This window comes from Streptomyces cinnamoneus, assembly GCF_002939475.1.
Classification (GTDB): domain Bacteria; phylum Actinomycetota; class Actinomycetes; order Streptomycetales; family Streptomycetaceae; genus Streptomyces; species Streptomyces cinnamoneus_A.
In genome coordinates this window covers 2,725,001-3,635,952 of record NZ_PKFQ01000001.1, presented here as the reverse complement: position 1 = coordinate 3,635,952, position 910,952 = coordinate 2,725,001, and the positions used below count along the sequence as shown (strand labels likewise).

At 71.8% G+C, this 910,952-nt stretch carries 809 protein-coding genes, 21 tRNA genes, 6 rRNA genes, 3 pseudogenes and 1 riboswitch (2 of these 840 running past the window's edge); of the genes and pseudogenes, 536 read left to right on the top strand and 303 right to left on the bottom strand.

What is annotated here, in order from left to right; genetic code table 11:
• Positions 1–1,486, bottom strand: the 5' portion of a protein-coding gene (locus CYQ11_RS15845; RefSeq protein ID WP_181143669.1) for a S1C family serine protease. The gene continues 98 nt to the left of window position 1, outside the view; the window shows 1,486 of its 1,584 coding nt (coding positions 1–1,486); it begins with the start codon at positions 1,484–1,486; the stop codon falls past the left edge of the window.
• Between the two features lie 209 nt (positions 1,487–1,695).
• Between CYQ11_RS15845 and CYQ11_RS15840 the strand changes: the two genes are divergently transcribed.
• The 3 genes from CYQ11_RS15840 (at position 1,696) to CYQ11_RS15830 (ending at position 4,788) form a co-directional block, all read left to right on the top strand.
• Complete coding sequence (locus CYQ11_RS15840; protein ID WP_240003452.1) at positions 1,696–2,616, top strand: glycerophosphodiester phosphodiesterase; 921 nt, start codon at positions 1,696–1,698, stop codon at positions 2,614–2,616.
• A 182-nt stretch (positions 2,617–2,798) separates the two neighbouring features.
• On the top strand, positions 2,799–3,308 hold the full coding sequence (locus tag CYQ11_RS15835; protein ID WP_240003478.1) for an ATP-binding protein: 510 nt from the start codon (positions 2,799–2,801) through the stop codon (positions 3,306–3,308).
• A 511-nt stretch (positions 3,309–3,819) separates the two neighbouring features.
• A complete protein-coding gene (locus CYQ11_RS15830) occupies positions 3,820–4,788 on the top strand; it encodes a DUF5926 family protein (RefSeq protein WP_099199889.1) in 969 nt (322 codons plus the stop codon).
• 686 nt (positions 4,789–5,474) lie between these two features.
• Here CYQ11_RS15830 and CYQ11_RS15825 read toward each other — a convergent pair.
• Complete coding sequence (locus CYQ11_RS15825; RefSeq protein ID WP_240003453.1) at positions 5,475–6,044, bottom strand: hypothetical protein; 570 nt, start codon at positions 6,042–6,044, stop codon at positions 5,475–5,477.
• A 493-nt stretch (positions 6,045–6,537) separates the two neighbouring features.
• On the bottom strand, positions 6,538–7,320 hold the full coding sequence (locus tag CYQ11_RS15820) for a bifunctional DNA primase/polymerase (RefSeq protein WP_099199890.1): 783 nt from the start codon (positions 7,318–7,320) through the stop codon (positions 6,538–6,540).
• Positions 7,321–8,169: 849 nt separating this feature from the next.
• Between CYQ11_RS15820 and CYQ11_RS15815 the strand changes: the two genes are divergently transcribed.
• Positions 8,170–9,612, top strand: a complete 1,443-nt coding sequence (locus CYQ11_RS15815) for a PP2C family protein-serine/threonine phosphatase (protein WP_099199891.1) — start codon at positions 8,170–8,172, stop codon at positions 9,610–9,612.
• A 143-nt stretch (positions 9,613–9,755) separates the two neighbouring features.
• Positions 9,756–11,213 (top strand): aminopeptidase P family protein, encoded by a 1,458-nt coding sequence (locus CYQ11_RS15810; RefSeq protein WP_243469275.1) that lies wholly within the window; start codon positions 9,756–9,758, stop codon positions 11,211–11,213.
• 84 nt (positions 11,214–11,297) lie between these two features.
• On the opposite strand, the gene CYQ11_RS15805 is transcribed toward CYQ11_RS15810, so the two are convergent.
• Positions 11,298–12,251 carry a redoxin family protein gene (locus CYQ11_RS15805; RefSeq protein WP_099199893.1) on the bottom strand — a complete coding sequence of 318 codons (954 nt, stop codon included), beginning with the start codon at positions 12,249–12,251 and terminating at the stop codon, positions 11,298–11,300.
• A 243-nt stretch (positions 12,252–12,494) separates the two neighbouring features.
• Here CYQ11_RS15805 and CYQ11_RS15800 point away from each other — a divergent pair, with 243 nt between their 5' ends.
• Positions 12,495–12,905 (top strand): RidA family protein, encoded by a 411-nt coding sequence (locus tag CYQ11_RS15800; RefSeq protein ID WP_099199894.1) that lies wholly within the window; start codon positions 12,495–12,497, stop codon positions 12,903–12,905.
• Positions 12,906–12,980: 75 nt separating this feature from the next.
• Here CYQ11_RS15800 and CYQ11_RS15795 read toward each other — a convergent pair whose 3' ends face one another.
• Positions 12,981–13,463, bottom strand: a complete 483-nt coding sequence (locus CYQ11_RS15795; protein ID WP_099199895.1) for an ATP-binding protein — start codon at positions 13,461–13,463, stop codon at positions 12,981–12,983.
• Between the two features lie 380 nt (positions 13,464–13,843).
• Here CYQ11_RS15795 and CYQ11_RS15790 point away from each other — a divergent pair, with 380 nt between their 5' ends.
• The 9 genes from CYQ11_RS15790 (at position 13,844) to CYQ11_RS15750 (ending at position 24,172) form a co-directional block, all read left to right on the top strand.
• Entirely contained in the window at positions 13,844–14,626 is a 783-nt protein-coding gene (locus CYQ11_RS15790) for a hypothetical protein (protein ID WP_099199896.1), read from the top strand.
• Between the two features lie 101 nt (positions 14,627–14,727).
• Complete coding sequence (locus tag CYQ11_RS15785; RefSeq protein ID WP_099199897.1) at positions 14,728–15,459, top strand: YcnI family copper-binding membrane protein; 732 nt, start codon at positions 14,728–14,730, stop codon at positions 15,457–15,459.
• Positions 15,460–15,570: 111 nt separating this feature from the next.
• Positions 15,571–16,227 (top strand): SCO family protein, encoded by a 657-nt coding sequence (locus tag CYQ11_RS15780; protein WP_099199898.1) that lies wholly within the window; start codon positions 15,571–15,573, stop codon positions 16,225–16,227.
• Entirely contained in the window at positions 16,224–16,721 is a 498-nt protein-coding gene (locus CYQ11_RS15775) for a copper chaperone PCu(A)C (RefSeq protein WP_398779995.1), read from the top strand. The genes CYQ11_RS15780 and CYQ11_RS15775 overlap by 4 nt, the downstream gene beginning before the upstream one ends.
• Positions 16,722–16,728: 7 nt before the next feature.
• Positions 16,729–18,693, top strand: a complete 1,965-nt coding sequence (locus CYQ11_RS15770; RefSeq protein WP_099199900.1) for a copper resistance CopC/CopD family protein — start codon at positions 16,729–16,731, stop codon at positions 18,691–18,693.
• Positions 18,693–20,138, top strand: coding sequence for an iron uptake transporter deferrochelatase/peroxidase subunit (efeB, locus tag CYQ11_RS15765; RefSeq protein WP_240003454.1), 1,446 nt, complete (start codon positions 18,693–18,695; stop codon positions 20,136–20,138). Before CYQ11_RS15770 ends, efeB begins: the two co-directional genes overlap by 1 nt.
• A 306-nt stretch (positions 20,139–20,444) precedes the next feature.
• The gene (gene pheA, locus CYQ11_RS15760) at positions 20,445–21,386 is read left to right on the top strand and encodes a prephenate dehydratase (RefSeq protein ID WP_099199901.1); all 942 of its coding nucleotides are present in this window, start codon (positions 20,445–20,447) and stop codon (positions 21,384–21,386) included.
• A 633-nt stretch (positions 21,387–22,019) separates the two neighbouring features.
• Complete coding sequence (gene serS / locus CYQ11_RS15755) at positions 22,020–23,297, top strand: serine--tRNA ligase (protein ID WP_099199902.1); 1,278 nt, start codon at positions 22,020–22,022, stop codon at positions 23,295–23,297.
• A 62-nt stretch (positions 23,298–23,359) separates the two neighbouring features.
• Positions 23,360–24,172 carry an HAD family hydrolase gene (locus tag CYQ11_RS15750; RefSeq protein WP_181143849.1) on the top strand — a complete coding sequence of 271 codons (813 nt, stop codon included), beginning with the start codon at positions 23,360–23,362 and terminating at the stop codon, positions 24,170–24,172.
• Here the strand turns inward: CYQ11_RS15750 and CYQ11_RS15745 are convergent.
• Positions 24,114–24,848 (bottom strand): rhomboid-like protein, encoded by a 735-nt coding sequence (locus tag CYQ11_RS15745; RefSeq protein ID WP_240003479.1) that lies wholly within the window; start codon positions 24,846–24,848, stop codon positions 24,114–24,116. The genes CYQ11_RS15750 and CYQ11_RS15745 overlap by 59 nt on opposite strands.
• A gap of 134 nt (positions 24,849–24,982) precedes the next feature.
• Between CYQ11_RS15745 and CYQ11_RS15740 the strand changes: the two genes are divergently transcribed.
• Both CYQ11_RS15740 and CYQ11_RS15735 read left to right on the top strand, forming a co-directional pair.
• Positions 24,983–25,693, top strand: a complete 711-nt coding sequence (locus CYQ11_RS15740) for a FadR/GntR family transcriptional regulator (RefSeq protein ID WP_099199903.1) — start codon at positions 24,983–24,985, stop codon at positions 25,691–25,693.
• 53 nt (positions 25,694–25,746) lie between these two features.
• On the top strand, positions 25,747–27,021 hold the full coding sequence (locus CYQ11_RS15735; protein ID WP_099199904.1) for a CynX/NimT family MFS transporter: 1,275 nt from the start codon (positions 25,747–25,749) through the stop codon (positions 27,019–27,021).
• An 86-nt stretch (positions 27,022–27,107) separates the two neighbouring features.
• On the opposite strand, the gene CYQ11_RS15730 is transcribed toward CYQ11_RS15735, so the two are convergent.
• The 4 genes from CYQ11_RS15730 to CYQ11_RS15715 all read right to left on the bottom strand — a co-directional run bounded on the left by CYQ11_RS15730 (position 27,108) and on the right by CYQ11_RS15715 (position 30,770).
• Positions 27,108–27,833: an ABC transporter permease gene (locus CYQ11_RS15730; RefSeq protein WP_099199905.1), complete on the bottom strand. Its 726-nt coding sequence runs from the start codon at positions 27,831–27,833 to the stop codon at positions 27,108–27,110.
• Positions 27,834–27,846: 13 nt separating this feature from the next.
• On the bottom strand, positions 27,847–28,758 hold the full coding sequence (locus CYQ11_RS15725; protein ID WP_099199906.1) for an ABC transporter ATP-binding protein: 912 nt from the start codon (positions 28,756–28,758) through the stop codon (positions 27,847–27,849).
• 76 nt (positions 28,759–28,834) lie between these two features.
• Positions 28,835–29,752: an ABC transporter permease subunit gene (locus tag CYQ11_RS15720; protein WP_099200227.1), complete on the bottom strand. Its 918-nt coding sequence runs from the start codon at positions 29,750–29,752 to the stop codon at positions 28,835–28,837.
• A complete protein-coding gene (locus CYQ11_RS15715) occupies positions 29,742–30,770 on the bottom strand; it encodes an ABC transporter ATP-binding protein (protein ID WP_099199907.1) in 1,029 nt (342 codons plus the stop codon). The genes CYQ11_RS15720 and CYQ11_RS15715 overlap by 11 nt, the downstream gene beginning before the upstream one ends.
• A gap of 257 nt (positions 30,771–31,027) precedes the next feature.
• Between CYQ11_RS15715 and CYQ11_RS15710 the strand changes: the two genes are divergently transcribed.
• From CYQ11_RS15710 to CYQ11_RS15695, 4 genes are all read left to right on the top strand, one after another.
• On the top strand, positions 31,028–31,879 hold the full coding sequence (locus CYQ11_RS15710) for a M24 family metallopeptidase (protein WP_099199908.1): 852 nt from the start codon (positions 31,028–31,030) through the stop codon (positions 31,877–31,879).
• The gene (locus CYQ11_RS15705) at positions 31,876–33,699 is read left to right on the top strand and encodes an SDR family oxidoreductase (protein WP_099199909.1); all 1,824 of its coding nucleotides are present in this window, start codon (positions 31,876–31,878) and stop codon (positions 33,697–33,699) included. Before CYQ11_RS15710 ends, CYQ11_RS15705 begins: the two co-directional genes overlap by 4 nt.
• Before the next feature lie 140 nt (positions 33,700–33,839).
• Positions 33,840–34,748 (top strand): metal-dependent hydrolase, encoded by a 909-nt coding sequence (locus tag CYQ11_RS15700; protein ID WP_099199910.1) that lies wholly within the window; start codon positions 33,840–33,842, stop codon positions 34,746–34,748.
• A gap of 9 nt (positions 34,749–34,757) precedes the next feature.
• Positions 34,758–35,813 carry a MerR family transcriptional regulator gene (locus CYQ11_RS15695; RefSeq protein ID WP_099199911.1) on the top strand — a complete coding sequence of 352 codons (1,056 nt, stop codon included), beginning with the start codon at positions 34,758–34,760 and terminating at the stop codon, positions 35,811–35,813.
• 11 nt (positions 35,814–35,824) lie between these two features.
• Here the strand turns inward: CYQ11_RS15695 and CYQ11_RS15690 are convergent, their stop codons facing one another.
• Positions 35,825–37,177 carry a carotenoid oxygenase family protein gene (locus tag CYQ11_RS15690; protein ID WP_099199912.1) on the bottom strand — a complete coding sequence of 451 codons (1,353 nt, stop codon included), beginning with the start codon at positions 37,175–37,177 and terminating at the stop codon, positions 35,825–35,827.
• Positions 37,178–37,248: 71 nt separating this feature from the next.
• A complete protein-coding gene (locus tag CYQ11_RS15685) occupies positions 37,249–37,806 on the bottom strand; it encodes a hypothetical protein (protein WP_099199913.1) in 558 nt (185 codons plus the stop codon).
• A gap of 126 nt (positions 37,807–37,932) precedes the next feature.
• Here CYQ11_RS15685 and CYQ11_RS15680 point away from each other — a divergent pair, with 126 nt between their 5' ends.
• Complete coding sequence (locus tag CYQ11_RS15680; protein WP_099199914.1) at positions 37,933–38,460, top strand: PadR family transcriptional regulator; 528 nt, start codon at positions 37,933–37,935, stop codon at positions 38,458–38,460.
• Positions 38,461–38,525: 65 nt separating this feature from the next.
• Positions 38,526–38,984 (top strand): hypothetical protein, encoded by a 459-nt coding sequence (locus CYQ11_RS15675; RefSeq protein WP_181143668.1) that lies wholly within the window; start codon positions 38,526–38,528, stop codon positions 38,982–38,984.
• A gap of 43 nt (positions 38,985–39,027) precedes the next feature.
• Here the strand turns inward: CYQ11_RS15675 and pspAB are convergent, their stop codons facing one another.
• The 3 genes from pspAB to CYQ11_RS15660 form a co-directional block, all read right to left on the bottom strand.
• Positions 39,028–39,612: a PspA-associated protein PspAB gene (gene pspAB, locus CYQ11_RS15670; RefSeq protein WP_099199915.1), complete on the bottom strand. Its 585-nt coding sequence runs from the start codon at positions 39,610–39,612 to the stop codon at positions 39,028–39,030.
• Positions 39,613–39,640: 28 nt separating this feature from the next.
• Positions 39,641–40,543 (bottom strand): zinc metalloprotease HtpX, encoded by a 903-nt coding sequence (gene htpX, locus CYQ11_RS15665; protein WP_099199916.1) that lies wholly within the window; start codon positions 40,541–40,543, stop codon positions 39,641–39,643.
• Positions 40,544–40,675: 132 nt separating this feature from the next.
• A complete protein-coding gene (locus tag CYQ11_RS15660; protein WP_099199917.1) occupies positions 40,676–41,575 on the bottom strand; it encodes an LLM class flavin-dependent oxidoreductase in 900 nt (299 codons plus the stop codon).
• Positions 41,576–41,752: 177 nt separating this feature from the next.
• Here CYQ11_RS15660 and CYQ11_RS15655 point away from each other — a divergent pair, with 177 nt between their 5' ends.
• The gene (locus tag CYQ11_RS15655) at positions 41,753–42,637 is read left to right on the top strand and encodes a Cof-type HAD-IIB family hydrolase (RefSeq protein ID WP_099199918.1); all 885 of its coding nucleotides are present in this window, start codon (positions 41,753–41,755) and stop codon (positions 42,635–42,637) included.
• A 151-nt stretch (positions 42,638–42,788) separates the two neighbouring features.
• Here CYQ11_RS15655 and CYQ11_RS15650 read toward each other — a convergent pair whose 3' ends face one another.
• From CYQ11_RS15650 to hisC, 6 genes are all read right to left on the bottom strand, one after another.
• Positions 42,789–43,814 carry a M23 family metallopeptidase gene (locus tag CYQ11_RS15650; protein WP_181143667.1) on the bottom strand — a complete coding sequence of 342 codons (1,026 nt, stop codon included), beginning with the start codon at positions 43,812–43,814 and terminating at the stop codon, positions 42,789–42,791.
• A 216-nt stretch (positions 43,815–44,030) separates the two neighbouring features.
• Entirely contained in the window at positions 44,031–45,611 is a 1,581-nt protein-coding gene (locus tag CYQ11_RS15645; RefSeq protein WP_099199920.1) for a sensor histidine kinase, read from the bottom strand.
• A 146-nt stretch (positions 45,612–45,757) separates the two neighbouring features.
• Positions 45,758–49,321, bottom strand: coding sequence for a thiol reductant ABC exporter subunit CydD (gene cydD, locus CYQ11_RS15640; RefSeq protein ID WP_099199921.1), 3,564 nt, complete (start codon positions 49,319–49,321; stop codon positions 45,758–45,760).
• A gap of 11 nt (positions 49,322–49,332) precedes the next feature.
• Positions 49,333–50,334 (bottom strand): cytochrome d ubiquinol oxidase subunit II, encoded by a 1,002-nt coding sequence (gene cydB, locus CYQ11_RS15635; protein WP_099199922.1) that lies wholly within the window; start codon positions 50,332–50,334, stop codon positions 49,333–49,335.
• Positions 50,335–50,357: 23 nt separating this feature from the next.
• Entirely contained in the window at positions 50,358–51,941 is a 1,584-nt protein-coding gene (locus CYQ11_RS15630; RefSeq protein WP_099199923.1) for a cytochrome ubiquinol oxidase subunit I, read from the bottom strand.
• Between the two features lie 389 nt (positions 51,942–52,330).
• Complete coding sequence (gene hisC / locus CYQ11_RS15625; protein WP_099199924.1) at positions 52,331–53,410, bottom strand: histidinol-phosphate transaminase; 1,080 nt, start codon at positions 53,408–53,410, stop codon at positions 52,331–52,333.
• A gap of 334 nt (positions 53,411–53,744) precedes the next feature.
• Here hisC and CYQ11_RS15620 point away from each other — a divergent pair, with 334 nt between their 5' ends.
• The 3 genes from CYQ11_RS15620 to CYQ11_RS15610 all read left to right on the top strand — a co-directional run bounded on the left by CYQ11_RS15620 (position 53,745) and on the right by CYQ11_RS15610 (position 57,293).
• Positions 53,745–54,857, top strand: a complete 1,113-nt coding sequence (locus CYQ11_RS15620) for a LacI family DNA-binding transcriptional regulator (RefSeq protein ID WP_099199925.1) — start codon at positions 53,745–53,747, stop codon at positions 54,855–54,857.
• A gap of 308 nt (positions 54,858–55,165) precedes the next feature.
• Positions 55,166–56,263: a metallophosphoesterase gene (locus tag CYQ11_RS15615; protein WP_099200231.1), complete on the top strand. Its 1,098-nt coding sequence runs from the start codon at positions 55,166–55,168 to the stop codon at positions 56,261–56,263.
• Between the two features lie 181 nt (positions 56,264–56,444).
• Positions 56,445–57,293 carry a hypothetical protein gene (locus CYQ11_RS15610; protein ID WP_099199926.1) on the top strand — a complete coding sequence of 283 codons (849 nt, stop codon included), beginning with the start codon at positions 56,445–56,447 and terminating at the stop codon, positions 57,291–57,293.
• A 143-nt stretch (positions 57,294–57,436) separates the two neighbouring features.
• Here the strand turns inward: CYQ11_RS15610 and thiC are convergent, their stop codons facing one another.
• Positions 57,437–59,197, bottom strand: a complete 1,761-nt coding sequence (gene thiC, locus CYQ11_RS15605; RefSeq protein ID WP_099199927.1) for a phosphomethylpyrimidine synthase ThiC — start codon at positions 59,195–59,197, stop codon at positions 57,437–57,439.
• A 189-nt stretch (positions 59,198–59,386) separates the two neighbouring features.
• Here thiC and CYQ11_RS15600 point away from each other — a divergent pair, with 189 nt between their 5' ends.
• From CYQ11_RS15600 to CYQ11_RS15590, 3 genes are all read left to right on the top strand, one after another.
• Positions 59,387–60,790, top strand: a complete 1,404-nt coding sequence (locus CYQ11_RS15600; RefSeq protein ID WP_099199928.1) for a YibE/F family protein — start codon at positions 59,387–59,389, stop codon at positions 60,788–60,790.
• Between the two features lie 24 nt (positions 60,791–60,814).
• Positions 60,815–61,015, top strand: a complete 201-nt coding sequence (locus tag CYQ11_RS15595; protein WP_099199929.1) for an NfeD C-terminal domain-containing protein — start codon at positions 60,815–60,817, stop codon at positions 61,013–61,015.
• Positions 61,016–61,250: 235 nt separating this feature from the next.
• The gene (locus CYQ11_RS15590) at positions 61,251–62,888 is read left to right on the top strand and encodes a flotillin family protein (protein ID WP_099199930.1); all 1,638 of its coding nucleotides are present in this window, start codon (positions 61,251–61,253) and stop codon (positions 62,886–62,888) included.
• Here CYQ11_RS15590 and CYQ11_RS15585 read toward each other — a convergent pair.
• From CYQ11_RS15585 to CYQ11_RS15575, 3 genes are all read right to left on the bottom strand, one after another.
• Positions 62,885–63,331 (bottom strand): SsgA family sporulation/cell division regulator, encoded by a 447-nt coding sequence (locus CYQ11_RS15585; RefSeq protein WP_071966095.1) that lies wholly within the window; start codon positions 63,329–63,331, stop codon positions 62,885–62,887. The two genes, CYQ11_RS15590 and CYQ11_RS15585, sit on opposite strands and share 4 nt — an antisense overlap.
• Positions 63,332–63,758: 427 nt before the next feature.
• Positions 63,759–63,977: a DUF5326 family protein gene (locus CYQ11_RS15580; protein ID WP_099199931.1), complete on the bottom strand. Its 219-nt coding sequence runs from the start codon at positions 63,975–63,977 to the stop codon at positions 63,759–63,761.
• A gap of 220 nt (positions 63,978–64,197) precedes the next feature.
• Positions 64,198–64,515 (bottom strand): cupin domain-containing protein, encoded by a 318-nt coding sequence (locus CYQ11_RS15575; protein WP_099199932.1) that lies wholly within the window; start codon positions 64,513–64,515, stop codon positions 64,198–64,200.
• A gap of 139 nt (positions 64,516–64,654) precedes the next feature.
• On the opposite strand from CYQ11_RS15575, the gene CYQ11_RS15570 reads away from it, so the two are divergent.
• The 3 genes from CYQ11_RS15570 (at position 64,655) to CYQ11_RS15560 (ending at position 66,703) form a co-directional block, all read left to right on the top strand.
• Positions 64,655–65,035 carry a phage holin family protein gene (locus tag CYQ11_RS15570; protein WP_099199933.1) on the top strand — a complete coding sequence of 127 codons (381 nt, stop codon included), beginning with the start codon at positions 64,655–64,657 and terminating at the stop codon, positions 65,033–65,035.
• 232 nt (positions 65,036–65,267) lie between these two features.
• Positions 65,268–66,164 carry a LysR family transcriptional regulator gene (locus CYQ11_RS15565; RefSeq protein ID WP_099199934.1) on the top strand — a complete coding sequence of 299 codons (897 nt, stop codon included), beginning with the start codon at positions 65,268–65,270 and terminating at the stop codon, positions 66,162–66,164.
• Between the two features lie 41 nt (positions 66,165–66,205).
• Positions 66,206–66,703 (top strand): NUDIX hydrolase, encoded by a 498-nt coding sequence (locus CYQ11_RS15560; protein ID WP_099199935.1) that lies wholly within the window; start codon positions 66,206–66,208, stop codon positions 66,701–66,703.
• A 93-nt stretch (positions 66,704–66,796) separates the two neighbouring features.
• On the opposite strand, the gene CYQ11_RS15555 is transcribed toward CYQ11_RS15560, so the two are convergent.
• From CYQ11_RS15555 to CYQ11_RS15540, 4 genes are all read right to left on the bottom strand, one after another.
• Positions 66,797–67,510, bottom strand: coding sequence for a pyridoxamine 5'-phosphate oxidase family protein (locus CYQ11_RS15555; RefSeq protein WP_099199936.1), 714 nt, complete (start codon positions 67,508–67,510; stop codon positions 66,797–66,799).
• Positions 67,511–67,528: 18 nt separating this feature from the next.
• Positions 67,529–69,190, bottom strand: a complete 1,662-nt coding sequence (locus tag CYQ11_RS30655) for a globin domain-containing protein (RefSeq protein WP_099199937.1) — start codon at positions 69,188–69,190, stop codon at positions 67,529–67,531.
• A 381-nt stretch (positions 69,191–69,571) separates the two neighbouring features.
• Positions 69,572–70,204 (bottom strand): HAD family hydrolase, encoded by a 633-nt coding sequence (locus CYQ11_RS15545; protein ID WP_099200233.1) that lies wholly within the window; start codon positions 70,202–70,204, stop codon positions 69,572–69,574.
• Between the two features lie 57 nt (positions 70,205–70,261).
• Complete coding sequence (locus CYQ11_RS15540; RefSeq protein WP_099199938.1) at positions 70,262–71,476, bottom strand: MFS transporter; 1,215 nt, start codon at positions 71,474–71,476, stop codon at positions 70,262–70,264.
• A 264-nt stretch (positions 71,477–71,740) separates the two neighbouring features.
• On the opposite strand from CYQ11_RS15540, the gene CYQ11_RS15535 reads away from it, so the two are divergent.
• Together CYQ11_RS15535 and CYQ11_RS15530 are read left to right on the top strand one after the other, a co-directional pair.
• Positions 71,741–72,202 carry a MarR family winged helix-turn-helix transcriptional regulator gene (locus CYQ11_RS15535; protein WP_099199939.1) on the top strand — a complete coding sequence of 154 codons (462 nt, stop codon included), beginning with the start codon at positions 71,741–71,743 and terminating at the stop codon, positions 72,200–72,202.
• Between the two features lie 65 nt (positions 72,203–72,267).
• Complete coding sequence (locus CYQ11_RS15530) at positions 72,268–72,720, top strand: GNAT family N-acetyltransferase (protein WP_099199940.1); 453 nt, start codon at positions 72,268–72,270, stop codon at positions 72,718–72,720.
• On the opposite strand, the gene CYQ11_RS15525 is transcribed toward CYQ11_RS15530, so the two are convergent.
• From CYQ11_RS15525 to CYQ11_RS15515, 3 genes are all read right to left on the bottom strand, one after another.
• Positions 72,691–73,383 (bottom strand): TetR/AcrR family transcriptional regulator, encoded by a 693-nt coding sequence (locus CYQ11_RS15525; RefSeq protein ID WP_279382104.1) that lies wholly within the window; start codon positions 73,381–73,383, stop codon positions 72,691–72,693. The genes CYQ11_RS15530 and CYQ11_RS15525 overlap by 30 nt on opposite strands.
• A gap of 330 nt (positions 73,384–73,713) precedes the next feature.
• Positions 73,714–74,841: a pyridoxal-phosphate-dependent aminotransferase family protein gene (locus CYQ11_RS15520; RefSeq protein ID WP_099199942.1), complete on the bottom strand. Its 1,128-nt coding sequence runs from the start codon at positions 74,839–74,841 to the stop codon at positions 73,714–73,716.
• A 92-nt stretch (positions 74,842–74,933) separates the two neighbouring features.
• Positions 74,934–76,367, bottom strand: coding sequence for a serine hydrolase domain-containing protein (locus CYQ11_RS15515; protein ID WP_099199943.1), 1,434 nt, complete (start codon positions 76,365–76,367; stop codon positions 74,934–74,936).
• Between the two features lie 347 nt (positions 76,368–76,714).
• On the opposite strand from CYQ11_RS15515, the gene CYQ11_RS15510 reads away from it, so the two are divergent.
• Complete coding sequence (locus CYQ11_RS15510; RefSeq protein WP_099199944.1) at positions 76,715–78,022, top strand: phosphatase PAP2 family protein; 1,308 nt, start codon at positions 76,715–76,717, stop codon at positions 78,020–78,022.
• A gap of 25 nt (positions 78,023–78,047) precedes the next feature.
• On the opposite strand, the gene dnaB is transcribed toward CYQ11_RS15510, so the two are convergent.
• Entirely contained in the window at positions 78,048–79,529 is a 1,482-nt protein-coding gene (gene dnaB / locus CYQ11_RS15505) for a replicative DNA helicase (RefSeq protein WP_099200234.1), read from the bottom strand.
• A 513-nt stretch (positions 79,530–80,042) separates the two neighbouring features.
• Between dnaB and CYQ11_RS15495 the strand changes: the two genes are divergently transcribed.
• The gene (locus CYQ11_RS15495) at positions 80,043–81,386 is read left to right on the top strand and encodes an MATE family efflux transporter (RefSeq protein ID WP_099199945.1); all 1,344 of its coding nucleotides are present in this window, start codon (positions 80,043–80,045) and stop codon (positions 81,384–81,386) included.
• 154 nt (positions 81,387–81,540) lie between these two features.
• Here CYQ11_RS15495 and rplI read toward each other — a convergent pair whose 3' ends face one another.
• The 4 genes from rplI to rpsF all read right to left on the bottom strand — a co-directional run bounded on the left by rplI (position 81,541) and on the right by rpsF (position 83,272).
• Positions 81,541–81,987: a 50S ribosomal protein L9 gene (gene rplI / locus CYQ11_RS15490; protein ID WP_099199946.1), complete on the bottom strand. Its 447-nt coding sequence runs from the start codon at positions 81,985–81,987 to the stop codon at positions 81,541–81,543.
• A gap of 18 nt (positions 81,988–82,005) precedes the next feature.
• Positions 82,006–82,242, bottom strand: coding sequence for a 30S ribosomal protein S18 (rpsR, locus tag CYQ11_RS15485; RefSeq protein ID WP_004950692.1), 237 nt, complete (start codon positions 82,240–82,242; stop codon positions 82,006–82,008).
• Between the two features lie 74 nt (positions 82,243–82,316).
• Positions 82,317–82,901, bottom strand: a complete 585-nt coding sequence (locus CYQ11_RS15480; RefSeq protein ID WP_099199947.1) for a single-stranded DNA-binding protein — start codon at positions 82,899–82,901, stop codon at positions 82,317–82,319.
• A gap of 80 nt (positions 82,902–82,981) precedes the next feature.
• Complete coding sequence (rpsF, locus tag CYQ11_RS15475; protein ID WP_004950685.1) at positions 82,982–83,272, bottom strand: 30S ribosomal protein S6; 291 nt, start codon at positions 83,270–83,272, stop codon at positions 82,982–82,984.
• Between the two features lie 273 nt (positions 83,273–83,545).
• Between rpsF and CYQ11_RS15470 the strand changes: the two genes are divergently transcribed.
• From CYQ11_RS15470 to CYQ11_RS15460, 3 genes are all read left to right on the top strand, one after another.
• Entirely contained in the window at positions 83,546–83,875 is a 330-nt protein-coding gene (locus CYQ11_RS15470; RefSeq protein ID WP_099199948.1) for a hypothetical protein, read from the top strand.
• Between the two features lie 101 nt (positions 83,876–83,976).
• Positions 83,977–85,095: a lipid II:glycine glycyltransferase FemX gene (locus CYQ11_RS15465; protein ID WP_099199949.1), complete on the top strand. Its 1,119-nt coding sequence runs from the start codon at positions 83,977–83,979 to the stop codon at positions 85,093–85,095.
• An 84-nt stretch (positions 85,096–85,179) separates the two neighbouring features.
• Entirely contained in the window at positions 85,180–86,211 is a 1,032-nt protein-coding gene (locus CYQ11_RS15460; RefSeq protein ID WP_099197810.1) for an alanine racemase, read from the top strand.
• Positions 86,212–86,244: 33 nt separating this feature from the next.
• Here the strand turns inward: CYQ11_RS15460 and CYQ11_RS15455 are convergent, their stop codons facing one another.
• Together CYQ11_RS15455 and CYQ11_RS15450 are read right to left on the bottom strand one after the other, a co-directional pair.
• On the bottom strand, positions 86,245–87,729 hold the full coding sequence (locus tag CYQ11_RS15455; RefSeq protein ID WP_099199950.1) for a glycosyltransferase family 87 protein: 1,485 nt from the start codon (positions 87,727–87,729) through the stop codon (positions 86,245–86,247).
• Between the two features lie 160 nt (positions 87,730–87,889).
• Positions 87,890–90,526 carry a transglycosylase domain-containing protein gene (locus CYQ11_RS15450; RefSeq protein ID WP_099199951.1) on the bottom strand — a complete coding sequence of 879 codons (2,637 nt, stop codon included), beginning with the start codon at positions 90,524–90,526 and terminating at the stop codon, positions 87,890–87,892.
• A gap of 404 nt (positions 90,527–90,930) precedes the next feature.
• On the opposite strand from CYQ11_RS15450, the gene CYQ11_RS15445 reads away from it, so the two are divergent.
• The 4 genes from CYQ11_RS15445 (at position 90,931) to CYQ11_RS15430 (ending at position 94,625) form a co-directional block, all read left to right on the top strand.
• Entirely contained in the window at positions 90,931–91,518 is a 588-nt protein-coding gene (locus tag CYQ11_RS15445; RefSeq protein ID WP_099199952.1) for a PadR family transcriptional regulator, read from the top strand.
• A gap of 49 nt (positions 91,519–91,567) precedes the next feature.
• Positions 91,568–92,650, top strand: a complete 1,083-nt coding sequence (locus CYQ11_RS15440) for an inositol-3-phosphate synthase (RefSeq protein ID WP_099199953.1) — start codon at positions 91,568–91,570, stop codon at positions 92,648–92,650.
• A gap of 87 nt (positions 92,651–92,737) precedes the next feature.
• Positions 92,738–94,009 carry an MFS transporter gene (locus tag CYQ11_RS15435; RefSeq protein ID WP_099199954.1) on the top strand — a complete coding sequence of 424 codons (1,272 nt, stop codon included), beginning with the start codon at positions 92,738–92,740 and terminating at the stop codon, positions 94,007–94,009.
• A 109-nt stretch (positions 94,010–94,118) separates the two neighbouring features.
• Positions 94,119–94,625 (top strand): LppU/SCO3897 family protein, encoded by a 507-nt coding sequence (locus tag CYQ11_RS15430; protein WP_099199955.1) that lies wholly within the window; start codon positions 94,119–94,121, stop codon positions 94,623–94,625.
• Between the two features lie 128 nt (positions 94,626–94,753).
• On the opposite strand, the gene CYQ11_RS15425 is transcribed toward CYQ11_RS15430, so the two are convergent.
• A complete protein-coding gene (locus tag CYQ11_RS15425) occupies positions 94,754–96,214 on the bottom strand; it encodes a CCA tRNA nucleotidyltransferase (protein ID WP_099199956.1) in 1,461 nt (486 codons plus the stop codon).
• Between the two features lie 208 nt (positions 96,215–96,422).
• On the opposite strand from CYQ11_RS15425, the gene CYQ11_RS15420 reads away from it, so the two are divergent.
• From CYQ11_RS15420 to trxA, 7 genes are all read left to right on the top strand, one after another.
• Positions 96,423–98,756, top strand: coding sequence for a DUF6049 family protein (locus tag CYQ11_RS15420; protein ID WP_099199957.1), 2,334 nt, complete (start codon positions 96,423–96,425; stop codon positions 98,754–98,756).
• Positions 98,757–98,801: 45 nt separating this feature from the next.
• On the top strand, positions 98,802–101,075 hold the full coding sequence (gene murJ, locus CYQ11_RS15415) for a murein biosynthesis integral membrane protein MurJ (RefSeq protein ID WP_099199958.1): 2,274 nt from the start codon (positions 98,802–98,804) through the stop codon (positions 101,073–101,075).
• 110 nt (positions 101,076–101,185) lie between these two features.
• Positions 101,186–102,862 (top strand): protein kinase family protein, encoded by a 1,677-nt coding sequence (locus CYQ11_RS15410; RefSeq protein WP_099199959.1) that lies wholly within the window; start codon positions 101,186–101,188, stop codon positions 102,860–102,862.
• A 38-nt stretch (positions 102,863–102,900) separates the two neighbouring features.
• A complete protein-coding gene (gene sigM, locus CYQ11_RS15405; RefSeq protein WP_099199960.1) occupies positions 102,901–103,590 on the top strand; it encodes an RNA polymerase sigma factor SigM in 690 nt (229 codons plus the stop codon).
• Positions 103,587–104,606, top strand: a complete 1,020-nt coding sequence (locus tag CYQ11_RS15400) for an RsmA family anti-sigma factor (RefSeq protein WP_099199961.1) — start codon at positions 103,587–103,589, stop codon at positions 104,604–104,606. The genes sigM and CYQ11_RS15400 overlap by 4 nt, the downstream gene beginning before the upstream one ends.
• Positions 104,607–104,722: 116 nt before the next feature.
• On the top strand, positions 104,723–105,691 hold the full coding sequence (trxB, locus tag CYQ11_RS15395; protein ID WP_099199962.1) for a thioredoxin-disulfide reductase: 969 nt from the start codon (positions 104,723–104,725) through the stop codon (positions 105,689–105,691).
• A gap of 47 nt (positions 105,692–105,738) precedes the next feature.
• Positions 105,739–106,065 carry a thioredoxin gene (gene trxA / locus CYQ11_RS15390; RefSeq protein WP_099199963.1) on the top strand — a complete coding sequence of 109 codons (327 nt, stop codon included), beginning with the start codon at positions 105,739–105,741 and terminating at the stop codon, positions 106,063–106,065.
• A gap of 94 nt (positions 106,066–106,159) precedes the next feature.
• Here the strand turns inward: trxA and CYQ11_RS15385 are convergent, their stop codons facing one another.
• From CYQ11_RS15385 to rpmH, 9 genes and pseudogenes are all read right to left on the bottom strand, one after another.
• Positions 106,160–106,777 (bottom strand): GNAT family N-acetyltransferase, encoded by a 618-nt coding sequence (locus CYQ11_RS15385; protein ID WP_099199964.1) that lies wholly within the window; start codon positions 106,775–106,777, stop codon positions 106,160–106,162.
• A gap of 334 nt (positions 106,778–107,111) precedes the next feature.
• A complete protein-coding gene (locus CYQ11_RS15380) occupies positions 107,112–108,254 on the bottom strand; it encodes a ParB/RepB/Spo0J family partition protein (protein ID WP_099199965.1) in 1,143 nt (380 codons plus the stop codon).
• Positions 108,251–109,300, bottom strand: a complete 1,050-nt coding sequence (locus tag CYQ11_RS15375; RefSeq protein WP_099199966.1) for a ParA family protein — start codon at positions 109,298–109,300, stop codon at positions 108,251–108,253. The genes CYQ11_RS15380 and CYQ11_RS15375 overlap by 4 nt, the downstream gene beginning before the upstream one ends.
• A gap of 278 nt (positions 109,301–109,578) precedes the next feature.
• Positions 109,579–110,295 (bottom strand): 16S rRNA (guanine(527)-N(7))-methyltransferase RsmG, encoded by a 717-nt coding sequence (gene rsmG, locus CYQ11_RS15370; RefSeq protein ID WP_099199967.1) that lies wholly within the window; start codon positions 110,293–110,295, stop codon positions 109,579–109,581.
• Between the two features lie 151 nt (positions 110,296–110,446).
• Positions 110,447–110,965 (bottom strand): Jag family protein, encoded by a 519-nt coding sequence (locus CYQ11_RS15365; RefSeq protein ID WP_240003456.1) that lies wholly within the window; start codon positions 110,963–110,965, stop codon positions 110,447–110,449.
• A 14-nt stretch (positions 110,966–110,979) separates the two neighbouring features.
• Complete coding sequence (yidC, locus tag CYQ11_RS15360; protein ID WP_099199969.1) at positions 110,980–112,071, bottom strand: membrane protein insertase YidC; 1,092 nt, start codon at positions 112,069–112,071, stop codon at positions 110,980–110,982.
• A 3-nt stretch (positions 112,072–112,074) separates the two neighbouring features.
• On the bottom strand, positions 112,075–112,392 hold the full coding sequence (gene yidD, locus CYQ11_RS15355) for a membrane protein insertion efficiency factor YidD (protein WP_099199970.1): 318 nt from the start codon (positions 112,390–112,392) through the stop codon (positions 112,075–112,077).
• 56 nt (positions 112,393–112,448) lie between these two features.
• A pseudogene (rnpA, locus tag CYQ11_RS15350) lies at positions 112,449–112,817 on the bottom strand (ribonuclease P protein component); the annotation flags it as partial.
• 25 nt (positions 112,818–112,842) lie between these two features.
• Positions 112,843–112,980, bottom strand: a complete 138-nt coding sequence (gene rpmH, locus CYQ11_RS15345) for a 50S ribosomal protein L34 (RefSeq protein ID WP_003949374.1) — start codon at positions 112,978–112,980, stop codon at positions 112,843–112,845.
• Positions 112,981–113,406: 426 nt separating this feature from the next.
• On the opposite strand from rpmH, the gene dnaA reads away from it, so the two are divergent.
• The 10 genes from dnaA (at position 113,407) to CYQ11_RS15290 (ending at position 126,545) form a co-directional block, all read left to right on the top strand.
• A complete protein-coding gene (gene dnaA, locus CYQ11_RS15340; protein WP_099199972.1) occupies positions 113,407–115,224 on the top strand; it encodes a chromosomal replication initiator protein DnaA in 1,818 nt (605 codons plus the stop codon).
• Between the two features lie 1,029 nt (positions 115,225–116,253).
• Entirely contained in the window at positions 116,254–117,384 is a 1,131-nt protein-coding gene (gene dnaN / locus CYQ11_RS15330) for a DNA polymerase III subunit beta (RefSeq protein ID WP_099199973.1), read from the top strand.
• A 271-nt stretch (positions 117,385–117,655) separates the two neighbouring features.
• Positions 117,656–118,534, top strand: a complete 879-nt coding sequence (gnd, locus tag CYQ11_RS15325) for a phosphogluconate dehydrogenase (NAD(+)-dependent, decarboxylating) (protein WP_099199974.1) — start codon at positions 117,656–117,658, stop codon at positions 118,532–118,534.
• 35 nt (positions 118,535–118,569) lie between these two features.
• Positions 118,570–119,694 (top strand): DNA replication/repair protein RecF, encoded by a 1,125-nt coding sequence (gene recF / locus CYQ11_RS15320; RefSeq protein WP_099199975.1) that lies wholly within the window; start codon positions 118,570–118,572, stop codon positions 119,692–119,694.
• On the top strand, positions 119,691–120,224 hold the full coding sequence (locus CYQ11_RS15315; protein WP_099199976.1) for a DciA family protein: 534 nt from the start codon (positions 119,691–119,693) through the stop codon (positions 120,222–120,224). The genes recF and CYQ11_RS15315 overlap by 4 nt, the downstream gene beginning before the upstream one ends.
• Before the next feature lie 333 nt (positions 120,225–120,557).
• Positions 120,558–122,603, top strand: coding sequence for a DNA topoisomerase (ATP-hydrolyzing) subunit B (gene gyrB, locus CYQ11_RS15310; RefSeq protein WP_099199977.1), 2,046 nt, complete (start codon positions 120,558–120,560; stop codon positions 122,601–122,603).
• A gap of 49 nt (positions 122,604–122,652) precedes the next feature.
• Positions 122,653–125,283, top strand: coding sequence for a DNA gyrase subunit A (gene gyrA / locus CYQ11_RS15305; RefSeq protein WP_099199978.1), 2,631 nt, complete (start codon positions 122,653–122,655; stop codon positions 125,281–125,283).
• Positions 125,284–125,286: 3 nt separating this feature from the next.
• Entirely contained in the window at positions 125,287–126,093 is an 807-nt protein-coding gene (locus CYQ11_RS15300; RefSeq protein WP_398780016.1) for a DUF3566 domain-containing protein, read from the top strand.
• A 72-nt stretch (positions 126,094–126,165) separates the two neighbouring features.
• A tRNA-Ile gene (locus tag CYQ11_RS15295) sits at positions 126,166–126,239 on the top strand.
• 171 nt (positions 126,240–126,410) lie between these two features.
• The gene (locus CYQ11_RS15290; protein WP_003958712.1) at positions 126,411–126,545 is read left to right on the top strand and encodes a DLW-39 family protein; all 135 of its coding nucleotides are present in this window, start codon (positions 126,411–126,413) and stop codon (positions 126,543–126,545) included.
• A 141-nt stretch (positions 126,546–126,686) separates the two neighbouring features.
• Here CYQ11_RS15290 and CYQ11_RS15285 read toward each other — a convergent pair whose 3' ends face one another.
• Complete coding sequence (locus CYQ11_RS15285; protein ID WP_099199979.1) at positions 126,687–127,823, bottom strand: serine/threonine-protein kinase; 1,137 nt, start codon at positions 127,821–127,823, stop codon at positions 126,687–126,689.
• A 46-nt stretch (positions 127,824–127,869) separates the two neighbouring features.
• Positions 127,870–128,415 (bottom strand): helix-turn-helix domain-containing protein, encoded by a 546-nt coding sequence (locus CYQ11_RS15280; RefSeq protein ID WP_099199980.1) that lies wholly within the window; start codon positions 128,413–128,415, stop codon positions 127,870–127,872.
• Between the two features lie 118 nt (positions 128,416–128,533).
• Between CYQ11_RS15280 and CYQ11_RS15275 the strand changes: the two genes are divergently transcribed.
• Positions 128,534–128,606, top strand: a tRNA-Ala gene (locus CYQ11_RS15275).
• Between the two features lie 64 nt (positions 128,607–128,670).
• Here the strand turns inward: CYQ11_RS15275 and CYQ11_RS15270 are convergent.
• On the bottom strand, positions 128,671–129,318 hold the full coding sequence (locus CYQ11_RS15270) for a DUF5324 family protein (protein ID WP_099199981.1): 648 nt from the start codon (positions 129,316–129,318) through the stop codon (positions 128,671–128,673).
• Between the two features lie 226 nt (positions 129,319–129,544).
• Here CYQ11_RS15270 and CYQ11_RS15265 point away from each other — a divergent pair, with 226 nt between their 5' ends.
• Both CYQ11_RS15265 and CYQ11_RS15260 read left to right on the top strand, forming a co-directional pair.
• Positions 129,545–130,072, top strand: coding sequence for a peptidylprolyl isomerase (locus tag CYQ11_RS15265; RefSeq protein ID WP_099199982.1), 528 nt, complete (start codon positions 129,545–129,547; stop codon positions 130,070–130,072).
• A 105-nt stretch (positions 130,073–130,177) separates the two neighbouring features.
• A complete protein-coding gene (locus tag CYQ11_RS15260; protein WP_099199983.1) occupies positions 130,178–131,038 on the top strand; it encodes a rhomboid family intramembrane serine protease in 861 nt (286 codons plus the stop codon).
• A 313-nt stretch (positions 131,039–131,351) separates the two neighbouring features.
• Here the strand turns inward: CYQ11_RS15260 and crgA are convergent, their stop codons facing one another.
• Positions 131,352–131,606 (bottom strand): cell division protein CrgA, encoded by a 255-nt coding sequence (gene crgA / locus CYQ11_RS15255; RefSeq protein WP_099199984.1) that lies wholly within the window; start codon positions 131,604–131,606, stop codon positions 131,352–131,354.
• Positions 131,607–131,753: 147 nt separating this feature from the next.
• Between crgA and CYQ11_RS15250 the strand changes: the two genes are divergently transcribed.
• From CYQ11_RS15250 to CYQ11_RS15225, 6 genes are all read left to right on the top strand, one after another.
• Entirely contained in the window at positions 131,754–132,518 is a 765-nt protein-coding gene (locus CYQ11_RS15250) for a DUF881 domain-containing protein (RefSeq protein WP_099199985.1), read from the top strand.
• Positions 132,519–132,639: 121 nt separating this feature from the next.
• Positions 132,640–133,473 carry a class E sortase gene (locus CYQ11_RS15245; protein WP_146104689.1) on the top strand — a complete coding sequence of 278 codons (834 nt, stop codon included), beginning with the start codon at positions 132,640–132,642 and terminating at the stop codon, positions 133,471–133,473.
• 78 nt (positions 133,474–133,551) lie between these two features.
• On the top strand, positions 133,552–133,764 hold the full coding sequence (locus CYQ11_RS15240; RefSeq protein ID WP_099199986.1) for a hypothetical protein: 213 nt from the start codon (positions 133,552–133,554) through the stop codon (positions 133,762–133,764).
• The gene (locus CYQ11_RS15235) at positions 133,761–134,399 is read left to right on the top strand and encodes an aminodeoxychorismate/anthranilate synthase component II (RefSeq protein ID WP_099199987.1); all 639 of its coding nucleotides are present in this window, start codon (positions 133,761–133,763) and stop codon (positions 134,397–134,399) included. Before CYQ11_RS15240 ends, CYQ11_RS15235 begins: the two co-directional genes overlap by 4 nt.
• On the top strand, positions 134,396–135,343 hold the full coding sequence (locus CYQ11_RS15230) for a class E sortase (RefSeq protein ID WP_420894512.1): 948 nt from the start codon (positions 134,396–134,398) through the stop codon (positions 135,341–135,343). The genes CYQ11_RS15235 and CYQ11_RS15230 overlap by 4 nt, the downstream gene beginning before the upstream one ends.
• Before the next feature lie 47 nt (positions 135,344–135,390).
• Complete coding sequence (locus CYQ11_RS15225) at positions 135,391–136,080, top strand: class E sortase (RefSeq protein ID WP_099199988.1); 690 nt, start codon at positions 135,391–135,393, stop codon at positions 136,078–136,080.
• Between the two features lie 92 nt (positions 136,081–136,172).
• Here CYQ11_RS15225 and pknB read toward each other — a convergent pair whose 3' ends face one another.
• From pknB to CYQ11_RS15190, 6 genes are all read right to left on the bottom strand, one after another.
• Positions 136,173–138,191 carry a Stk1 family PASTA domain-containing Ser/Thr kinase gene (pknB, locus tag CYQ11_RS15220; protein WP_099199989.1) on the bottom strand — a complete coding sequence of 673 codons (2,019 nt, stop codon included), beginning with the start codon at positions 138,189–138,191 and terminating at the stop codon, positions 136,173–136,175.
• A 163-nt stretch (positions 138,192–138,354) separates the two neighbouring features.
• Positions 138,355–139,806, bottom strand: a complete 1,452-nt coding sequence (locus tag CYQ11_RS15210) for a peptidoglycan D,D-transpeptidase FtsI family protein (protein WP_099199990.1) — start codon at positions 139,804–139,806, stop codon at positions 138,355–138,357.
• Entirely contained in the window at positions 139,803–141,212 is a 1,410-nt protein-coding gene (locus CYQ11_RS15205) for an FtsW/RodA/SpoVE family cell cycle protein (RefSeq protein ID WP_398780019.1), read from the bottom strand. Before CYQ11_RS15205 ends, CYQ11_RS15210 begins: the two co-directional genes overlap by 4 nt.
• 43 nt (positions 141,213–141,255) lie before the next feature.
• The gene (locus tag CYQ11_RS15200; RefSeq protein ID WP_099200240.1) at positions 141,256–142,755 is read right to left on the bottom strand and encodes a PP2C family protein-serine/threonine phosphatase; all 1,500 of its coding nucleotides are present in this window, start codon (positions 142,753–142,755) and stop codon (positions 141,256–141,258) included.
• 75 nt (positions 142,756–142,830) lie between these two features.
• Complete coding sequence (locus CYQ11_RS15195) at positions 142,831–143,358, bottom strand: FHA domain-containing protein FhaB/FipA (protein ID WP_099199992.1); 528 nt, start codon at positions 143,356–143,358, stop codon at positions 142,831–142,833.
• Positions 143,359–143,368: 10 nt separating this feature from the next.
• On the bottom strand, positions 143,369–144,211 hold the full coding sequence (locus CYQ11_RS15190) for an FHA domain-containing protein (RefSeq protein WP_099199993.1): 843 nt from the start codon (positions 144,209–144,211) through the stop codon (positions 143,369–143,371).
• 395 nt (positions 144,212–144,606) lie between these two features.
• Between CYQ11_RS15190 and CYQ11_RS15185 the strand changes: the two genes are divergently transcribed.
• Positions 144,607–144,693: transfer RNA gene (locus CYQ11_RS15185), tRNA-Leu, on the top strand.
• Between the two features lie 208 nt (positions 144,694–144,901).
• Here CYQ11_RS15185 and CYQ11_RS15180 read toward each other — a convergent pair.
• The 3 genes from CYQ11_RS15180 to CYQ11_RS15170 form a co-directional block, all read right to left on the bottom strand.
• Positions 144,902–145,504: a hypothetical protein gene (locus CYQ11_RS15180; protein WP_104650996.1), complete on the bottom strand. Its 603-nt coding sequence runs from the start codon at positions 145,502–145,504 to the stop codon at positions 144,902–144,904.
• The gene (locus CYQ11_RS15175; protein ID WP_240003457.1) at positions 145,501–145,833 is read right to left on the bottom strand and encodes a PadR family transcriptional regulator; all 333 of its coding nucleotides are present in this window, start codon (positions 145,831–145,833) and stop codon (positions 145,501–145,503) included. The genes CYQ11_RS15180 and CYQ11_RS15175 overlap by 4 nt, the downstream gene beginning before the upstream one ends.
• A gap of 292 nt (positions 145,834–146,125) precedes the next feature.
• Positions 146,126–146,488 carry a hypothetical protein gene (locus CYQ11_RS15170; protein ID WP_205041810.1) on the bottom strand — a complete coding sequence of 121 codons (363 nt, stop codon included), beginning with the start codon at positions 146,486–146,488 and terminating at the stop codon, positions 146,126–146,128.
• 312 nt (positions 146,489–146,800) lie between these two features.
• On the opposite strand from CYQ11_RS15170, the gene CYQ11_RS15165 reads away from it, so the two are divergent.
• The 5 genes from CYQ11_RS15165 (at position 146,801) to CYQ11_RS15145 (ending at position 151,182) form a co-directional block, all read left to right on the top strand.
• Positions 146,801–147,277, top strand: a complete 477-nt coding sequence (locus CYQ11_RS15165; RefSeq protein WP_099199996.1) for a hypothetical protein — start codon at positions 146,801–146,803, stop codon at positions 147,275–147,277.
• Positions 147,278–147,553: 276 nt separating this feature from the next.
• Positions 147,554–148,246, top strand: a complete 693-nt coding sequence (locus tag CYQ11_RS15160; protein WP_099199997.1) for an NYN domain-containing protein — start codon at positions 147,554–147,556, stop codon at positions 148,244–148,246.
• A 79-nt stretch (positions 148,247–148,325) separates the two neighbouring features.
• On the top strand, positions 148,326–149,723 hold the full coding sequence (locus tag CYQ11_RS15155; RefSeq protein WP_099199998.1) for a DUF2252 domain-containing protein: 1,398 nt from the start codon (positions 148,326–148,328) through the stop codon (positions 149,721–149,723).
• 94 nt (positions 149,724–149,817) lie between these two features.
• Complete coding sequence (locus tag CYQ11_RS15150) at positions 149,818–150,639, top strand: hypothetical protein (RefSeq protein WP_398780046.1); 822 nt, start codon at positions 149,818–149,820, stop codon at positions 150,637–150,639.
• Positions 150,640–150,834: 195 nt separating this feature from the next.
• Entirely contained in the window at positions 150,835–151,182 is a 348-nt protein-coding gene (locus CYQ11_RS15145) for a rhodanese-like domain-containing protein (RefSeq protein ID WP_099199999.1), read from the top strand.
• A gap of 45 nt (positions 151,183–151,227) precedes the next feature.
• Here the strand turns inward: CYQ11_RS15145 and CYQ11_RS15140 are convergent, their stop codons facing one another.
• From CYQ11_RS15140 to paaA, 6 genes are all read right to left on the bottom strand, one after another.
• The gene (locus tag CYQ11_RS15140) at positions 151,228–152,370 is read right to left on the bottom strand and encodes an acyl-CoA dehydrogenase family protein (RefSeq protein WP_099200000.1); all 1,143 of its coding nucleotides are present in this window, start codon (positions 152,368–152,370) and stop codon (positions 151,228–151,230) included.
• A 160-nt stretch (positions 152,371–152,530) separates the two neighbouring features.
• Positions 152,531–153,616 carry a 2Fe-2S iron-sulfur cluster-binding protein gene (locus CYQ11_RS15135; protein WP_099200001.1) on the bottom strand — a complete coding sequence of 362 codons (1,086 nt, stop codon included), beginning with the start codon at positions 153,614–153,616 and terminating at the stop codon, positions 152,531–152,533.
• Complete coding sequence (gene paaD, locus CYQ11_RS15130) at positions 153,617–154,114, bottom strand: 1,2-phenylacetyl-CoA epoxidase subunit PaaD (RefSeq protein WP_099200002.1); 498 nt, start codon at positions 154,112–154,114, stop codon at positions 153,617–153,619.
• Positions 154,108–154,824: a 1,2-phenylacetyl-CoA epoxidase subunit PaaC gene (gene paaC, locus CYQ11_RS15125; protein WP_099200003.1), complete on the bottom strand. Its 717-nt coding sequence runs from the start codon at positions 154,822–154,824 to the stop codon at positions 154,108–154,110. Before paaC ends, paaD begins: the two co-directional genes overlap by 7 nt.
• A complete protein-coding gene (gene paaB, locus CYQ11_RS15120; RefSeq protein WP_099200004.1) occupies positions 154,821–155,108 on the bottom strand; it encodes a 1,2-phenylacetyl-CoA epoxidase subunit PaaB in 288 nt (95 codons plus the stop codon). The genes paaC and paaB overlap by 4 nt, the downstream gene beginning before the upstream one ends.
• Entirely contained in the window at positions 155,105–156,079 is a 975-nt protein-coding gene (paaA, locus tag CYQ11_RS15115) for a 1,2-phenylacetyl-CoA epoxidase subunit PaaA (RefSeq protein ID WP_099200005.1), read from the bottom strand. The genes paaB and paaA overlap by 4 nt, the downstream gene beginning before the upstream one ends.
• A 202-nt stretch (positions 156,080–156,281) precedes the next feature.
• Between paaA and CYQ11_RS15110 the strand changes: the two genes are divergently transcribed.
• The 3 genes from CYQ11_RS15110 to CYQ11_RS15100 all read left to right on the top strand — a co-directional run bounded on the left by CYQ11_RS15110 (position 156,282) and on the right by CYQ11_RS15100 (position 159,043).
• Positions 156,282–156,959, top strand: a complete 678-nt coding sequence (locus tag CYQ11_RS15110; protein WP_099200006.1) for a DUF5819 family protein — start codon at positions 156,282–156,284, stop codon at positions 156,957–156,959.
• Positions 156,956–158,218: an HTTM domain-containing protein gene (locus tag CYQ11_RS15105; RefSeq protein ID WP_099200007.1), complete on the top strand. Its 1,263-nt coding sequence runs from the start codon at positions 156,956–156,958 to the stop codon at positions 158,216–158,218. Before CYQ11_RS15110 ends, CYQ11_RS15105 begins: the two co-directional genes overlap by 4 nt.
• 63 nt (positions 158,219–158,281) lie before the next feature.
• A complete protein-coding gene (locus CYQ11_RS15100) occupies positions 158,282–159,043 on the top strand; it encodes a TrmH family RNA methyltransferase (RefSeq protein ID WP_099200008.1) in 762 nt (253 codons plus the stop codon).
• Between the two features lie 187 nt (positions 159,044–159,230).
• Here the strand turns inward: CYQ11_RS15100 and paaN are convergent, their stop codons facing one another.
• Entirely contained in the window at positions 159,231–160,934 is a 1,704-nt protein-coding gene (gene paaN, locus CYQ11_RS15095) for a phenylacetic acid degradation protein PaaN (protein ID WP_099200009.1), read from the bottom strand.
• A gap of 138 nt (positions 160,935–161,072) precedes the next feature.
• Here paaN and CYQ11_RS15090 point away from each other — a divergent pair, with 138 nt between their 5' ends.
• Positions 161,073–162,590 (top strand): 3-hydroxyacyl-CoA dehydrogenase, encoded by a 1,518-nt coding sequence (locus tag CYQ11_RS15090; protein ID WP_099200010.1) that lies wholly within the window; start codon positions 161,073–161,075, stop codon positions 162,588–162,590.
• Positions 162,591–162,592: 2 nt separating this feature from the next.
• A complete protein-coding gene (locus tag CYQ11_RS15085; protein ID WP_099200011.1) occupies positions 162,593–163,186 on the top strand; it encodes a TetR/AcrR family transcriptional regulator in 594 nt (197 codons plus the stop codon).
• 23 nt (positions 163,187–163,209) lie between these two features.
• Here the strand turns inward: CYQ11_RS15085 and CYQ11_RS15080 are convergent, their stop codons facing one another.
• Positions 163,210–163,722, bottom strand: coding sequence for an Lrp/AsnC family transcriptional regulator (locus CYQ11_RS15080; protein ID WP_099200012.1), 513 nt, complete (start codon positions 163,720–163,722; stop codon positions 163,210–163,212).
• A gap of 170 nt (positions 163,723–163,892) precedes the next feature.
• Here CYQ11_RS15080 and pdhA (CYQ11_RS15075) point away from each other — a divergent pair, with 170 nt between their 5' ends.
• The 9 genes from pdhA (CYQ11_RS15075) (at position 163,893) to CYQ11_RS15035 (ending at position 173,556) form a co-directional block, all read left to right on the top strand.
• On the top strand, positions 163,893–165,062 hold the full coding sequence (pdhA, locus tag CYQ11_RS15075; protein ID WP_099200243.1) for a pyruvate dehydrogenase (acetyl-transferring) E1 component subunit alpha: 1,170 nt from the start codon (positions 163,893–163,895) through the stop codon (positions 165,060–165,062).
• Positions 165,059–166,123, top strand: coding sequence for an alpha-ketoacid dehydrogenase subunit beta (locus tag CYQ11_RS15070; protein WP_099200013.1), 1,065 nt, complete (start codon positions 165,059–165,061; stop codon positions 166,121–166,123). The genes pdhA (CYQ11_RS15075) and CYQ11_RS15070 overlap by 4 nt, the downstream gene beginning before the upstream one ends.
• Positions 166,123–167,448, top strand: a complete 1,326-nt coding sequence (locus tag CYQ11_RS15065) for a dihydrolipoamide acetyltransferase family protein (protein WP_099200014.1) — start codon at positions 166,123–166,125, stop codon at positions 167,446–167,448. The genes CYQ11_RS15070 and CYQ11_RS15065 overlap by 1 nt, the downstream gene beginning before the upstream one ends.
• 60 nt (positions 167,449–167,508) lie before the next feature.
• Positions 167,509–168,366, top strand: coding sequence for an NTP transferase domain-containing protein (locus CYQ11_RS15060; protein WP_099200015.1), 858 nt, complete (start codon positions 167,509–167,511; stop codon positions 168,364–168,366).
• Positions 168,363–169,997: a molybdopterin molybdotransferase MoeA gene (locus CYQ11_RS15055; protein ID WP_099200016.1), complete on the top strand. Its 1,635-nt coding sequence runs from the start codon at positions 168,363–168,365 to the stop codon at positions 169,995–169,997. The genes CYQ11_RS15060 and CYQ11_RS15055 overlap by 4 nt, the downstream gene beginning before the upstream one ends.
• Complete coding sequence (locus CYQ11_RS15050; RefSeq protein ID WP_099200017.1) at positions 169,994–171,064, top strand: potassium channel family protein; 1,071 nt, start codon at positions 169,994–169,996, stop codon at positions 171,062–171,064. Before CYQ11_RS15055 ends, CYQ11_RS15050 begins: the two co-directional genes overlap by 4 nt.
• A gap of 119 nt (positions 171,065–171,183) precedes the next feature.
• Positions 171,184–172,170 (top strand): NAD(P)H-quinone oxidoreductase, encoded by a 987-nt coding sequence (locus tag CYQ11_RS15045; protein ID WP_099200018.1) that lies wholly within the window; start codon positions 171,184–171,186, stop codon positions 172,168–172,170.
• Positions 172,171–172,284: 114 nt separating this feature from the next.
• Entirely contained in the window at positions 172,285–172,836 is a 552-nt protein-coding gene (locus tag CYQ11_RS15040) for a hypothetical protein (protein WP_099200019.1), read from the top strand.
• Between the two features lie 159 nt (positions 172,837–172,995).
• Positions 172,996–173,556 (top strand): bacterial proteasome activator family protein, encoded by a 561-nt coding sequence (locus CYQ11_RS15035; protein ID WP_099200020.1) that lies wholly within the window; start codon positions 172,996–172,998, stop codon positions 173,554–173,556.
• 142 nt (positions 173,557–173,698) lie between these two features.
• Here CYQ11_RS15035 and CYQ11_RS15030 read toward each other — a convergent pair whose 3' ends face one another.
• On the bottom strand, positions 173,699–175,420 hold the full coding sequence (locus CYQ11_RS15030; RefSeq protein WP_099200021.1) for a protein kinase domain-containing protein: 1,722 nt from the start codon (positions 175,418–175,420) through the stop codon (positions 173,699–173,701).
• 328 nt (positions 175,421–175,748) lie between these two features.
• On the opposite strand from CYQ11_RS15030, the gene CYQ11_RS15025 reads away from it, so the two are divergent.
• Positions 175,749–177,335: a protein kinase domain-containing protein gene (locus CYQ11_RS15025; protein WP_099200022.1), complete on the top strand. Its 1,587-nt coding sequence runs from the start codon at positions 175,749–175,751 to the stop codon at positions 177,333–177,335.
• Positions 177,336–177,407: 72 nt separating this feature from the next.
• Here CYQ11_RS15025 and CYQ11_RS15020 read toward each other — a convergent pair whose 3' ends face one another.
• The 3 genes from CYQ11_RS15020 to CYQ11_RS15010 all read right to left on the bottom strand — a co-directional run bounded on the left by CYQ11_RS15020 (position 177,408) and on the right by CYQ11_RS15010 (position 179,698).
• Entirely contained in the window at positions 177,408–178,448 is a 1,041-nt protein-coding gene (locus CYQ11_RS15020) for a phosphotransferase (RefSeq protein WP_099200023.1), read from the bottom strand.
• 15 nt (positions 178,449–178,463) lie between these two features.
• A complete protein-coding gene (locus CYQ11_RS15015; RefSeq protein WP_099200244.1) occupies positions 178,464–178,928 on the bottom strand; it encodes a pyridoxamine 5'-phosphate oxidase family protein in 465 nt (154 codons plus the stop codon).
• An 89-nt stretch (positions 178,929–179,017) separates the two neighbouring features.
• Positions 179,018–179,698, bottom strand: a complete 681-nt coding sequence (locus CYQ11_RS15010) for a response regulator (RefSeq protein ID WP_099200245.1) — start codon at positions 179,696–179,698, stop codon at positions 179,018–179,020.
• Between the two features lie 360 nt (positions 179,699–180,058).
• On the opposite strand from CYQ11_RS15010, the gene pdhA (CYQ11_RS15005) reads away from it, so the two are divergent.
• The 9 genes from pdhA (CYQ11_RS15005) to CYQ11_RS14965 all read left to right on the top strand — a co-directional run bounded on the left by pdhA (CYQ11_RS15005) (position 180,059) and on the right by CYQ11_RS14965 (position 188,977).
• Entirely contained in the window at positions 180,059–181,204 is a 1,146-nt protein-coding gene (gene pdhA / locus CYQ11_RS15005; RefSeq protein ID WP_099200024.1) for a pyruvate dehydrogenase (acetyl-transferring) E1 component subunit alpha, read from the top strand.
• Between the two features lies 1 nt (position 181,205).
• Positions 181,206–182,186, top strand: coding sequence for an alpha-ketoacid dehydrogenase subunit beta (locus CYQ11_RS15000; RefSeq protein ID WP_099200025.1), 981 nt, complete (start codon positions 181,206–181,208; stop codon positions 182,184–182,186).
• Positions 182,187–182,208: 22 nt separating this feature from the next.
• On the top strand, positions 182,209–183,663 hold the full coding sequence (locus tag CYQ11_RS14995) for a dihydrolipoamide acetyltransferase family protein (RefSeq protein ID WP_099200246.1): 1,455 nt from the start codon (positions 182,209–182,211) through the stop codon (positions 183,661–183,663).
• A gap of 259 nt (positions 183,664–183,922) precedes the next feature.
• Positions 183,923–184,747: a helix-turn-helix transcriptional regulator gene (locus tag CYQ11_RS14990; RefSeq protein WP_181143665.1), complete on the top strand. Its 825-nt coding sequence runs from the start codon at positions 183,923–183,925 to the stop codon at positions 184,745–184,747.
• Positions 184,748–184,798: 51 nt separating this feature from the next.
• On the top strand, positions 184,799–185,293 hold the full coding sequence (locus tag CYQ11_RS14985; protein ID WP_104650995.1) for a hypothetical protein: 495 nt from the start codon (positions 184,799–184,801) through the stop codon (positions 185,291–185,293).
• Positions 185,293–186,411 carry a hypothetical protein gene (locus CYQ11_RS14980; RefSeq protein WP_104650994.1) on the top strand — a complete coding sequence of 373 codons (1,119 nt, stop codon included), beginning with the start codon at positions 185,293–185,295 and terminating at the stop codon, positions 186,409–186,411. Before CYQ11_RS14985 ends, CYQ11_RS14980 begins: the two co-directional genes overlap by 1 nt.
• The gene (locus tag CYQ11_RS14975) at positions 186,401–186,934 is read left to right on the top strand and encodes a hypothetical protein (RefSeq protein WP_146104688.1); all 534 of its coding nucleotides are present in this window, start codon (positions 186,401–186,403) and stop codon (positions 186,932–186,934) included. Before CYQ11_RS14980 ends, CYQ11_RS14975 begins: the two co-directional genes overlap by 11 nt.
• A gap of 73 nt (positions 186,935–187,007) precedes the next feature.
• A complete protein-coding gene (locus CYQ11_RS14970; protein ID WP_099200247.1) occupies positions 187,008–187,670 on the top strand; it encodes a GntR family transcriptional regulator in 663 nt (220 codons plus the stop codon).
• The gene (locus tag CYQ11_RS14965; RefSeq protein ID WP_099200031.1) at positions 187,667–188,977 is read left to right on the top strand and encodes an MFS transporter; all 1,311 of its coding nucleotides are present in this window, start codon (positions 187,667–187,669) and stop codon (positions 188,975–188,977) included. Before CYQ11_RS14970 ends, CYQ11_RS14965 begins: the two co-directional genes overlap by 4 nt.
• 22 nt (positions 188,978–188,999) lie before the next feature.
• Here the strand turns inward: CYQ11_RS14965 and CYQ11_RS14960 are convergent, their stop codons facing one another.
• Positions 189,000–189,830: a maleylpyruvate isomerase family mycothiol-dependent enzyme gene (locus tag CYQ11_RS14960; RefSeq protein ID WP_099200032.1), complete on the bottom strand. Its 831-nt coding sequence runs from the start codon at positions 189,828–189,830 to the stop codon at positions 189,000–189,002.
• 135 nt (positions 189,831–189,965) lie between these two features.
• Here CYQ11_RS14960 and CYQ11_RS14955 point away from each other — a divergent pair, with 135 nt between their 5' ends.
• Positions 189,966–190,742: a carbon-nitrogen family hydrolase gene (locus tag CYQ11_RS14955; protein ID WP_099200033.1), complete on the top strand. Its 777-nt coding sequence runs from the start codon at positions 189,966–189,968 to the stop codon at positions 190,740–190,742.
• A gap of 60 nt (positions 190,743–190,802) precedes the next feature.
• Positions 190,803–192,608: an NHL domain-containing thioredoxin family protein gene (locus CYQ11_RS14950; RefSeq protein ID WP_099200034.1), complete on the top strand. Its 1,806-nt coding sequence runs from the start codon at positions 190,803–190,805 to the stop codon at positions 192,606–192,608.
• 19 nt (positions 192,609–192,627) lie between these two features.
• Here the strand turns inward: CYQ11_RS14950 and CYQ11_RS14945 are convergent, their stop codons facing one another.
• The 4 genes from CYQ11_RS14945 to CYQ11_RS14930 all read right to left on the bottom strand — a co-directional run bounded on the left by CYQ11_RS14945 (position 192,628) and on the right by CYQ11_RS14930 (position 196,790).
• Positions 192,628–192,852, bottom strand: coding sequence for a DUF6458 family protein (locus CYQ11_RS14945; protein WP_099200035.1), 225 nt, complete (start codon positions 192,850–192,852; stop codon positions 192,628–192,630).
• 87 nt (positions 192,853–192,939) lie between these two features.
• Complete coding sequence (locus CYQ11_RS14940) at positions 192,940–193,581, bottom strand: DUF4232 domain-containing protein (RefSeq protein WP_099200036.1); 642 nt, start codon at positions 193,579–193,581, stop codon at positions 192,940–192,942.
• 5 nt (positions 193,582–193,586) lie between these two features.
• Positions 193,587–194,879 (bottom strand): M18 family aminopeptidase, encoded by a 1,293-nt coding sequence (locus CYQ11_RS14935; protein ID WP_099200037.1) that lies wholly within the window; start codon positions 194,877–194,879, stop codon positions 193,587–193,589.
• Positions 194,880–194,963: 84 nt separating this feature from the next.
• A complete protein-coding gene (locus tag CYQ11_RS14930; RefSeq protein WP_099200038.1) occupies positions 194,964–196,790 on the bottom strand; it encodes an acyl-CoA dehydrogenase in 1,827 nt (608 codons plus the stop codon).
• Between the two features lie 130 nt (positions 196,791–196,920).
• On the opposite strand from CYQ11_RS14930, the gene CYQ11_RS14925 reads away from it, so the two are divergent.
• Positions 196,921–197,373, top strand: coding sequence for an SseB family protein (locus CYQ11_RS14925; RefSeq protein WP_099200039.1), 453 nt, complete (start codon positions 196,921–196,923; stop codon positions 197,371–197,373).
• 26 nt (positions 197,374–197,399) lie between these two features.
• Here the strand turns inward: CYQ11_RS14925 and CYQ11_RS14920 are convergent, their stop codons facing one another.
• Positions 197,400–198,365: a trypsin-like serine peptidase gene (locus tag CYQ11_RS14920; protein ID WP_099200040.1), complete on the bottom strand. Its 966-nt coding sequence runs from the start codon at positions 198,363–198,365 to the stop codon at positions 197,400–197,402.
• Positions 198,366–198,480: 115 nt separating this feature from the next.
• Between CYQ11_RS14920 and CYQ11_RS14915 the strand changes: the two genes are divergently transcribed.
• Complete coding sequence (locus tag CYQ11_RS14915) at positions 198,481–199,440, top strand: pirin family protein (protein WP_099200041.1); 960 nt, start codon at positions 198,481–198,483, stop codon at positions 199,438–199,440.
• Here the strand turns inward: CYQ11_RS14915 and CYQ11_RS14910 are convergent.
• The gene (locus tag CYQ11_RS14910; protein ID WP_099200042.1) at positions 199,433–201,580 is read right to left on the bottom strand and encodes an ATP-binding SpoIIE family protein phosphatase; all 2,148 of its coding nucleotides are present in this window, start codon (positions 201,578–201,580) and stop codon (positions 199,433–199,435) included. The two genes, CYQ11_RS14915 and CYQ11_RS14910, sit on opposite strands and share 8 nt — an antisense overlap.
• Before the next feature lie 167 nt (positions 201,581–201,747).
• On the opposite strand from CYQ11_RS14910, the gene aspS reads away from it, so the two are divergent.
• Entirely contained in the window at positions 201,748–203,535 is a 1,788-nt protein-coding gene (gene aspS / locus CYQ11_RS14905; RefSeq protein WP_099200043.1) for an aspartate--tRNA ligase, read from the top strand.
• A gap of 69 nt (positions 203,536–203,604) precedes the next feature.
• On the opposite strand, the gene CYQ11_RS14900 is transcribed toward aspS, so the two are convergent.
• The 7 genes from CYQ11_RS14900 to CYQ11_RS14870 all read right to left on the bottom strand — a co-directional run bounded on the left by CYQ11_RS14900 (position 203,605) and on the right by CYQ11_RS14870 (position 208,593).
• On the bottom strand, positions 203,605–204,183 hold the full coding sequence (locus CYQ11_RS14900; protein WP_181143664.1) for a DinB family protein: 579 nt from the start codon (positions 204,181–204,183) through the stop codon (positions 203,605–203,607).
• An 11-nt stretch (positions 204,184–204,194) separates the two neighbouring features.
• Positions 204,195–204,599, bottom strand: a complete 405-nt coding sequence (locus CYQ11_RS14895; RefSeq protein ID WP_099200044.1) for a response regulator — start codon at positions 204,597–204,599, stop codon at positions 204,195–204,197.
• Between the two features lie 145 nt (positions 204,600–204,744).
• Positions 204,745–206,472 (bottom strand): methionine--tRNA ligase, encoded by a 1,728-nt coding sequence (gene metG / locus CYQ11_RS14890; RefSeq protein ID WP_099200045.1) that lies wholly within the window; start codon positions 206,470–206,472, stop codon positions 204,745–204,747.
• 126 nt (positions 206,473–206,598) lie between these two features.
• Positions 206,599–206,835: a DUF7848 domain-containing protein gene (locus tag CYQ11_RS14885; RefSeq protein WP_099200046.1), complete on the bottom strand. Its 237-nt coding sequence runs from the start codon at positions 206,833–206,835 to the stop codon at positions 206,599–206,601.
• Positions 206,832–207,053: a hypothetical protein gene (locus CYQ11_RS14880; protein WP_181143891.1), complete on the bottom strand. Its 222-nt coding sequence runs from the start codon at positions 207,051–207,053 to the stop codon at positions 206,832–206,834. The genes CYQ11_RS14885 and CYQ11_RS14880 overlap by 4 nt, the downstream gene beginning before the upstream one ends.
• A gap of 198 nt (positions 207,054–207,251) precedes the next feature.
• The gene (locus CYQ11_RS14875; RefSeq protein ID WP_099200048.1) at positions 207,252–207,689 is read right to left on the bottom strand and encodes an ester cyclase; all 438 of its coding nucleotides are present in this window, start codon (positions 207,687–207,689) and stop codon (positions 207,252–207,254) included.
• 79 nt (positions 207,690–207,768) lie between these two features.
• Positions 207,769–208,593, bottom strand: a complete 825-nt coding sequence (locus CYQ11_RS14870; protein ID WP_099200049.1) for a class I SAM-dependent methyltransferase — start codon at positions 208,591–208,593, stop codon at positions 207,769–207,771.
• 87 nt (positions 208,594–208,680) lie between these two features.
• On the opposite strand from CYQ11_RS14870, the gene CYQ11_RS14865 reads away from it, so the two are divergent.
• The 6 genes from CYQ11_RS14865 (at position 208,681) to CYQ11_RS14840 (ending at position 212,579) form a co-directional block, all read left to right on the top strand.
• Complete coding sequence (locus CYQ11_RS14865) at positions 208,681–209,208, top strand: DUF1203 domain-containing protein (protein ID WP_099200050.1); 528 nt, start codon at positions 208,681–208,683, stop codon at positions 209,206–209,208.
• A gap of 22 nt (positions 209,209–209,230) precedes the next feature.
• Complete coding sequence (locus CYQ11_RS14860; protein ID WP_240003459.1) at positions 209,231–210,004, top strand: MerR family transcriptional regulator; 774 nt, start codon at positions 209,231–209,233, stop codon at positions 210,002–210,004.
• The gene (locus CYQ11_RS14855; RefSeq protein ID WP_240003460.1) at positions 210,001–210,927 is read left to right on the top strand and encodes a hypothetical protein; all 927 of its coding nucleotides are present in this window, start codon (positions 210,001–210,003) and stop codon (positions 210,925–210,927) included. Before CYQ11_RS14860 ends, CYQ11_RS14855 begins: the two co-directional genes overlap by 4 nt.
• Before the next feature lie 59 nt (positions 210,928–210,986).
• A complete protein-coding gene (locus tag CYQ11_RS14850; protein ID WP_099200051.1) occupies positions 210,987–211,583 on the top strand; it encodes a Uma2 family endonuclease in 597 nt (198 codons plus the stop codon).
• Between the two features lie 130 nt (positions 211,584–211,713).
• The gene (locus CYQ11_RS14845) at positions 211,714–212,367 is read left to right on the top strand and encodes a response regulator transcription factor (RefSeq protein ID WP_099200251.1); all 654 of its coding nucleotides are present in this window, start codon (positions 211,714–211,716) and stop codon (positions 212,365–212,367) included.
• A complete protein-coding gene (locus CYQ11_RS14840; RefSeq protein ID WP_099200052.1) occupies positions 212,364–212,579 on the top strand; it encodes a hypothetical protein in 216 nt (71 codons plus the stop codon). Before CYQ11_RS14845 ends, CYQ11_RS14840 begins: the two co-directional genes overlap by 4 nt.
• On the opposite strand, the gene CYQ11_RS14835 is transcribed toward CYQ11_RS14840, so the two are convergent.
• Together CYQ11_RS14835 and CYQ11_RS14830 are read right to left on the bottom strand one after the other, a co-directional pair.
• Complete coding sequence (locus CYQ11_RS14835; RefSeq protein ID WP_099200053.1) at positions 212,576–213,880, bottom strand: vWA domain-containing protein; 1,305 nt, start codon at positions 213,878–213,880, stop codon at positions 212,576–212,578. The two genes, CYQ11_RS14840 and CYQ11_RS14835, sit on opposite strands and share 4 nt — an antisense overlap.
• A 220-nt stretch (positions 213,881–214,100) precedes the next feature.
• On the bottom strand, positions 214,101–215,525 hold the full coding sequence (locus CYQ11_RS14830) for a carotenoid oxygenase family protein (RefSeq protein ID WP_099200054.1): 1,425 nt from the start codon (positions 215,523–215,525) through the stop codon (positions 214,101–214,103).
• Between the two features lie 378 nt (positions 215,526–215,903).
• Here CYQ11_RS14830 and CYQ11_RS14825 point away from each other — a divergent pair, with 378 nt between their 5' ends.
• Positions 215,904–217,277 carry an alpha/beta hydrolase gene (locus CYQ11_RS14825; RefSeq protein ID WP_099200055.1) on the top strand — a complete coding sequence of 458 codons (1,374 nt, stop codon included), beginning with the start codon at positions 215,904–215,906 and terminating at the stop codon, positions 217,275–217,277.
• 28 nt (positions 217,278–217,305) lie between these two features.
• Here the strand turns inward: CYQ11_RS14825 and CYQ11_RS14820 are convergent, their stop codons facing one another.
• Complete coding sequence (locus CYQ11_RS14820) at positions 217,306–218,373, bottom strand: alpha/beta hydrolase (RefSeq protein WP_338105601.1); 1,068 nt, start codon at positions 218,371–218,373, stop codon at positions 217,306–217,308.
• A 104-nt stretch (positions 218,374–218,477) separates the two neighbouring features.
• Entirely contained in the window at positions 218,478–219,479 is a 1,002-nt protein-coding gene (locus CYQ11_RS14815; RefSeq protein WP_099200056.1) for a ScbA/BarX family gamma-butyrolactone biosynthesis protein, read from the bottom strand.
• Positions 219,480–219,722: 243 nt separating this feature from the next.
• Here CYQ11_RS14815 and CYQ11_RS14810 point away from each other — a divergent pair, with 243 nt between their 5' ends.
• From CYQ11_RS14810 to CYQ11_RS14800, 3 genes are all read left to right on the top strand, one after another.
• On the top strand, positions 219,723–220,415 hold the full coding sequence (locus tag CYQ11_RS14810; RefSeq protein ID WP_099200057.1) for an HAD family hydrolase: 693 nt from the start codon (positions 219,723–219,725) through the stop codon (positions 220,413–220,415).
• Positions 220,416–220,537: 122 nt separating this feature from the next.
• The gene (locus CYQ11_RS14805) at positions 220,538–221,311 is read left to right on the top strand and encodes a glucose 1-dehydrogenase (protein WP_099200058.1); all 774 of its coding nucleotides are present in this window, start codon (positions 220,538–220,540) and stop codon (positions 221,309–221,311) included.
• Between the two features lie 189 nt (positions 221,312–221,500).
• Positions 221,501–222,202: a ScbR family autoregulator-binding transcription factor gene (locus CYQ11_RS14800; RefSeq protein ID WP_099200059.1), complete on the top strand. Its 702-nt coding sequence runs from the start codon at positions 221,501–221,503 to the stop codon at positions 222,200–222,202.
• 211 nt (positions 222,203–222,413) lie between these two features.
• On the opposite strand, the gene CYQ11_RS14795 is transcribed toward CYQ11_RS14800, so the two are convergent.
• Positions 222,414–223,010 (bottom strand): TetR/AcrR family transcriptional regulator, encoded by a 597-nt coding sequence (locus CYQ11_RS14795; RefSeq protein WP_099200060.1) that lies wholly within the window; start codon positions 223,008–223,010, stop codon positions 222,414–222,416.
• A 367-nt stretch (positions 223,011–223,377) separates the two neighbouring features.
• On the opposite strand from CYQ11_RS14795, the gene CYQ11_RS14790 reads away from it, so the two are divergent.
• The 3 genes from CYQ11_RS14790 to CYQ11_RS14780 all read left to right on the top strand — a co-directional run bounded on the left by CYQ11_RS14790 (position 223,378) and on the right by CYQ11_RS14780 (position 224,852).
• Positions 223,378–223,659: a hypothetical protein gene (locus tag CYQ11_RS14790; protein ID WP_146104687.1), complete on the top strand. Its 282-nt coding sequence runs from the start codon at positions 223,378–223,380 to the stop codon at positions 223,657–223,659.
• Between the two features lie 126 nt (positions 223,660–223,785).
• A complete protein-coding gene (locus CYQ11_RS14785; RefSeq protein WP_099200062.1) occupies positions 223,786–224,205 on the top strand; it encodes a rodlin in 420 nt (139 codons plus the stop codon).
• 218 nt (positions 224,206–224,423) lie between these two features.
• The gene (locus tag CYQ11_RS14780; RefSeq protein ID WP_099200063.1) at positions 224,424–224,852 is read left to right on the top strand and encodes a rodlin; all 429 of its coding nucleotides are present in this window, start codon (positions 224,424–224,426) and stop codon (positions 224,850–224,852) included.
• Positions 224,853–224,945: 93 nt separating this feature from the next.
• Here CYQ11_RS14780 and CYQ11_RS14775 read toward each other — a convergent pair whose 3' ends face one another.
• Complete coding sequence (locus CYQ11_RS14775; protein ID WP_240003461.1) at positions 224,946–225,146, bottom strand: hypothetical protein; 201 nt, start codon at positions 225,144–225,146, stop codon at positions 224,946–224,948.
• Between the two features lie 219 nt (positions 225,147–225,365).
• Complete coding sequence (locus tag CYQ11_RS14770; protein WP_099200065.1) at positions 225,366–225,791, bottom strand: helix-turn-helix domain-containing protein; 426 nt, start codon at positions 225,789–225,791, stop codon at positions 225,366–225,368.
• 275 nt (positions 225,792–226,066) lie between these two features.
• Here CYQ11_RS14770 and CYQ11_RS14765 point away from each other — a divergent pair, with 275 nt between their 5' ends.
• The 6 genes from CYQ11_RS14765 to lepB all read left to right on the top strand — a co-directional run bounded on the left by CYQ11_RS14765 (position 226,067) and on the right by lepB (position 231,494).
• Positions 226,067–226,282 carry a hypothetical protein gene (locus tag CYQ11_RS14765; RefSeq protein WP_099200066.1) on the top strand — a complete coding sequence of 72 codons (216 nt, stop codon included), beginning with the start codon at positions 226,067–226,069 and terminating at the stop codon, positions 226,280–226,282.
• A 100-nt stretch (positions 226,283–226,382) separates the two neighbouring features.
• Complete coding sequence (locus tag CYQ11_RS14760; RefSeq protein WP_099200067.1) at positions 226,383–226,601, top strand: hypothetical protein; 219 nt, start codon at positions 226,383–226,385, stop codon at positions 226,599–226,601.
• A 97-nt stretch (positions 226,602–226,698) separates the two neighbouring features.
• Entirely contained in the window at positions 226,699–228,801 is a 2,103-nt protein-coding gene (locus CYQ11_RS14755; protein ID WP_240003462.1) for a zinc metalloprotease, read from the top strand.
• A gap of 98 nt (positions 228,802–228,899) precedes the next feature.
• Positions 228,900–229,544: a hypothetical protein gene (locus tag CYQ11_RS14750; protein ID WP_240003463.1), complete on the top strand. Its 645-nt coding sequence runs from the start codon at positions 228,900–228,902 to the stop codon at positions 229,542–229,544.
• Between the two features lie 94 nt (positions 229,545–229,638).
• The gene (locus CYQ11_RS14745; RefSeq protein WP_099200068.1) at positions 229,639–230,319 is read left to right on the top strand and encodes a nucleotidyl transferase AbiEii/AbiGii toxin family protein; all 681 of its coding nucleotides are present in this window, start codon (positions 229,639–229,641) and stop codon (positions 230,317–230,319) included.
• A gap of 305 nt (positions 230,320–230,624) precedes the next feature.
• Entirely contained in the window at positions 230,625–231,494 is an 870-nt protein-coding gene (gene lepB, locus CYQ11_RS14740) for a signal peptidase I (RefSeq protein WP_424154029.1), read from the top strand.
• A 9-nt stretch (positions 231,495–231,503) separates the two neighbouring features.
• Here lepB and CYQ11_RS14735 read toward each other — a convergent pair whose 3' ends face one another.
• Positions 231,504–231,851 (bottom strand): MerR family transcriptional regulator, encoded by a 348-nt coding sequence (locus tag CYQ11_RS14735; protein WP_099200070.1) that lies wholly within the window; start codon positions 231,849–231,851, stop codon positions 231,504–231,506.
• A gap of 441 nt (positions 231,852–232,292) precedes the next feature.
• Between CYQ11_RS14735 and CYQ11_RS14730 the strand changes: the two genes are divergently transcribed.
• Complete coding sequence (locus CYQ11_RS14730; protein WP_010986199.1) at positions 232,293–232,496, top strand: cold-shock protein; 204 nt, start codon at positions 232,293–232,295, stop codon at positions 232,494–232,496.
• Between the two features lie 307 nt (positions 232,497–232,803).
• On the top strand, positions 232,804–233,085 hold the full coding sequence (locus CYQ11_RS14725) for an SCO5918 family protein (RefSeq protein ID WP_099200071.1): 282 nt from the start codon (positions 232,804–232,806) through the stop codon (positions 233,083–233,085).
• Between the two features lie 110 nt (positions 233,086–233,195).
• Here the strand turns inward: CYQ11_RS14725 and CYQ11_RS14720 are convergent, their stop codons facing one another.
• Positions 233,196–233,459: a hypothetical protein gene (locus CYQ11_RS14720; RefSeq protein WP_099200072.1), complete on the bottom strand. Its 264-nt coding sequence runs from the start codon at positions 233,457–233,459 to the stop codon at positions 233,196–233,198.
• 330 nt (positions 233,460–233,789) lie between these two features.
• A tRNA-Gly gene (locus CYQ11_RS14715) sits at positions 233,790–233,860 on the bottom strand.
• 258 nt (positions 233,861–234,118) lie between these two features.
• Here CYQ11_RS14715 and CYQ11_RS14710 point away from each other — a divergent pair.
• The 3 genes from CYQ11_RS14710 (at position 234,119) to CYQ11_RS14700 (ending at position 235,453) form a co-directional block, all read left to right on the top strand.
• Entirely contained in the window at positions 234,119–234,283 is a 165-nt protein-coding gene (locus tag CYQ11_RS14710; protein WP_240003464.1) for a hypothetical protein, read from the top strand.
• 75 nt (positions 234,284–234,358) lie between these two features.
• Positions 234,359–234,934 carry a dCTP deaminase gene (gene dcd, locus CYQ11_RS14705; RefSeq protein ID WP_099200073.1) on the top strand — a complete coding sequence of 192 codons (576 nt, stop codon included), beginning with the start codon at positions 234,359–234,361 and terminating at the stop codon, positions 234,932–234,934.
• A 21-nt stretch (positions 234,935–234,955) separates the two neighbouring features.
• Positions 234,956–235,453: a phosphoribosyltransferase gene (locus tag CYQ11_RS14700; RefSeq protein ID WP_099200074.1), complete on the top strand. Its 498-nt coding sequence runs from the start codon at positions 234,956–234,958 to the stop codon at positions 235,451–235,453.
• Between the two features lie 74 nt (positions 235,454–235,527).
• On the opposite strand, the gene CYQ11_RS14695 is transcribed toward CYQ11_RS14700, so the two are convergent.
• The 3 genes from CYQ11_RS14695 to CYQ11_RS14685 form a co-directional block, all read right to left on the bottom strand.
• Positions 235,528–236,577 (bottom strand): Yip1 family protein, encoded by a 1,050-nt coding sequence (locus CYQ11_RS14695; protein ID WP_099200075.1) that lies wholly within the window; start codon positions 236,575–236,577, stop codon positions 235,528–235,530.
• 47 nt (positions 236,578–236,624) lie between these two features.
• Entirely contained in the window at positions 236,625–237,146 is a 522-nt protein-coding gene (locus CYQ11_RS14690) for a MarR family winged helix-turn-helix transcriptional regulator (protein ID WP_099200076.1), read from the bottom strand.
• 222 nt (positions 237,147–237,368) lie between these two features.
• The gene (locus CYQ11_RS14685; RefSeq protein WP_099200077.1) at positions 237,369–239,657 is read right to left on the bottom strand and encodes a (Fe-S)-binding protein; all 2,289 of its coding nucleotides are present in this window, start codon (positions 239,655–239,657) and stop codon (positions 237,369–237,371) included.
• Positions 239,658–239,981: 324 nt separating this feature from the next.
• Here CYQ11_RS14685 and dnaK point away from each other — a divergent pair, with 324 nt between their 5' ends.
• From dnaK to CYQ11_RS29535, 5 genes are all read left to right on the top strand, one after another.
• Positions 239,982–241,838, top strand: coding sequence for a molecular chaperone DnaK (dnaK, locus tag CYQ11_RS14680; protein ID WP_099200078.1), 1,857 nt, complete (start codon positions 239,982–239,984; stop codon positions 241,836–241,838).
• Complete coding sequence (gene grpE / locus CYQ11_RS14675; protein ID WP_099200079.1) at positions 241,835–242,494, top strand: nucleotide exchange factor GrpE; 660 nt, start codon at positions 241,835–241,837, stop codon at positions 242,492–242,494. The genes dnaK and grpE overlap by 4 nt, the downstream gene beginning before the upstream one ends.
• A gap of 36 nt (positions 242,495–242,530) precedes the next feature.
• Complete coding sequence (gene dnaJ, locus CYQ11_RS14670; RefSeq protein ID WP_099200080.1) at positions 242,531–243,703, top strand: molecular chaperone DnaJ; 1,173 nt, start codon at positions 242,531–242,533, stop codon at positions 243,701–243,703.
• A 5-nt stretch (positions 243,704–243,708) separates the two neighbouring features.
• The gene (locus CYQ11_RS14665; RefSeq protein ID WP_099200081.1) at positions 243,709–244,164 is read left to right on the top strand and encodes a heat shock protein transcriptional repressor HspR; all 456 of its coding nucleotides are present in this window, start codon (positions 243,709–243,711) and stop codon (positions 244,162–244,164) included.
• Positions 244,165–244,422: 258 nt separating this feature from the next.
• Entirely contained in the window at positions 244,423–245,409 is a 987-nt protein-coding gene (locus CYQ11_RS29535; protein WP_240003465.1) for an endonuclease domain-containing protein, read from the top strand.
• Here the strand turns inward: CYQ11_RS29535 and CYQ11_RS14655 are convergent.
• Positions 245,384–245,788: a pyridoxamine 5'-phosphate oxidase family protein gene (locus tag CYQ11_RS14655; protein WP_099200082.1), complete on the bottom strand. Its 405-nt coding sequence runs from the start codon at positions 245,786–245,788 to the stop codon at positions 245,384–245,386. The genes CYQ11_RS29535 and CYQ11_RS14655 overlap by 26 nt on opposite strands.
• 302 nt (positions 245,789–246,090) lie before the next feature.
• Here CYQ11_RS14655 and clpB point away from each other — a divergent pair, with 302 nt between their 5' ends.
• Together clpB and CYQ11_RS14645 are read left to right on the top strand one after the other, a co-directional pair.
• A complete protein-coding gene (gene clpB, locus CYQ11_RS14650; RefSeq protein WP_099200083.1) occupies positions 246,091–248,730 on the top strand; it encodes an ATP-dependent chaperone ClpB in 2,640 nt (879 codons plus the stop codon).
• A gap of 113 nt (positions 248,731–248,843) precedes the next feature.
• Entirely contained in the window at positions 248,844–249,377 is a 534-nt protein-coding gene (locus CYQ11_RS14645) for a YbjN domain-containing protein (RefSeq protein ID WP_099197315.1), read from the top strand.
• A 16-nt stretch (positions 249,378–249,393) separates the two neighbouring features.
• Here CYQ11_RS14645 and CYQ11_RS14640 read toward each other — a convergent pair whose 3' ends face one another.
• Positions 249,394–250,527 (bottom strand): hypothetical protein, encoded by a 1,134-nt coding sequence (locus CYQ11_RS14640; protein WP_099197316.1) that lies wholly within the window; start codon positions 250,525–250,527, stop codon positions 249,394–249,396.
• 375 nt (positions 250,528–250,902) lie between these two features.
• Between CYQ11_RS14640 and CYQ11_RS14635 the strand changes: the two genes are divergently transcribed.
• From CYQ11_RS14635 to CYQ11_RS14625, 3 genes are all read left to right on the top strand, one after another.
• The gene (locus CYQ11_RS14635) at positions 250,903–252,045 is read left to right on the top strand and encodes an aminotransferase class I/II-fold pyridoxal phosphate-dependent enzyme (protein ID WP_240003466.1); all 1,143 of its coding nucleotides are present in this window, start codon (positions 250,903–250,905) and stop codon (positions 252,043–252,045) included.
• Positions 252,046–252,420: 375 nt separating this feature from the next.
• Positions 252,421–252,939 (top strand): DUF2617 family protein, encoded by a 519-nt coding sequence (locus tag CYQ11_RS14630; protein ID WP_099200085.1) that lies wholly within the window; start codon positions 252,421–252,423, stop codon positions 252,937–252,939.
• Between the two features lie 74 nt (positions 252,940–253,013).
• Positions 253,014–254,576 (top strand): polyamine aminopropyltransferase, encoded by a 1,563-nt coding sequence (locus tag CYQ11_RS14625; RefSeq protein WP_099200086.1) that lies wholly within the window; start codon positions 253,014–253,016, stop codon positions 254,574–254,576.
• Here CYQ11_RS14625 and CYQ11_RS14620 read toward each other — a convergent pair.
• Positions 254,561–255,463, bottom strand: coding sequence for a helix-turn-helix domain-containing protein (locus tag CYQ11_RS14620; protein ID WP_099198198.1), 903 nt, complete (start codon positions 255,461–255,463; stop codon positions 254,561–254,563). The genes CYQ11_RS14625 and CYQ11_RS14620 overlap by 16 nt on opposite strands.
• Positions 255,464–255,555: 92 nt before the next feature.
• Here CYQ11_RS14620 and CYQ11_RS14615 point away from each other — a divergent pair, with 92 nt between their 5' ends.
• The 12 genes from CYQ11_RS14615 (at position 255,556) to CYQ11_RS14560 (ending at position 266,889) form a co-directional block, all read left to right on the top strand.
• Entirely contained in the window at positions 255,556–256,206 is a 651-nt protein-coding gene (locus CYQ11_RS14615; protein ID WP_099200088.1) for an NAD(P)-dependent oxidoreductase, read from the top strand.
• A gap of 78 nt (positions 256,207–256,284) precedes the next feature.
• Complete coding sequence (locus CYQ11_RS14610; protein ID WP_099200090.1) at positions 256,285–257,055, top strand: SRPBCC family protein; 771 nt, start codon at positions 256,285–256,287, stop codon at positions 257,053–257,055.
• Positions 257,056–257,117: 62 nt separating this feature from the next.
• Positions 257,118–257,924, top strand: coding sequence for an aldose epimerase family protein (locus CYQ11_RS14605; protein ID WP_099200257.1), 807 nt, complete (start codon positions 257,118–257,120; stop codon positions 257,922–257,924).
• A gap of 4 nt (positions 257,925–257,928) precedes the next feature.
• The gene (gene pyrE / locus CYQ11_RS14600; protein ID WP_181143663.1) at positions 257,929–258,474 is read left to right on the top strand and encodes an orotate phosphoribosyltransferase; all 546 of its coding nucleotides are present in this window, start codon (positions 257,929–257,931) and stop codon (positions 258,472–258,474) included.
• A gap of 191 nt (positions 258,475–258,665) precedes the next feature.
• The gene (gene fbaA, locus CYQ11_RS14595; RefSeq protein ID WP_099200092.1) at positions 258,666–259,688 is read left to right on the top strand and encodes a class II fructose-bisphosphate aldolase; all 1,023 of its coding nucleotides are present in this window, start codon (positions 258,666–258,668) and stop codon (positions 259,686–259,688) included.
• A 160-nt stretch (positions 259,689–259,848) separates the two neighbouring features.
• On the top strand, positions 259,849–261,399 hold the full coding sequence (locus CYQ11_RS14590) for an MFS transporter (protein WP_099200094.1): 1,551 nt from the start codon (positions 259,849–259,851) through the stop codon (positions 261,397–261,399).
• A gap of 104 nt (positions 261,400–261,503) precedes the next feature.
• The gene (locus CYQ11_RS14585; RefSeq protein ID WP_099200096.1) at positions 261,504–261,917 is read left to right on the top strand and encodes a DUF3151 domain-containing protein; all 414 of its coding nucleotides are present in this window, start codon (positions 261,504–261,506) and stop codon (positions 261,915–261,917) included.
• 179 nt (positions 261,918–262,096) lie between these two features.
• On the top strand, positions 262,097–262,951 hold the full coding sequence (locus tag CYQ11_RS14580) for a tryptophan 2,3-dioxygenase family protein (protein ID WP_099200098.1): 855 nt from the start codon (positions 262,097–262,099) through the stop codon (positions 262,949–262,951).
• Positions 262,944–264,155 (top strand): kynureninase, encoded by a 1,212-nt coding sequence (gene kynU / locus CYQ11_RS14575; protein ID WP_099200099.1) that lies wholly within the window; start codon positions 262,944–262,946, stop codon positions 264,153–264,155. The genes CYQ11_RS14580 and kynU overlap by 8 nt, the downstream gene beginning before the upstream one ends.
• Positions 264,152–264,862 carry an alpha/beta hydrolase gene (locus CYQ11_RS14570; protein ID WP_099200101.1) on the top strand — a complete coding sequence of 237 codons (711 nt, stop codon included), beginning with the start codon at positions 264,152–264,154 and terminating at the stop codon, positions 264,860–264,862. Before kynU ends, CYQ11_RS14570 begins: the two co-directional genes overlap by 4 nt.
• A gap of 96 nt (positions 264,863–264,958) precedes the next feature.
• Positions 264,959–266,239, top strand: coding sequence for a sensor histidine kinase (locus tag CYQ11_RS14565; RefSeq protein WP_099200103.1), 1,281 nt, complete (start codon positions 264,959–264,961; stop codon positions 266,237–266,239).
• Positions 266,236–266,889 (top strand): response regulator, encoded by a 654-nt coding sequence (locus tag CYQ11_RS14560; RefSeq protein ID WP_099200105.1) that lies wholly within the window; start codon positions 266,236–266,238, stop codon positions 266,887–266,889. The genes CYQ11_RS14565 and CYQ11_RS14560 overlap by 4 nt, the downstream gene beginning before the upstream one ends.
• A 15-nt stretch (positions 266,890–266,904) precedes the next feature.
• Here CYQ11_RS14560 and CYQ11_RS14555 read toward each other — a convergent pair whose 3' ends face one another.
• Positions 266,905–267,768 (bottom strand): diacylglycerol kinase, encoded by an 864-nt coding sequence (locus CYQ11_RS14555; protein ID WP_099200107.1) that lies wholly within the window; start codon positions 267,766–267,768, stop codon positions 266,905–266,907.
• 176 nt (positions 267,769–267,944) lie between these two features.
• On the opposite strand from CYQ11_RS14555, the gene CYQ11_RS14550 reads away from it, so the two are divergent.
• Positions 267,945–269,231 (top strand): adenylosuccinate synthase, encoded by a 1,287-nt coding sequence (locus tag CYQ11_RS14550; RefSeq protein ID WP_104650993.1) that lies wholly within the window; start codon positions 267,945–267,947, stop codon positions 269,229–269,231.
• A 78-nt stretch (positions 269,232–269,309) separates the two neighbouring features.
• Here the strand turns inward: CYQ11_RS14550 and CYQ11_RS14545 are convergent, their stop codons facing one another.
• Both CYQ11_RS14545 and CYQ11_RS14540 read right to left on the bottom strand, forming a co-directional pair.
• Positions 269,310–271,034, bottom strand: a complete 1,725-nt coding sequence (locus CYQ11_RS14545) for a serine/threonine-protein kinase (protein WP_099200110.1) — start codon at positions 271,032–271,034, stop codon at positions 269,310–269,312.
• 177 nt (positions 271,035–271,211) lie between these two features.
• Positions 271,212–271,415 (bottom strand): cold-shock protein, encoded by a 204-nt coding sequence (locus CYQ11_RS14540; RefSeq protein ID WP_099200112.1) that lies wholly within the window; start codon positions 271,413–271,415, stop codon positions 271,212–271,214.
• Between the two features lie 339 nt (positions 271,416–271,754).
• Here CYQ11_RS14540 and CYQ11_RS14535 point away from each other — a divergent pair, with 339 nt between their 5' ends.
• From CYQ11_RS14535 to CYQ11_RS14525, 3 genes are all read left to right on the top strand, one after another.
• Entirely contained in the window at positions 271,755–272,486 is a 732-nt protein-coding gene (locus tag CYQ11_RS14535) for a GntR family transcriptional regulator (RefSeq protein WP_099200114.1), read from the top strand.
• A gap of 77 nt (positions 272,487–272,563) precedes the next feature.
• A complete protein-coding gene (locus CYQ11_RS14530; protein ID WP_099200116.1) occupies positions 272,564–275,029 on the top strand; it encodes a dolichyl-phosphate beta-glucosyltransferase in 2,466 nt (821 codons plus the stop codon).
• 91 nt (positions 275,030–275,120) lie between these two features.
• Entirely contained in the window at positions 275,121–275,771 is a 651-nt protein-coding gene (locus CYQ11_RS14525) for a putative DNA-mimic protein (protein ID WP_099200118.1), read from the top strand.
• A gap of 78 nt (positions 275,772–275,849) precedes the next feature.
• Here the strand turns inward: CYQ11_RS14525 and CYQ11_RS14520 are convergent, their stop codons facing one another.
• A complete protein-coding gene (locus CYQ11_RS14520) occupies positions 275,850–276,566 on the bottom strand; it encodes an SLATT domain-containing protein (protein WP_398780047.1) in 717 nt (238 codons plus the stop codon).
• Between the two features lie 343 nt (positions 276,567–276,909).
• Between CYQ11_RS14520 and purD the strand changes: the two genes are divergently transcribed.
• The 6 genes from purD to CYQ11_RS14490 all read left to right on the top strand — a co-directional run bounded on the left by purD (position 276,910) and on the right by CYQ11_RS14490 (position 284,938).
• Entirely contained in the window at positions 276,910–278,160 is a 1,251-nt protein-coding gene (gene purD, locus CYQ11_RS14515) for a phosphoribosylamine--glycine ligase (RefSeq protein ID WP_099200122.1), read from the top strand.
• Positions 278,161–278,448: 288 nt separating this feature from the next.
• Positions 278,449–280,116: a hypothetical protein gene (locus CYQ11_RS14510; protein ID WP_398780048.1), complete on the top strand. Its 1,668-nt coding sequence runs from the start codon at positions 278,449–278,451 to the stop codon at positions 280,114–280,116.
• Between the two features lie 177 nt (positions 280,117–280,293).
• A complete protein-coding gene (locus CYQ11_RS14505) occupies positions 280,294–281,772 on the top strand; it encodes a N,N-dimethylformamidase beta subunit family domain-containing protein (RefSeq protein ID WP_099200125.1) in 1,479 nt (492 codons plus the stop codon).
• Between the two features lie 69 nt (positions 281,773–281,841).
• Positions 281,842–282,741 (top strand): phosphoribosylaminoimidazolesuccinocarboxamide synthase, encoded by a 900-nt coding sequence (locus CYQ11_RS14500; protein ID WP_099200127.1) that lies wholly within the window; start codon positions 281,842–281,844, stop codon positions 282,739–282,741.
• 98 nt (positions 282,742–282,839) lie between these two features.
• The gene (locus CYQ11_RS14495) at positions 282,840–283,535 is read left to right on the top strand and encodes a response regulator transcription factor (protein WP_099200129.1); all 696 of its coding nucleotides are present in this window, start codon (positions 282,840–282,842) and stop codon (positions 283,533–283,535) included.
• Positions 283,532–284,938 carry a sensor histidine kinase gene (locus CYQ11_RS14490; RefSeq protein ID WP_240003468.1) on the top strand — a complete coding sequence of 469 codons (1,407 nt, stop codon included), beginning with the start codon at positions 283,532–283,534 and terminating at the stop codon, positions 284,936–284,938. The genes CYQ11_RS14495 and CYQ11_RS14490 overlap by 4 nt, the downstream gene beginning before the upstream one ends.
• Before the next feature lie 73 nt (positions 284,939–285,011).
• Here the strand turns inward: CYQ11_RS14490 and CYQ11_RS14485 are convergent.
• The 9 genes from CYQ11_RS14485 to CYQ11_RS14445 form a co-directional block, all read right to left on the bottom strand.
• Positions 285,012–285,084, bottom strand: a tRNA-Gly gene (locus tag CYQ11_RS14485).
• Between the two features lie 34 nt (positions 285,085–285,118).
• Positions 285,119–285,727, bottom strand: coding sequence for a response regulator transcription factor (locus CYQ11_RS14480; protein ID WP_099200260.1), 609 nt, complete (start codon positions 285,725–285,727; stop codon positions 285,119–285,121).
• The gene (locus CYQ11_RS14475) at positions 285,724–287,118 is read right to left on the bottom strand and encodes a sensor histidine kinase (protein ID WP_240003469.1); all 1,395 of its coding nucleotides are present in this window, start codon (positions 287,116–287,118) and stop codon (positions 285,724–285,726) included. Before CYQ11_RS14475 ends, CYQ11_RS14480 begins: the two co-directional genes overlap by 4 nt.
• A gap of 31 nt (positions 287,119–287,149) precedes the next feature.
• Positions 287,150–287,968, bottom strand: a complete 819-nt coding sequence (locus CYQ11_RS14470; protein ID WP_099200262.1) for an ABC transporter permease — start codon at positions 287,966–287,968, stop codon at positions 287,150–287,152.
• 5 nt (positions 287,969–287,973) lie between these two features.
• Complete coding sequence (locus CYQ11_RS14465) at positions 287,974–288,948, bottom strand: ABC transporter ATP-binding protein (protein WP_099200131.1); 975 nt, start codon at positions 288,946–288,948, stop codon at positions 287,974–287,976.
• A gap of 138 nt (positions 288,949–289,086) precedes the next feature.
• Positions 289,087–289,159, bottom strand: a tRNA-Gly gene (locus CYQ11_RS14460).
• A gap of 72 nt (positions 289,160–289,231) precedes the next feature.
• A tRNA-Gly gene (locus tag CYQ11_RS14455) sits at positions 289,232–289,303 on the bottom strand.
• A 43-nt stretch (positions 289,304–289,346) separates the two neighbouring features.
• A tRNA-Gly gene (locus tag CYQ11_RS14450) sits at positions 289,347–289,418 on the bottom strand.
• Between the two features lie 172 nt (positions 289,419–289,590).
• Positions 289,591–289,908: a histone-like nucleoid-structuring protein Lsr2 gene (locus CYQ11_RS14445; RefSeq protein ID WP_099200133.1), complete on the bottom strand. Its 318-nt coding sequence runs from the start codon at positions 289,906–289,908 to the stop codon at positions 289,591–289,593.
• 317 nt (positions 289,909–290,225) lie between these two features.
• Here CYQ11_RS14445 and purS point away from each other — a divergent pair, with 317 nt between their 5' ends.
• The 6 genes from purS (at position 290,226) to purM (ending at position 297,018) form a co-directional block, all read left to right on the top strand.
• Entirely contained in the window at positions 290,226–290,471 is a 246-nt protein-coding gene (purS, locus tag CYQ11_RS14440) for a phosphoribosylformylglycinamidine synthase subunit PurS (protein WP_086566111.1), read from the top strand.
• Positions 290,468–291,148, top strand: coding sequence for a phosphoribosylformylglycinamidine synthase subunit PurQ (gene purQ, locus CYQ11_RS14435; RefSeq protein WP_099200135.1), 681 nt, complete (start codon positions 290,468–290,470; stop codon positions 291,146–291,148). The genes purS and purQ overlap by 4 nt, the downstream gene beginning before the upstream one ends.
• A complete protein-coding gene (gene purL, locus CYQ11_RS14430; RefSeq protein ID WP_099200136.1) occupies positions 291,145–293,394 on the top strand; it encodes a phosphoribosylformylglycinamidine synthase subunit PurL in 2,250 nt (749 codons plus the stop codon). The genes purQ and purL overlap by 4 nt, the downstream gene beginning before the upstream one ends.
• Positions 293,395–293,461: 67 nt before the next feature.
• Complete coding sequence (locus CYQ11_RS14425) at positions 293,462–294,241, top strand: sterol carrier family protein (RefSeq protein WP_099200138.1); 780 nt, start codon at positions 293,462–293,464, stop codon at positions 294,239–294,241.
• A 126-nt stretch (positions 294,242–294,367) separates the two neighbouring features.
• Positions 294,368–295,885, top strand: coding sequence for an amidophosphoribosyltransferase (gene purF, locus CYQ11_RS14420; RefSeq protein ID WP_099200139.1), 1,518 nt, complete (start codon positions 294,368–294,370; stop codon positions 295,883–295,885).
• A gap of 62 nt (positions 295,886–295,947) precedes the next feature.
• On the top strand, positions 295,948–297,018 hold the full coding sequence (gene purM / locus CYQ11_RS14415) for a phosphoribosylformylglycinamidine cyclo-ligase (protein ID WP_099200141.1): 1,071 nt from the start codon (positions 295,948–295,950) through the stop codon (positions 297,016–297,018).
• Positions 297,019–297,122: 104 nt separating this feature from the next.
• Here purM and CYQ11_RS14410 read toward each other — a convergent pair whose 3' ends face one another.
• Together CYQ11_RS14410 and CYQ11_RS14405 are read right to left on the bottom strand one after the other, a co-directional pair.
• Positions 297,123–297,380: a DUF3073 domain-containing protein gene (locus tag CYQ11_RS14410; protein ID WP_099198743.1), complete on the bottom strand. Its 258-nt coding sequence runs from the start codon at positions 297,378–297,380 to the stop codon at positions 297,123–297,125.
• A 352-nt stretch (positions 297,381–297,732) separates the two neighbouring features.
• Positions 297,733–298,839 (bottom strand): Leu/Phe/Val dehydrogenase, encoded by a 1,107-nt coding sequence (locus CYQ11_RS14405; RefSeq protein ID WP_099200143.1) that lies wholly within the window; start codon positions 298,837–298,839, stop codon positions 297,733–297,735.
• A gap of 206 nt (positions 298,840–299,045) precedes the next feature.
• Between CYQ11_RS14405 and CYQ11_RS14400 the strand changes: the two genes are divergently transcribed.
• Entirely contained in the window at positions 299,046–299,888 is an 843-nt protein-coding gene (locus CYQ11_RS14400) for a DUF8083 family protein (RefSeq protein WP_099200144.1), read from the top strand.
• Between the two features lie 479 nt (positions 299,889–300,367).
• Positions 300,368–300,574 (top strand): developmental transcriptional regulator BldC, encoded by a 207-nt coding sequence (bldC, locus tag CYQ11_RS14395; protein WP_003949541.1) that lies wholly within the window; start codon positions 300,368–300,370, stop codon positions 300,572–300,574.
• 438 nt (positions 300,575–301,012) lie between these two features.
• Here the strand turns inward: bldC and CYQ11_RS29530 are convergent, their stop codons facing one another.
• From CYQ11_RS29530 to CYQ11_RS14370, 6 genes are all read right to left on the bottom strand, one after another.
• Positions 301,013–301,183 (bottom strand): DUF6274 family protein, encoded by a 171-nt coding sequence (locus tag CYQ11_RS29530; protein ID WP_181143662.1) that lies wholly within the window; start codon positions 301,181–301,183, stop codon positions 301,013–301,015.
• 108 nt (positions 301,184–301,291) lie between these two features.
• Positions 301,292–301,366, bottom strand: a tRNA-Asp gene (locus CYQ11_RS14390).
• 99 nt (positions 301,367–301,465) lie between these two features.
• Complete coding sequence (gene hrpA / locus CYQ11_RS14385) at positions 301,466–305,425, bottom strand: ATP-dependent RNA helicase HrpA (RefSeq protein ID WP_099200146.1); 3,960 nt, start codon at positions 305,423–305,425, stop codon at positions 301,466–301,468.
• Positions 305,426–305,585: 160 nt separating this feature from the next.
• A tRNA-Phe gene (locus CYQ11_RS14380) sits at positions 305,586–305,659 on the bottom strand.
• Between the two features lie 23 nt (positions 305,660–305,682).
• Positions 305,683–305,757 (bottom strand) — tRNA-Asp (locus tag CYQ11_RS14375).
• A 39-nt stretch (positions 305,758–305,796) separates the two neighbouring features.
• Positions 305,797–305,869: transfer RNA gene (locus tag CYQ11_RS14370), tRNA-Glu, on the bottom strand.
• Positions 305,870–306,005: 136 nt separating this feature from the next.
• Here CYQ11_RS14370 and CYQ11_RS14365 point away from each other — a divergent pair.
• The 6 genes from CYQ11_RS14365 to CYQ11_RS14340 all read left to right on the top strand — a co-directional run bounded on the left by CYQ11_RS14365 (position 306,006) and on the right by CYQ11_RS14340 (position 312,105).
• Positions 306,006–306,356 carry a metallopeptidase family protein gene (locus CYQ11_RS14365; protein ID WP_181143661.1) on the top strand — a complete coding sequence of 117 codons (351 nt, stop codon included), beginning with the start codon at positions 306,006–306,008 and terminating at the stop codon, positions 306,354–306,356.
• 232 nt (positions 306,357–306,588) lie between these two features.
• Positions 306,589–307,137 (top strand): hypothetical protein, encoded by a 549-nt coding sequence (locus CYQ11_RS29525; RefSeq protein WP_181143660.1) that lies wholly within the window; start codon positions 306,589–306,591, stop codon positions 307,135–307,137.
• Between the two features lie 251 nt (positions 307,138–307,388).
• Positions 307,389–309,593, top strand: coding sequence for a DEAD/DEAH box helicase (locus CYQ11_RS14355; RefSeq protein WP_099200149.1), 2,205 nt, complete (start codon positions 307,389–307,391; stop codon positions 309,591–309,593).
• 132 nt (positions 309,594–309,725) lie between these two features.
• Positions 309,726–309,798 (top strand) — tRNA-Lys (locus tag CYQ11_RS14350).
• 1,150 nt (positions 309,799–310,948) lie between these two features.
• Entirely contained in the window at positions 310,949–311,401 is a 453-nt protein-coding gene (locus CYQ11_RS14345) for an STAS domain-containing protein (protein WP_099200151.1), read from the top strand.
• Between the two features lie 65 nt (positions 311,402–311,466).
• Positions 311,467–312,105, top strand: a complete 639-nt coding sequence (locus CYQ11_RS14340; RefSeq protein WP_240003470.1) for a hypothetical protein — start codon at positions 311,467–311,469, stop codon at positions 312,103–312,105.
• A gap of 477 nt (positions 312,106–312,582) precedes the next feature.
• Here the strand turns inward: CYQ11_RS14340 and tuf (CYQ11_RS14335) are convergent, their stop codons facing one another.
• Positions 312,583–313,776: an elongation factor Tu gene (gene tuf / locus CYQ11_RS14335; RefSeq protein ID WP_099200152.1), complete on the bottom strand. Its 1,194-nt coding sequence runs from the start codon at positions 313,774–313,776 to the stop codon at positions 312,583–312,585.
• A gap of 446 nt (positions 313,777–314,222) precedes the next feature.
• Between tuf (CYQ11_RS14335) and CYQ11_RS14330 the strand changes: the two genes are divergently transcribed.
• From CYQ11_RS14330 to CYQ11_RS14305, 6 genes are all read left to right on the top strand, one after another.
• A complete protein-coding gene (locus tag CYQ11_RS14330; protein WP_181143659.1) occupies positions 314,223–315,059 on the top strand; it encodes a DUF6227 family protein in 837 nt (278 codons plus the stop codon).
• A 229-nt stretch (positions 315,060–315,288) separates the two neighbouring features.
• Positions 315,289–315,492, top strand: coding sequence for a cold-shock protein (locus tag CYQ11_RS14325; RefSeq protein ID WP_099200154.1), 204 nt, complete (start codon positions 315,289–315,291; stop codon positions 315,490–315,492).
• A 101-nt stretch (positions 315,493–315,593) separates the two neighbouring features.
• Positions 315,594–317,174 (top strand): DEAD/DEAH box helicase, encoded by a 1,581-nt coding sequence (locus tag CYQ11_RS14320; protein WP_099200155.1) that lies wholly within the window; start codon positions 315,594–315,596, stop codon positions 317,172–317,174.
• Positions 317,175–317,666: 492 nt separating this feature from the next.
• Positions 317,667–318,893: a peptidoglycan DD-metalloendopeptidase family protein gene (locus tag CYQ11_RS14315; protein ID WP_099200157.1), complete on the top strand. Its 1,227-nt coding sequence runs from the start codon at positions 317,667–317,669 to the stop codon at positions 318,891–318,893.
• Between the two features lie 87 nt (positions 318,894–318,980).
• Entirely contained in the window at positions 318,981–320,456 is a 1,476-nt protein-coding gene (locus tag CYQ11_RS14310) for an MFS transporter (RefSeq protein ID WP_240003471.1), read from the top strand.
• 57 nt (positions 320,457–320,513) lie between these two features.
• Positions 320,514–321,458: an aldo/keto reductase gene (locus tag CYQ11_RS14305; protein WP_099200161.1), complete on the top strand. Its 945-nt coding sequence runs from the start codon at positions 320,514–320,516 to the stop codon at positions 321,456–321,458.
• A gap of 48 nt (positions 321,459–321,506) precedes the next feature.
• Here the strand turns inward: CYQ11_RS14305 and CYQ11_RS14300 are convergent, their stop codons facing one another.
• The 4 genes from CYQ11_RS14300 to trmB form a co-directional block, all read right to left on the bottom strand.
• Positions 321,507–321,809 carry a hypothetical protein gene (locus tag CYQ11_RS14300; protein ID WP_099200163.1) on the bottom strand — a complete coding sequence of 101 codons (303 nt, stop codon included), beginning with the start codon at positions 321,807–321,809 and terminating at the stop codon, positions 321,507–321,509.
• 63 nt (positions 321,810–321,872) lie between these two features.
• Positions 321,873–325,013 carry a DEAD/DEAH box helicase gene (locus CYQ11_RS14295; protein WP_099200165.1) on the bottom strand — a complete coding sequence of 1,047 codons (3,141 nt, stop codon included), beginning with the start codon at positions 325,011–325,013 and terminating at the stop codon, positions 321,873–321,875.
• 88 nt (positions 325,014–325,101) lie between these two features.
• Complete coding sequence (locus CYQ11_RS14290; protein ID WP_099200167.1) at positions 325,102–326,478, bottom strand: PrsW family intramembrane metalloprotease; 1,377 nt, start codon at positions 326,476–326,478, stop codon at positions 325,102–325,104.
• A gap of 89 nt (positions 326,479–326,567) precedes the next feature.
• A complete protein-coding gene (gene trmB / locus CYQ11_RS14285; protein ID WP_099200169.1) occupies positions 326,568–327,371 on the bottom strand; it encodes a tRNA (guanosine(46)-N7)-methyltransferase TrmB in 804 nt (267 codons plus the stop codon).
• Positions 327,372–327,641: 270 nt separating this feature from the next.
• Here trmB and CYQ11_RS14280 point away from each other — a divergent pair, with 270 nt between their 5' ends.
• Complete coding sequence (locus CYQ11_RS14280; protein ID WP_099200170.1) at positions 327,642–328,574, top strand: glycoside hydrolase family 16 protein; 933 nt, start codon at positions 327,642–327,644, stop codon at positions 328,572–328,574.
• 125 nt (positions 328,575–328,699) lie between these two features.
• Here the strand turns inward: CYQ11_RS14280 and lhgO are convergent, their stop codons facing one another.
• Complete coding sequence (lhgO, locus tag CYQ11_RS14275; RefSeq protein ID WP_398780043.1) at positions 328,700–329,932, bottom strand: L-2-hydroxyglutarate dehydrogenase; 1,233 nt, start codon at positions 329,930–329,932, stop codon at positions 328,700–328,702.
• 198 nt (positions 329,933–330,130) lie between these two features.
• Complete coding sequence (locus CYQ11_RS14270; protein WP_099200172.1) at positions 330,131–331,651, bottom strand: NsdA family TPR-like regulatory protein; 1,521 nt, start codon at positions 331,649–331,651, stop codon at positions 330,131–330,133.
• Between the two features lie 666 nt (positions 331,652–332,317).
• Between CYQ11_RS14270 and CYQ11_RS14265 the strand changes: the two genes are divergently transcribed.
• Entirely contained in the window at positions 332,318–334,489 is a 2,172-nt protein-coding gene (locus CYQ11_RS14265; RefSeq protein ID WP_099200266.1) for an asparagine synthase-related protein, read from the top strand.
• A 151-nt stretch (positions 334,490–334,640) separates the two neighbouring features.
• Here CYQ11_RS14265 and CYQ11_RS14260 read toward each other — a convergent pair whose 3' ends face one another.
• A complete protein-coding gene (locus tag CYQ11_RS14260) occupies positions 334,641–336,383 on the bottom strand; it encodes a sigma-70 family RNA polymerase sigma factor (RefSeq protein WP_240003488.1) in 1,743 nt (580 codons plus the stop codon).
• A 1,106-nt stretch (positions 336,384–337,489) separates the two neighbouring features.
• On the bottom strand, positions 337,490–338,233 hold the full coding sequence (locus tag CYQ11_RS14255) for a TetR/AcrR family transcriptional regulator (RefSeq protein WP_099200175.1): 744 nt from the start codon (positions 338,231–338,233) through the stop codon (positions 337,490–337,492).
• Positions 338,234–338,995: 762 nt separating this feature from the next.
• Here CYQ11_RS14255 and CYQ11_RS14250 point away from each other — a divergent pair.
• Both CYQ11_RS14250 and CYQ11_RS14245 read left to right on the top strand, forming a co-directional pair.
• Positions 338,996–340,321, top strand: a complete 1,326-nt coding sequence (locus CYQ11_RS14250; protein WP_099200267.1) for an NAD(P)/FAD-dependent oxidoreductase — start codon at positions 338,996–338,998, stop codon at positions 340,319–340,321.
• A gap of 265 nt (positions 340,322–340,586) precedes the next feature.
• The gene (locus CYQ11_RS14245; protein ID WP_099200176.1) at positions 340,587–342,335 is read left to right on the top strand and encodes an ATP-binding SpoIIE family protein phosphatase; all 1,749 of its coding nucleotides are present in this window, start codon (positions 340,587–340,589) and stop codon (positions 342,333–342,335) included.
• 50 nt (positions 342,336–342,385) lie between these two features.
• Here the strand turns inward: CYQ11_RS14245 and CYQ11_RS14240 are convergent, their stop codons facing one another.
• On the bottom strand, positions 342,386–343,753 hold the full coding sequence (locus CYQ11_RS14240; protein WP_099200178.1) for an MFS transporter: 1,368 nt from the start codon (positions 343,751–343,753) through the stop codon (positions 342,386–342,388).
• Positions 343,754–343,859: 106 nt separating this feature from the next.
• On the opposite strand from CYQ11_RS14240, the gene CYQ11_RS14235 reads away from it, so the two are divergent.
• From CYQ11_RS14235 to rrf (CYQ11_RS14215), 4 genes are all read left to right on the top strand, one after another.
• Positions 343,860–344,408, top strand: coding sequence for a MarR family winged helix-turn-helix transcriptional regulator (locus CYQ11_RS14235; RefSeq protein ID WP_099200180.1), 549 nt, complete (start codon positions 343,860–343,862; stop codon positions 344,406–344,408).
• 649 nt (positions 344,409–345,057) lie between these two features.
• Positions 345,058–346,581: ribosomal RNA gene (locus CYQ11_RS14225) — 16S ribosomal RNA — on the top strand.
• 282 nt (positions 346,582–346,863) lie between these two features.
• Positions 346,864–349,987: ribosomal RNA gene (locus CYQ11_RS14220) — 23S ribosomal RNA — on the top strand.
• A gap of 74 nt (positions 349,988–350,061) precedes the next feature.
• Positions 350,062–350,178 (top strand): 5S ribosomal RNA (gene rrf, locus CYQ11_RS14215).
• The 16S, 23S and 5S rRNA genes sit together here, the layout of an rRNA operon.
• 64 nt (positions 350,179–350,242) lie before the next feature.
• Here the strand turns inward: rrf (CYQ11_RS14215) and CYQ11_RS14210 are convergent.
• The gene (locus CYQ11_RS14210) at positions 350,243–351,535 is read right to left on the bottom strand and encodes a SulP family inorganic anion transporter (protein ID WP_099200907.1); all 1,293 of its coding nucleotides are present in this window, start codon (positions 351,533–351,535) and stop codon (positions 350,243–350,245) included.
• 591 nt (positions 351,536–352,126) lie between these two features.
• Between CYQ11_RS14210 and proC the strand changes: the two genes are divergently transcribed.
• Complete coding sequence (gene proC, locus CYQ11_RS14205; protein ID WP_099200908.1) at positions 352,127–352,936, top strand: pyrroline-5-carboxylate reductase; 810 nt, start codon at positions 352,127–352,129, stop codon at positions 352,934–352,936.
• Between the two features lie 23 nt (positions 352,937–352,959).
• On the opposite strand, the gene CYQ11_RS14200 is transcribed toward proC, so the two are convergent.
• Positions 352,960–353,637 carry a cysteine hydrolase family protein gene (locus CYQ11_RS14200; protein ID WP_099200909.1) on the bottom strand — a complete coding sequence of 226 codons (678 nt, stop codon included), beginning with the start codon at positions 353,635–353,637 and terminating at the stop codon, positions 352,960–352,962.
• Between the two features lie 115 nt (positions 353,638–353,752).
• Here CYQ11_RS14200 and CYQ11_RS14195 point away from each other — a divergent pair, with 115 nt between their 5' ends.
• A complete protein-coding gene (locus CYQ11_RS14195; protein ID WP_099200910.1) occupies positions 353,753–354,745 on the top strand; it encodes a GlxA family transcriptional regulator in 993 nt (330 codons plus the stop codon).
• A 153-nt stretch (positions 354,746–354,898) separates the two neighbouring features.
• On the opposite strand, the gene trpS is transcribed toward CYQ11_RS14195, so the two are convergent.
• Positions 354,899–355,903 (bottom strand): tryptophan--tRNA ligase, encoded by a 1,005-nt coding sequence (gene trpS / locus CYQ11_RS14190; protein WP_099197536.1) that lies wholly within the window; start codon positions 355,901–355,903, stop codon positions 354,899–354,901.
• A 734-nt stretch (positions 355,904–356,637) separates the two neighbouring features.
• Here trpS and CYQ11_RS14180 point away from each other — a divergent pair.
• The 9 genes from CYQ11_RS14180 (at position 356,638) to CYQ11_RS14140 (ending at position 366,909) form a co-directional block, all read left to right on the top strand.
• Positions 356,638–358,161, top strand: a 16S ribosomal RNA gene (locus tag CYQ11_RS14180).
• 282 nt (positions 358,162–358,443) lie between these two features.
• A 23S ribosomal RNA gene (locus tag CYQ11_RS14175) occupies positions 358,444–361,567 on the top strand.
• Between the two features lie 74 nt (positions 361,568–361,641).
• Positions 361,642–361,758: ribosomal RNA gene (gene rrf, locus CYQ11_RS14170) — 5S ribosomal RNA — on the top strand.
• Between the two features lie 86 nt (positions 361,759–361,844).
• Positions 361,845–363,017 (top strand): acetoin utilization protein AcuC, encoded by a 1,173-nt coding sequence (locus tag CYQ11_RS14165; RefSeq protein WP_099197813.1) that lies wholly within the window; start codon positions 361,845–361,847, stop codon positions 363,015–363,017.
• 180 nt (positions 363,018–363,197) lie between these two features.
• On the top strand, positions 363,198–364,034 hold the full coding sequence (locus CYQ11_RS14160) for a phosphatase (RefSeq protein ID WP_240003180.1): 837 nt from the start codon (positions 363,198–363,200) through the stop codon (positions 364,032–364,034).
• A 128-nt stretch (positions 364,035–364,162) separates the two neighbouring features.
• The gene (locus tag CYQ11_RS14155) at positions 364,163–364,372 is read left to right on the top strand and encodes a helix-turn-helix domain-containing protein (protein ID WP_067299677.1); all 210 of its coding nucleotides are present in this window, start codon (positions 364,163–364,165) and stop codon (positions 364,370–364,372) included.
• A gap of 110 nt (positions 364,373–364,482) precedes the next feature.
• On the top strand, positions 364,483–364,581 hold the full coding sequence (locus CYQ11_RS14150; protein WP_003948845.1) for a 30S ribosomal protein bS22: 99 nt from the start codon (positions 364,483–364,485) through the stop codon (positions 364,579–364,581).
• Between the two features lie 223 nt (positions 364,582–364,804).
• Complete coding sequence (locus tag CYQ11_RS14145; RefSeq protein WP_099197815.1) at positions 364,805–365,851, top strand: NAD-dependent epimerase/dehydratase family protein; 1,047 nt, start codon at positions 364,805–364,807, stop codon at positions 365,849–365,851.
• Positions 365,852–365,865: 14 nt separating this feature from the next.
• A complete protein-coding gene (locus CYQ11_RS14140; RefSeq protein ID WP_099197816.1) occupies positions 365,866–366,909 on the top strand; it encodes a lysophospholipid acyltransferase family protein in 1,044 nt (347 codons plus the stop codon).
• Positions 366,910–367,044: 135 nt separating this feature from the next.
• On the opposite strand, the gene CYQ11_RS14135 is transcribed toward CYQ11_RS14140, so the two are convergent.
• The 4 genes from CYQ11_RS14135 to CYQ11_RS14120 form a co-directional block, all read right to left on the bottom strand.
• Positions 367,045–368,229 (bottom strand): DUF5667 domain-containing protein, encoded by a 1,185-nt coding sequence (locus tag CYQ11_RS14135; protein WP_099197817.1) that lies wholly within the window; start codon positions 368,227–368,229, stop codon positions 367,045–367,047.
• A gap of 214 nt (positions 368,230–368,443) precedes the next feature.
• Positions 368,444–369,247 (bottom strand): ECF subfamily RNA polymerase sigma factor, BldN family, encoded by an 804-nt coding sequence (locus CYQ11_RS14130; RefSeq protein WP_099197818.1) that lies wholly within the window; start codon positions 369,245–369,247, stop codon positions 368,444–368,446.
• Positions 369,248–369,635: 388 nt separating this feature from the next.
• On the bottom strand, positions 369,636–370,580 hold the full coding sequence (locus CYQ11_RS14125) for an HAD family hydrolase (RefSeq protein WP_099197819.1): 945 nt from the start codon (positions 370,578–370,580) through the stop codon (positions 369,636–369,638).
• Positions 370,581–370,692: 112 nt separating this feature from the next.
• Positions 370,693–370,971: a glutaredoxin family protein gene (locus tag CYQ11_RS14120; protein ID WP_099197820.1), complete on the bottom strand. Its 279-nt coding sequence runs from the start codon at positions 370,969–370,971 to the stop codon at positions 370,693–370,695.
• A 370-nt stretch (positions 370,972–371,341) separates the two neighbouring features.
• On the opposite strand from CYQ11_RS14120, the gene CYQ11_RS14115 reads away from it, so the two are divergent.
• The 6 genes from CYQ11_RS14115 to CYQ11_RS14090 all read left to right on the top strand — a co-directional run bounded on the left by CYQ11_RS14115 (position 371,342) and on the right by CYQ11_RS14090 (position 377,834).
• Complete coding sequence (locus CYQ11_RS14115; RefSeq protein WP_099197821.1) at positions 371,342–372,121, top strand: redox-sensing transcriptional repressor Rex; 780 nt, start codon at positions 371,342–371,344, stop codon at positions 372,119–372,121.
• Positions 372,118–373,539 (top strand): glutamyl-tRNA reductase, encoded by a 1,422-nt coding sequence (locus tag CYQ11_RS14110; RefSeq protein WP_099197822.1) that lies wholly within the window; start codon positions 372,118–372,120, stop codon positions 373,537–373,539. Before CYQ11_RS14115 ends, CYQ11_RS14110 begins: the two co-directional genes overlap by 4 nt.
• A complete protein-coding gene (gene hemC / locus CYQ11_RS14105; protein WP_099197823.1) occupies positions 373,536–374,507 on the top strand; it encodes a hydroxymethylbilane synthase in 972 nt (323 codons plus the stop codon). The genes CYQ11_RS14110 and hemC overlap by 4 nt, the downstream gene beginning before the upstream one ends.
• Positions 374,504–376,153, top strand: a complete 1,650-nt coding sequence (locus CYQ11_RS14100) for a bifunctional uroporphyrinogen-III C-methyltransferase/uroporphyrinogen-III synthase (protein ID WP_099197824.1) — start codon at positions 374,504–374,506, stop codon at positions 376,151–376,153. The genes hemC and CYQ11_RS14100 overlap by 4 nt, the downstream gene beginning before the upstream one ends.
• On the top strand, positions 376,150–377,142 hold the full coding sequence (hemB, locus tag CYQ11_RS14095; protein WP_099197825.1) for a porphobilinogen synthase: 993 nt from the start codon (positions 376,150–376,152) through the stop codon (positions 377,140–377,142). The genes CYQ11_RS14100 and hemB overlap by 4 nt, the downstream gene beginning before the upstream one ends.
• 251 nt (positions 377,143–377,393) lie before the next feature.
• Positions 377,394–377,834 carry an ATP-binding protein gene (locus tag CYQ11_RS14090; protein WP_099197826.1) on the top strand — a complete coding sequence of 147 codons (441 nt, stop codon included), beginning with the start codon at positions 377,394–377,396 and terminating at the stop codon, positions 377,832–377,834.
• A 3-nt stretch (positions 377,835–377,837) separates the two neighbouring features.
• Here CYQ11_RS14090 and argS read toward each other — a convergent pair whose 3' ends face one another.
• Entirely contained in the window at positions 377,838–379,622 is a 1,785-nt protein-coding gene (gene argS / locus CYQ11_RS14085) for an arginine--tRNA ligase (protein WP_099197827.1), read from the bottom strand.
• A gap of 159 nt (positions 379,623–379,781) precedes the next feature.
• On the opposite strand from argS, the gene lysS reads away from it, so the two are divergent.
• Positions 379,782–381,494: a lysine--tRNA ligase gene (gene lysS / locus CYQ11_RS14080; protein ID WP_104650992.1), complete on the top strand. Its 1,713-nt coding sequence runs from the start codon at positions 379,782–379,784 to the stop codon at positions 381,492–381,494.
• Positions 381,495–381,588: 94 nt separating this feature from the next.
• Here the strand turns inward: lysS and CYQ11_RS14075 are convergent, their stop codons facing one another.
• Together CYQ11_RS14075 and CYQ11_RS29520 are read right to left on the bottom strand one after the other, a co-directional pair.
• A complete protein-coding gene (locus tag CYQ11_RS14075) occupies positions 381,589–382,308 on the bottom strand; it encodes a hypothetical protein (RefSeq protein WP_099197829.1) in 720 nt (239 codons plus the stop codon).
• Positions 382,309–382,448: 140 nt separating this feature from the next.
• A complete protein-coding gene (locus CYQ11_RS29520) occupies positions 382,449–383,327 on the bottom strand; it encodes a hypothetical protein (protein WP_181143658.1) in 879 nt (292 codons plus the stop codon).
• 162 nt (positions 383,328–383,489) lie between these two features.
• Here CYQ11_RS29520 and CYQ11_RS14060 point away from each other — a divergent pair, with 162 nt between their 5' ends.
• On the top strand, positions 383,490–384,683 hold the full coding sequence (locus tag CYQ11_RS14060) for an RtcB family protein (protein ID WP_099197831.1): 1,194 nt from the start codon (positions 383,490–383,492) through the stop codon (positions 384,681–384,683).
• Between the two features lie 26 nt (positions 384,684–384,709).
• Here the strand turns inward: CYQ11_RS14060 and CYQ11_RS14055 are convergent, their stop codons facing one another.
• The 4 genes from CYQ11_RS14055 to CYQ11_RS14040 form a co-directional block, all read right to left on the bottom strand.
• Positions 384,710–385,090: a VOC family protein gene (locus tag CYQ11_RS14055; RefSeq protein ID WP_099197832.1), complete on the bottom strand. Its 381-nt coding sequence runs from the start codon at positions 385,088–385,090 to the stop codon at positions 384,710–384,712.
• Positions 385,091–385,219: 129 nt separating this feature from the next.
• Positions 385,220–385,972 (bottom strand): SDR family NAD(P)-dependent oxidoreductase, encoded by a 753-nt coding sequence (locus CYQ11_RS14050; protein ID WP_099197833.1) that lies wholly within the window; start codon positions 385,970–385,972, stop codon positions 385,220–385,222.
• 59 nt (positions 385,973–386,031) lie between these two features.
• Positions 386,032–386,367, bottom strand: coding sequence for a YnfA family protein (locus CYQ11_RS14045; protein WP_099197834.1), 336 nt, complete (start codon positions 386,365–386,367; stop codon positions 386,032–386,034).
• Between the two features lie 40 nt (positions 386,368–386,407).
• A complete protein-coding gene (locus tag CYQ11_RS14040; RefSeq protein ID WP_099197835.1) occupies positions 386,408–386,974 on the bottom strand; it encodes a hypothetical protein in 567 nt (188 codons plus the stop codon).
• A gap of 197 nt (positions 386,975–387,171) precedes the next feature.
• Between CYQ11_RS14040 and CYQ11_RS14035 the strand changes: the two genes are divergently transcribed.
• The 10 genes from CYQ11_RS14035 (at position 387,172) to CYQ11_RS13990 (ending at position 398,724) form a co-directional block, all read left to right on the top strand.
• Complete coding sequence (locus CYQ11_RS14035) at positions 387,172–388,935, top strand: recombinase family protein (RefSeq protein WP_243469272.1); 1,764 nt, start codon at positions 387,172–387,174, stop codon at positions 388,933–388,935.
• An 814-nt stretch (positions 388,936–389,749) separates the two neighbouring features.
• Complete coding sequence (hemL, locus tag CYQ11_RS14030) at positions 389,750–391,066, top strand: glutamate-1-semialdehyde 2,1-aminomutase (RefSeq protein WP_099199692.1); 1,317 nt, start codon at positions 389,750–389,752, stop codon at positions 391,064–391,066.
• Positions 391,067–391,098: 32 nt separating this feature from the next.
• The gene (locus tag CYQ11_RS14025) at positions 391,099–391,746 is read left to right on the top strand and encodes a histidine phosphatase family protein (protein WP_099199693.1); all 648 of its coding nucleotides are present in this window, start codon (positions 391,099–391,101) and stop codon (positions 391,744–391,746) included.
• Positions 391,747–391,920: 174 nt separating this feature from the next.
• Positions 391,921–393,120 (top strand): polysaccharide deacetylase family protein, encoded by a 1,200-nt coding sequence (locus tag CYQ11_RS14020; RefSeq protein ID WP_099199321.1) that lies wholly within the window; start codon positions 391,921–391,923, stop codon positions 393,118–393,120.
• An 87-nt stretch (positions 393,121–393,207) separates the two neighbouring features.
• Positions 393,208–393,834 carry a TlpA family protein disulfide reductase gene (locus CYQ11_RS14015; RefSeq protein WP_099199322.1) on the top strand — a complete coding sequence of 209 codons (627 nt, stop codon included), beginning with the start codon at positions 393,208–393,210 and terminating at the stop codon, positions 393,832–393,834.
• A 7-nt stretch (positions 393,835–393,841) separates the two neighbouring features.
• Positions 393,842–394,627, top strand: a complete 786-nt coding sequence (locus tag CYQ11_RS14010) for a cytochrome c biogenesis CcdA family protein (RefSeq protein ID WP_099199694.1) — start codon at positions 393,842–393,844, stop codon at positions 394,625–394,627.
• 3 nt (positions 394,628–394,630) lie between these two features.
• On the top strand, positions 394,631–396,415 hold the full coding sequence (gene resB, locus CYQ11_RS14005; protein ID WP_099199323.1) for a cytochrome c biogenesis protein ResB: 1,785 nt from the start codon (positions 394,631–394,633) through the stop codon (positions 396,413–396,415).
• Entirely contained in the window at positions 396,412–397,482 is a 1,071-nt protein-coding gene (gene ccsB / locus CYQ11_RS14000) for a c-type cytochrome biogenesis protein CcsB (RefSeq protein ID WP_099199324.1), read from the top strand. The genes resB and ccsB overlap by 4 nt, the downstream gene beginning before the upstream one ends.
• Before the next feature lie 122 nt (positions 397,483–397,604).
• A complete protein-coding gene (locus CYQ11_RS13995; protein WP_099199325.1) occupies positions 397,605–398,180 on the top strand; it encodes a Uma2 family endonuclease in 576 nt (191 codons plus the stop codon).
• A 19-nt stretch (positions 398,181–398,199) separates the two neighbouring features.
• The gene (locus CYQ11_RS13990) at positions 398,200–398,724 is read left to right on the top strand and encodes an SRPBCC domain-containing protein (protein ID WP_099199326.1); all 525 of its coding nucleotides are present in this window, start codon (positions 398,200–398,202) and stop codon (positions 398,722–398,724) included.
• 13 nt (positions 398,725–398,737) lie between these two features.
• Here the strand turns inward: CYQ11_RS13990 and CYQ11_RS13985 are convergent, their stop codons facing one another.
• Both CYQ11_RS13985 and CYQ11_RS13980 read right to left on the bottom strand, forming a co-directional pair.
• Positions 398,738–400,156: an alkaline phosphatase family protein gene (locus CYQ11_RS13985; RefSeq protein ID WP_099199695.1), complete on the bottom strand. Its 1,419-nt coding sequence runs from the start codon at positions 400,154–400,156 to the stop codon at positions 398,738–398,740.
• 248 nt (positions 400,157–400,404) lie between these two features.
• The gene (locus CYQ11_RS13980) at positions 400,405–400,722 is read right to left on the bottom strand and encodes a PLDc N-terminal domain-containing protein (protein WP_099199327.1); all 318 of its coding nucleotides are present in this window, start codon (positions 400,720–400,722) and stop codon (positions 400,405–400,407) included.
• Between the two features lie 87 nt (positions 400,723–400,809).
• On the opposite strand from CYQ11_RS13980, the gene CYQ11_RS13975 reads away from it, so the two are divergent.
• On the top strand, positions 400,810–402,267 hold the full coding sequence (locus CYQ11_RS13975; RefSeq protein ID WP_099199328.1) for a menaquinone biosynthesis decarboxylase: 1,458 nt from the start codon (positions 400,810–400,812) through the stop codon (positions 402,265–402,267).
• A complete protein-coding gene (mqnP, locus tag CYQ11_RS13970; protein ID WP_099199329.1) occupies positions 402,264–403,184 on the top strand; it encodes a menaquinone biosynthesis prenyltransferase MqnP in 921 nt (306 codons plus the stop codon). The genes CYQ11_RS13975 and mqnP overlap by 4 nt, the downstream gene beginning before the upstream one ends.
• Before the next feature lie 88 nt (positions 403,185–403,272).
• On the opposite strand, the gene CYQ11_RS13965 is transcribed toward mqnP, so the two are convergent.
• Positions 403,273–404,391 carry a hypothetical protein gene (locus tag CYQ11_RS13965; RefSeq protein WP_099199330.1) on the bottom strand — a complete coding sequence of 373 codons (1,119 nt, stop codon included), beginning with the start codon at positions 404,389–404,391 and terminating at the stop codon, positions 403,273–403,275.
• Between the two features lie 179 nt (positions 404,392–404,570).
• On the opposite strand from CYQ11_RS13965, the gene CYQ11_RS13960 reads away from it, so the two are divergent.
• Positions 404,571–405,260: a UbiX family flavin prenyltransferase gene (locus tag CYQ11_RS13960; RefSeq protein WP_099199331.1), complete on the top strand. Its 690-nt coding sequence runs from the start codon at positions 404,571–404,573 to the stop codon at positions 405,258–405,260.
• Here CYQ11_RS13960 and CYQ11_RS30650 read toward each other — a convergent pair.
• Positions 405,257–405,388 carry a hypothetical protein gene (locus CYQ11_RS30650; RefSeq protein ID WP_275666402.1) on the bottom strand — a complete coding sequence of 44 codons (132 nt, stop codon included), beginning with the start codon at positions 405,386–405,388 and terminating at the stop codon, positions 405,257–405,259. The genes CYQ11_RS13960 and CYQ11_RS30650 overlap by 4 nt on opposite strands.
• 139 nt (positions 405,389–405,527) lie before the next feature.
• Here CYQ11_RS30650 and CYQ11_RS13955 point away from each other — a divergent pair, with 139 nt between their 5' ends.
• The 6 genes from CYQ11_RS13955 to CYQ11_RS13930 all read left to right on the top strand — a co-directional run bounded on the left by CYQ11_RS13955 (position 405,528) and on the right by CYQ11_RS13930 (position 412,407).
• Positions 405,528–405,983, top strand: a complete 456-nt coding sequence (locus CYQ11_RS13955; protein ID WP_099199332.1) for an Lrp/AsnC family transcriptional regulator — start codon at positions 405,528–405,530, stop codon at positions 405,981–405,983.
• 58 nt (positions 405,984–406,041) lie between these two features.
• Positions 406,042–407,205 (top strand): aminofutalosine synthase MqnE, encoded by a 1,164-nt coding sequence (gene mqnE, locus CYQ11_RS13950; RefSeq protein ID WP_099199333.1) that lies wholly within the window; start codon positions 406,042–406,044, stop codon positions 407,203–407,205.
• An 83-nt stretch (positions 407,206–407,288) separates the two neighbouring features.
• Entirely contained in the window at positions 407,289–407,585 is a 297-nt protein-coding gene (locus tag CYQ11_RS13945) for a DUF4229 domain-containing protein (RefSeq protein ID WP_099199334.1), read from the top strand.
• Positions 407,586–407,988: 403 nt separating this feature from the next.
• On the top strand, positions 407,989–409,299 hold the full coding sequence (locus tag CYQ11_RS13940; RefSeq protein WP_099199335.1) for a dicarboxylate/amino acid:cation symporter: 1,311 nt from the start codon (positions 407,989–407,991) through the stop codon (positions 409,297–409,299).
• Positions 409,300–409,658: 359 nt separating this feature from the next.
• Positions 409,659–410,312, top strand: a complete 654-nt coding sequence (locus tag CYQ11_RS13935) for a TetR/AcrR family transcriptional regulator (RefSeq protein ID WP_099199696.1) — start codon at positions 409,659–409,661, stop codon at positions 410,310–410,312.
• A gap of 175 nt (positions 410,313–410,487) precedes the next feature.
• Positions 410,488–412,407, top strand: coding sequence for an AMP-dependent synthetase/ligase (locus CYQ11_RS13930; RefSeq protein ID WP_099199336.1), 1,920 nt, complete (start codon positions 410,488–410,490; stop codon positions 412,405–412,407).
• A 19-nt stretch (positions 412,408–412,426) separates the two neighbouring features.
• On the opposite strand, the gene CYQ11_RS13925 is transcribed toward CYQ11_RS13930, so the two are convergent.
• On the bottom strand, positions 412,427–413,452 hold the full coding sequence (locus tag CYQ11_RS13925) for a zinc-dependent alcohol dehydrogenase family protein (RefSeq protein WP_099199697.1): 1,026 nt from the start codon (positions 413,450–413,452) through the stop codon (positions 412,427–412,429).
• A gap of 96 nt (positions 413,453–413,548) precedes the next feature.
• Here CYQ11_RS13925 and CYQ11_RS13920 point away from each other — a divergent pair, with 96 nt between their 5' ends.
• Positions 413,549–414,466 carry an AraC family transcriptional regulator gene (locus tag CYQ11_RS13920; RefSeq protein ID WP_099199337.1) on the top strand — a complete coding sequence of 306 codons (918 nt, stop codon included), beginning with the start codon at positions 413,549–413,551 and terminating at the stop codon, positions 414,464–414,466.
• A gap of 12 nt (positions 414,467–414,478) precedes the next feature.
• On the opposite strand, the gene CYQ11_RS13915 is transcribed toward CYQ11_RS13920, so the two are convergent.
• Positions 414,479–415,654 (bottom strand): lipase family protein, encoded by a 1,176-nt coding sequence (locus CYQ11_RS13915; RefSeq protein WP_099199338.1) that lies wholly within the window; start codon positions 415,652–415,654, stop codon positions 414,479–414,481.
• Positions 415,655–415,737: 83 nt separating this feature from the next.
• A complete protein-coding gene (locus CYQ11_RS13910) occupies positions 415,738–416,784 on the bottom strand; it encodes an AraC family transcriptional regulator (protein WP_099199339.1) in 1,047 nt (348 codons plus the stop codon).
• A gap of 129 nt (positions 416,785–416,913) precedes the next feature.
• Between CYQ11_RS13910 and CYQ11_RS13905 the strand changes: the two genes are divergently transcribed.
• Entirely contained in the window at positions 416,914–418,710 is a 1,797-nt protein-coding gene (locus tag CYQ11_RS13905) for an AMP-dependent synthetase/ligase (RefSeq protein ID WP_099199340.1), read from the top strand.
• Between the two features lie 219 nt (positions 418,711–418,929).
• On the opposite strand, the gene CYQ11_RS13900 is transcribed toward CYQ11_RS13905, so the two are convergent.
• Positions 418,930–419,133 carry a cold-shock protein gene (locus tag CYQ11_RS13900; protein WP_030067036.1) on the bottom strand — a complete coding sequence of 68 codons (204 nt, stop codon included), beginning with the start codon at positions 419,131–419,133 and terminating at the stop codon, positions 418,930–418,932.
• A gap of 285 nt (positions 419,134–419,418) precedes the next feature.
• On the opposite strand from CYQ11_RS13900, the gene CYQ11_RS13895 reads away from it, so the two are divergent.
• Positions 419,419–420,309 (top strand): menaquinone biosynthetic enzyme MqnA/MqnD family protein, encoded by an 891-nt coding sequence (locus tag CYQ11_RS13895; RefSeq protein ID WP_099199341.1) that lies wholly within the window; start codon positions 419,419–419,421, stop codon positions 420,307–420,309.
• Between the two features lie 172 nt (positions 420,310–420,481).
• On the opposite strand, the gene CYQ11_RS13890 is transcribed toward CYQ11_RS13895, so the two are convergent.
• Positions 420,482–421,705 carry an alpha/beta hydrolase gene (locus CYQ11_RS13890; RefSeq protein WP_338105534.1) on the bottom strand — a complete coding sequence of 408 codons (1,224 nt, stop codon included), beginning with the start codon at positions 421,703–421,705 and terminating at the stop codon, positions 420,482–420,484.
• A 161-nt stretch (positions 421,706–421,866) separates the two neighbouring features.
• Here CYQ11_RS13890 and CYQ11_RS13885 point away from each other — a divergent pair, with 161 nt between their 5' ends.
• The 7 genes from CYQ11_RS13885 (at position 421,867) to CYQ11_RS13855 (ending at position 430,959) form a co-directional block, all read left to right on the top strand.
• The gene (locus tag CYQ11_RS13885) at positions 421,867–423,531 is read left to right on the top strand and encodes a serine/threonine-protein kinase (protein ID WP_099199342.1); all 1,665 of its coding nucleotides are present in this window, start codon (positions 421,867–421,869) and stop codon (positions 423,529–423,531) included.
• 78 nt (positions 423,532–423,609) lie between these two features.
• Positions 423,610–424,806 (top strand): cyclic dehypoxanthinyl futalosine synthase, encoded by a 1,197-nt coding sequence (mqnC, locus tag CYQ11_RS13880; protein WP_099199343.1) that lies wholly within the window; start codon positions 423,610–423,612, stop codon positions 424,804–424,806.
• Between the two features lie 13 nt (positions 424,807–424,819).
• Positions 424,820–425,467 (top strand): amidohydrolase family protein, encoded by a 648-nt coding sequence (locus CYQ11_RS13875; protein WP_099199344.1) that lies wholly within the window; start codon positions 424,820–424,822, stop codon positions 425,465–425,467.
• A gap of 89 nt (positions 425,468–425,556) precedes the next feature.
• Positions 425,557–426,174 carry a Uma2 family endonuclease gene (locus CYQ11_RS13870; RefSeq protein WP_240003411.1) on the top strand — a complete coding sequence of 206 codons (618 nt, stop codon included), beginning with the start codon at positions 425,557–425,559 and terminating at the stop codon, positions 426,172–426,174.
• Between the two features lie 82 nt (positions 426,175–426,256).
• On the top strand, positions 426,257–426,955 hold the full coding sequence (locus CYQ11_RS13865; RefSeq protein ID WP_099199345.1) for a demethylmenaquinone methyltransferase: 699 nt from the start codon (positions 426,257–426,259) through the stop codon (positions 426,953–426,955).
• Positions 426,956–427,171: 216 nt separating this feature from the next.
• Positions 427,172–429,547 carry a serine/threonine kinase C-terminal domain-containing protein gene (locus tag CYQ11_RS29515; protein WP_181143656.1) on the top strand — a complete coding sequence of 792 codons (2,376 nt, stop codon included), beginning with the start codon at positions 427,172–427,174 and terminating at the stop codon, positions 429,545–429,547.
• A 125-nt stretch (positions 429,548–429,672) separates the two neighbouring features.
• Positions 429,673–430,959 (top strand): geranylgeranyl reductase family protein, encoded by a 1,287-nt coding sequence (locus CYQ11_RS13855; RefSeq protein ID WP_099199346.1) that lies wholly within the window; start codon positions 429,673–429,675, stop codon positions 430,957–430,959.
• Between the two features lie 400 nt (positions 430,960–431,359).
• Here CYQ11_RS13855 and CYQ11_RS13850 read toward each other — a convergent pair whose 3' ends face one another.
• Positions 431,360–432,124 (bottom strand): MerR family transcriptional regulator, encoded by a 765-nt coding sequence (locus CYQ11_RS13850; RefSeq protein ID WP_104650990.1) that lies wholly within the window; start codon positions 432,122–432,124, stop codon positions 431,360–431,362.
• A gap of 121 nt (positions 432,125–432,245) precedes the next feature.
• Positions 432,246–433,091 carry a class I SAM-dependent methyltransferase gene (locus CYQ11_RS13845; protein WP_099199347.1) on the bottom strand — a complete coding sequence of 282 codons (846 nt, stop codon included), beginning with the start codon at positions 433,089–433,091 and terminating at the stop codon, positions 432,246–432,248.
• A 139-nt stretch (positions 433,092–433,230) separates the two neighbouring features.
• On the opposite strand from CYQ11_RS13845, the gene CYQ11_RS13840 reads away from it, so the two are divergent.
• Positions 433,231–433,794 (top strand): helix-turn-helix domain-containing protein, encoded by a 564-nt coding sequence (locus CYQ11_RS13840; RefSeq protein ID WP_099199348.1) that lies wholly within the window; start codon positions 433,231–433,233, stop codon positions 433,792–433,794.
• An 84-nt stretch (positions 433,795–433,878) separates the two neighbouring features.
• On the top strand, positions 433,879–434,487 hold the full coding sequence (locus CYQ11_RS13835; protein WP_099199349.1) for an SUKH-4 family immunity protein: 609 nt from the start codon (positions 433,879–433,881) through the stop codon (positions 434,485–434,487).
• Between the two features lie 600 nt (positions 434,488–435,087).
• Here the strand turns inward: CYQ11_RS13835 and CYQ11_RS13830 are convergent.
• The 3 genes from CYQ11_RS13830 to CYQ11_RS13820 are packed head-to-tail and all read right to left on the bottom strand — an operon-like array spanning position 435,088 to position 436,353.
• Positions 435,088–435,306 (bottom strand): DUF397 domain-containing protein, encoded by a 219-nt coding sequence (locus tag CYQ11_RS13830; protein WP_099199350.1) that lies wholly within the window; start codon positions 435,304–435,306, stop codon positions 435,088–435,090.
• Positions 435,299–435,484 (bottom strand): DUF397 domain-containing protein, encoded by a 186-nt coding sequence (locus CYQ11_RS13825; protein WP_099199351.1) that lies wholly within the window; start codon positions 435,482–435,484, stop codon positions 435,299–435,301. Before CYQ11_RS13825 ends, CYQ11_RS13830 begins: the two co-directional genes overlap by 8 nt.
• Positions 435,485–435,495: 11 nt before the next feature.
• Complete coding sequence (locus CYQ11_RS13820) at positions 435,496–436,353, bottom strand: helix-turn-helix domain-containing protein (protein ID WP_099199352.1); 858 nt, start codon at positions 436,351–436,353, stop codon at positions 435,496–435,498.
• A 216-nt stretch (positions 436,354–436,569) separates the two neighbouring features.
• Here CYQ11_RS13820 and CYQ11_RS13815 point away from each other — a divergent pair, with 216 nt between their 5' ends.
• A complete protein-coding gene (locus CYQ11_RS13815; RefSeq protein ID WP_099199353.1) occupies positions 436,570–436,995 on the top strand; it encodes an ATP-binding protein in 426 nt (141 codons plus the stop codon).
• A gap of 3 nt (positions 436,996–436,998) precedes the next feature.
• Here CYQ11_RS13815 and CYQ11_RS29510 read toward each other — a convergent pair whose 3' ends face one another.
• The gene (locus CYQ11_RS29510; RefSeq protein ID WP_181143655.1) at positions 436,999–437,166 is read right to left on the bottom strand and encodes a hypothetical protein; all 168 of its coding nucleotides are present in this window, start codon (positions 437,164–437,166) and stop codon (positions 436,999–437,001) included.
• A gap of 114 nt (positions 437,167–437,280) precedes the next feature.
• Here CYQ11_RS29510 and CYQ11_RS13810 point away from each other — a divergent pair, with 114 nt between their 5' ends.
• A complete protein-coding gene (locus tag CYQ11_RS13810; protein WP_099199354.1) occupies positions 437,281–438,597 on the top strand; it encodes a hypothetical protein in 1,317 nt (438 codons plus the stop codon).
• A gap of 116 nt (positions 438,598–438,713) precedes the next feature.
• The gene (locus CYQ11_RS13805; RefSeq protein ID WP_146104686.1) at positions 438,714–439,127 is read left to right on the top strand and encodes a hypothetical protein; all 414 of its coding nucleotides are present in this window, start codon (positions 438,714–438,716) and stop codon (positions 439,125–439,127) included.
• 254 nt (positions 439,128–439,381) lie between these two features.
• Here the strand turns inward: CYQ11_RS13805 and CYQ11_RS13800 are convergent, their stop codons facing one another.
• Positions 439,382–440,191, bottom strand: coding sequence for a C40 family peptidase (locus CYQ11_RS13800; RefSeq protein WP_099199356.1), 810 nt, complete (start codon positions 440,189–440,191; stop codon positions 439,382–439,384).
• An 802-nt stretch (positions 440,192–440,993) separates the two neighbouring features.
• Between CYQ11_RS13800 and CYQ11_RS13795 the strand changes: the two genes are divergently transcribed.
• Genes CYQ11_RS13795 through nuoN form a run of 14 tightly spaced genes read left to right on the top strand, consistent with a single transcriptional unit; the run spans position 440,994 to position 457,109 of the window.
• Positions 440,994–441,353, top strand: coding sequence for an NADH-quinone oxidoreductase subunit A (locus CYQ11_RS13795; protein WP_099199357.1), 360 nt, complete (start codon positions 440,994–440,996; stop codon positions 441,351–441,353).
• A gap of 11 nt (positions 441,354–441,364) precedes the next feature.
• Positions 441,365–441,919, top strand: a complete 555-nt coding sequence (locus CYQ11_RS13790; protein WP_099199358.1) for a NuoB/complex I 20 kDa subunit family protein — start codon at positions 441,365–441,367, stop codon at positions 441,917–441,919.
• Positions 441,916–442,812 carry an NADH-quinone oxidoreductase subunit C gene (locus tag CYQ11_RS13785; protein ID WP_099199359.1) on the top strand — a complete coding sequence of 299 codons (897 nt, stop codon included), beginning with the start codon at positions 441,916–441,918 and terminating at the stop codon, positions 442,810–442,812. The genes CYQ11_RS13790 and CYQ11_RS13785 overlap by 4 nt, the downstream gene beginning before the upstream one ends.
• Positions 442,812–444,131 (top strand): NADH-quinone oxidoreductase subunit D, encoded by a 1,320-nt coding sequence (locus CYQ11_RS13780; protein WP_099199360.1) that lies wholly within the window; start codon positions 442,812–442,814, stop codon positions 444,129–444,131. Before CYQ11_RS13785 ends, CYQ11_RS13780 begins: the two co-directional genes overlap by 1 nt.
• Positions 444,132–444,148: 17 nt before the next feature.
• Complete coding sequence (gene nuoE, locus CYQ11_RS13775; protein ID WP_099199700.1) at positions 444,149–444,958, top strand: NADH-quinone oxidoreductase subunit NuoE; 810 nt, start codon at positions 444,149–444,151, stop codon at positions 444,956–444,958.
• The gene (gene nuoF / locus CYQ11_RS13770; RefSeq protein WP_099199361.1) at positions 444,955–446,325 is read left to right on the top strand and encodes an NADH-quinone oxidoreductase subunit NuoF; all 1,371 of its coding nucleotides are present in this window, start codon (positions 444,955–444,957) and stop codon (positions 446,323–446,325) included. The genes nuoE and nuoF overlap by 4 nt, the downstream gene beginning before the upstream one ends.
• Complete coding sequence (locus CYQ11_RS13765; protein ID WP_099199362.1) at positions 446,322–448,832, top strand: NADH-quinone oxidoreductase subunit G; 2,511 nt, start codon at positions 446,322–446,324, stop codon at positions 448,830–448,832. Before nuoF ends, CYQ11_RS13765 begins: the two co-directional genes overlap by 4 nt.
• Positions 448,829–450,196, top strand: a complete 1,368-nt coding sequence (gene nuoH, locus CYQ11_RS13760; RefSeq protein WP_099199363.1) for an NADH-quinone oxidoreductase subunit NuoH — start codon at positions 448,829–448,831, stop codon at positions 450,194–450,196. The genes CYQ11_RS13765 and nuoH overlap by 4 nt, the downstream gene beginning before the upstream one ends.
• Positions 450,189–450,776: an NADH-quinone oxidoreductase subunit NuoI gene (gene nuoI, locus CYQ11_RS13755; protein WP_181143654.1), complete on the top strand. Its 588-nt coding sequence runs from the start codon at positions 450,189–450,191 to the stop codon at positions 450,774–450,776. Before nuoH ends, nuoI begins: the two co-directional genes overlap by 8 nt.
• Positions 450,773–451,597, top strand: a complete 825-nt coding sequence (locus CYQ11_RS13750; protein ID WP_099199365.1) for an NADH-quinone oxidoreductase subunit J — start codon at positions 450,773–450,775, stop codon at positions 451,595–451,597. The genes nuoI and CYQ11_RS13750 overlap by 4 nt, the downstream gene beginning before the upstream one ends.
• A complete protein-coding gene (nuoK, locus tag CYQ11_RS13745) occupies positions 451,594–451,893 on the top strand; it encodes an NADH-quinone oxidoreductase subunit NuoK (RefSeq protein WP_099199366.1) in 300 nt (99 codons plus the stop codon). The genes CYQ11_RS13750 and nuoK (CYQ11_RS13745) overlap by 4 nt, the downstream gene beginning before the upstream one ends.
• Before the next feature lie 13 nt (positions 451,894–451,906).
• Positions 451,907–453,847 carry an NADH-quinone oxidoreductase subunit L gene (nuoL, locus tag CYQ11_RS13740; protein WP_099199367.1) on the top strand — a complete coding sequence of 647 codons (1,941 nt, stop codon included), beginning with the start codon at positions 451,907–451,909 and terminating at the stop codon, positions 453,845–453,847.
• A gap of 2 nt (positions 453,848–453,849) precedes the next feature.
• Positions 453,850–455,457, top strand: a complete 1,608-nt coding sequence (locus CYQ11_RS13735; RefSeq protein WP_099199368.1) for an NADH-quinone oxidoreductase subunit M — start codon at positions 453,850–453,852, stop codon at positions 455,455–455,457.
• Positions 455,454–457,109 (top strand): NADH-quinone oxidoreductase subunit NuoN, encoded by a 1,656-nt coding sequence (gene nuoN / locus CYQ11_RS13730; protein WP_099199369.1) that lies wholly within the window; start codon positions 455,454–455,456, stop codon positions 457,107–457,109. The genes CYQ11_RS13735 and nuoN overlap by 4 nt, the downstream gene beginning before the upstream one ends.
• An 82-nt stretch (positions 457,110–457,191) precedes the next feature.
• On the opposite strand, the gene CYQ11_RS13725 is transcribed toward nuoN, so the two are convergent.
• Genes CYQ11_RS13725 through fahA form a run of 3 tightly spaced genes read right to left on the bottom strand, consistent with a single transcriptional unit; the run spans position 457,192 to position 459,679 of the window.
• The gene (locus CYQ11_RS13725) at positions 457,192–457,716 is read right to left on the bottom strand and encodes a hypothetical protein (protein WP_099199370.1); all 525 of its coding nucleotides are present in this window, start codon (positions 457,714–457,716) and stop codon (positions 457,192–457,194) included.
• A gap of 60 nt (positions 457,717–457,776) precedes the next feature.
• Positions 457,777–458,508, bottom strand: coding sequence for a GOLPH3/VPS74 family protein (locus CYQ11_RS13720; RefSeq protein ID WP_099199371.1), 732 nt, complete (start codon positions 458,506–458,508; stop codon positions 457,777–457,779).
• A complete protein-coding gene (gene fahA, locus CYQ11_RS13715; protein WP_099199372.1) occupies positions 458,498–459,679 on the bottom strand; it encodes a fumarylacetoacetase in 1,182 nt (393 codons plus the stop codon). Before fahA ends, CYQ11_RS13720 begins: the two co-directional genes overlap by 11 nt.
• Before the next feature lie 240 nt (positions 459,680–459,919).
• Between fahA and CYQ11_RS13710 the strand changes: the two genes are divergently transcribed.
• The 6 genes from CYQ11_RS13710 (at position 459,920) to CYQ11_RS13685 (ending at position 467,237) form a co-directional block, all read left to right on the top strand.
• Positions 459,920–461,173: a carboxylate--amine ligase gene (locus CYQ11_RS13710; RefSeq protein ID WP_099199701.1), complete on the top strand. Its 1,254-nt coding sequence runs from the start codon at positions 459,920–459,922 to the stop codon at positions 461,171–461,173.
• 51 nt (positions 461,174–461,224) lie between these two features.
• Positions 461,225–462,442 carry an NAD(P)-binding domain-containing protein gene (locus CYQ11_RS13705; RefSeq protein ID WP_099199373.1) on the top strand — a complete coding sequence of 406 codons (1,218 nt, stop codon included), beginning with the start codon at positions 461,225–461,227 and terminating at the stop codon, positions 462,440–462,442.
• Between the two features lie 359 nt (positions 462,443–462,801).
• Positions 462,802–463,812: a polyprenyl synthetase family protein gene (locus CYQ11_RS13700; RefSeq protein WP_099199374.1), complete on the top strand. Its 1,011-nt coding sequence runs from the start codon at positions 462,802–462,804 to the stop codon at positions 463,810–463,812.
• Positions 463,813–464,105: 293 nt separating this feature from the next.
• The gene (locus tag CYQ11_RS13695; RefSeq protein ID WP_099199375.1) at positions 464,106–465,401 is read left to right on the top strand and encodes a LolA family protein; all 1,296 of its coding nucleotides are present in this window, start codon (positions 464,106–464,108) and stop codon (positions 465,399–465,401) included.
• Positions 465,402–465,421: 20 nt separating this feature from the next.
• Complete coding sequence (locus CYQ11_RS13690) at positions 465,422–466,381, top strand: ABC transporter ATP-binding protein (protein ID WP_099199376.1); 960 nt, start codon at positions 465,422–465,424, stop codon at positions 466,379–466,381.
• Positions 466,368–467,237 (top strand): ABC transporter permease, encoded by an 870-nt coding sequence (locus CYQ11_RS13685; protein WP_099199377.1) that lies wholly within the window; start codon positions 466,368–466,370, stop codon positions 467,235–467,237. Before CYQ11_RS13690 ends, CYQ11_RS13685 begins: the two co-directional genes overlap by 14 nt.
• Before the next feature lie 48 nt (positions 467,238–467,285).
• On the opposite strand, the gene CYQ11_RS13680 is transcribed toward CYQ11_RS13685, so the two are convergent.
• The 8 genes from CYQ11_RS13680 to CYQ11_RS13645 form a co-directional block, all read right to left on the bottom strand.
• Positions 467,286–468,665 carry a M28 family metallopeptidase gene (locus tag CYQ11_RS13680; protein ID WP_099199378.1) on the bottom strand — a complete coding sequence of 460 codons (1,380 nt, stop codon included), beginning with the start codon at positions 468,663–468,665 and terminating at the stop codon, positions 467,286–467,288.
• 110 nt (positions 468,666–468,775) lie between these two features.
• Complete coding sequence (gene rarD / locus CYQ11_RS13675) at positions 468,776–469,768, bottom strand: EamA family transporter RarD (RefSeq protein ID WP_240003412.1); 993 nt, start codon at positions 469,766–469,768, stop codon at positions 468,776–468,778.
• A gap of 90 nt (positions 469,769–469,858) precedes the next feature.
• Complete coding sequence (locus CYQ11_RS13670) at positions 469,859–471,880, bottom strand: APC family permease (protein WP_099199380.1); 2,022 nt, start codon at positions 471,878–471,880, stop codon at positions 469,859–469,861.
• 112 nt (positions 471,881–471,992) lie between these two features.
• Positions 471,993–473,075 (bottom strand): 2-oxoacid:ferredoxin oxidoreductase subunit beta, encoded by a 1,083-nt coding sequence (locus tag CYQ11_RS13665; RefSeq protein ID WP_099199381.1) that lies wholly within the window; start codon positions 473,073–473,075, stop codon positions 471,993–471,995.
• Entirely contained in the window at positions 473,068–475,032 is a 1,965-nt protein-coding gene (locus CYQ11_RS13660) for a 2-oxoacid:acceptor oxidoreductase subunit alpha (RefSeq protein WP_099199382.1), read from the bottom strand. Before CYQ11_RS13660 ends, CYQ11_RS13665 begins: the two co-directional genes overlap by 8 nt.
• A gap of 335 nt (positions 475,033–475,367) precedes the next feature.
• On the bottom strand, positions 475,368–476,027 hold the full coding sequence (locus CYQ11_RS13655) for a LuxR C-terminal-related transcriptional regulator (RefSeq protein ID WP_279382118.1): 660 nt from the start codon (positions 476,025–476,027) through the stop codon (positions 475,368–475,370).
• Positions 476,028–476,186: 159 nt separating this feature from the next.
• Positions 476,187–477,524: a sensor histidine kinase gene (locus CYQ11_RS13650; protein ID WP_099199383.1), complete on the bottom strand. Its 1,338-nt coding sequence runs from the start codon at positions 477,522–477,524 to the stop codon at positions 476,187–476,189.
• A 178-nt stretch (positions 477,525–477,702) separates the two neighbouring features.
• Positions 477,703–478,926 carry a sensor histidine kinase gene (locus tag CYQ11_RS13645; RefSeq protein WP_099199384.1) on the bottom strand — a complete coding sequence of 408 codons (1,224 nt, stop codon included), beginning with the start codon at positions 478,924–478,926 and terminating at the stop codon, positions 477,703–477,705.
• Between the two features lie 173 nt (positions 478,927–479,099).
• On the opposite strand from CYQ11_RS13645, the gene CYQ11_RS13640 reads away from it, so the two are divergent.
• The 12 genes from CYQ11_RS13640 to CYQ11_RS13585 all read left to right on the top strand — a co-directional run bounded on the left by CYQ11_RS13640 (position 479,100) and on the right by CYQ11_RS13585 (position 490,496).
• Entirely contained in the window at positions 479,100–479,516 is a 417-nt protein-coding gene (locus CYQ11_RS13640; RefSeq protein ID WP_099199385.1) for an NADH-quinone oxidoreductase subunit A, read from the top strand.
• Complete coding sequence (locus tag CYQ11_RS13635) at positions 479,507–480,124, top strand: NADH-quinone oxidoreductase subunit B (protein WP_099199386.1); 618 nt, start codon at positions 479,507–479,509, stop codon at positions 480,122–480,124. The genes CYQ11_RS13640 and CYQ11_RS13635 overlap by 10 nt, the downstream gene beginning before the upstream one ends.
• Entirely contained in the window at positions 480,121–481,428 is a 1,308-nt protein-coding gene (locus CYQ11_RS13630; RefSeq protein WP_099199387.1) for an NADH-quinone oxidoreductase subunit C, read from the top strand. Before CYQ11_RS13635 ends, CYQ11_RS13630 begins: the two co-directional genes overlap by 4 nt.
• A complete protein-coding gene (locus CYQ11_RS13625; RefSeq protein WP_099199388.1) occupies positions 481,425–482,393 on the top strand; it encodes a complex I subunit 1/NuoH family protein in 969 nt (322 codons plus the stop codon). The genes CYQ11_RS13630 and CYQ11_RS13625 overlap by 4 nt, the downstream gene beginning before the upstream one ends.
• Positions 482,394–482,446: 53 nt before the next feature.
• Positions 482,447–482,944 (top strand): 4Fe-4S binding protein, encoded by a 498-nt coding sequence (locus CYQ11_RS13620; RefSeq protein ID WP_099197766.1) that lies wholly within the window; start codon positions 482,447–482,449, stop codon positions 482,942–482,944.
• Positions 482,941–483,534 (top strand): NADH-quinone oxidoreductase subunit J family protein, encoded by a 594-nt coding sequence (locus CYQ11_RS13615; RefSeq protein WP_099199389.1) that lies wholly within the window; start codon positions 482,941–482,943, stop codon positions 483,532–483,534. The genes CYQ11_RS13620 and CYQ11_RS13615 overlap by 4 nt, the downstream gene beginning before the upstream one ends.
• The gene (gene nuoK, locus CYQ11_RS13610; protein WP_099199390.1) at positions 483,534–483,899 is read left to right on the top strand and encodes an NADH-quinone oxidoreductase subunit NuoK; all 366 of its coding nucleotides are present in this window, start codon (positions 483,534–483,536) and stop codon (positions 483,897–483,899) included. Before CYQ11_RS13615 ends, nuoK (CYQ11_RS13610) begins: the two co-directional genes overlap by 1 nt.
• Positions 483,896–485,887, top strand: coding sequence for an NADH-quinone oxidoreductase subunit 5 family protein (locus CYQ11_RS13605; protein ID WP_099199391.1), 1,992 nt, complete (start codon positions 483,896–483,898; stop codon positions 485,885–485,887). Before nuoK (CYQ11_RS13610) ends, CYQ11_RS13605 begins: the two co-directional genes overlap by 4 nt.
• 17 nt (positions 485,888–485,904) lie before the next feature.
• The gene (locus CYQ11_RS13600; protein ID WP_099199703.1) at positions 485,905–487,452 is read left to right on the top strand and encodes a complex I subunit 4 family protein; all 1,548 of its coding nucleotides are present in this window, start codon (positions 485,905–485,907) and stop codon (positions 487,450–487,452) included.
• Positions 487,452–488,993 carry an NADH-quinone oxidoreductase subunit N gene (locus tag CYQ11_RS13595; protein WP_099199392.1) on the top strand — a complete coding sequence of 514 codons (1,542 nt, stop codon included), beginning with the start codon at positions 487,452–487,454 and terminating at the stop codon, positions 488,991–488,993. Before CYQ11_RS13600 ends, CYQ11_RS13595 begins: the two co-directional genes overlap by 1 nt.
• A gap of 141 nt (positions 488,994–489,134) precedes the next feature.
• Positions 489,135–489,998 (top strand): zinc metalloprotease HtpX, encoded by an 864-nt coding sequence (htpX, locus tag CYQ11_RS13590; protein WP_099199393.1) that lies wholly within the window; start codon positions 489,135–489,137, stop codon positions 489,996–489,998.
• Between the two features lie 84 nt (positions 489,999–490,082).
• Positions 490,083–490,496 carry a nuclear transport factor 2 family protein gene (locus CYQ11_RS13585; RefSeq protein ID WP_099199394.1) on the top strand — a complete coding sequence of 138 codons (414 nt, stop codon included), beginning with the start codon at positions 490,083–490,085 and terminating at the stop codon, positions 490,494–490,496.
• Between the two features lie 6 nt (positions 490,497–490,502).
• Here the strand turns inward: CYQ11_RS13585 and CYQ11_RS13580 are convergent, their stop codons facing one another.
• Positions 490,503–490,742, bottom strand: coding sequence for a hypothetical protein (locus CYQ11_RS13580; RefSeq protein WP_099199395.1), 240 nt, complete (start codon positions 490,740–490,742; stop codon positions 490,503–490,505).
• Positions 490,743–490,952: 210 nt separating this feature from the next.
• On the opposite strand from CYQ11_RS13580, the gene CYQ11_RS13575 reads away from it, so the two are divergent.
• Positions 490,953–491,255: a hypothetical protein gene (locus tag CYQ11_RS13575; protein WP_099199396.1), complete on the top strand. Its 303-nt coding sequence runs from the start codon at positions 490,953–490,955 to the stop codon at positions 491,253–491,255.
• Positions 491,256–491,290: 35 nt separating this feature from the next.
• On the opposite strand, the gene CYQ11_RS13570 is transcribed toward CYQ11_RS13575, so the two are convergent.
• The 4 genes and pseudogenes from CYQ11_RS13570 to CYQ11_RS30640 form a co-directional block, all read right to left on the bottom strand.
• Complete coding sequence (locus tag CYQ11_RS13570; RefSeq protein ID WP_240003413.1) at positions 491,291–491,707, bottom strand: gas vesicle protein K; 417 nt, start codon at positions 491,705–491,707, stop codon at positions 491,291–491,293.
• On the bottom strand, positions 491,691–491,951 hold the full coding sequence (locus CYQ11_RS13565) for a gas vesicle protein (protein ID WP_099199397.1): 261 nt from the start codon (positions 491,949–491,951) through the stop codon (positions 491,691–491,693). Before CYQ11_RS13565 ends, CYQ11_RS13570 begins: the two co-directional genes overlap by 17 nt.
• Positions 491,948–492,211, bottom strand: coding sequence for a GvpL/GvpF family gas vesicle protein (locus CYQ11_RS30645; protein WP_275666397.1), 264 nt, complete (start codon positions 492,209–492,211; stop codon positions 491,948–491,950). Before CYQ11_RS30645 ends, CYQ11_RS13565 begins: the two co-directional genes overlap by 4 nt.
• A gap of 118 nt (positions 492,212–492,329) precedes the next feature.
• A pseudogene (locus CYQ11_RS30640) lies at positions 492,330–492,650 on the bottom strand (GvpL/GvpF family gas vesicle protein); the annotation flags it as partial.
• Between the two features lie 191 nt (positions 492,651–492,841).
• Here CYQ11_RS30640 and CYQ11_RS13555 point away from each other — a divergent pair.
• Positions 492,842–493,234 (top strand): YccF domain-containing protein, encoded by a 393-nt coding sequence (locus CYQ11_RS13555; protein WP_099199398.1) that lies wholly within the window; start codon positions 492,842–492,844, stop codon positions 493,232–493,234.
• Positions 493,235–493,357: 123 nt separating this feature from the next.
• Here CYQ11_RS13555 and CYQ11_RS13550 read toward each other — a convergent pair whose 3' ends face one another.
• Positions 493,358–493,846, bottom strand: coding sequence for a YajQ family cyclic di-GMP-binding protein (locus CYQ11_RS13550; RefSeq protein ID WP_099199399.1), 489 nt, complete (start codon positions 493,844–493,846; stop codon positions 493,358–493,360).
• Between the two features lie 183 nt (positions 493,847–494,029).
• Here CYQ11_RS13550 and CYQ11_RS13545 point away from each other — a divergent pair.
• Positions 494,030–494,111, top strand: a tRNA-Tyr gene (locus tag CYQ11_RS13545).
• Positions 494,112–494,189: 78 nt separating this feature from the next.
• Here CYQ11_RS13545 and CYQ11_RS13540 read toward each other — a convergent pair.
• Both CYQ11_RS13540 and CYQ11_RS13535 read right to left on the bottom strand, forming a co-directional pair.
• Positions 494,190–494,864, bottom strand: a complete 675-nt coding sequence (locus tag CYQ11_RS13540) for an SDR family oxidoreductase (protein ID WP_099199400.1) — start codon at positions 494,862–494,864, stop codon at positions 494,190–494,192.
• 21 nt (positions 494,865–494,885) lie between these two features.
• The gene (locus tag CYQ11_RS13535) at positions 494,886–496,133 is read right to left on the bottom strand and encodes an amidohydrolase family protein (RefSeq protein ID WP_099199401.1); all 1,248 of its coding nucleotides are present in this window, start codon (positions 496,131–496,133) and stop codon (positions 494,886–494,888) included.
• 184 nt (positions 496,134–496,317) lie between these two features.
• Between CYQ11_RS13535 and CYQ11_RS13530 the strand changes: the two genes are divergently transcribed.
• The 8 genes from CYQ11_RS13530 to CYQ11_RS13495 all read left to right on the top strand — a co-directional run bounded on the left by CYQ11_RS13530 (position 496,318) and on the right by CYQ11_RS13495 (position 501,074).
• Positions 496,318–496,390: transfer RNA gene (locus tag CYQ11_RS13530), tRNA-Thr, on the top strand.
• A gap of 51 nt (positions 496,391–496,441) precedes the next feature.
• Positions 496,442–496,514 (top strand) — tRNA-Met (locus CYQ11_RS13525).
• 85 nt (positions 496,515–496,599) lie between these two features.
• Positions 496,600–496,764 (top strand): 50S ribosomal protein L33, encoded by a 165-nt coding sequence (rpmG, locus tag CYQ11_RS13520; protein ID WP_004571794.1) that lies wholly within the window; start codon positions 496,600–496,602, stop codon positions 496,762–496,764.
• Positions 496,765–496,855: 91 nt separating this feature from the next.
• Positions 496,856–497,308 (top strand): MaoC family dehydratase N-terminal domain-containing protein, encoded by a 453-nt coding sequence (locus CYQ11_RS13515; RefSeq protein ID WP_099199402.1) that lies wholly within the window; start codon positions 496,856–496,858, stop codon positions 497,306–497,308.
• A complete protein-coding gene (locus tag CYQ11_RS13510) occupies positions 497,308–497,742 on the top strand; it encodes a MaoC family dehydratase (protein ID WP_099199403.1) in 435 nt (144 codons plus the stop codon). The genes CYQ11_RS13515 and CYQ11_RS13510 overlap by 1 nt, the downstream gene beginning before the upstream one ends.
• 81 nt (positions 497,743–497,823) lie before the next feature.
• The gene (locus tag CYQ11_RS13505) at positions 497,824–498,381 is read left to right on the top strand and encodes a TetR/AcrR family transcriptional regulator (RefSeq protein ID WP_099199404.1); all 558 of its coding nucleotides are present in this window, start codon (positions 497,824–497,826) and stop codon (positions 498,379–498,381) included.
• Between the two features lie 92 nt (positions 498,382–498,473).
• Positions 498,474–499,889, top strand: a complete 1,416-nt coding sequence (locus tag CYQ11_RS13500; protein WP_099199405.1) for a DHA2 family efflux MFS transporter permease subunit — start codon at positions 498,474–498,476, stop codon at positions 499,887–499,889.
• A gap of 129 nt (positions 499,890–500,018) precedes the next feature.
• Positions 500,019–501,074 carry a UDP-N-acetylmuramate dehydrogenase gene (locus CYQ11_RS13495; protein WP_099199705.1) on the top strand — a complete coding sequence of 352 codons (1,056 nt, stop codon included), beginning with the start codon at positions 500,019–500,021 and terminating at the stop codon, positions 501,072–501,074.
• A gap of 16 nt (positions 501,075–501,090) precedes the next feature.
• On the opposite strand, the gene CYQ11_RS13490 is transcribed toward CYQ11_RS13495, so the two are convergent.
• Both CYQ11_RS13490 and CYQ11_RS13485 read right to left on the bottom strand, forming a co-directional pair.
• Positions 501,091–502,110: an adenosine deaminase gene (locus CYQ11_RS13490; RefSeq protein ID WP_181143653.1), complete on the bottom strand. Its 1,020-nt coding sequence runs from the start codon at positions 502,108–502,110 to the stop codon at positions 501,091–501,093.
• 129 nt (positions 502,111–502,239) lie between these two features.
• Positions 502,240–503,478: a pyridoxal phosphate-dependent aminotransferase gene (locus CYQ11_RS13485; RefSeq protein ID WP_099199407.1), complete on the bottom strand. Its 1,239-nt coding sequence runs from the start codon at positions 503,476–503,478 to the stop codon at positions 502,240–502,242.
• 301 nt (positions 503,479–503,779) lie between these two features.
• Between CYQ11_RS13485 and CYQ11_RS13475 the strand changes: the two genes are divergently transcribed.
• The 14 genes from CYQ11_RS13475 (at position 503,780) to tuf (CYQ11_RS13405) (ending at position 522,513) form a co-directional block, all read left to right on the top strand.
• Positions 503,780–503,852, top strand: a tRNA-Trp gene (locus CYQ11_RS13475).
• A gap of 108 nt (positions 503,853–503,960) precedes the next feature.
• The gene (gene secE / locus CYQ11_RS13470; RefSeq protein ID WP_071961684.1) at positions 503,961–504,251 is read left to right on the top strand and encodes a preprotein translocase subunit SecE; all 291 of its coding nucleotides are present in this window, start codon (positions 503,961–503,963) and stop codon (positions 504,249–504,251) included.
• Positions 504,252–504,335: 84 nt separating this feature from the next.
• Positions 504,336–505,235: a transcription termination/antitermination protein NusG gene (gene nusG / locus CYQ11_RS13465; RefSeq protein ID WP_099199409.1), complete on the top strand. Its 900-nt coding sequence runs from the start codon at positions 504,336–504,338 to the stop codon at positions 505,233–505,235.
• A gap of 161 nt (positions 505,236–505,396) precedes the next feature.
• The gene (gene rplK / locus CYQ11_RS13460) at positions 505,397–505,831 is read left to right on the top strand and encodes a 50S ribosomal protein L11 (protein WP_003956479.1); all 435 of its coding nucleotides are present in this window, start codon (positions 505,397–505,399) and stop codon (positions 505,829–505,831) included.
• Positions 505,832–505,908: 77 nt separating this feature from the next.
• Positions 505,909–506,625 (top strand): 50S ribosomal protein L1, encoded by a 717-nt coding sequence (gene rplA / locus CYQ11_RS13455; RefSeq protein ID WP_099199410.1) that lies wholly within the window; start codon positions 505,909–505,911, stop codon positions 506,623–506,625.
• A 172-nt stretch (positions 506,626–506,797) separates the two neighbouring features.
• A complete protein-coding gene (locus tag CYQ11_RS13450; RefSeq protein WP_099199411.1) occupies positions 506,798–507,739 on the top strand; it encodes an SCO4651 family lipoprotein in 942 nt (313 codons plus the stop codon).
• A gap of 304 nt (positions 507,740–508,043) precedes the next feature.
• Positions 508,044–508,574 (top strand): 50S ribosomal protein L10, encoded by a 531-nt coding sequence (rplJ, locus tag CYQ11_RS13445; protein ID WP_099199412.1) that lies wholly within the window; start codon positions 508,044–508,046, stop codon positions 508,572–508,574.
• Between the two features lie 107 nt (positions 508,575–508,681).
• On the top strand, positions 508,682–509,068 hold the full coding sequence (gene rplL, locus CYQ11_RS13440) for a 50S ribosomal protein L7/L12 (RefSeq protein WP_099199413.1): 387 nt from the start codon (positions 508,682–508,684) through the stop codon (positions 509,066–509,068).
• A gap of 635 nt (positions 509,069–509,703) precedes the next feature.
• The gene (gene rpoB, locus CYQ11_RS13430) at positions 509,704–513,186 is read left to right on the top strand and encodes a DNA-directed RNA polymerase subunit beta (RefSeq protein ID WP_099199414.1); all 3,483 of its coding nucleotides are present in this window, start codon (positions 509,704–509,706) and stop codon (positions 513,184–513,186) included.
• 123 nt (positions 513,187–513,309) lie between these two features.
• Positions 513,310–517,209 carry a DNA-directed RNA polymerase subunit beta' gene (locus CYQ11_RS13425; RefSeq protein WP_099199415.1) on the top strand — a complete coding sequence of 1,300 codons (3,900 nt, stop codon included), beginning with the start codon at positions 513,310–513,312 and terminating at the stop codon, positions 517,207–517,209.
• Positions 517,210–518,122: 913 nt separating this feature from the next.
• Positions 518,123–518,494, top strand: coding sequence for a 30S ribosomal protein S12 (gene rpsL / locus CYQ11_RS13420; RefSeq protein WP_003948652.1), 372 nt, complete (start codon positions 518,123–518,125; stop codon positions 518,492–518,494).
• A 2-nt stretch (positions 518,495–518,496) separates the two neighbouring features.
• Positions 518,497–518,967 (top strand): 30S ribosomal protein S7, encoded by a 471-nt coding sequence (gene rpsG, locus CYQ11_RS13415; RefSeq protein ID WP_004950419.1) that lies wholly within the window; start codon positions 518,497–518,499, stop codon positions 518,965–518,967.
• Between the two features lie 39 nt (positions 518,968–519,006).
• Entirely contained in the window at positions 519,007–521,130 is a 2,124-nt protein-coding gene (fusA, locus tag CYQ11_RS13410) for an elongation factor G (protein WP_099199416.1), read from the top strand.
• 189 nt (positions 521,131–521,319) lie between these two features.
• Entirely contained in the window at positions 521,320–522,513 is a 1,194-nt protein-coding gene (gene tuf / locus CYQ11_RS13405; RefSeq protein WP_099199417.1) for an elongation factor Tu, read from the top strand.
• A 112-nt stretch (positions 522,514–522,625) separates the two neighbouring features.
• Here the strand turns inward: tuf (CYQ11_RS13405) and CYQ11_RS13400 are convergent, their stop codons facing one another.
• Both CYQ11_RS13400 and CYQ11_RS13395 read right to left on the bottom strand, forming a co-directional pair.
• Positions 522,626–523,492: a metallophosphoesterase family protein gene (locus tag CYQ11_RS13400; RefSeq protein WP_099199418.1), complete on the bottom strand. Its 867-nt coding sequence runs from the start codon at positions 523,490–523,492 to the stop codon at positions 522,626–522,628.
• Between the two features lie 55 nt (positions 523,493–523,547).
• The gene (locus CYQ11_RS13395) at positions 523,548–525,677 is read right to left on the bottom strand and encodes a PIG-L family deacetylase (RefSeq protein ID WP_240003414.1); all 2,130 of its coding nucleotides are present in this window, start codon (positions 525,675–525,677) and stop codon (positions 523,548–523,550) included.
• Positions 525,678–526,258: 581 nt separating this feature from the next.
• Between CYQ11_RS13395 and rpsJ the strand changes: the two genes are divergently transcribed.
• From rpsJ to truA, 31 genes are all read left to right on the top strand, one after another.
• The gene (rpsJ, locus tag CYQ11_RS13390) at positions 526,259–526,567 is read left to right on the top strand and encodes a 30S ribosomal protein S10 (protein WP_003948644.1); all 309 of its coding nucleotides are present in this window, start codon (positions 526,259–526,261) and stop codon (positions 526,565–526,567) included.
• Positions 526,568–526,580: 13 nt separating this feature from the next.
• Entirely contained in the window at positions 526,581–527,225 is a 645-nt protein-coding gene (rplC, locus tag CYQ11_RS13385) for a 50S ribosomal protein L3 (protein WP_058942728.1), read from the top strand.
• An 8-nt stretch (positions 527,226–527,233) separates the two neighbouring features.
• The gene (rplD, locus tag CYQ11_RS13380) at positions 527,234–527,884 is read left to right on the top strand and encodes a 50S ribosomal protein L4 (RefSeq protein ID WP_099199419.1); all 651 of its coding nucleotides are present in this window, start codon (positions 527,234–527,236) and stop codon (positions 527,882–527,884) included.
• Positions 527,884–528,207: a 50S ribosomal protein L23 gene (rplW, locus tag CYQ11_RS13375; protein WP_058046827.1), complete on the top strand. Its 324-nt coding sequence runs from the start codon at positions 527,884–527,886 to the stop codon at positions 528,205–528,207. The genes rplD and rplW overlap by 1 nt, the downstream gene beginning before the upstream one ends.
• 39 nt (positions 528,208–528,246) lie before the next feature.
• The gene (gene rplB, locus CYQ11_RS13370) at positions 528,247–529,083 is read left to right on the top strand and encodes a 50S ribosomal protein L2 (protein WP_099199420.1); all 837 of its coding nucleotides are present in this window, start codon (positions 528,247–528,249) and stop codon (positions 529,081–529,083) included.
• A gap of 12 nt (positions 529,084–529,095) precedes the next feature.
• Positions 529,096–529,377: a 30S ribosomal protein S19 gene (rpsS, locus tag CYQ11_RS13365; protein WP_004950443.1), complete on the top strand. Its 282-nt coding sequence runs from the start codon at positions 529,096–529,098 to the stop codon at positions 529,375–529,377.
• 42 nt (positions 529,378–529,419) lie between these two features.
• Complete coding sequence (rplV, locus tag CYQ11_RS13360) at positions 529,420–529,767, top strand: 50S ribosomal protein L22 (protein WP_030685471.1); 348 nt, start codon at positions 529,420–529,422, stop codon at positions 529,765–529,767.
• Positions 529,767–530,597 carry a 30S ribosomal protein S3 gene (gene rpsC, locus CYQ11_RS13355; RefSeq protein ID WP_095580665.1) on the top strand — a complete coding sequence of 277 codons (831 nt, stop codon included), beginning with the start codon at positions 529,767–529,769 and terminating at the stop codon, positions 530,595–530,597. Before rplV ends, rpsC begins: the two co-directional genes overlap by 1 nt.
• Positions 530,598–530,602: 5 nt before the next feature.
• The gene (gene rplP, locus CYQ11_RS13350; RefSeq protein ID WP_030368409.1) at positions 530,603–531,022 is read left to right on the top strand and encodes a 50S ribosomal protein L16; all 420 of its coding nucleotides are present in this window, start codon (positions 530,603–530,605) and stop codon (positions 531,020–531,022) included.
• The gene (gene rpmC / locus CYQ11_RS13345; RefSeq protein ID WP_030368408.1) at positions 531,022–531,246 is read left to right on the top strand and encodes a 50S ribosomal protein L29; all 225 of its coding nucleotides are present in this window, start codon (positions 531,022–531,024) and stop codon (positions 531,244–531,246) included. Before rplP ends, rpmC begins: the two co-directional genes overlap by 1 nt.
• On the top strand, positions 531,246–531,527 hold the full coding sequence (gene rpsQ, locus CYQ11_RS13340; protein ID WP_019888756.1) for a 30S ribosomal protein S17: 282 nt from the start codon (positions 531,246–531,248) through the stop codon (positions 531,525–531,527). Before rpmC ends, rpsQ begins: the two co-directional genes overlap by 1 nt.
• A gap of 95 nt (positions 531,528–531,622) precedes the next feature.
• Entirely contained in the window at positions 531,623–531,991 is a 369-nt protein-coding gene (gene rplN, locus CYQ11_RS13335) for a 50S ribosomal protein L14 (protein ID WP_099199421.1), read from the top strand.
• A 3-nt stretch (positions 531,992–531,994) separates the two neighbouring features.
• The gene (gene rplX, locus CYQ11_RS13330; protein WP_099199422.1) at positions 531,995–532,318 is read left to right on the top strand and encodes a 50S ribosomal protein L24; all 324 of its coding nucleotides are present in this window, start codon (positions 531,995–531,997) and stop codon (positions 532,316–532,318) included.
• The gene (gene rplE, locus CYQ11_RS13325) at positions 532,318–532,878 is read left to right on the top strand and encodes a 50S ribosomal protein L5 (RefSeq protein ID WP_086567288.1); all 561 of its coding nucleotides are present in this window, start codon (positions 532,318–532,320) and stop codon (positions 532,876–532,878) included. Before rplX ends, rplE begins: the two co-directional genes overlap by 1 nt.
• Positions 532,879–532,883: 5 nt before the next feature.
• Positions 532,884–533,069, top strand: a complete 186-nt coding sequence (locus CYQ11_RS13320) for a type Z 30S ribosomal protein S14 (protein ID WP_030368403.1) — start codon at positions 532,884–532,886, stop codon at positions 533,067–533,069.
• 209 nt (positions 533,070–533,278) lie between these two features.
• Positions 533,279–533,677 carry a 30S ribosomal protein S8 gene (gene rpsH / locus CYQ11_RS13315; protein WP_099199423.1) on the top strand — a complete coding sequence of 133 codons (399 nt, stop codon included), beginning with the start codon at positions 533,279–533,281 and terminating at the stop codon, positions 533,675–533,677.
• 21 nt (positions 533,678–533,698) lie between these two features.
• A complete protein-coding gene (gene rplF / locus CYQ11_RS13310; protein ID WP_099199424.1) occupies positions 533,699–534,238 on the top strand; it encodes a 50S ribosomal protein L6 in 540 nt (179 codons plus the stop codon).
• A 3-nt stretch (positions 534,239–534,241) separates the two neighbouring features.
• Positions 534,242–534,625 carry a 50S ribosomal protein L18 gene (gene rplR / locus CYQ11_RS13305; protein ID WP_099199425.1) on the top strand — a complete coding sequence of 128 codons (384 nt, stop codon included), beginning with the start codon at positions 534,242–534,244 and terminating at the stop codon, positions 534,623–534,625.
• 46 nt (positions 534,626–534,671) lie between these two features.
• Entirely contained in the window at positions 534,672–535,274 is a 603-nt protein-coding gene (gene rpsE, locus CYQ11_RS13300) for a 30S ribosomal protein S5 (RefSeq protein ID WP_099199426.1), read from the top strand.
• Positions 535,274–535,456, top strand: a complete 183-nt coding sequence (gene rpmD, locus CYQ11_RS13295; RefSeq protein ID WP_099199427.1) for a 50S ribosomal protein L30 — start codon at positions 535,274–535,276, stop codon at positions 535,454–535,456. Before rpsE ends, rpmD begins: the two co-directional genes overlap by 1 nt.
• 1 nt (position 535,457) lies before the next feature.
• The gene (gene rplO / locus CYQ11_RS13290) at positions 535,458–535,913 is read left to right on the top strand and encodes a 50S ribosomal protein L15 (RefSeq protein ID WP_099199428.1); all 456 of its coding nucleotides are present in this window, start codon (positions 535,458–535,460) and stop codon (positions 535,911–535,913) included.
• 226 nt (positions 535,914–536,139) lie between these two features.
• Positions 536,140–537,453 carry a preprotein translocase subunit SecY gene (gene secY, locus CYQ11_RS13285; RefSeq protein WP_099199429.1) on the top strand — a complete coding sequence of 438 codons (1,314 nt, stop codon included), beginning with the start codon at positions 536,140–536,142 and terminating at the stop codon, positions 537,451–537,453.
• A complete protein-coding gene (locus tag CYQ11_RS13280; protein ID WP_099199430.1) occupies positions 537,453–538,112 on the top strand; it encodes an adenylate kinase in 660 nt (219 codons plus the stop codon). Before secY ends, CYQ11_RS13280 begins: the two co-directional genes overlap by 1 nt.
• Before the next feature lie 117 nt (positions 538,113–538,229).
• Positions 538,230–539,066, top strand: a complete 837-nt coding sequence (map, locus tag CYQ11_RS13275) for a type I methionyl aminopeptidase (protein WP_099199431.1) — start codon at positions 538,230–538,232, stop codon at positions 539,064–539,066.
• A gap of 166 nt (positions 539,067–539,232) precedes the next feature.
• Entirely contained in the window at positions 539,233–539,454 is a 222-nt protein-coding gene (infA, locus tag CYQ11_RS13270) for a translation initiation factor IF-1 (RefSeq protein ID WP_003956442.1), read from the top strand.
• 60 nt (positions 539,455–539,514) lie between these two features.
• Positions 539,515–539,628 (top strand): 50S ribosomal protein L36, encoded by a 114-nt coding sequence (rpmJ, locus tag CYQ11_RS13265; protein ID WP_003956441.1) that lies wholly within the window; start codon positions 539,515–539,517, stop codon positions 539,626–539,628.
• Between the two features lie 192 nt (positions 539,629–539,820).
• Positions 539,821–540,201 (top strand): 30S ribosomal protein S13, encoded by a 381-nt coding sequence (gene rpsM, locus CYQ11_RS13260; RefSeq protein ID WP_099199432.1) that lies wholly within the window; start codon positions 539,821–539,823, stop codon positions 540,199–540,201.
• A 68-nt stretch (positions 540,202–540,269) separates the two neighbouring features.
• Entirely contained in the window at positions 540,270–540,674 is a 405-nt protein-coding gene (gene rpsK, locus CYQ11_RS13255) for a 30S ribosomal protein S11 (protein WP_003948617.1), read from the top strand.
• Positions 540,675–540,807: 133 nt separating this feature from the next.
• Positions 540,808–541,830 carry a DNA-directed RNA polymerase subunit alpha gene (locus tag CYQ11_RS13250; RefSeq protein ID WP_004946635.1) on the top strand — a complete coding sequence of 341 codons (1,023 nt, stop codon included), beginning with the start codon at positions 540,808–540,810 and terminating at the stop codon, positions 541,828–541,830.
• 144 nt (positions 541,831–541,974) lie between these two features.
• The gene (gene rplQ, locus CYQ11_RS13245) at positions 541,975–542,439 is read left to right on the top strand and encodes a 50S ribosomal protein L17 (RefSeq protein ID WP_030368392.1); all 465 of its coding nucleotides are present in this window, start codon (positions 541,975–541,977) and stop codon (positions 542,437–542,439) included.
• 79 nt (positions 542,440–542,518) lie between these two features.
• Complete coding sequence (gene truA, locus CYQ11_RS13240; RefSeq protein ID WP_099199433.1) at positions 542,519–543,376, top strand: tRNA pseudouridine(38-40) synthase TruA; 858 nt, start codon at positions 542,519–542,521, stop codon at positions 543,374–543,376.
• Between the two features lie 39 nt (positions 543,377–543,415).
• On the opposite strand, the gene CYQ11_RS13235 is transcribed toward truA, so the two are convergent.
• Positions 543,416–545,563 carry a glycosyltransferase family 4 protein gene (locus CYQ11_RS13235; RefSeq protein WP_099199434.1) on the bottom strand — a complete coding sequence of 716 codons (2,148 nt, stop codon included), beginning with the start codon at positions 545,561–545,563 and terminating at the stop codon, positions 543,416–543,418.
• A 245-nt stretch (positions 545,564–545,808) separates the two neighbouring features.
• Between CYQ11_RS13235 and CYQ11_RS13230 the strand changes: the two genes are divergently transcribed.
• Positions 545,809–546,657, top strand: coding sequence for a hypothetical protein (locus CYQ11_RS13230; RefSeq protein WP_146104685.1), 849 nt, complete (start codon positions 545,809–545,811; stop codon positions 546,655–546,657).
• 12 nt (positions 546,658–546,669) lie between these two features.
• On the opposite strand, the gene CYQ11_RS13225 is transcribed toward CYQ11_RS13230, so the two are convergent.
• Positions 546,670–547,698 carry a hypothetical protein gene (locus tag CYQ11_RS13225; protein ID WP_240003415.1) on the bottom strand — a complete coding sequence of 343 codons (1,029 nt, stop codon included), beginning with the start codon at positions 547,696–547,698 and terminating at the stop codon, positions 546,670–546,672.
• Between the two features lie 54 nt (positions 547,699–547,752).
• Here CYQ11_RS13225 and CYQ11_RS13220 point away from each other — a divergent pair, with 54 nt between their 5' ends.
• From CYQ11_RS13220 to glmM, 4 genes are all read left to right on the top strand, one after another.
• Entirely contained in the window at positions 547,753–549,372 is a 1,620-nt protein-coding gene (locus tag CYQ11_RS13220; RefSeq protein WP_099199436.1) for an ABC-F family ATP-binding cassette domain-containing protein, read from the top strand.
• A gap of 345 nt (positions 549,373–549,717) precedes the next feature.
• Positions 549,718–550,164 (top strand): 50S ribosomal protein L13, encoded by a 447-nt coding sequence (gene rplM, locus CYQ11_RS13215; RefSeq protein ID WP_099199437.1) that lies wholly within the window; start codon positions 549,718–549,720, stop codon positions 550,162–550,164.
• A 39-nt stretch (positions 550,165–550,203) separates the two neighbouring features.
• Positions 550,204–550,707 (top strand): 30S ribosomal protein S9, encoded by a 504-nt coding sequence (rpsI, locus tag CYQ11_RS13210; protein WP_099199438.1) that lies wholly within the window; start codon positions 550,204–550,206, stop codon positions 550,705–550,707.
• Positions 550,708–551,042: 335 nt separating this feature from the next.
• A complete protein-coding gene (gene glmM, locus CYQ11_RS13205; RefSeq protein ID WP_099199439.1) occupies positions 551,043–552,401 on the top strand; it encodes a phosphoglucosamine mutase in 1,359 nt (452 codons plus the stop codon).
• 19 nt (positions 552,402–552,420) lie between these two features.
• On the opposite strand, the gene CYQ11_RS13200 is transcribed toward glmM, so the two are convergent.
• Positions 552,421–553,362 carry a DUF389 domain-containing protein gene (locus CYQ11_RS13200; RefSeq protein WP_099199440.1) on the bottom strand — a complete coding sequence of 314 codons (942 nt, stop codon included), beginning with the start codon at positions 553,360–553,362 and terminating at the stop codon, positions 552,421–552,423.
• A gap of 20 nt (positions 553,363–553,382) precedes the next feature.
• Positions 553,383–554,363: a type I pantothenate kinase gene (gene coaA, locus CYQ11_RS13195; RefSeq protein WP_099199441.1), complete on the bottom strand. Its 981-nt coding sequence runs from the start codon at positions 554,361–554,363 to the stop codon at positions 553,383–553,385.
• 230 nt (positions 554,364–554,593) lie between these two features.
• Here coaA and CYQ11_RS13190 point away from each other — a divergent pair, with 230 nt between their 5' ends.
• Genes CYQ11_RS13190 through CYQ11_RS13180 form a run of 3 tightly spaced genes read left to right on the top strand, consistent with a single transcriptional unit; the run spans position 554,594 to position 557,130 of the window.
• Positions 554,594–554,890, top strand: a complete 297-nt coding sequence (locus CYQ11_RS13190; RefSeq protein ID WP_099199442.1) for a hypothetical protein — start codon at positions 554,594–554,596, stop codon at positions 554,888–554,890.
• A gap of 24 nt (positions 554,891–554,914) precedes the next feature.
• Positions 554,915–556,765: a glutamine--fructose-6-phosphate transaminase (isomerizing) gene (glmS, locus tag CYQ11_RS13185; protein WP_099199443.1), complete on the top strand. Its 1,851-nt coding sequence runs from the start codon at positions 554,915–554,917 to the stop codon at positions 556,763–556,765.
• Positions 556,762–557,130: a holo-ACP synthase gene (locus tag CYQ11_RS13180; protein WP_099199444.1), complete on the top strand. Its 369-nt coding sequence runs from the start codon at positions 556,762–556,764 to the stop codon at positions 557,128–557,130. The genes glmS and CYQ11_RS13180 overlap by 4 nt, the downstream gene beginning before the upstream one ends.
• A gap of 68 nt (positions 557,131–557,198) precedes the next feature.
• Here CYQ11_RS13180 and CYQ11_RS13175 read toward each other — a convergent pair whose 3' ends face one another.
• Positions 557,199–557,528, bottom strand: a complete 330-nt coding sequence (locus tag CYQ11_RS13175; protein ID WP_240003416.1) for a PCC domain-containing protein — start codon at positions 557,526–557,528, stop codon at positions 557,199–557,201.
• Positions 557,529–557,645: 117 nt separating this feature from the next.
• On the opposite strand from CYQ11_RS13175, the gene CYQ11_RS13170 reads away from it, so the two are divergent.
• The 3 genes from CYQ11_RS13170 (at position 557,646) to CYQ11_RS13165 (ending at position 559,641) form a co-directional block, all read left to right on the top strand.
• Positions 557,646–558,830, top strand: coding sequence for a helix-turn-helix domain-containing protein (locus CYQ11_RS13170; protein WP_099198797.1), 1,185 nt, complete (start codon positions 557,646–557,648; stop codon positions 558,828–558,830).
• A 260-nt stretch (positions 558,831–559,090) separates the two neighbouring features.
• The gene (locus CYQ11_RS30635) at positions 559,091–559,216 is read left to right on the top strand and encodes a hypothetical protein (protein ID WP_275666398.1); all 126 of its coding nucleotides are present in this window, start codon (positions 559,091–559,093) and stop codon (positions 559,214–559,216) included.
• Positions 559,217–559,266: 50 nt separating this feature from the next.
• On the top strand, positions 559,267–559,641 hold the full coding sequence (locus CYQ11_RS13165; protein WP_099199446.1) for an ATP-binding protein: 375 nt from the start codon (positions 559,267–559,269) through the stop codon (positions 559,639–559,641).
• 76 nt (positions 559,642–559,717) lie between these two features.
• Here the strand turns inward: CYQ11_RS13165 and CYQ11_RS13160 are convergent, their stop codons facing one another.
• Both CYQ11_RS13160 and CYQ11_RS29170 read right to left on the bottom strand, forming a co-directional pair.
• On the bottom strand, positions 559,718–560,089 hold the full coding sequence (locus tag CYQ11_RS13160; protein WP_099199447.1) for a fic family toxin-antitoxin system, toxin component: 372 nt from the start codon (positions 560,087–560,089) through the stop codon (positions 559,718–559,720).
• Positions 560,086–560,298, bottom strand: a complete 213-nt coding sequence (locus CYQ11_RS29170) for a hypothetical protein (protein ID WP_146104684.1) — start codon at positions 560,296–560,298, stop codon at positions 560,086–560,088. The genes CYQ11_RS13160 and CYQ11_RS29170 overlap by 4 nt, the downstream gene beginning before the upstream one ends.
• 178 nt (positions 560,299–560,476) lie before the next feature.
• Between CYQ11_RS29170 and CYQ11_RS13155 the strand changes: the two genes are divergently transcribed.
• From CYQ11_RS13155 to CYQ11_RS13145, 3 genes are all read left to right on the top strand, one after another.
• Complete coding sequence (locus CYQ11_RS13155; protein WP_099199448.1) at positions 560,477–560,692, top strand: hypothetical protein; 216 nt, start codon at positions 560,477–560,479, stop codon at positions 560,690–560,692.
• Positions 560,693–560,786: 94 nt separating this feature from the next.
• Positions 560,787–561,722 (top strand): helix-turn-helix domain-containing protein, encoded by a 936-nt coding sequence (locus tag CYQ11_RS13150; protein ID WP_099199449.1) that lies wholly within the window; start codon positions 560,787–560,789, stop codon positions 561,720–561,722.
• 82 nt (positions 561,723–561,804) lie between these two features.
• Positions 561,805–565,137 (top strand): serine protease, encoded by a 3,333-nt coding sequence (locus CYQ11_RS13145; RefSeq protein ID WP_099199450.1) that lies wholly within the window; start codon positions 561,805–561,807, stop codon positions 565,135–565,137.
• A gap of 6 nt (positions 565,138–565,143) precedes the next feature.
• Here the strand turns inward: CYQ11_RS13145 and CYQ11_RS13140 are convergent, their stop codons facing one another.
• Positions 565,144–566,589, bottom strand: a complete 1,446-nt coding sequence (locus CYQ11_RS13140) for an NAD(P)H-hydrate dehydratase (protein WP_099199451.1) — start codon at positions 566,587–566,589, stop codon at positions 565,144–565,146.
• An 80-nt stretch (positions 566,590–566,669) separates the two neighbouring features.
• On the opposite strand from CYQ11_RS13140, the gene alr reads away from it, so the two are divergent.
• From alr to CYQ11_RS13120, 4 genes are all read left to right on the top strand, one after another.
• Positions 566,670–567,890, top strand: a complete 1,221-nt coding sequence (gene alr, locus CYQ11_RS13135) for an alanine racemase (RefSeq protein WP_099199452.1) — start codon at positions 566,670–566,672, stop codon at positions 567,888–567,890.
• The gene (locus CYQ11_RS13130) at positions 567,890–569,146 is read left to right on the top strand and encodes an alpha/beta fold hydrolase (RefSeq protein WP_099199453.1); all 1,257 of its coding nucleotides are present in this window, start codon (positions 567,890–567,892) and stop codon (positions 569,144–569,146) included. The genes alr and CYQ11_RS13130 overlap by 1 nt, the downstream gene beginning before the upstream one ends.
• A gap of 28 nt (positions 569,147–569,174) precedes the next feature.
• Positions 569,175–569,699, top strand: coding sequence for a tRNA (adenosine(37)-N6)-threonylcarbamoyltransferase complex ATPase subunit type 1 TsaE (gene tsaE, locus CYQ11_RS13125; RefSeq protein WP_099199454.1), 525 nt, complete (start codon positions 569,175–569,177; stop codon positions 569,697–569,699).
• A gap of 202 nt (positions 569,700–569,901) precedes the next feature.
• Positions 569,902–570,114, top strand: coding sequence for a hypothetical protein (locus CYQ11_RS13120; RefSeq protein WP_181143652.1), 213 nt, complete (start codon positions 569,902–569,904; stop codon positions 570,112–570,114).
• Between the two features lie 230 nt (positions 570,115–570,344).
• On the opposite strand, the gene CYQ11_RS13115 is transcribed toward CYQ11_RS13120, so the two are convergent.
• Complete coding sequence (locus CYQ11_RS13115) at positions 570,345–570,929, bottom strand: hypothetical protein (RefSeq protein WP_099199709.1); 585 nt, start codon at positions 570,927–570,929, stop codon at positions 570,345–570,347.
• 206 nt (positions 570,930–571,135) lie between these two features.
• Here CYQ11_RS13115 and tsaB point away from each other — a divergent pair, with 206 nt between their 5' ends.
• Genes tsaB through tsaD form a run of 3 tightly spaced genes read left to right on the top strand, consistent with a single transcriptional unit; the run spans position 571,136 to position 573,436 of the window.
• Positions 571,136–571,804, top strand: coding sequence for a tRNA (adenosine(37)-N6)-threonylcarbamoyltransferase complex dimerization subunit type 1 TsaB (tsaB, locus tag CYQ11_RS13110; RefSeq protein WP_099199455.1), 669 nt, complete (start codon positions 571,136–571,138; stop codon positions 571,802–571,804).
• Between the two features lie 32 nt (positions 571,805–571,836).
• On the top strand, positions 571,837–572,328 hold the full coding sequence (gene rimI, locus CYQ11_RS13105) for a ribosomal protein S18-alanine N-acetyltransferase (RefSeq protein ID WP_099199710.1): 492 nt from the start codon (positions 571,837–571,839) through the stop codon (positions 572,326–572,328).
• Entirely contained in the window at positions 572,312–573,436 is a 1,125-nt protein-coding gene (gene tsaD, locus CYQ11_RS13100) for a tRNA (adenosine(37)-N6)-threonylcarbamoyltransferase complex transferase subunit TsaD (RefSeq protein ID WP_099199456.1), read from the top strand. The genes rimI and tsaD overlap by 17 nt, the downstream gene beginning before the upstream one ends.
• A gap of 242 nt (positions 573,437–573,678) precedes the next feature.
• On the opposite strand, the gene CYQ11_RS13095 is transcribed toward tsaD, so the two are convergent.
• Positions 573,679–574,878 carry a class I SAM-dependent methyltransferase gene (locus tag CYQ11_RS13095; RefSeq protein WP_099199457.1) on the bottom strand — a complete coding sequence of 400 codons (1,200 nt, stop codon included), beginning with the start codon at positions 574,876–574,878 and terminating at the stop codon, positions 573,679–573,681.
• Between the two features lie 41 nt (positions 574,879–574,919).
• Here CYQ11_RS13095 and CYQ11_RS13090 point away from each other — a divergent pair, with 41 nt between their 5' ends.
• The 4 genes from CYQ11_RS13090 (at position 574,920) to groL (ending at position 578,909) form a co-directional block, all read left to right on the top strand.
• Positions 574,920–575,456 (top strand): flavoprotein, encoded by a 537-nt coding sequence (locus tag CYQ11_RS13090; RefSeq protein ID WP_099199458.1) that lies wholly within the window; start codon positions 574,920–574,922, stop codon positions 575,454–575,456.
• 79 nt (positions 575,457–575,535) lie between these two features.
• Positions 575,536–576,423: a polysaccharide deacetylase family protein gene (locus tag CYQ11_RS13085; protein WP_099199459.1), complete on the top strand. Its 888-nt coding sequence runs from the start codon at positions 575,536–575,538 to the stop codon at positions 576,421–576,423.
• A gap of 434 nt (positions 576,424–576,857) precedes the next feature.
• Positions 576,858–577,166, top strand: coding sequence for a co-chaperone GroES (gene groES / locus CYQ11_RS13080; protein WP_083105757.1), 309 nt, complete (start codon positions 576,858–576,860; stop codon positions 577,164–577,166).
• A 117-nt stretch (positions 577,167–577,283) separates the two neighbouring features.
• On the top strand, positions 577,284–578,909 hold the full coding sequence (groL, locus tag CYQ11_RS13075) for a chaperonin GroEL (protein WP_099199460.1): 1,626 nt from the start codon (positions 577,284–577,286) through the stop codon (positions 578,907–578,909).
• Positions 578,910–579,094: 185 nt separating this feature from the next.
• On the opposite strand, the gene CYQ11_RS13070 is transcribed toward groL, so the two are convergent.
• From CYQ11_RS13070 to CYQ11_RS13060, 3 genes are all read right to left on the bottom strand, one after another.
• On the bottom strand, positions 579,095–579,793 hold the full coding sequence (locus CYQ11_RS13070) for an ester cyclase (protein ID WP_099199461.1): 699 nt from the start codon (positions 579,791–579,793) through the stop codon (positions 579,095–579,097).
• A gap of 71 nt (positions 579,794–579,864) precedes the next feature.
• Positions 579,865–580,638 carry an SDR family NAD(P)-dependent oxidoreductase gene (locus CYQ11_RS13065; RefSeq protein ID WP_099199462.1) on the bottom strand — a complete coding sequence of 258 codons (774 nt, stop codon included), beginning with the start codon at positions 580,636–580,638 and terminating at the stop codon, positions 579,865–579,867.
• Positions 580,635–581,399 carry an MOSC domain-containing protein gene (locus CYQ11_RS13060; RefSeq protein ID WP_099199463.1) on the bottom strand — a complete coding sequence of 255 codons (765 nt, stop codon included), beginning with the start codon at positions 581,397–581,399 and terminating at the stop codon, positions 580,635–580,637. The genes CYQ11_RS13065 and CYQ11_RS13060 overlap by 4 nt, the downstream gene beginning before the upstream one ends.
• Positions 581,400–581,488: 89 nt before the next feature.
• Between CYQ11_RS13060 and CYQ11_RS13055 the strand changes: the two genes are divergently transcribed.
• Positions 581,489–582,400: a LysR family transcriptional regulator gene (locus tag CYQ11_RS13055; protein ID WP_099199464.1), complete on the top strand. Its 912-nt coding sequence runs from the start codon at positions 581,489–581,491 to the stop codon at positions 582,398–582,400.
• Between the two features lie 139 nt (positions 582,401–582,539).
• Here CYQ11_RS13055 and CYQ11_RS13050 read toward each other — a convergent pair whose 3' ends face one another.
• On the bottom strand, positions 582,540–582,866 hold the full coding sequence (locus tag CYQ11_RS13050) for a WhiB family transcriptional regulator (protein WP_099199465.1): 327 nt from the start codon (positions 582,864–582,866) through the stop codon (positions 582,540–582,542).
• A 424-nt stretch (positions 582,867–583,290) separates the two neighbouring features.
• On the opposite strand from CYQ11_RS13050, the gene CYQ11_RS13045 reads away from it, so the two are divergent.
• The 5 genes from CYQ11_RS13045 to CYQ11_RS13025 all read left to right on the top strand — a co-directional run bounded on the left by CYQ11_RS13045 (position 583,291) and on the right by CYQ11_RS13025 (position 588,955).
• Positions 583,291–583,902 carry a response regulator transcription factor gene (locus tag CYQ11_RS13045; RefSeq protein ID WP_003948568.1) on the top strand — a complete coding sequence of 204 codons (612 nt, stop codon included), beginning with the start codon at positions 583,291–583,293 and terminating at the stop codon, positions 583,900–583,902.
• A 314-nt stretch (positions 583,903–584,216) separates the two neighbouring features.
• Positions 584,217–584,792 (top strand): sigma-70 family RNA polymerase sigma factor, encoded by a 576-nt coding sequence (locus CYQ11_RS13040; RefSeq protein ID WP_240003417.1) that lies wholly within the window; start codon positions 584,217–584,219, stop codon positions 584,790–584,792.
• 163 nt (positions 584,793–584,955) lie between these two features.
• The gene (gene guaB / locus CYQ11_RS13035; protein WP_099199467.1) at positions 584,956–586,458 is read left to right on the top strand and encodes an IMP dehydrogenase; all 1,503 of its coding nucleotides are present in this window, start codon (positions 584,956–584,958) and stop codon (positions 586,456–586,458) included.
• 99 nt (positions 586,459–586,557) lie between these two features.
• Positions 586,558–587,685 (top strand): GuaB3 family IMP dehydrogenase-related protein, encoded by a 1,128-nt coding sequence (locus CYQ11_RS13030; protein WP_099199468.1) that lies wholly within the window; start codon positions 586,558–586,560, stop codon positions 587,683–587,685.
• Positions 587,686–587,806: 121 nt separating this feature from the next.
• Positions 587,807–588,955 (top strand): rod shape-determining protein, encoded by a 1,149-nt coding sequence (locus CYQ11_RS13025; RefSeq protein WP_099199469.1) that lies wholly within the window; start codon positions 587,807–587,809, stop codon positions 588,953–588,955.
• Positions 588,956–588,968: 13 nt separating this feature from the next.
• On the opposite strand, the gene CYQ11_RS13020 is transcribed toward CYQ11_RS13025, so the two are convergent.
• Positions 588,969–590,237: a nucleotide sugar dehydrogenase gene (locus tag CYQ11_RS13020; protein WP_099199470.1), complete on the bottom strand. Its 1,269-nt coding sequence runs from the start codon at positions 590,235–590,237 to the stop codon at positions 588,969–588,971.
• Positions 590,238–590,522: 285 nt separating this feature from the next.
• Between CYQ11_RS13020 and CYQ11_RS13015 the strand changes: the two genes are divergently transcribed.
• On the top strand, positions 590,523–592,244 hold the full coding sequence (locus CYQ11_RS13015; RefSeq protein WP_099199471.1) for a glycerol-3-phosphate dehydrogenase/oxidase: 1,722 nt from the start codon (positions 590,523–590,525) through the stop codon (positions 592,242–592,244).
• A gap of 23 nt (positions 592,245–592,267) precedes the next feature.
• Here CYQ11_RS13015 and CYQ11_RS13010 read toward each other — a convergent pair whose 3' ends face one another.
• Positions 592,268–593,425: a serine hydrolase domain-containing protein gene (locus CYQ11_RS13010; RefSeq protein ID WP_099199472.1), complete on the bottom strand. Its 1,158-nt coding sequence runs from the start codon at positions 593,423–593,425 to the stop codon at positions 592,268–592,270.
• Between the two features lie 114 nt (positions 593,426–593,539).
• On the opposite strand from CYQ11_RS13010, the pseudogene CYQ11_RS30280 reads away from it, so the two are divergent.
• A pseudogene (locus tag CYQ11_RS30280) lies at positions 593,540–595,051 on the top strand (serine/threonine-protein kinase); the annotation flags it as partial.
• Between the two features lie 308 nt (positions 595,052–595,359).
• Positions 595,360–598,068 (top strand): serine/threonine kinase C-terminal domain-containing protein, encoded by a 2,709-nt coding sequence (locus CYQ11_RS13000; RefSeq protein WP_099199473.1) that lies wholly within the window; start codon positions 595,360–595,362, stop codon positions 598,066–598,068.
• Between the two features lie 32 nt (positions 598,069–598,100).
• Here CYQ11_RS13000 and CYQ11_RS12995 read toward each other — a convergent pair whose 3' ends face one another.
• The gene (locus CYQ11_RS12995; protein WP_099199474.1) at positions 598,101–599,705 is read right to left on the bottom strand and encodes a class I adenylate-forming enzyme family protein; all 1,605 of its coding nucleotides are present in this window, start codon (positions 599,703–599,705) and stop codon (positions 598,101–598,103) included.
• Between the two features lie 143 nt (positions 599,706–599,848).
• Between CYQ11_RS12995 and CYQ11_RS12990 the strand changes: the two genes are divergently transcribed.
• From CYQ11_RS12990 to CYQ11_RS12975, 4 genes are all read left to right on the top strand, one after another.
• Positions 599,849–601,039, top strand: coding sequence for an amidohydrolase family protein (locus CYQ11_RS12990; protein WP_099199475.1), 1,191 nt, complete (start codon positions 599,849–599,851; stop codon positions 601,037–601,039).
• Between the two features lie 6 nt (positions 601,040–601,045).
• Entirely contained in the window at positions 601,046–602,215 is a 1,170-nt protein-coding gene (locus CYQ11_RS12985) for an acyl-CoA dehydrogenase family protein (RefSeq protein WP_099199476.1), read from the top strand.
• Positions 602,216–602,223: 8 nt separating this feature from the next.
• Positions 602,224–603,246: an acyl-CoA dehydrogenase family protein gene (locus tag CYQ11_RS12980; RefSeq protein ID WP_099199711.1), complete on the top strand. Its 1,023-nt coding sequence runs from the start codon at positions 602,224–602,226 to the stop codon at positions 603,244–603,246.
• A 412-nt stretch (positions 603,247–603,658) separates the two neighbouring features.
• The gene (locus CYQ11_RS12975; RefSeq protein WP_099199477.1) at positions 603,659–604,135 is read left to right on the top strand and encodes an ATP-binding protein; all 477 of its coding nucleotides are present in this window, start codon (positions 603,659–603,661) and stop codon (positions 604,133–604,135) included.
• A gap of 305 nt (positions 604,136–604,440) precedes the next feature.
• Here CYQ11_RS12975 and CYQ11_RS12970 read toward each other — a convergent pair whose 3' ends face one another.
• A complete protein-coding gene (locus tag CYQ11_RS12970) occupies positions 604,441–605,367 on the bottom strand; it encodes a cyclase family protein (RefSeq protein WP_099199478.1) in 927 nt (308 codons plus the stop codon).
• A gap of 127 nt (positions 605,368–605,494) precedes the next feature.
• On the opposite strand from CYQ11_RS12970, the gene CYQ11_RS12965 reads away from it, so the two are divergent.
• From CYQ11_RS12965 to CYQ11_RS12945, 5 genes are all read left to right on the top strand, one after another.
• Positions 605,495–606,406, top strand: a complete 912-nt coding sequence (locus tag CYQ11_RS12965) for an SDR family oxidoreductase (protein WP_099199479.1) — start codon at positions 605,495–605,497, stop codon at positions 606,404–606,406.
• Between the two features lie 23 nt (positions 606,407–606,429).
• Entirely contained in the window at positions 606,430–607,593 is a 1,164-nt protein-coding gene (locus CYQ11_RS12960; protein WP_099199480.1) for an acyl-CoA dehydrogenase family protein, read from the top strand.
• Positions 607,590–609,053, top strand: coding sequence for an aldehyde dehydrogenase family protein (locus CYQ11_RS12955; RefSeq protein WP_099199481.1), 1,464 nt, complete (start codon positions 607,590–607,592; stop codon positions 609,051–609,053). The genes CYQ11_RS12960 and CYQ11_RS12955 overlap by 4 nt, the downstream gene beginning before the upstream one ends.
• A 45-nt stretch (positions 609,054–609,098) precedes the next feature.
• Positions 609,099–610,172 (top strand): alcohol dehydrogenase catalytic domain-containing protein, encoded by a 1,074-nt coding sequence (locus CYQ11_RS12950; RefSeq protein WP_099199482.1) that lies wholly within the window; start codon positions 609,099–609,101, stop codon positions 610,170–610,172.
• 270 nt (positions 610,173–610,442) lie between these two features.
• Positions 610,443–611,450: a hypothetical protein gene (locus CYQ11_RS12945; RefSeq protein ID WP_099199483.1), complete on the top strand. Its 1,008-nt coding sequence runs from the start codon at positions 610,443–610,445 to the stop codon at positions 611,448–611,450.
• A 145-nt stretch (positions 611,451–611,595) separates the two neighbouring features.
• On the opposite strand, the gene CYQ11_RS12940 is transcribed toward CYQ11_RS12945, so the two are convergent.
• From CYQ11_RS12940 to CYQ11_RS12930, 3 genes are all read right to left on the bottom strand, one after another.
• Positions 611,596–612,249: a flavin reductase family protein gene (locus tag CYQ11_RS12940; protein WP_240003418.1), complete on the bottom strand. Its 654-nt coding sequence runs from the start codon at positions 612,247–612,249 to the stop codon at positions 611,596–611,598.
• 64 nt (positions 612,250–612,313) lie between these two features.
• Positions 612,314–613,189, bottom strand: coding sequence for an enoyl-CoA hydratase/isomerase family protein (locus tag CYQ11_RS12935; RefSeq protein WP_099199485.1), 876 nt, complete (start codon positions 613,187–613,189; stop codon positions 612,314–612,316).
• Between the two features lie 115 nt (positions 613,190–613,304).
• Positions 613,305–615,530: an acetate--CoA ligase family protein gene (locus tag CYQ11_RS12930; RefSeq protein ID WP_099199486.1), complete on the bottom strand. Its 2,226-nt coding sequence runs from the start codon at positions 615,528–615,530 to the stop codon at positions 613,305–613,307.
• Between the two features lie 126 nt (positions 615,531–615,656).
• Here CYQ11_RS12930 and CYQ11_RS12925 point away from each other — a divergent pair, with 126 nt between their 5' ends.
• A complete protein-coding gene (locus CYQ11_RS12925; protein ID WP_099199487.1) occupies positions 615,657–616,094 on the top strand; it encodes a Zn-ribbon domain-containing OB-fold protein in 438 nt (145 codons plus the stop codon).
• Positions 616,095–616,242: 148 nt separating this feature from the next.
• On the opposite strand, the gene CYQ11_RS12920 is transcribed toward CYQ11_RS12925, so the two are convergent.
• Complete coding sequence (locus CYQ11_RS12920) at positions 616,243–617,421, bottom strand: thiolase C-terminal domain-containing protein (protein ID WP_099199488.1); 1,179 nt, start codon at positions 617,419–617,421, stop codon at positions 616,243–616,245.
• A gap of 88 nt (positions 617,422–617,509) precedes the next feature.
• Between CYQ11_RS12920 and CYQ11_RS12915 the strand changes: the two genes are divergently transcribed.
• A complete protein-coding gene (locus CYQ11_RS12915) occupies positions 617,510–618,727 on the top strand; it encodes an acyl-CoA dehydrogenase family protein (RefSeq protein ID WP_099199489.1) in 1,218 nt (405 codons plus the stop codon).
• A complete protein-coding gene (locus tag CYQ11_RS12910; RefSeq protein ID WP_181143651.1) occupies positions 618,727–619,203 on the top strand; it encodes a nitroreductase family deazaflavin-dependent oxidoreductase in 477 nt (158 codons plus the stop codon). Before CYQ11_RS12915 ends, CYQ11_RS12910 begins: the two co-directional genes overlap by 1 nt.
• A 191-nt stretch (positions 619,204–619,394) precedes the next feature.
• Here the strand turns inward: CYQ11_RS12910 and CYQ11_RS12905 are convergent, their stop codons facing one another.
• Positions 619,395–620,042, bottom strand: coding sequence for a TetR family transcriptional regulator (locus CYQ11_RS12905; protein ID WP_099198793.1), 648 nt, complete (start codon positions 620,040–620,042; stop codon positions 619,395–619,397).
• 351 nt (positions 620,043–620,393) lie between these two features.
• Here CYQ11_RS12905 and kbpA point away from each other — a divergent pair, with 351 nt between their 5' ends.
• Together kbpA and afsK are read left to right on the top strand one after the other, a co-directional pair.
• Positions 620,394–621,206 (top strand): AfsK-binding protein KbpA, encoded by an 813-nt coding sequence (gene kbpA, locus CYQ11_RS12900; protein ID WP_099198792.1) that lies wholly within the window; start codon positions 620,394–620,396, stop codon positions 621,204–621,206.
• 240 nt (positions 621,207–621,446) lie between these two features.
• A complete protein-coding gene (gene afsK / locus CYQ11_RS12895) occupies positions 621,447–623,981 on the top strand; it encodes a protein serine/threonine kinase AfsK (RefSeq protein WP_099199491.1) in 2,535 nt (844 codons plus the stop codon).
• Here the strand turns inward: afsK and CYQ11_RS12890 are convergent.
• The 3 genes from CYQ11_RS12890 to CYQ11_RS12880 are packed head-to-tail and all read right to left on the bottom strand — an operon-like array spanning position 623,966 to position 626,352.
• Entirely contained in the window at positions 623,966–624,733 is a 768-nt protein-coding gene (locus CYQ11_RS12890; protein ID WP_240003419.1) for an enoyl-CoA hydratase/isomerase family protein, read from the bottom strand. The genes afsK and CYQ11_RS12890 overlap by 16 nt on opposite strands.
• Complete coding sequence (locus tag CYQ11_RS30275) at positions 624,730–625,194, bottom strand: Zn-ribbon domain-containing OB-fold protein (protein ID WP_146104683.1); 465 nt, start codon at positions 625,192–625,194, stop codon at positions 624,730–624,732. The genes CYQ11_RS12890 and CYQ11_RS30275 overlap by 4 nt, the downstream gene beginning before the upstream one ends.
• 6 nt (positions 625,195–625,200) lie before the next feature.
• Positions 625,201–626,352, bottom strand: a complete 1,152-nt coding sequence (locus CYQ11_RS12880; protein WP_099199494.1) for a lipid-transfer protein — start codon at positions 626,350–626,352, stop codon at positions 625,201–625,203.
• A gap of 123 nt (positions 626,353–626,475) precedes the next feature.
• Here CYQ11_RS12880 and CYQ11_RS12875 point away from each other — a divergent pair, with 123 nt between their 5' ends.
• Positions 626,476–628,281: an AMP-binding protein gene (locus tag CYQ11_RS12875; protein ID WP_099199495.1), complete on the top strand. Its 1,806-nt coding sequence runs from the start codon at positions 626,476–626,478 to the stop codon at positions 628,279–628,281.
• A gap of 191 nt (positions 628,282–628,472) precedes the next feature.
• Here CYQ11_RS12875 and CYQ11_RS12870 read toward each other — a convergent pair whose 3' ends face one another.
• From CYQ11_RS12870 to afsR, 3 genes are all read right to left on the bottom strand, one after another.
• Positions 628,473–628,784 (bottom strand): hypothetical protein, encoded by a 312-nt coding sequence (locus CYQ11_RS12870; protein WP_099199496.1) that lies wholly within the window; start codon positions 628,782–628,784, stop codon positions 628,473–628,475.
• 619 nt (positions 628,785–629,403) lie between these two features.
• Positions 629,404–629,571: a hypothetical protein gene (locus CYQ11_RS29505; protein ID WP_181143650.1), complete on the bottom strand. Its 168-nt coding sequence runs from the start codon at positions 629,569–629,571 to the stop codon at positions 629,404–629,406.
• Positions 629,572–629,840: 269 nt separating this feature from the next.
• Positions 629,841–632,774: an SARP-family global regulator AfsR gene (gene afsR, locus CYQ11_RS12865; RefSeq protein WP_099199497.1), complete on the bottom strand. Its 2,934-nt coding sequence runs from the start codon at positions 632,772–632,774 to the stop codon at positions 629,841–629,843.
• Positions 632,775–632,928: 154 nt separating this feature from the next.
• Here afsR and CYQ11_RS12860 point away from each other — a divergent pair, with 154 nt between their 5' ends.
• The 5 genes from CYQ11_RS12860 (at position 632,929) to CYQ11_RS12840 (ending at position 638,913) form a co-directional block, all read left to right on the top strand.
• Positions 632,929–634,158 (top strand): amidohydrolase family protein, encoded by a 1,230-nt coding sequence (locus tag CYQ11_RS12860; RefSeq protein WP_099199498.1) that lies wholly within the window; start codon positions 632,929–632,931, stop codon positions 634,156–634,158.
• 121 nt (positions 634,159–634,279) lie between these two features.
• Entirely contained in the window at positions 634,280–635,410 is a 1,131-nt protein-coding gene (locus CYQ11_RS12855; RefSeq protein WP_099199712.1) for an LLM class flavin-dependent oxidoreductase, read from the top strand.
• Between the two features lie 134 nt (positions 635,411–635,544).
• Positions 635,545–637,338 carry an N-acyl-D-amino-acid deacylase family protein gene (locus tag CYQ11_RS12850; protein ID WP_099199499.1) on the top strand — a complete coding sequence of 598 codons (1,794 nt, stop codon included), beginning with the start codon at positions 635,545–635,547 and terminating at the stop codon, positions 637,336–637,338.
• A gap of 75 nt (positions 637,339–637,413) precedes the next feature.
• Positions 637,414–638,391, top strand: a complete 978-nt coding sequence (locus CYQ11_RS12845; protein ID WP_099199500.1) for an asparaginase — start codon at positions 637,414–637,416, stop codon at positions 638,389–638,391.
• Between the two features lie 51 nt (positions 638,392–638,442).
• Positions 638,443–638,913: a MarR family winged helix-turn-helix transcriptional regulator gene (locus CYQ11_RS12840; protein ID WP_099199501.1), complete on the top strand. Its 471-nt coding sequence runs from the start codon at positions 638,443–638,445 to the stop codon at positions 638,911–638,913.
• An 11-nt stretch (positions 638,914–638,924) separates the two neighbouring features.
• Here the strand turns inward: CYQ11_RS12840 and CYQ11_RS12835 are convergent, their stop codons facing one another.
• Positions 638,925–639,491: an RICIN domain-containing protein gene (locus CYQ11_RS12835; RefSeq protein WP_099199502.1), complete on the bottom strand. Its 567-nt coding sequence runs from the start codon at positions 639,489–639,491 to the stop codon at positions 638,925–638,927.
• A gap of 228 nt (positions 639,492–639,719) precedes the next feature.
• Between CYQ11_RS12835 and CYQ11_RS12830 the strand changes: the two genes are divergently transcribed.
• Positions 639,720–640,565, top strand: coding sequence for a YwqG family protein (locus tag CYQ11_RS12830; RefSeq protein ID WP_099199503.1), 846 nt, complete (start codon positions 639,720–639,722; stop codon positions 640,563–640,565).
• Positions 640,566–640,581: 16 nt separating this feature from the next.
• On the opposite strand, the gene CYQ11_RS12825 is transcribed toward CYQ11_RS12830, so the two are convergent.
• Positions 640,582–641,031: a 2-thiouracil desulfurase family protein gene (locus tag CYQ11_RS12825; RefSeq protein ID WP_099199504.1), complete on the bottom strand. Its 450-nt coding sequence runs from the start codon at positions 641,029–641,031 to the stop codon at positions 640,582–640,584.
• Between the two features lie 252 nt (positions 641,032–641,283).
• Here CYQ11_RS12825 and CYQ11_RS12820 point away from each other — a divergent pair, with 252 nt between their 5' ends.
• Positions 641,284–641,739, top strand: coding sequence for a hypothetical protein (locus CYQ11_RS12820; RefSeq protein WP_099199505.1), 456 nt, complete (start codon positions 641,284–641,286; stop codon positions 641,737–641,739).
• A 281-nt stretch (positions 641,740–642,020) separates the two neighbouring features.
• Here the strand turns inward: CYQ11_RS12820 and CYQ11_RS12815 are convergent, their stop codons facing one another.
• Entirely contained in the window at positions 642,021–642,203 is a 183-nt protein-coding gene (locus CYQ11_RS12815) for a DUF397 domain-containing protein (protein ID WP_099199713.1), read from the bottom strand.
• On the opposite strand from CYQ11_RS12815, the gene CYQ11_RS29165 reads away from it, so the two are divergent.
• Genes CYQ11_RS29165 through CYQ11_RS12805 form a run of 3 tightly spaced genes read left to right on the top strand, consistent with a single transcriptional unit; the run spans position 642,186 to position 643,713 of the window.
• Positions 642,186–642,821, top strand: a complete 636-nt coding sequence (locus CYQ11_RS29165) for a DUF6415 family natural product biosynthesis protein (RefSeq protein WP_146104682.1) — start codon at positions 642,186–642,188, stop codon at positions 642,819–642,821. The genes CYQ11_RS12815 and CYQ11_RS29165 overlap by 18 nt on opposite strands.
• A 58-nt stretch (positions 642,822–642,879) precedes the next feature.
• On the top strand, positions 642,880–643,293 hold the full coding sequence (locus CYQ11_RS12810) for a hypothetical protein (RefSeq protein WP_099199506.1): 414 nt from the start codon (positions 642,880–642,882) through the stop codon (positions 643,291–643,293).
• A gap of 39 nt (positions 643,294–643,332) precedes the next feature.
• The gene (locus tag CYQ11_RS12805; protein ID WP_099199507.1) at positions 643,333–643,713 is read left to right on the top strand and encodes a VOC family protein; all 381 of its coding nucleotides are present in this window, start codon (positions 643,333–643,335) and stop codon (positions 643,711–643,713) included.
• Between the two features lie 12 nt (positions 643,714–643,725).
• Here the strand turns inward: CYQ11_RS12805 and CYQ11_RS12800 are convergent, their stop codons facing one another.
• The gene (locus tag CYQ11_RS12800; protein WP_099199508.1) at positions 643,726–645,264 is read right to left on the bottom strand and encodes a CehA/McbA family metallohydrolase; all 1,539 of its coding nucleotides are present in this window, start codon (positions 645,262–645,264) and stop codon (positions 643,726–643,728) included.
• 228 nt (positions 645,265–645,492) lie between these two features.
• Here CYQ11_RS12800 and CYQ11_RS12795 point away from each other — a divergent pair, with 228 nt between their 5' ends.
• The 5 genes from CYQ11_RS12795 (at position 645,493) to CYQ11_RS12775 (ending at position 652,200) form a co-directional block, all read left to right on the top strand.
• Complete coding sequence (locus CYQ11_RS12795) at positions 645,493–646,350, top strand: TIGR03619 family F420-dependent LLM class oxidoreductase (protein WP_099199509.1); 858 nt, start codon at positions 645,493–645,495, stop codon at positions 646,348–646,350.
• A 135-nt stretch (positions 646,351–646,485) separates the two neighbouring features.
• The gene (locus CYQ11_RS12790) at positions 646,486–646,698 is read left to right on the top strand and encodes a hypothetical protein (protein WP_099199510.1); all 213 of its coding nucleotides are present in this window, start codon (positions 646,486–646,488) and stop codon (positions 646,696–646,698) included.
• 239 nt (positions 646,699–646,937) lie between these two features.
• Complete coding sequence (locus CYQ11_RS12785; RefSeq protein WP_099199511.1) at positions 646,938–649,535, top strand: bifunctional FO biosynthesis protein CofGH; 2,598 nt, start codon at positions 646,938–646,940, stop codon at positions 649,533–649,535.
• 217 nt (positions 649,536–649,752) lie between these two features.
• A complete protein-coding gene (locus CYQ11_RS30270) occupies positions 649,753–651,024 on the top strand; it encodes a DUF8017 domain-containing protein (RefSeq protein WP_240003420.1) in 1,272 nt (423 codons plus the stop codon).
• 45 nt (positions 651,025–651,069) lie between these two features.
• A complete protein-coding gene (locus CYQ11_RS12775) occupies positions 651,070–652,200 on the top strand; it encodes an ADP-ribosylglycohydrolase family protein (protein ID WP_099199512.1) in 1,131 nt (376 codons plus the stop codon).
• Between the two features lie 173 nt (positions 652,201–652,373).
• On the opposite strand, the gene CYQ11_RS12770 is transcribed toward CYQ11_RS12775, so the two are convergent.
• From CYQ11_RS12770 to CYQ11_RS12760, 3 genes are all read right to left on the bottom strand, one after another.
• The gene (locus CYQ11_RS12770) at positions 652,374–652,577 is read right to left on the bottom strand and encodes a DUF397 domain-containing protein (RefSeq protein WP_099199513.1); all 204 of its coding nucleotides are present in this window, start codon (positions 652,575–652,577) and stop codon (positions 652,374–652,376) included.
• A gap of 221 nt (positions 652,578–652,798) precedes the next feature.
• Complete coding sequence (locus CYQ11_RS12765; protein WP_104651120.1) at positions 652,799–653,671, bottom strand: helix-turn-helix domain-containing protein; 873 nt, start codon at positions 653,669–653,671, stop codon at positions 652,799–652,801.
• 532 nt (positions 653,672–654,203) lie between these two features.
• On the bottom strand, positions 654,204–654,983 hold the full coding sequence (locus CYQ11_RS12760) for a GOLPH3/VPS74 family protein (protein ID WP_099199514.1): 780 nt from the start codon (positions 654,981–654,983) through the stop codon (positions 654,204–654,206).
• A gap of 241 nt (positions 654,984–655,224) precedes the next feature.
• Here CYQ11_RS12760 and CYQ11_RS12755 point away from each other — a divergent pair, with 241 nt between their 5' ends.
• From CYQ11_RS12755 to CYQ11_RS12740, 4 genes are all read left to right on the top strand, one after another.
• Positions 655,225–657,981 carry a D-alanyl-D-alanine carboxypeptidase gene (locus tag CYQ11_RS12755; protein WP_099199515.1) on the top strand — a complete coding sequence of 919 codons (2,757 nt, stop codon included), beginning with the start codon at positions 655,225–655,227 and terminating at the stop codon, positions 657,979–657,981.
• Between the two features lie 1,157 nt (positions 657,982–659,138).
• On the top strand, positions 659,139–661,130 hold the full coding sequence (locus tag CYQ11_RS12750) for a DUF8823 domain-containing protein (protein ID WP_099199516.1): 1,992 nt from the start codon (positions 659,139–659,141) through the stop codon (positions 661,128–661,130).
• 275 nt (positions 661,131–661,405) lie between these two features.
• Positions 661,406–662,005: a GVDTG sorting domain-containing protein gene (locus CYQ11_RS12745; RefSeq protein ID WP_099199517.1), complete on the top strand. Its 600-nt coding sequence runs from the start codon at positions 661,406–661,408 to the stop codon at positions 662,003–662,005.
• A 156-nt stretch (positions 662,006–662,161) separates the two neighbouring features.
• Positions 662,162–662,827 carry a class F sortase gene (locus tag CYQ11_RS12740; RefSeq protein WP_099199716.1) on the top strand — a complete coding sequence of 222 codons (666 nt, stop codon included), beginning with the start codon at positions 662,162–662,164 and terminating at the stop codon, positions 662,825–662,827.
• On the opposite strand, the gene CYQ11_RS12735 is transcribed toward CYQ11_RS12740, so the two are convergent.
• Positions 662,803–663,306 carry a MarR family winged helix-turn-helix transcriptional regulator gene (locus CYQ11_RS12735; RefSeq protein WP_099199518.1) on the bottom strand — a complete coding sequence of 168 codons (504 nt, stop codon included), beginning with the start codon at positions 663,304–663,306 and terminating at the stop codon, positions 662,803–662,805. The genes CYQ11_RS12740 and CYQ11_RS12735 overlap by 25 nt on opposite strands.
• Before the next feature lie 67 nt (positions 663,307–663,373).
• On the opposite strand from CYQ11_RS12735, the gene CYQ11_RS12730 reads away from it, so the two are divergent.
• Complete coding sequence (locus CYQ11_RS12730) at positions 663,374–664,501, top strand: questin oxidase family protein (protein ID WP_099199717.1); 1,128 nt, start codon at positions 663,374–663,376, stop codon at positions 664,499–664,501.
• Here the strand turns inward: CYQ11_RS12730 and recQ are convergent.
• The 3 genes from recQ to CYQ11_RS12715 all read right to left on the bottom strand — a co-directional run bounded on the left by recQ (position 664,467) and on the right by CYQ11_RS12715 (position 669,486).
• Positions 664,467–666,359: a DNA helicase RecQ gene (gene recQ, locus CYQ11_RS12725; protein WP_099199519.1), complete on the bottom strand. Its 1,893-nt coding sequence runs from the start codon at positions 666,357–666,359 to the stop codon at positions 664,467–664,469. The genes CYQ11_RS12730 and recQ overlap by 35 nt on opposite strands.
• A 104-nt stretch (positions 666,360–666,463) precedes the next feature.
• The gene (locus tag CYQ11_RS12720) at positions 666,464–668,515 is read right to left on the bottom strand and encodes a restriction endonuclease (protein WP_181143649.1); all 2,052 of its coding nucleotides are present in this window, start codon (positions 668,513–668,515) and stop codon (positions 666,464–666,466) included.
• A gap of 146 nt (positions 668,516–668,661) precedes the next feature.
• A complete protein-coding gene (locus tag CYQ11_RS12715; RefSeq protein ID WP_099199520.1) occupies positions 668,662–669,486 on the bottom strand; it encodes a helix-turn-helix transcriptional regulator in 825 nt (274 codons plus the stop codon).
• Positions 669,487–669,536: 50 nt separating this feature from the next.
• Here CYQ11_RS12715 and CYQ11_RS12710 point away from each other — a divergent pair, with 50 nt between their 5' ends.
• Together CYQ11_RS12710 and CYQ11_RS12705 are read left to right on the top strand one after the other, a co-directional pair.
• Positions 669,537–669,968 carry a DUF2000 domain-containing protein gene (locus CYQ11_RS12710; RefSeq protein ID WP_099199521.1) on the top strand — a complete coding sequence of 144 codons (432 nt, stop codon included), beginning with the start codon at positions 669,537–669,539 and terminating at the stop codon, positions 669,966–669,968.
• A gap of 39 nt (positions 669,969–670,007) precedes the next feature.
• A complete protein-coding gene (locus CYQ11_RS12705) occupies positions 670,008–671,015 on the top strand; it encodes a DMT family transporter (protein WP_240003187.1) in 1,008 nt (335 codons plus the stop codon).
• Positions 671,016–671,104: 89 nt separating this feature from the next.
• On the opposite strand, the gene CYQ11_RS12700 is transcribed toward CYQ11_RS12705, so the two are convergent.
• On the bottom strand, positions 671,105–672,031 hold the full coding sequence (locus CYQ11_RS12700) for a LysR family transcriptional regulator (protein ID WP_099197844.1): 927 nt from the start codon (positions 672,029–672,031) through the stop codon (positions 671,105–671,107).
• 460 nt (positions 672,032–672,491) lie between these two features.
• Between CYQ11_RS12700 and CYQ11_RS12695 the strand changes: the two genes are divergently transcribed.
• From CYQ11_RS12695 to CYQ11_RS12640, 12 genes are all read left to right on the top strand, one after another.
• Positions 672,492–674,390, top strand: a complete 1,899-nt coding sequence (locus tag CYQ11_RS12695; protein WP_181143648.1) for an AfsR/SARP family transcriptional regulator — start codon at positions 672,492–672,494, stop codon at positions 674,388–674,390.
• 96 nt (positions 674,391–674,486) lie between these two features.
• The gene (locus CYQ11_RS12690; RefSeq protein ID WP_099199523.1) at positions 674,487–675,803 is read left to right on the top strand and encodes a cation:proton antiporter; all 1,317 of its coding nucleotides are present in this window, start codon (positions 674,487–674,489) and stop codon (positions 675,801–675,803) included.
• A 158-nt stretch (positions 675,804–675,961) separates the two neighbouring features.
• On the top strand, positions 675,962–677,758 hold the full coding sequence (locus tag CYQ11_RS12685; RefSeq protein ID WP_099199524.1) for a 2-isopropylmalate synthase: 1,797 nt from the start codon (positions 675,962–675,964) through the stop codon (positions 677,756–677,758).
• Positions 677,759–677,832: 74 nt separating this feature from the next.
• A complete protein-coding gene (locus CYQ11_RS12680; RefSeq protein ID WP_099199525.1) occupies positions 677,833–678,534 on the top strand; it encodes a hypothetical protein in 702 nt (233 codons plus the stop codon).
• Positions 678,535–680,160 carry an amino acid adenylation domain-containing protein gene (locus tag CYQ11_RS12675; protein ID WP_099199526.1) on the top strand — a complete coding sequence of 542 codons (1,626 nt, stop codon included), beginning with the start codon at positions 678,535–678,537 and terminating at the stop codon, positions 680,158–680,160.
• Positions 680,161–680,195: 35 nt separating this feature from the next.
• Positions 680,196–681,137, top strand: coding sequence for a chlorinating enzyme (locus CYQ11_RS12670; RefSeq protein WP_205041808.1), 942 nt, complete (start codon positions 680,196–680,198; stop codon positions 681,135–681,137).
• A gap of 86 nt (positions 681,138–681,223) precedes the next feature.
• Positions 681,224–681,451, top strand: coding sequence for an acyl carrier protein (locus CYQ11_RS12665; RefSeq protein WP_099199527.1), 228 nt, complete (start codon positions 681,224–681,226; stop codon positions 681,449–681,451).
• A gap of 116 nt (positions 681,452–681,567) precedes the next feature.
• Positions 681,568–682,854 (top strand): aminotransferase class I/II-fold pyridoxal phosphate-dependent enzyme, encoded by a 1,287-nt coding sequence (locus CYQ11_RS12660; RefSeq protein ID WP_099199528.1) that lies wholly within the window; start codon positions 681,568–681,570, stop codon positions 682,852–682,854.
• Between the two features lie 31 nt (positions 682,855–682,885).
• Positions 682,886–683,644, top strand: a complete 759-nt coding sequence (locus CYQ11_RS12655) for a thioesterase II family protein (RefSeq protein WP_099199529.1) — start codon at positions 682,886–682,888, stop codon at positions 683,642–683,644.
• An 87-nt stretch (positions 683,645–683,731) separates the two neighbouring features.
• The gene (locus CYQ11_RS12650; RefSeq protein WP_099199530.1) at positions 683,732–684,106 is read left to right on the top strand and encodes a cupin domain-containing protein; all 375 of its coding nucleotides are present in this window, start codon (positions 683,732–683,734) and stop codon (positions 684,104–684,106) included.
• A gap of 213 nt (positions 684,107–684,319) precedes the next feature.
• Positions 684,320–684,877 carry an RICIN domain-containing protein gene (locus CYQ11_RS12645; RefSeq protein ID WP_099199531.1) on the top strand — a complete coding sequence of 186 codons (558 nt, stop codon included), beginning with the start codon at positions 684,320–684,322 and terminating at the stop codon, positions 684,875–684,877.
• A 167-nt stretch (positions 684,878–685,044) separates the two neighbouring features.
• Complete coding sequence (locus CYQ11_RS12640) at positions 685,045–685,848, top strand: lysophospholipid acyltransferase family protein (protein WP_099199532.1); 804 nt, start codon at positions 685,045–685,047, stop codon at positions 685,846–685,848.
• Between the two features lie 129 nt (positions 685,849–685,977).
• Here CYQ11_RS12640 and CYQ11_RS12635 read toward each other — a convergent pair.
• Together CYQ11_RS12635 and CYQ11_RS12630 are read right to left on the bottom strand one after the other, a co-directional pair.
• Positions 685,978–686,050, bottom strand: a tRNA-Arg gene (locus tag CYQ11_RS12635).
• Between the two features lie 241 nt (positions 686,051–686,291).
• Complete coding sequence (locus CYQ11_RS12630; RefSeq protein WP_240003421.1) at positions 686,292–687,575, bottom strand: M6 family metalloprotease domain-containing protein; 1,284 nt, start codon at positions 687,573–687,575, stop codon at positions 686,292–686,294.
• 267 nt (positions 687,576–687,842) lie between these two features.
• Between CYQ11_RS12630 and CYQ11_RS12625 the strand changes: the two genes are divergently transcribed.
• Positions 687,843–688,517, top strand: coding sequence for a TetR/AcrR family transcriptional regulator (locus tag CYQ11_RS12625; RefSeq protein ID WP_240003422.1), 675 nt, complete (start codon positions 687,843–687,845; stop codon positions 688,515–688,517).
• A 137-nt stretch (positions 688,518–688,654) separates the two neighbouring features.
• The gene (locus CYQ11_RS12620) at positions 688,655–690,160 is read left to right on the top strand and encodes an MFS transporter (RefSeq protein WP_099199534.1); all 1,506 of its coding nucleotides are present in this window, start codon (positions 688,655–688,657) and stop codon (positions 690,158–690,160) included.
• Between the two features lie 163 nt (positions 690,161–690,323).
• On the opposite strand, the gene CYQ11_RS12615 is transcribed toward CYQ11_RS12620, so the two are convergent.
• Positions 690,324–690,848 (bottom strand): MarR family winged helix-turn-helix transcriptional regulator, encoded by a 525-nt coding sequence (locus tag CYQ11_RS12615; protein ID WP_099199535.1) that lies wholly within the window; start codon positions 690,846–690,848, stop codon positions 690,324–690,326.
• Between the two features lie 86 nt (positions 690,849–690,934).
• Between CYQ11_RS12615 and CYQ11_RS12610 the strand changes: the two genes are divergently transcribed.
• On the top strand, positions 690,935–691,726 hold the full coding sequence (locus CYQ11_RS12610) for a dioxygenase family protein (protein ID WP_099199536.1): 792 nt from the start codon (positions 690,935–690,937) through the stop codon (positions 691,724–691,726).
• A gap of 32 nt (positions 691,727–691,758) precedes the next feature.
• Here CYQ11_RS12610 and CYQ11_RS12605 read toward each other — a convergent pair whose 3' ends face one another.
• Both CYQ11_RS12605 and CYQ11_RS12600 read right to left on the bottom strand, forming a co-directional pair.
• Complete coding sequence (locus CYQ11_RS12605) at positions 691,759–692,196, bottom strand: hypothetical protein (RefSeq protein WP_099199537.1); 438 nt, start codon at positions 692,194–692,196, stop codon at positions 691,759–691,761.
• Between the two features lie 82 nt (positions 692,197–692,278).
• The gene (locus tag CYQ11_RS12600) at positions 692,279–692,830 is read right to left on the bottom strand and encodes a GNAT family N-acetyltransferase (RefSeq protein WP_099199538.1); all 552 of its coding nucleotides are present in this window, start codon (positions 692,828–692,830) and stop codon (positions 692,279–692,281) included.
• Between the two features lie 168 nt (positions 692,831–692,998).
• Here CYQ11_RS12600 and CYQ11_RS12595 point away from each other — a divergent pair, with 168 nt between their 5' ends.
• Complete coding sequence (locus CYQ11_RS12595) at positions 692,999–694,009, top strand: sigma-70 family RNA polymerase sigma factor (protein ID WP_099199539.1); 1,011 nt, start codon at positions 692,999–693,001, stop codon at positions 694,007–694,009.
• Between the two features lie 126 nt (positions 694,010–694,135).
• Here CYQ11_RS12595 and CYQ11_RS12590 read toward each other — a convergent pair whose 3' ends face one another.
• Positions 694,136–695,125: a helix-turn-helix transcriptional regulator gene (locus tag CYQ11_RS12590; protein ID WP_099199721.1), complete on the bottom strand. Its 990-nt coding sequence runs from the start codon at positions 695,123–695,125 to the stop codon at positions 694,136–694,138.
• A 212-nt stretch (positions 695,126–695,337) separates the two neighbouring features.
• On the opposite strand from CYQ11_RS12590, the gene CYQ11_RS12585 reads away from it, so the two are divergent.
• The 4 genes from CYQ11_RS12585 (at position 695,338) to CYQ11_RS12570 (ending at position 699,212) form a co-directional block, all read left to right on the top strand.
• A complete protein-coding gene (locus tag CYQ11_RS12585) occupies positions 695,338–696,783 on the top strand; it encodes an MFS transporter (protein ID WP_099199722.1) in 1,446 nt (481 codons plus the stop codon).
• 148 nt (positions 696,784–696,931) lie between these two features.
• Positions 696,932–697,345, top strand: coding sequence for a GntR family transcriptional regulator (locus CYQ11_RS12580; RefSeq protein ID WP_398779957.1), 414 nt, complete (start codon positions 696,932–696,934; stop codon positions 697,343–697,345).
• On the top strand, positions 697,342–698,250 hold the full coding sequence (locus CYQ11_RS12575; protein WP_099199540.1) for an ATP-binding cassette domain-containing protein: 909 nt from the start codon (positions 697,342–697,344) through the stop codon (positions 698,248–698,250). Before CYQ11_RS12580 ends, CYQ11_RS12575 begins: the two co-directional genes overlap by 4 nt.
• Positions 698,247–699,212, top strand: a complete 966-nt coding sequence (locus CYQ11_RS12570) for an ABC-2 membrane transporter-related protein (protein WP_099199541.1) — start codon at positions 698,247–698,249, stop codon at positions 699,210–699,212. The genes CYQ11_RS12575 and CYQ11_RS12570 overlap by 4 nt, the downstream gene beginning before the upstream one ends.
• 13 nt (positions 699,213–699,225) lie before the next feature.
• On the opposite strand, the gene CYQ11_RS12565 is transcribed toward CYQ11_RS12570, so the two are convergent.
• Entirely contained in the window at positions 699,226–700,317 is a 1,092-nt protein-coding gene (locus CYQ11_RS12565; protein WP_099199542.1) for a P1 family peptidase, read from the bottom strand.
• Positions 700,318–700,326: 9 nt separating this feature from the next.
• Entirely contained in the window at positions 700,327–701,544 is a 1,218-nt protein-coding gene (locus tag CYQ11_RS12560) for a low temperature requirement protein A (RefSeq protein WP_099199543.1), read from the bottom strand.
• Between the two features lie 82 nt (positions 701,545–701,626).
• Here CYQ11_RS12560 and CYQ11_RS12555 point away from each other — a divergent pair, with 82 nt between their 5' ends.
• Positions 701,627–701,806 (top strand): hypothetical protein, encoded by a 180-nt coding sequence (locus CYQ11_RS12555; RefSeq protein WP_099199544.1) that lies wholly within the window; start codon positions 701,627–701,629, stop codon positions 701,804–701,806.
• A gap of 45 nt (positions 701,807–701,851) precedes the next feature.
• Here CYQ11_RS12555 and mscL read toward each other — a convergent pair whose 3' ends face one another.
• The 5 genes from mscL to CYQ11_RS12530 all read right to left on the bottom strand — a co-directional run bounded on the left by mscL (position 701,852) and on the right by CYQ11_RS12530 (position 706,851).
• Positions 701,852–702,331 (bottom strand): large conductance mechanosensitive channel protein MscL, encoded by a 480-nt coding sequence (mscL, locus tag CYQ11_RS12550; protein ID WP_099199545.1) that lies wholly within the window; start codon positions 702,329–702,331, stop codon positions 701,852–701,854.
• 110 nt (positions 702,332–702,441) lie between these two features.
• Positions 702,442–703,287: an S-methyl-5'-thioadenosine phosphorylase gene (locus CYQ11_RS12545; RefSeq protein WP_099199546.1), complete on the bottom strand. Its 846-nt coding sequence runs from the start codon at positions 703,285–703,287 to the stop codon at positions 702,442–702,444.
• A 113-nt stretch (positions 703,288–703,400) separates the two neighbouring features.
• Entirely contained in the window at positions 703,401–703,712 is a 312-nt protein-coding gene (locus CYQ11_RS12540; protein WP_099199547.1) for an FmdB family zinc ribbon protein, read from the bottom strand.
• Positions 703,713–703,778: 66 nt separating this feature from the next.
• A complete protein-coding gene (locus CYQ11_RS12535; protein WP_099199548.1) occupies positions 703,779–705,059 on the bottom strand; it encodes an MFS transporter in 1,281 nt (426 codons plus the stop codon).
• Between the two features lie 241 nt (positions 705,060–705,300).
• Entirely contained in the window at positions 705,301–706,851 is a 1,551-nt protein-coding gene (locus CYQ11_RS12530) for a potassium/proton antiporter (RefSeq protein ID WP_240003431.1), read from the bottom strand.
• Between the two features lie 258 nt (positions 706,852–707,109).
• Between CYQ11_RS12530 and CYQ11_RS12525 the strand changes: the two genes are divergently transcribed.
• Positions 707,110–709,977, top strand: coding sequence for a penicillin acylase family protein (locus tag CYQ11_RS12525; RefSeq protein WP_099199549.1), 2,868 nt, complete (start codon positions 707,110–707,112; stop codon positions 709,975–709,977).
• Between the two features lie 3 nt (positions 709,978–709,980).
• On the opposite strand, the gene CYQ11_RS12520 is transcribed toward CYQ11_RS12525, so the two are convergent.
• Positions 709,981–710,574 carry a 5-formyltetrahydrofolate cyclo-ligase gene (locus tag CYQ11_RS12520; RefSeq protein WP_398779939.1) on the bottom strand — a complete coding sequence of 198 codons (594 nt, stop codon included), beginning with the start codon at positions 710,572–710,574 and terminating at the stop codon, positions 709,981–709,983.
• 81 nt (positions 710,575–710,655) lie between these two features.
• Between CYQ11_RS12520 and galU the strand changes: the two genes are divergently transcribed.
• The 7 genes from galU to CYQ11_RS12485 all read left to right on the top strand — a co-directional run bounded on the left by galU (position 710,656) and on the right by CYQ11_RS12485 (position 716,079).
• Positions 710,656–711,558, top strand: a complete 903-nt coding sequence (gene galU, locus CYQ11_RS12515; protein WP_099199551.1) for a UTP--glucose-1-phosphate uridylyltransferase GalU — start codon at positions 710,656–710,658, stop codon at positions 711,556–711,558.
• Positions 711,559–711,676: 118 nt separating this feature from the next.
• Complete coding sequence (gene glp, locus CYQ11_RS12510) at positions 711,677–712,927, top strand: molybdotransferase-like divisome protein Glp (RefSeq protein ID WP_181143841.1); 1,251 nt, start codon at positions 711,677–711,679, stop codon at positions 712,925–712,927.
• Positions 712,928–712,979: 52 nt separating this feature from the next.
• A complete protein-coding gene (gene moaC, locus CYQ11_RS12505; RefSeq protein WP_099199553.1) occupies positions 712,980–713,486 on the top strand; it encodes a cyclic pyranopterin monophosphate synthase MoaC in 507 nt (168 codons plus the stop codon).
• 32 nt (positions 713,487–713,518) lie between these two features.
• A complete protein-coding gene (locus CYQ11_RS12500; RefSeq protein WP_099199724.1) occupies positions 713,519–714,055 on the top strand; it encodes a MogA/MoaB family molybdenum cofactor biosynthesis protein in 537 nt (178 codons plus the stop codon).
• Positions 714,052–714,690: a GNAT family N-acetyltransferase gene (locus tag CYQ11_RS12495; protein WP_099199554.1), complete on the top strand. Its 639-nt coding sequence runs from the start codon at positions 714,052–714,054 to the stop codon at positions 714,688–714,690. The genes CYQ11_RS12500 and CYQ11_RS12495 overlap by 4 nt, the downstream gene beginning before the upstream one ends.
• A gap of 146 nt (positions 714,691–714,836) precedes the next feature.
• Complete coding sequence (gene sepX / locus CYQ11_RS12490; protein ID WP_099199555.1) at positions 714,837–715,910, top strand: divisome protein SepX/GlpR; 1,074 nt, start codon at positions 714,837–714,839, stop codon at positions 715,908–715,910.
• A 95-nt stretch (positions 715,911–716,005) separates the two neighbouring features.
• Positions 716,006–716,079: transfer RNA gene (locus CYQ11_RS12485), tRNA-Ala, on the top strand.
• 64 nt (positions 716,080–716,143) lie between these two features.
• Here CYQ11_RS12485 and CYQ11_RS12480 read toward each other — a convergent pair.
• The 5 genes from CYQ11_RS12480 to CYQ11_RS12460 all read right to left on the bottom strand — a co-directional run bounded on the left by CYQ11_RS12480 (position 716,144) and on the right by CYQ11_RS12460 (position 720,113).
• The gene (locus tag CYQ11_RS12480) at positions 716,144–716,557 is read right to left on the bottom strand and encodes a lasso peptide biosynthesis B2 protein (protein WP_099199556.1); all 414 of its coding nucleotides are present in this window, start codon (positions 716,555–716,557) and stop codon (positions 716,144–716,146) included.
• On the bottom strand, positions 716,554–716,808 hold the full coding sequence (locus CYQ11_RS12475) for a lasso peptide biosynthesis PqqD family chaperone (RefSeq protein WP_146104681.1): 255 nt from the start codon (positions 716,806–716,808) through the stop codon (positions 716,554–716,556). Before CYQ11_RS12475 ends, CYQ11_RS12480 begins: the two co-directional genes overlap by 4 nt.
• Positions 716,808–718,640, bottom strand: a complete 1,833-nt coding sequence (locus tag CYQ11_RS12470; protein WP_099199558.1) for an asparagine synthase-related protein — start codon at positions 718,638–718,640, stop codon at positions 716,808–716,810. The genes CYQ11_RS12475 and CYQ11_RS12470 overlap by 1 nt, the downstream gene beginning before the upstream one ends.
• Before the next feature lie 323 nt (positions 718,641–718,963).
• The gene (locus tag CYQ11_RS12465; RefSeq protein ID WP_104650989.1) at positions 718,964–719,095 is read right to left on the bottom strand and encodes a keywimysin-related RiPP; all 132 of its coding nucleotides are present in this window, start codon (positions 719,093–719,095) and stop codon (positions 718,964–718,966) included.
• Positions 719,096–719,243: 148 nt separating this feature from the next.
• On the bottom strand, positions 719,244–720,113 hold the full coding sequence (locus tag CYQ11_RS12460) for an AraC family transcriptional regulator (RefSeq protein WP_099199725.1): 870 nt from the start codon (positions 720,111–720,113) through the stop codon (positions 719,244–719,246).
• A 91-nt stretch (positions 720,114–720,204) separates the two neighbouring features.
• Here CYQ11_RS12460 and CYQ11_RS12455 point away from each other — a divergent pair, with 91 nt between their 5' ends.
• Positions 720,205–721,038, top strand: a complete 834-nt coding sequence (locus CYQ11_RS12455; protein WP_099199559.1) for an NmrA family NAD(P)-binding protein — start codon at positions 720,205–720,207, stop codon at positions 721,036–721,038.
• A 241-nt stretch (positions 721,039–721,279) separates the two neighbouring features.
• Entirely contained in the window at positions 721,280–722,779 is a 1,500-nt protein-coding gene (locus CYQ11_RS12450) for a hypothetical protein (protein ID WP_099199560.1), read from the top strand.
• 56 nt (positions 722,780–722,835) lie between these two features.
• Here CYQ11_RS12450 and CYQ11_RS12445 read toward each other — a convergent pair whose 3' ends face one another.
• Positions 722,836–725,019, bottom strand: a complete 2,184-nt coding sequence (locus CYQ11_RS12445; protein ID WP_099199561.1) for an alpha-N-acetylglucosaminidase — start codon at positions 725,017–725,019, stop codon at positions 722,836–722,838.
• Between the two features lie 285 nt (positions 725,020–725,304).
• Between CYQ11_RS12445 and CYQ11_RS12440 the strand changes: the two genes are divergently transcribed.
• The 3 genes from CYQ11_RS12440 (at position 725,305) to CYQ11_RS12430 (ending at position 727,875) form a co-directional block, all read left to right on the top strand.
• Entirely contained in the window at positions 725,305–725,823 is a 519-nt protein-coding gene (locus CYQ11_RS12440; protein ID WP_146104680.1) for a hypothetical protein, read from the top strand.
• A 176-nt stretch (positions 725,824–725,999) separates the two neighbouring features.
• The gene (locus tag CYQ11_RS12435) at positions 726,000–727,238 is read left to right on the top strand and encodes a sensor histidine kinase (protein WP_099199563.1); all 1,239 of its coding nucleotides are present in this window, start codon (positions 726,000–726,002) and stop codon (positions 727,236–727,238) included.
• A 37-nt stretch (positions 727,239–727,275) separates the two neighbouring features.
• On the top strand, positions 727,276–727,875 hold the full coding sequence (locus CYQ11_RS12430; protein WP_099199564.1) for a DUF1269 domain-containing protein: 600 nt from the start codon (positions 727,276–727,278) through the stop codon (positions 727,873–727,875).
• A gap of 25 nt (positions 727,876–727,900) precedes the next feature.
• Here CYQ11_RS12430 and CYQ11_RS12425 read toward each other — a convergent pair whose 3' ends face one another.
• Entirely contained in the window at positions 727,901–728,380 is a 480-nt protein-coding gene (locus CYQ11_RS12425) for a GNAT family N-acetyltransferase (protein ID WP_099199565.1), read from the bottom strand.
• A 67-nt stretch (positions 728,381–728,447) separates the two neighbouring features.
• Here CYQ11_RS12425 and CYQ11_RS12420 point away from each other — a divergent pair, with 67 nt between their 5' ends.
• Positions 728,448–729,245, top strand: coding sequence for an exodeoxyribonuclease III (locus CYQ11_RS12420; RefSeq protein ID WP_099199566.1), 798 nt, complete (start codon positions 728,448–728,450; stop codon positions 729,243–729,245).
• Between the two features lie 36 nt (positions 729,246–729,281).
• On the opposite strand, the gene CYQ11_RS12415 is transcribed toward CYQ11_RS12420, so the two are convergent.
• A complete protein-coding gene (locus tag CYQ11_RS12415) occupies positions 729,282–730,283 on the bottom strand; it encodes an Lrp/AsnC family transcriptional regulator (RefSeq protein ID WP_240003185.1) in 1,002 nt (333 codons plus the stop codon).
• A 135-nt stretch (positions 730,284–730,418) separates the two neighbouring features.
• On the opposite strand from CYQ11_RS12415, the gene CYQ11_RS12410 reads away from it, so the two are divergent.
• Entirely contained in the window at positions 730,419–731,972 is a 1,554-nt protein-coding gene (locus CYQ11_RS12410) for an MFS transporter (RefSeq protein WP_099199567.1), read from the top strand.
• A 129-nt stretch (positions 731,973–732,101) separates the two neighbouring features.
• Here the strand turns inward: CYQ11_RS12410 and CYQ11_RS12405 are convergent, their stop codons facing one another.
• Positions 732,102–732,869, bottom strand: coding sequence for a MerR family transcriptional regulator (locus CYQ11_RS12405; protein ID WP_240003423.1), 768 nt, complete (start codon positions 732,867–732,869; stop codon positions 732,102–732,104).
• A gap of 145 nt (positions 732,870–733,014) precedes the next feature.
• Here CYQ11_RS12405 and CYQ11_RS12400 point away from each other — a divergent pair, with 145 nt between their 5' ends.
• The 3 genes from CYQ11_RS12400 (at position 733,015) to CYQ11_RS12390 (ending at position 735,699) form a co-directional block, all read left to right on the top strand.
• On the top strand, positions 733,015–734,556 hold the full coding sequence (locus CYQ11_RS12400; RefSeq protein ID WP_099199568.1) for a flavin-containing monooxygenase: 1,542 nt from the start codon (positions 733,015–733,017) through the stop codon (positions 734,554–734,556).
• Positions 734,553–735,434: an SDR family oxidoreductase gene (locus tag CYQ11_RS12395; protein ID WP_099199569.1), complete on the top strand. Its 882-nt coding sequence runs from the start codon at positions 734,553–734,555 to the stop codon at positions 735,432–735,434. The genes CYQ11_RS12400 and CYQ11_RS12395 overlap by 4 nt, the downstream gene beginning before the upstream one ends.
• Positions 735,435–735,510: 76 nt before the next feature.
• On the top strand, positions 735,511–735,699 hold the full coding sequence (locus CYQ11_RS12390; protein WP_099197795.1) for a hypothetical protein: 189 nt from the start codon (positions 735,511–735,513) through the stop codon (positions 735,697–735,699).
• A 69-nt stretch (positions 735,700–735,768) separates the two neighbouring features.
• Here CYQ11_RS12390 and CYQ11_RS12385 read toward each other — a convergent pair whose 3' ends face one another.
• Positions 735,769–739,038 carry a S41 family peptidase gene (locus CYQ11_RS12385; protein ID WP_240003424.1) on the bottom strand — a complete coding sequence of 1,090 codons (3,270 nt, stop codon included), beginning with the start codon at positions 739,036–739,038 and terminating at the stop codon, positions 735,769–735,771.
• 151 nt (positions 739,039–739,189) lie between these two features.
• Between CYQ11_RS12385 and CYQ11_RS12380 the strand changes: the two genes are divergently transcribed.
• From CYQ11_RS12380 to CYQ11_RS12370, 3 genes are all read left to right on the top strand, one after another.
• Positions 739,190–739,789, top strand: a complete 600-nt coding sequence (locus CYQ11_RS12380; protein WP_099199571.1) for a TetR/AcrR family transcriptional regulator — start codon at positions 739,190–739,192, stop codon at positions 739,787–739,789.
• A 126-nt stretch (positions 739,790–739,915) separates the two neighbouring features.
• On the top strand, positions 739,916–742,120 hold the full coding sequence (locus CYQ11_RS12375; protein WP_099199572.1) for an MMPL family transporter: 2,205 nt from the start codon (positions 739,916–739,918) through the stop codon (positions 742,118–742,120).
• A gap of 209 nt (positions 742,121–742,329) precedes the next feature.
• A complete protein-coding gene (locus CYQ11_RS12370; protein WP_099199573.1) occupies positions 742,330–743,526 on the top strand; it encodes a MarP family serine protease in 1,197 nt (398 codons plus the stop codon).
• 7 nt (positions 743,527–743,533) lie between these two features.
• On the opposite strand, the gene CYQ11_RS12365 is transcribed toward CYQ11_RS12370, so the two are convergent.
• Positions 743,534–744,487, bottom strand: coding sequence for an HNH endonuclease family protein (locus CYQ11_RS12365; protein ID WP_099199574.1), 954 nt, complete (start codon positions 744,485–744,487; stop codon positions 743,534–743,536).
• A gap of 112 nt (positions 744,488–744,599) precedes the next feature.
• Positions 744,600–746,636 carry an MDR family MFS transporter gene (locus CYQ11_RS12360; RefSeq protein WP_099199575.1) on the bottom strand — a complete coding sequence of 679 codons (2,037 nt, stop codon included), beginning with the start codon at positions 746,634–746,636 and terminating at the stop codon, positions 744,600–744,602.
• A 202-nt stretch (positions 746,637–746,838) separates the two neighbouring features.
• Between CYQ11_RS12360 and CYQ11_RS12355 the strand changes: the two genes are divergently transcribed.
• The 20 genes from CYQ11_RS12355 to CYQ11_RS12260 all read left to right on the top strand — a co-directional run bounded on the left by CYQ11_RS12355 (position 746,839) and on the right by CYQ11_RS12260 (position 772,510).
• Positions 746,839–747,888 (top strand): energy-coupling factor ABC transporter permease, encoded by a 1,050-nt coding sequence (locus tag CYQ11_RS12355; RefSeq protein WP_099199576.1) that lies wholly within the window; start codon positions 746,839–746,841, stop codon positions 747,886–747,888.
• 1 nt (position 747,889) lies between these two features.
• A complete protein-coding gene (cbiQ, locus tag CYQ11_RS12350) occupies positions 747,890–748,672 on the top strand; it encodes a cobalt ECF transporter T component CbiQ (RefSeq protein ID WP_099199577.1) in 783 nt (260 codons plus the stop codon).
• A gap of 50 nt (positions 748,673–748,722) precedes the next feature.
• On the top strand, positions 748,723–749,496 hold the full coding sequence (locus tag CYQ11_RS12345; RefSeq protein ID WP_099199578.1) for an energy-coupling factor ABC transporter ATP-binding protein: 774 nt from the start codon (positions 748,723–748,725) through the stop codon (positions 749,494–749,496).
• Between the two features lie 109 nt (positions 749,497–749,605).
• Entirely contained in the window at positions 749,606–750,781 is a 1,176-nt protein-coding gene (locus CYQ11_RS12340; RefSeq protein WP_099199579.1) for a serine hydrolase domain-containing protein, read from the top strand.
• A gap of 10 nt (positions 750,782–750,791) precedes the next feature.
• Positions 750,792–751,595: an SDR family NAD(P)-dependent oxidoreductase gene (locus CYQ11_RS12335; RefSeq protein ID WP_099199580.1), complete on the top strand. Its 804-nt coding sequence runs from the start codon at positions 750,792–750,794 to the stop codon at positions 751,593–751,595.
• A gap of 738 nt (positions 751,596–752,333) precedes the next feature.
• Positions 752,334–754,097, top strand: a complete 1,764-nt coding sequence (locus CYQ11_RS12330) for a dolichyl-phosphate-mannose--protein mannosyltransferase (RefSeq protein ID WP_099199581.1) — start codon at positions 752,334–752,336, stop codon at positions 754,095–754,097.
• A 141-nt stretch (positions 754,098–754,238) separates the two neighbouring features.
• Entirely contained in the window at positions 754,239–755,861 is a 1,623-nt protein-coding gene (locus CYQ11_RS12325) for a penicillin-binding transpeptidase domain-containing protein (RefSeq protein ID WP_099199582.1), read from the top strand.
• Between the two features lie 132 nt (positions 755,862–755,993).
• Positions 755,994–756,845: a DMT family transporter gene (locus tag CYQ11_RS12320; RefSeq protein WP_099199583.1), complete on the top strand. Its 852-nt coding sequence runs from the start codon at positions 755,994–755,996 to the stop codon at positions 756,843–756,845.
• A 131-nt stretch (positions 756,846–756,976) separates the two neighbouring features.
• Positions 756,977–757,420 (top strand): DUF6299 family protein, encoded by a 444-nt coding sequence (locus tag CYQ11_RS12315; RefSeq protein ID WP_099199584.1) that lies wholly within the window; start codon positions 756,977–756,979, stop codon positions 757,418–757,420.
• Positions 757,421–757,449: 29 nt separating this feature from the next.
• Positions 757,450–758,310: a 16S rRNA (cytidine(1402)-2'-O)-methyltransferase gene (rsmI, locus tag CYQ11_RS12310; RefSeq protein WP_099199585.1), complete on the top strand. Its 861-nt coding sequence runs from the start codon at positions 757,450–757,452 to the stop codon at positions 758,308–758,310.
• A 180-nt stretch (positions 758,311–758,490) separates the two neighbouring features.
• Entirely contained in the window at positions 758,491–758,934 is a 444-nt protein-coding gene (locus tag CYQ11_RS12305; protein WP_181143647.1) for a hypothetical protein, read from the top strand.
• A 33-nt stretch (positions 758,935–758,967) separates the two neighbouring features.
• A complete protein-coding gene (locus CYQ11_RS12300; RefSeq protein WP_099199586.1) occupies positions 758,968–759,891 on the top strand; it encodes a TatD family hydrolase in 924 nt (307 codons plus the stop codon).
• 93 nt (positions 759,892–759,984) lie between these two features.
• Positions 759,985–761,472 carry a resuscitation-promoting factor gene (locus tag CYQ11_RS12295; protein WP_099199587.1) on the top strand — a complete coding sequence of 496 codons (1,488 nt, stop codon included), beginning with the start codon at positions 759,985–759,987 and terminating at the stop codon, positions 761,470–761,472.
• Positions 761,469–762,347, top strand: a complete 879-nt coding sequence (gene rsmA, locus CYQ11_RS12290) for a 16S rRNA (adenine(1518)-N(6)/adenine(1519)-N(6))-dimethyltransferase RsmA (RefSeq protein ID WP_099199588.1) — start codon at positions 761,469–761,471, stop codon at positions 762,345–762,347. Before CYQ11_RS12295 ends, rsmA begins: the two co-directional genes overlap by 4 nt.
• The gene (locus CYQ11_RS12285; protein ID WP_099199589.1) at positions 762,344–763,252 is read left to right on the top strand and encodes a 4-(cytidine 5'-diphospho)-2-C-methyl-D-erythritol kinase; all 909 of its coding nucleotides are present in this window, start codon (positions 762,344–762,346) and stop codon (positions 763,250–763,252) included. Before rsmA ends, CYQ11_RS12285 begins: the two co-directional genes overlap by 4 nt.
• A gap of 80 nt (positions 763,253–763,332) precedes the next feature.
• Entirely contained in the window at positions 763,333–764,676 is a 1,344-nt protein-coding gene (locus CYQ11_RS12280; RefSeq protein WP_099199590.1) for an acyltransferase family protein, read from the top strand.
• Positions 764,677–764,831: 155 nt separating this feature from the next.
• Positions 764,832–767,372 (top strand): FtsX-like permease family protein, encoded by a 2,541-nt coding sequence (locus tag CYQ11_RS30630; protein ID WP_099199591.1) that lies wholly within the window; start codon positions 764,832–764,834, stop codon positions 767,370–767,372.
• Between the two features lie 251 nt (positions 767,373–767,623).
• Entirely contained in the window at positions 767,624–769,429 is a 1,806-nt protein-coding gene (locus tag CYQ11_RS12270; protein ID WP_099199592.1) for an ABC-F family ATP-binding cassette domain-containing protein, read from the top strand.
• Between the two features lie 204 nt (positions 769,430–769,633).
• On the top strand, positions 769,634–771,502 hold the full coding sequence (locus CYQ11_RS12265; RefSeq protein ID WP_099199593.1) for an outer membrane protein assembly factor BamB family protein: 1,869 nt from the start codon (positions 769,634–769,636) through the stop codon (positions 771,500–771,502).
• Positions 771,503–771,778: 276 nt separating this feature from the next.
• On the top strand, positions 771,779–772,510 hold the full coding sequence (locus CYQ11_RS12260; protein WP_099199594.1) for a response regulator transcription factor: 732 nt from the start codon (positions 771,779–771,781) through the stop codon (positions 772,508–772,510).
• Here CYQ11_RS12260 and CYQ11_RS12255 read toward each other — a convergent pair.
• The gene (locus CYQ11_RS12255; protein WP_099199595.1) at positions 772,443–772,742 is read right to left on the bottom strand and encodes a hypothetical protein; all 300 of its coding nucleotides are present in this window, start codon (positions 772,740–772,742) and stop codon (positions 772,443–772,445) included. The two genes, CYQ11_RS12260 and CYQ11_RS12255, sit on opposite strands and share 68 nt — an antisense overlap.
• Positions 772,743–772,751: 9 nt before the next feature.
• Positions 772,752–774,422 (bottom strand): sodium:solute symporter family protein, encoded by a 1,671-nt coding sequence (locus tag CYQ11_RS12250; RefSeq protein WP_099199596.1) that lies wholly within the window; start codon positions 774,420–774,422, stop codon positions 772,752–772,754.
• A gap of 181 nt (positions 774,423–774,603) precedes the next feature.
• Here CYQ11_RS12250 and galT point away from each other — a divergent pair, with 181 nt between their 5' ends.
• The 4 genes from galT to CYQ11_RS12230 all read left to right on the top strand — a co-directional run bounded on the left by galT (position 774,604) and on the right by CYQ11_RS12230 (position 778,881).
• The gene (gene galT / locus CYQ11_RS12245) at positions 774,604–775,650 is read left to right on the top strand and encodes a galactose-1-phosphate uridylyltransferase (protein ID WP_099199597.1); all 1,047 of its coding nucleotides are present in this window, start codon (positions 774,604–774,606) and stop codon (positions 775,648–775,650) included.
• A complete protein-coding gene (gene galE, locus CYQ11_RS12240) occupies positions 775,647–776,618 on the top strand; it encodes a UDP-glucose 4-epimerase GalE (RefSeq protein ID WP_099199598.1) in 972 nt (323 codons plus the stop codon). Before galT ends, galE begins: the two co-directional genes overlap by 4 nt.
• On the top strand, positions 776,615–777,793 hold the full coding sequence (gene galK / locus CYQ11_RS12235) for a galactokinase (protein ID WP_099199599.1): 1,179 nt from the start codon (positions 776,615–776,617) through the stop codon (positions 777,791–777,793). Before galE ends, galK begins: the two co-directional genes overlap by 4 nt.
• A 302-nt stretch (positions 777,794–778,095) precedes the next feature.
• Positions 778,096–778,881: a response regulator transcription factor gene (locus tag CYQ11_RS12230; RefSeq protein WP_099199600.1), complete on the top strand. Its 786-nt coding sequence runs from the start codon at positions 778,096–778,098 to the stop codon at positions 778,879–778,881.
• Here CYQ11_RS12230 and CYQ11_RS12225 read toward each other — a convergent pair.
• Positions 778,840–779,337 carry a MarR family winged helix-turn-helix transcriptional regulator gene (locus CYQ11_RS12225; RefSeq protein ID WP_099199601.1) on the bottom strand — a complete coding sequence of 166 codons (498 nt, stop codon included), beginning with the start codon at positions 779,335–779,337 and terminating at the stop codon, positions 778,840–778,842. The genes CYQ11_RS12230 and CYQ11_RS12225 overlap by 42 nt on opposite strands.
• 101 nt (positions 779,338–779,438) lie before the next feature.
• Between CYQ11_RS12225 and CYQ11_RS12220 the strand changes: the two genes are divergently transcribed.
• Positions 779,439–780,272 (top strand): trans-aconitate 2-methyltransferase, encoded by an 834-nt coding sequence (locus tag CYQ11_RS12220; protein WP_099199602.1) that lies wholly within the window; start codon positions 779,439–779,441, stop codon positions 780,270–780,272.
• Positions 780,273–780,341: 69 nt separating this feature from the next.
• On the opposite strand, the gene CYQ11_RS12215 is transcribed toward CYQ11_RS12220, so the two are convergent.
• Together CYQ11_RS12215 and CYQ11_RS12210 are read right to left on the bottom strand one after the other, a co-directional pair.
• Positions 780,342–781,040 (bottom strand): TetR/AcrR family transcriptional regulator, encoded by a 699-nt coding sequence (locus tag CYQ11_RS12215; RefSeq protein WP_099199603.1) that lies wholly within the window; start codon positions 781,038–781,040, stop codon positions 780,342–780,344.
• On the bottom strand, positions 781,037–782,041 hold the full coding sequence (locus CYQ11_RS12210; RefSeq protein ID WP_099199604.1) for an acyl-CoA desaturase: 1,005 nt from the start codon (positions 782,039–782,041) through the stop codon (positions 781,037–781,039). Before CYQ11_RS12210 ends, CYQ11_RS12215 begins: the two co-directional genes overlap by 4 nt.
• 200 nt (positions 782,042–782,241) lie before the next feature.
• Between CYQ11_RS12210 and ppc the strand changes: the two genes are divergently transcribed.
• Complete coding sequence (gene ppc, locus CYQ11_RS12205; RefSeq protein WP_099199605.1) at positions 782,242–784,965, top strand: phosphoenolpyruvate carboxylase; 2,724 nt, start codon at positions 782,242–782,244, stop codon at positions 784,963–784,965.
• Between the two features lie 59 nt (positions 784,966–785,024).
• Here ppc and pth read toward each other — a convergent pair whose 3' ends face one another.
• The 6 genes from pth to CYQ11_RS12175 all read right to left on the bottom strand — a co-directional run bounded on the left by pth (position 785,025) and on the right by CYQ11_RS12175 (position 789,916).
• Complete coding sequence (gene pth, locus CYQ11_RS12200) at positions 785,025–785,615, bottom strand: aminoacyl-tRNA hydrolase (RefSeq protein WP_099199606.1); 591 nt, start codon at positions 785,613–785,615, stop codon at positions 785,025–785,027.
• 131 nt (positions 785,616–785,746) lie between these two features.
• Positions 785,747–786,310, bottom strand: a complete 564-nt coding sequence (locus tag CYQ11_RS12195) for a 50S ribosomal protein L25/general stress protein Ctc (protein ID WP_099199607.1) — start codon at positions 786,308–786,310, stop codon at positions 785,747–785,749.
• Between the two features lie 205 nt (positions 786,311–786,515).
• Positions 786,516–787,493, bottom strand: a complete 978-nt coding sequence (locus CYQ11_RS12190) for a ribose-phosphate diphosphokinase (RefSeq protein ID WP_099199608.1) — start codon at positions 787,491–787,493, stop codon at positions 786,516–786,518.
• 73 nt (positions 787,494–787,566) lie between these two features.
• Positions 787,567–789,021 (bottom strand): bifunctional UDP-N-acetylglucosamine diphosphorylase/glucosamine-1-phosphate N-acetyltransferase GlmU, encoded by a 1,455-nt coding sequence (gene glmU, locus CYQ11_RS12185; RefSeq protein ID WP_099199728.1) that lies wholly within the window; start codon positions 789,019–789,021, stop codon positions 787,567–787,569.
• Positions 789,022–789,139: 118 nt separating this feature from the next.
• Positions 789,140–789,212, bottom strand: a tRNA-Gln gene (locus CYQ11_RS12180).
• Between the two features lie 23 nt (positions 789,213–789,235).
• Positions 789,236–789,916, bottom strand: coding sequence for a hypothetical protein (locus CYQ11_RS12175; protein ID WP_099199729.1), 681 nt, complete (start codon positions 789,914–789,916; stop codon positions 789,236–789,238).
• A gap of 155 nt (positions 789,917–790,071) precedes the next feature.
• Between CYQ11_RS12175 and CYQ11_RS12170 the strand changes: the two genes are divergently transcribed.
• Positions 790,072–791,433 (top strand): sensor histidine kinase, encoded by a 1,362-nt coding sequence (locus CYQ11_RS12170; RefSeq protein ID WP_104650987.1) that lies wholly within the window; start codon positions 790,072–790,074, stop codon positions 791,431–791,433.
• A 45-nt stretch (positions 791,434–791,478) separates the two neighbouring features.
• Here CYQ11_RS12170 and CYQ11_RS12165 read toward each other — a convergent pair whose 3' ends face one another.
• Both CYQ11_RS12165 and CYQ11_RS12160 read right to left on the bottom strand, forming a co-directional pair.
• Complete coding sequence (locus CYQ11_RS12165) at positions 791,479–791,988, bottom strand: SUKH-3 domain-containing protein (RefSeq protein ID WP_099199609.1); 510 nt, start codon at positions 791,986–791,988, stop codon at positions 791,479–791,481.
• Between the two features lie 10 nt (positions 791,989–791,998).
• On the bottom strand, positions 791,999–792,538 hold the full coding sequence (locus tag CYQ11_RS12160; RefSeq protein WP_099199610.1) for a YwqJ-related putative deaminase: 540 nt from the start codon (positions 792,536–792,538) through the stop codon (positions 791,999–792,001).
• 339 nt (positions 792,539–792,877) lie between these two features.
• Between CYQ11_RS12160 and CYQ11_RS12155 the strand changes: the two genes are divergently transcribed.
• From CYQ11_RS12155 to CYQ11_RS12145, 3 genes are all read left to right on the top strand, one after another.
• Positions 792,878–793,855, top strand: coding sequence for an HNH endonuclease (locus tag CYQ11_RS12155; RefSeq protein WP_099199611.1), 978 nt, complete (start codon positions 792,878–792,880; stop codon positions 793,853–793,855).
• 7 nt (positions 793,856–793,862) lie between these two features.
• Entirely contained in the window at positions 793,863–796,625 is a 2,763-nt protein-coding gene (locus tag CYQ11_RS12150; protein WP_099199612.1) for an SUKH-4 family immunity protein, read from the top strand.
• Positions 796,626–796,774: 149 nt separating this feature from the next.
• Complete coding sequence (locus tag CYQ11_RS12145; protein ID WP_181143645.1) at positions 796,775–797,674, top strand: coiled-coil domain-containing protein; 900 nt, start codon at positions 796,775–796,777, stop codon at positions 797,672–797,674.
• 84 nt (positions 797,675–797,758) lie between these two features.
• Here CYQ11_RS12145 and CYQ11_RS12140 read toward each other — a convergent pair whose 3' ends face one another.
• A complete protein-coding gene (locus CYQ11_RS12140; RefSeq protein WP_240003425.1) occupies positions 797,759–799,558 on the bottom strand; it encodes a lytic murein transglycosylase in 1,800 nt (599 codons plus the stop codon).
• A 454-nt stretch (positions 799,559–800,012) separates the two neighbouring features.
• Between CYQ11_RS12140 and CYQ11_RS12135 the strand changes: the two genes are divergently transcribed.
• The 3 genes from CYQ11_RS12135 to mfd all read left to right on the top strand — a co-directional run bounded on the left by CYQ11_RS12135 (position 800,013) and on the right by mfd (position 807,248).
• A complete protein-coding gene (locus CYQ11_RS12135) occupies positions 800,013–800,801 on the top strand; it encodes an ABC transporter ATP-binding protein (RefSeq protein ID WP_099199614.1) in 789 nt (262 codons plus the stop codon).
• Positions 800,798–803,362, top strand: a complete 2,565-nt coding sequence (locus CYQ11_RS12130; RefSeq protein ID WP_099199615.1) for an ABC transporter permease — start codon at positions 800,798–800,800, stop codon at positions 803,360–803,362. The genes CYQ11_RS12135 and CYQ11_RS12130 overlap by 4 nt, the downstream gene beginning before the upstream one ends.
• A 352-nt stretch (positions 803,363–803,714) precedes the next feature.
• Entirely contained in the window at positions 803,715–807,248 is a 3,534-nt protein-coding gene (gene mfd, locus CYQ11_RS12125; RefSeq protein WP_099199616.1) for a transcription-repair coupling factor, read from the top strand.
• Between the two features lie 44 nt (positions 807,249–807,292).
• On the opposite strand, the gene CYQ11_RS12120 is transcribed toward mfd, so the two are convergent.
• Both CYQ11_RS12120 and CYQ11_RS29500 read right to left on the bottom strand, forming a co-directional pair.
• Positions 807,293–808,744 (bottom strand): DUF2079 domain-containing protein, encoded by a 1,452-nt coding sequence (locus CYQ11_RS12120; RefSeq protein ID WP_099199617.1) that lies wholly within the window; start codon positions 808,742–808,744, stop codon positions 807,293–807,295.
• Between the two features lie 119 nt (positions 808,745–808,863).
• Positions 808,864–809,064, bottom strand: a complete 201-nt coding sequence (locus tag CYQ11_RS29500; RefSeq protein WP_181143644.1) for an Rv1352/Rv1906c domain-containing protein — start codon at positions 809,062–809,064, stop codon at positions 808,864–808,866.
• 260 nt (positions 809,065–809,324) lie between these two features.
• On the opposite strand from CYQ11_RS29500, the gene CYQ11_RS12110 reads away from it, so the two are divergent.
• The 12 genes from CYQ11_RS12110 (at position 809,325) to CYQ11_RS12055 (ending at position 822,146) form a co-directional block, all read left to right on the top strand.
• Entirely contained in the window at positions 809,325–809,948 is a 624-nt protein-coding gene (locus CYQ11_RS12110; RefSeq protein WP_099199619.1) for a SurA N-terminal domain-containing protein, read from the top strand.
• Positions 809,949–809,984: 36 nt separating this feature from the next.
• Positions 809,985–810,971 (top strand): nucleoside triphosphate pyrophosphohydrolase, encoded by a 987-nt coding sequence (locus CYQ11_RS12105; RefSeq protein ID WP_099199620.1) that lies wholly within the window; start codon positions 809,985–809,987, stop codon positions 810,969–810,971.
• 65 nt (positions 810,972–811,036) lie between these two features.
• The gene (locus CYQ11_RS12100; RefSeq protein WP_099199621.1) at positions 811,037–811,468 is read left to right on the top strand and encodes a DUF6479 family protein; all 432 of its coding nucleotides are present in this window, start codon (positions 811,037–811,039) and stop codon (positions 811,466–811,468) included.
• A gap of 13 nt (positions 811,469–811,481) precedes the next feature.
• Positions 811,482–812,741 (top strand): cytochrome P450 family protein, encoded by a 1,260-nt coding sequence (locus CYQ11_RS12095; protein ID WP_099199622.1) that lies wholly within the window; start codon positions 811,482–811,484, stop codon positions 812,739–812,741.
• A 181-nt stretch (positions 812,742–812,922) separates the two neighbouring features.
• Positions 812,923–813,936 (top strand): transglycosylase family protein, encoded by a 1,014-nt coding sequence (locus CYQ11_RS12090; RefSeq protein ID WP_338105560.1) that lies wholly within the window; start codon positions 812,923–812,925, stop codon positions 813,934–813,936.
• A 257-nt stretch (positions 813,937–814,193) separates the two neighbouring features.
• A riboswitch (cyclic di-AMP (ydaO/yuaA leader) is annotated at positions 814,194–814,371 on the top strand.
• 4 nt (positions 814,372–814,375) lie between these two features.
• Positions 814,376–815,122, top strand: a complete 747-nt coding sequence (locus CYQ11_RS12085) for a LysM peptidoglycan-binding domain-containing protein (RefSeq protein ID WP_099199624.1) — start codon at positions 814,376–814,378, stop codon at positions 815,120–815,122.
• 309 nt (positions 815,123–815,431) lie between these two features.
• Entirely contained in the window at positions 815,432–816,712 is a 1,281-nt protein-coding gene (gene eno / locus CYQ11_RS12080; RefSeq protein WP_099199625.1) for a phosphopyruvate hydratase, read from the top strand.
• Between the two features lie 133 nt (positions 816,713–816,845).
• A complete protein-coding gene (locus tag CYQ11_RS12075) occupies positions 816,846–817,316 on the top strand; it encodes an FtsB family cell division protein (RefSeq protein WP_099199626.1) in 471 nt (156 codons plus the stop codon).
• Between the two features lie 61 nt (positions 817,317–817,377).
• Positions 817,378–817,917, top strand: a complete 540-nt coding sequence (locus CYQ11_RS12070) for a DUF501 domain-containing protein (RefSeq protein WP_099199627.1) — start codon at positions 817,378–817,380, stop codon at positions 817,915–817,917.
• On the top strand, positions 817,914–818,867 hold the full coding sequence (locus CYQ11_RS12065; protein ID WP_099199628.1) for a Ppx/GppA phosphatase family protein: 954 nt from the start codon (positions 817,914–817,916) through the stop codon (positions 818,865–818,867). The genes CYQ11_RS12070 and CYQ11_RS12065 overlap by 4 nt, the downstream gene beginning before the upstream one ends.
• A gap of 367 nt (positions 818,868–819,234) precedes the next feature.
• Positions 819,235–820,611, top strand: coding sequence for an NAD(P)/FAD-dependent oxidoreductase (locus tag CYQ11_RS12060; RefSeq protein WP_099199629.1), 1,377 nt, complete (start codon positions 819,235–819,237; stop codon positions 820,609–820,611).
• A gap of 194 nt (positions 820,612–820,805) precedes the next feature.
• A complete protein-coding gene (locus CYQ11_RS12055) occupies positions 820,806–822,146 on the top strand; it encodes a class I SAM-dependent methyltransferase (protein WP_099199731.1) in 1,341 nt (446 codons plus the stop codon).
• Between the two features lie 80 nt (positions 822,147–822,226).
• Here CYQ11_RS12055 and CYQ11_RS12050 read toward each other — a convergent pair whose 3' ends face one another.
• Positions 822,227–824,737, bottom strand: a complete 2,511-nt coding sequence (locus CYQ11_RS12050; protein ID WP_099199630.1) for an ABC transporter permease — start codon at positions 824,735–824,737, stop codon at positions 822,227–822,229.
• 73 nt (positions 824,738–824,810) lie between these two features.
• On the bottom strand, positions 824,811–825,593 hold the full coding sequence (locus CYQ11_RS12045) for an ABC transporter ATP-binding protein (protein WP_099199631.1): 783 nt from the start codon (positions 825,591–825,593) through the stop codon (positions 824,811–824,813).
• A gap of 397 nt (positions 825,594–825,990) precedes the next feature.
• Here CYQ11_RS12045 and CYQ11_RS12040 point away from each other — a divergent pair.
• Both CYQ11_RS12040 and CYQ11_RS12035 read left to right on the top strand, forming a co-directional pair.
• A tRNA-Leu gene (locus tag CYQ11_RS12040) sits at positions 825,991–826,073 on the top strand.
• Between the two features lie 211 nt (positions 826,074–826,284).
• Positions 826,285–827,163 carry a Bax inhibitor-1/YccA family protein gene (locus CYQ11_RS12035; RefSeq protein ID WP_099199632.1) on the top strand — a complete coding sequence of 293 codons (879 nt, stop codon included), beginning with the start codon at positions 826,285–826,287 and terminating at the stop codon, positions 827,161–827,163.
• 70 nt (positions 827,164–827,233) lie between these two features.
• Here CYQ11_RS12035 and CYQ11_RS12030 read toward each other — a convergent pair whose 3' ends face one another.
• On the bottom strand, positions 827,234–827,464 hold the full coding sequence (locus CYQ11_RS12030) for a DUF4287 domain-containing protein (protein WP_099199633.1): 231 nt from the start codon (positions 827,462–827,464) through the stop codon (positions 827,234–827,236).
• Positions 827,465–827,562: 98 nt separating this feature from the next.
• Here CYQ11_RS12030 and CYQ11_RS12025 point away from each other — a divergent pair, with 98 nt between their 5' ends.
• Positions 827,563–827,895 carry a hypothetical protein gene (locus tag CYQ11_RS12025; protein WP_181143643.1) on the top strand — a complete coding sequence of 111 codons (333 nt, stop codon included), beginning with the start codon at positions 827,563–827,565 and terminating at the stop codon, positions 827,893–827,895.
• A gap of 6 nt (positions 827,896–827,901) precedes the next feature.
• Here CYQ11_RS12025 and CYQ11_RS12020 read toward each other — a convergent pair whose 3' ends face one another.
• The 3 genes from CYQ11_RS12020 to CYQ11_RS12010 all read right to left on the bottom strand — a co-directional run bounded on the left by CYQ11_RS12020 (position 827,902) and on the right by CYQ11_RS12010 (position 831,808).
• Complete coding sequence (locus CYQ11_RS12020) at positions 827,902–828,735, bottom strand: hypothetical protein (protein ID WP_099199634.1); 834 nt, start codon at positions 828,733–828,735, stop codon at positions 827,902–827,904.
• 486 nt (positions 828,736–829,221) lie between these two features.
• A complete protein-coding gene (locus tag CYQ11_RS12015) occupies positions 829,222–830,442 on the bottom strand; it encodes an acetyl-CoA C-acetyltransferase (RefSeq protein WP_099199635.1) in 1,221 nt (406 codons plus the stop codon).
• Positions 830,443–830,701: 259 nt separating this feature from the next.
• On the bottom strand, positions 830,702–831,808 hold the full coding sequence (locus CYQ11_RS12010; RefSeq protein ID WP_181143642.1) for an SGNH/GDSL hydrolase family protein: 1,107 nt from the start codon (positions 831,806–831,808) through the stop codon (positions 830,702–830,704).
• 206 nt (positions 831,809–832,014) lie between these two features.
• Between CYQ11_RS12010 and CYQ11_RS12005 the strand changes: the two genes are divergently transcribed.
• Complete coding sequence (locus tag CYQ11_RS12005; protein WP_099199734.1) at positions 832,015–833,409, top strand: cystathionine beta-synthase; 1,395 nt, start codon at positions 832,015–832,017, stop codon at positions 833,407–833,409.
• A 503-nt stretch (positions 833,410–833,912) separates the two neighbouring features.
• Here the strand turns inward: CYQ11_RS12005 and CYQ11_RS12000 are convergent.
• A complete protein-coding gene (locus tag CYQ11_RS12000; protein ID WP_099199636.1) occupies positions 833,913–834,356 on the bottom strand; it encodes a hypothetical protein in 444 nt (147 codons plus the stop codon).
• A 211-nt stretch (positions 834,357–834,567) separates the two neighbouring features.
• Between CYQ11_RS12000 and CYQ11_RS11995 the strand changes: the two genes are divergently transcribed.
• Positions 834,568–835,929 carry an acyl-CoA synthetase gene (locus tag CYQ11_RS11995; protein ID WP_181143840.1) on the top strand — a complete coding sequence of 454 codons (1,362 nt, stop codon included), beginning with the start codon at positions 834,568–834,570 and terminating at the stop codon, positions 835,927–835,929.
• A gap of 72 nt (positions 835,930–836,001) precedes the next feature.
• Entirely contained in the window at positions 836,002–836,853 is an 852-nt protein-coding gene (locus CYQ11_RS11990) for a MurR/RpiR family transcriptional regulator (RefSeq protein ID WP_099199637.1), read from the top strand.
• On the opposite strand, the gene CYQ11_RS11985 is transcribed toward CYQ11_RS11990, so the two are convergent.
• Positions 836,793–837,086, bottom strand: coding sequence for a hypothetical protein (locus tag CYQ11_RS11985; RefSeq protein WP_099199638.1), 294 nt, complete (start codon positions 837,084–837,086; stop codon positions 836,793–836,795). The genes CYQ11_RS11990 and CYQ11_RS11985 overlap by 61 nt on opposite strands.
• Positions 837,087–837,258: 172 nt before the next feature.
• Here CYQ11_RS11985 and CYQ11_RS11980 point away from each other — a divergent pair, with 172 nt between their 5' ends.
• Positions 837,259–837,864 (top strand): hypothetical protein, encoded by a 606-nt coding sequence (locus tag CYQ11_RS11980; RefSeq protein WP_099199639.1) that lies wholly within the window; start codon positions 837,259–837,261, stop codon positions 837,862–837,864.
• On the opposite strand, the gene CYQ11_RS11975 is transcribed toward CYQ11_RS11980, so the two are convergent.
• Entirely contained in the window at positions 837,848–839,215 is a 1,368-nt protein-coding gene (locus CYQ11_RS11975) for a type III PLP-dependent enzyme domain-containing protein (protein ID WP_099199640.1), read from the bottom strand. The two genes, CYQ11_RS11980 and CYQ11_RS11975, sit on opposite strands and share 17 nt — an antisense overlap.
• Positions 839,216–839,339: 124 nt before the next feature.
• On the opposite strand from CYQ11_RS11975, the gene CYQ11_RS11970 reads away from it, so the two are divergent.
• From CYQ11_RS11970 to hutI, 7 genes are all read left to right on the top strand, one after another.
• On the top strand, positions 839,340–840,497 hold the full coding sequence (locus CYQ11_RS11970) for an NAD(P)/FAD-dependent oxidoreductase (protein ID WP_099199641.1): 1,158 nt from the start codon (positions 839,340–839,342) through the stop codon (positions 840,495–840,497).
• A complete protein-coding gene (locus CYQ11_RS11965; protein ID WP_099199642.1) occupies positions 840,488–840,835 on the top strand; it encodes a (2Fe-2S)-binding protein in 348 nt (115 codons plus the stop codon). Before CYQ11_RS11970 ends, CYQ11_RS11965 begins: the two co-directional genes overlap by 10 nt.
• Positions 840,832–842,253 carry an NAD(P)/FAD-dependent oxidoreductase gene (locus CYQ11_RS11960; protein WP_099199643.1) on the top strand — a complete coding sequence of 474 codons (1,422 nt, stop codon included), beginning with the start codon at positions 840,832–840,834 and terminating at the stop codon, positions 842,251–842,253. Before CYQ11_RS11965 ends, CYQ11_RS11960 begins: the two co-directional genes overlap by 4 nt.
• A gap of 58 nt (positions 842,254–842,311) precedes the next feature.
• Positions 842,312–843,970 (top strand): urocanate hydratase, encoded by a 1,659-nt coding sequence (hutU, locus tag CYQ11_RS11955; protein WP_099199644.1) that lies wholly within the window; start codon positions 842,312–842,314, stop codon positions 843,968–843,970.
• Positions 843,971–844,155: 185 nt separating this feature from the next.
• Positions 844,156–845,343 carry an allantoate amidohydrolase gene (locus CYQ11_RS11950; RefSeq protein WP_099199736.1) on the top strand — a complete coding sequence of 396 codons (1,188 nt, stop codon included), beginning with the start codon at positions 844,156–844,158 and terminating at the stop codon, positions 845,341–845,343.
• On the top strand, positions 845,334–846,671 hold the full coding sequence (locus CYQ11_RS11945; RefSeq protein ID WP_099199645.1) for a formimidoylglutamate deiminase: 1,338 nt from the start codon (positions 845,334–845,336) through the stop codon (positions 846,669–846,671). The genes CYQ11_RS11950 and CYQ11_RS11945 overlap by 10 nt, the downstream gene beginning before the upstream one ends.
• 20 nt (positions 846,672–846,691) lie before the next feature.
• The gene (gene hutI, locus CYQ11_RS11940) at positions 846,692–847,861 is read left to right on the top strand and encodes an imidazolonepropionase (RefSeq protein ID WP_099199646.1); all 1,170 of its coding nucleotides are present in this window, start codon (positions 846,692–846,694) and stop codon (positions 847,859–847,861) included.
• Between the two features lie 229 nt (positions 847,862–848,090).
• Here hutI and CYQ11_RS11935 read toward each other — a convergent pair whose 3' ends face one another.
• Complete coding sequence (locus CYQ11_RS11935; RefSeq protein WP_398781146.1) at positions 848,091–848,999, bottom strand: RNA polymerase sigma factor SigF; 909 nt, start codon at positions 848,997–848,999, stop codon at positions 848,091–848,093.
• 249 nt (positions 849,000–849,248) lie between these two features.
• Here CYQ11_RS11935 and CYQ11_RS11930 point away from each other — a divergent pair, with 249 nt between their 5' ends.
• The 5 genes from CYQ11_RS11930 to CYQ11_RS11910 all read left to right on the top strand — a co-directional run bounded on the left by CYQ11_RS11930 (position 849,249) and on the right by CYQ11_RS11910 (position 853,131).
• A complete protein-coding gene (locus tag CYQ11_RS11930) occupies positions 849,249–849,617 on the top strand; it encodes an STAS domain-containing protein (RefSeq protein ID WP_099199648.1) in 369 nt (122 codons plus the stop codon).
• 142 nt (positions 849,618–849,759) lie between these two features.
• On the top strand, positions 849,760–850,257 hold the full coding sequence (locus tag CYQ11_RS11925; protein WP_099199649.1) for an ATP-binding protein: 498 nt from the start codon (positions 849,760–849,762) through the stop codon (positions 850,255–850,257).
• 157 nt (positions 850,258–850,414) lie between these two features.
• On the top strand, positions 850,415–851,230 hold the full coding sequence (locus CYQ11_RS11920; RefSeq protein WP_099199650.1) for an LPXTG cell wall anchor domain-containing protein: 816 nt from the start codon (positions 850,415–850,417) through the stop codon (positions 851,228–851,230).
• A 30-nt stretch (positions 851,231–851,260) separates the two neighbouring features.
• On the top strand, positions 851,261–852,142 hold the full coding sequence (locus CYQ11_RS11915) for a COG1470 family protein (RefSeq protein WP_099199651.1): 882 nt from the start codon (positions 851,261–851,263) through the stop codon (positions 852,140–852,142).
• Positions 852,139–853,131 (top strand): hypothetical protein, encoded by a 993-nt coding sequence (locus CYQ11_RS11910; protein ID WP_181143641.1) that lies wholly within the window; start codon positions 852,139–852,141, stop codon positions 853,129–853,131. Before CYQ11_RS11915 ends, CYQ11_RS11910 begins: the two co-directional genes overlap by 4 nt.
• Positions 853,132–853,145: 14 nt before the next feature.
• On the opposite strand, the gene CYQ11_RS11905 is transcribed toward CYQ11_RS11910, so the two are convergent.
• A complete protein-coding gene (locus CYQ11_RS11905) occupies positions 853,146–854,681 on the bottom strand; it encodes a peptide MFS transporter (RefSeq protein ID WP_099199652.1) in 1,536 nt (511 codons plus the stop codon).
• A gap of 468 nt (positions 854,682–855,149) precedes the next feature.
• Between CYQ11_RS11905 and CYQ11_RS11900 the strand changes: the two genes are divergently transcribed.
• The gene (locus CYQ11_RS11900) at positions 855,150–855,830 is read left to right on the top strand and encodes a response regulator transcription factor (RefSeq protein WP_099199653.1); all 681 of its coding nucleotides are present in this window, start codon (positions 855,150–855,152) and stop codon (positions 855,828–855,830) included.
• Positions 855,831–855,905: 75 nt separating this feature from the next.
• Positions 855,906–857,150 carry a sensor histidine kinase gene (locus CYQ11_RS11895; RefSeq protein WP_099199654.1) on the top strand — a complete coding sequence of 415 codons (1,245 nt, stop codon included), beginning with the start codon at positions 855,906–855,908 and terminating at the stop codon, positions 857,148–857,150.
• Positions 857,151–857,222: 72 nt separating this feature from the next.
• On the opposite strand, the gene CYQ11_RS11890 is transcribed toward CYQ11_RS11895, so the two are convergent.
• Complete coding sequence (locus CYQ11_RS11890; protein WP_099199737.1) at positions 857,223–857,768, bottom strand: GtrA family protein; 546 nt, start codon at positions 857,766–857,768, stop codon at positions 857,223–857,225.
• A gap of 158 nt (positions 857,769–857,926) precedes the next feature.
• Between CYQ11_RS11890 and CYQ11_RS11885 the strand changes: the two genes are divergently transcribed.
• The 3 genes from CYQ11_RS11885 to CYQ11_RS11875 are packed head-to-tail and all read left to right on the top strand — an operon-like array spanning position 857,927 to position 860,807.
• The gene (locus CYQ11_RS11885) at positions 857,927–859,087 is read left to right on the top strand and encodes a 5-(carboxyamino)imidazole ribonucleotide synthase (RefSeq protein ID WP_099199655.1); all 1,161 of its coding nucleotides are present in this window, start codon (positions 857,927–857,929) and stop codon (positions 859,085–859,087) included.
• Positions 859,084–859,611 (top strand): 5-(carboxyamino)imidazole ribonucleotide mutase, encoded by a 528-nt coding sequence (gene purE, locus CYQ11_RS11880; protein WP_099199656.1) that lies wholly within the window; start codon positions 859,084–859,086, stop codon positions 859,609–859,611. Before CYQ11_RS11885 ends, purE begins: the two co-directional genes overlap by 4 nt.
• Before the next feature lie 5 nt (positions 859,612–859,616).
• Positions 859,617–860,807, top strand: a complete 1,191-nt coding sequence (locus CYQ11_RS11875) for a dipeptidase (RefSeq protein ID WP_099199657.1) — start codon at positions 859,617–859,619, stop codon at positions 860,805–860,807.
• A gap of 39 nt (positions 860,808–860,846) precedes the next feature.
• Here the strand turns inward: CYQ11_RS11875 and CYQ11_RS11870 are convergent, their stop codons facing one another.
• Positions 860,847–861,392, bottom strand: coding sequence for an acyl-CoA thioesterase (locus tag CYQ11_RS11870; RefSeq protein WP_099199738.1), 546 nt, complete (start codon positions 861,390–861,392; stop codon positions 860,847–860,849).
• A gap of 119 nt (positions 861,393–861,511) precedes the next feature.
• On the opposite strand from CYQ11_RS11870, the gene CYQ11_RS11865 reads away from it, so the two are divergent.
• On the top strand, positions 861,512–862,825 hold the full coding sequence (locus CYQ11_RS11865) for an LCP family protein (protein WP_099199658.1): 1,314 nt from the start codon (positions 861,512–861,514) through the stop codon (positions 862,823–862,825).
• A 45-nt stretch (positions 862,826–862,870) separates the two neighbouring features.
• On the opposite strand, the gene CYQ11_RS11860 is transcribed toward CYQ11_RS11865, so the two are convergent.
• Positions 862,871–863,665, bottom strand: coding sequence for a VOC family protein (locus tag CYQ11_RS11860; RefSeq protein WP_099199659.1), 795 nt, complete (start codon positions 863,663–863,665; stop codon positions 862,871–862,873).
• A 431-nt stretch (positions 863,666–864,096) separates the two neighbouring features.
• Here CYQ11_RS11860 and CYQ11_RS11855 point away from each other — a divergent pair, with 431 nt between their 5' ends.
• The 6 genes from CYQ11_RS11855 to CYQ11_RS11830 all read left to right on the top strand — a co-directional run bounded on the left by CYQ11_RS11855 (position 864,097) and on the right by CYQ11_RS11830 (position 867,432).
• A complete protein-coding gene (locus CYQ11_RS11855; RefSeq protein WP_099199739.1) occupies positions 864,097–864,408 on the top strand; it encodes a hypothetical protein in 312 nt (103 codons plus the stop codon).
• Complete coding sequence (locus tag CYQ11_RS11850) at positions 864,332–864,862, top strand: DUF6879 family protein (protein WP_099199660.1); 531 nt, start codon at positions 864,332–864,334, stop codon at positions 864,860–864,862. Before CYQ11_RS11855 ends, CYQ11_RS11850 begins: the two co-directional genes overlap by 77 nt.
• 27 nt (positions 864,863–864,889) lie before the next feature.
• Positions 864,890–865,741, top strand: a complete 852-nt coding sequence (locus tag CYQ11_RS11845) for a helix-turn-helix domain-containing protein (RefSeq protein ID WP_099199661.1) — start codon at positions 864,890–864,892, stop codon at positions 865,739–865,741.
• A 61-nt stretch (positions 865,742–865,802) separates the two neighbouring features.
• Positions 865,803–866,075 (top strand): hypothetical protein, encoded by a 273-nt coding sequence (locus tag CYQ11_RS11840; protein ID WP_146104678.1) that lies wholly within the window; start codon positions 865,803–865,805, stop codon positions 866,073–866,075.
• Positions 866,076–866,198: 123 nt separating this feature from the next.
• A complete protein-coding gene (locus tag CYQ11_RS11835) occupies positions 866,199–866,684 on the top strand; it encodes a hypothetical protein (protein WP_099199740.1) in 486 nt (161 codons plus the stop codon).
• A gap of 85 nt (positions 866,685–866,769) precedes the next feature.
• Positions 866,770–867,432, top strand: a complete 663-nt coding sequence (locus tag CYQ11_RS11830; protein WP_099199663.1) for a class I SAM-dependent DNA methyltransferase — start codon at positions 866,770–866,772, stop codon at positions 867,430–867,432.
• A gap of 56 nt (positions 867,433–867,488) precedes the next feature.
• Here CYQ11_RS11830 and CYQ11_RS11825 read toward each other — a convergent pair whose 3' ends face one another.
• The 7 genes from CYQ11_RS11825 to CYQ11_RS11800 all read right to left on the bottom strand — a co-directional run bounded on the left by CYQ11_RS11825 (position 867,489) and on the right by CYQ11_RS11800 (position 873,631).
• The gene (locus tag CYQ11_RS11825; protein WP_099199664.1) at positions 867,489–868,838 is read right to left on the bottom strand and encodes a DUF3987 domain-containing protein; all 1,350 of its coding nucleotides are present in this window, start codon (positions 868,836–868,838) and stop codon (positions 867,489–867,491) included.
• An 89-nt stretch (positions 868,839–868,927) separates the two neighbouring features.
• Positions 868,928–869,731 (bottom strand): Lsr2 family DNA-binding protein, encoded by an 804-nt coding sequence (locus CYQ11_RS11820; protein ID WP_099199665.1) that lies wholly within the window; start codon positions 869,729–869,731, stop codon positions 868,928–868,930.
• A gap of 457 nt (positions 869,732–870,188) precedes the next feature.
• Positions 870,189–870,743 (bottom strand): hypothetical protein, encoded by a 555-nt coding sequence (locus tag CYQ11_RS29160; RefSeq protein WP_146104677.1) that lies wholly within the window; start codon positions 870,741–870,743, stop codon positions 870,189–870,191.
• Between the two features lie 429 nt (positions 870,744–871,172).
• A complete protein-coding gene (locus CYQ11_RS11815; protein ID WP_481135913.1) occupies positions 871,173–871,916 on the bottom strand; it encodes a phage major capsid protein in 744 nt (247 codons plus the stop codon).
• 323 nt (positions 871,917–872,239) lie between these two features.
• A complete protein-coding gene (locus tag CYQ11_RS11810) occupies positions 872,240–872,632 on the bottom strand; it encodes a helix-turn-helix domain-containing protein (protein WP_099199667.1) in 393 nt (130 codons plus the stop codon).
• Between the two features lie 207 nt (positions 872,633–872,839).
• Entirely contained in the window at positions 872,840–873,007 is a 168-nt protein-coding gene (locus CYQ11_RS11805) for a helix-turn-helix domain-containing protein (protein WP_243469270.1), read from the bottom strand.
• 81 nt (positions 873,008–873,088) lie between these two features.
• Entirely contained in the window at positions 873,089–873,631 is a 543-nt protein-coding gene (locus CYQ11_RS11800) for a hypothetical protein (RefSeq protein WP_099199668.1), read from the bottom strand.
• Positions 873,632–873,771: 140 nt separating this feature from the next.
• On the opposite strand from CYQ11_RS11800, the gene CYQ11_RS11795 reads away from it, so the two are divergent.
• Positions 873,772–874,947, top strand: a complete 1,176-nt coding sequence (locus CYQ11_RS11795) for a tyrosine-type recombinase/integrase (RefSeq protein ID WP_099199669.1) — start codon at positions 873,772–873,774, stop codon at positions 874,945–874,947.
• 200 nt (positions 874,948–875,147) lie between these two features.
• Here the strand turns inward: CYQ11_RS11795 and CYQ11_RS11790 are convergent, their stop codons facing one another.
• The gene (locus tag CYQ11_RS11790) at positions 875,148–876,305 is read right to left on the bottom strand and encodes an acyl-CoA dehydrogenase family protein (RefSeq protein ID WP_099199670.1); all 1,158 of its coding nucleotides are present in this window, start codon (positions 876,303–876,305) and stop codon (positions 875,148–875,150) included.
• 209 nt (positions 876,306–876,514) lie between these two features.
• Here CYQ11_RS11790 and CYQ11_RS11785 point away from each other — a divergent pair, with 209 nt between their 5' ends.
• Positions 876,515–877,855 (top strand): UDP-glucose dehydrogenase family protein, encoded by a 1,341-nt coding sequence (locus tag CYQ11_RS11785; protein ID WP_099199671.1) that lies wholly within the window; start codon positions 876,515–876,517, stop codon positions 877,853–877,855.
• A gap of 77 nt (positions 877,856–877,932) precedes the next feature.
• On the opposite strand, the gene CYQ11_RS11780 is transcribed toward CYQ11_RS11785, so the two are convergent.
• The gene (locus CYQ11_RS11780; RefSeq protein WP_448323954.1) at positions 877,933–879,489 is read right to left on the bottom strand and encodes an LCP family protein; all 1,557 of its coding nucleotides are present in this window, start codon (positions 879,487–879,489) and stop codon (positions 877,933–877,935) included.
• Positions 879,490–879,644: 155 nt separating this feature from the next.
• On the opposite strand from CYQ11_RS11780, the gene CYQ11_RS11775 reads away from it, so the two are divergent.
• Entirely contained in the window at positions 879,645–880,658 is a 1,014-nt protein-coding gene (locus CYQ11_RS11775) for a glycosyltransferase family 2 protein (RefSeq protein ID WP_099199673.1), read from the top strand.
• A gap of 72 nt (positions 880,659–880,730) precedes the next feature.
• Here CYQ11_RS11775 and CYQ11_RS11770 read toward each other — a convergent pair whose 3' ends face one another.
• The 4 genes from CYQ11_RS11770 to CYQ11_RS11755 all read right to left on the bottom strand — a co-directional run bounded on the left by CYQ11_RS11770 (position 880,731) and on the right by CYQ11_RS11755 (position 886,845).
• Positions 880,731–882,512 carry an LCP family protein gene (locus CYQ11_RS11770; RefSeq protein WP_099199674.1) on the bottom strand — a complete coding sequence of 594 codons (1,782 nt, stop codon included), beginning with the start codon at positions 882,510–882,512 and terminating at the stop codon, positions 880,731–880,733.
• A 97-nt stretch (positions 882,513–882,609) separates the two neighbouring features.
• Positions 882,610–884,391 (bottom strand): LCP family protein, encoded by a 1,782-nt coding sequence (locus CYQ11_RS11765; protein WP_099199675.1) that lies wholly within the window; start codon positions 884,389–884,391, stop codon positions 882,610–882,612.
• A gap of 260 nt (positions 884,392–884,651) precedes the next feature.
• Positions 884,652–885,953, bottom strand: coding sequence for an LCP family protein (locus CYQ11_RS11760; protein ID WP_240003427.1), 1,302 nt, complete (start codon positions 885,951–885,953; stop codon positions 884,652–884,654).
• 139 nt (positions 885,954–886,092) lie between these two features.
• On the bottom strand, positions 886,093–886,845 hold the full coding sequence (locus CYQ11_RS11755; RefSeq protein WP_099199676.1) for a TIGR03089 family protein: 753 nt from the start codon (positions 886,843–886,845) through the stop codon (positions 886,093–886,095).
• A gap of 116 nt (positions 886,846–886,961) precedes the next feature.
• Here CYQ11_RS11755 and CYQ11_RS11750 point away from each other — a divergent pair, with 116 nt between their 5' ends.
• From CYQ11_RS11750 to CYQ11_RS11740, 3 genes are all read left to right on the top strand, one after another.
• Positions 886,962–888,422, top strand: coding sequence for an N-acetylmuramoyl-L-alanine amidase (locus CYQ11_RS11750; RefSeq protein ID WP_099199677.1), 1,461 nt, complete (start codon positions 886,962–886,964; stop codon positions 888,420–888,422).
• Positions 888,423–888,505: 83 nt separating this feature from the next.
• Positions 888,506–889,588: a mannose-1-phosphate guanylyltransferase gene (gene manB, locus CYQ11_RS11745; RefSeq protein ID WP_099199678.1), complete on the top strand. Its 1,083-nt coding sequence runs from the start codon at positions 888,506–888,508 to the stop codon at positions 889,586–889,588.
• A gap of 19 nt (positions 889,589–889,607) precedes the next feature.
• The gene (locus CYQ11_RS11740; protein WP_099199679.1) at positions 889,608–890,510 is read left to right on the top strand and encodes a DNA-3-methyladenine glycosylase family protein; all 903 of its coding nucleotides are present in this window, start codon (positions 889,608–889,610) and stop codon (positions 890,508–890,510) included.
• Between the two features lie 161 nt (positions 890,511–890,671).
• Here CYQ11_RS11740 and CYQ11_RS11735 read toward each other — a convergent pair whose 3' ends face one another.
• Genes CYQ11_RS11735 through CYQ11_RS11725 form a run of 3 tightly spaced genes read right to left on the bottom strand, consistent with a single transcriptional unit; the run spans position 890,672 to position 893,507 of the window.
• Entirely contained in the window at positions 890,672–891,979 is a 1,308-nt protein-coding gene (locus CYQ11_RS11735; RefSeq protein WP_398781147.1) for a coenzyme F420-0:L-glutamate ligase, read from the bottom strand.
• Positions 891,980–891,984: 5 nt separating this feature from the next.
• On the bottom strand, positions 891,985–892,953 hold the full coding sequence (gene cofD, locus CYQ11_RS11730; RefSeq protein ID WP_099199681.1) for a 2-phospho-L-lactate transferase: 969 nt from the start codon (positions 892,951–892,953) through the stop codon (positions 891,985–891,987).
• A gap of 47 nt (positions 892,954–893,000) precedes the next feature.
• Positions 893,001–893,507 (bottom strand): cysteine dioxygenase, encoded by a 507-nt coding sequence (locus tag CYQ11_RS11725; protein ID WP_099199682.1) that lies wholly within the window; start codon positions 893,505–893,507, stop codon positions 893,001–893,003.
• A 724-nt stretch (positions 893,508–894,231) separates the two neighbouring features.
• Here CYQ11_RS11725 and CYQ11_RS11720 point away from each other — a divergent pair.
• From CYQ11_RS11720 to CYQ11_RS11710, 3 genes are all read left to right on the top strand, one after another.
• A complete protein-coding gene (locus tag CYQ11_RS11720) occupies positions 894,232–894,495 on the top strand; it encodes a WhiB family transcriptional regulator (RefSeq protein WP_004952403.1) in 264 nt (87 codons plus the stop codon).
• Between the two features lie 279 nt (positions 894,496–894,774).
• A complete protein-coding gene (locus CYQ11_RS11715; protein ID WP_099199683.1) occupies positions 894,775–898,500 on the top strand; it encodes a glycosyltransferase family 2 protein in 3,726 nt (1,241 codons plus the stop codon).
• Positions 898,497–900,035 (top strand): DUF5719 family protein, encoded by a 1,539-nt coding sequence (locus CYQ11_RS11710; RefSeq protein WP_099199684.1) that lies wholly within the window; start codon positions 898,497–898,499, stop codon positions 900,033–900,035. Before CYQ11_RS11715 ends, CYQ11_RS11710 begins: the two co-directional genes overlap by 4 nt.
• Positions 900,036–900,083: 48 nt before the next feature.
• On the opposite strand, the gene CYQ11_RS11705 is transcribed toward CYQ11_RS11710, so the two are convergent.
• On the bottom strand, positions 900,084–900,578 hold the full coding sequence (locus CYQ11_RS11705) for a metallopeptidase family protein (protein WP_099199743.1): 495 nt from the start codon (positions 900,576–900,578) through the stop codon (positions 900,084–900,086).
• A 274-nt stretch (positions 900,579–900,852) separates the two neighbouring features.
• On the opposite strand from CYQ11_RS11705, the gene CYQ11_RS11700 reads away from it, so the two are divergent.
• From CYQ11_RS11700 to CYQ11_RS11675, 6 genes are all read left to right on the top strand, one after another.
• Positions 900,853–901,293, top strand: coding sequence for a DUF3499 domain-containing protein (locus CYQ11_RS11700; RefSeq protein WP_099199685.1), 441 nt, complete (start codon positions 900,853–900,855; stop codon positions 901,291–901,293).
• 85 nt (positions 901,294–901,378) lie between these two features.
• The gene (locus CYQ11_RS11695) at positions 901,379–902,737 is read left to right on the top strand and encodes a phosphomannomutase/phosphoglucomutase (protein WP_099199686.1); all 1,359 of its coding nucleotides are present in this window, start codon (positions 901,379–901,381) and stop codon (positions 902,735–902,737) included.
• Positions 902,738–902,857: 120 nt separating this feature from the next.
• Complete coding sequence (locus CYQ11_RS11690) at positions 902,858–903,043, top strand: Trm112 family protein (RefSeq protein WP_099199687.1); 186 nt, start codon at positions 902,858–902,860, stop codon at positions 903,041–903,043.
• A 61-nt stretch (positions 903,044–903,104) separates the two neighbouring features.
• Complete coding sequence (locus CYQ11_RS11685) at positions 903,105–904,268, top strand: SIS domain-containing protein (RefSeq protein ID WP_099199688.1); 1,164 nt, start codon at positions 903,105–903,107, stop codon at positions 904,266–904,268.
• Positions 904,269–904,351: 83 nt separating this feature from the next.
• Complete coding sequence (gene manA / locus CYQ11_RS11680; protein ID WP_099199689.1) at positions 904,352–905,551, top strand: mannose-6-phosphate isomerase, class I; 1,200 nt, start codon at positions 904,352–904,354, stop codon at positions 905,549–905,551.
• A gap of 96 nt (positions 905,552–905,647) precedes the next feature.
• On the top strand, positions 905,648–906,616 hold the full coding sequence (locus CYQ11_RS11675) for a cation diffusion facilitator family transporter (protein WP_099199690.1): 969 nt from the start codon (positions 905,648–905,650) through the stop codon (positions 906,614–906,616).
• A 134-nt stretch (positions 906,617–906,750) separates the two neighbouring features.
• On the opposite strand, the gene CYQ11_RS11670 is transcribed toward CYQ11_RS11675, so the two are convergent.
• Complete coding sequence (locus tag CYQ11_RS11670) at positions 906,751–908,694, bottom strand: fructose-specific PTS transporter subunit EIIC (RefSeq protein ID WP_181143638.1); 1,944 nt, start codon at positions 908,692–908,694, stop codon at positions 906,751–906,753.
• 466 nt (positions 908,695–909,160) lie between these two features.
• Here CYQ11_RS11670 and ahcY point away from each other — a divergent pair, with 466 nt between their 5' ends.
• Both ahcY and CYQ11_RS11660 read left to right on the top strand, forming a co-directional pair.
• Positions 909,161–910,615: an adenosylhomocysteinase gene (ahcY, locus tag CYQ11_RS11665; protein WP_099199691.1), complete on the top strand. Its 1,455-nt coding sequence runs from the start codon at positions 909,161–909,163 to the stop codon at positions 910,613–910,615.
• 108 nt (positions 910,616–910,723) lie between these two features.
• Positions 910,724–910,952 carry the 5' end (the start) of a hypothetical protein gene (locus CYQ11_RS11660; protein WP_099199745.1) on the top strand. Its footprint extends 386 nt past the window's final position, so 229 of the gene's 615 nt are visible here — the first part of the coding sequence; its start codon is at positions 910,724–910,726; its stop codon lies off the right edge, out of view.

The following is a 910,952-nucleotide window of genomic DNA, read 5'->3' as shown; positions in this document are numbered from 1 at the left end:
GGGTCCAGATCTCGCTGATCAGGGTCGGGCCGCTGTCGATCTTCGTGTCGTCGAGCTTGACGATCACGTCGCCGGACTTGAGGCCCGCCTTGTCCGCCGGACCGCCCGGGGTGACCGCCGGGCTGCCGTTGGCGCCGTTGGCGGCGATCTTGGCGCCGGTGCCGGAGTCCTTCATGTTCACGGTCGCCGAGATGACCGGGTAGATCGGCGTGTGGTTCCTGATCAGCTGGTCCGCGACGTTCTTCGCCTGGTTGATCGGGATCGCGAAGCCGAGGCCGATGCTGCCCGACTGGGTCTGGCCGCCGCCGAAGCCACCGCCGTTGCCCGCCGACTGGATGGCGGAGTTGATGCCGATGACCGCGCCCTGGGCGTTCAGCAGCGGGCCGCCGGAGTTGCCGGGGTTGATCGAGGCGTCGGTCTGGAGGGCGCTCATGTACGACGCCTGGCCGCCGCCACCGCCGTCGCTGGAGGCCACCGGGCGCTTCTTGGCGCTGACGATGCCCGTCGTGACCGTGCCCGAGAGGCCGAAGGGCGCGCCGATCGCCACGGTCGCGTCGCCGACCGCCGCCTTGTCGGAGTCGCCGAGCGGCAGGGGGTTGAGCTTGGCGCCCGAGGGGTCCTTCAGCTTGATGACCGCCACGTCGTAACCCTGGGCGCGGCCGACGACCTCGGCGTCGTAGCTCTTGCCGTCGGAGAACGTCGCCTGGAGCTTGCCGCCCTCGGCGGCCGAGGCCACCACGTGGTTGTTGGTGAGGATGTGGCCCTGCTTGTCGTAGACGAAGCCGGTGCCCGTGCCGCCCTCACCGCTGTTGCTCTGCGCCTCGATGGTCACGACGCTCGGCAGCGCCTTGCCGGCGATGTCCGCGACCGAGCCCGGCGCGCGGCTCTCGGTCTTGGGGTCGCCCGAGGAGGAGACGGTGGTGGAGCCGTCGCTGCCGTTGCGGTCGGCGGCCCAGTAACCGACGCCGCCGCCGATGCCACCCGCCAGCAGGGCCGCCGCGAGGACCGCCGCCACCAGGCCGCCGGACCGCTTGCGCGGAGGCGGCGGGGGCGGCGCACCCCACGGCGTGGCCGGGCCGCCCGGCGCACCGCCGGCGGCCCCGCCGTAGGGCGGGGGCGCGTCGGCGCCGCCGTACCAGGCCCCGGCGGCCCCGGACGTCCCGGCGGGCCCCGGACCGGAAGCCCCGGCGGCCGCGAAGGCCGCCTGCTGCTGTGCGGGGTCGCCGGGCGCGGCGGCCGCGGGGGGCATCGCCGGTACGGGCGGGAGCTGCGCGGTCCGCTCGGTGGCGGCCGGCGTCACGGGCTGCTGCGCGGTGGCGGTCTCCGCGGCGGTGGCCTCGCCGCCCCCCGCCGCCGGGACGTGCGCGTCCGGCGCGGGAGCCTCGGCCGGCGCGTGCGCCTGCGGGTCCGTGGGCGCCTGCGTCGGAGACTCCGGCCGCGTCCCCGCCGCGGACGGAATGGCGGCGCCGTCGTTCTCGGTGCTCACAGGTGTCTCCTCTGTCGGATGCACGAATCGGTTGCGTCGCGACGCCCGGCCACGCTCACAGACGCATGCTCACATACGTCTGACGTCTAGCCTTTCCCATCCCACGTCAGACCACCGTAAGCGGAGGCTGTGACCTCGACCAGCCGTCCTTACTCCAGGGCAAATAGGACCGCATGCGCGATTGTGCCAGGTGGTGGCACCATGACGCGGTGACCTACGCACACCGGCAACAGGACGGCCGCTCCGAGCGTCACCCCCTCGACGTCGTGGCCCACCGCGGCGCCTCCGACGAAGCCCCGGAACACACGCTGGCCGCCTACCGCAAGGCGATCGAGGACGGCGCCGACGCGCTGGAGTGCGATGTGCGGCTGACCGCCGACGGGCACCTCGTCTGCGTGCACGACCGCCGCGTGAACCGCACGTCCAACGGCCGCGGCGCCGTCTCCACCCTGGAGCTCGCCGACCTCGCGGCGCTCGACTTCGGCTCGTGGAAGGCCACCGGATCCGAGCCCGAGGCCCCCGACCGCGACACCGAGCGGGCGCCCGGGCGGGCCCCGGACGACCCCGCGGTCCCGACCCCGGGGAACCTCCCCGGCCTCGCGCCCGGTTCCGGCCCCGACCCCGACCGCACCTCCGTCCTCACCCTTGAGCGCCTCCTCGAACTCGTCGCCGACTCGGGCCGCCGCGTCGAGCTGGCCATCGAGACCAAGCACCCCACCCGCTGGGCGGGCCGGGTGGAGGAGCGGCTGTTGACCCTCCTCGACCGCTTCGGGCTGGCCGCTCCGCCGCGGGACGACCCCTCGCCCGTACGGATCATGAGCTTCTCCGCACGCTCACTGCACCGGGTCCAGGCGGCGGCGCCCGGCCTGCCGACCGTCTACCTGATGCAGTTCCTGACCCCCCGCTACCGCGACGGCCGGCTGCCCACGGGCGTGGGCATCGCGGGACCCAGCATCCGGATCGTCCGCAACCACCCCGACTACGTGGCGAGACTGCGCCGCGCGGGCCACCAGGTGCACGTTTGGACGGTGAACGAGCCGGAGGACGTCGAATTGTGCGTGCGCCTGGGCGTGGACGCGGTGATCACAAACCGGCCCAAGGCGGTGCTTACCCAACTTGGTCGACGCTAGCGGCCATTACATGGAGTGCACCGGCGCGTTCGGTGGGTATTCGAGTCGCCTGAGTGCCCCACCGTGTCGAGGTTGGCCGGTTTCCGGTCCAGGCCATTGGGGCATCCATCCCCTGACGTGGGGCAAAGGAGGTCTCGGGGGTGGCGTTGGTGGTGGCACAGGAGGTGCCCACGTCGTCGATCATGGCCGTACCCCATGGTCCAGCCGGTGTGGGCGAGGCAAGACACCGGATGCGCAAGGACTTGCGCTCCAGCGGGGTACCGGATTCGGTCATCGACGACGCCGTACTGATCCTTTCGGAGCTGCTCAGCAACGCGTACCGGCACGGGCGCCCGCTGGGCCGTGAGAGCGGCGAGCGCGACGACGTGTACGGCGGCGGCAGCGGAATCAGCGGGGGCAACGGCGCGACCGGCGGCTTCCGGGCGGCCTGGCGCGTCGACGAGCGCGGCCGGCTCACCGTCGAGGTCACCGACGGCGGCGGCCCGACCCGGCCTTTTCCGGCCACGCCTTCGGTGACCGCGCGCGGCGGCCGCGGACTGAACATCATCAGTGCGCTCTCCCAGGACTGGGGCGTCCGCGACGCCTCCGGCGAGGTGACGGTGTGGGCGGCGCTCTCCGCGCGGTGCAGCTTCGCTACGCGCGTCGACGCCGACCCGCTCCTGGCCTTCTCCGATCTGGACGAGCTGACATGACGGCATGACAGACGGAGCGGCGACGCCCGACAGGACGGCGACGCCTGACAGGACGGCGACGCCTGACAGGACGAGGGTGCCGGGCATGACGACGGCGCCCCGCATGACGACTGCGCCTGACACGACGCGCTGACGCGACCAGCTGACGCGCGGCCCGCCGACGTGACGAGCTGCCACGACCAGCCGGCACGACCCGCTGGCACGGCCCACCGGCGCGACCAGTCGGACACGACGTGCTCACGCCACCCGCTGGCACCACCAGCTCAGCGGGACCAGCTCAGCGGGACCAGCTCACGCGACCAGCTGACACGAGCAGCGGGCACCACCCGCCGGCACCACCCGCCCCCGCCACCCCCTGACGCGACAGCGCCCTCCAGGCGTCCTGGCGCCGCGATCCCGGCGTCCCGACGACGCGCGTAGAGCACCCGGGGCGCGCAGCGTCTGTGCGGGCACCCCGAGCGCTAGGCTCGCGCCCGTAAGACGGACGCACCGATCGGGAGACACGCACACCATGGCCAAGAAGCGCCGCCCCCAGTCCCAGGCCGCCAAGCCGCAGGCAGGCGACGCGCCGATCCCCGTCGTCGGCGCCCGCGAGCCCTGCCCGTGTGGCTCGGGCCGGCGCTACAAGGCCTGCCACGGCCGTGCGGCCTCGCACGCCGCCGTCGAGCTCGTGCAGCGGCCCTTCGAGGGGCTGCCCGGCGAGGCCGACTGGGTCGCCCTGCGCGAGCTGGTCCCCGCCGCGACCGTGGAGCTGAAGCTCAAGGGCGGCCTGCCCGAGGGCGTTCCGTCGGTGCGGCTCGCGACCGTGCTGCCGATGGCGTGGCCCGCCCTGCGCCGCGACGACGGCTCCGTGCTGCTCGGCCTGCAGAACGACACCCCCACCGGTGACCTCAGCCGCGACCTCGCCGACACTCTCCAGCGCGCGCTCGACGCCGAGCCGGGCACCCCCATCGAGACCACGCGCGTCAACGCCGACGGGCCGCGGCTCCAGGACCTGCTGGACCTGGAGGGCCCGTTCGAGCCGGCGGTCCACACGGGCTTCGAGTTCTGGGTGGACAACGCCGAGAACGTCACGGGTGAGGTCGCCGCCTCCCTCGAGCGCGCCAACGCCGCCGCCATCCCGACCGTGCGCCTCGCCGGCGTGGACGCGGCGTACTGGTGCGAGACGCCGGAGAAGAACCACCTGCGCTGGGTCATGACGCACCCGGAGGAGCAGCTGCTGGACGCTCTCGCCCGGCTGCACGCGGCCCGCGAGACCTCGCTCGGCGAGGGCACCCGCCTGGTCGGGTCGTTCCGCGCGCACGGCCTCACCGTGCCGGTGTGGGACCTGCCGGGCTCCGTGCGGGCCGAGGACGTGGAGAAGCCGGCGGCCGCCTTCGCGGAGCGCCTGGCGGGCGCTCTGGCGGACACCGCGCCGCTGACGCCCGAGGAGCGCCGGGCGCGCGGCGGCCTCACGAGCCGTCAGGTCACGCTCAACTGACGTTCCTTCAGTCGAACGGGAGGCGGCGCGGAAAGGCATGGAATCAGCCGCGCCGCTCAGGGGGCCGGAGGAACGATTTCCGGGTGCTGCGCCGGGTAAACGCGGGGTCAAGCCGCGTGACTCCTGTCACAACTCCCGCTGGGGGCTCGGAAATAGGCGTCCGGAAATCCACGATCGAATTTGCGAACCGCCGATCTCTTGTTACCGTTCTAGGAGCCCGGTCGCTGGTGCATCCCCCGTCGCCAGCGACCGGGCGCTTCCATGTCCGGAGCCCTTCGAAGCCGGTGTTCCCACCCCGGCCGCGGGCCCCGGTCCCGCCCGCCGGCATCCCGGCCCGGCGGCCGCCGCCCCGGGTGGGTGATCAAGAACGTGAAGCTCTCCTCGGGCACCTCGGCGATCGATGCCGGTGAGCGGTCCCGTCTTGCCTCCCACCAGGCCGGCGACTGCCGCGCCCCACGTGAGCCGCGGCGCGGCCCTCGACCTGACCCGCCCGGCACCTCGGGCGCGGGGCCCGCAGCCCCGCGGCGCCGGACCGTCCGAGGGCCCGCGAACCGCGGCTTCCGGACAGCGCCGGAGAGCCTTCCGCACACCCGCCCACGGACCCGCGAACGCCCACCCGGCCCCTCCTGGCATCCGTCCGCACCCGCCCGCGCCCGTCCTCACCCGGCCCCTGCGGAGCCGGGGGACTAACCCGCCGTCGGTGACGGGGAGTTGCTGCCCGAGCGGAGCAGCAGGTTCCCTTCCGTGGAGGCGATCTCCGCGACCGCCGCATACGAGCCATGTCCGCGCACGGTCGGCTCGTGCGGCGTCTCACACATCTTCGGATCATCGGATGCCGCCATCGGGCAGTCCGTCTGGAGGGTCCGGCCGTCGGGGGCCATGAGCGTGAGAACGCCCGTGAGCGGGCCGCCCGTCGCGTTGCGGTAGTACGTACGGGCCCAGCTGGACCGCGCCTGCTCCAGGACGCAGGTCTGCGCCTTCAGGCCCTCGGGAGAGGCGAGTTCGGGGCCGCACCGGACCGAGCCCCGCCCAGGGTCCGCGGGCGCGTCGCCGACGACGGTGTCCAGGCCGGTCGCGTCCTCCGCGCCCTCCGCGTCCCCGGCCGGCCGCAGCAGCTCCCGGCTCCCGCCCCGGGCGGCCTTCGCGGGGGACTTCGCCCGGGCCTTCTCGCGGCCGGCCTGGCCCGCGGGGCCCGCCGAGGCCACGGCCAGCGGCAGCGCGAAGGCGAGCACCACCGCGCCCGCCAGCGTGATCATCCGGAGATTCACCGCGCGCCGCCGGGACGCGCCGGGAACACGGGACGCACGCATCATGGGACCACCTGCAACTCGCTGGGGAAGCTCGATCGCGGAGGCGGCTCACGCGCACGCCCCGCCGGGCCGGCGGTGTCCGCTGACGGCACCCGGGACAGCCCTGTCCCCCGAACATACGGGCAACACGGGGTGTTTGAGGCCCGGCACGGCCGTGTCCTGCGGTTCTTCGAGCGGCTTACACCCTTACGAGTGAGAGCGCGTGCGTCTCCCGTCCGTACGCGCTCTCACAGACGCCCTGAGCGGGGCACTCACCCGCGCGGGCGCGCCGGTCTGCTCACGGACGCGTCAACTCCCCTACGCGCGCACCGTGAACGCGAAGTGGACGCGGTCGTGGCGGTGAGGCGTGGACCCGTGCGCACGACGATCCGGGAACCCACCCGTGACCGCATCGCCGCGCCGGCATCCCGGCCCGCCCCCGCACCCATGCGTCCCCGCATCAGTACGCCAGCTTGTTGCCGCCGCCCGGCGAGCCCGAGCCCGTGCTCGCGCTCTGCTCGACCAGGACGTCGATCACCGTGGCCACGTCGGGCAGCCACGGCCGCGCCAGTCCGTCGACGCGGCGGTCGCCCCGCCGCTCGGTCCAGCGGTCGACCCGGCTCCGCTCGCCCGAACCGGAGCTTCCGCCCCGCGTTCCGGCCGCCCCCGCCGGCCGCGGCGCGCGCTCCCAGCGCACCCGCCCGGCGCCCGTGGGCGACGGCGGCAGGACCGCGTAGCCGCCTTCGCCGTGGAAACGCAGCGAACCGGGCACCCAGTCCTGGCGGTGCAGCAGCTCGCCGAGGACCTCCAGGGAGTAGGGGGCCACCAGCAGGGACCAGCGGCTGGGCGTCGCCACGACCGGGCCGAGGCGCACGCCGGCCCGGTCGAAGGCGGCCAGCGCACGGGCCCCGGCGACCGCCGGCAGGCTCACCGCGCAGGGGGCGCGGCCGCCGGTGGCCAGCACGACGGGGGCCTCGGGACGGTTGGTCCACCACCAGCGGACCATCCGGGCGTCGGTGGTCGCCGCCAGCAGCCCCGGGTCGAAGGGGTGGGCGCCGGGCACCGCGCAGTCGGGGTCGGGGCAGGCGCACTCGCGCCCCCGGCCGATGCCGGGCCGCAGGGCCACCCCGGGGAGTACGGGCCACTGCCACTCCGTGGCGTAGGTCAGGGCCGCGGTGAGGACGGCGGACCGGCCGGCCCGCCGGAGCGAGAGCTTGCGTCGCCTTCCGAGGATCTCGCGCATGAGCGCTCGTTCCTTTCCGTGAACGCCGAAGGTGGGTCCTTGTCGGGGACAAGGGCCTTCTTGCACGTACATGAACCTTGAACACGCTGACACGAACCGCATGCGCCACGCGGACTGCGTCCATCACATGAGCCACATGGCTTGCGGGAACTGCGGAATTGCGGAGGTGCGGGAACTGCAGGGACTGCGCGCGGCCCAGGGGACCACGGGGACTACATGGCACTACGGGCACTGCTCGGTGCGGTACTCAACGCGCCGTGGCCCCCTGGGACCGAATCACCACATGGATCACACGTCACCAACGCGTACAACGCAGCGCATCACGCCGCGGGCCGAGCGTGAAACCTGGCGGGGGGTGGCGCGCGTATGGCGCTTCGTGCTGAGCCGGTGCGCCCCTCGCCTGTGGCATGGGTTGCCCCACGCCGCTCGGGGACGGGCGTGGCCGTTGACCGATAGGACGCTCGGGCCCGCCACCGGGTTGCGGGGCGGCCCCAACTGCCGGTGCCCTTCTCCGAGTACGTACCCACCACGGTGGATGCGACGCGCTGTTGGAGCGACGCCAGTCGACAGCAAATCAGAGGCCACGGCACTATTTTCCGGCCAAACTTCACGGCGCACCGAACCTCATCAGACACCACCAATCCCACTGGTCCAATGCTGGACATTCCCTTACCCGGGCGTGTACATGTGGAGCACTGCCAGCGCGCAACACGACAGGGGGTTTGCGGTGCTACGGAGCAGAAGACACAGGCCAACCGGCTGGTCACGAGGGTTCTCCGGTCTGCCCCCGCGCGCTTTCCGGACGGGCTCGGAGCGCAGTACGGCGCGACACGGCCCGGGCAGACGGCCATGACCACCCCGCACCTTCCGAAAGTGGCTGGAATCAGTCCTCCGGCCCCCGCCCCGGCGCACACTTCCGCCCCGGCGGTTCCCCATCCCCCCGCCGCGGCCGAGCCCGCCGTGCCCGCCCCCGGCCTCCTGGTGCAGGACCGCCTCGCCGGCTGGGTCTCCGACCTCACCACGCTCCAGGAACTGACCGAACGGCTCACCCGGACCGCGACCCTCGACGACGCCCTGCACGAGCTGCTGCGCGCCGGAGCCTCGCTCGTCGGCGCCGGACGGGGCCTGGTCACCCTCCACCCCGCCGCCGGCACCGGCCACCCCGTCACCGCCGCGCTGGGCCTCGGCCGCGCCGACCTCGGCCACATCGAGACCATCCCGCACGACCCCGGCGCGCCGGGCAGCCCCTACGTACGGCTCCTGGACGACCTGCCGCCGGCGGGTGTGCGGACCGGCACGGCCCACCCCGACATCGCGCGCGAGGAGGGCCTGGATCCGCGCCACCGCGAGGTCGCAGCCCGGCTCGGCTACGGCGCGAGCTACGCCGTGCCGCTGGAGTCGGCCGTTTCCGGGCCGGAGGGCGGCGCTCCGCCGGCCGCGGGCCGCATTGGCGCCGCCGTGTGGCTGTACGACGAGCCGGCCGAGCCCACCGACCGGCAGCGGCACCTGGCCGGCCTCTACTGCGCCCACGCGACCGAGCACCTGGCCCGGCTGCTGGAGCTGACCCGGGCCCGCGAGACGGTGGCCGCGCTGCGTGAGGAACTGCTGCCCAGCCGGCTGCCCCGGGTGCCGGGCGTGCGCCTCGCGGTCCGTCACCGCACCGGGCCCCAGGGCGGCGGGGACTGGTACGACGCGCTGCCGCTGCCCGACGGGGCGCTGGGCCTGGCCATCGGCGGAATCACCGGCTCCGGACCCGGCGCAGTCGCCGCGACGGGCCGGCTGCGGGCGTCGCTGCGGGCGTACGCCGTGATGGAGGGCGAGGATCCGGTCGCCGTCCTGTCCGACCTGGAACTGCTGCTGAGGATCACCGAGCCCGCCCGCACGGCGACCGCCCTGTTCGCGTACTGCGAGCCCGCCGTCCGGAAGGTCGTCATCGCCGGGGCGGGGCACTGCTCACCGCTGATCATCGGCTCCGGCCGCGCCGAGTACGTGGAGACGTCGCTCTCGGCACCGCTGGGCATGCTCGCCTGCTGGGAGGCGCCCAGCGTGGAGATCGAACCGGAACCCGGAGAAACGCTCCTCTTCTACAGCGACGGGCTGCTCCACCGCACGGGTGACGCCATCGACCGGGCCTTCGCCCGGCTGCACGCGGCCGCGGCGGGCGTGCCGAGGGCCGCGCGGCACGACCCGGAGGCCATCGCGGACCACGTGCTGCGGACGGTGCTGCCGGAGGACGACGATCCGGCGGACGGGCGCGAGGACGTCGTCCTGCTGGTCGCGCACTTCGACTGAGCCGGGCGCGGGCGAGTCCCCGCGGGGCGGCGTGGTGATCTTGTATGAACACATGTCCGCCGCTGACTGTTGCGTCACAGCCTTCTCGGCCGCTTTCTCCCCCACATACGATGGAAAGCGGCCCCGTCCGAGGAGGAAAACCAGTGACTGAGCAGCCCGCACCCGAGAACCCCGAAGGTGACGAGCCGATCAAGCAGCGGAAGAACGGCCTCTACCCCGCCGTCTCCGACGAGCTTGCCGACAACATGAAGTCCGGCTGGGCCGACACCGAGCTGCGTGATCTCCAGCCGATACCTCAGGCCGCCGAGACCGCCCGCCGCCGCGCCGAGCTGTCCGCCCGCTTCCCGGGCGAGCGCCTGGTGGTCCCGGCCGGCAACCTGCGGACCCGCTCGAACGACACCGAGTACGCCTTCCGCGCCTCGACGGAGTACGTCTACCTCACCGGTGACCAGACCGAGGACGGCGTCCTCGTGCTGGAGCCGGCGGGTGCGGAGGGCCACGAGGCCACGGTCTACCTGCTGCCGCGTTCCAACCGCGAGAACGGCGAGTTCTGGCTCGACGGCCAGGGCGAGCTGTGGGTCGGCCGCCGCCACAGCCTGGGCGAGGCCGAGCAGCTGCTGGGCGTGCCCGCCCGCGACGTCCGCGAGCTGGCCGACGCGCTGCGCGAGGCCACCGGCCCGGTGCGCGTCGTCCGCGGCCACGACGCCGGGATCGAGAGCGCCCTGACCGACAAGGTCACCGCCGAGCGCGACGAGGAGCTGCGCGTCTTCATCAGCGAGCAGCGCCTGGTGAAGGACGCGTTTGAAATCGGCGAGCTGCAGAAGGCCGTCGACTCCACCGTCCGCGGCTTCGAGGACGTGGTGAAGGTCCTCGACAAGGCCGAGGCGACCAGCGAGCGCTACATCGAAGGAACGTTCTTCCTGCGCGCCCGCGTCGAGGGCAACGACATCGGCTACGGCTCCATCTGCGCCGCCGGCCCGCACGCCACCACCCTGCACTGGGTGCGCAACGACGGCCCGGTCCGCTCCGGCGAGCTGCTCCTGCTGGACGCGGGCGTGGAGACCCACACCCTCTACACCGCCGACGTCACCCGCACGCTGCCGGTCAACGGCACGTACACCGAGCTCCAGCGCAAGATCTACGACGCGGTCTACGAGGCCCAGGAGGCCGGCATCGCGGCCGTCCGGCCCGGCGCGAAGTACCGCGACTTCCACGACGCCGCGCAGCGCGTGCTCGCCGAGCGCCTCGTCGAGTGGGGCCTGGTCGAGGGCCCGGTCGAGCGCGTCCTGGAGCTGGGCCTCCAGCGCCGTTGGACCCTGCACGGCACCGGCCACATGCTCGGCCTGGACGTCCACGACTGTGCGGTGGCCCGCACGGAGACCTACGTGGACGGCGTCCTGGAGCCCGGCATGGTGCTGACCGTGGAGCCCGGCCTGTACTTCCAGGCCGACGACCTGACCGTGCCCGAGGAGTACCGCGGCATCGGCGTCCGGATCGAGGACGACATCCTGGTCACCGAGGACGGCAACCGGAACCTCTCCGCCGGGCTGCCGCGCGCCTCCGCGGACGTCGAGGCGTGGATGGCCGCCCTGAAGGGCTGACACGCCTGACGCACCACACGAGCACGCGCGCGTGAGTCGCGGTCCGCCGGGCGGGCCGCGACTCACGTCGTCTTCGCGTCCGGGTCAGGCGGGGTGCGCCCACAGCCAGCCGAGGACCTGCTCGGCATGCTGGTCCGGCGGGAAGACCGGGTAGAAGACGCGCTCGATGACGCCGTCGCGGACGATCAGGGTGAGCCGCTTGTACAGCGGTGTCGTCCGGCCCGCCAGTTCGACCTCGAACGTGGGCAGGTCCAGGGCCCGGACCAGGTCCAGCCCCGGGTCGGAGAGCATCGCGAACGGCAGGTGCAGCCGCTCGACGACCTCGCGCTGGTAGGCGGTGTCCTGGCTGGACAGGCCGAACACCCGGGTGGCGCCGGCCTCCGCCAGCTCCTGGTGGTGGTCGCGGAAGCCGCAGGACTCGGGGGTGCAGCCGCGGGCACCGGGAATGCTGTCCCAGCCCTCGGGCAGGTCGGTGCCGGGACGGCCGGTGAGCGGGTAGGCGTAGATCACGGTGCGGCCCGGCACGGGCTCGTCCAGCCGGACCTTCTCCCCCGAGGTGGCCGCCAGCGTGAGGGGCGGCATGGCGAGGCCCGGCAGGTGCGCGGCCGCCCCGTCGTCCTCGGGCACGGGCAGGCCGGCGGGCAGCCGGTGGAATTCGGTCATCGCGTCTCCTCGTACGGTGCTGTTGCGGTGAGCGGCTTCGTGCAGCCGCGCGGCCAGCGCCGTGCGGCGGGCCGTCAGGGCGTCGATCCGCCCGGTCAGCTCGTCGATGGCCTCGCGGTAGCCGGCCAGCGAGGCGGGGCAGTCGTCGGCGTGCGGGCCGCCGGCCGCCAGGCAGTCCAGGAACGGGCGGGTGCGCTCGGCGGGGATGCCGAGCCGGCCCAGTTCCTTGATCTCGCGGACGAGCCGCACGTCCGGTTCCGCGTAGTCCCGGTACCCGTTGGCCAGCCGGACGGGCGCGACCAGGCCCAGCGCCTCGTAGTAGCGCACGGCCTTCACCGTCACGCCCGCCCGTCGTGCGAGGTCACCGATCCTCATGGCGTCGCGTCCTCCTTCGTCGCCCGGCTTCCCGGAGGCTAGACCCTGCCCCTGGGGGCAGGGTCAAGGGCGGCGTCGTCGACGCGGCAGGCGCTGCCTCCACGGCCCCCTCGTGTCCCCGGCACGGCCCGCGGCCCCCGGCACGCGTCCTCGGCGTGCTGCCGGCGCTCAGGGGCCCGTGCGCCCGCCTCGTACGCTCACCCCACTGGTACCGCGCGTACTCACATGTAACGGAGAAACGTCATGGCACGCTATTGGAACCCGTCCGAGATCGCCGCTCCGGTCGGCAAGTACAGCCACCTCGCCGAGGCACCCGCAGGCCACCGCCTGGTGTGGATCTCCGGCCAGGTGGGCATCCGCCCTGACGGCGAGCTGGCGGGGCCGGACGCCGCCGCGCAGACCCGGCAGGCCTTCGCCAACATCGAGGCGCTCCTGGACCACCTCGGCGCCGGCCCCGGCGACCTGGTCAAGCTCGTCACCCTCGTCTCCGGCACCGACCCCGGCCACCTGGCCGGCTTCATGACGGGCCGCGACGAGTACTTCGCCAAGTGGTACCCGGACGGGGTGTACCCCGCCCACACGCTCGCCGTCGTGGCCGGCCTGGCCAAGCCCGAACTGGCCGTGGAGATAGAGGGGATCGTGGCGGTGCCGTAGGAGGGACGCGGCGGTTCCCCGCGGATCCCGCCGCCCGGGACCGTCGCGGCCGGCGACGCGCCCGGGCCCCTCGGCCTATGACGCTCGGAGCAACGCCGCCGCGGGCGGCCCGCCCTCTCTCCATTTGAGGATCTTGTCGAAGCTCACCACCGCGCCCTGGTGCCCCGGGCGGTTGTCGACCTGGACGTGGTCGGTGAGGGACGCGATCAGGAACAGGCCCCGGCCGTGCTCTTCGTGCACGGAGGCCGGGGCCTTGACGTATGCGGTGCGCGCCGTGTGGCGGCGGGGGCGCCGGGGCCGGTCGGCGAACCCGGGGCCGGAATCGGTGACCTCGATGCGGCAGGTGTCCCCGTCGATCAGAGCGGTGACCCGGTAGCCGGTGGAGGCGTCACCGCCGTGCTCCACGGCGTTCGCACACGCTTCGCTGAGCGCGACGGCCAGGTCGTAGGAGGTTTCCGGGTCGACCCCGGCCGTTTCCATGGCACCGATCAGAAGCCGCCGGGCGAGCGGAACGCTCGCGGCCTCGCGCCGCAAGTGGAGTGACCACCAAATGCTCATGCTCAGCCTCCTGGCTGCGGCTCGACATACCGATACGTATAGCCGCGCGAAGGGCGCCATAAGCCTGCCCGGCGTGTGAGTCCCCTCATTCGGCGGACGCGCGGAGCAGGTGGGGACGTGTATGGAAGTGTGAGAAACCGGTGGACGAGGAGCCGATCCCGAGAAGATCCCGGGTGGGGAGCCGGGCGGACCCCGGAAAAGCCCGGGGCACGCCGAGTGGATCACGACGGGTCCCCGGGTGCGGCGCGCGCCCGCCGCGCGGGAGGTCCGCCTCCCGCCCCGGACCGGAAATCCCGTGCCGGCCAAAGAGGATCAAGGTGACGGACCGGGTCACCCCTGCCGTGGGGATCCGGTGGGGGCGGTGGGATGATGGCGCAGCCATGCCTCACCCCGTCGCGCGCGCCGGCGCCGATCTGCGACTGATACGGGCCGCGGTGTTCACCGCGGTCTGTGTTCTGCTGTCCGCGGGCGGGCACGTGCTGGCGTCCTGCGCAAGCGTCCCGCTGTGGACGCTGGGCGCGGCCTTCCTGCTCGTCTTCGCCGTGGCCGTGGCCTTGGCCGGTCGCGAGCGTTCGCTGCCGGGGATCGCGGCCTGCCTGGCCGTGGGCCAGCTCGCGCTGCACACCCTCTTCGGGCTCGCGCAGCAGCACCCGGCGGCCCCCCGCCGCGCGGGCGCCGAGGGCCACTTGATCGACTTCGCCGCGCAGCTGACCTGCAACCAGCCCCGCGCGGCCACGGCCGACGAGGCCCGCCGGGTGATCATCGGCGCCGGGTTCGACCCGGCCGTCCATCCCATGGCGGCCGGCGTGCCGGCGGGCGGCCCCCAGCCGTCCGGAAACGTCCTCGCGCACCTCCTGCCGCTCTCGCTGCCGATGCTGCTCGGCCACCTCCTCGCGGCCGTCGCCGTGGGCTGGCTGCTGCGCCGCGGCGAGGCCACCCTGTGGCGGGTGCTGGAGCTGTCGGCGGATTCGGCGCGCGGGGTCGCGGAGGCGGCGCTCGTGCAAACACTGGGCGCCCTGCTGCTGTTCGTACGCCCCCAGGTCCCCGATCGGCCGGCCGTGTCGCGACGGGGCGCACACGACGACGAACGACCGGCGCGGGAGCCGGTGCTCCAGCACTTCGTGATCAGGCGGGGCCCGCCGCGCTTCGCCCTGGCGGCCTGACGACGCGGCACACCCTCCGGCACCACGACGGGAGGGCGGTCGCGCCGTCGCCGCACGCGCGCCGGCTCTTCCGTCCCCTCCTGCCTGTGGAGTGTTTTCCCATGAACGCATCGCGTATCCGTGCCGTCCGTCGTACCTCCGTCATCGGTGGCATCGCCGCCGGCGGTGTCCTCCTGCTCGCCGGCCCCGCCTTCGCGCACGTGTCCGTCCAGCCGGGCACCGCCGAGAAGGGCGGCTACAGCACCATCTCCGTCAAGGTGCCGAACGAGAAGGACAACGCGTCGACGGTCAAGGTCGAGCTGAACCTCGACCCCAAGCACCCGCTGGCCTCGGTCATGCCGCAGGCCGTGCCGGGCTGGGACGTCAAGGTCGAGAAGACCAAGCTCGACAAGCCCCTGCAGATGCACGGCAAGACGATCGACGAGGCCGTCAGCAAGGTCACGTGGAGCGGCGGCAAGATCGACCCGGGGCAGTTCCAGCAGTTCCCGCTGTCGGTCGGCCAGCTCCCCACCGACACCGACGAGCTGGTGTTCAAGGCCCTGCAGACGTACTCCGACGACGACGTGGTGCGCTGGATCGACCCGTCCACCCCCGGCGGTGCGGAGCCCGAGCACCCGGCTCCGAAGCTGAAGCTCGTCGACAAGGGCGCCGACGCCAAGAGCGCCGGTCACCAGGACGGCAAGGACGCCAAGGCGGCGGCCGCGGACGACAAGGCCGAGGCGGCCGGCGGCTCCGACACCACCGCGCGCGTGCTGGGCGTCGTCGGCATCGTGGTCGGCGTGCTCGGCGTGGCCTTCGGCGTGCTCGCCGGTCGTCGCCGCACGTCCGCCTGACGCCCGGCGGCCCCCCGGACGGACCGGGCCGGCGGGGCGCGCCGAACGCCCCACCGGCCCGTGCGTGACCGACACTTCCCGCACACCCGCACTTCCTGGAGAAAGCACTCCATGCGCACCAAGTTCCTGGGCGCGGCGCTCGCCACCGCCGCCGCCCTGACCCTGACCGCCTGCGGCGGCTCCGGTTCCGCGTCCGGCGACAAGCCGGTGGCCGACGTCTCCGCCGAGCCGAGGAAGGCCGGGGCGATCACCCTGGACTCCCCCAAGGCCAAGCCGGACCTGGTCCTGACGGACACGTCGGAGAAGAAGTACGAGCTGGTCAAGGAGACCAAGGGCCGGCCGGTCCTGCTCTACTTCGGCTACACCTACTGCCCCGACGTGTGCTCGACGGTCGTCTCCGACATCGCGGCGGCGGAGAAGAAGCTGCCCAAGGAGGACCAGGACAAGCTCCAGGTCGTCTTCGTCACCACCGACCCCGAACGCGACACCCCCCGGCGGATGCGCGAGTGGCTGGACGCCCAGGGCGGTCAGGACATCGTGGGCCTGACCGGTGACTTCGCCACGATCGAGGCGGCGGCCAAGCCGCTCGGGATCCTGGTCGAGCCGGCGAAGAAGGAGAAGGACGGCTCCGTGACCGTGAGCCACGGCGCCGAGGTCGTCGGCTTCTCGCCGAAGGACGACGGCGGTCACTGGATCTTCACCGCGTCCAGCACGTCCGAGCAGTACGCCGCGGACCTCCCGAAGATCGTCAAGGGGGAGAACCCGTGACGCGCGCCAGGACGATGGGCAAGGCCACCGTCATCACCGCCGCCGCCCTTCCGCTCGCCGTCGCCGGGGCGCTGCTCCTGGTCACCGGCTGCGACTCGGGCTCGGGGACGTCCGACAAGGCCGAACTGTCGGTCAGCGGCGCCTATCTGCCGCAGCCGGCGATGGCGGACATGGCGGCCGCCTACTTCACCGTCAAGAACGACGGCGGCAAGGCCGACCAACTCACCGGGGTCACCAGCCCGCTCTCGCCCGACGTGACCATGCACACCACCGAGGGCTCGCAGATGAAGCACGCGCAGAAGCTGGAGGTGCCCGCGAAGGGCGAGCTCTCGCTCGCGCGCGGCGGCAGCCACCTGATGCTGGGCAAGCTCGACCACCTGCCGAAGACGGGCGAGAAGGTCGAGTTCACCCTGCACTTCGCCACGTCGGCGCCCATCAAGATCCAGGTGCCGGTCGAGTCCGCCTCCTACCGGCCCCCGTCCCCCAAGGACTGACGCCGCCATGACCCCGACCACCGGACGACGGACCGCCCCGCGGGCCACGGCCGGACGGGCCGCCGTCCGGGGCACCGCCAGACGGGTGCCGACGCTGCTCGGCGCCCTCCTCGCCGCGCTGCTGTGCACGCTCACGCTCGGCGCGGGCACGGCGTCGGCGCACGCCGCGCTGACGGCCACCGACCCGGCCGACGGCTCGGTGCTGCCGTCCGCGCCGGGCCGGGTCACCCTCACGTTCTCCGAGGGCGTGCTGCTGAGCCCCGACTCGGTGCGCGTCCTGGACCCGCGCGGCGGGCGCGTCGACGAGGGCAGGCCCGCGCACGTCGACGGCAGGTCCGACTCGGCGGCCGTCGCGCTGCGGACGGGCCTCGCCGACGGCACGTACACGGTGGCCTGGCAGGCCGTCTCGGCGGACAGCCACCCGGTGGCCGGGGCCTTCACCTTCTCCGTCGGCGCGCCGTCGAAGACCACCGTGACCGTGAAGTCGGCGGCCACCGAGATCGACCCCGCCGTCGAGACCTTCTACGACATCGGGCGCTACGCCGCCTACGCCGGCTTCGTGCTGCTCGTGGGCGGCTGCGTCTTCGCGGGCGTCTGCCGCTCGTCGCGCCCGGTGCAGCGCGTCGCGGTGGGCGGCTGGGTCGGGCTGTTCGTCTCGACGACCCTGCTGTTGCTGCTGCGCGGCGCCTACACGAGCGGCAAGGGCCTCGGCTCCGTCGCGGACCTGTCGCTGCTCGGCGACGTGCTGTCCACCAAGCCGGGCGCGGCCCTGCTGTCGCGGCTGCTGCTGCTGAGCGCGGCGGCGGTCTTCCTGGCGGTGCTGTTCGGTACGTACGCCCGGGAGGACGCCGCGCCGCGCGGCCGCGCCGACGGCCCGGACGCGCCGCGGCGGGGCGTCGCGTACGGGCTCGGCGCCGGGGGCGCGGTCGTCGCGGGCGGCCTCGCGGCCACCTGGGCGATGGCCGAGCACGCGTCGGCGGGCCTCCAGCCGTGGCTGGCGATGCCGGCCGACGTGGCGCACCTGCTGGCCGTGGCGGTGTGGCTGGGCGGCCTCGCCGCGCTGCTGGCCACGCTGTGGTCCGGGGTGCCGGTGCGGCGGTCGGCGGTCGAGCGCTTCTCCCGGCTCGCCTTCGCCTCGGTGTGCGTCCTGGTCGTGACCGGCGTCTACCAGTCCTGGCGGCAGGTGGGCTCGTGGGGCGCGCTGACGGGCACGGAGTACGGGCGGCTGCTGCTGATCAAGGCGGTGCTGGTGGCCGCCCTGGTGGCCCTCGCGTTCTTCTCCCGGCGCTGGACGGGGCGGCTCACGGACGCCTCGGCGACCCGGCGGCAGCCCGGCCGGCAGCCGCGGAAGGCCACGGCGGCGGCGGGCGGGACGGGGGCCGGAAAGGCCGCGGACCCCGTCCGGGCCGCGCAGCTCGCGCGGCAGCAGGCGGCGTTGGACCGGGCCGCCGGGCGGCGCGAGCGGGACGCGGACGGGGTGCGCACGGGCCTGCGCCGCTCGGTGCTGGCCGAGACCGCCGTGGCGGTCGTCGTGCTCGCCGTCACCACCCTGCTCACGAGCACCCAGCCGGGCCGCGCCGAGACCGAACAGCGGCAGGCCGCGGGGAAGTCCGCGGCGCCCTCGGCCGGCGGTCCGGCCGAGGTGCGGATCGCCTACGACACAGGCGGGGCGAACGGCCGGGGCACCGCCCGGGTCGTCATCGACCCGGCGCGTTCCGGCGGCAACACCGTCACCGTCACCCTCACGGACGCTTCCGGGCGGCCGGTGGACGTACCCGAGCTGACACTTTCCTTGACCGAGAGGGAGAACGAGATCGGCCCCCTGCGGGCCGCGCTCCGACGTCAGTCCCCTGGACAGTGGCAGGCCACGGGATTCCGGCTGCCCATGGCCGGTGACTGGCAGCTGTCCCTGACCGTACGGACCTCGGACATCGACCAGGTCACCGAGATCGAGAACGTGAAGATCACCTGATGGCTGACACGACTGACACCGCGTCCGACGCGAACTCCGGCAAGAACACGGGCGGCTCCGGGCGGAACTCCGGCAAGGGCTCCCCGGCCACCTCCGGCGAACGGGCGGGCAAGACCGGCCCCCACGGCTCGCGCGCCTCTTCCCGCAGCCTCGCGGCCGGCGGCGCCGGCACCACCGACGCCTCGGGCGACCGGGCCGCCGCCCTGCCGGGCGGCACCACGGTCGTCTCCCGGCGACGGCTGCTGGGCACCGCCGGGGCCGCGGGCGCGGGCGCGCTCGTCGTGGGCGCGGGCGCGGGGGCCGCCGGAGCCGCGGCGGTACGCGGCAGGCCCGAGCCCCTCACCTCCCTCGGGTCGGCCAGCGCGCCCTTCCACGGTGCCCACCAGGCGGGCATCGTCCAGCCCGCCCAGGCGCACGGCCACCTGGCCGCCTTCGACCTCGCGCCCGGCACCGACCGCAGGGCCGCGGCGGCACTGCTGCGCCGCTGGTCGGCGATCGCGGCGGACATGATGGCGGGCCGGCAGGCCCAGGACGACACGTCGGGCGTCGCGCTCGACGCGGGACCGTCGTCCCTGACCGTCACCTTCGGTTTCGGCCGCAGCTTCTTCGACCGGACCGGCCTGGCCGACAAGCGGCCCGCCGCCCTGGAGCCGCTGCCCGCCTTCACCGGTGACGCGCTCGACGCCAGGCGCAGCGAGGGCGACCTGTGGGTCCAGATCGGCGCCGACGACGCCCTCGTGGCCTTCCACGCCCTCCGCCTGCTCCAGAAGAAGGCGGGCGATACGGCCCGCCTGCGCTGGCAGATGAACGGCTTCAACCGCACGCCGGGCGCGACCGCCCACCCGATGACCGGCCGCAACCTGATGGGCCAGATCGACGGCACGAACAACCCGAAGCCCTCGGACGCCGACTTCGCCGACCGCGTGTTCGTGCCGGAGGACCACAAGGGCGCCGACGCGTGGATGGCCGGCGGCTCGTACGCCGTCGTGCGGCGCATCCGGATGCTGCTCGACACCTGGGACCACCTGTCGCTGGAGCGACAGGAGAAGGTGATCGGCCGCCGCCAGTCGGACGGCGCCCCGCTGTCCGGCGGTACGGAGACGACGCCGGTGGACCTCGACAAGGTCGACCGGGACGGCGCGCTGGCCATCGCCGGCGACGCCCACATCCGGGTGGCGTCCCCGGCGACCAACCGCGGTGCGGCGATGCTGCGCCGGGCGTTCTCCTACCACGACGGTTTCCGCGACGACGGCGCTCCGGACGCGGGGCTCCTCTTCATCGCCTGGCAGGCCGACCCGATGAAGGGCTTCGTCCCCGTGCAGCGGAAGCTGGACCGGGGCGACGGGCTGTCGCGCTTCCTGCGCCACGAGGCGAGCGGGCTGTACGCGGTGCCGGGCGGGTGCGAGAAGGGCGAGTACGTGGGGCAGCGGCTGCTGGAGGACTGACGGGGCCGTGCCCGGTCCGGTGAATCCTTCCGGGCTCTCTTCTGAGTGCTTCGGGGTCGCTCCCGAGTCCTTCGGGTGCGCTTCCGGGTCCTCCGGGTGCGTTTCCGGGCATCTTCGGTCTCTTCCGGGTGCTCCTCGGCCGGGCCCTCTCCTGTTGGTCCACTTCTTGTTCCCGAACGTGTTTCCCACCGCCGGACGGGCTGGTTCCTCCAGCCCGTCCGGCGGCGTCCGCGGGGTGCGGGAACAGCCCGTATCGTGGGCGGTTCGAGCCCCACCAGGCGCAGCCGTCCGGAGGAGAACCGCGTGATGCCGGCCACCTGCTACACCTACCTCGGCCCCGAAGGCACCTTCACCGAAGCCGCCTTGCGCACCCTCCCGGAAGCCGCCACGCGTCAGCTCGTGCCCAAGGTCTCCGTCCCCGCCGCCCTCGACGCCGTGCGCAACGGCGAGGCCGCCGCCGCGCTCGTGCCGATCGAGAACTCGGTGGAGGGCGGCGTCACCGCGACCCTCGACGAACTCGCCACCGGCGAACCGCTGATGATCTACCGCGAGGTGGTGCTGCCGATCGCCTTCGCGCTGCTGGTCCGCCCCGGGACGGCGCTGGCGGACGTCAAGACGGTGACCGGGCACCCCGTCGCCCAGCCGCAGGTGCGCAACTGGCTGGCCGCACACCTGCCGGACGCGGTGTGGGAGTCGGCGGCGTCCAACGCGGACGGCGCCCGGCTCGTGCGCGAGGGCCGCTACGACGCCGCGTTCGCGGGGGAGTTCGCCGCTGCCACGTACGGGCTGGAGCCGCTGGTCACGGACATTCACGACGCGCGGAACGCGGAGACCCGCTTCGTGCTGGCCGGCCGTCCGGCGCGGCCCGCGGCCCGGACGGGGGCGGACCGGACGTCCCTGGTGGTGTGGCTGGGGGACGATCACCCGGGTGCGCTGCTGGAGTTGCTCCAGGAATTCGCGGCGCGCGGGGTGAACCTGATGCGGATCGAGTCGCGGCCGACGGGCGAGGGCATGGGGCGCTACTGCTTCTCCGTGGACTGTGAAGGGCACATCACGGACCGCCGGGTGGGCGAGACGCTGATGGGGCTGAAGCGGACGTGCCCGAAGGTGCGGTTCCTGGGTTCGTATCCGCGTGCGGGTGTTGACCCGGACGACCTGTCGACGGCCTCGGAGCGGGCGGGGACGTCGGACGACGCCTTCGTCGCGGCGGCCGACTGGCTGGCCCGCTGCCAGGACGGACGGCCCTGAGGGAGCCGGTCCCGGGCCGGCTGGGCGCGGTTACCCACAGAGTTATCCACAGGATGTTCTCGACCTGGGGATAAGTCGACAGAAAGGGGAGTCGACAGGGGGCCGAGAATGCCAACGAATCGGTCAAGGTCGACAAATCGCCCCGGCGACCCGCCACTCTCGTCCACAGGCGCCGCCGTCGGCCGTCGCCGACTCCATGTCCACCGAAAAGCCTCGAACAACCCCTCCGAGGGAGTGATTGCCACCCTAAAGAGTGGCCAGAAGAGGTTTGCCCGGTGAAACTCCGAAGAATGACAGAACAAACGGAAGAACCGATTCCAGCATCCACAGATTTCGCACACACCCTGTGGACAGAGAACCGGAATCCCTGAGTCCTGTGGACAACAACCGCGCCCAACTCCCGCTTTCCCCAAGGAGGCTCAGGGCGCGAGGAGACCGCCCCACCATCCCCTATGCTCCCTTTCCGGAAATTCCGGTGATCACCAAGGACGATTGCGCGCCGCCCGGCCACCGCCCCCGGATGACGCCCCCACGGGGATTCACAGTTTTTCCCTTCACCCCAGAACGGGGCAAATCCCGGCAAACAGGAATATCGCGTCGAGCAATCGCAGCCCGCAACGGTAGCCTGGTGGGGTGATTGACCTTCGCCTGCTCCGTGAGGACCCCGACCGTGTGCGCGCGTCCCAGCGCGCCCGTGGAGAGGACGTCGACATCGTCGACGCACTGCTCTCCGCCGACGAGCGGCGCAGGTCGTCCAGCGTCCGCTTCGACGAGCTGCGTTCCGAGCAGAAGGCGCTCGGCAAGCTCATCCCCAAGGCCACCGGCGACGAGAAGGCCGAGCTGCTGAAGAAGGCCGGCGAGCTGTCCGCCGCCGTCAAGGCCGCCGACGCCGAGCAGGACGAGGCCGCCGCCGAGGCCCAGCAGCTGCTGCTGCGGATCGGCAACCTCGTCCACCCGGACGTGCCGCGCGGCGGCGAGGACGACTTCGTCGTCCTGGAGACCGTGGGCACCCCCCGCGACTTCGCCGCCGAGGGCTTCGAGCCCAAGGACCACCTGGAGCTGGGCCAGTCGCTCGGCGCGATCGACGTCGAGCGCGGCGCCAAGGTCTCGGGCTCCCGTTTCTACTACCTGACGGGTGTCGGCGCGCTGCTGGAGCTCGCCCTCGTCAACGCCGCCATCGCCCAGGCCTCCGCCGCCGGCTTCACCCCGATGCTCACCCCCGCGCTGGTCAAGCCGCGCGCCATGGAGGGCACCGGCTTCCTGGGCCAGGCGTCGCAGGACGTCTACTACCTGGACAAGGACGACTACTACCTGGTCGGCACGTCCGAGGTCCCGCTGGCCGCGTACCACATGGACGAGATCATCGAGGCGGACCAGCTGCCGCTGCGGTACGCCGGCTTCTCGCCCTGCTTCCGCCGCGAGGCCGGTACGTACGGCAAGGACACCCGGGGCATCTTCCGCGTCCACCAGTTCGACAAGGTCGAGATGTTCTCGTACATCGCGCCGGAGGACGCCGAGGCGGAGCACGCGCGCCTGCTGGAGTGGGAGAAGCAGTGGCTGACCAGCCTTGAGCTGCCCTTCCAGGTCATCGACACGGCCACGGGCGACCTGGGCGCCTCGGCCTCGCGCAAGTTCGACTGCGAGGCGTGGATCCCGACCCAGGGCAAGTACCGCGAGCTGACGTCGACGTCCAACTGCGACGAGTTCCAGGCCCGCCGCCTGTCCATCCGGATGCGCGAGGGCAAGAACGTCAAGCCGCTGGCGACGCTCAACGGCACGCTCTGCGCCGTGCCGCGCACGATCGTGGCGCTGCTGGAGAACCACCAGCAGGCCGACGGCTCCGTGCGCGTCCCCGAGGCGCTCCGCCCGTACCTGGGCGGGCGGGAGCTGCTGGAGCCCGTCGGCAAGTGAGCGACGCACGCGCGGCCACCGGCCCGCAGACAGACCGCGGGGAAGACGAGGCGGAGGGCACGGTGCACGACGCGCTTCAGCTGCCCTACCGCCTGATCGCGACCGACCTGGACGGCACACTGCTGCGCTCCGACGAGTCCGTCTCGGAGCGCACGCGCGCCGCCCTGAGGCTGGCCACGGCTGCGGGCGCCGCACACATCGTCGTCACGGGCCGGACCGTCGCCTGGACGCGGCACATCCTCGACGCGCTGGACTACGACGGCCTCGCCGTCTGCGGACAGGGCGCACAGGTTTACCACGCCGGTGAGAACAGACTGCTGACGTCCGTCACGCTCGACCGGCAGCTCGCCGGTCTGGCGCTGGCCAAGATCGAGGCCGAGGTGGGCCCGCTCTTCCTCGCCGCGAGCCGGGACGGCCTGGAGGGCGACGTCCTGGTGGGTCCGGGCTACCGGGTCCAGGAGGGCCCGCTCCCGGCCGTACCGATCACCGACCCGGGCGAGATCTGGGCGGCCCCCCTCAACAAGCTCTACCTCCAGCACCCCGGTCTGGACGACGACGCCCTCGCCGAAGTGGCCCGCACGGTCGCGGGCGGCCTGGTGGACGTCACGATGGCGGGAGCGGGCATCGTCGAGCTGCTGCCGCTGGGGCTCAGCAAGGCCACAGGCCTTTCGCTGGCCGCGCGGCGGCTGGGCATCAAGGCCGCGGAGACGATCGCGTTCGGGGACATGCCGAACGACGTCCCCATGTTCGGCTGGGCGGCCCACGGCGTCGCCATGGCCAACGCGCACGAGTCGCTGAAGGCCGTCGCGGACGAGGTCACCGCCTCGAACGAGGAGGACGGGATCGCCGTCGTGCTGGAGCGTCTGTTCGGCTGACCTCGCCGGTCGCGCGGGTGGGGATCCGCAGGGGTCCCCACCGCCAGGTCGGCAGGCCGTGCGTCAGCGGCGCGCAGGCCAGCCCGAGCAGCAGGGCGATGGCGTGGCCGACGTCGGTGAACGTCCCGCCGGTCACCAGCGGCACGGCGAAGAAGAGCACCGCACCGGCGAGGTAGGGCCAGCGCCAGGGCCGGGGCACCCGGTAGGTGAGGATGCCGGCGGCGCCGGCCAGCCCGTACGAGACACCGATGTCGACGACGTGCTTCATCGAGCGCGGCGCCGAATGGCTCTGGATCGCCGCCAGCAGGACCTCCTGGCTGATCAGGGTGGCCGCGACGTGCGCCACGGTGACGGTCACCAGCCAGCGCAGGGTGCCGGCCCACCGTTCGACGTTCGCGTGGAAGACCTGGAAGAGCACCGCGTAGAGCAGGAACGACGACGGGTTCGCTATCCAGAAGCCGCTGATGAGCAGCGACTGCAAAGGGTGCTTGTTCAGCTCGTGGATGTTGCTGCTCGTGCGGTGCAGCAGGAAGCTCTCCAGACCCTCGCTGGCGGCCGCAATGACGAGACTGTTGATGCCGATGATCAGCAGGTAGATGTGCGTGCCCGGAGAGGAACGGACCCAGGAACGGACGGCCGGGCCCGCCTTGGCGAGGGCCCGGAGCGTGCCGTCCATCCCGTCGGCGTTCACCCTTCGAAGGTAGCCGGGGACACCCGGACCCGCAGTTGTAGGATGACTGGGCAACCGGTTGAATCAATGGTCGCCGTCGCCCCGGCCGGGCGGCGCGCCGGACTTGGAGGACGTCACGCATGGCACTGCGAGCGGCGGGACGGCAGTCCCTGGTGGACACCGTCGTGGAACAGCTGCGCACCCAGGTGGCCGCCGGCGAGTGGCGGGTCGGTGAGCGCATCCCGACCGAACATGCCCTCGCCGAGCAGCTCCAGGTCGGGCGCAACACCGTCCGCGAGGCGGTGCGCGTGCTCGTGCACGCCGGAATGCTGCGGTCGCGGCAGGGCGAGGGGACGTTCGTCGTCTCCACCGCCGACCCGGGCGACATCCTGCGCGGCCTCCAGCGCGCCGGCGTGCGGGACGTCCTCGAGCTGCGCATCGCGCTGGAGGCCGAGGCGGCCCGGCTCGCCGCCCTGCGGCACGAGCCCGCCGACCTGGCGCGGATGCGGGCGGCGCTGGACGCCCAGACGGCGTTCGAGGACCCCGACGGCCAGCCCGACTCCGGCAGCCTGGAGCTCTACGCGGACCACGACGTCGAGTTCCACAAGGCCGTCGTGGAGGCCGCGCACAACCCCGCCCTGACGGCCACCTACGCCTGGTTCAGCAGTTCGGTGCGGGAGGCGCTGGTCACCGCCCTCGGCGACCGTGACATGCCGCGCATCATCCACGGCGACCACCACGCGCTCATGGAGGCCATCGCCTCGGGCGACCCCGACGTCGCCGCGCGCGCCGCCCGCACCCTGCTGGAGCGCCCGAAACAGGCCGTCGAGTCCCTGCTCGGCGACAGCTGACCGCCGGCCCGCGCCCGACTCCCCCGCACCACCACCCCCAGGAGACACGCCCCATGCCGGAGACGAGGTCCGACATACCCCTGATCGACGCCGAGGAGGACCTGACCCCCACGCCGAGCGTCGCCGCGGCGCGGCGGGGTCTGCTCGCGCACCCCGCGTTCGTGATGCTCGGCATCGTCCTCGCCTCGCTCAACATGCGGGCCGCCCTCTCGGGCGTCTCGCCGCTGATGAGCGAGATCAGCGACCACTTCCACCTGGCCGCGGCCGCGAGCAGCCTGCTGACCACCATCCCGCTGGTCTTCATGGGCCTCGGCTCGATCGCCGCCCCCAGGCTCGCCCGGCGCTGGGGCACGGAGGCCGTGCTCTGTGGCGCGCTGGTGCTGCTGTGCGGCGGCATCCTGCTGCGCGTCGCACCGCCGGTCGTGGCGCTGTTCGTGGGGTGTGCGCTCGTCGGCACCGCCATCGCCCTGCTCAACGTGCTGATGCCGGGCCTGGTCAAGCGGGACTTCCCCGACCGGGCCGCGAGCATGACCGCCCTCTACTCGACCACCCTGATCCTCGGTGCCACCGGCGCGGCCGCCTCGTCCGTGCCGCTGGAGAACGCCCTGGGCGGCTGGCAGGGCTCCCTCGCCTCCTGGGCGCTGCTCGCCGCGGTCGCGGCGCTCGCCTGGCTGCCCCAGGCGGTCGTCACCCGGCGCGCCGTCCGGCACGACCGGACGTCCGCGGCACCCCGGGCCGGTGCCGGCGAGGGGGACGGGCCGCGGCTCACCCGCTCGCCGCTGGCCTGGCAGGTCACGCTGATGATGGGCACGCAGTCCCTGGTCGCGTACGTGTGCATCGCCTGGATGCCGACGATCTTCACCGACCACGGCATGAGCAAGAACCAGGCCGGCCTGGTCTACGCGTTCTACACCCTGGTGCAGATGGCCGGTTCGTTCGTCGCGCCGCTGCTCGCCGGACGGATGCGGGACCAGCGCGTACCGGCGGTCGGCGTGGTGGTCCTCATGGCCGCGGGCATCACCGGTCTGCTGGTCGCCCCGGTGGCGGGCGCCTGGCTGTGGGCGACGCTGATGGGCGTGGCGCAGGGCGGTCTGCTGGGTCTCGCGCTGACGTTCATGGTGCTGCGCACCCGTGACGCCCACACGGCGTCACGGCTGTCGGGCATGGCACAGACGTGGGGCTATCTCCTCGCGTCCGTCGGGCCGTTCGCGATCGGCTGGGTGTACGGCGAGACGGGCGGCTGGACGCTGCCGATCTCCCTGCTCCTCGTCGCCTGTGGGGCGCTGCTGTTCCTGGGGCTGGGCGCCGGGCGCGACCGGAAGATCTGAGACGAAGGCCCGCTGGAGCGGTGAGCGGGTGAGCGGGGCGGAACCGTGCCTCGCTCACCCGCTTCACGTCAGCGGCGGGTCACCGCCTACTCCTCGCCGGCGAGGGTCAGCGAGCGCAGCTTGCGGCCCGCGCAGTACGTGGCGGCCACGGTCACCCCCACCAGCAGCGTCACCGCCAGCGGCAGTCCGACGTCCGAGGTGATGGCTCCCTCTCCGCCGATCTTCTGTGCGAGGGCCAGCGCCCACTGCCGGACGCTGAGCGTGCGGGCCCCGGCGATCAGGTTGCCGAAGAGCGTCTCCCAGACGAGGGCGTAGACGAGCCCGGCGACCACGGCGTGCCGGGTGACCGTGCCCAGGAAGAGGAATATGGCGCTGTAGGCCACGGACGCGATCGCGGCGGCGACGGCGTAGGCCACGGCGATCTGCTGGCTGTTGCCGTTGAGCAGGAAGCCGGCCATCAGCGTGGGCACGGCCGAGAAGAGGACGCTGACGCCGACGGCCACGACCAGCTTGGTGAGGATGATGGTCGGGCGCTTGACCGGCTTGGCCAGGAGGTAGACCACCGAGCCGTCGTCGATCTCCGGGCCGATCGCGCCCGTACCGGCGATGACGCCGATGAGCGGCACCATCGTGGCGAGCGCGAACCCGCCGAGGACGTTGGTGGCGGTCTCGTCGTCCGCACCGGTGAGAAAGCGGATGGCGGCCGAGATGACGAGCAGCAGAGCCGGCAGCGCGAAGAGGATCGCGGCGCGGCGGCGGCCGAGGAGGCCCCGGTAGGTCAGCCGGGCGACGGTGGGGTGATAGAGCGACACGAGCGGCCTCCTTTCAGGACGCGACAAGGTAGGAGAAGACCGATTCCAGGGACTCGTCCGAGGGCGAGACCGTCAGGAGCCGGATGCCGTGCGCGTGCGCCACGCGCGGCAGGAGTTCGGTGAAGCGGCCGAAGTCGACGGCCTGGACGCGCAGCGCCTGTTCGCCGAGGTCCACTTCGATGCCGGACGTGGACGGGTCGGCGATGAGCGCGGCGGCCAGGGCGCGGTCGTCGCTGGAGCGCACGAGATAGCGGTGGGGCCGGTCCGTCATCAGCCGGCGGATCTTGCGGAAGTCACCCGAGGCGGCGTGGCGTCCGGCGACGACGACCTCGATGTGGGCGGCGAGTTGCTCGACCTCCTCCAGGATGTGGGAGGAGAACAGCACCGTGCGGCCTTCGGCGCCCATGGTCCGCAGCAGGTCCATCAGCTGCATCCGCTGGCGGGGGTCCATGCCGTTGAAGGGCTCGTCCAGGAGCAGCACGGACGGCTCGTGGACGAGGGCGGAGGCCATCTTCACGCGCTGCCGCATGCCCTTGCTGTACGTAGCGATCTTACGGTCCTGGGCGTACTCCATCTCGACCGTGGCGAGGGCGCGCCGGGCCTCCTTGGCGCCGAGCCCGTGCAGCTCGGCGTTGGCCAGGACGAACTCCTCACCGGTCAGGAAGTCGTACATCGCCTCGCGCTCGGGGACGATGCCGATGTGGCGGTAGATCTGCTCGTTGCGCCAGATGGTCTCGCCGTCGAGGGTGACGGTGCCGGTGGAGGGGGCGAGGAAGCCGCCCATCATGTTGATGAGGGTGGACTTTCCCGCTCCGTTGGGGCCGAGGAGACCCGTGACGCCGGGCCCCACGCTCATGGTGACGTCGTTGACGGCGACCACGTTGCCGAACCAGCGCGAGACGCTGTCGATGTGAAGAGTGCTCATGGGCGCTGCCCGTTCCTTGAGGAGTGGCGGTCGGGCCGGGGGCACCGCCCAGCGGTGGCTGAAGGAGGGAGGACGGTCACAGCCCGGCCTTTCGGTAGCGCCGCGTCAGCAGACCGTACGAGCCGGCGATCACGGCGAGGAGCACGAGGAGGTAGACCGCCCCGGCGCCCGTACCGGGCCCGTGGCCGCCGGGGAAGGCGGTGGTGGCGGACAGGAACGCGGTCTGCACGCCGTCGATCAGCGTGATCGGCGAGAAGAGGCCGAGCCAGCTGATGACCTGGGTGTTGTCGCTGTTGAGCGCGATGCCCTGGATGGTGCTGACCGCGCCGTAGGAGATGGTCAGCACGGCGATGACGGCGGCGACGCCGAAGCCGCGGCGGGGCGTGAGCGCGGCGACCACCAGGCCGATGCCGGCGAAGAGGAGGGACAGCAGAGCCACGGAGACCAGTCCTTGTGCGAAGCCCTTCGTCTGGTCGGCGAAGTCCATCTTGGCGAGCAGCGCGCCGGCATAGAGGACGAGCAGGGGCGCGGCGGTGAGGATGAACACGGCCGAGGTCATCGCCGCGAACTTGGCCGCGACGTAGTCGCTCCGCTCGATCGGCCGCGAGAAGTACAGCGGCACGGTCCGGAACCGCAGGTCCCGGGAGACCGCCTGCGGCGCCTGGGAGGCGAGGTAGAGGCCGATGACCGCCTGGAGGTAGATCGCGTAGCGGGTGTACTCCATGGGCAGCCGGTCCATCTTCGTGGTGACCGCGACGGCCACCATGATCGCGGCCGGGAGGCACATCACACCGAAGAGGATCATCGGCAGGACCTTGGACTTGGCCGAGCGGCCCAGGCCGTAGGCCCCGCGCAGGCTCTGGGAGAAGAGCGAACGGCGGGCGTAGCCGCGGCCGAGCCGTGGGCCGTCGTAGTTGCGGTAACCGATGTTGTGGATGACGTCCGGGGCGCCACCCGCGGCGGTCCCCTGCGTCGTCGTGGTCTCAGGCCGCATCGACTGCGCCCCCTTCGTGCGGGCGGACGTCATGGGGGTGGGTGTCCTCGGTGAGGACGCCCTCTGGGTCGTCGGCGGACTTGAAGACCTCCGCGATGCGGTGCCGGCGCTGCTCCATGCGGACCAGCCCGAGGCCGAGGCCGGCCACCGCGTCGCGCACGGCGTCGTAGGTGGCGTCGCCGGCGACGTCGACGAGCAGGACGTGGCCGGAGCCCGCCGCCGCGTACTCCGCACCGGCCGCACGGCCCGCGGGCTGCACGGTCAGCCCGGCGGCCGTGAGCGCGGACATCAGCGCGCTGGTGCCGTCCGGGTGGGCGTCGGTGTCGGTGACCTCGACCGCGAGGGAACCGGTGTCCTGGGTGAAGTCGCTGGTCGAGGAGGAACGCAGCAGCTTGCCGCCGTCGATGACCACGACGTGGTCGCAGGTGCGCTCCAGCTCGCCGAGCAGGTGTGAGGTGACCAGGACCGAGATACCGAAGTCGGTGTGCACACGCCGGATCAGGCCGAGCATCTCGTCCCGGCCGACGGGGTCGAGACCGTTCGTGGGCTCGTCCAGCAACACCAGCCGGGGGTCGTGGACCAGCGCCTGCGCCAGCTTGACCCGCTGCTTCATGCCGGTGGAGTAGCCGCCCATGGGGCGGTACCGCTCCTCGTACAGGCCCACGTGCCGCAGCGTGTCGGCGGTGCGTTCCCGCGCGGCGGTGGGCGGCAGGCCGGACATCCGCGCCATGTGGACCACGAACTCCGTCGCCGACACGTCGGGCGGCAGGCAGTCGTGCTCGGGCATGTAGCCGACCTGTTCACGGATCTTCGAGCCCTCCGTGGCCACGTCCAGGCCCAGCACGCGGGCACTGCCCTCGGTGGCCGGGGAGAGGCCCAGCAGGATCTTGATCAGCGTCGACTTGCCGGCTCCGTTGGCACCCACCAGACCGGTGACTCCGGGGGTGATGTCGACGGAGAGCCGGTCAAGAGCGGTCACCCGGGGGAACCGCTTGCTGAGGCTTTCGGTAGCGATCACAGTCACACCTTCGACGGTAGTGGCGGGCACCACAGTGGTCGTCAGACCAGATGGCTGGATGTGTGTAGTCCTCGGGTCTGACACGGCCGGGGCGGTGCCCGTAGGGGAGCCGGCGGGCCGGCGCCCTGCCGGCCACGTCACACCTCTTGACGCAGCCGCCGGGCATTGTCACATTCATTGATGTCAACTTGCGCGAATGGCTTGAGGCTTGGACCCGCACGTGCGGACCCGGCCTCGATCGGAAGGCGGCGGGCGGCATGGCGGTGGGGCGGACGGGTGCGGAGCTGCGCGGCTTCCGGGAGGTGCAGCGGCTGGCGTACGACTGCGCCGAGGCCGTCGCGGCCCAGCTCAGACCCGGTGTGACCGAGCGCGAGGCGGCCCGGATGCAGCGCGAGTGGCTGCGCGGCCACGGGGTGAGGGACTGGTTCCATCTGCCCTTCGCCTGGTTCGGCGACCGCACGGCCTTCGTGGGCTTCCGGGTGCCGCTCCAGTTCTTCCCCACGGGGCGGCGGCTGGAGCCCGGCATGCCGTTCATCCTCGACATGGCGCCGGTATACCGCGGCTTCACCGCCGACATCGGCTACTCGGGCTGTCTCGGCCCCGACCCGCTGCACGACCGGCTCATGGCCGACCTCCAGGCCCACCGCGACCTGATCCTGCGCGAGGTGCGCGAGCGCCGGCCGCTGCGGGAGATCTACGAGGACGTGGCGCGGCTCATGACCCGTCAGGGCCACACCAACCGGCACCGCGCGTACCCCTTCGGGGTGATCGCGCACAAGGTGGACCGGGTGCGCGAACGCCGCTGGTCCCCGCAGGTTCTCGGCTTCGGGACCCAGGCGCTGAAGGGCCTGGCCTCCGACGCCCTGCGCGGTCACCGGGAGGGCTGGTCGCCGCTGTGGAGCCCCCATCGCTTCTCCGATCATCCGCCCCACCCCGGCCTGTGGGCGGTCGAGCCGCACCTCGGCTTCCGCGGCACGGGCGTGAAGTTCGAGGAGCTGCTGGTCGTGACCGACTCGCGGGATCCCCAGGAGAGCGCGTTCTGGCTGGACGACGACCTGCCGCACGTGCGGCGCCCCCAACAGCGACAGAAGGAGGAGGCGAGCGCATGAGCGCCGACGACACGGAAGGTCCGCGGGACGCGGGCATCGAGGGCGTGCGGGAGCGCACGGTCCGGACGGGCGGCATCGAGCTGTGCGTCGCCGAGCTGGGCGACCCGGCCGACCCCACGGTGGTGCTCCTGCACGGCTACCCGGACAGCAAGGAGATCTGGGCCGAGGTCGCCCACCGGCTGAGAGACCGCTTCCACGTGGTGCTCTACGACGTGCGCGGCCACGGCCGCTCCACGGCTCCCCGGCCGCTGCGCGGCGGGTTCACCCTGGAGAAGCTCACGGACGACTTCCTGGCCGTCCTGGACGCCGTGAGCCCGGAGGCGCCCGTGCACCTGGTGGGGCACGACTGGGGGTCGGTGCAGGGCTGGGAGTTCGTCACGGTCGCACGCACCGAGGGCCGCGTCGCCTCCTTCACCTCCGTCTCGGGGCCGTCCCTCGACCACTTCGGGCTCTGGATCAAGCGGCGGCTGTCCCGGCCCACCCCGCGCCGGGTGGCGCAGCTCCTGGGCCAGGGGGCCCGGTCCTGGTACGTCTACGCGCTGCACACGCCCGCCCTCCCGGAGGCCGCCTGGCGCGGCGCGCTCGGCCGGCGCTGGCCCCGGCTCGTCGAGCGGTCGGAAGGGCTGCCCCGGACCGTTCCCGGCCGGCCCGGCACCTACCCGACGGCCTCCCTGCCCAGCGACGCCGCGCACGGCGCCTGGCTGTACCGGGACAACGTACGGGCCAGAATGCGCCGCCCCCGCACCGACGCCTACGCCCACGTGCCCGTCCAGCTGATCACCCCCGTCGGCGACGCCTTCCTCTCGGCACGGCTCTACGACGACCTGGAGCAGTGGGCGCCGCGGCTCGTCCGCCGCACCCTCTCCGCGAAGCACTGGGTCCCCCGGACCAGGCCCGACCAGCTCGCCGCGTGGATCACGGAGTTCGTCACCGCGCAGGAGACCGCCCGCCAGGAGGGCGCCCCGGACCGGCCCGCCGTCGGCAAGGGACGGCACGCCCCGTGGTTCGGCGGCCGGCTGGTGCTGGTGACCGGCGCGGCCAGCGGCATCGGGCGGGCGACCGCGTTCGCCTTCGCGGAGGCCGGGGCCCGGGTCGTGGCCGTCGACCGGGACGCGGAAGGCGCGGCGCGCACCGCCGAACTGGCCCGCCTGACCGGGGCGCCGGAAGCCTGGGCCGAGTGCTGTGACGTGTCGGACGAATCGGCGATGGAGAAGCTCGCCACCCATGTCGCCGACACGTACGGCGTGGTGGACGTGCTGGTGAACAACGCCGGCATCGGCGTGGCCGGCACCTTCATGGACACCACGCCGAAGGACTGGCGCGACGTCCTCGGCGTCAACCTGTGGGGCGTCATCCACGGCTGCCGCGTCTTCGGCCGGCAGATGGCCGAGCGAGGACAGGGCGGCCACATCGTCAACACCGGCTCCGCCGCCGCCTTCCAGCCCTTCAAGACGCTCACCGCCTACAGCACCTCCAAGGCCGCGGTGCTGATGCTGAGCGAGTGCCTGCGCGCCGAGCTGGCCGGGCAGGGCATCGGGGTCACCGCGATCTGCCCCGGCGTCGTCAACACCGGCATCACCGCCACCACCCGCTTCGCCGGGGTCTCCGCGCAGGAGCAGGACCGCCGCCGGGCCAAGGCCGTCCGGCTCTACGGCAAGCGCAACTACCCCCCGGAGAAGGTGGCCGAAGCGATCCTCGACGCCGTGGTCCGCGACCGGGCCGTCGTACCGGTCACCCCCGAGGCCCACGTCATGCGCTTCCTCTCCCGCCTCACCCCCCGCGTCTCCCGCGCCCTCGCGCGGCTCGATCCCCCCACCTAAGCGGCACGGCAGGCGCGGCACCCCACCCGTGCACCGCCCCGCCGTCATGCCGATCGCCTCCACCTCTCGCCCCCTTCCCCAACCCCGTACGCCGCCCGTGTCGTCCGTCCCACCCGTCGTCATCGCCGAAGGAGCCCCCCATGAGTCATGACCGCGGCTACCGAATAGCCCCCAGGCGGGTGTCGTTCACCTGGCACGACACCCCGCTGCACTGGATCCCGGACGAGCCCACGGCCACCCACGTCATCAACGTCCTGCACCTGCTGCTGCCCGCCGGGGAGCGGTGGTTCGTCAAGGTGTTCAAGGAGGCCCTGCCGCTCGTCCGCGACGAGGCACTGCTCAAGGACGTCAAGGGGTTCATGGGCCAGGAGGCCACCCACAGCGTCCAGCACGCCTATGTGCTGGACCATCTCGCCGAACAGGGCCTGGACACCTCCCCGTACACCCGCCACGTGGACTTCCTCTTCGACGTGCTGCTGGGTGAACGGCCTCCCTTCGGTCTCCCGGTCACCGACCGGGAGTGGCTGCGCTTCCGCCTTTCGGTGATCGCCGCGACCGAACAGTTCACGGCGGTGCTGGGCGACTGGGTCCTCCAGGCCGAGGGCCTCGACCACGCCGGCTCGGACCCGGTGATGCTCGACCTGCTCCGCTGGCACGGCGCCGAGGAGGTCGAACACCGTTCTGTGGCCTTCGACATGTACGAACACTGCGGCGGCGAGCTCCCCGGCCGCTACGCACGCCGGGTCCTGGGCATGGCGATCACGGCACCGGTGCTGATGTACCTGTGGACCTGGGGCACGGACTACCTCCTCCGCCGCGACCCGCGTCTGGCCAGCCGGGGCCGCTACTCGCTGCGCGAGTACAACCGGGCGGTCGCCAAGGGACTGCTGCCCTCCTTGCGGGAGCTGGGCTCGGCCGTGCCCCGCTATCTGCGGCGCACGTACCATCCCTCGCAGGAGGGGTCGCTGCGCCGAGCCGTCGACTACCTGGCGACCTCCCCCGCGGCCCGGGCCGCGGCCGGTGCGATGGGCCGCGCGGCCATCTCCTAAGGAGCGACCATGTCCGACGCCCTCCCGGGGCAGCCCACCACCGACCAGCCGGAGTACCGGATCGAGGACCTGGCCCACCACAGCGGTGCCACCGTCCGCACCATCCGCGCGTACCAGGACCGGGGCCTGCTGCCGAAACCGGAGCGGCGCGGACGCGCCAACGTCTACCGCAACACCCACCTCTCCCGCCTCCGCCAGATCTCCGGCCTGCTCGACCGCGGCTACACCCTGGCCAGCATCAAGGAACTGCTGGAGGCCTGGGACACGGGGCGCGGGCTCGGCGGGGTCCTCGGCCTCGTCGCGGAGGTCGACGGCCCCTGGACGGACGAGCAAGCCGGCCGGATCACCCGCGCCGAGCTGGGTGAGAGGTTCGGCGGCCGGCCGGACGACGCCGCCGTCGAGGACGCCGTGGAGCTCGGCATCCTCGTCCGCCTGCCGTCCTCGCTGGAGGAGTTCCTCGTCCCCAGCCCCCGGGAGCTGGCCGTCGCAGCCGAACTCCACGCCGCGGGGGTGCCGCTCCTGGCCATCTCCAGCCATCTGCGTGAACTCCGGGTCCAGGTCGAGCACATAGCCGCCCGCTTCCTCGACTTCACCACCGAACACGTCTTCCATCAGTACCTCGGCCATCCCCCCACCGACGAGGAGGCCGCGGAAGCCGCCTCCCTGGTGCGCCGGCTGCGTCCGCTCGCCCAGCAGACCGTCGACGCCGAACTGGCCCGTGCCATGCGGACCCTGGCCACCCGCCATCTCCGCCATCATCTGGACGAGGTCACGGCGACGGATCCGGCGGAAGGCCCCGTCCCCTCTGCCGCAACGGAGGCGGCAGCGGATGACGAGTCCGCTGAGCGGCCCCCCGTGGAACCGGAACCCCCCGCCGCCCCGGTTCCCGCCCCGGCCACCGCCACCGCCGCGCCCCCGGTCCCCGCCCAGATCGCCCTCCCCTCCGGGACGATCCAGGCGGTGCTGGATCTCGTGGGCCAGGAGAACGCCGTGGCGTTCATCGCCGCCGCCGTGGAGCGCGAGGTCCAGGCCCGCACCATGGACGCGCTTGTCCCCCGCCGCTGAGGGGCGCCGCCTCAGCAGTCGGGCAGCCAGTTGCCGTGGAAGCCGTACGGCACGCGCTGCGGCAGATGTATGGACGCCACCGGCGGCGCCGCGAGGTCCTCGGCGTCGAGTATGACCAGGTCGCTCCTGTCCGTGCCGGCATCGTGGACGTAGGCGAGCAGCCAGCCGGGACCGCCCGGCCTGTCGTCCGCCGGGGCGAAGGCCGCCTCCGATGGGGTGCGCCCCGGCCCGAACACATGCCGGGCGACGGATCCCGTTTCCAGGTCGTAGCGGAGCAACTCGCCCCGGGCGGGGCCGGTGTCCGGCAGCTCCGAAACGGTGGCGTGCCCGAAGCGGGCCGCCTGCCCGGCCAGCCGGTCGTCCATCCGCGGGAACTCACTGGGCTGATCGTCAACCTGCTCCTCGACCACCACGCCCCGCGTCAGGTCGATCGTCCAGCGCCACAGCGCTGGGAGAGAGGGGCCCAGATGCGGGCCGGCGAAGGCGTGCGGGTAGCGGATGACGTGGAGCACGATCCGTTCACCGTCGGCGTCCCGCTCGTCGTGGGCGTTGAGCGCGTGGAAGACGTAGCAGGGCTCTATCGGCAGCCAGCGCACCTCGCCATGAGGGTCGTCCCGCCGCAACACGCCCAGCCGCGCACCGTAACCGGGGTCCCAGCCGTACGGCATCCCTCCCTTCCCACTCCTCGCGCGGTCGAGGTCGAAGACGACCGGCAGGTCCATGAAGACGACGTGCCCGGCGGTCAGATGGAAGTCGTGCATCATCGTGTGCGCGGACACGTCGATGGGCCGGCTGATGGTCAACTCGCCGTCGGCGTCGGCGCGGTGATAGGTCAGATAGGGCGGCGTGAGTCCGCCGTAGCCGAAGAAGTGCAGCTCACCGGTGGTCGGGCAGGTCTTGGGGTGAGCCGTCATCGGCCGCGCCAGCCGCCCGGCGAAGTCATGCGGTCCGACGGTTTCCAGCTCGCGTCCGGAGCGGAGGTCCAGCTCGTACGGCAGCGACGACTCGACCAGCGCCAGTGTGCGGCCGGCGTGCCGGACCACATGGGTGTTGGCGACGCCAGCGGTCAGGTCGCGCTTGCCCTGTTCGTCGTAGGCACGGGCCCCATGGGTGAACGTCGCGGTCCGGACCCAGCGATTGCGGTAGGAGGTGGCCCTGCCGCCTTCCAGCCGCACACCGTGGACCATGCCGTCACCGAAGAACCAGTGCTGGGAGGCGGCATCCTTCGGGTTGGGGCCGTTGCGCAGATACCAGCCGTTCAGCTCGGGGGGAATGGTCCCGGTGACCGGCAGGTCGTGAGCGGTCAGCTCTTCCCTGACGGGAGCGAAATTGCCCGCGAGGTGGGCCGGGGTGGTGGTGGTCATGGATCTGCCTCCTGCGGCGCGGGGATGCGGTCGACGGCGGGCGCGTCGCGGCCGGTGCGGTGCCCGGCGCGTCAGCGCGCGGTCTGCTGCAGACGGGCGCGGACACGGTCGGGGTAGCGGGCGGTGAACATGGCGGGCAGGGCGAAGCCCACGACCTGGACCGGTATGGAGACCGTGCTGTCGAGGCCCGCCGCGTACACCGCGCTCAGGGTGGCGGCCGTCAGCGTGAACGCGGCGGCCCACACCGCCGTGATCACCACATTGATGCGTCGGAAGACAGGGGTGTTCCAGACCTCCGGCGGCGCCTGCCGCTTGGCGATTCCCGTGGTGAAGGGGCGACCGACGGCCAGCGTGGCCCAGGCCGTGACGGCGAGCCACCCCAGGGAGAGAGCCCCGCTGTAGTGACTCAGCGGGCTGTGCGGGACCGCGAAGGCCACGGCGGTGAGGACGGCGAAGTAGACGACGGTGCTCCGCTCAAGGATCAGCGACTCGGCCGCAACCCCCGCCTTTTGGTCCTTGGCCAGCAGCGCGATGCCCACGGCGAGGCCCAGGACCGCGCCCCACTGCCAGTCGGCCGAGGGCACGATCGCGAAGGCGATCCACGGAATGAAGCCGCGCAGGTAGTTCATGAAGGTCCCCCTCACCCGGGTCGGCAGGGGCAGTCGTCGCCCGCTCCACCAACACTCCAGTTTCGACATGTCAAAAGTAGAAGGTCACCCCTCGACATGTCAAGTGTGGAAGGTAGAGTGGGGCCCATGAGCCTGAGATACGCGGTGCTGGGACTGCTGGCGGAACATCCCGCCAGCGGCTACGACCTCATGAAGCGGTTCGAGACCTCGCTCGCCAACGTCTGGACCGCCACACAGAGCCAGGTCTACGGCGAGCTCGGCAAACTCGCGACGTCCGGCCTGCTCCACGTCTCCGCGGAAGGGCCGCGCGGGCGCAAGGAGTACGAGATCACCGAAGAGGGCCTGGCCGAGCTGCGGCGCTGGCTCTCGGAGGCCCAGCCGGAGAAGGCACGCCGCAGCGAGTCACTGCTGCGGGTCTTCTTCCTCAACCTCCTCACCCCGCTCGAAGCCGTCGCCTACCTCTCCATGGAGGCCGAACGCGCCGCGGGCCGTCACGCGGCCCTCAAGGAGGTGGAGGCGACGGTCGAGTGGGACGACGACCCGCTGGCGGTCAACGGCCGGCTGGCCCTGGAGTACGGCCTGCGTCTCACCGCCATGCACGAGGAATGGGCCCGCTGGGCGGCCGAGCAGGTCGCGGAGCGGAACAAGGACTGACCGGGCCGCCGGCGCCCCCGGCCTTCCGGGAGTCGGCCGCGCCCCGTAAGGCATGATCCCTTCACATGGGCCAGCAGCCGTTCGTCAGCACCGAGTCCGTGGTCACCGCCCTCCGCGAGGTCGCCGGGCGGTACGACCGCGCCTTCCGGGCCGACCACGCCATCGGTGCCGACCAGTCCGCCCGCCGCACGTCGGCGGGCGCCTTCGCGGTGACCGACGAGGACGGCTCGCTGCCCCACGAGGTCCTGGTCGAGCTGCCCGGGCGCCCCGAGATCGAGATCCAGGTCTTCTCCGAGGGCGACGCGAAGATCACCGTGGAGGGCGTCGAGTTCCACGACGTCCCCGCCGTCCACGCCCCGGCGTTCACCGAAGCCGTCCTCTCGGGCCTGGCCCGGGTGAAGACCACCTGGTACCCGCCGTTCGCCCAGCTCATCGTGCCCCTCCCGGGTGATGCAACCTACAAGGAGCCCGTCCCCTGGGCCCACGCGGGCATGTCGCGCTGGCTCAGCAGCGCCGTTCGCTGACCCCCTCGCTCCGCCAGCCGCACTCTTCGCAGGCCCGCGCGCCTCACAGCCCTGGCGCCTCCCACACCGGGAACCACCGGCTCAAGTCCTCCTCGACGCGCAGGTCCTCACCCAGCAGGGCCCTGACCTGGAGTTCGAGGGCGTTGTCCCGCTTGCCGTCCCTGCCCGCGACCGGCGCGAAAGGGTAGAAGGTGCCACGCTTGTACAGGTAGACGAGCGCCAGCGAACGTCCGTCGGCGCCGCGGAACCCCATGAGCGAACACAGGAGTTGCGGACCGAATCCGTCGTCCTGGAGGAGGGTGTTCACCGCGTGCAGATCGTTGACCAGGGCGGCCGTGTCCTCGGCGGGCTGCCGGGTGAGCAACCAGGTGTAGCCGTAGGAGTCGCGGCTGAACTCCACGGGCGCCCCGCCCCGGCCCGTGTCGGCGTCCAGCAGGGCCCTGACCTCCTGCTGAAGCCGGTCGAACGCACCGCCCTCCACGCTCGCGAAGCAGACCGAGCCGAGGCCGGTGGGGGAGAAACCGGCGCCCGCCTGAAGGGTGACGGCCGCGGACGGGAGCGCGAAGAGCTGGTCGAGGTCCGGGCGGACCGGTTTGCTGCGACCGAGGATGACGTCCAGGAAACCCACCGGGTGAACCCCTCTCACGACCTCGCCGTCACGCCCGCCCGAGCTGGGCCGAGATGCGGCCGAGCTGTTCGAGCCGCTGCTCCAGGGTCGGGTGGGACGAGAGCAGACGGCTCATGCTGTCCTTGCTGAAGGCGGGGGCGAAGTAGAAGGCGTTGAACGGCTCCGCCTGCCGCAGGTCCCTCGTCGGGATGCGCGCCATCTGCCCCGTGACCTTGGTGAGCGCGGACGCCAGCGCCGACGGCCTGCCCGTCAGCAGCGCGGCGGCGCGGTCGGCGGACAACTCGCGGTAGCGGGACAGCATGCGCGTGAGCAGGAAGCTGATCGCATAGACCACGGCGCTGACCAGCGGAATCAGCACCACCAGCACAGCGGTGTTGCTGTCGCGCCCGCCCATCCTGCGGAAGCCTCCCCACAGGCCGACGCGCGTGACGATTCCCGCGAGGACGCCGAGGAAGGAGGCGATGGTCATGACGGCCACATCGCGGTGGGCGACATGGGACAGCTCGTGCGCCAGGACGCCTTCGAGCTCTTCCGGTTCCAGCCGTCGCAGCAGTCCGGTCGTCGCGCACACCAGGGCGTTCCGCTGGTTGCGGCCGGTGGCGAAGGCGTTCGGGACGTCGCTGTCGGCCACCGCCACCCGTGGCTTGGGCATGTCGGCGAGCGCGCACAGCCGGTCCACCGCGCCGTGCAGCTCCGGGGCCTGCTCGGGAGTGACCTCCCGGGCGCCCATGCCGAAGGCCGCGATCCGGTCGCTGAACCAGAACTGGGCGACGAAGAGACCGCCCGCCAGAACGAGGATGACCGGCCAGGCCCCGCGCAGCAGCGCCACGAGCACGCCCACGAAGACCACATAGAGCAGCCCGATGAAGAACATCGTGCTGACCATGCGCGTGGTCAGTCCCCGGTCGGGGGTGAATCGGGTGCCTCGCATGGATCCTCCAAGGCGCTGCGACCGCCGACGGCAGCCGGCCCGCTCAGGCGGGCCGTGCCCCGTCGGTGCCTCTGTCCCGATTCTCCCTCGCCAGCCCTTACCGACGGGTAAAGCGACGGAAAACCCCGGCTCTCAGGCGAGCTGCGCGAGCCCCTCCGTGGCGATCTTCTCGAAGACCGCGACGTCGGCGGCGAAGACCGAGTCGGCTATCGGCCAGTGGATCACGATCTCCTCGACGCCCAGCTCCGCGTGGGCGCCCGCGAAGTCGACGAACGCGTCGAAGGAGTCCAGCGGCCGGTCCGGACTGAAGCCCGTGAGCATCACCTTGCGCAGCTCCGAGACGTCCCGGCCCGCCTCGGCACAGACCGTGCCGAGCCGCTCCAGCTGCCCGGCGATGGCCGCCCGCGACTGCTCAGGGGTGCCGTTCTCGAACAGCTTGGGGTCGCCCGTGGTCACCCACGCCTGCCCGTGCCGCGCCGCGAGCCGCATGCCGCGCGGGCCGGTGGCGGCGACGGCGAAGGGCAGCCGCGGGCGCTGGACGCAACCGGGGATGTTGCGGACCTCGGACGCGGAGTAGTGCTCGCCCTCGTACGAGACGACGTCCTCCGTCAGCAGCCGGTCCAGCAACGGGACGAACTCGGCGAAGCGGTCGGCCCGCTGCCGCGGCGTCCACGGCGCCTGGCCCTCCTTGAGCAGCGCCGTGGCGTCGAAACCCGAACCGCCCGCGCCGATGCCGAGCGTCACGCGTCCGCCCGAGACGTCGTCCAGGGAGATGAGCTCCTTGGCGAGCGTCACCGGGTGCCGGAAGTTCGGGGAGGTGACCAGCGTGCCCAGCCGCATCCTGGAGGTGACGCATGCGGCGGCCGTCAGGGTCGGTATCGCGCCGAACCACGGCCCGTCCCGGAAGGTGCGCCAGGACAGGTGGTCGTAGGTGTAGGCCGTATCGAAGCCGAGCTCCTCGGCTCGCTGCCAGGACTCACGGCCGCCCTCGGACCAGCGGCGGTCGGGAAGGATCACGGTGCTCAGTCGCATGGGAACGAGCGTAGGCGCTGGCTCCGACAAAGGCTTACGCGGGATTCCGCTTCCCCGGATCACCCGCCTGCCCACCGCCCCGTCGCCCCCTCCGCCCCTTGTGTCCGCCAGGCTCAAGAGCATGTACCGGCCGTACGTTTGTCCGCCCGCACCCGGTCGGTGAACGAGAATGAAAGGGTGACTTCCGCTATCGAGCAGCCCGAGACCCCGGCCGGCGGCCGACCGGCCGCCACCCCACGGCTGATCACCGCACCCCGGCTGATCGCCACCGATCTCGACGGCACCCTGCTCCGTGACGACAAGACCGTCTCCCGGCGCACCGTCGCGGCCCTCGCCGCCGCCGAGGAGGCCGGCATCGAGGTCTTCTTCGTCACCGGCCGCCCCGCACGCTGGATGGACGTGGTGAGCGACCACGTGCACGGGCACGGCCTGGCCATCTGCGCCAACGGCGCCGTCGTCGCCGACCTGCACGACGGCGGCCGGTTCACCGAGGTCCGCCCGCTGGAGTCCGCCGCCGCCCGGGCCATCGTCCGCAGCGTGCGCGCGGCCGCCCCGGGGGCCTCGTTCGCGGTCGAGCGCACCTCGGGCTTCCACTACGAGCCGCGGTACCCGCCCTTCCAGCCCGATCACGATTCGGTGATCGCCCCCGCCGAGGAACTGCTGGACGGCGATCACGACACCACGGGCCCCATCATCAAGCTGCTCGCCTTCCACGACACGCTCAGGCCGGACGAATTCCTGAGCGTGGCCCGTACGGCCGGCGGGACGCACGGCTGCTTCACGCGGTCCAGCCCCACCGCGCTGCTGGAGATCAGCGGCCGCGGCGTCAGCAAGGCCAGCACCCTGGCCCAGTGCTGTGCGCGGCGCGGCATCGCGCCGGAGGAGGTGGTGGCCTTCGGCGACATGCCGAACGACCTGGAGATGCTCGGCTGGGCGGGGACGTCGTACGCCATGGCCAACGCGCACCCCGAGGTCCTGGCCGCCACCACGCACCGCACGGCCGCCAACAACGACGACGGCGTAGCGGTGGTCATCGAGCAGATCCTGCACGCCCTGCCGTAGCCGCACACCCCGGCCGCGGAAGGGGCGGTGCCGCAAGGGCGGCGCTGGGGCACCGGCGCGTGAGCGACGACCGTTGGTTGCGACCAAGCGGGTGAACAAGCGCGGGAAGCGCCGGCCAGTGCCGCATCGACCGGCCACGCGCTCCTCGGCCCTACAGCCGTACACCCCGCTTGCGCAGCCACCCCACCGGCTCGACGGCCGAGCCGAACTCGGGGGTCGTGCGGATCTCGAAGTGCAGGTGCGGCCCGGTGGAGTTCCCCGTGGTGCCGGACAGCCCGATCCACTCGCCCGCGCGCACCTTGTGGCCCGGCACCGCCAGCGGCGCCGCCAGGTGCGCGTAGTGGGAGTACCAGCCGCCGGCGTGCCGGACGACGACGCTGATCCCGAAGGGGCCGCCACATCCCGTCGAGATCACCGTCCCGGCCCCGACCGCCCGGACGGGCGAACCGGTGGGCGCGGCGAAGTCCTGGCCGGTGTGTCCTCCGCTCCAGTGCACGCCGGAACCGCCGAAGCCGGCGGTGAGTTCGTACGACACCAGGGGACGCGTCCAGCCGTCCGCGGAGACCTCCGCCCTGCGGTCGGCGACGCTCTGGCCGTCCTGGAGGTCCCCGACGTCGACCGGCACGCAGTGGCCGCTGCTGACGGCCGCCTGGGCCATGCCGTTCAGCTCGCCCCGCGCGTTCGCCAGCCGCCCTTCGAGGTCGCGCTTCTCCGTGCGCAGGCGCGCCGCGTCGGCGTCGAGGGCCTGCCAGGACGCGGTGGTCGACAAGGAGTCCGCCATCAGGGCGCGGCGCTCGCCCTCGGACGCCAGCAGCATCCGGCCCAGGCGCTCCCTCCGGGCCATGTCGCGTTCCTGCAGTTCCAGGAGTTCCAGGGGGTCCTCGGCGAGCGCGGGGCTGCCCGTCGCCGTGAAGCCGCCGGTGCGGTACTGCGCCCTGGCCACGGCGCCCGCGTCCTCCCGCAGGACGTCGGAGACGACGCGCCGGCCGCGCAGCTGCTGGGCGAGGCGGTCGGCTTGCTTCTTCTGTTCCTTCGCCGCGCGCGCTTCCCGCTCGTACCGCTGCCGGACCCGGCCCGTCTCCCGTGCCAGCCGCAGCACCTCGGAGCTGACGCGGACGAGCTTCTCCGGCGTCTTCACCGCGGCGGAGGGTTCCGGGACGAGCAGGGGCGAGACCACGGCACACAGGGCGCACAACGCCGCCCGGCCGCGCCGGTGCGTGCGATACCGGCGATATGAACATCGCAATGTATGTCGCATGATCGCGAGCCTGCTGCGCGACGCGCCCTCGCGCGCCCACAGGCAGCCGTTCGGAGTACGAGATCCGACTGGACGGCCGAGCGTCCGCGCCGAGGAGCCCGGCGCCGCCGACCGCCCCGGCCCGCCGGTCGGCCGCTACAGGGGTGCCTCCCACACGACCTTCGTCCCGCCCCCGTCCTCACCGATCCCCGGCCCGTAGGAGCTGGAGCCGCCCAGTGACTCCGCCCGCTTGGCGAGGTTGCGCAGACCGCTGCGCCGGCCGCCTTCGGGGATGCCGACTCCGTCGTCGGCGACCGTCAGGCGCACCCCTTCGCGGCCGTCGGGCAGGGTGACCGTCGCGTCGACCAGCACTTCGATACGGGACGCCCGGGCGTGCCGGAAGGCGTTGGAGAGGGCTTCCCGCAGTGCGGCGATGAGGTTCTTGCCGGTGCGCTCGCCGACCTTGGCGTCGACGGGGCCGACGAAGGTGGCGGAGGGCTGGAAGCCGAGCGGGACGGCGGCCGTGCCCAGTTCTCTCAGGACCCGCGTCCGCAGGCCCGCCGGCGCCTCGGTGGGCTCTTGTTGCAGCGCGAAGATGGCCGTGCGGATCTCCTGGATGGTCACGTCCAGTTCGTCGACCGCCTGGCCGACCTTGGTCTGCACCTCGGGCACGACGGCGAGCCGCTGCGCGCGCTCCAAAAGGAGACCGGTCGCGAACAGCCTCTGGATGACGAGGTCGTGGAGGTCCCGGGCGATGCGGTCGCGGTCCTCGTAGACGGCGAGCCGTTCACGGTCGCGCTGCGCCTCGGCCAGCACCAGCGCGAGGGCGGCCTGGGCGGCGAACTGCGTGGCCAGCGTGCGTTCGGTGTCCGTGTACTTGCGCGCACCGCGCCGCCGCGGGGTGGCCAGCGTGCCGAGCACCCGGGTGCCGCTCTTGAGCGGCAGCAGCATGCTCGGGCCGAAGCGGGGGGCGACCTCGGTGATCATGCGCGGGTCGGTGGCCGAGTCGTCGATGAACACCGGTTCCCCGGCGAGGAGCTGGGAGACGACCGGGCTGTGCGGTGGCATCACCGTCCCCAGCAGACCGGTGGGGTCCTCGGCGGAGACGGCCACCATCTCCAGGCCGCCCTCGTTGTCCGGCAGCAGCACGATCCCGGCGGCCGAGTCCGCGAGCCTGCGCGCCTGTTCGGCGACGACGGACAGCGCGTCCTCCGCGTCGCTGCCCGACAACAGGGCCGTGGTGACGGCGACCGAACCGTCGATCCAGCGCATGCGCTGGCCGCGCTCCTCGTGCACGCGCGCGTTGCCGATGGCGATGCCTGCCTCCGTGGCGAGGATCTTCACCATGTGCAGGTCCGCGATGTCGAACTCGCCGCCCCGGCGCTTCTCGGTGAGGTAGAGGTTGCCGAAGATCTCACCGCCGACGCGGATGGGCACGCTCAGCGCGTGCTGGCCGTCGGGGAACGCGGCGACGTGCTCGTACTGGTCCCTGGCGACGCCGTAGGTGATGAAGTCGGACAGGCCCTCGCCGCCGGGATCGAGGACACCGATGGCGGCATAGGTGGCGTCGGCGAGTTCGGCGGCCGTCTCGGCGATGCGGTCGAGGGTCGTGCGCAGCTCCAGCCCGGTGCCGACCGAACGCATCGCCTCCAGCAGCTGCGGTACGCGTCCGGTCAGCTCGGTGGACAGGCCCTGGAGGCTGCGGGTGGCCTCCGTGGCGGCGTCCAGCGAGTGCATGGGGCCCGAGACCGGTCTGAGGACCGGGGGCTCGGAGGGGTCTGCCGTCGCTGCCATGCGTAGAGCCTAATAAGTACCTTTTGCCAGGGAAAGCGTCAGCTGCCCGGTGTCCGCGATCGGGTGAGCAGGGGGACGACTCGCCGAGATCACCCCGCCGCGACGGCCACGGGATCCACCCGGGCCTCCGGCCTCGCCGCGGCCACCCGCTCCGCGTCCGCCGCGGCCTCCCGGTCCAGCATCCGCCGGAACGGCCCCGGCGCGCCGGCCAGCGTCTCGTACGCCCCTCGCTGCACCACGCGCCCCCGCTCCAGCACGAGGATCTCGTCGACCGCCTCCAGGCCCGTCAGCCGGTGAGTGATCAGTACGGTCGTCCGGCCCTCGGTCGCCGACAGCAGATCCGCCGTCAGCGCGTCGGCGGTCTCCAGGTCGAGGTGTTCGGCGGGCTCGTCCAGCACCAGCACGGGGAAGTCCGCGAGCAGCGCCCGGGCCAGCGCCAGCCGCTGCCGCTGACCGCCGGACATCCGCGCGCCGTGCTCGCCGACCAGCGTGTCCAGCCCCTGGGGCAGTCCGTCCACCCAGTCCAGCAGGCGCGCCGCCCGCAGCGCCTCGCGCAGGGCCTCGTCGTCAGCTCCGGGGCGTGCGAGGCGCAGGTTCTCCCGCACGGAGCTGTCGAAGAGGTGCGCGTCCTGAGCGCACAACCCCACCAGCCTCCGCACGCCGTCCCCGTCCATGCCGGCCGTGTCCTCGCCGCCGAGCGTGTACGCGCCCGCCTCGGCGTCCAGGAACCGCAGCAGGACCTGCGCGAGCGTGGTCTTCCCGGACCCGGACCGGCCCACCACCGCGATCCGGCGCCCCGCCGTCAGCTCCATCCCGACATCGTCCAGAGCCGGTACGGACTGCCCCGGGTGCCGCGCCGTGAGCCCGGCGAGACGCAACGGGAACGGCGACCGCGGGGCCGGCCCCGTTCCCTCCCGTACGGGCTCGGGCGCGTCCAGCACCTCGTACACCCGCTCCGCCGACCGCTGGACGCGCCGGCGGTACTGCACGGCGAGCGGAAGCCCGGCGACCGCCTCGAACGCAGCGAGCGGAATGAGGACCACCACCGCCAGCCACACCCCGCCGAGCCGACCGTCGCGCACGGCCCCCACGCCCGCCCAGGCCGCAGCGGCCACCGTCAGGCCGCAGGCCAGCGCCGACACACCGGCACCGAGCGCCGTCGCGGCCGAGGTGCGGCGGGCGATCCGGGTGAGCGTCCTGTCGGCGCGGCGCAGCCGCTCCAGGCGGCCGGGCAGGGCTCCCGCGACCGTGAGCTCCGCCGTACCGGTCATCAGCTCGACCACGTGGCCCGCCAACTCACCACGGGCGGGCGCCAGCTGGCGCTCGGCGCGCCGTGCGAACGTCACCGCCAGCACGGCCGCGCCCGGCCCCGCGACCAGCAGCCCCACCGCCAGCGCCGCGCCCGCTTCCGGCAGCAGCCAGGCGGTGAAGCCCACCGACGCCACCCCGACGATCACGGCGGAGCCGAGCGGCAACAGCCAGCGCAGGAAGTAGTCCTGAAGCGTGTCGACGTCGGCGACCAGACGGGCGAGCAGGTCACCGCGGCGAGTCTCGCGCAGGCCCGCCGGGGCCAGCCGCTCCAGACGGCGGTAGACGGACACCCGCAGCCCGGCCAGGACGCGGAGCACGGCGTCGTGCGAGACGAGCCGCTCGGTGTAGCGGAAGACGGAACGTCCGATGCCGAAGGCGCGGGTGGCGGTGACGGCGACCATCAGATAGAGCACGGGGGGCTGTTGCGACGCGCGCGAGATCAGCCAGCCGGAGACGGCCATGAGGCCCACCGCGCTGCCCAGCGCCAGCGCCCCCAGCACCAGGGCGAGGGTGAACCGCCCCCGAAGAGGCCGCCCGGCGGCCCGCACGCGGCTCAGAGCGCCCGCGGGGCGGTCCGGCGCCGGCTGCCCCGGCGTCCCGGCCCCCGCCACAAGCGGCGCTTCCGTGGGAGCGCCCCGGGGAGCTGCCGGGCGCTCCTCCCGGCCCCCGGACCGGTCCGCGGGCTCAGCCCCCGCCGGCCGAGCCCCCGCGGGCCGGCCGCCGAGACGCACCGTCCGGTCGGCGACGGCGAGCAGGGCCGGCCGGTGCACCACCAGCACCACGGTCCGCCCCTCGGCGAGCCGCCGCACCGCCGCCACCACGGCGGCCTCGGTCTCCCCGTCCAGGTTCGCCGTCGGCTCGTCGAGCAGCAGAACCGGCCGGTCGGCCAGGAACGCCCGGGCCAGGGCGACGCGTTGGCGCTGGCCCGCCGAGAGCCCCGCGCCGTCCTCGCCGAGGCGAGTGTCAGTGCCATGGGGCAGCATGGACACGAACTCGAGCGCACCGGCCGCGCGCAGTGCCTCGCGCACCTGTGTGTCCGTGGCGTCCGGCCTGGTCAGCCGGACGTTCTCGGCGACCGTTCCAGCGAAGAGATGGGGTCGTTGCGGGACCCAGGCCACCTGGTCCCGCCAGCTTTCGGGGGAGAGCGATGAGAGATCCGCACCACCTACGGACACCCGTCCGCCCGTGGGCCGTTCGAGGCCCAGCAGCACGCTCAGCAGGGTCGACTTGCCGACCCCGCTGGCGCCCGTCACCGCGACCGTCTCCCCCGGCCGCACCTCGAAGGAGGTCTCGGCCAGCGAGGGCACGTCCCGGCCCTCGTGCCGCACCACGAGCCGGTCGACGGTGATGACCGCGTCCCGGGCGTCCGGTGCGGGGAGCGTGCCGGCGGGAGCGGGCTCGGTCTCCAGCACGGCGAAGACCTCGTCGGCGGCCGCCAGTCCCTCGGCCGCCGCGTGGTACTGCGCGCCCACCTGGCGCAGGGGCAGATACGCCTCCGGCGCCAGGATCAGCACCAGCAGCCCGGTGCGGAGGTCGAGTTCGCCGTGCACGAGCCGCATGCCGACGCCGACCGCGACCAGCGCCACGGACAGCGTGGACAGCAGCTCCAGGGCGAAGGAGGAGAGGAAGGCCAGACGCAGGGTCCGCAGCGTGGCCCGCCGGTAGTCGGAGGTGATCTGGCGGATCGACTCGGCCTGCGCCTTGGCACGGCCGAAGACCTTGAGCGTGGGCAGCCCCGCGACGACGTCGAGGAAGTGCCCGGAGAGCCGGGACAGCAGCCGCCACTGCCGGTCCATCCGGGACTGGGTGGCCCAGCCGATGAGGGCCATGAAGAGGGGGATGAGCGGAAGGGTGAGGACGATGACGAGCGCCGAGAGCCAGTCGGCGGAGACGATGCGGGCGAGGACGGCGACGGGCACGACGGCCGCGAGACCCAGCTGGGGCAGATAGCGGGCGAAGTAGCCGTCCAGCGCGTCCACCCCGCGCGTGGCGAGGTTGGTCAGCTCACCGGTGTTCCGGACGCCGGGCCCGAGCAGGGCCGCGTGCGCGAGCAGCCTCGTCCGCAGCTGCGACTTGACCGCCGCGCTCGCCCGGTGGGCGGCGAGCTCGGTGAGCCAGGCCACCGCCGCCCGGCCCAGGGCGACGGCGGCCAGCAGGCCGAGCGGCCGGACCAGGTCACCGGTCCCCAGCCCGTTTCGGAAGGCCCCGGTCACCACCTCGGCGATCAGCATCGCCTGGGCGATGACCAGGCCCGCGCCCGCCAGACCGAGCACCACGGAGGCGGCCAGGAAGAAGCGGGTCGCGGAGGCGTGCTTCAGCAACCGGGGGTCGACGGGCTTCACAGCGCCGGCCCTCAGTGCGCGGCCGGGATGTGCTGGGTGCCGATCCGCTTGCGGAACACCCAGTACGTCCAGGCCTGGTAGGCCAGGATCACCGGCGTCATGAACCCGGCGACCCACGTCATGATCTTCAGCGTGTAGGGACTGGACGCGGAGCCGGCCGCCGTCAGGCTCCAGGCCGGATCGGAGGAGGAGGGCAGCACGTCGGGGAAGAGAGCGAGGAAGACCATCGCGAACACCGCCACGACCGTCACGCCGGACAGGGCGAACGCCCAGCCTTCGCGGCCGGTCCGGTTCAGGACGAGCGCGGCCAGCAGGGCCACCGCCGCGATCACCGCGGCGGGCAGGCTGCGCCCGTTGCCCGAGTCCGCCTGGGTCCACGCCAGGAAGGCCCCGGCGAGTACGAGGGCGGCCAGGCCGTAGCGGGTGGCGTGCGCCCGGGCGCGGTGGCGGATGTCGCCGGTGGTCTTGAGCGCGGCGAAGACGGCGCCGTGGAAGGTGAAGAGCACGAGCGTGAAGAGGCCGCCCAGCAGCGTGTACGGGCTGATCAGGTCGAGCACGTCACCGCTGTAGTTCTTGTCCGGCCCGATCGGGACGCCGCGCACCATGGCGGCGAAGGCGACGCCCCACAGGAAGGCGGGCAGCAGGGAGCACCAGAAGATCGCGTTCTCCCAGTTGCGCTGCCAGCGCTCCTCGGGGCGCTTGTGGCGGTACTCGAAGGCGACGCCCCGCACGATCAGGCAGACCAGGATGGCCAGCAGCGGCAGGTAGAAGCCGCTGAAGAGGGTGGCGTACCAGTCGGGGAAGGCGGCGAAGGTCGCACCGGCGGCAGTGATCAGCCAGACCTCGTTGCCGTCCCAGACCGGCCCGATCGTGTTGATCAGGACCCGGCGTTCGGTGCGGTCCTCGGCCAGGGTCTTGGTCAGGACGCCGATGCCGAAGTCGAAGCCCTCAAGGAAGAAGTAGCCGGTCCACAGGACGGCGATGAGCAGGAACCAGAAGTCGTGGAGGTGCATGGTCGGTTCTCCGTTCCGCCGCGTCAGTAGGCGAACGTCATCGGCTTGTCGGCGTCCTCGGGCTGTCCGGCGCCTCCGGCGCCACCGGAGGGCAGCCGCAGCCTGGGGTCCTTCGCAGGCGGCCGCTCGTCGGTGTCCGGCCCGGCCTTGCCGTACTTGACCAGGAGCTTCACCTCGACCACGGCGAGGATCGCGTAGAGCAGGGTGAAGACCGTCATCGAGGCGATCACCTCGCCCTGGCTCACGCCGGGCGAGACCGCGTCGCCGGTCTTCATCAGTCCGTACACCGCCCAGGGCTGGCGGCCCATCTCGGTGAAGATCCAGCCGAAGGAGTTGGCGATCAGCGGGAGGCCCATGGTGAGGATGCCGATGCGCCAGGACCACTTGGTGAAGAAGGGGCTCATCTCGCGGGTGCGGGTGAGCATCAGGCGCGGGATCTCGTTCTCGGCCGTGCGGAGTCCGGGGGCCAGCCAGAACTTCTTCCGCGTGGTCCACAGCCCGATGAGCGCGGCGACGAACGAGGTCATCCCGAAGCCGATCATGAGGCGGAAGCCCCAGAAGGTCATGAAGATGCTGGGGATGTAGTCCTGCGGGTCTCCGCCGTACCGCGCGGCCTCCTGGGCGGCGATGTCGTTGATGCCGGGGACGGCCTCGGAGAAGTTGTTGTGGGCGAGGAAGGAGAGCAGGCCGGGGACCTCTATCTCGACGCTGTTGTGCCCCTTGGAGACGTCGCCGACCGCGAAGACGGAGAACGGGGCCGGCGTCTGGGTCTCCCACAGGGCCTCGGCGGCGGCCATCTTCATCGGCTGCTGCTCGAACATCACCTTGCCGAGTTCGTCACCGTTGACCGCCGTGCCCAGGCCGGCGATCACCGCGACGACGAGCCCGACCCGCAGCGACACCAGCATCGCCGGGAGCTGCTTGCGCTGCTTCTCCCCCAGTTCCTCGCCCCGGATCTGCTTGCGCTTGGCGCGCCACAGGTGGAAGGAGGACACGCCGACGACGAACGCGGCGCCGGTGAGGAAGGCCGCGGTGAGGGTGTGCAGGACGACGACCATGGTCGTGTTCTGCGTGAGCACGGCCCAGATGTCGGTGAGGCGTGCCTTGCCCGTCGCCTGGTCGATCGTGTAGCCGACGGGGTGCTGCATCCAGGAGTTCGCGGCCAGGATGAAGTAGGAGGACAGGATGGTGCCGACGGCCACGATCCAGATGCACGCGCAGTGGATCTTCTTGGGCAGCTTGTCCCAGCCGAAGATCCACAGGCCGATGAAGGTGGACTCGAAGAAGAAGGCCAGCAGCGCTTCCATCGCGAGCGGCGCCCCGAAGACGTCACCGACGAAGCGGGAGTAGTCGGACCAGTTCATACCGAACTGGAACTCCTGCACGATGCCGGTGACCACGCCCATCGCGATGTTGATCAGGAAGAGCTTTCCCCAGAACTTCGTGGCATGGAAGTACTTCTCCTTGCCCGTTCGAACCCAGGCCGTCTCCAGGCCTGCGGTGATCGCGGCAAGGCTGATCGTGAGCGGAACGAAGAGGAAGTGGTAGACGGTCGTGATGCCGAACTGCCATCGGGCGAGCGTCTCCGGAGCCAGGGCCAGATTCACCAGGGTCTCTCCTTGCCTCTTACGTCACCGGCGACGCACGCCACCGGCGTTATGCCCTGTATGAACGAGTTAAAGCAGGACATAAAGGCGGGCTTGTGAACGCGTTCACATTCACAAGCAATTATGGCCTACCCCCCTTTCGGACAAGTCAGCGGGGTACCCCATCACGCACTTGCGGAGGGCCGACCGGCTCACGCGGCACCCGGGCCGCACGGCGCGGCCGCGGCACCCGCTCCGGCCGTACGACGAACTCCCGTACGCCCATACGCCCGCACCCCAGCGCGTCCGTGCGCCTCCACCCCCGCACGACGAACGCCGTGCGCCCCCACCCGGGGACGCACGGCGTTCCGAAACCTTCGGCACCACGCGGCGGCTGCGCGCCGCAGCGGTCACAGCTCCTTGCGGAACTCCTCGGCCACGCGCAGGAAGAGGTCGTTCGCCTCCACCTCACCGATGGTCACGCGCACACCCTCGCCCGCGAACGGGCGTACGACCACCCCGGCCCGCTCACAGGCGGCCGCGAAGTCCAGCGTGCGCTCCCCCAGCCGCAGCCAGACGAAGTTCGCCTGCGACTCCGGCACCGTCCAGCCCTGGCCCGCCAGCGCGCCGGCCACCCGGGTCCGCTCCGCCACCAGCGCGTCGACCCGCTCGCGCAGTGCGTCCTCGCTGCGCAGCGAGGCCACCGCCGCGTCCTGCGCGACCTGGCTCACACCGAAGGGCACCGCCGTCTTGCGCAGCGCCGCCGCGACCGGCTCGTGTGCGATCGCGAAGCCGATGCGCAGGCCCGCGAGCCCGTAGGCCTTGGAGAAGGTCCGCAGCACACAGACGTTCGGCCGGTTCCGGTAGAGGTCGATGCCGTTCGGCACCGTCTCGTCGCGGATGAACTCCAGGTACGCCTCGTCGAGGACCACGAGCACGTCAGAGGGCACCCGGTCCAGGAAGGACTCCAGCTCGGCCCGGCGCACGACCGTACCGGTGGGGTTGTTGGGGTTGCAGACGAAGATCAGCCGGGTGCGGTCGGTGATCGCGGCGAGCATGGCGTCCAGGTCGTGGACGTCGCCGTCGGTCAGCGGCACCTGCACGGGCGTGGCCCCGGACACCTGAGTGATGATCGGGTACGCCTCGAAGGAGCGCCAGGCGTAGATCACCTCGTCGCCGGGCCCCGCCGTCGCCTGCACCAGCTGCTGGGCGACGCCCACCGAGCCGGTGCCGGTGGCCAGGTGCGAGAGCGGCACGTCGAAGTGCTCGGCCAGCTCGGCCATGAGACCGGCACAGGCCATGTCGGGGTAGCGGTTGAGGGAGCCGGCCGCGGAGACGGCGCTCTCGAGCACTCCGGGCAGCGGCGGGTAGGGGTTCTCGTTGGAGGACAGCTTGTAGGCGACCGGCCCGCCGGGGGCCGCCGGCTTGCCCGGCTTGTAGGTCGGCACGCTGTCCAGCGCCGCACGCAGCTTCGGGGTCTTCTCGGTCACCGCGGGTCCTCCTCCACCTCTGACGTGAATACTGCACACCTTATGAGGATTGACCGGGGCGGCGTCCAGACTTACGAGGGCGCTCCTGTTTTGATTGTGCGCCGTGGCGGGCGCCCTGGCGCGCATCCCCCGTGAAGGTGAGTTGAGACCTCTTCGAGACCTGGACCATTCACGAGGCGCGGATCGACCAGAGTGCGACGGCTCCGCACAGAATCGCGCAACTACCTGCGTTTCCATGATCATTGACGGAATTCGGCGCAGCAGAAACGTGCCTGTCAACAGTCAAAAGCAGTGCCCTGCCGAAGGACCACCCGAGCCCTACTATCGGCTCGCCATGACAGCACCAGGGAAGCATCAGGTGAGCCGGGCGGATCCGTCCCGCAGGGGCAGCCGGCAGGGGCGGGCGGGCATCCGGGATGTGGCCGCCGCCGCCGGGGTTTCGATCACGACCGTCTCCGACGCGCTCAACGGCAAGGGCCGGCTACCGGACGCGACCCGCCGCCATGTCCGCGAGGTCGCCGACCGGCTGGGCTATCGCCCGTCCGCCGCGGCCCGCACCCTCCGCACGGGCAAGTCGGGGCTCATCGGCCTGACGGTGACCACGTACGGGGATGAACCTTTCACCTTCACCGAGTTCGCCTACTTCGCCGAGATGGCCCGGGCCGCCACCTCCGCCGCGCTGGCGCGCGGCTACGCCCTGGTCATCCTCCCCGCCACCTCCCGCCACGACGTGTGGTCCAACGTCGCCCTCGACGGCACCGTCGTCGTCGACCCCTCCGACCACGACCCCGTCGTCTCCGATCTGGTCCGCCAGGGCATCCCGGTGGTCTCCGACGGCCGGCCGGCGGGCTCCCTGCCGGTCACCGCCTGGGTCGACAACGACCACGAGGCCGCCGTCCTCGGCATCCTCGACCACCTCGCCGCCGCCGGGGCGCGCCGGATCGGCCTGCTCACCGGCACCACGACCGACACCTACACCCGGCTCTCCACCACCGCCTACCTGCGCTGGTGCGAGCGCGTCGGCCAGGACCCGGTGTACGAGGAGTACCCCGCCCACGACCCCTGCGCCGGCGCGGTGGCGGCCGACCGGCTGCTCGCCCGCCCCGACCGGCCCGACGCGGTGTACGGGCTCTTCGACCCCAACGGCACCGACCTGCTGGCGGCCGCCCGCCGCTACGGCCTGCGCGTCCCGGACGACCTGCTGCTGGTCTGCTGCAGCGAGTCCACCGTCTACGCCACGACCGAGCCGCCGATCACCACGCTCTCGCTCAAGCCGCGGCGCATCGGCACCGCGGTCGTCCAACTGCTGATCGACGCCATCGAGGGCCTGGACACCGGCCGCCCGGTGGAGCAGGTCATACCCACCGAACTGATCGTTCGGACGTCTTCGGAGCGACGGCCGCCGCGTACGGTCGTCAGCGCGCCGCGCGGCCCCGCCGCGGACTGACGGCGCGGCCGGAAACCGGAAGCGCCACGCCCCGCGTCAACCGGGAGTGGACCCGCGTCCGGCGCACGGGGAAGCAGGTCACGGGCCGCCAGGAGCCGCCCACGACCGGGCTGACCGGCGCGAACGGCTCATTAAACGGCTCATTTGGGGATAAACAACCGGCGATCCCGGTCTCTCGCCCCGATTCACCGCCCCTGGTGCGTCACAAGCCGCGACGGTCATTCCTATGATGGGCGCACGACACCACGGACCGCCGTCGACCAGGCAAGGTCCACAAGGTGCACGGCGGCGCGATGGTGGAGGGGTCGATGACTCAGGGGGCCGGTCAGGGACCTGCGGCACGGACCACGGCGGCGATGCCGCCCTTCCCCGGGTACGCCGCTCCTCCTCCCATGCCCGCCTACGCCCACTCCGCCCCGCCCGGGGAGGTCGCGCCGGAGTATCCCGACTATCCCGAGGGCTACACCCCGACGGCGCGCGACCTGCCGGTCCTGAACCGGCCCGCGCCGCCCCAGGACGTGCCGACCGTCGAGCTGACGCCCCTGGCAGCCCCCCAGCCGCAGCCCGTGCCGGCCGGCCGGGGCCCGCTGTACGTGGTGGGCGACGTCCACGGCTATCTGGACGAGCTGCACGAGGCGCTCGCCGCCCAGGGGCTCATCGACGAGCAGGGCCACTGGGCCGCGGGCAACGCGCGCCTGTGGTTCCTCGGCGACTTCACGGACCGCGGCCCGGACGGCGTCGGGGTCATCGACCTGGTCATGCGGCTGTCCGCCGAGGCGGCCGCCGCCGGCGGCTACTGCAAGGCGCTCATGGGGAACCACGAGCTGCTGCTCATCGGCGCCAAGCGGTTCGCCGACACGCCGGTGAACTCCGGAGCCGGCACCGCCTCCTTCCAGGCCGCCTGGCTGCTGAACGGCGGCCAGCGCACCGACATGGAGCGCCTGGAGGACCACCACCTCCAGTGGATGTCGCGGCTGGACGCGATCGCCGAGGAGGACGGGCACCTGCTCGTCCACTCCGACACCACCGCCTACCTGGAGTACGGCGACTCCATCGAGGCCGTCAACGACGCCGTCACCGAGGCGCTCCAGCGCAACGACCCGGACGAGTGCTGGGAGCTCTTCCGCAAGTTCACCAAGCGGTTCGCCTTCCGCGACGAGGACGCCGGTCCCCTGGCCGTGCGGGAGCTGCTCCAGGCGTACGGCGGTCACCGCATCGTGCACGGCCACAGCCCCATCCCGTACCTCCTGGGCGAGGTCGGCACCGAGGACGCGGACGGTGAGGAGAGCGGCACGCCGCTGGTCGACGGGCCTCATCTGTACGCCGACGGCCTGGCGCTCGCGATGGACGGAGGGGTCACGATGGCCGGAAAGCTCCTGGTCGTGCAACTTCCCGCCGCCGACTGAGGGTTCAGTGGCGCGCTGTACGGGCAGATGACGAGTTCCACCGTCGCGGGGTAATTCGGGAAACACGCTGTCACCTCGCACCGGTGCGGCTCTACCATCGGCTTATCCGTAGCAGGCTCTCCTCCGTTTCCGCCCACTGCCCGGTACCAGCCGGCACCTAGGCCCTACGGAGCATCGGGGGATGCACATGAACAGCGCTCCGCACCTGCTGGCCGAGGACCGCCCGGAATTCGAGCGGGTTCTCGACCACGCGTTGCGTACCGCGAACCATGACCCGGAACTCGCCACCGCGATAGGACAGCGGCTCAATACCGAACAGCTGCGCACCATGGCCCTGAGCGCCATGGCCGCCATCTCCGCCTGCGCCACGGCGGAATACGAGAATTTCGTCACCGTCCGCGAGGAGCTGCGCGCCCGGTCGTCCGCCCCTGGTGACGGGGACGGCGGGAGCGACGACACCCCCTCCCCCGCCATGGCGGGGCCCGAGGACCCAGGTGCGGGCGCCGGCGCGGTCGTCGCCGTCCTCGCCCCGGTCCTCGCAGGGATCGCCGCTTTTCTTTTCCTTCTGATCGGTTATGTCATGCGTTTGGTCGGCGCCGGTGAGGGCGCGGCCGATTCGATGATCACGGTCGGCTGGTGGTTCGGCGGCTTCACCGTCGCCGGGGTGCTGGTCGCCATGGCCGGCATGCTGCTCACCGCGCTGCGCAACGGTCCGCACCCGGAGGAGGCTCCGCCCGCCGACCTCCTGGCCGCGGAGGCCGACCGCGCCCGCGAGGCCTGGCGGCAGGCGCTGCTGGAGCGGGGCGTCCGCCCGTTCCTGCGTGAAGCGTTGGCCAACGGATCGGGTCCGCCGCGCTCTTCGTACGCCGCCAGGCACCAGGAGGGCCCGGGCCGCACTCCCCAGCTCGGCTACTCCCGCCCGGGCTTCTCCAGCCCCGACAACCGCGCCGACACCTCCAACCGCCCGCGCTACACCAGCCCGGACTACACCAGCCCTGACTTCGGCAACACGGATCACCGGTCGGAATAGGGCCCGACCGGCACCACGGCACCACGGCACCACGGCAAAGCGTCAGCACAGCAGGCGGCACAGCGCACGGCACAGCGGCAGGACGGCCGGTCAGCGGCCGTCCTGCCGCCGTTCGGACCGGCTCGCGGCCGGCGTTCGAACGCTCAGTCGGCGATCGGCAGGTAGACGCGGTTGCCGGCGGCCGCGAATTCCTCGGACTTCTGCGCCATTCCGGCCTCGACGTCGACGGCCAGGTCGCCACCGTGTTCGCGGCGGATGTCCTGCGAGATCTTCATGCTGCAGAACTTCGGCCCGCACATCGAGCAGAAGTGCGCCGTCTTCGCCGGCTCGGCCGGCAGCGTCTCGTCGTGGAAGGCGCGGGCCGTGTCCGGGTCGAGGGCCAGATTGAACTGGTCCTCCCAGCGGAATTCGAAACGCGCGTCGGACAGGGCGTCGTCCCACTCCTGTGCGCCGGGGTGGCCCTTGGCCAGGTCCGCCGCATGGGCTGCGATCTTGTACGTGATGACGCCGGTCTTCACGTCGTCGCGGTCGGGCAGGCCCAGGTGCTCCTTGGGGGTCACGTAGCAGAGCATCGCGGTGCCCCACCACGCGATCATCGCGGCGCCGATGCCGGACGTGATGTGGTCGTACGCGGGTGCGACGTCCGTGGTCAGGGGCCCGAGCGTGTAGAACGGGGCCTCCTCGCAGATCTCCTGCTGGAGGTCGATGTTCTCCTTGATCTTGTGCATCGGGACGTGCCCGGGGCCCTCGATCATCGTCTGCACGTTGTGCCGCTTGGCGATGGTGTTGAGCTCGCCGAGGGTCTTCAGCTCCGCGAACTGCGCCTCGTCGTTGGCGTCGGCGATCGAGCCGGGGCGCAGCCCGTCGCCGAGCGAGTACGTGACGTCGTACGCCGCGAGGATCTCGCAGAGTTCCTCGAAGTTCTCGTAGAGGAACGACTCCTTGTGGTGCGCCAGGCACCACGCGGCCATGATCGAACCGCCGCGGGAGACGATGCCGGTCTTGCGACGGGCGGTCAGCGGGACGTACCGCAGCAGTACGCCCGCGTGGACGGTCATGTAGTCGACGCCCTGCTCGGCCTGCTCGATGACCGTGTCCTTGTAGATCTCCCAGGTCAGCTCCTCGGCCTTGCCGTCGACCTTCTCCAGCGCCTGGTAGAGGGGGACGGTGCCGATGGGAACGGGGGAGTTGCGCAGCACCCATTCGCGGGTGGTGTGGATGTTGCGGCCGGTGGAGAGGTCCATGACCGTGTCGGCACCCCAGCGGGTCGCCCAGGTCATCTTCTCCACCTCCTCCTCGATGGAGGAGGTGACGGCGGAGTTGCCGATGTTGGCGTTCACCTTGACCAGGAACTTCTTGCCGATGATCATCGGCTCGATCTCCGGGTGGTTCACGTTGGCCGGGAGCACGGCGCGGCCGGCCGCGATCTCCTCCCGGACGGTCTCCGGCGAGACGTTCTCGCGGAGCGCCACGTACTCCATCTCGGCGGTGACCTCACCGCGGCGGGCGTACGCGAGCTGGGTCACCGCGGCGCCGGCCCGGCCCCGGCGGGGCTGCCGCGGGCGGCCGGGGAAGACGGCGTCGAGGTTCTTCAGGCCGCCCCGGGGGGACGTGTGCTTGATGCCGTCGTCCTCCGGGCGCATGGGGCGCCCGGCGTACTCCTCGGTGTCACCGCGGGCGATGATCCAGTTCTCCCGCAGCGGAAGGAGGCCGCGCCGGACGTCCGTCTCGACGTCCGGGTCGGTGTACGGGCCGGAGGTGTCGTACAGCTGTACGTCCTGCCCGTTGGTGAGGTGGACCCGCCGCACCGGAACCCTGAGGTCCGGCCGCGAGCCGGTCACGTAGTCCTTGTGCCAGCCGATCTCCCGGCCGTTTTCGGACGTGCGTGCATCCTGCGAGGTCATGAGACCAGAACTCCCTACGCCGGCATTACCCGGTAACAGGTTCGGCGGTCGACGCAGCGTTCTCCGTACGTCCGTACGGATGTCAGCGCCCTCTCAGCCCGGTGCTCCGAGCTCCCGCGATTGCAAAGGTGGCACCACGCTAGCGCCTTCCCGCGAAGGACGGCCAGGGGGGCTTGCGATGATGCGGGGGTGAATCGCTCGGACCCCCCACCTCCCTCCGCCGCCCCCCGTCCGCCCTCGCAGTCCCCCTCCCCCGACGGCCCGTCCCCCACACCGCCGTCGCACGGCCGTTCCCACGGCCACGGCCACGGCCACTCCCACGGCCATTCCCACGCCCACGGTCACGGACCCGCGGCCCCGGTGTCGTCCCACCTCCGCAAGGTGATCGCGGCGGTGCTCATCCCGTTCGCCGCCGCGGTGCTGGCCGGCCTCTTCGTGCTCTGGCCCGGCGGCGCGCCGCCGCACCGCCACTCCGGCCTCGGGCTCGACCAGCAGACCGAGTCGGGACGCGTGGTGAAGATCGAGGAGACGGACTGCTCCCAGGGCGGCGCCCAGCCCCCGCAGCAGCAGCCCCCGGGCGGCGGCCCGCCCGCCAAGCAGGGGCCGTGCCAGAACGCGACGGTGGAGGTCACGTCGGGACCCGACAAGGGACGGACGTTCCCGGAGATCGTCCGCCCGGACGCCTCGCGCCGCTACGACGTGGGCGAGAAGGTGGTCCTGGCCTACGCCCCGAAGGCCCCGGAGAACCTGCGCTATTCGGTCATGGACGTGGACCGCACGATGCCGATGGCACTGCTCGCCGGGCTGTTCGCCCTCGCGGTGGTGGTCGTGGGCCGGCTGCGCGGCGTCTTCGCCCTGGTGGCGCTGGCGATCAGCTTCGGCGTGCTGACCCTGTTCATCCTGCCGGCCATCCTGCAGGGCTCGGACCCGCTGCTGGTCGCCGTGATCGGCGGAAGCGCGATCATGCTGATCGCCTTGTACATGTGCCACGGCCTCAACGCCCGTACGTCCGTGGCGGTGCTCGGCACACTGACGTCCCTGCTGGTCATCGGCCTCCTCGGCACGGTGTTCACGGAGTGGGCGCGGCTGACCGGCAACACCGACGACCAGACGGGCCTGGTGCACGGCCTCTACCCGGAGATCGAGATCCGGGGCCTGCTGCTGGCGGGCATCATCATCGGTTCGCTGGGCGTGCTGGACGACGTGACGGTCACGCAGACCTCGGCGGTCTGGGAGCTGAAGGAGGCGGATCCGAGCGCGGGTTGGCGCAAACTGTACGGCGCGGCGATGCGGATCGGACGCGATCACATCGCCTCGGTCGTGAACACGCTGGTCCTGGCCTACGCGGGCGCCTCCCTGCCGCTGTTGCTGCTGTTCACGATCGCCGACAGCGGGGTGGGGACGGTGGCGACCAGCGAAATCGTCGCCGAGGAGATCGTGCGGACGCTGGTGGGCAGCATCGGCCTGGTGGCGTCGGTGCCGGTGACGACCGTGCTGGCGGCGCTCGTTGTCAGTGCCGACCGGCACAATGCGGTTGCGAGGTCCGGTGGGCGCTCCAGGGCGCGGGGTGGCAGGCGTCGCCGGGCGAAGTGACCGGGGGAGCGGGGGGCTTTCGACGTGGTGGGGCGGTTGGGGAGGGTGACGGGCACGGTGGGCCCCGGCCTGGTCGGCGAGGTGATGGTGCGGGTCCGGGGCGGGGCCGAGGCCTTCCTGGCGTACGCGTCCGAGCCGGGCGAGCGCTTCGAGCGGGGCGCGGTGGTGGTCGTGGTGGAGCATCTGCCGCCGCGCACGGTCTATGTGGCCGCGGCCTACGGCTGATGCCCGGGTGGTCTGCCGTGTTCCGTGTGCAGGGCGGAGCCGCGTGCCCCCTCGTGCGCACGGCTGATGCGGCGTGTCCGATTCCGGGCTGCTGATTCCGGCCTTCCGCGCTCAGGGTCGGGAGCGGGGGAAACAACGGGGAGGACTGCGTCGGCGCCCGGACACCCGGGCGCACACTTCTTGATCTTCTGGATCAACCGGCTCCGGGGGGAGCCGCACAAGGGGGGCGTGGCGCATGGTCATCGGCATCGTGGCGGGGGTTCTCCTCGCCGCGGTCATCATCGTGGTCGCACTGTTCAAACTCATGTGGCGGGTCGCCGAGCCCAACGAGGCACTGATCATCTCCGGGTCCAAGCACCGCACCGACGGCCTGGAGGAGGGGATGGGGTTCCGGATCGTCACGGGGCGGGGGACGCTCGTGCTGCCCGGGGTGCAGGCGGTACGGAAGTTGTCGCTGGACCTCAACGAGGCTGACCTCAACGTGGATTGCGTGACCAAACAGGGCATTCCTCTCAAAGTTCATGGGGTGGTCATCTTCAAGGTCGGTGACGACTTCGTGTCCATCGCGAACGCCGCCCGCCGCTTCCTCGACCAGCAGAAGTTCATGGGCGACCGGGTGCACAACGTCTTCGCCGGCCATCTCCGCTCGATCGTCGGCGGATTGACCGTGGAGGACATGATCCGCGACCGGGAGCGGCTGACCGGGGAGACCCGGGCCGCCTCGGGCACGGAGATGGAGAAGCTGGGCCTGATCATCGACTCGCTCCAGATCCACGAGATCCAGGACCCGACCGGCTACATCAAGAACCTCGCCGCTCCGCACGCGGCCGCCGTGCAGCGGGACGCCCGCATCGCGGAGGCGGAGGCGGACCGGCTGGCCACCGAGGCCGAGCAGCAGGCGAAGGCCCGGATGTCGCAGGCCCAGCGCGACAGCGAGATCCTCCAGGCCGGCTATCAGGCGGAGCGGGACAGCGCGGCCGCCAAGGCGCGGCAGGCGGGCCCGCTGGCGCAGGCGGCCGCGCAGCAGGAGGTCGTGGTCCAGGAGACGCGCGTGGCCGAGCTGGCGGCGCGGCGGCGTGAGCAGCAGCTCCAGGCCGACGTCCGCAAGCCGGCGGACGCTGCGGCCTACGAGAAACGGACGCTGGCCGAGGCCGAGCGGGACGCCCGCATCTCGGCGGCCCAGGCCAAGGCCCGGGAGACCGAGCTGGCCGCGGCCGCCGAGGCGACCCGCGTGAAGACGGCCGCCGCCGCCGAGGCGGAGGCCACGACGGCGCGCGGCACCGCCGCGGCGACGGCCACCCGCGCGACCGGCGAGGCCGAGGCCGAGGCGGCGCGGGCCAAAGGTCTCGCGGCGGCGGAGGCGTCCAGGGCCCAGGGTCTCGCCGAGGCGGAGGCCATCAAGGCGCGGGCGTCGGCGCTCGCGGAGAACCAGGAAGCGGTCGTCGCCCAGCAACTGGCGGAGCAGTGGCCCGAGATCGTACGGGCAGGGGCTCAGGCGTTCGGAAGCGTGGACCACATGGTGCTGCTGAACGGCGCGGACGGCGTGTCCGACCTGTTCGCGAAGGCCCTGACGATGGGGGGTACGGGTCTGGGACTGGCACGGCAGCTGCTGGCGGCCATGGGCACGGCCGACGGGCCGGGCGCGGGTACGCGTGCGGGTACGGGTCCGGTCGCGGGTGCGGGTGGGATCGGCGCCGGCACCGGCGATGCCGGCGGCCGGGACGGCGGCGGGCGAGCGGGCAGCGGCGGACACGGCCGCGGCGACGGTCCCCCGGCCGGGGGTCCGGCGGCCGGGCCTCCGAGGGCGGCACCACGCGTCGAGCGGGTGCCGGTCGAGGAGGACGGCGGGATACCGGGCGCGGGGGCGCGCTAACCGGCGTTCTGCCCCTCCGGGTTGCCGGCGAGGATGCTGTCGAGGGCCGCGGCGAGGTCGTAGTCGAAGTCCGCGACCGAGTGCTCCTCGCCGAGCGGGGCCACGCGGTCGGTCCGGTCGAGGAAGGCCACCAGCGGTGCCGCGCCCGCCCGGAACAGCGCGCCTTCCCCGCCCACTTGCAGCCGGATGAAGACGTCCGACAGGTGCTGGGCCGAGGCGGGGGCGATGTGCACGTCGCCCTCGCCGGAGGGCTGGCTCAGCCCGTCGAGCAGCAGCTCCCGGGCGAAGGCCCACGTGACCGGGGCGTCGCCGGGGAGGTGGAAGGTGAACTTCACCGCGTAGGGATCGCTGCTGTCGTAGCCCAGCTCCACCGGGATCCGGAACGACAGCTCCTCGGAGACGAGGAACGTCATGACCACTTCTGCCTGAACTGTGTCGCGCATCGCCCAATGCCCCGTCTTCGTCGGTTTGGCAGGGATTGAAGCCTGATGGCCCCAATGACGCCATAGTCTGACAAGAACGCCCAGTGGATCACAAGGAGTGATTTTCCCGTTACTCGTGGAGACCGAGGGTGAGCATACGAGTTCTCCGACTCTGGAGCGTAGCGACTCGACTACGCGCTGGAGTCGTAACGTGGGATTTGATGGCACGGAACAGCCGAGAACTGGCCAAACTGGCCCTACTGGGCACGGATTACCGAAGGGGGCCGGATAGATCCCCCTCAAGTTGACGGAGAAATGTTGACGAAGGAGATAACTCCTCGCCTTCCGCTTCGTTGAGTTGACCGAGCGGACACCGGCCGGTGGCGTGGGCGACGACGCCTGCCGGTGGGGCGTTCCCGGGCGGCTCGTGTCGCCCGGGGCGCGGCCCCTACCAGTCGCCCCTCGACGACGAGGACGACGTGAACTTCTTGACGACGAAGATCAGGCCACCGACGAGCACCACCAGCAGCAGCGCCTTGAAGAGCAGGCCGATGACAAAACCGAGCACGCTCATGATGAGGCTGCCGAATACCACCAGCACGACGACCGGCACGGCGACCCACTGCACCCACCAAGGCAGCCCCGCGAATATCCCCTTCTCAGCCATGTCGACCCCTGCTCTCCGCTTCACGCGCGAGTTCTCGCGCCCTTGTCACGTCACGGCCCTGTGATCCGCGGCCGCTTCCCGCACCGCGCCTCACCGGCCACCCGGAGCGGAATGCCCCGGCCTGCTCTCGACGATGCTAGGACGGAGTGGTGGTGCACGGGGGCCCGCAGAGCCCCCGCCCGCCCCTGAACGTTCCCCTACGGGACGCCGGCGGTACGCCTCAGCTCTCCGGCGGAGAGAAGACCACCAGAACCCGGAGGTCCTCGCTGATGTGGTGGAACCTGTGCGTCACCCCGGCCGGTACGTACACCACGCTGCCCCGGCCGACCTCGGTCGTCTCGGTCCCGACCGTGATCGACGCCCGGCCGCTGACCACCACGTAGACCTCGTCCTGGGCGTGCGGCGCCTGGGGATCCTGGTCGCCGGCGTCCAGCGCGTAGAGGCCCATCGACATGTTCCGCTCACGCAGGAACTGCAGGTACGCGCCTTCGTTGGCGGCGCGCTCCGCCTCCAGTTCGTCCAGCCGGAACGCCTTCATGCGTCGTCCACTCCTCGCCTCGCCGGGCGCGGCCGCGGGGCCGTGCACCGAGCGCACCGGCCCACCCGGTGCCGCCTGCCGCGGTCTCCGCCGATCTCATCGATCCGCGTCCGCCGCGCTCGTCTGCAACGATCTCACCATGAAGAATTTCGTAGTCAAGACGATCGCCAACGCGGCGGCCCTGGCTGTGGCCGTCTGGCTGCTCAAGGGCATCACGCTGTCCGGCGAGAACACGGCCCGCAAGGTCGTCACGCTCTTCCTCGTCGCGCTCGTCTTCGGCGCGGTCAACTTCCTCGTCAAGCCGGTCGTGAAGCTGCTGTCCTTCCCGCTCTTCATCCTGACCCTCGGCCTGATCACGTTGGTGATCAACGCGCTGATGCTGTTGCTGACCTCCTGGCTGGCGGGGAGGCTCGACCTGGCGTTCCACGTGGGGGGCTTCTGGGCGGCGCTCGTCGGCGGCGTGATCATCTCAATCGTGGCCTGGGCGATGCATGTGATCCTGCCGGACGAGAACGACTGACCCGGGGCCGTGCCACGGGTCCCGCGGCACCGCCGGGGCGGTCCGGCGGCCACACAGCGGACGGCTCGAGCCTCCCCCCTCTTGGCTCGAGCCGTCCCGGTTCCCTCTGTGAAGGACCGTGCGACCAAGGCTAGTTGACTAAGCGTCAGTGTCCAATCACGCTAGCGACACAGCCCTATCGACTTATTTATAGTTCCCCTACCATCGGTGACGGCAGGCAAGGGGAGATGTCATGGATCTGGCCCTTTTACGCACATTCGTCACGGTGCACAGGGCCGGTTCCCTCACCCGTGCCGCCGCCCTCCTCGGCCTCTCCCAGCCGGCGGTCACCAGCCAGATCAGGACCCTGGAGCGCCAGCTGGGCCGCCCCCTCTTCCTCCGCCAGGCGCGCGGCGTCTGCCCGACCACCATCGGCGACGAGCTCGCCCACAAGATCGCCCCACATGTGGACGCCCTGCTGGCGATCGCCGAGGCCGACCTCGGCGAACCCTGGGCCAACCGCACCCTGCACCTCGCCGGACCGCCGGAGTTCACCGCCCTGCGGGCCCTGCCCGCCCTCACCCCCCTGATCACCCAGGGCCTGACGGTTCGCGCCGCGCACGGAATGGCGGAGGAGCTCTTCGAGGGGCTCGCCGCCGGCCACCACGACCTCACCATCACCACCTCGCGCCCGCGCGGCCGCCTGTTCACCGCCACCCCGCTCTGCGACGAGGAACACGTCCTGATCGCCGCCCCGCGCTGGGCGGCCCGGCTCGGCGGCGCCGCCGTCCTCCGCGACAAGGGCGTCCAGGCCCTGGAGCACCTGCCGGTGGTCGAGGTCCACGAGAGCCTCCCGTTCGTCTCCCGCTACTGGAGCGCCGTCTTCGACTCCAAACCCCCGGCCGTCGGCAGCGTCATCGTCCCCGATCTGCGCGCGGTGCTCACCTGCGTCACCGCGGGGGCCGGAATCGCCGTCCTGCCCCGCTACCTGTGCGAGGACGCCCTCGACACGGGCGAGATCGCCGCCCTGCTCGACCCTCCTGTGCCACCCCTGCGCACGTATTTCCTCGTCGTCCGCACGGGGACGCTCGCGCACCCCCACCTCGCGCGGGCGCACGAGTGGCTGTTGCGTGCTGCCGTTTCCTGGTGAGGAGGGGTTTCATCGAGGGACGCGCGCGGCAGATGTCCCCTATGACCGAACGGCCAGTGGTCAAACGCACGGCCCGCGCCATCCTGCTCGACGGGGAGCCCGGCTCGGACGACCTCGAAATGATCCTGATCAAACGCACCAAGCCCGGCGAGGCGCCCTACTGGATCACACCCGGCGGCGGTGTGGAGCCCCAGGACGCCACCGTCGTCGCCGCGCTCCACCGCGAGGTCGACGAGGAACTGGGTGCGAAGGTCGTCGACGTCGTGCCCGCCTTCGTCGACACCGTCTCGCACTCCCTCCACCACGCCGCCCACGGCGTGAAGGTGCAGCACTTCTTCGCCTGCCGCCTGGCGTCGATGGACCTCTCCCGCCGGCACGGCCCGGAAGTGGACGAGCCCGTCGGCACCTACGACGTCGTGCGCATCCCCTTCACCCGGGAGGGGATCGCCTCGGTGGAGGTCGTACCGCCCTCGCTGCGCGCCTACCTCCACGCGAACATCGAGGGCGTCCGGGCACTGCTGGCGCCCGACCTGGGCTGAGCGGGGTGGAGGGGTTTGTTCCCCGGACGTCCGCCTACTGCCGACGACTGGATGCGCGCCTGCTGCAGAAGACCAGGTGTCCGCCCGCCGCTTCTACTGCCGACGGCTCGCCGGGGCCGCCTTGCCGGCCGCCGCTGCGCCGAAGAAGTCGCCTCCTTTGCGCCTGGTGTCGTCCGTGCCCCAGGCCCGGCCGTCCCCTCCGGTCTCGTCCGCGGCCTTCCGCAGGTGCGGGATGTGCTTGGCGCAGTGGACGTACGCCTCCTCGACCGTCACCTCCACCCACACCACCGCCCGGCGGCCGGGTGCCTCGTCACGCGGCAGCGCGGGGTGCGCGGACCTGAGGTCCGCGTCGTCGACCAGCCGGGCGCTGCCGTTGACGTGCAAGCCGATCCGGTCCCGGCAGAAGTCGATCAGCAGGATCCCGACGTGCGGGTTCTCCTCGATGTTCCCCAGGCTGGCCAGGACGCCGTTGCCCCGGTACTCGGGGTAGGCGAGCGTACGGTCGTCCAGCACCCTGAGGAAGCCGGGCGGGCCGGCGCGGAAGGTGTTGTCGCATGTGCCGCGCCGGTCGGCCGTGGCGAGGAAGAACATCTCCTGACGGGCCACGAACTCCCGCATCCGCGCGTTGAGGTGGGAGAGCACCTGGTCGTCGTAGAACCGGCCGGCGCGGTCGGCGGTGCCGAGCCGCCGCTGCACCAGGTGCTCCCCCGCGCTGCCCGGCCGGGCGGCGTCCGGTGACCGCCCCGGTGCCGCCGTGTCCGGGGGCTCCGCCGTCGTCGTCGGAGTCGTCGCCATCGGAGTCGTCATCGGACCACCCGTCCCGGGTCAGCTCGTCGCCGACGCCGTCAGATCGTCGATCGAGTCGTGCCTGATGCGGTGGGACGGTATGCCGATACCGACCAGGGTGTCCACACCGCTGCGGATCATGCCCGGCGGCCCGGAGAGGAACGCGTCGAACGCGGTCCAGGGCCCGTACTTCCTGATCACTTGGGGGAGTTGGCCGCTCAGGCCGAGGGTCGGCCCGTGGGAGACGACCGGGCGGACCGACAGCCAGGCGTGCGCCTTCTGCAACCGCAGCATGGTGTCGATGTCGTAGAGGTCGTCGTCGTGGCGGGCCCCGTAGAAGACCTCCACGGGCCGGCTGCGCCCGTGCCGGGCCACGTCCTCGACGAGTGCCTTGATGGGTGCGATGCCGGTGCCGCCGCCCAGGCAGAGCATGCCGTTGTCGGTGGTGTGGTCGACGGTCATCGAACCGTTGGGCGGACCGAGGCGGATCACGTCGCCGAGCCCGGCCCGGTGGACCAGGGCCCGTGACACCCAGCCCGCCGGCACCGCCTTGATGTGGAAGGACAGCAGCCCGTCGTCGCGGGGCGCGCAGGAGAAGGAGTAGTTGCGCCACACCCGCGGCCACCAGGGCGTTTCCACGGCGGCGTACTGACCGGCGACGAAGGGGTAGGGCTGATCGGGCCGCACTGTCACCACGGCGACGTCCTGGGTGCGCGACTCGTGGGAGACGATCTCGGCATGCCACCAGGCGGGGGACGTGCGCTCGTCCTCGGCCGCCGCGTCGATCATGATCTGGGAGATCGCGGTGTACGCCCGCACCCAGGCCGCCTGGGTCTCCTCGCACCAGGTGGCCGTGGCGTGGCGGGAGAGGGCGCCGATCAGGGATTCCCCGACGGCCGGGTAGTGGGCGGCCTCGGTGCCGTACTTGCGGTGGGAGCGGCCGAGGTCCGAGAGGTACGCGGAGAGCGTGGCGGTGTCGTCGGCGTGCCGGGCGGCGGTGAGCAGGGCCTTGAAGAGGCGGTCGCGCTGGGTGTCCATCGCGGCGGGGAAGAGGGCGCGCAGCCCGGGGGCCTGGAGGAAGAGCAGCGCGTAGAAGTACGAGGTGACCTTGTCGGCGATCGGCTCGATCTCGGCCAGGGTGCGGCGGATCAGCAGGGTGTCGGGGGAGGGCGTCGCGGGGGAGGCGGGCCGGCGGTCCGGCGCCTCGCAGGCGGGTCCGGCGGGTGCCTCCCACCCCCCTTGCGGCCGGGCGGCGGGCCGTCCGCCGGGGGGTGAGTGCGGGGGCCCGTCGGGAGGCTCGGGGGCGCGCTGATGTTCGCGCTGCTCCCCCTGGTGGGGGTGGCCCGGCTGGGCGTACTGGCCCGGGTGGTCCTGCTGACCGTGCTGGCTGGTGTGGGTCTGGAGGCCCTCCTGGCCCGGGTGGTCCTGGAGTCCATGCTGCCCCGGGTGGTCCTGGAGTCCGTACTGGCCCGGGTGGTCCTGTGGCTCGTACGGGCCGCGCTCGTAGGCCAGCGGCCGCCAGCGGCAGCCCGGGGGTGGGGGTGGCTCGGGGGACTCGTCAGCCGACTCCGCACCGGACCCCGTCGGTGCTTGCCGTGCCGGCCTCTTCGGTCCCTCCCCGTCCGACGGGGCGAACCAGCCCCAGGCACCCCTTTCGCCGGACGTACCGCCGCCGGCCGGCGGGGTGGTCGGAGCGTTCATCGTTGCCTCGCCTCGAACATGTCTCGGGCGGACCGCGCACTTCCGCCGAAGTGGCCGGAAGCTCCACGCGATTCCCCCGCTCTGCTGGTGAGCCGCTGTTCCGTAAGCGCAGCATGCCAGCCCGTGACCCGGCTCAGTGGATTTGCGGGAAGTCCCGGTGGTATGGCGGGCGTTGGGGCTAGGCTGGTCCGCTGCTCACCGCCCGGCAGACCGGCGAGGGCGAGGCCGGCGCAGGGCAGGGACCGGCAGCAACGGCCTGCCGGAACATTCGGCCGGCGCGAGCGGTGCGGGTCCGTACCGCGCGGCGCGGTACGGACCGGGGTCACGGCCCCGGCGGGACGGGCGAGGGCGGCCGGACCGGCGGCGTCCCAACGCCTCCGGCTACGCCCGCGCTCCGACGAGTTCATAAGCTTCCCGCAGGTCACGGCCGTTGTAGGCGTGCGAGGCGATGTCGCGCACGTGATGGTCGGCGTTCACCGCGACCGACATCGGAACGGCCGCGAACAGCAGGGCGTCCGACATGGAGTCCCCGTACGCCACGCAGTCGGCGCGGCTGAGACCGAACCGCTCGCACAGCCCGTCCGCGATCCGCACCTTCGCCGAGGCGTCCAGGATCCCGGCCGGGTCCAGCGGCTCGCGGAACGGCACCGCCGGCCACAGTGAGCCGTGCGCCGCGTCGGCGCCCCAGTCCAGCAGGCGTTCCACGAAGAACCCCGGCGACAGCGAGATCACCGCGCACCGCTCGCCCCGCTCGCGGATCCGCGCCCAGACGTCCCGGATGCCCGCGAGCCACGGCGCCCCCTCGAAGGCGGCCGTGACCTGCGCCTCGGTCAGCTCGGCCCACAACTGCACCGCCAGCTCGGCGAAGCGGGGCGGCGTCAGCCGTCCCTCGGCGAAGGCCCGCTCCAGCTCGGCGATCTCCGGTTCCAGCCCGAGCTGGCGGGATATCTCGACCGCTGCCGCCGAGCCGTGGATCAGCGTCCCGTCGAGGTCGAACAAGTGCAGTCTGCTCATGACCATCGAGCGTAGGCGTACGCGCGCGCGTACGCCTACGATCGCTTACGGGGCCGGTCAGCCGGCCGCTATGGACTCCGCACCGGCCGTCGTCGGCGCGCCCGCCGCGACGATCCGCCCGCTTCGGTCCGTACGCCGCTCCAGCGCCGCCGACAGGAAGGCCAGCGACAGCGCGGAGGCGGCCATGGCGGCGCCGACCCAGTTGGGGGCGGTGTAGTCGAACCCGGCGGAGATGACGAGGCCGCCGAGCCAGGCCGCTATGGCGTTGCCCAGGTTGAAGGCACCGATGTTGACGGCGGAGGCGAGGGTGGGGGCGTCGGCCGTCTGGTCCAGGACGCGCTTCTGGAGCGGCGGCACGGTGGCGAAGCCGAAGGCGCCGATGACCGGGATCAGAACCGCGGCCGTGATCTTGTTGTGCGCGGCGAGCGGCAGCAGGGCCAGCGTCACCGCGAGGCCGCCCAGCGCCGTGTACAGCATGGGCATCAGCGCGCGGTCGGCGTACTTTCCGCCGATCAGATTGCCGCCGACCAGACCGAGGCCGAACAGGACGAGCAGCCAGGTGACAGACGCCGGGGCGAAGCCGACGGCCTCGGTCATCATGGGCGTGAAGTAGGTGCTCATGGTGAAGACGCCGCCGAAGCCGAGGACCGTCATCGCCATGGCGAGCAGCACCTGGGGGTTGCGGAAGGCGGCCAGCTCCCCGCTGATCCTCGTCCGCTCGGGGTTCGGCTGCGGCGGAACGAGCGCCGCGATGCCGAGGACGGCCAGGACGCCGAGTCCGGCGATGATGAAGAACGTCACGCGCCAGCCGGCGCTCTGGCCGACGAGCGTGCCCATGGGGACGCCCACCACGTTGGCGACCGTCAGGCCGGTGAACATCATGGCTATCGCCCCCGCCTTCTTCTGCGGGGCGACGAGACTGGCGGCGACGATCGCGCCGATGCCGAAGAACGCCCCGTGCGCGAAGGAGGCGACGATCCGCCCGGCGAGCATGACCCCGAAGACGGGCGCGGCCGCCGAGAGCGCGTTGCCGGCGACGAAGAGCCCCATCAGGGCCATGAGCATCTTCTTGCGGGGAACGCGGCTGCCGAGGACGGCGAGGACCGGCGCCCCGGCCACGACGCCGAGGGCGTAGCCGGTGGTGAGGTAGCCGGCGGTGGGGATGGAGACACCGAACTCCTCCGCGACCTCGGGGAGCAGGCCCGAGGTGACGAATTCGGTGGTGCCGATACCGAAGGCGCCGATGGCGAGCGCCAGCAGGGCGAGAGGCATGACGGAGAGGTCCTTCACGGGGCTTGGAGAGCGGGGAGGCCAGGCGTGCGCACGGTCGGCACACCTGACCAGCAGATCCTTGCGGTCGTCTTTTACCGGCCTCCACAATAATTGCAGACGCGGGTTACTTGCAAGCGCTGGCTATTGCGGAGGAGCGCTACCCTGTCCGTAGGACCGTGCGGACCGTGCGACGGCCCGCACGACCTCGGCCCACGCCCCGCCCGCAGCGCCTCACGCGTACGACTCCGAAGGAGGGCCCCCTCCATGTCCCGCACCCCGGACCCCGCTCTGTTCGGCCTGGCACAGGGCTGGTGCGCCCTCTCGGCGCTGCACAGCCGGATCGAGGCGCACATCGAGCGGGCCCTGCAGGCGCACCACGACCTGAGCGTGCGCGAGTTCTCAGTGCTCGACGTGCTCAACCGCCAGCACGACGGCGAAGGCGGCCACCTGCGCATGAACGAGGTCGCCGACGCGGTCGTGCTCAGCCAGAGCGCGACGACACGCCTGGTCAACCGCCTGGAGGACCGCGGCCTGCTGACGCGCTACCTCTGCCTCACCGACCGCCGCGGCATCTACACCGACGTGACGGACGCCGGCCGCTCCCTCCTCGAAGAGGCCCGGCCCACCAACGACACCGCCCTGCGCGAGGCACTGGAGGACGCCTCCCGGCGCACCGAACTGGCACCGCTGGTCGCGGCCGTGGAATCCCTGGCCCCCACTTCCTGAGCCGCCGGGCGCCGCCCTCAGTCGGGCCCTGGGCACGGCCGTGCCCCGCGCGTAGGGTCCCGATCATGAGCGACATAGAGATACGACGCGCGACCGCCGACGACCTCCCGGCCATCGTGGCACTGCTGGCCGACGACGCCCTGGGCGCCCAGCGTGAATCCCCCGACGACCTGGCCCCGTACCGCGCCGCCTTCGACCGCCTCGACGGCGATCCCCACCAGTACCTCGCCGTAGCCGTGCGCGACGGCCGCACGGTCGGCACGCTCCAGCTCACGGTCGTGCCGGGGCTGTCCCGACGCGGCGCGTCCCGCTCCGTCATCGAGGGCGTCCGCGTCCACGCCGACGAGCGCGGCTCGGGCCTGGGGACCGAGCTGATCCAGTGGGCCGTCGACAGGTCGCGGAACGAGGGGTGCCGGCTGGTGCAGCTGACGTCCGACGCGACCCGCGTGGACGCCCACCGCTTCTACGAACGTCTCGGCTTCGAGGCCTCACACCTCGGCTTCAAGTACCACCTCTGACCCGGCACGGGCCCGGGCCCGCTCGCGGTGGGCCTTCTGCCGGCAGGCACCGCCGCAGTACCGGGCGGGTCGGCCCGTACGCGCGGCCGCCACCGGACCGCCGCAGACCGCGCACACGGTTTCGTTACGGGTCGCGCGGGGGTTCTGGGGAAGTTTCGTCACACGTCGCCCCGGACGCAGACTGTCGCAGGCCAGCGCCGTCATCCTGCCCGGCGCCACGCCGGGCCCCCGCCGCTGCTCCATCGACAGACAGCCCAGAAGCAGGGCCATCACGTCGTCGATGGCGACGTCCTTCCGTACGGCACCGGCCTGTTGGGCCCGTTCCAGCAGGACGCACAGCGCCGCGCGGAAGCCCTCCTCCACCCCGGGGGACGGCTCGAAATTCCCCTCCAGGGCGTCGCACAGCCCCTTGTTCCGCACGGACAGCCGCACCACGGCCGCCAGATAGCGGAAGAACACCACTCCCGGCTGCTCGGCGGTCGCCAACTCCCGTGCCGTGTCGGTGAAGAGCCGTACCCGGTCCACCACGGTGGCCCTGAACAGGGCTTCCTTGGACGGGAAATGGCGGTAGACCGTTCCCGCGCCGACTCCGGCCCGGCGGGCGATCTCCCCGAGCGGTACCGCCAACCCGGCTTCCTCGAAGGCGGATCGGGCCGCCTGCATGACGAGCACGCGGTTGCGCCGTGCGTCCGCCCTGCGGGGCGCGGGTACCCATGAAGGCGATGACGATGCGCTGCGGGGTGCCATGCGCGGGGGCCTCCGGAAGCCGGACGATGAAGCGGGACGAGGATTCCGATTCTATCCGGGAGGCTGAGCGAGGAGCCGCCTTGCCATACCGGGGCGATATCGACAAAAACGAGAGAAACGAGATGAAGTGTCCATCAGCCGTAAAACACTGACATCAGACGCAAAAGGGCCGTCATCGGCGCCGAAAAGGCGCCGATGACGGCCCAGAAGACCGATGACGGCCAGGAAGAGCGCGTGACAGCAGACTCAGCCCTCGATCACCGCATCCCAGGCCTTGCCTGCGGCCACCACGGCCTCGCCCGGCTCGGCGACCGGAACGCCCAGGGCGCGCAGCCCCTCGGCCAGCGCCGACACCGTGGCGAGCACGACCTCGCGGTCCGCTTCGAGCCCGTAGTGGTTGACGCGCACCATCTCCTTGGCGAGCGCTCCCCCTGCCGCCTGTACGGGCACACAGGCGTCGGCCGCCAGGGCCGCCGCCACGATGTCGCGGGCGTCCGTGCCCTCGGGCGCGCGCAGCGTCGTGGCCACAGGAGCGGCGTCCTCGTCGCGGACGACGTACGGGGTGACGCCGCCCAGCACGCGTACGCCCGCGCGCGTGGCCGCCGCGGCCGCACGGTGGCGGGCGATGACGGCGTCCAGGCCGGCCCGCTCGACGCGGTCGGCGGCCTGCTCCAGGGCGAGCATCTCCAGCTGGGCCGGAGCGTGCGGCAACGCGGCGCGGCCACCGTCGATCCAGCGCTCCTTCCAGTCCAGCAGGGACAGGTAGGAGCGGCGCGGCGCCTGCTCGTTGGCGGCGATGCGCTCCCAGGCGCGGGCGCTGACGGACACGACCGACACGCCCGCCGGGCCCGCCATCGCCTTCTGCCCGCCGATGACGCACAGGTCCACGCCCCACTCGTCGGTGAGCAGCGGCTCGGCACCGACGGAGGCGACGGCGTCCAGCATCAGCAGCGCCCCGTGCTCGCGTACCACCTCGGCGATCCCGGCGACGGGGTTGGTGTTGCCGGTCGCCGCCTCGGCGTGCACGAGGCTGACGAAGTCGATGGCGGGGTGGGCGCGGAGCGCTTCGGCGACCTGCTCCGGCGTGACCGCCCCACTGAACGGCGCCGTCACGGTGATCACTTCGGCACCGCAGGAGCGCAGCCAGCCGCCGAAGGTCTCCCCGTACGGTCCGGTGATGACGTTGAGCGCCGTGCTGCCCGGCCGTACGGCCGAGCGGATGCACGCCTCCAGGGGGAGGAGGGCCTCACCCTGCATCGTGACGACGGTCTCGCGGGTGCGCATCAGCGCCGCGACCTTGTCCTCGATGCGTGCGAAGTGGCCGGCGCCCAGGGGCGGGAGGTCGAGCAGGTCCGGTGCGGTGTTCGCAGTCACGGTGCCTTCCAGGTGGTGTCGCGCGCCGCGTTCCGGCGCCGCCAGTCTCCCGTCGACTTTACGTCCGCCCCTGGAACGATCCGACCATCCGACTATCGCCAGCCGTCCGTGTCGACGCCGCCCGGCACGGCACCCTGGGCTTCGTAGGGCTCGCGGGTGAAGACGAACGTGCCGACGTCCAGGTGGCTCACAGTGCCGTCCGCGCGCCGTACGACCCGCAGGGACTCCCCCGCGTAGTACCCGTCGAGCCCCGTCCACGTGCCGTCCGCCTCGGCGCGGAAACGCGCAGCCCGCCCGCTCGCCCCGAGCGGCGCCAGGTCCAGCGCGCGGCCGGCGAGCAGGCGCAGGGCGAACGGGGCCGCGCCCCAGTACCAGGGCCCGGTCAGCTCCAGCAGCGCCGGGTCCGCGCCGTCCAGCGGACGCCAGGGCTCCGGGATCCTGGGCTCGTGCTCCGCGACCGTCTTTACCAGGTCCACGGCCACCGGGCCGGCCGTGGACAGGGACGTGAGGTTGCCGAGCACCACGGAGCCGACGCCGTCCCGCGGGCTCACCCAGAGCATCGCCACGAAGCCCGGCATGCTGCCGGTGTGGCCGCACAGGAGCCGGCCCTGCCGGCGGACCAGCTGCACGCCCAGGCCGTAGCCGCCCGACCAGTCCTCGCCCTGCGGCTCGGCCTCCGGCGCGCGCATCTCCTCGACTGTGCCGGCGCCGAGCACCCGGTCGTCCCCGTCCAGCAGGAACGCCGCGAAGCGGCAGAGGTCCTCCGCCGTGGACCACAGCTGCCCGGCGGGCGCCATCCGGCCGGTGTCCACCGCGGGTTCCGGCAGCAGGACGTCGGCCCAGGGGTGCACGGCCCAGCCCCGCGCGTGCGGAGCCTGCGGCGCGAACGTCGTACGGCGCATGCCGAGCGGTACGAGCACCTCGCGGCGCAGCGCCTCGTACCAGTTGTCCCCGCGCAGCTTCTCGACGAGTGCGCCGAGGAGCGCGTAACCGGGGTTGGAGTAGTGGTACACGCGCCCCGCCGTGTGGAGCTGGGCGCGCTCGCCGAACAGGTCGGCGAGCTCAGGGCGCAGGGCTCCGTCCGTGCGCTCCCACCACGGGCCGCGCGCCTCCGCCGCCAGGCCCGAGCTGTGCGAGAGGAGCTGGGCGATGGTCGCCCCGCCGCCCTCGGGCACGTCCAGGTAAGCGGACAGCGGCTCGTCGAGGTCGATCAGTCCCTCGTCGCGCAGGCGCATGACCATGACGGCGACGAAGGTCTTGGTGAGGGAACCGATGCGGTACTGCGTGTCGGCGCCGGGGGCCGTGGCCCCGACCTCGCCTCGCCCGGCGCACCACACCATGCGCCCGTCCCGCATCACCGCCCCCACCAGAGAGGGCGTCCGGCCCTCCACCTGGCCGGTGGCCAGCCGGTGCAGCAGGGCACGGCGGGTGGCGGGCAGCAGCTCGCCGAACTCTCCGGCCGCGTGGGCGCCGTCGGCCGGCACGCCGTCGGGGAGTGGTGCTTCGACTTCGTAGGGTGCGGTCATGACCGCACCCTAACCACGTGATCAGTACGGGCGTTGAGTCCGGCCGCCGGGCGTCGGGAGTCGCGTGGGCATCCGCGGGACGCCGGCCCAACGAGCGCCGGATCGACCGGACTTCGCACCGCCCATGACCAGCGAAACCCACCCACACCGCTCCGTTAGCATGTTCGAACTCACAACGATCGCCCTCATCGCTCGCCCCCCACCGGAACCATGCCGTTCAGCACGATGAGCAACCCACTCAGCCAACATCCATCACATTGGCCAAACAATTGATACCTAAATCATCGCGGACGCTTTCGCGAATAAAAGGGAGAACGACGTTCGCCGCGTGGCGTCAACCACGAGTGATGCTGTGGGCCGTGGCGAGTGTGGTGACCCTCGGATTCCTCGTCGCGCTGGAGATCGCCGCACGTCATTACGGTCTGCCGGGGCCGATGACCAACCAGGCGAAAGAAGTCATATTCGCCCCCAAATCGGGGCCGCTGTTGTACGCCAGCATGGCGTTGATGATGGTGGTGCTCACCTGGCGGCAACGCTTCGTCGCGGTCGGTGTCGCCGTCGGCATCGACGTCGTCTTCTGGCTCGTCCGGTGGGCGGTCGACGCCAAGATGATGTTCGGCAACGGCGCGCTGTGGGTGATCCTGGGCTGCGCGGTCATCGCCGTCACGCGCCGCACCGGCCGGGAACGCGTCCTGCTGCTGAAGGGCGTCGGGCTGGCCCTGCTGCTGGTGGCCGGCCGCAAGACCGGAGACACCTGGCTGCTCATCACGTCGAAGACCCGCCCGGCGGTGCTCGACCAGTACGTGGCGACCGCCGATCACGCGCTGGGCAACCCGTCGTGGGTGGCGGGCCGGATCGTCGAGGCCACCGGCCCCGTCGGCACCCACGTCCTCGACTGGGTCTACGGTCAGCTCGCGGTGGCCGCGGTCGTCTTCGCTCTCTACCAGCTGCGCGACGTGGCGGCCGAGCGCCGCTTCCCGGGCCACCATCTGGTGCGCACCTTTCTGGTCATAGGCCTCCTCGGGCCGGCCATCTACATGATCTTCCCGGTGGTCGGACCGATCTTCGCCTACGGCACCGGCGCCTTCGGCACCGGCGGCGAGCACTGGGCGCTGGCCGCCCTGTGGCCGCACACGCCACCGCCGATCGACATCCCGCACCCGATGCCGTACGACGAGATCACCCCGCGCAACTGCATGCCCAGCCTGCACACGGCATGGGCCACGGCCATCTTCATCCATTCCCGCAAGGGCCCACGCATTCTGCGATTCACAGGCGCGTTCTGGCTGATCGCCACACTCGGCGCGACGCTGGGATTCGGCTACCACTACGGCACGGACATCATCGCCGGCGTGGTTTTCACGCTCACGATCGAGGCGGCTCTGCGCGCGCACGATCGTGGCTGGGACCGGTCGGGAATCCAGCTGGTCACCTACGGCGCAACCGTATTCACCGCGTTCCTGGTGTCCTATCGCTATCTGCCGATGGAAATGGCCACCCACCCGTGGCTGTTCGGACCACTTCTCGTTCTGGCGATGGCCTCGGTGGTCTACGGCTACGTGCGGACCACCAGACTGTGGGAACCGAAGGCACCGAAGACCGCACCAGTACGGCAACCGGAACCGGAAGCGGAACCGCAACCCGAACTGGTGTGAACCACGTGGCAGCAGGCGCCGGACCCTACGTCTGGGCCATGTCCACGAAGCGGGAGTAATGGCCCTGGAAGGCCACGGTGATCGTGGCCGTGGGGCCGTTACGGTGCTTGCCGACGATGATGTCCGCCTCGCCCGCGCGGGGCGACTCCTTCTCGTACGCGTCCTCGCGGTGCAGCAGGATGACCATGTCGGCGTCCTGCTCGATGGAACCCGACTCACGGAGGTCGGAGACCATCGGCTTCTTGTCCGTACGCTGCTCGGGGCCACGGTTCAGCTGGGAGAGCGCGATGACCGGCAGCTCCAGCTCCTTGGCGAGCAGCTTGAGGTTACGGGACATGTCCGAGACCTCCTGCTGGCGGCTCTCGGCGCGCTTGGAGCCGCCGGACTGCATCAGCTGGAGATAGTCGATGATCACCAGCTTGAGGTCCTGACGCTGCTTCAGACGCCGGCACTTGGCCCGGATCTCCATCATCGACAGGTTCGGCGAGTCGTCGATGTAGAGCGGCGCGGCCGACACGTCGGGCATCCGGCGGGCGAGCCGCGTCCAGTCGTCGTCCGTCATGGAACCGGAGCGCATGTGGTGGAGCGCCACCCGCGCCTCCGCGGACAGCAGACGCATGGCGATCTCGTTGCGCCCCATTTCGAGCGAGAAGATCACGCTCGGCATGTTGTGCTTGATCGAGCAGGCCCGGGCGAAGTCCAGGGCCAGGGTGCTCTTACCCATGGCGGGCCGGGCCGCGATGACGATCATCTGGCCGGGGTGGAGGCCGTTCGTCAGGGCGTCGAGGTCCGTGAAACCGGTGGGCACGCCGGTCATCTCGCCGCTGCGCGAACCGATGGCCTCGATCTCGTCGAGCGCGCCCTCCATGATGTCGCCGAGCGGGAGGTAGTCCTCGCTGGTGCGCTGCTCGGTGACGGCGTAGATCTCGGCCTGGGCGCTGTTGACGATGTCGTCGACGTCGCCGTCGGCTGCGTACCCCATCTGCGTGATGCGGGTGCCGGCCTCGACCAGGCGGCGCAGGACCGCGCGCTCGTGGACGATCTCGGCGTAGTACTCGGCGTTGGCCGCGGTCGGGACGGACTGGACCAGGGTGTGCAGATAGGCCGCGCCGCCGACGCGCGTGATCTCTCCGCGCTTGGTCAGCTCCGCCGCGATGGTGATGGGGTCGGCCGGCTCGCCCTTGGCGTAGAGGTCGAGGATGGCCTGGTAGATCGTCTCGTGCGCGGGGCGGTAGAAGTCGTTGCCCTTGAGGACCTCGACGACGTCCGCGATGGCGTCCTTCGACAGCAGCATGCCGCCGAGGACGGACTGCTCGGCGTCCAGGTCCTGCGGCGGTACGCGCTCGAAGCCGCCCCGGTCCCAGGAGCCGCCGTCGTCGCCACCGCGGTCGTGCTGCTCGCCCCGGCCCTTGCCGGCACCGTCACCGCGACGGGAACGGGGGAAGGGGAGCCGGTCACCGGGGCCAGCCTCGCCCCAGGGGTCGTCCATGGGCTCGGGAACGCTCACCCGGGCCACCTCCTCCCGTCCGCGACGCGGACCTCGCCGTGCTCCTCTTTCTTACGGCACGGCTCTGACAAATCTGTCGCCCGACTCCGGTTGTCGCGCGTCACGTTCGGGGCGAGTTTCGCGGTGGCTTCGCGAGGACTTGGTGCCGGACTTGTGAGGTCCGGAGCACGGGGACGCGACGGAAATCAGACGGCGGGCGCCGGACCACGGTAGGCCCGCGGGCACCGTCAGCCAATCTGGTTATCCACAGGGCATGTGGATGAGCGGCCCAAGCCTGTGGAGAACTCCCCGGATCCTGTGCACGACACGGGGGAAACCGCTGTGGACAAACACACAATCACCTGGAGCCCACCCCTCTGACCTGCGCTTTTACCGTCCACCGGCTGTTGAGGAGAAAAACTTTCCCGGCCGGGGGGAGATGGCGACAAACGGCGCAGACAAGATCACGCACAACCGCGCCAGGTAAGGGGCTTAAGCTAAGTGCACTGATTACCTGTGGAAGATGGGACGCGTATGGTCACGCAAGCCCGCGAGCTCGCCGCACAGAGCGCCCGCCGGCACGACCGGGAGATCGTCGCACTCGCCGTGCCCGCGTTCGGCGCTCTCGTCGCGGAGCCCCTCTTCGTGATGGCCGACAGCGCCATCGTGGGCCACCTCGGCACCCCTCAGCTCGCGGGGCTCGGCGTCGCCGCCGCCCTGCTCGCCACCGGGGTCAGCATCTTCGTCTTCCTCGCCTACGCCACCACCGCCGGCGTCGCCCGCCGCGTCGGGGCCGGGGACGTCCGGGCCGCCGTCCGGCAGGGCCTCGACGGCATCTGGCTCGCGGTGCTCCTCGGTACGGCCGTGACCGCCGCCGTGCTGCCCACCGCCTCCGCCCTCATCGACGCCTTCGGCACCTCCGCCACCGCCGCGCCCTACGCCACCACCTACCTGCGCGTCAGCGCCCTGGGCATCCCCGCGATGCTCGTCGTCCTCGCCGCCACCGGCGTGCTCCGCGGCCTCCAGGACACCCGGACACCGCTGTACGTCGCCGTCGGCGGCTTCACCGCCAACGCGGCCCTCAACGTCGCCCTCGTCTACGGTGCCGGGCTGGGCGTCGCCGGCTCCGCCTGGGGCACCGTCATCGCCCAGTGGGCGATGGCCGCCGCCTACCTCGCGGTCGTCGTCCGCGGGGCCCGCCGCCACGGCGCGTCCCTGCGTCCGGACGCCGCCGGCATCCGGGCCTGCGCCCGGGCGGGGGCGCCCCTTCTGGTGCGCACGCTCTCGCTGCGCGGCATGGGCCTGATCGCCACGGCGGTCGCGACGAGCCTCGGCGACACCGAGATAGCCGCCCACCAGATCGTGCTGTCCCTGTGGAACCTGATGGCCTTCGCGCTGGACGCCATAGCCATAGCCGGGCAGGCGATCATCGGGCGCTACCTGGGCGCCAGCGATCCCGAAGGAGCCCGGGCCGCCTGCCGCCGCATGGTGCGGTGGGGCGTCGCCTCGGGCGTGGTGCTGGGCGCACTGGTGGTCGCCGGACGAGCGCTGTTCATCCCGCTGTTCACCACGGACGCCGCCGTGCGGGACACCCTGCTGCCCGCCCTCCTGGTCGTGGCCCTCGCACAGCCCGTCGCGGGCGTTGTCTTCGTGCTGGACGGCGTGCTCATGGGCGCCGGCGACGGCCCCTACCTCGCCTGGGCGATGCTGCTGGTCCTGGCCGTCTTCACACCCGCGGCGCTGCTCGTGCCCGCCCTGGGTGGCGGGCTGACGACGCTGTGGTGGGCGATGACGCTGATGATGGCGGCCCGGCTGGCGACCCTCTGGCTGCGGGCCCGCTCCGGGCGGTGGCTCGTCACCGGGGCGGTACGGGCCTGAGGGCGGCCCGCGCGACGGGCACCCGCGGACGGGCCGGGAACGGCCCCGGAACGAGCGGAGAACGGCAGAAGGGCCGCACCCCGATGGGTGCGGCCCTTCCTCAGCTTGCCGAAGCGATGCCGAAGGCCGCGCTGACGCGGCGATCAGACAGCGATCAGGCGGCGACGACCTCGATGCCGAGCTTGGCGACGACGTCGGCGTGCAGACGCACGGACACCTGGTGCGCGCCCAGGGTCTTGATCGGCGAACCGACCTCGACGCGACGCTTGTCGACCTTCGGGCCACCGGAGGCCTCGATCGCGGCAGCGATGTCGGCGGGGGTCACGGAGCCGAACAGGCGGCCGGCCTCGCCGGCACGCGTGGCCAGACGGACCTTGACGCCCTCGAGCTGACCCTTGACCTCGTTGGCCTGCTCGATCGTCGCGATCTCGCGGATCTTGCGAGCGCGGCGGATCTGCGCGACGTCCTGCTCGCCACCCTTGGTCCAGCGGATCGCGAAACCACGCGGGACCAGGTAGTTGCGGGCGTAGCCGTCCTTGACGTCGACGACGTCACCGGCGGTGCCGAGGCCGGAGACCTCGTGGGTGAGGATGATCTTCATTAGTTGGTCATCCTTCCCTTATCGCGCGGACGAGGTGTAGGGCAGCAGCGCCATCTCACGGCTGTTCTTCACGGCCGTGGCGACGTCACGCTGGTGCTGAGTGCAGTTGCCGGTCACGCGACGGGCACGGATCTTGCCGCGGTCGGAAATGAACTTCCGCAGCATGTTCGTGTCCTTGTAGTCCACGTAAGCGGTCTTGTCCTTGCAGAACGCGCAGACCTTCTTCTTCGGCTTGCGCGGGGGCGGCTTCGCCATTGTCTCTCTCCTGTGAATCAAGAAGTTTTGTGCTGGCGCCCTCGGGCCTGCTCGGCCCGGGCCCCGTGAAGGGCCTAGAAGGGCGGCTCGTCCGAGTAGCCGCCGCCGGAGTTGCCGGAGCCGCCGCCCCAGCCGCCTCCGCCGCCGCCCGGCTGGTTGCCGGACGGAGCGCCGGTCGCCCAGGGGTCGTCGGCGGGAGCCCCGCCGCCCTGCTGGCCGCCGGGACCGGAGCCCCAGCCGCCGCCCTGGCCGCCACCGGCGCCGCCGCCGTAGCCACCACCCTGGCCACCGCGACCCGCGGTCTTGGTGACCTTCGCCGTGGCGTTCTTCAGGCTGGCGCCGACCTCTTCGACGTCGAGTTCGTAGACCGTGCGCTTGACGCCCTCGCGGTCCTCGTAGGACCGCTGCTTCAGACGGCCCTGCACGATGACGCGCATGCCGCGCTGAAGCGACTCGGCGACGTTCTCCGCCGCCTGCCGCCACACCGAGCACGTGAGGAAGAGGCTCTCGCCGTCCTTCCACTCGTTGGTCTGGCGGTCGAAGGTGCGGGGAGTGGACGCGACGCGGAACTTCGCGACCGCCGCACCGGACGGGGTGAAGCGCAGCTCGGGGTCGTCGACGAGATTGCCGACGACCGTGATGACGGTCTCGCCTGCCATGGATGAACCTCTCGGCGGGTGTGCTGCTGGCTGCTTGCTACTCGTGGAGATGCAGCCCGATTACCTCTGAACCGCTAGGTTCAGTGGGTCTCGGGACGGAGGACCTTGGTCCGGAGGACCGACTCGTTCAGGTTCATCTGGCGGTCGAGCTCCTTGACGACCGCAGGCTCGGCCTGCAGGTCGATGACCGAGTAGATGCCCTCGGGCTTCTTCTTGATCTCGTAAGCGAGACGACGACGGCCCCAGGTGTCGACCTTCTCGACCTTTCCGTTGCCCTCACGGACGACGGAGAGGAAGTTCTCGATCAGCGGGGAGACAGCGCGCTCCTCGAGATCGGGGTCGAGGATGACCATCACCTCGTAGTGACGCATGTGGAACCCACCTCCTTTGGACTCAGCGGCCACGGTCGATCCGTGGCAGGAGGGTCGTGATGCGTAAACAACGGTATCGGCAGACACTGACAATCAGCGGAAGTCCCTGGGTTGCCCCTGGGACCGAAGCTGGGTCTGGGCAGACACCGGTGCAGACCGTACAGAGTACCTGCACTCCGGCGTGCGGTTGAAATCGAGGCGCACGACCGGGGAACCTGGACCCTGCTGGGTGTGACCGGCGCTACATTGCGCTTGCCTTCTGGAGGTGGCCCCATGACACAGGCGGTACGGCAGCCCCGTGGACCCCGCGCGCTGATCAGCGCGGCCCTCAACAGCGACGGACGGGCCCATCCCGTCGAGAACACCCTCGCCGCCGTGACGATCGTGCTCGGTGTCGTCGCCGCCGTCTCCTCGATCTGGCCGAGCCAGCACCTGCTCAGCTCCTGGACCGGCCTCGCGGGCATCCTCAGCGGGGCCTGGGGCCAGTTCATCTCCGCCACGACCGGTGAGCGTTTCCTGCTGATCATCGGGCTTGGAGCGGCCGCTCTCGGCTTCTTCCTGGGCATGGCCCACGGCGGTCTCTTCGGGGGTCTGATCGGATAACGGACCGTACGCCCAAACGGGGCGCTCCCCGGTCGCAGTAGGCTTCGGCGCGAGAGCCGGAGCCCCGACCATGGGGACACACCTGCCGAGGAGCGCCCCGCATGAGCCTGACCCTGAGGACAATCAGCCGAGAGCAGCATCTGGCATACATCCAGAGCCTGCCTGCGGCCAGTCACATGCAGGTGCCGGGATGGGCGGATGTAAAGGCCGAGTGGCGCTCGGAGAACCTGGGCTGGTTCGACAAGACCGGCCAGATGGTCGGCGCGGGCCTGGTGCTGTACCGCCAGCTGCCCAAGATCAAGCGCTACCTGGCCTACCTGCCCGAGGGCCCGGTCATCAACTGGTTCTCGCCGAACCTCACCGACTGGCTCCAGCCGATGCTGGCGCACCTCAAGCAGCAGGGCGCCTTCTCCGTGAAGATGGGCCCGCCCGTCGTCATCCGGCGCTGGGACGCGAACGCCATCAAGACCGGCATCGCCGACCCGGACGTCAAGCGCCTGCGTGACGTCGAGGCCACCTTCATCGAGCCGCGCGCCTTCGAGGTCGCCGACCAGCTGCGCCGCATGGGCTGGCAGCAGGGCGAGGACGGCGGGGCGGGCTTCGGCGACGTCCAGCCGCGCTACGTCTTCCAGGTGCCGCTGGAGAACCGTTCCCTGGAGGACGTCCACAAGGGCTTCAACCAGCTGTGGCGCCGCAACATCAAGAAGGCCGAGAAGGCCGGCGTCGAGGTGGTCCAGGGCGGCTACGAGGACCTGGCCACCTGGCAGCACCTGTACGAGATCACGGCCGAGCGCGACAAGTTCCGCCCGCGCCCGCTGAGCTACTTCCAGCGCATGTGGACGGCCCTCAACTCCGAGGACCCCAACCGCATGCGGCTGTACTTCGCGGTGCACGAGGGCGAGGCCGTCGCCGCCGCGACGATGCTGATTGTCGGCGGCCACGTCTGGTACTCCTACGGCGCCTCCGCCAACCACAAGCGCGAGGTGCGGCCGTCCAACGCCATGCAGTGGCGCATGCTCCGCGACGCCTACGCCCTCGGCGCCAGCGTCTACGACCTGCGCGGCATCGGCGACTCCCTGGACGAGAACGACCACCTCTTCGGCCTCATCCAGTTCAAGGTCGGCACGGGCGGCCAGGCGGCCGAGTACCTCGGCGAGTGGGACTTCCCGCTCAACAAGCTGCTGCACAAGGCCCTCGACATCTACATGTCGCGTCGCTGATCCTTCCGTTCGCACACGAAGCCGTGCCCTCAGGCACACGACCACGTCACTCAGCAGGCACAGGGAAAGGTTCCGGGACCGGCCATGGCGCTCACGCTCTACGTCGACACCGCGCGCTGGCGGGCACACCAGCAGTCCGTCCTCCAGCAGTTTCCGGGGATAATCCCGGTCTGCAAGGGCAACGGCTACGGCTTCGGCCATGAGCGGCTGTCCGACGAAGCGACGCGCATGGGCGCGGACATCCTCGCCGTCGGCACCACCTACGAGGCGGCGCGGATCAAGGACTTCTTCAGCGGTGACCTGCTGGTGCTGACGCCGTTCCGGCTCGGCGAGGAGCCGGTGCCGCTGCCGGACCGGGCCATCCGGTCCGTCTCCTCGGTGGAGGGCGTGCGCGGCCTCGTCGGCGCCCGCGTCGTCGTCGAGGTCATGAGCAGCATGAAGCGGCACGGCATCAGCGAGGAGGACCTCCCCAAGCTGCACGCCGCCATAGAGGACGTCCGCCTGGAGGGCTTCGCGATACACCTCCCGCTCGACCGCGGTGACGGCACCGGCGCCGTGGACGAGGTGACGGGCTGGATGGAGCGACTGCGCAACGCCCACCTGCCGCTGCACACCATGTTCGTCAGCCACCTCAAGAGCGAGGAACTGCGCGAGCTCCAGCAGCGGTTCCCGCAGACCCGCTTCCGGGCCCGCATCGGCACGCGGCTGTGGCTGGGCGACCACGACGCCACCCAGTACCGGGGCGCGGTCCTGGACGTCACGCCCGTCGCCAAGGGCGACCGCTTCGGCTACCGGCAGCAGAAGGCCGCCGGGGACGGCTACCTGGTCGTGGTGGCCGGCGGCACCTCGCACGGCGTCGGGCTGGAGGCGCCCAAGGCGCTGCACGGCATGATGCCGCGGGCCAAGGGCGTCGCCCGCGCGGGCCTGGCGACCATGAACCGCAACCTCTCGCCGTTCGTCTGGGCGGGCAAGCAGCGCTGGTTCGCGGAGCCCCCGCACATGCAGGTGTCCATCCTCTTCGTGCCGGCCGACGCGCCGGCCCCCCAGGTCGGTGACGAGCTGGTGGCGCACCTGCGGCACACCACCACGCAGTTCGACCGCATCGTCGATCACTGATCAACCCCCCGTGACGCGGGCGGGAGCCGTGGCTCACACGGCGCGGCTCCCCGTACCCCATTGGACGCGCGTGCCCTCGGACGGCGCCGCCTGCCGGGCCCGGCGGGCGGGGCCGACGACCCATATGTCCGGCGCCCCGTCCAGGACGCCTCCCGAGGGGTCGTCCGAACCGTCCCGGCGCACCACGTCACGTTCGGGCGTGAGGATGTCCCGGACGACCAGCGCGCACAGGTACAGCGTGCCCAGCAGGTGGGCCAGGATCGCCAGTTGGTAGCCCTCCGGCGGCAGGCCCTGGTGCTTGTCGCCGCTTCCCGTGTAGGCCAGGTAGAACCAGATGCCCAGGAAATACAGGACCTCGCAGCCCTGCCAGACGAGGAAGTCGCGCCACTTCGGGCGGGCCAGCGCGGCGAGCGGGACGAGCCACAGCACGTACTGCGGTGAGTAGACCTTGTTGACGAGGATGAACAGGGCGACCACCAGGAAGGCCAGCTGCGCGAAGCGCGGCCGCCTGGGTGCGGCCAGGCCGAGGGCCGCTATGGCGGCGCAGCCGAGGACCATGAGCAGCGTCGCGTAGACGTTGGCGTCGTCCAGCGGATTCCCCGTGCGCTGGGAGATGAAGAGCCAGACCGAGCCGAAGTCGACCGGCCGGTCCTGGCTGAAGGTGTAGAACTTCGCCCAGCCCGGGCGGATGTGGAACCCGGCGGTGAACATGACCGGCAGGTTCACCGCCAGCCACGCCCCCACGGCCGCCCCGGCGCACCCGAGGAAGGCCCGCAGCCTGCCGGCCCGCACGCACAGGACGAGCAGGGGCCCGAGCAGCAGCACCGGATACAGCTTCGCCGCGGCCGCCAGCCCGATCAGCACCCCCGCCACGACGCCGCGGCCCCGCGACCACATCAGCATCGCGGCGGCGGTCAGGGCGACCGCCAGCAGGTCCCAGTTGATGGTGGCCGTCAGCGCGAAAGCGGGCGCCAGGGCCATCAGCAGGGCGTCCCAGGGCCGCCGCCGGTGGGTGCGGGCCACGCACACGGCGATGACGGCCGTGCAGACCAGCAGCATCCCGGCGTTGACGAACCAGTACACCTGCTCGCGGTGCTGGATGGTCCCGCCGCCGGGCGTGAAGAGGGCGGCGATCTCCATGAAGAGGCCGGTGAGGACCGGGTACTCCAGGTAGTCCATGCCCCCCGAGACGGAATCCGGGATCCGGTCGAAGTAGGGGATGAGCCCCTGGTCGAAGCCCCGTCCGCTGTACAGGTGCGGAATGTCGGAGTAGCAGGCGTGGGTGTACTGCGTGGTGGCGCCGAAGAACCAGCCGTGGTCGTAGCACGGCAGCTTCTGCACCATGCCGAGCGCGAACATGCCGACGGCCACCAGCGCAATCACCCGCACCGGAGTCCACCAGCTCACCCCGAGCAGCGCACGCCGGCCCACCGGCCCGCCGATGAGCTCGCTGCCGGCGGCCGCCACCTCGTCCTCCAGGGTGGGCCGTACAAGCTGGTCGTCCCGCACGCTCCTCATGCGCCCATCCTGCCGTACCGGCCCAGGACCCGTCCGAGCCTGTGGACAACGACGAGGGCCGTCACACGCGAACGCGTGACGGCCCTCGAAAAGGCGTGCTCAGCGGCCTGGTGCCGCATTCATCAGATGATCAACCCGGGGGGCGGTCATCCGCGGCGGCTCAGCCGTTCGGTCCCCCGAAGAGCCCGCCGGGCTGGCGTCTCGTCGGTCCCGGCGTCGGTGTCTCACCGGTGTCACCGCCCGGACCGCTCGTTCCCCCGCCGGGTCCTCCTGTGGTGCCCTGGTCCGTGCCGCCGTTCCCCCCGCCGTGCTTGCACTTGGGGTCGAAGAACCCGCACGACCTGCTGGGGGACGGGGAGCTGGAGGGCGACTTGGACGGCGACGCGGACGCGGAGGGCGACGGCGAGGCCGACGGCGCCACGGACGGGCTCGCGCTGGGCGACGGGCTCGCGCCGTCCCCGTAGACCTTCTCGCCGATGGGCTGCGGCGGGTCGAACTGGAGGACCGGCTGGCCCTTGAGCGCCTTGCCCATGTAGTCGGCCCAGATCTCCGCCGGGAACGACGCGCCGTGGATGGTGGGCTTGCCGCCCACACCGCGCATCGACAGGAACTCCTGCTTCTTGGCGTTGGGGTCCACGCGGTACATGCCGATCGCCGTGGAGAGCTGCGGGGTGTAGCCCGCGAACCACGCGGAGCGGTTGCCGTCGGTCGTACCCGTCTTGCCCGCCACCGGACGGTCGCCGAGCTGTGCCGAGGTGCCGGTGCCCGCCTGGACGACGGTCTTCAGGACGTCGGTGACGTTGTTGGCCACGTTGGCGTCGAAGGCCTGGGCGGTCTTCGCCTCGTGCACGTACGCCGGTGTGCCGTCCTTCTCGACCTTCTCGACCGAGTACGGGTCGGCCTGCTTGCCGCTGGCCGCGAACGTCGCGTAGGCGCCCGCCAGCCGGATCGCGCTGGGCGCCGAGGTGCCCAGGGAGAAGGTGGGGGTCAGCGAGGCCAGCTGGTCCTTGTCCAGGCCCGCCTTGAGCGCGGCATCCTGCACCAGGTCCGTGCCCACGTCCATGCCGAGCTGGATGTAGGGGGTGTTCACCGAGTACTGCATGGCGGTGCGGAGGGTGATGAGGCCCTTGTCCTCGTCACCGTCGTTCTTCTGGTGCCACTCCTTGCCGTCCTGGTCGTGCCAGACGGTGCCGTTGAACTTCCGCAACGTCAGCTTGTTGTTGCCGTTGTAGACGCTCTCGGGCGAGACGAGCGTGCGGTCCCTGTCGGTCTGCCGCTCACCCAGCGACGGGTTGCGCTTGCCGTGGGACATCGCGGCAGCCAGGACGAAGGGCTTGAAGGTCGATCCGACCTGGACGCCGGTGTAGTCGGCGTTGTTGGTGAAGTGCTCCAGGGCGTTCTCACCACCGTAGATGGCGGTGATCTTGCCGGTCTTCGGCTCCACCGAGGCGCCGCCGAACTGCACGAACTGGTCGACGTCGCGCACCTGCGGCTTGATGTTCGCCTTGCGCACCTCCTCGACCGACTTGGCCAGGGCGTCGACCTTGTCCCGGTCGAAGGTGGTGTGGATCTGGTAGCCGCCCTTGTCCAGCTCCGCCTTGCTGATCTTGGAATGGGCGACGATGTAGTTGTCGGCGAGGTCGGTGAGGTAGCCGATCTGGCCGGCCCGGTTGGTCGCGGGCTTCGGCTTCTGCGGCATCGGGAAGCCCTGCTGGACCCACTTGTCGCGTTCGCCCGCGTCCATGCGGCCCACCTGGACCTCGCGGTCGAGCGTCCACTTCCAGCGGTCCGAGGCCCGCTTCAGGTTCTTCTCCGGCGTCGCCGCGGGCCCCTGACCGCCGTAGGGGTCGTAGAGGTTGGGGCCGTTCAGCGTGGCGGCGAGGAACGCGCCCTGGCTCGGGGACAGCTGGGCGCAGTCCGTGTCGAAGTACGCACGCGCGGCGGCCTGGATGCCGTAGGCGCCCCGGCCGTAGTAGGCCGTGTTCAGGTAGCCCGCGAGGATGTCCGACTTCTCCTGGGTGGCGCCCACCTTTATGGAGATGAGCAGCTCGGTGGCCTTGCGCTTGAGCGTCTGCTCCTGGCTCAGGTAGGTGTTCTTCACGAACTGCTGCGTGATCGTCGAACCACTCTGCGTCTCACCGCCCTGCGCCATCTTCACCACGGCGCGGGCGATGCCCATCGGGTCGACGCCCCAGTCCTTCTCGAAGCTGGCGTTCTCGGCGGAGATCACCGCGTTCTGCATCGACGTGGGGATCTGGGAGATCTGCACGATCTGCCGGTTGAGGTTTCCGCCACCGGCGACGACCATCTGTTTGCCGTCAGCCCAGTAGTAAACGTTCTTCTGGACGACGGACGCCTTCTGCGCGCTCGGCACCTGCACCACCGCCAGCGCCACGCCCACGGTCCCGATGATCAGGCCCACGAAGGAGACGCACAGGCCGGCGACGAGCTTCCAGGACGGGATCCAGCGGCGCACACCCGTCTTGCCCGCTCGCGGGTAGTCGATGAAGCGTTTGGCCACGGGGCGTCCGTTGTCTCTGCGTCCGCGCCCGCCTCCGCCGGGGCCGGTGGCGGGGGGCCGGCGGCGCGGGCCGCCCGGTCCGCCGGGGCCCCCGCGCTGGGTGGTGCGGCGTGCGTCGGCCCGGCTGCCGTGGCGGGTTTCCTCGCCCCGGCTGTGGCCGGCGGCACTGTTGGGTGGTGCGGCGCGGCGGCCGGGCGCCGGCTGCTGGGCCGCGCGACGGGTCGCGGCGCGGCCGCCGCCCTGAGGCTGCGGCGGCTTTCGGCGGTGCTCGCTCATCGAACGATTACTCCTCGGGCAGGCACTATCGCCTGACAGCGGCAGGTGGCTTGCGTTCCCCCCGGCGTGCGGCCCGGCTGTCCCCCCGAGCTACGGGCCGCACTGCATACGGGACGAGGACGTCTGGCGACGTCACTCGGTTCCCTGTGGTCTGCATGCCGCACAGACTACGCACGGCCAAATCCCGCCCACTGCGGATGTTCACTCCAAATCAGGCCGGTTGTGTCCCACGAATCGGTGATGTGACCTCGTTCACCGTGCCTCCCCTTGTCCCAGCAGGACGCCCGTTCTATCGTCTGGATGTATCGAGTCGATACATCAGCTCGGCACATCAGCTCGGCATAAGGGACCAATAAGGATTAGGGATCACAAGGACTAGGCTGTGGGGGACAAGGAGGCGAAACATGAGCAGACGCTCCGGCATCCTCGAGTTCGCCGTCCTCGGCCTGCTCCGCGAGTCCCCGATGCACGGCTACGAGCTGCGGAAGCGTTTGAACACCTCCCTCGGGGTGTTCCGCGCGTTCAGCTACGGCACCCTCTACCCCTGCCTGAAGTCCCTCGTGGCGAACGGCTGGCTGGTCGAGGAGCCCGGGAGCGCTCCGGAGGACGCCCGTGCGGCGTCCTTGGCCGGACGGCGGGCGAAGATCGTCTATCGCCTGACGGCGGAAGGCAAGGAGCACTTCGAGGAGCTGCTCGCCCACACCGGCCCGGACACGTGGGAGGACGAGCACTTCGCCGCCCGCTTCGCGTTCTTCGGGCAGACCTCGCGAGACGTACGGATGCGCGTGCTGGAAGGCCGCCGCAGCCGGCTGGAGGAGCGTCTGGAGAAGATGCGCGCCTCCCTGGCCCGTACCCGCGAGCGGCTGGACGACTACACCCTCGAGCTTCAACGGCACGGCATGGAGTCCGTGGAGCGCGAGGTCCGCTGGCTGAACGAGCTGATCGAGAGCGAGCGGGCCGGGCGTGACAAGCGCAACGGCCCGGATCAGTGAGCTCTGCACACCGCAGGGCTTCGTCGAGTACTAACAGGGAGCAACCGGAATGGGTTCGGTTCGCGTAGCGATCGTCGGTGTGGGTAACTGCGCCGCCTCGCTGGTGCAGGGCGTGGAGTACTACCAGGACGCCGACCCGAACGGCCGCGTGCCGGGTCTGATGCACGTGCAGTTCGGCGACTACCACGTCCGTGATGTCGAGTTCGTGGCCGCTTTCGACGTCGACGCGAAGAAGGTCGGTCTCGACCTCGCGGACGCCATCGGCGCCAGCGAGAACAACACCATCAAGATCTGCGACGTGCCGGCGACCGGCGTCACCGTGCAGCGCGGCCACACCCTCGACGGCCTGGGCAAGTACTACCGCCAGACCATCGAGGAGTCCGACGAGGCCCCGGTCGACGTCGTCCAGGTCCTCAAGGACAAGCAGGTCGACGTTCTGGTCTGCTACCTCCCCGTGGGCTCCGAGGACGCCGCGAAGTACTACGCGCAGTGCGCCATCGACGCCAAGGTCGCGTTCGTCAACGCCCTCCCGGTCTTCATCGCCGGCACCAAGGAGTGGGCGGACAAGTTCACCGAGGCGGGCGTCCCGATCGTCGGCGACGACATCAAGTCGCAGGTCGGCGCCACCATCACCCACCGCGTGATGGCCAAGCTGTTCGAGGACCGGGGTGTCATCCTGGACCGCACCATGCAGCTGAACGTCGGCGGCAACATGGACTTCAAGAACATGCTCGAGCGCGACCGCCTCGAGTCCAAGAAGATCTCCAAGACGCAGGCCGTCACCTCGCAGATCCCCGACCGCGACATGGGCGAGAAGAACGTCCACATCGGTCCCTCGGACTACGTGGCCTGGCTGGACGACCGCAAGTGGGCGTACGTGCGCCTCGAGGGCCGCGCGTTCGGTGACGTCCCCCTGAACCTGGAGTACAAGCTCGAGGTCTGGGACTCCCCGAACTCCGCTGGTGTCATCATCGACGCCGTGCGCGCCGCGAAGATCGCCAAGGACCGCGGTGTCGGCGGCCCGATCCTCTCCGCCTCCTCGTACTTCATGAAGTCGCCGCCCGTGCAGTACTTCGACGACGAGGCCCGTGAGAACGTCGAGAAGTTCATCAAGGGCGAGGTCGAGCGCTGAGTCTGACGTCGCGCTGACGTTTTCGCTCCCCCACGGGTCCCCGGGCAATCCGCCCGGGGACCCGTGTGCTGTGTGAGGCTGTGCAGCATGCCTGTTGTGCGTGATCTTCGCGTTCTGCTTCACCTGCGCGATTTCCGCCGGCTGCTGACCGTCCGGCTGCTCTCCCAGGCCGCCGACGGCGTCTATCAGGTCGCGCTCGCCACCTTTGTCGTCTTCTCACCCGAGAAGCAGGCGTCACCCGCCGCCATCGCCTCCGCGATGGCCGTCCTGCTCCTGCCCTACTCACTGCTGGGACCCTTCGCCGGTGTCCTGCTCGACCGCTGGCGCCGCCGCCAGGTGCTGCTCCACGGAAACCTGCTGCGTGCCGCGCTGGCCACGGCCACCGCTCTGCTCGTCGTCGCCCGCTGCCCCGAGTGGCTCTTCTACGCCTCCGCGCTGTCGGTCACGGCCGTGAACCGTTTCGTGCTCGCCGGGCTCTCGGCTGCCCTGCCGCACGTCGTGGACTCCCCCGAGCGCCTCGTGATGGCCAACTCCGTCTCCCCGACCGCCGGTACGCTCGCGGCCACGGCGGGCGGCGGGCTCGCCTTCGCCGTACGACTGGGCGTGCCGGAGGGCACGGCGGCGTCCGACGCCTGGGCGATGCTCCTCGGCGCCGCGCTCTACCTGGGCGCGGCTCTCTGTTCGCTGCGCATGCCCGCGGGGCTGCTGGGGCCTGACGCACCGGGCCCCGCCGCCCGGGTCCGCACAGCTCTCGCGACCACCGTGCGCGGCATGGCCGACGGATTGCGGCATCTGGCGGAACGCCCCGTCGCGGCCCGCGCCCTGGCCGCGATGACGCTGATGCGCTTCTGCTACGGGGCCCTGACCGTCATGCTGCTGATGCTCTGTCGGCACTCCTGGGCGGACGACGACAAGGGCGGTCTGGCGATGCTCGGCTATGCCGTCGCCGCCTCGGGAGCGGGGTACTTCGCGGCGGCCCTGAGCACGCCCTGGGCAGTGGGCCGGCTGGGGTGGCTCGGCTGGATGACGGCGTGTGCCGCGACGGCCGCGGTCCTCGAACCCGCCCTCGGGCTCCCGTTCGAACCGGCTCCCATGCTGGTGGCCGCCTTCGTCCTGGGCGTCACCACCCAAGGGGCCAAGATCACTACGGACACGGTGGTGCAGGCGACGGTGGACGACGCCTTCCGGGGCAGGGTCTTCTCGCTCTACGACGTCCTGTTCAACGTCGCCTTCGTGGGGGCGGCGGGCACCGCCGCCCTGATGCTCCCACCGGACGGCCGGTCGGCCGTATTGGTGGTAACGATTTCCGTGATCTACGCAGGAATTACGGCGGGTTTGGCGCTATTTGACCGCCGATAAGTGTCACATCAAGGCCACAGGCCTTTTCTGAGCTGCGGAAATGTCATGGACACCGGATACCTTACGGGCTGCACCGCAAACGGATCACGCTTCTTTTCGGGGGTTTTCCTTGTCCACTCCGCCGCCCAACCAGAACCCGTACGCCCCGCAGGGCGGCGCCCCCTATGGTCAGCAGCAGCCGGGCCCGTACGGCCAGCAGCCGCAGGCTCCTTACGGTCAGCCGGCTCCCGGCCCCTACGGCCAGCCCGGTGGATTCCCCGGCGCCCCTGTGCCGCCGCCGGCGCCGAAGCGCTCGTTCAAGAAGATCTTCCGCAACGTCGTGATCCCCGTCATCGGCGTGGGCGTCATCGTGGGCGGCTGGCTCTTCGGCAAGAGCGACGACGCCAAGGAGCTGGCCGTCGGCGACTGCATGCGCAACGCCGGCACGGACTCGAAGCCCGACGTGAAGAAGCTCGACTGCTCGGACGCCCAGGCGACGTACAAGGTCCTGAAGAAGGTCGACGGCTCGACCCTCGCCTCCCTGGCGTGCTCCGGTGTCGACGGCACCACCGCCGCGTTCACCTTGAAGGAGCGCTCGAACAGCTTCACGCTGTGCCTGGGCGACAACAAGAAGTAAGACGGCAGGACGCAGGGCGCGTGACGGCGCCCGATACGCCAAGGGGCGGTGTTTCACGTGAAACACCGCCCCTTGGCGTCATCACCCGGTGATGTTTCACGTGAAACGTGGAGCATCACCGACGCGCATCAGCTCTCCTGAGCCGCCCACCATTCCTTGAGCGCGGCGACAGCGGCGTCCCGGCCCAGGGGACCGTGCTCCAGCCGCAGCTCCAGCATGTGCTTGTACGCCTGCCCCACCTGCGGGCCGGGACGGATGCCCAGGATCTCCATGATCTCGTTGCCGTCCAGGTCCGGGCGGATCGAGTCCAGCTCCTCCTGTTCCTGGAGCCGGGCGATGCGCTCCTCAAGGCCGTCATAGGCACGGGACAGCGCGTTCGCCTTGCGCTTGTTGCGCGTGGTGCAGTCGGACCGCGTCAGCTTGTGCAGCCGGTCCAGCAGGGGACCCGCGTCGCGCACGTACCGGCGCACGGCGGAGTCCGTCCACTCGCCCGTGCCGTAGCCGTGGAAGCGCAGGTGGAGCTCGACCAGCTTGGAGACGTCCTTCACCAGGTCGTTCGAGTACTTCAGCTTGGTCATCCGCGCCTTGGTCATCTTGGCGCCGACCACCTCGTGGTGGTGGAAGGAGACCCGGCCGTCCTTCTCGAACCGCCGCGTCCTGGGCTTGCCGATGTCGTGCAGCAGCGCCGCCAGGCGGAGCACCAGGTCGGGGCCGTCCTTCTCCAGGTCCATCGCCTGCTCGAGGACGGTCAGCGTGTGCTCGTAGACGTCCTTGTGCCGGTGGTGCTCGTCGCGCTCCAGCCGCAGCGCCGGGAGCTCCGGGAGGACGAGACGGGCCAGGCCGGTGTCGACGAGGAGCCTGAGGCCCTTGCGGGGGTGGCTGGAGACGATCAGCTTGTTCAGCTCGTCACGGACGCGCTCCGCCGAGACGATCTCAAGGCGGTCGGACATCTCCGTCATGGCGGTGACGACCTCGGGCGCGACCTCGAAGTCCAGCTGCGCGGCGAAGCGCGCGGCCCGCATCATGCGCAGCGGGTCGTCGGAGAAGGACTCCTCGGGGGTGCCGGGCGTACGAAGAACCCGGGCGGCCAGGTCCTCCAGGCCGTGGTGGGGGTCGACGAACTGCTTCTCCGGCAGCACGACGGCCATCGCGTTGACGGTGAAGTCACGGCGGACCAGGTCCTCCTCGATGGAGTCGCCGTAGGAGACCTCCGGCTTCCGCGAGGTGCGGTCATACGCTTCCGACCGATATGTCGTGACCTCAATATCAAAGTCGGATTTACGGCATCCGACCGTCCCGAAGGCGATGCCGACCTCCCAGACCGCGTCCGCCCACGGACGGACGATCTTCAGCACGTCCTCGGGGCGGGCATCGGTGGTGAAGTCCAGGTCGTTGCCGAGACGGCCCAGCAGCGCGTCCCTCACCGACCCGCCGACCAGGGCAAGCGTGAATCCCGCCTCCTGGAAGCGTCGGGCGAGGTCGTCGGCTACGGGGGACACCCGCAGGAGCTCGCTCACGGCACGGCGCTGCACCTGGTTGAGCTCGTTCGTCGACGACGGGGTGTGGCTGTCATTGTTGGCGTTCGGCACAACAGAAGAGGGTACGTGTCCGCGCGCGGGAGAGCCTCCTCGTTATGGGGCGCTTTCCGGCAGCTCTCGCAAAGCAGGCGCAGCCCGGACAACGAGTCCGGGGGCGATCTTGTAGAGCGGTCCGCAGCACTTCGCCACAGCGGGCCTCGTTACCATTCGTGGACGCACCATCCGACGACCACTGACACGACGAGGGACGGGCGAGCGCGTGGCCGATGCGGCAGAGTTCCAGGAGGCCCTCCAGGGGACAACGGCCGCTCCTGCCTGCCGGTGGGCCCGGCACGTCGTGATCCTGCTCACAGGCGTGCTGTTGTGCGCGGGCCTCGTGCAGCTGCCCACGGCCCCCGCCGCGCACGCGGACTCGCCCGGATCCCGCGCGGTCGACGTCGCCGTCGATTCCGTGGCGCCCGTCGCCCCGAAGCAGGACGACACGCTCACCGTCTCGGGCACGGTCACCAACAACGGCAAGTCGACGGTCAGCGGCGCCCACGTGGGTCTGCGGGTGGGCCCGCAGATCAACACGCGCAGCGACATCGACGACGTGGGCGACCGGAGCGCCTTCGCACCGGGCACCGACGGCGCCGAGGTGGGCGGGAACCACTCGCAGAAGATCGACGCGCTGGCCCCGGGCATCAGCCGCGACTTCAAGCTGACCGTGCCGGTGAAGGACCTCCAGCTCAGCAAGGACGGCGTCTACCAGCTCGGCGTCACCCTCTCCGGACAGACCGCCGACCAGCCGTACGAGCGGGTGCTGGGCATCCGGCGGACGCTGCTGCCCTGGCAGCCGTCCACGGCCGAGGGCAAGAAGACGCAGCTGACCTTCCTGTGGCCGCTGGTCTCCGCGACCCACCTGACCGCCCGCACCGAGCACGACCAGCAGCAGACGCCGATCTTCCCCAACGACGACCTGGCGGCCGAGCTGGCGCCGGGCGGCCGGCTCCAGCAGCTGGTGGCGCTCGGCAAGGGCCTGCCGATCACCTGGGTGATCGACCCCGACCTGCTCGCCACGGTCGAGGCCATGACCAAGAGCTACACGGTCAGCGGCCCGGGCGGACAGACCACCCGCGGCCGGGGCCAGGCGGTGGCCAAGCAGTGGCTCAGCCAGCTCCAGGACGCCGTGGCGGGCCACCAGGTGGTGGCCCTGCCGTTCGGCGACCCCGACATCGCCTCGCTCGCCCACCAGGGCAAGGACGTCTCGGGCACCCTCAGCCACCTGCAGTCGGCCACGGAGCTGGCCTCGACCACCGTGGACACCATCCTCGGCGTCAAGCCGCGCACCGACTTCGCCTGGCCCGTCGACGGCGCCGTGGACTCCTCGATCGTGGACGTGGCCACCTCGGCCGGCGCCCACAACGTCATCGCCCGCAGCGACAGCCTCCGCGAGCCCGGCAGCTCTCCCTACGCCCCGACCGCCGCCCGGCAGATCGGCGGCGGCAACACGGCGATCGTGGCCGACGCGCGGCTCTCCACGGCCTTCCAGGACGAGATGGTCCGGGGCGACGACTCCTCGCTCGCCGTGCAGCGCTTCCTCGCGCAGAGCCTCATGGTCAACAAGCAGGCGCCCGAGAACGAGCGCAGCATCGTCGTCGCCCCCCAGCGCATGCCCACGGCGAGCCAGGCACAGGCCATGGCGGAGGCGCTCCGCGGCCTGTCCGACGGCCGCTGGACGCAGCCCCTCGACCTCGGGGACGCCGCCCGGGTCCAGCCCGACCCCTCGGCCAGCCAGCAGGTGCCCGGCACCGGCTCCTACCCCGACTCGCTGCGCGCCCAGGAGCTGCCCACCAAGGCGTTCGAGGCGATCCAGGAGACGCAGGGCACCCTCGACAGCTTCAAGGTGATCCTCACCTCCCAGGACCGCGTGGTCACCCCGTTCGGCAGCGCGATCATGCGGGAGATGTCCACGTCGTGGCGCGGCAACCCGCGGGGGGCCGCCGAGTTCCGCGACGCCGTGCAGTCCTACCTGCACCAGCTCACCCGCCAGGTGCACCTGATCAAGAAGTCCGACGCGACCCTCTCCGGCCGCAGCGCGACGATCCCGGTGACCGTGCAGAACGAGCTGCTCCAGGGCGTGCGCGGGCTACGCCTGGTCCTGACCTCGAGCCAGCCGAACCGCCTCAAGATCGACGCGTGGCAGCCGGTCGAGGTGGCGGGCGGCAGGTCGCAGTCGGTGAAGTTCGAGACCCGGGCGAACGCCAACGGTCCGGTCCAGGTGACCGCCCGGCTCTACTCCGACGACGGCCAGCCCTACGGCGAGCCGATGACCTTCACTGTGCATGTCACCTCCATCACCCCTATGGTGCTGCTCGTCATTGCCGGTGGTGTCCTCCTCCTGGTCCTCGCGGGCCTGCGCATCTACCTCCAGCGCAAGCGGGCCGCCGCCCGTGAAGCCGCAGGTGGCGGAGGCGAAGCGGAAGACGGTGGAGACTCCGGCGAGGACGGCGGTGCCGGCGACGGCGACCCCGGGCAGCCGGGTGACCCGGCGGCCGAATCGGGAACGCGAAACGGTGGCCCGTCCGGCTCAGGTGAGAAAGTGGAACGTTGACGTGTTGTGGGGCCGGCCGGCCGCGGACGATGAGGTGGGGTAGCGATGAACGCGCCGTACGACGGTGACCGCGGTCAGGGCGCGGGCGGTGAGCAGCGGGAGTCGTACCCGCAGTTCCCGCCTGCCCCGACGCCCCCCGGCGCCCCCCAGCCCGGTCCCTACGCTCCGGGGCCGAACGTGCCGGAGCAGGGTCCCTACGCCCGCGACCCGTACCTTCGTGACGCGTACGCCTCCGACCCGTACCCCGCGCACGACCCGTCCGCCCAGGACCCGGTGACCGACGCCCGGTACGACCGGGCGGTGCCGCCCGGCGCCTACCAGCAGGCGCCCGCGAACCAGTACGCCTCGGACCCCCAGATGTGGGCGCAGCCGCAGGCGCCGCGGGACGAGGCGCCCCAGGGCCCGCACGGCGACCCGGACGCGACGCAGCTGATGAGCGTGGGCGGCTTCGGTGAGCAGCCGGCCTCGCCCTCGGGCGACCAGCCCCGGCGGGACGCCTTCGCACACCTCTACCGCGACCAGCAGCAGCAGCCCTACGAGCCCCAGCCCCCTTCCGGCCAGCAGATCCCGGCTCCCGGGCAGTACGGCTCCCCCGTGCCGCCCCCGCAGCCACCGCCGGTCGAACCCACCGCGGAGCCGGACCCGGCGGCGGCCTCCGCCGCCCCGGCGAAGAGCGGAGGGCGGGCGGCGAGCCTGCTGAAGTCGAGCGCGCTGATGGCCGCGGGCACGATGGTCTCGCGCCTCCTGGGCTTCGGCCGCAACCTCGTCATGGCGGCCGCGATCGGCGTCGGCACCCTCAACGACGACTACCAGGTCGCCAACGTCCTGCCGACGATGATCTACATCCTGGTGGGCGGCGGCGCCCTGAACGCCGTCTTCATCCCCCAGCTGGTCCGCTCGATGAAGAACGACGAGGACGGCGGCGAGGCCTACGCCAACCGGCTCCTCACCCTCGTCGTCGTGCTGCTGGCGGGCGTCACCGCCGTCTGTGTGCTGGGAGCGCCGTTCTTCATCCAGGCCATGTCGCCGACCATCGCGGCCGACCCGGACCGGATGGACGTGGCGGTGGCGTTCGCGCGCTACTGCCTCCCCACGATGTTCTTCATGGGCGTGCACGTGGTGCTCGGCCAGATCCTCAACGCGCGGGGCAGGTTCGGCGCGATGATGTGGACCCCGGTCCTGAACAACATCGTCATCATCGCCACCTTCGGCGCCTTCATCTGGGCCTTCGGTCCCTTCACCGACAGCAAGGTCAGCGCCGGCACCATCACGCCCGAGGGCGTGCGGCTGCTGGGCATCGGCACGCTGCTGGGCCTCACGGTCCAGGCCCTGGCGATGCTGCCCTACCTGCGCGACGCGGGATTCCGCATCCGGCCCCGCTTCGACTGGCGCGGACAGGGCCTCGGCAAGGCCGCCGGGCTCGCCAAGTGGACGTTCTTCTTCGTCCTCGCCAACCAGCTCAGCATGGTCGTGGTCACCCAGCTCGCGACCAAGGCGGGCGCGCTGGCCGAGAAGGCGCACCACACCGGTACGGGCATCACCGCGTACAACTTCGCCCTGCAGCTCTGGCAGATGCCGCAGGCCATCATCACCGTCTCGGTGATGACCGCGGTGCTGCCCCGGATCTCCCGCGCCGCCCACGACGGGGACGTCTCGGCCGTGCGCGACGACCTCTCCCACGGGCTGCGCACGTCGGCCGTCGCCATCGTGCCCTGCGCCTTCGCCTTCCTGGCGCTCGGTGTCCCCATGGCCACGCTGATGTTCTCCAGTGGCTCGGGGGCGGAGGGCGCGACCAACATCGGCTTCATCCTCATGGCCTTCGGCCTGGGCCTGATCCCGTACTCGGCCCAGTACGTCATCCTCCGCGGCTTCTACGCCTATGAGGACACCCGCACGCCCTTCTACAACACCTTGATCGTCGCCGCCGTCTTCGCCGCGGCCTCGGTTCTGAGCTACCTCGTGCTGCCCGCCCGCTGGGCCGTCGCCGGCATGGCCGCCTCGTACGGCCTGGGCTACGCCGTCGGTGTGGGCGTGGCCTGGCGCAGGCTGCGCGCCCGGCTCGGCGGCGACCTGGACGGCTCCCATGTCATCCGTACCTACGCCCGTCTGGGCGGTGCGTGTGTCCCCGCGGCCCTGATCGGCGGAGCCGTCGCTTACGGAATCGGTCAGGTTCTGGGCAACGGCGTCGTCGGATCGCTTGCCGCCCTGGCCGGTGGAGGACTGATCCTGATCGCCGTGTTCTACATCGCCGCGAAGCGGATGCGGATCGAGGAGCTGACCGCCATGGTCGGTATGGTTCGCGGTCGACTCGGTCGCTGACCGGAGCACAACCATCGCCCGCCGCCGCGTGTCGTGCATAGCACCGGACTGTGGGCACAATTGTCTTGGCTGTGGACAGCGTGCAACGGATGGGGAGGCAGGGAACGACGGTGGCGGAACGGAGCACGACTGCCGTCGACGTGGCCGACAACAGCGGCGACCAGCCACTGACCGCCGAGGCGGACCAAGCCACGACCGACGGAGCGGAGACCGGCGAGAAGGCCGGCAAGCAGGACGACACCGAGCGCGCGGAGAGCAAAAGCCCCGCGCGCGACGCACAACCGCCGGATCTGCACAGCGGCCACAAACTCGCCAGAAGGTACCGCCTGGAGGAGTGCGTCACCCGTCTGGAGGGATTCAGTAGCTGGCGTGCGGTCGACGAGAAGCTGCGCCGTGCCGTCGGCGTCCACCTGCTGCCCGCGGACCATCCCCGGGCCCGCCCGGTCCTGGCCGCGGCACGCTCGGCGGCCCTCCTCGGCGACCCGCGCTTCGTCCAGGTCCTCGACGCCGTCGAGGAGAACGACCTCGTCTACGTCGTCCACGAGTGGCTGCCGGACGCCACCGAGCTGACCCCGGTCCTCGCCTCCGGCCCCCTCGAACCGTACGACGCCTACCAGCTCGTCAGTCAGGTCTCCCAGGCCATGGCGGCGGCCCACCGCGAGGGCCTGGCCCACCTGCGCCTCAACCCCGGCTCGGTGCTCCGCACCGAGACCGGCCAGTACCGCATCCGGGGCCTGGCCGTGATGGCGGCGTTGCGGGGCATCACCTCCGAGCACCCCCAGCGGACGGACACCGAGGCCATCGGCGCGCTCCTGTACGCCGCGCTCACCCAGCGCTGGCCGTACGAGGGCAACGCCCACGGCCTCTCCGGCCTGCCCAAGGGGGTCGGCCTGATCGCTCCCGACCAGGTCCGGGCCGGGGTCCATCGCGGCCTCTCCGAGCTCGCCATGCGCGCGCTCGTCAACGACGGGGCCACCGCGTCCCGGCAGGAGAAGCCCTGCACCACCCCGGAGGAGCTGGCCAAGGCGGTCGCCGTGATGCCGCGCATCAGGCCGCCGGAGTCCACGTACGCCACGCCGCCCACCTACCCGCGCGCCCAGCCCGCGGTACACGGCGGTGCCCCGGCGCAGGCCGTGCCCGTCGCCCCGCCGCCCCCGCTCCAGAGCCGCACCGGCAAGGCGCTCAAGTGGAGCGTCTCGGCCCTGCTCATCGCCGCGCTCGGCCTGGGCAGCTGGCAGCTCGCGGACACGCTCCTCAAGGACGGCGAATCGGACACCCCGCACTCCCAGTCCTCCAGCGACGACTCCCCGACCGAGGTCGAGAGCAAGCCCATAAAGATCGAGGGCGCCCACGAGTACGCCCCGGACGGCAAGTTCCAGCATCCCGGCCAGGTGAGGGACAGCTACGACGGCGATCCGGAAACCTCGTGGCGCTCCCTGACCTTCAACGACGGGCCGAAGCTCGCTCCTTACAAGGACGGCGTCGGCATCGTCTACGACCTCGGGGAGAAGAAGCAGATCGACGGCGCGTCGGTGAAGCTGCTGTACGGCGGCGACCACACCACGGTGACCCTCTACGCGGCGAACTCACCGTCGGCTTCCCTCGACTCGATGAAGAAGCTGGCCCACGGCCAGACGTCCACGACGGAGTCCACGATCTCCCTGAAGGAGCCGAGGGAAACCCGCTACGTCCTCCTCTGGATCACGGAGATGCCTTACTCGGACAGCGCCCACTTCAGTGGGGCCGGTTACAAACAAGGCGTCGTCGACGTGCAGTTCACGGGTTGACCTGACATATCGCGTCACTTAAGGGGGAGGGCTCGTCATTGGACGACGTCACGCGTGACCGCGCGAACGATGGCGAGCTTCTCTCGATGCACCTCGACGGCGACCCCGACGCCTTCGGCGAACTCGTACGACGTCACCGTGACCGGCTCTGGGCGGTGGCCCTGCGGACGCTGGGGGACCGGGAAGAGGCCGCCGACGCCGTCCAGGACGCGCTGGTCTCCGCCTATCGAGCCGCTCACACCTTCCGCGGACAGTCCGCGGTCACCACGTGGTTGCACCGCATCACGGTCAACGCCTGCCTGGACCGGGCCCGCAAGGCCGCCTCACGGCGCACCTCACCGCTCGCGGAGACCGAGCGCCTTGAGCAGCTCCTGGAGCCCCACGAGTCGGCGGCCGCGCCCGCCGAGCGCGGGGACCTGCACCGCGAGCTGATCCAGGCCCTGGCCAAGCTGCCACCGGACCAGCGGGCCGCCCTGGTCCTCGTCGACATGCAGGGATACCCCGTGGCCGAGGCCGCCAAGGTGCTGGACGTCCCGACCGGCACGGTCAAGAGCAGATGTGCCCGGGGCCGGGCCCGGTTGCTGCCGATGCTCACCCATCTGCGCCCCGACGGCAGGGGTAGCCCACCTCTTGACAGGGAAAGGAACCGGTCGCAGGGGGCGTCCGTCCCACCACCGGCAGGACAGAGCGAGGCAGATCCAGTGAAGGGCGGAGGTGGGCGAGCGTGACTTCGAGGACCGGCACGGATGGGCACCCGGAGGTCGCGGAGATCTCCGCACTCTCCGAGGGTGTTCTCCCTCCCTCGCGCACGGCGGTCGTGCGGGAACACCTGGCGGACTGCGAGCTGTGCGAGGACGTGCGGACATCCCTGGACGAGATCCGGGGGCTGCTCGGTACGCTCCCCGGCCCTGTGCGGATGCCGGCGGACGTCGCGGGCCGCATCGACGCCGCCCTGGCGGCCGAAGCCCTGCTGGACGCAACCGCCCCGGACACGGCGGACGCAGACGCCAGCACTGAGACGGCGGACGCTGTTTCACGTGAAACGACGTCGGCTGTTTCACGTGAAACAGCGAAGACGGCGGCTACGTCCACGTCTGTTTCACGTGAAACCACGGCCGACGGGTCCGTGCGACACCAGGTCGTCCCCCAGGGACCAGCCCTCCGTGAGGCCGCTGACCGCCCCGCCGGCCGTTCCCGGGCCACGACCGGCCCCGGCCGCCAGAACTCCCCCGGGGCCGGACCGCGTACCCGTCCCGCACGACGCTGGCCCAGGGCGCTGCTCGGCACCGCCTGTGCCGCCGCCGTCCTGGGGGTCGGGGGTTTCTTTCTCCAGTCGAGCGGCGACAGCGACCCCCACGCCGGCTCCCCGGCGCCGGGCGAGAGCCAGCCCACGGTCCTCACCCTCGCCTCCGGGAACCTTGAGACACGCGTCCATGAGCTCCTGCAGGGGTCCAAGGCCGCCGAGTCGCGGGGGATGAGCGCACAGAACAGCCCCGAGACGACACTGCGCGACTTCGGCGCCCCTACGACACCCGACTGCGTTCGGGACGGCATCAAGCGTCCCGAGCCGGCTCTCGCCATAGGGTGGGAGAAGTACCGCGGCGAGGACGCCTACCTGGTCGTCCTGCCGCACATGGCCGACTCGACGCTCGTCGACGCCTATGTGGTTTCTTCCTCCTGCGAGACCACTCAGGCCCGCGGTCAGGGGAAGGTACTCCTGAACCGCACTCTGCCGCGTTCCTGAACGGTCACACCCCGTGCTGTCGGCCCGCAAGGGAATGCTCGCCCCGTAGGATCCGTTGGGTGGGGTGAGACCCAGCAAGGACCAGACAGCTGTCGGCAGAGACAAGGAAGACACCCGTGAGCGACGTCCGCAACGTGATCATCATTGGCTCCGGGCCCGCGGGCTATACGGCCGCGCTCTACACCGCCCGCGCCTCCCTGAAGCCGTTGGTCTTCGAGGGCGCCGTGACGGCTGGTGGTGCGCTGATGAACACCACCGACGTGGAGAACTTCCCGGGGTTCCGTGAGGGCATCATGGGCCCGGACCTCATGGACAACATGCGCGCCCAGGCCGAGCGCTTCGGTGCGGAGCTGATCCCGGACGACGTCACCGCCGTGGACCTGAGCGACGAGATCAAGACCGTCACCGACTCGGCCGGCACCGTGCACCGCGCCAAGGCCGTGATCGTCACCACTGGCTCCCAGCACCGCAAGCTCGGCCTGCCCCGCGAGGACGAGCTCTCCGGCCGCGGTGTCTCCTGGTGTGCCACCTGTGACGGGTTCTTCTTCAAGGACCAGGACATCGCCGTCATCGGCGGTGGCGACACCGCCATGGAGGAGGCCACCTTCCTCTCCCGCTTCGCCAAGTCCGTCACCGTGGTGCACCGCCGTGACGCCCTGCGCGCCAGCAAGGCCATGCAGGAGCGCGCCTTCGCGGACCCGAAGATCTCCTTCGTGTGGAACAGCGAGGTCGCCGCGATCCACGGTGAGAACAAGCTCTCCAGCCTCACCCTGCGCGACGTCAACACCGGCGACGTCTCCGAGCTGCCGGTGACCGGCCTCTTCATCGCCATCGGCCACGACCCTCGCACCGAGCTGTTCAAGGGCCAGCTGGAGCTGGACGACGAGGGTTACCTCAAGGTCACGGCCCCCTCCACCCGCACCAACCTCCGCGGAGTGTTCGCGGCGGGCGACGTCGTGGACCACACCTACCGTCAGGCGATCACCGCGGCGGGCACCGGCTGCTCCGCCGCCCTCGACGCCGAGCGCTACCTCGCTTCCCTCTCCGACAGCGAGAGCGTCCGGGAGCCCGAGCAGACCGCCTGATCCACCCCACCCGCCTCCCCCACGCAGAAACCCCCGAGGAGAACCCAATGGCTCTCAAGGCCGTGACCGACGCTTCCTTCGACGAGGAGGTCCTCAAGAGCGACAAGCCTGTCCTGGTGGACTTCTGGGCCGAGTGGTGTGGCCCGTGCCGCCAGATCGCCCCCTCCCTTGAGGCGATCGCCGCCGAGCACGGCGAGAAGATCGAGATCGTCAAGCTGAACATCGACCAGAACCCGACCACCGCTGCGAAGTACGGCGTCATGTCGATCCCGACGCTCAACGTCTACAAGGGTGGCGAGGTCGTGCAGACCATCGTCGGTGCCAAGCCCAAGGCCGCACTCGAGCGCGAGCTGTCGAACTTCATCCACGCGTAAGCCGCCCGCGCCCACAGCGCGCTGTTTCACGTGAAACGGGCCCGCCCCCTCATGACCAGGGGGCGGGCCCGTTGCTCTCCGTTGGCGCCTCGTCCTAGAGCGGCCGGAGTGCGGGTTCCTTCTGCACGGCTCCGAGCAACCGGTCCAGAGCGAGCTCCACGTCTTCCTTCCAGGAGAGCGCCGAGCGTAGCTCCAGCCGCAGGCGCGGATAGCGCGGGTGCGGGCGTACGGTCTTGAAGCCCACGGCCAGCAGGTGATCGGCCGGCAGCACACAGGCCGGCTCTTTCCAGCGCGCGTCACCGAAGGCCTCGATGGCCTTGAAGCCCCGCCGGAGCACATCCTTGGCGACGGTCTGCACCATCATCCGGCCCAGCCCCTGACCCTGGAACGACGGTGTCAGCCAGGCGGTCATCAGCTGCACGGCGTCCGCAGCCACCGGGCTCGTCGGAAAGGCCGTGGACCGTGGCACATAGGCAGGGGGCGCGTAGAGCACGAAGCCCACGGGCGCGTCGTCCACATAGACCACACGGCCACAAGAACCCCACTCCAGAAGCACTGCCGAGATCCAGGCTTCCTTCTCCAGCTCGGGACGCCCGGCTCTCAGCGCGGCTTCACCACTGACGGGGTCCAGCTCCCAGAAGACGCAGGCGCGGCAGCGCTGGGGAAGGTCCGGGAGATTGTCCAGCGTGAGTGGTACGAGCCGACGCCCCATGCAGTCAGTACCTCACTTCCCTCAAGCACCACGCGCCGGGCCGCGCTCAACGCACTGCGATCCCTGAGGAGACTGCCGACGAATCCGCCGACTGCCCCCAGGCCCAAGCCCGCTGCCACCAGTCCGGTCCGGCTCACCGTGCGCATGGCGCCGCCCCTCCGTGAACTGTGTCCAACGTGGATGTGCCATACCTCAACGCATCGTATCCGCAGGCCTCTTACGTCGACAGCGCGACAAGGCAAAGGGCGGGTTGTGTTCCACGGAAGGTTTCACGTGAAACACAACCCGCCCCGAGTCAAAGATGACGGACGGCGAGACCTGCTCGGCCGAGGTCCTACTCGGCGTCGCCCTCGTCCTCGGCGGAGAGCTTCTGCTCCAGCACCCGCCCCTCACCGGGGGCCAGCGTGGTCAGGATCCGCTCAAGGTCGTCCATCGAGGCGAACTCAACGACGATCTTCCCCTTCTTCTGACCGAGGTCGACCTTCACCCTGGTCTCGAACCGGTCCGACAGCCGCGAGGCCAGGTCGGACAGCGCCGGGGAGATCCGGGCGCCGGCCCGGGGCCCCTTGGCCTTGCCCGCGGCCTTGGGGCGCGACCCCATCAGGGTGACGATCTCCTCCACGGCACGCACCGAGAGCCCCTCGGCCACGATGCGGTGGGCGAGGCGATCCTGCTCCTCCGAGTCGTCGACGGAGAGCAGGGCCCGCGCATGGCCGGCGGACAGCACCCCGGCGGCGACGCGGCGCTGGACGGCGGGCGACAGCTTCAGCAGCCGCAGCGTATTGGAGACCTGAGGCCGCGAGCGCCCGATGCGGTCCGCAAGCTCGTCATGCGTGCAGTTGAAGTCCTTGAGCAGCTGGTCGTAGGCAGCGGCTTCTTCGAGGGGGTTCAGCTGGGCACGGTGGAGGTTCTCCAGCAGCGCGTCGAGCAGAAGCTTCTCGTCGTCGGTCGCCCGGACGATGGAGGGAATCCTCTCCAGACCGGCCTCACGGCAGGCCCGCCACCGGCGCTCGCCCATGATCAGCTCATAGCGCTCCGGTGCCAGCTGACGCACGACGACGGGCTGAAGAAGCCCGACCTCACGGATGGAGGTGACCAGCTCGGCGAGGGCGTCCTCGTCGAAGACCTCACGGGGCTGACGGGGATTGGGCGTGATCGAGTCCAGGGGAAGCTCGGCGAAGTGAGCCCCGGCGGCCTCGCCCAGGGACCGCGTCTCCTCGGGGCGGACGTCAGCCTTGCCATCCGTTTCACGTGAAACGGCATCGTGAGAGCCGGTCTCCCGGGAAGCACGGGCTTCCTCCAGGGGAAGCGTGGTGACCTTGGCCGCGGCCACTCCGCGCTCCGCCGTCAGCACCGGCATCGCGGTAGGGGACGTCGTGCCGGGCAGCACCGCCGGTCCGCTCTGGTCCGACCCCTTGGGGGCCGGCGGGATCAGCGCACCGAGCCCCCGGCCCAGTCCTCTACGTCGCTCACTCACTGCAGCCCCTCCGCCATGCTGTGCTGGTCTTGCTGTTGCTGATGGCCCACGGTGTGGGCCCTGGTGCCGTCGTAGTGCACACCGACCCCCCGTAGTGCGATTTCCCGGGCGGCTTCCAGATAGGACAGTGCGCCACTGGAACCCGGGTCATAGGTAAGAACTGTCTGCCCGTAACTGGGCGCCTCGGAGATCCGGACCGAGCGCGGGATGCTCGTCCTCAGCACCTCCTGACCGAAGTGGCTGCGCACCTCGTCGGCCACCTGTGAGGCGAGCCGCGTCCGCCCGTCGTACATCGTCAGCAGGATCGTCGACACATGCAGCTTGGGGTTCAGATGTCCCCGGACCAGCTCGACGTTGCGCAGCAGCTGCCCCAGGCCCTCCAGGGCGTAGTACTCGCACTGGATCGGGATCAGCACCTCGGCACCGGCGACCAGGGCGTTGACCGTCAGCAGACCGAGGGAGGGCGGGCAGTCGATGAGGATGTAGTCCAGCGGCTGCTCATAGGCCTTGATCGCCCGGTCCAGACGGCTTTCCCGAGCCACGAGGGAGACCAGCTCGATCTCGGCGCCCGCGAGGTCGATCGTGGCGGGGGCGCAGAAGAGCCCTTCCACGTCGGTGACCGGCTGCACGACGTCGGAGAGCTTCCTGTTGTCGACGAGGACGTCGTAGATGGACGGCACCTCGGCGTGGTGGTCGATGCCCAGAGCCGTCGAGGCATTGCCCTGCGGGTCGAGGTCGATGACCAGCACACGGTTGCCGTGCAGAGCCAGGGAGGCCGCCAGGTTCACGGTGGTCGTGGTCTTGCCCACGCCGCCCTTCTGGTTGGCGACGACCATCACCCGGGTCTGCTCGGGTCGTGGCATCGGAGGCGGCGTTTCACGTGAAACGACCTCCCCCGAGGACAGAGGACCGGGCACGGCCACCGGCTGGGAGTCGGAGGGGCGGGGGCCGGGGACCGGGTCGGTCATCGGCCCCGCGGTATTGGCGTCGGACCGCAAGGATTCACTCTCCTCGACATCAGGCTCGCGATGGACAGAGCCTGCCATGCTTTCGGGGTCGTGAACCAGCGAGGCCCGTTCTCCTGTGGATGAATCCCGCGAGCCTGTGGATGAATCCGCTTTCTCGGCCGGGGGACGGCCACCCGGCACGGCAGCGGCAGCCGCGGCCGCGCGACCGCGACCGATGATTCCATGCAGCAGGGAGCGACGTTTCACGTGAAACACGATGCATGGCACACGCCGCTACCCCGCCACGACACTCCGTTATGGGTAGTTTTGCCAGCTTGTATGGAGCATTACCGAGGGGCCGGCGTCCCGCGAAAGGCTCAGCGGCGCCGACGCGAACGGCTGGCTCGGGCCGCCTTCGCCCGCTTGGCCGCGAAGCGCACGCCGCCGGGGCTCTCCCCGACCTCGACCCGCACGACTGTGGACAACGGGTCCACGACGCCCTCACCCACCTGGAGCACCGACGTCCTGACGACACCGAGCTTGCTCAGGGCACCACGGGCGCTCTTGAGCTCTTCCTCGGCGGTGTCACCCTTGAGCGCCAGCATCTCGCCGTACGGCCGCAGCAGCGGCACGCCCCAGCCGGCCAGGCGGTCGAGCGGGGCCACGGCCCGCGCGGTGACCACGTGCACCGGCTCGATCTTGCCGAGCATCTCCTCGGCGCGTCCGCGCACCACTGTGACATGGTCCAGGCCCAGCAGCTCCACGACCTCCTGGAGGAACGTGGTGCGCCGCAGCAGCGGCTCCAGCAGGGTGATCTGGAGGTCGGGACGGACCAGGGCCAGGGGGATGCCCGGCAGGCCCGCGCCGGAGCCCACGTCACACACGGAGACACCGTCCGGCACGGCCTCCGAGAGGACCGCACAGTTCAGCAGGTGCCGTTCCCAGAGCCGGGGGACCTCACGGGGGCCGATCAGACCGCGCTTGACGCCCGCGTCCGCGAGCAGCTCCGCATAGCGGACGGCCTCCGGAAAGCGGTCACCGAATACCGCCCGTGCCGCCGGGGGCGCCGGGGGGAGCTCCGCTGCCTCTTCCACGGGGAACCGTCCTTCCGTACAACATTGTCCGAAACGTCTGAAAAGCGTCTAAAGCAGTTACAGCACGGGTCAGAGTCTGAATATCACCCTGACAAGGATCGGCCCCGCCTGCGAGCAGACGGGGCCGTACACACCTGGAAGTGGGACAGGGTCAGGCGGGGAGAACGACCACTCGGCGCTGGGGCTCCTCGCCCTCGGACTCGCTCCGCAGACCGGCGGCGGCCACCGCGTCGTGGACGACCTTGCGCTCGAAGGGGGTCATCGGGTCCAGCTTGACCGGCTGACCGGTGCTCTTGGCCTCCTCGGCGGCCTGCGCACCCAGCCCGGCCAGCTCCTGGCGCTTGCGCGCCCGGAAGCCCGCGATGTCGAGCATCAGCCGGCTGCGGTCGCCGGTCTCCCGGTTCACCGCGAGGCGGGTCAGCTCCTGGAGCGCCTCCAGGACCTCGCCGTCACGGCCCACCAGCTTCTGCAGGTCGCGGCTGGTGGAGTCGCTGATGATCGACACCGAAGCGCGGTCGGCCTCGACGTCCATGTCGATGTCGCCGTCGAGGTCTGCGATGTCCAGCAGCCCCTCGAGGTAGTCGGCCGCGATCTCACCCTCCTGCTCCAGGCGGGTCAGGGTGTCGGTGCCCTCGGCGGCGACCTCGGTCTGACGCTGCGTGTCCGTCACAGTGGACTCCTTCATCACTTCTTGGACGGGTGCTTGGGTCGCTGCGGGCCGCCCTTGCGCTGCCCGGACTTGGCGCGGGAGGAACCACCGGCCTGCCGGGGCTTGTCCTCGTCCGGCTCCTGCTTCTCCAGCGTGGTCTTCTTCTCGGAACCAGCCGTGGACCGCGGGGGCTGGCCCGCGGTGGACCGCTTGGCCTTGGGCTGCCGCTTGGGCTGCTGACGGGCCGCACGCGCCGCCTCGGCGACCTTCTTGGCCTCGGCCTCGGCCGGGTCCTCCTTCAGCTTGCCCTTGGCGCGCAGACGCTCCTGGCGCTCCTTGAAGGCGAGGCTGCCGGGGGTGGGGTTACGGCGGATGACGAACATCTGCTGGCCCAGGGTCCACACGTTGGTGGTCAGCCAGTAGACCAGGACACCGACGGGGAAGTTGATGCCGAAGACGGCGAACATGATCGGGAAGACGTACATCAGCATCTTCTGCTGCTGCATGAACGGCGTCTTCACCGTGAGGTCGACGTTCTTCGTCATCAGCTGGCGCTGCGTGTAGAACTGCGACAGCGACATCAGGACGATCATGATGATCGTGACGACGCGGACGTCGGTCAGCGTGGAGCCGAGGGACTCGACCTTGCTCGCGCTGTCCATGAACTTCGACGCGATCGGGGCACCGAAGATGTGCGCCTTGCGGGCGCTGTTGACGAGGTCCTGGTCCAGGAAGCCGACCTCGTGGCCGCCGGCGACCTTGTTCAGGACCTGGTACAGCGAGATGAAGAACGGCGACTGGGCCAGAATCGGGAGGCAGCTCGAGAGCGGGTTGGTGCCCGACTCCTTGTAGAGCTTCATCATCTCTTCGGACTGGCGCTGCTTGTCGCTCTTGTAGCGCTCCTGGATCGCCTTCATCTTGGGCTGGAGCGCCTGCATGTTCCGCGTCGCCTTGATCTGCTTCACGAAGAGCGGGATCAGGCAGATCCGGATCAGCACCACCAGCGAGACGATGGACAGACCCCACGCCGCGCCACTGTCCTTGTTGAAGATCAGGCTGTAGAACGAGTGGAACTGGACGATGATCCAGGAAACAGCGTCATAGAGAGGACCGAGGATCGTGTCCACGAATCAGGCTCCTTGGGCGTTGGGCTGAGTCTCGGGCTGTGCGGCGGACCCCGGGACGGGGTTTCCACCCAGTCGGCTCCTCAGCCGCTGGTGCCAGACCGGACGCTTCCGGGGAGGGACGTGGTCGACGCCACCGAGCGACCACGGGTTGCAGCGCAGGATGCGCCAGGCCGTCAGTACCGTTCCCTTGACCGCGCCGTGCACGTCGATGGCTGTATAGCCATAGTGCGAGCACGACGGGTAGTACTTGCAGACCGGGCCCAGCAGCGGGCTGACGGTCCACTGGTAGAGCTTGATCAACCACAGCAGCGGGTACTTCACTGTGCGCTCCCTCCCGGGTGACCGGGATTCCGGGGGGCACCCCCCGGGGGATTGCTTCGCGGCGCCCCTCCCAGCAGCCGCTGCAGTGCGGTGTCGAGGTCACGGGCCAACTGATCGTGGTCCGCCTCGCCCGCGCCTGGCAGGGCTCGCACCACCACCAGGCTACCGGCGGGCAGCTGATCCAGCCGGTCACGCACGAGGTGGCGCAGCCGGCGCTTGACGCGATTGCGGACCACCGCCCCCCCGACGGCCTTGCTCACGACGAAACCCGCACGCACCTGGGGGGCGTTTCCCCCAGGTGTGTGCGGGTCCGTGTTACCGCTGCGTAGGTGGACGACGAGGAGCGGGCGGCCAGCCCGGCGTCCTCGGCGAACCGCGGTCGCGAAGTCCTCGCGCCGCCTCAGCCGAGACTCGGAAGGCAGCACGTCATGGACCTTGACGTCTAGCTGGTCAGGCCGACAGGCGGGCGCGACCCTTGCCACGGCGGGACGCGAGGATCGCGCGGCCGGCACGGGTACGCATGCGCAGGCGGAAGCCGTGGGTCTTCGCGCGGCGGCGGTTGTTCGGCTGGAAGGTGCGCTTGCTCACTCGGGGACTCCAGAAATGAATCGTGTGATGGCGGGACATCGCCTGGCTGTCACCGTGCGCCCACGAGGAGACTCGCAATACGCCCAAGTGCACCGCTTCATGACCACGATCCCGGATAGGTCGTGATCTTTGCCCATCGGAGGCAGGCGGCAGCAGCCATCGACAACTCGACCTGGTCACGGTACGCGCCGCTACGCCATCCGGTCAAACCGGCAGCGCACCCGGCATACACCGTAGCCTCCCGGGCCCCGGGAGGACGCCAAGGCACGCCCCATGGCACATTTGTACACACCCTGTGGACAACGACTTGAACCGCGCGCCTCGCCCTGACTACCGTGGCTGAACTCCGAATCCTTCCCGCCCGTCCCGAGAACCACACATTCGTGGGACTCCGGGGCACCCCCCGTGACTGAGAGAGCGTGCCCTGTGGCTGACCTGCCCGCCGATCTTGCCGCAGTGTGGCCGCGCGTGCTCGAACAGCTCCTCGGTGAGGGGCGCGGCGGCGTGGAGAGCAAGGACGAACACTGGATCAGGCGCTGCCAGCCCCTGGCCCTGGTCGCCGACACCGCGCTGCTGGCCGTGCCGAACGAGTTCGCCAAGGGCGTGCTCGAGGGCCGCCTCGCGCCGGTCGTCAGCGAGACGCTCAGCCGGGAGTGCGGCCGCCCCATCCGGATCGCGATCACGGTGGACGACTCCGCCGGCGAGCCGCCGGCGCCCCAGCCCCAGGAGAACCGCCCGCCGCACCCCCACACGGGGGGCCAGGGCCGTGACGCGCGTGACACGTACGAGGGCTATGAGGGCCGCGGCTACGAGGGCCGTGAGAGCTACGGCCGCCCCGCCGGCGGTGACGAGCTGCCGGCCGTACGTCCCGCCTACCCGGACTACCAGCCGCCGCGCTCCGAGCCGGGCGCCTGGCCCCGGCACTCGGCGCCCTCGGGCCCGCCCGCGCCGGACCGCGGCGACTACGGCTGGCAGCAGCCGCGCCTCGGGTCCTTTGCCGAACCCGAGCACGACCCGTACGCCTCGCAGTACGAGCAGCAGCAGCCGGACTACCGCTCCCAGGAGCGTCCCGAGCGCCTGCCGTACGAGCAGCAGCAGCGCCGCGACCTGCCCGAGCCGCCCGCCCGCGGAGGCTCGCGGTCGGGTGGCGGCCCGGCGTCCGGGAGCAGCGGCAGCGGCAGTGGCGGCACCACACCGGGCTCGGGCGAGCCGACGGCACGTCTGAACCCCAAGTACCTCTTCGACACCTTCGTCATCGGCGCGTCCAACCGCTTCGCCCACGCGGCCGCGGTGGCGGTCGCCGAGGCGCCGGCCAAGGCCTACAACCCGCTGTTCATCTACGGGGAGTCCGGGCTCGGCAAGACCCACCTGCTGCACGCCATCGGGCACTACGCCCGCAACCTCTACCCGGGTACGCGCGTGCGCTACGTGAGCTCCGAGGAGTTCACGAACGAGTTCATCAACTCGATCCGCGACGGCAAGGCGGACGCGTTCCGCAAGCGCTACCGCGACATGGACATCCTGCTCGTCGACGACATCCAGTTCCTGGCGAGCAAGGAGTCGACGCAGGAGGAGTTCTTCCACACCTTCAACACCCTGCACAACGCGAACAAGCAGATCGTGTTGTCCTCGGACCGGCCGCCCAAGCAGCTGGTGACCCTGGAGGACCGGCTGCGGAACCGCTTCGAGTGGGGTCTGATCACGGACGTGCAGCCGCCGGAGCTGGAGACCCGGATCGCGATCCTCCGGAAGAAGGCGGTCCAGGAGCAGCTCAACGCCCCGCCGGAGGTCCTGGAGTTCATCGCCTCCCGCATCTCGCGCAACATCCGCGAGCTGGAGGGGGCGCTGATCCGCGTCACCGCCTTCGCGAGCCTGAACCGGCAGCCGGTGGACCTCGGCCTCACCGAGATCGTCCTCAAGGACCTGATCCCGGGTGGCGAGGACGCCTCCCCGGAGATCACCGCGCCCGCCATCATGGCGGCCACCGCCGATTACTTCGGACACACGGTCGAGGACCTCTGCGGGGCCTCGCGCAGCCGCGTGCTGGTGACGGCCCGGCAGATCGCCATGTACCTGTGCCGCGAGCTGACCGACCTCTCGCTGCCCAAGATCGGGGCGCAGTTCGGCGGCCGCGACCACACGACCGTGATGCACGCGGACCGCAAGATCCGCGCGCTGATGGCCGAGCGGCGCTCGATCTACAACCAGGTCACCGAGCTGACCAACCGCATCAAGAACGGCTGACAGGGCGGCTGATGGCCGGCCGGCTGACCGCCGGCCGGCAGAGAAGCCGCAGAGCCTGTGGAGACCCGCGTAGGGCGCTCCGGGACGTTTCCCGGAGCGCCCTTCGTCGTTCCCCGGCCGCCTCCGGAAGGGGTCCGGGGGAGTCAGGCGGGGGCCGGGACGCGTCCCGGGACGGGGTCTGGACGGGGTCTGGACGAGCTTCAGGAGGGCTTCAGGAGGGCTTCAAGGGTCCTTCGGGAGGCGTTCAGCACGCCGCCGGAGCCACCGGCTTGTCCCCAGCCGCCCCCAGCCTGTTCGAATATGGGCTCTGAGCTGCGGGTTCTCCACAGATTCGGGCCGAAGTCGCCGTCCACACCCTGGGGACCCCGGAAGTTATCCAGACGGTGTCCACAGACCAGGCTGTTGATATGCCATCAGCAGAGGTCAGGGGGGTGTGGATTTGTGGTCGACGGGGTTCCACAGCCTGTGGACGGCCCACCCGCCCCCAACACCCCCGGACGTTGTCCACCGGCCACCCACAGGAGGACCGGTGTTATACACAGCCTTTCCACATCCCTGTCCACTGTTCGGCAACGAAACGCCCGAGCTCACCGCACCGAGTGAAAGGCATCACACCAAGCTGCCGGGTTCAGCTGTGGGCAACGTGGGTAAACCTGGGGACGGCCCTGGGGAGAAGTCGGCCCTCCCTGTGCACCGGGTGTGCAGAACTTTCCGCGCTCCACAGACCACCCCGGTTTTCCACTGCCGCCACCCACAGGCCCGGTGGACAAAAAATCCAGCCTGACCTGGGCAAAGGCAGTTTTCCACGGTTTCCACAGCCCCTACTACTACGACCACAGAGATCTAGCGGGGAACTCGTTTCGAAGTGGGTCCTGTGCACAACTCGGCCTCGGGCCGCGCCACGCCCCGGACCACGACTTGACCGCCAGCCGCACCGACTGTCAGCGGCGTGCGTCAGACTGGTCTCCGGCAACTCAGCCGACGAAGAAGCCAGCAGGGCGAGCCAGCAACAAGCAGGAGGCGGTTCCGGTGAAGATCCGGGTGGAGCGCGATGTACTCGCGGAGGCAGTGGCCTGGGCGGCCCGCAGCCTCCCGGCCCGTCCGCCGGTGCCGGTCCTCGCGGGCCTGCTGCTGAAGGCGGAGGACGGCACCCTGAGCCTCTCCGGCTTCGACTACGAGGTCTCCGCCCGCGTCTCCGTCGAGGCGGACGTGGAGGAGGACGGCACCGTCCTCGTCTCCGGCCGGCTCCTCGCCGACATCTGCCGCGCACTTCCCAACAGGCCTGTGGAGATCTCCACCGACGGTGTGCGCGTCACCGTGGTCTGCGGCTCCTCCCGATTCACACTCCACACCCTGCCTGTGGAGGAATACCCGGCCCTGCCGCAGATGCCGACCGCGACGGGCACCGTCCCCGGCGAGGTCTTCGCCTCGGCCGTCGCCCAGGTGGCCATCGCCGCCGGCCGTGACGACACGCTCCCCGTCCTCACGGGCGTACGGATCGAGATCGAGGGCGACACCGTCACCCTCGCCTCCACCGACCGTTACCGCTTCGCCGTCCGCGAGTTCATGTGGAAGCCGGAGACCCCGGACACCTCCGCCGTCGCCCTGGTGCCCGCCAAGACCCTGCTGGACACCGCCAAGTCGCTCAGCGGCGGCGACACGGTCTCGCTGGCGCTCAGCGGCTCCGGCGCGGGCGAGGGCCTGATCGGCTTCGAGGGCGCCGGGCGTCGTACGACCACGCGCCTGCTCGAGGGCGACCTGCCGAAGTACCGGACGCTCTTCCCGACCGAGTTCAACTCCGCCGCCGTGATCGAGACCGCCCCCTTCGTCGAGGCCGTCAAGCGCGTCGCTCTGGTCGCCGAGCGCAACACCCCGGTGCGGCTCAGCTTCGAGCAGGGCGTGCTGATCCTCGAGGCCGGTTCCAGCGACGACGCACAGGCTGTGGAAAGGGTCGACGCCAAGCTCGACGGCGACGACATCTCGATCGCGTTCAACCCGGGCTTCCTGCTCGAAGGCCTGTCGGCGATCGACTCGCCGGTGGCGCAGCTGTCCTTCACCACGTCCACGAAGCCGGCGCTGCTCAGCGGCAAGCCCGCGGTGGACGCGGAAGCCGACGACGCCTACAAGTACCTGATCATGCCGGTGCGCCTGTCGGGCTGACGTGCCACGTGGGCTGTGCCCGCGGGCCGTCGGCTGGGAACGCGAACGCCGTCCCCCGGAAGGCGCGGCATGCCCGTGCTCCGCGCGGGCAGACGTGCCCCAGGGCGGCGAGCACCCGCCGTCGGCCGTCCCCGGGGACGCCGGCTGATCCACGCGGGCGTGCGCGAGGCGCTCATCCTTTGAGCGCCCCGTCCCCACAGGTGTGCACAGGCCCCCGGGCGTAGGCTCGGATCCAGGTACGAACCCGAAATCAAGGCATAGAGGATCACCCATGGAGCTCGGTCTCGTCGGTCTCGGCAAGATGGGCGGCAACATGCGCGAGCGCATCCGCCGCGCAGGCCACACCGTCATCGGATACGACCGCAACCCCGACCTGGCGGATGTCCACAGCCTCCAGGAGCTTGTGGATTCCCTCCAGGGTCCCCGCGTCGTGTGGGTCATGGTCCCGGCCGGCGCGGCCACCCAGTCCACCATCGACGAGCTCGGCGAGCTGCTGTCGCCCGGTGACATCGTCGTCGACGGCGGGAACTCCCGTTGGACGGACGACGAGAAGCACGCCGAGGAGCTGGCGGCCAAGGGCATCGGCTTCGTCGACTGCGGTGTCTCCGGCGGTGTCTGGGGCCTGGAGAACGGCTACGCCCTGATGTACGGCGGCGACGCCGAGAACGTGGCGAAGGTCCAGCCGGTCTTCGACGCGCTCAAGCCGGAGGGCGACTTCGGTTCGGTGCACGCGGGCAAGGTCGGCGCCGGCCACTTCGCCAAGATGGTCCACAACGGCATCGAGTACGCGATGATGCAGGCCTACGCCGAGGGCTGGGAGCTGCTGGAGAAGGTCGAGTCCGTCACCGACGTGCGCGAGATCTTCCGCTCCTGGCAGGAGGGCACGGTCATCCGCTCCTGGCTGCTCGACCTGGCCGTCAACGCGCTGGACGAGGACGAGCACCTGGACAAGCTGCGGGGCTTCGCCGCCGACTCGGGCGAGGGCCGCTGGACCGTCGAGGCCGCGATCGACAACGCCGTGCCGCTTCCCGCGATCACGGCGTCCCTCTTCGCGCGCTTCTCCTCGCGCCAGGAGGACTCCCCGCAGATGAAGATGATCGCGGCGCTGCGCAACCAGTTCGGCGGCCACGCGGTCGAGAGCAAGAAGTAACACCCGAGTAGCCGGGGGAGGTCGGCTCGCCACCCATGCATGTGACGCATCTTTCGCTGGCCGACTTCCGCTCGTACGCCCGGGCCGAGGTTCCGCTCGACCCGGGCGTGACGGCCTTCGTCGGCCCCAACGGCCAGGGCAAGACGAACCTCGTCGAGGCGGTCGGCTATCTGGCCACCCTCGGCAGCCACCGGGTCTCCTCCGACGCGCCCCTGGTCCGGATGGGCGCCGAGCGGGCGGTCATCCGCGCCGCCGTGGCCCAGGGGGAGCGGCAGCAGCTGGTCGAGCTGGAGCTGAACCCCGGCCGGGCCAACCGCGCGCGGATCAACCGGTCGTCCCAGGTCAGACCGCGTGACGTGCTCGGCATCGTCCGTACGGTCCTCTTCGCCCCGGAAGACCTGGCGCTGGTCAAGGGCGACCCGGGCGAGCGCCGCCGCTTCCTCGACGAGCTGATCACCGCGCGCTCGCCCCGCATGGCGGGCGTCCGCTCCGACTACGAGCGCGTCCTCAAGCAGCGCAACACCCTGCTGAAGTCCGCCGCGATGGCGCGCCGTCACGGCGGCCGGGGCATGGACCTGTCCACCCTCGACATCTGGGACCAGCACCTGGCCGGTGTCGGTGCCGAGCTGCTGGCCCGGCGCCTGGACCTGATCGCCACGCTGCGCCCGCTCGCCGACAAGGCGTACGAGGCGCTGGCCCCGGGCGGCGGGCCGGTCTGTTTCGACTACAAGGGCCCGGCCTCCATCGCCGGCCTGCACGCGCGCGAGGAGCTCCAGGAAGCGCTGCTCGCCGCACTGGGGGAGGCCCGCAAGCAGGAGATCGAGCGCGGCGTGACCCTGGTCGGCCCGCACCGCGACGACCTGGTCCTGCGGCTCGGCGAGCTGCCGGCCAAGGGCTACGCCAGCCACGGGGAGTCCTGGTCGTACGCGCTGGCGCTCCGCCTGGCGTCCTACGAGGTGCTGCGCTCGGAGGGCAACGAGCCGGTGCTGGTGCTCGACGACGTCTTCGCGGAGCTGGACGCCCGGCGCCGCGAGCGCCTGGCGGAGATGGTCGCGGACGGCGAGCAGGTGCTCGTGACGGCCGCGGTGGACGACGACGTCCCGGGCGTGCTGTCGGGGGCCCGGTACGCGGTCGCGGAAGGCACGGTCGAGCGCGTGTGAACGAGCCCTCCCCCGCCCCCAAGCCCCCCGAGCCCTCCGGAGTGGACCTCGCCCGGGTGGCGCTGCGCGCCGCCAAGGAGCAGGCGCGGGCGCGCGGCAACGCCGCCCAGCAGAAGAAGCAGGCGCGCCGCGGCGGCGGTCTGCGGTCCGGCGCGCGCGCCGACGGCCGTGATCCGCTGCCGCTGGGCGCGGCGATCAACCGTCTGATCACCGAGCGCGGCTGGGAGCGGCCGGCGGCGGTGGGCGGGGTGATGGGCCGCTGGCCGCAGATGGTGGGGCCCGAGGTGGCGCTGCACTGCGTTCCGCAGAAGTACGACGAGGACGCCCGGGTGCTCACGGTGCAGTGCGACTCGACGGCCTGGGCGACGCAGCTGCGGCTGCTCGCACCCCAGCTGGTGGCCCGGCTCAACGACGACCTGGGCCAGGGCGCCGTCAAGGTGATCAAGGTGCTGGGCCCGGGCGGTCCGGGGCGCCGGTACGGCTCCCTGCGGGCGCCCGGCAGCACGGGGCCGGGCGACACCTACGGGTGAGCCGGCGGGTGCGGATCCGCCCGAGGCCCACGGCCCGGTGACGGCTGGGACACCCGGTACGGCCTGAGACTGCGCTCACGGTTGCGGGTGGTTGACAGTCGGAAGCGCTGAGTGCCGCTGTGAGCCTCTTGGAGGCCCGGTCCGCATATAGGGAGTCGGCTGATGCCGGTTCAGGGCGGCACATGCGGACTCAGGCACCGCCAAACCCCCATTCATGTCAGCGCCACCGGTACACTGGTAGTAATCCCGCCGGATCGCGGGACTCGTGGACAACCGCTGAACGACGCAGCCTCCTGCCTGCCCCGGAAACCCCCGCCGCAGCAGGGAAGGCCTGTGCTGTGCCAGAAAGGGCGCTTCGTGGCCGATTCCGGCAACCCCAACGAGAACACCACCCCCTCCCAGACAGCGGACGCCGTGACCGGCGCGGCTGTCGGCGAGACGTCGTACGACGCCAGTGCGATCACCGTTCTGGAGGGCCTGGACGCGGTCCGCAAGCGGCCCGGCATGTACATCGGCTCCACCGGCGAGCGCGGTCTCCACCACCTCGTCCAGGAGGTCGTGGACAACTCCGTCGACGAGGCCATGGCCGGCCACGCCGACACCATCGACGTGACGATCCTGCCCGACGGCGGCGTGCGCGTCGTCGACAACGGCCGTGGCATCCCGGTCGGCATCGTGCCCTCCGAGGGCAAGCCCGCCGTCGAGGTCGTCCTCACCGTGCTGCACGCGGGCGGCAAGTTCGGCGGCGGCGGCTACGCCGTCTCCGGCGGTCTGCACGGCGTGGGCGTCTCCGTCGTGAACGCGCTGTCCACGCGCGTCGCCGTCGAGGTCAAGACCGACGGCTTCCGCTGGACCCAGGACTACAAGCTCGGCGTCCCGACCGCCCCGCTGCAGAAGAACGAGGCGACCGACGAGACCGGCACCTCGGTCACCTTCTGGGCCGACGGCGACATCTTCGAGACCACCGAGTACTCCTTCGAGACGCTCTCGCGGCGCTTCCAGGAGATGGCCTTCCTCAACAAGGGCCTGCGCATCTCGCTGATGGACCTCCGCGCCGACCACGTCGACGAAGAGGGCAAGCCGCTGTCGGTGGAGTACCACTACGAGGGCGGCATCGTCGACTTCGTGACGTACCTCAACTCGCGCAAGGGCGAGCTGATCCACCCCACCGTGATCGACATCGAGGCCGAGGACAAGGAGCGCATGCTCTCGGTCGAGATCGCGATGCAGTGGAACAGCCAGTACAGCGAGGGCGTCTACAGCTTCGCCAACACGATCCACACCCATGAGGGCGGCACCCACGAAGAGGGCTTCCGCGCCGCGCTGACGGGTCTGATCAATCGTTACGCCCGCGACAAGAAGCTGCTCCGCGAGAAGGACGACAACCTCACGGGTGAGGACATCCGCGAGGGTCTGACCGCGATCATCTCCGTCAAGCTCGGCGAGCCGCAGTTCGAGGGTCAGACGAAGACGAAGCTGGGCAACACCGAGGCCAAGACCTTCGTCCAGAAGGTCGTCCACGAGCACCTCACGGACTGGCTGGACCGCAACCCCAACGAGGCCGCGGACATCATCCGCAAGGGCATCCAGGCGGCGACCGCCCGCGTGGCCGCCCGCAAGGCGCGCGACCTGACCCGCCGCAAGGGCCTGCTGGAGACGGCGTCGCTGCCGGGCAAGCTCAGCGACTGCCAGTCGAACGACCCGACCAAGTGCGAGATCTTCATCGTCGAGGGTGACTCCGCCGGCGGCTCGGCCAAGTCCGGCCGGAACCCGCAGTACCAGGCGATCCTCCCGATCCGAGGCAAGATCCTCAACGTCGAGAAGGCGCGCGTCGACAAGATCTTGCAGAACACCGAGGTCCAGGCGCTGATCTCCGCCTTCGGCACCGGTGTGCACGAGGACTTCGACATCGCGAAGCTCCGCTATCACAAGATCATCCTGATGGCGGACGCCGACGTCGACGGTCAGCACATCAACACCCTGCTGCTCACCTTCCTCTTCCGCTTTATGCGGCCGCTGGTCGAGGCCGGGCACGTCTATCTCTCCCGTCCCCCGCTGTACAAGATCAAGTGGGGCCGGGACGACTTCGAGTACGCCTACTCCGACCGCGAGCGCGACGCCCTGATCCAGCTCGGCCGGGAGAACGGCAAGCGGATCAAGGACGACTCGGTCCAGCGCTTCAAGGGTCTCGGTGAGATGAACGCCGAGGAGCTGCGCGTCACCACGATGGACGTCGACCACCGCGTGCTCGGCCAGGTCACCCTGGACGACGCCGCGCAGGCGGACGACCTGTTCTCGGTGCTCATGGGTGAGGACGTCGAGGCCCGGCGCTCCTTCATCCAGCGCAACGCCAAGGACGTCCGCTTCCTCGACATCTGAGCCTGTCGGCCACGGAAACAGCCGCAGCGCGAAAGGACTTTGAACAGCAATGGCCGACGAAACGCCTGAGACCCCCACCACCCCCGTGCCCGAGGTGACCCCCGAGGGCGCGCCCGCCCCGCTGGAGGGTGTCGGCATGCGCGTCGAGCCCGTCGGGCTCGAGACCGAGATGCAGCGCTCGTACCTCGACTACGCGATGTCCGTCATCGTCTCGCGTGCGCTGCCCGACGTCCGCGACGGCCTCAAGCCGGTGCACCGCCGCGTGCTCTACGCGATGTACGACGGCGGCTACCGCCCCGAGAAGGGCTTCTACAAGTGCGCCCGCGTCGTCGGTGACGTCATGGGTACGTACCACCCGCACGGCGACGCCTCCATCTACGACGCCCTCGTCCGTCTCGCCCAGCCCTGGGCGATGCGGATGCCGCTGGTGGACTCCAACGGCAACTTCGGTTCTCCGGGCAACGACCCGGCCGCCGCCATGCGGTACACCGAGTGCAAGATGATGCCGCTGTCCATGGAGATGCTCCGGGACATCGACGAGGAGACCGTCGACTTCCAGGACAACTACGACGGCCGCAACCAGGAGCCGACGGTCCTGCCGGCCCGCTTCCCGAACCTGCTGATCAACGGTTCGGCGGGCATCGCGGTCGGCATGGCCACCAACATCCCGCCGCACAACCTGCGCGAGGTGGCCGAGGGTGCCCAGTGGTACCTGGCCAACCCGGAGGCGACGCCCGAGGAGCTCCTCGAAGCGCTCATGGAGCGGATCAAGGGCCCCGACTTCCCGACCGGCGCCCTCGTGGTGGGCCGCAAGGGCATCGAGGAGGCCTACCGCACCGGCCGCGGCTCGATCACCATGCGCGCCGTGGTCGAGGTCGAGGAGATCCAGAACCGCCAGTGCCTGGTGGTCACCGAGCTGCCCTACCAGGTCAACCCGGACAACCTCGCCCAGAAGATTGCCGACCTGGTCAAGGACGGCAAGATCGGCGGCATCGCCGACGTGCGCGACGAGACCTCCTCGCGCACGGGCCAGCGCCTGGTGATTGTCCTCAAGCGGGACGCGGTCGCCAAGGTCGTCCTCAACAACCTCTACAAGCACACGGACCTCCAGACGAACTTCGGCGCCAACATGCTGGCGCTGGTGGACGGCGTGCCGCGCACCCTGTCGCTGGACGCCTTCATCCGCAACTGGGTCACCCACCAGGTAGAGGTCATCGTCCGGCGCACCCGCTTCCGGCTGCGCAAGGCCGAGGAGCGCGCCCACATCCTGCGCGGTCTGCTCAAGGCGCTCAACGCCATCGACGAGGTCATCGCGCTGATCCGGCGCAGCGACACCGTCGACGTCGCCCGCGAGGGCCTGATGGGCCTGCTGCAGATCGACGAGATCCAGGCCAACGCGATCCTGGAGATGCAGCTCCGCCGCCTGGCGGCCCTGGAGCACCAGAAGATCACCGCCGAGCACGACGAGCTCCAGGCGAAGATCAACGAGTACAACGCCATCCTCGCCTCGCCCGAGCGGCAGCGCCTGATCATCAGCGAGGAGCTGGCGGCGATCGTCGACAAGTTCGGCGACGACCGGCGCTCCCAGCTGATCCCCTTCGACGGTGACATGTCCATCGAGGACCTCATCGCCGAGGAGGACATCGTCGTCACCATCACCAACGGTGGCTACGTCAAGCGCACCAAGACCGAGGACTACCGCTCACAGAAGCGCGGCGGCAAGGGCGTGCGGGGCACGAAGCTGAAGCAGGACGACATCGTCGACCACTTCTTCGTCTCCACCACGCACCACTGGCTGCTGTTCTTCACCAACAAGGGCCGGGTCTACCGCGCCAAGGCGTACGAGCTGCCCGACGCCGGCCGGGACGCCCGCGGCCAGCACGTGGCCAACCTGCTGGCCTTCCAGCCGGACGAGAAGATCGCCGAGATCCTCGCGGTCCGCGACTACGAGGCGGCTCCCTACCTGGTGCTGGCCACGAAGTCCGGCCTGGTGAAGAAGACCCCGCTCAAGGACTACGACTCGCCCCGCTCGGGCGGCGTCATCGCCATCAACCTCCGCGAGACGGAGAGCGGCGGCGAGGACGAGCTGATCGGCGCGGAGCTGGTCTCCGCGGACGACGACCTGCTGCTGATCAGCAAGAAGGCCCAGTCCATCCGCTTCACCGCATCGGATGACGCCCTCCGTCCCATGGGCCGGGCCACGTCCGGTGTCAAGGGCATGAGCTTCCGCGAGGGTGACGAGCTGCTCTCGATGAACGTGGTCCGTCCCGGTACGTTCGTCTTCACCGCCACCGACGGTGGGTACGCGAAGCGCACGAACGTCGACGAGTACCGCGTCCAGGGTCGCGGCGGCCTCGGTATCAAGGCCGCCAAGATCGTGGAGGATCGTGGATCGCTGGTCGGTGCCCTGGTGGTCGAGGAGCTCGACGAGATCCTCGCCATCACGCTCGGCGGCGGTGTGATCCGGACGCGGGTCAACGAGGTCAGGGAAACCGGGCGTGACACCATGGGCGTCCAATTGATCAACCTGGGCAAGCGCGATGCCGTCGTGGGCATCGCACGGAACGCCGAGGCCGGTCGCGAGGCTGAGGGTGTCGAGGAGTTGGCGGACACCGCCGAGGGCGACGTGGCCGAGGTGGCCGAGGGCGAGCTGCCCCCGGCCGAGCACACCGAGGAGTAAGTCGTGAGTCGAGCCACGGGCACCGCCGCCGGCGGTGCGGGTGCCAAGCGGCGGTCTTCCGCCCGGCCCGCCGCCGACAAGACAGGTACCCGTGGCCCGGCCACCGACGACTCGGCCGGCACCGCCGACGAGAGCGGTGCCGGCTCCCGGGGCAGTGGCACCACGTCCGCAGGCAGGGGGAGCAGCATGACGGAAACCCGAGGTCCGCAGCCCTACCACCCACCGAAGGCGTACGAGCCTCCGGCGGAGCGTTCCGATGCGGATTCCGGATCGGCGCGTGCCGAGGGCGACGACGACTCGGGGGAGGCCCGTCCGGCCAAGAGCGGTAAGCCCGCCAAGGCCGGCAAGACCGCCAAGGCCGTCAAGGAGGCCCGTGTGGGCGCCCAGGGCGGCCCCGTGGACGACCGCCGGCCGCGTCCCGCGGCGGCCCGTACGGCCCCGCGCACGCGCAAGGCCCGGCTGCGGGTGGCCAAGGCCGACCCGTGGTCGGTGATGAAGGTCAGCTTCCTGCTCTCGCTCGCGCTGGGCGTCTGCACGATCGTGGCCGCGACCGTGCTGTGGGGCGTGCTGGACGCCATGGGCGTCTTCTCGGCCGTCGGCGGGACCATCAGCGACGCCACGGCCTCCGAGGGCGGCGGCTTCGACCTGGAGTCCTTCCTGTCGCTGCCGAACGTCCTGCTGTGCACCTCGGTCATCGCGGTCATCGACGTGGTGCTGGCGACCGCCCTGGCGACGCTCGGGGCCTTCGTCTACAACCTCTCCGCGGGCTTCGTGGGCGGCGTGGAGCTGACCCTCGCCGAGGACGAATAGCGGCGCCGCCGGCGCGGGGCCCGGACGATTTTGGGACTGGGCCCCAAGTGCGCTAATCTTTCGGTGTCGCGCGGGGCTATAGCTCAGACGGTTAGAGCGCTTCCCTGATAAGGAAGAGGCCACAGGTTCAAGTCCTGTTAGCCCCACCGCACGATCGGCCCGGACGGAATTCTCCGTCCGGGCCGATCGCTTTTGGGAGTTCGGGCGGTGCCGGCCCCCGGCGTCGGGAACGGATCCAGGTCACCGATCGGTATCGGTCGGTGTGTATCATCGGCCACCAGAGGTCCCCTTACGTCAAGGAAAGACGAGGTCGCGCGGTGAAGAAGCTGCTCCTGGTCGCACTGGCCGCCATCGGCGGGCTCCTCGTGTACCGGCAGATCCAGGCGGATCGCGCCGAGCAGGACCTGTGGACGGAGGCGACCGACTCCGTGCCCGCAGGTTCGGGTGTGTGAGCCACAACACGTTCTGAGTGTGAGCAGGGCCCCGGCCGCCGTAGCGGCCGGGGCCCTGTCTTCGTTCCCGGCCACACCTCTTCATTGCAATCGCGAATAAAATGATTGCGAACGTGAACCCATGGGGTTCCCCGGCCGGGCTCAGCTGACCGCGAGCGCCCAGACCCCCACCGCGAGGCACAGCAGGGCCAGGAGCAGCACGGGGACGGCCACCTTGGCGGGCGGACTCGGGCGCCCTCGCGGGGCCGTGACGGGCGCGGGCGGCGGTGCGGGGGGCGGCGGGCCCGAAAGGTGCCGCGCGGGGGTCTGAGGGGGTGTGTAGAGGCGCGTGGGCGGATAGTTCGGCCGGGGCGGCGCCGGCGGCTGTGGCCGGGGCTCCGCCTGGGCCCCCGGTCGGCGTTGGGGTCCGTCCGGGCCGAAACCCGGAGGAAGCGGCCCCAATTGGTCGAAGACCTCGATGCGCTCCTCGTCGGCCGCCGGCTCGCCCAGCAGCTCCACGGCCGCCGCCAGGGCCTTCCGGGCACCCGTGGCCGTACGGAAGCGGGTGTACGGATCGGGGTGCAGCAGGTTCGCGACCACGTCCCAGAGCGGCTCGGGCACCTCGGCGGGGGCGGACGGCACCCCCTGGGCGAGGAACCGCTCCACGAGCGCTTCGGCGTCGGGTTTCCGGCCGGTGAGCAGATAGAGGGCGACCAGGCCGACGGCGAAGAGGTCGGCCGGGAAGTCGGGTTCTTCCCCCAGTAATTGCTCGGGCGCGAAGTAACCGGGCGTTCCCATCACGAAGTTGGTGTCGGTCAGCCGCGGCTCGCCCTTGCGCATGGCGATCCCGAAATCCGAGAGCCGTAAATGCGGACGTCCCGTACCCGTCGCCTCCAAAAGGAGGTTGGCCGGTTTGATGTCCCGGTGCACCACGCCCTCGGCGTGCACGGCGGTCAGCCCGGACAGCAGCTGGTCCAGCAGGACGCACACGAAATGCGGCGGCAACGGCCCGTAGTCGCCGATGAGATGGGCCAGTGAGCCGCCGCCCACCATCTCCATGGTGAACAGCACCTTGTCGTCGTCGGCCGCCCAGCTCATCGGCGCCAGCACATGGGGGTGGTCGATGCGCAGCGCCTGCTCGCGGACGAACCTCAGCAGCGTGTGGGCGTCGGACTGCTGGAGCACCTTGGCCGCCACGTACCGTCGCCGGCGCCGGTCCCAGGCCCGCCAGACCGCTCCCGCCCCGCCGCGGCCGATCGGGTCCACCAGCTCGTACCGCCCAGCGAAGACCTCACCCATGTCGTTCGCGCCGCCCCCGCTCCCCCCGGCCCCCGCCCGGTCCGCCTCAGCTCTGGTGCGCCTCGTAGTGCGCGACCGCCTCGGCGGTCCGCCCGGCGCCGTACACCCTCAGGAACTCGGCGAGTTCGGGGTGGGTGGGGGCCAGGGTGTCGGCCGCCTCGATGATGTCGCCGGCACCCGCCACCGACCGCAGCAGCGACTGGATCTCGCGCACCACCCGGCGGACGGTCGGCGCGCCGCTGCTGGCCGTCGTCTGCGTGGAGTTGAGGACGGACCCGCCCGAGCTCTTCTTGACCTCCTCCATGCGTTCCGCGGCCTCGGCGGCGCTGACGGTGCCGTCGGCGACCTGGCTGGAGAGTTCCTGGAGGGCCTGTACCCGCTGTACTACGGCCGGGTTGCCGATCTTCGCGCGCTGACCGCTCATCAGCTGCGAGAGCATGGGGGCCGACAGGCCCAGAACGGACGCGAGACGGGCCTGGTTCAGGCCGAGATCGTCGATGAGACGGCGGAAGAGCGCCCCCAACGGCTCCCCGTACCAGCTGCGCTGCAGTTCTCGTGCGCGGGCGGTGGCTTCCTGCTGTGCTGCGTCCATCACGCTCTCCCCTTCGCTTCGCTGCCGCGAATCTTGCGGTGCATCCTACGGAGAGTGGTGGCACCCGGCGATACCCGGTCGGGAAACACTGCCGGCACCGGGTAGTCTGGTCCCCGACGGGGCCTTAGCTCAGTTGGTAGAGCGCTGTCTTTGCATGGCAGATGTCAGGGGTTCGACTCCCCTAGGCTCCACAAGAAAACCCCTCCGACCTGCGTAAACGCGGTCGGAGGGGTTTTTGCGTGCGGTCGGCGCGCCCTAGCGGTCCTCGTCCTCACCGGGGAAGGCGTCCGCGTCGGCACGGTCCTGCTTCGCCTGGACCTCCGGGTCGAGGCCCGAGGCCGCGGCGCTGCCGTCGACGGCGGACAGGGAGTCGCGGTCGCCGGGCTCGGTCGCCTCGGGGGGCTCGACGAGCCAGTCGGGGTTGGCCTGCTTGTCCCACCACTTCCAGGCGGCGACGGCGCCGCCCACGAGGACGCCGAGGACGAGGAGGCGCTTGGCGGTGCGGCCCGTCCGGCAGCGGCGGGTGCGCCTGCGGGTGATCTTCTCCACGTCGTCGGCCGTCACCTGGCCGCGCAGCGCGGCGAGGGCGGCCGTGCCGCGGGAGAGGGCCTCGTCCTTGACGGGCTCGGCGGCGGCGCGGGCCCGGGCGGCGGCCTGGTCCACCTTGGGCGGGAGGGCTTCCCGGGCGTGTTCGAGCCGGGGCTGCAGATGCACGTCGTAGGTGGCACGCGCGTGGTGCGCGGCGTCGGCGACCCTGGGGGCGAGCCGGGCCCTGGCTTCGTGCGCGTAGTGCACGGCGCCGTCCTTGGCCGTGCCGGCATAGGGCGCCACCACCTCCACGGCGTGGCGCACGCTGTCCTTGGCGGTGCTGGTCGCGGCGCGCACGCTGTTCTTGCGGGTCACGAGAACCTCCTCCTCGGTGGCGTATGGTTTGTCGCCTTTCCACCCAATGGAAAATCATGCCTGCCGGCGGGCGGTCCGGCATGCGAGAGCGGGCATCCGGGTCAAAGGGGAGCTTCGCTCGACAATGCCATGGTTGGCCGCCGCGCGCGGGACTTTGGTGGCTACTCGCCGCCTACCCGCCGTGCGAGGATCGGTAGCCGTCAGTGAACACTATGGAAGGTAGACCGTGGCTGAGCAGCTTTACGCCACCCTGAAGACCAACCAGGGCGACATTGAGATCCGGCTCCTCCCGGACCACGCCCCCCAGACGGTGAAGAACTTCACGGAGCTCGCGCAGGGCGAGCGCGAGTGGGTGAACCCGGAGACGGGCCAAAAGACCACCGACAAGCTGTACGACGGCACGATCTTCCACCGTGTCATCAGCGGCTTCATGATCCAGGGCGGTGACCCCCTGGGCAACGGCACCGGTGGCCCGGGCTACCAGTTCAAGGACGAGTTCCACCCGGACCTCGCCTTCAACAAGCCCTACCTGCTCGCCATGGCCAACGCCGGCCCGGGCACCAACGGCTCCCAGTTCTTCATCACGGTGGCCCCCACCGCGTGGCTGACCGGCAAGCACACGATCTTCGGCGAGGTCACCAGCGACGCGTCGAAGAAGGTCGTCGACACCATCGCCACCGCCGCGACCAACCCGCGCACCGACCGCCCGGTGCAGGACGTCGTCATCGAGTCGGTCGTCGTCGAGAAGCGCTGACGAGCGGTTCCCGCGGGAACCTGACGCCCCGCCCGTCCGTATGACGGGCGGGGCCGCGTCATGCGGACAGGGCACACCGGCCCCGGACACGGGCAAGGGGAGAGCATGAACGACCAGGCCGTCTGCTGCTACCGGCACCCGGACCGGGAGACCGGCATCCGCTGCGTCCGCTGTGAGCGCCCGATCTGCCCGGAGTGCATGGTCAGCGCCTCGGTCGGCTTCCAGTGCCCGGAGTGCGTCGCCGGCGCGTCCGGCACGGGCCACGCCCCCCGCGCGGCCGCGCCGCGCACGGTCGCGGGAAGTGTCCACACGGACGACCCGCGCCTGGTCACCAAGGTGCTGCTGGGGATCAACGTCGCCGTCTGGATCGCCGTGCTGGCCGCGGGCGACGGCCTGGTGGACGCGCTGGAGCTGTTCGGCCGGGCGTCCCTGTCGGACTTCGGCCCGCTGGAGGGCGTCGCCGAGGGGCAGTGGTACCGGCTGCTGACCGCGACCTTCCTGCACCAGACGCCGATGCACATCGCCTTCAACATGCTCTCGCTCTGGTGGCTCGGCCCGCCGCTGGAGGCCGCGCTCGGCCGCGCCCGCTTCCTGACCCTCTACCTTCTCTCCGGGCTCGGCGGCAGCGCCCTGACCTACCTGGTCGCCGCGCCGAACCAGCCCTCCCTCGGCGCCTCCGGTGCGATCTTCGGGCTGCTGGGCGCGACGGCCGTGCTGATGCGCCGGCTGAAGTACGACATGCGCCCGGTCATCGCGCTGCTCGTGCTCAATCTGATCTTCACCTTCACCTGGGCCAACATCGCCTGGGAGGCCCATGTGGGCGGTCTGGTGGTGGGCACGGCGGTGGCGTACGGGATGGTGCACGCCCCCCGCGACAAGCGCGCGCTCGTCCAGCGCCTCACCTGCGCCGCGGCGCTCGTGGTGATCGTCGCGGCGGTGGGTGTGCGGACGCTGCAGCTGGGCTGAGTGGGGCGGGGGACAACGCTTCCGGCCCTCGGAGGACACGTCACCCACACCGGTGGGCCCACAGGTTGTCCACAACGCGTGCCGGATCTTGTGCACGGCGTGGGGAACATGTGTTCAGAGCGTGAATAGCGCCACTGAGCTGCGCATCTAGGGGTGATGTGCCGGTGTGACCATGGATACGCACTGCTTGCGATCAGTCACACCGGCGTCAACGTCCCGGAGGTTATCCACAGATCTTCTGAGTTTTCCCCACTGTGGACGAGGGTGTGGATAACCCCTCGGAAAGCTCAGGTCAGAACTTCGCGGAGGGCTTCTACTTCCACTGCGTGGAGACGACGAACCCGGCCGCGATGAAGCCGAAGCCCACCACGATGTTCCAGTTCTTCAGCGACTCCACCGGCATGTCGCCGCTCGTCACGTAGAAGACGACGATCCAGGCCAGCCCGATCAGGAACATCGCCAGCATCAGCGGCGCGACCCAGCGGCGCCCGGTGGTCAGCTTCAGATTCTGCTGCTTCACCGGAGGCGGAGTGAAGTCGTCTTTCTTGCGGATCCGTGACTTCGGCACGAGGGAACTCTCTCCTGTCGATGCGCTGCGTGACCGCGCTGGACTGTAAGGGGCTGGTCCGCCGGGGCGGGAGCGACGGGAGCGCTTCCTTCCCCCGGGCGTCCGTTAGCGTAGTGCTTCCGCGGCGTCGGAGAGGATAAGGGTACGTTGAGCAATTCTGCGGACTCCACCAGCGGACCTGTTCGGCGGTTCCGTCCCGTACGGCTCCTGACCGGCGGAGTCTTCGCGCTGGCCGGTCTGATCTTCTGGATGAGCTTCAACACGGCCCAGGGCACGAACATCCGCACGGACGACTCCATGCTCCGCCTGTCGGACCTCATCCAGGAGCGCAGCCACAAGAACAAGGAGCTGGAGGACAGCGCCGCGGCCGCCCGCGCCGGGGTCGACGCCCTCGCCCGCCGCGACAACGGCGGCTCGGCCGCCGAGGACAAGCGGCTGACCGCCCTGGAGAAGGCCGCCGGCACCCAGAAGGTCGCGGGCCCCGGCCTCACCGTCACCCTCACCGACGCGCCGCCCAACGCCACCGCGAAGATTCCCGGCGTGCCCCAGCCGCAGCCCAACGACCTCGTCATCCACCAGCAGGACCTCCAGGCCGTGGTCAACGCCCTGTGGCAGGGCGGTGCGCAGGGCATCGAAGTGATGGACCAGCGGCTGATCTCCACCAGCGCGGTCCGCTGCGTCGGCAACACCCTCATCCTCCAGGGCCGCGTCTACTCCCCGCCCTACAAGGTCACAGCGGTGGGCGACCGCGGAGCGCTCCGCAAGGCCCTGGACGCGTCCCCCGCGATCCAGAACTACCTCCAGTACGTGGCGGCGTACGGGCTCGGCTGGAAAGTCGACCAGCGCGACACCGTGACTCTTCCGGGTTACTCCGGCACAGTGGATCTCCACGTCGCCAAGCCCGTGCAGTGAAGCCCGCGCAGGGAGCCCCGAAGCGACACCGCGCGGCGGAGCCGCCCGGCGTGGCGCCGTGACGTGGAAGCCGTGAAGTAACGACAGGCAACGCCCGATACGCCCGGGAAGGGGCCGGCCGGTGCGGTTACGACTCGTCGTACGGACGCTCAGCGAACTGTGTCTCACGGTGGGCGCGTTGCTCGTGCTCTTCGTGGTCTACGTCCTCTACTGGACCGGCGTCCGCGCCGACAGCGCGATGGACGACGAGATCGACCGGCTCCGGGAACAGTGGGTCGCCGGCCCCGCGGCCCCCGCTCCCGGCGACCCGGAGCGGACCCCTGTCGCGGACCCGCCCGGTGACGGGGCCGCGCCCCCGCGGTCCGCACCACCGGTCCCCGACCCGGCGCTCGCCCCCGTACCGGGCCCCGGCGCGAGCGCCCCCGCGCCCGCCCCCGCGCCGTCGCCGGGCTCGCCCCCCGCGTCGGCGGCCCGCACGGGATACCGCTCCGGGGCGCCCTTCGCCGTCATGTACATCCCCCGGCTCGGCAGGGGCTGGGCGAAGCCCGTCCTCCAGGGCACCGGCACCGAGTTGCTGAAGAAGGGCCTCGGCCACTACGAGCGCACCGCCGGCCTGGGCGAGAGCGGCAACTTCGCGGTCGCCGGCCACCGCCGCACCTACGGCGACCCCTTCAAGGACCTTCCCGACCTGCGGCCCGGCGACGCCGTGGTCCTCACGGACGGCACCACCTGGTACACGTACCGGGTGGACACCCGGCCGTACCGGACGCTGCCCACCGACACCGACGTGATCGCCCCCGTGCCCACCGCCTCCGGCTATCGTGAGCCCGGCCGCTATCTGACGCTCACCACCTGCGAACCCGAGTGGGGCCACAGCCACCGGCTGATCGTCTGGGCTCATCTGGAGGGCACCCGGCCGGCGGCCGACGGCAAGCCGAAGGCTTTGTCCGGCTGACCCCCCGCACCCGGGTCGCCGCCCCTTAGTCTGGTGCTGCAAACGACAAACGACCGAACACCGTCGAGTGGGTAGAGCATGTACGTCTGGATCTGGCGTCATCTGCCGGGCAACGCATGGGTGAGGGCGCTGATCTCGCTGCTGCTCGTGCTGGGGATCGTCTACGTCCTCTTCCAGTACGTCTTCCCGTGGGCGGAGCCGCTGCTGCCGTTCAACGACGTGACGGTCGACAACGGCATGTCGGCCGGCGACGCGATCGCCGTCGGCGACGGAACGGCGGTGGCCCTGTGAGCGCGCGCATCCTCGTCGTGGACAACTACGACAGCTTCGTCTTCAACCTCGTCCAGTACCTCTACCAGCTCGGCGCCGAGTGCGAGGTGCGGCGCAACGACGAGGTGGAGCCCGCGCACGCCCAGGACGGCTTCGACGGCGTGCTGCTCTCGCCCGGCCCCGGAGCGCCCGAACAGGCCGGTGTGTGCATCGACATGGTGCGGCACTGCGCGAAGACCTCGGTGCCCGTCTTCGGCGTGTGCCTGGGGATGCAGTCGATGGCGGTCGCCTACGGCGGCGTGGTCGACCGGGCCCCCGAGCTGCTGCACGGCAAGACCTCGCCCGTGACCCACGAGGGCAAGGGCGTCTTCCAGGGCCTGCCGTCGCCCTTCACGGCCACGCGCTACCACTCCCTGGCCGTGGAGCGGGACAGCTGGCCGGACGAGCTGGAGATCACCGCCTGGACCGACACCGGTGTGGCGATGGGCCTGCGCCACCGCGACCTGCCGGTCGAGGGCGTGCAGTTCCACCCGGAGTCGGTGCTCACCGAGTGGGGCCACCGGATGCTCGCGAACTGGCTCGTCGCCTGCGGTGACATGGGGGCGGTGGAACGGTCGGCCGGGCTCGCCCCGGTGGTCGGCAAGGCCGGGGCGTGACCACGCTCCGGCCCGAACAGACCCCCTCCTGGCGGCTTCCCGACCCGGCGCCGTACCTCCACGGGCCCGGGCCGGAGCCGGCCCCCGAGCCGCCGCCGCCCGCCGGCTCCACCCGCTACGGCACGGGGCGGGTGGCGCAGCCGCTGCCGCCCGAGGACGACGCGACGATGTCGCTGCGCCGCGTCGAGCCTCCGCCGCCCGTCGTCACCGGAGGGCGTGCGGAGCGGCGTCGCGCCGCACAGCGCGCCGCGCGCGCCCGCAAGGACAGCATCGGCGTGGTCGTCAGCCGTCTGACGGGCGAGCTGTTCATCACGCTGGGCGTCGTCATGCTGCTGTTCGTCGCCTACCAGCTGTGGTGGACGAACGTCATCGCCCAGCGCCAGGCCGGCGGCGCCGCCAAGGACCTCCAGCACAGCTGGGACCGGGGAGAGGGCGCGGACCGGGACGCGGGGGCGTTCTCGCCGGGCCAGGGCTTCGCGATCGTCTACATCCCCGCGCTGGACGTGAAGGCGCCGATCGCCCAGGGCATCGGCAAGCACAAGGTCCTCGACCGCGGCATGGTGGGCCACTACGCCGAGGGCCCGCTGAAGTCCGCGATGCCGTGGGACAAGCAGGGCAACTTCGCGCTCGCCGGCCACCGCAACACCCATGGCGAACCGTTCCGCTACGTCAACCGGCTGAAGCCCGGCGACAAGATCGTGGTGGAGACGCAGAGTGCGTTCTACACCTACGAGATGACAAGCCGTCTGGATCAGACGCCTCCGGCGAACGTGCGGGTCATCGACCCCGTACCGGCCGGTTCGGGCTTCACCGGCCCCGGCCGCTACATCACCCTGACCACCTGCACCCCGGAGTTCACCAGTACCTACCGGATGATCGTGTGGGGCAAGATGGTCGACGAGCGGCCCCGGAGCAAGGGAAAGCCGGACGCGCTCGTCAACTGAGACACGCGAGAACCACGCGAGAACAATGAAGGCGGGGACGAACCCCAGTGGCACGGAACGACCGCGTTCGGGGGCGGATCGCCGCCGTCGTGAGCGTCATAGGCGAGCTGCTGATCACAGCAGGCGTGATCATGGCCCTCTTCGTCGTCTACTCGCTGTGGTGGACGAACGTCCTCGCCGACCGCGAGGCCAAGCGCCAGGGCAACCACGTCCGCGACACCTGGGCGCGGCCCCAGGGGCCGGGCGCTCTGGACACCAAGGACGGCATCGGCTTCCTCCACGTACCGGCGATGCGGAACGGCGAGGTGCTGGTCAAGCCCGGCACTGGCACCAAGGTCCTCAACGAGGGCGTGGCCGGCTTCTACCGCGAGCCGGAGCGGGCCGCGATGCCGTGGGACAAGCAGGGCAACTTCACCCTGGCGGCCCACCGCGACGGCCACGGCGCCCGGTTCCACAACATCGACAAGATCAAGACCGGTGACGCCGTCGTCTTCGAGACCCGCGACGTCTGGTACGTCTACAAGGTCTACGCCCAGCTGAAGCAGACCTCGCGCTTCAACGTCGATGTCCTCGACGCCGTGCCCGAGGAGTCGGGCAAGACCCGGCCGGGCCGCTATCTCACGCTCACGACCTGCACGCCGGTCTACACCTCCGACTACCGCTACGTCGTCTGGGCCGAGCTGGAGCGCACCGAGAAGGTCGACGCCCGGCGCACCCCGCCCAAGGAACTGCGCTGAGGCGAGAACCCCGGTCCGCGCACATGACGAAGGCCCCGGTCACCACCCGCGTGGTGACCGGGGCCTTCGCCATGTGCGGCCCGTCGCCGGGCTCAGTGCTTGCGGCCGCCGATCAGGCCGCCGAAGAAGCCGCCGTCCTGACCGGCGTTGGTGCCCGTGCCGGTGTCACCGCCGGGGACACCGCCCACCGTGGTGATGTTGACGGGGGTGTCCTTGGGCACCTGGGTGCCGGCCACCGGGTCCGTGACCATCACCATGGCGTTGTCGTCGCCGGGGCCGGTGATGGCGCCGACCTTCAGGCCCGCGCCCGTCACCGCCTTCTTGGCGTCCTTGAGCTTCATGTTGATCACGGCCGGGACCGGGATGTTCTGCGGCGCGCCCTTGGAGACGTAGAGGGTGACCGTGGAGCCCGCCCGGGCGGAGGTGTTGCCGTCGGGGCTCTGCCGGCTGACGGTGCCCGCCGGCTGGGTCGAGTCCTCGTCCTCGCGCTTCACGTCGAAGCCGAGGTCCTTCAGCTGCTTCTGGGCCGCGTCGAAGGGCTGGCCGACCACGGGCGGCACGGTCTTGCTCGCCGGCGCCGCCGCGACCGTCAGGACGATCTCCGTGCCCTTCTCGGCCTGCGAACCGCCCTCGGGGTCCTGGCTGAGGACGACACCCGGAGTGCTGTCCTGGGTCTCCTTCTGCTTCTGCTTGTACGTGAAGCCCCGCTTCTCCAGGAGCTTGACGGCCTCGTCGAACTTCATGACGGTGACGTCCGGCACCTGGACCTTCGGGGCGCCCTCGGACAGGGTCACCTTGACGTCGCCGCCCCGGTCGACCTTGCCGCCCGCGCCCGGGTCCTGGGTGCAGACCTTGTTCTTGGGCACGTCGTCGCAGGGCTTCGTACCGCTCTGGACGACCTTGAAGTGCCCGTTCTCGCCGAGCTGCTGCGCGTCGGCGAGGGACTGGCCCTTGAGGCTCGGCACCTTCACCTGGGAGCCGTTGCCGCCGCCGCCGAAGAGCGACTTGCCGATGAAGATGGCTCCGACGAGCACCAGGACGCCCGCGACGACCAGCAGGATCGTCGAGAGGTTGCTCTTCCGGCCGCCGCCCCGGCGTCCGCCGCCCGCGCCGCCGTCGTAACCGCCGTAGCCGCCGCCGTCGGCGACGGGCGGCATCATCGACGTCTGACCGGCACCGCCCGGGTGGTGGTCCTGCGGGCGCAGCATCGTGGTCGGCTGGTCCTCGGCGCCGTAGCCGACGGCGCCCAGGGTGGCGGTGGCGGCGACGGGCTGACCGTCGAGGGCCGCCTCGATGTCGGCGCGCATCTCGTCGGCCGACTGGTAGCGGTAGTCCGGGTCCTTGGTCAGCGCCTTGAGGACGATGGCGTCCATCTCGGGCGTGATCTCGGGGTCGTGGATGCTCGGCGGGTTGGGCTCCTCCCGCACGTGCTGGTACGCCACGGCCACCGGCGAGTCGCCGATGAACGGCGGACGGACCGTCAGCAGCTCGTAGAGCAGGCAGCCGGTGGAGTAGAGGTCGGAACGCGCGTCGACCTGCTCGCCCTTGGCCTGCTCGGGGGAGAGGTACTGGGCGGTGCCGATGACGGCGGCGGTCTGCGTCATCGTCATGCCGGCGTCGCCCATGGCGCGGGCGATGCCGAAGTCCATGACCTTGACCTGGCCGGTGCGGGTCAGCATCACGTTGGCCGGCTTGATGTCGCGGTGGACGATGCCGGCCCGGTGGGAGTACTCCAGCGCCTGGAGGACGCCGATGGTCATCTCCAGCGAGCGCTCGGGCAGCAGCTTGCGCCCGGAGTGCAGCAGCTCGCGCAGCGTCGACCCGTCGACGTACTCCATGACGATGTACGGGATCGAGACCCCGTCGACGTAGTCCTCGCCCGTGTCGTACACGGCGACGATGGACGGGTGGTTCAGCGAGGCGGCCGACTGGGCCTCACGGCGGAACCGGGCCTGGAAGGACGGGTCGCGGGCGAGATCCACCCGCAGCGTCTTCACGGCGACGGTGCGGCCGAGCCGGGTGTCGTGGGCGAGGTAGACCTCGGCCATGCCACCGCGACCGAGCACCGAGCCCAGCTCGTACCGGCCGCCGAGGCGACGCGGCTCTTCCATAGCTCCAGCCCTTCCGTTTTCCTGACCGCACCTTCGTTACGTCCGTCGGTGTGCTGTCCGGCATACCGTACCCGGCGCGCAGTGCCCCTTCGGGGCGCCACCGGCACCCGATATACGACCGGTATCGAGGGAGTGGGTGATCCACTGCGGAGAGTGAGCCGGGTCACTTCTCCGTCTTGAGTACCGCCTCCATGACGCTCTTCGCGATCGGCGCGGCGAGGCGGCCACCGGCGATGTCGTCGCGGTCGGTGTCCGAACCCTCGATCACCACCGCCACGGCGACGGGGGAGCCGTCACCCGACTTCGCGTAGGAGATGAACCACGCGTAGGGGTTGCCGCTGTTGTCGACGCCGTGCTGGGCGGTGCCGGTCTTGCCACCGACCTTGACGCCCTTGATCTGGGCGCTGGTTCCGGTGCCCTGCTCGACGACCGTCTCCATGATGCTCTGCAGCTTCTGCGCGGTCTCCGCGGAGATCGGCTGTTCCAGCTGCTTCGGCTGGTGCGTCTCGATGACGTTGAGGTTCGGCGCGCGCAGCTTGTCGACCATGTACGGCTCCATGAGCTTGCCGTTGTTGGCGACAGCGGCGGCGATCATGGCCATCTGGAGCGGCGTGGCGCGGTTGGACGCCTGCCCGATGCCCGCCATGGCGTTCTGCGGGCGGTTGTCCTTCGGGTAGACGCTCGGCACGGCGCGCACGGGCGTGTCGACCGGCTTGTTGAAGCCGAACTTGTTCGCCTGCTCGGTCATCTTCTTGTTGCCGAGGTCGGCGCTGACCTTGCCGAAGACGGAGTTGCAGGAGATCCGCAGCGCCTCACGCAGGGATACGTCCTTGCACTGGATGCTGCCCTCGTTCTTCAGCTCGATCCGGGTGTCGGGGAGGACCCACGGCACCGGCGAGTCCGTCTTGGAGTCGACGTCCTTGTACAGGCCGTTCTCCAGCGCCGCGGCGGCGGTGACGACCTTGAAGGTGGACCCGGGCGGGTAGGTCTGCTTGAGCGCCCGGTTCAGCATCGGCTGGGCCTTGTCGTTGTTCAGCGTCGTCCAGGCCTTGCTGTCGAGCGCCCCCGCGATGGACGAGGGGTCGTACGAGGGCGTGGACGCCAGCGCAAGGATCTTGCCGGTGCGCGGGTCGAGGGCGGCGACGGCGCCCTTCTTGTCGCCGAGGCCCTTGAAGGCGGCCTCCTGCGCCTTGCCGTTCAGGGTGGTGATCACGTCACCGCCCTTCTTGCCCTTGCCGGTGATCATGTCGATCGTCCGGTTGAAGAACAGCCGGTCGTCGTCGCCGGTGAGGACCTTGTCCTCCAGCTTCTCGATCTGGTTGGAGCCGAAGACCTGCGAGGAGTAGCCCGTGACCGGGGCCCACATGGGGCCGTTGTTGTAGGTGCGCTTGTACTTGTAGTCGATGCCGCCGGTCTCCTGGGAGCCGGTGATCGCCTGGCCGTCGACGATGATGTTGCCGCGCGGCTGGCTGTAGCGCGCGATGTCGACGCGGTGGTTCCACTTGCTGGTCTTCAGTTCGTCGGCCTGGACGAACTGAAGCCAGTTGTCGCGGACCATCAGGGCCAGGACGAGCAGACCACAGAAGATCGCGATCCGGCGCACGGGCTTGTTCACGGGCGGACCACCTGGGTCATCTCGGCGTCAGGGGACGGGGCGGGGGCCGGAGCCGGCCGGCGCGCGGCGTCGCTGATCTTCATGAGGATGGCGATCAGGGCCCAGTTGGCCAGCACGGACGATCCGCCGTACGCCATGAACGGCATGGTCATGCCGGTCAGCGGGATGAGGCCCATGACACCGCCGGCGACGACGAAGACCTGGATGGCGAAGGCGCCGGACAGGCCGACGGACAGCAGCTTGCCGAACGGGTCGCGGGCGGCGAGGGCGGTGCGCACGCCGCGCTCCACGATCAGGCCGTAGACCAGCAGGACCGCCATGACGCCGGCCAGGCCGAGCTCCTCGCCGACCGTGCCGAGGATGAAGTCGGAGTTGGCCGCGAAGCCGATCAGGTCGGAGTTGCCCTGGCCCCAGCCCGTGCCGAAGACGCCACCGGAGCCGAACGACATCAGCGCCTGGCCGATCTGCTCGGTGCCCTTGTGCGTCTCGAAGACCGCGAAGGGGTTCAGCCAGGCGTCGACGCGCTCCTGGACGTGGTGCTCGAAGGACGCGACGCCCACGGCGCCGGCGGCGGACATCAGCAGACCGAAGACGATCCAGCTGGTGCGCTCGGTGGCGACGTAGAGCATCACGACGAACATGCCGAAGAACAGCAGCGACGTACCGAGGTCGGTCTCGAAGACCAGGATGAGGATCGAGAACGCCCACACCGCGAGGATCGGGCCGAGGTCACGGCCGCGCGGCAGGTACAGCCCCATGAAGCGGCGGCTGGCCAGGGCGAGCGCGTCCCGCTTGACCATCAGGTAGCCGGCGAAGAACACCGCAAGGACGATCTTCGCGAACTCACCCGGCTGGAGACCGCCGAGACCCGGGATCGTGATCCAGATGCGCGCGCCGAACTTCGGCGGGAAGAACATCGGCGCGATGAGCAGCGCCAGCGCCACGACCATGGAGATGTAGGTGTAGCGCTGGAGGACGCGGTGGTCCTTGAGGAAGATCACCACGGCGACGAAGAGCGCGATGCCCAGCGCCGAGTAGAGCAGCTGGTTCGGCGCGTAGGGGACGAACTTGAAGCCCTGGTTCTTGGCCAGCTGCATCAGCCGCGGCGACTGGTCGAGCCGCCAGATCAGGATCAGGCCCAGCCCGTTGAGGAGCGTGGCCAGCGGCAGCAGCAGCGGGTCCGCGTACTTGGCGAACTTGCGGACGACCAGGTGGCCGACGCCGGCGAGCAGGCCGAGGCCGATGCCGTAGCCGAGCAGGCCCGAGGGCAGCTCGTCGTCGATGGCGAGGCCCACGTTGGCGTACGCGAAACACGGAATGATCACGGCGAAGGCCAGCAGCGCGAGCTCGGTGTTGCGCCTGCTCGGCGGGCCCGCGGTGCTGATCGTCGTCGTGTTGTTCGACATGGGTGAAATGGCTGACATGGCTGTGGTGGCCCCTACGGCTTCACTATTGAGCGTTGCTGCACTGCTGGACCAACTTCTGCTCTTCCTCACTGAGGGTGGGGCCGGGGGCCGGGGTGGCCTGGGCGCGGCTCTCGGTGCCGGAGTCCTTCGCGGCGCCGGTCCGGTCGCCGTTCTGCTTCTCGTTCTCCCGCTTCTGCTGCTCGGCCGTCTGCCGCTCGGCGTTCTTCTTGCAGGCCGACGCCTGCTTGCCGAGTTCGTCGGCCTTCTTCTCGGCCTGCTCGCGGCTGCCGACCGCGATCGTGTCGACGACACGGCTGCGCTGGTCGACGGGGAGGTACTTGAGTTCGATCTCGGGGTGGTCCTTGGCCAGCTTGCTGAGGCTCAGCCAGGCAAGGTCCTGGTTGATCCCCCGGTAGACCGCCACGTGGTCGTTGTCCTTGGCGCCCACGTAGTACTGCGTCTGGGTCCACTGGTAGCCGGCGTAGCAGCCGCCGCCCACGACACCCAGCACCAGGGCGATGATCAGTGACCGCTTCAGCCAGCGGCCCTTGGGCCGCGGCTTGACGAAGTCCTGGTCGGTGAACGGGCCGAAGGAGCCGTCCGGCGCGGCGCCCACGGCCGGGTCGCCGCTGCCGGGCGGGCCGAAGCCGCCGGAGACGCCGTCCTGAGGCGGTGCGGGCCGGTTGGCGCGGCCGAGCTCGGCGGCGCGGCCGGCCGGGGTCTGCATGGCGCCGTTGTCGTTGATGTGCAGCTGGTTCTCGGCGACCGCACCGACGATGACGGGCGTGTCGTTGATCTGCCCCGCGAGGGTGTCGCCGCCGTCGACGTCGAGGACGTCGGCCACGATGCAGGTGATGTTGTCCGGCCCGCCGCCGCGCAGGGCGAGCTGGATCAGGTCCTGCACGGTCTCGTGCGGGCCCTGGTAGCTGGCGAGCGTCTCCTCCATCGTCTGGTGGCTGACGACGCCGGAGAGTCCGTCCGAGCAGATCAGGTAGCGGTCGCCGGCCCGCACCTCGCGGATCGACAGGTCCGGTTCCACGTGGTCGCCGCTGCCCAGCGCGCGCATCAGCAGGGAGCGCTGCGGGTGGGTGGTGGCCTCTTCCTCGGTGATGCGGCCCTCGTCGACCAGCCGCTGCACCCAGGTGTGGTCCTGGGTGATCTGCGTCAGCACGCCGTCGCGCAGCAGGTACGCGCGGGAGTCGCCGACGTGGACCAGCCCCAGGCGCTGCCCGGTCCAGAGCAGGGCGGTGAGCGTGGTGCCCATGCCCTCCAGCTGGGGGTCCTCCTCGACCATGACGCGCAGCTGCTCGTTGGCGCGCTGCACGGCCGTGCCGAGCGAGGTGAGGATGTCGGAGCCCGGGACGTCGTCGTCGAGCGTGACCAGCGTGGAGATCACCTCGGAGGAGGCGACCTCACCCGCGGCCTGGCCGCCCATGCCGTCGGCGATGGCGAGCAGCCGGGGGCCGGCGTAACCGGAGTCCTCGTTGCCCTCCCGGATCATGCCCTTGTGCGATCCGGCGGCGAAACGCAGTGAGAGACTCATGCGCACCTCGCCCGTCGGCTCCGGGTACAGCCCCTTCCCAGCCACGCTGCCCACCCTCCGGTCGTCATGGTCCTACTACTTCCGCAGCTCGATGACGGTCTTGCCGATGCGGATCGGCGCGCCGAGCGGGATCGGGGTCGGGGTGGTCAGCCGGGTCCGGTCGAGATAGGTGCCGTTGGTCGACCCGAGGTCCTCGACGATCCACTGGCCGTCGCGGTCGGGGTAGATCCTGGCATGCCGGCTGGAGGCGTAGTCGTCGTCCAGCACGATCGTGGAGTCGTGGGCACGGCCGAGGGAGATCGTCTGGCCCTGGAGGGCCACCGTGGTGCCGGTGAGCGTGCCCTCGGACACCACCAGCTTGGTCGGTGCGCCGCGACGGCCGCGGTCGGCCCGGCGACCGCCGGACTGCTGCTGGCGCTGCTGCGGCGGTGCGGCCTGCTGCGCGCGCTGCGCCTGCCCGCCGCCCGCGCCCCGCCGGGAGCCGCGCTGGGTCACGCGGGTGCCGAACAGATCGCTGCGGATGACCTGGACGGCCACGATGACGAACAGCCACAGTACGGCGAGGAAACCCAACCGCATGACCGTGAGGGTCAGCTCTGACATTGCCCCCGCTTCACCCTTCGGCTTGCCGATAAACGATGGTGGTGCTGCCCACGACGATGCGTGAGCCGTCGCGGAGCGTAGCGCGCGTGGTGTGCTGTCCGTCCACCACGATGCCGTTCGTCGACCCCAGGTCCTGGATCGTCGCGGGGGTGCCGACCCGGATTTCACAGTGCCGGCGGGAGACCCCGGGGTCGTCGATGCGTACGTCCGCTTCCGTGCTGCGGCCCAGCACGAGGGTGGGCCGAGAGATCTGGTGGCGGGTGCCGTTGATCTCGATCCAACGACGCGTCTGCGCGCCCGGAACCGTACCCGGCCCCGGACCGCCGGTGCGCGGCAGGGGGCGGACACCGGGCGGCGGGGACGTCGGCATGGGCGGAGCCCCGGCGGGCTGCGCCGGATAGCCGGCCCCCTGGGTGGGGCCGCCGCCCGCGCGCGGGGCGCCGGTCTGCTGCCTGGAGGCGTGCGGGTCCTGGGACTCGCTGGAGGCGAGGGTGCGGCTGCGCACCCGGTACAGACCGGTGTCGAGGTCGTCGGCCTTCTCCAGATGGACCTTGATGGTCCCCATGAAGGTGTACCGCTGCTGCTTGGCGTAGTCGCGGACCATCCCGGACAGCTCGTCGCCGAGCTGGCCGGAGTAGGGACTCAGCCGCTCGAAGTCGGGGGCGCTCAGCTCCACGATGAAGTCGTTCGGGACGACGGTGCGGTCACGGTTCCAGATGGTGGCGTTGTTGTCGCACTCCCGCTGGAGTGCTCCAGCGATCTCGACCGGCTGCACCTCGGACTTGAACACCTTGGCGAAGGTGCCGTTCACGAGACCCTCGAGTCGCTGCTCGAAGCGCTTCAGTACTCCCACGGGGCACCTCCTTCCCTCAGTGACGTCTCTGATGCTCAGTGTCGTTCCTGATACTGCTTACTGATCGTATCCACGCGTCGGGAAAACGGCTGGTTCCCCTTCGGCGGCAGGAGTGACGAGTGTCGCCTTCCGTGGCCGTCCGTCGTGTCCGTCGCGTCGTCGTCCGCCTCGTCGGTGGCTTCCCCATGGATCGTAGAGGCGGCCCCGAGTCAGTGTCCCGAAGTCAGTGTCCCGCAACCGGAGGGGTCCCCGCGGCCCCCTCGGAGGGCGGCCGGGAGGAACGAGTTCGAAGGCACCCTGCGGGGCGTGCTAATGTTCTGCATGTCGGAAGGCGAACGGACGACAACCGGGCGGAAACGCCGGGGAAGCGCCCGAAAGCCTGAAGACACACCCATGCGCGGGTGGCGGAATAGGCAGACGCGCTGGATTCAGGTTCCAGTGCCCGAAAGGGCGTGGGGGTTCAACTCCCCCCTCGCGCACCATGCGGTACGAAACGGGCCTCTCCGGGGTGACGAAAGTCACTCGGGAGAGGCCCGTTTCGCGTTTCCGTATGCCGTCGGGGGTGGGCCCCGGCGTTCTTTAGTGATCTTGGCCTCGTTCCCCCGGGGGCGCGTCCGAGGCGACCCCTTCTCCTGCTTCTTCTGGTTTCTCCCGTCCCCGGCGGCCGGCCGCCCGCTCGGGTGGGCTGGACTACCTGTCCGGCCGACGGCCCAGGGACCACGCGAGGCGGGGTGCCGCCAGGAGGAGCCCCGCCAGGAAGCGGACGCGGGCGGACAGCGGGTAGCCCGACATGGCGGCGTACTCACTGGCCCATTCCTCCTGCCAGCGCGCGGGGCCGGGAACGATGCCGGCGGCGCAGTGCAGCACCAGGCGTCCCAGCGATCCGGGCCGGCGCGCGACGGGCGGGGGGTGCGAGCCCAGGACGTACGTCGAGCAGGTCTGGGCGGCGTGCCGCAGCTCGCGCGACTCGGCCTCCGCGAGGGCGTGGTCCTCGATCACCGCGGAGATCTCCTCGCGGACCCGGGGGATCAGCGCGAACCGCCGCTGTCCGCACGGCCCGTGCTGAACCGCCTCCGGGGCCGCCTTCCGGACCCGCTCCAGAGCGTCGTTCATCCCGGGGGAACGTTTGCCCGGGGGGACGATGAGGTCGGGGGTGCCCGGTCGTGGGGGTGACTTCCATCGCCGCCGGCCGGCAGGCTGGGCCTGCGGGTCCGAGGGCGCCAGGAAGAGCGAGGGCCAGCGGATCGCAGCGGCGATGACCAGCGAGGCCATCAAGAACGTCAGTTGGTTCATGTTCCCCCCTCGGGCACATACCAGGGCCCACAGCCGCGCTGTGCTCGCCTGGCGAGTTCCGCTCGCGCTTCGGCGGCGCCGGTTGCGGTGAAGCGGTAGTAGTGCCGGCGCGGCCGGGCAAGGCCGGCTCCGCCGTCGTCCGGTTCCTGAGTGGTCTCCCAGGCGCTCTCCAGCCAGCCGTACTTCTCCAGCCGGGCCAGGACGGGATACACGGTGCCGCTGAACAAGCCGGTCTTCTCGCAGATCTCCAGGCCGTAATGTGCCCGGCTCGGGTCCTCCAGCAGCGTGAGCAGAACTGTCCGGGTGGGTGTGGTGAGCCTGATGGGCACTGCGTGGACCTTTCTGCCCGAGAGTGCGACGTGACCCACGCGCGTGCTTGCGGATCACCGTGTCTGAAGGGCCGTTCAACCGGATGCCCTACGTCGGTTGCTGTAGACCGCACTCCGCACTTGCGGTCAGCGTGCTGCTACGGACGGGAACTCGCCACCGCTGGGCAATCGTCAGCCCCGTGAGTACCCCCCGCTATGCGCCAGCGGGGGGTACCCACCGGTGGCTCAGCGGAATCGGCCGGTTCAAAAACGCGGCGAACGCTCGCCGGGCCGGCCGTCGGTGCAGCGGGATCTACCCGCGTGTCGTCACTCGGTCGAAGCGCTCGGGGAAGAGCCGCTGACGTTCGAGCTCCCCGTCGGGGGTGTACCGCACCAGCACGGCTCCGCCGTTGTCGACCACGTCGGCCAGCATGGCGTAGATCTGGAGCGCGCGGTTGATGGTGTCGGTCTTGGTGTCCCCCGTGATCATCGCGGCGTGTTCCAACGCCGCGGACGAGCGCGGCGCGAGATTCACCGTGACCCTCTCGAACCGGCCTCCGCTGCGGGCGCGTCCGTCGGACTTGGCCCCTCCGGCCATGGCCTCGCCTTCCGTCGCTGGCAACTTGTCCTCGCTCCCCGCGTCGGTACGCGGGTCGGAAGTAACCGGTATAGGCATCTCTCATCTCCTCTCTCCTCGGCCGGCGCCAGGGATGCCCGAGGTTGGAGGCTCCGCAGCGCCGCACCTCTTGTTCTCGATGATACAGCTAAGATGCAGCAAGTGTGCAGCTGTTGTGCCGCCAAATGGCGGACGAGAGGCGTTCGGGCGCCCCGCTCTTCCCGGCCTCTGCGCCCCCGCTGTGTGCCTGGCCAGCTTAAATGCAGCTAACAACCATATAAGTGATGGGTGAGGTGCAGCACATATCTGCGAGAGGTATGCTTACGGCAAGTGATGTGCCTGCTACGCGAACCCGATCTTGAGGGGAGAGCCATGGCCAGCTCCGAGTGGTCTTCGGAGGCCGTCGAGACCGACCTCACCCAGACGGAGGGATTGCCCTCCCAGCGCGGCCGTTCGGTGGACGACGGTGGCATAGCCGACGCACTCCGCGCGGCGACCGACGATGCCTCGTCGAGGGAAGTGAGCGAGGTCGAGGTCAGCAGCCTCTTCCAGACCCCTCTGTTCCGCTTCGAGGGCAAGTTCCGTACCAACGGCGAGGAGTCGTCGCCGGCCAACCGCTCGATCGCCGCGGCCCTGGTCGTCGTGCTCGCCATGGCGGGCGGGCTGGCCTTCGCCTGGATCTTCCTCGGGGCGGTCGACGCGGGTGTGGTGATGACCTGGACGCTGGTGATCATCGCGGCGGGCTTCGTCCTCGCCTGGCGCCTCGGTCACGAGCGGCCGGAGTCCAAGAGCCCGGGGGCGGGTGAGCCGCCCGCCGGTCCTCGGGGTGAAGGGCCTTCCGCCCGGTAGTCCGAAAGCCCCCGACCCCATCGGCACCCGGCCCCGCGAGGGGCCTTGTTCGTAGAGCGAGGAGCCTGGCGGTAGTCACCGAAGCGTCGTCACAACGTCGTCACAACAAAAACGGCCCCGTAAAGGGGCCGTCATGCTAGGTGTCCCTAGCGGGTATGGCTCCATCGTAGCCAAGGCGGGCAGCTATGTCGAGCTCTACATAGCTCGCGCCGGAGGATTCAACTGCGCTGCCAGCCACCGGCATTATGGGGCCCCGAGCTCACGCGAAGGAGCCTTGTGTCAGACCTGATCGTGTACGTCGACGGCTACAACCTCTTCCACGGCCTGAGGCACAAGTTCCTCGACGACCGCTACCAGTGGCTGGACCTGGTCTCCCTGGCCCAACGCCTCCGGCCCCGGGACAACTTGATCAAGGTGAACTACTACACCGCCCCCCTCCAGGGCGCCTCCAGCGCGGTCCGGCGGCAGCAGGACTACCTGGGCGCCCTGAGGGCCGTCGGCGGCAAGGTGCTCGCCGTGCACGAGGCGCGCTACCAACCCAAGACGATCACCTGCAAGTGCGGGCGGGCGTGGCGCAGTTACGAGGAGAAGGAGACCGACGTCCACCTCGCGGTCGACCTGGTGGCCGACATCGCGACCCGCTCCGCCGACTCCGCGCTGGTCGTCAGCGGCGACAGCGACCTGTGCCCCGCGGTGCGCCGGGCCCGCGAGTTCAACGCCGCGGCACACATCGCCATGGCGTTCCCGCCCAAGCGCGTCTCCACCGAGCTGCGCGCCCTGTGCCCGCGCTCCTTCGTCATCGGCCCCGGCCGCATCAAGGACGCGCAGCTGCCCGACCGCGTCGAGGACCCGGCGACCGGCCGGGTTTACGAACGTCCCGTCGGCTGGCGCCCGGCGACCGCCGGGCTCTCCTCCACCGTGCCCGCCAGCCGCAAGGAGGCACCGCAGCCGCACGGCCACCCGTGCTGATCCCGGTGGCCGGGCGGTACCGTCTGGGCAGCTGACGTCGCGCGAGCACGCGCCGGGTGGAGGGGGAGGTGGCGCCGTCATGGCGCGACTGCCGTACGTGCCGGGGTTCGCCCGGCCCGGGGCCGGGGAATCCGGGCACAAGGCCGTGAAGGCCGCCGGAAAGGCGCTGCGCGAGCGCGTGCCGCGCTCCGCCCACGCCGAGTGGAGGGCCGACGCGGGGCGGCCCGGGGCGGTGGAGACCGTCGAGGCGACCAACGCGGGGCGGCTGCCCGAGCTGACCCCCCTGCGGATAGGCCGGATGGTGGCCTCGCCCTTCGCCTTCCTGCGCGGCACCGCCGGGCTCATGGGCCACGACCTGGCCGGCACCGCCGTCACGGGCGTGGGCGCGCAGCTGTGCGGCGACGCGCACGCCGCGAACTTCGGCCTCTTCGGCGACGCCCGCGGCGAACTGATCATCGACCTCAACGACTTCGACGAGACCGTCCACGGACCGTGGGAGTGGGACGTCAAGCGCCTGGCCGCCTCACTGGTGCTGGCCGGGCGCGAGGCCGGGGCCGGCGAGGCGGAGTGCCGGGCGGCCGCGCGGGACGCCGCGGGCGCCTACCGGCACACGATGCGCCTGCTGGCCCGGATGCCGGTGGTCGAGGCGTGGAACGCGATCGCCGACGAGAAGCTGGTCTCGCACGCCGACGCCCACCAGCTGCTCGGCACGCTGGAGCGCGTCGCGGAGAAGGCCCGCCGCAACACCAGCGCGCGCTTCGCCGCGAAGGCCACCGAACGCGACGGCGAGGGCGGCCGCCGCTTCGCCGACGCGCCACCGGTGCTGCGCCGCGTCCCCGGTGCGGAGGCCGCCGCGGTCGCCTCGGCGCTGGGGCCCTACCTGGGCACGCTGCCGGAGGACCTGCTGCCGCTGCTGGGGCGGTACGAGGTGCAGGACGTGGCGTTCCGGGTGGTGGGGACCGGCAGCGTGGGGCTGCGCTCGTACGTGGTGCTGCTGCTCGACCACCGGGGCGAGCCGCTGGTCCTCCAGGTGAAGGAGGCGCGGCCCTCGGTGCTGCTGCCCTTCGTGGAGAAGGCCGGCTTCGAGGCGCCGGGTGCGGGGCACGAGGGGCGGCGCGTGGTGCTCGGACAGAAGTCGATGCAGGTCGTCAGCGACGTGCTGCTCGGCTGGACGACCGTCGAGGGGCGGCCCTACCAGGTGCGGCAGTTCCGCAACCGCAAGGGCAGCGTGGACCCGGCGGCGCTGGCCCCCGGCGAGCTGGACGACTACGGCCGGATGACGGGCGCCCTCCTGGCGCGGGCGCACGCGCACAGCGCGGACCCGCTGCTGATAGCCGGCTACTGCGGCAAGGGCGAGGAGCTGGACGAGGCGGTCGCGACGTTCGCCGTGACGTACGCGGACCGCATGGAGGCCGATCACACGGAGCTGCTGGCGGCGGTGCGCAGCGGGCGGCTGGCCGCGGAGACGGGCGTCTAAGGGGTGTCCGCCGCGGCAGCGGCGGCATTGCGGGACGGGGCGGGGCCGGCCGGCGGGCGGAAGCCGTGCCGGGCTCGGGAGGACACCTCGTACCCTGGGGCGCGTGACGAATCCGGAAGCCGATATTTCCGAGGAGCCCGGCACCGAACGGCTCGCGGCGGCGGTGCGCGCCGCCGAGCAGGCGCTGATCGAGTTCGAGATCGCTGTGGAGACCTTCCGGGTGGAGGTGGAGAACTTCTCCCGCCTCCACCACCAGCGGCTCGGTCCGATGTACGCCCGGCTCGACGAGCTGGAGGCGCGCATCGCCGAGGCGGTCGCCGCGCGGACCGGTGACGCCGAGGACCTGCGGCGGGCCCGCGAGGCCCGTGCGCTCGTACAGCCGCTGCCGGGGGTGGAGGAGCTGTTCGGCGGCTGGATGGACGACCAGGGGCTGTCCCCCGAGGCGTCCGCCATGCTGACCGAGCGGCCGGTGAGCCCGCCCAAGCGCGTACGGCCGAGCGAGGAGGCCCGGCGCGCCTACCGCGACCTGGTCCGCAAGGCGCATCCGGACCTGGCGCTGGACGAGGCGGACCGGCTGCGGCGTGAGGCGTTCATCGTGCGGGTCAACGCCGCCTACGGCGACGGGAACGCCGCCCTGCTGGCCGAGCTGGCCGGGGAGTGGGCGGCGGGCCCGGTGCCCGGCCAGCGACGGGCGAGCCGCAGCGAGGAGCTGTACGCGCGCCTGGAGTGGCTGGCCGAGCGCAAGGAGCTGCTCTCCGCCGTGGCCGCGGAGCTGGAGGCGTCCGCGATCGGCGCGATGATCAAGATGGCGCCGGAGGACCCGGACGGGCTGCTCGCCGAGATCTCCGACGGGCTGCTGGCGCAGATCGCGGAGCGGGAGGCACACCTGGCGGAGCTGCTCGGCGCCGGCGGCTGAGGGCTTCGGCGGCTGGGGTGTGTCCGCAAAAGCGGCGCCGGGTCCGTAGGCGTGGCCCGGGGCGTCTGGTGCTGGGCGCACCTCTCAGCGGTGGCCGGGGGAGTCCCGGGCCGGGTGGGGCTTCGCGGAGACCCTGGGGCCCGCGTGGTGGTGATCGCGACGGTGGGGGCGTGGGCGTCCGGTAGCGTCGGGGGTATGCATTTTGGTTCCGGTATCCCCACGGTCGGCGTCGACGCTCTCTCGTCCGACGATTTCCTGCTCGACGTGCGTGAACTCGACGAGTGGCAGGCGGGGCACGCCGAGGGCGCGCTGCACGTCCCGATGAGCGAGTTCGTCGCGCGCTTCGGCGAGGTGACGGAGAAGGCGTCCGAGGGCGGCCGGATCAACGTCATCTGCCGGTCCGGCGGCCGTTCCGCGCAGGTCACCGCCTATCTGGTGCAGCAGGGCATGGACGCGGTCAACGTCGAGGGCGGCATGCAGGTCTGGGAGGCCAGCGGCCGTCCGGTGGTGGCCGGCGACGGCGTGCCCGGCACGGTGATCTGACGCCGGGGGCCGTGCGGCCCCGGCCTCTCAGGTCCCGGCCGGCTCTCAGGTTTCAGCCGAGGGGTGGGCGGCCAGCAGGTCGCCCAGGGCCTCCTCGTGGGCGGCGGCGGGGCCCAGGGAGAGTTCCAGCTGTTTGGCCCAGGCGTGGTAGCGGTGCAGGGGATAGTCGGTGTCCGCGCCGAAGCCGCCGTGCAGGTGCTGCGCGGTCTGGACGACCCGGCGCACCCCTTCCGAGGCCCAGACCTTGGCGACGGCGATGTCGGCGGCGGGCGGCAGTGCGTCGCAGCCGGCCGCGCCGGACTCGACGCGCCAGGCGGCCTGCCAGAGCGTGGCCTCCATCACGCGCAGGTCGATGTAGCGGTCGGCGGCCTGGACCGCGACCGCCTGGAACGTGGCGAGCGGGAAGCCGAACTGCTCGCGCTTGCTCGTATAGGCGCCGGTCATCTGTGCCACGGCCTCGCCGAGTCCCAGCGCCAGGGCACAGGTGCCGCAGGTCAGCAGGGCGCGCAGGCGTTCCCAGGCCCCCTCCGCAGTGATCACTTCGGCGTCGTCGGCCGGTACGGAGTCCAGGGTCAGCCGGGCGTAGCGCTCGCCGTTGGTGGAGACCTGGTCGGCCAGGTCCACGCCGGGGCGGTCGCGGGGGACGAGGGCGAGGACGGTGCGGCCGTCGGCGGTGTGGGCGGGCAGCAATACCCGGTCCGCGCCGTGGGCCCAGGGCACGGCGGTCTGTGTGCCGTCGAGGAGCCAGCCCGCCTCGGCCGGGCGGGCGGTCACGGCCTGCTCGGCGGCGTCGTGGCCGGTGCGGCCGTGGGCGGCCGTGGTGACGACCAGCTCGCCCCGGCCGATGGCGGGCAGGAGGTGGCTCATGGCGACGCCGCCGTGTTCGCTGAGGGTGAGGGCCGCGGCGGTGTGCTCCAGGAGCGGCACCCTGGCCAGGACCTTGCCGGCCTCGCGCAGCACCAGGCACAGGGCGAGGGGTCCGAGCCCGGCGCCGCCGTGCTCCGGGGGGACCGGCAGGCTCAGCAGACCGGCGCGGGCGAGCCGGCTCCACAGGGGGCGGTCGAAGTCGTCGGCCACCGCGCCCGGTACGAGGGCGGGGCTGGGGACCCCGTCGGGCTTCACCCCGGCGAAGACGGCCCGGGCCGCCTCGGCGGCGGCCTGCTGCTCCTCGGTGAAGGTGAAGTCCACGGCCCGCCCCTTCCGGTGCTGCCCGATTAACTGACGGTCCGTCAAGTTAGAGCAGATCCCGGGAATTGGGAACGGGTGGGGCGGCAGCCCGCGTCACCCTTCACCTCACCGCGGTCCTCGTCTCGTCGCCCGCCTTCTTCTCTTCCCCTTGCCGCCGTCCTCAGCGGTCGAAGTCCAGCTCGACCTTCTCCGTGACCGGGTGGGACTGGCAGGCCAGCACATAGCCGGCGTCCAACTCCTCCTGCTCCAAGGCGAAGTTGCGGTCCATGCGCACCTCGCCCGTCACCAGGAAGGCCCGGCAGGTCCCGCACACGCCGCCCTTGCAGGCGTAGGGGGCGTCGGCGCGGTTGCGCAGCACCGTCTCCAGCAGCGGCTCGCCGTCCCGCACCGACCAGCTGCCGCTGCGGCCGTCCAACCTGGCGGTCAGCGTGCTGTGCTCGGGGGCGGGGGCGGCCGTGGGGCTCTGGGGGCCGCCGGCCGGTATCTCCTCGGCGTGGAAGATCTCCTCATGGATCCGGTCCCGGGCCACCCCGAGGTGGTCCAGGGCCCGCTTCGCGCTCCGCACCAGGCCGTGCGGGCCGCAGAGGAACCAGCCGTCGACGCTCTCCACGGGCAGCAGTGAGGGCAGCAGGGCGGTCAGCCGGCCCTCGTCGAGCCGTCCCGAGGCGGGTCCCGCCTCCTGCTCCTCGCGGGAGAGGGTCTGCACCAGCTGGAAGCGGTCGGGGTAGCGGTCCTTGAGGTCGGCGACCTCGTCCAGGAACATCGTGGAGGCGGTGGTGCGGTCGCTGCGGATGAGGCAGAACCGGGCTCGGGGCTCCCGGGCGAGCAGGGTCGTGACCATGGACAGCACCGGGGTGATGCCGCTGCCGCCGACGATCGCCGCGAAGTGGCCGGGGCGTGGCTCCAGGACGAAGCGTCCGGCCGGTGCCATGACCTCCACGGTGTCGCCGGCGGCCAGCTCCTTGAGGGCGTAGGTCGAGAACGCTCCGCCGTCCACCAGCCGCACGCCCACGCGCAGCGTGCCGGGCCCGCCGGGGCCGGCGGCCGGGCCGCAGATGGAGTACGTGCGGCGGATCTCGGCGCCGTCCAGGGTGCGGCGGAGGGCGAGGTGCTGACCGGGGAGGTGGCGGAAGGCGTCCCGCAGCTCCGGGGGCACGGCGAGCGTGAGGGCCACCGAGTCGTCGGTGAGCGGGTCGACGGCCGTCACCCGGAGCGGGTGGAAGGCACCATGGCGGGCCGCTGCCATCTACAACTCCTTGAAGTGGTCGAACGGTTCGCGGCACGCCTCGCAGCGGCGCAGGGCCTTGCAGGCGGTGGAGGAGAAGCGGCTCAGCAGCGTGGTGTCCGTGGATCCGCAGTGGGGACAGCGGATGGCCAGGTCGACCATGACGGGCCCGTCGGGGCCCGTGGGCCGCGGGGGCGCTATGCCGAACTCGGCGAGCTTGCGGCGGCCTTCGGCGGTGATGTCGTCGGTGGACCAGGCGGGGGAGAGCACCGTGCGGACCGTCACCTCGCGCTGGCCGTGCTCGCGCAGCACACGCTCGATGTCGGCCGACATCGCCTCGACGGCCGGGCAGCCGGTGTAGGTGGGCGTCAGCTCCACCTCCACCCGGCCGGGGCCGGTGAGGCGCAGTCCGCGCAGCACGCCCAGCTCGGCCAGGCTGAGGACGGGCAGCTCCGGGTCGGGCACCGCGCCGGCCAGCGCGCGGAGCTCCTCCTCCAGGGGGGTCGGGGCGCTCACCACGTCGCCCCCGGGTGGCTGCGGTGCAGGTGCTGCATCTCGGCGAGCATCCGCCCGAACGACTCGGTGTGGATGCCCTGCCGGCCGGCGCCCGCCGTCCACGCTCCGGACCGCGGGCCGTCGGGCAGGGTGAGCGTGGCCCGCCCGACGACGGCCGTCACCTCCGCGAGCCAGCCGTCGCGCAGGGCGTCGAAGTCCACGGGCAGCCCCTCGACCGGCTGGAACAGCTCGCCCGTGAACCGCCAGAGGGCGTCGAGGGCGGTCTGCGCCCGGGCGTGGCTCTCGGCCGTCCCGTCGCCGAGGCGCAGGATCCAGTGCTCGGCGTGGTCGCGGTGGTAGGTGACCTCCTTGACGGCCTTCGCGGCGAGGGGCACGAAGGGGCTGTCGCCGGCGGCCAGTTGGCCGTAGAGCGACTGCTGGTAGAGGGAGAAGTACAGCTGTCGCACGATCGTGTGTGCGAAGTCGCCGTTGGGCTGCTCGACGAGCTGGACGTTGCGGAACTGGCGCTCCTCGCGGAGGAAGGCCAGCTCGTCCTCGTCGCCCGCGAGGGACAGCAGGGTGCGGGCCTGGCCGAGGAGGTCGAGGGCGATGTTGGCGAGCGCGACCTCCTCCTCCAGGACGGGCGCGTGCCCGGCCCACTCCCCCAGCCGGTGGGAGAGCACCAGGGCGTCGTCACCGAGGGCCAGGGCCGCGGACGTGGCCGGCTCCTTCACAGGTGCCGCACCCCTTCCGGGATCTCGTAGAAGGTCGGGTGGCGGTAGGGCTTGTCGGCGGCGGGCTCGAAGAACGGGTCCTTCTCGTCCGGCGAGGAGGCGGTGACGGCGACGGACGGCACGACCCAGATGGAGACGCCTTCGGAGCGGCGGGTGTAGAGGTCGCGGGCGTTGCGCAGGGCCATCTCGGCGTCCGGGGCGTGGAGGCTGCCTGCGTGGGTGTGCGAGAGGCCTCGCCTGCTGCGCACGAACACCTCCCACAGCGGCCAGTCGGTGCTCGTCATGCCGTCGCCTTTCCGTGCTTGGCCGCGTACGCGGCGGCTGCCTCGCGCACCCAGGCGCCTTCTTCGTGGGCCCGGCGGCGCTGGCCGATCCGCTGGTCGTTGCAGGGGCCGTTGCCGCGCAGCACCTCGTGGAACTCGTCCCAGTCGATGGGGCCGAAGTCGAAGTGCCCCCGCTGCTCGTTCCACCGCAGGCCCGGATCAGGGAGGGTGAGCCCGAGGGACTCGGCCTGCGGGACGCAGATGTCGACGAAGCGCTGGCGCAGCTCGTCGTTGGAATGGCGCTTGATCTTCCAGGTCATGGACTGCGCGGAGTGCGCGGACTCGTCGTCGGGCGGGCCGAACATCATCAGGGAGGGCCACCACCAGCGGTCCACGGCGTCCTGGGCCATCGCGTGCTGGGCCTCGGTGCCCCGGCTCAGGGCGAGCAGGAGTTCGTACCCCTGGCGCTGGTGGAACGACTCCTCCTTGCAGACGCGGATCATGGCGCGCGCGTACGGCCCGTAGGAGCAGCGGCAGAGCGGGACCTGGTTGGTGATCGCGGCGCCGTCCACGAGCCAGCCGATGGCGCCCACGTCGGCCCAGGTCAGGGTGGGGTAGTTGAAGATGGAGGAATAGCGCTGGCGGCCGGAGTGCAGCTTGTCGAGCAGCTCGTCGCGGCCCGTGCCGAGGGTTTCGGCGGCGCTGTACAGATACAGGCCGTGGCCTGCCTCGTCCTGCACCTTGGCCATCAGGATCGCCTTGCGGCGCAGCGAGGGCGCCCTGGTGATCCAGTTGGCCTCGGGCTGCATGCCGATGATCTCGGAATGGGCGTGCTGGGCGATCTGCCGGACGAGGGTGGCGCGATAGGCGTCGGGCATCCAGTCACGTGGCTCGATGCGCTCGTCGGCGGCCACGGTGGCGTCGAAGGCCGCGCTCAGCGCCGCCTCCCGCTCCGTCTCCGGCGCCGCCGCATCCGGCGCGGTGGTCGTCATGCCATGCCCCCCTCGGGCTCGTCCATTGCTCCCTACCGACCGATCGTTCGGTTCAATGGTGGGCCGTGCCCCAGGAGGTGTCAACCCTGTGGATAACCCCGTGCGTGCTGGGCCTCGTGGGGTGGCGTCGGTACGGTTCGGGTGCACACCGGAGGACGGTGGTGCGCGCAATACCGGAAACACCAGGCGGAACGGGGCGGACATGGAGACGGACACCGGGCACGAGCGGACGGGCGGCGGCCTTGGGCTCTTCGAGCTGTCCCTTCCGGCCCGCGTCGTCGTCGCGGGCGGCGTCGCGGTGGTCACGCTCGCCACGGCCGTGCACCTGGCGATGATGTTCCTGCACGTGGCGCCGTCGAACACGGTCAGCAAGCGGCACGCGTCTGCCGTCAACGACTACGTGTACCCGGAGTTCGAGCAGAACTGGAAGTTCTTCGCCCCGAACCCCCTCCAGCAGAACGTCGCCGTCCAGGCGCGCGCCGAACTGCGCTCCCCCGACGGCGGCACCACCGTCACCCCCTGGGCCGACCTCTCGGCCCGGGACGGCGCCGACATCGCCCACAACCCGCTCCCCAGCCACACGCGGCAGAACGAACTCCGCCGCGCCTGGGACTTCTACACCGCCAACCACGACGCCCAGGAGCAGCCGAGCGGCCTGCGCGGCCGGCTCTCCGAGGAGTACATCCGCCGCATCGTCGCCTCCCGGCTGGGCGCCGGGCAGCAGGACCGCCCGCTCGGCCGCGTCCAGGTCCGCTCGGTGACCTCTCCCATCGCGCCGCCGCCCTGGAGCGACGAACAGGCCGAGACCAAGCCGGTGTACCGGGTCCTGGGCTGGTGGCCGGTCACCGGCGCCGACCTCGCGGAGGCGAGCAACCGATGATCAACGCCCTGTCGCGCGGCCTCGACCGCGTCACCGGAGCCTCCCTCGGCCCGTACCAGACGGCCGTCGTCCGGATCGGCCTCTCCTTCACCTGGCTCTGCTACCTGCTGCGCGAATGGCCCAACCGCCATGAGCTGTACGGGCCCGACGCCCCGTGGAGCTGGGGGATGGCCCGGGAGCTGACCGGCGACAACCACGCCTTCACGGCCCTGATGTGGTCCGGCTCCGCCACGTGGTTCGAGACCGTGTACGTGCTCGCCCTCGTCTCCGCGGCCCTGCTGACGCTCGGCTGGCGCACGCGGACGATGTCGGTGCTCTCCATGGTCACGGTGCTGTCGCTGCAGAACCGCAGCGTCTTCATAGGGGACGGCGGCGACAACGTCATCCACCTGATGGCGCTCTACCTCGTGCTCACCCGATGCGGACAGGTGTGGTCCCTCGACGCCCGGCGGGCGGCCCGCCGGGCGTCGGACCGCGGCAGCGGAAGCGGATCCGGCTCGGAAGCCGGGGCGGCCTCCGGCTCGGGGCCGCGTGGTGCCGGCTGGGACGTGACCGGCGTCGTCCTGTGGACGGCCTGCGGGCTCGCCCTCGCCACCGCGCAGCTGGTGTGCGACACCGGCATGTCGTGGACGGCCGACGGCCCGCTGCCCGGCATCGGCTGGGCGGCGGCCCTGTGGGGACTGTGGGCGGTCCAGGGGCTGTGGTGGGCGGTCGCACGCTTCGCCCCCGGAGAGCCCCGCACCGTCCTGGACGCGCTCGCCCACCTCGCGCACAACGCCACGCTGTTGGTGATCATGGCGGAGGTCTGCCTGATCTACGCGACCGCCGGCTGGTACAAGATCCAGGGCACGCGCTGGCAGGACGGCACCGCGCTCTACTACCCCCTGCACATCGACTACTTCTCGCCCTGGCCCGGGCTCTCCCACGCCCTCGCCGGCAACGGGCTCGTCGTACTCCTGCTCAGCTACGGCACGGTGGCCGTCCAGGTCGCCTTCCCCTTCACGCTGCTCAACCGGCGCGTGAAGAACGTCCTGCTGCCGGTGATGATGGCCGAACACGTCGGGATCGCCGTCCTGCTCGGACTGCCCTTCTTCTCCCTCGCGATGATCATGACGGACGCCGTCTTCCTGCCCACCTCCTTCCTGCGCCGCGTGGGCGACCTCGCCGGGCGCGCCCGCTCCCGGCTGCGCGCCAGCCGTACGGGCGGAGTGCCCCAGCAGCGCGACACGGAGCCGACACGGGCGGCCGTGGGCGGCTGACCTGCGCCGATCTCACCGCCCGGCGGCGGACGGGCCGTGATCGCGGGCCCGTAGGCTGAGGGCATGACCGAGGACGACGCCCAGGCCGCCGCCGCGCTGCGGCAGTGGCGCGAGAGGGCGCCCGACGCCGTGCTGCTCGACGGCTTCCACGCGCTCAAGCACGCCCTGCGCTTCGGCGCGGACGTGCGGCCCGCGCTGGCCGGGGACAAGGCCGCGGCGCTGGCGCTGGCGGCCGGACTGGCCCCCGACCTGAGCGAGGGCCTCGACCGGTTGCTGGTCGAGGTGCCCGCGCGGGAACTGCGCGAGCTGGTGCCGCGGATCCACGCCACGGGCGTGGCCGCGCTGGCCGCGCGCCGCGACCGCCGGGCGAACCTCGACGCGTTGTCGCGGCGGCCCCGGCAAGCGCCCGTCGTCGTCCTGGACAACCCCCGCAACCTCGGCAACGTGGGCGCGGTCGTCCGGCTCGCCGCCGGCTTCGGGGCCACGGGCGTGGTGACCACCGGTGACGTCGATCCCTGGCACCCGAACGCGGTGCGCTCCGGCGCCGGGCTGCACTACGCCACGGCCGTCGAGCGGCTGGACCTCGGGGAGCTGCCGGACGGGCCGCTGTACGCCCTGGATCCGGAGGGGGAGGACATCCGCTCCCTGACCCTTCCCGACGACGCGCTGATCGCCTTCGGTTCGGAGCGCCACGGGATCTCGGCGGAGCTGAGGGGGAGGGCGGACCGGTTGGTGTCCCTGCCGATGCGGCCGCAGGTGTCGAGCTACAACCTCGCCACGAGTGTGGCCATGGCGCTCTTCCACTGGGGTGGGCCCCGGGAGTGACGGTGGCCGTCGGCCTGGGCGGTCGTGCCGGCCGGCCGCTGGGGGTGACGGGGCGGGTGGCCGTGGTGGGGTTCTTCCCCCACCCGCCCCTTCCATAACCCGGGCTTGGCCCCGGGCCCCGGCCCTCGAACTCCCCGGGCCACCGCTGGGAGGTGCCCCCAGACGGGCTGGGGGCACCGGCTCCCCCCTACGCCTGGCGCCTCACCTCCACCACGCGGAAGCGGGGGGCGACGAAGGCGCTGTCGCACAGGGCGGCGTTGGCGGCGGGGTTGCCGCCGGAGCCGTGGAAGTCGGAGAACGCGGCGGTCTGGTTGACGTAGACACCGCCGGTGAGGTTCAGGGAGAGCTGGGCGCACTCCTCCAGGCAGGCGGTCTCGATCAGGCGCTCGGCGTCCGCCGAGGTCGTGTACGCGCCGACCGTCATCGCGCCCTTCTCCCGGACCGTGCGGCGCAGCAGCTCGACCGCGTCCGCCGTGGAGTCCACGGCCACCGCGAAGGACACCGGGCCGAAGCACTCGGAGAAGTACGCCGCTTCGGCGTCCGGCTTGGCGCCGTCCAGCTTGACGATCACGGGGGTGCGGACCGTGGCGCCGGGGAAGTCGGGGTTGGCCACCGTCCGGGACGCCAGGGCGACCTCGCCGAGCTGGGCCGCGGCGTCGATCCGGGCCTTGACCTGGTCGTTGACGATGGCGCCCAGCAGGGCGTTGGCCCGGGCGTCGTCGCCCAGCAGCTTGTCCACCGCGGTGGCGAGGTCGGCCACCACCTCGTCGTACGACTTGTGGCCGGCGTCGGTGGCGATGCCCTCCCGGGGGATCAGGAGGTTCTGCGGGGTGGTGCACATCTGGCCGCTGTAGAGGGACAGGGAGAAGGCCAGGTTGGAGAGCATGCCCTTGTAGTCGTCCGTGGAGTCGACGACGACCGTGTTCACGCCGGCCTTCTCGGTGAAGACCTGGGCCTGGCGGGCGTTGGCCTCCAGCCAGTCACCGAAGGCGGTCGAGCCGGTGTAGTCGATGACGCGGACCTCCGGCCGGACCGCCAGCGTCTTGGCGACGCCCTCGCCGTCCCGCTCGGCGGCCAGGGTCACCAGGTCGGGGGAGAACCCGGCCTCGGCCAGCACCTCACGGGCGATGCGCACCGTCAGCGCGAGCGGCAGGACCGCCCGCGGGTGGGGCTTGACCAGCACCGGATTGCCGGTGGCGAGGGAGGCGAACAGGCCGGGGTAGCCGTTCCACGTGGGGAAGGTGTTGCAGCCGATGAGGAGCGAGACGCCGCGCGGCACGGGCGTGAACTCCTTGTCGAGCTTCAGGGGATCGCGCTTGCCCTGCGGCTTGACCCACTCCGCCGACTCCGGGGCGGCGCCGCTCTGCTCGGCGTAGGCGTACGCGACGGCTTCGAGGCCCCGGTCCTGGGCGTGCGGCCCACCGGCCTGGAGCGCCATCATGAACGCCTGGCCGCTGGTGTGCATGACGGCGTGCGCGAACTCGTGCGTACGGGCGTTGATCCGGGCCAGGACCTCCGCGCACACGGCGGCCCGCACCAGGGCGCCGGCGTCCCGCCACGCGGGCATGGCGGCACGCATGGCCGGCAACAGGACGTCGATGTCGGCGTGGGGATACTCCACGCCCAGCTCCAGGCCGTACGGCGAGACCTCCGAGCCCGTCCAGCCGTCCGTCCCCGGCTGGTCGAGCTCGAAGCGCCGGCCGCGCAGCGCGTCGAAGGCGGCCTGGCCCGCGGCCGCGTCCAGGCTGCCGGGCACGCCGTCGGCGCCGTAGGCCTTGGGGTGCTCGGGATACGGCGACCAGTACGCGCGCGTGCGGATGGCCTCCAGCGCCTGGTCAAGGGTGGGGCGGTGCTTCTCGATCAGCTGGGCGGTGGTGAGTCCGGCGGTCACGTCTGACCAACTCCTCGTCGAGCGGGGCTCCGATACGGGGGACCAGATGCACCCCCGGTGGATACAGTAACCGAACGATCGGTCGGGACAAGGGGGCCCGGCGAACCTGTGGACAACGCATCGGGGAGGATCACTGCCATGACCGCAATCGACCCGGGCCGCACCGTCGCCGTGGTGGGCACCGGGACCATGGGCCAGGGCATCGCCCAGGTCGCCCTGGCCGCGGGCCATCTCGTGCGGCTGTACGACGCCGTGCCCGGCCGCGCGGAGGAGGCGGCGCGGGCGATCGCCGCCCGGCTCGGCCGCCTGGTGGACAAGGGCAGGCTCGACGCGGCCGGCCGGGACGCGGCTCTCGCCCGTCTGCGGCCCGCCGCGCGGCTCGCCGAACTCGCCGACTCCGCGCTCGTCATCGAGGCGATTCTGGAGCAACTGGACGTCAAGCAGAAGCTGTTCGGTGAGCTGGAACCGGTCGTTTCGGAAGACTGCCTGCTGGCCACCAACACCTCCTCGCTGCCGGTGACCGCGGTCGCCGGGGCCCTGCGCCGGCCCGGTCGCTTCGTCGGCCTGCACTTCTTCAACCCCGCACCGCTGCTGCCGCTCGTGGAGGTCGTCCGCGGCTTCGCCACGGACGAGGCGGACCTCGAGCGGGCGCGCGCCACCGTGGCCGCCTGGGGCAAGACGCCGGTGACCTGCGCCGACACCCCCGGCTTCATCGTCAACCGGATCGCCCGGCCGTTCTACGCCGAGGCCTTCCGCGTCTACGAGGAGCGCGGCGCCGACCCGGCGACCATCGACGCCGTGCTGCGGGAGTGCGGCGGCTTCGCGATGGGCCCGTTCGAGCTGACCGACCTCATCGGCCAGGATGTGAACAACTCCGTCACCCGTTCGGTGTACGAGGCCTTCTTCCACGACCCCAAGTTCACGCCGTCCTTCGCCCAGGGGCAGCTGGTGCAGGCCGGGCTGCTCGGGCGCAAGACCGGCCGGGGCTGGTTCGACCACGGCGAGGGCGCGGTGCGGCCGGAGCCGAGCACGGCCGAGCCCTGCGACCCGCCGGCGGAGATCTCCTGGCACGCCAAGGCGCCGGGCGTCTGCGCCCCGCTCCACGAGATGATCGAGGAAGCGGGCGTCAAGGTCGTCCGCGACCGCACGCCCCAGTCCGAGTGGTACATCGGCCTTCCCGACGGCGCCATGCTCACGCTCACGGGCGGCGAGGCCGCCACGCCCCAGTGCGGCGGCACGTACATCTACTTCGACCTGGCCCTCGACTACCGCTCCTGCACGCGCGTCGCGCTGGCGCCCTCCGAGAAGGCGTCGGCGGCGGACGTGCGGGCCGCCGTCGGCCTGTTCCAGGCGCTCGGCAAGAAGGTCAGCGTCGTCGGGGACGTCCCCGGTCTGATCGTCGCCCGTACGGTCGCGATGCTCGTGGACTTCGCCGAGGACGCCGCCGGCCGGGGCGTGGCGGACCGGGAGGACGTCGACACCGCCATGCGGCTCGGCGTGAACTACCCGCGCGGGCCGCTCGAATGGGGCGAGGAGATCGGCCTGAGCCGGGTGCGGAACATCCTGTGGGGACTGTCCCAGGACTACCCCGGCGGCCGCTACGAGCCGTCCCTGTCCCTCCGCCGCCGTGCGGCCGTCCGAGAGAGCCTGCTGTAATCATGACCATGGCCAAGCGCGACACCTACACGCCCGAATCGCTGCTGGCGGTCGCCGTCAAGGTGTTCAACGAGCGGGGCTACGACGGCACCTCCATGGAGCACCTCTCCAAGGCGGCCGGAATCTCCAAGTCCTCGATCTACCACCACGTCAAGAGCAAGGAAGAACTGCTCAGGCTCGCCATAAGCCGGGCCCTGGACGAGCTGTTCGCCGTGCTGGGCGAGCCGGGGGCCGTCGAGGGGCGGGCGATCGGGCGGCTGGAGTACGTCACCCGGCGCACGGTGGAGGTGCTCCTGGCCGAGTTGCCGTACGTGACGCTGCTGCTGCGCGTGCGCGGCAACACGGACACCGAGCGCTGGGCGATGGACCGGCGCCGCGAGTTCGACCACCAGGTCGCCGAGCTGCTGAAGCAGGCCGCCGCCGACGGTGACCTGCGGGAGGACGTGGACGTCCGGCTGGCGACCCGGCTGCTCTTCGGGATGATCAATTCCATCGTGGAGTGGTACCGGCCCGAGCGTGGCGGGGCCGCCACGAGCGACGAGGTCGCCGCCGCAGTGATCCACACGGCCTTCAGCGGCCTGCGCACGCACCGCTAGGCCCGGCCGGGCCCCGGCGGGGTCTAGGGCCCGCCCGGGGCCTCCGGCGGCTTGAGGTCCTGGAGGTCCGTCTCCTCGAAGACCAGTAACGTCCGGGTGCTCAGGACCTCCTCCATGGCCTGTATCCGGGTGAGGACCAGCTCCCGCAAGGCCCGGTTGTCCTTGGTGTGGACCAGCAGCAGCACGTCGAAGTCCCCGCTGACCAGGGCGATGTGGGCGGCACCGGGCAGTTCGCGGAGCTTTTCGCGGACCGAGCGCCAGGAATTCTGGACGATCTTCATCGTGATGTAGGCCGACGCCCCGTGGCCGGCGCGCTCCTGGTCCACCCGGGCGCCGAAGCCCCTGATCACGCCGTCGTCGATCAGGCGGTTGATGCGGGCGTAGGCGTTGGCCCGCGAGACGTGCACACGCTCGGCGACGGACCGTATCGAGGCGCGGCCGTCGACCTGGAGCATGCGCAGGATCGAGCGGTCGATCTCGTCGAGCGGGCGGGCGGGCGGTCTGCCGCCCGACGTGGCCATCTGTTCGTCCGCCATACCGCCCTGCCTCCCCTTCATGGACGCCCTGCCCATATCTCAGGTTGTGGAGAACCGTTTGTCCACAGGCTTGGGCCGCCTGTAGCCAAAAAGTGCTGTCGACCGAACAATCGGTAGGGGGAGCGCGCGACGCTTTCCGGTCAAGCTCGTCCCAAGAGGAGGTGCTCGTCATGACGGTTCTGGAGCAGCCCGGCTCGTACCGGCCGACCCCGCCGCCGGCCTGGCAGCCGCGGACCGATCCCGTGCCGCTGCTGCCCGACGCGGAGCCGTTCCGCCTCCTCGGCACCGAGGCGGCCGCGGAGCTCGACCCGCAGCTGCTCCTGCGGCTGTACGGGCAGCTCGTGCGCGGCCGCCGGTACAACACCCAGGCCACCGCCCTGACCCGGCAGGGCCGTCTCGCCGTCTACCCCTCCTCCACCGGCCAGGAGGCCTGCGAGGTCGCCGCCGCGCTGGCCCTGGAGGAGCGGGACTGGCTCTTCCCCAGCTACCGCGACACCCTCGCCGCCATCGTGCGGGGCCTCGACCCCGTCCAGGCCCTGACGCTGCTGCGCGGCGACTGGCACACCGGCTACGACCCCCACGAGCACCGCGTCGCCCCGCTGTGCACCCCCCTGGCCACCCAGCTCCCCCACGCGGTCGGGCTCGCCCACGCCGCGCGGCTCAAGGGGGACGACGTCGTCGCGCTCGCCATGGTCGGCGACGGCGGCACCAGCGAGGGCGACTTCCACGAGGCGCTCAACTTCGCCGCCGTCTGGCGCGCCCCCGTCGTCTTCCTCGTGCAGAACAACGGCTTCGCCATCTCCGTCCCCCTGGCCAAGCAGACCGCCGCGCCCTCCCTGGCCCACAAGGCCGTCGGCTACGGCATGCCCGGCCGGCTCGTCGACGGCAACGACGTGGCCGCCGTCCACCAGGTGCTCTCCGAGGCCGTGGCCCGGGCCCGGGCCGGCGGCGGCCCCACGCTGGTGGAGGCCGTCACCTACCGCATCGACGCCCACACCAACGCGGACGACGCCACGCGCTACCGCACCGACGCCGAGGTGGAGACCTGGCGCGCCCACGACCCCGTCGACCTGCTGCGGCGCGAACTGACCGGCAGGAAGCTGCTGGACGAGGCGACCATACGGGCCGAGCAGGACGCCGCCGAGCGGATGGCCGCGGACCTGCGCGAGCGGATGAACCAGGACCCGGAGCTCGACCCGATGGAACTGTTCTCGCATGTTTACACGCAACAGACTGCCCAACTACGCGAACAGGCAGCACAATTGCGTGCTGAGCTGACCGCCGCAGGGGAGCTCCCGGCAGCCCAGGAGGGCCGCCCCCAGGAAGGAAGGCAGCGATGACCACCGCGGCTGTCGGAACCGACCGCAAGCCCGCCACCATGGCTCAGGCCCTGTGCCGGGCCATGCGCGACGCCATGGCCGAGGACCCCGCCGTCCACGTCCTCGGTGAGGACGTCGGCACGGCCGGCGGCGTCTTCCGGGTCACCGACGGACTGGCCAAGGAGTTCGGCGAGGACCGCTGCACGGACACGCCGCTCGCCGAGGCGGGCATCCTGGGCACGGCCGTGGGCATGGCCATGTACGGACTGCGTCCCGTCGTCGAGATGCAGTTCGACGCCTTCGCCTACCCCGCCTTCGAGCAACTGGTCAGCCACGTCTCCCGCATGCGCAACCGCACGCGCGGTGCCATGCCGATGCCGATCACCATCCGCGTGCCCTACGGCGGCGGCATCGGCGGCGTCGAGCACCACAGCGACTCCTCCGAGGCCTACTACCTGGCCACGCCCGGCATCCACGTCGTCACGCCGGCCACGGTCGCCGACGCCTACGGCCTGCTGCGCGCCGCCATCGCCTCCGACGACCCCGTCGTCTTCCTGGAGCCCAAGCGGCTGTACTGGTCCAAGGCCGACTGGGACCCCGAACGGCCCGAGCCCGTCCCCGGCATCGGCCGTGCGGTCGTCCGCCGCCGGGGCGGCTCGGCGACGCTCATCACCTACGGTCCGTCCCTGCCGGTCTGCCTGGAGGCGGCCGAGGCGGCGGTCGCCGAGGGCTGGGACCTCGAAGTGATCGACCTGCGCTCCCTGATGCCGTTCGACGACGAGACGGTCTGCGCCTCCGTGCGGCGCACCGGTCGGGCCGTGGTGGTCCACGAGGCCACGAGCTTCGGCGGACCCGGCGGGGAGATCGCCTCCCGGATCACCGAGCGCTGCTTCCACCACCTGGAGGCCCCCGTGCTGAGGGTGGCCGGCTTCGACATCCCGTATCCGCCCCCGATGCTCGAGAAGCACCATCTGCCCGGTGTCGACCGGGTGCTGGACGCGGTGGCCCGGCTCCAGTGGGAAGCGGACTGGACCGCCACCGACCACCCGACTCCTACCGCATACGAGAGTGGTGCGCGCTGATGGCCGTGGTGCGCGAGTTCACGCTGCCGGACCTGGGCGAAGGGCTCACCGAGGCCCTGGTCGTCCGTTGGCTGGTCGGCGTCGGCGACGTCGTCGTCGTCGACCAGCCCGTCGTCGAGGTCGAGACGGCCAAGGCGATGGTGGAGGTGCCCTGCCCCTACGGGGGCGTGGTCACGGCCCGCTTCGGCGAGGAGGGCACCGAACTGCCCGTCGGCTCCCCCCTGCTGACGGTGGCGGTGGGGGAGACGGAGGCGGCCGCGGCCGTTCCGTCCGGCGGGGACGAGGGCTCGGGCAACGTGCTCGTCGGCTACGGCACCCAGGCGCCCATGGCCCGCCGCCGCCGGGTGAACCCCCAGGCCCGCGAGGCGGACCGGCCCGCGGCGCCCGCCGCGGCGCCCACGTCCGTCGCGGTCATCTCCCCGCTCGTGCGGCGGCTCGCCCGGGAGCGGGGCGTGGACCTGAGCGGGGTGCGCGGCAGCGGACCCGACGGGCTGATCCTCAGGGCGGACGTCGAGGACGCCGCGCGGACGGCACCCGCGGCCCACGCGGCGCAGGTGCCCCAGGCAGCCCGTCCCGCCCACCGCACCGAGGCGCCCCGGTCCGGCCGCCGCCCGGCCGCCGCCCGGCGCGCGGCGGCGGGCCTGCGCGTCCCGCTGCGCGGGGCCCGGGGCGTGGCGGCGGAGAAGCTCAGCCGCAGCCGCCGTGAGATCCCCGACGCCACCTGCTGGGTGGACGCGGACGCCACCGAGCTGCTGGCGGCGCGCCGCGCCATGAACGCCCCGGGCGGCGCCAAGGTCTCGCTGCTCGCCCTGCTCGCGCGGATCTGCACGGCCGCGCTCGCGAAACACCCCGAGCTGAACGCCACGGTGGACACCGACGCCCAGGAGATCGTCACCCTCCCCGACGTCCACCTGGGCTTCGCGGCCCAGACCGACCGCGGTCTGGTCGTCCCCGTGGTCCGCGACGCCGGCGCGCGCAACGCGGTGGAGCTGTCCGTGGAGATGGCCCGGCTCACCGAGGCCGCCCGCGCGGGCAAGCTCAGCCCGGCGGAGCTGACCGGTGGCACGTTCACGCTCAACAACTACGGGGTGTTCGGCGTCGACGGCTCGACACCGATCATCAACCACCCCGAGGCGGCGATGCTGGGCGTCGGCCGCATCACCCCCAAGCCCTGGGTGCACCAGGGCGAGCTGGCGGTGCGGCAGGTGGTGCAGCTGTCGTTCACGTTCGACCACCGGGTCTGCGACGGCGGCGCGGCGGGCGGCTTCCTGCGATACGTCGCGGACTGCGTGGAGCAGCCGGCGGTGCTGCTGCGCACGGTCTGAACGGGGGCGCTCCGGGGCACGCGGTCCCGGGCGCCCGCCGGCCGCCGCCATACTCGACGGGTGACGGGATACGACGCCGTAGTACTCGCCGGTGGCGCCGCTCGGCGGCTGGGCGGAGCCGACAAGCCCGGGCTCACGGTCGGCGGGCGGCCGCTGATCGACCGGGTGCTCGGCGCCTGCGCCGACGCCGGGCGCACCGTGGTGGTCGGGCCGCGCCGGCCCACCGCCCGCCCGGTCGACTGGGCCCGTGAGGAGCCCCCCGGCGGGGGCCCCGTCGCGGCGCTGGAGGCGGGACTGCGCCGCGTGACGGCCGACCGCGTCCTGGTCCTCTCCGCCGACCTGCCCTTCCTCGGCCCCGGCATCGTGCGGTCGCTGCTGGACACGCTCGGCGGGCCGGACGGGCCCGAGGGCGCCCTGGTCACCGACCCCGGGGGCGAGGACCATCCGCTGGTCGCCGCCTACCGCACCGAGCCGCTGCGCCGCGGACTCGGGCTGCTCGTCGCCGAGCACGGCACGTTCGCCGGCCTGCCCCTGCGCCTGCTCACCGCCGAGCTGACCCTCACCCGGCTGCCCCACCCCCTCGCCTCCTTCGACTGCGACACCTGGGAGGACGTCGGCGCCGCCCGCGCGCGCATCAGGGACGATGGGAGCGTGCTGGATGAATGGATCTCCGCGGTCAAGGCCGAGCTGGGCATCGAGCTCGACGTCGACAGGGCCGGCCTCCTCGACCTCGCGCGCGACGCCGCCCACGGTGTGGCCCGCCCCGCCGCGCCCCTGACGACCTTCCTCGTGGGATACGCCGCGGCCCAGCGGGGCGGCGGCCCGGAGGCGGTCGCCGAGGCCTCCCGCCTGGCGGCCGCGCTGGCCGGACGCTGGGCGGCCGAAGGCCGCGACACGAAGCCCGACGGGTCGTCATGACGGACCACGAGGCTGACGCCGCGCTCGAACGCGCCACCGACGAGGCCCTCGCCCTCTTCGCCGACGACCGCGTGCCGGGCGCGGCCGCCCGGCGCGGCCGCGCCCGGGGACGGCGCCCGGCCGAGGGCTACAACCCCTTCGCCGAGGATCCCTTCGCCGACGCCGCCACGCCGCCCGCGCCCGCCCGTGCCGCCGCGTCGCCCGCCGGCGACACGCCCGGGTCCGAGGACCACCCCGCGACCGGTCCCGTGGAGCCCCCGGGCTCCGGCACCGGGCACGGGGCGGAGCACGCACCGGGACGGCGGGCGGAGGAGGCGGAGCACGCCGCGCCGCGGGCCGTCCCCGCCGGCCGCCACCGCCACACCGGCAGCGCCTGGCCCGCCGCCCGGACCGTCGCCGCCCGCGCCGCCGACCCCCTCGACCCCCGGGTGCGGCCCCTCGACGACTGCCTCGGCCACACCCTCGCCGCGCCCCTGAAGGCGCTCACCGACCTGCCGCCCTTCGACACCTCCGCCATGGACGGCTGGGCCGTGTCGGGCCCCGGCCCCTGGCGGCTGCCCGGCGCGGGCCCCGCGGCCGCCCGCGCCGAGGACGAGGCCGGCGAACCCGCCGACGCCGGCGGCACGGACGTCCCCGACGCGCCCGGCATCCTCGCCGGCCACGCCCCCTCCGCCGCCCTCCACGACGGCGAGGCCATCCGCATCGCCACCGGCGCCCGCATCCCCTCCGGCGCCACCGCGGTCCTGCGCAGCGAACACGGCACCGTCCGCCCCCAGGGCGAGCTCCACGCCGGCCGGCACCTCGTCCAGGGCCAGGACATCCGGCCCCGGGGACAGGAGTGCCGCAGCGGCGACGAACTGCTGAGCGCCGGCACCCCCGTCACCCCCGCCGTGCTCGGCCTGGCCGCGGCCACCGGCTACGACGAACTGCGCGTCGTGCCCCGCCCCCGCGTGGAGGTGCTGGTCCTCGGCGACGAACTGCTCCGCGAGGGCCTGCCCCACGACGGCCGCATCCGCGACGCGCTCGGCCCCATGCTCGGCCCCTGGCTGACCGCCCTCGGCGCCGAGGTGACCGCCACCCGCCGCCTCGGCGACGACGCGCCCGCGCTGCGCGCCGCACTGGAGGCGTCGGACGCCGACGTCGTCCTCACCACCGGCGGCACCGCCGCCGGCCCGGTCGACCACGTCCACCCCACCCTGCTGCGCCTCGGCGCCGAACTGCTCGTCGACGGCGTCGCCGTGCGCCCGGGCCACCCCATGCTGCTGGCCCGCCTCGCCCCCGACCGTTACCTGGTCGGCCTCCCCGGCAACCCCCTCGCCGCCGTCGCCGGACTGCTGACGCTCGCCGCGCCCCTGCTGCGCGCCCTGGCGGCGGGGCCCGTCGCGGAGCCGCCCCGGGCCGCGCTCACGGAGGCCGTCCCCGGGCATCCCGACGACACCCGCCTGGTGCCCGTGGTGCGCGAGGACAGCGGCTGGGTCCGGCCGCTGCGCTTCCACGGCCCCGCCATGCTGCGCGGTCTCGCCGCCGCCGACGCGCTGGCCGTCGTCCCGCCGGGCGGCGCGGACCGGGGCACGCGCGCCGAGCTGCTGCTCCTGCCCCGGCGGTCCGGGGCGGCGGGAGGCATGGTGTGAAGCTCCCGCCGCAGGACGCCGTCGCCCACGGCGGCCGGCACGAGCCCGAACACCAGATCCTGCTGCCGCGCTACGCCGTGGCCCCGATACGCCAGGTGGGCCGGCGCATCCTCGTCGCGCTGCTGGTCATGGTCGCCACGGTCCTCATCGTCTACGCCGACCGCGGCGGCTACCACGACAACGCCGACGGCGGCGTCGACTTCCTCGACGCCGTCTACTACTCCACCGTCACCCTGTCCACCACCGGATACGGCGACATCGTCCCGTACAGCGACAGCGCCCGCCTGACGAACGTGCTGCTCGTGACGCCCCTCCGTGTCCTCTTCCTGATCATCCTGGTCGGCACCACCCTCGAGGTCCTCACCGAGCGCACCCGCGAGCAGTGGCGGCTGGCCAGATGGAGGTCCGCCGTGCGCGAGCACACCGTCGTCGTCGGCTTCGGCACCAAGGGCCGGTCGGCCGCCTCGACCATCTGCGGTCCCCACGCGAGCCCCCGGGAGCGGGAGAGGATCGTCGTGGTCGACCCCAACCCCAAGGCCGCCGAGGCGGCCACGGCGGAGGGCTACGTGGCCGTCGTCGGCGACGCCACGCGCAGCGACGTCCTGCTGCGCGCCGAGGTGCAGAAGGCCCGTCAGGTCATCATCGCCACGCAGCGCGACGACACGGCCGTCCTCGTCACGCTCACCGCGCGTCAGCTCAACCGCGGCGCGAAGATCGTCGCGGCCGTGCGGGAGGAGGAGAACGCCCCGCTGCTGCGGCAGTCCGGCGCCGACTCGGTGATCACCAGCGCCAGCGCGGCGGGCCGGCTGCTGGGCCTGTCGGTGCTCAGCACCGGCGCCGGGACGGTGATGGAGGACCTGATCCAGCAGGGCAGCGGACTCGATCTCGTCGAGCGCCCGGTGGTCAAGTCCGAGGTGGGGCGGGGGGTGCGCGAGACGGAGGACCTGGTGGTGTCCGTGCTGCGCGGCCACCGGCTGCTGGCGTACGACGACCCCGAGGCGAGCCCCCTGAAGGCCACGGACCGTGTGATCACCATCGTCCGCGCCCGGCCGCCCGGGGAGGACTGAGCCGCCACCACCGGACGGCGGCGACCCGCCCGTCGCGGAACCGCCGGGTCCGGCCCGGTGCCGAGGAGCACGCGCGCGTGGCCGGGAATTCCGGCGGCCCCGGGGGTAGTTTCGCTGGCATGTATGCGATCACCATTCCCGTACCCGGCGGCCCGGAGGCCCTGGTGTGGGCCGAGGTCCCCGACCCCGTGCCCGGCGAGGGCGAGGTCCTGGTCGAGGTCGTCGCCAGTGGCGTCAACCGCGCCGACATCGTCCAGCGGCAGGGCTTCTACGACCCGCCGCCCGGTGCCTCCCCCTACCCGGGCCTGGAGGTCTCCGGCCGGATCGCGGCGCTGGGGCCGGGCGTGGGCGGCTGGGCCGTCGGCGACGAGGTGTGCGCACTGCTGTCCGGCGGCGGCTACGCGGAGAAGGTCTGCGTCCCGGCGGGCCAGTTGCTGCCCGTACCCGACGGCATGGACCTCGTCTCGGCGGCGGCGCTGCCCGAAGTGACCGCCACCGTCTGGTCGAACGTGTTCATGGTGGCCCACCTGCGCCCCGGCGAGACCCTCCTGGTGCACGGCGGAGGCAGCGGCATCGGCACGATGGCGGTGCAGCTGGCGAAGGCGGTCGGCGCCCGCGTCGCCGTCACGGCCGGCGGGCAGGACAAGCTGGAGCGCTGCCGCGAGCTGGGCGCGGACATCCTCATCGACTACCGCGAACAGGACTTCGTCGAGGAGCTGCGCAAGGTGACGGGCGGCGTCGGCGCGGACGTCATCCTCGACATCATCGGGGCGAAGTACCTCGACCGGAACCTCGACGCCCTGGCCGTCAACGGCAGGCTCACCATCATCGGCCTCCAGGGCGGCCGCACGGCCGAGCTGGACCTGGCCAAGCTCCTCACCAAGCGGGCCGCGGTCGCGGGCACCACGCTGCGGGCGCGCCCGCTGACGGAGAAGGCCGCGATCGTGGCGGCGGTGCGGGAACACGTGTGGCCGCTGATCGCCGGAGGCCGGGTGCGGCCGGTGGTCGACCGCACGCTGCCGCTGCGGGACGCCGCCCTGGCGCACGCGGTGCTGGAGGAGAGCGCGCACGTCGGCAAGGTGCTGCTGACCACGGGCGCCGCCTGACCGCCCGCCGCACGGCGCGCGCGTCACCCGACCGGCCGCTCAGCGCGCCCCGCGGCAGGGGCCGTGTGAGGGTGGGGGTGTCCGTAGGGGGCGTCTCGTGCGGAGGGTGGCGACATGCGCGGCAGTGGTCCCCTGGCCGGTCCGGCGCTGGCGGCGGTGGTGTCCGTACTCATAGCCCCCTGGCCGGCGCGGGCCGGCCAGCCCGGACCGGCGGCCCCCGAGCCGCCGCCGTCCGTGGCGGCCACCACGGCGACGACGGTGTTCCCGTCGGCGCCCCCCTCGCCGGGCGCCGACGCCCTCGCCGGCACCGTCGCCGGCGAGGGCCGCATCCATCCGGGCCGGTCGAGCGGCCCGCCGGAGGCGGGCGCGGCGGCGAGCCCGTCACCCGTGCCGACGGGGCGGGGGACCCCCGACAGGCGGCACGGCGCCCACCAGCCGCCCGGCGAGGCGGTGCCGGGCGAGGAGGAGGACGGCGCGGTGGACGAGCCGGACGACCTGCCGCCGGCGTCGTACGGGGCCGTGCCGCTGCCCGCGCCGGAGCACGCGCCCCCGCGTGAGACCCAAGGGTCCACGGACCGGGTGATGCGCGTGCTGCCCCTGGGGACGGGGATGGCTCTCACCGGGCTGGGTCTGGGCTTCATCGCCCTGCGGCTGCGCCGGCGCTGACACCGCCGGAGCCGACGCCGGCCGGTCGCCTGCCTCCGGCGCGTCGCCGACCGCCGGAGAAGTCGTGCGCCCCCGCACGCATCGTGCGCCCCCCGCGGTGGATCAGACGTGTACAGGGGCATCAAGAGGGGGAAATCATCTGTGCGAGAGAATGGCGGCATGGATATGCCGAGGAATGAACGGTCGCAGGAGAGTCCGCACGTCCTGGTCGTCGGGCCGGACGGCATGGCTCTCGGCAGCGCCAGCCCCGGCGGCGGGGAGGGCGACGACGAGTCGCGCGAGGTCCCGGTGACGGAGATGGTGGAACAGCCCGCGAAGGTCATGCGCATCGGCAGCATGATCAAGCAGCTGCTGGAGGAGGTCCGGGCCGCACCTCTGGACGAGGCGAGCCGCGTCCGGCTGAAGGAGATCCACCACAGCTCGGTGAAGGAGCTGGAGGACGGCCTCGCGCCCGAGCTGGTGGAGGAACTGGAGCGCCTGTCGCTGCCCTTCACCGACGAGACGATCCCCACCGAGGCCGAACTGCGCATCGCGCAGGCCCAGTTGGTCGGCTGGCTGGAGGGTCTCTTCCACGGCATCCAGACCACGCTGTTCGCCCAGCAGATGGCCGCCCGCGCCCAGTTGGAGCAGATGCGCCGCGCGTTGCCGCCCGGGATGGCGGGCGACGACGACATCGAGGGCCCGCAGCACGGCGGCGCCCGCTCGGGTCCCTACCTGTAGGCCGCCAGAGCGTCGCCGGCGGGCCCGAGTCCGCTCGTGAGGAAGGCCGGTCGCCCCGCACGGGACGACCGGCCTTCTCGTGTGACCGTGGGAACGCGGCCTTACGCGCGGGGCCGTGCGGAGTGCCGGCCCGCCCGGCGCGTTACGAAGCCGGGTCGCCCGTCGACACCGTCAGGACGAACAACTGGCTCGGCGACTTCGGGTCGAACGGGTCGCCCGCCTCCGGGGTCTGGCTCATCACCGTGCCCTGGCCCCACGTGTTCTCGTTCTGCTGGTCGACCCGGTACTTCCAGCCCGCGGCCTGGAGGCATTCCTTCACGGAGTCGATGTAGACGTAACGGAAGTCGGGGGCGCTCTTCTTCGTCTTGTCGTTGTAGACGTCGTAGGCCTTGGTGCACTTCTCCTTGTCGATGGTCTTCGACTTGTCGCCGTCCTTGTGCTTGGCCTGCGTGCCGCCGCCCGTCGTGCCGCCCGAGGCGGTGCCCGCGCCGCCGCCCGAGGTGCCCGCACCGCCGCCGGGGGCCACCGAGGCGGCCGGCGAGGCCTTGCCGCCGCCCGCCTCGTCGTCCGAGCCGCTCTTGCCGTTCAGCGCGATGGCGGCGATGACGCCGAGGACCGCGAGCACCGCGACGGCCGCCGAGCCGATGAGGACGGACTTGCTGTTCCTGCCGCCGGACGACCCGGAACCGCCCGGCACGCCCGGCATGGGCGAGGTGGCCGCCGGGGTGGCGTACGCCGGGGTGCTCGGACCGGTCTGGTAGGCCGGGGCGGGCGTCGGGTAGGCGGGAGGGGGCGTGGAAGGGCCGTAGCCGCCGTTGTACGGGCCCTGGGGGGCCTGCTGGGGCTGGTACGGCGTCTGGACGCTGTGCGGCCCGGGAACGGACGCCTGGCTGCTGTCCACGGGCGGGAAGACAGCCGAGCCCACTCCGGCACCGCTGCGGGCCGGCGGACCGCCCGCGATGATGATCGGCGACGGGGCCCCCTGGGCCGTACCGGCCACCCGGGCGCACTCGTCGCGCATCGCCTCGGCGCTCGGGAAGCGCTCGTTCGGGTTCTTCTTCAGCGCGCGGGCGACCAGCGCGTCGATGGCCGGCGGGATCGAGCGGTTGATCGAGGAGGGCACGGGCGGCTCCTCCTGGACGTGCGCGTAGGCGATGGCCAGCGGCGAGTCCGCGTCGAAGGGCAGCCGGCCGGTCAGCAGCTCGAAGAGCATGATGCCGACCGAGTACAGGTCGGAACGGGCGTCGACGCCGCGCCCCAGCGCCTGCTCGGGGGAGAGGTACTGCGGGGTGCCGACGACCATGCCGGTCTGCGTCATGGAGGTGACGCCGGACTGCATGGCGCGGGCGATGCCGAAGTCCATGACCTTGACCACGCCGCGCTTGGTCATCATCACGTTGCCGGGCTTGATGTCGCGGTGGACCAGGCCCATCTCGTGGCTGACCTCGAGCGCGGCGAGCACGTCGGCTGTGATCTTCAACGCCTTGTCGGCGGGCATCGCGCCGTACTGGGCGACGTCGGCGTCCAGCACCGAGCGCAGCGGCTGGCCCTCGACGTACTCCATGACGATGTACGGCATCGTCGAGCCGTCGAGGTCGTCCTCGCCGGTGTCGAAGACCGACACGATGTTGGTGTGCGTGAGCTTGGCCACGGACTGGGCCTCGCGGCGGAAGCGCTCGCGGAAGGACGACTCGCGGCCGAGCTCGGTGTGCAGGGTCTTGATGGCGACGTTGCGGTCGAGGACCGTGTCGTGGGCCAGGTGTACGGAGGCCATGCCGCCTTCGCCGAGCAGGTCGCGCAGTTGGTAGCGACCGCCGCCGACCGAGCGTCCCGCATAGCGGCCCTGTGCGCCGTCCTGGCTCATGGTGTTGCTTCCCCCTCGGCGCACTGCCTGGCGTACTGATCCAGTTCGACCGGGTTGTCGCTCCGGCGCTCTGATCCAGCTGTTCTTCGACGTATCCCGGCCAAGTCTGCCCGAGGTCCGGGGCACGTCAAGCCGCGTGCCCGTTCCGTGACCGGATGCGCGACAAGCCGTCACGGGATTTGCCTTGCTCGTACCGGTACGGGTTTGATAGCCGGTCCATCCCGGACCGGCGCACGGCCGGAAGGCTGTAGCGTGCCCTAGCGGAAGACCGTTTTCCCCGCGATTCGCCTCCCACAGCGAAGCGGACCAGACACGACGGCGAGGACTGATGGCACAGACGCAGAGCGCCCAGGGTCCCGACCCTGACGCCAACGGGGGCGGAATGCCCGATGTGCCTGAAATGTGGGGCAACGGCGGACTGGTCGGCGACGGCCGCTACCGCCTCACCCACCGGCTCGGCCGCGGCGGCATGGCCGAGGTCTTCGCCGCCGAGGACGTGCGCCTCGGCCGTACGGTCGCAGTGAAGCTCCTCCGCGCCGACCTCGCCGAGGACCCGGTCTCCAAGGCGCGCTTCACGCGCGAGGCGCAGTCGGTGGCCGGCCTGAACCACCACGCGGTGGTCGCCGTCTACGACTCCGGCGAGGACACCGTCGGCCGCAACGTCGTGCCGTACATCGTCATGGAGCTGGTCGAGGGCCGCACCATTCGCGACCTGCTCCTCAACGCCGAGGCGCCGCCGCCCGAGCAGGCCCTGATCATCGTGTCGGGGGTGCTGGAGGCGCTGGCCTACAGCCACCAGCACGGCATCGTGCACCGCGACATCAAGCCCGCGAACGTGATCATCACGAACACGGGCGCGGTCAAGGTCATGGACTTCGGCATCGCCCGCGCCCTGCACGGCGCGGCGTCCACCATGACCCAGACCGGCATGGTCATGGGCACGCCCCAGTACCTCTCGCCCGAGCAGGCCCTCGGCAAGACCGTCGACGCCCGCTCGGACCTCTACGCCACCGGCTGCCTGCTGTACGAACTGCTGGCGCTGCGTCCGCCGTTCACCGGCGAGACCCCGCTGTCGGTGGTCTACCAGCACGTCCAGGACATCCCCGTGCCGCCGTCGCAGGTGCAGGGCTCGGTGCCGCCGGAGCTGGACGGGCTCGTCATGCGCTCCCTCGCCAAGGACCCGGACGACCGGTTCCAGAGCGCCGAGGAGATGCGCGGGCTGGTCCAGTACGCCCTCCAGATGCTGCACGAGGCGGGCAGCCACACGGGCGCCTGGGACACCGGCCCGATCGAGCACGCCGCGGCGGCCACCCAGGTCATGGGCGCCATGGGCGCGGGGGCCACCACGGCCATGCCGCACCCGCACGGCAACACCTCGCAGCAGCCGCTCCTGCCGCCCCGCCGGGGCGACGACGGCGGCTTCGACGGCTACAACGGCGGCGGCCGCGGTGCGGGCGGCGCCGGAAAGAACAAGCTGTGGCTCGTGGCCGTGCTCGCGGTGGTCGCGGTCGCGGTCGGCGCGTTCTTCCTCCTCAAGCCGGACAACACCAGCAGCAAGGGCACGAACCCCAAGCCGGACAAGCAGAGCAGCAGCCCCAGCAGCCCCACGCCGAGCACCAGCAAGTCGCCCTCCAGCAAGCACAACGGGTCCGCCACGGCCCGCCCCGGCGCCGGGGACGACGACACCAGCGATCGGGACGACACGGGCTGGCAGACGCGCGAGCCGAGCGACGAGTCGACCAGGCGGCACACGAAGCAGCCGTCCCAGGGCCCGTCGGGCGAGGCGTCCGGACCGCCCAAGCCCAGCACGGATCCGACGAGCAAGCCCTCGGACGACCCGAAGCCGCAGTCCCCGCCGCCCGCCAGCCCCGGCGCTGCCGCGGGGGGCAACACCGTCATGGGTTCCACCGGCTGACCACCGACGACGGACGAAGGCCCGCCCCGTGCGGGCCTTCGGCGTTCTCCGGCGCGGGGCAGCCGCCGCACCTCAGCCGGTGAAGGCGTCGCGCACGGCCTCGTAGGCGCCCGTCCACCACACCGACAGCGCCGCCGACGCCGGGAAGCCGGGGTCGGCGCGGTGGTCGCCCAGCTGGTAGCGCCAGCGCAGCATCCAGAAGTCGTTGAGCCGCTCCCACCACACCCGGTGGCAGGCCGCCGCGAGCTCCGCCGCGTCCGCGCCGGTCGCCCGGCGGTAGGCGCGGGCGTACGGCCGTATCTTCGCCAGGTCCAGGGTGCCGTCGGGGCGCAGGAAGAAGATCACCGCGGCTCGTACGGCCTCCTCCGCGCGGGGCTGCACGCCCAGCCGGTCCCAGTCGACGATCGCGGCGGGCTCGGCGCCCCGGTAGAGCAGGTTGAGCGGGTGGAAGTCGCCGTGCACCCAGCCCCGCGCCGGGATGGCGGCGGCGGGCGGGCGGCGGTGGGCGTGCCGCTCCAGCAGCGCGCGGCGCTCGACGAGGCGGTGCTCGGCCAGCTCGTCGAAGGAGTCCCGGGGCCGGTCGCGCACGAGGCTCAGCAGCTCCTCGATCAGGGCGAAGGTGTCCTCGGGGTCGGCGGCCGCGTCCGGGGCCTGTCCGGGGCCCGGCACAGCCCCCTCGGGGCCCTCCATGACCTGTTCCAGGCAGGTGTGCACATGGCCCAGTAGCGCGCCGAGGCGACGGGACTGGGCCGCGGTCAGCTCGCCGCCGTCCCGGTGCCGGCCGTCGATCCACGGGTGGAGCGCGTAGCAGCGGCCGCCCAGGACGGTGACGGTGTTGCCGTCCGCGTCCGCGACGGGCGGGGCGACGGGCAGGCCCAGGGCGCCCAGCCGGCGGGTGACCTCGTGCTGGCGGGCGATGGCGTCGCGGTCGCCGTCGAGGTGGTGCTTGAGGAAGAAGCGGCCACGGGTGGTGGAGAGGCGGTAGCCGCGGTTGAGGAGCCCCTCGGTCAGCGTTTCGCAGGCCACGGGCTCGCCGGCGCGGTCATAGCGGCCGAGGAGCGTGCGCAGGGTGCCGCTGTCCGGTGGGGCGTGGGTGACAAGTGAGCGCGGCACGCCCCAAATGTTAGATCACGCAGCGTGTGCGGCCCGTCGTGCGGGTACGCCTTCGAGGTGGTGCAGAGTGATGAACTGAGGTTCTATGCACAGGTATTCGGGAACGAAGGGCGCGGCGTCCGCCGAGCGCGGGGCGCGTCCGAAGAGTTCCAGCTGTGCGGCGTCCGGGCGGAAGACGCGCGCCGTGCCGACGAACTGCACGGTCCACACGGACTCGTCGCCCTCCTCGCGCTCCGCGAGGTTGTCCGCGCCGTACGCCACCACGCTGCCGTCGCAGGCCCGGGCGTAGCCGAAGCCGCCGTGCAGCCGCAGCAGCACCTTCCCGTCGGCCACGACGTGCCGGGCGACGGTGACGAAGGGGAGCGCGCGCATGCTCACGGATATCCGGCCGTAGGGCGTGCCGGAGAGGAGCTCGAGCGCTCGGCGTTCGTCGCGCGCCGCGGCGGGCGACGCGGAGGGTGGGGACACCGCGGGTTGCATGCGCACCACAATGCACTGCCGTCGCGTGAACACCTAGGGGCACCCGCCCCCGATGAGAGGGGACGTTCGCCCCTGGCGGTGCCCGGCTTTCAGTGCCGCTCCCCGGCCCCCTGGCGCTTCTCGGCCTGCCGGCGGGCCACATAGGCGGCGGCCTGCGAGCGCCGCTCCATGCCGAGTTTGGAGAGCAGGCTGGAGACGTAGTTCTTGATGGTCTTCTCGGCGAGGTGCAGCCGCTCGCCGATGGCGCGGTTGGTCAGGCCCTCGCCGATCAGGTCGAGGATGCGGCGTTCCTGCTCGGTCAGCGACGCCATCCGGTCGTCGCCCCGGGCACCTTTTCCGTCGCGCAGCCGCTCCAGCACCCGCGCGGTCGCCACCGGGTCGAGCAGCGATTTCCCGGCCGCGACGTCCCGCACGGCGGAGAGCAGCTCGTTGCCGCGAATGGCCTTCAGGACATAGCCCGAGGCGCCCGCCATGATGGCGTCGAAGAGGGCTTCGTCATCGGCGTACGAGGTGAGCATCAGGCATTTGATGTTTTCGTCCTGCGAACGGATCTCACGGCATACTTCGACCCCGCTGCCATCCGGAAGGCGAACGTCCAGTACGGCGACATCCGGCCGTGTGGCGGGAATGCGCACCAACGCGTCGGCGGTGGTTCCGGCCTCTCCCACGACCTCGATGTCCTCCTCGCCGGAGAGCAACTCGTGGACGCCGCGGCGCACCACCTCGTGGTCGTCAAGCAGAAATACCGTGATTTTTCCTTGTACGCGCACGACGCCAGTCTCACACATCGACTCTTCCCCTGCTCTTGTCCTCCGAGATAACGTGCCCCCGTTCCGGCGGGCCACAAGGCCCTGACCAGTGGATTGGCTCCCGCATTGGCCCGGCTTTCGCGATTTACTTGGAAATCCAAGCAAAATCGCAGGTCAGGCGGGGTTTCGCAGGAATGCCAGGTACTGGGTAACGTGCTTATTGCAGGCCATTCGCCGGGGCACCTGTCACGCCCGGTTCCGGCCTCGGCACACCCACCCCGTGTGCCGTCGGGGATCGGGCGAGCCTCTCTTCGCCTCACGGCGGAGGGACCCCCTCTGGCCGCCGGCGACCCCGGGGGCCGGACAGACGGAGGAGCACACGTGACCGTGGACAGCACTGCCGCGCGCAAGCCGCGACGCAGCAGCAAGCGCGCCGGCGCCAAGAAGGCCGCCGGCGAGCCCGAACTCGTCCAGCTGCTGACGCCGGAAGGCGAACGGGTCGAGCACCCGGACTACTCCATCGACCTGTCGCCCGAGGAACTGCGGGGCCTGTACCGGGACATGGTCCTGACCCGCCGCTTCGACGGCGAGGCGACGACGCTCCAGCGCCAGGGCGAACTGGGTCTGTGGGCCTCCCTGCTGGGCCAGGAGGCCGCCCAGATCGGCTCGGGCCGGGCCACCCGCGACGACGACTACGTCTTCCCGACCTACCGCGAGCACGGCGTCGCCTGGTGTCGCGGGGTCGACCCCACGAACCTGCTGGGGATGTTCCGCGGCGTGAACAACGGTGGCTGGGACCCCAACGAGAACAACTTCCACCTCTACACGATCGTCATCGGCTCGCAGGCGCTGCACGCCACCGGCTACGCGATGGGCGTGGCCAAGGACGGCGCGGACTCCGCCGTCATCGCCTACTTCGGCGACGGCGCCTCCAGCCAGGGCGACGTGGCGGAGGCCTTCACCTTCGCGGCCGTCTACAACGCCCCGGTCGTGTTCTTCTGCCAGAACAACCAGTGGGCGATCTCCGAGCCCACCGAGCGCCAGACCCGCGTCCCGCTCTACCAGCGCGCCCAGGGCTACGGCTTCCCCGGCGTGCGGGTCGACGGCAACGACGTCCTGGCCGTGCTGGCCGTGACCAAGGCCTCGCTGGACCGCGCCCGCACCGGCGAGGGCCCCACGCTGGTCGAGGCGTTCACGTACCGCATGGGCGCCCACACCACCTCCGACGACCCGACGCGCTACCGCGGCGACGAGGAGCGGGAGCTGTGGGAGGCCAAGGACCCGATCCTGCGCCTGCGCGCCCTGCTGGAGAAGGAGGGCCTCGCGGACGAGGCGTTCTTCGCGTCCCTGGAGGCGGAGAGCGACGCCCTGGCCAAGCGGGTGCGGGACACCGTGCGCAGCATGCCGGACCCCGAGGACCTGGCGATGTTCGAGCACGCCTACGCCGACGGCCACGCGCTGGTCGACGAGGAGCGCGCCCAGTTCCTGGCCTATCAGGCGTCGTTCGCGGACGAGGAGAACAACTGACATGAGCATCGAGAAGCTCACGATCGCCAAGGCGATCAACGCCTCCCTGCGCACCGCCCTGGAGACCGACCCCAAGGTCCTGGTCATGGGTGAGGACGTCGGCAAGCTCGGCGGCGTCTTCCGCGTCACCGACGGCCTCCAGAAGGACTTCGGCGAGGAGCGGGTCATCGACACCCCGCTGGCCGAGTCCGGCATCGTCGGCACCGCCATCGGCATGGCCCTGCGCGGCTACCGCCCGGTCGTGGAGATCCAGTTCGACGGTTTTGTCTTCCCGGCGTACGACCAGATCGTCACCCAGCTGGCCAAGATGCACGCCCGCGCGCTCGGCAAGATCAAGCTGCCGGTCGTCATCCGCATCCCCTACGGCGGTGCGATCGGTGCGGTCGAGCACCACAGCGAGTCGCCCGAGGCCCTGTTCGCGCACGTGGCGGGCCTGAAGGTGGTCTCCCCGGCGAACGCCTCGGACGCCTACTGGATGCTCCAGCAGGCCATCCAGAGCGACGACCCGGTGATCTACTTCGAGCCCAAGCGGCGCTACCACGACCGCGCCGAGGTCGACACCGCCGCGATCCCCGGGCCGCTGCACACCGCCCGCACCGTCCGCGAGGGCACCGACCTGACGCTGGTCGCCTACGGCCCGATGGTCAAGACCTGCCTGGAGGCCGCCGCGGCCGCCGAGGAGGAGGGCAAGTCGCTGGAGGTCCTGGACCTCCGCTCGATCTCGCCCATCGACTTCGACGCGATCCAGCGGTCCGTCGAGAAGACCGGCCGCCTGGTCGTCGTCCACGAGGCACCCGTCTTCTTCGGCTCCGGCGCCGAGATCGCCGCCCGGATCACCGAGCGCTGCTTCTACCACCTGGAGGCCCCCGTCCTGCGGGTCGGCGGCTACCACGCGCCCTACCCGCCGTCCCGGCTGGAGGACGAGTACCTGCCCGGCCTGGACCGGGTGCTCGACTCCGTCGACCGCGCGCTGGCGTACTAGGGCTCAAGGGAGAGTCGTGACGATGACAAGCACCGCCAACCCCGGCCAGCGGTTCCGCGAGTTCAAGATGCCCGACGTGGGCGAGGGGCTCACCGAGGCCGAGATCCTCAAGTGGTACGTGAACGTCGGCGACACCGTCTCCGACGGGCAGGTGGTCTGCGAGGTCGAGACCGCCAAGGCGGCCGTCGAGCTGCCGATCCCCTTCGACGGCGTTGTGCACGAGCTGCGCTTCCCCGAGGGCACGACCGTGGACGTCGGCCAGGTGATCATCTCGGTGGACACCCAGCCCGGCGCGGGGCCCGCGGAGGAGGCCCCGGCCTCGACCGCGGCCCACGCGGAGAAGAGCGCCGCGTCCGCCCTCGCGGCGGAGGCCGAGCCGGAGCAGCAGGGCCGCCAGGCCGTGCTCGTCGGCTACGGCGCCGCGCCGTCCTCGACGAAGCGCCGGCCGCGCAAGGCCCGCCCGGACGCCGACCGGTCGTCGGTGGCGGCCGCCGTGCAGGCCGAGCTGAACGGGCACGTGGCGCAGGTCCCGGCGCCGGCCGCCCCCGCGGTCCCGCCGCCCGCGGCGGCCCCGGCCGGCGCCGCCCGGCCGCTGGCCAAGCCGCCCGTGCGCAAGCTCGCCAGGGACCTCGGCGTGGACCTGGCGGTGATCACCCCCACCGGAGACGGTGGCGTGATCACCCGTGAGGACGTGCACGCGGCCGCCGCGCCCGCGCCGGTGGCGCAGCCCGCGCCGCAGGAGCAGCCCGTGGCCGTGCCGGCCGCCCCGGCCGCCGCCCGCGAGACCCGCATCCCCATCAAGGGCGTCCGCAAGGCCACCGCCCAGGCCATGGTGGCCAGCGCCTTCACCGCGCCGCACGTCACGGAGTTCGTCACCGTCGACGTGACGCGCACGATGAAGCTCGTGCAGAAGCTCAAGGACGACCCCGACATGGCGGGTCTGCGCGTCAACCCGCTGCTGCTGGTCGCCAAGGCCCTGCTCGTGGCGATCAGGCGGAACCCGGACGTCAACGCCTCCTGGGACGAGGAGAACCAGGAGATCGTCCGCAAGGACTACGTGAACCTGGGCATCGCCGCCGCCACCCCGCGCGGACTGATCGTGCCGAACATCAAGGAGGCCCAGGCCAAGACGCTCCCCGAGCTGTCGCGGGCGCTGGGCGACCTGGTCGCGACCGCGCGCGAGGGGAAGACCAGCCCCGCCGACATGTCCGGCGGCACGGTCACGATCACCAACGTCGGCGTCTTCGGCGTCGACACCGGTACGCCCATCCTCAACCCCGGTGAGTCCGCGATCCTCGCCTTCGGCGCGGTCAAGCTCCAGCCGTGGGTCCACAAGGGCAAGGTCAAGCCGCGCCACGTCACCACCCTGGCGCTGTCCTTCGACCACCGCCTCGTCGACGGCGAGCTGGGCTCCAGGGTCCTGGCCGACATCGCCGCCGTGCTGGAGAACCCCCAGCGGCTGATCACCTGGGGCTGATCGCCCGGGTCCGGTCGCCGACGGCCCGGGGGCCTCGCACCCCGGGCCGGTGGGGCACCGGTGGGACACCGGCAGGACAGAGGGCCCGGACGACTCCCTCCTCACCCCCCTCCAGCGAGGAGAGAGCGGCTGTCCGGGCCCTCTGGCCGTGATGAGAGCGGCCTACGGGCCCTCCACCCGGGTCAGGGTGTGGAATGGCCCGTGCTGCGCAATTTACTTAAGATTGACCGACACTTGCAGTGTCGGAATTGGAGGCCGCGTGGACCGCGTGGACCGCCTCGACGGCGAATCCATCAGCCGCCTGCTCCGCGCCTGGCGGGCGCGTGTCGACGCCAAGAACCTCCCCGAGCTGCGGGGGGTCTTCCCCCGGCCCGGCAGGCGTCTCTCCCAGGCGCATGTCGCCCGGATGACGGGCGTCAGCGAAGGCTGGTACCGGGCCCTGGAGGCGGGCCGGCGCCAGGACTTCTCAGAAAGCTTTCTGCTGAGGGTCGCGGGCGCCCTGCGGCTGAGCGACGCCGAGACGCTCACCCTCTTCCTGGCCGTCTGCGGCCGAAGACCCCCGGAACCGGGCCGCGAGCAGCGCGACTTGCCGCAGGGCGTCAAGGCCCTGCTCGAACAGCAGGTCACCTACCCCGCCTACCTCTCGGACACGGCCTGGAACGTCATCGCGGCCAACCCGCTGATGGGCGAGTGGTTCCCCTGGGTCCTGCGCCCGAAGCCCAACCTCATGCGCTGGGCCCTGCTGCACCCCGAGGCCCGCGAGCAGATGCTCGACTGGGAGGACAGCTGCGCCCGCGTCTACCTGGCCATGCTCCGCGTCGCCACCAACAGCGACCCGGCCAACGACGAACTGCGCGCCCTGCTCCAGGAGATCCTCGAAGCGGACGCGGACTGCCGCCGCATATGGGCCGAGGAACACGACGTGGTCGAGCACCGCGACGGGCACGTGTTCCGGCTGCGCCTGCCGTACCACGGGAACGTGGAGACCCGGGTGACCAGCCACGTCCTGCTGCCCATACAGCGCCAGGACCTGCGGTTCGTCTTCATCACCCCCATGGACGGGTGGGCGGGTGTCCCTGGGTAACCTCGCCCGGTCAGCGGCCTCGGCGAGGCGCACCACGAGGGAAGAGGAACCATGGGGGAAAAGGACGCTCACGGGCAGCACGAACTGCCCAAACCGGTGTTTTTGCCGGCGGGGCCGGGCCAGGAGGGATTCGCCCCGGCACCCGGGAGCACGCTCAGCAAGTTCATACCGAACCTCTACGACCCGACGAGCCGGTCGCCGCTGATCACTCCCTATCCGGGGCTCAACGGGCCGGTCAAACCGGACCTGAAGATCGAACCCAAGGTGCTCACCGGGGCGGCCGGAAAGGCCGGCGAGATACGCACGGCCTTCGCCCAGCCGGCCGCCTCCCTCGACGAGCCGACCAGGGCCGCGGCCAAGGGCCTCGACGGAATGGCCTCGAAGACGGCGCTGGAGACCATGCACCACTACTGGGAAGAGCAGGCGGGCACCGTGGCGGCCTGGCTCGACAACATCGCGCAGAGCCTGCGGCTCGCCGCCAACGACTACCACCGGACCAACCTCGGTGTGAAGGACTACTTCAAGAGCTCCGGGCAGGACCACTGATGCCGTCTTTCTACGAAGAGCTGATGAAGGCCGACTTCTCCGGTCTGGAGACGCTGGGCGGCAAGTGGGAAGAGGTCCACGGGAAGATCAACGGTCTCCCGGGCCGCATCCTCGACGAGGTGCTGAAGCCGCTGCGCGACAAGGGCTACTGGGAGGGGGCGGCAGCCCCGTACGCCTGGACCCAGATCGACGACATGCAGCGCCAGGTGGAGTCGGCCGCCAAGGTCGCGGAATCCGTGGCGAAGGTGGTCAAGGACGGTGCGGGCGAGCTCAAGGCGGTGCAGCGCGAGCTCAAGGACGCGGTGGACCGCATCAAGCAGAAGACGGGCTTCTCCGTGAGCCACGAGGGCAAGGTCTCCTACACCGGGACGATCCACGCCGACACCCAGAAGGACGTCGACCACGCGCAGGACGAGATCATCGAGATCCTCCGCCGCGCCGTCGTGACGGACCAGAACCTGTCGATGAGCCTGATGGCCGACGTGGGCGTCGACACCTGGTTCAACGCCAAACCGCAGCTGACCGACATCAACCACACGGGCACGCTGGGCATCGAGCGGTACAACCAGCTCGGGCTGGCGCTCGCCGGCGAGGACCCCACCCCCCAGCGGCACGGCGAGAGCCCGTACAGCCTCGGCTGGGACTGGGCGACGGGCCAGGGCGATAAGAACCGGACCTTCACCACCGGCGACAAGCTGACGGAACTCATCAGCACCAGCGCGAACATGAACCACGTTCGTGAAGAGACCCTGAAGAACTGGCGGGAGAAGGGCGAGGGTACCGGCAGCATCCCCTTCAAGCTCGCCGACAAGGGCTTCTGGGGATCCAAGTGGCGGCTCGTCTCGGAGGACCTCCCGGCCATCGTCACCGGTGACGAGGCCAAGCTGGGCGAGGCGTTCATGGGGTCGTACAACCTCGATTACGAGGTCAAGGGCACCGACAGCGACGGGTCGGTCATCGTGCAGTACTCGATCAGCAACACGACGAGCAAGGCGTCGCTGATGCACTACGTCGGGTATGGGGACTGGCTCGAAGCGTTCAACTCCGACTCGGGCCCCGGCGGAAACGTGAGCCAGAACGTCGTCTGGACCGAGAAGATCCCCCCTCATGGCAAATAAGAGCAAGAATTCCCGGACCCCGGCCCAACGGCTGTTCGGCACGGTGCCCCGAGCCCTGTCCTCCGGTTGCCTCATGGTCGTGCTGGCCATCCTGGTGACCGGTGTCTGTGTATGGGCGACGGCTGATCCGCACGGCTGCCCCCGGCCGGCCGACGAGGTCTCCGCGTCAGAGCTCGCGCAGGTCTACGAGGGGCCGCACGGGATGCGGATGCGGCTGCGGCACGGGCCGGACGGGCGGCACGACGGGGCGTTCTCCGTAACGGACTGGCCCTATGAAGGCTCCTCACCACTGAAGCGCAGGGCGCGTTTCGACGGCTCGGGCGAGTGGCGGCTGACGACGCCCATCCCGGGCAAGAAGGGCATGGTGGTGAAGCTGGACTTCGTGGAAGGGCCGGAAGGGACGCCGTTCCCGGCTCGCCGGCACGAACTCGTCGTCGGCCGTGACGGCGACTCCCTGGTCCTCTACCCGGAGACCGACCCGGACAACTGCCCGGAGCTCGTCCTGGCGCCCGTCAAGTCCTGACCATCCCTCACGAGGAGTCCCGGATCGTGGACCGGGGCTCCTCGCGCGCCGCTGTTGTATCTATCCTGTGCGCATGCCATCCGCGCCCGCCGTCCGCACCGCCAGACCCCCCGCCGCCGAGCGCGTGTACGCGCACGTCAAGGACGCCGTACTACACCGGCGTTACGAAGGCGGCACGCTCCTCACCGAAGGCGACCTGGCCGAGGCCGTCGGGGTGTCCCGGACGCCGGTCCGCGAGGCGCTGCTGCGGCTGGAGGGGGAGGGGCTGCTCAGGCTGTACCCCAAGAAGGGGGCGCTCGTCCTCGCCGTGTCCGCGCAGGAGATCGCCGACGTGGTGGAGACCCGGCTGCTCGTGGAGAAGCACGCGGCCGCCAAGGCCGTGCCCGCGCCGCCCGGGCTGCTCGCCCGGCTCGGGGAGCTCGTCGAGGACATGCGGCGCCAGGCGGAGGCAGGCGACCTCGCCGCCGTCTCGCGCAGCGACCGCGCCTTCCACGCCGAGATCGTGCGCAGCGCCGGCAACCAGATCCTGGCGAACCTCTACGAGCAGCTGCGCGACCGCCAGCTGCGCATGGGCGTGGCCGTCATGCACGCCCACCCCGACCGGATCGCCAAGAACATCGCCGAGCACACCGACATCCTCCAGGCGCTGCGCGCGGGGGACGCCGAGGCGGCCGTCGAGGTCGTCGACCGGCACGTCAGTTGGGTACGCAACCTGGCCCGGGGGGACATCCGATGAATCCGTGCTCAGCGGCCCTGCCCGGCGACCCTCCCGGCGGACGCCGGGCCGTGGCCGTCTGGGGGACCGGCGTCGCCGTCTACTTCGTCGCGGTCATCTTCCGCACGAGCCTGGGAGTCGCCGGCATCGACGCCGCCGAACGCTTCCACATAGGGGCCTCCGCGCTGTCCACCTTCTCCATACTCCAGCTGCTGGTCTACGCCGGCATGCAGATACCCGTCGGCCTCATGGTCGACCGGCTGGGCACCAGGAAGGTGCTGGTCCTCGGCACCGTCCTGTTCACCGCCGGGCAGCTCGGCTTCGCCCTCGCCCGCTCCTACGACGTCGCCCTCGCCTGCCGCGCGCTGCTCGGCTGCGGTGACGCCATGACGTTCATCAGCGTGCTGCGCCTGGGCGCGCGCTGGTTCCCCGCCCGCACGGGGCCGATGATCGCGCAGGTCGCGGCGCTGTGCGGGATGGCGGGCAACCTGGTCTCGACGGTCGTCCTTTCCCGCCTGCTGCACGGCGCCGGCTGGACGGCCACGTTCGCGGGCAGCGCGGGCGCCGGAGCGCTGGTCCTCGTCCTGCTGCTGCTCTTCCTCAAGGACCACCCCGAGGGCATGGAACCGGCCCCGGGCCCCCGCCCCGGAAAGGGGTCCGTGCGGCAGCAGATCGCCCGGTCCTGGCGCGAGCCCGGCACCCGGCTGGGACTGTGGGCGCACTTCACCACCCAGTTCCCGGCCATGGTGTTCCTGCTGCTGTGGGGCATGCCGTTCCTGGTGGAGGCCCAGGGCCTCGCGCGCGGCACGGCGGGTTCCCTGCTGACACTCGTCGTGCTGGTCAACATGGCCGTCGGCCTGGTCTACGGGCAGATCGTCGGCCGCCACCACGCGGCACGGCTGCCGCTCGTGCTCGGCACGCTCGGGGCGACGGCTCTGCTGTGGGCGGCGGCCGTCGGCTGGCCCGGCGACCACGCCCCCATGGCCCTGCTGGTCGCGCTGTGCGTGGTGCTCGGGGCCTGCGGCCCGGCGTCGATGATCGGATTCGACTTCGCCCGCCCCGCCAACCCGCCCGAGCGGCAGGGCACCGCCTCCGGCATCGTCAACATGGGCGGCTTCGTGGCCTCCATGACCACGCTGCTCGCCGTTGGCGTCCTGCTGGACTCCACCGGCGGGAACTTCCGCGCCGCCTTCGCCTTCGTGTTCGTCGTCCAGGCGCTCGGGCTGTCGCAGATCCTGCGACTGCGGGGCCGGGCCGAGCAGCGGGAGCGGGAACGCGTCGTGGCGTCACGGGTGGAGACCGTGCACGTGCCGGTGCGCTCGACCTGACGACACGACAACACCCGGGCCCTCAAGGGGTGACGGCGAACTCGCGCAGCACCGCGCCCGCCAGCTCCCGGTCCCCGTCGATCTTGACCCGGTCCGCCACGGCCTCCGGCCGCACCCGGCCGCAGGCCAGCCGCGCGTAGGTCTCCCAGTCCAGGGCGAACGTCACCGACGGCCCCAGCGAGACGCTGCCGTCGATCGTGGCCTTGCCCTGCGGCCCGACCCGTACGGTCCGCAGGAACTCCAGCGGCCCGTGCACGTCGAAGACCACCGTCGACCCCGGCCGCGCCCCGGCGTCCTCGGCGACCAGCTTCGGCAGCGCCCGCAGCAGGAAGTCCCGGCTGATCACGGCGGCGGGCGAGTCGAGGTTGCCCGGCACGCCCAGGGCCCGGCGCAGGTCCTGCTCGTGGGTCCACACGTCGAAGGCCCGCAGGGCGAGCGTCCGTTCGAGCGTCTGTTCGTTGGCGGTGCCCAGCGGCCAGCGGACCGTCGCCTGGGGCGGACGCGTCTCGTTGCGCAGCTGACGGCACCGCCGGATGATCGTGTACTCCAGCTCGGAGGTCATCTCCGGGGCCGTGTGGCAGCGCCGCACGTCGACCTGCACCTCGATGTAGCGCGAGAACTCGTCGGTGACGTGGCGTAGATCGCGCGGCAGCGTGTGGATCGGCCGTGGCTCGCCCAGCATTTCGCACTCGACGCCGATGATGTGCGACACCACGTCGCGCACCGACCACCCCGGGCACTCGGTGGCCCGGTTCCAGTCGCTCTCGGCGAGGGGTCTCACCAAGTCGCTGACGGCTTCGACGGAATGGGTCCAGGCGTCGATGGCGGGCTGAAGGCTGGGGTGGACGGTCACGGCGAATCCCTAAGGCGGTGCTGAGCGACGGGTGCGTGCGTGGCAAGGCTGTCTGGGCTCTCCCCCGTTAAGTTACGCTGCGGACGGTCGCCGTGACAGAGGTTTCGTGTGGCAGGTGCGGAGAGTGGTGGTAATGTGCGCGCTTCTTTGATCCAGTTCGAAGTACGCCCGGACGACCCGGTCGCCGCCCGCCGCGAACGCGCCGCCGAACTCGTGCGGCGGCAGCGGGGCAGTGACCTCGTGGTGCTCCCCGAGCTGTGGCCGGTGGGAGCGTTCGCCTACGAGTCCTTCGCCGCCGAGGCGGAGTCCTTGGACGGCCCGACGGCCGCGGCGATGGCGGCTGCCGCGCGCGACGCGGGCGTCTGGCTGCACGCCGGCTCGGTGGTCGAGCGGGCGGCGGACGGCACGCTCTACAACACCTCCCTCGTCTTCTCGCCCTCCGGCGAACTCGCCGCCGCCTACCGGAAGATCCACCGCTTCGGCTTCGACAAGGGCGAGGCCGTGCTGATGGGCGCGGGCGCCGAGCCGGTCACGGTGCGGCTGCCGGACACCACGCTCGGCCTGGCGACCTGCTACGACCTGCGCTTCCCCGAGCTGTTCCGCGCCCTGGTCGACGCCGGCGCCCAGGTGTTCGTCGTACCGGCCGGCTGGCCCGAGCGGCGCCGCGACCACTGGACGCTCCTCGCCCGGGCACGGGCCGTGGAGAACCAGGCGTACGTCCTCGCGTGCGGCACGGCGGGCACCCACGCCGGCGTCGGGCAGGCGGGCCACAGCGTCGTGGTCGACCCGTGGGGCGAGGTCGTCGCGCAGGCGGGGGCGGGGGAGGAGGTCCTGGTGGCCGACCTCGACCCGGCCCGGGTGGGGAAGGTGCGCGAGGACTTCCCGGCCCTGAAGGACCGGGTCCTGCGGTAGGGGAAGGGGAAAAGAACCCCGCGGGAATAGCCACCCGCGCCCACCCTGTTGGATGGGGGCATGGCTCCCCACGCACGCGTCCGCGCCCCCGAGCTGATCGGTAAGGGCGGCTGGCTGAACACCGGTGACAACGACCTCTCCCTCGCCGCCTTGCGCGGAAAGATCGTAATTGTCGATTTTTGGACGTTTTGCTGCGTGAACTGCCTGCACGTCCTCGACGAGCTGCGCGAGCTGGAGGAGAAGCACCGCGACACCGTCGTGATCATCGGCGTGCACTCGCCGAAGTTCGTGCACGAGGCCGACCACCAGGCCGTCGTCGACGCCGTCGAGCGGTACGGCGTCCACCACCCCGTCCTGGACGACCCCGAGCTCGCGACCTGGAAGCAGTACGCCGTCCGCGCCTGGCCCACCCTGGTCGTCGTCGACCCCGAGGGCTACGTCGTCGCCCAGCACGCGGGCGAGGGCCACGCGCACGCCATCGCGCGACTCGTGGCGGAGCTGGAGGCCGCCCACGAGGCCAAGGGCACCCTCCGGCGCGGCGACGGCCCCTACGTGCCGCCGGAGCCGGAGGCCACCGACCTGCGCTTCCCCGGCAAGGCGCTGCTGCTGCCCGGCGGCAACCTCCTGGTCTCGGACACCACCCGGCACCAGCTGGTCGAGCTCGCGGCGGACGGCGAGAGCGTCGTGCGCCGCGTCGGTACCGGCGAGCGCGGCCTCAGCGACACTCCCGCGACGTTCAACGAGCCCCAGGGCCTCGCGCTGCTCCCCGACGGCAAGGTGATCGTCGCCGACACCGTCAACCACGCCCTGCGGACGTACGACCCCGCCACCGGGGCCGTGGAGACCGTCGCCGGCACCGGTCGCCAGTGGTGGCAGGGCTCGGCGACCAGCGGCCCGGCCCGGGACGTGGACCTGTCCTCGCCGTGGGACGTGGCCTGGTTCGCGGACCGGGTGTGGATCGCCATGGCGGGCGTCCACCAGCTGTGGACGTACGACCCGGCGGCGGGGACGGTCGAGGTCGCGGCCGGCACGACCAACGAGGGCCTGGTGGACGGGCCCGCGGCCGAGGCGTGGTTCGCCCAGCCGTCCGGGCTCGCCGCGGGCGCGGACCGGCTGTGGCTCGCCGACTCGGAGACCTCCGCCCTGCGCTACGTCGAGCGGGACGGCGAGGGCTTCGCCGTGCGTACGGCCGTCGGCGCCGGGCTCTTCGACTTCGGCCACCGGGACGGGGCCGCGGACCAGGCGCTGCTCCAGCACCCCCTGGGCGTCACCGTCCTGCCCGACGGCTCCGTGGCCGTCTCGGACACCTACAACCACGCCCTGCGCCGCTACGACCCGGCGACCGGCCAGGTGACGACCCTGGCGACGGACCTGCGGGAGCCCTCGGACGCGGTGCTGGTGGACGACGACATCGTGGTCGTCGAGTCGGCCCGGCACCGGCTGACGCGGCTGCGGCTGCCCGAGGAGGCCGTCCGGGTCGAGTCGGTGGCGCACCGCACGCAGCGCGCGGCGACGGAGATCGCCCCCGGCACGCTGCGGCTGGACGTGGTCTTCCAGGCGCCCCGGGGGCAGAAACTGGACACGCGCTACGGGCCGTCCACGCGGCTGCTGGTCAGCTCCACCCCGCCGGAGCTCCTGGCGGAGGGCGCGGGCCAGGGCACCGACCTGGGCCGTGACCTGGTGCTGGCGGACGGGGTGGGCGAAGGCGTGCTGCACGTGTCCGCGATGGCGGCGTCGTGCGACGACGACCCGGCGAACGAGTACCCCGCCTGTCACGTCCACCAGCAGGACTGGGGTGTGCCGGTGCGGGTCGTCGAGGGCGGCGCGGGCCGGCTGCCCCTGGTGCTGGCGGGCCTCGACGGCTGAGCCGGCGCCGCGGAGGGGATCACCGGACGTACCGGTGGTCCTCTTCGACGACGGTGGCCGCCGGGGGCGGCGGCTGTGTCCTGCGGCGCCTGAAGATGCTCACGTAGGCGCACAGGCCCAGGAAGCCCGCCGCCATGAGGATCAGGCCCACCAGCGGGACGTTGACCCCGTCGATCTGCCAGTCGACGGCGAAGGTGAGGATCGCGCCCGCCGCGATCAGACCGATGCACCACGTGATGCCCATGGCAAACGCCTCCGAACATGATCGGTCGTTCCGGGTTGGCGACCGTGCGGCTACCCCGGCCCGGAACGGCCAATCACGACCTCGGGGCTACCACTTCAGTGCGGCCGCCTCGGTGTCCTGCCAGTAGGTCGTGCGGGCGGAGTCGTCGACGTGCAGCGCGCCGCCGGGGAGTGCGGGCTGTGCCGCCTTGCCCGGCAGCGGGTCCCCGCCCGGGGTCTGGAGGGTGACGGAGAGCTGTCCTGCCTCGCGGCCCGCGCCGGCGGAGCCGTCGGCGGCGGAGGCGATGACCGCGGCGTGGGCGGCCTTGCCGGGGGCCAGCTTCACGCCGCCGGCCTTCGGCTTGCTCTCCTCGACGACTCCGGCGGTGGCCTGGTCCTGGTCGAAGCGCAGGAACGGGAAGCCGTAGGCCGTGCACGGGCTCTTGCCCGTGTTCGTCGCCGTCAGCAGGACGTGGTTCACGGGGGACTTCACGGCCTTGGCCTCGACCTTGACGGTGCCGGGGAGGCAGGCGTCGCCCGTGTCCTGCGGCTTGTCGTCCGCGCCGCCGTCGGTGGTGTCGGTGGCGTCGGTGGAGTCCCCGGCCGTGTCGGCCTGTTCCTGGGCGGTCGCCGTGTCGGCCTTGTCCTTGGCCTTGCCGTCCGAGCCGCCGTCGCCGCCGCAGGCGGTGAGGGTGAGGGCGGCCGCGGCGGTGAGCGCGGCGGCGGCGGTCCGCAGGGTGCGGTTGTGCACGGTGCTCAGCCCTCCAGGAAGGCGGTGAGCGCGGCGGCCAGCAGGTGCGGGTCGTCCGCGCCGCACAGCTCGCGCGCCGAGTGCATGGACAGGCAGGCCACGCCGATGTCGACGGTGGCGATGCCGTGGCGGGCGGCGGTGATGGGGCCGATGGTGGTGCCGCAGGGCATGGAGTTGTTGGAGACGAAGTGCTGCCAGGGCACGCCGGCCCGCTCGCAGGCGGCGGCGAAGACGGCCCGGCCGCTGCCGTCCGTGGCGTAGCGCTGGTTGACGTTGACCTTCAGGATCGGGCCGCCGTTGGGCACGGGGTGGTGGCCCGGCTCGTGGCGCTCGCCGTAGTTGGGGTGCACGGCGTGGCCGGTGTCGGAGGAGAGGCAGATCGTGCCGGCGAAGGCGCGGGCCCGGTCCTCGTAGGTACCGCCGCGGGCGTAGACGGATCGTTCCAGCACGGTGCCCAGGAGCGGGCCCTCGGCGCCGGTGTCGGACTGGCTGCCGTTCTCCTCGTGGTCGAAGGCGGCCAGCACGGGGATGCTGGGGAGCCCTTCGGAGCCGATGGCGGCGAGCAGCGCGGCCGTACCGGCGTGCACGGACAGGAGGTTGTCCATGCGGGGGCCGGCCAGCAGCTCGCGGTCGCGGCCGAGGTAGGCGGGCGGTTCGACGCTGTGCGTCATCAGGTCCCAGCCGGCGATCTCGCCCGCGTCGACGCCGGTCTCCTCGCCGACGAAGCGGATGAGGTCGCCCTCGCGCGGTTCGCCCAGGCCCCAGACGGGCGTCATGTGGCGCTGCTTGTCGAGCTTGAGGCCGTCGTTGTTGACGCCGCGGTCGAGGTGGATGGCGAGCTGCGGCACGCGCAGCAGCGGGCGGTCCACGTTGACCAGGCGGTGGGTGCCGTCGCGCAGGGTGACCCGGCCGGAGAGGCCGAGGTCGCGGTCCAGCCAGGTGTTGAGCAGCGTGCCGCCGTAGATCTCGACGGCGACCTGGCGCCAGCCGAGGGCGCCGGTGTCGGGCAGCGGCTTGACGCGCAGGTTGGGGGAGTCGGTGTGCGCTCCGACGATCCGGAAGGGGGTGGCGGGGGTCGCGCCCTCGGGGACGTACCAGGCGATGACGGCACCGCCGCGCGTCACGTACTTGCCGCCGGTCGACGCGTCCCACGCGTCGGTCTCCTCGATGCGGCGGAAGCCCGCCTTCTCCAGCCGCTCGGCGGTGTTCGCCACCGCGTGGTACGGGGAGGGGCTGGCCGCGAGGTAGGACATCAGGTCGTCGGTGTGGCCGCGGTCGAAGCGGTGCGCAGAGCTCATTTCCTCAGGATAAGGATCAGGGCAAGAGCCGGGCGGTCCTTTCGGTGCCCGTCTCCTGCCCTTTTCCCCGTGTGTGACGGCCTGTTAGAAGGCGGCCTCGTCCAGCTCCATCAGCGACTGGTCGACGCTTTCGGCCAGCGCGCGCTCGACGGCCAGGTTCGGCAGGACCGTGTGGGCGAAGAACTTCGCCGCGGCGATCTTGCCCTCGTAGAACGCCTTGTCCTTGGTGGAGGCGGTGGGCAGCTTCTCGGCGGCGACCGCCGCGCCCTTGAGGAGGAGGTAGGCGACGACGACGTCGCCGGAGGCCATCAGCAGGCGGGTGGTGTTCAGGCCCACCTTGTAGATGGACTTGACGTCCTTCTCGGTGGCGGCGAGGTCGGTCAGCATCGCGCCGACGATCCCCTCCAGGTCCACCGCGGCCCGCGCGAGCTTCTCGCGGGCGTCGGCGAGGTCCTCGCCGCCGGCGGCCTCGGCGAGGAACTTCTTGATCTCCTCGGAGAGGGTGGTCAGGGCCTGGCCCTGGTCGCGGACGATCTTCCGGAAGAAGAAGTCCTGGCCCTGGATGGCGGTCGTGCCCTCGTAGAGCGTGTCGATCTTCGAGTCGCGGATGTACTGCTCGATCGGGTACTCCTGGAGGTACCCGGAGCCGCCGAAGGTCTGCAGCGACTGCGCCAGCTGCTCGTAGGACTTCTCCGAGCCGTAGCCCTTGACGATCGGCAGGAGCAGGTCGTTGAGGCCGTGCAGGGCCTTGGCGTCCTCGCCCGCGGCCTCCTTGACCAGGATCTCGTCCTGGACCGAGGCGGTGTAGAGCACCAGGGCGCGCATGCCCTCCGCGTACGCCTTCTGCGTCATCAGCGAGCGGCGCACGTCGGGGTGGTGGGTGATGGTGACCTTGGGCGCGGACTTGTCCATGAAGTTGGCCAGGTCCGGGCCCTGCACGCGCTCCTTGGCGTACTCCAGCGCGTTGAGGTAGCCGGTGGAGAGGGTGGCGATGGCCTTCGTGCCCACCATCATCCGGGCGAACTCGATGATCATGAACATCTGGCGGATGCCGTCGTGCTTCTCGCCGATGAGCCAGCCCTTGGCGGGGTGCTTGTCGCCGAAGGTCATCTCGCACGTGTTGGAGGCCTTCAGGCCCATCTTGTGCTCGACGTTGGTGGCGTAGACGCCGTTGCGCGCGCCCAGCTCGCCGGTCTCGAAGTCGAACTCGTACTTCGGGACGAGGAAGAGGGACAGGCCCTTGGTGCCGGGGCCGGCGCCCTCGGGGCGGGCGAGGACGTAGTGGAGGATGTTCTCCGCCATGTCGTGCTCACCGGAGGTGATGAAGCGCTTGACGCCCTCGATGTGCCAGGAGCCGTCCTCCTGCTTGACGGCCTTGGTGCGGCCGGCGCCCACGTCCGAGCCGGCGTCCGGCTCGGTGAGCACCATGGTGGAGCCCCACTGCTTGTCCACCGCGAGCTTGGCGATGTGCTTCTGCTGCTCGGTGCCCTCGTCGTAGAGGACGCCGGCGAAGGCCGGGCCGGAGGAGTACATCCAGACCGCCGGGTTGGAGCCCAGGATGGTCTCGGCGAAGCCCCACAGCAGCGAGCGCGGCGTGGTGGTGCCGCCGATGCCCTCCGGGATGCCCAGGCGCCACCACTCGGCGTCCATGTACGCCTGGTAGCTCTTCTTGAACGCCTCGGGGACCGGAGCCGTGTTGGTCTCCGGGTCGAAGACCGGCGGGTTGCGGTCGGTGTCGACGAACGACGCGGCCAGCTCGTTCTCCGAGAGGCGGGCGATCTCGGACAGCACGCTCTTCGCCGTCTCGACGTCCATTTCACCGAACGGGCCGGTGCCGTACAGCTTGTCGCGACCGAGGACCTCGAAGAGGTTGAACTCGATGTCGCGGAGATTCGACTTGTAGTGGCCCATGACAGACGGCTCCGTAGGTGACGGGAGGGCGATCCTCTGTGCGTACCGGTCAGTAAGCAGCATGATGCTACCCACCGGTAATAAGACGCAAGACCTGATCGGCCAACTGTGACCCTTTACGCTTTGGGCCATGTACGGCTACGACCAGAACGCGGCACAGCAGGGCTACGCGCCCCCGCAGCAGCCCGGAGGCTACGGCGAACAGCCGCTGTACCCCGAGCCGTCGCCCCCGTCGCTCGCCGACGCGGTCCGGGCCTTCACCACCGGCCAGATGTCCGCCGAGGACTTCCAGTCGGTCCTCTCCGGCTCCAAGGTCTACTGCCCGCGTGGTGAGACCCCGGGTTTCCTCGCCCTGCACAACACCCAGCAGCCCGTGATCCCGATGTTCACCTCCCTGAAGGAGCTGCGCCGGTACGCGGGCAAGGAGTCGAAGTACTTCGTGATCACGGGGGCGGAGGTGCTCGACCTCCTGCCGACGGGATACGGCTTCGTGCTGGACATGGAGGGGGACCACCGCATCGTCTTCGACGCGAAGTCGGTGGAGCAGATGGTGGACTTCGCCATGCGGCGGATGTACGGCTAGGAGCCACCGCTCCGCGGCCCGCCGGCTCAGCCCGCCGCCCTGCGGTACAGCTTCCGCACGGGCTCCCCGAAGTAGGTGCTGTACGAGGTCGTCTCGTCGCCGCCCTCGTCCTTGCCGCCCAGCACCCCGGCGACGGTGCCCAGGCCCGTCGCGGGGTCCACGTCCGTGAGGAACGGGCTGCCGCTCGTGCCGTTCGGCAGGCCCTCGCAGTCGAAGCGCACCTGGGTCCCGCTCTCGGCCTCGGTGGCGTTCTGGCAGGCCAGCGGCCGCTCGCTGTCGCTGGGGTAGCCCAGGACGCGGGTGGGGGCGCCGCGCGGCGGGTCGAAGGCGATCGCCTGCGCGCCGGTCACGCGCTCGATCGGGGTGCCGCCGTTCTTCTCCGCAGGGCGCACCCGGACGAAGGCCACGTCGTGGTCGGGGTCCCGGCGCAGCACCCACGCGGGGTCGACGTCGATGGCGGTGGGCACCCAGACCCCGTACGGCGCCACGCCGTCCTTGTAGCCCGGGGCGAAGGCCAGGTCCGTGCGGAAGCCGCCCACGTGCACGCAGTGGGCGGCGGTCACCAGCAGGTCGCCCCGCCGGCTGTGCACCACGCTCGCCGTGCAGCCGTGCCCCGGCTCGCCCTGGCCGGTGTAGAACAGCGGGCCCACGGCGGGCGACGCCGGCGCCTCCTGCGCGGTCAGGGGGTCGGAGGGCGGCAGCTTGTCCGTGCGGGTGCCCCGTGCCACGGGGGCGGTCAGCGGCCCCGGGGCGACGGTGCGTATCGCCGAGCGCATCGCGGCCGCGGACTTCTCGGCCAGGTCCTCGGGCTGGCGGTAGTGCCCCGAGGAGTCGCCGTCGGCCAGCGGCGCGTCCGTGGCCAGCCCGCTGTTCGCCACCAGCAGCCCGACGGCGGTCAGGGCGAGGACGACGGCGACGAGGGCGGCGTAGCCGGCCGGGCCTGGGCCGCCGCCGGTTCTCTCGCTCTTCGGGGGCTTCGGGCGCTCGCGCATTGATCAAGTGTCCACCCTCGGCCCGGAGCGACGCCCTCCGAGTACGGGAATGCGTACGGCGTTGCAGGTTGTTCACTGTTCAACTAAATTGGGAGCACACCCCGAGGAGGCCGAGATGCCCGCAGTGACCGTCGAGAACCCGCTGACCCTGCCGCGCGTGACCGCACCCGCCGACGGCGCCCGGCGGCCGGTGCTGCACGTCGCCACCGCCCCGAGCGGTTTCGAGGGCGAGGGCTTCCCCGTGCGCCGCGCCTTCGCGGGCATCGGGTACGAGCACCTCGACCCGTTCATCATGATGGACCAGATGGGTGAGGTGGAGTACGCGCCGGGCGAGCCCAAGGGCACCCCGTGGCACCCCCACCGGGGCTTCGAGACCGTCACCTATCTGATCGACGGCACGTTCGTGCACCAGGACTCCCACGGGGGCGGCGGCACGATCACCGACGGCGACACCCAGTGGATGACCGCCGGCTCCGGACTGCTGCACATCGAGGCGCCGCCGGAGGCCCTCGTCGTCGCCGGCGGGCTCTTCCACGGCCTCCAGCTGTGGGTGAACCTGCCGAAGAAGGACAAGATGATGCCGCCCCGCTACCAGGACATCGGCCGCGGCAAGGTCAAGCTCCTCACCTCCGGCGACGGCGGTGCGCTGCTGCGCCTGATCGCCGGCGAGCTCGACGGCCACCGGGGGCCGGGCATCACCCACACGCCCGTCACCATGGCGCACGTCTCGCTGCGCCCCGGCGCCGAGGTGACGCTGCCCTGGCGGTCCGACTTCAACGGCCTGGCCTACGCCCTCGCCGGGCGCGGCGCGGCGGGCGCCGAGCGCCGGCCCTTCCGGGCCGGTCAGACCGTGGTCTTCGGCGCCGGCGACTCGCTGACCGTCCGGGCGGACGCCACGCAGGAGTCCCGGAGCCCGGACTTCGAGGTCGTCCTGCTGGGCGGCGCGCCGATACGGGAGCCCATGCGGCACTACGGGCCGTTCGTGATGAACACCCACGCGGAGCTGGCCCAGGCCTTCGAGGACTTCCAGGCGGGCCGGCTGGGGGTCGTCCCGGCGGACCCCGCGCTCAGGTGATGCCCTCGAACCGCGTCTCCCCGTCGCCGGCCGTCTCGTAGAGCTCGAACCAGATGTTCTTGCCTTCGCCCTGCGGGTCCACGCCCCAGGCACCGGCGAGCAGTTCCATCAGCACCAGGCCGCGCCCCGAGGAGGCCATCTCCCCGGGGTGGCGGCGGTGCGGCAGTTCGTCGCTGCTGTCGGCGACGTCGACGCGCACCGAGCGCACACCGGGCTCGCCGGATATCTCGGCGATCAGGATCGCGTCCCCGTCGGTGTGGACGAGCACGTTGGTGACCATCTCGGACACCATCAGCACGGCCGAGTCGGTCTGGTCCTGGTCGGGCCAGTCGTACATCAGCTCCCGTATCTGCTGCCGCGCCTCGGCGATGCGCTCGGGCTCGGCCTGGGCGATGGTCAGGACCGTGCGGCGCGGCGGGCGGGGCGCGGGCGGCGCCTGGCCGGGGGCGGCCGCCGCCGGCAGGTCGCGGCGCAGGAGCAGCAGCGCGATGTCGTCCTCGCGGCGGTCGATCAGCGGGCCCGTGGTGTAGTGCGAGGGCGGCCCGTGGACGGCCTGGACCAGGGAGTCCGCGAGCTTCTCCAGACTGCCGTCGCCGGCGTCGGCGGAGTGCCCCTCGACGACCTCGCGCAGCCGCGCCCAGCCGGTCTCCAGGTCGTGCCCGCCGGTCTCGATGAGGCCGTCGGTGCAGACCATCATCGTCTCGCCGGGCTCCAGGACCATCCGGGTGGTCGGGTAGTCGGTGTCCGGCACGATCCCCAGCGGCAGCCCGCCCGCCGTGGGGCGTACGAGCATGGTGCCGTCGCTGAGCCGGATCGCGGGGTCGGGGTGGCCCGCGCGGGCGATCACCAGCATGCCGGTGGCGGGCGTCGCCTCGATGTAGAGGCAGGTGGCGAAGCGCTGGTCGGCCACGGCGTCCTCGTCGCCGGCGTCCCCGCCGTTGATGCCGGCCAGGAAGCGGGAGGCGCGGGAGAGGACCGCGTCGGGGTGGTGGCCCTCGGAGGCGTAGGCGCGCAGGGCGATCCGCAGCTGGCCCATGAGCCCCGCCGCCCGCACGTCATGGCCCTGGACGTCACCGATGACCAGGGCGATCTTCCCTTCCCCGGGCAGGGGGATCATGTCGTACCAGTCGCCGCCGACCTCCAGTCCGCCGCCCGTCGGCACATAGCGGGCGGCCACGCTCATGCCGGGGATGTCGGGCTCGACGGTGGGCATCATCGAGCGCTGGAGGCCCATGGTCAGCTCGCGCTCCGACTCGTGGGCGCTGGCCCGGCCCAGCGCCTGGGCGAGCATCCGGGCGACCGTGGTGAGCACCGAGCGCTCGTCGGGGGTGAAGGTGACCGGCATGCTGAAGCCGGCCATCCAGGCGCCGATCGTGCGGCCCGCGTTGATCAGCGGGAGGAAGGCCCACGACCGCCGGCCGAACTTGGCGACCTTCGGGTACAGGCCGGGGAAGCGCCGGGCGTAGTCCTCGGGCGAGGGCAGGTACACCGCGCGCCCGGTGCGGATGACCTCGGCGGCCGGGTAGCCCGTGTCCATGGGCTCGTCCCGGAAGTCCTCCATGGCGCCGGGTTCGTAGCCGTGGTGCCCGATGAGCTTGACGCGGTTGCCCTCGCTGGCGAAGACCGCGAGCCCCGAGGGCTCGAAGCCCGGCATCGACAAGGTGGCCGCCACCCGCAGCACCTCGGACGTCGAGCGCGCCTCGGCCAGGGCCCGCCCGGCGTCCAGGAGGAAGGCCTCGCGGTTGCGCCGCCAGTCGCCGGTGACGGCCGCGGGGGCCGGGGAGGTGCCCTGCTGCGGTTCGGGGACCTCCTCGATGGTGCCGGTCAGCCGGTGTCTGGCCTCGGTGCCGGGCCGGGTGCGGCTGCGCACGGTCCGCAGCACCCGTCCCGCGTCGTCCACGACCCGCATCCGGGCCTCGGCGAGGGTGCCCTCGGCCGCCGCGAGGCGGATGACGCCCTGGACCTGCACCCAGTCCACCGCGTGGAAGCGGGCCCGGGCGGCCGGCTCGGACAGCTCGACGCGCTCGGCGGGCAGCCCCAGCAGCCGCGCGGCCTCGGCGTCGAAGGTGACGGTGCGCGAGGCGTTGTCCCAGTGCCACAGGCCCGTGGAGACGGCGGCCAGTACGTCCTCGGTGCGCATTGCCCCACTTTAGGCCGGTATACAGCACCGAGACCACCGATGCCGGGTGGGGCAGTACCCTTGCTTGGTGCTGTATGCAGCTCCCCGCACAGCGACCCGGTGTGTGGCGTGCGGCGCCTGCAGCGCTCCTTCTCGACCAACGCCCTCGACCACGACTTGGATGAACGATGCATCGGTACCGGTCCCACACCTGCGGCGAGCTCCGTGCGGCTGACGTCGACACCGACGTGCGACTGAGTGGCTGGCTGCACAATCGGCGCGACCTGGGCGGCATCCTCTTCATCGACCTGCGCGACCACCACGGCCTGGTCCAGCTGGTGGCCCGTCCGGGCACCCCGGCGAACGAGGCGCTGAGCCACCTCACCAAGGAGACCGTCGTCCGCGTGGACGGCAAGGTCATGAGCCGTGGCGCCGAGAACGTCAACCCGGACCTGCCCACCGGCGAGATCGAGATCGAGGTCTCGGAGGTCGAGGTGCTGGGCGCCGCCGACCAGATCCCCTTCACGATCAACACCGAGGACGGGGTGAACGAGGAGCGCCGTCTGGAGTACCGCTTCCTCGACCTGCGCCGCGAGCGCATGCACCGCAACATCCTGCTGCGCTCCGCCGTCATCTCGGCGATGCGGCAGAAGATGACCGCCCTGGGCTTCAACGAGCTGGCCACCCCGATCCTGTCCGCCACCTCCCCCGAGGGCGCGCGCGACTTCCTGGTGCCCTCGCGCCTGCACGCCGGCAAGTTCTACGCCCTGCCGCAGGCCCCGCAGCAGTTCAAGCAGCTGCTGATGATCGCCGGCTTCGACCGCTACTTCCAGATCGCGCCCTGCTTCCGCGACGAGGACGCCCGCGCCGACCGCTCGCCGGGCGAGTTCTACCAGCTCGACATGGAGATGTCCTTCGTCGAGCAGGAGGACGTCTTCCAGGTCATCGAGAAGGTCATGACCGAGCTCTTCCAGGAGTTCGGCGGCGGCCGTGAGGTCACCTCCCCCTTCCCGCGGATCCCCTTCCGCGAGGCGATGCTGAAGTACGGCTCCGACAAGCCGGACCTGCGCGCCAAGCTGGAGCTCGTGGACGTCTCCGACGTCTTCGCGGGCTCGGAGTTCAAGGCGTTCGCGGGCAAGCACGTCCGTGCGCTCCCGGTGCCGGCCGTCCAGGACCAGCCGCGCAAGTTCTTCGACGGCCTCGGCGAGTTCGCCGTCGAGCAGGGCGCCAAGGGTCTGGCCTGGGTCCGCGTCGGCGAGGGGAACGCCCTGACCGGCCCGATCGCCAAGTTCCTCACCGAGGACGACGTCAAGGCCCTCACCGAGCGCCTGGGCCTGGAGCCCGGCCACGCGATCTTCTTCGGCGCGGGCGAGTTCGACGAGGTCTCCAAGATCATGGGCGCCGTGCGCGTCGAGGCCGCCAAGCGCGCCGGCCAGTTCGAGGAGAACGTCTTCCGGTTCTGCTGGATCGTCGACTTCCCGATGTTCGAGAAGGACGAGGAGACCGGCAAGATCGAGTTCTCCCACAACCCCTTCTCCATGCCCCAGGGCGGCCTTGAGGCCCTGGAGACGATGGACCCGCTGGACATCCTCGCCTGGCAGTACGACATCGTCTGCAACGGCACCGAGCTGTCCTCCGGCGCCATCCGCAACCACGAGCCCGAGGTCATGTACAAGGCCTTCGAGATCGCCGGTTACTCGAACGAGGAGGTCGAGAAGGAGTTCGGCGGCATGCTGCGCGCCTTCAAGTTCGGCGCCCCGCCGCACGGCGGCATCGCCCCGGGCGTCGACCGCATCGTGATGCTGCTGGCCGACGAGCCGAACATCCGCGAGACCATCGCCTTCCCGCTCAACGGCAACGCCCAGGACCTGCTCATGGGCGCGCCCAGCGAGGTCGAGGACGCCCGCCTGAAGGAGCTGCACCTCAGCATCTACAAGGGCGCGGCGAAGCCGACGCCGTACAAGCCGACGAAGTGACGCGCCGCGCGGGAACGCGCAGCGCGTAGGAAGGGCCGGGACCGCCGAGGTCCCGGCCCTTTCGCGTCGTCAGTACCCGGCGGAGCCGTCGACGCGCTCGCGCAGCAGGTCCGCGTGTCCGTTGTGCCGCGCGTACTCCTCGATCATGTGGACGTAGATCCAGCGCAGGGAGACCTTCTTGCCGAGGGCTTCGCCCGTGGCGTCGAGCGGCAGCGGTGCCGCGTTCGCGTCGGCGGTCGCGGTCTCGGCCCGCCAGGCGGCCAGCGCGCCGGCGAGGGTCGCGTCGTCGTCGACCTCGAAGCCGCCGCTCGTCTCGTCCATGTCCTCAAGGCGCTTCGGCGTCCGGTCCGGGCCGTGCACGAGGGGGACCGCCTCCTTGAGGAGGACGCGGCGGAACCAGACCCGCTCGACCTCGGTCATGTGCTGTACGAGCCCGAGGAGGCTGAGCCGGGAAGGCGGGGCGGCGGCGGTGCGGGCCTGATCGTCGGTCAGGCCGGTGCACTTGTGGGCGAGGGTGGCCCGGTGGAAGGCCAGCCAACTCTCCAGCGTGGTGCGCTCGTCGGCGGTCAGGGCGGGGATGGTCCGCCCGTCCGGCAGCGGCTCGAACAGCTCGGCGGCTTCGGCGGCGGGTGCTTCGGCGTCGGACATGGCGCCCAGTCTCACACGAGGGCCGTGACCATGGGCAGCTTCGGGCAGCACCCGGCGGCCTCGTGCACGGCCCTCGACAGCCGCCCCGGCGTCAGCCGGTGCCCCCACAGCACGGCCCGTACGCCGTACTCCGCGACGGCCATCAGCTCGCTCTCGCCCAGGTCGTCGGCCACCACGACCAGCGGCGCCCGGCCGCCGCGCGCGAGCTCGCGCAGGGTGCCCGGGGCGTCCGCGTCGTGGCGCCCCATGAGCAGGAGGTCGACGGAGGGGACTTCGTCGCCCCGCACGACGTGCACCCCGGGCAGGGAGCGGAGCTGTCTGACGAGGCGGCGCCCGCCGAGCTCGTCGTCGGCGTGGATGCTGACGGTGATGCGTTTGCCGGTGTCGCCGGTAAGGCCGGTGCGTTTATCGAACACTGCTCTTCCTCGTCTCCCCCATGAGTCAACATGCTCATGCTGGCCGGACGGGCTGAACGAACGATTGCTGATCGATCAACGCAAAGCGCCGGGGCCCGGGACCCAGCAGGTCCCGGGCCCCGGCGCGGCGGGCCGGAGGGAGTGCCTACGCCTGCGCGCCGGCCTCCTCGCCCCCGCCGAAGCGCTCGCGGTACGCCGCCAGGTCGTCCTCGGTGATCTTCGCGAAGAGCACTGGCGGCACGGTGAACGGCGTGCCGGCCGGGACGAAGGTCAGGGACTTGGCCTCGTCGGAGGTCACCCACGTCGCCGTGTCGTCGGCCAGCTGGAAGGCCGAGCGCATGGCCGCCGCCGAGGCCGGGATGAACGGCTCGGAGACGATCGCGTAGAGGTGGATGAGGTTCATGGCCGTGCGCAGGGTGAGCGCGGCGCCCTCGGGGTTGGTCTTGATCTCCAGCCAGGGGGCCTTGGCCTCCAGGTAGGAGTTGCCCGCGCTCCACAGGGCGCGCAGCGCCTGCGCGGCCTTGCGGAACTGCATCTCCTCCATGTACCGCTCGTACTCGGCGAGCAGCTCCGCGACCTGACGGCCGAGGTCCGTCTCCGCGGCACCGGACTCGAGGCCCGCCGGGACCTCGTCACCGAAGCGCTTGCGCGAGAAGGACAGGACGCGGTTGACGAAGTTGCCGAGGACGTCGGCGAGGTCCTTGTTGACCGTGGCGGAGAACAGCTCCCACGTGAAGGACGTGTCGTCCGACTCGGGGGCGTTGGCCATCATGAAGTAGCGCCAGTAGTCGGCGGGCAGGATCTCCAGCGCGTCGTGCGTGAAGACGCCGCGCTTCTGGGAGGTGGAGAACTTGCCGCCGTAGTAGTTGAGCCAGTTGAAGGCCTTGACGTAGTCGACCTTCTTCCACGGCTCGCGGGTGCCGAGCTGCGTGGCCGGGAACATCACCGTGTGGAACGGGACGTTGTCCTTGCCCATGAACTGGGTGTAGCGGACGTCGTCGGCCTCGAACCACCACGACTTCCAGTCGCGGTTCTCCGGGTCCTGACCGGCCCACTCCTTCGTCGCACCGATGTACTCGACCGGCGCGTCGAACCAGACGTAGAAGACCTTGCCCTCGGCCGCCAGCTCCGGCCAGGTGTCGGCCGGGACGGGCACGCCCCACTCCAGGTCGCGCGTGATGGCGCGGTCGTTGAGCCCCTCGGTCAGCCACTTGCGGGCGATGGAGGAGGCCAGGACCGGCCAGTCCTTGCCGTGCTCGTCGATCCACGCCTCGACCTCGCCCTGGAGCTTCGACTGGAGGAGGAAGAGGTGCTTGGTCTCGCGCACCTCCAGGTCGCTGCTGCCGCTGATCGCCGAACGGGCGTCGATCAGGTCGGTCGGGTCCAGCACGCGCGTGCAGTTCTCGCACTGGTCGCCGCGTGCCTTGTCGTAGCCGCAGTGGGGGCAGGTGCCGACGATGTAGCGGTCGGGCAGGAAGCGGCCGTCGGCCAGCGAGTACACCTGGCGGATCGACCGCTCCTCGATGAACCCGTTCTTCTGCAGCTGCCGGGCGAAGTGCTGGGTGATCTCCCGGTTCTCCGGCGAGGAGCTGCGGCCGAAGTAGTCGAAGGACAGGCCGAAGCCCTGGTAGATCGCCTTCTGCGCGTCGTGCTGCTGGGCGCAGAAGGTGTCGACCGGCAGGCCGAGCTCCTTGGCGCCGAGCTCGGCGGGCGTGCCGTGCTCGTCGGTGGCGCAGATGTAGAGCGTCTCGCGGCCGGTCTGGCGCAGGAAGCGGGCGTACACGTCCGCCGGGAGCATGGACCCCACCATGTTGCCCAGGTGCTTGATCCCGTTGATATAGGGAAGGGCGCTGGTGATGAGGTGTCGAGCCATTGCGGCTGCTCCCTGGTCGGTGTGTATGGGTTTTGGGTGCACCTTTAGCGTATCCGAGCGCCAGGGGGGTACCGCGCGGCGATTATTGCGCCTGTGTCAAGGCTGACCGGCTCCCGCCGGCCGGGCTCAGGCACGCATCCAGGCCCGCCACGGCCTGATGATCAGCTCCCGGTAGGTGTGGTGGGAGGGGTTCCGCCCGGCGTGCTGGAACGTCCAGTTCTGCGCCTGCCCGGCGTCCTCGTCCGCGGCCGAGGTCTCCCCGCAGACCGCGCACTGCATGGCGTAGGTGATGGGCTCCGCGTCGGGCTCCTTGTCCGGTGCGAGCGTCCACGCCCCGAACAGGAAAACCGTTCGTGCAGTCACGGCCGCGGCCTCCCGCTCTCGGCCCCGCTGCCGGCGCCGGCCTCCTCCGGGGCGGTGGGGTCCGCCGCGGGGCGGGCGTGCTCCGGAGGGCAGTTCCACTCCAGCCCGCCGCGGGGCGGTCGTAGCTGTACGTAGCCGGCGTGGTGGTCCATGACCTGGCCGAGTCGTCCGGTGCGCATGTCGACGGCGTAGGTGCTGAGGGGGATTTCATCGCTCACGCCCCTATCCATGCCCACTCCTGCGTAGCCTGATCGGTTACTGAATGGACACGGAGAGTGGTTGCGCGGAACGGTGGTGAGGGAGTACGCCCCGCACGCCCCGGGGCGGCGGGGCGAACCCGTGTCCGAAGCGGGGCGCCGACCCACGGTCCACCGCCGGCCCGTGGAACGCCCGTTCCCCGCGCGGCCCCGCGGAGGTCACTCCGGCGCCCTGCCGATCTCCGGCATGACGCCCAGCTGCTGGAGGAACGACAGCAGGTCTTTGTCCGACCACTTCTCCACCAACTTGCCGTTCTCGATGCGATGGATGACCGTGGCCGTCATCGTGAGCGGGTGTCCCGTCGCCGGGATGCCCGGCAGGTCGCCCTCGTGGACGCCGCGGCAGAGCAGCCTCGTGGCGACCTTGTCGCCCTCGGCCACCTGGTCCTCGATCTCGTGTGTGCCCGGAGTCGCCTCCCAGAACAGCCGGAAGATCTGCTTCAGACCCGTCAGGCCCGGCGGGAAGCCCGGGAACGGCGGTGGCGAGTGGTCCAGGTAGTCCTCGGCGACGAGTTCGTCGAGGACGTCGACGTTGCCCTTGTCGATCTCCGCGTAGAAGCGGCGGACGAGCTTCTTGTTCTCCTCGATAGTCGACATATGTCGCAGTATGGGGGTCCGTCGCCCCGAGGGCCGGGGACGCGCCGGGGCCCCGGGGGACCGGACGCGGACGCGCACGTCAGTTCTCGAACTCGTAGCGCACGATGCGGGCGACGTTCCGCCAGCCCGGCGTCCGTGTCATCACCCAGAGCCCCAGCTTCCCCGCCGGCGGCAGCTTGTCGACCTCCGGCATGTCGACGCTGCGCAGCACGTCCACGCATCGCAGGCCCTCGTGCCAGCCCTCCAGCTCGTCCGGATCGTCGACGGCCCAGTGCAGGGTCGCCCCGGCGCGCCGCACCGGGGTCACGAGCTTCTGCAGCCGGATCCCCAGACCGCTGAAGCAGTCGAACAGCAGCTGACCGCTCGGGAACCGCCCGGTGACGCCCTGGACGAGCCGCTTGCCGTCCTCCTTGCGGAGGTACATGGACAGGCCCTCGAAGACGGTGACGGTGGGGCGGTCGGCGGGGACCTCGCCGAGCCACCGGCCGTCCGTGACGGAGGCGCCGATCACGCGGTAGTCGCCGGGGGGACGCGGCAGCAGCCGGTCGCGCAGCGCCACGACCTCGGGGTAGTCGACGTCCACCCACCGGACCGTCGGCGGCGGGGCCAGCCGGTGGGGGCGGGTGTCCAGGCCGCAGGCCAGGTGCAGCACGGTGGCGGTGGGGTGGTCGGCCAGGAACTCCGCGGTCCAGTCGTCGAGCAGCTTGGCGCGCAGGGCGATGCCGGCGGCGTTGATGCGGGTGATCCCCGTCCTGCGGAAGTCGTAGTCGATGCGGGCCACGGCCCGGGCGGCCTCCTCGTCGCCGAGGACGGGACAGGGGGCACGGCTGTCCAGGGCTCTGCCGTAGAGCGTGGCGAGCATCGTCTCCGGGGCACCGTGCAGGGTGACCTTCTCCCGGCCCACGAATCCACGTTACCGCTCCCTCCCCGGCTCAACGCGGCGTCTGAATACCGCCAGCGCGGCCGCTTCCACCTGCGGATGCTGGGATGCATGACCACGACGACACCCGCTTACGAGGCCCGGGCCATCGACCCGGCCGTCCTGCGGCGGCTGCGCGAGCAGGACGACGCCGGCTTCACCCGCGAGCCCTTCACCGACACGGAGGGCGGCGCGCCGTTGCGCTGCTGCCTGCGGCACAGCGCGGCGGGCGAGCACATCGCTCTCGTCTCGTACGCCCCGCTGCGCCGCTGGGCGGCGGAGACGGGCGCGGCGCCCGGCGCGTACGACGAGTGCGGCCCGGTGTTCGTCCACGCCGACGCGTGCGGGGGACAGACCTCGGGCCCCGGCTACCCGGCCGCCATGCACGGGGCGCGGCGGATGCTGCGCGCGTACGACGCACGGGGGCACATCCTCGGCGGCACGCTGGTCGAGATCCCGGTGGAGCGCGTCGCCGAGGTGGACGACGCGCTCCGCGGGGTCTTCGCGGACCCGGAGGTGGCGCTGGTGCACGTCCGGGCCGTGGAGTTCGGGTGCTTCCTGATGGAGGTGCGGCGTGCTGCGGACTTGAACCTCACCTGACGTGAGGATGCAAGGTGGCCGTATGACCGCCTCCGAACCGGCTTCGGCCACCACCTGGAAGGTCGGCCCGCTCGCTGCGGCGAGCGGTCTGACCGTCCGCACCCTGCACCACTGGGACACCATCGGCCTGCTCAGCCCCTCACGTCGCACGGCGGGCGGGCACCGGGAGTACGACGGGGACGACGTGGCCCGTCTGTACCAGGTGCTGGCCCTGCGCAGCCTGGGCCTGGGCCTTGAGACCATCACGGTCTGCCTCGACAGGGGCATCGACCCCGTCCGGCTCGTCCACGACCACCTCGGACGCGTGGAGGCGTCGATCGCGGCACTCGACGACGTGCGCCGCCGCCTTGTGCGCCTGGGGGAGGAGCTGGCGGGCGACGAGACGCCGAGCACCACGTCGCTGCTGGACGCGCTGCGGGCCCTCGGCCGCACGGGACCCGAGAGCGAAGGCGCCCTCGGCCGGCATCTGGACGCCGACCAGGTAGAGGTCCTGCGCACGCGCGGTGCGGCGCTCGGCCCCGCCGCGCACTACCTGCTGGAGGTCGAATGGCCCGAGCTCTACCGCCGGGCCGAGGCGCTGCGCACGGCCGGCGTCGCGCCCACGGACGCGCGGGTGCGGCGGCTGGTGGCGCGCATGGACGAGCTGAGCACGCTGTTCACGGGCGGCGACGCGGGCATCGCCGCGGGCGTGCGGCGGGCGTGGCACGAGGACCCGGCGGCGATGTCGGGCGACGCGGCGGCCCCGGCCGACGAGTGGCGCGAGGTGGCCGCGTATCTGGGCGAGGCACGCCGATGAGCCGCGGGATCCACGTCCGCTCGGCGCTCGCCACGACGGTGCCGACGCTCCTCACGCTCCCGGTGTGCTGCGCGCTGGCGGCGGTGGGACAGGTGCCGTGGGCGGTGGTCCCCGCCGTGCTCGTGGCGCTGGCGGTCCTGGCGGTGGTGAGGGTGTGGCGTGCGGCCGCCGTCGCCGCGCTGATCGACTCCCTCCCCGAGGGGGCGGCCATGGACGCCAAGACCCTCGCCAAACTCAGCCCCGACTATGGCCAGGCAGCTTGTCGTACCGCCCTCAACCGCCTCCACGGAGCGGGCCACTTGCGGCGGTTCCGCGAGCACCGCCCCGCGGAGGGCGGCGGCATGCGGTGGGTGACCACGACGTACTTCTCCCGCGCGGCGCGGGACGACGCGTGGTGGGGGCGGATGACGCGCGGCGAGGAGCCGCGGCCCGACGCGGAGCCCGCCCCCGCGCCCACCCCGGCCGGCCGCCCCGCCCGCTCCCGCGCGTACGCCGCGCTCGCCACCTTGACCGCGGCCGACGACCGGTTGCCGCTCTCGGCGGCCGACTGCGCCGCGCTCGAACCGCTCGCCGCGGAGTGGTTCGCGCGCGGCGCGGGCGAAGCGCGGCTGCTAGCGGCCCTCACGGCGGGCCTGCCGCCCCAAGTCCACTCGCCCGCGGCGCTGATGCGCACCCGCCTGGTCGAGAAGCTCCCGCCGGAACCCGAACGGGCAGCCCAGGCCGGTCCCTCACCCCTGCGCGTCATGGAGTGCGCGGTCTGCGCCGTCCCCGGCCGCCCCGAGGCCCTTCCCGGTGGCCTCTGCCGCGACTGCCGCGGCGAACCCCGCCCCCCGCAGCCACACGCCTGGACCGCGGCGGAGATCCGCGCCCGCGTGGACGAGCTGCGGGCTGCCGCCCGGACGAACGAAAGGCTGCACACATGACCGCCGTACACGATGCGCCTCCCGACATCGGGGCACCATGGAGGGAAGGAGGCGCCACCATGACCCACAGCACGGCTGACCGACCCCTGATCCGCGTCGAAGAGTTCGAAGAGCTCGCACGCCAGGCCCCCGAGACCGTACGGCTCGAATTCATCAACGGAAGGATCGAGGTCAAGCCCGTGCCGGACGGGGATCACGAGGAGATCGTCAGGTGGCTCCAGAGGCTGTGCATGCAGCACCGTCCGGACCTCTGGCTCTATGGCGCCCGGCACATGAAGGTCGAGGCGTACCGCAAGGGGCGGGCGATTCCTGACGCCGCCCTCGCGCCGGACGGTCACTTCAAGGGGCACGGCAGCTGGTCCGACCCCGACGGCGTACTCATGCTGGTCGAAGTGACCTCGCGCGACGCCGACACCAACCAGCGTGACCGCGTCGACAAGCGCGACGGCTACGCCGCCGCCGGCATCCCGGTCTACCTCCTCGTCGACCGCGATCACCACACCGTGACCGTGCACTGGCAGCCGGAGGCCGGGGAGTACCGCTGCCTGCTCACTCATCCCTTCGGCAAGCCCGTCGACCTCCCCGAGCCGGTCGGTTTCACGCTGGAGACGGCCGAGCTGGGGAAGTTCACGGGTCCCGCCGAGAACGATTCCTGACCCCCAGGCCCCCGCGCCCCGCCCCCCCCCATCACTCCCGCCCAACCGAGACGTTTGCGAAACATCTCGTCCGGTACACCCGCATCCTGGAAGGAAAGGGGGCGTGCCGGACGAGAGGAACGCGGACATCATGCGGGTGCTTGTGGCCGAGGACGAAGAGGTGCTGGCCGAACTCGTGGCCACCGGACTGCGGCGGGCCGGTTTCGCCGTGGACACCGTCTACAGCGGCGACGCGGCCCTCGCCTACCTGGGCCTGCACGACTACGACGTGGTCGTGCTGGACCGTGACCTGCCGCGCGTCCACGGCGACGACGTCACCCGGCGTCTCGTGGCCTCCGGGTCCCGGACCCGCATCCTCATGCTCACCGCCGCCGGCTCCATGGAGGACCGCGTCGCCGGGCTGGACCTCGGGGCGGACGACTACCTGCCCAAACCGTTCGAGTTCCCCGAGCTGGTCTCCCGCGTACGGGCCCTGCGGCGGCGCAGCGCCCGGCCCGCGCCGCCGCTGCTGGAGCGGTCCGGGCTGCGGCTCGACACGGTGCGGCGCACCGCCGAGCGGGACGGGCGGGAGCTGGACCTCTCGCCCAAGGAGTTCGCCGTGCTGCAGATCCTGCTGGAGGCGGACGGCGCCGTCGTCAGCGCCGAGGAACTGCTGGAGAGGGCCTGGGACGCCCACGCCGGCCCCTTCACCGGCGCCGTGCGCGTCGCCCTGGGCACGCTGCGCGGCAAGCTCGGCGAACCCCCGCTGATCCGCACCGTGCAGGGCGTCGGGTACGCCCTGTGAGGCGGCCCGTCCTCGCCGCCCGCACGCGCATCGCCGTCGCCCACGGGGCGGTCTTCCTGGTCCTCGGCACGGGCCTGCCGGCCACCGTCACCGTGCTCTCGCGGGCCGGCACGCAGGAGTGGCGGGACGGCGAAGGCCGCCCCCCGGGCGGGAAGCGGCCTTCACGTGGTGGTGGAACTGGCGCGGGCACGGCCTGCGGCGGCGCCGGCTAGCGGATGATGCCCGCCGCGCGGGCCTCCTCCAGCCACTCCGGGAACTCCACCATCAGTTCCTTGTACAGCTCGCCGTCCGAGAGCAGCTTCGGCTCGCGGCCGGCGTGGAAGAAGCCGGCGTTGTCGACGACGCGCTTCTCCGGCACGGCGAGGTCGTCCAGCTTCCGCAGGAAGTCGAAGCCCTTGCCCTCCGGGTCGCCGAAGCCCACGAACTGCCAGAAGATCGGCAGCTTCGCCGCCTCGCACAGCGCCTTCTCCGCGGCCGCCTTGCTGTAGGGGGCGCCGTCGGTCTGGAAGATGACGAACGCGGGGTCGGTCGCGCCGGACTTCTTGTAGTGGTCGACGACGGCCTCGATGGCCCAGTGGTAGTTCGTGCGGCCCATGTGGCCGTAGGACGCGTGCAGTTCCTGGATGCGGCCCTCGTAGTCGGTCAGGTCCAGCTCCGCCGTCCCGTCGACGTCCGTGGAGAAGAAGACGACGGGTACGACGCCGTCGTCGTCGAGGTGGGCCGCCAGGCCCAGCGCCTGCTCGGCGAGGTGCTGGACGGTGCCGTCCTTGTAGTAGTTGCGCATGGAGCCCGAGCGGTCGAGGACGAGGTAGACCGCGGCCCGGCGCCCGGCGAGGCCCTGCTTCTTCAGCGAGACGCCGGCCGTCTTGTAGAGGCTGACCAGGGCGGGCGCGGTGGCCCGCACCTTCTCCAGGCTGATGGCGGGGGCGCCTTCGGGCTCCGGTTCGGGGTCCGGCACGGGTGTCGGGACGGGGTCGGGCTCCGGGAGGGGCTCGGTGCCGGGAGGCGCCGTGGGGGCGGTCTCCACGGGGGCCGTCTCCATCGCGGGGGCCGGCTCCGGGTCCGGGCCGGGCGGCGGCTCGGGCACCGGGTTCGGGTCGGGCCGGGGCGTGGGCTCCGGCTGGGGGACCGGCTTCGGCTGCGGCATCGGGGTCGGCTCGGGCTCGGGCTCCGGAACCGGTTCGGGGCGCGGCGGGCCGGGAATGGGGATGGGGCCGAGCGGGCCCGGGTCGGGGACCGTCGCGCCGGCCGGCCCGGGAACGTCCTCGGCGACGCGCTCCGCGGCGGCCGCGGCCACCTGCTCCGGAACGGTCTCGACGACCTGCTCCGAGGCCGCTTCCGGCGCGCTCTGACCGACGCGGTCGGCGGTCTCAGCGGTCGGCTGTGCCGGGACGGACACGGTGGCGGCGGGGGTGCTGTCGGGTCCCGCACTCTGCTGGGGCAGGCTCGGTTCGTCGCGCCCGGTTGTCCTGGACCGGCCGAAAGCGTTCCGCAGCAGACTCCGAATGCCCATGGGGAATTCTTCCTTCATGTGTCTCGGGTGCGATTGAAATGTCCGTACTGCGGGGAAATGTCCCCGAGCTTGACGCCTACGTAAGGCTAGCCGTCAAGTCAGGTCCCGTACGTTCACACCCGACACGCCGAACAGCGTGTGTCACAAATGGCGCAATGGCTACGCCCTTACCCGCCCTCACCGGTCATATCGCACCGCCGCCACCCGTCACCACCGCCTCTCACCGGTCGTAGGAGTCCCGCCCGGGCTCGTGGTCCGGGATCCAGCTGCCGTGGAATCCGACGGGCACCCGCACCGGGAGGTGCACCCGCGCGACCGGGCCGGCCGCGAAGTCCTGGGCGGCCAGCACCACCAGGTCCGTCGCCTCGCGCAGCGGGTCGTACGCGAAGGCCAGCACCCAGCCCTCGTCCTCCGCCGCCCCGGGCGACGCCGGCACGAACACCCCCTCGCCCACGTCCCCGCCCGGCGGCATCCGGAACTCCTCGCTGCCGCCGCGCGCCAGGTCGTACTTGACCAGCCCCGCCCCGAAACCTCCCGCACCGCCGGACCCGCCCGCCCGGGCCCGCACGGCGTAGCCGAAGCGGTGCCGCCGGGCCAGCCGGCGCGGGTCCGCGCGCGGGAACTCGACGGGGCGGTCGTCCAGCCGCACGCGCCGCACGCTCCCGGCGGCCAGGTCGACGGTCCAGCGCTCGAGGTGGGCCGGGCACAGCTCGGGCACCGGGCGTTCCCCGTCGAAGAGGCGCTCGTAGCCGACGAGGTGGACGGTGATGAAACGGCCGTCGTGCTCGTAGGCGTTCATGGGGTGGAAGACGAAGCACGGTTCGACCTCCAGCCAGCGCACGTCGCCCGCCCCGCCCTCGCGCGGCAGCACTCCCAGCCGGGCCGGCCGCCCTCGGTCCCAGTGCCAGGGGAAGGCCCCCGGCGCGCGGCGCCCGTCGAAGACGACCGGCAGGTCGTACAGCAGGACGTACCGCACGGTGAGCGAGAAGTCGTGCATCATCGGGTGCCCGTCGACCGGAACGTCGACACGGCGACGGACCCGGCCGTCCGTCCCCACCACGAGGTACTGCACGTACGGCCAGGTCAGGCAGTACGCGACGGCGTGCATCTCCCCGCTGTGCGGGTCCACGGCCGGGTGCGCGGTGAAACCGCCGGGCAGCGTGCCGTGGAAGGTGAACGGGCCGATCGTGTACAGCTCCGGATCCAGCTCGTACGGCAGCGAGCCGCCCTCCACCAGCGCGAGGCAGTGCCCGGCGAAGGACTGCACGTGGGTGTTGGGCGCGAAGTCCATGCCCAGGTGGCGCGGCCCGTGCAGCAGCTTCTCGCCCAGCCGCCCGGCCACCGCGTCGGAGCGGACCCAGCGGTTGCGGTACCACTCGGCGCGGCCGTCCCGCAGCCGGACGCCGTGGACCATGCCCTCGCCGCCGAACCAGTGGTAGGACGCGGGGTCGACCGGGGGCAGGGGATTGGGGCCGTTGCGCAGGTAGCGGCCGCGCAGGGTCTCGGGGAGACGGCCGGTGACGGGCAGGTCGAAGGCGGTGACCTCGTCGTGGACGGGGGCGAAGAGGCCGCGCAGGTACGGGTTCGCCGTGGCGCCCGCGAGGTCCCGCGCCGTGCTCGCGGGGCCGTTCGTCGCGTCGTTCATGCCGCTCACCTCCCCCGGCCCTCCCCCGGCTGCCGCCGGGCGGTGCCCCCACCGCGGAGCCGCTCCTCCACCATCCATCGGAAGGAAGGGTTCGGCCAGTCTCCACCTGGGCTCAAGCGGGGCGTCACCGGATGCGGGAAGCCGGTACGGGCGCGGATCCGCCCGGCGTTCGCGCGCCGGGCAGGCCGGCGCGCACTTCCTTCCGCTTCCGTTTCCGGCTCGGGAACGCAGGGGGAAGCGAAGGGCACGGGCAGGCCAAGAGCAGGGCAATAAAGAGGTCCAGAGCAACCCTCTCCGCCCGTTCCCGCCTCTTTATCGGTAAGTATTGCCGGACGCGAACACGGGTACCCACCACGGGGGCAGGGAGTTGAGAGGCACATGGGCCTGACCAGCCGGTCACTCTTGTACACGGTGGTTTTCGCCGCCGTGTTGTGTGTGGGACTCACGGTGTGGGTCTGGCCACGTCTGGCCGGGCGCGGGGTGCTGCCCGTACTGGGACGACTGGGCTCGATCCTCATGACCCAGCTGGCGATCGTGGCGGCGCTGATGCTCGCGGTGAATTCCTGGGGAGAGTTCTACGGCACCTGGAATCAGCTCCTCGGGCGGGTCGACAAGGCCCCCGTCAACGTGAATGAGATGGGCAAGGGCGGACCGTACGCCACGGTCGGCTCGTCAAAGGACGGCCTGGTGCAGCCGGCCGGACCACAGGGCCTCGACAAGGTGGGCGGAATTCCGCGCGGCGCGGCCGACAAGGAGGGCAAGGTCCAGTCGGTCCGCATCGTCGGCCAGCGGTCCCGCGCCGTCAACCCGGCTTTCGTCTATCTGCCGCCGCAGTACTTCCAGAAGCAGTACGAGCGGCACCGCTTCCCCGTCATGGTCGTGATCAGCGGTTATCCGGGCGGCATCATGAATCTCGCGCAGCACCTCCAGGTGCCCCAGACCGCCGGCAAGCTGCTGTCGGAGAACAAGATGCAGCCGACGGTCATCGTGATGGTCCGCCCGACCATCGCCCCGCCGCGCGACACCGAGTGCGTCGACGTGCCGGACGGGCCGCAGGCCGAGACCTTCTTCACCAAGGACCTGCCCGACGCCCTCAAGAGCACCTACCGGGTCGGTGCGGACCCGAGCGCCTGGGGCGTCCTCGGCTACTCCTCCGGCGGCACCTGCGCCCTCCAGCTCGCCATGCGCCAGCCGGACGTCTACCCGGCCGCGGCCGCGCTCTCCGGCGACTACAAGGTCGGCAACGACCTCACCACCGGCAACCTCTTCGGCAGCGGCGAGGCGGCGAAGCAGAAGCAGCGCGAGCACGACCTGGTCTGGCGGCTCCAGCACATGCCCGTACCGAGGGTGTCGGTGCTGGTGACCAGCAGCAAGAAGGGCGAGAAGAACTACGGCGAGACCGAGAAGTTCCTCAAGGCCGTCAAGGAGCCCATGACCGCGTCGTCGATCATCCTCCCCGAGGGCAGCCACCACTTCACCACCTGGCGCCGGGAGATCGGGCCGGTGCTGGAGTGGATGAGCCAGCAGCTCACCTTCCCGCAGGACACCGCCGACAAGCCCAAGCCGCCGGAGAAGAAGCCGCAGGAGGGCAAGAAGCCCGAGCCGGGGACCTCCGAGGAGCCCAGGCCCGAATCCGCCGGAGGCGGCGAGGAGAAGGCGGGCGGGTCCGCCGGCGACGAGCCGGGCGAGCCGTCCGCGCGGCCGGAGGGCAAGGGGACGGGGGACCGGCCCGACGAGGAGGCGCAGGAGTAGGAGGGCGCGGCAGCGGCAGGCCGGCCGGTCAGCGGCCGGGGCCGCCCGCCAGCTGTTCCCCCAGCCATCCGAAGGCCGCCGGGTACAGGGTGATCCACGTGCCGTAGTTGTGGCCGCCGGAGGCGAGCAGCATCGTCTTCAGCCGGACGCGGCTGCCCGCCGCCTCCCGCTGGAACTCCTCGATGTAGCGCGGCGGACTGCCCCGGTCCTGCCGGGAGGTCGCCAGGAACAGCCCGACGTCGGCCCTGCTGTGCCGCACCAGCCGCGTCGGGCTGTTGCGTTCGCGCACGGCCGGGTCGGCCAGCGCGCCCCCGTCACCGCTGAGCGGGTCGGGGTCGAGCGCGGCGCCGGCACCGAAGACCTTCGGGTACTGCAACGGCAGCTTCGCCGCGCAGAAGCCCCCGGTCGAGATCCCCAGCACGCCCCAGGCCCTGGGCTCGGGGCCGGTGCGGAAGTGCTCGTGGACCAGCTCGGGCACGTCCGAGGCGAGCCACGTGGCGACCTTGCGGTCGTGGACGTCCGAGCAGTCGGTGTCCACGCCGCCGGGGTTGATGATCGGCACGGCGAGGATGAAGGGCCGGGTCGCGCCGCCGCGCAGCAGCCGCTCGTAGGCACCCGGCATCCTGCCCTGCTCCAGCCAGGACTGCGGCGAGCCGGGGACGCCGTGCAGCAGCATCACCACGGGGAAGGCGGTGTGGCGGTAGCGGGGGTCGCGGTACTCCGGCGGGGTCCACACCATGACCTGGCCGGAGAGCTTGGAGCGGGAGCCGTGGAAGTACGTCTCCTGCATGCCGTTGTCACCGCGGGTGAACTTGGCCCGGTGGGCGGGCGGCCCGGGCATCGCCACGGGCCCGGCGTCGTCGGTCCGGCCGAGCAGGTCGCTCCAGGAGGCGTAGAGCCCGTACGTGGAGTTGATCCACACCGCGACGACGCAGATGGCGGTGGCCTGGCAGAGCGCGATGAGGGCGATGCGCCCCAGCCAGCGCACCGGGCGCGGCCCCCGGAGCCGGGCCCACAGCAGCAGCGTGGCCAGGACGGCCAGCACGCACAGCCCGATGAGCAGCGCGAAGAAGGCCGTTCCGGTCAGACTCAGCACGCGAAGCGCTCCCTCGGCTCGGCGGCCCGGGTCAACGCGGCGGTCCGGGCCAGTGGACGCGCAAGACCCTAACGAGGAAACGGCGGCGCGTTGCCGGTATGGGATCACTGGCACACGGACGGGTCGGCCGGCGGTGTGGTGGTGATCGTGCAGGAGAACACCGGCTCGCCGTCCTGGTGTCCGCTGACGCGGCTGACGAACGCCCCCGCGGCGTCGGGCTCGTCGCGCTCGGCCTCTATCCAGCAGGGCAGGTCCAGCTCGGCGTAGCGGTGGAAGCTGCTGGTGAAGGAGGCGGGGGTGACGGCGGAGGCGGCGGGGGCGAGGGCGGCCGACGCCTGACGGGCGGCCTCCAGCAGCACCATGCCGGGGATGTGGTCGACGGGATGGTCGAAGAGGACCGGATGGTCGCCCTCGGCCCGCAGCAGCCAGCGGCCCGCCCGGCCGGCGGCGGAGGCGTCCGCGGGACCGCCGGCGGGGGACGCGGCGGGGGCGAGGACCACGTCGAAGGACGAGTGCCGGCCCACCAGTTCCGGCGGGACGGCGGGTGCCGTCCGGGTGGGCAGGCCCGGCTCGCGGTTGCCGCGCAGCCGGCGGTAGACCTCGGGGGACGCGCAGGTGTACGAGGCGTTCCCGGTCGCGGCTATCGCGCCGTCGCGGCGGAGGACGACGTCGTAGCGCAGCCCGGCCAGGGTGCCGGCCCGGCGGCGGACGTCGGAGCAGCGGACCTCCAGCACCAGCTCCGCGGGGACCGGCCCGACGGCCAGCCGCTCCGGGTGGGTGGTGACGGACAGGTCCCACATGAGGAACTGGTAGCCGAGCGGGACGTCGAACTCGGCGTGGGCGATGAGGGAGCCGACCTGTCTGATGGTCTCGGTGACCAGCATGGGGTCGTGCCGCCGGCCCCCGGCGCCCGCGACCGGGGTGAAGAAGCTGTGCCCGCGCGGCCACTGGGCGGTGACCAGGAAGCGGTCCTCGCCTTCCCGCCGCCAGCCCGTCAGCAGGACCTCGGCCACCGCCGCCCGGTGGACGAACTCCCGGGGCACGGTGGTGGTGAGCCGGGGCAGGGCCGCGGCGTGGGCCGCTGGCGCGCAGATGGTCCGGGACATGTTTCTCCCTCAGATGGCCAGGAAGCAGGGCGGGTTGTCCGCCGACTGTCAAGGTGCGTGCTGTCCGGTTTTCTTTTAGAGTGTCAACGTTCCCTAGGTCAACGCCCCTCGGGGGTAAAGATACGTCTCGGCCGATGACCTACCAGTCCGAATGTGACTCAACTCTCTCGCCTCTTTTGCTGTGGCGAAGGGGTGCTTGACGGTTTAATTTCCGAGCACTTCGCCTGACATTGGAGGTCATTTGTGGCCGCGCCGCTGAGCCGGATACGCCTGGCCGCCGTCAATATCGACGGCGTCCTTCTCAATGACACGTTCAGTCCGGTGATCCACGACTTCGTCACCAGCCGGGGCGGCCGGTACACGGCCGACGTGGAGCGTGCCGTCTTCTCCCAGACACAGCTGGTCGCGGCCGCCGCGCTGGCCGATGCGGCGGGCGTGGACTGGACCCCGGAGCGGGTGCTGGAGGTCTATTTCCAAGAACGCGCCGCGTATCTGGAGAAGGACCCGATCCGCATCCTCGACGGCGCGGTGGACCTGCTGCACCGCCTGCGCGCCCTGGGCCTGCGCACGGTCTGCTACGGCGGGCTCACCGCCGAGCATTTCGACCGGTATCTGGGGGAGCACGCCGACCTCTTCGACGGTCCCGGGTACGTGTGCACCAATGACTTCCGCCCGGGCATCGCCGAGATCACCGGTGACGTCTTCGGCCTCCGTCCGGACGAGGCGCTTTTCATCGACGACGTGGCGCGCGTGGCGGAGACGGCGCGCTCGCTGGGCGTGGCATTCATCGGACACCCGTCCGGTTTTGCCCATGGTTTCCAAGGGGAGCTGATGCGTGCGGCCGGTGTGCGGCACGTCGTGGAGACGCTTTCCGCCATCGACGAAGAGCTTCTGCGTACCGTGGACGCCGAGGCACGGGCGGGAACGCTCTGGTGAATTCGCCGGCTCCGGCGATCGCCAGGGACGATCGCGCCGGGCCGGCAGGGTGCTTCCGGCGGTGCCGTCCGCCGGTGCTCCCACCTGTTTTCCATTGCCGACGACGAGGGGGAATCCCGCACATGACCGCCGAGAACGGCATTCTGCAGGGCAAGATAGCGCTGATCACGGGCGCCAGCAGCGGCATCGGTGCCGCGGCCGCCCGGGTTTTCAGTCGCGAAGGGGCCACGGTCGTGCTGGCGGCCCGGCGCGAGGACCGGCTGCGCGAGCTGGTCGCCGAGTTGACCGGCCGGGGCGGCGAGGCGGCGTACGTGGTGGCGGACGTGGCCCGGCGCGAGGACACCAAGCGGGCGGTGGACTTCGCGGTGGCGCGCTACGGGCGCCTGGACTGCGCCTTCAACAACGCCGGCTGGGGCGAGGGCCGCACGCCGCTGCACCTGATGGACGACGACGTCTACGACCGCATCATGGACACCAACGCGCGGGGCGTGTGGAACTGCCTGCGCGACGAGATCGCGGCCATGCTCGACTCGGGCAAGGGCGGCTCGATCGTCAACAACAGCAGCGTGGGCGGGCTGTTGGCGACGCCCGTCGCCGCGCCCTACGTGGCCTCCAAGCACGCCGTCATCGGCCTGACGAAGGCCGCGGCCGCCGAGTACGCGGCCAGTGGCATCCGGGTCAACTCCGTGGCGCCCGGCACCACGCGCAGCGAGGTCGTCGCGGACTGGTTCGCGCAGAACCCCGGCATCGAGGCCGCCCTGCACGCGGCGACGCCGCAGCCGAGGACGGCCGAGCCGGAGGAGATCGCCGAGGCCGCCGCCTGGCTGCTGAGCGATCGTGCCTCTTTTGTCACCGGTCTGACGATGCCGGTGGACGGAGGATTCACTATCGTCTGACGTTCGATTCCCCGTGCGAACGGTGAACGCCAGTTCACATGGTGTGAATTGCGCCAGATTGCTCGGTCGTACTTGATAGAATACGGACTCGCCGGTTTGATTTCGGGGGGCGATGTGGCGCTTGCAGCGAAGCGTCGCCCCTCGCCGCCAGGGGGGCGGCGCAGTGATCAGTTGAACCGGAGGCTAACCGTGGCAAAGCAGGACCGTGCGATCAGGACTCGCCAGTCCATTCTCGAAGCGGCCGCGGTGGTGTTCGACGAGCGAGGTTACGACGCCGCCACCATTACGGAGATCCTCGCGCGTGCCGAGGTGACCAAGGGGGCGCTGTATTTCCACTTCGCCTCCAAGGAAGAGCTGGCGCTGGCCGTCATCGATGCGCAGCTTCCGGCCATTCCCGAGCCGGGCGAGCGGCCGGTGCTCTCCAAGATGCAGGAACTCGTCGACATGGGCCTGATCTTCGCCCACCGGCTCCTCCAGGACCCCCTCCTGCGCGGCAGCGTGCGCCTCACGCTGGAGCACGGCGGGACGAGCCTCCACCGCAGCACGCCCTTCATCGGCTGGACCGACCTGAGCACCCAGGTGCTCGTCGAGGGCAAGGAGCGCGGGGAGGTCCTGCCGCACGTGGTGCCGTCCGACACCGCCGAGCTGATCGTCGGCGCCTACGCGGGCATCAACACCATGTCGCAGGTGGTCAACCAACGTGCCGACCTCGAACGCCGGGCCATCGTGCTCTACGAGCACCTGATGCCGAGCGTGGCCGTGCCCTCCGTGCTGGCGCGGCTCGACATCTCGCCCGGCCGGGGCGCCAGGGCGCTGGCCGAAATCGAGAAGGCCCGCGTCGACTCCGCCGAGGCCGACGCGACGCGGCTCGTCACCCCGGCCGGGGTCTGAGCCTCCCGCGCGAAGCCGCCGATTCCCGGCGGACTACCGTCGGATGATCCTCCATCAAACCGACCTGGCGGTTTGGAAGGATGGCAACTGCAACCAAATACCGCCGCCCGCGCCACGCGTTCCGCGCCGAGCACGCGCAGTCCCGGCCTCCCCGCCCGGGTCCCGGCGCACCCGCGGAGTGCGCCCTCATGGCTGACATCGGATGAGCCGCCTATTTGACCGGCTCCTCCCCACGGGCGTCGTCGGTGGAGTCGAGGATCTCCAGCGCGACCCGCAGCAGCGCCTCACGCTTCTCCTCGGCCTCCCCGGCCAGCCCGTTCAGGGTGAACGCGCCGAAGTGCACGGTCAGCATCGCGCTTGAGAAGCGCACCTGCGCGTCCGGCGACCGGTCCGTGCCGGCCTGGAGCAGCGCGGTGACCGCCACCAGCCGCTCCTGCAGGGCCTCGCCGATGCTCAGCTCGCGCAGCGTCGCCTGGTTCTCCTGGAAGACGTGGTAGATCGGGGCCGCGTCCCGCAGGGCCGTGCTGTAGCGGCGCAGCAGCTCCCGCTTGGTCTCCAGGGTCACCGGCTGTTCCCTGGCCCAGGCGATGAGGTCGTCCACGGGCCGGCCCAGCTGGTCCGACAGCGCGCCGAGAATGTCCTCCTTCGTCTTGAAGTGGTAGTACAGCGCCGCCTTGGTCACCCCGAGCTCCTCGGCGATCTCCCGCAGCGACGTCTTGTCGTAGCCGCGTGAGACGAAGAGGTCCAGGGCCGTCTTCTGGATGCGCTCACGCGTGTCGCTCTTGCGCGCCTGGGGGCTGCTGGCCATGGGCTCACACTCCTGCTTTCTCTTGCTGACTAGCCCGTCGGCAGGTAAGTAACGGGCCGCGCTCCCGGACACGTTAGGGGGAGAGATCGCGGTGCGGAAAACGGCGACCAGCGCGCGGACGCCTCGCTTTCCGCCGCTGGGGCGCCCTTGGTTCGCACCAGCGCACCCGCCGCGCCGCGCCCATCGCCCCAGCGCACGGCCGGTTTCGTACCCCCGATCGTCGTTCAACGGTATCTAACCGGGCGTCAAGCAAGTGAAAACCATACTTGACGCCCGGTTAGGGGGTGCATAACCTTCCCGCTGAGCTGACTGGCCTGGTGGCAAGTACGTAAATGCGAACCTGACCGAGGGGATGGTGGGCGTCGACATGGCACGACACGTTGCTGCTGCAATCGACTACTACGCCTACGCCGCACACGACTTCCATGGGACCGACGTCCTGCCGGAGACCGACGCCGCGGTGGAACCCGTGCCGGCGGTCTTCGAGGGGCTGAGCGTCCCCGTGCGGACCGCCGCGTCCATGCTCGGGCTGTCCCCATGGACGATCGCCCATCTGATAGAGCGGGGGGAACTGCGCAGCGAGCGCGGCGGCCAGTACCGCTACGTCACCCTGACCAGCATTTTTTCTTATCGCCGAAACACGCGATAATTGCTTTTGATCGACGATGGTCCCCCACTGGCTCGAATGAGTGAAAGCCCGGAACCTCCTGTTTGGGCCGGAGTTATTCAGAACGCTTTCTCAGTGGGGGCGCTACTCGATCGAAAGGCAATAGACGTGTTCAAGAAGGTACTCGCCACTGCCGCGGTGACGGCTTCCGCGGTCGGCGCCATCGCCGCTCCTGCGATGGCCATCGACAACGAGCAGGACGTCCTGAACGCCAACGGTGCCAAGACCGGTTACGGGAACACGCACACCGACGGCAAGGAAAGCCCGCAGATGAGCCTCATCCAAGGCTCGCTGAACAAGCCCTGCATCGCCATCGGCAAGCTTGGCATCCAGTCGCTGATCGGCGCCCTCAACATCGGCCTGCAGGACGTGCCGATCCTTACGTCGCAGCAGCAGCAGCAGTGCACCGACAACTCGACGATCAACGACGGGGACGACCCGCTGTCGCACATCCTCGACGAGATCCCGATCCTCTCGGGCAACGGCTCGGGCAACGCGGGGCCCCTCTTCGGCGGCCCCGGTCACTGACCGGACGGACCGAGCAGTCGGACAAGTCCCCCTGCGGCGGGTGTGCGGGACCCGCTGCGGGGGGATCCGCATGTCCGCCGCCCCCGCTCCCGCGCTGTTTAATTATTTGATATCGCCGCCGGTGCGGCCAAAAGAATGAATCCCGATAACCTTCGGGACGGCTTCCGGGTTAGTTGATTAGTTCTTGCAATTCGTCGACCCGAAGCGAAGGAACCATTGTGATCAAAAAGGTAGTGGCCACGGCCGCGCTGGCGTTCTCCGCCGTCAGCGCCACCGCTGGACCCGCCCTCGCGGCGGGTGACAGCCAGGACGTCGCCAACGCGAACGGTGCCGGCCAGATGTACGGGAACACCTGGACCGGCGGCTACATGAGCCCGCAGATGGGTCTGATCAACGGCTCGCTGAACAAGCCGTGCATCGCCATCGGCAAGCTGGGCGTCCAGTCGCTGATCGGCCTGCTCAACATCGGCATCCAGGACGTGCCGATCCTGTCCTCGCAGCAGCAGCAGCAGTGCACCGAGAACTCGACGATCAACGACGGCGACGACCCGTTGTCGCACATCCTCGACGACATCCCGATCATCTCGGGCAACGGATCCGGCAACGGCGACGACCTGTTCGGCGGTCTCGGGCACGGCCACCCGTAACCCCGGCCGGTTCACGCCGCCGGAACCCAAGGAGCCGCCCCCGGCGATCCCGGGGGCGGCTCCGTGTGCGCGGTGCGCACCCGAGGGCGGAGGTCAACCCTCGTAGTAGACGGTGAGGACGGCGCCGCCGACCTCCACCCGGCGGTGGCCCAGCCGCTCGCCGCGGCGCAGCGCGCGCAGGCACTCGCGGAACATGGCCATCTCCTCGCCGGTCAGCACCGCCGCCGCCAGGTCGAGCAGCTCGGCGACGCTCCGGTCGGTCAGCACTTCGGGCAGTTCACCCGAGAGCAGCACCACGGACTCCCCGGTGTGACCCCGGACAACGGCGTGGGACGTCGAGCCACCACTGACAACGAGCACTCATTCCCCCTGGCTTCGGGCAGGTCGAGACGATAGCCGGGAAGAGGCGTGGTCCTGGGCCCGGAGAGGAATATTCACCGGATTCAACCGCTGCCGGAACCGGAGGTGGTGACGGGGCGTCCGAGTATGAACGACCGTGTTCAAACAGCGAGTTCAGGACTCTTTCGGGTGACTCTCGTGCTCCACGGCCGGAGGGCTCCCGGGGGCCCGTCCCAGGAGCGACTCCACCAGGGCGGCCACGTGCCGGCGGTCGTCGGTGGAGAGCCGCTGGACGCTGGCGATCAGCAGGTCGACCTCCGGGTCCGGGTCCGGCCGCGTCGCCGGGGCGTCCTCCGTCGTGGGGTAGAGGTGGATGCCGCAGGTCTCGGCGGCGGCCCGGCGCACGGTGTCCAGCGGGAGGTCGAGCCCGCGGGAGAGGCCTTCGAGCGTGGCCGGCTGCGGCATGCGCACCAGGCGGTCGGTCGTGGCCAGGTGGTGCACGGTCGAGCGCGGGATGCCGCCCCTGCGAGCGACCTCCCCGTAGGACCACCCCTGCCGCTCCAGGCGCTGTCTGATGATCTCTTGCAGTGCGTTGGCCACTGACGGTCGCTTCCTGCTCTCGGCTGGCTCGGGCCCGCTCGGGTGGAACCGATTCTACGGGGGCGGTCCGCCGGAACCGCTTGCGCGGTGCCGACGGACGCCACTAGTGTCCAATCTCGTTGGACAGCAAGTCCAACCGCATCGGACAGGGGCCGGGGGGTCCTGCCTGTGTCCGAGGGCGACTTTCGTCATCACCCGCGTGGGGTAACCGCGTCGAACCCGACGGTTCCACACGAGCGGACGTCACGCGGGCCACATCCCGGAGGGGGACCACCATGCTCGACGCCCATGAGCTCGAAGCCGAGTCGGCCGAACTGCTTCCCGGCCGCGAGGCGCTCGGCAAGCTGAAGTTCAGCTTCACCCGCACCACCAACGTCACCAAGCACGTGGCCAACGTGGCGGCGCACAACTCCTCGACGGCGCTCAACGTGTGCTCGCCCGACGCCGTGGCCCAGTCGGCCGCCGGCCAGTCGATCTCCATCCAGCAGTAGGAGCGGTCACCGTCGCCGGCGCGGCGCCCCCGCCCCGTACGCGGGGCGTCCGCCCGCCGGTATCCGCCACCTCGCACACCTCAGACCGAAAGGCACAGCCATGAGCATGAACCCGAGTGAGCTCGACGCCGAGTCCGCCGAACTGCTTCCCGGCCGCGAGGCCCTGGGCAAGCTGAAGTTCAGCTTCACCCGCACCACCAACGTCACCAAGCACATCGCCAACGTCTCGGCGCACAACGAGTCGCTGGCCGTCAACGACTCCTCGCCGTTCGCCGTCGCGCAGTCCGAGGCCACGCAGTCCATCTCCATCAAGCAGTAACCCGGCCCGCACACTCGGCGGGCCGCGCTCCAGGGGAAGGCGCGGCCCGCCGGCAAGGGGGGAACACCGAGCGGTCTCGTCGAGGGGGAGGAACCAGATGACGGTGGTCGGAGACCACGAGGCCGGCCGCAGCCGCCATCGCACGACCGGCGAGACCGCCACGCTCGGCACGGGCACGCCGGGAGACACCGCGTGCGCCGGCGTCCGGACAGGGGACGCCGGCGCCCCCGTGCCGGGACCCGGGGGCTTTCCGTACGCCGAACCGGAGGCGTACGCGGAGGGGGAGGCCGACACCCTGCGTCTGCCCCTGCTGGAACAGGCGGTGCCGGGCCCGGAGCCCGACGCGGCAGCCGTCGTCCCACGGCTCAGCGCGGGCCTGCGCCTGCACGGGGAGTACCAGGGGTCCGGGTTCACCGAACCGAAGTACATCGCGCGCCGCGGCGACGGCCAGGTGGTGCAGCTCTCCCGGCTGCTCCACCTGGTCGCCTCGGCCGTCGACGGCACCCGGGACATGCGCGCCGTCGCCCGCGAGGTCAGCGCCGGCTTCGGACGCGAGGTCAGCGGCGAGAACGTCGCCTACCTCGTCGAGAACAAGCTGGAACCCCTCGGCGTCACCGTGCCGCCCGGGCAGGAGAGCGACGAGGTCCAGGGCCCCCGCTCGGACCTGCTGCTCGGCCTCAAGGGCCACCGCGTCATCTTCAACGAGCGCCGGGTGGCCGTCATCGCCCGTTCGCTGGCCTGGCTGCACCGGCCGCCGGTGGTCGCGGGCGTCCTCGCCCTCGCCGTCGCCATGGACGTGTGGCTCTTCGGCTTCCACGGCGCCATGACGCCCGTGCTCAACGTCCTCGACCAGCCGCTCCTGCTGCTGGTCGTCTTCGGCATCACCGTCGCCTCGCTCGTCTTCCACGAGTTCGGGCACGCCTCGGCGTGCAGATACGACGGCGCCCATCCGGGCTGCATCGGCTGCGGGATCTTCCTGATCTGGCCGTCCATGTACACCGACGTCACCGACGTCTACCGCATCGGCCGCGCCGGCCGGCTGCGCACCGACCTCGGCGGCGTCTACTTCAACGTCGTCTTCATGCTGCTGCTGACCGGCGCGTACTTCGTGACCGGCCAGCCCTTCCTGCTCTGCGCCGTCTACCTCGGCCACTTCGAGGTGCTGGAACAGCTGATGCCCGCCGTCCGGCTGGACGGCTACTTCATCCTCGGCGACCTCGCCGGGGTGCCGGACCTCTACGGCAAGATCAAGCCGATCCTGCTGAGCATGGTCCCCGGCCGGCGGACCGACCCGGCCGTCGCGGACCTCAAGCGCAGGACGCGCGTCGTCGTCACCACCTGGGTGGTGACCATGGTGCCGCTGCTGGCCGCCGAGCTGGCCTACGCCCTGTGGAACCTGCCCCGCCTGGTCGCCACCGGAGTGCGCTCGCTCGCCCAGCAACTCGTCGGCACCTATGAGGCGTTCGCCGACGGCGAGGTGCTGAGCGGGCTGGCCGGCGTGCTCGGCAGCCTCATGCTCATCTGCCCGCTGGCCGGCATGACCTACCTGTCCATCCGGCTCAGCGGCCGACTGGGCCGCAACGCCCTGCGCGCCACCGCCGGCCGGCCGCGGCTGCGGATCGGCCTGCTGCTGGGGGTGGCGGCCGTGGCCACGACGCTGGGCTTCGCCTGGTCCAGCGGCGTCACGCCCAAGCCGCTGCCCCCGAAGCCGCCCCTCGCGCCGATCCTCCAGCCCCACGTGCCCACCCTGCCCCCGCCCGAGCCCGCCCACCCGGAGCTGCCCGGGCGAGACCCGGCCAGAAGCCAGGTGCCCGGCGTGTGGAGCCCCGGGGGCTCGGTGCCCGCGGTCTCCCCGCTGCCGTGGCGCACCCCGCCGCCCCGCCCCGGGATGCCGACCCCGGCCCCGGCGGTCACCGCCGGGCCCCCGGCGGCCCCGGCGGGCGGGCCCGCGGCCGCGCCCGGCCCGAAGCCCACGACGGCCCCCGCGCCCGTCGTGCTCCCGCCCGCGGGACCGCCGGCCAAGCCGCCCGTCCTGCCGCCCTCCACGCCCAAGCCGGAGCCCGCCACCACGACGTCGGCCCCGTCGCCCGCGCCGGCGACGCCTCCGGCTGCCACGCCCCCGGCCACCACCGCGCCGCCCGCAGCCACCACCGCCCCGGCGCCGACCGCGCCGCCGGCGAGCCCGGCCGCGACGCCCTGAGCGACGACGGCCGCCCGGACACCGGGCCCGTCCGTCACACCACCGCTCAGGTGACTCACCACACCCGTCGAACCCATGACTCCTTGAGGAGACGTTTCGTGAACCCCTTTCTCTCCCGTCACTTCCTACGCATCGGACTGCTGGCCGCCGGCATCGCCACAGCCGCCACCGGCGGCCCCGCCCAGGCCGCCGAGGGCATCGCCGTCACCCACGACGACGTGCGGACCGTGGCCAACCCCCACCACCACGTCGCGTACGACGACAGCTTCGCCGTCCACCAGCTCGGCTCCGTCACCGCCGCCCGCGTCGGCAACCAGGCCATCGCCACGTCCGCCGGCTGCACCGCGGACGACGCCTGCCGCTCGGTGGCCCTGTCCTTCCAGGTCGTCACGCTGGCCGGCGACCACGTCCGCCTCAACGCGATCAACAACGGCCGGGCCCGCAACGAGCACTGCACCGGCTGCCAGACCCTGGCGGGCGCGTACCAGTTCGTCGTCTCCACCCCGAAGCCCACGCGGCTCACCCCGACGGCCCAGCGCCGGCTCGCCGACATCCACCGCCGCCTGGACGCGCTGGGCTCCTCCCGCCTCCCCGCCGCCGACCTCAAGCGCAGGGCCGACGCCCTGGCCGCCGAGGTCACGGCCCTGCTGGCCCAGCCCTCGTCCATGACGGCGGGCACGGCGCCGCACACCCGGCCGTCGGTGACGGTCCACCGCCACCTGGACGGCTGGCCCGCGCACTGACGGCCGACGGCCGCGGGCCGGGGCCGGGCGGAGCCGGGATAATCGTGGGCATGCCGACCGAGAAGGCCCTCCCCGCGAGGAAGCCCGCCGCCGCGTGAAGATCACAGGTCTGCAGCAGAGGCTGCTCGCCGACGTCGTGGCGATCGGCTCCCCGTACCCGCTCGTCCTCACGGGCGGGTACGCGGTGCAGGCCCACGGGCTGGTGGACCGCTTCAGCGAGGACCTCGACCTCGCCACCGAGTCCCCGGCGCCGATGGAGGGCATCGCGGCGGCCCTGCAACGCGGCCTGACCGAACGGAGCTGGCGGGTCCGAGCGGTCGAGACCACGCCCCTCTCGGCGCGCATGGTGGTCACCGAGGCCCCGACGGGCGCGGAGTGCGAGGTCGACGTCTTCAAGGAGACGATGGCGCACCCGCCGCTGCAGACCGCGTACGGACCGGTCCTGGCCCTCGACGACGTCGTCGGCACCAAGGTGCGGGCCCTCGCCGCCCGTGGCTACCCCCGTGACCTCGTCGACGTGCACGCGGCCTTCGCCTCCGGCCGGTGGTCGCGCGTGGAGGTCGAGGAACTGGGGCGCGCTCACGCGGGAGACGCGTTCGACCTCGGCGAGCTGCGGGCCCGGCTCGACGGCGCCGAGTGGACCGACGACCGCGAGTTCGCCGCCTACGGCCTGGACGAGGAGCAGATCGCCGGCCTGCGCCGCTGGGCGCAGGAGTGGGCGGACGACATCGGGGAGCGGCTCCTGGAAGAGGCGCCGTACGAGGACGAGGAGTAGGCGGCCCCGTCCCCCGTGGGTGGCGGACCGTCACCCCATCGTCCGGCGGCCTCCTGCCCGGCGTCGAGGCGCAACTCGTCTGTGCCGCCCTGGTCTTGCCGGCGGCGTCTTCGGCCGTCACCCCCGTCCTGGCCGTCCGTGAGGAACGAGCCGGGCCCCCTCCTGTCGTTTCCGTCCGGGTTCGGCGCTTAGAGCGGCCGTATGCCACACCGAATAGTGTGTGCACGAATCAGCGAAACGCGTGAGGAGCGGATGTGGGGGACTCGACGGTTGGTGCACGGTCCGGCGGCCAGGAGCCCGAGCGGTTGCCCGACGGCACCGCGGGGACGGCCGGGGACGGCGGGGCGCCGGTGGAGGACGCCCACGCCGGGGAGACGGAGACCCCCGGACAGGACGACGGCAAGGTCAGACGCAAACAGCAGCGCCCTTTGTGGAAGGAGCTGCCGATCCTCATCGGCGTCGCCCTGATCCTCGCGCTGCTCATCAAGTCCTTCCTGGTGCAGGCGTTCTCCATCCCCTCCGACTCGATGCAGAACACGCTCCAGCGGGGCGACCGGGTGCTGGTGGACAAGCTGACCCCGTGGTTCGGCTCGAAGCCGCAGCGCGGTGAGGTCGTCGTCTTCCACGACCCGGGCGGCTGGCTGGACGAGGACACCAAGCAGCAGAACGCCGTGCAGAAGGTCCTCAGCTTCATCGGCCTGATGCCCTCGGCGGACGAGCAGGACCTGATCAAGCGGGTCATCGCGGTCGGCGGCGACACCGTCGAGTGCAAGGGCGACAACGAGCCGGTCGTGGTCAACGGCAAGTCGCTGCGCGAGAGCGGCCACATCTTCCCGGGGAACACGCCCTGCGGCGACAAGCCCTTCGGGCCGATCACGGTGCCCAAGGGCCGGATCTGGGTGATGGGCGACCACCGCCAGGACTCGATGGACTCGCGCTGGCACCAGAACATCGACGGCGGCACGGTCTCGGAGGACGAGGTCGTCGGCCGCGCGATCGTGGTGGCCTGGCCCCTCGACCGCTGGTCGACCCTCCCCGTCCCGGGCACCTTCGACCAGCCGGGCCTGAACGCCGCCGCGGCGGCTGCCCCGCCGGCCCTGGGCCTCGCGGGCGCGCTCCCGCTGGTCCTCTGGCGCCGGCGCAGGCTGGTCGGGAAGGCCGAGCGCCAGGGGTGAGCCCCGCCGTCAGGAGCCGGCCGGGTCCTCCGGCCGGTCCTCGCGCCGGCGCAGTTCCTCGTTGAGCCGCAGGGCTTCCTCGAGCTGGTCCTCAAGGATGATGATGCGGCAGGCGGCCTCGATCGGGGTGCCCTGGTCGACGAGCTCGCGCGCGCGGGCGGCGATGCGCAGCTGGTAGCGCGAGTAGCGGCGGTGGCCGCCGCCGGATCTCAGCGGAGTGATGAGCCGGGCCTCGCCCAGGGCGCGCAGGAAGGCGGGCGTCGTGCCGATCATCTCAGCGGCACGGCCCATGGTGTAGGCGGGGTAGTCGTCGTCGTCGAGGTTGTCGGCGGCGTTCGGTCGGGCTTCTGGAGCCATGCGCACCCTTCGTCGGGGGGACCTTATCGGCTGGCGGCGGAGCATGTCTATCGCGGCCACCGTAGCTTTCGGGGCGCGCGGGCGCCGCGCGCAGGGGCGTGGCGGGGGTGCGGGTCGCGGGGTGCGGGGCGGCCGGGGAAACGGGCCGGGGATATCGAAAAACAAATATCTCATCCCGCGGTGACAGAAACAGGGGGCGGGCCGCCGCCGATTTTCTCGCCCATCGTCAACCGGACGAGAAATGCCTAGGCGGTGCTGTATGAGTCGTGCTAGTGTCGATATCAGTTGCAGTTGTGGTTCCCAAAATCTTCAAGTGCTTCCACCGGTTTCCCACCGGTGAAGCACTTTGTGTTACCGGAATTCTCCGGGTGGGGCAATCATCGCGGCGACGCGAGGCCCGCTCCCTGTGGGCCCATGGGTATTTCCCCGAAGGAGAAAATTATGGCTACCGGCACCGTGAAGTGGTTCAACGCTGAAAAGGGCTTCGGCTTCATCGAGCAGGACGGCGGCGGCGCCGACGTCTTCGCCCACTACTCGAACATCGCCACCCAGGGCTTCCGTGAGCTCCAGGAGGGCCAGAAGGTGACCTTCGACGTCACGCAGGGCCAGAAGGGCCCGCAGGCCGAGAACATCGTTCCCGCCTGAGGCTGAAACATGCAGCGCTGGGGCCGGCACCTTCGGGTGCGGGCCCCAGCGCTCGTTTTTCCGCCCCCGCCACGCGTCCGGCTGATTTTTCCGGAGAATTCCCGGAGCGTGCGTGCCGGAGGCGTTGTCGAGGGCGCATTCGCTTGATATTTATTTCGACCCGTCCTTGCGAATCCTCGCGTGGTTCGCCGAGCCGGAGCCGGCTTGAGGGACCTCCGGCCGGGACGTCCCGGCCCAGGTCCCCGGGTGGTCCCGCCGCACGAACCGCTCCGGCACCGATCCCCTCCGACCCCGTCTGTGAGGCACCATGCGTTGCGTAATCGCCCACTTCCCCTTCGACTTCGTCAAGGGTGAGGTCGAGCAGCTGATGACCGGCGTCGAGCCGGAGGCCGCCGTCGGTCCCTGTGCGGTCATCGATGGCCGTACCTACCCCGTCAAGCAGGTCGGCGAAGTGATCACGCGGCAGGACCGCCGGGACTTCACCGCGGGCGAGGTGACCAGGGCGCTGAGCCGCCTCGGCTTCGACTGCCTGACCGCCCCCGCGGCGAGCTCCCCGGAGCCCGGCGGGTGGCCCGAGCCGCTGCTCTGACCCACGGAGGCCGGCCCACGGCCCCAGGCTGCCGCCGAAGCCGCGGACGTGCCTGGCGAACGGCCGGGGCGGCCCCCTGGCCGGAGCGGGGCGTTCCCTTGGGGTCCCCCTCAGGGACCGTCCGCTTCGGGGGGCTCGTCGAACGCCGACTGGCTGGCCGCCAGCCAGGACCGCGCCGGTTCCGCTGCGCGGGTGGTGTCCACCGTGAAGTGGAGACGGGTGCCGCCTTCGGCTCCGGCCGGATAGCTGCGCTGTTCGGTCGCGGCGAAGCAGCGGCGCAGCACCTCCGCGACCTTGCGGGCGACCTCGGGCGTCGCCGCGACGACGCGGACGTCGGCGTGACCGGCGTCGGGCAGCTGCTGCTGGGCCTCCATGGCACCTCCTCGGCAGGGCGCCCCGGGACGGCGGCGAGCCCCGCGGTCCGGCGAACTGGCCCACATGCCCAGTGTGCCCGCCCGGAGGCGGGTCCCGCACCGCGGGAGGGCGCGGGCCGAGGCCGGGCGTTACGCCTTCCCCAGCCTCTGGGAACGCGGCGACCGGCTGGGGGCGACTGCGGATCGGGCGGGTGCTGCCGGACGAACGCCTGGACGCGGGCGACCAGTTCCCCCTGCCGGGTCTCCGGCGGCAGCGGGTGGGCGGTGGCGCGGGGCGTGCGCGGGCATACGAAGAAGGCCTCAGGTCCGTGACCTGAGGCCTTCTGCAAGAGCGGGCGACGAGAATCGAACTCGCGCTCTGAGCTTGGGAAGCTCATGTTCTACCATTAAACTACGCCCGCGCGCGGAGCCCCTTGAGGCTTCGCATCGTCGCACACTCTACCCCATCGAAGGCCCCCGGTGCACTTGCCGTGGTGGCCTTCTCGTCGTGTGAGGGGGGTGTGCGGGGGATGGGGACGGGTGCGCGGGGGGCGGGAGTTGGGGCGTACCGTGGGGGCGCGGCAAACCTCCGGGGGCTGTCGGGGTGCCGCCTTCAAGTCGGTCTGATACATCCCCTAATGTGGCTTTTGTTCTTCACGTTCATGGGGAAAGGGAGCTCGATGGAGCGCACCGTCGTTCGTTGTGCCGAAGGGCACGTGTTCAGCACCGCTTCGTTCCCGATGCAGCACCTCGGCGCCGGCCGGATCGGCCCCGGGCGGCTGCTGCGCTGCCCGCGCTGTGCCCGTCTGCGGCATTCCGTGCCGGTTGATCTCACGAAGCGATGAGCCCGGCGCGGGCCCGGCCCGGGGGGCCGGGCCCGCGTTGTCAGGTTGTCCGGCTTCTCCGCGTATCCTCGATGCGTGCTTCTCTCAGACAAGGACATCCGGGCCGAGATCGACGCCGGCCGCGTGCGGATCGACCCGTACGACGAATCGATGGTGCAGCCGTCGAGCATCGATGTGCGGCTGGACCGCTACTTCAGGGTGTTCGAGAACCACCGGTACCCGCACATCGACCCCGCGGTCGAGCAGGCGGACCTCACGCGGCTGGTGGAGCCGGAAGGCGACGAGGCGTTCATCCTGCACCCCGGCGAGTTCGTGCTGGCCTCCACGTACGAGGTGATCACGCTCCCCGACGACGTCGCCTCGCGGCTGGAGGGCAAGTCCAGCCTCGGCCGGCTCGGTCTGCTGACGCACTCGACGGCCGGCTTCATCGACCCGGGCTTCTCGGGGCACGTGACGCTGGAGCTGTCGAACATGGCCACGCTGCCGATCAAGCTGTGGCCGGGGATGAAGATCGGCCAGCTGTGCATGTTCCGGCTGAGCTCTCCCGTCGAGCACCCCTACGGTTCGGAGAAGCACGGCTCCCGCTACCAGGGCCAGCGCGGGCCGACGCCCTCGCGTTCCTTCCAGAATTTCCACCGCACCCAGGTCTGAGCAGCAAGGCGAAGAGCAACAGTGAGTGAGATCCGCGAGAACCTGACCTACCCGATCTTCGGGCAGGCCATCCGTGAGCTGGCGCAGACCATCGCGGACGACGGCTACGAGCCGGACATCATCCTGTCCATCGCGCGGGGCGGCGTCTTCGTCGCCGGCGGTCTCGCCTACGCCCTGGACTGCAAGAACATCCACCTGGTGAACGTCGAGTTCTACACCGGCGTGGGCTCCACCCTGGAGATGCCGGTCATGCTGGCGCCCGTCCCCAACGCGATCGACTTCTCCAACAAGAAGGTCCTGATCGCGGACGACGTCGCCGACACGGGCAAGACGCTCAAGCTCGTGCACGACTTCTGCCTCGACCACGTCGCCGAGGTGCGCAGCGCGGTCATCTACGAGAAGCCGCAGTCGCTGGTGAAGTGCGAGTACGTCTGGAAGCGCACGGACGACTGGATCAACTTCCCGTGGTCCGTCGAGCCGCCGGTCGTCCGGCGCGAGGGCCAGATCCTCGACGCCTGATCGCCGCCCCTGACACGAAAAGCCCTGGTCCCCACCCTCGTGGTGGGGACCAGGGCTTTCGCGTGGCCGGAGCGCTACAGCGTGCCGAGCTTGATGAGCGACAGCAGCGCGACGAGCTGGATGGCCGACGCCCCCAGCGCCCGGGGCCAGGGCAGGTCGTGCGACTTGCTCACCATGGACGTCAGCAGCACGCCGCCCGCGAGCCAGGTGGCCCAGCCGAGCACTTGCACGAGCGTGCTGTCGCCGCCCAGGAACATCGCGAAGAGCAGGCGGGGCGCGTCGCTGATCGACATGATCAGCATCGACAGGCCGACGGTCGGCTGCCATATGCCGTCGCCGCCGAGCTGGCGGGCGAGGGTGTGGGTGACCGCGCCGAGGATAAGCCCGGCGACCACCATGATCACGCCGGTGACCAGCACCGCCGGCAGGACGTCCGCGAGGGAGGCGCCCAGCACGTCCTTGCGGGCCTTGTCGAAGCCGAAGACCGCCAGCAGGCCGTAGACGAAGGTGACGATCAGCGCCGGCGCCCACATCTGGTGGTCCCGCATCCGCCAGAAGGTGTCGTTCGGGCGCAGCACGATGCCGCTCAGCAGCTCCTTCCAGTGCAGCCGGGGCCCCGGGGGCGGGGCGGGCGCGGTGTGGCCGCCCCCGTCGCCGTAGGGGTCGTACGCGTCCGGTGCCTCGCCGAGGCTGAACTGCTGGGTCTGGCCGGGGTCGCCGGGGTACGGGGCGGGGCCGCCGGCCGGCGCACCGCCGCCGTAGGGCTGCCCGTACTGCGCGGGCTGCCCGTACGGACCGGGCCGGCCGTGCTGGCCCTGCTGGCCGTAGCCGGGCTGCTGGGGCGCTCCGCCGCCGAGGTACTCCGGCTCGTCGTACCCGCCCGGCTGGTGCCCCCACTGCTGGGGCCCGCCGCCGTAGCCGCCTGCGGGCGCGCCGGGGTGCCCGGGCGCGCCCGACCCGCCGTAGGGCGCCTGCTGTTGTCCTTGCCGCGCGGGCCCGGCACCCTGCGGGTCCCGTCCGCGTCCCATCCTGAATCCAGCCACGCCCTCGAACGTACCCGCTCCCGGCGGGTACCGGAGCCGGGCGGCGGTGGGCGGGCCCGCCTTGCGGCCGAGCTGTGACATCCCTTAGGGGAAAGCTCCGGGTCGGCGGGGCGCAAGGGGCGCGGGTGCTAGATGGTGAGCGCGCCGATGCCGCCGACGTTGGAGACCATCCGCTGAAGGACCTTCAGCGCCGCCACGTACTCCTCGTCCGTGATGCCCGCGTGCACCTCGGCGCGCACCCGGTCGACGACCTCCTTGGTGCGCGCCTTGGCCTCGCGTCCGGCGTCCGTCAGGTGCAGGAAGCCCTCGGCGTCGTCGGTGAGCCAGCCGCGGGCGAGGAGGCCGTCGGTCGCCTGGACGATCGTGTCCGCGCCGACGTCGAGCACGAGGCGGAGGTTGTCGCGTATCTGTTCCCGCGTCAGTCCGGCCTCGGCGGCGCGGTCGACCTGGTTGAGGACCCACCACTGGGGCTGGGCGATGTCGACGCGGGCCATGGCGCCGCGGAGGTGGCGGAGGACGGCGGTGTGGGCGATCCATGACCAGTAGCCGATGGGTTGGGCCGCCAGGGAAGCGAAGTCGGTGGGGGTGTTCGGGTCGGCCGGGTTGGTCGTCGTCCGGGACTGGGTCTGGGGCTGCGTCTCCGTGGTCATGAGGACGACGCTACGACCTCAACCTTGCTTGAGTTCAAGTGTATTGGCCGTCACCAGGGCGTTTGTCGGCCACAGGCCGGGTGTTCGGTCACGGGCGACTGCGCGGCCAGGGGCGCCCGCGCACGGCCGCGAGCCCCTGCGCGGCCGCGAGCCCCCATGACGAAGGCCGGGCCCCGCGACGGTTCGCGGGGCCCGGCCTGGTGCGTCGGGAGGTGTCCGGCGTTACTTCACCGGCTCGGGGTCCGGCTTCGGCGCGTCCGCCGGCTCGCCGTCCCCGTCGCCGTCGTCGCCGTTCTCCGGCGCGGCCGGCGTCTTGACCGACTCCAGCAGCAGCTGGGCGACGTCCACGACCTGGATGGACTCCTTGGCCTTGCCGTCGTTCTTCTTGCCGTTGACCGAATCGGTCAGCATGACGAGGCAGAACGGGCAGGCGGTGGAGACGATGTCCGGGTTGAGGGACAGGGCCTCGTCCACGCGCTCGTTGTTGATGCGCTTGCCGATGCGCTCCTCCATCCACATGCGCGCGCCGCCGGCGCCGCAGCAGAAGCCGCGCTCCTTGTGGCGGTGCATCTCCTCGTTCCGCAGGCCCGGCACCTTGGCGATGATCTCGCGCGGCGGCGTGTAGACCTTGTTGTGGCGGCCCAGGTAGCAGGGGTCGTGATACGTGATCAGACCCTCGACCGGGGTGACGGGGACGAGCTTGCCCTCGTCGACGAGGTGCTGCAGCAGCTGCGTGTGGTGGATGACCTCGTACTCGCCACCGAGCTGCGGGTACTCGTTCGCGATCGTGTTGAAGCAGTGGGGGCAGGTCGCGACGATCTTCTTCTTCGCCTTCTCGACCTTGACGCCCTCGTCCGCATCCTCGCCGAACGCCATGTTCAGCATCTCGACGTTCTGCTGGCCGAGCTGCTGGAAGAGGAACTCGTTGCCCAGGCGGCGGGCCGAGTCACCGGTGCAGTTCTCGTCGCCGCCCATGATGGCGAACTTCACGCCCGCCATGTGGAGCAGCTCCGCGAAGGCCTTGGTGGTCTTCTTGGCGCGGTCCTCCAGGGCGCCGGCGCAGCCGACCCAGTAGAGGTACTCGACCTCGGTGAGGTCCTCGATGTCCTTGCCGACGACCGGGACCTCGAAGTCGACCTCCTTGGTCCACGCCAGGCGCTGCTTCTTCGCCAGGCCCCAGGGGTTGCCCTTCTTCTCCAGGTTCTTGAGCATCGTGCCCGCCTCGGAGGGGAAGCTGGACTCGATCATCACCTGGTAGCGGCGCATGTCGACGATGTGGTCGACGTGCTCGATGTCGACGGGGCACTGCTCCACGCACGCGCCGCAGGTGGTGCACGACCACAGCACGTCCGGGTCGATGACGCCGTTCTCCTCCAGCGTCCCGATCAGCGGGCGCTCGGCCTCGGCGAGCGCCGCCGCCGGGACGTCCTTCAGCTGCTCCTCGGTCGCCTTCTCGTTGCCCTCGGCGTCCTTGCCGCCGCCCGCCAGCAGGTAGGGGGCCTTGGCGTGCGCGTGGTCGCGCAGCGTCATGATCAGCAGCTTGGGCGACAGAGGCTTGCCGGTGTTCCAGGCGGGGCACTGCGACTGGCAGCGGCCGCACTCGGTGCAGGTGGAGAAGTCGAGGATGCCCTTCCAGGAGAACTCCTCGACCTTCGAGACGCCGAAGACGTCGTCCTCGCCCGGGTCCTCGAAGTCGATCGGCTTGCCGCCGCTCGTCATGGGCTGCAGGGCGCCCAGCGCCACGTCGCCGCTCGCCTCGCGCTTGAACCAGATGTTCGGGAAGGCCAGGAAACGGTGCCAGGCCACACCCATGTCGGTCTTCAGCGAGACCGTGATCATCCAGATGAAGGACGTCGCGATCTTCAGCCCGGCGAAGAAGTAGGTGAGGTTCTGGAGCGTGGAGGTGTCCACTCCCTCCAGCCACGAGACGACCGGGTACGAGATGAAGAACGAGGCCTCGTAGCCGTCCACGTGGTGCTGGGCGCCTTCGAGCGCGTGCAGCATGAAGATGCAGACGCCGACGATGAGGATGACGGACTCGACGAAGTACGCCTGCCCGGTGTTGGAGCCGGCGAAGCGGGACTTGCGGCCCGGCTTGTCCGGCCGGTTCAGCTGCCGGATGACGATGAGGGTCAGGATGCCGAGCGCGGTCATCGTGCCGAGGAACTCGACGAAGACGTTGTACGGGGCCCACTCGCCGATGACCGGCAGGAGCCAGTCGGCCTTGAAGAGCTGCCCGATGGCGTTGACGATCGTCAGCAGGAGCGAGAAGAAGCCCACCGCCACGAACCAGTGCGCCACGCCGACGACGCCCCAGCGGTTCATCCGGGTGTGGCCGAGGAACTCCTTGGCCACCGTGACCGTGCGTCCGGCGGGGTCGTCGGTGCGGGTACCGGCCGGTACAGGCTGGCCCAGCCGTACGAAGCGGTAGATCTGCAGGATGGCACGGCCGAACAGCGCGACGCCGACCGCGATTAGGACCAGCGACACGATGATCGCGGCGAGTTGCATGGGTGGCTCCTCGGGCCTGCGTGTGAGCGGGATGATGCGGGATTACCAATGGGTAACTTATCCAGTCCGTACGAGACTACTCACTCTCGCGCGCGCGATATAGGCGCACCGCCGGTGATCTGTGTCGCTCAGGGCAGCCTCACCGATGCGCCGCGTGGGCGCCGTCCGACCTCCCTCTTCGGCGCCTCGGTGCCCGCCCTCGCCGTGCGGCTGCGCATAAGCCCCGCATAAGACTTGAGTCGCCTCCACTCAGGTCTGTTGACAGGTTCGGATCGGTGCTGCACCCTTGAGTCTGTTCCACTCAAGTCAGCTGGAGGAATCGACATGGCACGTGCGGTCGGCATCGACCTGGGTACGACGAACTCCGTCGTCAGTGTTCTCGAGGGCGGTGAGCCCACCGTCATCACCAACGCCGAGGGCGCCAGGACCACGCCGTCCGTCGTCGCCTTCGCCAAGAACGGCGAGGTGCTGGTCGGCGAGGTCGCCAAGCGCCAGGCCGTCACCAACGTCGACAGGACCATCCGGTCGGTCAAGCGCCACATGGGCACCGACTGGAAGATCAACCTGGACGGCAAGGACTTCAACCCGCAGCAGATGAGCGCCTTCATCCTGCAGAAGCTCAAGCGGGACGCCGAGGCCTACCTGGGCGAGAAGGTCGTCGACGCGGTCATCACCGTCCCGGCGTACTTCAACGACTCCGAGCGCCAGGCCACCAAGGAGGCCGGTGAGATCGCGGGTCTGAACGTCCTGCGCATCGTCAACGAGCCCACCGCGGCCGCCCTGGCCTACGGTCTCGACAAGGACGACCAGACCATTCTCGTCTTCGACCTCGGTGGCGGCACCTTCGACGTCTCGCTGCTCGAGATCGGCGACGGCGTGGTCGAGGTCAAGGCCACCAACGGTGACAACCACCTCGGTGGTGACGACTGGGACCAGCGCGTCGTCGACTACCTGGTCAAGCAGTTCCACTCCGGCCACGGCGTGGACCTGTCCAAGGACAAGATGGCGCTCCAGCGTCTGCGCGAGGCCGCCGAGAAGGCGAAGATCGAGCTGTCCTCGTCCACCGAGACCTCGATCAACCTGCCCTACATCACGGCGTCCGCCGAGGGCCCGCTGCACCTGGACGAGAAGCTCACGCGCGCCCAGTTCCAGCAGCTGACCGCGGACCTGCTCGAGCGCTGCAAGACCCCCTTCCACAACGTCATCAAGGACGCGGGCATCAGCCTGTCCGAGATCGACCACGTGGTCCTGGTCGGCGGCTCCACCCGCATGCCCGCCGTCGCCGAGCTCGTCAAGGAGCTGACCGGCGGCAAGGAGGCCAACAAGGGTGTGAACCCGGACGAGGTCGTCGCCATCGGCGCCTCGCTCCAGGCCGGTGTCCTCAAGGGTGAGGTCAAGGACGTCCTGCTCCTCGACGTGACCCCGCTGTCCCTCGGCATCGAGACCAAGGGCGGCATCATGACCAAGCTGATCGAGCGCAACACCACGATCCCGACCAAGCGCTCCGAGATCTTCACGACGGCCGAGGACAACCAGCCGTCCGTGCAGATCCAGGTCTACCAGGGCGAGCGCGAGATCGCGGCGTACAACAAGAAGCTCGGCATGTTCGAGCTGACCGGCCTGCCGCCGGCCCCGCGTGGCGTCCCGCAGATCGAGGTCTCCTTCGACATCGACGCCAACGGCATCATGCACGTGACCGCGAAGGACCTGGGCACGGGCAAGGAGCAGAAGATGACCGTCACCGGCGGCTCCTCGCTCGCCAAGGACGAGGTCGACCGCATGCGCCAGGAGGCCGAGCAGTACGCGGAGGAGGACCACCGCCGCCGCGAGGCCGCCGAGACCCGCAACCAGGGCGAGCAGCTGGTCTACCAGACCGAGAAGTTCCTCAAGGACAACGAGGACAAGGTCCCCGGCGAGGTCAAGACCGAGGTCGAGACCGCCGTGTCCGAGCTGAAGGAGAAGCTCAAGGGCGAGGACACCGCCGAGATCCGCACCGCGACCGAGAAGGTCGCCGCGGTCAGCCAGAAGCTCGGCCAGGCCATGTACGCCGACGCCCAGGCCGCGCAGGGCGCCGCCGGTGCCGCGGGCGCCGACGCCGGCCAGCAGGCCAAGGCCGAGGACGACGTCGTCGACGCCGAGATCGTGGACGACGAGAAGCCGAAGGGCGGTGCGTCGGCGTGACGGAGGAGACCCCGGGCTTCAACGAGAACGAGAAGCCTGAAGGCCCCTCCGACGCCACGACCCCCGACGACGCGGCGCAGGCCGCCGGGTCCGCCGACAAGGCGGGCCCGGCCGGCCCGGCCGCGTCCGGTGAAGAACTGGTCGAGGTAGGCCTCCAGGCACAGCTGGACCAGGCCCAGGCCGCGCTCACCGAGCGCACCGGGGACCTCCAGCGGCTCCAGGCCGAGTACCAGAACTACCGTCGCCGGGTGGAGCGGGACCGGGTCACGGTCAAGGAGATCGCCGTCGCGAACCTCCTGTCCGAGCTCCTCCCCACCCTCGACGACATCGGCCGCGCCCGTGACCACGGCGAGCTCGTCGGCGGCTTCAAGTCCGTCGCCGAGTCGCTGGAGACGGTCGTCGCCAAGATGGGCCTGCAGCAGTTCGGCAAGGAGGGCGAGCCCTTCGACCCGCTGGTGCACGAGGCGCTGATGCACAGCTACGCGCCGGACGTCACCGAGACCACGTGCGTGCAGATCCTGCAGCCGGGGTATCGCATCGGCGAGCGCACGATCCGCCCCGCGCGGGTCGCGGTGGCCGAGCCGCAGCCGGGTGCCCAGGGCAAGGCCGAGGACGAGGCGTCGGACGAGGAGAGCGGTGGCCCGGACGAGGGCTGACGCAGGGCGGAGCACGAGGAAGGAGGGACGTCGAGGATGAGCCTGAGCAGGGACTTGCTGGAGAAGGATCTGTACAAGGTCCTCGGCGTCCCCAAGGACGCCACCGAGGCGGAGATCAAGAAGGCGTACCGGAAGCTCGCCCGCGAGTTCCACCCGGACGCCAACAAGGGCGACGCCTCGGCCGAGGAGCGCTTCAAGGAGATCTCCGAGGCGAACGACGTCCTCGCCGACCCCAAGCGCCGCAAGGAGTACGACGAGGCGCGCGCCCTGTTCGGCAACGGCGGCTTCCGTCCCGGGCCGGGCGGTGCCGGCGGCTCCTTCAACTTCGACCTGGGCGACCTCTTCGGGGGCGCCCAGGGCGGAGCGGGAGCGGGCGGCTTCGGCGGCGGTCTGGGCGACGTCTTCGGCGGCCTCTTCAACCGGGGCACGACGACCCGCACCCAGCCGCGCCGCGGCCAGGACGTCGAGTCCGAGGTCTCGCTGAGCTTCGCCGAGGCGGTGGAGGGGGCCACGGTCCCGCTCCGGATGTCCTCCTCGGCGGCCTGCAAGGCGTGCTCGGGCACGGGCGACAAGAACGGTACGCCGCGCGTCTGCCCCACCTGCGTCGGCACCGGCCAGGTGTCGCGCGGCGCGGGCGGCGGCTTCTCGCTGACCGACCCCTGCCCCGACTGCCGGGGGCGCGGGCTGATCCCCGAGCACCCCTGCGACGTCTGCAACGGCAGCGGCCGGGCCAAGTCCTCCCGCACGATGCAGGTCCGCATCCCGGCCGGCGTCTTGGACGGCCAGCGGATCCGGCTGCGCGGCAAGGGCGCCCCGGGTGAGCGCGGCGGTCCGGCCGGCGACCTCTACGTCATCGTCCACGTCGGCTCGCACCCGGTCTTCGGCCGCAAGGGCGACAACCTCACCGTCACCGTGCCCGTCACCTTCGTGGAGGCGGCGCTGGGTGGCGAGGTGAAGGTCCCCACGCTCGGCGGCCCGCCGGTGACGCTCAAGCTGCCGCCGGGCACGCCGGGCGGTCGTACGATGCGGGCCAGGGGCAAGGGCGCCGTGCGCAAGGACGGCACCCGCGGCGACCTCCTCGTGACCGTCGAGGTGGCCGTGCCCCAGAGCCTCGGGGACAAGGCCCGGGAAGCCCTGGAGACCTACCGCGAGGCCACGGCGGGTGAGGACCCGCGGGCAGAACTGTTCCAGGCCGCGAAGGGAGAGTGACCCCCATGGAAGGTGTGGGCCGCCGGCGCAATCCGTACGAGCTGACCGACGAGTCGCCGGTCTACGTCATCTCCGTGGCGGCACAGCTGTCGGGCCTGCACCCGCAGACCCTGCGGCAGTACGACCGCCTCGGCCTGGTCTCCCCGGACCGCACGGCCGGGCGCGGCCGGCGCTATTCGGCGCGGGACATCGAACTGCTCCGCCAGGTGCAGCAGCTGAGCCAGGACGAGGGCATCAACCTGGCCGGCATCAAGCGCATCATCGAGCTGGAGAACCAGGTGGCCGCGCTGTCGGCGCGCGTCGCCGAGCTCCAGCAGGTGGTCGAGGGCGCGACCACCGCCATGCAGCAGGCCGAGGCGGCGGTCCACGCCTCGTACCGCCGGGACCTGGTGCCGTACCAGGACGTCCAGCAGGCGAGCGCGCTGGTGGTGTGGCGGCCGCGGCGGGACAGGGAGCACTGACGCTCCGCGGGACCTGGAGTTCTCGGCGAGGGGCCGGAAGGGCGAGAGCCTTTCCGGCCCCTCGCCGTATCCGCGGCGCGGCCGCTGCGGCGGGCCGGGCGGGGCCGGTGCCTCCACGAGTGCCCCGCGCACCTGGGCCGCCCTCCCGGTGGCCGAACGCCGCCCGACGTGGGGCCGCCCGACGTGGGGTTTCGCGGAGTCATCCGTAGTTATCCACAGGACTGGTGGGGGCGGCGCGAAGCAGGGACACTACGGAGTGTGACGGGGGATGACACGATGTGGCGGGCCCTGGCCGGTGGTCAGGGCGGGGTGCTGCTCACCGCGCAGGCGGGGGAGGGAGGGTGGACGCGGCCGCGGTTGCGCCGCCTGCTGGGCCGGTGCGGATGGGCGCGGATCCAGCCCGGCGCCTGGCTCGAACCGGGGCGGGCGATGGGTGTGCGCCAGTGGCTGTGGCTCCATCAACTGCTGCGGCCCGTCCTGGTGGTGAGCCACTGGGCGGCCGCGATGCTGCACGGCGTCGAGACGCGCGTCGAGCGCGTCGACTTCATCGCGCCGCCGGGGGCGGCCTGCGCGGCCGTCAGGAGCGGGGTGGTGCACCGGCTGCCGCTCGGTGAGGACGAGGTGACCACGGTGGCCGGGCTGAGAACGACCATGGTCGCGCGGACCATGGCGGACCTGCTGCGCACCGGGCCGCGTGACGACGCCCTGGTGGCGGTCGACTCGGCCTTGGGCTGGCGGCACGGCACAGGGGTGGAGCAGCGCGGTGCGCGCCGGCCGCCGCTCGCCCCGCTCGACGCGATCGGGCGGGCCCTGACCGCGGCCCCGGAGCTGCGGGGCGCCAGGACGGCGGCGTGGTGGCTGGCCATGGCGGACCCCCGGTCGGGGTCCCCGGCCGAGACGGTGGCGAGGCTGCGGATGCGCGACGCCGGGCTGTGTCCGGAGACGCAGGTGCCGCTCGTGTCGCCCGTGACGGGGCGGCGCGTGTACCCGGACTTCCTCTTCCGGGCGCAGGGCCTGGTCGTGGAGGTCGAGGGCTATGAGTGGCACGGCACCAGGGCCCAGCACCAGCGGGACGTCCTGCGGTTCAACGACCTGGCGACGTGCCCGGAGGTCCGGCGGATCCTGCGGTTCACCACGGCCGACGTCTACCGCCGGCCGGAGGGGATGATCCGGGACATCCGGCAGGCCCTGGCCGTCCGGCGCGGCCCGCCGGCGGTCGTCAGCCCCGGCCCATCGCCCGGGTGACGGTGATCTCGATGACGACGCGGTCGGGGTTGGGGCGCGGGGTGCGGCCGTAGCGCACGGCGTAGCGCTCGACCGCGTCGGCGACGACGTCGGCCTCGGTGCGGACGACTGCACGGCCTTCGAGCGTGGCCCAGCGCTTGCCCTCCATCTGGCACACGGCGACGCGGGCGCCGTCCGGGCCGGCGGCCTGGACGTTGGCGACCTTGCGGCTGTCCTTGCCGGTGATGACGCGGGCGGTTCCCGTTGCGGGGTCGTAGGTCACGCCGACAGGGACGACGTGCGGGGAGCCGTCCGGGCGGGGGGTGGTCAGGGTGCACACGTGCCGCTCGCGCCAGAAGGCCGCGTAGGCGGGGTCGGGGTTGCGGGGGTCGATCGCCATGGGGCTCAGGTTAGGGGAGGGCGCGGCCGCGCGGGTGGGGGTTCGCCTCGCTCGCCGGGGCGGCGGGCGCGGGGGCCGGTGAGGGCGCCGTCCTGGGGGGCGGGGCGCCGGCGGCCGCGCGGCTCAGGGGGCGGTGACCCCTGAGGCGCCGGACCATAGGAGAGTCCCGGGGTGGAGGCGGGGAATGCCCGGATTTCCCGGGCATGGGGGCTGCGCGGACAGGGTTGAGTGGAATAGACTCAACTTATCGCACGTTCCCTCAAGCAGGACATGACCGTGAGCACGAGGAGGAGCCCGACACCGTGGATGCCGAGCTGACCAACAAGAGCCGCGAGGCACTCAGCGCCGCGAACGACCGGGCGGTGTCGGCCGGGCACGCCGATATGACGCCCGCCCACCTGCTGCTGGCGCTGCTCGCCGGCCGGGACAACGAGAACGTGATGGACCTGCTCGCCGCCGTCGAGGCCGACGCGGCGGCCCTGCGCTCGGGTGGCGAGAGGCTGCTGGCCGGGCTCCCGAGTGCCCAGGGGTCCACCGTGGCGCCCCCGCAGCCCAACCGGGAGCTGATGGCCGCGCTGGCGGACGCCTCCGAGCGGGCGCGCGACCTCGGCGACGAGTTCATCTCCACCGAGCACCTGCTCATCGGCCTCGCGGCCAAGGGCGGCCGCACCGGTGAGCTGCTGGACCAGCAGGGCGCCTCGGCCAGGAAGCTGCTGGCCGCCTTCGAGGCCGCGCGGGGCGGGCAGCGGGTGACCACCGCGGACCCGGAGGGCACCTACAAGGCGCTGGAGAAGTTCGGCACGGACTTCACCGCGGCCGCCCGGGAGGGCAGGCTCGACCCCGTCATCGGGCGGGACCACGAGATCCGCCGCGTCGTGCAGGTGCTCTCGCGGCGCACCAAGAACAACCCCGTCCTCATCGGCGAGCCCGGCGTCGGCAAGACCGCCGTCGTCGAGGGCCTCGCCCAGCGGATAGTGAAGGGCGACGTCCCCGAGTCGCTGAAGAACAAGCGCCTGGTCGCCCTCGACCTCGGCGCGATGGTCGCGGGCGCGAAGTACCGCGGCGAGTTCGAGGAGCGGCTCAAGACCGTCCTGGCCGAGATCAAGGCCAGCGACGGGCAGATCATCACCTTCATCGACGAGCTGCACACCGTCGTGGGCGCCGGCGCCGGCGGGGACTCCGCCATGGACGCGGGCAACATGCTCAAGCCCATGCTCGCACGCGGCGAGCTGCGCATGGTCGGCGCCACCACGCTCGACGAGTACCGCGAGCGGATCGAGAAGGACGCCGCCCTGGAGCGCCGCTTCCAGCAGGTGCTGGTCGCCGAGCCGACCGTCGAGGACTCCATCGCCATCCTCCGCGGGCTCAAGGGGCGTTACGAGGCGCACCACAAGGTGCAGATCGCCGACTCCGCGCTGGTCGCCGCCGCGACCCTCTCCGACCGGTACATCACCTCCCGCTTCCTGCCCGACAAGGCCATCGACCTCGTCGACGAGGCCGCCTCGCGGCTGCGCATGGAGATCGACTCCTCACCCGTGGAGATCGACGAACTCCAGCGCGCCGTCGACCGGCTGAAGATGGAGGAGCTGGCCCTGCGGAACGAGTCCGACGAGGCCAGCAAGGAGCGGCTGGCCAAGCTGCGCCGCGACCTCGCCGACAAGGAGGAGGAGCTGCGGGGCCTGACCGCCCGCTGGGAGAAGGAGAAGCAGTCCCTCAACCGGGTCGGTGAGCTGAAGGAGCGCCTGGACGAGCTGCGGGTGCAGGCCGAGCGCGCCCAGCGCGACGGCGACTTCGACACCGCCTCCAAGCTGCTCTACGGCGAGATCCCCGGCGTCGAGCGGGAGCTGGAGGAGGCCGCGCAGGCCGAGGCCGCGGCGGAGCAGGAGGCCGCGGCCAAGGACCTCATGGTCAAGGAGGAGGTCGGCCCGGACGACATCGCCGACGTCGTCGCCTCCTGGACCGGCATCCCCGCCGGCCGCCTTCTGGAGGGCGAGACCCAGAAGCTCCTGCGCATGGAGGACGAGATCGGCAAGCGGCTGATCGGCCAGGCCGAGGCCGTCCGCGCCGTCTCCGACGCCGTGCGCCGCTCGCGGGCCGGCATCGCCGACCCCGACCGGCCGACGGGCTCGTTCCTCTTCCTCGGCCCGACCGGCGTCGGCAAGACCGAGCTGGCCAAGGCGCTCGCCGACTTCCTCTTCGACGACGAGCGGGCCATGGTCCGCATCGACATGAGCGAGTACGGCGAGAAGCACTCCGTCGCCCGGCTGGTCGGCGCCCCGCCCGGCTACGTCGGCTACGAGGAGGGCGGCCAGCTCACCGAGGCCGTGCGCCGCCGCCCGTACAGCGTGGTCCTGCTGGACGAGGTGGAGAAGGCCCACCACGAGGTCTTCGACATCCTCCTCCAGGTCCTCGACGACGGCCGGCTCACCGACGGCCAGGGCAGGACGGTGGACTTCCGCAACACCATCCTGATCCTGACCTCCAACCTCGGCTCGGTCTTCCTCGTCGACCCGCTGCTGAAGGAGGAGCAGAAGCGGGAGAAGGTGCTGGAGATCGTCCGGGCCTCGTTCCGGCCCGAGTTCCTGAACCGGCTCGACGACGTGGTCGTCTTCCACCCCCTCGGCGCCGAGCAACTGGAGCGGATCGCAAGGATCCAGATCGGCCACCTCCAGCGCCGTCTCGCCGACCGCCGGCTCACGCTCGAGGTCGCCGACGCGGCGCTCGGCTGGCTGGCCACCCTGGGTCACGAACCGGAGGCGGAGGGCGGCGCCGCGCCCGACCTCACCTACGGCGCCCGGCCGCTGCGCCGGCTGGTGCAGACCGCCATCGGCGATCAGCTGGCCCGCGCGATCCTGGCCGGCGACGTCCGCGACGGCGACACGGTCGTGGTGGACCGGGCGCCGGACGGCGCCGACGGGCTCGTGGTCACCGCCCGCCGTTAGGCCAGGGCAACCAGCCCAAACGGGTCCCCGGGCGGATCACCCCGCGCGAGGGGTTGCGGCCCGGGGGCCTGTGTGAGGGAGGATGGCGGGAGACCGTACGAAGGGAAGAACCGGTGAGCATCGACCCGTCCTCGATTCCTAATTTCGGGGGCCAGCCCGAACCGCAGCCCGAGGCGGGCCCGAGCGGTCCCGTCATCCCCGACCAGGACCTGGTCAAGCAGCTCCTCGAGCAGATGGAGCTGAAGTACGTCGTGGACGACGAGGGCGACCTCGCCGCCCCGTGGGAGCAGTTCCGCACGTACTTCATGTTCCGCGGCGAGGACGAGCAGCAGGTCTTCTCCGTGCGGACGTTCTACGACCGCCCGCACGGCATCGATGAGAAGTCCAAGCTCCTCGAGGTGATCGACGACTGGAACCGTCGCACGCTGTGGCCGAAGGTCTACACGCACACCCACGACGACGGCACCGTCCGCCTCATCGGCGAGGCGCAGATGCTGATCGGCGTCGGGGTGTCCCTGGAGCACTTCGTGTCCAGCACGGTCAGCTGGGTGCGGGCCTCGATCGAGTTCGACAAGTGGCTCGTCGAGCAGCTCGGCCTGGAGGCCGACATCGAGTCCGGCGACGACAAGCCGGACGACGAGGCCTGAGCGTCCCGCCCGGGGCTCACATGGGGACCCTGGCCACGGCCAGCAGATAGGTCCCGTAGAAGAACGACAGCCCGGCCAGCGCGCCCGCCGTCACGGCGAGCGTGCGGGGCCGGGCTTTCGCCATCGCCATGGCCGCCGGGACGAGCAGCGGGAAGGCCGGCAGCAGGAACCGCGGCTTGGAGGCGAAGTAGCTGGAGCCGCCCACCGCGATGACGACCAGCACCAGCACGTACACCAGCAGCGGCGCGGGCGGCCGGTGCAGGGCCAGGTGGAGGAGCGCCAGCAGCGCCACGGCCAGGACGGCCACGGTCGCGTAGTAGGCCAGGTAGTCCCGGGCGACGATCAGGTGCCGGACGAACCGGAAGGCGTCCCGCCCGAAGTCGAAGCGCGACCCCCACCGCCGCTGCACCGCGAAGTAGCCCAGCGGGCCGTCGCCCGAGCGGACGCCCGCCCACAGGACGTAGCCGGCCCAGCCCAGCGGGGCCAGACCCGCCGCCGCCCACGGCCGCCAGTCCCGCCGGGTCCGCGCATCCCGCCACAGCGCCAGCGCGACGGCGCACCAGACGGCGGCGGCGACGGCGATGGCGTTGGGCCGTGACAGCCCCGCCAGCAGCGCCAGGCCCCCCGCCCACAGCCACCGGCCCGTGAGCAGGGCGTAGAGCGCCCACGCGGCCAGCGCCGTCATCAGGGACTCGGTGTAGGCCATGGTCTGCACGATCGCGTGCGGCAGCAGCCCCCACAGCAGCACCAGGAACGTCCCTGCCCGCCGCCCGTACAGCCGCTCGCCCACCGCGTAGACGCCCCAGGCGGCGAGGGCCGCCGAGGCCCAGGCGACCAGCAGGCCCGCGCTGACGACCGTCAGCGGCAGCACCGTCGCCACGGCCCGCACCAGGCCGGGGTAGAGCGGGAAGAAGGCGAGGTCGTTGAAGATGACGCCCTTGGTGGTGGGGGAGGGCAGGACCAGGCCGTAGCCGTTGCGGGCGATGCCGGTGTACCAGATGCCGTCCCAGAGGTGGCCCAGCAGCGTGCGCGGGTGCTTGCCGATCCACCACGCCCACGCGGCCATGACCGTCATCCCGGTCAGCCGCGCGGCGGCGTACATCCCGAGTGCCGGCAGGGCCCGGCGCAGTGCTTCGCGCACCCGGTCCACGCGGTCGGCGTGCCCGCTGCCGGGGGCACGGCGTGGTTGGGGCGTTCGGACGGGTGCTGCGTCTCCTTGAACGGCCGGGCCGGCGGACACGGGGCACCTCCGGTGCTGTGCGGGACGGTGGGGGCATACCGACCATGCGGCCCGTGCCTCGTGCGCGCGACCAGGAACGCCCGTAAGCGGTGCGCCTTCCACCCGCTCGGGCGCACGCCGGTGTGTCGGAGCGCGCCCGGACCGGTGGGTGTGCCGGGGCCGTGCGCCTGCCGAGCGCACGGGCCTAGGGTGAGCCCGATCGGCTGAACTGGCGTGGGACCGAGGGAAAGCGGGATCGGGATGGTCAGGGAAAACGTGTGGGGCCCGGCGGCGCGGGTGCGGGGAATGGGCACGTCGGTCTTCACGGAGATGACCGAGCTGGCGCGGAGCACCGGGGCGGTCAACCTGGGCCAGGGCGTGCCGGAGCTGGACGGTCCCGCGCCGCTGTTGCGGGAGGTGGCGGACGCGGTCCTCGCGGGCGGCAACCAGTACCCGCCCGCCCACGGCTTCCCGGCGCTGCGCGAGGCGGTCGCCGCGCACCAGCGCAGGCGGTACGGCCTGGACTACACGCCGCAGGGCGAGGTGCTGGTGACCACCGGTGCCACGGAGGCGCTGGCGGCGGCGCTGCTGGCGCTGTGCGATCCGGGCGACGAGGTCATCGCCTTCGACCCGTGCTACGACGCCTATCCCGCCGGGGCGCGCCTGGCGGGCGCCCACCTGGTGCCCGTGCCGCTGGCCGAGGACACCACGGGGCGGGCGACGGGCTTCGTGCTGGACGCCGACGCGCTGCGGTCGGCGGTGACCCCGCGCACGCGCGTCCTGCTGCTCAACACGCCGCACAACCCCACCGGGAAGGTGTTCACGGCCGACGAGCTGGCCGCCGTGGCGGAGGTCTGCCGGGAGCACGACCTGACGGTGGTGACCGACGAGGTCTACGAGCACCTGGTCTACGACGGCGGCGAGCACCGGACGATCGCAGCCCTGCCGGGGATGCGGGAGCGGACGCTCACGATCTCCTCGGCGGGCAAGACCTTCAACGTCACCGGCTGGAAGGTCGGCTGGGTGTGCGGCCCGGCGGACCTGGTGGCGGCGGTGGGGTCGGCGAAGCAGTTCCTCACCTACGCCTCCGGCACGCCCTACCAGGAGGCGCTCGCGCGGGCCCTGGGGGGCGTGGAGGCGTGGGCCGCGGAGCTGCGGACGACGCTGCGGCGCAACCGGGACGTGTTGAGCGAGGGGCTCGCCAGGGCCGGATTGCGGCCCTATCGCGCGGAAGCCGGTTATTTCGTGCAGGCGGACATCCGCGCGTGGGGGCACGCGGACGGCGTGCGTTTCTGCCGTGAACTCCCTTTGCGCGCCGGGGTGGTGGCAATTCCCACGTCCGCCTTCCAGTTGCGCCCCGACGCCCCCTCCTATCTGGTGCGTTTCTCCTTCTGCAAGCGGGAGAAGTCGGTGGCCGAGGCCGTGGAGAAGCTGGTCAGCGCGGTTTGATCAGGCGATTGTGCAAGTGGCCCATGACCGGCCGCATATGCGTGCGGCGGACCTTTCGAATCCGCCGCACGCCGGTCTGTTGAACATTTGAACTGCATGGCCCTCGCGTGGATGGAAAGTTGCAGATGATGGGTAAAACCGCTGTGGGCGCCGTCCTTTCGTGATTCCCTCTCTTTCAGAGCCACGTTGAGAGACAACTCCTCGGATTCCCCGGAAGCCCGGAATCGCATCCGCCGGATCGGCGCGAACGGAACGAACGGAAGAACGGAAACGAGGAGCCTCGAATGTGGGCATGAGCCGGCGCACTCGAAAGGAATCTGGTCCTCCTCGGGGCGGGCCGGCCCACCCTCCACTGCTCGCTCGCGGAGCCGACCCATGCTCACCACCCTCAAGACCGCCTACACCGATACCCGCGCCGCGGACCTCGCCTGGTGTCTGGGGAAGGAACCCCTTCCCGCGCTGGCCGTCCTCGACCTCCACCTGGCGGGATCCGCCGTGCAACTGCGCCTGCTGGGCGCCTCCCACCAGGTCATACTCGAAGAGGACGACGGTCTCTGTTCGGAGACCGTCGCCTGCATACCCGGCAGCCAGACCCCGCTGCCCCTGGGCGTGGCCAAGCGGGTCGGCGCATGGGAGTACGAATTCGCCGCGCGCGTCGAGACGCTCTCGCCCTGTTCCTTCGCGGGGCGCGCGCAGGAGCTGCTGGCGCTGGTCGCCGAGCACCCCCACGGCCTGGCCGGAACGTTTCCCGGCAGCCCGCACGCCTTCACGGCGCTGCTCGCCCAGCGGTCCGACGGCCAGATGAGTTGGCGCACCTGGCACGCCTATCCGCAGGAAAGACGCCTGGTCACCACCCGGACCCGGGTGGGCGTGCGCATGACCGCCCCCCTGTGACGGTCACCCGGCGACGGAGCATTGAACCCGTGTGGGTGACAAGGGGGTGCCGACTCGTGACGTAGCGTTCCCGCATGGTTCCCCGCCCGGTGCCGGCGCGGCTGCCCGTACCGGCCGAGCTCGGCCGCCTCCTCGTCCTCACCACCGTCTTCATCTGCGCCGCCTGCGGCCTGGTGTACGAGCTGGAACTGGTCGCCCTGGCCTCCTACTTGATCGGCGACTCCGTCACCCAGGCGTCCGTCGTCCTCTCCGTCATGGTCTTCGCCATGGGTGTCGGCTCCCTGCTCGCCAAGCGCCTGCGGGCCCGCGCGGCCCTCGGCTTCGCGGCGATCGAGGCGGTGCTGGCCCTGACCGGCGGGCTGTCCGCCATGGCGCTCTACGCCTGCTTCGCCTGGTTCGGGCAGGCCCGTCTGGCGCTGGTGGGTTTCTCGCTGGCGATCGGCGTGCTGATCGGTGCCGAGGTGCCGCTCCTGATGACCCTCATCCAGCGCATCCGCCGGCAGGACGCGGGCGGCGCGGTCGCCGACCTGTTCGCCGCCGACTACGTGGGCGCGCTGGTCGGCGGGCTCGCCTTCCCCTTCCTGCTGCTGCCGGTGCTGGGGCAGTTGACGGGTGCCCTGGTCACGGGCGCGGTCAACGCCGTCGCCGGCGGGGTGCTCGTGCTCTGGCTCTTCCGGCGCGACCTGACCGTACGGGCGCTGTGGCTGCTCGTCGCGGTGAACGCGCTGGTCCTGGCGCTGCTGGGCGTCTGCTCGGCGCTCACCGGTCCGTTCGAGCGGGCCGCGCGGCAGGCGGTGTACGGGGCCGAGGTCAAGGTGGCCGTCCACTCCGACGTCCAGGAGGTCGTGCTCACCGGGGGCGGCGCGAGCGGCCAGCCGCTCTCGCTCTTCCTCGACGGCCGGCTGAGGGTCAGCGGCAACGACGACTGCCGCTACCACGAGGCGCTCGTCCACCCCGCGATGGCCGGCCCGCACCGTCGCGTCCTCGTCCTGGGCGGCGGTGACGGCCTCGCCGTGCGGGAGGTCCTGCGCTATCCGGACGTCGCCTCGGTGACGGTCGTCGAGGAGGACGCGGCCGTCCTGCGGCTGGCCCGCGCCGACCGGGACCTGGTGGCCCTCAACGGCGCCGCCTACCGCGACCCGCGCGTGCGGGTCGTCACCGCCGACGCGTTCGACTGGTTGCGCTCCTCGCGCGGGCAGGAGGCGGGCCCGTACGACGTGGTGGTCTCCGACCTGCCCGACCCCGGCGTCACGCCCAGCGCCAAGCTGTACTCGCAGGAGTTCTACGGCCTCGTCACGCGCTCCCTCGCCCCCGGCGGGCGCCTGGCGATCCACGGCGGTGACCTGTCGGCCCGCCCGCACACCTTCTGGACCGTGGACGCCACGGTCCGCTCCGTGGGGCTGGCGACCGAGCCCTACCGGGTCATGGCGCCGCCGGCCAGGGACACCCGGCGGCAGGACTGGGGGCTGCTGCTCGCCTCCCGCTCGCCCGCCCCGCTGCGACTGCCGGAGGCGCGTCCGGCGCTGCGCACCCTCACGCCGCACCGGTTGCGCCGGCTGGCGTGGGCCGCCGAGCGCGGACGGCAGCCGTCGCCGCCGCCGTCGACGCTCATGCATCCCCGCTACGGCGAGCCGTAGCGGTGACGGCGCCGGAAGGCGCCGGGGGAGTCACCGGCCCGGTGGTGGAAGAACTTCGAGAAGTTGGCGGCGTCGTCGAAGCCCAGCTGCCCGGCGATCCGGGCGGCGGGCAGGTCGCTGTGCGCCAGCAGCCGTCTGGCCTCCAGCATCACGCGCCGGTCGATGAACTCCTTCGCGCCCACCCCGGCCGCCGCCAGCGTCGCCCGCGTGAGGGTGCGGGGGGCGTAGCCGAGCTCACGGGCGTAGTCCGCGACCCGGTGGCGGGTGGCGAAGCCGCGCTCGACGGCGGCGCGGAACCGGACGAACGCCTCGGCGGGTGCCGGGACACCGCTCGCGGCGGCGGTGCCGTGTGCGAGGCGCAGCACCAGCACGGACAGCAGGTGGCGCAGGACGTCGGCGTGGATGCCGGGCGGCAGCCGGCTTCCGGTGCGGAAGTCGGTGGCCAGGTGGCGCACGGCGCAGAAGACGGCCTCCCGGTCGTCGCCGACGGGCCGCCACAGCACCGGCCGGAACGGTTCGTCGGCCACCTCCGAGACGGCGGTCCCCGGCGGCAGGAAGCCGGGCTGGACGAGCACGACCGTGCCCTCGACGGCCGCGACGTCGCCGAACTGCTGCACCTGGCCGGGGCGGACCCACAGCACGGAACCGGCGTCGAGGGTGTGCGCGGTGAAGTCCACGGTGTGGACGGCCGAGCCGGAGTCCACGGCGACGATCTGGTGGAAGTCCAGCCGCTGCGGCCGGGGCAGCAGCCCTTCGGGGGCCCGCTCGCGCAGCTCGGCGAGGGTCAGCACCTCCACGCCCGCGGGGGTGCCGGGCGGGGCGTCGTAGGCGAGTTCGACGATCTCGCCGCCTTCGCCGTCGGGGGCATCGTGTCGTTTTTTCACCATGAGCAGGCGCGAGCCTATCTGGCTGCCGTCCGGTCGCACCCCTAGCGTGGTGATTAAGGACAAGAACGGTTCAACGATAAACAGGAGTACCCATGGTCAGGATCGCCCTCTTCGGCGCCACCGGAACGATCGGCAGCCGCGTCCTGCGCGAGGCGCTGGAGCGCGGCCACCAGGTCACGGCCGTCGTCCGTGACCCCGCCAAGCTCACCGAGCGGCACCCGGGACTCAAGGTCACCACCGGCGACGTGCTCGACCCGGCGTCGGTGGCCGCCGCCGCCGAGGGCCAGGACGTGGTGGTCAGCGCGGTGGGCGGCGGCGACGGCCCCGGTCACGTGGCGACCATCGAGCCCGCGGCGAAGTCCCTGGTCGCCGGGGTGCGCTCGCTCGGCGCCATGGCACCGCGGCTCATCGCGGTCGGCGGCGCGGGCTCCCTGCGCACGCCCGCCGGCACGAAGGTCTGGGACGCCGAGGGGATCCCCGAGTTCCTGCTCCAGATCATGCACGCGCACGGCGACGCGCTCGACTACTACCGGACGGTGTCCGACGTGCGCTGGACCAACCTCAGCCCCGCCGGCACGATCGAGCCCGGCGAGCGCACGGGTGCGTACCGCACGGCCCTGGAGGACCTCGTCGTGGACGAGCAGGGCGTGAGCCGCATCTCCGCCGAGGACTACGCGGTGGCGCTCGTCGACGAGATCGAGACGCCGAAGCACGTGGGTGAGCGCTTCACGGTCGGATACTGACCGTCTTCTGACGGAAAGTTCGATCGGAGTCGACCGGGCGGGTACTGGTGCGGGGCCCGGTGGGTAGGCTCGCTAGCTATGGAGCATGAGGTGTTCGTTCCGTTTCCCGTCGGCGCGGTGCGGCGGGTCCTGAGCGATCCCGCGCGCGTCGCGCGGTGCGTGCCCGGCCTGCAGCAGGACGCTTCGGCCGGCACCACGCTCACGGGGCGGCTGCGACTGCGCATCGGCGGTTCCACGATCACCTACCGGGGAGCGCTGCGCCTGACCGAGCGGGACGGCGTCTACGAGCTGTCCGGCGAGGGCACGGAGGCGCGGGGGTCCGGCACGGTGACGATCGCGCTGAGCGCCCTGCCCGAGGAGATGCCGGGCGGCACCCGGCTGAGCTGCACGGGCACGGTCGGCGGCGCGGGCCGGCTCGCGGAGTTCGACGCGAAGACGGCCGAGTCGGCGGCCCGCCGGCTGCTGGACCGCTTCGCGGCGGCGCTGGCGGAGGAGCTGCGCGAGGACGAGGTCCGGCTGCCGTCGCTGGACGCGCCGGCCCCGGGCGAGCCCGCCGACCCGGAGGACCCCGACGACATGGGCCCCGAGGACTCCGACGACTCCGAGGACGGCCTCGACGGGGACGCCCTGGACGACGAGCCGCCGGCCGAGGCGGCACACGCCCGCCGCACCATGATCGGCCGCAGTGCGGAAGAGGTCGACCACGCCCCGCCCCGCGGCCGCTACGCCCCCGTCCCGGCCCCGGAGACCACCTCCGGCACCGCCGTGCTGCGCTGGGCGGCCCCCGCGGCGGCGCTCGCGCTGGCCGGCGCGGTCGTGGTCACCCGGGTGCTGCGGCGCAAGCACTAGCGGGCGCGGCAACGGCGCGCACCGCCACGGCCGGAGCCCCTAATGTCGTGAACGTGAGCGACATGACGAATATCAGCGCACCCCAGCCGGTACGGCTGGCCGCCGGCGACGCCGAAGTGACCGTGGACCCCGCGGGCGGCTGCCGCCTCAGCAGCCTCACGATCGCCGGCACCGAACTCCTCCGCCAGGGGGAGCGGTACGGCGCCTTCCCGATGGTCCCCTGGTGCGGCCGCATCGCCCTCGGCCGCTTCCGCAACGGCGGCGACGTCCACCAGATGCCCCTCAACGCCGCGCCCCACGCCATCCACGGCACCGGCCGGGACGCCGCCTGGCGCACCGCCCGTGCCGACAAGCGCTCCGCCGCGTTCACGTACGACCTCGCCGAGCCGTGGCCGTACAGCGGACGCGTCACCCAGTTGGTGGAGCTGAGCGAGGATTCCCTGACCCTGACCATGGGCGTCGAGACCTACGGCGACTCCTTTCCGGCGCAGGCCGGCTGGCACCCGTGGTTCCTGCGGAACCTCGGCAGCGGCAAGGACGTGGAGCTCGACTTCGCCGCCGCCTGGCAGGAGGAGCGCGGCGCGGACCACCTGCCCACCGGCCACCGGATCGACCCGCGGCCCGGCCCCTGGGACGACTGCTTCGGGATGCCCGACGGCGTCGACGTCACCCTCACCTGGCCCGGTGCGCTGGAGCTGAAGGTCACCAGCCGGGCCGAGTGGGTCGTGGTCTACGACGAGCAGACCGAGGCGGTCTGCGTGGAGCCGCAGTCCGGTCCGCCGAACGGTCTCAACACCGATCCCCGCCTGGTCACGCCCATCGATCCGCTCGAAATCTCCACGACGTGGAGCTGGCGGTCCCTGGCCTAAGCTCATGGCCATGACCGACGCACGTGACGCCCTGCTTCAGCAGATCAAGGACAAGGCCGTGGTCCACGGCAAGGTGACCCTCTCCTCCGGCAAGGAGGCCGACTACTACATCGACCTGCGCCGGATCACCCTGGACGCCGAGGCGGCGCCGCTGGTCGGCCAGGTGATGCTGGACGCCACGGCGGACCTGGCCTTCGACGCCGTCGGCGGCCTCACCCTGGGCGCGGACCCGGTCGCCACCTCGATGCTGCACGCGGCCGCCGCGCGCGGCCGCAAGCTCGACGCGTTCGTGGTCCGCAAGGCCCAGAAGACGCACGGCATGCAGCGCCGCATCGAGGGCCCGGACATCAAGGGCCGTCGCGTGCTCGTCGTCGAGGACACCTCCACGACCGGCGGCTCCCCGCTGACCGCCGTCGAGGCGGCGCGTGAGGCCGGCGCCGAGGTCGTCGCCGTGGCGACGATCGTCGACCGCGGCGCCGAGCAGGCCATCCAGGACGCCGGGCTGCGCTATGTGACCGGCTACTCCCTGGGGGACCTCGGGCTGGGCTGACCTGCTCGTTCGCCGGACGGCGGATCAGGGGGGCGTGGTTTCACGTGAAACCACGCCCCCCTCATATGAGCGTGGTGAGCCTCATGTGGAGTAATACGGGGAGTCTGGGAAGATGGGGGCGACGATGACCGTCGCCCCCTAGGTCAGGGCCCGTATTTCGCCCGTACCCGCACATCACAAGGAGCGGACAGATGCCCATCGCAACCCCCGAGATCTACAACGAGATGCTCGACCGGGCGAAGGCAGGCAAGTTCGCCTACCCGGCCATCAACGTCACCTCGACGCAGACGCTCCACGCCGCGCTGCGCGGCTTCGCCGAGGCGGAGAGCGACGGCATCATCCAGATCTCCACGGGTGGCGCGGAGTTCCTGGGCGGCCAGTACAGCAAGGACATGGTCTCGGGCGCCGTCGCGCTCGCCGAGTTCGCGCACGTCGTCGCCAAGAAGTACCCGGTGAACATCGCGCTGCACACCGACCACTGCCCCAAGGACAAGCTGGACGGCTACGTCCGCCCGCTGCTGGCCATCTCGCAGGAGCGCGTCGCCGCCGGCCAGAACCCGCTCTTCCAGTCCCACATGTGGGACGGCTCCGCCGAGAAGCTCGACGAGAACCTCGCCATCGCCAAGGAGCTCCTCGCCGAGGCCGTGAAGGCGAAGATCATCCTTGAGGTCGAGATCACCCCGACCGGTGGCGAGGAGGACGGCGTCTCCCACGAGATCAACGACGACCTCTACACCACGGTCGCCGACGTGGAGCGCACCGCCGAGGCGCTGGGCCTGGGCGAGAAGGGCCGCTACCTGCTGGCCGCCTCCTTCGGCAACGTCCACGGCGTCTACAAGCCGGGCAACGTCGTCCTGAAGCCGGAGCTGCTGCGCGAGCTGCAGGACGGCATCGCCGCCAAGCACGGCAAGGCCGACCCGTTCGACTTCGTCTTCCACGGCGGCTCCGGCTCCACCGAGGAGGAGATCCGCACCGCGCTGGAGAACGGCGTCGTGAAGATGAACCTCGACACCGACACCCAGTACGCCTTCACCCGCCCGGTCGCGGACCACATGTTCCGCCACTACGACGGCGTCCTGAAGATCGACGGCGAGGTCGGCGACAAGAAGACCTACGACCCGCGCAGCTGGGGCAAGCTGGCCGAGGCCGGCATGGCCGAGCGCGTCACCCGCGCCTGCGCCGACCTGCGCGCCACGGGCACCAAGCTCAAGTAGGCGCCGCGCTCCCGTCGGCGCCGCGCTGACGTGAGCCCGCGCTCGCACAAGCGCCGAGGGTCCGGCACGGTTCGCCATCGCGAACCGTGCCGGGCCCTTTCCGTGCCGGTGGGCGGTCGCCCGTATGGCCGACGCGGCGGCCGCGAGGGATGATCGCGTCATGAGCGACTCCGCGCGGGACCCCCGGCGGGTGTCCCCCCGGCAGGAGCCCGCGGCCCCCACCCCCGGCGACGGGGCGTCCGCGGCGCGCATGGGCACGCCGGTGGGCCGCTGGGTGCTGCTGACGGCCGTCCTCGGCTCGGGCATGGCCATGCTCGACAGCACGGTCGTCAACGTGGCCCTGCCCCACATCGGCAGGGACCTCGACGCCGACCTGGCCGTCCTGCAGTGGACGGTCAACGCCTACATGCTCACGCTGGCCGGGCTCATCCTGCTCGGCGGGGCGCTGGGCGACCGGTTCGGGCGCCGGCGGGTGTTCGTCCTGGGCGTCGTGTGGTTCGCACTCGCGTCGTTGCTGTGCGGGCTGGCGCCGGACGCCGGGGTGCTGATCGCGGCCCGGGCCCTCCAGGGCGTGGGCGGTGCGCTGCTCACCCCTGGCTCGCTGGCCCTCATCCAAGCCGTCTTCCACCCCGACGACCGGGCCGCCGCCGTGGGGGCGTGGTCGGGACTGGGCGGCGTGGCCTCGGCCGTCGGGCCGTTCGTGGGCGGCTGGCTGGTGGACGGGCCGGGCTGGCGCTGGGTGTTCCTCATCAACCTGCCGCTGGCGGCGCTCTGCGTGCCGGTGGCGCTGCGGCACGTCCCGGAGACCCGGGACCCGGCCGCGCACGGCCGCTTCGACGTGCTGGGCGCGGCGCTCGGCGCGCTCGCGCTGGGGGCGGTGACCTATGCCCTGATCGCGGCCCCGGACCAGGGCGCCTCGCCCGCCGTGATCGTTCCGGCGGTGCTCGGAGTCCTGCTGGGATTTGCGTTCGTGTACGTCGAGGCCAGGCGCCCGGACCCCATGCTGCCGCTCGGCATCTTCCGGATCCGGCTGTTCACGTCGATCAACGTCGTCACGCTCTTCGTCTACGCGGCCTTCAGCGGCTTCTTCTTCCTCTCCGTGCTCCAGCTCCAGGTGGTCGTCGGCTGGTCCGCCCTGGAGGCCGGCACGGCCCTGCTGCCCACCACCGTGCTGATGCTGCTGCTGTCGGCCCGTTCGGGGCGGATCGCCCAGCGCGTCGGGGCCCGGATCCCGCTGACGGCGGGGCCGCTGCTGTGCGCGGCGGGGATGCTGCTGATGACCCGGGTGGGCGCCGGGGCGGTCTACTGGCGGGACGTCCTGCCCGCGCTCGTCGTGCTGGGCCTGGGCATGGTGGTGCTGGTCGCGCCGCTCACCTCCACGGTGCTGGCGTCCGTCGACGTCGCCCGGGCGGGCCTGGCCAGCGGCATCAACAACGCCGCCGCGCGGGCGGCCGGGCTGATCGCGGTGGCCGCGCTGCCACTCGCCGCGGGGATGGGCCCCGACGTCTACCGGGACCCCGCGGCGTTCTCGTCGACGTTCGCGCGGGCGATGCTCATGTGCGCCGGGGCGCTCGTGATCGGGGGCGTCCTGGGCTGGGCGACCGTCCGGGAGCCGGCCCGGCCGGGCTGCCACCCGGAGTGCGCGTACCACTGCGGTGTGTCGTCCCCGCCGCTGGACCCCGGCGAGGGGCAGGGCGTGTCCGCGGAGTAGCACCGCGCTCCCGTGAGGCGTGGCCCGGCTCGGGCCGGCCCCGGCGGAAAGCCGCACGCGCACGGCCTGGGGCGCCCGCCGGGAGCTGCGGCAGACTGGAGGCCATGTCCATTCACGAGAACCTGCTCGGGGGACCGCCCCCGACCCACCTGCCCGACGACCCGGAGCCGCGCGAGCTGCTCGCCTCCGGTGCGGCCCCCGCCGAGGTCGCCGCCAAGTACCCGGCGTCCTCCCTGGCCTGGGCGCAGCTCGCCGACGAGGCGTTCGAGGGCGGCCGGGTCGTCGAGTCGTACGCCTACGCCCGCACCGGCTACCACCGCGGCCTCGACGCGCTGCGCCGCAGCGGCTGGAAGGGCCACGGCCCGGTGCCCTTCGAGCACGAGCCCAACCGCGGGTTCCTGCGCGCCCTGCACGCCCTGGCGCGCGCCGCACAGGCGATCGGTGAGCACGAGGAGTACGAGCGCTGCTCGACCTTCCTGCGCGACAGCTCCCCCACGGCCGCCAACACGCTGGGCTGAGCCGCGCGGCGGCCGGAACGTCTCCCCCGAGGAGGGGCGTTCCGGCCACCCGCGGCCGGGAAACCCTTGCCGTGGGAGGCCCGGGCGACGCATGATGCGCGCAGGGGACCGGGGCTCCGAAGCCGACAGGAAGGGGCGGACCGCTACCCGGGAGCACTCTTGTTGCCGAGGAGTCCGCGATGCCGCATCCGCAGTCACCCGTTCCCGAAACCGGCCCGGAGGCCGTGCCGGCCCCGAATCTCGACTTCGAGAGCACGACCCCGTACGAGGACTACATCCGTGCGTCCGTGCTCTCCCAGCTCCAGCACCCCCGCTCGGACGACCCCGGCGAGATGGTCTTCATCGTCACCACCCAGGTGATGGAGCTGTGGTTCACCGTCCTCGTCCACGAGTGGGAGACCGCGGCCCGGGCCCTGCGGGAGGACGCCCTGCCGGTCGCGATGGCGGCCCTCAAGCGCTCGGTCCACGAGCTGCGGTCGCTCAACGCCTCGTGGGAGCCCATAGCCCACCTGACGCCCGCCCAGTTCAACGGCTACCGCTCGGCCCTCGGCGAGGCGTCCGGCTTCCAGTCGGCCACGTACCGGCGCCTGGAGTTCCTGCTGGGCGACAAGTCCGCCTCCATGCTCGTCCCGTACCGCAACGTCCCCCGCGTCCACGACGAGCTGGAGAAGGCGCTGCACGCGCCCAGCCTGTACGACGAGGTCCTGCGCTGGCTCGCCCGGCGCGGCCACGCGGTGCCCGCCGCCGTGCTGGAGCGCGACGTCGCCGAGCGCCACACCGGCGACCCCGGCGTCGAGGACGTGTGGCAGCGGGTCTACGCGGGCGACCAGGACAGCGAGGAGTGCCGGCTGGGCGAGGCCCTGACGGAGGTCGCCGAGCAGGTGTGGCGCTGGCGCAACGACCACCTCGTCGCCACCCGGAGGGCGATGGGCTCGAAGGTCGGCACCGGCGGGTCGGGCGGCGTGGCGTGGCTGGAGAAGCGCGCCGCGAAGAACGTCTTCCCCGAGCTGTGGACGGCGCGCAGCCGTGTCTGACCTCGACCTCGCCCAGGAGGCACGGCGCCTCGACGCCGCCGACGCATTGCGGGCCAAGCGCGAGGAGTTCGCGCTGGACGACCACGACACCACCGTCTACCTGGACGGCAACTCCCTGGGCGCGCTGCCCCGGGCCGTGCCGGCCCGCCTCGCCGACGTCGTCGAGCGGGAGTGGGGGCGGCTGCGCATCCGCTCGTGGACCGAGTCGGGCTGGTGGACCGCGCCCGAGCGGGTCGGCGACCGGATCGGACGGCTCGTGGGGGCCGCCCCCGGCCAGGTCGTGGCCGGCGACTCGACGAGCGTCAACGTCTTCAAGGCGGTCGTGGCTGCGGCCCGCCTCGCGGCGGACGGGGACGGCGGCCGCGACGAGATCCTCGTCGACGCGGCCACCTTCCCGACCGACGGCTACATCGCCGCCTCCGCCGCCCGGCTGACGGGCTGCCGGATCCGCGCCGTCGACGCCGGGGACGTCGCCTCCGCCGCCGGGCCGCGCACCGCCGTCGCGCTCGTCAACCACGTCGACTACCGCACGGGGCGGCTGCACGACCTGCCCGGCACCACGGCCGCCGTGCACGCCGCCGGGGGCCGCGTGGTGTGGGACCTGTGCCACAGCGCGGGCGCGCTGCCCGTCGCGCTCGACGCGGACGGCGTGGACCTCGCCGTGGGCTGCACGTACAAGTACCTCAACGGCGGCCCCGGTTCGCCGGCCTACCTCTACGTGCGCCGCGAGCTCCAGCCGCGCTTCGACTCCCCGCTGCCGGGGTGGAACTCCCACGCCGACCCCTTCGGCATGTCGCCGCAGTACGCCCCCGCCGACGGCGCGGTCCGCGGCCGCGTCGGCACGCCGGACATCCTCTCCCTGCTCGCCCTGGAGGCGGCGCTGGACGTGTGGGACGGCGTGGCCGTCGAGGCCGTACGGGCCAAGAGCCTCGCCCTCACGGACTTCTTCCTGCGCTGCGTCGCCGCGTACGTGCCCGGCGGGCGGCTGGAGTGCGTCACGCCGACCGCGCACGACGAGCGCGGCAGCCAGGTGTCGCTGCGCTGCGCGGACGCGGACGAGGTCATGGCCGAGCTCGTCCGCCGCGGCGTCGTCGGCGACTTCCGCCGCCCCGACGTGCTGCGCTTCGGCTTCACGCCGCTGTACACGGGCTTCGCCGACGCGGAGCGCGCCGCGCGCGTGCTGGCGGAGGTCCTGGGGCCGTGACCCGGGTCGAGACCGTGGCCTACGGCCCCCATCCCAGTCAGGTCGTCGACTTCCACCTGCCCGCGCGCGGGGCGGCGCCGGACGTGCGGGTGACGCTGCTGCACGGCGGCTTCTGGCGTGAGGCGTACGACCGCGCGCACCTGGTGCCCCTGGCCACGGAGCTGGCGGAGCGGGGGCTGGAGGTCGCGCTCGCCGAGTACCGCCGCGTGGGCGGTGGCGGCGGCTGGCCGGAGACCTTCGACGACGTGGTGCGGGCGGCCGGCACGCGGCGGGACGCACCCGCAGCGCGCCGGCACGTCCTGGTGGGGCACTCCGCGGGCGGCCACCTCGCCCTGTGGGCGGCGTCGTCGCCGGCGGCGGGGGCCGTGGCCGTCGACCACGTCGTGGCGCTGGCCCCGGTCGCCGACCTGGCCCGGGCCCGGGAGCTGGGGCTGAGCCGGGGCGCGGTGGGGGAGCTGGTGGCCCCGGACCGGGAGCACGCGGCGGACCCCATGCGCCTGCCGCCGCCGCGGGTGCCGGTGACGCTGGTCCACGGCACGCGCGACGAGGACGTGCCGGTGGACCTGTCGCGCGCGTACGCGCGTGCGGCGCGGGCCGCGGGGGCGGCCGTGGAGCTGACGGTCCTGGAGGGGGCCGGGCACTACGAGCCGATCACACCGGGCACGCCCGGGTGCGCGGCCTGGGCCGCGTCCCTGACCACCGCGTAGTACCTGAGACGGACGCTCACAATCCCCACTCACGCCGACGCCGTCCGGGTCCCGTCTGCCTACGGTTGACGCGTGACCACGTTTGAGACGAACGGGATGCGCAGCGAGATGCGCGTCGTGCAGGGTGCCCTCGACAGCATCCGCGCCGATCTGTTCACCGACGCCTTCGACCTGCGGCCCATGGCACCGCTGCCCGCCGGCCACCCCCTCGTGCGCCGGGCGCCCGGCCGGGCGGCCCGGTACGTGCGGTGGCTGCCGCACGCCGGCGTCACGGCCTTCGTCGTGCTGGCCGTGCTGGCGATGGTGGGCAACGAGTCGTTCCCGGCCGCCGTCGTGATCGGCTCGTTCGTGGCCGTGCCGCTGCTGACCACGTTGTTCCGGCCGATCGGCGCCTGGTGGCTGTCGCTCGGCGCGATGCTGGTCAGTGCCGGTCTCCTGGGCTCCTCGCCCTGGGTCACGCCCGTCGCCCCCTCGCACCTGCTGGTCATGTGCCTGGTGACGGTGCGCACCCGGCCGCGCGTGGCCGCCGAGATGTGGCTGCTGACGACCGTCTTCGGGGGGTTCGTCTCCGCCGTCAGCGGCTACGGGTACCGCGACGACATGTTCCAGGGGACCGTCATGTCGGCCGTGGTCCTCTTCGTCGTCGCCGCCCTCCGCGGCCTGCGCGACTCCAAGCGGCAGGTCGCCGTGCAGGCGGCCGTCACCGAGGCAGAGCGGTCCCGGCGCACGGTCCTGGAGGAACGCACGACGATCGCCCGCGAACTGCACGACGTGGTCGCCCACCACATGTCCGTCGTCGCGATCCAGGCCGAGGCCGCGCCCTACCGCGTCCAGGACCCGCCGCCCGAGCTGGCCGCCGCCTTCGCCACGATCCGCGAGAACGCCGTGGCCGCCCTCACCGAGCTGCGCCGCGTGCTCGGCGTCGTACGGTCCGAGGACCCCGGCGCCTTCGGCGCCGCCCCGCCGGAGGCGCCCCAGCCGACGCTGGCCGACCTCGACGGGCTCCTGGCGAACGTCCGCGAGGCCGGGCTCCCGGTCGAGCGGGTCACCACCGGCCAGGCCCGGCCCCTGCCCCAGGGAGTGGAGCTGTCCGCCTACCGGATCGTGCAGGAGGCGCTCAGCAACGCGCTGCGCCACGCCCCGGGCTCCACCGCCCGCGTGGAGGTCAGCCACGTGCTGGGCGGGCTCGGCCTGCGCGTCGTCAACGGCCGCCCGGACCGGCTCGCCAAGCCCTCCCCGGGCGCCGGCCACGGCCTGCTGGGCATGCGGGAGCGCGTGACGATGCTCGGCGGCGAGATGACGGCCGAGGCCACCCCCGAGGGCGGCTACGAGATCGCCGCCTTCCTCCCCGTCGCGTCCGGCGGGGCCGCCGCGTGACGATCAAGGTGCTCATCGTCGACGACCAGATGATGGTCCGCGAGGGCTTCTCGGTCCTCCTGGGGGCCCAGCCCGACATCGAGGTCGTCGGGGAGGCGGTCAACGGCCGCGAGGCCGTCCGGAAGGTCGCCGAGCTGCGCCCCGACGTGGTCCTGATGGACATCCGCATGCCCGAGCTGAACGGCCTGGAGGCGACCCGCGAGATCGTCGCAGCCGACGCGGACGCCAAGGTGCTCGTGCTGACCACCTTCGACCTGGACGAGTACGTGTACCAGGCGCTGCGGGCGGGAGCCAGCGGCTTCCTGCTCAAGGACGCCTCCGCGAGCCAGCTCGCCGAGGGCGTGCGCGTCGTGGCCGAGGGCGAGGCGCTGCTGGCGCCGACGGTCACCAAGCGGCTGATCCTGGAGTTCTCCCGGCTGGGCGCCCCCCGGGCGCCCTCGCAGGTGGGCGACCTGACCGAGCGGGAGACGGAGGTGCTGGTGCTGGTGGCGCGGGGCCGCTCGAACTCCGAGATCGCCGCCCACCTCGTCGTGGCCGAGTCCACGGTCAAGACGCATGTCAGCCGCATCCTGGTGAAGCTGGGCCTGCGCGACCGCACCCAGGCCGCGGTCTTCGCCTACGAGGCGGGGCTGGTGACGCCGGGCGGGTGAGAGGGGGTCCGGCCCTCACTCCCGCGGCAGCGTCAGCCGCCACGCCTCCGGCAGCGCCGTCCAGGTCCGCGCCCGCACCGGGCCGCGGATCCGGTTGTCCGCGCGGTAGCGGAAGTCCGGGCCCGAGACGGTGACGGCGCGGGCCCGGGCCCGTACCGGCTCGTCCCCGGTGCGGTGCTGCACCGCGACCTCCGCCAGGCCCTCCACGGCCGCCACGGCGACGCGACCGACGGGCCGGTCGACGTCGGCCAGCAGCACGCCGTCCGCCTCGATCCGCAGCCGCGTGCACGCGGGCAGCGGATGCCGCCCGGACGGGCCGGACAGCAGCGTGAGGGCCGTCCGGGCGGTCCGCGCGGCCGGCGTCCACCACGCGTGGTGGACGCCCCCGGCGGGGACGTCCGCGAGCGGCGCCGCGGCCGGCTCGCTGCGGCTGCCGCCCGCGGGCACCCACAGGCCGCCCAGGACCACGCCGTCCACGTCGTCGGCCAGCAGGTCCAGGCTGCGCTCCGCGCCGTCCAGGACCGCGCGTGCGGCCGCCACGGCCCCCAGCGGCACGCCGAGCACCCGGGCCACCGACACGGCCGGCAGGGTGCCCACCGGCACCCACGCCAGCGGCGCGTCGCCCAGCTCCCGGCGCCGGTGCAGCAGGCCCACCACGCGCAGCAGGGCGCGGTCGTCGCCGATCACGACCGTGCGGCGCCGGCCGCGCCTGGCGAGCGCCCGCGCGACTTCCTCCGGGCCGTTCGGGAGGCAGATCTTGGCCACCGATCCGGCGCACAGAACATCCTTCGCGATGCGCGTGGACTCGCCGTCCACACGCCTGGCGACCGGGTCGATGACGACGAGCAGCTGCTGTCCGGTCGGGTCTGCAGCCGACACCTTCGTCCTTCCTCAGGTAATCTCTCGGTGCAAGAGCCCCTGTCGCTGTTGCGCCAGGGGCTTCGTCTATCCGGGGCACCGGTTCGACGGCTCTAGCGGCGGTGAAGGCCCGGAACAAGCGGGCTCCCGCCACCTGTGCACGTTGGACATGCCCCGCCCGGAAGGGGTGTACGCCTGTGCCCGCACTTGTGCTGCTCGGTGCTCAGTGGGGTGACGAGGGCAAGGGAAAGGCCACCGACCTGCTCGGTGGATCCGTGGACTATGTGGTGCGCTACCAAGGTGGCAACAACGCCGGCCACACGGTCGTCGTCGGCGACCAGAAATACGCGCTGCACCTCCTGCCTTCCGGGATCCTCTCGCCGGGGTGCACCCCGGTCATCGGCAACGGCGTCGTCGTCGACCCGGCGGTCCTGCTCTCCGAGCTGAGCGGGCTGAACGAGCGCGGCGTCGACACGTCCAAGCTGCTGCTCAGCGGTAACGCGCACCTGATCACGCCGTACCACACGACGGTCGACAAGGTGACGGAACGCTTCCTCGGCAAGCGGAAGATCGGCACCACCGGCCGGGGCATCGGCCCGACCTACGCCGACAAGATCAACCGCGTGGGCATCCGGGTCCAGGACCTCTACGACGAGTCGATCCTGACCCAGAAGGTCGAGGCGGCCCTCGACTTCAAGAACCAGATCCTGGCGAAGCTCTACAACCGCCGCGCGATCGACGCCGCCCAGATCGTCGACGAGCTGCTGGGCTACGCCGACCAGATCAAGCCGTTCGTCGCCGACACCACGCTGATCCTGAACAACGCCATCGACGACGGCAAGGTCGTCCTCTTCGAGGGCGGCCAGGGCACCCTGCTGGACGTCGACCACGGCACGTACCCCTTCGTGACCTCCTCGAACCCGACCGCGGGCGGCGCCTGCACGGGCGCGGGCGTGGGCCCCACGAAGATCAACCGTGTGATCGGCATCCTGAAGGCGTACACCACCCGCGTCGGCGCCGGCCCGTTCCCGACCGAGCTGTTCGACAAGGACGGCGAGGCGCTGCGCACCATCGGCGGCGAGCGCGGTGTCACCACCGGCCGTGACCGCCGCTGCGGCTGGTTCGACGCGGTCATCGCCCGCTACGCGACCCGCGTCAACGGTCTGACGGACTTCTTCCTCACCAAGCTCGACGTGCTCACGGGCTGGGAGCAGATCCCGGTCTGCGTCGCCTACGAGATCGACGGCAAGCGCGTCGAGGAGCTGCCCTACAGCCAGAGCGACTTCCACCACGCGAAGCCGGTCTACGAGATGCTGCCGGGCTGGACCGAGGACATCTCCAAGGCCAAGACCTTCTCCGAGCTGCCGAAGAACGCCCAGGCGTACGTGAAGGCGCTGGAGGAGATGTCGGGCGCGCCGATCTCCGCGATCGGCGTCGGCCCGGGCCGCGACGAGACGATCGAGATCAACTCGTTCCTGTCGTAAGCGGTACCCCTGGACGCGACGGCGCCCCGGTGGCCGTGAGCCACCGGGGCGCCGTCGCGTTCGGGCGGCCTGCCGGGGTCAGTAGAGCTTGCGGTAGACCAGCGACGCGTCCTTCGTGCCGGAGTCGGCGAAGTCCCGCCGCATCCTGCCGTCCGGGAGCAGGACCAGCTCGGACGCGGAGCCCGGCTGGCAGGCGGAGGTGGGCATGGCCCGGGTGACGCTGGAGGGGCCGAGGCGCATCGGCGTGCCGGCGGTGCCGCCGCCGGTGACGGTCGTGCGCCACGTGCAGACGTAGGAGCTGCCGTCGTCGAGGACGCCGCTGCCGTCGATGGTGACGCCGGCGGCCGGGCCCTGGGAGACGGTGATGGTCCGCGTGTTGACGCGCGAGCCGCTGCCGAAGCTGGACTGCCAGGTGCCCTCGAACCCCTGCCCCCCGGAAGTGGGGGTGGGGCTGGCGCCGACGGCAGTCGGCGGCCCGGGCGCGGGAGTCGCGGGCCCCGCGGAGGACGCCGTGCCCCCCGAGGGCGCGGTGCTCCGCGCGGAGGCCGAGGACGCCGGCACGGGGCCGGCGCCGTGCCCGGTGTCGTGGGTCTCCCGGTTCAGCAGGTACACCGTCCCGCCACCGGTGAGCAGCCCGGCGACCACGATCGCGGTCACGATGACGGGCGTCTTCGAGCGCCGCGGCGGCGGCGCGGGCGCCACGACCACGGTGGGGTGGTGGTACGGGCTTCCGTAGCCGTACGGGGCGTGCGGGCCCGGGACCTGCGGCGGCAGCGGCTGGGCGGGCGTGGTCACGGTGGGCGGGTCCGCCGGCCGGGCGGCCACCGGCGGCTCGACGCGGGTGGGCGGCTCCGCCGCGGATATGGGGGGCGCCGGCGCGCCCGCGGGCTCCTCCACGTTCAGCAGCCGCACCGCGTGCCGCCCCAGCTGGGCGACCAGGCCGCCGGGCAGCCAGGGCTCGGCGGTGCGCAGGTCGCCGAGCAGGTCCTCCACGCCGGTCTGCTCCAGCACCTGCTCCGGCGTGGGCCGCTCGGCGGGGTCCTTGGCGAGGAACTCCGAGATCAGGGGCCGCAGGGGCGCGGGCACGCCGTCGAGGTCGGGCTCCTCCTGCGCGATGCGGTACATCAGCGCGTGGACCCCGCTGTCGGCCGTGCCGAAGGGCATCCGGCCGGTGGCGGCGTAGGCCAGCACCGAGCCGAGGCAGAAGACGTCGCTGGCGGGCGTGACCTGGGCGCCGCGCACCTGCTCGGGCGACATGAAGCCGGGGGAGCCGACGGCCGCGCCGGTGCGGGTGAGCCCTCCGTCGGTGACGGTCTCCAGGGCGCGGGCGATGCCGAAGTCGATGACGCGCGGACCGTCGAGGGTGATCAGCACGTTGGACGGCTTGAGGTCCCGGTGGACGATCCCGGCGGCGTGGACGGCCGTCAGGGCCCGGGCGAGCCCGGCGCCGAGGATGCGCACGGAACGCTCGGGCAGCGGGCCGAAGTCGTGGTCGACGACCTGGCGCAGCGACGGCCCGGCGATGTAGCCGGTGGCGACCCAGGGCACGTCGGCCTCGGTGTCGGCGTCGAGGACCGGCGCGGTCCACTCCCCGCCGACCCGGCGGGCGGCCTGGACCTCCTGCCGGAAGCGGCGCCGGAACTCCTCCTGGCACGCCAGCTCCGGCTGGACGAGCTTGACCGCGACCGTGCGGCCCCGGTCGGACCGCGCGAGATAGACCCGGCCCATGCCGCCCGCGCCCAGCCGGCCGAGCAACCGGTAGGCGCCGAGTGTGCGTGGATCCTCCGGCGACAGACCTTCCATGCCGGGCACTCCTTCCCCCATGTTTCTTCGCGGAGAATAGCGGCACGGCAAAGGGCCGGGTATCCGCACGGCGAAAGTGCGGACCCCGGCCCCGGATGTCCTCACCCGGCGACGGGCGACCGGTGGGGTCGCCGCCGCCGTTCCCGCGCCCGGCGCGGGCCCGGGGCGGGCGGGACGTCAGGACGGAAGGATGTTCTCCGCCTGCGGGCCCTTCTGCCCCTGGGAGATCTCGAAGCTGACCTTCTGGCCCTGCTGGAGTTCGCGGTAGCCCTGGGTGGCGATGTTGGAGTAATGGGCGAAGACGTCGGCTCCGCCGCCGTCCTGCTGAATGAAGCCGAAGCCTTTTTCGGAGTTGAACCACTTTACGGTGCCGGTAGCCAAGTCGAGCTCCTCAACGGGGTGTTACGGGGGTAATCCGTACGCGACGGAAAAACGCAAGTGCGCCCGAGGGTCACTGGCCTTCGGACGCACATGACATATGGGTACCAAACTGCAACCGCGAAAAACCGTAGCAGGCAAATGCCATTGAATGGGGATTTGTACGCGGCGATTTGCCGGGGCGAATGCGGGAGTCCGGGACCGGGCCCGCTGCCCCGTGGCGGTGGTCAAGCGCGGGAAGCGGACGGAACCCCTCCGCACGCCGGTGACGGTCCTCGCTTATCGTTGCGTGGGCCGTTCGCATGGCAGGCGCACGGTCACCGAAGGGAAGAGACCACGACCATGCCCGGCAGCGACCCTGTCAAGCGCACGACGCTGCGTTCACAGATCGCCGATGCCCTGCGCGAAGAGGTGATCGCGGGACGGCTTCCGGCGGGGCGGCAGTTCACCGTCAAGGAGATCGCCGAGCAGTACGGCGTCTCCGCCACGCCCGTGCGCGAGGCGCTGCTGGACCTGTGCTCGCAGGGGCTGCTCGACGTGGAGCTGCACAAGGCGTACCGCGTCCGCGAGTTCTCCTACGCCGACTTCCGGGACATGGTCGAGGCCCGCACCCTGATCGTCGAGGGCATGTTCCGCCGGTCCGCCGAGCGCGCGCTGCTGTCGGCCACGCCGGAGTCCCTGGGCTCGGTGCGGCGCCGGGCGGAGGAGGCGGGGCGGGCGGCGCTCGCCGGCGACCTCGACATCCTCATCGGTTACGACCTCCGTTTCTGGCGTGAGATGGCCGGTCTGGTGGGTAACCCCTACATATCCGACTTCCTGGACCGGGTGCGGGTGCAGAGCTGGGTCTTCACGGTGCCGCTGCTGCGGCGGCTGGACGACCTGCGGGGCCGGCTGTGGCACCGGCACACCGAGCTGGTGGAGGCGGTGGCGGGCCGGGACGTGGCCAGGGCGCAGCGGATCATCGTCGAGTACAACGCCCACACGCTGGCCCTCGTCGACGGACTGTCAGGGGCGGCGGCCGGAGGGGCCGGGCGGTCGCCCGGGTCTCCGGCGGAGGGGCCGGCCTCGGCCTGAACCAGCTGTCCGACACTGATCGACCGCCGACCGAATAGGGTCGATGTCGCTCGCTGTCGTCGACAAAACGGATTGTGATGTCAATAACCCAGCCGTCGGACCCGTCCGTGGCAGCCGATGACGCGACCGTAGACCTCACGGTGATCGTGCCGGCGTACAACGAGGAGGACCGGCTCGCCCCCACCCTGGCGGCGATCCGGGACCACCTCAGGTCCTGCGGGCCGGCCGACTGGGAGCTGATCGTCGTCGACGACGGTTCGACCGACGCGACAGCGGCCGTCACCGAGGCCGCGGCGGCTGAAGAGCCCCGCATCCGCCTCCTGCGCACCCCCGCCAACCGCGGCAAGGGCCACGCCGTGCGCACCGGCGTCCTCGCCTCCCACGGCCGCCGCGTCCTGATCACCGACGCCGACCTGGCCACCCCCATCGAGGAACTGGGCCTGCTGAGCCGGGCGCTGGACGAGGGCGCCACCGCCGCCGTCGGCTCCCGCGCCATGCCCGGCTCGCGCATCGCCGTGCGCCAGAACCCCCTGCGCGTGCTCCTCGGGCGCCTGGGCGCCCGGCTGATACGGGCGGCGGCCGTGCCCGGCATCCGGGACACCCAGTGCGGCTTCAAGCTCTTCGACGGCGACAAGGTGCGCACCGCCTTCGGCACCTCCCGGCTCGACGGCTGGAGCTTCGACGTCGAGATCCTGCGCTTCTTCCACGACAAGGACTGGGAGGTCGCCGAAGTGCCCGTCCGCTGGGCCCACCAGCCCGGTTCCAAGGTCCGGCCCCTCGCCTACCCCAAGGTCCTCGCGGACCTCATACGCCTGCGCTGGCGCACGGCCAGTCCCACGCGGCTGCTCATACCCGCCCTGTTCCTCTTCGCCTCCTTCGTGCTCTACGCCGGGCTGTGGGGCGGCCCGGGCGACCGCTACCTCGTCGACTCCGGCTCGGACCAGCAGCAGTGGGAATGGTTCTTCGCCGTCACCGCCGACAACGTCGCCCACCTGCGGAACCCGCTCTTCACCGATCTCCAGAACTTCCCCCTGGGCGTCAACCTCATGGCGAACACCGCCATGCTGGGCCTGTCCGTGCCCCTCGCCCCCGTCACGCTCGCGTTCGGACCGCAGGTCACCTGGGCGATCGTGCTGACCGGCGGCCTGGCCGCCACCGCCTTCTCCTGGTACTGGCTGCTGGCCCGGCGCTTCGTGCGCTCCCGCTGGGCGGCCGCGCTGGGCGGCGCCTTCTGCGCCTTCGCGCCGCCGATGGTCTCCCACGGCGTCGCCCACCCCAACTTCGCGGTGCTCTTCATGATGCCGCTGATCATCGACCGCGCCCTGCGGCTGTGCGAGGGCGCGAGGCCCACCCGGGACGCGGTCGTCCTCGGCCTCTTCCTCGCCTACCAGATCTTCCTCGGCGAGGAGGTGCTGCTGCTGGCCGTGACCGGCCTCCTGCTGTTCGCCTTCGGCTACGCCCTCGCCGCCCCGGACGTCGCCCGGGCCCTCGCCGGGCGGCTGCTGCGCGGACTCGGCGTCGCGGCGCTGGTGGCCGTCCCGCTGGTGGCCGTCCCCCTCCTCTGGCAGTTCCAGGGGCCGCAGAGCTACCACAGCGTGCTGCACGGGCAGGTCGGCAACCACCCGATGGCCCTGCTGGAATACGCCACCCGCTCCCTGGCCGGCGACGAGAAGACCGCCGCCTCGCTCTCGCTCAACCGCACCGAGGAGAACGCCTTCTTCGGCTGGCCGCTGGTCGTCCTCGCCGTCGCCGTCGTGGTCCACCTGCGCGACCAGCCGCGGGTGCGGGCCCTCGGCTTCACCGCGCTGGCCGCGGCCGTCCTCTCGCTCGGCCAGAACATCCCGCTGCTCGGAACGGACAAGACGCTGCCCGGCCCGTGGCGGCTCGTGGCGAAGATGCCGTTCTTCGAATCCGTCATCGAGTCCCGGGTCGCGATGATCTGCGCGCCCGTCCTCGGCATCCTCCTCGCCCTCGCCTGCGACCGGCTCGCCGTGCGCCGCGCCCGCAGCGAGCGCGAGGCCTCGCGGCGGCTGCTCGGCTGGGCCGCGCTCGTCGTGGCCGTGCTGCCGCTGGTGCCGACGCCGTACCGCACCGTGGAGCGCACCCCGGCCCCGCCGTTCGTCGCGGACGGCACCTGGCGGGAGTACGTACGCCCCGGCCGCTCGCTCGTGCCCGTGCCCGTGCCCTCCCCGGGCGAGGTCACCGCCCTCGGCTGGCAGATCGAGGCGGACCTGGGCTTCGCCTTCCCCGGCGGCTACTTCAACGGACCGTGGGGGCCCGACCGCGTCGGCATCTACGGACCGGAGCCGCGCGCCACCTCCGACCTGCTCGGCAAGGTCCGCGAGAGCGGCAAGGTGCCCGACGTCGGTGACCGGCAGCGCGCCGACTTCCGCCACGACCTCGACTTCTGGCGCGCCGACGCGCTCGTCCTCGGGCGGGCCGACAACGCCCTGGCGCTGCGCGAGACGGTCACTCGACTGGTGGGCGCACAGCCGGAGCGCGTCGGTGACACCTGGGTGTGGGACGTGCGCGGGAAGAGTTGACGATGTCCGTCGCCGCTGTATGACAACCGGCTGAGCGGCACTACTCTGGCCCGACCATCGCATGACATGGCGAATACGAGAGTGAGTTCACGTGGCCTGTGACCTCTGGCTAGTGCCCCTTGTCGACGTGCTGTGCCACAGCCCCGACAACCCCTTCGCCGAGGAGATCGCCGCGTACGACAAGGCACTCGGCGACGCGGGCCTGCCGCCCGTGCCCGTCTTCGGCTACATGCCGGGTCTCTCCGGGGACGTGGCGCCGGTCGCGGGCTTCGACTACGACGCCCTGCACTTCCTGCGCCGCGCCTACCTGCTGAACCTGTGCGGGCTGCCGGTCACCCCCGTGGACGAACTCGGCGGGGACTACGAGCAGTTGCTGGAGATGTTCGAGACCACGGCCCAGCAGTCGCACCTGGTGTGGCACTACGACCACGCCGGCGCGTACGTGCCGGTCGACTTCGCGCATCCGCTCTCCAACGACGAACTCCTCGAAGGCGGCGGCCCGCTGGGCTCCAGCCACGGCCTGCTGCGCGAACTGGAGGCGGTGGCACCGGTGCTGGGCATCGACCCGGGCAACCCGCCCGCCGCCCCGGCGGCCCCGGACCGGCCGACCACCCTGGAGGAGCGCGCCGCCCCGGGGCCGCACGACGACAGCCCCTTCGCCCGCGAGCGGCACGTGTGGCTGGGACTGCACGCCGCGGCCACGCGGAGCCTGGGCCAGGGGTCGATGATCGTGTTCAGCTGACGTCCGGCCGAGGGGCCTCGCCGACCGCCCCGCTCCCGCCCGTCGGCACGGGCGGGAGCGCATGTCGACGCCCGGTGCTCAGCGCGGGGACTCCGGCGGCCGCTGCCGCGGCATGTTCGGCCGCGTGTGCGGCGGCATGGGGAAGCGCCCGACCGGGCCGCCGGCCTCTCCCCGCGGTCCCCAGGCCACCAGCGACTGCGTCAGCAGCGGCGCGGGCCCCGCCCGGAACTCCACCATCCAGTCGGCCGTCTCCGCCCGCACCAGCTCCGAGACGTCCTCGGAGAACCGCCGCAGCACGGACAGGCAGCGCTCCGCCGCCTCACTCGCCGTGCCCTCCGTCGGCCCGAGCACCTCCCGCACGCACTCCGACGCCCAGTCGAACTGGAGCACCTCCAGCCGCCGCTGCACCGCCTGCGCCGTGGCCACCGCCCGCATCCAGCCGGACGTCAGCCCGAAGTACCGGTCGCAGGCCACGCACGTCACCGCGCCCAGCAGGGCCAGGAACGCCCAGGCCGAGCCGGTGCGCAGCACCTTGGTCAGCTCCAGCAGCGGCAGCGCGGCGCCGACCACCGCGCAGGTCGCCGTCCCCAGGCGCAGCGCGCGCGCCCAGCGGCGTTTCCAGGCGCGGTCGGTGAGATACCAGTCGGCCAGATTCAGCGCACCGCCCTCGACCCATCTGTACAACTCGTCCAGCCGCTCGGCGGGCTCTCCCCAGTCCCCGAGCGGGAAGGTCCGGCCGCGCAGGTCACCCCGGAGCTTCCCGTCCTGCTCCCTAGGGAGCCCCTCGGGCTGCATCTCAGGCTGGCTCACCCTGCACTCCTACTCCGCCGCATGCGTCAGGTGCCTTAGTTAGGTGCCTCGTGTGTGATCGCGGTACGTGATCGCAGCCTCCTTCCTACCGCCGAACGGTTGGCGTTGGGCACAAGATCCAGCCTTTTCCGCCCGTAAGTGCAGCGGAATCGGGTATAGGAGCCCGCCCCCCTCACTCGAAAGAGTGCGTCCCGGCCGGGGCGTGGACGCCTCAGGGTGACCGGATCGGGCGGCACGGTCCGGACGGAACCCCTTCAAGAGGTTCCTACGAGCCCCCGACACCCCCCGCCTCGTAGTGATCCACAAGTCAGGCAATAGGCTGGGTCCCGTGAAGGTCCTCGTCATCGGCGGCGGCGCCCGCGAACACGCCCTGTGCCGCTCACTGTCCCTCGACCCCCACGTCACCGCGCTGCACTGCGCCCCCGGCAACGCCGGGATCGCCGAGGTCGCCGAGACGCACCCCGTGGACGCGCGGGACGGCGCGGCCGTCACCGCGCTGGCCCTGTCGCTGGGCGCGGACCTCGTGGTCGTCGGCCCGGAGGCGCCGCTCGTCGCGGGCGTCGCGGACGTCCTGCGCGAGCGCGGCATCCCGGTCTTCGGCCCGTCGGCGCAGGCCGCGCGGCTGGAGGGCTCCAAGGCGTTCGCCAAGGACGTCATGGCCGCCGCGGGCGTCCCGACCGCCCGCAGCTACGTCTGCACCACCCCCGCCGAGATCGACGCGGCCCTCGACGCCTTCGGCGCCCCCTACGTCGTCAAGGACGACGGGCTGGCCGCCGGCAAGGGCGTCGTCGTCACCTCCGACCTCACCGCGGCCCGCGAGCACGCGCTGGCCTGCGACCGCGTGGTGATCGAGGAGTTCCTGGACGGCCCCGAGGTCTCCCTCTTCGCCGTCACCGACGGCGAGACGGTGCTCCCGCTCCAGCCCGCGCAGGACTTCAAGCGCGCCCTGGACGCCGACGAGGGCCCGAACACCGGCGGCATGGGCGCCTACTCCCCCCTGCCGTGGGCCGACCCCAAGCTGGTCGACGAGGTGCTGGAGACGGTCCTGCAGCCCACCGTGGACGAGCTGCGCCGCCGCGGCACGCCCTTCTCCGGGCTGCTCTACGCGGGCCTGGCCATCACCTCGCGCGGCGTGCGGGTCATCGAGTTCAACGCCCGCTTCGGGGACCCGGAGACGCAGGTCGTGCTGGCCCGGCTCCGGACGCCGCTGGCCGGCGTGCTGATGAACGCCGCCACCGGTGAGCTCGCCGCCCAGACGCCGCTGCGCTGGAGCGACGACGCGGCCGTGACCGTCGTCGTCGCCTCGCACAACTACCCCGGCACGCCCCGCACGGGCGACGTCGTCGAGGGCCTGGCGGACGCGGCCGGCGTCGAGGACGCCTACGTGCTCCACGCGGGCACCGCGCACGACGCCGAGGGCCGCGTGGTCAGCGCCGGCGGCCGGGTGCTGTCCGTGACCGCCACCGGCACGGACCTGGCGGCCGCCCGGGCCCGCGCCTACGAGGCCGTCTCCCGCATCCGGCTGGACGGCTCGCACCACCGCACCGACATCGCGGCGAAGGCGGCGGCCTCCGCCTGAGCAGCCGTCCCGACGTGCCCCGCAGGCCCCCGCAAGGGGCCGGCGGGGCACAGCCGTACCCCGGCCCACCCGCGCAGAGGCTTTACCCAAAGCCATTCCATCGGGTGACCGCTTGTCCAACCGGCTGACGTACGCCCCACCCCCAACTATGGTGCGGCGCAGGCCGGCAGCCGCGAGGCTGACGCGTCGGCTCAACCGGCCCACCGGCATTGCGATGTCAGAGGCCGGTGCCACAGTGGGGGAGGTAAGCAACGCGCCTCGGCAGAGCACTACAGGCACCTGGGGGTGATCGGTCTCGTGGCAGGTCCGGAGGCAGGCGCGCTGGCCGCGCGCACCAGAGCCCTCGCCGTGCTGCGCGTGCGCAGCGCGGGGCTGGCCGTCGCGCTGGTGCCGGCGGCCGCCGCCGTGGTGCTGGCGGCCGGCTCGGCCATGGGCCGGATCCCCGAGGGGTCCGTCTGGTCCGCCGCCCGCCCCGCCGTGACGGCCCTCGCCGTCCTGGCCCTGGTGCTGGCGGCCGCCGTCGGCGCCGTGGTGGCCCGCGCCCGGCCGGCCCTGAGCCCGACCGTGCCGATCCCCGAGGAGACCGCGCCCGACCTCTACCGCCTGGTCCGCGACCTCGCCGACCGGCTGGAGGTCCCCGCGCCGTCCGCGATAGCCCTCACCCCCGACTGCGACAGCTGGCTCGAGGACCGTACGCACCCCGCGCACGGCCCTCCGCACGAGCGGCTGCTGCCGCGCCGCCGCGCCACCGGGGACGCGCCCGTGCTGGTCATCGGCTCGCCCTTCCTGTGGTGGATGCGCGTCGCCGAGCTGCGCGCCCTGCTGGCCCCCGTCGTGGCCGGCACGGGCCCGGCCGCCCACCCCGACATAGCCGCCGCCCGCCGCTTCGTCCGGGGCCTGGACGCCGCCGTGGCCGTGGCGGCGGGACGGCCCCTCCTCGCGTTCGTGGGCTGGGCGGCCCGGACGCTGCTGCGCTCCTGCCGCGACCACGCGGCCGAGATGGAGCGCGGAGTGGCCGCGGCCGCCTCCGAGCGCGCCCAGGCGGTGGACTACGGCCTGCGGATCGTCGCCCAGGAGCAGGTGGGCCTCGCCTACGCCGGCTGGGACCGCCTGCTGAACCGGGTGGCGCTGCCCGCCTGGCGGATGGGCCGCTGGCCCTCCCGGCTGGACGCGGGCGTCGTCTCGGCCCTCACCGAGCTCTCCCGGCGCGACCGGCTGGCCGAGGGCTTCGCCTCCCGGCTGGGGGAGCGGCCCGCCTGCGACCTCCTGGAGGAGCCGGGGCTCATCGACGAGGCCGCCTCCCTGCTGGCCGCCCGGCTCTTCCACGGCGGCCCCAGCGAGCCCGGCCCCGACTGGTCGCCCGTCGCCTGGAACCAGTACCCGGCGGAGGTCGTGGACCGCAAATGGCGGCTGGAGGCCGCCCGGCTGCACCGCGTCCTCGACGACATCGCCGCCTGCGGCGCCGCCGGCACCCTGCCCTGCCCCGGCCCGGACGCCGCCCCCGCCGCCCCCACCGTCGCCCGCGTCATGGAGCGGCTCGCCGGGCCGGCCGGCGGCGGGGTGGGGGAGGAGCTGGAGGTGCGGCTCAGCGCCGAGGTGGCGCGCGAGGCGGCCCGCGAGGAGCGGGCGGCCAAGCGGGGCCTGTTCACCGCCGCCGGCGGCGGCTCCTGGACCGACGGGCTGGCGCCCCTGTTCCCGCTCCAGCCGCCGCGCAGCGGCCGGGAGCTGCTGACCGACCACGTGACGGCCATGGTGTGCTGCGCGGCCGTGGACACCGCCGGGGCCGTCCCCGGCCTGGACTGGCTGGACGGCCCCGCCCTGCTCGTCGGCGGTGCCCGCCGCGCCGACCTGACCCGCTCGGTCCTGAGTCTCATCGAGGACGGGGACGGCGAGCCGCTGCGCGCCTGGCTCGGTGACGTCGGGGTGCGCAGCGAGAAGCCCGTACGCCTGGGGTGACCGTCCCGGCCCCGCCCGGCCGTGACGCACGGTGACGTGCTCACGCAGTGTAGGGGCAGAGCCATCACTTCCGGGGAATTTACCGACGAACGGTGACGACCCGGGCGTCCCATGTGATCTGCTGGGAATCCGCTGGGAAGCCGAATGAGTATCCGGGGGCCAGGGGAGGGAGTGCACATGGGGATGGACCAGATCCGGCGCTGGGAGTCCGGGGCCCTCGCACACGCGGTCTCGGACCCCTTCGGCCAGGGCCCGCTGCCCTGGCTGCGCGGCGACGAGTCCTATTTCGACGACACCGGTCAGATCATCCCGTGGTACGTGGATCCGCCGCCCGCCTCGCCCGGCGCCCACGTCCCGCCGCCCCGCCGGGCCGGCCCCCGCGCCGCCGACGACGTGCACTGCCAGATCAAGGGCTTCGCCACCGCGAGCGCCGTCGCCCCCGGCGAGTCCATCGACTTCCGCATCACCGTGGACCCGCCCCAGCAGTTCGGCGTGGACGTCTACCGCATCGGCCACTACGGCGGCATCGGCGCCGCCAAGATGACGTCCAGCCCCAGGCTGTCCGGCATCGTCCAGCCGCCCCCGCTGGTCTTCGACCGCACGGTCTCCTGCCACCACTGGTGGCTCTCCTGGCGGCTGACGATCCCCTCCTTCTGGACCGCCGGCGCCTACGTGGCCGTCCTGACCACCGCCGACGGCTACCGCAGCCACATCCCCTTCACCGTTCGCGACAGCACACCCGCGGACCTGCTGCTCGTGCTGCCCGACATCACCTGGCAGGCCTACAACCTCTACCCCGAGGACGGCCGCACGGGCGCGAGCCTCTACCACGCCTGGGACGACGACGGCCGGCTCCTCGGCGAGGAGGGGGCGGCCACCACGGTCTCCTTCGACCGCCCCTACGCGGGCGCCGGCCTGCCCCTGCACGTCGGCCACGCCTACGACTTCATCCGCTGGGCCGAGCGCTACGACTACCACCTCGCCTACGCCGAGACCCGCGACCTGCACGCCGGGCGAATCGATCCGGCGCGCTACCGCGGCATCGTCTTCCCCGGTCACGACGAGTACTGGTCGCCCGCCATGCGCCGCGCGGCCGAGGAGGCCCGCGACGGCGGCACCTCGCTGGTGTTCCTGTCCGCCAACACCATGTACTGGCAGGTGGAGCTGGCCCCCTCGCCGGCCGGCCCGGACCGCCTGCTCACCTGCCGCAAGCGCCGCGGCCCCGGCCGCTCCGCCCTCTGGCGCGACATGTCGCCCCCCGAGCAGCAGCTGCTCGGCATCCAGTACGCGGGCCGGGTGCCCGAGCCCGCCCCCATGGTCGTGCGCAACGCCGGACACTGGCTCTGGGAGGCCACCGGCGCCGGCGAGGGCGACGAGCTGCCCGGCCTCGTCGCCGGCGAGGCCGACCGCTACTTCCCCCGGACGGCCCTGCCCGAGCACACGCGCCGCATCCTCCTCGCCCACTCCCCGTACCAGGACGGCGAGGGCGCCAGACGCCACCAGGAGACGTCCCTCTACCGCGCCCCCAGCGGCGCCCTGGTCTTCGCCTCCGGCACCTTCGCCTGGTCGCCCGCCCTGGACCGGCCCGGACACGTCGACGCCCGCGTCCAGCGGGCCACGGCCAATCTCCTGGACCGCATCTGCAAACGGTGCTGACCCACCTCCGGACGTCCCCCGGCGCGTACGGCAGAATCGTGGTGCTTGGACAAACCACCAGGAGGCGTCGTGTCCGGATTCGTCGAGAAGCCCAAGCCCGTCGAGGTGCCCGGCCTGGTGCATCTGCACACGGGCAAGGTGCGCGACCTCTACCGCGACGAGAACGGCCACCTGATCATGGTCGCCAGCGACCGGATGTCCGCCTACGACTGGGTGCTGCCCACGGAGATCCCCGACAAGGGCCGCATCCTCACGCAGCTGTCCCTGTGGTGGTTCGACCGGCTGGCGGACCTGGTCCCCCACCACGTGGTCTCCACCGAGCTGCCGGCCGGCGCCCCCGCCGACTGGGCCGGGCGCGCGCTGGTCTGCCGCTCCCTCGACATGGTCCCCGTCGAGTGCGTGGCCCGCGGCTATCTGACCGGCTCCGGCCTCGCCGAGTACCGGCAGACCCGCACCGTCTGCGGCCTCGCCCTCCCCGAGGGCCTCGTCGACGGCTCCGAGCTGCCCTCCCCGATCTTCACGCCCGCGACGAAGGCCGCGGTCGGCGAGCACGACGAGAACGTCTCCTACGAGGAGACGGCCCGCCAGGTCGGCGCGGAGACCGCCGCCCGGCTGCGCCAGACGACGCTCGCCGTCTACAGCCGCGCCCGCGACATCGCGCGCGACCGGGGCATCCTCCTCGCCGACACCAAGCTCGAGTTCGGCTTCGAGGGGGAGGACCTGGTCCTCGCGGACGAGGTCCTCACCCCCGACTCCTCCCGCTTCTGGCCGGTGGACACGTGGCAGCCGGGGCGGGCCCAGCCGTCCTTCGACAAGCAGTTCGTGCGCGACTGGCTGTCGTCGCCGGAGTCGGGCTGGGACCGCCACGGCGAGCTGCCGCCCCCCGAGCTCCCCGAGGAGATCGTGGAGCGCACGCGCGCCAAGTACGCCGAGGCGTACGAGCGACTGACGGGCACGCCCTGGGCCTGACGGACGCGGCCGGACCGGCCCGTTCCCTAAGAGCCCTCTCAGACGGCGTCTGCCATCGTGGGGGACCGCGAGTCCATCCATCCCCCGCCGGAGGCGCCATGGGCGAGACGTCCGTACTCGTCGTCGACGACGACCCCGACGTCCGGGCCGCCGTCGTCGACGGCCTGGCCGTCGAGGGCTACGCCGTGCGCGCCGCCGCCGACGGCCTCGAAGCCCTGTCGGCCGTCGCCGCCGCCCCGCCCGCCGCGATCGTCCTCGACCTCGCCATGCCCGTCCTCGACGGCCTCGCCGTCTGCCGCCGGCTGCGCGAGATCGGCGACCGCACGCCCGTGCTCGTCCTCACCGCCCGGGACGCGGTCTCCGACCGGGTGGCGGGCCTGGACGCCGGCGCCGACGACTACCTGGTCAAGCCCTTCGCGCTCGACGAACTCCTGGCCCGCCTGCGGGCGCTGCTCCGCCGCGCGGCCCCGGCCGGCCCGGCCGGCGCGGCCGCCGGCGAGCTGGCCTTCGCCGACCTCACCGTCGACCCCGAGACCCGCACCGGGGAACGCGCCGGGACGCCCCTGGAGTTCACGCGCACCGAGTTCGCCCTGCTCGAAGTGTTCCTGCGGCATCCGGGGCAGGTGCTGGCGCGCGAGGTGATCCAGGAGCGGGTCTGGGGCGCCGACTTCGGCCCCGAGTCCAACTCCCTCGCCGTCTACATCGGCTACCTCAGGCGCAAACTGGAGGCCGGCGGCGCGTCCCGCATCGTCCACACCGTCCACGGCGTCGGCTACCGCCTGGCGGAGCGGTGAGGACGCCCGTCGAAAGAGCACGGGCCCTCCTCGGCCGCAGGCCCCTGCGGGCCCGTCTGGCCCTCGTCACCTCCGCCGCGGTCGCGCTCGTCGCCCTCGGCGTCCTCGCCGCCGCCTACGTCGTCATCCGCTACGAACTGGTGCGCCAGCTCGACCTCCAGCTCAAGCAGCAGGCCCAGCTCATCGCCATGCAGAGCAGGGGCGGCGCCGACACCGGCGTCCTCGGCGACGAATGCGTCTGGCGCGCCGCCCCCGCCTGCGCCCAGGTCGTCCGCGCCGACCCCGCCGCCCCCGGCCAGCGGGGCCTGGTCCTGCCGGTCACGGGTGCCACGCGCCGGGTCGCGGCCGGCTCCCTCGGCGCGTACTACAGCGACATCAGGCACGACGGCCACCCCATGCGGATGCTGACCACGCCCCTGCCCGGCCGGGAGGGGCGGGCCCTCCAGGTCGCGGCCCGCTCGGACACCGTCGACCAGGGCGTGAGCCAGGCCGGCCGGTACCTGGGCGCCGTCGGCGCCGTGGGGGTGCTGCTCGCGGCGGCGCTCGGCTATCTGGCCTCGCGCACGTCCCTGCGTCCCGTCACCCGGCTCACGGCCACCGCCGAGCGCATCGCCGCCACCCGCGACCCCGCCCACCGCATCGAGCTGCCGCCCTACGAGGCCCGCAGGAAGGACGAGATCACCCGCCTCGCCACGAGCTTCAACACCATGCTCGGCGAGCTCCAGGAGGCGGTCGCCGCCCAGCGCCGCCTGGTGGCCGACGCCTCCCACGAGCTGCGCACCCCGCTGACCGCGCTGCGCACCAACTCCGAGCTGCTGGCCCGCGCCGAGCGCCTCACCCCGGCCCAGCGCGAGCGGGCCGCCGAGGCCCTGGGCCGGCAGCTGCGCGAGGTGACCGGCATGGTGAACGACCTCATCGAGCTGGCCCGCGACGAGGAGCCCCGGCCCCTGGTCGAACAGGTCCGGCTGGACCTGCTCGCCGAGCGCTGCGTGGCCGCCGCGCGCGGCCACTGGCCGGGCACGGTCTTCACGGCGGACCTGGCCGCGGCCACGGTCCACGGCGTGCCCGCCCGGCTGGCGCGGCTGCTGTCCAACCTGCTGGACAACGCCGCCAAGTTCAGCCCGGCCGGGGCGGTCGTGGAGGTGCGGCTGGAGCGCGCGGACGGCTTCCTCGACCTCACCGTGCGGGACCACGGCCCGGGGATCTCCGACGAGGACCTGCCCCACGTCTTCGACCGCTTCTACCGCTCCCGGCAGGCCCGCGCCCTGCCCGGCTCGGGCCTGGGCCTGGCCATGGCCCGCCAGATCGCCCACGCCCACGGCGCCCGGCTCACGGCGGAACAGGCCGGGACGGGCGGCGCCCGCTTCCGGCTGCGCCTGCCCGTCACGGACGCGGACCGGTGAGACGGGCCCGGGGGGAGCACCCCGGGGAACGACGAAGGCCCCGGTCGTGACGACCGGGGCCTTCGTTTCACTGAGCGGACGACGAGACTCGAACTCGCGACATCCACCTTGGCAAGGTGGTGCTCTACCAACTGAGCTACGTCCGCATGCCCCGCGCGTTTCCGTGCGGTGCGGGTACCACTATAGCCAACCCTGAGCGCGTGCGATGCGCGCCGCCGCGTGACGGTTCTCCGCACCCAGCTTCGCGGCCGCCGCGGAGAGGTAGTTGCGGACCGTCCCCGGCGTCAGCGAGGCGCGCTCGGCGATCTCCGCCACGGGGGCGCCGTCCTCGGCCAGTTCCAGCAGTTCCGCCTCGCGCGCGGTCAGCGGCGAGTCGCCCGCGCTGATGGCGTCGGCCGCCAACTCGGGGTCCACATAACGGCTTCCCCCGTGCACGGTGCGGATGATCTCGGCGAGCCGCCGGGCGGAGACGGTCTTGGGTACGAACCCCCGCACGCCCGCCTCCAGGGCCCGCTTGAGGTGACCGGGCCGCCCGTGACCCGTCACGATCATGGCGCGGCAGCCGGGCAGTTCGGCCCGCAGCGATGTGGCGACCGTCACACCGTCGGTCCCCGGCATCTGAAGATCCAGAACCGCCACGTCCGGCCGGTGCGCCCGTGCCATCGCCAGGGCCTCGGGCCCCGAGGCGGCCTCGGCCACGACCAGGAGGTCCTCCTCCAGGCCGAGCAGCGCGGCCAGAGCGCCACGGATGAGGTGCTCGTCGTCGGCGAGCAGGACGCGGATCGTCATGCGCCCGTCCCTTCCGTCGCGGGGCCGGCTCCGCACCGCCGGTCTCCTCGGCCCCGTCCGCTCTCCGCCGCGGCGGCCGGAGAGGGGAGGGGAGGGGGGAACGTCTCCCCGTCGCCCGGGAGGGCGGCCCCGGCGGGGGAGACCGGCGGCGGACCGCCCTCCGCCCCCGCCGGCCCGGCGAACGGCACCCGCGCCGTGACCCGGAACGTCGACTGCGCCCCGTAGGCGTACGCGAGCGTCCCGCCCAGCTCGGTCAGCCGCTCCCGCAGCCCGGCCAGACCCGAACCGGATCCCTTGCCGGACGCGGCGCCGTCCGCCCGCACCCCGTTGTTCTCCACCATCAGCACCGCCCAGCCGTCCGTCTGCCGCAGCCGCACCGCGCAGCGCCGCGCGTCCGCGTGCCGCAGGACGTTCGTCGTGGCCTCGCGCACCACCCAGGCCAGCGCCGACTGGACGGCCACCGGCAGCTCCACCGCCGCCGCGTCGTCGATGCGGCACTCGATGCCGGCCGCCGTCAGGACGCCCCGGGCGCCCACCAGTTCGGTGTGCAGATCGGCCTCGCGGTAGCCGCGCACGACCTCCCGCAGCTCCCGCTGCGACTCCTGGGCGATGCGCTGCACCTCGGCCATCTGCTCCGCGGCCGCGTCCGTGGCGCGCCGCGAGAGCTGGACGGCGAGCTCGCTCTTGAGGGCGATCACCGCGAGGTTGCGGCCCAGGATGTCGTGCATGTCGCGCGAGAACCGCAGCCGCTCCTCCGCGACCGCCAGCCGCGCCTGCACTCCCCGGGCGGCGTCGACCTCCCAGACGATCGAGAGCATCCAGCCCGACACCCGGGCCATGACCATGTCCCACGCGCACAGGAACAGCATCCCGACGGCGGCCGCCGCCAGCCCCGGCCCGGGCATGCCGGTCACGGCGTACGGCACCACCGACAGGAGCGAACCGGCCACGGCCACGGCCGCGTACGTCCGCTTGCGCACGATCAGGCAGAGCCCGCCGAAGGGCGCCACGGACACGCCCATGAGCACCGTGGTCCCCAGCTGCGCGACGGCCTCGTCGGTCGCGCCCCGCACCGTGGCGAGCAGGCACAACGCCGCCGCCAGCAGGACGAACGAGCCGGCCAGCCGCCACCGCAGGCCGGCCGGCTCCTCGCCGAGGTAGCGGTCGACGGCCCGGCGCAGCAGGCCGACGCCGAGCGCGGACTGCGCGATCACCACGACGACCAGGGCCACGCACAGCGCCCGGGACCGGGGGCCGGACCCGGCGACCTCCACCACGGCGGGCGCCTCGACCAGCAGCAAGAGCCAGGGGACGCCGTACAGCGCGCCCCGCGTGTAGAGATCGATCTGCTTGACCTTGCTCTGGCCGCGCAGCGCCCGCACCCGACCCATCACGCGCCCCACCCCTTGGCATTTCCCCAGTTCAGCGCCGCGGTTCCCAGCGGAACCACCGACGTACAGCAAACACCCCGAGCGCCGACCAGACCAAAGCCGCCCCCAGGTGGCCCAGCGTCCCGCCCACGCTCGCCCCGCCGAGCCAGCCGTCCCGCATCAGTTCCACGACGGGCGTCAGCGGCAGCAGCTCGCAGGCCGTCGCCAGCATGTCCGGCAGGATGTCCAGCGGTACGAACAGCCCGGATCCCAGCATCGAGACCATCGCCAGCGGCATCGCGGCGAACTGCGCGGTCTCCGCCGTCCGGGCGAGCGCCGTGGAGGCCGCGGCCAGCGCGGTCAGCATGACGACGCCCAGCAGCAGGCCGGCGACCAGCAGTTCGGGGCGGGCCGGGACGCGCATGTCCAGCCAGGCCACGCCGCCCGTCACCAGCAGCAGGCACTGGGCGAGGGCGATCACCGCGGACGGCAGCGCCGTACCCGCCAGGATCTCCACGTCGCCGGCCTCGCCGGTGCGCAGCCGTTTGAGCACCAGCTGCTCGCGCCGCGCGGTGTAGACGCTCATGAGGTTGTAGTACACGGCGAAGATCAGGACGTAGCCGAAGGCGCCCGTCATCGTGACGTCCTTCAGCGACAGACCGCTGCCGTCCAGATCCACGTTCTTGGTGCCCGACCGCATCGCGTAGACCATGAGGGCGGGCAGGAACAGGGTGATGTAGAGCGCCGTCTTGTTGCGCCCCAGCAGGGTGAACTCCGCCCGCCCGAGGGTCAGCGCCCGCCCCGCGAGCGTGGTCGGTGCCGCCGGGACCCCCGTACCCGCCGCCTCCGCCGCCGTCGCCGTCGTGCTCATCGCCATCATTCGCTCCTCCCCGTCACCGCGAGCGGCGCCGGAGTCCCGGCCGCCCCCGCTATCGCCAGGAACGCCTCCTCCAGGGAGGCGGTCCGCGCGTCGAGCCCCTCCAGCTCGACGTCCTTCTCCCGCGCCCACAGCAGCAGCCCCGTGAGGGTGCGCTGCAGCTCGGACGTCTGGAGCTCCACCCGGCCGCCGGCCTCCTCGTGCCGCAGGACCCCCAGGTCCTTCAGCGGCGGCAGGTCGCCGACGAACCATCCGGCCGGCATCGCGAAGCGGATCCGGGCCGGGTAGGCACCGATGACCTCGCCCGGCGTCCCGGAGCTCACGATCCGTCCCTCGCGCATGATCGCCAGTCGGTCGGCCAGCGCCTCGGCCTCCTCCAGGTAGTGCGTGGTGAGCAGGACCGTCGTGCCCTCCTCGCGCAGCCGGCGCACCAACTCCCAGGTGGTGTGCCGCGCCTCGGGGTCGAGGCCGGTCGTCGGCTCGTCGAGGAAGAGCACCTCCGGCCGGCCCAGCAGCGCGAGCGCGAGGTCCAGCCGCCGCCGTTCACCGCCGGACAGCTGTTTGATCCGGACGTCCCGGCGGCCCGTGAGCCCCACCAGGCCGAGCGCCTCGGCCACGGGCCGGGCCCCGGTCGTACAGCCCGCCCACATCCTGACGGTCTCCGCGGCGGTCAGGTCGGAGGGGAAGCCGCCCTCCTGGAGCATCACCCCGATCCGCGGCCGCACCAGGCTCCGTTCCCCGTGGGGGTCGTGGCCCAGCACCCGCACCCGGCCCGCCGTCGGCCGGGCCAGGCCCTCCAGCAGCTCGACCGTGGAGGTCTTGCCCGCCCCGTTCGTTCCCAGCAGCGCGAACAACTCGCCGCGCCGCACGGTGAAGGACACGTCCCGCACCGCGTCGAATCCCTTGTCGTCCCCGGGCCGGCCGTAGCGCCGGCGCAGCTCCGAGACCTCGATCACACCGTCCCCGTGGTTCATGCCTCAAGGCTCCCGGGGGATCGGGGCGGAGATCAGTGCGAGCTGTCATGACCTCGGATGACGAATGTCATCCGGCGGCCCGTGCCGCTGAACACGACGAAGGCCCCGGTCGTGATGACCGGGGCCTTCGTTTCACTGAGCGGACGACGAGACTCGAACTCGCGACATCCACCTTGGCAAGGTGGTGCTCTACCAACTGAGCTACGTCCGCATGCCCCGCGCGTTTCCGTGCGGTGCGGGCACCACTCTACCTGATCCACAGCAGTGGTCGGTAAGCGGTGAGAGCGGGTGACAGGAATCGCACACTGCGCCTCCCTCTTGGAAAGAGGGCGCTCTACTACTGAGCTACACCCGCATGTCGTACCGCCGGACCACTGACGTGGACGACGGTCGAACAGAGCGGGTGACAGGAATCGCACACTGCGCCTCCCCCTTGGAAAGGGGGCGCTCTACTACTGAGCTACACCCGCATGACCCCGAAGTTCGGGCCCGTTTCCCGGCCTTGCCCCTCGGCGTGGTCCAGACTCTAGCTGATCATCCGGGGCAGTTGGCAAATCCGATGACCGCCACGGCCGCCGGCCGCGGAGGCACCCCCTCCGCGGCGGGCCGCACACCACTGCGGGTGCGGCCCGCGGCCGCCGCTCAGCCGGCGGCGTTGAACGCCTCGTAGACCTTCTTGGGGATCCGCCCCCGGGGCGGCACCTCCATGCCGTTGGAGCGGGCCCACGCCCGCACCGCCGCCGGGTCCGGCGCGACGGCCGTCCGGCGGTAGGCCTTGCCCGAGCGGGACTGCTTGCGGCCGGCCTCCATGTAAGGCTCCAGCACCGCCCGCAGTTTCTTCGCATTGGCAGGGTTCAGGTCGATCTCGTACGACTTGCCGTCGAGCCCGAACATGACGGTCTCCGCGGCTTCCCCGCCCTCGATGTCGTCGGAGAGTGTGACCACTACGCGCTGCGCCACGGAAATCGGTCCTTTCGGCCAGTATCACCGCGGTGACCTGCGGTGATGTGAGGTTTGCGGTTGTTCTCGGTCAATACATATTCATTTGTACAACAAAGGTCAATGGGTTGTGCAGCACAGTTAATTCTGTCCGCCCACCTCTTTGCAATCAGGACGGTGCGATCGCCAGGTGATTTTCCGGGAATTTTTCCCGGGCCGCTGTGGACCCCGCTCCCTAAACGCGAAGGATAAGCCGAGCATATCTATGCGCGTAGATTTTTCGGGACTGTACTCTGGCCTCACCGCTTCAGCTCACGCACCACACACCGGGAGTGCCAGTGGCACGCGTCGTAGTCGACGTCATGCTCAAGCCGGAGATCCTCGACCCGCAGGGCCAGGCGGTGCAGCGCGCGCTGCCACGCCTGGGTTTCGAGGGGATCGCCGACGTCCGTCAGGGCAAGCGCTTTGAACTCGAGGTGGAGGGTCCGGTCGACGACGCCGCCCTCGCCCGAATCCACGAGATGGCGGAAACGTTTCTCGCCAACACCGTGATCGAAGACTTCACCGTGCGGGTCGAGTCGTGACGGCACGCGTCGGAGTCATCACCTTCCCCGGAACTCTGGACGATCGCGACACCCAGCGCGCCGTCCGGATCGCCGGGCTCGAGCCCGTGCCGCTCTGGCACCGCGACAAGGACCTCAAGCAGGTGGACGCCGTGGTCCTGCCCGGCGGTTTCTCCTACGGCGACTATTTGCGGGCGGGCGCCATCTCCCGCTTCTCGCCGGTCATGGAGACCGTCATCGACCAGGCCAAGGCGGGCATGCCCGTCCTCGGCATCTGCAACGGCTTCCAGGTCCTCACCGAGACCCACCTGCTGCCCGGTGCGATGCTGCGCAACAACCACCTGCACTTCATCTGCCGCGACCAGAAGCTCCGCGTCGAGAACGCGGCCACCGCCTGGACGGCCGACTACGCGGCGGGCCAGGAGATCTCCGTCCCGCTCAAGAACATCGACGGCCGCTACGTGGCCGACGAGCACACCCTGGACGAGCTGGAGGCCGAGGGCCGCGTCGTCTTCCGCTACCTGGACGGCAACCCCAACGGCTCGCTCCGCGACATCGCGGGCGTCACCAACGCCGCCGGCAACGTCGTCGGCCTGATGCCCCACCCCGAACACGCCGTCGAGCCGAACGTCGGCACCGGACGCACGGACGGGCTCGGGTTCTTCACTTCGCTCCTCAAGAAGCTGGTCAACGCATGAGCCTGGACACGGTCAAGCACGCGGCCGAAACCCCGGACACCGATCAGCCCTGGGCCGAGCTGGGCCTCAAGCAGGACGAGTACGAGCGCATCCGCACCATCCTCGGCCGCCGCCCCACCGGCGCCGAGCTCGCGATGTACTCCGTCATGTGGTCCGAGCACTGCTCGTACAAGTCCAGCAAGGTCCACCTCCGCCAGTTCGGCGAGAAGGCCCCCGAGAACGACGCCCTCCTCGTCGGCATCGGCGAGAACGCCGGCGTCGTCGACGTGGGCCAGGGCTACGCGGTCACCTTCAAGGTGGAGTCGCACAACCACCCCTCGTACATCGAGCCCTACCAGGGCGCGGCCACCGGCGTCGGCGGCATCGTCCGCGACATCCTCGCCATGGGCGCCCGCCCCGTCGCCGTCATGGACCCGCTGCGCTTCGGCGCCGCGGACCACCCCGACACCAAGCGCGTCCTGCCGGGCGTCGTCGCGGGCATCGGCGGCTACGGCAACTGCCTGGGCCTGCCCAACATCGGCGGCGAGGTCGTCTTCGACCCCTGCTACCAGGGCAACCCGCTGGTCAACGCCCTGTGCGTCGGCGTGATGAAGCACGAGGACATCCACCTCGCCAAGGCGTCCGGCACCGGCAACAAGGTCATCCTCTACGGTGCCCGCACCGGCGGCGACGGCATCGGCGGCGTCTCGGTCCTCGCGTCCGAGACCTTCGACGACTCCAAGCCCACCAAGCGCCCCGCCGTCCAGGTCGGCGACCCCTTCCAGGAGAAGCTCCTCATCGAGTGCACCCTGGAGATCTTCCGCGAGGACCTGGTCGACGGCATCCAGGACCTCGGCGGCGCCGGGCTGTCCTGCGCCACCAGCGAGCTGGCCAGCGCCGGCTCCGGCGGCATGCGCGTCGAGCTGGACCACGTGCCGCTGCGCGACGCGACGCTCTCGCCCGAGGAGATCCTCATGAGCGAGTCGCAGGAACGCATGTGCGCGATCGTCGAGCCGGGCAAGGTCGGCCGCTTCCTGGAGATCTGCGAGAAGTGGGACGTCATCGCCACCGTCATCGGTGAAGTCACCGACGGCGAACGGCTGGAGATCTTCTGGCACGGCGAGCAGATCGTCGACGTCCCGCCGCGCACGGTCGCCCACGAGGGCCCGGTCTACGAGCGCCCGTACGCCCGTCCGGACTGGCAGGACGCCCTCCAGGCCGACGACGCGAACAAGCTCGCCCGGCCGGGGACGCCCGAGGAACTGCGCGCGCAGGTCCTGAAGGTGATCTCCTCGCCGAACCAGGCGTCCAAGTCCTGGATCACCGACCAGTACGACCGGTTCGTGCAGGGCAACACGGTCCTCGCCCAGCCGGAGGACTCCGGCATGGTCCGCATCGACGAGGACACCAACCTCGGTGTCGCCGTCGCCACGGACGGCAACGGCCGCTACGCCAAGCTCGACCCGTACGCGGGCGCCCAGCTCGCGCTCGCCGAGTCGTACCGCAACGTGGCCGCCACCGGCGCCCGCCCGCTGGCGATCTCCAACTGCCTGAACTTCGGCTCGCCCGAGGACCCGGCCGTCATGTGGCAGTTCGCCGAGGCCACGCGCGGTCTGGCGGACGGCTGCCTGGCCCTGGGCACCCCGGTGACCGGCGGCAACGTCTCGCTCTACAACCAGACCGGCGAGACCGCCATCCACCCGACCCCCGTGGTCGCGGTGCTCGGCGTCATCGACGACGTCGACCGGCGCACGCCCATGGCGTTCTCCGACGAGGGCCACCTGCTGTACCTCCTCGGCGACACCAAGGAGGAACTGGGCGGTTCCGCCTGGTCGCAGGTGATCCACGACCACCTCGGCGGGCTGCCGCCGGCGGTGGACCTGGACCGGGAGAAGCTGCTGGCCGAGATCCTGATCGCCGCCTCGCGCGACGGCATGGTCGACGCCGCGCACGACCTCTCCGACGGTGGCTTGATCCAGGCCCTCGTCGAGTCCTGCCTGCGCGGCGGGAAGGGCGCCCGGATCGTCGTCCCCGACGGGACCGACCCGTTCGTCTTCCTCTTCTCCGAGTCCGCCGGCCGTGCGGTCGTCGCGGTCCCGCGCAGCGAGGAGCTCCGCTTCACCGACATGTGCGGAGCGCGCGGCCTGCCGGCCACGCGGATCGGCGTCGTCGACGGCGAAGCGCTCGACGTGCAGGGACAGTTCGCGATCCCGCTCACGGAGCTGCGGACGGCCCACGAGGCGACGATCCCGTCGCTGGTGGTCTGAGGCCCGACGCCCCCGGACCCCCGGTCCGGGGGCGTCACCGGCAGCGGGTCTGGGGGACAATCCCCCCATGGCCCCACGCCCCCGCACGTACCACCACACGAAAACCCGCGCGGCCGTGACCGCGCAGCTCCAGAACCTCCGCGCCGCCGTGGAAGCGCTCGGCGAGGAGCAGTTCGGGCTGCCCACGGGCGTGGACGGCCGGACCGTCAGCGAGTTGGTCGCCGCGACGGCCGAAACCGTCGCCCTGGTCGACCGTTACCTGGAGCAACCGGCGCCGCCCGCACGGGAGATCACGGCGACCGAGTGGCCTTCCACGACGAGGCCCGCAGCGGGGGAACCCGCCGCGGAGACCGCCGCCGCGGCCGCGACGGACCCCCGCGCCCCGCTCGGCCGCGCGGCGTCCCGATTCGCCGAACTGACCGCCGTGGCACCGGCCGACCGTCTCCTCGCGACCCCCTTCGGGGCGATGCGCCTGGACGACTTCCTGGTCACCCGCTGCGTCGAACTCGTCGTCCACACCGACGATCTGGCCACCGCCCTGGGCGTGGAGATCCCCTACGACCGGCAGGCCCTGGCCACCGCCACGCGCCTGCTCGCCGACGCCCTGGCCGCACGCGCGCCCGGGGGCTCCGTGGAGGTCCGGATCCCGCCGTTCGCCGTCGTGCAGTGCGTCGAAGGGCCCCGCCACACCCGAGGCACGCCGCCGAACGTCGTGGAGACCGACCCCCTGACCTGGATCCGCCTGGCGGCGGGCCGCATCGAGTGGTCCGACGCGGTGGAGCGGGCGAGCGTCACAGCCAGTGGCGAACGGGCGGACATCTCCGCACAACTGCCGCTGCTCGGCTGAGAAAACCGGTGCCCGAGCGAACGTTTTCGGTCATTCGCTGTGCGCAGGACGTGGCTGTCCGTGGTGTGAGCCATCACCGGTCGTCCCCGGTTCGGATGAACCTCGTCCCTGCCATAGACTCGAGGTGTGCCTCGTGGTGACGGACGACTCAACCACGACCTGCTTCCCGGCGAAAAGGGCCCCCAGGACGCTTGCGGCGTCTTCGGTGTCTGGGCTCCGGGTGAAGAGGTCGCCAAACTCACCTATTTCGGGCTGTATGCGCTGCAGCACCGTGGACAGGAGTCCGCGGGCATCGCGGTGAGCAACGGCTCCCAGATCCTCGTTTTCAAGGACATGGGACTGGTGTCCCAGGTCTTCGACGAAACCTCCCTCGGCTCCCTCCAGGGCCACATCGCGGTCGGTCACGCCCGCTACTCCACCACCGGAGCCTCGGTGTGGGAGAACGCGCAACCGACCTTCCGGGCGACCGCCAACGGCTCCATCGCGCTGGGCCACAACGGAAACCTGGTCAACACCGCCGAGCTGGCCGAGATGGTCGCCGCCCTCCCCCGGGAGAACGGCAGGGCCAACCAGGTCGCGGCGACCAACGACACCGACCTGGTGACCGCCCTGCTGGCCGGCCAGACCGACGACGACGGCAAGCCGCTGACCGTCGAGCAGGCCGCCGCCAAGGTGCTGCCCGGCGTCAAGGGCGCCTTCTGCCTCGTCTTCATGGACGAGCACACGCTCTACGCCGCCCGTGACCCGCAGGGCATCCGCCCGCTGGTCCTCGGCCGCCTGGAGCGCGGCTGGGTGGTGGCCTCGGAGACGGCCGCCCTGGACATCTGCGGTGCCACCTTCGTGCGCGAGATCGAGCCGGGCGAGATGATCGCCATCGACGAGAACGGCCTGCGGACCTCCCGCTTCGCCGAGGCGAAGCCCCGTGGCTGTGTCTTCGAGTACGTCTACCTGGCCCGCCCCGACACCGAGATCGCCGGCCGCAACGTCTACCTCTCCCGGGTGGAGATGGGCCGCAAGCTCGCCGCCGAGGCCCCGGTCGACGCCGACCTGGTGATACCGACTCCGGAGTCCGGCACGCCGGCCGCCGTCGGCTACGCCGAGGCCAGCGGGATCCCGTACGGCACCGGTCTGGTCAAGAACTCCTACGTCGGCCGGACCTTCATCCAGCCGAGCCAGACCATCCGCCAGCTCGGCATCCGGCTCAAGCTCAATCCGCTCAAGGAAGTCATCAAGGGCAAGCGCCTGGTGGTCGTCGACGACTCCATCGTCCGCGGCAACACCCAGCGCGCGCTCGTGCGGATGCTGCGCGAGGCCGGGGCCGCCGAGGTCCACGTGCGGATCTCCTCCCCGCCGGTGAAGTGGCCCTGTTTCTTCGGCATCGACTTCGCCACCCGCGCGGAGCTGATCGCCAACGGCATGACGGTCGACGAGATCGGCAAGTCGCTGGGCGCGGACTCCCTGGCGTACATCTCCCTCGACGGGATGGTCGAGGCGACCACCATCGCCAAGCCGAACCTCTGCCGTGCCTGTTTCGACGGCGAGTACCCGATGGAGCTGCCCGACCCCGAGCTGCTCGGCAAGCAGCTTCTGGAGACCGAGCTGGCCGGCGGCTCGGACGCCGCCGACGCGCTGCGCCGTCCGTAGCGCCCGCCCACCCGCAGTGACGAACGACCGTACTTACGAACGACACGAAAGATCTCAAGACCATGTCTTCTGAGACCACCGGTGCCAGCTACGCAAGCGCGGGCGTCGACATCGAGGCGGGCGACCGCGCCGTCGAGCTGATGAAGCAGTGGGTCAAGAAGGCCACCCGCCCCGAGGCCGTCGGCGGTCTCGGGGGCTTCGCCGGCCTCTTCGACGCCAGTGCCCTCAAGCGGTACGAGCGGCCGCTGCTCGCCTCCGCGACGGACGGCGTCGGCACCAAGGTCGACATCGCCCGCCGCATGGGCGTGTACGACACCATCGGCCACGACCTGGTCGGCATGGTCGTGGACGACCTGGTCGTCTGCGGCGCCGAACCGCTGTTCATGACCGACTACATCTGCGTCGGCAAGGTCTACCCCGAGCGGGTCGCCGCGATCGTCAAGGGCATCGCCGAGGGCTGTGTCCTCGCGGGCTGCGCCCTGGTCGGCGGGGAGACCGCCGAACACCCGGGCCTGCTCGGCGCGGACGAGTTCGACGTGGCTGGCGCCGGCACGGGCGTGGTCGAGGCCGACCGGCTGCTGGGCGCCGACCGCATCCGTCCGGGTGACGCGGTCATCGCGATGGCGTCGTCCGGACTTCACTCGAACGGGTACTCACTGGTCCGCCATGTGCTCTTCGACCGGGCCGGCTGGGAGCTGGACCGGGAGGTCCCGGAGTTCGGCCGCACCCTGGGCGAGGAGCTGCTGGAGCCCACCCGCATCTACTCGCTGGACTGCCTGGCCCTCACCCGTACGGCGGAGGTGCACGCTTTCTCGCACATCACCGGCGGCGGCCTCGCCAACAACCTGGCGCGGGTCGTCCCCGATCACCTGCACGCCACCGTCGACCGGTCCACGTGGACGCCCGGCGCGGTGTTCGACCTGGTCGGCCGGCTGGGCGGGGTCGAGCGGCCGGAGCTGGAGAAGACGCTCAACATGGGCGTCGGCATGATGGCGGTCGTGCCGCAGGAGTCCGTGGACGTGGCCCTGGCGACGTTCGCTGACCGTGGCCTGGACGCCTGGGTCGCGGGCGAGGTCACCGAGCGCGGCGACGACGCCGCAGCCGTCACCCTGACCGGTGACTACGCGAGCTGAGCAGGCGGGTGGTGCTGCTGCCCGGGCCGACCGGCTCCGGGCAGCACAGAACCCGGCCCGGGGCGAGGCCCCGGACCGGGTCGGTGAAAGCTGTTGCTATCGCGTCAAGCGCGGCGACGGTATGCGGACTGGTCGGACGTCTGGTCGTCCTCGTCCTCATCGTCGTTGTAACGCGCCGCGTACTGGGCGTACGGGTCGTCGTCCAGCTCGTCCTCAAGCGGCTCGCTGTTAGGCGGCTGCTTGATCGACGGCTGCGTTGCGCCCAGCTCATTGGCCAGACGTGAGAGGTCGGTCCCGCCGCTGTTGTACTTCAGCTGGCGGGCGACCTTTGTCTGCTTGGCCTTGGCCCGGCCGCGCCCCATGGCTCGACCCCCTCATTGACGGGGCTCGACGGCCCCAGAGTCTTGACACGCGTTCACGTTCATGAGTCAGAGCGGACCCCCGCGAAGGTGTCCGGCCTGTAGAGCTTCAACGGTACCTGCTTCCGCGGCCATACGGTACGTCGCCCGCATGACGTGCCACGCAGCACAACCCGCGAGTAGCCCCGTACTCGCTGGTCAGCTGCGATTTTAACGTGTCCTGGACGCCGACCCGCCGTGGGGTGGTGAGAGATCTCTCCTTTCACCACCTCCGGCGGCGCTTTGGTGGGGACCGCTGTGCGGGCACCGCGCACCCGCTCGGGCGACGGGGTCACCCGAGCGGGCGCACGGAGTGTCACGCCCGCGTACGGGCCGCTCTGGCCTCGGCCATGCGCTGCTCGGCCAGCCGGTCGGCGGCGACCGCCGGCGGGATGCCGTCCGCCTTCGCGCGATCGAATATGGCCAAAGTGGTGTCGAAGATCTTGGCCGCCTTGGCCTTCGCCCGGTCGAAATCGAAACCGTGCAGCTCGTCGGCGACCTGGATCACTCCACCGGCGTTCACCAGGTAGTCGGGCGCGTAGAGGATGCCCCGGTCGGCCAGGTCCTTCTCCACCCCCGGGTGGGCGAGCTGGTTGTTGGCCGCGCCGCAGACCACGGTCGCGGTCAGCGCCGCCACCGTCTCGTCGTTGAGGGCGCCGCCCAGCGCGCAGGGGGCGTAGACGTCGAGCGGCGTGCGGATCAGCACGTCGGCGTCGGTGACCGCCGTGACCTGCGGGTGCCGGCCGGTGATCCGCTCGACGGCCTCCGTCCGGACGTCGGTGACCACGACCTCCGCGCCGTCCTCGACGAGGTGCTCCACGAGGTGGTGGCCCACCTTCCCGACGCCCGCGACGCCGACCCGGCGCCCGCGCAGCGTCGGCTCGCCCCACTGGGCCTGCGCGGCGGCGCGCATGCCCTGGAAGACGCCGAAGGCGGTGAGCACCGAGGAGTCGCCGGCGCCGCCGTTCTCGGGGGAGCGGCCGGTGGTCCAGGGGTTCTCGCGGGCGACGACGTCCATGTCCCGCACGTACGTGCCGACATCGCACGCGGTGACATAACGGCCGCCGAGAGAGGCCACGAACCTTCCGTACGCCAGCAGCAGTTGCTCGGTCTTGATCAGGTCGGGATCGCCGATGATCACGGCCTTACCGCCGCCGTGGTCCAGTCCGGCCAGGGCGTTCTTGTACGACATACCGCGCGAGAGGTTCAGCGCGTCCCGCACCGCCTCCTCCTCGGAGGCGTACGGATAGAAGCGGGTGCCGCCGAGGGCCGGGCCCAGGGCGGTGGAGTGGAGGGCGATGACGGCCTTGAGGCCGCTCTCGCGGTCCTGGCAGAGCACGACTTGCTCGTGCCCGCCCTGGTCCGATCGGAACAGGGTCCGCAGCACGCCGTCAGCGTCGGTGGTGGGACGTACGTCAGTCACGGTGGTGACTCCATATGTCGCGGAGTTCGCCCTCCCGGGGGTGGTGGAGGGCCGGTTGCCCAAGAGGGTAAGACCTGGCGGCCCCCGCTACGGGCGTCGTGCCGAGGATCACTCTCCCGGGCTCGGCGGCCATGGGACGATTTGGACAGTATGGGAGGGGCGTCCGCGGTCTCCCCGGGGGTGTCCTACGGCTTGAGGGAGCGAGCGTGGGCCTGGCGTCGTCGGTGACCGTGCCGTACGCGGCATATCTGCGGGTCTACGAGCCGCTGGCCGCCTTTCCCGAGTCGGAGCGCGAGCACTGGACCCGCTACGCCCGCCGGGAGACCCTTCCCGGCGCCCAGGACGAACTGCGCCGGTCGCTCGCCGATTTGCTGCCCGTGCCGCCCGTGCCCGTTCCGGTGCACGAGAGCGGTGACGCGTTCGTCGCGGTCGTGGACGGCGTGGTGTGCGTCTGCCCCTGGCGGACCAGGCTGCGCGGCTGGCTGGCGCTGGAGGAGCTGGCCGAGCGGCTTCCGCCGCCGGTCCTGGACGCGGCGCTGCCGCCGGTGGTGCGCCGGCAGGCGGAGGCGGACTACGCCCGCTGGCTGGAGCGCAACCCCGACGCCCGGCCGTGGATCAGGACCGCCACCTGGCAGGTCCCGCTGCGCTGGTTCGTGCTCTTCTCGGACGAGGAGCGCGAGTGCGGCAAGGGCGACGCCGGCGAGGGGCTGCGCGTGCGCTACCGCACGCCCATGGTGCAGGCCCGGCGGCGGGTGGCCCGGGGGCTGCGCACGCTCCGGGACGCCATCGAGGAGGGTCCGCTGATCGACGGGCTGGTGGAGGTGGGCAAGTGGCTGGAAGAGTTCCACCCGCGCTCCCTCGTGGAGCTGGACTACGGCGGACTTGTGCATATGGTTCCCGAGGCACAGCTGGCCGAGGACCGCTCCGCGGCCGACGTCGCGGAGGGCCTGGCCGCGTTGCGGGCGGGTGACGGGGCGCGGGCGGCGGCGGCCCACGAGCGGCTGACGACACGTTGGAGGGCGGTGCGGGACCGGCAGTTCGCGAACTGAGGGTCCCCCGGACGGGTGGTGCCGGGACCTAGGTCCTGATCCGGGCCATTGGCACAACCGTGACCTATAGCACTTACTTCAGGTCTTGCGCCCATCGCCCATCCTCGTGGCAAAATAGGACAAGGAGTCTGGGAAGGGCTCCTTCCGCCCAAGTAAGGGCGGATAGTTCGGTATTGCGCTCCTTGGCGGACCTGGTGGCCCCTGATCTGATTGATCCCACTGTGACTGATCGTCACGGTGGCGTGACTGTCCGCTATGGCACGGTCCAGTGGCTTCCGTCGAGGTTGAACACCTGAGAGGGCAATTCCATCGGTTTGGCCGACGTGGCTGGACAGATGGTGTAGTTGTAGTGCCGAGGACAAGCCGTTCGTCCTATAACCGACTCGGCCCGCGTCCGCCATTTCGGGCAACGTGGGTCAAGGTGCAGAATTTAGAGGAAAGAACCGACGCTGTGCTCGGTTCTCCCGAGGAGGCCGCTCATGACCGCTCGCACCCCTGATGCCGAGCCGCTGCTGACCCCGGCTGAGGTTGCCACGATGTTCCGCGTGGACCCGAAGACGGTCACCCGCTGGGCCAAGGCAGGCAAGCTCACGTCCATCCGCACGCTCGGAGGACACCGGCGCTACCGCGAAGCGGAGGTCCGCGCCCTGCTGGCGGGCATTCCGCAGCAGCGCAGCGAGGCCTGACAACTGAATAACCGGGTGATTTCCGGGGCCCCCAACCCGGTAAGCCGCCCAATCGAGCTCCACAGCTCCACCAAGCAGCAGACGACGGGATACCTGCCCCAACAGGTGCCATGCCCACCGACTTGGGCGAGTCGTTGATCGCGCTGGACTCCGCCGGGTCCAGCGCGATCTTTTTTTATGCGCGCCACCGGTGTGCCCGCCGTGGCGGTCCGCCGTGTCCGGGCGGACGGGGCCCGGTGAAGAGAGCGGTGCAATTGCACATATTAAATTGACCGGGTGTAGGAAGGGGGTAAGTTCCCTCACTTCGGGAACTTCTTCGGTGACTCCCGTCACAGCGCAACGTTCTTGTCGCTCATCGTGCCCGTGCGGTAAAGGGCTTGTGAGCCTTGGGGCGGGGCCCCGGAAGCGGGTCCCCGCGCGGCCGCCGGTGCGTGCCGCCTACTCGCCGCCCGCCTCCTCGGCCAGGCGCAGCAGGCGGTGGCAGACCGGGCAGTGTCTGGTCAGGTGGCGGTAGCCGGCCGCGGCGGAGAGGTGGGCGCGCAGCAGCGCCCGGGTCTCATGCCGGATGCTCTCGGCCCGCTTGTAGCCGGTCCGGGTGGTCGTCGTCATGGAGCGCAGCACCTCCCACTGACTGGGTACCCCTGGCACGTGTCGCAGTCAAGGTGGAACGCGAGAAGGCCCGGATCCGTGGAACGGAATCCGGGCCTTCAATCGATGCGGTCCTGACGGGATTTGAACCCGCGGCCTCCACCTTGACAGGGTGGCGAGCACTCCAAACTGCTCCACAGGACCTTGCTTGCTTTCCCGCCTTCGCGGTGCTGCGAAGCAAGACTCTACAGCAGGTCAGGGGGTGCGGTCGAACCCGCGCCCCGTGACGGCGCCCACACGTCGCTACGGCGCCAGCCGGTCGACGGCCTTCACGATGCGCTTGTCCGAGACGGGGTAGGCGGTGCCGAGCGCGTGGGCGAAGTAGCTCACCCGCAGCTCCTCGATCATCCAGCGGATCTCCAGGGCCTCCTGCGGCACCGGACGCCCCTTGGGGAACTGCTCCAGCAGCCAGGCGTACTCGTCCCGCATCTCGTGCACCTTCGCCATCCGGGTGCGGTCCCGCTCGGCGTTCGTGGGCAGCTGCGTCAGCCGCCGGTCCACGGCCACCAGGTAGCGCAGCAGGTCCGGAAGCCTGTGGACGCCGTGGGCCGTGACGAAACCGGGCCGGACGAGGTCCGCGAGCTGTTCCTTGACGTCGGTCAGGGAGGGCACCAGGACCAGGCTCGTGGTCGCCTTGAGCCGGCGCTCGCACGCCTGCCAGGCGGACAGCACCTCCTGCACCCTGCGGATCGTGTCCAGCGTGGCGTCCACGATGTCGGCCCGCACGGCGTCGAACAGCTTGCGGAAGGACTCCTCGTCCCAGGCGGGCCCGCCGTGCGCCGCGATCAGCTTGTCCGCCGCCCCGGAGACGCAGTCGTCGAAGAGCGCCTGGATCGAGCCGTGCGGATTCCGCGACAGGGCGAGCTTCTGCTGGTTGCCCAGCTTGTCCTGGGCGAATTTCGCGGGGTTGGAGGGCAGGTTGAGGAGGATGAGCCGGCGGGTGCCGCGCCACATCGCCTCGCGCTGCTCCGCCTCGGTGTCGAAGAGCCGTACGGCCACCGAGGCGCCCTCGTCGACCAGCGCCGGGTACGCCTTGACCGGCTGGCCGGCCCGGCGCGTCTCGAAGGTGCGGGGCAGCGCGCCGATCGTCCAGCCCGTCAGGCCCGAGCGCTGCTCGGGACCGGCGCCCGTGGTGGCCTCGCCGGCCTTCTCGAAGGCCTTGGTGATCGCCGCCTGGGTCTTCGGCTTGAGCCGCAGCCGCAGCGCCTCCAGGTCCTTGTCCTCGGCGATCTTGCGCTTGCGCTCGTCGACCACCCGGAAAGTGATCTTCAGATGGTCCGGGACCTTGCCGAGGTCGAAGTCCTCCGCCTCCATCCGCACGCCCGTCATCCGGTGCAGCTGACGGGCCAGCGCGGCCGTCAGCGGCTCCTGGAGGGGGACGGCGGCGTCGAGGAAGCGCCGGGCGAAGTCCGGCGCCGGGACGCAGTTGCGGCGGATCGGCTTGGGCAGGGAGCGGATCAGCTCCGTGACCAGGTCCTGCCGCAACCCCGGGATCTGCCAGTCGAAGCCCTCGGCGGAGACCTGGTTCAGCACCTGAAGCGGCACGTGCACGGTCACGCCGTCCGCGTCCGCCCCCGGCTCGAACTGGTACGTCACCTTGAACTTCAGCCGGCCCTGCCGCCAGGAGTCGGGGTAGTCGGCCTTGGTGACGGCCTCGGCGTTCTCGTTGATGAGCATGGAGTGCTCGAAGTTCAGCAACTCCGGCTCGTCGCGGCGCTTGTGCTTCCACCACGAGTCGAAATGCGCGCCCGACACGACGTGCTCGGGCAGCCGCTGGTCGTAGAAGTCGAACAGCGTCTCGTCGTCCACCAGGATGTCGCGACGGCGGGCCCGGTGCTCCAGCTCCTCGACCTCGCCGAGGAGCTTGCGGTTGTCGTGGAAGAACTGGTGGTGCGTCCGCCAGTCGCCCTCCACCAGGGCGTTGCGGATGAACAGCTCACGGCTGGTCTCCGGGTCGATCCGCCCGTAGTTGACCTTCCGCTGCGCCACGATCGGCACGCCGTAGAGCGTCACCCGCTCGTACGCCATCACCGCGGCCTGCTTCTGCTCCCAGTGCGGCTCGCTGTAGGAGCGCTTGACCAGGTGCTGGGCGAGCGGCTCGATCCAGTCGGGCTCGATGCGGGCGTTGACCCGCGCCCACAGGCGTGAGGTCTCCACCAGCTCGGCCGACATCACCCAGCGCGGCGGCTTCTTGAACAGCGCGGAACCGGGGAAGACGGCGAACTTGGCGCTGCGCGCGCCCAGGTACTCGTTGTTCTTCTCGGTGTCCTTCAAGCCGATGTGGGAGAGCAGCCCGGCGAGCAGCGACTGGTGCACCCGCTCGGGCGCCGCCTCCTCCTCGGCCAGGTGGATCCCCATCGTCTTCGCGACCGTGCGCAGCTGGTAGTAGATGTCCTGCCACTCGCGTATGCGCAGGTAGTTCAGATACTCCGACTTGCACATCCGGCGGAACGCCGAGGACGACAGCGTCTTCTGCTGCTCGCGCACGTAGCGCCACAGGTTCAGGAAGGCGAGGAAGTCGCTCGTCTCGTCCTTGAAACGGGCGTGCTGCTGATCGGCCTGCGCCTGCTTCTCCGAGGGCCGCTCGCGCGGGTCCTGGATCGACAGCGCGGCGGCGATGACCATGACCTCGCGGGCACAGCCGTTGCGGTCGGCCTCCAGCACCATCCGGGCCAGCCGGGGGTCGACGGGCAGCTGGGCGAGCTTGCGGCCCATGGGGGTGAGCTTCTTCTTCGGGTCCTTCTGCTGCGGGTCGATCGCCCCCAGCTCCTGCAGCAGGTCGACGCCGTCCTTGATGTTGCGCCGGTCCGGCGGGTCGATGAAGGGGAACTTCTCGATGTCGCCGAGGCCGGCCGCGGTCATCTGGAGGATGACGGAGGCCAGGTTCGTCCGCAGGATCTCCGCGTCCGTGAACTCCGGGCGGGAGAGGAAGTCGTCCTCCGAGTACAGCCGGATGCAGACGCCGTCGCTCGTCCGGCCGCAGCGGCCCTTGCGCTGGTTGGCGCTGGCCTGCGAGACGGGCTCGATCGGCAGCCGCTGGACCTTGGTGCGGTGGCTGTAGCGGGAGACGCGGGCGAAGCCGGGGTCGATGACGTACTTGATGCCCGGCACGGTGAGGGACGTCTCGGCGACGTTCGTCGCGAGGACGATGCGGCGGCCGCTGTGACGCTGGAAGACGCGGTGCTGCTCGGCGTGCGAGAGCCGGGCGTAGAGGGGAAGGATCTCCGTGCCCTGCTGCACGGCTCCGGCGCGGGTGAACTTCTTCTCCAGCGCGTCCGCCGTGTCCCGGATCTCCCGCTCGCCCGAGAGGAAGACCAGGACGTCGCCCGGCCCCTCCTTCTGGAGCTCGTCGACCGCGTCGCAGATCGCGGTGATCTGGTCGCGGTCGGAGTCGGTGGAGTCCTCCTCCAGCAGCGGACGGTAGCGGACCTCCACCGGATACGTGCGCCCCGACACCTCGACGATGGGCGCGTCGCCGAAGTGGCGGGAGAAGCGCTCGGGGTCGATGGTGGCGGAGGTGATGACGACCTTGAGGTCGGGCCGCCGGGGGAGCAGCTGGGCCAGATAGCCCAGCAGGAAGTCGATGTTGAGGCTGCGCTCGTGGGCCTCGTCGATGATGATCGTGTCGTACTGGCGCAGCTCGCGGTCCGTCTGGATCTCCGCGAGCAGGATGCCGTCGGTCATCAGCTTGACCATGGTCTCGCCGCCGACCTGGTCCGTGAAGCGGACCTTCCAGCCGACCGCCCCGCCCAGCGGCGTCCGCAGCTCCTCGGCCACCCGCTCGGCCACGGTGCGGGCGGCGATCCGCCGGGGCTGGGTGTGCCCGATCAGGCCCCTGACCCCGCGGCCCAGCTCCAGGCAGATCTTGGGGATCTGCGTGGTCTTGCCGGAGCCGGTCTCACCGGCGACGATCACGACCTGGTGGTCGCGTATCGCCTCAAGGATCACGTCCTTCTTCTGGCTGACCGGCAGCTGCTCGGGATAGCTGACGGCCGGCACCGCCTCCCGGCGGAGGGCGACGCGCAGCTCGGCCGTTTCGGCCTCCGCCGCGATCTCGGCCAGCACGGCCGCACGGGCCTCGGGCTTGCGGATACGGCGTGCGCCGTCGAGCCGCCGCCCCAGCCGCTGCGCGTCGCGCAGCATCAGCTCGGGCAGGCGGGCGGCGAGGCCGTCGAAAGTGGCGGAGGCAGGCTGCGTAGACATACGAAGTCCAGGATCGCACCACGCGCCGCGAAGCGGCGAACCCATTTCGGGGCGGCACGGCGCCGCCGGAACGCGGCGAACCCACCCGTCGGGCGGCCGGTTCGAAGGAGCCGTCCCGGAAAAGCACTGAGCCCCCCGTCCGAAGACGAGGGGCTCGTTGTGGCTGGGGCCGGGGTCGAACCGGCGACCTTCCGCTTTTCAGGCGGACGCTCGTACCAACTGAGCTACCCAGCCACGCGACCCACGAGGGGTCGCAGCGGTCCTGACGGGATTTGAACCCGCGGCCTCCACCTTGACAGGGTGGCGAGCACTCCAAACTGCTCCACAGGACCATGCTATGTGCGAGCACTAGTCTCGCACACGGTACAGCGTGCCCCCAACGGGATTCGAACCCGTGCTACCGCCTTGAAAGGGCGGCGTCCTGGGCCACTAGACGATGAGGGCTGATGGCCCACCTGGGCGCTTCGCAGCGCCTCGGGGACGTGAGAAGCATATGGGATGCAGGGACCGATCGCCAAAACGGTTTGCCGCGCCCCTCCCGCCCACCCCCCGCGGGGCCTTCGTGCCGGACAATGGCGGCGTGCTGGAGATGACGCGCGAGGACTTCGAGGAACTGGTCGCCGAGGGGCTGGACCGGATCCCGCAGGAGCTGACGCGGCTGATGGACAACGTCGCCGTGTTCGTGGAGGACGAGCCTCCGGCGGAGGCCCCGGACCTGCTGGGCCTCTACGAGGGCACGCCGCTGACCGAACGCGGCGAGTGGTACGCCGGGGTGCTGCCGGACCGGATCACGATCTACCGGGGACCGACGCTGCGGATGTGCGGGTCGCGGGAGGAGGTCGTGGAGGAGGTCGAGGTGACCGTCGTCCACGAGGTCGCCCATCACTTCGGCATCGACGACGAGCGGCTGCACGCGCTGGGCTACGGCTGATCCGGCCGGCGGACCGGACGGGACGGCGGCGGGCGACGCACCCGATCCGGTCGATGCCGACCCGGAACGGTCGCCACCGGGTCAGGGAACGACCGGCCGGGACCCTGCGAGGGCTACGGATGATCGATGGCTGACGCAGAGCCGTCCGGCGTGTCCTGCGCGCACCGGGGTCAGTTGGGCAAGGCGCGTCCCCCGCGCCCCGCACCGAGTCACCCCGAAGGCGGTCCCCCTCATGCGCGCAACATCAGCGCACGCGGCTCCTTTCAGCCGCACTCCGGCGGTCACCCGCATGGCGGCGGTCAGCCGCATCGCGGCCGTGGCCGTCGCCACCCTCGCCCTCGGCGGGTGCATGAGCGTGAGCGACCCCGGACACCCGGGCCCCTCGGGGGCGGGCAAGCAGCGCGAGGCGGGGACGCAGTCGGACGCCGGCATCCAGATCCCGGGCGGCCGTCCGGGGCGTACGGACGCCAAGGCGGTGCGGGGCGGCGCGAGCGGCAGCCCGTCGGCCAAGGGTGGCCGCGCGGAGGCGTCCTCGTCCGCGTCCCCGTCGGCCGCGCCCGGCGCGTCGCCGCCGGCCGGTCACGCCGGCAAGCCGGGCCAGCCGCAGAAGCCGCCGACCGGGCCGGGCCAGGGGGTGACGCCCGCGCCGGGCAAGCCGTCGGCCCCGCCGCAGCCGCCCACCCAGCAGCCGACCCCGCCGGCCCAGCAGACGCCACCGCCGCAGCCGCCGGGCCCCTCCTCCCCGCCGCCCACCCAGCCGGGACCGGCCGGATCGTCCTGAGGGGCCCGGGCCCCCGCCCGGCCGCCCGGCACGGGGTCTGTGGCGCAGGCCATGCGAGGCCGGCTTGCGCTACGGGGCGGTGGGTGCGTATGGTGGTAGATCGTTTGATCCCATTTGCCCGGCGCCTGACAGAAGCGCGCCGTGTGGCGCGTTCCTTACCTTGCCGTGGCTGACCGCATCGAGGCGGTCATTTGTGAAGCCGACACGGAGCTTGGGCGCGTGCCGAAACTCCGGAAGGTTTCGCATTTCGCATGTCCATTTCCACTGACACCACCACCATGCCCGAGGCCGACGAGATGATCGTCGAGGCCGTCGAGGCCGCCGTCGAGACGACCGAGGCCGCCGCCGAGCTGGCCGAGCCGCAGATCACCTTCGGTGACCTGGGCCTGGACGACGCGATCGTCCGCAAGCTCGCCCAGAACGGCGTGACCACGCCCTTCCCGATCCAGGCCGCGACCATCCCGGACGCCCTGGCCGGCAAGGACATCCTCGGCCGTGGCCGCACCGGCTCCGGCAAGACCCTCTCCTTCGGTCTGCCGCTGCTGTCCACCCTGGCCGGCGGTCACACCGAGAAGAAGCGCCCCCGCGGCCTGATCCTCACCCCGACCCGCGAGCTGGCGATGCAGGTCGCCGACGCCCTCCAGCCGTACGGCGACGTCCTCGGCCTGAAGATGAAGGTCGTCTGCGGCGGTACGTCCATGGGCAACCAGATCTACGCCCTGGAGCGCGGCGTCGACATCCTCGTCGCCACGCCGGGCCGTCTGCGCGACATCCTCAACCGCGGTGCCGCCACCCTCGACAAGGTCCAGGTCACCGTCCTCGACGAGGCCGACCAGATGGCCGACATGGGCTTCCTGCCCGAGGTCACCGAGATCCTCGACCAGGTCCCGGCCGGTGGCCAGCGCCTGCTGTTCTCCGCGACGCTGGAGAACGAGATCGACACCCTCGTCAAGCGCTACCTGGTCAAGCCGGTGACGCACGAGGTGGACGCGGCGCAGGGCGCGGTCACCACCATGACCCACCACGTCCTCGTCGTGAAGCCGAAGGACAAGGCCCCGGTCACGGCCGCCATCGCCGCCCGCAAGGGCCGCACGATCATCTTCGTCCGCACCCAGATGGGCGCCGACCGCGTCGCCGAGCAGCTGCTCGACGCCGGTGTCCGCGCGGACGCGCTGCACGGCGGCATGACCCAGGGCGCCCGCACCCGCGTCCTCGAGGACTTCAAGGCCGGCTACGTGAACTGCCTGGTCGCCACCGACGTCGCCGCCCGCGGCATCCACGTCGACGGCATCGACCTGGTCCTCAACGTCGACCCCGCCGGCGACCACAAGGACTACCTGCACCGCTCGGGCCGCACCGCCCGTGCCGGCCAGTCCGGCACGGTCGTCTCCCTGGCCCTGCCGCACCAGCGCAAGCAGATCTTCCGCCTGATGGAGGACGCGGGCGTCGACGCCTCGCGCCACATCGTCGGCGGTGCCGGCGCCTTCGACGAGGACGTCGCCAAGATCACCGGCGCCCGTTCGCTCACCGAGGTGCAGGCGGATTCCGCCGCCAACGCCGCCAAGCAGGCCGAGCGTGACCTCCAGGACCTGACCCGCCAGCTCGAGCGCGCCCAGCGCCGTGCCACCGAGCTGCGCGAGGAGGCCGACCGCCTGGTGGCCCGTGCCGCCCGCGAGCGCGGCGAGGACCCGGAGGCCGCCCTGGCCGCCGCCGCCGAGGCCGCCGAGGCCGAGGCCGCCGCACAGGCGGAGGAGCCGGCTCCGGCCGCGTCCGTGCCGGTGCAGCAGAGCGCGCCCGCATACGAGCGCCGCGACGAGCGGGGCAACTTCGAGCGCCGTGGTGGCGACCGTGGCGGCTTCCGCCGCGACGACCGTGGTGGCGACCGCGGCGGCGACCGCGGTGGCTTCCGTCGTGACGACCGCCGTGATGACCGTGGCGGCTTCCGTCGCGATGACCGTCCCTCGGGCGGCTTCCGCCGTGACGACCGTCCCCAGTCGGGCGGCTTCCGTCGTGACGACCGTCCCCAGTCCGGTGGCTTCCGCCGTGACGACCGTCGCGATGACCGTGGTGGCGACCGTGGCGGCTTCCGCCGTGACGACCGTCCCTCGGGCGGCTTCCGTCGCGACGACCGTCCGTCCGGTGGCTTCCGCCGTGACGACCGCCCGCAGGGTGGTGGCTTCCGCCGCGACGACCGTCCCTCCGGTGGCTTCCGTCGCGACGACCGTCCGTCCGGTGGCTTCCGCCGTGACGACCGTCCGTCGACCGGTAGCGGCTTCCGCTCCGGCGGCAGCGACCGTCCGTTCAACCGCGACCGCCGCGACGACCGCCCCTCCACCGGTGGCTACCGCTCCGGCGGCGACCGCCCGGCCGGCCGTCGTGACGACCACCGTGGTGGCACCGGCACCGGCTCCTTCGGCCGCCGCGACGACAAGCCGCGCTGGAAGCGCAACGGCTGATCCCAGCAGCTGAATTGAGGGCCCGTACGGCGCGATCCGCCGTACGGGCCCTCCTGCGTCCGGGACCCGTACAACCGCTTGAGCCATAAGGACTCGGGCTCCGGTGGTCGGCCGGGCTATGCTGCGGTGTGCGGGCCGTTAGCTCAATTGGCAGAGCAGTGGACTTTTAATCCATTGGTTGTGGGTTCGAGTCCCACACGGCCTACCGCCCGATGAGGTCACTACACCGTTTGTGACCTGCATCTTTTCGCCCCGGCTGGGTTTCTCCAGCCGGGGCGAAGCCATGTTTTCGGCTTCTGCGTGAGCGATGCGTGAGCGGCGGGGCTTTCGGCGGCTGCTGAGCGCGCCCTGGGGACCATCCGCTCGGCAGCCTCGGCGATCTCGCGGTCGGCCTCGGGAAGCAGGCTCGTGTACGTATCCGCGATAAGAGCCCGGGTCGAGTGACGCAGGCTGTCCTTGATCGTGCACATGTCCGCACCGCGGGCACGTGACGCAGATCTCGCAGGTTGATCGGGGGAGTCCGGCTGCCTTGGAGATGCGCCGGAACACCTCGGACGCCTTCTCGGAGCGCAGCCAGGAACCGTCCTCCTCCGTGAAGACCTTGCCTGTGTCGACCCATGCCGCGCCCCACTTGAGGCGTTCTTTGTACTGCCGCACCCGATGGGCCCGCAGAACGGCCACAACGCCGCTGGAGAGGGCGATCGTGCCCGCGCTGCCGTCTGTCCTGGGATCGGACTCGTAGGGCGTCCAGCCGTCCTGTACGAGCTCTTTGGCCACCGCCAGGGTGCGCTGTCCAGGTCCGCGTTCGCCCAGTCCTGGTCAACGCCCTCACCACGTCGCAGGCCGCGGGGAGCGATCAAGTGGAAGAGCGCGTACAGCCGGTGATTCTCGGCTTCGTCCAGGAAGGCGCCGACCTGCGCCGGCGGGCCCGGATGAGCCTGCGTCAGTTGGACGTCGCGCCCCTGCTGACCTGCGCCGGAGTCGCTGATCTGGATTACGGCTCGTCGTCCTGGCCGATTTCCTCGGGACTTGAGGGTTGGCTGACGGTGGGAAACTTGTCGGCTTGTGGCCGTCTCCTGGGGACGGAGCGGGGTCTATGCTGCTGGGTGGATGTCCCAGACCCCGACGGCATGCTATTGCTCGGCACACGGTGCCTGTGGGGAGCGGACTGTTCATCCCTTCACTCAAGGCATCCCGCAGGGAATCAGCTGGGTCCTCGGGCCTGGAACTCGGGCCGCCGGACCAGTGGTTCGCCTGCTTGCCCGAAAGTCACGAACCGGGAGCACAGCAGGAAGTGCCGAAGCCCGGCACCGCCCCCTGGTGCTGCCCCGGCCGGTCTCCTGAACCGAGGCGCTATGCCCGTCCTTGAGATGTTGAACATCTACCGGCGCAACAGGAAGAATCGGGCGCTGATCACCTTGGCCGGTGAGATCGACCAGGTCTCGGCACCTCTGGTGAGTGCGACGCTCGAACGATGCCTGCGCGAGGGCATCCGCACCATCGACGTCGATCTCACCCCTGTCACCTTCTGCGACTGCAGCGGCCTCAACGCCTTCCTCCGTGCCTCGCACCACACCATCGCGGCCGGAGGGTCCCTGCGTCTGCACTACCCACCCCCCACACTGGTCCGGATCCTCACCCTCACCGGCACCGGCCCCCTGCTCCTCGGCCTCTCGGCCGCCCCTGTGGAGTCTCTCCGGCAGGAACGCCCGGGTAGAGGCCTTCCGGCATCACGGCCTTCCCCCGTGCACGGGGCCATCGAACGACGAGGTGCTCTGGTGCCTGCTGTCGCGGGTGGTGTGCTGTGACGGCCCGCTCCGGGCCAGGGCAGGCGCAGAAGCTGGAGGGCTACGCACCGTCGGCGGGAGGCGGGGTGTACTTGCGTGGGCTGAGCCGCTGGCAGGCCGAGGAACAGCGTGAGGATCTGGCGGATCTGTACGTGGAGTCCGCCGACACCAAGCCCGGTGAGGAGTACCGCAGCCGCGAGAGCTTCCTGCGGCGCCTTGCCGATGACGTCCGGCGGCCCGGATTCGACATGGTGATCGCGGAAGCCACGCAGGCAGGGCAGGCGCCGGCCTTGGTGGGGTGCGCCTTCGGGTTTCCCGTGCGGCGGGACGGTGCCTGGTGGCAGGGGTTCTCCGGAGTACTCCCGCAGGACGTCGAGCAGCTGACCGCATCCGGGCACGTTTTCGCGATCACCGAGATCGTGGTCCATCCGCATGAGCGCGACCGCGGGCTCGCCGGTCACCTTCAGGAGCGGCTGCTCACCAGCCATCACGCGTCCCTCGGTGCCACCCTGGTGGATCAGGCCGACCGTGCGGCCTGCGCTGCCTTCCGGTCCTGGGGGTGGCAGGACATCGGAGAGTTCCGCTGGCCGCCCGGCCCCACCGTTCTGCGGGTACTGGTCCTTCCCCTCGGCGAGCGGAGCGCGGCGAAGCCGGACGGCCTGGCGCACAACGCGGACACCGAGCGGCCCCGTGCAGCGGACGGGGTGGACCCCGGGGTGAGGTAACGGCAACCAGGCCGGAAGGTGCACTCCGGCTGGGCCGCCTGCGTCGGCAGCGGGCGGCCCAGTCTCGGTGTCGCTCTCGTGGCGGGGCGGCGTTATCCGATGCAGCCGGGGACGGGGGAGGGGCTGCCGCCGCCGTTCGTGGCCGCGTGACCGCCGCTGAGGGGGGCGGCCTTGAGGGTGAGCCCGCCGGTGGTGCTGACCTGGGCGATGCGGAAGTTGGTTGTCCCGGCGCGGGTGATGGTGTGTGGTTGTGGGTTCGAGTCCCACACGGCCTACCGCTGAGGCCCGGACCGGAGCGCATCCCGGTCCGGGCCTCTTGCCCGCTCGGGCACCGATTCCGTCGCCACGCCGTCGTGGATCCGGTCGGGGCCCGCGCGCGGGCGATAGCGTGTCGATTGGGAACGGGGCCGTCGGTTCGGCTCCCAGGGTCCTCTGGCCAGCTCCTGGCGCAGTCCCCGTTCCCACCCCTTCCCGCCGCTATTTCGTGATCTTGGTGACCTGGCCGGCGCCGACCGTGCGGCCGCCCTCGCGGATGGCGAACTTCAGGCCCTCCTCCATGGCGATGGGCTGGATCAGCTCGACGGACATCGCGGTGTTGTCGCCGGGCATGACCATTTCCTTGTCCTGAGGCAGGGTCACGACGCCCGTCACGTCGGTCGTGCGGAAGTAGAACTGCGGACGGTAGTTGTTGAAGAAGGGGGTGTGCCGGCCGCCCTCGTCCTTGGACAGGATGTAGGCCTGCCCCTCGAAATTGGTGTGGGGGGTGACCGTGCCCGGCTTGATGATGCACTGGCCGCGCTCGACGTCCTCGCGCTTGATGCCGCGCAGCAGCAGACCCACGTTCTCGCCCGCCCGGGCCTCGTCGAGCAGCTTGCGGAACATCTCGATGCCCGTGACCGTCGTGGTGGTCTTCTCCGGGTGGATGCCGATGATGTCGACGGTCTCGTTGACCTTCAGGATGCCGCGCTCGATGCGGCCGGTGACGACCGTGCCGCGGCCGGTGATCGTGAAGACGTCCTCGATCGGCATCAGGAACGGCTTGTCGGTGTCGCGCTCCGGTTCCGGAATGGCTTCGTCCACGGCCTGCATGAGGTCGCGTACGGACTGGCCCCACTTCTCGTCGCCCTCCAGCGCCTTCAGCGCCGAGACGTGGACGACGGGGGCGTTGTCGCCGTCGAACTCGTACTCGTTGAGGAGCTCGCGGACCTCGAGCTCCACGAGCTCCAGGATCTCCTCGTCGTCCACCATGTCGGCCTTGTTCAGGGCCACGACGATGTAGGGCACGCCGACCTGGCGGGCCAGGAGGACGTGCTCCTTGGTCTGCGGCATCGGGCCGTCGGTCGCGGCGACCACGAGGATCGCGCCGTCCATCTGGGCGGCACCGGTGATCATGTTCTTGATGTAGTCCGCGTGACCCGGGCAGTCGACGTGGGCGTAGTGCCGGTTCTCGGTCTGGTACTCGACGTGCGCGATGGAGATGGTGATGCCGCGCTGGCGCTCCTCGGGGGCCTTGTCGATGTTCTCGAAGGCCGAGACCTCGTTGAGGTCCGGGTGGGCGTCGTGCAGCACCTTGGTGATCGCCGCGGTGAGAGTGGTCTTTCCGTGGTCGATGTGACCGATGGTGCCGATGTTGATGTGCGGTTTGGTCCGCTCGAACTTCGCCTTCGCCACTGGAAACTCCTGTTCGCTCGCCTCCGCAGTGCGAAGGGAGGTCGGCGGCCGCCGGTCCCTCGTCGCCCTGCATGGTCCACACCGCGCTCGCGCGCCTGGCACGAGCAGTCCCGTGGATACGCGGAGCGATGCATCCGTCACTCTATGTCGTCGAGGCCCCGCCTGGCGCGCGGCACGTCCCCGGATGGCGGAGCCGCGTCCGGCGCCGCCCGCGAAACGGCCACCCGCCCCCTGCCGGCCGCCGGGCCGCCCGCCGCGGCGGGATGTTCGGGGGACTCGGGTCCGAGCCGGCGCATCCCGCGTGACGCCCGGGTGCGGGCGGGTCCGTCGGGTGCCCTCGCCCCTGTGCCAGTTGGTGAAAACCCCGCCCCTGCCGCGTGTTCGCGCCGCTACGGTAAGTGCGCGGGGTGGGTGTCGGGCGTGACGAGGCCGGGAGGTCGACTGGCATGGCGAAGACGCGAGCGGGCGGGGGCGAGGGCGAGAGCAGGGGCTGCGGCGAGCCGGACGGCCCCGACGGCCGCGAGCTGTCCCCCGCGGAGCAGGTGGAGGAGCTGCTGAAACGGGCCCAGAACGGGTTCGAGGTCGGCGAGCCCGTGCTGGACCGGCTGCGCACGGCGCTGATGCACCAGACCGAACTCCGCTCGTACCGCCAGCGCAACGACGACCGGCGGCCCCTGCGCTGCAACACCTACCGGCACATCTTCCTGCTCGCCGACGGCAGCAGCCTGCTGCTGTACGAGCTCGAGCACGACACCGGGCCGCAGGAGCGCTTCCTCTACGAGCTGTACACCCATGAGGACCCCCTCGACGCCGCCGAGCGCCGGGTCCACGACCGGATCGGCGGCGGGGGCATCGGGCCGGGCAGCGAGGCCGAGGAGCTGCCGGCCTGGCTCGCGGAGGAGCTGCTGCTCGCGATGGGTCCGACGCGGCCCCGCCGGGAGTACGTGTCCGAGGCGTCGCCCGACCACGCCCGCCGCCTGCTGCGCCGCGCGGAGAACGCCGACGGGCCCGGCGAGGTGGTGCGCGAGCTGCTCCAGGGGGCGCTCGGCCACCACATCGCGCTGATCACCAAGCCGAGGCGCCGGGGCGCGGGCCGGGACGCCACCTGGTGCCGCTTCTACGAGCACGCGTTCCTGCTGGAGGGCGGTGGCGAGGTCAGCCTGTGGGAGCTGGAGCACAACATGACGGCCGACGGGCGGCTCGTCTGCGAGGTCTACCTCGACGAGGCGGAGGCCGAGGTGGCCGCGGACCGCCACGCGCGGGCCCAGGGCGTGGAGTTATAGGGCCGGGGTCCAGGAGCCGGCGGGGCCGGGGGAGAGGGGCGGGGGAGGCGGGGTGCGAGGGGACTCGTTGGGGCCGCCGCCTTTCGTGTGCTACGATTGTTCGAGTTGCAGTTGTGGTACCCATGAACTCGTGTGCGCCTCGGTTATGTAGCCGATGGCGCATTTTTGTTTTCGCCGGTCTGTTCCGTCTGGCGTTCTGTGGGCCCACGCCATTCATTAAGGAGACGACATGGCGACTGGCACCGTGAAGTGGTTCAACTCGGAAAAGGGCTTCGGCTTCATCGAGCAGGACGGCGGCGGCCCCGACGTCTTCGCCCACTACTCGAACATCACCTCCAACGGCTTCCGTGAGCTGTTCGAGGGCCAGAAGGTTTCCTTCGACGTCACGCAGGGCCAGAAGGGCCTGCAGGCGGAGAACATCGTCACCATCTGACGAACCGACGCTTTCGATGGGGCCCGCACCACTGGGTGCGGGCCCCATTGTCACGCTCGTCCACCAGGGGGCTAGGCACCCCATCCAGGGAAGGTCCCCGCATGACTCGCTCTGCCGCACGCCCCGGTCACTCCGAGCGCCCCGATCGCCCTGATCGTCCGGGCCGCTCCGGCCGCTCCCGCTCCGCGAACCGCCCCTCGGGCCGTGCCGGGGGCCGCTCCGAGGCGCCCTCGCGCCGCTCCGCCCCCCAGCAGGGCGGCGAGTTCGAGACTCCGGTCGCCACGACGCCCGCGCTGCCGGCCGTCGAGTCCTTCGCCGCGCTGGACATGCCCGCCGCCCTCCTCTCCACGCTGACGCGGGAGGGCGTCACCGAGCCCTTCCCGATCCAGGCGGCGACCCTGCCCAACTCGCTGGCCGGCCGTGACGTCCTCGGCCGCGGCCGCACGGGCTCCGGCAAGACCCTCGCCTTCGGCCTCGCGCTCCTCGCCCGCACGGCGGGGCGGCGCGCCGAGGCGGGACGGCCGCTGGCGCTCGTCCTCGTCCCCACGCGCGAGCTGGCCCAGCAGGTCACCGACTCCCTCAGCCCGTACGCCACCGCGGTCAACCTGCGGACGGTCACGGTCGTCGGCGGCATGTCCATCGGCCGCCAGGCGCAGACCCTCGCGCGCGGCGCCGAGGTGCTCGTCGCGACGCCGGGACGGCTCGCGGACCTCATCCAGCGCGGTGACTGCCGGCTCGACGACGTGGCGATCACGGTGCTCGACGAGGCCGACCAGATGGCCGACATGGGCTTCCTGCCGCAGGTCACCCGGCTGCTCGACCAGGTGCGGCCGGACGGTCAGCGGATGCTGTTCTCCGCGACCCTCGACCGCAACGTCGACCGGCTCGTGCGGCGCTTCCTCACCGACCCGGTGACGCACTCCGTCGACCCGTCGGCGGGCGCGGTGGTCACGATGGAGCACCACCTGCTGCACCTCGCGGACGACACCGTGAAGAAGGCGGCCGTCACGCGGATCGCGGCGCGCGAAGGCCGCGTGATCATGTTCGTGGACACCAAGCGCGGTGCGGACCGCCTGGTCAAGCGGCTGCTGTCGCAGGGCGTCCGGGCCGCGGCGCTGCACGGCGGCAAGAGCCAGCCGCAGCGCAACCGCGTGCTGGAGCAGTTCCGGACCGAGCAGGTCACGGCGCTGATCGCCACCAACGTCGCGGCGCGCGGCATCCACATCGACGGCCTGGACCTCGTCGTCAACATCGACCCCCCGGTCGACCACAAGGACTACCTCCACCGCGGCGGCCGCACGGCCCGCGCCGGCGAGTCGGGAACGGTGGTCACGCTCGTGCTGCCGGAGCAGCGGCGCGAGATGAGCCGGATGATGGCGACGGCGCAGATCACGCCGAACGCCGTCCGGGTGAACCCCGAGGACGCGGAGCTCGTGCGGATCACGGGCGCGCGGGAGCCCAGCGGGGTGCCGGTGGTGATCGCCCCGCCGCAGCAGCCGCAGCCGCAGAAGCGTGCGCCGCAGGCGCAGTCCTCGTCGCGGCGCCAGCCGCAGCGGCAGGCCGGCCGGGCGCGTCCCGGCGGCTCCGGCCGCCCGCGCCGCCGTGGCGGCAGCGGTGGCGGTGCGGGCGGCGGGACCGCCGGCAACGGCGGCGGCCGCAACCCCCGCCCCACGGCGGGCTGACCGAATGAACCCGAGCGCCCGTCCACCGGCTGACCGACAGCCGGTGGGCGGGCGCTCGTCATTTCCCCACGCCCGTGGCGGGTGGTGCGGCGGGGTCATCACCCGCACCGTCCGTATTCACGCGAATAAAGATTGACGATCAACGGGCGAGTGACGCTGACGGACAACTGACAAGTGATCAAGTCCGGCATCGCGTGAACTCTCCTCAAGAACCGTACGGATTCGCGCTTTCGGCTTGGAAAGCAGCAGCCTCGTCTATTAACGTTCGATAACGCAGCGCGGTTGTTGTCACCGCCGCAAGAGGCGGCGCCGTGCGCCTTCGCCGAATCCCGTGGGCGGAACCGGGGGGGCCATCACACCGGGGTGGGTCGGACCGCACGCCGGCCCGTAGGAGACCTTCCTGCTCCGCACTCCCCCCAGAGCCCGAACGGCCTGGGAGCGGCTCCCACGCTCGACCCGGTAGGCGAGTGGGTAGGAAAGGAGTGCGCCCCCGTGGCGTCCAACGGCTCAGGCTTCGACGGTAGTTCGTACGAACCGCACGACCCCTACGACCCGTACGATCCCTCGGCCGAGTGGAACCCCGCCGAGGAGACCGCCGCCCCCTCCGGCCGCGGCAGACACCGCGTCGTGAAGCAGCGCGGCGGCACGGTCGCGCGCGGCAGCGCGGTGCTCGGCGTCGGGGTGATCGCGGCGGTCGGCGCGGGCGGAATGGCGAGCGCCCAGGACCGTCCGGCGGCGCCGATATCCGTGCCGGACCTGGTCCAGGGAATTCCGGGCGTCGGCGCGCTGATAGGTGGCGGCGAAGAACGGGATTCGGCTTCCGGGGCCGGTTCGGAGGCGGCTTCCGGGACCGGTGAATCCGGTGCTTCGGACGGTTTCCGCGACGCTCGTGGTTCCGGTGGCGCCGGCGGTTCCCACGATCGTTCCGGCGCGCGGGAGGACTCCGGGGCCGGGGAGGCCGGTGTCACGGTGGCCGCCACCCGTGACGCGGCGGACGCCGGCGAGGTCCTGCGCGCCCGCATCCTCCAGCAGGCCGAACGGCAGCAGGCGGCCGCCGAGGAGGCGGCCCTGGACAAGGAGGCGCACGCGGCGGCCGAGACGCACCGGAAGGCGGCCGCGGAGCGCGTCGAGGCGTTCGAAGCGGAGCGGGCGGAGGCGGAAGCGGAAGCCGAGGCGGCGGCCGCGCGGGTGGAGAAAGAAGAGGCCCAGGCACCCGTCGGCGGCGGAGGTGCGCAGACGGCGGGGCACGCGGCGGGGCACGCGGCGCCCGGGAAGCGCCAGGCCGCCCCGGCGTCCGGTCGCACCGCCCCGCGGGGCGCCTTGGGTGCGTACACCCTCCCCGTGGGCTCGTACACCCTGACCGCCGGCTTCGGGCAGGCGGGGAACATGTGGTCGGCGAACCACACGGGGGAGGACTTCGCCGCCCCGACCGGCACCCCGGTCAAGGCGGTCGGCGGCGGCACGGTCACCCAGGCGGGCTGGGCGGGGGCCTACGGCTACCGGATCGTCCTGACGCTCGATGACGGGACGCAGCTCTGGTACTGCCACCTGTCGTCGATGGTCGTCACCTCCGGCAAGGTCGCCCCCGGCACCGTCATCGGCCGGGTCGGGGCGACCGGCAACGTCACCGGCCCCCACCTGCACCTGGAGGTCAGGCCGGGCGGCGGGGCGCCGGTCGACCCGCTGTCGTGGCTGCGGGGCCGCGGCCTGCAACCGTAGCGAGGCAGTCGGGCGACAATGTCGCCGCGTTGGGCTTTTGTCCCGATTCACGTGAATGTTCTGCGTTCGATCGGGAAATCAGGTGATGTGACGACGACCGCGAGGACGATCACTACGTCCGTTCCCGCCCGCCTGGACCGGCTCCCCTGGTCCCGGTGGCATTGGACCGTGGTGATCGGCCTCGGCACGGTGTGGGTACTGGACGGCCTGGAGGTCACGGTCGTCGGCAACATCGCGGGTCGCCTGTCCGAGCAGGGCAGCGGCCTGTCGATCTCGTCCGGCGGAGTGACGGGCCTGGCGGCGGCCCTCTATGTGGCGGGCGCCTGTTCCGGCGCCCTCTTCTTCGGCAGGCTGACCGACCTCTTCGGCCGCAAGAGGCTGTTCATGGTGACGCTCGCGGTCTATCTGACCGCGACGGCGCTGACCGCGCTCTCGTACTCCTCCTGGTGGTTCTTCGCCTTCCGCTTCCTGACGGGATTCGGCATCGGCGGGGAGTACGCGGCCATCAACTCGGCTATCGACGAGCTGATCCCCGCCGTCTACCGCGGCCGCGTCGACCTGATCATCAACGGCAGCTTCTGGCTCGGAGCCATCGCGGGTTCGCTGCTGTCGATACTCATGCTCGATACGAGCATCTTCGCGAAGCACGTCGGCTGGCGCCTGACCTTCGCGCTCGGCGTCGTGCTGGGTCTGGTGATCCTGCTCGTCCGCAGACATGTGCCCGAAAGCCCACGATGGCTGTTCATCCACGGCCGTGAGGAGGAGGCCGAAGAGCTCGTCACGCTGATCGAGGAGCGCGTGACGCTGGAGAAGGGCGCCCCGCTGCCGCCCGCCAAGGGCCGGCTCGTCATCCGGCAGCGCGAGAGCTTCGGCTTCCGCGACATCGCGCGCACGGTCTTCTCCGACTACCGGCGCCGGGCGGTGCTGGGGCTCGCCCTCTTCATCGGCCAGGCCTTCCTCTACAACGCGATCACCTTCGGCTTCGGCGCGATCCTCACCCGTTTCTTCGGGGTCTCCACCTCCCGCACCGGCTACTTCTTCGCGGTGATAGCGGTGGGCAACTTCCTCGGGCCGCTCTTCCTGGGGAAGCTCTTCGACACCGTCGGCCGGCGCATCATGATCTCGTCGACGTACCTGCTGGCCGGAGTGCTCCTCTTCGGCACCGCCTGGCTCTTCGGCGACGGCAGGCTGAACGCCGTGACGCTGACGGCCTGCTGGGCGGTCGTGCTCTTCTTCGCCTCCGCGGGCGCGAGCAGCGCCTACCTCACCGTCTCCGAGATCTTCCCGATGGAGACCCGGGCCATGGCCATCGCCTTCTTCTACGCGGTGGGCACGGCGGTGGGCGGCATCAGCGGCCCCCTGCTCTTCGCCTCGCTCACCCAGAGCGGAGTCGTCGGCGACACCGTGCTGGCCTTCAGCATCGGCGCGGGCCTGATGTGCGGGGGCGGCGTGATCGCGGCCTTCCTGGCCGTACGGGCGGAGGGCCGCTCCCTGGAGGACATCGCCGCGCCGTTGTCGGTGACGTCGGCAGACCCCCTGCCGGCCCCGGCGCCGGCTGAATAGCCACAGCGGTCCGCGGCGCCCGGAATAGCAAGCAGGGTACGTGTGTTGGCGTACTGCATGGCTGACAATCACCGTAAGATCGGCACGCTCACCGTCCATCCGCTGGCGCTCGGCGGCAACGTCTTCGGCTGGACGGCCGACGAGAAGCAGTCGTTCGCCGTGCTCGACGCCTACGCCGAGGCGGGCGGCAACTTCATCGACACGGCCGACGTGTACTCCGCCTGGGTGCCCGGCAACGAGGGCGGCGAGTCCGAGACCATCATCGGCGACTGGCTGGCGGCCCGCGGCAACCGCGCCGACATCGTCGTGGCCACCAAGGTGGGCAACGGCTTCCCGGAGCACCACGGCCTGGCACCGGACACCATCAAGAAGGACGTCGAGGCCTCCCTGCGCCGTCTGCGCACGGACTACATCGACCTTTACTACACGCACGTCGACGACACGTCCGTGCCGGTGGAGGACATCATCTCCACGCTGGACGCCCTGGTGAAGGAGGGCAAGGTCCGCGAGATCGCCGCCTCCAACATCACGGCGGACCGCCTGAGGGAGTCGCTGGACTTCTCCTCCCGCGCCGGCCTCGCCCGCTACGTGGCCGTTCAGCCCCACTACAACCTGGTCTCCCGCGACACCTACGAGGGCGAGCTGGCGGACGTCTCCGCCGAGCACGGCCTGGCCGCCGTCCCCTACTTCGCCCTGGCGTCGGGCTTTCTGACCGGCAAGTACCGCCCGGGCACGACCGTGGAGAGCGCACGGTCGGGCGGCGCGGTGAAGTACCTGGAGACGGAGCGCGGACTCAAGGTCCTGGCCGCCCTGGACGAGGTGGCCGCGGCCCACGACGCCGAGCTCGCCACGGTCGCCCTGGCCTGGCTCGCCGCCCAGCCCACGGTCGCCACCCCCCTGGCCAGCGCCCGCACGGTCGACCAGCTCGCCCCGCTCCTCGCGGTCGCGGACCTGGAGCTGACGGACACGGAGCTGGCGAAGCTGACGCAGGCGTCGGCGTAAGAGCCGTTACGGGCGTACGGACACACGGGGGTCCGTACGCCCGTAACTTCACGCGACGCGCCGCTCCACGGCCCACGACGCGAGGGCCACCCCGCCGGCGACGGCGAACACCGAGGGCCAGGCACCGATCTTCTTGGCGAGCGGATGCGACCCGGCGAACGCGGCGACGTACAGTCCGGTGAGCGAGGCGGCCGCCCCGCTCCCGGCCACGTCCCTCCACTGCCGGGCGGCCACAGCCCCGGCGGCGGCCAGAGCCACCCCGCCGAGCGGCCGCTTCCTGGTCCACCGGGCGACGGCGTAACCGCCGACGAGCCCGCTGGCGGCCACGAGGGGCGTGGGAACTCCTGTCATTGCCGCAACCTCCACGTCAGAGTCGTTGATCAAGGCACCACGCTACGCCGCGGGCGCTTGGGATCAGCCGGCGGCGACGGCGGAATACGTCTGCACGTCGGCCGGCATCTCGTGCTGGAGCTTCCAGGTGATGCCCATGGGATTGCTCCCCTCATGGGAGACGTACTCGGCCGGACCGAGCAGCATCCACGGCTGGGCCCCGCCAATGTCGTTCTTCTTGTACCGGCGTACGAACAAGAAGACGGCCGAGCCGTTCGCTTGGTGCGTCTGGTAGCGGACACCGGTGGGCGAGGTGCTGGACGTCTGGTTCTGGGACTCCCAGTGGAAGAGCTCAGAGCTCTTTGCGTAGTCCTTGTAGCGCGTCTCGGGGGAGAAGTCCTTTGCGTCCTTCTCCAAGGTGATCAGCAACGCGTCGATCTTTGCGTCCTCACACCACTTCACCCCTTCGCGGAAGTGCCCAGGGACGAAGCCGCCCACGCTGGCTTGCCCCAGTGCGGGCAGGATCTCCTCTCGGCTGTAGGAGGCGTGAACGGCGAGGGGAAGGGTGGCGTGCCGTCCCTCAAGGGCTACCGGAAGGTGCTCGGTGCGCTCCAGGTTGGAGTGGAGCACCTGCCGCAGCTCGCTGCGGAACGCGGTCTGTTCCGCCAAGGTCGCGAAGCCCTGGGCGTATGAGTCAAAACCGCCTCCGAGGGGCCACAGGCTGAAGAACAGCATGCGGGCGTAGGCCCGTGTTGGCTCATCGAGGGCCTCGTACGCTGGTGCATCGTCTTCCAGCATCCGGCTGTACGCCGCCACCCGTGCCGGATCGTCGACGTGCAGGAAGGCGGACACCCGCTTGAGCAGTGCCTCCTCGCCCTCTGGCCCGGTCTCGGGGAGGAGGCCAGCCCTGCGCAGCAAACGAGTCCAGGAGTTGTTCGAGCGGTAGAGCTCCTGGAGCTCGCGCTGGCTTTCCCGCAGATAGTCCGCCAGCTTCGGTTCGGCATAGGCGGCAACCTCCCGGGCCAGCTGTGTGACGTTGACGCTGAGCTGGCTCTTGATGTTGCCGATGATGCGGTCCCGAGACTTCCGGTCCAGCACGATCTGACAGCCCGAAGGCAGCAGAGGGAAGCCATGCTCGATGCTGTCCAGCAACCGCTTGCGGGTGAGATTGGTCAGGGCCCGGAACTGCTCTTCGAAGCGGAACTCCTTGCGGTGCTGCCCGATGAAGTCGAGCACGGTCAGCACGGCCTTGTCCGGGGTGCGCCGCAAGCCTCGGCCAAGCTGCTGAAGAAAGACGGTGGCGCTGGAGGTGGGGCGCAGCAGGAGCAGCGTGTCCACGTCCGGGATGTCCAGCCCTTCATTGAACAGGTCGACGGAGAAGAGGACCTGGATCTTGCCGTCCCGCAGGTCAGCCAGTGCCTGTGCACGCTCCGGTGCGGGGGTGGTCCCATCCAGTGCCCGGGCGTCAAAGCCGGCCTGCTGGAAGAACTCGGCCATGAACCGGGCGTGGGCTACAGAGACACAGAACCCCAAGGCGCGTATGGAGCTCGGCTCGGCGATTTTGTCCTGAATGGCTTTAACCACCAGGCGGGCGCGGGCGTGGTTCCCAGTGAAGAGCCTGTCTAGTTCTCCGGTGTCATAGGCGCCACGCTTCCACGTCAGGCCATCCAGATCCACGTTGTCGGCAATGCCAAAGTAGTGGAAGGGGCTGAGCAGGTCGTTCTCCAGCGCTTCCCACAGCCGCATCTCAGCTGCGACGCGACCGTCGAAGAACTCGTCTTGGACGTTGCGACCGTCCATGCGTTCCGGGGTTGCCGTCAGACCGAGCAGCTCCATCGGCTTGAAGTGGTCGATGATGCGGCGGTACGTGGGGGAAACGCCGTGATGGAACTCGTCGATGACGATCACATCGAAGTGGTCTGGAGCGAGGCCTTCGAGTGACCGGGCGTTGAGGGACTGGACGCTAGCGAAGACATGGGTCCACTGCTCGGGGACTTCGCCCCCAACGGACAGTTCACCGAAGTTCGCGTCGTTCAGGACGTCCTGGTAGGTGCGCAGTGACTGCTTCAGGATTTCCTGGCGGTGGGCGACGAAGAGGAGCTTGAGATCGCGACCCTGGTGCTTCCTCTTGAGCTCCCGGTAATCGAGGGCAGCCATCACTGTTTTGCCGGTACCGGTCGCTGCGACAAGGAGGTTCCGATGACGGTCGTGGACGTCCCGCTCGATCTGAAGCTGCTCGAGCATGTCTCTCTGGTGGGCGTACGGCCGCACCTCAAGCCCAGACAGACTGATGGTCCGGGCGTCGGCCCGCTGCTTGCCGCCAGCTTGCTGAAGGGCGGCGTCCAACCTCTCGGCGTCCGTATCGGGGTCGTACGTCTCGAAGGCGGGCTCGCTCCAATAGGAGTCGAAGGTGGCCTCGAACTTCCTGAGGACAGCAGGGGTGGCTACGGAAGACAGCCGTACGTTCCACTCCAGGCCGTCTAGGAGCGCCGCCCGTGAGAGGTTGGAGCTGCCGACGTAAGCGGTGTCATAGCCGCTGTTCCTCCGGAAGAGCCAGGCTTTTGCGTGAAGCCGAGTGGAGCGCAGCTCGTAGTTGACCTTGACCTCGGCGTTGAACTCCCTGACCAACCGGTCCAGCGCCTTGCGCTCCGTGGCCCCGATGTACGTGGTCGTGATGACGCGGATGGGCATTCCCCGGGCGGCGGCGCTCTTGAGCGCTTCCTCCAAGACGCGCAGGCCGTGCCACTTCACGAAAGCGCAGAGCAGGTCGACACGGTCGGCCGTCGCCAGCTCGGCACGCAGCTCGAATCCGAGATTCGGGTCTTCTGGAGAGTTGGTGAGGAGCGCCGTGTCGGAGAGCGGCGTCGCCGGGCGTATGGCGTATGCGCCAGGAGCCTCCTGCTCGGCAATGGCCAACAAATGGCGGGGACCGTCCGCGATCACGTCGACCCACTGCTTTGCCCCGTCCAGCGTGCTCATGGACTCGAGGATGTGGTTGGCAGCCGTGACCTGCTCGGCTGGGGGCAAGCCGGCAAGGATCTGCTGGACCGTCTCGGCGATATGGCGTGCGAGCACGTGAGGGGTTGACTGCTCACCGACCTGCTGGTCGATGGCCTTCCAGCCGTTGGCCTGCAGTTGCTGGAGGTGCCCCTCAAGACGGGACGTGACCAGCCGTTCGTACAGGCCGGGTACGGGTGTTGCATGGTCTGCGAAGTGCCGGTTCATCGTGCGCCCCCTCGTCTCCCCCAACGGATGGTGATGTTCTACCAGTGGGGTGTGACAGCCCCGGAGGCGCGCAGCACCTTCCTCGCTGTCAGCGGTGCTGTCCCGGTGTCTGGGGCCACCCCGGGCCCGGTGCCGGGGGCGTGGGCTGGGTGGGCCACGGTTGGGCGGGCCAGGGGTGGGTGGGGGGTACGTAGAAGGGGTGGGGCGTCGGGGGGCGGGGGGTTGCTGCGATCGCCTGGGCCAGGGCCGGTTGCGCGGTGTCCTTGCGCTGCCAGAGGTGGTGCAGCAGCTCCTGCTCCCGTGCCGTGAAGTCCGGGTCCGGGGCGCCTCGGTAGGCGCGCTCGCGCAGGAAGGCCAGGGACGTCGCGAAGGATATGTACTCCGCCACCGTGCGGGCCGACGCGGAGCCGCCGCTGCGGCGGGCCACGTCCCGGGCGATGCCCCGGGCGCGCATCGAGGACAGGGCGAACGGCTCCGGCGGAGTGAGCCAGCCGGCGGCCTGGTAGGCGGGCAGGTGGCTGCGGATCGTTCGGAGCTCGTTCTGGCGGGACCAGATGGTGAGCCAGGTCAGGACGCCGAAGACCGGCACCATGAAGAGGATGTAGACGGCCATGAAGCCGGCACCGGGCAGCGACGCCGAGCCGTTCCATATGCCGTGCAGCAGCATCGCCGTCAGGAGCGCGAGCACGGGGACGACGCAGCGCAGAACCCGGCGGCGGGGCGCCAGCGTGGCCGCTATGCCGAAGCCCAGGCCGGTCAGCGACGTGAACAGCGGGTGCGCGAAGGGCGACATCAGGACGCGAAGGAAGAACGTCGCCGCCGTCGTCGAGGGCAGGCCCGAGTAGCCGAAGCTCTGGTCGGACGCGTAGGCGTTGCCCAGGTAGAGGATGTTCTCCGTGAACGCGAAGCCCGTCGCCGTGATGCCCGCGATCACGACACCGTCGACGATGCCGTTGAAGTCCCGCCTCCGGAAGAGGTAGAGCAGGAGCACGGCCGCGGCCTTGCCGCTCTCCTCGACCACCGGTGCCACGAACGTCGCGCCCCACGCGGACGCGTCGTCCTCCCTGGCCACGTCCACGGTGTTCAGCAGCCACTTCGTGGCGTAGCCGTTGGCCAGCAGGGCCACGAGCGTGGCCGCGCAGGCACCCCAGGCGAAGGCGAAGATCAGGTTCCGCCAGGGCTTCGGCTCGACCCGGTCCATCCAGCGGAACGCGGCTATGAGCAGCGGCACGGGCAGCACGGCGAGGCCCAGGCCCACGAGGAAGCCCTGGGTGCCGGTCTGCTCGCGCACGAGCGCCAGGATGATCAGGCCGCAGAGGGCGAGCAGCAGGAAGACGCCGCCGGCTCGCACCGCCTTGTTGTCCCAGAGGGTGTCCCAGAGGGCTCGGCGTGGCTTGTAGTGCTGCCACGCCGTCGGCGGTGACGGCGGCTGGTGCTGCGGCAAGGGCGGCGGGGAGTCATGCACCCGACGACCCTAACGAAGGGGCGGAGCGGGGCGGGGCCGGTTTTCCGCCCGGATGCCGGTCGGGCCGCCGGCCGCGCCGCCAGCGTCCGCTACCGCGCCGCCCGGCGGCGGAACAGCAGGTCATGCACCACATGGCCCTTGTCCAGGCCCTGGCCCTCGAAGCGCGTCAGCGGGCGGAACTCCGGCCGCGGGGCGAAGCCGCCGTCGGGCTGGGTGTTCTCGAAGTCCGGGCTGGCCGAGAGCACCTCCAGCATCTGCTCGGCGTACGGCTCCCAGTCGGTCGCGCAGTGCAGCAGGCCGCCGGGCGCCAGTCGGGTCGCGGCCAGGGCCAGGAACTCCGGCTGGATCAGACGGCGCTTGTGGTGGCGCTTCTTGGGCCACGGGTCCGGGAAGTAGACGCGGACGCCGGCGAGGCTGTCGGGGGCGAGCATCTCGCGGAGCAGGATGATCGCGTCGCCGTTCGCCACCCGGACGTTGGCGAGGCCGTTCCGCTCGGCGAGGCCCAGCAGATTGCCCTGGCCGGGGGTGTGCACGTCACAGGCGAGGATGCCGGTTCCGGGGTCGGCGGCGGCCATCTGGGCCGTGGCCTCTCCCATGCCGAAGCCGATCTCCAGCACGACCGGAAGGTCCGGGTCCCCGAACAGCTCGCCCAGGTCCAGGCGGCTCAGCCCGTCGATGTCCAGGCCCCACTGGGGCCACAGGCGGCGCAGCGCGTCGCCCTGGCCGGGCGTGACCCGGCTGCGGCGCGGCTGGAACGAGCGGATGCGGCGCTCGTGGTGCGAGCCCGCCGGGTCCGGCGCGGGACCGTCGGGGAACATCGGTTCCCGCCGGGCGCGCGCGGGCGCCGGCACCGGGCTGGTGGCGGGGGCGGTGGAGGAGTGGTTCTCAGGCACAGTTCCTCAAGTTTACGGGCGCTCGGCGGAAACGGTGGGCGGCAAGATCGTTTCAGTGGGCGGGGGCCTGATTCCGAAGCCGGCCCGCCCGGCCCGGCTCCTGGCGGCTGACCGCTCTCCTCCGCTGATCACTCTTGTCCGTCGATCGTTCTTGTCCGCCGATCCGGTGAGCTGTCCGCCTGCCGGGCGTGGTGGCACCGGTGACGACCGCCCGCGCTCCTACGATCGCCGTGGCCCCACTCCGCCCCCTCCCGCGCGACGGACACCCTCATGCGACTGCGAATGCGACGGCGACTGCGCTCCGGCCACCGCCCCCGTGCCCGTGCCCGCCTCCTCACCGCCTTGGCGGTCGGCGCCGCGCTGACCGGCGGTTGTTCCCCGGCCCGCGGCGGCAGCGACGAGGTCGTGCCAGCCGCCCAGGTCGCGGAGCCGGCCCGGGGTGCCCGCAACGGCTGGCGGCTGGTCTGGTCGGACGAGTTCCAGGGGGCCGCCCACAGCCGCCCGGACCGCCGTACATGGGTGTTCGACCGCGGCGGCGAGCCCCAGTGGGGCAACCACGAGTGGCAGTACTACACGGACCGCCCCGGCAACGCCTCCCTGGACGGCCGTGGAGATCTCGTGCTCACCGCCCGCCGTGAGCGGCTGCGCGGCATGGTGTGCAGCGTGGGTCCCTGCAACATCACGTCCGGGCGGATGACCACCAAGGGGAGGTACGCCCGGGCCTACGGCCGTTTCGAAGCGCGCATCAGGGTTCCCCGCGGCCAGGGGCTGTGGCCGGCGTTCTGGATGCTCGGGGCCAACTCCGACAAGGTCAGGTGGCCCGGCAACGGTGAGATCGACGTCATGGAGGTCGTCGGCAGACAGCCCGGTACGGTGCACGGCAGCGTCCACGGTCCCGGCTACGTCAAACAGGGCATCGAGAAGCACACGGCTCTGGCCCACGGCAGGAGCCTCGCCGACGGCTTCCACACCTACCGCGTCGACTGGATGCCCGACAGGATCGTCTGGTACCTCGACGACAAGCCCTACGGCGTCGCCCGCTCCGGCCGGCTGCGGCGCGGGCAGAAGTGGGTCTTCGACCACCCGCACTATCTCCTGCTCAACCTGGCCGTGGGCGGCGACTGGCCGGGCCCGCCTGACCGGAAGACACCCTTCCCGGCCCGCATGGTGGTCGACTACGTGCGGGTGTACGCACCCGCCTGACGGACACCGACGGCAGATCCAGCCCGACCGGAACACCCCCCGCCCGGTCTCCCGAACCCAGGCACGTCCGCCTACGCACCCCCCGTACGCACCCCCACGCGAACCCGCCTACGCCCCCGGCGGACTCATCCGCCCAGCCCCGCCAGCACTCTCCTCGCCACCTCGCGCCCGATCGGCAGCGACGCCGTCGCGGCCGGCGAGGGCGCGTTCAGCACGTGCACCATGCCCGGCGACTCGGCGAACAGGAAGTCGTCCACCAGCGTCCCGTCCCGCAGCACCGCCTGCGCCCGCACTCCGGACGCCGCCGGTATCAGGTCCTCCGGCCGCACCTCGGGCAACAGCCGCCGCACCGCCCGTGTGAAGGCCGGCTTGGAGAGGGACCGCCGTATCTCCCCCGCGCCGTACCGCCAGTGCCTCCGGGCTATCCGCCACGCCCCCGGATACGCCACCGTCCCCGCCAGCTCGCCCGGCCGCACGGCCCCCCAGCCGTAGCCCTCGCGCGCCAGCGCCGGCACCGCGTTCGGCCCCAGGTGCACGCTGCCGTCGACGCCCCGGGTGAGGTGGACGCCCAGAAAGGGGAACGCCGGGTCGGGCACGGGATAGACCAGGCCCCGCACCAGATCCGCACGGTCGGCGGCCAGCTCGAAGTACTCCCCCCGGAACGGGACGATCCGCATGCCGGGGTCGTCACCCGCCAGCCGTGCCACCCGGTCGCTGTGCAGACCGGCGCAGTTGACCAGCGCCCGGGCGCGCAACACCTCGCCGTCGGCCGTGCGCACCGCGACGACGGACCCGCGCCGCCCGATGGTCCGCACCTCCGCCCCGTACCGCACCGAGGCCCCGGCGTCCTCCGCCAGCTCCGCCAGACGGCGCGCGACCGCCCCGAAGTCGCACACGCCCGTCGTCCCGACGTGGACGGCGCCCAGGCCGCGCACCCGCGGCTCGTACTCCGCGATCTGCGCGGGGCCCAGCTCCCGCACCGGGATGCCGTTGGCCCGGCCGCGCTGGACCAGGGCGTGCAGCCTCGGCAGCTCGGAGCGTTCCGTGGCGACGACCAGCTTGCCGGTCACCGCGTGCGGCAGCTCCTGCTCGGCGCAGAAGGCGACCATCTCGGCCGCGCCCTGCACCGCGAACCGCGCCTTGTACGACCCCGGGCGGTAGTAGACGCCGCTGTGGATGACGCCGCTGTTCCGCCCGGTCTGATGGCGCGCCGGGCCGCTCTCCTTCTCCAGCACCACGACGCGCGTGCGGGGAGCGGCGCGCGTGAGGGCGTACGCCGTCGACAGGCCGACGATTCCGCCCCCGACGATCAGCACGTCGCAGTCGTAGCCCCACGATTTCAGCGCCTCACCACCCACAGGACCAATCATGGCGGGTGCCACTGACAATGGGGCGCCACATGGGCTTCCACGTGCGCCTTTGTCGCACAGCGGTGACGTGGGGAGCCGGCGCCGGACGGGCGGGTGGGGTGACGCGCGGCGGGCGAGCGGGGCGACGCGGGGCGTGCGGGGACCCGCGCCCGGACCCGCATCGTCCTCGCCCCTACCCCGCCCCGCTCAAGCCGGCGCCACCAGCAGCGGCCTAGCCCGCTCGCGCAGCTCCACCACCCGGGGCTCGTTGCCGTACGGTTCCAGCCGGTGCAGCAGATCGCGTACGTACTCGGTCGTACGGGCCGACGAGATCCGTCCCGCGACCTCCACCGCCCGCGCGCCCGCCGCGCACGCCGCGTCGAGGTTGCCCGACTCCAGCTCCGCCACCGCGGAGACCACCAGCCGCAGGCCGTGGGAGCGTACGAACTCCTCCGTCGGCCGCGCCAGCGCCTGCTCCGTGAAGCGCTGTACCTGCCGTGGCATCCGCAGGTCGCGGTAGCACTCGGCGGCGTCGGCGGCGAACCGCTCATGGGTGTAGAAGTCCAGCCAGGAGGGATCCGCGTCGCCCGGACGGGCCCGCTCCAGCCAGCCCTCGGCGGCCTTGAGCGCGGTCCCGCAGGCCGGTGCGTCGCCCGCCTTGGCCTGGGCCCGCGCCTCGACCAGCCGGAAGAAGCTCATCGTGCGGGCGGTCGCCAGGCCGCGGTTGCGCTCCAGGGCCGCCTGCGCGAGGTCCACGCCCTCGTCCGCGTAGCCGCGGTAGGTCGCCTGGAGGCTCATGGACGCGAGGACGTAGCCGCCCAGCGGTACGTCCGCCGCCGCGCGGGCCAGCCGCAGCGCCTGGATGTAGTAGCGCTGGGCCGCCTCCTGCTGGCCGGTGTCGAAGGCCATCCAGCCGGCCAGCCGGGTCAGCTCGGCCGTCGCGCCGAACAGCGCACGTCCCACCTCGTCGCTGTACGAGGCGAGCAGCAGCGGTGCCGCGTCGACCCGCAGGCACTCCGGCACCATCGACGAACGCCAGTCGCCGCCCCCGTACTTGGAGTCCCACCGCCGCGCGTCGTCGGCCGCCTCCCGCAGCTTCGTGACGTCGCTGTGGCCCACTCGCTGGGGTAAACCGCCGTCCTGACCCGGGGCGCCCGGCGTCCCGTCGGCGCCGGGCGCGGCGGACGTCGCGGTCGCCGGCTCGGCCGGGCCGCCCGTTCCGGGCGCCACCGCTTCCCGGGCCACCTGGTGCGGCTCGCGGGCCACCGAGCTGTCGGCGGGCGTTATCAGCCAGCGCGAGGCCGGGGTCGAATACGCGCTGACGGAGAAGGAACCGGCCAGACTCTGCCAGATGCCCCCACCGCCGCGCCGACCGGCGAGATCCAGCCGGTAGAGCTCCGTCGCGGACCGCACCGCCTGGCCGACATCGCGCGGGAAGGCGAGCCCGACCTCCGGCGCGGGGTCCGCGTCGGCGAGCCCGATCTCGTGCAGCGGCACCGGGCGGCCGAGCTTCGCCGCTATCGCCGCCGCGATCAGGTGCGGGGCCGCGCCCTGCGGCACCATCCCCTTGGACACCCACCTGGCGACGGACGTCTTGTCATAACGAAGTGTCAATCCGCGCTGCGCACCGAGGTCGTTGACCCTGCGCGCGAGACCGGCGTTGCTGATCCCTGCGAGGGCGAGGACGGTGCCCAGCTTCTCGTTCGGTCCGCGTGGCTCCCTGGACATGCGCACCCCTCGGCAACACGACGCCCGCCTCGGCATAGGCACGGGGCATTCGTAAACCCAGCGTAGTTCGCCGCATCCCGACCGTTAAGAGGTGATGTCCCGGATGGCGAGATTCTGGCCCGTATGTGCGTGCATCGAGGGGCACGTGCTCCGGTTGTGTGTGGCCGTGCGCCCGCCGTGCGCTCTGTCCGCGCCAACGGCGGTGGCGGTTCCATGGAGGAGCGTGGGTTGGCCCGCTGTACTGGATCCAGTGGGCTGGGGGAAGCCGCCGCCTCATTCCCCGCGGGTGGCGGAACGGTCCGGGAGGCGGCGCACGCCTCCCGGACTGCGAACCTGTTGGTGGACGCGTCCGGCTCAATCCTCTCTCCTCCCCCGTAAGCGGACGCCCGCATTTTGGCCGGATCCGGCCGTAGGGCATGGCCGAGGACACGTTGTTGGGCAAGCGTGGGGCGCGTGCGGGGCGAGCGTGGAGCAGTGCGTGACGGTGGTCGACGGCGGGCGGTATCGTCGTCGGATCGTCGGTGACGAAACGACACTTCATTGGCAACTGCGGTGAGTTGGCGCGACAGAAGCAACCAATGTGTTGCCTGTCGGATGTCGAAACCATTCGCTCGCTGTGCATGATGACTGCTACCTGTTGGTTGTCCACAGCCTGTGGAGGCGGCGATGCGCTGGTTGGTGGGGTGGAGCCGCACCTCCGCTGGATCCGGGCCCGGCGGGCTCCCGGACCCCGAAGGACCCGACGACGCGAACGTCCAACCGGTCGGCGCCCAACTCCTGTGGGGCGCCCCCGCACCCCTGTGGGCCGTAGGTGACTGGCGCCCCGACGAAGTACGCGTGATCCAGACCGATCCCACCACCCGCCTCGCCGTGTTCGGCCGCTGCGGCGCCAGCGACGACGCCCTCCGCGCCGGCCTCGTCGCAGCGCGTGGCGGCGCCCTGCGGCACCTGTCCGCATGGCCCGGCAGCTACACCGCCGTCGCCCAGGTCGGGCGTCGCCTGACCGTCCTCGGCGACCTCGCCGGCGCCCGGCCCGTCTTCCACACCGCCTGGTCCGGCGGCACCGCCTACGCCACCGCGGCACTGCCGCTGGCCGACCTCGTCGAGGCCCAGCTCGACGTCGGCCACCTCGCCGCGCTCCTCGCCTGCCCCGACGCGCCCGAGGCCCTCGGCGACAGCACCCCCTACACCGGCGTACGACGCGTCCCGCCCGGCCACGCCCTGATCCTGCGCGACGGGGCACGGGACATCACCGGCTACGAACCCACGACCTCCCTCGCCGTCGCCGCCCCCCAGCGCGACGCCGCCCAGGCCATGGACGGCGTGCGGAACGCCCTCGTGGAGTCCGTACGCACCCGCCTCGCCGCCCCCCGCCACGCGCCCGACTACGGCGCCGGCACCCCCGAGGCCCGCGACCCCGGCCCCGTACCCGGCATGGGCCCCGCGCAGCGGCGCGCCGCCCGGGGCGCCCCCGCCCCCGGCATCGGCGCCGACCTCTCCGGCGGCAGCGCCTCCGGCACCCTCGCCCTGCTCGCCGCCGGCCTCCCCGGCATGCCCGGCACGCCCCACGGACTGGGCACCGCAGCGGGGGAGCGGCTCCAGGCCGTCACCTTCAACGACCTCGCCACCGGCGGCGGCCGCGCCCGCGAGGCCGAACTCGAACGGGCCCGCGCCCTCGCCGCCGGCCCCCGCCTGCGCCACGTCATCGTCGCCGCCGGCACGGAGGCCCTCCCCTACGCCGGCCTCGCCGACGGGCCGCTGACCGACGAGCCCTGCCCCGCCCTCGTCGACGCCGCCCGGCACCGGCACCGGCTGGCCGCCGGCAGCGCCGACCACTTCGTCGGGCACGGCGCCCGGCAGGTCCTGGACGCCCACCCCGCCCGGCTCACCGACCTGCTGATGGACCGCCGGCGACGGCACCTGCTGCGGCCCGTCTCGGCCCTCGCCCGCGCCGACGGGCCCTCGGCGCACTCCCTGTTCGTGCCGTTCACGGTCTACCGCGCGGCCCGGCGCCTGGCCCGTACGACCTACCGCGAGGGAATCGAGGCGGCGGCGGACGCGCTCCTGCGAGCCGGGGCCGGCGAGAACGGCGGGCCGGGCACGACGGGAGCCGCAGGCGCCGTCGACGCCTCGCTGGCGGCACTGACCTGGTGCCGGCCCGGCCCCGCGGCACGCTGGCTCACGGGAGAGGCACTCGCTGAAGTATCGGTTCGCCTGCACGGGGCGGCGGTGCGGCCACCCGCCGGCCCCCTGCAACGCCCGGGGGAGCGACGCGCCGCTGCCGCGCTCGGCCGGCACGCGGCGGACCACCGGGTCTTCGAGCAGGCCGCCGAAGTCCGCGGACAGCGGCTCCACGCCCCCTTTCTCGACAACCAGGTCGTCCGCGCCTGCCGGGCACTTCCCGAGGCGCTCCGGGTCCAACCGGGGGCGCGCGCCTCGGTCCTCCGCGCCGTCCTGGCCGGTGCGGGCATCCGCGAACTCCCGCCCGGCTGGGGCGCGACGTCCCACGCCTCGCACGCGGCCGCCATGCGGACGGGCCTCGCGGCATCGCTGGGCAACCTGCTGGAACTCTTCACCGCGCCGCTGCTCGCCGACGCGGGACTGATCGAGGCCCACGTGGTGCGGGGCGCCCTGTGCGCCGCCGCCGAAGGCGCGGCGCTGCCGCTCGACGGCCTCGCCGAACTCGTCGCCGTGGAGGTCTGGCTGCGTCGCCTCCTCGCCCGCCGCGGCACCTGCTGGACCGGGTCGGCGGCGCCACGGCAACGCGCGGCGGCAGGCGGGGTGATCCCCCCGCGCGCCCAGGGCGTGCCCTTCGGAACGGCCCAGGTCGAACCCTGAGAGCCGGCCGCCGGAGACCACCGGTGGCGGCTAGACCGTGCCCGCGAAGCCCCGCCCGGCCCGGGACCCGGCTACCGCTGGGAGATGCCCCCAGCACCGGAGGCCCCGGGCCACGCCCTACGCGCGCACGGCGCTGCTGCGCGGACACGGCCTAGCGGCAAGCGATGCGGGCCAGCGCCCAGTCCGCCAGCGCGCCACGGTCCAGCGGCCCGCGCGGCTCCACCACCAGGCGCAGCGTCCTGCGGCCCGCCAGCGGCACGTGCACCGCGACCGGCGCCCGGCCACCATGGACCAGGGGAGAGGTCCACAGGCGCTCACCGTCGGCGTAGACGGAGAAGGTGACCGCTCCCACGCCCTCGGTCATGTCGTCCACACCGGCCAGCGCGTCGTACGCCGTGCAGGAACGGTTCAGGTCGATCGTCACCGAGGACGACGCGTGAACGCTGGCTCCGTGACCGTAGGCCCTGCCCCCGACCCGCAGTCCGTACCGCTGCCACAGCCAGCTGCTCCCGCCGAGCCTGACCTCTGGTTCCGTGCCGCCGCCGGTCAGGCCGTAGTCCAGCTCGTTGAGCCGGTAGCCGACCGAGGGCGCTGACGGGGCGGGCGGGGGGTTGGGCTTCGGCTTCGCCTTCGGCTCGGGCTTGTGGGAGGCGGGGGGTTTACGGGCAGGCGTCGTCACGGACGGCCGGGGCGACGCCGGTGCCGGCGCCGGGAGGGCCACCGCCTTCGCCGGTGTCCTGCTCGGCGTGGGGGAGGCCGACGGGCGGGGAACGACCGGGTGCGCCGCGCGGGCGGGCGGCGACACCGCAGCTGACGAAGCGGTCAGGCTCCGTGGCGCCGTCGGCACCGGCGCCGGGACGGCCGGGGCCGCTTCCCTGGGCTCGGCCCGGGGCCGGTCAGGAGCGGGGGAGCCGCCCGCGAGGGCGTACGCGAGGACCGCGCCCGTCGCGGCCACCACCCCCGCCGCCAGCCCCGCCTTCGCGGCCACGCCCAGCCCGTGGCCGCCCAGCGCGCCGGGACCCGGTGCCCCCGCTCCACCGGAGGCCGGTCCCGTACCCGCACCGGCCGACGCCGCGCCCGCGGCCGCACCGGCCCCCGCCGCCCACCCCGCGGCGGCCTTGACCGACCACCCGGCGGCGAACCAGCCGATGACCGCCGTCGGCAGCAGCGCACGCAACCGCTCGTTGACGTCGGCCACTTCGAGCGCGGCCCCACGGCACCGGGCGCAGCCTTCCAGGTGCTTGCGCATCCCCCGCTCGGCCCGGGTGCGCAGCCGGCCCCGCGCATACGCGCCCAGTCGGTCGGCATACTGCGCGCACTCCCCGCCCGACGTCAGCGACGTGCTGACGTGCGCCTGGAGGTAGGCCTGCTTCAGCCCCTCCCGCGCCCGGTGTGCCAGGACCGCCGTCGCGTTGGGACTCAGGCCCAGCAGCGGCGCGACCTCGCTCGGTGACTCCTCCTCCACGGTCGTGTGCCACAGCACCGTCTGCCAGCGCTCCGGCAGGCTCCGGAAGGCCTGCACGGCCAGCGACTGCTCGGCCTCCTGCATGGCCCGGACGTCGGCACCCGGATCGAGCGTGTCGTCCTCGGCCGTGGCGGACGAGGACGCCGCCGAGGTGGCGAACACCGCGAAGTCGTCGACCAATTGCTCCCGCTTGGCCGTCCTTCCCCACGCCGCCGCCACGCGCCGCACCGTCGTCAGCAGATAGGCGCGCACCGCCGAATCCGGCCCCGCACCGGCGCGGATCGCCTGGAGCGTGGCTGCGAAGACCTCGTTGGTCAGGTCCTCGGCGGTGTGGTCGTCACGGCAGCAGCTACGGGCATACCGGCGAACCGCCCCGGCATGCCGCCGGTACAGCTCCTCGTACGCGTCGTCGTCGGCACCACCACGCATCCGCGTGACCAGCTCGAGGTCGGAGGGCGTCCCGTCCCCATCGTCGTGCACGGCTGCGTCATCGGCCGGCGCGCCGTTGTCCGTACAGGACCCGGCCGGAGAGAAGAACGCGGAGAGAGGCGAAAGATCGGACGAAACCCGGCCCCCGGGGTGAGCAGGGCCCCCGGGGTGAGCAGGGCCCTCGCCATGAGCAGGGACCGGGCCGTGAGCACCAGCCGCGGCCTGAGCACCAGCACAGGCCGACGCGCTCGCCCCGGCTTGAGTGCCGACCCCGGTATGAGGGCCAGTCCCGCGAGGAGACCCAGCCCCGATGGGAGTACCGGCACCGCCCGTCGCTTGGGCACCGTCCCCTACGGGAGTACCGGCACCGCCCTTAGCTTGGGCACCGCCCCCGCCGTGAGCACCGCCACCGGTCGGCGCACCGGCCCTGGCTTGAGTCTCGGCCCCGTCCAGCGCGCCGCCCCTGGCTTGGGTCTCGGCCCCGTCCAGGGCCCCGACCCGGCCTTGAGCCCCGGTCCCGTTCTGGGCCTCCGCCCCGATGCGATCCGTGATCCCGGCCTGGGCCGCGGCTCCGGCGTGGACACCACCGCCGACTGGAGCCTCGCCCCCGCCGGCCGCGGCGACACCGCAGGCCACCGGATCGCCGGCTACTGCGGCTTCACCACGGACCGACGCGTCACCGTCGGCCTGAGCGGGGATGCGCAGGCCCGTCGACTCCCACCGGCCCAGGCGCGGCCGTGCCGCGTTCGGCTGGGGCGCCCCTTGCCGCAACTCCAGGGCGCCCGACGGGGAACCCGCAGCAGGCGGGCCCCCTTGGCCGGGCACTCTGTGCATCGGCGGAGGCTCGTCCGCCTCCTCGCTCCCACGCGGTTCTTCCCGCCCGTCAACACCCATAGCGCAGGCTCCCCGTACGCGGCGGCACAGTCGAATACTGAGCAGCGTCGCACACAGGAACGCGCCTGGATCACTTCAGGAACGGCAACCACTCGTCCGGGTCCCGTTCGCGCGGCGGAACCCTCTCCGTCACCCGAACGGGCAACACTTGCCGAACGGGGGACCCCCTTTCGGGTAATCCGTAAATATCTTTCCCGGAGAAATCCGGGTGGCTACTCCACGGGCCGCGAACGGAGGCCTTCCAGCAGAATGTCCAGCAGCCGCGACGAGGCCGCCGCCTGCTGCGCCGCGTCCGGCAGCGACGGCGCCGCCGTCGCTATCACCAGCAGCACGTCCGCGACCGTCACGTCGGCGCGCAGCTCGCCCGCCGCCCGGGCCCGCTCGACCAGCCGGCCCACCACGTCCAGCAGCGCCGCCGCACCCGCGTCGTCGCGCTCCTCGACCGCCGCCGGCCGCTGCTCGACGAGCCGCAGCTCATGCAGCTGCCCCGCGGCGACCGGCTGCCGCTGCTGCGGCACCCGCGCCTGGAGCCGGTCACGGCCGTCCTCGGGCTCCACGTCGACGCCGACCCGCAGCACCTGCGGAGGCAGCAGCCTGCCGGCGCCCGAGGCCACTGAGGTGCGCAGGAAGCGCGACAGCGCCGACCACGGCTCGTCCTCCTGGCCCAGAGCCGTCCGCGCCTGCTCGGTCAGCCGCGCGGTCTCCTCCTCGGCTATGCGCCGGACCAGCACGTCCTTGCTCGGGAACCGCCGGTAGACCGTCCCCACTCCGACCCGGGCCCGGCGCGCCACGTCCTCCATCGGCGCCCCGTACCCCAGCTCGCCGAAGACCTCGCGAGCCGCCCGCAGCACATGTTCCAGATTGCGCTGTGCATCCACGCGCAACGGCGTATGACGGCCACCCGTGCCGTCAGTCGTCGCGACAGCAGCAGACCAATGAGAGCCCTGAATGTGCATACGTTCCCCCGGTTATGACGTCTCCCCCCGGAGACTCCCCGCCCTGACTGTCGGGGCATGTCTCGTCACCCCGACGGAGTACGAACATAGTTGAGCCCAGGTCAAGAAAGAAGAGGGTAGCTCCGCACAGGCTGTCCCCGATTGGAGTACAAGCCCGATCTCTTCTGATTCTGCACCACCGCACTACCTTCTCGCACCCGCTCTGACCTGCGCTCCTTCTTCCGAGAAAGAACCACTCGGCATGGAGGGATCAGCTCCGACTCCGGTCATACATTTCGCGGGGCCTGTGGACAAACCACTGAGGGCGAGGCGTCATGGGAAGAAGGTGTGCCAGAGACCTGACGACGCCGACCGACCCCGACCGGCACCGCTCGATGACGGACGGGGCGCGCGACGACGTACGAGCCCTGTCGAGGACGCGAGCGAAGACGCGAGGAGGAAGGGGCCTTGGTGAACGACCCGGCACGGGAGGAGCGCAGGGAACAGGAGGAACGGGGCGAGCAGGGGGTGAAGAAAACACCCGCGCCCGAGCCGCAGAAGTCCGGCTCACAGCACCAGAAGCCCACCGAAGAGCGGCAGAAGCCCACTACGCAGCACCAGAAGCGCACCGAAGAGCACCAGAAGCCCACCACGCAACCGCAGCAGTCCGGCTCACAGCCGCAGCCGCCCGCCGCCCAGGCTCAGCAGCCCGCCCCCCAGACGCCCCAGTCGGCGCCAAGGCCCTCCGAGGGCAGGGACCGTGACCGCGAGACCCCGCCCCGCATCCTCATCGTCGGCGGCGGATACGTCGGTTTGTTCACTGCTCTCCGTCTCCAGCGGAAGCTCAGGCGCGGCGAGGCCGAGATCGTGGTCATCGACCCCGAGCCCTACATGACGTACCAGCCGTTCCTTCCCGAGGCCGCGGCCGGCTCCATCTCACCCCGCCACGTCGTCGTCCCCCTGCGCCGCGTCCTGGACAAGTGCGAGGTCGTCATCGGCGAGGCCACCGCCATCGACCACGCCAAGCGCACCGCCACCGTCAAGACCCTCGCCACCGAGGAGGAGGGCACCGGCGCGATCACCGTCCCCTACGACGAACTGATCCTCGCCCCCGGCTCCGTCTCCCGCACCCTCCCCATCCCCGGCCTCGCCGACTACGGCATCGGCTTCAAGACGGTCGAGGAGGCCATCGGCCTGCGCAACCACGTCCTGGAACAGCTGGACATCGCCTCCTCCACCCGCGACCCGGAGGTCCGCGACGCCGCCCTGACCTTCGTCTTCGTCGGCGGCGGCTACGCCGGAGTGGAGGCCCTTGGCGAGCTGGAGGACATGGCCCGTTACGCCGCCCGGTACTACCACAACGTCAGCCCCGACGATCTGAGGTTCGTCCTGGTGGAGGCCACCGACCGGATCCTCCCCGAAGTCGGCCGGGACATGGGCCGGTACGCCGTCCGGGAGCTGCGCGGCCGCAACATCGACGTACGCCTCGGCACCCGGCTCGACTCCTGCGAGAACCGCGTCGCCGTGCTCAGCGACGGCTCCCGCCTCCCCACGCGCACCCTCGTGTGGACCGCCGGCGTCAAACCGCACCCCGTCCTGGCCGCCACCGACCTGCCGCTCGACGGACGCGGCAGGCTCGTGTGCACCACGGCCCTGAAGGTCGACGGCGTCGACCACGCGTGGGCGGCGGGCGACGCGGCCGCCGTGCCCGACCTCACCGCCACCGAACCGGGCAGGGAATGCGCACCCAACGCCCAGCACGCCGTCCGCCAGACCAAGGTCCTCGCCCAGAACGTGCTCTCCTCCCTCCGGGGCAAGGACCTCAAGGACTACCGGCACAAGTACGTCGGGTCCGTCGCCTCGCTCGGCCTCCACAAGGGCGTCGCCCAGGTCTACGGCACCAAGCTCAAGGGGTACCCCGCCTGGTTCATGCACCGCGCCTACCACCTCAGCAGGCTGCCCACCTTCAACCGCAAGGCCCGGGTCCTCGCCGAATGGATCCTCGCCGGCCTGTTCAAACGTGAGATCGTCTCGCTCGGCTCGCTGGAAAACCCCCGGGCCGAATTCGAACTCGCAGCGGGCACAGGGCGGCACCCCGAGGCGAGTTGAGGCAGGTCACGCGCGCGTGGCGGAGACGGGAACCCACCCGTAGGGCACGGCGTCTGACGGATGTCAGTCCGGTCGGCCACACTGGACGTGTGACCATGGGTGGGCTGGTATCTGCGAAGAGTAACAATCATGAGGATTCGGACGTTTGCTGCACTTCCTCGGGGCCCGGCCCCCGCACCGCCGACCGCGGACCCGAGCCGGGCTCGCGGCCACGCCGTCCCACGTCGCCGAGCTGATCCGGAACGACTCCGCGAGGTAATCCTCAGTGAACTTCACCCGCTGGAGCGCCCGGCTCCCCGGAACGCAGCGCCGCGCGGCGGCGCGCGCCGACCGCACCTCCGCGACCTCCTCGCAGGTCCCCGCCACGACCGGCGCCCAGGGCACCGGATCCGTGCCCGCCGCGCGCGCCGAGAGCGCCCCCGCCGCCGGCCCTGACGCGGACCCCGTCCCCAGTCTCGACGCGCTGTCCGTCCACGCCATCCTCGGCCAGGTGCCGGCCCTCGTCGCCGTCCTCTACGGCCCGGACCATCGCGTCGCCTACGTCAACGACGCCTACGCCGCCCTCTTCGGCCCCCGCACCCCCGGCATCCCCGCCCGCACGGCCCTCCCCGAGCTCGACGAACTGGGCCTGCTGCCCCTGATGGACCAGGTGCTGCGCAGCGGCAGACCCCGCACGGTCAAGTCCCGCCGCGTCCCCCTGACCGCACCGGCCGGTGCCCCCGCCCCGGCCAGGACGGACCCCGACGCCCGCCCCCGCCACGGCTACTACACCTTCACCTGCTCACCGCTCGAAGTGGGCGGGAGCACGGCCGCCCAGCGCGGCGTCCTCGTCTTCGCGGCCGACGTCACGGACCAGGTCGAGGCGGCGGAGCGGCTGCGCGCCAGCGAGCGCCGCCAGCGCGAGGCGGCCGTCACTCTCCAGCGCAGCCTCCTGCCCCAGGAACTCGAACAACCCGACGACCTGCGCGTCGCCGCCACCTACCAGCCCGGCGGCAAGGACACCGCCGTCGGCGGCGACTGGTACGACGTCATCACCCTCGGCGCCGGGCGCACCGCCCTCGTCATCGGCGACGTCATGGGCCGCGGCGTCCGGGCGGCGGCCGTCATGGGCCAGCTCCGCACGGCCGTACGGGCCTACGCACGCCTCGACCTCCCGCCCCACGAGGTCCTCCAGCTCCTCGACGGCCTCGCCGCCGAGATCGACGCCACCCAGATCGCCACCTGCGTCTACGCCATCCACGACCCCAACGAGGGCCGCCTCGTCTACGCCTCCGCCGGCCACCTGCCGATCCTCGTCCGCGACCCGGACGGCACCGTGCGCCGCGCCGCCGAGCCCACCGGCCCCCCGCTGGGCACCGGTGGCTGGCTCCACACCTCCGGCAGCATGCCCTTCGGCCCCGGCGCGAGCGCCGTCCTCTATACGGACGGCCTGGTCGAGCGGCGCGACGAGGACATCGACGAGGGCGTCGCCGCCCTCGAGCGCGCCTTCGCCGGCGCCACCGGATCACCCCAGGTGATGTGCGACCGGCTGATCCGCGCGCTCGGAGTCACCCAGGAACACGACGACGACGTGGCCGTCCTCGTCCTCCAGCACCCCGCCCGCACGGGCCACGACGCCGAGCTCTTCCACAACGCCGCACTGGAACTCCTCGGCGGCATCGAGGCCGCGCCCCGCGCCCGCGCCTTCGCGTCGGGCGTGCTGGCCAGCTGGCGCTTCCCCACGGACCTCCGCGACCTGGGCGTGCTGGCCGCGAGCGAACTGGTGGCCAACTCCCTCCAGCACGGCACACCCCCCATGAGGCTCCGCCTCCGCCGCACCGACCGGCGCCTGATCATCGAGGTCACCGACGGCGACGACCATCTCCCGCGCCGCCGCCGCGCCGAACCGGCCGACGAGGCCGGACGCGGCATCTCGATCATCGCCACCATCGCCTCGTCCTGGGGCTCACGCCGCACACCCGGCGGCGGCAAGGCGGTGTGGTGCGAGTTCGCCCTGCCCGCGGGACACCCGTGAGCGACGCACAGCCGGGGCACGCCGCGGCCGGCCAGGAGGCGCCCTGAGGGTCAGACGCCCACAGGCGTCCGCTCCGCGGTCACGACCGGCTCGGTGGCGTCCGGCGCCGGCCCGGCCTGCGCGCCGACCCGCGCGCCACCGGCACGCACGCTCAGCTCGGCCTTCCGTGCCTGCAGCTCCCGCACGACGAGCGGGTTCTCCTGCGCCGGAGTGAGCCGGCGGCCCAGGCGCAGGGCGAGGACGGAGATGGCGAGCGAGCAGCCGACCAGCAGGGCGATGTACGCGGTGTACATCCCCGCACCGGCCATCAGACCGCCCGCCGCCGGACCGACGGCCAGCGCCAGCTGCTTCACGAGGGCGAACGCGGAGTTGTACTGACCCACCAGCCGCGCCGGCGCCAGGTCCGCCACCAGCGGAGCCATGGTCGGCGACAGCATCGACTCACCGATGCCGAACAGCGCGTACGTCGAGATCAGCATCGCGGTCGCCACGCCGTGCGCTCCCGGCACCAGACCGGACACGCCGGCCATGATCCAGGCGGCCGTCCATATGAGACCGACCAGCGCGATGACCCGCGACCGCCGACGCCGCTCGACGAGCTTGAGAACGAGGAACTGCGCGAGAACGATCGCGGCCGTGTTCGCGGCGAGAGCGATACCGAGCATGGCAGGCGAGATCTTCGTGACCTCGACGGCGAAAGCCGCCAGGCCCGACTCGAACTGTCCGTAGCAGGCGAAGAACATCACGAAGCCCAGCACACACAGCTGCACCATGGCCCGGTCGCCGAGCAGCGTCCGCCAGCCCTGGGAGGCCTCGGGGTCGGTCGGCACGGCGTCCTCGACCTTGGGCGCACGCGGCAGCCGCACGGTCGCGACCGTCGCACCCAGCACCAGGAACATCGCCGACTCGATCGCGAAGAGACGCACGAAGCTCGACGGGTCGGAGGTGTCCACCAGCTGGCCGCCCAGCAGGCCACCGACACCCAGCCCCAGGTTGTTCAGAAAGAACTGCATCGCGAACGCACGCGACCGGGTCGTCGTGGTCGAACACCACACGATCATGGTGGCCAGCGACGGCTGGATCACCGCTATACCGGCACCCAGCGCCGCGGCCGCGCAAACGACCAGCGGCTCGCTGCCCGCCAGACCGAGCCCCAGGGAGCCGACGGCGGCGCAGACCGTACCCGCGACGGCGACAGGCAGGGGACCCCGCCGGTCGATGATCCGTCCGACGAAGGGCAGCACGACGAGCGCGGCCACGGCGAACGTCGCCAGCACGATCCCCGCCGTGCTCGCGCCGAGGTCCCGCACCTGTGCCACATAGATGAACAGGAACGGAACCGTGAAGCCGCTGCCGAACGCGCTCAACGCGTTGCCCAACTGGATCCGGCGCAGAGCTGCGCCCATCGCGGTGGTCACACTCACCCCTCAAACTCGAACCTGAAGACTTCAGACCTAAACTTCGAAGCTAAAGAGTACATGCCGAAGGGCTTTAGCGCGAATCATTTCTGTCATACTGCCGGGCATGGCTGACACCCCCGGCCCGGCCGAGCCGAGCCTCGACGAGCAGATCGCCGCCTACCAGCGCGAGTTCCAGGACCTGGACCCCCAGGTGGAGCGCGTGGTCTCGGCACTCAGCCGCCTCAACCGGCGGATGAACGTCGCGTACGGACGCCAGACCGCCGAGCTGGGCATCAGCAACGCCGAGTGGGAGGTCCTCAAGGCCCTCGTCCTCGCCGGCGAGCCCTACTCCCTCGGGCCCGGCGACCTCGCCAAGCGGCTCGGCCTCACCCCCGCGGCCATGACCCACCGCATCGACCGCATGGTCGGGGAGGGCCTGGTCACGCGCGAGCGCGACGAGAGCAACCGCGTGCGCGTCATCGTCGGCATCACGGAAGAGGGCCGGGCGAAGTGGCTGGACGGCCTGCGCATGGCCACTGTCTTCGAGGAGGAGCTGCTCCAGGACCTCTCGAACGACGAGCGCGGCCGGCTCGGCGAGATGCTGACCCGCCTGCTCCGCCGCGTCGAGGAGGCCCAGCCGGACGCCGGCGGCCGCCTCAGCGACCTCGACTGAGGACTCGTCCGAGGACTCCCCTGAGGATCCCCCTGAGAAGAGGGGGCCAGGAGAGGAGGAGGGGCGCGGGAGCGGCAAGAGAGCCGCTCCTGACGCGGGTTGACACGGGTCCACCGGATCCGTACTGTTCTCCGAGTTGTCGCGGGGCCGAACGGCTTCGAGGACGGCACTTCGAGCCGCACCGGCGGCGTCCACTACTGCACGGCCCTTGAACGGGATGAATTTCGGCATGCCGAAATTCGGACCGGGACTCGATTAGGAGTCACGAGGGAAATCCGCTAAAGTAGTGATCACGCCGGAAGGCGCGAAAAACCCCGCTCCAACAGGGGGCCGGAAACGGAATCCGAACCGGAAACGGAACGGAAAACGGATCTGGTAAGGTTGGAAACAACGAAGGGAAGCGCCCGGAGGAAAGCCCGAGAGGGTGAGTACAAAGGAAGCGTCCGTTCCTTGAGAACTCAACAGCGTGCCAAAAGTCAACGCCAGATATGTTGACACCCCGTCCATCTCGATGGATGAGGTTCCTTTAAAAGTCCTGCCGGGTCCGTATGGATCGGGTAGGCACACACAGCGAGGACGCTGTGAACGACCGGGCTTATTCCGCCTGGTTGTTCCGCTCTCGTGGTGTCGACCCGATTACGGGTAAACATTCACGGAGAGTTTGATCCTGGCTCAGGACGAACGCTGGCGGCGTGCTTAACACATGCAAGTCGAACGATGAAGCCCTTCGGGGTGGATTAGTGGCGAACGGGTGAGTAACACGTGGGCAATCTGCCCTGCACTCTGGGACAAGCCCTGGAAACGGGGTCTAATACCGGATACGACCGCTGACCGCATGGTTGGTGGTGGAAAGCTCCGGCGGTGCAGGATGAGCCCGCGGCCTATCAGCTTGTTGGTGGGGTGATGGCCTACCAAGGCGACGACGGGTAGCCGGCCTGAGAGGGCGACCGGCCACACTGGGACTGAGACACGGCCCAGACTCCTACGGGAGGCAGCAGTGGGGAATATTGCACAATGGGCGAAAGCCTGATGCAGCGACGCCGCGTGAGGGATGACGGCCTTCGGGTTGTAAACCTCTTTCAGCAGGGAAGAAGCGAAAGTGACGGTACCTGCAGAAGAAGCGCCGGCTAACTACGTGCCAGCAGCCGCGGTAATACGTAGGGCGCAAGCGTTGTCAGGAATTATTGGGCGTAAAGAGCTCGTAGGCGGCTTGTTGCGTCGGATGTGAAAGCCCGGGGCTTAACCCCGGGTCTGCATTCGATACGGGCAGGCTAGAGTTCGGTAGGGGAGATCGGAATTCCTGGTGTAGCGGTGAAATGCGCAGATATCAGGAGGAACACCGGTGGCGAAGGCGGATCTCTGGGCCGATACTGACGCTGAGGAGCGAAAGCGTGGGGAGCGAACAGGATTAGATACCCTGGTAGTCCACGCCGTAAACGTTGGGAACTAGGTGTGGGCGACATTCCACGTCGTCCGTGCCGCAGCTAACGCATTAAGTTCCCCGCCTGGGGAGTACGGCCGCAAGGCTAAAACTCAAAGGAATTGACGGGGGCCCGCACAAGCAGCGGAGCATGTGGCTTAATTCGACGCAACGCGAAGAACCTTACCAAGGCTTGACATACACCGGAAACGGCCAGAGATGGTCGCCCCCTTGTGGTCGGTGTACAGGTGGTGCATGGCTGTCGTCAGCTCGTGTCGTGAGATGTTGGGTTAAGTCCCGCAACGAGCGCAACCCTTGTTCTGTGTTGCCAGCATGCCCTTCGGGGTGATGGGGACTCACAGGAGACTGCCGGGGTCAACTCGGAGGAAGGTGGGGACGACGTCAAGTCATCATGCCCCTTATGTCTTGGGCTGCACACGTGCTACAATGGCCGGTACAATGAGCTGCGATACCGCGAGGTGGAGCGAATCTCAAAAAGCCGGTCTCAGTTCGGATTGGGGTCTGCAACTCGACCCCATGAAGTTGGAGTTGCTAGTAATCGCAGATCAGCATTGCTGCGGTGAATACGTTCCCGGGCCTTGTACACACCGCCCGTCACGTCACGAAAGTCGGTAACACCCGAAGCCGGTGGCCCAACCCTTGTGGAGGGAGCCGTCGAAGGTGGGACTGGCGATTGGGACGAAGTCGTAACAAGGTAGCCGTACCGGAAGGTGCGGCTGGATCACCTCCTTTCTAAGGAGCACATAGCCGACTGCAAGCGAATGTCTTGCACGGTTGCTCATGGGTGGAACGTTGACTATTCGGCACAGTTCTTGAGGGTTCACTAGTACTGCTTCGGCGTGGAACGTGAAATTTCTGAGGGGCTGGGTCGGGCACGCTGTTGGGTATCTGAGGGTACGGAACGTAAGTTTCGAACCTTCGCGATGCCGGCCCCAGTGCACTCACTGCTTCGGTGGTGGGGTGATGGGTGGCTGGTCGTTGCTTGAGAACTGCACAGTGGACGCGAGCATCTGTGGCCAAGTTTTTAAGGGCGCACGGTGGATGCCTTGGCACCAGGAACCGATGAAGGACGTGGGAGGCCACGATAGGCCCCGGGGAGCTGTCAACCGAGCTTTGATCCGGGGGTGTCCGAATGGGGAAACCCGGCAGTCGTCATGGGCTGTCACCCGCTGCTGAACACATAGGCAGTGTGGAGGGAACGCGGGGAAGTGAAACATCTCAGTACCCGCAGGAAGAGAAAACAACCGTGATTCCGGGAGTAGTGGCGAGCGAAACCGGATGAGGCCAAACCGTATGTGTGTGATACCCGGCAGGGGTTGCGCATGCGGGGTTGTGGGATCTCTTTTTCATAGTCTGCCGGCTGTGAGACGAGTCAGAAACCGTTGATGTAGGCGAAGGACATGCGAAAGGTCCGGCGTAGAGGGTAAGACCCCCGTAGCTGAAACATTGACGGCTCGTTTAAGAGACACCCAAGTAGCACGGGGCCCGAGAAATCCCGTGTGAATCTGGCGGGACCACCCGCTAAGCCTAAATATTCCCTGGTGACCGATAGCGGATAGTACCGTGAGGGAATGGTGAAAAGTACCGCGGGAGCGGAGTGAAATAGTACCTGAAACCGTGTGCCTACAAGCCGTGGGAGCGTCGCGCATCGAGCTTGCTCGGTGCGTCGTGACTGCGTGCCTTTTGAAGAATGAGCCTGCGAGTTTGCGGTATGTTGCGAGGTTAACCCGTGTGGGGAAGCCGTAGCGAAAGCGAGTCCGAATAGGGCGTTTGAGTAGCGTGCCCAAGACCCGAAGCGGAGTGATCTAGCCATGGGCAGGTTGAAGCGGAGGTAAGACTTCGTGGAGGACCGAACCCACCAGGGTTGAAAACCTGGGGGATGACCTGTGGTTAGGGGTGAAAGGCCAATCAAACTCCGTGATAGCTGGTTCTCCCCGAAATGCATTTAGGTGCAGCGTCGTGTGTTTCTTGCCGGAGGTAGAGCACTGGATAGGCGATGGGCCCTACCGGGTTACTGACCTTAGCCAAACTCCGAATGCCGGTAAGTGAGAGCGCGGCAGTGAGACTGTGGGGGATAAGCTCCATGGTCGAGAGGGAAACAGCCCAGAGCATCGACTAAGGCCCCTAAGCGTACGCTAAGTGGGAAAGGATGTGGAGTCGCAGAGACAACCAGGAGGTTGGCTTAGAAGCAGCCACCCTTGAAAGAGTGCGTAATAGCTCACTGGTCAAGTGATTCCGCGCCGACAATGTAGCGGGGCTCAAGCGTACCGCCGAAGTCGTGTCATTGCAGTATGTACCCCCAACGGGGACTGTGATGGGTAGGGGAGCGTCGTGTGCCGGGTGAAGCAGCCGCGGAAGCGAGTTGTGGACGGTTCACGAGTGAGAATGCAGGCATGAGTAGCGATACACACGTGAGAAACGTGTGCGCCGATTGACTAAGGGTTCCTGGGTCAAGCTGATCTGCCCAGGGTAAGTCGGGACCTAAGGCGAGGCCGACAGGCGTAGTCGATGGACAACCGGTTGATATTCCGGTACCCGCTTTGAAACGCCCAATATCGAATCAGGCGATGCTAAGTCCGTGAAGCCGCCCTGGAGTCTTCGGACAAAGGGGAGTGGTGGAGCCGACGAACCAGACTTGTAGTAGGTAAGCGATGGGGTGACGCAGGAAGGTAGTCCAGCCCGGGCGGTGGTAGTCCCGGGGTAAGGGTGTAGGCCGTGTGATAGGCAAATCCGTCACACATTAAGGCTGAGACCTGATGCCGAGCCGATTGTGGTGAAGTGGATGATCCTATGCTGTCGAGAAAAGCCTCTAGCGAGTTTCATGGCGGCCCGTACCCTAAACCGACTCAGGTGGTCAGGTAGAGAATACCGAGGCGTTCGGGTGAACTATGGTTAAGGAACTCGGCAAAATGCCCCCGTAACTTCGGGAGAAGGGGGGCCATGTCTGGTGAGGGAACTTGCTTCCTGAGCTGGGTGTGGCCGCAGAGACCAGCGAGAAGCGACTGTTTACTAAAAACACAGGTCCGTGCGAAGCCGTAAGGCGATGTATACGGACTGACGCCTGCCCGGTGCTGGAACGTTAAGGGGACCGGTTAGCTCCATTTCGGTGGGGCGAAGCTGAGAACTTAAGCGCCAGTAAACGGCGGTGGTAACTATAACCATCCTAAGGTAGCGAAATTCCTTGTCGGGTAAGTTCCGACCTGCACGAATGGCGTAACGACTTCTCGACTGTCTCAACCATAGGCCCGGTGAAATTGCACTACGAGTAAAGATGCTCGTTTCGCGCAGCAGGACGGAAAGACCCCGGGACCTTTACTATAGCTTGATATTGGTGTTCGGTTCGGCTTGTGTAGGATAGGTGGGAGACTGTGAAGCATGCACGCCAGTGTGTGTGGAGTCGTCGTTGAAATACCACTCTGGTCGTGCTGGATGTCTAACCTGGGTCCGTGATCCGGATCAGGGACAGTGTCTGGTGGGTAGTTTAACTGGGGCGGTTGCCTCCTAAAGGGTAACGGAGGCGCCCAAAGGTTCCCTCAGCCTGGTTGGCAATCAGGTGTTGAGTGTAAGTGCACAAGGGAGCTTGACTGTGAGACCGACGGGTCGAGCAGGGACGAAAGTCGGGACTAGTGATCCGGCGGTGGCTTGTGGAAGCGCCGTCGCTCAACGGATAAAAGGTACCCCGGGGATAACAGGCTGATCTTCCCCAAGAGTCCATATCGACGGGATGGTTTGGCACCTCGATGTCGGCTCGTCGCATCCTGGGGCTGGAGTCGGTCCCAAGGGTTGGGCTGTTCGCCCATTAAAGCGGTACGCGAGCTGGGTTTAGAACGTCGTGAGACAGTTCGGTCCCTATCCGCTGTGCGCGTAGGAGTCTTGAGAAGGGCTGTCCCTAGTACGAGAGGACCGGGACGGACGAACCTCTGGTGTGCCAGTTGTCCTGCCAAGGGCATGGCTGGTTGGCTACGTTCGGGAGGGATAACCGCTGAAAGCATCTAAGCGGGAAGCCTGCTTCGAGATGAGGACTCCCACCCACTTGATGGGGTAAGGCTCCCAGTAGACGACTGGGTTGATAGGCCAGGTGTGGAAGACCGGTAACGGTTGGAGCTGACTGGTACTAATAGGCCGAGGGCTTGTCCTCAGTTGCTCGCGTCCACTGTGTAGGTTCTGAAGTAACGACCTGTGATTTTGCCGGGTTGGTTAACTTCATAGTGTTTCGGTGGTCATAGCGTTAGGGAAACGCCCGGTTACATTCCGAACCCGGAAGCTAAGCCTTTCAGCGCCGATGGTACTGCAGGGGGGACCCTGTGGGAGAGTAGGACGCCGCCGAACAATTATTCAGAAAGCCCTGGTGGGAACCATGTTCCCGCCAGGGCTTTCTTGCGTTTACAGGCCCTCACGGGCGTACACGCCTCTGCGTCCCCTCCCAGGCCGTTTTCACGACGGCCGTCAACAGCCCGATGACGACACCCTCGAAGAGGTTCGTCACCGCGACGGCCGCGGCCGTCGCCATCAGCACGGCGACGTCACCCCGGTGGTCCGGCCACAGCGGTCCCGGTTCGTTTCGCGGAAGTGACTTCCACCCGGCGTGGGCGAGCACACCCGCCAGCGCCGCCAGCGGGACGAAATCCAGGACCCACGGCAGCAGCGTGGCGAAGACGAGCAGCCATGCCGCGTGCAACGGCCACAGGGAACGGTCCACCGCGGGGCGTTGCCCACGCGACGCGACGCCACCCCGGAACAGCGAATCCGCTGAGGCGACCAGAGCGAAGGCCAGCACCGCCCCCAGCGTTCCGAGTTCCCCCAGCCGCTCGAAGTCGTCGTCGCCCGGTGGCCTGACCATGTCGAGCAGTCCCCCGACGCGGACCCGGTCGACCGGCAGCCCCAGCACGTACGAACCGGCCGCGGCCAGGGCGACCGCCGCCAGCGGTGCCGGCACCAGCCGGGCGCCGGCCGTCCAGCGGGGCCAGAGGGCCACCGCCGCCGCGGCACCGGCGACCACCGTGTACGTGGCGATCGCGACCGGCGAAGTGAGCGCGAGGATGAACATCGTGACCAGGCCGCCCAGCTTCTCGAGGCCGCCGGCGGGGGTGTTGGCGCCCGCGACCACGTTCACGTCCACGCCCGCACCCATGTCCACGGTCATGCCCGGAGCCCAGTCCGCGCCCAGGCCGGCGCCCAGTCCCGCGGTCCCGTGCGCGTCCGCGTCGAGGAGCCCGTACAACTGGCCGACGAACAACAGCAGTCCGATGCCGAGGAGCACGCCCTTCGCCACCGCGACGGCGACCGACCGGAACCAGCGGCCCATGCGCAGCAGGCCCGTCGCCGTCTGGATCAGGACGGTGGCGAGCACGAGGACGGCGAGCCCCTTGAGTCCGTACTCCCGCACGGTCTCGTGCACCAGCAGGGTCAGTCCGGCCGCCGGGCCGGTGACCCGCAGGCTGCTGCCCGGCAGCAGGCCGGTGAGGAACCCGCCGACGATGCCCGCGACCAGCCCGAGTTCGACCGGCGTGCCGGTGGCGACGGCGACGCCGACGGACAGGGGCACCGCTATGAAGAAGACGACGAGTGCGGCGGCGAAGTCGGCCGCGTGGGCGTGTCGCAGGGTGTTCCGGAGGTTGGCCCGCAGGTCGACGCGGGCGACAACGTTGCCAAGGGACCGGGCGTGGCGGAAAGGACTTTTCGGCATGAGGCTGGCCTCCAGCGCGGCGGGGCGCGCGCAGCGATACGACGAGGATCGAGGATCGTTGCCTGACAGGTGAGTGGAGAACGGGCGGGCGGATCGGGTCTGCCCGGACGGGCCACGTGCCTTGCGCGGTCAGCCGGTACGGACGGAAGTGGACACGGACGCTGGGTGGGCACGGCGCTGTGGCCGGGCATCGGCGTGGACGCCGGCACGAATCCGGGTACGGCTGATCGCCGCCCCTCCCTCCGGCACCGAGCCGTTCATCACTCGACCATATTCTGGCCAAGTGGCGCGGATGTTTGCCGAGTTGATCTGTAACCACCATGTAAACGCGGGGGCGGCCGGGAGGAGCACACGGTTCCGGTCACCCCGGCGGACGCCCGCGCGGGCGTTCGAGCCGAGGCGCCCCCGCGTGCCGGCGAGCACCAGCTTTCCGAGCTGTGGACAAGAGGCCCTGCCGTCCGGCACGGAATGCGAAGATGGCCCGCACAACGGGCCTCCGCGTGCCGCCGTCGCCGCGTGGTCCCCATGAGTCCCGTCCCCTGCCCCTGCTGAAGCCCAGCGCAAGCCCAGCACAGCGAAAAGGTGAGCCCCGTGGCCCAGAAAGTCGCCGTCCTCGGCACCGGAAAGATCGGCGAGGCCCTCCTCAGCGGCATGATCCGCGCCGGCTGGTCGACCGACGCCCTCATGTGCACCGCCCGCCGCGCCGAGCGCGCCGAGGCGCTCCGCGCCCGCTACGGCGTCGAGGTCGTGTCCAACACCGAGGCCGCCAAGGCCGCCGACACCCTCATCCTGGCCGTCAAGCCCCAGGACATGACGACGCTCCTCGACGAGCTCGCCCCCCACCTGCCGGCCGACCGGCTCGTCATCAGCGCCGCGGCCGGCGTCCCGACCACCCTCTTCGAGGAGCGGCTCCCGGCCGGTACGCCCGTCGTGCGCGTCATGCCGAACACCCCCGTCCTCGTCGACGAGGGCATGTCCGTCATCTCCGCCGGCAGCCATGCCACCGAGGAGCACCTCCTGCGCACGGAGGCGATCTTCAAGCCGGTCGGGAAGACCCTGCGCGTCCCGGAGTCGCAGCAGGACGCGGCCACCGCCCTCTCCGGCTCCGGCCCGGCGTACTTCTACTACCTCGTCGAGGCCATGACCGACGCGGGCATCCTGCTCGGCCTGCCCCGCGACAAGGCCCACGACCTCATCGTCCAGGCCGCCATCGGCGCCGCCGTCATGCTCCGCGACAGCGGGGAGCACCCGGTCAAGCTCCGGGAGGCCGTCACCTCCCCGGCCGGTACGACGATCAACGCGATCCGCGAGCTCGAGAAGCACGGCGTCCGTCACGCCCTCATCGCCGCCCTGGAGGCGGCCCGCGACCGCAGCCGCGAGCTGGCCTCCGGACATGGCTGAGAACGACCGGCGGACACGGCGGGTCAGCCCAGCAGATCCGCCGTCCGCACCACCTTCGCGAAGCCCCCGGCGTGGAGGTTGGTCGCGGTCGCCCGCGCCAGCTCGTCGGCCGTGAGGGAGTGCCCGTCCGGCCCGACCGCGTCGAAGGTGTGCGTCGCGTCGATCGGCACGACCACGTCATAGCCGAGGTTGCCGCCCATCCGGGCCGTCGTCTCCACGCACCAGTTCGTCATCACGCCGACCACGACGATCTGCCGTATGCCGGCCCCGTCCAGCCAGTCGCGCAGGTCCGGGGTGCCGATGAAGGCCGAGTTCACCGTCTTCGTCAGCAGCAGCTCGGGGCCCGTGCCCTTGCCCCGCCGCTGCTCAACGAACGGCTGGAAATCGTTCCCCTCCTGCCCCGGCCGCAGCGGCGAATCCGCCTTGGGCGAGTCGTGCCGTACGAAGACGACCGGCCGGCCCGTCTCCTGCCAGGCGTCGATCAGCTGCGCCATGTTGTCCTCGGCGGCGGGGTTGTCGCGGGGCGGGAAGGACGGGTCGTGCCACGCCTTCTGCACGTCGATGACGAGGAGGGCGGCGTCCGGTGCGATGTCGCCGACGAGCGTGCGGGGAGCGGACGGCGCGGTGCTCTCCGCACCGGCCTCTGCGTTCTCCGCGCTGTTCTCTGCGGTGTTCTGCGAGCTGTTCTCTGCGGTGTTCATGTCCAAGATCCTGCTGGAGGGGCACGGCCCCCGACAGTGGCAGGAGAGCCCGCGTTCGATGGATTGCTGCCAGGCACTGGTACCGCCCGTCATGAGGCCGTGCACCATGGCGGTCATGCAGTCACCCGAGCAGCCGCCCCCGCAGCGCGTGGCCCTGGTCGCCTTCCCCGGCATACGGGCCTTCGACGTCGCCGTCATCGCGGAGGTCTGGGGCGTCGACCGAACCGACCGCGGCGGCCCGCCCTTCGAGCTGCGCCGCTGCGCCCCCGGCCGCGCGCCCGTGGAGATGCCGGGTGGACTGACCCTCACACCGGACCGGGACCTGGACTGGCCGGCCACCGCGGACCTGGTGGTCGTCCCCGGTGTCGAGGACCACCTCGCGCCCGTACCACCGCCCGTACGGGACGCCCTGCGTGACGCGCACGACGCGGGCATCCCCGTCGCCGCGCTGTGCGGAGGCGCCTTCGTCCTCGCCCAGGCCGGACTGCTCGACGGGCGTCGCGCGGTCACGCACTGGAACCTCACGACGCTGCTGTCCGCCACCCATCCCGCCGTCGACGTCGTCCCGGACGCGCTCTTCGTCGAGGACGGCGGCGTCTGGACGGCGGCCGGCGTCGCCGCGGGCATCGACCTCTGCCTCCACCTGGTCCGCACCGTCCACGGCGCGGAGGCGGCGTCGACCATCGCGCGGGCCATGGTCACCGCCCCCTTCCGCACCGGCACACAGGCACAGTTCATCGAGCACCCGGCACCCGCCTCCACGATCGCCGAACGCGACGCCTCCGACGCGCTGGCGTCCGTACGGGAACGGGCGCTCCGCCGGCTGGCCGAACCGCTGACCGTCGCGGACCTGGCCGGCTGGGCCGGCATGTCGCCGCGCTCCTTCGCCCGCCACTTCACCGCGAGCACGGGCACCACCCCCATCCAGTGGCTCCTCGACCAGCGCGTCGCCGCGGCACAGCAGCTCCTCGAACGCACAGGCCTGCCCATGCCCGAGATCGCCCGCCGCTGCGGCTTCGGCAGCGAGGTGACCATGCGCCAGCACTTCGCCGCGCGCCTGGCCACCAGTCCCCGCGACTACCGCCGTGCCTTCCGCGCGGCGGGATGACGGCGGGGGCGGTCTCCGGATAACCGGATAGCCGTGGCGCGGAGGGGAGGACGCCAGGACGACTGCCCTCGGACCCCCGCCCGTGCCTTCGGCCGCGTGCTTCGGCCTCGGCCCCTTCCTTCGCCCCCGTTCCTTCGACCCCGCTCTTCGCCGTCACACAGCTGGCAGCAGACCGATGGCCCGGTACGCGTCGTCGACCGTCGGCCGCGCGAGCCCCCGCGCACGCTCGGCTCCGGCCCGCAGCACCTCGTCCACATGACCGGGATCGGCACACAGCTCCGCATGTCGCTCCCGCACCGGACGCAACAGCTCCACGACGGCGTCAGCCGTGTCCTTCTTCAACGCGCCGTACGAGCTGTAGTTGGCCGCCAGATCCGCGGGCTTGCAGGCGTCACCCCGGCATGCCGCCAGGATCTCCAGGAGGTTCGCGACCCCCGGCTGCGCCTCCCGGTCGTAGACGACCTCACTGCCGCTGTCGGTCACCGCACGCATGATCTTCTTGCGCACGACCTCGGCCTCGTCGAGGAGATAGACGATGCCGGACGTCTCCGCGTGCGACTTGCCCATCTTCGACGTGGGGTCCTGAAGGTCCATGACCCGCGCCGCCACCGTCGGGAGCACGGCCCGCGGCACGGTGAACGTGTGCCCGTACCGCTGGTTGAAGCGCGCGGCCAGATCCCGGGTCAGCTCCACGTGCTGCGCCTGGTCCTCACCCACGGGTACCTCGTCGGCCCCATAGGCGAGGATGTCCGCCGCCATCAGCACCGGATAGGTCAGCAGTGACAGCCGGACGCCGCCGCCGACGGCACGTTCCCGAGCGGCCTTCTCCTTGTACTGGATCATCCGTCGCATCTCGCCGTCGGTGGCCGTGCACTCGAGGATGTACGCCAGACGGGTGTGCTCGTCCACGTGGCTCTGTACGAACAGAGTGCAGCGCTCCGGGTCGAGCCCGGCCGCCAGGAGCAGCGTCGCCGCCTGCCGGCTGAGCCTGCGGACGCGGGCGGGGTCGTGTTCGACGGTCAACGCGTGGAGGTCGACGACGCAGAAGATGGCGTCCCCGCGGTGCTGGTCGGTCTCGACCCACTGGCGCACGGCGCCGAGGTGGTTGCCGAGGGTCAGATGGCCGGTGGGCTTCACGCCGCTGAAGATCCGGGTCATGGGTGCTGCCGCTCCTGGGGAGTGGGACCACCGCCCGGACAGCAGAAACGGCCGCCTAGGCGGCGGCCGTCGGATGCATGCGCAGGTCTCGGGCCGCCCGTCAGGCGGCCCACCACTGCTGGGTGCGCGCATGCTTGGTCACAGGACGACGGTAGCCCGCGAAACCCCCTTGCGCCACGGGTTTGATGGCGCTTACGCGAGCGTGTAGAGTTCTTCGAGTTGCCGCGGCGCCCGCAGGGGTTGCCGGGGCGGCACTTCGAGCCGCACCGGCGGCGTCCACTACTGCACGGCCCTTGAACGGGATGAATTTCGGCATGCCGAAATTCGGACCGGGACTCGATTAGGAGTCACGAGGGAAATCCGCTAAAGTAGTGATCACGCCGGAAGGCGCGAAAAACCCCGCTCCAACAGGGGGCCGGAAACGGAATGCGAACCGGAAACGGAACGGAAAACGGATCTGGTAAGGTTGGGAACAACGAAGGGAAGCGCCCGGAGGAAAGCCCGAGAGGGTGAGTACAAAGGAAGCGTCCGTTCCTTGAGAACTCAACAGCGTGCCAAAAGTCAACGCCAGATATGTTGACACCCCGTCCATCTCGATGGATGAGGTTCCTTTAAAAGTCCTGCCGGGTCCGTATGGATCGGGTAGGCACACACAGCGAGGACGCTGTGAACGACCGGGCTTATTCCGCCTGGTTGTTCCGCTCTCGTGGTGTCGACCCGATTACGGGTAAACATTCACGGAGAGTTTGATCCTGGCTCAGGACGAACGCTGGCGGCGTGCTTAACACATGCAAGTCGAACGATGAAGCCCTTCGGGGTGGATTAGTGGCGAACGGGTGAGTAACACGTGGGCAATCTGCCCTGCACTCTGGGACAAGCCCTGGAAACGGGGTCTAATACCGGATACGACCGCTGACCGCATGGTTGGTGGTGGAAAGCTCCGGCGGTGCAGGATGAGCCCGCGGCCTATCAGCTTGTTGGTGGGGTGATGGCCTACCAAGGCGACGACGGGTAGCCGGCCTGAGAGGGCGACCGGCCACACTGGGACTGAGACACGGCCCAGACTCCTACGGGAGGCAGCAGTGGGGAATATTGCACAATGGGCGAAAGCCTGATGCAGCGACGCCGCGTGAGGGATGACGGCCTTCGGGTTGTAAACCTCTTTCAGCAGGGACGAAGCGAAAGTGACGGTACCTGCAGAAGAAGCGCCGGCTAACTACGTGCCAGCAGCCGCGGTAATACGTAGGGCGCAAGCGTTGTCCGGAATTATTGGGCGTAAAGAGCTCGTAGGCGGCTTGTTGCGTCGGCTGTGAAAGCCCGGGGCTTAACCCCGGGTCTGCATTCGATACGGGCAGGCTAGAGTTCGGTAGGGGAGATCGGAATTCCTGGTGTAGCGGTGAAATGCGCAGATATCAGGAGGAACACCGGTGGCGAAGGCGGATCTCTGGGCCGATACTGACGCTGAGGAGCGAAAGCGTGGGGAGCGAACAGGATTAGATACCCTGGTAGTCCACGCCGTAAACGTTGGGAACTAGGTGTGGGCGACATTCCACGTCGTCCGTGCCGCAGCTAACGCATTAAGTTCCCCGCCTGGGGAGTACGGCCGCAAGGCTAAAACTCAAAGGAATTGACGGGGGCCCGCACAAGCAGCGGAGCATGTGGCTTAATTCGACGCAACGCGAAGAACCTTACCAAGGCTTGACATACACCGGAAACGGCCAGAGATGGTCGCCCCCTTGTGGTCGGTGTACAGGTGGTGCATGGCTGTCGTCAGCTCGTGTCGTGAGATGTTGGGTTAAGTCCCGCAACGAGCGCAACCCTTGTTCTGTGTTGCCAGCATGCCCTTCGGGGTGATGGGGACTCACAGGAGACTGCCGGGGTCAACTCGGAGGAAGGTGGGGACGACGTCAAGTCATCATGCCCCTTATGTCTTGGGCTGCACACGTGCTACAATGGCCGGTACAATGAGCTGCGATACCGCGAGGTGGAGCGAATCTCAAAAAGCCGGTCTCAGTTCGGATTGGGGTCTGCAACTCGACCCCATGAAGTTGGAGTTGCTAGTAATCGCAGATCAGCATTGCTGCGGTGAATACGTTCCCGGGCCTTGTACACACCGCCCGTCACGTCACGAAAGTCGGTAACACCCGAAGCCGGTGGCCCAACCCTTGTGGAGGGAGCCGTCGAAGGTGGGACTGGCGATTGGGACGAAGTCGTAACAAGGTAGCCGTACCGGAAGGTGCGGCTGGATCACCTCCTTTCTAAGGAGCACATAGCCGACTGCAAGCGAATGTCTTGCACGGTTGCTCATGGGTGGAACGTTGACTATTCGGCACAGTTCTTGAGGGTTCACTAGTACTGCTTCGGCGTGGAACGTGAAATTTCTGAGGGGCTGGGTCGGGCACGCTGTTGGGTATCTGAGGGTACGGAACGTAAGTTTCGAACCTTCGCGATGCCGGCCCCAGTGCACTCACTGCTTCGGTGGTGGGGTGATGGGTGGCTGGTCGTTGCTTGAGAACTGCACAGTGGACGCGAGCATCTGTGGCCAAGTTTTTAAGGGCGCACGGTGGATGCCTTGGCACCAGGAACCGATGAAGGACGTGGGAGGCCACGATAGGCCCCGGGGAGCTGTCAACCGAGCTTTGATCCGGGGGTGTCCGAATGGGGAAACCCGGCAGTCGTCATGGGCTGTCACCCGCTGCTGAACACATAGGCAGTGTGGAGGGAACGCGGGGAAGTGAAACATCTCAGTACCCGCAGGAAGAGAAAACAACCGTGATTCCGGGAGTAGTGGCGAGCGAAACCGGATGAGGCCAAACCGTATGTGTGTGATACCCGGCAGGGGTTGCGCATGCGGGGTTGTGGGATCTCTTTTTCATAGTCTGCCGGCTGTGAGACGAGTCAGAAACCGTTGATGTAGGCGAAGGACATGCGAAAGGTCCGGCGTAGAGGGTAAGACCCCCGTAGCTGAAACATTGACGGCTCGTTTAAGAGACACCCAAGTAGCACGGGGCCCGAGAAATCCCGTGTGAATCTGGCGGGACCACCCGCTAAGCCTAAATATTCCCTGGTGACCGATAGCGGATAGTACCGTGAGGGAATGGTGAAAAGTACCGCGGGAGCGGAGTGAAATAGTACCTGAAACCGTGTGCCTACAAGCCGTGGGAGCGTCGCGCATCGAGCTTGCTCGGTGCGTCGTGACTGCGTGCCTTTTGAAGAATGAGCCTGCGAGTTTGCGGTATGTTGCGAGGTTAACCCGTGTGGGGAAGCCGTAGCGAAAGCGAGTCCGAATAGGGCGTTTGAGTAGCGTGCCCAAGACCCGAAGCGGAGTGATCTAGCCATGGGCAGGTTGAAGCGGAGGTAAGACTTCGTGGAGGACCGAACCCACCAGGGTTGAAAACCTGGGGGATGACCTGTGGTTAGGGGTGAAAGGCCAATCAAACTCCGTGATAGCTGGTTCTCCCCGAAATGCATTTAGGTGCAGCGTCGTGTGTTTCTTGCCGGAGGTAGAGCACTGGATAGGCGATGGGCCCTACCGGGTTACTGACCTTAGCCAAACTCCGAATGCCGGTAAGTGAGAGCGCGGCAGTGAGACTGTGGGGGATAAGCTCCATGGTCGAGAGGGAAACAGCCCAGAGCATCGACTAAGGCCCCTAAGCGTACGCTAAGTGGGAAAGGATGTGGAGTCGCAGAGACAACCAGGAGGTTGGCTTAGAAGCAGCCACCCTTGAAAGAGTGCGTAATAGCTCACTGGTCAAGTGATTCCGCGCCGACAATGTAGCGGGGCTCAAGCGTACCGCCGAAGTCGTGTCATTGCAGTATGTACCCCCAACGGGGACTGTGATGGGTAGGGGAGCGTCGTGTGCCGGGTGAAGCAGCCGCGGAAGCGAGTTGTGGACGGTTCACGAGTGAGAATGCAGGCATGAGTAGCGATACACACGTGAGAAACGTGTGCGCCGATTGACTAAGGGTTCCTGGGTCAAGCTGATCTGCCCAGGGTAAGTCGGGACCTAAGGCGAGGCCGACAGGCGTAGTCGATGGACAACCGGTTGATATTCCGGTACCCGCTTTGAAACGCCCAATATCGAATCAGGCGATGCTAAGTCCGTGAAGCCGCCCTGGAGTCTTCGGACAAAGGGGAGTGGTGGAGCCGACGAACCAGACTTGTAGTAGGTAAGCGATGGGGTGACGCAGGAAGGTAGTCCAGCCCGGGCGGTGGTAGTCCCGGGGTAAGGGTGTAGGCCGTGTGATAGGCAAATCCGTCACACATTAAGGCTGAGACCTGATGCCGAGCCGATTGTGGTGAAGTGGATGATCCTATGCTGTCGAGAAAAGCCTCTAGCGAGTTTCATGGCGGCCCGTACCCTAAACCGACTCAGGTGGTCAGGTAGAGAATACCGAGGCGTTCGGGTGAACTATGGTTAAGGAACTCGGCAAAATGCCCCCGTAACTTCGGGAGAAGGGGGGCCATGTCTGGTGAGGGAACTTGCTTCCTGAGCTGGGTGTGGCCGCAGAGACCAGCGAGAAGCGACTGTTTACTAAAAACACAGGTCCGTGCGAAGCCGTAAGGCGATGTATACGGACTGACGCCTGCCCGGTGCTGGAACGTTAAGGGGACCGGTTAGCTCCATTTCGGTGGGGCGAAGCTGAGAACTTAAGCGCCAGTAAACGGCGGTGGTAACTATAACCATCCTAAGGTAGCGAAATTCCTTGTCGGGTAAGTTCCGACCTGCACGAATGGCGTAACGACTTCTCGACTGTCTCAACCATAGGCCCGGTGAAATTGCACTACGAGTAAAGATGCTCGTTTCGCGCAGCAGGACGGAAAGACCCCGGGACCTTTACTATAGCTTGATATTGGTGTTCGGTTCGGCTTGTGTAGGATAGGTGGGAGACTGTGAAGCATGCACGCCAGTGTGTGTGGAGTCGTCGTTGAAATACCACTCTGGTCGTGCTGGATGTCTAACCTGGGTCCGTGATCCGGATCAGGGACAGTGTCTGGTGGGTAGTTTAACTGGGGCGGTTGCCTCCTAAAGGGTAACGGAGGCGCCCAAAGGTTCCCTCAGCCTGGTTGGCAATCAGGTGTTGAGTGTAAGTGCACAAGGGAGCTTGACTGTGAGACCGACGGGTCGAGCAGGGACGAAAGTCGGGACTAGTGATCCGGCGGTGGCTTGTGGAAGCGCCGTCGCTCAACGGATAAAAGGTACCCCGGGGATAACAGGCTGATCTTCCCCAAGAGTCCATATCGACGGGATGGTTTGGCACCTCGATGTCGGCTCGTCGCATCCTGGGGCTGGAGTCGGTCCCAAGGGTTGGGCTGTTCGCCCATTAAAGCGGTACGCGAGCTGGGTTTAGAACGTCGTGAGACAGTTCGGTCCCTATCCGCTGTGCGCGTAGGAGTCTTGAGAAGGGCTGTCCCTAGTACGAGAGGACCGGGACGGACGAACCTCTGGTGTGCCAGTTGTCCTGCCAAGGGCATGGCTGGTTGGCTACGTTCGGGAGGGATAACCGCTGAAAGCATCTAAGCGGGAAGCCTGCTTCGAGATGAGGACTCCCACCCACTTGATGGGGTAAGGCTCCCAGTAGACGACTGGGTTGATAGGCCAGGTGTGGAAGACCGGTAACGGTTGGAGCTGACTGGTACTAATAGGCCGAGGGCTTGTCCTCAGTTGCTCGCGTCCACTGTGTAGGTTCTGAAGTAACGACCTGTGATTTTGCCGGGTTGGTTAACTTCATAGTGTTTCGGTGGTCATAGCGTTAGGGAAACGCCCGGTTACATTCCGAACCCGGAAGCTAAGCCTTTCAGCGCCGATGGTACTGCAGGGGGGACCCTGTGGGAGAGTAGGACGCCGCCGAACAAATTTTGAATGCCGTAGGCCCCGAGTCGAATTGAATTCGACTCGGGGCCTACGGCTTTTTTGCGTTTACCGATAGCGTGGCCGCCATGAGCGGGCGCGCACAGCTGATGTGGGACGAGGCGGTCACCGGCTACAACTTCGGGCCCGGGCACCCCATGGATCCCGTACGCCTTTCGCTGACCATGCGGCTGGTCGAGGCGTTCGGCCTGGACCGCGCGCTGCGTACCGTGGCGGCGCCGGCGGCCGGGGAGTCGACGCTTCGGCTCGTCCACCGGCCCGACTACATCTCCGCCGTGCGGCGGGCGTCTGCCGATCCCCGGTCCGCCGACGGCTCCTACGGCCTCGGCACCCCGGACGACCCCGCGTTCGCCGGCATGCACGAGGCGGCGGCCCTGATCGCGGGTCAGTCGGTGGCCGCCGCCGAGGCGATCTGGCGCGGGGAGGTGCTCCACGCGGTGAACTTCGCCGGCGGCCTGCACCACGCGATGCCCGGCGGCGCCTCCGGCTTCTGTGTGTACAACGACCCTGCCCTCGCCATCGCCCGGCTGCTCGAGCTGGGTGCGGAGCGGGTCGCGTACGTCGACGTGGACGTGCACCATGGGGACGGCGTCCAGGCGGCGTTCTGGGAGGACCCGCGGGTCCTGACCGTCTCGCTGCACGAACACCCCCGCACTCTCTTCCCCCAGACCGGCTGGCCGGAGGAGACGGGCGCCGCGGGCGCGGAGGGCGGCGCGGTGAACGTGGCGCTGCCGGCGGGGACGGGCGACGCCGGATGGCTGCGGGCCTTCCACGCCGTCGTGCCCGAGCTGCTGGCGGCCTTCCGCCCGCAGGTGCTGGTGACGCAGCACGGCGCCGACACCCACTTCGAGGACCCCTTGGCCCACCTGGCCGTCTCCCTCGACGCCCAGCGGCTCGTCGCGGAGGCGTGCCACGCGCTCGCACACGAGCACGCGGAGGGCCGCTGGCTGGCCCTGGGCGGCGGGGGGTACGCGGTCGCGGACGTCGTACCGCGCTCCTGGGCCCACCTCGTGGCGATCGCCGCCGGGCAGCCGGTGGAGCCCGGGTCGCCGATGCCGGAGGAGTGGCGCAGCGAGGTCTACCGGCGGACACGCGAGCTGGGACCGCTTCGCATGACGGACGGTGTGGAGCCGGAGTGGCGGGACTTCTCGTCCGGCGGCTACGACCCCGCCGACCGGCTCGACCAGGCGATCCTGGCGACCCGCCGGTCGGTGTTCCCGGCGCACGGCCTGCTGCCCTGACCGCCCCGCCCCCTGACCGATCGCTTGCCCCTGACCGCCGCGCCCCCTGACCGGCGGCGGCCGCCCCGTTAGCTCACGCGCATGACGGCCCCCTCGAAACCGGCGCGGCCCGCCGCCCCTTCCTGGACCATCGGCCTCGTGACGCCTCCTGACGCCCACGACGCGCCCGCCCCCCGTGTGATCGCCCCCGAGGTCTCCGGGCCGCCCACCCGCCAGGCCCTGCGCGCCCACCTCCTGGCGGCCCGGCTCGCCGGCGCCGTGGCGACGCCGCGGGAGCGGAGCCTGGTGCGGTACCGGTTGTTCGCGGCCCGGGACCCCCGGGTGACCCTCGGTCTGGAGCCGGAATCTGACTGGCGCTTCGCCGATTTGTTGCGTCTGATGGGGCAGAAGTGTGGAGTTTCAGCCGATCCCAAGGACACTTCAGGGCAGGATGTGATCGACCCCGATCGCACGCTCGCGGCACTCGATGCCTTCGCCGACCGCCTCGCGACGGTGGCCGCGACGGGGGCGCCGGTGCTTTTCGGAACGGGCCACCCGGGCCCGCTCCTGGGCTTCTACGCCGCCTTGGCCGAGGGTCTGTCGGCAGGGGGGTGCGGTGTCCTCACCCCGGCGCAGGGTCGAAGTGTCGACATAACGACCCGGTTTGGCGTACGTCACTACAACCTTGACTACGTCCGAGGAGTCGCGATGGTGCGCGAACCCGGCGCACGGGACCACCGGAGTGAGCCGGGCGCACATACGCATTCTCCGCTCCCGGTTCGGGTCGCGCTGGCGGCTGCGGCGGAGGCCGGGGAAGGCCTTCCGGCCTTGGTGGTGGGCGACCACGGATGGGTCTGCGGGGCAGGTCAACTGGGCATTGAGGCGATCGGGCTGGCCGATTCTGACGACCCCTCACTCTTCGTCGGAGAGGCCGAGGGGCGAGTGTCCGTCGTCGTTCCGCTTGATGACACTGTGCGGTCTGATTACTACCGACCGCTTACTCGCTATGTACTCAATCGAGCGTGTCTGTCACAGTAGGCGGCCGATGGCTGCTCCTCTTCCCCACTCGCATCACCCGCCCCTAATCTGGGGAGTGAGCGCGCAGCGACGAGGAGTCACCGGAGGGGAAGCCGGTGCGCGTCATGTGCGGAAGGTTCAGGTGTGTCATGGCTGCTGGCGAAAGGCCTCTCAACGAGGTCGTGTTCCTGACCGTGGCGGAAGTCGCCGCGGTGATGCGTGTGTCCAAGATGACCGTGTACCGACTGGTGCACAGCGGTCATCTGCCGGCGATCCGGGTGGGAAGGTCGTTCCGGGTCCCAGAGCAAGCGGTGCACGAGTACCTCCGAGAGTCCTACGTGGGGGTGGAAACAGCCTGACGGGGGCCCTGGATTACGCTGATCGCCCGGTGCCGGGTAGGCTGGCCCGATGTAGGTCGTGTGGGCTCGGACGCCCCGCACCGAGTGAATCGATGTAAGCGAGGGTAGTCGTGGGCTCTGTTATCAAGAAGCGGCGCAAGCGGATGGCCAAGAAGAAGCACCGCAAGCTGCTCAAGCGCACGCGCGTTCAGCGTCGCAACAAGAAGTAGGCAGCACGCGTCGCAGTGCTCGTCCCGCAGCCCTCTCACCGTCATGGTGGGAGGGCTGCGGTGCGTTGCGGTGAGTGAATCTCTCGTCACGGCTTGAAATGACGCCCGACCCACCCGGCGGTCATCACAGTGCAACAACGACCCGCTACGGTGGCCGCGAGACGGCACCGCCCGCCGAGCGGAGCGCTCGTGCCGGGTGAGGGTGGGAAGGAAGGCGCTGATCTTGGGCAAGGTCGTGCTCGTCACCGGAGTCGCACGGCAACTGGGCGGTCGTTTCGTGCGCCGCATCCAGCGCGAGCCCGACGTCGACAGAGTCATCGGGGTGGACGCGGTGCCACCCGCGCACCATCTCGGCGGGGCCGAATTCATACGGGCGGACATCCGCCACCCGGCCATCGGCAGGGTGCTGGCCGGCGAGGCCGTCGACACGGTCGTGCACATGGACGTCAACGGCACCCCCCTGGGCAAGCGCGGCAGCCGGGCCACGGTCAAGGAGACCAACGTCATCGGCACCATGCAGCTCCTCGGTGCCTGCCAGAAGACGCCGTCCGTGAAGCGACTCGTGATCAAGTCGAGCACCAACGTCTACGGGTCCGCGCCCCGTGACCCCGCGATCTTCACGGAGAGCACCCCGCCCAAGTCGCTGCCCAGCGGAGGCTTCGCCAAGGACGTCGTCGAGGTCGAGGGGTACGTGCGCGGCTTCGCCCGGCGCCGGCCCGACGTGGCGGTGTGCGTCCTGCGCTTCGCGAACGTTCTGGGGCCCTGTGCCGACTCGCCGCTCGCGGAGTACTTCTCCCTGCCCGTCCTGCCCACCGTCCTCGGCTTCGACCCGCGCCTGCAGTTCGTCCACGAGGACGACGCCATCGAGGTGCTGCGGATCGCCACCGGTGAGCCCGCCAGGGGCACGCTCAACAGCGGGACGTTCAACATCGCGGGCGACGGCGTGCTGCTGCTCTCACAGGCCGCCAGGCGCCTCGGGCGCCCCACTCTCCCCTTCTTCCTGCCGACCGTCACCTGGGTCGGGTCCGCGCTGCGGTCGGTCGGGGCCCTGGACTTCTCACCCGAGCAGATCCGTCTCCTCACCCACGGCCGCGTTGTGGAGACCGCGCAGATGCGCGAGACCCTGGGCTTCCACCCCCGCTACACCACCTCGGAGGCCTTCGCGGACTACGTCCGCAGCCGCGGCGCCGGGCTGCTGCCGCCCGAGACCCTCGCCCGTACCGTCGACCGGATCGCCGCGCTGATGCCTGCCGGCCGCGGCCAGAACTGAGGAGCGCACGCACCATGGCCGATGCGAAGGTCATTCCGTTCGGCGAGGAACCCCGCTCCAAGAGGCGCTCCAAGCGCACGGCCCGCGGCCCCGCGAACCGGACGCCGGCGCCCCTCGCGCCCGTGCCGGCGCAGCGTGACGAGGGCCGGCAGCGGCCCACCGCCCCCGCCGTGCCGGAGCAGGATCAGGGCGGCCGGGCGGCGGCGGGGGAGGAGAGCGGCGGCTGGGAGCGGAAGGTGGCCCACGGGCTCAACTTCCTGCGGCGGCGGATCACCGGCGAGTACGACGTCGACGACTTCGGGTACGACCCGGAGCTCACCGACCAGGTGATCATGTCCGTCCTGCGGCCCTTCAAGGAGAAGTACTTCCGGGTCGAGGTGAAGGGCATCGAGAACATCCCGGAGAAGGGGGCGGCGCTGATCGTCGCCAACCACTCCGGCACGCTGCCCGTCGACGGCCTGATGCTCCAGGTCGCGGTGCACGACCACCATCCAGCCGGGCGCAACGTGCGGATGCTGGCCGCGGACCTCGTCTTCGTGCTGCCGCTCGTCAACGAGCTGTCTCGCAAGCTCGGGCACACCCTCGCCTGCGCCGAGGACGCGCAGAAGCTGCTGGAGCGCGGCGAGGTGGTGGGGGTGATGCCGGAGGGCTTCAAGGGGATCGGGAAGCCGTTCTCGGAGCGGTACAAGCTCCAGCGCTTCGGCCGTGGCGGCTTCGTGCAGACGGCACTGCGTGCCGGGGCGCCGATCGTGCCGTGCTCGATCGTCGGGGCCGAGGAGATCTATCCGATGATCGGCAACTCCCGGACGGTCGCGCGGCTGCTCGGCATTCCCTACTTCCCGCTGACGCCCAGCTTCCCCTGGCTCGGTCCGCTGGGACTGGTGCCGCTGCCGACGAAGTGGACGATCCAGTTCGGAGAGCCGATCCCCACGGACGGCTATCCGGAGGAGGCGGCGGACGATCCGATGCTGATGTTCAACCTCACGGACCAGGTTCGGGAAACGATTCAGCACACGCTCTACAAGCTGCTGGTGCAGCGACGCTCGGTGTTCTTCTGAGCCTTTCACAGCAGCTCGACACGGCAGTGCGACACGGCCGCCGGGCGTTCTGAAGCGGAGAAGGCGGAGACGACGGAAAGGGGTGGGGCGAGAGCCGGACCGGCTCTCGCCCCACCCCTTTCCGCGTGCGTCGTCCTACCTGTCGTCTTCCCCGTGGATGCCGAGCCCGGGAAGGATGTCCGGGAGCAGCGGCGGGATGGTGATGTCCGGCTTGTTGGACGGCTTGCCGTCCTTGCCGTGCGAACGGTCCTGGCCGGAGCCGTCGGCGCTGGGCGGCGGCTGGAGCAGGCCCGTACCGCCCAGGAGGCCCTCGCGCTCGCCCTGCCCGCCCGTCGAGGACTGCGACGGCTTGCCGCTGGGCTTGCCGTCGGCCGTGGACGGGGCGTGCGGGGTGGGCGCGGAGCGTCCGCCGTGGCCGCCCGGGGAGCTCTGCGGGGAGGCGCCCGGGCGGTTGGTGGAGCCGTGCTTGCCGCCCTTGTCGTGGAGCAGGGAGCGCAGCGGCTCGACGTCATCGTCTATGGCGGCGAAGACCGAGGTGACCTGCTCGCCCACGTCGTGGAGCTGGACGGGCAGCTTCTCGCGCAGCCGGCTCCAGCCCTCTCGGTGCGAGGAGGTGAAGGACGACAGCAGGCGCATCGCGCCGAGCGAGCCGTCGCGCTCGTAGACGCCGTGGAGCAGGCGGTGGCCCTCCTCGGCGTCGTGACGCATGCCGGAGAGGGTCCTGCGGATCTCGGTCACGGACTCGTGGTCGAGCGGGCCGGAGCGGCCGCGCTCCATCAGCCGGCGGGCCTCCTGGAGCCGCGTGGAGGCCTGGTCGAGGAAGAGCCTGCCCCGGGCGGAGTCGCCGTCGGCCATGCCGAGCTTGAGGTCCTCCATGCCGCGCTTGACCGGGTAGAGCGTGTCCCCGGGGAGGGCGTTGGAGCTCGCCGCGGCGACGCCGCCGAACGCGCCCGCCGCCACGCCCACCGTGAGGCCGCCGGCCGCGAGCCCCTTGGACCAGCGGGAGCGCGGCCTGAGCCGGCTCAGGGGTCCCGCCCGGTGGGCCCCTCGCCCGGATCGCTGCTCGGGGACGGCGGCCCCTCCGGCGAACTGGGCCTCCATGGCGGCGATCAGCTGCGCCCGCTGCACGGTTTTGACCTCGGGGTCCAGCTCAGGTGCCGGCAGCGCGCCGAGTCCGCTCGCCAGGGACAGTAGCCGTCCCTGTTCGGCTTCAGCCGCCGATGGGCTGGACTGTGCGGCCGCAGCACCCTGGACTTCCTGGTCCTCCAGGGCCTGGGCGAAGGCGTTCGCCCGCCGGTGCGCCGATACGTTCGCGATCACAGGCGGCACCTCCTCTCGTCATGACGGTCGACTCCCCAGGGCACATGAGGGTTGCACGCCTTGAGAGCATCCACTCGATCGAGTGAGTGAATACAGGCATGACGCGGCATCGGGAAGTCTGCACCCCGGACAACGAGCGGCGCGCCAGTCGGGTTACGCGGCTGAGAGCAGCTGCCCGCCGGTGAGTGAAACCCGGCGGAAAAGCAGCGCTCGGTCAGCGGGCGTCGTCCGGAAGCAGTCTTGCGAGGGTGCGTACGGCTCGGTACTGGAGGGTCTTGATCGCGCCCTCGTTCTTGCCCATCACCCGGGCAGTCTCCGCGACGGAGAGGCCCTGCAGGAAGCGCAGGGTGACGCATTCCTGCTGCTGGGGGTTGAGCTTGCGGACCGCCTCCAACAGGGCGGCGTTGGAAAGGGATTCGAGGACGGAGTCCTCCGGGCTGCGCTCCACCTCGTTGGCGTCGAGCATCTCGCCCGTGGTCACTTCGAGGCGGAACCTCGACGACTTGAAGTGGTCGGCGACCAGGTTGCGCGCGATGGTCACCAGCCAGGCGCCGAAGTCACGGCCCTGCCAGGTGAAGGTGCCGATGCGGCGCAGCGCGCGCAGGAACGTCTCGCTGGTCAGGTCCTCGGCCGTGGCCCGGCCGCCGACGCGGTAGTAGATGTAGCGGTAGACGGTGTCGGCGTACTGGTCGTAGAGCCTGCCGAACGCCTCGGACTCGCCCGCTTGGGCGCGCTCGACCAGGTCGAGCATGCGGGCGCTGTCGCTGTCGGCGCTGGGACGGCGGGTGGTCGTGGCGGCCGCGCCCGCGCCGGCTCCGCGGCGGGCGCGTCTGCCGACGGTCGCGGAACTCTCGGCGAGGGCGTAGCAGGGGCCGGCGGGTCCGCCCACTGCGGCAGGGGCGAGCATGGCGAGGGCGGGGACGGCGTACGCGGTGGGGACGAAGCCACGCAGACGGTCGAGGACCGCTGCGCGCAGCGTAGCCAGGCCCGAGGCGTCAACCCCGACGTGTGGGTACACGGGACTCCCAGAGGCAGAGCTTCCATCACGTGCAGTGCGGGACCATTCACTCGTCGTAGGGACAAGCGGGTACCGGCTTGCGTCTGAGGAGAATAACCCTTCGTACAGGCAGCGCTACACCGAGTTGCTCAAATCATCGTTTCCGTTCGATCTCCGGCTGATTGATGTCCGATCAAATATCGAACTTCTAGCGGAAGTTGACCGGGTTTGGTGATGGTGTGGCCGATTGGGCAGCGTGTTGTGGCAATCCGGGCACGCCAGGACTGGCGGGGGCCATGTGGGGGTATGACAACAGGATTGCCTGTGCGGCCCGTTCGGTTACGGGCTGTGGCGAGGAGGCGCGCCGGACGTGTCGCCCGTTCCGGTGATGGGGGGCGTCGGGCGCGGGTCAGCGCCGGCGGCGGTGGAGGGCGATCGCGGCGGCCGTGCCGCCCGCCAGCGCGCCCACTCCGGCGGCGGCCGGGATGCCGACCTTGGCCGCCTTGCGGCCCGTGCGGTAGTCGCGCAGCCGCCAGCCGTGTTCGCGCGCGTGCTTGCGCAGCCTGCCGTCGGGGTTCACCGCGTAGGGGTGGCCCACGAGCGAGAGCATCGGGATGTCGTTGGCGGAGTCGCTGTAGGCCGCGCAGCGCGTCAGGTCCAGGCCCTCGGCGACGGCCAGCGCCCGCACCGCCTCGGCCTTGGCCGGGCCGTGCAGCAGCTCGCCGACCAGGCGGCCGGTGTAGACCCCGCCGATCGACTCGGCGACCGTGCCGAGGGCGCCCGTGAGCCCCAGCCGGCGGGCGATGATCGTCGCCGTCTCCACCGGGGCGGCCGTCACCAGCCACACCTTCTGCCCGGCGTCCAGGTGCGCCTGGGCGAGGGCGCGGGTGCCGGCCCAGATGCGCTCGGCCATGTACTCGTCGTAGATCTCCTCGCCGATGGTCATCAGCTCGGAGACGCGGTGGCCCTTGACGATCGACAGGACGCTGTCGCGGGCCTCCTGCATGTGCTCGGGGTCCTCGATGCCGGCCAGCCGGAACCACGCCTGCTGCCAGGCGAAGCGCGCGAGCTCGCGCTTGCCGAAGAACTGCCGCTTGTAGAGGCCGCGGCCGAAGTGGAAGATCGCGGCGCCCTGCATGACCGTGTTGTCGAGGTCGAAGAAGGCGGCGGCCTTCTCGTCGCCGGCGACGGGGAACTCCTCTTCCCTCTCCCGGGCCTCCTCGGGCGCGGTCGCCTGGGCGTCCTCGTTCTCCTGAACGGACTTGCGGGCTGCCTCCGCCGCCGCCTCGCCGGCCAGCACGCTGCGTGCCGTGGCGGGGCGCCTGCGCGGGGTGAGCCATCCGAGTGCGGCCATGCCGCGAGCATAGCCAGTTTGTTCGGGGTAACCGGAAGCCGGGACGGTGCGATGGCGTGAACTCTGCGCGTCGACCCGGAGCGCCGCGGCGGCCGGGGGTCCCGCCCGGGCCTCAGCCGCCGAGCGCCTTGCGCAGGCGGTCGGGGTCCACCCGCCAGAAGTCGTGCTGGGCGCCGTCGATCAAGACGACCGGAATCTGCTCCCAGTACATGCGGTGGAGATCCGCGTCCTGGGTGATGTCCTTCTTCTCCCAGCGCGCGCCCGTCTCCTCGCACACCGTCGCGATGACGGCCTCGGCGTCGTCACACAGGTGGCATCCGGGCTTGCCGATCAGCGTGACCACGCTGTCGGCGGGGTTCTTGCGGGCGCTACGGCGCAGGAGCGGGCTCATATCCGCCATTGTGCCGGGACCGCGGGCGGTGCCGCGGGGGGTGGCCGGAGGTTTTCGAGGGCCCGGGTTGGATGCCTGAGTCGACTACCATCATGGGCGTTTTGTAGCTGTCCGGGGGGTTGGTGGTGAGGAGTGAGCGCAGGTGTCCCGGTCGACCCCCCTGTGGTGCGGGTGTGACCGGTGTTGCGGTCGCGGAGGTCTGGCCGGCGGTTCCCGGATCGGGCCGAATCACCACGTGACACCCATCACTTTGCCGGGGCAAAACGGACACCATCTTTGTGCACGCGTTCACAAAGGCATAGCCTGCGTTCGACAGGGCGGTTCTGGGACAAGGCGCTGCCCGCAGCCCCGCTCTACCCGCAGGAGCACCGTGGCAACTGGCCGAACTCACCGACCGGCGACCCGAAGCCGAGGGATCCCCGAGGCCACCGTCGCCCGGCTACCGCTGTATCTGCGTGCGCTGACCGCGCTCTCCGAGCGCTCGGTCCCCACGGTCTCCTCCGAGGAGCTCGCGGCCGCGGCGGGCGTCAACTCCGCCAAGCTCCGCAAGGACTTCAGCTACCTCGGCTCGTACGGCACCCGCGGTGTCGGCTACGACGTCGAGTACCTCGTCTACCAGATCTCGCGGGAACTCGGCCTGACCCAGGACTGGCCGGTCGTGATCGTCGGCATCGGCAACCTCGGCGCGGCCCTCGCCAACTACGGCGGCTTCGCCTCGCGCGGCTTCCGCGTCGCGGCGCTGATCGACGCCGACCCCGCCATGGCCGGCAAGCCGGTCGCCGGGCTGCCCGTGCGGCACACCGACGAACTCGAGTCGATCATCACCGACAACGGCGTCTCCATCGGCGTCATCGCCACCCCGGCGGGCGCCGCCCAGCAGGTGTGCGACCGCCTCGTGGCCGCGGGCGTCACCTCGATCCTCAACTTCGCGCCGACCGTGCTGTCCGTGCCCGAGGGCGTGGACGTGCGCAAGGTCGACCTCTCCATCGAGCTGCAGATCCTCGCCTTCCACGAGCAGCGCAAGGCCGGCGAGGAGACCACCCAGCCCGCCGCCACGCCGTCCCGGCCGGGCGCGCACGCGCGCGCCGCCGCGGGCGCGGGCAGCAGGAAGGGACCGGACGGGGACGTCCCCGCCGTGATGCCGGCATGAGCCTCCTGGTCGTCGGCCTCAGCCACCGCAGCGCGCCGGTCAGCGTGCTGGAGCGGGCCGCCCTCACGCCGCAGGACCGGGCCGAGCTGGTGCACGCCGCGCTGGCCGCCGAGCCCGCCACCGAGGCGGCGGTGCTGGCCACCTGCAACCGCATCGAGCTCTACGCCGACGTGGACAAGTTCCACGCCGGCGTCGCCGAGCTGTCCACGCTGCTCGCCCGCCACACGGGCGTCGCGCTGGACGAGCTCACGCCCTACCTCTACGTGCACTACGAGGACCGGGCCGTCCACCACCTGTTCTCGGTGGCGTGCGGACTGGACTCCATGGTCGTCGGCGAGGGCCAGATCCTCGGCCAGATCAAGGACGCCCTCGCGCTCGGCCAGGAGCTGCACACCGCCGGACGGCTGCTGAACGACCTCTTCCAGCAGGCCCTCCGGGTCGGCAAGCGCGCCCACAGCGAGACCGGCATCGACAAGGCCGGCCAGTCGCTGGTCACCTTCGGCCTGGAGCAGCTCGCCGACGGCGCCGCCGTCGCCGACTGGGCCGCCGGCAAGCGCGCCCTCGTCATCGGCGCGGGCTCGATGTCCTCGCTTGCCGCCGCCACGCTCGCCCGCGCCGGAGTGGCCCACGTGGCCGTCGCCAACCGCACGCTGGAGCGGGCCCGGCGCCTGGTGCAGATCCTCACCGAGCCCGGTGCGCCGGGCGCGGGCGTCCTCGCGGCCTCGGCCGTGGAGATGGCCGCGGTGCCGGCCGAGCTGGCGCTCGCGGACATCGTGGTGTCCTGCACGGGCGCCACGGGCCTGGTGCTGACCGCCGAGGCCATACGGACGGCCCTCGCGGCCCGCACGGACGCCGTGTGCGCGCTCGACGCCGGCTGCGCGGAGGGGGCCACCGGCCCGGACGTGCGCCTGGCCCTCCTCGACCTGGCCATGCCCCGCGACGTCGACGCCGCCGCGCACCGCCTGGCCGGCGCCCGGCTCGTCGACATCGAGACCCTCGCCGAGGCCTCCGCGGACGCCCCCATGGCGGCCGACGTCGACCAGGTCCGCACGATCGTCTCGGACGAGGTCGCCGCCTTCGGCGCCGCCCAGCGGGCCGCGCACATCACGCCGACCGTGGTCGCCCTGCGCACCATGGCCGCCGACGTCGTCGCGAGCGAGATGGCCCGCCTCAACGGCCGGCTGCCCGGGCTCGACGACAAGCAGCGCGCCGAGATCACCCAGACCGTGCGCCGCGTGGTCGACAAGCTCCTGCACGCCCCCACCGTGCGGGTCAAGGAGCTGGCCTCCACCCCCGGCGGCGCCGGCTACGCCGACGCGCTGCGCGAACTCTTCGACCTCGACCCGCAGGCAGTGGCCGCCCTCAGCCGGGCGGACCTGCGGCAAGGTCACCCCAACACAGCACGGGAGTCGGTATGAACGACACCTCCTCCACGGCGCCGCTGCGGCTGGGCACCCGCCGCAGCCAGCTCGCCATGGCCCAGTCGGGGCAGGTGGCCGAGGCCGTCCGCCGCGTCACCGGGCGTCCGGTCGAGCTGGTCGAGATCACCACGTACGGTGACGTCTCGCGCGAGGCCCTGGCCCAGATCGGCGGGACCGGCGTCTTCGTCTCCGCGCTGCGCGACGCGCTGCTCGCGGGCGAGATCGACTTCGCCGTCCACTCGCTGAAGGACCTGCCGACCGGGCAGCCGGACGACCTGGTGCTGGCCGCGATCCCGCGCCGCGAGGACCCGCGGGACGCGCTGGTGGCCCGCGACGGGCTCACCTTCGAGACCCTCCCCGCGGGCGCCCGCGTCGGCACCGGCTCGCCGCGCCGCATGGCGCAGCTCAACGCCTGGGCCCGCGCGCTCGGCCGCGAGATCGAGACCGTGCCGATCCGCGGCAACATCGACACCCGCATAGGGTTCGTCACCGGTGGCGAGCTGGACGCCGTGGTGCTGGCCGCCGCGGGGCTCAACCGCATCGGCCGGGCCGGCGAGGCGACCCAGTTCCTCGAGCCCGACACAGTTTTGCCCGCCCCCGGCCAGGGGGCCCTGGCGATCGAGTGCGCGTCGACCAACGCCTCGCTCGCCGCCGCGCTCGCCGAGCTCGACGACCCGCACACGCGGGCCGCCGTGACCGCCGAGCGTTCCCTGCTCGCCGCCCTGGAGGCCGGCTGCTCCGCACCCGTGGGTGCGCTGGCCGACCTGCAGGCCGACGGCCAGGCTGTCACTGAAATGCGCCTGCGCGGCGTCGTCGGCACGACCGACGGCTCGACGCTGGTGCAGCTGTCCACCACCGGTCCCGTACCCGCGTCCCACCAGGACGCCCTTGCTCTCGGCCGCGAACTCGCCGCCGAGATGCTCGCCAAGGGTGCGGCCGGTCTTATGGGGGAGCGAGCACATTGAACCCCACCGCCCCGACCCACCCCGCGTACGGGCACGTCACCTTTCTCGGTGCCGGCCCCGGAGACCCGGGACTGCTGACGCTGCGTGCCGTGGAGGCACTGGCGGCGGCTGACGTCCTGATCGCCGATCCGCAGGTGCTCGACGTGGTGCGTACGCATGCGCGGAGCACCGTGGACACGCCTGCGCAGACGGTTACTGACGAGGCATCAAAAGCCGCGGACATCCCCGTCCTTCGGGACACCGCCAATCTTGTCATGACGGCCGCGCGCTCCGGCAAGCGGGTCGTCCGTGCGGTCCTGGGCGACCCCGGGCTCGACGGCAACGCCGCCGAGGAGATGCTGGCCTGCGCCGACGCGGGCCTCACCTTCGAGGTGGTGCCGGGCGTCGCCACGGCCGTGGGCGTGCCCGCCTACGCCGGTGTGCCGCTGCGCGACGGCCAGGGCGGCGACGTGCGTTTCGTCGACGCCCGCACCGCCACCGCGGTGTGCTGGGCCGAGGCCGGCACGAGCGAGGCGACCACGGTCGTGTCGACCACGCTCGACTCGGTGGTCGCGGCCGCCGGCGAGCTGGTCTCCGGCGGCCGCAAGCCCGACACCCCGGTCAGCGTCACCGCCGCCGGCACCACCACCCGCCAACGCACCTGGACCGCCACCCTCGGCACGCTCCAGCAGGTGCTCAAGGCGGCGAAGGTGCTGCCGTCCGCCGACGGCTCGCAGCCCGTCATAGCCGTGGTCGGCGAGCGCAGCGCCGCCGAGCGGCGCGAGCGGCTGTCGTGGTTCGAGTCCAAGCCGCTCTTCGGCTGGAACGTCCTCGTGCCGCGCACCAAGGAGCAGGCCGCTTCGCTCTCCGACCAGCTGCGTTCGTACGGCGCCGTGCCCAGCGAGGTGCCGACCATCGCCGTCGAGCCGCCGCGCACCCCGCAGCAGATGGAGCGCGCGGTCAAGGGCCTGGTCACCGGGCGCTACGAGTGGATCGCCTTCACCTCGGTGAACGCCGTCAAGGCGGTGCGCGAGAAGTTCGAGGAGTACGGGCTCGACGCCCGCGCCTTCGCCGGCATCAAGGTCGCGGCCGTGGGCGAGCAGACCGCCAAGTCGCTGATCGAGTTCGGCGTGAAGCCCGACCTCGTGCCGTCCGGCGAGCAGTCGGCGGCCGGGCTGCTGGAGGACTGGCCGCCCTACGACCCGGTCTTCGACCCGATCGACCGCGTCTTCCTGCCCCGCGCCGACATCGCCACCGAGACCCTGGTGGCCGGCCTGATCGAGCTGGGCTGGGAGGTCGACGACGTCACCGCCTACCGGACGGTGCGCGCGTCGCCGCCGCCGGCCGAGACCCGGGAGGCGATCAAGGGCGGCGGCTTCGACGCCGTGCTGTTCACCTCCTCCTCCACCGTGCGGAACCTCGTCGGCATCGCCGGCAAGCCGCACAACGTCACCGTCATCGCCTGCATCGGCCCGGCCACCGCCAAGACGGCGGAGGAACACGGCCTGCGGGTGGACGTGCTGTCGCCCGAGCCCTCGGTGCACAAGCTCGCCGAGGCGCTCGCGGAGTTCGGAGCGGCGCGGCGCGATGCCGCGGTCGAGGCCGGGGACCCGGTCACCCGCCCGAGCGAGCGGCGGCCCGGATCGCGTAGAAGGGCACGGAGTTGAGCACCACCTACGGCACTTTCCCAGGGGCCCGGCCCCGGCGCCTGCGCACCAGCCCGGCCATGCGCCGCATGGTCGCCGAGACCCGGCTGCACCCGGCCGACCTGATCCTTCCCGCCTTCGTGCGGGAGGGCATCAGCGAGCCGGTGCCGATCTCGGCCATGCCGGGCGTCGTCCAGCACACGCGCGAGACCCTGCGCAAGGCCGCCGTCGAGGCGCTCGACGCCGGCGTCGCGGGGATCATGCTCTTCGGCGTGCCCGAGGACGCGAAGAAGGACGGCCTCGGCACCGCCGGCACCGACCCCGACGGCATCCTCCAGGTCGCCATCCGCGACGTGCGGGACGAGGTCGGCGACGAGCTGGTCATCATGTCCGACCTGTGCCTGGACGAGTTCACCGACCACGGCCACTGCGGCGTCCTGGACTCCGCCGGCCGCGTCGACAACGACGCCACCCTTGAGCGCTACGCCGAGATGGCCCAGGTCCAGGCCGACGCCGGCGTCCACGTCGTGGGCCCCAGCGGCATGATGGACGGCCAGGTCGGCGTCATCCGCGACGCCCTCGACCAGACCGGCCACGAGGACGTCTCCGTCCTGGCCTACACCGTCAAGTACGCCTCCGCCTTCTACGGCCCCTTCCGGGAGGCCATCGGCTCCTCGCTCCAGGGCGACCGCAAGACCTACCAGCAGGACCCGGCGAACGTCCGCGAGTCGCTGCGGGAGCTGTCGCTCGACCTCGCCGAGGGCGCCGACATGGTGATGGTCAAGCCGGCGCTGCCCTACCTGGACATCCTCGCCAAGGTCGCGGAGGCCGTCGACGTGCCGGTCGCCGCCTACCAGATCTCCGGCGAGTACGCGATGGTCGAGGCCGCCGCCGCCAACGGCTGGATCGACCGCGACCGCGCCATCATGGAGAGCCTCACCGGCATCAAGCGGGCCGGGGCGAACATGATCCTCACGTACTGGGCGACGGAGGTCGCCCGGCAGCTGTGAGCGGCGCTGCTCACCGCCCGTAACCCCAGGCGACGGCGGCGTCCCCCGGCCCTCAAGGGCTGTGGGGACGCCGCCGTTGGCATATGCGCATTGCGAGTTCTTGGCGTTTGCGCTGCTCACGCAGACGTCGTGGACCTTTTCGCGATCGTCACCCACACAGGTCGAGTCTCGCCGAAATGACGGAGGCGACGTGTACGCGCTCCGAGCATGGTTACGGTGTGTGTCAGATTGCTTACGCTACGGAGGCGTGCATGAGCCATGACCCCGAAATCACGGACGACTGGGAGTACACGCTTCAGGTCCCCTCGGACCCCATGGCGCCCTGCATCGCGCGCCGCACCCTGCGCACCATCTTCGAGGAGCACGGCTTCCTCGAACTCGCCGACACCGCCGAGCTCCTCACCTCCGAGCTCGTCACCAACGCCTACCGCTACTCCGACGGCCCCGCCTCGGTGCGCGTCAAGCGCGAGGGCGACCGGGTGCGGGTCGCCGTCTGGGACACCAACCCCCGCCTCCCCGCCCTCGACGGCGTCCGCGTGCCCGACGCCGAGGCCGAAGGCGCCGAGCGCGGCCGCGGCCTCGGGCTCGTCCAGTGGTGCGCCGACAGCTGGGGCGGCTTCGCCCTGCGCGACCAGCCCCAGGGGCTGGTCGGCAAGCTCATCTGGTTCGAACTCGGCGCCGGGACGGGCTGAGGGTCAGAGCCGCTCGGGCGTGCGGATGCCCAGCAGCGCCATGCCCTCGCGCAGCGTCCGGGCCGTCAGGTCGCACAGGAACAGCCGGTTCTCCACGAGCTCCGGCGCGTTGTCCTCGCTGAGCACCTGGCACTGGTCGTAGAACGTCGTGTAGAACGAGGCCAGCTGGTAGAGGTATCCGGCCAGCTTGTGCGGCGCGTACTCCCCGGCCGCCTCCGCCACCGTCGCCGCGAACTGGTCCAGGTGCAGACCCAGCGCCCGCTCGGCCGGCGCCAGCGACAGCTCCGGGTGCGCCACCGGCTTCGCCTCGCCCGCGCGGCGCACGATCGAGCGGATCCGCGCGTACGCGTACTGGAGGTACACCGACGTGTCGCCGTTGAGCGACACCATCTGGTCCAGGTCGAACTTGTAGTCACGCGCGGCCGACGTCGACAGGTCCGCGTACTTCACGGCGCCGATGCCCACGTACTCGCCGTTCTCGACGATCTCCTGCTCGCTCAGGCCCACCTTCTCGGCCTTCTCCCGCACCACGTCCGTCGCCCGGCCGATCGCCTCGTCCAGCAGGTCCACCAGACGCACCGTCTCGCCCTCACGGGTCTTGAACGGCTTGCCGTCCTTGCCCAGCACCGTGCCGAAGCCCAGCTGCACGGCCTTGACGTCGTCCGTCAGCCAGCCGGCCCGGCGGGCGGTCTCGAAGACCATCTTGAAGTGCAGCGACTGCCGGACGTCCACCACGTACAGCAGCGTGTCGGCCTTCAGGTTGAAGACCCGGTCACGGATCGCCGACAGGTCGGTGGCCGCGTACCCGAAACCGCCGTCCGACTTCTGCACGATCAGCGGCACCGGATTGCCGTCCGGGCCCTTGACGTCGTCGAAGAACACGCACAGCGCACCCTCCGAACGCACCGCGACACCGGACTCCTCCAGCATCCGGCAGGTCTCCGCCAGCATGTCGTTGTAACCCGACTCGCCGACGATGTCCTCGTCGCGGATCTCCACGTCCAGCTTGCCGAACACCGAGTAGAAGTAGATCTTCGACTCGTCGACGAACTTCTGCCACAGCGCGATCGTCTCCGGATCGCCCGCCTGCAGGTCCACCACCCGGCGCCGGGCCCGCGTCTTGAACTCCCCGTCCGCGTCGAAGAGCGCACGCGAGGCCTTGTACAGCCGGTTCAGGTTCGACATGGCCTCCTCACCGGAGACCGCCGGGCCGTCCTCGGCAGCCTTGTGGTCCAGCTCGTGAGGGTGCTCGATCAGGTACTGGATGAGCATGCCGAACTGCGTGCCCCAGTCGCCGATGTGGTGGCGGCTGACCACCTTCTCGCCGGTGAACTCCAGGAGCCGGACGACCGAGTTGCCGATCACCGTGTTCCGCAGGTGGCCGACGTGCATCTCCTTGGCCACGTTCGGCTGGGCCCAGTCGATCACCGTGGTGCCCGGGTGCTCCTTGAACGGCACGCCGAGCCGGTCGTCCGCCGCGCGGGCCGCCAGCGTCTCGGTGATCGCCTTGTCGGACACGGTGATGTTGAGGAAGCCGGGCCCGGAGACCTCGATCTCCTGCATCAGCAGACCCTCACCGACCGGCAGCGACTCGACGACCTTCGCGGCCAGCTCCCGCGGGTTGCCCTTCAGCTTCTTCGCCAGCGCCAGCATCCCGTTGGCCTGGAAGTCCGCCCGGTCGCTCCGTCGCAGCAGCGGGTCCGCCGCACCGGCCTCCGGCAGGGCAGCCGAGAGGGCGTCCGCGATGCGCTGGTGGAGCGTGGAAGCGAGGGAGGGAACCGAAGCCATGGGATGGGTGCCATTCCGGTAGGAGGCGTTTTCGACACCCTGAGTATCCCATGCGCCTATCACAGCCCCACCGGGATTTCACCGCCGGTCGGGCAACCCCCAAGCCACCTCCCACGTCTGGGACAATGGTCATGCCAGGACCGTAAGGAAGGAAGTGCCGTGGCTCAGGCTCAGAGCACCGAGGCCGACTGGGTCTCCCGTTTCGCAGACGAGGTCATCGCCGAAGGTGAGCGCCGCGCCCCCGGCAAAGCGATCGTCGTCGCCTCGGGCCTGTCGCCCTCCGGCCCGATCCACCTGGGCAACCTGCGCGAGGTCATGACCCCGCACCTGGTCGCCGACGAGATCCGCCGCCGCGGCCACGAATGCGTCCACGTCCTCTCCTGGGACGACTACGACCGGTACCGCAAGGTCCCCGCCGGCATCGACCCCTCCTGGGCCGAGCACATCGGCAAGCCCCTCACCGCCGTGCCCGCCCCGCCCGGCAGCCCCCACGGCAGCTGGGCCGAGCACTTCAAGGCCGCCATGATCGAGGCCCTGGACGAGCTGGGCATCGAGTACCGCGGCATCAGCCAGACCGAGCAGTACACCTCCGGCGCCTACCGCGAGCAGATCCTGCACGCGATGAAGCACCGCGGCGACATCGACGCCATCCTCGACCAGTACCGCACCAAGGCCAAGCCGGCCAAGAAGAGCCAGAAGCCCCTCGACGAGGCAGAGCTCGAGGCCGCCGAGGGCTCCGGCGCAGCCGCCGAGGACGACGGCAGCGGCAGCACCGGCTACTACCCGTACAAGCCGTACTGCACCGTCTGCAACAAGGACCTCACCACCGTCACGGCGTACGACGACGAGACCACCGAACTCACCTACACCTGCGCCTGCGGGCACGGCGAGACCGTCCTCCTCAAGGAGTTCGACCACGGCAAGCTCGTCTGGAAGGTCGACTGGCCCATGCGCTGGGCTCACGAAGGCGTGATCTTCGAGCCCAGCGGCGTCGACCACTCCTCGCCCGGCTCGTCCTTCCAGGTCGGCGGCCAGATCGTCGGCCCGATCTTCGACGGCGTCCAGCCCATCGGCCCCATGTACGCCTTCGTCGGCATCAGCGGCATGGCCAAGATGTCCTCCTCCAAGGGCGGCGTCCCCACCCCCGGCGACGCCCTCCAGATCATGGAGGCCCCGCTGCTGCGCTGGCTCTACGCCCGCCGCCGCCCCAACCAGTCCTTCAAGATCGCCTTCGACCAGGAGATCCAGCGTCTCTACGACGAGTGGGACAAGCTGAACGCCAAGGTCGCCGACGGCACCGCCCTGCCCGCCGACGCCGCCGCCCACAGCCGCGCCGTCCGCACCGCCGCCGGCGAACTGCCGGCGACCCCGCGCCCGCTGCCCTACCGCACGCTCGCCTCGGTCGTCGACATCACCGCCGGCCACGACGAGCAGACCCTGCGCATCCTCAGCGACCTCGACCCGGCCAACCCCGTCACCTCCCTCGACGAGGCCCGCCCCCGGCTCGACAAGGCCGAGCACTGGATCAACACCCAGGTGCCCGCCGAGTCCCGCACCATCGTCCGCGAGGAGCCCGACACCGAGCACCTCGCCTCCCTCGACGACCAGGCCCGCGAATCCCTGCGCCTGCTCCTCGACGGCCTCGACGACCACTGGTCCCTCGACGGCCTCACCACGCTCGTCTACGGCGTCCCCAAGGTCCTGGCCGGGCTGGAGCCCGACGCCAAGCCCACGCCCGAGCTGAAGGTCAAGCAGCGCGAGTTCTTCGCCCTGCTCTACCAGCTGCTCGTCAGCCGCGACACCGGCCCCCGCCTCCCCACCCTGCTCCTCGCGGTCGGGGCCGACCGGGTCCGCAAGCTGCTCGCCGCCTGACCGGCGACCGCACCCGCGGCACACGAAAGGGCCGCCCGCCCGGTGAGTGATCACCGGGCGGGCGGCCCTTTTCGCCAGGCCCCGCTCGCAGGACCTACTGCTTGTTCGCGTTCGCGACCGCCGCCACGACCTCCTTGGCCGCCTCCTGGGCGTCCTTCTTCATGTCGTCCGCGTTCGGCGACTTCGCGCCCTCGTAGCCCGCACCGCTGTACTTCACGCTGACCACGACGTTCTGCGAACGGGCGACGACCGTCTCGTTCGTGAAGTCGTTGTCGTCCTTCTTCGTCTGCGTGCTCACCACGCTCGCGTCGTCACCGACGTCGCCCGCCTTCTCCGTCTTGGCGTCCTTGGCACCGTCCTGCGTCGCCGCCTTCGTCGTCTGCTGCGCCGCGAAGTCCTGCGCGCGCTTCTCGCCCGAACCCAGCGTCGGGTCCGAAGGGAAACGCTTCAGCGACACCGTCAGCGAACGGAACTGCAGGTCCTTGACGTCCTCGTCGTTCAGACCGCTCCAGAAACAGCTCGCCGAGTCGTTCGTGTCGGTCGACGGAAGGGCCTTGCCCTCCTTCTTCTCCGCCTTCGGCACCAGCTTGTCGACGGTCTTCTCCGAAAGCGTCTTGCACACCTCCGGCAGCTTGCCGTACGCCGCCGGCTTCACCGAAGCGGTGGACGTCGGCTTCGCGGACTGCGTGGGCTTCGCCGACTCCTTCTTCTTCCCACCCGAGTCGTCGGACGAGCAGCCGGTGGCGACGAGCATCACCGGTACTGCGGCGCAGGCGAGGATTCGGGCGAGTCGCGGGGCTGTTCGTCGGTGCATGGATCCTTCGCTCATTCGATTAGGGGTGCGATGGGGGATGTCGCCGGGGCCGGCCCTCGAAACGCACGGGCGCCCCTGCCTACGGGCACGGTACGCGGCGACCAGTTGGCGACGGCCGAAATGCTGCGGTACTCGCCGGGCTAATTGCCGAAGTGCCCCGCATCCAGTTCACGAGCCAGACTCTGCGCCTTGCCCTGGAGATCCTGGCTGGCGGGAACGTGTTGCTTGTCCGTCGTCCACTGGTCGTACGCGATCGTGACCAGCACGTTGGCCGACCGGAAGACGACCGTCACATCCCGGTGCACGCTCGACGCCGAGCCCACCAGCCGGTCGTCCACGTACGCGTCGTCCCCGAGATCGTCCAGGGAACGCGGCGCGAGCTTGGGGTCCGAGGACGCCGACGCCGGCGCCGAGGGGGCCATCGAGGCGTCCGCCAGCTGCGGCCCCGGCCCCGGATTCCCGCCGGCACCCGGCGAGGCGGGGGCGGAGGGGCCGCCCGAGGGCGTGCCGGAGGGCTGCGCGGAGGGATTCGCCGAGGGCTTCGCCGACGGGGAGGCCGCGGCCGCCGGGATGTGCGCGGCGGTCGCCAGCCGGTCGTACAACTGCTGCGCGCGGTCCTCGTCGCTCACGCCCGCCTGGTACGACACGACGCGCTCGAAGTCCACGGACAGATGGCGGGTGCCGTCGGGGGTCTCCAGCTTCCAGCGGCAGCCGACGCGGCGGTCGGTGTCGTAGGTGATCGCCGCCTGGCCGCGCAGGAGCTTCTCGGCCTCGTCCTTCTCGGCCTCGTTCACCCCGGGCAGCATCCGGCGCAGGGTGTCCCTGCCGACGTAGCCACAGGGCTCGGGAAGGTTGCGGTACTTCCCCGGCGGCCCCGCGGGGGCCGCGGACCCCGCCTGCCCCGCCTTCGCGTCGACGCCCCCGCCACTGGCCCCGGCGCCCCCGCTGCACCCGGCGAGCCCCGCCGAGAGCACCGCCGCGGCGAGTGCGGCTACCGGTGCGTACGCCCTTCGCTGCACTGTCCGTGGCTCCCTTCGCCCGAAAACTGGTTGCTGCCGCTGGGCGGCGGCTGGACACAATGTGTACCGCACGCGCTGCCGCGTCTGCCGTCCCCCTGTCGTGGATGAGCGGATAGGTCCGGCTTTTGCGTTATTCACGCTTTTCGGGGGAATGAGGAAGATATGAGCTACGCCGAGGTGCCTGGCGCCCGGGTACCGATCCGCATGTGGGCGGACCCGGCGACCGTGGAGCCCGTAGCGATGCAGCAGCTGCGGAACGTGTCCACCCTGCCGTGGATCCAGGGCCTGGCCGTGATGCCGGACGTCCACTTCGGCAAGGGCGCCACGGTCGGCTCGGTGATCGCCATGCGGGGCGCGGTGTGCCCGGCGGCGGTGGGCGTCGACATCGGCTGCGGCATGTCGGCGGTGAAGACGTCGCTGACGGCGAACGACCTGCCGGGTGACCTGTCGCGACTGCGGTCGAAGATCGAGGAGGCCATCCCGGTCGGCTTCGCCATGCACGACGACCCGGTGGACCCGCGCCGGCTGCACGGACTGCCGACGGCGGGGTGGGACGACTTCTGGGCGCGGTTCGACGGGGTCGCGGAAGCGGTCAAGTTCCGTCAGGGGCGGGCGCTGAAGCAGATGGGGTCCCTTGGCGGCGGAAATCACTTCTGCGAAGTCTGCATCGACGACCAAGGGGCGGTGTGGCTCATGCTCCACTCCGGCTCCCGCAACATCGGCAAGGAACTGGCCGAGTACCACATCGGCGAGGCCCGGAAGCTCTCCCACAACCAGAACCTGGTCGACCGCGACCTGGCCGTCTTCATAGCCGACACGCCCCAGATGGCCGCCTACCGGCACGACCTGTTCTGGGCGCAGGAGTACGCACGGCACAACCGCGAGATCATGATGGCGCTCTTCAAGGACGTCCTCCGCAAGGAGTTCAAGAAGGCCAAGCCCATGTTCGAGCCCGAGATCTCCTGCCACCACAACTACGTGGCCGAGGAGACCTACGAGGGCGTCGACCTGCTGGTCACCCGCAAGGGCGCGATCCGCGCGGGCAGCGGTGAGTACGGGATCATCCCCGGCTCGATGGGCACGGGCTCGTACATCGTGCGCGGCCTCGGCAACGAGGCGTCGTTCAACTCCGCCTCCCACGGCGCGGGCCGCCGGATGAGCCGCAACCAGGCGAAGAAGCGCTTCTCCGAGCAGGACCTCGCGGAGCAGACGCGCGGCGTCGAGTGCCGCAAGGACCGCGGCGTGGTCGACGAGATCCCGGCTGCGTACAAGCCCATCGAGCAGGTCATGGAGCAGCAGCGGGACCTCGTCGAGGTCGTGGCGCACCTCAAGCAGGTCGTCTGCGTGAAGGGCTGAGCGAGACGGCCCCCGGGCTGGGACGGCTACACGTCCTGCGGGTACCAGCGCAGCTCGATCGTGTTGCCGTCCGGGTCGACGACGTAGACGGACTGGGCGTCGCCGCGGGCGCCGAAACGCTTGCCCGGGCCGTCGACGACGGTGAAGGTGCCGGCGTCGATCACGGACTGCCAGTCCAGGGGCTCGACGACGAGGCAGATGTGGTCGACGTTGGACTCGCCGCGCTCGCCCTCGACCAGGTCGATGATCGTCGTGGGGGAGACGCGCACTGACGGGAAGGAGACCTTGCCGGCGCGCCACTCGTCGACGCGGACGGGCTCCAGGCCGAGCGGGCCGGTGTAGAAGGCGAGGGAGCGCTCGACGTCGGAGACGTTGAGGACGAGGTGGTCGAAGGCGATGACGCGCATGGGATCCCCCTGTTTCGTAGGAGCCGCCCGATCCGGAGCGGCCTGGTGTACGAAACTAGCGCGCCATGATCGTTCGCGCATCCGTCCCGGGGGCCGCGGCCGGGGTCCCGGCCTTGGAACCGGTCCGGCTCAGGCCTCGCGGTGGACCTTGTAGTTGGAGGCCTGGGCGCGGGGGCGGACGACGAGCAGGTCGACGTTCACGTGGGGCGGGCGGGTGACGGCCCAGGTGACGGTGTCGGCGATGTCGTCGGCCGTGAGGGGTTCGGCGACGCCCGCGTAGACGGCGGCGGCCTTGTCCTGGTCGCCGCGGAAGCGGGTGAGGGCGAACTCGTCGGTCTTGACCATGCCGGGGGCGATCTCGATGACGCGTACGGGCCGGCCGCACAGCTCCAGGCGCAGGGTCTCGGCGATGACGTGGGCGGCGTGCTTGGCGGCGACGTAGCCGCCGCCGCCCTCGTAGGTGGCCAGGGCCGCGGTGGAGGAGAGGACGACCACGGTGCCCTCGGCCTCGGTGAGGCGGGGGAGCAGGGCCTGGGTCAGGTTGAGCACGCCGAGGACGTTGACCTCGTACATGGCGCGCCAGTCGGCGGGGTCGGCGGTGGCGACGGGGTCGGTGCCGAGGGCGCCGCCGGCGTTGTTGACCAGGACGTCCACGCGGTCCTGGGTGGCGGCGAAGGCGTCGACGGCGGCGCGGTCGGTGACGTCGAGGGCGTGGGGGACGGCCTGGTGGCCGGCCGCGGTGAGTTCGTCGGCCAGGGCCTGGATACGGTCCGCGCGGCGGGCGGTGAGCACGACGCGGTAGCCGGCGGCGGCCAGTTGCCGGGCGGTGGCGGCGCCGATGCCGCTGCTCGCGCCGGTGATGACTGCGGTGCGGGTGCTCATGGTGGGCCTCCTGTTGCGCGCGGGATCTACGCGCAGCATAGGCGGGGCGGTGCGGGCGGTCAGCGGCCGCGCGGCGCGTACATGATCACTGCCACGCCGGCCAGGCAGACCAGCGCGCCCGCCACGTCGTAGCGGTCGGGCCGGTAGCCGTCGGCGACCACGCCCCAGGCGAGCGAGCCGGCGACGAAGACACCGCCGTACGCGGCGAGAATCCGGCCGAAATGCGCGTCCGGCTGGAGGGTGGCGACGAAGCCGTACGCGCCGAGGGCGATGACGCCGGCGCCGACCCACGCCCAGCCCCGGTGCTCCCGCACGCCCTGCCAGACGAGCCAGGCCCCACCGATCTCCAGGAGGGCGGCGAGGACGAACAGCGCGGTGGAACGGACGATCAGCATGAGGCGCAGGGTACGGCCGGGGCGGGGTGAAAGGGGATTTCTACGGCCAGACCAGGCAGTACGGTTCGTGGCCGGCCTCGTGCAGGCGGTGGGAGAAGTCCTGCCACTCGTGCAGTAGTTGGTAGACCGTGAAGGCGTCGCGGGGGCCGCCCCGGTCGGGGACCGTGGACCAGATGAACGCCGCCGCGCCCACCGATTCCTCGCCGATGCCGCGCAGCGGGTCGACGACGGTCATGGGCAGCTTGACGACCGCGTAGTCGGGGTGGAGAACGACGAGCTCAAGCGGGGGGACCTTGTGCAGGGGTATGCCCTCGATGCCGGTGAGGACCATGGCGGCCACGGTCTCCGGCTTGATCCGGGTGAACATCCCGCCCATGCCCAGCTCGTCACCGCCGAGCTCCTCAGGGCGCATGGAGATGGGCACGCGGGCAGCGGTCGCACCGTTCGGTGCCCCGAAGTACTTGTAGGTCACCCCCACCCGGCCACTCCTGCTCACACTGCTCTGTTCGCGTTGTTCCTCGCGCCGGTGCCGCCCACGCTGGGCATGGGGCGCTCGCTCGGGGCCCAGGTCATCGGTGCCCTCGCCCAGTCCGCCACCGCGATGCATATCTCCACCTGACCGCATTTTTAGGCAGCAGAGCCCCCGCCGCGCAACCCGATCATCGTCTCAGAGACCTCCCCCGTGGGCGGCGCGTGAAACGCCCGGACGCGACTCCGTCCGGCGCTCTGAGATGTATGGCCAGCGTGAGCTATCCATACAGTGCCCTGCTTCATGTGACTAGGGTAGTTCGCTAGGCTCCGGCTGTGACCCACATCTCAGGAGCTGGGCACCCGGAGCACGTTGCTGCCGTGCTCCGGGTAGCAGCAGGGTATACCCGCCAGTCAAAGAAGAAGGCGGACAAGTCAGAAGCCAGTCCGGCTGCGCAGGACGAGGCCAACGAGAAGAAGGCACGGGACCGGGGCTGTAGGTTTCTTCGGCATTACCGGGACGTCGGAGTCTCCGGTTATGGCCCGAATGCGAATCGCAAAGCCTTCGAGCGACTGCTGAACGCCTGCCGTGCGGGCAAGGTCCACGAGATCATAGTCTTCGACGTCACGCGGTTTTCCCGTCGTGAGCCCAAAGACGCAATTCCGGTCGTGCTTGAGTTATTCAGCCTCGGCGTGACGATCACCTCGGTGTGCGAAGGCTCCTTCTCGCCCGGCGACACGATGGAACTCATCATGTTGATCACGCGGCTGGACGCGGAGCACCAAGACGGCAAGAACAAGAGCGACATGATCAAGGGCGCGAAGCGTACGGCCAAACAGTTCGGCGGGTGGCTCGGGGGCATCCCGCCCTACGGCATGGAGAGCTACTCCGAGCAGGTGACGCGCGAGGTGGACGGCAAGGCCGTGACCCTCACGATCCGTCTCCTGCGTCCGGTGCCGAGGAACGCTGACGGGACCGATCAAGGCAGTGTGGTCCTTCGCATGGTCGACCGCGTCCTCGCGTACAAGGGCAAGCGCTGGGAGGGGGAGAAGAACGCCCACCCTGCCTCGATCGGCGGAGTCACGACGTGGCTGAACACCAACTCGGTGCCGAGTCAAAAAGGCGGTCCGTGGCGGACACCCACGGTGAAGCGGATTCTTACCGATCCCCGGCTGGCGGGGTTCGCGGCCGAGGCGGTTTACCGAAAGGACAAGGACGGGGCGCCGACCGGCACTCTGGAGGGGTACAAGATCCTCCGAGATGAGGAAACGGGAGAGCCGGTCACGATCGGTGAGGCACTCATTCCTCCACCCCGCTGGTTCGAGCTCCAGGAGTGGCTGGAGGGGCGTCTACGCGGTACGGGAAGTACGAGGGCCCGGTACGTCCTGACGGCCATGGACAGGCTCAGATGTGAGTGCGACCGCCCCATGACCGGCTCGCCCCGCATCTACAAGTGCAGTCGTGCACCCGGCGTAGCCGAACCCGGCAAGCACGAGGGGGGTAACACGATCAATCAGGACGAGGTGAACGATTACGTCGCTCGCTGCATCATGGCTCTCCTCATGACCGCGGAGGGTGATCCGCAGACGCTGGACGTGCTTGCCGAGGCGAGGCGGCGATTCGCGCAGGCGAGCGAGACCCCGGTGAAGAGGAGCGAGCGCGCTTCGCTCGTGGGGGAGCGGGCGGCGGTCATCAAGTCGATCAACGAGCTGTACGACGACCTTGACTCGGGCATCTACGAAGGCCGGATCGGTCGGGCGCGCTTCCGGCACGAGAAGGAGGCGCGGGAACAGCGGCTGGCGGCGATCGAAAGCCGGATCCAGGACGTGGGCGGTCCCGAGGAGGCGGCACTTCCCGTCGAGCAGTGGACGTACACCGAGGACCCCGGGGGAGACCCGTTGGGCAGGGGGTCGTGGTGGGCCGGTGCCACCGTCGCTGAAAAGCGGATGCTGGTCAGCCTGTTCGTGGACGAGGTGCGCATCGCCAAGGCCGCCGGCCGAGGTGGGGTGAACCGTGTCTGCCAGGTCGAGAAGCGGGTGACGGTCAAGATGGCGAGCCGGAAGCCGGAGGAGGCGGAGGCGTACGTACAGGCCGTATAGGCGGCGATAGTTCAGCGGTGAGGCCCCGGTCGAGCGTGAGAGCTTGACCGGGCCTTTTGCACGGGGCGGCGCCGGGGTCTTCTCCTCAGTGTTTCCTCGCAGCGGCCTTTCGCCGGTCATGCATGGAGGGCAGCCATAGGTGTCTCCTCGCACGTTTCGGGGCTCGGAAAGATTTCCCCGCCGCAGTGATGGACGAGCCGGGATCGGTTCCCATCCTTTATTTCCGTGGTGGGGCCGGTCGGGCTGGCAATCGTCATTCGTAGGGGATATGTGCGTGCTGGCCACTGGCGCCTGTCGATTCTCTCGCGGGCGACCTCACGGTTCCGGCGGAGGTCATCGGCGATGCCTGCTGCGATGAATGCGGCGCCCGAAGAATGGCCGGAAATCATGTGTCGCCACCGCGCTTCTGTGACCACCCCGGCCCCGTCCCGCAGGTCGGGGGAGGGTCGCACATGGGCTCCACGCCGTCACGTCGTCACGCTGCCTGGCGGAGTGCGCTGGATCGGGGCCCGCCTCATGGCGTGGAGGTCAGCACCACGCAGCCGTCTCCCCCCGTTCCCGCCGTTGTGGGGGGCGGTCGCTCCATTCGAGGCCTGCAGGACGCCACCCCCACGCCCTCCGTGAGCGTCGGGCCGTGAGGAGACAGGGCCCCAGAGACCGAGACGTACCCTGTCGGCATGGCAGATGCGTACGTAGAAGGGGCCCTCGCGCGCCCCTGCGGGGCCGTCCCGGCGCCGTCGGAAGCAGCAGCGCGAGGCGTGTCGAGGACGATCGGAGCGAACCAGTGAACGAGTTTCCGCAGGTCAGCCCCCAACTGCCCTACACGTATGAAGCCCCGGTCTCGCAGACGCTCTTCGACCGCGCGGCGGTCGTGACCCCCGGTGGCGTGAACTCTCCGGTCCGCGCGTTCCGCGCCGTGGGCGGTACACCCCGGTTCATGGTGTCCGGTACGGGTCCGTACCTCACCGATGCGGATGGCCGGGAATACGTGGACCTTGTGTGCTCGTGGGGGCCGATGATTCTCGGCCATTCCCACCCCGAGGTGATCGCGGCCGTCCAGGAGGCCGTGGCGCGCGGCACGTCCTTCGGCACGCCCGGCGAGGGCGAGGTCGCGCTGGCCGAGGAGATCGTCGCCCGCGTCGAGCCGGTCGAGCAGGTGCGCCTGGTGTCGTCGGGCACCGAGGCCACGATGTCGGCGATCCGACTGGCGCGCGGCTTCACCGGCCGCGCCAAGGTGATCAAGTTCGCCGGCTGCTACCACGGTCACGTGGACGCGCTGCTGGCCGCCGCCGGCTCCGGCGTGGCGACGTTCGGGCTGCCGGACACGCCCGGGGTCACGGGCGCGCAGGCCGGTGACACGATCGTGCTGCCGTACAACGACCTGGAGGCGGTGCACGCCGCCTTCCACGCGCACCCGGGTGAGATCGCCTGTGTGATCACCGAGGCCTCGCCGGGCAACATGGGCGTGGTGCCGCCGCTGCCGGGCTTCAACGAGGGGCTCAAGACGGCCTGTGCGCAGAACGGCGCGCTGTTCATCTCCGACGAGGTCATGACGGGCTTCCGGGTGAGCCGGGCCGGCTGGTACGGGATCGACGGCGTGAAGCCGGACCTGATGACCTTCGGCAAGGTCATGGGCGGTGGTTTCCCGGCGGCGGCCTTCGGCGGCCGGGCCGACGTGATGGCGCACCTGGCGCCGGCGGGCCCCGTCTACCAGGCCGGTACGCTCTCGGGCAATCCGGTGGCGACGGCGGCGGGCCTGGCGCAGCTGCGGCTGCTGGACGACGCGGCGTACGAGCGGGTGGACGCGGTGTCGGCGGAGATCAGCGGGCTGGTGACGCGGGCGCTGGCGAAGGAGGGCGTGGCGCACCGGCTGCAGACGGCCGGGAACATGTTCTCGGTGTTCTTCACCGAGTCCGAGGTCACGGACTACGACCGGGCCCGGACCCAGGAGGCGTTCCGTTTCAACGCCTTCTTCCATTCGATGCTGTCGCAGGGCGTGTACCTGCCGCCGTCGGCGTTCGAGTCGTGGTTCGTCTCCGCGGCCCACGACGCGGCGGCGGTCGAGCGGATCGCGGCGGCCCTGCCGGCCGCGGCGCGGGCGGCGGCCGAGGCGACGGAGGGGGACAAGTGAGCAACGACAGCGACATCACCGTCGTGCACCTGATGCGGCACGGCGAGGTGCACAACCCGGACGGCGTGCTCTACGGGCGTAAGGCCGGGTACCACCTGTCGGACCTGGGCCGGCGGATGGCGGACCGGGTGGCGGAGCACCTCGCCGAGCGGGACGTCACGCACGTGGTGGCCTCGCCGCTGGAGCGGGCGCAGGAGACGGCGACGCCGATCGCGAAGGCGCACGGCCTGGACCTGGCGACGGACGAGCGGCTGATCGAGGCGGCGAACGTCTTCGAGGGCAAGACCTTCGGGGTCGGTGACGGCGCGCTGCGGAAGCCGGCGAACTGGAAGCACCTGACGAACCCGTTCCGTCCGTCGTGGGGCGAGCCGTACATCGAGCAGGTCGTGCGGATGATGCGGGCGCTGGACGCGGCGAAGGACGCGGCGCGTGGTCACGAGGCCGTGTGCGTGAGCCACCAGCTGCCGATCTGGATCGTGCGGAGCTTCGTGGAGAAGCGGCGGCTGTGGCACGACCCGCGCCGGCGGCAGTGCACGCTGGCGAGCCTGACGACGTTCACCTACCGCGGCGACAAGATCGTTTCGGTGGGATACAGCGAGCCCGCGCGGGATCTGGTGCCGGCTCATCTGCTGGCGGGCGCGAAGCCGGTCAAGGGCGGCGCCAAGGCGTTCGGGGCCTGAGGGGTCGTACGCCGGGGCGCGTGCCTCCCGCGTCATGCCTCGGTAAGTCCGTAAAAACCCATAAAGAGCAGGGAAAGAGCGCAACCGACGTACTTCGACGCGCCCTCGTACTCAATGTCCACTTATATGGACCGCATATGGTACGGGGGCGCAGCGAGCACGGACGGAGCCGACATGCGCGACATCACCCGAAGGGACCTGCTCGGCATGGGGGTGGGGGCGGCCGCGGCGCTCGGTGTCGCCGGCTGCTCCGCGGAGCCGGAGGCCGTGCGGGCTCCCTCCTCGAAGGCGAGCGCCCGGGCCAAGGCCCGGCCGATCGGTGACGGTTCGACGGCGGACATGGGGGCGCAGCCCAACCAGCCGTCGAAGCCCGAGCCCCTGGAGCCGGGTCAGAAGCCGCCACAGTTCGTGATCTTCTCGTGGGACGGGGCGGGGGAGGTCGGCAACGGCCTCTTCCCCCGGTTCCGGAAGCTGGCCCGCGACCACGGCGCCACGATGACGTTCTTCCTGTCCGGCCTGTACCTGCTGCCGGAGGACAAGCGGCACCTCTACGAGCCGCCGAACAACCCGGCCGGGGCCTCCGACATCGGCTACCTCACCGACGCGCACATCAAGGAGACCCTGAAGAACCTGCGTGCCGCCTGGCTGGAGGGCCACGAGATCGGCACGCACTTCAACGGGCACTTCTGCTCGGGCGGCGGTTCGGTCGCCCACTGGACGCCGGAGGACTGGGAGTCCGAGATCGAGCAGGCCGTCTCGTTCGTCACCCGGTGGCGGACGAACACCGGGTTCACCGGGCTGGACCCGCTGCCCTTCGACTACCGCAAGGAGCTCGTCGGGGGCCGTACGCCGTGCCTGCTCAACCAGCGGCGGCTGCTGCCGACGGCGGCCAGGCTCGGCTGGCGGTACGACGCGAGCTCCGAGGGCGGCCAGCAGGTGTGGCCGCGCAAGAACCACGGGCTGTGGGACCTGCCCCTGCAGCAGATGCCCTTCCCCGGGCACTCCTTCGAGGTCCTGTCCATGGACTACAACATCCTCGCCAACCAGTCGAAGAGGACCACGCGCGGCCCCTCGCACCACTACGACAGCTGGCGCGAGCAGGCCACCGAGGCCTACATCTCGGGGTTCCAGCGGGCCTACGAGACGAACCGGGCGCCCTTCTTCGTGGGCAACCACTTCGAGACCTGGAACGGCGGGATCTACATGGACGCCGTCGAGGAGGCGTTCAAACACATCGCCGACGAGAAGCACCGTGACGTGCGTCTGGTGTCGTTCCGGCAGTTCGTCGACTGGCTCGACGTGCAGAGCCCGAAGGTCCTGGAAGGGCTGCGCAGGCTCGACGTGGGCGAGAAATGGAGCCCGCGGGCCGTCTGAGCCGGCCGCCCGGGGCCGTCGCCGGCGGCCGGAGCGGACCGAGGGGGGTGCGGAAGATCCCCAAACCGCCCATGCGAAACTTTTCACATGAGTGCCTGCCGCGCCCTTCGACGCCACCCTTCCCGCCGTCGTACCACCGTGCTGGCCGCCGGAGCCGCCCTCGCGGCACTGACGCTGACCGCGTGCGGTTCCGGTAAGGACACCTCCGGTGGCGGGGGGCAGACCCAGTTCGTGCAGGGCACGGGCGGGGTCGACGTCGCCAAGGACCGGGCGGGCCGGCGGGACGCGCCGGAGCTGTCCGGCAAGACGATCGACGGCAAGCAGCTCGACGTCGCCCAGGAGTACAAGGGCAAGATCGTCGTCCTTAACGTCTGGGGCTCGTGGTGCTCGCCCTGCCGGGCCGAGGCCAAGAACCTCGTCACCGTGGCCAACGACTACAAGGACAAGGGCGTGGAGTTCGTCGGGCTTGACACCCGCGACCCCGACCCCGCCCCGGCCCAGGCCTTCGAGAAGGAGTTCAAGGTTCCCTACCCGAGCCTGTACGACTCCTCCGGCAAGCTCCTGCTGCGCTTCCCCAAGGGCAGCCTCAACCCGCAGTCCATCCCCTCGACGGTCTTCATCGACCGCGACGGCAAGATCGCGGCCCGGGCGATGAAGGCCCTGAGCGAGGAAGAGCTGCGCAAGACGCTCGACCCGCTGGTAGCGGAGAAGTGACCCCGTGATCACCGGGTCCCCCGCCGCCGCGCACGTCCTCGCCGCCGCGACCGACACCAACCAGACCGTCCTGTCCGGCGCGCTGCTGCTGGCCCTTCCCGTGGCCGTGCTCGGCGGGCTCATCTCCTTCTTCTCGCCCTGCGTGCTGCCGCTGGTGCCCGGCTACCTCTCCTACGTCACCGGCGTCAGCGGCGCCGACCTGGCGGAGGCCCGGCGCGGCCGGATGGTGGCCGGGTCCTCCCTCTTCGTGGCCGGCTTCTCCGCCGTCTTCGTCTCCGCCGGCGCCTTCTTCGGCTACTTCGGCAAGACGCTGCAGGACCACAAGGAGACGATCTCCATGGTGCTCGGCGGCCTGACGATCGTGCTCGGGCTGGCCTTCATGGGCGCCCTGGGCCTCTTCGGGCAGCGCGAGTTCCGCTTCCACACGAGACCCGCGATCGGCCTGGCCGGCGCGCCCGTGCTCGGAGTGCTCTTCGGGGTCGGCTGGACGCCGTGCATCGGGCCGACGCTCGCCGCCGTGCAGTCGCTCTCCTTCAACCAGGCCAGCGCCGGCCGGGGGGCGCTGCTGACGGTCGCCTACTGCCTGGGCCTGGGGCTGCCCTTCGTCCTGACCGCGGTCGCCTTCCGGCGCGCGCTGGGCGCGTTCGGCTGGGTCAAGCGGCACTACGTCTGGGTCATGCGGGCCGGCGGCGCGATGCTCGTCGTGGTCGGCCTGCTCCTGGTCACAGGAGTGTGGGACAGCATGGTCGGCGAGCTGCAGACGTGGTCGCAAAACTTCACCCCCGGGATCTGAACCATGGCCAAGACCGATAGCACCCCCTCCGCGCCGGCGCCGGAGGAGCCCGACGCCGGTGCCGGAGCCGCGGGCGCGCAGATGTCCACGGCCCCCGCCGAGGACCGCGAGCAGGCCGTACCCGGCTCCTTCGGCGGCATGCGCGGGCCCGGTGCCCTCGGGTGGCTCGCCTGGACGGCCCGCGAGACCTTCGGCTGGTGCCGCTGGTTCTGGCGGCAGCTGACCTCGATGCGGGTCGCGCTGCTCCTGCTCTTCCTGCTCTCCCTCGCCACGATCCCGGGCTCGCTGGTCCCGCAGAACAGCGTCGACCCGCTGAAGGTCGAGCAGTGGAAGGAGAAGCACGAGAGCCTCACGTCGGTCTACGACAAGCTCGGCCTCTTCCACGTCTACAGCTCGGTGTGGTTCTCCGCGATCTACATCCTGCTGTTCGTCTCCCTCATCGGCTGCATCGTCCCGCGCACCTGGCAGTTCGTCGGCCAGCTGCGCGGCCGCCCGCCGGCCGCCCCCCGCCACCTCACCAAGATGCCCGCCCACGCCACCTGGCACACGGACGCCGATCCGGAGCGGGTGCTGGCTGCGGCGCACCGGGCGCTGCGCCGCCGGCGCTTTCGCACCGTGGCCGCGGGCGACGCCGTCAGCGCCGAGAAGGGCTACCTCCGCGAGGCGGGCAACCTCCTCTTCCACGTCTCCCTGATCGTGCTGCTGGTGGCCTTCGCCTCCGGCCAGCTGTGGAAGTCCGAGGGCGGCAAGCTCGTCGTCGAGGGCGACGGCTTCGCGAACAACCTCACCCAGTACGACGACTTCAAGTCCGGCTCGCTGTTCACCGCCGACGACCTCGACCCCTTCGACTTCGACCTCGACAGCTTCTCCGGGACCTACGAGCGCACCGGCCCCCAGAAGGGCACGCCGCGCGACTACGCCGCCCACGTCACCTACCGGGACACGCCCGACGGCCCGCGCCGCAAGGCCACCATCAAGGTGAACGAGCCGCTGGAGACCGGCCGGTCGAAGGTCTACCTCATCGGCCACGGCTACGCCCCGATCGTCACCGTCCGCGACGGCCAGGGCAACGTCGCTTTCCGGGGCCCGATCCCCTCGCTCCCCCTGGACAGCAACGTCACCGAGACCAGCGTCCTCAAGGTGCCGGACTACCGCGACAAGGACGGCAAGGAGGACGACCTCGGCTTCAAGGGCAACTTCGTGCCCACCCTGGACCTGCGCACCGGGCGGATGGCCTCCCAGTTCCCCGCGCTCGACAACCCCGCCCTGGTGCTCACCGCCTACCGCGGCAACCTGGGCATCGACGCGGGCCTGCCGCAGAGCGTCTACCAGCTCGACGTGTCCAGGATGAAGCAGTTCACCGAGCCGGACGGTTCGAAGTTCGCCAAGGCCCTCAAGGTCGGCGACACCATGAAGCTGCCGGACGGCGCGGGCGAGCTGCACTTCGACGCCATCAGGCAGTGGGCGACCTTCCAGGTCTCCCAGAAGCCCGGCAACGAGCTGGCGCTCGCCGGCGCCGGCGCCGCCCTGGTCGGCCTGGCCGGCTCGCTGTTCATCCAGCGCCGCCGCGTGTGGGTGCGGGCCGTCGCGGGCGAGGACGGGCGTACGGTCGTCGAGGTGGCCGGCCTCGGCCGCAGCGAGTCCGCGCGGCTGCCCGAGGAGCTCACCGGCATCGTCGCCGCCCTCCAGCCCGACGCACCGCCCGCGGCCGCTGACGACACCGCCGGGACGCCCACCGAAGAACCCGCCGAAGACCCCGCCGAACCGTCCGAAGGAGCGCGCGCGTGACCCTCGCCGCCGCAACCAACGAGAACCTGGCCCACGTCAGCAACGTGCTGATCTATTCGGCCATGGCCGTCTACACCCTGGCCTTCCTCGCGCACATCGCCGAGTGGGTCTTCGGCAGCCGCAGCGCCGTCGGCCGGACCGCCGCCGCGCTCACCGCCGAGGCGCCGGCCCGGCCGGCCGTCACCGTGAAGAAGGCCGGCGGCACCGCCGTCCTGGAGCGCCCCGAGGTGATCACCCGCGCCGCCCCCGGCTCCCGTGACGTGCCCGACGGCCCCGGCGCCGCCGGCACCAGCGAGAAGGGCGACCTCTACGGCCGTATCGCCGTCTCCCTGACGGTGCTGGCCTTCGCCCTCCACGCCGGCGGCGTCCTCACCCGCGCCCTGTCGGTGCAGCGGGCGCCGTGGGGCAACATGTACGAGTTCTCCACGACCTTCGGCATGACCGCCGTCGCCGTCTACCTCGGCCTGCTCGCCGCGAAGAAGAACGTCCGCTGGCTGGGCCTGCCGCTGACCACGTCGATCCTGCTCGACCTGGGCCTGGCCGTCTCGGTGCTGTACACCGACAGCGACCAGCTGGTGCCGGCCCTGCACTCCTACTGGCTGTGGATCCACGTCTCCTGCGCGATCATCTCCGGCGCGGCGCTGTGGGTGGGCGCGACCTCCACGCTCTTCTACCTCTTCCGCGACGGCCACGAGGTCCGGCTCGCGGAGGGCCGTGCCACCGGCGCCTGGGACAACGCCCTCTCCCGCCTGCCCTCGGCCGCCACGCTCGACAAGTTCGCGTACCGCATCAACGCGACCGTCTTCCCGCTGTGGACCTTCACGATCATCGCGGGCGCGATCTGGGCCGAGGCCGCCTGGGGCCGCTACTGGGGCTGGGACCCCAAGGAGGTCTGGTCCTTCATCACCTGGGTCGCCTACGCCTGCTACCTCCACGCCCGCGCCACCGCCGGCTGGAAGGGCCGCAAGGCCGCCTACCTGGCCCTGCTGGCCTTCGCCTGCTACCTGTTCAACTACTACGGCGTGAACATCCTGCTGAGCGGCAAGCACTCCTACGCGGGGGTGTGACCGCACGGTCGCGCCGCGCGCGTCCACGAAGGCCCGCTCCCTCGTTCGGGGGAAGCGGGCCTTTGTGCGAGCGGTGGACGGCGTGCGTCCATAGACTCGAATGAGACCAGGGGAGGTGTCGAATGGCGGCTGTGCGGGACTCGGCGGAGCTCGACAGGATGTTCGATGATCTTGAGCATTTGAATCTGCCTGCGGACTACCGGGTGGAGATCATCGAGGGGGAGATCATCATGAATCCCCAGCGCAAGGTCCATTCGAAGATCATCCAGCTGCTGACCATGGCGTTGACGGACGCGCTCGGCCGGAAAGCGAACATCCTCTGGGACGTACGCGTCGATTTTCCCGGCTATCTCAATGGCTTCGCGCCGGATGTGGCGCTGGTGAAGGACGGCGCTGAAGAGGACGAGGCGGGTAACCACGATTACCGCGATGTCGAGTTCGTGGCCGAGGTCGTCTCCCGCGGCAGTCGGCGCGCGGACTACGAGGCCAAGCTGAACGTCTACGCCGTCGCCGGGGTGCCCACCTACCTCATCGCCGACCCGAAGTCCGGGCTTGTGCACGTCCACCACGATCCGCGTGAAGGAAAGTACACCGACGAGGTCGTCTACACCTTCGGGTCCACGTTCACCCTGCCGTACCCGGAGGTCACCATCGACACGTCCGACTGGCCCCGCGACCACCGCGCGAGCCGCACCTGACCGTGTTAGACGTGGACCCATGGAGATCCCCTCCCCCTACGGCGCGTCCGAGTCCACGGGCGACACCCACACCCTGCGCTACGAGCTGTCGATCCCCTACCCCGTCGACGAGGTGTGGGCCGCGGTGGCCACGCCCGAGGGGCTGCCGTCCTGGCTGGCCGTGGCCGAGCCGTTCGAGCAGCGCGAGGGCGGGGCCATCACGCTGCGGTGGCAGAACACCGACCCACAGGGCCACGCCACGGTGGCTCCCGGGCGGGTGACCGCCTGGGATCCGCCGCGGCTCGTGGAGTACACGGTCGACATCCACGGGCGCGTCCGCTTCGAGCTGGAGCCGGGGCCGCTGGGGGTCGGCGGGACGCTGCTGCACTTCACCAACGAGCTCGCCGGGACCGACGACGTGCGCCTGGACTGCCTGGCGGGCTGGCACCACCACTTCGAGTACCTGCTCCAGGCGCTCGGCGGGCATCCCGCGGACTGGTCGCAGTGGACGCTGGACCGCTGGCGGGAACTGCGAGGGCGCTACGAGCGCGGCGACACGTCCTGACGCCGGGCGCCCCCTAGCGGCGCGGCCGGGTGCCGGGTTCCTGCGGCGGGACGGTCTGGGCGCGGCCCGGCAGCTTGGGGGTGGGCAGGTTGGCGACCTCCCACTCCGCCTGCTCCAGCTGCCGCTCGGTGTCCACCGGCAGCCGCGGCGGCGGGCTCGGCGGCTCCCCGAAGCCGAAGGCCGAGGTGAGGTCGCCGAAGGTGCGCCGTCGCCAGGTGCTGATGTTGGGCTCCCGCACGCCCGTCCAGCGTTCCAGGAACCGCAGCGCCGACGTGTGGTCGAAGGCCTCGCCGGCCGCCCAGCCGCCCACCGTCCAGGGCGAGACGATGACGCACGGCACCCGGAAGCCCCCGCCGATGGGCAGACCCCGCACGAACTCGTCGGCCGTCCCCGCGGGCGGCACCGGCGGCGGCACGTGGTCGAAGAGGCCGTCGTTCTCGTCGTAGTTCAGGATGAAGACCGTCTTGCGCCACACCTCCGGGTTGGCGGCGATCGCCTCGATCTTCTTCGCGATGAAGTCCGCCCCCGCGGCCGGCAGGTAGTCGGGGTGCTCGCACTGCCCCGCCGTCGGCATGATCCAGGACACGGCCGGCAGCCGGTCGTTGCGGGCGTCGTCCTCGAAGGTGCCCTCCGGAAGGCGGCGCATGCCGCGTTCGTACAGCGGGCTGCCGGGCTTGGCGTCGCGGAAGGTCCGGAAGTACTCCAGCATGTTGCAGCCGTAGTTGTCGGTCTGCTGGTAGACGCGCCAGCTCACGCCCGCCGCCTGGAGCCGCTCGGCGTAGGTGGTCCAGCGGTAGGGCGCGGGCATGGTGTTGTCGATGACGGGGCCGCCCCGGCTGCCGGCGGGGTCGATGGTGCCCGTCATCCAGTAGAGACGGTTGGGCCAGGTGGGGCCGAAGACCGAGCAGAAGTAGTTGTCGCAGACGGTGAACGTCTCGGCCAGCGCGAAGTGGAACGGGATGTCCTCGCGGGTGTGGTAGCCCATCACGTACGGGCCGTTCTTGCCGTCCGCCTTGCGGTGCGCCGGCAGCCAGCGGTCCATCTTGCCGCCGTTCCACGCCTCGTGCTGCACGGCCCAGGCGTGGCTGGTGGAGGGGATGGCCTGGGCGCTGGAGCTGCGGGTGTCGAGGTGGAAGGGCAGCAGGTAGCCGGCCGGGTTCTCGGCGTCCGGCTGGTGGAAGACGGTCCGGCCGCCCGGCAGGCGCAGCGCGTCGGGGTCGGCGAAGCCGCGGACGCCCTTGAGGGTGCCGAAGTAGTGGTCGAAGGACCGGTTCTCCTGCATCAGCATGACCACGTGCTTGACGTCGCTGAGCGAACCGCGCCGGGCCGGCCCCGCCGCCACCGCCCGCTGCACGCTCGGCGGCAGCAGCGACAGGGCCGCCGCGCCGGCGGCCGCGCCCACGGCGGAGCCGAGGAGTCTGCGCCGGGTCATGTCGGGTGTGGGCATGGTTGTCCCTCCCTGGAGTCGCCTGCGGCCACAGTGTGACCGCTACGACTCTCCCGGCACGGCATCGTCGGGGACAGGGGGGAGGGAGTGAACGACCCGTCAAATGGGCGTGAAGAAACCAGAGTTGAGCAGATGATCGGCTTTTCCGAGCGGTTTACTTCACCCGTTCGATATCGGCCGTCTAGGCCGTCCGGCCGACCGCCGGCCGTATGATCGGCCCGCCGCGGGGCGGGTCAGCTCGCCGGGCCGCCGTCGCCCTTGTCGTCCGGCTTGAGCGAGCGGAGGAACTCCGGATTGTCGTCCGGCGCCACCCAGCGCCGTTCCTTGTCCGCGCCCCGGCGCCCGTACGACCGGGGGCCCGCGGCCGCGCGCGGGCGGCCCGCCATGATCCAGGCCACCGGGCCGACCAGCACCTCGCCGAAGAGCAGGATGACGAACACCCACGCCAGCTTCGGCAGGCCCCGCACCTCGTCCTCGGGAGTGTTCAGACAGTCCACGAAGGCATAGATCCACAACGCCAGGATCAGCAGAAACGGCAGATACCTGAGCATGGCGGCGGCCCCCGGAGTGCGGTGTTGCGGGCCGCGCGGCGGCCCCCGTGACGAATCCAGGGTAGTGCGTGCTCGATACTGGAACGCATGGCTTATGACGATCTTCGCTCTTTCCTCCGGGCTCTGGAGCGCGACGGCGATCTCAAGCGCATCAAGGCCGAAGTCGACCCGTACCTGGAAATCGGGGAGATCGTCGACAGGGTGAACAAGGCGGGCGGTCCCGCGCTGCTCTTCGAGAACGTCAAGGGCGCGGCCATGCCGCTCGCCATGAACGTCTTCGGCACCGACCGCCGGCTCCTCAAGGCGCTCGGGCTGGGGTCGTACGACGAGATCAGCGAGAAGATCGGCGGACTGCTCAAGCCGGAGCTGCCCCAGGGCTTCGTCGGGGTCAGGGAGGCCTTCGGCAAGCTGGGCGCGATGGCGCACGTACCGCCGAAGAAGGTGAAGTCCGGCGACGCGCCGGTCCAGGAGGTCGTCCTCACCGGGGACGACGTGGACCTGGAGCAGCTGCCGGCGCTCTTCACCTGGCCCGAGGACGGCGGCTCCTTCTTCAACCTCGGTCTCACGCACACCAAGCACCCCGAGACCGGCGTCCGCAACCTCGGCCTGTACCGCCTCCAGCGCCACGACAAGCGCACCATCGGCATGCACTGGCAGATCCACAAGGACAGCCGCAACCACTACCAGGTCGCCGCCAAGCGCGGCGAGCGGCTGCCGGTCGCCATCGCCTTCGGCTGCCCGCCGGCCGTGACGTACGCCTCCACCGCGCCGCTGCCCGGCGACATCGACGAGTACCTCTTCGCCGGCTTCATCCAGGGCAAGCGCATCGAGATGGTCGACTGCAAGACCGTCCCGCTCCAGGTCCCGGCCAACGCCGAGGTCGTCGTCGAGGGCTGGCTGGAACCCGGCGAGATGCTGCCCGAGGGGCCCTTCGGCGACCACACCGGCTTCTACACCCCGCAGGAGCCGTTCCCGGCGCTGAAGATCGACTGTGTGACGATGCGCAGGCGTCCGCTGCTCCAGTCGATCGTCGTGGGCCGGCCGCCGACGGAGGACGGTCCGCTGGGCCGCGCCACCGAGCGGTTCTTCCTGCCCCTGCTGAAGATCATCGTGCCGGACATCGTGGACTACCACCTGCCGGAGTCCGGCGGCTTCCACAACTGCGCGATCGTCTCGATCGACAAGAAGTACCCCAAGCACGCCCAGAAGGTCATGCACGCGATCTGGGGCGCGCACATGATGTCGCTGACCAAGCTGATCGTCGTCGTGGACGCCGACTGCGACGTGCACAACCTGCACGAGGTGTCCTGGAGGGCCCTCGGCAACGTCGACTACGCCCGCGACCTGACCGTCGTCGAAGGCCCGGTCGACCACCTCGACCACGCCTCGTACCAGCAGTTCTGGGGCGGCAAGGCGGGCATCGACGCCACCGCGAAGTGGCCCGAGGAGGGCTACACCCGCGACGGCGGCTGGCCGCACATGGTCGAGTCGGACCCCGAGGTCGCCGACCGGGTGACCAAGCGCTGGAAGGAGTACGGGCTGTGACCTCCGCCGCCGAGGGCGTACTGAGCCCCGGGCCCGCGCCGTCCAGCGGCAAGGTCAAGGCGTTCTTGAGGATGGTGCTCATCGAGCACTCCGTCTTCGCTCTGCCCTTCGCCTACATCGCGGCCCTGACCGCCATGTTCCAGCTGGACGGGAACATCCACTGGATCAGGCTGCTGCTCGTCACCGTCGCCATGGTCGGCCTGCGCACCTTCGCCATGGCCTGCAACCGCATCATCGACCGCGAGATCGACGCCCGCAATCCGCGCACCGCGGGCCGCGAGCTGGTCACCGGCGCGGTCTCGGTGCGGTCGGCGTGGACCGGGGCCGGGGTGGCCGTCTTCTTCTTCCTCGGTGCGGCCGCGCTGCTCAACCCGCTGTGCCTGGCGCTCGCGCCGATCGCCGTCGTCCCGATGGTGGTCTATCCGTACGGGAAGCGCTTCACCAACTTCCCGCACGCGATCCTGGGCCTGGCCCAGGCGATGGGCCCGGTGGGCGCGTGGCTCGCGGTGACGGGGGAGTGGTCGTGGGACGCGGTGATCCTCGGTCTCGCGGTCGGCGTCTGGATCGGCGGCTTCGACCTGATCTTCGCCTGCCAGGACGTGGCCGCCGACCGTGCCCACGGGGTGAAGTCGACCCCGGCGCGCTTCGGCGTTCCGGCGGCGCTGTACGGCTCGCGCGCGTGCCACGCCGTCACCACCGGTCTGCTGGTCTGGTACGCCCTGGCCGCGCATGCCGGGGTTTTCTTCTGGACGGGTCTGGTGGTGGTCGCCGGTGCGTTCCTTTACGAGCATTCGATCGTCAAGCCGCGTGATCTTTCGCGCTTGAACCGGGCGTTTTTCACCGTGAATGGTTTTATCGGAATCGCGCTTTTCGTGTGCGCGTTGCTCGACCTTCTGGTGCGCGGGCTGACGGTCTGAGGACCTGTGCGAAAGGGCGGCACCACCGAGAGGTGGTGCCGCCCTTTCCGTGCGTGAGGGTCCGTACGGACAGCGGGTCCGCCGGGCGTCAGAGGCCCGACTCGTCCTTGCCGCCGCCCATGACGAACATGGCCGCGCCCATCAGGTCCTGCGGCTTGAGCTCCTGGGCGCCGGCCGGGGCCTCGACCTTGCCCGAGCCGGACTTGAAGCCGATGCTGAGGGGGAGTTCGCCCTTGGCCTTCGTGTCGAACTGACCGATGTCGAGGGTCAGGCCGGCGAGCATGCCGTCCTTGATGGAGACGTCGAACGTGACGTTCTTGTCGTCCTTCTTGTCCAGCTTCTCGAGGTCGCGGTCCAGCTCGTCCAGCTTGCCGGCCTTGTCGCCGAGCTTCGCCTTCAGCGGCTTGAGGCCCTCGGAGATGTCCTTGGCGACCTTCTTGGCCGGGACGGTGGCCTTGACGTGGTCGATGCCGTCCTTCTTGCCCGCGTCCTTGACCTCGGCGTTGTCGGTCAGCGCACGCTGGAGGACCTCGTAGATCTGCTTCTGCGTCTTGGGGTCGGGCTTGGCGCTCTTGGTGTCGCCGCCCTTGTCCATCGACTTGGCGAACTCCTCGAAGGTCGCCGGGTCGAGGCTGATCCAGTCGCCCTTCAGGGCGCCCTTGACGGAGGCCAGGGACGAGGGGAGCTGGTCGGCGTCGTTGATCAGCTTCTGGAAGGCCTTGTCCTCGGCGTCGGCCTTCTTGCCCTTCTTCGCCTGCTGCTTCTCGACGAAGGAGGACAGGCCCTTGAAGTCGAGGCGGAGGTAGGCCTTCTCGTCGACCTGGCGCGCCTCGAACATCGGCTTGTCGCCGGTGAGGGTGAGCGCCACGCCGTACTTGAAGCTCTTGTCGTCGCTCTCGGCGTCCTTCAGGGCCTTGTCGGAACCGAAGGAGTAGGCGAGGCGCATGCCGGCGAGCATGTCCGCGTCCTCACGCGTGAAGCCCTTCTCGTCCTTCATGGCCTTGAAGATCTGGTCGGCGCTGGCGTTGAAGCCGATCTCCGTGGAGAGCGACTTCTGCTTGCCGAGCTTGTCGAAGGCCTGCTTGACCTTGGCGGCCGGGCTCAGGCTGTCGCTCGGGTCGCAGGCGGTCGTTCCGGCGGCGATGACCGCCACAACGCCGGCGGCGGCCAGTGCTTTACGCGTGGTGTTGATGATGCGCTCCCCCATTGACGGTTCTTGGCAAACGATAACTAAAGTGCAAAGCGATCGATCATGTCAAAGTTCTTTCACGACAGCTTGATGTGGATCTTGAGCGGTGAACGCCGCCTCGTAAAGCGCCCGGTGCGTCACCCGACCGAGTCGCCTGGCCCGGCCCGGGGTCATTACCTCCGGATAGGCTCGGGGGTGTGGAGCGCAACGAACACTCAACGCGACGCCGGCCCTGGGTGGTCGGGGTGTCCGGCGCGTCCGGGACGCCCTACGCGGCGGCCGTCGTGCGGGGGCTGCTCGCGGCGGGCGAGGCCGTGGACCTGGTGGTCAGCCGCGCCTCGCGGCTGACGCTGCTCGACGAGACGGGGATCGCCTTCCGGGACGCGCACTGGCGGCAGGACCTGACCGGCTGGCTCTCGATGGGGGCGGACGGCAAGCCGCACGCCTTCGACGTCGACGTGTCCGACGTGCGGTACTGGCCAGCCGGGGATCTGGCGGCCGGCCCGTCCTCGGGCTCGTACCCCGTCAAGGGGATGCTCATCGTCCCGGCGAGCACGGCGTGCGTGGCCGGGGTGGCGCTCGGACTCTCGAAGGACCTCTTGCAGCGCGTGGCGAGCGTGACGCTGAAGGAGCGGCGACCGTTGATCGTCGCGGTGCGGGAGACGCCGCTCAGCGGTCAGACGCTCAGACAGCTGGTGGCGCTCGACGAGGCGGGAGCCGTGGTGCTGCCCGCTTCGCCGGCGTTCTACGCGGGGGCGACGCACATCCAGGATCTGGTGGACTTCGTCGCCGGGCGGGTGCTGGACGCGGCAGGGGTGCCGCATCGGCTGTACCGCCGGTGGGAGGGAGAGCTCGGTGGTGCGCGTGGCTCTCGCCGTGAGGGCTAGCTCTTCTTCGCGCGCGGGGTGCGGGACTTCGCGGTGCGGCGCGGCTCGGGGGACTGGTGGGCACGCGAGCGGTTGGCCAGGTCCTGCAGCTCGCGCATACGGGCGTAGGCCATCTCGATCGAGTACACGGGGGCCTCACTCCTGAGGATCGAAGGATCGTCGCTGGTTCGACGATCTGGTGAAAGATTTGCGGGGTCTAGCGCCCCACGTGCCTTAGATTCTACACGTAAACCGGCGAGTTCGCTGATTATTGAAAGGTGCCAGGTTATGGACGCGGTGGACAGGCAGCTCATCCAGGCCCTGCGGGAGAACGGCCGGGCCTCGTACGCGGAACTGGGCAGGCTCGTCGGCCTGTCCGGGCCGAGCGTCACGGACCGGATCAACCGCCTGGAGGCGGCGGGTGTCATCACCGGCTACCGGGCGACCGTCAACTCCGCGTCCCTCGGGCTCGGCGTCACGGCGCTCATCGGCATCCAGCTCTCGGACGCCGCCGACCACGAGGACGTGGCCCGCCGGCTGCGGGACCTGGAGGAGATCGAGGACTGCTGGTTCATCGCCGGCGACGACTCGTACATGCTCAAGGTCCGCGTCGGCGACGTCGACGGCCTGGAGCGCACCATCCGCCGGCTGTCCGGCACCAAGGGCGTCAGCCGCACCCGCACCACGATCGTGCTGTCCACCAAGTGGGAGAACCGGGTGGGCGAGCTGCCCGAGGACGTGTAAAAGCGGGGGAGTACGCTCGAAGCGGTCATCCGGAGCATCAGGAGAGGCGGGCGCACCCATGGACGCTGGGCTCAAGCGCGAGCTGGAGGAGAAGGTCTTCGCCGGGGAGCGGCTCACCCGCGAGGACGGCGTCGCGCTGTACGAGTCCGACGACCTGGCCTGGCTGGGCGGGCTGGCGCACCACGTGCGGACGCGGAAGAACGGCGACGTCGTCCACTTCAACGTCAACCGTCACCTCAACATGACGAACGTGTGCACGGCGTCGTGCGCCTACTGCTCGTTCCAGCGGAAGCCGGGCGAGAAGGACGCGTACACCATGCGCATCGAGGAGGCCGTCCGCCTGGCCAAGGCCATGGAGAGCGAGAACCTCACCGAGCTGCACATCGTCAACGGCCTCCACCCGACGCTGCCCTGGCGCTACTACCCGCGCTCCCTGCGGGCGCTCAAGGAGGCGCTGCCGAACGTCTCCCTGAAGGCGTTCACCGCGACCGAGATCCAGCACTTCGAGAAGATCTCGGGAATGCCCGCCGAGGAGATCCTCGACGAGCTGATCGACGCCGGTCTGGAGTCGCTGACCGGCGGTGGCGCGGAGATCTTCGACTGGGAGGTGCGGCAGCACATCGTCGACCACGACACCCACTGGGAGGACTGGTCGCGCATCCACCGCCTCGCCCACTCCAAGGGCCTCAAGGGCCCGGCGACGATGCTCTACGGGCACATCGAGGAGCCCCGGCACCGGGTGGACCACGTGCTGCGGCTGCGTGAGCTCCAGGACGAGACCGGCGGCTTCCACGTCTTCATCCCGCTGCGCTACCAGCACGACTTCGTGGACATGAAGGACGGCAAGGTCCGCAACCGCCTCCAGGCCCGCACGACGATGGCGACGGGCACCGAGGCGCTCAAGACCTTCGCCGTCTCGCGCCTGCTGTTCGACAACGTCCCGCACGTGAAGGTGTTCTGGGTCATGCACGGCGTCCAGACGGCCCAGCTGGCGCTCCAGCACGGCGCGGACGACATGGACGGCTCGGTCGTCGAGTACAAGATCACTCACGACGCCGACAACTACGGCACGCCCAACAAGCTCACCCGCGACGACCTGCTGGACCTCATCCGCGAGGCCGGCTTCCGTCCGGTGGAGCGCAACACGCGCTACGAGATCATCCGTGAGTACCCGGGCCCGGACGCCTCGCTGCGCGAGTCGCCCCAGCCGATGCGTGTGTGACCCCCGGGTGCGGTCCGGGTTTGACCGGCCGTGTTTGACTGGAAGCGACCCTTTTGGTTGCCGCTGGAGAAGAAGGTCCGACTGTGAGTACCGCCAGTAGCCACAAGTACGCCTCGCTGCGCTACACCGCCTCGCGCATAGGCCTGCTCGTCGCGTGCTTCGCGGTGGTGTGGGTGCTGTGCTACGCCCACCTCATCCCGATCGGGGTCAACGGCTCGAACATCTTCTGGATGCTGCTGCTCGCGCTCGTCATCTCGGGGCCCCTCAGCTTCGTGCTGCTGCGCAAGCAGCGCGACGCGATGTCCGTGCAGATCTCGCACCGGGTGGACCGGGCTAAGGAGCGCTTCGCCGCCAACGCCGGCCAGGAGGACGGGGTGTAACGCCCGTATCGCCCGCAAGGCGTCGTAGAGGTGTAAGACTCCTCACACCGACTCAAAGCCCCGCCATGGAATCCCCCTTCCGTGGCGGGGCTTCGGCGTTTTTCCGAAGGCGGAACCCCAAGAATTCCTATGGGTTCCTCAAAGAACAAGTGTTAACGTGGTCGACATGAAGACAGCAGCAGCGCCCCAGCCCCCCACGAGCCCCGTGCTCGTGGCGCGCCTGCACGTCGATCTTTGCCGCCGCGTCTCCGCGGCCTGTCGCCGCCGTTGATGTGACGCTCCCGCTCTCGTGGCGTCCCGCGGCCGGAGATCCCGTACGCAACGGTTCGGACTCTCCCCGGTGCCCCGGCGCCTCTTTCTGACTTCTGCCTGTCCCCCGGAGATCCCGTTGTCCTCATCCCCCGTGCCCGCGACGTCGCGCACGTCCCGCATACCCAAGGTCCCCTTCTGGGCCCAGATCCTGCTCGGCCTGGTGCTGGGCGCCCTGCTCGGCTGGGCCGCCAAGAGCGGTGACGTCGGGTGGCTGCAGACCACCCTCGACAAGATCGGTGGCATCTTCGTCCAGCTGCTGATGGTCGTGGTCGCCCCGCTGGTCTTCTTCGCCATCCTGGTGTCGATCACCAACCTGCGGAACGTCTCCAACGCCGCCCGGCTGGCCACCCGCACCCTGCTCTGGTTCATGATCACGTCGCTGATCGCGGTGGTCATCGGCCTCGCCATCGGTCTGCTCACCGACCCGGGCGCCGGCACCGGCCTGACCGCCGCCGACGGCGCCGACCCCAAGAAGAAGGGGTCGTGGCTGGACTTCCTCACCGGAATCGTCCCGACCGACGTCATCACGCCGTTCACCGAGCTGAACGTGCTCCAGATCGTCTTCATGGCCGCCGTCGCCGGCGTCGCCGTCCTCCAGGTCGGCGAGAAGGCCCAGCCGCTGCTCTCGCTCAGCGAGTCCGTGCTGGAGCTGCTGCAGAAGGTGCTGTGGTGGGTCATCCGCCTCGCCCCGCTGGGCAGCCTCGGCCTCGTCGGCAAGGCCGTCTACAAGTACGGCTGGAACCTGATCAGCAAGTACGCGACCTTCACCGCCGACATCTACGTCGGCTGCGCCCTCGTGCTGTTCGTCGTCTACCCGCTGCTGCTGGCCACGGTCGCCAAGGTCAACCCGCTGCGGTTCTTCAAGGGCGCCTGGCCCGCCATCCAGCTGGCCTTCGTCTCCCGCTCCTCCGTCGGCACGATGCCGCTGACGCAGAAGGTCACCGAGCGCCTCGGCGTGCCCAAGGACTACGCCTCCTTCGCGGTGCCGTTCGGCTCGACGACCAAGATGGACGGCTGCGCCTCCATCTACCCGGCCATCGCCGCGATCTTCGTGGCCCAGGTCTTCGACGTGCCGCTGGAGGTCAAGGACTACGTCCTGATCGCCTTCGTCTCGGTCATCGGCTCCGCCGCCACCGCCGGCCTCACCGGCGCGACGGTCATGCTGACCCTGACCCTGTCGACGCTCGGCCTGCCGATGGCGGGCGTGGGCCTGCTGCTGGCCATCGACCCGATCGTGGACATGATGCGCACCGCGACGAACGTGGCCGGCCAGTCGGTCGTCCCGATCCTGGTCGCCTCCCGCGAGGGGATCCTCGACCGCGAGGCCTACGAGACCGCCGACGGCTCGAAGCTGGAGGCCGAGCCCCGGCCCGAGCGGCAGCCCGCGCCGGTGGCCGCGTAGCCGTACCGTCAGCGCCCCCGGTCGCCGCCCCGCGCGGCCGGGGGCGTCGGCGTGCGCGGGGCGGGCACACGCCTTGCGGACCCCCGGGGACGGCGGGCCGACGTCGTGTCGGCTTGATCCGTACCCTTGACGTCCTCCCTCCCTGTGATATTACCTGCCGGTACCGTCACGGGGGCGGAGGGATTTCTGTCGTGAATTTCGTGAATGCTGCACGGATACCGGTGGCCGCGCCGCGCAAGCGGGGCGCCGTGGCCCGCGCCGAGCCGGAGCCCAAGGCCGGCGGGCAGGGCCGCGCGGCGAAGCCCGGCGCGGCCGGCAAGCGCGGCGCCGGACCGAGGGCCGGGGGCAAGGCCAAGCGGATGCCGCGCGAGGTGCGCGAGCGTCAGATGCTCGACGCCGCCGTGGAGGTCTTCGCCCGGCGCGGCTACCGCGCCGCGTCCATGGACGAGATCGCCGAGCTGGCGGGGGCGTCGAAGCCGCTGGTCTACCTCTATCTCAACTCGAAGGAAGACCTCTTCAGCGCGTGCATCCGGCGTGAGGCGACGGCGCTGATGGAGGCCGTGCGGGCCGCGGTCGACCCGGCCGCCCCCGCCGAGAGCCGGCTGTGGAGCGGGCTGCGCGCCTTCTTCGCCCACACCGCCGAACACCCCGCCGGCTGGGCGGTGCTCAGCTGCCAGGCCCGTACGCACGGGGAGCCGTTCGCCGTGGTGGTGGCGGAGCTGCGGCAGGAGATCGTCGACCTCGTCACGCGGTTGCTGGCGGAAACGGCGGACGGCGCGGCGGCGGCGGGGGAGCGGGACGCCGGCGGCGCGGGGGCGCTTCCCGGCCACGAGGTCTCCGGCCTCGCGCACGCCCTGGTCGGGGCGGCGGAGTCGCTCGCCGGGTGGGCCAACGACCGCACCGGTGCCGTGCCCACGGCCAAGGAGACGGCGGCGACGCTGATGAACGTCGCGTGGGTGGGCCTGGAGAACCTCATGAACGGGCAGCGGTGGACGGCCTCCGCCCGCCCCTGACGCCCCTTCCGGCGCGGCCGGCGGGCCCGGCCCGGCGCCGGGCCGCGCCCGGCCGCGGGGGCCGAGGCCCTCTGGAGACGGGACTGCGCGAGGCGTACCTTTGCGGCCAGGGTCTACCGCCGAGTAAGTAGCTTGCCCGTGGGTCTCGCATGTGGGTCTGGAACAGGAGCCGCACGTGTCCGTACCGCACAGCCCCGTACCGCCGCCCGTACTCGTTCCGCCCCGCACGACGTCCCTCGGCGGCGTCGTCCGTGAGGCCGCCGTCCCCGCGCTCGCCCCTCCCGTCTACTGGGGCTCGCTCGGGGACCTGCCGTTCGACAACGCCGCCGCGGCCCCCGCCGACGTCGCCTTCAGCCGCAAGGAGCAGGACGGACTCTGGCGGGACGTCACCGCCGCCCGCTTCGCCGCCGAGGTGCTGGCCGTCGCCAAGGGACTCCTCGCCCACGGGCTGCGGCCCGGCGACCGGCTCGCGATCATGGCGCGCACGCGCTACGAGTGGACGCTGCTGGACTTCGCGGGCTGGGCCGCGGGGCTGGTCACCGTCCCCGTCTACCCCACCTCCTCCGCCGAGCAGGTCGGCTGGATCCTGCGGGACTCCGGGGCGGTGGCGTGCGTCGTCGAGACCGGCGCGCAGGCCCGGCTGGTCCGCGCCCTGCGCACGGAGCTCCCGGGCCTGGCCCACCTGTGGCGGCTGGACGCCGACGCCGTCGGCCGGCTGTGCGCCCTCGGCCGGGACGTGCCCCGCGAGGCCGTGGCCGAACGCCGGGCCACCCGCACCCCGGAGGACGTCGCCACCCTCATCTACACCTCGGGCACCACCGGCCGCCCCAAGGGCTGTGTCCTCACCCACGCCAACTTCTTCAGCGAGGTCGACAACGCGACCGAGCTGCTGCACCCCGTCTTCGCCTCCGTGAGCCGGCGGCCCGCCTCCACCCTGCTCTTCCTGCCGCTCTCGCACGTCTTCGGCAGGATGGTCGCGGTCGGTTGCGTACGGGCACGGGTGCGCCTGGGGCACGCGCCCACCACGCGCACCGACGAGCTCCGCGCGGACCTCGCGGCGTTCCGGCCGACGTTCCTGCTCGCCATCCCGTACGTCCTGGAGAAGGTCTACAACACCGGCCGGGCGACGGCCGAACGGCTCGGCCGGGCCTCCGTCTTCGACCGCGCCGCCCGCGTCGCCACGCGGTACGCGCAGGCCGAGGCCGCGCGCGCCCGCGGTGCCGGCGCCGGGCCGGGACCCCGGCTGCGGGCCGCCCGCGCCCTGTACGACCCGCTCGTCTACCGCCGTATCCGCACCGCCCTCGGCGGCCGCGTCCGGTACGTCATCAGCGGCGGCTCACCGCTGGGCGGGCGGCTTGCGGCGTTCTACACCGGCGCGGGCATCGAGGTCTTCGAGGGCTACGGGCTCACCGAGACCACGGCCGCCAGCACCCTCACCCCGCCGCTGCGGCCCCGGCCGGGCACGGTCGGCTGGCCGCTGCCGGGCACCGCGGTGCGCATCGCCGACGACGGCGAGGTGCTGCTGCGCGGTGCCCACGTCTTCGCCGGCTACTGGGACGCGGCGAAGGGCGAGGCGGTGCCGGACGCGCCGGGGGAGTGGTTCGCCACCGGTGACCTGGGGGCGCTCGACGGGGACGGCTACCTCACCATCACCGGGCGCAAGAAGGAGCTGATCGTCACCTCGGGTGGCAAGAACGTGGCCCCCGCCCCGCTGGAGGACCGGGTGCGGGCCCACCCGCTGGTCGGCGACTGCCTGGTCGTCGGCGACGACCGGCCCTATGTCGCGGCGCTGATCACCCTCGACGCGGACGGGCTCGCGCACTGGCAGCGGATGCACGACATGGAGGACGTGCCGGTGGAGGAGCTGGTCCGCGACGGCGGGCTGCTCGCGGACGTCCAGACGGCGGTCGACGAGGCCAACGCGGCGGTGTCGCGGGCGGAGTCGATCCGGCGGTTCGCGGTGCTGCCCGTGGAGTTCACGGAGGAGTCCGGGCACCTGACGCCGTCGCTGAAGCTGCGGCGGGCGGCGATCGCGCGGGACTTCGCCGAGGAGATAGCGGGGCTGTACGACGGGGTCGGGCGCGCGCTGCCCTGACCCCGGCGGCGCCCCGCGGTCACACCCGCACCACGATCTTGCCCAGGTGGGAGTTGGACTCCATCAGGCGGTGGGCGTCGGTGATCCGCTCCAGGCCGTCGAAGGTCTCGGCGATCACGGGCTTGAGGGCGCCGCTCGCGAGGCCCGAGCCGATGAAGGCGCCGGCCCGCCGGCGGAAGCCCTCCTGGCGGCTGAGGGCGCCGTTGGAGTACGCGTGGACGGTGAGCGGCCAGTTCAGCGACAGCTGCGCGGGTCGCCGGTCCAGCGTTCCGTAAATGACCGTCGTGCCGCCGGGCGTGAGCGCGTCCCCGAGGGCCGCGAAGCGGGGGCCGCCGACCGCGTCGAAGGCGAGCCGGGCACCCTGGCCGCCCGTGATCCGCTTGACCTCCTTCACCAGGTCCTGGGAGTCGGTGGTGATCACGTGCTCGGCGCCGAGGTCCAGCAGGCCGGCCCGCTTGGCCTCGCCGCGCGTGACGGCGATCGGGACCGCCCCGACCCGCAGGGCCGTCTGGATCGCGGCCGTACCGACGCCGCTGGACGCGCTCGTGATCACCACGTGGTCGCCGGGGGCCAGCCCGCCCGTCTCCACCATGCCGCCGTAGGCCGTGGAGTACGTCAGCCACATCGCCGCGGCGGTCACCGCGTCCGCGCCGTCGGGCCCGCGCACCACCGACTCCTGCGGCAGCACGACCCGTTCGCCGTACACCCCGTGGACGCCGAAGTCGAAGTTGGCCGCGGCCATCACCGCGTCGCCGGGGGCGAAGGCGCTCACGCCCTCCCCGACCGCCTCCACCACCCCGGCCGCCTCGTAGCCGAGCCGGGACCCCGGCAGCGTCGGCTGGTAGTAGTACGTGCCCGAGCGGAAGAGGGCCTCGGCCCGGTTGAGGCCGACGGCCTCGACGCGCACGGCGACCTCGCCGGGCCCGGGCCCGACCAGCGGCACGTCCTCGACCCTCAGGACCTCGGGGCCGCCGAGCTCGTGGAAGAGGACCGCCTTGGTGGTGGTGCCGCCGCTGATCGCCCTGGTTGCGGAAGGAGTTGTCATGAGGACGACCGTACGCAGCGCGTACGAGACGATCCATATCTCAGGCACTCTCTTTCATGTCTGATCGTCTCGCTCATAAAGCGGTACGGTGCGGTCATGGACGTACTGAGCGACGCGATCGCCGCCATCCGCACCGGACGCCCCCATTCCTCGCGCACGGTCAAGCACGCGCCCTGGGGCGTGCGGTTCCCCGCCTCGGACGGCGCCGGCTTCCACGTGGTCCTCCAGGGCACGGCCTGGCTGCTGCCGCCCGACGGGGCGGAGCCCGTACGGCTCGGCGCCGGTGACGTCGTCTTCCTGGCGCACGGGTACGGTCACGGCCTGGCCGACCGGCCCGACACGCCCCTGGAGGACGCCCGGCTGGAACCGGACGGGTCCTGGCCCACGCTCCGCCACCGCGGACCCGTCCACGGCGACGACACCCTCATGCTCTGCGGCGCCTACCAGTTGGACAAGGCGCGCGCCCACCCGCTGCTGACCGACCTGCCGCCCTTCGTCCACATCCCGGCCCGCGTCGGCTCCCACGACCGGCTGCGCTCCGCCATCGACCTGCTCGGCGCCGAACTGGAAGACCCCCAGCCCGGCTCCGACGCGATCGTGCCCGCTCTCCTCGACACCCTGCTGCTGTACCTGCTGCGGACCTGGTGGCTGACCGAGCGCCCGGACGGGCCGACCGGATGGGCGGGCGCCTTGAAGGACCCGGCCGTCACGGCCGCCTTGCAGGCCGTCCACGGCGACCCGGCGCGGCCTTGGACGGTGGAGGAGCTCGGTGCCCGGGCCGGGCTGTCCCGCGCCGCGTTCGCCCGCCGCTTCACCGCGCTGGTCGGCCAGCCGCCGCTCGCCTATCTGACGTGGTGGCGCATGACGACGGCGGGCCGGCTGCTGCGCACGGCCGACGCACCCCTGCGCACCGTCGCCGAACAGTGCGGATACGCCTCCGAGTTCGCCTTCGCCAAGGCGTTCAAGCGGGAGTACGGGGTGGCGCCCGGCCAGTACCGCAGGCAGAGCGCCTGAACCCCGGCCCGGTCAGACCGCCTGGCAGTTCCCCCCGGCCGGCCGTCCGGCGAAACGGTCGGCCAGCCAGTTCGCGGCCGGTATCGACTCCGTGACCGCCCCCAGGACGTGCTCCGCCAGCGGCAGCGGCTTCCACTGCACCGCCACGCCCTTCGCGCACCAGTCCGCCCGCAGCCGCTTCCCCACGGCGTAGGGGATCAGCTCGTCGACCAGCCCGTGGTAGAGGTACACGGGCCGGTCGGGCGCCCGGGTGCCGAGGGCCGACGCGCGCAGGACCGCCTGCCAGTCGGCCTCGTGCAGCGGGTTCTTGACCGTCACGTCGGAGATGCGCTTGAAGAGCCCCGCGACCACGCCCACGACCACGCAGTTCTTCTTCAGGAAGTCGACGTAGAAGCGGCCCTTGTCGTTGAGGTACGACGCGAGCCGCAGCTCCGGGTGGGCGGCGTCCTGGCCGGCGGCGGCCATGAGGATCAGACCCGCCCCGATGCCGCCGTCGTCGTAGTCGGCGGTCTTGAGGAGGTCCGCGGGCACCCCGCCGCTCGCCGTGCCGCGCACGTCCAGCTCGGGGGCGTACGACGCGTGCAGCTCGGCGGCCCACGCGCTCGCCTGGCCGCCCTGGGAGTAGCCCATGATGCCGACGGGGCCCCTCCCGCCGAGGCCGGCCTCCGGCAGCCGCTGCGCGGCGCGGGCGGCGTCCAGCACGGCGTGGCCCTCGGCCGGACCGACGGTGTAGGTGTGGTCGCCGGGGGTGCCCAGGCCCTCGTAGTCGGTGACGGCGACGGCCCACCCGCGCAGCGTGAGCTGCTGGATCAGGTTGGCCTCCACGGTCGTGCCGTACGGGAAGCCCGCCGACGGGGCGCAGGCGTCGCCCAGGCCGACGGTCCCGACGGCGTAGGTGACCAGCGGGCGCGGGCCCGTTCTGCCGTCCTGGGGGACGATCACGGTGCCCGACACGACGTTGGGCGTGCCCTTGGCGGTGGTGGAGCGGTACGTGATGTGCCACGCCCTGGTGTTGGTCGGCTGGCCGGGAAGGGGGTGGAAGGAGGTGGGGGCGGAGCTGACGACGTCGCCGGGCGCCCCGGCCGCCTGGGGCGACCCGGGCGCCGAGGCGGCAGCCGTGGTGCCGGGCAGGCCCAGCGCCACGGCCAGGGCGGTCAGCGCGGCGAGGGCGGTGCTGCGCAGGTGCATGCGGCTCTCCCAACTGTCCCGTGGTGCGAAGCAGTTGGGGGGACCGTAGTGACCGGTGGGTAAGTCCGGGCTGACCGGGAAGCTCAGCTTTGCTGACCGTGGAGCCGGTAGGCGCCCGGCGTGGTGCCCGTCCAGCGCCGGAACGCCCGGTGGAAGGCGGTGTCCTCGGAGAAGCCCAGCCGCTCGGCGAGCTCCGCGATCGGCTCCCGCCCCTCCGCCAGGCTGCTGACCGCCGCCTCCCGCCGCACCTGGTCCCGCAGCCGCCGGTAGGACGTGCCCTCCGCCGCCAGCCGCCGCCGCAGCGTCGCCGGGCTCACCGCCAGGCGGGCCGCCAGCTGCGCCACCCCCGGCAGCCGCGCCGGCCGCCCCGCGCGCAGCGCCCGCGCCAAGTCGCGCCGCACCTGCTCGGCCACCGTCGTGCCGTACTCCCGGCGGCTGAGCAGCCCGGCCGGGGCGCTCCGCAGCAGCTCGGCCAGGGCCGCCTCGTCCCGCACCGGCGGCGCCGCCAGCCAGCGCGCGTCGAAACCGGCGGCGGCGCCGAAGCCGCGCCCCGCCCCGAACGTCACCGGACAGCCGAACATCGCCCCGTACTCGCCCGCGTACGGCGGCGCCGGACAGTCGAAGCGCGCCCAGCGCAGCGGGATCCGGTGCCCTATCAGCCAGCTGGCGAGCCGGTGCCAGACGATCAGCACGCACTCGGCGAGGAAGCGGCCCTCGGCGAGGCCCCACAGGTCGCCCCGGACGGCGAAGACGGCCTCACCGGCCGGCCCCGCGCCGGCGAGCCGGTCGAGCGCCAGGTCGGGGCCGTGCGGGAAGAGCCCGTAGAACCGGACGGCCCGCTCCAGCGCCGCGCCCAGGTCGCGGCAGCCGACGCACGCGTGGCACATCATGGCGAACGTCCCCGGCCGGCTGGGCGCCGCGCCCAGCCCCAGGAACTCGTCCCGCGTGGCCCGGTGCAGCGCCCGCACCAGCCGCGCGAACTGCTCGGGCGGCACGCGCGCCAGCTCGTCGCCCAGCAACAGGGGGGAGATCCCGGCGCATTGGAGGAGCGGCACGGTGTCGATGCCGAGCCGCAGCGCACCGCCGAGCGCCGCCTGGACGTGGTGCACGCCGACCGTGGTCCTGCCCATGCCCGCACGGTAGCCCCCTTGAGCGCCGGGGTCAGCGGGGCTGACGGTTCCGGTCGTCCCCGGGCGGCGGGCGCAACTCCTAGCGTCGGGGGCGGACACGGGGGCGGCAGGGGAGCGGGAGGCGGCGGCATGCGGCAACGGCCCGGAACACTGGCGGAGTTCATCGAGTGGGCGGCGGACCGCCACGGCCCGGCGCCCGCGCTGCGCTTCCGCCCCCGGACCGCCGGCGGCCCGCGCTGGGCGGAGACCGGCTACGAGGCCCTGCGCGCGTCCGTCCGGGCCGCCGGCCGCGGCCTGATGGGCCTGGGGGTGCGCCCCGGCGACCGGGTGGCCGTCTTGGCCGAGACCCGCCCGGAGTGGACCGTCGCCCACTTCGGGGCGCTGACGGCGGGTGCGGTCGTCGTGCCGGTCTACCCGACGGCGGGCGAGGAGGAGCTGACCTGGGTGCTGGGCGACTCGGGCGCCTCGGTGGCCGTGTGCGAGGACGGCCGGCAGGCCGCCCGGGTGGCGGCGGTCCGGGCGAAGCTGCCCGCGCTGCGGCACGTGGTGCTGATGGAGGAGGACACCGGGGCGCAGGCGCCCCCCGCGCCGGTACTGGGCGCCCTGCCGGCCGGCGCGCCCCTGGAGGAGCTGCTGGCGCGCGCGGCGGCCCGTACGGCCGACGACCTCTGCGCCATCGTCTACACCTCCGGCACCACCGGCCTGCCCAAGGGCTGCCGCCTCACCCACGGCAACCTCGTCGCCGTCCAGGACGCGACCGAGCACCTGATCGAGGGCGGCCCCGGTGACACCACCTACCTCTACCTGCCCCTCGCCCACCTCCTGGCCCAGCTCATCCAGCTGTCCTCGCTGCGCCGGGGCGGCACGCTCTGCTACTTCGGCGGACGGATCGAGGACGTCGTCGCGGAGCTGGCCGAGGCACGGCCCACCCATCTGCCGTCCGTGCCCCGGCTGTTCGAGAAGGTCCACGCCGGCGTCGTCGCGCTCGCCGAGTCCGAGGGCCCGGCGGGACGGGCCCGGCTGGAGGCGGCCGTGCGGGCCGGGGTCGCGGTGGCGGAGGCGCAGGGCCGGGGCGAGGAGGTGTCCGAGGAGCTGAGGGCGGTGTGGGAGGCGGCGGAGACGACCGTCTTCGAGCCCGTGCGGGCGGTCTTCGGCGGGCGGCTGCGGTGGGCGCTCACGGGTGCCGCGCCCATCGCGCCGCGCACGCTGGACTTCCTGAGGGCCTGTGGCATCCGGGTCTTCGAGGGCTACGGCATGACCGAGTCCGCCGGGGTGATCTCCCTCAACCACCCCGGGGCGGTGCGCCACGGCACGGTGGGGCGGCCGATCGCGGGCTGCGAGGTGCGGATAGCGGAGGACGGCGAGGTGCTGGCCCGGGGGCCGGGGGTCTTTCCCGGCTACCACGCGAGCCCGGCGGCCACTGCCGAGGTGCTGGACGGCGAGGGCTGGCTGCACACCGGCGACCTGGGCTCCCTGGACGCGGACGGATACCTCAGCATCACGGGCCGGAAGAAGGACCTGATCATCACCTCGGGCGGCAAGAACCTCACCCCGTCGGAGGTCGAGTTCGCCCTCCAGCAGTCGCGTTGGATCTCCCGGGCGGTGCTGGTCGGCGACCGGCGCCCCCACCCGGTGGCGCTGCTCGCGCTCGACGCCGAGGAGGTCGCGGCCTGGGCGGCCCGTGCGGGGGTGGACCTCGGCGGCGCTCCCGCCGGCCGCCACGCGGCCGTGCGCCGGCTGTGCCAGGAGGCCGTGGACGCGGCCAACGCGCAGGTGTCCCGGCCGGCCCGCGTCCGGGCGTTCGCGATCCTCGACGAGGACCTGACGGTGGCGGACGGCACGCTGACGCCGACGCTCAAACTGCGGCGGGCGGCGATAGGTGAACGCTATGCGGCGGTAATCGATGCGTTGTACGAACATCGCTAATCAGGTGGACGTCGAAACGGATCAACCTGATCCGCCCGGCGCGTCTCCAGGAGGGGGAGGACGGACCGGGCATCGCGGTACGGGCGGGAACTCGCCAATTCGGCGGAAAGGCGACCCGCGCGGACGCCCGCTGAAAAGGCAGGAGCCCTGTCTCCGCCGAAGCGGGAGCAGGGCTCCTTAAAAGATCCGGGGATCCCGGAAGATCCCCGGATCCGGAAATCACGCCGGGGTGACGTTCTCCGCCTGCGGACCCTTCGGGCCCTGCGTGACGTCGAAGGTGACCTGCTGGTTCTCCTCAAGGGAGCGGAAACCGGCGGCGTTGATCGCGGAGTAGTGGACAAAGACGTCGGGGCCCCCGCCGTCCTGGGCGATGAAGCCGAAGCCCTTTTCAGCGTTGAACCACTTCACGGTTCCGGTAGCCATAAAGCCCTCCTTGGGCCCAAAGGGTTGCCCTGCTCCAGAACCTGCAAGAAGTCTGAAAACTACAAAAGCCTGCGGGTCACATGCTCCGCAGGCTCTGTACTGCAAGGGAAACCAAACTGCAACTTGCGGCGAGCCTAGCACGGCAAGTTCGCTCGGGGAAGGAGTTGAAGATCACGCCGTAGGTGGGTTTTCAGGTCCTTCCGCCCGGAAAAGATGCAGGGTCGGGCACCCTCCGCCGGCACCCCCGCCCCAGCGGCCGCCGAGCGGCGGGGCTAGCCTCCGGATGTGGACAATTCAGCCTCAGACGGAGCGATCGCCGCCCAGGCGCCCGGCCCGCTCCGCAGCCGCCCGCGCGTCGGTCACATCCAGTTCCTCAACTGCCTGCCGCTCTACTGGGGCCTCGCCCGCACCGGCACGCTGCTCGACCTGGACCTGACCAAGGACACCCCCGAGAAGCTGAGCGAACAGCTGATCGCGGGCGAGCTGGACATCGCCCCCGTCACCCTGGTCGAGTTCCTGAAGAACGCGGACCGGCTGGTCGCCCTGCCGGACATCGCCGTGGGCTGCGACGGCCCGGTCATGTCCTGTGTGATCGTCTCCCAGCTGCCGCTGGAGAAGCTGGACGGGGCGCGGGTCGCGCTGGGCTCCACCTCGCGGACCTCGGTCCGGCTGGCGCAGCTGCTGCTGGCCGAGCGGTACGGCGTCCAGCCGGACTACTACACCTGCCCGCCCGACCTGTCCCTGATGATGCGGGAGGCGGACGCCGCGGTGCTGATCGGGGACGCCGCCCTGAGGGCCTCGCTGCACGACGCGCCCCGGCTGGGCCTCCAGGTGCACGACCTGGGGCAGATGTGGAAGGACTGGACGGGCCTGCCGTTCGTCTTCGCCGTCTGGGCCGCCCGGCGCGACTACGCGGCCCGTGAGCCGCGGATAGTCGCCAAGGTGCACGAGGCGTTCCTCGCCTCCCGGGACCTGTCCCTGGAGGAGGTCGGCAAGGTGGCCGAGCAGGCGGCGCGCTGGGAGGTCTTCGACGCCGAGCTGCTGGAGCGCTACTTCACCACGCTGGACTTCCGCTTCGGCTCGGCGCAGCTGGCCGGTGTGACGGAGTTCGCCCGCCGCACCGGGCCCACCACCGGCTTCCCCGCCGACGTGCGCGTGGAGCTGCTGGGGGCCTGAGGGCCGGCCGCCGGGACGGGCGGGGGAACCGCTGGAGCCCCGGCCCCCTTGTCGGGGGCCGGGGCTCCGGAGCGAGCGTGACGCGGCGGGTGGTGGCGGGCGCCCCGGGGAACAGGCCGGGGCCCGGCGGAGGCCGGCGGTCGCGAGGACCGGCCGGCCGGTGACCGGGGGGTCAGGGAGCGACGGGGCCTGCCATGTGCTCACTGATCCACTGCATGCTGCCCGCGTCCATGCCCTCGATGTAGGTCTTGGCGTTGTGCTTGCCGCCCTCGATCTTCTGCAGGCGCGTGTGGACGGGGCCCTTGTTGCCGTAGGTGGCGATGAACTTGTCCACGTGCGGGATGACGCTGCTCTCCTTCGTCCCGTACTGGAACGCGAGGTAGACGTCCGGTCCCTTGCGGGCGATGAGGTCCTTCGCCAGCACCTCGGGGTTGTTCTCGGCCTTCTCCTTCTCGTGGCCCTTCCACAGCGGGGAGTCCGGGACGATGTCCGGGCCGGAGGCGATGACGGCCTTGAACTTGTCCGGGTGCTTCAGCACGGCCTTCAGGCCCGAGAAGGCGCCGGAGGAGGAGCCCATGAAGGCCCAGCCGTCCCGCGACTTGATGGTGCGGAAGTTGGCCTTCATCAGGTCCGGGACGTCCTCGGTGAGCCAGGTGCCCATCTTGGGCTGGCCGGGGATGTCACTGCCGTCCCAGTAGAGGCCGCCGTCGTCCGGCTTCGGGTTGAGGACCGGCATGGCGAGGATGAAGGGCTTGCCCTTGCCCTCGTTGTACCACTTGGTGATCGACGACTCGAGGTGGAGACCGCCGTCGTCCATCCAGTAGTTGTTCGGGAAGCCGGGACCGCCGGGGAGGGCGACCAGGACCGGGAAGCCGTGGTCCTTGAACTTCGGGTCGCTGTACGCCTTGGGGGCCCAGACCCACACCTTGCCCTTGAAGCCGGACTTCTTGCCGTCCAGGGTGGTGACGGCGACCTGGGTGCCGTCGGAGAGGGTGCTGGTGTTCTTGAACTCGGCCTTGGGGCCGGTCGGCATCGAGACCTTGGAGTCCGGCTTCTGGGCGTTCGCGCCGCCGGCCTGGCCGCCGTCCTTGTCCTGGCCGAAGCTGACCGGCTTGCCCTTGTCGGAGAACGGGCCGATCTTGAAGTAGTTGAGCACGCCGGCGGCTATCAGGCCGAGCACGGCTATGGTCGCCACCACGATCAGCCAGCGCTTGCCGCGGCGTGACTGACGGCGGTTCTGGGACTGGTACATGCCCTCGTGCTGGTGGTAGTCACCGGCGGGCGGGTAGGGCGGGGCGGTCTGGGTCTGGTAGCCGCCGTGGGGCTGTTGGTAGTCCCCGGCCTGCTGGCCGTAGCCGCCGTGCGGCGGGTAGCCCCCGTTGGGTGAATGCGTCATCGCGTCGCTCCGGACGATGATGCCCCGAAGGACATGACGGTTTGTTCCGTCCTAGGGGATGGGCAAACCCAGGTGCGGGGTTCCTGGGACGCCTCGTGAATTGAGTCATAGGCTGAAAATCGGGGTCCGCGCGGCCCCCTCGGGGGGAGGCGAAAGTCCCAGTGCAGCCATTGCTGGCAGAAGATCCGCAGGTCATCGGCGTCTACCGGCTGCTGGGCCGGCTGGGCGCCGGCGGCATGGGCCGGGTGTACCTCGGCCGCAGCGCCGGCGGACGCACGGTGGCGGTCAAGGTCGTCCATCCGCATTTCGCCCTCGACGAGCAGTTCCGGGCGCGCTTCCGCCGGGAGGTCCAGGCGGCCCGCCGCGTCGGCGGCGCCTGGACGGCCCCCGTCCTCGACGCCGACCCGGATGCCGCGGTGCCGTGGGTGGCCACGGGCTACGTCGCCGGCCCGTCCCTCACCCAGGCCGTCGCGGAGACGGGCCCGCTGCCCCGGGCGACCGTGCGGGTCCTGGGCGCGGGGCTCGCGGAGGCGCTGCTGGCGGTGCACGGGCTGGGGCTCGTACACCGGGACGTCAAGCCTTCGAACGTGCTGCTGGCGCTGGACGGCCCGCGGCTCATCGACTTCGGCATCGCCCGCGCCTCCGACAGCACGTCCTCCCTCACCTCGACCGGGGTCTCCGTCGGCTCGCCGGGCTACATGGCGCCCGAGCAGATCCTGGGCAAGCCCGTCACCGGCGCCGCCGACGTCTTCTCGCTGGGCGCGGTGCTGACGTTCGCGGCCACGGGCGTGCCGCCCTTCAGCGGCGACAGCTCGGCGGCGCTGCTCTACAAGGTCGTGCACGAGGAGCCGGAGCTGGGCCCCGCCCTGACGGGCGAGCTGCGGACGCTGGTCGCGCACTGCCTGGCGAAGTCCCCCGAGGCGCGGCCGGCCCCCGAGGCCCTCGCCCGCGCCCTCGCCCCCGCGGAGTCCGGCAGCGTGCGCGGCCGCGTCCGGTCCGGCTGGCTGCCGGGGCAGCTGGTGGAGCGGGTGAGCCGGCAGGCGGTGGCACTGCTGGACCTGGAGGGCACGGTGGCGGACGCCGGGCCCGGGGCGCCGAGCGGCCTGATCCCGCTGCCGGGGCAGGCGCCGCCGGTCTCCTCGGGGGCGGCGTCCGTGCCCGGGGGCGCGGGCCGTCCGGCGGTGTCCGGCTCGTCGCGGGCCGGGGACGGGAGGGTCGAGGGGCCCGCGGGCCCGGACCCCACCGGTCCCGACGCCGGCCGGCGTGTCGCCCTGGAGGCCACGGCGACGGCCGGCACCGCCCGGCGCCGCCGCCTGAGCTGCACCCTCGTGGTCAGCGTCGCCGGCGCGCTGGCCGCCGCCACGACCGCGGCGTTCGTCTTCGGCCTGCTGCCGGGCACCGGTGGCGGCGGCGAAGAGACCGCGAAGCCGCCGTCCGGGTCCCAGCCGGGCCCCAGCTCGCCCCCGGCGACGGGGAGCGCCGTGCCGCAGGCGTTCCTCGGCACCTGGACCGGCGAGGTCGTCCAGTCCGACGGGACCCCCAACGGCACCATGACCAGCGTCATCACCGCGGGCGGCAAGGACGATTACGTGGTGCGCACGACCTATGCCGCGCTCTCCCTGAAGTGCCGCAGCAAGGCGAAGCTGTCCTCCGCCGACGCCAAGACCATCACGCTCCAGGAGGTCGCCGACGGGCCGCAGGGCGCCTTCTGCACGGGCGCCACCGCGTACGTGGCCTACGTCCTCAGCGCCAACGGCACCCTGGCCTTCGCCTCCGTCGACTCGGCCGGCGGCAAACCCCACGCGATCCTCACCCGCACCGGCTGACCGCCCTGTCTCCGGCCCGGCCGAGGCCCTCGCGTAGGCTGACCCGGTATTCGCATACCCCCTCCGAAGGGACGCCCGGTGACCGAGAACGCCGACCTTCAGTTGGTCCTCGACCGCGCCGCAGCAGGCGGCCGGATCACCCCGGAGGAGGCGCTCGAGCTCTACCGCTCCGCGCCGCTGCACGCCCTGGGGCAGGCGGCCGACGCCGTGCGCCGCCGGCGCTACGCGGGCACCGAGCACATCGCGACGTACATCATCGAGCGCAACATCAACTACACGAACTCGTGCGTCACCGCGTGCAAGTTCTGCGCCTTCTACGCCCCGCCGAAGAGCGACAAGGTCTGGACCCGGCCGCTGGACGACATCCTGCGCCGCTGCGCGGAGACCGTGGAGCTGGGCGGCACCCAGATCATGTTCCAGGGCGGTCACCACCCGGACTACGGCGTGGAGTACTACGAGGAGCACTTCGCGGCGATCAAGAAGGAGTTCCCGCAGCTCGTCATCCACTCCCTCGGCGCGTCCGAGGTCGAGCACATGGCGCGCATCTCGGGCGTCTCGGCCGAGGAGGCCATCCGCCGCATCCACGCCGCGGGTCTGGACTCCTTCGCGGGCGCCGGCGCCGAGCTGCTGCCCGAGCGGCCGCGCAAGGCCATCGCGCCGCTGAAGGAGTCCGGCGAGCGCTGGCTGGAGATCATGGAGCTCGCCCACACCCTGGGCGTCGAGTCGACCTCCACCATGCTGATGGGCACCGGCGAGACCAACGCCGAGCGCATCGAGCACCTGCGGATGATCCGCGACGTGCAGGACCGCACGGGCGGCTTCCGCGCCTTCATCCCGTACACCTACCAGCCGCAGAACAACGTGCTGAAGGGCCGGACGCAGGCCACCGTCTTCGAGTACCTGCGGATGATCGCCGTCGCCCGGCTGTTCCTCGACAACGTCGCCCACATCCAGGGCTCGTGGCTGACGGTCGGCAAGGAGGCGGGCCAGCTCTCGCTGCACTACGGCGCGGACGACCTGGGCTCGGTGATGCTGGAGGAGAACGTCGTCTCCTCGGCCGGCGCCAAGCACCGCTCCAACCGCATGGAGCTCATCGACCTCATCCGCAAGGCGGGTCGCGTCCCGGCGCAGCGCGCGACGACGTACGAGCACCTCGTCGTCCACGACGACCCGGCGAACGACCCGGTCGACGACCGTGTGGTCTCGCACCTGTCGTCGACGGCGATCGAGGGCGGCACGGCGCACCCCGAGCTGAAGATCGTCCAGGCGAGCTGACGGCCGGCCGACCGTGCTGACGATCCACGCCGCGCCCCTCGTCCTGCCGGTGGGCGCGGCCCCCGTCGTGGACGGCGCGGTGGCCGTCGACGGTGACACCGTCGCGTCCGTCGGCCCGTACGAGCAGGTGGCGGCCGCGCACCCGGCGGCACGCGTACGCCGCTGGCCGGGCGTGCTCACGCCGGGGCTGCGGCAGTGGCACGGGCTGTGGCTGCTGACCCGCGCCTACCACCCGGACCCGCGCGAGTACGACGAGCTCGGTGACCGTCCTCTGACCGGCGAGCGCCTGGCGGCCCTGGACATGACCGAGACCCGCCGGGCGGGCAGCGTCCGGCGGGGGCTCCAGCAGATGCTGCGGCACGGCACGACGGCGCTGGCGGGGTCCTTCCACGAGCCGGTGGTGGCGACGGCGGTCGCGCGCTCGGGCCTGCGGGTGGTCTCCGCGCTGCGCGCGCCGGGAGTCCTGGCCGGCGAGCCGGACCTCGACCCGTTGCGGGAGACGTTCGACCTGGCCGGCGCGGTCGGGACGCCGCTGACCGTGGGCGCCCGCGCCGACCTCGCCGCCTTCGACGCACCGGACGAGGCCGCGCTCCTGGCGGCCGGCGCGGGGACCTGCGTGGCCACGGTGCTGGGCGGGCGGCTGGTGTACCGGGGGCGCTGAGGGCGGCGCGGGAGCCCGTTCATTACTTCGGACGACGCTACCGTCGTATAGGGGACCGCGATCCGCACCCTCGTCCACACTCAACGTCCATGGGAGCTGTGATGGCTATCGGACGACCTGGTCAGCCGGCCACGGCGGACAACTGGATGTTCCCGCCCGGGGATGGTTGGACGTTCGACCAGGTGAAGGAACTGGAGTTGCCCTGGGACTGGGAACTCGTGGACGGAGCGATCGTGGTGCGGGGGCAGACGAAGCTTTGGCATGACATCGTGCGGGACAATCTGCATCGGCAGCTCCAGCTCGCAGCCCCTTCTCCGTACGGAGTCAATGTCGAGCGCTGCGTCATGCTGACCGAGGACAACGTCCGGAAACCCGACGTGGTCGTCTACGACACGACGAACCTCGACATCTTCACTGCTGAATGCACTCCTGCCAGCGAGGTGAAGCTGGCGGTGGAGGTGGTTTCTCCCGGCTCCAGGAGCGACGACCGGTTTCGTAAGCCCGCACTGTTCGCCGAGGCGAATGTGCCGTGCTACTGGCGCATCGAGCTGGAGCAGGATCGGCGGCTCGCGGTGCATGAGTTCTGGCTGCCGGTCGGGGAGCAGTCCTACATCCCCGCGCCCTTGCACCCTGTGCACCGGGAGAAGCTCGTCACCGACTTGCCGTTCTCCCTGGAGATCGACCTGACGGCTCTGCTCAAGCTCTGAACGGGGGGCGGACGCCTCGGTCCGTTCCACGGCGAGCCGTCCCCGTCCGGAAGCCCCCCGGGCCGTGGTGAAGAATGGGGGCGTGACCCGAGCCTCCCTGGACAAGCAGCCGCACGAAGTCGCCGCGATGTTCGACGACGTGGCGGCCAAATACGACCTCACCAACGACGTCATCTCGCTCGGCCAGGCCCGGCTCTGGCGCAAGGCCGTGGCGCAGGCCGTCGACGCCCGCCCCGGGCAGAAGGTCCTCGACCTCGCCGCCGGTACGGGCACGTCCTCCCTCCCGTTCGCCATGGACGGCGCCTACGTCGTCCCCTGCGACTTCTCGATCGGCATGCTGCGCGAGGGCAAGAAGCGCAACCCCTGGCTGCCGCTGACCGCTGGTGACGCGACGAAGCTGCCGTTCGCGGACGACGTCTTCGACGCCGTCACGATCTCCTTCGGGCTGCGCAACGTCCAGGACACCGACACCGCGCTGCGGGAGCTGCTGCGGGTGACCAAGCCCGGCGGGCGCGTGGTGATCTGTGAGTTCAGCCAGCCCACCTGGGCGCCGTTCCGCACGGTCTACACCGAGTACCTGATGCGTGCCCTGCCGCCGATCGCGCGGACCGTGTGCAGCAACCCGGACGCGTACGTCTACCTCGCCGAGTCCATCCGCTCCTGGCCCGACCAGCCCGCGCTCGCCGCGCTGCTGGGCAAGGCGGGCTGGTCGAAGGTCGCGTGGCGCAATCTGACCGGTGGCGTCGTGGCGCTGCACCGGGGGACCAAGCCCTCAAGCTGACGAAAAGCGGGCGGCGACTGCGTCCATAGCGGGTGAAGCCAGGCGGTTGGGAGCTTCCTGGACGTCCCGCCGATTGTCATGGCCAGGTTGTTTTCGGTCGGTACGATCTTGATCGCTTACACCGCGATGACATCGGATCGAACCGCCCGGAGGCGCCCTATGCCGTCCTTCTGTCCCGCCTGTGGCTCCGCGTTCGTGCCGGAGGCGCGTTTCTGCATGAAGTGCGGGAGGGAGCGGCCCGAAGGCGACAGCGAGGGCGGTGCGCCGGCGGGCGAGGCCCCCGCCGCCGGGAAGGCGGCTCCGGCTCCGGCGACCGTCCCCGCGATGCCCGCCACCGCGCCGCCGCCCCCGCCTCCCGCCCGGCCCCCGCTGCCGGGCGCCCCACCGCCCCCGTACGCACCGGCGGCGCAGGCGCCCCCGTCCCCCTTCGCGCTGTTCCTGCGGCGCACCTTCGCGGGTGACTGGGCGGGCGCGGCCAAGGCGGCCCTGTGGCCCGCCGGCCTGCTGCTCGTCCTCACGGTCGCGATCTCGGCGCCGTCCTATGGCGACTACGAGGGCATGCGGTTCTCCAACTGGTCCGACCGCTTCCAGGTCGTCGCCGGTCTGCTCATGCAGGGCCTCGGCGGCACCCTGGAGGTCGAGACCCGCAGCGGCGGGCTCTTCTCGCTGTTCATGCGGGGCAGCGGCTCGATCTCGGTGTGGCCGCTGACGGTCACCGCCCTGTGGGCGGCTGCGGTGGCCCTCGGCGCCAGGCGGCTGCGCGCCTCCTGGCCGGCCGGCGCGGGCGGCGGCGCGGAGGCCGCGCTGCGCGTCGCGCTGCTGAGCGCGGGCGTGGTGCTGGTGCTCGCCCTCATCGGGCAGCCGGACCTCGAACTGGTGACGGTCTCCACCACGCCGTGGCTGGCCGGGCTGGTCTCGTTCGCGCTCGCGGGTGCGGTCGCCGGCGCGGTGCTGTGCCGCGACGAACTGGCCGTGCGCCTGGGCGCCGGCGCGCAGATGGTCGTACGGGCGTGGGGCACGGCCCTGCGCGCCCTGGGGCTGTCGGTCGCGCTGTGCGCGGTGATCGTGTTCGTCGTCCTCGCGGCCAACCAGGACGAGGTGGGCGAGTGGACCTGGGCCGGCTCGATCCCGGTCCTGGTCAACCTGGGCCTGATGGGCCTGGGCCTGTCCTGGGGCGCGGGCGTCGAGGGCGAGAACACCGACCACGGTGCCCACAAGAGCGGCACCCTCGGCCTCTCCGAGCTCGGTGCGGCGGTCGGCGACTGGGCCCAGGTCGGCGCCCTCGCCGTCGGCGCGGTGTGCGCGGTGATCCTGGCCGTCCTGGCGGCGCGGCGCTCGGCGGACCGCTTCGAGCAGGTGCTGTCCGGGGTGTTCTTCCTGGGAACGGTGTGGCTGCTGTCCTTCGTCTCCGGTGCGGCGACGGAGATGGCGCCGGCGCCGACGTCCTTCTCGGCCCGCCCGCGCGGCATGGAGGCGTCGGTCGGTACGAACGCCGGTGAGCTGCTGCTCTTCGGGTTGCTGTGGACGGCGGGCGCGCTGCTGCTGGCGGCGGTGATCGGCCGTGGCGGCGGCACGGCGGGCACGGGCCCGGGTCTCGGCGTGGGCAAGGCGGCCGGGGGCGCGGTGGCGCCCGTACCGCCGATGCCGGCCGTGTCCCCGGCCCCCGCCTCGCCGGCCTCGCCGCCGGCCCCGGCGGCTCCGCCCGCGCCCCCGGCCCCGGCGGAGGCCCCCGCGGCGCCCGCCCCGCAGGCCGCGCCCCCGGCTCCGCCCGCGTCCCCGGCGTACGCCATTCCAGCCCCCGCTCCCGCTCCCGCGCCGGCTCCCGCTCGCTCCTCGACCGGCCGGGTCCTGACCTGGGTCGCGATCGGCGTCGCGGCGTTCCTCGTGGGCGGCGGGGCCGTCGGCGGCGTGATGCTCGTCGGCAAGAGCGGCGACACCAAGAAGGACGGCTCCAAGGACGGCAAGCCCGTGGTCGTGCGCAGCGACGCGCCGCCGGAGGGCGCCGACGGCGACGGCCGGGAAGGCGTCGCGAGCCCGTCCGCCGCGCCGTCGGCGGGGGAGTCCGCGTCCGCGTCCCCCTCGCCCGGCGCCTCGCGCCCCGGCCAGGTCGTCGTCCCCGACCGGGCCAGGGCCACCCCGCCCCAGGGCTTCGAGCGGATCACGTCCCCCGAGGGCTTCACGCTGGCGGTGCCGGAGGGCTGGCACCGGGAGGACAAGGGCAGCCGGCAGGTCGACTTCGCGGGCCCCACGGGCCTGGCCCACCTGCGGGTCGGCATGGCGGCGAGCGAGGGCAAGTCCGCGTACGACCACTTCCAGGAGATGGAGAAGGTAGTCGGACAGCAGGAGGGCTACAAGCGGCTGAAGATGACGCCCAACACCTTCCAGGGCAGGCCCGGCGCGCTGTGGGAGTGGACCCGCACCGAGAAGGGCACGGGCCGCGTCGTCCACGCCGTCGACCAGGCGTACGTGGACGAGCACGGCACGGAGTTCGCCGTCCTCTACGAGGACCGGGACGAATACTGGCCGGTCGTGCACAAGACGTTCGACACGGCGCTGGAGTACTGGTGGAGCGGCCCCGCCGACCTCGACTGATCCCGACCGACCCCGACCGGTAGGGGATGCTGCCGGGTGCCCGCGGGCACCCGGCTCATAGACTCGGCGTCGACCCTCGTCCTTGCCGATCCTTGCGGATCCCTGCCGAACCGGGAGAGCCGACTGTGACCGAGTCCCCCACCGAACACAGCGCCGACGTCATCGTGGTCGGTGCCGGTCCCGCCGGTTCGACCACCGCGTACTACCTGGCCAAGGCCGGCCTGGACGTCCTGCTGCTGGAGAAGACGGCGTTCCCGCGCGAGAAGGTCTGCGGCGACGGTCTCACCCCGCGCGCCACCAAGCAGCTCGTGGCGATGGGCATCGACATCTCCGAAGAGGCGGGCTGGCTGCGCAACAAGGGTCTGCGCATCATCGGCGGCGGCGTCCGTCTCCAGCTCGACTGGCCGGACCTCGCCTCGTTCCCGGACTACGGACTCGTACGCAAGCGCGACGACTTCGACGAGCAGCTGGCGCGCCAGGCGGAGAAGGCCGGCGCCCGGCTGTACGAGCGCTGCAACGTCGGCGCGCCGGTCATCGACGACCGCACGGGCCACATCACCGGCGTCCACGCCAAGCTCGGCGAGGAGAAGACCCCGGTCACCTTCCACGCCCCCCTGGTCGTCGCCGCCGACGGCAACTCCTCGCGCCTGTCCCTGGCGATGGGCCTCCACCGCCGCGAGGACCGCCCGATGGGTGTGGCCGTGCGGACGTACTTCACCTCCCCGCGCCACGACGACGACTACCTGGAGTCCTGGCTGGAGCTGTGGGACCGCCGCGGCCCCGGCCCGGACCGGCTGCTGCCCGGCTACGGCTGGATCTTCGGCATGGGCGACGGCACGAGCAACGTCGGCCTCGGCGTCCTCAACACCTCCGACTCCTTCAAGGAGCTGGACTGGCGCGAGGTGCTCAAGGCGTGGTGCGCCTCGATGCCGGAGGACTGGGGCTACACCCCCGAGAACATGACCGGCCCGATCCGCGGGGCCGCCCTCCCCATGGCCTTCAACCGGCAGCCGCACTACACGCGCGGCCTGCTGCTGGTCGGTGACGCGGGCGGCCTGGTCAACCCGTTCAACGGCGAGGGCATCGCCTACGCCATGGAGTCGGGCCAGCTCGTCGCCGACGTCATCGTCCAGGCCCACGCCCGCGCCTCGTACGCGCAGCGGGAGCTGGCCCTGCAGCGTTACCCGAAGGTCCTCAAGGAGACCTACGGCGGCTACTACACGCTGGGCCGCGCCTTCGTGAAGCTGATCGGCAACCCGAAGGTCATGCAGATCGCCACGCAGCGGGGTCTGTCGCACCCGCTGCTGATGAAGTTCACGCTGAAGATGCTCGCGAACCTGACCGACCCGACGGGCGGCGACGCGATGGACCGCATCATCAACGGGCTGAGCAAGGTGGCGCCGAAGTCGTAGCGGCCGGGGCGGCTCCGGTCGGTACTTCACCCCGTCGGGCAACTTTGGTGCGGTTTCAGCGAGTTGTCGGGCGGAAGCCATGAGGTGAGCGTTCCGTTTCCGGTGGTGCCCGGGACCCCCGTACCGGGGCACCACCGGATCCGGAACGCTCACCCGGTCGTAGCCGGGGCCCGCCCCCCCGGTTGTCCCCGCCCGTTGTGCGTCCTCCGCGTACGGCGGTCGGTCGGGTGCTGTGCGGCCGCCCGTTCCCCCCTCGGGTCCGCGTGCCGCGTTCGTACGGCCGGGGGTCTGCAGCCCCCCGGCGCGGTGTGAGCCCTGGGCTCGGTGAGAGCCCACGACTCGGTGTGCCCCCCCCGGGCTCGGTGTGAGCCCCCGGGCTCGGTATGGGTGTCCGGCCGGATCAGTTCAGCCGGGCGTCGGCGTAGGCGACCATCGCGTCACGCTGGTAGCCGGCCAGGCCCTCGGCGATCTTGTCGAAGTTCGCCTGGAACTGCGGGTCCTCGGTGTAGGTCCGGCCGAGCCCCTTGTACGCCTCCGCATTCGGCGTCCAGAACCGGCACACGCCCTGGTAGTGGGCGTGCACCTCGGCCTGCACCGCGGGGTCGGCGACCGGGGTACCGGCCACCATGAACTCCGCCATGCGGATCATCTGCGCCGTCACCTCCCGCTGCCACTGCTCGGTGTCCTCGGGGGTCATCCCCTCGACGGCCTGCCGGGACTCCTCCCACGCCTCAGGCCACCGCTCGCGCACCTCGGCCTCCGCGCGGGAGGTCTCGGGCTCGAAGCCCTCGAAGAGGTTCTCCGGTCGGTTGATCTTCGTCATGTCGTTCTCGTCCTTCCCCTCCAGTTCGGCGATGGTGCGGTCGACGGTGCGGGCCAGCGTCTCCAGCCGGTCCCGTTCCCCCATCAGTCGCCTGTGGTGTTCGCGGAGCACCGCCACCTGGTCGATCTGGCTGTCCAGGACCGCCTGGATCTCGCGCAGCCCCACCCCCAGCTCCCGCATCAGCAGGATCTGCTGCAGCCGCAGCAGATCGGCCTCTTCGTAGTAGCGGTGCCCGTTGCTCCCGAGCCACGCGGGCGGCAGCAGGCCGATCTCGTCGTAGTGCCGCAGCGTCCGGGACGTCACTCCCGACATCCGGGCCACCTCCGCGATCGACCAGGCCATCGCCCCTGCTCCCCTCGCCGGGCCGGTCTTTCCGGCCACAGGAAAGACCGTAGAAGTTGACGTTACGGCAACCGCAAGTCGCAATCTCCGGCCCGATCCCTCCGCCCCCTCCCGGCGGCCGTCACCCCCGGGGCCGGCGCCCGAAGTGCACGGTCTTCGCCGTCAGCAGGAACAGGTCCGCCCGCCGGTCGACCCCCGCCGGGTCGGCCGGGTCGAGCAGCCTCTCCAGCGTCGCCGCGTCGTCGGCGTCCAGGAACTCGCCGGCCACCGTCTGATGCCGCTCCAGCCACCGCCGCACCGACCGCCGCGGTCCGTCGGCCAGCGGCGCGGGGTGGTCCACGAGGAAGGTCCGGCTCTTCACGTCCGTGAGCCCCGTCTGCCGCAGCATGCCGGGCCAGTCCTCCACCACCGCCACCGTCCCGGGCAGTTCGGCCCGCATCCGGCTGAACCGCTCCTCCGTCGCCGCGTCCAGCCGCGCCTGGAGGCCCGGACGCCCGAAGCCCAGGTCGCGCGGCAGCCAACGGGCCGGCAGACCGCCCTCGACGATCGCCAGCACGCCGCCGGGCGCGAGCAGGGCGGCCAGCCGGTTCAGCGCGTCCTGCTGGTCGCCGACGTGGTGCACGACCTGCCCCGACCACACCAGGTCCGCCGCCCCCAGCCCGTCGAGCCCCTCCGGGAACTCCGCCACGCGCGTCCGCAGCCGAACGCCCAGCCGCCCGGCCCGCTCCTCCGCCCGTGCCAGCAGCTCCGGCGACCCGTCCACCGCCGTCACCTCGGCCCCCGGGAACGCCGCCGCCATCCGGCACGCGGCGACGCCCGGCCCGCTGCCGACGTCCAGGACGCGGCGCGGGCCGAGGTCCCCCAGCTCCTCCAGGGCCTGGCGCACGTAGGGGCTGTGCGTCTCCCCCTCCAGCTCCAGCAGGTCGGCCATCGCGGCCCAGTCGAAGTCGTTCCTCGCATGGCTCATCGCACGCGCTCCCTCAGCTCGTCCTCGATCGGATGCCGGGTGTCGATGCCTGGCGCTCCCAGGCGTCGATCCCTGGCGTCGACGGTGCGCTCGGGGCGGCCCGATTGACAAACCTTGTTGCCGTTTCTGCAATAGGGGGATGGAAGAGGTGCTCGCCGGGGTAGGCCCGAGGCTCAAGCGCCTGCGCGCGCAGCGCGGCCTGACGCTCGCGGCGCTGTCGGAGACCACCGGCATCTCGGTCAGCACGCTGTCCCGCCTGGAGTCCGGCCACCGCAAGCCGAGCCTGGAACTCCTCCTGCCGATCGCCCACGCCCACCAGGTGCCGCTGGACGAACTGGTGGGCGCCCCGCCGGTCGGCGACCCCCGCGTCCGCCTGAAGCCGGTCGAACGCGGAGACGCGACGGTGGTGCCGCTGACCCGGCAGGCGGGCGGGGTGCAGGCGTTCAAGATGGTCCTCCCCGCCGCCCGCAACGAACCGGAGCCGCGCACGCACGAGGGCTACGAGTGGCTGTACGTGCTGAGCGGCCGGCTACGGCTCGTGCTCGCCGAGCACGACGTCGTGCTGACGGCGGGGGAGGCGGCGGAGTTCGACACCCGGCTGCCGCACTGGTTCGGCAGCACGGGTGAGGGGCCGGTGGAGGTCCTCAGCCTCTTCGGGCCCCAGGGCGAACGCATGCACGTGCGGGCGAAGCCGCGGGCGTGAGCCACACCCGGAGGTGTGGGCCGCGCAACGCCTTGCCCGCCGTACGCGGGGCCCAGGGCGCGACGAGAGTTCGGAGTTCCGGCAGTGCTTTTCGACGTCACCCGCAGCGAATTCGCCGGCATCTTCGGTGAGGACCGGATCGCGACTCTGCCCGTCACCGCCTTCCCGCCCGCCGCCGCGGACACCGAGGGCGCCCGCCTCCTGCAGACCGTCGGCCTCCCCAGCGGGACGTTCCCGCTGCGTCAGCCCGACGAGCACGACGGCCTGCTGCCCCTCGTCCAGGACGTCGTCCACATCGAGGACTTCGAGGACGCCGCGGGCGACTGGCCCGTCATCGGCTGGCTGGTCAACGCGCACCTCGCCCTCGACCCCGTATCCGGCATGGTGCATGCCTTCGACCCCGACGAGGGGACCGTGCGGGAACTCCACACGGACGTCTCTTCCCTCGTCCAGGTCACCTTCCGGTTCCAGCGCCTGCTCGCGGAGTTCACCTTCAGCGGCGACGAGGGCGACGAGGAGGCCGACTTCGAGCGCCTGGACGGCGAGGCCGATCGCATCCGTCGGGAGACGAGCGGCATCGACCCGCTCCCCTTCCAAGACGACGAGACCGTCTGGTCGGTGGTGGGCGATGAGATCGCCATGGGCCGGCGCTTCAAAGGCGACAGCCCGGGAGCCCGCTCGCTCTACGGGTGATCGCCGGCCGATGCCCGCCACGCACCCCGCTTCCGGCCGCGCAGCGTGCGGAGCCGGGCGCAGCCCGGCGGCTCTTCGGGGGCGGCGTTGCGGGCTCGGGCGGCTTCGGCGCGGTGGGGCAGTGAATTCGGCTCGGCCGGGTGCGGGTTTCGTCTCGCGCGCCTTCGGCACAAGGCGCCGGCAGCGGAAGGGGACGGGGCGGGGCTGCGGTCCGGTGGCCGGGGTGTCGGGCCGGCTTAGGGTCGGGGGCACCGATGCCTCCGCTGCGCTGCGGTGCGGGTTGCTGCCGCGGTCCTTCCGCCGGTCCGCTGTCGAGGTGCCGCTGGTGGGGTGGCGCAGCGAAGCGCGACCCGTCGCTGCGCTCCTCACCGCGGACGGCACCGCCCCGGCGCAGGGCCCGCGCTTCCGGCCGCGCAGCGGGCGGCCTCTGGGGCGCAGCCCTGCCCCCTCCCCGTCCCAAGCCGCGAAGCGGCGCAGCGCACACTTCGTGCCGTGGCGGGCACCCTCTCCATGGCTGCTCCGGCGCGTCCGGCCGCGCACGGGTGGCCCCCGAGGGCGCAGCGCGAGCGAAGCCGCGGGGGTAGAGGACGCGGTCCCGGGTCAGCCGCGCTGTTGCTTGAGGCTCGCGATCAGCGCTCCGAGCGCGGTGGGGTTGGTCTGGATGACGGTGCCGGGGGCTTCGCTCTCTCTGAGGTGCAGGGGTCCCGCTGCGGGGCGGGCTAGCTCGACGCAGTTGTTGCCGCCCCCCGCACAGAATGAGGAGCGCTGCCATGCGCGGACATCTGTTCCATAGCCCCCGCTCGTCAATTCGTCAGACATGCTGCTCCTTGAGGCTGCGGAGGAAAGCGCGGACGTTTGTGGGGTTGGTGGCCAGTACTGTCTCGGGTGTGTCGCTTTCGCGTATCCAGACGGTCCTGCCGTGTTGCGCGACCTCGACGCAGTTTTCTCCGTTCGCTCCGGAGAAGCTCGATTTCTGCCATTGCGGTTCTTGGCTCACTGCTGACTCTCTCAGGACTCGCTTGCGACATGGTGGATGAACTTGAGTGACTCTTCCGGCGAGAGTGCGGCCCGCTCTGCTGCGGTGAAGAGAGCTCGATACCGTTCGAGGTCGGCTTCGGAGTCCAGGAAGCTCCCGCCGAGTGCGCTGTCGATTTGAACAGTGTCGAGCTGTGGCACGCACCCGACCGCATAGAGGACAGGCTGTGTGGCGGCTTCGATGAAGCGTTCACTGTTGAACGGGACCACGCGAACGGTGACGCGGGGCCTTTCACATGCTGCCATCAGGCATTTGAGCTGCGCTCGCGCTGTTGATGCGCCGCCGAACCTCATCCGCAAGGCCGCCTCGTGGATGATCGCCGAGAAGGCCGGCGGGTCCTCCCCCTCCAAGAGAAGTTGACGCCTCATCCGATGGGCGAGGCGGGCTTCCAGCTCCTCGGTCGGCAACTCAGGGATCCCGCTTCCGAACAACGCGCGGGCGTAAGCCTCGGTTTGTAGCAGTCCGGGAATCGTCACCGTTTGCATGCTGCGAAGGGCGGTTGCGTGGTGCTCTAGCTCGGAAATGTCGAGGAAACCAGGCGAGAGCACCCCACGGTACTCGTCCCACCAGTGCTGCCCCCGGTGCTCCCGAGTGATGGCGCACAGTGCCTCGATCAATGCCTCGTCGCTGCAAGAGTAGAAGGTCGCCAGTCGACGGACGCGCTCCTCGCTCACGCCGACGCGTCCCGCCTCGATGTGGCTGATCTTGGCCTGGTCCGTGGACACCCGGGCGGCAGCCTCGCGGGCCGTCTTGCCTGCGCGTTCGCGAAGCTTGCGGAGCTCCGTGCCCAGGCGCACCTGTCGTGCGGTCGGGTTCTCCCTTGGCGGCATCGGCCCCTCTTCCCTACTTCCCTATCGGTGTTCAGTGTTGCGCCAACCGTGCCACGGGTCCATCGTCCGGGTCAGGAACTTGCGACAACCTTGCTCCGGGGCATAGTTGCCCCTACGGTCGTACCCACATCGCGCAGCAGGCCGTCAGGCCCAAGTGCCGCCCCAGGCACGCCCATTGGTGCGCGTCTCATCGGCTGATCACCCTGGGAGCAACCCATGTGTACCGCCATCGCACCCGCCCACCGGCCCAGCGCCTTCTACGAGCTGGCCGCGCCCGTCAGCGTCACCACCCCGCGCCTCGCACGTCAGTTCGTCACCGGCGCGCTGGAGGCGACCGGGCACCCCGCGCTCATCGACGACGCTCGCGTCTGTGTGTCCGACGCCGTCACCAACGTCGTGCAGCACGCGCGCGTGGCCGCCCTCTCCGTCGAGGTCACCGTCTGCGCGGCGCACGCCGTCATCGGGGTGCGGGACGGTGACGTGCGCCGGCGGCCGTACCGGCGACAGGCGGGCGCCGGGGACGAGAGGGGCCGCGGACTCGTGCTCGTCCGCGGCCTCTCCTACGACTCCGGCGTGAGTCTCGTCTGGGACGGGCTCGAACTCATCGGCAAGCGCGTGTGGTTCGAGCTGCGCGAGCAGTGAGGGCTACGGCTCCCGGTGGCCGCCCCGCCAGGCCGCGTACAGGCCCGACAAGGCGATGGCGATGGCGGCCAGGGACTGGGGCGCGACCCCCAGCGCGACCAGAACCGTGCCCGTCGCGAGCACGGCGAGAAAGACGATGAGGTCGTGAACTGCACGTCCGTCGTTGCTCATTGGCACCCTTTTCCGTTGTCCGTGGTGTACGACATCAGAGTCGGCGGGGACGGACGTGCTGCGGCAGGCGCAGCGGTGCTGCCACGCCGCCTGGCAGCAAGGGGGAAGCACGCGATGGGGGAGTTACTTCCGTTCGGCGACGGGCTGTCGCCCGAGACGCGCGCGCTCGCGCAGGCGTTGCGGGAGCTTTTCGCGGGGCTTGGCATTTCCGAGCGCCGGTACGCCGCCCGGCGGAGCTACGACTCCTCCACCGTCTCCCGCTACCTCAGCGGGCAGCGGATGCCGTCGTGGGAGTTCGTCCTCAACCTCCTGCACGACGTCGCGGAGGAGCGCGGGACCGTCCCGACCGCGGAGACGACCGAGATGCTGCGCGCGCGGCACACCGCCGCGCTCAAGGCGGGCAAGAGCCCGACGCACAAGGTCCAGCTGCTGGAACAGCAGCTGGCCGTCGCCGACCAGCAGGCCCGGAAGGTCGCCGCGCGGGAGCGGTGGCTGGAGGACACGCTCCGGGACCGGGAACACCGCATCCGGGATCTCCAGATGCAGCTCCAGGCCGGGCCGGGGCCGCTCGGCCCCGAGGCCGGCGCCCTCGGCGACGACCACGTGGAGCTGCGGGCCGAGATCGAGCAGCTCAAGCAAGAGCTGGCGCGGGCCCGGGCGCTGCACCGGCAGGCGGAGGAGCGGTGCGAGGAGCTCGAACGCCAGCTGGCCGAGGCCGACCGGGGCGAGGGCGAGGGCGCGAAGCCCGTGGGGGTGGTGCCTGAAGGCGACAGCGTGGCGGGCTGGACCGGCACTGTCATCCACGGGGACGTCCACGTGACCACGGCGGGCGGCTGGAACGTCGACGAGGAGCTGGTCGCCTCCGCGACCGTATCGATCCTCACCCAGGGGGTCCTCTCCAACGGGCTGCTCGTCGACCGCACCACGGTGGTGACCTCGTGGGCGTCCCTCTCGTCGGTGGTGATGCCCGCCGAGGCCGAGGTGCTCGACCGCTGGCACGGCACCCGCGTGCCCGCCCGGGTCGTCGAGCGCCTCCCCCCGGAGATGGGACCCGTGGCCGATTCCTCCCGGCCGTACCCGGGCCTCGCGGTGTTGCGGCTGTCCCGGCCGTGGACGGCCCCCACCCCCGCCCTCCGCCTCGGCAGGCAGCCGCTGCCGGGAAGCCAGCTGCTCGTCAACGCGAGCGGTGGGCGTGACGCGGAGACCGCCGGGCCGTACTCCTGCCTGCTGGAGGTCAAGGGCCGCACCGGCAGCTGGCTACGGGTCGAGGGCGAGCTCGTGCGGGGACTGTGGGGGGCGCCCGCCTTCAACGTGGCGACCGGCGAGCTCGTCGGCATGGTCAGCAGCCTCAACATGACCACGCAGAAGGGCCTCCTCGCCCCCGCCGAAGCCCTCCTCGACCTCACCACCCTCAACTTCACCACCCCCTAATCCACCCCATCGTGTGCGCTCAGCACCCCCTTGGGCGGGAAGCATCGGAATAGTCCGTTCTGTGGCAGTAAGAGCAGGACGGACCGGAAACACCCCCCAGCGAAGGAAATCCACCGATGCCGCATCCGCGTCCCGCCGTCCGGCGAACCGCACGTCGTCGCCGGCCCCGCCCGGCTCCGCGCCCGTTGCCACCCCGCGCCGTCCGGCTGGCCCTCGTGGCCGCGGCGCTCGCGCTGCCCGCCGCCGGGCTGGTGGCGGCGGCCGCGGCGGAGCCCGGGCACGCCGTCGTGACGTGCACCGTCGACGGCACCGTGGTGACCGGGACCCTCGTCAGCGGCACCGCCGGCCACGAGGCGATCGTCTGCCCCGGCGCCGTGGGCGACACCGTGATCGACGAGCAGAGCGCCGCGACGGCGCCTCCCGTGGACGGCGACGCCGGGAACGGCGTCCTCCACGTCGGCACCCACCAGGGGGCCGTCGACCCCTGCACCGGCCACCGGGGTGCCCCGGCTCTCCGCTGCGCACCCTGAATGTCGGAATTCGCCTCGGGCCGAAGAGGTTTGTGCGGAGGGGCGAGGAGCCGCAGACTCCAAGTACCGGCACGGGGGACCGGGCGCCCAGGGAACTACGGGGGTGGGCACCTGGGCGCACCCGCGCGAGCGGGTGGCCGGCAACGGGGGAAACGGGGGAGAACGGGGGGAAACGGGGGAAAGCCGAAGGGCCGCCGTTCCGAGCGGGGGAAACGGCGGCCCTTCGTCGAGCTGTCACACGGTGACGTCGGGCGTCACAGGACGCGCACGGCACCCGTGGGCGGGGAGTAGCTCAGGCTGCGCTCGACGATGCCGGTGCTGGGGTTCTGCGCACCGATGAACTTGCCGCCGCCGACGTAGACGGCCACGTGGTGCGCGCTGCCGGCCGGGCCCCAGTAGAGGATGTCGCCGACCTGGAGGTTGCCGAGGCCCACCTGGGTGCCGGCCGTCGACTGGTCCTCGGAGACGCGCGGCAGGTCGATGCCGATCTGGCTGTACGCGGCCATGACCAGGCCGGAGCAGTCGTAGGCGTTGGGGCCGGTGGAGCCCATCACGTACGCCTTGCCGAGCTGGCCCTCCAGGAAGGCGACCAGGGAGGCGGCGTTGCCGGTGGCGGCCTTCGTGGTCTTGGTGGAGGCGGTGCTCAGGGAGCCGCGCTCGGAGGAGCGGGAGGCGCGGGCCTCCTCGGCCTCGCGCTTCTCCTTGGCCTCGGCGGCCTTCCGCTCGGCCTCGGCCTTGCGCTCCGCCTCGTCCTTCACCTTCTTGGCGTCGGCCTTGGCGTGGGTCGCGGCCTCGTCCACGTGCGCGCGGACCTCGAAGTCGTCGGCGGTCTGCTGGGTGGCGACCGCGCTCTCGGCGATCGAGTTGGCGATGGCCGCGTTGAACGCGGGCATCTCCACCGTCGCCTCGGTCGGCTTCTCGACGGCGTGGGCGGAGGCGGAACCCGCTCCGGCCACGGCCAGGGTGCTGAGGACGCCACCGGCCACACCCGTGCGGACGACCCAGGACTGGGTCGTGGTGCGACGGGGCTTCCGGTGGCTGGTTATGTGCGCGTTCGGGGACATGGCACAACGGACTACCAGTACGCACAGGTTGAGTTCAAGAAGAGTGGCGTGCGTCACAATTGGCGTGTACGGGCTCAGAATTCGGGCTTTTGATCACAGGGGGGTCACGACCCCGCCCCGCACGGGCGACCCGAACAGGCTCCCCAGCATGGCGTTTGACCCCACCGAACCGCTGGCGACCGTGTCTTATCACTTTTACGGCTCGCGCGTCGAGGCTACCCAGCAAAACCGGACTCCGAACCTCTTGGCGCGTGGCACAACTCACGCAACCGCCGCCCTGCCCCCTCGCTCGTGAATCGAAGCGCGAGCCGGCGTTCCGTCGAGGGTCCGCGGACGCTTCCGACCCCTCCCCGTCGTCGGTCGGTCGCCGGGGCGGACCGCCCGGGAGGCGGCGCTGACGGCCGTCGCCCCAGCGGGTGGCGCTCATTATCAGTTGACAGTCGATCACGCCAATTTGCCTGTACCCGCCACGGCTTGATAATGCCTCACCCCCTTTGACCAGCGGTCGGGCCTCCGAATGTCACCTCTGGTGATCACTCAACCGCTTCGCGTATGAAGATCACCGCTCATCCGACTTAATGATCGTTCGTCAGGTGGTGGAGATCACAAACGTGGTGCCGTACGCCGTGTCGCAGATCACAGACCGGCGGGCATAGGATGCAGTCGAACCGGGCTTGTGAACTGCCTCACATGTTGGCGATCTTCGCGGCGACCACGCGGTGACCACCCTCCCGAGGCGGAGCGCCCGCCGGGTCCGGTCAGCCAGCAGTCAGTGTCGACAGACTGGAAGGAGCGAGGAGCGGTGAACGCCTACGCGCCCATCCTCGTACTGGGAGCCCTCGGTGCCGGCTTCGCGATCTTCTCCGTGGTCATGGCATCGCTCGTCGGGCCCAAGCGGTACAACCGCGCCAAGCTCGAGGCCTACGAATGCGGCATCGAGCCGACCCCGCAGCCGGCCGGTGGCGGTCGCTTCCCGATCAAGTACTACCTGACGGCGATGCTCTTCATCGTCTTCGACATCGAGGTCGTCTTCCTCTATCCCTGGGCGGTCACCTTCGACTCCCTGGGGTTGTTCGGGCTCGTGGAGATGCTCCTCTTCGTGCTCACCGTCTTCGTCGCCTACGCCTATGTATGGCGTCGCGGCGGCCTGGAATGGGACTAGGGGGCACAGCAATGGGACTCGAGGAGAAGCTGCCCAGCGGCTTCCTGCTGACCACCGTCGAGCAGGCCGCGGGCTGGGTGCGCAAGGCGTCCGTCTTCCCGGCCACCTTCGGCCTGGCCTGCTGCGCCATCGAGATGATGACCACCGGCGCCGGGCGCTACGACATGGCCCGCTTCGGCATGGAGGTGTTCCGCGGCTCGCCCCGCCAGGCCGATCTGATGATCGTGGCCGGCCGGGTCAGCCAGAAGATGGCCCCCGTGCTGCGGCAGGTCTACGACCAGATGCCGAACCCCAAGTGGGTGATCTCCATGGGCGTCTGCGCGTCCAGTGGCGGCATGTTCAACAACTACGCGATCGTGCAGGGCGTCGACCACATCGTCCCGGTCGACATCTATCTGCCCGGCTGCCCGCCCCGCCCCGAGATGCTCCTCGACGCGATCATCAAGCTCCACCAGAAGATCCAGAACGAGAAGCTCGGCGCCCACCGCGAGGAGGCGGAGCGCGAGGCGGAGGAAGCCGCGCTCAAGGCCCTGCCCCTGATCGAGATGAAGGGGCTGCTGCGATGAGCGAGCCGAACCCCAAGGGCCCCGAGGACCGCAAGGACCCGAAGGACACCAAGGCCGCCAACGGCACCGGTGTCGGTGGCGGCCCCCCGAAGCGCAACGGCGCCGCCGCGGACCGCAAGCCCCCCGAGGCCGCGCCGGCCGCCCAGGGCGGCAAGACCGCCCCGGGCCCCGACGGGCCCAACCCGGACAAGGAGCTCGACGCCCAGAACCTGCCCGGCCAGCGGCTCGACCACGGCGACGTGATCGGCGTCCGGCGCGGCATGTTCGGAGCCGACCGGGGCGCCGACACCTCCGGCTACGGCCGCCTCGTGCGCACCGTACGGCTGCCCGGCGAGTCCCCCCGTCCTTACGGCGGCTGGTTCGACGAGGTGGCCGACGAGCTGGAGGGCGCGCTGGAGGAACAGGACCTCCTCCCGGAGAACGCGATCGAGAAGACCGTCGTCGACCGCGGCGAGCTGACCTTCCATATCGCCCGCGAACACCTGCCGCGCGTCGCCCGGACCCTCCGCGACGACCCCGCCCTCCGCTTCGAGCTGTGCACGGGCGTGAGCGGAGTGCACCACCCCGGCGACAAGGGACGCGAGCTGCACGCCGTCTACCACCTGCGCTCGATCACCCACAACCGGATGATCCGGCTGGAGGTGAGCGCCCCGGACACCGATCCCCACATCCCGTCCGTCGTCGACGTCTATCCGACCAACGACTGGCACGAGCGCGAGACCTACGACTTCTTCGGGCTGGTCTTCGACGGACACCCGGCACTCGCGCGGATCATGATGCCCGACGACTGGCAGGGCTTCCCGCAGCGCAAGGACTACCCCCTCGGCGGCATCCCCGTCGAGTACAAGGGCGCTCAGATCCCGGCTCCGGACCAGCGGAGGTCGTACAGCTGATGTCGACACCAACCAGCCCCCGCGAGACCACCGAGGGCGCCGTCTACACCGTCACCGGCGGCGACTGGGACGAGATCGCCGAGGCCGCCAAGCGGGCCGACGACGAGCGCATCGTCGTCAACATGGGCCCGCAGCACCCCTCCACCCACGGCGTGCTCCGGCTGATCCTGGAGATCGACGGCGAGACCGTCACCGAGGCCCGCTGCGGCATCGGCTACCTCCACACCGGCATCGAGAAGAACCTCGAATTCCGGAACTGGACCCAGGGCACCACGTTCGTGACGCGCATGGACTACCTGACGCCCTTCTTCAACGAGACGGCCTACTGCCTGGGCGTCGAGAAGCTGCTGGGCATCGCGGAGCAGGTGCCCGACCGCGCGAGCGTCATCCGGGTCATGCTCATGGAGCTGAACCGAATCTCCTCGCACCTGGTGGCCATCGCCACCGGCGGCATGGAGCTCGGCGCCACCACGATCATGATCTACGGCTTCCGGGACCGCGAGCTCGTGCTCGACATCTTCGAGCTGATCACCGGCCTGCGCATGAACCACGCCTACGTACGCCCCGGCGGCCTCGCCCAGGACCTGCCGCCCGGCGCCGTGGACCAGGTGCGCGAGTTCGTGAAGAAGATGCGCAGGAACCTGCCCGAGTACGACAAGCTCGCCACCGGCAACCCCATCTTCAAGGGCCGCATGCAGGACATCGGCTACCTCGACCTCGCCGGCTGCCTGGCGCTCGGCGCGACCGGCCCGATCCTGCGCTCGGCCGGCCTTCCGCACGACCTGCGCAAGGCACAGCCCTACTGCGGTTACGAGAACTACGACTTCGACGTGCCGACCGCCGACACCTGCGACGCCTACGGCCGCTTCCTGATCCGCCTGGAGGAGATGCGCCAGTCGCTGCGGATCGTCGAGCAGTGCCTGGACCGGCTCCAGCCCGGGCCGGTCATGGTCGCGGACAAGAAGATCGCCTGGCCCGCCCAGCTGGCCCTCGGGCCGGACGGGCTCGGCAACTCCCTCGACCACATCAAGAAGATCATGGGCACCTCCATGGAGGCCCTGATCCACCACTTCAAGCTGGTGACGGAGGGCTTCCGGGTGCCCCCCGGGCAGGCGTACACGGCCGTGGAGTCGCCCAAGGGGGAGCTGGGCGTGCACGTGGTCAGCGACGGCGGCACCCGCCCCTACCGGGTCCACTTCCGGGACCCGTCCTTCACCAACCTCCAGGCGATGGCGGCGATGTGCGAAGGCGGCATGGTCGCCGACGTGATCGTCGCGGTCGCGTCGATCGACCCCGTGATGGGAGGCGTAGACCGGTGAGCGACGTCTCGCTGGGGATGCCGCAGCTCCCCGCCCCCGACTACCCCGCCGACGTCCGGGCCCGGCTGGAAGCGGACGCCAAGGACGTGATCGCCCGCTACCCCGACAGCCGCAGCGCCCTGCTGCCCCTGCTGCACCTGGTGCAGGCCGAGGAGGGGTACGTCACCCGCACCGGCATCCGCTTCTGCGCCGAGCAGCTCGGGCTCACCACGGCCGAGGCCACGGCGGTCGCCACCTTCTACACGATGTACCGGCGCAAGCCCGGCGGCGACTACCAGGTGGGCGTCTGCACCAACACCCTGTGCGCCGTGCTCGGCGGGGACGCGATCTTCGACGCGCTCAAGAGCCACCTCGGCGTCGGCAACGGCGAGACCACCGCCGACGGCAAGGTCACCCTGGAGCACATCGAGTGCAACGCCGCCTGCGACTACGCCCCCGTGGTGATGGTCAACTGGGAGTTCTTCGACAACCAGACCGTGGAGAGCGCCACCCGCCTCGTCGACGACCTGCGCGAGGGCCGCACCGCCAGGCCCACACGCGGCGCGGCCCTGTGCACGTACAAGGAGACGGCCCGCATCCTGGCCGGCTTCCCCGACCAGCGGCCGGGGGCGGTCGAGGAGAGCGGCGGCGCCGGGCCCGCCTCCCTCGCGGGGCTGCGGCTGGCCAAGGGCGAGACCGGCCCGGCCCGGGTCGGCCCCCCGCGCGGCGAACCGCCGCAGGACGAGCGCCCGCCCGAGCACCCCAGCTCCCACGACGCGCCCCAGCAGACGTCCGCATCGGACCCTCAGCACCCCAGCGGGCCCGTCACCGAGGAGGGGGAGGGATGACCGTGGCACCCGAGATCTTCGAGACCAGTCCCGAGAAACTGCTCGCGCCCGTGCTCAGCGCCTTCTGGGACGAGCCCCGCTCGTGGACGCTGGAGACCTACCTGCGGCACGACGGCTACGAGGGCCTGCGCAAGGCCCTGGACATGACGCCCGACGAACTCATCGGCTACGTCAAGGACTCCGGGCTGCGCGGCCGCGGCGGCGCCGGCTTCCCCACCGGGATGAAGTGGCAGTTCATCCCCCAGGGCGACGGCAAGCCCCACTACCTCGTCGTCAACGCCGACGAGTCCGAGCCCGGCACCTGCAAGGACATCCCCCTCCTCTTCGCCAACCCGCACTCCCTCATCGAGGGCATGGTGATCGCCTGCTACGCGATCCGCTCCAGCCGGGCCTTCGTCTACCTGCGCGGCGAGACCGTCCCCGTCCTGCGACGGCTGCACGAGGCCGTGCGCGAGGCCTACGCGGCCGGCTACCTCGGCCGGAACATCCTCGGCAAGGGCCTCGACCTCGACGTCACCGTGCACGCCGGCGCGGGCGCCTACATCTGCGGCGAGGAGACCGCCCTCCTCGACTCGCTCGAAGGCCGCCGCGGCCAGCCCCGGCTCCGGCCCCCCTTCCCCGCCGTCGCGGGCCTGTACGCGTGCCCCACCGTGGTGAACAACGTCGAGTCCATCGCATCGGTTCCCGCGATCCTCAACAGGGGCAAGGAATGGTTCCGTTCGATGGGCAGCGAGAAGTCCCCGGGCTTCACGCTGTACTCCCTCAGCGGCCACGTCGCGGGCCCCGGCCAGTACGAGGCCCCCCTCGGCATCACGCTGCGCCAGCTGCTCGGCATGAGCGGCGGCATGCGCCCCGGCCACCGGCTCAAGTTCTGGACGCCCGGCGGCTCCTCGACCCCCCTGCTCACCGACGAGCACCTCGACGTGCCGCTGGACTACGAGGCCGTGGGCGCCGCCGGCTCGATGCTCGGCACGAAGGCCCTCCAGTGCTTCGACGAGACGACCTGCGTCGTGCGGGCCGTCACCCGCTGGACGGAGTTCTACGCGCACGAGTCCTGCGGCAAGTGCACGCCCTGCCGCGAAGGCACCTACTGGCTCGTCCAGTTGCTGCGCGACATCGAGGCCGGCAAGGGCAGGATGCCCGACCTCGACAAGCTCGACGACATCGCCGACAACATCAACGGCAAGTCCTTCTGCGCCCTCGGCGACGGCGCCGCGAGCCCGATCTTCTCCTCGCTGAAGTACTTCCGCGGCGAGTACGAGCAGCACGTCAAGGGCAAGGGATGTCCCTTCGACCCGGCCAAGTCGACCGTGTGGGCCGACGGCCCGCACCACAACCAGCGCTCTCACCTGGGGGTGAACGCATGACAGTCACCACGTCCGCCCCCTCGTCGGGAGGGAACGCGGCCGTTCCACCAGAGGACCTGGTCTCCGTCACCATCGACGGCGTCCAGATCTCCGTGCCCAAGGGAACGCTGGTGATCCGGGCGGCCGAGATGCTCGGCATCGAGATCCCGCGCTTCTGCGACCACCCCCTGCTGGACCCGGTCGGCGCCTGCCGGCAGTGCATCGTGGAGGTCGAGGGACAGCGCAAGCCCATGGCGTCCTGCACGATCACCTGCACCGACGGCATGGTCGTGCGGACCCAGCTCACCTCGCCGGTGGCCGAGAAGGCCCAGCGCGGCGTGATGGAGCTGCTGCTGATCAACCACCCCCTCGACTGCCCCGTCTGCGACAAGGGCGGCGAATGCCCCCTGCAGAACCAGGCCATGAGCGCCGGGCAGGCCGACTCCCGCTTCGAGGGCCGCAAGCGCACCTACGAGAAGCCGCTGCCGATCTCCACCCAGATCCTGCTCGATCGCGAGCGGTGCGTGCTGTGCGCGCGCTGCACCCGCTTCTCCCAGGAGATCGCCGGCGACCCGATGATCGAGCTGCTGGAGCGCGGCGCGCTGGAGCAGGTCGGCACGGGCGAGGGCGATCCCTTCCAGTCGTACTTCTCCGGCAACACCATCCAGATCTGCCCCGTGGGGGCGCTGACCTCGGCGGCGTACCGATTCCGCGCCCGGCCCTTCGACCTCGTCTCCTCGCGGTCGGTGTGCGAGCACTGCGCCGGCGGCTGCGCGTTGCGCACGGACCACCGGCGCGGCAAGGTGATGCGCCGGCTCGCCGCCGAGGACCCCGAGGTCAACGAGGAGTGGGTGTGCGACAAGGGACGCTTCGCGTTCCGCTACGCCCAGCGGCCGGAGCGGCTGGAGACCCCGCTCGTGCGCAACGAGCAGGGCGCGCTCGTGCCGGCGAGCTGGCCGGAGGCGCTGGAGGCCGCCGCCCGGGGCCTGGCGGCGGCGCGCGGCCGGGCCGGGGTGCTGACCGGCGGCCGGCTCACGGTCGAGGACGCCTACGGTTACGCCAAGTTCGCGCGTGTCGCCCTCGACACGCACGACGTCGACTTCCGGGCCCGTGTGCACAGCGGTGAGGAGGCCGACTTCCTCGCGGCCCACGTCGCCGGGCGCGGCAGGGACCTGGACGGCGGCGGCGTGACGTACACGGCGCTGGAGACGGCGCCGGCGGTGCTGCTGGCCGGCATCGAGGCGGAGGAGGAGGCGCCCGGGGTCTTCCTGCGGCTGCGCAAGGCCTGGCGCAAGCGCGGTCAGCGGACCTTCGCGCTGGCCACGTACGCCAGCCGGGGCCTGGCCAAGACGGGCGGCACGCTGCTGCCCGCCGCCCCCGGCACGGAGACCGAGTGGCTGCGGGCGCTGGCCGGCGCCTCTGGGCTCGACGCCGACGGCCGGGCCGCGGCGGAGGCGCTGCGGACCGAGGGCGCGGTGATCGTGGTCGGCGAGCGGCTGGCCGGGGTGCCGGGCGCGCTGACGGCGGCGGTGGCGGTGGCCGGGGAGACGGGCGCGGCCCTGGTGTGGATCCCGCGCCGGGCCGGCGAGCGCGGGGCGCTGGAGGCGGGCGCGCTGCCCGGGCTGCTGCCCGGCGGCCGGCCCACCACGGACCCGCGGGCGCGCGAGGAGACGGCGGCGGTGTGGGGCCTGCCGGAGCTGCCCCGCAGCCCCGGCCGGGACACCGGCCAGATCGTCGAGGCGGCGGCCCGCGGTGAGCTGGGCGCCCTGCTCGTGGGCGGTGTGGAGGTCGCGGACCTGCCCGACCCCGCGCGGGCGCGCGAGGCGCTGGACGCGGTGGGCTTCCTGGTGAGCCTGGAGCAGCGGCCGAGCGAGGTGTCGGACCGTGCGGACGTGGTGCTGCCCGTCGCGGCGGCGGTCGAGAAGTCCGGGACGTTCCTCGACTGGGAGGGCCGGGCCCGCCCGTTCGAGACGGCACTCAAGCCGGACCAGGTGACGCGGCGCAACACGCTGCCGGACGTACGGGTGCTGCACATGCTGGCCGACGCCATGGGCGTCCGCCTGGGACTGCCCGACGTCCCGGCCGCCCGGGCGGAGATGGCGCGGCTGGGCCCCTGGGCCGGCGAGCGGGCCGGCGGCCCGGCCGAGCCCGCCCGGCCGCTGCCGCGGCCCGAGCGCGGCGAGGCGGTGCTCGCCGGGCACCGGCTGCTCCTCGACCGGGGGCGCCTCCAGGACGGCGACGAGGCGCTCGCCGGCACCCGGCACGCTCCCCTCGCCCGGCTGTCGGCGGCGACCGCCGCCGAGGCCGGGGTGCCCGACGGCGGCGTCCTCGCCGTGAGCGGGCCCGCCGGGACGCTGCGGCTGCCGCTGCGGGTCACGGCGATGCCGGACCGCGTGGTGTGGCTGCCGCTGAACTCCGTGGGCGGCGGCGTCGCCTCCGACCTCGGGGCGCGCCCCGGAGAGCTCGTACGGATCGGTGCGGTGACCGGCGAGGACGCCGGGACCGAGGGACCGGAGGTGCGGTCGTGAACCCTGCGCTGCAACAACTCGCCGTCGAGGACCTGTCGTTGTTCGGCAGGGACCCGTGGTGGCTGGTCGTCGTCAAGGCCGTGTTCTGCTTCGCCTTCCTGATGGTGACCGTGCTGTTCTCGATCGTCTGGGAGCGCAAGGTCGTCGCCTGGATGCAGCTGCGCATCGGCCCCAACCGGCACGGCCCGTGGGGGATGCTCCAGTCGCTGGCCGACGGCGTGAAGCTGATGCTCAAGGAGGACGTGATCGTCCGGCGCGCGGACAAGGTCGTCTACGTCCTGGCGCCGATCGTCGCCGCGATCCCGGCCTTCATGGCCGTCGCGGTCATCCCCTTCGGCCCGGCCGGCAACGAGGTCTCCGTCTTCGGCCACCGCACGACGATGCAGCTGACGGACCTGCCGATCGCCGTGCTCTACATCCTCGCCGTCGCCTCGGTCGGCATCTACGGCATCGTGCTGGCGGGCTGGTCGTCCGGCTCGACCTATCCGCTGCTGGGCGGCCTGCGCTCGTGCGCGCAGATGATCTCGTACGAGATCGCGATGGGCGCGGCCTTCGCCTCGGTCTTCCTCTACTCCGGCTCGATGTCCACCTCGACGATCGTCGAGGCCCAGCACGACCGGTGGTACGTGCTGCTGCTGCCGGTGTCCTTCCTGATCTACATCGCCACGATGGTGGGTGAGACCAACCGGGCGCCGTTCGACATGCCGGAGTCCGAGGGCGACCTCGTGGGCGGCTTCAACACCGAGTACTCCTCGATCAAGTTCGCGATGTTCATGCTCGCCGAGTACGTGAACATGGTGACGGTCTCGGCGGTGGCCACCACCCTCTTCCTGGGCGGCTGGCGGGCCCCGTACCCCGTCTCCTCCTTCTGGGAGGGGGCGAACCACGGCTGGTGGCCGATGCTGTGGTTCGTCATCAAGGTGCAGCTGCTGCTGTTCTTCTTCATCTGGCTGCGCGGCACGCTGCCCCGGGTGCGCTACGACCAGCTGATGAAGCTGGGCTGGAAGGTGCTGATCCCCGTCTCCGTGACGTGGCTGATGCTCGTCGCGACCGTACGGGCGCTGCGGAACGAGAACTACGACTTCCAGGACATCGTGCTCTACGTCGGCGGCGGGGTCCTCGGGATCCTCCTGCTCTCCCTGCTGGCCGACGTCTTCCGGGACCGCGACGGCCGGCGCGGGGCCGCGCCCGCCGAGGGGCCGCCGCCGTTCGACCCCATGGCGGGCGGTTTCCCCGTGCCGCCGCTGCCCGGTCAGGAGCTGCCCCCGGTGCCCCGGCGCGGGCCGCGCCGCGACCGGGAGCTGATTGTCAGTGGCGGGGTGGACGCTCTGAGTGACGGAAAGGAGGCTGACGGCGGTGTCTGAGTTCCAGAATCCCGTGGCCGGCTTCGGCGTGACCTTCAAGGCCATGTTCAAGAAGCGGCTGACCGAGCAGTACCCGGAGGAGAAGAAGCACACCGCGCCGCGCTTCCACGGCCGCCACCAGCTCAACCGGCACCCCGACGGCCTGGAGAAGTGCGTCGGCTGCGAGCTGTGCGCCTGGGCCTGCCCGGCGGACGCGATCTACGTCGAGGGCGCGGACAACACCGACGAGGAGCGCTACTCCCCGGGCGAGCGGTACGGCCGCGTCTACCAGATCAACTACCTGCGCTGCATCCTGTGCGGCCTGTGCGTCGAGGCCTGCCCGACCCGGGCCCTGACGATGACCAACGAGTACGAACTGGCCGACGCCAGCCGCGAGTCGCTGATCTACACCAAGGAGCAGCTGCTCGCCGGGCTGGACGACCGCATGGTCGACACCCCGCACGCCATCTACCCCGGCATGACCGAACAGGACTACTACCGGGGCCTGGTGACCGGTGCGGCGCCCGGGACGGTCCGGCAGGTGGCGGTCTCCAACGGCGAGAAGCCCCAGGAGAACCACGAGGAAGGGGTGGAGGCATGAGCGTCGCTGCCGCCGCCGGGGCGACGTCGACGGGCGAGGCGGTCCAGTTCTGGCTGCTGGCCGTGGTCGCGGTGGCCGGCGCCCTCGGCACGATCCTCATGAAGAGGGCCGTGCACAGCGCGCTGTCGCTCGCCGGCACCATGATCGTCCTGGCGGTCTTCTACCTCGCCAACGGCGCGTACTTCCTGGGCATCGTGCAGATCGTCGTCTACACCGGCGCGATCATGATGCTGTTCCTGTTCGTGGTGATGCTGGTGGGCGTCACCGCCGCCGACTCGCTGAAGGAGACGATCAGGGGGCAGCGCCTGCTCGCCGGGCTGTGCGTGCTGGGCTTCGGCATCCTGCTGGTCGCCGGCATCGCCAACGCCTCGCTGCACGACTTCAACGGGCTCGGCCAGGCCAACTCCGGCGGCAACGTCCAGGGCCTCGCCGCCCTGATCTTCACCAAGTACGTCTTCGCCTTCGAGATCACCGGCGCCCTGCTCATCACCGCCGCCGTGGGGGCCATGGTCCTCACCCACCGCGAGCGCACCGAGCGGGCCGCCACCCAGCGCGAGCTGTCCGAGCGGCGCGTCCGCGAGGGCAAGCAGCTGCCCCCGCTGCCCGCCCCCGGCGTCTACGCCCGGCACAACGCCGTCGACATCCCCGCCCTGCTGCCCGACGGCACGCCGTCCGAGCTGAGCGTCAGCGCCACGCTGCGCGCCCGGGGCCAGGTCCGCGACGTCTCCGGCGACGCGCTCGCCGACCTGGCGGCGCTGGAGCAGCGGTCGGAGGAACGGCTGGAGCGCCGCCAGGGCCGCAAGGAGGAGGGTGCCAAGTGAATCCCGTCAACTACCTCTACCTGGCGGCCCTGTTGTTCACCATCGGTGCCGCCGGTGTGCTCATCCGCCGGAACGCGATCGTCATCTTCATGAGCGTGGAGCTGATGCTGAACGCCTGCAACCTGGCGTTCGTCACCTTCTCCCGGATGCACGGCAATCTCGACGGCCAGATCATCGCCTTCTTCACGATGGTCGTGGCCGCCGCCGAGGTCGTCATCGGCCTGGCGATCATCGTGACGATCTTCCGCTCCCGCCACTCGGCCTCGGTCGACGACGCCAGCCTGCTGAAGCTGTAAGGGGATCGCAGACGTGGAGAATCTGATCGGACTGCTCGTCCTCGCCCCCTTGCTGGGCGCGGGCCTGCTCCTCTGCGGTGGCCGCCGGCTCGACCGGAGCGGCCACTGGATCGGCACCCTGCTGGCGGCCGCCTCCTTCTGCCTCGGCGTGGTGCTCTTCGCGGACATGCTGGGCCGCGGCGCCGAGGACCGCGAGCTGGGCGTCAAGGTCTTCAGCTGGGTGCCGGTCGGCGGGTTCCGCGCCGACGTGGGCTTCCAGCTCGACCAGCTGTCGATGACGTTCGTGCTGCTGATCACGGGCGTGGGCTCGCTCATCCACCTCTACTCCGTGGGGTACATGGCCCACGACGAGCGGCGGCGGCGCTTCTTCGGCTACCTCAACCTCTTCCTCGCGGCGATGCTGCTGCTCGTCCTCGCCGACAACTACCTGCTGCTGTACGTGGGCTGGGAGGGCGTCGGCCTGGCGTCGTACCTGCTCATCGGCTTCTGGCAGCACAAGCCGAGTGCCGCCACGGCGGCGAAGAAGGCCTTCATCGTCAACCGCGTGGGTGACGTGGGGCTCTCCATCGCCGTGATGGTGATGTTCACGACCTTCGGCACCTTCGCCTTCGGGCCCGTCCTGGAGAACGCGGAGCAGGCGGGCGAGGGCAAGCTCACCGCCATCGGCCTGATGCTCCTGCTGGCCGCCTGCGGCAAGTCGGCCCAGGTGCCGCTGCAGTCCTGGCTCGGGGACGCGATGGAGGGCCCGACGCCGGTGTCGGCGCTCATCCACGCGGCCACGATGGTGACCGCCGGCGTCTACCTGATCACCCGGTCCGGGGCGGTCTTCGACGCCGCGCCCGACGCGCAGACCGCGGTCGTCACGGTCGGCGCGGTGACGCTCCTCTTCGGTGCGATCGTCGGTTGCGCCAAGGACGACATCAAGAAGGCCCTAGCGGGCTCGACGATGTCCCAGATCGGCTACATGATCCTCGCCGCCGGGCTCGGCCCCGTCGGCTACGTCTTCGCGATCATGCATCTGGTGACCCACGGCTTCTTCAAGGCAGGCCTCTTCCTCGGTGCCGGATCGGTCATGCACGGCATGAACGACGAGGTGGACATGCGGCGTTACGGCGGCCTGCGGAAGTACATGCCGGTCACATTCGTCACGTTCGGTCTCGGCTACCTCGCCATCATCGGCTTCCCCGGACTGTCCGGCTTCTTCTCCAAGGACAAGATCATCGAGGCGGCCTTCGCGAAGGGCGGCACCGAGGGGTGGATCCTGGGCGGGACCGCCCTGCTCGGCGCGGCCATCACCGCGTACTACATGACGCGGGTGATGATCCTGACGTTCTTCGGCGAGGAGAGGTGGCGGCCCGCCCCCTCCCCGGACGAGCCCAGCGCCGAGCCCGCCGCGGAGACGCGCGGCGAGGGCGAGCCGCCCCACCCGCACGAATCACCCCGGACGATGACCATCCCCATGATCGTCCTGGCCTTCGGATCGGTCTTCGCGGGCGGGCTGTTCAGCATCAACGACACCTTCCTGAACTGGCTCGAACCCGTCACCGGGCACGCCGAGGGGCACTCGCCGGTCACCGCGGTCCAGGTCACCGCGGCCACCATGGTCGTCCTCGTCGTGGGCGTCGCGCTCGCCTGGGCGCAGTACGGGCGCCGGCCGGTGCCGGTCACCGCGCCGCGCGGCAGCCTGCCGGTGCGCATCGCCCGCCGGGACCTGCTCCAGGACGACTTCAACCACATCGTGCTGGTGCGCGGCGGGGAACACCTCACCCGCAGCCTGGTCTACGTCGACCACACCCTGGTCGACGGCGTCGTCAACGGCACCGCCGCCTCCGTCGGCGGGCTGTCGGGCCGGATGCGCAGGCTGCAGAACGGCTACGCGCGGTCGTACGCGGTCTCGATGTTCGGCGGTGCGGCGGTCCTCATCGCCGCGACCCTGCTGATGAGGGCGGTCTAGTCATGTCATTTCCCCTGCTGACGGTCACGGCGGCGGTGCCCGCGGCCGGTGCCGTCGCCACGGCCGCCGTGCCGGCCGCGCGCCGCGTGGCGGCCAAGTGGCTCGCGCTGGTCTTCTCGCTCGCCACGCTGGTGCTCGCGGGCGTCCAGCTCGTGCGCTTCGACCCGGACGCCAAGGGCCCGTTCCAGCTCACCGAATCCCACGCCTGGATCAAGGACTTCGGGGTGCGGTACGACCTGGGGGTCGACGGCATCGCGGTCGTGCTGATCGCCCTGACCGCGCTGCTGGTGCCCTTCGTCCTCCTGGCCGGCTGGCACGACGCCGACCCCCTGGAGACCCACTCCTCGCGCTGGCGGCCCACCCAGGGCTTCTTCGCGCTGATCCTCATGGTCGAGGCGATGGTGATCATCGCCTTCGAGGCCACGGACGTCTTCGTCTTCTACATCTTCTTCGAAGCCATGCTCATCCCGATGTACTTCCTCATCGGCGGCTTCGGGGACCGGGCGGGCGAGCGCGGCGAGGCGGAGTCCGCGGCGCAACGCTCCTACGCCGCCGTGAAGTTCCTCCTCTACAACCTCGCCGGCGGGCTGATCATGCTCGCCGCCGTCATCGGGCTGTACGCGGTCACCGCCCACCAGCTCGGCACCGGCACCTTCTCCCTCCAGGAGATCCTCCAGGCGCGCGCCGACGGCCGGCTGGACCTCGCGACCAGCACCGAGCGGTGGCTCTTCCTCGGCTTCTTCTTCGCCTTCGCCGTCAAGGCGCCGCTGTGGCCGCTGCACACCTGGCTGCCCAACGCCATGGGGGAGGCCACCTCGCCCGTCGCCGTGCTGATCACCGCGGTGGTCGACAAGGTCGGCACGTTCGCGATGCTCCGCTTCTGCCTCCAGCTCTTCCCCGAGGCGTCGAAGTGGGCAACCCCGGTGATCCTGGTGCTCTCCCTCGTCAGCATCCTCTACGGGGCGCTGCTGGCCGTCGGACAGCGGGACATCAAGCGCCTGATCGCCTACGCCTCCCTCTCGCACTTCGGCTTCATCGTCATGGGCGTCTTCGCGATGACCACCCAGGGCCAGGGCGGCGCGACGCTCTACATGGTCAACCACGGGATCTCCACGGCCGCGCTCATGCTGGTCGCGGGCTTCCTGATCTCGCGGCGCGGCTCCCGGCTCATCGCCGACTACGGCGGCGTGCAGAAGGTCGCGCCCCTGCTCGCCGGGACCTTCCTGGTGGGCGGTCTGGCCACGCTCTCGCTGCCGGGGCTCGCGCCCTTCGTCTCCGAATTCCTCGTCCTGGTCGGCACGTTCAGCCGCCACCCCGTCATCGGCGTCCTCGCGACCGTGGGCATCGTGCTCGCCGCGCTGTACGTCCTGGTCCTCTACCAGCGCACCATGACCGGCCCGGTCAGGGAGCCGGTGCGCGGCATGCCGGACCTGCGGGTGCGCGAGCTGGTCGTCGTCGGACCGCTGATCGCGCTGCTGATCGTCCTCGGCGTCTATCCCAAGCCGCTCACCCGGATCGTGGAGCCCGCGGTCGAGCACACGATGTCGCAGGTCCACCAGAGCGACCCCAAGCCCGATGTGCACGTGAACGATGTGGAGGCCGCGAAGTGAGCCACGCAGCATCTGTCCACAGCCTGTGGACAATCGCGGCGGCCGAGGCGCCGAAGAAGATCCCCGCGCCGCACATCGAGTACGCCCAGCTGTCGCCGACGCTCATCGTGCTCGGCGCGGCGCTCGTGGGCGTCCTCGTCGAGGCGTTCCTGCCGCGCCGGGCCCGCTACCACGCCCAAGTGGCCCTGGCCGCCCTCGCGATGGCCGCCGCCTTCGCCGCCGTCGTCGTCCTGGCCGCCGGCGGCTACGCCTCGGACAAGGCGCACATCGCCGCCATGGGCGCCGTCGCCGTCGACGGCCCGGCCCTCTTCCTCCAGGGCACCGTCCTGCTCGTCGGCCTCGTCGCCGTCTTCACGTTCGCCGAACGCAGGCTCGACCCGGCCGCGCACGGCCGGCCGGTCGACTCCTTCGCCGCGCAGGCGGCGGCCGTGCCGGGCGGGGAGTCCGAGCGGAAGGCGGTCCGGGCGGGGCTGACGACCACCGAGGTCTTCCCGGTCCTGCTCTTCGCCGTCGGCGGCATGCTGGTCTTCCCCGCCGCCAACGACCTGCTGACCCTGTTCATCGCCCTTGAGGTCTTCTCCCTGCCGCTGTACGTGCTGTGCGCCCTGGCCCGCCGCCAGCGGCTGCTGTCGCAGGAGTCCGCGGTCAAGTACTTCCTGCTGGGCGCCTTCTCCTCCGCCTTCCTCCTCTTCGGCGTGGCCCTGCTGTACGGGTACGCCGGCACCGTCACCTACGCGGGCGTCGCCGACGTCGTCTCCGGCACCGTGCGGTCCGTCGACCCGGCGCTCGCGGCGACGATGGGCAACGACGCGCTGCTGCTGATCGGCGGCGCCATGGTGCTGATGGGGCTGCTGTTCAAGGTGGGTGCGGTGCCGTTCCACATGTGGACCCCCGACGTCTACCAGGGCGCCCCCACGCCCGTCACCGGCTTCATGGCGGCCGCGACGAAGGTCGCCGCCTTCGGCGCGCTGCTGCGCCTGCTCTACGTCGTCCTGCCCGGCATGCGCTGGGACTGGCGTCCGGTGATGTGGGGCGTCGCCATCGTCACGATGCTGGTCGGCGCGGTCGTGGCCGTCACCCAGACCGATGTGAAGCGGCTCCTGGCCTACTCCTCCATCGCCCACGCGGGCTTCATCCTCGCGGGCGTCATCGCCGTCACGCCCGACGGGGTCTCCTCGGTCCTCTTCTACCTGGGCGCGTACTCCTTCGTCACGCTGGGCGCCTTCGCGGTGGTGACGCTGGTGCGGGACGCGGACGGCGAGGCCACCCACCTGTCGAAGTGGGCGGGCCTGGGCCGCCGTTCGCCGCTGGTCGCGGCCGTCTTCGCGGTGTTCCTGCTGGCCTTCGCGGGCATCCCGCTGACCAGCGGCTTCGCGGGGAAGTTCGCGGTCTTCAAGGCGGCGGCGCAGGGCGGGGCGGGCCCGCTGGTCGTGGTGGGCGTGATCTCCTCGGCGATCGCCGCGTTCTTCTACGTCCGGGTGATCGTGCTGATGTTCTTCAGCGAGCCCAAGGCCGACGGCCCGACGGTCGCCGTGCCGAGCCCGCTGACGTCCACGGCCATCGCCATCGGGGTGGCGGTGACGCTCGTCCTCGGAGTGGCGCCGCAGTACTTCCTGGACCTCGCCGGACAGGCGGGGACGTTCGCGAGGTAGCGACCGGCCCCCTCCACGACGACCGCCGCCCGGCCCCCGCGAAGGGGTGCCGGGCGGCAGTGTGTCGCGCTCAGGGGTCCGGTCAGCCGGCGGGCTTCACGGGGATGTTGGTGGGAAGCCCGGCGGGCAGGCCCGCGGGCTTGCCGTCCGCGCCGACGGTCTTGGTGAGGGTGTCCTCCTTGCCGGAGGCCCAGGAGATCGTCAGGCTCTTGCCGTCGAAGCTCTTGACGGTGCCCTTGCCGTATTCGGTGCTGCCGTCCTGGCAGTGCGTGATGTCGAGGGTGACCGGCTGGGCGGTGTCGTTCACCTTGCCCGAGCAGGCGGTCTTCCCGCTGAGCATCACCGTGTTGCTGGCGAAGGACAGGATGAGCAGGCTCTGGTCCGAGAGCTTGCCCTTCGACCAGCCGCCGCTGAGGTCGGCGGCCTTGACGTTGGCGGGCTTGTCGGCGGCCGGAGCGCCCGAGGGCTGCTTGGCGGGGTCGGCCGGGGCCGTGGCGCCGGTCTCCTTGCCCTTGTCGCCGCCCTTGTCGTCGCTGCTCTTGCTGCAACCCGTCATCAGCACAGCGGCGATGAGCGCCGCCCCCGTGATCTGTACTGCCTTGCGCACGTGCTCTCTCTTCCTCGTGTCCAGCCCCTGTTGGAACTGGACACGACAAGTTAGCAGCGCTCAGCTTCCGCAGCCGCCCCCGCAGCCCCCGCCGCAGCCGTGCCCGCCGTGACCGCCGCAGCCGTGACCACCCCCGTCGCCGCCGCCCGAGCCGGTGCCGTCCGAGGAGTGGGAGCGGGCGTTGCGGTGCACCGCGGAGGCGATCCACCCGTCGCGCGTGAGCCGGCGCATGGGTCTGCGGTCACGCCGCCCGCTCCACCCCGGATACAGCCGTTCGGTGATCCCTATGGCGTCGGTCAGGGCCGCCAGCGTCCGGGAGCGCGGGTCGGGGAAACCCTCCTGCCGGGCGGCCTCGAAGCGCCCGCGGGCGGGGTTGGTGAGGTCGGTCTTCCCCACCGGGTAGCGCAGCTCCCGGAACACGGCGAAGCGCTGCCGCTCCACCGTGAGCGCCCCCCGCTCGATCAGGCCCATGACCACGGCCTCCTCCTGCCCCTTGGCCGCGGCCCGTATCCACTGGTGGGTCTTCGGGGGGCGGTCGCCGGGCACGGTCAGGCTCGCCAGCGCCCAGTCGAGCCGGGGGTCGGGAGCCGGCGGCAGGGCGGGGACGACCACGGCCGGGCGGCCGTCGTCCTCGGTGACCTGCCCGCGCAGCTCCAGCTCCGCGAGGACGGCCCCGGCCAGTCCGTACTCCAGGGTCCGGGGCCGGCACAGCTTCTTGCCGTCGGCCGGTCCGTGGGCGAGGAGCAGGAGCTCCTCGGCCAGCGTCAGGTTTGCGGCACCGTCAGTGTTCATGGGCCGGGACGATACGGCCGGTGACCTCCCCGAGGCCCACGCGGGTGCCGTCCGGGCCCGGCGCCCAGGCGGTGAGGGTCACGACGTCGCCGTCCGCCAGCCAGGGGCCCTTGCCCTGGGTGAGTTCGAGCAGACAGCCCACCTGGTCGGGCTCCGGGCCGCTGACCGTACCGGAGGCGTAGAGGTCGCCGGTGCGCAGCGAGGCGCCGTTGACCGTCATGTGGGCGAGCTGCTGGGCGGCGGTCCAGTACATGGCGGAGAAGGGCGGCCGCGTGATCGTCTCGCCGTTGACGGCCACCTCGATGCGCAGGTCGATGCCGCCCGGCTCCGCGCCGGAGTCGTCGAGGTAGGGCAGCAGCGGGTGGGTGCGCTCCGGCGGCGCCGTACGGGCCGCGTCGAAGGCCTCCAGCGGGGTGATCCACGCGGAGACGGAGGTGGCGAAGGACTTGCCGAGGAACGGGCCCAGCGGCACGTACTCCCACGCCTGGACGTCGCGCGCCGACCAGTCGTTGAGGAGGCAGACGCCGAACACGTGCTCGCGGAAGTCCTCCAGCGTGACCGGCGTCCCGAGCTCCGTCGGGGTGCCGACGACGAAGCCGACCTCCGACTCCAGGTCCAGGCGCAGCGAGGGCCCGAACGAGGGGGCCTCGTCCGAGGGCGCCTTGCGCTGCCCGCGCGGGCGCACGACGTCGGTGCCGGACACCACGACCGTGCCGGCGCGCCCGTGGTAACCGATCGGCAGGTGCTTCCAGTTGGGAGTGAGCGGATCCGGGGCGTCCGGGCGGAAGATGCGGCCCACGTTGCCCGCGTGGTGCTCGCTCGCGTAGAAGTCGACGTAGTCGGCGACCTCGAACGGCAGGTGCAGCGTGACCTCGTCGAGCGGGTGGAAGTGCGCCTCGTCCGCCAGCCAGCCGCGGACCTCCGCGCGCACCGCCCGCCACACCGGGCGGCCCGCCGCCATCAGCGGGTTGAGGGTCGGACGGTCCAGCAGGCCGGCGTAAGCGGAACCGTGGGCGGCGGCTGCGGCGGCGGCGTCGAGCACGTGTGCGCCGTAGCGCACGCCGACGCGCGGGCGGCCGGGCTCGTCCGCGGTGGTGAAGACGCCGTACGGGAGGGTGGCCGGGCCGAAGGGGTCGCCTTCGGGCAGGTCACGGGGGCCGTGCTGGGGCATGGGATGCTGCCTCGCCTTCGTCCTGGACGATTCGTCAACCGGTGGGCCGGTGAGTCTTGGCCACACATTACGTGCTGACGGCCAGGGGGCAAGGGGTGTCCGACAGGTGTCCGACCGCTGGCTAAAGGGAGGGCAATGTCCGGTAACTCCTTGCTGGAGCCCTCGATTCCGAAGTAGCGTCCTAAGTCGGGTCACACACGGTGGGGGGCCGCTGAGGCTGAGTGGCCGAGGGGGGTGCTGGTGGCGAGCAGGATCGCGCCCGTGGCGGCGGACCGGTCCGTACCCGGGCTGATTGTGAAGATCGGCGACTATCCCCTGCACCACGGCGGTGTCGGGGCCATCCGCAGCCTCGGCCGGCTGGGAGTCCCGATGTACGCCGTCACCGAGGACAGATGGACACCCGCCGCCGTCTCCCGCTATCTGAGCTCCTGCTTCGTCTGGCCGACGACCGGCAGTGAGCGGCCGGGGGAGCTGGTGGCGGGGCTGCTGCGGATCGGCCGGGAGATCGGCCGCCCGACAGTCCTGATCCCCACGGACGAGGAAGCCGCGGTGCTCATCGCGGAGAACGCCGGCGAGCTGGCCGGCCCCTTTCTCTTCCCGCCCGTCGAGCGCGGGCTGCCGCGCCGGCTGGCCAGCAAGCAGGGCCTGCACGAGCTGTGCGTGGAGCACGGCGTCCCGTCCCCGTCGGCGCTCTTCCCGGCCTCGTACGAGGAGATCGAGAAGTACGCCTCCGTCGCGACGTTCCCGCTGGTGGCCAAGAACCGCGAGGCGTTCGAGCGGCGGCGGCACCCGGCCGTGCACGGCACGACCCGCATCCACGGCCCGCGCGAGCTCCTCGCGCTCGCGCGCGACTGGGGCCCGGCGCCCGGCGTGATCCTCCAGGAGTACCTGCCGCGCGAGCAGGCCGAGGACTGGATCGTCCACGCCTACTTCGACGCGGAGAGCACCCCGATGGCGATGTTCACCGGCGTCAAGGTGCGGTCCTGGCCGCCGCACGCCGGCATGACGGCCAACGCCTACATCGTCGACAACCCCGAACTGGCCGCGATGGCCGCCCAGTTCATCAAGCAGATCGGCTTCTGCGGCATCGTCGACCTGGACTGGCGCTTCGACCGTCGTGACGGGCGGTACAAGCTCCTGGACTTCAACCCCCGCATGGGTGCGCAGTTCCGCATGTTCGAGAACGAGGCGGGCATCGACGTCGTCCGGGCCCAGCACCTGGACCTCACCGGCCGGGCGGTGCCCGAGGGGGAGCAGCTGGCCGGCCGCCGCTTCGTCGTGGAGAACATCGACCTGCCCGCCCTGGCCGCGTACCGCCGCAGCGGCTACACCACCCCGCACGCGCCCGCCCGGGCGAACGGCACCGAGCTGGCCTGGGCCGCCCGGGACGACATGAAGCCGTTCTTCACCATGCTCGCCCGGTTCGTGCGGCCGGGCGCGCGTCACCTGTGGCAGTTGTGGCGCTCAAGGCGCCGCTCCGCCGCCGCCGAGTAACCGGCCACCCGTGCCGGACAGCCCGCCGAGCAATGCCCTGGGAGGGGACTCGTGACACTTCCGGTAGCAGTCATCGGGGCCGGTCCATACGGCCTCTCGACCGCAGCCCACCTGAAGGCGTGCGCCGTGCCGACGCGCGTCTTCGGCTCGCCGATGGTGAGCTGGCAGGAGCACATGCCCGCCGGGATGCTGCTGAAATCCACCCCTCCGGCCTCCAACATCGACGCGCCGCAGCCCGGCCACACGCTCTTCGACTTCTGCCAGGACGTCGGCGAGCGGCGGTTCGAGTCCGACTGGGACGCCATCCCCGTCGAGACGTTCGCCCAGTACGGGCTGTGGTTCCAGCGGCGGCTGGTGCCCGGGCTGGAGCGCGAGCGCGTGGTCTCCGTCGAGCGCCGCGAGGGGGGCGGCGGTTTCGAGCTGAAGCTCGACTCCGGTGAGCAGTTCGCGGCCCGGGCGGTCGTGGTCGCCACCGGCCTGAGCGGGCTGGCCCGGCTGCCCGCCGAGCTGGCGGCGGCCGTCCCCGACGGCCCCTCCGCCAGCGGGCCCGTCTCCCACAGCTCCCAGCACAGCGACCTGTCCGTCTTCGCCGGCAAGGACGTGGTGGTCGTCGGCGCCGGGCAGTCGGCGTTGGAGAGCGCGGTGCTGCTGGCCGAGTCGGGGGCCGCGTCCGTGCGCGTCGTCGCCCGGCGCAAGGGCGCCGTCCGGTTCGGGGCGGCCCCGGACGGGCAGTCGCCGCTGAAGCCCGACACGCCCTTCGGCCGGGCCTGGTCGCTGTACGCGTTCTCCTACCACGCGGACGGCTTCCGCCACTTGCCCGCGCCGACGCGCCAGTACCTGGTGCGCCGGGTGCTGGGGCCGCTGGGCGCGTGGTGGCTGCGGGAGCGCTTCGTGGGCCGCGTCCTCGTCACGGAGGGGAAGCGGATCGTGGCGGCCCGCGTCGAGTCGGGGCGCCCGGTGCTGACCCTGTCGGGTGAGGGCGACACGACGGGCACGGGCGCGCAGAGCGAGCTGCACGCCGACCACGTGATCGCCGCCACGGGCTACCGCGTGGACGTGGCCGCCATGGACTTCCTCGGCCCCGGCCTGCGCACCCGGCTGGCGGTCAGCGCGGGCGGCCCCCGGCTGGGCCCCGGCTACCGCTCCTCGGTCCCGGGCCTGTTCTTCACGGGCCTCCCGGCGGCGGCCAGCTACGGCCCGGTCATGCGCTTCGTCTGCGGTACGGAATACGCCTCGCCGCGCCTGGCCAGGGCGGTGGCGGCGCTGTAGGGGACGCCGGCCGGCGGGCCGCCGGCCGAAGGGCGCCGGACGGGCTGGATTCGTCCAGCCCGTCCGGGGGCACCTTCCATCGGTGGCCGGGGGAGTTCGGGGACACGCGCCGGGTGCCGTCCCGGAGCCGGGACGAAGCCCCCGGAAACGGTGAAAGGCCGGGCCCGGGGCACCTCCCGCCCCGCGGCGGGCCGGAAGCGGACAAGAGGGGGTACCCCGCACGGGGAACGGTCGGCGGAGAGCGATCGAAAGGGCAGGCGCCCACGGTGATCGACAGCCGACCGGATACGCTGACTTTTGGTGGAAGACAGCGACACATCGACAATCCCCGTGTTCGCAGGCAGACAGGAGTACCCCTCGTGACCGTCGTCGGGCCTTTTGGGCTGAGCGTGCGGGACCAGGCTCTTGAAGCCGATGTCCAGGCCGGGTTGGCCGCTGTCGAGGAGGGCCTCCTGGAGGCCACCAAGAGCGGCGTGCCCTTCATCACCGAGGCCGCCCAGCATCTCGTGCAGGCCGGGGGCAAGCGGTTCCGCCCGTTGCTGGTGATGCTCTCGGCGCAGTTCGGCGATCCGTACGCCCCGGGCATCGTGCCCTCGGCCGTCGTCGTCGAGCTGACCCACCTGGCGACGCTCTACCACGACGACGTCATGGACGAGGCCGAGGTGCGGCGCGGCGTGGACAGCGCCAACGCCCGCTGGGGCAACTCCGTGGCGGTCCTCACCGGCGACTTCCTCTTCTCGCGCGCCTCGCGGATCCTCGCCGACCTCGGCCCGGAGGCCGTCCGCATCCAGGCCGAGGCGTTCGAGCGCCTGGTCACCGGCCAGATCCTGGAGACCGCCGGCCCGCGCGACGGGCGGGACCCCATCGAGCACTACCTCGACGTCATCGCCGGCAAGACCGGCTCGCTCATCGCCGTCTCCGGCCGCTACGGCGCGATGATGTCCGGCGCGGACGAGCGGGTCGTCGAGATCCTCACCCATTACGGCGAGCGGCTGGGCGTCGCCTTCCAGCTGGCCGACGACGTGCTCGACATCGCCAGCGACTCCCACGAGTCCGGCAAGACGCCCGGCACGGACCTGCGCGAGGGCATCCCCACCCTCCCCGTGCTGCACCTGCGGGCGGCGGCCGAGGCCACCGGCTCGCCGGAGGACCTCGAACTGTGCGCGATGCTCGAAGGCGACCTCGGCGACGACGCCGTGCTCGCCGAGGTGCTGCGCCGGCTGCGGGTGCACCCGGCCCTGGAGCAGGCCCGGCGCGACACCGTCCGCTTCGCCCAGGAGGCCCGGGCGACGCTGGCGCCGCTGCCCGACTGCCCGGCGAAGGCCGCGCTCGAGGAGCTGTGCGACGCGGTGGTGCACCGGGCCGGCTGAGGCCCCGTCAGGCCCGGTCGGTCCCCCGGGGCGGCACCCGGTCCGGTGCCGCCCGTCGCCGCGGCGGTCCGCCGCGCGGCGGTACGCGCCCTAGGGGGCGTCATACCCGAGGCGTACGGGGAGTTGATCCCGTCGGCTGACGACTTCCGCGGGCCGGTTTGGTGGAATTGAAGCGTCTTCTCCGGGGAAAACCCGGACTCCTGCGCCACCACCGCGCGGTCGGGCCACAATGAGCCTAGGTGTGGGCGAGTGCACGACGCGAGAGACCGCCGCCGACGACGGAGGTAGAGCACATGGCACGGATCCAACCGACACCGGGCACCGACGGCACGGGCGGGGACGGTGCGCCCACCGGGGGCGCCGGCCGCCGCAAGGCCGTCCGCTACGCGGTACCCGTCGCCGTGGCCGGCGTCGCGGCGGCGACGATCGGCATCGGGTCGGCCCTCGCGAACACCGGCGACCCCGACCTGCCGAAGATCAGCGCGCAGGACCTCATAGCCAAGATGGCCCAGTCCGACACGCAGCGGATATCCGGGTCGGTCAAGATCAGCACGGATCTGGGGCTGCCGTCCCTGCCGTCGGGCATGTCGTTCGGCACGGGCGGCAAGGGAGCCGGCCACGGCCGGGACGGCGCCGAGGGCGCGCCGGCCCCGTCCCCCGAGTCCAAGCTCACCGAGCTCGCCGCCGGCACCCACACGCTGCGGATCGCCGCCGACGGCCCCGACAGGCAGCGGCTGTCGGTCGTCGAGCGCGCCGCCGAGTACACCGTGGTCCACAACGGTGCCGAGGTCTGGGCGTACGACAGCGCGACCAACACCGCGTACCACTCCACGTCCTCCGAGGCGCGGAAGAAGCACGAGGCGCCCAAGGGCCTCGGCGACGCCTCGCCGCAGGAGCTGGCCAAGAAGGCCCTGGCCGCCGTGGACGACACGACGGCCGTCACCGTCGACGGCACGGCGAAGGTGGCCGGCCGGGACGCCTACCAGTTGGCTATCAAGCCCAAGCAGGGCGACTCGACCGTCGGCGCGGTACGGATCGCGGTCGACGCGAAGAACGGCGTCCCGCTGCGGTTCACCCTCTCCGCGAAGAGCGGCGGCAAGGCCGTCGTGGACGCGGGCTTCACCAAGGTCGACTTCGGCAAGCCCGCGCAGAGCACGTTCTCCTTCACCCCGCCCAAGGGCGCCAAGGTGACGGAGGCCGGCGCCGGGGGGAAGAGCGCCGACCGCGACCACAAGGGCAAGCTCCCCGAGGGCCTCGGCCTTCCCGGCGGCCTCCTGGGCGCCGGCGGCGACGGGTCGGCGACGAACGTCTCGGGCAAGGGCTGGTCCTCGATCGTCGAGATCAAGGCGGGCAAGGGCTTCGACAAGGGCGCCGTCACCGGCAAGGGCAAGAGCCGGGGCGCGGACAAGGGCGCGGGCGACGCCGGTGCGCTGCTCGACGGCTTCGGCTCCAAGGTCTCGGGCGACTTCGGCTCCGGCCGGGTCTTCAGCACCAAGATCATCAACGCGCTGATGACGGACGACGGCAAGGTCTACGTCGGCGCGGTCTCCAAGGACGCGCTGGTCAAGGCCGCGAACGCGGCGAAGTAACGGCGGCCCGGGAAAGCGCCGTGGAGGAGCCGCCCGCCGGGCAGCCGGTGATCGCCACCCGTGCGCTCACCAAGCGCTACCGCGGCGGGCAGCTCGCCGTCGACCGCCTGGACCTGACCGTGCCGCGCGGCAGCGTCTTCGGCTTCCTCGGGCCCAACGGCTCCGGCAAGACGACCACCATCCGCATGCTCATGGGGCTGGTCACACCGACCTCGGGCACCGCCCGGGTGCTCGGCGAGGAGATGCCCCGGGCCGGCGGGCGGGTGCTCCCCAGGGTGGGCGCCCTCATCGAGGGCCCCGCCCTGTACGGCTTCCTCACCGGCCGTGACAACCTCCTGCGGTTCGACGCCGCCGACCCGTCGGCCGACCCCCGCACCCGTGCGGCGCGGGTGGACCGGGCCCTGGCACGGGTGGGGCTGACCGCCGCCGCCGGAAAGAAGGCCCGTGCCTACTCCCTCGGGATGAAGCAGCGGCTCGCCCTGGCCGCGGCGCTGCTCCAGCCGCGCGAGCTGCTCGTGCTGGACGAGCCGACCAACGGCCTCGACCCGCAGGGCATGCGCGAGATCCGCGCCCTGGTGCGCGCCCTGGCGGCGGAGGGCACGACGGTCTTCCTCTCCTCCCACCTCCTCGACGAGATCGAGCAGGTCTGCACCCACGCCGCCGTCATGTCCCGCGGCCGGCTCCTCGCCCAGGGGACCGTCGCCGCGCTGGCCTCCTCCGCCCGGAGCCGGCTGGCCGTCACCACCGCCGACACGACGGACGCCGTCCGCGTCCTGAAGGAGCACGGAGTGAACGACCTCCAGGTCACCGAGGACCGCGTCACCGGCGAACTGCCCACGGGGGCCCCGGTGGACCTCGCCGCCCTCAACGCGGCGCTGGTGGGGGCGGGGGTGCGGGTGCGGGCCTTCGGGGCCGAGCGGGCCTCGCTGGAGGACGCCTTCGTCGCCCTGACCGGGGAGGGCTTCGATGTCGCGGGCTGAGGCCCCCGCGGGGCGTGCCGTGGCCGGACGGCTGGGACTGTCGCTCCTGCGCAGCGAGGTGGGCACCACCTTCCGGCGCTGGCGCACGCTCGCGCTGCTGGGCGTCCTCGCGGCCGTCCCGGTCCTGGTCGGCATCGCGGTGAAGGTCGAGACGGGTGACGGCGGAACGGTCGGGTCGGCCGAGGGGCCGGCGTTCATCGGCCAGGTGACCAACAACGGCCTCTTCCTGGTCTTCACCTCCCTCGCCGCCACGCTGCCGTTCTTCCTGCCGCTGGCCGTCGGGGTCGTCGCCGGTGACGCGGTCGCGGGCGAGGCCGGCTCCGGGACGCTGCGCTACCTCCTGGTGGCGCCTGCCGGGCGGACCCGGCTGCTGCTGGCCAAGTACGTCACCGTGGTGACCTTCTGCCTCGTGGCCACGCTGGTCGTCGCCGCGTCGGCACTGGCGGTCGGGGCGCTGCTCTTCCCGGTGGGGGAGGTGACGCTGATCAGCGGGACGACGGTGTCGTTCGGCGAGGGGCTGCTGCGCGCGCTCCTGATCGCGGGCCTGGTGGCGGCGTCGCTGACCGGCCTGGCGGCGCTCGGGCTGTTCGTCTCCACGCTCACGGGCAGCGGCGTCGCGGCCATGGCCACGACGGTGGGGCTGCTGATCGCCGTCCAGATCATGGACCAGTTCCCCCAGCTCGACGCGGTGCGGCCGTACCTCTTCCCGCACTACTGGCTGAGCTTCGCGGACCTGCTGCGGAGCCCCGTCTCCTGGGACCAGCTGCTGCGCAACCTGGAGCTTCAGGGCTGGTACGTGGCGGTGTTCGGCTCGGCGGCGTGGGCGGGCTTCACGGGGCGGGACGTGACGGCGTGAGGATGCGGGGTGGGGGAGGACCCTCACCCCGCACCGCGGTCGTCACCGTCAGAACGTGAGCTTCCAGCTGTTCAGCGCGCCGGAGTCCTGCGCCGCCACGTCCTGCACGCGCAGCTTCCACGTGCCGTTCGCGACCTCGCCGGAGGCGTCGACCGTGAAGGTGGTCTTCACGTCCGCCGCCGAGTCGTTGGCGCTGGAGTCCTTCAGCCGGTAGGTCTTCCCGCTCGGCCCGACCAGGTCGACCACCAGGTCGCCCCGGTAGCTGTGCCTGATGTCGACCACGACCTTCAGAGCCGACGGAGCGTTGCCCGAGACGCCGGTCACGGTGATGGGGGACTCGACGGCCGCGCCCGCGTCCGGGATGGCCACCTGGCTCTTGCTCTCGAAGCTCGTGCCGGACGGCGGGGTCGTGCCTCCGCCGCCGCTCAGCGTCCAGATCGCGTGGGCGATCGCGTCGCTGTTGTTGTCCAGCGCGGTGTCGTCGATGTTCGCGCTGGTGTCGCAGGAGGAGTGGTAGCAGCGGTCGAACGGCTGGCCCGCCGTACCGCCCCACTTCTGGGCCTGCGCCGCCGTCTTGGTGTAGTCGGCGCCGCTGAACAGGCCGCCCACCGCGACGCCCGCGTCCTTGAAGGGCGCGTGGTCCGAGCGGCCGTCGCCCTCGGTCTCGATCTCCGTCGCGATCTTCCTGGCGGCGAAGAAGTCCTTGAAGACGCCTTCGAGCCGGGCGTCGTCGTCGTAGACGAAGTAGCCGGGGTTGGGCGAGCCGATCATGTCGAAGTTGAGATAGGCGTCGATCTTGGCGCGCTCGGCGGCGGGCAGCTGCCGGACGTAGTTCTGCGAGCCGATCATGCCCAGCTCCTCCGCGCCCCACCAGCCGAAGCGCAGGTGCTTGTCGGGCTTGTAGCCCTGCTTGGCGACGGTGAGGGCGACCTCCAGGATGCCGGCGGATCCGGAGCCGTTGTCGTTGATGCCGGGACCCCGGGTGACGGAGTCGAGGTGGGAGCCAGCGAAGACGACGTGGTTCGCGTCCCCGCCGGGCCAGTCGGCGATCAGGTTGTAGCCGGTCTGACCGCCCGTGGTGAACTGCTGGACGGTCGTGGTGAAGCCGGCGGCGTCCAGCTTGCCCTTGACGTAGTCGATGGACGCCTTGTAGCCGCTGCGGCCGTGGGCGCGGTTGCCGCCGTTGGCCGTGGCTATGGACTGCAACTGGTTCAGGTGCGCCTTGACGTCGGCCACGGATATGTCGGGCGCGGCGGCGGAACGGGCGGCGGCCGGCCCGGCGGTGGCGGCGGTGGGGGCCGCGGTCGCCGGGACGGAGGCCGCGCCGAACAGGGCGGCGGTGACGGCCGCGCCGGTGGCGAGCCACGTGGCGGCGGTGCGTGTTCTTCGGGGTGGGGTGGGCAGGGTTGGTCCGGTGAGTTCAGGCATGGGGGGCTCCAACTCCATTTGACGTGGCCATGATGTTGAGCGCCGCCTGAAGGTGCGTCAAGGGCGAATTCCGGACACCAGGTACCGGTTTCCGGATATCGGGCGCACGGTCAGCCCTGCTGAGCTGTGACTTCTGATGCCTGAGTGGCAATTGTGTTTTCTGTGTTACCAGTTGCCGCCTTGGCCTCGGCGCGACGCAGCGCCGCCTGCGCGTGACGTGCCGTACGCAGCGCGTCCCACGTCAGCACCGCCAGGGCGAGCCAGACGAGCGCGAAGCCCGCCCACCGCTCGGCCGGCATCGCCTCGTGGAAGACCAGCAGGCCGAGGGCGAACTGGAAGACCGGCGCCAGGTACTGGAGCATGCCGAGCACGGACAGCGGCAGCCGCACGGCCGCGGCTCCGAAGCTCACCAGCGGCACCGCGGTGATGACGCCGGTGCCCAGCAGGAGCAGGGCGTGCCCGGTGCCCTCGGAGGCGAAGGTGGAGCCGCCCCGCGCGCCCAGGAAGAGCAGCGCGGCGAGTGCCGGGAGGAACTGCACGGCCGTCTCCACGGCCATCGACTCCAGACCGCCGAGGGCGACCTTCTTCTTGACGAGGCTGTACGTGCTGAACGTCGCCGCGATGGCGAGCGCGATCCACGGCGGCTTGCCGTAGCCGACGGCCAGCACGACGACGGCGGCCGCGCCGACGCCCACCGCCGCCCACTGGGCGGGGCGCAGCCGCTCGCGCAGCACGACGACGCCGAGGGTGATGGTCGCGAGGGGGTTGATGAAGTACCCCAGGGACGTCTCGACGACGTGCCCCGCGTTCACGGCCCAGATGTAGACCCACCAGTTCGCGGCGATGAGGGTGGCGCCGAGCGCGGCCAGGGCGAGCCTGCGGGGCTCCCGCAGCAGCGGGCGTATCCAGGCCCAGCGCCGGGTGACCGCCAGGACGGCCACGACCGTGACCAGCGACCACACCATGCGGTGCGCGAGGATCTCGCCCGCGTCCGTCGGCTCCAGGAGGGGCCAGTAGAGGGGGAAGAGCCCCCAGATCCCGTAGGCGGCGACGCCGCACAGCAGTCCTGTGCGGGTCTCACTGCGTGCTGGCTCCGGAGACACGGTTCCCTCCCGGGGGGCGCAAGGTTTCGAGGACGACCTTGCGACGGTAGACCGCGCCGAGGAGGTTGTCATGCGCGTATCGCATGACGGTCATGGCGCGTGGTGGTCCGAGGACTCACCCGCCGCCTCCCGCGCCGCGCGCAGCCGTTCGATCGCGCTCGTGACGTCCAGCGGGAGGATCGTCACCGCCACGTTCGGCAGCTGCTCCAGCACCTTGGCCATCTCCTCCGCGGTGCCCCGGTGCAGCAGCCGGCCCAGCGGGTTGCGGTACGTACGGCGCGGGATCAGCAGCGTCAGGGCCGTCGTGCCGTCCGCCGTGGCCCGGGCGGCCAGTGCCGCCACCGCGTGGCGCAGCCGCCGGTCCGGGCAGTCCACGAGCTCCAGCGGCACGATCGTGCCGGACGACTCGTCCCAGCGGGCCGTCAGGTGCCGCGCCCGCGTCTCGTCGATGACGAAGTGCACCGCCCGCACCTCGTCCGCCCGCAGCTCGTGCGCGTACTGCAGCGCCTTGATGGTGGCGAGGTCGAGGCTGTCCACGAGGACGTACACCACGTGCCGCCGCCAGTGGGGCCGTTCCGCCGCGAACGCCGGCACGTTCTCCAGCGCCTCCGCCTCCTGCCGGTACTCGCGGTTGATGCGGATGAGCGCCCAGACGCCGAGCGGGAAGACCACCACGACCAGCCAGGCGCCCTCCGTGAACTTCGTGATCGCGAAGATCACCACGACCAGTGCCGAGACCACCGCGGCCGTGAGGTTCACCCCCGTCTTCCAGTGGCTCTCCCGGCGCCGCCAGTAGTGGGCCGCCATCCCGGAGGCCGCCATGGTGAAGCCGGTGAAGACGCCGATGGCGTACAGCGCGACGAGCTTGTCGACGTTCGCCCGTGTCACCAGCACCAGCGCCAGGGAGACGACCGTGAGGCAGATGATGCCGTTCGAGAAGGCGAGCCGGTGGCCGCGCCGCGTCAGCTGGCGCGGCAGGAAGCGGTCCTCGGCCACGAAGCTGGCCAGGAAGGGGAAACCGGTGAAGGGCGTGTTCGCACCCGTGTAGAGGACCAGCGCGGTGGCGAGCTGCACGTACACCAGCCCCAGCGTCCCGGCCCAGCCGTCGCCGAAGACCAGGTGGGCCTCCTGGGCGATGACGGTCGGGTTGCCGTCCTCGAAGGGGACGGCGTGGGTGACGTGGGCGAGCGCGGAGACGCCGAGGACCATGACGCCCAGGACGCAGCTCATGACGGTCAGCGTGCGCCGGGCGTTCACGCCCTGCGGGCTGCGGAAGGCGGAGACGCTGTTGGAGATCGCCTCCAGGCCGGTGAGCGAGGACCCCCCGTTGGCGAAGGCCCGCAGCACCATGAACAGCGACGCCCCGTAGAGGAAGCCGCCGTCGGACGACCCGAGCGGCACGGCCCCCGCCGCGTGGACGTCCGCCCGCGGCAGCCCGCCGGTGAGCCCCCGGGCCAGGCCGACGGCCAGCACGAGGGCGATCGCGAGGACGAACAGGTAGGCGGGCGCGGCGAACGCGCGGCCCGCCTCCCGGATCCCGCGCAGGTTGCCGTACATGAGGACCACCACCACGGCCGCCGTGAGGGGGAGCTTGAGGTGGTCGATGCCGGTGTAGCCCTTGCCGGTGAGGTGGGCGAGGGAGATGAGGGCGTCGGTGCCGGCGGCGGTCTGGACGGCGACGGTGACGATGTAGTCGACGAGCAGGGCGACGGCCGCGATCTGCGCCACGCGCGGCCCGAAGTTCTCCCGCGCGACGACGTACGAGCCGCCGGCACGGGTGTAGACGCTCACCACGTCGCGGTAGGCGAACGTCAGCAGCACCAGGACCAGCAGGATCGCGCCGGTCACCGGCATGAGCAGGCTGAACGCGGCGATCCCGGCGACCGGGACCAGGATGCGCAGTATCTCCTCGGTGCCGTACGCCGTCGAGGAGATGCAGTCGGAGGCGAGGACGCCGAGCGCCATCGGGTTGGACAGCTTCTCCCGGGTGAGCTGCTCGGTGACCAGCGGCGGGCCGAGCAGCAGCCGTTTGACGCGGTAGCCGAGCCGGTCGCTGACGACGGGCGGGGGCGCGGCGTGTCCGGCGGGGGGTGCGGCATCGCGTTCGGCCATAGTCACATCAGAGCGGTTGCCCGCCCACGGCGACGTCAGACGCCCCGGAGTGTCACCGGAAAGCGCCGGGCGGGCCGGAGGCGGCCCGCCCGGTGTGCACCGGAGGCCGGCGCTAGCCGACCACCGTCCACGTGTCGTTGCCCGCCAGCAGCGCGGCCAGGTCGCCCTTGCCCTTCTGCTCGACGGCGGCCTCCAGCTGGTCCGCCATCAGCGTGTCGTAGACCGGGCGGCTGACGTCGCGGAAGACGCCGATGGGCGTCCGGTGCAGCGTCTGGGGGTCCGCCAGGCGCGACAGGGCGAAGGCCGTGGTGGGCGTCGCCGCGTGCGCGTCGTGGACGAGGACGTCGGCCTCGTTCTCCGGCGTCACCGCGACGACCTTGAGGTCGCCGGTGGCCCGGTCGCGCACGACGCCCTTCGCCCCGTCCGCGCCGAAGCGGACGGGCTGCCCGTGTTCGAGGCGGATGACCGCCTCCTCGGCCTGCTGCTTGTCCTTGACGACCTCGAACGCGCCGTCGTTGAAGATGTTGCAGTTCTGGTAGATCTCCACCAGCGCCGTCCCCGGGTGCGCGGCCGCCGCGCGCAGCACCTCGGTCAGGTGCTTGCGGTCGGAGTCGACCGTGCGCGCCACGAACGACGCCTCCGCGCCGAGCGCGAGCGAGACGGGGTTGAAGGGCGCGTCCAGGGATCCCATCGGCGTGGACTTGGTGACCTTGCCGACCTCGGAGGTGGGGGAGTACTGGCCCTTGGTCAGGCCGTAGATGCGGTTGTTGAACAGCAGGATCTTGAGGTTGACGTTGCGCCGCAGGGCGTGGATGAGGTGGTTGCCGCCGATGGACAGGGCGTCGCCGTCACCCGTGACCACCCACACCGACAGGTCCTGCCGCGAGGTGGCCAGGCCCGTCGCGATGGCCGGGGCGCGGCCGTGGATGGAGTGCATCCCGTAGGTGTTCATGTAGTACGGGAAGCGGGACGAGCAGCCGATGCCGGAGACGAAGACGATGTTCTCCTTGGCCAGGCCGAGCTCGGGCATGAAGCCCTGGACGGCGGCCAGGATGGCGTAGTCGCCGCAGCCGGGGCACCAGCGCACCTCCTGGTCGGACTTGAAGTCCTTGGCCGTCTGCCGGGCCTCCGCCTTGGGCACGAGGGAAAGCACCTCCGGCGGCGAGGTCTTCGTCGGCTCTGCCGTCTCAGCCATGGGTGGCCTCCTTGAACACGTCCGCGAGCTGCTCGGCCTTGAACGGCATTCCGCTCACCTGGGTGTGGGAGCGGACGTCGGTGAGGTACTTCGCCCGCAGCAGGGTGGCGAGCTGGCCGAGGTTCATCTCGGGCACGATCACCGTCTCGTAACGCCCCAGCACCTCGCCGAGGTTGGCGGGGAAGGGGTTGAGGTGGCGCAGGTGGGCCTGGGCGAGCGTGCCGCCGCCGGCGCGGACCCGGCGCACCGCCGCCGTGATGGGCCCGTACGTCGAGCCCCAGCCCAGGACCAGGGTCCGGGCCAGGCCGCCGGGGTCGTCCACGACGACGTCCGGGACGGCGACGCCGTCGACCTTGGCCTGGCGGGTGCGGACCATGAAGTCGTGGTTGGCCGGGTCGTAGGAGATGTTGCCCGTGCCGTCCTGCTTCTCGATGCCGCCGATGCGGTGCTCCAGGCCCGGCGTGCCGGGCACCGCCCACGGCCGGGCCAGGGTGTGCGGGTCGCGCAGGTACGGCCAGAAGACCTCGGTGCCGTCCGCGAGCGTGTGGTTGGGGCCGGTGGCGAAGCGCACCCGCAGGTCCGGCAGTTCGTCCGGGTCGGGGACGCGCCAGGGCTCCGAGCCGTTGGCCAGGTAGCCGTCCGAGAGCAGGAAGACCGGCGTCCGGTAGGTCAGGGCGATGCGGGCCGCGTCCAGGGCCGCGTCGAAGCAGTCCGCGGGCGTGCGCGGGGCCACGATCGGCACCGGGGCCTCGCCGTTGCGCCCGTACATCGCCTGGAGCAGGTCGGCCTGCTCCGTCTTCGTCGGCAGGCCGGTCGAGGGGCCGCCGCGCTGGATGTCGACGACGAGCAGCGGCAGTTCCAGGCTGACGGCGAGGCCGATGGTCTCGGACTTCAGCGCCACGCCCGGCCCGGACGTGGTGGTCACCGCCAGCGCGCCGCCGAACGCGGCGCCCAGCGCCGCGCCGATGCCGGCGATCTCGTCCTCGGCCTGGAAGGTGCGCACGCCGAAGTTCTTGTGCTTCGACAGCTCGTGCAGGATGTCGGACGCCGGGGTGATCGGGTACGAGCCCAGGTAGAGCGGCAGGTCCGCCTGGCGCGCGGCGGCGACGAGGCCGTAGGACAGCGCCAGGTTCCCGGAGATGTTGCGGTAGGTGCCCGGCGGGAAGGCGGACGTGGCCGGGGCGACCTCGTAGGAGACCGCGAAGTCCTCGGTCGTCTCGCCGAAGTTCCAGCCGGCCCGGAACGCCGCCACGTTCGCCTCGGCGATCTGCGGCTTCTTGGCGAACTTCTTCCGCAGGAACGCCTCCGTCGAGTCCGTCGGACGGTGGTACATCCACGACAGCAGGCCCAGCGCGAACATGTTCTTGCTGCGCTCGGCCTCCTTGCGGGAGAGCCCGAACTCCTTGAGCGCCTCGATCGTCAGCGTCGTCAGCGGGACGGGGTGGACGTTGTAGGCGTCCAGCGAGCCGTCCTCCAGCGGCGAGGTGGCGTAACCGACCTTCGCCATCGGGCGCTTGGCGAACTCGTCGGTGTTCACGATGATCTCCGCGCCGGGCGGGACGTCGCCGATGTTCGCCTTCAGCGCGGCCGGGTTCATGGCCACCAGGACGTTCGGCGCGTCGCCGGGCGTGAGGATGTCGTGGTCCGCGAAGTGCAGCTGGAACGACGACACGCCCGGCAGGGTCCCGGCGGGGGCCCGGATCTCGGCGGGGAAGTTCGGCAGCGTCGACAGGTCGTTGCCGAACGATGCCGTCTCGGATGTGAACCGGTCACCCGTGAGCTGCATGCCGTCACCGGAGTCGCCCGCGAACCGGATGATCACCCGGTCCAGCCGGCGCACCTCCTTGGTGCCCCCGGCGGGGGATGGTCGGCCGGCGAGACTGTCGTGGAGCTCGGTCTCGCCGCGCTGTGCGGCTGGATCGGCCTGCTCGGCCGGGCTGCTGACCTGGCTGGTCACTGCTTCGGACCTCCCTCATGGCGGCGCCGCGCATTCGGTGGCGCCGACCGGCGTTCCCTCGGCCATCGTACGTGGGCGAGGGGAGCCTTCCCGGGATGGATCACGGAGTCAACGGCAGCCGGTAACCCCGTTATGCCCTTGTTCGTCATGGTCTTGCACCCCCCTGGGCCCCCACTTCGAAGGCCCCGTTCCCGTTCCCGTTCCGTTCGTGCGGCTCGTCCTTTTGTTCTAGGCCGTAGGACGCGCGTCGCGTCGGTGCGACCTGAGGGCGGCGGTGCCCGGACCGGGCGGGCGCGCCGTGCGGCAGGCCGCACGCCGGGCGGCCGGAGGGCCGGCTACGACCTCAGGTACGTCAGCACCGCGAGCACGCGCCGGTGGTCGCCGTCGCTCGGCGACAGGCCCAGCTTGAGGAAGATGTTGCTGACGTGCTTCTCCACCGCCCCGTCGCTGACGACCAGCTGCCGGGCGATGGCGGAGTTGGTGCGTCCCTCGGCCATCAGACCCAGGACCTCCCGCTCGCGCGGGGTGAGGCCGGCCAGCACGTCCTGCTTGCGGCTGCGGCCGAGCAGCTGGGCGACGACCTCGGGGTCCAGCGCCGTGCCGCCGCGGGCCACCCGGACCACCGCGTCGACGAACTCGCGCACCTCGGCGACCCGGTCCTTCAGCAGATAGCCGACGCCCCGGCTGCTGCCCGCCAGCAGCTCCGTCGCGTACTGCTCCTCGACGTACTGGGACAGCACCAGCACCCCCAGCTCCGGGTGGTCGCGCCGCAGCCGCACCGCGGCCCGCACACCCTCGTCGGTGTGGGTCGGGGGCATCCGCACGTCCGCGACCACCACGTCCGGCAGGGCGTCGCCGGACGCGAGGTCCCCGACCGCCTTGATCAGCGCCTCGCCGTCGCCGACCCCCGCGACGACCTCGTGGCCGCGGTCGGTCAGCAGCCGGGTCAGGCCCTCCCGAAGCAGTACCGAGTCCTCGGCGATGACCACCCGCACCCTGTCCTCCACGATCACGATTCTCCGGCCCCCTCGGCGCCCGTGCGCCTGATCGATGCGTGAACCCTCCCAGCATCGCAGCATCCGGCCTCGGAACGGTGCGCTCCGAGGCCGGGTCGAGGGGGTGGCGCGGCGAGCCGGGGGACGGTGGCCGCGCGGTCAGGCCCGCCAGGGCAGCTCCGCCGTCACGGTGGTCGGGCCGCCCTGCGGGGAGTCGACGACCAGCAGCCCGTCGACCGAGCGCAGCCGCTCGGCGAGGCCCGCCAGTCCGCTGCCGCCGGCGGTGGAGGCGCCGCCGTGGCCGTCGTCCCCGACCTGGAGCATCAGCCGGCTGTCCACACGCCACACGTCCACACGCGCCGTGCGGGCCTGGCTGTGCTTGCTGATGTTCTGGAGCAGCTCGGAGACGGTGAAGTAGGCGATGCCCTCGATCGCGGCGGCCGGTCGCGTCGGCAGGTCCACCTCGGTCGTCACCGGCACGGTGCAGCGGGCGGCGAGGGCGGACAGGGCCGGGCCGAGACCGCGGTCGGTGAGGATCGCGGGGTGGATGCCGCGGGCGAGGTCGCGCAGTTCCTGGAGGGCGAGCTTCACCTCGCCGTGGGCCTCGTCGACCATCTTGGCGGCGGCGTCGGGGTCCTCGAGCAGCTTCTCCTTGGCGAGCCCCAGGTCCATGGCGAGGGCGACGAGGCGGGCCTGGGCGCCGTCGTGGAGGTCGCGCTCGATGCGGCGCAGGTCGGCGGCGGCGGTGTCCACGACCACCCCGCGGTCCTCCTCCAGCTCCCACATCCGCTCCGCCAGCCGCGACGGGCCCAGCAGCCCCGACACGAGCAGCCGGTCCACCTGCGTCAGGCCCCGGATCACCCAGGGGGTGCCCAGCACCAGCACCAGGCCGAGGGCCGAGGCGGCCCCGACCTCGAAGGGGCTGTCCAGGTACCAGGTGCGGCCGTCGTCGTCCCCGTACAGCTGGATGCCCGGCTGGTCGCCGTACGTCGGGAGCACCCACTTCCACAGCGGGTACAGGAACACCGTCCAGGAGACCGACCACAGCACCAACGAGACGACGAACGCGAAGAGCGCCCACGGCAGGTACAGCACCATGTAGAGCAGGTGACGCCAGGACGTCCCGCTCTTGAGGACCGCCCCCACCCAGGCCATCAGGCCGGCCCGGCCGTCCCGCGACCGCGTGCGCACCGGCTCGGGCTCGGCGACCTCCAGCCGCAGCAGCGCCCGGGCCCGGGCGCGCTCCAGGACGCCCAGCCCGCGGGCGCCGACGAGCGTGGCGGCCAGCAGCGGCACGCCGAGGAAGGTGATGAGCAGGCCCACGCCGGCCGCGGTCAGGGTGACGGCGTACGCGAACGTGCAGACCGCGATCGGCATGCCGAGCAGCAGGTACAGGAACTCGCGCCAGGTGCGGCCCTCCAACGGCGCGCGCAGCACGGCGGGCACCTTGTGCGACCGGGGCGCCTCGGGGGCGTGGGATCCGTAGTCGATGGCCATGTCCTCGTCGTCCTCGTCCTCGTCGTCCGCTCTCGGGCGTCTGCGCGGTGCCGTGCTCCGGGCGCCGGCGCGCTCTTCGCCGCCCTGTCCCCAGGATCGGTGCGCGAGGGGCCGCGGGACTATGCGGCGGGTCGGTGTCCCGGGGGTGGGGCTGTCCCCACCCCCGGAGGGGTGGCGACTAGTGGGCCGTGCGGTTCCGCCACGGCAGCTCGGCCGTCACCGTGGTCGGGCCGCCCACCGGCGAGACGACCTCGAACAGGCCGTCGACCGAGCGCAGCCGCTCGGCGAGGCCCGCCAGGCCGCTGCCGCCGGCGGTGGAGGCGCCGCCGCGGCCGTCGTCACGGACCTGGATCAGCAGCCGGTCGTCCCTGCGCCACAGCTCGACCTCGGCCGTGCGGGCCTGGCTGTGCTTGCTGATGTTCTGGAGCAGCTCGGAGACGGTGAAGTAGGCGATGCCCTCGATCGCGGGCGCGGGACGGGCCGGCAGGTCCACCGCCACCTTCACGGGCACGGTGCAGCGCGCCGCCACCGACGACAGGGCGGCGTCCAGGCCGCGGTCGGTGAGGACGGCGGGGTGGATGCCGCGGGCGAGGTCGCGCAGTTCCTGGAGGGCGAGCTTCACCTCGCCGTGGGCCTCGTCGACCATCTTGGCGGCGGCGTCGGGGTCCTCAAGCAGCTTCTCCTTCGCGAGGCCGAGCCCCATGGCGAGGGCGACGAGGCGGGCCTGGGCGCCGTCGTGGAGGTCCCGCTCGATGCGGCGCAGGTCGGCGGCGGCGGTGTCCACGACCACGCCGCGGTCCTCCTCCAGCTCCGCGACCCGGCGCTCCAGCTCGCTCGACGGGCACAGCAGCCCGCGCACCATCGCGCGGTCGGCGTTGGTCAGGGCGCGGGCGAGGTGGCCCAGAACCGGCCAGGCGACGAAGAGGGCGACGAGGGTGATGGCGAACGTGAGAACACCCCATGGCAATCGTATGAACGCGTACAGCGTGCTGCGCCACGCCACCGGGTCCTTCAGCGTCGCCCACAGCCACGGGAAGAAGCCCTTCTCCGTGCGGTGCCGCACCAGCGGGCTTGGCTCGTCGATCCGCACGCCCAGCAGGGCGCGCGCCCGGCCCCGCTCCAGCCGGCCCAGCACCCTGGCGCCCATCAGTCCCACGGCCAGCAGGGGCAGGCCCACCACGGTGACGGACAGGGCGATGCCCGCGTACAGCCACAGCGAGACGTAGACGAAGCCGCCGAGGCCCTCCGGGAGGTTCAGCAGCAGGTGGGCCACCTCCCGCCAGGTCCGGCGGCCGTAGGCGACACGGGCCGGCGGCAGCCGGTCCCCGTCGTCGAGGCCGTGGCCGTACCCCGGGTCGTATGCGGTCTCGGTGGCGGAACTGCTGGGACTGCTGGCGGTCATACGCCCAAGCCTGCCCCGGCCGGGCGGGGCGCCGCCATGGGGGTCGTGGGTGCCGGTGGGTGGGGATATCCCCACCTCCGGCCGGACAGCGCTGCTCACCCGGGCGTCGGCAGGGCCTAGACTCGCGTGCGTACAGATCGTCGAACAAACAGGACAGGGAGCGAGGGGCGGACGTGCCGGAGGCAACCGTGCGCACCAGTAGCGCCGATGTCCAGCTCGCGGCGGACTACTTCCACGGCTATGCGGTGGTCGGAGTGCTCGCCGTCGTCGGCGTGCTCTTCGTCGCCGTCGCCTTCACGGCCGGGCGACTGCTGCGGCCGGTGGTGCCGACGCCAGAGAAGCTGCTGACGTACGAGTGCGGCGTGGACCCGGTCGGCGAGGGCTGGGCGCACACCCAGGTGCGCTACTACGTCTACGCCTTCCTCTACGTGATCTTCGCGGTGGACTCGATCTTCCTGTTCCCCTGGGCGACGGTGTTCGCCGCGCCGGGCTTCGGCGGAGCGACGCTCGTGGAGATGTTCATCTTCCTCGGCTTCCTCGCCGTGGGCCTGTTGTACGCATGGAAGAAGGGCGTCCTGGAATGGACGTGACACCGTCCGTCGACCTTCCCGAGCCCCGCCGGCTCGGTCCGCTGGCCCGGCTGGCCCCCGAGCCGATGAAGGTCGTCCTGAACTGGGGCCGCCGCTACAGCCTGTGGGTCTTCAACTTCGGGCTGGCCTGCTGCGCGATCGAGTTCATCGCGGCCTCGATGGCGCGGCACGACTTCATCCGCCTCGGCGTCATCCCCTTCGCGCCGGGCCCCCGCCAGGCCGACCTCATGATCGTCTCCGGCACGGTGACGGACAAGATGGCGCCCGCCGTGAAGCGGCTGTACGAGCAGATGCCCGAGCCGAAGTACGTGATCTCCTTCGGCGCCTGCTCGAACTGCGGCGGGCCCTACTGGGACTCGTACTCGGTGACCAAGGGCGTCGACCAGATCATTCCCGTGGACGTGTACGTGCCCGGCTGCCCGCCGCGGCCGGAGGCGCTGCTCCAGGGGATCATCAAGCTTCAGGAGAAGATCGCGCAGGAGTCGCTCGGCGAGCGCTACGGCTCCGCCGGGGGCGGCCGGGCCTCGGTCGCGGAGCTCCGCAGCGGCCTGGTGAGCCCCCCGCCGGCGCCGGGCGCCACGCAGGACTCCGGGGAGACGGAGCGATGAGCGAGCCGACCGAGCCGACGCCCGAGCAGCCGGCCGAGGTGACGCCCGAGCCGACACCGGAGCCGGCGCCCGAGGTGCCCGTGGGCTGGCTGCCGCGCGGCGTCGTCGAGCTGTTCGGCGAGGGCGCGACCGCCGAGGAGGCGTACGACCTGCTCACGGTCGACGTGCCCGCGCAGGCGTGGCTCTCCGCGCTCGAAACGGCGCGCGACGTCGTCGGCTGCACGTTCTTCGACTGGCTGAGCGCGGTCGACGAGCCCGGTACGGGCTTCCGCGTGAGCGCGCACGTCGCCGCGCTGCCCGGACCCGGGGGCCGACAGGGCGTGCGCCGCCTGCTGGTGCGCACCACCGTGCCGCACGAGGCCCCCGCGCTGCCCACCGCCGTGGACGTCTACGCCGGGGCGGCCTGGCACGAGCGCGAGACGCACGAGATGTTCGGCATCGACTTCCCCGGCCACCCGCACCTGGTGCCGCTCCTGCTCCCCGACAGCTTCGAGGGCCACCCGCTGCGCAAGGACTTCGTCCTGGCCGCGCGCGTGGTCAAGGCGTGGCCGGGCGCGAAGGAGCCGGGCGAGCCGGCGGAGGGCGGCCCCAAGCGCCGCCAGATGCTGCCGCCGGGTGTCCCCGACCCCAACGAGTGGGGCCCCCTCAAGGGCCAGCTCCCCCCGGCCCCGGCCCGCCCTGCCCGCACCCCCCGAGCCGCCGGCGACCGCCCGGTCCGCCGCGCCCGCAGCGTGAGCGAGGGTTCGGCGAGTCAGGCGGAGGGTGCCGCGCCGGCGCCGCGTCGTGCGCGGAGCGCGGCGGAGGGTTCGGCGAGTCAGGTCCCGTCGGAGGCGCCTGCCCCGCGTCGTACGCGTAGCGTGAGCGAGGGTTCGGCGAGTCAGGCGGAGGGTGCCGCGCCGGCGCCGCGTCGTGCGCGGAGCGCGAGCGAGGGTTCGGCGAGCCAGCAACCCGCCACCGACGAGACCGGACCCACCCGTCCCCGCCCGGCCCCGCGCTCGTCCGACGCCCCGTGGCACCACGCCCGCCCGGCCTTCGACGAGAAGCCGGAAGCGGAGGCGGCACCCGAGCCGAAGGCCAAGCCCGCGACCGGGGCTGAGCCCGGCACGGAGCCGAAGCCTGAGCCGAAGCCCGAGCCCGCGACCGGGACGGAGCCCGGCACGGAGCCGAAGCCTGAGCCGAAGCCCGAGCCCGCGACCGGGACGGAGCCCGGCGCAGCCGACCGCGCAGCCGACCGCCCCGCCGACCGGCCGGGGGACGAGCCCGACCACGACGACACGAACCCCGCCGGAGGCGACCCCGCATGAGCAGCGACACTCTCGACGTCGTGCTGCGCCTCCTCGCCGTCCTCGTCGCCTTCCTCGTGCTGCCGCTGGCCATCGGGCAGACCGAGCACAAGGTGATGGCCCACATGCAGGGCCGGCTCGGGCCGATGTACGCCGGCGGCTTCCACGGCTGGGCGCAGCTCGTCGCGGACGGTGTGAAGTTCGCGCAGAAGGAGGACGTCGTCCCCGCCGACGCGGACCGGCGGATCTTCCAGCTCGCCCCCGCTGTGGCCCTGCTGCCCTACCTCCTCGTCCTCGTCGCGATCCCCTTCGGCCCCGGCAACGCCGTCGGCCAGTTCGTCGACGCCGGCATCTTCTACGTCCTGGCCGTCATGGGCGTGGGCGTGCTCGGTTCGCTGATGGCCGGCTGGGCGTCGGCCAACAAGTTCTCCCTCCTCGGCGGCCTGCGCACCGCCGCGCAGCTGCTGGCCTACGAGCTGCCGATGCTGCTGGCCGCGGCCTCCGTCGCCATGGCGGCGGGCACCGTGTCGCTGCCCGGCATCGTCGACGCCTTCCACTGGTGGTGGGTGCCGTGGCAGATCGTCGGCGGCCTGGTGTTCTTCACGGCCGGCCTCGCCGAGCTGCAACGGCCGCCCTTCGACATGCCCGTGGCCGACTCGGAGATCATCTTCGGTGCGTACACCGAGTACACCGGTCTGCGCTTCGCGATGTTCCTCCTCGCCGAGTACGCGGGCATCGTCGTCCTGTGCGGTCTGACGACCGTCCTCTTCCTCGGCGGCTGGCACGGCCCCCTCGGGGCCGATGGCCTGGGCTGGGTGTGGACGCTGCTGAAGACGGCGCTCCTCGCCTTCGTCGTGATCTGGCTGCGCGTGAGCTACCCGCGCCTGCGCGAGGACCAGCTCCAGAAGCTGGCCTGGACCGTCCTCATCCCGCTCGCCCTCGCGCAGATCGCGCTGACCGGCATCGTCAAGGTGGTGATCCAGTAGTGGGCGTCCCCGGCTCCGGCCTGGCCAAGGGCCTGGCCGTCACCCTGCGCACCATGACCCGTCGCTCGCGCACCGCGCAGTACCCCGAGGTCCAGCCCCAGCTGCCGCCCCGCACGCGCGGCGTCATCGGGCTCTTCGAGGAGAACTGCACGGTCTGCATGCTGTGCGCCCGCGAGTGCCCGGACTGGTGCATCTACATCGACAGCCACAAAGAGACGATGCCCCCGGCCGCCCCCGGCGGGCGCGAGCGCAGCCGCAACGTCCTCGACCGCTTCGCGATCGACTTCTCGCTCTGCATGTACTGCGGCATCTGCATCGAGGTGTGCCCCTTCGACGCGTTGTTCTGGTCGCCGGAGTTCGAGTACGCCGAGACCGACATCGCCGAGCTCACCCACGAGCGGGACAAGCTCCGCGAGTGGATGTGGACCGTCCCCGAGCCGCCCGCGCTCGACCCGGCGGCCGAGGAGCCCAAGGAGATCGCGGCGGCCCGCAAGACCGCCGAGAAGCTGGCCGCGCAGGCCCAGGAGCAGGAGAAGGAAGGAGAGGCATGACCGGCATCGGAACCGGCGCCGGCACCGGCGCCACCGCGCTCGCCGCCGCCCAGACGCACGGCTTCCTCTCCCCGTCGGGGGTCGAGGTCGTCTTCCTCCTGGTCGGCGTCGTCACCCTCGGCGCGGCCCTCGTGACCGTCACCACCAAGCAGCTGGTGCACGCCGCCCTGTGGCTGGTGGTGGCCCTCGGCGGGCTCGCCGTGGAGTACCTGCTGCTGTCGGCGGAGTTCATCGCCTGGGTCCAGGTGCTGATCTACGTCGGCTCCGTCGTGGTGCTCCTCCTCTTCGGGCTGATGCTCACCAGGGCCCCCATCGGCCGCTCCCCGGACGCCGACTCGGGCAACCGCTGGGCCGCGCTCGCCGTGGCCGTCGCCGCGGCGGCCTCGCTCGTCTGGGTGGTCGTCGACGCCTTCCGCACCACCTGGATCGACCTGCGGGGCTCGCCCCAGGGCTCCACCGAGGTCACCGGAGAGATCCTCTTCCGGCACTGGGTGCTGCCGTTCGAGGCGCTGTCCGTGCTGCTGCTCGCCGCGCTCGTCGGCGCGATCGTCCTCTCCCGCAAGGGGAACCGAGAAGGGGAGCAGCGCTGATGCACCTCGTCTACGCCGCCGTCCTCGCCGCCCTCCTGTTCTGCGTGGGCCTCTACGGCGTGCTCGCCCGGCGCAACGCGATCCTCGTGCTGATGTCCGTCGAGCTGATGCTCAACGCCGTCAACCTCAACCTCGTCGCCTTCGACGTGTGGCTGCGCGACACGCTCCACGCCGGCCAGGCGCTCACCCTCTTCACCATCGCCATCGCCGCCGCCGAGATCGGCATCGGCCTGGCGATCGTCCTGCTCGTGTACCGCAACCGCGGCACCGCCGACGTCGACCGCCTGCGCGACCTGAACGAGGACACCCCCGCCCCCGGAACCGCATCCGCAGACCGCGACGAGAAGGCCGAGGCCGCCGCGTGAGCACCACGACCACCGCCGTTCTCGTCCCCCTGCTGCCCTTCCTCGGCGCCGTCGCCGGCCTCATGGCCGGCCGCCGCGGCCCCGGTTTCGTGCGGCCCCTCGCCGTGCTGCCCACCGCCCTGTCCGCCGTGCTCGCGGTGGCCGTGGCCTGGCGGCAGGGCGGCGGCGAGGCCCTCGACGCCGCCACGCGGCTCACCCCCACCGGGTCCGTGCCGATCGACCTCGCCCTGCACCTCGACGGCTTCGCCGTCCTGGTCGCCGTGCTCGTCGGCGTCGTCGCCACCTGTGTGCAGCTGTACTCGACCGCCTACCTGCGCGACGATCCGCGCTACCCCTCCTACGCCGCGCTCGTCTCCCTCTTCACCTCCGCCATGCTGCTCGTCGTCTACTCCGGCGACCTGATGGTGCTGCTGGTCGGCTGGGAGATCATGGGCATCTGCTCGTACTTCCTCGTCGGCCACTACTGGGAGACCGAGGCCGCCCGCGCCGCCTCGCTCAAGGCGTTCCTGGTCACCAAGCTCGGCGACGTGCCCTTCCTGATCGGCGTCTTCGCGCTCGCCGCCGACGCCGGAACGTTCCGGATCAACGGCATCCTCAGCGCCGCCGTCGCCGGCGACATCCAGCACCCCACCCTCGTGGCGCTGCTGCTCCTCGCCGGCGTCGCGGGCAAGTCCGCGCAGTTCCCCCTGCACACGTGGCTGCCCGACGCGATGGCCGGCCCCACGCCGGTGTCCGCGCTGATCCACGCCGCGACGATGGTCGCGGCCGGCGTCTACCTCGTCGCCCGTCTCCTCCCCGTCTTCACCGCCTCGGCGGCGGCCCTCGTCGTCCTGGCCGTGATGGCCGCCGTCACGATGGTCGGCTCGGCGCTCGCCGCGCTCGCCCAGGACGACGTCAAGCGCGTCCTCGCCTACTCGACCGTCGGCCAGCTCGGCTACATGACCGGAGCCCTGGCCGTCGGCGACCGCGGGGCCGCCGTCTTCCACCTCATCTCGCACGGCGCGTTCAAGGCGCTCCTCTTCCTCGGGGCGGGCGTGATCATCCACGCCGCCGGTACGAACTCCCTGGCCGCCATGGCCCGGATGAAGGGGCTCGCGCGGCGCGTCCCCGACGCCTACTGGACGATGACCGTCGCCCTCCTGGCGCTCGCCGCCATCCCCCCGTTCAGCGGCTTCTTCTCCAAGGAGGCCGTCCTCGGCGCCGCCGAGCACGCCGCCACCGGCCACAGCCCCGGCATCCCGGGCGCGGTCGGCTGGACCGTCCTCGTCGCCGGGTTGCTCACCGCCCTCCTCACCGCCGCCTACGCCACCCGGCTGTGGCTGCTGGCCTTCCACGGCAAGGGCACCGAGGCCCCCGACCACGGCCGCGAGCCGCTGGCCATGAACGGGGTGCTGTGGGTGCTGTTCCTGCCGACCGTCGCCCTGGGCTTGGCCGCCTGGAAGCTGCCCCGCTGGTTCGACGGGCGCTCGCTGACCCCCGCGCTCACCACCTCCGTCCTCTCCACCGGCTGCGCCCTCGCCGGCCTGCTCGTGATGTACGCCGCGTGGCGGCAGACGAGCGCCGCCGCGGCCCGCACCCCGCTCGGCGCCGTCGCCGCGGACCCGGAGGCCGCCCCCTACGTCTCCGAGGAAGAGACCATCGCCACCCACGAGGCCGCCTACGGCGGTATCGCGGGCGCCCCGGACCCCGCCGACCCCGGCCGGGTCCTCCTGGGCCCCCTGCACCGCCACGCGGTCACCGGCTTCCACCTCGACGCCGTGTACTCCGCGCTCTTCGTCCGGCCCACGCGTGGCGCCGCCCGGCTCGTACGCTTCCTCGACCGCGAGGTCGTCGACGCCTACGTGCGCGGTGCCGGCACCGCCCCCCGCCTGCTCGGCGCCGCCGTGCGCCGGGCCCAGACCGGCAATGTGCAGACCTACCTCGGCGCCCTGCTCGCAGGCTCCGTCGTGCTGGCCGTCGCCGCCGTTCTCGTCGCCACCGGAGCCTGACCGTGAGTCACAGCGTCCTGCAGATCCTCCTCGCTGCGATCGTCGTCCTCCCCCTCGCCGGCGCCGTCGCCGGCCTGCTCCCGGCCCCGCCCGGGCTGAAGGGCAAGAACCCGGACCAGGCCGTGCTCCGCCACGGCGTCACCGTCACCGGCGCCGTCCTCGCGCTGTCCGTCGCCCTCGCCGCCGGCTTCGACCACGACCGGCCGGCGCGGATGCAGGCGACCACCGACATCAGCTGGATCCCGGCCCTCGGCATCCGCATCCACCTCGGCGTGGACGGCATCTCGCTCCCCCTCCTCGTCCTGACCGCGCTGCTGACCTTCCTCTGCGCGCTGTACAGCTACTTCAAAACGCCCGCGGGCCCGTCTCCCAAGGCGTTCGTCGCGCTGCTGCTCGTGCTCGAGTCCGGCACCCTCGCGTCCTTCGCCGTCCTCGACCTGATGCTGTTCTTCCTCGCCTTCGAGATGGTCCTCATCCCGATGTACTTCCTCATCGCCCGCTGGGGCGGTGAGGGCCGCGAGCGCGCCGCCTGGCGCTTCATCCTCTACACGCTGCTCGGCTCCGTCGTGATGCTGCTCGGCCTCCTCCTCATCGGCATCAAGGGCGGCACGTTCGACATGGTGGCACTCGCCACTGACAACGGGTCGAACCTCAGCCACACCACCCAGGTCGTCGCGGTCCTGGCCATCGGCGTCGGACTGGCCGTCAAGGCCCCGATGTGGCCCCTGCACAGCTGGCTGCCCGACGCCCACACCGCCGCCCCGACCGCCGGCTCGGTGCTCCTCGCCGGTGTGCTGCTGAAGATGGGCACCTACGGGTTCGTCCGCATCCTCCTGCCGGTGACGCCCGACGGCGTCCACACCTTCGCGCCCTACCTCGCCGCCTTCGCGGCCGTCGGCATCGTCTACGGCTCCCTGGTCTGCCTCGCCCTCGCCCGCCGCGGCGCGGGCGGCGACCTCAAGCGCCTGATCGCCTACTCCTCCGTCGGCCACATGGGCTTCGTGCTGCTGGGCATCGCGACGCTGACCCCGACGGGTGTGAACGGCGCGCTGTTCGCCAACATCGCCCACGGCCTCATCACCGGCCTCCTCTTCTTCCTCGTCGGCGCCCTCAAGGACCGCTACGGCACCAGCGACCTCGACCGCCTCTCCGGCCTCACGGGCGCCGCCCTCTACGGCCGGGCCCCACGCCTCGGCGGCCTGCTGGCCTTCGGCGCGGTCGCCTCGCTGGGGCTGCCCGGGCTCGCCGGATTCTGGGGCGAGATGCTCGCGATGTTCGCCTCGTTCCGCCCCGCCGACGGCCTCAGCCGCCCCGCCTTCCTCACCTTCATGGCCCTCGCCGGCCTCGGCACGCTGCTGACGGCGGCGTACATGCTGGTCGTGGTCCGCCGGGTGTGCATGGGGGAGAAGCGGGACGAGACCCCCGCCCTCGCCGACGTCCGGACCTACGAGTTCGCCGCCTGGACTCCGCTCGTCGCCCTCACCGTTCTCGCCGGACTCTGGCCCGCGGCCCTCCTCGGCCTCACCGACCCGGCCGTTCAGCAGCTCCTCGCAGGAGGCAACTGATGGGCTCCCTGGTCCAGTCCGTCGACTGGCTCGCCATCGCCCCGCCCACCGTCACGGCCGTCGTGGCGCTGGTGATCCTCGTCGCCGACCTGTTCCTGCCCGAGGAGCGCAAGCCGCTCCTCGGCCGGATCGCCGTCGGGGGCCTCGTGCTGGCCGGGCTCTCGCTGCTGCCGCTGCTGGGCGGTGACCGTTCGACGTTCTGTCTGACGGGGCCCGGCACGAGCGGCCACGCCTGCAGCTACGCGGCCGACCACTTCACGCTGGTCATCCAGTTCCTGGTGCTCGGCGGCGCCCTGCTGACCGCGCTGCTGTCCGTCAGCGCGATCGCCGACCTCGGACTTCCCGCCGGGGAGTTCTGGTTCCTGCTGCTGTCCTCGGCCGCCGGTGCCGCCCTGCTGCCCGCCTCCCGCGACCTCGCGACGCTCGTCGTGGCCCTCGAAGTGGCCTCGCTGCCCGCGTTCGCCCTCGTCGGCCTGCGACGCGGCGACCGCCGCTCCTCCGAGGCGGCGCTGAAGTTCTTCCTCTCCTCCGTCACCGCGACGGCCGTCACGCTGCTCGGCGTCAGCTTCGTCTACGCGGCCACCGGCACCCTGCACCTGACGGAGGTCGCGGACGGCCTCACGGGCGTGGACCCGCGCCTGGCCACGCTGGCGCAGGCGGGCGTGGCCCTCACGCTCGTCGGCTTCGCCTTCAAGACCGCGGCCGTCCCCTTCCACTTCTGGGTGCCCGACACCTATGTGGGCGCGCCGCTGCCGATCGCCGCCTACCTGTCGGTCGTCGGCAAGGCGGTCGGCTTCACCGGCGTCATCCTCGTCGCCGTCGTCGCCTTCCCCTCCTACGCCGACGTGTGGGGCCCGGCCCTGGCCGTCCTCGCCGCCCTCACCATGACCGCCGGCAACGTCGCCGCGCTGCGGCAGCGCCCGGACCGCGAGCACAGCGCCGTACGCCTGCTGGCCTGGTCCTCCGTGGGCCAGGCGGGTTACCTGCTCGTCCCCATCGCCGCGGCGGGCTACGCCGACGACCCCGGGCGCGCCATCGGCTCCACCGTCGCCTACGCCCTGATGTACGCGGCCGTGAACCTCGGCGCCTTCGCCGTCGCCGCGCTGGTGGCCCGTACGAGCCCGGCCAACCGGATCGACGACTACCGCGGCCTGTACGCCCGCCGGCCCGCCGCCGCCCTCGCCCAGGGCTTCTTCCTGCTGTGTCTGGCGGGTCTGCCGCCGGGGATCATCGGCCTCTTCGCCAAGGTCACCGTCTTCTCGGCGGCCGTCGACGCGGGGCTGGGCTGGCTGGCGGTGGTCATGGCCGTCAACGTCGTGATCGCGCTGTACTACTACCTCCAGTGGACGGCGGTCCTCTTCCGCAGCCCGGAGGGCACGGCGGAGGGCGCCGCGGAAGGCGCGGCCGAAGCCCCCGCCGAGCCGGCGCCGCGCGTGCCGGCGCCGCTCGCGACGGCCATCGCCCTGGCCGCCGTCCTGGGCGTGGCCCTCTCCGGCGCCCCGCAGCTGGTCCTGCGCTTCGCCTCGCAGGCGCTGCTGTAGGGCGTACGGGAGGGTTTCACCCGGTCGGCGCGGCCCGGCCCCCGTGCACAAGGGAACTAGCGGCACTCATCTGGCGTTGACCAGTTCGAAAGGTTCCACTGGTTCAAGGGGTCCCCCGCCGCACCGTCTGGAGGGCGTACCGTGCACCGCCGGCACAACGGGCTCAGGACCGCCGTCCTCCTCGGAGGGCTGTCCGCGCTCATCATCGTCATCGGCAGCGTCTTCGGGCGCACCGGCCTGATCGTCGCGGTCCTGGTGGCGCTCGGCACCAACGCCTACGCCTACTGGAACAGCGACAAGCTGGCCCTGCGCGCGATGCGGGCCCGGCCCGTGAGCGAGTTCGAGGCGCCCCAGCTCTACCGCATGGTGCGCGAGCTCTCCACGGCCGCGCGGCAGCCCATGCCCCGGCTGTACATCTCCCCGACCGAGGCCCCCAACGCCTTCGCCACGGGCCGCAACCCGCGCAACGCCGCGGTCTGCTGCACCGAGGGCATCCTGCGCCTGCTCGACGAGCGCGAGCTGCGCGGCGTCATCGGCCACGAGCTGAGCCACGTCTACAACCGCGACATCCTCATCTCCTCCGTCGCGGGCGCCCTCGCCTCGGTGGTGATGTTCCTGGTGAACTTCGCCTGGCTGATCCCCTTCGGCCGCTCCGACGACGACGAGGGCCCGGGGATCTTCGGCATGATCATGATCATGCTCCTCGGCCCCGTCGCGGCCTCCCTCATCCAGCTCGCCGTCAGCCGGTCCCGCGAGTACGAGGCCGACGCCTCCGGCGCCCGGCTGACCGGTGACCCCCTCGCCCTGGCCGCCGCCCTGCGCAAGCTGGAAGCTGGCACGCAGCGCCTGCCGCTGCCGCCGGAGCCGCGCCTGGAGACGGCGAGCCACATGATGATCGCGAACCCGTTCCGGGCGGGGGAGGGCATGACGAAGCTGTTCTCCACGCACCCGCCGATGACGGAGCGCATCAGCCGCCTGGAGCGGATGGCGGGCCACGGCTCCTGAGCCGCCAAGGGCGGTTCGTGACCGGTGGGGCGCATGACCTCCGGGGTAATCGACCGCCGCGCCGCCCTCGCGCAGGATCGGGGCATGACGAACAGCAGCGTGAGCACGCGCGCGACAGTCGAGGAATTCCTGGCCCGCCGGTTGGAGGGCGACCCGGAGCGCACGGCCGCCCTGTTCGCCGGCACGGTCGACTGGCTGATCGCCGAGAACCCGGCCGTCCCGTGGATCCGGCCGCGCTCCACGCGCGCGGACGTGGCAGACCACTGGCGCGACCTGGCCGCCGGAGTGGCGCCGGACGAGGGCAACAGCGTCGAGTCGTTCGTCGTGGACGGCGCGGAAGCGGTCCTGACGGGCTGGCTGGCCGGGACCGTCCGGTTCACCGGCAAGTCCTTCCGGGTGCCCTTCGCGATGCGGCTGACGGTCGAGGACGGCCTGATCACGCGCTTCCACGTCTACGAGGACAGCCTCGCGGTCGCGGCGGCGTGCGAGGCCTCCTGAGCGCTCCTAGCCGATGGGCTGGCCGTCGAGCGAGCCGCCCGTGCAGACCTTCTTGACCACGGGCGTCAGCCGGCCGCCCTCCCGTTCCAGCGTGACCGCGCCGCCCTTGTCGAGGCACTCCCTGACGTCGGTGTCGCCCGGCCCGGCGGCTGCCGCGACGCCGCCGCCGAGTGCGCCCGACGCGGCGACGATCAGGGCCGCGGCGGCGGTCCCCACGATGTGGTGCGTGTGCTGCGCAAGTGGCATGGGATGTCCTCGTCCTGTCCGCGCGGAGGGGGCGGATGCCCACCATGGCCACACGCCGCCGGCCCGGGCACGTGGTGTTGACCCGTTCGGGCACCTCCGTCGCCGGCCCGTACACCGTGGGTTCACCGTTGCCCCGGACGCCTGCGCCGGCCCGTCCGCCTGCTCTAGCGTGCCGCGTAGGCAGCGGAGGGGACAGCGAGGAGGGGCAGCGTGGACGAGGACGAGGATCTGAGGCTGCGGGCCATCGCGCCCGAGATCTCCCGGGTCACCATCGGCCTGATGCGCAAGACCGTCGGCCTCGAACCCGCCGAGCGCGTACCGGAGGAGGCGCTGTGCGTCGCCGACGACGTGCTGGCGAAACACGGCACGGACGGGCTCCGGGTGCTCATCATGAGCCTGGCGGGCTGGATGACGGTGGGCATCGAGAACATCGCCCACCTGACGGGGAAGACGAACGAGGCGGTCGTCGACGACATCGAACTGACCTGCATGGAGGCGAATCCGGACGGCTGAGGGGGACGTGCCCGCCACGCCGGCGACGCCGCTCGTCAGAGAAGCGTGCCGAGGGGGCCGAGGTCGAGGTTGAGATCGTCCATCGTCAGCCCGTAGCGCTCGCAGAGCTCGGCCATGCGGTCGTGAAGGATCATCAGGGTGAGACCGAGCCGTTCCTCCTGCTCTTCGGTGAGGTCACCCTCGTCGACGCGGTGGAGCGCCTGGCGTTCCATGAGCTGGCGCAACAGCTCGACGATGGTCAGGACGAGCCGGACCAGGTCCCGCTCGACCGTGTCGGGATCGGTGTGCAGCCGTTCGGCGGCGGTGCGGCCAGGGGCGCCGAGCGGGGGCGGAAGCTCGTCGGGGTGGGCCGGGACGACCGACAGGGCGCGGGCCGCCGCCTGGGCGACCTCCCGCAGGCGGTCCGGCTCCCGCAGGTGGTCCGGGCGGGGCAGGTCACCACGGTTCGCCACGGTCGTCACCGCCCTCGGCCGGCACGCTTCCCGGTACCAGGGTTCCCCACGTGCCGTCGGACTGTTCGCGGATGGCCACCACGACGGCTCGCAGCGATATGCGCACCAGGTCGATGTCGGCGATCGACAGCACGAGATCACCGGTGAGGACGACACCACCGCTCAGCAGGCGGTCGAGGAGGTCGATCAGGGCCACTTGCCGCGCCGCCAAGGGGCGGTCCTCTTCCGCGTAGGGGGCCGTCACGGCGGTGCCCCCTCCCCGGCACCGGGGTCGGCGAAGGAGTAGGGGGCCCACGGGCCGGTGATGTCCACGCGGATGCCGGGAGCGTCCTCGACGGCGCTGTGGACACGGCGCCGGAACTCCTCGGCGAGGCCGTGGGGGACGAGGTAGGCGTCGTTGGCCACGTTCTCGCCGGCCGCGTCGGCCAGCCGGCCCTGCTGCGGCCGGTGGCGGGCCCGCGCCGCGGCAAGGTCGCGGGTCGCGGCGTCGATCCGGCGGACCACGTCCTCCGCCGCCCGCCACGCGTCCCGGCGCGCCTGGTGCTGGTGGCGGCGTTGCCGCGGCCGCGTCCACGTAGACCTTCACACCCCATTCCGCGTGCCCGGCCAGGCGGCCGAGCGCGGCGGCGAACACGGGCCGCCCTTCGTGCAGCATCTGTGCGACGCGCGTGTCGTCGAGGTACACCGTGGCGAGCCGGAGCGGCAGGACGGTGGTGCGGGCGGCGAGGGACTCCACGACCAGGTGGTGGGCGCGGGCCGTCCGCTCCAGCCAGTCGAGGTCCTCCAGGTGCGCCTTGAGCGCGGACTGCGAGAAGTCGGCCTCCGGGACGGGACTGACCGCCGCCGCCACCTCGTCGGAGCGGACGAGCGCGCCGGGACTGTCCGCCACGCCCTGGCGGCGATCGGCGTGGCAGCCGTCGACAGGGCGAAAGCGCACCGCCATTGACGGGCGCCCCCCTACGCGTGCCTGACGGGGCCTTCGGCGCGGCAGCCGGTCGGTCGGCGGCGGGCTTCCGTTCGGCCGACGCCCCCTAGGGGGCTTCTCAGGGCCCTCACCTGCGGTGCAGCGGAACCTCATGCCGGCGGGCAGGCGTCTTTGTGGCCAGAGAACCAGTCGCGTGGAAGGCTTTGTTCATGAGGTTGATCCTGAATGTCATCTGGCTGGTCCTCTGCGGACTCTGGATGGCGATCGGCTACGCCGTCGCAGGCTTGATCTGCTGCGTCCTGATCGTGACCATCCCGTTCGGCATCGCGTCGTTCCGTATCGCTTCGTACGCCCTGTGGCCCTTCGGCCGTACGGCGGTGGAGCGGCGCGACGCGGGTGCCGGGTCGTTGCTCGGCAACATCATCTGGATCGTCTTCGCCGGCTGGTGGCTGGCGCTCGGTCACATCGTCACCGGCATCGCCCTGTGCGTCACCATCATCGGAATCCCGCTGGGTATCGCCAACTTCAAGCTGATCCCCATCTCGCTGATGCCGCTCGGCCGCGAGATCGTCCCGTCGGACCGGCCCTTCGCCACACGGTGACGAACCCCGGGGAGCGCCAAGGGAGTTCCCGGGGCGGGCACGGCGCGAGGGCGCGTCCGGACGGCGGTCGGCCGTCCCGGCGCGCCCTCGTCGCGTGGGCTACCGGTGCTGGTCGCGGGGCGACTAGCGGTAGTTGACGAACTGGATCGCGAAGTCCAGGTCCTTGCCCTTGAGCAGCTGCTGCACGGCCTGGAGGTCGTCGCGGCTCTTCGAGGAGACCCGGAGCTCGTCGCCCTGGACCTGGGCCTTGACGCCCTTGGGGCCCTCGTCGCGAATGATCTTGGCGACCTTCTTCGCGTTCTCCTGGGAGATCCCCTCCTCGATGGAGGCGAAGATCTTGTACTCCTTGCCGGAGGCCTGCGGCTCGCCCGCGTCCAGCGACTTCAGCGAGATGCCGCGCTTGACCAGCTTGGTCTCGAAGATGTCGAGGACGGCCTTCACGCGCTCCTCGGCGTTGGCGCGCATCTCGATCTTCTCGCCCGACCAGGCGATCGAGGCGCCGACACCCTTGAAGTCGTAGCGCTGGGAGATCTCCTTGGCGGCCTGGTTGAGGGCGTTGTCGACCTCCTGCCGCTCGACCTTCGAGACGATGTCGAAACTGGAGTCGGCCATATTGAGTTGGCTCCTCGTACGTAGATCCATCAGGGGCTCGGCCCGGAGGCCGGTTGCCAGCCTAGTCACCCGGGGGCCGATCGAGGGGCTGTGAACCGAGTGGCGGACCACCCCAGGTCATCGGGTATGGTTTACGTCGTTGCCACGGAGCGGCTCGAAAGAGCGACCGAGGCGACCACCCATGGCGGTGTGCCCGAGTGGCCAATGGGAGCGGACTGTAAATCCGTCGGCTTAGCCTACCCAGGTTCGAATCCTGGCGCCGCCACGGAACGAGGCCCCTGACCTGCAAAGGTCAGGGGCCTCTTTCGTTGTCCGGCGCCGGGACGGGCGCCGGGATCCGCCGTCACCGCCCGCCGGGGCCCGCCACGGCCTTCACCGCCTCCGCGACCGGCGTGCCGCCGCCGATCAGCTCCAGGGTGAGGCCCGCCGTCCCCGGCTCCAGCAGCAGCTCGGCCAGCACCGCCGCCACGTCGTCCCGGGTCACGTCGCCCCGGCCCGTCGAGCCCGCCGACAGCGTCACCAGGCCCGTGCCCGGCTCGTCGGTCAGGCGGCCCGGACGCAGGACGGTCCAGTCCAGGGCGGACCGCTTGCGGACGTCCTCGTCGGCGGCGCCCTTCGCGCGCAGGTAGGCGGCGAAGACGGGGTCCGTGCCCGGCGGGGGCTCGCGGTCGGCGCCCATGGACGAGACGACGACGAACCGGCGCACTCCGGCCGCCTCCGCCGCGTCGGCGAAGAGCACGGCCGCGCCCCGGTCGACGGTGTCCTTCCGCCCGGCGCCGCTGCCCGCTCCCGCGCCCGCCGCGAAGACGGCGGCGTCGGCGCCCTCCAGGTGCTGGGAGACGTCCCCGACGGACGCCGACTCCAGGTCGCAGACGACCGGTTCGGCACCGGCCGCCAGCAGGTCACCCGCTTGTCCGGGGCGGCGGACGACGCCCGCCACTTCGTCACCGCGCGCGGCGAGCAACCGCTCCAGCCGCAGCGCGATCTGTCCGTGTCCTCCAGCGATGACAATGCGCATGAGGCGACCGTACGCCCCCGGTCACCGCTCGGGATCACCGCCGCGCGGGGACTGCCGGGGCAGGTCCAGGGCCACCGTGGCCTGGACGTCGCCGTACTCCCGCACCGCGCTCGTGCGGGCCACGACGCGCCCCCGGTGCACCACGAGGCGGCTGTAGCCGAGCGACAGGACCCCCGCGACCCCGTCGCCCCGCACCGCCAGCAGCTCCGCCGGGAAGCCGGCCTCCACGCGCACCTCCGGCAGCCCCGTGGCCGCCCGCGCCCGCCCGCTCACCGCCTCGTAGGCGTCCTCCGGCCCCAACTCGCCCCGGGCGGCCAGCAGGAAGGCCGCCTCCAGGGGGTCGCCGCGCCCCACCGGCCCGGCCGCGTCCCGCAGGGCGCCGCTGCCGGCGGCCACCCGCACCCCCGTCGCCCGCAGGAGCCGTACGGGCGCGCGCCAGGCGCCCCGGGAGGCACAGCAGTCGCCCTGCGGCAGGCACACCAGCGTCACCCCGGCCGCCGCGAGTTGCTGGCCGGCCCGGACGGCCTGGTCGCGCGGCAGCCGGGACAGGCCGCCGCAGGGGCCCAGGACGACGCCGGGCCGCAGGCCCCCCGCCATGGCCGCGAGGCGGGCGAGCCGGGCGGGATCGTCCGCGTCGGTGTGCAGGTCGACGGCGCAGCCGTGTTCGGCGGCGAGGGAGAGCACGACCTCGGCGTAGCCCGTGGGGTCGGGGTCGAGGTCCGGGCAGCCGCCGATCACGGTGGCGCCCATCTTGACCGCGTCCCGCAGCACGGCGAGCCCGTCCGCCCCGGCGACGCCCGTCAGCAGCCGGGGCACCGCCACCGCGCTCAGCTCCGTGAGCCCCCGCAGCGCCCGGCGGGCCTGGAGGACGGCCTCCAGCGAGCGCAGGCCCTGGACGTCGCCGACGCGGACGTGGGTGCGCACGGCCGTGACGCCGTGGCCCAGTTGCAGCAGGGCCGCCTCGGTGGCGCGGCGCTGGACGTCCTCCACGCCGTACGGGACGGGGCCGCCGAGGTCCGCGGTGAGCGCGGTGTCGTAGTGGGCGTGGGGCTCGGCGGGGGCCGGCAGCAGCAGATAGCCGGCGAGGTCCACGCGCGGTCCGGGCGCGAGGCTGCCCGCCGTGCCGACGGCCTCGATGCGGCCGCCGCTGAGGCGCACGTCCACCACGCGCCCGTCGGCGAGGCGGGCGCCGCAGAGCACCAGGGTGCCGTCACCGGGCGGCGGGGCGGCGTCGGGGTTTCTGGCGGGCTGCGGCTGACTGTCGGGCATCGCGCTCCTCCGGGGCATGATCACGCACCGTGGTCCGAGCGTAGGCCGCGCGCGAAGCCATTCGGAGCAGGCGACGAATAGTCGTACTGGTGTGGCCCACGAGAGCGGTGCGGAAGGCGCCGGGCGGGGGGCCCGGATACGGATTTCACCTTCGGCGGCAGACCGTGTAATGTCTTCCTCGCTCGCCCCAATAGCTCAGTCGGCAGAGCGTCTCCATGGTAAGGAGAAGGTCAACGGTTCGATTCCGTTTTGGGGCTCTGGTGTGAGAGGTTTCCCCGTCTTCGGACGGGGAAGTTCTCCCGCATCAAAGCGGTGTAGCTCAGTCGGTAGAGCAAGCGGCTCATAATCGCTGTGTCACCGGTTCAAGTCCGGTCACCGCTACACACAGTAGCCGATTGTGGGGTCGGTCCTCCGATCGGCTACTCTTTTCTGCGTTGAATCCGTCCATCCGTCAAGGAGCACTCACGTGGCTGCCACCGACGTCCGCCCGAAGATCACGCTGGCCTGCGTGGAGTGCAAGGAGCGGAACTACATCACCAAGAAGAACCGGCGCAATGACCCGGACCGACTTGAGATGAAGAAGCACTGCCCGCGTTGCAACGCCCACACGGCGCACCGCGAGACTCGCTAAGCACATAGCGTCGTTCATGAGGCCGTCCCCGACTTCCGGGGGCGGCCTCATGGCGTATCCCACCCCAGTCCACTCAGGAGGTGCCGAGCCGATGGCGCTCGACCAGTCCTTCGTCGGACGGACCTATCCGGCCACCGACCCGTATGAGGTCGGGCGGGAGAAGATCCGCGAATTCGCCGAGGCCATCGGTGACGCCAATCCGGTGTACACCGACGCCGAGGCCGCCAAGGCCATGGGTCACCCCGATGTGATCGCACCGCCGACTTTTGTGTTCGCCATCACGTTCAAGGCGGCCCGGCAGGTCATCCGGGACCCGCAGCTGGGTCTGGACTACAGCCGCGTCGTGCACGGCGACCAGAAGTTCGCCTACACCCGGCCGGTCCGGGCGGGCGACCGGCTGACGGTCACCTCCACGATCGAGTCGATCAAGTCCCTGGCGGGCAACGACGTCCTGGCGGTCCGTGGCGAGGTCCACGACCAGAGCGGTGAGCACGTCGTGACCGCGCACACGATGCTGGTGGCGCGCGCCGCCGAGGAGGCGTGATGGCCGCGAAGATCTCCTACGCCGACGTCGAGACCGGCGCCGAGCTGCCCGCGCAGTCCTTCCCGGTGACCCGGGCGACGCTCGTCGAGTACGCGGGCGCCTCCGGTGACTTCAACCCGATCCACTGGAACGAGAAGTTCGCCAAGGAGGTCGGCCTCCCCGACGTCATCGCCCACGGCATGTTCACCATGGCCGAGGCGATCCGGGTGGTCACCGACTGGGTGGGCGACCCGGCCGCGGTCGTGGAGTACGGCGTGCGCTTCACCAAGCCGGTCGTCGTCCCCAACGACGACGAGGGCGCGGTCATCGAGGTCAGCGCCAAGGTCGCGGCCAAGCTGGACGACGAGGCCCGTACGGTCCGCGTGGACCTGGTGGCCAAGAGCGCCGGCCAGAAGGTGCTCGGCATGTCCCGAGCGGTGGTCAAGCTCGCCTGACGCGGCGCGGGGTGGCCCGGAAAGGGGTCGCCCCGTCCTCGCCCCTTGCAAAGTTAGTAAGTAGTCACTAACTTACTGCCCATGGTCAGGATGACGGCAGAGGAGCGGCGCGAGAGCGTCGTCCGCGCCGCGATGACGGAGTTCGCGCGCGGCGGGTACAACGGCACGTCCACGGAGGCGATCGCACGGCGCGTGGGCGTCTCGCAGCCGTATCTCTTCCGCCTCTTCCCGAACAAGCAGGCCATCTTCCTCGCGGCGGCCCACCGCTGCCTGGAGGAGACCCACGACCTCTTCGCGGAGGCGCGCAGGGACGCGACGTCGCCCGAGGAGACCCTCTCCGCCATGGCGGAGGCGTACCAGCGCCTGATCGCGGAGGACCCCGACAAGGTCCTCCTCCAGATGCAGATCTACGTGGCCGTGGCCGCCGCCGAGGCGGCGGGCGACCGCGAGTTCGGCAGCTCGGTCCGGGACGCCTGGATGAGGCTGTGGGACTCCGTGCACATCCCGCTGGGCGCGGACCAGGCCGAGACGACCCGGTTCTGGGCCTACGGCATGCTCATCAACACCCTCGTCTCGCTGGGCTTCCCGGCGGGCCACCGGGTGTGGGAGGGCTTCTATGTGGCGGCCCGCCCCGAGTGACGCCCGCCCGGGCGTGATCCGGGCGTCCGCACGACCAAGAAACTTAGTGAGTAATAACTAACTGTGCTAGCCCATCACCTTCGGGGGGACCGATGCAATCACCGCGCACAGCCGGCTGGGCACTGCTGATCACCGGCATAGCCGGCTTCATGGCCGCGCTCGACAACCTCGTGGTCACCACCGCCCTGCCCGCCATCCGCGAGGACCTCGGCGGGGCGCTGGGAGACCTCGAATGGACGGTGAACGCCTACACGCTCACCTTCGCCGTCCTGCTGATGTTCGGCGCGGCGCTCGGCGACCGCTTCGGCCGCCGCAGGCTCTTCATGATCGGCGTCACGATCTTCACGGGCGCCTCGGCGGCCGCCGCGCTCGCGCCCGGCATCGAGGCCCTCATCGCCGCCCGCGCCGTCCAGGGCGCCGGTGCCGCGATCATGATGCCGCTGACCCTCACCCTCCTCACCGACGCCGTCCCCGCCGAACGGCGCGGCATGGCCTACGGGATCAAGGGCGCCGTCGACGGCCTGGCCGTCGCCACCGGCCCGCTCATCGGCGGCACGCTCACCGAGCACGTCTCCTGGCAGTGGATCTTCTGGCTCAACGTCCCGCTCGGCCTGGCCCTCCTCCCGCTGGCCCGGCTGCGCCTGCGGGAGTCCCACGGCACCGGCGCCCGCCTCGACGCCACCGGCACCCTGCTGGTCAGCGGCGGCCTCTTCGGCGTCGTCTACGGTCTGATCAGCTCCCACTCCGACGGCTGGACCAGCGCCAAGGTCCTGGCCAGCCTCACGGCCGGTGCGGCGCTCCTGTGCGGCTTCGTGGTCCACGGCGCCCGGGCGAAGAACCCCATGCTGCCCATGCGCCTCTTCCGCAGCCGGGCCTTCAGCGCGGTCAACTCCGCGAGCCTGCTGATGTTCTTCGGCATGTTCGGCTCGATCTTCCTGCTGAGCCAGTTCCTGCAGAACGTGGTCGGCTACTCGCCCACCGAGGCGGGCCTGCGGATGCTGCCCTGGACCGCCATGCCGATGGTCGCCGCCCCGCTCTCCGGCCTCCTCGCCGACCGGATCGGCAGCCGCCCCGTCGTCGCCGTCGGCCTGGGCCTCCAGGCCCTGGGCCTGGCCCTCTTCGCCTTCGTGGTCGACCCGGACGTCTCCTACGCGGCACAGCTCCCGGCCATGATCGTCAGCGGCGTGGGCATGGGCCTGTTCTTCGCCCCGGCCGCGAAGCTGGTCATGTCCAGCGTCCGCCCCGCCGAACAGGGCATCGCCTCCGGCGCCAACAGCGCCCTGCGTGAGGTGGGCGGAGCCCTCGGCATCGCGGTGCTCGGCTCGGTCTTCGCGGCGCAGGGCGGCTACGGGAGCCCCACCCTCTTCGTCGACGGCCTCACCCCGGCGCTCTGGGGCGGAGCGGCCATGGTCGCGGTGGCGGCGCTGGCCGCGCTGCTGATCCCGGCCCGGGCCGGCGGAACGGCACGGCCCGAGCCGGAGACGGCCCGCGTCCCCGCCGGGGTCTGACCGGCAGGCCGCACGAACGGGCGGGACACCTGGCCCTCACAGGAGAGGGCCCGGCGTCCCGCCCTCGTGCCGTCCTCCCTCGTCCCGCACCCTGCGGGCCGCTCCCACCGCCCCCGTACCCTTGTGCCCGTGCAGGAACGACACGACGCCCCCCTCGCCCCCCTGACCACCTTCCGTCTCGGTGGCCCCGCGACCCGCCTGATCACGGCCGTCACCGACGCCGAGGTCGTCGAGGCGGTCCGCGAGGCCGACGCCGCCGGCACGCCGCTGCTGATCATCGGAGGCGGCAGCAACCTGGTCATCTCCGACAAGGGCTTCAGCGGCACGGCCCTGCGCATCGCCACCACGGGCTTCAGCCTCGACGGCACGCGCCTCGAACTGGCCGCCGGCGAGAACTGGTCCGACGCCGTGGCCCGCACCGTCGAGGCCGGCCTGGCCGGCGTCGAGTGCATGGCCGGCATCCCCGGCTCGGCCGGTGCCACGCCGATCCAGAACGTCGGCGCGTACGGCCAGGAGGTCTCCTCCACGATCACCGAGGTCGTCGCCTACGACCGCCGCAGCGGCGAGACGGTGGTCGTCCCGGGCGCCGAGTGCGCCTTCTCGTACCGGCACAGCCGCTTCAAGCAGGACCCCACGCGCTACGTCGTCCTCCGCGTCCGCTTCGAGCTGGAGGACGCCGACGGGCTCTCCGCGCCCGTCAAGTACGCCGAGACGGCCCGGACCCTCGGCGTCGAGCCGGGCGACCGGGTGCCGGTGGCCCGGGCCCGGGAGACGGTGCTCAAGCTGCGCGCCGGCAAGGGCATGGTCCTGGACGCCGAGGACCACGACACGTGGTCGGCGGGGTCGTTCTTCACCAACCCGATCCTGGGCGCGGCCGAGCACGAGGCGTTCCTGGCCCGCGTGGCGGAGCGGCTGGGCCCGGACGTCACGCCGCCCGCGTTCGCGGCGGGGGACGGCCTGGTGAAGACGTCGGCCGCCTGGCTGATCGACAAGGCGGGCTTCACAAAGGGGTACGGGACGGGGCCGGCCCGCATCTCCACGAAGCACACCCTGGCCCTGACCAACCGCGGCTCCGCCACCACCGAGGACCTCCTGGCCCTCGCCCGCGAGGTCCGGGACGGGGTCCACGAGGCCTTCGGGGTCACCCTCGTGAACGAGCCGGTCACCGTGGGCGTCAGCCTCTAGGGGTCCGCCGGCGGGCTCAGGCGGCCAGCCAGTCGCCGATGCCCGCCAGCAGCTTCTCGCGCACGTCCGGCGGCGCCGCCGACCCCCGCACCGACTGGCGGGCCAGTTCCGCCAGCTCCGCGTCCGTGAAGCCGTGGTGCTCGCGGGCCACCTCGTACTGGGCGGCCAGGCGCGAGCCGAACAGCAGCGGGTCGTCCGCGCCCAGCGCTATCGGCACGCCCGCCTCGTACAGCGTCCGCAGCGGCACGTCGGCCGGCTTCTCGTAGACGCCCAGCGCGACGTTCGACGTCGGGCAGACCTCGCACGTCACGCCCCGCTCCGCGAGCTTGCGCAGCAGCCGGGGGTCCTCCGCCGCCCGCACCCCGTGGCCCACGCGACTGGCGTGCAGGTCGTCCAGGCAGTCGCGCACACTCCCCGGCCCCGACAGCTCGCCGCCGTGCGGCGCGGCCAGCAGGCCGCCCTCCCGGGCGATCTCGAAGGCGCGGTCGAAGTCGCGGGCCAGCCCGCGCCGCTCGTCGTTGGAGAGGCCGAAGCCGATGACGCCGCGGTCCGCGTAGCGCACGGCCAGCCGCGCCAGCGTGCGGGCGTCCAGCGGATGCTTCATGCGGTTCGCGGCGACCAGGACGCGCATCCCCAGGCCCGTGTCCCGGGACGCCGTCTCCACCGCGTCGAGGATGATCTCCAGCGCCGGGATCAGACCGCCCAGCCGGGGCGCGTACGAGGTGGGGTCGACCTGGATCTCCAGCCAGCCCGAGCCGTCCCGGACGTCCTCCTCGGCGGCCTCGTGCACCAGCCGCCGGATGTCCTCGGGGGAGCGCAGGCACGACCGCGCGATGTCGTACAGCCGCTGGAAGCGGAACCAGCCGCGCTCGTCCGTGGCCCGGAGCCTCGGGGGCTGGCCGCTGCTCAGCGCCTCCGGAAGGTGCACGCCGTACTTGTCGGCGAGCTCCAGCAGGGTCGACGGGCGCATGGACCCGGTGAAGTGCAGGTGCAGATGGGCCTTCGGCAGCAGCCGGACGTCGCGAACCTTCTCCATCCCAGGATCTTGCCGTATCCGGCGCGTCGACCGGAAGGGACTTTCCCTGATCGGGCGCCGGACCGAAAGCGCACGCGAAACGACGACGGGCCCCCGGCCGCAGCCGGGGGCCCGTGGCGGGAAGGCGTCCTACGCCTTCGCCTCCGCCAGCAGCTTCTGGATCCGCGCGACGCCCTCGACGAGATCCTCGTCACCCAGCGCATACGACAGCCGCAGGTAACCCGGCGTGCCGAAGGCCTCACCCGGGACCACCGCGACCTCGGCCTCGTCCAGGATCAGCGCGGCCAGCTCCACGGAGGACGCCGGGCGCTTGCCGCGGATCTCCTTGCCGAGCAGCTCCTTGACCGACGGGTAGGCGTAGAACGCGCCCTCCGGCTCCGGGCAGAAGACGCCGTCGATCTCGTTCAGCATCCGCACGATCGTGCGCCGGCGGCGGTCGAAGGAGACCTTCATCTCGTCGACGGCCGTCAGGTCGCCGGAGACGGCGGCCAGCGCCGCGACCTGCGCCACGTTCGAGACGTTGGAGGTGGCGTGCGACTGGAGGTTGGTGGCGGCCTTGACGATGTCCTTCGGGCCGATGACCCAGCCCACGCGCCAGCCGGTCATCGCGTACGTCTTGGCGACGCCGTTGACGACGATGCACTTGTCGGCGAGCTCTGGCACGACCACCGGCAGGGAGGCGAACTCGGCGTCGCCGTACACGAGGTGCTCGTAGATCTCGTCCGTGAGCACCCACAGACCGTGCTCTGCGGCCCAGCGGCCGATCTCCTCGACCTGGGCGCGGGAGTAGACCGCACCCGTGGGGTTCGAGGGGGAGACGAAGAGGAGGACCTTCGTCCGCTCGGTGCGCGCGGCCTCCAGCTGCTCGACGGAGACCCGGTAACCGGTCGTCTCGTCGGCGACGACGTCCACCGGGATGCCGCCCGCGAGACGGATCGACTCCGGGTAGGTGGTCCAGTACGGGGCCGGGACGATGACCTCGTCGCCCGGGTCGAGGATCGCCGCGAACGCCTCGTAGATGGCCTGCTTGCCGCCGTTGGTGACGAGCACCTGGGACGCCTCGATCTCGTAGCCGGAGTCGCGCAGCGTCTTCGCGGCGATCGCGGCCTTCAGCTCGGGCAGGCCGCCGGCCGGGGTGTAGCGGTGGTACCGCGGGTCGCGGCAGGCCTGCACCGCGGCCTCGACGATGTACTCGGGCGTGGGGAAGTCGGGCTCACCGGCACCGAAGCCGATGACGGGACGCCCGGCGGCCTTGAGGGCCTTGGCCTTGGCGTCCACGGCGAGCGTGGCCGACTCGGAGATCGAACCGATGCGGGCGGACACCCGGCGCTCGGTGGGGGACTGTACGGGAGGAGTCGCAGCGGTCATACACGCATCGTCGCAGACCGGCCGGGCCCCGGGCACGGGTGTTTGCCGCACGCGCGACGCGGGCCCGCCGCGGACCGGCCCCGCGGGCCCGCGCACACCCGTCACGGGGGTCCGTACGAGGCGTTCCGGCAGGCCCGCGGGCGGGTCCTCGCGGCCCCCGCCGGGCCCGCCGCGCCCCCGGCTGTTCGACGACGGCCGCCGGACCACGTACACTCATGCGTCGTTGGCCCTCACCGGCGAATCCGTTCCTTGCATGCACACTGTGCTTCCGGGTGGATGCGGTACGTTGGGGGAACCACAAAGGGTCGTAGCTCAATTGGTAGAGCACTGGTCTCCAAAACCAGCGGTTGGGGGTTCAAGTCCCTTCGGCCCTGCTACACGCATCGTCACCAGGGTGCGTGCGTGCGTACGTAGTGAAATGCACCGCCGTGCGGCTCAACCGGGCGCGGCACGGCCACGACCCGGATTCAGGTGAGGACGTAGTGACGGAAGCCCTTGGCTCCACCGCGACGCCTGAGAGCGGTCGTCCCGAGGACGAGGTGGCCACCAAGAAGGGCCGCCGTGGTGGCAAGCGCGGGAAGAAGGGCCCTCTGGGCCGCCTCGCGCTCTTTTACCGTCAGGTGGTCGCCGAGCTCCGCAAGGTCGTCTGGCCCACCAAGAGTCAGCTGTCGACGTACACCACTGTGGTGATCGTCTTTGTTGTCATCGTCATCGGTCTGGTGACCGTGATTGACTATGGGTTCGAGCAGGCCGTCAAGTACGTCTTCGGCTGAGCCCGGCCCCGCGCGTGAAGGCGGCCTCTTCGAGAGCCGCCTCTTCGCCCGTTCCACCCCTTGAAGCCAGGAAGAAGCAGCCAAGTGTCTGACCCGAACCTGAACGACGCCGCCGAGCCCGTCGAGGCGACGGAGGCCGACGTGGACGCTCCGGCTCCGGCTGACTCCGAAGAGGTCGGCGAAGACACCGAGACGCAGATCCTCCAGAACGCCGACGGCGGCGACGAGCTCGACGCGGAGGAAGCCGCCGCGGGCGAGCCCGCCGAGGAGGCCGCGCTCCGTGTCGAGGGCGAGGACGCCGAGGACGCCGAAGAGGCCGAGGGCACCGAGGAAGAGGCCGCCGAGCCCGCCGAGGAGGAGGCTCCGGCCGACCCCGTCGACGCGCTCCGCGAGGAGCTGCGCGGCCTGCCCGGCGAGTGGTACGTGATCCACACCTACGCCGGTTACGAGAACCGCGTGAAGACCAACCTCGAGCAGCGCGCCGTCTCGCTGAACGTCGAGGACTACATCTTCCAGGCCGAGGTGCCGCAGGAAGAGGTCGTCCAGATCAAGAACGGCGACCGCCGCACCGTCCGCCAGAACAAGCTCCCCGGCTACGTGCTGGTGCGCATGGACCTGACGAACGAGTCCTGGGGCGTCGTCCGCAACACCCCGGGCGTCACCGGCTTCGTGGGCAACGCCTACGACCCGTACCCGCTGACCCTGGACGAGATCGTCAAGATGCTCGCCCCCGAGGCCGAGGCGAAGGCCGCCAAGGAGGCCGCCGAGGCCGAGGGCCGCCCCGCCCCCAGCCGCAAGGTCGAGGTCCAGGTTCTGGACTTCGAGGTCGGCGACTCGGTCACGGTCACCGACGGCCCGTTCGCGACGCTCCAGGCGACGATCAACGAGATCAACGCCGACTCGAAGAAGGTCAAGGGCCTCGTCGAGATCTTCGGCCGCGAGACCCCGGTCGAGCTGAGCTTCGACCAGATCCAGAAGAACTGACGCTTCTGGCTCTCCCAGCCTCCGAGCAGGTCAGACGGTCCCTCGCGGACGGTCTGACCTGCTCGTTTTTGGACCGGCCGCGATACCCGTTATCGTGGTGCGGTATGCCTGCGCGCAGTGTGCGTGGGCAAAAAAACTCTCACTAGGACCCGGAGAGAGCAATGCCTCCCAAGAAGAAGAAGGTCACGGGGCTTATCAAGCTCCAGATCCAGGCCGGTGCGGCCAACCCGGCTCCGCCGGTCGGCCCCGCGCTGGGTCAGCACGGCGTCAACATCATGGAGTTCTGCAAGGCCTACAACGCCGCGACCGAGTCGCAGCGTGGCATGGTCGTGCCGGTGGAGATCACGGTCTACGAGGACCGTTCCTTCACCTTCGTCACCAAGACTCCGCCGGCCGCCAAGCTGATCCTGAAGGCCGCGGGCGTGGACAAGGGCTCCGGCGAGCCCCACAAGACCAAGGTCGCCAAGCTCACGCGCGACCAGGTCCGGGACATCGCCACCACCAAGATGCCCGACCTGAACGCCAACGACCTGGACGCCGCCGAGAAGATCATCGCCGGCACCGCCCGTTCCATGGGCATCACGGTCGAGGGCTGACGATCCCCGTTTGACCCGTGGCAGGGCCGGCGCTGGCCCGGACCACAACTCCACGCTCAACCCTTTCAGGAGCAGAAGTGAAGCGCAGCAAGACTCTCCGCGCTGCGGACGCCAAGCTCGAGAAGGAGCGTCTGTACGCCCCCCTCGAGGCCGTCCGTCTCGCCAAGGAGACCTCCGCCACCAAGTTCGACGCGACCGTCGAGGTTGCCTTCCGCCTGGGTGTCGACCCGCGCAAGGCCGACCAGATGGTCCGCGGCACCGTGAACCTTCCGCACGGCACCGGTAAGACCGCCCGGGTCCTGGTCTTCGCGACCGGTGACCGTGCCGAGGCCGCGCGTGCCGCGGGCGCCGACATCGTCGGTGCCGACGAGCTGATCGACGAGGTCGCGAAGGGCCGTCTGGACTTCGACGCCGTCGTCGCCACCCCGGACCTCATGGGCAAGGTCGGTCGCCTCGGCCGCGTGCTCGGTCCCCGTGGTCTGATGCCGAACCCGAAGACCGGCACCGTCACCCCGGACACGGCCAAGGCCGTGACCGACATCAAGGGCGGCAAGATCGAGTTCCGAGTCGACAAGCACTCGAACCTCCACTTCATCATCGGCAAGGTCTCGTTCGACGACGCCAAGCTGGTGGAGAACTACGCCGCGGCGCTGGAGGAGATCCTCCGTCTGAAGCCGTCCGCTGCGAAGGGCCGCTACATCAAGAAGGCGACCCTGACCACCACCATGGGTCCCGGCATCGCCCTGGACTCGAACCGCACCCGCAACCTCCTCGTCGAGGACGAGACCGTCTGATCAGCCTGATCGGCGTCTCGTAGCGAGAGCTCACCAGCCGGGCCCCGCACCCCACCAGGGTGCGGGGCCCGGCTGCGTTCCTCCCGCCTTGCGCTCCTCCCCGCCCGCCGGCGCTGTCGGTGCCGTGCGCTACGTTGCCGGTCTCGTTGCACACCAGACATGGGGGGAAGCGATGGCGGCGAAGAAGTCCGCGGTGCGCGTGGCGGCGGTCGCCGCGGTGGCCCTGGCCCTGACGTCGGTCACGGGCTGCGGCGGCGGCAAGAGCGGGGGCGGCGGCTCGTCCGCGGCCGAAGGCACCCAGGCCCCCCAGGGCGCCCGGGAGGGCGGTGGCGCCCCCGGGGGCGAGTCCCCGGCCGCCATGGCGATCAGCGCCCTGCGCAAGGCCGTGGACGCCACCGACGGCAAGCACTCGGCCAAGGTCGACGGCAGCATGGCGATGGGCGACATGATGTCCGCGGACCTCAAGGGCGCCTTCGACTGGTCGCAGGGCATGCAGGGCGACGTGACCATGAACTACACCGGCGGCCAGATGGGCGACCTCCTCAAGGAGATGGCCGGTGGCGGCGGCATGCGCGCGCTCTACCTGCGGGACGCCTACTACGCGAGCATGGGCGACGAGATGTCCGCCAAGATCGGCGGCAAGCACTGGATCAAGTACGACTACGACTGGATGGCCCAGAAGATGGGCCCCTCCGGGGCGTACATGAAGGACCAGATGCAGAACAACAACCCGACGCGCTCCGCCCGGCTGGTCATCGAGTCCGGCGACGTGCGCGCCGCCGGCACGGAGGACGTGCGGGGCGTGAAGGCCACGCACTACACCGGCACCGTCGACGTGACCAAGATCGCCGAGAAGAGCTCCACGCTGGGCAAGGACGCGGTGGACGGCCTCAAGCGGCAGCTCGGGCAGCAGGGCGCCACCACGGAGCAGATAGACCTCTGGGTCTCCGAGGACAACCTGCTGATCAAGAAGGTGGAGCGGGCCCAGGGCAGCCGGGGCGCGGTGAACTCGACCGTCTACTACTCGGACTTCGGCACCTCCGTGACGCTCTCGGCGCCGCCCGCCTCCGACACCCTGGACGCCGCCCGGTCCGCCGGGGCCGGGGCCGCCTGACCGGGCCGGCGTGCCCCCGAGCCAGCCGATTTGCCTGTTCGCGGGTCGCTCACGTACCTTCTTCCAGAAGCCAAAGACCGCTGGTCGTTGCTGTGCCTCCTGATGGAGGCGTGGTGGCCGAAGGATCCGCTAGCTGCGGGCGACCTGCGCAGGTGATTGTGGTTGAACTCCCGTCGGGGCGTAATGAAGATTGCGTCCGCACGGTCGAGTCACGCCCCGAGCGCCTGCGCCGGGGCGTTTCGTTTTGCCCAGGTCCCTTCTCGCGCCTAAGCGGTCCGAATCACCCGGAAGGAGGCCGAGGCTCATGGCGACGTCCGCCAAGGCCGCCGCGGTTGCCGAGCTCACGGACAAGTTCCGCAGCTCCAACGCCGCTGTGCTGACCGAGTACCGCGGGCTCACCGTGGCGCAGCTCAAGACGCTGCGCCGTTCGCTCGGTGACAACGCGCAGTACGCCGTGGTGAAGAACACGCTGACCAAGATCGCGGCCAATGAGGCCGGGTTCCAGCTCGACGACCAGCTCTTCGCTGGCCCGACGGCTGTCGCCTTCGTCACCGGTGACCCGGTGGAGTCGGCGAAGGGTCTTCGTGACTTCGCCAAGGACAACCCCAACCTGATCATCAAGGGCGGTGTCCTTGATGGCAAGGCGCTGTCCGCCGATGAGATCAAGAAGCTTGCGGACCTCGAGTCCCGCGAGGTTCTGCTCAGCAAGCTGGCCGGTGCCATGAAGGGCAAGCAGTCCCAGGCTGCCTCGCTCTTCCAGGCGCTGCCGACGAAGCTCGTCCGCACCGCGGACGCGCTGCGCGCCAAGCTCGCCGAGCAGGGCGGTGCCGAGTAATTCGGCTCGCGCATTGACCGCCGCCTGACGGCGTCGGTCGCAGCGGGCCGTACGCCCGCCGACATGTACATCCGGCACCTGCCGATTTAGTGGAAGGACCCGCCATCATGGCGAAGCTCACCAAGGACGAGCTGCTCGCGCAGTTCGAGGAGATGACCCTCATCGAGCTGGCCGAGTTCGTCTCCGCCTTCGAGGAGAAGTTCGACGTCACCGCCGCCGCCGCCGCGCCGGTCGTCATGGCCGGTGGTGTCGCCGGTGGCGCCGCCGAGGCCGCTGAGGAGCAGGACGAGTTCGACGTCATCCTCACCGCCGCCGGTGACAAGAAGATCCAGGTCATCAAGGTCGTGCGTGAGCTGACCTCCCTGGGCCTGAAGGAGGCCAAGGACCTCGTCGACGGCACCCCGAAGCCCGTCCTCGAGAAGGTCGCCAAGGACGCCGCCGAGAAGGCCGCCGAGGCCCTCAAGGGCGCCGGCGCCTCCGTCGAGGTCAAGTGACCTCTCGGAGTCGACTGACTCCCCTCTGACGGGCGCCGGAGAGCCTCCGGAGCACGTCGGGAACCTAAGGGCGATCACCCATGCGGGTGGTCGCCCTTGGGCGTTCCCGGGACGGATGCGCGCACCCGGTCCCGGGGACGAGTATGGTGATCTTCGTTGCCCTGCCGACGCCACAACCCCCTTCCAGCAGGCACGCGGGCCGTCGCGCGAGGCGGCCGGGGGTCGTAGGGCCTTGACGAACGGCACGTCGCGCGCGATTCTCAGGACGCGTCCCGGACGCGCCGCCACATCGATCCTCCGTCTGAGGCATGGATCGAGGGCGGAGAGGGAAGTATCGTCATGCGCTTCCGGCGCGGGGCTGGCGCCGGGCGGGCGCCAGGCGTTGAGGAACAACAGGATCCCGGAGGGAGAGATTGGTATCGCACCGGTCTCGGGAAATCCGCTCTGGACATCAGTGGGCCAAGTGGCTACACTGACCCTTTGCGCTGCCTGTTAGCTGCCCTCTGCCCGTCACCAGGGGCATGCCCACTTCCGAGCACAGCTGATGGAAACCCCCTGAGCTGGGATTTCTCTCCTTTGTACGGAGTGGGACCGGTACGCGCGTAGTGAGTCCGAGCCCTCGGAAGGACCCCCTCTTGGCCGCCTCGCGCAACGCCTCGACCGCCAATACGAACAACGGCGCCAGCACCGCCCCGCTGCGCATCTCTTTTGCGAAGATCAAGGAGCCCCTCGAGGTTCCGAACCTCCTTGCGCTGCAGACCGAGAGCTTCGACTGGCTGCTCGGCAACGCCGCCTGGAAGGCTCGCGTCGAGGCTGCGCTGGACAGCGGTCAGGACGTCCCCACCAAGTCCGGTCTGGAGGAGATCTTCGAGGAGATCTCCCCGATCGAGGACTTCTCCGGGTCGATGTCGCTGACCTTCCGCGACCACCGTTTCGAGCCCCCGAAGAACTCCATCGACGAGTGCAAGGAGCGCGACTTCACGTACGCGGCCCCGCTCTTCGTCACGGCTGAGTTCACCAACAACGAGACCGGTGAGATCAAGTCCCAGACGGTCTTCATGGGCGACTTCCCGCTCATGACGCCCAAGGGCACCTTCTGCATCAACGGCACCGAGCGTGTCGTCGTCTCGCAGCTGGTCCGTTCCCCCGGTGTCTACTTCGACTCCTCCATCGACAAGACGTCCGACAAGGACATCTTCACGGCCAAGATCATCCCGTCCCGGGGTGCCTGGCTGGAGATGGAGGTCGACAAGCGCGACATGGTCGGTGTCCGCATCGACCGCAAGCGCAAGCAGTCCGTCACCGTCCTCCTGAAGGCTCTCGGCTGGACCACCGAGCAGATCCTCGAGGAGTTCGGCGAGTACGAGTCCATGCGCGCCACCCTGGAGAAGGACCACACCCAGGGCCAGGACGACGCGCTGCTCGACATCTACCGCAAGCTGCGTCCGGGCGAGCCGCCGACCCGTGAGGCCGCGCAGACGCTGCTCGAGAACCTCTACTTCAACCCCAAGCGCTACGACCTCGCGAAGGTCGGCCGCTACAAGGTCAACAAGAAGCTGGGCGCCGACGCCCCGCTCGACGCCGGTGTCCTGACCGTCGACGACGTCATCGCGACCATCAAGTACCTGGTCAAGCTGCACGCCGGCGAGGTCGAGACCCTCGGCGAGAACGGCACGTCGATCGTCGTCGAGACCGACGACATCGACCACTTCGGCAACCGTCGTCTGCGCAACGTCGGCGAGCTCATCCAGAACCAGGTCCGCACGGGTCTGGCTCGTATGGAGCGCGTCGTCCGCGAGCGGATGACCACCCAGGACGTCGAGGCGATCACGCCGCAGACCCTGATCAACATCCGGCCGGTCGTCGCCTCCATCAAGGAGTTCTTCGGCACCAGCCAGCTGTCCCAGTTCATGGACCAGACCAACCCGCTGTCGGGTCTGACCCACAAGCGCCGTCTGTCGGCGCTCGGTCCGGGTGGTCTCTCCCGTGAGCGGGCCGGCTTCGAGGTCCGTGACGTCCACCCGTCGCACTACGGCCGCATGTGCCCGATCGAGACGCCCGAAGGCCCGAACATCGGTCTGATCGGCTCGCTCGCCTCCTACGGCCGTGTCAACGCGTTCGGCTTCGTGGAGACCCCCTACCGCAAGGTCGTCGAAGGCCAGGTCACCGACGAGGTGCACTACCTGACCGCCGACGAGGAGGACCGCTTCGTCATCGCCCAGGCGAACGCCGCCCTGGGTGACGACATGCGCTTCGCCGAGGCCCGCGTGCTGGTCCGTCGCCGTGGCGGCGAGATCGACTACATCGCGCCCGACGAGGTCGACTACATGGACGTCTCGCCGCGCCAGATGGTGTCGGTCGCGACCGCCATGATCCCGTTCCTCGAGCACGACGACGCCAACCGCGCGCTCATGGGATCGAACATGATGCGCCAGGCCGTTCCGCTGATCAAGGCCGAGGCGCCGCTGGTCGGCACCGGCATGGAGTACCGCTGTGCGGTCGACGCCGGCGACGTCATCAAGGCCGAGAAGGACGGTGTCGTCCAGGAGGTCTCCGCCGACTACGTGACGGTGGCCAACGACGACGGCACGTACAACACCTACCGGGTGGCCAAGTTCTCCCGCTCGAACCAGGGCACGTCCTTCAACCAGAAGGTCGTCGTGGACGAGGGCACCCGCGTCGTGGCCGGCCAGGTGCTCGCCGACGGTCCGTCCACGGACGAGGGCGAGATGGCCCTCGGCAAGAACCTGCTCGTGGCGTTCATGCCGTGGGAGGGTCACAACTACGAGGACGCGATCATCCTGTCGCAGCGCCTCGTCCAGGACGACGTCCTCTCCTCGATCCACATCGAGGAGCACGAGGTCGACGCCCGTGACACCAAGCTGGGCCCCGAGGAGATCACCCGGGACATCCCGAACGTCTCCGAGGAGGTCCTCGCCGACCTCGACGAGCGCGGCATCATCCGCATCGGTGCCGAGGTCGTGGCCGGCGACATCCTGGTCGGCAAGGTCACCCCGAAGGGTGAGACCGAGCTGACCCCGGAGGAGCGTCTGCTCCGCGCGATCTTCGGCGAGAAGGCCCGTGAGGTCCGTGACACCTCGCTCAAGGTCCCGCACGGCGAGATCGGCAAGGTCATCGGCGTCCGCGTCTTCGACCGCGAAGAGGGCGACGAGCTGCCGCCGGGCGTGAACCAGCTGGTCCGCGTCTACGTCGCGCAGAAGCGCAAGATCACCGACGGTGACAAGCTCGCCGGCCGTCACGGCAACAAGGGTGTCATCTCCAAGATCCTTCCGGTCGAGGACATGCCGTTCCTCGAGGACGGCACCCCGGTCGACATCATCCTCAACCCGCTCGGTGTCCCGTCCCGAATGAACCCGGGACAGGTCCTCGAGATCCACCTCGGCTGGCTCGCCAGCCGCGGCTGGAAGGTCGAGGGCGACGAGGACTGGATGAAGCGCCTCCAGGCGATCGGCGCCGACGAGGTCGCGCCGGGCACCAACGTCGCGACCCCGGTCTTCGACGGCGCCCGCGAGGACGAGATCGCCGGTCTCTTCGAGTCCACGATCCCCAACCGCGACGGCGAGCGCCTGGTGCTCCCGTCCGGCAAGGCCCGGATGTTCGACGGCCGCTCCGGCGAGCCGTTCCCGGACCCGATCTCGGTCGGGTACATGTACATCCTCAAGCTCCACCACCTGGTCGACGACAAGCTGCACGCCCGGTCGACCGGTCCGTACTCCATGATCACCCAGCAGCCGCTGGGTGGTAAGGCTCAGTTCGGTGGCCAGCGCTTCGGTGAGATGGAGGTGTGGGCGCTGGAGGCTTATGGCGCCGCGTACGCCCTCCAGGAGCTGCTGACCATCAAGTCCGACGACGTCACCGGCCGAGTGAAGGTCTACGAGGCGATCGTCAAGGGCGAGAACATCCCCGAGCCCGGCATCCCCGAGTCCTTCAAGGTGCTCATCAAGGAGATGCAGTCCCTCTGCCTCAACGTGGAGGTGCTGTCCTCGGACGGCATGTCCATCGAGATGCGGGACACCGACGAGGACGTCTTCCGCGCGGCGGAGGAGCTCGGTATCGACCTGTCCCGGCGCGAGCCGAGCAGCGTCGAAGAGGTCTGACGGGTCTGGCGGGGGGTTCCCTCCGGAACCCCCCGCCGTCCCCGGACCCCCAGACCACTGATGTAGAGCCCATACCTCGCTAGCGCGAGAGGGCACGACCCCTGAAAGAGGGATTGACGACAAGTGCTCGACGTCAACTTCTTCGACGAGCTGCGGATCGGCCTGGCGACCGCGGACGACATCCGAACCTGGTCCCACGGCGAGGTCAAGAAGCCGGAGACCATCAACTACCGCACCCTGAAGCCGGAAAAGGACGGGCTCTTCTGCGAGAAGATCTTCGGCCCCACCCGGGACTGGGAGTGCTACTGCGGCAAGTACAAGCGTGTCCGCTTCAAGGGCATCATCTGTGAGCGCTGTGGCGTCGAGGTCACGCGCGCCAAGGTGCGCCGTGAGCGGATGGGCCACATCGAGCTCGCCGCCCCCGTCACCCACATCTGGTACTTCAAGGGCGTCCCGTCGCGTCTGGGCTACCTGCTCGACCTCGCCCCGAAGGACCTCGAGAAGGTCATCTACTTCGCCGCCTACATGATCACGTGGGTGGACGAGGAGCGCCGCACGCGCGACCTGCCCTCGCTGGAGGCCCACGTCTCCGTCGAGCGCCAGCAGATCGAGCAGCGCCGTGACGCCGATCTTGAGGCCCGTGCCAAGAAGCTCGAGTCCGACCTGGCCGAGCTTGAGGCCGAGGGTGCCAAGGCCGACGTGCGCCGCAAGGTGCGCGAGGGTGCCGAGCGCGAGATGAAGCAGCTGCGCGACCGTGCGCAGCGCGAGATCGACCGCCTCGACGAGGTGTGGAGCCGCTTCAAGAACCTCAAGGTCCAGGACCTCGAGGGCGACGAGCTGCTCTACCGCGAGCTGCGTGACCGCTTCGGCACGTACTTCATGGGTGCGATGGGCGCCGCCGCGCTGCAGAAGCGCCTGGAGTCCTTCGACCTCGACGAGGAGGCCGAGCGCCTCCGCGAGATCATCCGGACCGGCAAGGGCCAGAAGAAGACCCGTGCGCTCAAGCGCCTCAAGGTCGTCTCCGCCTTCCTGCAGACCCGCAACAGCCCCAGCGGCATGGTGCTGGACTGCATCCCCGTGATCCCGCCGGACCTGCGTCCGATGGTGCAGCTGGACGGTGGCCGCTTCGCGACCTCCGACCTGAACGACCTGTACCGCCGCGTCATCAACCGCAACAACCGCCTCAAGCGTCTCCTTGACCTCGGTGCCCCCGAGATCATCGTGAACAACGAGAAGCGCATGCTTCAGGAGGCCGTCGACGCGCTCTTCGACAACGGCCGTCGTGGTCGCCCGGTCACGGGCCCCGGCAACCGTCCGCTGAAGTCGCTGTCCGACATGCTCAAGGGCAAGCAGGGTCGATTCCGTCAGAACCTGCTCGGTAAGCGCGTCGACTACTCGGCCCGTTCCGTCATCGTCGTCGGCCCGCAGCTGAAGCTGCACCAGTGTGGTCTGCCCAAGGCCATGGCGCTGGAGCTCTTCAAGCCGTTCGTGATGAAGCGCCTGGTCGACCTGAACCACGCGCAGAACATCAAGTCGGCCAAGCGCATGGTCGAGCGCGGCCGCACCGTCGTGTACGACGTCCTCGAAGAGGTCATCGCCGAGCACCCGGTGCTGCTGAACCGTGCGCCCACGCTGCACCGCCTCGGCATCCAGGCCTTCGAGCCGCAGCTGGTCGAGGGCAAGGCCATCCAGATCCACCCGCTCGTCTGCACCGCGTTCAACGCGGACTTCGACGGTGACCAGATGGCCGTCCACCTGCCGCTCTCCGCGGAGGCGCAGGCCGAGGCCCGCATCCTGATGCTGTCCTCGAACAACATCCTCAAGCCGGCCGACGGCCGTCCGGTCACCATGCCGACCCAGGACATGGTGCTCGGTCTGTTCTTCCTCACCACCGACGAGGAGGAGCGCAAGGTCATCGGCGAGGGCCGGTCCTTCGGCTCGGTCGCCGAGGCGATCATGGCGTTCGACGCCCGGGAGCTCTCGCTCCAGGCGAAGGTCGACATCCGCTTCCCGATCGGCACCGTTCCGCCGCGCGGCTGGGTTCCCCCGGTCGCGGAGGAGGGCGAGCCGGAGTGGCAGCAGGGTGACAGCTTCCGCCTGCGCACCACCCTGGGCCGCGCGCTCTTCAACGAGCTGCTGCCCGAGGACTACCCGTTCGTCGACTACTCGGTGGGCAAGAAGCAGCTCTCCGAGATCGTCAACGACCTGGCCGAGCGCTACCCCAAGGTCATCGTGGCGGCGACGCTCGACAACCTGAAGGCGGCCGGCTTCCACTGGGCGACCCGTTCCGGCGTCACCGTGGCCATCTCCGACGTCGTCGTTCCCGAGGCGAAGAAGGAGATCGTCAAGGGCTACGAGGCGCAGGACGAGAAGGTCCAGAAGCAGTACGAGCGCGGTCTGATCACCAAGGACGAGCGCACGCAGGAGCTCATCGCGATCTGGACCAAGGCGACCAACGAGGTCGCCGAGGCGATGAACGCGAACTTCCCCAAGACGAACCCCATCTTCATGATGGTTGACTCGGGTGCCCGAGGAAACATGATGCAGATGCGGCAGATCGCCGGTATGCGTGGTCTGGTGTCGAACGCGAAGAACGAGACCATTCCGCGACCCATTAAGGCGTCGTTCCGTGAGGGTCTCTCCGTGCTGGAGTACTTCATCTCCACCCACGGTGCCCGTAAGGGTCTCGCGGACACCGCCCTGCGTACCGCCGACTCGGGTTACCTCACCCGTCGTCTGGTCGACGTCTCCCAGGACGTGATCATCCGCGAGGAGGACTGCGGCACCGACCGCGGCCTCAAGCTGGCGATCGCCGTCAAGGGCGAGGACGGCGTCCTGCGCAAGACGGACGACGTGGAGACCAGCGTCTACGCCCGCATGCTGGCCGAGGACGTCGTCGTCGACGGCAAGGTCATCGCGCCGGCCAACGTCGACCTCGGTGACGTGCTCATCGGCCAGCTCGTCGCCCACGGCGTCGAGACGGTCAAGACCCGCTCGGTCCTCACCTGTGAGTCCGCGGTCGGCACCTGTGCCTACTGCTACGGCCGCTCGCTGGCGACCGGCAAGCTGGTGGACATCGGTGAGGCGGTCGGCATCATCGCCGCCCAGTCCATCGGTGAGCCGGGTACCCAGCTGACGATGCGTACCTTCCACACCGGTGGTGTGGCCGGTGACGACATCACCCAGGGTCTGCCCCGTGTCGTCGAGCTCTTCGAGGCCCGTACGCCCAAGGGTGTCGCCCCGATCTCGGAGGCGGCCGGCCGCGTCCGCATCGAGGAGACCGAGAAGACCAAGAAGCTCGTCGTCACTCCGGACGACGGCAGCGACGAGACGGCGTTCCCGATCTCGAAGCGTGCCCGTCTGCTGGTCAGCGAGGGTGAGCACGTCGAGGTGGGCCAGAAGCTCACCGTGGGTGCCACCAACCCGCACGACGTCCTGCGCATCCTCGGCCAGCGCGCCGTCCAGGTGCACCTGGTCGGCGAGGTCCAGAAGGTCTACAACTCGCAGGGCGTGTCGATCCACGACAAGCACATCGAGATCATCATCCGGCAGATGCTCCGCCGCGTGACGATCATCGAGTCCGGCGACGCGGAGCTGCTGCCGGGCGAGCTCGTGGAGCGCTCGCGCTTCGAGTCCGAGAACCGTCGTGTGGTCACCGAGGGCGGTCACCCCGCCTCCGGCCGTCCGCAGCTGATGGGTATCACCAAGGCCTCGCTCGCCACCGAGTCCTGGCTGTCGGCGGCGTCCTTCCAGGAGACGACCCGGGTTCTGACCGACGCGGCGATCAACGCCAAGTCGGACTCCCTGATCGGCCTCAAGGAGAACGTCATCATCGGTAAGCTCATCCCGGCCGGTACGGGTCTGTCCCGTTACCGCAACATCCGGGTGGAGCCCACCGAGGAGGCGAAGGCCGCGATGTACTCGGCCGTCGGTTACGACGACATCGACTACTCGCCCTTCGGCACCGGCTCCGGCCAGGCGGTTCCGCTGGAGGACTACGACTACGGTCCGTACAACCAGTAAGCCGTGCGAACGCTCACAGGGCGGTCACCCTCCGGGGTGGCCGCCCTGCGGCGTCTTCTCGGTGCGGGCGCGGGCCCGGATGGGCGATCGTGTCGCGGATCCTCGCGATCTCGGTCTCCACGTCGCGGTAGCGGTCGGGCAGGAAGCGGCTCGGATCGAGGGCCCGCCCCGCGTCCCGCTCGCGCAGGGCGTCCGCGGCGGCGTGGAGCCGGGCCTCCAGGGCGAACCCTGCCGGGCGCCGCCGGGTCGGACCAGGCCGGCCTCACGCAGGGCGGCCGCGAGGGCGGCGTGGGTGCGCTGACGGACCGGGGCGAGGGCCTCCCGCGTCCGGAGGAGCGTGGCCTCCCGCTCGGCGAGCTCCCGCGTCACACGCCTCGACGCGCCGGCTGAGCTCGGTGAGCCGTCCGAAGGCCGGCCCCGGCCTCAGGTGCGTGTCGTCCGTCTCGCGGACCAGGCTCTCCAGAGCCGCCCCGTCCGCCGCGGGGCCCCGGCCCCGCAGCGCTCTCCTCCAGCCCCCCACAGGGCCCTCCCCCTTGCCGCCACGGCCGTGACGTTCGCAGGAGTGATCCTGTGTAACCGCTCGGTAGTCACCCGTTGGACGGAAGGGGAGGCCGCGAACTGCGACATATGCTGCACATCGGGTCGTCCACCGCGTGTGCATTTGTTTTGACCGCAGCCCATGCTGTAGGTACGCTCTGACCTTGTGCCTGGGGTGTCCCTGGGCTCTCGTGCGTGCCTTCAACCGTGCGAGGAGCCCGGAGCCGAGCGCTTCTCAACGCTCGGGGACACCGAAATCTGCACCGACCCGCCTATGGCGGAGCGGTCCGCAGCCTTCGACACACCCGACCGCGTGGGTCGGCCGTCACCCCCAGGTTAGTTTTATCGTGATCGGCACACAGAAACCGGAGAAACGGTGCCTACGATCCAGCAGCTGGTCCGGAAGGGCCGGCAGGACAAGGTCGAGAAGAACAAGACGCCCGCACTCGAGGGTTCGCCCCAGCGTCGTGGCGTCTGCACGCGTGTTTTCACGACCACCCCGAAGAAGCCGAACTCGGCGCTCCGTAAGGTCGCGCGTGTGCGTCTGACCTCCGGCATCGAGGTCACCGCTTACATTCCGGGTGAGGGCCACAACCTGCAGGAGCACTCGATCGTGCTCGTGCGCGGTGGCCGTGTGAAGGACCTGCCGGGTGTTCGCTACAAGATCATCCGCGGTTCCCTCGACACGCAGGGCGTCAAGAACCGTAAGCAGGCTCGCAGCCGCTACGGCGCCAAGAAGGAGAAGTAAGAATGCCTCGTAAGGGCCCCGCCCCGAAGCGCCCGGTCATCATCGACCCGGTTTACGGCTCCCCCCTGGTGACGTCGCTCATCAACAAGATCCTCCTGCACGGCAAGCGCTCCACCGCCGAGCGCATCGTGTACGGCGCCATGGAGGGTCTGCGCGAGAAGACCGGCAACGACCCGGTCATCACGCTCAAGCGCGCGCTCGAGAACGTCAAGCCGGCTCTCGAGGTCAAGTCCCGCCGTGTCGGTGGCGCCACCTACCAGGTGCCGGTCGAGGTCCGTCCGGGCCGCGCCTCCACCCTGGCGCTGCGCTGGCTGGTCGGTTACTCCCGCGCCCGTCGCGAGAAGACCATGACCGAGCGCCTCATGAACGAGCTGCTGGACGCCTCGAACGGTCTCGGCGCCTCGGTCAAGAAGCGTGAGGACACGCACAAGATGGCCGAGTCCAACAAGGCCTTCGCGCACTACCGCTGGTAGTCGCTACCCCCATCGAGAACCGAGAGAAGACTGAGCCATATGGCCACCACTTCGCTTGACCTGGCCAAGGTCCGCAACATCGGGATCATGGCCCACATCGACGCGGGCAAGACGACCACCACCGAGCGGATCCTGTTCTACACCGGCGTCTCGTACAAGATCGGTGAAGTCCACGACGGCGCTGCCACGATGGACTGGATGGAGCAGGAGCAGGAGCGCGGCATCACGATCACGTCTGCCGCGACGACCTGCCACTGGCCGCTGGACAACGTCGACCACACCATCAACATCATCGACACCCCGGGCCACGTCGACTTCACCGTCGAGGTGGAGCGTTCGCTGCGCGTGCTCGACGGTGCCGTGACGGTGTTCGACGGCGTCGCCGGTGTTGAGCCGCAGTCCGAGACGGTCTGGCGTCAGGCCGACCGTTACGGCGTGCCGCGCATCTGCTTCGTGAACAAGCTGGACCGTACCGGTGCCGAGTTCCACCGCTGCGTCGACATGATCGTCGACCGCCTGGGCGCGGTTCCGCTGGTCATGCAGCTGCCGATCGGCACCGAGGCCGACTTCAAGGGCGTGGTCGACCTCGTCCAGATGAAGGCTCTGGTCTGGTCCGCCGAGGCCGCCAAGGGCGAGATGTACGACGTCGTCGACATCCCGGACACCCACGTCGAGGCTGCCGAGGAATGGCGCGGCAAGCTCCTTGAGGGCGTCGCCGAGCACGACGACGCCATGATGGAGCTCTTCCTCGAGGGCCAGGAGCCCTCCGTGGAGCAGCTGATGGCGGCCATCCGTCGCATCACGCTGGCCTCCAAGGGCGGCGCCGACTCCGTCACGGTCACCCCGGTGTTCTGTGGCACCGCGTTCAAGAACAAGGGCGTCCAGCCCCTGCTCGACGCGGTCGTGCGCTACCTGCCGTCGCCGCTCGACATCGAGGCCGTTGAGGGCCACGCGGTCAACAACGCCGACGAGGTCGTCAAGCGCAAGCCGTCCGACGACGAGCCGTTCGCGGGTCTCGCCTTCAAGATCATGAGCGACCCGCACCTCGGCAAGCTCACCTTCGTCCGGGTCTACTCGGGCCGCATGGAGGCTGGATCCCAGGTCCAGAACTCCGTGAAGGGCAAGAAGGAGCGCATCGGCAAGATCTACCGGATGCACGCGAACAAGCGTGAGGAGATCGACTCGGTGGGTGCCGGCGACATCGTCGCCGTCATGGGTCTGAAGCAGACCACCACCGGTGAGACCCTCTGCGACGCGGGCAACCCGGTGATCCTCGAGTCGATGGACTTCCCGGCTCCGGTCATCCAGGTCGCCATCGAGCCCAAGTCCAAGGGCGACCAGGAGAAGCTGGGTGTCGCCATCCAGCGTCTGGCCGAGGAGGACCCGTCCTTCCAGGTCCACACGGACGAGGAGACGGGCCAGACCATCATCGCGGGTATGGGCGAGCTGCACCTCGACGTGCTGGTCGACCGTATGAAGCGTGAGTTCAAGGTCGAGGCCAACGTCGGCAAGCCGCAGGTCGCGTACCGCGAGACGATCCGCAAGGCCGTCGAGCGTATCGACTACACGCACAAGAAGCAGACTGGTGGTTCCGGCCAGTTCGCCAAGGTGCAGATGGCCATCGAGCCCCTTGAGGGCGACGGCTACGAGTTCGAGAACAAGGTCACCGGTGGCCGCATCCCGCGGGAGTACATCCCGTCCGTGGACGCCGGTTGCCAGGAGGCCATGGAGTTCGGTGTTCTGGCCGGCTACCCGCTGACCGGCGTCAAGGTGACGCTGCTCGACGGTGCCTTCCACGACGTCGACTCCTCCGAGCTCGCGTTCAAGATCGCCGGTTCCATGGCGTTCAAGGAGGGTGCTCGCAAGGCGTCCCCGGCTCTGCTCGAGCCGATGATGTCGGTCGAGGTCACCACCCCCGAGGACTACATGGGTGACGTCATCGGCGACATCAACTCCCGCCGTGGCCAGATCCAGGCCATGGAGGACCGTCACGGCGCCAAGCTCGTCAAGGGCCTGGTTCCGCTGTCGGAGATGTTCGGCTACGTCGGAGACCTCCGCAGCAAGACCTCGGGTCGCGCAAGCTACTCGATGCAGTTCGACTCCTACGCCGAGGTTCCGCGGAACGTCGCCGAGGAGATCATCGCGAAGGCCAAGGGCGAGTAAGGGGCTCTCGTCTCCGTAGACGAGGCTCACGCCTTAGGCTTGACACCGGCTGTCGGGGCATACCGCCGCAAACCGTGAGGACTCAGGTCCTCTCCTGCGCGGCGGCTGCCCCGGCGGACGGCACCCCAGCAAAGATCCCTGGCGCCGACCGAATCTAGGCGTACAGAACCACTCCACAGGAGGACCCCAGTGGCGAAGGCGAAGTTCGAGCGGACTAAGCCGCACGTCAACATCGGCACCATCGGTCACGTCGACCACGGTAAGACCACTCTTACCGCGGCGATCACCAAGGTGCTGCACGACGCGTACCCGGACCTGAACCCCTTCACGCCGTTCGACGAGATCGACAAGGCGCCCGAGGAGCGTCAGCGCGGTATCACGATCTCGATCGCGCACGTCGAGTACCAGACCGAGTCGCGTCACTACGCCCACGTCGACTGCCCGGGTCACGCGGACTACATCAAGAACATGATCACCGGTGCCGCCCAGATGGACGGCGCGATCCTCGTGGTCGCCGCGACCGACGGTCCGATGCCGCAGACCAAGGAGCACGTGCTCCTGGCCCGCCAGTCCGGCGTTCCGTACATCGTCGTCGCCCTGAACAAGGCCGACATGGTGGACGACGAGGAGATCCTGGAGCTCGTCGAGCTCGAGGTCCGTGAGCTCCTCAACGAGTACGAGTTCAACGGTGACGACGCTCCGGTCGTCCGCGTCTCCGCGCTGAAGGCGCTGGAGGGCGACAAGGAGTGGGGCGAGAAGCTCCTCGGCCTGATGAAGGCCGTGGACGAGAACATCCCGCAGCCCGAGCGTGACGTCGACAAGCCGTTCCTGATGCCGATCGAGGACGTCTTCACGATCACCGGTCGTGGCACCGTCGTCACCGGTCGTATCGAGCGTGGTGTCCTCAAGGTCAACGAGACCGTCGACATCATCGGCATCAAGACCGAGAAGACCACCACCACGGTCACCGGCATCGAGATGTTCCGCAAGCTGCTCGACGAGGGCCAGGCCGGTGAGAACGTCGGTCTGCTGCTCCGCGGCATCAAGCGCGAGGACGTCGAGCGCGGCCAGTGCATCATCAAGCCGGGTTCGGTCACCCCGCACACCGAGTTCGAGGCCACGGCGTACATCCTCTCCAAGGACGAGGGCGGCCGCCACACCCCGTTCTTCAACAACTACCGTCCGCAGTTCTACTTCCGTACGACTGACGTGACCGGTGTTGTGACCCTCAAGGAGGGCACGGAGATGGTCATGCCCGGCGACAACGCCGAGATGTCCGTTTCCCTCATCCAGCCCGTCGCGATGGAGGAGGGCCTGCGCTTCACCATCCGTGAGGGCGGCCGCACCGTCGGCGCCGGCCAGGTCACCAAGATCAACAAGTAAGTCCGCTTGCTTGAAGGTCTGACCTTGAAGGTCTGAAAAGGCCCGCACATCCTCGGATGTGCGGGCCTTTTCGTTTGAGCGCGTCCGCTCGGCCGCCGGGGGGCGGCCCGGCTCACCGCTCGTGCGGGGCCTCGTACGGCAGGATCGTCCGGAGCAGCCCCTTCGGGTGACCGCGGCGCTTCCACTCCCGCGGGTAGCCGATCGAGACCTCCTCGAACCGCACCCCGTCGTACCAGGTGGTACGGGGGATGTGGAGGTGGCCGTAGACGACCGCGGCGGTGTTGAACCGGCGGTGCCAGTCGTCCGTCAGGACCGTGCCGCACCACTGGGCGAACTCCGGGTAGCGCAGGACGTCCGTGGGCTGCCGCACCAGCGGCCAGTGGTTGACCAGCACCAGCGGCACGGACGGGTCGTGGGCGGCCAGGCGGGCCTCGGTGACCGCGACGCGGGCGCGGCACCAGTCGTCCATGCCGGCGTACGGCACGGGGTGCAGCAGGTACTCGTCGGTGCAGACGATGCCCGCCTCGTGGGCCTGGGCCAGGGACTCCTCCTTGGTGGCGGCCGTGGGCGTGCGGAAGGTGTAGTCGTAGAGCGTGAACAGCGGCGCGACGGCCACCGGCCCGCCCTCGCCGTCCCAGACGGGCCAGGGGTCCTCGGGCGTGCTCACGCCGAGGCCCCGGCACAGCTCCACCAGGCGGTCGTAGCGGGCCTGGCCGCGCTCCTCGACGGGGTCGCCGTTGGTGGTCCACAGTTCGTGGTTGCCCGGGGCCCATATGACCTTGGCGAAGCGTCCGGCGAGCAGCTTCAGGGTGCGTTCGACGTCGGCGAAGACTTCCGCGACGTCGCCGGCGACGATGAGCCAGTCCTCGTCGGTGGTGGGGCGCAGTGACTCGGCGATGGTCACGTTCTCGGACATGCCGGTGTGCAGGTCGCTGACGGCGAGGAGCCGTCGGCCGGGGGCGGAGGATGTCGGCTGCATCGAATCCCAACTCACGGGCGGCTATTGGTGCGTCTTACCAGGCCTACGGTAGGCGTCAGGCGCCGGAACCCGGCGCGGGGCGCCAGATCCAGGGGGTGGCATCGGGGCCCAGGCCCACGGCGCACAGCCGGTGGCCGGCGTCCGTGGTGAGCGACGCGGTGCCGACGGGGACGTGGCCGCCGGGGGAGCGCACGGGGGAGTCACCCGATCCGGCGTCCGTCAGCTGTATCTGGCCGTTGATGGCCCGTCCCATGATCATGAGGGCGTCCTTGCGGCCGCGCCGGGGGAGCACGCAGGCCGTAAGCGCCCCGTAGCCGCCGAAGCCGCGCAGGCCGCCGGCGGTGGCCCGCTCGGTGCCGGTGCCGCCGGTGAGGCGGTAGGCGACGGGCTCGTCGGTCGCGGGCCTGCGGTAGACCACGGTCAGCGCGCCGTCCGGCCCGAGAGCGGCCCCCAGGGGGTCGCCACCGGGCCCGGGGAGGCCCTTGAGGGGCATGTGCCGGACGGGCTCTCCCGGGGCCTCCTGGCCCCAGTGGTGGACCGTGTCGCGGCCCGCGCCGAAGACGTGGACGCGCCGGCGCTCGTCGAGGGCGACGGTCAGCCCCTCCTGGATCTCCTGGCCGTGGAGGCTGCGCCACCGGCCCCAGCTGCCGTCGGCCTCGCGCACCCGGCTGGACAGGCCCTTGCCGGCGTTGCGCACGAAGAGGTGGACGCGCCCGTCCGGCGTGGCGATGGCGGCGGGCACCCCGACGCGGCGGCCGCGCTCGCTCCTGTGCTCAGGGTTGCCCAGGCCCGTCCACGCCCGGAAGGAGCCGCCGGGGGTGCGCTGCTCAAGGACGACGATCTCGCGGGCGTCGCCGCGGCCCTGGCCCTCCAGCTCGCTGAAGCGCAGGGCGAACAGCAGCCGTCGGCCCTTGGCGTCCTTCACGGAGGCCAGCGCGGGGGCGAGGGGGCCGCCGCCGAGGTTCTGGGGGGCGCCCCAGCGGCCGCTGCCCGCCGAGGTCTCCTGCCAGCGGACGGCCTGCATGCCCAGGACGCCGTAGGCCTCCAGGCGGCCGGCGCGGTCGCTGTCGGCCACGGGGCCGGCGCCGGGGTAGCGGTGGTGGGTGGAGCGGATCCAGCCCTTGCGGTTCTTCATGGGGCGGTCGCCGCCCTGGCCGTAGTCGCCGCAGCCGGCGGGGTTGCCGCAGTCCCAGGTGGGGGCGCCGCCGTAGGCCTCGACCAGGCGGTGCTTGTCGTCGACGACCGTCAGGGGGAGGTTGTGCGGCCAGCGCTGGTTGTAGTAGCCGCGGAAGGCGGTGGTGGTGAAGCGCGGCGCGCGGCCCTCGCGCCGGGTGGTCTCGGCGGCCCACTGGGCCAGGGCCTTCCAGGTGAACAGGGCCGTGGGGGTGTGGTCGCGGTGGTCCGAGCACGCCCCGTAGTCGTTGTCCTTGGGGTGGGTGGCGTCGTGGACCTGGTAGTCGGGGTCGGGGTCCATGGTGTGGACCACGGTGGGCCGGTGGGCGTCCATGAGGGCGACCAGCGCGTCCACCAGCGTCTGGTGCCGGTAGGTGCTGACGGTGGTGCAGGGGGAGCCGGCGGCCACCAGGCTCTGCATCACCGCGTACGGGCGGTCCCACAGCTGGGGCAGCCGGGTGCCGCCGGCGGAGAGCATGGCGATGTTGAGGAAGACCAGCCGGACCCTGCGCTTGCCGTTGACCAGCTCGTTGGTCTCCGCCCGGACGCCGCCTGGCAGGTCCAGCACGGACTTCTTCCAGGGGGCGAAGCGGTCCCGGCCGATCATCTCGGCGTAGGCCTGTCGCAGGCCCTGGTGGCGGGCGGAGGAGTAGGCGGCCTTGTCGGGCTCCGCCTTGGGCATGCCCTCGATCCAGTTCTGCCCGACGGCCTCGCCGGCGGTGACGTAGACGGAGACGACGGGGACGCCGGCGCGCACGATGTGCTCGGCGTCGGGGTTCATGAAGTACAGGTCGTCGTCCGGGTGCGCCATGACCTGGAGGAGCAGGGCGCCCTTGGCGGCGCTGAAGGCCCGCGCGGCGCCGGCTGCGGCCGGGCCGGTCCCGGAGGCGGAGGAGGACCGTCCGGGGGGCTCGTCGCCCGTGGTGCACCCGGCGGCGCCGGCCGCCGTGAGGGCGGCGATGCCGGCGAGTGCCGACCGACGTGACAAACTCCCGCGCCGTGAGATGTTCAACTACGTGACTCCTCCCGTCGGGCAGCGCGGCGGTCACCCGGCCGCCCCGGCGTGGTGGGGGACGACGGGGGACCCGGCAGGGGTTGCCCAGGCCCTGTCCGAGCCCGCCGGACGGCGGCGGCCGTGACGCCGGTCTCTTCGCGACCATAGTGTCCCGTATGTCGGCGAGGTGGTTTGACAAGTGAGCCGCTCGGGGTACGGTCTTCCGCTGCGATTGGCGCCTCTTCGGAGCGGTGTGGCACACTGTTCAGGTTGCTCGGTTGAGTGCCGATGCTGCGCGCCTCCCGCCGGGAGGACTGGAAGCGAGTCCCGCAGTACTCGTCGCCCCTTGTGAGGGGCGGAAGTACGGGAATCTTCCGGGAAGTGTCAGCGGGGCCCCAGCCAGGCACTCGGTGGGTGTTCTTCCCCCACAGACCCCTTGAGCAGGGAATCCCCTTTGGGGATTTTGCTGGAAGGGGCGCGACACGCCCGACCGCGTGGGTCGGAGGTGGAGTGGGGAGGAGCGGCGTTTCGGAGGTTTTCTCCGGGGCGCAGCCGGCCGAGTCCCAGAGCGTTACGAGAGACAGGACTACGAAGTAGCCATGGCGGGACAGAAGATCCGCATCCGGCTCAAGGCCTACGACCACGAGGTCATCGACTCTTCGGCGAAGAAGATCGTCGAGACGGTGACCCGCACTGGTGCGTCGGTCGCGGGCCCGGTGCCGCTGCCCACTGAGAAGAACGTGTACTGCGTCATCAAGTCGCCGCACAAGTACAAGGACTCGCGCGAGCACTTCGAGATGCGCACGCACAAGCGCCTCATCGACATCCTCGACCCCACGCCGAAGACGGTTGACTCGCTCATGCGTCTCGACCTGCCGGCTGGCGTCGACATCGAGATCAAGCTCTGAGGTGACGCGCGAGATGGCTAAGAACATTAAGGGCGTCCTGGGCGAGAAGCTCGGCATGACCCAGGTCTGGGACGAGAACAACCGGGTCGTCCCGGTGACCGTCGTCAAGGCCGGGCCCTGCGTCGTGACCCAGGTCCGCACCAACGACATCGACGGCTACGAGTCGGTCCAGATCGCCTTCGGCGAGATCGACCCGCGCAAGGTGAACAAGCCCCTCAAGGGTCACTTCGCCAAGGCCGACGTCACCCCGCGCCGCCACCTGGTGGAGCTGCGTACCGCTGACGCCAGCGAGTACACGCTCGGCCAGGAGATCACCGCTGCCGTGTTCGAGTCCGGCGTCAAGGTTGACGTCACGGGCAAGAGCAAGGGCAAGGGCTTCGCCGGTGTCATGAAGCGTCACAACTTCAAGGGCCTCGGCGCCGGTCACGGCACCCAGCGCAAGCACCGCTCGCCCGGTTCCATCGGTGGCTGCGCCACCCCGGGCCGTGTCTTCAAGGGCCTCCGCATGGCGGGCCGCATGGGCAACGAGCGGGTCACCACCCAGAACCTGACCGTCCACGCCGTTGACGCGGAGAAGGGCCTGCTCCTGATCAAGGGCGCGGTTCCTGGTCCGAACGGCGGCCTCGTCCTGGTCCGTACCGCGGCCAAGGGGGCCTGAGGTAACCGATGAGCACCATTGACATCCTTTCGCCGGCAGGCGACAAGGCCGGGACCGTCGAGCTCCCCGCGGAGATCTTCGACGCGAAGGTCAGCGTTCCGCTGATCCACCAGGTCGTCGTCGCGCAGCTGGCCGCTGCCCGTCAGGGCACGCACAAGACCAAGACCCGTGGCGAGGTCCGCGGCGGTGGCAAGAAGCCTTACCGCCAGAAGGGCACCGGTCGCGCCCGTCAGGGTTCGACCCGCGCGCCGCAGTTCGCCGGTGGTGGCGTCGTGCACGGTCCCGTGCCGCGTGACTACTCGCAGCGGACCCCGAAGAAGATGAAGGCCGCCGCCCTGCGCGGTGCCCTCTCGGACCGCGCGCGTCACTCCCGCATCCACGTCGTCTCCGACGTGGTCGAGGGTGCGGCGTCCACGAAGGCCGCCAAGAGCCTGTTCGGCAAGATCAGCGAGCGGAAGAACCTGCTCCTGGTCGTCGAGCGCTCCAACGAGGCCGCGTGGCTCTCCGCCCGCAACCTGCCCCAGGTGCACATCCTGGAGCCGGGCCAGCTGAACACGTACGACGTGCTCGTCTCCGACGACGTGGTCTTCACCCAGGCCGCCTTCGAGTCCTTCGTGTCTGGCCCCAAGGCCGCTGAGACCGAAGGGAGCGAGGCCTGATGACTGAGGCCGTCGTCACCAGCAAGACCTTCTCGGACCCGCGTGACCTCCTGGTCAAGCCGGTTGTCTCGGAGAAGAGCTACGCGCTGCTGGACGAGAACAAGTACACGTTCATCGTCGACCCGCGCGCCAACAAGACCCAGATCAAGCAGGCCGTCGAGGCGGTCTTCTCGGTCAAGGTCACCGGGGTCAACACGATCAACCGTCAGGGTAAGCGCAAGCGCACCAAGACCGGTTTCGGCAAGCGCGCCAACACCAAGCGCGCCATCGTGACCCTCGCCGAGGGCGACCGTATCGACATCTTCGGCGGCCCGGTCTCCTAACGGAGTCCGAGTCGTCCGGAATCGGACGAGGACTGAGAAATGGGTATCCGCAAGTACAAGCCGACGACCCCGGGCCGTCGTGGCTCCAGCGTCGCCGACTTTGTCGAGATCACGCGGTCCACGCCGGAGAAGTCGCTGGTCCGCCCGCTGCACAGCAAGGGCGGCCGTAACAACGCCGGTCGTGTGACCGTTCGCCACCAGGGTGGTGGCCACAAGCGCGCCTACCGTCTGATCGACTTCCGTCGTCATGACAAGGACGGCGTGCCGGCCAAGGTCGCGCACATCGAGTACGACCCCAACCGCACCGCGCGCATCGCGCTGCTCCACTACCTGGACGGCGAGAAGCGCTACATCATCGCTCCGCGTGGCCTGAGCCAGGGCGACCGGATCGAGAACGGCCCGACGGCCGACATCAAGCCGGGCAACAACCTGCCGCTGCGCAACATCCCCGTGGGTACGACCATCCACGCCATCGAGCTGCGTCCCGGTGGCGGTGCGAAGATCGCCCGCTCCGCCGGTTCCTCCGTGCAGCTGCTGGCGAAGGAGGGCACCATGGCCCACCTGCGCATGCCGTCCGGTGAGATCCGCCTGGTCGACGTCCGCTGCCGCGCCACCGTCGGCGAGGTCGGCAACGCCGAGCAGTCGAACATCAACTGGGGCAAGGCCGGCCGTATGCGCTGGAAGGGCGTTCGCCCGACCGTCCGCGGTGTTGCGATGAACCCGGTTGACCACCCGCACGGTGGTGGTGAGGGCAAGACCTCCGGTGGTCGCCACCCGGTCTCCCCGTGGGGTCAGAAGGAGGGTCGTACTCGTTCTCCCAAGAAGGCGAGCAACAAGTACATCGTCCGCCGCCGCAAGACGAACAAGAAGCGCTAGGAGCGGGTTTAGATGCCGCGTAGTCTCAAGAAGGGACCCTTCGTCGACGGCCACCTCATCAAGAAGGTGGACGCTCAGAACGAGGCTGGTACCAAGAACGTCATCAAGACCTGGTCCCGTCGCTCCATGATCGTGCCGGCCATGCTCGGCCACACGCTCGCGGTGCACAACGGCAAGACGCACGTCCCGGTGTTCGTCACCGAGTCGATGGTCGGCCACAAGCTCGGCGAGTTCTCGCCGACCCGCACCTTCCGCGGCCACGTCAAGGACGACCGCAAGTCGAAGCGCCGCTAAGGCGGGGTGTGAACGACTATGACTGACACCGAAGGGACAACCATGGAAGCCAGGGCCCAGGCGCGGTACATCCGCGTCACGCCCATGAAGGCCCGCCGCGTGGTGGACCTCATCCGTGGCATGGACGCCACGGAGGCTCAGGCGGTCCTGCGTTTCGCCCCGCAGGCCGCGAGCGTGCCGGTGGGCAAGGTGCTGGACAGCGCCATTGCCAACGCCGCGCACAACTACGACCACACGGACGCCTCGTCGCTGTACATCAGCGAGGCGTACGTCGACGAGGGCCCGACCCTGAAGCGGTTCCGTCCGCGTGCCCAGGGCCGTGCCTACCGGATCCGCAAGCGGACCAGCCACATCACCGTGGTCGTCAGCAGCAAGGAAGGAACCCGGTAATGGGCCAGAAGGTTAACCCGCACGGGTTCCGGCTCGGCATCACCACGGACTTCAAGTCCCGTTGGTACGCCGACAAGCTGTACAAGGACTACGTCAAGGAAGACGTCGCCATTCGTCGCATGATGACGAAGGGCATGGAGCGCGCCGGTATCTCGAAGGTTGAGATCGAGCGCACCCGCGACCGCGTCCGCGTTGACATCCACACCGCTCGCCCGGGCATCGTCATCGGCCGCCGCGGCGCCGAGGCCGACCGCATCCGCGGTGAGCTGGAGAAGCTGACCGGCAAGCAGGTCCAGCTGAACATCCTCGAGGTCAAGAACCCCGAGGTCGACGCTCAGCTGGTGGCCCAGGCCGTCGCCGAGCAGCTGTCCTCCCGTGTCTCCTTCCGTCGCGCCATGCGTAAGAGCATGCAGTCGACCATGAAGGCCGGCGCCAAGGGCATCAAGATCCAGTGCGGTGGCCGCCTCGGCGGCGCCGAGATGTCCCGCTCGGAGTTCTACCGCGAGGGCCGTGTGCCCCTGCACACGCTCCGCGCGAACGTCGACTACGGCTTCTTCGAGGCCAAGACCACCTTCGGCCGCATCGGCGTGAAGGTCTGGATCTACAAGGGCGACGTCAAGAACATCGCCGAGGTCCGCGCCGAGAACGCCGCCGCGCGTGCGGGCAACCGCCCGTCCCGTGGTGGCGCTCAGGACCGCCCGGCCCGTGGTGGCCGTGGTGGCGAGCGTGGCGGCCGCGGCCGCAAGCCGCAGCAGAACGCCGCTGCCGAGGCCCCCAAGGCCGAGGCCGCTGCCGCTGCTCCGGCTGAGTCCACCGGAACGGAGGCCTGACCGACATGCTGATCCCTCGCAGGGTCAAGCACCGCAAGCAGCACCACCCGAAGCGCAACGGCATGGCCAAGGGTGGCACCGAGCTCGCCTTCGGTGAGTACGGCATCCAGGCCCTGACCCCGGCCTACGTGACGAACCGTCAGATCGAGTCCGCTCGTATCGCCATGACGCGTCACATCAAGCGTGGCGGCAAGGTGTGGATCAACATCTACCCGGACCGTCCGCTGACCAAGAAGCCGGCCGAGACCCGCATGGGTTCCGGTAAGGGTTCTCCGGAGTGGTGGATCGCGAACGTCAAGCCCGGTCGGGTGATGTTCGAGCTGTCCTTCCCGAACGAAAAGGTCGCTAAGGAGGCGCTCACCCGCGCCGCCCACAAGCTTCCGATGAAGTGCCGCATTGTTCGGCGCGAGGCAGGTGAGTCGTGATGGCCGCTGGTATCAAGGCGACCGAGCTGCGCGAGCTCAACGACGAGGACCTCGTCGCGAAGCTCCGTGAGGCCAAGGAAGAGCTGTTCAACCTCCGCTTCCAGGCGGCGACCGGGCAGCTCGAGAACCACGGTCGGCTCAAGTCCGTCCGTAAGGACATCGCCCGGATCTACACCCTGATGCGCGAGCGTGAGCTGGGCATCGAGACGGTGGAGAGCGCCTGATGAGCGAGAAGAATGTGACTGAGACGAACGAGCGCGGTTTCCGCAAGACCCGTGAGGGTCTCGTCGTCAGCGACAAGATGGACAAGACCGTCGTCGTCGCCGTCGAGGACCGTGTCAAGCACGCGCTGTACGGCAAGGTCATCCGCCGTACGAACAAGCTCAAGGCGCACGACGAGCAGAACGCTGCCGGTGTCGGCGACCGCGTCCTCCTGATGGAGACCCGGCCGCTGTCCGCCACCAAGCGCTGGCGCGTCGTCGAGATCCTCGAGAAGGCCAAGTAATTTCTGAGGGAATCTCCCTCAGATAAGTTCCGCCAGGCTCGGCAGGGGCTCCTCGGAGCCCCTGCCGGGAACCGGCAGACGATCAGGAGATAGACGTGATCCAGCAGGAGTCGCGACTTCGGGTCGCCGACAACACTGGTGCCAAGGAGATCCTTTGCATCCGTGTTCTCGGTGGTTCGGGTCGCCGCTACGCGGGCATCGGTGACGTCATCGTCGCCACCGTCAAGGATGCGATCCCCGGCGGCAACGTGAAGAAGGGTGACGTCGTCAAGGCGGTCATCGTTCGCACCGTCAAGGAGCGCCGCCGTCCGGATGGCTCGTACATCCGTTTCGACGAGAACGCCGCTGTCGTGCTCAAGAACGACGGTGACCCCCGCGGCACCCGTATCTTCGGCCCCGTGGGCCGAGAGCTGCGCGAGAAGAAGTTCATGAAGATCGTCTCGCTCGCGCCGGAGGTGCTGTAACCGATGAAGATCAAGAAGGGCGACCTGGTCCAGGTCATCACCGGTAAGGACAAGGGCAAGCAGGGCAAGGTCGTTCAGGCCATGCCCGCTGAGAACCGCGTCCTCGTCGAGGGTGTCAACCGGGTCAAGAAGCACACCAAGGCCGGGCAGACCGCTCGCGGTTCGCAGACCGGCGGCATCGTGACGACCGAGGCCCCCATCCACGTGAGCAACGTTCAGCTCGTCGTGGAGAAGGACGGCAAGAAGGTCGTCACCCGCGTCGGTTACCGCTTCGACGAGAACGGCAACAAGATCCGCGTTGCCAAGCGCACCGGTGAGGACATCTGATGACTGCCACCACCAACGCGCCGCGTCTCAAGCTGCGCTACCGCGAAGAGATCGTCGGCAAGCTGCGTGAGGAGTTCTCGTACGAGAACATCATGCAGGTTCCCGGCCTCACCAAGATCGTGGTCAACATGGGTGTGGGCGACGCCGCCCGCGACTCCAAGCTGATCGAGGGTGCGATCCGCGACCTCACCACGATCACGGGCCAGAAGCCCGCCGTCACCAAGGCTCGCAAGTCCATCGCGCAGTTCAAGCTGCGTGAGGGCCAGCCGATCGGCGCCCACGTCACCCTCCGTGGTGACCGCATGTGGGAGTTCCTGGACCGCACCCTGTCGCTCGCGCTGCCGCGCATCCGCGACTTCCGTGGTCTGTCCCCGAAGCAGTTCGACGGTCGGGGCAACTACACCTTCGGTCTCACGGAGCAGGTCATGTTCCACGAGATCGACCAGGACAAGATCGACCGCGTCCGGGGTATGGACATCACCGTGGTGACCACGGCGACCAACGACGACGAGGGCCGCGCCCTCCTTCGTCACCTCGGCTTCCCGTTCAAGGAGGCGTAAGCGAGATGGCGAAGAAGTCTCTTATTGCCAAGGCTGCCCGCAAGCCCAAGTTCGGTGTGCGCGCGTACACCCGCTGCCAGCGCTGCGGCCGCCCGCACTCCGTGTACCGCAAGTTCGGCCTCTGCCGCGTGTGCCTTCGTGAGATGGCTCACCGTGGCGAGCTGCCGGGCGTGACCAAGAGCTCCTGGTAACAACCCACTTGGGTTGACCAGGACTCTCGGTAAGCATCAAGGACGGTGGGGCCCAGCCCGCGACTCGCGTAGAGTTGCAGGGTTGGGTGCCCGCCGCCCATGACCGTCTTACTACGCCGTAGGTCCCCGCGCCGCACCCGCTCCGACTCAGTTCGGGGAGAGGGATGGCGCAGATAGGAAACCACGGCGAGAGAGGCCGAAGGCCAAACATGACCATGACCGATCCGATCGCAGACATGCTGACCCGTCTGCGGAACGCGAACTCGGCTTACCACGACTCCGTGGCGATGCCCCACAGCAAGATCAAGGCGCACATCGCCGAGATCCTGCAGCAGGAGGGCTACATCGCCGGCTGGAAGGTCGAGGACGCCGAGGTCGGCAAGAAGCTCGTCATCGACCTGAAGTTCGGGCCGAACCGTGAGCGTTCCATTGCCGGCATCAAGCGCATCTCGAAGCCGGGCCTGCGGGTCTACGCAAAGTCCACCAACCTGCCGAAGGTCCTCGGCGGCCTGGGCGTGGCGATCATCTCCACGTCCCACGGTCTCCTGACCGGCCAGCAGGCCAGCAAGAAGGGCGTGGGTGGGGAAGTCCTCGCCTACGTCTGGTAATCGGGAACGGAGGAATAGCCAATGTCGCGTATTGGACGGCTGCCCATCCAGGTTCCCGCTGGTGTGGACGTCACCATCGATGGCCGTACGGTCCACGTGAAGGGTCCCAAGGGCTCCCTCACGCACGCCGTTTCCGCGCCCATCGAGATCGCTAAGGGCGAGGACGGCACCCTTGTCGTCTCGCGTCCCAACGACGAGCGTCAGAACAAGGCCCTGCACGGCCTGTCCCGCACGCTGGTGGCGAACATGATCACCGGCGTGACCCAGGGCTACAGCAAGGCTCTTGAGATCAGCGGTGTCGGTTACCGCGTCCAGGCGAAGGGCTCCAACCTGGAGTTCTCCCTGGGCTACAGCCACCCGATCCTGGTCGAGGCCCCGGAGGGCATCACCTTCAAGGTGGAGTCCCCCACCAAGCTGAGCGTCGAGGGCATCGACAAGCAGAAGGTCGGCGAGGTTGCCGCCAACATCCGCAAGCTTCGCAAGCCCGACCCCTACAAGGCCAAGGGCGTGAAGTATGCGGGTGAGGTCATCCGCCGCAAGGTCGGAAAGGCTGGTAAGTAAGCCATGGCATACGGTGTGAAGATCGCCAAGGGCGATGCTTACAAGCGCGCCGCCAAGCAGCGTCGCCACATCCGCATCCGCAAGAACATGTCGGGTACGGCCGAGCGCCCGCGTCTCGTCGTGACGCGCTCCAACCGCGGTATCACCGCTCAGGTCATCGACGACCTCAAGGGTCACACCCTGGCGTCGGCGTCGCACCTGGACGCGTCGGTCCGTGGCGGCGAGGGCGACAAGAGCGCCCAGGCCAAGAAGGTCGGCGCCCTGGTGGCCGAGCGTGCCAAGGCCGCCGGTGTCGAGGCCGTCGTGTTCGACCGCGGTGGCAACAAGTACGCCGGGCGCATTGCCGCTCTGGCGGACGCCGCCCGCGAAGCCGGGCTGAAGTTCTAAGCCCCGGTTCCGGAGCTAGCGGACGTAACAGAGAGAGGTAATTCCAATGGCTGGACCCCAGCGCCGCGGAAGCGGTGCCGGTGGCGGCGAGCGGCGGGACCGGAAGGGCCGTGACGGTGGCGCTGCCGCCGAGAAGACCGCGTACGTTGAGCGCGTAGTCGCGATCAACCGCGTCGCCAAGGTTGTCAAGGGTGGTCGCCGCTTCAGCTTCACCGCGCTGGTCGTGGTGGGCGACGGTGACGGCACGGTCGGTGTCGGTTACGGCAAGGCCAAGGAAGTTCCGGCTGCCATCGCCAAGGGCGTGGAAGAGGCCAAGAAGAACTTCTTCAAGGTCCCCCGTATCCAGGGCACCGTCCCGCACCCCATCCAGGGTGAGAAGGCGGCCGGTGTCGTCATGCTCAAGCCCGCGTCCCCCGGTACCGGCGTCATCGCCGGTGGCCCGGTGCGCGCGGTGCTCGAGTGCGCCGGCATTCACGACATCCTGTCGAAGTCGCTCGGTTCGTCGAACCCGATCAACATCGTGCACGCCACGGTGGAGGCCCTCCAGGGACTGCAGCGTCCCGAGGAGATCGCCGCTCGTCGTGGTCTGCCGCTCGAGGACGTCGCTCCCGCCGCTCTGCTGCGGGCGCGTGCAGGGGCGGGTGCGTAATGGCTCGCCTCAAGGTCACGCAGGTTAAGTCCTACATCGGCAGCAAGCAGAACCACCGCGACACCCTTCGTTCGCTTGGTCTCAAGAAGATCAACGACGTGGTTGTCAAGGAGGACCGTCCCGAGATCCGCGGCATGGTGCACACCGTCCGCCACCTCGTGACGGTTGAGGAGGTCGACTGACATGGCGGAGCAGAACCCGCTGAAGGTCCACAACCTCCGTCCTGCCCCGGGCGCCAAGACCGCCAAGACCCGTGTCGGTCGTGGTGAGGCGTCCAAGGGTAAGACCGCAGGTCGTGGTACCAAGGGCACCAAGGCCCGTTACCAGGTTCCGGAGCGCTTCGAGGGTGGGCAGATGCCCCTCCACATGCGTCTCCCGAAGCTCAAGGGCTTCAAGAACCCCGCCCACAAGCAGTTCCAGGTCGTGAACCTGGACAAGCTGGCCGCGCTCTACCCGCAGGGTGGCGAGGTCACGGTGGCCGACCTGGTCGCCAAGGGCGCCGTTCGCAAGAACGAGCTCGTCAAGGTCCTGGGCCAGGGCGAGATCTCCGTGGCGCTGCAGGTGACGGTCGACGCCGTCTCCGGCTCCGCCCAGGAGAAGATCACCGCCGCCGGCGGTACCGTCACCGAGCTCATCTGAGGTCGTTGATCTGACAACCGGGGATGTCCCAACTGGGGCATCCCCGGTTGGTCGTTCCAAGGGGGGCACGGTCGCCGGTAAGGTGGCGTGCACTGTTGCTGTACCTATGGGGGTTCCCGCCCCCTGGCCGCGCGGCCGGTGGCCGTGCGGTCTTGACCCGTACTCATTCGTCGAACCTCAAGACCGTCACCTCTCACGCAGCCACGTGAGGGGCGCAGGAGGCACCGTGCTCACCGCGTTCGCCCGGGCGTTCAAGACGCCCGACCTGCGCAAGAAGCTGCTGTTCACGCTGGGCATCATGGTGCTCTTCCGGCTCGGGGCGCACGTACCCGTCCCAGGAGTCGACTACCGCAATGTCCAGACGTGCATGGACCAGTCGAAGAGTGGGCAGGGCCTTTTCGGCCTCGTGAACATGTTCAGCGGTGGTGCGCTGCTGCAGATCACGATCTTCGCGCTCGGGATCATGCCGTACATCACGGCAAGCATCATCCTGCAGCTGCTCACCGTCGTCATCCCGCGGCTCGAAGCCCTCAAGAAGGAGGGCCAGTCCGGCCAGGCCAAGATCACGCAGTACACGCGCTATCTGACCGTCGCCCTCGCCGTGCTCCAGGGCACCGGCCTCGTGGCCACCGCGCGCAGCGGTGCGCTCTTCGGCGGCTGCTCCGTCGGCAACCAGATCGTGCCGAACCAGTCGATCTTCACCACTGTCGTCATGGTCATCACCATGACCGCGGGCACCTCGCTGATCATGTGGCTCGGCGAGCTGATCACCGACCGCGGCATCGGCAACGGCATGTCGATCCTGATGTTCACCTCCATCGCGGCCGGCTTCCCGGGCGCCCTGTGGGCGATCAAGCTTCAGGGCAAGCTGATGGGTGGCTGGCTGGAGTTCGGCCTCGTGATCCTCTGCGGCCTGGCGATGGTCGCGCTGGTGGTCTTCGTCGAGCAGGCCCAGCGCCGCATTCCCGTGCAGTACGCGAAGCGCATGATCGGCCGCCGGTCCTACGGCGGCACGTCGACCTACATCCCGCTCAAGGTGAACCAGGCCGGTGTGATTCCGGTCATCTTCGCCTCGTCGCTGCTCTACATTCCCGCCCTGCTCGTGCAGTTCACGGGCTCCAAGGCGGGCTGGGCGAACTGGGTCCAGTCCAACCTGGTCAAGGGTGACCACCCGATCTACATGGTCACGTACTTCCTGCTGATCGTGTTCTTCGCCTTCTTCTACGTCGCCATCTCCTTCAACCCCGAAGAAGTTGCCGACAATATGAAGAAGTATGGTGGATTCATTCCGGGCATCCGGGCCGGCCGACCCACGGCCGAGTACCTGAGCTACGTGCTGAACCGCATCACGTGGCCGGGTTCGCTCTATCTGGGTCTGATCGCGCTGGTGCCCACGGTGGCACTGGTCACACTCAACGCAAACCAGAACTTCCCGTTCGGGGGAACCAGCATCCTGATCATCGTGGGTGTCGGTCTGGAGACTGTGAAGCAGATCGAGAGCCAGCTTCAGCAGCGCAACTACGAAGGGTTCCTCCGCTGATGCGAATCGTCCTCGTCGGGCCGCCCGGCGCCGGCAAGGGTACGCAGGCCGCGTACCTCGCCAAGAACCTCGCGATCCCGCACATCTCGACGGGCGACCTCTTCCGGGCGAACATCAGCCAGGGCACGCCGCTGGGCCAGAAGGCCCAGGAGTACATGCGCGCCGGCCAGCTCGTGCCGGACGAGGTCACCATCGGGATGGCCAAGGACCGCATGCAGCAGGCGGACGCCGCGCACGGCTTCCTGCTGGACGGCTTCCCGCGCAACCTGGCCCAGGCCGAGGCGCTGGACGAGATCCTCAAGGCCGACGGCCTGGGGCTGGACGCCGTCCTGGACCTGGAGGTCCCGGAGGACGAGGTCGTCAAGCGGATCGCCGGTCGCCGGATGTGCCGCAAGGACAGCAGCCACATCTTCCACGTGATCTACAACCCGCCGGCCGCGGAGGGCGTCTGCGACGTCTGCGGCGGTGAGCTGTACCAGCGCGAGGACGACAGCGAGGAGACCGTCCGCAAGCGGCTGGAGGTCTACCACAGCGAGACCGAGCCGATCATCGACTACTACAAGGCCCAGGGCCTCGTGGTGACGATCTCGGCCCTCGGCAAGGTCGCCGAGGTGACGCAGCGGGCGATGGGGGCCCTGCCCTCCCGCGAAGACGCCTGACGCAGCACTCACACGGCCGCGGTGCCCCTTCGGGGGCACCGCGGCCGTAGTGTTTGTCCTACGCGCCCACGGGCGCCCCTGACAGCCAGACCGAGGAACAGCGAGGAAGGCCCCTTCATGGTCGAGATCAAGACCCCGGAGCAGATCGCGAAGATGCGCGAGGCGGGGCTGGTCGTCGCCGCCATCCACGCGGCCACCAGGGAGGCCGCCGTCCCCGGCGCCACCACCAAGGACCTGGACGAGGTCGCCCGGAAGGTGCTGGCCGAGCACGGCGCCAAGTCGAACTTCCTCGGCTACGGCGGCTTCCCCGCCACGATCTGCACCTCGGTGAACGAGGTCGTCGTCCACGGCATCCCGGACACGAAGACGGTCCTCAAGGACGGCGACATCATCTCCATCGACGCGGGTGCGATCGTCGACGGCTGGCACGGCGACGCGGCCTTCACGGCCTTCGTGGGCACCGGTCACGCTCCGGAGCTGGTCGAGCTGTCCAGGGTGACCGAGGAGTCCCTGTGGGCCGGCATCGCGGCGATGAAGAAGGGCGCCCGCCTGGTCGACATCTCCCGGGCCATCGAGGGCTACATCCGCCGCCAGCCCCGCCCCGCCTCCGGCCGGTACGGGATCATCGAGGACTACGGCGGCCACGGCATCGGCACCGAGATGCACATGGACCCCCACCTGCTGAACTACGTCTCGCGCAAGCGCGGCAAGGGCCCCAAGCTGGTCCCCGGCCTCTGCCTGGCGATCGAGCCCATGGTCAGCCTCGGTACGGCGCGCACCCACGTCCTGGAGGACGACTGGACCGTCCTGACGGACGACAAGTCCTGGTCCTCCCACTGGGAGCACTCCGTCGCCCTGACGGAAGAGGGCCCCCTGGTCCTGACGGCCGTGGACGGCGGCCGGGCGAAGCTCGCGGAGTACGGCGTCACGGCCGCTCCGGATCCGCTGGCCTGACGCCGGAGTAAGGATCTTTACGGCGGGGCACGAGACCTGGATTAGTCTTTCCGGTTGCCCTGACGTAGACTGATGCGTCGGCTCTCGTGTATCCGCATGCCCGTGCTCCAAACGGGCGATCGGATCATGTGAAGTCGATCAAGGTAGCCGATTCGAAGGGCGAAGCGTGGCCAAGAAGCAAGGTGCCATCGAGATCGAGGGCACCGTGATCGAGTCTCTGCCGAACGCGATGTTCAAGGTGGAGCTCCAGAACGGTCACAAGGTCCTCGCGCACATCAGCGGCAAGATGCGTATGCACTACATCCGCATCCTCCCGGATGACCGGGTCGTGGTGGAGCTTTCTCCGTACGACCTGACGCGCGGACGGATCGTCTACCGCTACAAGTAGATCTTGCCCCTGCCCCGCTCCCGTGGGGTGATGGCACTGACCCGGAGAACCTCACATCCCATGAAGGTCAAGCCGAGCGTCAAGAAGATCTGCGACAAGTGCAAGGTGATCCGCCGCCACGGCCGGGTCATGGTCATCTGCGACAACCTGCGCCACAAGCAGCGCCAGGGCTGACGCACACCGACCTGCACCTCGCAGTTCTTCGCGCGACGCGAGCAATACGTACATACGCAGCGCCCGTCCGGCCGGCCAGGCCGGCGACACCTCCGGCGGGGGCCGGGGACCCGGACGTACCGCTCTCCCAGGAGAGCCGGCGGTCGGGAGCGGCACTGCGGAAGACCCCCGAGAATCAACTGGAGCCATTGAATGGCACGCGTTTCCGGTGTTGACATCCCGCGCGACAAGCGCGTGGAGGTCGCACTCACCTACGTCTTCGGCATCGGCCGCACCCAGTCGAAGGCGACCCTCGCCGCCACTGGTGTGAACCCGAACACCCGCGTTCGTGACCTGTCCGAGGAGGACCTGGTCAAGATCCGCGAGCACGTGGACGCCAACCTCAAGACCGAGGGTGACCTGCGTCGCGAGATCCAGGCCGACATCCGCCGCAAGGTCGAGATCGGCTGCTACCAGGGTCTGCGCCACCGTCGTGGCCTGCCCGTCCACGGCCAGCGCACCAGCACGAACGCCCGTACCCGCAAGGGCCCGCGTCGCGCCATCGCCGGCAAGAAGAAGCCGGGCAAGAAGTAGTCCTCAGCGGACTCGCTATAGCGGTCTTCGCTGTAGGACCGACCACCTCCACTCCACGGGAGTAAGACATGCCCCCCAAGGGACGTCAGGGCGCTGCCAAGAAGGTGCGCCGCAAGGAAAAGAAGAACGTCGCTCACGGCCACGCGCACATCAAGAGCACGTTCAACAACACGATCGTGTCCATCACGGACCCGACCGGCAACGTGATCTCCTGGGCCTCCGCCGGCCACGTCGGCTTCAAGGGCTCGCGCAAGTCCACGCCGTTCGCCGCGCAGATGGCCGCCGAGTCGGCTGCCCGTCGCGCCCAGGAGCACGGCATGCGCAAGGTCGACGTCTTCGTCAAGGGCCCGGGTTCCGGTCGTGAGACCGCCATCCGCTCGCTCCAGGCGACCGGCCTCGAGGTTGGCTCCATCCAGGACGTCACCCCCACCCCGCACAACGGCTGCCGTCCGCCGAAGCGCCGCCGCGTCTGACGCAGGCCGCTTCCCGCGGTAGCTCCGAGTGTCCGGGCGGTACGGATCCCTTCGCGGGAGCCGTGCCGCCCGTACCCTTGCAGTACACAGAGGGCGTCAAATAGCGGGCGCCCATGACTGAAGGATTCATCGCATGCTGATCGCTCAGCGTCCCTCGCTGACCGAAGAGGTCGTCGACGAGTTCCGCTCCCGGTTCGTGATCGAGCCGCTGGAGCCGGGCTTCGGCTACACCCTCGGCAACTCCCTGCGTCGTACGCTCCTCTCCTCGATCCCGGGTGCGGCTGTCACGTCCATCCGCATCGACGGTGTCCTGCACGAGTTCACCACCGTGCCGGGCGTCAAGGAGGACGTCACCGACCTCATCCTGAACATCAAGCAGCTGGTCGTCTCCTCGGAGCACGACGAGCCGGTCGTGATGTACCTGCGCAAGCAGGGTCCGGGTCTGGTCACCGCCGCCGACATCGCCCCGCCGGCCGGCGTCGAGGTGCACAACCCCGACCTGGTCCTGGCGACCCTGAACGCCAAGGGCAAGCTGGAGATGGAGCTGACCGTCGAGCGCGGTCGCGGCTACGTCTCCGCCGTCCAGAACAAGCAGGTGGGCCAGGAGATCGGCCGTATCCCGGTCGACTCCATCTACTCGCCGGTCCTCAAGGTCACCTACAAGGTCGAGGCGACCCGTGTCGAGCAGCGCACCGACTTCGACAAGCTGATCGTCGACGTCGAGACCAAGCAGGCCATGCGCCCGCGCGACGCCATGGCGTCCGCTGGCAAGACCCTGGTCGAGCTGTTCGGTCTGGCCCGCGAGCTCAACATCGACGCCGAGGGCATCGACATGGGCCCGTCCCCGACGGACGCCGCCCTTGCCGCCGACCTGGCGCTGCCGATCGAGGAGCTCGAGCTCACCGTTCGGTCGTACAACTGCCTCAAGCGCGAGGGCATCCACTCCGTGGGTGAGCTCGTCGCCCGCTCCGAGGCCGACCTGCTCGACATCCGCAACTTCGGTGCGAAGTCGATCGACGAGGTCAAGGCGAAGCTGGCCGGCATGGGCCTGGCCCTCAAGGACAGCCCGCCCGGATTCGACCCGACCGCTGCCGCCGACGCCTTCGGCGCCGACGACGACGCGGACGCGGGTTTCGTGGAGACCGAGCAGTACTGATCGGTCTTCGGTGGCCGGCCCGCTGTGGCCGGCCGCGCAGTTCCCCGCGCCCCTCGGGGCGCGGGGTCTCCGACGGGCGACCGCCCGCTCGGATACTGACTCCGGTACCTGATACGGCCGGGGCAGACACCTAGGAGAAACACCATGCCGCGTCCCACCAAGGGTGCCCGTCTGGGCGGCGGTGCCGCGCACGAGAAGCTGATGCTGGCGAACCTCGCCAAGTCGCTCTTCGAGCACGGCCGCATCACGACGACCGAGGCCAAGGCCCGCCGCCTGCGTCCGGTCGCCGAGCGCCTGATCACCAAGGCGAAGAAGGGCGACATCCACAACCGTCGCCAGGTGCTGCAGACGATCACGGACAAGGGCATCGTGCACGTGCTCTTCACCGAGATCGCGCCGCGCTTCGCCGAGCGTCCGGGTGGCTACACCCGCATCACCAAGATCGGCAACCGTCGTGGCGACAACGCCCCGATGGCTGTGATCGAGCTGGTCGAGGGTGAGATCGCCAAGAAGGCGACCGTCGCCGAGGCCGAGGCCGCCACCAAGCGTGCGGTCAAGGAGTCCGAGGCCGCCGCCGAGGCTCCGGCCGAGGAGTCGAAGGACGCCTGACACCGCTGATGCGTGTCAGTGACGGGCCCGCCCCTTTCCGGGGGCGGGCCCGTCCCGCATTTTCGAGAGGAAACTCTGGGTGAGTGACGAGGTTGAGCCCGGGTACGTGCGGGTGCGGCTGGACCTGTCGTACGACGGCAAGGACTTCTCCGGCTGGGCCAAGCAGCGCGAGGGGCAGCGCACGGTCCAGGGCGAGATCGAGGCCGCGATCCGGACCGTGACCCGGTCGAAGCGGACCTATGAGCTGACGGTCGCGGGCCGTACGGACGCCGGCGTGCACGCGCGCGGCCAGGTCGCCCACGTCGACCTGCCGGCGGAGGTCTGGGCCGAGCACGAGGACAAGCTGCTGCGCCGGCTCGCCGGCCGGCTGTCGCACGACGTCCGGGTGTGGAAGGTCGCCGAGGCGCCGGCCGGTTTCAACGCGCGCTTCTCCGCGATCTGGCGGCGGTACGCCTACCGGGTCGTCGACCACCCGGCCGGCGTGGACCCGCTGCTGCGCGGTCATGTCCTGTGGCACGACTGGCCGTTGGACGTGGACGCCATGAACGAGGCGTCCCGTGCGCTGGTCGGCGAGCACGACTTCGCCGCGTACTGCAAGCGGCGGGAGGGTGCGACGACCATCCGTACGCTCCAGCGGCTGAGCTGGGAGCGCGACGCCTCCGGTGTGATCACGGCGACCGTGCGGGCGGACGCGTTCTGCCACAACATGGTGCGCTCGCTGGTGGGCGCGATGCTGTTCGTCGGCGACGGCCACCGGCCGGTGGAGTGGCCCGGCCAGGTGCTGGCCGCCGGCGTGCGGGACTCCGCGGTGCACGTGGTGCGGCCGCACGGGCTGACGCTGGAGGAGGTCGGCTACCCGGCCGACTCCGAGCTGGCGGCCCGCAACCTGGCGGCGCGCAACAAGCGGACGCTGCCCGGTGCGGGGGGCTGCTGCTGAGAGGGAGGGTTCCGGGGGCTCGCGCCCCCGGACTCCCCGTCAGGCGGTCTCGTCCGCCGGGACGTTGACCGCCAGGTCGCTGTTCACCGTGAAGTACGGCCGGACCCCGCCCACGGTCGGGTGGACGTCCGTCTTGTTGCGGTCGACGATGTCGCCGGTGAGCCGGGCGACGCGCACCGGCTCGCCGCCGGGGGCGGTTCGCAGGGACAGGTCCCAGGTGGCGCTGTCCGCACCGCGCCGCGCCGCGTGCAGCCGCTCGTAGGGGACGGTGAAGCGGAAGGTCGTGGCGTCCACGACCTCGACGTCCACCGACACCTCGGAGGCGTTGTCGCCGCGCGGCGTGCCGGACAGGACGGCCTTGCGGCCGTCCGTGAACTCCGTGCCGTGCAGGGTGCCTTCGACCGTGAACGCCTCGTCGTCGGCCTTGATGGAGCGGGCCTCGGCGTGGGCGTCGCGGTACCAGGCGCGCAGCGCCAGGAAGCCGTCGACGGTCGGGTAGGGCACCCACCAGGTGAAGGGCGCGCCGGGCAGCGGCTGGAGGTCGACCAGGCCGCGGCCCTCCGCGAGGTGGGAGACGACGCGGCGGCGGGCCTTGTCGGCCGGGCGCACCACGTGCAGGTCCCAGCGGCCCTCGGCCAGCCGCAGCTCGCTCCGCTTGAGCACGGCCGTCCAGGGGCCCTTGCCGTCGGCGGGGGGCGTGAGCGGCACGGCGACCGGCTTGCCCTCCTTGCGGCGGGTGACGGTGAGGGAGAGGTTCTCGCCGCTGAGGCCCTTGCGCTGGACGAGGACGTGGATGTCGCCGTGGGCGTCGACGCGGCAGGAGGCCACGGGACGCAGCGGCTTGAGGACGGGCTTGGCCGGCGCCTTCTCGGCCGCCGGCTTGGCCGGGGCGGCGGCGCGGCGGCGCAGCGGGCGGACGATCTTGCCCGCGGTGCGGCGCAGCAGCGTGGCCAGCGGCGACCGCTCGGCCTTGGCGGCGGGCTTGACCGTCGCCTTGGCGGGGGCCTTCGCCGTGGCCTGGGCGCCGGTGTCGCCGGGGGCGACCCGGGGGCCGCCGAGACTGTCGATCAGCTCCAGGTAGGCGTCGGCGATGCGCTCGGGGGCGTAGCGCTGGGCGGACTCGCGGGCCGCGGCACCCATGGTGCGGCGCAGCTCGTCGTCCTCGATCAGCTTGAGCAGGCCCTTGGCGATGGCGTCGCTGTCGCCGACGGGGACGAGGAGGCCGTCCTCGCCGTCGGTGATGATCTCGCCGGGGCCGTGCGGGCAGTCGGTGGCGACGACGGGCACGCCGCAGCCCATGGCCTCGACGATCGTCATGCCGAAGGACTCCTCGCGGGAGGTCACGGCGGCGATGGAGCCCTTGGCCCACTCGGTCTCGATGGGGGAGTGGGCGCCCATGAGCGTGAGGGTGTCGTTCAGGCCCAGGCGGTCGATCTGGGCGCGCAGCTTGGCCAGCTCGGGGCCGCGGCCGTAGATGCGCAGCTTCCAGTCCGGGCGGGCGGCGGTGACGGTGGCCCAGGCGGAGACGAGGAGGTCGTACCGCTTGACGGGGATGAGCCGGCCGGCGGCGACGACGAGCTTGGCGGTGCCGTCGGAGGGCTCGACCTCCGACGGGGGGCAGCCGTTGGGCAGGCAGACGATCTTCGTCTTGGCCTCGGGGAACTGCTCCCGGTGGGTCTTCGCGTCCGCCTCGGAGACGGTGGTGTGCGCGTCCAGGCGCGGGATGGCGGTGTCCTGGTAGGCGCGGATGGTCGGCTCGTGGGTGCCGTAGATCCGGTGCTCCTGGCCGATCCGCAGATAGCGGTCCTGGCCGAACTCGGCGAGGTACATCACGAGGCCCGGCCGGGTGGCGACGACGACGTCGGCGTCCGTGCGGGCGAGGTGTTCGGCGACCCGCTGGTCGGTGAGGGCGCTGAAGTGGGCGCCCTTGGCCTCGACCGGCGGGATGTACCGGCTGTCCTGTTCGAGCAGGGCGTGGTCCCGGTCGGCGCCCTTCTCGGCGCGCCGGTCGATGAGGTTGACCAGCTTGACCTTGGGGCTCAGGGGGAGTTTGGGGCGCTCACCGCTCCTGATGGTGGACACGATCTCCACGTCGTGCCGGGCGGCGAGCGCGCTGGCGACGTTGAACGTGGAGCGGATCGTGCCGCCGATGCCGTAGGCGTTCTGCAAAAGGAAAGAGATCTTCATGGCGGTGTGTGCGCGGCACGCCGGATGCGCCGCGTCCGTCCTTCCCCCTGGCCTGGGTGATGTCCCGGGTCGTCCCGTTGGGGACCGGCCCGTGTGCTTGGTTGTCTTGAGGTCCGATCCGCCGGTTAAGACCGTTGGGAGGGATTTCGGTTGCCTGCGCAGCCTACATTGTGGCGTGGGTCACGTCGCAAGAAGGCCGGGTGGTCCCTGGAGGGCCGCTCGGCGGGCGCTGGAAGGCGGGAATCGTGAGGGCGTTGTCGACGGGTGTCGCCGCGATCGCGGTGCTGGGTCTCACGGCCGGGTGCGGCATCGGCTCCGGCACGGGGCCGGACGGGGCCGCCGAGGCGGGCTCCGCCGGCGCGGGCGGCCGGGCCGGTGAGGGTAAGGACGAGCGCCAGGCGGTGAAGGTGCTCACCGGCAACCAGCTCAGACACGTGGAGCTGGGCGCGCAGGAGGTGCCCGGCTTCCTGGTCGAGAAGGCGTCGCCGGGCACGGCGGGCGGCGGGCTGCCGGAGACGGACCGGGAGCCGTGCCGGCCGCTGGTGGTGGCGCTGGGCTCCCAGCCGCAGCCCGAGCCGGTGGCGTCGGTGGTCGACACCTTCGCCCGGGCCGCCCGCGACCAGGACTTCGACGGCCTCATGGGCACGATCCGGGTGTCCAGGTACGACGACGACGGCGCCCGGACCACGCTGCGGGAGCTGCGCGGGGCCGCGGAGGAGTGCGCGGACGGCTTCCGCATGACGACCGGCGAGGGCCAGCCCCAGGAGTTCGAGGCCGTACGCGTCCTGCCGGCGCCCGCACTGGGTGACGAGGCGGTGGCGTACGGGCTGGTGAACGCGGCCGAGGAGGCGCCGAGCCTGGTCACGGTGGTGCGGACCGGCGACACCCTCTCGATGTTCTTCGTGACCAACCTGGCCGATCCGGACCGCGTGGAGATCCCCGGGTCGCTGGTGGCGGCGCAGGTGGCGAAGGTCGAGGGCCTGGAGCGGGCGGAACGGCCGCCCACGGCCCCGCCGAGCAGGCCGGGCGCCGAGCCCTGGTCCGCGGAGGGCGGCGAGGCAGGGGAGGACGAGGACGACGAGGGTGAGGAGTGACCCACGCCGTGCCTACGCCTTCGCCTGGGAGGAGGCCGAGGCCTTGGCGGACGGCTGGGACGAGGACTTGGGCGGTGCCGCCGCCGCGGACGCCTGCTCGTTGGCGCGGGCCATGATCCGGCGGAAGGTGTAGCCCGCCACGTCGCGGCCGGCCTGGAGCGCCTTGGCGTCGTCGGAGGGGACCGCGGAGCCGTTGGTGTAGCCGGCCACGGTGAAGTACGCGTAGCGGCCCTCGGCGTTGGCGGTCAGCCGGCACGAGGTGGCCTGGCAGAAGGTGGGCGCCTCGCCCTCGGTCAGGGCGGCGATGTTGCCCGTGGCCTGCTCCTTCACCTGGTCGGCCTTGGCCTTGGTGTCGAAGACGGCCACGCCGACGGTGACGGCGACCCCGTCCCGTACGTAGGTGGCGCGCAGGACCTTGCGGCAGTCGTTGCGGGCCAGGACCTGGCCGAGGCCGCCCTGGCCGACGCTCGCGCAGTCGCTGGTGGTGTCGGTGGCGGCGCGGTCGTAGCTGCGCTTGTCCAGGGACGGCTTGGAGTGGGGGAAGAGCGTCTTCGTGGTGAGCGGCGCCTTGTCCTTGTCCGCGCTGGCTATGAACTCCCGCGGGTTGGGCGGGGGCGGCGGCGCGACCTGGGAGAACGACGGCTCGGGGGCGCTCGGCGAGGCGCTGGGGAGCTTCTCCGCGGCGGGCAGGGTCTTGTCGCCCTTGCCGGTCTTGATCACGGCGGTGGCCACGATCGCGGCGACCGCGCCGGTGGCGAGCACGCCGCCGCCTATCAGCAGCCACTTGCGGCGGCGGTCGCGGGCGGCGCTGTCGTCGGCGAGGGCCGCCCAGTCCGGGGTCTGCGCGGTCTGCGGTTGCGGCGGGGCGAAGGCGGGCTGGGGCTGCGGCAGGACCGGGGCCTGGGGCCAGGGCGCGGGCGTGCCGGCCGCGGCCGGGGGCGGGCCGGGGCGCGCCGGCGTCCCCGGAGGCGGCGCCCCCTGGGGTGCGGACGCCTGAGAATCCCCCGGGGCCCCCTGCGGCCCACCCTGCCCAAAGCTCATGGCGTGCATGGTAAACCGCTTGGTCGCTGCCCCGGCACCCGGGAGAATCGCCGTATGGGACATGTGGAAGCGGCACATCTGGAGTACGACCTTCCGGACGGGAGGCCCTTGCTCGGCGACGTGTCGTTCCGGGTGGGAGAGGGCGCCTCGGTCGCCCTCGTGGGGGCCAACGGCGCGGGCAAGACCACGCTGATGCGGCTGATCTCCGGCGAGCTCCAGCCGCACGGCGGCTCGGTCACCGTCTCCGGCGGGCTGGGCGTCATGCCGCAGTTCGTGGGTTCCGTGCGGGACGAGCGCACGGTCCGCGACCTGCTGGTCTCCGTGGCCCAGCCCCGTGTCCGCGCGGCCGCGAAGGCCGTCGACGCCGCCGAGAACGCGATCATGACCGTGGACGACGAGGCCGCGCAGATGGCCTACGCCCAGGCGCTGGCCGACTGGGCCGAGGCCCGGGGCTACGAGGCCGAGACCACCTGGGACATGTGCACCATGGCCGCGCTCGGCGTCCCGTACGAGAAGGCCCAGTGGCGCCAGGTGCGCACCCTCTCCGGCGGTGAGCAGAAGCGGCTCGTCCTGGAGTCGCTGCTGCGCGGCACGGACGAGGTGCTGCTCCTGGACGAGCCGGACAACTACCTGGACGTCCCCGGCAAGCGCTGGCTGGAGGAGCGGCTGCGCGAGACGAAGAAGACGGTGCTCTTCGTCTCCCACGACCGGGAGCTGCTGGCCCGCGCCGCCGAGAAGATCATCAGCGTCGAACCGGGGCCCGCGGGCAGCGACGTCTGGGTGCACGGCGGCGGCTTCGGCACGTACCACGAGGCCCGCAAGGAGCGCTTCGCCCGCTTCGAGGAGCTGCGCCGCCGCTGGGACGAGAAGCACGCCCAGCTGAAGAAGCTGGTGATCACGCTCCGGCAGGCGGCGGCCGTCAGCCACGAGATGGCCTCCCGCTACGCCGCCGCCCAGACCCGGCTGCGGAAGTTCGAGGAGGCCGGCCCGCCGCCGGAGCCGCCGCGCGAGCAGGACATCCGCATGCGGCTGCGCGGCGGGCGCACGGGCGTGCGCGCCGTGACCTGCGCGCAACTGGAGCTGACCGGCCTGATGAACCCGTTCGACCTGGAGGTCTTCTACGGGGAGCGGGTCGCGGTGCTCGGCAGCAACGGCTCGGGGAAGTCCCACTTCCTGCGCCTCCTCGCCGGAGAGGACGTCGCGCACACCGGCGGGTGGAAGCTGGGCGCCCGCGTCGTGCCCGGTCACTTCGCGCAGACGCACGCCCACCCGGAGCTGATGGGCCGCACCCTCGTCGACATCCTGTGGACGGAGCACGCCAAGGACCGCGGGGGCGCGATGTCGGCGCTGCGCCGCTACGAGCTGGAGCGCCAGGGCGACCAGCCCTTCGAGAAGCTGTCGGGCGGCCAGCAGGCGCGCTTCCAGATCCTGCTCCTGGAGCTGGCGGGGACCACGGCCCTGCTGCTGGACGAGCCGACGGACAACCTGGACCTGGAGAGCGCGGAGGCGCTCCAGGAGGGCCTGGAGGCGTACGAGGGGACCGTGCTGGCGGTCACGCACGACCGGTGGTTCGCCCGGTCCTTCGACCGCTTCCTGGTCTTCGGCGCGGACGGCCGGGTGCGGGAGGTGCCGGAGCCGGTGTGGGACGAGGGGCGCGTGGCGCGGAAGCGGTAGGGCGGCGCGCCGTGTGGATCAGTGCGGCCCCGGGGCACGGCCCGGGCCGCGCGGGGCGGCCGGCCGGGCGCTGGCCGCGTCCCGCGACCGGTGGGACCATGTGTTTTGACCCCACCGGTGGGCTCCCGGTACTCTACGAGTTCGTTATGCGTATTGGCTTGGTCGTTCTCACGCGAGGGGCCCTTACGCTTGTCCACCGGGCCGATGGCCAGCGGCAGGCACTCGGGTTGCGTCCCCGACGTGCGGCCAAAGCTGTGTGATCGATCGGGTGGACCGTGTCAGGACCCGTTCCCACGGCCCTCGTGGCCTGGGAAACCCCATTACGAAGAAGCGAAGGCTACGACCGTGCGTACGTACAGCCCCAAGCCCGGCGATGTCACGCGCCAGTGGCACATCATCGACGCGCAGGACGTCGTCCTGGGCCGTCTGGCCTCTCAGGCTGCCTCCCTGCTGCGCGGCAAGCACAAGCCCGTGTACGCCCCGCACATGGACATGGGTGACTTCGTCGTCATCATCAACGCCGACAAGGTGCACCTGTCCGGCAACAAGAAGTCGCAGAAGATGGCGTACCGCCACTCCGGCTTCCCGGGTGGTCTGCGCGCCGTCCGCTACGACGAGCTGCTCGACAAGAACCCCGAGAAGGCCGTCGAGAAGGCGATCAAGGGCATGCTGCCCAAGAACTCCCTCGGCCGTCAGATGCTCTCGAAGCTGAAGGTCTACTCGGGCGACCAGCACCCGCACGCCGCCCAGCAGCCCGTTCCGTTCGAGATCACCCAGGTCAAGCAGGGCTAAGTCCCGGCCACCGCCGAACCAGAAAGTCTGAGGAGAATCGTGGCTGAGACCACCGCCGAGACCCCGCTCGAGGGCGTCGAGGAGTACACCACCGAGACCGAGGTCGTCGAGTCGGAGTACACCTCCGAGTCCCTCGCGTCCCGCTTCGGGGACCCGCAGCCGGCCGCCGGCCTGGGCCGTCGCAAGAACGCCATCGCCCGCGTCCGGATCGTTCCGGGCTCCGGCAAGTGGAAGATCAACGGTCGCACCCTTGAGGACTACTTCCCCAACAAGGTGCACCAGCAGGAAGTCAACGAGCCCTTCAAGGTGCTCGAGCTTGACGACCGCTACGACGTCATCGCCCGCATCGCGGGTGGCGGCGTGTCCGGCCAGGCCGGCGCCCTGCGCCTCGGTGTGGCCCGCGCGCTGAACGAGGCCGACGTGGACAACAACCGCGGCCCGCTGAAGAAGGCCGGCTTCCTCAAGCGCGACGACCGTGCGGTCGAGCGCAAGAAGGCCGGTCTCAAGAAGGCCCGCAAGGCTCCGCAGTACAGCAAGCGCTAATCACGCGGCTCCGCTGCACTGCCCGAACGCCCCGGCGGCACGATCCGTGCCCGCCGGGGCGTTCGGCCATTGGCGGCCCGGGGCGTATCCGGCGAATCGCCCGAGAGCACATCGCCTGGGCGCGGCGCGCGTAGCGCGCGTCCATGCGAAACAGCTGGATACCCGGAAAAGTGGATAGCCATCTCTTCGGACGACGGCCCCCCAGGGGCTGCCGCCCGGCCGGCCGGCAAGGGCCCGCCCGGTACCCTGTCCGCTCCTGCCCCGGCCCGACCCGATCCGACACCTCATCTCGGGGGCCCCTGCGCGGCCCCGCCCCGCTTTTTCGGAGGACACCAGTGGGACGACTCTTCGGTACGGACGGTGTGCGCGGTGTCGCGAACGCCGATCTGACGGCGGAGCTGGCGCTCGGCCTGTCGGTCGCCGCGGCACACGTGCTCGCCGAGGCGGGTACGTTCGAGGGCCACCGCCCGGTGGCCGTGGTCGGCCGCGATCCGCGCGCGTCCGGGGAGTTCCTGGAGGCCGCCGTGGTGGCCGGTCTCGCCAGCGCCGGCGTGGACGTCCTGCGGGTGGGCGTGCTGCCCACGCCCGCCGTCGCCTATCTGACGGGCGCCCTCGGCGCGGACCTCGGCGTGATGCTCTCCGCCAGCCACAACGCCATGCCCGACAACGGCATCAAGTTCTTCGCCCGCGGCGGCCACAAGCTCGCCGACGAGCTTGAGGACCGCATCGAGCGGACCTACCGCGCCCACGCCTCCGGCGAGCCCTGGGACCGGCCCACCGGCGCCGGCGTCGGCCGCGTCCGCGACTACGACCAGGGCTTCGACAACTACGTCGCCCACCTGATCGGTGTCCTCCCCAACCGCCTCGACGGCCTCAAGGTCGTCATCGACGGCGCCCACGGCGCCGCCTCGCGCGTCTCCCCCGAGGCCTTCTCGCGGGCCGGCGCCGAGGTCGTCACCATCGGCACCGACCCCGACGGCCTCAACATCAACCACGAGTGCGGCTCCACGCACCTGGACAAGCTGCGCGCCGCCGTCGTCGAGCACGGCGCCGACCTGGGCGTGGCCCACGACGGCGACGCCGACCGCTGCCTGGCCGTGGACGCCGAGGGCAACGAGATCGACGGCGACCAGATCCTCGCCGTCCTGGCCCTCGCGATGCGCGAGGCGGGCTCGCTGCGCAAGAACACCGTCGTCGCCACCGTCATGTCGAACCTCGGCTTCAAGCTGGCCATGGAGCGCGAGGGCGTCGAGCTGGTCCAGACCTCGGTCGGCGACCGGTACGTCCTGGAGGAGATGAAGGCGAACGGCTTCGCCCTGGGCGGCGAGCAGTCCGGCCACGTCATCGTCCTCGACCACGCCACGACCGGCGACGGCACCCTGACCGGTCTGATGCTGGCCTCGCGGGTCGCCGCCACGGGCCGCTCGCTGGCCGAGCTGGCCGGGGTCATGGAGCGGCTGCCGCAGATCCTGATCAACGTCCGCGACGTCGACAAGTCCCGCGTGGGCTCCTCGGCGGAGCTGGCCGACGCCGTCAACGCCGCCGAGCGCGAGCTGGGCGCCACGGGCCGGGTCCTGCTGCGCTCGTCCGGCACCGAGCCGCTCGTGCGGGTGATGGTCGAGGCCGCCGACATCGAGCAGGCGCGCGCGGTGGCGCAGCGCCTGGCGGACGTGGTCAAGTCCGAGCTGGGCTGACGCCCTCCGGCCGGGGCCCTCAGGCCCGGGCCGGCCCGCGGGCACGCTGCCTCGCCCAGAACCACTTCTGGGCGAGCAGCGTGAGCGTGCCCGCGATGACGATCCCCAGCAGGTTCAGTGCCAGCTGGACGGCGGAGCCGCGGGTCTCCGACCAGTTGCCGTAGGACAGCGCCACGGCGGCGTTCGCGGCCGCCGGCACCGTGGTCACCGAGATCGCCACGCCGATCAGCGCCCCCGACTTCGCCGAGGTCAGGGACAGGATCCCGGCGATGCCGGCCAGGAACGCCACGATGAAGGAGAAGGCGTCCGGCTGCCAGATGAAGGCGGTCTGCGGACGCGGCGCGAGGAACTTCGCCTCGTGGAAGAGCCCCAGCCAGTCCATCAGCAGGCTGAAGCCGCCGGTCACCAGCATGGCCACCGGAAAGCCCACGAGCAGGGCGGCGAGCGAGCGCCACGCCAGGCGGGGGGTGCGGCGCACGAGGGCCGTGCACAGCCCGGCGAGCGGACCGAACTCCGGGCCCACCGCCATCGCGCCGACGATCAGGATCGCGCTGTCGATGATCACGCCGCAGGCGGCGAGCATCGTGGCGACCGTCAGGAACGCCAGGAAGGTGACGGTCAGCGTCGACTCCTCGTGGGTCTCGCCGGCCAGCGACTCCCAGACGATCGCGTCCGCGCCCTCGCCCGGTGCCTCCTCCTTGGCGACCTCGGCGCGCCGGGAGAGCATCAGGTCCACGCCGTCGACGGCGATCGCCCCCCACTGGGGGACGCCCGCTTCGCCGAGCGCCTCCAGCAGTTCGTCGGCGGCCTCGCGCGCCACGTCGCACAGCACGATGTCGCCCTGCGGGCTGCGGGCCGCACCGGTGAGGACGGCGAGGTGGGCGACGCCCACGGTGCGCTCGGCGAGGGCGACGATCTCGTCGGTGCGGTCGGCGGGGCTGATGATCCGCAGATGCAGCATGGGTGTGTCGTCCCCCGTGGTCAGAGCTTGCGCAACGACAGCCGCTGCACCTTGTGGTCGGGTCCCTTGCGCAGGATCAGGTTCGACCGCCCCCGCGTGGGGGCGACGTTCTCCAGCAGGTTGGGCTTGTTGATGGTGCGCCAATTGCGGCGCGCGTAGTCCAGCGCCTCCTCCTCCGACACCTCGGTGTAGCGGCGGAAGTAGGAGTCGGGGTCGTGGAAGGCCGTGGCGCGCAGTTTCTTGAAGCGCTCGTAGTACCAGCGCTCGATGTCCTCGGCGCGCGCGTCCACGTACACGCTGAAGTCGAAGAAGTCGGCCAGGCCCACGCGGGTGCGGCCGTCCAGGCCCGGCTGGGCCGGCTGGAGGACGTTGAGGCCCTCGATGATCAGGATGTCGGGCCGGTGAACGGTCAGCCGTTCGCCGGGCACGATGTCGTAGATGAGGTGGGAGTAGACGGGCGCGGACACCTCGTCCTTGCCGGCCTTCACATCTGCGACGAAGCGCGTCAGCGCACGACGGTCGTAGGAGTCGGGGAAACCTTTCCGCGACATCAGGCCCCGGGCCTGCAGCTCGGCGTTGGGCAGCAGGAAGCCGTCCGTGGTGACCAGCTCGACGCGCGGGTGCTCGGGCCAGCGGGCCAGCAGCGCCCGCAGCAGTCGCGCCGTGGTCGACTTGCCGACCGCGACGCTGCCAGCGACCCCTATGACGAAGGGCGTGCCGCGCTGGGCCCCCTTCTCGCCGAGGAAGGTGTTGAGGGCGCCGCGCAGGCTGCCGGTGGCGCCGACGTAGAGGTTGAGCAGGCGCGACAGCGGCAGGTAGATGTCGCGGACCTCGTCCAGGTCGATGACGTCGCCCAGCCCGCGCAGCCGCTCGACCTCGTCGGCGGTCAGCGGCAGCGGGGTGTTCTCGCGCAGGGCGCTCCATTCCGCTCGGGTCAGGTCCACGAACGGTGAGGAGTCTGCGCGGCGCCTTTGCTGCGGCTGCTCAGTGGTGGTCGGCACGGGCCCATTGTGCGCGGGCGGGGCCCTCCGATCACCCCTGGGGGTGCGGATGGGGGCGGGGGTGGGGTGGGAATGCGAGGCGGTAGGGGGCGCCGCGGGCGGACCGCGCGGCCGGGGTGTGACGCACGGGAGCTGCGGGGTGCCCGTGGGTGAAGTTGTGCCCAGGGGCTGTACCTACCGGCGGGTCAGGACTACGGTCCTGCATCCCACCGCACCCTGCGAGGAACCCCGTGTTCGTCTTCCTTCTCGTCCTCCGCCTCGCCCACAAGCTCCTGCGCCGCCTCGTGCGCGCGGGCGGCGCGCCCGGGCCCGCCGCCGCGGCGGGCTGCGCCGCGCTCGCCGGGCGGGAGGACTTCGCCGACCGGGTGCGCGGCGACCTCGCCGACGAACTGCCGGACGAGGACATCGGCCAGGACCTCGACGACTGCCTCGCCCGCTACGTTCTCGGCAGCAAACCGCGCTGCGAGGAGGTCGAGTACCTGGAGATGGTGCAGGAGGCCATCGACCGGATCGAGCGCGGGCGCTGACCCCTGGGCCGTACGCTGCACCCCATGTGCGGAATCGTTGGCTATGTGGGAGGGCAGAGCGCCCTCGATGTCGTGTTGGCGGGGCTGCGGCGGCTGGAGTACCGCGGCTATGACTCGGCCGGGGTGGCGGTCCTGGCCGACGGCGGGCTGGCCGCCGCCAAGAAGGCGGGCAAGCTCGCCAACCTGGAGAAGGAACTGTCCGACCGGCCGCTGCCCTCCGGCCCCACCGCCGTCGGCCACACCCGCTGGGCCACCCACGGCGGCCCCACGGACGCCAACGCGCACCCCCACCTGGACAACCCGGGCCGCGTCGCCGTCGTCCACAACGGCATCATCGAGAACTTCGCCGCGCTGCGGGCGGAGCTGGCGGACCGGGGTCACACCCTGGAGTCCGAGACCGACACCGAGGTCGTCGCCCACCTGCTGTCGGAGGTCTTCTCCTCCTGCGGCGACCTGGCCGAGTCCATGCGGCAGGTGTGCCGCCGCCTGGAGGGGGCCTTCACGCTCGTGGCCGTGCACGCCGACGAGCCGGACGTGGTCGTCGGCGCGCGCCGCAACTCCCCGCTGGTGGTCGGCGTCGGCGACGGCGAGAACTTCCTCGCCTCGGACGTCGCCGCCTTCATCGCCCACACCAGGGAGGCGATCGAGCTGGGCCAGGACCAGGTCGTCGAGCTGCGCCGCGACGGGGTCCAGGTCACCGACTTCGACGGCGCGTCGGCGACCGACGTGCGCGCGTACCACGTGGACTGGGACGCCTCGGCCGCCGAGAAGGGCGGCTACGACTACTTCATGCTCAAGGAGATCGCCGAGCAGCCCAGGGCGGTCGCCGACACGCTGCTGGGCCGCATCGACGCGGCCGGCTCGCTCACGCTGGACGAGGTGCGGATCCCCGACTCCGTGCTGCGGGAGGTCGACAAGGTCGTCGTCGTGGCGTGCGGCACGGCCTACCACGCGGGCCTGATCGCCAAGTACGCCATCGAGCACTGGACCCGCATCCCGTGCGAGACGGAGCTGGCGAGCGAGTTCCGCTACCGGGACCCGATCCTCGACCAGCGGACGCTGGTCATCGCCATCAGCCAGTCGGGCGAGACCATGGACACGCTGATGGCCCTGCGCCACGCCCGTGAGCAGGGCGCGAAGGTGCTGGCCGTCTGCAACACCAACGGCTCGACGATCCCGCGCGAGTCCGACGCCGTGCTCTACACCCACGCGGGCCCCGAGGTCGCGGTCGCCTCGACGAAGGCCTTCCTCACCCAGCTGGTGGCCTGCTACCTGGTGGCCCTCTACCTCGGTCAGGTGCGGGGCACCAAGTGGGGCGACGAGGTGGGCAGCGTCGTGCGCGAGCTGTCGGAGATCGCGCGGGAGGTGGAGGAGGTCCTGGAGACCATGGAGCCGGTGCGCGAGCTGGCGAGGTCCCTGGCCGACAAGAACACCGTCCTCTTCCTCGGCCGGCACGTGGGCTACCCGGTGGCCCTCGAAGGCGCGCTCAAGCTCAAGGAGCTCGCCTACATGCACGCCGAGGGCTTCGCGGCGGGCGAGCTGAAGCACGGCCCGATCGCCCTGATCGAGCAGGACCTGCCGGTGGTCGTCGTGGTGCCCTCGCCGCGCGGCCGGTCGGTCCTCCACGACAAGATCGTCTCCAACATCCAGGAGATCCGGGCCCGCGGCGCCCGCACGATCGTGATCGCGGAACGCGGCGACGAGGCGGTCCGCCCGTACGCCGACCACCTGATCGAGATCCCCCGGACGCCGGTGCTGCTGCAGCCGCTGGTGGCCACCGTGCCGCTCCAGGTCTTCGCCTGCGAGCTGGCCACGGCCCGCGGCAACGAGGTCGACCAGCCGCGGAACCTGGCGAAGTCGGTGACGGTCGAATGATCGTTGGAGTGGGCATCGACGTGGCAGAGATCGACCGCTTCGGCGCCGCCCTCCAGCGCACGCCGGGCATGGCCGACCGCCTGTTCGTGGAGCGCGAGCTGTACCTGCCGAGCGGCGAGCGGCGCGGCGTCGCGTCCCTCGCGGCCCGCTTCGCCGCCAAGGAGGCCCTCGCGAAGGCCCTGGGGGCACCGGCGGGCCTGCTGTGGACGGACGCCGAGGTCGTCACCGAGGACACCGGCCAGCCCCGGCTGGTGGTCACGGGAACGGTGGCGGCCCGAGCGGAGGCACTGGGGGTGACCTCCTGGCACATCTCGCTGAGCCATGACGCGGGGGTGGCGTCGGCGGTGGTGGTGGCGGAGAAGTAGCGGGTGCGGCCTTGCGGGGGGCGGGGCCGCGCTTTCTCAGTGTTCGGGCGGCGTCGGGCGGATGCCGTTCAGCAGGGCAGGACGTAGGCCCTGGCGAACCACGTACCGACGTGGGCCTCGTGCACATGACCGCACACCGCACGGTCGCCTTCGACCGCCATCGTGGCGTGGATGTGGACGGTGCCCTCGGTGATCTCTCCCGAGCCGTGCATCTCGGCGGGGATGTCGTAGCGTGTGATCACGTCTGCGGTGGCGTCGGAGACAGGCATGGTCGAGACCGTGAAGGCGTCCACGGCGCCGATGAGGGAGACGATGGCGGCGTTGGTGATGCCGAGTTCCTTGGAACGCCGGGCAATCGCGCTCATCAGCTCAGCGTCCTTGACCTCGATCACATGCACAGCGTGGCTCCTTGTCGGGTAAGGGGGAGGCCGGGGGCGGTGCTCGGAGTTCAACCGCCCTCTGGGCCTGCCGTGTTGGCGGTACCGTGCTGGTGTCACGTCAGAACGGAGCACTCTATGCCCCCGCACCATGGCGAGCACACCGGCGCGCGGATCAAGCGCTCACGCAAGGTCCGGCGCCTGACGCAGCGCGAGTTGGCCGAGCTGTCGAACGTTTCCTACAGCACCCTCACCAAGGTCGAACAGGGTGCCTTGCCCGCGAGTCCCTCGGTGGTAGGCGCGCTGGCTCGTGCCCTTTCCGTCTCCGTGGCGGAGCTGAATGGCCAGCCCTACTTCGAGGAGCTGCGACAGGACCAGCTGGACGGGCTGATCCAGCCGATCCGTGAGGCACTGAACGTCTACGACCTCGGCCCTGATCCTGATGTCGTTCCGCGTCCGGTGGAGGAACTTGAGACGTGTGCCGGGAGGCTGTGCGCGCTGGTCCGCGCGGCCAACGTCAAGCAGGCTGCCGCCGATCTCCCCGGCCTCATCCTTGAAGCCACCACGACCGTGCACACGGCAGGGAGCGACCGGAGTTGGCGCCTGCTCGCCAGCATGTACCGCACCGCTTACGACGTCACCACCAAGCTCAGCTGCCCCGACCTGGGCATGGTCGCGCTGGACCGCATGGGGTGGGCGGCCGAGTGCGCTTCCGACCCGGTTCTCGGTGCGGTCCGTCAGTACATGCGGGGGGTGGCCTACCTCCGGGCGGGCGACTACCGGACCGGCAGGCGGCTGGTCCAGCTGGGCATGGCCGCCTTGGAGCAGGCGGAGCCGGGCCGGGAACGCGACGTCGCGACAGGGCAGCTGCACCTGGGCTCCGCCGTTCTGGCAGGCAGGGGAAACGATGAAGCCACCGCTGGGGCCCATCTGGAGGAAGCACAGCGCATCGCGGACCGCACCGGGCCCGCTGAGGGGGTGCATTGGCTCTCGTTCGGACCGACCAATGTGGGTGTGCACCGGGTCAGCGTCCTCGCTGAGCTGGGACAGTATGCGGATGCTGTGCGGGCAGCGGAGAAGACCCGGATTCCGGATGGTTGGATTCCGTCCCGTCTCGCACACCACTACGCCGAGGTCGCTCAGGCTCTGATGTGGACGGGGCGCGCGGAAGCCGCCTTCAAGAACCTGCAGAAGGCGCGAAAGCTCGCGCCGCAGCAGACGAGGTACCACGCCTTGGTACGGGAAACCTATGCGGGGCTTGAGTCGGCGAAGCGACGGATGCCGAGCACGTTCTGCAATTTCGGCGCCTGGCTGGGCGCGTAGCGGTCGGCAAACCCTTGGCCGGAGCTATCAGTGACGTCTGGTAGTTCCGGCCTTGTCGTGTCGGCACGCTGTGACGGTCGGAAGACCCCCGCGACCGCGCGAACGGCCCGGGGGCGTGGCCAACGCTACTGAGGAGCGTCGACATGCGAGACCCTATCCACCGCCTGGCTGCTTGGACCAGAGCACTGTCCGGCCCGCGCGCGACAGTGCGTGTGCGCTGTGCGCGCGGTGTCCCCGCCGCCGCACGTCAGAACCAGCCGTTGTCCACCGCGCTCCGCGTCGCGGCCCCGCCGCAGTCCGTCGGCCCGCACGGCCAGTGGGTCGTGAGCGCGCACGGCATCAACTTCGTCTCCCGCCCGCTCCAGCGCACGGTGGCCGGCCGGTGAGCGCGCTGCGGAGCACCATCGCCGCACCGTCGCCTCCGACGAGCTACCGGATGACCGCCCCGACCGATCCGAGCACGGCCCGCCTGGCCAGAGAGTTCGTGACGGCGACCCTCGTCGCCGCGGAGCGGCGTCTGCTGATCGAGCACGCCCGCATCTGCGTGTCCGACGCCGTCGGGAACGTCGTCCGGCACGCGCGCGTGCCCGAGCTCTCGGTGGAGATGAGGGTCCAGCCGGAACACGTCGTCGTCGCCGTGTGCGACGCCGACCCCGGCAGGCTCCCGTGGCCCCGCCACGCGGGCCCCGAGGACGAAGGAGGCCGGGGGCTGGCGCTCGTACGGCGCCTGTCGCACGCCTCGGGCGTCACCTGGGTGTGGGACGAGCTGAGGATCGTGGGCAAGCAGGTCTGGTTCGAGTTGCGGGAGTAGAGGCGCCGGCCGGGGCGGGGGGTGCGCGGCCCTTGTGGGCGGGGCCGCTCACCCGTTCTATGGGGCCGGGGCGGCGTCAGTCGTCCCAGCCGCGCAGCACGGCGGCGACGGAAGCCGCTGTGGACGCGGGCCTCTTGAGCTCGATCGCCAGCGCTGTGACGCGCTCCTGCGTGAGCTTCACCTGGATTCCGGAAGCGCCCAGGTAGCCCTGGGCCACGCCGACGGCGACCCGCAGGTTCGAGCGTTCCAGCCAGGGCAGCCGGCCCAGCGTGTGGACCAGCGCCCCGGCCCGTGCGTAGACGCCGTGGTAGACGTCCTGACCGGCCAGCACGGCTTTGTGGCGCTCGACGGCGGCGATGGGTACGCCGTAGTCCTCGGGCGCCGGATCGCCGTTGCCGCTCAGGCGAGCGGCCTCAAGTAGCCACGACAGGTCGACATGGAGGGTCACGCGGCGGCCTCGATCTCGTCGATGAGGTCCCCGTAGCCGTCGAGGACTTCCTTGACGCCGTCCAGGAACTTCTCGCGGAGCTCCTCGTTGTCGGCTCTGATCAGCTGCTCCACGTATTCGTTGACCGGGATATGACGGGTCGCGGCCGCCTGCTTGGCCATCTCGGCGGTGGACTCTTCGAGTCTGAGATTTACCTGCGTCTTAGCCATGCCCGGGAAGCTATCACCTTGTAGCAGGCGCGGTAGGGCTTCCGTCACCCGGAGGGGTGACCGCCGCGGTGGCGACGCGCGACGCGACCTCCACGCGCCCGGGGTGGACGGATCCCTGCGGCCGGCTCGGTGCGGGCGGTACAGTCCAGCCACCCAGACAGCCCATCGGGGGGTACGCATGGCGGACGACGGTTCCGGTTCCGGGCTGGAGAGGTCGCGGGAATGGAGCGACCCCCGGCAGGCCGGCGTGGTCCGGTTCTTCCGCGAACGGGCCGCCGCGGCCTCCCGGCGCCGGCCGCCGCGCCCGTGCGCGGTCTGCGCGGGCCTCGGTGAGCTCGTCCTGGTGCACGAGGGCACGCCGTTCGCCGTCCGGTGCGTGGCCTGCGGGAACTGAGGGCGGCTGGTTGCCGCCCGTTTGATCCTGTACCGAGGCGGCGGAGCCCGTCCGCGTTGACTCTCCAGCGGCGGGAGACCCCAAGGTGGCGGACATGGACGGCGACACCCCCCTGCACTCCATCGGCGCGCTGGCACGGCTGACCGGGCTCACGGTCAAGACGATCCGGTTCTGGTCCGACGCGGGTGTGGTGCCGCCGGCCGGCCGTACGCCCGCGGGCTACCGCCTCTACGGCCCGGACGCGCTCGCGCGCCTGGGCATGGTGCGCACCCTGCGCGAGCTCGGCGTCCGTCTCGCCGTCATCCGGCAGGTGCTGGAGCGCGAGGTCACCGTCGCCGAGGTCGCCGCCGTGCACGCCGAGGCCCTGGACGCGCAGATCCGCATGCTGCGGCTGCGCCGGGCCGTTCTGGGAGTGGTGGCGGGACGCGGGTCCACACCCGAGGAGATGGAACTCATGCACAAGCTGGTGACCCTGTCCGACCAGGAACGACGCCGTCTGATCAACGAATTCGTCGACAGTGCCTTCGAGGGCCTCGACGTCGACCCCGGCTTCCTGGTCACCTTGCGCAACAGCGTGCCCGAGCTGCCCGACGACCCGACGCCGGCGCAGATCGACGCGTGGGTGGAGCTGGTGGAGCTCGTCCAGGACGACGACTTCCGTGCCGGCATGCGGCGGGCCGCCGCGGACCAGATCGCGGCCCTGGAGGAGGTCGGGCAGCCGGACCAGGAGGCGGCCAAGCGGTTCGCGACGGCGCTCCGCGAGCGGACCGCGGCGGCCCGGGAGGCCGGGATCGAACCGGACTCGCAGGCGGCCCGGCCGGTGGTCGAGGAGCTGGTACGGCAGTGCGCGCGGCTGACCGGGCGCGCGGACGGGCCTGAGTTCCGCGAGTGGCTGCTGCGGAGGCTCAAGGCCGGCAACGACTCGCGGTACGAGCACTACTGGCGGCTCATCTCCGTGATCAACGGCTGGCCCGCACCGGACATGGGCCCGGCCGTCGCGTGGCTGGCCGCCGCCCTGCGCGCGGCCTGAGCCGATCGCCCGTCCCCGCCACGCCGCCTGGCGTATCGTCAGGTCGCGACGGGCGGTACGGCCGAGGTGAAGGGGGCGGGGCGTGCACCCGGCGAGGGAACGGATCGCGGCGGTCTTCGGACGCGGTCAGGGCAGTGGGTACCTGCTGGCGCCGGACCTCGTCCTGACCGCGGCGCACGTGGTCGGCGACTGCGAGGCGCCGACGGTGATCGTCCCCGGCGGCGTCGGCAAGGTGCGCTGCCGGGTGGGGTGGTCGCGCGACGACAACCGGCGGTGCGACGTCGCCCTGCTCCTGGCCGAGCGGGACCTGGTCCCGCCGGAGACCGCCGCGGCGTTCGAGCCCCTGGTCTGGGGACGCGCCTACGACCTGCGCGCCTGGCCGGGCGCCCAGGCCATCGGCTTCCCGCACGTCCAGCGGGACGGCGCCGGCGAGCTCGACAGCGAACAGGTCGTGGGGGCCCTCAAGCCCGGCAGCAACCTCCTCAGCGGCCGGCACGTCCTCGACAGCGACCACGGCGCGCCGGCCGCCCCCGCCGACGGGGGCTCGCCGTGGGCCGGCATGTCGGGTGCCGCCGTGTTCGTGGACGGGCTGCTGGCCGGTGTGGTGTGCGCGGACCCCGGCGGGTGGCGGCACGGGCGGCTGACGGTGACGCCGTCGGAGACGCTGTGGCAGGACTTCCGCTTCCTCAGGGAGTGCGTGCTCGCGGGGCACAAGCCGGAGTCGCGGTCGCTGGCGTCGCCCCGGCAGCGCGAGGTCGAGGTGTTCGAGCGGCGGCTGCGCGACTACATCGTGGGCAGGTCCGGCGAGTTGACCATCATCGGGCTGACGCTCGGCGACGGCGAGGGCGAGACGTGGCCGCTGGACGCCGCGTATCTGAGCCTGGAGCTGACCGGCGCGGGCCGGGCCGGTGCCGGGGAGGGCTTCGGGCTGCCGGGCGGGGACCCGGCGGCCCGTTCCGTGCCGTCGCCCAAGCGGGCGGAGGAGGCACTGGCCGGGCACCGGCGGGTGCTGTTGCGGGGCGCGGCGGGATCGGGCAAGACCACGCTGCTGCAGTGGCTCGCCACGCTGACGGCCCGCGGGGAAGTGCCCCCGGAGCTCGGCCACCTGAGCGGCTGCATACCGCTGACGCTGCCGCTGCGGACCCTCATCCGGCGCGGTGAGCTCCCGCGGCCGGAGGAATTCCTGGCGGCCGCCGCGGGCCCGCTGGCGGGGCTGCCGGCCGCGCAGGGCTGGGCCACGCGGCGGCTCACCGAGGGCACGGCCCTGCTGCTGATAGACGGCGTGGACGAGGTGCCCGAGGCCGACCGCCGGCGCACCCTGGCCTGGCTCAAGGACCTGCTGGCGGCCTATCCGGACGCGCGCTACGTCATCACGACCCGGCCCTCGGCGGTCCGCGAGGGCTGGCTCGCGGACGCCGGTTTCACGGAGCTGGAACTGCTGCCGATGAGCCGTGGCGACGTCCTGGCCTTCATCGACCGCTGGCACGCGGCCGCCGGAGCGGCGCACGACGAGCGGCTGCGGTCCTTCCGGGACGCGCTGTCGGCGGCGGTGGTCGCCAAGCGGGACCTGGGCCGTCTGGCCACCAACCCCCTGATGTGCGCGCTGATCTGCGCCCTCAACCGGTCGCGGCGCGGCCATCTGCCGCACGGCCGCATGGAGCTGTACCGCGCCGCGCTGGACCTGTTGCTGATCCGGCGGGACCGCGAGCGCGAGATCGTGGTCGGCCTGGAGGGGCCGGAGCTGGAACAGGCGCAGGTGGCGCTGTTGCAGAAGATCGCGTACTGGCTGATCAGGAACGGCCGCTCCGAGATCGAGTGGCACAAGGCCGTCGAGATCCTGGAACGGGCGCTCCCGGCGATGCCGGCGGTGGCGGCGCGGGGGAGCGCTGAGCAGATCCTGCGGCACCTGGTGGTGCGCAGCGGCCTGCTGCGGCAGCCGACGAGCGAGACGCTGGACTTCGTCCACCGCACCTTCCAGGACTACCTGGGCGCCCAGGCGGCTGTGGACGACTGGGACTTCGACGTGCTGGTCAACCACGCCCACGACGACCAGTGGGAGGACGTCCTGCGGATGGCCGTGGGGCACGCGCCGCCGCGGGCGCGGGCGGAGCTGCTGGGCATGCTCCTGGAGCGCGGCGAGAAGGAGGAGACCAACCGGCACCGGCTGCGCCTGCTCGCGGCGGCGTGCCTGGAGCAGGCGACCGAGGTCGATCCGGCGGTACGCGCGCGTGTCGAGCGGGCCGCGTCGGAGCTCGTACCGCCGCGCGACACCGAGTCGGCGAAGGCGCTGGCCGAGGCGGGGCAGATCGTGCTGGACCTGCTGCCGGGGCCGGAGGGGCTGAGCGACGAGGTGGCTCACGCGGTGGTGGTGACGGCGACCACGATCGGCGACGACCGGGCGATTCCGCTGCTGGCGCGCTATGCGGCGCACCCCTCGCTGGCGGTGCGGGCGCAGTTGACGTGGGCGTGGGACCGCTTCGACACGGAGCACTACGCGGACGCGGTCATCAGCAAGCTCTCGTACGCGGAGGAGGGCGGCGACTACCTGCGGTTCGTCGCGAAGTCGAGGCGTCACCTCGTCGTGCTGCGCCGCATGGGCGGCCGGCCGCGGGTGGAGTACGAGGGGACCCCGTCGGAGGAGGACCTGCGCCTGCTCTTCACACCGGTCCTGCGGGAGCTGGCCGTACAGAGCGCGGACGTGTTCGACCTGCGCGTGCTGTCGGCGCTCCCGTCGCTGCGCGAGCTGACCGTCTACCGGAGCAAGACGGTCGCGCACCTGGACGAGCTGGACAGCGGGTGCCTGGAACGGCTCCACTTCAACCTCGACGAACCGCCCGCGGGGCTCGAAGCCGTGGGCGGCATGACGGGGCTCCGGTACTTCGGGCTGACCATGGACCGTTCCCGGGCCCGGGCGGGACGCCCGCAGACGCTCTCCCTGCCGCCGGCTCTCTCCGCGCTCACCCTGAGCGCCGGCCGTGCCGTCGGAGTGGACCTGTCGGCCCTGCACCACCACCCCGCTCTCGAATACCTCACGTACTACGGCGAGGACGTACGGAGGGAGGAGCTCGGCCTCGGCACGCTTCCCCGCCTCGTGCGGCTGCACGCCATGGCGGAGGACCTGCGGACGCTGCGCGAAGCGGAACCCCTGCCGGGGGTGACGACGCTGCACCTGGGGCACCCCAGGGAGCTCGGCGGGCTGGTCCACCTGCCCGCCGCGTACCCGGACGTCGAGAGGCTGAGCATCGTCATGCGGCACGGCAGCGAGGAGGCGATCGACCTCGCGCCCCTGCGGGACCTGGGACGCCCCGTCGCCGTGACCGTCCACCACTCCGGTCCCGTCACCGGAGGCGACTGCCTCCCCGAGGGCTCGACCCTGTCGGTACGGGAGGCCGTGAAGTCCGCCCAGGCCCGCTGAGCCGCGTCATCCGTTCGTGACGTCCAGCCACACCTTCCGCAGCTCGTCCGCCACCGCCAGGGACGTGATCGGCGCCGGGCCCAGTGCACGGGCCGCCAGGCCGTGCAGGTACGCGCCCACCGACGCCGCGTCGCGGCCGGGGAGGCCCGCCGCCAGGAGGGAGCCCACCAGTCCCGACAGCACGTCCCCGCTGCCCGCCGTCGCCAGCCACGGCGTGCCCGTCGGGTTGACCCGCACCGGCGCCGGCCCCTCGGCCACCAGCGTCGTCGAGCCCTTCAGCAGCACCGTCACCCCGAACCGCTCCGCCAGGGCCCGCACCGACGACAGGCGGGCCGACTCGGCCTCCTCGCGGGAGCGGCCCAGCAGGGCGGCCGCCTCTCCGGCGTGCGGCGTCAGGACCGTCTGTGCCGTGCGGGCCCGTAGCGCCCGCGGGTCCAGCAGGCGCAGGCCGTCCGCGTCGACCAGCACCGGCACGCCGGACGCGAGGACGTCCTCCAGCGCCTGCCGCGCCTCGGCGCCGTCACCCAGGCCCGGGCCGACGACCCAGGCCTGGACGCGGCCCGCCTTCGACGGCGGGCCGGCCGTCACCAGGGTCTCCGGAAAGCGGGCGATGACGGCCTCCACCGCCGGGCCCGCGTAGCGGACCGCCCCCGCCCCGCCGCTCAGCGCGCCCGCCACGGCCAGCACCGCGGCCCCCGGGTAGCGGGCGGAACCGGCGACGACGCCGACCACGCCGCGCCGGTACTTGTCGCTCTCCGCGTCCGGGAGGGGGAGGAATCCGGCCACATCCGCGTGCTGGAGCGCCTCCACGTCCGGCTCGGCCGGCAGGTGGGGGCCCAGGCCGATGTCCACCAGCCGCAGCGCCCCCGCGTGCTCGCGGGCCGGATCGACGAGCAGTCCCGGCTTGTACGTGCCGAAGGTGACCGTCGCGTCCGCCCGCACCGCCGCCCCCCGCACCTCGCCGCCGTCCGCGTCGACGCCGCTGGGCAGGTCCACGGCGACGACCGGGGCGCCGCCCTCCCGCGCCGCCGCGACCAGGGTCTCCGCCTCCGGCCGCAGCCCGCCCCTGCCCCCGATCCCGACGATGCCGTCGACGACCAGGTGGGCCCGCCGCAGCGCGTCCGCCGCGGCGGACGAGGCCACCACCCGGCCCCCCGCGGCGCGCAGCGCCCGCAGTCCGCCGGCGTGGGCGCGGTCCGGTGCCAGCAGCACCGCGCTCACCCCGGCGCCGCGCCGGGCCAGGCGGGCGCCCGCGTAGAGGGCGTCGCCCCCGTTGTCCCCGCTGCCCACGAGCAGCACCACGCGCGCCCCGTAGACGCGGCGTCCCAGCAGGTCGGCGCAGGCGGCCGCGAGTCCCGCGGCCGCCCGCTGCATCAGGGCCCCCTCGGGCAGCCGGGCCATCAGGGCCCGCTCCGCAGCCCGTACCGTCTCGACGCTGTAGCCAGTCCTCATGGGCCCAGCCTCCCCCGTCCGCCCCGGTTGTGACACCCGTGGGACACCACTGCGGACCATGGCCTGAGACACTGACGGGGATGAGTGAGACACCGATGCGCGCCCGTGCCGTGGTCGACCTGGCCGCCCTGCGGGCCAACGTACGCGCCCTGCGGGCCCGCGCGCCCCGTGCGCAGCTGATGGCCGTCGTCAAGGCGGACGCGTACGGGCACGGGGCGGTGCCCTGCGCCCGCGCTGCCCGGCAGGCCGGCGCGGAGTGGATCGGCACGGCCACTCCCCAGGAGGCGCTGGCGTTGCGCGCGGCCGGGGACACGGGCCGGCTGATGTGCTGGCTGTGGACGCCCGGCGGGCCCTGGCGGGAGGCCGTCGAGGCGGACGTCGACGTCTCCGTGAGCGGTCTGTGGGGGATCGAGGAGGTCACCGAGGCCGTCCGGGCCTGCGGCCGGCCGGCCCGGGTCCAACTGAAGATCGACAGCGGTCTGGGGCGCAACGGCTGCCAGCCCGCCGACTGGGAGAAGCTCGTCGCCGCGGCCCGGGACGCCGAGCGCGCCGGGCTGATCGTGGTCACGGGCGTCTGGTCGCACTTCGCCTGCGCCGACGAGCCCGGCCACCCCTCCATCCGGGCCCAGCTGAACGTCTTCAAGGACGCCGTGGCCTACGCCGAGCGCCAGGGGCTGACCCCCGAGGTGCGGCACCTGGCGAACTCCCCGGCGACGCTCACGCTCCCCGAGGCCCACTTCGACCTGGTGCGCACCGGTGTGGCGGTCTACGGCATATCCCCGGCCCCGGAGCTCGGCACGTCCGAGGAACTGGGCCTGAGGCCGGTCATGACGCTGTCCGCCTCGCTGGCCTCGGTGAAGCGGGTGCCGGGCGGCCACGGCGTCTCGTACGGGCACACCTACACCACCCCCGGGGAGACGACCCTCGCGCTCGTGCCGGTGGGCTACGCCGACGGCATCCCGCGTGCCGCCTCCGGCACCGGCCCGGTGCTCCTGGGAGGCAAGTGGCGCACGGTGGCCGGACGGGTCGCGATGGACCAGTTCGTCGTGGATCTGGGCGGGGACTCCGCGCAGGTCGGCGACGAAGTCGTGCTCTTCGGCCCCGGTGACCGCGGCGAGCCGACCGCCGAGGACTGGGCGCGGGCGACCGGAACCATCGCCTATGAGGTGGTGACGCGCATCTCCGCGCGTGTGCCACGCGTCTATGTCGGAGAGGTATCCGAAGAGGCGCCCGCGCACCGGGCCGGGAACGACCGGAACGCGGGTCACGACACCGGAAGCGACGACACGGGGGACGCGTGATGGGCGAGGGCGGCGACAGTACGGCCACGGTGGTCACGGGCGTCACGGACGCCGCGCGGACGGCCGGCCTCGGGGCGGCCGCCTGGCGGCGCGGCGCCCAGGTGGCGGGTGCGGCAGTGGGCGTCGTCGCCGCGGGAGCCGCGGTCGGGGTGGCCGTGGAGCGGCTGACCGTGGGCCGCGGCATGCGCCGCAAGGCCCGCCTCGCGCTCGACGCCTCGGGCCCGTACGGGACGCTGCGCGGCACACCGGGCACGGCGGTCGCCGAGGACGGCACCCCGCTCTACTACGAGGTCGACGAGCCCGACGGCGCCGAGCGGCCCACCAGGGCGGGCCGGCTCTTCGGGCGCCGCCCCGCCCCGCCCGTCACCGTCGTCTTCACCCACGGCTACTGCCTCAGCCAGGACGCCTGGCACTTCCAGCGCGCCGCGCTGCGCGGCGCCGTCCGCGCCGTCTTCTGGGACCAGCGCAGCCACGGCCGCTCCGGGCGCGCCAAGCCCGCTCCCGAGGGCGCGCCCGTCAGCATCGACCTGCTGGGGCGGGACCTCAAGGCCGTCATCGACGCCGCCGCCCCGGAGGGGCCGCTGGTACTGGTGGGGCACTCGATGGGCGGCATGACGACCATGGCGCTGGCCGCCCAGTACCCCGAGCTGATCGCCGAGCGCGTCGCCGGCGCGGCCTTCGTCGGCACGTCCTCGGGCCGGCTCTCCGAGGTGACCTACGGGCTTCCCGCCGCCGGCATGAGCGTGCTCCGGCGGACCGTCCTGCCGGGCGCCTTCAAGCTCATGGCCGCCCAGACCGAGCTGGTGGAGAAGGGGCGGCGGGCGACGGCCGACCTCTTCGCCGGGATCATCAAGCGGTACTCCTTCGGGGCGAGGGACATCGACCCGGCGGTCGCGCGGTTCGCCGAGCGGCTGATCGAGGCGACCCCGGTGGACGTGGTCGCCGCGTTCTACCCGGTCTTCGGCGAGCACGACAAGCTCGCGGCCCTGTCGGCCTTCGCGCACCTGCCCGTGCTCGTCCTCGCCGGCGAGAAGGACCTGGTCATCCCGGCCGAGCACAGCAAGGCCATCGCCGACGCCCTGCCGGAGGCCGGGCTGGTGATCGTGCCCGGCGCCGGGCACATGGTGATGATGGAACAGCCGGGCACGGTCGACTCCCACCTGGCCGACCTCCTGGCCGCCGCCGGAGCCGCCGGCGCGGGCAGCCCGCGCCGCGGGCGCGCGGACCGCGCGGCGGGGGCGCAGCCGGGCGGGTGAGCCGCCCGTACCCGTACCATCGGCGGATATGAACGTCCCGCATGACATCCCCGCCGCCCCGGTCGCACAGCTCACCGTCAAGTCCGCCGAGGACATGCGGGAGTTGGGCCGCAGGCTGGCGGCGCTGCTGCGCCCCGGCGACCTCGTGCTGCTCTCCGGTGAGCTGGGCGCGGGCAAGACGACGCTGACCCGCGGCCTCGGCGAGGGCCTGGGCGTGCGCGGCGCCGTGACCTCGCCCACGTTCGTCATCGCCCGGGTGCACCCGCCGCTGGGCGGCGGCCCGGCCCTCGTCCACGTCGACGCCTACCGGCTCGCGGGCGGGCTCGACGAGATGGAGGACCTGGACCTCGACGTCTCGCTGCCGGAGTCGGTGATCGTCGTGGAGTGGGGCGACGGCAAGGTCGAGGAGCTGTCGGAGGACCGGCTGCGCGTGGTCATCGAGCGCGCGGTGGGCGACGACGCCCCGGCCGACGACGCGGACGACGTCCGCAGCGTGACCGTGACCGGCGTGGGCGCCCGCTGGGCGGCGGCGGACTTCGGGCCGCTGGGCTGAGGCGTCGCGCCCGAACGACGTCGCGTGCGCGCGGGTGCCGCCCGGGTGCGCCGCGGGCGCGCGAGGGGCCGCGTGTGTACGTTCCGACAAGCCGTCGGCAAGATGTTGCGCGCGCGGCGCCGGGCGTGGTCGTATGGAGTGCGGGAGTCGGTTAGGTCTACCTAACCGCCCTGCCCGGCCCGCGCTGCCCCAGGAGGCATTCATGTCGGCCCACGAGCCCGCTGCCGCCATGGCGGACCGCTCCCAGGAGCGGCCCCTCCCGCTGTCCATGCGCGATCTGCTCGCGTCCTGCGCCGCCGCCGACGCCGTCTCCACCCCGCCGAAGGCTCCGCGCGAGCACGAGGACCGGGAGGGCGCGGCCGATCCGGCGGAGGACACGGCCGACGAGGGCCGTACGACCCGCGACGCGGCCTGAGCGGCCCCACCGGGCCCCCAGCGCGAGCGGTCGGCCGAGCGCGTCCGAGCGAAGGGTCTTCTGACCGAACGGTCGTCTGCTACCGAACGGTCGTCTGCTCAAGACGGCCTTCTGCTCAAGCGGTCCGGCCGAACGGGCTTCCGGCCAAGCGGTCCCCGCAGGGCCGCCCGGCCGGGGCGGTCGCATTGACCTGAACGGGCTAAGGCCGAGGCGCCCCTGCCGTCACCGGGCTACGGGACGACGACGACCTTCGTGTTGCTCACCGCGAACTGCCACATCGCCAGGCCGTCCGCCGGGTTCTCACGGATCCCGCCGGTCTTCTTCCCCGGCGTCGGGTTCGGCGGCCGGCCGTCCACAGCCGCGCTGAAGCCGAAGACGATCCCCGCCGCGTCCCGGTGGAAGATCACCACGTGCTCGATGGGGGTGCCGTCCGAGCCGGTCACGTTCAGCGTCCGCGAGGTCACCTTGTAGGTCCCCGGCGGCGGGCTCACGGTGCTCGGCGAGACCTCGAACGTGTGGCTGGCCTTCTCGTCCGCGCCCACGAGCCACACGCGCTTCTGCGCCAGCGCGTAGACGACCCGCATGCCCGCGCCCGAGCCCTGCGGCACCGCCTCCGGGCCCTTGCCCTGGTCCTGACCGGCCGCGTCGCCCGCGCCCTGGCCCCCGGAGTCCTGGCCCTTGTCCTTGCCCGCCGAGGCGTGCGCGGCGGCGGGGCGGTCGGGCGCGGCCTCCGCCTGGACGGCCAGGAAGCCGACTCCGGCCAGTGCCGCCGCCGTGAGGGCGGCCACGATGGCTCCCGAGCTGCTGCGTGCCACGCTGCGCACCCTTTCGTTCCTGCGAACTGCCCCGCGTGCCGCCCGAGCGCGACCGCGTACCCGCCTGCGCCGTCCTCGTTCCGCCCGGCCACGGGCTCGTACGGCTTTGCGGCTGACCGTAGCACCCGGCCCGTGCCCCCGCCGCGCCCCCGGCTGGTGGCCGATGCGCGCACCGGAGGCCCCACGGCGCGCCGTAGGCTTGTCGTGTGCTGTTGCTCGCTCTGGATACCGCCACCCCCGCCGTCACCGTCGCCCTGCACGACGGCGAGACCGTCGTCGCCGAGTCGAACGAGGTCGACGCCCGCCGGCACGGGGAACTGCTGCTGCCCGCCGTGGACCGCGTGCTCGGCGAAGCGGGCGTCACGCTCGACGCCGTGACCGGCATCGTCGTCGGCGTCGGCCCGGGCCCGTACACCGGGCTGCGCGTCGGCATCGTCACCGCCGCCACCTTCGCCGCCGCGCTCTCCGTCCCCGTCCACGGCCTGTGCTCGCTGGACGGCGTCGCCTACGCGGCCGGACAGGCGGGCCTGGAGGGCGAATTCGTCGTCGCGACGGACGCCCGCCGCAAGGAGGTGTACTGGGCGCGCTACGCCGACGCCCGCACCCGCGTGACCGAGCCCGCCGTCGACCGCCCCGCGGAGGTCGCCGGACAGGTCGCCGGCCTGCCCGCCGTCGGTGCCGGCGCCGTGCTGTACCCCGACTCCTTCCCGGGCGTGCGGGCCGAGCTCCCGCAGCACCAGTCCGCGGCCGCGCTGGCCGCGCTGGCGGCCGAGAAGCTGCGGACGGGCGGGGAGTTCCTGCCGGACCAGCCGCTGTACCTGCGCCGCCCGGACGCGCAGGTTCCGGCCAACTACAAGGTGGTCACCCCCCAGTGACCGGGTCAGCCGCGACCGTGCGCGTCCGCGAGATGCGCTGGTGGGACATCGCGCCGGTGCTGGAGCTGGAGCGCGCCCTCTTCCCGCACGACGCATGGTCGAAGGGGCTGTTCTGGTCCGAGCTGGCGCACGCGCGCGGGGCGGGCGCCAACCGCCGGTACGTGGTCGCCGAGACGGTGGCCGACGACAAGACCAGGATCGTCGGCTACGCCGGTCTGGCCGCCGTCGACGGCACGGGCGACGTCCAGACCATCGCCGTCGACCGCGACTACTGGAGCACGGGCCTGGGCGCCCGGCTCCTGAGCGAGCTGCTCACGACCGCGACCGCCTTCGAGTGCCGCGAGGTGCTGCTGGAGGTGCGCGTCGACAACACCCGTGCCCAGCGCCTGTACGAGCGCTTCGGCTTCGAGCCCGTGGGCGTGCGCCGCGGCTACTACCAGCCCGGCAACGTCGACGCGCTCGTCATGCGCCTTTCCGATCCCCCTACCGCTGTGCAAGGAATGCCCCATGGCTCGCAGGACTGACGAACCCCTCGTCCTCGGCATCGAAACCTCGTGCGACGAGACCGGCGTCGGCATCGTCCGCGGCCACACGCTGCTCGCCGACGCGGTCGCGTCGAGCGTCGACGAGCACGCCCGCTTCGGCGGCGTCGTCCCCGAAGTCGCCAGCCGGGCGCACCTGGAGGCGATGGTCCCGACGATCCAGCGCGCGCTGAAGGAAGCGGGCGTGAGCGCGAAGGACCTCGACGGCATCGCGGTCACGGCCGGCCCGGGCCTGGCGGGCGCCCTGCTCGTCGGCGTCTCGGCCGCCAAGGCGTACGCCTACGCCCTGGGCAAGCCGCTCTACGGCGTCAACCACCTCGCCTCGCACATCTGCGTGGACCAGCTGGAGCACGGCGCCCTGCCCGAGCCGACGATGGCCCTGCTGGTCAGCGGCGGCCACTCCTCGCTGCTGCTGGCCCCGGACATCACGGCGGACGTCCGCCCCCTCGGCTCGACGATCGACGACGCGGCGGGCGAGGCGTTCGACAAGATCGCCCGCGTCCTGAACCTCGGCTTCCCCGGCGGCCCGGTCATCGACCGCTACGCCCGCGAGGGCGACCCGGAGGCCATCCGCTTCCCGCGCGGCCTGACGGGCCCACGCGACCCGATATACGACTTCTCCTTCTCCGGCCTGAAGACGGCGGTGGCCCGCTGGATCGAGGCCAAGCGTGCGGCGGGCGAGAACGTGCCCGTGCCGGACGTGGCTGCTTCCTTCCAGGAGGCGGTCGTCGACGTCCTCACGCGCAAGGCCGTCCGCGCCTGCAAGGACCACGGCGTCGACCACCTGATGATCGGCGGCGGCGTCGCCGCGAACACCCGCCTGCGGGCCATGGCCGAGCGCCGCTGCGAGGACGCGGGCATCACGCTGCGCGTGCCGCGCCCGAAGCTGTGCACGGACAACGGCGCGATGGTGGCGGCGCTGGGCGCGGAGATGGTGGCGCGGGGACGGTCGGCGTCGTCGTGGGACCTGTCGGCGGACTCGTCGCTGCCGGTGACGGACCCGCACGTGCCGGGCCATGACCACGGGCATGGCCACGGCCACGACCACGACCACGTGCACGAGCTGAGCAAGCAGAACCTGTACGAGTGAGGGGCGCGGGTCAGCGCGCCAGCACGGAGGCGCCGAGCCGGGGGCGGGGGCAGGGGAGAGCCACCTTGCCGCCGCGTCCCGGGCCCGTGGTGGTGCGGTAACGGCTCTGGCGCGGGTCTCCGGGGCCGCCGCCCGGTCCGTGTGCACGTACACGCGGCTGTCGTCGCTGCTCACGCGGCTTGTCCACCGGCTCGGTGACGGGGCGGCGGCCGTCGCCGGCCTCCCTTGTCGCTCATGCCGGGCTACGCCTGGACCGGGTGCCCCAGGAGCATCGTCGGGGCGCCCGCCACGCGCGTAAGGACGATCACACAGGAGTTCGCCCCTTCGAGTTTGAGCTTCTTGCGCAGCTCCTCCGGCTCCACCGCGGACCCCCGCTTCTTGATGACGGCGACGCCGATCCCGCGCTCCCGCACGATCGCCTTCAGCCGCTTCAAGTTGAACGGCAGCACGTCCGTGATCTCGTACGCCGTCGCGTAGGCGGAGTCCCGTAGTCCGTCGCTCGTCACGTACGCGATCGTCTCGTCGACCAGCCCGCCGTCGCCCAGCTCCGCCGCGACGTCCGCCACCAGGTGGGCGCGGATGACCGCGCCGTCCGGCTCGTACAGGTAGCGGCCCATCGGCCGCACCGACGGGTCCGGCAGCCCCTGGCCCACCAGCGAGGCGCCGCTCGGCAGCAGCGTCGCCCGCCGTGCGCCCGGTTCCGTGCCGAACCACAGCACGGCTTCCTTCACGTCGCCCCCGTCCGAGATCCACTCGGCCTCCGCGTCCTCGGGGATCGCCTCGTGGGGCACCCCCGGGGCGATCTTGAGTGCCGCGTGCGGGGCCTTGCGGGCCGCTTCCACCGCCCAGGACAGCGGCGGGGAGTACGCCTCGGGGTCGAAGATCCGGCCGCGGCCGCCGCGCCTGGCGGGGTCGACGAAGACGGCGTCGTACGTCGACGTGTCGACGTCCGCGACGTCGGCGCAGCGGACCTCGATGAGATCGGACAGACCCAGCGCCTCCGCGTTGGCCCGGGCGACCTCGCAGGTCAGCGGGTCGCGGTCGACGGCCAGGACGGAGATGCCGGCGCGGGCGAGGGCGATCGCGTCGCCGCCGTTGCCGCAGCACAGGTCGGCCAGGCGGCGCACGCCGAGCGCCTCGAAGCGCCGGGCGCGGTGAAGGGCGACGGACGCGCGCGTGGCCTGTTCCACGCCGTGGGGCGTGAAGAACATGCGGTACGCGTCCTCCGCCCCGAACTTCGCCACGGCGCGCTGCCGCAGCCTCGCCTGCCCGAGCGCCGCCGAGACCAGCTCGGCGGGGTGCTCGCGGCGCAGCCGGGTGGCTGTGGCGAGCTCCCGCGCGGGGTCGTAGTCGCGCAGGCCGTCGAGGAGGCGGCGGCCCTCGTCGGTGAGGAGGGCGGTGAAGGCGTCGGTCGCGGCGTTCGGTGCGGGCACGTGCCCCATTCTCCCTTGCGGGCCGGTGCCCCACGCGGTGGACTGCCCTGGTGACGACCACTGCGAACCGCATCCTCTACCTGGTCTGCTGCGCGGCCGCGCCCGCCGTCCGGGTCGCCGACGGAGTCCGTGCCGCGCAGGACGCCGGCTGGGACGTGTGCCTGATCCTCACTCCCTACGCCCACCGCTGGCTCGAAGCCGACGTCCCGGCCCTGCGCGAACTGACGGGCCACCCCGTGCGCCATGAGTACAAACTGCCCGGCCAGCCCGACGTGCTGCCGCCGCCGGACGCGATCCTGGTCGCGCCCGCCACGTTCAACACGCTCAACAAGTGGGCCGCCGGTATCTCCGACACCCTCGCCCTCGGCCTGGTCACGGAGGCGATCGGCCTGGGCCTGCCCATGGCGGCCCTCCCGCATCTCGGCGCCGCCCAGGCCGCCCACCCGGCCCTGAGCCGCAGCGTCGACTTCCTGCGCGCGGCGGGCGTGACGGTGCTCCTCGGCGAGGACGGCTACGACCCGGGGCGGGGCGACAGGGTGGAGACGTACCCGTGGGAGAGGGGAGTGGCGGCTCTGGCCGGGGCCTGACCGGCCGGGGAGCGGGGCGGAGGGCGGCAGGGAAGATCCCCCCGCAGGGTTCTCGAACCCGTGCACAACAATCGACTGTGTGAGCCCGACTGTTTTCGGCCGCCGCCGCGCCGCCCTCGCCTCCGCCGCCCTCCTCCTCGCCGGCGCCCTCGCCGGCTGCTCCGGCTCGTCCGGCTCCTCCGGCGGCCCGGAGAAGCCGCCCAGGCCCGCGTCGTCGAAGCCCGCACCCGCGTCCCCCTCCGCGGCCGCGGGGCCCGACGCCGCCACGTACCGCCGCTGGGGCCTGGACAAGCCGCTGGCCGCCCCGCCGGCCCCGCCCGCCACCAAGCTCACTGACGGCGCGAAGGGAGCGCAGGGTGGCGGCCCGCCGGTGATCCGGCGCATACCGACCAAGGACAAGGTCGTCTTCGTGACCATCGACGACGGGGCCGAGAAGGACCCGGAGTTCGTGAAGATGACCAAGGAACTGAAGCTGCCGTTCACGATGTTCCTCACGGGTGACATCGCCCGCGCGGGCCGCGGCTACGACTACTTCGAGCAGCTGAGCGCCCCCGCCGACGGCGTCCGTAACGGCATCGCGAACCACACCGTCAGCCACCCCAACCTGCGTACCCTCCCGGCCGACGCCCAGCGGCGTGAGATATGCGGGCAGCAGGACGCCCTGGAGAAGCGCTTCGGCATCCGCCCGGCGCTCTTCCGGCCGCCCTACGGCAACTACAACGACCAGACCCTGGCGGCCGCCGGCGGGTGCGGGGTGCGGGCGGTCGTGCTGTGGGAGGCCACGATGCAGATCAACGACATGCGCTACGCCGAGGGCGACAAGCTGCGCCCCGGCGACATCATCCTGGCTCACTTCCGCGGGCCGCAGGAGCTCAAGGGCACGACGATGACGCAGATGGTCGCGAACATGCTGCGCAGCATCGAGCGGCAGGGCTACACGGTCGCGCGGCTGGAGGACTACCTCTGAGGGTCTGAGGGCCGTCTCCGAGGGCTGCCTCCGAGGGTCGCCTCTGAGGGCTGCCTCCGAGGACTGTCTCCCGGGGCTCGCCCCGTTCCGGGCGGTTCGCCGCCGACGTCAGGGCTGGGCGCCGGGGCCCCCGGCCGGCGCCGTGATCCCCTCCTGGCCGGGCGCAGGAGTGCGGGCGGTCCCCGCTGGGTAGGGCACCGTGGGCCGTCCCCGGAGCCCGGGCACACCCCCTGACCGGCAGGCTCGCCGCACGGCGAATTGGCACTCCGCTTGACCGAGTGCTAACCGCGTCATAGTCTCGGCTCCGTTGGCACTCTCCACTGGTGAGTGCCAAACACAGCGACGGGCAGATCCGGCACCCGCGACGACGGATCTACCAGGTCGCCACCTCAGACAATTAACCCCGTGAGATCTCCGAAGGGGGAGGTCGGATCGTGACGACCGCCAGCTCCAAGGTTGCCATCAAGCCGCTCGAGGACCGCATCGTGGTCCAGCCGCTCGACGCCGAGCAGACCACGGCCTCTGGCCTGGTCATTCCGGACACCGCCAAGGAGAAGCCCCAGGAGGGCGCTGTCCTGGCCGTGGGCCCGGGTCGCTTCGAGAACGGCGAGCGCCTGCCGCTCGACGTGAAGGTCGGCGACGTCGTCCTGTACAGCAAGTACGGCGGCACCGAGGTGAAGTACAACGGCGACGAGTACCTCGTCCTCTCGGCCCGCGACGTCCTCGCGGTCATCGAGAAGTAATTCACCCAAGCTTTCGAGCCTTCGAAGCTTCTGTTCTGCGCCCCTGGTTCCCGCGTCCATTCAGCCGGGCGCCCGGGGCGCAGTTCGTTTGAGAGAGATCGCGAGGATACGTAACCCATGGCCAAGACCCTGAAGTTCGACGAGGACGCCCGTCGCGCCCTTGAGCGCGGCGTCAACAAGCTTGCCGACACGGTGAAGGTGACGATCGGCCCCAAGGGCCGCAACGTCGTCATCGACAAGAAGTTCGGCGCCCCCACCATCACCAACGACGGCGTCACCATCGCGCGTGAGGTCGAGCTGGACGACGCCTACGAGAACCTGGGCGCCCAGCTCGTCAAGGAGGTGGCGACCAAGACCAACGACATCGCGGGTGACGGCACCACCACCGCGACCGTCCTGGCCCAGGCGCTGGTTCGCGAGGGTCTGCGCAACGTCGCCGCCGGCGCCTCCCCGGCCGCCCTGAAGAAGGGCATCGACGCCGCCGTCAAGGCCGTCTCCGACGACCTGCTGGCCACCGCCCGCCCGATCGCCGACAAGGCCGACATCGCCGCCGTCGCCGCGCTGTCCGCGCAGGACAAGCAGGTCGGTGAGCTGATCGCCGAGGCCATGGACAAGGTCGGCAAGGACGGCGTCATCACCGTCGAGGAGTCCAACACCTTCGGTCTGGAGCTCGACTTCACCGAGGGCATGGCCTTCGACAAGGGTTACCTCTCGCCGTACATGGTCACGGACCAGGAGCGCATGGAGGCCGTCCTCGACGACCCCTACATCCTGATCCACCAGGGCAAGATCTCCTCCATCCAGGACCTGCTCCCGCTGCTGGAGAAGATCATCCAGGCCGGTGGCTCCAAGCCGCTGCTGATCATCGCCGAGGACGTCGAGGGCGAGGCCCTGTCCACGCTGGTCGTCAACAAGATCCGTGGCACCTTCAACGCCGTGGCCGTCAAGGCCCCGGGCTTCGGTGACCGCCGCAAGGCGATGCTCGGCGACATGGCCACCCTCACCGGTGCCACCGTCATCGCCGAGGAGGTCGGCCTCAAGCTCGACCAGGCCGGTCTGGACGTGCTGGGCACCGCCCGCCGCGTGACCATCACCAAGGACGACACCACCATCGTCGACGGTGGCGGCAAGTCCGAGGACGTCGCCGGCCGCGTCGCCCAGATCAAGGCCGAGATCGAGACCACCGACTCGGACTGGGACCGCGAGAAGCTCCAGGAGCGCCTCGCCAAGCTCGCCGGTGGCGTCTGCGTCATCCGCGTGGGTGCGGCCACCGAGGTCGAGCTCAAGGAGAAGAAGCACCGTCTGGAGGACGCCATCTCCGCGACCCGCGCCGCGGTCGAGGAGGGCATCGTCTCCGGTGGTGGCTCCGCTCTCGTCCACGCCGCCAAGGTGCTGGAGGGCGGCCTGGACAAGGTGGGCGACGAGGCCACCGGTGTCGCCGTCGTCCGCCGCGCCGTCGTCGAGCCGCTGCGCTGGATCGCCGAGAACGCCGGCCTTGAGGGCTACGTCATCACCTCGAAGGTGGCGGAGCTCGAGAAGGGCCAGGGCTTCAACGCCGCGACCGGCGAGTACGGCGACCTGGTGAAGGCCGGCGTCATCGACCCGGTCAAGGTCACCCGCTCCGCCCTGGAGAACGCCGCGTCCATCGCCTCCCTGCTGCTCACGACCGAGACCCTGGTCGTCGAGAAGAAGGAAGAGGAGTCCGAGGCCGGTCACGGCCACGGTCACGGCCACGCGCACTGACGCACCGTACGCTCCGCCCGGGCCCGGTCTCCCCTCACGGGGAGGCCGGGCCCCGGCCGTATGCGGGCGGGCCCCGCGCGGCCTCGGGCAGCCCCCGGCCTCAGGCGGATTCTGGCCTCAGGGGGGTTCCGGCCTCAGGACGGCACAGGCCTCAGGGGGGCTCCGGTTTCACCGGGGTTCCGGCCTCAGGACGGCACCGCGCCCAACTGCCGCATCAGCCCGAGCATGTCGAAGATCCACCAGCCTTCGGCGATCCTGCCGTCCCGGAAGCGGTGGATGGTGACCCCGTCCATCGTCACCTCCTGGCCGGTGGGCTGAAGGCCCATGAAGTCGCCCTGGTGGGTGCCCCGCCAGGACCAGTGGGTGCTGACCTGGTCGCCCTCGGCGAGCTGGCAGTGGAGGGAGAACGCGAAGTCGAAGGCCGCGCGCCAGCCGGCGACGTCCTCCTTCAGGGCCTCGCACCCCACCACCGTCTCCTCGGCCTTGGCGACGTCGTGGTCGCGGTAGTCGGCGGTGCACAGCTCGTCGACGAGCTCCAGGTCGCCCCGCACGGCCACGTCCTCGAAGAAACGGCGGGCCGTGGCCTTGTTGAGCTGCTCGTCGCGGACGACGTCGAGATCGGTGAAGGACGGCAGGCCGTCGCAGAGCGCCACCATCTCCTCGAAGATCCGGTTGGTCTCCGGGAGGTTCGAGTTCTTCATCGCCTCTTCGTACGACGGGAACTCGATGATCTCGACGTAGTGGTCACCGGCCGAACGGTCCCGGCCGACGATCGAGTGGGTGGCGGTGCGCTTGCCCTCGGTGGCGGTGACCCAGTCGTCCATGAGCCGGTCCATGTCGTCGAACCGGCTGGTCTTGCAGTCGATCACTTGTAGGAAAGTCATGGCGCCTCCCGGGTGATATATCCAGGTTAATCCTGGAGGGTCACCCGGAAAGGCCGGTCGTCCACCCTCGTTCAGTTGGGCCCGTACCTACGGCCCGTCGACGCGCTCGCCCGCGACACCGCCCGGCGGGGCGCCAGCTTCATCAGGCCGGTCAGCGCCTTGTACCGCGGATCGGGGATGGAGAGGGCCTTGCCGCGCGCCAGGTCCTTCAGCGCCGCCTCCACCAGCTTGTCCGCGTCCAGCCACATCCAGGCGGGCACGTTGTCCACACCCATGCCGGCCCGCTGGTGGAACTCCGTCCGTACGAAGCCCGGGCACAGCGCCATCAGGCGCACCCCGCTGCCCGCCAGGTCCCGCGCCGCGCCCTGGGTGAACTGCACCACCCACGCCTTGCTCGCCCCGTACGTACCGCGCGGCACGAAGGCGGCCACCGACGCGACGTTGACCACCCCGCCGCGCCGGCGCTCGCGCATGCTCGCGGCCGCGGCCGACGTCAGGCGCAGCACCGCCTCGCAGTGCACCTTGAGCATGGTCAGCTCGTCGGCCATCGGGACTTCGAGGTAGCGGCCCCTGTTGCCGAAGCCGGCGTTGTTGACCAGCAGGTCCACGGGGTTCTTGCGATCCGAGAGCCGGGCCTCGACGGCCGCGATGCCCTCCTCCTGCGACAGGTCCGCGCGGAGCACCTCCACCTCCACCCGGTGGCGGTCGTGCAGCTCCGTCGCCTGCTCGCTCAGGCGCTTCTCGTCGCGGGCCACGATGACCAGGTTGTGTCCGTCGGCCGCCAGTCGCCGTGCGAAGGCCGCGCCGATGCCGGCGGTGGCTCCCGTGATCAGTGCAGTCGTCATACAGGAACGTTAGTGCTCGCCGCCGCCTGCTGATGGCCGTCCGCCGTCTCCCGTCGTCCCTCCGGGCCCCCGGTGGCTTCCTTCTGACGCTCCGTGTACGCCAGGGCCTTCTCCCGCAGCCGCGGTTCCAGGGCGTCACCCGCCTCCAGGAGGGTGGGCAGCAGCGCCCGTTCGGTGGTCAGGGCGCGGAAGGTGTGCGAAATGGTGACGTCGTGTCCGGGGCGGTGGACGACCGTGATGGGATCCCCTGCTCGTATTTGCCCGGGTTCGATGACGCGCAGATAGGCACCGGGCGCGGCCTCCTGGGTGAACCGGCGGATCCAGCCCCTCTCGCCCAGCCAGTCGGCGAAGGTGCGGCAGGGGATGCGCGGTGCGGTGACCTCCAGCAGGAGATCCGTACCTATGCGCCAACGCTCTCCGATGCGCGCTCCGTTGACATCGAGTCCGCTGGTGGTGAGGTTCTCGCCGAACGACCCGCCCGGCAGCGGACGGCCCAGCTCCCGCTCCCAGCCGTCGAGGTCCTCGCGGGCGAACGCGTACACCGCCTGGTGGTCCCCGCCGTGGTGGCGCAGGTCGACGACGTGGTCGCCCGCCACCCCGCTGCCCGCCGTGCCCTTGGGGCCGGGGCTCGCCACCGCGACCGCCCCCTCGACCGGACGCTTGTCGATGCCGGTTTCGAGGCCGTCGGTGAAGGAGCCCTCAGTGCCGGGGAGGTCGCCGGTCGTGCGGGAGCGGCCGACGTTCACGGAGATCAGGTACATGACGTAAGGCTAATCCCACCGCCGCCCCCCGCTCAAAGTGGCGGCTGATTATCGCCCTGCTCACCCAAGCAGGACTTATACTCGGCCCTATGATCGAGGCTCGTCACCTGAGGGTGCTGCGTGCGGTGGCCACCACCGGTTCCTTCTCCGCCGCGGCCCGCGAGCTGGGCTGCACCCAGCCGGCCGTGAGCCAGCAGATGAAGGCCCTGGAGCAGTCCACGGGCACGCCCCTGCTGATCCGCACCGGCCGGGAGATGCGCCTGACCGAGGCGGGCGAGGCCCTCGTGCGCCACGCCACCGGCATCCTCGCCGGCCTCACCGCCGCCGAGGAGGAGATCGCGGCGATCGCCGGGCTGCGCGCGGGCCGGGTGCGGCTCGTCTCCTTCCCGAGCGGCAGCTCCACGCTGGTGCCGACCGCCCTCGCGGAGATGCGGGCCGCCCATCCGGGCACCCGGGTCTCCCTCGTCGAGGCGGAGCCGCCGCGCTCGGTGGAGATGCTGCGCGAGGGCGAGTGCGAGATCGCGCTCGCCTTCCGCTACCCCGACGTGCGCGGCGCCGACCCCGCGGCCGCCGCGGAGTGGGACGACCTCGTCGTGCGGCCGCTGCTGACCGACCGGCTCATCGGCGTGGTGCCGGAGGGGCACCGGCTCGCCGGGGCGGAGCGGATCGGGATCGCCGAGCTGGAGCGGGAGCCCTGGATCGCGGGCTGCCCGCGCTGCCGGCGGCATCTGGTGGAGGTCTGCGAGAGCGCGGGCTTCACGCCGCGCATCGACTTCGCGACGGACGACTACCCCGCGGTGTTCGGGCTGGTCGGCGCCGGGCTCGGCGTGGCCGTCATGCCCGAGCTCGCGCTGGAGTCGGTGCGGCCGAAGGGAGCGCGGACCGTGCCGGTCGAGCCGGTCGTCCAGCGCGAGATCGTGGCGCTCACGCTGCCGGACCTGGCGCGGGTGCCGGCGGTGGCGGCCATGCTGGACCGGCTTGAGGAGACCGCGCGGCGCTGAGGGCTCCCAGCTGGCGGCCGGTACCCCGGCGTCCTGGCGTACCGGCGTCCTGGCGTCCCGGCTCGGCGGAAGCCAGGCGGAAGAGCCGGGCCGGAGGTGGTGAAACGTTTCTTCGGCTCGGAGGGTCGCGTCCGGGCGCTCAGGCGGTCATCGCGCCCGCGCCCGCGCCGCTCGCGGTGATGGACCGGTGCCGCGCGCGCCCCATGAGCTCCTCGCGCTCATCCTCGGTCAGGCCGCCCCAGACGCCGTAGGGCTCCCGTACCGCCAGCGCGTGCGCCGCGCACTCCGCGCGTACCGGGCAGCGCATGCACACCTCCTTGGCGGAGGTCTCCCGGGCGCTGCGGGCCGCGCCCCGCTCGCCCTCGGGGTGGAAGAAGAGTGAGCTGTCGACTCCTCGGCACGCTGCCAGGAGCTGCCAGTCCCACAGGTCGGCGTTGGGGCCGGGAAGGCGGGAGAAATCTGCCATGGCTTGTCCCCTCGAAGCGATCCGTCGAATACGTCGAAGCGATAGAGCGATCCGTGCAGTACCCATGCCCGCACATCTGCCGTGTGAGCAGATGAAAATATGACTCATTGCGAATCTAGCCACAGACAGCAGCAAATGGGAAGAAAAACAGGTCCGACTGGGCAAATGGGGCATAGCTTGGTCGGGTGGACAGGGCGCCCCTTGTGCGCCCTGCTCCGTGTCCGCGCCCTCACGTAGAGTGCCGAACACGGCCGACCAAGCCCGTAACTCTTTCGGGTGACCGTCGTTGAGAGTGCGGAGGCGGTTGACGCGTGAAGCAGTCGGGCGGGTGGCAGGTGCCCGAGCGTCGTCGACCGCACAAGGTGACGATCAGTACCAGCCTCTGGAGGCTCAAGGTGACGCGCATCAGCTGCGGAGGGCGGCCATGACATCCGTCCTCGTCTGCGACGACTCCCCGCTTGCCCGAGAAGCGCTCCGTCGCGCGGTGGCGACCGTGCCCGGCGTCGAGCGCGTGACGACGGCGGCCAACGGCGAGGAAGTCCTCCGCCGCTGGGGCGCCGATCGTTCGGACCTCATTCTGATGGACGTACGCATGCCCGGGCTCGGCGGCGTGGAGACCGTGCGCCGGCTGCTCTCCGCCGACCCCGGCGCCCGGATCATCATGCTCACGGTGGCCGAGGACCTGGACGGGGTCGCGCTCGCGGTCGCCGCCGGGGCGCGCGGCTATCTGCACAAGGACGCCTCGCGCGCGGAGCTGCGCGCCACGGTGACCCAGGCGCTCGCCGACCCCACCTGGCGGCTCGCCCCGCGCCGGCTGCGGTCGGCGGAGATGGGCGCGGCGCCCACGCTCACCGCGCGGGAGATCCAGGTCCTGGAAGGCATGAGCCACGGGCGGTCCAACGCCGAGATCGGTCGTGAGCTCTTCCTCTCCGAGGACACGGTCAAGACCCACGCCCGTCGGCTGTTCAAGAAGCTCGGCGCCTCGGACCGGGCGCACGCGGTCGCGCTCGGCTTCCGCTGGGGCCTGGTCCGCTAGGCGGGCAGGCGGGACGGGGCAGCTCGCGGACATCGTGCCGTGTGCCGAAGCGGGGGACCGACGTACCCCGCCCGCCGGGGAGCGGGCGGGGCGGAGCGCTGTGGGCGCCGCCCTCGCGGCCGCCGTTCCCGGGGCCGCTGCACGTTTCCCGCGCGCTGCCGCATCCTTGGAGTATGGAGTTCCTCGGGGACGGCTCGGGCAGGCGTGAGGGGAGGGCGCGGGAGATGACCGCCGGCGCACCCGCTCATAACGCTTCGGTGCACAACTACGGACGCGGTGCCGCGGACGATGCGGCATCAAGGCACCATGGACCGATGCGCGACGACGACACGACAGCCATCGCTGCACTCGTCGCCCGCGCAGTCGAGGGCGACCGGCGGGCCACTCACGATCTGCTCGCTCTGGTGCATCCGCTCGCGTTGCGCTACTGCCGCACGCGGCTTTCGCGACTGCCGGGCGACGCCCGCCACTTCGTGGACGACCTCGCGCAGGAGGTCTGTCTCGCGGTGCTGTGCGCCCTGCCGCGCTATCGCGACACCGGACGGCCCTTCGAGGCCTTCGTCGTGGCCATCGCCGCGCACAAGGTCGCCGATCTCCAGCGGGCCGCCATGCGCCACCCGGGCAGTACGGCCGTGCCCTCCGACGAGATGCCCGAGCAGCCCGACGACTCCCTCGGACCGGAGGAGCGGGCCCTGCTCAGCAGCGACGCGGAGTGGGCCAAGAAACTGCTCGCCAATCTCCCGGAGAACCAGCGGGAGCTCGTGCTGCTGCGGGTCGCCGTGGGACTGACGGCGGAGGAGACGGGGCAGATGCTGGGAATGTCCCCCGGTGCGGTGCGGGTCGCCCAGCACCGCGCCCTGAGCAGGCTGCGGGCGCTCGCCGAGCAGTGAGCGCACGGGCGGTCCACGGCGGCCGCCCTGCGTTTCGCAGGCATGACCCGTGTTTCGTATAAATCTCCAAGTGACGAGGGACTCAGCGGTCGTGGAATGGGACACCCCTTACGGCCGTTAGCATGGGAGTCCTCGCCGAGGCAAGACCATTTGGGAAGGTGTCATGACTGACAACGTCGACGGAATGCCCGGGAAATTCGCGATGCTCGGTCTGACATACGACGACGTCCTGCTGCTGCCGGGCGCCTCCGAGGTGCTGCCGAACGCCGTGGACACGTCCTCCCGGGTCTCGCGGAACGTCCGGGTCAACATCCCGCTGCTGTCCGCCGCCATGGACAAGGTGACCGAGGCGCGCATGGCCATCGCCATGGCCCGTCAGGGCGGCGCGGGCGTGCTGCACCGCAACCTCTCCATCGAGGACCAGGCCAACCAGGTCGACCTGGTCAAGCGCTCCGAGTCCGGCATGGTCTCGGACCCGATCACGGTCCGCCCGGACGCCACGCTGGCCGAGGCGGACGCCCTGTGCGCCAAGTTCCGCATCAGCGGTGTGCCGGTCACCGACCCCGCGGGCAAGCTCCTCGGCATCGTCACCAACCGTGACATGGCCTTCGAGCTGGACCGCAGCCGCCAGGTGCGCGAGATCATGACCCCGATGCCGCTGGTGACGGGCAAGGTCGGCATCTCCGGCGAGGACGCCATCGAGCTGCTGCGCCGCCACAAGATCGAGAAGCTGCCGCTGGTGGACGACGCCGGCGTCCTCAAGGGCCTCATCACGGTCAAGGACTTCGTCAAGGCCGAGAAGTACCCGAACGCCGCCAAGGACTCCGAGGGCCGCCTGGTCGTCGGCGCCGCGGTGGGCGTCGGCGACGAGGCCTACGAGCGCGCCCAGGCGCTCGTCGAGGCCGGCGCGGACTTCCTGGTCGTCGACAGCGCCCACGGCCACAGCCGCGGCATCCTCGACATGATCGCCAAGGTCAAGTCCAACATCAACGTCGACGTCGTCGGCGGCAACGTCGCCACGCGCGACGGCGCCCAGGCGCTGATCGACGCGGGCGTGGACGGCGTGAAGGTCGGCGTCGGCCCCGGCTCGATCTGCACCACCCGCGTCGTCGCCGGCATCGGCGTCCCGCAGGTCACCGCCATCTACGAGGCCGCCCAGGCGTGCCACGCGGCCGGTGTCCCGCTGATCGGCGACGGCGGCCTGCAGTACTCCGGCGACATCGCCAAGGCGATCGCCGCCGGTGCCGACACGGTGATGCTCGGCTCGCTGCTCGCGGGCTGTGAGGAGTCGCCGGGCGAGATGGTCTTCATCAACGGCAAGCAGTTCAAGTCCTACCGGGGCATGGGCTCGCTCGGCGCGATGCAGTCGCGCGGCCAGGCCCGTTCGTTCTCCAAGGACCGCTACTTCCAGGACAACGTCCTCTCCGAGGACAAGCTGGTCCCCGAGGGTATCGAGGGCCAGGTCCCCTACCGCGGCCCGCTGTCCTCGGTCGCCCACCAGCTCATCGGCGGTCTCCGCGCCTCCATGGGCTACGTCGGCTCGGCCGACGTCCAGGAGCTCAAGGACAAGGGCCGCTTCGTCCGCATCACGTCGGCGGGTCTCAAGGAGAGCCACCCGCACGACATCCAGATGACGGTCGAGGCGCCGAACTACTCCCGCCGGTAGTAGTCCGAGTTTCAACGAAGCCCGTGGCCGCCAGGCCGCGGGCTTCGCCGCGTCGGGGATACTGGATGCGGCAGACGTGCAGAAGGAAAGGCCACACACGTGACTGAGATCGAGATCGGGCGCGGCAAGCGCGGCCGCCGGGCGTACGCATTCGACGACATCGCCGTCGTCCCGAGTCGCCGCACCCGCGACCCGAAGGAGGTCTCGATCGCCTGGCAGATCGACGCCTACCGCTTCGAGCTGCCGTTCCTGGCCGCCCCGATGGACTCGGTCGTCTCGCCCGAGACCGCCATCCGCATCGGCGAGCTGGGCGGCCTGGGCGTGCTCAACCTCGAGGGCCTGTGGACCCGCTACGAGGACCCCGAGCCGCTGCTGGCCGAGATCGCCGAGCTGGACGAGCACACCGCGACCAAGCGCATGCAGGAGATCTACTCCGCGCCCATCAAGGAAGAGCTGATCGGGCAGCGCATCAAGGAGGTCCGCGACTCCGGTGTCGTGACCGCCGCCGCGCTCTCCCCGCAGCGCACCGCGCAGTTCTCCAAGGCCGTCGTCGACGCCGGCGTGGACATCTTCGTGATCCGCGGTACGACCGTCTCCGCCGAGCACGTCTCGGGTGCCGCCGAGCCGCTGAACCTCAAGCAGTTCATCTACGAGCTCGACGTCCCCGTCATCGTCGGCGGCTGCGCCACCTACACCGCCGCCCTGCACCTGATGCGCACCGGCGCGGCCGGCGTGCTCGTCGGCTTCGGCGGCGGCGCCGCGCACACCACCCGCAACGTGCTGGGCATCCAGGTCCCGATGGCGACCGCGGTCGCCGACGTGGCCGCCGCCCGCCGGGACTACATGGACGAGTCCGGCGGCCGCTACGTCCACGTCATCGCCGACGGCGGCGTGGGCTGGTCCGGCGACCTGCCGAAGGCCGTCGCCTGCGGTGCGGACGCCGTGATGATGGGCTCGCCGCTGGCGCGCGCCACGGACGCGCCGGGCCGCGGCCACCACTGGGGCATGGAGGCCGTCCACGAGGACGTGCCGCGCGGCAAGCGCATGAACCTGGGTGCGGTCGGCACGACCGAGGAGATCCTCCTCGGCCCCTCGCACACCCCGGACGGCTCGATGAACTTCTTCGGCGCCCTGCGCCGCGCCATGGCCACCACCGGCTACAGCGAGCTGAAGGAGTTCCAGCGCGTCGAGGTGACGGTCGCCCCGTCGCAGCACGACAACCGCTGACCCGCCATCGCCCCGGAAGGCCCGGTCCGCTTCGGCGGACCGGGCCTTCCTGCGTCGTCCGCCGTCCCGTCTCGCCGTTAGCTCCGTATAAACATTCGATCATAGGGAATACTGGCGACTTATGGCGCAAAGCAAGTCGTTCAGCGGCAGGGACATGGGCATCGACCTCGGCACCGCGAACACGCTGGTGTACGTGCGGGGGAAGGGAGTGGTGCTCAACGAACCGTCAGTCGTCGCCGTCAACGCCGAAGACGGCAGCGTGCTGTCCGTGGGCTCCGAGGCCAAGGAGACCATCGGCCGCACCCCTTCGAACATCGTCGCCATCCGCCCCTTGCGTGACGGCGTCATCGCGGACTTCGAGATAGCCGAGCGGATGCTGCGGCACTTCATCAAGAAGGTCATGGGCAACCGCCGCTTCTCGCGGCCCCGGGTCGTGGTGTGCGTGCCGTCCGGGATCACGGGCGTCGAGCGCCGCGCGGTCATCGAGGCGGCCGGCCAGGCCGGGGCCCGGCAGGTGCACCTGGTGGAGGAGCCCATGGCGGCGGCCATCGGCGCCGGCCTGCCGGTCAGCGAGCCCACCGGCTGCATGGTCGTCGACATCGGCGGCGGCACCACCGAGGTCGCGGTGATCTCCCTGGGCGGGATCGTCACCGCCCGGTCGGTCCGCACGGCGGGCGACGCGATGGACGCGGCCATCACCTCGTACGTGAAGAAGGAGTACGCCCTCGCGATCGGCGAGCGCACGGCCGAGGACATCAAGATGATCATCGGCTCCGCCTCGCCCACCACCTACGCCTCGGAGGCCGGTCTCGCCGCCCTCGCCCGGCAGGTGGCGGCCGGCGGCGGCCGTGAGGACGGCGGGGACCCGGAGGAGACCCAGGGCCTGCGCCCCGGCGACCGCTACACGATCCGCGGCCGGGACCAGGTCAGCGGCCTGCCCAAGACGCTGGAGCTGACGGCGGACGAGGTCCGGCACGCCCTGACCGAGCCGGTGGACGCCATCGTGATGGCCGTGCGGCAGACGCTCGACGAGACCCCGCCCGAGCTGGCCGGCGACATCATGGACCGCGGCGTCGTGCTCACCGGCGGCGGCGCGCTGCTGCGCGGCCTGGACGTGCGGCTGAGCAAGGAGCTCGACATCCCGGTCCTGGTCGCCGACGACCCCCTGGACTGCGTGGCCATCGGCACCGGCCGGTGCGTGGAGGACTTCACGTCCCTGCGGACCGTGCTCGACGCCCAGCCGCGGATGCTGTCCACCGGGCGGCTGTGACCCGTCTGCCGGGTTACAGCCGGTACGCCGCGCCGGCGGGGCTCGCGCCCCGGGTGTCCAGCAGCAGCTGGGCCTTGACCGCGAGCCCCTGGAGGTCGTACGTGCGGTGGTGCTGGAGAAGCACCGTCAGATCGGCGGCCGCCGCGGCCTCGTAGAGGCAGTCGGCGCGCGGCACCGGCTGGCCCAGCACCCGCCACTGCGACACATGGGGGTCGTGGTAGCTGAGCTGGGCGCCCATCTCCACCAGCCGCGCGGCGATCTCTCGGGCCGGCGAGCCCTCCTCGTCACCGACGTCCGCCTTGTAGCCGACGCCCAGCAGCAGGACGCGCGCGCCGCGCGCCGACTTGCCGTGTTCGTTGAGGAGCATGGCGCAGCGCTGGATGACGTAGCGCGGCATGCGCCCGTTGATCTCCTGGGCCAGCTCCACCATGCGCAGCGGATAGCCGAGACTGCGGCCTTTGTAGGAGAGGTAGTTGGGGTCCAGGGGGACTCCGTGGCCGCCGACGCCGGGGCCCGGGCGGAAGGCCTGGAAGCCGAACGGCTTGGTCTCGGCGCACCGCACCACGTCCCACAGGTCGACGCCGATGTCGTGGCAGAAGACCGCCATCTCGTTGGCCAGCGCGATGTTGACGTGCCGGTAGTTGGTCTCCAGGACCTTCACCGCCTCGGCCTCACGCAGCCCCTTGGCGCGGACGACCTTCTCGCAGATCCGCCCGTAGAACGCGGCGGCGGCCTCGGTGCAGGCGGGGGTGAGGCCGCCGATGACCTTGGGGGTGTTGGCGAAGCCGTGCCGGCGGTTGCCGGGGTCGATGCGGCTGGGGGAGTAGGCCAGGTGGAAGTCCCGGCCGGCCCGCAGCCCCGAGCCGTCCTCCAGGATGGGACGGATGAATTCCTCCGTGGTGCCGGGGTACACGGCTGATTCCAGGAGCACGGTGGTGTGGGGGCGCAGCCGTGCGGCGAGCGCCCGTGCCGCGTCCCCGATGGCGGTCAGGTCGAGCGCCCGGTCCTCGCCCAGCCGCGTGGGGGCGCAGATCGCCGCCGTACGGACCCTGCCGAGCTCGGCGTCGTCGGTGGTGGCGCGGAAGCCGGCGGAGAGCATCCGGCGGATTCCGGCGGCGGTGAGCGAGCCGTCGCCCTCGGTGGGGAGGTGGCCGGCGCGGAGCGCGGCGATGACGCGGGAGTCGGTGTCGTAGCCGACCGTGGGGATGGCGGCCGCGGTGGCGGCCTGGGCCAGGGGGAGGCCGAAGGGGCCCAGACCGATGACGGCGAAATCTGCGGGCATGGCGGGATAGCGGTCCTTCCCGGAGGGGATTTCCGGCGGGGATCGGCCGTTACATCAGGTTAGGCGGATATATGACTGTTATCCGGTATTGCCACGGCCCTGGCCGTGGCAGGGGCCCCGACGGTCCCAGCCCGGGGCCGAAGCCCTCCGCTCCGGGACGGCCGGAGCGGCGGATCTGGGGCAGCATCGAAGAGGACGGGTGCCGCACGGCGTGGCGACCACGCGGCGACGGTTCCACCGGCATCGGCGGCATCGGCAGCGAGAGCGGTCAGGCGGGAGGCAAAGGTGAGGACAGCGACACTCGGTCCGGCCGAGCGCGGCGAGGCGCTCGCCCGGATGGCGGAGCGGGAACTGGACATCCTGGTGGTCGGCGGCGGCGTCGTCGGCGCGGGCACCGCCCTCGACGCGGCCACACGCGGGCTGGCGACCGGCCTCGTCGAGGCGCGGGACTGGGCCGCGGGCACCTCCAGCCGCTCCAGCAAGCTCATCCACGGCGGGCTGCGCTATCTGGAGATGCTCGACTTCGCCCTCGTGCGCGAGGCCCTCAAGGAGCGCGGGCTGCTGCTCCAGCGGCTGGCTCCGCACCTGGTCAAGCCGGTGCCGTTCCTCTACCCCCTGCAACACCGGGGCTGGGAGCGCTTCTACGCGGGCTCGGGCGTGGCCCTCTACGACGCCATGTCCGTCTCCTCCGGCCACGGCCGCGGCCTGCCGGTCCACCGCCACCTCAGCCGCAGGAACGCGCTGCGCGTCGCCCCCTGCCTGCGCAAGGACGCACTGGTCGGCGCCCTGCAGTACTACGACGCCCAGATGGACGACGCGCGCTACGTCACCACCATCGTCCGCACGGCCGCGGCCTACGGCGCGGACGTCGCCAACCGGACGCGGGTCGTGGGCTTCCTGCGCGAGGGCGAGCGCGTCGTCGGCGCCCGGGTGCGCGACCTGGAGGCGCCCTCGGGGGAGAAGGGGGCCGAGTTCGAGATCCGCGCCCGGCAGGTCGTCAACGCCACGGGCGTGTGGACGGACGACACCCAGCGGCTCATCGCCGAACGCGGCCAGTTCCACGTACGGGCCTCCAAGGGCGTCCACCTCGTCGTACCCAAGGACCGCATCCACTCCACGAGCGGCCTGATCCTGCGCACCGAGAAGAGCGTGCTCTTCGTGATCCCCTGGGGCAGGCACTGGATCATCGGGACGACGGACACCGACTGGGACCTGGACAAGGCCCACCCCGCCGCCTCCAGCGCCGACATCGACTACCTGCTGGAGCACGTGAACTCGGTGCTCTCCGTCCCCCTGACGCGCGACGACGTCCAGGGCGTCTACGCCGGGCTGCGCCCGCTGCTGGCGGGCGAGTCGGACGCGACCAGCAAGCTCTCCCGCGAGCACACCGTGGCCCACCCGGTGCCGGGGCTGGTGGTCGTGGCGGGCGGCAAGTACACGACGTACCGGGTCATGGCCAAGGACGCGGTGGACGAGGCGGTGCACGGCCTGGCCCAGCGCGTGGCGGACTGCGTCACGGAGGACGTGCCCCTGGTGGGCGCCGAGGGCTACCGGGCGATGTGGAACGGGCGCGCGCAGATCGCGCAGCGCACGGGCCTGCACGTGGCCCGCGTCGAGCACCTGCTCAACCGGTACGGCTCGCTGGTCGACGAGGTCCTGGCCTACGTCCTCGCCGACCCCTCGCTCGGCCGGCCGCTCGCCGGCGCCGACGACTACCTGCGGGCCGAGATCGTCTACGCCGCCTCGCACGAGGGGGCGCGTCACCTGGACGACGTGCTCACGCGCCGCACGCGCATCTCGATCGAGACCTTCGACCGCGGCACGCGCAGCGCGCGCGAGGCCGCCGAGCTGATCGCCCCCGTGCTGGGCTGGGACACGGCCCAGGTCGAGAAGGAGGTCGAGCACTATGAGAAGAGGGTGGAGGCCGAACGCGAGTCCCAGCTCCAGCCCGACGACCAGACGGCGGACGCGGCACGGCTGGGAGCGCCGGAGATCCAGCCCGTCTAGTGCGGATGTCCCGATAGATGTGATTACCCGTCGGTTGAACAGAACTCCGTGGCGAGGAGCTTCGTTTGGGCCAGGGAGGACAGACGTGTGTCGCTGTTGGTCCGGAAACTGACCACATGTCGGCCGTCGGCGGTGCCGAGCGTCTGCACGTACGAACCGGTGATCTCGCCGTTGTGGCCCCATACGGTGCGCCGGCACGGCAGCCGCACCGGGAACACGCCCATGCCGTAGCTCCCGCCCGAGAGGGACGTGTCCCGCATCGCCCGCAGCTCGGCCGGCGGCAGCAGGGTGCCTGAGAGGAGGGCCGCGAAGAATCGGTTGAGGTCGGGCAGGGTGGAGACCATCTCCCCGGCGGCGCCCGCGGCGGACGGATTGAGGTCGGTGACGTCGGTGAGGCCCTTCGCGCCCGGGGCGTCACCCGTCGCCGCGCTGTAGGCGCGGCCGTGCGGCAGGGGCAGGGTGGCCCGCGTGCCGGGAAAGCTGGTGCCGGTCAGGCGCAGGGGAACGATGATGCGGCGCGTCGCCTCCACGGCGTACGAGTGGCCGGTGACCTGACGGATGACCATACCGAGGAGCAGATAGTCGGTGTTGGAGTAGCGGTAGCGGGTCCCGGGCGGCCCGTACGGGGCGTGCGCCAGCGCGGTGCCCAGGAGGGCGTCGGGCGTGTGGGACTCGTAGCGGTGCTCCGTGAACCCCTGTCCGAAGAACCGGCGGAAGAACGCGTCGTCGTCCGTGTAGGAGAACAGCCCGCTGGTGTGGGTCAGGAGTTGGCGGACCGTGACCGTCCGGCCCCGCTCGGCGCCCGTCAGGGCGGTGGCGTTCGGTGCGGGCAGGTGCTCGGCGACCGGATCGTCCAGGTTCAGCCGGTGTTCTGCCACGAGCTGGAGGGTGACGGTGGCGACCACCGTCTTGGTGATGCTCCCCGCGCGGAAGCGGTCCGTCAGCCCGATCCGCCGCCCCGTCCGCACGTCCGCGACCCCGGCCGTGGCGAACCGGACCGTCCCGTGAGCATCTTGTGACAGCTCGGCAGCGCCGGGAACCGTGCGCTCCGAAACGAGGTCCTGTAGAACAGGAGAGCGGGCGACGACGCCTCCGCATGCCGTCGTCACCCATGCCGTCACAGTGCAGCACACCACGGCCAGGGCCGAGGTGAGGCGCGGGTGGGTGGTTCGCGTCGGCATGTGCCCATCATCCAGGGCCCTCCGGACCCTGGCCTACCGCCGGTCCGCGGATGAGAGACAATGGTCGCTCTGCCAGGGTCGGTTGGTCGCAGAGCTGATTGCCAGAGGGGACGCATGTCGGAGGCGGAGCAGACGCAGGGCACGGCAGGGCGCCTCCTGGCCGGGCGGTACCGCCTCGGGGGCGTCCTGGGGCGTGGTGGCATGGGCACGGTCTGGCGGGCGACCGACGAGACGCTGGGCCGCACGGTGGCGGTCAAGGAGTTGCGCTTCCCGGCCAACATCGACGAGGACGAGAAGCGCCGCCTCATCACGCGCACGCTGCGCGAGGCCAAGGCGATCGCCCGCATCCGCAGCGCGGGCGCGGTCACCGTCTACGACGTGGTCCACGAGGACGACCGGCCGTGGATCGTCATGGAACTCATCGAGGGCCGCTCGCTCGCCGACGTCATCCGTGAGGACGGCCCCCTGAAGTGGCGCAGAGCCGCCGAGGTCGGCCTGGCCGTGCTCGACGTGCTGCGTGCCGCGCACCGCGAGGGCATCCTGCACCGCGACGTGAAGCCGTCGAACGTGCTCATCGCGGACGACGGCCGTGTCGTCCTGACCGACTTCGGCATCGCCCAGGTCGAGGGTGACCCGTCGGTCACCTCGACCGGCATGCTCGTAGGCGCCCCCTCGTACATATCGCCCGAACGGGCCCGTGGCCAGAAGCCCGGTCCGCCCGCCGACCTGTGGTCGCTGGGCGGTCTGCTGTACGCGGCCGTGGAAGGCATGCCTCCGTACGACAAGGGTTCGGCCATAGCGACGCTGACGGCCGTCATGACCGAGCCCCTGGGACCGCCGAAGAACGCCGGTCCCCTGGAGGGCGTCATGTACGGGCTGCTCGCCAAGGACCCGCAGAAGCGGCTGGACGAGGCCGGCGCGCGGGCACTGCTGACCAACGCCGTGAACGCCCCGGACGAGCGGCTGCCCAAGCCGCCGGAGCCGACTCCGGACCTGGATGCCACCCAGGCGATCGTCATGCCGTCCATGCCGGACGGTCAGGGCCGGCCGACGGGCCCGGGCTCGGGCGCCTCGCCCAAGGCCCCGGCCAAGCCGGACTTCAAGCCCTCCGCCGGCACCTCGTCGAGCGCGTCCTACAAGGCCAGGCGGGACGGCTTCGGCCGGAGCGGCGACAAGCGGTCGTCCGCGCCCGCCCCGTCCTCGCGCTCCGCTTCGGCGGACTCCCCGGCGGATCCGTCCGGCTCCCGCCCCGCCTCCGGGGCGTCGTCCGCCGGGCGCGGCTCGCGTCCGGGCGGTGCGGCCACCGGGCGGACGTCCGGTGCCTTCAGGCCCCTGAGGGACGCCACGCCGGCGGGTTCGTCGGTCACCGCGCAGTCGGACGGCCCGGGGCAGCCCGTGAAGCTGCGGGTGGGCAGTGTCGCCGCGAACGCCCGGAGCGGCCGGGGCATGCGCACCGGCACCTACGGCCGTGCGTCGATCACGGACGTCGTACCGCGCCGTGCGCTGCTCATCGCGGTCGTCGTCATCGCGCTGGCCGTCATCGGCACCGTGCTCGCCCTCACGCTGGGCGGGGACGACGACGGTAAGAACGGTTCGTCCCCTTCGCACAAGAAGGCGGCGGTCTCCGTCTCCGTGCCGTGGACCGCGCCCACCGCGGCGACGCCCTCGCACCCCTTCTCGGACACCCCCTAGCCCCGGCGGCCGGGGAGCGCGGGAAGCACGGGGAGCACGGGGAGGCGCACGGAGGCATACCGCGCGGCGTGCCGGGGACGTACTGAGCCGTACGGGCCCGAAGGGGCGGCTTCGGCACGTATCGTGAGTCGTCGTGGACCGTACGCAACCGCAATAAGCATCGGACTGACCGGCTTTGACGGTCGTTCGGCCGATGGCGGTGGATCGCACGAGTGGGCGGATCGCACGTTTGGGGAGGCGTCGTGGACGACTACGCGGGCCGGGTGCTCGCCGACCGTTACCGCCTGCCGCTGCCCCCCTCCGAGGCGTTCGACCTCGTGGAGACGAGGGCCTTCGACACCTACAGCGGCCAGGAGGTCCTGGTCCGGCAGATTCCGCTGCCGGAGGTCGTGGACGCCGAGGTCCTGGGCGACGAGCGCCCCTACGGAGCCGGGCCGACCGGCCCCGGGGGCCGGGGCGCCGGACACGCGGGGCGCGGGAACCCGAAGGCCGCCGACCCGGCGGTGCGCCGCGCACTGGTGGCCGCGAGCGCCGCCGCGCAGGTCCCCGACCACCCCAGACTCGACCAGGTCTTCCACGTGTTCGCCGAGGCCGGCAGTCTCTGGATCATCAGCGAACTGGTCTCCGCCCGCCCGCTCGCCGCCCTCCTGGCCGAGCGCACCCTCTCTCCGCACCGCGCGGCCGAGGTGGCCGCCGACGTCCTCACCGCCCTGCGGGCCCTGCACTCCCAGGGCTGGACCCACCGCAACATCACCGCCCGCACGGTGCTCATCTGCGACGACGGTCGCGCCATCCTCACGGGCCTGGCCGCAGGTGCCGCCGAGGAGGCCCTCTGCGGCTATGACCCCGTGCCCCGTCCGGTCACCGCCCGGGGCGGTTCCGCCGGTGGGACGGGGCAGGGCGCAGGGCCGACCGCTCCGGGCGTCAGCGCGGACCCGGGCCCCGGCAAGACGGGCGGCGGTGGCCCGGCCGGCGGGCGCGGGGCCGTGGTGCCGCCCCAGACGCGGGCGGGTCAGCCCGGGCCGAAGGCGACGCAGGGCGGCCCGGCGGTTCCCGGAAGCGCCGGCCGGCCCGCCTCGAAGGGCGCCTACGGAACGGTGGCCGCCTCCGGCACGCGGGGTGCCGGGGTGCCGCCACAGGGCGGCCCGGCCTACCGCGACCAGGGTGCCGCCGGCGGTTTCGCCCTCCCCGACGTCGCCGATGGGCGGGAGGAGGCGCTGAACGCCCGCGCCGTGCGCTCGGGAGCGATCGCCGCCTATCACGCGGCCGCCCGGGCCGCCGCCGCCCGCGCGGCGGCGGAAGCAGCCGGCCTCCCGGCGACCGGCGCCTCGACCTGGGGCGGCGGCAGCGCCGCCAGCGGCACGGCCCCCGCGCCCGAGTCCACCCCGCCGTGGAACGCGGACGCCCTGGTCCACGGCCCCTCGCCCGCCCCGGCCCGTACCGAACGCCCCGGCACGAACGGAAGCCGCGAGCCGGCCGCCAAGGGCGGCGGCACCTCCTCGCCCGCCGTACCGGGCGCCGGCACGCCCGAGGCCCGCAAGCCCGGCACCGCCGAGCTCGCCCCCGGCAGCCGCCCCGTGTCGGAGAGCTGGGCCTACACCGCCGTCCCCGGTGGCGCCCTCGCCGCCGAAAGGGCCCGGCAGGCGCGCATGGTCGTGGTGGGCGCCGTCACCGAACGCTGGGCGCCAGAACAGGCCTGGCCGGTGCAGGAGAACTGGCAGCTCGCGCCCCCCGTCGGGCCCGCCGCCGACCTGTGGGCACTGGGCGCGCTGCTCTTCCGGGTCGTCCAGGGGCACGCCCCCTACCCCGAGGACAGCACCGCCGAACTCGTTCAGGTCGTCTGCGCGGAACCGCCCGCCTACGCGGAGGAGTGCGGGGCGCTGCGTCCCGTCGTCGAGTCGCTCATGCGCAAGGACCCGTCCGAGCGTCCCGAGTTCGAGGAGCTGCGCGGCTGGCTGCGCTCCCTGATCCGCTCGGCGCCGGAGCCGGACATCGGCAGCCGTACGGTCACCGTGCCGTCCATCGGTGCTCCCGTTCCCGCCGACGGCCGGCGGCTGCCCGTCATCCGGCGTCGCGGCGAACTCGTCCGCCGCCGGCGTGGCCGCACGTCCACCGCGTCCGCCGAACCGGCGGCCGCCGTGCACGGCCGGCACAAGAGAACCGCCAAGGAGACCCTCAAGGCCGGGCAGGCCGGTGAGCGCAGCGCCTTCCACAGCACGGGGCACCTGCAGGAGCAGCGGGTGCGCACCGCCCCCGCCCCCCACCGCCTCGGCCGGCTGCTGCTCGGCGTCATCCTGCTCGCCCTCATCGGGGCGGTGCTGTACGCCCTGCTGTTCATGCCGCGCGCCGAGCAGGACGAGGGCAGGACTCCGTCGGACCACACGGGTGCCGCCGGAGCGCTCAGCGCCGCACCCGACCGGCCCGGTGGCGGGGGGAGCATGGGCCGGACGTCCGCCTCGGGGATCCAGGGCGACCCGACCGAGGAGACCACCGGCACCGCCAAGGGCTTCACCCTGCGCAAGGACCCCAAGGGCTTCATGGTGGCCGTGGCCGCCAACTGGCAGCGGCGCGGCGAGAACGAACGCGGCCAGGTCGTCTACGTGGGCGGCGACTACGAGCTGATCGTGGTGCCGGGGCGCGACAAGGTGTCGGAGTTCGGCGGCGACCCCATGACCTACCAGCAGGAGAAGGAGCCCGAACTGGCCCCGTACCGCTCGTCGACCTGGTCGGGCGCCTCAGGCCTGCGCCGCATCGACGTCGGTGGGACGGCCACGGCGGAGGGCACGTTCAACTGGAACGACAGCAGCGGCCGCCAGGTCTATGTGCGCAACGCGGCGATGATCCTGGGAGGCCGCTATCACCTGCTGCTGGTGAGGGGGCCGATGGACGAGCAGCGTTCGGTGGACGCGTTCTTCGAGCAGGCCACCGCCACGTACCGCGCGGAGGGCTGAGCGCGGGACACGGGCGCGGCGGCTCCCGCGCTCTAGGCGAAGCGCTCGCGCAGCTTGTGCTTGAGGACCTTGCGGAGTGTGTCGTTGCGCGGCAGTGAGCCGACGAGCTCCAACTGCTCGGGGATCTTGTGCCGGGCCAGCCCGGCCGCCTCCAGGTGGGCGGCCACCTCCACAAGGGTCAGTGGTGGGGCACCAGCCGGCTGCTGTACGACGGCGCAGACGCGTTCCCCGCGCTCGGCGTCGGGCAGCCCGATGACGGCGACGTCATCGACGCCGGGGTGGCTGTGCAGCAGTTGCTCCACCTCCTGTGCGGAGATGTTCTCGCCCTTGCGGATGATGACGTCCTTGATGCGCCCGGTGAGGACCAGATACCCGTCCTCGGTGAGGTGCCCGAGGTCGCCGGTGCGCAGACAGCCCTCCGCATCGAAGGCTTCCGCTGTGGCGGACGGGTCGAGGTAGCCCTGGCAGACGGCCTCGCCGCGCAGGCGTATCTCCCCGTCCGTGCCGGCCGGTACCGTGTCGCCTTCGCTTCCCACGACGCGGATCTCCATGCCGGCGGGCGGCCGTCCCTCTGTCGTGGCGAGCCTGTCCGCCGGGTCTCCGGGCCTCCCCATGGTGATCATCGGGGCCTCGGTCATGCCGTAGCCGTGGACGAGCTCGCAGCCCAGCTCGCGCACCACGTCGTGGTACAGCCCCGGAGGCCGGGGCGCGCCGCCTCCCGCGAGGAGCCGGAGCGTGGGAAGCAGCCTGCGGTCGGGCTCCTCGCGCTGTGCGGCGAGGAACATCGAGTAGAAGGCGGTGGAGCCGCCTGCCACGGTGACGCCGTGCCGCCGGTAGGCGCCGAGGGAGTCCGGCAGGGCGAAGTGCTCCACGAGGAGGGCCGGGCAGCCGCGCAAGAGCACCATCACCGTGTAGTCGGGGCCTGCCACGTGCGCGTAGGGGAAGGCCATGGAGCCCACGTCGTCCGGGGTGAGGCCGAGCGCGTCGGCGAGGCAGGCGCCGGAGACGATGAGACTGCGGTCGGTGTGCAGGACCCCTTTGGGGTCGGAGGTCGTACCGGAGGTCCAGTGGACCCAGCGGACCGCCGTCCCGTCTGACGGAGGCGGCGGGAGGGGCGCGGGATCGGCCTCCGGGATGTCTTCGTACGCCGTGAACACCAGCGGCGGGACCGGCAGCGACAGGGCGAGACGGTGGGCCATCAGGCCGTGGTCGAAACCGCGCCACACCCCCGGTACGGCGAAGAACTCCGCCCCCGTGGCCCGCAGCGCGTGGCCGACCTCGCGGTCGCGGCCGGAGGGGATGACGGGTATCTGAACGGCGCCGAGGCGGGCGAGCGCGAAGGTCAGGACGACGGTCTCGATGCGGGTGGGCAGCTGCCAGACCACCCGGCTCCCGGCCCGCACCCCGAGCGTGTGGAGCCAGGCGGCGACCCGCTCGGCGCGGGTGCGCAGTTCCCCGAAGGTGAGCCGCCGGTCGGTGGCGGAGACCGGCTGCGGGGGCATCCGCCGGTCCGGTAGCCGGGCGGGTTCGTCGGCCTGGATGAGGGCTGTCGCCCCGGGGGTGAGCGTCGCACGGCGGTCGAGCAGCTCCCACAGGGTCGGTGAGCCGGCCAGTTCCTCGGGGGTACCGGGTTCCATCACGACGCCACCTATCTGACGAACCGTCATATTGGACCGGAGCGTAGGCGGGTACGCCTTGCCGGTCCAGGGGGCGCGGGCTAGCCTCCGCACGAGGATGAACTGACGCCCCGTCAGGTATTACCGATTCGGGAGTGGGTGCCATGGAGCTGCCGCGCATCGTCAGCGTCGACGACCACGTGATCGAACCGGCCCACCTCTTCGACACCTGGCTCCCGGCGAAGTACCGCGACCGCGGCCCACGGCCGCTGACCGAGGGCATCGGCGAGCTGGAATACGTCGGCGGGAAGTACCGCATCACCATGGACCCCGCCGGTCCCCCCGCCGACTGGTGGATCTACGAGGACCTCCGCTTCCCGTACAAGCGCAACATCGCCGCCGTCGGCTTCGACCGGGACCAGATGACCCTCGAAGGGATCACCCGCGCGGAAATGCGCCCCGGCTGCTGGGACCCGGTCGAACGACTGAAGGACATGGACCTCAATCACGTCGAGGCGTCGCTGTGCTTCCCGACCTTCCCCCGCTTCTGCGGACAGACCTTCTCCGAGGCCCATGACAAGGAGGTCGCCCTGGCCTGCGTGCGCGCCTACAACGACTGGATGGTCGAGGAATGGTGCGGCGACAGCGGCGGCCGGCTGGTCCCGCTCTGTCTCATCCCGCTGTGGGACGTCGGCCTCGCCGTCGCCGAGATCCGGCGGAACGCCGCCCGGGGCGTACGGGCGGTGACCTTCAGCGAGATCCCCACACACCTCGGGCTGCCCAGCATCCACTCCGGATACTGGGACCCCTTCTTCGCCGCTTGCCAGGAGTCGGACACCGTCGTCAACATGCACATCGGCTCCTCCTCGCAAATGCCGTCGGCCTCACCCGACGCCCCCGTGGCCGTGCAGGCGACGCTGTCCTTCAACAACGCCATGGCGTCGATGGCCGACTTCCTCTTCAGCGGTGTCCTGGTGCGCTTCCCCCGCTTGAAACTCGCCTACAGCGAAGGACAGATGGGGTGGATCCCCTACACCCTCGAGCGAGCCGATGACGTCTGGCGCGAGCACCGGGCCTGGGGCGGCGTCCGCGAGCTGATTCCCGAACCACCCTCCACCTACTACTACCGGCAGATCTTCTGTTGCTTCTTCCGGGACAAACACGGAGTCGCGTCACTCGATGCGGTGGGACGGGACAACGCCACCTTCGAGACGGACTACCCCCATGTGGACTCCACCTTCCCCCACACCAAGGAGGTCGCCCTCGACCACGTGCGGGGGCTGGACGACGAGACGGTCCGCAAACTGATGCGGGGCAACGCCATCCGGATGCTCGGCCTGGACCTGGACGCGTGAGACGGCATGGACCTGGGCTGGACGAAAGAAGAGGAAGACTTCCGCCTCCGCCTGCGCGCATGGCTGCGCACCACCCTGCCCGGCCTGCCGGCCAAGCCGTCACCGGACGACTGGCCCGCCCGCCGCGCCTACGACTGTGCCTGGCAGCGGGCCCTGTACGAAGCCGGGTACGCGGGGCTGCACTGGCCCGCCGAGGCCGGCGGCCAGGGCGCCACCCCGACCCAGCAGCTGATCTACCTGGAGGAGACGGAGCGGGCCGGCGCCCCCTATGTGGGCGCCAACTTCGTCGGCCTGCTGCACGCCGGCCCCACGATCGCGGCTGAGGGCACCGCCGCGCAGCGCGCACGCTGGCTTCCACCGATCCTGCGCGGCGACGAGGTGTGGTGCCAGGGATTCACCGAACCCGAAGCCGGCTCCGACCTCGCCTCACTGCGGACCCGGGCGGTCCGCGACGGTGACGCCTACGTCGTCACCGGCAGCAAGATCTGGACCTCGCACGCCGAGATCGCCGACTGGTGCGAGCTGCTGGTGCGCACCGACGCCTCGGCGTCGGGGCATCGCGGCATCTCCTGGCTCGCCTTGCCCATGGACGCCCCCGGTGTGACCGTACGCCCCTTGCGGACGCTGGCCGGGTCCACGGAGTTCGCCGAAGTGTTCCTGGACGAGGTGCGGGTGCCGGTCTCCCATCGCGTCGGCGCCGAGAACGACGGCTGGCGCGTCACCATGGTCACCCTCGCATTCGAGCGCGGCACCGCCTTCGCCGGGGAAGTGGTCGCCTGCCGCCGCACCCTGGAGCGGCTGGCCGTGACGGCGAAGGAGAACGGCCGGTGGGACGACGCGGTCCTGCGTCGGCGGCTCGGCCGCCTCGACGCGGAATTCGGAGCGCTGTGGCGCCTGGTGCAGGGGAATGTCAGCGAAGCCGAAAGCTCGCTCCGCGCGGGAGGCGACGGCGTTCCCGGTGCGGGCGCCTCCGTCTTCAAACTGCGCTATTCGCAGGCGCGGCAGGACCTCTACGACGCCGCCGCCGAGGTGCTCGGACCTCTCTCCCTGGACGCCGACCATGCGTGGACCGGGGAGCGTCTGACCTCTCTGTCCTACACGATCGCTGCCGGCACCTCCCAGATCCAGCAGAACATCATCGCCGAGCGTGTCCTCGGCCTTCCCCGGAGCCGGTGAGGCTGATCATGGACTTCCGTCCGAGTGACGATCAGCGGGCCCTGCGGGCGGGAATGCGGGACGTCCTGACTTCCTGCTTTCCTCCGGAACGGCTCCGGGAGGTGCTGGACGGCGGAGGCGTCGAGGGCGCTGCGACGCGCGAACTGTGGCGGGAGTTGGGCGACGCCGGTCTCTTCTCCCTCCGTCTGCCCGAGGAGGAAGGCGGCGTGGGCCTGGGGCTGACCGAGGCGGTGTTCGTCTTCGAGGAGGCGGGCCGGGCTCTGGTGCCCGGTCCCCTGGTCGAGACGTACCTGGCGGCCGGTCTTGTCCCCGGCGCGGCCGAGGGGACAGCCGTGGTGACGGCCCTGGACCGGCCGGGCGTGGTCGGCCACCTGGCCGCGGCCGACGCTGTGCTGCTCTTCGACGGCCCGGTGGTACGGCTGCTGGACGCTGCCGGCGGCGCGGGGCCGGGGAAGCTGGAAGCCCGCCCGGTGCGTTCAGTGGACCCGCTCACCCCCCTCCACCACGTCCTGCGGCTGCCCCGGATTCCTTCCCTGGCCCCTACGGTGACCGCCGACGCCTTACGTTTGACCCGCGAGGCCGTTCTGCTGACCGCCGCCCAGCAACTGGGCAGTTCCGCCCGCACACTGGAGATGGCGGTTTCCCATGCGAAGAGCCGTACGCAGTTCGGCCGTCCGATCGGGGCCTTCCAGGCCGTGCAACACATCTGTGCGCAGATGCTTGTCCGTACGGAGCTCGCACGAAGTAGCGTCTATGCCGCATCGTTGACAATTACGGCGAGTGAGGTCTCCGGGGCGAAAATTCTCGCCGACGAGGCTGCTGTCCGTAATGCCCGTGACTGTTTGCAACTGCATGGTGGGCTTGGCTTTTCCTGGGACGCGGAGGTCCATCCGCACGTGAAGCGAGCCTGGTGGCGAGTCCAGCAGTGGCAGCCCGTCGCCGATGCCGAGGAAGAGCTGGCCGCCGCACTGCTGCGACGTGCAGAGAATTGCTCTTCGGAAATCGCGAACTTCCCGGAACGCGCCGTGTAATCGGTGTGGGGGAAAAACGGCCTTACCGAGGAGGCTCGGTCACACTGCGTCGATATCGAGTTGTGTTCTTCGCGTAACTCGTCACAGGGCGGAGTCGGCGCCGCCCTCAGGTACTCTCGCTGAGGTGCGAGTAGTTCAGAGGCGCAACCAAACGACTGCGGCCGAAGTGGCGGCGGCCGACGCGGGAATGTCCCTGATTCGCAGCGGAACAGAGGGCTGGAAGCCCCCATGTTCGATCCCTGGCACAGCGCGTCGCACAGTATGCAGCATGCATACTCCTTTGCGCCGGAATATGCCCGAAGCGCTTGTTGGGGTAACTGAACGTCAACCATGCTGTCTCGAAAGGGGATCACGTTCAGTGAGGCCCCCGAGACGCGAGGCGTTGTGTCCGCCGGTTCGGATGGTGTGAGCGGTGCAGGTGCTTCAGATGCAGATGGAGATCGGGCCCGACCCGGCGGAGGTCGGACGGGCTCGTCGGTGGGCGCGCTCGCGGCTCACCGGCTCAGGGATAGGGGCCGACGAACCCCTGGCCGAGACCTTGATTCTGCTGATCTCGGAGCTGGTCACCAACGCCGTGGTGCACACGGGCTGTCCAGCCGTCCTGCGCATGCTCTTCCCCGGTGCGGCGGGTGTCGGACCGATCGCCGGGCTGCCGCCGGCGACCGTGCGGGTGGAAGTGGCCGACATCAGCGCCTGCCCGCCCAGGCGGCGGTGCGCCGAGGGCGACGACACCGGGGGCCGGGGTCTCGAACTGGTCGACGGTCTCGCCGACCGCTGGGGTTGGCAACGGGAGGGCGCGGGAAAGCGCATCTGGTGTGAGGTCGACCGCGGTGGGTCGCTCTGGAGTGGCGCTTTTGAGCCACATGGTGCTATGACAAATCGGGCTTAGTCGACAAAGTCCAGACCAGGTGTTGACGTGAAGTGGTCACGTGATCACCCTTGGATGCAGCGATTCGTTGCGAGGGGACGTCGAGAGGCCCGTATGCCCAAAGGCTGCCTTGGCGAGTGCGGGTCGCGATCCGGCGTGACGACAGGGCTAGGGCGCCGGAGCTGGGTGGCGGCGTACGGTGCCGTGCTCGGGGCGCGCATCTGTGCGCCGCCGCCCGCCCGACTTCGCCGGCCCCGTTCCCGGCGCGAGGCTCTCCCGGCCCGTCCGCCCCCTCGGTCTCTCGATTCGCCGATTCGCCGATTCGCTCAGAAGATGGCCACCGGAGCCACCGGCGTCCCCGTCGCTCCTACGAACGGCTCCGGCATGGCCGACAGCAAGAACGCATAGCGTCCTTCCTCGGCGCAGACCTCGGAAAGGCCCTCCAGGTTCCAGTTCTGACCCTGGGGCATGCCCATCTCCACCAGGTCGAGCGCGTGTACGCCCAGCCACAGCCCCTCGATCTCCGGCGGGATGATCTCGAAGGTGAGGGTGTCGTTGGCGACCGCCGCCACATCCCGGGCGTGAAACCACTCGGGCGTGCGAATCGAGAGGCCCGGGGAGGGGTGGGCGTACGCATGTTTGTCGCCCGTCAGATACCGCTGGATCTGGCCAGTCCTGACGAGCGCGATGTCGCCGGAGCGGACGGTGATGCCCGCCAGTTCCTCCGCCGCCTCCAGGTCTTCGGGCGTGACGGCGTGGTCGTCGTCGAGCCGGTGCACGTTCCTCGCTCGTGCGACATCGAGCAGCACCCCGCGCGAGACGATGGGCCCGGCCTTCTCGACTCCGTTGAAGGCGGCCCGGCCGTGCCCCGTGATCGAATCCGCGGGACGCCCGTTGTAGAGCCGACCGCCGTGTGAGACGTGACAGAGCCCATCCCAGTGGGTGCCCGCCTGGAGGCCCATCGTCACCGTGTCGTCGCTGGTGGCCACGGTGTCCGGCCCGAACATCTCCAGATTGATCGCGACCATCGTGTGCAGGGGGTTGACCCTGCCCGGGATCATCCCGGTCTGCACCCCGTCCTGTTGGAGGGGGAGGGCGAGCGGAACGCGGCGTCCGCTGGCGACGGTCCGGGCGGCGGCGCACACGACCTCGTCGGTGATGAGGTTGAGGGTTCCTCTCTCGTCGCCTTCGCCCCAGCGTCCCCAGTTGTTGACCCGCTTGGCGATCTCATGGAACTCGGCCGGCAGTGGCATCGGGGATTTCCTCTCCGGATCGGCACCTCGCGTGGCCCGTCTTCGCCGCGTCGGCAGCCTTGTGTTCGGGCTCACCCTGCCCAAAAATCTAACGGGTCGTCAGAAATCTGGGGAAGGGGCAGGTGCCATGGAGAGCTTCCTGGGCGGCAAGGTGGTCGCCGTGACCGGGGCCGGCCGTGGCATCGGCCGCGCGGTGGCATTGGCCTGTGCCGCGGAAGGCGCCAAGGTGGTGGTCAACGACTACGGCGTCTCCGTCCAGGGCGATCAGCCGACGAGTGAGGTCGCCACGGCCGTCGCCAAGGAGATAGAGGCGGCCGGGGGCGAGGCCGCAGCCGTCGCCGACGACGTCTCGACCATGGCGGGCGGCCAGCGGATCGTCGACACCGCGCTCGCGCGCTTCGGACGTCTCGACGGGGTGGTCTGCGTCGCGGGGATCCTCCGTGAACGCATGCTCTTCAACATGACCGAGGAGGAGTGGGACCCGGTCGTCGCCACCCACCTGAAGGGCACCTTCACCGTCTTCCGTGCAGCTTCCGCCGTCATGCGGCGGCAGCGGAGCGGCACGCTCATCGGGTTCACCAGCGGCAACCACCAGGGCAGCGTGGCCCAGGCCAACTACGCCGCCGCCAAGGGCGGCGTCATCTCACTCGTCCGCAGCGCCGCGCTGGGCCTGCACAAGTACGGCGTCACCGCCAACTGTGTGGCCCCCGTGGCCCGCACCCGCATGTCCGCCCAGGTGCCGGTGGAGCTCAAGGAGATCGGCGAGCCGGAAGACGTGGCCCCCCTGGTCGTCTACCTGCTGAGCGAGCGTGCCCGTCAGGAGCACATCACCGGGCAGGTCTACACGGTGGCCGGCCCGAAGATCGCCGTTTGGGCCCAGCCGCGTGAGCTGCGCGCCGCCTACGCCGACGGCCCCTGGACTCCGCAGCGCATCGCCGACCTTCTCCCGGGGACGGTCGGCACCGATCCGATGCCGATGCTCGGACAGCTCCAGTCGATGGCCTCAGCGGCTGCCGCCGGAGAACGTCCCAACGCCTGACCGCCGGTAGGGAGGGAGCAGCCGTGGACTTCGCCTTCGGGCCCGAGGACGAGGCGTTCCGCCGCGAGGCACGCGCCTGGCTGACCGAGCACCTCACAGGCCAACCCGTCCGCACCGCCGGCCGTGCCTGGGAAAGGGAACTCGGCGCCGGCGGCTGGATCGGACTCGGGTGGCACCACGCGCGCGGCACGTACGGCAACCGCACCACGACACTGACAGGACAGATCGTCTGGGCGGAGGAGTACGCCCGCGCCCAGGCGCCCCCGCGCCATGGCCACCTCGGCGAGAACCTCCTGGCCCCCACCCTCCTCGCCCACGGTGACGACGCCCAGTGCGCCCGCTTCCTGCCCGCCGTCGCCCGCGGCGAGGAGCTGTGGTGCCAGGGCTACAGCGAGCCCGGCGCCGGCTCCGACCTCGCCGCCGTACGGACCACCGCCGTCCGTTCCGACGGCGGGCGCACGTACCGGATCAGCGGCCAGAAGATCTGGACCTCGCTCGCCCACGAGGCCGACTGGTGCTTCGTCCTCGCCCGCACCGCCGTGGGCTCCCAAGGCCATCACGGCCTCTCCTTCCTGCTCGTACCCATGGACCAGCCCGGCCGGATCGAGGTCCGGCCCATCCGGCAGATGTCGGGGACAGCCGACTTCAACGAGGTGTTCTTCGACGGCGCAGAAGCCCGCGCCGAGCACCTCGTCGGTGGTGAGGGCAACGGCTGGCGCGTCGCCATGGGGCTCCTCGCCCGGGAGCGAGGAGTCTCCACCCTCGTCCAGCAGATCGGCTTCGCGGCCGAGCTGGCCCGAGTGGTCCGCCTCGCTGTGGAGAACGGTGCCGCGGGGGACCCGGTGGTGCGGGACCGGCTCGTGCGCCAGTGGGCCGAGCTCCAGACGATGCGCTGGAACGCCCTGCGCACCCTCGGGACGGAGGCCGGCCCGGATGCGCCCAGTGTCGCCAAACTGCTGTGGGGAGGCTGGCACAGACGCCTCGGTGAACTGGCGATGCAGGTGCGGGGCGAGCCCGCCGCCCTGGGACCGGGCGACTGGCACGCCGACAGGCCGTACCGACTGGACGCCCTGCAACGCCTGTTCCTCTTCAGCCGAGCCGACACCATCTACGGCGGCTCGGACGAGATCCAGCGCACCATCATCGCCGAGCGCGTCCTCGGCCTGCCGAAGGAGCACCGGCCATGACGGCGTACGGGCACTGGATCGCCGGCTCCTGGCACACGCCGGCAAAAGGGCACTATCCAGTTGTCAATCCGGCGACCGAAGAGGTCGTCGGGGAGGCCCCGGAGTCGACTCCCGCCGAAGTCGCCGACGCCGTGACCGCCGCGCAGGCCGCGCAGGGCGGCTGGTTCCGAACTGATCCGCGCGAACGCGCGGCGGTGCTGGACCGGATCGCCGGTCTGCTCACCGAACGGAGAGGCGAGCTCGCGCCCCTCCTCCAAGCCGAGACCGGTGCGACGATGCGCCTCACCTCGGCCATGCAACTGCCGGTCACAGCGGAGCGGTTCCGGCGCTATGCGCGGGGTGCGCTGGAGACGGACGTCATCCCGCTCCCGCCACAGCCCGTAGCGGCGGGGCCCCTCGCTCCCGCCGGCCTGATAGGGGCCGCAGCGGTTCGCCGTCCCGTGGGTGTGGTCGGCTGCATCACCTCCTACAACTTCCCCCTCGTCAATCTCGCGGGCAAGGTCGCGCCCGCCCTGGCCATGGGCAACGCGGTCGTCGTCAAACCGGCACCGCAGGACCCGCTCTGCTGCCTCGAACTGGGCCCGCTCTGCCGGGAGGCCGGCCTCCCGGACGGTGTGTTCAACGTGGTCACCGGCTCGGGCCCGGGCGCCGGTGAAGCGCTCGTGGCCCACCCCGGCGTCGACATGATCAGCTTCACCGGGTCCACTGCCGTGGGAAAGAAGATCGCCGAATCCGCGGGGAGGTCGATGAAGCGCACCCTGATGGAGCTGGGCGGCAAGGGCGCGGCCATCGTCCTGGGGGATGCCGACGACAAGGCGCTCAAGTCGGCGATCGGGGCGGTCGGTTCGGTCTGGTCCTTCCACAGCGGGCAGATCTGCACAGCGCCGACCCGCGTGCTCGTCCATCGATCGCTGTACGAGCAGGTCGTCACCGCCCTCAAAGACTACGCTGAGTCACTGACCGTCGGGAACCCTGTGGATAACTCCACGATCGTGGGCCCGGTGATCTCGGCCGAGCACCGCGACCGCGTCGAGGCGTACGTCGCGGGGGCCCGGGACCAGGGGGCGCGGATCCTCGCGGGGGGCATCCGCCCCCAGGTCAGCCCCGGCTTCTTCGTCGCCCCCACACTCATCGCCGGCGTCCGGCCCGAGATGCCGGTGGCCCGCGAGGAGATCTTCGGTCCCGTCGTGGTCGCCATCCCCTTCACCGACGAGGACGAGGCGGTTCGGATCGCCAACGGCACCCCGTACGGCCTCTACGACTACGTCTTCAGCGCCGACACGCGCCGGGCCTGGGCGCTCGCCGCCCGGCTGCGCAGCGGCAACGTCGGGATCAACACGGCGCAGAGACACCCCGAGACGCCCTTCGGCGGCTTCAAGGAAAGCGGAACCGGCCGCGACGGCGGCTCCTTCGGGCTCCACGCCTACAGCGAACTCCAGTCGGTCGTCTGGCCCTCCTGACCGGCGTCACCGCCACCGTCCCCGCGGCCGGAGAGGATCACCACCATGCGAGGCGTCATCTTCGACGGCAAGCGGCCCCAGGTCGTCGACGACCTGGAGGTCCGCGGCCCCGGTCCCGGCGAGGTGCTCGTCGCCGTCACCGCCGCCGGCCTCTGCCACAGCGACCTCTCAGTCCTCGACGGAACCATTCCGCACCCCTTGCCCGTCGTCCTCGGCCACGAGGGCGTCGGGGTCGTCGAGGGCGTCGGCCCTGGCGTCACCCACGTCGCACCCGGCGATCACGTCGCTCTGTCCACGCTGGCCAACTGCGGTGCCTGCGCGGACTGCGACCGCGGCAGGCCGACGATGTGCTGGAACTCGATCGGCAGGCCCGCCCGCCCCTTCTCGTGGCGGGGCGAACGGCCGTACCACTTCGCGGCCAGTTCCGTCTTCGCGGAGCGCACCGTCGTCAAAGCCGCCCAGGCCGTCCGGATCCCCGACGACATCCCGGCGGCCTCGGCGGCCCTCCTCGGCTGCGCCGTCCTCACCGGTGTCGGCGCCGTCCTCAACCGGGCCCGGGTGGCACAGGGCGACAGCGTGCTCGTCATCGGTACCGGAGGCGTCGGGCTCAACGTCCTGCAGGGCGCGAGGCTCGCCGGAGCGTCGGTCGTCGTCGCCGTCGACGCGGATCCGGCGAAGGAGGCGCTGGCCCGGACGTTCGGCGCGAAGCACTTCGTCGACGCCTCCGCGGTCCCCGACGTCCCGTCCGCGGTGCGGGAGATCCTGCCGGCCGGTGTCGACCACGCCTTCGAGTGCGTCGGCGACGCCCGCCTCGTACGGCAGGCGATCGATCTCCTCGGCCGCCGGGGACAGGCGGTGCTGCTCGGCGTGCCCCCCGCCGGAGTGGAAGCGTCGTTCCGCGTCTCCTCCATGTACCTCGACAAGTCGATTCTCGGCTGCCGCTACGGCTCCTCCCGCCCCCAGCACGACATCGCGCTGTACGCGCGGCTGTACCGCGAAGGCCGGCTGCTCCTCGACGAGCTGGTCACCCGCGTCTACCCGGTCGGGCAATTCGAGCGGGCCGTGGAGGACGCGCACAACCTGAGCGGCGCCCGCGGCGTCCTTTCGTTCGAACGGTGATCCGGGGCCACCCTCCATGTGATCCCCGCCGGAGGCCTTGCGCAGGCTGCCGGCCGCGTGTGGGGTGGGCTCGTGCCTCCTGCCGACCAGGCAGCCCCCGTTTCAGGGCAAGACCGACTATTCGGTAAGAATGGTCGCCTGATGGCCGGCGCCTGTGCGGTGGTGTGCCCGGGCCTCATCGCCGGGACCGGTGGGGCGAGTACGGCTCGGAGCTCCCGCAGCGGAACCTCTCGGCCTCTGGGGGAATCATTCTTGGAGAGAGGGGCTGATATGACACAGCAGGCTGAGCCGCATGCCATACCGGGCGAGGCGGCGGACGACGCCGCGCCCGGGGAGTCCCGCGCGGCCGTTCAGCGGGTGACGCACGGCGACGGCTTCGGCGCCGCTTTCTGCGCCTCGATGGCCGCGCTCTGCGCCGAGGTCGTCATCGCCGTGACGGTCGGCCTGCTCGTCGTTCTCTCGCGTGAGCACGACGGCATACCCAAGGGCCCCCTCGTGATCACGGCCGTGACGTTCGGGGCCCTCCTTCTCACCGTGCTGATCAGCGGTTTCGTCACGGCGGTCGCCGTGATGCCCGCGTTGGGGCTGGCCCGCCGTGCCGCGCGTCGCCGAGGGCGTGAGGACGGCAGGTTGTGGGCCGCCGGAGCGGTGCCGGTGGTCTCCGCCGCGGCTGTGGTGGCGTTCGGCGCCGTCGCGGCGTTGGGCAGCCTCCACTTCGCACGACCGCTCGCCTATCTCGTGTGGTGGGGTGCCCTCACCCTCGGGCTGCTGCCCGCCGCCCTGGCCGGACGTGCCGCGGCCCGCCGGGTGCGCGACGACCGGCCGGGGAGCGTGGCCCGGCGGGTGACGAGCGTCGGTGCGGTGGCGTGGCTGGCCATCGGCGCGGTCGGCGCGGGGGTGTACGGCAGCGGACTGGTCAAGGTGTACGAGCCGCCCCGCCTGACCAAGGCGGACATGGCAGGCACGTGGACCGACGGCCGTGGTGGCACCGTCAAGCTCGCTTCGGACGGCGCGGCGACCGCCGAGGGGCTCGACAACTTCACCTGGGACGGTACGGGCAAGGACAAGCCGAAGGACTGCGACGGCTCGGGCACCTGGACCCCGCTGAAGGACGGCGGGAGTGTGCAAGGCGTCTCCCTGCGGATCAATTCCTGTGAGCTCTCCCGTGACTGGAGCGTCATCGGCACGGAGAAGGCGCCGCGGATCTACCACGAGATAGGCAAGCCGGGCTCCGGCAAGCGCTACGTGCTGACGAAGGTGGTCAAGCAGAAGAAGTAGAGCCGGAGGCGGAGCCCGGTGTTCGCCGTCCGGCCCAAGTGTTCGCCGTCCGGCCCGGCGTCGCACCCTCAGGCCCGGCCTTCTCCAAGGTCACTGCCGGCGGACCCCCGCTGTGCAGACCGGGTTGCGACCGTCGTCGGGGGCCTCAGTGGTCTGTAGGGCCGAAGGCGTCGAACGCCCCGAACGTGCCCCGGTGGAAGAGCAGTGGGCCGGCAGTCGCTGCGCTCTCGTCCGCGCCCAGGGCCTCCACGCGCCCCACGACGACCAAGTGGTCGCCGCCCGTATGAACGGCCTGGATCGTGCAGTCGATCCACGCCGGTACGCCGCCGAGTCGCGGTGAACCGGTCGCTGGAGCCGGTTCGTACGGCACCCCGGAGAACTTGTCCGCTGTTTGTGAACTGCTGACGGCGAAACCTTCGCAGAGCGACTTCTGGCCGGCCCCCAGGACGTTGACGCAGAAGACCCCGGCGCGGGCGATGCGGGGCCACGTCGTGGACGTGCGGGCCACCATGAAGGCGACCAGGGGCGGGTCGAGGGACAGCGACGTGAAGGACTGGCAGGCGAAGCCCGCGGGTGGCAGGTCGTCCTCGCCGGGCGCGGTGACGACGGTGACCCCGCTGGCGAAGTGACCGAGGACGTTCCGGAACTCTCGCGGGGTGGGTGGAGGCACCTCGTCCGCCCCTACCGCCCGGAGCTCCGGGCGGGGCAGGGGATCGACGGGCGGCCCGGGTGCGGCCCGCGAGCCCGTCGAGCGCAGGTAGCGGATGGCCACTGCCGCCATCCCGGCGTGTCCCATCATGAACCCATTGAACCTGACGGGACGTCAGTTATGAAGACCCGTGGCGTCGGCTGTCCGGCACCTCTCACCGCCCCCGGAAGCGCGGGCTGCGGCGTTCCCGGAAGGCCGCCACGCCCTCGGCCGCGTCAGTCGTCATCATGTTGATCTCCTGCGCGGTCGCCTCGGCGGCGAACGAGGCCGCGCGGTCCGCGGCCAGGGAGGCGTTGACCAGCTGTTTCGTCAGAGCGAGGGCGCGGGTCGGCCCCTGTGCCAGCCGCGCGGCCCACGCTGCCGCCTCCTCGGCCAGATCCGCGTCGGCCACGACGCGGTTGACCAGGCCGAATCGTTCCGCCTCGGCGGCCGACAGGGCGTCCCCGAAGAACATCAGCTCCTTCGCCCTCTGTGGTCCCACGAGGCGCGGCAGCAGATAGGCCCCGCCGCCGTCGGGGACCAGGCCCCGACGCACGAACACCTCGATGAACCGCGCCGACTCCGCCGCCAGCACCAGATCGCAGGCCAACGCCAGGTGGGCCCCGAGGCCCGCCGCCGTGCCGTTCACGGCCGCGATCACCGGCTTCTCACAGTCCAGTACCGCGCTGACCAGGCGCTGGGCCCCCTCCCGGATCATGCGGGCCACGTCGCCCGGGACCCGCTCGGCAGGCGTCGGCCCCTGGGTTCCCCGCAGGTCGGCGCCCGCGCAGAACCCTTTCCCCGCCCCAGTGATCACTACGGCCCGGACGGTCGGGTCGGCGGAGGCCGCGGAAAAACTCGAAATCAATTGTTCGCGCTGGTCAGCGGCTATGGCGTTCAGCGCTTGGGGGCGGTTCAAGGTGATCCACGCCACCCCGCTGTCAGTGGTGTGCCGTACCAATGACTCATCGGATCCGGAGGGCACGTCGAACCCGGCTGGTTCGCCGTGCCCATCCGGCTCAGTGGTTGCTTCACGGGGGGAGAAGTTCATGGGGGAGCTCCTTGTCCTACGGGAGGCCGCGCGAGGGGGCTCAGCCCCGCGGGCGGTGCCCCGGACGGTCGCGGGCCCGGTCGCGGGGGGCGGCTTCGGGGTGCCGTCGCCGGGCTCAGCGGCAGAAGGCCAGCGCGTCGAGGGCCACGGCGCCTTGGCCCTGTCCCAGGACCACCAGGGGGTTGATGTCCAGTTCGGCGATGCGGTCGCCCAGCTCCACGGCCATGCGCTGCACGCGGAGAACGGTCTCGACGAGAGCGTCCACGTCGGCCGGGGAAGCCCCCCGGACCCCGTCCAGAAGGGCCCGCCCCCGCAGCTCACCGAGCATCGCCCGCGCCTGGTCCTCGCCGAACGGCGGTACGCGCACGGTGGCGTCGTCCAGGACCTCCACCAGCACACCGCCCAGGCCCACGGCCACGGTCGGGCCGAAAAGCGCGTCGTGCGCCATGCCCACGGCCATTTCGACGCCTCGTTCGATCAGTTGGCAGACCAGGACGCCGTCCAGCGGCAGCCCCTCGCAGCGGGCGATCTCGGTCAGCTCCCGGTAGGCGTCACGGACCTGGCTGGCGGACGTCAGGCCGATCTTGACCAGGCCCAGTTCCGACTTGTGCGCCAGCTGTGGACCGGACGCCTTCATGACGATCGGGTAGCCGACCTGGGCGGCCGCCCGGACGGCCGCCGCCGCGCTCGTCACCAACTGCTCGCGGGGCACCCGTATGCCGTACGCGCGCAGGAGCTGCTTGGCGGCGTGCTCGCTGAGCTGCTCGCCCGGGCGCAGCAGTGCCTCCGCCTTGCGGGCGGAGGGAGACAGGGAGCGCGGGGCGTCATCGAAGGGGGAGCGATAGCCGGCGGTGAAGCGGTGGTGGCCGAAGTAGGCGCGGAGCGCGGTGGCACAGTTGGCGAAGGTGCGGAAGGTGGCCACGCGGGAGGAGCCGAGAAGGGTGCGGCGGTAGGCGTCCTCCGTGCCGACGGGGGAGCCCCAGATGACACACACGAGCTTGTCCGTCTCTTCCGCCGCGTCCACGAGGTCCTGCGCGAGCTTGTCGCTCAGTGGGGGAAAGGGGCCCGTGATGGGGCAGACGAGGACGCCGATGGACGGATCGGCGAGGAGGGCGTCGATGATCTTCCGGCCGCGGCTGTCGCCGACGGGGTGACCGCCGCAGTCGACGGGGTTGGCGACGCTCAGGTACTCGGGGACCCATTGGTGGAGCTCGCCCTGCTTCGCCGCGGAGAGCGGGGGGATTTCCAGGCCCGCCGCCGTGGCCATGTCCGCGAAGTGGGCGCCCGTGCCGCCCGAGATCGAATAGACGGCGACTCCGGTGGCCCGGGGCGGCCGGGCGCGGGCGAGCAGCGCCGAGGTGTCCTGCAACTCGTCCAGGCCGTTCACGCGGATCACGCCGAACTGCCGCATCGCCGCGTCCACGACGTCGTCCGCGCCGGTCAGCTTGCCGGTGTGGGAGGCGGCGGTGCGGGCTCCGGTCTCCGTGCGGCCGACTTTGACGGCGACGACCGGGACCCTGTTGCGGGCGGCCCGGTCGGCCGCCAGGAGGAACGAGCGACCGTCCTTGAGTCCTTCCACATACGCGGCGATGGCCCCGACCTCGGGCCGGGTGGCGAAGTAGGAGATGAAGTCCGCGCACTCCAGGTCGGCCTCGTTGCCGGTCGGGGCCCAGTGGGAGAGCCGGATGCCCAGCTCCTGGAGGGCGAAGACCGGACGGCCCTGGTGGCCTGACTGCGTGATGAGGGCGATGGCCGGGCCGTCGAGGTCGTCGCGGAAGTGCTCGAAGGCGTTGAGGTTGGTGTTGGGGCCGAGCAGACGGGTCCCGCTGTGACGGACGGTGGCGGCCAGCCGGGCCTGGGCCGCCGCTCCCTCGGGGCCGGTCTCGGCGAAGCCGGAGGCGAAGACGACGGCGAAGCGGACCTTGCAGACGGCCAGTTCCTCCAGGACGGGGGCTGGGTCGCCGACGAGGAGGACGGCGAGGTCGATCTGCTCGGGCAGGTCGTGGACGGAAGGGTGACAGGGGAGGCCGAAGACGGTCGTACGGGTGGGGTGTACGGGATGGAGGCGGGCGCCGACGCGCTCGGCCCAGGAGACGAGCCGGCGGGTGATCCCGGTGTTGGGGCGGCCCTCGGTCTCCGAGGCGCCGATGACCGCCACCGTCTCGGGGCGGAAGAGCCGGTCCAGGTCGGGGACGTCGCAGTGCAGCGGACGCCCGCTGACGTCCACGTCCCGGTCGCTGGCGGCCATGCCGTGGACGGCGGGGCCCGGACGTTCGCCACAGGCCACGACGCGGGCCGGGCGAGAGGTGGTGGTGAGGGAGCCGTGAGTCGATCCAAGCATCGTTCTCGCCCACTCCTGCTCGATGGCCGATATGCTGACGTTGAGTCAGGTTACCGATCTGATAAGCCGTCAGGAATGGGCTGTGCGGCTTGCCGTACGTCGGAACACCTGGGAGGTGTGGGCCTCATGGGAGAGATACCGCGCTTTGACGTGCCGGAGGTGGACGACTTCACCCGGCCGTACTGGGACGCGGCCGCCGCGGAGCGGCTGCTGATACGCCGCTGCCGGGCGGTGGGGTGCGGGGCGGCGCACCACTACCCACGGGAGGTCTGCCCGCGGTGCTGGGGTGAGGAGGTCGTCTGGGAGCAGGCGAGCGGCCGGGCCGTGCTGTACACGTGGTCCGTCGTGCACAGGAACGACCTGTCGCCCTTCGCTTCCCGCCTCCCCTACACACCCGCCGTCGTCGAGCTGGAGGAGGGGCCGCGCATGATGAGCGAGGTCGTCGGTTGCTCCGAGGGCGCACTGCGGGTGGGGATGCCGCTGGTGGTGGCCTTCCGCAGGGATCCGGCGGTCCCGTCACACCCGGTGGTGCCGGTGTTCCGGCCGGTGGGCGAGGGCGGCTGACATCAGCGGGGCCGTGCCGTCCACGGCCCCGGGTCAGAGTCAGTCCGCCTACGGCCTTCGGTCAGAGCCAGTCCCGTTCACGGCCTCGGGTCAGGGTCGGTCCCGTTCACGGCCCCCGGCCAAGGCCAGTCCCGTTCACGGCCTTCGGTCAGGGTCGGTCCCGTCCCAGGACGACGGTCCCCGACGAGCAGAACCAGCCGCCCGTTCCCGAGGCCACCGCGAGCTGGGGGAGCCGGCCGTCCGGCCGGTGGACCTGGCGTCCCTCCTCCGCCTCGCCGCGTAGCTGGCGCACGGCTTCGACCAGGAGGAAGAGGCCCCGCATCCCGGGGTGGCAGGCCGACAGGCCGCCCCCGTCGGTGTTGACCGGCAGGGCGCCGCCGGTCGTCAGCCGGCCCCCGGACGCGAACGTGCCGCCCTCGCCCTTCGCGCAGAAGCCCAGGTCCTCCAGCGTCACCAGCGTCATGTAGGTGAAGGCGTCGTACAGCTGCGCCACGTCGATGTCCCGGGGGGTGACGCCGGCCCGCTCGAAGGCCAGGCGGCCGGAGACGGCGGCGGGGGTGACGGTGAAGTCCTCCCACTCGGACATGGCGCTGTGGGAGACGGCCGTGCCGGTGCCCAGGACCCAGACCGGGGGCCGTGCGGCGTCGGTGGTGTACTCCTCCGCCGCCAGCAGGACCGCGCAGCCGCCGTCCGAGCGTACGCAGCAGTGGAGTGTGGTGAACGGGTCGGCGATCAGCGGGCCGGAGAGGACGTCGTCGACGGAGAGGGGGGTGCGGTAGAGGGCGTGGGGATTGTGGGCGGCGTTGGTGCGGGCCTGGACGGCGATGTCGGCCAACTGCTCCACCGTGGTGCCGTACTGGTGCATGTGGCGGCGTGCGGCCATCGCGTACTTCGCGATGAGGGTGTGGCCGTAGGGCGCCTCGAACTGGGCGGGTCCGCTGGTGCCGAAGGAGAGATGGGAGGTGCGGCGACCGGCTTTGATGTCGGCGCGGGCGGTGGAGCCGTAGACCAGGAGCACGGCGTTGGCGTGGCCCGCCGCGATGGCGTCGGTCGCGTGGGAGGCCATGACTTCCCAGGTCGCTCCGCCGACGGAGGTCGAGTCGACCCACGAGGGCCGCAGCCCCAGGTAGTCAGCGACTTCGACGGGGGCGAGCGTGCCGAGGCCGGTGGACGCGAAGCCGTCGATGACGCTCCGGTCGAGCCCGGAGTCGGCGAGGGCGCGTCGGGCGGCCTGGGCGTGCAGGGCGTAGGGCGTGACCGTGTCGAGACGGCCGCAGTCCGCGAGGGCGACGCCGACGACAGCGACCTTGCGCTTGCCTGGAGTCATAAATCTGACGGTACATCAGATGGACTCTGGGAAAGTCCGGTCCGGCGCCCTACGATGACGGCCGCCCGCCGGGAGGGAGGAGTCCGCTATGGACGCCGCGTTCAGCGAGGAACAGGCCGGGATCCGGGCTGCCCTGCGTGAGTTGTTGCTCAAGCGCTGTGGCGTCGCGGAGGTCAGGGCGGCGGTGCTGACCCCGGCCGGCCATGACGAGGGGCTCTGGCGGCAGCTGGCCGAGCGGCTGGGGCTGGCAGGGCTGGCGGTGGAGCAGCGGTACGGCGGGGTGGGATGCGGGCCCACGGAGCTGGCGCTGGCCGGTGAGGAGACCGGACGCGCGCTCCTGCCCTCGCCGCTGCTCGCGACGACGGCTCTGGCCACCCCGCTCATCGCCTCCCTCGGCACCACGGAGCAGCGCGCGGAGCTGTTGCCCCGCCTGGCCTCGGGTGAGCTCACCGCGGCCCTCGCCCTGCCCGGCGCGCCCCTGCCGGTGGCACTCGGCCTGGTCGGCCCTGAGGGCGCCGCCCCGCCTGTGGGCGGCCGGGCCGGTGGCGTACAGGCGCGGCGCACCCCGGACGGCTGGCGGCTGTACGGGGAGGCCGGGCAGGTGCTGGACGGGCACAGCGCCGGGCTGCTGATCGTCGCCGCGCACACCGGCGGCTACGTCGACGGGCGTGCGCTGCTCTTCCTCGTACGCCCGGCAGAGGCCCGCGGTGTGGTCCGGGCCCGGCTGACGGTGATGGACGAGACGCGCCCCCAGGCCCGTGTCCAGTTGCGGGACGTCCGGGCGGAGCTGCTCGGCGCGCGGGAGCGCGACGCGTGGGGCGTGCTGGCGGCCCTGGGCGGGCCGGTGGCCGCGGTGCTCGCGGCGGAGGCCGTGGGGGTGGCGGACGCGGCGCTGGAGCGGACTGTGGGGTACGCGCGCGTGCGGGAGCAGTTCGGCAGGCCGATCGGGTCCTTCCAGGCCGTCAAGCACCGGCTGGCGGATCTGCACGTGGCGGTGCAGGGCGCCCGTTCGGCGGCGTACTACGCGGCCTGGGCCGCCGGCGGGGGACAGCCGCCGTCGGGTGCCGCGGCCGTCGGGGGGCTCGCGCTGGCGCAGGCGCTGGAGACGGCGTGGACGGTCACCGGGGAGGCGATCCAGCTGCACGGAGGCATCGGGGTGACGTGGGAGCACGATGTGCAGCTGTACTTCAAACGAGCTGCTTCGGACGCGCTGCTGTTCGGCCCCGTGCACCGCCTGCGGGCGCGTGCGGCGGAGGCCGCCGGGCTGTTTGCGGTGACGGACGAGAGGGAAGCGGTGGTGCTGTGATGACTGGCGTCGAACGCGTGGTCCAGAAGGTCTCCTCGACCCGTTCGTTCGCACGGGTGGCACCGCATTTCGTACCGGCGATCGACCGTGCTGTGCACCGGTTGACGCGCGGCAGAGTGCTGTTGAGCGCGAGTCTGCTGCCCGGGGCGGTGCTCGTCTCGACCGGGGCGAAGAGCGGTCTGACGCGCCGGACCCCGCTCGCGTGCATTCCGGCGGACCCTGCGGACAGTGCCTGGCTCCTGGTCGGCAGCAACTTCGGCCGGCCCGGCCACCCCGCGTGGACGGCGAACCTGCTGGCTCATCCGGACGTGGAGATCAACTGGCGGGGACGGGACATCCCGGTGCGGGCACGTCTGTTGAGCGGTGCGGAGAGGGAGGGGGCGTGGGCGACAGCGCTCGCTTTCTGGCCTCCGTACGCCCGCTACCAGGAACGCGTGGAGCGTGAGATCCGGCTCTTCAGACTGGACCGGCGGTAGCCCCGGGCGGTGGCGGGCGGCGGATCCACCGACGGGTGACGGCGGCGGGGTGACAGGGCCGGTACGGCTGCCGCGGGCGCTGCCGGTGATGCGCCACGGCGGGCCGGCCGGGGCCAAGCCCGGGCGGCCCGCCGCTGCGATGACAGGACGTGCGTGTGGGTGCTGTTGTGCCGCCGCTGGGCGGTCCGGCGCTACTTGGTCGGCTTCTTGCCGGTGATGCCCAGATGAACCAGCAGCGCGAGGTTGGGCTTGAGTTCGGCCTGCTTGACGCCCCAGCTCTGGAAGCCCTTCTGGTGGGAGGCCACAGCGGCGAGCATCGCGACCAGCGAACCCGCCACGGCCGCCGGGTTGACGTCCTTGTCCACCTTGCCCTTGGACTGGAGCTCCTTGACGGAGTCCGTCAGGGAGTTGGTGACGGCGTTGAGGATCTTCATGCGGATCTTGTAGAACCGCTTGTCGCCCTCGGCCGCGCCGAGGTCGACCACGCGCAGGATGGCGTCGTGCTTGCGCCAGAAGCCCAGGAAGCCGTCGACGAGTTCCTCGGCCGCCTGCCAGCCGGACCTGCCGACCCACGAGCGGCTCGCGACCAGTTCGGTCAGGCTCGCGCCTTCCTTGGCCATCTCCTCGGCGATCTCCAGGACGGCGCCCTCGACGTCGGGGAAGTACTGGTAGAAGGTCGCGGGGGAGGTTCCGGCCTTGCGGGCGACGTCGATGACCTTGACGTCGCGGTAGGGGGACGAGCTGAGCATTTCACCGAGGCAGTCCAGCAGCTTCTGCCGCGTGGCCTGCCCTCGCCGACCGGCCACGCGGCCGTCGACGGTGCGTACTTGTCCTGTCATGCCGTCAGCTTACCGAGGGGTGATCGGAGCGCGATTCGGCCGCATGCAAATGGGGGCGGGGGTGCGGGACCGGGTATCGCCGCAGGTCAGAACAGGTGGCGGGGGGTCGGAATAGAGTTGGAACGGATTGGCCCGTACCGGTGAATTGTCCTATCAACAAGCTGTGGACAACGGTCGCCACCCACTTGCTTCACAGGTTGTCCACAGGCCGCGCGCGATGGGTGGACCGCCTATACCGTGGCAGCCAGGACGTGATCTCCAGGCCCGGAGCGCGGCTCGCTTCAGCATGATCCACCGGCTCACTCGGCCGACTCGGCACCCTCGCTCGGACGCGCGCAGAAGGAGCGGACCATGAGCACAGCCACGGACGGAATCCAGGCGGGCATGCCGTGCTGGGTGGATGCCATGCTCTCGGACGTCGAGGCGGGCAAGCGCTTCTACGGCGAGCTCTTCGGGTGGACGTTCGAGGACGCCGGCAGTGAGTACGGGCACTACACCCACGCCTTCCACGACGGCAAGAACGTGGCGGCGCTCGCCCCCAAGCCGGACGGTCGCATGCCGACGACCTGGTCCGTCTACTTCGCCTCGGACGACGCGACGGCCACCGCCGGGCGGATCCGGGCCGCCGGCGGCCAGATCGTCACGGGACCCGTGGCCGTCGGCCCGTTCGGCACGATGCTGATGGCGGCCGATCCCGGGGGAGCGGTCTTCGGCGTCTGGCAGGCGGGCAGCCACAAGGGCTTCGAGAAGCGGGGCGAGCCGGGCTCGTACGGCTGGGCCGAGGTGTGGACCTGGGACGCGAAGGCGGTCGACCCCTTCTACGAGGCGGTCTTCGGCTTCAACGTCTACGACGTGAGCGAGGAGGCGTCCGTCGACTTCGCCATCTGGACGCCCGGCGGGGCGGGGGGCGGGGCGGAGAGCGCGGTGGGCGGCCGGGTCGTCATGGACGACCGGTACCCCAAGGAGATGCCCGCCCACTTCCTGACCTATTTCGTGGTCGAGGACTGCGACGCCGTGGTGCGTGCCGTGCAGCGGATGCGCGGGCGGGTGCGCAGGGAGCCGCAGGACACCCCGTACGGGCGTTTCGCGGTGGTCGCCGACGACCAAGGAGCCGATTTCGCCGTCATCGACCTGTCGCAGCCCGAGCGGCCGGAAGGCGAATAGCCGGCCGCGAAGAGCGAGGGGGAGGGGTAGCGGGGGACGAATGAGGGCAGGGTGCAGATCGGACATTCCTCATGTGGCGCCATATGGCCCGCTATGGCGGAGACACGGCGAAGCGTGCCCCGGGTTCGCAACCGGGGGCTTCGCCAGGAAGAATCAGGGTGCGTACCCCGGGATAATTTCGCGGTGAGACGCTGCACGGGGCTGAAACCCTTCAAGCCCCGACGGGGAGGTGGCAGGCCAGTGGTGGAGCAGCTTACGCAGCACGACCCGAGACGGATCGGCCCGTTCGAGGTGCTCGGCCGACTCGGTGCCGGCGGCATGGGGCTGGTCTATCTCGCCCGCTCGGCATCCGGCCGGCGGGTGGCGATCAAGACGGTGCGGACGGAGCTCGCGGAGGACCAGCTCTTCCGTGTGCGCTTCACCCGTGAGGTGGAAGCGGCCCGAGCCGTCAGCGGCTTCTACACCGCCGCCGTGGTCGACGCCGACCCCAGGGCGGCCGTGCCGTGGCTGGCCACCGCGTACGTGCCCGCGCCCTCGCTCGAGGAGATCATCACCGAGTGCGGCCCGCTGCCCGCCCAGGCGGTGCGCTGGCTGGCTGCCGGGGTCGCCGAGGCGCTGCAGTCCATCCACGGCGCGGGGCTGGTCCACCGGGACCTGAAGCCCTCCAACGTGCTCGTGGTCGAGGACGGGCCGCGCGTCATCGACTTCGGCATCGCCTCGGGCGTCTCCAACACCCGGCTGACCATGACCAACGTCGCCGTCGGCACGCCCGCGTACATGTCACCGGAGCAGGCCCGGGACTCCCGCAGCGTCACCGGCGCCAGCGACATCTTCTCCCTCGGCTCCACGCTGGTCTTCGCCGCGACCGGACACGCCCCCTTCCACGGCGCGAACCCCGTCGAGACCGTCTTCATGCTGCTGCGCGAGGGCCCGGACCTGAGCGGCCTCCCCGACGAGCTGCGCCCCCTCATCGACTCCTGCATGCAGATGGCGGCCGAGAACCGGCCGAGCCCGGCCGACCTCCAGGCGCAGCTCGCCCCGCACCTGTTCGCCTCCGGTGGTGGCGACGACAGCGGTACGGCCTCCGCGTGGCTGCCCGACAACGCCGTCTCCCTGATCGAGCAGCGCCGTGCCGGGCACCGCCCCGCCGCGGCCGGCCAGGCGGGCGGCCGTGGCCGCGTGAGCGCGCCGCCCCGGCCCACCCAGCCGCCGGCCCCCGAGCCCGTGGCCGCCCACGAGCCCCCGGCCGGCCGCGCCCCCGCCGCCTGGGGCTCCGCACACGCCGGAAGCGGCGCCACCGGCCGCTCCGGCGCCGTCGGCGCGCCCGACCCCCGCGGTGGCCTGAGCGGACCGCACGGCGTTCCGGCAGGCGCCCTCCCCGGCGCCGCCCACGGACGTCACGCCGGGGCGCCCGCGGCGGCCCCCGACGGGACCGTGCGCCTGGCCGGGTCGCAGGTGCCGATCGGCCCCGGGCCGCGGGTCGCCGACGCGCGCGAGCCCCACGACCGGGCCGCCGGAGCCACGACCGGATGGGTGCGCCCGCCGGCCGGGGCCTCCGCCGCCGCCCTGCCGGGCCAGCCGCCCGCCCCGGCCCCCGCCCCCGCACCCGCGCCGGACGGCGCCACCAATCCGCAGGCCGACCCCGGTCGTTGGCGGCCGTGGCGCTTCCGGATGTCCAACGACGTCTGGGGCACGCCGGTCGTCGCCGGTGACCTGCTGTACGTCACGTCCTTCGAGGTGCACGCCCTCGACGTGGCCAGCGGTCGCCGCCAGTTCAAGACGCGGGACGTCGCCTGGGCGATGGCCGTCGCCGACGGCCGCATACACGCCTCCGACGGGCCGACGCTCTACGCGCTGGACGCCGCGGACGGCGCCGAGCGGTGGCGGCTGTCCACGGACGGCTGGGTCTACTCCCTGAAGGCCGACCGGGGCACCATCGTCACGGGCACCCGCGGCGGCGGCGTCCAGGCATGGGAGGCCGCCAACGGCGAGCTGCTGTGGGAGATGAGCGGCGCCCAGACCGACTTCGAGACGCCCGACTGCGGACCGCAGGTCCACGACGGCACGGTCTACGTATGGGCGGACGCGCGCCTGCGGGCCCTGGAGGCGCGTACGGGCGTCGAGCGCTGGTCGTATCCCGTCGGTGACGCGCCGTCGTGCGGCGGTGTGCCGGTGCGGCTGCTGGCGGCGCCGGACGGCGTCGTCTACGTGGCCGCGGGCACGCGCGTGCTGGCCATCGACGTGGCGCGGGGTGACGTGCGCTGGCGGTTCGAGGCCCCGGCGGTCTTCCTGAGCCCGCCGGCGTTCGCGCCGGGCCCCTCCGTGACCGGTGGCGGCGTCTACGTCGCCGACTACCTGGGCACGGTGTACGCCCTCGACGCCGCCACCGGCCGTGACCGCTGGCGCATCGCCACGGAGGCCCGCCAGTCGGCCGAGCCGGTGCTGGTCGCCGCGGGCGCCGTGCACCTGGGCAGTGGCGGGGCGCTGTACACGCTGGACGCCGTCACGGGCACGCCCAGGTGGCGCTTCGCGGCCGGCGGCGACATCGTCGGCGCCCCCGTCGTCGCGGACGGCCGGGTCCACTTCGGCTCCGCGGACCACTGCCTGTACACCGTGGACGCGGCAGGCGGTCAGCTGCGCTGGAAGCTCGCCACCGGCGGGGAGATCACGGGCTCCCCGGTGGCGACGGGCGGCGTGGTGTACGCCTGCAGCAAGGACCGCTGCGTCTACGCCCTGGACGCGGCCAAGGGCACGGGGGCTCAGCGCACGCGGTAGTCCCGGCCGCGCCCCTCGAACAGGTCCGCCTGGGCGGCGGGGGGAAGGTTGCCCAGGGAGATCAGGTGCGGGGCCAGGGCGAGGGCGTGCTGTCGGGCCGCCTCCCTGGCCGCCCACAGCGCCCTCACGGTGCCCTGCACGGGTTCGGCCGGCCAGGAGGCGATGACGGCGGCGGCGCGGAGGGCCGCGGCCGTGGCCCCGCCGGGCGGGGTCAGCTCGGAGACGAGACCCACCTCGTAGGCACGCCGCGCGGAGAGGCGCTCGGCGGTCCCCGTCAGCGCCATCCGCGCCGCCTCGCCGAACGGCATGCGCTGGGCCATGTGCACGGTCTCGAAGGCGCTGACCATGCCGTAGGAGACGTGCGGATCGAAGAAGGTCGCGTTCTCGGAGGCCACGACGAACTCCGCCTCCCCCAGGAGATAGAACGCCCCGCCGCAGGCCATGCCCCCGACCGCGGCGATGACGGGCTTCCAGAGGTCGGCCGACTTGGGGCCGATGCCCAGGAGGGGATCGTCCAGGGAATAGGGCGAGGCGGGCTGGGGCACGACGGCCGAACGGTCGATCCCCGTGCAGAACGCCCGCTCCCCGGCGCCGGTGAGAACGACGGCGCGCACGGCATCGTCGAAGCGGAACGCGCGCCACGCTTCGGTCAGTTGCCCGGCGGTGGCGAGGTCGATGGCGTTGTGACGCTCGGGCCGGTCGAGGGTGAGGAGCGCGACGCCGTCCGGGCGGACCTCCCTGCGGACGCTCACGGCCGCTCCAGCAGCCAGCGGGGCACGGTGACGCCGGGCGCGATCTCCGCGAAGACGGCCCGGACCGGTGCGCCGACGCGCAGCAGGGCCGGGTCGACCGAGTCCAGCGCCGCGTCGGGGGCGCTGACCGGATTGCCGACGAGGCGGATGCCCGGGGCGTCCGCGAGCTGGACGAGGACGACGTTGTACGGGGCCTGCTCGGCGTAACCGGGCAGGAGGGGCGGGTGGGGCCGGACGTACGACCAGATGTGGCCGCGCCCCGACATCAGACGCCATTCCGTGGCGAAGGACTGGCAGCGCGGGCAGCAGGGTCGGGGTGGGAAACGCAGCCCTCCGCAGTCGGCGCAGGACTGAATACGCAGCTCACCCCGGGCGGCGTAGGTCCAGAACGGCTCCCCGTCGGCGTCCGGGACCGGCAGCAGGAGGCCGTTGTCAGTGGTGCCCCTCATCATGGGGGACATGAGCACTCAACTCCTCAGCAGCAGTGCCGATGTGGGGACGCCCTCTCCCGCGGTGACCAGGCAGGTCGCCGCGCCGGGCACCTGCGCGGTGGACGTGCCGCGGAGTTGTCTGACGCCCTCGTTGATGAGGTTGAAGCCATGGACGTAAGCCTCGCTGAGACCACCGCCGCCGGTGTTGAGCGGGAGGCGGCCGCCGAGTTCGAGCGCGCCGTCCTCCGTGAAGGCCGCGCCCTCGCCGCGCCCGCAGAATCCATAGCCCTCCAGGGAGAGCGGGATGAGCGTGGTGAACGCGTCGTAGATCTGCGCGACATGGACGTCCGAGGGACCGAAGTCGGCTGCTTTCCACAGCTGTCGGGCGGCGGTCCAGGAGGGGCCCGCCAGCGGGTCGTCGGTCCAGTAGTTGACCATGCCGTGGTGCTGGGACGGCAGGCCCTGGGCCGCGGAGTGGACGTAGACCGGGCGTTGCCGCAGGTCACGGGCGCGTTCGGCGGCGACGACGACGCACGCCAGGGCTCCGTCCGTCTCCAGGCAGTTGTCGAAGAGGCACAGCGGCTCGCTGATCCAGCGGGCGGACATGTACGCCTCACGGGTGAGCGGTCGCCCGTGCATGATCGCGGCGGGATTCTGGGCGGCGCGGTTGCGGCAGGCCAGGGCGACGTTGAAGAAGTGGTCGCGGGTGGCGCCGTATTCGTGCATGTAGCGGCGAGCCAGCATCGCGATCTCGTCGACGGGGCGCAGGAGTCCATACGGACGGGTCCACTGGGCCGGCGTGGGCAGCTGGGCGCGGGTGTCGCGCCAGGGCCGGGGGCCCGAGCCGCGCTTGCGTGAGCGCCAGGCCACTCCCACGGTCGCCTGACCTGTGGTGATGGCGGCGGCGAGGTGGGCGACGGTCGCACAGGACCCGCCTCCGCCGTAGCCGATGCGGGAGAAGAAGGTCACGTCGCCCGCGCCGACGGCCTTGGCGACCTCGACCTCGTCGGTCTCCTCCATGGTGTAGGAGGCGAAGGCGTCGACCTCGGAGGGGGCGATGCCGGCGTCGTCGAGCGCGGCGAGGATGGCCTGGCAGGCCAATGTCTTTTCAGGTGGGTCGAGTTGGCGGGCGAAGGGGGTCTGGCCGATGCCGACGATCGCAGTGGTGTCCTTGAGCGTTGCCGTCATCGCCACCTCCGTGCTGTCGGTGCTGACAGCGCGGAAGGGTATCGCTAATCTGACGCTAAGTCAGCTGGTGGTGCGGTCGGCGGTCGCGGCCGGCCGCCGGACGGGGGCACGGGAGGGCTTGCGATGCGCGGTGATCTGGAATTCGTTTCGATACCCCGGCTCGTGCGCGTCGCCGCGGAGCGGTACGCCGAGCATGAGGCCGTGGTCGAGGGCCGGACCCGGATCACCTTCCGGCAGCTCGGGGAGCGCGTCGAGCGGGCCGCGGCCGGGTGCGTGGCCGCCGGGGTGGAGCCCGGGGACCGGGTGGCCGTCTGGGCCCCCAACACCCTCGACTGGATCGTCTCCGCGCTGGGCGCGGTCACCGCCGGTGCGGTGCTCGTGCCCGTCAACACCCGCTTCAAGGGGGCGGAGACGGTACGGCTGCTGGAGCGCACGCGGGCCCGGATGCTCTTCGTCACCGGCACGTTCCTGGGCACCTCGTACGTCGCGGCTCTGCGCAACGCGGCCCAGGGCGCCGGTGGCCCCCGGGCCGGGACGCGGCGGGGGGACGGGCCACCGGCGACCGGCGCCGGGCCGGCGTCTGCGTCCGGTCGGCTGCCCGGCCCGGGCCCGGCGTCCGCCTTCGGTCCGCCGGCCGGTGGCGGAACCGAGCCCGCTTCCGCCGCTCTGGTGGCCGGCGCCGGGCCGTTGGCGGGGTTGCCGCACCTGCGGGACGTCGTCGTCCTGGCCGACGACGCTCCCGCCGACTTCCGTACGTGGAAGGAGTTCCTCGCCGCCGGGGACGCGGTGTCCGGGAGGGAGGTGCGGGCGCGGGCCGACGCCGTCGGGCCGGGGGAGCCCTCGGACCTCCTCTTCACCTCGGGGACCACGGGCGAACCCAAAGGTGCCGTCATCACCCACGCCCAGACGCTGCGGGCCTTCGGCGTCTGGAGCGAACTGGCCGGACTGCGGGAAGGAGACCGCTATCTGATCGTCAACCCGTTCTTCCACACCTTCGGCTACAAGGCAGGCGTCATCGCGTGCCTGATGCGCGGAGCGACGATGGTTCCGCAGCCCGTCTTCACCCCGGAGGCCGTGCTGGCCCATGTGGTGGCCGAGCGCATATCCGTGCTGCCCGGTCCGCCCACCCTCCACCAGGCGCTGCTGGACCACTCGGGCCGGGCGGCCTACGACCTGTCGTCCCTGCGGGTCGTCGTGACGGGGGCGGCCGTGGTGCCGCCGCGGTTGGTCGAACGGCTGCGGAGCGAGCTGGGCGTCGCCACCGTGCTGACCGCCTACGGCATGAGCGAGGCCAGCGGTCTCGTCACCATGTGCCGGCGCGGCGATCCGCCGGAGCTGGTGGCCGGCACCTCGGGGCGGGCCGTCCCGGACACCGAGGTGAAGGTGGTCGGGGCGGACAGGGTGGCGCTTCCGCCCGGGGCGCCCGGCGAGATCCTGGTGCGCGGCTATCAGGTGATGTCCGGCTACTTCGAGGACCCGGAGGCCACGAAGCGGGCCGTCGACGCCGACGGCTGGTTGCACACCGGCGACGTCGGGGTGCTGGACGCGGACGGCAACCTGCGGGTCACCGACCGGGTGAAGGACATGTTCGTCGTGGGCGGCTTCAACGCCTACCCCGCCGAGATAGAGCGGGTGCTGGCCCGGCATCCGGGGATAGCGGAGGTCGCGGTCGTGGGTGTGGCGGATGCCCGGCTCGGCGAGGTGGGCAAGGCGTTCGCCGTACGGCGCGGAGCCGTCACGGCCGAGGAGCTCATCGCCTGGGCGCGCCGGGAGATGGCGAACTACAAGGTGCCGCGCGAGGTGGAGTTCGTACCGGAGCTGCCGCGCAACGCCTCGGGCAAGGTGCTCAAGCGGCTGCTGCGCGAGCGCGCCGCCTCGCCGGCCGGCGGCCGTAGAAGCGACGGCCATGGGCAGAAGCGACGGTCTTAGGAGCGAAAGCCGTCGGAGCTCCCCGGGTGCCGCCGTGGAGCGGTCGTCGTGGCCGCCGGGGGATCCCGACCCGTTGCCGGCTCGGGCCCTGCACGCGTGAAGACCGTGACCGGCGGGCTTCGCCGGCCACGGTCTCACGGGGCGCACGGACCGCACCGGGTCCGGCGCTCGGCGGGCGCCTGGGGCGGCCGTCAGCCGAAGGTCAGGGGCGCGATCGTGCTGTGGTCGTCCGAGCCGCCGTTGGCCTGGTCGAAGATGCCCGTGGAGTGGTCGTCGAAGACCTTCACGGCGGCGGTGGGCGTCTTGAAGGACTCGACGGTGGTCGAGTGGTCGTCGGCGACGACCGGCCCCGCACCGATGATCGCCACCGCGGCGACGAGGCCGGCTATGGCGAGCACCTTGGCCCCGCGCGCCAGCGTCCGGCGCTTGCCGGTGCCGTGGGTGGCGGACGCGTCCTCCCAGGGCCCGCATGCCTCGGTGTGGTTCGTCGTCGTGAAGTTCATTACGACTCCTCTTTTCGGGGGTTGTGGTGCGTGGGGTTGATGGTCGGTGGTGCTGTGCGGTGAACGTACCCGCGATGTGCGGTGGTGCGTGAGCTGTGGGCGGAAAACCTGAGATTCCGGATAGGCCGGTTGACAGGAGGTCGCTGAAACGGAGCCCCTGCCTCTGAAGTCGCGTCGCCGACAGGCGGATTGGCTGTGCCGGTGAGGAGCCGTCGGTGAGGAGCCGCCGACAAGGAGCCGTCGTCGCCGACAGCCGTCCTCCGCCGCCCCCACGCCCCAAGGCCGCCCCGGCGGCCACCCCTGGAAGCCCCCGCGGGCAGCCGCAGGGGCCGGCGCCGACGGCATCCCCTCCCCGCCGCCGATGCCGGCCCCTGTCGTTCCCCCGTTGTGAGGTCCCCCGTCGTACTCCCCCGGACCTCCTGTCGGTGCGCCCCCTGGCCGGATCCCGTTCCCCCGTCGTGCCGTTCCCCCGTGGGATCCCGCCGCACACCGCACTGGGGCCGCCCTCGTCGTGGCGGGACCTGACGGGGCCCGGGAGCTTCCGGCCGATGTCTGGCGGAAGCTCCCCGACGCCTGGTCCCGGTCACCGCCGGAGGGGCGCCTCAGCAACGCTCGTTGCTCAGAAAGGCTTCTCGATCGTGGCGTGGTCGTCCTTCAGGACGAACGGCTCCGCCCCGGTGGCGTGGTCGTCCTGCGGCAGCAGCTGCGCGACGAGCGGCTTGGTGCCGGTCGCGTGATCGTCCTGCGGCGTGGCCACGATGGGCTTGAGCTTCTTCTCGTCGCTCATGGTGTCTCTCCCCGTTGGTCGATATGCGAGTCGTTGTTGGGCTGAAGAGGGGACTGCCGAACCCGCCCGGCGACTCCCCCGAAGACCGCCGGACGGGCAATGAGGGCTGTTCGCCCTCCAGGTGAGGCCTCACCTACGACCCGCCTGCCCCCCGACGCGACGGATCGACATTCATTAGAATGCCGGGTCACGATAAACGATCGATGAACGGGCACGTGACGGGGGTTTTTCCGGAGGGTGCGCCCCCTTGGGGACACCCCACGCGCCCCCTACGCCGCCGCCACCGGCGTCAGCAGCTCCCGCACCTCGGCCGCCTCCGAGGAGCCCAGTTGCTCGAAGATGCCCAGCGCCTCGGTCCAGCAGGCGTGGGCGCGTCCCGACTGGCCGAAGGCGTCCAGGGAACGCCCCAGGACGGTCAGGATGTTGGCGCGGCGCCACCCGCCGCCGGTGTCCCGCAGCTGCGCCAGCGCGTGCTCGGCGTGGGCCGCGGCCTTCGCGGGCTCACGGACGGCCAGGTACAGCTCGGCCATACGGAAGAGCGTCATGCCCTCCCACAGCCGTTGGCGGTTGTCCCGGAAGACCGGTAGGGCCTCCTGGAGACGCGCCATGGCCTCCTCGTGGCGCCCGGCGCTGGTGAGGGCGACCGCGTACGCGTAGAGGGCGTTGGCGAGCCGCCAGGAGACGTTGGTCTCGCGGTAGAGGGCGATGGCCTGCTCGGTGAGGCGGACCGCCGACTGGACCCGGCCGGCGCCCAGGTGGGCCCGGGAGAGGTTGCACAGCGCGCTGGCCTCGCCGGGCTTGTTGCCGTCGGCGCGGAAGGCGGCGAGGGCCTGGCCGATGTAGGCCTCGGCGTCCTCGTGGCGGTGCTCGTAGATGGCGATGATGCCGCGGTTGTTGGCGGCGTAGCAGCAGGGGATCGGGTCCTCGCTGGCCCGCCCCAGCTGGACCGCCTGGCGGGCCTGGGCGTCGGCCTGCGCGAAGCGGCCGGCGATACTGTGCACGTGGGCCAGCACGGTCCGGGCCCGTCCCTCGGCCCGGGTGTCGCCCGTCGCCTGGGCGGAGGCCAGCAGGGCGGTGGCGGCCTGCTCGTACTGGCGGGAGTCGGCGCCGGACTCGGCCAGGTCCTTGGCGGCGAGCAGCAGGTCCACAGCCCGGCGCGTCGTGTCGCCGCTGGCGCCGGAGTGCTGGCGCACGCAGGCCAGGAGGCAGCCGGCCTCGGCGAACAGCCAGTCCCCGGCCGCGCCGCGGTCGGTGAAGGTGAGGCCGGGGTGGGTGGTGGGCGTCAGGTGGGTGAGGAGCTGGTCGCCGGGGCGCTCGAGCACGTACACGCCGGCGGCCGTGGCGAGGTAGAAGTCGAGGAGCCGCGACAGGGCGGCCTCGCGCTCCGAGGGCGGCAGCTCGTCGCGCTCCGCGCAGGAACGCGCGTAGAGCCGCAGGAGGTCGTGGTAGCGGTAGCGGCCGGGCGCGGCGGATTCCAGGAGCGAGGTGTCGACCAGCGACTCCAGCAGCTCCTCGGTGGCGTCGAGGTCCAGGTCGAGGACGGCGGCCGCGGCGGCGAGGGAGATGTCGGGGCCGTCGGCGAGGCCGAGCAGGCGGAAGGCGCGGGCCTGGGCGGGTTCGAGCTGGCCGTAGCCGAGTTCGAAGGTGGCCTTGACGGCGAGGTCGCCGGCGCGCAGTTCGTCCAGGCGGCGGCGTTCGTCGCCGAGCTTGCGGGCGAGGACGGAGACGGTCCAGGTGCGCCGGGCGGCGAGCCGGGAGGCGGCGATGCGGATGGCCAGCGGCAGGAAGCCGCAGGCGGCGACGACGTCCATGGCGGCGTCGCGCTCGGAGTCGACCCGCTCGGGGCCGACGATGCGGGTGAAGAGCACGAGCGCCTCTTCGGGGCTCATCACGTCCAGGTCGACCAGGTGCGCGCCGGCGAGGCCGACCATGCGGGCGCGGCTGGTGACGAGCGCGGCGCAGCCCTCGTTGCCCGGCAGCAGGGGGCGGACCTGGGCGGCGTCGCGGGCGTTGTCGAGCAGGGCCAGGACGCGCCGCCCGTCGAGGGTGGAGCGGAAGAGCGCGGACCGCTCCTCCACGCCGTCCGGGATCGCGGAGTCCGGGACGCCGAGGGCCCGCAGGAAGGACCCGAGCACGGCCTCCGGCTCGGCGACCACGGGACCGGTGCCCTGGAGGTCCACGTAGAGCTGGCCGTCGGGGAACTGGTGCCGGGCGGCGTGGGCGACGTGCACGGCGAGGGTGGTCTTGCCGACGCCCCCGATGCCCGCGACGGCGGACACGGCCATGACGCGGCCCTCGGCGGTGGCGAGCTGCTCGCTGAGCTCGCTGACGAAGGCGGTGCGGCCGGTGAAGTCGGAGACGGTGGCCGGCAGCTGGGCGGGCCGGATGAAGGTGGGCCCGGCGGCGGGCCGGTCGGCGGCGGCCGGGTGGACGTTCAGGGCGATGTCGGCGTTGAGGATGCGCTGCTGGAGCTCGGACAGCTCGGAGCAGGGGTCCACGCCGAGCTCGTCGGCGAGGAGCCGCCGGGTGTCGGCGTAGACGGCGAGGGCCTCGGCCTGCCGGCCGCTGCGGTAGAGGGCGAGCATCAGCAGCTCGCGCAGCCTCTCGCGCAGCGGGTGGGCGGCGGTGAGGGCGGTGAGCTCGGAGACCGCCTCGGCGTGGCAGCCGACCTCCAGGTCGAGGTCGAGCCGGGTCTCCAGGATGCTCAGCCGCCACTCCTCCAGGCGGGCCCGCTGGGTGTCGGCGTACGGGCCGGACAGGCCGGCGAGCGGTTCGCCGTCCCACAGGTCCAGGGCCTCGTTCATCAGCTCGCGGGCGCGGGCCCGGTCGCCGGCGCCACGGGCCTTGTCGGCCTCGGCGGCCAGCCGCTCGGCGGTGTCGATGTCGAGGCCGCCGTACCCGACCCGTATCGCATAGCCGCCGGACTCGCTGACCAGGGCGTCGGCGTCGGGGCCGAAGGCCTTGCGGAGCCGGGAGGCGTACGTGCGCAGCGCGGCGAGGGCCGCGTGCGGGGGCTCCTCGCCCCACAGGGCGTCGACGAGTTCGGGCGCGGTGGCGGTGCGGCCGCCGCGCAGCAGCAGCGCGGCGAGCAGCGCCCGCTGCTGGGGCGATCCGGTGTGGAGCGGTTCGTCGCCGCGCCAGGCGCGGACGGGCCCGAGCACGGTGAAGCGCAGCTGCTGCCCGTGCCCTGTGTCGCCGGCCATGGTGACCCCCTGCCTGTCCTGCTCGGTCGCACCGGCCAGTCTGCCTTGTTCCGGGGCTCCGCGTCAGCAGGGGTCCGGCCTCTTGGCGCGCTCGCGCAAGGGCCGTCCGGCCCCATGGCTGACGGAGCGTCAGATCAGCGCTACGGTGTCGGCCATGGCGAGCTTCCCCAAGATAATCTCGGTGGACGATCACGTGGTCGAGCCCTCCGACGTCTGGCGGGACCGGTTACCGGCGCGATTGCGCGACGTCGGGCCGCGCGTCGTGCGGGCCGCCGTCAAGGAGATGACCTTCGTGGGCGGGCGCTTCGCGCCCGTCATGGGCGCCCCGGGGGACGACGGCCCGGTGGCGGACTGGTGGGTCTATGAGGATTTGTGCCGTCCGCTGACACGGCTGGATACCGCCGTCGGATGCTCCAGGGACGAGATCCGGCTGGAGGGGATCACCTACGAACGCATGCGGCCGGGTTCGTACAGCGTGGCGGAGCGACTGGCCGACATGGACCTGAACCACGTCCAGTCGGCGCTCTGCTTCCCCACCTTCCCGCGCTTCTGCGGGCAGACCTTCGCCGAGGCCGCCGACCGCGAGCTGGCGCTGCTGTGCGTGCGGGCCTACAACGACTGGATGGTCGAGGAGTGGTGCGGCCCCGCCGCGCAGGGGCGGCTGATCCCGCTCGGCCTGGTGCCGCTGTGGGACGCGGGGCTGGCCGCGGCGGAGGTGCGGCGCAACGCCGCGCGGGGCGTACGGGCCGTGTGCTTCTCCGAGATACCGCCCCACCTGGGCCTGCCGTCCGTCCACGGCGACGACTGGGACCCCTTTCTGCGGGCCTGTGAGGAGAGCGGGACCGTCATCGCCATGCACATCGGTTCGTCCTCGCGGATGCCGTCCACGTCGGCGGACGCGCCGGCCGCCGTCGGGTCCGCCCTCACCTTCGCCAACTGCTGCTTCTCGCTCGCCGACTGGCTGATGTCGGGCAAGTTCGACCGCTTCCCCGGCCTGCGCGTCATGTACGCGGAGGGGCAGATCGGCTGGATCCCGTACCTCCTGGAACGCGCCGACACGGTCTGGGAGGAGAACCGCGGCTGGGGCGGCGTCGCGGACAAGGTGCTGCGGCCGCCGTCGGAGGCGTTCGCGGAGCACGTCTACGGCTGCTTCTTCGACGACGCCTTCGGGCTGCGCAACCTCGACGCGATCGGCGTCGGGAACGTCCTCTACGAGACCGACTACCCGCACTCCGACTCCACCTGGCCCAAGTCCCGGCAGGTCGCAGAGGAGCAGATGGCGCACCTCGCTCCGGAGGTGGTGGAGCGGGTCGTGCGGGGCAACGCCGTCGAGCTGCTCGGGCTCACCCCCGAGGGGCTGTGGGCGGGCGGTACGGGCCCTTGACGCTCCAGGGGGCCGGTGCCACAGTCGCTTGAGCCGTAACTGACGGTAAGTCAGGTCGGCGGTCCGGAAGCACCCGGCGGGAGTGTGCGCCGGCAGACTCGGAAGACGGGCGGTGGACTCCGTGGAATTCGGGATCTTCGTGCAGGGGTACGTACCGGCGAGCCGCTCGCGGACCGATCCCGCGGCCGAGCACCACGCGTTGATGGAGGAGGCCGAATACGTCGTTCAGGCCGACCGGTCGGGCTTCAAGTACGCCTGGGTCACCGAGCACCACTTCCTGGAGGAGTACTCCCACCTCTCGGCCAACGACGTCTTCCTCGGCTACCTCGCCCACGCCACCGACCACATCCACCTCGGCTCCGGCATCTTCAACCCGCTTCCCCAGGTCAACCACCCGGTGAAGGTGGCCGAGAAGGCCGCCATGCTCGACCACCTCTCCGGCGGCCGCTTCGAGTTCGGCACCGGCCGCGGTGCGGGCAGCCACGAGATCCTGGCCTTCCTGCCGGGCACCACCGACATGAACGCCACCCGGGAGATCTGGGAGGAGACGATCGCGGAGTTCCCGAAGATGTGGTGCCAGGAGGAGTACGAGGGCTTCCGCGGCAAGCACTGGTCCCTGCCCCCGCGCAAGGTCCTGCCCAAGCCGTACGGCCCGTCGCACCCCGCCATGTGGTACGCCGCCGGGTCGCCCTCCTCCTACGCGATGGCGGCCCGCAAGGGACTCGGCGTGCTCGGCTTCAGCGTGCAGAAGGTCTCCGACATGGAGTGGGTCCTCGACTCCTACAAGTCGGTGATCGGCGAGGCCGAGCCCGTCGGCGGCTTCGTCAACGACAACGTGATGGTCACGTCCACCGCCATCTGCGCCGAGACGCACCAGAAGGCCGTCGAGATCGCCGCGAGCGGCGGCCTCAACCGCCTCCAGTCCCTGCTCTTCCGCTACCACGACACGTTCCCGCGCCCCGAGGGCATCCCCGAGTGGCCCGAGCTGCTGCCCGAGTACACCGAGGACATCATCGAGCTGCTCATCGCCGAGGAGCTGATGATCTGCGGCGACCCGGACGAGGTGCTGCGGCAGTGCGAGCGCTGGGAGCGGGCCGGCGCCGACCAGCTCGTCTTCGGGCTGCCCGTGGGGATCCCGTACGAGGACACGATCACCACGCTCCAGCTGATCGGCGAGCACGTCATCCCGAAGATCGACACGGACCCCGTCCACCGCACCACGCGCTTCCGCCGGGCCGCCGCCGGAGCCTGAGCGCCCCGCGGCCCCTCACGCGCCGGGGCGGCGCCTCCCGGGTCGCCGCCCCGGTTCCTGTTCCGTACGCGCCCCCGCGCGCGTACGTCCGTACGTCTCCGCGCCCGTACGTCCGCCCGCGAGAGGACCCCACCGTGCTGGACCACCTCATCCGCCGCGCCACGGTCGTCGACGGGACGGGAGGGCCCTCGTACGTCGCCGATGTCGGGATACGGGACGGCCGGATAGCCGTGATCGACCGGATCCCCGGCGGTGTGAAGGCGGGCGGCCGGCTGGGGGAGCGGGCGCGCACCGAGGAGGATGCGGCCGGGCTCGTCCTCGCCCCCGGTTTCGTCGACCCGCACACCCACTACGACGCCCAGCTCTTCTGGGACCCCTGCGCGAGCCCGTCGATGAGCCACGGCGTCACGACCATCGTCGGCGGCAACTGCGGCTTCACCCTCGCCCCCCTCAACCCCGGGCGGCCAGCCGACGCCGACTACACGCGCCGCATGATGAGCAAGGTCGAGGGCATGTCCCTGGCCGCCCTGGAGGAGGGCGCGCCCTGGAACTGGTCGTCCTTCGGCGACTACCTGGACGCGCTGGAGGGCCGCGTCGCCGTCAACGCCGGCTTCATGGTGGGCCACTGCGCGCTGCGGCGGTACGTGATGGGCCCGGACGCCGTCGGGGGCACGCCCGACGAGGAGCAGCTGCGGCGGATGCTGGGACTCCTGCACGACGCGATGGACGCCGGCGCCTGGGGCCTGTCCACGACCAGGTCGGACACCCACTCCGACGGCGACGGCAGGCCCGTGGCCTCCCGGCACGCCCGGCCCGGCGAGCTGCTCGCCCTCGCCCGCGCGGTGGGCGAGCACGAGGGCACGCAACTGGAGGCCATCGTGGCCGGATGCCTGGACCGGTTCACCGAGGAGGAGAGCGAACTCCTGGTCCGGATGACCGTGGCCGCCGGGCGCCCCCTCAACTGGAACGTCCTCACCATCGAGTCGGCGGCCCCCGAGCGCGTACCGCACCAGCTCGCCACGAGCGAGCGCGCCCGCGCGGCGGGCGGCCGGATCGTCGCCCTGACCATGCCGGTCCTCGCCCCCATGAACATGTCGCTGGGCAGCTTCTGCGCCCTCAACCTCATTCCCGGCTGGGGGGACGTCCTCGGACTGCCCGTCCCGGAGCGCGTCGCCCGGCTGCGCGACCCCGCCGTGCGCACCGCGCTGCTGAGCGCGGCGGCGAGCCCGCAGGCCGCGGCCTTCCACCGGCTGACGGACTTCGGCCGTTACGTCATCGGCGACACGTACACCAAGGAGAACGACGGACTCACCGGCCGGGAGGTCCGCGACATCGCCGCCGAGCGCGGCACGGACCCCTTCGCGACACTGGTCGAGATCTGCGCCACCGACGACCTGCGCACGGTGCTGTGGCCGACGCCCACCGACGACGACCCCGCCAGCTGGGAGCTGCGCCGCCGCGCCTGGGACCACGAGGACGTGCTGCTGGGCGGCTCGGACGCGGGGGCGCACCTGGACCGGATGTGCGGCGCGCCCTACACCACACGTTTCCTGGGCGACTGCCTACGCGGACGCGCCCTGGTGCCCCTGGAGCGGGCGGTGCGGATGCTGACGGACGAGCCGGCCCGGCTGTTCGGGCTGCACGACCGGGGCCGCATCGCCGAGGGCTGGTGCGCCGACCTGGTGCTCTTCGACCCGGAGCGGGTCGACGCCGGGCCGGCGACGCTGGTGCGCGACCTGCCGGGGGACGGGGCGCGCCTGGACTCTCGGGCGGTGGGGGTGGTGAGCGTACGGGTCAACGGCGTGGAGACGGTCCGCCACGACGTGACGACGGGGGCGCTGCCGGGGCGGGTGCTGCGGTCGGGGCGCGACACCGCGACGGTGGGGACGGGCGGGACGGGGTGGGTGGCACGGGAGATCTCCGAATAGGCGCTCCGGAGCTGGTGGCGGAGACCGAACGGCCGCGCTGTACGGTGAGCCACCGGCGAGGGGGAGGGCCGGCGCATGGGTGTCACTTTGTTCGCGCTCGGAGGCACGATCTCCGTGTCGGGCGGTGCCGCGGACGAGCGGCTGACGGGCGCCGACATCGCGGCGGCCGTACCGGGGCTCGGCGGACTCGGAGTGCCGCTGGACGTACGGGACGTCCGCGCCGTACCCAGCGGAAGTCTGACGTTCGCGGACGTGCTCGACGTCGTCCAGGCCGCCTCCCGGGCGGTGGCCGACGGCGCCGACGGCATCGTCGTCACCCAGGGCACGGACACCCTGGAGGAGGCGGCGTTCCTCGTGGACCTGCTGTGGCGGCACGACGCGCCGTTCGTCCTGACCGGAGCGATGCGCCAGCCCGCCATGGCGGGAGCGGACGGCCCCGCGAACGTCCTCGCCGCCGTACGCGTCGCCGTCGCGCCCGCGGCACGCGGACTGGGGGCGCTGGTCGCCTTCAACGACGAGGTGCACGCGGCGCGTTGGACCGCCAAGTCCCACAGCACGAGCACGGCGGCCTTCGTCTCCCCGAACGCCGGCCCCGTCGGGCACGTCGTCGAGGGGAGGGTGCGGATCCTGGCCAGACCCGAGCGCCGCGCACTGCTCCCGCTGGACACCGACCGCACGCGCCTGGCCGCCACGCGCGTGGCCCTGCACTGTGCCACGCTCGACGACGACGGCACCACGCACACGTCCCTCGCGGACACCCACCAGGGCCTGGTCGTCGCCGGCTTCGGCGTCGGCCACGTACCGGCCCACCTGGCGCCCGTCCTCGGCGACCTGGCCGCACGGATGCCGGTCGTGCTGACGTCCCGCACGGGAGGCGGCTCGGTGCTGAGCCACACCTACCGTGCCCCGGGCTCGGAGACGGACCTGCTGGGACGCGGCCTGATCGACGGCGGAATGCTCGACCCGTACAAGGCCCGGGTGCTCCTGCGCCTGCTGTGCGCGTCGGGCGCGGAACGGACGAGGGTGGCAGCGGCGTTCGTCCAGCACGGGTGAGGGCCGCGCCGCCCTTGACCTCAATCAGGGTTGAGCTTTTAGCGTCACCGCATGACGACAGGAACCGAACACCTCGATGTCCCCGCCCTGGCCGCCCAGCCGGCGGCCTACTGGGCCTGGTCCACCACCCAGGCGCTGCTCCGGCACGTCCGCAGCGCGCTGGCCCGGGCGGACATCACGCAGCCGCAGTGGTGGACGCTCAACCACGTCGGCGCATCGGAGGGCGGCCTGACCCGGGAGGAGGTCTGCGCCCGGCTGGACGCGTTCCCCTACCACCTGGGCCCCGAGGACATGGGGCACGCCGTCGACAACCTGCTCCACCGCGGTTGGCTCACCGCTGACGACTCCGGTCGCCTCACCCTCACGGACGCCGGGCGGGAGGCCGAGGGGCAGGCCAGGAGCCTGGTCGCCCGGCTGCGCTCGGAGATCCACGAGGGCGTCACGGACGAGGAGTACGCCGCCGCGCTCACCGTGCTCCAGCGCATGATCCGCAATGTCGGCGGCGGGGTGACACCGCGCTGAGCCCCCTGCGGTCACCCCGCCAGGCGCAGGGTCCAGCGGCGGGAGGGGTGGGTGTCGCAGGTGAACTGCACGAGCCCGACGTTGTTGTCCGTGGAGACCCCTCCGGCGACGGTCGCGCACTTTCCGGTCTGCACGTTCACGACCTGGTAGGAGCGGCCGTTCCAGTTCGTGAGCCGCCAGCGACGCGAGGGATGTGAGTCGCAGTTGAACTGCACGAGCCCGACGTTGTTGTCGGTGGAGACGCCACCGGCGACCGTCGCGCACTTGCCGGTCTGCCGGTTGACGATCTGGTAGGAGCTGCCGTCCCAGTTGGCCAGCCGCCAGCGACGCGAGGGATGCGTGTCGCAGTTGAACTGCAGGAGTTCGACGTTGTTGTCGGTGGAGACTCCTCCGGCGAGGGTCGCGCACTTTCCGGTCTGCCCGTTGACGAACTGGAACGAGGCTCCCGACACCTGGGTCGGGGAGCCGGGTGCCGCCGCCGGCTGCGCCACGTCAGGCGCGGGCAGGAACATGATGCCCCCGGCGGCCAGAGCCGTCGATGTCGTCAGGAGACGACGTGCCCGGGTGTTCTTGCGCATAGGAGTGCTCCTCTCCTGCGTCGCTTCGTGGGTTGATCGCGCTGTGGGGGTGTCGATGCCCGCGTCACCAGGGGGAGTGGCTCTCTGATTCAGGGCCGGCGCCGCACGGGCGGTCCGCCGGTGGGCCACTGGACAAGGCACGGCCACTCCTCTCACTGTCCGCGCCGCCCACCGGGCCCGCAACTGGGGCCGGGGCCGTTGTCAGTGGTGCCGTGCATCATCGTTCGCATGACAGACAGCACCGTCGACGTACTGCATGCGCTCGCCCGCGAGCACCTGCCCGCCGACATCGCCGAGCGGTGGATCGGACTGTTGCGGCCGGGCGTGGGCCTGGTGAAGGCCTCGGGCGCGGACCCCGTGGCCGGCCGGCTCGGCGGCCTGCCGGAGCTGCCGGAGCACGAGGAGTGGCCCGTGTGGGAGGGTCACGGCCCGCTCTCCTTCATCGCCTCCCTCGACTGCGCCGCGCTTCCCCCCGCCGCCCTCGACATCGACCTGCCGACGGACGGCACGCTGGCCTTCTTCTACTTCGACGGTCAGCTGGACGACGGCGCCGCCCTGGTCGCGCCCCACCACCCCGACACGTGGGCGGGGGCACGGGTGCTGTACGTCCCGCAGGGCGTACCGGTCGCCGAGCGCCCGGCCCCCGAGGGGATACGGCCGTACCCCGAGGTGCCGCTGACGGCCCGCGCGGAGACGACGGCGCCGTACCTCTGGCACCCCGTGGTCTACGAGGAGTTCGCGCCGATGCCCGACGACCACCCGGTGTTCGACGACGACTTCCGCGAGGCCCTGTGGGAGAGCGACGAAGGCGCGGGGCACCGCGTCGGCGGTCACGCCGACCCCGTCCAGGACGAGGTCGAGACCGAGGTCGCCCACGGCGTCCTGGGCTGCGCGTGGAACGACCCCCGCCTCAAGGACGAGTCCCTCCGCTGGGTGCTGCTCGCCCAGATCGACAGCGACGACGACGCCGGCATGATGTGGGGCGACTGCGGCGCGCTCTACTGGCTCATACGCCGCGAAGACCTGGCCGAACGCCGCTTCGACCGTGCGATGTTCACCTGGCAGTGCAGCTGACCGGCGGCCGAGAGCCTCACACCCCGGGCGCGGCCCGCACGGTGATCCCGTTCCGTTCCAGCAGCGCGGCCGTCACGCCGTCGCCCGGCACCGGCTTTCCGGCGAACGACCCGTCGTAGACCGTGCCGCGTCCGCAGGACGGGCTCCGGGGCATCAACAGCGCCTCCGTGCAGCCGGCCCGCTGAGCCACGTCGAGCGCGCGGCGCGCACCCTCGACGAACTCGGCCGTCACCTCCCGCCCGGTGTCCTCGACGACCTTCGCCGTCCCGTCGAGCACGTCGTGCCCGTCGCCACCCACGAGCTCGGCGGGGCGCCGGGGCGTCGCGAGCCCGCCCGCGACCTCCGGGCAGAACGCCACGACCTCGCGACCAGCCGCCGCCGCCTCGATCTCCGGCGCCGCCTTGTGACGGCCGTCGTACCGGCACGGCACTCCGCGCAGACATGCACTGACCAGGATTGCTTCCATGCGCTCCAGGCTAGGGCGGCTGCCGGTGCTCCGCGACGGCCGGCCAGCCGGCTGAACCGAAGCACGATAGTTGTCACGTCAGCCCGCTTCTTGTCGCCAAGGGCGAAGCATCTGATCCGTGATCAAGCGGGTATTCGCGCTGCTGCGGCACATGCCCCTCTTGATGGCCGATTGGCATGTTCCTTCCCACTAGGACAGCTGGTTCACTCTTCACGCGGCCGGTCCGGCTGTGACGTAGAGAAGGGAGTCTCCGTGATCAAGAGGTTCTCGGTGGTTGCGGCTGCCGTCGTCATGGTGGTCGCCCCCCTGGCCGGCGTTGCCAATGCCGCCGGCCTGCCATGCGGCGGCGGCTACTCGTGTGACAACCAGGATCCCGGCCCTGTCTCCTGGGACAAGGTGGATACCGACGACAGCGCCAAGGACGGAGGTTGCGGGTCGGTCGAACTCCGGTCGGGCAAGAAAGACGGTAAGTGGTACGCGTGGGCGCGTGTCTTCGTCAAGTCCGGGTGCCAGGGCTATGAAGGCTGGATAGACCGAAAAGGGCCCGACGGAAGCATCGAGCACGTTCTCGGCTACTTCACCGCGACGGACAGGTGGGGCTCGAACTTCGGAAACATGTACTACTGGCCGGACGGAACGCAGGTACGGGCTGGATTCAAACACCCAGGCGAAGACTGGAGTAAGTCGGGAGTGACGAAGTGGCATTGACCCCGTAACCCGGCAGGCGGCTGCGTCACGCGGCGCCGTGCGCAGGGGTGACCGCGTCCCGGCCAAGGGGGCAAGGCCGGCTGCCGGTGCCCCGCGACGGCCCGCCAGCCCGGCGACGCGCCCCCGCCCGCCCCTCCCTTCCCGCTGCCGCCGCTTTGCGCCGTAGGCGCGAGACGAGAGGGGCGGACGGCCGAGCCGAATCGACCGCCCCACCGGAGCGATGCCGCGAGACCGCGAAGCGGTCTCCTTCGCACTGAGGGGGCGGTTCTACGGTTTCGGGGTCAGCCGAGGTGGCCGGCTTGGACCCCGCCGACGAAGGCCGTCCAGGCGGTGGCCGGGACGACGAAGGTGGGGCCGTTGCGTTGCTTGGAGTCGCGGACGGCGACCTGGTCGGTCAGCGGCGCGACCGAGACGCAACTGCCTCCGCCGGTGTCGATGAACCCCCCATGCCCTTCTTCCCCCATACCGCCAACCCCGGCGGAGCCCCCGCCGTCAAGCCGCCGCAGCCGCTCGAAGCGATCGAGGACCTCGTCCGCGAAGCCACCGACACCGAGCGCTGGTTGCCCGCCCCCCACCGCATGCGCTCCCTGACCGGGCGGCTCCGGGCGTACGTGCTGGAGAAGGCCTACGACCTGGAGCTCGCCGCCGGGGCACTGCCCCCGAGTCACCGGGGCCGCTGCGACGCCCTCGCCGCCGTGCACGAGGCGCGGTACCGGCTCGGGCTCGGGCCGGGGGACGGCTACGCCTCGGCGATCACCTACGCCAGAAGCCTGGGCCGGGCCCGCCGAAGAGCTGCTGCACTACGAGCAGCAGATGCGGCAGATGCGGCAGGTCCACCAGGTGCAGCAGGAGGAAGCATGAGGTGGCTGCCGTGGCGCCTGCGGCGACGGCGCCGCCCCACGCGAGCCCGGCGCCCGGCCTACACCCCGGCCGCCACCCGCACCCCCGCGCCCACGGCCGTCGCCCACACCGGCGGGCCACCCGCCATGCCGCTCGGACACCTCCCGACCCCGACCCGCGCGGCGTACGCCCCTGCCTTCGCACCGTGCCCGGGCTGCGTCTGTGAGCACCGGTACCGCTGAGTACCGTCTACGGGCCAACGAGCCACACGCAGCCAAGCGCCCCGCGAGATCGGTACCCATGACCGCCACTTCCTCCGCCTCCACCGCACCCGCACCCCCGCCCGCGACGGCGGCAGGGGCCCTGCTGGTTGCCGTGATGACCGTTCTCGGAGCGCTGAGCTCCTGGTACGTGCAGGTCATCGACCGGGACTGGGTCGACCGCGAACAGGCGGCCTGCGGGCCCCTGCCCTTCCCCCGGACGGAATACGTCGCCGCATGGGGCGGCCTGGCCCTCGGCGTGGCCGCCGTCGTCGCGTGCGTCCTGCTCGCCCAGCGCATCCGCCGCCGGTGCGGTGTCGGGCTCTGGTCGACGCGGTCGGGTCTGCTCGCCTACGTGAGCGTGTGGTTCAACGGGCTGGCGATTCCGTTCGAGCTGCTGATGCTCTACTGCGTCTACGTACCCGACCCGTCCGGGGCACCGCACTGCATGTAGCCCGACCCCCGTACCGTTCCTCCCGCCCAGGAGCCGTCGATGACCGTCCGCCGCGTCGTCCCCAACATCCACTCAGAGGCCGTGCAGGAGAGCCGGGACTTCTACGGCCTCCTCGGCTTCGAGGAAGTCATGAACCACGGCTGGATCATGACGCTCGCGTCCCCCGCCAGCCCCGCAGCACAGATCAGCGTCATGACGCACGACGAGACCGCGCCGGTCGCTCCCGACCTGAGCGTCGAGGTCGACGACGTGGACGCCGCCTACGCGGCCGTGCGGGAGAGCGGGGCGGAGATCGTCCACCTCTTGCAGGACGAGGAGTGGGGCGTGCGCCGGTTCTTCGTCCGGGACCCCGACGGCCGCGTGGTGAACGTACTGAGCCACCGCCGATCCGGTGACCCAGCGACCCCCACTGACCAGTGACTCACTGACCCGCTAATCCACCGCACGGCCCAGGAACACCGGGTTCGTCAGCGCCACCATCGCCCCCGGCAGCCCCGACCCGCCCCCGTCTCCGCCCCCACCCGCCGGCGGGCGCCGCACCTCCGCCCGTACGTACGCCGACCGGGCGGCCGTCGTGTGCCACTCCACGCGGCCGTCCGCCGGTACCGGGGTCGTCAGCAGCACCCCCTGGTCCGTCACGAACGACACCGTGCAGCCGGTCACCGGCGCCCCCCGTACGTCCAGGCGCACCGTCACCTCCGCGTCCGGGCCGACCCGCAGGCGTTCGCCGATGCCTGCGTGGCCGCCCCGGCCGTCCGTCGCCCCGAAGGTCAGGGCGACCGCCGACGACTCGGCGATCCAGCTGCGGCCCGCGCGCAGCCCCGCCAGCAGGGCGTCGTGGGAGAGGTCGTCGGCCAGGACGACCGTCTGGGGCAGGCCCACCACCTGGGGCTCGCGGTGGGCGTCGCTGTTGCCCATGGCGGGCAGCCAGGCGCCGCCCTCACGGGCGGGCGCCGCCAGCATCGCGTCCCAGGTCGCGACCGCCATCTCGTCGTCCGGCGTCCACAGGCCGTTCCAGACCTCGACCACGTCCGCGTCCTCGTAGCCGAACTTCCAGTTGCAGCCCACGCACGTGCCGTAGGGGTGGGCGGGGACGACCAGCCCGCCCGCCCGGCGGACCGTGCGCGCGATGCGGCCGAAGGCGTGGTCTCTCGCGCGGTAGCGCCAGTCGAGGAAGGTCCCGGGGGCCGTGCCGAGCGCGAGGACGTGCCCGTTGCGGGTCGTGATCTCCTCACCGGTGAGGATCAGCAGGTCGTCGCCCCACAGCCCTTGCCAGGCGGCGTGCGACGACGTCGTGTTGTGCTCGGTGGTCGTGATCCAGTCGAGTCCGGCCGCGCGGGCGGCCGCGGCGATCTCCGCGGGGGTGCGCAGGCCGTCGGAGTGGACGCTGTGCAGGTGGTTGTCGCCCCGGTACCAGGCCCGGCCGCGGCCCCTCGCCCGGCGCGGCGGGTACACCGGCGCGGGCGTCAACCCCGGCGCCCCGTACCGCAGCGTCACCGTCACGTCGTAGGCCATGCCCTGCGGGGCGACGGTGTAGGGGCCGAGGGCGATGTGCCAGGTGCCGGGCCGCACGGGCCCCGGCAGGTAGCCGGGCGTGGCCCGTTCGGCGCTGATGGCGAACTCCGTGCGCGCCCCACCCGACCAGCCGCGGAAGCCCGCGCCGCCCAGCTCGGTGCCGCGTTCGTCGAAGACGCCGATGTCACAGGCGTTGCCCGGGGTGCCGCTCGGGACGGCGGGGCGGTCGTACGTGTAGGAGACGGCGATTTCACGGACTCCGGAGGGTACTTCCACGGGGAGGTGGACGAAGTCCGGAGCACCGGCCGGCAGGCGGCCGGTGACGTGGCGGGTCTCTTCGCCGGCGGTCCGGGCGGACCCGTCGGCGCGGGCGAAACTCACGCCTTCGAGCGTAAGCACACTCGCGGCCCCCGCGATAGCCGTCGCCGTCATCTTGAGTACATCGCGTCGGTGCATCAGCCCCTGCCCCCTCGTGTGGCCCGCCGTGCCCGTCAGACACCCTTGTACGCCCCTGCGCCGGACAACGGAACAAGGCCCACGGGACGGGGCCGAGGGGACACGGCCGACGGGACGGCATCCGGCACTTCGATGTCCGTCTGTCGTGTGTCGGCTGTTTGTCGTGCGGTCCCAAGCGGCGCCCCAGGGCTTACCGTGGGTCACACGCGACGACGGAGGTGCCCCCGCATGCGCATCGCCACCACGATCTTCCTCACCGACGAGACGATCAGCCCCGTCCGACTGGCCCGCGAGCTGGAGCAGCGCGGCTTCGCCGGCCTCTATCTGCCCCAGCACACGCACATCCCGGTCAGCCGCGCCACGCCCGCGCCGATGGGGGAGCCGCTGCCGCCCGAGTACGGGAGAGCGGTCGACCCCTTCGTCGCCCTCGCCCAGGCGGCCGCGGTCACGCACCGGATCGAGGTCGGCACGGGCGTGACGCTGGTCGCCCAGCACGATCCGGTGGTCCTCGCCAAGCAGGTGGCCACGCTGGACTTCCTGAGCGGCGGGCGGTTCACCTTCGGCATCGGCTACGGCTGGAACGTGGAGGAGGCCGCCGACCACGGGGTGGAGTGGCGGAGCCGGCGCGAGCTGGTGCGCGACCGGATGGCGGCGATGCGGGCCCTGTGGGCCCCGGAACCGACGGCGTACGAGGGGGAGTACGTGTCGGTGCAGGCGAGCTGGGCGCACCCCAAGCCGCAGCGGGCCCCGCGCGAACGCAAGGGCGTCGAGCCGCTGATCGGTCCGCGCACCCTGATCGGCGGAACGGCCGGGCCGAAGCTCTTCGCCCACATCGCCGAGTACGCGGACGGCTGGATGCCCGTGGGAAGCAGCGGGCTGCGCGAGACGCTGCCCGAGCTGCGCCGGGCGTGGGCGGAGGCGGGTCGTCCGGGGGAGCCGGAAGTCGTGCCGTACGCGGTGCACCCGTCCACGGGCAAGCTCGCCCACCTGGCCGATCTGGGCATCGAGGAGGTCGTGGTGGGCATGCCGTCGGCGCCGGAGGCCGACGTGCTGCGGGCGCTGGACGCGCACGCCGAGTTCCTCTAGGCGGCGGGTTGGCCGGGGCGCTGGGCCCCGGGGCGGCGGGTTGCCGCCGGGGTGGCGGGTTCCGCCGAAGACGGCGGGTTCCGCCAGGCCGGCCGACGGGATGCGCGGGGCGGCGACCGGGCGCAGGCTGGAGGTATGTCCGGACCCACGCGGATCGTGGTCCACCCGCCGACGCCGTCGGGCGGCCGGTGGGTGACGGACGGGGCCGAGACCCTGGGCATCGCCCACGGCATCGCCGACGTGATCGAGTTCCTCACGCGGGACGGCGTGGACCTGAGGGACGCCGAACTCGACGATCCGGACCTGATCGAGTGGCAGGGCGGAGGCCCCGGCCACTGGCTGCCGTGACGTGGCGTGTGGCCCGGGCGGTGACGCGGCGCGTGACCCGGCCCGTTGCGCCCCGCGTGACCCGGTCCGCGCCGCCGCGCGTGGTCTCCCGCCCGCGGTGCTGCCCGTAACCCCGTCCACCCCCACCGACAAGCCCTGACGGCATTTCGGAGGCTGCCTCCGTCTGACGTGACGAGAGGCACACGGACCGATCTCCACCGGTACCTGGTGGCGCCGTTGTCCGCTCGTATGCTCGGACAATGACTTCGAGCGCTCCGCGATCAGAGCAGTCCGCACCGACCGCCAACGCCATGAGGCGTGCGCTCAGGCGTGCCCGGGACGGCGTCGCGCTGGACGTCGCCGAGGCGGCCGTGCTGCTGCGCGCGCGGGGCGCGGACCTGGAGGACCTCTGCGCCTCCGCGGCGCGGGTGCGTGACGCCGGTCTCGAAGCGGCCGGCCGCCCCGGCGTGATCACGTACTCGAAGAGCGTCTTCATCCCGCTCACGCGCCTGTGCCGCGACAAGTGCCACTACTGCACCTTCGCCACCGTCCCCGGCAAGCTGCGCCGCGCGGGCCACGGGATGTTCATGTCGCCGGACGAGGTGCTCGCCATCGCCCGCCGCGGCGCCGAACTCGGCTGCAAGGAAGCGCTGATCACGCTCGGCGACAAGCCCGAGGAGCGCTGGCCCGAGGCCCGCGAATGGCTGGAGGCCGAGGGGTACGACGACACGATCGCGTACGTACGGGCCATCTCCATCCGCATCCTGGAGGAGACGGGGCTGCTGCCGCACCTCAACCCCGGCATCATGACCTGGACCGACTTCCAGCGCCTCAAGCCGGTGTCGCCGTCCATGGGCCTGATGCTGGAGACCACCGCCACCCGGCTGTGGAGCGAGCCCGGCGGTCCGCACTACGGCTCGCCCGACAAGGAGCCCGCCGTCCGGCTGCGGCACCTGGAGGACGCGGGCCGCAGCTCCGTTCCGCTGACCAGCGGGCTGCTGCTCGGCATCGGCGAGACGTACGAGGAGCGCGCCGAGTCCCTGTTCGCCCTGCGCCGGGTCTCCCGGGCCTACCACGGCATCCAGGAGCTCATCCTGCAGAACTTCCGCGCCAAGCCGGACACGGCGATGCGCGGCATGCCGGACGCCGAGCTGGACGAGCTCGTCGCCACCGTCGCCGTCGCCCGGCACATCATGGGCCCCTCCGCCTGCCTCCAGGCCCCGCCCAACCTCGTCGACGACGAATACGCGCGGCTCATCGGCGCCGGCATCGACGACTGGGGCGGCGTCTCCCCGATCACCCCGGACCACGTCAACCCCGAGCGCCCCTGGCCGCAGATCGAGGAGCTGGCCGAACGGTCCGCCGCGGCCGGCTTCAGCCTGCGGGAACGTCTCTGTGTCTACCCGGAGTTCATCCAGCGCGGCGAGCCCTGGCTCGACCCCCGGCTGCTGCCGCACGTCCGCGCGCTGGCCGACCCGGAGACAGGCCTGGCCCGCGAGGACGCCGTGGTGGAGGGCCGCCCCTGGCAGGAGCCCGAGGAGGTGTTCGTCCCCTCGGGCCGCACCGAGCTGCACCGCACCATCGACACCGAGGGCCGCACCGCCGACCGGCGCGACGACTTCGACGAGGTGTACGGCGACTGGGAGGCGCTGCGGGAGGCGGCCGCCCCCGGCATGGTGCCCGAGCGCATCGACGCCGACGTGCGCCAGGCGCTGAAGCAGGCCGCCGACGACCCCACCCGGCTCACCGACCCCGAGGCGCTCGCCCTGCTGCACGCCGACGGCCCGGCGCTGGACGCCCTGTGCCGCATCGCCGACGACCTGCGGCGCGACGTGGTGGGCGACGACGTCACGTACATCGTCACGCGGAACATCAACTTCACCAACGTCTGCTACACCGGCTGCCGCTTCTGCGCCTTCGCCCAGCGGCGCACGGACGCCGACGCGTTCACGCTCTCCCTGGAGCAGGTCGCCGACCGCGCTCAGCAGGCATGGGACGTCGGCGCGGTCGAGGTGTGCATGCAGGGCGGCATCCACCCCGACCTGCCGGGCACGGCCTACTTCGACATCGCGCGGGCGGTCAAGGAGCGTGTGCCGGGCATGCACGTGCACGCCTTCTCGCCCATGGAGGTCGTCAACGGCGCCACGCGCACGGGCCTGTCGATCCGCGAGTGGCTGACCGCTGCGAAGGAGGCCGGGCTGGACTCCATCCCGGGGACCGCCGCCGAGATCCTGGACGACGAGGTCCGCTGGGTCCTCACCAAGGGCAAGCTGCCGACGGCCACCTGGGTCGAGGTCGTCAAGACGGCGCACGAGCTGGGCATCCGCTCTTCCTCCACCATGATGTACGGCCATGTGGACCAGCCCCGGCACTGGCTGGGCCACCTGCGGCTGCTCGCGGAGATCCAGCGGGAGACGGGTGGCTTCACCGAGTTCGTCACCCTCCCCTTCATCCACACCAACGCCCCGGTCTACCTCGCGGGCATCGCCCGGCCGGGGCCGACCACGCGCGACAACCGCGCGGTCACCGCCATGGCCCGGCTGCTCCTGCACCCGCACATCCCCAACATCCAGACGAGCTGGGTCAAGCTGGGCACCGAGGGCGCCGCGGAGATGCTCCGCTCGGGCGCCAACGACCTGGGCGGCACGCTGATGGAGGAGACCATCTCCCGCATGGCGGGTTCCTCCTACGGTTCCTACCGCTCGATCCGCGACCTCGTGGCCATCGCGGAGACGGCCGGCCGCCCGGCCCGCGCCCGCACCACGCTCTACGGCGAGGTGCCCCGCGAGCGTCAGGAGGCGGCCCTGACCTCGGACGGTCACCTGCCGGAGCTGCTGCCGGTCCTGGGGAACGACTGACCGTCAGGCGCACAGAGGCCGGTCGCACAGAGGCCGGTCGCACAGACGTCAGGCGCTGCGGACGCCAGGCGCTGCGGACGTCAGGCGTGCCGGCGCCCAGGCACGGCGGTGTCAGGCGTACGGACGTCAGGTGTACAGGCGTCCGTCGTACAAGTGTTGCGGATCTGTCGCGGGGCTCCGATGGGACGGCGACAGTCACCCGCATAGGGTGTCCCGCATGTCTTGGCCCCAGAACCCCCCGCAGCCGCAGCAGCCCGAGCAGCCGCAGAGCCCCCAGCCGCCGTCCCAGGGCGGCTTCGGACCCGCACCGACCTGGGGCCCGGACGGCTCGGGCCACGCCCAGCCCACCGTCTTCGCCCAGCCCGCCGTGCCCTCGCCCCCGCCGCCCCCGGCGGGCGCGGGCCAGGTGCCGCCGCCTCCGCCGCCGCCCGGGCCGGTCGGCGGGCGGGGCGCGGCCGCCGCCCCGCAGCAGGCGCCCGGCCAGCACATGCCCCCGGGCCCCGGCATGCCCCCCGGCCCGGGCATGGCGCCCAGTCAGCACATGCCCCCGGGCCCCGGCATGCCCCCCGGCCCGGGCATGCCCCCCGGTCCCGGCATGGTGCCGCCTCCGGGTCACGGCATGCCGCCCGGCGGCATGCCCCACGGCCAGACGCCGCCGGCCCCGCAGCCGCCGCGGAAGAAGAAGACGCTGCTCGCCGTCGTCGGCGCCGTCGTGGCGCTGGCCGTCATCGGCGGTGGCGCCGTCTTCTTCCTCAAGGGCGGCGACGACCCCAAGAAGGACGACGCCAAGGGCTCGTCCCAGGCCTCCGGCGCCCCCGGCGGCCAGGCGGACAAGCCGGCCCCGGCGCCCGAGGGCAACGGCGGGCCGAGCCCGTCGGGAGCCCAGCCGATGGTCCCCGGCTGGCAGACGCAGTCGAGCGACGAGCACGCCTTCACCTACGACGTCCCGGCCAAGAGCGACCAGTGGAAGGTCTTCCCGCCGGACACGATGGTCTCGTACACCGAGAACGGCCAGCCCCAGGTCACCATGCGCGGCACGGCCAACTTCCGGGAGGGCGGGTGCTCGTCGAGCGCCAACCCCAACACGCTGGGCGAGGCGGGCAAGGGCCAGCTGGCCACGGTCGGCACGACCGGTGGCGGCAAGGACGGCACCCTCCAGGAGAACGCCCGCAACTGGGCGGGCAACTGGGGTGTCTTCGCCTACGGCGGCCTGGGCAACAAGCCCAAGATCGAGGTCACCGAGGCCACCCCCTGGAAGCACAACGGCATCGAGGGCTACACCGCCACCGCCAAGGTCACGGTCACCAACCGCGGCAGCGCCTGCGTGCCGCCGACCGCGATCGTGAAGAGCATCGCCCAGAAGCTGCCGGACGGCACCTTCCACGGCTGGGTCATCTACGCCGACCAGGGTGTTCCCGACGCCCTGACGCCCGACCAGATCGACAAGATCATGAACACTGTCCGGCCGGCCAAGAAGGCCGGCGCCTGACCGCCGGCGCCTGACCGTCGGTTCATGAGGGGTGGGGGAAGGCTGATGAACGAGCACGGTTCCACGACGGTGGGAACGGCCCTGTGGGGACGGGCCGAACAGCAGGAGTTCCGGGGCAGGGTGCGCGGCTGCCTGCTCGGCGGGGCGATCGGTGACGCCCTCGGCGCGGGGATCGAGTTCGACTCCCTCGCCGCCGTCCGGGCCGCGCACGGCCCGGCGGGCGTCACCGGCTACGTGCCCGCCTACGGGCGGCGCGGCGCCGTGACCGACGACACCCAGATGACGCTCTTCACCGCGGAAGGGCTGATCCGGGCGCACGTGCGCCGGGACACCGGGGCCTGGCACCCGCCGACCGACATCCACGGGGCGTACCTGCGGTGGGCCGCCACCCAGCGGGACTGGGGGCCGGACGAGCGCGTGGCGGACGCCGGCTGGCTCGCCCGCGAGGAGTGGCTGTACGCACGCCGGGCGCCGGGCAACGCCTGTCTGTCCGGGCTCGCCGACACGGCGATGGGCACGCCGGAGGCTCCCAAGAACCCCGACTCCAAGGGCTGCGGCGCGGTCATGCGCTCCGCTCCCTTCGGGCTGCTCGTGGGCTGGGAGCCGCGGCAGGTCTTCCGGCTCGCGGCCGACTGCGCCGTCCAGACCCACGGCCATCCGACGGGCCGGCTCGCCGCCGGCGCGTTCGCGGCCGTCGTCCACGGCGTCGTCCGGGGCGAGACGCTGGAGGGCGCCGTCCGCGGGGCCCTGGCCCTGCTCGCGGCCCACGCCGGTCACGAGGAGACCACCGCCGCCCTGCTGCGGGCCCTGGACGCCGTGCGCCAGGGGCCGCCGACGGCCGAGCGGCTGGAATCGCTCGGTGAGGGCTGGGTGGCCGAGGAGGCCCTGGCGATGGGCGTCTACTGCGCGCTCGTCGCCGAGGACGTGCGCCACGGGCTGCTGCTGGCGGTGAACCACGGCGGCGACTCGGACTCCACCGGCTCGATCTGCGGCAACATCCTCGGTGCGCTGCACGGGGAGACGGTGCTGCCGCCCGGCTGGGTGGTGGAGCTCGAAGGGCGCTCGACGATCCTCGAGCTCGCGGACGACTTCGCCATGGAGCTGACGCAGGGCCCGGCCCTGCACGGCCGGGACGCCGCGTCGGCGGCGTGGCTGGCGCGCTACCCGCGCGCGTAGGGACGACACCTCCGCCGGGGGAGGGGACGGCGGTTCGGCGGTTCGCCCGGGGAGGGCACGGCCGCGGACACGGCCGAGCCCTCTCAGCCGGGACGGCGGCCGGCGAGAGGGCTCGGTGCGGGGATGACCGAAGGGCGGAGGTGTCGCTTCCCGGTGGGTCCGCGTCCGGTCGGTCAGAGCTCGTAAGCGCCGCCGTCGACGGTGGCGACGAACGAGGACCAGGCCTTCGGGGTGAAGGCGAGGGCGGGGCCCTGCGGGTCCTTGGAGTCACGGACCGCGATGGCCTGCGGAAGCGGGGACGCGACCTCCACGCAGTCACCGTTGGCCAGCGAGTGCGAGGACTTCCGCCAGGTGGTCTTTCCCTGCTGAATAGCCATGATTACTCCGATGCGTGTGGTGCGTATGGATACGTCAGATCCAGTGGATACGTGAGATCCAGAACGAGATCAGAACGTCGGTTTCCCGAGGTGCGATCGACGTTACGCGCCAACATCACACGATGAACGGGCCGTTCACTCGACCGGATGGCTTATTCCGTTCATCCCTTCCCCCTGTGGGGGTGGAGGTGTACCGTTCCGCCTCCCGCGGAGGAGGGCGGTCATGAGCCGTTGTCGGCCGCGGCCCAGTCCTCGGCGACCTGGAGGATGAACCGCCGCGAGTCCTCCGCGTTCAGGGCCTGCATGCGCAAATGCTCGTACATCACGCTGTACGCCTGGACGTCGTTCGGCTTCTCCAGGTAGAGGTCGCTGGTGATCCCCTCCAGATAGACCGTGCTGGCGTCCTGCGGGTCATGGAATTCAAGAATGGAGAATTTGCCGTACATGCCCGGATGTGCACCCACGGCATAAGGAAGTACTTGCACCGTGATGTGCGGACGGAGGCTGAACTCCACGAGATGTTCCATCTGTTCGCGCATGATGGCATTGCTGCCGACGATCCGGCGCAGCTCGGACTCGTCGATGACCGCCCACAGTCGCAGGGGATTATCCGAGTCGGTGATGCGTTCCTGCCGTCGCATGCGCACCTGGACGCGCCTTTCGACGTCGGACACCGTCGCCTCCGGCCACGAACCCTCGGTCACGGCACTCGCGTAGTTCGGTGTCTGCAACAGGCCCGGTACGAGCGAGGCTTCGTACACACGCAAGGAGGCGGCGTCCGTCTCCAGGCCGATGTAAACGCTGTAGGGGATATCGCCGAAGGCGTGCCACCAGCCTTGCTGGCGCGACTCCTTGGCCATCTGCATCAGTGAATCGACGATGCGGTGGTCCTCGACTCCGTACACACTGCACAGGTCGCGGACGTCGCGCTGGCTGATGCTGCGGCGGCCGTTCTCCAGCCGGCTGATCTTCGACTGCGAGACCAGTAGCCGCTCGGCGACCTCCTCGGCCGTCATGCCCTTGAGCTCACGGAGCTTGCGCAGCTCCTGCCCCAATCGGCGCCGCCTTACGGTGGGGTTGACACTGGACGCCACGGGACGCACCTCCGGCTCCGTCATGCTGCTGTCTCCTGCTCCGCAGCCTGCCACCACTGGCCTGGGCGGCGCTGGAAAATGCTTACACCAAGTCCGCTCGCGGATAACGGTGATGTCTCGCACGAGACGTAGACGCGACTACGCACGGACGCGGCGGACGCGCGGAAGCGCACGCGGGGCGGCGGACCGTGCCGTCGCCGGGGACGGCCTCGGCCCACCACCCCGCGCGCTGCGGCTCCCGGACCGGGTCTGGGGGACTGCGGTGCGGTCGGTGGAGCGAAGGTGATGCCCGTGCCCACCGACGCGTGGGCCGGCGGGCGGAGCGGTGCGGTGCGTGACGCGTGTTCTGAAGCGTGCCGTGATGCGGTGCGTGACGCGTGCCGTGGAGCGGGCGTGCGGTGGTGCGGCTAGTGATGTGTGCCGTGGTGCGTGCTGTGGTGCGTGGGGCGTTGCCCGGGATGACGCGGGTACTCGCGTCCTCGCGCGGTGTGCGTTCCGCGCGTGCATCGTGGCTGTCGGTAGCTGAACCGTTTCACGAGGCGCCCGCGCGGGCCATGACCCCGCGACGGTGCGCCACCGGCTGTGCGGCCGCCTCGGCGGCCGGTCGCACGGCGGTCGTCCTGCGCCCCGAACCGCTGCTGCTGCTGCCCCCGGAGCCGGCCGCTGCCGGCGTCCGCCGCGGCTGTGCGGCCGCCCCGTTCTGAACGTCCATCACCGCGTGCGCCACGAGCCCGCCCATGGGGTCGTGCCGGATGAGGTCACGGAGCCGGGACCGCGAGGACCGCCCCTCGTTGCCCGGGTAGAGGTGCTTGCCGAGGCCGACCGCGTGGGCCAGCGCGGCGAGCGCCGCGGTGCGTGGGTCCGGCGGCACGCCGGTGCGGATCGCGCTGTCCAGCCGGGCCCTGATCTCCCGGCTGATCGCGGTGTCCGTGGCCTGGTAACGCGTGGTCGGCAGCACCCCGCACATCTGGCCCGCCACGGCGTGCACCATGCCGCACCGCTCCAGGTGTGTCAGGTACGTCTGACGCAGCCCCAGTCGGGGCCCGCCGATCCAGTGGACGGCCCGCACCGGGCTGCCGCGACGGCGCAGCAGTTCGAGCGCGGTGTCCAGGGTCGGATCTCCTGTCGGCCGTGGGTGCACCACGGCGATACGATCCCCGTCTGGGGCTATCCGTCCGGCCAGAGCGAGCTCCACTAGCTGCGCTCCGGCGAGACCGAGGTCGAGCGACTGCGGCTGCGCCGTGGTGCCCGTTGCCGGGTCCAGGGCGAGCAGCAGAAGCTCCTCCGGAATTGTTCTGCGGCTCCTGCCCATCCATGCCTCCCCGCGTGGATGAGTGACAGGGTGACCCCTCTCACATTGGTCTGTCGAGAGTGCGTGGTGGCTTCGGGTGGGAACCGGTAGGTATGTCGTCTCGTCTTGCAGGTGAGTGAAGCCGGACGAGGCCCTCTGACGGTGGCGTCGCGCGGTGGCGCGACATCGACAGAGGACACTGGTAGCGGTTAGTCGGTTGACGATTTCGGGCAGCGGGGCGCAGTGTGCCCCGCCTCGGTGTATGGACAGGGAATTCGAGGAGGCATCGGTGGCGGGCGAGTCCCCCGACAAGTCGGAGCAGCGTAAGTCGTCGGGGGAGACGACTGGCAGCGCACGTGATCCCCGGCTCGGCGTCGCCCGGGCCACCGAACCGGCCAAGGCCAAGGTCCCGGCGGCAGCGGCCGATAAGGCCGATAAGGCCGATAAGGGCGAGAAGGCCGATAAGGCCGCGCGGCCGGAGGCTGACGAGGCCGGAGCTTCGTCCGGCGACCGCCCGGCGGACCGGGCGACGGCCGTTTTCCGGACCGTACGGCCCGAGCGCGACGCCGATGGCGACGGCGCGGAGCCGGAAGGCGCCGGAAGTGCCGCCAAAAACGACAAGCCGGTCGATGCGGATGCAAAGCGGAAGCCTGCCGACCGCGAGGCTGGGAGCGCTGGGTCCAAGTCCGCCCCGAAGAACGGCAGCTCCGGCACGTCCGGCGGTGACGCCCGCCTGAAGGCCGCTGTGGCCGCGTGGGTGGCCGGTGGGGACGAGGACGCGGAGAAGGCCGGCGAGGCCGACGAGGGTGCGGAGAAGGCCGACAAGGGCGCCGGCAAGGCCGACAAGGCCGAGTCTGCGGCCAAGGACGCCCCGGCCGGGGCGGAGAAGGCCGCCAAGGGCGACGACGCCGCGAAGAAGCCGGCCGCGGGTGGGGACAAGCCCACGGCCGTCTTCAAGACGGTGCGGCCCGCCGCGGCGGACAAGGCGGAGGGAAAGAGCGGCAAGGACGGCAAGGACGGCAAGGACGAGAAGCCCGCGCCCAAGGTCGACGCTGCCGCTGGGAAGCCCGCCGCCGACCAGCCGACCGCCGTGTTCGGCGCGGTGCGCCCGAAGGCGGAGTCGAAGCCGGCTGTGCCCGCCGACCAGCCGACGGAGCTGTTGAAGGCGCCGGGTCCGGAGGTGGGGGAGAAGAAGAAGCCCGCCGTGGACCGTCCGACGGCCGCGTTCGGCGCGGTGCGTCCCAAGGCCAACGGCTCCGGCGCCAAGGCGGAGTCGAAGCCGGCTGTGCCCGCCGACCAGCCGACGGAGCTGTTGAAGGCGCCGGGTCCGGAGGTGGGGGAGAAGAAGAAGCCCGCCGTGGACCGTCCGACGGCCGCGTTCGGCGCGGTGCGTCCCAAGGCCAACGGCTCCGGCGCCAAGGCGGAGTCCAAGGCGGCCGCGCCCACGGACCAGCCCACCGAGCTGCTGAAGGCCCCGACACCGCCGCCGGCCAAGCCGGAGCGTCCGAGCCAGTTCGTCCCGCTGAAGAAGGACGACGCCCCGGCCGCGAAGCCGGGTGCGGCCAAGGCTGACGCGCCCGCGAAGCCCGCCGCCGGCAAGCCCGCCCCGGCCAAGCCGGACGCGCCCGCGAAGCCCGCCATCCCCGTCTCCGTCGCGCCCCCGCAGCCCCCGGCGGCCCCCGCCGCCGGCACGGGAGAGCCCGGCCGCCCCGCCGCGCCGCTGGACCTGCTGGCGCAGCTGACGAACACCCCGCCGCCGCCGGAGACCCCGGTGCGCACGGCCATGCGCCGCGTGAAGATCTGGACGCCGCTGGTGGCGCTCCTCGTGATCGTCTTCGTGGTCGTCCAGGCGTTCCGCCCGCTGCCGGAGCCGAAGCTGGCGCTCGCCGGCAAGAAGTCCTACGTCTTCCAGGGCGACAAGCCGGTCCTGCCGTGGCCCACCGAGGGCCAGGCGATCGTCGACGTGGACGGGCTCGGCCGGGTCGGCTCGTACGGCGACATGAAGCCGCTGCCCATCGGCAGTGTGGCCAAGGTGATGACCACCTACATCATCCTGCGCGACCACCCGCTGAAGAAGGGCGAGGACGGACCGCAGATCGACGTCGACCAGAAGGCCGAGGACGACTTCGTCAACGGCGACAAGGAGAACGAGTCGGTCGTCGAGGTCCACAAGGGTCAGAAGATCTCCGAGAAGGAGGCCCTGGAGGCCGTCATGCTGCCGTCGGCGAACAACGTCGCCCGGCTGCTCGCCCGCTGGGACGCGGGCTCTGAGGAGGCGTTCATCAAGAAGATGAACGACACCGCCAAGGACCTCGGCATGACCAACACCACCTACACCGACGCGAGCGGTCTCATGGAGAGCACCGTCAGCACGGCGGAGGACCAGGTGAAGGTCGGCAAGAAGGCCATGCAGGACCCGGTCTTCCGGGACATCTCCAAGGCCATCAACTACAACTCGACGACCACCTCCGGATCGAGCAGCCGGGAGGCGTACCTGAAGGTGCAGCGCAACTTCAACAAGCTCGTCCCGGCGTTCGGCGTCGTCGGCATCAAGACCGGTTCGACGACCAAGGCGGGCGGCAACCTGCTCTTCGCGGCGGAGAAGAAGGTCGGCGGCTCGACGCAGCTGATCATCGGTGCGGTCTTCGGGCAGCACAAGACCCCGATCATCGATACCGCCACCACCTACAGCAAGGACCTGATCCTGGCGACGGGCAAGGCCCTGACCACCAGCACCGTCGTGAAGAAGGGCGATGTCGTCGGTCATGTCGACGACGGCCTGGGCGGCACGACGCCGGTCGTCGCGGCCAAGGACCTCACGGTGGCCGGCTGGCCCGGCCTCAAGGTCGACCTGAAGCTCGTCGCGAACGGCAAGGCCGTCCCCCACACGGCGAAGGCGGGCGCCGAGATCGGCTACCTCGCCGTGGGTGGTGGCACCGGTGAGATCAAGGTGCCGGTGACGCTGCAGAAGGCCCTCGCGGAGCCGTCCTTCGGCGCGAAGGTGACGCGGATCAGCTGATCCGTCCCGTCACGCGACGGCGGCCCGGGTGCACGGCATGTGCACCCGGGCCGCCGTCGTACGCGCGGTCCATCCCGTCGTATGCGCGAGCCGCACACGAGAAAACGGCCCGCCCCGGGCCCGGTCCGAGGGGACCGGGGCCGGGGCGAGCCTGTCGGCTGCTTTTGCTCCTCGCTTTTCGCCTTCAGCGCCATGGCGAAGTCCGATTCCTTCTGCGCGTTCAGTTCCTTTTGTGAGGCAGTATCGGCGGTGAACCATGTGCCGATCAGGTTCACCTGGTTCTTGCAGGCGACGTCGGCCGTCGCCACCTCGCGCTCCTCCGGCGTGGTGGAATTCCCCCGGAAGCGGGGGTCGTTGATCGTCGCCATCGGGTCCGGAGAGGAGTGGCCCTTTTCCTTCGCGCAGCTGGACCACGCCGTGAACGCCTGCGTCCCGCGCGGGTCGGATTTGCCGGCGGTGAAGCCTGGAGATCGGTGTTCCGGGCGAGCTCGCCGGGGCCGAGCGTTCGCGGGCCGGCCAGCTCCCTGGCGGCCTCGCCGGTGCAGCGGCCCTCGGGAACCTGCTCGCCGTTCACCCGGAGCGGGCTCCCGCCCCCGTGTTCGATTTCCGCGCCGGAGAAGAGGCAGCGTGCACCTCGGGTGTTTTCGAGGGAGCCGGATCGCTTGAGGAGCCGTTCGCCAGGGAAAGGCGAGGAGCAGCTCGCCAGGGAAAATGCAGATAATGCCGGTGATTCCGGGCCGTGCTCATCGCCGGCGCCTGCTGCTGACGCGTCGATCCGTACCCGAGAGCACCCCCCGTCGTGCCGAACGAATTCATCGCAGGAGGGCGGTCGGCGACGCTTCGAGTGAGTTGTCGTGCCGTGCCCCCAAAGCGCCGAAATCTCGTGATCATCTAAGCGTGCGGCAGGCAGTGGATCAAGAAGTTCGGGTCTTGCTCCCAAAACTTGCTCCCAAAAAAGAAGTAGCGGCCCCTTCCGTATCCGGCGCCCCCCGCCCCCTCCCGCGGCCGTCAACACTGTCGCCCCCCGCCCCCCGCCGCGTGTTAGCGTCGCGAAGGGTGTACGGCCTTGCCGTGCCGCCCGCTGCCGGGGCGATCCGGGAGAGCATGACGATGGGGGAAATCCTCGAAGATCTCGGGGGAAGACGGGGAGAGCCGCAGTGACCACCGTGGGGCCGGCGCGGGCCGGACAGCCGCAACCGCAGCCTGGAGAGCCGGGCGGCGAGGACGACGGCGCCAGGTCCGCCGATACGGCCGGGCGAGGCGCCGCGCCCGCGCGCACCCTGACGCAGGGCAGACCCGGATGGCGGCGCCCCTCCTGGGCGCTCAAGCCGGACCACCGGCGCCGCGGCCGGCTGGCGGTGCTGACCGGGACGGTCCCGGTCACCCTCCTCGTGGCGGCCGTGCTGCACCTGGTGTGGGTGCTGGTCTTCGCCAACAGCGGCGGTGACCTGGCGGCCCAGGACGCGTGGGCGGAGTTCGCGCTCCAGCACCCGTCCTCCGCGTACAACCTCGCCTGGTACGGCGGCATGCACCCGGTCTCGTACAGCGTGATCTCGCCGTACCTGATGGCCCTGCTGGGCGTGCGCAGCACGATGATGGTCGCGGGCACGGTCTCCGCCGGGCTGATCGCCCTGCTGCTGATCCGCAGCCGGGCCGTGAAGCGGCCGCTGTGGCCGTCCCTCTACGGCGCCTTCGCGCTGACCTGCAACGCCATCTCGGGCCGGGTGACGTTCGGGCTCGGCATGATGTTCGGGCTGGCGGCCCTGGCCGCGGTCTTCGCCTGGCCGGTGAGGTGGCGCAGGGAGCGCCGCTTCCGCTGGGGGCGTGCGGTGCTGGCCGCCGTGATGGCGGGCCTGGCGACGGCCTCCAGCCCCGTGGCGGGCCTGTTCGTGGGCGTCGTGGCGGCGGCCCTGTGGCTGAGCCGGCGCCGGCCGGCCGCCTACGCGCTGGGGCTGACCCCGGTGCTCGTGGTGGCGCTGTCGGCGTGGCTGTTCCCCTTCTCCGGGCAGCAGCCGATGGACTTCGTCCAGGCGGTCCTGCCGCTGGTCTCCGGCATCTTCGGCCTGCTCGTGCCCCGCTCCTGGCGCACGGTGCGGATGGTCGCGGCGCTGTACACCCTGGGCGTGCTGCTGGTCTGGCTCATCCCCTCCCAGATCGGCACCAACATCTCCCGGCTCGGCATGGTCTTCGGCGGTGTGGTGCTCGTCGCCGCGCTGACCGGGATGGAGCGGCCCAAGAATTGGTCCGAGGTGACGGCGGCCGTCCGGGCGGTCGGCTCCCCCAAGAAGATCAAGGAGTGGTGGGCCGCCGGTGACGGCGGCCCGGGCGGTGCCGTCCGGCTCTGGACCGTCACCGCGCTCGCCCTGGTGACCGTCACGGCCTGGCAGACGGCCACCTCGGTCGGCGACATCGTGCACACCACGCCCGCCGCCTCCTGGGCGCGCGAGCTGGCGCCGCTGGTGGACCGGCTCCAGCGGGTGGACGCCGCCCGTGGCCGCGTCGAGGTCGTCCCCGCCCGCAGCCACCGCGAGGCCTCCGCCCTGGCCCCGTACGTGAACCTCGCCCGCGGCTGGAACCGGCAGGCCGACCGTGAGCGCAACCCCCTGTTCTACGAGGACGGCCTGCTCACCCCCGACAGCTACCGCGCCTGGCTCAGCCGCTGGGCCGTCCACTACGTGGTGCTGCCCACCGACGAGCCCGACAAGGCGGCCGTCGGCGAGGCCAAGCTGGTCGGGCAGGGACAGCCGTACCTGCGCGAGGTCTGGTCAGACGACCACTGGCGGCTGTACCAGGTGAAGGACCCGACGCCGCTGGCCGAGCCGCCGGCCGTGGTGGACCACGTGGACGCCGACCGGCTGACCGTCACCGTGCGGGAGGCGGGCGTGGTGCGCGTGCGCATCCCGTACTCGCCGTGGCTGGCCCTGGTCGACGAGAAGGGCAAGCCCGTCCAGCCGCCGAAGGCCGGCGCGCACGGCGAGCCGCCCGTCAACGTCCACGGCTGCCTGACCAAGCTGGTCCAGCCGCAGACGGAGGACGAGCCGGAGGACGACTGGACGCTGCTGCGCGCCCCGCGCGCCGGTACCTACCGGATCGCGTCGCCGTACAAGCTGCCGCGCGGCACGGGCTGCCCGGACGACCTGGCGCGCTAGCCGGGCGGCGCACCGCCGCGACCGCGAACGGGTGACCGAGGGTAGCCCCCCGGTCACCCGTTCGCCATGTCCGCCCGTGGACGCCCGTGCGGTCCGCCGCCGCCGTGGTGACCTGCCCATACAGGCCTGCCGGTGGCGTCCGGACCGGGGGGATCTGAGGGGCTGTCAGGATGCGGGACCCCTGGAAGGCGGTTTCCCTCGGCAGTGAGGAGCGCGGAGTCCCGACTCCTGCCGCGGCACATCGGAGTGCCCGCGTCCGCGCTCACGGAGGAAGCATGCGTAACGCACGAGTGCTCGCCGGGGCCGCCATGACCATAACCGCGCTGGGGCTGTGCGGCGCCCCCGCCCTCGCCGCGGACGAGTTCGGCAAGCTGGAGATCAGTCCGGCCCGCGTCCAGCCGGGCGAGACGGTCACGGTGAACACCACCGCCTGCGGCGCCAAGGGCCACGGCACGGCCGACGCCAGCGCGGTGGGCGGCCCGGCGTCGTTCGAGCTGAAGCCCGGCACCCGCAAGGAGGTCGCGGCCGGTGAGTTCCGGGTGCCCGACTCGGCCAAGCCCGGCACGTACGGCATCGGCGCCAAGTGTGACAACGGCAAGGAGGCCACCGGCGACGTGACGGTCGGCAAGGGCTCCGGCTCCGGGCCCAGCCCGGCCGCCGGCACCGGCTCGCGCCCCGCCCCGCGCCCGGCGTCGCCCTCCGCCACCCGCAGCATGCCGGCCGCGCCGCCCCAGGGCGGGATGAAGACCGGCGTCGGCGGCACCAGCGAGGACTCCGGCACGACCGAGATCGTGGCCGGCGCCACCGTCCTGGGCGCCGCTGTGGCCGCCGGCGCCTGGTTCCTGCGTCGCCGCGGCGGCGACAACCGGGTCTGACAGCGGGATCCCACGGTGCCGGCCGGTCCGCCCCTGGGCCCCCGGACGCGCACACTGCGTCCGGGATCCGGGGACGGGCACCACCCGGGGGAGGCGTACCTGCGCGGCGGCGGGCGGCGGGCGGGCGGCCGGCGCGGTTCCCCGGCCCACAGGGCCCTGACCGCCGCCGTCCTCGCCGCCGCCCTGGCGACGGGCGGCTGGCTCGTCGCCCACGGCGCCCGGGACCACGCGCCGCCCCCGCAGCCCTCCCGCGCCGAGGCGTTCCCCGCGCCGGGCGAACCCCTGCTGGCCCCGGGCCGCGGCGAACGGCTCGTACCGCCGCTGCCCGCCGCGCCCCCCACGCGGGTGCGGATACCGGCCATCCAGGTGGACGCCCCGCTGATGCCGCTCGGCCTGCTGCCGGACCGGACCCTGGCCGGGCCGCCCGAGGGCGACAAGAACCTCGCCGGCTGGTACGCGGGCGGCACGCCCCCCGGCTCCGCGGGCACCGCCGTCGTGGCGGGGCACGTGGACACCGACAGCGGGCCGGCGGTCTTCTACAACCTGGGCGCCCTGAAGAAGGGCCACGAGGTGGAGGTGGCCCGCGCCGACGGCCGCACGGCCGTCTTCGTCATCGACGCCATCGAGGTCTACGCCCGGGCGGACTTCCCCTCGGCGAAGGTCTACGGCGCCTCACGGCGGGCCGAGATCCGCCTGATCACCTGCGGCGGCGGCTTCTCCCAGGAGGCCGGCGCCTACCTGGGGAACGTCGTCGTCTACGCCCACCTCGCGGGCGTGCGCCGGCCGCCGCAGATCGCTCAGCGGGCCGGCCCCGGCGGCTGAGCCCGCGCCTCCCGCGCCCAGGCCGCGAGGCCCGCCACGAAGCCGGCCCGGTCGCGCGGCGACAGGCTGTCGAGCGCGCGCAGCAGCGGGCCCGAGCGCGTGGCGATGAACTCCTCCACCGTCGGCCGGTTGTCCTCGGCGACGGCCACCAGGGTCCGGCGGCGGTTCGCCGGGTCCTCGCGCCGCTCGACGAGCCCGGCCCGGCTCAGCGCGCCGACCAGCTCGCTCACCGTCGACAGCGACAGCCGCATCCGCTGCGCCAGCTCGCTCACCGCCAGCGGCTCCTCGGCCAGCAGCTGCGGCAGGACCGCGCCGTGGCGGGGGGTCAGGCCGTGGGCCTCGAAGACCGCGCGCAACCGGCCGGGCATGTCGGGGACGGCCTGGCGGAAGTAGGGGGCGAGGAGCGGTACGAGGCCGATGGCCTCGGCTTCCTCGGGAGTGGGCAGCCGGAGGTTCCCCGGCTCTGCGGCGTGCGGCATACTGCGAGTCTAGATGCTTCGTATTTCCAAACCATTCTGGAATCCGAACCTTGATGTGGGGGACCGCATGCCTGTCACCGGCTACACGGACGCGCTCCACGACGCCCTGGAGCGTCTGGACGGCCTCGGCTTCGAGCGCGGCGCCGACGCCGACCTCGCCAACCACGGCCCGATGGGGGCCGAGGCCCTCGCCGCCCTCGGCCACACCGACCAGGTCGCCGCCTGGGTCGAGGGCTACCGCACCGCCATGCCCCACAACCCGGTGCCCGCACCACGCTTCGCCCTGGACGCCGGCGACGCCTCCTCGTGGCGCCCGGCGCTGGGCGACTTCTCCCGGGTGGGCGACTGGGAGGAGCTCTTCCGGCGCGAACTCGCCGAGGCCCCCTGGGCCGAGGTCCTCACCCGCTGGTGGCCCCGGCTGCTGCCCGGCATGCTCGCGGGCCTGACCCACGGCACGATCCGCACCGCCCACGCCGTGCGCTCCCTCGCCACCACCCCCGCGCCGACCCCGGCCCAGCTCACCGAACTCGCCGGCGGCCTGGCCTACTGGGCCGCCCGCTTCGCCCACCTGCCGGGCCAGGTCCGCATGAGCGGCACCCACGACCTGGCCGCCGCCGTGGCCGCGCTGCCCCGCACGCCCCACACCGGCGAACGCCGGGGGCGGGCCGCGGCGGCCCACCGGCTGGTCCACCCCGACGAGCTCACGGGATACACCGAGGCGCTCGGCGCCCTCGCCCCCGTCCCCGCCGACCGCACGCAGGAGATGCTCAGCGATCTGACGGCCGAGTTCGCGGGCGTCTACACGGGCCACCCGGAGGTCTTCGCCGTACCGCTCATCCACGGCGTCACCGCGCCCGCGGCCGTCCGGCTGGTGCTGCCGCACCTGCCGCAGGAGCTCCACGAACCGAGCCTGGCCGCGCTCTGGCACGTGGGCACCACCCTGCTGGTGGCCTTCACCGAGCACCGGTCCGGCGAGGCCGACGCGGCCCGCGAGGCCGCGGAGGCCGCAGCGGAACTGCCGTCCTTCGACGAGCTCGCCGCCCGGGCGGCCGAGCACGGCGACGAGCACGTCATCAAGTTCACCGAGGCGTGCCGCCGCGAACACGCGCTGCGCCCCGACCACCGCTACCCGGCGGCCGTGCTGACCGCCCAGCAGCGCATCACACCGCGGCGTCCTCGGGCGAGCCGCCGCTAGCCGGGCCCGCCAGTACGGCGAGGATGCCCTCGCCGTACTTGGCGAGCTTGTTCTCGCCGACACCGCTGACGCCCGACAGGGCGCCGAGGTCGCCTGGCAGCGCCGTGGCGATCTCCCGCAGCGTGGCGTCGTGGAAGATCACGTAGGCGGGCACGCCCTGCTCCTTCGCGGTCGCCGCGCGCCAGGCCCGCAGCGCCTCGAAGACCGGCACCGCCTCCTCGGGAAGCTCGGCCTGCGCGGCCCGCTTGGCGGATCCCGCGGACCGCTCGGACCGCGCCTTCGCCGCGCGGGCCGGCTTCTCCGGCTCGCGCCGCAGCAGCACCTGGCGGCGCGAGCCGAGCACGTCCCCGCTGGTCTCGGTGAGCACGAGGGTGCCGTAGTCACCCTCCACCGCGAGCAGTCCCTGGGCCAGCAACTGCCGGACCACGCCGCGCCATTCGGCCACGCTCAGGTCCGTGCCGATGCCGAAGACGGTGAGGGCGTCGTGATCGTGCTGGATGACCTTCGCGGTCTTCTTGCCCATCAGGATGTCGATGATCTGCCCCGCGCCGAACTTCTGCCGCCGCTCCCGGGCCAGCCGGAACACCGCCGACAGGAACTTCTGCGCGGCCACCGTGCCGTCCCAGGTGGTGGGCGGCGTCAGACACGTGTCGCAGTTGCCGCAGGCGGTGCTCGGCTGGCCGAAGTAGTCGAGCAGCCGCACCCGGCGGCAGTCGACCGTCTCGCACAGCGCCAGCATCGACTCCAGATGGGCGGCGAGGCGGCGGCGGTGGGCCTCGTCGCCCTCGGAGCCGTCGATCATCTTCCGCTGCTGGACCACGTCCTGGAGCCCGTAGGCCAGCCAGGCCGTCGACGGCAGGCCGTCGCGCCCGGCGCGGCCGGTCTCCTGGTAGTAGCCCTCGACGGACTTGGGCAGGTCGAGGTGGGCGACGAACCGCACGTCGGGCTTGTCGATGCCCATGCCGAAGGCGATGGTGGCGACCATGACGACGCCGTCCTCGCGCAGGAACCGCGCCTGGTTGGCCGCGCGCGTGCCCGCGTCGAGCCCCGCGTGGTACGGAAGCGCCTCGACGCCGTGCTGCGCCAGGAACGCGGCGGTGTCCTCCACGCCCTTGCGCGAGAGGCAGTAGACGACGCCCGCCTCGCCCGCGTGCTCGGTGCGCACCAGCTCCAGCAGCTGCTTCCTGGGGTCGTTCTTGGGCGCGATGCGGTACTGGATGTTGGGCCGGTCGAAGCTCGCGACGAAATGGCGGGCCTCGCGCAGGTTCAGCCGGGCCGCGATCTCCGTGCGGGTGGCGTCCGTGGCGGTCGCGGTCAGCGCGATCCGCGGCACGTCGGGCCAGCGCTCGTGCAGCGTGGACAGGGCCAGGTAGTCCGGCCGGAAGTCGTGGCCCCACTGGGCGACGCAGTGCGCCTCGTCGATCGCGAACAACGAGATCTTGCCGCGGTCGAGCAGCCGCAGCGTGGCGTCCACGCGCAGCCGCTCGGGCGCGAGGTAGAGCAGGTCCAGCTCGCCGGCGAGGAACTCGGCTTCCACCAGGCGCCGTTCGTCCATGTCCTGCGTGGAGTTCAGGAAGCCGGCCCGCACCCCGAGCGCCCGCAGGGCGTCCACCTGGTCCTGCATGAGCGCGATCAGCGGGGAGACGACGATCCCCACCCCGGGCCTGACCAGCGCGGGGATCTGATAGCACAGCGACTTGCCGCCACCGGTCGGCATCAGCACCAGCGCGTCGCCACCCCCGACGACATGATCGATGATCTCTTCCTGCTCGCCGCGGAACGCGTCGTAACCGAAGACGCGCCGCAGGCAGCGCAGGGCGTCGCTGGTCTCGGGGGAGGTCTGCGTGGGGTCGGCCATTGGAGAAGTCTACGAGCCGCCACCGACAGCCACGGGTGGATCACGCGACGCGGGCGCCGGCGACGGGCAGGGGACCACCGCGCCCCGCCGGCGCCCGCCGCGGGTCAGGCCACCTCGATGCCGTACTCCTGCACCAGCGACTCCAGGCCGCCCGCGTACCCGCGCCCGCCGATCACGAAGTCCCAGTCGCCGCCGGACCGCTTGCGGAAGGAACCGAGGACCAGCGCGGTCTCGCCGGGCCGGCCGTCGGACACCTCCAGCCGCCCCAGCTCGGCCCCGGAGCCGTCCGACAGCCGGATGCTGGCGTCGGTGAACTCCGACAGGTCGGCCTCCGGGTTGACGGCGGGGTCTATGGCCGCGACGAGCACGAGCCGGTCGGCGTCGGCCGGCAGCGCCTCGAAGGCGACCCGGATCGCGGCCTTGTCGGCGGGGGAGGGCTCGACCGAGCGCACCGAGCCGTCCGGCGTGCGCGGGTTGTTGTAGAAGACGAAGTGGTCGTCGCTGAGCACCCGGCCCCCCCGGCACACCAGGGCGCAGACGTCCAGGGCCACGCGACCCGCCCAGGACATGCCCAGCACGTTGTGCTCCCCGGCCGGCTCGGGCTCCGGCCGCCCGGCCGCCGCGGGGGTCGTACGGGCGCCCGCGCCGCCGCCCAGCCGGCCCCGCAGCCCGTGCCGCCCCAGCAGCTCGACCAGCTCCTCGCCGGAGACGAGCGTCAGCGGCTTGCCGTTGGCGAACGCGTACGAGCCGGGGCCGAAGCCCGACGTCGTCACGAGCACGCCCTTGTTGGCCCCGGCCGCCTGCACCGTCCCGTAGAGGTCGCGCACCGCGGTGGGCGGCACGGTCTTGCGGTACCGCTTCACCTGCACGATGATCCGGCCGCCGCTGATCGGGTCCGGGTCCATCGCCTCGACGTCCACGCCGCCGTCGTTCGAGCGCTGGGTCATCACGGCGTGCATGCCCCGGGCCCGGAACAGCTCGGCGACCAGCGCCTCGAACTCGATCGGGTCCATCTCGAACAGGTCCGGGTCGTCGCCCCCGCCGTGCGAGACGACGCCCCGGCCCACGTCGCCGGGCTGCCGCCCGGGCCGTACGGCCGCCAGCTGGTCGGGCCGGGCGGACAGCAGCCCGCCGAGCGCCTCCGTGAGGCACTCGACCGCGCTGACCTGCGCCAGGTGGAGCCGTGCGAAGGCGGCGCGGGAGACGGTGACCGAGGCGAGCACGATCTGCTTGCGGCGGCCCGTGGCCGGATCGTGGTCGTCCACGAAGCCGTTGAGGGCCACCGACTCCAGGGCGCCGAACTCGTCGGCGGCGAACAGCTCGCGCACCGCGAGCAGCACGCACTGCGCGAGCACGTCCCGGTACAGGGCCCGGCACTGGCCGGCCGGCCGGGCGGTCTCCCGCTCCTCGTCGGCCGTCGGCATGTACCGCACGGACTTCACGGCGGGGACGACGCCCGAGCCGGGCAGCTCCCAGTCCAGGACCAGCTGCCGGGCCGCCGGGTCGTAGGCGGCGGTCACCTGGTGCGGGAAGTCGTCCGGCCACGCGTCGGAGGCGTACAGCGCGGCGGAGAAGTACTCCACCACGGCGTCCGCGTCGCCGCCGCGCAGCGCCGCGACCAGTTCGCCCAGGCCCGCGTTGTACCCCCGGATCTCCGCCAGGGTGGCCGCGGCCCACTGGTCGTACTGCTGGCGGTACGCGGCGAGCTGCCGCAGCCGCTGGTCCTCGGCGGCGCGGGCGGCCTGGACGTCCCGCTCGTACTGCGCCCGGCTGCCGAAGCCGTACCGGCCGGCGTCCGGCACGGGCACGGGCGTCCCCAGGTGCCCGGGGTCGAACGGCGCCAGCTCCTCGGAGCGCCCCAGGGCGGCCGTGGTGAACGCCGGCGCCCGGCACCCCGCGGCCAGCAGTCCCTCCAGCGCGGCGACCCGCGCCTCCAGCTCCTCGGTGCGCCGTCTGGCCTCGGCCTCCCGGGCCTGCCGGTAGGCCGCCCGCCGCTCGCGGTCCTGCCGGGCCAGCTCGCGCTCCTGGGCCCGCTGGAGCCGTTCCCGCTCCCGCTCCTCCTGGGCCAGCGTCCGGGCCCGCGCCTCCTGCTGACGCTGGTGCTGACGCTGCGACTCGGCCCAGATGCCTATCAGTCCATTGGAGCGGCGGCTCATCGGATCATGCCCTCCCCCGAGACCCCCGGCGTCCCGGAACCGTGTGCGTACTGGCTCCATGACCAGCGGTGACACTTCAACCTTAAAGGGGCGGGACGGGCCGCGAGGGCCGGGTGGGCGAGCTTTGGTCAGGTGATGACCGGGCGTCAGCCCCGGTCGACCGGAAACCGCCTGGCGGTGTCCGCGTACCGCCCCGGTGTGACCCCCACCAGGCGTTTGAAGGTGCGGGTGAGGTGGGACTGGTCGCAGAAGCCCGTGCTGGCCGCCACCATCTGCGAGGGCTGGCCGTCCAGGAGCAGCCGCCGGGCGCGGTCCACCCGGCAGGCGGTCAGGTACTGGTGCGGCGCGATGCCGAACTCGCGGCTGAACGCCCGGACGAGATGGGCCGGGTGCGCGTGCAGCAGATCGGCCGCGTCCTGGAGCGTCAGCCCTTCGAGGACCCGTTCGTCGAGGAGGTCGCGCAACCGGTGGGCCAGCCGGCTCTGTTCGGGACGGGCCGGGACCGGGGCGACCTGGCGGTGGCCCAGGTGCCGCAGCAGGCGCTCGCAGATCATGGCGAGGCGGCTCTCCGCCTCCAGGTCCTCACCGCGTTCGGCGAGCACCGTGTGGAGCTGGTGGATGCGCCGGCGTAAGAGCGGATCGTCCAACTCCGGGTTGTCCACGGCCCGTCCGATGAACTCCTCGCCCAGGAGCTCCGCCTCCAGGTACAGCACCCGCTTGCGGAAGCCGTGCGGCGTGACCGAGGCGCCGTTGTGCGGGACGTGCGGCGGCAGGAGGGTGACCAGGTCGCTCAGGGCGCCGTGTTCGTGGCGGTCGAGGTCGTAGCGGACCATGCCGTCGTCGACGATCAGGAGCGTCCACGTGTCGTGCGCGTGCATGGGGTAGGCGTGGTCGGTGAAGTGGGCGTGGAAGACCTCCGCGACCCCCGCCACTGCTGGACGCCACGCCGTGATGTCAGGGCGAGCAACCATGCAAAGATCGTACAAGACCGGTGCCGCCCCGCCGAGACACAATCCGGTGCATGGAAACCGAGAACGCGCCCGTCCGCTTCGACACCAAGATTGCCGTGCTGCTCCGCGACGACCTGCACACCTGGCAGCGCCTCAACGTCACGGCCTTCCTGGTCAGCGGCATCGGCACCGCGCTCCCCGAGGTGATCGGCGAGCCCTACGGCGACGCCGACGGGACCGAGTACCTGCCCATGTTCCGGCAGCCCGTCCTGGTCTTCGAAGGCTCGAAGGAACTGCTGACGACCGCTCACACCCGCGCGCTCGGCCGTGCCGTCCCGGTTTCCGTGTTCACCTCCGACCTCTTCACGACCAACAACGACCGCGACAACCGCGCCGCGGTCCGCGCGGTGGGCAAGGACCAGCTCGACCTCGTCGGCCTGGCCGTCTACGGGCCGCGCAACGCCGTGGACAAGGTCCTCAAGGGCGCCAAGATGCACCCCTGACCCGCCGCACGACAGGTCCCCGTTAGGAAGCGAGTCACCGTGGCCGAGACGACCGAGCAACGACGCGATCCTGTCGACGCCTACTTCTACCTCCTGGCCACCATGGCGTTCTTCGGCAGCGCCTTCACCAGCTCCAAGGTGGTCGTGGGGCACGTGCCGCACCAGGTCGCGGCGGCGCTGCGGTTCGGCGGCGGCGCCCTCATCCTGGTGCTCATCCTCGCCGTGGCGGCCCGCGGTGGCCGGATCGGGTCGTTCTCGTGGCGGGACGCCGTCCGCGCCGGACTCGTCGGACTGCTGGGCGTGTTCGCCTACAACGTCTTCTTCTTCTGGGGGCTGTCGCTGGCGCCGTCCATCGACGGCAGCATCATCGTGCCGGTGCTGAGCCCGGTGCTGACCACGGGCGCCCTCCTGGTCATGGGCCGGGAGACCGCCTCCACCGCCCGCGTCGTCGGCCTCGTGCTGGGCGTGGCCGGCGCGGTCGTCTTCTTCCTGGGCATCGGTGACGGCGGCGGCGGGGTGAGCGGCAAGCGCCTGCTGGGCGACGCCGTCTACCTCCTCGGCGCGGCGGCCTGGGCCGCGTACAGCATCACCTCCAAGCGCGTCCTGGCGGGCATGGAGCCGCTGCGGGCCACCACCTACGGCACGGTCGCCGGAGCGCTGGGACTGGTGGTGCTGGCCGTGCCGTCCGTGCCCGACGTGGACTGGGGCGGTCTGTCGGGCGGCGTCTGGGCCAACGTGGTGTACCTGGCGATAGGACCCACCGCCATCGCCTACCTGTGCTTCTACCGCGGCCTGCGCAGCGTGAGCCCCTCCACCGCCACCGTCGTGATGTTCGCCGTGCCGGTCTTCGGCGTCACCAGTTCCGGGATCTTCCTGGACGAGTCGTTCACGGCGGTCCAGGTGGTGGGTGGCGTGATCATGCTGGTGGGTGCCCTGCTGGCCGTGACGCAGGGGCGCTTCCTGCGCCGGCCCGGAGGGCGGACCGCCGCGGCGCCCGCGGCCGCCGCCCCGGCCGTCGCCGCTCCCCGGGACGCGGGGGCCAGCTGACCCCACCGAGCGGGAACGCACAGCCCGCGGCCGGCGCGCCTCCCCCCGGGTTCGCCGAACGCCTCCCCGCCTGGACGACCTCGGCCCGTTCAACGGCCGCTCGCAGTGCCGAGGTCGTCCAGGCTCGTGTGCGGCGCGACGCGGGCGTGCCGGACGAGCACCTCGACGAAGTCGGTGACCGTGGGACCGGGTAAGGCGGTCGTGCAGACGAAGAGCTGCTGTCTCACCGGCGGCTCCGGCCGCATGACCCGGCCGGGGAAGTGGGCAGGGAGCACGTACGTCGGTACGAGCGTCGGGCCGAGGCCGGACGCCGCCAGCAGGGGCGCGGCCACGCTCTGCTCGGTGCGCACGGCGGTCCGTGGCGTGAAACCGGCCTCTGCGCAGGCCTCGTTGAGCACGGCACTGAGCGCGTTGGCGGGCGCGAAGTGCACCCAGGCCCGGTCGGTGAAGGCGGCGAGCGGAACGCTCGGCCCGGGGTGGGCCGCCGCCACGGGGTCGTCCGGTGGCAGGACCAGTACGAACTCCGCCACCCCGAGCAACTGCCGGGGGCCGTACCACTGGTCGAGGGCCGGGCCCACGGCGACGTCGGCCCGGCCCTCGCCGAGCGCGGCCATCAGCTCCTCGGCGCGTCGGTATTCGGCCAGCCGGACCTCCATCGCCGGGTTGCCCTCGTGCCAGGCGCTCAACGCGGGCGGGAGGACGCCGAGCGTGAGCGAGTCCAAGGTGGCCAGCCGCAGTTCGCCGCCGGGTCCGCCGGCCGCCGTGGCGGCGGCGAGGCGGATGCGGTCCGCCTCGGCCAGCGCCGCGCGGGCGTGGGGGTGTATCGCCTGCCCCATGGGGGTCAGTCGCAGGGGACGGGCGTCCCGCTCGACCAGAGAACCTCCACAGAAACGTTCCAGCGCCTGGAGTTGTCGTGAAAGAGCCGGTTGGGAGATGTGCAGTCGCCGGGCGGCACGTGTGAAGGATCCTTCCTCCACGATCGTGATCATGTATTGAAGCTGCCGCAGGGTCACCATGTGCAAAAGGTATACGCGCATACCAAATAAGCCTTGGACTGGAAGTCTGGCTTCCGGCAGGGTCGTGCTGTCAGCGGCGAAGACCGTCCCCACCGGGGCGGTGGATCCGGCGCGAAGGCCCACCAGTCGCCTAGCGAACTGACGTTGCGCACGCACCTCTGCACCGCCGCACCGTCCCCGCACCGCCCGCTCCACCCGGCCGGCCGTCCCGGCCGTGGTTCCCCGCGCGCCCGCCGCCCCCTTCGTTCCTCCGCCTTCCGGGTCCGGCGCCGGCGTCGTGACGCTTCGCCCCTCTCATCGGCTCGAATCCGTGCCGTCCGGCGACCCCCGCGGCCGCCGTCGCTTGGAACCAACTCCCACAGAGTTCTCGAAGGTTGGCGCGCGTATGCCTGTTGCAGAATTTCGGGTTCTAGGTCCCCTCGCATTATCGGTCTCCGGGCAGCGGATCCCGCTGCGCGGAGTGAAGCAGCAAACCATCCTCGGCGCGCTCCTGTTGTCCAACGGCCGGCGGGTCTCCCTGGCGCGCCTGGCCGACGTCGTCTGGGAGCAGCGGCCGCCGGTCACCGCCCGCAAACAGATCCGCAACGCCGTCTCCGAGCTGCGGACCCTGCTCTCTGCCACGGGCGCCGCCATCGTCCCCGAGGCGGACGGCTACCGGCTGGACATCGCCGACGCCACCCTCGACCTGCGGACCTTCCAGGAACACAGCGCCCGGGCCCGCCGCCGCATGGAGCAGGACCGCCCCGACGACGCGGTGACGGAGTTACGCGCGGCGCTCGCCCTCTGGCGTGGCCCGGTGCTGTCGGGGCTGGACCGGCCGGGCCTGCGGGCGCAGGCGGCCGGCCTGGAGGAGCAGCGGCTGACGGTCCTGGAGGAATGCGTCGGCCTGGAGCTGGCGCGCGGCCGGCACACCGCCCTCATCGGCGAACTGACCGGCGCCGTGGCCGACCACCCGCTGCGCGAGCGCCTCGTCGGACAGCTCGTCCTGGCCCTCTACCGCTCGGGGGCCCGGGCCCGCGCCTTCGCCGTCTACGAGCGGACCCGTCGCGACCTCGCGGAGACCCTGGGCCTCGACCCCGGCCCCGAACTGCAGGAACTCCACCAGCAGATGCTGGCCGACGACACGGGCGCCCCCGCGCCCGCCGCGTCCCGGCCGTCCCCCGCGCCGGCGCCCGCCGAGGTGCCGCTCCCCGCCCCGGCCGCCGCCCCCGGCAACCTGCCCGGCGGCGTACCGCACTTCACCGGCCGCGGTGAGACGTTGCGCCTCCTGCTCGACTTCGCCGACGGGGACGACCGGGGTGACGGGGCCGGCCGGGGTGAGCGCACCGGTGCCGGGGCGGGCCGGGTGGCCGTGATCGAGGGCATGGCCGGGGTGGGCAAGACGGCCCTGGCCGTGCACGCCGCCCACCGGCTCGCCCACCGCTACCCCGACGGCTGCCTCTTCCTCGACCTGCGCGGACACAGCTCCGACGGGGCGGCGCTGCCCCCGGCCGCCGGGCCGGTGCGCCTGCTGCGGGCCGTGGGCGTCCCGGTGAGCGAGCGCCTCGACGCCGCCGAGGCCGCCGGGCTCTGGCGCGGCTGGCTCGCGGGGCGGCGCGTCCTGCTCGTCCTCGACAACGTGGCGAGCACCGACCAGATCCGCGCGCTGCCGGCCGACGGCCCGGGCTGCCTCACGATCGTCACGAGCCGGCGCAGCCTGACCGGACTGCCCACGGCCCGCCCGTACTTCCTCGACCCCCTCCCGCTCGACGAGGCGCGCCGGCTCTTCCGGCGCCTGGTCCCGGACCGGGCCGCCGGCGCGGACGCTGCGGGCGGGCCCGGCCGGGACGCCACGGCGGAGGACGTGGACACCCTGCTCCGGCACTGCGGCCACCACCCGCTCGCCATCGCGGCGGCCGCCGCGCGGCTGCGGCACCGGCCGACGTGGAGCGTGGGCTACCTCGCCGACCGCCTCGCCGAGCCCGGCCGCCGCCTGACCGAACTGCGGGCCGAGGACGGCGGGGTGTCGTCCCGCATCGACTGCTCCTACCTCGCCCTCCACCCCGAGCAGCAGCGGCTGCTGCGGCTGCTCGGCCTCGTCGCCACCCCGGTGGTCAACGCCCCCGGCGCCGCGGCCCTGGCCGGGCTGCCCGTGCCGCGCACCGAGGAACTGCTGGAAGGGCTGGTGGACGAGCACCTCCTCCAGCAGCCCGAGGCCGGCCACTACCGCGTCCACGGCCTGGTGCAGGCCTACTGCGCGCAGCTGTCCCGGGTGGTCGACACCCCCGAGGACCGCGAGAACGCCCTGAAGGGCCTGCACGACTTCTACATGGACCGGCAGCTGATCCTCTCCTACGCCGGCGACCCCTGCGCCTTCTGACGCCCCGCCGCCCCCGGGCGGCGGGCCCGCGTGCCGCAGGGCTCTCGACCTCTTTTCTCCCCACCCCCATCGATCTTGTGATTCTTGAGGAACGACATGACCGGGCATCTCTTGACGGACTTCTTCATCGCCCTCGCCATCGCCCTGGCCGCCGCCCAGACCGGTGGCGCGCTGGCGCGCCGCGTCGGGCAGCCGCCGGTGGTCGGCGAGATCTTCGCCGGAATCCTCGCCAGCCCCACCGTGCTGACCGCGTCGGTGAGCCAGCACATCATCCCGGGCACCGTGCGGCCCTTACTCGAGGGCCTGGCCAACATCGGCCTGGCCGTCTTCATGTTCACCGTCGGATATGAGATCGACTTCGCCCTGCTGCGCGGCCGGACGCGGGCCGCGCTGACCCTGGCGACGGGCTCGGTCGTGGTGCCGCTGACGGCGGGCACGCTGCTGGCGCTGCCGCTGGCCGGGCGGTACGCGCCCGGTGACCGCACCGGCTTCGTGCTGTTCCTCGGCGTCGCCATGTCCGTGACCGCCTTCCCCGTGCTGGCGCGGATCCTCACCGACCGCGGACTCAACAGGAAGCCGCTGGGCGGGATCGCCCTGGCCGCGGCCGCGGTCGGCGACCTGGCGGCGTGGATCGCCCTGGCCGCCGTCGTCGCCTTCTGCGGGGCGTCGGGGCAGTGGCACGTGATGCTCCTGCCCGTCTACGCCCTGCTCCTGGTGGTCGTCGTGCGTCCCCTCTTCCGGCGCCTGACCCAGGGGGCCGGGCGGGGGGACGTGATGCCGGCCGCGCTGTTCCCGGCCCTGGTCGTCGGGCTGATGCTGTCCTGCGCGGCCACCGAGTGGATGGGCGTGCACTTCATCTTCGGCGCCTTCGCGTTCGGCGCCGTCATGCCCAAGGCGGGCCCCGAAGGGCTGCGGGCCCGGCTGATCGAGCAGATGGAGAACACGGGCTCGCACTTCCTGCTGCCGCTGTACTTCATCGTGGCGGGCACGAAGGTCGACCTCTCCGGCTTCGGCGCGGGCACCCTCGGCACGCTCCTGGCCGTGATCGTGGTGGCGGTCGCGTCCAAGGCGGTGGGCGCCTACGCGGGGGCACGGGTCTCCGGCACGGGGCACCGCGTCGCGCTGCCCATCGCGGTGCTGATGAACACCCGCGGCCTGACCGAGATCGTCATCGTCACGGTGGGGCTCCAGATGCACCTCATCGACGAGCGCTTCTACTCGATCATGATCGTGATGGCGGTGGTCACCACGGCCATGACCGGCCCCCTGCTCAACCTGGTCCGCGAGGGCACGCGGGAGGACGCCGGCGCGGAGGAGCCCGTGCCGGCCGCCGCGGCGCCGAAGCCCGCCCCCGAGCCCGTGACGTCGCCGTCCTCGGCGCCCGAGGCCGCCGCAGGGACGGAACGGGGATGAGCCGGGGACGCCCGCCGGCGCGGCCGGGCGGACGGGGACGGGCCGGGGACCGCGCGGGGACGTTCCGAGGACGCCGCTTCCTACGTTCGTCCTGTCACCCACTGATCCCGTGAGTCGCCCGACGGCGGGCATCACGCCCGACGACCAGGGAGGCAGGAATGCCCCAGACACCCCCGTTCCCGCCCGCTGAATCCCGGCTGCGCCCACCCGTGGGCCCGTCCCGTCCCGGCCAGCCGTGGTGGAACACCCAGCGGGCGTCCTCGATGCCCGTCCACCGCTACGTCCGTACCGGGCCCAGGCTGCCGGAGGCACCCGCCGAGCGCCTGTGGCCCGCCCGGCAGCTCGACCGCGCACCCCTGTGGGCCTCGGTCGACCTGCGGGACGGCAACCAGTCCCTGGCCAACCCCATGGACTCCGGCCGCAAGGGCCGCATGTTCGACCTCCTGGTCCGGATGGGCTTCAAGGAGATCGAGGTCGGCTACCCCTCGGCCAGCGACGCGGACTTCTCGTTCGTCCGCGAACTGATCACCCGGGACCGCATCCCCGACGACGTCACCATCTCGGTCTTCACCCCCGCCCGCCCCGAGCTGATCGACCGCACCTTCGAGGCCGTCGAGGGCGCGGACCAGGCGGTGGTCCACCTCTGCCACGCCACGGCCTGCCTGTGGCGGGAGGTCGTCTTCTCGATGACGCCCGAGGAGGTCGAGCGGATGGCCGTCGCCTCCGCCGAGCGGGTGGCACGGCTCGCGGACGCGGCCAAGGGCTCGCGGCTGCGGTTCGAGTACTCGCCGGAGACCTTCAACGTCACGGAGCCGGAGTTCGCCCTCGGCCTCTCCAACACCGTGGCCGCCGTCTGGGACGCCTCCCCCGACCGGCCGGTGACGCTCAACCTGCCGACCACGGTCGAGACGGACACCCCCAACGTCTTCGCCGACCAGGTCGAGTGGATGCACCGCAACCTCGACAACCGCGAGTCGGTCATCCTGTCGGTCCACCCGCACAACGACCGCGGCACCGCCGTGGCCTCCGCCGAACTCGCCCTGATGGCAGGCGCCGACCGCGTCGAGGGCACGCTCTTCGGCAACGGCGAGCGGACCGGCAACGTGTGCCTCGCGACCATGGCGATGAACCTCTTCAGCCAGGGCGTCGACCCCCAGCTCGACTTCTCCGACATCGACGAGATCCGCACCACCGTCGAGCACTGCAACCAGATCCCGGTGCACACCCGCCACCCCTACGCGGGCGACCTGGTGTACACCGCGTTCTCCGGCACCCACCAGGACGCCATCGCCAAGGGCCTGGCGGCCGTCGAAGCGCAGGCGAAGGCGGCCGGCACGGCGCCGCGGGAGGTCCCCTGGGACGTGCCCTACCTGCCGATCGACCCCAAGGACGTCGGCCGGACGTACGAGTCGGTGGTGCGGGTCAACAGCCAGTCCGGCAAGGGCGGCATCGCGCACATCCTCAAGAGCGTCCACGGCCTGGACGTGCCGCGCGGACTGCGCGTCGAGCTGGCGCGCACCGTGCAGCGGGTGGCCGACGCGGAAGGCGTCGAGCTGACCTCGCGCGACCTGTGGGCCGTCTTCAGCCGCGAATACCTGGAGCAGCCCGCACCGGTCCTGCTGCTCAAGGAGTTCCGGACGGAGACCGAGGGCGTGGACACGACCTGGATCCGGGCCTCGGTCGTCCGGGAGGACGGCCGCGAGACGGCCGTCGAGGGCCGGGGCGCCGGCGCCGCCGACGCCTTCGCCGCGGCCCTGGCCGGCCTGGGCCCCGACGTGCGGCTGACCGCCGTCTCGCACCACGCCGTGGCCGACGCCCACGGCGAGCGCACCGCCGCCTACGCGGAGGTCATCGTCGCCGGAACCACCGTCCACGGGGCGGGGATCGACCCCTCCGCCGACGCGGCGCTGGTCGCCTCCGTCCTCTCGGCGGTCAACCGGGGGCTCGCCCGCTAGACACCCCGCCCCCGCACACCGGCGGCACACGCTCCGAGGCAGTTCCCTTCCCCAGGCGGAGATGGACAGGCGAGATGGACTTCGCATTCGTTGAGACGCCGAAAGACGTAGAGCGCGACTGCTTCGTGTACACGGCGCGCAGCGCGCTCGACTTCCACAGCATCGCCCGCATGCGGGCGACGACGCGGAAGGACCTGCTCGGACACCCCCTGGCCGGGCAGGACGACCGGGACGACGTGTTCGTACCGCACGCGGTGCACATGCTCACCGTCATCGACGGTGACGTGGTCGCCGCCGCCGAGCTGGTGGTGGACTCGCCGCTGGGCCTGCCCGTCGACGCGCGGGACGTGCTGACCGGGGCCCTGCGCAAGAACCGGCGCCTCGTGCAGTTCCGGCGCCTCGTCCTGCGGCACGCCTGCCAAGGCGGCACCTGGCCCGAGCTGCCGTTCGGCGTGGTCGGCGGCATGGTCAAGGCCTGTCTGCAGTGGAGCGTCCTCAACGACATGAGCCACGTCGTGGTGGACGCCGCCGACTGCCGCGCCGTGCCCGCGCTGGAGCGCCTCGGGTTCGCCCCGGTCCCCGCGGGCGCGCCGGCCGGCGGGCCGCCGCCCCCGCTGCTGCTGCGGGTCTCCGAGCTGGCGTCGCGCTCGTTCCGCTCGGCCCGGCCCTTCTACCGCTACCTCATGGAATTCGACGAAAGCGTACTCGTCGAGAACTTTCGCCCCACGCTGGCCTGGCCCCTGCCGCCGGTGCTGGTGCCGGAGAGGACCCTCTGAATGACTCTGCACGGTCTGCGTGCGCCGCTTCCCGACGACACGGTCGTGCACCGCGTCTTCGAGGCCCACGCCCATAGGAACCCGCTCGGCACCGCCCTGACCTGCGGGGACGAGCAGATCAGCTACGCCGAACTCAATACGCGGGCCAACCGGTTCGCCCACCACCTGCTCTCGCTCGACATCGGCCGCGGCTCGGTCGTCGGCGTGTGCCTGGACCGCACCCCCGAGCTGATGGTCGCCATCCTGGGCGTCCTCAAGTCCGGTGCCGCGTACGCCCCCCTCGACCCGACGTACCCGCAAGAGCGCCTCGACCTGATGCTGTCGAACCTCGACCAGCTCGAGTACACCGTGGTCGCCCCCGCCACCGAGAGCCTCATCGGGCACGCCCACACCAAGGTGCTCGACATCGAGGCCCTCGCGCCCCGCCTGGCGCTCCTGCCCGCCGTCGACCCGCAGACCGACACCACCGGCGACGACCTGTGCTACGCGGTGTTCACCTCGGGCTCCACCGGGACGCCCAAGGCCGTCGCGGTCCGCCACGAGGGCTGGTACAACCTCCTCAACTGGCTCGCCCTGGAATACGGGCTGGACGAGCGCTCCAGCAGCCTGAGCGTCAGCTCCTTCGGCTTCGACATCAGCCAACGCGGCCTGATGGCACCGCTGTTCACCGGAGCTCCGCTGCACCTGCTGCCCAGTCGCAGCTTCGACGTGAACATGGCATACCGGGTCATCGCCGAGCGCGGCGTCGCCACCCTGCACTGCGCGCCCAGCACGCTCTACCTGTTGATCGAGCGGGACATGGCCCAGGCGGCCAGGGCGGCGAAGGCGGCCGGCACCGAAGGGGGCCCCAGGTGCGCGGCCCTGGCCGGTGTCGACTACGTCTTCATCGGCGGCGAGCCCCTGTCGACCCCGCGCGTCGAGGAGTGGGCCACCCAGGAGGGCAACGCCTGCACCCTGCTGCACCAGTACGGGGTCGCCGAGTGCACGGACGTGGCCTCCTCGTACCCGCTCCACGACTACCCCCGCTACCGGGCGGGCGCCACCCCCGTGGGCCGGCCCGTCTACAACACCGCGATCCGCCTGATGGAGGAGCGCGACGGCGTCCTCACCGAGGTGCCCGACGGCGAGACCGGGGAGATCTGCATCTCCGGCACCAGCGTCGGCGCGGGGTACCTCGGCGCCTCACCCGCCGACATGGAGCGCTTCATGACGGCCGACACCGGCGGTGAGCGCGTACGGCTGTACCGGACCGGCGACCGCGGTCACGCCACCGCGTCCGGCGACCTGGTCGTCGTCGGGCGGGTCGACGCCCAGGTGAAGATCCGCGGCATGCGCATCGACCTCGGCGACGTCGAGCACGGTGTGCGCGCCAACCCCCGGGTGGAGGACGTCGTGGTCCTCGCCCCGCCGGACGGGGCCGGTGAGGCCCGCCTGGTGGCCTTCGTCATCCCCGCCGCCGCACCCCTCGACCCCCGCGCGCTCCGCGCCGAACTGCTCGGTTCGCTGCCGCGGAACATGGTGCCGCAGGAGGTCGTCGAGCTGACGGCCTTCCCCCTGAACCCCAACGGAAAGGTCGACCGCAAGGCGCTGGCAGCGTCCGTCGACCACCCCGCCACCTCCCAGTGACCTCCCACTGACCCGAACCGAGGAGTGAACCCAGCGTGACCACAAGCGAGCGACCCACTCCGGCCGCCCAGATCTCCGCCAACGCGGTCGTCCCCGACGACATCAAGAGCGACATCGAGCAGTTCGGCCGCGACGGCTTCATCGGCCCGATCAAGCTGTACGAGCCCGAGGAGGCAGCCGAGCTGATCCGGGAGATCCGGATCAACAACCACATCACCGACAAGGCGCTGTACAAGAACAGCGTCAACTACGACCGCCACTTCGACATCCCGGAGCTGACGCGGCACATCACCCACCCGACCATCGTCAAGTACCTCAACGCGATCCTGGGCCCGGACGTCCTGTGCTGGCGCACGGAGTGGTTCCCCAAGTTCCCGGGCGCGAAGGCCACCGAGTGGCACCAGGTGCGCGACTACAGCTACGCCAACGGCAAGCCGCAGCTGCTGCCGACCGCGTCGGAGTGGAACGCGTACATCGACATCACCGTGTGGACCTGCTTCACGCCGGCCACGAAGGACCGCGCCTGCATGAAGTTCGTCCGCGGCTCGCAGCGTGAGTGGATCTTCGACGAGCACAAGGCGACGCAGACCGGCCGCGACGACTTCGACGTCCAGCACGCGAACACCGGCTTCTTCGGCTACGACTTCTCGGACTTCGCGGTGGACCCCGACTGGGAGCCGCGGCCCGAGGACGTCGTCGAGCTGGAGATGCAGCCGGGCGAGGCCGTCATCTTCACGGCCTCGTGCGTGCACGGCTCCACGCCCAACCTCACCGAGCGCGAGACCCGCTTCGCGATCGCCGGCCGCTACGTGCCGACGCACGTGCGGGTCTACCCGGACCAGGACTCCTTCACCGCGCACGGGGCCACCTTCGACCTGTCCGAGTACGGCAGCGTCCTGGTGTCCGGCGAGAACAAGTTCGACCACCACCGGATCCGTACGGAGAACAACCACGGCGAGAAGTTCCGCCGTGCGTGACGACGCCCGCTGAGGCGCCTTGGGCGAAGGCCCGCAGCGCCGCGGGCCGCACGATCCGAACCGACAGAGCCAGAAAGGACCGCAAGGTGATCACAGAGCAGATTCACGGCATCTGGAGCCGTGAGCTCAAGCTGGACGACTTCTCCGACGACGACGACTTCTTCGAGCTGGGCGGCCACTCGCTGATCATGACGAGGATCCAGCAGGCGCTGAGCGACGAGCTGGGCGTCGACGTGCCGATGGACGAGCTGTTCCGCAAGGCGACGGTCTCGGCGATCTCCGCGCACGTCGCCTCGCTCCAGAAGGTCGCCTGACGATCTCCGGGAGATCCCGTGGCGCCGGACGACGCGAGCCGTCGCCCGGCGCCACGGGCCCCGCCCGCCGCACGTCCCGCCCGCGACCCTCCCACCGAGATCGGGGAAATCCGCCCATGCAGCTTTCCACCTGGGGGACGAGCATGTCCCGCCTGTCCGGCATCCGCAGCATCATGGACGACATCGCCGCCGCGGTCGGCGAGCCGTCGGACGGCCCGTGGTTCAACCTCAGCCCCGGCAACCCGGCGATGATCCCCGAGGTCGTCGACACCTGGCGGCGCCTCGCCGAGGAGAGCGTGCGGGACGACTTCTTCGGCGCCGGCGGCCAGTACGGCCCCTCGCGCGGCACGAACGCGCTCGTCGGCGCCATCGTCCGCTACTTCAACGCCGCGTACGGGTGGGGGATCGGCCCCGAGAACGTCCTCGTCGGCCCCGGCAGCCAGATGCTCGCCTTCATGGCCGTCAACGCCTACACCGGGCCGACGGACCGGGGGGAACGGAAGCTGGTGCTGCCCTGCGTGCCCGACTACACCGGCTACCAGGGCCTGAGCATCGCCGAGCGCGGCATCGTCGGCGTGGAGCCCGTGGTGACCGTGGAGGACGGGACCGTGGGCGACGGCCGGCAGTTCCGCTACGGCGTGGACCTCGCGGCGGTGCGCCGGGCGACGGCGACGGGCGGCGCGATGCTGCTGTCGAGCCCGAGCAACCCCACAGGCCGCAGCCTCGACGCCGCCGAGCTGGACGGGCTCGTCGCGATCGCCGCCGAGCGCGACATCCCGCTCATCGTCGACCACGCCTACGGGCAGCCGTTCCCCGGTGTCGTGGACACCCCGCTCACGCCGGTGCTGCACCCCAACGTCGTCAACTGCTTCACCTTCTCCAAGGCGGGGATGCCCGGCGAGCGCATCGGCTTCGCCATCGGCCCCGCCGACGCGATCGACGCCATGGTGTCCTTCACCGCCAACGCCGCCCTGCACGCCCCGCAGCTCATGCAGAACGCCGCGGCCCGCGCGCTGGACAGCGGCGGCATCGACGTCCTGACCGCCAAGGTGATCAAGCCCTACTACCGGGCCAAGCGGCGCCTCGCCGAAGAGCTGCTGCGCGAGCACCTGCCGGAGTCCGTCGACTGGCGGCTGCACCGCAGCGACGGCGGCATGTTCTGCTGGCTGTGGATCGACCACGACTGGTTCGACGACCTCGTGGCCTACCGCGCCCTCAAGAGCAAGAACGTCTTCATCGTGCCGGGCCGCCACTTCTTCGTGGGCCCGCTCACCACGCCCTTCCTCGCGGACCACGGCACCCGCTGCGTCCGGCTCAGCCTCAGCGGCCCGGAGGACGTCATCGCGACGGGCGTCGCACGGCTCGGCGCGACCCTGACGGAACAGCGGCGCGCGGCCTCCTAGCGACGGCGGCTGACGAAAGGAAACCCCCACCATGGGATCGAAACCGTGGCTCCGGCGCCACCCCGCACAGGGCCCCGACGCCCTCGCCCGGCTGGTGTGCTTCCCCCACGCCGGCGGGACGGCCGCCACCTTCCAGGGCTGGCCGGCCCGGCTGCCGCCGGGAGTCGAGACGCTCGTCGTGCAGTACCCCGGCCGCCAGGAACGCATGGCCGAGCCGTGCATCGAGGACATGGCGGAGACGGCCGACCGGGTGGCGGAGGAACTCGCCCCCCACCTCGACCTGCCGCTGACGTTCTTCGGCCACAGCATGGGCTCGGGCCTGGCCTACGAGGTGGCGCGGCGGCTGGAGCGGGACCACGCGGTCGTGGTCACCCGCGTCTTCGTCTCCGCCAGGACGGCCCCCCACCACGTGCACGGGGAGAAGCGCCACCTGTTGCCGGACGAGGAGCTGGTCGCCTCCATGCGGGCGCTGGGCGGCCCCGACGCGGAGGTCTACGACCACGTCCAGCTGCTGCCGCTGATCCTCCCGCCGCTCCGGGCCGATCTGCGCCTGCTGGACGCCTACCGGCCCGACCGGGAGTCGCTGCCCCGCATCCAGGCACCCGTCACGGCCTGCGGCGGCGACAGCGACCACACCTGCCCCACGGCGGACCTCAGCCTCTGGCAGGAGCTGACCACCGCCGACTGCGAGGTTCGGGTCTACCCGGGCGGGCATCACTTCCTGCGTATCAATGAGGCGGATGTGGTGGGTGTGGTGTCCAAGCACCTGGCGACCGTTGTCGCCCGCTGACCCGGTCACCCGCCTGGCCCGGTCACCCCCGTGCCCCGAGCACCCGCCTGACCCGCGCACCCGAGGACCTGAGGAGAAACGAACGTCATGGCCCGTCCCGACACCCCGGTCAACCTGTCGGAGAAGCTCGCCGGCATCGAGGACCACTGGTCGCCCAGGACCGTCATGGAGGTCAACGGCCTCGAACTGAAGGTCTCCAAGTTCAAGGGCGAGTTCGTCTGGCACAGCCACGCCGAGGGCGACGAGATGTTCCTCGTCCTGCGCGGCGAGCTGACGATAGAGCTGCGCGACCGCGAGAGCGTGCGCCTGGGCCCCGGCGAGATGTTCGTCGTCCCCCGGGGCGTCGAACACCGCCCGGTGACCCCCGAGGGCTGCGACGTCGTCCTGCTCGACCCGGAGGGCGCCCTGAACACGGGCGAGGTGGAGGACAGCGAACTGCGGCGCGAGGCGGAGTGGGCCTGAGGGGGCCCGCGCTCCGGGTGCGCCCGGCCCGGCAGGCGGCGCCTTCGCGCCAACCTGCCCGGCCGGGCGCCGCGCGTCTGCCGTTCGCCGCGCCCCGCCGGTAGCCTGCGCCTGGCTCGCGCCCCGGTCCTCGGGGCGCCGGTTCGTACGGCTCCTGGTCCACGTACTTCCGTCCATGTGCATTCCGTTCATCGACGAAGACAAAGGGGACACATGAAGTCGCACTTCCGTCTGCCCGGAATCCTGGCGGCCGCCGCGGCGCTGCTCCTCACCTCGGGCGTGACCTCGGCCTCCGCCACCACCCCGCAGGACGGCGCGAAGCAGGACAGACGCGCGCAGAACGGGGCCGACAGCTACGGCTGGATCCGCAACGCCAACAGCGCCCACTGCCTCGCGGTGCCGGGCGCCAGCACGCAGAACGGCGTCGGGCTCATCCAGTGGGGCTGCGGCGGCTGGCGTGACCACTACTGGCAGTTCGAGTACGCCTTCTCCAGCGGCGGCATGAGCTACTACCACATCCGCAACCTCAACAGCCAGCAGTGCCTGGCGGTCCCGGGCGCCAGCACCACCGCCGGCACCCAGGTCATCCAGTGGCCGTGCGACAAGTGGGCCGACCACTACTGGGGCATCGAGTACACGGACAAGGGCAAGCGGCTCGTGAACTGGAACAGCAAGCAGTGCCTCGCCGTCCCCGGCGCGAGCACCACGCAGGGCGAGAAGGTCATCCAGTGGCCCTGCGGCACGTGGGCCGACCACTACTGGAACTTCTGACGGCCAGCGGGGCTCCGGGCCGTCGGGCCACCGGGGGCCGGCGCACCGTGAGCGGCTCCCCGGCTCCGGCTCACCGCAAGTGGCTCAATTGACGCTCTCCCGTTGATCCTCCGCGCCGACTACCGTGCGTCGGCGCGGGGGGTCACTCGGGTCAAGGGGCTCACTGGATGTTCTATTTCCTCTTCAAGTCCGTGGTGTTGGTACCGCTGTTGAAGTGGCTGTTCCGGCCGCGAGTCGAGGGGGCGGAGCACCTGCCGGGCAGCGGTGCGGCGATCATCGCGGGGAACCACCTGTCGTTCTCCGACCACTTCATGATGCCGGTCATGGTCAAACGCCGGATCACGTTCCTGGCGAAGATGGAGTACTTCACCGGGCGCGGTCTCAAGGGCAGGCTCGTCGCGGCGTTCTTCCGGGGCATCGGCGGGATACCGGTGGACCGCTCGGGCCGGCAGGCGGCGCAGGCGGCCGTCGACACCGCCCTCGGGGTGCTGGAGCGCGGCGACCTGCTCGGCATCTACCCGGAGGGGACGCGCTCGCACGACGGCCGGCTGTACAAGGGCAAGGTCGGCGTGGCGGAGATGGCGCTGCGCTCGGGCGCCCCCGTGATCCCCTGCGCGATGATCGGCACGTTCGAGGCCCAGCCCACGGGCCGGCGGCTGCCGCGCCTGGTCCCGATCACGATCCGGTTCGGGGAGCCGCTGGACTTCTCCCGCTACGCGGGCATGGAGGACCACCGGGCGGTGCTCAGGGCCGTCACGGACGAGATCATGTACGCGATTCTGAAGCTCTCGGAGCAGGAGTACGTCGACACGTACGCGACGGAGGCGAGGGCGGCGTCGCAGGCGGTGCCCCCGAACACCGGCCGCACCGGCACCGGCGGCGACCGGGGCGACCACGGCGGCCGCACCGGCCGCCCGGTCCACGTCAGGGCTGTGCGCCCCCGCTCCCGTCAGGCGACACGGGCCGCATGAGGGGCCGTTCGAAGAGGTGAAGGCGGGCTGAGCGGGGCGGGGCCCGCCCCGTCGCCGCGTGGAAGCGCGAAGGGCCCCGCGGACTTCCGTCCTCAGGGCCCTTCGCGCGTCGTGCCTGGTCAGGCGTTGTGCCCCCGGGCAGATTCGAACTGCCGACACCCGCTTTAGGAGAGCGGTGCTCTATCCCCTGAGCTACGGAGGCGGGGCTCGCTGCTTCCCCGCTGAAGACCTTGGTGGATCTTCGTCGGGACCGGCGGGCTCCTCGACCGCCGTAGAGAGCGGTCGAGGACAGGTTAGCGGATGGCGGGGCGCGGGCGCTGGGGGGTGCTCGGCTCCGGGCCGGCGGGCGCCGGGGGGAAGCGCTCCCCCTCCGTGAGGTCCCGTCCCGGCGCCCGGGCGGGAAGTCACCGCCCAGGAAGAGGGATTCGGCGCCCCCGTCCGCCCTACGCCGGCAGGTGGGACAACCCCGGCGCGCCGGCCGCGCGGCGGGTGACGGTCACGTGCCAGTTCCCCCGGGCGTCCTGGCCCAGCACGGTGACCGTCACTCCCGCCACCCGGTAGTGCTGGCCGGCGCGGTAGGGGGCGTCGGACAGGGGGGCGCTGACGTTGGGGTCGTGGGTGTAGCAGCCCGGGCTGCCGGGGGTGGCGTCGGCGGCGCGCACGGGGCCCGCGCCCGACGGCAGGTGGGTGGCCACCGTCGTGATCAGGACGCCTGGCCGGCAGACCGCGTGGTCCAGGCGGCCGGGGGCGCGGGCCTCCAGGGTGAGGGCGTGGGTGCGGGAGAGGGGGACGACGGCCAGTTTGGGGCCGCCGCGCTCCGAGGTGGGGGAGAGGACGACGGTGCGGGTGCCGGGCCGGGTCAGGCAGTGGACCTGGGCGGGGGCCAGCCAGCCGAGCTTCCACTTGTGCCAGGCCAGGAAGTCGTTCGAGGGGCCCCAGTCCTCGGCCATGGGGTCCCAGTGGCCGACCGGTGCCCGCGTCCCGCCGCCGCCGGCGGCGTAGTAGAGGTCGGGAAGGCCGAAGCTGTGGGCGTTCTCGTGGGTGAGGACGCGGTAGGGGCTGTCGCCCGTCTGGCGGCTCCAGATGAACGTCACGTTCTTCACGTGCGCTCCGTCGTGGGTCCTCAGGCCCGTCGGGGCGCCGGCGAACGTCACCGAGCGGACGTCCCGGGTGGCCGGCGGGCCGGCGTTCGGGGCGGCCAGCACGTTGATGAGGTCGTAGTGCCGGAAGTCCACGCTCCGCCCGGTCGCCGCGAGGATCTCCCGGGTGATCGCGTGGTAGCCGTCGTCGCGGTGGGGGTCGAAGGCGGTGCCGCGCGTGATGCCGTACGAGCGGTACGGGCGCGCCATGTGGATCCAGCGCAGGACGGGTGTGGAGCGGTAGTCGAGCCGCCCGTAGGAGCTCGTCCGGTAGTAGTCGGCGACCGCGGGGAAGAACTCGGCGTACCGCTGGCGCGGGCTGAGGCGGGCCCGCGCGTCGGGGAAGTCGACGAAGAAGGTGACGGCCCGCACGGTCCCGCTCGACGGGGCGAAGCCGCGCGGGGTGCGGCTGCCCTCGGAGACGCCGCGCGTGCGGGTGCGCAGCGCGCAGGGGCCGGACGGGCGGCCGGTGGTCGTGGCCCGGGCGGCCGCGGCGTGGGCGGTCCCGGCCCGTGACGCGGCCGGCGGGGCGAGCGCGAGGAGGGTCGCCGCCACGACGGCGACGGTCAGGGGCCTGGTCACGGTCACCGGCACCGGTCACCTCCGTCTCGGGCGCTCCGGGTGATCGCCTCGTCGATCACCTTCCGACGGAAACCGGACGTCCGCGCTCCGGACGTGGCGGACGGGGGTCGCGGACGCCCGTTCGGAGGTGTGGCGCGGCTCACAAGGTGGCGTGAAATATCCGGGGACGTTCTCCCCGTTTGAAGAGTTGTCCTGAGTAACCGGGGAACTTCTCCCCGGTTCCGGACTCCGTCCTTCCGCGTCCATGATCGTCTTTGACCAGGAGTGTTCGTCGTGGCCACAGCCTCGCAGCCCCGCCTTCGCGCCGACGCGCTGCGCAACCGCGAGCGGATCGTCACGGCCGCCCGGGAGGTGCTCGTCGAACACGGGGTCGAATCCTCGCTCGATGAAATCGCTCGACGCGCGGGGGTCGGCAATGCCACGCTGTACCGGCACTTCGCGGACCGCCGTGAGTTGATCCACCATGTCACCCTCTTTGTCATGGGCCGCATCGCGGACCAGGCCGAGACCGCACGATCCGAGGAATCCGATGCTTTCCAGGCGCTGAGGCGTTTCGTCCATGCCGCCGCGGACGAGCGCATCGGGGCACTGTGCTCGCTGCTCGCGGACAGTGGCGTCGACCGTGACCACCCCGACCACGTCGTCGCGCGCGAGCGGACCGAGGTGGCCATCGAGGCGCTGCTGGCCGACGCCCGCGCCGCCGGACAGCTGCGGGACGACATCGCCATCGGTGACCTGATGGTCGCCATCACCCAACTCACCAGGCCCCTGCCGGACAGTGGCTGCATCGACTTCGACCAGTTCGTGCACCGGCACCTCCAGCTGTTCCTGGACGGGTTGGCTGCCCCCGCCCGGTCGCGTCTGCCCGGAACGCCCGTGACCCTCGACGACCTGCGGCAGAAGGCGGCCCAAGCCGCCTCCCGCACCACCGACTTGTCCCACCCGTAGTACTGATGCGCGGTCAAGAACGGCTCCCGCGAGGGAGTTGGTACGACGAGCGCGCAGCCCAGCCTGATCGTGCGGCCCCACCGGCCCGTCGCGGTCGGCTCGTCCTGACCGCTTCGAAGCCCTAGGTAGGCCCACCCATGCCAGACCTCACCACCTCACCCGATCCCCGGCGCTGGAAAGCGCTGATATTCATCGCCCTGGCCCAGCTGATGGTCGTGCTCGACGCGACCATCGTGAACATCGCGCTGCCCTCCGCCCAGACCGACCTCGGCATCTCGGACGGCAACAAGCAGTGGGTCATTACCGCCTACGCCCTCGCCTTCGGCGGGCTGCTGCTGTTCGGTGGCCGCATCTCCGACCTGTGGGGCCGCAAGCGCGCCTTCGTCGTCGGTCTGATCGGCTTCGCCGCCGCCTCCGCCCTCGGCGGCGCCGCGGTCAACACCGGGATGCTGCTGGGCGCCCGTGCCCTCCAGGGCGTCTTCGGCGCGCTGCTCGCGCCGGCGGCGCTGTCGCTGCTCGCCGTGCTGTTCACCGAGGCGAAGGAGCGCGCCAAGGCGTTCGGCATCTTCGGCGCCATCGCCGGTGCCGGCGGCGGTGTGGGCCTCATCCTCGGCGGCCTGTTCACCGAGTACCTCAACTGGCGCTGGACGTTCTTCGTGAACATCCCCTTCGCCGTCGTCGCCGCGGCCGGCGCGATCGCCGTGATCCACGAGCCCGAGGGCAGCCGCAACCCCTCGAAGCTCGACATCCCCGGTGTCGTCCTGGCCACCCTGGGCCTGGTCTCGCTCGTCTACGGCTTCACCCGCGCCGAGTCCGCCGGCTGGACGGCCGGCAGCACCCTCGCCATGTTCGCCGCCTCGGCGGTGCTGCTGTTCGCCTTCGTGCTGGTCGAGCGGAAGGTCAAGGCGCCGCTGCTGCCGCTGCGCGTGCTCACCGACCGCAACCGCGGTGGCGTCTACGTCTCCCTGGGCCTCGCGGCCATCGCCATGTTCGGCCTGTTCCTCTTCCTGACCTTCTACCTCCAGGTCGTCCGGGGCTACTCGCCGGTCAAGACCGGTCTCGCGTTCCTGCCGATGATCGCCACCATGATCGCCGGTTCCACGCAGATCGGCGCCCGCCTGATGACCCGCGTCCCGGCGCGCTGGCTGATGGGCCCGGGCTTCCTGCTCGCGGCCGCCGGCATGACGCTGCTCACCCAGATCGACCTGGACACCTCGTACACCACGGTCGTCCTGCCGGGTCTGATGCTGATGGGCCTCGGCATGGGTACGGCCTTCATGCCCGCCATGAGCCTGGCCACGCACGGCGTCCAGCCCCGGGACGCCGGTGTCGCCTCCGCGATGGTCAACACCTCGCAGCAGGTCGGCGGCGCCATCGGCACCGCGCTGCTCAACACCATCGCCGCCAGCGCCACCACCGACTACCTGAAGTCGCACGCGGCCGGTGCCGCGGACCCGAAGCTGCTGACCTTCCAGTCGCTGGTGCACGGCTACTCCACCGCCGTGTGGTGGGCCGTCGGCATCCTGGTCGTGGCCGCGGGCATCGCGGTCTCCTTCATCACCGCCGGTCACCAGGGCGGCGCCGCCGTCGCCTCCGGTGACGGCGCGGGCGCCGAGGAGGCCGTCCCCGTGATGGCCCACTGACGTCCGGTCCACGGATGAGACGAGGCCCCCGCCGGTCACCCGGCGGGGGCCTCGTCGTGTGCGTGCCCGTGCGTGGCCGTCATCTTCCCTGTCCCCCCGGTCCGTTCGTCCGCCCGTCCGCGCGCCCGTGTCGCGCGGCCCCCGGGTCAGACCTCCTCGCTCCTCAGCGCAGCCAGGGCAGATCCGCCCCCGCAGGTTCGAGGCCCGTCGCGATGGTCCGGCACATGTCGCCGAACCGCCGGGCCTGTTCGGGAGTGAGCCGGTCGAAGATGGCCGCCCGTACCGCGGCCACGTGGCCCGGCGCCGAGGCCCGGAGCATCGCGAATCCCTCGTCCGTGAGCACGGCGAGCTGACCGCGCTTGTCGGACGGGCACTCCTCGCGCCGCACCCAGCCGTTCTTCTCCAGCCGGGCGACGGCGTGCGAGAGCCGGGACCGGGTGATCTTGGCCTGCTGCGCCAGTTCCGTCATGCGCATCCGCCGGCGCGGCGCCTCGGAGAGCTGCACCAGCAGCCCGTAGTAGACGTGCGGCATCCCGGCGTCGCGCTGGAGCTGGCGGTCGAGGTAGTCCTCCAGGAGTGTCGAGGCGTGCAGGTACGCCTGCCAGGTGCCCTGTTCCTCGTCGGTCAGCCAGCGGGGCTCGGCGGCGGCCTCCGCGGCCTCGGGGCCGCCCGCGGGTCGGTTCGTCATGCCATCCACTGTTCCACTCCCGGAGCCGTGGGTTCGCACGGGTTCGATTGCTTGAATGTTCAAGGAAAGGGTTCTAGGCTTTCCCCATGGCCGCCTCCACCGCCTCCCCCGGGCGCATGCCCGCCCTCTACCTCTCGCACGGCGCCCCGCCGCTCGCCGACGACCCCGTGTGGCCCGGCGAGCTCGCCGCCTGGTCCGCGCGGCTGCCCCGGCCGGCCGCCGTCCTGATGGTCTCCGCCCACTGGGAGGAGGCCCCGCTGGCGCTGGGCGCCACCACGACGGTGCCCCTGGAGTACGACTTCTGGGGGTTCCCCGAGCGCTACTACGCCGTGGGCTACGCGGCCCCCGGCGCCCCGGACCTCGCCGCGCGGGTGCGCGGGGCGCTGCGCGGCCCCGGGACGCCCGTCCAGGACCTGCCGGACCGGGGCCTCGACCACGGCGCGTACGTACCGCTCGTCGAGATGTACCCGGCCGCGGACGTCCCCGTCCTGCAGATGTCGCTGCCCACGCTCGACCCGCGGCGGCTGATGGACGTCGGCCGCAAGCTCGCGCCGCTGCGCGACGAAGGGGTGCTGATCGTCGGCAGCGGCTTCTTCACCCACAACCTCGCCGCCCTGCGGCACGCCGGGCCCCGCCCGCCCGCCTGGTCCTCGGAGTTCGACGCGTGGGGACGCGAGGCGCTCGCCGCCGGGGACGTCGACGCCTTGCTGGACTTCGGGAACAAGTCCCCGGCCGCCCACCTCGCCCACCCCCGCACCGAGCACTTCGCGCCGCTCTTCGTCACCCTCGGCGCGGCCGAGGACGAGCTGCACACGCAGCGCAGCGTGATCGACGGCTTCTGGGCGGGCCTGGCGAAGCGCTCGGTCCAGTTCGGCTAGGACCCGCGCCGGATCCGGCCGGCCGGGCGCCTTCAGTGCTCGTGCCAGTGGAAGACGTAGTACGACGCCAGGGCCATCCCCAGGCCGCACAGCAGCCCCACTTCGACGGCCCGCAGCACCGTCGGCCCGGTGAGGCTGTAGAGGAAGCCGATGCCGGTGCCCAGCAGCGCGCCGAACGCGGCCGCCCGCACCTCGGCCACCATCCGATCCCGCCAGCGGAGCAGCGCGTAGCCGGCCCCGGTCGAGACGAGGGCGGCGATCAGGCCGACCAGCCAGCCCTGCGCCGTGCCGAACCCGTTGTCGTGCGCGAGGAAGACGGCGTAGAGGCCGAGGACGACGCCGAGCGCCACCGGCACGGCCCAGGTCGCGCGCCCGGCGTGGTCCGCGTGACGGGCGCGGCCCGTGCGGGGGACCGGGCCGGGGCCCTCGTGGCCGTAGTGCCGCCCCGGCGTGATCGAGTGCGTGGGCATGGCGGGCTCCTCTCACTCACCCCCGTCCCACCAGCGCACACCCGCCCCCCGGCGCGGGCAACTCGATCACCGGATCGGGTGGTTACCCGCCCCCGGGCGCGGCGCCGACGCCCCCGACGGGCCGCTCGTAGTGCGTCACGTCCCAGTACCGCCCGAACTTCCGCCCCACCTCGCGGAACGTGCCCACGGGCGCGAAGCCGAACCTCCGGTGCAGCCGCGCCGAGGCGGGGTTCGGCTCGGTCACGCCCGCGTACGCACGGTGCACGTCCTCGCCCTCCAGCGCGGCGAAGAGCGCCTCGTAGAGCAGCGTGCCCACGCCGCGCCCCCGCGCCGCGGGCGCGCAGTAGACGGAGACCTCGACGGAGGTGCGGTAGGCCGCCTTGGCGCGGAAGGGGCTGCTCGTCGCATAGCCGAGGACCCGCCCCTCGGGGCCTTCGCCCCCCTCCCGGGCAACCAGAAGCCGGTAGGGGCCGTCCTGTGAGTAGGAGAGCAGCCAGCGGCGGCGCTCCTCGGGGGTGAACGGGGTGACGTCGAATGTGATGGCCGTCTCACGGACGTAGTGGTTGTAGATCTCCGTGAGGGCGTCGAGGTCCTCCTCGCCACCGGGCCTGACCTGCACGTCCATCGGTTTCATCGACTCGGTGACCCCCTTTGTGGCCGCACAGGGTACTGCATGATCAGAAAAAAGAAGACGACCCCGGGGAATTCTGTCCGGATTGCTGTCGTTCTTTCCTTCGGACGGGGCAGCCGGACGGAAGCTCTGTCCACCATCCCGCGACCGTCTCATCGCAAGGGAGTACGCATGGCAACCCGTGCCGTCGCCCGTCGTCAGTCCGCCGCCCAGGGGGCCGCGGCCGACGAGGCCAGCAGTGTTCGCGCCGCAGGCGGGGAGATCGCCGATCGCGACCTGGTCGGCATGTACCTCGACGAGATCGCGCGTACGCCCCTGCTCGACGCCGCCAAGGAAGTCGAGCTGTCGCAGACCATCGAGGCGGGCGTCTACGCCCAGCAGATACTCGACGGCCTGGAGGACGGCGGCGCCAAGGCCGGTGAGGCCTCCCGCGAGGAGCTGGAGGCGATCGCCGACGAGGGCGCCCGCGCCAAGGACGTCTTCATCAAGTCCAACCTCCGCCTCGTCGTCGCCGTGGCCCGGCGCTATCCGCGCAGCGGCCTGCCGCTCCTCGACCTGATCCAGGAGGGCAACGCCGGCCTGGTCCGCGCGGTCGAGAAGTTCGACTACACCAAGGGCTTCAAGTTCTCCACGTACGCGACGTGGTGGATCCGCCAGGCCATCACCCGGTCGATCGCCGACCAGTCCCGCACGATCCGGCTCCCCGTCCACCTGGTGGAGGAGCTGGGCCGGATCCGACGGGTGCAGCGCGAGTTCAACCGGGAACACGGCCGTGAGCCCGAGCACGCCGAGATAGCCGCCGAGCTGGACACCACGCCCGAGCGCGTCGGCGACGTGCTCGACTGGGCCCGGGACCCGGTGAGCCTGAACATGTCCGTGGACGACGAGGGCGAGACCCAGTTCGGCGACCTGCTGGAGGACACCTCGGCGGTCTCGCCCGAGCAGTCGGTCATCGCGCTGCTGCGCAGTGAGGAGCTGGAGGGCCTCATCGGCCGGCTCGACCACCGCACCGCGTCGATCATCAAGGCGCGCTACGGCATCGAGGACGGCCGCGAGCGCACGCTGACCGAGGTCGGCAAGCAGCACGGCCTCACCCGTGAGCGCATCCGGCAGATCGAGAAGCACGCCCTGCTCGAACTGAAGAAGATGGCCCACGACACCGGTTTCGACGCGGCGGCCTGAGAGGACATACCCTTAAAGGGGCATAGCCTGTATATCGGGCGGACCCCCTGGACGGACCCCGGCGCCTCCCCCCTTGCGCCGGGGTCCTTTTCTGCGCCCTCGGCGCCCGCTGCGTCCCCTCGCCCGCTACGTCCCCTGCCCCTGCGGGCACCGCTCGGCGGCCCGGCTGATCCGCGCCCCGAGGCCCCGCAGGTGCTCGACCAGCTCCGCCGGCTCGTGCACCGTGAACTCGCAGTCCACGATCGCCAGCCGGAAGGCCATCCACTCCAGGGAATCGGACGTCGTGGTGTCGAGCCGGCAGGAGTCCGCGCCGAGGGCCGTGGGCGTGCCCAGCCACCCGGGCAGGCGCGACGCCACGAAGTCCGCGGGCGCGGAGAAGGTCGCCACCACCCGGTACGTGGGCTGGCTGCCGCTCAGGGAACGGCTCAGGTACTCCGCGGCGTCCGCCGCCGGCAGCTCCCGCGGGGCGAACCGCGCGCCCGTGGCGAACGGCTCGCTGACCCGGTCCACCCGGAAGGTCCGCCAGTCCTCGCGGTCGATGTCGTAGGCCACCAGGTACCAGCGCCGCCCGGTGCTCACCAGCTGGTGCGGCTCGACGAGCCGCCGGGTGCGGGTGCCGTCCCCCGTGCGGTAGGCGAACCGCAGCCGCTCGTGCCCGGTCGCGGCCGCGGCCATGGCGGTCAGCGTGTGCGGATCGACGGTCGCGCCGTCGCCCGACCCCCAGGTGAGCGGCACGGTCGCGTTCTGGAGCGCGGAGACGCGGTGCCGCAGCCGGGACGGCAGCACCTGCTCCAGCTTGGCCAGCGCCCGCACGGACGCCTCCTCGATGCCCTCGACCGCGTGGCCCGCGCCGGCCCGCAGGCCGACCGCGATCGCCACGGCCTCCTCGTCGTCCAGGACGAGCGGCGGCATGGCCGCGCCGGCCGCCAGCCGGTACCCGCCGTCCGCCCCCATCGTTGCCTGTACGGGGTAACCGAGGTCACGGAGCCGCTCGATGTCCCGCCGGATGGTGCGCGGGCTCACCCCGAGCCGCTCCGCGAGCTCGCTGCCGGGCCACTCGCGAGGCGTCTGGAGGAGGGACAGGAGATTCAGCAAACGTGCCGGGGTGTCCGTCATGCCCTCCAGCGTGACAGGAATGTAGGACATGAACTGACCTATAGGGGGGGTAGCTTTTCGGGACGAAGCAACGAGGAAACGATCCGGCGCCCCATGAAGAGGCCGGCACCGTGAAGAGGAAGGCAGCACCACCTGTGACCACCGCCGCGACCACCGATCCGCCCGCCCGGGGCGCCGCCGACCGCCGCCGCTGGCTGGCGCTCGCCGTGGTGATGACCGCCTCCTTCATGGACCTGGTCGACGTCACCATCGTCAACATCGCCATGCCCAGCATCCGCGACGACATCGGCGCCTCCTTCAGCACCCTGCAGTGGATCACCGAGGGCTACGCGCTGGCCTTCGCCGCCGGTCTGATCACCGGCGGGCGGCTCGGCGACATATACGGCCGCAGGCGGATATTCCTCCTCGGCATGTCCGGCTTCACCCTCGCCTCGATGCTGTGCGGCATCGCCGGCGACCCGCAGCTGCTCGTCGCCGCGCGCGTCCTCCAGGGCGCCACCGCGGCACTGATGGTGCCTCAGGTCCTGGCGATCGTCCACGCCACCTTCCCGGCGCACGAGCGCGGCAAGGTCTTCGGCATGTTCGGCGCGGTGGTCGGCCTGGGGGCCGTCTCCGGCCCGATCCTCGGCGCGCTGCTGACCCAGTGGAACCTCTTCGGGCTGGAGTGGCGGCCCATCTTCCTCGTCAACCTGCCGGTCGGCGTCGCCGGGCTCCTGCTCGGCCGGAAGTACATCTCCGAGTCCAGGGCTCCGCAGGCGCTGAAGCTGGACCTCGTCGGCATGGCCCTGGCGACCGGTGGCGTGCTCATGCTGCTCTACCCGCTCACCCAGGGCCGCGAGCTGGGCTGGCCGCTGTGGGGCCACCTGTGCATGGCCGGCAGCGTGCTCGTCCTGGCCGCGTTCGTGGCGTACGAGCGCCACAAGAGCCGCAAGGACGGGTCCCCGCTGGTCGAGCTGTCGCTGTTCAAGGTCAAGAGCTTCGCGGCCGGCATCGGCGTGGAACTCGCCTTCGGCATCGCCTGCGGCATCTTCTTCCTGATCTGGACCCTCTACATGCAGATCGGCCTCGGCTGGAGCCCGCTGCGGGCCGGTCTGACCGGCATCCCGTTCTCCATCGCCGTCTCCGTGGCGGCGGGCGTGTCCGTGCAGAAGCTCGTACCGAGGTTCGGGCGGAAGGTCCTCCAGGCCGGGGCGCTGGCCATGGCCTCCGGCGTCCTGCTCTACATCTGGGAGTCGGGTCACTACGGCAAGGACATCGCCCCCTGGCAGATGGCGCTGCCGCTGGTGGTCATGGGCCTGGGCATGGGCCTGATCGTCGCCCCGCTGACCGAGACGGTCATCGCCGAGGTGCCGCGCGAGCACTCCGGCTCCGCGTCCGGCCTCATCAACACCACCCAGCAGCTGGGCAACGCGATGGGCCTCGGCCTGGTCTCGGTCGTCTTCTTCGACGCCCTCGACGAGGGCCGGATGGCCCGGGGCCACGCGGCCGAGGCGTTCGGGGACGCCTTCCGCAACGGCATGTGGTGGGTCGCGGGCGTCCTCGGCGCGGTCCTCGCCCTGATGTTCGCCCTGCCGCGCAAGGCGAAGGCGGGCGCGGCGGCCGCGGAGGGCGCGGACGCCGAGGCCGGCACGGCGCGGGAGTCGGCCGCGGCGGCGTAGGCGCGGCACGACCTGGGTGGCCACGGCCACGACGGGGCGGAGGGCTTCGGCGGCCCTCCGCCCCGTCGCGTTTTCTCCGATTTGACGGCGATGATCATCCGGCATCATCATTCCACTAACACGTTAGTGGAATGGGGTGGGTGGCGTGATCGCGTTCCGCGTCGACCGGCGCAGTGGCCTCGCCCCCTACCTCCAGCTCGTCCAGCAGGTGAAACAGGCCCTCCGCCTGGGCTTCCTGGCACCGGGGGACCGCCTGCCGACGGCCCGCGAGGTCGTCGAAGCCCTGGCCGTCAACCCCAACACCGTCCTGCGCGCCTACCGCGAGCTCGAACGCGAGGGGCTGGTCGCACCGCGGCCCGGGCAGGGCACGTTCGTGACGGCCTCGCTGGCACGCCCCGCGGCGGCCGCCGGCTCGCCGCTGCGCGCGGAGGTCGCCGGCTGGGTGGCGCGGGCCCGCGCGACCGGGCTGGCGCGGGAGGACGTCGCGGCGCTCGTCGCGGCCGCCCTGGACGAGCGTTACCCCTTGTCCCCACACCCGCGGTCGATGGAGGAAGACACGTGAGCGAACCAAAGGCCCCCGCGGACGCGGCCCTGTCCGCGACGGGGCTCGGACGGAGGTTCGGCGGCGGCTGGGCCCTGCGCGACTGCGCGTTCACCCTGCCCCGAGGGCGGATCACCGCCCTCGTCGGACCCAACGGGGCGGGCAAGAGCACACTGTTCCACCTGGCGACGGGTCTGCTGCGGCCCACCGCCGGCGAGCTGCGCGTCTTCGGCGCCGTCCCCGGCACCCCCGACGCCAGGCGCCGCACGGCCTTCCTCGCCCAGGACAAGCCGCTCTACCCGCGCTTCACCGTCGCCGACACCCTGCGGTTCGGGCGGGAGCTCAACCCCGGCCACTGGGACGCGGCCGCCGCCGAACGCGTCGTGAAGGCCGGCGGCCTGGACCTCGACGCCCAGGTCGGCACCCTCTCGCCCGGCCAGTGCACCCGCGTCGCCCTGGCCCTGGCCCTCGGCAAGCGCCCCGACCTGCTGCTGCTGGACGAGCCGCTGGCCGCCCTCGATCCGCTCGTGCGCGTCGAGGTGCTGGGCCTGATCATGGCCGAGGCCGCGGAGCGGGAGATCAGCGTGGTCATGTCCTCCCACATCCTGACCGAGCTGGAGCACGCCTGCGACCACGTGCTGCTGCTCAAGAACGGCGGCGTACGACTCGCCGGCGACGCCCAGCGGCTGTGCGAGGAGCACACCCTGCTCACGGGCCGCGCCGACGGGTCGGCCGCCGACGGGCTGCCGCCGGGCGTGGACCGGGCGGCCGTCGTGGAGTCCGCTGTCACCGGCCGCCAGGTCACCGCGCTGGTCCGCCGCACCGGGCCCCCGGGTGAGGGGTGGCTCACCGAAACGCCCAGGCTGGAGGAGCTGTTGCTGACCTATCTGCGGACGGACGACGACACGAGGGGAGTCGCCGCGTGAAGGGCACCTTGTGGCTGGCCTGGCGCCAGCAGCGCGCGCTGGTGCTGGGGGGCGGGCTCCTGCTCGCCCTGTGCGCGGCGTGGGTGGTGTTCCAGCGCCCGGACGCGGTGGCGTTCGTCGACGAGCACCACCTCGCCGGCTGCAAGGGCTGGGACGGCGGTGACGAGGAGGGCTGCGACGGGGAGGCCTTCGCCCGGCTGTTCGACGGCGGTGCCGGCGGTCTCGGCGCGCTCGCGGCCCTCAGCGTCGCCCTGCCCGTCCTCATCGGCGTCTTCTGGGGCGCGCCCCTGCTGGGCCGCGAGTTCGAGAACGGAACGATCAAGCTGGCGCTGACCCAGGGGGTGAGCGTCCGGCGGTGGTTCGCCACCCGTTTCGCGCTGGCCACGGTGTGCGCCGTCACCGGCTCCGCGGTGCTGGCCGCGCTGGTCGCCTGGTGGTGGCAGCCGACGGCCAACATGCTGTCGGGCTTCTACTGGCACGACGGCTACATCTTCAACGCCACCGGTCCGGCCGCCGTCGCCTGCGCGTTCTTCGGCCTGGCCGCCGGCACGGCCGCCGGACTGCTGATGCGGCGGACCCTGGCCGCGATGGGCGTCACGCTGGCGGCGGTCGGCGGAACGCGGCTCCTGCTGAACACCTTCCGCTCCGACTGGATCGCCCCCACCACCCGCGTCACGCCGGGCATGACGCCGAAGCAGCCGGTGGGCAGCGCCTGGTCGACGGGGGACTTCGGCTACCTCGACGCCGCCGGACGGGAGTACCCCATCTCCCGGTACTGCCAGACCTCGGGCGAGGACCTGAGGCGGTGCATGGCCGAGAACGGCTTCGTCGCCCGGTACCACAAGGTCCATCCGGTCGGTGACTTCTGGGCCTTCCAGTGGATCGAGACGGCCCTCTTCCTCGGCGCCGCCGCGGCCCTGGTCGCCGTGACGTGTCTGGTGCTGCGGCGGCGCCTGGTCTGAACCGCCGGCCTTCTCAGGCGTCAGCGCCGTAGAGGTCGCGGTAGGACGGGAACACGCCGCCCGGGCCGTCCACGCCCTCCGCCGCGAGGACCGCCTTGACCACCGCCCTGGTCAGCACCTCCGCCCCGGCGGCGAGGATCTCGTTGAGGGCCCCGGCGGCGAAGTCGGCGCCGCCGGGCAGGTGTTCCTCCACGGGCAGCGGGCGCTCGCCGGTGGCCAGCGCGAAGACCGTGTCGCCGTCGGTCAGCAGGTGCACCGGGCGGACGGCCCGGGCCAGACCGTCGTGCGCGGTGCCGGCCAGCTTCTGCGTCTGGGCGCGGGTGAGGACGGCGTCGGTGGCGACGACGGCGATCGTCGTGTTCAGCGGCGGCCGTACGGAAGCCGCCCAGCGCCGCGCGGACTCCTGGCGCGCGGCCGCAAGGGCCCGGCGGGCGGCCTCGTGCCGCTCGGGGGAGGGGTGGACGACGGGACGGCCCTCGAAGAGCCGCCCGTACAGCACGCCCGTCGCCGGGTCGGCCACGGCGCCCGCCGCGTTGGCGGCGGCGAGGGCCGCGACGGTCACGCCGGAGGGCAGGACGACGCTGGCCGTGCCGATGCCGCCCTTGATGCCGCCGGCCACCGCCCCGGTGCCGGCGCCCACGTTGCCCTGGGCCACGGGCGCGCCGTCCTCCGTGCGGGCCGCCGCCTCCACGGCCCGCCTGCCGAGCGCGGCGTCGGGGCGGGCGCGCCAGTCGCCGCCGCGGCCGAGGTCGAAGAGGGCGGCGGCCGGGACGACGGGCACCACCTGTCCGGCCGCCGGACCCACGCGGAAGCCCCGGTCCGCCTCCTCCAGCCAGGCCATCACCCCCGAGGCGGCGTCCAGCCCGAAGGCGCTGCCGCCGGTCAGCACGATCGCCTCGACGCGCTGCACGAGGTTGCGCGGGTCGAGCGCGTCCGTCTCCTTGGTCCCGGGCCCGCCGCCGCGCACGTCCACGGCGGCGACGGCCCCGCCGGGGGGCGCGAGCACCACGGTGGTGCCGGTGAGGGCGCCGTCGCCGGTGCGCTGGGCGTGGCCCACGCGCAGGCCGGCGATGTCGGTGAGGGAGTCGTCGCGGGTGGTCGGCATGGGGTGGTCCTACCCCGGTTCCGCCCCCTGCCGAACCCGGGCGGCGGACTCCCGTGCGCCGCGCGTCGACAGCGTCACCCCCACCACGACCGTCGCCGACGCGACGACGCCCGCCAGCAGCGTCGCGAAGCGGCCGGCGAACGTGCAGGCCAGCACCGCCACCGCGGAGACCGGCAGGGTCAGGTGCTGGGGCAGCCCGCGCTTGTGATGGCGCGCGTGCACCAGCCAGACCGAGAGCATGAACAGCGCGGCGGGGACGGTGACCGACGCCGCCGCGGCCAGGGCCGGGACGTGCGCCTTGCCGGTGGTCTCCTCGACCGCGACCTCGATGCCCGCGCCGATCGCGGCCGCCGAGCCGAAGACCAGGTAGTGGCCGTAACCCCAGGCGAACGCCTGGCGGTTGGAGACCAGGTGGAGGTGGATGGGCACGGCGAAGTAGATCCAGTACGCCGCGAAGATCAGCAGCAGGCCGCCGGCCGCGATCGGCAGGAGCTCGTCCAGCGCCTCGTGCTCGTCCACCGCCGACTGGACGGCCACCGTGGCGGCGGCGACCGTCTCGCCGAGCACGATGATGGTGAACAGCCCGTACCGCTCGGCGACGTGGTGCGGATGCCAGGCCGTGGGCCCGCCGAGCTCGGCGCAGACGGGCACGGCCATCTCGACGAACGCCATCACCAGGAACACCCACGGCTTGGCGTGGTCGGGCAGGAGCAGCACGCCCAGCCAGCCCACCTGGCACAGGGAGACGCCGGCCGCGTACCGCAGCGCGGTGCGGCGCTCGGCCCCCTCGGTGGCGTGGGCGGCCCGCAGCCACTGGGAGACCAGCGCCAGCCGCATCACCAGATAGCCGGACCAGACCAGCGTGAAGTCGCTGTCGGCGAACGCCCGCGGGACGCCCGCCGCGAGGATCAGCACGCCGGCGATCTGGACCAGCGTCACCACGCGGTACAGCACGTCGTCCGTGTCGTACGCGGAGGCGAACCAGGTGAAGTTGACCCAGGCCCACCAGATGGCGAAGAACAGCATCAGGTAGCCGGTGACGCCGTGTCCCGGACGGCCCTCGGCGAGGGCGTGCACCAGCTGCCGGCCGGCCTGGGCGACCGCGACCACGAAGCACAGGTCGAAGAGGAGCTCCAGCGGTGTGGCGGTGCGGTGCTCCTCGTCCCGGCCCCGCGCCGTCATCCGGCGCAGCACCCCGGACGGCCGGGGCGGCGGCTGCTCGCTCATAGGGCGATTGTCACCGCGGCCCGCGCCCCCCGCGCGCCGGAGCCGGGCGCGCCTTCCGCGCGGCCGCCCGTACCCTTGACGCATGAGCACCCTCCCCGAGCCCGCCCCCCGGCGCAAGCCCACCGCGCTGATCTTCGACGACCCGCTGTCGCAGCAGTCCTCGGACGACACCGACCGCGGCTGGGGCGACCGCCCCTCCGGTGGGGGGAGCGCCGCCGACCTGGCGCGGTTCCTGGACGAGAAGCCGCCCCACCACATCTGACCCGCCGCGTCCGGGCCTGCCGCGCCGCGCGGTACGGGCCCGCGGCTACCGCTGCGCCGGGACCGAGTCCGAACCCGGCCCGCGGCGCTGCTCGACGAGGGTGTCCCGGATCTGGGCGAGCAGCTCGATCTCCGTGAGCTTCGCCGGCTCGGCCTCCGCCGGGGACTTGGCCGCCTGCCGCTCCTGCCAGCGCTTCATGGGCAGCAGCATCAGGAAGTAGACGACCGCCGCCGTGATCACGAACGTGAGCGTGGCGCTGAGCACGGCGCCCCACTGGATGAACACGCCGCGGGTGACCTCACCCGTCCCGCTCCGGGTGCAGGGGCCCTTGATGCAGGCCGCGTAGCGGTCGAGGTCCTTGGTGCCGAAGGCGCCGACGATCGGGTTGATCACGCCCTTGACCACAGAGTTCACGATGTTGGTGAACGCCGCGCCGATGACAACGGCGACCGCCAGGTCGATCACGTTGCCCCGCATCAGGAATGCCTTGAAGCCGCCAAGGACCCCTGTCTTCTTCTCGCTCACCGAACAGCCTCTCTCCGCGCGCGTCCCTGTGCGCGTCCGTCATGGAAATGGTCGATTCCATAACATACGAGACAAGCGCCGGGCCCTGTCCAATCCGCGCCCCGGCCGGTCTACGGCAGTTCGATTCCCAGGTCCCACCCGTCGTGCGCGTGGGTGCACAGGCAGTCGCGCTTCTCGTTCCGGGGCAGCGCCGCCACGGCGTCGAAGAGCACCTCGCGCAGCCGCGCCACGTTCTCCCCGAAGACCCGCAGCACGTCCTCGTGGGTGACGCCCTCGCCCGTCTCCGCGCCCGCGTCCAGGTCCGTGACCAGCGACATCGAGGTGTAGCAGAGCCCCAGCTCGCGGGCCAGGACCGCCTCCGGATGCCCGGTCATGCCGACGACCGACCAGCCCTGCGCCGCGTGCCAGCGCGACTCGGCACGCGTGGAGAAGCGCGGCCCCTCGATCACCACCATCGTGCCCCCGTCCACCGGCTCCCAGGCGCGCCCGCGCGCCGCCGCCAGCGCGACGGTGCGCCCCACGGGGCAGTACGGGTCGGCGAACGTCAGGTGCACGACCTCCGGGACCGTGCCGTCCGGCAGCGGCTCCCCGTCGAAGAAGGTCTGGGTACGCGTCTTCGTGCGGTCCACCAGCTGGTCCGGTATGAGCAGCGTCCCCGGCCCGTACTCCTCCCGCAGTCCGCCCACCGCGCAGGGGCCCAGCACCTGCCGGACGCCGAGAGAGCGCAGCGCCCAGAGGTTGGCGCGGTAGTTGATGCGGTGCGGCGGCAGGTGGTGGGAGCGGCCGTGCCGCGGCAGGAAGGCGACCCTGCGGCCCGCCAGTTCGCCGACGAAGAGCGAGTCGCTCGGCGCCCCGTAGGGGGTCTTGACGGTGATCTCGGTCACGTCGTCGAGGAAGGAGTAGAACCCCGAGCCGCCGATGACGCCTATCTCCGCGGTGGACGCAGCTGAAGTCATGCGCTCACCCTAGCCGGGCGCATGCGAACGGGCCCGCCGTCTCCGCGAGGGAGACGACGGGCCCGTCCGGACGTGAGAGGCGCGGAGGATCTCCGCGCGGGGGCGCTGCGGCGTCAGGCGGCCGAGCTGCTCGACGTGGTGCCCGCCCCGGCCGAGGTGCTCGACGAGGAGGACGACGAAGAAGAGGACGAGGAGGCCGAGGTCGACGAGGACGTCGACTTCGCCGCCGGGCTGCTGCTGGACGACGAGCCGCGGCTGTCGTTGCGGTAGAAGCCCGAGCCCTTGAAGACGATGCCGACCGCGGAGAACACCTTCTTCAGGCGTCCGTCGCACTGGGGGCACACGGTCAGGGCGTCGTCGGTGAACTTCTGCACCGCCTCGAGGCCTTCCCCGCACTCGGTGCACTGGTACTGGTAAGTCGGCACTTGCTCCTCCTGGCACTCTCACTCATTGAGTGCTAACGACGATCCATAGTGCAGTATTCCGGTCCGTCAGTCCACTGAGACGGGCTCACGGTGACCGACCCCACGTGCCGCGACGACCGACTCCGAGCGCGGGGTCAGCGCCTTGCGCAGCAGGAGCAGGACCACCAGCGCGGCCGCGGTGCCGCCCAGCGGCACCAGGAAGCCGGTGCTCGCCCCGTGGGCGTCGATCAGGCGTCCGCCCACGGTGGCGCCCGCCGCCTGGCCCAGGCCGACGGCGCCCGTCAGCCAGGTGAACGCCTCGGTGCGGGCGCCCGGCGGGACCAGCTTCTCCACCAGCGTGTAGCCGGTGATCAGCGAGGGCGCGATGCACAGGCCCACCGCCATGCCCAGGGCGCCCAGCAGCACCATGTGGTGCGCCGCCCACAGCGGGGTGGTGGCCAGCACCAGCAGGGGGTAGGCCAGCAGCAGCCGGCGCTGGGGGCTGGACCTCCAGGCCACGACACCGCAGACGATGCCGGCGATCATGTTTCCGGCCGCGAAGGCGCCGTACATCAGACCGTTCAGGCCCGGCTCGCCCATCTCCTTGGTGAAGGCGGTCATCGAGACCTGCATGCCGCCGAAGACCGTGCCGATGCCCAGCATGACGATCGCCAGCACCCGCACGCCCGGCACGGACAGGGCCGAGACGCGCTTGCCGCCGGCTTCGCCGGCCGCCCCGCGGCTCGGCTGCGGCTGCGTGCGCCGCTGGGAGGCGAAGAGCAGGCCGCCCGCCAGGGTCAGCACGGCCTCCGCGACCAGACCGGCGGCCGGGTGGACGCCGGTGCACAGCGCCGTGGCCAGCACCGGACCGATCACGAACGTGAACTCGTCGGTGACGGACTCGAAGGCCGCCGCGGTGGACATCAGCGGCGAGCCCTCGAGCTTGTTGGCCCAGCGGGCCCGCACCATCGGCCCGATCTGCGGGGTCGAGGCGCCGGCCGGCACGGCGGCCGCCAGCAGCGCCCACAGGGGCGCGTCCAACAGCGCGAGCGCCGTCAGCAGCGAGATCGCCGCGGCGTGCACGACGACGCCGGGCATCAGCACCGCGGCCTGCCCGAAGCGGTCCGCGAGCTTGCCGCTCTGCGGCGCGAACAGCGCCATGGCCACGCCCGCGGTCGCCGAGACGGTGCCCGCGGTGCCGTAGGAGCCGGTGGTGTCGTTGACCAGCAGCAGGATGCCGATGGTCAGCATCGCGAAGGGCTGCCGGGCCAGAAAGCCGGGGAGCAGGAACGTCCAGGCGCCGCGGGTGCGCAGCAGCTGTCCGTATCCAGGGCGTGCCCCAGCGGAGTCGTTGACCGTGGATGCCACGGCCTCGGCCTTTCCGCCGCCTGGTAGCGCACTCCGGACGGGTACCGCACGGAGTGCGCCGAGAGCTGTCCTCTCGCGCAGGACCGTGGTAGATGCCATTCCGGCCGCCTCGTGCGGCCGCGGCCGCCGTGCGGTCGCGCCAGCCCTGCATCAGGCAGAGTTGGTTCGGTGTGTAGGTCAGACGCGTGGCGCAACGGCCGCCCCAGGGGACACCCGGTACGCACACGAATAAGCGAATAGCTTACTTAACCGTCTTCTTCTTCGCCAGACCCCGCTTTGCACTCGGCTTCGCAAGCGCATCGTCCGCCTCGGGGCTCACCCCCAGCCAGCCGGCCAGCTTGCCGCCCTCGGCGACCGCCCGCAGCCGCCGCTCGGTGGCGTCGCGCACCGGATCGGTGGCCACCACCATCAGCTCGTCGCCGCGCCGCAGGACGGTCGTGGGGCCCGGCACGAAGCTCGCGCCGTCGCGCACGACCAGGGTGACGGCGGCGCCGTGCGGCAGCCGCAGCTCGCTGACCTCGACGCCGTGCATCCTCGAGTCCTCGGGCACCGACACCGACAGCAGGTGGCCGCGCAGCCGCTCCAGGGGCGCCGACTCGATGCCGAGGTCCTGGGCCGCCTGGTCGCCCAGCTTCAGGTGCCGCGCCAGCCAGGGCAGGGTCGGGCCCTGCACCAGGGTGTAGACGATCACCAGCACGAAGACGATGTTGAAGATCCGGCGGCTGTCGGCGACCCCGCCGACCATGGGGATGGTGGCCAGGACGATGGGCACCGCGCCGCGCAGCCCGGCCCAGGACAGCAGCACCTTCTCCGGCCAGGGCGTACGGAAGGGCGCCGTGCTCAGGAAGACCGACACCGGCCGGGCGACCATGGTCAGCACCAGCCCGACCACCAGCGCGGGCACGATGTCGTCGACCAGCTCGTGCGGGGTGACCAGCAGGCCGAGCAGGACGAACATGCCGATCTGGGCGATCCAGCCGAGCCCCTCGGCGAAGCCCCGGGTGGCCGGCCAGTGCGGCAGCTTCGCGTTGCCCAGGATCAGCGCGGCCAGGTAGACGGCCAGGAAGCCGGAGCCGTGGGCGAGCGAGCCGCCCGCGTAGGCGACGGTCGCGATGGCCATCACGGCGATGGGGTAGAGGCCGGAGGCGGGCAGGGCCACGTGCCGCAGCCCGTACGCGCCCAGCCAGCCGATGGCCAGACCGACGGCCGCGCCGATGGCCAGCTCCAGGGCGATCCGGCCCAGCAGCAGGTACCACTGGTCGACCGGGCCGGCGGCCGAGAAGGCCACGACCAGGATGACGACCGGGGCGTCGTTGAAGCCGGACTCGGCCTCCAGGACACCCGTCAGACGGCGGGGGAGCGGCACGTTGCGCAGCACGGAGAAGACGGCCGCGGCGTCCGTGGAGGAGACCACCGCGCCGATGATGAGGGACTGCCGCCACTCGACGCCGGCCAGGTAGTGGGCGGCCGCGGCGGTGACGCCCACGCTCACCGCGACGCCGAAGGTGGAGAGCACGGCCGCGGCGGGCAGGGCGGGTTTGATCTCGTGCCACTTGGTGCCGAGGCCGCCCTCCGCGAGGATCACGACCAGTGCGGCGTAGCCGATGACCTGGGTGAGACCCACGTCGTTGAAGGAGACGCCGATGCCGTCCTGGCCGATCGCGACGCCGATGCCCAGATAGACGAGCAGGCTGGGAAGCCCGCTGCGTGAGGAGACCCGGACCGCCGCCACCGCGACGAGCAGAACGAGCGAGCAGATCAGCAGGAGTTCGTTGAGGTGGTGGACAGTCAGGGGCCGATCCCTTCCGTGAGGAGGTCTTCCATGAGCGTCTTCGGCTTCTTCACATCGGTGGCCGGAACGTTCCTCCCCTCATGGATAAGTTCATTTCCTCATCTAACATTTTACGGGTTCTTGACGCGGCCCCTCCCGGCGGACCTCGCGCGGGGCCCCGCCGCCGGCTCCCGTACGGCACCGCGTCCGGGCGCCGGCGCGCCTGCGCCTATGGTTGCTTCCAGCATTCAGGACCACCCTGCCCCTCTAAGGACAGCGATGCCCGCCAACAAATCCGGCCCCGGCAAGAAGAAGAAGGGGCGACGCGCCCGCCTGCTCGTGATCACTTTCGTGCTGCTGCTCGTGGCGGGCGTCGCCTTCGGGGCGTACTGGAGCGTGAGCACCGTCCGCGCCTCCTTCCCGCAGACCGACGGCACGCTCCAGCTCAAGGGGCTGTCCGGGCAGGTGAAGGTGGTGCGCGACGACCACGGCATCCCGCAGGTCTACGCGGACAGCCCCGAGGACCTCTTCCGCGCCCAGGGCTTCGTCCAGGCGCAGGACCGCTTCTGGGAGATGGACGTCCGCCGCCACCTGACCGCGGGGCGGCTCTCCGAGATGTTCGGCTCCGGCCAGGTCGAGACCGACGCCTTCCTGCGCACCATGGGCTGGCGCAAGGTCGCGCAGGAGGAGTACGACACCAAGCTCTCCGCGAGCACCAAGAAATACCTCCGGGCCTACTCCGAGGGCGTCAACGCCTACCTCAAGGACCACCAGGGCAAGTCCCTGTCCGTCGAGTACGCGGCCCTGGAGTTCGAGAACGACTACAAGCCCGAGGCGTGGACCCCGGTCGACTCCGTCGCCTGGCTCAAGGCCATGGCCTGGGACCTGCGCGGCAACATGCGCGACGAGATCGACCGGTCGCTGGCCGCCTCGCGCCTGACCCCGCAGCAGATCGAGGACCTGTACCCGGCGTACCCCTACGACCGGAACAAGCCGATCGTCGAGGGCGGCGCGGTCGACTCGGCCAAGGCGTTCGACCCCAAGGGCGGCCAGGGCGGCTCCACCCAGGCCGGCGGCCCGGGCGCCGTCACCGGTGGCGCCGGCGCCGCCGCGGGGCTGCGCGGCAGCCTGGCGGCGCTCTCCGGCAGCCTGGAGAAGGTCCCGGCGCTCCTGGGTCCCAACGGCAACGGCATCGGCTCCAACTCGTGGGTCGTCTCGGGCAAGTACACGACCACCGGCAAGCCGCTGCTGGCCAACGACCCGCACCTCGCGCCGCAGATGCCCTCGCTCTGGTACCAGATGGGCCTGCACTGCAACAAGACCAGCGCGCAGTGCCCGTTCGACGTGGCCGGCTACTCCTTCTCCGGCATGCCGGGCGTCGTCATCGGCCACAACAAGGACATCGCCTGGGGCATGACCAACCTGGGCGCGGACGTCTCCGACCTCTACCTGGAGAAGGTCACCGCCGACAGCTACCTCTACGACGGCAAGCAGGTCCCCTTCACCACCCGCAAGGAGACCATCAAGGTCGCCGGCGAGCAGAGCCGCGAGATCACCGTCCGCGAGACCAACAGCGGCCCGATCGTCTCGGACCGCAACGACCAGCTGCGCAAGGTCGGTGAGAAGGCGCCCGTCAAGGAGCCCGCCCCCGACCGCGCCGAGGGTTACGCGGTGGCGCTGCGCTGGACCGCGCTCCAGCCGGGCAAGACCATGGACGGCCTCTTCGCGCTGGACCAGGCGACGGACTTCCCTTCCTTCCGCAAGGCGGCCGCCGACTTCGAGGTCCCCTCGCAGAACCTGGTCTACGCCGACACCAAGGGCAACATCGGCTACCAGGCCCCCGGCCGCATCCCCGTCCGCGGCAAGGCCAAGGGCGAGAACGAGGGCCGCACCCCCGGCCAGCCGGCCGGCACCGGCCGCAACCAGGCCGGGACCGACGCCAAGCCGGACGACAAGTCCGTGACCCCGGCCCCCGACGGCCGCTACCCGGCCCCGGGCTGGGACCCGGCCTACCAGTGGACCGGCTGGGTGCCGCAGTCCGCGCTGCCGTGGGACTACAACCCCCAGCGCGGCTACATCGTCACCGCCAACCAGGCCGTCGCCGACAAGAAGTACCCCTACCTCCTCACGCAGGACTGGGGCTACGGCGCCCGCAGCCAGCGGATCGGCGAGCTCATCGAGTCGAAGATCAAGGACGGCGGGAAGATCTCGACGGACGACATGCAGAAGATGCAGACGGACAACAGCAGCGAGATCGCCAAGCTGCTGACGCCCTATCTGCTCAAGATCGACCTCAAGGGCCCCAACGAGCGGGAGACGAAGTACCTCCGCGAGGCCCAGAAGCTGCTGAAGGACTGGGACTACAAGCAGGAGGCCGACTCGGCCGCCGCCGCCTACTTCAACGCGGTCTGGCGCAACACCCTCAAGCTGGCCTTCGGCAACAAGCTCCCCAAGGAGCTGCGGGTCAAGGACCAGTGCCTGCGGGTCCGCCCGGTCGACAGCTCCGCCCCGCAGGAGGACCTGGACGGCACCACCCGGCTGGTCCTGGAGTGCGGCGAGCGCGACCCCGACGCGGCGCAGCCCGACGGCGGCGACCGCTGGTTCGAGGTCGTGCGCGGCATCCTGGGCAAGCCGGACAACGACTGGTGGAAGACCAGCAGCCCCCGCTCCAACCCCGACGCCGGCACCCGCAACCGCGACGAGCTGCTGGCCCGCGCGATGAAGGACGCCCGATGGGAGCTGACCTCCAAGCTCGGCAAGGACGTCACGTCCTGGAGCTGGGGCCGGCTGCACCAGCTGAACCTGAAGAACCAGACGCTCGGCAAGGAGGGCCCCGGCATCGTCCAGTGGATGCTCAACCGGGGACCGTGGAACCTGGCGGGCGGCGAGGCGGCGGTCAACGCCGCCGGCTGGAACGCGGCGGGCGGCTACGACGTGGTCTGGGTCCCGTCGATGCGCATGGTCGTCAACCTCGACGACATGGACAAGTCGCGCTGGATCAACCTCACCGGCGCCTCCGGCCACGCCTACAACGCCCACTACTACGACCAGACGGACAAGTGGGCCAAGGGCGAGCTGCTGCCCTGGGCCTTCAGCCCGGACGCCGTGGAGAAGGCGAAGGACGCGGTGCTGACGCTGAAGCCGTGACCCTCAGGGTCCGAAACGGCGCACCCCGCCAGGGGTGACCACCGCGTGCACGGGGTGGTCGTGCGGTTCCTCCGGGACCCGCGCGACCACCTCGTCGTCGTAGAGGAGCACGATCCGCGCGGGGTCGGCCCCCGCCCGGTCCAGGCGGGCCAGCACCCGGTCGTACGAACCGCCGCCGCGCCCCAGCCGCAGTCCGCGGCCGTCCACGGCCAGCCCGGGCAGCAGCACGGCGTCCGCCCCGGTCACCGCCCCCGGGCCGAGCCGTTCGCCGTCCGGCTCCAGCAGGCCCTTGGCCGCGCGCACGAGGTGGCCCGCGCCCCGGTAGAGTCCCCAGTCGAGATCGTTGTCGGGCAGCAGGACCGGCAGCAGGACCCGGACGTCACGGGTGCGCAGCGTCTCCAGCAGGGCCCGGGTGCCCGGCTCGCTGCCGACCGAGACGTACGCGGCCACGGTGCGCGCCCCCGCCAGCTCCGGCAGCTCCAGGGCCCGGCGGCCCAACGCGGTCTGTGCGGCGGCGACGTCGTCCGGGGTCAGCCGTGATCTCGCCGAGAGGAGAAGACGGCGCAACTCGCGCTTGTTCACGTCGTATTCGATCACTGTTCGTGCAAACTCCTCGTCTCGGGTCATACTCAGCTGAGTCACATCTTCCGCTCAAACTCAACGGATAGTGTTCGGCCCATGACTCAATCGCGCCCACGGATCACCAAGGCTGTCATCCCCGCCGCCGGGCTCGGAACGCGCTTCCTCCCGGCGACCAAGGCGACGCCCAAGGAGATGCTGCCCGTCGTCGACAAGCCGGCGATCCAGTACGTGGTCGAGGAGGCCGCGCACGCGGGGCTCTCCGACGTCCTGATGATCACGGGGCGCAACAAGCGCCCGCTCGAAGATCACTTCGATCGGAACTACGAGCTGGAGGAGGCCCTGCGCCGCAAGGGCGACGCCTCCCGGCTCGCCAAGGTGCAGGAGTCGAGCGACCTCGCGACCATGCACTACGTCCGCCAGGGCGACCCTCGCGGCCTCGGGCACGCCGTCCTGTGCGCGGCCCCTCATGTCGGCGACGAGCCCTTCGCGGTCCTGCTGGGCGACGACCTGATCGACGAGCGCGACCCGCTGCTGTCCTACATGGTCGACGTCCAGCGCCTGCACGGCGGCAGCGTGATCGCCCTGATGGAGGTCGACCCCTCCCAGGTCGGGCTCTACGGCTGCGCGGCCGTCAAGCCCACCGACACCGAGAACGTCGTCGAGGTCACCGGGCTGGTCGAGAAGCCCGACCCCGCCGAGGCGCCCAGCAACTACGCCGTCATCGGCCGCTACGTCCTCGACCCCGCCATCTTCGACGTGCTGCGCGAGACCGAGCCGGGCCGCGGCGGCGAGATCCAGCTGACCGACGCCCTCCAGGCCCTCGCCGCCGAGCCCGCCCTCGGCGGGCCCGTGCACGGCGTGGTCTTCAAGGGCCGCCGTTACGACACCGGCGACCGCGGTGACTATCTGCGTGCCATTGTCAGACTGGCATGCGAACGTGAGGACCTGGGACCGGACTTCCGGGCCTGGCTCCGCAGTTACGTCACCGAGGAGATGTAGCGCTTTGAGCAGCAGCACCGTCGGCGCCGCCGCCGACCGCGACGGACGGAACGGGCCCGAGGGCCGAGGGAGCCGGGACGGCCGCGCCGGCCGCGACGGTGCGGACCGCGTCTGGTCGGTGGACGAGCACCTGAGGGACGTCCTCGCGACGATCCGCCCCCTGGAGCCGATCGAGCTGCAGCTGCTCGACGCCCAGGGCTGCGTGCTGGTGGAGGACGTCACCGTCCCCGCCGCCCTGCCCCCCTTCGACAACAGCTCCATGGACGGCTATGCCGTCCGGGTCGCCGACGTCCAGGGCGCGAGCGAGGAGTTCCCGGCGGTGCTGACCGTCGTCGGCGACATCGCGGCGGGCAGCGCCGAGCTGCCCCCCGTGGGCCCGGGCGAAGCCGTGCGGATCATGACCGGCGCGCCCCTGCCGCCCGGCGCCGAGGCCGTCGTCCCCGTCGAGTGGACCGACGGCGGCACGGGCGGCGGTCCCGCCACCGCCATGACCGCCCGGCGCGAGCCCCTCGGCGAGGTCCGCGTGCACCGCCCTGCCACGGCCCGCGCCCACGTCCGCGCCCGCGGCAGCGACGTGGGCGCCGGAGAGATCGCCCTGAGCGCCGGCACGGTCCTCGGCCCCCCGCAGATCGGCCTGCTGGCCGCCGTGGGGCGCGCCACCGTGACCGTCCGGCCGCGCCCGCGCGTGGTCGTCCTGTCGACCGGCAGCGAGCTGGTCCCGCCCGGCGAGGGCCTGGCGGCCGGGCAGATCCACGACTCCAACAGCTTCATGCTCACCGCCTGCGCCCGTGACGCGGGGGCCATCGCCTACCGCGTCGGCGCCGTCGGCGACGACCCCGCCACGCTGCGGGCCACCCTGGAGGACCAGCTCATCCGCGCCGACGCCGTCGTCACCAGCGGCGGCGTCAGCGTCGGCGCCTACGACGTGGTCAAGGAGGCCCTCTCCGGCCTCCCCGCCGACGAGGGCAGCGTCGACTTCCGCAGGCTGGCCATGCAGCCCGGCAAGCCGCAGGGCTTCGGCCGCATCGGTCCCGACCGCACACCGCTGTTCGCCCTGCCGGGCAATCCCGTGAGCTCCTACGTCTCCTTCGAACTCTTCGTCCGCCCCGCCGTGCGCGCCCTCATGGGCCTGGCCCCGGCCGACCGGACGACGGTGCGGGCCGTCTGCCCCGAAGGCGTGGGCTCGTCCCCCGAGGGGAAGCGGCAGTACCTGCGCGGGCACTACGCCGACGAGGCCGTCCACACGGTCGGCGGGGCCGGATCGCACCTGGTCAAGGCGCTCGCCCACGCCAACGCACTGATCGTCGTCCCCGAGGACGCCACGTCCGTCGAGGCGGGCGCGGAAGTCGACGTGGTGCTTCTCGACTGACCGCCCGCCGCGGCGGGTACGGTGGCTGCCCACAGGACCCACCGGGAGAACGATGAGCAGCGCCCAGGAGCATCTGACCCATCTCGACGACACGGGTGCGGCCCGCATGGTCGACGTCTCGGCCAAGGAGGTCACCGCCCGCACCGCCCGGGCGAGCGGCCGGGTGCTCGTCTCGCCGCGCGTCGTGGAACTGCTGCGCGGCGAGGGCGTCCCCAAGGGCGACGCCCTGGCCACCGCCCGCATCGCCGGCATCATGGGAGCCAAGCGCACTCCCGACCTGATCCCGCTCTGCCACCCGCTGGCCGTCTCGGGGGTGACGGTGGAGCTGGCGGTCGCCGACGACGCCGTGGAGATCCGCGCCGCCGTGAAGACGACGGACCGCACGGGCGTGGAGATGGAGGCCCTGACGGCCGTCACCGTGGCCGCGCTGACGGTCGTCGACATGGTCAAGGCCGTCGACAAGGCCGCCGTGATCACCGACGTCCGGGTTGAGGAGAAGACGGGCGGGAAGTCCGGCGACTGGGCCCGCCCCGAGGCCGGCGAAGGGGCGGCGGCGTGAGCGCCGGACCCCACGGGCACCCGGCCGCCGGGGTGCCGTTCCCCGGGGACCCGGAGGGGCTCGGCGGGGCCCTCCTCGCCGACGCGCACTCCGCGCTGGTCGTCACCGCCTCCAACCGGGCCGCCGCGGGCGTCTACCCGGACAAGGGCGGCCCACTGCTCGCCGAGGGGCTGGCCGCGATGGGCTTCGCCGTCGACGGGCCCCTGGTCGTGCCCGACGGCGAGCCCGTCGAGCAGGCCCTGCGCGCGGGCGCGGCCGCCGGTTACGACGTCGTCGTCACCACTGGCGGCACGGGCGTCTCGCCCACCGACCGCACCCCCGAGGCCACCCGGGCCGTCCTGGACTACGAGATCCCCGGGATCCCCGAGGCGCTGCGCGCCGAGGGACTGGCCAAGGTCCCCACGGCCGCACTGTCCCGGGGCCTGGCCGGGGTGGCCGGGCGGACGCTGATCGTCAACCTGCCCGGCTCCACGGGTGGGGTCCGCGACGGGCTGGCGGTGCTGGGGCGGCTGCTCGTCCACGCCGTCGAGCAGATCCACGGCGGCGACCACCCGAGAAGTCCCGCATGAACACCTGGCCGGTCGAGCTGACGGACGGCGACGTCGTCCTGCGCCCCATAAGGCTGCGCGACCAGCGGGCGTGGCGCGAGGTCAACCGGCGCAACCGCGACTGGCTGCGCCCCTGGGAGGCGACGATCCCCCCGCCGCCGCCCGGCGCGGCCCCCGCCCAGCGGCCCACCTACCGGCAGATGGTCCGCCACCTGCGGGCCGAGGCCCACGCCGGCCGGATGCTGCCGTTCGTGATCGAGTACCGGGGGCAGCTGGTCGGCCAGCTGACCGTGGCGGGGATCACCTGGGGGTCGATGTGCTCGGCCCACGTCGGCTACTGGGTGGACGAGGCGGTGGCCGGCCGGGGCGTGATGCCCACGGCCGTGGCGATGGTCGTCGACCACTGCTTCCGCACGCTCGGTCTGCACCGCGTCGAGGTGTGCATCCGGCCCGAGAACCTGCCCAGCCGCCGCGTCGTGGAGAAGCTGGGGTTCCGCGAGGAGGGCCTGCGCCCCCGCTACCTGCACATCGACGGCGCCTGGCGGGACCACCTCGTCTACGCGCTGACGGCCGAGGAGGTGCCGGAGGGGCTGCTCGGACGCTGGCACCGGGCGCGGGCGTCCGGAGGGTCGGACCGCCCCCGAGAAATAAAATAGATGTTCGAAATCGACTGTCAATTGACGGTATTCGCTGTCTTCCAGTCTTAACAATCACAAAAAAAGTTCGACTTATCAGCCGGATCGTGCGACACACCGCGCCAATTGGCGGAATCCGCTGTCCGTACCCCTCTACCGTGTGAGGCGTGAGCAGCAGCGGCCTGATCTACGCAGTCATCGTCGGGGCCTGGGCCGCCTACTTGGTGCCGATGTGGCTCCGTAGGCAGGACGAGCTCAATGAAGCCCGTCCGACGGAACGCTTCAGCACGGCCATCCGGTTGTTGTCCGGACGGGCGGGCATGGAGCGCCGTTACGCCAAGGACCTGGAGGGGCGTGGCGCCTCCGCCGAGGCGGCGGTCCCCCCGGACCCCGCCGAGCCGGAGCCCCGCGCCCCGGAGCCGGACGCCCGGACCGAAGCGGTCGACGTCCGGTCCTTCGGCGTGCCCGCGGCCGCGCCGCCCCAGCAGGCCGCGGCGCCGGACCCCGCGCCCGCCCAGGCGTCCCCGGCCTCCCCGTCCGCGCTGACGGCCGCCGAGCGGGCCCGGCGCTCCAAGGTGCTGGCCCGCCGCCGGCGCACCACGGTGCTGCTCTTCCTGGCCTTCTCCCTCGGCGCCGTCGTCGCCGGCGTCGGCGGCCTGGCCTTCCTGTGGGTCCCCGGCGTCCCGGCCGCGCTGCTCAGCGCGTACATCTTCTACCTGCGGATCCAGGAGCGCCGGCGCTTCGCCTTCACCATGGACCAGCGCCGCGCCGAGCTGGCCGCGCAGCGGCTGCGCGAGGGCCGCGGCCGCCCTCACCAGGCGGCGCCGGAGGACGCATCCGCCGCCGCTGACACCGTTGTCCACCACCCCACGCCCGCCGCGGGCCTGTCCCCGCACAGCGCGGGCCGCCGGGCCCTGGTGGAGCAGACCGACCACGCCGAGTGGGTCGACCAGCAGCGCGACCGCGGCACGGGCGAGAGCTGGGAGCCGGTGCCCGTGCCGCTGCCCACGTACGTCTCCGCGCCCGTCGCCCCGCGCGCCACGGGCGGCGCCGACCTCGGCGCCCCGGACACCTGGAGCAGCGCCCGGTCCAGCACCGCCGAGCCGGCCGAGGCCCGCCGCAAGCCCCCCGCGGAGGAGCGCCGCCCGGCCCGCCCCCGGCGCCGCCCCCGCGAGCGCGGCCGCACCCCGCTCTTCGACCAGTACGCCGACGACGAGCGCCCCCGCGCCGCCAACGAGTGACCTGCGGGAGCCGCCCGCCGCGCTGACCAGCGGCGGCGGAGGGGAGCGGATTTCCGGGCAGCCCGATGGGGATGCTAGAGTTTCACTCGTTGCAAGGGCCTGTGGCGCAGTCCGGTAGCGCACCTCGTTCGCATCGAGGGGGTCAGGGGTTCAAATCCCCTCAGGTCCACCGCGCATGAGAAGGTCCCGTCCGATCGTTCAGATCGGGCGGGACCTTTTCGTATGTCCCGGGGTCATCCGCGCGGCGCCCGTCCCGCGGAGACGGTGACGACCGGCCGCATCTGGGCGGTGGACAGGGGCTCGTCCACGGGGCGGCCCTCCGCCTCGACCCAGGCATGGGCCCGGAAGGGAAGCGTCCGGACCCCCGCGTGCCAGGTGGGCCACGAGCCGTGGACCCGGCACAGCAGGGCGGTCGCGATGGACCGGGGCAGGCAGCCCTCTCCCGCGCAGCGCACGCTCACCGCGGTGACCGTGCCGCGGGCCCTGCCGGCCTCGGCGTAGCTCGCCGGCCGGGCGCCGCGGGCGGCGACGGTGAGGACGCTCCTGATGCGGCGCGGGGGCAGCCGCCCGATCAGGTGCCCGGCGGCGACCGCGAGCAGCGGCAGCGGACGGCGCGACAGGGGGAGCCGGCGGCGGGACGCGGTCACGGGGTCACCAGCCCGGTGGCGCGCAACTGCCCCACGATGCGGCCCACGTCGGCGAGCGCCCGCTCCCGGTCGACGTCGTAGCGCTCGGTGAGGGCGTCGGCGGCCTCCTCCTCGCCGCCCCCGCCGAGCAGGGCACCGAGCACGACGGCGCCGCTGCCGTTGACCTGGTAGTAGCGGCCGGTGCGTTCGTCGAGGAGGACCATGCCGTCCTCGACCTCGACGGCCGAGACGTCCTGTCGCAGGTGCGGCATCACGACCGCCCCGCCTTCGCCGGCGCTTGCGCGTGGGCGCGCAGCCACGTCTCCACCGCGAACGTCATCTCCAGGTACGTGATGGGTAGATGGGGCGGATGGAGGACGAGCGCCGCCTGGCGCAGGCCGTCCGCGTCGACCAGTCCCAGGCGGGCCAGGCGGGAGTCGGCGAGGAGTTCGGCGACCTCGGACCGCCGGGCCGCGAGCCCGCTGTGGACCTCCCGGGAGAACTCGCTCTTGTCGCGTCGCGCGAGCACGTCGTCCGGGACGACGCCGCGCATCGCGGCGACCGTGAGGGGTTTGAAGGCGAACGGCGTGGTGCGCTCGTGGAGCCGTACGGCCAGGGCCGCCTCGACGACCCGGTCGTCCAGGAACGGGTAGTGGAAGGGCAGCCCCGCCTCGGCGGTGAAGCGCGCGATCTGCCGGCACATGCGCGTCGACGCGAGGATCAGCGCCAGCGCCATGTTCCGGCCCCGAGTGGGCGCCAGCGGACTCGCCGTCGCGGCGTGGCGGCGCAGCAGGCGCGTCAGACGCTCCCGGGCGTCCGGGGTCACCCAGGGCGGAAGCGTCGGGGGCACGTCCCAGCCCGTCATCGTCGGCCTGCGGTCGCTGACGCGCACCGGGCGGAGGTCGGAGGCGGCGTCGGTGAGCCAACGCCGGTACGACCGCCGGTCGGTGGCGGCCTTCAGCGTCGCGGCGGCCGACCACCGGCACTCGGCCGAGAGGGCGCGCAGGTGGCGCAGGCCGGTCCGCGGACGCGTGCGGAGCGTGTCGTGGACGTAGGAGTCCATCGCCTGGACGACCTGGTCGCCGCCCTCGCCGGTGAGGTGCAGCCGGGAGCCCCTCGCCGCCATCAGCCGCGCCAGTCCCGTGAGCGCGCCCCGCACGCGGGCCCCGAGGGCCGGCTCGTCCGTCCCCTCGCCGGCGGTGAGTAGCCCGGAGTAGAAGGGCGGCAGGCCGCCCGGCTCCAGGAGGACGTGGTCCGCGTCCGGCAGGTGGGAGGCCGCCCGGCGGGCCCAGAGCGCGTCCTCGTGGCCGCCGTCGATGCCCTCCTGGGTGAACGCGACGAGCTCGGCGGGGCCGCGCGCGGCGAGGAAGCAGACGGGGGTGGAGTCCAGGCCCCCGGAGAGGTCGGCGCTCACCACGCCGCCGGCGGCCGTGCGCACCCCCACCGCTTCGGCGAGGGCCTGCGCGAACCCCGGCGCGCCCTCCGCCAGGGAGAGCCGGGGTTCCGGCTCGTGCCACCAGCGCGTGACGCGTGCGCCGCCCCACGGGTCCAGGTGCAGGCGGTGCCCCGGGGGCACGGCCGTCACCTCCCGCCACAGGGGGCGGCCGCCGAGCGGATGGGGGACCGCCGGTTCCAGCAGGCGCAGGAGCAGCGCGTCCTCGTCCAGCGTCCCGCCGACGGCGGTGGCGAGGACGTCCGCCCGGTCGCAGCCGGCCGTGACGCCGGCGACCCGGGCGTGGAAGAGCCGTCGCATGCCGGACGCGGTGCCCCGGGCGCGGACGTGGCCGCCGAGCGAGGACACCAGGTGGAAGCAGCCCGGCACGCCGCTCATGACGCGGTCCAGCTCCTGGGCCGTGCGGGCCCGGCCGATCGCGTCCTTCAGGCGCCCGTCCGGCGGCGTGTGGTCGCCGATCAGGGCGACGCGGCCGCACCCGGCGGTGACCACCGTCATCTCGTCCGGGCTCCACCGGCCGAGGACCCAGGGGCGACCGGAGGGGTGCGGCTCGGTCCGGAGGCCGGGCGTCCGTGACGTGAGGACCCCGGCGGCGGGCGTGGCTTCGGCGGTGTCCGGCAGGACGACGAACCAGCCCTGGCCTTGATTCATGCCCCACCTGTTTCTTCGGTTGTTCCGGCCGGGAAATCGGGGGAACGCGAAGGAAACGGCGTCCCGAATGGTGTGTGGGCCGGGAGCCGGGACCTGACCCGGTATTGCCTCGGCAGACGACGCCGTCGCGTTCGAAGAAGAGGGTCGCGTGGTCGGAGAGAAATCCGGTCGCACCGGCGCTCAATTCGCCGGCTTCGCCCGTCCGCGCATGACCGGGCGACAGGTGGGGGCCCCTTGCGCTATGACGTTCTCTGTCTTTTCCGCACCCGCGCGGACTCGGGTGGTGTCCTGCACCGTACGGCTCAGGACACCACCGAGCTCACTCAACCGGCGAAGTCGTTGCGCTTGAAGAACTGGGCACCGCCGTCGGGGAAGACCCCGAAGAACCCGGTGGTCAGTTCGTCGAATTCGCCGACCTCAACGAGGGCCGGTGCCTGGTACTGGTCCTTTGTCATGAGAGTGCCTTTCTTTTCCCCGCTTCGCGGGACAATTCCGCGAGTTTAAACGTACGTCGGGAAATGGGGCCCCGCCATCGCTCACAAGGGTGAAAGGGGTTTCCCGTGCGAAGCCGCACCATTCCTCAATGGTCTCCGGGAATCGATCTCACGAGGCGGCCGCCATCACCCTGCGGTGTTCCGTGGGGCTCACGCCCCGTACGCGCTTGAAGGCGTTGCTGAAGCCGAAGGCGTCCGCGTAGCCGACCTTGCGCGCCACCGCGCCGACGGTCTCCGCGGATTCCGCCAGCAGGTCCGCCGCCACGTCCATGCGCCATCGCGTGAGGTACGCCAGCGGCGGCTCGCCCAGCAGTTCCGTGAAGCGCGCCGCCATGGTCGTGCGGGACACCCCCGCCTCGGCGGCCAGCGCGGCCAGGGTCCACGGCCGGGCCGGGGACGCGTGCATGGCGCGGAGCACCGGGCCCACCACGCCGTCGCCCAGGGCGAGGTACCACGAGGGCGGGCAGGCCTCGGGGCGGTCGAACCAGTCGCGCAGGGTGCACACCAACAGCCAGTCCAGCAGCCGGTCCAGCACCATCTGCCGGCCCGGACGGCCCGCGCCGAGCTGGGCTTCGAAGTACGCGCGCAGGGGCGCGCAGTCGTGGTCGTCCGGCACGACCGCCACCGGCGGCAGGACGCGCAGCAGCCTCCGGGACACCTCGCCCTGGACCCGGTACGACCCGGCGAGCAGGACGGTCTCCCCGGCGGGGGCGTCCCGCGCCCCGGATCCCGGCCCGGCCGGCTCGTCGGTGAACAGGAACGGCCGGGGGCCGCGGACGATGGCCGCCACGCCCTCGCCGACGAGGTGCGGCGGCCCGTCGTCCTCCGGGACGATCCAGCCCTCGCCGCGCAGCGGGACGCACAGGGTCAGCGCGGCGCCGTCCGCGAAGCGCAGGGCCCGGCGCGGTGACAGCACGGACGTGCGCAGGACGGCTCCATCGGCCCGTACACCGCGCAAGAGGTCGTCGAAGGGGTCCATGGCGCTCACCCTAGGCGTCCTGTACGCACACGCATGAGCGGCGGACGGTCGGCCATGTTCCGCGCGGCCGCGCGCTTGTTGACTCACCGTCATGACTACTGATGCGAAGGACATCCTGGTTCTCGGCGGTACCGGCAAGACCGGGCGCCGGCTGGTGCGCGTGCTGCGGGCGGCGGGGGAGACGGTGCGGGCGGCCTCCCGCTCGGGCGAGGTGCGGTTCGACTGGAACGAGCCGGAGACGTGGCGGCCCGCGCTGGCGGGTGCCTCGGCGGTGTACCTGGTGGCGCCCGACGACCCCGCCCCCGTGGCCGACTTCGTCGCGCTGGCCGTGGCCTCGGGGGTGGGCCGGTTCGTCGCGCTGTCCGGGCGGGGCATCGAGCAGGTCGGTCCGGGTTTCGGGGAGGGCATGGCGGCCGCCGAGCAGGCCGTGCGCGCCTCCGGTGCCGCGTGGACGATCCTGCGCCCGAACAACTTCCACCAGAACTTCGACGAGGACCTGTGGCACGGGCCGCTGAGGGACGGCCGCCTCGCGCTGCCGATCGGCGAGGTGCCCGAGCCGTTCGTGGACGCCGACGACGTCGCCGAGGTGGCGGCCGCGGTGCTCACCGGCGACGACCACGACGGGCAGGTCTACGAGCTCTCCGGACCCCGGGCCCTGACGTTCGCCCAGGCCGTCGAGGTCATCGCCCGGGCCGCCGGGCGGCCGATGCGGTACGAGGAGATCAGCGCGGAGGCCTACGCGGCGCAGCTGCGGGCCGCGGGGACGCCGGAGTCCTTCGTCGTCGCCCTCGGCGCGCTGTTCGCGATGCACCGCGAGGGTCACTCGGCGGAACTGGCCGACGGCGTGCGGCGGGTGCTCGGACGCGAGCCGCGCGACCTCGCCGACTACGCGGCGCGGGCAGCGGCGGCGGGGGCGTGGGATTGATCCATTTTTGAACCACTCCAGGTCCAGGTATGGACCACTGGGTCTTTTGTGATCCAGATCATGTTTCCCGGGCCGGTGAAACGGTTCTGCGGGTATGGGGGGCCATGGCACGATCATGCGGATCGCTACCTCGGGTAATCCCGCGAGGGGCGATCACCCCCCTTCCCGTTGCCGTGTGACGTGTCCTCAGGTGTCAACTCCCCTGGGGCCGCCCCCACCTCACGCTCCCGAGGACCCGACTTTGCGCAATGCCATCCGGTATGCCGTTTTACCTGCTCTGACCGCCGCGTCCCTGCTCGCCGTCACCGGTTGTTCGTCCGGTAGCCCCGCCGCCTCCGGCAAGGGTTCCGACGCCGAGCCGGTCGCCGCCAAGGCCGCCGCCGCGGCCGACGCGGCGCCCCAGCTCGCCGTCGCCCCGGCCCCGGCCGGTGCGGGCGCCCCGAGCGCCGTGGCACACCCGTCCGACGGCTCCGCCGGGAAGGGGCCGAAGGCCGCCAAGTCCGCCCTGAAGGTCGCCTCCTTCGACCAGAAGAGCGGACGGGCCGTCATATCCGGGCCCACGGGCGGCACGGGTGCGGGCGGCGCGCCCAAGAAGGGCAAGGGTCTCGCGGCCCAGCCGTCCCAGTCCCCGGCTCCGTCGGCGCAGACGAACGTCTCCGTCGGCGACGTCATCGCCAGCGCGCCCGCGCCGGGCGCCCCGCAGGGCGTCCTGGCCAAGGTCACCAAGGTGCTCGGCAAGACCGAGCAGGGCACCGAGGTGAACACCGCCCCGGCCACGCTCGACGCGCTGCTCGGCGACTCCGAGGCCAAGGGCAAGGTCCCTGTCGACCCGTCCTCGGTCAAGGTGGAGCCGCTCCTCAAGGGCGTCAACGTCTCCTGGACCAAGCCCGACGGGGTGCACGTGGGCCCGAAGGGCGCCAAGGTGCCGCTGGGCAACCTGCGTCTGGACGTCGGGGCCTCCATCCCCACGCCCGCGAGCTCCCCGGTCAAGGCCGAGGCGTCCGCCACGGGCTTCGTCCAGCTCGCCCCCGAGGTCGACTTCTCGTACGACGGACGGGGCTTCGGCGGCCGCGGTCCCGGCACGGCCTCCCTGGCCCTGTCCGGCGACTGGTCCTCCCAGTGGGAGCTCAAGGCCGAGGCGCTGGCGACCACCGACGCCAAGCCGCTGCGCCTGCCCTTCGCGAAGCTGCACGCCGACCCGGTCATCCAGGTCGGTCCGGTGCCGGTCGTGGTCAACCTCGATCTCACCTGCTACCTCCAGGTCGACGCCGAGGGAAAGCTCAGCGTCGACGTCAAGCAGGACATGAAGGGTGACTTCCGCGTCGGCGGCGCCTACAGCTGGGGCAAGGGCTGGTCGGGCATCAGCCAGGCGAACACCGAGGTCAGCCCCGTGCGGGCCACGGCGTCCGCCTCCGGCAAGGTCAAGGCCGCCCTGGGCGCCGAGGCGTCCGTCGGGCTGTACGGCGCGGTGGGCGTGAGCGCCGACCTCGCCCCGTACCTGCGGGCCGAGGGCGAGGCCAGCGCCACCGCGTCCAGCGACGGCAAGGCCTCCGCGTCCGGCAAGTGGGCGGCGTACGGAGGTGTGGACCTCACCGGTTCGCTCCAGGCACACCTGAAGATCTTCGGTACGCCGGTCTTCGAGCGCCGCATCCCGCTGGACCTCTACCACCGCGAGTGGAAGCTCGCCGGCGGCGAGGGCAGCGTCAGCACCGCGAAGCAGAAGAAGGGCGCGGCCGCCTAAGGCCGCATCTGCAAGGAAGAGCCGGACGGGCGGCGGCCCGTCCGGCTCTCGCGCGTCTACAGCCGCGACGCCACCGTCCGCGCGATCCGCACGACGTCCCCCGAGGGCTTCGTGCGGACGGCGGGCGGCTGGCGGGTCCAGCGCTCCTCCAGGGCGTACCAGTCGATCTGCCGCGGCTTGCGGCCCGCCGCCAGGGACGCGTCCAGTTCGGCGAAGTAGGTCTTCCAGCGCAGCCGGTAGAGCCCGCCGACCAGGCCGGACCACTCGCGGTTGGCGTAGTCGTGCAGCTTGCCGCCGTTGGCCGAGGCCCGGGGCCCCCACACGGTCAGCAGGGACAGGGCGTCGACGGCCAGCCGGTCGCGCTCGGCGGGCGTGGAGCCCCAGGCGCGGGCGTCGGCCAGCCAGCGGCCGAGCAGGTGCCGCTCGTCGGTGGCGACGACCTCCTCCAGCAGGCCCATCCAGTCCAGCCACTGGCGCGTCAGCTCGCCGAGACGGCCTCGGTCCCGCGCGTCGTACGCGGCCTTGATCCGCGGCAGCAGCAGCCGGCTGCGGTTGGCGACCGACTGCCGGGCCACGTCCATCAGGTCGTGGCGGTAGGCGGAACTGCCGCGCAGCGCGGGGGCGACGGCCAGCAGCGCCGGCAGGGCCCTGTCGAACTCGTCCGGGTCGTAGCGCAGCGTGCGGGGCGACCAGGAGCCCGCCCGGTTGACGGCCAGGTCCGGGCGGGCGCCGAAGAGCCCGTCCGCCTGCTCGCCCCAGCCGTCGGCCCGGGTGCAGCCGTAGGCGGTGCGGCGCAGCACCTCCCAGGCTCGTACGGCGTTCGCGTCGGCGCCCCCGTAGCGGTAGCGGGGCCAGTGGCCGAACCAGTCGGCGAGGTCGACGGGCCCATCGGTCCAGGCGAGGTCGCCGAAGAGGGCCAGCGCGGCGGGGTTGTTGTCGGCGGCCTCGGGCATCAGGGCGATGCCGCTGAGGGCACTGCCGTCCTTGGTGCGCCAGCGGTGGTAGAGGTCCGCCCAGTCGCGGGTGTTGGCCCCCATGACGGTGTGGCCGCCGAAGTTCCAGATCGTGCCGAAGGCGTAGGGCGTGCCGTCCCAGTCGGCCTCGCGGTCGGTGACGTTCGGGTAGTGGTCGGGGATGCCGTCCAGGACGAGCATCCGGGACCGGTCGACGGCCTCGACGATCTCCCGCCGGGGGTTCTTCTGCCAGCCGAGGATGGCCCAGGTGGCGGCCGGGTGGGCGGTGCGCAGCGCCTTCTCCACGGCCCGGGCGGCGTCGCCCACGGGCACGTCGCCGGGGGAGCCGCCCTCGTGCAGCAGGTCCATCTTGTACATCGACGTGGGCCCGTACAGCTCCTGCTGCACGCGGTAGAAGGTCCGCGCCACCCGCGTGAAGTGGGGGGTGCGCGGGTCGAGCCAGCCGGGGCGGGGGAAGCCCTGCCAGTCGCCCTGGGCGATGACGCGGGCCCCCTCGTTGCGCCGCTCGAAGTCCGGCGGCACCGTGCCGTAGTAGCCGGGGAACACCGGCGTCATGCCCAGCTCCCGCAGCCGGCGCACGATCCGCTGGGCGAGGGCCACGCGCCGGTCGAGCAGTTCGCGGGAGACGGGGCCGCCGAACGACGCCATGTTCTGCATCAGCCACCACGGCTGGTGGGCCGGTCCGGGAACCCAGCGGCGCACATCCGCGTCGCTGTAACCGTGTTCGATAAAAGTGCGGTGGTAGACGGCGTCGGCGCCCGCGTAGACCAGCACTTCGTTGAAGCCGTGCAGGGCCAGGACGTCGATCTCGCGTTCCCAGTAGTCCCAGCCGTGGTACGGGCCGGTGTAGCCGTCGTTGGTGTCGTTGAGCGCGAAGCGGTGGCGGACGTTGGCGTTGCGCACCAACGGCGCGCGCAGGCCGGGGAGCTTGTCGGGCAGGGCCGTCTGCTCGCCGCACCAGGAGAAGTGGGCGTCGGCGGTCTGTCTGAGGTACCAGTGGAAGCCCGTGAGCTGGACCGCCGGCGTGCTGCCCTCGACGGTGACGCGGCCCTCCTGCCCGGACACCCGGAAGGCGTCGTCGCCGTCCCGGCGGGGCAGCGGGCGGAAGACGACCTGCCGGTGGTGGCGCGGCAGCAGTCGCGCGAGCGCCGCGGCGGCCGCGCCCCCGGGGGCGGCGGGTGCGCCCGCCGCCGGGGCCGCCCCCACCGCGCCGAGCGCGGCGGATCCGGCGAGCGCGCCGAGGAGCGTGCGACGGGCGATGTGCATGAGTGACCTCCACCGTTGCGCTTGCGCTGGGGCGACGTGCCGGCCCGGACCACTGGAGCGCGGTGATCCTACGAGCCGACGACGGATATCGGTCAAGGGCACAGGCGGCGAACCAGCCACGCCGGTTACATTTGGCACGAATGGCCGCATCCCCCCGCCGGCCACCTCCGGCCCGCCCGCCCCGCCCGACCCGACTGTCGGCCCCGACCGGTACGGCGCGTACGATCCGTCAGCCCAGACCGGCCCGACCGGCCCGTCTTCCGTCCCACCGGCATGAGGAACTTCGTGCGACCACTGACCGTGACCCTCGGCGCCGCGGCCCTCATCGTCGGTCTGCTGAACGCGACGCTGTGCGGCTGCGCCGACGCCGGCGGCCTCAAGGTCAGCGGCCCCGGCCTGTCGCCGACGCCCTCGGCGGCCCCGGTCTTCGTCGCGGAGGCCGCCGGCCGGCCGCCGCTGAGCCGCCCCGCCGCGTTCGCCCCGAACGACTCCGTCCGCCTCTTCGACCTGCGCTGGCGCAGCTGGGGCGGCGCGATCGCGGAGGCGACGGGCGCGCTGGCCGGCGCCTGGTGCGAGCCGGGCTGCCGCGACGACCCCCACCCGGTCCGGGTCACCCTCAGCGGTCTGGTGCGGCAGGATCGTTCCGCCTACTACAGCCGGGCGGCGGTCGTCTTCGACACGGGTACGTCTGGGGGGAGTGCCGCCGATCCCCGCCCGCCGGCCGGGATCACACCGAAGAGCCGGAGCGCGCTGGGTGACCTCCGGCTCTTCGTCCCCCAGCAACAGTCCGTGCCGCAGCGTTAGGGGGTGTCCGATGGGTCGGTGCGCGTCCTGCGGTGTCCGGTGCTGGGGGCACCCGGCGGTGGCCGGGGGAGCCCCAGGGCCCGTGCCGCCCCGTCGGACACCCCCTGACGGCACGGCAGGAGCAGCAGCACGGTCCGTTCGTTTTCCGCGTCGGCCGCCGAGGAGACCCTGAACCCATGGGACTGCGTACGAAGATCGGGGTGGCCATCACCGCCACCGCCGCGCTGGTCGCCGTCCTCATCGGGCTCGTCGTCCACCACCGCACGGCGGACACCCAGTTGGACCTCGCCCGGGAGGCGCTGGACCAGCGGCTCGTCACGGCGGCCGAGGACCACGCCGCCGGCGTCCACCGGCCGCGCCTGATCCTCAACCCGGCCCGCCTGCCGGCACCCCTGCGCCAGGCCGTCGACAAGGGCAGACGCGCCACCTACCTGGACCGCTCCGGCCCCGAGCCGACCCTGTGGGCGGCCACCCGGTCCGGCGCCGACACCGTCGTCCTCAAGCATTCCTACGCCCGTCAGGACCGCGAACTCGAGGAGCTGGACCGCATCCTCTGGCTGGCCGGCGGCCTCGGCACCGCCTTCGCCGGGCTCGTCGGCGTCGCCCTGGCGGCCGCCGTCGGCCGGCGGCTGAACGCCTCCGCGCGCATCGCCGAGCGCATCGCCGACGGCGACCTCACCGCCCGGCTCACCCCCCGGGGCGGCAGGGACGAGGTCGCCCGGCTGACCCACGCGGTCAACACCATGGCCGACGCCCTGGCCGCCCGCCTCCAGGCCGAGCGCGAGGTCACCGCCAACATCTCCCACGAGCTGCGCACCCCCGTCGCCGGCCTGGTGGCCGCCGCCGGGCTGCTGCCGCCGGGCCGGCCGGCCGAGATGGTCCGGGAGCGGGCCGGGCGGGTGCACGCCCTCCTGGAGGACGTCCTGGAGGTGGCCCGCCTCGACGGCGACGCCGAGCGGGCCGAGCCGGAGGTCCGCGAGCTGGGCGCCCTGACGCGGCGGGCCGTGCGGGCGGCCCGGGTGCCCGGGCAGCGGCCGGTGGAGGTGCGCGTCCTGCGGGACTGCCTGGTCGAGACCGACGCCCGGCGCGTCGAGCGGATACTGGCCAACCTCGTCACCAACGCCTTCCGGCACGGCGCGGCTCCCGTCGTCGTCGAGGTCGACGGGGGGACCGTACGGGTCCGCGACCGGGGGCCGGGCTTTCCCGAGCCGCTGCTGTCGGGCGGGCCGCAGCGCTTCCGCACGGGCTCGGGTTCCGGCCTCGGCCTGGGTCTGACGATCGCGGCGGGCCAGGCGAAGGTGCTGGGCGCCCGCCTCGCCTTCGCCAACCCCGCCGACGGCGGCGCCGAGGCCACGCTCGACCTCGGCCACGCCGTGCGGGCACCCGGCCCCGAGGGCCCGGAGGGCGGCGACTGACGTGCGGCGGCGGGGAACAGGCCCAAGAGTGGATGCCGTGAACGACAACGTCCTGTTCCTCAATGCCGGCAGTCCCCGCAAGGGCCACCGGGCCCTGGACGCCCTGCGCCGGGCCCACGCCGACGGCGCCGTCACGCTGCGCGAGGGCACGGTGATCGCCCGGGACGCGGAGGGCGCCCTGGACTTCCCCGACGCCGCCGACAACACCGGCACCGCCCCGGCCTTCGCCATGGGCGGCCTCCTCGGCGGCCTCCTGGGCATCCTCGGCGGGCCGCTCGGCGTCCTCGTCGGCTTCGGCGCGGGCGGCCTGATCGGCGGGCTGCACGACGTCCGCCAGGCCACCGCGTCGAACGCGGCCCTGGAGATGCTGGCCGCCGAGGTCCCGCCGGGCAGCACGGTCCTCATGGCCGAGGTCCGCGAGGAGGATCCGGCCGCGGTCGACGAGGCCCTCGCGCCGTTCGGCGAGGTGCGCCGCTACCCGGCCGAACGGGTGCGGGCGGAGGTCGAGGCGGCGATCGCGGCGGGCCGCGGCGACGCGCACGACGCCGGCGGAGCCGGCGCCTCGGGCACGCCCCGGGGCGGCGCCCCGGGCGGCACTTCCGACGCGGCCCCGGGGAGCACTCCGGGCGGCGGGTAGGCCGGCGGCCGGCTCGGCCGGTCCGCTAGCCCAGGGGCTTGCCGAAGCAGCGGCTGCTGTCGTACGCGCGGTAGTGGCCGAACTTCGGCACGACCGGTGCGTAGCCGCTGGAGAGGTAGAGCGTCATGGCCTCCGGCTGCTTGTCGCCCGTCTCCAGCACCATGCGGATCCGCCCCGCCGCGCGGGCGTTGTCCTCCAGCCGCGCCAGGATCAGACGGGCCAGGCCCCGGCCGCGCGCCCGGGGCACCACGTACATCCGCTTGAGCTCCGCGTCCCCGTCGGCGTACCCCTCCGCGCCGCGCTCCATGGCGCGCCAGCCGCCGGTGGCCAGGGGTGTGCCGCCGGCGTCGTACGCGATGAGATACAGGCCACGCGGCGGGGCGAACTGCGCCGGGTCCAGCGGGGTGTCGTCGCCCCCGCCGTACCGCTCGACGTACTCCAACTGCACCTGTTCGCTGAGCTTTACGGCGTCGGGGTGGTCGTAGGCGACCGGCACGATCTCCATGCCGGCGATCGTACGGGCGGACCGGCGGCGGTCGGGAGGGGGCCGGGGAGTCGGTATCGTGCCGGGAATGCCGAACCTGACCGTAACCACTGCGAATGTGAACGGACTGCGCGCCGCGGCCAAGAAGGGCTTCGTGGAGTGGCTGGCGCTGACCGAGGCCGACGTCGTCTGCCTCCAGGAGGTGCGCGCCGAGCCCCACCAGCTCCCCGACGAGGTCCGCGAGCCGGAGGGCTGGCACGTCGTGCACGCCCCGGCGGCGGCCAAGGGCCGCGCCGGCGTCTCGCTCTACTCGCGGCGCGAGCCGGACGCGGTGCGGATCGGGTTCGGCTCGGCGGAGTTCGACGGCAGCGGCCGCTACGCCGAGATCGACCTGCCGGGTGTGACGGTCGCCAGCCTGTACCTGCCCTCGGGCGAGGTCGGCACCGAGCGCCAGGACGAGAAGGAACGCTTCATGGCGGAGTTCCTGCCCTACCTGGTGGGTCTGAAGGCCCGCGCGGCGGCGGAGGGCCGTGAGGTGCTGGTCTGCGGCGACTGGAACATCGCCCACACCGAGGCGGACCTCAAGAACTGGAAGGCCAACCGCAAGAGCGCGGGCTTCCTCCCGGAGGAGCGGGAGTGGCTCAGCAAGGTCTTCGAGGAGTACACGGACGTCGTCCGCGCCCTCCACCCGGGCGTCGAGGGCCCGTACTCCTGGTGGTCCTACCGCGGGCGCGCCTTCGACAACGACTCGGGCTGGCGCATCGACTACCTCGCCGCCACGCAGGGCCTGGCCGGCCGGGCCCTCAAGGCCCACGTGGAGCGCGCCGCCACGCACGCCGAGCGCTGGAGCGACCACGCGCCCGTGACGGCGGTCTTCGGCGCGTAGGCGCGTCTGCGCGCTCAGGCGCGGCGGGCCGTCGCCTCAGCCCCCGGCCGGGGGATCGAACAGGCGCGTGCCGTCGGTGAGCAGGCCGGCCCGCTTGACGGCGCGGAGCACCGGTACGACCTCCAGCTGGCGCACCGCCTTCAGCGCGCCCAGGCGTTCCGTGACGTAGGCGTACAGGGCTTTGTTGTCCCGGCACAGCACGGTCGCGGCCAGGTTCGAGGTGCCGGTGGTCGCCGCCGCCCAGGCGACCTCCGGGTGGCCGGCGAGGGCGTGGCCGACCTCGGCCAGGTCGGACGGGGCGACGGTGGCCGACAGGGACGCCTCGGTCTCGCAGCCGAAGTGGACCGGCATGATCTCCACGTCGAAGTAGAGGACCCCGCTCTCGCGCAGGTGGTCCAGGCGGCGCCGGACCGTGGACTCCGAGCGGCCGGCCGCCCTGGCCAGGTCGGGATAGCCGGCCCTGCCGTCGCGGGCGAGCAGGGCCAGCATCGCCCGGTCCGCGTCGTCGAGCCGGACCCGGTCCCCGTCGGTGGCCTGCGGGCGCTCCAGCGCCCGGACCTGGCCCTCGTCCAGCACCTCGGCCCCCCACCGGCGGCCCGGGTTGCGGCTGTAGCCGTGCAGCAGGTCGTGCGAGGTGATCGCGGTGACGTGCTGGGTGCGCGGCAGCTTCTGCAGCAGGAGCGCGTCGCGCTCGTCCCGGCTGTGGGAGCGGATCAGGCAGCCCACCTCGGTGCCGCTGGAGTAGATCTTGACCCAGGCACTGTCGGCGCGGCGGGCCAGCGCGTCCGCGATGGGCACGGCCGCGCCCAGGGCGCACTGGATGCGCAGCCGCGTCTCGTGGAGGCCGACACGGTGGGCCTCCGGCAGGCCGATGACCCGGAGCAGCCCCCCGCCGCGCAGCCGGCGGTAGCGGCGGATCACGGTCTGGTCGGTGACCCCCAGGACGGTGGCCAGCCGGCTGAAGGACGCCCGGCCGTCGAGCCGCAGCGCCTGGACCAGCTGGCGGTCGAGGAGGTCGAGCTCCTGTTCGGTGTCCATGGTTTCCATCATCGCACGGGGAATGGTGAGGGAAATCCGTCGGTGCTGGGCGTCTGGATTCTTGTTTCCGTGCATGGGGTGTGATGTTCGACGGCGACCGATGAGAACTGATCGAAGAATTCGCGGAGGTTTCCGATGCGCAAGTGGCTGCCGCTCGTCGCGGTATGCCTGGGGACGTTCATGCTGTTGGTGGACGTGACCATCGTCGTGGTCGCCCTGCCCGACATGGCCCGGGGCCTGCACACCACGTTCGCGGACCTGCAGTGGGTCATGGACGTCTACGCGCTGGCCCTGGCGGCACTGCTGCTGGGCGTCGGATCCCTCGCCGACAAGATCGGCCACCGCCGGGTGTACGTGGTGGGGCTGGTGCTGTTCGCCCTCGCCTCGCTGGCCTGCGGGCTGGCGTCGGGCCCGGAGGTGCTGATCGCCTTCCGCGCGGTCCAGGGGATCGGCGGGGCGGCGATGCTCGCCACGACCACCGCCCTGATCGCCGGCCTCTACCAGGGCCGGGACCGGGGGCTCGCCTTCGGCGTGTGGGGCGCGGTCAGCGGCGCCGCGTCGGCGGCCGGGCCGGTCATGGGCGGCCTGCTGACCCAGCACCTCGACTGGCGCTGGATCTTCTACGTGAACCTTCCCCTCAGCGTGCTCGCCATCGCGATGACGCTGAAGTTCGTCCCCCGCTCGCGGACCTCCCCCGCGCGGGGCGTGGACCTGCCCGGCACGGCGGCCTTCACGGTCGCGGCCGGCACGGCGACCTACGCCCTGATCAAGGGCGAGGACCACGGCTGGGCCTCCGGCACCACGCTCGGGCTCTTCGCCCTGGCGGCGCTGGCGCTGCTGGTGTTCGTCGTCGTCGAACTGCGCGGCAGGCAGCCGATGCTGGACCTCGGGCTCTTTCGCGGCGGGTCGTTCTCCGGGCTGATGGTCGCGGCCGTGCTGCTGTCCGTCGCCGCGTTCTCCTACCTCGCCTACACGTCGCTGTGGTTGCAGTCCGTGCGCGGCATGGGGCCGGTGACCGCCGGACTCGCCTGTCTGCCGATGAGCGTGGCGGCGTTCGTGGTCGCGTCCCTGGCCGGGCGCTTCCTGCACGGCGTCTCGCCGCGGCTGACGGTGGGGGTGGGGATGCTGCTGATCGGCGCGGGCGCGTTGGCGCAGGCGTTCGTCGAGGCCGACTCGACGTGGACGGCCCTGGCCCCGGGCCTCGCCGTGACCGGCGTCGGTGTCGGGCTCGCCACTCCCGCGCTGGCCTCCACCGCGCTGGCGTCCGTACCGCCCGCGCGGGGCGGTACGGCCAGCGGTGCCGTCAACACCGCCCGCCAGCTGGGCAACGCGCTGGGCATCGCGGTGCTGGGCGCGGTCTTCCACGCCGGGCTGAGCGGGGCCGTGCGCGGGCACGGTGGCGGGGTGCCGGCGGACGCGCTGGCCGGCGGGCAGGCGGCCGCGGTGATCGGGCAGGCGGACGGCGGACGGCGTGCGGTGGTCGAGCACGTGGTGCGCGAGGCGTTCGCGGCCGGGTTGCGGGACGTCTTCCTGGTGTCCGGGGCGGTGGGGCTTGTCGGTGGGGTGGTGGCTCTGGTGCTGGTGCGGCGGCCGGTGGTCGCTCTGCCGGGTGCGTCCGCCGCGGGTGCGTCTGCCGCGGGTGCTGTGCGCCGGGCGGCGGCGTCGGGTGCGGGCCAGCCCGTGAACTGATGCGCCTCGCGGCGCCGGGGCGCCGGTCGTGGTGCCGGGGGCGGGGCGGGGAGGGCCCTTCTGGGGGCTGCGATTTCGCGGGCCTCACCCTCTGTTTCCCTCGCACCCGGCACCGCCCGCGAAACCGCTTTACGCCCCCTGCCAGGGCCCTCCCCGCCCCGCCCCCTCCCGTCCGGCCCCGTCCGCTGGTTGCGTTTGGCTGGGGCTTCCCCCGCTGTTCCGGTCAGGGGTCTCCTGCGTTCTGGCCCGGCGGTCCATCGCCATCGTGAACTCCGCCTCCACCACCGCCTTGGCGAAGGGGCGGAGGGCCTCCCTCGCTTCCTCCGGGACGTGGTCGCGGATCAGGTCCGTGAACGTCTCGGCCATCGCGTTCGCGTGGGTCCGTACCTGGCGCCCCGCCGCCAGCACCGCCGCGAGCGGCACCCCGCTGCGGACCAGTGCCGTGGACGCCTCCAGCAAGCGGCGGCTCACGTGGACGATCTCGTCGCCGTCCAGGGCCAGATAGCCGATGTCCAGCGCGGCCGTGAGGTTCTCCGGGGTGACCTCGCCCGCGAAGCGGTCCGCCAGGTCCTCCGGGCTGAGCCGGATCGCGGTCTCCTCCGACCAGGGGACGGTGATGCCGGCACCGGCCAGTCCCAGGAGTTCGCCGACGTCCCGGCCGCACTCGAAGGCGGCGAAGAGCTCGGCGATGCCGCCCAGGGTGTGACCGCGCTCCAGCAGGGCGGCGATGGTGCGCAGCCGGGCGAGGTGATGGTCGTTGTACCAGGCTATGCGGCCGTCGCGGCGGGGAGGCGGTATGAGCTTGCGCTCCCGGTAGAAGCGCAGGGTGCGGACGGTGATGCCGGCCTCCCCGGCCAGTTCCGCCACCCGGTACTCGCGTTCCCCGTCGTTCGCCACGCGGGAAGCCTACGTGTGACCCCGGGTAACTTCCCTTCCCTGAGCCTCTATCGCTCGGGCCCGTCCCTGCCCTACGCTCCATCGTGCCAGTGATCGCTGGCGCGATCGCGTGCTGAGGACTTTCGCTCTGAGGGCTGGAGGCGGCATGACCGGGCAGATAGACCGGGAACGGCACGGGAGGACCGTGCGGCACGTACGGGTGGCGGTGATCGGCGCGGGCTTCGGCGGTCTGGGCGCCGCCGTGCGGCTGCGCCGGGAGGGGATCACCGACTTCGTGGTCCTGGAGCGGGCCGGGGCGATCGGCGGCACCTGGCGCGACAACACCTATCCCGGCTGCGCCTGCGACGTGCCCTCGCACCTCTACTCCTTCTCCTTCGCGCCCAACCCCGAGTGGCCGCGCGCCTTCTCCGGCCAGCCGCACATCCGCGCCTATCTGGAGCAGGTCGCCGACACCTTCGGCCTCCGGCCGCACATCCGGCTGAACTGCGAGGTGCGGTCGCTGAAATGGGACACCGAGCGGCTGCACTGGGAGATCGGCGCGGCGGACGGCGACTACACCGCCGACGTCGTCGTCTCCGCCACCGGGCCGCTCTCCGACCACCGGATCCCCGACGTCCCGGGGCTCGCGGACTTCCCCGGCAAGGTCTTCCACTCCTCGCGCTGGGACCACGGCTACGACCTGCGCGGCAAGCGCGTCGCCGTGGTCGGCACCGGCGCGTCCGCCATCCAGATCGTGCCCGGCATCCAGCCCGAGGTCGCGCGCCTGACCCTCTTCCAGCGCACCCCGCCCTGGGTGCTGCCGCGGGCGGACCGTGCCATCACCGCTGCCGAGCAGTGGCTGCACTCCAGGGTGCCGGCCACCCGGGCCGTGCGGCGCGGCATGCTGTGGGGCGCGCGGGAATTGCAGGTGGGGCTGTTCACCAAGTGGCCCGACCGGCTGGGCGCCTTGGAGCGCTGGGCCGCGAGCCATCTGCGCAAGGCCGTCAAGGACCCCGCGCTGCGCGCCAAGCTGCTGCCCGACTACCGCATCGGCTGCAAGCGCATCCTGCTGTCCAACGACTACTACCCCGCCCTCACCCGCCCCAACGTGGACGTCGTCGCCTCCGGCCTGGCCGCGGTGCGCGGTTCCACGCTCGTCGCCGCCGACGGCACCGAGGCGGAGGCCGACGCCATCGTCTTCGGCACCGGCTTCCGCGTGACGGACATGCCGATCGCCACCCGCGTCACCGGCGCGTCCGGCACCACGCTCGCCCAGGAGTGGAAGAACGGCGGCATGGCGGCGCTGCGCGGCGCCAGCGTGCCCGGCTTTCCCAACTTCCTCACGATCATCGGGCCCAACACCGGCCTGGGGAACAGCTCGATGATCCTCATCATCGAGGCCCAGCTGAACTACCTCGCCGACTTCCTGCGCCAGCTCGGCACCATCGGCGGCCGGGCCGCGCTCGACGCCCGGCCCTCCGCCACCCGGGCCTGGAACCGCCGGCTCCAGCAGCGCATGACCCGCACGGTCTGGAACACCGGCTGCGACAGCTGGTACCTCGACGAGCACGGCCGCAACACCACCGTCTGGCCCGGCTCGACGGGCGAGTTCCGCAAGGTCACCCGGCGGGTCGACATCGCCGAGTACCAGGTGCTGCGGGCGCCCCGGGTCCGCAGCGCCGCCCCCGTCGCGCAGGCCGCGCGATGAGGGCCCGCACGAGCCTGCACGGGCAGGTCGCCGTCGTCACCGGCGCCGCCCGGGGGCTCGGGGAGGCGCTGGCCCGCAAGCTGTCCGCGCGCGGGGCGGCCGTGGCGCTGGTCGGTCTGGAGCGGGACGAACTGCGCCGGGTCGCCCAGGCCCTGCCCGGCGCCGCCCACTGGCACGCGGACGTCACCGACGGGGAGGCGATGGCCCGCGTCGCCCGCGAGGTCAAGGACCGCTTCGGCAAGGTGGACGTCGTCGTCGCGAACGCCGGGGTGGCCGCCGGCGGCCCCCTGGACGCCGGCGATCCCGCCGCCTGGCGCCGCGTCGTCGAGGTCAACCTGATCGGCAGTGCGGTCACCGGGCGGGCGTTCCTGCCCCTGCTGGCGGAGAGCCGCGGCTACCTCCTCCAGATCGCCTCGTTCGCCGCCATCGCCCCGGCGCCCCTGATGACCGCCTACTGCGCGTCGAAGGCCGGAGTGGAGGCCTACGCGCACAGCCTGCGGGCCGAGGTCGCCCACCGGGGCGTACGGGTGGGGGTGGCGTACCTGAGCTGGACCGACACCGACATGGTGCGCGGGGCCGACGAGGCCGAGGTCATGCGGGAGTCGCGGCGGCGGCTGCCGTGGCCCGCCAACCGCACCTACCCCCTCGGCCCGACCGCCGACCGGCTGGTGGCGGGCGTCGAGCGGCGGTCGGCGCACGTGTACGGGCAGGCGTGGCTGCGGGCCACACAGCCGGTGCGGGGCCTGCTGCCCACCCTGATCGGTCTGGCGGGCCCCCGTGAGATGCGGCGTCTCGCGCCCCGGCTGGGGGCGGCCCCCACCGGGCTGGTGGGCGCGGGAGGGGCGGCCGACACCCGGGAGAGCACGGAGCGTCACTGATCGAAATGCGAGGTTCATCCCGGCGTGTGAGGCTGGTCGCGGCCCGATTCCCGATCTCCCCTAGGAGTGAACACGCATGGGCATGAAGGACAAGGCAGAGAAGGCCAAGCAGCAGGCGCAGCAGAAGATGCAGGACGCCAAGCAGCAGGGCCAGGAGCGCGGCCAGCAGGGCCAGGACAAGGTGCGCGAGAAGGGACAGCAGGGTCAGCAGAGGGGCCAGCAGTCCCTCGACGACATCCAGGACGACCTCGACGACCGCCTCTGACGGCCGTCTGACGCGTACCCCGTGAGCGAGGGGCCCGCCCGGGCACCGGGCGGGCCCCTCGTGCGCGCCTCACCCCCGCGGTGGCAGCTTCGGGCGGCGCAGGTCCGGTACGCCCGAGTAGTCCGGCGGCTTCGCGGCGCCGTGCCGCTCCAGCAGGTCCAGCGCGAGCCGCACCGCGTCGTCCAGCTGCCTGTGCCGGCCCTCGGCCCAGTCGAGCGGGGTGCGGTCGACCTCGATGTCCGGCTCGACGCCGTGGTTCTCCACGCTCCAGCCGTACTCGTCGAACCAGGCCGCGTTCATCGGCACCGTGATGGACGTGCCGTCGCCCAGGCGGTGCCGGCCGGTCATGCCGACGACGCCGCCCCAGGTGCGCAGGCCCACCACCGGGCCGATGCCCTGGAGCTTGAACGCGGCGGTGATCATGTCGCCGTCCGAGGACGTCATCTCGTCGGCGACGGCGACGACCGGCCCGCGCGGGGCGTTGCTCGCGTAACTGACCGGCTGTGCGTCGCGCGTGAGGTCCCAGCCGACGATGGTGCGGGTGAGCTTCTCCACGACCAGCTCGCTGATGTTGCCGCCGGCGTTGCCCCGTACGTCCACGATCAGGGCCGGGCGGGACATCTCCATGCGCAGGTCGCGGTTGAACTGGGCCCAGCCGGAGCCCCCCATGTCGGGGATGTGGAGGTAGCCGCACCGGCCGTCGCTCAGCTCGTGGACGACCGCGCGGCGCTTGGTCACCCAGTCCTGGTAGCGCAGCGGGCGCTCGTCGACCAGCGGCACCACCGCCACCCGGCGGGCGTGCCCCTCGGGCCCGGGCGGCCGGAAGGCCAGCTCGACGGTCGTGCCGCCGGCCGCCGCCAGCAGGGGGTAGGGGCCGGCGACGGGGTCCACCGGGCGGCCGTCGACGTGGGTGAGCGCCCAGCCCTCGCGCACGCCCGAACCGGCCAGCGGCGAACGGGCCTTGGAGTCGGAGGACTCGCCGGGCAGGATGCGGCGCACCGTCCAGGAGCCGCCCTTCTGGTGGGTGAGGTTGGCGCCGAGCAGGCCGATGGCGCGCTGGTAGTGGGGCGGGCCCTCGTTGCGGCGGGCGGGGACGACGTACGCGTGGGAGGTGCCCAGCTCGCCGAGGACCTCGCGCAGCAGATCGGCGAACTCGTCGGGGGAGGCGACGCGTTCGACCAGCGGCCGGTACTGCTCCAGCACCGCCTCCCAGTCGACGCCGCACATGCCCGGCTCCCAGAAGTACGCGCGGACGATGCGGCCCGCCTCGGCGTACGCCTGGCGCCACTCGGCGGGCGGCTCCACCTCGTGCAGGATCCGCCGCATGTCGACATAGACGGTCGAGTCGGGGTCGGGCGTGTCGGTGGCGGGGACGACGCGCAGGTCGCCCTCGTCGTTGACGACGAGGCGGGTGCCGTCGCCGCTGACCGCGAACCAGTCGAGCGACGCCGTGAGTTCGGTGCGCTTGGCCTTGGACAGGTCGAAGTGCTCCAGGGTGGGGCGGCCGGAGGTGTCGGCCGGGTTGGCGAAGGTCTCGCCGAGCGCCCCCGAGATCGGCCAGCGCAGCCACACCAGGCCGCCGCCGCTCACCGGATGCAGGGAGGAGTACTTCGAGGCGGCCACCGGGAAGGGCGTCACCCGGCTCTCCAGGCCCTCCACCTCCACCAGCACCGAGCCCTCGTTCTCCCCGGCGGCGTCCAGGTCCAGCCCGCCGCCCGCGGGGCGGCCCTCCGCGGTCAGGGCGAAGGGGGAGGGGGTCGCCGACGACAGCGGCACCAGGTAGGGGCGGCAGCCCAGCGGGAAGGACAGGTCGCCGGTGTGCACGTCGTAGACCGGGTCGAAGCCGCGCCAGGACAGGAAGGCCAGATAGCGGCCGTCGCGGGTGAAGACCGGCTGTTCGTCCTCGAAGCGGCCGTTGGTGACGTCCACGATCAGCCGGTCGGACAGGCGGGCGATCCTGATGTTCCGCAGCGACCGGCCGACGCCCGGGTGGGACCAGGTCAGCCAGGCCGAGTCGGGGGAGAAGGCCAGGTCGCGCACCGGCCCGTTGGCCGACCGGGTCAGCTCGGTCACCTCCCCCTCGCCCTCGGCCGAGGCGTCGACCAGCAGCAGCCGCCCGTCGTGCGCGGCGACCGCCAGCCGCTCGCCGTCGGGCGAGGCGAGCAGCTCGTGCACCCGCCCGATCCGGCCGGCCGCCAGCCGGCGCGGCTGTGACGGCCCGGCCGCGCGCGGCAGCTGGGCCAGCTCGACGGCGTCCTCGCCCTCGGCGTCCGTCACGTACGCCACCCGGCCCGTCGACCCCAGCATCTCCGGCAGCCGGACCCGCACCCCCGGGGTGGCGGAGATGACCCGGGCCGGGCCGTCGCGGTGGGTCAGCCAGTACAGGCTGCCGCGCACCCCCACGGCGCTGGCCCGTCCGGTGGTGTCCACCGTCAGCGCGTCGACGTGCTGGGCGGCCTGCACCTGGTACCGGCGGCGCCCGGCGCGCGGGCCGCCCAGGCGCACGTCCAGCCGGCGCGGCACGCCCCCGGCGGTGAGGCCGTCGACCAGCCACAGGTCGCCCGCGCACTGGTAGACCACGCGGGATCCGTCCGTGGCGGCGTGGCGGGCGTAGAAGTCGTCGTGGTCGGTGTGGCGGCGCAGATCGGAGCTGTCGGGGCGGCAGGAGTAGAGGTTGCCGACGCCCTCGTGGTCGGAGAGGAAGGCGATGCGGTCGCCGACGAACATCGCCGAGTCCAGGTGGCCGCCGAGATCCGCGACCAGCCGGTCGCACTGCAACCAGAGCCGGCCCGTCGCACCGCCCCGGTAGCGCTTCCAGGAGGCCGGCTCGTGCGGGGGCTTGCCCGTCAGCAGCAGCGTGCGGTGCTCCCCGCCGCCGTCGCTCATGGCGATGTCGGACACCGGGCCCCAGGGCAGCCGCAGGCCGGGGTGGCCGTCGGTGGGCAGCCGGTAGGCCCAGGAGAAGTAGGAGAAGGGCTGGCCGTGCGAGGAGACGGCGAGGACGTCGTAGCCCCCGTCACCGCGGTCGGAGGGGGCCCAGCCGCAGACGCGGGTGTCGGTGCTGCCCCAGTAGGTGAGCCGGCGCGCGCCGCCGCCGGCGGCCGGGACCAGGTGGATCTCGGGGTCGAGGCTGCGCCAGCTGGTGAAGGCGATGTGCCGCCCGTCGGGCGAGAAGCGCGGATGCCCGACGCGGGTCCGGTCGACCGTCAGCCGCCAGGCGCGGGGGGCCGGCTCCCCGGCGCCGGCCAGGGGGGCCAGCCAGAGGTCGTCCTCCGACACGAAGCAGAGCAGGTCGCCGTGCAGATGGGGAAAGCGGAGGTAGGCGTCCACGCCTTCCATGGTTTCGGCCCCCACTGGCCCCGGCAACTCGGTCCGTGACGCAGAACACCATCGAAACGATGCCGTTTCGCTAAGGCCCGGGCTTACCCTCGTGCTGTACGAAACCGTTTCGTACATGCGATGTGACGGATTCACGGGGGGAAGGAGTGGCATGCCGACGGAACCACCCAAGCCGGCGGTCCGCCGCACCCGGCTGACCCCCGAACGCGAGGCCGAGCTCTACGAGGCGGTGCTCGCCCTCCTGCGCGAGGTCGGCTACGACGCCCTGACCATGGACGCCGTGGCCGCCCGCACCCACGCCAGCAAGGCCACCCTCTACCGCCAGTGGAGGGGCAAGCCGGAGCTGGTGGCAGGAGCCCTGCGGCACAACAAGCCGATGAGCCTGGCGGACATCGACACCGGCACGGTGCGCGGTGACCTCCAGGCGATGGTGTGCGACGCCGACAAGGACCGGATGGAGAAGGACGCGGCCCTCATGCGGGGGCTCCAGCGTGCGATCCACGACCATCCGGACCTCAAACGGGCCCTGCGCGAGCTGCTGGTCGAGCCGGAGATCGCCGCGCTGGAGGCGATGCTCCGCCGCGCGGTCGACCGGGGCGAGGTCGCCCCGGACAACCCCGCGCTCGACTACGTCGCGCACATGGTGCTCGGGGCGTTCATGGCCCGCCCGCTGGTCGAGGACCGGCCCGCGGACGGCGCGTACCTCACCCGCTACATCGACGCCGTGATCCTCCCCGCTCTCGGCGCATGAACCCCACCCCCCACTGAGGTCCCCACCCACACCCCCCCACAAGGCTCCACCTGACGCACCGCTCCCGTCGGGCTGGTCCACCACCGGTTCTCACCACTCTCCGACCCGACGGGAGCACAACGCCTCGTGGCCACGTTCCTCTACAAACTCGGCCGGCTCGCCTTCAGGCGCCGCTGGTACGTCGCCCTGACCTGGGTGCTGCTGCTGGTCCTCGCCGGCGCGGGCGCCGCCACCGCCTCCAAGGCGACCGACAACTTCTCCATACCCGGCACGGAGGCGCAGCGCGCCTTCGACCTGCTGGAGAAGCGCATGCCGGACATGAAGGCGGACGCCGCCACCGCGCGCATCGTCTTCAAGGCCCCCGGCGGCCAGAAGATCACCGACCCCGGGAACAAGGCGGCGGTCGACAAGGTCGTCGGCGCGCTGGGCGGCCCCCAGGTGGCCGCCGTCGCCGACCCGTTCGCCGGCGACGGCGTCAGCAAGAACGGCGACATCGCCTACGCGTCCGTCACCTACAAGGTGAAGGCCAACGAGCTGACGGACGACACGCGCGACAAGCTGAAGGCCGCGCCCGACGCCGGCCGGGACGCCGGGCTGACCGTGGAGACCGGCGGCAGCGCCCTCCAGGCCATGCCCGAGGGCGGCTCCACCGAGATCATCGGCATCGCCATCTCGGCCGTCGTCCTGCTGATCACCTTCGGTTCGCTGGTGGCCGCCGGGCTGCCGCTGCTCACCGCGATCATCGGCGTCGGCATCGGCGTCTCCTCGATCGCGGCGGTCGCCTCCGCCCTCGACCTGGGCAACAACACCGCCACCCTCGCCACGATGATCGGCCTCGCGGTCGGCATCGACTACGCCCTCTTCATCGTCTCCCGCTACCGCGCGGAGATCGCCGAGGGGCGTGAGCGCGAGGACGCCGCCGGCCGGGCCGTCGGCACCGCCGGGTCCGCGGTGGTCTTCGCCGGTCTGACGGTCGTCATCGCGCTGGCCGGCCTCGCGGTCGTCAACATCCCCATGCTGACCAAGATGGGCGTCGCGGCCGCCTTCACGGTCGCCATCGCGGTGCTCATCGCGCTCACCCTCATCCCCGCGCTGCTGGGCTTCGCCGGCCGCAAGGTGCTGGCCCGCAAGGTCCGCAAGGCCGAGGGCACGGACGTGTCCGCCGAGCAGAAGCCCAACATGGGCACCCGCTGGGCCCGTCTGGTGCTGCGCCGCCCCGTCGTGGTGCTGCTCGCCGGCGTCCTGGGCCTGGGCGCGATCGCCGTGCCCGCGGGCTCGCTGATGCTGGGCCTGCCCGACGAGGGCTCGCAGCCCCAGAGCACCACCCAGCGCAAGGCGTACGACCTGCTGTCCGAGGGCTTCGGCCCCGGCTTCAACGGCCCGCTGATGCTCGTCGTCGACGCGGCGCACAGCAAGGACCACCAGGCCGCCGCCGAGTCCGTGGTGAACACGGTCAAGGGCCTGGACGACGTGGCCGTGGTCACCCCGGCCCACTTCAACGAGGCCGGCGACACGGCGATCATCACGGTCGTGCCGAAGTCCAAGCCCAGCGGCTCGGAGACCGAGGACCTCGTCCACGCCATCCGTGACAAGGGCCGGGCGGCCGGTTCCGAGGCCGGGGCCGAGGTCCTGGTCACCGGCACGACAGCCGTCAACATCGACGTCTCGCAGAAGCTGAACGACGCGCTGCTGCCCTACCTGGCGCTCGTCGTCGGCCTGGCCTTCCTGCTGCTGATGGTCGTCTTCCGGTCCGTGCTGGTCCCGCTCAAGGCGGCGCTGGGCTTCCTGCTGTCGGTCGTCGCGGCGCTGGGCGCCGTGGTCGCCGTCTTCCAGTGGGGCTGGCTCGGCGGGCTGTTCGGCGTCGAGGAGACCGGCCCGATCATGAGCATGATGCCGATCTTCATGGTGGGCGTCGTCTTCGGCCTCGCGATGGACTACGAGGTCTTCCTCGTGACCCGGATGCGGGAGGCGTACGTCCACGGCGAGCGTCCCGGTGAGGCCGTCGTCACCGGCTTCCGGCACGGCGCCCGCGTGGTGACCGCCGCCGCGGTCATCATGATCAGCGTCTTCGCGGGCTTCATCGGCTCCTCGGAACCGATGATCAAGATGATCGGCTTCGGCCTGGCCATCGCGGTCTTCTTCGACGCGTTCGTCGTCCGCATGGCGATCGTGCCGGCGGTGCTGGCGCTGCTCGGCCGGTCGGCCTGGTGGCTGCCGGGCTGGCTGGCGAAGGCGCTGCCCAACGTGGACGTCGAGGGCGAGGGCCTGCAGAAGAGCCTGAAGGCCCCGGCCGCCGAGTCCGACGAGGACCGCGAACCGGTCCGCGTCTGAGGACCGGCCGGCTCGAAGCGGCGGGGCCCGGGTTCCACGACGGAACCCGGGCCCCGCCGGCGTTTCCCCGGGACGGCGCCGCCGGCGCGCACGTGGCGTACGCCATGAATTCGCCACGAAGGGGAACCGGTGGCGCGTGAACCCGCGTTCTTCCAAGTCCACACCTGTGGACGCGGCGGGGGACGCGTGCGCGACGAAAGGGCTCCGCGTTGAACCTGCTCGATCTGCTCCTGATGCTGGTCGTCCTCGGCTACGCCGTCTCCGGCTACCGCCGGGGCCTGATCGCGAGCGCCGTCCTGCTGGCCGGCTTCCTCGGCGGCGCCGTCCTCGGCGTCTGGGCCCTGCCCCACGCGCTGGAGCCCTTCGAGGCGGGGACCAGCACGGCGGCCGTCGTCGCCGTGCTGGTCGTGCTCATACCGGCGGCCCTCGGCCACGCCCTGGCCGGACGGCTCGCCTGGCGCCTTCGGCGCAAGCTCACCTGGGCGCCCGTGCGGGGCGTCGACGGCGTGGGCGGCGCGGCCGTGAACTCGCTGGCCGTGCTGCTGGTGGGCTGGGTGGCCGCGAGCGTGCTCGTCTCGGCGAACTCCCCGCTGCTCACCCGGCAGATCAGGGAGTCGACGCTGCTGGGCGCGGTGCAGGAGGCGATGCCCGAGCAGGCGCCCACGTGGTTCAGCCGGACGACGGACGCGCTGGCCGGAGCCGGCTTCCCGCAGGTCTTCAACCCCTTCGAGAACGAGCCGGCCACGAGCGTCCCCAAGCCCTCCGAGGACGCGGTGACCGCCGCCGCGAAGACGGCGGCCCGCAGGAGCGTCGTCAAGGTCGAGGGCGTCGCCGACGTGGGCGGCGGCCGGCGCGGCCAGGAGGGCAGCGGCTTCGTCTACGCCCACGAGCACGTGATGACCAACGCGCACGTCGTGGCGGGCGTCGACGACCCGACCGTACGGGTCGGCGGCGTCGGGCGGGCGTACAAGGCGAAGGTCGTGCTCTTCGACCCGCGCACGGACGTGGCCGTCCTCGACGTGCCGGGCCTGGACGCGCCCGTGCTGCCCTTCGACACGTCCGCCGGCCGCGGCGACGCGGCCGTGGTCGCGGGCTTCCCCGAGAACGGCGGCCTCGACCTGCGCGCCGCCGTCGTCGCGGGCGAGGTCAGGGCCAAGGGCCAGGACATCTACGGCGACGGCGTCACCACCCGCGAGGTCTACTCCGTGCGCTCCACGGTCCGCCCGGGCAACTCCGGCGGCCCGCTGCTGACGCCGGGCGGCAAGGTGTACGGCGTGGTCTTCGCCCGTTCGACGGCCGACGCCGAGACGGGCTACGTCCTGACGGCCGGCCAGGTGGCCGCCGACGCCTCCCGGGCGGCCCGCGCGAGCACCCCGGTGAGCACGGGGAGCCGCGCGGCGCTGTAGCGGCCGTTCAGAGCGGGCACGTGTCGAGGACCTGCCGCAGCTTGTCCTTCTCCGCCCGGGTGACGCTCAGCCGGTAGTAGTCCTTCACGCCGATCCACGCCCGGCTGTAGGTGCACTCGGCGCCCTTCGGCAGCCACTGGTCCGGGCCCTTGTCGCCCTTGGCGCGGTTGCTCCAGGTGGACACCACGATCAGCTGCGGGGAGGCGACCAGGTCGTTGGCGAACTCGCGGCGCTCCTCGAAGGACCACGCGCTCGCCCCGGAGCCCCACGCGTTCCGCAGCGGCACGACGTGGTCGACGTCGAGGTGCAGCGGGTCGGCCATGGTCCTGCCGTCGTACTCGCTGTGCCACTCGCCGCCGACGACCTTGCACGGGCCGTCCAGCTTCACCGGCGTGACCGAGTGGAACCTGAGGGCGATCTGGCGGGTGGTGCACCGGTCGACGCCGTGCTGCACCCAGCAGCTGGAGCCGGTGAAGAGCCTGTGGTCGTAGCCCTTGCCGTTGAAGGGCCGGACGGTCAGGTCGTCCAGCATGCGCACGGCCTCGTCACGGCCGGGGACGCCCCGGGGCCACTTGTGGGGGAGGGCCCGGCGGCTCGCGGGCTTCTTCGCCGGGCGTTTGGGCGCGGCGCCCTTCGCCTGCTGCGGGGGGGTGCTGCCCTGCGGTGCCGTGCCCTTCTGCGAGGTCTTGGGGGGTGTGCTGTGCGGCGACGTGGTGGGGGGACGGGTGTAGACGTCCCCCTCCTCCGGGGGTGGCCCCTCGCAGGCGGCCTCTGCGTAGTCCTGCGGCGCGTTCGCCGCGCGGGCGCCGTGCCCGGCCGGGCCGTGCTGCCGGGGGGCGGCGGCGTCGGGCCCGGCCGGCGGCCCGGCGGCCACGGCGGCGCCCGGCAGGACGGCCAGAAGTGCGACGGCGGATATCGCGGAGACGGCGGAGGTGGCACTCGGCTTCCGGACTCGGCGCATGTTCTCTCCTTCGGCACCCGTTGAGGTGGGACGGGCACTCCGAGTGCACTTCTTTTCGCGATTTATGCGTTTTCCGGCAGGAATTCACCCTGTCGGGCCCGAGGGGCGTCCCTCATACGGGCAGCCGCTCCTGCGCGTGCTCGTCCTCCTCCAGCAGCCGCTCCGCGATGACGTCCAGGGCGCGGTCCAGACGGGCGCGGTCCTCACCGTCGGTCAGGTCCCAGTCGTCCAGGCGGGCGGCGAGCCAGGCGCGCCAGGCGGTGGCCAGACGGGCGACCTCGCTCTCGCCGGCCGGCGTGAGGAAGAGCCGGTCGCCCTCGATACGGGCGTAGCCGGCCCCGGCCGCTCGGGCGAAGGCCGGCTCCAGGACCTCCGGCGGCATGCGGTGGGCCGTGGCCACCGACGAGAGCGTGGCCTCGCCGCGCACGCGCAGGCGCCAGTGGATCTGGCCGAGCGTCCAGGCCAGGACCGGGTCGAGGGCGCTGCCGGACCGGGCGAGGACGCCGCGGCCGACCGGGACGGCCCCGGCCTTGCGCAGCACGCTCGCGACGGCCCGTTCCAGCTGGCGGTCGGCCTCGGCGGAGTCGGGGGCGGAGAACGCCTCGCCCAGGTCGGAGGCGCCGGCCCGCGCGCTGTCGCGCAGCGGGACCTCCCGCAGGAACCAGGCCGCGACGAAGCCCACGAGGGCGACGGGCACGATCCAGAGGAAGACGTAGTTCACCGTGGCGGCGTAGGCGTCGACGACCGGGCGCGCCTGCGCCGCCGGCAGCGCGGCGAGCGCCTGCGGGCTCTGCACCGCGGACAGCGGCACCCCCGGCGCCCGCGCCAGCGCGTCCCGCAGGTTCGGCACGAGCTGGTTGGTGTAGAGCGTGCCGAAGATGGCCGTGCCGAAGGCGCTGCCCAGGGTGCGGAAGAAGGTCACGCCCGAGGTGGCGGAGCCCAGCTCGTGGTACGGGACGGTGTTCTGGACGGCGATGGTGAGCACCTGCATCGCGAAGCCCAGCCCGACGCCCAGGACGCACATGTAGAGGGACTCCAGCCACACGCCGGTCGAGGCGCCCATGGTCGACATCAGGAAGAGGCCGAGGGCCATGACGGCCGTGCCGGCGATCGGGAAGACGCGGTAGCGGCCGGTGTGGCCGACCACCGTGCCCGAGATCATCGACGCCCCCAGCAGCCCGGCGACCAGCGGCAGGGCCCGCACGCCCGAGAGGGTGGCCGAGTCGCCGTCGACGAACTGCAGGTACGTCGGCAGGTACGTCATCGAGCCGAGCATCGCGAAGCCGACGATGAAGCTGAGCACCGAGCAGACCGTGAAGACGGGGGTGCGGAAGAGGTGCATGGGCAGCATGGGTTCCGCGGCCCGTCGCTCGACCGCGACGAAGGCGGCGAGCAGCACGGCCGCCGCCGCGAACAGGGCGACGACGACGGGCGAGCTCCAGGCGTACCGGTTGCCGCCCCACTCCAGCCCCAGCACCAGCGCCGAGGAGCCGAGCGCCACCAGCACGATGCCCGGGTAGTCGATGACCGGTCGCACGGCCGGGCGGACGGCGGGCACGGTGCGCGCGGCCATGACCACCATGACGATCGCGACGGGCACGTTGACGTAGAAGCACCAGCGCCAGGTGGCGTGGTCGGTGAAGACCCCGCCCAGGGTCGGCCCCACGACGGTCGTCACGCCGAAGACGGCGCCCAGCGCCCCCTGGTACTTGCCGCGTTCGCGCAGCGGGATCACGTCCGCGATCAGGGCCATGGCCGTCACCATCAGGCCTCCGCCGCCGACGCCCTGCACGGCGCGCGCGGCCACCAGCATCGGCATGCTCGTCGCCGCGCCCGCGAAGACCGAGCCGCCGACGAAGACCACCGCGCTCAGTTGGAAGACGACCTTCCGTCCGAAGAGGTCGCCGAACTTGCCGACCAGGACGGTCGAGACCGTCTCGGCCAGCAGGTAGGCCGTCACCACCCACGCCATGTGCCCGCCGCCGCCCAGGTCCGCCACGATCGTCGGCAGGGCGGTGGAGACGATCGTCTGGTCGAGCGCGGCGAGCAGCATGCCCAGCACGATCGTCACGAAGACGAGGTTCGTCCGGCGGCGGCTCAGCACCGGCGGGGCGGGCGGGGCCTGGGGTGCGGGCGTGGTGGTGGTCATCGTGACGTACCTCCCGTGCCCAGCATTTGGGGAGAGGCGCCCGTCCGCCACCTCTGGCGGGCGTGGGGCTGAGCAAGGGGCGCGCAGGAGCGCCGTGCACGCTCTTGCGACCTTTTCGCAGTGCCCCCCTATCATCGAGCGGTTCACCAGGACGGTTCACGACTGAACCAATCGAGCGAGGCATGAACGGACGGAGCTCGCCATGCACGTACCCGACGGATTCGTCGACGCCCCGGTCTCCCTGGCGACGGGAGCCGTCGCGGCGGCGGCCGTGGCGGTGAGCCTGCGGGGGGCGCGCCGGGAGCTGGACCACAAGGCCGCACCGCTGGCCGGGCTCGTGGCGGCGTTCGTCTTCGCCGTGCAGATGCTGAACTTCCCCGTCGCGGCCGGTACGAGCGGTCACCTGCTGGGCGGGGCGCTGGCGGCGATACTCGTCGGCCCCTTCACCGGCGTCCTCTGCATATCCGTGGTGCTGCTGATGCAGGCCGTGCTGTTCGCGGACGGCGGCCTGACGGCCCTCGGCGTGAACGTCAGCGACATGGCCGTGGTCACGACCGTCGTGGCCTACGCCGTCTTCCGGGGCCTGGTGAAGGTGCTGCCCCGGCGGCGCCCGTCGGTGACCGCCGCCGCCTTCGCGGCCGCGCTGGTGTCCGTCCCCGCGGCGGCCTGCGCCTTCACGCTGATCTACGCGCTGGGCGGCACGACCGATGTGCCGATCGGCACGGTCTTCACCGCCATGGCCGGCGTGCACGTCCTCATCGGGATCGGCGAGGCGGCGATCACCGCGCTGACGGTGGGCGCGGTGATGGCCGTACGGCCCGACCTGGTGCACGGCGCGCGCGGCCTCGCCCGCCCGCTGGAGCTGCGCACGGCCGACGGCACCGTGATCGCGCGGCCCGAGGAGCCGGCCGCCGCCCCCCGCTCCCACCGCCGCGTCCTGGCCGCCGGCCTCGTCGCCGCCCTCGCCCTCGCCGGCTTCGTCAGCTACTACGCCTCCACCAGCCCCGACGGCCTGGAGAAGGTGGCCCACGACAAGGGCATCGACAGCAAGGAGGAGGAGCACGCCGCCAAGGACTCGCCGCTCGCCGACTACCAGGTCAAGGACGTCGGCGACGAGCGCCTCTCGGGCGGCCTGGCCGGCGTGATCGGCGTCGGGGCGACCCTGGCGGTGGGCACGGGCGTCTTCGTGGTCCTCCGCCGCCGCCGCGACCGGGCCGCCGCGGCCTCCGTACCCGAGACCGAGGCCGTCTGACATGGGCGCGGGACACAGCCACAAGCTCTACCGGCACGCGCGCTCGCCCGTGCACGCGCTGCCGCCGCACTGCAAGATCGCCGCGGTCCTCTGCTTCGTCCTCACCGTCGTCACCACGCCCCGCGAGGCGGTGTGGGCCTTCGGGCTGTACGCCCTGCTGCTGGCGGCCGTCGCGGTGGCGGCGCGGACACCGGCGGGCTTCCTGCTGCGACGGCTGCTGATCGAGGTGCCCTTCGTGGGCTTCGCGCTGCTGATGCCGTTCGTGGCGCGCGGCGAGCGGGTGCACGTCCTCGGCCTCTCGCTCAGCGAGGCCGGACTGTGGGGGGCCTGGAACATCCTGGCCAAGGGCACGCTGGGGGTCGCCGCCTCCGTCCTGCTCGCCTCGACGACCGAGCTGCGCGCGCTGCTGCTGGGGCTGGAGCGGCTGCGTGTGCCGCCGCTGCTGGTCCAGATCGCCTCCTTCATGATCCGCTACGGGGACGTCATCACCGACGAGATGCGCCGCATGCGCATCGCCCGCGAATCGCGCGGCTTCACCGCCCGCGGCGTGCGGCACTGGGGCGTGCTGGCCAAGTCGGCCGGGGCGCTGTTCATCCGCTCCTACGAACGCGGGGAGCGGGTCCACCTGGCGATGGTCAGCCGGGGCTACACGGGCGCCATGCCCGTGATCGACGAGGTGACGGCCACGCGCGCGCAGTGGGCCCGGGCGGCGGCCCTGCCGCTGGCGGCGCTCGGGGTGTGCGGCGCGGCCTGGGCCGCCACCGGGACGGCCCTGATCGCCTGATCGCCGAAACGCCCGCCCACGCCCCCTGCGACCAGTAAGGACACCACCCCATGACCACTCCCGCCTCCCTGGAGGTCTCCGGCCTCGCCTTCGCCTACCCCGACGGCCACCAGGCCCTCTTCGGCGTCGACCTGACCGTCGGGCGCGGCGAACGCGTCGCCCTGCTGGGGCCCAACGGCGCCGGCAAGACGACGCTCGTCCTCCACCTCAACGGCATCCTCAGCGGGGGCGCGGGCACGGTGCGGGTCGCCGGCCTGCCGGTCGGCAAGCGCAACCTCGCCGAGATCCGGCGCCGGGTCGGCATCGTCTTCCAGGACCCCGACGACCAGCTGTTCATGCCGACCGTCCGCGAGGACGTCGCCTTCGGCCCGGCGGCGGCGGGGCTGCGGGGCGCCGAGCTGGAGGCCTGCGTGCGCACGGCCCTGGAGCGGGTCGGCATGGCCGCCTTCGCGGACCGGCCCCCGCACCACCTCTCCTTCGGCCAGCGGCGCCGGGTGGCGGTGGCCACCGTCCTCGCCATGGAGCCCGAGATCCTCGTCCTCGACGAGCCCTCCTCCAACCTCGACCCGGCCTCCCGGCGCGAGCTGGCCGACATCCTGCGGTCCCTGGACGTGACGGTGCTGATGGTCACCCACGACCTGCCCTACGCGCTGGAGCTGTGCGAGCGGTCCGTGGTGCTCAGCGACGGCGTCATCGCGGCCGACGGCCCCACCGGCGACCTGCTCCGCGACGAGGACCTGATGCGGGCCCACCGCCTGGAGCTGCCGTTCGGCTTCGACCCGGGGGCGGTGGCCGCGCGTCCGGCCACGGCCGGCGGACGCTGACGCGGCGGGATGACCGGAGGCGTCGGCACCGGCCCCCGGTTCTCCACGCGTAGACCGTCGTGCACCATGGAGGACGGATTTGTCTCGGAAACACAGGAGCGGAACGACAGTGGTGGACGTCCAGGGCGCGGTGGCGGACGGTTTCGAACCGGTCCGGGACGCCTTCGCCGACAACTTCGCCCGGCGCGGCGAGCGCGGCGCGGCCGTGGCCGTCTACCGGGACGGGCGCAAGGTCGTCGACCTGTGGGGCGGGGCGAAGGACGCCGACGGCGGCAGCGAGCCCTGGCAGCGGGGCACCGCGCAGGTGGTGCGCTCCGCCACCAAGGGCGTGGCCGCGGCCGTGCTGCTCCTGCTGCACCAGCGCGGACAGGTGGACCTCGACGCGCCCGTGGGCACGTACTGGCCGGAGTTCAAGGCCGCGGGCAAGGAGCGGGTGCTCGTACGGCACCTGCTCGCCCACCGCGCGGGGCTGCCCGCTCTCGACGTCCCGCTCACCCCGGCCGAGGCCGCCGACGGCGTCAGCGGCCCCCGCGCGCTGGCCGGGCAGGCCCCCGCCTGGGAGCCCGGCACCGACCACGGCTACCACGCGCAGACCTACAGCTGGCTGCTGGGCGAGCTGGTGCTGCGCGTGACCGGCCGGTCGATCGGCACGTGGGTCGCCGAGGAGATCGCCGGGCCGCTCGGCGCGGACCTGTGGATAGGGCTGCCGGACGCCGAGCGGGAGCGCGTCGGCCGGATAGCCGACGCCCCGGCGCCGGCCGCGCCCGCCTCGGCCGGCCTGCGGGTGCGCCCCAAGGCCTCGGTCTCCGACGCGTACCGCGACCCGGCCTCGCTCACCCGCCGTGCCTTCGCCGCCATCGACCCGCCGGCCGACGAGAACGACGCCGCGTACCGGGCCGCCGAACTCCCTGCCTCGGCCGGCATCGCCACGGCGGACGCGCTGGCCCGGTTCTACGCCTCGCTCATCGGGGTCGTGGACGGCGGCCGCCGTCTCTTCGCGCCGGCGACGCTGACCCTGGCCCGCACCGAGGAGTCGGCCGGCCCGGACCGCGTCCTGGTCGTGAACACGCGCTTCGGCCTGGGCTACATGCTCCACGGCCCCGCCTCGCCGCTGCTGGCGCCCGGCTCCTTCGGCCACCCCGGCCGCGGCGGCTCGCTGGCCTTCGCCGACCCCGAGTCGGGCGTCTCCTTCGGCTACGTGACCAACGGCATGCAGAAGAACGTCACCGCGGACCCGCGCGCCCAGGCGCTCGTCCGCGCGGTTGCGCGCTCCCTGGCGGGGTAATGCTGCCCGCATGGCACCGGCAGCGGCACGCTTCGAGGGCTATGCGGTACTGATCACGGGCGCGGGGCGGGGCATCGGCGAGGCCGTGGCCCGCCGCCTCGCCGCCGAGGGCGCGGCGGTCCTGGTCACCGACGCCGACGGCCCGCGCGCACGGCGGGCGGCCACCCGCATCCGTGCCGCGGGGCTCACGGCCGAGGCACTGACCTGCGACGTCGGCGACCGCGACGCCGTCGACGCGGCGGTGGCGCACGCGGTCGGACGGTTCGGCCGCCTCGACGTCCTGGTCAACAACGCCCTGTCCTGCCACCCCGATCCGCCGCTGGTGGAGGACTACCCCGACGAGGTGTGGTCCCGTGACGTGGACATCACCCTGACCGGCGCCTTCCGCTGCGTGCGGGCGGCGATGCCGCACCTGGCGGCCGCCGGCGGGCGCGGGGCGGTCGTCAACATCGGCTCGGTCAACGGCGAACAGGACTTCGGCAACCACGCCTACAGCGCGGCGAAGGCCGGCCTGGCCAGCCTGACGCGCACCCTCGCGGGCCAGTGCGCGCCCCGGGGCGTGCGCGTCAACCTCATCGCGCCGGGCACGGTCCGCACGCCCAACTGGGAGGGCTGGGAGGCGTCCTTGGAACGCGCCGCAGCGCACTACCCCCTGGGGCGGGTGGGGCGTCCGGAGGACGTCGCGGCCGCGGTGGCCTTCCTGGCGTCGGAGGACGCCGGGTGGATCACGGGGGTGACGCTGCCGGTGGACGGCGGGATCCTCGTCGCGAACCTGGGGCTGCGGGGGGCGCTGCGACGGGGGTACTGTTCATGATCAGCTACTGACCGGGCGAACAGCCCCCGGCGGCCCCACGGGCCGCCGCCCCCGCCCCCACGCCCCGGGCAGACCGGACGGCCCACCCGCCCGCCGGGGCGTGGGCGCATTTCCGTTCCGCGGAGGGGGTACGGCCGAGGACCACTCGGACGAGTGCCCGACGTCGTCACATTCCCGCGATCCGGGGCGCGTTGGTGTGCGCCAGGCCTAGAGTCTCTCCCCGTGACGGGCCACGTCGCACCATGCTGACCCTCGGGTCGGCTCGCCCACGTTCGGGACTCCAGCCAGGGGCCTCGGGGGCGGGGGCCGGTGGCCGCCGTGTCCGAGGCTCCCTCGTGGAGTCTCGCAGCAGGCGGGCCTCCGACCCGGGGAAAGGTGCACGATGCCGCGTCACCGAAGGCCGAAGCCGTCGGTCAACTGGGATACAGGGGAAGCGCTGGGCGAAAGCGGTCACACCGTGGGTGGAGCTGCTTGTCGCCGTCGTCGCGCTGATCCTGATCGTGGTCGGCAGGGCTTGACCGGCGGGGCCTATACCCATTAGGCCCCGACGGCCAAGCTCTTCGGCCGCCCGTCACGGGGCTTCAGGCTCCGTGACGGGCACTTCGCTGTACAGCAAGCCCAAGATAGCGCGGATGGCGCTCCGGGGCGGTGCTCGTCCCGGAACTCCCTCCGGCCCCCGCACCCCTCCGCGCGCGGCGCGCCCGGGACTCTCACAGGGTCGTTCCCTACGATGGCGCGGTGAGCAGTGACACCGCGACGCAAGCCCGGCAGGGCCGGACCGCAGCCGAGCAGCCGCCCCCGTGGCAGCGCAGACTGCGCCGTTTCGGCTACGCGGGCCGCCCGGCGCACCCCGATGTGCGGGAGCGGCTCGTACCGCCGTACCCCGAGCCGGGGACGCGGTTGTGGGCCGCCGCCGGGGCGGGCCCGGGCCTCGCGCGGCTGCTCGCACGGTCCATGGGGTGGCTGGGGCCCCTGCTGGTGGCGCTGTTCGCGGGACTGATCCGGTTCTGGCACCTGGGCAGCCCCAAGGCCGTCATATTCGACGAGACGTACTACGCCAAGGACGCCTGGGCGCTGTGGAAGTACGGCTACGAGGTCAACTGGCCCAAGGAGGCCAACGACCAGATCGTCGCCGGCCACACCGACGTCGCCGACGCCGCGGCCTACGTCGTCCACCCGCCCGTCGGCAAGTGGGTCATCGGCGCCGGCGAGTGGCTCTTCGGCCTCGACCCCTTCGGCTGGCGCTTCATGGTGGCGCTGCTCGGCACGCTGTCCGTGCTGATGCTGTGCCGCATCGGGCGGCGGTTGTTCCGGTCCACGTTCCTCGGCTGCCTCGCGGGCGGGCTGCTCGCCGTGGACGGCCTGCACTTCGTCATGAGCCGGACGTCCCTGCTCGACTCGGTGCTGATGTTCTTCGTGCTGGGCGCCTTCGGGTGCCTGCTCGTCGACCGGGACAAGGCGCGGGCCCGGCTGGCCGCGGCGCTGCCGGAGGGGCCCGACGGGACCGTGCCTCCCGACGCCCGGGCCGGGGACGGAACGCGGCTCGGCCTGCGGCCCTGGCGGCTGGCCGCCGGCGTGTTGCTGGGGCTCGCCTTCGCCACGAAGTGGAACGGCGCCGTCTATCTGGCCGCGTTCGGGCTGATGGCCGTCCTGTGGGACGTCGGCTCGCGGCGCCTGGCCGGCGCCCGGCGGCCCTGGCTCTCCACGCTGCGGCGCGACGTGCCGTGGGCGTTCCTCGCGACCGTGCCCGTGGCGCTCGGGGTGTACCTCGCCTCCTGGACCGGATGGTTCGTCAACAGCGGCACGTACGACAAGACCGCGGGCTGGCAGCACAGCGGTTACCTCCGGCACTACGCGGAGACCGAGGGCGGTCAGAGCGCCGACGGCCTCCTCGCCGGGATCCTCAACCCGCTGCGCAGCCTGTGGCACTACGAGAAGCAGGTCTGGGAGTTCAACACCCACCTCACCTCTCCGCACACCTACCAGTCCAACCCCTGGAGCTGGCTGGTCCAGTCGCGCCCGGTCTCGTACTTCTACGAGTCGCCCGCGGCCGGGCAGGACGGCTGCCCGGCGGACGCGGCCGACAAGTGCGCCCGCGAGGTGCTCGCGCTGGGCACCCCGCTGCTGTGGTGGGCGGCGTGCTTCGCGCTGGTGTACCTGCTCTACCGCTGGGCGCTGCGGCGCGACTGGCGGGCGGGCGCGGTGCTGGGCGCGGTGGCGGCCGGCTACCTGCCGTGGTTCCTGTACCAGGAGCGGACGATTTTCGTCTTCTACGCGGTGGTCTTCGTGCCGTTCCTGTGCCTGGCCGTGGCCCTGCTCATCGGGGCGCTCCTCGGCCCGCCGGGGTCCTCGGAGCGGCGCCGGGTCGCGGGCGCGGTCGGCGCGGGCACGCTCGTCCTCCTCATCGCCTGGAACTTCATCTACTTCTTCCCGATCTACACCGGGCAGGCCATTCCCATGGACGCCTGGCGGAACCGGATGTGGTTCGACACCTGGATCTGACGGCCGGTCCCGGCGTCCGGTGGGCTCGGCGCGGCCCGTGGTGGCTTCCGGCCAATTCGCTCCGGCTCGCCGGCCCTGTCCCGTAGAGTGCCGTCCCGGCGTTTTGATCAGGTGATTAAAACCAGGAGGGGGCAGGGGACCATGCGCAGGGGAGCGAAGATCGCGATAGGCGCCGTGGCCGCCGCGGTGGCGGGCGCGGCGGGGCTGGGGGCCTACAACATCGTCGACGCCGTCGCGGGCGGCGGTTCCGGTACGAACGCCGCGGCCGCGCCCGAGCGCACCGGGCCGCCGTCGGCGGGCGAGACCGAGGAGACCGCGCGCGCCTTCCTGACCGCGTGGGCGGCGGGCGACACGGAGAAGGCCGCCGCGCTCACCGACAACGCGGAGGCGGCCGGCACCGCGCTGACCGGCTACCGCGAGGCCGCGCACGTGGAGAAGGTGACGCTCCGCCAGGGCACCGCCACCGGCGCCAAGGTGCCGTTCTCCGTCACCGCCGAGATCGCCCTCGGCAAGCAGCGCTCCACCTGGTCCTACGACTCGGCGCTCACCGTCACCAGGGGCCGCACCAGCGGCCGCCCGCTCGTCGACTGGCAGCCCGCCGTCCTGCACCCCGAACTCACCCAGGGCCAGAGCCTGCACACCGGTGTCACGCGGACGGCACCGGTCACCGCCGTCGACCGCGACGGCAACGAGCTCAAGCCCGAGGACTTCCCCTCGCTCGCCTCCGTCCTGCCGGAACTGCGCAAGCGGTTCGGCGAGAAGGCGGGCGGCGAGCCGGGCGTCGAGGTCCGCGTGGAGACCGCCGGCGCCGCGGCCCAGGCCGAGCCCAAGACCCTGCACGTGGTGTCGAAGGGCACTCCGGGCAAGCTGACCACCACCATCGACGCCGCCGTCCAGCGCGCCGCCGAGGCCGCCGTGAGCCGGCACGACGACGCCTCCGTCGTCGCGGTCAGACCCAGCACCGGCGAGATCCTGGCCCTCGCCAACGCCAAGAAGACCGAGTTCAACCCGGCGGTCTCCGGCCAGACGGCACCCGGCTCCACGATGAAGATCGTCACGTCCGCGCTGCTGCTGGAGCAGGGCAAGGCCACGCCCGGCAAGCCGCTGCCGTGTCCGAAGACCGCCACGTACGGCATGACGTTCCACAACGTGGAGCACAGCGAGAACCCCGGCGCCACCTTCGCCCAGGACTTCGCGGCCTCCTGCAACACCGCCTTCGTCTCCCTTGCCGGCCAGCTCTCCGACGACGCCCTCGCCGCCGAGGCCAGGGACGTCTTCGGCCTGGGCCTGGAGTGGAAGACCGGCATCGCCACCTTCGACGGCAAGGTGCCCGCCGACGGCGGGGCGGGCAAGGCCGCGGCGATGATCGGCCAGGGCCGGGTGCAGATGAGTCCCCTGAACATGGCCTCGGTCGCCGCGACCGTGCGCAGCGGGTCGTTCCGCCAGCCCTACCTCGTGGACCCCTCGGTCGACGGACGCCAGCTGGCCCGGGCCCCCCGCGCGCTGCCCGACGACGCCGCCCGCGACCTGCGCTCGATGATGCGGCTGACCGCCGTCTCGGGGACGGGCTCCAAGGCGATGGCCGGACTCGGCGGGGACGTCGGCGCCAAGACCGGCTCGGCGGAGGTCGACGGCCAGACCACGCCGAACGGCTGGTTCACCGGCTACCGCGGCGACCTCGCGGCGGCCGCCGTGGTCCCGCGGGGCGGACACGGCGGCGACTCGGCGGGGCCGCTCGTCGCGGCGGTGCTGCGCGCGCGGTGACGCGGCCGGCGCGCCGGCGCGCAACCCCGCGCGTGACGCGGACGACATCGCGTGGCCCGTACAACGAGCGCTAGCGTCAGGCGCCATGAGCCTTCCGATACCCACGGGCCGGCGTGCGCGCGGGCGTGCCGCATGACCCCGCTCGTCGTCGTCGCGGTTCTCGTCGCCGCCGTCGCCCACGCCAGCTGGAACGCCGTCGCGCACGGCATCAAGGACCAGCTCGTCGCCTTCACCCTGGTCGGGGGCGGCGGCGCGCTCTGCGGCGCGGCGCTGCTGCCCTTCGCCCCGGCCCCGGACGCCGGGGCGTGGCCCTGCCTGCTCGTCTCGGCCCTGCTGCACGTCGTCTACCAGGGCCTGCTCATGCGATCGTTCTCCCTCGGCGACTTCGGGCAGATGTATCCGATCGCCCGCGGCACCGCGCCCCTCGCGGTCACCGCCCTCGCGGCGGTCTTCGCCGCCGAACTCCCCGACGGCCCGCAGCTCGCGGGCGTCGCCGTCGCCTCGGCCGGCCTGGTGGGCCTGGCCCTGTGGGGCATCCGGGGCTCGGGCGCGCGCCCCGACTGGACGGCCGTCGGGGCGGCCTGCGCCACGGGCCTGGCCATCGCCGCCTACACGGTCGTCGACGGCCTGGGCGTGCGGGCCTCCGGTTCGCCGCTGGGCTACATCGCCTGGCTGATGATCCTGGAGGGGCTGGTGATCCCGGCGTACGCCGTGGGCACCCGGCGCGGGGGGTTCCTCGCGCAGGTGCGCCCGTTCGCCGTGCGCGGGCTGGCCGGCGGCCTGTTGTCCGTCTTCGCGTACGGGCTCGTGCTGTGGGCCCAGACCCGGGCGGCGCTCGCACCCGTCGCGGCGCTGCGGGAGTCGTCCATCCTGGTCGGGGCGGGGATCGGCGCGGTGTTCATGAAGGAGCGCTTCGGGGCGCCCCGGGTGGCCGCGGCCGGGCTGATGGTGGCGGGCATCGGGCTGATGCTGCACGGCGGTTAGGGGACACCCCCTGGGCGCCACGGGGCGGGCGGGACGCGCCACGGGCGGGTGACGGTCGGACGAACGGGCCCCGGCTTCGGGTATCCGGTATCCCTCGCGATCCACCCGTCATGAGAAGGAGCCCCCCACCCATGCGCATCAAGGACGCCCTCGGCGCCGCCGCCACGGCCGCCGCCCTGACCGCCGCCACCGTCGCCCTGGCGCCGGGCGCCGCCGGAGTGCCGGGCAACGCCCTCACCCTCGACCAGACCGGCGCCATCGACCACGACGGCACCATCACCCTCACCGGCACCTACCGCTGTGCCGTTCCCCGGGGAAGCGGCACCGTCTTCATCGGCAGCAACGTCGTGGCGAACGGCCGCTCCGACGGCATCGGCGGCTCCACGGCCACCTGTGACGGCCGCACGCACCGGTGGCGCAACACGGCGCGCCCCCACGAGGTGACCTACCGGCCCGGGCCCGTGCGCGCGGACGCCGTGCTGATGCAGATCAGGCGGGACCGGGGCGGAATCCCGCTGCCGCGCTTCCTCTCCGTCGCCGGCGTGCGCACCATCACGCTCGTCGCCCGGCCGTAGGAGGGCCCGGGCCCTGCGAGGATGGAGGCGTGACTGGAACGCTCGTACTCGCAGGAACCCCCATCGGCGACGTCGCCGACGCGCCACCCCGGCTGGCCGCCGAGCTCGCCGCCGCCGAGGTGATCGCCGCCGAGGACACCCGGCGGCTGCGCCGGCTGACCCAGGCGCTGGGGGTGCACACCACCGGCCGCGTGGTCTCGTACTTCGAGGGCAACGAGTCGGCCCGTACGCCCGAGCTGGTCGAGGCCCTGGCCGGCGGGGCGCGGGTGCTGCTGGTCACGGACGCGGGGATGCCGTCGGTGTCCGACCCCGGGTACCGGCTGGTCGCGGCGGCCGTCGAGCGGGACATCAAGGTCACCGCGGTGCCGGGCCCGTCGGCGGTGCTGACGGCTCTGGCCGTCTCGGGGCTGCCGGTGGACCGGTTCTGTTTCGAGGGCTTCCTGCCGCGCAAGGCGGGCGAGCGGCTCGGCAGGCTCCGGGAGGTGGCCGGCGAGCGGCGCACCCTCGTCTACTTCGAGGCCCCGCACCGGCTGGACGACACGCTCGCCGCCATGGCCGAGGTCCTGGGCGCCGACCGCAGGGCGGCGGTGTGCCGGGAGCTCACCAAGACGTACGAGGAGGTCAAGCGCGGCCCCCTGGAGGAGCTGGCCGCGTGGGCGGCCGAGGGCGTGCGCGGCGAGATCACGATCGTGGTCGAGGGCGCCCCCGAGCGCGGCCCCGAGGAGCTGACCCCCGCCGAGCTGGTCCGCCGGGTCAGGGTCCGGGAGGAGGCGGGCGAGCGCCGCAAGGAGGCCATCGCAGCCGTGGCGGCCGAAACCGGCCTTCCCAAGAGGGACGTGTTCGATGCCGTCGTGGCGGCAAAAAATGCCACACAACCCACCTCGTCGTAAGGTAAAGGGCTGATCCTCAAAGCAAAGCTTGGGCCTGGCAGCCGCTGCCTTCGGGCATGAAGTCGCCAAGTTTGCCCCAATTCGCGGGTTTGGCTGCTGCGCCATCGCCGGGATGGGCGTTCCCTGGATGTGGGACGTCCGATCCCGGAGAGACTTGTCCAGCGGACAAGAGGAGCTGCCATGAGCGAGACCGCGGGAATCGCGAGCGGTGTCCAGCCCGCAAGGCCGGTGCACACCGCCACCGCACAGAGCCCCAAGCCGTTCGAGACGGTGTACGAGTCCTACGCCTTCGCCTGCATGCGGTGTGCGCACGCGTGGGAACAGTCCTACGAGATACGGCACCACGTCGACGCGGAGGGCCAGCCCTTCGTGACCTACTACGCGGACGACAAGCGCGTGCCGTCCCCGCTGACCCGCCCGACGTGCGAGAACTGCGGCGAGCACGTGGTGCGCATCATGCGCCCCGGCCAGGTCTCCGTGGTCGCCGACGCCCTGCACCTGCCCAAGCCCTCGGTCTTCCCCCAGGCGACCACCGGCCCCCTGCAGAACGGCGGCTCGCACGAACCGCATCCCCGCCACCACTGGCACCTGTCGGATCTGCTCAAGCCCTTCCACCGCAAGTGAGCCGCGCTCCGCGCGATCTCTAGAATCGCGTCCATGGCGGCAACAGCATCGAAGCACACCCCGGCCGGCGGCGAGCGGAAGAAGAACGACGACAAGGGCGCCCCTCCGCCGCTCCCGGCCCCGCTGAGCGTGCCCGTGGCCGACTCGCACACCCACCTGGACATGCAGCAGGCCTCCTCCGTCGAGGACGCCCTGGCCAAGGCAGCGTCCGTCGGGGTCACCACCGTGATCCAGGTGGGGTGCGACCTGGCGGGATCCCGCTGGGCCGCCGAGACCGCCGAGCGCCACGCATCCGTCTGGGCGACCGTCGCCCTGCACCCCAACGAGGCCCCCCGCATCGTCCTCGGCGACCCCGACGGCTGGTCACGGCAGGGGACCCGGGAGCCCGGCGGCGACGCCGCCCTGGACGCCGCCCTCGAGGAGATCGACCGCCTCGCCGCCCTGCCCCAGGTGCGCGGCGTCGGCGAGACCGGCCTCGACCGCTTCCGCACCGGCCCCGAGGGCATGGCAGCCCAGGAACGTTCCTTCCGGCGCCACATCGACATCGCCAAGCGGCACGGCAAGGCCCTGGTCATCCACGACCGGGAGGCCCACGACGACGTGCTGCGCGTGCTCGCCGAGGAGGGCGCGCCCGAGACGGTCGTCTTCCACTGCTACTCCGGCGACGCCGCCATGGCCAAGGTCTGCGCGGACGCCGGCTACTACATGTCCTTCGCCGGCAACATCACGTTCAAGAACGCCCAGCCGCTGCGCGACGCCCTCGCCGTCGCCCCCCTCGACCGGATCCTCGTCGAGACCGACGCCCCCTTCCTGACCCCGGCGCCGTATCGCGGACGGCCCAACGCGCCCTACCTCATTCCGGTCACTTTGCGGGCCATGGCCGCCGTCAGGGGAGTGAGCGAGGACGCCCTGGCCACGGCGGTAGCCGCGAATACCGCCCGGGCGTTCGCGTACTGACACCCGGATACGCGACACCGTGTGACCATACGACTTTGGAGGGTGAGCGCCGCTCCGCTACAGTCCCGGACCTAGCCGGACCAGTGGAGTGTCGTGAGTCATGCACCGGGCAGCCCCCGCGCCGCGACGGGCACGCCGTCGTTCGACCCGTACGCGCCGCACGACCCGTACGGCGCCCTTCCCGACCCGTACGCGCCGTACGACGGTGGCGCACCGTACGGGACGGCCTGCGAGAACCCCTACGCCGACGCCTACGGGCCACCGCCCCACGACCCCTTCGGCCAGCCGCACCTGCCCCGGCAGACGGCCGGCCCCGGGACGCCCGCGCGCGACGACGCGGCCGGCCACCACGGGCCGCCGGAGGGCACCGGCGGCGCCCCCGGGACGGAGGGCCGGGCGGTGACCGAGGAGGCCGTGCCCACGGGCCGCGGCGCCGCGCGACGGGCCGCGGCGGCCGACCGGCGCAAGCGCCCCACGCCCCGCGAGCGGCCCGAGGCGCTGCGCCGGCTGCTGCCGCAGGCCCTCGTCGTCGCCTTCCTCGCGGGCGGCACCTCCGCCTTCGTCGCCAGCGACAAGTCCGTCCAGCTCAGCGTCGACGGCAAGCCCCGCACCCTGCACACCTTCGCCGACGACGTGGACGAACTGCTGGACGACGAGGGCATGCGGGTGGGCGAGCACGACATCGTCGCCCCCGGCCCCCAGCACGACCTGGCCTCCGGCGACCGGGTCATCGTCCGCTACGGGCGTCCCGTCACCCTCACCCTCGACGGCGAGCGCCGCCAGGTGTGGACCACCGCCCGCACCGTGGACGGCGCCCTGCGCCAGCTCGGCGTGCGCGCCGAGGGCGCCTACCTGTCCGCCTCGCGCTCCGCGCCCATCGGCCGCACGGGCCTCGACCTGGACGTCCGCACCGAGCGCACCATCACCTTCATGGCCGACGGGAGCGAGCGCACCCTGCGCACCAACGCGGCCACCGTCCGCGAGGCCATCGACCAGGCCGGCATCAGCCTGCACGGCCAGGACACCACCTCCGTGGACCCCGAGAGCTTCCCCCGCGACGGCCAGACGATCTCCGTCATGCGGATCACCGCCGACGACGAGGTCCGGGAGGAACCCATCCCCTACGCCACCGAGCGGCGCGAGGACCCCACGCTCTACAAGGGCACCGAGGTCGTCGCCCAGCAGGGCGAGAAGGGCGTCGAGCGGGTCACCTACGCGCTGCGCACCGTCAACGGCGTCCAGCAGAAGCCCAAGAAGATCTCCTCGGTCGTCGTCAGACCGCCCCGTACCGAGATCATCAGGGTCGGCACCAAACCCCGCCCCACCTCCGTGCGCGGCACCGAGGGCCTCAACTGGGAGAGCCTCGCCCAGTGCGAGGCGGGCGGCCGGCCGGGCGCCGTCGATCCCTCGGGCACCTACGGCGGCCTGTACCAGTTCGACACCCGCACCTGGCACTCGCTCGGCGGCACCGGCCGCCCGCAGGACGCCTCGGCCGCCGAGCAGACCTTCCGGGCCAAGAAGCTGTACGTCAGCCGGGGGGCGAGCCCGTGGCCCGTGTGCGGCCGTAAACTTCACGGGTGAGCTCCCCCAGCACAGACGAGTCCGGCGCCCTCCTCGGCCCGGCCGACATCCGCGAACTGGCCGCCGCCCTCGGGGTCCGCCCCACCAAGCAGCGCGGCCAGAACTTCGTGATCGACGCCAACACGGTCCGGCGCATCGTCCGCACCGCCGAGGTGCGGCCCGACGACGTCGTCGTCGAGGTCGGTCCCGGCCTCGGGTCGCTGACCCTCGCCCTGCTGGAGGCCGCCGACCGCGTCACCGCGGTCGAGATCGACGACGTGCTGGCCGCGGCGCTGCCGTCGACCATCGCCGCGCGCATGCCCGGCCGCGCCGACCGCTTCGCGCTCGTGCACAGCGACGCCATGCACGTGGCCGAGCTGCCCGGCCCGCCTCCCACCGCCCTGGTCGCCAACCTGCCCTACAACGTGGCCGTGCCCGTCCTGCTGCACATGCTGGACCGGTTCCCCACCATCGAGCGGACGCTCGTGATGGTGCAGGCCGAGGTCGCCGACCGGCTCGCCGCCGCGCCCGGCAACAAGGTCTACGGCGTGCCCTCGGTCAAGGCCAACTGGTACGCCGAGGTCAAGCGGGCCGGCGCCATCGGCCGCAACGTCTTCTGGCCGGCCCCCAACGTCGACTCCGGGCTCGTCTCGCTGGTGCGCCGCACCGAGCCGATCGCGACGACGGCCACCAAGGAGGAGGTCTTCGCCGTGGTGGACGCCGCCTTCGCCCAGCGCCGCAAGACCCTGCGGGCCGCACTGGCGGGCTGGGCGGGATCCGCCGCCGCCGCGGAGGCCGCCCTGGTCGCCGCCGGCATCTCGCCGCAGGCCCGCGGCGAGGCGCTGACCGTCAACGAGTTCGCCGCCATCGCCGAGCACAAGGGAGCCGCCCGGTGACCGCCTCCGTCACGGTCAGCGTCCCGGCCAAGGTCAACGTCCAGCTGGCGGTGGGCCCCCTGCGGCCCGACGGCTTCCACGACCTGGCCAACGTCTTCCTGGCCGTCGGGCTCCACGACCGGGTCACCGTCCGCCCCGCCGACGAGCTGCGCGTGACGTGCACGGGCCCGGACGCCTCCCAGGTGCCGCTCGACGCCACCAACCTGGCCGCCCGCGCGGCCCTCGCCCTCGCCGCCCGGTACGGGCGCGAGGCGAACGTCCACCTCCACATCGACAAGGACATCCCCGTCGCCGGCGGCATGGCCGGCGGCAGCGCCGACGGCGCGGGCGCGCTGCTCGCCTGCGACGCGCTGTGGGGCACCGGCGCCTCCCGCGAGGAACTGCTGGAGATCTGCGCGGAACTGGGCAGCGACGTGCCGTTCAGCCTCGTCGGCGGAGCCGCGCTGGGCCGCGGCCGGGGCGAGCTGCTGACGCCGCTCGACGTCCGTGGCGCCTTCCACTGGGTCTTCGCCGTGGCGGACGGCGGCCTGTCCACACCCGCGGTCTACGCCGAGTGCGACCGGCTGCGGGAGGGGACCGAGGTGCCCGCCCCCGAGCCGTCGGAAGCCCTGCTCCAGGCCCTGCGCGACGGTGACGCGGGCGCGCTGGCGGCCGCGGTGGGCAACGACCTCCAGAGCGCCGCCGTGTCGCTGCGGCCGTCGCTCGCGGCCACCCTGGCGGCGGGCACGCAGGCCGGCGCGCTGGCGGCGATGGTGTCGGGTTCCGGCCCGACGACGGCCTTCCTCGTCTCCGGCGAGGCGGAGGCCGAGAAGGTCGCGGACGCCCTGCGGACCTCCGGCACCTGCCGCGCCGTGCGGGTGGCGTCCGGACCGGTGCCGGGCGCGACGGTCCTCGCCCGCCGTTAGGCCGGGGCGGGGGACGTACTCAGCCGCACCTGAGTACCCCCGCCCATGTGCGCGGCGCGCCGGCGCGCGAGAGTGCGCCCATGCCTTCGAAGACCCGGGCGCACGACCTCGCCGCGGCGACGCCCTCCACCCGTGACCGCTACGTCGACCTCCTGCGCGTCGCCTCCCTCGCCACCGTCGTGCTCGGACACTGGCTGATGTCCGCCGTCACCACCGACGCGCACGGCCGGACGAAGGTCGGCAACCTCCTCGCCGTCGAACCGTCGCTCCAGGCCGTCACCTGGGTCCTCCAGGTCATGCCCGTCTTCTTCTTCGTCGGCGGCTTCTCCCACGCCCTCTCCTACCGCTCCCTCACCCGCCGCTCCCAAGGCCCCGCCTACGCCGCCTTCCTGCGCGCCCGGCTGCAACGGCTGCTGCGGCCCACCATGGTGTTCATCGCCGTCTGGGGCACCGGCGCGCTCGCCGCGCAACTCCTCGGCGGCGGGGGCGCCCTGGCGGACACCGCCGCCCGGCTCGTCGCCCAGCCCCTGTGGTTCATCGGCATCTACCTGGCGATGGTCGCCTTCACCCCGCCGCTGCTGCGCCTGCACGAGCGGTACGGCTGGGGCGCCTTCGCCGCCCTCGTCGCGGCGGCGGTCGCCGTGGACGTCCTGCGGTTCGCGGCCGACGTGCCCTTCGTCGCGTTCCTCAACTTCGCCTTCGTCTGGCTGGCCGTCCACCAGCTGGGCTTCCTGCGGGCCGACGGGCGGCTGCGCCTGCCGGCCCTGCTCGCCCTCGGCGGGCTCGCGGCGGCCGTCGCGCTCGTGGCCCTCGGCCCGTACCCCCTGTCGATGGTCGGCATGCCCGGCGAGAAGATCAGCAACATGTCGCCGCCCACGGCCGCCCTGCTCTGCCACGGCATGTGGCTGGTCGGTGCCGTCGAGACGCTGCGCGGCCCGGGAGCCCGGCTCGTGGCGCGGCAGCGCGTGTGGCGCGCGGTGATCGTCGCGAACGGCGTCGCGATGACCGCGTTCCTGTGGCACCTCACCGCGATGCTCGGCGTCTACGGGGTCCTGCTCGCCCTCGACGTGCCGCCGCCCGCGCCGGCGGGCGCCGCCTGGTGGGCCCAGGCACCCCTGCGGATCGCGGCCGCCGCCGCGGTCACGGCGGTGCTGGTGGCGGTCTTCCGCCGGGTGGAGCGGCCCTCCGCCGCGGTGGCCGCCGCCACGGCCCGCCGCGCCTCCGGCCCGCTGGCCGCCCTCGGCGTCACCCTCGCCCTCTTCGGCGTGCTGGGCCTGTCCACGGTCGGCTTCGGCGGCCTCCTCCAGGGCCACACGGCGGTCCTCGTCGCGGTGCGCGTCACCGCCCCCGCCGCCGTCCTGACGGCCGCCGCCGGCTGGCTCCTCGTGGAGGCGGCGGCGCCCCGCCGCGGCCGCGCGGGGTAGGGCTTTCCCCACCCCGAGACACCCGCCCGTCCCATGGGCCGCACCCACCTCCCCTCCCTAGCGTGGAGCCCGGCGACAAAGCCGTGGGGGAGGACCGACAAGGGGTGGGGCGTGAACCGCAGGACGACCGGCGACACACGGGCCGGAGCCGGGCGATGACGGGCAGGCTCGCGCTGCGCTCGCTGCGCCACCGCATGGGCGGATTCCTCGCCACCTTCGTCGCGCTCTTCATCGGCGCCACCGTCGTCATGGCCTGCGGCGGCCTCATGGAGACCGGCATCCGCAACAACGTGCCGCCCCAGCGGCTGGCCGGCGCCCAACTGATCGTCACCGGCGACCGGACCTTCGTGCGCCCCGGCGACAAGCACAAGGAGGTCGTGCTCCCCGAGCGCGTCGAGCTCCCCGCCGCCCTGACCGACAAGGTCCGCGCCGTGCCCGGCGTGCGGACGGCCGTCGGCGAACGGTCCTTCGACGCGGCCCTCACCGACCGGGGAGGCAAGGCCGTCGGCCACGCCTGGGACTCCGCGGCGCTCACCCCGTACGCCCTCGACACCGGCGGAGGCGCCCCCGCGGGGGCCGGCGAGGTCGTCCTCGACGCGCAGCTCGCCCGCCGCGCCGGCGCGGGCGTCGGCGACACGGTGCGGATCGCCGCCCACGGCGGCTCGGCCGCCTACCGCGTCAGCGGCGTCGCCCGGCCCACCGCGGGACGCGACGTGCCGCAGCCGGCCCTGTTCTTCTCCGCGGCCGAGGCCCGGCGGCTGTCCGCCCGCGAGGACACCGTCGCCGACATCGCCGTCGTCCTCGCGCCCGGCGCCGACCGCGGCGCCGTCCGCGAGGGCGTCGCCGCGGCCCTCGCGGGGCACCGCGTGTCCCTCCTGACCGGCGACGACCGTGGCACCGTCGAGCACCCCGAGACCCTCGCCGGCGGCGAGGACCTGGTGGCGCTCTCCGGGGTCTTCGGCGGCCTGGCCGTCAGCATCGCGATCTTCGTGGTCGCCGGCACCGTCGGGCTCTGCGCCCAGCAGCGCCGGCGCGAACTGGCCCTGCTGCGCGCCATCGGCGCCAGCGCGGGCCAGCTGCGCCGGATGCTGCTCGGCGAGACGCTGATCGTCGCCGTCCTCGCCGGCGCGGCCGCCTGGCCCGCCGGGCCGGTGCTCGGCCGCTGGCTGTTCGGACGGCTCACCGGCTCCGGCCTGACCGCCGACACCGTCGAGTTCAGCCAGGGCTGGATCCCGGCCATGCCGGCGTACGGCTCGATGCTGCTGACCGCCGTGCTCGGCGGCCTCCTCGGCACCTCCGCGGCCGTACGGGCCAGACCGGTCGAGGCGCTCTGCGAGGCGGCCGTCCCCCGGCGCGGCCTCCACCCCGTCCGTATCGTCCTCGGCCTGCTCTTCCTCGCCGGCGCCACCGCCCTCGCCCTGGTCAGCCTGCTGGTCCTGCGCGGCCCCGTCGCGGCGAGCACGGCCGGTCCGACCGTGATGTGCTGCGCCACCGGCTTCGCGCTGCTGGGCCCCTGGTTCGCCACGCCCGTGACCGCGCTGCTGCACTGGCCCGTACGCCTGCTGACCGGCCCCGCCGGCCGGCTCGCCGCCCTCAACTGCCGTGCCACCGCCGCCAGGACGGCCGCCGTCGCCACCCCCGTGATGCTCGCGACCGCCGTCACCACCGGCATGCTCTACCTCCAGACCAGCGTGGCCGCCGCCACCGAGCGCGCGTTCACCGAGGACCTGCGCGCCGACGCCGTGCTCACCTCGGTCACCGGCGGAGTGAGCCCCTCACTGGCGGACGCCGTGCGCCGGCTGCCCGGCGTCGCCGGCGCGAGCGCCTCCGTCACCGGCAGCGCCTACACCGAGCGGCCGCACGACGGCGACGAGGCCAAGCGCGGCCTGCCCCTGACGGGCGTCGACGCGGACGGCGCCCGGCAGACCCTCGCCACCCGGGTGACCGCCGGCAGCCTCACCGCCCTCCAGGGCGACACCCTCGCCCTGCCCGAGCACGTCGCGCACCGGATGCACCGGGGCGTCGGCGACACCGTCCGCCTGCGCCTGGGCGACGGCACCGCCGTGGACGTCCGCGTCGTGGCCCTGACCACCGGGCGCGAAGGCTTCGAATCGGCGCTGACCAGCGTCGGCATGCTCGCCCCGCACACCACCGCGGGCCTGCCCGACCGGATCCTGGTCCGCGCCGCGGCCGGCACCGGCCGGGACCGGCTGCTGCGGGAACTCGCCGCCTTCGTCGAGCGGCACCCCGGAGTGAAGGTCACCGACCGCGACGCCCTGACCGCGCAGCACGCCCGGAACACCCGCACCCAGGCCTGGGCGAACTACCTCATCGTCGGCGTGCTCGTCGCCTACACCGCGCTGTCCGTCGTCAACTCCACGGCCGTCTCGGTCGGCAACCGCCGCCGGGACTTCGCCCTCCAGCGGCTCACCGGCGCCACCCGCGCCCAGGTGCTGCGCATGATGACCGTGGAGGGCACGCTGGTCGCCCTCGTCGGCCTGGTCCTCGGCACGGCCGCGGCGGCCACCACGCTCGTGCCGTTCAACCTGGCCGTGGCGGACACCCCGCTGCCCAGCGGGCCGCCGTCGATCTACGCGGCCGTGGCCGGCGGCGCCTGGGCGCTGACCCTCGCCGCCACCCTGGTCCCCACCTGGGCGGTCCTGCGGACCCGCCCTGTGGAGGCGGCCCGGGCCTAGGGGGTGTCCGATGGGTCGGTGCGGGCCCTGCGGTGTCCGCTGGGGGCACCTCCCAGCGGTAGCCGGGGGAGGATCGCAAGGCGGAGCATCTGCCTCGGACCGGGCGTCCTCGGCTGATGCGACAACGCAGCGAGGTGCCGTGCCGGGCTCCGCAGGGCCCGTGTCGACTCATCGGACATCCCCTGGCCTCGCGTCCGGGCCCGGCGCCGGGCGTGGGATCCTGGAGGCAGTCCCAAGGAACAAGGAGCGGAATGGCTGCCAACCTGGTCAACCTGGAGGCCGTCGAGAAGGTGTACGGCACCCGTGCACTGCTCGACGGCATCTCCCTCGGCGTGAACGAGGGCGACCGGATCGGCGTCGTCGGCCGCAACGGTGACGGCAAGACCACGCTCATCCGCATCCTCGCCAAGCTGGAGGACGCCGACAAGGGCCGCGTCACCCACGCCGGCCACGTGCGGCTCGGCGTCCTCACCCAACACGACTCCCTCGACCCGGCCGCCACCGTGCGGCACGAGGTCATCGGCGACATGGCCGACCACGAGTGGGCCGGCGACGCCAAGGTCCGCGACGTGCTGACGGGCCTGTTCGGCGGCCTCGACCTGCCGGCCTTCCCGCAGGGCCTGGACACCGTCATCGGCCCGCTCTCCGGCGGTGAGCGCCGTCGCATCGCGCTCGCCAAGCTGCTGATCGCCGAGCAGGACCTGATCGTCCTCGACGAGCCCACCAACCACCTCGACGTGGAGGGCATCTCCTGGCTGGCCGGCCACCTGCGGGCACGCCGCTCGGCGCTGGTGTGCGTCACCCACGACCGGTGGTTCCTCGACCAGGTCTGCACCCGCATGTGGGACGTCCAGCGCGGCGCGGTGCACGAGTACGAGGGCGGCTACAGCGACTACGTCTTCGCGCGGGCCGAGCGGGAACGCATCGCCGCCTCCGAGGAGACCAAGCGGCAGAACCTGATGCGCAAGGAGCTGGCCTGGCTGCGCCGCGGCGCCCCCGCCCGCACCAGCAAGCCGCGCTTCCGCATCGAGGCCGCCAACGAGCTGATCGCGGACGTGCCGCCGCCGCGCGACAGCGCCGAGCTGATGAAGTTCGCGAGCTCCCGGCTCGGCAGGACCGTCTTCGACCTGGAGAACGTGACCGTCCAGGCCGGCCCCAAGGTGCTGATCGAGCACCTGACCTGGCAGCTGGGCCCCGGCGACCGCGTCGGCCTCGTCGGCGTCAACGGCGCGGGCAAGACCTCGCTGCTGCGCACGCTCGCCGAGGCGGCCCGCACGGCGGGGGAGAAGCAGCCCGCCTCCGGGAAGGTCGTGGTCGGCAAGACCGTCAAGCTGGCCTACCTCTCGCAGGAGGTCGCCGAACTCGATCCGGCCAAGCGCGTCCTGGAGGCCGTCCAGCAGGTGCGCGACCGCGTGGACCTCGGCAAGGGCCGGGAGATGACGGCGGGGCAGCTGTGCGAGAAGTTCGGCTTCACCAAGGAGAAGCAGTGGACGCCCGTCGGCGACCTCTCCGGCGGTGAGCGGCGCCGGCTGCAGATCCTGCGGCTGCTGATGGACGAGCCGAACGTCCTGTTCCTGGACGAGCCGACGAACGACCTCGACATCGAGACGCTCACGCAGCTGGAGGACCTCCTCGACGGCTGGCCCGGCTCGATGGTCGTCATCAGCCACGACCGCTACTTCGTCGAGCGCACCACGGACCGGGTGTTCGCGCTGCTCGGCGACCGCTTCCTGCGGATGCTGCCGCGCGGCCTGGACGAGTACCTGGAGCGCCGGCAGAAGGTGATGGAGGCCGAGGCCGCCGCCGCACCCGTCGCCCCCGCCGCCGCCGCGAAGACGAAGACGGCGGCGGACGCCCGCGCCGCGAAGAAGGAGTTGCAGAAGATCGAGCGCCGGCTCGACCGCATCAGCGAGCAGGAGGCGAAGCTCCACGAGCGCATCGCCGGGCAGGCCACCGACTTCGAGGCCGTGGCCAAGCTGGACGCCGAGCTGCGCGAACTGGCCGGCGAGCGCGACGAGCTGGAGCTGCGCTGGCTCGAACTGGCCGAGGACGACTGACCCCACGCGCCGCGCGCCGGGGGCGCGCGGGGCCGGCCCGTGGCGCAACAGTCTCGTCACGGGCCGGTCTCAGGTGGTGGATACGTCTGAGATCGATCCGTGGGCCGTCCGCGCCGGGTGGTACAAAGAACACCCGCTCGCCTGCCGCACAATGGCGGGAATCATGCGGTGCATGTCCTGGTCCGCGCGTAAAAAGGAAAGCTGATGTCGCAGCCGCCCAAGCCACCCCAGCCACCGCAGGGACCCCCGGTCCCGCCGGGCGGAGGCTTCGGCGCGCCACAGGACCCGCCCCCCGGATTCGGCGCGCCGCCGCCCGCCGCGCCCCCGCAGGCGCCGACGCCGACCCAGGTGAGCCCCGCGGTCCAGCCCGGCTACGGCTACCCGCAGACCCCGCCCCCGCCGGGCGCCGCGCCCCAGACCCCGCCCCCGCCGGCGGGGCCCCCGCAGACCCCGCCGCCCCCGCCGGGCGCCCCCGCGGCCCCGGCCGGCTACGGCTACCCCGCGCAGCCCCCGGCCCCCGACATGGCCACCCAGGCCTTCGGCGCCGCGACCCCGCCGCCCGCCCCCGGTCCGTACGGCGCCTACCCGCCGCCGCAGTACCCCGGCGGTCCGTACCCCGGCGCGCCGACGCCGGGCGGGCCCGGTGGCGGCGCCGCCAAGAAGCGCATGGCGGTCATCGTCAGCGCCGCGGTCGCGCTGGTGCTGGTCGTGGGCGGCGGCGTCTGGTTCGCCACCAAGGGCGGCGACGACAAGAAGTCCGAGGCCAAGAACAGCTCCGGCACCGGCGCCAAGGGCGGTGCCCAGGGGGGTGGCGGCGAGGTGAAGGCCCCCCAGACCATCGACGCCAAGCTGCTGTTCAGCGTCGACCAGCCCAAGGTCGACGACCTCATCACCGTCAAGGGCCAGTGGGCCACCGACCAGGTCTACGCCAAGGCCGACGTCTACAAGGTCGTCGGGTACGGCCTGTCCGGCGGCCAGAAGTGGGAGATCCCGCTCGACGGCGAGATCTGCTGGTCGTCCAAGCAGACCACCTCCGACGGCAAGACGGCCGTGCTCGTCAAGGCGGGCAAGCCCGACGCCGAGCACAAGTACGGCGGCCCCTGCAGCCAGGTCGTGGCCCTCGACCTGAACAGCGGCAAGAAGCTCTGGCAGAAGACCGCCAAGGCCGGCGACCAGGACATCCGCTTCGACGAGGTCACCGTCGGCGGCGGCACCGTCGCCGCGGGCGGCACCAGCGGCGGCGCCGCGTGGTCGCTGGCCGACGGCAAGGAGCTGTGGAAGCCCAAGCCCGGCGACGACTGCCGCGACGACGGCTACGGCGGTGGCGGCAAGCTCGTCGCCGTGCGCCGCTGCGGCGACTACTCCCGCCCGCAGATGCAGGTGCAGACGGTCAACCCCGCGACGGGCGCGATCCAGTCGGCCTACAAGGTCCCGCCCGGCCTCAACTACGTCCACGTCGCCTCCACCGACCCGCTGGTCATCGCGGTCGACGCGGGCGACTCCACCGGCAGCGCCGCCTCCGACTTCCTGGTGATCGACGACAGCGCCAAGGAGGGCAAGCTGCGCAGCAAGATCTCCACGGAGAACGGCAAGTTCACGCCGAAGTGCCCCTCCACCGAGGTCGAGGGCTGCTTCAAGCTGGCCATCAGCAAGGACACCCTCTACCTGCCCTCCGAGGAGCACCAGAGCGGCAACGCCCAGCAGGTCGGCCGGGTCAACGAGATCGTCGGCTTCGACCTGGCCACCGGCCAGTCCAAGGGCAAGGCCGACGGGATGGCCGGCTCCGAGCTCGTGCCGCTGGGCCTGGACAAGGACGGCTACCCGATCGGCTACCAGGAGCCCACCTACAAGGCGGGCGGCCAGGTGGTCCGGGTCGACCCCAAGACGTTCAAGACCGACGTGCTGATGCGGAATCCGGCCGCCACGGCCGAGAGCGAGCGCAGGATCAGCCCGACCATCCACCAGGGCCTGTGGGCCCAGAACCGGCTCTTCCTGAGCGCCAACTACGCCAACAAGCCCAGCTCGTTCAGCCTGGGCAAGGAGTACCTGGCGATGGCCTTCGGCGGTAGCTGATCATCCGGAGCAGCCGATACTGATCATTTGAGGAGCTCTCCCCGCCGTATCCCTGTCCGTCGCGCGTACATGCCTGAACGATCCGTTTCAGTCTCGAAGTACACGTGATTGGCAGGGATTTCGGCATTCCGGGGGACTTCTCACCGGTAAGGGGCGCGGAACGTCGAACAAGCGTGTAGCTTCGCGGGCTAGAGGGTGCCGGGGAGACGTGCCAGACCTGCCGGGGAGACGTGCGCGGGCGACACAGGGCGGCAGCGGGCGACAGGGGGGAAGTGCATGGGCGTACGGCTCATGGTGGTCGACGACCACCGTCTGCTGGCCGAGGCCCTCGCCTCGGCGCTGAAACTGCGGGGCCACCGCGTGCTGGCCGCCGCGGCGCCCAGCGCGGGGGCGGCGGAGCTGGTGATCAGCCGCGCGCCCGAGGTGTGCCTCCTGGGCACCGCCGCCCCGGCCGAGCCCGGGGCCTTCGACCCCGTCGTGCGGATCAAGCGGGAGCGCCCGCAGGTCGCCGTCGTGGTGCTCGGCCCCGTGCCCAGCCCGCTCGGCATCGCGGCCGCCTTCGCCGCCGGCGCCTCCGGCTACGTCCGCCACAACGAACGCATCGAGGGCGTCGAGCGCGCCATGATGAAGGCGCGGGCGGGCGAGGCCGCGGTGGACCCCCAGCTGCTCCAGGGGTCCTTCGCGGAGCTGCTCAACCCCGCCGCCCAGCCCGACGACGAGGGCGCCCGGCTGCTCCAGCTGCTCACCCCCCGCGAGGTCGAGGTGCTGGTCCGGGTCGCCGAGGGCGAGGACACCCGCCTCATCGCGGCGGGCATGGGGATAGCGCCCAGCACGGCCCGCACCCACGTCCAGCGCGTCCTGATGAAGCTCGGTGTGGGCTCCCGGCTGGAGGCCGCCGCCCTCGCCGCCCGGACGGGCCTGCTCGACCGCGCCACGGGGGCTACGGCCGCCCGCCCGGCCGTGGGTCCGCAGGCGGGTCCGGCCGGGGCGGTGCCGGGCGGAGGGTGAGCCAGAGGAGGAAGAAGCCGCCGAGGGCGAGCATGCCCAGGCCCGCCCAGAGGTTGATGTTGACGCCCTCGGCCTTCCTCAGGTCCTCCTCGTCGGCCAGGACGCCGGCGACGGTCAGGATCAGCCCGTAGACGGTGAACAGACCGCCGATGACCCGGCGTATGTCGAACAGGCGGGCGGCGGTGGCGGGCACCGGGCCGGACTCCCCGCCCTCCCGCTGGTGATCGGTCATGACAGCTCCTCAGAACGAGAACGGCAGATAGCACACGGAGGCCAGGACCAGCGCCCCCCAGCCCAGGAGGGCGGGCCTGCGGTACCACGCGTCGTCGCCCTCGGCCGGCGGCCCGTCCGCCCCCGGCGACCGGGTGCCGTAGACCAGCCCCGCCAGCTCCTCCACGGGCCGCGGCTTCGTCAGGAGGCTGACCACGACCATCACCACCGCCCCCACGGCGAACGCCACGATCGCGGACACGAAGTTGGCGCCCTGGTCGGAGGGGATGCCGATGACGCCCCGCTTGTACAGCGCGAAGTAGTTGACCATCGCCGCGACCGTGCCCGACAGCAGTCCCCAGAAGCCCGCCGCGGCCGTCGTCCGCTTCCAGAACATGCCGATGACGAACACCACGAACAGCGGCACGTTGAAGAACGAGAACAGCGTCTGGAGGTAGTTCATGATGTTGGAGAAGGACGAGGCGATGAAGGCCGTGCCCATCCCCGCCAGCACGCCCACCACCGTGACCGCCCGGCCCGTGGCCAGGTAGTACGCGTCGTCGCGGCCGGGCCGCGCGTACGCCGCCCAGATGTCGCCGGTGAACACCGCGTTGAAGGACGAGACGTTCGCCGCCATGCCCGCCATGAACGCCGCGAGCAGGCCCGTGACCGCGACGCCCAGCACCCCGTTGGGCAGCAGGTCCGCCATCAGCACGGGGATGGCGTCGTTGTAGCTCAGGTCCCCGCCGGGCGCGCCCAGCGCCGGCTCCATGACCAGGGCGATCAGCCCGGGCAGGACGACCACGAGCGGGATGAGCATCTTGGGGAAGGCCGCGATCAGGGGTGTGCGCCGCGCCGCGCTCAGGTCCTTCGCGGACAGCGCGCGCTGCACCTCGGCGAAGTTGGTGGTCCAGTAGCCGAAGCTCATGACGAAGCCGAGGCCGAGCGCGATGGTCAGCCAGTTGGCGCCCAGCGGGTTGGGGTGGCCGATGCCGGTGCCGCCCCAGGCGGTGAGGAAGTCGTCGCCGTGCCGCGCGGCCAGGGCGTCGCTCAGCCCGCCCCAGCCGCCGACGCGCTTCAGCCCGACGACGGTGAGGGGGATGAGCGCCGCCAGGATCACGAAGAACTGCAGCACCTCGTTGTAGACGGCCGAGGAGAGGCCGCCGAGCGTGATGTAGGCGAGGACGAAAAGGCCCGCGACGACGATCGCCACCCACTGCGGCCAGCCCAGCAGGGCCTGCAGCACGAGCGCCATCGCGTAGAGGTTGACGCCCGCGATGAGGACGGACGACACCGCGAAGATCACCGAGGAGAGCAGGTGCGAGGACGGCCCGAAGCGGTGCAGCAGGAACTCGGGCACGGACCGGACCTTCGACCCGTAGTAGAAGGGCATCATCACCAGCCCCAGGAAGACCATGGCCGGTATCGCGCCGATCCAGTACCAGTGCACCGTGGCGGCGCCGTACTGGGCACCGTTGGCGGCCATGCCCAGGATCTCGGTGGCGCCCAGGTTCGCGGCGACGAACGCCAGGCCGGTGATCCAGGCGGGCAGGGCGCGGCCCGAGAGGAAGAAGTCCAGGCTCGTGCGGACCGACCGGCGGGCGGCCACGCCGATGCCCAGGACCACGGCGAAGTAGAGGGCGAGGATGGTGTAGTCGAGCGCGTTGACGGGGAGCCGCAGGCCCGCGGCCAGACAGCGCATGGGTCACCTCATTCCTTGCTCGGAAGTGCAGGAAACCTACGCGGAGTTGATGGGAATCTGAACGGTTCTGTTGAAGCTCTTTGTTCGATTGTGATGTTGACGGGCCGCCGGGGCCATGGTTCCTTGTGTTGAGTTGTGTGCGCTGATGTGGGAAGTGCTCTCGTGTGGGAGGAACGGCCACGTGAAGAAGACGGCGACCCGGCTCGCGGACGGCCGCGAGCTGCTCTACTACGACTCCCGCGACGACGTCGTGCGCACCGCCGCCGACCGCCGCCCGCTCCCACCGGCCGCCTCCACCGGCGAGATCCGCCGCGACCCCCTGCTCGGCGACGACGTCGTCATCGCCTCACATCGCCAGGCGCGCACCTACCACCCGCCTCCCGGTGAATGCCCCCTGTGCCCCTCCCGCGACGGCCGCACCACCGAAATCCCCGCCGACGACTACGAGGTGGTCGTCTTCGAGAACCGCTTCCCCTCCCTCGCCGGCGACACCGGCCGCTGCGAGGTCGTCTGCTTCACCGCCGACCACGACGCCTCCTTCGCCGCACTCGACGAGGACCGCGCCGCCCTCGTCCTCGCCGTCTGGACCGACCGCACCGCCGCACTCGCCGCACTGGACACCGTCGAACAGGTCTTCTGCTTCGAGAACCGCGGCCACGAGATGGGCGTCACCCTCGGCCACCCGCACGGCCAGGTCTACGGCTACCCCTTCGTCACCCCCCGCACCGCGACGACGCTGGCCCGGGCCGCCGCCCACCGCGAGCGCACCGGCGGACGGAACCTCTTCGACGACACCGTGGCCGCCGAGCGGGCCGACGGCCGCCGGATCGTCCTGGAGGGCGCCCACTGGACGGCCTTCGTGCCCCACGCCGCCCGCTGGCCCTACGAGGTGCACCTCCACCCCCGGCGCCGGGTGCCGGACCTCCTCGCGCTCGACGACGCGGCGCGCACAGAGTTCCCACAGATCTATCTGGAACTCTTGCGGCGCTTCGACCGGATCTTCGGCCCCGGCCGGCCGCCGACCCCGTACGTCTCCGCCTGGCACCAGGCGCCCCTCCAGCACCCCCACAGGACCGAATTCGCGCTTCACCTCGAGCTCTTCACCATCCGCCGCACTGCCGGAAAGCTGAAGTTCCTCGCCGGTTCGGAGTCCGGCATGAACGTGTTCATCAACGACGTGCCGCCCGAGACCGCGGCCGAGCGACTGCGAGAGGTAGCGAGCGAATGAACGGCAAGAACTGTCTGGTCACCGGCGGCGCGGGGTACGTCGGCAGCGTCGTCGCGGCGCACCTGCTGGCCGCCGGCCACACCGTCACCGTCCTCGACGACCTCTCCACCGGCCACCGCGACGCCGTCCCCGACGGAGCGCGCTTCGTCCAGGGCCGCGTCCAGGACGCCGCCCACCACCTGGACGGCTCCTACGACGCCGTCCTGCACTTCGCCGCCTTCTCCCAGGTGGGCGAGTCGGTCACCCGGCCCGAGGCCTACTGGAGCAACAACGTCGGCGGCACGCTCGACCTGCTGGCGGCGATGCGCGACGCCGACGTGCGCACGCTCGTCTTCTCCTCCACCGCCGCCACCTACGGCGAGCCCGCCACCGTGCCCATCCGCGAGGACGCCCCCACCGCGCCCACCAACCCCTACGGCGCCACCAAGCTCGCCGTCGACCACATGATCGCCGGCGAGTGCGCGGCCCACGGCCTGGCCGCGGTCTCCCTGCGGTACTTCAACGTCGCCGGAGCGCACGGCAGGTACGGCGAGCGCCACGCCCCCGAGTCCCACCTGATCCCGCTCGTCCTCCAGGTGGCCCTCGGCGAACGCGAGACGATCTCCGTCTACGGCGACGACTACCCCACCCCCGACGGCACGTGCGTGCGCGACTACCTCCACGTCGCCGACCTCGCCGAGGCCCACCTGCTGGCCCTGGACGCCGCACGCCCCGGCGAGCACCTGGTCTGCAACCTCGGCAACGGCAGCGGCTTCTCCGTGCGGGAGGTGATCGAGACCGTCCGCAAGGTCACCGGCCACCCCGTCCCCGAGGCCGTCGCCCCGCGCCGGGCCGGCGACCCGGCCGTGCTCGTCGCCTCCGCCGAGCGGGCCCGCGAGCGGCTGGGCTGGCGGCCGCGCCGCACCTCCCTCGCGTCGATCGTCGAGGACGCCTGGGGGTTCGCCAGGAGGAACGGGCCGGTCCGGTGACCGCCGCACAGGCCGCACGGGCCTTCGGGGAGGTCTACGGGACGCCGTGCGAGGGCGTGTGGGCGGCCCCCGGCCGGGTCAACCTCATCGGCGAGTACACCGACGTCAACGAGGGCCTGGTCATGCCGCTCGCCCTGCCCCGCCTGACGTGGGTGGCCGCCCGCGCCCGTCCCGACGGGCGGCTGCGCCTGCACTCGGCGGCCGCCGCCGGCGTCGTCGTCGAGCTGGGCCCGGGGGAGCCCGCGGCGCCGGGAGCCGTGCGCGGCTGGGCCGCCCACCCGGCCGGCGTGGCCTGGGCGCTGCGCGAGGCGGGGTACCCGGTGGGCGGCGCGGACCTGCACGTGGAGAGCGAGGTGCCCCTCGGAGCCGGCCTGTCGTCCTCCGCCGCCCTCCAGGTGGCCACCGCGCTGGCCCTGGACGGGCTCCACGGGCTCGGCCTCGGCCGCCCGGAGCTGGCGCGGCTGGCCCAGCGGGCCGAGAACGCCTTCGTGGGCGTGCCCTGCGGGATCATGGACCAGACGGCGGCCGCGTGCTGCGTCGAGGGCCACGCCCTCCACCTGGACACCCGTTCCCTCGCCGCCCGCCCGGTGCCCCTCGGCCTCGCCGCCGCGGGCCTGCGGCTGCTGGTGATGGACACCCGCGTCGCCCACGAACTGGGCGAGGGCGCGTACGCGCGCCGCCGCGCGGGCTGCGAGGCGGCGGCGCGGGCGCTGGGGGTGCGCGCCCTGCGGGACGTGGCGTACGAGCGGCTGGCCGAGGCGCTGGCGGAGGTGGAGGCGGCGGGCGGGGCGGAGAGGCACGGGGTCCGCCCGGGGCCGCTGGTGCGGCACGTGGTCACGGAGAACCGCCGGGTGGAGGAGACGGCCGCGCTCCTGGACGCCGGCGACCCGCGCGCCGTCGGCCCCCTGCTGACGGCCGGCCACGCCTCGCTGCGGGACGACTTCGCCGTCTCCTGCCCCGAGCTGGACCTGGCGGTGGCGACGGCGGTGGGCGCGGGCGCGCTCGGCGCCCGGATGACCGGGGGCGGCTTCGGGGGCTCGGCCGTGGCGCTGGTGGAGGAGGCCGCCGTGACGGAGGTCGGGGAGGCGGTCAGGGCCGCGTTCGCGGCCGCCGGCCACCGGCTGCCGCACGTCTTCCCCGTGACGGCCGGCCCGGGAGCGCACCGGGTCGTCTAGTGGCTGTCCGGTCCGCGCGACGGTCGTTCCGGATCGTTCACCGCCTCAATACTGAACAGAAAGCTCACGATAAACACCCGGGTCAAGCAGTTTTGCCAATCCGCCTCCGACGTCCGACCCCGCCCGTAGTCTGATGCACAGCGTCGGTGGGGGCCGACGCTGATCAGGGGGCGAGACAGGCAGGTACGACGCCCGGGGCGGGGTGGTTGTCAGGGCACGGCGGCGGCCGTGCGCGCATGGCGGCCCCGGAGTCCGGGCGCCGTACCCGCACTGCCGTTGCCTCCCGGGATATGGGGGTGGTTGTGGCACGTATTCGGGTATTGGTGGTCGACGACCACCGCATCTTCGCCGAGTCGCTCGCCGCCGCCCTCGCGGCCGAGCAGGACGTGGACGTCTCGGCGGCCGGCAGCGGGCCGGCGGCGCTGCGCGCGCTGGAGCGCGCGGCGGGTGAGGGGCGGCGTTTCGACGTCCTGCTGATCGACGCCGACCTCGGCACGGTCGGCGCGGACGCGACACAGGTGCCGGCGCAGTACCGGCCGGCTCAGGACGGCCCGGGGCCGGCCGAGGGGACGGTGGACGGCATCTCGCTGGTCGCCAGGGTCCGCGCGGGCCATCCGGGCGTGCGGACGGTGGTGCTGGCCGAGCGGGACGACCCGCGGCGGGCCGCCGCCGCGCTCCAGGCGGGCGCGGGCGGCTGGGTCGCCAAGGACTGCTCCCTCTCCCGCCTGCTCGCGGTGATACGGGGCGTCCTGCGCGACGAGACGCACCTGCCGCCCGCCCTGCTGACGGGGGTGCTGCGGGAGCTGACGGCCGCGCGCAAGCACCGCACCGAGAGCGAGCGCCTGGTCGAGTCCCTGACGCCGCGTGAGCGCGAGGTGCTGCGCTGCATGGTGGCCGGGCTGGGCCGCAAGGCCGTCGCCGAGCGGCTCTACCTCTCCCCGCACACGGTCCGCACCCACATGCAGAACGTGCTGGGCAAGCTCGGCGTGCACTCCACGCTGGCCGCCGTGGCGCTGGCCCGGCGGGCCGGGGTGGGGCCGGTGGACCTAGCCGGGGACGTTGTCGAACGGGGCGGTCAACTGGCGTAGCAGAGCGGCGAGGTCGGCGCGCTGAGCCGTGGACAGCTCGGCGAGGATCGCGTGCTCCTGGGCGAGCAGCCCGGCGAGCGCCTGGTCGGCCCGGTCCCGGCCCTCGTCGGTGAGGCGGACGAGCACGCCGCGCCGGTCGCTGGGGTCGGGCTCGCGCTGCACGAGGCCCTTCTTGGCCAGCCGGTCGATGCGGTTGGTCATCGTGCCCGAGGTCACCAGGGTCTGGGTCAGCAACTGCCCCGGCGAGAGCTGATAGGGCGCCCCGGCACGGCGCAGCGCCGTCAGGACGTCGAACTCCCAGGGCTCGAGCTCGTGCTCGGCGAAGGCGATCCGCCGGGCACGGTCGAGGTGGCGGGCGAGCCGGGAGACCCGGCTGAGCACTTCGAGTGGTTCCACGTCGAGATCGGGGCGCTCTCGGCGCCACGCCGCGACCAGCCGATCGACCTCGTCCTCCATGGGATCAGTGTAGTTGGTCTGTCGACATGAAGTCTCTTGACGTCAAGATATGGGTGTGGGGATCCTGGAAGGGCCGCCACGTTCCGCAGAAAGGCCGAACGATGCCCTGCGCCCCCACCCCCCTCTGGGACCCCCGGCAGTACCTCCGCCACGCCGAGGACCGCAGCCGCCCCTTCACGGACCTGCTCGCCCGGGTACCCGCCCTGCCCGGCCAGGGCCGGCGCCCCGCCCGCATCGCCGACCTCGGCTGCGGCGCGGGCAACGTCACCGCCCTCCTCGCCGAGCGCTGGCGCGACGCCCGCGTCACCGGCTACGACAACTCCGCCGCCATGCTCCGGGAAGCCGACGCCTACGCCGGCCGCACCCTCGGCGGCGGCAGCATCGCCTTCGCCCGCGCCGACCTCACGGACTGGTCCCCGGACCCCGCCGAGCCCCTCGACCTCATCGTCTCCAACGCCGCCTTCCAGTGGGTGCCGGGCCACGCCGGGCGCTTCCCCGTCTGGCTGGCCGGCCTGGCCGCGGGAGGCACCTTCGCCTTCCAGGTCCCGGGGAACGGCGACGCCCCCAGCCACGCGCTGCTGCGGCAGCTGTGCGCCTCGGTGCGCTGGCGCGACCGCCTCGGCGAGGCCGGGCGGCGGCGCGTCGAGGTCCTCGACCCCGCCCAGTACCTGGCACGGCTCACGGACCTCGGATGCGAGGTCGACACGTGGGAGACCACCTACGCCCATCTGCTGCCCGGCGAGGACCCCGTCCTCGACTGGGTCAAGGGCACGGGCCTGCGCCCCGTGCTGACCGCCCTCGCGGGCGACCTGGCGGCCACACAGGCGTTCCTCGCCGAGTACGGGGCGCTCCTGCGCGAGGCGTACCCGGCGGGGCCGGGCGGCACGGTCTTCCCGTTCCGGCGGGTCTTCGTGGTGGCCCGCAAGCGGGACTGAGAGGCGCCCGCACCGCCGCGACCGCCCGCCGGGGGCGCGCCGTCGCGGCGGAGAGCCGTTCCCGCCGCGTCAGCTCTTGCGGTGCCCCACCAGCCGCGGCTTGGGCTCCAGGCCGTCCAGACCGTGCCAGGCCAGGTTCACCAGGTGCGCCGCGACCTCCGCCTTCTTCGGCTTGCGCACGTCCAGCCACCACTGGCCCGTCAGGGCCACCATGCCGACCAGCGCCTGGGCGTAGAGCGGGGCCAGCTTCGGGTCGAAGCCGCGCGCCTTGAACTCCAGCCCCAGGATGTCCTCGACCTGCGTCGCGATGTCACTGATCAGCGACGCGAACGTGCCCGTCGACTGGGCGACGGGCGAATCGCGCACCAGGATGCGGAAGCCGTCCGTATAGGACTCGATGTAGTCCAGCAGGGCGAAGGCCGCCTGTTCGAGGAGCTCCCGCGGATGGCCCGCGGTCAGGGCGCCGGTCACCATGTCGAGCAGCTGCCGCATCTCACGGTCCACGACCACCGCGTACAGCCCCTCCTTGCCGCCGAAGTGCTCGTACACCACCGGCTTCGACACCCCGGCCTTCGCCGCGATCTCCTCCACCGACGTGCCCTCGAACCCGCGCTCGGCGAAGAGCGCGCGACCGATGTCCAGCAGCTGCTCACGGCGCTCCGCGCCCGTCATCCGCACCCGGCGGGGCCGGGTGCGCCGGGCCCCGGTGGGTGCGGACGGGTCCTTCTTGCCGGTGCTGCTGCTGTCGATCGCCACGGCGTCAATCATGCCGCGTGCGCGGCGTCCTCCTTCTCGGGGGACGCCTCCGGGGCCCGCAGACGGCCCTCGATGCGGCTCTCGTTCGGCCAGCGCACGTCGTACGCCCAGCCCGCCTTCTCGCACCAGCGGATGATCCGGGCGCTGGAGTCCAGCTGCCCCCGGAGCACACCGTGCCGCGCCGACGTGGGGTCGGCGTGGTGCAGGTTGTGCCACGACTCACCGCACGACAGCACGGCCAGCCACCACACGTTCCCCGAACGGTCACGCGACTTGAACGGGCGCTTGCCGACCGCGTGGCAGATCGAGTTGATCGACCACGTCACATGGTGCAGCAGCGCCACCCGGACCAGCGAACCCCAGAAGAACGCCGACAGCGCCCCCTGCCACGACCACGTCACCAGCCCGCCCACCAGCGGCGGGATCAGCAGCGAGAGCGTCGTCCACAACACGAACTGGCGAGAGATCGCACGAATGGCCGGATCCTTGATCAGATCCGGCGCGTACTTCTGCTGCGGCGTCTGCTCCTCGTCGAACATCCACCCCACGTGAGCCCACCACAGGCCCTTCATCAGCGCCGGCACGCTCTCCCCGTACCGCCAGGGCGAGTGCGGGTCACCCTCGGCGTCCGAGAACTTGTGGTGCCTGCGGTGATCGGCCACCCAGCGCACCAGCGGCCCCTCGACCGCCAGCGACCCCATGACCGCCAGCGCGATCCGCAACGGCCGCTTCGCCTTGAAGGAGCCGTGCGTGAAATAGCGGTGGAACCCGATCGTGATGCCGTGGCAGCCGATGTAGTACATCGCCACCATCAGCGCCAGATCCAGCCAGCTCACCCCCCAGCCCCACGCCAGCGGGACGGCGGCGAGCAGCGCGATGAACGGGACGACGATGAACATCAGCAGGGTGATCTGCTCGACGGACCTGCGGTGCTCACCGCCCAGAGTGGCGGAGGGCAGTGAGCCCTCCTGGGCCTTCGGCGCGTCTTCGAGCACGTCGGGGCTTGCAGTCATGGATTCCCTCATGGGGGTCGGGGCTTGGTCACGTTCCTACGGTTCCGTAACCTACGGCGTCGTAAGTATGGCAGGGCCCGGCCCCGGAGCAAGAGGCGCGGACCACCGCGCGTCGTGCGGCGACCTATGCTGGGGGCGTCGGACAGCGCGGTCCGCCACCCCTCCAGACGTGCTCGGAACCACCGCAAGGAGCCGCACCTGTGAGCAGTGCCGACAACACCAACGCCGCCCTGCGCGCCGATATCCGCCGCCTGGGCGACCTCCTCGGCGAAACCCTGGTCCGCCAGGAGGGTGAAGAGCTCCTCGACCTCGTCGAGCGGGTGCGCGCCCTCACCCGCACCGACGGCGAAGCCGCCGCGGAACTGCTGAGCACCACCGACCCGCAGACCGCCGCCAAGCTCGTACGGGCCTTCTCCACCTACTTCCACCTGGCCAACATCACCGAGCAGGTCCACCGCGGCCGCGAGCTGCGCGCCCGGCGCGACGCCGAGGGCTCCATCCTCGCCCGCACCGCCGACCAGCTGAAGGAAGCCGACCCGGAACACCTGCGACAGACCGTCCAGCACCTCGGGGTCCGCCCCGTCTTCACCGCCCACCCCACCGAAGCCGCCCGCCGCAGCGTCCTCAACAAGCTCCGCCGCATCGCCAAGCTCCTGGACGCCCCCGGCACCGGCACCGGCGACAAGCGCCGCACCGACCTGCGCCTCGCCGAGAACATCGACCTGCTCTGGCAGACCGACGAGCTGCGCGTCGCCCGCCCCGAACCCACCGACGAAGCCCGCAACGCCATCTACTACCTCGACGAACTCCACGCCGAGGCCGTCGGCGACGTCCTGGAGGACCTCGCCGCCGAACTCGACCGCGTCGGCGTCACCCTCCCCGCCACCACCCGCCCCCTGACCTTCGGCACCTGGATCGGCGGCGACCGCGACGGCAACCCCAACGTCACCCCCCAGGTCACCTGGGACGTGCTGATACTGCAGCACGAACACGGCATCACCGACGCCCTCGCCGTCGTCGACGAACTACGCGGCGCCCTCTCCAACTCCATCCGCAACAGCGGGGCCACCGAGGAACTCCTCACCTCCCTCCAGCGCGACCTCGAACTCCTGCCCGAGATCAGCCCCCGCTACAAGCGGCTCAACGCCGAAGAGCCCTACCGCCTCAAGGCCACCTGCGTCCGCCAGAAGCTCGTCAACACCCGCGAACGCCTCGCCCAGGGCACCCCCCACCAGGACGGCCGCGACTACCTCGGCACCGGCGAACTCCTCGCCGACCTCCAGCTCGTCCAGGACTCCCTGCGCGCCCACCGCGGCCGCCTCATCGCCGACGGCCGCCTCGAACGCGCCATCCGCACCCTCGCCGCCTTCGGCCTCCACCTGGCCACCATGGACGTCCGCGAACACGCCGACGCCCACCACCACGCCCTCGGCCAGCTCTTCGACCGCCTCGGCGAAGAATCCTGGCGCTACGCCGACATGCCCCGCGACTACCGCCGCAAGCTCCTCGCCAAGGAACTGCGCTCCCGCCGCCCCCTCGCCCCCAGCCCCGCCCCCCTCGACGCCGCCGGCACCAAGACCCTCGGCGTCTTCGGCACCATCCGCGAGGCACTCCAGAAGTTCGGCCCCGAAGTCGTCGAGTCCTACATCATCTCCATGTGCCAGGGCGCCGACGACGTCTTCGCCGCCGCCGTCCTCGCCCGCGAAGCCGGCCTGATCGACCTCCACGCCGGCTGGGCGAAGATCGGCATCGTGCCGCTCCTGGAAACCACCGACGAGCTCAAGGAAGCCGACCGGCTCCTCGACGAAATGCTCGCCGACCCCTCCTACCGCCGCCTCGTCGCCCTCCGCGGCGACGTCCAGGAGGTCATGCTCGGCTACTCCGACTCCTCCAAGTTCGGCGGCATCACCACCTCCCAGTGGGAGATCCACCGCGCCCAGCGACGCCTGCGCGACGTCGCCCACCGCTACGGCGTACGCCTGCGGCTCTTCCACGGCCGCGGCGGCACCGTCGGCCGCGGCGGCGGCCCCACCCACGACGCCATCCTCGCCCAGCCCTGGGGCACCCTCGAAGGCGAGATCAAGGTCACCGAACAGGGCGAGGTCATCTCCGACAAGTACCTCCTCCCGGCCCTCGCCCGGGAGAACCTCGAACTGACCGTGGCCGCCACCCTCCAGGCCTCGGCCCTGCACACCTCACCCCGCCAGTCCGACGAGGCCCTCGCCCGCTGGGACGCCGCGATGGACACCGTCTCCGACGCCGCCCACGACGCCTACCGCCGCCTCGTCGAGGACCCCGACCTCCCCGCCTACTTCTTCGCCTCCACCCCCGTCGACCAGCTCGCCGAACTCCACCTCGGCTCCCGGCCCTCCCGCCGCCCCGACTCCGGCGCCGGCCTCGACGGCCTCCGCGCCATCCCCTGGGTCTTCGGCTGGACCCAGTCCCGCCAGATCGTCCCCGGCTGGTTCGGCGTCGGCTCCGGCCTCAAGGCCGCCCGCGAAGCAGGCCTCGACACCGTCCTGGAGGAGATGCACGAACACTGGCACTTCTTCCAGAACTTCCTCTCCAACGTCGAGATGACCCTCGCCAAGACCGACCTGCGCATCGCCCAGCACTACGTCGACACCCTCGTCCCCGACGAGCTCAAGCACGTCTTCGACCTCATCAAGGCCGAACACGAGCTGACCGTCCGGGAAGTGCTCCGCATCACCGGCGAGACCGAACTCCTCGACGCCAGCCCCGTCCTGCGCCAGACCTTCCACATCCGCGACGCCTACCTCGACCCGATCTCCTACCTCCAGGTCACCCTCCTCGACCGCCAGCGCCGCGCCGCCGAACGCGGCGAAGAACCCGACCCCCTGCTCTCCCGGGCCCTGCTGCTCACCGTCAACGGTGTCGCCGCCGGCCTGCGCAACACCGGCTGACACACACGTGTGCCCCCTCGCCGCACCGGCGAGGGGGCACACGCGACCCGTCCCACGCGTCAGGAGTTGTACGTGCCCTGCGCACGCTCCAGACCGTCCACGATCAGCGACTCCACGGCGTCCGCCGCCCGGTCGACCTGATAGTCCAGCTCCTTGCGCTCCACGGACGAGAAGTCCTTCAGCACGAAATCCGCCACCTGCATCCGCCCCGGCGGCCGCCCGATACCGAACCGCACCCGGCAGTAGTCCGGCCCCAGCGACTTCGTGATCGACTTCAGACCGTTGTGGCCGTTGTCCCCACCACCCAGCTTCAGCCGCAACATCCCGTAGTCGATGTCCAGCTCGTCGTGAACGACGACGATCCGTTCCACCGGCACCTTGTAGAAGTCACGCAACGCCGTCGTCGGCCCACCCGACAGGTTCATGAACGACATCGGCTTCGCCACCACCACCCGCCGGCTGGAAGGCCCCGGAGCACCCAGACGGCCCTCCACGACCTGCGCCCGCGCCTTGTGCGCCTTGAACTTCGCCCGCATCCGCTCCGCCAGCAGGTCCGCGACCATGAAGCCCACGTTGTGGCGATTGGCCGCGTACTCGCCGCCCGGGTTGCCCAGGCCCACGATCAGCCAGGGGCTGGACTCGTCCGTCATCCGCATGTCTCCTTCACAAGCCGACCGCCGCCCGGCTCCAGTGGAGCAGGACGGCGGTCGGAAAGAAAATCGAGGGACACCCCCGGGGGAACAGCGAGAACCCCCACGGAAAACCCTCACCGGGCCAAGGCTCAGGCCTCGGCGCCCTCAGCCTCGACCTGGCCGGCCACGACGTGCAGCACGACGGTCTCGGCCTCGACGGCCAGCTCGACACCGGCCGGCAGGACGACGTCCTTGGCCAGCACGGAGGCACCGGCGTCCAGGCCCGCGATGGAGACGGTGACGGCCTCGGGGATGTGGGTGGCCTCGGCCTCGACCGGCAGAGCGGTCAGGGTGTGCTCGAGCAGGTTGCCACCCGGGGCCAGGTCGCCCTCGGTCTGGACCGGGATCTCGACGGTGACCTTCTCGCCGCGCTTCACGACGAGCAGGTCGACGTGCTCCAGGAAGCCCTTGAGGGCGTCACGCTGGACCTGCTTGGGGATGACGAGCTCGTTGCGGCCCTCGATGTCCAGGGAGAGCAGGACGTTCGGGGTCTTCAGCGCCATCATCAGGTCGTGGCCCGGCAGGGACACGTGAACCGGCTCGCCACCGTGGCCGTAGACGACGGCCGGAACCTGGTGGGCGCGGCGGATACGGCGGGCGGCGCCCTTGCCGAAGTCCGTACGGACGGCAGCGGCGAGCTTGACCTCAGACATGGTGCACTCCTCGTGAACAGTTGCGGTGGACGGTTACCCGGCCCACGACAGGCCTGCTACGAAGAGCGCGTCGATAACGGACCGCCGCACAACAGTGCGGCCTCCCTCGCCGAGCAACTCAAGGAGTCTACCCGGCGGGGAGGCCGCCCAGAAATCGATCAGCGCGACCGCATGATCGTTACAGCAGTCGCCCCGGGCCGAACCGTCAGCCCAGCTCGTCGAAGAGGCTCGTCACCGAACCGTCCTCGAAGACCTCACGCACCGCACGAGCGATCGTCGGCGCGATCGACAGCACCGTGATCTTGTCGAGCTCCAGCTCGTTCGGCGTGGGCAGCGTGTTCGTGAAGACGAACTCACTCACCTTGGAGTTCTTCAGACGGTCCGCGGCCGGACCGGAGAGCACACCGTGCGTGGCGGTCACGATGACGTCCGCGGCCCCGTGCGCGAAGAGCGCGTCGGCGGCGGCGCAGATCGTGCCACCCGTGTCGATCATGTCGTCGACGAGCACACAGACGCGGCCCTTGACGTCACCCACGACCTCGTGCACCGTCACCTGGTTCGCCACGTCCTTGTCACGACGCTTGTGCACGATCGCCAGCGGCGCGCCCAGACGGTCACACCAGCGGTCGGCCACCCGCACACGACCGGCGTCCGGGGAGACCACCGTGAGCTTGTCACGGTCGACCTTGGCACCCACGTAGTCCGCCAGGATCGGCAGCGCGAACAGATGGTCCACCGGACCGTCGAAGAAGCCCTGGATCTGGTCGGTGTGCAGGTCCACCGTGAGAAGGCGGTCGGCGCCGGCCGTCTTCATCAGGTCCGCGATCAGACGGGCCGAGATGGGCTCGCGGCCGCGGTGCTTCTTGTCCTGACGGGCATAGCCGTAGAAGGGCAGGATCACGGTGATGCTCCGCGCGGAGGCGCGCTTCAGAGCATCGATCATGATGAGCTGCTCCATGACCCACTTGTTGATGGGGGCCGTGTGGCTCTGCATCAGGAAGCAGTCCGCGCCACGCGCCGACTCCTGGAAACGGACGTAGATCTCACCGTTCGCGAAGTCGAAGGCCTTGGTCGGGACCAGGCCGACGCCCAGCTGGTGCGCGACCTCCTCGGCAAGCTCGGGGTGGGCGCGGCCGGAGAAGAGCATCAGCTTCTTCTCGCCGGTCGTCTTGATCCCGGTCACAGCACAGTCTCCTTGGATGTCGCTTTGTGTGCGCTTATCACGGTACGCCCCGCACGGCGTGCCAGTGTCACGGTCACTGCTCGCCGTCGGGGTCCCGACGAGCAGCGGAAGCAGCCTGAGCGGCCGCACTTCCCGGGCGCTTGCGCGCCACCCAACCCTCGATATTCCGCTGCTGGCCACGGGCGACAGCCAGCGAACCCGGGGGCACATCCTTGGTGATGACCGAGCCCGCGGCGGTGTAGGCGCCGTCCCCGATCGTGACAGGAGCCACAAACATGTTGTCGGATCCAGTGCGGCAGTGCGAGCCGATCGTCGTGTGGTGCTTGTTCACACCGTCGTAGTTCACGAAGACGCTCGCCGCGCCGATGTTGCTGTACTCACCGATCGTCGCGTCACCCACGTACGACAGGTGCGGCACCTTGGTGCCCTCGCCGATCTCGGCGTTCTTCATCTCCACGTACGCCCCGGCCTTGGACTTCGGACCGAGCCTGGTCCCCGGCCGCAGATAGGCGTACGGACCCACGGACGCGCCCTCACCGATCAGGGCCGAGTCCGCGACGGTGTTGTCGACACGGGCACCCGCACCCACGGCCGTGTCCTTCAGGCGCGTGTTCGGACCGACCTCGGAACCCGTCGCCAGATGCGTCGCCCCCAGCAGCTGCGTGCCCGGCTGCACCAGCGCGTCCGGCTCGAACGTCACCGTCACGTCGACCCACGTCGTCGCCGGGTCCACCACCGTCACGCCGCTCATCATCGCCGCGTGCAGCAGCCGCTCGTTCAGCAGCCTGCGGGCCTCGGCGAGCTGCACCCGGTTGTTGATCCCCAGGATCTCCCGGTGATCACCGGCCACGGCCGCGCCCACACGGTGCCCCGCCTCACGCAGGATGCCGAGGACGTCCGTCAGGTACTCCTCGCCCTGGCTGTTGTCCGTACGGACCTTGCCGAGCGCGTCCGTCAGCAGCTGGGCGTCGAACGCGAACACCCCGGAGTTGATCTCACGGATCGCGCGCTGCGCGTCGCTGGCGTCCTTGTGCTCGACGATCGCCGTCACGGCGCCGTCGTCGTCGCGGACGATGCGCCCGTAGCCCGTGGAGTCCGGCACCTCGGCCGTCAGCACGGTCACGGCGTTGCCGTCGGCGGCGTGGGTGCCGGCGAGCCGCTCCAGCGTCTCCCCGGTCAGCAGTGGGGTGTCGCCGCAGACGACGACCACGGTGCCGTCGAGCGCGATGCCGCTGTTCGACAGCTCCTCAAGGCCCATGCGGACGGCGTGACCGGTGCCGTTCTGCTCGTACTGGACGGCGGTGCGGACGCCGGGGTCGATCGCGGCGAGGTGCGCGGAGACCTGCTCGCGGGCGTGCCCGACGATGACGACGAGGTGCTCCGGACCGAGCTCACGGGCGGCGGCGACGACGTGCCCGACGAGGGAGCGGCCGCAGATCTCGTGCAGGACCTTGGGGGTCGCCGACTTCATGCGGGTGCCCTCACCCGCTGCGAGGACGACGACGGCTGCCGGGCGGTTGGCGCTCACGGGTGTGCCCTTCGGCTTCGAGGGGGTGGACACCCGCAGGATACCGGGGCGTAAGAGGGGTGAAACGCGCGCGGGTCCTGACCTGGGAGGTCAGGACCCGGTGAATGCGGACTTCAAGCTCCGCCGCCAGGACTCGAACCCGGACCGAAGAGCACCAAAAGCTCCCGTGCTGCCAATTACACTACGGCGGATAGCAGGCCAAAACGGACGATCTCTAGATCGTCGTCTCGACCCCCACCACTATGCCGTACCACCAGCCTTCGATGCGACGGTACAAGTCGGCACTTCTCAGGACGTCGACGACGAGGCAGCCGTAGTAGGTGTCGCCCACGTTCTTGCGGACTGTTCTGGGGTCGTGTTTCTTGAGCGTCGTCTTCTTCAGGGCGGTGACGTCGACGGAGGCCAGGTCCGCCCAGAACCTCTCGGCCCGGCCGACGTCGGCGCTCTCGTGGATCATGACGCGGTACTGGATCCGGTCGGGTTCCACGCCGAGGAGCGCCAGCCATGCCAGGTAGACGCGGATCATGCCCGGGTCGCTGTTGACGAAGGTGGCGCGCTCGGCGGGGCGGTGAATCTTGCTCTTCGCCCCCTCCGACCAGTACAGCCCCACCCCCACGAGGAACAGCTCCCGGTCCGTCATCGGGCCGATCTCGTTCGCCGCCTCCAGCTTCGTCTCCATGCGCTTGATCGCTTGCGCCCGCCGGTGCGGCGCCCAGCGGGCCTCGCGCATCGCGTCCAGTTGCTCCGTCGTCTTCCGCGGCTTCGGCAGGTCCCGCACCCACAGTGACACCGAGCTCTTCGACACGCCCAGCTCCGCCACGATCTCGTCGTACGTCCTGCCCGCCCGGCGCAGTTCCCGCGCCCGGGCCCGCATGTCCGTTTTTGCGTGAACCATGGCGTCAGCCTCGCCCCGCACAGCAGGCGGAAGGGCGCATACCTGATCGAATCGCGAGTTCGGGTGAAATGCAGCTGTTGCGCGCGCCTTCGTGGGCCTCTTGTGCTGCCGCGGTCCCCGGAAAAGGGCTGGCGCCCGCCCGTAGTCTGGGTGGTATGACCACAACGGGGGCAATCGCGGACGGCGGCGTGCAGGGTGCGCCGCCGGGGCCGTGGTGGTGGGCGCGGCGGCGGAGCATGGTGCTGGATGTGGTGCTCGCTCTGGTGTCCGCATTGGAGTGTGTGCCGGAGGGTGTGGCGTTCGCGCACGAGGTGGGGTTGCCGGGGGTGCTCGGGGGGCTGGTGGGGGTGCCGGCCGGGGCTTCGCTGGTGTTGCGGCGGCGGTGGCCGATCGCCGTGGTGCTGGTGTCGTTCGCCTTCGTGCCGGCGGAGATGGGTTTCCTGCTGGGTGTCGTGGCGCTGTACACGCTGGCGGCGTCGGAGGTGCCGCGGCGGATCATCGCGGTGTTGTCGGGGGTTTCGCTGCTGGGGACGCTGATAGTGGCGTTCGCGCGGTTCCACCGGGACATGGCGCAGGACGGTTACCGGCCGGGGTTCTGGCTGATGATCGCCTTCTCGGTGGTGATGGCCCTGGGGATGACGGCGCCGCCGGTGCTGCTGGGGTTGTACGTGGGGGCGAGGCGGCGTCTGGTGGAGAGTCTGCGGGAGCGGGCCGACGGTCTGGAGCGGGAGTTGTCGCTGCTGGCCGAGCGGGCGGAGGAGCGGGCGGAGTGGGCGCGTAACGAGGAGCGGACCCGGATCGCGCGGGAGATGCACGACGTGGTGGCGCACCGGGTGTCGCTGATGGTGGTGCATGCGGCGGCGTTGCAGGCGGTGGCGTTGAAGGATCCGGAGAAGGCGGTGAAGAACGCGGCGTTGGTCGGGGACATGGGCCGGCAGGCGTTGACGGAGCTGCGGGAGATGCTGGGGGTGTTGCGGACGACGCCGTCCGTGGCGGTGGCGCCGTCGTCCTCGCCGGGTGGGCAGGGCAGTGCGGCGTCGGAGCGGTTGGCGGCGGTGGCTTCGGCGGCGTCGGCTCGGGTGGCGGCTTCGGTGGACGGTGCGGTGGGGGATGCGGGGGACGGTCCGTGTCTGGACGGGTTGACGGATCTTGTGGGGCAGTCGCAGGCGGCCGGGATGGTGGTGGAGCTGTCCGTGGAGGGTGCGGAGCGGGCGTATGGGCCGGGGGTGGAGCAGACGGCGTACCGGGTGGTGCAGGAGGCGTTGACGAACGTCCACAAGCACGCTCCGGGTGCGAAGGCGGTCGTTCGGCTGGCGCACCGGGACGGTGAGGTGGCGTTGCAGGTGGAGAACGGGCCTTCGGATGTGGCGGAGGGCGCGGGGCCGGGGTTGCCGAGTGGTGGCAACGGTCTGGTGGGGATGAAGGAGCGGGTTGTGGCGTTGGGTGGGGTGTTTGTGTCGGGGCCGACGGATGCGGGGGGTTTCCGGGTGTCGGCGGTGATTCCGGCGGCGGCGTAGCGGCCGGGTGGTGCGGGGCCGGGGGCGGTGTGGGCCGTGCTCGGGTCAGCGGGCGGTGGCGCCTGCGGTGAGGCGGGCGGGGCGGATTCCGGTGACGAGGGTGCCGATGGCGTGGTCGATGTCGGAGCCGAGGTACCAGTCGCCGGTGTGGTCGAGGCTGTAGACGCGGCCGTGGGCGTCGATGACGAGGAGGGCCTGGCCGTCGAGTTCCTGGCCGAGGGGGCAGACCTCGGTGCCCAGTGCGCGGCCGAGGTCGGCGACGGTGCGGGCGAGGTGGAGGCCGTGCAGGGGGTCGATGCCGAAGGGGGTGGGGGCGATGTGCCGGCCGGGGCCGGGCGGGATGATGCGCAGTCCGCCGAATTCGGCCCATGCCTCGACGGCGGCGGGGAAGACGGTGTGGCGGTGGCCGGCGGGGGAGACGTGGGCGCGGAGGGTGTCGGCCCAGTTCTCGGCGGCTTTGATGTCCCAGCGTCCGGGTTGCCAGCCGGCTTCGCGCAGGGCGGCGTCGACGGCGACGGGGAAGCGGGTGGCGGCGGTGCGGTCGAATGCGCGCATGGTGGGGTGGTCAGTTCCTGCCGGTGGTCGGGGCGGCGGGGTCGACGGGGCGTACGCCGAAATGGGCGAGGAGTGCGGTGCAGGAGCGGCAGGGCGGGGCGTAGGCGCCGTGCCGGGGGTCGCCGTCCTCGCGGATGTGGCGGGCGGTCAGCTTGGCTTGCTTGAGTGCGCGGCGGGCTTCGCCGTGGGTGAGGGGTTTGCGGGCGGCGCGTTTGCTGCGGCTGGTTTCGTGGCCGGTGAGGTAGCGGGTGAGGAGGACGGCTTCGGGGCAGCGGCCGGTGAAGCGTTCTCGGCGTTCGTTGGTGAGGGTGTCGAGGAAGTCCTGGACCAGGGGGTGGAGCCTGGGCGGTTGCTCGGATTTGCCCGCTGTGCAGGTGAGGGTTTCGCCGCGGACGGACAGGGCGGCGGCCACCGCGGGCAGGATGCCGTCGCGGCGGTGCAGCAGGACCGGCGGTCTCTCGGCGTCCTCGGTGGAGCTCCAGGTGAGCCGGGGGTCGCCGGGCACCGGGCCGTCCGTTTGGCCCGTGTGCCGGTCCTGAGTCGTGTGCATGGTGGTTCTTCCCTCCCGTGCAATCCCCCTGTTGCGGGGATCAGCCTGCCAAATGGGATGGCGGCTGTGAAAGGCAGGGCGGCGTTGCGCGTGTCTGTTGAGTCGTTTGGTGTTCTTGTGGCGTTCCTGGGTTCGTGAGTGACCGGTTGGGTGACGGCCGCCCGTGTGGGGGTGGCGGGGGCGGCCCCGGGAGGCCGTGGCCGCAGGATGATCGATCCCGCCTCGTACGCATTTGCAAGCATCCGCGTGAGGGGTCCCGCGACGGCGGCAGGCCCTCGTCTTGCGGCACCGCATAGGCTGTCGCCACGCAGGAGACACAGTCAGCAGGGGGCTTCCGCCATGACGACAGGTCGGCTCGGGCAGCAGGCCGCGCCACCGAACGCGGCCTACGCCGGGCAGGTCGTGCACTTCCCGGACCCGGTCCGGCGCAGCCGCTATCCCAAGGGTGTGCGGATCGACGACGAGGGCTTCCCGGACTTCTCGCCCTACGCGCGCGCGGCGGCGGAGATCGCCGAGCCGCCGGAGGGCTTCGGCGTCGACGAGCTGAGGCTGACCGACTACGTGTCGGCCAACGCCGCGCAGCACGCCGCCGGGCACGAGCTGTGGGCGAGCCTGCCGGTGGTGGCGACGCCGCACGGCTGGACGTGGCACCACGTCGCCCGGACGCGCCGGCTGGAGCTGGTCCCCGCCGAGGTCAAGGCGCTGCTGCGGCACCACGCCGGGCTCGCCACGGCCGCCGTGGCGCAGGACAAGCGCGGTACGCGGCCGCTCCAGGAGACCCGGCCGGTGCACTTCGCGCTGCCCCAGCGGGACCTGGCGGTGACGGAGGAGCAGGTGCAGGGCGTCGAGGAGGACCTCGGCTACCGGCTGCCCGGCGCCTACCGGGCGTTCCTGAAGGCGGCCGGCGGCTGTGCGCCGGTGGGCGCGGCGCTGGACGCGGAGCTGGGGCTGCTGGTCGACCAGCCGCTGTTCACGGTGCGCGACGAGGCGGCGGTCAACGACCTCGTCTACGTCAACAAGTGTCTGCGCGACCACTTCACCAAGGACTACCTGGGCGTGGGCTTCGTCCAGGGCGGTGTGCTGGCGGTCAAGGTCAAGGGCGAGGCGGTCGGGTCGGTCTGGTTCTGCCCGTACGACGACGCCCGCGACCGGGACGGCTGGACGGTGCAGGACCGGGTGGAGCGGCTGCTGCTGCCCTGTGGTGAGGACTTCGACGCGTTCCTGTCGCGTCTGGCGGGCGGTCCGCCGGAGCTGGAGACCGTGGCGAACCTGATGGTGGACGGCGGCTTCGCGCACGTCGTCCCGGTGGAGGGATGAGCGCGCGATGGTGACGTTCGCGCAGGCGCAGGAGCGCGCGGAACGCTGGGTCAACGCCGATGTGCCGGCCTACCTCCAACGCGAGGTGCGGGTGCGGGAGTTCGACCTGGGCTTCGTCTGCTGGGCGGAGGACCGCGAGAACGGCCCCACGGGCGACGGCGGCCGGGTGCGGCTGGTCATCGCGCGGGACAGCGGCGAGACGACGCTGTGGCCGGGGCTGCCGGTGGGTGAGGTCATCCGCCGGTACGAGGAGGAGTACGCGGCCGTGGACGAGCCGGAACCGGCGGTGGCCGACGAACCGCCGCGGCGGGTGGACCTGAACCAGACGTCGTTCCTGCTCAGCCCTCCGCAGTGGCTGCAGGACGCGGCGGACGCGATGGGGATCCCGGACCGCAGGCAGGAGCCGGACACGGCGCCCACGCCCACGCCCGCGCCAGCCCCGGCCCCGGAGCCCGAGGACGCGCCCGCGGCGCCGGCGGAATCGCCGGACACCGCCGCGGCGGCAGCCCCGGCAGCGCCCGCTCCCGCGACGCCCGCTCCGGCAGCGTCTGCTCCTGCGGTGCCCTCCGCCGAGCCCGCGCCCGAGCCGCCGGCCGGGCCGTGGGCGGGTGCGGACGTGGCGGATCCGGCGGCGGACGCCGACGCGGTGCCGTCTCCCGAGCCCTGGGCGGGCGCGGACGTGTCGGCGGACGACGACCACGCGGTCGGCCTGCCCGCGACCGTGCTGGCGCCGGCGCTCTCGGGCTCGGACCTCGACGACACCCCGCCGCCGGGCGTCCGCCCGGACGCCAAGACCACCCTCATGCCGCAGGGCAGCGCCCTGCCGCGCACGACGATCGCCCCGGCGCTCGAGGACCCGGCCGCACCGGGCGCCTCCCAGGGCGGGTACGTGCGCACGCGGATGGTCTCCCAGCTGGACGAGGCCAGCCTCGGCGCGGGCGTCCCGCCCGCCCCGGCCACCCCGCCGGGCGCCCCCGGCCAGTCCGCGCCCGGCGGCCCCGGCGCGCAGCACCCCGCCCCGGGCATGCCGCCGGCCGGCCCCGGCGGGCCTGCTGCTCCGGGTGTGCCTCCGGCGCCGGGTGCCCCTGCCGCTCCGGGTGTGCCTCCGGCCGGCCCGGGTGCTCCCGCCGCTCCCGGTGTCCCGCCGGTACCGGGTGCCCCTGCTGCCCCCGGCGTCCCCCCGGCCCCGGGTGCGCCCGGGATGCCGGGTGCTCCGGGCCAGCCGGGGGCCACTGGTGCGCCTGGGGTTCCGGGTGCTCCGGGTGCCGGTGTGCCCCACGCTCCGGGTGCCCCCGGGGCTCCGGGTCAGCCGGGCGTGCCCGCCGGTCCGGGTGCCGTCGGCCCCGGTGTGCCTCCCGCCCCTGGAACTCCTGGCGCCCCGGGCCAGCCGCCCGTACCGGGCGCCCCCGGCGCACCCGCGGCGCCTCAGGCCCCCGGTCACCCGGGTGTCCCCGCTGCCCCGGGTACTCCGCCCGGTGGTGTGCACGCGGCGGCCACCATGCTGGCGAGCCCCGGTGCGCCCGGCGCCCCGCAGGCCCCCGGTGTGCCCCACGCCCCGGGTGCACCCGGCGCCCCGGGCCAGCCGCCCGTACCGGGCGCCCCCGGTGCGCCCGCCGCGCCCCAGGCCCCCGGTCACCCGGGCGCCCCCGCTGCCCCGGGTACTCCGCCCGGTGGTGTGCACGCGGCGGCCACCATGCTGGCGAGCCCCGGCGCGCCCGCTCCCGTCGGCCCCCCGCCGGGCGCGCCGCAGGGCTACGGCTATCCGCCGGCCGCGCCCACCGGTGTCCCCACCGTGGGGCCCGGCTACATGGCCGTCCTGCGCTACCGGGCCCAGGACGGGTCCGAGCAGCAGATCATCCGGCGCAGCGCGCCCGGTACGCCGCATCCCGAGTGGCAGATCCTGCACGAGCTGCGGGCGATGAACGTGCCGCCGCAGCAAGTGCTCGAACTGCACACCGAGTTGGAGTCGTGCGACCTGCCGGGCGGGTACTGCGCGCGGATGATCCGCGAGACGTGGCCGCAGGTGAGGATCAGCCACACCGCCGGGTACGGCCGTGACCACGCCACCCGCCAGCAGGGCGTCCGGCACCTCGTGGAGCACCAGGGCGAGCTGCACCAGGTGGCGGACGGGCCCGCGCGGCCCGCGCCGAACCGGGTGCCGGTGCCGCATCCGAGCCAGGTGCGGCCGGCGCCGCCGGTCGGGCCGGACGTGGTCGGGCGGGAGCTGGCCGAGGCCTTCGGGCCGCAGGGCGTGTTCCGGTTCGACCAGCGGGCCGTGTCGCGGCAGGGCGTTCCGGACGTCGTCGCGCAGACGCTCGTGTGGGCGGGGCTGCCGGCCGACTTCGGGCCGTTCTTCTGGGGGCAGACCCAGCCGGGCCGTCCGGTGCCGACGCTGGCGGAGCTGGCGGCGGAGCGCGGGGTGCGCCCGGCGGCGGACGCCGGTTCGTACCTGGTCATGGGCAGTGACTACGGACGTCAGCTGTGTGTGCAGTACGGCACGGCGCACATCGTGGCCGTACCGCTGGAGGCGGGGCCGGACGGCCAGCCCGTGCCGCCGCAGTTCGTCAACACGAGCCTTCCCCAGTTCGTACGCTCTTTGGCGCTGCTCGGCAAGATGTGGCGGTGGCGCTACGGGCTGACACCGGAGCAGGCCGGGCGCTGGACCGTGGACTTTCAGGAGCAGTTGGCCGCGCTGGACCCGGCGGCGCTGTCGTCGCCGGAGAACTGGTGGGCGGTGCTGCTGGAGCAGATGTGGGACGGTCTCTTCTAGCGGCCGGTCGGCTACGGACAAGCGCGGACGGCGCCGGGCGGTGTGCCCGGCGCCGCGGAGTGTCGCGTCATGGGCACTTCGTTCGTCCGGGAATGATGGACGCCGGACCGTGTCGCATACCGGATTTCCGGATATAAGGGGCTACAAGGATGAGTTCATCGGTGTCTCCTGACGGTTTCGCTGTCGTCCGAGGCCGCGGCTACCGGCCGGAGCAGGTCGACCGCGCGGTGGCGGAGTTCGCCCGCCAGCGGGATACCGCCTGGGAGCGGGCGGCGCGGCTCACCGTGCTCGCGCGCGAGATGGAGGACGAGGGACGGCGCCTTGAGCAGGTCGTGGCGAAGCTTCCTCCGCAGACCTACGAGACGCTCGGTCCCCGGGCGCAGGGGCTCGTGACGACGGCCGAGCTGGAGGCGGCGGGGCTGCGGGAGCGCGCCGAGGCCGAGGCGGCGGAGGTGCAGGAGTCCGCCGCGGCGTACGGGCGTGAGCTGCGGGAGGCGGCGCACGAGTACGCGGTGGCGGTGCGGGCCGAGGCGGAGGAGTGGGCGCGGCAGGCGCAGCTGGCCGCCCAGACCGTGGCCGACGATCTGCGTACGACGGTGCGGCAGGAGACCAAGAAGCGGCGTGAGGAGTCGCTGGCGGCGCTGAAGGAGATGCGTCAGCACACCGCGATGATCCTGGCCGAGCAGGAGAAGGAGCAGGCCGAGCGGTGGGACGTCGCGGGCCGTGAGATCGCGGAGCGCGAGGCGGCGATGGACGCGCGCGTGGCGGCGCTGGAGGAGTACGCGCGCACGGCGCTGGGTGAGGCGCGGCGGCGGTACGCGGACACCGAGGAGGCGGCCCGGCACGGGCAGGAGGACGCCGAGGCGCAGGCGGCCGCGGTGATCGCGCAGGCGCGGGTGCGTGAGGAGCGGATCGCGCGGGACACCGAGCGGGTGCTGCGGGAGCACGAGGAGCGGCGTGAGGAGCTGCGTTCGCACATGGCGCACGTGCGGCACAGCCTGGCGGCGCTGACGGGCAAGCCGGTGGCGGAGGACGCGGGCGCGGACTGACGTCGCGCGCCCTCGGCGGTGGCGTGCGGGACGCCGCGGCCGTCCTGCCCGCCCCCCGGGGGGAACGGGCAGGACCGCGGTTGCCTACGTGGCCGGCTTCTGCGGGGCGGCCGGGGTCTCGACGGTCAGCGTGAGGGTGCGGGTGACGCCGTCCTCGGTGGTGAGTTTGAGGATGAACGTCCCGGTCTGCCCGTCGGTGTACAGGGCGGGCAGGGTGACCAGTCCGTTCTCGTCGGTCTTGGCGAGGGTGAACGTGCGCCGCGGCTTGCCGTCGGCGTCCTTGACGTACGGGCCGGTCTTGGCCGGGGTCTTGCCGTCGGCGTCGAGCACGGTGGCCGTGATCACGGTGCCGGCGACGGGCTGCTTCGCGGCGAGCGCCTTGAGCTGGATCTTCTTGGTGAAGGAGCTGTTGGGTGCGGCCTTGAGGGGGCTCTCGTCCACCGGCGTGATCGTGTCGGCGTGCGGGGCGGGGGCGGCCTTGACGGTGGCGGCGTAGTCGACGGGGGCGATCTTCGCGCCGTCCTTGCCCTCGACCATGGCGCGCACGGTGAACGTGCCGGGCTTGTCGCCGGCCAGGAGCTTGGGTGCGGTGGCGGTGCCGTCCTTGCCGGTGCGGACGAGGGCGGTGCGCTGGTCGTCGGGGAAGCGGGCGCCGGTCTCCAGGCCGATGACCTCGAAGCGGACGACGGTGCCGTCGGGTGCGGGCTTGCCGTCGCGGTCGAGGGCCCGTACGCGCGGCTGCTGGGTGAAGGTCTCGCCCGCCGTGGCCTCCAGCTTGTCGTCGCCCACGCGGTCGAGGCGGGTGACGGGGGCCGGGGGCTTGGGCTTGGTGTCGCTGCCGTTGTCGCCGCCGCCCGGCTTGTTCGGCTTGCCGGAATCGCCGGGATTGGTCGGCTTGTTGGGCTCGGTGGGCTTGCCGGAGCCGCCGGGGGTGCCGGGCTTGGGCCGCTGGCCGGACTGGCTCGGCTTGCCGCTTTCCGAGGGCTTCGACGTGCCGGGGTGGCCGGTGGAACCGGAGTTGCCGGTTCCGCTGCCGCCGCCCGGCTGGGACGGCGTGGGGCTCGCGCCCGGGTTGTAGGGGGCGCCCGCCGTGGGGTCGGGCAGGACGCTGACGCTCCCGCCCTCGTACGTGCGCGCCCAGGCGAGCACGGCCTTCACGTACTCGCGGGAGTTGTTGTAGCTGAGGATCGCCTTGTCGAGGTCGGACGCCCGGGTCAGGTCCCTGTTGTAGGAGCACAGGTAACCGGCCGTGGCCGCGGCGGCGTCGAAGATGTTGTTGGGGTCCTGGACGCCGTCGCCGTTGCCGTCGGCACCCGAGGTCTGCCACGTGGAGGGGATGAACTGGGTGGGGCCGACCGCGCGGTCGTACTCCTTGTCGCCGTCCCAGCGGCCGCCGTCGGTGTCCGTGATCCTCGCGAACTCGCCGCCCGTCAGGCGGGGGCCGAGGATGCGGTGCTCCGTCCGGCCGTCGGGGTTCATCCGGCCGCCCAGGGCGCCGTGCTCCGACTCCACCTTGCCGATGCCCGCGACGAGCTGCCAGGGGATGTGGCAGTTCGGGTACTTCTCCTTGGCGATGGTCTCGGCGTTCTTGTAGGCGGCCAGAGCGGTCGCCGGGATGCCGGAGTTCTCGCCGCCGGGCGGCAGTTGGCCGTCGGCGGGCTTGCCGGAGGCGCCGGGCTTGGGCCTGAGGTCGGGGAGGGTGAGGTTGGGGTTGCCGTGCGGGCGGCTCTGCGGGTTGTCGGAGCCGGGCGACGGGTCGCCGCCGCCGACGGCTCTGTGCGGCGGGCTGGCGCCGACCGCGGCCGTGGTGAGGCCGGCCACGAGCAGTGCGGCACACAGTCCCTGGCGGGAGACGCTGGCAGCGCGAGTACGAAGTATCTTCACGGAGGCTGCTTCCTTGGGAGACCGGCGGCCGTGTGAAGGGGGTCGCACGTCAGCCCCCCTCAGCCTGTGATGCGAACACTAATTCTCTCCGGCCCCAATTGTCTTGCCCGGGGCACGGCTTCACGGGCTCTTCGCCAGGCGTTCCCCCGCAGGAGTCGGCGCGTCCGTCGTTGTGCGTACCGCCTGCGTAGCGAACCCCGAGAAGCCGCCGCTGCGCAAGACCGCAACCCCTAGGGGGTCCTCCGTACGTTCTCCTACCCGCGGTTCGTACCCCAGCAGGAGGGAGCACGGCCCCTCGGCTCCGTAGGTTCTTATGGGCGGCCGGGGGGCCGGGGTGGGGCTGTCCCCACCTCGAAGAGACGGACGGGCACCATCGTGGCCGCCGCCCGGCTCCAGCAGGCTTGTCGTCGTACCGGGGCAGGTCGCACACCCAGCGGAAAGAGAGAAGGAAACCGTGGCTACGGCTGTATCGATTCCCAGGACCGGGGGCAGCGGAGGGCGTACGGCCGTCGCGGCGAGGGCCCGGCAGGTCGTCAAGGCGTACGGGTCGGGGGAGACTCGCGTCGTGGCGCTCGACCACGTGGACGTGGACATCGCCCGCGGGCAGTTCACCGCCATCATGGGCCCCTCGGGCTCGGGCAAGTCGACGCTGATGCACTGCCTCGCGGGGCTCGACACCATCACCTCGGGGCAGATATTCATCGACGACACCGAGCTCACCGCGCTCAACGACAAGAAGCTGACGCGGCTGCGGCGGGACCGGATCGGTTTCATCTTCCAGGCGTTCAACCTGCTCCCGACGCTCAACGCCATCGAGAACATCACGCTCCCCATGGACATCGCCGGCCGCAAGCCCGACCGGCAGTGGCTGGAGCGGGTCGTGGAGACCGTGGGCCTGGCCGGGCGGCTGAAGCACCGCCCGAACCAGCTCTCCGGCGGCCAGCAGCAGCGCGTGGCCGTCGCCCGCGCCCTGGCCGCCCGGCCCGAGATCATCTTCGGTGACGAGCCGACCGGCAACCTGGACTCCCGGGCCGGAGCCGAGGTGCTGGGCTTCCTGCGCCGCTCGGTGGACGAGCTGGGCCAGACCATCGTCATGGTGACGCACGACGCCGTCGCCGCCTCCTACGCGGACCGCGTCCTCTACCTCGCGGACGGCCGGATCGTCGACGAGATGTACGCCCCGACCGCCGAAGCGGTCTTCGAGCGGATGAAGCACTTCGACGCGCGGGGCCGGGTGTCGTGACCGTCCTCAAGACCTCCCTGCGCAACTTCCTCGCGCACAAGGGCCGCATGGCGCTCTCCGCCGTCGCGGTCCTGCTGTCGGTGGCCTTCGTCTGCGGGACGCTGGTGTTCACCGACACCATGAACACCACCTTCGACAAGCTCTTCTCCTCCACCGTCTCCGACGTGGGCGTCTCCCCGCAGAAGAACGACGACGCCCAGCAGACCGGCAAACCGCAGACCCTCCCCGCCTCCCTCGGGGGCACCCTCGCCAAGGTGCCGGGCGTCGCCGAGGTCGAGGTCCACGCCACCAACCAGCAGATCACCGTCGCGGACGGCCGGAACAAGAGCCTCAGCCCCGCCTCCGGCGCCCCCACCGTGGGCACCAACTGGAACGAGGGGCAGAAGAAGTCCGTCGAGATCACCAGCGGCCACGAGCCGCACGGCGCGGGCGAGGTCGTCCTCGACTCCGACACCGCCGCCAAGCACGGTGTGAAGCAGGGCGACAAGCTCCGGGTGATCGCCACGCCGGGCGACTTCACCGTGGCCGTCGTCGGCATCGCCACGTACAAGGCCACCAACCCCGGCGCGGCCGTCTTCTACTTCGACACCGCCACCGCCCAGACCAGGCTCCTCGGCAGCGCCGACGAGTACAGCGGCTACGGGCTGACCGCCGCCCCCGGCGTCAGCGACGAGCAGCTGAAGAAGAACGTCACCGCGGCCATCGGCACGGACTACGCCGTGCGCACCGCCGCCGAGACGAAGGCGGAGAACAAGAAGGACATCGGCTCCTTCCTGGACGTGATGAAGTACGCGCTGCTCGGCTTCGCCGGCATCGCCGTGCTCGTCGGCGTCTTCCTCATCGTCAACACCTTCTCCATGCTGGTCGCCCAGCGCACCCGGGAGATCGGCCTGATGCGGGCCATCGGCTCCAGCCGCAAGCAGGTCAACCGGTCGGTGCTGGCCGAGGCGCTGCTGCTGGGCGTCGTCGGATCCGTCCTCGGCATCGGCGGCGGCATCGCGCTGGCCGTGGGACTGATGGAGCTCATGGGCTCCATGGGCATGAAGCTCGACACGTCCGACCTGACCGTCAAGGCCACCACGCCCGTCGTGGGCCTGGCCATCGGCGTCGTCGTCACCGTGCTGGCCGCCTACCTGCCCGCCCGCCGGGCCGGGAAGATCTCCCCGATGGCCGCCCTGCGCGACGCCGGCAACCCCGCCGACGGCAGGGCCGGCAAGGTGCGGGCCGCCCTCGGCCTGCTCCTGACCGGGGCGGGCGGCGCGGCGCTGGTCGCCGCGGCCACGTCCGACAGCGCCGCGGCGGGTTCGGGGATGCTGGGCGTCGGCGTGCTGCTGACGCTGGTCGGCTTCGTGGTCGTCGGCCCGCTGCTGGCCGGCTACGTCGTCCGCGCCGTCAGCGTGGTCGTCCTGCGGCTCTTCGGCCCCGTCGGCCGCCTCGCCGAGCGCAACGCGCTGCGCAACCCGCGGCGTACGGGCGCCACGGGCTCCGCCCTGATGATCGGCCTCGCGCTGGTCGCCGCGCTGTCCGTGGTGGGCTCCTCGATGGTGGCCTCGGCCACGCAACAGCTCGACAAGTCGGTGGGCGCGGACTTCATCATCCAGGCCGAGAACGACAACGCGCTGAGCCCGGCGGTGGTCAAGGCCGTCACCTCGGCCGGCAACGTCGAGCACTTCACCCGCTACACCCACGTGGTCGCGAAGATCACGACTCCCGACGGCAGGACGGCCACCGAGCGGCTCACCGCCGCCGACCCGACCTACGCCGACGACGTGCGGGCCGAGACCGTCCAGGGCAAGCTGGCCGACGCCTACGCCAAGGACGCCATGGCAGTGCCGGAGGGCTACGCCAAGGACCACGGCGTGCGGCTCGGCGACCGGCTGACCGTCGCCATGACCGACGGTCGCACCGCCCGGCTGAAGGTCGCCGCGATCACCTCGGACGACACCAGCATCGACAAGGGCGCGCTGTACACGGGCATCGCCACCGCGGCCAGCTACCTCCCGGCCGACAAGATGCCGCTGACCGGGATGATCCTCGCCAAGGCCGCCGACGGCCGGGCGAAGGAGGCCGCCGCGTCCCTCAAGGCCGCGGTCGCCGACTACCCGCAGATCAAGGTCCGGGACCAGGCCGACTACAAGGAGCTCATCAAGGGCCAGGTCGACCAGCTGCTCAACATGATCTACGGCCTGCTGGCCCTGGCGATCATCGTGGCGGTGCTGGGCGTCGTGAACACCCTGGCCCTGTCGGTCGTCGAGCGGACCCGGGAGATCGGCCTGCTGCGCGCCATCGGCCTCTCCCGCCGCCAGACGCGCCGCATGATCCGCCTGGAGTCGGTGGTCATCGCCCTCTTCGGCGCCCTGCTGGGCCTCGGCCTCGGCATGGCCTGGGGTGCCACCTCCCAGAAGCTGCTGGCCATGGAGGGCCTCGGCGTCCTGGACATCCCCTGGCCGACGATCACCGCGGTCTTCCTCGGCTCCGCCGTGGTGGGTCTGCTGGCCGCGCTCGTCCCGGCCTTCCGGGCGGGACGGATGAACGTCCTGAACGCGATCGCGACGGACTGATCACCCCACCCGCCGGCCGGCCGGCCCGGTCCCGCCACGGGGGTGCGGGACCGGGCCGGCTCGGGTTCCCGGGCGCGGGCGGGGGCGAAGCCCCTCGCCTCCCGGCGGGGCCGGGGCCTGCCCCCGGGAAAAGGAAGGGCGCAAGGGCGGGACCCGGCCCCCACCCCCGCCGCACCGGCGACCAGTCCTCACGGGAGGCGAGGGGCTTCGCCCCCGCCCCGCTCCGGGCGCCCCCCCGGTCGGCGCCCGGCGCCTGTCACCGCCCCGTCGTAGTCTGGAACCCCCCGGCACGGCCCGTACGGCCCGCGTCGGGCCGTTCGCGTTGTCCACCCCCGGGACGGGAAAACTCTCCATGAGCCTGCACGGTCTGCTCGACGCCGTCGTCCACGATCCGGCGCTCGCCGAAGCGGTGAAGGCCGCGGGCGACGGCAACCGCCCGCACGTCGACCTGGTCGGCCCGCCCGCCGCACGGCCCTTCGCCGTGGCCGCGCTCGCGCGGGACGCGGGGCGGCCCGTCCTGGCCGTCACCGCCACCGGACGGGAGGCCGAGGACCTGGCGGCCGCGCTGCGCTCGCTGCTGCCCGCGGACTCCGTCGTCGACTACCCGGCCTGGGAGACCCTGCCGCACGAGCGGCTCTCGCCCCGCTCCGACACCGTCGGCCGGCGTCTGGCCGTGCTGCGCCGGCTGGCGCACCCCCGCGCGGACGACCCCGCCGCGGGCCCGGTCAGCGTCGTGGTCGCCCCCGTGCGGTCCGTGCTCCAGCCGCAGGTCAAGGGACTCGGCGACCTGGAGCCCGTCAGCCTGCGCGCCGGCCGGAGCGCCGACCTGGAGGAGGTCGTGGCCGCCCTGGCCGCAGCCGCCTACGCCCGGGTCGAACTGGTCGAGAAGCGCGGCGAGTTCGCCGTCCGCGGCGGCATCCTCGACGTGTTCCCGCCCACCGAGGAGCACCCGCTGCGGATCGAGTTCTGGGGCGACGACGTCGAGGAGATCCGCTACTTCAAGGTCGCCGACCAGCGGTCCCTGGAGATCGCCGAGCACGGTCTGTGGGCGCCGCCCTGCCGTGAGCTGCTGCTGACCGACAGCGTCCGCGAGCGGGCCGCGGCGCTGGCCGAGGAGCACCCCGAGCTGGGCGAGCTGCTCGGCAAGATCGCCGAGGGCATCGCGGTGGAGGGCATGGAGTCCCTCGCCCCGGTCCTGGTGGACGACATGGAGCTGCTCCTGGACGTCCTGCCGGCCGGCAGCATGGCGGTCGTCTGCGACCCGGAGCGGGTGCGCACCCGGGCCGCGGACCTCGTGGCGACGTCGCAGGAGTTCCTCCAGGCGTCCTGGGCGGCCACCGCCGGCGGCGGCGAGGCCCCCATCGACGTGGACGCCGCGTCGCTGTGGGGTATCGCCGACGTCCGCGACCGGGCCCGCGAGCTGGGCATGATGTGGTGGTCCGTCAGCCCCTTCGCCGCCGGGGAGGAGGACCTCGACGGCGACACCCTCAAGCTCGGCATGCGCGCCCCGGAGTCCTACCGGGGCGACACCGCCCGCGCGCTGGCCGACACCAAGGGCTGGCTGGCCGACGGCTGGCGCACCGTCTTCCTCACCGAGGGCCACGGCCCGGCCGCCCGCACCGTCGAGGTGCTCGGCGGCGAGGGCATCCCCGCCCGCCTCGACGCGGACCTGGCCGAGCTGGCGCCGTCCGTCGTCCAGGTCTCCTGCGCGGGCGTCGACAGCGGCTTCGTCGACCCGGGCCTGAAGATCGCCGTGCTGACGGAGGCCGACCTGACCGGCCAGAAGTCGGCCAGCAAGGACCTGGGCCGGATGCCGGTCCGCCGCCGCAAGACCATCGACCCGCTGACCCTCCAGGCCGGCGACTACATCGTCCACGAGCAGCACGGCGTCGGCCGCTACCTGGAGATGGTCCAGCGCACCGTGCAGGGCGCCACCCGCGAGTACCTCCTCGTCGAGTACGCGCCCGCCAAGCGGGGCCAGCCCGGCGACCGCCTCTACATCCCCACCGACCAGCTGGAGCAGGTCACCAAGTACGTCGGCGGGGAGGCGCCCACCCTGCACCGGCTCGGCGGCGCCGACTGGACCAAGACCAAGGCGCGCGCCAAGAAGGCCGTCAAGGAGATCGCCGCCGACCTCATCAAGCTCTACTCCGCCCGCATGGCCGCCCCCGGCCACTCCTTCGGGGCGGACACCCCCTGGCAGCGGGAGCTGGAGGACGCCTTCCCCTACGCGGAGACCCCCGACCAGCTCACCACCATCGCCGAGGTCAAGGAGGACATGGAGAAGTCCGTCCCCATGGACCGCCTGGTCTGCGGCGACGTCGGCTACGGCAAGACGGAGATCGCCGTGCGCGCCGCCTTCAAGGCGGTGCAGGACGGCAAGCAGGTCGCCGTGCTGGTGCCCACCACGCTGCTCGTGCAGCAGCACTTCGGCACGTTCTCCGAGCGGTACTCGCAGTTCCCCGTCGTGGTGAAGGCGCTGTCGCGCTTCCAGACGGACACCGAGGCCAAGGCCGTGCTGGAGGGCCTGCGCGAGGGCTCGGTGGACATCGTCATCGGCACCCACCGGCTGTTCTCCTCCGAGACGAAGTTCAAGGACCTGGGCCTGGTCATCGTCGACGAGGAGCAGCGCTTCGGCGTCGAGCACAAGGAGCAGCTGAAGAAGCTGCGCGCCAACGTCGACGTGCTGACGATGTCCGCCACGCCCATCCCCCGCACCCTCGAGATGGCGGTGACCGGCATCCGTGAGATGTCGACCATCACCACCCCGCCGGAGGAGCGCCACCCGGTGCTGACCTTCGTGGGGCCCTACGACCAGAAGCAGATCGGCGCCGCGATCCGCCGCGAGCTGCTGCGCGAGGGCCAGGTCTTCTACATCCACAACCGCGTCGAGTCCATCGACCGGGCGGCGGCGAAGCTGCGCGAGATCGTGCCCGAGGCGCGGATCGCCACGGCCCACGGCCAGATGGGGGAGTCGGCGCTGGAGCAGGTCGTGGTCGACTTCTGGGAGAAGAAGTTCGACGTGCTGGTCTCGACGACGATCGTCGAGTCGGGCATCGACATCTCCAACGCCAACACGCTCATCGTCGAGCGCGGCGACAACTTCGGACTGTCGCAGCTGCACCAGCTGCGCGGTCGTGTGGGCCGCAGCCGCGAGCGCGGCTACGCCTACTTCCTCTACCCGCCGGAGAAGCCGCTCACCGAGACCGCCCACGAGCGGCTGGCCACCATCGCCCAGCACACGGAGATGGGCGCGGGCATGTACGTGGCGATGAAGGACCTGGAGATCCGCGGCGCCGGCAACCTGCTCGGCGGTGAGCAGTCCGGACACATCGCCGGCGTCGGCTTCGACCTCTACATCCGCATGGTCGGCGAGGCCGTGGCCGACTACCGGGCCTCCGTCGAGGGCGGTGAGGAGGAGCCGGAGGCACCGCTGGAGGTGAAGATCGAGCTGCCGGTCGACGCCCACGTCCCCCACGACTACGCGCCGGGCGAGCGGCTGCGCCTCCAGGCCTACCGCGCCATCGCCTCCGCCAACAGCGAAGAGGACATCAAGGCGGTCCGCGAGGAACTCACCGACCGCTACGGCAAGCTGCCCGAGCCGGTGGAGAACCTGCTGCTGGTCGCGGGCCTGCGGATGCTCGCCCGCTCCTGCGGTGTCTCGGACATCACCCTCCAGGGCTCCAACGTGCGCTTCGGTCCGGTCGAGCTGCGCGAGTCGCAGGAGCTGCGGCTCAAGCGGCTCCACCCGCGCACGGTCATGAAGCCCGCCACCCAGCAGATCCTGGTGCCCCGCCCGGCGACCCGCCCGATCGGCGGCAAGCCGCTGGTCGGCCGGGAACTGCTGGCCTGGACCGGCGAGTTCCTCACCACGATCCTCAGCTGAGGCCCACGCCGGCGGGAGGGCTCGCCGGCGTCCGGCGGGGGCGGTTACCGGATGCGCTTGAGCACCGTGTAGCCGCCCTCGTTGCCGACGGGGGCGTACTCGGCCCCGGGGTGCATCCGCTGTGCCTCGGCGACGAGGTCCGCGTCGGTCCTGCCGTCGCCCCGGTGCTGGGCGACGTAGTCCGGGTCGATGCCCCGGGTGTCGCCTATCCAGAAGACGCGGCAGCGGTTGACGAGCCGGCTTATCGGCCCGACGTCGGTCTCGACGGTGGCGCCGTCGGGGATGCGGTCCAGGAGCCGCTCGGCGGCCTTGACGCCCGGGGGTATCCGGTAGGTGTCGGGCATGGTGAGGCTGTAGAGCGGCAGTGACACGCTGAGCGCGCAGGCTGCGGCGACCACGGCGGCGGGCAGCTGGGCGGCGTACCTGCGCAGCCACGGCCGGCGGCTGTCGTATGCCGTGGCGAGCGCGTCGGCCAGGGCGACGAACACGACCGGCATCAGCACGGCGCTGTAGTGCCAGTCGGTGCCCCAGTAGTGCTCCTCGTGGGAGGCGAACCGCCAGCCGAGCGTGGGCAGGGTGACGAGCAGCACCGGGGAGCGCAGGGCCAGCAGCCCGGTGGTGGGCAGCAGGGTCCACAGCAGGGTGCGGGCCGCGGTCTCGAAGGGGATGGTCGGCGCGGGTCCCTGGTCGGCGCTGAGCTTGTTCCAGTAGTCGTAGGAGCCGCCGCTGTTGAAACCGGGGATGATCACGCCGAGGGCGAGGACGGCGGCGGCGAGCCCGAAGGCCACCAGCCCGGCGGCCAGGGCCACAGCCCGTCGATCCCGTCCGCCGCGGCGCAGCCGCACCAGCATCAGCACCCCGATGGCCGCGACGGTGACCCCCATGTCCTCCTTGACCAGCACCAGCGGGACGGCCCAGCAGAACGCGGCCCGCCAGCGCCCGCGCACCACCGCCTCCAGGGAGAAGGCGAGCAGCGGCATCGCGAAGGCGATCTCGTGGAAGTCGAAGTCGACGGCCCGCTGCACCCCCCAGGACAGGCCGTACGCGGCTCCCAGGGCGAGCCCCCGGCCCCTGCCGAGCAGCCGGGCGGCGAGCCGGGTCACCGGTATGGCGGACAGCGCGAAGAGCGCCGCCTGCACGACGAGCAGGGTCACGGGGGTGGGGAAGGCCCGGTAGAAGGGGGCCACCAGCGCGGTGACGGGGCTGAAGTGGTCGCCGAGGATGTTGGTGCCCGGCCCCTTGAGGTCCGCTATGGGGGCCTGGAGCTGTGCGTACCCCCGTATGGCCTGTTCGAAGATGCCCAGGTCCCAGGACATGGTGAGCATCCGCCGGTGCCGGCAGACCGACAGTGTCGTGTAGAGAAGGAAGAGGACGCCGCTCAGCCAGTACGGGTCCAGGCGCGGCGAGCGCAGCCGTGCGGGCCATGAGGGCCCTGGCCGCGGGGCCCCGGCGGTGCTCCGGCCCGGTGCCGAAACGTCGGCGGTGGCCGAGTCCATGGGTGGTCCTCTCCTCCGGTCGGGCCGTGGGCCCTGTTGTGATCGCTGCCGCGCTGCGCCGCGAAGCCTGCCGGGTGTCCGGCCTCCCACTCGGAGACGAGTCGCCCACGTCATCCGGTTCAGCCGGTTTTCGTCCCATCAGTGCATCCGCTGGTCTTGAAGTATGCGTCCCCGGCGGCAATGGTCACGACTCCGTTCCCCGCGACGTTCTCGTCGGCGATGACCGACTCGACGCCGCGCAGGGTGTCCTCGTCGCTCTCCTGCGCGACGCCGAGCGCCTGCACGGCCCGCACCACCCCCTGCCGTCCGAGATCCGGCACGCCCTCCAGTGGCTGGGACAGATGAGGGCCTGACCAGGCGCGGAGGGGCCCCGTCCACAGGACGGGGCGGCGACGGCGGCCCCGCGGGCCGCGGAGCCCGGCCGCCTGGGCGGCCGGCGACGCCCCGGACGGACGAGGACGCGCGACGCGCCGCATCCCAACACCCCTGCAATCGTTGGCCGAATCAGTGGCTTCGGCCAACCGGACTCCCTACCATCGATCACCGCAGGTCGATGACACGATCTTTGCCGGGAGGCTTCATGTTCCGCCGCAGGACAGCGCTCTCCGTCTCCACCGCCGCCGGGCTGCTCGCCGCGGTGCCCCTGCTCACCGCGTGCGGATCCACGGCGCACCCGGGGGCCGCGGCCGTCGTGGGCAAGGACCGGATCACCGTGTCGCAGTTGCAGGGCGAGGTGGAGGACGTCCGCGAGGCCCAGCGCTCCTCGCCCCAGGGCCAGCAGCTGCTGGCCAACAGCGCCCGGCTCGGCCAGGACACCCTGATCCGGCTCGTCCAGGACCGGATCGTGGCCCAGGCCGGCCGCGACCACGGCGTGGAGGTCACCCGGCGCGAGCTCCAGGAGCAGCGCACCCGGGTGGAGAAGGCCAACGGCGGCGCCGCGGCGACCGAGGACCGGTTCCTCGCGCTCGGCATCGCCCCCGACCGGATCGACCAGGCCCTCGCGATGGACCTCACCCACAGCAAGCTGAACGACAAGCTGGGCACGGCCCGGGCCAACCAGGTCCTGGCGCAGACCTCCGACGCCCTGCACGTCGACGTCAACCCGCGCTACGGCACGTGGGACGCCAGGCGCGGCACGGCCCGGACCGTGCTGGACCCCTGGCTGCGGCCCGCCGCCCCGCCGGTGCCGGGCGAGCCGGCGTGAGCCGGCACCCTCGGGCCGTCCCCTAGGCTCGACCACGTGAACGACTCCGCATCCGGCACCGACCCCCTCGGCCGCATCGTCCTGCTCACCACCAGCCACCGCGTCGCGCCGGGGCTGCTGTCCTGGCCCGCCTGGCAGACCCTGCGCGCCGCAGACCGGGTGCTGTGCGCCGACGCGGACCACCCCCAGCTGCCGTATCTGCGGGAGGCCGGCGTCGAGGTCGAGCACACGGCGCCCGCCGCCCGCGAGCTGGTCGACTACTGCGCCGGCGGGGGGCGTACCGCCGTGGTGCTCACCTCCGCCGAGGGCGAGTCGGCCCTCACCGACGGCCTGGCCCGGCTGGCCGGCTCCGGCCGGGAGTCGATGCCCGCCCTGGAGCTGCTCCCCGGCTCGTACGACCTGCCCGGCGCCCGGCTGCTCGACCTGGTGCAGGTGATGGACCGGATCCGCCGCGCCTGCCCCTGGAGCGGCATCCGCACCCACGAGGACCTGGCCAAGTACGGGCTGGAGGAGATGTACGAGCTGCTGGAGGCCATCGAGACGGGGGACCGGGAGGCGCTGCGCGAGGAGCTGGGCGACGTGCTGCTCCAGGTCGTCTTCCACGCCCGCATCGCCCAGGACGACCCGGACGAGCCGTTCTCCGTCGACGACGTCGCGGGCGTCATCGTCGACAAGCTCGTCCACCGCCACCCGCACGTCTTCGGGGAGGAGTCCGCCGAGACGCCGGAGGACGTCCGGGCGCACTGGATGCGGACCAAGGACGCGGAGAAGCGCCGCGACTCCGTCACCGAGGGCGTCCCCCTGGGCCAGCCCGCCCTGGCCCTGGCCGCGAAGCTCGCCTCCCGCGTCCGCTCCGGCGGCCTGGACGTCCCGGTCCCGGCCGGGGACGGCGTCGGCTACGAACTCCTCGCCCTGGCCGTACGGGCCGAGGCGGCCGGCGTCGAGCCGGAGACCGCCCTGCGGGCCGCCGCGCGCACGTACCGCGACGCGATCCTGGCGGCGGAGGCGGCGACCGGACAGTAGGACGCCGCTCACCCGTTCGGCCCACTGGCGGTCTTGACCCGGCGGTCGCCGGGTACCCGACATCCATGCGCTATGAGCACACGGACCTCGCCCTGCCGGCCTGGGTCGGGGGCGTCGCCCCCTTCATCGTCGGGCTGTTCGTCGTCGCCCTGCTGATCCTCGCCTTCGTGTTCGGGCAGCGGTGGCGGGACAAGGAGCCTCCTCCCCCGAGCCAGCCGCAGCGGCGCCAGGGCGCCTGGCAGACGCGGGAGGAACACGAGACCGGCCCGACGTCGCCCGACCACGGCCCCGGGCACGAGGACGACAACGGCCGGGTCGACTACGTGACCGAACACCGCGAGGCCGACCCGATCCAGCCCGAGGCCAACGGCGAGCGGGTGCTGCCGCACGAGATCAGGAACCCCGGCAGCCATCCCGAGGAGCCCTCCGAGGAACGCAAGAAGTGGGAGCCGGGCAGCAGCGGGTCCTTCGGCAGCGGCGGCGCCAAGGGTCCCTAGGTAGCGTCGGGGCGTGCACACGAACCACACGCCCCCCGCCCCTCCCCTCTTCACCTGGGAGTTCGCCTCCGACCCGTACCCGGCGTACGCCTGGCTGCGCGAGCACGCCCCGGTGCACCGCACCGCGCTGCCCAGCGGCGTCGAGGCATGGCTGGTCACCCGGTACGCCGACGCCCGCCAGGCGCTCGCCGACCAGCGGCTGTCGAAGAACCCCGTGCACCACTCGGAGGGAGCCCACGGCAAGGGCAAGGTCGGCATCCCCGGCGAGCGGAGCGCCAACCTGATGACGCACCTGCTGAACATCGACCCGCCGGACCACACCCGGTTGCGCCGTCTGGTCTCCAAGGCGTTCACCCCGCGCCGGGTCGCGGAGTTCGCGCCCCGGGTGCAGGAGCTGACCGACCGGCTCATCGACGGCTTCGTGGCCAGGGGCGAGGCGGACCTCATCCACGAGTTCGCCTTTCCGCTCCCCATCTACGCCATCTGCGACCTGTTGGGCGTCCCGGCCGAGGACCAGGACGACTTCCGGGACTGGGCCGGGATGATGATCCGCCACGGGGGCGGCCCCCGTGGCGGAGTGGCCCGTTCCGTGAAGCGGATGCGGACGTATCTCGCGGAACTGATCCACCGCAAGCGGGAGGATCTCGGTGAAGACCTCATCTCCGGACTGATCCGGGCGAGCGACCACGGCGAGCACCTCACCGAGAACGAGGCCGCCGCCATGGCCTTCATCCTGTTGTTCGCCGGTTTTGAAACAACTGTGAACCTGATCGGTAACGGAACCTACGCCCTGCTGCGCCACCCCGAGCAGCGCGAGCGGCTCCAGCGGGCCCTCGCCGAGGGCGACGAGAGCCTGCTCGCCACGGGGGTCGAGGAACTCCTGCGCTACGACGGACCCGTAGAGCTCGCCACCTGGCGTTTCGCCGTCCAGGACCTGGTCATCGGAGGGCAGCGCATCGCCGAGGGCGACCCCGTGCTCGTCGTCCTCGCCGCCGCCGACCGCGACCCCGAACGGTTCGCCGATCCCGACACCCTCGACCTCGCCCGGCGCGACAACCAGCACCTGGGCTACGGCCACGGGATCCATTACTGTCTCGGCGCACCCCTGGCGCGCCTGGAGGGCCAGACGGCGCTCGCGACGCTCCTGCGCCGCCTGCCCGGCATGCGCCTCGCCGCCGAGCCCGAGGACCTGCGCTGGCGCGGCGGGCTCATCATGCGCGGCCTGCGGACGCTGCCCGTCGCGTTCGAGGCGGGCGAGCCGCACGGGGCGTAGCCGCATAGCAGATGACATCGCGTCAACGCAGCGTGATCTCCGCGTGACCTCCGCTACACCGGCTTGTGACACCCGGGGGTCGTCGTTATGTTCTACGACCACATCAGCCGCCTTAGTGAAAGGCCTTCACATGCGCTCTGGGACCGGTAGACATCGCCGCCCCCGCCAGGTACCCGCCATCGTGGTCGCAGCGGGGGTGACGGGCGCGAGCATCGCCATGCCGCTGCTCGCCGCCACCGGCGCGAACGCCGCGGACGCGGACACCTGGGACCACGTCGCCCAGTGCGAGAGCGGGGGCGTGTGGAGCGCCAACTCCGAGAGCGGTTACTACGGCGGGCTGATGCTCACCCAGGAGATGTGGGACCAGAACGGGGGCACGGCCTACGCGCCGCGCCCCGACATGGCCAGCCGCGCGCAGCAGATCACCGTCGCCGACCGGATCCTGCGGGCCCGGGGCGCGGACTCCTGGAAGGGCTGCGGCGCCGGCCTCACCAAGGAGGAGCAGACGCGGACGCCGGAGGTGAACCCGGGCACGGCGATACCGTCCACGCCCGAGCCGTCCCACAAGCCCGCGCCGGAGCGCCCGACCCCGTCGTCCACGCCGGAGCGGACGTCGCCCGCGCCCTCCTCGTCCCCGTCGTCCGCGCCCTCCGGCACCCCCTCGGGCACGCCCTCCGGCACCCCCTCCGCGCCCACCCCCGGAACCGAAACCCCCACCCCCGGCACCTCGCAGACCCCCGGCGCCTCAACCTCCCCGTCCGCACCCGTGATCCCCTCGCCGTCCGCCCCCGTGAGCGGCACGCCGGAGACGGGCGAGGGCAAGCACCGCAAGGACCCCTCGGGCGAGCCCTCCGGCTCCGCCACGACCGCGCCGGGCACGCCCTCGGCCGACCCGGCGTCACCCGCCGCCCCGTCAGCTGACGACACGTCCGAGCCCGGCACGGGCAAGCACCGCGCCGAACCGCCGCGTTCCGACGACGCGCAGCGCCCGTCGCGCGGCACCGAGGCCGGCCGTACGGACCTGCCGGCGGCCGGCGACTACACCGTGCGGCCCGGTGACAACCTGTCAGTCATCGCGGAGGAGCACTCCGTTGCGGGTGGCTGGCAAACGATCTATCAGAAGAACGAAAAAGCGGTCGGTTCCGATCCGAACCTCATCCACCCTGGTCAGAGGCTCGATATCCGTAAGGAGTAGGGTGGTTCGGGGCGAATGTCCGTTCCAGTCGAAAGTGAGACATGGGTCTCGTTGCCCTGAGCCTGGACGAAGCCCCTCCGTTCGCCTCAAACCCCATTTCACCTGCGGAAACAGGAGGTTCCTACGGGTGACAACCGGCAACTGTGGCTGAAAAGTGGGGTTTGAACACCCCGGCCGCCTGTGTTTAACGTCGTCTCCGCTCGCCACCGCGAGCACCACGGCCGCCACGCCGAATCCTGCCGGCGGCCGGGGTAGTCGTCGCGCAAGCGCCGTAGGCAGGAGCGGGGGAACCAAGGTAGGCGCCGGATCGGTCCAGCGGCCAGCAGTGGCCCGGGAACGGAACGGCTTGGGGTGAAGCCCGGTGCGCGCACCGGGCCGGGCAGACTCACGGTCCGAACCCGACAGCTCACCTCGTAGGCGTCGGTGAGGAAACCGACTTATGTCCAAGGGCAAGCACCGTCGTCCGTCCAAGGCCGTCCGCATCGTCACGCTCGCCGGTGTCACCGGCGCAGCGGTCGCAGCCCCTCTGATGGTCGCCACCTCCGCCCACGCCGCCACCCCGCAGACGTGGGACAAGGTCGCCCAGTGCGAGTCCAGCGGCGACTGGCACATCAACAACGGCAACGGCTACTACGGCGGCCTCCAGTTCTCCCAGTCCTCGTGGAAGGCCGCGGGCGGCACCCAGTACGCCCCCCGCGCCGACCTCGCCACCCGGGCCCAGCAGATCGCCACCGCCGAGCGGCTCCTCGCCATGCAGGGCCCCGGCGCCTGGGGCTGCGCCGGCGCGGGCAACCTGACCGCGGGCGGCCCGAAGGCCAACGTGGACACCTCGGGCTCCGGCTCGGTGTCGAAGAAGTCCACGAAGTCCTCCTCCTCGGCCGGCCGCAGCGCCTCGGCCCAGGGCCACGCCGATCGCAGCGAGCGCCCGGCCGCGCCGAAGCACGCCAAGCCGGCCCAGGGCGGCGACGAGGCCCCCGCCGCCAAGCAGTACGCCCCGAAGCATGCCGCTCCGCAGAGCGTCAAGAAGGGCGACGGCGAGTACGAGGTCAAGGAGGGCGACACCCTCTCCACGATCGCCGGCGCCAAGAAGGTCAAGGGCGGCTGGGAGAAGCTGTACGACCTCAACAAGAACATCGTCGACGACGCCGACACGATCTACCCGGGCCAGATGCTGCACCTCAGCTGACCGGCTGCCGCACCCCGGTCGGCTGATCATCCGATCGCCCGGCGGACCGCCCCGCTCCGATGCGCCTTCCCCCCGAGCCGCATCGGAGCGGGGCTCCGCCGTTCCCGGGGCCGCCCCCGCGCGGGGCCGGCGAGGGCGGCCGGGGGCGCCGGGCGTCGTTCCCGTTGAGCGAACACACGGGGCATTCCTCCGGTGATCTCGGCTTTTGTGCCAATTTTCGGTCCGGTGCACGGTCCAAGGGCGGGTGCAGCCTCCGGGGCCCGTTAGGCTCGGGGTGCTGAACTCCAGACACCCACGAAGGAGACCCTCGTGCCGTCCATCGACGTCGTCGTAGCTCGCGAGATCCTCGACTCGCGAGGCAACCCCACGGTCGAGGTCGAGGTCGGCCTCGACGACGGCTCCACGGGCCGTGCCGCCGTGCCGTCCGGCGCCTCCACCGGTGCCTTCGAGGCCATCGAGCTGCGCGACGGTGACCCGAACCGCTACCTCGGCAAGGGCGTCGAGAAGGCCGTCCTCGCCGTCATCGAGCAGATCGGCCCGGAGCTGGTCGGCTACGACGCCACCGAGCAGCGCCTGATCGACCAGGCCATGTTCGACCTGGACGCCACCGACAACAAGGGCTCGCTCGGCGCCAACGCCATCCTCGGCGTCTCCCTCGCCGTGGCGCACGCCGCCTCCGAGGCCTCGGACCTGCCCCTCTTCCGCTACCTCGGCGGCCCGAACGCGCACCTGCTGCCCGTTCCGATGATGAACATCCTGAACGGCGGCTCGCACGCCGACTCCAACGTGGACATCCAGGAGTTCATGATCGCGCCGATCGGCGCGGAGTCCTTCTCCGAGGCCCTGCGCTGGGGCACCGAGGTCTACCACACCCTCAAGAAGGTGCTGAAGGGCCGCGGCCTGTCCACCGGCCTGGGCGACGAGGGCGGCTTCGCCCCGAACCTCGGCTCCAACCGCGAGGCCCTCGACCTCATCCTCGAGGCCATCAAGGAGGCCGGCTACACCCCCGGCCAGGACATCGCGCTCGCCCTGGACGTCGCAGCCTCCGAGTTCTACAAGGACGGCGTCTACACGTTCGAGGGCAAGGACCGCACCGCCGCCGAGATGACCGAGTACTACGCGGAGCTCGTCGACGCGTACCCGCTCGTCTCCATCGAGGACCCGCTGTTCGAGGACGACTGGGCCGGCTGGAAGACCATCACCGAGAAGCTCGGCACCAAGGTCCAGCTCGTCGGCGACGACCTGTTCGTCACCAACCCCGAGCGCCTCGCCCGCGGCATCGAGGAGAACTCCGCCAACGCCCTGCTGGTCAAGGTCAACCAGATCGGCTCGCTGACCGAGACCCTCGACGCCGTCGAGCTCGCCCAGCGCAACGGCTTCAAGTGCATGATGTCCCACCGCTCCGGCGAGACCGAGGACGTCACCATCGCCGACCTGGCCGTCGCCACCAACTGCGGCCAGATCAAGACCGGCGCCCCGGCCCGCTCCGAGCGCGTCGCCAAGTACAACCAGCTGCTGCGCATCGAGGAGATCCTCGACGACGCCGCGGTGTACGCGGGCCGCAGCGCGTTCCCGCGCTTCAAGGGCTGAAACCGGGAGGGCCCCGGCGCGTCCCGGGGCTGAAGCCTTAGGGCTTACCTCTCGCCAGTCGCCGTACGTCCCCGGCCGCGGTCCCGTACCGTGTCCGGGGACGTACGTTCGTAAGGACTCCAGGGGAGGCGACGTGGGCGCGGACCGGTTCTCCACCGCGACCAGGCTCAAGGCGCTGGGCACGGCGCTCGTGCAGGGGCCCTCGGCGGCCCGGGTCTACCGCGCCCGGACGCCCCGCCGCAGCCGGCTCACCGGCCGCGCCGCACTGCTGGCGCTGGTGGTCTGCTCGCTCGTGGTGGCTCTCGCCTACCCCATGCGGCAGTGGGTCACCCAGCGCTCCGACATCGCCGACCAGCGCCGCCAGACCGAGCACGCCCGTGAACAGGTGAAGCGGCTGCGCGACGAGAAGGCCCGTCTCGAGGACCCGGCCTACGTCGAACAGCAGGCGCGCGAGCACCTGCACTACGTGCGCCCCGGCGAGACGGGCTTCAGCGTGGTGGACGGCAGCGGTGCCGCCAAGCGGCCCAAGGACCAGGGGGCGGGCGACCGGCCCTGGTACAGCAACCTCTGGGAAGACGTGGACACGGCCGACGGCCACCGCTGACCCGAATCCCGCCCCTCACGACCGCAGAACCATCCGTCAAGAACGAGCACCGAGCGAGCACATGGACACCCCTCCTCCGAAGACCGAGCCCACCGAGCCGACCGACGCGGACATCGCCGCGTTCAAGGAGCAGCTCGGCCGTCCGCCGCGCGGCCTGCGGGCCATCGCGCACCGCTGCCCCTGCGGCCACCCCGACGTCGTCGAGACCGCGCCGCGGCTGGAGGACGGCACGCCGTTCCCGACGCTGTTCTACCTGACGTGCCCGCGGGCCGCCTCCGCCATCGGCACGCTGGAGGCGGAGGGCGTCATGAAGGAGATGAACGCCCGGCTCCAGTCGGACCCCGAGCTGGCGGCGGCCTACCGCGCCGCGCACGAGGACTACATCCGCCGCCGCGACGCCATCGAGGTGCTCGAGGGCTTCCCCAGCGCCGGTGGCATGCCGGACCGGGTCAAGTGCCTGCACGTGCTGGTCGGCCACTCGCTGGCGGCCGGCCCCGGCGTCAACCCGCTCGGTGACGAGGCCATCGCGATGCTGCCCGAGTGGTGGCGCAAGGGCCCGTGCGTCAGCCCCTGCGGCGGCTCTGGCGAGGAGCAGAAGTGACGCGCGTCGCCGCCGTCGACTGCGGCACCAACTCGATCCGCCTCCTCGTCGCGGACGTCGAGCCCGCCACCGGCGAACTCAAGGAGCTCGACCGCCGGATGACGATCGTCCGGCTGGGCCAGGGCGTGGACCGGACCGGGCGGCTGGCGCCGGAGGCGCTGGAGCGGACGTTCGCCGCGTGCCGGGAGTACGCCGAGGTCATCAAGGCGCACGGAGCCGAGCGGGTGCGCTTCGTCGCCACCTCCGCGTCGCGCGACGCGGAGAACCGCGAGGAATTCGTACGGGGCGTCGTGGAGATCCTGGGCGTGGAGCCCGAGGTCGTCACGGGCGACCAGGAGGCGGAGTTCTCCTTCGCCGGCGCGACCCGGGAGCTGGCCGGCCGGGACGACCTGGACAAGCCGTTCCTGGTCGTGGACATCGGCGGCGGTTCGACCGAGTTCGTCGTCGGCGCGGAGCACGTGCGGGCCGCGCGCAGCGTGGACGTGGGCTGCGTGCGGATGACGGAACGTCACCTGGTGGTGGACGGCAAGGTCACCGACCCTCCGTCCGAGGCGCAGCTCGCGGCGATACGGGGCGACGTCGAGGCCGCCCTGGACCTCGCCGAGGAGACCGTGCCGCTGACCGAGGCCCGCACCCTCGTGGGGCTGGCCGGCTCGGTCACCACCGTGGCGGCGATCGCCCTCGGGCTGGAGGAGTACGACTCCGCCGCCATCCACCACGCGCGGATCTCCCTGGACCGGGTCCGGGAGATCACCGCCGGACTGATCTCCTCTACTCATGAGCAGCGCGCACAGATCGGTCCCATGCACCCGGGCCGGGTCGACGTGATCTGCGCCGGGGCGCTCATCCTGCAGTGCGTGATGGAGCGGATGGGAGCCCGGGAGGTCGTCGTGAGCGAACACGACATTCTGGACGGAATCGCCTTCTACGCCGCGCTCGACGAGGACTGAGACGACGCCTGCCGGCCGCCGCCGGAAAATGTTCGTGAAATCCTTCACATGAAAAAGCGGGTACGGAACCCCGGAAGGGGGCCTTCAGCTCCCCTTCCGGGCTCTGTGGGCCCTTGGCGACCGGAAACCGTCCGGTATCAGGCGTGTTAAAGAAACGCTTATGCCGGGGGTCGCCGAGGGGTGGTCCAGTCGCCTCGGACGACGCAAGGCCAGTTCAGCGGGGGTGATCAACGCCCCTGGGCCTCCTGCGGTTCCCTCACCGGGGTATGGCGTCGGTCACGAGGGCGGGGGAGTGTAGCAGACAGGTCCGCGATCCTTGTGAAGGGGCGCACGAGCAACCCGTGGTGGAGTGCTGGATACTCGAAACATGAGCACCACGGAGCGTCCACGGATCCTCGTAGTAGGCGGTGGGTACGTCGGCCTGTACGCGGCACGTCGCATCCTTAAGAAGATGCGCTACGGCGAGGCGACCGTCACGGTCGTCGACCCGCGCTCGTACATGACGTACCAGCCCTTCCTTCCTGAAGCAGCCGCCGGCAGCATCTCCCCTCGCCACGTCGTGGTGCCGCTGCGACGCGTGCTCCCGAAGGCGGAGGTTCTCACCGGCCGTGTCACCACGATCGACCAGGATCGCAAGGTAGCCACGATCGCGCCGCTCGTCGGCGAGGCGTACGAGCTGCCCTTCGACTACCTGGTCATCGCGCTCGGCGCCGTCTCCCGTACCTTCCCGATCCCCGGCCTTGCCGAGAACGGCATCGGCATGAAGGGCATCGAGGAGTCCATCGGCCTGCGCAACCACGTTCTCGAGCAGCTCGACAAGGCCGACTCGACGAAGGACGAGGAGATCCGCCGCAAGGCGCTCACCTTCGTCTTCATCGGCGGCGGCTTCGCCGGCGCCGAGACGATCGGCGAGGTCGAGGACATGGCGCGCGACGCCGCCAAGTACTACCCGAACGTGAAGCGCGAGGACATGCGCTTCATCCTCGTCGACGCCGCCGACAAGATCCTCCCCGAGGTCGGCCCCAAGCTCGGCGAGTACGGCAAGAAGCACCTGGAGAGCCGCGGCGTCGAGATCTACCTCTCGACCTCCATGGACTCCTGCGTCGACGGCCACGTCGTGCTGAAGAACGGCCTCGAGGTCGACTCCAACACGATCGTGTGGACCGCGGGCGTCAAGCCCAACCCGGCCCTGGCCCGCTTCGGCCTGCCGCTGGGCCCGCGCGGCCACGTCGACACCTCCGAGACCCTCCAGGTCCAGGGCACCGACTACATCTGGGCCGCGGGCGACAACGCCCAGGTCCCGGACATGGTCGGCCGCAAGGCCGGCAACGAGAACGCCTGGTGCCCGCCGAACGCCCAGCACGCGCTGCGCCAGGCCAAGGTCCTCGGCGACAACGTCCTGTCCGGCATGCGCGGCTTCCCGCAGAAGACGTACGCGCACGCCAACAAGGGCGCGGTGGCCGGCCTCGGCCTCCACAAGGGCGTCGCGATGATCGTCATGGGCAAGATGAAGATCAAGCTCAAGGGCCGTCTCGCCTGGTACATGCACCGTGGCTACCACGGTATGGCCATGCCCACCTGGAACCGGAAGATCCGCATCTTTGCGGACTGGACCCTGGGCATGTTCCTCAAGCGCGAGGTTGTCTCGCTGCGCGCCATGGAGAACCCCCGCGAGGAGTTCTACGAGGCCGCCAAGCCCGCACCGCAGGCGGCCGCCAAGGCCGAGAAGGCCAAGGCCTCCTGACGAGCCGTCGGGCAGCACAGCCGAGCCGGAGGGCGTCCACCAAATCCGTGGGGTGGGCGCCCTTCGGCGTACGCGTGCACCCGTCCGCTCCGAGGTGACCGGGCCCGGGCGGGGTAAGGACTAGAGCACGGCTCGTTGGTGTTCAGGTGTCAGGTACATCTATCTCCTGACACTTCATCATGGAGGTGTGCGACATGGCCGAGGCCGCCCGACGGCTGACCGCGCTCGCCGAGCAGGTGCTGGGGACACCGCTCCCCGTCCGGCTCCGCGCCTGGGACCACAGCGAGTCGGGACCGCCCGGCGGTCCCGTCCTGGTCGTCCGCCGCCGCCGCGCCCTGCGCCGCCTGCTGTGGCGGCCCGGCGAGCTGGGTCTGGCCCGGGCCTGGGTGGCCGGTGACGTCGACGTCGACGGCGATCTCTACGAAGCCCTCGACCTCGTCGCCGGAACCTTCTGGGAGCTCGGGGAACGGTCCGGCCGCCGGAGCCGCCCGGCGGCCCTGGCGGGCGCCCTGCGCGACCCCGGCGTCCGCGCCGCCGCGATCGAGCTGCTGCGGCTCTCCGGGCCCTGGACGCCGCCCTCCCCGCCCCCCGAGGAGGCCCGCAGGACCGGCGGCCCCCTGCACACCCTGCGCCGCGACAGGCAGGCCATCAGCCACCACTACGACGTCGGCAACGCCTTCTACGAGCGCGTCCTCGGACCGTCGATGGTCTACTCCTGTGCCTACTGGCCGGACCCCGGCGCCACCCTGGAGGAGGCACAGCGGGCCAAGCTCGACCTCGTCTGCCGCAAGCTGGCCCTCCGGCCGGGACAGCGGCTGCTGGACGTCGGCTGCGGCTGGGGCTCGATGGCCCTGCACGCCGCCCGTGAGTACGGCGTGGTCGTCGTCGGCGTCACGCTCTCCCGGGAACAGGCCGCCTACGCCCGCAAGCGCGTCGCCGAGGCCGGTCTGACCGACCGCGTGGAGATCCGGGTGCAGGACTACCGCGAGATACCCGACGGGCCCTTCGACGCCATCAGCTCCATCGGCATGGCCGAGCACGTCGGCTCCGCGCGCTACGCCGAGTACGCCGCCGACCTGTACGGCCTGCTCGTGCCCGGCGGCCGGCTGCTGAACCACCAGATCTCCCGCCGCCCGCTGGACGACGAGGCGACCTACGAGGTCGACCGGTTCATCGACCGCTACGTCTTCCCCGACGGCGAGCTGGCGCCGCTGGGCCGCACCGCCGCCCAGCTGGAGGAGGCCGGCTTCGAGGTCCGCGACGTCGAGGCGCTGCGCGAGCACTACGCCCTGACCCTGCGCCGCTGGGTGGCCAACCTGGAGGCGCACTGGGACGAGGCCGTGCGCCTGACCTCCCCGGGCCGGGCGCGGGTGTGGCGGCTGTACATGGCCGCCTGCGCGCTGTCCTTCGAGCGCAACCGCATCGGCGTCAACCAGGTACTCGCCGTCCGCACGCCGGAGTCCGGCGCGTCGGGTCTGCCGCTGCGCACGCGCGCGTGGCTGGCCGACGGCCGGACGGCCGCGAAGGACGGGTGAGCCCCCGCGGCACGGGCGAAAAAGGGGACGGGCCCCGCGGCGGCTGCCGCGGGGCCCGGTGGTGCGGGGGTCGCCCGCTCCTACTCGGCCTTGATGGCCTGGAGCATGTTGAGCTTTGCGGCCCGGCGGGCGGGCCACAGCGCGGCCAGCACGCCGACCACGGCCGACAGCAGCAGGAACAAGCCCATCCGGCCCCACGGCAGGACCAGCTCGTACGTGGCCAGGGCCGTCTTGATCTGCTCGCCCGCGGCCCAGCCGAAGAACACGCCCAGGCCGATGCCGAGCACGCCGCCGAAGAGCGAGATGACCAGCGACTCCAGGCGCACCATGCGCTTGATGCCCTTGCGGTCCAGGCCGATGGCCCGCAGCATGCCGATCTCCTGCTGACGCTCGAAGACGGACATCGCGAGGGTGTTGACGACGCCCAGCACCGCCACGATCACGGCCATCGCGAGCAGCCCGTAGAGCATGTTCAGCATCAGGTTGATCTGCTTGGCGATGGAGTCGGACACGTCCTGCTTGGACTGGACGGAGATGGCGGGGTTGTCGCCGAGCGCCTTCTCCAGCGTGTTCTTGGTGCCCTCGCTCGCGCCGCCCTTGGTCTTGACCAGCACGCGCTGGTCGCTGGCCGCGCTCTGGTGCGGGTCGACCGTGGAGGTGTCGACCAGGACGCCGCGGATCAGGTCGTTGCCCTTGTAGACGCCCGAGACGGTCAGCTTGTCCTGCTTGCCGTCCTCGTACGTCACCGCGAGGGTCGAGCCGAGCTTCCAGCCGCGCGACCGGGCGGTGGCGTCGTCGATCACGGCCTTGTCGCCGCTCAGACCGGCCAGCGAGCCCGACGTGAAGTCGAGGTCGGTCAGCTTGCCGATGGTCTTCCCGTTGACGCCGGTCAGGCTCTCGCGCTCGCCGTCGATCCGCGAGGCGGAGTCGCGCATCGGGCTGGCGGCGGTGACCTCGTCGAGACCCGAGAGCTTCTTCGCCACGTCGGGGGAGAGCGAGGTCATGCTCGCCATGGAGACCACGTAGTCGGCCTTCAGGGCTTCCTTGGCCATCTTGTCGATGCCCTGCTGGACGCTGCCCGCGATGACCGTCAGACCGGTGATCAGGGTGAGGCCGATGGTCAGGGCGGAGGCGGTGGCGGCGGTGCGGCGCGGGTTGCGAACCGCGTTCTGCCGGGCGAGCTTGCCGGAGATGCCGAAGACGCGCAGCACGGGCGCGGCGGCGGCGATCATCGGGCGGGACAGCAGCGGGGTCAGCACGAACACGCCGATGAGCAGCACACCGGCGCCCAGGCCCAGCATGGACTCGCTCGTCGCGGTGAGGCTGAGGACCGCGCCGACGGCCGTGAGGGCGGCGCCGATGGTGTTGCGCACGACCAGGGAACGGGTCGTGGCGACCGCGTGGACGCTGCTCATCGCGGCGACCGGCGGGATCTTCGCGGCGCGGCGGCCCGGCAGCCAGGCGGCCAGCATGGTCACCGCGATGCCCACGCCGAACGAGGCGATGATCGCGGACGGGGGCACCACGAGCGGGCCGTCGGGCACCTGGCCGCCCATCAGGGCGCGCAGCCCGGCGCCGATGCCGGTGCCGGCGAGCAGACCGGCGACGGCCGCGACCGCGCCGACGAGGAACGCCTCGATGAGCACCGAGCGGGTGACCTGGCGGCGGCTGGCGCCGACCGCGCGCATCAGCGCCAGCTCCTTGGTGCGCTGGGCGACCAGCATGGTGAAAGTGTTGGCGATGATGAAGACGCCGACGAAGAGCGAGATGCCCGCGAAGATCAGCAGGCCGGTCTTCATGCCGTCCATGGCCTGGGATATGAACTTCGCCTGCTCGTCGGCCAGCTCCTTGCCCGTCGTGGCCTCGGCGTCGGCCGGCAGGACCTTGTCGATCGCCGACTTCAGCGCGGTCTGCGAGGTGCCCGCGGTGGCCTTGACGGTGATGCCGCTGTATTCGCCGGGCTTGGCGTAGAGCTTCTGGGCGGTGGCGGTGTCGAACAGGGCGAGGCTGCCGCCGGCGGCGACGTTGCCGTCGTCGGTGGTGAAGACGCCGGTGACCTTCTGCTCCAGGACGGGGCCGTCGACGGAGAGGCGGACGGTGTCGCCGACCTTGTAGCCCGTGCGGTCGGCGGTCTTGGAGTCGAGCGCGATCTCGCCGGCGGCCTTGGGCGCGCGGCCGTCCTTGAGCGGGTAGCGGGTGTCCTTGCCGTCCTTGCCGGGGAAGTAGTTGGCGCCGGCGGACGTGAAGCCCTGGCCGGCCAGCTTGCCCTTCTTGTCGGCGATCGCGGCGAAGCCGGAGACCGACCCGGTCGTGGAGTCGGCCCCGGGGACCGCCCGCACCTTGTCGAGGAGCTGCTGGGTGAGCTTGGGGGCCTCACCGGGGGCGCCGTTGTCGCGGTCCTGCCGGTGCGGCTGGATGGCGACGTCGACGTCCGTGAAGCCCTTCTGGGAGCTCTTCTGGTAGGCGTCGGAGATGGTGGAGGTGAAGACGAGGGTGCCGGAGACGAAGGCCACGCCGAGCATGACGGCGAGGACGGTCATCAGCAGCCGGGCCTTGTGCGCGAGGACGTTGCGCAGCGCGGTACGGAACATGAGTCAGTCCTGAATCGGGTAACGCGTCGCTGCCCGCTGACGGGGCGTGCGATACAGGGGTGGCTGCTGAGGGTTAGCTGGTGCGGCCCTTGGCGTCGAAGCGCTTCATGCGGTCGAGGACCGCGTCGGCGGTGGGCCGGTGCAGTTCGTCGACGATGCGGCCGTCGGCGAGGAAGACGACGCGGTCGGCGTACGAGGCGGCGACCGGGTCGTGCGTGACCATCACCACGGTCTGGCCCAGCTCCCGCACGGAGTTGCGCAGGAACCCCAGGACCTCGGCACCGGAACGCGAGTCGAGGTTGCCGGTCGGCTCGTCCGCGAACATGATCTCCGGCCGCCCCGCCAGCGCACGGGCGACCGCCACACGCTGCTGCTGACCACCGGAGAGCTGACTGGGCCGGTGCTTGAGCCGGCCCGACAACCCCACCGTCTCCACCACCATCTCCAGCCACTTCCTGTCGGGCTTACGACCGGCGATGTCCATCGGGAGCGTGATGTTCTCCAACGCCGTCAGCGTCGGCAACAGGTTGAACGCCTGGAAGATGAAACCGATCTTGTCCCGCCGCAACTGCGTCAGCTTCTTGTCGTTCAGCGCCGTCAGCTCCGTGTCCCCGATCCGCGCCGAACCACCCGAGACACTGTCCAGACCCGCCATGCAGTGCATCAACGTCGACTTGCCCGAACCCGACGGACCCATGATCGCCGTGAACTCCGCCTGCCGGAACTCCACCGACACCGCGTCCAGCGCGACCACCTGGGTCTCGCCCTGCCCGTACACCTTCGTCAGATCCGTGGCGCGGGCCGCCACCGCGGTGGCGCGGGCGGCGGTCTGGGCGCCGAGGGGGGTGGTGGTCACGGTGGAGCACTCCTGTCGAAGCGGTAGAAAGGTACGTACTCCATCGTCCCCGCCGCGGACCCGGCCCGGATCAGCCCCAGCTCCCGTTCCCGGGACAGCCTGCGGAGGTACGCGTCCGGGCGGCTGTCATCCCTGGGTAGGAGATCGCCCCTTACCGAGAGCGATGAGATTGCGACAATTCCGTTCCCCCCGAGGGGCGGGGTGATGAACGGGGGGGATCGGCCCCTGGCATGTGCCAATGGCGTCATCCCTGCACTGATGGGCCCTCAGTTGCCAATAAAATAAGACAACCTCCGGTCAGCGTTCCGCTGTTTGGGGGGCGTGCCCCGGCTAGGCTCGTCCTGCTCTCCGAGAGGGAGGCCCTGTCGCCTCTCGCTGTGCTGCCCCGAGAGCCCCCGCCCGGATGGTGGAATGCAGACACGGCGAGCTTAAACCTCGCTGGCCCTTCGGGCCGTGCCGGTTCAAGTCCGGCTCCGGGCACTCCGTCACCCCTCGCTCCTCCCCGGTTACCGCCGGTACGGCCCGTCGGTTCCCCTTTCCCGCGGAACCGACCGCCGCCGCCCCGCGTTGTCAGATACGTCGGAAACGTGGGTATGCGAAGAAAAGATCGTACCGAGGCAGGAGAGCCATTCCTTTGCCTACCTATTAACCTTGGCGGCAAGGCCGCGCACGGTGGCCATGGAGGAGTGAGATGAGGAGCAGCAACCCGGTCTTCTCGCGACGGGGGTTCAGCCGCGACAACGGCTACGCGGGCTTCGGAGCGGGGCCGCAGGCCGGGGCAGCGAACCCATACGCCGCGAACCCGTACGCCGGCAGCCCGTACGCCCAGCCCGGCAACCCCTACGCCGCGAACCCGTACGCGCAGGGCGGACCCGACCTGGCGCAGGGATACCCGCAGGCGCCGGTGCAGACCGCCGGCCGGATGACCATCGACGACGTCGTCAGCCGCACCGCCATCACGCTCGGGCTGGTGATCCTCGCCGCGGGCGCCGCATGGGCGCTCGAGCTGCCCGTCGGGCTGGGCTTCGGCGCCGGCATCGTGGCGATGGTCCTCGGCCTGATCCAGTCGTTCAAGGCCAAGCCCACCCCGGCTCTGATCCTGGCCTACGCGGTCTTCGAGGGCCTCTTCCTCGGCGTGCTCAGCCAGGCGTACAACGACATCGCGCGCGGCGCCCCGATGCAGGCCGTGATCGGCACGACGGCCGTCTTCGCGGGTGTCCTCATCGCCTACCGGACCCGCATCATCCGGGTCGACCGGCGGTTCACCCGCTTCGTGGTCGGCGCCTCGATCGGCTTCATCCTGCTGATGATGGTGAACATGATGTTCGCCGCCTTCGGCGGCGGTGACGGCCTGGGCTTCCGCACGGGCGGCCTGGGCATCCTCTTCGGCGTCATCGGCGTGGTCCTGGGCGCGTGCTTCCTGGCCCTGGACTTCAAGCAGATCGAGGACGGCGTCCAGTACGGCGCCCCCCGCGAGGAGTCGTGGCTGGCGGCCTTCGGGCTCACGCTGTCGCTCGTCTGGATCTACACCGAGCTGCTCCGGCTCATCTCGATCCTGAACAACGACTAGCGTCGAACGACGACGGGCCCGGGAAGGCGATGCCTTCCCGGGCCCGTCGGCTTTCCTTAACGGGCGCCCGCTACCGAAGCTTCCGCGCGGCCCTTTGGAGGTCGTACTCGTGGACGATCGCCTTTGCGTGGCCGTAAGCGAGGTTGTGCTCTCCGCGTAGCCAGCTGACCTTCTCCTCGAAGCGGAAGAGGGAAGGTCCTTCCTCGACCGTGCGCAGCCATTCCGCGACTTCACGGCCGGTGCAGTGGGGGATTCGGGAGAGCATGTTCCGGTGGGTCTCGTCGGAGAAGACGTGCGACATCGGCGCCTCCGGACGCGTCGAATGATGGTCCTTCATGTCACCGTGCCCGAGTGTTCAGGCGTTGGCAACAGTCGGTGGACGGCGCATAGGCTCAAGGCGTGGATGATGTGACGCCTCTGCTGGACGCCGTGGACACCTTCGCCGACCGACTGCGGACCCTGCCGCAGTCCCGACTGAGCCGGGGTGCGGCGGCGGAAGCGCTGGCCCTGGCGAGAGAGTTCGCCGCCTGGACCCAGCGGATCGAGGAGCCGCAGGCTCCGGACGTACGCGAGATGCCCGACGCGGGCATGTTCGCGGCCGCCGACCAAGTGGCCGTGGCCGGTCACGATTTGGCCGAAGCCCTCGCCGCCTGCGACACGGCCCCGGAAGGGCTCGGGATCGCCGAGGCGGTGGCGCGGGTCGCGGAGGCAGGTCGCCGCTGCGGGCTGTGAGCGCTGCTACAGAGAGGCGATGACGCGGTCGGCCAGGACGTAGACGCTGCCGGTCTCGCAGCGGAAGGTCAGGGCGTAGGCGCCGGAGACCCCGGAGCCGCCCAGCAGGACCGGGGCGTCGCCGGCCCGCAGGGCTTCGGCGAGCCGCTCGGAGGTCTCGCGGTGGCCGGGCGTCATGCAGACGGTGGTGCCGTCGGCGAAGACGTACACGTCCAGGGTGCCCAGCGGGCCGGGACGGACGTCCGCCAGCGGAATGCCCGCGTCCGCCAGTGCGGTGAGCCGGTCGACCGTGAGCTCGTGGTCGGTGGGGGCCGGAACGGGCGAGAAGTCCGGGTGCGAGGGGTGGCGTCGGCGTGCCGCCGCCAGCTCGGGCGAGTCCGCGACGTCGGACTCCACCTCGCCCAGGGGGTCGGCCAGCGGGTCGAGGCCGGCGAAGTCCGCCGGACGGGGCAGGAAGAGACCGCCGTACGGTCCCTCGGCGAGCGGTTCGTCACCCAGGCCGGGCAGCCCGCCCAGCAGGGAGGGGGAGTCGGCGGCGCCGGCGAGGTCGCGGGCCTCCTGGGCGGCCCAGAACGCGCGGGCCTCGGCCAGCTCCCGCTCACGCTCCTCGGCCAGCGCGTCGGCGACCGCCGCGCGTATCTCGGAGAGCTCCGCGGCGGGGGCGGAGCGGGCGGGGGGCACCGCGGCGCGGCCGCGCTGGCGCTCCGCGGTGGCGGCGGCGAGCTCGGCGCGCAGGGCGGTGATCTGCCGGCGCAGACCGCGAGTGCTGTACAGGGCGGCGACGCCCGCGGCCGCGGCGGCACCCGCGGCCAGCAGCAGGGCAAGGGACATGGCGCTCACTGACGTACTCCCGGTTGCTATGGATCCCCCGAATTCCTACCTCAGCTTCGCGCATGCCTCCGGCGGCCCACAGTGCAAAACGTAGGGAACCGGTCGGGACCAAGGGCCGGGACGTTGTTCCTTCAACCACTCTGACCTGGGGAAACGAATCTCCCCCGGGAGATTGGTCACATCCTGGGGGAGATTCGGTCACGTTTCGGCAAGGTGAACGGACATTGCCGCTGGCAGATGTGCATGCCAGACAAGGCGGTCAGTTGATCGCGCAGGTCTCAGTTGATCAGGCGGAAGAACACCGAGGACGGGCCCCTGGCCGCGCTGCGCTTCGCCTGCGCTGCGGGCGGGTGCCGCCTTCGTCCCTCAGGCGACCCCCACCCTCCGCTACGGCTCAGCTCAGCCGCTCGGGCCTGGTGGTCGCGCTGCGCTTCGCCTGCGCTGCGGGCGGGTGCCGCCTTCGTCCCTCAGGCGACCCCCACCCTCCGCTACGGCTCAGCTCAGCCGCTCGATGACCATGGCCATCCCCTGGCCCCCACCCACGCACATGGTCTCCAGACCGAACTGCTTGTCGTGGAACTGCAGGGAATTGATGAGGGTGCCGGTGATGCGGGCACCGGTCATGCCGAAGGGGTGGCCGACGGCGATGGCGCCGCCGTTGACGTTGAGCTTGTCGAGGTCGATCCCCAGGTCCCGGTAGGAGGGGATGACCTGCGCGGCGAAGGCCTCGTTGATCTCGACCAGGTCGATGTCGCCGACGGTCAGACCGGCCCGCTTGAGGGCCTGCCGGCTGGCCTCGACCGGCCCGTAGCCCATGATCTCGGGCGACAGGGCCGAGACGCCCGTGGACACGATGCGGGCCAGCGGGGTCAGGCCCAGCTCGCGCGCCTTGGTGTCGGACATGATCACCACTGCGGCGGCGCCGTCGTTGAGGGGGCAGCAGTTGGCGGCGGTGATCAGGCCGTCCGGGCGGAACGCGGGCTTCAGCCCCTGGACGCCCTCCAGCGTGACGCCCGCGCGCGGCCCGTCGTCCTTGCTGACGACCGTGCCGTCCGGCAACGTCACCGGCGTGATCTCGCGCTCCCAGAAGCCCTTCTCGATGGCCTCCTCCGCGAGGTTCTGCGACCGCACGCCGAACTCGTCCATCTCCTGGCGGGTCACGCCCTTGAGGCGGGCCAGGTTCTCGGCGGTCTGGCCCATGGCCATGTACGCGTCCGGGACCAGACCGTCCTCGCGCGGGTCGTGCCAGCCCTCGCCGCCCTTCTCGGCGCGGGCGGCGGTACGGGCCTCCGCATCGGCGAAGAGCGGGTTGTGGGTGCCCGGGATGCCGTCCGAGGAGCCGTTGACCGAACGCGACACCATCTCCACGCCCGCCGAGATGAAGACGTCGCCCTCGCCCGCCTTGATGGCGTGCAGCGCCATCCGCGAGGTCTGGAGCGACGAGGCGCAGTAGCGGGTGATCGTGGTGGCGGGCAGGTGGTCCATGCCCATCTGCACGGCCACGATGCGGGCCAGGTTGTGGCCCTGCTCGCCGCCGGGCATGCCGCAGCCGAGCATCAGGTCGTCGATCTCACGCGGGTCGAGCTCCGGCACCTTGGCGAGCGCGGCCTGAATGATCGTGGCGGTGAGGTCGTCGGGCCGCAGCTCCTTCAGGGAGCCCTTGAAGGCCCGGCCGATGGGGGAGCGGGCGGTTGAGACGATCACGGCTTCGGGCATCACGGCTCCAATGGCGCGAGTGGGCAGGACTCTCCGGGAAGTTACCCGCAAGTACGCCGGTGGTCACGGCTTCCCACCTGTGAAACGGGCCTCTTTCCACTATGGGCGGGCGGCCGCGGTCACGGAACAGGCGGGACGGGCGGGGTGGGACGGTGCCTGGCAGGGGGCGTGAAGGAGTTGTCTGCGGCGACTGTCCGGGCGGGCCCCGCGGGGCGGGGGCCGTGAACAATCCAGCCCCCAGAAGGGCCCGTCGGCCCCCTCACGGCCCGGCGTCGGTATGCGCGGCGTCCCACGCCTGCCCGGTCGCGGATCCCGACGCGGCCCCGGTCCCGGGCGCCGATCCGGCCCCGGATCCCGGCCCGCCCCCGGTCTCCGCCCCCTCCGCCACCGGCAGCCGCTGCCGCCGCCGGCGCTTGAGCAGCGCCCAGCGCCGCCCCCGCCCCGCGGGCGTGACCTCCGTGCCGCCCTCGGACGCCGCCTCCGCCGCCGCCCGGGCCACCGGCAGGATGCCCTCCCGCCGCGTCGCGTCGGGCCGCTCCTCGTCCTCCGGCCACAGCCCCAGCGCCGCGCACAGCGTCGGCAGCACGGCCATCGCCGCGGTCGCGTAGCCCTCGGCCGACGGGTGGTAGTTGTCCGGCCCGAACAGCTCCCGCGGGTTCTCCGCGAACTCCGGGCCCAGCAGGTCGCCCAGCGAGACCGTCCGCCCGCCCGCCTCCAGCACCCCTATCGTCTGCGCGGCGGCCAGCTGCCGGCTCAGCCGCCGCGCCAGCCAGCGCAGCGGCTGGTACACCGGCTCGATCGTGCCCAGGTCCGGGCACGTGCCCACCACGACCTCGCACCCGGCGTCCCGCAGTCTGCGCACGGCCTCGGACAGCAGCCGCACCGAGCGCGCGTACGGCACCCGGTGCGTGACGTCGTTCGCGCCGATCATGATCACGCACACGTCGGGCGCCCGCTCGGGATCGGACAGGACCTGGGTGACCTGCCGCTCCAGGTCGTACGACTGCGCGCCGGACAGCGCCACGTTGTGCAGCACCACCGGCCGCTCGGCGACCGCGGCGAGCCCCGTCGCGAGCAGGGCCCCGGGCGTCTGCCGCGGCCGGTGCACGCCCTGCCCGGCGGCCGTGGAGTCGCCGAGCACGCCCAGCACCAGCGGCTCGGCGCCCAGGCTGTGCACGAACGCCGAGCCGTAGCGCCCGTCGGCGTGCGGCGGGGTGCCGCCGGCCCCGCCGACGACCCGCCTGGCCAGCGCCACCTCGGTGAGCAGCACCCCGAGCGCCGCTCCGCCCAGCAGGCCGGCCCCGCCGCCGCCGTACGCCGCCGCTGCGGCGATCCGCCGTGCGACCCTCGCCCTCGACATCGACATCGGACGGCCTCCTCCGCGCCGGGAACCCGTTTTACAAACGCTTCATGAAAGCTTCACGAAGCCCGCGCGCCCTTGCCACGGCGCGCTATGAGCAGGTTGCCCCGAGCGCCCGCCTTCGCAACGCGCCATTGGTGCGGTCGGACGCGTTCTAGGCTGGCGGTATGGGCACGCGACGACCGCTAGTGCCCCCGACCGCGGAGATCACCGTGCAGTATCACGATTCGATGATTGAGCTCGTTGGCAACACCCCGCTGGTGAAGCTCAACAGTGTGACCGAAGGCGTTCAGGCCACCGTCCTCGCCAAGGTCGAGTACTTCAACCCCGGCGGGTCCGTGAAGGACCGCATCGCCCTGCGCATGGTGGAGGCGGCGGAGAAGTCGGGGGAGCTCAAGCCCGGCGGCACGATCGTGGAGCCGACGTCCGGCAACACGGGCGTGGGTCTGGCGATCGTGGCCCAACAGAAGGGCTACAAGTGCATCTTCGTCTGCCCGGACAAGGTCTCCCAGGACAAGATCAACGTACTGCGGGCGTACGGTGCCGAGGTCGTCGTCTGCCCGACCGCGGTGGACCCGGAGCACCCGGACTCCTACTACAACGTCTCCGACCGGCTGGTGCGCGAGACGCCGAACGCCTGGAAGCCGGACCAGTACAGCAACCCCAACAACCCGCTGTCGCACTACCACTCGACCGGCCCCGAGCTGTGGGAGCAGACCGAGGGGAAGATCACGCACTTCGTGGCGGGCGTGGGCACGGGCGGCACGATCAGCGGTACGGGCCGCTACCTCAAGGAGGTCAGCGAGGGCCGCGTCCAGGTCATCGGCTCGGACCCCGAGGGTTCGGTCTACAGCGGCGGCTCCGGCCGCCCGTACCTGATCGAGGGCGTCGGTGAGGACTTCTGGCCGACCGCCTACGACGGCTCGGTGCCGGACGAGATCGTGGCGGTCTCGGACAAGGACGCCTTCCAGATGACCCGCCGCCTCGCCAAGGAGGAGGGCCTGCTCGTGGGCGGCTCCTGCGGCATGGCGGTCGTCAGTGCCCTGCGCGTGGCGGAGCGGCTCGGTCCGGACGACGTGGTCGTCGTGCTGCTGCCGGACAGCGGCCGCGGCTACCTGAGCAAGATCTTCAACGACGAGTGGATGGCGGACTACGGCTTCCTGGAGGAGGCCGGCGACGCCGCGCGCGTGGGCGACGTGCTGCGGCGCAAGGACGGCGACCTGCCCTCGCTGGTGCACATGCACCCCGAGGAGACGGTCGGTCAGGCCATCGAGGTGCTCCGTGAGTACGGCGTCTCGCAGATGCCCATCGTCAAGCCGGGCGCGGGGCACCCCGATGTGATGGCCGCCGAGGTCATCGGCTCGGTCGTCGAACGGGACCTGCTGGACGCGCTGTTCGCGCAGCGCGCCTCGCTGGACGACCCGCTGGAGAAGCACATGAGCCTGCCGCTGCCGCAGGTCGGCTCGGGCGAGCCGGTGGCCGACCTGATGGCGGTGCTGGGCGACGCGGACGCGGCGATCGTGCTGGTCGACGGCAAGCCGACCGGTGTGGTGAGCCGTCAGGACCTGCTGGCGTTCCTCGCGGCGGACACGAGCGCCGCGAAGTAGGGCGTGACGGGGCGGGCACCGCGTGCCGGCGCCCGCCGTCGGGCCCGTGGAACGGGCGTCCACCGCCCGGCCCGCGGAACGTACGCGGGTGTCACATGCGCGCAGCGTGCGCTTAACACGGGCTCGTCATAGTGGGGGTGTGCCGGTGCGGGGGTTCGCTCCCGGCCGGTGCGGCCTGCGCGGCGGTGCGGAATTTCCGGAGCGGCTCCCGGAACCCGGCCGTCCGGGCGCGGTGCCGGCTTCCGCTCCGTGCGGATGCCGGTGCGCCCGGCGTGGGGGCCGCCGCCGTCCCGGCCCCGGCTTCGTGCCGGGGTGCGGCGGTCCCCGCGGAGCGCCGGCCCGAGGAGCCGGCCCACGGCGCGCGGATCCTGCCGGAAGGGCTCGGTGGAGCGCCCGCCCTGGGGGAAGCCGGCCGGCCTCGGCCCGGCACCCACCAGTCCCCGGCCGGCACCCCCCCAGCCCGTCACTTCCCGGCCGTCCCGGTCAGGGTCCAGCGGTCCCCGTCAGCTCTCCTCCGCGTCGCGCTCCCCCTTGCGGCTCCGGCGCGCCCAGGGGACGCCGCCGGCCGCCTGGGCGACGTTGACGCCCACGATGCCGGTCCAGGTGACCAGCAGCCCCGCCAGGCCCGCGTTGACGGCGCCGATGGCGGAGAGCGGGATCGCCAGCACCAGGGAGACCGCGGCGAAGCCGAAGCGCTCGGCGAAGGGCCCGGAGCCCGACGGGGCGCCGGCGGGGGACCGCCCGCCCCGCGCCACGCTCATCTGACGCTCGGCGAGATGCCGGCGCACCTGGCGGTCCGCCGTGGCGGCCACCTTCTCGTCCAGGCGGTACTCGACCTTCTCCAGGAAGGAGTCGAGCAGCTCCGACTCGTACTCGGGCCCCAGCTCCTTGCGCGTCTGCAAGGTCGCGTCGAGGTCCTTCTTCAGCTCGGGATCGCGGGCCATCATGGCAGCGACGATACGGTCACAGGGGCCCCACGTCGCTGGGGCCAGCACCCGTATCCGCAGAGGGGGTGCCCCCCTTGGGGGCGGCCCCGTGGAAAGGAGCAGACCTGTGAGCGACGCACACGCGGCTGCCGGGCCGCAGACGACGACGAAGGCCGCGCCCGTGCGCCGCGCCGACGCAGAAGCGAACCGAGGAACGAGCGAAGGAACGAGCGTGACCGTGCCCCTGCTGTCAGCCCTGACCGCCCCGGACGCCGGCGACCGGCCGGACGCGCTGACCGTCGCCGGACGGGCCCTCAGCCGCGAGGAACTCCTCGGCGCCGCCGCCGCGGTGGCGACCCGGGTGGCCGGGGCCTCCTCGGTGGCGGTGCGGGCCGAGGCGACGCCGGAGACGGTCGTCGCCGTCGTCGGCGGGCTGCTCGCCGGTGTGCCCGTGGTGCCCCTGCCGCCGGACGCCGGGCCCGCCGAACGCGAGCACATCCTGCGCGACTCCGGCGCCGAGCTGCTGCTCGGCGAGGAGGTGCCCGTGGACATACGGGAGCGGGCTTCCTGGTCCGGTCCCGAGCCGGACCCGGGGACGACCGCGTTCGTGCTCTACACCTCCGGCACCACGGGGGCGCCCAAGGGTGCGCTGATCCCGCGCGGCGCCGTCGCGGCGGGCCTCGACGGGCTCGCCGAGGCCTGGCGGTGGACCGCCGAGGACACCCTGGTGCACGGGCTGCCGCTCTTCCACGTCCACGGGCTCGTCCTGGGCGTGCTGGGCGCGCTGCGCACCGGCTGCCGCCTGGTGCACACCGGCCGCCCGACCCCCGAGGCGTACGCGGCCGCGGGCGGCAGCCTCTACTTCGGGGTGCCGACCGTGTGGTCGCGGGTGGTGCGCGACGCGTCCGCCGCGCGGGCGCTCGCCGGGGCCCGGCTGCTGGTGTCCGGCAGCGCGGCGCTGCCCGCGCCGGTCTTCCGGGACCTGGAGGCGCTCACGGGCCAGCGGCCCGTCGAGCGGTACGGCATGACCGAGACCCTGATCACCCTCTCCACCCGGGCCGACGGCGAACGCCGGCAGGGCTCGGTGGGCCTGCCGCTGCCGGGCGTGCGCACCCGGGTGGTCGAGACCGGCGAGGAGGGCGGCATCGGGGAGCTGGAGGTGTCCGGGCCCACGCTGTTCAGCGGCTACCTGGGCCGCCCGGAGGCGACGGCCGGCGCGTACACCGCCGACGGCTGGTTCCGCACGGGCGACATCGCGGCCGTGGAGGCGGACGGCACCCACCGCATCGTCGGCCGCGCCTCCACCGACCTCATCAAGTCCGGCGGCTACCGCATCGGCGCGGGCGAGGTCGAGAACGCCCTGCTCGACCACCCGGCGGTCAGCGAGGCGGCCGTCGTCGGGGTGCCCCACGAGGACCTCGGGCAGGAGATCGTCGCCTACGTGGTGGCCGACGGGGTCGGCGAGCAGGCGCTGATCGACTTCGTGGCCGGCCATCTGTCGGTGCACAAGCGGCCGCGGCGCATCCGCTTCATGGACGCCCTGCCGCGCAACGCCATGGGCAAGCCGCAGAAGAAGCTCCTGCCGCCGCTGTGACCCGCCTGGGTCCCGCACCCTGCATAATTTCATGCAGGGTACGGGCCGGGTGAATGACTTATAGGAGGGCCGATGAGCGAGACCGGGGGCGAGCCGGAGGCCACCGCGCGACTGCAGAAGCTCTTCGAGGGGCACAGGCTGACGCCCACTCAGCGGCGCATCGCCCACTGCGTGGTGCGGCGCGCCGCCGACGCCCCGTTCCTGTCCAGTGTGGAACTCGCCGAGCTGGCCGGCGTCAGCCAGCCCTCGGTGACCCGCTTCGCGGTGGCCCTCGGCTTCGACGGCTACCCCGCGCTGCGCCGCCACCTGCGTGACGTCGTCCCCGCCGCCGAGGCGCCGGGCGAGGGCGCGGCCAACGAGTACCAGCAGGCCGTGCAGGCGGAGATCGACAATCTCCGGCACCTGGCCTCCCTGCTGGCCGACCCCGAGCCCGTCGCCCGCGCGGGCCGGCTGCTCGCCGGGTCCCGGCCGCTGCCCGTCCTCGGACTGCGCGCGGCGGCCGCCCAGGCGGCGGGTTTCAGCTACTTCGCCCGCAAGGTCCACCCCGACGTGCGGCTGCTCGACGAGGGCGGGACGCTGCTCGTCGACCGCGTCGACGCCGCCGTACGGGCCGGCGCGAGCGCACTGCTGTGCTTCGCGCTGCCGCGCCACCCGCGGGAGGTGGTCGAGGCCCTGGAGTACGCGCGCAGCGCCGGCCTGACCGTCGTTACGGTCGCCGACTCCACCTTCGCCCCCGTCGCCCGCCACAGCGACCTGCTGCTGCCCGCCGCCGTCGGCACGGGCCTCGCCTTCGACACGGCGTGCGCGCCGATGCTGCTGGGGCGGGTGCTGCTGGAGGCGATGTGCGACGCGCTGCCGGACGCTCAGGCGCGGCTTGAGGAGTTCGACGCGAAGGCGATGGCGCGGGGGCTGTTCGTGGAGTGAACGGAGCGCGGGCCGGTGAGGCCGTCGCCGCCGGCCGCGCCTCCGCTCGCGTGCGTGCCGGACCGGGTGGTCTCCCGCGGGTCCGGGTGGGAGTGCCCGGAGGCGTAGGCGCTCAGCAGCCCGGTCAGGGCCAGCGCCACGCCCGCGACCCACGCCCGCCGTCTGAGCCCCCGCTCGTGCACCGCCATGTCGGCCACCTCCTCCGGTCCCGCCGTGATCGATGTGATGACCATAGGAATCCGGGGTGGCTGAACTCGTCATACAGCGGAGCCAACTCCTCCGTGATACCCGGGTATGACTTCAGTGGCGGCCCGGTGCCGTGGACGCGCCGGGCGCTTCTCAGCTCGCACTCAGATTCGTTGGTTAACGTGCCGCGTGCGAGTTGCGGGAACGAGGAGGTCTGACGTGGGGCGCGGGGCGTATGCGCTGGCTCGGGTCGCTGTGATCGTACGGGCGCCGGCGCGCTGGCTGTGGTGGCTGGGCCTGCTGAGTGCGGGCATCGGGGTTCTGATGCCGGGGCTCACCGGACGCCGGATCGGAGTGTCGGCGGGTGCCGCGCTGTTCATCGTCGGAGGGGCCTTGGCGTTCCGGGTCCACCAGCGGCGCTACGCGGAGCTGGCACGCGGGGCGTCACGGGCCGGGCGGGCCGTCTTCCTCCAGGACCGCGCCGTGACCCTGCGGAGCTGGCGGCGCGGCCGCCGCTGGTGGCTCCTGGCCGCCTTCCCCGTCGCGCTCGCCTCCTCCCTCCTGGTGCCGGCGGCCGCCGGGCTCGCCCTGGCCGGGCTGGGCGCGGGGCTGTGGGCCAAGGCCCTGTGGCTGGGCGGACTGGAGCGCCGCGAAGGGGCGCTGCTGTGGGTGCGCCCGGAGTGGGTGAAGGGCAGCCCCGCGGGCCCGTCCGTCCGCGGCTACCTGACGACCGGGCTGGCCGCCGGTGACGCCCTGCCCGGTGGCGCCAGGCGCCGCGGCGGTGCCGCGAAGGCCGGCGGAACGGCGGTCAGCGGAGCGCGCTGAGGTCCGCGGCGTGCGCGGCGCCGCTCTCGGCGACCAGCTCGGCAAGCGACTGCGGCGGCCGTACGGTCGCAAAGCGCACGGCCTGCCCTTCCACGTCCTGTTCGTCGACGGCATAGCCGTAAACCCCGGGGCGGGGGAGTGTGTTGTACGCGAAGTGGTTCGAGAAGTAGTACGCGCCGGTGTCCAGCAACGCGACGTGGTCCCCGGCGTCGAGGCGGGGCAGCAGCCGGTCCACCGCGACCAGGTCGCCCGCGAAGCAGCACGGCCCGGCGACGTCCTGCGCGACGGCGGGCGACGTCTTGGGCCGCCCCCGGGCGTCGTACGCCGCCACGCGCAGGGGCCACGCGTGGGGGGTGAAGACCGTGCGCACCGCCACCTGGGCACCGGCGTGCGTCACCGCGATGCGGCGGCCCCCGGCGCTCTTGGCGTACTCCACCCTGGCCAGGATCATCCCGCTCTTGGCGAGCAGGGAACGGCCGAACTCGGTCACCAGCCCGTAAGCCCCGTCGAACAGCCCCGGCACCGCGGCGGCGAGCACGCGCGCGTACGCGTCGTGCGTGGGCGTGACCTCGTCCGAGGCGAAGTTGACCGGCAGGCCACCGCCGATGTCGAGGGTCCGGACCCGCCGCCCGCCGGCCGCGGCGTCGATCTCCCGGGCCAGCTCGTGGACCCGGCGCACGCCCTCGGCCATCAGCTCCAGGGGGCAGCCCTGCGACCCCACGTGGGCGTGCACCGCGGTCAGCCACGGCCGCTCGGCGTACGCGCGCACGAGCCAGTCACGCGCCCCCGGATCGCGCAGGGCCACCCCGAACTTGGACGTCTCGGTGGCGGTGCTGAACGCGCCGATGCTGCCGCCGCCCACCTGCGGGTTGACGCGCAGCCCGAGGGGAAGGTCCGGCGGCGCGGGCACGGCGGCGACGAGGGCGTCCAGGCGGGCCAGCTCCTCCCGGCTGTCGGCGTTGACCGCGATGCCGAGCGCGAGGGCCTCGCGCAGCTCGGCGGTGGTCTTGGCGGGCGAGTCCAGCACGATGCGGCCGGGCGCCACGCCGGCGGCCCGGGCCAGGGCCAGCTCCCCGGGGCTGGCGACCTCGCAACCGAGCCCCTCCCCGGCGAGCAGCCGCAGCACCGGCACGAGGGGCGCGGCCTTCACCGCGAAGGCGTGCAGCGCGCGGGCGCCGCCCGGGCCGGCCCGCGCGAACGCCTCCCGCAGCCCCCGGGCCGCCTCCCGCACGCCGCGCACGTCCAGCAGCCCCACGACGGGCCGCCCCGCCCCCACGACCCCCTGCCGCACGGCTTGGAGCACGGCGGCGTCCCGCCGCCGCGCCGCGTCCCCGCGGTCCTCGACGCCCATGCCCCTACTCCACCACCGGGCGGCGGTCCGCGCCACGGGGCCGGACCGCCCCGGCCGCCGGTGTTGACCGCCGCGCGCGCGGGGGCTAGCTTCGCGGCGGTCTCTGAGAACGGCGGTGCGGCGCATGCGCGTTCTACGGGAAGGCGTCGACGTCGTGGTGGTCGGCGGCGGGATCATCGGTGCCGCGTGCGCCGAGGCCCTGAGCCGGCGCGGAGTGCGCGTGCTCGTGCTCGACCGGGGGCCCCTGGCCGGGGCCACCACCGCGCGCGGCGAGGGCCGGCTGCTCGTCTCCGACAAGGCGCCCGGCGCCGGGCTCGCCCTGGCCCGCGCCGCGCTGCGCCGCTGGCCGGTCCTGCTCGCCGCCCTGCGCGAGGAGATCGGGTCCCGCGCCGCGTGCGAGTTCGCGCCCCAGGGCGGTCTCGTCGTCGCCACCCGCGAGGCGGAGGCCACGGCGTTGCGGGACCTCGCCGCCGCCCAGCGTGCGGCAGGGGTGACCGCCGTGGATCTCACGCCCGAAGAGGCCGCCGGGTACGAGCCCCGCCTCACCCCCGCCGTCCGGGCGGCCGTGCGCTACCCCGAGGACGCCCGCCTGCAGCCGGTGCTCGCCGCGACCGCTCTGCTCGCCGCCGTCCGGGCGCGCGGCGGCGAGGTCCGCTCCGGCGTGGGCGTGCTCGGCGTGGAGACCGGCGCCGACGGCTGGGTCGTGGGCGTGCGGACCGCCCAGGGCCAGGTGCCCTGCGTGGCCGTCGTCAACGCCTGCGGCACCGGCGCCGCCGCCCTCGCCCGGCAGGCCCGCGTCCCGTTGCCCGTGCCGTCCCGGCCGGCCACCACGCTGGTCACCGCGCCGCTGCCGCTGGGCACCGTCCGGCACCAGGTGTCCGGCGCGGGGCCCGCCCCGGTCTCCGTCGGTCCGTCCCCCGCCGGGCCCGTCCTGATCGGGCGGACGGGGCCGGTGCCGCGCGGCGGGGTGCCGCGCGCCGAGGTGCTCGCCGGGCTGGCGCGCGGGGCGACGGCGTTGTTCCCCGCCCTGGCGGACGTGCCCGTCCTGCGCGTCCACGACGGCCTGTGCGCCTGCACCCGCGACCGGCTCCCCGTCATCGGCGAGGACCCGCGCCGGCCCGGCCTGTGGCACGCGACCGGTCACGCCGGCGCCGGGGCCGGCCTCGCCGCCGCCACCGGCGAACTGCTCGCGCAGCTCTTCACCGGCGAACCCCCGCTGCTGGACCCGAGGCCGTACCGGGTGGACCGCCCCGGCCTCGGAGAGGAGGACGGATGCCCCTGACCGTGTACGTCGACGGCGTGCCCCACCAGGCCCGGCAGGGCCAGACCGTGGCGGCTCTCCTGCTGACCGCGGACCGCCCCTCCTGGCGCACCACACGCCGCGGCGGCCGGCCGCGTGGCCTCTTCTGCGGCACCGGCGTCTGCCACGACTGCCTGGTCGTCGTCAACGGCCTCCCGGACGTGCGGGCCTGTCTGCGGGAACTGCGCGAAGGGGACAGGATCGAGACGCAGGACGGCGCGCGGCTGCCCGCGCGCCCACCCGGAGCGGACGACGGGAGAACGGACGACGGGAGAACGGGCGCCGGGGGAGCGGGCGACGGCGGCCCGGGGCCCCGGTGAGCGCCGCCCCGCGCCTGGTGGTCGTGGGCGCCGGCCCCGCGGGAGTCGCCGCGGCGCTCGCGGCGGCGCGCGGCGGCGTCCGCGTCGTGCTCGTCGACAGCGCGGCGCGGGCGGGCGGCCAGTACCACCTCCAGCCACCGCCGGCGGGACGGCACTACCGCGCGAACCCGCTCCAGCGCGCCGTCACCGCGCACCCGCGCGTCGAGCACCTGCCCCACGCCACCGTCTGGTCCCTGGAACCGGGCCCGCCGCCCGCCGGTCACCTGGTGCTCCTCCAGCAGGGGCCGGCGGACGCGGCCGGCCGTGGGGTGCGCGCGCTCGCCGCCGACGGTCTGGTCCTGTGCACCGGCACCCACGACCGGGTGCTCCCCTTCCCCGGCTGGGACCTGCCGGGGGTCGTCTCGGCCGGCGCGGCGCGGGCCCTGGCCAAGGGGCAGCGGACGGCGGTGGGGCGCCGGGTCGTGGTCGCGGGCACGGGCCCGTTCCTGCCGCCGGTGGCCGCGTCGCTGCTGGGCGTCGGGGCCCGGGTCGTGGGCGTCTACGAGGCCGGGCGGCCCGCCTCCTGGCTGCGGTCCCCCGTCGTGGCGCTGCGCGACGGGGGCCCGGACAAGCTCGCCGAACTCGCCGCCCACACCACCGGACTGACCCGGCACGGCATCGCGTACCGCACCCGCCGCGCGGTCGTCGCCGCGCACGGCGGCGACCGCCTCGAAGCGGTCACCGTGGCCCGGGTGGACGCCCGCTGGCGGATCGTCGACGGCACCGAGCGGGTCGTGGAGCCGGTGGACGCCCTGTGCGTGGGCCACGGCTTCCTGCCCCAGCTGGAACTGGCCCTCGCGGCCGGCTGCGCGGTCCGTGACGGCCGGGTCCTGGTGGGGCCGCGCCAGCAGACCTCCGTGCGCCGCGTCTACGCGGCCGGCGACCTGACGGGAAGCGGGGGCGCGGCGGCGGCCGCCGCGGAGGGGGAGCTCGCGGGACTCACGGCCGCCGCGGACCTGACCGGCAGGCCCGCCGATCCGGCGCGCACGATGGCCGCCGAGGCGCGCGCCCGCGCCGGGCGCCGTTTCGCGGCGGCGCTCGCCGCGACGTATCCCGTGGGCGACGGCTGGCGGACCTGGCTCCGCGAGGACACGGTCGTGTGCCGCTGCGAGGAGGTGACGTACGGGCAGCTGCGCGAGGCCGTCGTCGGGCGCGGTGCGGACGGGGCGCGGGCCCTGGGCCTGGCGTGCGGCGCCGGGCTCGGCGCGTGCCAGGGGCGGATGTGCGGGCGCGCCGTGGCGGACCTGGCGGCGGGGCTGCTCGGGCACCCGCTCGCCGAGGCGGACGCCCTCGACCGGCGTCCGCTGGGCCACCCGGTCCGGCTCGCGGACCTCGCGGGCCTGGCGGACGACTCTTCCCGACGACCGCCTGTTGACTAGCCCTATTCACCGCCTCAAACTGTGCAGTGTTCTATTCAGAGCCAGGGAGGCAGGGCCCATGTCAGGAGCGCGACCCGTCCGAGCGCCGCGAGGCACCGAGCTGAGCACCCGGGGATGGCAGCAGGAAGCCGCGCTGCGGATGCTGCAGAACAACCTCGACCCCGAGGTCGCCGAACACCCCGACAAGCTCGTCGTCTACGGCGGCACGGGCAAGGCCGCCCGCGACTGGCGCTCCTTCGACGCCATGGTCCGCACGCTCCAGACGCTCAAGCAGGACGAGACCATGCTCGTCCAGTCCGGCCGCCCCGTCGGCGTGATGCAGACCCACGAGTGGGCACCCCGCGTCCTCATCGCCAACTCCAACCTCGTGGGCGACTGGGCCAACTGGGAGGAGTTCCGCCGCCTGGAGGCCCTCGGCCTCACCATGTACGGCCAGATGACGGCAGGCTCCTGGATCTACATCGGCACCCAGGGCATCCTCCAGGGCACCTACGAGACCTTCGCGGCCGTGGCGGCGAAGAAGTTCGGCGGCACCCTCGCCGGGACGATCACCCTGACCGCCGGCCTCGGCGGCATGGGCGGCGCCCAGCCGCTCGCCGTCACCATGAACGACGGCGTCGCCCTCTGCATCGACTGCGACCCCCGCGCCATCGAGCGCCGCATCGAGCACCGCTACCTGGACGTGAAGGCCGACTCGCTCGACCACGCGCTCCAGCTGGCCGTCGAGGCCCGCGACGCCCGCCGCCCGCTGTCCATCGGCGTCCTCGGCAACGCCGCCGAGCTCGTCCCGCAGCTCCTCGCCATGAACGCCCCCATCGACATCGTGACGGACCAGACCTCCGCCCACGACCCGCTGGCCTACCTGCCGCTCGGCGTCTCCTTCGACGACATGGCCACCTACGCGGCCGAGAACCCCGCCGACTTCACGACGCGGGCGCGCGAGTCGATGGCCAAGCACGTCGAGGCCATGGTCGGCTTCCAGGACGCCGGCGCCGAGGTCTTCGACTACGGCAACTCCATCCGCGGCGAGGCGCAGCTGGCCGGCTACGACCGGGCGTTCGCCTTCCCCGGCTTCGTACCCGCCTACATCCGGCCCCTCTTCTGCGAGGGCAAGGGCCCCTTCCGCTGGGCCGCCCTGTCCGGCGACCCCAAGGACATCGCGGCCACCGACCGCGCGATCCTCGACCTCTTCCCGGAGAACGAGTCCCTCGCCCGCTGGATCAAGATGGCCGGCGAGCGGGTGCACTTCCAGGGCCTGCCGGCGCGCATCTGCTGGCTGGGCTACGGCGAGCGCGACCGCGCGGGCGAGCGCTTCAACGACATGGTGGCGAGCGGGGAACTGTCCGCCCCCGTGGTCATCGGCCGCGACCACCTCGACTGCGGCTCCGTCGCCTCCCCCTACCGCGAGACGGAGGCCATGCTCGACGGCTCCGACGCGATCGCGGACTGGCCGCTGCTCAACGCGATGGTCAACGTCGCCTCGGGCGCCTCGTGGGTCTCCCTCCACCACGGCGGCGGCGTCGGCATGGGCCGCTCGATCCACGCCGGACAGGTCACGGTGGCCGACGGCACGGCGCTGGCCGGGGAGAAGATCCGCCGCGTCCTGACGAACGACCCGGGCATGGGCGTCATCCGCCACGTCGACGCGGGCTACGACATCGCCGAGTCGGTCGCCGCCGAGCGCGACGTCCGCATCCCGATGCGGGAGCAGGCGTGAGCGACGTCGTGGGCGAGCGTCCCGCGGGGCGGGACGGGTCGGTGCGGTCCGGCCACCGGGCCACACCCGAAGCGGGTGCCCACGGTGAGGGCGGCCGGCCGGCGCCGGACGCGGCCCCGAACAGCAGGGGAGGCGCCCCCGTCGCCCCGGCGGGACGACCGCCCGCGACCCGGTCCTTCCACGAGATGTGGGCCGACCTCCGGCCCGTCGGCCGCAACGCGGCCACCGGCGGATACCGCCGCTTCGCCTGGACCGGCGCCGACGCCGACTGCCGCGAGTGGTTCAAGGCGCAGGCCGTCGACCGCGGCCTGACCTACGAACTCGACCGCAACGGCAACCAGTGGGCCTGGCTCGGCGACCCGGAGGCCGGGGACGCCGTCGTCACCGGCTCGCACCTCGACTCCGTGCCCGACGGCGGGGCCTTCGACGGCCCCCTGGGCGTCGTGTCGTCCTTCGCCGCGCTGGACGAGCTGCGGGCGCGCGGCGCCCGGCCCGGCCGCCCCCTCGCCATCGTCAACTTCGGCGACGAGGAGGGCGCACGCTTCGGCCTCGCCTGCGTCGGCTCCCGGCTGGCCGCCGGGCAGCTCACGCGGGAGAAGGCCCACGCCCTGCGGGACGCCGAGGGGATCTCCCTCGCCCAGGCCATGGAACGGGCCGGTCACGACCCGGAGACCATCGGCCCCGACCCCGAACGCCTCGCCCGCGTCGGCGCCTTCGTCGAGCTCCACGTCGAGCAGGGCCGCGCCCTCGCCGACACCACGCACGCCGTGGGCGTCGCCTCCGCGATCTGGCCGCACGGCCGCTGGCGGTTCGACTTCCACGGCGAGGCCAACCACGCCGGCACCACCCGCATCGAGGACCGCCGCGACCCGATGCTGACCTACGCCAACACCGTGCTGGCGGCCCGCAAGAAGGCCCGCCTCGCCGGCGCCCTGGCCACCTTCGGGAAGGTCGGCGTCGAGCCGAACGGCGTCAACGCCATCGCCTCCCTCGTCCGCGGCTGGCTGGACTCGCGCGCCGCCGACGAGGAGACCCTGGCGGCCGTCGTCGCCGCCGTCGAGGAGGCCGCCGTCGAGCGCGGCACCCGCGACGGCGTGCGGGTCGAGGTCACCCGGGAGTCCTTCACGCCCGTCGTGGAGTTCGCCCACGACCTGCGCGACGAACTGGCGAAACTGCTCGGCGACGTCCCCGTCCTGCCCACGGGCGCCGGACACGACGCGGGGATTTTGTCGGGCGTGATCCCCACCGCCATGCTGTTCGTACGGAACCCCACCGGCGTCTCCCACTCGCCCGCCGAGACGGCGACCGAGGACGACTGCCTGGCCGGGGTGACCGCACTCGCCGACGTACTGGAGGGCCTGTCGTGCAGGTGACGACCTACTGGGCCGAGCACGCCTGGCTCGACCCCGTCGTCGAGTCGGGCGTGGCCGTCGACGTGGCGGACGGCCGGATCACCGCGGTGCGCACCGCGGTGACGGCCCCGCCGCCCGGCGCGGTGAGCCTGCGCGGGCTCACCCTGCCGGGCCTGGCCAACGCCCACAGCCACGCCTTCCACCGCGCCCTGCGGGCCCGCACCCAGGAAGGCAGCGGCACCTTCTGGACCTGGCGCGACGTGATGTACGGCGTCGCCGGGGCGCTCACACCGGACAGCTACTTCGCCCTCGCCCGCGCCACCTACGCCGAGATGGCCCTCGCCGGCATCACCTGCGTGGGGGAGTTCCACTACCTCCACCACGCCCCCGGCGGCACGCCCTACGCCAACCCCAACGCCATGGGCGAGGCCCTGATCGCGGCCGCCGCGGAAGCCGGCATCCGCATCACCCTCCTCGACACCGCCTACCTCTCCGCCGGCTTCGGCGAGCCCCCCAACCGCCACCAGCAGCGCTTCTCCGACGGCACCGCCGACGCCTGGGCCGAGCGCGCCGCCGCGCTGACCCCGGCGGACCACGCCCGGATCGGAGCCGCCGTGCACTCCGTGCGCGCCGTGCCCGCCGACCAGCTGGCGACCGTCGCCGACTGGGCGAAGGACCGCGAAGCGCCCCTGCACGTCCACCTCTCCGAGCAGACCGCCGAGAACGACGCCTGCCTGGCCGCGCACGGCTGCACCCCCACCCGGCTCCTCGCCGACCACGGCGTGCTCGGCCCCCGCACCTCCGCCGTGCACGCCACGCACCTGACCGACGACGACATCCGCCTGCTCGGCGACGCCGGCTCGACGATCTGCATGTGCCCCACCACGGAACGGGACCTCGCCGACGGCATCGGGCCCGCCGCCCGCCTCCAGCGGGCCGGCAGCCCCCTCTCGCTCGGCAGCGACAGCCACGCCGTGATCGACCTGCTCGAAGAGGCACGCGCGCTGGAGCTCGACGAGCGCCTGCGCACCCGCACCCGGGGCCACTGGACGGCGGCCGCCCTGCTGCGCGCCGCCACCGCCGACGGCCACGCCTCGCTCGGCTGGGCGGAGGCGGGCCGCATCGAGGCGGGCGCGCTCGCCGACTTCACGACGGTCGCGCTGGACTCCGTCCGAACCGCGGGACCGCCGGCCCGGCTGGGCGCCGAGACGGCCGTATTCGCCGCGACGGGCCAGGACGTCCGCCACACGGTGGTGGCGGGCCGGCACGTCGTGCGCGACGGGGCGCACCAGCTGGTGCCCGACGTGCCCGGGGCCCTGGCCGACTCCATCGCCGCCCTGCGCGGCTGACGCCGAGGACCGGAGAGAGCATGAGCACGGCGATCACCAACATCAGCAGTCTCGTCACCAACGACCCCTCCCTCGGCGATGGCCCCCTCGGCCTGGTCCAGGACGCGGCCGTCGTCATCGACGGCGACCGCGTCGCCTGGATCGGTGCGTCAAGCAAAGCACCCGCCACTGACAACGCCGTCGACGCGGCGGGCCGGGCGGCGCTGCCCGGCTTCGTCGACTCCCACTCCCACCTCGTCTTCGCCGGCGACCGCACCGCCGAGTTCAACGCCCGCATGTCCGGGCAGAGCTACAGCGCGGGCGGCATCCGCACCACCGTGGCGGCGACCCGCGCGGCGACGGACGAGCAGCTGGAGGCCAACCTCCTGCGCTACCTCGGCGAGGCCCTGCGCCAGGGCACCACCACCTTGGAGACCAAGTCCGGCTACGGCCTGACCACCCGTGACGAGTCCCGGGCCCTGCGCATCGCGGCCGCCCACACCGACGAGGTCACCTACCTCGGCGCGCACGTGGTCGCCCCCGAGTTCGCCGACGACCCCGCCGGCTACGTCGGCCTCGTCACCGGCGAGATGCTCGACGCGTGTGCCCCGCACGCCCGTTGGGTCGACGTGTTCTGCGAGAAGGGCGCCTTCGACGGCGACCAGGCCCGGGCCGTCCTGAAAGCGGGCGAGCGGCGCGGTCTGATCCCGCGCGTCCACGCCAACCAGCTGGGCCACGGCCCCGGCGTCCAGCTGGCGGTCGAGGTGGGCGCGGCCTCCGCGGACCACTGCACCCACCTCACCGACGCCGACGTGGACGCCCTCGCCCAGGGCACCACCGTGGCCACGCTCCTGCCCGGCGCCGAGTTCTCCACCCGCGCCCGGTGGCCGGACGCCCGCAGGCTGCTCGACGCGGGCGTGACGGTCGCCCTCTCCACGGACTGCAACCCGGGCTCGTCCTTCACCAGTTCCATGCCGTTCTGCGTGGCGCTGGCGGTGCGGGACATGGGCATGACCCCCGACGAGGCCGTCTGGTCCGCCACGGCGGGCGGCGCCGCGGCCCTGCGCCGCACCGACATCGGCCGCCTCGCCCCCGGCGCCCGCGCGGACCTCGTCCTGCTGGACGCCCCGAGCCACGTCCACCTCGCCTACCGGCCGGGCGTGCCGCTGGTCTCCGCGGTCTGGCGCGCGGGCGTACGCCACCAGGGCTGAGACGGCGGCGGGCCGCTCAAGGCCGGGCCGGGGCTCACGAGGCCGCGTCGCCCGCCGCCCTGACCGGCACGTCGCCGAACTCCAGGAGAGGCGGGGGTGATGGCGGCGCTGCCCGCGGCCGTCGGCCGCCGCGGGCGGTCACGCCGTGCCGCGCCCGCGCATGCCACTGTGCCGCACGGGACGTCCCGTGCGGCACACAGTGTGGCCGGCCCGCCTGGGCCGTCCGGTGTCACTCCTCGGTCAGCAGACCTCTGCGCAGGCGCACCAGCGTGCGGGACAGCAGACGGGAGACGTGCATCTGGGAGATGCCCAGCTCCTCACCGATCTCCGACTGGGTCATGTTCGCCACGAACCGCAGGGAGAGTATCCGGCGGTCCCGCGAGGGGAGTTCGGCGATCAGCGGCTTGAGGGACTCCACGTACTCGATGCCCTCAAGACCGTGGTCCTCGTAGCCGATGCGGTCGGAGAGCGAGCCCTCGGTGTCGTCCTCCTCGGCCTGGGCGTCCAGCGAGCTGGCCGTGTAGGCGTTGCTCGCGGCCATGCCCTCGACGACCTCTTCCTCCGTGATGCCGAGGCGCTGGGCCAGTTCGGCGACGGTGGGGGAGCGGTCGAGCCGCTGGGCCAGCTCGTCACCGGCCTTGGCCAGGTCGAGGCGGAGCTCCTGGAGGCGGCGGGGGACCCGCACCGACCAGCTGGTGTCGCGGAAGAAGCGCTTGATCTCGCCGATGATCGTCGGCATCGCGAAGGTGGGGAACTCGACGCCGCGGCTGAGCTCGAAGCGGTCGATGGCCTTGATCAGGCCGATGGTGCCCACCTGGATGATGTCTTCCATCGGCTCGCTGCGGGTGCGGAACCGGGAGGCGGCGAACTTGACCAGGGCGAGGTTCAGTTCGACGAGGGTGTTGCGGACGTACGCGTATTCATGGGTGCCCTCCTCAAGCGAGGAGAGGCGGGCGAAGAGTGTCTTGGACAGCGCACGCGCGTCGACCGGTCCCACCTCGTCGTACGGGGGGATCTCCGGGAGCCCGGCGAGGCCGGGTGCGTCGTGCTCGGGCGGGATCGCCGACGAGGCCGTTTCCCGGGCCTCCGATTCGTGCGGAGAGATCGGGGAATGCTTTTCGTCGAGCCGGGGTGACATGGTCTCCTCCATCATTCTCGGCGTATGGCTGCCGATGCCGTGACCCTTTTGCTGCGGTTTGCGGCGCCTCCAAAGCCGTCGGTGGTGGATGTGTCCCTCTAGCCCTACCGGTCTTTACCATCCGCTGGCAAGTGATGTATGCCCCACTCTGTCCGTATATGGCGGAAGTTTGGCTTCCGGAGAAGCGTGAAGAAGGCGTAGGGTTTTGCCTGCCGCGCGGGCACACCACGAAGGCACGAAGGGGAGCGGATGGATCGCGAGATGGTCGGCAACGCCAGCAGGGGCCGGCTGCAAGTGGAGGTCCGACGCCATGGAGTGAGCTCGGTCGTGTCACCGACGGGTGAGCTGGATCACCATACGGCGGAGTTGCTGCGCGAGCCCCTCGAGGGCTGCGTCCGCGAAGGGGACGCCCGGGTGGTCGTGGACTGCTCCGGGCTCGACTTCTGCGACTCCACGGGGCTGAACGTGCTGCTCGGTGCCCGGCTCAAGGCCGAGGCGGCGGGCGGTGCGATCCACCTCGCCGCCATGACGCCCGTCGTCGCCCGGGTCTTCGAGATCACGGGGGCCGGAGCCGTCTTCACCGTGCACGACACGCTCGATTCGGCCCTCGCCGACTGAGCCGCCGTAGGGTCTCCGTTGCCTGTGTCACAGGCACCCTGTCGAGTTCGTGGGTGTTCTCACGGTTTCGCCGGGCAGGAGTCAGCTGAATCCGTTGAAATTGTTCGTGTTCGAACCGGTGAATCGGTGAGGTGAAGCGCTGATGAGCACCACCCGGGCGTGCCCCCCGCCGGACGGCCCCGGTCCGGAGGTGGAGGGCGGCGCCTCGGCCGGCCTGCCGCCGGCCGGGGGCGGGCAGGCCCGTCGGCTGCGTCTCGTCGGGGTCAGCGGCGCCGTGCCGCTCTCCCGCGACTTCACCCGGCAGGCCCTGCGGGACTGGGGCTGGCTGCCGGCCGCCACCGCCGACCACAGGGCGGCCGCCGAGGACGTCCTGCTGGTCGTCTCCGAGCTGGTCACCAACGCCTGCCTGCACGCCGACGGCCCCGAGGAACTGCGGGTGAGCCAGGCGGGCAAGACGCTGCGGCTGGAGGTCTCCGACCTCGGCGCCGGCACACCCGCCCCGCGCACCCCGCACCGCGCCGGGCGGCCGGGCGGTCACGGCATGTTCATCGTCCAGCGGCTGTGCCTCGACTGGGGGGTCCAGCGCCGCGAGGGCGAGACCGGCAAGACGGTCTGGGCGGAGCTGGCCGCCCCGTCCTAGCGGCCCTCACGCGTTCGTGGTCCGCCGGCGTGGCCCGTGCCACGGCGGCGTGTTCTTTGTCTTCCCTCGTGGCGGTCCCGGGCGTACCTTCGGCGTCCGATCTGATGTGCCGTCAGTTGTCTGCGGCTGTCGGCACCGGACGAGAGGGGAACCCCAGGTGTCCCACACACCACGTCACCCCGTGCGCCGCGGCGGCGCCCTCGCGGTCACGGCGGCGCTCGCCGGTGGTGCGATCGCACTGGCCGCCCCCGTGGCGCACGCCGAGACCGTCGACGTCAACTACCAGTGCAAGACCCCGATCGGGGACAAGAGCGCCGTGTCGCCCATCGACATCAAGGCCGTCGCCGACGGGAACGCCTACAAGCTCACCATGTCCTTCCAGAAGGGCGTCTCCTCCAGCCCGGTCGAGCTGGGCAAGGGCGCGATGAAGCCGAGTGCCGTGATCAAGCTCGGCGGCGCGGACTCCGGCAACGTCGCCGTCGCCGGACCGGCCAACGACCAGCCGATCCCCGCCAACACCCCCATCAAGATCAGCGACTTGTCGGGCACGTACACGCCGAAGAAGAGCGGGCAGGTGACCTTCACCGCCTCCACGCTCACCATCATGGCGCTGGGCACGACGACCACCTGCGAGCCGTCCAACAACCCCAAGCCGTCCCTCACCCTCGACGTCAAGGCACCGGGCGGCACGACGGGCGGTACGACGGGCGGCAGCACGAGCGGCACCACCGGCGGCTCGACGGCCGGTTCCACGGGGGGCTCCACGGCCGGCACGAGCGGCGGCTCCACCGGCGGGGCGTCCGCGGGGACGGCCGGCACCGCCGCCACGGGCGGCTCCACTGGCGGCGGCCAGCTGCCCCAGACCGGCCCCAGCGACTCCGCTCTGGCCCTCGGCACCCTCGGCGGCACCGTCTTCCTCACCGGAGTCGCCGGCACCCTCTGGCTCACCCGGCGCCGCCGCACCGCCGGCTGACCCGCAGCCCCTACGCCCCGGGAGCCGCCGATGACGCTTCGTCCGCCCCCCGTCGCCCGCGCCCGTACCCCCGCGCTCGCCGCCGTCTCCGTCGCCCTCGCGCTGCTCGGCCCGCCCGCCCCGGCGCGCGCGGCCGGCACCGGGCCCTGGACGGCCGCGCCCGCCGCCGGCACCGCGGACGCCCGGCGGGCGGGCGACGGCGGGGCCCCGGCGGCAGGAGGCCGCGCGTCCTTCTACGTGGAGGGCGCGCCGGGCACGGTGTCCGAGGACAGGCTCTCCGTCGTCAACCCCGGCGAACGGCCGCAGACGGTCGAGCTGCGCGCCACCGGCCCGTGGATCTCGCTGGCGGCGCCCCGGGTGAGCGTGCCGCCCCGCACGCGTGCGGACGTGCCGCTGACCGTGGCCGTCCCGGCCGGCCAGCCCCCCGGCGCCCACCTCGCCGCCGTCGTGGCCACCGCGCCGGGCCGCGAGGTCCGGGTGCCGGTGGCGGTCCGGGTCAGCGGGCCGGCTCTTTCCGCGCTCTCGGTGGAACACCTGCGGGTCACCGGCGCGGGGCGCGGCACCGAGATCCACTACGCGCTGGTCAACCGGGGCAACACGACGCTGGCGCCGCGGCTGGCCATCCGCGGCGAGGGCCTCTTCGGCGAGGTCCTGCGCACAGCGCCCCGCACGGCACCGGCCGAGCTGCCGCCCGGCGCGCGCGTACGGCTCACGGAGCGGTGGCCGGACGCGCCGCGGCTGGACCGCGTCAGGATCGGCGTCACGGCCACGGCCCCCGACGGCACCCGCGCCGCGGCGTCCGCCACCTACGCCCCGCTGCCCTGGCTGCCGCCGGTCCTCGCCGGGGCGGGCGGCCTCGCCGTCGCGGCGCTGGCGGTCCGGCTCCTGCGACGCCGCCGGGCACGGTCGTGAGGGCCGCCGGGCGGAGGTGGCCGGCGGCCCTCACGGCCGCGGCCCTGCTCACCCTGACCGCGCCCGCGAGCCCGGCCGCGGCGGCCCCCGCGGCCCGGGCGGCGCCCGTCGCCACCGTCGCCCCCGCCGCGGCGCCCAAGGGCGGCACCGCCAGGGTCACGGGCGAGGGCTGGCGGCCCCGGGCCCTGCTGACGCTCCTCGTCTGCGGTCAGAACATGATCGGCGGCACCAACGCGTGCGCCAACGCCGACGGCCGCACCGTCACCACCACCGCGGACGGCACCTTCGCCACCACGGTCCCGGTCGCCGCGCCGCCCAAGCCCTGCCCGTGCGTCGTGCACGTGGCGACCGTCACGGGCGAGCCGGCGGCCGCCGACGCCCCTCTCGGCGTCCAGGGCCATCCGGAGGCTCCCCTTCCGCCCCAGCGGGACGGTGAGCGGCTCAGCGCCCTGGAGGCCCGCCTGGAGGGCTCCAGTGGGCTGCTGACGTGGTTCGGGGCGCCGCCCCGGCGCCGGCTCGTGGTCACCGTCGCCAATCTCGGCCCGGTCCCGGCGAGGGACCCGGTCTTCCGGCTGGGCACCTCACGCGGCGTCCTGGCGCCCTCCTGGGAGGAGCACCGGTGGCGCGGCACGGTCGCCGCCGGGGGCAAGGAGCGCGTCTCGCTGGACGTCGAGCTGGCGGCCGGGGCGTACGGGGACTACCTGGTCTCGCTCGGATACGGCGACGAGGTGCTCGTCGAGCAGCCGTGGGACGTGAGCCGCCCCTGGGGCGTGACCGTCTTCTGGGTGCTGCTGTGCGTGGTGGTGCCGCTCGCGGTCTTCCGCGCCGGGATGGCCGTGGTGGACCGGGTCCGTCCGCGGCCGGCCGCTCCGGCCGGGACGGCCACGACGGAGGAGGCCGGCCCGGGCCTGCCGTGGTTCCGGCCCGGCACGGTGCCCCCGGAGAACGACGGTGCCCCCGGCGCGGGAGCACCGGGGGCACCGTCGTGAGGTGGGGAGCGACGTCAGTGGACGTCGCCCATCAGGCCCTCGACCTTCTTGCGGGACACCCAGATCGCGGTGCCCGCGGCCACCGCGATGGCCGCCTCGCCGAGGATCACGCCCACGCCGTTGAGGTCCACGCCGGCCGTCGAGAGCAGACCGGTGACGCAGTCACCGGCGGTCACGGCCAGGAACCAGACGCCGAGCATCTGGCTGGCGTACTTCTGCGGCGCCATCTTCGTGGTCAGCGACAGGCCCACCGGGGAGAGGCACAGCTCACCCATCGTCTGGACCATGTAGATGCCCAGCAGCCAGGCCGGGCTGACCTTCGCGCCGTCCGAGGCCAGGCCCATGGCGGAGGCGAAGACGACGAAGGAGACACCGATGGCGATCATGGCCAGCGAGAACTTGACCGTGGTGGTCGGCTCCTTCCGGCGGCGGGCCAGCGCCAGCCACACGGAGGCGAAGACCGGGGCCAGGGCCATGACCCACAGGGGGTTGACCGACTGGAACCACGAGGACGGGAAGTGCAGGCCGAAGACGTTGTCCGTGGTCTTCTTCTCGGCGAAGGTCGACATGGTCGAGCCCGCCTGGTCGAAGATCATCCAGAACACGGCGGCGGCGACGAAGAACCAGATGTAGCCGCTGACCTTGGTCTGCTCGGTGTCCGAGAGCTCCTTGTCCCGCTTGATGCGGAACAGGACGGTGATCGGGATGATCAGGCCCAGGATGGTGATCGGGATGACCGCCCAGTTCAGGGTGAAGTGCCCGGTGCCGCCCACGACGCCGTAGAAGACCGCCGCGACGCCGAGCCAGATCGCCGCCTTGCGCAGCAACACGTTGCGCTCGTCCTTCGGCAGCGGCGAGGGGACGGTGCTGCTGACCGGCGACAGGTGACGGCTGCCGAACAGGAAGCACGCCAGGCCGATGCCCATGCCCATCGCGGCAAGCGCGAAGCCCAGGTGCCAGTTGACCTCCTGGCCGACCGTACCGATGACCAGCGGGGCGGCGAAGGCGCCGGTGTTGACGCCCATGTAGAAGATCGTGAAGCCACCGTCGCGGCGCGGGTCCTTCGGGCCGTCGTAGAGGTGGCCGACCATCGTGGAGATGTTGGACTTCAGCAGGCCGGAGCCGATCGCGACGAGCGCGAGGCCGGCGAAGAACGCGGCCTGGCCCGGCAGGGCGAGGCAGAGGTGGCCGGCCATGATGACGCCGCCCGCGATGGCGACCGTCTTACGCGGCCCCCAGACGCGGTCGCCGAACCAGCCGCCGGGCATGGCGAGCAGGTAGACCATCGCCACGTAGACGGAGTAGATGGCCACCGCGTTGGCCTCGGACATACCGAGACCGCCGCCCTGGCTGCCCGGCTTCGCGTCGGGGCCACCGGCGATCAGGTAGATGACAAGGAGGGCGCGCATGCCGTAGTAGCTGAAGCGCTCCCACATCTCCGTCATGAAGAGGGGGGCCAGGCCGCGGGGGTGGCCGAAGAAGGTCTTGCCGCCGACGGCCGGAGAGGTCTTCTCCCGCTCGGCCGCGTCCTTCGTCAGGCTGGACGCCATGGTCATTCCTAGGGGGTGTTCGGGACGCGCGGTGGAGCGGGTGCGCGCCCGGTGGGGGGTTGGCCGGCACCGGCTACCGCGCCGCCCGCCCCCACGCCCGGAGGGGTTCGGCTCCCCGGAAGGGGAACCGGCAGGACGGCCGTAACCGGGATCCACGCCCCCGCGCATCTTCGCGCGGCGGACCCGGCCGACAGGTCGATCACTGTGAGTCGGGGCTGGGGTACCAGCCCCGCGCACAACAGAGACCCTCGGCGTCTTCAGATGCCGAAGGCCCCTCGGTAGTGCTACAGACGTCCCGTCACCATACGTCACACCCCGCCCGGGTATGGAAGGTGTTGAGAGATGGATCACAGGCCGGACGGGAACCGTCCACACATATTCGTAGGTGATAGCACTTTCGGTGAAGTGTTGCCGTAGGTAGCCCTCACTACACCTCTGACGTGCGCCCGAGCGGACTACCATCTCTCCATGACCCGAGTACTGCTCGCCGAGGATGACGCTTCCATCTCGGAGCCGCTCGCACGCGCGCTGCGCCGCGAAGGGTACGAGGTGGAAGTGCGCGAAGACGGTCCCACGGCGTTGGACGCCGGCCTGCAGGGAGGGGTGGACCTGCTCGTCCTCGACCTCGGGCTGCCCGGCATGGACGGTCTGGAGGTCTGCCGCCGGCTGCGCACCGAGGGCCACGGCTTCCCCGTGCTGGTGCTCACGGCTCGCGCCGACGAGGTGGACACGGTCGTCGGCCTGGACGCCGGCGCCGACGACTACGTCACCAAGCCCTTCCGGCTGGCCGAACTGCTCGCCCGGGTACGGGCCCTGCTGCGGCGCGGCGCCGCCGAGACCCACCACCAGCCGCCCGCCACCCACGGCGTCCGCATCGACGTCGAGTCGCACCGCGCCTGGATGGGCGAGGAGGAACTCCAGCTCACCGCGAAGGAGTTCGACCTGCTGCGCGTGCTGGTGCGCGACGCGGGCCGGGTCGTCACCCGCGACCAGCTGATGCGCGAGGTCTGGGACACCACCTGGTGGTCCTCCACCAAGACCCTCGACATGCACATCTCCTGGCTGCGCAAGAAGCTCGGCGACGACGCCGCCAACCCCCGGTACATCGCCACCGTGCGCGGCGTGGGCTTCCGCTTCGAGAAGAGCTGACCTCCCCGCCCCGGGGCATCACGGGCCGGACCTGCCGGGCCGCACCTCACGTACCGCTCCCGCCCGGAGGACACCGTGCGCCGCCGACTGATCAACTCCACGCTCGCCGTCGTGCTCGTCGTGATCGCCGTCTTCGGCATCTCGCTCGTCATCGTCGAGACGCGGACCATCGAGAGCAGCGCTCAGGAGAGCGTGCAGTCCGAGGCCGTGCGCCTGGTCAGCATCGTCGACAGCCGGCTGGTCGGCGGCGAGCGGGTGGAGTCCGGGGTGCTGCGCGAGCAGATCACCCCCGAGCGGTACGCCCGCATCGACATCCCCGGCCGGCAGCCCATCGAGATCGGCGACCGCCCGACGGGCGGCGTCATCACCGCGACGCAGAAGGGCGAGCAGGGCGAGACCGTCATGGTCGAGGAGTCCCGCTCCACGGTCAGCCGTGAGGTCGGCCGCACCCTCCTGGTGATCCTCGCGGTGGCCCTGCTGGCCGTGATCGCCGCCGTGTTCCTCGCCGTGCGGCAGGCCAACCGGCTCACCGCGCCCCTCACCGACCTCGCCGAGACCGCCGAGCGGCTGGGCTCCGGCGACCCGCGCCCGCGCCACCGCCGCTACGGCGTGCCCGAGCTGGACCGGGTCGCCGACGTGCTGGACGGCAGCGCCGAGCGGATCGCCCGGATGCTGACGGCGGAGCGGCGGCTGGCCGCCGACGCCTCGCACCAGCTGCGCACGCCGCTGACCGCGCTGTCGATGCGGCTGGAGGAGATCACGCTCACCGACGACCCGGAGACGGTCAAGGAGGAGGCGACGATCGCTCTCACGCAGGTGGAGCGGCTCACCGACGTCGTCCAGCGGCTGCTGACCAACTCCCGTGACCCGCAGACCGGCTCCGCGGTCACGTTCGACCTCGACGAGGTCATCAAGCAGCAGATCGAGGAGTGGCGGCCGGCCACCCGCAGCGGTGGCCGCGCCCTGGTCCGCTCCGGCAAGCAGGGGCTGCGGGCGGTGGGGACGCCGGGAGCGGTGTCCCAGGTGCTGGCGACGCTGATCGAGAACTCGCTGATGCACGGCGACGGCACGGTCGCGCTGCGGACGAGGGTGACCGGCAACCAGGCCGTCGTCGAGGTCTCGGACGAAGGACCCGGCGTGCCCGTCGACCTCGGTTCGCGGGTCTTCGAGCGCACGGTCAGCGGCCGCAACTCGACGGGCCTGGGGCTGGCGGTCGCGCGGGACCTGGCGGAGGCGGACGGCGGGCGGCTGGAGCTGCTGCAACAGCACCCGCCGGTCTTCGCGCTCTTCCTGAGCCGGGGAGCCGACGGCTGCGAGTAGACGCCGGAGGGACGGCTGCGGGGAGACGACGGTGAGGAGACGACGGGTGGGCGGGGCGTGCGCGCGGGCGTCCTACTTCCCGGCGTCGACGCGCTGGTGCGGGGCCTCGGCCGGGGCCTCGGACTCCGTCCCGGCGTCGGCGTCGGCCAGGAACGATTCGGCAGTCTCCACGGCGTCGCGGACCGGCATCGCCCGGAACACCCAGGTTCTGTAGGACCAGAACCGGAAGACCGTGCCGAGCCCGAGGCCGACGACGTTCTTCGCGATGTTGCTCGCCAGCGGCGACGTGAAGCCGAGGCCGTAGTACGAGAGCGCCAGGATGCCGTTCTCGATCACGAGCCCGACGCCGCTGAACAGGAGGAAGAGGGGCAGCTCACGGCTGCGCTTGCTCTTGTCGGTGTCGCGGTAGGTCCAGTAGCGGTTGCCGACGTAGTTGGTGGCGATCGCGACGGCCGTCGCGATGACGCCCGAGCGGACGACGGCGAGGTGGAACTCGTGCCGGCAGAGGTTGAAGACGATGAAGTTGACCACGAATCCGATGGCGCCGACGGCGCCGAATTTCGCGATTTCGCGGGCCAGCCGCTCCAGCCGGGAACGCACTGTGCGCCGTTGAGTCATGGTGTTCATGCTAACCAGCGCTCTCCGGCTGTGACCGGGAGAGTCCGTTAACCGCCGGTTGACGCGCGCTTTTCGGTCATCGTCCGGCAGCCCACCGGCGCCTTCCGGCCAGGGCCCGAATCCTTGGAGGATCATCCAGGCCGGTACGAGTGGTTCGCATGTGCGGATACCCTGGGGGCGTGACGTTCCCGGTAGTCGGCATGGTCGGCGGCGGCCAGCTCGCCCGTATGACCCACGAGGCGGGCATCCCCCTCGGCATCAGGTTCAAACTGCTCAGCGATACCCCGCAGGACTCGGCGGCCCAGGTGGTGAGCGACGTCGTCATCGGCGACTACCGCGACCTGGACACCCTTCGTGCTTTCGCACAAGGCTGCGATGTGATCACCTTCGATCACGAGCACGTACCCACCGAGCACCTCCGGGCCCTGGAGGCGGACGGCGTTCCCGTCCGGCCTGGGCCCGACGCGTTGGTGCACGCCCAGGACAAGGGCGTCATGCGGGCGAAACTCCAGGAGATCGGGGTGCCCTGCCCCCGGCACCGGATCGTCGCGGACCCCGCCGACGTGGTGCGGTTCGCGGAAGAAGGGGACGGCTTTCCGGTTGTCCTGAAGACGGTGCGCGGTGGCTACGACGGCAAGGGGGTGTGGGTCGTACGCGACGCGACGGAGGCGGCCGAGCCCTTCCGGGCGGGTGTGCCCGTCCTCGCGGAGGAGAAGGTCGACTTCGTCCGCGAGCTCGCCGCCAACGTCGTCCGCTCCCCGCACGGCCAGGCCGTCTCGTACCCCGTCGTGGAGTCGATCCAGGTCGACGGCGTCTGCGACACGGTCATCGCCCCGGCGCCGGACCTCTCCGAGGAACTGTCCGCGCACGCCCAGCAGCTCGCGCTCAAGGTGGCCAAGGAGCTGGGCGTGGTCGGCCACCTCGCCGTGGAGCTGTTCGAGACCCGCGACGGCCGGGTGCTCGTCAACGAGCTGGCGATGCGTCCCCACAACTCCGGCCACTGGACCCAGGACGGCGCGATCACCTCGCAGTTCGCCAACCACGTCCGGGCCGTGCTCGACCTGCCGCTGGGCGACCCCCGGCCGCGCGCCAAGTGGACCGTGATGGCCAACGTGCTCGGCGGTGACTACCCCGACATGTATTCCGCGTATCTGCATTGCATGGCGCGCGACCCGGGCCTGAAGATCCATATGTACGGCAAGGACGTCAAGCCCGGCCGCAAGGTCGGACACGTCAACACCTACGGCGACGACCTGGCGGACGTGCGCGAGCGCGCCGCCCACGCCGCCGGATACCTGCGAGGAACGATCACGGAATGACTGGTTCCCCCGTCGTCGGCATCGTCATGGGCTCCGATTCGGACTGGCCCGTCATGGAAGCCGCCGCGAAAGCCCTCGACGAGTTCGAGATCCCCTACGAGGTCGACGTCGTCTCCGCGCACCGGATGCCGCGCGAGATGGTCGCGTACGGGGAGCAGGCCGCCGGCCGGGGCCTCAAGGCGATCATCGCGGGCGCGGGCGGCGCCGCCCACCTGCCCGGCATGCTGGCCTCCGTGACCCCGCTGCCGGTCATCGGGGTGCCCGTACCGCTGAAGTACCTGGACGGCATGGACTCCCTGCTGTCCATCGTGCAGATGCCCGCCGGGGTGCCGGTCGCCACCGTCTCCGTCGCCGGCGCCCGCAACGCCGGGCTCCTGGCCGTCCGGATGCTCGCCGCCCACGACGGTGACCTCCTGGAGCGGATGCGCGGCTTCCAGGACGAGCTGAACCAGCAGGCCACCGAGAAGGGCAAGCGGCTGCGCGCCCGCACCGAGGGCGCCACCGGCTTCGGGTTCGGGAAGTGAGCGCGGTGAGGGCGGACCACCTGGTCCGCGCCCGCGAGCTGCTCGCCGCCCACCCCGTCGTCGACGGGCACAACGACCTCCCCTGGGCCCTGCGCGAGCAGGTCCGCTACGACCTCGGCAAGCGCGACATCGCCACCGACCAGAGCGCCGACCTGCACACCGACCTGCCCCGGCTGCGCGAAGGCGGGGTGGGCGCCCAGTTCTGGTCCGTCTACGTCCGCAGCGACCTGGCGGGCGACGACGCGGTCAGCGCCACGCTGGAGCAGATCGACGTCGTGCGGCGGCTGGCCGAGCGCTACCCCGCGGACCTGCGGCTCGCCTTCACCGCCGACGACATGGAGGCCGCGCGCGCCGAGGGCCGCATCGCCTCCCTCATGGGCGCCGAGGGCGGCCACAGCATCAACTGCTCCCTGGCCACGCTGCGGGCCCTGCACCGGCTGGGCGTCCGCTACATGACGCTCACCCACAACGACAACATCCCGTGGGCGGACTCGGCGACCGACGAGCCGGCCGCGGGCGGCCTGACGCGCTTCGGCGAAGAGGTCGTCCGCGAGATGAACCGCGTCGGCATGCTGGTCGACCTCTCGCACGTCTCCGCCGACACGATGCGGGACGCGCTGCGGGTCAGCGAGGCGCCGGTGATCTTCTCGCACTCCTCCGCGCGCGCGGTCTGCGACCACCCGCGCAACATCCCCGACGACGTGCTCGCACGGCTCGCCGCGGGCGGGGGCGTGGCCATGGCCACGTTCGTACCGAAGTTCATCCTGCCCGAGGCCATCGCGTGGACGCGGGCCGCGGACGAGAACATGCGGGCCAACGGGCTGCACCCGCTGGACACCACCGCCGTCGGCATGGCCGTCCACCGCGCCTTCGAGGCGGCGAACCCCCGCCCCCGGGCCACCGTCGCGACGGTCGCCGACCACCTCGACCACATGCGCGAGGTCGCCGGCGTCGACCACGTCGGCCTCGGCGGCGACTACGACGGCACGGCCTTCACCCCGGAGGGCCTCTCCGACGTCTCCGGCTACCCGAACCTCATCGCGGAGCTGCTCCGCCGGGGCTGGTCCGACTCCGACCTCGCCAAGCTGACCTGGCAGAACGCGGTCCGGGTGCTGAGGGCCGCGGAGGACGTGGCCGGCGAGCTGTCCGCACGGCGGGGGCCGTCGATCGCCACGATCGACGAGCTCGACGGCTGAGCGCCGGGACGGCCGGGACGCCCCCGGCCGCCACGGGCCTCAGTCCTCCAGGCCCTCGGGCGTCCGCTTCTCGCGCAGCTCCATGATCGCGCGACGGCGGGCGAGCCGGTGGGTGCGCCGGATCATCGCCTCCTGGTAGCGCTGGCGGTCCTTCTCGGTCTCCGGGAGCACCTGCGGTACGCGCCGGGGCTTGCCGTGCTCGTCGACGGCGGCGAAGACGAGGTAGGCGCTGCCGACCTGGACGGCGGGCGTCGACTCGTTCCACCGCTCGGCGAGCACCCGCACGCCGACCTCCATGGAGGACCGCCCGGTCCAGTTGACCTGGGCCTTCACATGAACGAGGTCGCCCACCCGGACGGGCTCCAGAAAGGCCATCTCGTCCATGGAGGCCGTGACCGCCGGGCCGCCGGAGTGCCGGCCGGCCACGGCGCCGGCGACGTCGTCCACCAGCTTCATGATCACGCCGCCGTGGACGGTGCCCAGCAGGTTGGTGTCGCTGCCGGTCATGATGTGGGAGAGGGTCGTACGGGAAGCCGACGTCGGCTTGCCGGCTATCGCCTCCGGGCTCCGGTCCTGAGTGGTCATGCCCCCCACTGTATGCGGGCGGGCGTGTGGGGGCCGATTTGCATCAGCTCTGCAACAGCACTGCCCCGATCCCGCCCGAGCCCTGTGAGCCGGCTGGCCCACGGGGCACACTCGGTCCCATGAACGATTGGCCCGATGGGCGGACCGAAGACCGCCGCGAGCGGTACGGGCGCGGCAGCACCGGCGCCCGGCCGGAGGGCGTCCGTGCGATGCCCCACGTCCAGCGCCCCGCCCCGCCCCAGCAGTACCGGCCGCCCCAGGGCTACGACTCCCCGGACCGGCACCCCGGCCCCCCGCCCCAGGCGGCGGCCCCCGACGACGGCTACAACACCGGCCAGGTCTACGGCCGCGGCAGCGGGCACCCCCAGGGTCCCGGCGGCCCCGGCGGCCCGGACGGTCCCGGCGGCGGGCTGCGCGGCGGCGGCCGGTCCCCCCGCACCGGCACCCCGGACTGGGGCAAGCGGATCAAGATCGGGGCGATCGCCTTCGTCGTCACCGTGCTGGCCGTCTCCGTCGGCACGTACTTCTGGGCCGACGGCAAGATGCGCCGCGAGGTCGACCTGGGACAGCTCCAGGAGCGCCCGCCGGCGGGGGAGGGCACCAACTACCTGATCGTCGGTTCCGACAGCCGTGAGGGCCTGTCCGACCAGGACAAGAAGGACCTGCACACCGGCTCGGCGGACGGCAAGCGCACCGACTCGATGATGATCGTGCACACGGGTGACAACGGCACCACGATGCTGAGCCTGCCGCGTGACTCCTACGTCACCATCCCCGCCTTCACGGGCAAGAAGTCCGGCAAGAAGTTCCCCGCCGCCACGCACAAGCTGAACCAGGCGTACGCGGACGGCGGCCCCGAGCTGCTCGCGCAGACCATCGAGTTCAACACCGGCCTGCGTATCGACCACTACGCGGAGATCGGGTTCGGCGGCTTCCGCAACCTGGTCGACGCGCTCGGCGGTGTGGAGATGTGCCTGGACAAGCCGCTGCAGGACCGCGACTCGGGCGCGGACTTCAAGGCCGGCTGCCAGGAGCTGAACGGCGCCCAGTCGCTGGCCTTCGTGCGCCAGCGCCACCAGGAGGCCGACCAGGACCTCGGCCGGATGCGCAACCAGCAGAAGTTCCTGAACACCCTCGCCAAGCAGGCGGCCTCGCCCGCCACGATCCTCAACCCCTTCCGCCTCTACCCCGTCATCGGCTCCGGCCTGGACACGCTCATCGTCGACAAGGACATGGAGCTGTGGGACCTGGCGTCGATGTTCTGGGCGATGAAGGGCGTCACGGGAGGCGACGGGCAGCAGCTGACCGTCCCCATCTCCAACCCCAACCTCCCCACGCGCGGCGACGGCGTGGCCGTGAAGTGGGACACCGCGAAGGCCAAGCAGCTCTTCGAGCAGCTGAAGAAGGACGAGAAGGTCACCGCCGGCGAGTGAGACCGTCGCGGGCGACGCGCCGCCGGGGCCGTTCCCCGGGCCGGATCAGCCGGCCTCGGGGGACGGCCCGGTCGCGTCGATGAGGGCGAAGACCGCGCCCTGGGGGTCCTGCACCACGGCCATCCGGCCCGCGACCATGTCGAAGGGCGGCTTGAGGACCGACCCGCCGGCCTTCGTCAGCGCGTCGACCGTGCCGTCGGTGTCGTCGACGCAGAAGTACGTCAGCCAGTGCGAGGGCGAGCCGGGCGGGGACTTCTCCAGGCTCTGCATGCCGCCGACCACCCGGCCGTTCGCCTTGAGGGCGGAGTAGCCGGGCAGCTCCTCCATGGGACTGTGCGTCAGGCCCAGGGCCGCCGAGTAGAAGGAACCGGCCGTCCCGGGATCGGCGGTGTTGAGCTCGTTCCACACCACCGAGCCGGGCTCGTTGACGACCTGCGCGCCGAAGAAGTCGCCGGCCTGCCACAGCCCGAACACCGCGCCCGTGGAGTCGGCCACGACGGCCATCCGGCCGAGCGTGAGGACGTCCATCACGTCGGTCAGCGGCGTGCCGCCGTTGGCGTTGACCGCGGCCACCGCCGCGTCCGCGTCGGCGACGGCCAGATACGTCGTCCACGCCGGCGGGGGCTTGGAGCCGCCCTCCTGGGCCATCGAGGTCATGATCCCGGCCACGGCCTTGCCGTTCAGTGCGCAGACCGCGTACCCGCCGGTCTCCGGGGGCCCGGGCTCGCCCTGCCAGCCGAAGAGGTCCCGGTAGAAGTCGAGGGCCTCGCGCTGGTCGGGGACCACGAGGTCCACCCAGCAGGGCGTACCGGGGACGTACGGTTTGGTTACCTCGGGCATGACACGAGCCTCCCTGGCGGTACGGACGCCCCCGCGACCACCTTGCACCCGCCCGGCGGCGGCCCGCCACCGGAAGACGGCGAACGGCCCCCGGGCGAGCGCCGGGGGCCGTTCCCTGAGGGGTGCGGGGTTACGGCAGGTTGCGCGCCATGACGATGCGCTGGACCTGGTTCGTGCCCTCGTAGATCTGCGTGCTTCACGCACAACAAGCGCTTGACCTGCGCAGATGCCCCCTTCAGAGGGAGCCTCCCCAGGATTTCCCCAGTATGACGCCGACCGCCCATGCCGTCGTCAGTGCTCCAAGGCAGCTTCATCCGTGGGCCGGGCCTGCGGGGAGCCCTCCAGCGCCACGCACGCACCCTTGACGTACCGCCACCGCCGGGCTGATGGTCATGCAATCGAGCGCAAGCCGGTGGACACAGGAGATCGCCATGCCACTAGATTTCATGGGGATGGACCCTGAGACGAAGGAGGAGGGGTCCGCCACGGTCTGGGTGCACCACGAGCAGCAGAGGATCATCATCCAAGGCGTGACCGCTGACGACGCCCTCACGGAGGAGGTCGACAGCACCGAGTGGGTACCCGGACATGCTGTGGGGATTCCGGCGCACGAGTCGGTGATCTCCCTGCCGCTACGGATGGTGCCGATCTTGAGGAAGGCGTGCGATGCCGCAGAACGTGCCGGACTTTCCGACGCTGCTCCGGAGCGCGCGGAGGACAGCAGTCCATCTGGAGATGCGTGACAGCTACGGCGTCGCTGGCGAAGCCGAGGAGTTCGACCAGTGGAAGCGGACCGGTGAAGTAGACCTCGACCCGGAGTCCGAGGGCTGGTCCCGCTGGGTGTCGCTGGTACGTGAGACCGTCGTCCGGGGCGTGGTCATGCGACGTGCGCGCATCGTCTCCGAGCCGGTGAGCGAGTACATCCGGTACGAGCACGCCACCACCGCCGTCAACGTCGCCGTGGGCGAGCAGGTCCGCTGGCTGCCCCGGCGGAAGGCGCTCGGCATCGCGGTGCCCGCAGCCGACTTCTGGCTCTTTGACGATCGCCTTGTTCGGTTCAACCTCTTCACCGGTGATGGGGACTGGGCCGACCCCCGGTTCGAGATGACCGAGGACCCGGCCGTGGTCCAGCTCTGTTCATCGGCATTCGAAGCGGTGTGGGAGCGTGGCATCCCGCACGAGGAGTTCAAGGTCTGACACCCGCCACCAACGGACTGCCAGCCCATGTCATCGCCCTCCCCCTCGTCCAGCGTCGCGGCAGCAAGGAAGGCTCTTGCTGACCGGTTGGTGGAGATCCGTAAGGACGCTGGCATTACCGGCCAAGAGCTGTCCGTCCGATGTGGGTGGAACGCTGCCAAGACGAGCCGCATCCAGAGCGGCAAGGCCACGCCCACCGACGCCGATATCCGCGCGTGGTGCGCAGCCTGCGGGACAGAGAATCAAGCAGCCGACCTGATCGCCACCGCCAGAGCAGCCGACTCCATGTATGTCGAGTGGCGCAGGCGCCACCGCACGGGGTTGCGGCAAGCACAAGAGCGACTGATCAGCGGCTATGAAGAGACCTCACTGTTCCGGATCTATGTCTCCAACGTCATCCCGGGCTTTTTCCAGACCCCCGCTTACGCCACGGCCCTCATGCGGTCGATGACCGACTTCCATGAGACCCCCGACGATGTCGCCGCAGCCGTACCGGCCCGGATGGCTCGGAGTCGTCTCATATACGAAGGCGGACACCGGTTCGCCGTCCTGATCGAAGAATGGGTTCTCCGGAGCCAGATCGGCGACACGGAGACGATGGCCGGGCAGCTCAGGCACCTTCTCTCACTGATGCCGCTGGCGTCCGTCTCGCTGGGGGTGATCCCCTCCGCAGGTCAGCGGAAGGTGTGGCCGCTGGAAGCGTTTTATTTGTTCGATGACCGGCGGGTCGCGGTCGAGAACCTGACCGCCAAGATCAACGTGGTGCAACCACGTGAGATCGCCGACTACGCCAAGGCGTTCCACGAGCTGTCCGGTATGGCTGTGTACGGCCCACGTGCCCAAGCACTGATCACTGCGGCCATCGAAGCCCTCGGGTGAAACTGCGCAAGAAATCGCAAGATCGTGGCTATCGCAGTCTGTTGGTCCCTAGCGTCTCCTCATGACCACGGATATCGGAGCAGCTGCACAGCAAGCCGACGCCTTCTTGGAAGGGAAGAAGAAGGCCGACGACGTCGCCTTCATGCTCGGGCAAGTGCTCAAGACGATGGGCATCAAGGTGGGTGACCCGGACTCGTGGCCTCAGCTGACCGGACGTGCCTCGCTCAGTGGCGAGCCGTCCGTCTTCCTGGGGAGTGTCCCGCTGCCCACCGCCAAGAAGATCGCGAACACCTTGGTCTACGCCGAGTCGGTACGACGGTCGCAGGAGCCGTAAAGACCCTCTGGCGACATGGCCGCTCCGGTGTCCTCCCAAGCCTCCCGCTCGGCCGTCGGCATGACGAGCCGGCGGCCCGGCGGGATCCAGCGCACCACCCCGCTCCGTCGAGAGAAAGGGAACATGGTGGCAACAGCACTCCAGACGCGGACCCGTGATCCGCGCATCGTCCTCAACACAGTGCAGGAACGGGTACCGCACCTGGTCGCCGATGTGGGGGTGGATGACCTGTGGGAGCGGGAAGTTCGCCTGTTGCTACGTGACAGCGTGGCCGTCCGAAGTCTCGCCGAACGCATCCTCGGACAGGGCATCGCCTATCTGATCACAGCCATGGAGAACCCCGGCGTGGACATGGGCGTCGGGTACACGGTGGACATCGGGGTTCACCAGCTCATACTCGACACGCCCCTGTACTTCGCTCTGTGCGACGAGTACAACGCCGGGAAGTACAAGCACCACGCGCCGCTGATCGAACGCCGCCGGGACGGCACAGTGATGCGCACGGCGGAGATCATCCGGCGGAACGGTTTCGACGTCGATGACGAGCTGTGGTCGGTGGATGCCTCCGACTGCTCGCCGTGTGACAACAAGGTCCCCGACAGCCACTGAGCCAGCACTAGAGTGCCTGCCCCTGCCCTCCGCTCCGAGGGTGGGGGCAGTGCCGCGTCCCCTTCACAGAGACAGAGGAAACCCCTTGCCTGCACAGCACAACATCGATGTTGAGCGCGAGCTGTGGGACACGTACGCCGAGAGCACCAAGGGCGACGTGTTCGACGCCGAGCCTGTGTTCCGCTGGACGCAGTACGCCGACCACGGGCCCGGCACGGAACTGCTCGGCACCCCGGCGAGTGTTCTGGAGATCGGCTGCGGGACCGGGAGGGCGCTGGCTCACCTCGCGCGGCAGGGGGTGAAGGCGACCGGCCTCGATCTCTCGCCAGTCATGACCGCGAACACCACGGAGCGCTGGGGCCCGCTGGGAGCGCGGTTCGTCTGCGGTGAGGTGCTGGAGCACCTGCGCAGCAGCACGGAGACGTACGACGCCGTCTATTCGATCTTCGGGGCCGTCTGGTTCACGGACCCGGTCAAGCTGTTCCCGTTGGTCGCCGAGCGGCTGAACCCCGGAGGCGTCCTCGTCTTCTCACAGCCTCCTGCCATCCCAGGCGCGTACGGCCCCCAGGGCATGTACAAGGGCGGGTTCGCGGGCAAAGCCATGTACACGTACCGGTACAGCTACACGCCCCGGAAGTGGGAAAACCTCCTTCTACAGGCCGGATTCGAGAAGGCAGAAGCGCAGGTTCTCGACGCCCCTGAGCCTGACCACATCGGGACCTTGATCGCTCGCGCTGTGGTGAGCTGAGCCGAAGCAAACCAAGAACGCCCCGGCCATGATGGCCGGGGCGTTTCTTTAGTTGGTTAGAGGAGTGCTCGGAAGGGGTTGTCCGCGAGCGGTTCCAAGCACTTCGGTTCGGGCGCAGGCTTCGGGGCCTGCACGAGTGCCGGGCGGTAGGCGTCCAGGTGGACGACCGTGGCGCGGTTCACGTGGCGCTCCGGAGTCGCCGGCTGAGGGCCCACGTAATCGGCTCTGTCACTGCGGAGTGTGAAGACGGTGGCCGGGCGGCCCGTCTTCCCGGACCGGTCGACGGTGACGACGATTCCTGGCAGTGCCTTCACCTCAGCGGCCGTCGCTCCGACGTACGGGAGGATCTGAGAGGACGTTGCCCGCCCGCCGTGTGTCTCGATCCGTGCCCGGACCTTGTCGGCGAGGCTGAGCGACTGGCGCTTCGCCTTCGGCATGGTGGCGCCCTTGGTGATCCGGACAGCGTCCTGGACGGAACGGCGTACGAGGGTGAAAGCGGCGAACAGTATGTCGTCCGTGATGCTCTCGGAGCACTCGGAGGCTGCGAGACAGGCCGCGACCCGAAGGGTTTGTTCGGCGGTTCGCTCGATGAACACGACCTGAGCCTCGGGCAGGGTCTCGCCCAGGATGCGGGCGTAGCGGCGCACGATCCGCCACAGTGGCCGGGCGTCCTCGGAAAGGGTGATCACGCGGGGGCGGGCGGTGGCCCAGGCGTAGGCGTCGGACAGTTCGAAGCCGTCCACTGTCGGCAGGGTCATGCGGTCGTCGTCGAGCATCGGCACTGAGCCGAGCAAGAAGGGGAGGATGCGGTTGTACGAGCCGCCCGCCGCTTCGGATTCGCCCACGTACTTCGCCCAGTCGGACGGCGTGATGTGGGAGTGCAGGACCATGGCGGGGTCGCGTACTTCCTGGGCTTCTTCCTTGGTGGTGTTGCGGAGCGTCGCCCCGTCCCACGCGGCCCGGAGCTTCGTGGTGAACGACGGGTCACGCTTGACCCGCTTCAACACCTCCGTCCACTCCTCCTCGACCACCAGAGTCCGGACGTCCCTGCCGTGCTCCGTCTCGGCCGTGGCCTCCTGCTGCTCCCACAGGTGATGCACCATGCTCGCGCCAGAGGTGATCCCGGACGTGGTGTGTGTCGCCACGAAGCGGCCCAACGGCTTGTCGAGGACGTGAAGAGCGGCCCGGAGAGCAGTTCCCTTGCCCCTGCCTGTTCCGGCTACCAGGGCGGACCACACCAGCACGGGACGGGCGTGGCCCCGGGATGACACCTTGACCGTGCCGCCGATCGCGGCCGACCACATCGACAGGGCGGCGACGTACACCCCGAGGGCGTCCGTTTCGAGGTACGGGGCGATCTTGCGGACGGCGCGGCCGATCGGGCCGTAGAGAACCGGGGTGCTCATGCTTCCTCAAAGTCCAAGAGTGAGAGTTGAAGGTGGGACGGCCGGGGAGGGCGGGCGCACGGAGCGCCCGCCACTGTGGGGCGCGGCGTTCAGGCTGCTACCGCTTCCCCGTCGGGCGTGGTCTTGTGGCTCAGTTCGTAGCCGTGCCGTACGTGCATGGGGATGCGGCCCTTGTCGGGCACCTTGTAGCCGTTCTCCCGGGCCCACGAACGAACCAACCGGTTCCGCTCCCGCTCGCTCAGCCCCGACCGGCCGACCTTCACCGGCTCAGGGAGCGGGTCACCTCCCGTGAACTCACCCGCCCGAACGGCGGACTTGAACCGGCCCGGTACGGTCGCGTCCATGCAGGGCAGATCGCGTTCCCTGGCGTCGGCAAGCTTCGTGGCGTTCCGCTCCGCACCCTCACCACAGATGATCAACACAGTGGAGTCATCAGCACGCCCCACCACGTCGTAGCCACAGTTACGCACCGCTTCCCGTGCCTCATCGATCAAGTACCCGGGCACGTCACCACTGACCATCACAGACGGACGCTCCGGCTCGTCATGCTCAACCTCGCCCGGATCGTCGTCGTTCTCCGGCTCGTCCTGTGCACTCACACTCATAGTGGGGGTCAGACCCCCACTATCCGGGACGTGACCCTCAACAGCATGGGTCAGGCCCCTGCTATCGGCGTCGCCCTGCCCCGTGACCACCGATGTGGCCGGAGCTTCAGCAGGCACCCCCAGAGCGTCCGTCAGATACCGGCCGAACACGACGTCGTGTTCCAGGCACAGATCCCACGTGTGAGACCCGAGAGACAGCGATGCCGTCGCCTCTACCTCGGTCCCGTCCTTCGCTATGTGAGCGTCGCAGTAGCTCTTGCGCACGGGAACGAGAACGGTCTTACGCATGGCGCGGGAATCCTTTGATTCGGGCTGGCAGGTGAAGTCTCAGTGAGTGGCCGGAGCGATGCTCTGACGGCCGCCGCATTCACTGTTGCAGCACTGATCAACATCCTGCCCGCCCACTATCACGGAACGGTAACGTAGAGATTTCTAGACCATTACTTCAATTACCAAGAGAGTGGGAGTAATGCCCATTAGGAAAAGAATAGGGCCCGCCGCGGGCACCATCCTTCCACCGTGTACGGGTATGAAAAATTCGACATTTGATCGAACGGCCCCCGACGGCCCGAACTATCCGATCGACATGCGCTACGATGCGATGCAAAAACGGCCAATCGAGCCAGTAAGGAGGGAAATCGAGTGCGCCGGAACGCCCGCTGGTGACTTCACTAACTTTTTCGAAGTTCGCGTCCGAAAAACGCACACAGGACACCGATACGCCACTCATTACGGGCATCAGATATCACTTCAGCTGGGCCGGATCCTTGAGCGCCTCGTCAACAGTCTTTGCACGTTCTCGCCGATTGGCTCGGCTCCAATCCCCCCCAAGCCCGCTGTATACGGCGTCTCGCCCTTCACTGCCTACCTTGAATACATCCTTGAAAGCGACTTCGAAGGATTTCTTGATCTCATCTCCCACCCACGACTTGTCGAATGTCTTAACTTTCTCGATGAGAGCAGCTGCGAGGAAAGTGGCCACTGCGGCACTAAGGGCGCCAATCAGTGCCTTCGTCTCGTCACTCATGCTTTCTTTCGTCGCCACCAAGGCGCCAAATATAATGATGCCGGCAGATCCAGCGACGGCTACCGCTGCTTTCGGAAGGAAAATCCACTCCATCAGCCTCCTACCCAGGACTGGATTTCCTCGCAGTATGCGGCGCCCTTTCCAGAAAAGAAAAAACCCCAGGCCGGCAATTACAAGAACGATTGCCCAGGGACTCCACCAAGGGCCATAGAAATGAAGCCATGCAAGTCCGACTCCAGCGAGCGCGACGAGAGCTGCGACGACGGCGTTCACTTGCTCAAATACTCGGAACAGTGGCGGGGTTTGTGAGTGCAGCAATAACGCAACCCGACATCATCAAGTACCGGGTACAGCGGCTTGTACGGCTCTGCCCGCTGACACTCGCCAGCACTGTCAAGGATTTTCACCATCACCCGAGTCAGCAGTTCGCGATCAAACCGCCCCGCTTGAATACTCTCACCAAGTACATTGCGAACCTCGACATGTCGCACCCCTTGTTTGCCCCGCTGTTTCTTGGACAAACCCGCTCGGGCTCTGGCATTGCGTTGGGCCTCCACCATCCCTCCCGGTGATCTCGTCGGGGGCGCTCTGCTCTGCAAGGGAGCCTGGCATGTGATGAGCGCTCATGCATCGTTGAACTAGCCCGAAGGGGCGAGGCACACTCCCGGGAAATGGCGAACGCATGCCTCGCCCTGCCTATAGCTAGACAGACTTAAGGGCCAGTCCCACAGAGCGCCGTTCGTCCAAGACAGTCGAGCCGACATAGCAGTCCATGACGGACCTCTGCTTAAGAGTGTCGCCATTGAAGTCCAGGAGCCAACGCATCGCATAGCCCCGGTCAGAGCCGCCCGAGGAGAACGTCCCGCGGACTGCGACCGGCTGGCAGACGGCCATGGCGAAGGCCGATTCGACGTAGGCCACGGCGCCCTTCATGTACGGGGAGAAGACGACCACGAAGCCGTACGCGGAGCCGATGACGCCGCCGCGCAGGGACTCGGCTGTGCCGGCCTGGCTGACCTGGCTGAAGTTGTCGTCCTTCATCAGAGCGTTCTTCACGTCCGGGTCAACGGCCAGATACCGGGTACCAGAGACCCGGGCCTTGTCCAGGTAGGTCATGGCGTCGATGATCGCCATGCGCGGGTTCTTCGGGTCCATGGTGATCAGGCCGAGCGCGTTGGCGGCGCTCCTGGCGCTGATCGTGTTGGCTATGTGCTGTTCGAGGTAGTCGGCGACACCGGCGGCCTGCGGGCCGGTCACCTGGGTCTCGAAGTCGGCGATACTGAACCGCATCTCGCGGTCGGTGAGGTCCGTGGCTACGAGCGGCTGGTCCGTGATCTCCAGCTCGACCGTGTTTTCCTTGATCGGCTTGGCCATCGCGTTGACGGACCCGGCGAAGTTCTTCGCCTCAAGGATCTCCGGGCGGCGGATGCGGACCTTATCGCCCACGCCACCCCGGAATTCCTCCTGTGCGTCGCGGTGGACGGTGTTGGCTAGGCCAGTAGCGCCCCGGAGGAGGCTGAGGGCACCAGAAGCCACGATGTGGCTGATGGCGAAATCGTTGTCCTGAACGGCATCGTGCAGAGTAACTATGGATGACTCCTAATCGAGGAAACGGATGTATTCGGGGCGCTGAACCTGTGCCGGGCGCCCGCAGTGGAAGGCTCGATGGGCCACGCTGTACGAGTCCACGCCCTTGGTGAGTCCGCAGACGTCGCAGCGGATGGCGTACTCGTATCGCCACTCACCATGTCGAGTGGCTTTCCAGCTCATCAGAGGCCCTGTGCGGCCCCGGAGCAGATGCCGGCGCGGTCGGCCTCGGCTGCGGCTCGGGCGTCAGCCTTCGTCATCAGGATTCGCCCTGTGCCCTGCTCCCGGTGCCGCAGTGCCTCGGCGGCGTAGATGGCCTTGACGAGCACGTTCCAGCCGTCAGCGTCCTTCGCCTGGCACAGCGGCCCGGCCTGCTCCACGAGCGAGGCAACGCTGATGCGCAGATGGTGAGCCAGCTTGATGAAGGTCAGAAAACTGGGTCGCAGCTCACCGCTCTCGTACTTGTAGACCGCCATGGACGAAACCCCGCACAGAGCAGCCAACTGCGGGACCGACAGGCCAAGATCCTTTCGACGAGACTTACCGCGAACCGGGTCGTAGAGATTCAAGAGCACTCCGGGAGTATGTAGAGCGGGAGATCAAATAAGAAGTCCCCTTGAGGGGGGGAGGGGATAGCTCTATATAGAGAAACCCCCTCGATATAAATGTCGGTGTCCGGAGGGCGGGAAACGGACACCGGCTGGGGCAGAAGTGGCCGACGTCACTCTCGTTGCCCTCGTGGCCCTCCGGCTGACCTGGGCCCACGAGGTGATGCTCTCCAATCAACTGGCCTGACAGTCGATCCACTTCTCCAAGTCGGCGGGACGGCACCGGAGTGCCTGCCCCACCTTCTTGAACGGCAGCGCCTCGCGTCGCCAGTTGTCGTACACCCACGAGCGGGGCTTCCTCAGATATTCGGCCACGTCGTCAACGGTCATCAGCTTGGTCAATGGTCCTCCGAAACAGAACAGCCCCCGAGGGGCCTCGGGGGCTGCGAAAGGAAATGTGAAGTTGGGCGGGCGGCAGGCCGACTAGCTCGCTGCGCTGGCCATCGAATCCAGCACCGCCTTGGCCTTCTCCGTCAGATCGCCTCCGGCTTTGCCTGCCAGCGTGCTCAGGTAGCCGTCCCGGCGGGCCTTCTTGAGGTGGTCCTTGATCGTCTCCGGGCGTCGGTCGATCAACCGAGCCAGCCAGGGAACGGGCGCAGGAGCCCCGGTGTCGGCCATGCCCTTGTACGTCGCCGCGAGCATGGCCAAGTAACGCTCCGAGACACCCTCGTCGGCCAGCAGCGCTCCTGCGGCCTCCCCGGACTCGTCGAGCTTCCGAGTTACGTCCTCCAGGGTGCGCTGAGCCTCGGGAGCCATCTTGGCCGCGTTCATGGCCGCTGCGATGTCCAGCCGGCGAAGCACCGTCGTGGAGATTCCGCGCACCACGTCACGAGCAGATGCGTCGTCGGCCGCCTCCACGGTGATGCGCTGTGGGCCGCCCGTCACCGGACCCGTCGGCCACCACATCCGAACCACCCAACCGCCCTGCTGCTGGCTGACCTCGAAGCCGCTTTCGTCCTCTCGCATGCCCCCAGATTACATCACACGGGGTGGACCACCCCAGGTTGACAAGCGAGGGTGGATTGAGGGCAGACTGAGGCGCGGGCCGACCACGAGAAGACGACGCGGAGGCGGCCCACTCACCAACCAGAGAGGCCAGCACGGCAGTGGCAAGGGCATGGGTAGCGCGGTCCACGGACGACCCGAAGAAGTGGACCGCCTACTGGTACGACCCCGACGGCAAGCAGCGGCAGAAGACGTTCGAGACCAAGAAGCGCGCTGACGACCACCGCAAGCGCAAGGAACAGGAACTCGACGCCGGGACCTACCTCGACGACAAGCTGGCCAAGCAGCCCGTGACGGCCGTGTGGCAGCAGTGGACGAACCAACGAAAGCTGGAGAACAGCACCAAGAAGCAGTACCGCTCGATCCAGACGACGACCCTTGAGCCGTTCTTCAAGGCCCGTTCCATCGGCTCGCTGAAGGTCGCGGACGTCGAGCAGTGGCTGTTGTGGATGGAGACCGACCGCAAGCTGTCGGCCAGGACCCGCCGTCAGCGCTTCTCGTTCTTCTCCGGAATGATGGACTGGGCCGTGGTCAACGAGATCATCGGCCGTAACCCGTGCAAGAAGATCAAGCACGCTGGCAGCCGCGCCAAGGAGATACGGGAACACAAGACCAAGGCCCGGCGGCTCACGACGCGGGAAGTCCTGGCCATCCTGGACGGCTGCCCTCCCCGGTACCGCGCGATGGTCTGGCTGATGGCCGGCTGCGGTCTGCGGCTCGGCGAGGCCATGGCTGTGGCCCGCGACCAGATCGATTTCAAGGGCGAGACACTGCGGGTCGACTTCCAGATCACCGAGGACGGCGAGACGGAGTCGGGCAAGAACAGCGCTCTTCAGCGTCGGCACATCAAGGCTCGCGATGAGGAGGAACCCGGCAGGATCGTGCCTCTTCCGCCGAACGTAGCGTTCGAGCTGCGGCGGCACATCAAGAACCACGGGACGTGGGGGCCGGAAGGCTTGCTGTTCCCCAACGTCACCCGGTCGGGCTACCTGTACGCCTCGTACTTCTACCCGAAGATCTGGCTGACCGCGCTCACCAAGGGCGGGGTGTCCTACTGCAAGCCCCACGCCCTCCGGCACTACTACGGCTCCCGCATGCTCTATGCGGGCGTCCCTGAGAACGACGTGGCGGACTGGATGGGTCACAGCAGCACGGACGTGCTCCGGCAGCACTACCACTACATCTTCGAAGGCGCCGAGCAGCGCGGCAGAGCGGCCATCGCCACGATGCTCACGCCCGGCGCGGACGATCCCACCGAGCAGTCGGAGGTGGCCTGACCCCACCCAGACGAACAGCCCCCGGCTCGACGCCGGGGGCTGTGTCATTTGTGCAGGTCAGCGGCTGATTTCACCCCAGCGTCCGCCCAGGATTTCCCCAGCATGACGCCCACGATCGGCCCGAAACGGGCCCGAACGGGCTGGAAGCCGCTCAGGGCTCACGAGCCGCCCAAGACAGCCACTGACCTGCGAAAACGTTGCTACGGCAGGTTCCTCGCCATGACGATGCGCTGCACCTGGTTCGTGCCTTCATAAATCTGCGTGATCTTGGCGTCGCGCATCATGCGCTCGACCGGGTAGTCACGGGTGTAGCCGTAGCCGCCGAGGAGCTGGACGGCGTCCGTGGTGATCTCCATGGCGGCGTCCGAGGCGTAGCACTTGGCCGCGGCGCCGAAGAAGGTCAGGTCGCCGTCCAGGCGCTCGGACTTCGCGGCGGCGGCGTAGGTCAGCTGGCGGGCGGCCTCCAGCTTCATGGCCATGTCGGCCAGCATGAACTGGATGCCCTGGAAGTCGGCGATCGGCTTGCCGAACTGCTTGCGCTCCTGGACGTAGCCCTTGGCGTAGTCCAGCGCGCCCTGGGCGATGCCGAGGGCCTGGGCCGCGATGGTGACGCGGGTGTGGTCCAGGGTCTTCATCGCGGTCGCGAAGCCGGTGCCCTCCTCGCCGATCATGCGGTCGGCGGGGATGCGGACGTTGTCCAGGTAGACCTCGCGGGTCGGCGAGCCCTTGATGCCGAGCTTCTTCTCCGGGGCGCCGAAGGAGACGCCCTCGTCGGACTTCTCCACGACGAAGGCGGAGATGCCCTTCGAGCGCTTCGAGGGGTCGGTGACGGCCATGACCGTGTAGTACTCGCTGACGCCGGCGTTGGTGATCCAGCGCTTGACGCCGTTGAGGACGTAGTGGTCGCCGTCGCGGACGGCCTTGGTCTTCATGCCCGCGGCGTCGGAGCCGGCGTCCGGCTCGCTCAGGCAGTACGAGAACATCGCGTCGCCCTTGGCGAGCGGGCCCAGGTACTTCCTCTTCAGCTCCTCGGAGCCGGAGAGGACGACCGGCAGCGAGCCGAGCTTGTTGACCGCGGGGATCAGGGAGGACGAGGCGCACACGCGCGCCACCTCCTCGATGACGATCACGGTGGCGAGCGCGTCGGCACCGGCGCCGCCGAACTCCTCCGGCACGTGCACCGCGTGCAGGTCGGCCGCGACGAGGGCGTCGAGCGCCTCCTGCGGGAAGCGGCCCTCCTCGTCCACCTCGGCGGCGTACGGCGCGATCTTCGCCTCGGCGAGCGAGCGCACGACCTTGCGGAGCTCGTCGTGCTCCTCGGACGGCCGGTACAGGTCGAAGTCCTTGTTTCCCGCCAAGGCGTGCTCCCCAGAGAGTTAACTACCGTTTAGTAACCATGATTCTAGGGGCGGGCCGGGAACGGGTATACGTGAGCTTGCCGACAGCGCGCCCCGCGGCAGGAGATCTCCCGGGATCATTTCCCCGGCCGGCCCCGACTATGCTCGGGCAACGCAATCCGGCCCCCAGGCCCGCCCGCAGGCCAGACCGTCAGTACATGGAGCACCGCATGGCCCTCAAGATCACTGTGATCGGTACCGGTTACCTCGGCGCCACCCACGCCGCGGCCATGGCGGAGCTCGGATTCGAGGTGCTCGGGCTGGACGTCGTGCCCGAGAAGATCGAGACCCTCTCGCGCGGCGAGGTCCCGATGTACGAGCCGGGCCTTGAGGACCTGCTGCGCAAGCACGTCGCCGGGATCGAGGGCTCGACCGGGCGGCTGCGCTTCACGACCTCCTGGGAGGAGGTCGGCGAGTTCGGCGACGTCCACTTCATCTGTGTGAACACGCCGCAGAAGCAGGGCGAGTACGCGTGCGACATGTCGTACGTCGAGAGCGCCGTGACCCAGCTCGCCCCCTGGCTGCGGCGGCCGGCCCTGGTCGTCGGCAAGTCCACCGTGCCCGTCGGCAGCGCCGCCCGGCTCGCGCCGCTGCTCACCAAGCTGGCCCCGGCCGGCACGGACGTCGAGCTCGCCTGGAACCCGGAGTTCCTGCGCGAGGGCTTCGCCGTGCGGGACACCCTCCACCCCGACCGCATCGTCGTGGGCGTCGCCGGCGAGCGCGCCGAGAAGGTGCTGCGCGAGGTGTACGCCGTCCCCATCGGCGAGGGCTCGCCCTTCGTGGTCGCCGACTACCCGACCGCCGAGCTGGTCAAGACCGCGGCCAACTCCTTCCTCGCCACGAAGATCTCCTTCATCAACGCCATGGCCGAGGTCTGCGAGGCCGCCGACGGCGACGTGGCCAAGCTGGCGGAGGCGATCGGCCACGACGAGCGGATCGGCCGGAAGTTCCTGCGGGCCGGCATCGGCTTCGGCGGCGGCTGCCTGCCGAAGGACATCCGCGCCTTCATGGCCCGCGCCGGCGAGCTCGGCGCCGACCAGGCGCTGACCTTCCTGCGCGAGGTCGACTCCATCAACATGCGCCGCCGCGGCCACATGGTCGAGCTGGCCCGCGAGACCGTCGGCGGCAGCTTCCTCGGCCGCCGTGTGGCCGTGCTGGGCGCGACGTTCAAGCCCGACTCGGACGACGTCCGCGACTCGCCCGCGCTGAACGTCGCCGGCCAGATCCACCTCCAGGGCGGCCAGGTCACCATCTACGACCCCAAGGGCATGGAGAACGCCCGCCAGGTCTTCCCGACCCTCTCCTACGCGCCCAGCGCGCTGGAGGCCTGCCGGGGCGCCCACGTGGTGCTGCACCTCACGGAGTGGTCCGAGTTCCGGGAGCTGGACCCGGCGGCCCTCGCCGAGGTCGTCGCCACCCCCCGCGTCCTCGACGGCCGCAACGCCCTCGACGCCGCCACCTGGCGCGCCGCGGGCTGGACCTTCCGCGCGATGGGCCGCCCGCGGGCCTAGCGTCCTCGGCTGCTGCGACAACGCAGCGAGGTGCCGTGCCGGGCTCCGCAGGGCCCGTGCTGACCCCTCGGACCCCCCTAGGCCGGGTCCGGGCAGATCACCTGGTCCCCGGTGACCACCGGGACGCCCCCGCCGTGCTGCGGCGGCGGGTCCTGAGCCCGCACCGGGCGCACCCGGGGGTCGTCGGTGCCCAGGACCACCTTCATCAGCGGGCCCTGCCCCGGCACCGGGCGCAGCTCGGCCCCGGGCAGCGCGGCCGCCAGCGAGTGGGCCGAGCGGTCCCAGCGCGGGTCGTAGCCGATCACCGTGTGCCCGTCGGCGGGCGGCGGGGCCCCGGCGGGGAGCCCGGTGGTCGCGAAGCCGGTGGCCCGCAGCGCCTCGTCGGTCGTACGGCCCAGACCGTCGACGCCGCTGCCGTTGAGCACCTGGACGCGGATCCGCTCGGGGGCCACCTCGACGGCCGTGGGCGCCGGCCCGTCCCGGCGGGACGGCGGCTTGGCGTCCTGGGTGCGGTGCGGGGCGCGCGGGACGGCGTTGACCGGGCGGTCCTCGCGCAGCGCCTGGAAGAGCTTGCCGGCCGCCGCCTCGTCCCAGCGGACCGTCGAGCCGATCTGCGCCACGGGGTAGTTCGCCACGGCGACCGGCACCGAGGTGAACTCCGCGGAGGCGGGTCTGAGCTTGCGCATCGCCCTGCCGAGCTCGAGGAGCTGGTCGGCGCCGAAGCCCCGGTCGGCGCGGACGGAGTCCAGGACCGCCGAGGTGACCTCCTGGAACTTCACGGGGTTCAGCAGCAGCCTGCCGTCGGAGACCTTGTGGATCAGCGAGGCGAGGAACCGCTGCTGCCGTTGCATCCGGCCCAGGTCGGCGGCCCCGTCGAGGTGGCGGGAGCGGACGTACTGCAGGGCCTGGCCCCCGTCGAGGGTGCTGGTGCCCGCAGGCAGGTCGAGCCCGGTGTAGTCGTCCTTCAGGGGGCGCACGGTGCACACCTGCACGCCGCCCACCACGTCGACGGTCTTCATGAAGCTGGTGAAGTCGATCTCCATGTAGTGGTCGACGTGCACCCCGGTGAGCTGCTCGACCGCCCGTACGGTCAGCCCCGGGCCGCCCTCGGCGTAGGCGGCGTTGAGCTTCTGGGGGTGGGCCGGGCGGACGCCGCCGGTCTCGTCCGCGTGTTCGGGGATCTCGGTGTAGGTGTCGCGCGGCAAGCTGATCACCGTGGCCCGCTCCCGGTCGGCGGACAGGTGCATCAGCATCATCGTGTCCGTGCAGTGGCAGGGCACGCCGCCCAGGTGGTAGCGCCTGCGCTCGTCCTCCGTGATCTTCTCCCGGCCGTCGGTGCCCACCAGCAGCACGTTCATCCCGCGGCCGCCGCCGGGCCGGTTCGACAGCCCCCCGAAGGGGTCGACCCGGCCGATGCCGCCGTCGATGCCGTAGACGACCGCGTGCCCGATCCCGCCGGTCCCGAGGACGGCCACCGCGGCGCCCGTCGCCAGCCGCATCCCCCAGCGGGGCCGGCGGGGGGAGCGGGGAGCGGTCCGATACGGGCGGGGGCGGCGGGAGGAGCGGGCCTGTGCGGTCACTTCGGGACCTCCGCGACGATCGGACGGGAGAGTGGGGAGAAACGGTAGGCCCATACGATGAACTGTCTGCGGCCCCACGCCGTCCACGACGACCCCGCCACCCGGCCGGGGCGGGACCGATTCCCCCATTGGCGGTAACGTGGCCGGGGATATCGGCGAAACAGCCGTCCGCCGGGGGGCGCTCCCGACCCCCGTACCACCGAGGAACCATGCCTGATCAGCAGCCGCCAGCCGTTTCCGTGATCATGCCGGTGCTCAATGAAGAGCGGCATCTGCGCACCTCCGTGCGGCACATCCTGGAGCAGGAGTATGCCGGTGAACTGGAGGTCGTCATCGCCCTCGGTCCGTCCACGGACCGCACGGACGAGATCGCCGCGGAGCTCGTCCGGGAGGACTCCCGGGTGCATACCGTGCCGAATCCCACCGGACGCACCCCTGCCGCACTGAATGCCGCGATCAAGGCATCACGTCACCCGATCGTGGTACGGGTCGACGGTCACGGCATGCTCTCGCCGGACTACATCGCGACCGCCGTGCGGCTGCTGGAGGAGACCGGCGCCCAGAACGTCGGCGGCATCATGCACGCCGAGGGCGAGAACGACTGGGAGCGGGCCGTGGCGGCCGCCATGACCTCGAAGATCGGCGTCGGCAACGCCGCCTTCCACACCGGCGGCTCCGCCGCCCCGGCCGACACCGTCTACCTGGGCGTCTTCCGCCGGGAGGCCCTGGAGCAGCAAGGCGGCTACAACGAGGAGTTCATCCGCGCCCAGGACTGGGAGCTGAACTTCCGCATCCGTGAGGCCGGCGGGCTGATCTGGTTCTCGCCGGAGCTGAAGGTCTCCTACCGGCCGCGCCCCACCGTCAAGGCCCTGGCCAAGCAGTACAAGGACTACGGCCGCTGGCGTCACGTGGTGGCCCGCTACCACCAGGGCTCGATCAACCTGCGCTACCTGGCCGCGCCGACCGCCGTGATCGCCATCGCGGCGGGCGTGGTCGCCGGTGCCGTGATCACGCCCTGGGGCTTCGTCGTCCCGGCCGGCTACCTGGCCGCGATCACCGCCGGCTCGGTGCCGGCCGGCAAGGGGCTGCCCGTGGGCGCCCGGCTGCGGATCCCGGTGGCGCTGGCGACGATGCACATGTCGTGGGGCTACGGCTTCCTGACCAGCCCGCGCTCGCTGGCGAAGAAGGTCATCGCGAGCCGCCGGCCCGCGGTCGTGCGCTGACCCCCGGCCCCCGGCACACCGACGCCGGGCGGACCGCGTTCGCGGCCCGCCCGGCGTTCGCGCGTCCGCCTGCTAGAAGCGGTTGAGCGGGTTGACCTTCATACAGGCCGACTTGTCGTCGCCGTTGAGCGGGTCCGCGCTCTCGGGGGCCTTGTTGTCGTCGGCCTTGGGCTTGCCGTCCGCGGGCTTGCCGTTCTCGGCGCCGGGCTTGCCCGAGGCGCTCGCGGCCGGGGCCGGCGCCGCGCCGCCCTCGCCCGCCCTGCCGCCTTCCCCGGCCTTCGCGTACGTCGTGCCCGTACGCCAGTCCCCGCCCACGACCAGCGTGATCTGCTGGACCTCGGGGGAGTGGCGCACCGCGCTCTCCGGCAGCCCCAGGGCCGTGGCCACGGCCAGGGCGTCCGCGCGCTGCACGGCCCTCGGGTAGCTGAGCGTGGTGTCCGCCTGCACGCGCGGCGTGGAGTCCGCGGTGGCCTTGGCGAAGCCCTGCTTGACCAGGAACGCGGCGATGTCGGAGCCCCGGCCCGTGACCGGCGGCTCGACGAGGGTGCCCGTGCCGTTGAAGACGGTGACCGGGACGTTCTGCTTGGGGGACGCGGGGGCCGTGGTCTTCTGGTCCTTGCCGTCCTTCTTCTTGTCCTTGCCGTCCAGCGCGACGTCGTTGCGGACGAGCGAGAACAGCTTGTCCGAGTCGCCCGGCTTGGGGATCACGTGCGCGTCCGGGTCCTGAGGGTCGGAGACCCAGGGCATCGTCGTCATCGTGATCCGGCCCGACGGCACGCGCTTGACGTCGTTGGCGAGGTCGTAGAGCTTCTTGACCGAGCCGAGGTCCTTGTCGACGGTGAGCGCCCGGGTGGCGGCCTCGGCGAGGTCGGTGAGCTGGCCCGGGTCGCTGAGCTTGGTGCCGCCCTTGAGCTGACGGACCATCGCGTTCATGTACATGTGCTGGGCATGGGTGCGGCCGATGTCGCTGCCGTCCTCGAAGCCGTGCCGGGTGCGCAGCCACTGCAGGGCCTGCTCGCCCTTGACCGTCTGGGAGCCCTTGGACAGCCGCAGGCCGGACTTGGAGTCGTAGACGTTGCTGTCGACGCAGACGGGAACGCCGCCGACCGCGTCGGCCATGCTCACCACGCCGGCGAAGTCGATCATCATGAAGTGGTCGATGGGGATGCCGGTCAGCTCTTCCCACGTGGCGACCGTGCAGCCCGGGCCGCCGTTGCCGAGGCTGGTGTTGATGATCTGGCGGTTGGTCTCCTTGTAGACCTTCCCGTTGTCCGGGTCGGTGCACTTGGGGATCGTCACCCGGGTGTCGCGCGGAACGCTGATGACCGACATGTTGCTGCGGTCGGCCGAGACGTGCACCAGCATCTGCACGTCGGCGAGCGGCGGCCGGTCGGCGTCGTCGCGGGCGCCGCCGAGGTCCTGGTTCTCCTTGCTGTTCCGGCTGTCGGAGCCCAGGAGGAGGATGTTCAGGGGGCGCTGGCCGTCCGCGTTGGCGGCGCTGCGGTCCAGCTGCTTGTCACCGAGGTTGAGCTTGTTCTTCTTGATGTTGCCGTTGAGGTGCTCGTAGTAGAGGTAGCCGGCGGCGGAGACACCGAGGACGAGCAGCGCCAGACCGAGCGCCGACCAGCGGGCTATTCGCTTCAGGCGCCGGCGGCGGGGGCTGCCGCCGCCGGATATGGAGCCGGAGCCGTCGGCCTCCCGGCCGGCGGCGCGCTTCGGCTTCCCCGTTCCTCCCGGGCCCTCGGCGTCGTCGGGGTCCTTGGAGTCCGTGGAACCCTTCGCCTCCTCGGTGTTATCGCCCGACTTGTCGGCCTTGTCGGCCTGGTCCCCCCGCACGCCGCTGCTGTGCCGCATCGGGCCTCCCCTGGATGGTGCGTCCGGCCCGATGGGCAGGCGAGTGTCGTGAATGAGTCCTACTGCGTACTGAGATGCGAAAGCCCCGGGTCAGGGTTCACTTGGCGCAGATGTTCTCATCGTCGGCTTCGACCCGCTGGATGTCCTTCGGCGCTTCCTTGGGCGCGGAGACCGGAATTCCGGCGCCCTTGAAGTCCTCGCCGAGCGTCAGCGTCATCTCCGCCGTCGGCGCCGCGGCCGCGTCGGACTGCTGGAGGGCGTCGACGGGCAGGCCCATGTCGTCCGCGAGGCGGCGCGCCTGGTCGGCCTGGTTGGGGGCGAACTGAAGGACGGTCTTGTCCTTCTTGCCGCCGGCGGCGTTGCCGCCGTTGCCGGTGCGGAGTATCCCCTTGGAGTTCTGCATCCAGGCGACGGTCTCCTGCGCGGCGCCGATCCGGCCGCTGCCGTTGAACACCTTGACCCGCACGTGCGAGGGCTCGGCGCGGGGCCCCTGGAGCAGGGCCGCCTGCTTGGCGTCCGCCTCCTCCTGGGCCTTCTTCTCCTTCTCCTTCACCTCGGTGAGGGAGACGTCCTGGCGGACCATGGCGAAGAGCGGCTCGGCTTTGGCCTTGTTCAGGACGACCGTCTTGTGGTTCTTGCCCTCGGCCGGGTTGTCGTCGACGGGCACGGTCACGAAGGTGATGTTCTTCAGGTTCACCTTGCTGAGTTCCTTGGCCAGGCTGGTCAGCTTGGACACGGATCCTATGCCGGTGTCGACGGTGAGCGAGTTGGTCGCGGCGTCACCGAGGTCGTAGAGCTTCTTGGGGTTGGTCAGGGTGTCGCCCGACTTCATCTTGCGGATCATCGAGCTGAGGAACTGCTGCTGGAGCTTGATGCGGTCCAGGTCGCTCTCGAAGCCGACGCTGTGCCGGGTGCGGACGAACGCCAGCGCGTCCTCACCCTCGATCTCGTGCCGGCCCTTGCTCAGCTTCAGGTGCGACTTGGGGTCGTCGATGTCCTTGGCCAGGCACACCTCGACGCCGCCGACCGCGGAGGACAGCTTCTTGACCGCGTTGAAGTCGGCCATCATGAAGTGGGTGACCTTCAGGCCCGTCAGCTTCTCGACGGTCCGCCAGGTGCAGCCGGGGTCGCGGTCCTCCTGCCCCAGGCTCTCGTTGAAGCGGACGCCCTTGGAGCCGGGGATGTTCTTGGTGCCCCCCTTCTGCTTGGTGGGGCAGTCCGGGATGTCGGTGATCATGTCGCGCGGGATGGACAGCGCGGTGGCGTTCGACCGGTCCTCGGAGACGTGGAACAGCAGCGTGGTGTCGGCGTGGCCGACGCTGCCGTCGTCGCCGTACCCGGTGTTGCCGCTGCCCGAGCGCTTGTCCGTGCCGATGACCAGGATGTTGACCGGGCCCTTGGTGACGGCGTCGTTGTTGATGCCGACGTCGACCTTGTCGATGTTGTTGTTGAAGTGCTGGTAGAGCAGGTAGGCGCCCACCGAGCCGCCGACCAGCACGAACGCCAGCGTGCCGCCCGTCCAGAGCAGCACCTTCTTCTTCACCGACTTCTTCGGCTTCGGCCGCCGCCGGCCCGTGGCCGCCTTGGCCCCGGCCCGGCGCCCTCCGGCTCCCGAGCGCTGCCCGGGCACCGGACGGCCGTCGCCCGGCTTGGCTCCCGGCTTGGCTCCCGGCTTGCCTCCCGGCCTGGGCCTCGCCCCGGGGGCTGCGCCCTGCTGCCCGACCCGGGCGGGGGAGGGGGTGGCGGAGGGCTCGTCGGCCGTCGCCCCGGGTTCCCCGGCATGGTCAAGACGCAGCTCGTAGCTGCCGGTTTTGGGGTCGAAAACCCACTGGTCGGCGGGGTCGATGCCACCCGCTCGCCCACGGCCTTGCGCGTCCACGGTCGCTTGAATCCTCCGTCGGTGCCACGCGGCGCCTACCCCCCGAGGCGCTCGATCACGTCATCTGTGCGCGCGGTCAACCCGGCCGTGCGCACCGGATCGCTCACACTATCCGCCCAGTTCAGCGTCAAGCGACGCTGGTGACAAATTGCACTCGCCTACAACTGGGCAATCTGCCCAATCCCTTCGCGGAGAGGGGGCACCGGAGTGAAGATCGGGGAGAAGAGCCGATCGTACCTTTTACGGGCTAAGTTCTCGGTTCAGCCGCAGATGCCGTGTGCGGCGGTGGTGCCCTGGTACGTCGGCGGTGTGGTGGGGCGCGGGGAGGGTGCGGGGGACGGCGCGGACGACGAGGCCGGGGGCGGGGGCGCCGACGGCTGGGCGAACGGGTCCGACGGGAGCTCGGTGCTCTCCGGCTCCTCCGGGTCGGGATCGCGCCGCGGCCCGCCGCCCGGCTTGCCGTCCGCGGGGCGGACGTGCGCGCTCACCGACACGGGACGGTCCCTGCGCAGCTGCTCGAAGAGCTGGTCCGCGTCCGGCTGCACCAGCTCGTCGCGGTTGGCGTTGTACGCGTACGGCTTGCGCGGTGCCGTGAGGAACTGCACGCGGTCGGTCGGGATGTTGCGCACCGTGCGCACCAGGTCGTACATCTTCCTCAGCGAGTCCAGGCCGGAGTCGGTGGTCAGCGAGCGGGTGGCCGCGTCGAGCACCGGGTACAGCCGCGTGGGGTTGAGCAGGATGCCGTCGCTGCGCATCTCGCGGAACAGGGCGCCCAGGAACTCCTGCTGACGGCCCATCCGTTCGGTGTCGCTCCCGCCGCCGAGGCTGTACCGGGCCCGTACGTACCCCAGCGCCGCCTCCCCGTGCAGCACCTGGCGGCCGGCCGGCAGCCGCAGATGGGCCTCGCGGTCGTCCATCGGCTTCCGCAGGCAGACCTCGACGCCGTCGACCGCGTCCACGAGCCGCTTGAACCCGATGAAGTCCAGGACGATGTGATGGTCGATCCGGATGTTGGTGATGCCCTCGACGGTCCGGATGGTGCAGGCGGTGCCCGCCAGCTCGTACGCCCAGTTGAACTGGGCGAAACGCTCGTTGGTGTACGTACCGTCGGGCTTGCGGCAACTGGGGATCTTCGCCATCAGGTCCCTGGGCAGGCTGACGGCGGTCGCGCTGTTCCGGTCGGCCGCCACGTGCAGCAGGATTGTGGTGTCGGAGCGCTGGGTGCCGCTGTCCCCGCCGTACTTGCCGTTCCCGGATCCGCTGCGGGTGTCGGAGCCGATGATGAGGATGTTCTGGGCGCCCGCCACGAGCGCGCTGGGGCGCTGCTTCTCCCAGCGGGCCAGCTCCTCGGCGGTCTCCGTGTCGGTGGTGATGTTGTTGTTGAGCTGCTCGTAGAGCACCCAGCCGATCCCGGCCACCAGCAGCAGCGCCAGCGCCAGCGCCAGCGCGAGCCGGCGCAGCCAGCGCCGCCTGCGGCGGCGGGGCGTGGCCGGCTCGCCGGGCGGCCCCCCGGCGAGGGGGTCGTCGCCCGGCGGGCCGTGCGGGCCTGGGCTGCGGTTCACGGCTGCGCTGCATCCCTCCGCGGAGTCGGCGGCGTGCGTGCCCGGCGGGGGCCGGGTCCCGGCGTGCACCGTCCCGGCCGCGGGCCGGGCGGCGGTGCACGTACACCGATCATCGCCCGGAGCCGGCCGTCCGGCAGCGTCAGAGGGCCGTCACGGTGACGCGCTCGCTCTCACGGCGCTGTTCCAGGGCGCCGTCGGACAGCCGGTCGAGGTGGCGGCACAGCACGACGGACCCGCCGGCCGCGAGCGGTGCGAGCAGCCCGGCGGAGAGCCCCTCCCAGTGGTCGTAGGGCAGGCCGGACAGCATCCGGGAGCCGGGGCGGAGGCCGTGCTGCCGGGCGTCCGTGCGGGCCCGCTCGACCACCTCGGTGCCCGTCAGCCCGGTCCCGCCGACGACGAGCGCGGGGGCGTCCGGGTCCACGGGCGCGTACGGGGCGAAGCGGTCGCCCTGGCCGGGGACCTCCAGGGCGTAGTCGGTGAAGCCGGCCGGGGGCTCGGGGAAGCGGCCGCCCAGGGGACGCAGGGCCAGTGCCACCCGCTCCCCGGAGCAGGCCCGCGCTTCCTCCAGCGTGTCCGGCCCGCTGACGACCAGGTCGGCGGTGGCGGGGTCGCCGCCGATCTCGGCGGTCACCCCGACGGAGGAACAGGCGAGCAGCCAGACGGCGGTCTGCCAGTGCGCGGGCAGCAGCAGCGCGAGGCGGTCGCCGGGCTCCGCGGCGAGGTCGCCCTGGAGCAGGTTGGCGGTCTTCGCCACCCAATTGGCGAAGGTGGCGACGGACAGTTCCACGCGCTCGCCGGTGGCGTCGTCGTAGAAGGTCACGAGCGGTCGGGAGGGGTCCGCGGCGAGCGCGGAACGCAGCAGGTCGGCGGGGGTGCGATCAGTGGCGTTCATCGTCGTCAGCGTACGCGCGGCAGCCCCTGACGAGCAGTCGGGTGGCGGCCGTCCGGCCCGACTCGCCGTCAGCTCATGAATGGACAGATATGTAATGATATGACCAATATTTCGCCATGCGTGGAAACTTTGTCTTCCCGGCCGTCACCGTCTGCGCCGCCGCTCTGACCCTGCCCTTCCTCGCCACGCCCTCCGGAGCCACCGCGCCGAACGCCCCGTCAGGCGCCGCCCGGGAGGTCCCCTCCCGGGCCGTGCCGGGCACGACGCGCTCCCTGCCGCTCGGGGTCGGCGGTCACCGCCTCGGGCCGGACGGGGCCGGGGCGGGACTTGAGGCCCGGCGGGTGAGCCCCTTCTCGCTGGTCGGCATCGTCTGGGACGACGCCGCCGCCGAACTGCGCGGGCGCGCCCAGGTCCGCACCCGTGCGATCGGCACCGGTGCCTGGTCCGCGTGGCAGGACGTCCAGACGCACGACGACGACCGGCCCGACCCCGGCTCGCCCGAGACGCGCCAGCGCGGCCTGCGGGGTTCCACCGCCCCCCTGTGGGTCGGCCCCTCCGACGGCGTCGAGGTCCGGGTGGCGCCCGACAAGGCGGCCGGCAAGGCCGCCGGGAAGCCGGCGCTGCCCTCCGGCCTCCACCTCGAACTCGTCGACCCCGGCGCCGAGCCGGCCGCGGGCCGCCCCCTGGGCCGGCACGCCCCCGCGACGCCCGGCCCGGAGGACGACGAGATGGCCGCCTCGGCCGCCAACGCCCCGCTCGCCCCGCTGGGCGCGACGGAGATCCCCGCCCTGGGCAGACCCGACTCGGCCCGCGACGTGGCGGCCACCCGCCCGGACGTCGTCGCCCAGGCCGGCCGGCCCCCCGGGGACGAACCCGGCGGCCAGGGCGACCCGGAGGTCCACGACCCGGAGACCTCGGCCCTGACCGACCCCGAGGAGTCCGACGTCTACGAGCCGGCCCTCGGTGGCCGTTACGTCGGCCCGCGGCCCCGCATCGTCACCCGGGCCGGCTGGGGAGCCGACGAATCGCTGCGCGAACGGGGCTTCGTGTACACAGGTTCCGTGCGGGCGGCCTTCGTCCACCACACCGCCTCCGGAAACGAGTACAGCTGTTCGCAGTCCGGCTCGGTCATCCGCGGTATCTACCGCTACCACGTGGTGAGCAGCGGCTGGCGGGACATCGGCTACAACTTCCTCGTCGACAAGTGCGGCACGATCTACGAGGGCCGGGCAGGCGGTGTGGCCAAACCCGTCAAGGGCGCCCATACTCTCGGTTTCAACACCAACAGCATGGGGATCGCCGTACTCGGCACCTTCGCGAAGAACAACCCGTCCTACGCCGCCGTCGACGCGGTGGCCACCCTCACCGCTTGGAAGCTCGGCCTCTACGACGTCAACCCCCTCGGCACCGCCCAGCTGGTCTCCGGCGGCGGCAACCTCTACAAAAAGGGCACCAAGGTCAGGCTCAAGGTCATCTCGGGGCACCGGGACGGCTACGCCACCGAATGCCCGGGCGACAGGCTCTACAGCCGGCTCGGCTCCGCCCGCTCCTCGGCCGCCCGGCTCCAGGGCCGCTGACCGGGCGTGGGCCGGGCCGTATACGTTCTGCATACACTGGCCGCCGATCACGGCCCGGCCCCAGCAGGAAGCAGAGACGACAGGTGACAGAAGCGATTCTCCTGGTCGGCGGCAAGGGAACCAGGCTGCGCCCGCTCACGGTGCACACGCCCAAGCCCATGGTCCCGGCGGCCGGCGTCCCGTTCCTCACCCACCAGCTGGCGCGCGCCCGCGCCGCGGGCGTCGAGCACATCGTGCTCGCCACCTCCTATCTGGCGGAGGTGTTCGAGCCGTACTTCGGTGACGGCTCCGCCCTCGGCCTCCACCTGGAGTACGTGACCGAGGAGGAGCCGCTGGGCACGGGCGGCGCCATCCGCAACGTCGCCTCCCGCCTGCGCTCCGCCCCCGGCGACCCGGTGCTGATCTTCAACGGGGACATCCTCACGGGCCTGGACATCGAGGCCCTGGTCGAGACGCACCGCACCAGCGGCGCGGACGTCTCCCTGCACCTGTCCCGGGTCGAGGACCCGAGGGCCTTCGGCCTGGTCCCCACGGACGCCACCGGCCGGGTCACGGCGTTCCTGGAGAAGCCCCAGACGCCCGAGGAGATCGTCACCGACCAGATCAACGCGGGCGCGTACGTGTTCAACCGCTCGGTGATCGACACGATCCCCACCGGCCGCCCCGTCTCCGTCGAGCGGGAGACCTTCCCCGGCCTCCTGGCCGACGGCGCCCACCTCCAGGGCATGGTCGACTCCACGTACTGGCTCGACCTCGGCACCCCGCAGGCCTTCGTCCGCGGCTCCGCCGACCTGGTCCTGGGCCGCGCCCCCTCCCCGGCGGTGCCGGGCCGCTGCGGCGACAGCCTGGTCCTCGACGGCGCAGAGGTCGCCCCGGACGCCAAGCTCATGGGCGGCACCGCCGTCGGCGCGGGCGCCCGCGTGGAGCCGGGGGCGCGCGTCGACGGCAGCACGGTGCTCGACGGCGCGGTGATCGAGGCGGGCGCGCAGGTGCGCGACTCCCTCATCGGCGCCGGCGCCCGCATCGGGGCCCGTACGGTCCTGGACGGCGCGGTCATCGGTGACAACGCCCACATCGGCCCCGACAACGAACTGCGCGGGGGCGCCCGCGTCTGGTGCGACGCGCGGATCCCGGCCGGCTCGATCCGTTTCTCCTCCGACCAGTAGGGCCGCATACCCTGGTCGGATGGCCATCCGAACGTGGGCCCCGCCGGGCCCCTACGACCTGGGACGCACTCTGGGCGTCCTGGCGCGCGGCCCCGGCGACCCCGCGTACCGGGTGACCCCGGACGGCGCGGTATGGCGGGCCAGCCGCACGCCGCAGGGCCCGGGGACGCTCCGCGTCTCAGCGGCCGACGGCGAGGTCCACGCGGAGGCATGGGGACCGGGAGCCGACTGGCTCCTGGAAACCCTCCCGGCCCTCCTGGGAGCGACCGACGACCCGGCGGCCTTCACCCCCCGCCACCGCCTCCTCCACGAGACGCACCGCCGCAACCCCGGCCTCAGACTGGCCCGCACGGGCCTGGTCCTGGAGTCGCTGATCCCGTCGATCCTCGAACAGAAGGTGACCAGCGACGAGGCGTACCGCGCCTGGCGGCTGCTCCTGCAACGCCACGGCGAACCGGCGCCGGGCCCCGGGCCGCGCATGCGCGTGATGCCGGACCCGCGCGCCTGGGCCCTGATCCCCTCCTGGGACTGGCACACGGCGGGCGTCGACAGCAAGCGCTCGGCGACGATCCTCAGGGCGGCACGGGTGGCGTCCCGTCTGGAGGAGGCCGCGGGCATGGCCGACACCGAGGCTTCGGCCCGCCTCCAGCTGATCCCGGGGATCGGCCCCTGGACGGCGGCGGAGACGCTCCAGCGCAGCAACGGCGCACCGGACGCGGTGACGGTGGGGGACCTCCACCTGCCCAAGATCGTGGGCTACGCCCTCACCGGCGCGCGCGGCACGGACGACGAGGCGATGCTCGACCTGCTGACCCCGTACGAAGGCCAACGCCACCGGGCGTGCCGCCTGATCCTCCTGAGCGGAGTGGTACCACCCCGCCGTGCGCCCCGCTTCTCCGTGAGGGACTTCAGCCGCATCTGAAAGGACGGCCGGGGCCTGGCAGAGGGCGTAGAGCGCTCTTTGCGGGAGTGCGGGGCACGAGCACACGGGAACCAGTAGCCGCAAAGAGCGCAGCCCCCGGAAGGCCCCGCCCCGCGAGGCATTGCACCCGCCCCGCGAGGGACCGCGCCCCGCCCCAAGGGCTACCGCACCACGACGAACGCGTCAGCGGACCGAGGGGCCCGGGCCGCCGGCGCGGCGGCCGGCCGCCCCACCGCGACCGCACCCATCGGGTCCCATCCCTCCGGCAGGTCCAGCACGCGCCGCACCACGTTCCGGCAGAACATCGTCGACGACACCCACGCCGACCCCAGCCGCTCGCCCGCCAGCGCCACGAGGAAGTTCTGCACGGCCGCGCCGGCCGACACCACGAACATCTCCCGCTCCGCCGCCGACCGCCGCGCGTCCGGATAGTCGTGCGAACCATCCGTCACCAGGCACGGCACCACCAGGTACGGCGCCTTGCGCAGCAGGTCCCCGCGCCGTACGCGCTTGGCGACGCTCTCCTCCGAGCGTCCGTCCGCCCGCAGGTCCGCGACCCACGCGTCGCGCATGGCGTCGAGCAGCTCCGTCCGGGCGGCCTCGGACTCCAGCAGCACGAACCGCCACGGCGTCGTGTGGTGCGGTGCCGGCGCCGTCACCGCGGCGGCCACGGCCCGCCGCACCGCGCCCGGGTCGACCGGGTCGTCCGTGAACTCCCGCACCGTCCGCCGGATGGCGACCGCTTCCCGCACGGCCTCCGACGTGCCCAGCCGGAACATGTCGTCCTCGGCGGGGCGCACCAGCCACCGCGCCCCCTCGTCCGTGGAGCCCACGACGTGCGGCAGGCCGCGCACCACGGCCACCGGCAGCGCGCCGGCCTTGCCCTTGACCAGGTCGCCGGCGGCGGCCAGCTCGTCGACGGTGGCCACCACGGTGGCGACCAGCGGGTTGCCGTGGGCGTCCACGTCCCCGCGCAGGTCGTTGGCCACCTGCACGCCGGCCGCGCCGATGGCGAAGTCGGTCACGCCCTTGCGCCACGGCCGCCCGGCCGTGTCGGTGACGACGACGCCCACGTCCACGCCGAGGGCCTCGCGCAGCCCGTCCCGGATCCGCCGGGCCGAGGCGTCCGGGTCCTCGGGCAGCAGCAGCACCGTGCCCGCGGCCGTGTTCGACGCGTCGACCCCGGCCGCGGCCATGACGAGTCCCAGCCGGTTCTCGACGACGCGCAGGGCGCCGCGGCGGGCCACCAGCCGCACGGTCTCGTCGTCGATGGCGGCCTCGCGGTCGGTGGCGGCGACGACGCGCCCCTCCGCCTTGCTGACGATCTTCGAGGTGACGACGAGGACGTCCCCGTCGGTCAGCCCGGGCAGGCCGTCGGCCGTGGCGGCGACGGCGATCAGCTTGACCAGGTCGTCCCCGGGCCGCACCTCGGGGATGCCGGGCACCGCCCAGACGCGGTAGGAGGGCAGGGCGCTCACCCGCGCACCTCCTCGGCGAGGGCCAGCGCCTGGCGGGCCATCTCCGCCGTCGCCTCGACGTCGGTCATCATCAGCGGCACCGCCCGGCATCGGATCCCGGCCGTCTCGACCTCGGCCACCGCCTCGGAGTCCACGGAGTCGACGAGCCAGCCGTCCAGCAACCCGGCCCCGTAGTGCCGCGCGACGGCGGCCGCCGTCGACTCGACGCCGACTGCGGCGAGCACCTTGTCGGCCATGCCCCGCACGGGGGCGCCCCCGACGATGGGGGAGAGCCCGACGACCGGGGCGGCCGCGTTCGCGACGGCCTCGCGGACGCCGGGCACCCCGAGGATCGTGCCGACGCTCACCACGGGGTTGGACGGCGGGAAGAGCACGACGTCCGCCGCTGCGACGGCCTCCAGCACTCCGGGAGCGGGCTTCGCCTGCTCGGCCCCGACGGGCACGATCGCGTGCGCGGGCACCGCGGCGCGCATCCGGACCCAGTACTCCTGGAAGTGCACGGCCTTGCGCGCGCCGCCGCCCTCGGGGTCGTCGATCAGGACGTGCGTCTCGACGCGGTCGTCGCTCATGGGCAGCAACCGCACGCCCGGCCGCCACCGCGCGCACAGCGCCTCGGTGACGGCGCTGAGCGGATAGCCCGCGCCGAGCATCTGCGTACGGACGATGTGCGTCGCGAAGTCGCGGTCGCCGAGCCCGAACCACTCGGGCCCCACCCCGTACGCGGCCAGCTCCTCCTTCACGGCGAAGCTCTCGCCGGCCCGGCCCCAGCCCTGCTCCTCGTGGATGCCACCGCCGAGGGTGTACATCACGGTGTCCAGGTCGGGACAGACCTTGAGGCCGAAGAGATGGATGTCGTCGCCGGTGTTCCCGATGACGGTGATCTCCGCCTCGGGAGCCGCTGCCTTGAGCCCGCGGAGGAAGCGGGCGCCGCCGATACCGCCGGCCAGAACCACAATGCGCTGCATGATTGCAGTCTGTCAGCAGCCCGTCGCCCGTCTGAAGAGCGGTTCGCCTAGCGCAGAGTCGCCGCGCCGTCCGGGTGCACCGCGCGGCGGAGGTGCTGGACCCGGTGCATGGGCATCTCGGTGAGCCCGGGGAAGTAGACGTGCAGGCTGACGGCGGGTTCGAGCGAGTCGTTCACGACGTCGTGCGCGTATCCCGGCGCGAAGATCCGCTGGGCCCCGGCATGCAGCGTCCGGCGCGAGCCCGCCGAGTGCTCCGTGAGTTCCCCGCGCAGCACGGTGAGCACGCCGGAGGACGGGCCGTGGTCGTGCGTCCCGCTGCTCTGGCCGGGCACCCAGCTGAGCAGCCAGACCTCGTAGCCGGGGCCGGTGCGCAGCCGGTGGTACCAGCGGCTGACGGCGTCGTACCGCACGAGCGGGGCCCAGCCGGCGGTGTCGGCGGCGAGGGTGCGGGCGAGGCCCGCGAACTCGGCGACCGTGGCGGGGTGGGCGGCGGGCGGCGGCATCAGGTGGGGGAGGGCGAGCGGGTCGCCGGCGATCTGGACGTCGCTGTTCATGGGTGTGGGGTTCCTCGGCAGGGGTATGCGGGGACGCACGACGGGCGGAAGACGAAGAGGGGGAGCGAAGGCGCGGTGCGAGAACCACGGGGCGGCCGGGCGCACACGAGCCGGCCAGAGGGCCGGGCCGTCCGCGGAGCGGGGTCACCCAGGGAGATCAGCTGGAGCGGATACGCGTCAACAGCTGGAACAGCGACAGCGCGCCTGAACAGCACAGCGGGACCCGAAAGCGCGGGTCAGGCTGAGGTTCCCCAGAGGGCGGGAGGTCGCTGGCATGCGCACTAGGAGACCGGCTGCACCGCGGTCGTGTCAACCGGATGTCCGTTTTGGTGGCAATCTTTCACTCGTCCGGTTACTGACCGGAGCGAAAGGTTTGCGCAACGGGGTGTGCGGACATCGCCGCACCGTCCGAAGTCGTCATGATTCGGTGCAACGTGATCGTCACCGGCGGCGTCTTTCTCTTCCGAGAGGCCCGCGAGGGCGCCCGCTGGACGTCCTTCCGTGTGGGAAGGATGGGGCGCTTGTGGCGAGTGAGAGATGTGTCCACTCTTGTAGTGGTTTGGCAACTTTCCGCTCGATCTTGGTTCCGCAGAGTGAATAAGGGGCCCGATAGCAGATCCCGGCTTGACTGGCCCGGATCGGCGCACTTGTAATTTCACTCGTGTCGTTCTGCCGCACCTGATGCGGCAGCACACGGGGACGCGATGACAGACGAGGGGCGCACATGACCGAGCTGTTCCAGCAACTGCTGGTCGAGGAGGCGGACGAGGAGCTCGGCTGGCAGGAGCGTGCGTTGTGCGCTCAGACCGACCCCGAGTCCTTCTTCCCCGAAAAGGGTGGATCCACACGTGAGGCGAAGAAAGTCTGCCTCGCCTGTGAAGTCCGATCTGAGTGCCTGGAATATGCCCTTGCCAACGACGAACGCTTTGGGATCTGGGGCGGTTTGTCCGAACGCGAGCGCCGCCGCCTCAAGAAGGCCGCGGTCTGACGGCAGCGGTCCGGCACCGACGTCACGACCTGACGACATGTCTGGTCCAGGGCCATCCAAGGGGACTGAGGGACTGCCCGCTCCCCCCACCCCCGCAGCACGCTTCATACCGCACGGTCCGCCTCTCGCGCCCCGCAAGCGAGCGGCGGACCGTCGTGTTCACAGCCACTAGTGTGGGTGCCCGTCCGGGACGTACCGGCGCCCTCCCGGGGCCCGCTGCCCACCCGGGGCGGTCACACGTCCACCTGCGTCTCCACTGAACCGGGGCCCGCACCTGCCATGTTCGACCCCACCATCCCCGCGTTGCTCGACCCCGCCCTCCCGCCCGCGTTCCCCCGGCACGTCGTCACCGCCGTGGTCGTCGCCCACGACGGCGCCCGCTGGCTGCCCGACGCCCTGACCGGACTGCTCGGCCAGGAGCGACCCGTGCAGTACGCCGTCGCCGCCGACACCGGCAGCGCCGACGACTCCCGGCGGCTCCTCGCCGACGCCCTCGGCGCCGACCGCGTCCTCCACCTCGCCCGCCGCGCCGGCTTCGGCACGGCCGTGGACGAGGCCGTCCGCGGCGCCCCCGTGCTGGGCGCCGAGGAGCTGCCCTACCTCAACCGCTCCAGCGGCTGGGACCCGGTCAGCCGCGGCTGGAACGAGGACGACTCCTACGGCCCGGACCGCGGCGACCTCGAACCCGTGCAGTGGCTGTGGCTCCTGCACGACGACTGCGCCCCCGAGCCCGGCGCCTTGCACGAGCTCCTGCGCGTGGCCGAGGCGGAGATCGCCGCGGGCCAGGAGGCCGCCGTCATCGGGCCCAAGCTCCGCAGCTGGTACGACCGCAGACAGCTGCTCGAAGTCGGCGTGTCCATCGCCCGCAGCGGCCGCCGCTGGACCGGCCTGGAGCGCCGCGAGCAGGACCAGGGCCAGCACGACCAGGTGCGTCCCGTGCTCTCCGTGTCCACCGCGGGCATGCTCGTCCGCCGCGACGTGTGGGAACGGCTCGGCGGCTTCGACCCCCGTCTGCCGCTCATGCGCGACGACGTCGACTTCTGCTGGCGCGCCCACGCCGCCGGCCACCGCGTGCTCGTCGCCCCGGACGCCGTCGTGCGGCACGCCGAGGCCGCCGCCCGCGAGCGCCGTCCCGTCGACTGCGCCGGCCGTCACACGGTCAATCCGCACCGCGTCGACAAGGCCGGCGCCGTCTACGCCCTGCTGGCCAACACCCGCGGCCCCCTCCTGCCCTACGTCATGCTGCGGCTCGTCCTCGGCACCCTGCTGCGCACCCTCGGCTACCTCGTCGGCAAGGCCCCCGGGCAGGCCCTCGACGAACTCGCGGGTTTCGCCGGCGTGCTGCTGCGCCCCGGGCGCATCCGCGCGGCGCGCAAACGGCGAGGCGAGCCCTCCGTCACCCCCGCCGAACTGAGACCGCTCTTCCCGCCCCCCGGCGCGACCCTGCGCGCCACCGTCGAACAGCTCGCGGGCAACTTCGGCGGCCGCGGAGACGACGCGCTCTCCTCCGCCGGGCGCCACGGCGCGGTGGAGTCCGGCCCCGGCGGGGACGACGCCGACTACCTGCACGTCGAACAGTTCGCCCGGCTCAGGCGCGTCGCACGCAAGCCCGCGCCCGTGCTCTTCGCGCTGCTCCTGCTCGTCTCCGCCGTCGCCTGCCGCGGCCTCATCGGCGGCGGCGCCCTCGCCGGCGGCGCCCTGCTGCCCGCGCCCGACCACGTCTCCGCCCTGTGGGCCGCCTATACGGACGGCTGGCACCCGGTGGGCGTGGGCACCACTGCGGGGGCGCCCCCGTACCTGGCGGTGCTCGCGGGCCTGGCCACGCTCCTCCTGGGCTCCACCGGCCTCGCGCTCACCGTGCTGCTGGTCTGCTCGGTGCCCCTGGCGGGCCTCACCGCCTACTTCGCGTCCCGCCCGCTGGTGTCCTCCCGGCTGCTGAGGGCCTGGGCGAGCGTCGCGTACGCCTTCCTCCCGGCCGTCACCGGAGCCCTGGCCACCGGCAGGCTGGGCACCGCGGTGCTCGCCGTCCTGCTGCCGCTCATGGCGCGTGCCGCCGTCGCGGCCGGGGGCCTCCGCGCCCCCGACGGGCGCCCCTCGTGGCGCGCCTGCTGGACGTACGCCCTGCTGCTGACCGTCGCCACCGCCTTCACGCCCGTCGTGTGGCCGCTCGCCGTGCTGCTGGGCGTCGGGGCGCTCGTCCTGCACTGCGTGCGCGGCGGCGCCGGCCGGCTCGCGGTGCACGGCCCGCGGCTGCTCGCCGTGGCCGGCACGCCCCTGCTCGTCCTGGCCCCCTGGTCGCTCGCGCTGTTCACCGAGCCGCGCCGCTTCCTCACCGAGGCCGGGCTGGACACCGGACACGGGACCGCTTCCCCGCTGCAACTACTGACGGGCGACCCGGCCGGCCCCAAGACCTTCGGCGCCCTGCTGCTGACCGGCGTCGTCCTGGCCGCGCTGGCCGCCCTGCTGCGCGAGGACCGGCGCTTCCCGGTCCGCGTCGCGTGGGCCGTGGCCCTCGCGGGCCTGCTCTGCGCGGTGCTCACCAACGGCCCGGCCTGGGCCGGGCCCGCCACCCTCGTCTACGCCCTGGCCCTCGTCGCGGCGGCCGCGGTGGGCGCCGAGGGTGCGCGCGAGCGGGTCGCGGCACGCAGCTTCGGCTGGCGGCAGCCCGTCGCGGGCCTGATCGCCCTCGCCGCCGGTGCCGCCCCGCTGGCCGCGGCCGCCATCTGGATGGTGGCCGGCGCGGACGGGCCGCTGGAGCGGCGCGACCCCGTCCAGGTGCCTGCGTTCGTCGCCGAGGAGGCCGGCACCCGCGACCAGGCCCGCACCCTCGTCCTCGGCGGGGACGCCGACCGGGTCACCTACACGCTGGTCCGCGGTTCGGGCGCCCGCCTGGGCGACGCCGAGCCCACCGTGGCCGCCGGGCGGGACGAGCGGCTCGACTCCGTGGTGGCCAACCTGGTGGCCGGCTCGGGCGCCGACCAGGCGGGCCGCCTCGGCGACTACGCCGTCGGCTACGTCCTCGTGCGCGACAGCGCCCCCCGGCGGACTGCCCACGTGCTGGACACCACCCCGGGCCTGACCCGGCTCAGCCAGGAGGACCGCAGCGCCCTGTGGCGGGTCGACCGTCAGGTCGCCCGCGTCACGATCGTCCCCGGCGCGCAGCGGCAGGGCACGCCGGTGCCCGTCGCCGCCGGCCCGGTCGAGGCGCACACCGCCCTGCCGGCCGGCCCCGCGGGCCGGGTGCTGCGGCTCGCCGACAAGGCCGCCCCCGGCTGGCGGGCCACGCTCGACGGCCGGGCGCTCAAGCGCGTGACGGTCGACGGCTGGGCGCAGGGCTTCGAGCTGCCCGCAGGTGGCGGCCGGCTGGCGCTGACCTACGAGACGCCGACCGGCCGCGCGGTGTGGCTGTGGACGCAGGGGCTGCTGGCCGTCGTCCTGGTGGTGCTCGCCCTGCCGGGCCGCCGCCGTCAGGTCGACGACGACCTCCCGGAGGCCGAGGGCGCGTCCCCGGCGGCCGTGCCGGCGCAGCCCGGCCCGGCGGGGGAGGGCCGCCGGGCCCGCAGGCTCCGCGCGGCCGCCGAGGCCGGCGCCCCGGAGCGGGCCGCGGTGCCCGAGCAGGCCGCCCCCGTCGCGGTGCCCCTCGTCGACCCGTACGAGGAACCGTACGAAGCCCCGTACGAGCAGCCCGCCGTCCCCGACGCGGATCCCTACGCCGCCGTGCCGCACCAGCAGCAGTACGCCGAGTGGGAGCAGACCCACCAGGGCTACGGGCAGCAGCAGCCGTACCAGGACGACGCCCACGGCACGGGCTACGCCGACCCGTACCAGCAGCAGTACCAGGGCGGCCAGTACCCCGCCGACCCCTACGCCAGCGGCGCGTACGACCCGTACGGCTACGGGGGGCAGCAGCACCCGGGGCAGGACCGGCAGCCCCACGACCCGGGCTACGGCGGCCACGGCGCCGGTGGCCCGCAGTCCCCCCGTGACGGGAGCGAGCAGCAGTGAAGCGCACCACCTTGTCCCTGTTCGCCGCCACGGCCGCGCTGGCCGTCGTCACGGGCGTGGCCGCGCTCAACCCGCCCTCGGACGGTTCGCCGGAGGGCACCCGGACGGCCGAGCGGCTGCCCGTGCAGCGCTCCACGCTGGTGTGCCCGGCGCCGACCTCCTCGGACGTGGGGGAGACGACGTACGCGGCCTTCACGCCGGCCGCCAAGGGCGCCGCGCAGCGCTCCGCCGCGGCGGACCTGCTGCCGGCGGGCGGTACAGCGAGGACCGACGCCAAGAAGGACGCCAAGGACGAGAAGAAGGCCGCGGACAAGAAGGGCGAGGCGCAGGACCCGGGCAAGCCCGTGCTGTCCCTCAAGGACCCCGGCAAGCCCGTCGCCGCCACCACGGACCGCTCCGACGCCCCGGCCCTCCTCGGCACCGCCGACGGGCCGCTGGCGCCCGGCTGGGCCGTTCAGCAGTCGACGGTGGTGAGCGCGGGCAGCGGGCGCGGTCTGCACGGCACCGCGTGCACGGCGCCCGACACGTCGTTCTGGTTCCCCGGCGCGAGCACCGTGAAGGGGCGTCAGGACTACGTCCACCTGACGAACCCCGACAGCGGCGCGGCCGTGGCCGACCTGGAGCTCTACGGCAAGGACGGCCGCGTGAAGCCGGCCGGGGGCGAGAGCGTCAACGTCCCGCCCCGCTCGACCGTCGCGGTGCTGCTGTCGACCCTGACGGACGCTCCGGCCGAGGACCTCACCCTCCATGTGGCGGTCCGTTCGGGCCGGGTGGGGGCGGCGGTGCAGACGTCCGACGACAAGCTCGGCGGCGACTGGCTGCCGCCGTCCGCCGACGTGGCGCCGGACCTGGTCCTGCCCGGCATCCCCGCCGACGCCACCTCCGTGCGGCTCGTGGCCTTCGCGCCGGGCACGGAGGACGCCGACCTCAAGGTGCGCTTCGCGGGGCCGAACGGCTCGATCACCCCGGCGGGCCACGAGGCGCTGCACCTCAAGGGCGGCATGACCTCCGCCGTCGACCTCGGGGACGTCGCCAAGGGCGAGGCGGGGTCGTTGCTGCTGACGGGCGAGCGCGGCGGCGCGCCGGTCGTCGCGGCGCTGCGGGTCACGCGCGGCAAGGACGACAAGCAGGAGACGGCCTACATCCCGGCCACCGGCGCGATCGAGGGGCGCGGCACGGTGGCCGGCGACCGCGCCGGGGCCAAGGGGAGCACGCTCTCGCTCGTGGCGCCCGGCAAGGCGGCGCAGGTGCGGGTCACGGCGTCCGCGGGCAGCGAGGGCGGCAGCCCGGTCAGCAAGACCTACGCGGTCGGGGCGGGCGCCACGCTGACGGTGGACGTGCCGCAGCCGGACGGCGGCAAGGGGGTGTACGCGGTGACGGTGGAGAAGGTCTCCGGCGGCCCGGTGCACGCCTCGCGCATGCTGGTCCTGCCGAAGGACGGCGTGCCGATGTTCACGATCCAGCCGCTTCCCGACGACCGGTCGACGGTGGCGGTGCCCGAGGCGGAACAGGACCTGTCGCTGCTCAACGACTGACGGCCCGGCACCCGGCGGCGCAGGGCCGTCGCCGGGGGTGAGGGCCCGTCAGTCCTGTCCGTAGCGGGGGTCGACCGATTCGGGGGCGAGCCCGAGGAGTTCGGCGACCTGCTCGACCACCACCTCGTGGACGAGCAGGGCCCGCTCGTCACGCGTCTTGGTGCGGATCTCCACCGGACGGCGGTAGACGATGATCCGGTCGGGCGCGTCCCCGTGCGCGGCGACGTAACGGCCGAGCGGCACCGTGTCGCCGTCGAGCAGGGCCTCGAGCGCGCTCCGGCCGGGGCCGTCGTCGTCGGGGGACGGCACCTCGCGGACGAGGAAGTCGACCGCCGCCAGCTGCGGCCAGCGCCTCTCCAGGCGCTCCGCGGAGTCCTGCACGAGGTCGACGAACGCCTCGGCCCGGCTGACCGACAGGGGCACCTGCGGGGGTGCGATGGGTCCGCGCATGCCGCGTCCGTGGCGGTCGCGGTGACGCGGTCGCGGTCCGGTCGGGCTGGGGACGCCGCCGGCGTCGGCCGGGGGAGGTACGGGGCTGTCCATCACACCCGAGGGTATCCGCCGTCCGGCGGTGTGCACGCGGTAGCCGCCCATCTCCTGGCATGTCGCCGCTTGAGCGTTCCAGTCATGTATGCGATCAATTACAGCCATATGGGAGATCGGCGGTCGCATGGTGAATGACACTATGTGTACCTGGTGATGACAGATTTCTTTGCTGCCGAACGAGCCCCGTCCTGCGCCCCACACAGGTCGACCAGCCCGTTCGGGAACGGCGTCCACCGGACGAACCGGGACGACACGGAGGAGTGAGCCGGGGGTGAGTCGTCGCGGCCCGCTCAAGAGTGCGGTACCGTCCAACCTCGTGAGCCCTGTACGTCGCTGTTCGCGCACCGCGTGCGGCCGCCCGGCCGTCGCGACGCTGACGTACGTCTACGCCGATTCGACCGCCGTCCTCGGCCCGCTCGCCACCTACGCCGAACCCCACTGCTACGACCTGTGCGCCGAGCACTCCGAGCGGCTGACCGCGCCGCGCGGCTGGGAGGTCGTCCGCCTCGCCGTGGACGACGGCCCCGCCCGCCCCAGCGGTGACGACCTCGAAGCCCTGGCCAACGCCGTGCGCGAGGCGGCCCGCCCCCAGGAGCGCCCCGCCGCCCCCGGCGGCGCCGCGGGTGCCGTCGCGCCCCACGTGCGCGGCGCCGACCCGATGGAGGTCGCCCGCCGAGGCCACCTCAGGGTGCTGCGTTCACCGGACTCCTGACAGGGCGTTCCCCGGTGGCGTCCGGACGGCCCGGCGGCGGCAGGTAGGTTTGTTGTCCCGTACCGGAGTCCAGGAGGGGTTGGCTGTGGCTGATCTGTCGCAGATCGTGAAGGCGTACGACGTGCGCGGCGTGGTGCCCGACCAGTGGGACGAATCACTGGCCGAGCTGTTCGGCGCCGCCTTCGCCCAGGTCACCGGTGCCAGCGCGATCGTCGTCGGCCACGACATGCGCCCCTCCTCGCCCGGCCTGTCCCGCGCCTTCGCGCGCGGCGCGGCCGCCCGCGGCGTGGACGTCACCGAGATCGGCCTGTGCTCGACCGACCAGCTGTACTTCGCCAGCGGGCAACTGGGCCTGCCGGGCGCCATGTTCACGGCCAGCCACAACCCCGCGCAGTACAACGGCATCAAGATGTGCCGCGCGGGCGCCGCGCCCGTCGGCCAGGACACCGGGCTCGCCGAGATCCGCACCCTGGTCGAGGGCTGGGCCGAGGGCGGGGCGCCCGAGGCCGCCGCGACGCCGGGGAAGGTGACCGGACGCGACGTCCTCGCCGACTACGCCACCCACCTGCGCTCCCTGGTCGACCTCGGGGCCATCCGCCGCCTGAAGGTCGTCGTCGACGCCGGCAACGGCATGGGCGGCCACACGGTCCCGACCGTCCTCGACGGGCTGCCGGTGGACCTCGTGCCCATGTACTTCGAGCTGGACGGCACCTTCCCCAACCACGAGGCCAACCCCCTCGACCCGAAGAACCTCGTCGACCTCCAGGACAAGGTCCGCGAGACGGGCGCGGACATCGGCCTCGCCTTCGACGGCGACGCCGACCGGTGCTTCGTCGTGGACGAGCGCGGCGAGCCCGTCTCCCCCTCCGCGATCACCGCCCTGGTCGCCGCCCGCGAGCTGGCCAAGCACCCCGGCGGCACGATCATCCACAACCTGATCACCTCGTGGTCCGTGCCGGAGGTCGTCGCCGAGAACGGCGGCAAGGCCGTCCGCACGCGCGTCGGCCACTCGTTCATCAAGCAGGAGATGGCCCGCACGGGCGCGATCTTCGGCGGCGAGCACTCCGCGCACTACTACTTCCGCGACTTCTGGAACGCCGACACCGGCATGCTCGCCGCCCTCCACGTCCTCGCCGCCCTCGGCGGCCAGGACGGGACGCTGTCGGACCTGGTCCGGCAGTACGACCGCTACGCCGCCTCCGGCGAGATCAACAGCACCGTCGCCGACCAGGCGGACCGCACGGCCGCGGTCAGGGCCGCGTACGAGAACCTGCCCGACGTCGAGCTGGACGAGCTGGACGGCCTGACCGTCACCACCCCCGACTGGTGGTTCAACCTGCGCGCCTCCAACACCGAGCCGCTCCTGCGCCTGAACGTGGAGGCGCGCGACGCCGCCACCGTCGAGCGGCTGCGGGACGAGGTCCTGGCGATCGTCCGGGCGTAGGGGGCCCCGGCGGGAACGGGGCGGCCCGGAGGGCGGCGCGCACGCCCCGGCCCACCCCCGCCCCACCCGTCGAAGGGCTACCCTGACGACACAGAACCGCACACCCCGAAGGGAACCCCCATGCCGCTCGAAGCCGGCCTCCTGGAGATCCTCGCCTGCCCGGCGTGCCACGCCTCCCTCCGCGAGGAGAACGCCACCGAGGAGACCCCCGAGCTGGTGTGCCAGGGGGACAGCTGCGGTCTCGCCTACCCCGTCCGTGACGGCATCCCGGTCCTGCTGGTCGACGAGGCACGCCGCCCCGCCTGACCCGCACCGCCCCGCCGCCAGGCAAACCGGTACATCTCGGCAAATCGGAGGCTGATCCACGGTGTTCGACGAGTCCCTTCTCGACAACCCCGACGGCCTCTCGCGCGCCGACCTCCACGGTCTGCTCCGCGGTGCCGCCGAGTCCGGCGCCCGGGTCCGCACGGCCGTCCGCAACGCCGCCGAGGCCGGCATCGGCGCCCTGCAGCCCGACGGCCGCCCGCGCGCCGTCCTGGTCGCGGGCCCCGGGCCGGCCGGGGGTTCCACCGCGGACCTGCTGGCCGCCCTCGCCGGCGACAACTGCCCCGTCACGCTGATCCGCCCCTCGGGCGTCGCCCCCGCCCCCGGGGCCCTGCGCTGGGCGCTCCCCGGCTGGACGGGCCCCCTCGACCTGCTGCTGGTCGCCAGCCCGGACGGCACCGAGCCGGGCCTGGCGGTCCTGCTGGAGCAGGCCTACCGCCGCGGCTGCTCCGTCGTCACGGTCACCCCGGCCGGCTCCCCGCTGGCCGACGCCACCGCCCAGGTCCGCGGCCTCGCCATCCCGCTGACGACGACCCTGTACGAAACCACGATGGCGAGCGGAGAGCAGCCCCCCGAGGACGCCCCCGAGGTGCTGCCCACCGGCCCCGGCACGCTCTGGTCCCTGCTGACCCCGCTCCTCGTCCTCGCCGACCGCCTCGGCCTGGCGGAGACACCGCCCAGCGCCCTGGAGGCGCTCGCCGACCGGCTCGACCAGATCGCCGAGCGCTGCGGCCCGGCGATCGCCACGTACAGCAACCCCGCCAAGACCCTCGCCGCCGAGCTGGCCGACACCCTCCCCCTCATCTGGACCGAGGGCGAGCTGGCCGCCGCCGCCGGCCGCCGCTTCGCCACCGTCCTGGCCGCCCTCGCGGGCCGGCCGGCGCTCGCCGGCGAGCTGCCCGAGGCGCTCACCGCGCACAGCGCCCTGCTGGCCGGCGACTTCGCCGCCGGCGCCGACCCCGAGGACTTCTTCCGCGACCGCGTGGAGGAGCCCGAGGCGCTGCACGCCCGCGTCGTCCTGCTGCGCGAGCGCGAGCCCGCCGTCACCTCGCCGGCCCCCGCGGCCCGCGAGCTCGCCCTGCACCGGGACACCCCCGTCAGCGAGCTGGAGCCCGCCGAGGGCTGCGGCCCCCTGGAGACCGCCGCCGAACTGCTGGCCATCACCGATTTCGCCGCCGTATACCTGGCGCTCGCCTCCAGCCCGTAAGCCGGACGAAGCCGTCACTCCCGGGCTCCGGGCGTTCGCCCCGCCGGCCCCGGGTCCTCGCTCCGACAGTCAGGAATGGCCCCATGGACCGCCTCGCCAACACCGTGCGCCCCTATGCCTGGGGCTCCACCACCGCGATCCCCGACCTGCTCGGCACCCCGCCCACCGGCGAACCCCAGGCCGAGCTGTGGATGGGGGCCCACCCCGGAGCCCCCTCCCGCGTCGACCGCGGCACCGGCCCGGCCCCCCTCGGCGAGGTCGTCGCCGCCGACCCCGAGGGCGAGCTGGGGGAGGAGACCGTCCGCCGGCACGGCCCCCGGCTGCCGTTCCTGCTCAAGGTCCTCGCCGCCGCCGAACCCCTGTCCCTCCAGGTCCACCCCGACCTCGACCAGGCCAGGGCCGGCTTCGCCCTCGAAGAGGCCCGCCACGTCCCCCACGACGCCCCCCACCGCACCTACAAGGACGCCAGCCACAAGCCCGAGCTGATCTGCGCCCTGACGCCCTTCGAGGGCCTGTGCGGCTTCCGCGCCCCCGACGCCACCGCCGACCTGCTCGCCGCCCTCGCGGTCGACTCGCTCAAGCCCTACGTCGACCTCCTGCACGCCCACCCCGAGAGCGCCGCCCTGCGCGAGGTCCTCACCGCCGTCCTGAGCGCCGAGCCCGCCTCCATGGCCGACACGGTGACCGAGGCGGCCGCCGCGGCCGGGCGGCTCGCCGGCGAGGAGGGCCCCCACCGCGCCGCCTACGCCGCCTACGCCTCCCTCGCCCGGCACTACCCGGGCGACCCCGGCGTCATCGCCGCCATGCTGCTCAACCACGTCCGGCTGGCCCCCGGCGAGGCCCTCTACCTGGGCGCCGGCGTCCCGCACGCCTACCTCGAAGGCCTCGGCGTCGAGATCATGGCGAACTCCGACAACGTCCTGCGCTGCGGACTGACCCCCAAGCACGTCGACGTCCCCGAACTGCTGCGGGTCGTCCGCTTCGAGGCCACGCCCCCCGGCGTCCTGCGGCCCGAGGCCGACGACGACGGCGCGGAGGTCTACGAGACCCCGGCGGCGGAGTTCCGGCTCTCCCGCCACGTCCTCGCCGCGGGCGGCGCCGCCCGCCCGCTGGACGCCCGCACCCCGCAGATCCTGCTGTGCACGTCGGGCACGGCCGTCCTGCGCGGTGAGGACGGCGCCGAACTGTCCCTGGCGCGCGGCGAGTCCGCGTTCGTGCGGGCCGGGGAGCGCGTCACCCTCGGCGGCGAGGGCACGGTCTTCCGCGCCACGGTCGGCTCCTGACGGGCACCCGGCGGCACCGGCTGCGACAATGACCGGCCGTACACCCGTAAAGGGAAAGCAAAGTCGCCGCAGCGGCGGAAGGGACAACCCGCACCCATGAGTGCATCAGGCGGAACCAAGGCCATCGTCGCCGCACTGGGCGCCAACCTGGCCATCGCGGTGGCCAAGTTCGTCGCGTTCGCGTTCAGCGGCTCGTCGTCCATGCTCGCCGAGGGCGTGCACTCGGTCGCCGACTCCGGCAACCAGGCCCTGCTCCTGCTCGGCGGCAAGAAGGCCAAGAAGGAGGCGACCGAGGAGCACCCCTTCGGCTACGGCCGGGAGCGCTACGTCTACGGCTTCCTCGTCTCCATCGTCCTCTTCACCATCGGCGGCGTCTTCGCCCTCTACGAGGGCTACGAGAAGATCAAGGAACCGCACGAGCTGGAGCACTGGTACTGGCCGGTCGGCGTGCTCGTCTTCGCGATCATCGCCGAAGGCTTCTCCTTCCGCACGGCCATCCGGGAGTCCAACGAACTGCGCGGCAAGCAGACCTGGGGCTCCTTCATCCGCACCGCCAAGGCGCCCGAGCTCCCGGTCGTCCTCCTGGAGGACTTCGGCGCCCTCGTCGGCCTCGCCCTCGCCCTCGCCGGCGTCACCCTCACGCTCGCCACGGGCGACAGCGTCTGGGACGGCATCGGCACCATGTGCATCGGCACCCTCCTGGTGCTGATCGCCCTGGTCCTCGCCGCCGAGACGAAGTCGCTGCTGCTCGGTGAGGCCGCGGGTCCGGAGCAGGTCGCCCGCATCCGCGCCGCGGCCGTCGACGGCACGACGGTCACCCGCGTCATCCACATGCGCACCCTCCACCTCGGCCCGGAGGAACTGCTGGTCGCCGCCAAGATCGCCGTACCGGGCGGCGACACGGCCGCCCAGGTCGCCCGCGCGATCGACGAGGCGGAGGTACGCATCCGGGAGGCGGTGCCCATCGCCCGGGTGATCTACCTGGAACCCGACATCTACAGCGAGGAGGCCGCCGCCGCGGGCCTCGACCCGAAGGCGACGCCGGGCGGTCCGGGCACCCACTGAGGGCGGGGCGGCCCGGAAGCCCACGGACGGAGGGCCGCCGGGCGGGCGCCTGAGCAGGCGGCGACCGGCGGGCGAACGGCGGGCGAACGGGCGGTGGGGGAGGGGCCGACGGGCGCAGGGGGCGCGGCCCGGTCCTAGCCGATCTCCCCCAGCACCCCCATCACCGCCTCCGTGTCCGCTGCCGCCAGCAGCCGCCCCCGGAAGCCCGCGTCGAGCAACTTGCGCGCCAGCAGCGCCAGAATCCGCAGGTGCTCGTCCCCCGCCGCCGCCTCCGGCACCGCGATCATGAAGATCAGCCGGGCCCGCGTCCCGTCCAGCGCCCCCCACTCGACGCCCTCGGAGGAGCGCGCGAAGCCGACGACCGGCGCGGACACCGCGTCCGTCTTCGCGTGCGGAATCGCGATCTCCTCACCGAGTCCGGTCGTCCCCACCTCCTCGCGGGCGAGGGCGGCGGCCACCAGCGCGTCCACGTCGGTCACCCTGCCGGTGACGGCCAGCAGCTCGGCGAGCTCCCGGACCGCCTCGTCCTTACGGCCCGCCGCCAGCTCCACCTTCACCGTCCGCCCGGTGAGATACCCGGAGAGCACCTCTTCCGGCCGCCTCGGCCCGGCGGGTGCGGGCGGCCCCACGGGCCCGGCCGGCACGGGCACCCGCGGCGCCCTCGCCGGCGGCCCCTCGCCCACGGCCATCAACGTGACCGTGGCCAGCGCCGTCACCACCGAGCCGAGGGCCACGGCGACGAAGAACATCGGCACCCCGCCCACGGCCCCCAGCACCGCGACGATCGGCCCGCCGTGCGGCACGCTGTCCGTCACCGCCGCGAGCCCCGCCACCGCACCCGCCACCGCTCCGCCCAGCATGTTCGCCGGGATCACCCTGGCCGGCCGGGCGGCGGCGAACGGGATCGCACCCTCGGTGATGCCGAAGAAACCCATGAACAGCGCCGCCAGCCCCGTCTCCCGCTCCTGCTGGGTGAACAGCCCGCGCCGCAGCAGCGTCGCCAGCCCCTGCCCGAGCGGCGGTACGGGGATGGCCGCCGCGCACATGCCCATGACCTCCGGGTTCCCGGACACCAGACCCGCGCCGAAGAGGAAGGCCGTCTTGTTCACCGGGCCACCCATGTCGAACGCGATCATGAGTCCGAGCACCACGCCCAGCAACGCCGCACTCGCCCCCGTCAGGCCCCCGAGCCAGGAGGTGAGGTGCTCGAACACCCAGGAGATCGGTTTGCCGAGGACGTAGATGAAGAACAGGCCCACCGCCGTCGTCGCCACGACCGGGATCACGATGATCGGCATGACCGGCCGCACGAACCGCGGAACCCGGATCCTCTTGATCCACAGCACCACGTAGCCCGCGAGGAAACCCGTGGCGATCGCCCCGATGAACCCGGCGCCCGCCTTGCTGTCGTAGAGCTCACCGGTGTTGGCGATCCACCCCCCGATCATCCCCGGCACCAGCGCGGGCCGGTCCGCGATCGCGTAGGCGATGTAACCGGACAGGACGGGGACCATCAGCTTGAAGCCGATGACGCCGATGTCGTTGACGGACCGCCAGAACGAGCTGTCGATGACGAGCCCCTCGGGCGTGGTGTGCCCGCCCAGGGCCAGTGACACCGCGATCAGCAGACCGCCCACCACGACGAACGGGATCATGTACGAGACGCCGTTCATCAGCGCCCTGTAGACGACACCGCGAGCGCCGCCGCGTCCGCCCGGGCCACCCTTCGGGGCCGCACCCCCGGCGTCCGCACCTCCACCACCGCGCCCGGTCCCGCCGTCCCCCTCGTAGACGGGCGCGTCCCGTACCCGTTCGATCAACTGCTCGGGGTGGTGGATGCCCTCGGCCACACCGACCACCAGCACGCGCTTGCCCGCGAAGCGACTGCGGTCGACGTCCTTGTCCGCGGCGATGATGATTCCGTCGGCCCGGCCGACATCGTTGTCGGACAGGACGTTCTCCGCCCCGATCGACCCCTGCGTCTCCACCTTCATCTCGTGACCGAGCGCCTCCGCGGCCTGGGTCAGCCTCTCCGCTGCCATGTAGGTGTGCGCGATGCCGGTCGGACAGGCGGTCACGGCAAGCAGTTTGAGCCGTTGTCCGCTCGCCTCCGGCCGGGAAGGGGGACCGTCTGAACCGGCTGAACGCGTCACGTGGACCTCTCCTCACAGGCTCGTCCCCGCGCGGGAGCGACACCGTCACCTCGCCCTGCGCACTCACCGCATCCTGCAACACCTGACAGTCCGTCGGACAGGTGCGGAGCCCGGGGCACGCCCGCGGAAGGGGACCGGTTCGGGGGCCGAGGGGGCTGGGGCACGGCGGGGGCCCCGGTGTAGATTCGGACCGAAGCCAGACGTCGCTGCTGATGGCGGTCGGGCGGTCCGCGAGGACGGACCGTCCGAGGGAGAGAGGGCCTCCGACGGACTGAGCTGCGGCCAGGGAGACCAGTGTGCGACCGACCGTGCCCGCACGGGCCGGGCCCACGCTGCTGACCGCGTGCACAGCCGTACCCACTCCCGCTCGCCCCTCAGGAGGAGCAGCCGTATGACTACCACCACCGGCCAGGACTTCAAGGTCGCGGACCTGTCGCTGGCGGCCTTCGGTCGTAAGGAGATCACTCTCGCCGAGCACGAGATGCCCGGCCTGATGTCGATCCGCAAGGAGTACGCGGAGGCGCAGCCGCTGGCCGGCGCCCGCATCACCGGCTCGCTGCACATGACGGTGCAGACCGCCGTGCTCATCGAGACCCTCGTGGCGCTGGGCGCACAGGTGCGCTGGGCGTCCTGCAACATCTTCTCCACCCAGGACCACGCCGCGGCCGCCATCGCGGTCGGTCCGAACGGCACCCCGGACGACCCTCAGGGCATCCCCGTCTTCGCCTGGAAGGGCGAGACGCTGGAGGAGTACTGGTGGTGCACCGAGCAGGCGCTGACCTGGCCGGGCACCCCCACCGGCGGCCCGAACATGATCCTGGACGACGGCGGTGACGCCACCCTCCTGGTCCACAAGGGCGTCGAGTTCGAGAAGGCGGGCGCCGCCCCGGACCCGGCGACGGCGGACAGCGAGGAGTACGCCCAGATCCTCACCCTCCTCAACCGCACCCTGACGGAGAACCCGCAGAAGTGGACCCAGCTGGCGTCCGAGATCCGCGGTGTCACCGAGGAGACCACCACCGGCGTCCACCGCCTGTACGAGATGCAGCAGGCCGGCACGCTGCTCTTCCCGGCCATCAACGTCAACGACGCCGTCACCAAGTCGAAGTTCGACAACAAGTACGGCTGCCGCCACTCCCTCATCGACGGCATCAACCGCGCCACCGACGTCCTCATCGGCGGCAAGGTCGCGGTCGTCTGCGGCTACGGCGACGTGGGCAAGGGCTGCGCGGAGTCGCTCCGCGGCCAGGGCGCCCGGGTGATCGTCACCGAGATCGACCCGATCTGCGCGCTCCAGGCGGCCATGGACGGCTTCCAGGTCACCACGCTCGACGACGTCGTCGGGATCGCCGACATCTTCGTCACCACGACGGGCAACAAGGACATCATCATGGCCTCGGACATGGCCAAGATGAAGCACCAGGCGATCGTCGGCAACATCGGTCACTTCGACAACGAGATCGACATGGCCGGCCTCGCCAAGGTCCCGGGCATCGTCAAGGACGAGGTCAAGCCGCAGGTCCACACCTGGACCTTCCCCGACGGCAAGACGATCATCGTCCTCTCCGAGGGCCGCCTGCTGAACCTGGGCAACGCCACCGGCCACCCCTCCTTCGTGATGTCCAACTCCTTCGCGGACCAGACCCTGGCCCAGATCGAGCTCTTCACGAAGCCGGAGGCGTACCCGACCGACGTCTACGTCCTTCCCAAGCACCTGGACGAGAAGGTCGCCCGCCTCCACCTCGACTCGCTCGGCGTCAAGCTCACGACGCTGCGCCCCGAGCAGGCCGCCTACATCGGCGTCCAGGTCGAGGGCCCGTACAAGCCGGACCACTACCGCTACTGACACCGCCACCGAGGCCGGATATCCCAGCCACCGCCTCGGTAACTGGTAGAACAGGCCCCCGCCCCCATGGCGGGGGCCTGTCCCGTCTCCGTCAAGGACCCCAGCACCATGCCCCGCGGCCGCTACTCGCTCCACGACCCCCACGATCACTCCCCCCTCGGCGACGAGACCTTCCACTGCGCCACCGGTCCCTCCGGCTGGCGCTACGTCTCCCAGCTCACGACCCCGTCCGGCGGCCCCGCCGGCTCGGTCGACCTCGCCATCGACGACCTCGGCCGCCCCATCCGCCTCCAGCTCCAGAGCGCCGACTGGCAGGTGCGCGGCGCCGCGCTCGAAG

Excerpts from the sequence above, each read along its gene's own strand:
- CYQ11_RS15835 (WP_240003478.1), top strand. The coding sequence starts at position 2,799 with ATGGCCGTACCCCATGGTCCAGCCGGTGTGGGCGAGGCAAGACACCGG.
- CYQ11_RS15830 (WP_099199889.1), top strand. The coding sequence starts at position 3,820 with ATGGCCAAGAAGCGCCGCCCCCAGTCCCAGGCCGCCAAGCCGCAGGCA.
- CYQ11_RS15825 (WP_240003453.1), bottom strand. The coding sequence starts at position 6,044 with ATGATCACGCTGGCGGGCGCGGTGGTGCTCGCCTTCGCGCTGCCGCTG.
- CYQ11_RS15820 (WP_099199890.1), bottom strand. The coding sequence starts at position 7,320 with ATGCGCGAGATCCTCGGAAGGCGACGCAAGCTCTCGCTCCGGCGGGCC.
- CYQ11_RS15815 (WP_099199891.1), top strand. The coding sequence starts at position 8,170 with ATGACCACCCCGCACCTTCCGAAAGTGGCTGGAATCAGTCCTCCGGCC.
- CYQ11_RS15805 (WP_099199893.1), bottom strand. The coding sequence starts at position 12,251 with ATGAGGATCGGTGACCTCGCACGACGGGCGGGCGTGACGGTGAAGGCC.
- CYQ11_RS15800 (WP_099199894.1), top strand. The coding sequence starts at position 12,495 with ATGGCACGCTATTGGAACCCGTCCGAGATCGCCGCTCCGGTCGGCAAG.
- CYQ11_RS15795 (WP_099199895.1), bottom strand. The coding sequence starts at position 13,463 with ATGAGCATTTGGTGGTCACTCCACTTGCGGCGCGAGGCCGCGAGCGTT.
- CYQ11_RS15790 (WP_099199896.1), top strand. The coding sequence starts at position 13,844 with ATGCCTCACCCCGTCGCGCGCGCCGGCGCCGATCTGCGACTGATACGG.
- CYQ11_RS15785 (WP_099199897.1), top strand. The coding sequence starts at position 14,728 with ATGAACGCATCGCGTATCCGTGCCGTCCGTCGTACCTCCGTCATCGGT.
- CYQ11_RS15780 (WP_099199898.1), top strand. The coding sequence starts at position 15,571 with ATGCGCACCAAGTTCCTGGGCGCGGCGCTCGCCACCGCCGCCGCCCTG.
- CYQ11_RS15770 (WP_099199900.1), top strand. The coding sequence starts at position 16,729 with ATGACCCCGACCACCGGACGACGGACCGCCCCGCGGGCCACGGCCGGA.
- efeB (WP_240003454.1), top strand. The coding sequence starts at position 18,693 with ATGGCTGACACGACTGACACCGCGTCCGACGCGAACTCCGGCAAGAAC.
- pheA (WP_099199901.1), top strand. The coding sequence starts at position 20,445 with ATGCCGGCCACCTGCTACACCTACCTCGGCCCCGAAGGCACCTTCACC.
- CYQ11_RS15745 (WP_240003479.1), bottom strand. The coding sequence starts at position 24,848 with ATGGACGGCACGCTCCGGGCCCTCGCCAAGGCGGGCCCGGCCGTCCGT.
- CYQ11_RS15740 (WP_099199903.1), top strand. The coding sequence starts at position 24,983 with ATGGCACTGCGAGCGGCGGGACGGCAGTCCCTGGTGGACACCGTCGTG.
- CYQ11_RS15735 (WP_099199904.1), top strand. The coding sequence starts at position 25,747 with ATGCCGGAGACGAGGTCCGACATACCCCTGATCGACGCCGAGGAGGAC.
- CYQ11_RS15725 (WP_099199906.1), bottom strand. The coding sequence starts at position 28,758 with ATGAGCACTCTTCACATCGACAGCGTCTCGCGCTGGTTCGGCAACGTG.
- CYQ11_RS15720 (WP_099200227.1), bottom strand. The coding sequence starts at position 29,752 with ATGCGGCCTGAGACCACGACGACGCAGGGGACCGCCGCGGGTGGCGCC.
- CYQ11_RS15710 (WP_099199908.1), top strand. The coding sequence starts at position 31,028 with ATGGCGGTGGGGCGGACGGGTGCGGAGCTGCGCGGCTTCCGGGAGGTG.
- CYQ11_RS15705 (WP_099199909.1), top strand. The coding sequence starts at position 31,876 with ATGAGCGCCGACGACACGGAAGGTCCGCGGGACGCGGGCATCGAGGGC.
- CYQ11_RS15700 (WP_099199910.1), top strand. The coding sequence starts at position 33,840 with ATGAGTCATGACCGCGGCTACCGAATAGCCCCCAGGCGGGTGTCGTTC.
- CYQ11_RS15695 (WP_099199911.1), top strand. The coding sequence starts at position 34,758 with ATGTCCGACGCCCTCCCGGGGCAGCCCACCACCGACCAGCCGGAGTAC.
- CYQ11_RS15690 (WP_099199912.1), bottom strand. The coding sequence starts at position 37,177 with ATGACCACCACCACCCCGGCCCACCTCGCGGGCAATTTCGCTCCCGTC.
- CYQ11_RS15685 (WP_099199913.1), bottom strand. The coding sequence starts at position 37,806 with ATGAACTACCTGCGCGGCTTCATTCCGTGGATCGCCTTCGCGATCGTG.
- CYQ11_RS15680 (WP_099199914.1), top strand. The coding sequence starts at position 37,933 with ATGAGCCTGAGATACGCGGTGCTGGGACTGCTGGCGGAACATCCCGCC.
- CYQ11_RS15675 (WP_181143668.1), top strand. The coding sequence starts at position 38,526 with ATGGGCCAGCAGCCGTTCGTCAGCACCGAGTCCGTGGTCACCGCCCTC.
- htpX (WP_099199916.1), bottom strand. The coding sequence starts at position 40,543 with ATGCGAGGCACCCGATTCACCCCCGACCGGGGACTGACCACGCGCATG.
- CYQ11_RS15660 (WP_099199917.1), bottom strand. The coding sequence starts at position 41,575 with ATGCGACTGAGCACCGTGATCCTTCCCGACCGCCGCTGGTCCGAGGGC.
- CYQ11_RS15645 (WP_099199920.1), bottom strand. The coding sequence starts at position 45,611 with ATGCACTCGCTGGACGCCGCCACGGAGGCCACCCGCAGCCTCCAGGGC.
- cydB (WP_099199922.1), bottom strand. The coding sequence starts at position 50,334 with ATGCACCTCCACGACTTCTGGTTCCTGCTCATCGCCGTCCTGTGGACC.
- CYQ11_RS15620 (WP_099199925.1), top strand. The coding sequence starts at position 53,745 with ATGACAGCACCAGGGAAGCATCAGGTGAGCCGGGCGGATCCGTCCCGC.
- CYQ11_RS15615 (WP_099200231.1), top strand. The coding sequence starts at position 55,166 with ATGACTCAGGGGGCCGGTCAGGGACCTGCGGCACGGACCACGGCGGCG.
- CYQ11_RS15610 (WP_099199926.1), top strand. The coding sequence starts at position 56,445 with ATGCACATGAACAGCGCTCCGCACCTGCTGGCCGAGGACCGCCCGGAA.
- thiC (WP_099199927.1), bottom strand. The coding sequence starts at position 59,197 with ATGACCTCGCAGGATGCACGCACGTCCGAAAACGGCCGGGAGATCGGC.
- CYQ11_RS15590 (WP_099199930.1), top strand. The coding sequence starts at position 61,251 with ATGGTCATCGGCATCGTGGCGGGGGTTCTCCTCGCCGCGGTCATCATC.
- CYQ11_RS15585 (WP_071966095.1), bottom strand. The coding sequence starts at position 63,331 with ATGCGCGACACAGTTCAGGCAGAAGTGGTCATGACGTTCCTCGTCTCC.
- CYQ11_RS15580 (WP_099199931.1), bottom strand. The coding sequence starts at position 63,977 with ATGGCTGAGAAGGGGATATTCGCGGGGCTGCCTTGGTGGGTGCAGTGG.
- CYQ11_RS15575 (WP_099199932.1), bottom strand. The coding sequence starts at position 64,515 with ATGAAGGCGTTCCGGCTGGACGAACTGGAGGCGGAGCGCGCCGCCAAC.
- CYQ11_RS15570 (WP_099199933.1), top strand. The coding sequence starts at position 64,655 with ATGAAGAATTTCGTAGTCAAGACGATCGCCAACGCGGCGGCCCTGGCT.
- CYQ11_RS15565 (WP_099199934.1), top strand. The coding sequence starts at position 65,268 with ATGGATCTGGCCCTTTTACGCACATTCGTCACGGTGCACAGGGCCGGT.
- CYQ11_RS15560 (WP_099199935.1), top strand. The coding sequence starts at position 66,206 with ATGACCGAACGGCCAGTGGTCAAACGCACGGCCCGCGCCATCCTGCTC.
- CYQ11_RS15555 (WP_099199936.1), bottom strand. The coding sequence starts at position 67,510 with ATGACGACTCCGATGGCGACGACTCCGACGACGACGGCGGAGCCCCCG.
- CYQ11_RS30655 (WP_099199937.1), bottom strand. The coding sequence starts at position 69,190 with ATGAACGCTCCGACCACCCCGCCGGCCGGCGGCGGTACGTCCGGCGAA.
- CYQ11_RS15545 (WP_099200233.1), bottom strand. The coding sequence starts at position 70,204 with ATGAGCAGACTGCACTTGTTCGACCTCGACGGGACGCTGATCCACGGC.
- CYQ11_RS15540 (WP_099199938.1), bottom strand. The coding sequence starts at position 71,476 with ATGCCTCTCGCCCTGCTGGCGCTCGCCATCGGCGCCTTCGGTATCGGC.
- CYQ11_RS15535 (WP_099199939.1), top strand. The coding sequence starts at position 71,741 with ATGTCCCGCACCCCGGACCCCGCTCTGTTCGGCCTGGCACAGGGCTGG.
- CYQ11_RS15530 (WP_099199940.1), top strand. The coding sequence starts at position 72,268 with ATGAGCGACATAGAGATACGACGCGCGACCGCCGACGACCTCCCGGCC.
- CYQ11_RS15525 (WP_279382104.1), bottom strand. The coding sequence starts at position 73,383 with ATGCAGGCGGCCCGATCCGCCTTCGAGGAAGCCGGGTTGGCGGTACCG.
- CYQ11_RS15515 (WP_099199943.1), bottom strand. The coding sequence starts at position 76,367 with ATGACCGCACCCTACGAAGTCGAAGCACCACTCCCCGACGGCGTGCCG.
- CYQ11_RS15510 (WP_099199944.1), top strand. The coding sequence starts at position 76,715 with ATGCTGTGGGCCGTGGCGAGTGTGGTGACCCTCGGATTCCTCGTCGCG.
- CYQ11_RS15495 (WP_099199945.1), top strand. The coding sequence starts at position 80,043 with ATGGTCACGCAAGCCCGCGAGCTCGCCGCACAGAGCGCCCGCCGGCAC.
- rplI (WP_099199946.1), bottom strand. The coding sequence starts at position 81,987 with ATGAAGATCATCCTCACCCACGAGGTCTCCGGCCTCGGCACCGCCGGT.
- rpsR (WP_004950692.1), bottom strand. The coding sequence starts at position 82,242 with ATGGCGAAGCCGCCCCCGCGCAAGCCGAAGAAGAAGGTCTGCGCGTTC.
- CYQ11_RS15480 (WP_099199947.1), bottom strand. The coding sequence starts at position 82,901 with ATGGCAGGCGAGACCGTCATCACGGTCGTCGGCAATCTCGTCGACGAC.
- rpsF (WP_004950685.1), bottom strand. The coding sequence starts at position 83,272 with ATGCGTCACTACGAGGTGATGGTCATCCTCGACCCCGATCTCGAGGAG.
- CYQ11_RS15470 (WP_099199948.1), top strand. The coding sequence starts at position 83,546 with ATGACACAGGCGGTACGGCAGCCCCGTGGACCCCGCGCGCTGATCAGC.
- CYQ11_RS15465 (WP_099199949.1), top strand. The coding sequence starts at position 83,977 with ATGAGCCTGACCCTGAGGACAATCAGCCGAGAGCAGCATCTGGCATAC.
- CYQ11_RS15460 (WP_099197810.1), top strand. The coding sequence starts at position 85,180 with ATGGCGCTCACGCTCTACGTCGACACCGCGCGCTGGCGGGCACACCAG.
- CYQ11_RS15455 (WP_099199950.1), bottom strand. The coding sequence starts at position 87,729 with ATGAGGAGCGTGCGGGACGACCAGCTTGTACGGCCCACCCTGGAGGAC.
- CYQ11_RS15450 (WP_099199951.1), bottom strand. The coding sequence starts at position 90,526 with ATGAGCGAGCACCGCCGAAAGCCGCCGCAGCCTCAGGGCGGCGGCCGC.
- CYQ11_RS15445 (WP_099199952.1), top strand. The coding sequence starts at position 90,931 with ATGAGCAGACGCTCCGGCATCCTCGAGTTCGCCGTCCTCGGCCTGCTC.
- CYQ11_RS15440 (WP_099199953.1), top strand. The coding sequence starts at position 91,568 with ATGGGTTCGGTTCGCGTAGCGATCGTCGGTGTGGGTAACTGCGCCGCC.
- CYQ11_RS15435 (WP_099199954.1), top strand. The coding sequence starts at position 92,738 with ATGCCTGTTGTGCGTGATCTTCGCGTTCTGCTTCACCTGCGCGATTTC.
- murJ (WP_099199958.1), top strand. The coding sequence starts at position 98,802 with ATGAACGCGCCGTACGACGGTGACCGCGGTCAGGGCGCGGGCGGTGAG.
- trxA (WP_099199963.1), top strand. The coding sequence starts at position 105,739 with ATGGCTCTCAAGGCCGTGACCGACGCTTCCTTCGACGAGGAGGTCCTC.
- CYQ11_RS15385 (WP_099199964.1), bottom strand. The coding sequence starts at position 106,777 with ATGGGGCGTCGGCTCGTACCACTCACGCTGGACAATCTCCCGGACCTT.
- CYQ11_RS15375 (WP_099199966.1), bottom strand. The coding sequence starts at position 109,300 with ATGGCAGGCTCTGTCCATCGCGAGCCTGATGTCGAGGAGAGTGAATCC.
- gnd (WP_099199974.1), top strand. The coding sequence starts at position 117,656 with ATGGAGCTCGGTCTCGTCGGTCTCGGCAAGATGGGCGGCAACATGCGC.
- recF (WP_099199975.1), top strand. The coding sequence starts at position 118,570 with ATGCATGTGACGCATCTTTCGCTGGCCGACTTCCGCTCGTACGCCCGG.
- gyrA (WP_099199978.1), top strand. The coding sequence starts at position 122,653 with ATGGCCGACGAAACGCCTGAGACCCCCACCACCCCCGTGCCCGAGGTG.
- CYQ11_RS15285 (WP_099199979.1), bottom strand. The coding sequence starts at position 127,823 with ATGGGTGAGGTCTTCGCTGGGCGGTACGAGCTGGTGGACCCGATCGGC.
- CYQ11_RS15280 (WP_099199980.1), bottom strand. The coding sequence starts at position 128,415 with ATGGACGCAGCACAGCAGGAAGCCACCGCCCGCGCACGAGAACTGCAG.
- CYQ11_RS15260 (WP_099199983.1), top strand. The coding sequence starts at position 130,178 with ATGAACGACCAGGCCGTCTGCTGCTACCGGCACCCGGACCGGGAGACC.
- CYQ11_RS15240 (WP_099199986.1), top strand. The coding sequence starts at position 133,552 with ATGTACGTCTGGATCTGGCGTCATCTGCCGGGCAACGCATGGGTGAGG.
- pknB (WP_099199989.1), bottom strand. The coding sequence starts at position 138,191 with ATGGAAGAGCCGCGTCGCCTCGGCGGCCGGTACGAGCTGGGCTCGGTG.
- CYQ11_RS15205 (WP_398780019.1), bottom strand. The coding sequence starts at position 141,212 with ATGTCGAACAACACGACGACGATCAGCACCGCGGGCCCGCCGAGCAGG.
- CYQ11_RS15200 (WP_099200240.1), bottom strand. The coding sequence starts at position 142,755 with ATGAGTCTCTCACTGCGTTTCGCCGCCGGATCGCACAAGGGCATGATC.
- CYQ11_RS15195 (WP_099199992.1), bottom strand. The coding sequence starts at position 143,358 with ATGTCAGAGCTGACCCTCACGGTCATGCGGTTGGGTTTCCTCGCCGTA.
- CYQ11_RS15180 (WP_104650996.1), bottom strand. The coding sequence starts at position 145,504 with ATGAACCAACTGACGTTCTTGATGGCCTCGCTGGTCATCGCCGCTGCG.
- CYQ11_RS15170 (WP_205041810.1), bottom strand. The coding sequence starts at position 146,488 with ATGCCTATACCGGTTACTTCCGACCCGCGTACCGACGCGGGGAGCGAG.
- CYQ11_RS15165 (WP_099199996.1), top strand. The coding sequence starts at position 146,801 with ATGGCCAGCTCCGAGTGGTCTTCGGAGGCCGTCGAGACCGACCTCACC.
- CYQ11_RS15155 (WP_099199998.1), top strand. The coding sequence starts at position 148,326 with ATGGCGCGACTGCCGTACGTGCCGGGGTTCGCCCGGCCCGGGGCCGGG.
- CYQ11_RS15145 (WP_099199999.1), top strand. The coding sequence starts at position 150,835 with ATGCATTTTGGTTCCGGTATCCCCACGGTCGGCGTCGACGCTCTCTCG.
- CYQ11_RS15135 (WP_099200001.1), bottom strand. The coding sequence starts at position 153,616 with ATGGCAGCGGCCCGCCATGGTGCCTTCCACCCGCTCCGGGTGACGGCC.
- paaB (WP_099200004.1), bottom strand. The coding sequence starts at position 155,108 with ATGACGAGCACCGACTGGCCGCTGTGGGAGGTGTTCGTGCGCAGCAGG.
- paaA (WP_099200005.1), bottom strand. The coding sequence starts at position 156,079 with ATGACGACCACCGCGCCGGATGCGGCGGCGCCGGAGACGGAGCGGGAG.
- CYQ11_RS15110 (WP_099200006.1), top strand. The coding sequence starts at position 156,282 with ATGGAGACGGACACCGGGCACGAGCGGACGGGCGGCGGCCTTGGGCTC.
- CYQ11_RS15105 (WP_099200007.1), top strand. The coding sequence starts at position 156,956 with ATGATCAACGCCCTGTCGCGCGGCCTCGACCGCGTCACCGGAGCCTCC.
- CYQ11_RS15100 (WP_099200008.1), top strand. The coding sequence starts at position 158,282 with ATGACCGAGGACGACGCCCAGGCCGCCGCCGCGCTGCGGCAGTGGCGC.
- CYQ11_RS15090 (WP_099200010.1), top strand. The coding sequence starts at position 161,073 with ATGACCGCAATCGACCCGGGCCGCACCGTCGCCGTGGTGGGCACCGGG.
- CYQ11_RS15085 (WP_099200011.1), top strand. The coding sequence starts at position 162,593 with ATGACCATGGCCAAGCGCGACACCTACACGCCCGAATCGCTGCTGGCG.
- CYQ11_RS15080 (WP_099200012.1), bottom strand. The coding sequence starts at position 163,722 with ATGGCGGACGAACAGATGGCCACGTCGGGCGGCAGACCGCCCGCCCGC.
- pdhA (WP_099200243.1), top strand. The coding sequence starts at position 163,893 with ATGACGGTTCTGGAGCAGCCCGGCTCGTACCGGCCGACCCCGCCGCCG.
- CYQ11_RS15070 (WP_099200013.1), top strand. The coding sequence starts at position 165,059 with ATGACCACCGCGGCTGTCGGAACCGACCGCAAGCCCGCCACCATGGCT.
- CYQ11_RS15065 (WP_099200014.1), top strand. The coding sequence starts at position 166,123 with ATGGCCGTGGTGCGCGAGTTCACGCTGCCGGACCTGGGCGAAGGGCTC.
- CYQ11_RS15055 (WP_099200016.1), top strand. The coding sequence starts at position 168,363 with ATGACGGACCACGAGGCTGACGCCGCGCTCGAACGCGCCACCGACGAG.
- CYQ11_RS15045 (WP_099200018.1), top strand. The coding sequence starts at position 171,184 with ATGTATGCGATCACCATTCCCGTACCCGGCGGCCCGGAGGCCCTGGTG.
- CYQ11_RS15040 (WP_099200019.1), top strand. The coding sequence starts at position 172,285 with ATGCGCGGCAGTGGTCCCCTGGCCGGTCCGGCGCTGGCGGCGGTGGTG.
- CYQ11_RS15035 (WP_099200020.1), top strand. The coding sequence starts at position 172,996 with ATGGATATGCCGAGGAATGAACGGTCGCAGGAGAGTCCGCACGTCCTG.
- CYQ11_RS15030 (WP_099200021.1), bottom strand. The coding sequence starts at position 175,420 with ATGAGCCAGGACGGCGCACAGGGCCGCTATGCGGGACGCTCGGTCGGC.
- CYQ11_RS15025 (WP_099200022.1), top strand. The coding sequence starts at position 175,749 with ATGGCACAGACGCAGAGCGCCCAGGGTCCCGACCCTGACGCCAACGGG.
- CYQ11_RS15015 (WP_099200244.1), bottom strand. The coding sequence starts at position 178,928 with ATGCAACCCGCGGTGTCCCCACCCTCCGCGTCGCCCGCCGCGGCGCGC.
- CYQ11_RS15000 (WP_099200025.1), top strand. The coding sequence starts at position 181,206 with ATGAGCATCGAGAAGCTCACGATCGCCAAGGCGATCAACGCCTCCCTG.
- CYQ11_RS14995 (WP_099200246.1), top strand. The coding sequence starts at position 182,209 with ATGACAAGCACCGCCAACCCCGGCCAGCGGTTCCGCGAGTTCAAGATG.
- CYQ11_RS14985 (WP_104650995.1), top strand. The coding sequence starts at position 184,799 with ATGGGGGAAAAGGACGCTCACGGGCAGCACGAACTGCCCAAACCGGTG.
- CYQ11_RS14980 (WP_104650994.1), top strand. The coding sequence starts at position 185,293 with ATGCCGTCTTTCTACGAAGAGCTGATGAAGGCCGACTTCTCCGGTCTG.
- CYQ11_RS14975 (WP_146104688.1), top strand. The coding sequence starts at position 186,401 with ATGGCAAATAAGAGCAAGAATTCCCGGACCCCGGCCCAACGGCTGTTC.
- CYQ11_RS14970 (WP_099200247.1), top strand. The coding sequence starts at position 187,008 with ATGCCATCCGCGCCCGCCGTCCGCACCGCCAGACCCCCCGCCGCCGAG.
- CYQ11_RS14965 (WP_099200031.1), top strand. The coding sequence starts at position 187,667 with ATGAATCCGTGCTCAGCGGCCCTGCCCGGCGACCCTCCCGGCGGACGC.
- CYQ11_RS14950 (WP_099200034.1), top strand. The coding sequence starts at position 190,803 with ATGGCTCCCCACGCACGCGTCCGCGCCCCCGAGCTGATCGGTAAGGGC.
- CYQ11_RS14945 (WP_099200035.1), bottom strand. The coding sequence starts at position 192,852 with ATGGGCATCACGTGGTGCATCGGTCTGATCGCGGCGGGCGCGATCCTC.
- CYQ11_RS14935 (WP_099200037.1), bottom strand. The coding sequence starts at position 194,879 with ATGAGCTCTGCGCACCGCTTCGACCGCGGCCACACCGACGACCTGATG.
- CYQ11_RS14930 (WP_099200038.1), bottom strand. The coding sequence starts at position 196,790 with ATGGGCCACTACAAGTCGAATCTCCGCGACATCGAGTTCAACCTCTTC.
- CYQ11_RS14925 (WP_099200039.1), top strand. The coding sequence starts at position 196,921 with ATGTACGGCTACGACCAGAACGCGGCACAGCAGGGCTACGCGCCCCCG.
- CYQ11_RS14920 (WP_099200040.1), bottom strand. The coding sequence starts at position 198,365 with ATGCGCGAGCGCCCGAAGCCCCCGAAGAGCGAGAGAACCGGCGGCGGC.
- CYQ11_RS14915 (WP_099200041.1), top strand. The coding sequence starts at position 198,481 with ATGCCCGCAGTGACCGTCGAGAACCCGCTGACCCTGCCGCGCGTGACC.
- CYQ11_RS14910 (WP_099200042.1), bottom strand. The coding sequence starts at position 201,580 with ATGCGCACCGAGGACGTACTGGCCGCCGTCTCCACGGGCCTGTGGCAC.
- aspS (WP_099200043.1), top strand. The coding sequence starts at position 201,748 with ATGCATCGGTACCGGTCCCACACCTGCGGCGAGCTCCGTGCGGCTGAC.
- CYQ11_RS14900 (WP_181143664.1), bottom strand. The coding sequence starts at position 204,183 with ATGTCCGACGCCGAAGCACCCGCCGCCGAAGCCGCCGAGCTGTTCGAG.
- metG (WP_099200045.1), bottom strand. The coding sequence starts at position 206,472 with ATGGCTCGACACCTCATCACCAGCGCCCTTCCCTATATCAACGGGATC.
- CYQ11_RS14875 (WP_099200048.1), bottom strand. The coding sequence starts at position 207,689 with ATGTCGACTATCGAGGAGAACAAGAAGCTCGTCCGCCGCTTCTACGCG.
- CYQ11_RS14865 (WP_099200050.1), top strand. The coding sequence starts at position 208,681 with ATGACCACGACGACACCCGCTTACGAGGCCCGGGCCATCGACCCGGCC.
- CYQ11_RS14860 (WP_240003459.1), top strand. The coding sequence starts at position 209,231 with ATGACCGCCTCCGAACCGGCTTCGGCCACCACCTGGAAGGTCGGCCCG.
- CYQ11_RS14855 (WP_240003460.1), top strand. The coding sequence starts at position 210,001 with ATGAGCCGCGGGATCCACGTCCGCTCGGCGCTCGCCACGACGGTGCCG.
- CYQ11_RS14850 (WP_099200051.1), top strand. The coding sequence starts at position 210,987 with ATGACCCACAGCACGGCTGACCGACCCCTGATCCGCGTCGAAGAGTTC.
- CYQ11_RS14845 (WP_099200251.1), top strand. The coding sequence starts at position 211,714 with ATGCGGGTGCTTGTGGCCGAGGACGAAGAGGTGCTGGCCGAACTCGTG.
- CYQ11_RS14835 (WP_099200053.1), bottom strand. The coding sequence starts at position 213,880 with ATGGGCATTCGGAGTCTGCTGCGGAACGCTTTCGGCCGGTCCAGGACA.
- CYQ11_RS14830 (WP_099200054.1), bottom strand. The coding sequence starts at position 215,525 with ATGAACGACGCGACGAACGGCCCCGCGAGCACGGCGCGGGACCTCGCG.
- CYQ11_RS14825 (WP_099200055.1), top strand. The coding sequence starts at position 215,904 with ATGGGCCTGACCAGCCGGTCACTCTTGTACACGGTGGTTTTCGCCGCC.
- CYQ11_RS14815 (WP_099200056.1), bottom strand. The coding sequence starts at position 219,479 with ATGTCCCGGACCATCTGCGCGCCAGCGGCCCACGCCGCGGCCCTGCCC.
- CYQ11_RS14805 (WP_099200058.1), top strand. The coding sequence starts at position 220,538 with ATGACCGCCGAGAACGGCATTCTGCAGGGCAAGATAGCGCTGATCACG.
- CYQ11_RS14795 (WP_099200060.1), bottom strand. The coding sequence starts at position 223,010 with ATGGCCAGCAGCCCCCAGGCGCGCAAGAGCGACACGCGTGAGCGCATC.
- CYQ11_RS14790 (WP_146104687.1), top strand. The coding sequence starts at position 223,378 with ATGGCACGACACGTTGCTGCTGCAATCGACTACTACGCCTACGCCGCA.
- CYQ11_RS14765 (WP_099200066.1), top strand. The coding sequence starts at position 226,067 with ATGCTCGACGCCCATGAGCTCGAAGCCGAGTCGGCCGAACTGCTTCCC.
- CYQ11_RS14760 (WP_099200067.1), top strand. The coding sequence starts at position 226,383 with ATGAGCATGAACCCGAGTGAGCTCGACGCCGAGTCCGCCGAACTGCTT.
- CYQ11_RS14755 (WP_240003462.1), top strand. The coding sequence starts at position 226,699 with ATGACGGTGGTCGGAGACCACGAGGCCGGCCGCAGCCGCCATCGCACG.
- CYQ11_RS14735 (WP_099200070.1), bottom strand. The coding sequence starts at position 231,851 with ATGGCTCCAGAAGCCCGACCGAACGCCGCCGACAACCTCGACGACGAC.
- CYQ11_RS14730 (WP_010986199.1), top strand. The coding sequence starts at position 232,293 with ATGGCTACCGGCACCGTGAAGTGGTTCAACGCTGAAAAGGGCTTCGGC.
- CYQ11_RS14725 (WP_099200071.1), top strand. The coding sequence starts at position 232,804 with ATGCGTTGCGTAATCGCCCACTTCCCCTTCGACTTCGTCAAGGGTGAG.
- CYQ11_RS14720 (WP_099200072.1), bottom strand. The coding sequence starts at position 233,459 with ATGGAGGCCCAGCAGCAGCTGCCCGACGCCGGTCACGCCGACGTCCGC.
- CYQ11_RS14710 (WP_240003464.1), top strand. The coding sequence starts at position 234,119 with ATGGAGCGCACCGTCGTTCGTTGTGCCGAAGGGCACGTGTTCAGCACC.
- CYQ11_RS14695 (WP_099200075.1), bottom strand. The coding sequence starts at position 236,577 with ATGTCACAGCTCGGCCGCAAGGCGGGCCCGCCCACCGCCGCCCGGCTC.
- CYQ11_RS14690 (WP_099200076.1), bottom strand. The coding sequence starts at position 237,146 with ATGACCACGGAGACGCAGCCCCAGACCCAGTCCCGGACGACGACCAAC.
- CYQ11_RS14685 (WP_099200077.1), bottom strand. The coding sequence starts at position 239,657 with ATGCAACTCGCCGCGATCATCGTGTCGCTGGTCCTAATCGCGGTCGGC.
- dnaK (WP_099200078.1), top strand. The coding sequence starts at position 239,982 with ATGGCACGTGCGGTCGGCATCGACCTGGGTACGACGAACTCCGTCGTC.
- dnaJ (WP_099200080.1), top strand. The coding sequence starts at position 242,531 with ATGAGCCTGAGCAGGGACTTGCTGGAGAAGGATCTGTACAAGGTCCTC.
- CYQ11_RS14665 (WP_099200081.1), top strand. The coding sequence starts at position 243,709 with ATGGAAGGTGTGGGCCGCCGGCGCAATCCGTACGAGCTGACCGACGAG.
- CYQ11_RS14655 (WP_099200082.1), bottom strand. The coding sequence starts at position 245,788 with ATGGCGATCGACCCCCGCAACCCCGACCCCGCCTACGCGGCCTTCTGG.
- CYQ11_RS14635 (WP_240003466.1), top strand. The coding sequence starts at position 250,903 with ATGGGCACGTCGGTCTTCACGGAGATGACCGAGCTGGCGCGGAGCACC.
- CYQ11_RS14630 (WP_099200085.1), top strand. The coding sequence starts at position 252,421 with ATGCTCACCACCCTCAAGACCGCCTACACCGATACCCGCGCCGCGGAC.
- CYQ11_RS14625 (WP_099200086.1), top strand. The coding sequence starts at position 253,014 with ATGGTTCCCCGCCCGGTGCCGGCGCGGCTGCCCGTACCGGCCGAGCTC.
- CYQ11_RS14620 (WP_099198198.1), bottom strand. The coding sequence starts at position 255,463 with ATGGTGAAAAAACGACACGATGCCCCCGACGGCGAAGGCGGCGAGATC.
- CYQ11_RS14615 (WP_099200088.1), top strand. The coding sequence starts at position 255,556 with ATGGTCAGGATCGCCCTCTTCGGCGCCACCGGAACGATCGGCAGCCGC.
- CYQ11_RS14610 (WP_099200090.1), top strand. The coding sequence starts at position 256,285 with ATGGAGCATGAGGTGTTCGTTCCGTTTCCCGTCGGCGCGGTGCGGCGG.
- CYQ11_RS14605 (WP_099200257.1), top strand. The coding sequence starts at position 257,118 with ATGACGAATATCAGCGCACCCCAGCCGGTACGGCTGGCCGCCGGCGAC.
- pyrE (WP_181143663.1), top strand. The coding sequence starts at position 257,929 with ATGGCCATGACCGACGCACGTGACGCCCTGCTTCAGCAGATCAAGGAC.
- fbaA (WP_099200092.1), top strand. The coding sequence starts at position 258,666 with ATGCCCATCGCAACCCCCGAGATCTACAACGAGATGCTCGACCGGGCG.
- CYQ11_RS14590 (WP_099200094.1), top strand. The coding sequence starts at position 259,849 with ATGAGCGACTCCGCGCGGGACCCCCGGCGGGTGTCCCCCCGGCAGGAG.
- CYQ11_RS14585 (WP_099200096.1), top strand. The coding sequence starts at position 261,504 with ATGTCCATTCACGAGAACCTGCTCGGGGGACCGCCCCCGACCCACCTG.
- CYQ11_RS14580 (WP_099200098.1), top strand. The coding sequence starts at position 262,097 with ATGCCGCATCCGCAGTCACCCGTTCCCGAAACCGGCCCGGAGGCCGTG.
- CYQ11_RS14565 (WP_099200103.1), top strand. The coding sequence starts at position 264,959 with ATGCGCAGCGAGATGCGCGTCGTGCAGGGTGCCCTCGACAGCATCCGC.
- CYQ11_RS14545 (WP_099200110.1), bottom strand. The coding sequence starts at position 271,034 with ATGGAAGGTCTGTCGCCGGAGGATCCACGCACACTCGGCGCCTACCGG.
- CYQ11_RS14535 (WP_099200114.1), top strand. The coding sequence starts at position 271,755 with ATGCCCGGCAGCGACCCTGTCAAGCGCACGACGCTGCGTTCACAGATC.
- CYQ11_RS14530 (WP_099200116.1), top strand. The coding sequence starts at position 272,564 with ATGTCAATAACCCAGCCGTCGGACCCGTCCGTGGCAGCCGATGACGCG.
- CYQ11_RS14520 (WP_398780047.1), bottom strand. The coding sequence starts at position 276,566 with ATGCAGCCCGAGGGGCTCCCTAGGGAGCAGGACGGGAAGCTCCGGGGT.
- CYQ11_RS14505 (WP_099200125.1), top strand. The coding sequence starts at position 280,294 with ATGGGGATGGACCAGATCCGGCGCTGGGAGTCCGGGGCCCTCGCACAC.
- CYQ11_RS14495 (WP_099200129.1), top strand. The coding sequence starts at position 282,840 with ATGGGCGAGACGTCCGTACTCGTCGTCGACGACGACCCCGACGTCCGG.
- CYQ11_RS14480 (WP_099200260.1), bottom strand. The coding sequence starts at position 285,727 with ATGACGATCCGCGTCCTGCTCGCCGACGACGAGCACCTCATCCGTGGC.
- CYQ11_RS14475 (WP_240003469.1), bottom strand. The coding sequence starts at position 287,118 with ATGGGTCGGGTGCGGGCGCTGCGCGGCCAGAGCAAGGTCAAGCAGATC.
- CYQ11_RS14470 (WP_099200262.1), bottom strand. The coding sequence starts at position 287,968 with ATGAGCACGACGGCGACGGCGGCGGAGGCGGCGGGTACGGGGGTCCCG.
- CYQ11_RS14465 (WP_099200131.1), bottom strand. The coding sequence starts at position 288,948 with ATGAACCACGGGGACGGTGTGATCGAGGTCTCGGAGCTGCGCCGGCGC.
- purL (WP_099200136.1), top strand. The coding sequence starts at position 291,145 with ATGAGCCTGGACACGGTCAAGCACGCGGCCGAAACCCCGGACACCGAT.
- CYQ11_RS14425 (WP_099200138.1), top strand. The coding sequence starts at position 293,462 with ATGGCCCCACGCCCCCGCACGTACCACCACACGAAAACCCGCGCGGCC.
- purM (WP_099200141.1), top strand. The coding sequence starts at position 295,948 with ATGTCTTCTGAGACCACCGGTGCCAGCTACGCAAGCGCGGGCGTCGAC.
- CYQ11_RS14410 (WP_099198743.1), bottom strand. The coding sequence starts at position 297,380 with ATGGGGCGCGGCCGGGCCAAGGCCAAGCAGACAAAGGTCGCCCGCCAG.
- bldC (WP_003949541.1), top strand. The coding sequence starts at position 300,368 with ATGACCGCTCGCACCCCTGATGCCGAGCCGCTGCTGACCCCGGCTGAG.
- CYQ11_RS29530 (WP_181143662.1), bottom strand. The coding sequence starts at position 301,183 with ATGACGACGACCACCCGGACCGGCTACAAGCGGGCCGAGAGCATCCGG.
- hrpA (WP_099200146.1), bottom strand. The coding sequence starts at position 305,425 with ATGTCTACGCAGCCTGCCTCCGCCACTTTCGACGGCCTCGCCGCCCGC.
- CYQ11_RS29525 (WP_181143660.1), top strand. The coding sequence starts at position 306,589 with ATGCGCGCAACATCAGCGCACGCGGCTCCTTTCAGCCGCACTCCGGCG.
- CYQ11_RS14355 (WP_099200149.1), top strand. The coding sequence starts at position 307,389 with ATGTCCATTTCCACTGACACCACCACCATGCCCGAGGCCGACGAGATG.
- CYQ11_RS14345 (WP_099200151.1), top strand. The coding sequence starts at position 310,949 with ATGCCCGTCCTTGAGATGTTGAACATCTACCGGCGCAACAGGAAGAAT.
- CYQ11_RS14330 (WP_181143659.1), top strand. The coding sequence starts at position 314,223 with ATGGCGAAGACGCGAGCGGGCGGGGGCGAGGGCGAGAGCAGGGGCTGC.
- CYQ11_RS14325 (WP_099200154.1), top strand. The coding sequence starts at position 315,289 with ATGGCGACTGGCACCGTGAAGTGGTTCAACTCGGAAAAGGGCTTCGGC.
- CYQ11_RS14320 (WP_099200155.1), top strand. The coding sequence starts at position 315,594 with ATGACTCGCTCTGCCGCACGCCCCGGTCACTCCGAGCGCCCCGATCGC.
- CYQ11_RS14305 (WP_099200161.1), top strand. The coding sequence starts at position 320,514 with ATGGCTGACAATCACCGTAAGATCGGCACGCTCACCGTCCATCCGCTG.
- CYQ11_RS14300 (WP_099200163.1), bottom strand. The coding sequence starts at position 321,809 with ATGACAGGAGTTCCCACGCCCCTCGTGGCCGCCAGCGGGCTCGTCGGC.
- CYQ11_RS14295 (WP_099200165.1), bottom strand. The coding sequence starts at position 325,013 with ATGAACCGGCACTTCGCAGACCATGCAACACCCGTACCCGGCCTGTAC.
- CYQ11_RS14280 (WP_099200170.1), top strand. The coding sequence starts at position 327,642 with ATGCGACTGCGAATGCGACGGCGACTGCGCTCCGGCCACCGCCCCCGT.
- CYQ11_RS14270 (WP_099200172.1), bottom strand. The coding sequence starts at position 331,651 with ATGTCCAGGGAGCCACGCGGACCGAACGAGAAGCTGGGCACCGTCCTC.
- CYQ11_RS14265 (WP_099200266.1), top strand. The coding sequence starts at position 332,318 with ATGCGCTGGTTGGTGGGGTGGAGCCGCACCTCCGCTGGATCCGGGCCC.
- CYQ11_RS14260 (WP_240003488.1), bottom strand. The coding sequence starts at position 336,383 with ATGCGTGGTGGTGCCGACGACGACGCGTACGAGGAGCTGTACCGGCGG.
- CYQ11_RS14255 (WP_099200175.1), bottom strand. The coding sequence starts at position 338,233 with ATGCACATTCAGGGCTCTCATTGGTCTGCTGCTGTCGCGACGACTGAC.
- CYQ11_RS14235 (WP_099200180.1), top strand. The coding sequence starts at position 343,860 with ATGGCTGACACCCCCGGCCCGGCCGAGCCGAGCCTCGACGAGCAGATC.
- CYQ11_RS14210 (WP_099200907.1), bottom strand. The coding sequence starts at position 351,535 with ATGCCGAAAAGTCCTTTCCGCCACGCCCGGTCCCTTGGCAACGTTGTC.
- CYQ11_RS14200 (WP_099200909.1), bottom strand. The coding sequence starts at position 353,637 with ATGAACACCGCAGAGAACAGCTCGCAGAACACCGCAGAGAACAGCGCG.
- CYQ11_RS14195 (WP_099200910.1), top strand. The coding sequence starts at position 353,753 with ATGCAGTCACCCGAGCAGCCGCCCCCGCAGCGCGTGGCCCTGGTCGCC.
- trpS (WP_099197536.1), bottom strand. The coding sequence starts at position 355,903 with ATGACCCGGATCTTCAGCGGCGTGAAGCCCACCGGCCATCTGACCCTC.
- CYQ11_RS14165 (WP_099197813.1), top strand. The coding sequence starts at position 361,845 with ATGAGCGGGCGCGCACAGCTGATGTGGGACGAGGCGGTCACCGGCTAC.
- CYQ11_RS14155 (WP_067299677.1), top strand. The coding sequence starts at position 364,163 with ATGGCTGCTGGCGAAAGGCCTCTCAACGAGGTCGTGTTCCTGACCGTG.
- CYQ11_RS14140 (WP_099197816.1), top strand. The coding sequence starts at position 365,866 with ATGGCCGATGCGAAGGTCATTCCGTTCGGCGAGGAACCCCGCTCCAAG.
- CYQ11_RS14125 (WP_099197819.1), bottom strand. The coding sequence starts at position 370,580 with ATGGCCGCACTCGGATGGCTCACCCCGCGCAGGCGCCCCGCCACGGCA.
- CYQ11_RS14120 (WP_099197820.1), bottom strand. The coding sequence starts at position 370,971 with ATGAGCCCGCTCCTGCGCCGTAGCGCCCGCAAGAACCCCGCCGACAGC.
- CYQ11_RS14110 (WP_099197822.1), top strand. The coding sequence starts at position 372,118 with ATGAGCCTCCTGGTCGTCGGCCTCAGCCACCGCAGCGCGCCGGTCAGC.
- hemC (WP_099197823.1), top strand. The coding sequence starts at position 373,536 with ATGAACGACACCTCCTCCACGGCGCCGCTGCGGCTGGGCACCCGCCGC.
- CYQ11_RS14090 (WP_099197826.1), top strand. The coding sequence starts at position 377,394 with ATGAGCCATGACCCCGAAATCACGGACGACTGGGAGTACACGCTTCAG.
- argS (WP_099197827.1), bottom strand. The coding sequence starts at position 379,622 with ATGGCTTCGGTTCCCTCCCTCGCTTCCACGCTCCACCAGCGCATCGCG.
- CYQ11_RS14075 (WP_099197829.1), bottom strand. The coding sequence starts at position 382,308 with ATGCACCGACGAACAGCCCCGCGACTCGCCCGAATCCTCGCCTGCGCC.
- CYQ11_RS14060 (WP_099197831.1), top strand. The coding sequence starts at position 383,490 with ATGAGCTACGCCGAGGTGCCTGGCGCCCGGGTACCGATCCGCATGTGG.
- CYQ11_RS14055 (WP_099197832.1), bottom strand. The coding sequence starts at position 385,090 with ATGCGCGTCATCGCCTTCGACCACCTCGTCCTCAACGTCTCCGACGTC.
- CYQ11_RS14050 (WP_099197833.1), bottom strand. The coding sequence starts at position 385,972 with ATGAGCACCCGCACCGCAGTCATCACCGGCGCGAGCAGCGGCATCGGC.
- CYQ11_RS14045 (WP_099197834.1), bottom strand. The coding sequence starts at position 386,367 with ATGCTGATCGTCCGTTCCACCGCGCTGTTCGTCCTCGCCGCCCTCCTG.
- CYQ11_RS14040 (WP_099197835.1), bottom strand. The coding sequence starts at position 386,974 with ATGCATCGCGGTGGCGGACTGGGCGAGGGCACCGATGACCTGGGCCCC.
- CYQ11_RS14025 (WP_099199693.1), top strand. The coding sequence starts at position 391,099 with ATGCGGCACGGCGAGGTGCACAACCCGGACGGCGTGCTCTACGGGCGT.
- CYQ11_RS14020 (WP_099199321.1), top strand. The coding sequence starts at position 391,921 with ATGCGCGACATCACCCGAAGGGACCTGCTCGGCATGGGGGTGGGGGCG.
- CYQ11_RS14015 (WP_099199322.1), top strand. The coding sequence starts at position 393,208 with ATGAGTGCCTGCCGCGCCCTTCGACGCCACCCTTCCCGCCGTCGTACC.
- resB (WP_099199323.1), top strand. The coding sequence starts at position 394,631 with ATGGCCAAGACCGATAGCACCCCCTCCGCGCCGGCGCCGGAGGAGCCC.
- CYQ11_RS13995 (WP_099199325.1), top strand. The coding sequence starts at position 397,605 with ATGGCGGCTGTGCGGGACTCGGCGGAGCTCGACAGGATGTTCGATGAT.
- CYQ11_RS13990 (WP_099199326.1), top strand. The coding sequence starts at position 398,200 with ATGGAGATCCCCTCCCCCTACGGCGCGTCCGAGTCCACGGGCGACACC.
- CYQ11_RS13985 (WP_099199695.1), bottom strand. The coding sequence starts at position 400,156 with ATGACCCGGCGCAGACTCCTCGGCTCCGCCGTGGGCGCGGCCGCCGGC.
- CYQ11_RS13980 (WP_099199327.1), bottom strand. The coding sequence starts at position 400,722 with ATGCTCAGGTATCTGCCGTTTCTGCTGATCCTGGCGTTGTGGATCTAT.
- CYQ11_RS13975 (WP_099199328.1), top strand. The coding sequence starts at position 400,810 with ATGGCTTATGACGATCTTCGCTCTTTCCTCCGGGCTCTGGAGCGCGAC.
- CYQ11_RS13965 (WP_099199330.1), bottom strand. The coding sequence starts at position 404,391 with ATGGGGGAGCGCATCATCAACACCACGCGTAAAGCACTGGCCGCCGCC.
- CYQ11_RS13955 (WP_099199332.1), top strand. The coding sequence starts at position 405,528 with ATGGACGCGGTGGACAGGCAGCTCATCCAGGCCCTGCGGGAGAACGGC.
- mqnE (WP_099199333.1), top strand. The coding sequence starts at position 406,042 with ATGGACGCTGGGCTCAAGCGCGAGCTGGAGGAGAAGGTCTTCGCCGGG.
- CYQ11_RS13935 (WP_099199696.1), top strand. The coding sequence starts at position 409,659 with ATGCCGCGCGAGGTGCGCGAGCGTCAGATGCTCGACGCCGCCGTGGAG.
- CYQ11_RS13925 (WP_099199697.1), bottom strand. The coding sequence starts at position 413,452 with ATGACAACTCCTTCCGCAACCAGGGCGATCAGCGGCGGCACCACCACC.
- CYQ11_RS13920 (WP_099199337.1), top strand. The coding sequence starts at position 413,549 with ATGGACGTACTGAGCGACGCGATCGCCGCCATCCGCACCGGACGCCCC.
- CYQ11_RS13915 (WP_099199338.1), bottom strand. The coding sequence starts at position 415,654 with ATGCACCTGCGCAGCACCGCCCTCGCCGCGCTGACCGCCCTGGCCGTG.
- CYQ11_RS13910 (WP_099199339.1), bottom strand. The coding sequence starts at position 416,784 with ATGGGCAGGACCACGGTCGGCGTGCACCACGTCCAGGCGGCGCTCGGC.
- CYQ11_RS13905 (WP_099199340.1), top strand. The coding sequence starts at position 416,914 with ATGCGGCAACGGCCCGGAACACTGGCGGAGTTCATCGAGTGGGCGGCG.
- CYQ11_RS13900 (WP_030067036.1), bottom strand. The coding sequence starts at position 419,133 with ATGGCTACCGGAACCGTGAAGTGGTTCAACGCTGAAAAGGGCTTCGGC.
- CYQ11_RS13890 (WP_338105534.1), bottom strand. The coding sequence starts at position 421,705 with ATGACGCATTCACCCAACGGGGGCTACCCGCCGCACGGCGGCTACGGC.
- CYQ11_RS13870 (WP_240003411.1), top strand. The coding sequence starts at position 425,557 with ATGGGAGCTGTGATGGCTATCGGACGACCTGGTCAGCCGGCCACGGCG.
- CYQ11_RS29515 (WP_181143656.1), top strand. The coding sequence starts at position 427,172 with ATGAAGTGCGGGAGGGAGCGGCCCGAAGGCGACAGCGAGGGCGGTGCG.
- CYQ11_RS13850 (WP_104650990.1), bottom strand. The coding sequence starts at position 432,124 with ATGGCCTGGTCGATCGCGGAGGTGGCCCGGATGTCGGGAGTGACGTCC.
- CYQ11_RS13845 (WP_099199347.1), bottom strand. The coding sequence starts at position 433,091 with ATGAGCCATGCGAGGAACGACTTCGACTGGGCCGCGATGGCCGACCTG.
- CYQ11_RS13840 (WP_099199348.1), top strand. The coding sequence starts at position 433,231 with ATGGAAGAGGTGCTCGCCGGGGTAGGCCCGAGGCTCAAGCGCCTGCGC.
- CYQ11_RS13830 (WP_099199350.1), bottom strand. The coding sequence starts at position 435,306 with ATGTCTGACGAATTGACGAGCGGGGGCTATGGAACAGATGTCCGCGCA.
- CYQ11_RS13820 (WP_099199352.1), bottom strand. The coding sequence starts at position 436,353 with ATGCCGCCAAGGGAGAACCCGACCGCACGACAGGTGCGCCTGGGCACG.
- CYQ11_RS13815 (WP_099199353.1), top strand. The coding sequence starts at position 436,570 with ATGTGTACCGCCATCGCACCCGCCCACCGGCCCAGCGCCTTCTACGAG.
- CYQ11_RS29510 (WP_181143655.1), bottom strand. The coding sequence starts at position 437,166 with ATGAGCAACGACGGACGTGCAGTTCACGACCTCATCGTCTTTCTCGCC.
- CYQ11_RS13810 (WP_099199354.1), top strand. The coding sequence starts at position 437,281 with ATGGGGGAGTTACTTCCGTTCGGCGACGGGCTGTCGCCCGAGACGCGC.
- CYQ11_RS13805 (WP_146104686.1), top strand. The coding sequence starts at position 438,714 with ATGCCGCATCCGCGTCCCGCCGTCCGGCGAACCGCACGTCGTCGCCGG.
- CYQ11_RS13800 (WP_099199356.1), bottom strand. The coding sequence starts at position 440,191 with ATGTCCCCGAACGCGCACATAACCAGCCACCGGAAGCCCCGTCGCACC.
- CYQ11_RS13790 (WP_099199358.1), top strand. The coding sequence starts at position 441,365 with ATGGGACTCGAGGAGAAGCTGCCCAGCGGCTTCCTGCTGACCACCGTC.
- CYQ11_RS13785 (WP_099199359.1), top strand. The coding sequence starts at position 441,916 with ATGAGCGAGCCGAACCCCAAGGGCCCCGAGGACCGCAAGGACCCGAAG.
- CYQ11_RS13780 (WP_099199360.1), top strand. The coding sequence starts at position 442,812 with ATGTCGACACCAACCAGCCCCCGCGAGACCACCGAGGGCGCCGTCTAC.
- nuoE (WP_099199700.1), top strand. The coding sequence starts at position 444,149 with ATGCCGCAGCTCCCCGCCCCCGACTACCCCGCCGACGTCCGGGCCCGG.
- nuoF (WP_099199361.1), top strand. The coding sequence starts at position 444,955 with ATGACCGTGGCACCCGAGATCTTCGAGACCAGTCCCGAGAAACTGCTC.
- CYQ11_RS13765 (WP_099199362.1), top strand. The coding sequence starts at position 446,322 with ATGACAGTCACCACGTCCGCCCCCTCGTCGGGAGGGAACGCGGCCGTT.
- CYQ11_RS13750 (WP_099199365.1), top strand. The coding sequence starts at position 450,773 with ATGAGCGTCGCTGCCGCCGCCGGGGCGACGTCGACGGGCGAGGCGGTC.
- CYQ11_RS13735 (WP_099199368.1), top strand. The coding sequence starts at position 453,850 with ATGTCATTTCCCCTGCTGACGGTCACGGCGGCGGTGCCCGCGGCCGGT.
- CYQ11_RS13720 (WP_099199371.1), bottom strand. The coding sequence starts at position 458,508 with ATGAACACTGACGGTGCCGCAAACCTGACGCTGGCCGAGGAGCTCCTG.
- fahA (WP_099199372.1), bottom strand. The coding sequence starts at position 459,679 with ATGCCCCAGCACGGCCCCCGTGACCTGCCCGAAGGCGACCCCTTCGGC.
- CYQ11_RS13695 (WP_099199375.1), top strand. The coding sequence starts at position 464,106 with ATGGCACGGATCCAACCGACACCGGGCACCGACGGCACGGGCGGGGAC.
- CYQ11_RS13685 (WP_099199377.1), top strand. The coding sequence starts at position 466,368 with ATGTCGCGGGCTGAGGCCCCCGCGGGGCGTGCCGTGGCCGGACGGCTG.
- CYQ11_RS13680 (WP_099199378.1), bottom strand. The coding sequence starts at position 468,665 with ATGCCTGAACTCACCGGACCAACCCTGCCCACCCCACCCCGAAGAACA.
- CYQ11_RS13670 (WP_099199380.1), bottom strand. The coding sequence starts at position 471,880 with ATGGCCGAACGCGATGCCGCACCCCCCGCCGGACACGCCGCGCCCCCG.
- CYQ11_RS13665 (WP_099199381.1), bottom strand. The coding sequence starts at position 473,075 with ATGGCTGAGACGGCAGAGCCGACGAAGACCTCGCCGCCGGAGGTGCTT.
- CYQ11_RS13650 (WP_099199383.1), bottom strand. The coding sequence starts at position 477,524 with ATGGCCATCGACTACGGATCCCACGCCCCCGAGGCGCCCCGGTCGCAC.
- CYQ11_RS13645 (WP_099199384.1), bottom strand. The coding sequence starts at position 478,926 with ATGACCGCCAGCAGTCCCAGCAGTTCCGCCACCGAGACCGCATACGAC.
- CYQ11_RS13635 (WP_099199386.1), top strand. The coding sequence starts at position 479,507 with ATGGACGTGACACCGTCCGTCGACCTTCCCGAGCCCCGCCGGCTCGGT.
- CYQ11_RS13630 (WP_099199387.1), top strand. The coding sequence starts at position 480,121 with ATGAGCGAGCCGACCGAGCCGACGCCCGAGCAGCCGGCCGAGGTGACG.
- CYQ11_RS13625 (WP_099199388.1), top strand. The coding sequence starts at position 481,425 with ATGAGCAGCGACACTCTCGACGTCGTGCTGCGCCTCCTCGCCGTCCTC.
- CYQ11_RS13620 (WP_099197766.1), top strand. The coding sequence starts at position 482,447 with ATGACCCGTCGCTCGCGCACCGCGCAGTACCCCGAGGTCCAGCCCCAG.
- CYQ11_RS13615 (WP_099199389.1), top strand. The coding sequence starts at position 482,941 with ATGACCGGCATCGGAACCGGCGCCGGCACCGGCGCCACCGCGCTCGCC.
- nuoK (WP_099199390.1), top strand. The coding sequence starts at position 483,534 with ATGCACCTCGTCTACGCCGCCGTCCTCGCCGCCCTCCTGTTCTGCGTG.
- CYQ11_RS13595 (WP_099199392.1), top strand. The coding sequence starts at position 487,452 with ATGGGCTCCCTGGTCCAGTCCGTCGACTGGCTCGCCATCGCCCCGCCC.
- CYQ11_RS13585 (WP_099199394.1), top strand. The coding sequence starts at position 490,083 with ATGACGAACAGCAGCGTGAGCACGCGCGCGACAGTCGAGGAATTCCTG.
- CYQ11_RS13580 (WP_099199395.1), bottom strand. The coding sequence starts at position 490,742 with ATGCCACTTGCGCAGCACACGCACCACATCGTGGGGACCGCCGCCGCG.
- CYQ11_RS13555 (WP_099199398.1), top strand. The coding sequence starts at position 492,842 with ATGAGGTTGATCCTGAATGTCATCTGGCTGGTCCTCTGCGGACTCTGG.
- CYQ11_RS13550 (WP_099199399.1), bottom strand. The coding sequence starts at position 493,846 with ATGGCCGACTCCAGTTTCGACATCGTCTCGAAGGTCGAGCGGCAGGAG.
- CYQ11_RS13540 (WP_099199400.1), bottom strand. The coding sequence starts at position 494,864 with ATGCGCATTGTCATCGCTGGAGGACACGGACAGATCGCGCTGCGGCTG.
- CYQ11_RS13535 (WP_099199401.1), bottom strand. The coding sequence starts at position 496,133 with ATGCCCGACAGTCAGCCGCAGCCCGCCAGAAACCCCGACGCCGCCCCG.
- CYQ11_RS13515 (WP_099199402.1), top strand. The coding sequence starts at position 496,856 with ATGGCGCTCGACCAGTCCTTCGTCGGACGGACCTATCCGGCCACCGAC.
- CYQ11_RS13510 (WP_099199403.1), top strand. The coding sequence starts at position 497,308 with ATGGCCGCGAAGATCTCCTACGCCGACGTCGAGACCGGCGCCGAGCTG.
- CYQ11_RS13505 (WP_099199404.1), top strand. The coding sequence starts at position 497,824 with ATGGTCAGGATGACGGCAGAGGAGCGGCGCGAGAGCGTCGTCCGCGCC.
- CYQ11_RS13500 (WP_099199405.1), top strand. The coding sequence starts at position 498,474 with ATGCAATCACCGCGCACAGCCGGCTGGGCACTGCTGATCACCGGCATA.
- CYQ11_RS13490 (WP_181143653.1), bottom strand. The coding sequence starts at position 502,110 with ATGGAGAAGGTTCGCGACGTCCGGCTGCTGCCGAAGGCCCATCTGCAC.
- CYQ11_RS13485 (WP_099199407.1), bottom strand. The coding sequence starts at position 503,478 with ATGACCGCTGCGACTCCTCCCGTACAGTCCCCCACCGAGCGCCGGGTG.
- rplK (WP_003956479.1), top strand. The coding sequence starts at position 505,397 with ATGCCTCCCAAGAAGAAGAAGGTCACGGGGCTTATCAAGCTCCAGATC.
- CYQ11_RS13450 (WP_099199411.1), top strand. The coding sequence starts at position 506,798 with ATGGCGGCGAAGAAGTCCGCGGTGCGCGTGGCGGCGGTCGCCGCGGTG.
- rplJ (WP_099199412.1), top strand. The coding sequence starts at position 508,044 with ATGGCGACGTCCGCCAAGGCCGCCGCGGTTGCCGAGCTCACGGACAAG.
- rplL (WP_099199413.1), top strand. The coding sequence starts at position 508,682 with ATGGCGAAGCTCACCAAGGACGAGCTGCTCGCGCAGTTCGAGGAGATG.
- rpsG (WP_004950419.1), top strand. The coding sequence starts at position 518,497 with ATGCCTCGTAAGGGCCCCGCCCCGAAGCGCCCGGTCATCATCGACCCG.
- fusA (WP_099199416.1), top strand. The coding sequence starts at position 519,007 with ATGGCCACCACTTCGCTTGACCTGGCCAAGGTCCGCAACATCGGGATC.
- CYQ11_RS13400 (WP_099199418.1), bottom strand. The coding sequence starts at position 523,492 with ATGCAGCCGACATCCTCCGCCCCCGGCCGACGGCTCCTCGCCGTCAGC.
- rpsJ (WP_003948644.1), top strand. The coding sequence starts at position 526,259 with ATGGCGGGACAGAAGATCCGCATCCGGCTCAAGGCCTACGACCACGAG.
- rplC (WP_058942728.1), top strand. The coding sequence starts at position 526,581 with ATGGCTAAGAACATTAAGGGCGTCCTGGGCGAGAAGCTCGGCATGACC.
- rplD (WP_099199419.1), top strand. The coding sequence starts at position 527,234 with ATGAGCACCATTGACATCCTTTCGCCGGCAGGCGACAAGGCCGGGACC.
- rplW (WP_058046827.1), top strand. The coding sequence starts at position 527,884 with ATGACTGAGGCCGTCGTCACCAGCAAGACCTTCTCGGACCCGCGTGAC.
- rplB (WP_099199420.1), top strand. The coding sequence starts at position 528,247 with ATGGGTATCCGCAAGTACAAGCCGACGACCCCGGGCCGTCGTGGCTCC.
- rpsS (WP_004950443.1), top strand. The coding sequence starts at position 529,096 with ATGCCGCGTAGTCTCAAGAAGGGACCCTTCGTCGACGGCCACCTCATC.
- rplV (WP_030685471.1), top strand. The coding sequence starts at position 529,420 with ATGGAAGCCAGGGCCCAGGCGCGGTACATCCGCGTCACGCCCATGAAG.
- rpsC (WP_095580665.1), top strand. The coding sequence starts at position 529,767 with ATGGGCCAGAAGGTTAACCCGCACGGGTTCCGGCTCGGCATCACCACG.
- rplP (WP_030368409.1), top strand. The coding sequence starts at position 530,603 with ATGCTGATCCCTCGCAGGGTCAAGCACCGCAAGCAGCACCACCCGAAG.
- rpmC (WP_030368408.1), top strand. The coding sequence starts at position 531,022 with ATGGCCGCTGGTATCAAGGCGACCGAGCTGCGCGAGCTCAACGACGAG.
- rpsQ (WP_019888756.1), top strand. The coding sequence starts at position 531,246 with ATGAGCGAGAAGAATGTGACTGAGACGAACGAGCGCGGTTTCCGCAAG.
- rplX (WP_099199422.1), top strand. The coding sequence starts at position 531,995 with ATGAAGATCAAGAAGGGCGACCTGGTCCAGGTCATCACCGGTAAGGAC.
- rplE (WP_086567288.1), top strand. The coding sequence starts at position 532,318 with ATGACTGCCACCACCAACGCGCCGCGTCTCAAGCTGCGCTACCGCGAA.
- CYQ11_RS13320 (WP_030368403.1), top strand. The coding sequence starts at position 532,884 with ATGGCGAAGAAGTCTCTTATTGCCAAGGCTGCCCGCAAGCCCAAGTTC.
- rpsH (WP_099199423.1), top strand. The coding sequence starts at position 533,279 with ATGACCATGACCGATCCGATCGCAGACATGCTGACCCGTCTGCGGAAC.
- rplF (WP_099199424.1), top strand. The coding sequence starts at position 533,699 with ATGTCGCGTATTGGACGGCTGCCCATCCAGGTTCCCGCTGGTGTGGAC.
- rplR (WP_099199425.1), top strand. The coding sequence starts at position 534,242 with ATGGCATACGGTGTGAAGATCGCCAAGGGCGATGCTTACAAGCGCGCC.
- rpsE (WP_099199426.1), top strand. The coding sequence starts at position 534,672 with ATGGCTGGACCCCAGCGCCGCGGAAGCGGTGCCGGTGGCGGCGAGCGG.
- rpmD (WP_099199427.1), top strand. The coding sequence starts at position 535,274 with ATGGCTCGCCTCAAGGTCACGCAGGTTAAGTCCTACATCGGCAGCAAG.
- rplO (WP_099199428.1), top strand. The coding sequence starts at position 535,458 with ATGGCGGAGCAGAACCCGCTGAAGGTCCACAACCTCCGTCCTGCCCCG.
- CYQ11_RS13280 (WP_099199430.1), top strand. The coding sequence starts at position 537,453 with ATGCGAATCGTCCTCGTCGGGCCGCCCGGCGCCGGCAAGGGTACGCAG.
- map (WP_099199431.1), top strand. The coding sequence starts at position 538,230 with ATGGTCGAGATCAAGACCCCGGAGCAGATCGCGAAGATGCGCGAGGCG.
- rpmJ (WP_003956441.1), top strand. The coding sequence starts at position 539,515 with ATGAAGGTCAAGCCGAGCGTCAAGAAGATCTGCGACAAGTGCAAGGTG.
- rpsM (WP_099199432.1), top strand. The coding sequence starts at position 539,821 with ATGGCACGCGTTTCCGGTGTTGACATCCCGCGCGACAAGCGCGTGGAG.
- rpsK (WP_003948617.1), top strand. The coding sequence starts at position 540,270 with ATGCCCCCCAAGGGACGTCAGGGCGCTGCCAAGAAGGTGCGCCGCAAG.
- CYQ11_RS13250 (WP_004946635.1), top strand. The coding sequence starts at position 540,808 with ATGCTGATCGCTCAGCGTCCCTCGCTGACCGAAGAGGTCGTCGACGAG.
- rplQ (WP_030368392.1), top strand. The coding sequence starts at position 541,975 with ATGCCGCGTCCCACCAAGGGTGCCCGTCTGGGCGGCGGTGCCGCGCAC.
- CYQ11_RS13235 (WP_099199434.1), bottom strand. The coding sequence starts at position 545,563 with ATGAAGATCTCTTTCCTTTTGCAGAACGCCTACGGCATCGGCGGCACG.
- CYQ11_RS13225 (WP_240003415.1), bottom strand. The coding sequence starts at position 547,698 with ATGAGCTTTGGGCAGGGTGGGCCGCAGGGGGCCCCGGGGGATTCTCAG.
- CYQ11_RS13220 (WP_099199436.1), top strand. The coding sequence starts at position 547,753 with ATGGGACATGTGGAAGCGGCACATCTGGAGTACGACCTTCCGGACGGG.
- CYQ11_RS13200 (WP_099199440.1), bottom strand. The coding sequence starts at position 553,362 with ATGCTGCATCTGCGGATCATCAGCCCCGCCGACCGCACCGACGAGATC.
- glmS (WP_099199443.1), top strand. The coding sequence starts at position 554,915 with ATGTGCGGAATCGTTGGCTATGTGGGAGGGCAGAGCGCCCTCGATGTC.
- CYQ11_RS13180 (WP_099199444.1), top strand. The coding sequence starts at position 556,762 with ATGATCGTTGGAGTGGGCATCGACGTGGCAGAGATCGACCGCTTCGGC.
- CYQ11_RS13170 (WP_099198797.1), top strand. The coding sequence starts at position 557,646 with ATGCCCCCGCACCATGGCGAGCACACCGGCGCGCGGATCAAGCGCTCA.
- CYQ11_RS13165 (WP_099199446.1), top strand. The coding sequence starts at position 559,267 with ATGACCGCCCCGACCGATCCGAGCACGGCCCGCCTGGCCAGAGAGTTC.
- CYQ11_RS29170 (WP_146104684.1), bottom strand. The coding sequence starts at position 560,298 with ATGGCTAAGACGCAGGTAAATCTCAGACTCGAAGAGTCCACCGCCGAG.
- CYQ11_RS13155 (WP_099199448.1), top strand. The coding sequence starts at position 560,477 with ATGGCGGACGACGGTTCCGGTTCCGGGCTGGAGAGGTCGCGGGAATGG.
- CYQ11_RS13150 (WP_099199449.1), top strand. The coding sequence starts at position 560,787 with ATGGACGGCGACACCCCCCTGCACTCCATCGGCGCGCTGGCACGGCTG.
- CYQ11_RS13140 (WP_099199451.1), bottom strand. The coding sequence starts at position 566,589 with ATGAGGACTGGCTACAGCGTCGAGACGGTACGGGCTGCGGAGCGGGCC.
- alr (WP_099199452.1), top strand. The coding sequence starts at position 566,670 with ATGAGTGAGACACCGATGCGCGCCCGTGCCGTGGTCGACCTGGCCGCC.
- CYQ11_RS13130 (WP_099199453.1), top strand. The coding sequence starts at position 567,890 with ATGGGCGAGGGCGGCGACAGTACGGCCACGGTGGTCACGGGCGTCACG.
- tsaE (WP_099199454.1), top strand. The coding sequence starts at position 569,175 with ATGAACGTCCCGCATGACATCCCCGCCGCCCCGGTCGCACAGCTCACC.
- CYQ11_RS13120 (WP_181143652.1), top strand. The coding sequence starts at position 569,902 with ATGTCGGCCCACGAGCCCGCTGCCGCCATGGCGGACCGCTCCCAGGAG.
- rimI (WP_099199710.1), top strand. The coding sequence starts at position 571,837 with ATGCGCTGGTGGGACATCGCGCCGGTGCTGGAGCTGGAGCGCGCCCTC.
- tsaD (WP_099199456.1), top strand. The coding sequence starts at position 572,312 with ATGGCTCGCAGGACTGACGAACCCCTCGTCCTCGGCATCGAAACCTCG.
- CYQ11_RS13095 (WP_099199457.1), bottom strand. The coding sequence starts at position 574,878 with ATGGGGCACGTGCCCGCACCGAACGCCGCGACCGACGCCTTCACCGCC.
- groL (WP_099199460.1), top strand. The coding sequence starts at position 577,284 with ATGGCCAAGACCCTGAAGTTCGACGAGGACGCCCGTCGCGCCCTTGAG.
- CYQ11_RS13070 (WP_099199461.1), bottom strand. The coding sequence starts at position 579,793 with ATGACTTTCCTACAAGTGATCGACTGCAAGACCAGCCGGTTCGACGAC.
- CYQ11_RS13065 (WP_099199462.1), bottom strand. The coding sequence starts at position 580,638 with ATGACGACTGCACTGATCACGGGAGCCACCGCCGGCATCGGCGCGGCC.
- CYQ11_RS13060 (WP_099199463.1), bottom strand. The coding sequence starts at position 581,399 with ATGTACCTGATCTCCGTGAACGTCGGCCGCTCCCGCACGACCGGCGAC.
- CYQ11_RS13055 (WP_099199464.1), top strand. The coding sequence starts at position 581,489 with ATGATCGAGGCTCGTCACCTGAGGGTGCTGCGTGCGGTGGCCACCACC.
- CYQ11_RS13050 (WP_099199465.1), bottom strand. The coding sequence starts at position 582,866 with ATGGCAGATTTCTCCCGCCTTCCCGGCCCCAACGCCGACCTGTGGGAC.
- CYQ11_RS13045 (WP_003948568.1), top strand. The coding sequence starts at position 583,291 with ATGACATCCGTCCTCGTCTGCGACGACTCCCCGCTTGCCCGAGAAGCG.
- CYQ11_RS13040 (WP_240003417.1), top strand. The coding sequence starts at position 584,217 with ATGCGCGACGACGACACGACAGCCATCGCTGCACTCGTCGCCCGCGCA.
- guaB (WP_099199467.1), top strand. The coding sequence starts at position 584,956 with ATGACTGACAACGTCGACGGAATGCCCGGGAAATTCGCGATGCTCGGT.
- CYQ11_RS13025 (WP_099199469.1), top strand. The coding sequence starts at position 587,807 with ATGGCGCAAAGCAAGTCGTTCAGCGGCAGGGACATGGGCATCGACCTC.
- CYQ11_RS13020 (WP_099199470.1), bottom strand. The coding sequence starts at position 590,237 with ATGCCCGCAGATTTCGCCGTCATCGGTCTGGGCCCCTTCGGCCTCCCC.
- CYQ11_RS13010 (WP_099199472.1), bottom strand. The coding sequence starts at position 593,425 with ATGCCGACGCGAACCACCCACCCGCGCCTCACCTCGGCCCTGGCCGTG.
- CYQ11_RS12995 (WP_099199474.1), bottom strand. The coding sequence starts at position 599,705 with ATGGAACCCGGTACCCCCGAGGAACTGGCCGGCTCACCGACCCTGTGG.
- CYQ11_RS12990 (WP_099199475.1), top strand. The coding sequence starts at position 599,849 with ATGGAGCTGCCGCGCATCGTCAGCGTCGACGACCACGTGATCGAACCG.
- CYQ11_RS12985 (WP_099199476.1), top strand. The coding sequence starts at position 601,046 with ATGGACCTGGGCTGGACGAAAGAAGAGGAAGACTTCCGCCTCCGCCTG.
- CYQ11_RS12980 (WP_099199711.1), top strand. The coding sequence starts at position 602,224 with ATGGACTTCCGTCCGAGTGACGATCAGCGGGCCCTGCGGGCGGGAATG.
- CYQ11_RS12970 (WP_099199478.1), bottom strand. The coding sequence starts at position 605,367 with ATGCCACTGCCGGCCGAGTTCCATGAGATCGCCAAGCGGGTCAACAAC.
- CYQ11_RS12965 (WP_099199479.1), top strand. The coding sequence starts at position 605,495 with ATGGAGAGCTTCCTGGGCGGCAAGGTGGTCGCCGTGACCGGGGCCGGC.
- CYQ11_RS12955 (WP_099199481.1), top strand. The coding sequence starts at position 607,590 with ATGACGGCGTACGGGCACTGGATCGCCGGCTCCTGGCACACGCCGGCA.
- CYQ11_RS12950 (WP_099199482.1), top strand. The coding sequence starts at position 609,099 with ATGCGAGGCGTCATCTTCGACGGCAAGCGGCCCCAGGTCGTCGACGAC.
- CYQ11_RS12945 (WP_099199483.1), top strand. The coding sequence starts at position 610,443 with ATGACACAGCAGGCTGAGCCGCATGCCATACCGGGCGAGGCGGCGGAC.
- CYQ11_RS12940 (WP_240003418.1), bottom strand. The coding sequence starts at position 612,249 with ATGATGGGACACGCCGGGATGGCGGCAGTGGCCATCCGCTACCTGCGC.
- CYQ11_RS12935 (WP_099199485.1), bottom strand. The coding sequence starts at position 613,189 with ATGAACTTCTCCCCCCGTGAAGCAACCACTGAGCCGGATGGGCACGGC.
- CYQ11_RS12930 (WP_099199486.1), bottom strand. The coding sequence starts at position 615,530 with ATGCTTGGATCGACTCACGGCTCCCTCACCACCACCTCTCGCCCGGCC.
- CYQ11_RS12925 (WP_099199487.1), top strand. The coding sequence starts at position 615,657 with ATGGGAGAGATACCGCGCTTTGACGTGCCGGAGGTGGACGACTTCACC.
- CYQ11_RS12920 (WP_099199488.1), bottom strand. The coding sequence starts at position 617,421 with ATGACTCCAGGCAAGCGCAAGGTCGCTGTCGTCGGCGTCGCCCTCGCG.
- CYQ11_RS12915 (WP_099199489.1), top strand. The coding sequence starts at position 617,510 with ATGGACGCCGCGTTCAGCGAGGAACAGGCCGGGATCCGGGCTGCCCTG.
- CYQ11_RS12910 (WP_181143651.1), top strand. The coding sequence starts at position 618,727 with ATGACTGGCGTCGAACGCGTGGTCCAGAAGGTCTCCTCGACCCGTTCG.
- CYQ11_RS12905 (WP_099198793.1), bottom strand. The coding sequence starts at position 620,042 with ATGACAGGACAAGTACGCACCGTCGACGGCCGCGTGGCCGGTCGGCGA.
- kbpA (WP_099198792.1), top strand. The coding sequence starts at position 620,394 with ATGAGCACAGCCACGGACGGAATCCAGGCGGGCATGCCGTGCTGGGTG.
- CYQ11_RS30275 (WP_146104683.1), bottom strand. The coding sequence starts at position 625,194 with ATGTCCCCCATGATGAGGGGCACCACTGACAACGGCCTCCTGCTGCCG.
- CYQ11_RS12880 (WP_099199494.1), bottom strand. The coding sequence starts at position 626,352 with ATGACGGCAACGCTCAAGGACACCACTGCGATCGTCGGCATCGGCCAG.
- CYQ11_RS12875 (WP_099199495.1), top strand. The coding sequence starts at position 626,476 with ATGCGCGGTGATCTGGAATTCGTTTCGATACCCCGGCTCGTGCGCGTC.
- CYQ11_RS12870 (WP_099199496.1), bottom strand. The coding sequence starts at position 628,784 with ATGAACTTCACGACGACGAACCACACCGAGGCATGCGGGCCCTGGGAG.
- CYQ11_RS29505 (WP_181143650.1), bottom strand. The coding sequence starts at position 629,571 with ATGAGCGACGAGAAGAAGCTCAAGCCCATCGTGGCCACGCCGCAGGAC.
- afsR (WP_099199497.1), bottom strand. The coding sequence starts at position 632,774 with ATGGCCGGCGACACAGGGCACGGGCAGCAGCTGCGCTTCACCGTGCTC.
- CYQ11_RS12860 (WP_099199498.1), top strand. The coding sequence starts at position 632,929 with ATGGCGAGCTTCCCCAAGATAATCTCGGTGGACGATCACGTGGTCGAG.
- CYQ11_RS12845 (WP_099199500.1), top strand. The coding sequence starts at position 637,414 with ATGGGTGTCACTTTGTTCGCGCTCGGAGGCACGATCTCCGTGTCGGGC.
- CYQ11_RS12840 (WP_099199501.1), top strand. The coding sequence starts at position 638,443 with ATGACGACAGGAACCGAACACCTCGATGTCCCCGCCCTGGCCGCCCAG.
- CYQ11_RS12835 (WP_099199502.1), bottom strand. The coding sequence starts at position 639,491 with ATGCGCAAGAACACCCGGGCACGTCGTCTCCTGACGACATCGACGGCT.
- CYQ11_RS12830 (WP_099199503.1), top strand. The coding sequence starts at position 639,720 with ATGACAGACAGCACCGTCGACGTACTGCATGCGCTCGCCCGCGAGCAC.
- CYQ11_RS12825 (WP_099199504.1), bottom strand. The coding sequence starts at position 641,031 with ATGGAAGCAATCCTGGTCAGTGCATGTCTGCGCGGAGTGCCGTGCCGG.
- CYQ11_RS29165 (WP_146104682.1), top strand. The coding sequence starts at position 642,186 with ATGCCCTTCTTCCCCCATACCGCCAACCCCGGCGGAGCCCCCGCCGTC.
- CYQ11_RS12815 (WP_099199713.1), bottom strand. The coding sequence starts at position 642,203 with ATGGGGGAAGAAGGGCATGGGGGGTTCATCGACACCGGCGGAGGCAGT.
- CYQ11_RS12810 (WP_099199506.1), top strand. The coding sequence starts at position 642,880 with ATGACCGCCACTTCCTCCGCCTCCACCGCACCCGCACCCCCGCCCGCG.
- CYQ11_RS12805 (WP_099199507.1), top strand. The coding sequence starts at position 643,333 with ATGACCGTCCGCCGCGTCGTCCCCAACATCCACTCAGAGGCCGTGCAG.
- CYQ11_RS12800 (WP_099199508.1), bottom strand. The coding sequence starts at position 645,264 with ATGCACCGACGCGATGTACTCAAGATGACGGCGACGGCTATCGCGGGG.
- CYQ11_RS12795 (WP_099199509.1), top strand. The coding sequence starts at position 645,493 with ATGCGCATCGCCACCACGATCTTCCTCACCGACGAGACGATCAGCCCC.
- CYQ11_RS12790 (WP_099199510.1), top strand. The coding sequence starts at position 646,486 with ATGTCCGGACCCACGCGGATCGTGGTCCACCCGCCGACGCCGTCGGGC.
- CYQ11_RS12785 (WP_099199511.1), top strand. The coding sequence starts at position 646,938 with ATGACTTCGAGCGCTCCGCGATCAGAGCAGTCCGCACCGACCGCCAAC.
- CYQ11_RS30270 (WP_240003420.1), top strand. The coding sequence starts at position 649,753 with ATGTCTTGGCCCCAGAACCCCCCGCAGCCGCAGCAGCCCGAGCAGCCG.
- CYQ11_RS12775 (WP_099199512.1), top strand. The coding sequence starts at position 651,070 with ATGAACGAGCACGGTTCCACGACGGTGGGAACGGCCCTGTGGGGACGG.
- CYQ11_RS12770 (WP_099199513.1), bottom strand. The coding sequence starts at position 652,577 with ATGGCTATTCAGCAGGGAAAGACCACCTGGCGGAAGTCCTCGCACTCG.
- CYQ11_RS12760 (WP_099199514.1), bottom strand. The coding sequence starts at position 654,983 with ATGGGCAGGAGCCGCAGAACAATTCCGGAGGAGCTTCTGCTGCTCGCC.
- CYQ11_RS12755 (WP_099199515.1), top strand. The coding sequence starts at position 655,225 with ATGGACAGGGAATTCGAGGAGGCATCGGTGGCGGGCGAGTCCCCCGAC.
- CYQ11_RS12745 (WP_099199517.1), top strand. The coding sequence starts at position 661,406 with ATGCGTAACGCACGAGTGCTCGCCGGGGCCGCCATGACCATAACCGCG.
- CYQ11_RS12735 (WP_099199518.1), bottom strand. The coding sequence starts at position 663,306 with ATGCCGCACGCCGCAGAGCCGGGGAACCTCCGGCTGCCCACTCCCGAG.
- CYQ11_RS12730 (WP_099199717.1), top strand. The coding sequence starts at position 663,374 with ATGCCTGTCACCGGCTACACGGACGCGCTCCACGACGCCCTGGAGCGT.
- recQ (WP_099199519.1), bottom strand. The coding sequence starts at position 666,359 with ATGGCCGACCCCACGCAGACCTCCCCCGAGACCAGCGACGCCCTGCGC.
- CYQ11_RS12720 (WP_181143649.1), bottom strand. The coding sequence starts at position 668,515 with ATGAGCCGCCGCTCCAATGGACTGATAGGCATCTGGGCCGAGTCGCAG.
- CYQ11_RS12715 (WP_099199520.1), bottom strand. The coding sequence starts at position 669,486 with ATGGTTGCTCGCCCTGACATCACGGCGTGGCGTCCAGCAGTGGCGGGG.
- CYQ11_RS12710 (WP_099199521.1), top strand. The coding sequence starts at position 669,537 with ATGGAAACCGAGAACGCGCCCGTCCGCTTCGACACCAAGATTGCCGTG.
- CYQ11_RS12700 (WP_099197844.1), bottom strand. The coding sequence starts at position 672,031 with ATGGTGACCCTGCGGCAGCTTCAATACATGATCACGATCGTGGAGGAA.
- CYQ11_RS12690 (WP_099199523.1), top strand. The coding sequence starts at position 674,487 with ATGACCGGGCATCTCTTGACGGACTTCTTCATCGCCCTCGCCATCGCC.
- CYQ11_RS12685 (WP_099199524.1), top strand. The coding sequence starts at position 675,962 with ATGCCCCAGACACCCCCGTTCCCGCCCGCTGAATCCCGGCTGCGCCCA.
- CYQ11_RS12680 (WP_099199525.1), top strand. The coding sequence starts at position 677,833 with ATGGACTTCGCATTCGTTGAGACGCCGAAAGACGTAGAGCGCGACTGC.
- CYQ11_RS12675 (WP_099199526.1), top strand. The coding sequence starts at position 678,535 with ATGACTCTGCACGGTCTGCGTGCGCCGCTTCCCGACGACACGGTCGTG.
- CYQ11_RS12660 (WP_099199528.1), top strand. The coding sequence starts at position 681,568 with ATGCAGCTTTCCACCTGGGGGACGAGCATGTCCCGCCTGTCCGGCATC.
- CYQ11_RS12655 (WP_099199529.1), top strand. The coding sequence starts at position 682,886 with ATGGGATCGAAACCGTGGCTCCGGCGCCACCCCGCACAGGGCCCCGAC.
- CYQ11_RS12650 (WP_099199530.1), top strand. The coding sequence starts at position 683,732 with ATGGCCCGTCCCGACACCCCGGTCAACCTGTCGGAGAAGCTCGCCGGC.
- CYQ11_RS12645 (WP_099199531.1), top strand. The coding sequence starts at position 684,320 with ATGAAGTCGCACTTCCGTCTGCCCGGAATCCTGGCGGCCGCCGCGGCG.
- CYQ11_RS12640 (WP_099199532.1), top strand. The coding sequence starts at position 685,045 with ATGTTCTATTTCCTCTTCAAGTCCGTGGTGTTGGTACCGCTGTTGAAG.
- CYQ11_RS12620 (WP_099199534.1), top strand. The coding sequence starts at position 688,655 with ATGCCAGACCTCACCACCTCACCCGATCCCCGGCGCTGGAAAGCGCTG.
- CYQ11_RS12615 (WP_099199535.1), bottom strand. The coding sequence starts at position 690,848 with ATGACGAACCGACCCGCGGGCGGCCCCGAGGCCGCGGAGGCCGCCGCC.
- CYQ11_RS12610 (WP_099199536.1), top strand. The coding sequence starts at position 690,935 with ATGGCCGCCTCCACCGCCTCCCCCGGGCGCATGCCCGCCCTCTACCTC.
- CYQ11_RS12605 (WP_099199537.1), bottom strand. The coding sequence starts at position 692,196 with ATGCCCACGCACTCGATCACGCCGGGGCGGCACTACGGCCACGAGGGC.
- CYQ11_RS12600 (WP_099199538.1), bottom strand. The coding sequence starts at position 692,830 with ATGAAACCGATGGACGTGCAGGTCAGGCCCGGTGGCGAGGAGGACCTC.
- CYQ11_RS12595 (WP_099199539.1), top strand. The coding sequence starts at position 692,999 with ATGGCAACCCGTGCCGTCGCCCGTCGTCAGTCCGCCGCCCAGGGGGCC.
- CYQ11_RS12590 (WP_099199721.1), bottom strand. The coding sequence starts at position 695,125 with ATGACGGACACCCCGGCACGTTTGCTGAATCTCCTGTCCCTCCTCCAG.
- CYQ11_RS12585 (WP_099199722.1), top strand. The coding sequence starts at position 695,338 with ATGACCGCCTCCTTCATGGACCTGGTCGACGTCACCATCGTCAACATC.
- CYQ11_RS12565 (WP_099199542.1), bottom strand. The coding sequence starts at position 700,317 with ATGCCGACCACCCGCGACGACTCCCTCACCGACATCGCCGGCCTGCGC.
- CYQ11_RS12560 (WP_099199543.1), bottom strand. The coding sequence starts at position 701,544 with ATGAGCGAGCAGCCGCCGCCCCGGCCGTCCGGGGTGCTGCGCCGGATG.
- CYQ11_RS12555 (WP_099199544.1), top strand. The coding sequence starts at position 701,627 with ATGAGCACCCTCCCCGAGCCCGCCCCCCGGCGCAAGCCCACCGCGCTG.
- CYQ11_RS12545 (WP_099199546.1), bottom strand. The coding sequence starts at position 703,287 with ATGACTTCAGCTGCGTCCACCGCGGAGATAGGCGTCATCGGCGGCTCG.
- CYQ11_RS12525 (WP_099199549.1), top strand. The coding sequence starts at position 707,110 with ATGCCCGCCAACAAATCCGGCCCCGGCAAGAAGAAGAAGGGGCGACGC.
- galU (WP_099199551.1), top strand. The coding sequence starts at position 710,656 with ATGACTCAATCGCGCCCACGGATCACCAAGGCTGTCATCCCCGCCGCC.
- moaC (WP_099199553.1), top strand. The coding sequence starts at position 712,980 with ATGAGCAGCGCCCAGGAGCATCTGACCCATCTCGACGACACGGGTGCG.
- CYQ11_RS12495 (WP_099199554.1), top strand. The coding sequence starts at position 714,052 with ATGAACACCTGGCCGGTCGAGCTGACGGACGGCGACGTCGTCCTGCGC.
- CYQ11_RS12475 (WP_146104681.1), bottom strand. The coding sequence starts at position 716,808 with ATGCCGCACCTGCGACAGGACGTCTCGGCCGTCGAGGTCGAGGACGGC.
- CYQ11_RS12470 (WP_099199558.1), bottom strand. The coding sequence starts at position 718,640 with ATGAATCAAGGCCAGGGCTGGTTCGTCGTCCTGCCGGACACCGCCGAA.
- CYQ11_RS12465 (WP_104650989.1), bottom strand. The coding sequence starts at position 719,095 with ATGACAAAGGACCAGTACCAGGCACCGGCCCTCGTTGAGGTCGGCGAA.
- CYQ11_RS12460 (WP_099199725.1), bottom strand. The coding sequence starts at position 720,113 with ATGGACCCCTTCGACGACCTCTTGCGCGGTGTACGGGCCGATGGAGCC.
- CYQ11_RS12455 (WP_099199559.1), top strand. The coding sequence starts at position 720,205 with ATGACTACTGATGCGAAGGACATCCTGGTTCTCGGCGGTACCGGCAAG.
- CYQ11_RS12445 (WP_099199561.1), bottom strand. The coding sequence starts at position 725,019 with ATGCACATCGCCCGTCGCACGCTCCTCGGCGCGCTCGCCGGATCCGCC.
- CYQ11_RS12435 (WP_099199563.1), top strand. The coding sequence starts at position 726,000 with ATGGGACTGCGTACGAAGATCGGGGTGGCCATCACCGCCACCGCCGCG.
- CYQ11_RS12425 (WP_099199565.1), bottom strand. The coding sequence starts at position 728,380 with ATGGAGATCGTGCCGGTCGCCTACGACCACCCCGACGCCGTAAAGCTC.
- CYQ11_RS12420 (WP_099199566.1), top strand. The coding sequence starts at position 728,448 with ATGCCGAACCTGACCGTAACCACTGCGAATGTGAACGGACTGCGCGCC.
- CYQ11_RS12415 (WP_240003185.1), bottom strand. The coding sequence starts at position 730,283 with ATGGACACCGAACAGGAGCTCGACCTCCTCGACCGCCAGCTGGTCCAG.
- CYQ11_RS12410 (WP_099199567.1), top strand. The coding sequence starts at position 730,419 with ATGCGCAAGTGGCTGCCGCTCGTCGCGGTATGCCTGGGGACGTTCATG.
- CYQ11_RS12400 (WP_099199568.1), top strand. The coding sequence starts at position 733,015 with ATGACCGGGCAGATAGACCGGGAACGGCACGGGAGGACCGTGCGGCAC.
- CYQ11_RS12395 (WP_099199569.1), top strand. The coding sequence starts at position 734,553 with ATGAGGGCCCGCACGAGCCTGCACGGGCAGGTCGCCGTCGTCACCGGC.
- CYQ11_RS12390 (WP_099197795.1), top strand. The coding sequence starts at position 735,511 with ATGGGCATGAAGGACAAGGCAGAGAAGGCCAAGCAGCAGGCGCAGCAG.
- CYQ11_RS12385 (WP_240003424.1), bottom strand. The coding sequence starts at position 739,038 with ATGGAAGGCGTGGACGCCTACCTCCGCTTTCCCCATCTGCACGGCGAC.
- CYQ11_RS12380 (WP_099199571.1), top strand. The coding sequence starts at position 739,190 with ATGCCGACGGAACCACCCAAGCCGGCGGTCCGCCGCACCCGGCTGACC.
- CYQ11_RS12365 (WP_099199574.1), bottom strand. The coding sequence starts at position 744,487 with ATGCGCCGAGTCCGGAAGCCGAGTGCCACCTCCGCCGTCTCCGCGATA.
- CYQ11_RS12360 (WP_099199575.1), bottom strand. The coding sequence starts at position 746,636 with ATGACCACCACCACGCCCGCACCCCAGGCCCCGCCCGCCCCGCCGGTG.
- CYQ11_RS12355 (WP_099199576.1), top strand. The coding sequence starts at position 746,839 with ATGCACGTACCCGACGGATTCGTCGACGCCCCGGTCTCCCTGGCGACG.
- cbiQ (WP_099199577.1), top strand. The coding sequence starts at position 747,890 with ATGGGCGCGGGACACAGCCACAAGCTCTACCGGCACGCGCGCTCGCCC.
- CYQ11_RS12345 (WP_099199578.1), top strand. The coding sequence starts at position 748,723 with ATGACCACTCCCGCCTCCCTGGAGGTCTCCGGCCTCGCCTTCGCCTAC.
- CYQ11_RS12335 (WP_099199580.1), top strand. The coding sequence starts at position 750,792 with ATGGCACCGGCAGCGGCACGCTTCGAGGGCTATGCGGTACTGATCACG.
- CYQ11_RS12325 (WP_099199582.1), top strand. The coding sequence starts at position 754,239 with ATGCGCAGGGGAGCGAAGATCGCGATAGGCGCCGTGGCCGCCGCGGTG.
- CYQ11_RS12320 (WP_099199583.1), top strand. The coding sequence starts at position 755,994 with ATGACCCCGCTCGTCGTCGTCGCGGTTCTCGTCGCCGCCGTCGCCCAC.
- CYQ11_RS12315 (WP_099199584.1), top strand. The coding sequence starts at position 756,977 with ATGCGCATCAAGGACGCCCTCGGCGCCGCCGCCACGGCCGCCGCCCTG.
- CYQ11_RS12305 (WP_181143647.1), top strand. The coding sequence starts at position 758,491 with ATGAGCGAGACCGCGGGAATCGCGAGCGGTGTCCAGCCCGCAAGGCCG.
- CYQ11_RS12300 (WP_099199586.1), top strand. The coding sequence starts at position 758,968 with ATGGCGGCAACAGCATCGAAGCACACCCCGGCCGGCGGCGAGCGGAAG.
- CYQ11_RS12280 (WP_099199590.1), top strand. The coding sequence starts at position 763,333 with ATGCCTTCGAAGACCCGGGCGCACGACCTCGCCGCGGCGACGCCCTCC.
- CYQ11_RS30630 (WP_099199591.1), top strand. The coding sequence starts at position 764,832 with ATGACGGGCAGGCTCGCGCTGCGCTCGCTGCGCCACCGCATGGGCGGA.
- CYQ11_RS12270 (WP_099199592.1), top strand. The coding sequence starts at position 767,624 with ATGGCTGCCAACCTGGTCAACCTGGAGGCCGTCGAGAAGGTGTACGGC.
- CYQ11_RS12265 (WP_099199593.1), top strand. The coding sequence starts at position 769,634 with ATGTCGCAGCCGCCCAAGCCACCCCAGCCACCGCAGGGACCCCCGGTC.
- CYQ11_RS12260 (WP_099199594.1), top strand. The coding sequence starts at position 771,779 with ATGGGCGTACGGCTCATGGTGGTCGACGACCACCGTCTGCTGGCCGAG.
- CYQ11_RS12255 (WP_099199595.1), bottom strand. The coding sequence starts at position 772,742 with ATGACCGATCACCAGCGGGAGGGCGGGGAGTCCGGCCCGGTGCCCGCC.
- CYQ11_RS12250 (WP_099199596.1), bottom strand. The coding sequence starts at position 774,422 with ATGCGCTGTCTGGCCGCGGGCCTGCGGCTCCCCGTCAACGCGCTCGAC.
- galE (WP_099199598.1), top strand. The coding sequence starts at position 775,647 with ATGAACGGCAAGAACTGTCTGGTCACCGGCGGCGCGGGGTACGTCGGC.
- CYQ11_RS12225 (WP_099199601.1), bottom strand. The coding sequence starts at position 779,337 with ATGGAGGACGAGGTCGATCGGCTGGTCGCGGCGTGGCGCCGAGAGCGC.
- CYQ11_RS12220 (WP_099199602.1), top strand. The coding sequence starts at position 779,439 with ATGCCCTGCGCCCCCACCCCCCTCTGGGACCCCCGGCAGTACCTCCGC.
- CYQ11_RS12215 (WP_099199603.1), bottom strand. The coding sequence starts at position 781,040 with ATGATTGACGCCGTGGCGATCGACAGCAGCAGCACCGGCAAGAAGGAC.
- CYQ11_RS12210 (WP_099199604.1), bottom strand. The coding sequence starts at position 782,041 with ATGACTGCAAGCCCCGACGTGCTCGAAGACGCGCCGAAGGCCCAGGAG.
- pth (WP_099199606.1), bottom strand. The coding sequence starts at position 785,615 with ATGACGGACGAGTCCAGCCCCTGGCTGATCGTGGGCCTGGGCAACCCG.
- CYQ11_RS12195 (WP_099199607.1), bottom strand. The coding sequence starts at position 786,310 with ATGTCTGAGGTCAAGCTCGCCGCTGCCGTCCGTACGGACTTCGGCAAG.
- CYQ11_RS12175 (WP_099199729.1), bottom strand. The coding sequence starts at position 789,916 with ATGGTTCACGCAAAAACGGACATGCGGGCCCGGGCGCGGGAACTGCGC.
- CYQ11_RS12170 (WP_104650987.1), top strand. The coding sequence starts at position 790,072 with ATGACCACAACGGGGGCAATCGCGGACGGCGGCGTGCAGGGTGCGCCG.
- CYQ11_RS12165 (WP_099199609.1), bottom strand. The coding sequence starts at position 791,988 with ATGCGCGCATTCGACCGCACCGCCGCCACCCGCTTCCCCGTCGCCGTC.
- CYQ11_RS12160 (WP_099199610.1), bottom strand. The coding sequence starts at position 792,538 with ATGCACACGACTCAGGACCGGCACACGGGCCAAACGGACGGCCCGGTG.
- CYQ11_RS12155 (WP_099199611.1), top strand. The coding sequence starts at position 792,878 with ATGACGACAGGTCGGCTCGGGCAGCAGGCCGCGCCACCGAACGCGGCC.
- CYQ11_RS12150 (WP_099199612.1), top strand. The coding sequence starts at position 793,863 with ATGGTGACGTTCGCGCAGGCGCAGGAGCGCGCGGAACGCTGGGTCAAC.
- CYQ11_RS12145 (WP_181143645.1), top strand. The coding sequence starts at position 796,775 with ATGAGTTCATCGGTGTCTCCTGACGGTTTCGCTGTCGTCCGAGGCCGC.
- mfd (WP_099199616.1), top strand. The coding sequence starts at position 803,715 with ATGAGCCTGCACGGTCTGCTCGACGCCGTCGTCCACGATCCGGCGCTC.
- CYQ11_RS12120 (WP_099199617.1), bottom strand. The coding sequence starts at position 808,744 with ATGGACTCGGCCACCGCCGACGTTTCGGCACCGGGCCGGAGCACCGCC.
- CYQ11_RS12110 (WP_099199619.1), top strand. The coding sequence starts at position 809,325 with ATGTTCCGCCGCAGGACAGCGCTCTCCGTCTCCACCGCCGCCGGGCTG.
- CYQ11_RS12100 (WP_099199621.1), top strand. The coding sequence starts at position 811,037 with ATGCGCTATGAGCACACGGACCTCGCCCTGCCGGCCTGGGTCGGGGGC.
- CYQ11_RS12085 (WP_099199624.1), top strand. The coding sequence starts at position 814,376 with ATGTCCAAGGGCAAGCACCGTCGTCCGTCCAAGGCCGTCCGCATCGTC.
- CYQ11_RS12070 (WP_099199627.1), top strand. The coding sequence starts at position 817,378 with ATGGACACCCCTCCTCCGAAGACCGAGCCCACCGAGCCGACCGACGCG.
- CYQ11_RS12060 (WP_099199629.1), top strand. The coding sequence starts at position 819,235 with ATGAGCACCACGGAGCGTCCACGGATCCTCGTAGTAGGCGGTGGGTAC.
- CYQ11_RS12055 (WP_099199731.1), top strand. The coding sequence starts at position 820,806 with ATGGCCGAGGCCGCCCGACGGCTGACCGCGCTCGCCGAGCAGGTGCTG.
- CYQ11_RS12050 (WP_099199630.1), bottom strand. The coding sequence starts at position 824,737 with ATGTTCCGTACCGCGCTGCGCAACGTCCTCGCGCACAAGGCCCGGCTG.
- CYQ11_RS12035 (WP_099199632.1), top strand. The coding sequence starts at position 826,285 with ATGAGGAGCAGCAACCCGGTCTTCTCGCGACGGGGGTTCAGCCGCGAC.
- CYQ11_RS12030 (WP_099199633.1), bottom strand. The coding sequence starts at position 827,464 with ATGTCGCACGTCTTCTCCGACGAGACCCACCGGAACATGCTCTCCCGA.
- CYQ11_RS12015 (WP_099199635.1), bottom strand. The coding sequence starts at position 830,442 with ATGCCCGAAGCCGTGATCGTCTCAACCGCCCGCTCCCCCATCGGCCGG.
- CYQ11_RS12010 (WP_181143642.1), bottom strand. The coding sequence starts at position 831,808 with ATGTCGATGTCGAGGGCGAGGGTCGCACGGCGGATCGCCGCAGCGGCG.
- CYQ11_RS12000 (WP_099199636.1), bottom strand. The coding sequence starts at position 834,356 with ATGATGGCCCGCGATCCCGAGCTGAAGAAGGACCTCGACGCGACCTTG.
- CYQ11_RS11990 (WP_099199637.1), top strand. The coding sequence starts at position 836,002 with ATGAGCGAGACCGGGGGCGAGCCGGAGGCCACCGCGCGACTGCAGAAG.
- CYQ11_RS11985 (WP_099199638.1), bottom strand. The coding sequence starts at position 837,086 with ATGGTCATCACATCGATCACGGCGGGACCGGAGGAGGTGGCCGACATG.
- CYQ11_RS11975 (WP_099199640.1), bottom strand. The coding sequence starts at position 839,215 with ATGGGCGTCGAGGACCGCGGGGACGCGGCGCGGCGGCGGGACGCCGCC.
- CYQ11_RS11970 (WP_099199641.1), top strand. The coding sequence starts at position 839,340 with ATGCGCGTTCTACGGGAAGGCGTCGACGTCGTGGTGGTCGGCGGCGGG.
- CYQ11_RS11965 (WP_099199642.1), top strand. The coding sequence starts at position 840,488 with ATGCCCCTGACCGTGTACGTCGACGGCGTGCCCCACCAGGCCCGGCAG.
- hutU (WP_099199644.1), top strand. The coding sequence starts at position 842,312 with ATGTCAGGAGCGCGACCCGTCCGAGCGCCGCGAGGCACCGAGCTGAGC.
- CYQ11_RS11950 (WP_099199736.1), top strand. The coding sequence starts at position 844,156 with ATGTGGGCCGACCTCCGGCCCGTCGGCCGCAACGCGGCCACCGGCGGA.
- hutI (WP_099199646.1), top strand. The coding sequence starts at position 846,692 with ATGAGCACGGCGATCACCAACATCAGCAGTCTCGTCACCAACGACCCC.
- CYQ11_RS11935 (WP_398781146.1), bottom strand. The coding sequence starts at position 848,999 with ATGTCACCCCGGCTCGACGAAAAGCATTCCCCGATCTCTCCGCACGAA.
- CYQ11_RS11930 (WP_099199648.1), top strand. The coding sequence starts at position 849,249 with ATGGATCGCGAGATGGTCGGCAACGCCAGCAGGGGCCGGCTGCAAGTG.
- CYQ11_RS11925 (WP_099199649.1), top strand. The coding sequence starts at position 849,760 with ATGAGCACCACCCGGGCGTGCCCCCCGCCGGACGGCCCCGGTCCGGAG.
- CYQ11_RS11915 (WP_099199651.1), top strand. The coding sequence starts at position 851,261 with ATGACGCTTCGTCCGCCCCCCGTCGCCCGCGCCCGTACCCCCGCGCTC.
- CYQ11_RS11905 (WP_099199652.1), bottom strand. The coding sequence starts at position 854,681 with ATGGCGTCCAGCCTGACGAAGGACGCGGCCGAGCGGGAGAAGACCTCT.
- CYQ11_RS11900 (WP_099199653.1), top strand. The coding sequence starts at position 855,150 with ATGACCCGAGTACTGCTCGCCGAGGATGACGCTTCCATCTCGGAGCCG.
- CYQ11_RS11890 (WP_099199737.1), bottom strand. The coding sequence starts at position 857,768 with ATGACTCAACGGCGCACAGTGCGTTCCCGGCTGGAGCGGCTGGCCCGC.
- CYQ11_RS11885 (WP_099199655.1), top strand. The coding sequence starts at position 857,927 with ATGTGCGGATACCCTGGGGGCGTGACGTTCCCGGTAGTCGGCATGGTC.
- purE (WP_099199656.1), top strand. The coding sequence starts at position 859,084 with ATGACTGGTTCCCCCGTCGTCGGCATCGTCATGGGCTCCGATTCGGAC.
- CYQ11_RS11870 (WP_099199738.1), bottom strand. The coding sequence starts at position 861,392 with ATGACCACTCAGGACCGGAGCCCGGAGGCGATAGCCGGCAAGCCGACG.
- CYQ11_RS11865 (WP_099199658.1), top strand. The coding sequence starts at position 861,512 with ATGAACGATTGGCCCGATGGGCGGACCGAAGACCGCCGCGAGCGGTAC.
- CYQ11_RS11860 (WP_099199659.1), bottom strand. The coding sequence starts at position 863,665 with ATGCCCGAGGTAACCAAACCGTACGTCCCCGGTACGCCCTGCTGGGTG.
- CYQ11_RS11855 (WP_099199739.1), top strand. The coding sequence starts at position 864,097 with ATGCCACTAGATTTCATGGGGATGGACCCTGAGACGAAGGAGGAGGGG.
- CYQ11_RS11850 (WP_099199660.1), top strand. The coding sequence starts at position 864,332 with ATGCCGCAGAACGTGCCGGACTTTCCGACGCTGCTCCGGAGCGCGCGG.
- CYQ11_RS11845 (WP_099199661.1), top strand. The coding sequence starts at position 864,890 with ATGTCATCGCCCTCCCCCTCGTCCAGCGTCGCGGCAGCAAGGAAGGCT.
- CYQ11_RS11840 (WP_146104678.1), top strand. The coding sequence starts at position 865,803 with ATGACCACGGATATCGGAGCAGCTGCACAGCAAGCCGACGCCTTCTTG.
- CYQ11_RS11835 (WP_099199740.1), top strand. The coding sequence starts at position 866,199 with ATGGTGGCAACAGCACTCCAGACGCGGACCCGTGATCCGCGCATCGTC.
- CYQ11_RS11825 (WP_099199664.1), bottom strand. The coding sequence starts at position 868,838 with ATGAGCACCCCGGTTCTCTACGGCCCGATCGGCCGCGCCGTCCGCAAG.
- CYQ11_RS11820 (WP_099199665.1), bottom strand. The coding sequence starts at position 869,731 with ATGCGTAAGACCGTTCTCGTTCCCGTGCGCAAGAGCTACTGCGACGCT.
- CYQ11_RS11800 (WP_099199668.1), bottom strand. The coding sequence starts at position 873,631 with ATGCGAGAGGACGAAAGCGGCTTCGAGGTCAGCCAGCAGCAGGGCGGT.
- CYQ11_RS11785 (WP_099199671.1), top strand. The coding sequence starts at position 876,515 with ATGGCCCTCAAGATCACTGTGATCGGTACCGGTTACCTCGGCGCCACC.
- CYQ11_RS11780 (WP_448323954.1), bottom strand. The coding sequence starts at position 879,489 with ATGGGCCTACCGTTTCTCCCCACTCTCCCGTCCGATCGTCGCGGAGGT.
- CYQ11_RS11775 (WP_099199673.1), top strand. The coding sequence starts at position 879,645 with ATGCCTGATCAGCAGCCGCCAGCCGTTTCCGTGATCATGCCGGTGCTC.
- CYQ11_RS11770 (WP_099199674.1), bottom strand. The coding sequence starts at position 882,512 with ATGCGGCACAGCAGCGGCGTGCGGGGGGACCAGGCCGACAAGGCCGAC.
- CYQ11_RS11755 (WP_099199676.1), bottom strand. The coding sequence starts at position 886,845 with ATGAACGCCACTGATCGCACCCCCGCCGACCTGCTGCGTTCCGCGCTC.
- CYQ11_RS11750 (WP_099199677.1), top strand. The coding sequence starts at position 886,962 with ATGCGTGGAAACTTTGTCTTCCCGGCCGTCACCGTCTGCGCCGCCGCT.
- CYQ11_RS11740 (WP_099199679.1), top strand. The coding sequence starts at position 889,608 with ATGGCCATCCGAACGTGGGCCCCGCCGGGCCCCTACGACCTGGGACGC.
- cofD (WP_099199681.1), bottom strand. The coding sequence starts at position 892,953 with ATGCAGCGCATTGTGGTTCTGGCCGGCGGTATCGGCGGCGCCCGCTTC.
- CYQ11_RS11725 (WP_099199682.1), bottom strand. The coding sequence starts at position 893,507 with ATGAACAGCGACGTCCAGATCGCCGGCGACCCGCTCGCCCTCCCCCAC.
- CYQ11_RS11720 (WP_004952403.1), top strand. The coding sequence starts at position 894,232 with ATGACCGAGCTGTTCCAGCAACTGCTGGTCGAGGAGGCGGACGAGGAG.
- CYQ11_RS11715 (WP_099199683.1), top strand. The coding sequence starts at position 894,775 with ATGTTCGACCCCACCATCCCCGCGTTGCTCGACCCCGCCCTCCCGCCC.
- CYQ11_RS11705 (WP_099199743.1), bottom strand. The coding sequence starts at position 900,578 with ATGGACAGCCCCGTACCTCCCCCGGCCGACGCCGGCGGCGTCCCCAGC.
- CYQ11_RS11690 (WP_099199687.1), top strand. The coding sequence starts at position 902,858 with ATGCCGCTCGAAGCCGGCCTCCTGGAGATCCTCGCCTGCCCGGCGTGC.
- manA (WP_099199689.1), top strand. The coding sequence starts at position 904,352 with ATGGACCGCCTCGCCAACACCGTGCGCCCCTATGCCTGGGGCTCCACC.
- CYQ11_RS11675 (WP_099199690.1), top strand. The coding sequence starts at position 905,648 with ATGAGTGCATCAGGCGGAACCAAGGCCATCGTCGCCGCACTGGGCGCC.
- ahcY (WP_099199691.1), top strand. The coding sequence starts at position 909,161 with ATGACTACCACCACCGGCCAGGACTTCAAGGTCGCGGACCTGTCGCTG.